Annotated in this window: 634 protein-coding genes, 2 tRNA genes and 8 pseudogenes (1 of these 644 cut by a window edge); 322 read left to right on the top strand and 322 right to left on the bottom strand. The window is 71.2% G+C overall.

The window, feature by feature from the left end; genetic code table 11:
• Positions 1-471, bottom strand: partial view of a hypothetical protein gene (locus tag WME85_RS10610; RefSeq protein WP_437837480.1) — the 5' end (the start) only. It extends 558 nt beyond the left edge of the window; only the first 471 of its 1,029 coding nucleotides appear in the window; it begins with the start codon at positions 469-471; its stop codon lies beyond the left edge, outside the window.
• Between the two features lie 251 nt (positions 472-722).
• On the opposite strand from WME85_RS10610, the gene WME85_RS10605 reads away from it, so the two are divergent.
• From WME85_RS10605 to WME85_RS10590, 4 genes are all read left to right on the top strand, one after another.
• Complete coding sequence (locus WME85_RS10605) at positions 723-1,970, top strand: putative DNA modification/repair radical SAM protein (RefSeq protein WP_437837479.1); 1,248 nt, start codon at positions 723-725, stop codon at positions 1,968-1,970.
• On the top strand, positions 1,967-3,451 hold the full coding sequence (locus tag WME85_RS10600) for a UdgX family uracil-DNA binding protein (RefSeq protein ID WP_437837478.1): 1,485 nt from the start codon (positions 1,967-1,969) through the stop codon (positions 3,449-3,451). Before WME85_RS10605 ends, WME85_RS10600 begins: the two co-directional genes overlap by 4 nt.
• Positions 3,452-3,665: 214 nt before the next feature.
• Positions 3,666-4,583, top strand: coding sequence for a hypothetical protein (locus WME85_RS10595; RefSeq protein ID WP_437837477.1), 918 nt, complete (start codon positions 3,666-3,668; stop codon positions 4,581-4,583).
• A 313-nt stretch (positions 4,584-4,896) separates the two neighbouring features.
• Positions 4,897-5,175, top strand: a complete 279-nt coding sequence (locus tag WME85_RS10590; RefSeq protein ID WP_437837476.1) for a CVNH domain-containing protein — start codon at positions 4,897-4,899, stop codon at positions 5,173-5,175.
• Between the two features lie 46 nt (positions 5,176-5,221).
• Here the strand turns inward: WME85_RS10590 and WME85_RS10585 are convergent, their stop codons facing one another.
• On the bottom strand, positions 5,222-6,187 hold the full coding sequence (locus WME85_RS10585; RefSeq protein WP_437837475.1) for a serine/threonine-protein kinase: 966 nt from the start codon (positions 6,185-6,187) through the stop codon (positions 5,222-5,224).
• 98 nt (positions 6,188-6,285) lie between these two features.
• Positions 6,286-9,750: a nitric oxide synthase oxygenase gene (locus WME85_RS10580; RefSeq protein ID WP_437837474.1), complete on the bottom strand. Its 3,465-nt coding sequence runs from the start codon at positions 9,748-9,750 to the stop codon at positions 6,286-6,288.
• Between the two features lie 564 nt (positions 9,751-10,314).
• Between WME85_RS10580 and WME85_RS10575 the strand changes: the two genes are divergently transcribed.
• Positions 10,315-11,211, top strand: coding sequence for a DUF5995 family protein (locus WME85_RS10575; RefSeq protein ID WP_437837473.1), 897 nt, complete (start codon positions 10,315-10,317; stop codon positions 11,209-11,211).
• On the opposite strand, the gene rlmN is transcribed toward WME85_RS10575, so the two are convergent.
• Positions 11,189-12,478, bottom strand: a complete 1,290-nt coding sequence (gene rlmN / locus WME85_RS10570; protein WP_437837472.1) for a 23S rRNA (adenine(2503)-C(2))-methyltransferase RlmN — start codon at positions 12,476-12,478, stop codon at positions 11,189-11,191. The genes WME85_RS10575 and rlmN overlap by 23 nt on opposite strands.
• A gap of 616 nt (positions 12,479-13,094) precedes the next feature.
• On the opposite strand from rlmN, the gene WME85_RS10565 reads away from it, so the two are divergent.
• Both WME85_RS10565 and WME85_RS10560 read left to right on the top strand, forming a co-directional pair.
• The gene (locus tag WME85_RS10565) at positions 13,095-14,729 is read left to right on the top strand and encodes a hypothetical protein (protein ID WP_437837471.1); all 1,635 of its coding nucleotides are present in this window, start codon (positions 13,095-13,097) and stop codon (positions 14,727-14,729) included.
• Positions 14,730-15,731 (top strand): hypothetical protein, encoded by a 1,002-nt coding sequence (locus WME85_RS10560; RefSeq protein WP_437837470.1) that lies wholly within the window; start codon positions 14,730-14,732, stop codon positions 15,729-15,731.
• Positions 15,732-15,833: 102 nt separating this feature from the next.
• Here WME85_RS10560 and WME85_RS10555 read toward each other — a convergent pair whose 3' ends face one another.
• From WME85_RS10555 to WME85_RS10540, 4 genes are all read right to left on the bottom strand, one after another.
• On the bottom strand, positions 15,834-16,730 hold the full coding sequence (locus WME85_RS10555; RefSeq protein ID WP_437837469.1) for a hypothetical protein: 897 nt from the start codon (positions 16,728-16,730) through the stop codon (positions 15,834-15,836).
• Positions 16,731-16,738: 8 nt separating this feature from the next.
• On the bottom strand, positions 16,739-19,060 hold the full coding sequence (locus WME85_RS10550) for an AAA family ATPase (RefSeq protein WP_437837468.1): 2,322 nt from the start codon (positions 19,058-19,060) through the stop codon (positions 16,739-16,741).
• 94 nt (positions 19,061-19,154) lie between these two features.
• Positions 19,155-19,964, bottom strand: a complete 810-nt coding sequence (locus WME85_RS10545) for an alpha/beta hydrolase (protein ID WP_437837467.1) — start codon at positions 19,962-19,964, stop codon at positions 19,155-19,157.
• Positions 19,965-20,251: 287 nt separating this feature from the next.
• Positions 20,252-21,337 (bottom strand): CAP domain-containing protein, encoded by a 1,086-nt coding sequence (locus WME85_RS10540; RefSeq protein ID WP_437837466.1) that lies wholly within the window; start codon positions 21,335-21,337, stop codon positions 20,252-20,254.
• Between the two features lie 720 nt (positions 21,338-22,057).
• On the opposite strand from WME85_RS10540, the gene WME85_RS10535 reads away from it, so the two are divergent.
• The 9 genes from WME85_RS10535 to WME85_RS10495 all read left to right on the top strand — a co-directional run bounded on the left by WME85_RS10535 (position 22,058) and on the right by WME85_RS10495 (position 32,475).
• Entirely contained in the window at positions 22,058-22,897 is an 840-nt protein-coding gene (locus WME85_RS10535; RefSeq protein ID WP_437837465.1) for an SDR family oxidoreductase, read from the top strand.
• A 10-nt stretch (positions 22,898-22,907) separates the two neighbouring features.
• Positions 22,908-23,246, top strand: coding sequence for a hypothetical protein (locus WME85_RS10530; protein ID WP_437837464.1), 339 nt, complete (start codon positions 22,908-22,910; stop codon positions 23,244-23,246).
• The gene (mtnA, locus tag WME85_RS10525; protein WP_437837463.1) at positions 23,247-24,386 is read left to right on the top strand and encodes an S-methyl-5-thioribose-1-phosphate isomerase; all 1,140 of its coding nucleotides are present in this window, start codon (positions 23,247-23,249) and stop codon (positions 24,384-24,386) included. It abuts the gene before it with no gap.
• An 83-nt stretch (positions 24,387-24,469) separates the two neighbouring features.
• Entirely contained in the window at positions 24,470-25,615 is a 1,146-nt protein-coding gene (gene lipA, locus WME85_RS10520; RefSeq protein ID WP_437837462.1) for a lipoyl synthase, read from the top strand.
• 337 nt (positions 25,616-25,952) lie between these two features.
• Positions 25,953-26,522 carry a tellurite resistance TerB family protein gene (locus WME85_RS10515; RefSeq protein WP_437837461.1) on the top strand — a complete coding sequence of 190 codons (570 nt, stop codon included), beginning with the start codon at positions 25,953-25,955 and terminating at the stop codon, positions 26,520-26,522.
• Between the two features lie 181 nt (positions 26,523-26,703).
• Complete coding sequence (locus WME85_RS10510; RefSeq protein ID WP_437837460.1) at positions 26,704-27,894, top strand: thiamine pyrophosphate-dependent dehydrogenase E1 component subunit alpha; 1,191 nt, start codon at positions 26,704-26,706, stop codon at positions 27,892-27,894.
• A gap of 165 nt (positions 27,895-28,059) precedes the next feature.
• Positions 28,060-29,034 carry an alpha-ketoacid dehydrogenase subunit beta gene (locus WME85_RS10505; protein ID WP_437308985.1) on the top strand — a complete coding sequence of 325 codons (975 nt, stop codon included), beginning with the start codon at positions 28,060-28,062 and terminating at the stop codon, positions 29,032-29,034.
• A 3-nt stretch (positions 29,035-29,037) separates the two neighbouring features.
• Positions 29,038-30,564, top strand: a complete 1,527-nt coding sequence (locus WME85_RS10500; RefSeq protein WP_437837459.1) for a dihydrolipoamide acetyltransferase family protein — start codon at positions 29,038-29,040, stop codon at positions 30,562-30,564.
• 510 nt (positions 30,565-31,074) lie between these two features.
• Entirely contained in the window at positions 31,075-32,475 is a 1,401-nt protein-coding gene (locus tag WME85_RS10495; RefSeq protein ID WP_437837458.1) for a spondin domain-containing protein, read from the top strand.
• 355 nt (positions 32,476-32,830) lie between these two features.
• On the opposite strand, the gene WME85_RS10490 is transcribed toward WME85_RS10495, so the two are convergent.
• Positions 32,831-33,610 carry an RNA polymerase sigma factor gene (locus WME85_RS10490; protein ID WP_437837457.1) on the bottom strand — a complete coding sequence of 260 codons (780 nt, stop codon included), beginning with the start codon at positions 33,608-33,610 and terminating at the stop codon, positions 32,831-32,833.
• 386 nt (positions 33,611-33,996) lie between these two features.
• A complete protein-coding gene (locus WME85_RS10485; RefSeq protein ID WP_437837456.1) occupies positions 33,997-35,157 on the bottom strand; it encodes an RNA polymerase sigma factor in 1,161 nt (386 codons plus the stop codon).
• Positions 35,158-35,550: 393 nt separating this feature from the next.
• Between WME85_RS10485 and WME85_RS10480 the strand changes: the two genes are divergently transcribed.
• Genes WME85_RS10480 through WME85_RS10470 form a run of 3 tightly spaced genes read left to right on the top strand, consistent with a single transcriptional unit; the run spans position 35,551 to position 39,923 of the window.
• Positions 35,551-36,660: a PEGA domain-containing protein gene (locus WME85_RS10480; protein ID WP_437837455.1), complete on the top strand. Its 1,110-nt coding sequence runs from the start codon at positions 35,551-35,553 to the stop codon at positions 36,658-36,660.
• Positions 36,661-36,674: 14 nt separating this feature from the next.
• Positions 36,675-38,297, top strand: a complete 1,623-nt coding sequence (locus WME85_RS10475; RefSeq protein ID WP_437837454.1) for a hypothetical protein — start codon at positions 36,675-36,677, stop codon at positions 38,295-38,297.
• A 36-nt stretch (positions 38,298-38,333) separates the two neighbouring features.
• Positions 38,334-39,923, top strand: a complete 1,590-nt coding sequence (locus WME85_RS10470) for a hypothetical protein (RefSeq protein WP_437837453.1) — start codon at positions 38,334-38,336, stop codon at positions 39,921-39,923.
• Between the two features lie 563 nt (positions 39,924-40,486).
• Here WME85_RS10470 and WME85_RS10465 read toward each other — a convergent pair.
• The 6 genes from WME85_RS10465 to WME85_RS10440 form a co-directional block, all read right to left on the bottom strand.
• Entirely contained in the window at positions 40,487-41,218 is a 732-nt protein-coding gene (locus WME85_RS10465) for a hypothetical protein (protein WP_437837452.1), read from the bottom strand.
• Positions 41,215-41,916 (bottom strand): hypothetical protein, encoded by a 702-nt coding sequence (locus tag WME85_RS10460; RefSeq protein ID WP_437837451.1) that lies wholly within the window; start codon positions 41,914-41,916, stop codon positions 41,215-41,217. The genes WME85_RS10465 and WME85_RS10460 overlap by 4 nt, the downstream gene beginning before the upstream one ends.
• Before the next feature lie 1,675 nt (positions 41,917-43,591).
• Positions 43,592-44,398 (bottom strand): hypothetical protein, encoded by an 807-nt coding sequence (locus WME85_RS10455; RefSeq protein ID WP_437837450.1) that lies wholly within the window; start codon positions 44,396-44,398, stop codon positions 43,592-43,594.
• Between the two features lie 17 nt (positions 44,399-44,415).
• A complete protein-coding gene (locus tag WME85_RS10450; RefSeq protein ID WP_437837449.1) occupies positions 44,416-45,189 on the bottom strand; it encodes a hypothetical protein in 774 nt (257 codons plus the stop codon).
• Positions 45,190-46,101: 912 nt separating this feature from the next.
• Complete coding sequence (locus WME85_RS10445; RefSeq protein WP_437837448.1) at positions 46,102-47,055, bottom strand: hypothetical protein; 954 nt, start codon at positions 47,053-47,055, stop codon at positions 46,102-46,104.
• 1,020 nt (positions 47,056-48,075) lie between these two features.
• Positions 48,076-48,513: a hypothetical protein gene (locus WME85_RS10440; protein WP_437837447.1), complete on the bottom strand. Its 438-nt coding sequence runs from the start codon at positions 48,511-48,513 to the stop codon at positions 48,076-48,078.
• 557 nt (positions 48,514-49,070) lie between these two features.
• Between WME85_RS10440 and WME85_RS10435 the strand changes: the two genes are divergently transcribed.
• From WME85_RS10435 to WME85_RS10425, 3 genes are all read left to right on the top strand, one after another.
• Positions 49,071-49,961, top strand: coding sequence for a right-handed parallel beta-helix repeat-containing protein (locus WME85_RS10435; protein WP_437837446.1), 891 nt, complete (start codon positions 49,071-49,073; stop codon positions 49,959-49,961).
• A 297-nt stretch (positions 49,962-50,258) separates the two neighbouring features.
• Positions 50,259-51,683 (top strand): hypothetical protein, encoded by a 1,425-nt coding sequence (locus WME85_RS10430; protein ID WP_437837445.1) that lies wholly within the window; start codon positions 50,259-50,261, stop codon positions 51,681-51,683.
• The gene (locus tag WME85_RS10425) at positions 51,680-53,527 is read left to right on the top strand and encodes a prolipoprotein diacylglyceryl transferase (protein WP_437837444.1); all 1,848 of its coding nucleotides are present in this window, start codon (positions 51,680-51,682) and stop codon (positions 53,525-53,527) included. The genes WME85_RS10430 and WME85_RS10425 overlap by 4 nt, the downstream gene beginning before the upstream one ends.
• 211 nt (positions 53,528-53,738) lie before the next feature.
• Here the strand turns inward: WME85_RS10425 and WME85_RS10420 are convergent, their stop codons facing one another.
• The 7 genes from WME85_RS10420 to WME85_RS10390 all read right to left on the bottom strand — a co-directional run bounded on the left by WME85_RS10420 (position 53,739) and on the right by WME85_RS10390 (position 58,404).
• Positions 53,739-54,332 (bottom strand): O-methyltransferase, encoded by a 594-nt coding sequence (locus tag WME85_RS10420; RefSeq protein ID WP_437837443.1) that lies wholly within the window; start codon positions 54,330-54,332, stop codon positions 53,739-53,741.
• A gap of 111 nt (positions 54,333-54,443) precedes the next feature.
• Complete coding sequence (locus WME85_RS10415) at positions 54,444-54,593, bottom strand: hypothetical protein (protein ID WP_437837442.1); 150 nt, start codon at positions 54,591-54,593, stop codon at positions 54,444-54,446.
• Positions 54,594-54,985: 392 nt separating this feature from the next.
• Positions 54,986-55,687 (bottom strand): acireductone synthase, encoded by a 702-nt coding sequence (gene mtnC, locus WME85_RS10410; protein ID WP_437837441.1) that lies wholly within the window; start codon positions 55,685-55,687, stop codon positions 54,986-54,988.
• 2 nt (positions 55,688-55,689) lie between these two features.
• Positions 55,690-56,232, bottom strand: a complete 543-nt coding sequence (locus WME85_RS10405; protein ID WP_437308966.1) for a 1,2-dihydroxy-3-keto-5-methylthiopentene dioxygenase — start codon at positions 56,230-56,232, stop codon at positions 55,690-55,692.
• Complete coding sequence (locus tag WME85_RS10400; protein WP_437308965.1) at positions 56,229-56,867, bottom strand: methylthioribulose 1-phosphate dehydratase; 639 nt, start codon at positions 56,865-56,867, stop codon at positions 56,229-56,231. Before WME85_RS10400 ends, WME85_RS10405 begins: the two co-directional genes overlap by 4 nt.
• 106 nt (positions 56,868-56,973) lie before the next feature.
• Positions 56,974-58,050, bottom strand: a complete 1,077-nt coding sequence (locus WME85_RS10395) for a glycosyltransferase family 2 protein (RefSeq protein WP_437837440.1) — start codon at positions 58,048-58,050, stop codon at positions 56,974-56,976.
• A gap of 207 nt (positions 58,051-58,257) precedes the next feature.
• Positions 58,258-58,404 carry a hypothetical protein gene (locus WME85_RS10390; RefSeq protein ID WP_437837439.1) on the bottom strand — a complete coding sequence of 49 codons (147 nt, stop codon included), beginning with the start codon at positions 58,402-58,404 and terminating at the stop codon, positions 58,258-58,260.
• Between WME85_RS10390 and WME85_RS10385 the strand changes: the two genes are divergently transcribed.
• Positions 58,403-59,014, top strand: a complete 612-nt coding sequence (locus WME85_RS10385; protein ID WP_437837438.1) for a tRNA (pseudouridine(54)-N(1))-methyltransferase TrmY — start codon at positions 58,403-58,405, stop codon at positions 59,012-59,014. The two genes, WME85_RS10390 and WME85_RS10385, sit on opposite strands and share 2 nt — an antisense overlap.
• A 95-nt stretch (positions 59,015-59,109) precedes the next feature.
• Here WME85_RS10385 and WME85_RS10380 read toward each other — a convergent pair whose 3' ends face one another.
• Together WME85_RS10380 and WME85_RS10375 are read right to left on the bottom strand one after the other, a co-directional pair.
• The gene (locus WME85_RS10380; RefSeq protein WP_437837437.1) at positions 59,110-60,654 is read right to left on the bottom strand and encodes a protein kinase domain-containing protein; all 1,545 of its coding nucleotides are present in this window, start codon (positions 60,652-60,654) and stop codon (positions 59,110-59,112) included.
• On the bottom strand, positions 60,651-63,107 hold the full coding sequence (locus tag WME85_RS10375) for a FecR domain-containing protein (RefSeq protein WP_437837436.1): 2,457 nt from the start codon (positions 63,105-63,107) through the stop codon (positions 60,651-60,653). The genes WME85_RS10380 and WME85_RS10375 overlap by 4 nt, the downstream gene beginning before the upstream one ends.
• A gap of 68 nt (positions 63,108-63,175) precedes the next feature.
• Here WME85_RS10375 and WME85_RS10370 point away from each other — a divergent pair, with 68 nt between their 5' ends.
• The gene (locus tag WME85_RS10370; protein ID WP_437837435.1) at positions 63,176-64,999 is read left to right on the top strand and encodes an OmpA family protein; all 1,824 of its coding nucleotides are present in this window, start codon (positions 63,176-63,178) and stop codon (positions 64,997-64,999) included.
• 117 nt (positions 65,000-65,116) lie between these two features.
• On the top strand, positions 65,117-66,907 hold the full coding sequence (locus WME85_RS10365; RefSeq protein ID WP_437837434.1) for an adenylate/guanylate cyclase domain-containing protein: 1,791 nt from the start codon (positions 65,117-65,119) through the stop codon (positions 66,905-66,907).
• A gap of 35 nt (positions 66,908-66,942) precedes the next feature.
• Here the strand turns inward: WME85_RS10365 and WME85_RS10360 are convergent, their stop codons facing one another.
• Both WME85_RS10360 and WME85_RS10355 read right to left on the bottom strand, forming a co-directional pair.
• Positions 66,943-68,223: a serine hydrolase domain-containing protein gene (locus WME85_RS10360; protein ID WP_437837433.1), complete on the bottom strand. Its 1,281-nt coding sequence runs from the start codon at positions 68,221-68,223 to the stop codon at positions 66,943-66,945.
• A 756-nt stretch (positions 68,224-68,979) separates the two neighbouring features.
• Positions 68,980-69,330 (bottom strand): hypothetical protein, encoded by a 351-nt coding sequence (locus WME85_RS10355; protein ID WP_437837432.1) that lies wholly within the window; start codon positions 69,328-69,330, stop codon positions 68,980-68,982.
• 1,137 nt (positions 69,331-70,467) lie between these two features.
• Here WME85_RS10355 and WME85_RS10350 point away from each other — a divergent pair.
• From WME85_RS10350 to WME85_RS10315, 8 genes are all read left to right on the top strand, one after another.
• Positions 70,468-70,923, top strand: a complete 456-nt coding sequence (locus WME85_RS10350) for a hypothetical protein (RefSeq protein ID WP_437837431.1) — start codon at positions 70,468-70,470, stop codon at positions 70,921-70,923.
• Positions 70,924-72,001: 1,078 nt separating this feature from the next.
• A complete protein-coding gene (locus WME85_RS10345; RefSeq protein WP_437837430.1) occupies positions 72,002-72,457 on the top strand; it encodes a hypothetical protein in 456 nt (151 codons plus the stop codon).
• 273 nt (positions 72,458-72,730) lie between these two features.
• Positions 72,731-73,915, top strand: coding sequence for a cytochrome P450 (locus WME85_RS10340; protein ID WP_437837429.1), 1,185 nt, complete (start codon positions 72,731-72,733; stop codon positions 73,913-73,915).
• A 343-nt stretch (positions 73,916-74,258) separates the two neighbouring features.
• Positions 74,259-75,506 (top strand): hypothetical protein, encoded by a 1,248-nt coding sequence (locus WME85_RS10335; RefSeq protein WP_437837428.1) that lies wholly within the window; start codon positions 74,259-74,261, stop codon positions 75,504-75,506.
• Between the two features lie 353 nt (positions 75,507-75,859).
• Positions 75,860-76,450 (top strand): GTP-binding protein, encoded by a 591-nt coding sequence (locus WME85_RS10330; RefSeq protein WP_437837427.1) that lies wholly within the window; start codon positions 75,860-75,862, stop codon positions 76,448-76,450.
• A 137-nt stretch (positions 76,451-76,587) separates the two neighbouring features.
• Positions 76,588-77,901, top strand: coding sequence for a magnesium transporter (mgtE, locus tag WME85_RS10325; protein ID WP_437837426.1), 1,314 nt, complete (start codon positions 76,588-76,590; stop codon positions 77,899-77,901).
• A 352-nt stretch (positions 77,902-78,253) separates the two neighbouring features.
• Positions 78,254-78,625 carry a molecular chaperone DnaJ gene (locus WME85_RS10320; protein ID WP_437837425.1) on the top strand — a complete coding sequence of 124 codons (372 nt, stop codon included), beginning with the start codon at positions 78,254-78,256 and terminating at the stop codon, positions 78,623-78,625.
• Between the two features lie 687 nt (positions 78,626-79,312).
• Positions 79,313-81,778: a cellulose binding domain-containing protein gene (locus tag WME85_RS10315; protein WP_437837424.1), complete on the top strand. Its 2,466-nt coding sequence runs from the start codon at positions 79,313-79,315 to the stop codon at positions 81,776-81,778.
• 181 nt (positions 81,779-81,959) lie between these two features.
• Here WME85_RS10315 and WME85_RS10310 read toward each other — a convergent pair whose 3' ends face one another.
• From WME85_RS10310 to ligD, 8 genes are all read right to left on the bottom strand, one after another.
• Complete coding sequence (locus WME85_RS10310; RefSeq protein WP_437837423.1) at positions 81,960-82,961, bottom strand: rhamnogalacturonan acetylesterase; 1,002 nt, start codon at positions 82,959-82,961, stop codon at positions 81,960-81,962.
• A gap of 230 nt (positions 82,962-83,191) precedes the next feature.
• Positions 83,192-84,346: a hypothetical protein gene (locus WME85_RS10305; protein WP_437837422.1), complete on the bottom strand. Its 1,155-nt coding sequence runs from the start codon at positions 84,344-84,346 to the stop codon at positions 83,192-83,194.
• Positions 84,343-85,395 carry a tetratricopeptide repeat protein gene (locus tag WME85_RS10300; RefSeq protein ID WP_437837421.1) on the bottom strand — a complete coding sequence of 351 codons (1,053 nt, stop codon included), beginning with the start codon at positions 85,393-85,395 and terminating at the stop codon, positions 84,343-84,345. Before WME85_RS10300 ends, WME85_RS10305 begins: the two co-directional genes overlap by 4 nt.
• Entirely contained in the window at positions 85,392-86,030 is a 639-nt protein-coding gene (locus tag WME85_RS10295) for an RNA polymerase sigma factor (protein ID WP_437837420.1), read from the bottom strand. Before WME85_RS10295 ends, WME85_RS10300 begins: the two co-directional genes overlap by 4 nt.
• A gap of 105 nt (positions 86,031-86,135) precedes the next feature.
• On the bottom strand, positions 86,136-87,404 hold the full coding sequence (locus tag WME85_RS10290) for an arabinan endo-1,5-alpha-L-arabinosidase (protein ID WP_437837419.1): 1,269 nt from the start codon (positions 87,402-87,404) through the stop codon (positions 86,136-86,138).
• A 383-nt stretch (positions 87,405-87,787) separates the two neighbouring features.
• A complete protein-coding gene (locus WME85_RS10285; protein ID WP_437837418.1) occupies positions 87,788-88,699 on the bottom strand; it encodes a hypothetical protein in 912 nt (303 codons plus the stop codon).
• A 153-nt stretch (positions 88,700-88,852) separates the two neighbouring features.
• Positions 88,853-90,340: an MDR family MFS transporter gene (locus WME85_RS10280; RefSeq protein ID WP_437837417.1), complete on the bottom strand. Its 1,488-nt coding sequence runs from the start codon at positions 90,338-90,340 to the stop codon at positions 88,853-88,855.
• A gap of 110 nt (positions 90,341-90,450) precedes the next feature.
• On the bottom strand, positions 90,451-92,820 hold the full coding sequence (ligD, locus tag WME85_RS10275; protein ID WP_437837416.1) for a non-homologous end-joining DNA ligase: 2,370 nt from the start codon (positions 92,818-92,820) through the stop codon (positions 90,451-90,453).
• A 127-nt stretch (positions 92,821-92,947) separates the two neighbouring features.
• Here ligD and WME85_RS10270 point away from each other — a divergent pair, with 127 nt between their 5' ends.
• The 3 genes from WME85_RS10270 (at position 92,948) to WME85_RS10260 (ending at position 95,267) form a co-directional block, all read left to right on the top strand.
• Positions 92,948-93,181 carry a hypothetical protein gene (locus WME85_RS10270; RefSeq protein WP_437837415.1) on the top strand — a complete coding sequence of 78 codons (234 nt, stop codon included), beginning with the start codon at positions 92,948-92,950 and terminating at the stop codon, positions 93,179-93,181.
• A 172-nt stretch (positions 93,182-93,353) separates the two neighbouring features.
• Positions 93,354-94,607: a GAF domain-containing sensor histidine kinase gene (locus tag WME85_RS10265; RefSeq protein ID WP_437837414.1), complete on the top strand. Its 1,254-nt coding sequence runs from the start codon at positions 93,354-93,356 to the stop codon at positions 94,605-94,607.
• A gap of 222 nt (positions 94,608-94,829) precedes the next feature.
• A complete protein-coding gene (locus WME85_RS10260; protein ID WP_437837413.1) occupies positions 94,830-95,267 on the top strand; it encodes a hypothetical protein in 438 nt (145 codons plus the stop codon).
• A gap of 187 nt (positions 95,268-95,454) precedes the next feature.
• On the opposite strand, the gene WME85_RS10255 is transcribed toward WME85_RS10260, so the two are convergent.
• On the bottom strand, positions 95,455-96,030 hold the full coding sequence (locus WME85_RS10255; RefSeq protein ID WP_437837412.1) for a PadR family transcriptional regulator: 576 nt from the start codon (positions 96,028-96,030) through the stop codon (positions 95,455-95,457).
• A gap of 129 nt (positions 96,031-96,159) precedes the next feature.
• On the opposite strand from WME85_RS10255, the gene WME85_RS10250 reads away from it, so the two are divergent.
• The 3 genes from WME85_RS10250 to WME85_RS10240 all read left to right on the top strand — a co-directional run bounded on the left by WME85_RS10250 (position 96,160) and on the right by WME85_RS10240 (position 98,847).
• Complete coding sequence (locus tag WME85_RS10250) at positions 96,160-96,570, top strand: Smr/MutS family protein (RefSeq protein ID WP_437837411.1); 411 nt, start codon at positions 96,160-96,162, stop codon at positions 96,568-96,570.
• 98 nt (positions 96,571-96,668) lie between these two features.
• Positions 96,669-98,096 (top strand): sigma 54-interacting transcriptional regulator, encoded by a 1,428-nt coding sequence (locus WME85_RS10245; RefSeq protein ID WP_437837410.1) that lies wholly within the window; start codon positions 96,669-96,671, stop codon positions 98,094-98,096.
• A gap of 160 nt (positions 98,097-98,256) precedes the next feature.
• Positions 98,257-98,847, top strand: a complete 591-nt coding sequence (locus tag WME85_RS10240) for a hypothetical protein (protein WP_437837409.1) — start codon at positions 98,257-98,259, stop codon at positions 98,845-98,847.
• Positions 98,848-99,070: 223 nt separating this feature from the next.
• Here the strand turns inward: WME85_RS10240 and WME85_RS10235 are convergent, their stop codons facing one another.
• On the bottom strand, positions 99,071-99,463 hold the full coding sequence (locus tag WME85_RS10235; protein WP_437837408.1) for a hypothetical protein: 393 nt from the start codon (positions 99,461-99,463) through the stop codon (positions 99,071-99,073).
• A 112-nt stretch (positions 99,464-99,575) separates the two neighbouring features.
• Positions 99,576-100,961 (bottom strand): MATE family efflux transporter, encoded by a 1,386-nt coding sequence (locus WME85_RS10230; RefSeq protein WP_437837407.1) that lies wholly within the window; start codon positions 100,959-100,961, stop codon positions 99,576-99,578.
• Between the two features lie 400 nt (positions 100,962-101,361).
• Between WME85_RS10230 and WME85_RS10225 the strand changes: the two genes are divergently transcribed.
• Both WME85_RS10225 and WME85_RS10220 read left to right on the top strand, forming a co-directional pair.
• A complete protein-coding gene (locus tag WME85_RS10225) occupies positions 101,362-102,846 on the top strand; it encodes a carboxypeptidase-like regulatory domain-containing protein (RefSeq protein ID WP_437837406.1) in 1,485 nt (494 codons plus the stop codon).
• 560 nt (positions 102,847-103,406) lie between these two features.
• On the top strand, positions 103,407-104,615 hold the full coding sequence (locus WME85_RS10220; RefSeq protein WP_437837405.1) for a glycoside hydrolase family 5 protein: 1,209 nt from the start codon (positions 103,407-103,409) through the stop codon (positions 104,613-104,615).
• Between the two features lie 243 nt (positions 104,616-104,858).
• Here WME85_RS10220 and WME85_RS10215 read toward each other — a convergent pair whose 3' ends face one another.
• The 9 genes from WME85_RS10215 to WME85_RS10175 form a co-directional block, all read right to left on the bottom strand.
• Complete coding sequence (locus WME85_RS10215; protein ID WP_437308927.1) at positions 104,859-105,044, bottom strand: hypothetical protein; 186 nt, start codon at positions 105,042-105,044, stop codon at positions 104,859-104,861.
• Positions 105,045-105,235: 191 nt separating this feature from the next.
• A complete protein-coding gene (locus tag WME85_RS10210; protein ID WP_437837404.1) occupies positions 105,236-106,936 on the bottom strand; it encodes an AMP-binding protein in 1,701 nt (566 codons plus the stop codon).
• Positions 106,933-107,877, bottom strand: coding sequence for an SAM-dependent methyltransferase (locus tag WME85_RS10205; RefSeq protein ID WP_437308925.1), 945 nt, complete (start codon positions 107,875-107,877; stop codon positions 106,933-106,935). Before WME85_RS10205 ends, WME85_RS10210 begins: the two co-directional genes overlap by 4 nt.
• Positions 107,874-108,200, bottom strand: a complete 327-nt coding sequence (locus WME85_RS10200) for an acyl carrier protein (RefSeq protein WP_437837403.1) — start codon at positions 108,198-108,200, stop codon at positions 107,874-107,876. The genes WME85_RS10205 and WME85_RS10200 overlap by 4 nt, the downstream gene beginning before the upstream one ends.
• Positions 108,201-108,355: 155 nt before the next feature.
• Complete coding sequence (locus WME85_RS10195; protein ID WP_437837402.1) at positions 108,356-109,381, bottom strand: hypothetical protein; 1,026 nt, start codon at positions 109,379-109,381, stop codon at positions 108,356-108,358.
• A gap of 169 nt (positions 109,382-109,550) precedes the next feature.
• The gene (locus WME85_RS10190; RefSeq protein ID WP_437837401.1) at positions 109,551-110,597 is read right to left on the bottom strand and encodes a polysaccharide deacetylase family protein; all 1,047 of its coding nucleotides are present in this window, start codon (positions 110,595-110,597) and stop codon (positions 109,551-109,553) included.
• On the bottom strand, positions 110,590-111,438 hold the full coding sequence (locus WME85_RS10185; protein ID WP_437837400.1) for a class I SAM-dependent methyltransferase: 849 nt from the start codon (positions 111,436-111,438) through the stop codon (positions 110,590-110,592). The genes WME85_RS10190 and WME85_RS10185 overlap by 8 nt, the downstream gene beginning before the upstream one ends.
• Positions 111,439-111,447: 9 nt before the next feature.
• Entirely contained in the window at positions 111,448-112,212 is a 765-nt protein-coding gene (locus WME85_RS10180) for a class I SAM-dependent methyltransferase (RefSeq protein WP_437837399.1), read from the bottom strand.
• Positions 112,213-112,501: 289 nt separating this feature from the next.
• Positions 112,502-113,491 (bottom strand): transaldolase, encoded by a 990-nt coding sequence (locus tag WME85_RS10175; RefSeq protein ID WP_437837398.1) that lies wholly within the window; start codon positions 113,489-113,491, stop codon positions 112,502-112,504.
• A 114-nt stretch (positions 113,492-113,605) separates the two neighbouring features.
• Between WME85_RS10175 and WME85_RS10170 the strand changes: the two genes are divergently transcribed.
• Positions 113,606-115,534: a MutS family DNA mismatch repair protein gene (locus WME85_RS10170; protein WP_437837397.1), complete on the top strand. Its 1,929-nt coding sequence runs from the start codon at positions 113,606-113,608 to the stop codon at positions 115,532-115,534.
• Here WME85_RS10170 and WME85_RS10165 read toward each other — a convergent pair.
• Entirely contained in the window at positions 115,474-116,412 is a 939-nt protein-coding gene (locus WME85_RS10165) for an alpha/beta fold hydrolase (protein WP_437837396.1), read from the bottom strand. The two genes, WME85_RS10170 and WME85_RS10165, sit on opposite strands and share 61 nt — an antisense overlap.
• A 194-nt stretch (positions 116,413-116,606) precedes the next feature.
• On the opposite strand from WME85_RS10165, the gene WME85_RS10160 reads away from it, so the two are divergent.
• Entirely contained in the window at positions 116,607-117,125 is a 519-nt protein-coding gene (locus tag WME85_RS10160) for an LEA type 2 family protein (protein WP_437837395.1), read from the top strand.
• A gap of 104 nt (positions 117,126-117,229) precedes the next feature.
• On the opposite strand, the gene WME85_RS10155 is transcribed toward WME85_RS10160, so the two are convergent.
• A complete protein-coding gene (locus tag WME85_RS10155; protein ID WP_437837394.1) occupies positions 117,230-117,955 on the bottom strand; it encodes a Uma2 family endonuclease in 726 nt (241 codons plus the stop codon).
• 207 nt (positions 117,956-118,162) lie between these two features.
• Here WME85_RS10155 and WME85_RS10150 point away from each other — a divergent pair, with 207 nt between their 5' ends.
• From WME85_RS10150 to WME85_RS10120, 7 genes are all read left to right on the top strand, one after another.
• A complete protein-coding gene (locus WME85_RS10150; protein WP_437837393.1) occupies positions 118,163-118,387 on the top strand; it encodes an FmdB family zinc ribbon protein in 225 nt (74 codons plus the stop codon).
• Between the two features lie 86 nt (positions 118,388-118,473).
• Positions 118,474-118,761, top strand: coding sequence for a hypothetical protein (locus WME85_RS10145; protein WP_437837392.1), 288 nt, complete (start codon positions 118,474-118,476; stop codon positions 118,759-118,761).
• A 19-nt stretch (positions 118,762-118,780) separates the two neighbouring features.
• Positions 118,781-119,662 carry a galactose mutarotase gene (locus tag WME85_RS10140; protein ID WP_437837391.1) on the top strand — a complete coding sequence of 294 codons (882 nt, stop codon included), beginning with the start codon at positions 118,781-118,783 and terminating at the stop codon, positions 119,660-119,662.
• 173 nt (positions 119,663-119,835) lie between these two features.
• A complete protein-coding gene (locus WME85_RS10135) occupies positions 119,836-120,885 on the top strand; it encodes a polysaccharide lyase (RefSeq protein WP_437837390.1) in 1,050 nt (349 codons plus the stop codon).
• A 114-nt stretch (positions 120,886-120,999) separates the two neighbouring features.
• Positions 121,000-121,365: a DUF2089 domain-containing protein gene (locus WME85_RS10130; protein WP_437308909.1), complete on the top strand. Its 366-nt coding sequence runs from the start codon at positions 121,000-121,002 to the stop codon at positions 121,363-121,365.
• Entirely contained in the window at positions 121,362-122,015 is a 654-nt protein-coding gene (locus WME85_RS10125) for a YIP1 family protein (RefSeq protein WP_437837389.1), read from the top strand. Before WME85_RS10130 ends, WME85_RS10125 begins: the two co-directional genes overlap by 4 nt.
• A gap of 173 nt (positions 122,016-122,188) precedes the next feature.
• The gene (locus WME85_RS10120) at positions 122,189-123,274 is read left to right on the top strand and encodes an alpha/beta hydrolase (protein WP_437837388.1); all 1,086 of its coding nucleotides are present in this window, start codon (positions 122,189-122,191) and stop codon (positions 123,272-123,274) included.
• 120 nt (positions 123,275-123,394) lie between these two features.
• Here the strand turns inward: WME85_RS10120 and WME85_RS10115 are convergent, their stop codons facing one another.
• Positions 123,395-123,838, bottom strand: coding sequence for a VOC family protein (locus WME85_RS10115; RefSeq protein ID WP_437837387.1), 444 nt, complete (start codon positions 123,836-123,838; stop codon positions 123,395-123,397).
• Between the two features lie 79 nt (positions 123,839-123,917).
• Between WME85_RS10115 and WME85_RS10110 the strand changes: the two genes are divergently transcribed.
• Positions 123,918-125,090, top strand: coding sequence for a peptide-N-glycosidase F-related protein (locus WME85_RS10110; protein WP_437837386.1), 1,173 nt, complete (start codon positions 123,918-123,920; stop codon positions 125,088-125,090).
• A gap of 134 nt (positions 125,091-125,224) precedes the next feature.
• On the opposite strand, the gene WME85_RS10105 is transcribed toward WME85_RS10110, so the two are convergent.
• Positions 125,225-125,752, bottom strand: a complete 528-nt coding sequence (locus WME85_RS10105) for a hypothetical protein (RefSeq protein WP_437837385.1) — start codon at positions 125,750-125,752, stop codon at positions 125,225-125,227.
• 398 nt (positions 125,753-126,150) lie between these two features.
• On the opposite strand from WME85_RS10105, the gene WME85_RS10100 reads away from it, so the two are divergent.
• The gene (locus WME85_RS10100; RefSeq protein WP_437837384.1) at positions 126,151-131,631 is read left to right on the top strand and encodes a DNRLRE domain-containing protein; all 5,481 of its coding nucleotides are present in this window, start codon (positions 126,151-126,153) and stop codon (positions 131,629-131,631) included.
• Positions 131,632-131,822: 191 nt separating this feature from the next.
• The gene (locus WME85_RS10095; protein WP_437837383.1) at positions 131,823-133,505 is read left to right on the top strand and encodes a VWA domain-containing protein; all 1,683 of its coding nucleotides are present in this window, start codon (positions 131,823-131,825) and stop codon (positions 133,503-133,505) included.
• A gap of 153 nt (positions 133,506-133,658) precedes the next feature.
• Here the strand turns inward: WME85_RS10095 and WME85_RS10090 are convergent, their stop codons facing one another.
• From WME85_RS10090 to WME85_RS10075, 4 genes are all read right to left on the bottom strand, one after another.
• Positions 133,659-134,600 (bottom strand): AraC family transcriptional regulator ligand-binding domain-containing protein, encoded by a 942-nt coding sequence (locus WME85_RS10090; RefSeq protein ID WP_437837382.1) that lies wholly within the window; start codon positions 134,598-134,600, stop codon positions 133,659-133,661.
• 313 nt (positions 134,601-134,913) lie between these two features.
• A complete protein-coding gene (locus WME85_RS10085) occupies positions 134,914-136,158 on the bottom strand; it encodes an MFS transporter (RefSeq protein WP_437837381.1) in 1,245 nt (414 codons plus the stop codon).
• Positions 136,155-137,303 carry a hypothetical protein gene (locus WME85_RS10080; protein WP_437837380.1) on the bottom strand — a complete coding sequence of 383 codons (1,149 nt, stop codon included), beginning with the start codon at positions 137,301-137,303 and terminating at the stop codon, positions 136,155-136,157. Before WME85_RS10080 ends, WME85_RS10085 begins: the two co-directional genes overlap by 4 nt.
• Positions 137,304-137,309: 6 nt before the next feature.
• Positions 137,310-138,185: a phytanoyl-CoA dioxygenase family protein gene (locus tag WME85_RS10075; RefSeq protein WP_437837379.1), complete on the bottom strand. Its 876-nt coding sequence runs from the start codon at positions 138,183-138,185 to the stop codon at positions 137,310-137,312.
• A 270-nt stretch (positions 138,186-138,455) separates the two neighbouring features.
• Here WME85_RS10075 and nrfH point away from each other — a divergent pair, with 270 nt between their 5' ends.
• The 3 genes from nrfH to WME85_RS10060 all read left to right on the top strand — a co-directional run bounded on the left by nrfH (position 138,456) and on the right by WME85_RS10060 (position 141,282).
• The gene (gene nrfH / locus WME85_RS10070) at positions 138,456-138,995 is read left to right on the top strand and encodes a cytochrome c nitrite reductase small subunit (RefSeq protein WP_437837378.1); all 540 of its coding nucleotides are present in this window, start codon (positions 138,456-138,458) and stop codon (positions 138,993-138,995) included.
• Positions 138,996-139,026: 31 nt separating this feature from the next.
• The gene (locus WME85_RS10065) at positions 139,027-140,532 is read left to right on the top strand and encodes an ammonia-forming cytochrome c nitrite reductase subunit c552 (RefSeq protein ID WP_437837377.1); all 1,506 of its coding nucleotides are present in this window, start codon (positions 139,027-139,029) and stop codon (positions 140,530-140,532) included.
• A 72-nt stretch (positions 140,533-140,604) separates the two neighbouring features.
• Complete coding sequence (locus WME85_RS10060) at positions 140,605-141,282, top strand: phytochelatin synthase family protein (RefSeq protein ID WP_437837376.1); 678 nt, start codon at positions 140,605-140,607, stop codon at positions 141,280-141,282.
• Positions 141,283-141,336: 54 nt separating this feature from the next.
• On the opposite strand, the gene WME85_RS10055 is transcribed toward WME85_RS10060, so the two are convergent.
• Positions 141,337-142,629: an MFS transporter gene (locus tag WME85_RS10055; RefSeq protein WP_437837375.1), complete on the bottom strand. Its 1,293-nt coding sequence runs from the start codon at positions 142,627-142,629 to the stop codon at positions 141,337-141,339.
• Positions 142,630-142,912: 283 nt separating this feature from the next.
• Here WME85_RS10055 and WME85_RS10050 point away from each other — a divergent pair, with 283 nt between their 5' ends.
• Together WME85_RS10050 and WME85_RS10045 are read left to right on the top strand one after the other, a co-directional pair.
• Positions 142,913-143,920 (top strand): LLM class flavin-dependent oxidoreductase, encoded by a 1,008-nt coding sequence (locus tag WME85_RS10050; RefSeq protein ID WP_437837374.1) that lies wholly within the window; start codon positions 142,913-142,915, stop codon positions 143,918-143,920.
• 20 nt (positions 143,921-143,940) lie between these two features.
• The gene (locus WME85_RS10045) at positions 143,941-145,389 is read left to right on the top strand and encodes a hypothetical protein (RefSeq protein ID WP_437837373.1); all 1,449 of its coding nucleotides are present in this window, start codon (positions 143,941-143,943) and stop codon (positions 145,387-145,389) included.
• A 63-nt stretch (positions 145,390-145,452) separates the two neighbouring features.
• Here WME85_RS10045 and WME85_RS10040 read toward each other — a convergent pair whose 3' ends face one another.
• Entirely contained in the window at positions 145,453-146,322 is an 870-nt protein-coding gene (locus WME85_RS10040) for a cupin-like domain-containing protein (protein ID WP_437837372.1), read from the bottom strand.
• 24 nt (positions 146,323-146,346) lie between these two features.
• Between WME85_RS10040 and WME85_RS10035 the strand changes: the two genes are divergently transcribed.
• The gene (locus tag WME85_RS10035) at positions 146,347-146,613 is read left to right on the top strand and encodes a hypothetical protein (protein ID WP_437837371.1); all 267 of its coding nucleotides are present in this window, start codon (positions 146,347-146,349) and stop codon (positions 146,611-146,613) included.
• 20 nt (positions 146,614-146,633) lie between these two features.
• Here WME85_RS10035 and WME85_RS10030 read toward each other — a convergent pair whose 3' ends face one another.
• The gene (locus tag WME85_RS10030; protein ID WP_437837370.1) at positions 146,634-147,293 is read right to left on the bottom strand and encodes a glutathione S-transferase family protein; all 660 of its coding nucleotides are present in this window, start codon (positions 147,291-147,293) and stop codon (positions 146,634-146,636) included.
• 456 nt (positions 147,294-147,749) lie between these two features.
• Here WME85_RS10030 and WME85_RS10025 point away from each other — a divergent pair, with 456 nt between their 5' ends.
• The 4 genes from WME85_RS10025 to WME85_RS10010 all read left to right on the top strand — a co-directional run bounded on the left by WME85_RS10025 (position 147,750) and on the right by WME85_RS10010 (position 153,272).
• Complete coding sequence (locus WME85_RS10025; RefSeq protein ID WP_437837369.1) at positions 147,750-150,173, top strand: lantibiotic dehydratase; 2,424 nt, start codon at positions 147,750-147,752, stop codon at positions 150,171-150,173.
• 14 nt (positions 150,174-150,187) lie between these two features.
• Positions 150,188-150,652, top strand: a complete 465-nt coding sequence (locus tag WME85_RS10020) for a DUF3565 domain-containing protein (RefSeq protein WP_437837368.1) — start codon at positions 150,188-150,190, stop codon at positions 150,650-150,652.
• Between the two features lie 269 nt (positions 150,653-150,921).
• On the top strand, positions 150,922-152,238 hold the full coding sequence (locus WME85_RS10015) for a M28 family metallopeptidase (RefSeq protein ID WP_437837367.1): 1,317 nt from the start codon (positions 150,922-150,924) through the stop codon (positions 152,236-152,238).
• A gap of 191 nt (positions 152,239-152,429) precedes the next feature.
• A complete protein-coding gene (locus tag WME85_RS10010) occupies positions 152,430-153,272 on the top strand; it encodes an alpha/beta fold hydrolase (RefSeq protein WP_437837366.1) in 843 nt (280 codons plus the stop codon).
• A gap of 408 nt (positions 153,273-153,680) precedes the next feature.
• Here WME85_RS10010 and speB read toward each other — a convergent pair whose 3' ends face one another.
• The 5 genes from speB to WME85_RS09985 form a co-directional block, all read right to left on the bottom strand.
• Positions 153,681-154,661: an agmatinase gene (gene speB, locus WME85_RS10005; protein ID WP_437837365.1), complete on the bottom strand. Its 981-nt coding sequence runs from the start codon at positions 154,659-154,661 to the stop codon at positions 153,681-153,683.
• Between the two features lie 556 nt (positions 154,662-155,217).
• Positions 155,218-157,335, bottom strand: a complete 2,118-nt coding sequence (locus tag WME85_RS10000; RefSeq protein WP_437837364.1) for a substrate-binding domain-containing protein — start codon at positions 157,333-157,335, stop codon at positions 155,218-155,220.
• Positions 157,336-157,597: 262 nt separating this feature from the next.
• Positions 157,598-159,739 (bottom strand): substrate-binding domain-containing protein, encoded by a 2,142-nt coding sequence (locus tag WME85_RS09995; RefSeq protein ID WP_437837363.1) that lies wholly within the window; start codon positions 159,737-159,739, stop codon positions 157,598-157,600.
• Positions 159,740-159,930: 191 nt separating this feature from the next.
• Positions 159,931-160,614 carry a hypothetical protein gene (locus tag WME85_RS09990; RefSeq protein WP_437837362.1) on the bottom strand — a complete coding sequence of 228 codons (684 nt, stop codon included), beginning with the start codon at positions 160,612-160,614 and terminating at the stop codon, positions 159,931-159,933.
• A 107-nt stretch (positions 160,615-160,721) separates the two neighbouring features.
• Entirely contained in the window at positions 160,722-161,423 is a 702-nt protein-coding gene (locus WME85_RS09985) for a hypothetical protein (protein WP_437842267.1), read from the bottom strand.
• Between the two features lie 99 nt (positions 161,424-161,522).
• Between WME85_RS09985 and WME85_RS09980 the strand changes: the two genes are divergently transcribed.
• A complete protein-coding gene (locus WME85_RS09980) occupies positions 161,523-166,481 on the top strand; it encodes a sigma 54-interacting transcriptional regulator (protein WP_437837361.1) in 4,959 nt (1,652 codons plus the stop codon).
• A gap of 40 nt (positions 166,482-166,521) precedes the next feature.
• On the opposite strand, the gene WME85_RS09975 is transcribed toward WME85_RS09980, so the two are convergent.
• Positions 166,522-168,123, bottom strand: a complete 1,602-nt coding sequence (locus tag WME85_RS09975; RefSeq protein WP_437837360.1) for a hypothetical protein — start codon at positions 168,121-168,123, stop codon at positions 166,522-166,524.
• A 711-nt stretch (positions 168,124-168,834) separates the two neighbouring features.
• Here WME85_RS09975 and WME85_RS09970 point away from each other — a divergent pair.
• The 3 genes from WME85_RS09970 to WME85_RS09960 all read left to right on the top strand — a co-directional run bounded on the left by WME85_RS09970 (position 168,835) and on the right by WME85_RS09960 (position 172,246).
• A complete protein-coding gene (locus tag WME85_RS09970) occupies positions 168,835-169,455 on the top strand; it encodes a hypothetical protein (protein WP_437837359.1) in 621 nt (206 codons plus the stop codon).
• Positions 169,456-169,588: 133 nt separating this feature from the next.
• Complete coding sequence (locus WME85_RS09965; protein ID WP_437837358.1) at positions 169,589-169,945, top strand: energy transducer TonB; 357 nt, start codon at positions 169,589-169,591, stop codon at positions 169,943-169,945.
• A 150-nt stretch (positions 169,946-170,095) separates the two neighbouring features.
• Complete coding sequence (locus WME85_RS09960; protein WP_437837357.1) at positions 170,096-172,246, top strand: substrate-binding domain-containing protein; 2,151 nt, start codon at positions 170,096-170,098, stop codon at positions 172,244-172,246.
• A 91-nt stretch (positions 172,247-172,337) separates the two neighbouring features.
• Here the strand turns inward: WME85_RS09960 and WME85_RS09955 are convergent, their stop codons facing one another.
• Positions 172,338-173,318, bottom strand: a complete 981-nt coding sequence (locus WME85_RS09955) for a LysR family transcriptional regulator (RefSeq protein ID WP_437837356.1) — start codon at positions 173,316-173,318, stop codon at positions 172,338-172,340.
• A gap of 125 nt (positions 173,319-173,443) precedes the next feature.
• Between WME85_RS09955 and WME85_RS09950 the strand changes: the two genes are divergently transcribed.
• The gene (locus WME85_RS09950; RefSeq protein ID WP_437837355.1) at positions 173,444-176,620 is read left to right on the top strand and encodes an efflux RND transporter permease subunit; all 3,177 of its coding nucleotides are present in this window, start codon (positions 173,444-173,446) and stop codon (positions 176,618-176,620) included.
• The gene (locus WME85_RS09945) at positions 176,617-177,867 is read left to right on the top strand and encodes an efflux RND transporter periplasmic adaptor subunit (RefSeq protein ID WP_437837354.1); all 1,251 of its coding nucleotides are present in this window, start codon (positions 176,617-176,619) and stop codon (positions 177,865-177,867) included. The genes WME85_RS09950 and WME85_RS09945 overlap by 4 nt, the downstream gene beginning before the upstream one ends.
• 418 nt (positions 177,868-178,285) lie before the next feature.
• On the opposite strand, the gene WME85_RS09940 is transcribed toward WME85_RS09945, so the two are convergent.
• Positions 178,286-178,876, bottom strand: coding sequence for a hypothetical protein (locus WME85_RS09940; protein WP_437837353.1), 591 nt, complete (start codon positions 178,874-178,876; stop codon positions 178,286-178,288).
• A 726-nt stretch (positions 178,877-179,602) separates the two neighbouring features.
• On the opposite strand from WME85_RS09940, the gene WME85_RS09935 reads away from it, so the two are divergent.
• A complete protein-coding gene (locus tag WME85_RS09935; protein WP_437837352.1) occupies positions 179,603-180,568 on the top strand; it encodes an STAS domain-containing protein in 966 nt (321 codons plus the stop codon).
• A gap of 154 nt (positions 180,569-180,722) precedes the next feature.
• Here the strand turns inward: WME85_RS09935 and WME85_RS09930 are convergent, their stop codons facing one another.
• From WME85_RS09930 to WME85_RS09920, 3 genes and pseudogenes are all read right to left on the bottom strand, one after another.
• Positions 180,723-181,790, bottom strand: coding sequence for an ABC transporter substrate-binding protein (locus WME85_RS09930; protein WP_437837351.1), 1,068 nt, complete (start codon positions 181,788-181,790; stop codon positions 180,723-180,725).
• A gap of 33 nt (positions 181,791-181,823) precedes the next feature.
• Positions 181,824-182,518 (bottom strand): annotated as a pseudogene (locus tag WME85_RS09925) (LLM class flavin-dependent oxidoreductase); the annotation flags it as partial.
• 165 nt (positions 182,519-182,683) lie between these two features.
• Complete coding sequence (locus WME85_RS09920; protein ID WP_437837350.1) at positions 182,684-183,868, bottom strand: MFS transporter; 1,185 nt, start codon at positions 183,866-183,868, stop codon at positions 182,684-182,686.
• Between the two features lie 337 nt (positions 183,869-184,205).
• Here WME85_RS09920 and otsB point away from each other — a divergent pair, with 337 nt between their 5' ends.
• From otsB to WME85_RS09890, 6 genes are all read left to right on the top strand, one after another.
• Complete coding sequence (gene otsB / locus WME85_RS09915) at positions 184,206-185,015, top strand: trehalose-phosphatase (RefSeq protein WP_437308867.1); 810 nt, start codon at positions 184,206-184,208, stop codon at positions 185,013-185,015.
• A 178-nt stretch (positions 185,016-185,193) separates the two neighbouring features.
• On the top strand, positions 185,194-186,039 hold the full coding sequence (locus WME85_RS09910; RefSeq protein WP_437837349.1) for a PPK2 family polyphosphate kinase: 846 nt from the start codon (positions 185,194-185,196) through the stop codon (positions 186,037-186,039).
• Between the two features lie 628 nt (positions 186,040-186,667).
• Positions 186,668-188,431, top strand: a complete 1,764-nt coding sequence (locus WME85_RS09905; protein WP_437837348.1) for a sigma 54-interacting transcriptional regulator — start codon at positions 186,668-186,670, stop codon at positions 188,429-188,431.
• On the top strand, positions 188,428-192,327 hold the full coding sequence (locus tag WME85_RS09900; protein ID WP_437837347.1) for an nSTAND1 domain-containing NTPase: 3,900 nt from the start codon (positions 188,428-188,430) through the stop codon (positions 192,325-192,327). The genes WME85_RS09905 and WME85_RS09900 overlap by 4 nt, the downstream gene beginning before the upstream one ends.
• A 390-nt stretch (positions 192,328-192,717) precedes the next feature.
• Complete coding sequence (locus tag WME85_RS09895; RefSeq protein ID WP_437837346.1) at positions 192,718-193,590, top strand: ADYC domain-containing protein; 873 nt, start codon at positions 192,718-192,720, stop codon at positions 193,588-193,590.
• Positions 193,591-193,823: 233 nt separating this feature from the next.
• Positions 193,824-195,101, top strand: coding sequence for a trypsin-like serine protease (locus WME85_RS09890; protein WP_437837345.1), 1,278 nt, complete (start codon positions 193,824-193,826; stop codon positions 195,099-195,101).
• Between the two features lie 228 nt (positions 195,102-195,329).
• Here WME85_RS09890 and WME85_RS09885 read toward each other — a convergent pair whose 3' ends face one another.
• From WME85_RS09885 to WME85_RS09875, 3 genes are read right to left on the bottom strand one after another with little or no spacing between them, the layout of a single operon-like run.
• Positions 195,330-196,220 (bottom strand): SDR family oxidoreductase, encoded by an 891-nt coding sequence (locus tag WME85_RS09885; RefSeq protein WP_437837344.1) that lies wholly within the window; start codon positions 196,218-196,220, stop codon positions 195,330-195,332.
• A 30-nt stretch (positions 196,221-196,250) separates the two neighbouring features.
• A complete protein-coding gene (locus tag WME85_RS09880; RefSeq protein WP_437837343.1) occupies positions 196,251-196,685 on the bottom strand; it encodes a GNAT family N-acetyltransferase in 435 nt (144 codons plus the stop codon).
• Positions 196,685-196,822 (bottom strand): hypothetical protein, encoded by a 138-nt coding sequence (locus WME85_RS09875; protein ID WP_437837342.1) that lies wholly within the window; start codon positions 196,820-196,822, stop codon positions 196,685-196,687. The genes WME85_RS09880 and WME85_RS09875 overlap by 1 nt, the downstream gene beginning before the upstream one ends.
• Before the next feature lie 151 nt (positions 196,823-196,973).
• Here WME85_RS09875 and WME85_RS09870 point away from each other — a divergent pair, with 151 nt between their 5' ends.
• The 4 genes from WME85_RS09870 (at position 196,974) to ylqF (ending at position 201,288) form a co-directional block, all read left to right on the top strand.
• Positions 196,974-197,756 (top strand): endonuclease/exonuclease/phosphatase family protein, encoded by a 783-nt coding sequence (locus WME85_RS09870; RefSeq protein ID WP_437837341.1) that lies wholly within the window; start codon positions 196,974-196,976, stop codon positions 197,754-197,756.
• Positions 197,757-197,881: 125 nt separating this feature from the next.
• On the top strand, positions 197,882-199,579 hold the full coding sequence (locus tag WME85_RS09865) for a rhomboid family intramembrane serine protease (protein WP_437837340.1): 1,698 nt from the start codon (positions 197,882-197,884) through the stop codon (positions 199,577-199,579).
• 68 nt (positions 199,580-199,647) lie between these two features.
• Positions 199,648-200,358: a DsbA family oxidoreductase gene (locus WME85_RS09860; RefSeq protein ID WP_437837339.1), complete on the top strand. Its 711-nt coding sequence runs from the start codon at positions 199,648-199,650 to the stop codon at positions 200,356-200,358.
• 30 nt (positions 200,359-200,388) lie between these two features.
• A complete protein-coding gene (gene ylqF / locus WME85_RS09855; RefSeq protein ID WP_437837338.1) occupies positions 200,389-201,288 on the top strand; it encodes a ribosome biogenesis GTPase YlqF in 900 nt (299 codons plus the stop codon).
• A gap of 61 nt (positions 201,289-201,349) precedes the next feature.
• Here ylqF and WME85_RS09850 read toward each other — a convergent pair whose 3' ends face one another.
• Complete coding sequence (locus WME85_RS09850; protein WP_437837337.1) at positions 201,350-201,922, bottom strand: NADPH-dependent FMN reductase; 573 nt, start codon at positions 201,920-201,922, stop codon at positions 201,350-201,352.
• Between the two features lie 484 nt (positions 201,923-202,406).
• Here WME85_RS09850 and WME85_RS09845 point away from each other — a divergent pair, with 484 nt between their 5' ends.
• A complete protein-coding gene (locus tag WME85_RS09845) occupies positions 202,407-203,333 on the top strand; it encodes a DUF808 domain-containing protein (protein WP_437837336.1) in 927 nt (308 codons plus the stop codon).
• 21 nt (positions 203,334-203,354) lie between these two features.
• Here the strand turns inward: WME85_RS09845 and WME85_RS09840 are convergent, their stop codons facing one another.
• The 4 genes from WME85_RS09840 to WME85_RS09825 form a co-directional block, all read right to left on the bottom strand.
• Positions 203,355-203,804, bottom strand: a complete 450-nt coding sequence (locus WME85_RS09840) for a DUF3037 domain-containing protein (protein WP_437837335.1) — start codon at positions 203,802-203,804, stop codon at positions 203,355-203,357.
• On the bottom strand, positions 203,785-204,648 hold the full coding sequence (locus tag WME85_RS09835; protein WP_437842265.1) for a HipA family kinase: 864 nt from the start codon (positions 204,646-204,648) through the stop codon (positions 203,785-203,787). The genes WME85_RS09840 and WME85_RS09835 overlap by 20 nt, the downstream gene beginning before the upstream one ends.
• Before the next feature lie 448 nt (positions 204,649-205,096).
• Positions 205,097-206,251, bottom strand: coding sequence for a hypothetical protein (locus WME85_RS09830; RefSeq protein WP_437837334.1), 1,155 nt, complete (start codon positions 206,249-206,251; stop codon positions 205,097-205,099).
• A gap of 461 nt (positions 206,252-206,712) precedes the next feature.
• Positions 206,713-207,138: a hypothetical protein gene (locus WME85_RS09825; protein ID WP_437837333.1), complete on the bottom strand. Its 426-nt coding sequence runs from the start codon at positions 207,136-207,138 to the stop codon at positions 206,713-206,715.
• 302 nt (positions 207,139-207,440) lie between these two features.
• Between WME85_RS09825 and WME85_RS09820 the strand changes: the two genes are divergently transcribed.
• Positions 207,441-207,941 carry a hypothetical protein gene (locus tag WME85_RS09820; RefSeq protein ID WP_437837332.1) on the top strand — a complete coding sequence of 167 codons (501 nt, stop codon included), beginning with the start codon at positions 207,441-207,443 and terminating at the stop codon, positions 207,939-207,941.
• A gap of 35 nt (positions 207,942-207,976) precedes the next feature.
• On the opposite strand, the gene WME85_RS09815 is transcribed toward WME85_RS09820, so the two are convergent.
• From WME85_RS09815 to WME85_RS09805, 3 genes are all read right to left on the bottom strand, one after another.
• A complete protein-coding gene (locus WME85_RS09815; RefSeq protein ID WP_437837331.1) occupies positions 207,977-209,176 on the bottom strand; it encodes an MFS transporter in 1,200 nt (399 codons plus the stop codon).
• A gap of 139 nt (positions 209,177-209,315) precedes the next feature.
• Positions 209,316-210,452, bottom strand: coding sequence for a hypothetical protein (locus WME85_RS09810; RefSeq protein ID WP_437837330.1), 1,137 nt, complete (start codon positions 210,450-210,452; stop codon positions 209,316-209,318).
• A gap of 294 nt (positions 210,453-210,746) precedes the next feature.
• Positions 210,747-211,292: a dihydrofolate reductase family protein gene (locus WME85_RS09805; RefSeq protein WP_437837329.1), complete on the bottom strand. Its 546-nt coding sequence runs from the start codon at positions 211,290-211,292 to the stop codon at positions 210,747-210,749.
• A 442-nt stretch (positions 211,293-211,734) separates the two neighbouring features.
• Between WME85_RS09805 and WME85_RS09800 the strand changes: the two genes are divergently transcribed.
• Entirely contained in the window at positions 211,735-212,757 is a 1,023-nt protein-coding gene (locus WME85_RS09800) for an NADP-dependent oxidoreductase (RefSeq protein ID WP_437837328.1), read from the top strand.
• A gap of 10 nt (positions 212,758-212,767) precedes the next feature.
• On the opposite strand, the gene WME85_RS09795 is transcribed toward WME85_RS09800, so the two are convergent.
• Both WME85_RS09795 and WME85_RS09790 read right to left on the bottom strand, forming a co-directional pair.
• Positions 212,768-213,958, bottom strand: a complete 1,191-nt coding sequence (locus tag WME85_RS09795) for an outer membrane protein assembly factor BamB family protein (protein WP_437837327.1) — start codon at positions 213,956-213,958, stop codon at positions 212,768-212,770.
• A gap of 254 nt (positions 213,959-214,212) precedes the next feature.
• Entirely contained in the window at positions 214,213-215,427 is a 1,215-nt protein-coding gene (locus tag WME85_RS09790) for a DNA polymerase IV (protein WP_437837326.1), read from the bottom strand.
• 165 nt (positions 215,428-215,592) lie between these two features.
• Here WME85_RS09790 and WME85_RS09785 point away from each other — a divergent pair, with 165 nt between their 5' ends.
• Entirely contained in the window at positions 215,593-216,921 is a 1,329-nt protein-coding gene (locus WME85_RS09785) for an AAA family ATPase (protein WP_437837325.1), read from the top strand.
• Positions 216,915-217,706, top strand: a complete 792-nt coding sequence (locus WME85_RS09780; protein WP_437837324.1) for a hypothetical protein — start codon at positions 216,915-216,917, stop codon at positions 217,704-217,706. Before WME85_RS09785 ends, WME85_RS09780 begins: the two co-directional genes overlap by 7 nt.
• Before the next feature lie 20 nt (positions 217,707-217,726).
• On the opposite strand, the gene WME85_RS09775 is transcribed toward WME85_RS09780, so the two are convergent.
• The 11 genes from WME85_RS09775 to WME85_RS09725 form a co-directional block, all read right to left on the bottom strand.
• The gene (locus tag WME85_RS09775) at positions 217,727-218,008 is read right to left on the bottom strand and encodes a hypothetical protein (RefSeq protein ID WP_437837323.1); all 282 of its coding nucleotides are present in this window, start codon (positions 218,006-218,008) and stop codon (positions 217,727-217,729) included.
• 16 nt (positions 218,009-218,024) lie between these two features.
• On the bottom strand, positions 218,025-218,738 hold the full coding sequence (locus WME85_RS09770; protein WP_437837322.1) for a YcnI family copper-binding membrane protein: 714 nt from the start codon (positions 218,736-218,738) through the stop codon (positions 218,025-218,027).
• 108 nt (positions 218,739-218,846) lie between these two features.
• A complete protein-coding gene (locus tag WME85_RS09765) occupies positions 218,847-219,551 on the bottom strand; it encodes a response regulator (RefSeq protein WP_437837321.1) in 705 nt (234 codons plus the stop codon).
• Between the two features lie 15 nt (positions 219,552-219,566).
• The gene (locus WME85_RS09760; RefSeq protein ID WP_437837320.1) at positions 219,567-222,287 is read right to left on the bottom strand and encodes a DUF4118 domain-containing protein; all 2,721 of its coding nucleotides are present in this window, start codon (positions 222,285-222,287) and stop codon (positions 219,567-219,569) included.
• Between the two features lie 14 nt (positions 222,288-222,301).
• Positions 222,302-222,874: a potassium-transporting ATPase subunit KdpC gene (gene kdpC, locus WME85_RS09755; RefSeq protein ID WP_437837319.1), complete on the bottom strand. Its 573-nt coding sequence runs from the start codon at positions 222,872-222,874 to the stop codon at positions 222,302-222,304.
• Positions 222,875-222,894: 20 nt separating this feature from the next.
• A complete protein-coding gene (kdpB, locus tag WME85_RS09750; RefSeq protein ID WP_437837318.1) occupies positions 222,895-225,102 on the bottom strand; it encodes a potassium-transporting ATPase subunit KdpB in 2,208 nt (735 codons plus the stop codon).
• A complete protein-coding gene (gene kdpA / locus WME85_RS09745; protein WP_437837317.1) occupies positions 225,099-226,841 on the bottom strand; it encodes a potassium-transporting ATPase subunit KdpA in 1,743 nt (580 codons plus the stop codon). Before kdpA ends, kdpB begins: the two co-directional genes overlap by 4 nt.
• Positions 226,838-226,930: a K(+)-transporting ATPase subunit F gene (gene kdpF, locus WME85_RS09740; RefSeq protein WP_437837316.1), complete on the bottom strand. Its 93-nt coding sequence runs from the start codon at positions 226,928-226,930 to the stop codon at positions 226,838-226,840. Before kdpF ends, kdpA begins: the two co-directional genes overlap by 4 nt.
• A gap of 245 nt (positions 226,931-227,175) precedes the next feature.
• Complete coding sequence (locus WME85_RS09735; RefSeq protein ID WP_437837315.1) at positions 227,176-227,436, bottom strand: hypothetical protein; 261 nt, start codon at positions 227,434-227,436, stop codon at positions 227,176-227,178.
• A 177-nt stretch (positions 227,437-227,613) separates the two neighbouring features.
• On the bottom strand, positions 227,614-228,714 hold the full coding sequence (locus WME85_RS09730; RefSeq protein ID WP_437837314.1) for an FG-GAP repeat domain-containing protein: 1,101 nt from the start codon (positions 228,712-228,714) through the stop codon (positions 227,614-227,616).
• A 45-nt stretch (positions 228,715-228,759) separates the two neighbouring features.
• Positions 228,760-229,836, bottom strand: coding sequence for an FG-GAP repeat domain-containing protein (locus WME85_RS09725; RefSeq protein WP_437837313.1), 1,077 nt, complete (start codon positions 229,834-229,836; stop codon positions 228,760-228,762).
• A 410-nt stretch (positions 229,837-230,246) separates the two neighbouring features.
• On the opposite strand from WME85_RS09725, the gene WME85_RS09720 reads away from it, so the two are divergent.
• Positions 230,247-231,509: a hypothetical protein gene (locus tag WME85_RS09720; RefSeq protein WP_437837312.1), complete on the top strand. Its 1,263-nt coding sequence runs from the start codon at positions 230,247-230,249 to the stop codon at positions 231,507-231,509.
• Positions 231,510-231,584: 75 nt separating this feature from the next.
• On the opposite strand, the gene WME85_RS09715 is transcribed toward WME85_RS09720, so the two are convergent.
• The 3 genes from WME85_RS09715 to WME85_RS09705 all read right to left on the bottom strand — a co-directional run bounded on the left by WME85_RS09715 (position 231,585) and on the right by WME85_RS09705 (position 236,525).
• Entirely contained in the window at positions 231,585-232,190 is a 606-nt protein-coding gene (locus tag WME85_RS09715) for a hypothetical protein (protein WP_437837311.1), read from the bottom strand.
• Between the two features lie 560 nt (positions 232,191-232,750).
• Positions 232,751-234,070 (bottom strand): group II intron reverse transcriptase/maturase, encoded by a 1,320-nt coding sequence (ltrA, locus tag WME85_RS09710; RefSeq protein WP_437829171.1) that lies wholly within the window; start codon positions 234,068-234,070, stop codon positions 232,751-232,753.
• Positions 234,071-234,827: 757 nt separating this feature from the next.
• Complete coding sequence (locus WME85_RS09705) at positions 234,828-236,525, bottom strand: hypothetical protein (protein WP_437837310.1); 1,698 nt, start codon at positions 236,523-236,525, stop codon at positions 234,828-234,830.
• 314 nt (positions 236,526-236,839) lie between these two features.
• Between WME85_RS09705 and WME85_RS09700 the strand changes: the two genes are divergently transcribed.
• The gene (locus WME85_RS09700; protein ID WP_437837309.1) at positions 236,840-237,460 is read left to right on the top strand and encodes a Uma2 family endonuclease; all 621 of its coding nucleotides are present in this window, start codon (positions 236,840-236,842) and stop codon (positions 237,458-237,460) included.
• Between the two features lie 208 nt (positions 237,461-237,668).
• On the opposite strand, the gene WME85_RS09695 is transcribed toward WME85_RS09700, so the two are convergent.
• Positions 237,669-238,253: a hypothetical protein gene (locus WME85_RS09695; protein ID WP_437837308.1), complete on the bottom strand. Its 585-nt coding sequence runs from the start codon at positions 238,251-238,253 to the stop codon at positions 237,669-237,671.
• 22 nt (positions 238,254-238,275) lie between these two features.
• On the opposite strand from WME85_RS09695, the gene WME85_RS09690 reads away from it, so the two are divergent.
• Complete coding sequence (locus tag WME85_RS09690; RefSeq protein WP_437837307.1) at positions 238,276-238,854, top strand: hypothetical protein; 579 nt, start codon at positions 238,276-238,278, stop codon at positions 238,852-238,854.
• Positions 238,855-238,897: 43 nt separating this feature from the next.
• Here the strand turns inward: WME85_RS09690 and WME85_RS09685 are convergent, their stop codons facing one another.
• Positions 238,898-239,683 (bottom strand): SDR family NAD(P)-dependent oxidoreductase, encoded by a 786-nt coding sequence (locus WME85_RS09685; protein WP_437837306.1) that lies wholly within the window; start codon positions 239,681-239,683, stop codon positions 238,898-238,900.
• 1,049 nt (positions 239,684-240,732) lie between these two features.
• Here WME85_RS09685 and WME85_RS09680 point away from each other — a divergent pair.
• The 9 genes from WME85_RS09680 (at position 240,733) to WME85_RS09640 (ending at position 255,812) form a co-directional block, all read left to right on the top strand.
• Positions 240,733-241,734, top strand: coding sequence for a Vgb family protein (locus WME85_RS09680; protein WP_437837305.1), 1,002 nt, complete (start codon positions 240,733-240,735; stop codon positions 241,732-241,734).
• 151 nt (positions 241,735-241,885) lie between these two features.
• Complete coding sequence (locus WME85_RS09675; protein WP_437837304.1) at positions 241,886-242,995, top strand: PstS family phosphate ABC transporter substrate-binding protein; 1,110 nt, start codon at positions 241,886-241,888, stop codon at positions 242,993-242,995.
• 339 nt (positions 242,996-243,334) lie between these two features.
• Positions 243,335-246,262 (top strand): hypothetical protein, encoded by a 2,928-nt coding sequence (locus tag WME85_RS09670; protein WP_437837303.1) that lies wholly within the window; start codon positions 243,335-243,337, stop codon positions 246,260-246,262.
• Positions 246,263-246,305: 43 nt separating this feature from the next.
• Positions 246,306-248,078 carry a DUF4397 domain-containing protein gene (locus WME85_RS09665; RefSeq protein ID WP_437837302.1) on the top strand — a complete coding sequence of 591 codons (1,773 nt, stop codon included), beginning with the start codon at positions 246,306-246,308 and terminating at the stop codon, positions 248,076-248,078.
• Between the two features lie 145 nt (positions 248,079-248,223).
• Positions 248,224-250,692, top strand: coding sequence for a lysyl oxidase family protein (locus WME85_RS09660; protein WP_437837301.1), 2,469 nt, complete (start codon positions 248,224-248,226; stop codon positions 250,690-250,692).
• 226 nt (positions 250,693-250,918) lie between these two features.
• Positions 250,919-252,751: a M16 family metallopeptidase gene (locus WME85_RS09655; protein WP_437837300.1), complete on the top strand. Its 1,833-nt coding sequence runs from the start codon at positions 250,919-250,921 to the stop codon at positions 252,749-252,751.
• A 4-nt stretch (positions 252,752-252,755) separates the two neighbouring features.
• Positions 252,756-254,504: a M16 family metallopeptidase gene (locus WME85_RS09650; RefSeq protein ID WP_437837299.1), complete on the top strand. Its 1,749-nt coding sequence runs from the start codon at positions 252,756-252,758 to the stop codon at positions 254,502-254,504.
• Positions 254,501-255,304, top strand: a complete 804-nt coding sequence (locus tag WME85_RS09645) for a phosphatase PAP2 family protein (RefSeq protein WP_437837298.1) — start codon at positions 254,501-254,503, stop codon at positions 255,302-255,304. Before WME85_RS09650 ends, WME85_RS09645 begins: the two co-directional genes overlap by 4 nt.
• Before the next feature lie 49 nt (positions 255,305-255,353).
• A complete protein-coding gene (locus WME85_RS09640; RefSeq protein WP_437837297.1) occupies positions 255,354-255,812 on the top strand; it encodes an SRPBCC family protein in 459 nt (152 codons plus the stop codon).
• Between the two features lie 126 nt (positions 255,813-255,938).
• Here the strand turns inward: WME85_RS09640 and WME85_RS09635 are convergent, their stop codons facing one another.
• Complete coding sequence (locus WME85_RS09635; RefSeq protein WP_437837296.1) at positions 255,939-256,196, bottom strand: hypothetical protein; 258 nt, start codon at positions 256,194-256,196, stop codon at positions 255,939-255,941.
• Between the two features lie 112 nt (positions 256,197-256,308).
• Here WME85_RS09635 and trxA point away from each other — a divergent pair, with 112 nt between their 5' ends.
• Positions 256,309-256,767: a thioredoxin gene (gene trxA, locus WME85_RS09630; protein WP_437837295.1), complete on the top strand. Its 459-nt coding sequence runs from the start codon at positions 256,309-256,311 to the stop codon at positions 256,765-256,767.
• Positions 256,768-257,044: 277 nt separating this feature from the next.
• A complete protein-coding gene (locus WME85_RS09625; protein ID WP_437837294.1) occupies positions 257,045-258,049 on the top strand; it encodes a hypothetical protein in 1,005 nt (334 codons plus the stop codon).
• A gap of 110 nt (positions 258,050-258,159) precedes the next feature.
• Here the strand turns inward: WME85_RS09625 and WME85_RS09620 are convergent, their stop codons facing one another.
• From WME85_RS09620 to WME85_RS09555, 14 genes are all read right to left on the bottom strand, one after another.
• Entirely contained in the window at positions 258,160-259,341 is a 1,182-nt protein-coding gene (locus WME85_RS09620; RefSeq protein ID WP_437842263.1) for a sigma-54 interaction domain-containing protein, read from the bottom strand.
• A 130-nt stretch (positions 259,342-259,471) separates the two neighbouring features.
• Positions 259,472-260,227: an ABC transporter ATP-binding protein gene (locus tag WME85_RS09615; RefSeq protein WP_437308815.1), complete on the bottom strand. Its 756-nt coding sequence runs from the start codon at positions 260,225-260,227 to the stop codon at positions 259,472-259,474.
• Positions 260,228-260,248: 21 nt separating this feature from the next.
• Positions 260,249-261,028 carry an ABC transporter permease gene (locus WME85_RS09610; RefSeq protein ID WP_437837293.1) on the bottom strand — a complete coding sequence of 260 codons (780 nt, stop codon included), beginning with the start codon at positions 261,026-261,028 and terminating at the stop codon, positions 260,249-260,251.
• A 26-nt stretch (positions 261,029-261,054) separates the two neighbouring features.
• Positions 261,055-261,915 (bottom strand): ABC transporter permease, encoded by an 861-nt coding sequence (locus tag WME85_RS09605; protein ID WP_437837292.1) that lies wholly within the window; start codon positions 261,913-261,915, stop codon positions 261,055-261,057.
• Between the two features lie 71 nt (positions 261,916-261,986).
• A complete protein-coding gene (locus tag WME85_RS09600) occupies positions 261,987-263,069 on the bottom strand; it encodes an ABC transporter substrate-binding protein (protein WP_437837291.1) in 1,083 nt (360 codons plus the stop codon).
• A 171-nt stretch (positions 263,070-263,240) separates the two neighbouring features.
• Complete coding sequence (locus WME85_RS09595) at positions 263,241-264,869, bottom strand: hypothetical protein (RefSeq protein ID WP_437837290.1); 1,629 nt, start codon at positions 264,867-264,869, stop codon at positions 263,241-263,243.
• 81 nt (positions 264,870-264,950) lie between these two features.
• Positions 264,951-266,480 carry an amidohydrolase family protein gene (locus tag WME85_RS09590; RefSeq protein ID WP_437308810.1) on the bottom strand — a complete coding sequence of 510 codons (1,530 nt, stop codon included), beginning with the start codon at positions 266,478-266,480 and terminating at the stop codon, positions 264,951-264,953.
• Between the two features lie 136 nt (positions 266,481-266,616).
• Positions 266,617-266,853, bottom strand: coding sequence for a hypothetical protein (locus WME85_RS09585; RefSeq protein WP_437837289.1), 237 nt, complete (start codon positions 266,851-266,853; stop codon positions 266,617-266,619).
• A gap of 457 nt (positions 266,854-267,310) precedes the next feature.
• Positions 267,311-270,682 carry a glycosyl hydrolase 115 family protein gene (locus WME85_RS09580; protein ID WP_437837287.1) on the bottom strand — a complete coding sequence of 1,124 codons (3,372 nt, stop codon included), beginning with the start codon at positions 270,680-270,682 and terminating at the stop codon, positions 267,311-267,313.
• A gap of 1,034 nt (positions 270,683-271,716) precedes the next feature.
• Entirely contained in the window at positions 271,717-272,529 is an 813-nt protein-coding gene (locus tag WME85_RS09575) for a nitrilase-related carbon-nitrogen hydrolase (protein WP_437837285.1), read from the bottom strand.
• Positions 272,526-273,188 (bottom strand): hypothetical protein, encoded by a 663-nt coding sequence (locus WME85_RS09570; protein ID WP_437837283.1) that lies wholly within the window; start codon positions 273,186-273,188, stop codon positions 272,526-272,528. Before WME85_RS09570 ends, WME85_RS09575 begins: the two co-directional genes overlap by 4 nt.
• Positions 273,189-273,201: 13 nt before the next feature.
• Positions 273,202-273,591: a tautomerase family protein gene (locus WME85_RS09565; RefSeq protein WP_437837281.1), complete on the bottom strand. Its 390-nt coding sequence runs from the start codon at positions 273,589-273,591 to the stop codon at positions 273,202-273,204.
• Between the two features lie 41 nt (positions 273,592-273,632).
• A complete protein-coding gene (locus WME85_RS09560; protein WP_437837279.1) occupies positions 273,633-274,919 on the bottom strand; it encodes an FIST signal transduction protein in 1,287 nt (428 codons plus the stop codon).
• A 163-nt stretch (positions 274,920-275,082) separates the two neighbouring features.
• Entirely contained in the window at positions 275,083-277,014 is a 1,932-nt protein-coding gene (locus WME85_RS09555) for a D-glucuronyl C5-epimerase family protein (RefSeq protein WP_437837277.1), read from the bottom strand.
• A 317-nt stretch (positions 277,015-277,331) separates the two neighbouring features.
• Here WME85_RS09555 and WME85_RS09550 point away from each other — a divergent pair, with 317 nt between their 5' ends.
• From WME85_RS09550 to WME85_RS09530, 5 genes are all read left to right on the top strand, one after another.
• A complete protein-coding gene (locus tag WME85_RS09550; protein ID WP_437837275.1) occupies positions 277,332-280,529 on the top strand; it encodes a beta-propeller domain-containing protein in 3,198 nt (1,065 codons plus the stop codon).
• A 158-nt stretch (positions 280,530-280,687) separates the two neighbouring features.
• A complete protein-coding gene (locus WME85_RS09545; protein WP_437308802.1) occupies positions 280,688-281,854 on the top strand; it encodes an RtcB family protein in 1,167 nt (388 codons plus the stop codon).
• A 130-nt stretch (positions 281,855-281,984) separates the two neighbouring features.
• Positions 281,985-283,913 carry a Rieske 2Fe-2S domain-containing protein gene (locus WME85_RS09540; protein ID WP_437837274.1) on the top strand — a complete coding sequence of 643 codons (1,929 nt, stop codon included), beginning with the start codon at positions 281,985-281,987 and terminating at the stop codon, positions 283,911-283,913.
• 86 nt (positions 283,914-283,999) lie between these two features.
• Positions 284,000-284,902 (top strand): serine/threonine-protein kinase, encoded by a 903-nt coding sequence (locus WME85_RS09535; RefSeq protein ID WP_437837272.1) that lies wholly within the window; start codon positions 284,000-284,002, stop codon positions 284,900-284,902.
• 5 nt (positions 284,903-284,907) lie between these two features.
• Positions 284,908-286,227 carry a GNAT family N-acetyltransferase gene (locus WME85_RS09530; RefSeq protein ID WP_437837270.1) on the top strand — a complete coding sequence of 440 codons (1,320 nt, stop codon included), beginning with the start codon at positions 284,908-284,910 and terminating at the stop codon, positions 286,225-286,227.
• Between the two features lie 95 nt (positions 286,228-286,322).
• Here WME85_RS09530 and glgX read toward each other — a convergent pair whose 3' ends face one another.
• Positions 286,323-288,452, bottom strand: coding sequence for a glycogen debranching protein GlgX (glgX, locus tag WME85_RS09525; RefSeq protein ID WP_437837268.1), 2,130 nt, complete (start codon positions 288,450-288,452; stop codon positions 286,323-286,325).
• Positions 288,453-288,519: 67 nt separating this feature from the next.
• Entirely contained in the window at positions 288,520-288,774 is a 255-nt protein-coding gene (locus WME85_RS09520) for a hypothetical protein (protein ID WP_436626021.1), read from the bottom strand.
• Between the two features lie 831 nt (positions 288,775-289,605).
• On the opposite strand from WME85_RS09520, the gene WME85_RS09515 reads away from it, so the two are divergent.
• Positions 289,606-290,739, top strand: a complete 1,134-nt coding sequence (locus WME85_RS09515) for a hypothetical protein (RefSeq protein WP_437837267.1) — start codon at positions 289,606-289,608, stop codon at positions 290,737-290,739.
• A gap of 305 nt (positions 290,740-291,044) precedes the next feature.
• Here the strand turns inward: WME85_RS09515 and WME85_RS09510 are convergent, their stop codons facing one another.
• Positions 291,045-292,232 carry a glycosyltransferase family 4 protein gene (locus WME85_RS09510; protein WP_437837265.1) on the bottom strand — a complete coding sequence of 396 codons (1,188 nt, stop codon included), beginning with the start codon at positions 292,230-292,232 and terminating at the stop codon, positions 291,045-291,047.
• A 14-nt stretch (positions 292,233-292,246) separates the two neighbouring features.
• Positions 292,247-293,392 carry a glycosyltransferase family 4 protein gene (locus WME85_RS09505; RefSeq protein WP_437837263.1) on the bottom strand — a complete coding sequence of 382 codons (1,146 nt, stop codon included), beginning with the start codon at positions 293,390-293,392 and terminating at the stop codon, positions 292,247-292,249.
• Between the two features lie 266 nt (positions 293,393-293,658).
• Here WME85_RS09505 and WME85_RS09500 point away from each other — a divergent pair, with 266 nt between their 5' ends.
• The 3 genes from WME85_RS09500 to WME85_RS09490 are packed head-to-tail and all read left to right on the top strand — an operon-like array spanning position 293,659 to position 296,376.
• Positions 293,659-294,555: a hypothetical protein gene (locus WME85_RS09500; RefSeq protein ID WP_437837261.1), complete on the top strand. Its 897-nt coding sequence runs from the start codon at positions 293,659-293,661 to the stop codon at positions 294,553-294,555.
• Between the two features lie 28 nt (positions 294,556-294,583).
• Positions 294,584-295,663 carry a nucleotidyltransferase domain-containing protein gene (locus WME85_RS09495; protein ID WP_437837259.1) on the top strand — a complete coding sequence of 360 codons (1,080 nt, stop codon included), beginning with the start codon at positions 294,584-294,586 and terminating at the stop codon, positions 295,661-295,663.
• A gap of 8 nt (positions 295,664-295,671) precedes the next feature.
• Complete coding sequence (locus tag WME85_RS09490) at positions 295,672-296,376, top strand: hypothetical protein (RefSeq protein ID WP_437837258.1); 705 nt, start codon at positions 295,672-295,674, stop codon at positions 296,374-296,376.
• A gap of 807 nt (positions 296,377-297,183) precedes the next feature.
• On the opposite strand, the gene WME85_RS09485 is transcribed toward WME85_RS09490, so the two are convergent.
• Complete coding sequence (locus WME85_RS09485) at positions 297,184-298,338, bottom strand: hypothetical protein (RefSeq protein ID WP_437837256.1); 1,155 nt, start codon at positions 298,336-298,338, stop codon at positions 297,184-297,186.
• A 525-nt stretch (positions 298,339-298,863) separates the two neighbouring features.
• Between WME85_RS09485 and WME85_RS09480 the strand changes: the two genes are divergently transcribed.
• Positions 298,864-299,730, top strand: a complete 867-nt coding sequence (locus WME85_RS09480) for a hypothetical protein (RefSeq protein ID WP_437837255.1) — start codon at positions 298,864-298,866, stop codon at positions 299,728-299,730.
• Positions 299,724-301,286 (top strand): protein kinase domain-containing protein, encoded by a 1,563-nt coding sequence (locus WME85_RS09475; RefSeq protein ID WP_437837253.1) that lies wholly within the window; start codon positions 299,724-299,726, stop codon positions 301,284-301,286. The genes WME85_RS09480 and WME85_RS09475 overlap by 7 nt, the downstream gene beginning before the upstream one ends.
• A 2,765-nt stretch (positions 301,287-304,051) precedes the next feature.
• Here the strand turns inward: WME85_RS09475 and WME85_RS09470 are convergent.
• The 6 genes from WME85_RS09470 to WME85_RS09445 all read right to left on the bottom strand — a co-directional run bounded on the left by WME85_RS09470 (position 304,052) and on the right by WME85_RS09445 (position 317,216).
• Entirely contained in the window at positions 304,052-304,747 is a 696-nt protein-coding gene (locus WME85_RS09470) for a hypothetical protein (protein ID WP_437837251.1), read from the bottom strand.
• The gene (locus WME85_RS09465) at positions 304,744-305,115 is read right to left on the bottom strand and encodes an Imm1 family immunity protein (protein WP_437837249.1); all 372 of its coding nucleotides are present in this window, start codon (positions 305,113-305,115) and stop codon (positions 304,744-304,746) included. The genes WME85_RS09470 and WME85_RS09465 overlap by 4 nt, the downstream gene beginning before the upstream one ends.
• Positions 305,116-305,122: 7 nt before the next feature.
• Entirely contained in the window at positions 305,123-311,590 is a 6,468-nt protein-coding gene (locus WME85_RS09460; protein ID WP_437842261.1) for an RHS repeat-associated core domain-containing protein, read from the bottom strand.
• A 1,526-nt stretch (positions 311,591-313,116) separates the two neighbouring features.
• Positions 313,117-314,358: a glycoside hydrolase family 113 gene (locus tag WME85_RS09455; protein ID WP_437837247.1), complete on the bottom strand. Its 1,242-nt coding sequence runs from the start codon at positions 314,356-314,358 to the stop codon at positions 313,117-313,119.
• Positions 314,359-314,409: 51 nt separating this feature from the next.
• Positions 314,410-316,398: a protein kinase domain-containing protein gene (locus tag WME85_RS09450; RefSeq protein ID WP_437837245.1), complete on the bottom strand. Its 1,989-nt coding sequence runs from the start codon at positions 316,396-316,398 to the stop codon at positions 314,410-314,412.
• A 470-nt stretch (positions 316,399-316,868) separates the two neighbouring features.
• Entirely contained in the window at positions 316,869-317,216 is a 348-nt protein-coding gene (locus WME85_RS09445) for a transcriptional regulator (RefSeq protein WP_437837243.1), read from the bottom strand.
• Positions 317,217-317,426: 210 nt separating this feature from the next.
• On the opposite strand from WME85_RS09445, the gene fusA reads away from it, so the two are divergent.
• Positions 317,427-319,538 carry an elongation factor G gene (gene fusA, locus WME85_RS09440; protein ID WP_437837241.1) on the top strand — a complete coding sequence of 704 codons (2,112 nt, stop codon included), beginning with the start codon at positions 317,427-317,429 and terminating at the stop codon, positions 319,536-319,538.
• Positions 319,539-319,620: 82 nt separating this feature from the next.
• Here the strand turns inward: fusA and WME85_RS09435 are convergent, their stop codons facing one another.
• Entirely contained in the window at positions 319,621-321,252 is a 1,632-nt protein-coding gene (locus WME85_RS09435) for a L,D-transpeptidase (RefSeq protein WP_437837239.1), read from the bottom strand.
• Positions 321,253-321,543: 291 nt separating this feature from the next.
• On the opposite strand from WME85_RS09435, the gene WME85_RS09430 reads away from it, so the two are divergent.
• Positions 321,544-321,617: transfer RNA gene (locus tag WME85_RS09430), tRNA-Arg, on the top strand.
• 180 nt (positions 321,618-321,797) lie between these two features.
• On the opposite strand, the gene WME85_RS09425 is transcribed toward WME85_RS09430, so the two are convergent.
• The gene (locus WME85_RS09425) at positions 321,798-322,853 is read right to left on the bottom strand and encodes a GNAT family N-acetyltransferase (protein ID WP_437837237.1); all 1,056 of its coding nucleotides are present in this window, start codon (positions 322,851-322,853) and stop codon (positions 321,798-321,800) included.
• 70 nt (positions 322,854-322,923) lie between these two features.
• Between WME85_RS09425 and WME85_RS09420 the strand changes: the two genes are divergently transcribed.
• The 4 genes from WME85_RS09420 to WME85_RS09405 all read left to right on the top strand — a co-directional run bounded on the left by WME85_RS09420 (position 322,924) and on the right by WME85_RS09405 (position 326,704).
• The gene (locus tag WME85_RS09420; RefSeq protein WP_437837235.1) at positions 322,924-324,381 is read left to right on the top strand and encodes a PLP-dependent aminotransferase family protein; all 1,458 of its coding nucleotides are present in this window, start codon (positions 322,924-322,926) and stop codon (positions 324,379-324,381) included.
• Between the two features lie 213 nt (positions 324,382-324,594).
• Positions 324,595-324,855, top strand: a complete 261-nt coding sequence (locus tag WME85_RS09415; RefSeq protein WP_437837233.1) for a SemiSWEET transporter — start codon at positions 324,595-324,597, stop codon at positions 324,853-324,855.
• A gap of 301 nt (positions 324,856-325,156) precedes the next feature.
• Complete coding sequence (locus WME85_RS09410) at positions 325,157-325,654, top strand: hypothetical protein (protein ID WP_437837231.1); 498 nt, start codon at positions 325,157-325,159, stop codon at positions 325,652-325,654.
• Between the two features lie 387 nt (positions 325,655-326,041).
• A complete protein-coding gene (locus WME85_RS09405; protein ID WP_437837229.1) occupies positions 326,042-326,704 on the top strand; it encodes a methyltransferase family protein in 663 nt (220 codons plus the stop codon).
• Between the two features lie 212 nt (positions 326,705-326,916).
• On the opposite strand, the gene WME85_RS09400 is transcribed toward WME85_RS09405, so the two are convergent.
• Positions 326,917-328,233: a serpin family protein gene (locus WME85_RS09400; protein ID WP_437837227.1), complete on the bottom strand. Its 1,317-nt coding sequence runs from the start codon at positions 328,231-328,233 to the stop codon at positions 326,917-326,919.
• Positions 328,234-328,477: 244 nt separating this feature from the next.
• Here WME85_RS09400 and WME85_RS09395 point away from each other — a divergent pair, with 244 nt between their 5' ends.
• Positions 328,478-328,963 (top strand): gluconokinase, encoded by a 486-nt coding sequence (locus WME85_RS09395; protein WP_437837225.1) that lies wholly within the window; start codon positions 328,478-328,480, stop codon positions 328,961-328,963.
• Between the two features lie 113 nt (positions 328,964-329,076).
• Here WME85_RS09395 and WME85_RS09390 read toward each other — a convergent pair whose 3' ends face one another.
• Positions 329,077-330,615, bottom strand: coding sequence for a hypothetical protein (locus tag WME85_RS09390; RefSeq protein WP_437837224.1), 1,539 nt, complete (start codon positions 330,613-330,615; stop codon positions 329,077-329,079).
• A 166-nt stretch (positions 330,616-330,781) separates the two neighbouring features.
• On the opposite strand from WME85_RS09390, the gene WME85_RS09385 reads away from it, so the two are divergent.
• Both WME85_RS09385 and WME85_RS09380 read left to right on the top strand, forming a co-directional pair.
• A complete protein-coding gene (locus WME85_RS09385; protein ID WP_437837222.1) occupies positions 330,782-332,014 on the top strand; it encodes an epimerase in 1,233 nt (410 codons plus the stop codon).
• Positions 332,015-332,230: 216 nt separating this feature from the next.
• Positions 332,231-335,152 carry a GAF domain-containing protein gene (locus tag WME85_RS09380; protein WP_437837220.1) on the top strand — a complete coding sequence of 974 codons (2,922 nt, stop codon included), beginning with the start codon at positions 332,231-332,233 and terminating at the stop codon, positions 335,150-335,152.
• A 742-nt stretch (positions 335,153-335,894) separates the two neighbouring features.
• On the opposite strand, the gene WME85_RS09375 is transcribed toward WME85_RS09380, so the two are convergent.
• Entirely contained in the window at positions 335,895-336,206 is a 312-nt protein-coding gene (locus tag WME85_RS09375; protein ID WP_437837218.1) for a hypothetical protein, read from the bottom strand.
• Between the two features lie 381 nt (positions 336,207-336,587).
• On the opposite strand from WME85_RS09375, the gene WME85_RS09370 reads away from it, so the two are divergent.
• Entirely contained in the window at positions 336,588-336,725 is a 138-nt protein-coding gene (locus WME85_RS09370) for a hypothetical protein (RefSeq protein ID WP_437837216.1), read from the top strand.
• 559 nt (positions 336,726-337,284) lie between these two features.
• On the opposite strand, the gene WME85_RS09365 is transcribed toward WME85_RS09370, so the two are convergent.
• The 4 genes from WME85_RS09365 to WME85_RS09350 form a co-directional block, all read right to left on the bottom strand.
• Entirely contained in the window at positions 337,285-339,429 is a 2,145-nt protein-coding gene (locus WME85_RS09365) for a response regulator (protein ID WP_437837214.1), read from the bottom strand.
• Positions 339,430-340,114: 685 nt separating this feature from the next.
• Positions 340,115-341,230 (bottom strand): prephenate dehydrogenase/arogenate dehydrogenase family protein, encoded by a 1,116-nt coding sequence (locus WME85_RS09360; RefSeq protein ID WP_437837212.1) that lies wholly within the window; start codon positions 341,228-341,230, stop codon positions 340,115-340,117.
• Between the two features lie 159 nt (positions 341,231-341,389).
• Complete coding sequence (locus WME85_RS09355) at positions 341,390-342,613, bottom strand: serine/threonine-protein kinase (RefSeq protein ID WP_437837210.1); 1,224 nt, start codon at positions 342,611-342,613, stop codon at positions 341,390-341,392.
• 267 nt (positions 342,614-342,880) lie between these two features.
• Positions 342,881-343,528, bottom strand: a complete 648-nt coding sequence (locus tag WME85_RS09350) for a TetR/AcrR family transcriptional regulator (protein ID WP_437837208.1) — start codon at positions 343,526-343,528, stop codon at positions 342,881-342,883.
• 155 nt (positions 343,529-343,683) lie between these two features.
• Between WME85_RS09350 and WME85_RS09345 the strand changes: the two genes are divergently transcribed.
• Positions 343,684-344,757, top strand: a complete 1,074-nt coding sequence (locus WME85_RS09345; RefSeq protein ID WP_437837206.1) for a Rieske 2Fe-2S domain-containing protein — start codon at positions 343,684-343,686, stop codon at positions 344,755-344,757.
• Between the two features lie 609 nt (positions 344,758-345,366).
• A complete protein-coding gene (locus WME85_RS09340; RefSeq protein ID WP_437837204.1) occupies positions 345,367-350,457 on the top strand; it encodes a sensor histidine kinase in 5,091 nt (1,696 codons plus the stop codon).
• Positions 350,458-350,502: 45 nt separating this feature from the next.
• On the opposite strand, the gene WME85_RS09335 is transcribed toward WME85_RS09340, so the two are convergent.
• The 4 genes from WME85_RS09335 to WME85_RS09320 form a co-directional block, all read right to left on the bottom strand.
• On the bottom strand, positions 350,503-351,048 hold the full coding sequence (locus WME85_RS09335) for a cytochrome C (protein ID WP_437837202.1): 546 nt from the start codon (positions 351,046-351,048) through the stop codon (positions 350,503-350,505).
• A 148-nt stretch (positions 351,049-351,196) separates the two neighbouring features.
• Positions 351,197-353,347: a heavy metal translocating P-type ATPase gene (locus tag WME85_RS09330; protein WP_437837201.1), complete on the bottom strand. Its 2,151-nt coding sequence runs from the start codon at positions 353,345-353,347 to the stop codon at positions 351,197-351,199.
• A 2-nt stretch (positions 353,348-353,349) separates the two neighbouring features.
• Complete coding sequence (locus WME85_RS09325) at positions 353,350-353,937, bottom strand: hypothetical protein (protein WP_437837199.1); 588 nt, start codon at positions 353,935-353,937, stop codon at positions 353,350-353,352.
• Between the two features lie 70 nt (positions 353,938-354,007).
• A complete protein-coding gene (locus WME85_RS09320) occupies positions 354,008-354,259 on the bottom strand; it encodes a hypothetical protein (RefSeq protein ID WP_437837197.1) in 252 nt (83 codons plus the stop codon).
• Positions 354,260-354,814: 555 nt separating this feature from the next.
• Between WME85_RS09320 and tssC the strand changes: the two genes are divergently transcribed.
• The 3 genes from tssC (at position 354,815) to WME85_RS09305 (ending at position 359,205) form a co-directional block, all read left to right on the top strand.
• Positions 354,815-356,296 carry a type VI secretion system contractile sheath large subunit gene (gene tssC, locus WME85_RS09315; RefSeq protein ID WP_437837195.1) on the top strand — a complete coding sequence of 494 codons (1,482 nt, stop codon included), beginning with the start codon at positions 354,815-354,817 and terminating at the stop codon, positions 356,294-356,296.
• 112 nt (positions 356,297-356,408) lie between these two features.
• Positions 356,409-358,523, top strand: coding sequence for a M13 family metallopeptidase (locus tag WME85_RS09310; protein WP_437837193.1), 2,115 nt, complete (start codon positions 356,409-356,411; stop codon positions 358,521-358,523).
• Between the two features lie 52 nt (positions 358,524-358,575).
• The gene (locus tag WME85_RS09305; protein ID WP_437308758.1) at positions 358,576-359,205 is read left to right on the top strand and encodes a glutathione S-transferase family protein; all 630 of its coding nucleotides are present in this window, start codon (positions 358,576-358,578) and stop codon (positions 359,203-359,205) included.
• A gap of 45 nt (positions 359,206-359,250) precedes the next feature.
• Here the strand turns inward: WME85_RS09305 and WME85_RS09300 are convergent, their stop codons facing one another.
• On the bottom strand, positions 359,251-359,841 hold the full coding sequence (locus WME85_RS09300; protein WP_437837191.1) for a Uma2 family endonuclease: 591 nt from the start codon (positions 359,839-359,841) through the stop codon (positions 359,251-359,253).
• A gap of 343 nt (positions 359,842-360,184) precedes the next feature.
• Positions 360,185-361,267, bottom strand: coding sequence for a phosphotransferase family protein (locus WME85_RS09295; RefSeq protein ID WP_437837189.1), 1,083 nt, complete (start codon positions 361,265-361,267; stop codon positions 360,185-360,187).
• 49 nt (positions 361,268-361,316) lie between these two features.
• On the opposite strand from WME85_RS09295, the gene WME85_RS09290 reads away from it, so the two are divergent.
• A complete protein-coding gene (locus WME85_RS09290; RefSeq protein ID WP_437837187.1) occupies positions 361,317-362,516 on the top strand; it encodes an acyl-CoA dehydrogenase family protein in 1,200 nt (399 codons plus the stop codon).
• A gap of 221 nt (positions 362,517-362,737) precedes the next feature.
• Here the strand turns inward: WME85_RS09290 and WME85_RS09285 are convergent, their stop codons facing one another.
• The 3 genes from WME85_RS09285 to WME85_RS09275 are packed head-to-tail and all read right to left on the bottom strand — an operon-like array spanning position 362,738 to position 364,641.
• Positions 362,738-363,283, bottom strand: coding sequence for a hypothetical protein (locus WME85_RS09285; protein WP_437837184.1), 546 nt, complete (start codon positions 363,281-363,283; stop codon positions 362,738-362,740).
• A 3-nt stretch (positions 363,284-363,286) separates the two neighbouring features.
• Positions 363,287-363,616 carry a hypothetical protein gene (locus WME85_RS09280; protein WP_437837182.1) on the bottom strand — a complete coding sequence of 110 codons (330 nt, stop codon included), beginning with the start codon at positions 363,614-363,616 and terminating at the stop codon, positions 363,287-363,289.
• Positions 363,586-364,641 (bottom strand): lipoyl protein ligase domain-containing protein, encoded by a 1,056-nt coding sequence (locus tag WME85_RS09275; RefSeq protein ID WP_437837179.1) that lies wholly within the window; start codon positions 364,639-364,641, stop codon positions 363,586-363,588. Before WME85_RS09275 ends, WME85_RS09280 begins: the two co-directional genes overlap by 31 nt.
• Positions 364,642-364,691: 50 nt before the next feature.
• Between WME85_RS09275 and WME85_RS09270 the strand changes: the two genes are divergently transcribed.
• The 4 genes from WME85_RS09270 to WME85_RS09255 all read left to right on the top strand — a co-directional run bounded on the left by WME85_RS09270 (position 364,692) and on the right by WME85_RS09255 (position 368,704).
• Positions 364,692-365,630, top strand: a complete 939-nt coding sequence (locus WME85_RS09270; protein WP_437837177.1) for a serine/threonine-protein kinase — start codon at positions 364,692-364,694, stop codon at positions 365,628-365,630.
• A gap of 509 nt (positions 365,631-366,139) precedes the next feature.
• Entirely contained in the window at positions 366,140-367,012 is an 873-nt protein-coding gene (locus WME85_RS09265; RefSeq protein ID WP_437837175.1) for an STAS domain-containing protein, read from the top strand.
• Between the two features lie 33 nt (positions 367,013-367,045).
• Positions 367,046-367,801, top strand: coding sequence for an SAM-dependent methyltransferase (locus WME85_RS09260; protein WP_437837173.1), 756 nt, complete (start codon positions 367,046-367,048; stop codon positions 367,799-367,801).
• Between the two features lie 90 nt (positions 367,802-367,891).
• Positions 367,892-368,704 carry a hypothetical protein gene (locus tag WME85_RS09255; RefSeq protein WP_437837171.1) on the top strand — a complete coding sequence of 271 codons (813 nt, stop codon included), beginning with the start codon at positions 367,892-367,894 and terminating at the stop codon, positions 368,702-368,704.
• Here WME85_RS09255 and WME85_RS09250 read toward each other — a convergent pair.
• The 3 genes from WME85_RS09250 to WME85_RS09240 form a co-directional block, all read right to left on the bottom strand.
• Entirely contained in the window at positions 368,694-370,097 is a 1,404-nt protein-coding gene (locus WME85_RS09250) for a multicopper oxidase family protein (protein WP_437837169.1), read from the bottom strand. The genes WME85_RS09255 and WME85_RS09250 overlap by 11 nt on opposite strands.
• 32 nt (positions 370,098-370,129) lie before the next feature.
• A complete protein-coding gene (locus WME85_RS09245) occupies positions 370,130-372,595 on the bottom strand; it encodes a PAS domain-containing protein (protein WP_437837167.1) in 2,466 nt (821 codons plus the stop codon).
• 273 nt (positions 372,596-372,868) lie between these two features.
• Positions 372,869-373,297 (bottom strand): response regulator, encoded by a 429-nt coding sequence (locus WME85_RS09240; protein ID WP_437837165.1) that lies wholly within the window; start codon positions 373,295-373,297, stop codon positions 372,869-372,871.
• 264 nt (positions 373,298-373,561) lie between these two features.
• Between WME85_RS09240 and WME85_RS09235 the strand changes: the two genes are divergently transcribed.
• From WME85_RS09235 to WME85_RS09200, 8 genes are all read left to right on the top strand, one after another.
• Positions 373,562-374,149: a flavodoxin family protein gene (locus WME85_RS09235; RefSeq protein WP_437837163.1), complete on the top strand. Its 588-nt coding sequence runs from the start codon at positions 373,562-373,564 to the stop codon at positions 374,147-374,149.
• A 260-nt stretch (positions 374,150-374,409) separates the two neighbouring features.
• Positions 374,410-376,425: an ABC transporter ATP-binding protein gene (locus WME85_RS09230; RefSeq protein WP_437837162.1), complete on the top strand. Its 2,016-nt coding sequence runs from the start codon at positions 374,410-374,412 to the stop codon at positions 376,423-376,425.
• 231 nt (positions 376,426-376,656) lie between these two features.
• Complete coding sequence (locus WME85_RS09225; RefSeq protein ID WP_437837160.1) at positions 376,657-378,318, top strand: glycerol-3-phosphate dehydrogenase/oxidase; 1,662 nt, start codon at positions 376,657-376,659, stop codon at positions 378,316-378,318.
• Positions 378,319-378,981: 663 nt separating this feature from the next.
• Positions 378,982-379,821: a hypothetical protein gene (locus tag WME85_RS09220; protein ID WP_437837158.1), complete on the top strand. Its 840-nt coding sequence runs from the start codon at positions 378,982-378,984 to the stop codon at positions 379,819-379,821.
• Entirely contained in the window at positions 379,818-380,849 is a 1,032-nt protein-coding gene (locus tag WME85_RS09215; RefSeq protein WP_437837156.1) for a hypothetical protein, read from the top strand. The genes WME85_RS09220 and WME85_RS09215 overlap by 4 nt, the downstream gene beginning before the upstream one ends.
• Positions 380,850-380,888: 39 nt before the next feature.
• On the top strand, positions 380,889-381,332 hold the full coding sequence (locus WME85_RS09210; RefSeq protein ID WP_437837155.1) for a response regulator: 444 nt from the start codon (positions 380,889-380,891) through the stop codon (positions 381,330-381,332).
• A gap of 3 nt (positions 381,333-381,335) precedes the next feature.
• The gene (locus tag WME85_RS09205; protein WP_437837153.1) at positions 381,336-384,194 is read left to right on the top strand and encodes an ATP-binding protein; all 2,859 of its coding nucleotides are present in this window, start codon (positions 381,336-381,338) and stop codon (positions 384,192-384,194) included.
• 51 nt (positions 384,195-384,245) lie between these two features.
• Positions 384,246-386,435, top strand: a complete 2,190-nt coding sequence (locus WME85_RS09200; protein ID WP_437837151.1) for a TonB-dependent receptor plug domain-containing protein — start codon at positions 384,246-384,248, stop codon at positions 386,433-386,435.
• 201 nt (positions 386,436-386,636) lie between these two features.
• Here the strand turns inward: WME85_RS09200 and WME85_RS09195 are convergent, their stop codons facing one another.
• From WME85_RS09195 to WME85_RS09180, 4 genes are all read right to left on the bottom strand, one after another.
• Positions 386,637-387,020 (bottom strand): response regulator, encoded by a 384-nt coding sequence (locus tag WME85_RS09195; protein ID WP_437837149.1) that lies wholly within the window; start codon positions 387,018-387,020, stop codon positions 386,637-386,639.
• Positions 387,021-387,207: 187 nt separating this feature from the next.
• Positions 387,208-389,169, bottom strand: a complete 1,962-nt coding sequence (locus WME85_RS09190; protein ID WP_437837148.1) for a PAS domain-containing sensor histidine kinase — start codon at positions 389,167-389,169, stop codon at positions 387,208-387,210.
• A 67-nt stretch (positions 389,170-389,236) separates the two neighbouring features.
• Positions 389,237-389,941: a hypothetical protein gene (locus WME85_RS09185; RefSeq protein ID WP_437837146.1), complete on the bottom strand. Its 705-nt coding sequence runs from the start codon at positions 389,939-389,941 to the stop codon at positions 389,237-389,239.
• Positions 389,938-391,137 (bottom strand): hypothetical protein, encoded by a 1,200-nt coding sequence (locus tag WME85_RS09180; protein ID WP_437837144.1) that lies wholly within the window; start codon positions 391,135-391,137, stop codon positions 389,938-389,940. The genes WME85_RS09185 and WME85_RS09180 overlap by 4 nt, the downstream gene beginning before the upstream one ends.
• Positions 391,138-391,407: 270 nt before the next feature.
• On the opposite strand from WME85_RS09180, the gene WME85_RS09175 reads away from it, so the two are divergent.
• The 8 genes and pseudogenes from WME85_RS09175 (at position 391,408) to WME85_RS09140 (ending at position 396,350) form a co-directional block, all read left to right on the top strand.
• Entirely contained in the window at positions 391,408-391,725 is a 318-nt protein-coding gene (locus WME85_RS09175) for a putative quinol monooxygenase (RefSeq protein ID WP_436625957.1), read from the top strand.
• A 1-nt stretch (position 391,726) separates the two neighbouring features.
• Entirely contained in the window at positions 391,727-392,929 is a 1,203-nt protein-coding gene (locus WME85_RS09170) for an iron-containing alcohol dehydrogenase (protein WP_437837142.1), read from the top strand.
• Between the two features lie 27 nt (positions 392,930-392,956).
• Positions 392,957-393,160, top strand: coding sequence for a hypothetical protein (locus tag WME85_RS09165; protein WP_437308733.1), 204 nt, complete (start codon positions 392,957-392,959; stop codon positions 393,158-393,160).
• A 30-nt stretch (positions 393,161-393,190) separates the two neighbouring features.
• Entirely contained in the window at positions 393,191-394,294 is a 1,104-nt protein-coding gene (locus WME85_RS09160) for a class I SAM-dependent methyltransferase (protein WP_437837140.1), read from the top strand.
• Positions 394,295-394,476: 182 nt separating this feature from the next.
• Positions 394,477-395,643, top strand: a complete 1,167-nt coding sequence (locus tag WME85_RS09155) for an acyl-CoA dehydrogenase (protein ID WP_437757649.1) — start codon at positions 394,477-394,479, stop codon at positions 395,641-395,643.
• Positions 395,644-395,757: 114 nt separating this feature from the next.
• Positions 395,758-395,991: a DUF433 domain-containing protein gene (locus WME85_RS09150; protein WP_437837138.1), complete on the top strand. Its 234-nt coding sequence runs from the start codon at positions 395,758-395,760 to the stop codon at positions 395,989-395,991.
• A pseudogene (locus WME85_RS09145) lies at positions 395,939-396,169 on the top strand (DUF5615 family PIN-like protein); the annotation flags it as partial. The gene WME85_RS09150 and the pseudogene WME85_RS09145, both read left to right, overlap by 53 nt.
• Positions 396,170-396,218: 49 nt before the next feature.
• Complete coding sequence (locus tag WME85_RS09140) at positions 396,219-396,350, top strand: hypothetical protein (protein WP_437842649.1); 132 nt, start codon at positions 396,219-396,221, stop codon at positions 396,348-396,350.
• Between the two features lie 93 nt (positions 396,351-396,443).
• Here the strand turns inward: WME85_RS09140 and WME85_RS09135 are convergent, their stop codons facing one another.
• The 4 genes from WME85_RS09135 to WME85_RS09120 all read right to left on the bottom strand — a co-directional run bounded on the left by WME85_RS09135 (position 396,444) and on the right by WME85_RS09120 (position 399,764).
• Entirely contained in the window at positions 396,444-396,923 is a 480-nt protein-coding gene (locus WME85_RS09135) for a DUF2383 domain-containing protein (protein WP_437837136.1), read from the bottom strand.
• Positions 396,924-397,222: 299 nt separating this feature from the next.
• A complete protein-coding gene (locus WME85_RS09130) occupies positions 397,223-397,729 on the bottom strand; it encodes a hypothetical protein (protein WP_437837134.1) in 507 nt (168 codons plus the stop codon).
• Between the two features lie 319 nt (positions 397,730-398,048).
• A complete protein-coding gene (locus WME85_RS09125; RefSeq protein WP_437837132.1) occupies positions 398,049-399,410 on the bottom strand; it encodes a DNA topoisomerase IB in 1,362 nt (453 codons plus the stop codon).
• 12 nt (positions 399,411-399,422) lie between these two features.
• Entirely contained in the window at positions 399,423-399,764 is a 342-nt protein-coding gene (locus tag WME85_RS09120) for a polyhydroxyalkanoic acid system family protein (RefSeq protein ID WP_437308726.1), read from the bottom strand.
• Positions 399,765-400,056: 292 nt separating this feature from the next.
• Here WME85_RS09120 and WME85_RS09115 point away from each other — a divergent pair, with 292 nt between their 5' ends.
• The 3 genes from WME85_RS09115 (at position 400,057) to WME85_RS09105 (ending at position 404,318) form a co-directional block, all read left to right on the top strand.
• Entirely contained in the window at positions 400,057-401,997 is a 1,941-nt protein-coding gene (locus tag WME85_RS09115) for a hypothetical protein (protein ID WP_437837130.1), read from the top strand.
• Between the two features lie 75 nt (positions 401,998-402,072).
• Positions 402,073-403,074 (top strand): N-acetyltransferase family protein, encoded by a 1,002-nt coding sequence (locus WME85_RS09110; RefSeq protein ID WP_437837128.1) that lies wholly within the window; start codon positions 402,073-402,075, stop codon positions 403,072-403,074.
• A 143-nt stretch (positions 403,075-403,217) separates the two neighbouring features.
• On the top strand, positions 403,218-404,318 hold the full coding sequence (locus WME85_RS09105; RefSeq protein ID WP_437837126.1) for an LLM class flavin-dependent oxidoreductase: 1,101 nt from the start codon (positions 403,218-403,220) through the stop codon (positions 404,316-404,318).
• A 45-nt stretch (positions 404,319-404,363) separates the two neighbouring features.
• Here the strand turns inward: WME85_RS09105 and WME85_RS09100 are convergent, their stop codons facing one another.
• A complete protein-coding gene (locus tag WME85_RS09100) occupies positions 404,364-404,807 on the bottom strand; it encodes a hypothetical protein (protein WP_437837124.1) in 444 nt (147 codons plus the stop codon).
• A 303-nt stretch (positions 404,808-405,110) separates the two neighbouring features.
• On the opposite strand from WME85_RS09100, the gene WME85_RS09095 reads away from it, so the two are divergent.
• The 7 genes from WME85_RS09095 to WME85_RS09065 all read left to right on the top strand — a co-directional run bounded on the left by WME85_RS09095 (position 405,111) and on the right by WME85_RS09065 (position 414,506).
• On the top strand, positions 405,111-406,337 hold the full coding sequence (locus WME85_RS09095) for a flavin-dependent oxidoreductase (RefSeq protein WP_437837122.1): 1,227 nt from the start codon (positions 405,111-405,113) through the stop codon (positions 406,335-406,337).
• Positions 406,334-406,780 (top strand): DUF3237 family protein, encoded by a 447-nt coding sequence (locus WME85_RS09090; protein ID WP_437837120.1) that lies wholly within the window; start codon positions 406,334-406,336, stop codon positions 406,778-406,780. The genes WME85_RS09095 and WME85_RS09090 overlap by 4 nt, the downstream gene beginning before the upstream one ends.
• 175 nt (positions 406,781-406,955) lie before the next feature.
• Positions 406,956-408,125, top strand: coding sequence for a hypothetical protein (locus WME85_RS09085; RefSeq protein ID WP_437837118.1), 1,170 nt, complete (start codon positions 406,956-406,958; stop codon positions 408,123-408,125).
• Between the two features lie 298 nt (positions 408,126-408,423).
• Entirely contained in the window at positions 408,424-409,407 is a 984-nt protein-coding gene (locus tag WME85_RS09080; RefSeq protein ID WP_437837115.1) for a fumarylacetoacetate hydrolase family protein, read from the top strand.
• A 47-nt stretch (positions 409,408-409,454) separates the two neighbouring features.
• Complete coding sequence (locus WME85_RS09075) at positions 409,455-410,606, top strand: 4-hydroxyphenylpyruvate dioxygenase family protein (RefSeq protein ID WP_437837113.1); 1,152 nt, start codon at positions 409,455-409,457, stop codon at positions 410,604-410,606.
• Positions 410,606-411,772, top strand: coding sequence for a homogentisate 1,2-dioxygenase (locus WME85_RS09070; RefSeq protein ID WP_437837111.1), 1,167 nt, complete (start codon positions 410,606-410,608; stop codon positions 411,770-411,772). The genes WME85_RS09075 and WME85_RS09070 overlap by 1 nt, the downstream gene beginning before the upstream one ends.
• Before the next feature lie 1,021 nt (positions 411,773-412,793).
• On the top strand, positions 412,794-414,506 hold the full coding sequence (locus WME85_RS09065) for an FG-GAP repeat protein (RefSeq protein ID WP_437837109.1): 1,713 nt from the start codon (positions 412,794-412,796) through the stop codon (positions 414,504-414,506).
• An 81-nt stretch (positions 414,507-414,587) separates the two neighbouring features.
• Here WME85_RS09065 and WME85_RS09060 read toward each other — a convergent pair whose 3' ends face one another.
• Positions 414,588-416,393 (bottom strand): carbohydrate binding domain-containing protein, encoded by a 1,806-nt coding sequence (locus WME85_RS09060; protein ID WP_437837106.1) that lies wholly within the window; start codon positions 416,391-416,393, stop codon positions 414,588-414,590.
• Between the two features lie 216 nt (positions 416,394-416,609).
• On the bottom strand, positions 416,610-417,236 hold the full coding sequence (locus tag WME85_RS09055) for a hypothetical protein (RefSeq protein ID WP_437837104.1): 627 nt from the start codon (positions 417,234-417,236) through the stop codon (positions 416,610-416,612).
• A gap of 107 nt (positions 417,237-417,343) precedes the next feature.
• Between WME85_RS09055 and WME85_RS09050 the strand changes: the two genes are divergently transcribed.
• Complete coding sequence (locus WME85_RS09050) at positions 417,344-418,321, top strand: DUF4423 domain-containing protein (protein ID WP_437837101.1); 978 nt, start codon at positions 417,344-417,346, stop codon at positions 418,319-418,321.
• Between the two features lie 37 nt (positions 418,322-418,358).
• Here WME85_RS09050 and WME85_RS09045 read toward each other — a convergent pair whose 3' ends face one another.
• Complete coding sequence (locus tag WME85_RS09045; RefSeq protein WP_437837099.1) at positions 418,359-419,207, bottom strand: oxidoreductase; 849 nt, start codon at positions 419,205-419,207, stop codon at positions 418,359-418,361.
• Between the two features lie 124 nt (positions 419,208-419,331).
• On the opposite strand from WME85_RS09045, the gene WME85_RS09040 reads away from it, so the two are divergent.
• Positions 419,332-420,282 (top strand): LysR family transcriptional regulator, encoded by a 951-nt coding sequence (locus tag WME85_RS09040; RefSeq protein WP_437837097.1) that lies wholly within the window; start codon positions 419,332-419,334, stop codon positions 420,280-420,282.
• 159 nt (positions 420,283-420,441) lie between these two features.
• Positions 420,442-420,957, top strand: a complete 516-nt coding sequence (locus WME85_RS09035; RefSeq protein ID WP_437837095.1) for a putative immunity protein — start codon at positions 420,442-420,444, stop codon at positions 420,955-420,957.
• Positions 420,958-420,995: 38 nt separating this feature from the next.
• On the opposite strand, the gene WME85_RS09030 is transcribed toward WME85_RS09035, so the two are convergent.
• Entirely contained in the window at positions 420,996-421,769 is a 774-nt protein-coding gene (locus WME85_RS09030; protein ID WP_437837092.1) for a hypothetical protein, read from the bottom strand.
• Between the two features lie 832 nt (positions 421,770-422,601).
• Here WME85_RS09030 and WME85_RS09025 point away from each other — a divergent pair.
• Entirely contained in the window at positions 422,602-423,381 is a 780-nt protein-coding gene (locus WME85_RS09025) for a hypothetical protein (RefSeq protein ID WP_437837089.1), read from the top strand.
• 127 nt (positions 423,382-423,508) lie between these two features.
• Positions 423,509-424,900, top strand: a complete 1,392-nt coding sequence (locus WME85_RS09020; RefSeq protein ID WP_437837087.1) for a DUF2252 domain-containing protein — start codon at positions 423,509-423,511, stop codon at positions 424,898-424,900.
• Between the two features lie 174 nt (positions 424,901-425,074).
• Here the strand turns inward: WME85_RS09020 and WME85_RS09015 are convergent, their stop codons facing one another.
• On the bottom strand, positions 425,075-425,977 hold the full coding sequence (locus tag WME85_RS09015) for a LysR family transcriptional regulator (protein WP_437837085.1): 903 nt from the start codon (positions 425,975-425,977) through the stop codon (positions 425,075-425,077).
• Positions 425,978-426,270: 293 nt separating this feature from the next.
• Here WME85_RS09015 and WME85_RS09010 point away from each other — a divergent pair, with 293 nt between their 5' ends.
• The 3 genes from WME85_RS09010 to WME85_RS09000 all read left to right on the top strand — a co-directional run bounded on the left by WME85_RS09010 (position 426,271) and on the right by WME85_RS09000 (position 429,393).
• On the top strand, positions 426,271-426,816 hold the full coding sequence (locus WME85_RS09010; RefSeq protein ID WP_437837083.1) for a hypothetical protein: 546 nt from the start codon (positions 426,271-426,273) through the stop codon (positions 426,814-426,816).
• Positions 426,813-428,297 carry an MFS transporter gene (locus tag WME85_RS09005; RefSeq protein ID WP_437837081.1) on the top strand — a complete coding sequence of 495 codons (1,485 nt, stop codon included), beginning with the start codon at positions 426,813-426,815 and terminating at the stop codon, positions 428,295-428,297. Before WME85_RS09010 ends, WME85_RS09005 begins: the two co-directional genes overlap by 4 nt.
• A 115-nt stretch (positions 428,298-428,412) precedes the next feature.
• On the top strand, positions 428,413-429,393 hold the full coding sequence (locus tag WME85_RS09000; protein WP_437837079.1) for an SDR family NAD(P)-dependent oxidoreductase: 981 nt from the start codon (positions 428,413-428,415) through the stop codon (positions 429,391-429,393).
• Positions 429,394-429,440: 47 nt separating this feature from the next.
• On the opposite strand, the gene WME85_RS08995 is transcribed toward WME85_RS09000, so the two are convergent.
• Positions 429,441-430,877, bottom strand: a complete 1,437-nt coding sequence (locus WME85_RS08995) for an FAD-dependent monooxygenase (protein WP_437837077.1) — start codon at positions 430,875-430,877, stop codon at positions 429,441-429,443.
• 68 nt (positions 430,878-430,945) lie between these two features.
• Between WME85_RS08995 and WME85_RS08990 the strand changes: the two genes are divergently transcribed.
• From WME85_RS08990 to WME85_RS08980, 3 genes are all read left to right on the top strand, one after another.
• Positions 430,946-431,593, top strand: coding sequence for a TetR/AcrR family transcriptional regulator (locus WME85_RS08990; RefSeq protein WP_437837074.1), 648 nt, complete (start codon positions 430,946-430,948; stop codon positions 431,591-431,593).
• Positions 431,594-431,855: 262 nt separating this feature from the next.
• A complete protein-coding gene (locus tag WME85_RS08985) occupies positions 431,856-433,400 on the top strand; it encodes a PA4780 family RIO1-like protein kinase (RefSeq protein ID WP_437837072.1) in 1,545 nt (514 codons plus the stop codon).
• Positions 433,401-433,432: 32 nt separating this feature from the next.
• A complete protein-coding gene (locus WME85_RS08980) occupies positions 433,433-434,221 on the top strand; it encodes a hypothetical protein (protein ID WP_437837070.1) in 789 nt (262 codons plus the stop codon).
• A 52-nt stretch (positions 434,222-434,273) separates the two neighbouring features.
• On the opposite strand, the gene WME85_RS08975 is transcribed toward WME85_RS08980, so the two are convergent.
• Positions 434,274-435,416, bottom strand: coding sequence for a hypothetical protein (locus WME85_RS08975; RefSeq protein ID WP_437837068.1), 1,143 nt, complete (start codon positions 435,414-435,416; stop codon positions 434,274-434,276).
• Positions 435,417-435,857: 441 nt separating this feature from the next.
• Between WME85_RS08975 and WME85_RS08970 the strand changes: the two genes are divergently transcribed.
• Positions 435,858-437,402, top strand: a complete 1,545-nt coding sequence (locus WME85_RS08970; RefSeq protein WP_437837066.1) for a glycosyltransferase family 39 protein — start codon at positions 435,858-435,860, stop codon at positions 437,400-437,402.
• Positions 437,403-437,494: 92 nt separating this feature from the next.
• Here the strand turns inward: WME85_RS08970 and WME85_RS08965 are convergent, their stop codons facing one another.
• From WME85_RS08965 to WME85_RS08905, 13 genes are all read right to left on the bottom strand, one after another.
• Positions 437,495-438,709 (bottom strand): SGNH/GDSL hydrolase family protein, encoded by a 1,215-nt coding sequence (locus tag WME85_RS08965; RefSeq protein WP_437837064.1) that lies wholly within the window; start codon positions 438,707-438,709, stop codon positions 437,495-437,497.
• Positions 438,710-438,869: 160 nt separating this feature from the next.
• Positions 438,870-439,625 (bottom strand): alpha/beta fold hydrolase, encoded by a 756-nt coding sequence (locus WME85_RS08960; protein ID WP_437837062.1) that lies wholly within the window; start codon positions 439,623-439,625, stop codon positions 438,870-438,872.
• Between the two features lie 51 nt (positions 439,626-439,676).
• Complete coding sequence (locus WME85_RS08955) at positions 439,677-440,723, bottom strand: RNA polymerase subunit sigma-70 (RefSeq protein ID WP_437837060.1); 1,047 nt, start codon at positions 440,721-440,723, stop codon at positions 439,677-439,679.
• A 211-nt stretch (positions 440,724-440,934) separates the two neighbouring features.
• Positions 440,935-441,564 (bottom strand): DJ-1/PfpI family protein, encoded by a 630-nt coding sequence (locus WME85_RS08950; protein WP_437837058.1) that lies wholly within the window; start codon positions 441,562-441,564, stop codon positions 440,935-440,937.
• Positions 441,565-441,634: 70 nt separating this feature from the next.
• The gene (locus tag WME85_RS08945) at positions 441,635-442,648 is read right to left on the bottom strand and encodes an iron-containing redox enzyme family protein (protein ID WP_437837056.1); all 1,014 of its coding nucleotides are present in this window, start codon (positions 442,646-442,648) and stop codon (positions 441,635-441,637) included.
• A 146-nt stretch (positions 442,649-442,794) separates the two neighbouring features.
• Complete coding sequence (locus tag WME85_RS08940) at positions 442,795-442,929, bottom strand: hypothetical protein (protein WP_437837055.1); 135 nt, start codon at positions 442,927-442,929, stop codon at positions 442,795-442,797.
• A gap of 154 nt (positions 442,930-443,083) precedes the next feature.
• Entirely contained in the window at positions 443,084-445,222 is a 2,139-nt protein-coding gene (locus WME85_RS08935) for an ATP-binding cassette domain-containing protein (RefSeq protein WP_437837053.1), read from the bottom strand.
• The gene (locus tag WME85_RS08930) at positions 445,219-447,951 is read right to left on the bottom strand and encodes an ATP-binding cassette domain-containing protein (RefSeq protein WP_437837051.1); all 2,733 of its coding nucleotides are present in this window, start codon (positions 447,949-447,951) and stop codon (positions 445,219-445,221) included. Before WME85_RS08930 ends, WME85_RS08935 begins: the two co-directional genes overlap by 4 nt.
• Positions 447,948-449,120 (bottom strand): HlyD family secretion protein, encoded by a 1,173-nt coding sequence (locus WME85_RS08925; protein WP_437837049.1) that lies wholly within the window; start codon positions 449,118-449,120, stop codon positions 447,948-447,950. Before WME85_RS08925 ends, WME85_RS08930 begins: the two co-directional genes overlap by 4 nt.
• 285 nt (positions 449,121-449,405) lie before the next feature.
• Positions 449,406-449,792: a DUF779 domain-containing protein gene (locus WME85_RS08920; RefSeq protein ID WP_437837046.1), complete on the bottom strand. Its 387-nt coding sequence runs from the start codon at positions 449,790-449,792 to the stop codon at positions 449,406-449,408.
• A gap of 14 nt (positions 449,793-449,806) precedes the next feature.
• Complete coding sequence (gene exaC, locus WME85_RS08915) at positions 449,807-451,327, bottom strand: acetaldehyde dehydrogenase ExaC (RefSeq protein ID WP_437837045.1); 1,521 nt, start codon at positions 451,325-451,327, stop codon at positions 449,807-449,809.
• A gap of 289 nt (positions 451,328-451,616) precedes the next feature.
• The gene (locus tag WME85_RS08910) at positions 451,617-452,312 is read right to left on the bottom strand and encodes a hypothetical protein (RefSeq protein ID WP_437837043.1); all 696 of its coding nucleotides are present in this window, start codon (positions 452,310-452,312) and stop codon (positions 451,617-451,619) included.
• A gap of 385 nt (positions 452,313-452,697) precedes the next feature.
• Positions 452,698-453,348, bottom strand: coding sequence for a glycoside hydrolase family 11 protein (locus WME85_RS08905; protein ID WP_437837041.1), 651 nt, complete (start codon positions 453,346-453,348; stop codon positions 452,698-452,700).
• Positions 453,349-453,385: 37 nt separating this feature from the next.
• On the opposite strand from WME85_RS08905, the gene WME85_RS08900 reads away from it, so the two are divergent.
• A complete protein-coding gene (locus WME85_RS08900) occupies positions 453,386-453,727 on the top strand; it encodes a hypothetical protein (RefSeq protein WP_437837039.1) in 342 nt (113 codons plus the stop codon).
• Between the two features lie 11 nt (positions 453,728-453,738).
• Here the strand turns inward: WME85_RS08900 and WME85_RS08895 are convergent, their stop codons facing one another.
• Complete coding sequence (locus WME85_RS08895; protein WP_437837037.1) at positions 453,739-454,416, bottom strand: hypothetical protein; 678 nt, start codon at positions 454,414-454,416, stop codon at positions 453,739-453,741.
• Positions 454,417-454,797: 381 nt separating this feature from the next.
• Entirely contained in the window at positions 454,798-455,001 is a 204-nt protein-coding gene (locus WME85_RS08890; protein WP_437837035.1) for an FG-GAP repeat domain-containing protein, read from the bottom strand.
• 11 nt (positions 455,002-455,012) lie between these two features.
• On the opposite strand from WME85_RS08890, the gene WME85_RS08885 reads away from it, so the two are divergent.
• The 3 genes from WME85_RS08885 (at position 455,013) to WME85_RS08875 (ending at position 456,823) form a co-directional block, all read left to right on the top strand.
• Positions 455,013-455,870: a fibronectin type III domain-containing protein gene (locus WME85_RS08885; RefSeq protein ID WP_437837033.1), complete on the top strand. Its 858-nt coding sequence runs from the start codon at positions 455,013-455,015 to the stop codon at positions 455,868-455,870.
• 122 nt (positions 455,871-455,992) lie between these two features.
• A complete protein-coding gene (locus WME85_RS08880) occupies positions 455,993-456,346 on the top strand; it encodes a hypothetical protein (RefSeq protein ID WP_437837031.1) in 354 nt (117 codons plus the stop codon).
• Positions 456,347-456,823: an HNH endonuclease gene (locus tag WME85_RS08875; protein ID WP_437837029.1), complete on the top strand. Its 477-nt coding sequence runs from the start codon at positions 456,347-456,349 to the stop codon at positions 456,821-456,823. It begins immediately after the preceding gene.
• Between the two features lie 76 nt (positions 456,824-456,899).
• On the opposite strand, the gene WME85_RS08870 is transcribed toward WME85_RS08875, so the two are convergent.
• From WME85_RS08870 to WME85_RS08860, 3 genes are all read right to left on the bottom strand, one after another.
• On the bottom strand, positions 456,900-457,301 hold the full coding sequence (locus WME85_RS08870) for a VOC family protein (RefSeq protein WP_437837027.1): 402 nt from the start codon (positions 457,299-457,301) through the stop codon (positions 456,900-456,902).
• 406 nt (positions 457,302-457,707) lie between these two features.
• Positions 457,708-458,577: a formate/nitrite transporter family protein gene (locus WME85_RS08865; RefSeq protein WP_437837024.1), complete on the bottom strand. Its 870-nt coding sequence runs from the start codon at positions 458,575-458,577 to the stop codon at positions 457,708-457,710.
• Between the two features lie 404 nt (positions 458,578-458,981).
• The gene (locus tag WME85_RS08860; protein WP_437837022.1) at positions 458,982-459,476 is read right to left on the bottom strand and encodes a hypothetical protein; all 495 of its coding nucleotides are present in this window, start codon (positions 459,474-459,476) and stop codon (positions 458,982-458,984) included.
• A 424-nt stretch (positions 459,477-459,900) separates the two neighbouring features.
• Between WME85_RS08860 and WME85_RS08855 the strand changes: the two genes are divergently transcribed.
• From WME85_RS08855 to WME85_RS08840, 4 genes and pseudogenes are all read left to right on the top strand, one after another.
• On the top strand, positions 459,901-460,872 hold the full coding sequence (locus tag WME85_RS08855; protein WP_437837020.1) for a FecR domain-containing protein: 972 nt from the start codon (positions 459,901-459,903) through the stop codon (positions 460,870-460,872).
• 299 nt (positions 460,873-461,171) lie between these two features.
• Positions 461,172-461,417, top strand: a complete 246-nt coding sequence (locus WME85_RS08850) for an addiction module protein (protein WP_437837018.1) — start codon at positions 461,172-461,174, stop codon at positions 461,415-461,417.
• Positions 461,418-462,287: 870 nt separating this feature from the next.
• A pseudogene (locus WME85_RS08845) lies at positions 462,288-463,091 on the top strand (WD40 repeat domain-containing protein); the annotation flags it as partial.
• Between the two features lie 114 nt (positions 463,092-463,205).
• The gene (locus WME85_RS08840) at positions 463,206-465,956 is read left to right on the top strand and encodes a metallophosphoesterase (protein ID WP_437842260.1); all 2,751 of its coding nucleotides are present in this window, start codon (positions 463,206-463,208) and stop codon (positions 465,954-465,956) included.
• A gap of 751 nt (positions 465,957-466,707) precedes the next feature.
• Here WME85_RS08840 and WME85_RS08835 read toward each other — a convergent pair.
• The 3 genes from WME85_RS08835 to WME85_RS08825 form a co-directional block, all read right to left on the bottom strand.
• Positions 466,708-468,255 (bottom strand): hypothetical protein, encoded by a 1,548-nt coding sequence (locus WME85_RS08835; RefSeq protein ID WP_437837015.1) that lies wholly within the window; start codon positions 468,253-468,255, stop codon positions 466,708-466,710.
• 38 nt (positions 468,256-468,293) lie between these two features.
• On the bottom strand, positions 468,294-469,880 hold the full coding sequence (locus WME85_RS08830) for a hypothetical protein (RefSeq protein ID WP_437837013.1): 1,587 nt from the start codon (positions 469,878-469,880) through the stop codon (positions 468,294-468,296).
• An 816-nt stretch (positions 469,881-470,696) separates the two neighbouring features.
• A complete protein-coding gene (locus WME85_RS08825) occupies positions 470,697-470,912 on the bottom strand; it encodes a hypothetical protein (RefSeq protein ID WP_437837011.1) in 216 nt (71 codons plus the stop codon).
• A gap of 324 nt (positions 470,913-471,236) precedes the next feature.
• Here WME85_RS08825 and WME85_RS08820 point away from each other — a divergent pair, with 324 nt between their 5' ends.
• From WME85_RS08820 to WME85_RS08810, 3 genes are all read left to right on the top strand, one after another.
• The gene (locus tag WME85_RS08820) at positions 471,237-471,830 is read left to right on the top strand and encodes a hypothetical protein (protein WP_437837009.1); all 594 of its coding nucleotides are present in this window, start codon (positions 471,237-471,239) and stop codon (positions 471,828-471,830) included.
• A gap of 184 nt (positions 471,831-472,014) precedes the next feature.
• Positions 472,015-472,962 (top strand): AraC family transcriptional regulator, encoded by a 948-nt coding sequence (locus tag WME85_RS08815; protein ID WP_437837007.1) that lies wholly within the window; start codon positions 472,015-472,017, stop codon positions 472,960-472,962.
• Positions 472,963-473,050: 88 nt separating this feature from the next.
• Entirely contained in the window at positions 473,051-473,962 is a 912-nt protein-coding gene (locus WME85_RS08810; RefSeq protein ID WP_437837005.1) for an SDR family oxidoreductase, read from the top strand.
• 113 nt (positions 473,963-474,075) lie between these two features.
• Here the strand turns inward: WME85_RS08810 and WME85_RS08805 are convergent, their stop codons facing one another.
• Positions 474,076-474,201 (bottom strand): hypothetical protein, encoded by a 126-nt coding sequence (locus WME85_RS08805; RefSeq protein ID WP_437837003.1) that lies wholly within the window; start codon positions 474,199-474,201, stop codon positions 474,076-474,078.
• 131 nt (positions 474,202-474,332) lie between these two features.
• Between WME85_RS08805 and WME85_RS08800 the strand changes: the two genes are divergently transcribed.
• From WME85_RS08800 to WME85_RS08790, 3 genes are all read left to right on the top strand, one after another.
• On the top strand, positions 474,333-474,569 hold the full coding sequence (locus WME85_RS08800; protein ID WP_437837001.1) for a hypothetical protein: 237 nt from the start codon (positions 474,333-474,335) through the stop codon (positions 474,567-474,569).
• Positions 474,570-474,858: 289 nt separating this feature from the next.
• Positions 474,859-475,449: a hypothetical protein gene (locus WME85_RS08795; RefSeq protein WP_437836999.1), complete on the top strand. Its 591-nt coding sequence runs from the start codon at positions 474,859-474,861 to the stop codon at positions 475,447-475,449.
• 18 nt (positions 475,450-475,467) lie between these two features.
• A complete protein-coding gene (locus WME85_RS08790) occupies positions 475,468-475,704 on the top strand; it encodes an AMP-binding enzyme (RefSeq protein ID WP_437764098.1) in 237 nt (78 codons plus the stop codon).
• A 381-nt stretch (positions 475,705-476,085) separates the two neighbouring features.
• On the opposite strand, the gene WME85_RS08785 is transcribed toward WME85_RS08790, so the two are convergent.
• Positions 476,086-477,054: a LysR family transcriptional regulator gene (locus WME85_RS08785; protein ID WP_437836997.1), complete on the bottom strand. Its 969-nt coding sequence runs from the start codon at positions 477,052-477,054 to the stop codon at positions 476,086-476,088.
• Between the two features lie 113 nt (positions 477,055-477,167).
• Between WME85_RS08785 and WME85_RS08780 the strand changes: the two genes are divergently transcribed.
• Positions 477,168-477,635, top strand: a complete 468-nt coding sequence (locus tag WME85_RS08780; protein ID WP_437836994.1) for a DUF4260 domain-containing protein — start codon at positions 477,168-477,170, stop codon at positions 477,633-477,635.
• 141 nt (positions 477,636-477,776) lie between these two features.
• On the opposite strand, the gene WME85_RS08775 is transcribed toward WME85_RS08780, so the two are convergent.
• The gene (locus WME85_RS08775) at positions 477,777-477,998 is read right to left on the bottom strand and encodes a hypothetical protein (protein ID WP_437836992.1); all 222 of its coding nucleotides are present in this window, start codon (positions 477,996-477,998) and stop codon (positions 477,777-477,779) included.
• Between the two features lie 37 nt (positions 477,999-478,035).
• Here WME85_RS08775 and WME85_RS08770 point away from each other — a divergent pair, with 37 nt between their 5' ends.
• Entirely contained in the window at positions 478,036-478,251 is a 216-nt protein-coding gene (locus WME85_RS08770; protein ID WP_437836991.1) for a hypothetical protein, read from the top strand.
• A gap of 154 nt (positions 478,252-478,405) precedes the next feature.
• Here the strand turns inward: WME85_RS08770 and WME85_RS08765 are convergent, their stop codons facing one another.
• Positions 478,406-479,413, bottom strand: coding sequence for a hypothetical protein (locus WME85_RS08765; RefSeq protein ID WP_437842647.1), 1,008 nt, complete (start codon positions 479,411-479,413; stop codon positions 478,406-478,408).
• A 209-nt stretch (positions 479,414-479,622) separates the two neighbouring features.
• Positions 479,623-480,000: a hypothetical protein gene (locus WME85_RS08760; RefSeq protein ID WP_437836990.1), complete on the bottom strand. Its 378-nt coding sequence runs from the start codon at positions 479,998-480,000 to the stop codon at positions 479,623-479,625.
• Between the two features lie 365 nt (positions 480,001-480,365).
• On the opposite strand from WME85_RS08760, the gene WME85_RS08755 reads away from it, so the two are divergent.
• The 3 genes from WME85_RS08755 to WME85_RS08745 all read left to right on the top strand — a co-directional run bounded on the left by WME85_RS08755 (position 480,366) and on the right by WME85_RS08745 (position 482,640).
• A complete protein-coding gene (locus WME85_RS08755) occupies positions 480,366-480,974 on the top strand; it encodes a hypothetical protein (protein ID WP_437836988.1) in 609 nt (202 codons plus the stop codon).
• Between the two features lie 55 nt (positions 480,975-481,029).
• A complete protein-coding gene (locus WME85_RS08750; RefSeq protein ID WP_437836986.1) occupies positions 481,030-481,326 on the top strand; it encodes a hypothetical protein in 297 nt (98 codons plus the stop codon).
• 213 nt (positions 481,327-481,539) lie between these two features.
• Positions 481,540-482,640 carry a hypothetical protein gene (locus WME85_RS08745; protein WP_437836985.1) on the top strand — a complete coding sequence of 367 codons (1,101 nt, stop codon included), beginning with the start codon at positions 481,540-481,542 and terminating at the stop codon, positions 482,638-482,640.
• Positions 482,641-482,731: 91 nt separating this feature from the next.
• Here WME85_RS08745 and WME85_RS08740 read toward each other — a convergent pair whose 3' ends face one another.
• Positions 482,732-483,205, bottom strand: a complete 474-nt coding sequence (locus WME85_RS08740; RefSeq protein ID WP_437836983.1) for an SRPBCC family protein — start codon at positions 483,203-483,205, stop codon at positions 482,732-482,734.
• Between the two features lie 184 nt (positions 483,206-483,389).
• Between WME85_RS08740 and WME85_RS08735 the strand changes: the two genes are divergently transcribed.
• Positions 483,390-484,283 (top strand): LysR family transcriptional regulator, encoded by an 894-nt coding sequence (locus WME85_RS08735; protein ID WP_437836981.1) that lies wholly within the window; start codon positions 483,390-483,392, stop codon positions 484,281-484,283.
• A gap of 145 nt (positions 484,284-484,428) precedes the next feature.
• Here the strand turns inward: WME85_RS08735 and WME85_RS08730 are convergent, their stop codons facing one another.
• Positions 484,429-486,351, bottom strand: a complete 1,923-nt coding sequence (locus WME85_RS08730) for a metallophosphoesterase family protein (RefSeq protein WP_437836979.1) — start codon at positions 486,349-486,351, stop codon at positions 484,429-484,431.
• A 340-nt stretch (positions 486,352-486,691) separates the two neighbouring features.
• Between WME85_RS08730 and WME85_RS08725 the strand changes: the two genes are divergently transcribed.
• Both WME85_RS08725 and WME85_RS08720 read left to right on the top strand, forming a co-directional pair.
• Complete coding sequence (locus WME85_RS08725) at positions 486,692-488,167, top strand: serine/threonine protein kinase (RefSeq protein WP_437836977.1); 1,476 nt, start codon at positions 486,692-486,694, stop codon at positions 488,165-488,167.
• Positions 488,168-488,663: 496 nt separating this feature from the next.
• Entirely contained in the window at positions 488,664-489,743 is a 1,080-nt protein-coding gene (locus WME85_RS08720) for a serine/threonine-protein kinase (protein ID WP_437842259.1), read from the top strand.
• A 12-nt stretch (positions 489,744-489,755) separates the two neighbouring features.
• Here WME85_RS08720 and WME85_RS08715 read toward each other — a convergent pair whose 3' ends face one another.
• The 7 genes from WME85_RS08715 to WME85_RS08685 all read right to left on the bottom strand — a co-directional run bounded on the left by WME85_RS08715 (position 489,756) and on the right by WME85_RS08685 (position 499,100).
• Positions 489,756-491,045, bottom strand: a complete 1,290-nt coding sequence (locus tag WME85_RS08715) for a cytochrome P450 (RefSeq protein ID WP_437836975.1) — start codon at positions 491,043-491,045, stop codon at positions 489,756-489,758.
• 39 nt (positions 491,046-491,084) lie between these two features.
• Complete coding sequence (locus tag WME85_RS08710) at positions 491,085-492,665, bottom strand: tetratricopeptide repeat protein (protein WP_437836973.1); 1,581 nt, start codon at positions 492,663-492,665, stop codon at positions 491,085-491,087.
• 90 nt (positions 492,666-492,755) lie between these two features.
• Positions 492,756-493,160: a hypothetical protein gene (locus tag WME85_RS08705; protein ID WP_437836970.1), complete on the bottom strand. Its 405-nt coding sequence runs from the start codon at positions 493,158-493,160 to the stop codon at positions 492,756-492,758.
• A gap of 309 nt (positions 493,161-493,469) precedes the next feature.
• The gene (locus WME85_RS08700) at positions 493,470-495,113 is read right to left on the bottom strand and encodes a glycoside hydrolase family 43 protein (RefSeq protein WP_437842257.1); all 1,644 of its coding nucleotides are present in this window, start codon (positions 495,111-495,113) and stop codon (positions 493,470-493,472) included.
• Between the two features lie 452 nt (positions 495,114-495,565).
• A complete protein-coding gene (locus tag WME85_RS08695; RefSeq protein ID WP_437836967.1) occupies positions 495,566-496,111 on the bottom strand; it encodes a YkgJ family cysteine cluster protein in 546 nt (181 codons plus the stop codon).
• Between the two features lie 156 nt (positions 496,112-496,267).
• Positions 496,268-498,031, bottom strand: a complete 1,764-nt coding sequence (locus WME85_RS08690; RefSeq protein WP_437836965.1) for a WD40/YVTN/BNR-like repeat-containing protein — start codon at positions 498,029-498,031, stop codon at positions 496,268-496,270.
• Positions 498,032-498,149: 118 nt separating this feature from the next.
• Positions 498,150-499,100 (bottom strand): glycoside hydrolase family 5 protein, encoded by a 951-nt coding sequence (locus tag WME85_RS08685; RefSeq protein ID WP_437836962.1) that lies wholly within the window; start codon positions 499,098-499,100, stop codon positions 498,150-498,152.
• On the opposite strand from WME85_RS08685, the gene WME85_RS08680 reads away from it, so the two are divergent.
• The 5 genes from WME85_RS08680 (at position 499,063) to nudC (ending at position 503,284) form a co-directional block, all read left to right on the top strand.
• A complete protein-coding gene (locus tag WME85_RS08680) occupies positions 499,063-499,803 on the top strand; it encodes a hypothetical protein (RefSeq protein ID WP_437836960.1) in 741 nt (246 codons plus the stop codon). The two genes, WME85_RS08685 and WME85_RS08680, sit on opposite strands and share 38 nt — an antisense overlap.
• Before the next feature lie 478 nt (positions 499,804-500,281).
• Entirely contained in the window at positions 500,282-500,650 is a 369-nt protein-coding gene (locus WME85_RS08675) for an ArsR/SmtB family transcription factor (RefSeq protein WP_437836958.1), read from the top strand.
• Entirely contained in the window at positions 500,650-501,126 is a 477-nt protein-coding gene (locus WME85_RS08670; protein ID WP_437836956.1) for an SRPBCC family protein, read from the top strand. The genes WME85_RS08675 and WME85_RS08670 overlap by 1 nt, the downstream gene beginning before the upstream one ends.
• A gap of 188 nt (positions 501,127-501,314) precedes the next feature.
• Positions 501,315-502,361, top strand: a complete 1,047-nt coding sequence (locus WME85_RS08665) for an ABC transporter substrate-binding protein (protein WP_437836954.1) — start codon at positions 501,315-501,317, stop codon at positions 502,359-502,361.
• 113 nt (positions 502,362-502,474) lie between these two features.
• The gene (gene nudC / locus WME85_RS08660; RefSeq protein WP_437836952.1) at positions 502,475-503,284 is read left to right on the top strand and encodes an NAD(+) diphosphatase; all 810 of its coding nucleotides are present in this window, start codon (positions 502,475-502,477) and stop codon (positions 503,282-503,284) included.
• Positions 503,285-503,352: 68 nt separating this feature from the next.
• Here the strand turns inward: nudC and WME85_RS08655 are convergent, their stop codons facing one another.
• Complete coding sequence (locus WME85_RS08655) at positions 503,353-504,429, bottom strand: ABC transporter substrate-binding protein (protein WP_437836950.1); 1,077 nt, start codon at positions 504,427-504,429, stop codon at positions 503,353-503,355.
• Between the two features lie 51 nt (positions 504,430-504,480).
• Here WME85_RS08655 and WME85_RS08650 point away from each other — a divergent pair, with 51 nt between their 5' ends.
• A complete protein-coding gene (locus WME85_RS08650; protein WP_437836948.1) occupies positions 504,481-505,452 on the top strand; it encodes a D-2-hydroxyacid dehydrogenase family protein in 972 nt (323 codons plus the stop codon).
• Positions 505,453-505,665: 213 nt separating this feature from the next.
• Here WME85_RS08650 and WME85_RS08645 read toward each other — a convergent pair whose 3' ends face one another.
• Complete coding sequence (locus tag WME85_RS08645; RefSeq protein WP_437836946.1) at positions 505,666-506,127, bottom strand: hypothetical protein; 462 nt, start codon at positions 506,125-506,127, stop codon at positions 505,666-505,668.
• A gap of 145 nt (positions 506,128-506,272) precedes the next feature.
• A complete protein-coding gene (locus WME85_RS08640) occupies positions 506,273-508,018 on the bottom strand; it encodes a SulP family inorganic anion transporter (protein WP_437836944.1) in 1,746 nt (581 codons plus the stop codon).
• Between the two features lie 249 nt (positions 508,019-508,267).
• Here WME85_RS08640 and WME85_RS08635 point away from each other — a divergent pair, with 249 nt between their 5' ends.
• From WME85_RS08635 to WME85_RS08615, 5 genes are all read left to right on the top strand, one after another.
• On the top strand, positions 508,268-509,836 hold the full coding sequence (locus WME85_RS08635; RefSeq protein ID WP_437836942.1) for a HAMP domain-containing sensor histidine kinase: 1,569 nt from the start codon (positions 508,268-508,270) through the stop codon (positions 509,834-509,836).
• The gene (locus WME85_RS08630; RefSeq protein ID WP_437836940.1) at positions 509,833-511,308 is read left to right on the top strand and encodes a sigma-54-dependent transcriptional regulator; all 1,476 of its coding nucleotides are present in this window, start codon (positions 509,833-509,835) and stop codon (positions 511,306-511,308) included. Before WME85_RS08635 ends, WME85_RS08630 begins: the two co-directional genes overlap by 4 nt.
• A gap of 271 nt (positions 511,309-511,579) precedes the next feature.
• The gene (locus WME85_RS08625; RefSeq protein WP_437836938.1) at positions 511,580-514,621 is read left to right on the top strand and encodes an N-acetylmuramoyl-L-alanine amidase; all 3,042 of its coding nucleotides are present in this window, start codon (positions 511,580-511,582) and stop codon (positions 514,619-514,621) included.
• Between the two features lie 170 nt (positions 514,622-514,791).
• Positions 514,792-515,856: a hypothetical protein gene (locus tag WME85_RS08620; RefSeq protein ID WP_437836936.1), complete on the top strand. Its 1,065-nt coding sequence runs from the start codon at positions 514,792-514,794 to the stop codon at positions 515,854-515,856.
• Positions 515,857-515,986: 130 nt separating this feature from the next.
• Positions 515,987-516,382 (top strand): RidA family protein, encoded by a 396-nt coding sequence (locus WME85_RS08615; protein ID WP_436625879.1) that lies wholly within the window; start codon positions 515,987-515,989, stop codon positions 516,380-516,382.
• A gap of 129 nt (positions 516,383-516,511) precedes the next feature.
• On the opposite strand, the gene WME85_RS08610 is transcribed toward WME85_RS08615, so the two are convergent.
• Entirely contained in the window at positions 516,512-517,909 is a 1,398-nt protein-coding gene (locus tag WME85_RS08610; protein ID WP_437836934.1) for a hypothetical protein, read from the bottom strand.
• A gap of 124 nt (positions 517,910-518,033) precedes the next feature.
• Between WME85_RS08610 and WME85_RS08605 the strand changes: the two genes are divergently transcribed.
• Positions 518,034-518,900, top strand: a complete 867-nt coding sequence (locus WME85_RS08605) for a DMT family transporter (RefSeq protein WP_437836932.1) — start codon at positions 518,034-518,036, stop codon at positions 518,898-518,900.
• A gap of 17 nt (positions 518,901-518,917) precedes the next feature.
• On the opposite strand, the gene WME85_RS08600 is transcribed toward WME85_RS08605, so the two are convergent.
• Together WME85_RS08600 and WME85_RS08595 are read right to left on the bottom strand one after the other, a co-directional pair.
• On the bottom strand, positions 518,918-519,508 hold the full coding sequence (locus WME85_RS08600) for a DUF3943 domain-containing protein (protein ID WP_437836929.1): 591 nt from the start codon (positions 519,506-519,508) through the stop codon (positions 518,918-518,920).
• 268 nt (positions 519,509-519,776) lie between these two features.
• On the bottom strand, positions 519,777-521,297 hold the full coding sequence (locus WME85_RS08595) for a PLP-dependent aminotransferase family protein (RefSeq protein ID WP_437836927.1): 1,521 nt from the start codon (positions 521,295-521,297) through the stop codon (positions 519,777-519,779).
• Between the two features lie 68 nt (positions 521,298-521,365).
• On the opposite strand from WME85_RS08595, the gene WME85_RS08590 reads away from it, so the two are divergent.
• Both WME85_RS08590 and WME85_RS08585 read left to right on the top strand, forming a co-directional pair.
• Positions 521,366-522,616: a hypothetical protein gene (locus WME85_RS08590; protein WP_437836925.1), complete on the top strand. Its 1,251-nt coding sequence runs from the start codon at positions 521,366-521,368 to the stop codon at positions 522,614-522,616.
• Positions 522,613-523,152: a GNAT family N-acetyltransferase gene (locus tag WME85_RS08585; RefSeq protein ID WP_437836923.1), complete on the top strand. Its 540-nt coding sequence runs from the start codon at positions 522,613-522,615 to the stop codon at positions 523,150-523,152. The genes WME85_RS08590 and WME85_RS08585 overlap by 4 nt, the downstream gene beginning before the upstream one ends.
• Positions 523,153-523,178: 26 nt before the next feature.
• Here WME85_RS08585 and WME85_RS08580 read toward each other — a convergent pair whose 3' ends face one another.
• Positions 523,179-524,585, bottom strand: a complete 1,407-nt coding sequence (locus tag WME85_RS08580; protein WP_437836921.1) for a sensor histidine kinase — start codon at positions 524,583-524,585, stop codon at positions 523,179-523,181.
• Between the two features lie 228 nt (positions 524,586-524,813).
• The gene (locus WME85_RS08575; protein WP_437836919.1) at positions 524,814-525,050 is read right to left on the bottom strand and encodes a dihydrofolate reductase family protein; all 237 of its coding nucleotides are present in this window, start codon (positions 525,048-525,050) and stop codon (positions 524,814-524,816) included.
• A gap of 70 nt (positions 525,051-525,120) precedes the next feature.
• On the opposite strand from WME85_RS08575, the gene WME85_RS08570 reads away from it, so the two are divergent.
• The 10 genes from WME85_RS08570 to WME85_RS08525 all read left to right on the top strand — a co-directional run bounded on the left by WME85_RS08570 (position 525,121) and on the right by WME85_RS08525 (position 540,760).
• Entirely contained in the window at positions 525,121-526,239 is a 1,119-nt protein-coding gene (locus tag WME85_RS08570; RefSeq protein ID WP_437836916.1) for a substrate-binding domain-containing protein, read from the top strand.
• A gap of 23 nt (positions 526,240-526,262) precedes the next feature.
• Positions 526,263-527,126, top strand: coding sequence for a molybdate ABC transporter substrate-binding protein (modA, locus tag WME85_RS08565; RefSeq protein ID WP_437836914.1), 864 nt, complete (start codon positions 526,263-526,265; stop codon positions 527,124-527,126).
• Complete coding sequence (locus WME85_RS08560; protein WP_437836912.1) at positions 527,123-527,932, top strand: ABC transporter permease; 810 nt, start codon at positions 527,123-527,125, stop codon at positions 527,930-527,932. The genes modA and WME85_RS08560 overlap by 4 nt, the downstream gene beginning before the upstream one ends.
• Positions 527,932-528,675, top strand: a complete 744-nt coding sequence (locus WME85_RS08555; protein ID WP_437836910.1) for an ABC transporter ATP-binding protein — start codon at positions 527,932-527,934, stop codon at positions 528,673-528,675. The genes WME85_RS08560 and WME85_RS08555 overlap by 1 nt, the downstream gene beginning before the upstream one ends.
• A gap of 189 nt (positions 528,676-528,864) precedes the next feature.
• Positions 528,865-530,307, top strand: coding sequence for a site-specific DNA-methyltransferase (locus WME85_RS08550; RefSeq protein WP_437836908.1), 1,443 nt, complete (start codon positions 528,865-528,867; stop codon positions 530,305-530,307).
• 177 nt (positions 530,308-530,484) lie between these two features.
• Positions 530,485-533,208, top strand: a complete 2,724-nt coding sequence (locus tag WME85_RS08545; RefSeq protein ID WP_437842255.1) for a DUF499 domain-containing protein — start codon at positions 530,485-530,487, stop codon at positions 533,206-533,208.
• Entirely contained in the window at positions 533,208-534,224 is a 1,017-nt protein-coding gene (locus WME85_RS08540; RefSeq protein WP_437836906.1) for a hypothetical protein, read from the top strand. Before WME85_RS08545 ends, WME85_RS08540 begins: the two co-directional genes overlap by 1 nt.
• A 2-nt stretch (positions 534,225-534,226) precedes the next feature.
• On the top strand, positions 534,227-537,460 hold the full coding sequence (locus tag WME85_RS08535; protein ID WP_437836904.1) for a DUF1156 domain-containing protein: 3,234 nt from the start codon (positions 534,227-534,229) through the stop codon (positions 537,458-537,460).
• A complete protein-coding gene (locus WME85_RS08530; RefSeq protein WP_437836903.1) occupies positions 537,457-537,978 on the top strand; it encodes a hypothetical protein in 522 nt (173 codons plus the stop codon). The genes WME85_RS08535 and WME85_RS08530 overlap by 4 nt, the downstream gene beginning before the upstream one ends.
• A 7-nt stretch (positions 537,979-537,985) precedes the next feature.
• Positions 537,986-540,760, top strand: coding sequence for a DEAD/DEAH box helicase (locus tag WME85_RS08525; RefSeq protein ID WP_437836901.1), 2,775 nt, complete (start codon positions 537,986-537,988; stop codon positions 540,758-540,760).
• Between the two features lie 168 nt (positions 540,761-540,928).
• Here WME85_RS08525 and WME85_RS08520 read toward each other — a convergent pair.
• Positions 540,929-541,004, bottom strand: a tRNA-Asn gene (locus tag WME85_RS08520).
• 125 nt (positions 541,005-541,129) lie between these two features.
• On the opposite strand from WME85_RS08520, the gene WME85_RS08515 reads away from it, so the two are divergent.
• From WME85_RS08515 to WME85_RS08500, 4 genes are all read left to right on the top strand, one after another.
• On the top strand, positions 541,130-542,863 hold the full coding sequence (locus tag WME85_RS08515; protein ID WP_437836899.1) for a lipopolysaccharide biosynthesis protein: 1,734 nt from the start codon (positions 541,130-541,132) through the stop codon (positions 542,861-542,863).
• 320 nt (positions 542,864-543,183) lie between these two features.
• Positions 543,184-544,857: an energy-dependent translational throttle protein EttA gene (gene ettA, locus WME85_RS08510; protein WP_437836897.1), complete on the top strand. Its 1,674-nt coding sequence runs from the start codon at positions 543,184-543,186 to the stop codon at positions 544,855-544,857.
• Positions 544,858-544,974: 117 nt separating this feature from the next.
• Complete coding sequence (locus WME85_RS08505) at positions 544,975-546,108, top strand: endonuclease/exonuclease/phosphatase family protein (protein WP_437836895.1); 1,134 nt, start codon at positions 544,975-544,977, stop codon at positions 546,106-546,108.
• 34 nt (positions 546,109-546,142) lie between these two features.
• A complete protein-coding gene (locus WME85_RS08500; RefSeq protein ID WP_437836893.1) occupies positions 546,143-550,642 on the top strand; it encodes a translocation/assembly module TamB domain-containing protein in 4,500 nt (1,499 codons plus the stop codon).
• A 34-nt stretch (positions 550,643-550,676) separates the two neighbouring features.
• Here WME85_RS08500 and WME85_RS08495 read toward each other — a convergent pair whose 3' ends face one another.
• Positions 550,677-551,480, bottom strand: a complete 804-nt coding sequence (locus tag WME85_RS08495) for a phosphate/phosphite/phosphonate ABC transporter substrate-binding protein (protein ID WP_437836891.1) — start codon at positions 551,478-551,480, stop codon at positions 550,677-550,679.
• A gap of 282 nt (positions 551,481-551,762) precedes the next feature.
• On the opposite strand from WME85_RS08495, the gene WME85_RS08490 reads away from it, so the two are divergent.
• Both WME85_RS08490 and WME85_RS08485 read left to right on the top strand, forming a co-directional pair.
• Positions 551,763-555,245: a BamA/TamA family outer membrane protein gene (locus WME85_RS08490; protein WP_437836889.1), complete on the top strand. Its 3,483-nt coding sequence runs from the start codon at positions 551,763-551,765 to the stop codon at positions 555,243-555,245.
• Positions 555,246-555,531: 286 nt separating this feature from the next.
• The gene (locus WME85_RS08485; RefSeq protein WP_437836887.1) at positions 555,532-556,302 is read left to right on the top strand and encodes a hypothetical protein; all 771 of its coding nucleotides are present in this window, start codon (positions 555,532-555,534) and stop codon (positions 556,300-556,302) included.
• A 4-nt stretch (positions 556,303-556,306) separates the two neighbouring features.
• On the opposite strand, the gene WME85_RS08480 is transcribed toward WME85_RS08485, so the two are convergent.
• From WME85_RS08480 to trpD, 5 genes are all read right to left on the bottom strand, one after another.
• Positions 556,307-556,726, bottom strand: coding sequence for a hypothetical protein (locus tag WME85_RS08480; protein WP_437836884.1), 420 nt, complete (start codon positions 556,724-556,726; stop codon positions 556,307-556,309).
• Positions 556,727-556,872: 146 nt separating this feature from the next.
• Positions 556,873-557,682: a tryptophan synthase subunit alpha gene (gene trpA, locus WME85_RS08475; RefSeq protein WP_437836882.1), complete on the bottom strand. Its 810-nt coding sequence runs from the start codon at positions 557,680-557,682 to the stop codon at positions 556,873-556,875.
• An 11-nt stretch (positions 557,683-557,693) separates the two neighbouring features.
• Positions 557,694-558,887, bottom strand: coding sequence for a tryptophan synthase subunit beta (gene trpB / locus WME85_RS08470; protein WP_437836881.1), 1,194 nt, complete (start codon positions 558,885-558,887; stop codon positions 557,694-557,696).
• Positions 558,888-558,949: 62 nt separating this feature from the next.
• A complete protein-coding gene (gene trpCF / locus WME85_RS08465; protein ID WP_437836879.1) occupies positions 558,950-560,458 on the bottom strand; it encodes a bifunctional indole-3-glycerol-phosphate synthase TrpC/phosphoribosylanthranilate isomerase TrpF in 1,509 nt (502 codons plus the stop codon).
• Positions 560,451-561,494 (bottom strand): anthranilate phosphoribosyltransferase, encoded by a 1,044-nt coding sequence (trpD, locus tag WME85_RS08460; RefSeq protein WP_437842254.1) that lies wholly within the window; start codon positions 561,492-561,494, stop codon positions 560,451-560,453. Before trpD ends, trpCF begins: the two co-directional genes overlap by 8 nt.
• A gap of 709 nt (positions 561,495-562,203) precedes the next feature.
• On the opposite strand from trpD, the gene WME85_RS08455 reads away from it, so the two are divergent.
• Together WME85_RS08455 and tsaA are read left to right on the top strand one after the other, a co-directional pair.
• Positions 562,204-562,578, top strand: coding sequence for a hypothetical protein (locus WME85_RS08455; RefSeq protein WP_437836877.1), 375 nt, complete (start codon positions 562,204-562,206; stop codon positions 562,576-562,578).
• Between the two features lie 6 nt (positions 562,579-562,584).
• On the top strand, positions 562,585-562,992 hold the full coding sequence (gene tsaA / locus WME85_RS08450) for a tRNA (N6-threonylcarbamoyladenosine(37)-N6)-methyltransferase TrmO (protein WP_437836875.1): 408 nt from the start codon (positions 562,585-562,587) through the stop codon (positions 562,990-562,992).
• A 94-nt stretch (positions 562,993-563,086) separates the two neighbouring features.
• Here tsaA and WME85_RS08445 read toward each other — a convergent pair whose 3' ends face one another.
• Together WME85_RS08445 and WME85_RS08440 are read right to left on the bottom strand one after the other, a co-directional pair.
• A complete protein-coding gene (locus WME85_RS08445; protein WP_437836872.1) occupies positions 563,087-563,968 on the bottom strand; it encodes a hypothetical protein in 882 nt (293 codons plus the stop codon).
• Positions 563,965-565,926: a redoxin domain-containing protein gene (locus tag WME85_RS08440; protein WP_437836870.1), complete on the bottom strand. Its 1,962-nt coding sequence runs from the start codon at positions 565,924-565,926 to the stop codon at positions 563,965-563,967. The genes WME85_RS08445 and WME85_RS08440 overlap by 4 nt, the downstream gene beginning before the upstream one ends.
• 531 nt (positions 565,927-566,457) lie before the next feature.
• Between WME85_RS08440 and WME85_RS08435 the strand changes: the two genes are divergently transcribed.
• From WME85_RS08435 to WME85_RS08420, 4 genes are all read left to right on the top strand, one after another.
• Positions 566,458-568,890: a sulfatase-like hydrolase/transferase gene (locus tag WME85_RS08435; RefSeq protein WP_437836868.1), complete on the top strand. Its 2,433-nt coding sequence runs from the start codon at positions 566,458-566,460 to the stop codon at positions 568,888-568,890.
• Positions 568,891-568,907: 17 nt separating this feature from the next.
• A complete protein-coding gene (locus WME85_RS08430; RefSeq protein ID WP_437836866.1) occupies positions 568,908-569,999 on the top strand; it encodes a formylglycine-generating enzyme family protein in 1,092 nt (363 codons plus the stop codon).
• Positions 570,000-570,108: 109 nt separating this feature from the next.
• On the top strand, positions 570,109-570,705 hold the full coding sequence (locus WME85_RS08425; protein WP_437836864.1) for an SH3 domain-containing protein: 597 nt from the start codon (positions 570,109-570,111) through the stop codon (positions 570,703-570,705).
• Entirely contained in the window at positions 570,702-571,982 is a 1,281-nt protein-coding gene (locus WME85_RS08420) for a guanine deaminase (RefSeq protein WP_437836863.1), read from the top strand. The genes WME85_RS08425 and WME85_RS08420 overlap by 4 nt, the downstream gene beginning before the upstream one ends.
• Positions 571,983-572,168: 186 nt before the next feature.
• On the opposite strand, the gene WME85_RS08415 is transcribed toward WME85_RS08420, so the two are convergent.
• The 4 genes from WME85_RS08415 to WME85_RS08400 all read right to left on the bottom strand — a co-directional run bounded on the left by WME85_RS08415 (position 572,169) and on the right by WME85_RS08400 (position 577,728).
• On the bottom strand, positions 572,169-572,390 hold the full coding sequence (locus tag WME85_RS08415) for a hypothetical protein (protein WP_437757548.1): 222 nt from the start codon (positions 572,388-572,390) through the stop codon (positions 572,169-572,171).
• 106 nt (positions 572,391-572,496) lie between these two features.
• Entirely contained in the window at positions 572,497-573,864 is a 1,368-nt protein-coding gene (locus tag WME85_RS08410) for a hypothetical protein (protein ID WP_437836860.1), read from the bottom strand.
• A 524-nt stretch (positions 573,865-574,388) separates the two neighbouring features.
• A complete protein-coding gene (locus WME85_RS08405; RefSeq protein ID WP_437836858.1) occupies positions 574,389-575,771 on the bottom strand; it encodes a CCA tRNA nucleotidyltransferase in 1,383 nt (460 codons plus the stop codon).
• Between the two features lie 52 nt (positions 575,772-575,823).
• Positions 575,824-577,728: a protein kinase domain-containing protein gene (locus tag WME85_RS08400; RefSeq protein ID WP_437836855.1), complete on the bottom strand. Its 1,905-nt coding sequence runs from the start codon at positions 577,726-577,728 to the stop codon at positions 575,824-575,826.
• A 186-nt stretch (positions 577,729-577,914) separates the two neighbouring features.
• On the opposite strand from WME85_RS08400, the gene WME85_RS08395 reads away from it, so the two are divergent.
• The gene (locus tag WME85_RS08395; RefSeq protein WP_437836853.1) at positions 577,915-579,570 is read left to right on the top strand and encodes an FtsX-like permease family protein; all 1,656 of its coding nucleotides are present in this window, start codon (positions 577,915-577,917) and stop codon (positions 579,568-579,570) included.
• Between the two features lie 38 nt (positions 579,571-579,608).
• On the opposite strand, the gene WME85_RS08390 is transcribed toward WME85_RS08395, so the two are convergent.
• The 6 genes from WME85_RS08390 to WME85_RS08365 form a co-directional block, all read right to left on the bottom strand.
• Complete coding sequence (locus WME85_RS08390; RefSeq protein WP_437836851.1) at positions 579,609-580,757, bottom strand: hypothetical protein; 1,149 nt, start codon at positions 580,755-580,757, stop codon at positions 579,609-579,611.
• 51 nt (positions 580,758-580,808) lie between these two features.
• Positions 580,809-582,662, bottom strand: a complete 1,854-nt coding sequence (locus WME85_RS08385) for a 4Fe-4S binding protein (protein ID WP_437836849.1) — start codon at positions 582,660-582,662, stop codon at positions 580,809-580,811.
• Positions 582,663-582,667: 5 nt separating this feature from the next.
• Complete coding sequence (locus WME85_RS08380) at positions 582,668-583,636, bottom strand: DUF362 domain-containing protein (RefSeq protein WP_437836848.1); 969 nt, start codon at positions 583,634-583,636, stop codon at positions 582,668-582,670.
• Between the two features lie 126 nt (positions 583,637-583,762).
• Complete coding sequence (locus WME85_RS08375; RefSeq protein WP_437836846.1) at positions 583,763-585,529, bottom strand: protein kinase domain-containing protein; 1,767 nt, start codon at positions 585,527-585,529, stop codon at positions 583,763-583,765.
• Between the two features lie 320 nt (positions 585,530-585,849).
• On the bottom strand, positions 585,850-586,167 hold the full coding sequence (locus WME85_RS08370) for a type II toxin-antitoxin system RelE/ParE family toxin (protein ID WP_437836844.1): 318 nt from the start codon (positions 586,165-586,167) through the stop codon (positions 585,850-585,852).
• Positions 586,164-586,400 (bottom strand): hypothetical protein, encoded by a 237-nt coding sequence (locus tag WME85_RS08365; RefSeq protein WP_437836842.1) that lies wholly within the window; start codon positions 586,398-586,400, stop codon positions 586,164-586,166. Before WME85_RS08365 ends, WME85_RS08370 begins: the two co-directional genes overlap by 4 nt.
• Before the next feature lie 297 nt (positions 586,401-586,697).
• On the opposite strand from WME85_RS08365, the gene WME85_RS08360 reads away from it, so the two are divergent.
• The 12 genes from WME85_RS08360 (at position 586,698) to WME85_RS08305 (ending at position 596,564) form a co-directional block, all read left to right on the top strand.
• A complete protein-coding gene (locus tag WME85_RS08360) occupies positions 586,698-587,108 on the top strand; it encodes a DUF4398 domain-containing protein (RefSeq protein WP_437836840.1) in 411 nt (136 codons plus the stop codon).
• Between the two features lie 32 nt (positions 587,109-587,140).
• Positions 587,141-587,452: a DUF4398 domain-containing protein gene (locus WME85_RS08355; protein WP_437836838.1), complete on the top strand. Its 312-nt coding sequence runs from the start codon at positions 587,141-587,143 to the stop codon at positions 587,450-587,452.
• Between the two features lie 267 nt (positions 587,453-587,719).
• A complete protein-coding gene (locus tag WME85_RS08350) occupies positions 587,720-588,154 on the top strand; it encodes a universal stress protein (protein ID WP_437836835.1) in 435 nt (144 codons plus the stop codon).
• A 131-nt stretch (positions 588,155-588,285) separates the two neighbouring features.
• On the top strand, positions 588,286-588,840 hold the full coding sequence (locus WME85_RS08345; RefSeq protein WP_437836833.1) for a CDP-alcohol phosphatidyltransferase family protein: 555 nt from the start codon (positions 588,286-588,288) through the stop codon (positions 588,838-588,840).
• Positions 588,841-589,072: 232 nt separating this feature from the next.
• Positions 589,073-589,900, top strand: a complete 828-nt coding sequence (locus WME85_RS08340) for a hypothetical protein (RefSeq protein WP_437836830.1) — start codon at positions 589,073-589,075, stop codon at positions 589,898-589,900.
• A gap of 693 nt (positions 589,901-590,593) precedes the next feature.
• Positions 590,594-591,580: a DUF4349 domain-containing protein gene (locus tag WME85_RS08335; protein WP_437836828.1), complete on the top strand. Its 987-nt coding sequence runs from the start codon at positions 590,594-590,596 to the stop codon at positions 591,578-591,580.
• Between the two features lie 14 nt (positions 591,581-591,594).
• Positions 591,595-592,077, top strand: coding sequence for a serine/threonine protein kinase (locus WME85_RS08330; RefSeq protein ID WP_437308585.1), 483 nt, complete (start codon positions 591,595-591,597; stop codon positions 592,075-592,077).
• Positions 592,078-592,198: 121 nt separating this feature from the next.
• Positions 592,199-593,119 (top strand): hypothetical protein, encoded by a 921-nt coding sequence (locus tag WME85_RS08325; RefSeq protein WP_437836826.1) that lies wholly within the window; start codon positions 592,199-592,201, stop codon positions 593,117-593,119.
• On the top strand, positions 593,116-594,372 hold the full coding sequence (locus tag WME85_RS08320) for a hypothetical protein (RefSeq protein ID WP_437836824.1): 1,257 nt from the start codon (positions 593,116-593,118) through the stop codon (positions 594,370-594,372). Before WME85_RS08325 ends, WME85_RS08320 begins: the two co-directional genes overlap by 4 nt.
• Before the next feature lie 53 nt (positions 594,373-594,425).
• On the top strand, positions 594,426-595,307 hold the full coding sequence (locus WME85_RS08315) for a hypothetical protein (protein WP_437308582.1): 882 nt from the start codon (positions 594,426-594,428) through the stop codon (positions 595,305-595,307).
• A 188-nt stretch (positions 595,308-595,495) separates the two neighbouring features.
• A protein-coding gene (locus tag WME85_RS08310; RefSeq protein WP_437833949.1) for an IS5 family transposase occupies positions 595,496-596,250 on the top strand; the annotation gives its coding sequence in 2 pieces (ribosomal slippage) (positions 595,496-595,820 and positions 595,820-596,250; 756 coding nt in all).
• Between the two features lie 50 nt (positions 596,251-596,300).
• Positions 596,301-596,564, top strand: a complete 264-nt coding sequence (locus tag WME85_RS08305) for a NifU family protein (protein WP_436625804.1) — start codon at positions 596,301-596,303, stop codon at positions 596,562-596,564.
• A gap of 257 nt (positions 596,565-596,821) precedes the next feature.
• Here the strand turns inward: WME85_RS08305 and WME85_RS08300 are convergent, their stop codons facing one another.
• Positions 596,822-597,667, bottom strand: a complete 846-nt coding sequence (locus WME85_RS08300) for a hypothetical protein (RefSeq protein ID WP_437836822.1) — start codon at positions 597,665-597,667, stop codon at positions 596,822-596,824.
• A 508-nt stretch (positions 597,668-598,175) separates the two neighbouring features.
• Here WME85_RS08300 and WME85_RS08295 point away from each other — a divergent pair.
• From WME85_RS08295 to WME85_RS08285, 3 genes are all read left to right on the top strand, one after another.
• Positions 598,176-598,769, top strand: a complete 594-nt coding sequence (locus WME85_RS08295) for a cobalamin ABC transporter substrate-binding protein (RefSeq protein ID WP_437836820.1) — start codon at positions 598,176-598,178, stop codon at positions 598,767-598,769.
• A complete protein-coding gene (map, locus tag WME85_RS08290; RefSeq protein ID WP_437836818.1) occupies positions 598,766-599,584 on the top strand; it encodes a type I methionyl aminopeptidase in 819 nt (272 codons plus the stop codon). Before WME85_RS08295 ends, map begins: the two co-directional genes overlap by 4 nt.
• A 138-nt stretch (positions 599,585-599,722) precedes the next feature.
• A complete protein-coding gene (locus tag WME85_RS08285; protein ID WP_437836816.1) occupies positions 599,723-601,255 on the top strand; it encodes an FAD-dependent thymidylate synthase in 1,533 nt (510 codons plus the stop codon).
• 135 nt (positions 601,256-601,390) lie between these two features.
• On the opposite strand, the gene recN is transcribed toward WME85_RS08285, so the two are convergent.
• The 3 genes from recN to WME85_RS08270 form a co-directional block, all read right to left on the bottom strand.
• Positions 601,391-603,088, bottom strand: coding sequence for a DNA repair protein RecN (gene recN, locus WME85_RS08280; protein ID WP_437836814.1), 1,698 nt, complete (start codon positions 603,086-603,088; stop codon positions 601,391-601,393).
• Positions 603,089-603,122: 34 nt separating this feature from the next.
• Positions 603,123-605,594: a hypothetical protein gene (locus WME85_RS08275; RefSeq protein ID WP_437836813.1), complete on the bottom strand. Its 2,472-nt coding sequence runs from the start codon at positions 605,592-605,594 to the stop codon at positions 603,123-603,125.
• Between the two features lie 186 nt (positions 605,595-605,780).
• On the bottom strand, positions 605,781-606,590 hold the full coding sequence (locus WME85_RS08270; RefSeq protein WP_437836811.1) for a hypothetical protein: 810 nt from the start codon (positions 606,588-606,590) through the stop codon (positions 605,781-605,783).
• Between the two features lie 197 nt (positions 606,591-606,787).
• On the opposite strand from WME85_RS08270, the gene WME85_RS08265 reads away from it, so the two are divergent.
• Positions 606,788-608,017, top strand: coding sequence for a DUF3829 domain-containing protein (locus WME85_RS08265; protein ID WP_437836809.1), 1,230 nt, complete (start codon positions 606,788-606,790; stop codon positions 608,015-608,017).
• 110 nt (positions 608,018-608,127) lie between these two features.
• On the opposite strand, the gene WME85_RS08260 is transcribed toward WME85_RS08265, so the two are convergent.
• Both WME85_RS08260 and WME85_RS08255 read right to left on the bottom strand, forming a co-directional pair.
• Positions 608,128-609,810: a glycogen synthase gene (locus WME85_RS08260; protein ID WP_437842253.1), complete on the bottom strand. Its 1,683-nt coding sequence runs from the start codon at positions 609,808-609,810 to the stop codon at positions 608,128-608,130.
• A 26-nt stretch (positions 609,811-609,836) separates the two neighbouring features.
• Positions 609,837-610,769: a shikimate kinase gene (locus tag WME85_RS08255; protein ID WP_437836806.1), complete on the bottom strand. Its 933-nt coding sequence runs from the start codon at positions 610,767-610,769 to the stop codon at positions 609,837-609,839.
• Positions 610,770-610,859: 90 nt separating this feature from the next.
• Between WME85_RS08255 and boxC the strand changes: the two genes are divergently transcribed.
• Positions 610,860-612,581, top strand: coding sequence for a 2,3-epoxybenzoyl-CoA dihydrolase (gene boxC, locus WME85_RS08250; protein ID WP_437836804.1), 1,722 nt, complete (start codon positions 610,860-610,862; stop codon positions 612,579-612,581).
• Positions 612,578-614,017, top strand: a complete 1,440-nt coding sequence (gene boxB / locus WME85_RS08245; protein ID WP_437836801.1) for a benzoyl-CoA 2,3-epoxidase subunit BoxB — start codon at positions 612,578-612,580, stop codon at positions 614,015-614,017. The genes boxC and boxB overlap by 4 nt, the downstream gene beginning before the upstream one ends.
• Here the strand turns inward: boxB and WME85_RS08240 are convergent.
• Positions 614,014-614,475, bottom strand: coding sequence for a hypothetical protein (locus tag WME85_RS08240; protein WP_437836799.1), 462 nt, complete (start codon positions 614,473-614,475; stop codon positions 614,014-614,016). The two genes, boxB and WME85_RS08240, sit on opposite strands and share 4 nt — an antisense overlap.
• 81 nt (positions 614,476-614,556) lie before the next feature.
• Between WME85_RS08240 and WME85_RS08235 the strand changes: the two genes are divergently transcribed.
• Both WME85_RS08235 and WME85_RS08230 read left to right on the top strand, forming a co-directional pair.
• Complete coding sequence (locus tag WME85_RS08235) at positions 614,557-615,633, top strand: AAA family ATPase (RefSeq protein WP_437836797.1); 1,077 nt, start codon at positions 614,557-614,559, stop codon at positions 615,631-615,633.
• Positions 615,633-616,265 carry a hypothetical protein gene (locus tag WME85_RS08230; protein ID WP_437842252.1) on the top strand — a complete coding sequence of 211 codons (633 nt, stop codon included), beginning with the start codon at positions 615,633-615,635 and terminating at the stop codon, positions 616,263-616,265. The genes WME85_RS08235 and WME85_RS08230 overlap by 1 nt, the downstream gene beginning before the upstream one ends.
• A 21-nt stretch (positions 616,266-616,286) precedes the next feature.
• Here WME85_RS08230 and WME85_RS08225 read toward each other — a convergent pair whose 3' ends face one another.
• Together WME85_RS08225 and WME85_RS08220 are read right to left on the bottom strand one after the other, a co-directional pair.
• Positions 616,287-618,911 (bottom strand): HEAT repeat domain-containing protein, encoded by a 2,625-nt coding sequence (locus WME85_RS08225; protein WP_437836795.1) that lies wholly within the window; start codon positions 618,909-618,911, stop codon positions 616,287-616,289.
• A gap of 165 nt (positions 618,912-619,076) precedes the next feature.
• Complete coding sequence (locus WME85_RS08220) at positions 619,077-620,162, bottom strand: hypothetical protein (protein WP_437836794.1); 1,086 nt, start codon at positions 620,160-620,162, stop codon at positions 619,077-619,079.
• A 305-nt stretch (positions 620,163-620,467) separates the two neighbouring features.
• On the opposite strand from WME85_RS08220, the gene WME85_RS08215 reads away from it, so the two are divergent.
• Together WME85_RS08215 and WME85_RS08210 are read left to right on the top strand one after the other, a co-directional pair.
• The gene (locus WME85_RS08215) at positions 620,468-621,382 is read left to right on the top strand and encodes a hypothetical protein (protein ID WP_437836792.1); all 915 of its coding nucleotides are present in this window, start codon (positions 620,468-620,470) and stop codon (positions 621,380-621,382) included.
• Between the two features lie 174 nt (positions 621,383-621,556).
• The gene (locus WME85_RS08210; protein WP_437836790.1) at positions 621,557-622,480 is read left to right on the top strand and encodes a hypothetical protein; all 924 of its coding nucleotides are present in this window, start codon (positions 621,557-621,559) and stop codon (positions 622,478-622,480) included.
• A 98-nt stretch (positions 622,481-622,578) separates the two neighbouring features.
• Here WME85_RS08210 and purS read toward each other — a convergent pair whose 3' ends face one another.
• Together purS and WME85_RS08200 are read right to left on the bottom strand one after the other, a co-directional pair.
• Positions 622,579-622,827: a phosphoribosylformylglycinamidine synthase subunit PurS gene (gene purS / locus WME85_RS08205; protein ID WP_437510464.1), complete on the bottom strand. Its 249-nt coding sequence runs from the start codon at positions 622,825-622,827 to the stop codon at positions 622,579-622,581.
• Positions 622,828-622,887: 60 nt separating this feature from the next.
• Positions 622,888-623,850 carry a phosphoribosylaminoimidazolesuccinocarboxamide synthase gene (locus WME85_RS08200; protein WP_437836788.1) on the bottom strand — a complete coding sequence of 321 codons (963 nt, stop codon included), beginning with the start codon at positions 623,848-623,850 and terminating at the stop codon, positions 622,888-622,890.
• A gap of 128 nt (positions 623,851-623,978) precedes the next feature.
• Between WME85_RS08200 and mdh the strand changes: the two genes are divergently transcribed.
• The gene (mdh, locus tag WME85_RS08195; protein ID WP_437836786.1) at positions 623,979-624,920 is read left to right on the top strand and encodes a malate dehydrogenase; all 942 of its coding nucleotides are present in this window, start codon (positions 623,979-623,981) and stop codon (positions 624,918-624,920) included.
• A 172-nt stretch (positions 624,921-625,092) separates the two neighbouring features.
• Here mdh and WME85_RS08190 read toward each other — a convergent pair whose 3' ends face one another.
• Both WME85_RS08190 and WME85_RS08185 read right to left on the bottom strand, forming a co-directional pair.
• Entirely contained in the window at positions 625,093-626,226 is a 1,134-nt protein-coding gene (locus tag WME85_RS08190) for a hypothetical protein (RefSeq protein WP_437836784.1), read from the bottom strand.
• 153 nt (positions 626,227-626,379) lie between these two features.
• The gene (locus WME85_RS08185) at positions 626,380-627,030 is read right to left on the bottom strand and encodes a TetR/AcrR family transcriptional regulator (protein WP_437836782.1); all 651 of its coding nucleotides are present in this window, start codon (positions 627,028-627,030) and stop codon (positions 626,380-626,382) included.
• A gap of 142 nt (positions 627,031-627,172) precedes the next feature.
• Between WME85_RS08185 and WME85_RS08180 the strand changes: the two genes are divergently transcribed.
• The 3 genes from WME85_RS08180 to WME85_RS08170 all read left to right on the top strand — a co-directional run bounded on the left by WME85_RS08180 (position 627,173) and on the right by WME85_RS08170 (position 629,274).
• Positions 627,173-628,069, top strand: a complete 897-nt coding sequence (locus WME85_RS08180) for a M20/M25/M40 family metallo-hydrolase (RefSeq protein ID WP_437836780.1) — start codon at positions 627,173-627,175, stop codon at positions 628,067-628,069.
• 131 nt (positions 628,070-628,200) lie between these two features.
• Complete coding sequence (locus tag WME85_RS08175) at positions 628,201-628,674, top strand: GNAT family N-acetyltransferase (RefSeq protein ID WP_437836777.1); 474 nt, start codon at positions 628,201-628,203, stop codon at positions 628,672-628,674.
• 60 nt (positions 628,675-628,734) lie between these two features.
• Positions 628,735-629,274, top strand: a complete 540-nt coding sequence (locus WME85_RS08170) for a hypothetical protein (protein WP_437836775.1) — start codon at positions 628,735-628,737, stop codon at positions 629,272-629,274.
• Between the two features lie 58 nt (positions 629,275-629,332).
• On the opposite strand, the gene WME85_RS08165 is transcribed toward WME85_RS08170, so the two are convergent.
• Positions 629,333-629,791 carry an NUDIX domain-containing protein gene (locus WME85_RS08165; protein WP_437308555.1) on the bottom strand — a complete coding sequence of 153 codons (459 nt, stop codon included), beginning with the start codon at positions 629,789-629,791 and terminating at the stop codon, positions 629,333-629,335.
• Positions 629,792-629,978: 187 nt separating this feature from the next.
• On the opposite strand from WME85_RS08165, the gene WME85_RS08160 reads away from it, so the two are divergent.
• The 3 genes from WME85_RS08160 (at position 629,979) to WME85_RS08150 (ending at position 631,470) form a co-directional block, all read left to right on the top strand.
• The gene (locus WME85_RS08160) at positions 629,979-630,476 is read left to right on the top strand and encodes an SRPBCC family protein (protein WP_437836772.1); all 498 of its coding nucleotides are present in this window, start codon (positions 629,979-629,981) and stop codon (positions 630,474-630,476) included.
• Between the two features lie 167 nt (positions 630,477-630,643).
• A complete protein-coding gene (locus WME85_RS08155; RefSeq protein ID WP_437308553.1) occupies positions 630,644-631,006 on the top strand; it encodes a c-type cytochrome in 363 nt (120 codons plus the stop codon).
• Complete coding sequence (locus tag WME85_RS08150) at positions 631,003-631,470, top strand: hypothetical protein (protein ID WP_437836769.1); 468 nt, start codon at positions 631,003-631,005, stop codon at positions 631,468-631,470. The genes WME85_RS08155 and WME85_RS08150 overlap by 4 nt, the downstream gene beginning before the upstream one ends.
• Positions 631,471-631,560: 90 nt before the next feature.
• Here the strand turns inward: WME85_RS08150 and WME85_RS08145 are convergent, their stop codons facing one another.
• Entirely contained in the window at positions 631,561-631,686 is a 126-nt protein-coding gene (locus tag WME85_RS08145) for a hypothetical protein (RefSeq protein WP_437836766.1), read from the bottom strand.
• Between the two features lie 213 nt (positions 631,687-631,899).
• On the opposite strand from WME85_RS08145, the gene WME85_RS08140 reads away from it, so the two are divergent.
• Positions 631,900-632,736 carry a hypothetical protein gene (locus WME85_RS08140; RefSeq protein WP_437836764.1) on the top strand — a complete coding sequence of 279 codons (837 nt, stop codon included), beginning with the start codon at positions 631,900-631,902 and terminating at the stop codon, positions 632,734-632,736.
• A gap of 496 nt (positions 632,737-633,232) precedes the next feature.
• On the opposite strand, the gene WME85_RS08135 is transcribed toward WME85_RS08140, so the two are convergent.
• The 3 genes from WME85_RS08135 to WME85_RS08125 all read right to left on the bottom strand — a co-directional run bounded on the left by WME85_RS08135 (position 633,233) and on the right by WME85_RS08125 (position 637,142).
• Positions 633,233-635,596 carry an ATP-binding protein gene (locus WME85_RS08135; RefSeq protein WP_437836762.1) on the bottom strand — a complete coding sequence of 788 codons (2,364 nt, stop codon included), beginning with the start codon at positions 635,594-635,596 and terminating at the stop codon, positions 633,233-633,235.
• 490 nt (positions 635,597-636,086) lie between these two features.
• A complete protein-coding gene (locus tag WME85_RS08130) occupies positions 636,087-636,653 on the bottom strand; it encodes a Uma2 family endonuclease (protein WP_437836760.1) in 567 nt (188 codons plus the stop codon).
• 36 nt (positions 636,654-636,689) lie between these two features.
• The gene (locus WME85_RS08125) at positions 636,690-637,142 is read right to left on the bottom strand and encodes a VOC family protein (protein ID WP_437836757.1); all 453 of its coding nucleotides are present in this window, start codon (positions 637,140-637,142) and stop codon (positions 636,690-636,692) included.
• A gap of 254 nt (positions 637,143-637,396) precedes the next feature.
• Here WME85_RS08125 and gpmI point away from each other — a divergent pair, with 254 nt between their 5' ends.
• Entirely contained in the window at positions 637,397-639,025 is a 1,629-nt protein-coding gene (gpmI, locus tag WME85_RS08120; RefSeq protein ID WP_437836755.1) for a 2,3-bisphosphoglycerate-independent phosphoglycerate mutase, read from the top strand.
• A gap of 3 nt (positions 639,026-639,028) precedes the next feature.
• On the top strand, positions 639,029-640,519 hold the full coding sequence (locus WME85_RS08115; RefSeq protein ID WP_437836753.1) for a serine/threonine protein kinase: 1,491 nt from the start codon (positions 639,029-639,031) through the stop codon (positions 640,517-640,519).
• A 23-nt stretch (positions 640,520-640,542) separates the two neighbouring features.
• Here WME85_RS08115 and WME85_RS08110 read toward each other — a convergent pair whose 3' ends face one another.
• Both WME85_RS08110 and WME85_RS08105 read right to left on the bottom strand, forming a co-directional pair.
• Positions 640,543-640,941 (bottom strand): YkgJ family cysteine cluster protein, encoded by a 399-nt coding sequence (locus tag WME85_RS08110; RefSeq protein WP_437836751.1) that lies wholly within the window; start codon positions 640,939-640,941, stop codon positions 640,543-640,545.
• 68 nt (positions 640,942-641,009) lie between these two features.
• A complete protein-coding gene (locus tag WME85_RS08105) occupies positions 641,010-642,026 on the bottom strand; it encodes a peptidylprolyl isomerase (protein WP_437308541.1) in 1,017 nt (338 codons plus the stop codon).
• A 402-nt stretch (positions 642,027-642,428) separates the two neighbouring features.
• On the opposite strand from WME85_RS08105, the gene WME85_RS08100 reads away from it, so the two are divergent.
• Positions 642,429-644,657, top strand: a complete 2,229-nt coding sequence (locus WME85_RS08100; protein ID WP_437836748.1) for an NADP-dependent isocitrate dehydrogenase — start codon at positions 642,429-642,431, stop codon at positions 644,655-644,657.
• A 74-nt stretch (positions 644,658-644,731) separates the two neighbouring features.
• Here WME85_RS08100 and WME85_RS08095 read toward each other — a convergent pair whose 3' ends face one another.
• Both WME85_RS08095 and WME85_RS08090 read right to left on the bottom strand, forming a co-directional pair.
• Positions 644,732-645,496, bottom strand: a complete 765-nt coding sequence (locus WME85_RS08095; RefSeq protein WP_437836747.1) for a ribonuclease HI — start codon at positions 645,494-645,496, stop codon at positions 644,732-644,734.
• Positions 645,497-645,587: 91 nt separating this feature from the next.
• Positions 645,588-647,696, bottom strand: coding sequence for a proprotein convertase P-domain-containing protein (locus WME85_RS08090; RefSeq protein ID WP_437836745.1), 2,109 nt, complete (start codon positions 647,694-647,696; stop codon positions 645,588-645,590).
• 783 nt (positions 647,697-648,479) lie between these two features.
• Here WME85_RS08090 and WME85_RS08085 point away from each other — a divergent pair.
• The gene (locus WME85_RS08085; protein ID WP_437836743.1) at positions 648,480-648,905 is read left to right on the top strand and encodes an STAS/SEC14 domain-containing protein; all 426 of its coding nucleotides are present in this window, start codon (positions 648,480-648,482) and stop codon (positions 648,903-648,905) included.
• A gap of 85 nt (positions 648,906-648,990) precedes the next feature.
• Positions 648,991-649,416 carry an STAS/SEC14 domain-containing protein gene (locus WME85_RS08080; RefSeq protein ID WP_437836741.1) on the top strand — a complete coding sequence of 142 codons (426 nt, stop codon included), beginning with the start codon at positions 648,991-648,993 and terminating at the stop codon, positions 649,414-649,416.
• A 145-nt stretch (positions 649,417-649,561) separates the two neighbouring features.
• Here the strand turns inward: WME85_RS08080 and WME85_RS08075 are convergent, their stop codons facing one another.
• On the bottom strand, positions 649,562-649,918 hold the full coding sequence (locus tag WME85_RS08075; RefSeq protein WP_437836739.1) for a hypothetical protein: 357 nt from the start codon (positions 649,916-649,918) through the stop codon (positions 649,562-649,564).
• A gap of 903 nt (positions 649,919-650,821) precedes the next feature.
• On the bottom strand, positions 650,822-651,256 hold the full coding sequence (locus tag WME85_RS08070; RefSeq protein ID WP_437836737.1) for a hypothetical protein: 435 nt from the start codon (positions 651,254-651,256) through the stop codon (positions 650,822-650,824).
• Between the two features lie 344 nt (positions 651,257-651,600).
• Here WME85_RS08070 and WME85_RS08065 point away from each other — a divergent pair, with 344 nt between their 5' ends.
• Positions 651,601-652,068 (top strand): hypothetical protein, encoded by a 468-nt coding sequence (locus WME85_RS08065; protein WP_437836735.1) that lies wholly within the window; start codon positions 651,601-651,603, stop codon positions 652,066-652,068.
• Positions 652,069-652,126: 58 nt separating this feature from the next.
• On the opposite strand, the gene WME85_RS08060 is transcribed toward WME85_RS08065, so the two are convergent.
• The 9 genes and pseudogenes from WME85_RS08060 to WME85_RS08020 form a co-directional block, all read right to left on the bottom strand.
• Positions 652,127-652,765, bottom strand: coding sequence for a lysophospholipid acyltransferase family protein (locus tag WME85_RS08060; RefSeq protein ID WP_437836733.1), 639 nt, complete (start codon positions 652,763-652,765; stop codon positions 652,127-652,129).
• A gap of 254 nt (positions 652,766-653,019) precedes the next feature.
• Complete coding sequence (locus WME85_RS08055) at positions 653,020-654,468, bottom strand: GuaB1 family IMP dehydrogenase-related protein (protein WP_437836731.1); 1,449 nt, start codon at positions 654,466-654,468, stop codon at positions 653,020-653,022.
• A gap of 165 nt (positions 654,469-654,633) precedes the next feature.
• A complete protein-coding gene (locus tag WME85_RS08050) occupies positions 654,634-655,959 on the bottom strand; it encodes a glycosyltransferase (protein ID WP_437836729.1) in 1,326 nt (441 codons plus the stop codon).
• An 8-nt stretch (positions 655,960-655,967) separates the two neighbouring features.
• Entirely contained in the window at positions 655,968-657,152 is a 1,185-nt protein-coding gene (locus tag WME85_RS08045) for a glycosyltransferase family 4 protein (protein ID WP_437836727.1), read from the bottom strand.
• Positions 657,149-659,773, bottom strand: coding sequence for an efflux RND transporter permease subunit (locus WME85_RS08040; RefSeq protein WP_437836724.1), 2,625 nt, complete (start codon positions 659,771-659,773; stop codon positions 657,149-657,151). The genes WME85_RS08045 and WME85_RS08040 overlap by 4 nt, the downstream gene beginning before the upstream one ends.
• A 140-nt stretch (positions 659,774-659,913) precedes the next feature.
• On the bottom strand, positions 659,914-661,503 hold the full coding sequence (locus WME85_RS08035) for a glycosyltransferase (RefSeq protein WP_437836722.1): 1,590 nt from the start codon (positions 661,501-661,503) through the stop codon (positions 659,914-659,916).
• A gap of 252 nt (positions 661,504-661,755) precedes the next feature.
• Positions 661,756-662,757 carry a glycosyltransferase gene (locus WME85_RS08030; protein WP_437836720.1) on the bottom strand — a complete coding sequence of 334 codons (1,002 nt, stop codon included), beginning with the start codon at positions 662,755-662,757 and terminating at the stop codon, positions 661,756-661,758.
• 4 nt (positions 662,758-662,761) lie between these two features.
• Complete coding sequence (locus WME85_RS08025; protein WP_437836718.1) at positions 662,762-663,304, bottom strand: isochorismatase family protein; 543 nt, start codon at positions 663,302-663,304, stop codon at positions 662,762-662,764.
• Positions 663,305-663,408: 104 nt separating this feature from the next.
• A pseudogene (locus WME85_RS08020) lies at positions 663,409-663,966 on the bottom strand (DNA-3-methyladenine glycosylase I); the annotation flags it as partial.
• Between the two features lie 318 nt (positions 663,967-664,284).
• Here WME85_RS08020 and WME85_RS08015 point away from each other — a divergent pair.
• Positions 664,285-665,793, top strand: coding sequence for a serine/threonine-protein kinase (locus WME85_RS08015; RefSeq protein WP_437836716.1), 1,509 nt, complete (start codon positions 664,285-664,287; stop codon positions 665,791-665,793).
• Between the two features lie 182 nt (positions 665,794-665,975).
• Here WME85_RS08015 and WME85_RS08010 read toward each other — a convergent pair whose 3' ends face one another.
• The 3 genes from WME85_RS08010 to WME85_RS08000 form a co-directional block, all read right to left on the bottom strand.
• Complete coding sequence (locus tag WME85_RS08010; RefSeq protein WP_437836714.1) at positions 665,976-667,307, bottom strand: glycosyltransferase family 4 protein; 1,332 nt, start codon at positions 667,305-667,307, stop codon at positions 665,976-665,978.
• Positions 667,308-667,593: 286 nt separating this feature from the next.
• Positions 667,594-669,615: a nucleotide-binding protein gene (locus WME85_RS08005; protein ID WP_437836712.1), complete on the bottom strand. Its 2,022-nt coding sequence runs from the start codon at positions 669,613-669,615 to the stop codon at positions 667,594-667,596.
• Positions 669,605-670,516: a hypothetical protein gene (locus WME85_RS08000; RefSeq protein ID WP_437836710.1), complete on the bottom strand. Its 912-nt coding sequence runs from the start codon at positions 670,514-670,516 to the stop codon at positions 669,605-669,607. Before WME85_RS08000 ends, WME85_RS08005 begins: the two co-directional genes overlap by 11 nt.
• 289 nt (positions 670,517-670,805) lie before the next feature.
• Here WME85_RS08000 and WME85_RS07995 point away from each other — a divergent pair, with 289 nt between their 5' ends.
• The 5 genes and pseudogenes from WME85_RS07995 (at position 670,806) to WME85_RS07975 (ending at position 678,636) form a co-directional block, all read left to right on the top strand.
• Positions 670,806-672,521 (top strand): DUF1592 domain-containing protein, encoded by a 1,716-nt coding sequence (locus WME85_RS07995; protein ID WP_437836708.1) that lies wholly within the window; start codon positions 670,806-670,808, stop codon positions 672,519-672,521.
• A complete protein-coding gene (locus WME85_RS07990; RefSeq protein WP_437836705.1) occupies positions 672,521-673,906 on the top strand; it encodes a DUF1552 domain-containing protein in 1,386 nt (461 codons plus the stop codon). Before WME85_RS07995 ends, WME85_RS07990 begins: the two co-directional genes overlap by 1 nt.
• A 156-nt stretch (positions 673,907-674,062) precedes the next feature.
• Positions 674,063-674,341 (top strand): annotated as a pseudogene (locus WME85_RS07985) (DUF6531 domain-containing protein); the annotation flags it as partial.
• A gap of 89 nt (positions 674,342-674,430) precedes the next feature.
• The gene (locus WME85_RS07980) at positions 674,431-676,086 is read left to right on the top strand and encodes a hypothetical protein (RefSeq protein ID WP_437836703.1); all 1,656 of its coding nucleotides are present in this window, start codon (positions 674,431-674,433) and stop codon (positions 676,084-676,086) included.
• Positions 676,087-676,368: 282 nt separating this feature from the next.
• Complete coding sequence (locus WME85_RS07975; RefSeq protein ID WP_437836702.1) at positions 676,369-678,636, top strand: kelch repeat-containing protein; 2,268 nt, start codon at positions 676,369-676,371, stop codon at positions 678,634-678,636.
• On the opposite strand, the gene WME85_RS07970 is transcribed toward WME85_RS07975, so the two are convergent.
• From WME85_RS07970 to WME85_RS07960, 3 genes are all read right to left on the bottom strand, one after another.
• The gene (locus tag WME85_RS07970; RefSeq protein ID WP_437836700.1) at positions 678,554-680,449 is read right to left on the bottom strand and encodes a hypothetical protein; all 1,896 of its coding nucleotides are present in this window, start codon (positions 680,447-680,449) and stop codon (positions 678,554-678,556) included. The genes WME85_RS07975 and WME85_RS07970 overlap by 83 nt on opposite strands.
• Positions 680,446-681,465, bottom strand: coding sequence for a PEGA domain-containing protein (locus tag WME85_RS07965; protein ID WP_437836698.1), 1,020 nt, complete (start codon positions 681,463-681,465; stop codon positions 680,446-680,448). Before WME85_RS07965 ends, WME85_RS07970 begins: the two co-directional genes overlap by 4 nt.
• A gap of 63 nt (positions 681,466-681,528) precedes the next feature.
• Complete coding sequence (locus tag WME85_RS07960) at positions 681,529-683,016, bottom strand: protein kinase domain-containing protein (protein WP_437836696.1); 1,488 nt, start codon at positions 683,014-683,016, stop codon at positions 681,529-681,531.
• Positions 683,017-683,489: 473 nt separating this feature from the next.
• Here WME85_RS07960 and WME85_RS07955 point away from each other — a divergent pair, with 473 nt between their 5' ends.
• Positions 683,490-684,116, top strand: coding sequence for a hypothetical protein (locus WME85_RS07955; RefSeq protein WP_437836694.1), 627 nt, complete (start codon positions 683,490-683,492; stop codon positions 684,114-684,116).
• 23 nt (positions 684,117-684,139) lie between these two features.
• Here WME85_RS07955 and WME85_RS07950 read toward each other — a convergent pair whose 3' ends face one another.
• On the bottom strand, positions 684,140-684,940 hold the full coding sequence (locus WME85_RS07950) for an alpha/beta fold hydrolase (protein ID WP_437836692.1): 801 nt from the start codon (positions 684,938-684,940) through the stop codon (positions 684,140-684,142).
• A 222-nt stretch (positions 684,941-685,162) separates the two neighbouring features.
• On the bottom strand, positions 685,163-685,849 hold the full coding sequence (locus WME85_RS07945; RefSeq protein ID WP_437836690.1) for a YqiA/YcfP family alpha/beta fold hydrolase: 687 nt from the start codon (positions 685,847-685,849) through the stop codon (positions 685,163-685,165).
• 332 nt (positions 685,850-686,181) lie between these two features.
• On the opposite strand from WME85_RS07945, the gene WME85_RS07940 reads away from it, so the two are divergent.
• The 3 genes from WME85_RS07940 to WME85_RS07930 all read left to right on the top strand — a co-directional run bounded on the left by WME85_RS07940 (position 686,182) and on the right by WME85_RS07930 (position 689,088).
• Entirely contained in the window at positions 686,182-686,673 is a 492-nt protein-coding gene (locus tag WME85_RS07940; RefSeq protein ID WP_437836688.1) for an N-acetyltransferase family protein, read from the top strand.
• Positions 686,674-686,964: 291 nt separating this feature from the next.
• Entirely contained in the window at positions 686,965-687,360 is a 396-nt protein-coding gene (locus WME85_RS07935) for a PAS domain-containing protein (RefSeq protein ID WP_437308497.1), read from the top strand.
• Positions 687,361-687,801: 441 nt separating this feature from the next.
• A complete protein-coding gene (locus WME85_RS07930; RefSeq protein WP_437836686.1) occupies positions 687,802-689,088 on the top strand; it encodes an MFS transporter in 1,287 nt (428 codons plus the stop codon).
• 96 nt (positions 689,089-689,184) lie between these two features.
• On the opposite strand, the gene WME85_RS07925 is transcribed toward WME85_RS07930, so the two are convergent.
• From WME85_RS07925 to WME85_RS07905, 5 genes are all read right to left on the bottom strand, one after another.
• Positions 689,185-690,486, bottom strand: a complete 1,302-nt coding sequence (locus WME85_RS07925; protein ID WP_437836684.1) for an ABC transporter permease — start codon at positions 690,484-690,486, stop codon at positions 689,185-689,187.
• On the bottom strand, positions 690,429-691,655 hold the full coding sequence (locus WME85_RS07920) for an ABC transporter permease (protein WP_437836682.1): 1,227 nt from the start codon (positions 691,653-691,655) through the stop codon (positions 690,429-690,431). The genes WME85_RS07925 and WME85_RS07920 overlap by 58 nt, the downstream gene beginning before the upstream one ends.
• Positions 691,652-692,773, bottom strand: coding sequence for an efflux RND transporter periplasmic adaptor subunit (locus tag WME85_RS07915; protein ID WP_437836680.1), 1,122 nt, complete (start codon positions 692,771-692,773; stop codon positions 691,652-691,654). Before WME85_RS07915 ends, WME85_RS07920 begins: the two co-directional genes overlap by 4 nt.
• Positions 692,770-693,606 carry an ABC transporter ATP-binding protein gene (locus tag WME85_RS07910; protein ID WP_437836678.1) on the bottom strand — a complete coding sequence of 279 codons (837 nt, stop codon included), beginning with the start codon at positions 693,604-693,606 and terminating at the stop codon, positions 692,770-692,772. Before WME85_RS07910 ends, WME85_RS07915 begins: the two co-directional genes overlap by 4 nt.
• 243 nt (positions 693,607-693,849) lie before the next feature.
• Positions 693,850-693,996: a hypothetical protein gene (locus WME85_RS07905; protein WP_437836677.1), complete on the bottom strand. Its 147-nt coding sequence runs from the start codon at positions 693,994-693,996 to the stop codon at positions 693,850-693,852.
• 400 nt (positions 693,997-694,396) lie between these two features.
• Between WME85_RS07905 and WME85_RS07900 the strand changes: the two genes are divergently transcribed.
• The 8 genes from WME85_RS07900 to WME85_RS07865 all read left to right on the top strand — a co-directional run bounded on the left by WME85_RS07900 (position 694,397) and on the right by WME85_RS07865 (position 703,707).
• Positions 694,397-694,717 (top strand): hypothetical protein, encoded by a 321-nt coding sequence (locus tag WME85_RS07900; protein ID WP_437836675.1) that lies wholly within the window; start codon positions 694,397-694,399, stop codon positions 694,715-694,717.
• A gap of 394 nt (positions 694,718-695,111) precedes the next feature.
• Positions 695,112-697,625 (top strand): TIM-barrel domain-containing protein, encoded by a 2,514-nt coding sequence (locus WME85_RS07895; RefSeq protein WP_437836673.1) that lies wholly within the window; start codon positions 695,112-695,114, stop codon positions 697,623-697,625.
• A gap of 91 nt (positions 697,626-697,716) precedes the next feature.
• The gene (locus tag WME85_RS07890; RefSeq protein WP_437836671.1) at positions 697,717-698,523 is read left to right on the top strand and encodes an SDR family NAD(P)-dependent oxidoreductase; all 807 of its coding nucleotides are present in this window, start codon (positions 697,717-697,719) and stop codon (positions 698,521-698,523) included.
• A gap of 365 nt (positions 698,524-698,888) precedes the next feature.
• Complete coding sequence (locus tag WME85_RS07885) at positions 698,889-699,764, top strand: SDR family oxidoreductase (protein ID WP_437836669.1); 876 nt, start codon at positions 698,889-698,891, stop codon at positions 699,762-699,764.
• 11 nt (positions 699,765-699,775) lie between these two features.
• The gene (locus WME85_RS07880; protein WP_437836667.1) at positions 699,776-702,127 is read left to right on the top strand and encodes a tetratricopeptide repeat protein; all 2,352 of its coding nucleotides are present in this window, start codon (positions 699,776-699,778) and stop codon (positions 702,125-702,127) included.
• Entirely contained in the window at positions 702,124-702,525 is a 402-nt protein-coding gene (locus tag WME85_RS07875; protein WP_437836665.1) for a GIY-YIG nuclease family protein, read from the top strand. The genes WME85_RS07880 and WME85_RS07875 overlap by 4 nt, the downstream gene beginning before the upstream one ends.
• A gap of 298 nt (positions 702,526-702,823) precedes the next feature.
• A complete protein-coding gene (locus WME85_RS07870) occupies positions 702,824-703,150 on the top strand; it encodes a helix-turn-helix domain-containing protein (protein ID WP_437836663.1) in 327 nt (108 codons plus the stop codon).
• A gap of 62 nt (positions 703,151-703,212) precedes the next feature.
• Entirely contained in the window at positions 703,213-703,707 is a 495-nt protein-coding gene (locus tag WME85_RS07865) for an RNA polymerase sigma factor (protein ID WP_437836661.1), read from the top strand.
• Between the two features lie 570 nt (positions 703,708-704,277).
• Here WME85_RS07865 and WME85_RS07860 read toward each other — a convergent pair.
• Complete coding sequence (locus WME85_RS07860; protein WP_437836659.1) at positions 704,278-705,327, bottom strand: IS1 family transposase; 1,050 nt, start codon at positions 705,325-705,327, stop codon at positions 704,278-704,280.
• A 1,057-nt stretch (positions 705,328-706,384) separates the two neighbouring features.
• On the opposite strand from WME85_RS07860, the gene WME85_RS07855 reads away from it, so the two are divergent.
• The gene (locus WME85_RS07855) at positions 706,385-707,692 is read left to right on the top strand and encodes a pectate lyase family protein (RefSeq protein ID WP_437836658.1); all 1,308 of its coding nucleotides are present in this window, start codon (positions 706,385-706,387) and stop codon (positions 707,690-707,692) included.
• 217 nt (positions 707,693-707,909) lie between these two features.
• Here the strand turns inward: WME85_RS07855 and WME85_RS07850 are convergent, their stop codons facing one another.
• The 6 genes from WME85_RS07850 to WME85_RS07825 all read right to left on the bottom strand — a co-directional run bounded on the left by WME85_RS07850 (position 707,910) and on the right by WME85_RS07825 (position 717,827).
• The gene (locus tag WME85_RS07850) at positions 707,910-710,567 is read right to left on the bottom strand and encodes a pentapeptide repeat-containing protein (protein WP_437836656.1); all 2,658 of its coding nucleotides are present in this window, start codon (positions 710,565-710,567) and stop codon (positions 707,910-707,912) included.
• 30 nt (positions 710,568-710,597) lie between these two features.
• Positions 710,598-710,894 (bottom strand): hypothetical protein, encoded by a 297-nt coding sequence (locus tag WME85_RS07845; protein WP_437836654.1) that lies wholly within the window; start codon positions 710,892-710,894, stop codon positions 710,598-710,600.
• A 73-nt stretch (positions 710,895-710,967) separates the two neighbouring features.
• A complete protein-coding gene (locus tag WME85_RS07840; RefSeq protein ID WP_437836652.1) occupies positions 710,968-713,538 on the bottom strand; it encodes a T9SS C-terminal target domain-containing protein in 2,571 nt (856 codons plus the stop codon).
• Between the two features lie 206 nt (positions 713,539-713,744).
• Entirely contained in the window at positions 713,745-714,659 is a 915-nt protein-coding gene (locus WME85_RS07835) for a pectate lyase family protein (protein ID WP_437836649.1), read from the bottom strand.
• Positions 714,660-715,193: 534 nt separating this feature from the next.
• The gene (locus WME85_RS07830) at positions 715,194-716,348 is read right to left on the bottom strand and encodes a pectate lyase family protein (RefSeq protein WP_437836647.1); all 1,155 of its coding nucleotides are present in this window, start codon (positions 716,346-716,348) and stop codon (positions 715,194-715,196) included.
• Between the two features lie 411 nt (positions 716,349-716,759).
• Positions 716,760-717,827 carry a pectate lyase family protein gene (locus WME85_RS07825; RefSeq protein WP_437836645.1) on the bottom strand — a complete coding sequence of 356 codons (1,068 nt, stop codon included), beginning with the start codon at positions 717,825-717,827 and terminating at the stop codon, positions 716,760-716,762.
• Between the two features lie 317 nt (positions 717,828-718,144).
• Here WME85_RS07825 and WME85_RS07820 point away from each other — a divergent pair, with 317 nt between their 5' ends.
• Positions 718,145-719,650 carry a phytoene desaturase family protein gene (locus WME85_RS07820; RefSeq protein ID WP_437836644.1) on the top strand — a complete coding sequence of 502 codons (1,506 nt, stop codon included), beginning with the start codon at positions 718,145-718,147 and terminating at the stop codon, positions 719,648-719,650.
• A gap of 69 nt (positions 719,651-719,719) precedes the next feature.
• Here WME85_RS07820 and WME85_RS07815 read toward each other — a convergent pair whose 3' ends face one another.
• Positions 719,720-720,292, bottom strand: coding sequence for a hypothetical protein (locus WME85_RS07815; RefSeq protein ID WP_437836642.1), 573 nt, complete (start codon positions 720,290-720,292; stop codon positions 719,720-719,722).
• A 127-nt stretch (positions 720,293-720,419) separates the two neighbouring features.
• On the opposite strand from WME85_RS07815, the gene WME85_RS07810 reads away from it, so the two are divergent.
• The 4 genes from WME85_RS07810 (at position 720,420) to WME85_RS07795 (ending at position 727,551) form a co-directional block, all read left to right on the top strand.
• A complete protein-coding gene (locus tag WME85_RS07810) occupies positions 720,420-721,013 on the top strand; it encodes a PH domain-containing protein (protein WP_437836640.1) in 594 nt (197 codons plus the stop codon).
• A gap of 48 nt (positions 721,014-721,061) precedes the next feature.
• Positions 721,062-721,280, top strand: coding sequence for a hypothetical protein (locus tag WME85_RS07805; RefSeq protein ID WP_437308470.1), 219 nt, complete (start codon positions 721,062-721,064; stop codon positions 721,278-721,280).
• Between the two features lie 280 nt (positions 721,281-721,560).
• Positions 721,561-725,112, top strand: coding sequence for a caspase family protein (locus WME85_RS07800; RefSeq protein ID WP_437836638.1), 3,552 nt, complete (start codon positions 721,561-721,563; stop codon positions 725,110-725,112).
• Between the two features lie 270 nt (positions 725,113-725,382).
• Complete coding sequence (locus tag WME85_RS07795; protein ID WP_437836637.1) at positions 725,383-727,551, top strand: caspase family protein; 2,169 nt, start codon at positions 725,383-725,385, stop codon at positions 727,549-727,551.
• Between the two features lie 29 nt (positions 727,552-727,580).
• On the opposite strand, the gene WME85_RS07790 is transcribed toward WME85_RS07795, so the two are convergent.
• Together WME85_RS07790 and WME85_RS07785 are read right to left on the bottom strand one after the other, a co-directional pair.
• Complete coding sequence (locus WME85_RS07790; RefSeq protein ID WP_437836635.1) at positions 727,581-727,934, bottom strand: DUF2325 domain-containing protein; 354 nt, start codon at positions 727,932-727,934, stop codon at positions 727,581-727,583.
• Between the two features lie 542 nt (positions 727,935-728,476).
• Entirely contained in the window at positions 728,477-728,806 is a 330-nt protein-coding gene (locus WME85_RS07785; protein ID WP_437836634.1) for a DUF2325 domain-containing protein, read from the bottom strand.
• Positions 728,807-729,155: 349 nt separating this feature from the next.
• Here WME85_RS07785 and WME85_RS07780 point away from each other — a divergent pair, with 349 nt between their 5' ends.
• From WME85_RS07780 to WME85_RS07765, 4 genes are all read left to right on the top strand, one after another.
• Positions 729,156-730,175: a DUF455 family protein gene (locus WME85_RS07780; protein ID WP_437836632.1), complete on the top strand. Its 1,020-nt coding sequence runs from the start codon at positions 729,156-729,158 to the stop codon at positions 730,173-730,175.
• Positions 730,148-731,062, top strand: a complete 915-nt coding sequence (locus WME85_RS07775; RefSeq protein ID WP_437836630.1) for a hypothetical protein — start codon at positions 730,148-730,150, stop codon at positions 731,060-731,062. The genes WME85_RS07780 and WME85_RS07775 overlap by 28 nt, the downstream gene beginning before the upstream one ends.
• A gap of 599 nt (positions 731,063-731,661) precedes the next feature.
• Positions 731,662-732,330, top strand: coding sequence for a hypothetical protein (locus WME85_RS07770; RefSeq protein WP_437836628.1), 669 nt, complete (start codon positions 731,662-731,664; stop codon positions 732,328-732,330).
• Between the two features lie 273 nt (positions 732,331-732,603).
• Complete coding sequence (locus WME85_RS07765) at positions 732,604-734,253, top strand: DNRLRE domain-containing protein (protein WP_437836626.1); 1,650 nt, start codon at positions 732,604-732,606, stop codon at positions 734,251-734,253.
• A 228-nt stretch (positions 734,254-734,481) separates the two neighbouring features.
• Here the strand turns inward: WME85_RS07765 and WME85_RS07760 are convergent, their stop codons facing one another.
• The gene (locus WME85_RS07760) at positions 734,482-735,285 is read right to left on the bottom strand and encodes a helix-turn-helix transcriptional regulator (protein WP_437836624.1); all 804 of its coding nucleotides are present in this window, start codon (positions 735,283-735,285) and stop codon (positions 734,482-734,484) included.
• Here WME85_RS07760 and WME85_RS07755 point away from each other — a divergent pair.
• The 3 genes from WME85_RS07755 (at position 735,232) to WME85_RS07745 (ending at position 738,781) form a co-directional block, all read left to right on the top strand.
• A complete protein-coding gene (locus WME85_RS07755; RefSeq protein WP_437836622.1) occupies positions 735,232-736,242 on the top strand; it encodes an SDR family oxidoreductase in 1,011 nt (336 codons plus the stop codon). The genes WME85_RS07760 and WME85_RS07755 overlap by 54 nt on opposite strands.
• A 170-nt stretch (positions 736,243-736,412) precedes the next feature.
• Positions 736,413-737,957, top strand: a complete 1,545-nt coding sequence (locus WME85_RS07750; RefSeq protein ID WP_437836620.1) for a DUF5924 family protein — start codon at positions 736,413-736,415, stop codon at positions 737,955-737,957.
• Positions 737,954-738,781: a hypothetical protein gene (locus WME85_RS07745; RefSeq protein ID WP_437836618.1), complete on the top strand. Its 828-nt coding sequence runs from the start codon at positions 737,954-737,956 to the stop codon at positions 738,779-738,781. Before WME85_RS07750 ends, WME85_RS07745 begins: the two co-directional genes overlap by 4 nt.
• Before the next feature lie 186 nt (positions 738,782-738,967).
• Here WME85_RS07745 and WME85_RS07740 read toward each other — a convergent pair whose 3' ends face one another.
• From WME85_RS07740 to WME85_RS07695, 10 genes are all read right to left on the bottom strand, one after another.
• Positions 738,968-740,029 (bottom strand): hypothetical protein, encoded by a 1,062-nt coding sequence (locus WME85_RS07740; protein WP_437836616.1) that lies wholly within the window; start codon positions 740,027-740,029, stop codon positions 738,968-738,970.
• Positions 740,026-741,354, bottom strand: a complete 1,329-nt coding sequence (locus WME85_RS07735; protein ID WP_437836614.1) for a hypothetical protein — start codon at positions 741,352-741,354, stop codon at positions 740,026-740,028. The genes WME85_RS07740 and WME85_RS07735 overlap by 4 nt, the downstream gene beginning before the upstream one ends.
• A gap of 218 nt (positions 741,355-741,572) precedes the next feature.
• Complete coding sequence (locus WME85_RS07730) at positions 741,573-742,607, bottom strand: hypothetical protein (protein WP_437836612.1); 1,035 nt, start codon at positions 742,605-742,607, stop codon at positions 741,573-741,575.
• Positions 742,608-742,621: 14 nt separating this feature from the next.
• Entirely contained in the window at positions 742,622-744,820 is a 2,199-nt protein-coding gene (locus WME85_RS07725; protein ID WP_437836610.1) for a hypothetical protein, read from the bottom strand.
• Positions 744,817-746,226 carry a hypothetical protein gene (locus tag WME85_RS07720; RefSeq protein ID WP_437836608.1) on the bottom strand — a complete coding sequence of 470 codons (1,410 nt, stop codon included), beginning with the start codon at positions 746,224-746,226 and terminating at the stop codon, positions 744,817-744,819. Before WME85_RS07720 ends, WME85_RS07725 begins: the two co-directional genes overlap by 4 nt.
• Before the next feature lie 459 nt (positions 746,227-746,685).
• Positions 746,686-746,841, bottom strand: a complete 156-nt coding sequence (locus WME85_RS07715; protein WP_437836607.1) for a hypothetical protein — start codon at positions 746,839-746,841, stop codon at positions 746,686-746,688.
• A complete protein-coding gene (locus WME85_RS07710) occupies positions 746,838-747,881 on the bottom strand; it encodes an AAA family ATPase (protein ID WP_437836605.1) in 1,044 nt (347 codons plus the stop codon). Before WME85_RS07710 ends, WME85_RS07715 begins: the two co-directional genes overlap by 4 nt.
• A 106-nt stretch (positions 747,882-747,987) precedes the next feature.
• Positions 747,988-749,133 (bottom strand): formimidoylglutamate deiminase, encoded by a 1,146-nt coding sequence (locus WME85_RS07705; RefSeq protein ID WP_437836602.1) that lies wholly within the window; start codon positions 749,131-749,133, stop codon positions 747,988-747,990.
• Positions 749,134-749,240: 107 nt separating this feature from the next.
• Positions 749,241-749,939, bottom strand: coding sequence for a hypothetical protein (locus WME85_RS07700; protein ID WP_437836599.1), 699 nt, complete (start codon positions 749,937-749,939; stop codon positions 749,241-749,243).
• A gap of 150 nt (positions 749,940-750,089) precedes the next feature.
• The gene (locus tag WME85_RS07695) at positions 750,090-751,067 is read right to left on the bottom strand and encodes a YegS/Rv2252/BmrU family lipid kinase (protein WP_437836597.1); all 978 of its coding nucleotides are present in this window, start codon (positions 751,065-751,067) and stop codon (positions 750,090-750,092) included.
• Between the two features lie 311 nt (positions 751,068-751,378).
• Here WME85_RS07695 and WME85_RS07690 point away from each other — a divergent pair, with 311 nt between their 5' ends.
• Both WME85_RS07690 and WME85_RS07685 read left to right on the top strand, forming a co-directional pair.
• Entirely contained in the window at positions 751,379-754,522 is a 3,144-nt protein-coding gene (locus WME85_RS07690) for a PEP/pyruvate-binding domain-containing protein (protein WP_437836595.1), read from the top strand.
• 197 nt (positions 754,523-754,719) lie between these two features.
• Positions 754,720-755,232, top strand: a complete 513-nt coding sequence (locus tag WME85_RS07685) for a DUF1993 domain-containing protein (protein WP_437836593.1) — start codon at positions 754,720-754,722, stop codon at positions 755,230-755,232.
• Between the two features lie 142 nt (positions 755,233-755,374).
• Here the strand turns inward: WME85_RS07685 and WME85_RS07680 are convergent, their stop codons facing one another.
• Positions 755,375-756,112 carry a hypothetical protein gene (locus WME85_RS07680; protein WP_437836591.1) on the bottom strand — a complete coding sequence of 246 codons (738 nt, stop codon included), beginning with the start codon at positions 756,110-756,112 and terminating at the stop codon, positions 755,375-755,377.
• A gap of 428 nt (positions 756,113-756,540) precedes the next feature.
• On the opposite strand from WME85_RS07680, the gene WME85_RS07675 reads away from it, so the two are divergent.
• Positions 756,541-756,738 carry a hypothetical protein gene (locus WME85_RS07675; protein WP_437836589.1) on the top strand — a complete coding sequence of 66 codons (198 nt, stop codon included), beginning with the start codon at positions 756,541-756,543 and terminating at the stop codon, positions 756,736-756,738.
• 192 nt (positions 756,739-756,930) lie between these two features.
• On the opposite strand, the gene WME85_RS07670 is transcribed toward WME85_RS07675, so the two are convergent.
• Positions 756,931-758,325, bottom strand: a complete 1,395-nt coding sequence (locus tag WME85_RS07670) for a Ca2+-dependent phosphoinositide-specific phospholipase C (protein ID WP_437836588.1) — start codon at positions 758,323-758,325, stop codon at positions 756,931-756,933.
• A 483-nt stretch (positions 758,326-758,808) separates the two neighbouring features.
• Here WME85_RS07670 and WME85_RS07665 point away from each other — a divergent pair.
• Positions 758,809-758,964 (top strand): annotated as a pseudogene (locus WME85_RS07665) (DJ-1/PfpI family protein); the annotation flags it as partial.
• Between the two features lie 2 nt (positions 758,965-758,966).
• Here the strand turns inward: WME85_RS07665 and WME85_RS07660 are convergent.
• The 3 genes from WME85_RS07660 to WME85_RS07650 all read right to left on the bottom strand — a co-directional run bounded on the left by WME85_RS07660 (position 758,967) and on the right by WME85_RS07650 (position 763,414).
• Positions 758,967-759,092 carry a hypothetical protein gene (locus WME85_RS07660; protein WP_437308434.1) on the bottom strand — a complete coding sequence of 42 codons (126 nt, stop codon included), beginning with the start codon at positions 759,090-759,092 and terminating at the stop codon, positions 758,967-758,969.
• 2 nt (positions 759,093-759,094) lie between these two features.
• On the bottom strand, positions 759,095-763,024 hold the full coding sequence (gene purL, locus WME85_RS07655) for a phosphoribosylformylglycinamidine synthase (RefSeq protein WP_437836586.1): 3,930 nt from the start codon (positions 763,022-763,024) through the stop codon (positions 759,095-759,097).
• Between the two features lie 246 nt (positions 763,025-763,270).
• Entirely contained in the window at positions 763,271-763,414 is a 144-nt protein-coding gene (locus WME85_RS07650; RefSeq protein ID WP_437836583.1) for a hypothetical protein, read from the bottom strand.
• Positions 763,415-763,580: 166 nt separating this feature from the next.
• Here WME85_RS07650 and WME85_RS07645 point away from each other — a divergent pair, with 166 nt between their 5' ends.
• Both WME85_RS07645 and WME85_RS07640 read left to right on the top strand, forming a co-directional pair.
• Entirely contained in the window at positions 763,581-764,930 is a 1,350-nt protein-coding gene (locus tag WME85_RS07645; protein WP_437836580.1) for a ferritin-like domain-containing protein, read from the top strand.
• 339 nt (positions 764,931-765,269) lie between these two features.
• Positions 765,270-765,650 (top strand): hypothetical protein, encoded by a 381-nt coding sequence (locus WME85_RS07640; RefSeq protein WP_437308431.1) that lies wholly within the window; start codon positions 765,270-765,272, stop codon positions 765,648-765,650.
• 292 nt (positions 765,651-765,942) lie between these two features.
• On the opposite strand, the gene WME85_RS07635 is transcribed toward WME85_RS07640, so the two are convergent.
• The 3 genes from WME85_RS07635 to WME85_RS07625 form a co-directional block, all read right to left on the bottom strand.
• Positions 765,943-767,808, bottom strand: a complete 1,866-nt coding sequence (locus WME85_RS07635; RefSeq protein ID WP_437836578.1) for a hypothetical protein — start codon at positions 767,806-767,808, stop codon at positions 765,943-765,945.
• Positions 767,809-768,067: 259 nt separating this feature from the next.
• Entirely contained in the window at positions 768,068-768,703 is a 636-nt protein-coding gene (locus WME85_RS07630; protein ID WP_437836576.1) for an NADPH-dependent F420 reductase, read from the bottom strand.
• Positions 768,704-768,772: 69 nt separating this feature from the next.
• On the bottom strand, positions 768,773-769,039 hold the full coding sequence (locus WME85_RS07625) for a transposase (RefSeq protein ID WP_437836574.1): 267 nt from the start codon (positions 769,037-769,039) through the stop codon (positions 768,773-768,775).
• A 248-nt stretch (positions 769,040-769,287) separates the two neighbouring features.
• On the opposite strand from WME85_RS07625, the gene WME85_RS07620 reads away from it, so the two are divergent.
• On the top strand, positions 769,288-770,559 hold the full coding sequence (locus WME85_RS07620; RefSeq protein ID WP_437836572.1) for a transporter substrate-binding domain-containing protein: 1,272 nt from the start codon (positions 769,288-769,290) through the stop codon (positions 770,557-770,559).
• Positions 770,560-771,068: 509 nt separating this feature from the next.
• Positions 771,069-771,650 carry a hypothetical protein gene (locus WME85_RS07615; protein WP_437836571.1) on the top strand — a complete coding sequence of 194 codons (582 nt, stop codon included), beginning with the start codon at positions 771,069-771,071 and terminating at the stop codon, positions 771,648-771,650.
• A gap of 154 nt (positions 771,651-771,804) precedes the next feature.
• Here the strand turns inward: WME85_RS07615 and WME85_RS07610 are convergent, their stop codons facing one another.
• From WME85_RS07610 to WME85_RS07590, 5 genes are all read right to left on the bottom strand, one after another.
• Positions 771,805-772,797, bottom strand: coding sequence for a fatty acid desaturase (locus tag WME85_RS07610; RefSeq protein ID WP_437836569.1), 993 nt, complete (start codon positions 772,795-772,797; stop codon positions 771,805-771,807).
• 76 nt (positions 772,798-772,873) lie between these two features.
• A complete protein-coding gene (locus WME85_RS07605) occupies positions 772,874-773,500 on the bottom strand; it encodes a TetR/AcrR family transcriptional regulator (protein ID WP_437836567.1) in 627 nt (208 codons plus the stop codon).
• 108 nt (positions 773,501-773,608) lie between these two features.
• Positions 773,609-774,520, bottom strand: coding sequence for a hypothetical protein (locus WME85_RS07600; RefSeq protein ID WP_437836566.1), 912 nt, complete (start codon positions 774,518-774,520; stop codon positions 773,609-773,611).
• 31 nt (positions 774,521-774,551) lie between these two features.
• Positions 774,552-776,663, bottom strand: a complete 2,112-nt coding sequence (locus WME85_RS07595; protein WP_437836564.1) for a sulfatase-like hydrolase/transferase — start codon at positions 776,661-776,663, stop codon at positions 774,552-774,554.
• 5 nt (positions 776,664-776,668) lie between these two features.
• Entirely contained in the window at positions 776,669-778,726 is a 2,058-nt protein-coding gene (locus WME85_RS07590) for a sulfatase-like hydrolase/transferase (protein ID WP_437836562.1), read from the bottom strand.
• 157 nt (positions 778,727-778,883) lie between these two features.
• On the opposite strand from WME85_RS07590, the gene WME85_RS07585 reads away from it, so the two are divergent.
• The 3 genes from WME85_RS07585 (at position 778,884) to WME85_RS07575 (ending at position 781,468) form a co-directional block, all read left to right on the top strand.
• A complete protein-coding gene (locus WME85_RS07585) occupies positions 778,884-780,152 on the top strand; it encodes a SprT-like domain-containing protein (protein WP_437836560.1) in 1,269 nt (422 codons plus the stop codon).
• Between the two features lie 130 nt (positions 780,153-780,282).
• Positions 780,283-780,813 carry an SRPBCC family protein gene (locus tag WME85_RS07580; RefSeq protein WP_437836558.1) on the top strand — a complete coding sequence of 177 codons (531 nt, stop codon included), beginning with the start codon at positions 780,283-780,285 and terminating at the stop codon, positions 780,811-780,813.
• Between the two features lie 229 nt (positions 780,814-781,042).
• Positions 781,043-781,468 carry a hypothetical protein gene (locus WME85_RS07575; RefSeq protein ID WP_437836556.1) on the top strand — a complete coding sequence of 142 codons (426 nt, stop codon included), beginning with the start codon at positions 781,043-781,045 and terminating at the stop codon, positions 781,466-781,468.
• 64 nt (positions 781,469-781,532) lie between these two features.
• Here WME85_RS07575 and WME85_RS07570 read toward each other — a convergent pair whose 3' ends face one another.
• The gene (locus tag WME85_RS07570) at positions 781,533-781,835 is read right to left on the bottom strand and encodes a hypothetical protein (RefSeq protein ID WP_437836554.1); all 303 of its coding nucleotides are present in this window, start codon (positions 781,833-781,835) and stop codon (positions 781,533-781,535) included.
• An 809-nt stretch (positions 781,836-782,644) separates the two neighbouring features.
• Here WME85_RS07570 and WME85_RS07565 point away from each other — a divergent pair.
• The 12 genes from WME85_RS07565 to panD all read left to right on the top strand — a co-directional run bounded on the left by WME85_RS07565 (position 782,645) and on the right by panD (position 795,138).
• Positions 782,645-783,031: a c-type cytochrome gene (locus WME85_RS07565; protein ID WP_437836552.1), complete on the top strand. Its 387-nt coding sequence runs from the start codon at positions 782,645-782,647 to the stop codon at positions 783,029-783,031.
• 221 nt (positions 783,032-783,252) lie between these two features.
• A complete protein-coding gene (locus WME85_RS07560; protein WP_437836551.1) occupies positions 783,253-783,807 on the top strand; it encodes a hypothetical protein in 555 nt (184 codons plus the stop codon).
• Between the two features lie 55 nt (positions 783,808-783,862).
• Entirely contained in the window at positions 783,863-786,523 is a 2,661-nt protein-coding gene (locus WME85_RS07555) for a transglycosylase SLT domain-containing protein (protein WP_437836548.1), read from the top strand.
• A 186-nt stretch (positions 786,524-786,709) separates the two neighbouring features.
• Entirely contained in the window at positions 786,710-788,119 is a 1,410-nt protein-coding gene (locus WME85_RS07550) for a serine/threonine-protein kinase (protein WP_437836547.1), read from the top strand.
• The gene (locus WME85_RS07545; RefSeq protein ID WP_437836545.1) at positions 788,116-789,207 is read left to right on the top strand and encodes a dipeptidase; all 1,092 of its coding nucleotides are present in this window, start codon (positions 788,116-788,118) and stop codon (positions 789,205-789,207) included. Before WME85_RS07550 ends, WME85_RS07545 begins: the two co-directional genes overlap by 4 nt.
• Before the next feature lie 58 nt (positions 789,208-789,265).
• Positions 789,266-790,369 carry a hypothetical protein gene (locus WME85_RS07540; RefSeq protein WP_437836543.1) on the top strand — a complete coding sequence of 368 codons (1,104 nt, stop codon included), beginning with the start codon at positions 789,266-789,268 and terminating at the stop codon, positions 790,367-790,369.
• Between the two features lie 127 nt (positions 790,370-790,496).
• Positions 790,497-790,727 carry a hypothetical protein gene (locus WME85_RS07535; RefSeq protein ID WP_437836541.1) on the top strand — a complete coding sequence of 77 codons (231 nt, stop codon included), beginning with the start codon at positions 790,497-790,499 and terminating at the stop codon, positions 790,725-790,727.
• Complete coding sequence (locus WME85_RS07530; RefSeq protein WP_437836539.1) at positions 790,724-791,053, top strand: type II toxin-antitoxin system RelE/ParE family toxin; 330 nt, start codon at positions 790,724-790,726, stop codon at positions 791,051-791,053. The genes WME85_RS07535 and WME85_RS07530 overlap by 4 nt, the downstream gene beginning before the upstream one ends.
• Positions 791,054-791,189: 136 nt before the next feature.
• Positions 791,190-791,735 carry a YkvA family protein gene (locus tag WME85_RS07525; RefSeq protein ID WP_437757358.1) on the top strand — a complete coding sequence of 182 codons (546 nt, stop codon included), beginning with the start codon at positions 791,190-791,192 and terminating at the stop codon, positions 791,733-791,735.
• Between the two features lie 84 nt (positions 791,736-791,819).
• Positions 791,820-792,917 carry a metallophosphoesterase gene (locus WME85_RS07520; protein ID WP_437836537.1) on the top strand — a complete coding sequence of 366 codons (1,098 nt, stop codon included), beginning with the start codon at positions 791,820-791,822 and terminating at the stop codon, positions 792,915-792,917.
• A 395-nt stretch (positions 792,918-793,312) separates the two neighbouring features.
• A complete protein-coding gene (locus WME85_RS07515; protein WP_437836536.1) occupies positions 793,313-794,476 on the top strand; it encodes a hypothetical protein in 1,164 nt (387 codons plus the stop codon).
• Between the two features lie 182 nt (positions 794,477-794,658).
• On the top strand, positions 794,659-795,138 hold the full coding sequence (gene panD, locus WME85_RS07510) for an aspartate 1-decarboxylase (RefSeq protein ID WP_437836534.1): 480 nt from the start codon (positions 794,659-794,661) through the stop codon (positions 795,136-795,138).
• Between the two features lie 9 nt (positions 795,139-795,147).
• Here panD and WME85_RS07505 read toward each other — a convergent pair whose 3' ends face one another.
• From WME85_RS07505 to fabD, 16 genes and pseudogenes are all read right to left on the bottom strand, one after another.
• Entirely contained in the window at positions 795,148-796,533 is a 1,386-nt protein-coding gene (locus WME85_RS07505; RefSeq protein WP_437836532.1) for an MATE family efflux transporter, read from the bottom strand.
• Positions 796,534-796,718: 185 nt separating this feature from the next.
• Positions 796,719-798,473 (bottom strand): DUF6178 family protein, encoded by a 1,755-nt coding sequence (locus tag WME85_RS07500; RefSeq protein ID WP_437836529.1) that lies wholly within the window; start codon positions 798,471-798,473, stop codon positions 796,719-796,721.
• A gap of 298 nt (positions 798,474-798,771) precedes the next feature.
• The gene (locus tag WME85_RS07495; protein ID WP_437836527.1) at positions 798,772-799,866 is read right to left on the bottom strand and encodes an amidohydrolase family protein; all 1,095 of its coding nucleotides are present in this window, start codon (positions 799,864-799,866) and stop codon (positions 798,772-798,774) included.
• A 170-nt stretch (positions 799,867-800,036) separates the two neighbouring features.
• The gene (locus WME85_RS07490; RefSeq protein WP_437836525.1) at positions 800,037-801,188 is read right to left on the bottom strand and encodes an amidohydrolase family protein; all 1,152 of its coding nucleotides are present in this window, start codon (positions 801,186-801,188) and stop codon (positions 800,037-800,039) included.
• A 30-nt stretch (positions 801,189-801,218) separates the two neighbouring features.
• A pseudogene (locus WME85_RS07485) lies at positions 801,219-809,036 on the bottom strand (SDR family NAD(P)-dependent oxidoreductase); the annotation flags it as partial.
• Positions 809,037-809,117: 81 nt separating this feature from the next.
• Positions 809,118-829,187: an SDR family NAD(P)-dependent oxidoreductase gene (locus WME85_RS07480; RefSeq protein ID WP_437836523.1), complete on the bottom strand. Its 20,070-nt coding sequence runs from the start codon at positions 829,185-829,187 to the stop codon at positions 809,118-809,120.
• Between the two features lie 50 nt (positions 829,188-829,237).
• A complete protein-coding gene (locus tag WME85_RS07475; RefSeq protein ID WP_437836521.1) occupies positions 829,238-830,512 on the bottom strand; it encodes a glycosyltransferase in 1,275 nt (424 codons plus the stop codon).
• A gap of 70 nt (positions 830,513-830,582) precedes the next feature.
• A complete protein-coding gene (locus WME85_RS07470; protein WP_437836519.1) occupies positions 830,583-846,569 on the bottom strand; it encodes an SDR family NAD(P)-dependent oxidoreductase in 15,987 nt (5,328 codons plus the stop codon).
• Positions 846,569-856,129 (bottom strand): SDR family NAD(P)-dependent oxidoreductase, encoded by a 9,561-nt coding sequence (locus WME85_RS07465; RefSeq protein ID WP_437836517.1) that lies wholly within the window; start codon positions 856,127-856,129, stop codon positions 846,569-846,571. The genes WME85_RS07470 and WME85_RS07465 overlap by 1 nt, the downstream gene beginning before the upstream one ends.
• A 303-nt stretch (positions 856,130-856,432) precedes the next feature.
• Positions 856,433-862,282: pseudogene (locus tag WME85_RS07460) on the bottom strand (SDR family NAD(P)-dependent oxidoreductase); the annotation flags it as partial.
• Between the two features lie 118 nt (positions 862,283-862,400).
• Positions 862,401-877,259 (bottom strand): SDR family NAD(P)-dependent oxidoreductase, encoded by a 14,859-nt coding sequence (locus tag WME85_RS07455; RefSeq protein WP_437836515.1) that lies wholly within the window; start codon positions 877,257-877,259, stop codon positions 862,401-862,403.
• Positions 877,256-901,558, bottom strand: a complete 24,303-nt coding sequence (locus WME85_RS07450) for an SDR family NAD(P)-dependent oxidoreductase (protein ID WP_437836512.1) — start codon at positions 901,556-901,558, stop codon at positions 877,256-877,258. The genes WME85_RS07455 and WME85_RS07450 overlap by 4 nt, the downstream gene beginning before the upstream one ends.
• 43 nt (positions 901,559-901,601) lie before the next feature.
• Positions 901,602-903,587: an asparagine synthase (glutamine-hydrolyzing) gene (gene asnB, locus WME85_RS07445; RefSeq protein WP_437836509.1), complete on the bottom strand. Its 1,986-nt coding sequence runs from the start codon at positions 903,585-903,587 to the stop codon at positions 901,602-901,604.
• Positions 903,575-903,814: an acyl carrier protein gene (locus tag WME85_RS07440; protein ID WP_437836508.1), complete on the bottom strand. Its 240-nt coding sequence runs from the start codon at positions 903,812-903,814 to the stop codon at positions 903,575-903,577. Before WME85_RS07440 ends, asnB begins: the two co-directional genes overlap by 13 nt.
• A 28-nt stretch (positions 903,815-903,842) precedes the next feature.
• On the bottom strand, positions 903,843-905,324 hold the full coding sequence (locus WME85_RS07435) for an amidase (protein ID WP_437836506.1): 1,482 nt from the start codon (positions 905,322-905,324) through the stop codon (positions 903,843-903,845).
• 527 nt (positions 905,325-905,851) lie between these two features.
• The gene (fabD, locus tag WME85_RS07430) at positions 905,852-907,708 is read right to left on the bottom strand and encodes an ACP S-malonyltransferase (protein ID WP_437836503.1); all 1,857 of its coding nucleotides are present in this window, start codon (positions 907,706-907,708) and stop codon (positions 905,852-905,854) included.
• Between the two features lie 507 nt (positions 907,709-908,215).
• Between fabD and WME85_RS07425 the strand changes: the two genes are divergently transcribed.
• The 5 genes from WME85_RS07425 (at position 908,216) to WME85_RS07405 (ending at position 918,455) form a co-directional block, all read left to right on the top strand.
• Positions 908,216-909,652 carry a PfaD family polyunsaturated fatty acid/polyketide biosynthesis protein gene (locus WME85_RS07425; RefSeq protein ID WP_437836500.1) on the top strand — a complete coding sequence of 479 codons (1,437 nt, stop codon included), beginning with the start codon at positions 908,216-908,218 and terminating at the stop codon, positions 909,650-909,652.
• 22 nt (positions 909,653-909,674) lie between these two features.
• Positions 909,675-912,995: an NACHT domain-containing protein gene (locus WME85_RS07420; protein WP_437836498.1), complete on the top strand. Its 3,321-nt coding sequence runs from the start codon at positions 909,675-909,677 to the stop codon at positions 912,993-912,995.
• 55 nt (positions 912,996-913,050) lie between these two features.
• Complete coding sequence (locus WME85_RS07415) at positions 913,051-915,414, top strand: beta-glucosidase (RefSeq protein ID WP_437836496.1); 2,364 nt, start codon at positions 913,051-913,053, stop codon at positions 915,412-915,414.
• Between the two features lie 177 nt (positions 915,415-915,591).
• Positions 915,592-916,818: an amidohydrolase family protein gene (locus WME85_RS07410; protein WP_437836494.1), complete on the top strand. Its 1,227-nt coding sequence runs from the start codon at positions 915,592-915,594 to the stop codon at positions 916,816-916,818.
• Between the two features lie 215 nt (positions 916,819-917,033).
• A complete protein-coding gene (locus WME85_RS07405; RefSeq protein WP_437836492.1) occupies positions 917,034-918,455 on the top strand; it encodes an MATE family efflux transporter in 1,422 nt (473 codons plus the stop codon).
• A 63-nt stretch (positions 918,456-918,518) separates the two neighbouring features.
• On the opposite strand, the gene WME85_RS07400 is transcribed toward WME85_RS07405, so the two are convergent.
• Both WME85_RS07400 and WME85_RS07395 read right to left on the bottom strand, forming a co-directional pair.
• The gene (locus WME85_RS07400; RefSeq protein WP_437836490.1) at positions 918,519-920,180 is read right to left on the bottom strand and encodes a hypothetical protein; all 1,662 of its coding nucleotides are present in this window, start codon (positions 920,178-920,180) and stop codon (positions 918,519-918,521) included.
• Positions 920,181-920,185: 5 nt separating this feature from the next.
• Positions 920,186-922,537, bottom strand: coding sequence for an alkaline phosphatase PhoX (locus WME85_RS07395; protein ID WP_437836488.1), 2,352 nt, complete (start codon positions 922,535-922,537; stop codon positions 920,186-920,188).
• Positions 922,538-922,746 lie beyond the last annotated feature (209 nt).

Here is a 922,746-nt window from a genome sequence, read left to right as displayed (position 1 = left end):
CTCGACGTCGCGCCATTGCTCGATGAGCGCGGGGTCGTGCACGTACATCCGCGGGACCCTGCCGCTGATCTCGAGGACGCCCTGGCCGTCGGTCTCATACGAGGCGTCGCCGTGGTCGGCGTCGAACCAGGCATCCTCCGGGTCGACGCCCGAGAACGCGCGCGCGACGCCGCTGTCCCAGGTCGAGAACCACGCCTTGCCGGACGGCAGCGTGGGCCGCAGCATCGCGATCCCGAACCGGTCGACCTGGCCCGCGTCCCCGCCCCCGGCGCCGGTCGAGCTCGACGCCTCGGCGCTGCTCGATCCGGTCGAGACCTGCCCGGCTCCGCCGCCGGGACCGGTGCCGCCGAGGCCGCCGCTGCCGCCGAGGCCACCGCCGCCGAGGCCGCCCTGTCCGGAGTGGCTCTCGGTCGCGGGAGGGGCGTCCTCGCCGCCACAACCGGCGCTGCCCGCGCTGGCGATAGCCGCCATGACCGCCATCGCGATCGTCAAGGAAGTTCGCACACCTCCGCAGTAACACACCGCCATCACGACGAGCGAGCTCTAACGAGCCGCCTCATCAGGCCCACGATCGTCATGGGACCCAGCGACACGGGCGCGATGAGGCGACGAGAACCGCTCACCTGCCTGCCTGGCCCGTTCGCTTCAACGTGTCCGCGCGCGCGGCGCGGGCCTCGCCAGGGCTTGCCAAAGGAGGCGGAATCCCCACGTTCGTTCAGCTCATGGAGCTCAAGCGAAAGCTCGCGATCCTCGCGGACGCCGCCAAGTACGACGCATCGTGCGCGAGCAGCGGCTCCCGCCGTCCCGCCCTGCCGCAGGGGATCGGCAGCACGGAAGGCATGGGCATCTGCCACAGCTACACGCCCGACGGCCGCTGCGTCTCCCTCCTCAAGATCCTGCTCACCAACGTCTGTATCTACGACTGCCAGTACTGCGTGAACCGCCTGTCCAGCGACGTGGAGCGGGCGAGCTTTTCCCCGAAAGAGGTGGTCGCGCTCACGCTCGACTTCTACCGGCGGAACTATATCGAAGGGCTGTTCCTGAGCTCGGGAGTCCTCAAGAGCCCCGACTACACGATGGAGCAGCTCGTGGCCGTCGCCCGGTCGCTCCGCGAGGAGCACCGGTTCGGCGGCTACATCCACCTGAAGGCGGCGCCGGGCGTCTCTCCCGAGCTCCTCGACGTGGCGGGGCGCTACGCCGATCGCCTCAGCGTCAACGTCGAGCTGCCCACGCAGCGGGATCTCGCGGCGCTCGCGCCCGAGAAGACGATGCCGTCCATCGAGGCCGCCATGGCGGAGATCCACACCCGGATCGTCGAGACCCGCGACGACCCGAGCCCGCGGAGGCCCGCGTTCGCGCCCGCGGGGCACAGCACGCAGATGATCGTGGGCGCGACGCCGACGAGCGACCAGGAGATCCTCGCCACCGCGTCGCGGCTGTACACGGCGCACGGGCTGCGGCGCGTCTACTACTCCGCGTTCAGCCCGATCCCGCACGCCGACGCCCGGCTCCCCGCCGACTCCCCGCCGCTCGCGCGCGAGCACCGGCTGTACGAGGCGGACTGGCTGATCCGGTTCTATGGCTTCTCCGCGGGCGAGCTCCTGAGCGCGGCCTCGCCGAACCTGGATCTGACGATGGACCCGAAGCTCGCGTGGGCGCTCGCGCACCGCGAGTTCTTCCCCGTCGACGTGAACACGGCGCCCCGGGAGGCGCTCCTCCGCGTGCCCGGGCTCGGGGTGCGGACGGTCAAGCGCGTGCTCGCGATGCGCCGCCACCGCGCCGTCCGCATGGCCGACCTCGCGCGGCTCCGCGTCCCGGTCGCCCGCGCGGCGCCGTTTCTGGTGACGGCCGACGAGCACCGCAGCGCGGCGCGGGATCTCGACCGCGCCGGGCTCCCGCAGCGGGTCCGCCCTCCGGCGCAGCTCGGCCTGTTCGAGGCGCGCGAGGGGGCGCGCTCCGGGGAGCTGTGATCCGCGCGCCCATCCCTCCGACGTTCGAGGCCTTCCGCGACGCCGCCCGCGCGCTGCTCGCCCGCGAGGCGCCGCCCGAGGACGTCCTCTGGGAGGACGTGGCGGAGCAGGGCCAGGGCGTCCTCTTCGGCGCCGCGCTCGCAGCGCCGGCGTCTCCCGCGACCCCGGACGCTCCCGCGCCCCCGGACGCGGCCGCGGCGCCGGGCTCGCCCGAGGGCGCGCCGCGGCCGCGCGTCCCGGCCGCCTTCATGCGCCTCGCGACCGCCGTGGCCTGTCACCGGGACGCGGCGCGGTTTCCGCTGCTCTACCGCGCGCTGTTCCGGCTCACGCACGGCGAGCCCTACCTGCTCGAGCTCGCCGCCGATCCCGACGTGGCCAGGCTGCGCGCTCTGGAGCAGGCGGTGCGGCGCGACGTCCACAAGCTGCACGCGTTCGTGCGCTTCCGGCGGGTCGAGGACGAGGGCGGCCGCGAGCGCTACGTCGCGTGGCACCGCCCGGACCACCGGATCCTCCGTCTGGGGGCGCCGTTCTTCGAGCGGCGCTTCCCGTCGATGGCGTGGTCGATCCTGACGCCGGACGAGTCGGCGCACTGGGACGGCGCCGAGCTCCGGTACGGCCCGGGGCTGCCGCGCGACGCCGCGCCGCGCGAGGACGAGCTCGAGGAGCTGTTCCGCACCTATTACCGGGCGATCTACAACCCGGCGCGGGTGAACTTGCGGGCGATGCGGGCGGAGATGCCGGCGAAGCACTGGAGCACGCTGCCCGAGCTCTCGGTGATGAGCGAGCTCGTGCGGGACGCCGCGTCGCGCGTCGACGCGATGCAGGCGAGCCGCAGCGGGGCGGCGAGCGCGGCGGAGGCGTACGTGCCCGCTGCGCGCGCGCTCCCGGTGCTCCGCGAGGCGGCGGCGTCCTGCCAGGCGTGCGCGCTGTGCGAGCGGGCGACGCAGACGGTGTTCGGGGAGGGCCCGGCGGACGCGGCGCTGATGCTCGTGGGGGAGCAGCCTGGGGACGAGGAGGACCTCTGCGGGCGGCCGTTCGTCGGTCCGGCGGGTCGCGTGCTCGACGAGGCGCTCTCCGGAGCGGGCCTGTCGCGGGGCGGGATCTACGTGACGAACGCGGTGAAGCACTTCAAGTGGGAGCCGCGCGGCGAGCGCCGGCTGCACGCGAAGCCTGTCGGCCCGGAGATCCAGGCCTGTCGCGCCTGGCTCCAGGCGGAGGTCGAGGCGGTGCGTCCGCGCGTGATCGTGTGTCTCGGCGCGACGGCGGCGCGCTCGTTCCTCGGCGGGCGATTCAGCGTCACGCAGAGCCGCGGTCAGGTCTTCAAGACGCCGTGGGCGGAGTCGTGGATGGCGACGTACCACCCGGCCGCGCTCCTGCGCATGCCCGATGAGTCGGCGCGCGCGGCCGCGAAGGCGCACTTCCAGGCGGATCTCGCGAGGGCGGCGAGCTTGCTCGCGGGTGCGGAGAGCGGGAGCGGATAAGGGCGCTGCGGCGGGGCGGTCGCGGGAGAGATGCGGGCGGGGGGCCTGCCATGGTGTCTTACGGGGACAGTGTTGTTCTCGTTTGAGAATCGCTCCATTCGTCGTACTTCGAGCAGGCGGTATTGCTCGTGGTTCCGAGACGTCGGTGAGCGAGGCTGCTGCATGCAAATGACGCTGGCTCCGGCGCTCACGTTCTGTTACCGCCCGCAACACGATGGGTCAGCCGGATCTGTTCGCGAAGCGAACATTCGCCGAAGAGACCGAGCGGATCACCGATGGAGCGGTGATGTGGCAGGATCCGCCCGAGATCAGGCTGGAGAAGGTGCAGGCCGACGGCCTGCTCGTGATCCGTCACCCTGGCCTCCTCGCGCATCTGCCGGCGCCGTGGCCAGCGGCGCAGGCGTACGAGGAGATCGTGGTCGAGCTGAAGCTCGCGGGAGACCACCTCGACATGAGCGCGGTGGAGCGAGCCCTGCTTCGCCGGCAGGCGAGGCAGGTGCAACGGGTCGAGGAGCGGGCTCCGTCCTGGCCGGGCGAAACACCGCTCTGGCTGGCGGCGCCGCACGTTCCGGAGTGGCTGAGGCAGGCGCGCCATCCGCTTCGCTTTGCTCCTGGCTGCTACTTCGTCGAGCCGCTGGGGCCTTGCTTCGTGTGGGTGGCGGCGAACGAGCTTCCGCTGCGCGACGAGCTGGTGCCGTTCCTGGTCGCCCGCTCCGGGCAGCCGCTCGACCAGTTCGCCCGCTGGGTGTCGCAACGCCGGCCGCTTGAATGGGTGCTGTCCATGCTAAAGTACCTGCCCATGTCGACGACCACCAGCGAGGAGCTCCTGTGGCGGTTCGCCAGGACTGGCGACCCGGAGATCGATGCGCGGCAGGATCGCATCCTCGAGGTCCTGCTCTCGGCCAATCCCAGGATGAAGCAGCGGCTCGTCGATGAAGGTCGCCTCGAGGGCCGCCTCGAGGGCCGCCTCGACGAGGCGCGCGCGACCTTGCGCCGCGTGCTCGCGCACCGGCAGCTCGCGCTCACCTCGGAGGACGAGGCGCGCATCGACGCGTGCGCCGACCTCGCGGCGCTGGAGCGGTGGCTCGATCAGGCGCTCACCGCCTCCAGCGTACCGCAAGCGCTGACCTGAGCGCCGCCGCTCAGCACCGGAACGGCCGCGGCAGCATCAGCGGCCCTTCCGGGAAGGGCCGCGCACCATCACGAGCCCGGGAAACACCGTGTCCATGAGCGCCATGAGCTGCGCGCAGAGACCAGGCCCGGCCCACGATCGGCGCGATGCCGTCATCTCGTCGATTCCCTCCCTCGTTCCCGGGACCGGGAAAGCCGCAAGGGGCGAAAGAGGCCGCCCACCAATCCAGCAGGATTGCGCCTCCGGAGTAATCGCCCCATGAGCTCAACAACGCATCGCCCCGCGAGGCGCTGCGCCAACGTGGGGGGGAACCATGAAGAATACGCTCGTCGCGCTGATCCTCGGCGCGCTCTCGTTGTCCACCGTGATGTCCAGCAGCGACCCGGCGCAAGCCCAGGACCGGGACCGGGCGCCGGAAGGCTCCTACCGCAGGACGTGCAGGGACATCCGGACGGAACGAGGCACGCTGCACGCGCGCTGCAAGGACCGAAGAGGGAATTTCCAGCGGACGCGCATGGTGGATTACCGCCGGTGCAGAGGAGATATCGAGAACGACAACGGCCATCTCCGCTGCGGCCGCCACCACCGCTGACGCGCGCCACAGCCACACCGGGCGCCCTCCGCGAGGCGGGCGCCCCTCAGCGCGGCGGGAACCGGGCCCCCGCCGCGACCCGGCCCTCTTCCACGGCCACCACGTATGGCGGCAGGCGGCCCGCCCGCACCGCGCGGACGTCGGCGCGCATCGTCGCCGCGTCGGGGTACCGCTCGGCCTTGTGGAACGCCAGCGCGCGATCCACGACGTCGCACACCTCGGAGGGCACGTCCGGCGCGCACGCCGCGAGCGACGGCGCCCGCTCCGTCGCCGCGGCGATGAGCAGGCGCGCGTCGGCGACGTCGCCGTGGATCCCGCGGCCGGAGAGCAGGCGGAACATCGTCGCGCCCAGCCCGAAGACGTCGGTCCTGCCGTCGATCTCGCGCACGTTCCCCGTCGCCTGCTCGGGCGCCATGTACTCGCTCGTCCCGAGCGCCACCCCCGTCTTCGTCGCCGTCTTCTCCGGCAGCTCCCCCATGCCGAACGGGAGCGGATCGAGGACCCGCGCGATCCCGAAGTCGAGCACCTTCACGCGCCCGTCGTTCCCGATGTGCAGGTTCTCGGGCTTGATGTCCCGGTGGACCACGCCGTGCGCGTGCGCCACGACCAGCACCTCGAGGACGCGCTCCGCCAGCGCCAGCACCTCGCCCGCGGGGCGCGTGCCCAGCCGGGCCATGCGGTCGAAGACCGTCTCGCCCTCGAGCACCTCCATGGCCAGGTACGCGGCGCCGTCGTCCGCGACGCCCGACTCCAGCACGAGCGGCAGCCCCTCGCAGAGCGGGCCGACAGCGGCCAGGGCGCTGCCGATCGGGCCCTCGCGCAGGAACCGCTTCCGGAGCTCCTCGATCTGGCTGAGGGACGGGTGGAGGACCTTCACCGCCGCCGCGTGGCCGTCCGCGCGCCGGCCGAGGAAGACGCTCGCCATCCCGCCGCCCCCGAGCACGCGCTCCACCGTCCAGGTCCCGATCCTCGTGCCGATGCGCTGCGCCGCGAGCTCCTCGTCGTCCATCATCGCGCGCGGAGCTTACCAAGACGGCCGCGGGGACGATCGGGAAAGGCCCGCCGGCGCCCGCCGACGCCCCGCTGAGTCCCCGCCGCGACGAGCCCCCGCTACCCCTTCTGCGGCTTCCACGGGTCGTCCTGATAAAGGTAGTTCGGCTTCAGGATCTTGTTCTCCATGTTCGTGTGGAACACGGCCATCGTCGACGCCGACATGGGCGGGACGACCCAGGTCCAGTCCGCGTAGACCGGGCGCCCGCACTCCCGCTCCTGCTGCTCGAACTTCTTGAAGTACTCCGACAGCGCGTGGTGATCGAGGATGCGCACCTTGGCCTGCCGGAACGAGTGCAGCACCGCGATGTTCAGCTCGACCAGCGCCGCGTCCTGCCACAGCGTGTCGCTGCGCGACCGGTCGAGCCCGAGGCGGTCCGCGATGAGCGGCAGCTGGTTGTAACGCGTCACGTCGCTCAGGTTGCGCGCGCCGATCTCGGTCCCCATGTAGAAGCCGTTGAACGGCGCCGCCGTGTACTGCACCCCGCCGACGTCGAAGGCCATGTTGCAGACCGCCGGCAGCGCGTGCCACTTCAGCCCGAGCTCGGCGAACCACGCGTGGCGCGGGTGTACGATCGGCACCTCGAGCACCCGCTCCCGCGGCAGCTCGAACCACCGCGGCGGGGCGTCGCCGATCTGGATGATCAGCGGCAGCAGATCGAAGCGCGTCCGCTCGCCGCCCGGCCACCCCAGCGCGAGGGCCTGCTCCGTCAGCTCCACGTTCGCAGGATCGCCAAGGATGCCCCCGTCCGGGAGCCGGTAGCCCGCATACCGGACGATCTGCCCGTTCCAGATGCGGATCCGCGGCTCCCCCGGCCTGAACACGGTCATCGTCGCCCGGATGTCGCCCCCGTTGGTCGCCAGGTCGACGTGCTCGACGAGCGCCCCGAAGATCTCCTCCTCCGTCTTCAGGTGGCGCATGTCGCGCACGTGGAGCGTCGACCAGAAGAAGCGCCCGATGCAGCGCGAGCTGTTGCGCCACGCGAGCCGGGCCCCGTACGCGAGCTCGTCGGGCAGGTGCGCGTACGTCCCGTGCTTCTCCAGGCTCGCCCGCACCTCCCGCCAGCGCTCGTCCGCGGCCGAGGGCACCCCGAGCTCCGCATAACACTGGCGCAGGAACGCCTCGGCCTCGGTCAGCGCCGCCCCGGGCCCGGTGGGGGTCAGGTGGAACGACGCATGCTCGACCGGGCAGACCCCGCCCGCCGCGCGGGGCGCGCCGGCCCGGCGGAGCGGCATCGGGCGGATCCCCCCCGCCGCGTCGACGTTCGACGTGAACAGCTCGCGCTCGATGGCGTCCTCCGGCCAGCCCGCCGCGCGCAGGTGCTCGTGCGCGTCGCGCATGAACCCCTCGGGCCCGCACACGAGCGCCCGCGACCCCGGCCGGTAGGGGTACAGCTCGGCCACGCTCTCCCTCGACAGCCGCCCCTCCGCCTGCGTCGCGCGCAGGCGGACCCCGACGCCGGGCGTGCGGCCGGCGATCGCGCGCAGCTCCTCCTCGAAATAGAGGAAGTCCGCGGCGCGCGACGCCGACCAGTCCAGCAGGAAGCCCTGCAGGTCGGGGCGGGCGGCCTTCCGGTCGAGCGCCCGCAGCATCGCCATCGCCGGCGTGACGCCGATCCCGCCCGCGAGGAACACCACCCGATCCACGGGCGGCGCCGGCAGGACGAAGCTGCCCCGCGGCGCGGACGCGCGCAGCAGCGACGCCGCGGCGCGCTCGCACAGCCACCGCGAGAAGACCCCGAGCTCCTCGCGCTTCACCGTGACCTCGTAGTCCCCGCCCGCGACCGCCGGCGCCGAGAGCGTGTACGCGCGCGCCACCCAGCGCCGATCGAGGTAGCCCTGCACGAGGACGTGCTGCCCGGGCTCGGACGCCGCCGGCGCGCCGCCGACAGGCGCGAGCTTGATCTGGAAGATCCCGGGAGAGAGCTCCCGCGCCCCCTTCACCTCGGCCTGCACGAGGCTCGACCCGCCGAACATCTCCTCGATCGCCGGGACGCAGCCGCCGCAGATCTGCCCCGCCCGCGTCCGCTCCGACACCTCGGCGCGCGTCGCGCACCCGGACGCGATGAGGCTCGTGATCTGCCCGCGCTTGACCCCCGCGCAGTTGCACACGACCTCGTCCGGCTCGAACAGCGTCGCGGGCTGATCGAGCTTCAGCTCGCCGAGCTCCCGGAACGTCGCGACCTGCCAGCCGGGCAGCGGGGCGCGCGCCATGAGCAGCCGCATCGCGGACGGGAGCCCCTGCCATTCGCCTTCGACGTGCAGCCCCGCGAGCTGCCCTTCCGAGACGAGGAGCGCGCGGCGCTTGTCGCGATCGCCGCACACCACCCACCGGAGGCTCGCGGGCACCGCGTCGAGCCACCGCGCCGAGACCCCGGTCCCGTCGAGCGCGCGGAAGAGCGCCAGGATGTGGCCGCCGCCGTCCACCACGTTCGAGATCGCGGCCTCCTTGCCCGCCAGCGCGCCCATCGCCGCGCTGTTGTCGACGCGCCCCTCGCGCAGCGAGAGCAGCCCCTGCCCGGGGAGGAGGTGGACGTTCACGTGATCGAGCGCGTGCCGCTCGGCCCATGCGTCGACGCTCGCGGGCGGGAGCTCGAGCCAGGCGTCGCCGGGCCCGCGCGCGTCCGCGGGGATCCCTTCGCTGGCCAGGCTCGTCCAGCCCTCGATCAGCGCCTCGGCCGCCGCCTTGCGCAGGCCCGCCCGGGCCAGCGCCGCCACGGCCGCGTCGGCCGGCGTGTCCACGTAGCGGATCTCGAAGCTGTCCTCGCGGAGCAGCTGCTGGACCAGGTTGTCGAGCCGCCCCCGCAGCCCGGCGGTGAACTCCTCGAAATCGAGGGTCCCGTCCCCGGTCGCGTCCGCGGCCACCAGCAGCGCCTTCGCCTCGTCGGCCGGCACGCCGAGGCCGGTGAGGTAGGGCAGGAGCTCGTCCTCGCTGAGCGCGCGGTTGTTGTCGCGATCGATCTCCTCGAACCGCCGCCGCGCGAACCTGTCGCTCGCCAGCCCCGCCCGGACGGCGCGGGAGAGCGCGGCCGCCACCTGGGCCCCGGTGCACGAGGCGGGCCCGCAGACGACCGGCGGCGCGGCGCCGGGCTGCTCGAGCGCGCGGAGCGCCATGCGGGCCACGTCGGCCGGCGCCACCCACGGCAGCGCACCATCTCCGAGCGGCAGCGGCAACGTGCGACGGAGCCGGATGTCCTCGCTCCAGAGCACGAGGGCGCTGAGCAATGGCCCGTGACACACAGCCGTCACCTTGTGCCCGGAGGCGCGCACAAATGCCTCAGCGTCGCGAATCTGCCGCCCCACACGGCTCGTGGGCGGGAGGTACGGCGCCACCCACAGGAGGTGCGACGCTCCCACCTCCCTGGCCGAGGCGAGGAACATCCGCGCGGCGACGAGCGGATAGGCGAGGTCCGCCGTACTCAGCACGAGCGCGATGGCCGGCTCCGCAGGCTCGATCGGCAGGGCTTGAAGGAATGAGGCGAGGTCGTTTCTCGGCTCGGAACAGACGATCTTGAGGAAGCTCATGGTGCTCGGCGATGGCGGCCGCGGAGGAGCACAGCGGACCTCCCCGCGCGCCGGTCGGTACGGTGGACGCGCGCGAAGGCGCGGGGCGCTCCGTCCAGGATACGGCGCATCCCCCGGCGATCCGAAACTTCCGGCGCTGACTCAGGGCGTCGCACCGTGTCGCGTCAAGTCGCTGAAAGCCGCGGAGCGTCAGGAGCTCCCGCATTTTGCATGAAGGTTCTCCGTCCGCGCGTAACAAACTGCCCCATGGGGCAGTTTGGCGCGCTGGTCAGCTTTCTCACGTTGTCGGGAGATGGCGCTCAGGTAGCCCCCGCGGATCGGCGCCATTCTGGTTGACCGAGACACATCGCGGCGGCGCTCGCGCGCTCGCCCGGGTGTTCGAAGGACCGCGCTTCGCTGGATTCGCGGGAAATCGCGCTGAGGGACGCGGGACGGACCAGCGCGCCTGCGCCGGTCGGGCGCGCTCGGGTTCCGCGCCAGGCGCCGCCTGAGGGCGACGGGAAGTGTAGGACTGCGAACCGGACATACAGGCACGATCCTTGAATTCGCTTGCTCAGCGCAGCCATGAACACCCTTACTTCCGAGCGACCCCTGGCGATGATCAGCAAGCAGACGCGGTCGTCGGCCGCGTGCCGGCCCGCGGCGTCCGCCGCGCGTCACGCCGTCCTCGAGGGCGTGACGATGAAGCCGATGAACGTCGCCGAGGCGCTCGTCGCCCTGGAGACGGTCGCCGCGCGGCTGCGCGAGAAGAACGACCCGCGGGCGGTGTTCCCCGATGTCTACGCCGTGATCACGCGCCGCGTGAAGGAGGCGGTGGTCGACGGCACGGACGACCGGTTCCTGGAGCCCGCGTGGATCTCGCGGCTCGCCGGGATCTTCTGCGAGTACTACCTGAAGGCGCTGGAGGCGTCGCTGGACGGGCGCTCCACGGGCGTCGAGGCGTGGGATGTGGCGTTCCAGTGCAACAGCACGCGTGGGACGGCGGCGGCGGTTCACGCCCTGCTCGGCATCAACGCGCACATCAACTACGACCTGGCCCTCGGGCTCTACCAGAACATCGTCCAGCACGGCGCGGTGCAGGACGCCCGGCTTCTCGGCCGCTACCGCCACGACCACGACCTTGTGAATGAAATTCTCGCGGCGGCGATGCCGGAAATCTTCGCGATCCTGAGCGATCGTTATGGCTGCCCGCTCGCCCGGATCGCGACCTTCACGAAGGATGTGCAGCGGACCGTCTCGAGCGTCGTGCTCTTCATGCTCCGGAAGTGGCGCGACAAGGTCTGGGACGACCTGCTCTCCCTGCTCGCCACGGCGGGCGACGTGGAGCGGCGCACGGTGGTCGTCGGGATGAACCGGAGCGCGGGGAAGGTCGCCCGCACGCTCGCCGCGGGCAACGGGGCGCTCCGCGTCGGGGCCCCGCTCGTCCGGAACGCCGCGCTCACGCTGGCGATGGCTGCCTGAGGCGGGCCATCCCGGCGAGCTGGCCGCAGGCGCCGCCCACGTCACGCCCCCGCGGCCGCCGCACGAGCGTGGTCACGCCGTGCGCGGACAGCCGGGCCACGAAGGCGTCGAGCCGCGCCGCCGACGGCGGGCGGAGCGCGGGATCCGGGCCTGGGTTGCAGGGGATGACGTTCACGCGGCACCGGAGCCCGGCGACGTACGCCGCGAGGAGATCTGCGTCTTCCGGCGCGTCGTTGTAGCCGTCGAAGAGCACGTACTCGAACAGCACGCGCCGGCCTTGCGGCATCGACCTCGCGAGCGCCTCCTTGAGGGCCGCCATCGGGAAGCGCGCGTTCACCGGCATGATCGCCTGCCTGCGGGCGTCGTCCGGGGCGTTCAGGCTGACGGCGAGCTCAGCGTGCGCGTCGCGGAAGAACGGCTCGATCTTGTCCGCCACCCCGACGGTGCTCACGGTCACGTGCGACGGGGCGAACCGGAACGCCCGCGGGTCGGTGAGCAGCCGGATCGCCTTCAGCACCTCGCCCAGGTTATCGAACGGCTCCCCCATCCCCATGAAGACGAGGTTCCTGAGCGGCGCGCCGCCGCGCTGCGCCGCGAGCGCGCGCGCGATCCGGACCTGATCGACGATCTCGCCGGCGGCGAGCTGGCGCGCGAGCCCGAGCCGCCCCGTCTCGCAGAAGGCGCAGGCGCGGGCGCAGCCGACCTGGCTCGAGACGCAGAGCGTCGTGCGGGCCGGCCCCGGGATGAGCACCGACTCGATGAGCGCGCCGTCGCGCGCGCGCAGGACGAGCCGGAGCGTGTCGTCCGTCGAGGGCGCCTGCTCGGCGATCTCGAGCGACGGGGCGGGATCGAGCGCGAGCAGGGCCTCGTGCGCCCACGCTCCGACGCCGAGGGCGGCGAGCGCGGCCGCGTCCCATGCAGGCGCGGGCTGCAGCGCCGCCGGCTCCGCCCCGAACGCGTGGCGCACCACCTTGCCGGCGACGGCGCGCGCAGCGGACGCCGTACCGCCCGCCTTGCGGAGGAGCTCCGCGAGCGAGGCTGCGTCGTGGTCGGCGAGCCGTGCGCCGGCGCGCGCGCTCCTCCGGATGAGCGGGCGCGCAGCGAGCGGCGCGGGCGCGTCGGTGGCGCCGAGGGTCGGCGCGTCGCTGGCACCGAGGCCCGACGCGTCGCTGGCACCGAGGCCCGGCACGTCGCTGGCACCGAGGCCCGGCACGTCGCTGGCACCGAGGCCCGGCGCGATCTCCTCGGGGATTTCCGGAAGGCGCATGCGCACCAGCTAGCACGCCGCGCGCGGCGCCGCGCGTCCAGCCGCCGCCGCGCGCCTCCGGACGGCTCCGCCAGATCGGGCGCTCGCCGGCTCTCCTCTTCATGTCGTCACGCGTCTGTCAATCTCGACCGGCCGCCCGGGCCAGCACCGGCCCGGCATGGACGAAAGCTGCGCGTCGTCTGGGGCCATCGGGTGGCCAATCTGTGGACAACCCTGTGGAGGGGCCAAACCCGGCTCAGGCGCGTGATTTTTGGGTTGCAGATCGGTGCCGGAGGAGGGACTTTAGCGCCCGGAAGTTCTGCGGCGCTCGGGCCGCGGAGTGCCCGAGATCGCAAGAAAATCGGTGACATCGGTGTGGACGGCGCGTCCATGCCCGAGCTGGCCCATGGTCGGCGCCGGGGCTTGGAGGAGGTGCCGTCCCTGCGATTCGAACGAGGACCCAGGCAGCTCCGCGAGGTGCCAGGGGCCACGTACGGGTAATCCACAAGCTGGGCACAACCTGTGGATTACTTGCCCGTTCCGCGCCCGCCGTGACGCGGAGGTCGGGTGGCCGGGCGGCCGGCTTTCGGATTTTTGTGGAGCTCGTGGCCACACCGGTGGATTACGTTGCCGGCCGATGCCCGTACGCAACGGCCCCGCTCCCTGCGCGCCGCGCGCGTCGCTCGCGATCGCGGTCAGCCTCTCCGCGTGGCTGACGGCGGGCGCCGCGGCCGCGCAGGCGCCGCCCCGGGACGCCCAGGCGCAGGCGACCCTGAACGAGGCGATGGGGACCGATTACCTCGAGATCCGGTTCGACCAGGCGGAGCGCAAGCTCCGGGCTGCCATCGACGCTTGCGGCGAGGCGGGGTGCTCGCCCGCGGTCAAGGCCAGGCTGTTCATCGCGCTCGGCACGGTGCTCGCCCAGGGGCGAAAGGAGCTGGGAGACGCCCGCGATGCTTTCGCCGAGGCCCTCCGCATCGATCCGTCCGCGCGCCTGGACCCGGGCCTGGTGACGCCCGAGGGCTCGTTTGCGTTCGAGCAGGCGCGCGCCGCGACCGGCGCTGGCGCGTCCGCGGCGGCCGGCGCGGGGCTGCAGATGACGCCGCCGCCCGAGCAGCGCGTCCGCACGCCCGTCCCTCTTTATGTCGAGGTGCCGGCCGACCTGCTGCCCAGCGTGAAGCAGGTGACCGCCTGGTACCTGCCGCCCGGCGAGGACGAGTACCGCCCGCTCGTCATGAAGAAGCTGCGGGGCCAGGGGTTCGGCATCAACGTGCCGTGCTCCGCGCTCGAGAAGGAGGGGACGCTGCGGTACCACGTCGCGGCGGTCGACGAGGATGGCGCGATCCTCGCGAGCGCGGGCGCGCGTGACGCCCCGCTGGCCACGGAGATCAAGGCGCGCCCCGCCTCGGCGCCGCCGCACTGGCCCGGCTACGCGCCCCCGGCGACGTGCGCGGCGCCCGAGAAGGAACGGCCGCGGCAGTGCCTCGACGACCGGCAGTGCAACGGCGGGCTCGCCTGTGTCGGCGGTTCGTGCGTCGCGCGATCTGCGTCGGGGGCGCCCTCGGCGGCCGCGCCGGAGGTCCGCAGGAACTGGGTCTCGCTCTCGTTCTCCCCCGACGTCGCGCTGCTCTCCGGCCGCGACGTGTGCACGGTCGCGTCGCAGGCGAGCGACAACTTCGTCTGCCTGCGCGGCGACGGGACCCGGTATGACGGCACGCCGACGCCGGGGGTCGCGAACGACGTGAACCTCGGCTTCGCGCTCGCGACGCTGCGGGTGGCGATCGCCTACGATCGGCTGCTGCTCGACAACCTCACGGTCGGCGGCCGCGTCGGCTTCGCCGCCGGCGGCACCTCCGGCGGCGGCGCGTCGTTCCTGCCGCTCCACCTCGAGGCCCGCGCGCAGTACTTCCTCGCGGCGCGGCCGTTCGAGCAGCTGGGCGCCCGTCCGTTCGTGCTCGCCGCGGCGGGCGTCGCGCAGGTCGACGCCGAGGTCGACGTGGAGGTCCTCGAGGACGCGGCCACCTGCGGGGCGAACGCCACCGACATCACGAGCCCTTGCACGAGGCCGGGCCGCAGCGGGCGGATCGAGGCCCGGCAGCAGGCGCTCGCCGCAACGAGGCAAGCGGGCCAGGGGTTCGCGTCGGTCGGCGTGGGCGTCGCGTACGCGCCGATCGACGCCGTCTCGCTGAACCTCGCGCTCCGCGCGGGCCTCACCTTTCCCGCTGTCACCGCCGTCCTCTCCCCGGAGGTCGGCCTTTCTCTGGGGTTCTGAATGGCCGATTCCTCGGATCTACGCCGGGGCGCGACGCCCCCTGGCGCCCTGCGCAACCCGAAGATCGACGCGGCGATCGAGCGCGCCGCGCAGCTCGGCGATCCGGCCGAGCTGCTCGCGCTGCTCGATCGCAGCTCGGGGCTGCCTGCCCGGCGGGGCGGCGTTCGCGCGCCTGGCCCCGACCTCGGGCCGAACGCGCCCTTGCCGCGCGTGAACCTGGATCTCGCCCGGGCGGTCGGCGCGGCGATCGCGGACCGCGGGGCGCCGGCGGAGCGGCTCGTGCGGGCGCTCTGCGCGAGCGCCGAGGAGTACGCGCTCATCGTGGCCGCGCAGGCGCTCGCGGCGATGGCGACCCGGACCGCGCAGGCGGCACGGTCGGGGGGCGCGGGAGGCGCGGCGAGCCCGCAGCGCGCGCGCGGGGCGCGCGGCGCGCGGGGCGGGTTCGATCCGCTCGGGGAGCTCGAGCAGCTGGCCGAGGATCCGCGGCGCGTGGTGCGCGACGGCGTCGTGGCGGCGCTGCGCGCCGTCATCGCGGCGCGGGGCGACGCGGCGGTCGGCGAGCTCGCGTCCTGGACCGACGGCTACCTGCAGGCGTATGTCGCGCTCGAGGCGCTCGCGGAGCGCACGCTGCTCACGGGGATCTCGGCGGGCGCGGAGGTCGTCGCGCGCCTCGAGGAGGCGTTCGCGATGTCGGACCGCTCGCCGCGCGCCGACGAGCGGCTGCAGGGGCTGCGCCTGCTCCGGCAGGGCATGCCGACGCAGATCGCGACCTTCGCGGGCCGCTTCCCCGAGGTCGTGCGCTGGCTCGAGGAGAAGACGCAGGTGGAGCGCCCCGAGTCGCGCGACGTCGTGGCGCAGGCGATCGCCGCGCTGCGGAAAGGCTCGTTCTCGGACGCGGAGACCGCCCGGCTCGCCGCGGCGCTCACCGCGAGCGCCCCGCCGGAGCGCTACGCGGCGCGCATCGTCCAGGGGACGCGCAAGCGGAGCAAGGGGCGGCGGTAACGGACGGCTGCTGGGGCGGCATCCCGGCAGAACGCTTTGCGCTGCGATAATGCGCTGGACAGCCACCATCGAGGTGCTCCCAATCTGGCAAGCGCTCTCTATCTATTGCTTCTGCCCCCGCGCTCTCCTGCGCACTGCCAGGCGCGGATCTTTGGTGTGAGGAGGGGTCGAAGCTGCGAGCTTCTCAGCCAGTTCCTCCATTTGGGACCAGTGCAAGCCGAGCCTCGACAGCACGATGCTCCGCACCATGCCCGCATGCAGGCGCTCTTCACCACCGAGCGAGATCAGTTCTTCGGTATGAATCTGTGCAATGTCTAGCTTGCCGTCGACGAGTGCCTGCTCGAGCCCCCTCGCGTGCTGGGTTGCGTCCGCCGCGAAGCCTTGCCGCACATTGCGCAACGATTCACGCCGGGAAAACCCGAGCGTACGGATCGTCGCCTCCCCGTATTCGCTCCCGTCGCGGGGGATGACCTCTCCAAGCACACTGAACTCTAGGTGCTCGACAGGGTCGTCCACGCCGAACGGGCTCAAGAGTAGTGCGGTATACGGCTGGTCTGGCGTCGGTGGGCAAGGGTGCGGGTCTTCTCGCACCGGAAAGAGCGACCGCTTCCATCCGGTATTACAGCGTTCGCACGCAAGCAGCCAGTTGTTCCAGTCGTAGGCGAGCCAATGATAACCGGTTCGACTGATCTGCTGCGTGTCACGATCCCGAACACCATAGATCCCATCCGCTTCGACGCCCTCGTTGGCCAGAGCCTCAACCTCACCCTTAGGCGCGTAGTGCTCCATGGCCGGGGGATGGTTCAGCAGGTACGTCTCGCAGTAACCACATTTCCCGTGCTGCGCGGCCACGAACTCGCGCTTGTACTCGCCCTTGCGCCACGACGGGTGAAACTCTGGCACCTGCCCCGCAGCGATCGCGCGCGCCACGACGCGGCGGGCCGCGTCGACCTCCTTCGCAAACCCCTTGGGAGGCTTGGGACGACGGAACCGGAGCATGTCTCCGCTCAACCTGTCGACGGCTTGGCTCGTCTCGCCCTCGGCTTGCTCTTCACCGAGCCCGGCTTTACCGCACGCGGCTTTTGATCGAGTATCGCCGCGACCTTCGCCCGCGCCTGCTTGCGCTCCTCGGGCGTCAGCTCGCGCAGATCCTTCTCTACGTGCTCCGCCATAGCTTCGTGCGCAAGCCGCTCCACCCGCGTATCTGCGAATGACCCGAGCCGCTGCCTCAATTCCTTCTCCAGCTTCACCACATCGGGCGCATCCAGGCCTCGCTCACGGATGAGTTGCTGGTGTTTGGCGAGCATATCCAGTGTCTCGTCGTCCAGCGTCGACGAGAGGCCGAACCACTCACCAGTAAGGATTCTCTCAGCGCCCGCGCCGGGCGGCAAGTCTCGTTGGAGGAGTTCCACATTGCCCTCCGCATCCCGCTGTAGCACGTAGATCTCGCCTGAGTGCGCGCCGAGAAGCGTCAGCGGATTATGTGTGGTGACCACGAAACTCATTCGCGGGAAGTGTCCACGCACCATCGAGATCACATCGCGCTGCCATCGTGGATGAAGGTGCAGATCAATCTCGTCGACTACAACAACGCCGGTCATCTTCTCGTGAAAATCAGCGTCAACCCGGATGTTGCGCCGCTTCGCCTCCTCGACCCAGCGCGCCACCATATCGAGGATCCAGCCCATGGTCGTCCGGTAGCCGTCGCTCAGCGCCCCGAGTGGGACCCGACCGAGGGTCGGCCCCTCGACATCAACCCCTTTCGCGCTGACGTGAACCGCTTTGACATCAGGCAGCAGCTCGCACAGTGTGGTAAGAATCGCGTCGAAGAAGCGCAAATCCTGTGAACCTTCGCCACCTTGCAACGCCGCGAGTTGCCATCGAATGAGCCAGGAATCCGGCTGCATCAGGCTGGCCCCCTCGTCGAAGAGAGTCTCGATGGCTGCGAGGGGCGTGGGCTCAGCGCTACGTCCCGAGTCGAGGAGACCGGAGCCGCGGCGGGAGCCGTAGGCTACAATGAAAGGCATGGCGGCTTCGGTGAATGTCCGCCGCCGGAGGACGTCGCCGCCAGGGGATGGCTCCAGGGTGAGCGTAGTAAGGTCGTCCTCGTCGTATGTGCCCAGGCGAATGACGGCCTTCGCGCTGCCCGATCGTACAGTTGGAGAGGTGGCCCCCATTCTCCCCAGCACGGCATGAACGACATCGCTCGGAGAGAGCGCGAGCGTGAGGGCGCGCAGGATGGTGGTTTTGCCGATCCCGTTATCGCCCAGGATGACAGTCCACTGTCCCTGATCCTCCTTGGACGGTGGCCTGAGCAACAGGTCGAGCTGAGGGAATCCTCGGAGGGAGGAGAGCGACAGACGCTTTGTCCAGAATGTTCTCGTGAGGTCGATCTCTCTTTCGGAGGACGCCTCGGTGGCCGCCGTGACCCGTGCGGCGCGTTCACGTGGCTCTATAGGCCGAGCTTTCAAGAAAGCCAGCGCGAAAGATGCCGCCAGTCGACAAGCATAGCGGAGCCACTCTGGATAACGTTCCAGCCCGAGGATCTCACCGACACCTCGAATCGACATGACGGGCAGCTGGTGCGCTCGCGCCGCGTCGTAGGCGCTCAGCGACTTAGCCTCCACAGCAACGATGTCCCGCCCCGCCTTCTTGAAAAGTTTGTTCAGATCAACGGCATCCAGTACACGATCGCTTGCTGCAACAACACCTGTCATGGAGCGCGCAGCTCGGAGTTTTTCGCCACTACCCGGGGAGGACCACGTACCTATCGAGAAGTGGTGCTCAAGCGACGAAACAATAGAATCCTTGAGCAGAATATCTGCTTCGATCTTTTGAGGTATGCGGGGGGTCAGCCCAGTGAATCTTTCGTCGCTCCACGACTGCAAGACCAATGCTGGCAGGTGGGATGCCCAGTTCCGCACATCCTTGTGCATGGGCTCCGTCGGAAGTGCCCAAGAGTCGTAGACATGGAACTGACTTGCTTTTGCGATACTGGTCGCGACAACCACATCTCCGAGCGTGACCTCTTCCGAGGGCATCCCTACCGCGATGCCCACGATGAGTAGCAAGCTCGGCGCCAGGTCCTCGACGAAGCTTTCGACGGCCTCGGCGACGTCTCCGCTACCAAGTTCCGTAACGCAACGGGAGATCGCGACCGTATAGCTCTCGCCTTCCGTGATTGGTAACCGGCTGATGACGTACATCCGCCGCCCTGTGACGATGCCTTGCCGGGGGAAGCGCTCCCCGATGGCCTCCAGCTCGTCCTCCCGGAACGTCAAGATCCCGACATCGGCCTTCGGCAGAGCTCTCCGCATGCGCAGGTGCACGTCATACCACATCCGAGGGTATGCCGCGGCCCTCTCCGGAGAGCCGGACGCGCCGCGGACGTGGCGGAGTGCCTGCTCAAAGCGCGCGGGCCGCTCAGGCGGCCCGCTGCGACCCCTCCGGCGCCCCGGCGTCCCCCGGCTGCTCCCTGGCCGCCTCGGCGAACAGGGACTGCAGCGCTCCCGGGGCGCGCCGGCGCCAGGCGTCCTCGCTGTGGGTCCCGGCCTCGTCCGGGCAGAAGAGGAGGTTCGCCTCGCTGTACCCCCGCCCGCGCAGGTGCTCGACGAGCCGCGCGGCGTCGCGCAGCACCGAGCCGCCGTCCTCCTGGGCGCCGGCGTCCACGTACAGCCGTGAGCTCGCCGGGACGGGCTGCGCCGCGATGAAATCGAAGATCTTGCGCTCCGCGAACCAGAGCGAGGGCGACATGCACAGCGCCGCCCCGAGCACGTCGGGGCGGCGGAAATGGGCGTAGAGCGCCGCCAGGCCCCCCATCGACGAGCCGCCGATCGCCGTGCCCGCCGGGTCGCGCCGCACCGCGAAGCGCTCCTGCACCGCCGGCACGATCTCGGAGGTGATCCAGCCGAGGAAGTCGTCGAGCCTCCCCTCGCTGCCGTCGCCCGGGAACGGCGACAGCTCGGTCAGCCGCTCGCCCCCGCCGTGATCGATGCCGACGAGGACCGGCGCGACGAGGCCCCTATCCGCGAGATCGCGCACCGCCTCGTGGAGGTGCCAGCCGCCGCTGTACGAGGGGTCGTCGTGGAAGACGTTCTGACCATCGAACAGGAAGAGCACAGGCGAGGGCTCGGCGCGCGCCCCCTCGCTTGGCAGGTAGACACGGACGTTCCGCTCGCCCTGAAAGCCGGGGATCCGATACGGCCCGAGGAGATAGATGATATGTTCGGCCATGATATTCTTCGAAGCGGGCAGCGGGCAGCGGGCGCGCCCGTGAGCAGCGCCCCGTGAACAGCCGCGCTCTGACGGCCTTCGCGATTCTTCGCTTGCGTGGATGGATTGCCGTTATGCCGCCCGATCATCCGGTCATGCCAACGTGTAGCAATCGCCGGGCCGAACCGCGGTGGCCGCGCACCGTCGGGGCGAACAGCGCGGATCGGGTGTCCTGGCACCCGATCCGCGCCGAGCCGCCGTAGCAGAACGCCTCAGACGTGACAGGCTGCTGCGGGCCGGCGCGCTGCTCAGTTGCAGCTCGCCTCCGAGCTGCCGCCGAAATTCGTGGTCCAGTAGGACCCGTAGGTGCCGCCCCCGGTCGCCCGCCCGATGCCGATCACCTTGAAGGCCGTTCCGAGCATGTTCTTGTTGTGGCCGTCCGAGTTCTTCCACTGATCGAACGTCGCCTGCGCTCCCGAGTTGCCGGCCGCGATGTTCTCGGCCATGGCGGTCCCCCCGCAGCCGAGCTCGTAACAGGCGTTGCACATGCGCGTCCACGGCGTCCGGCCGTCGAGGCTCGAGTGCGAGAAGTAGTTCTGATCGCGCATGTCCTCGCTGTGCCCCTGGGCGGCGCGGCTCATCGAGGTGCAGGCCGAGAGCGCCCCGAGGCCCTTCTCGGCGCGGTACTGGTTGATGAGGCGAAGGAAGGCCTGCTCCTCGGTGTCGAGCGTCGTGGTGCTGGGCCCCGCGCCCTCGCACGTCGAGCACGCGCCGCAGTCGCTCGCGCAGCTCGAGCAGTCCTCGCCCGCGCCGCAGACGCCGTTGCCGCAGACCTCAGCGCTCGTGGAGCCGCCCTCGCCCGTCGAGCCGCCCGCGCCGCCCGCGCCGCTCGTGGAGCCGCCCTCGCCCGTCGAGCCGCCCGCGCCGCTCGTCGAGCCGCCCGCGCCGCTCGTGGACCCGCCGGTGCCGCTCGTGGACCCGCCGTCCGGCGCGGGGGCGCACGCGGCCTGAACGTAGAGCCGCTTGGTGGTTCCCCGGCACGGGTCGCCGAAGGTCGCGTTGTTCGCGAGCACGGTGCAGCTCGACTGCCCGACACACGCGCGCTCCACCACGGACTTCGACGTCGACGCGTTGCACGTGGTCGTCGTCCGGAAGCCGCCGCAGGTCCCGCGAGGCCGGCCATAGCTCGCGAACTCGATCGCCGTGATGACCTCCCCTGCCGGGCAGGAGAGCGTCACGTCCGCGCCCTCTGCAGCGGTATCGCAGACCGACCCCGCCAGCGGGTCGGACTTCCCGTCAGACAGCTCCTCGTCGACGCCGGTCGAGCTCAGACAGCCCACGGCAGAACAGCCAGCGATGAAGGCGAGGACAAGCGTCCGATGCAAGGCACTCATTGGCATACTCCTAAGTTTTGTGAGCCCGTCCCAGCCCGGCTCGCACCGGCGCCGCGGCTCGCGCCGACGGTCGCGCCGGGGCGCCAGCGCCTCGACAGGCCACCCCAGTACAGCGTTGTTCAGGGGGCCGAACAGCGCCCTGCGCTCTCGAGCGCAGCGCAACGCCTCCCTTCAGTTCGCTCGAGACACGGTGTCACCTGAACCCTGGCATGTCCAGAGACGAAACAATCGAGCATGCATGATTTGACGCTCCATCGCTGGATCTTTCCAAAAGCCGTGAAACCAGCCTGTTCGAGGCTCGACGAGAGAGGATTTGTTCAACCGAGATCGGTGCGCGGCAGGGTGCCAGTGGGACACCCCATCTCTCTTGAGCCGAAGGGTAGGTGTCCGTGCGCCGGGAGGAGACCGCGGCCAGATGAACCGCGGCCAGATGAACCGCGGCCAGGTCCAGATGACGACCGACACCAGACGTCCGCGCGCCCGGATGGCCCCGGGGTGCCGCGCCGGTTTGAAAGCCCCCTGACATCTCGGCGAGGCTCCCCGGTCGTCGCGTGGTCGCGGCGACGTCGGACCGACCGCTCAGCGCCCTCGCCCGCCGCCGTCCGCGGCAGAGCCTGCCCTGTTCCCCGCTCCGCTCGCGCCGCTCCGCTCGCGACATCTCCCCGGGCAGCGAACCGCAGGGCCGCCCCCTCGGCGGCTCCTGTGCTATGACCGCCCTCCATGCGCCTCAAGGACCGCGTCGTCTTCATCACCGGAGCTTCCCGCGGGATCGGGCGGGCCGTCGCCCTCGCCTGCGCGCGAGAAGGTGCGGATATCGTCGTCGCCGCGAAGACGGAGGTCGCCGAGAACCCGCGCCTCCCGGGCACGATCCACGATGTCGCCCGCGAGGTCGAGGCGCTCGGTCGCCGCGCGCTGCCCCTCAAGCTCGACGTGCGCGACGACGAGGCCTGCAAGGCCGCCGTCGCCGCCGCCGCCGAGCGCTTCGGGCGCGTCGACGCGCTCGTCAACAACGCGGGCGCGCTCTGGTGGGCCGATGTCCTGGACACGCCCATGAAGAAGTTCGACCTCATCATGGGTATCAACGTGCGCGCGTCGTTCGCCCTCTCGCAGGCGGTGCTCCCGCACATGATCGCGCAGCGATACGGCCATATCATCATGATGTCGCCCCCCGTCGACGCCGCGGCCTGCGCCCACCACGGCGCCTATGCGGTCTCGAAGTTCGGCATGACGATGGTCGCCCACGCCATCGCCGAGGAGTACGCCGATCACAACATCACGGCCCACGCCCTCTGGCCCGCCACGGCGATCGAGAGCTACGCGACCATGAACTTCGGCCTCGGCGGCCCGGAGCTGTGGCGCAAGGCGGACATCATCGCCGACGCGACGCTGGCGCTGCTCTCGCGCGAGCCGTCGGCCCGGCGCGGCCAGGCATGGGTCGACGAGGCGCTGCTCCGCGAGGAGGGCGTCACCGACTTCTCCAGGTACCAGTGCGTGCCCGGCGTGGAGCCGCCGCAGTTCCCCTTCACCGCGATCCCCATGGCGACGACCACCAGGAAATGAGGCGCGAACCGTGAGCCGCGACGACGACGAGGACGACAAGGCGCGCCCCGGTGCCGGCGGCGGCATCGATCCAGGGCCAGAGCTCGCCGCGGTCTTCGACGACCTGGAGACGCTGCTCAAGAACGGCGACGTCATCTCCGCGCTCACGTCGCGCGGGATCAACGCCAGCATCGCGCTGCTCGCCGCCGACGCGCTCCGCGCCTACCTCGCGGACCGCAAGGCCGACGCGGCCGAGGACTTCGCGACCGTCGCCGAGGAGATCCGCGGCCGGCTCGCCGCGAGCGCCGAGGGCTCGGGGACGGACGCGGGATCGCAAGGGGAGCCGTCACGCTCGAACGGGAGGCGCTGAATGAGCACGAGCTTCGAAGCAGAACAGAGATCCCAGGCGGGCGACGGCGCGCGATCGACCCCGCCCTGGGCGCCGGCCGAGGCCCTCTCCGGCGCCGACTACTCGGCCGTCGAGCTCGCGCAGGGCGACGACCGCGTGTTCCTCCTGGAGCAGCGCGAGCTGCCCGAGCGCGAGCGCTACGTGACCGCGACCGACGCCGCCGGCGTCGCCGAGGCGATCCGGTCGATGGTGATCCGCGGCGCCCCGGCGATCGGCATCGCCGCCGCGTACGGGATGGCGCTCGCCGCGCGCGCCGCCCGGGGCGAGGGCGCCTCCGGCTACGTCGCCGCCATGCGCGCCGCGGGAGAGCACCTCGCCTCCGCCCGGCCCACCGCCGTGAACCTCGGCTGGGCGGTGCGACGCGCGATCGCCGCGGCCCTGCAGCACGCCGGGCGCCGCGGCGAGGAGCGCGCGCGGGAGCTCGCCGAGCTCGCGCGCGAGATCCACCGGGAAGACGTCGCCGCCTGCCACCAGATGGGCCGCGCCGGCGCGGCGCGCCTGCCCGAGTCCGGCACGGTCCTCACCCACTGCAACGCCGGCGCGCTCGCGACGGGCGGCTACGGCACGGCGCTCGGCGTCATCCGCGCCGCCATCGCCGAGGGCAAGACCATCCGCGTGCTCGCGTGCGAGACCCGCCCGTACCTCCAGGGCGCCCGCCTCACGGCGTGGGAGCTCCAGCGCGACGGCATCCCCGTCGAGGTGATCTCGGACTCGATGGCCGCGTGGTTCATGCAGAAGGGCGAGATCGGCGCCGTCGTCGTCGGGGCCGACCGCATCGCCCGGAACGGCGACGTCGCGAACAAGATCGGCACCTACGGCCTCGCCTGCCTGGCCCTCCACCACGGCGTCCCGTTCTACGTGGCCGCCCCGTGGAGCACGATCGACCTCGCGACCGAGAGCGGCGCGTCGATCCCGATCGAGGAGCGCAGCCGCGACGAGCTCGCCGTGGTCGGCGGTCGCCGCTTCGTCCCGCCCGGCGTGCCCGTCCGCCACCCGGCCTTCGACGTCACCCCGGCCGAGCTCGTGACCGCGATCTTCACCGAGCGCGGCAAGCTGACCTCGCGCGAGATCAGCCGCTCCGTGCCGCCGCCGGGCGCCTAGACGCCACGACCGCCGCGCTCCCCCTCCCCCCTCGGCCGCCTCCCCCTCGCGCTCCCCCTCCGCATGGGCTAAGGACAGCCCTGATGGCGCAGTTCTCGCCCAAGCCTGAATGGCTCAAGGTCCGCGCTCCCGGAGGTGACACCTACCACCACCTCAAGGAGACCTTCCGCAAGCTCGATCTCCACACGGTCTGCGAGGAGGCGCGCTGCCCGAACGTCGGCGAGTGCTGGCGCGAGGGGACCGCGACCGTGATGCTCCTCGGCGACGTGTGCACGCGCGGCTGCCGCTTCTGCGCGGTCACCACCGGCGACCCGCGCGGCGCGGTCGACGTGCGCGAGCCCGAGCACGTGGCCCGCGCCATCGCCCGGCTCTCGCTCCAGTACGTCGTGATGACCATGGTCAACCGCGACGACCTGCTCGACGGCGGCGCCGACCACGTCGCCCGCACCGTGAGCCGCCTGCACGCGCTCCGCCCCGACCTGCTCATCGAGACGCTGGTCGGCGACTTCCAGGGCCACATGAGCGGCGTCGACACCGTCGTCGACGCCGGGCCCGACGTCTTCGCCCACAACATCGAGGTCGTCCGCCGCATCACCCGCGTCATCCGCGACGTCCGGTCGAGCTACGACCAGTCGCTCGCGGTGCTGCGGCGCGCGAAGGAGCGCCAGCGGCGCCTGGCCGCGGACGCGGCGGAGGGCGGCGCGCCGGCGCCGCGGCGGCTCACCAAGAGCTCGATCATGGTCGGCATCGGCGAGACCGACGACGAGGTGCTGGAGGCGCTGCGCGACCTCCGCGAGGCCGGGGTGGACATCGTGACCCTCGGCCAGTACCTCCGCCCCTCGTCGAAGCACGCGCCCGTGCAGCGCTTCGTCGAGCCCGAGACGTTCGCCGCGTTCGAGCGGGCGGCGCTCGAGATGGGCTTCCTCTACGCCGCCAGCGCGCCGCTCGTGCGGTCGAGCTACAAGGCCGCCGAGGTCTTCGTCCGCAGCCTGATGGACCGGAGCGGCCCCGGGCTGCCCGCCGCGTCCGCCGGCGCCCCTGCCGGCGACGCCGCCGCGGGCGCGGCGCAGGTCGAGGCGCTCCTCGAGGAGCGGCTCGCCGTGGCGCGGCGCGAGGCGGCCCGCCTCTCCGCGGAGCTCGCCCCGGACGAGCCCCGCCCGCTGGATGCCGCGACCGCGGCCTCCGCCCCCGCGCGGCTGGTCCCGGCGGCGTCTCTCGTCCGCCGCTGAGCGGGGCTCGTCCGCACAGGAGACGGGCCCACCTCGGCGCCTTCGGTGCTCGGCGTACTGGAGTACGCCTGCGCGCCGAAGACGCCGATCTGGGCCCGTCTCCTGTGCGGACGAGCCCCGCTCGGGAACGCGCGGACCGCCGAAGACGACGATCTGGGGCCGTCTCCGGTGCGGGAACGCCGCGCTGGGACGCGCGGACGAGGGGCGGCGGGGGCTGGACAAATTCGCTGCGTTTGCGGGAGCATCGCCGTGGCGCAGCGCGTTCGCAGCTGCAAGCGGCTTGACGCTCCCCGGCGATTGACCGAGCTTGAGCCCCGCAGGAGGGTCTGACGCAACGATGTCCGCTCCCATCGACAGGCGCCCCCGCGGCGTTGCTCCCGGCGCCCCGCGCCCCGGCTCGGAGACGCCGCGCGCGCGCGTCGCGTCGATCCTCGCCCAGGCGGCGAGGGCCTACAGCGCGCGCCCTCCGATCGAGGACATCACGATGCCCACCGGCTTCGATCCGGCCGCCGTGGCGCTCTTCGAGACGATCATCGAGGCCGCGTTCCTCGTCGCGAACGCCGACGGCCACTTCGACGAGGCGGAGCGCAAGCGCTTCCAGGACATCGTCGTCGACGCCTGCCAGAACCTCGTCCACGAGAAGCAGATCGAGGCGCTCATCGCGGACCTGTGCGAGATGCTCGCCGAGGACGGGATGGAGAAGCGCGTCAGCATGGTCGCCCGCACGATCGGGCGGACCGAGCACCAGCGCGAGGTGCTGCGCGTGGCGGCGTTCATGGCGCACGCCTCCAGCGGCGTGAGCGCGCCGGAGCGCGGCGTGCTGGAGCAGCTCGCGCGCGGGTTCAAGCTCGACGCGGCCACCGTCGACGAGGCGCTCGCGCAAGCAGCCGGGCCCGGGAGCGTGTAGCCGGGACATCCGCACGGCGGCGTGCGGTGCGCGACGTGCGGCGCGGGAGGGCTCGCCGCGGCGAGTCAAGCAGGGGGCGCGCTCGCTGCGACGAGTCAACGTCACATGCACAGCGAATGAGCGACCGCCGCGTCTCGGCACTGGTCTCGGGGAGCGCCTTTGATTAGTGTCCAGCGAGCCGATGAGCACCGCGACGTACTCCACCGACCGCCCGCCGAACGTCTCAGGGGCAAGCCTGGAGCCGCAGGCTGCCGTCGCACGGCACCCGCTCGACACGTGTGCCGACGACGTCATCAAGGTCCTGCGCGACGACGGCTCGCTCGACCCCGCGCACGACCCGAAGCTCGACCCGTCGGAGGTCGTCACCCTCTACAAGACCATGGTGCGCGTGCGCCAGCTCGACGAGCGCCTCGTCGCGCTGCAGCGGCAGGGGCGCATCGGGTTCCACATCGGCTCGCTCGGCGAGGAGGCGGCGGTCCTCGGCAGCGTCGCCGCGACGCGGCCCCAGGACTGGGTGTTCCCGTGCTACCGCGAGTTCGGCGCCGCGCTCTGGCGGGGGCTGCCGCTCCAGCGGTACATCGACAACATGTTCGGCAACGCGAACGACACGGTGAAGGGGCGGCAGATGCCGGACCACTACACCTACCGCGAGGGGCACTTCGGCTCGGTGAGCTCGCCCATCGGCACGCAGATCACGCAGGCCGTGGGCTTCGCGTGGGCCGCGAAGCTGAAGCGCGACGAGCTCGCCTCGCTGGTCTACTTCGGCGACGGCGCGACGAGCTCCTCGGACTTCCACAACGGCCTGAACTTCGCGGGCGTGTTCAAGGTGCCGGTGGTCTTCTTCTGCCGGAACAACGGCTGGGCGATCAGCGTCCCGACCGAGCGCCAGACGTCGAGCAACACGTTCGCGGCCAAGGGGGTCGCGTACGGCGTCCCCGGGGTGCGGGTCGACGGCAACGACCTGTTCGCCGTCGTGAAGGTGACGCGCGACGCGATCGCGCGCGCCGCGCGCGGCGAGGGCGCGACGCTCATCGAGGCGATGACGTACCGCCTGTCGGGCCACTCGACGAGCGACGACCCGAAGGCGTACCGCCCCGATGCGTGGCTGGAGCCGTGGCGCCGGCTCGACCCGATCGCGCGGCTGCGGCGGCACCTGGAGCGCACCCAGGGCTGGAGCGAGGCGCAGGATCGCGAGATCGAGGCGGGGGTCGACGCGGAGGTCAAGGCCTGCATCGCGGTCTCGGAGAAGGTGGCGCCGCCGTCGCTCGACTCGATGTTCGAGGATGTCTACGCGGAGCCGCCCTGGCACCTCGTCGAGCAGCGGGAGCAGCTCAAGGCAGGCCCGAGGCCCAAGGGCCACGGCGGCCACTAGGCCGCGCGGGCGCGGCGTGGACGGCGTCGCCGGCGGGGCGGGCTCGCCGGGCGGCGTCGATGGCCGGGGTGGCGCCGCCGCCCGCGATCGACAGGGTCCCCAGGGGAGCGGGGGGCCTGTGAGGTTGCACTCCCACCTTCTGGCCGAGAGACGGAGACGAAGAGCATGCCTCAGATGAACATGGTCCAGGCGATCAACGACGCGCTACGCCACGAGATGCGGCGGGACGCGCGGGTCGTCGTGCTCGGCGAGGATGTCGGCAAGGTCGGGGGCGTCTTCCGCGTGACCCAGGGCCTGTTCGACGAGTTCGGGGACGATCGGGTGATCGACACGCCGCTCTCGGAGGGCGGCATCGTCGGGGCGGCGATCGGCATGGCCCTCTACGGGCTCGTGCCGGTCCCCGAGATCCAGTTCGCCGATTTCATCTACCCCGCGTACGACCAGATCGTGTCCGAGCTGGCGAAGTACCGCTACCGCTCGGGCGGCGAGTACCCGTCGAAGCTGGTGATCCGCACGCCGGTGGGCGGCGGCATCCGCGGCGGGCACTACCACTCGCAGTCGCCGGAGGCGCAGTTCATCCACGTGCCGGGGCTGAAGGTCGTGTGCCCGTCGAACCCGGCGGACGCGAAGGGGCTCCTGCTCTCGTCGATCCGGGATCCGGACCCGGTGCTGTTCTTCGAGCCGAAGCGCATCTACCGCGCGGCGAAGGGCGACGTCCCCGAGGGCGACTACACGGTGCCGCTCGGCAAGGCGAAGGTGGTCCGGCCGGGCTGGCACGCGACGCTCGTGGTCTGGGGCGCGATGCTCTACGAGGCGCTCGACGCGGCGAACCAGGCGGCCGCGCAGGGCATCGAGTGCGAGGTGATCGACCTGCGCACGCTGTGGCCGCTCGACATCGACACCGTCATCGAGTCGGTGAAGCGGACGGGCCGGGTCATCGTGGTGCACGAGGCGCCGAAGAGCTGCGGCCTCGGGGCCGAGCTCGTCGCGCTGGTCAACGAGAAGGCGTTCCTCCACCTCGAGGCGCCGCCGGTCCGGATCACGGGCTTCGACACCCCGTTCCCCTACACCCTCGAGAACGAGTACCTCCCGCTCTCGCACCGTATCCTTCCGGCGATCCTCGAGACGGCGAGGTACTGACGCATGGGCAAGTACGAGTTCAGGCTGCCGGACATCGGCGAGGGCGTGACCGAGGGCGAGATCGTGACCTGGCTGGTGTCCCCTGGCGACGTGGTCGCCGAGGACCAGCCGATGGTCGAGGTGATGACCGACAAGGCGACGGTGACGATCACGTCGCCGCGCGCGGGGCGGATCGTGGAGACGCGGGGCAAGGTGGGCGGGGTCGTCCCGGTCCACTCGGTGCTCGTCGTGTTCGACCTCGACGACAGGCCCGCCGCGCCGTCGCCCGCGTCGGGCACGGGGATGCGCCAGTCCGCCGCGAACGCCGCGAACGCCGTGACGAGCGGCCCGGCGGAGCCCGCGGCGACGGCGGTCGGCGACATCAAGGAGGACCTGCCGGGGATGAACCTGGTGGCGCCCGCGCCGGCCGCCTGGATGAACGGCAGCATGGGCGCTGGGGCGGCGGCGTACTTCAACGAGAAGCCGCTCGCGACGCCGGCGACGCGCAAGCTGGCGCGCGACCTCGGGATCGACCTGCGGCGCGTGCCGCCGACCGGCCCCGGGGGCCGCGTGACCAAGGACGACGTGCGGGCGCTCGAGGCGCCCGAGGTGGAGCCCGAGACGGCGCCGATGCTCGCCGCGGTGCCGCCCAGGCGGGCGGCGGCGCCCGGGGGCGCGGGGGAGCGCGCGGCGGCCGGGGTCGGCGCGGCGGCTGCGGTGGGGCCGGCGGCTGCGGCGGCTGCGGCCGAGCGCGGGGCGGCCGCGGCGCCCGAGCTGCTGGAGGAGGAGCACGGGCGCGGGGCGGCCCGGCCCGCGGGGGAGCGCGCGCGGGGGTTGCCTGCGATCCCGGGCGACGAGCGCATCCCGCTGCGCGGGGTGCGCAAGCGGATCTTCGAGGGGATGTCGCGGTCGAAGCACACGGCGGCGCACTTCACCTTCGTCGAGGAGTGCGACGTCTCCGCGCTGAAGGAGCGCCGCGCGCGCCTGCGGCCGCTGGCCGAGAAGGCGGGCGTCAAGCTGACCTTCCTGCCCTTCTTCGTGAAGGCCGTCGTCGCCGCGCTCAAGAGGCACCCGACGCTGAACAGCGCCTTCGACGAGGCCACGCAGGAGATCGTCGTCAGGAAGAGCTACCATATCGGCATCGCTTCAGCGACCGAGGCCGGGCTCATCGTGCCGGTCGTGCGCGACGCGGATCGCCGGAGCGTGCTGGACATCGCGAAGGAGATCGCGCGGCTCGGCGAGGACACGAAGTCGGGGCGGGTGAAGCCGGAGGATCTCGGCGGCTCGACGTTCACGATCACGTCGCTCGGCCAGCAAGGTGGGCTGTTCGCGACGCCGATCCTGAACTTCCCCGAGGTCGCGATCCTCGGGATCCACCAGATGAAGCAGAAGCCGGTGGTGCGCGACGGGCAGATCGTGATCGGCGAGGTGATGCTGCTGTCGCTGTCGTTCGACCACCGGATCATCGACGGTCACGTGGGCGCGGCGTTCGCCTACGAGATCATCGGGTATCTGGAGGATCCGGATCGGCTGTTCCTCGAGATGAGCTGAGCCGAGCGGAAGGCCCCGCCACGGGGCCTTGTGCTGCGTCGCCCCGGGGCGAGCTCGCGGCGGCGAACCGGCGCGTTCGGTGAGATCCACCTGGGTTTCAGGGGGTGTGACGACGGATCGCAGCCCCGCTTCGGCGCTTCGCCGCCTCATCGCTTCGCCACCTGTTCGCTATCTGCTCGTCGCTTCTGCGCGCGGTGGGTCAGACGCCCCGTGTGAGGCGCGGGCCCGGCGGCGCAGCGCTCGACGCGACCGCCGGCTGGCGCTGGAAAAATTCTCCTGAGCAAGATCGTGCAGGCGCATCACAGGGTCGCGAAACCGAGCTGCACCGATGACGTAGCACCATCGAACGACGCGCCAGGGGCCATCGCGGGCCGAGACGGGCGCCATGCGAGCGCCCGCGGCCGCTCCGGTCTCCGGCGCGCGTCGGAGGAACGATCGCTGCCACGCGGCTAGCCGCGGCGGGGGCGATCCATGTCGCGTCATCTCATTCATCGCTTCTGGAGGATCGTCATGAAGGTTCGGAATCGCGCGCTGTCGGCCCTGCCCCTCGTCCTCACCCTCGCCGCTGCTTGCAGCGATGGCGGAGGCGGCGATACCACCGGCGCCGGTGGCATGGGTGGCGGAGGCGCTGGCGGGGATGCGGCCGCGAGCTTCGAGGTGACCATCGAGAACGTGACGCCCGCGCGGGATTACCGGGTGGCCGGCGTGTTCAACACGCCCATGGGCGAGAGCGCGCCCGGGCCGCTGTTCCCGGGGAAGAGCTTCGAGTTCCGCGTCGGCGCCCTGCCGGGCGACAGGCTGTCGTTCACGACGATGTTCGGGCAGTCGAATGATCTGTTCTATGCGCCCGACGGCGCCGGGATCGCGCTCCACGACGAGGCGGGCAAGCCGGTGAGCGGGGACGTGACCGACCAGGTCCTGCTGTGGGACGCGGGCAGCGAGGCCAACGAGGAGCCGGGCGCCGGGCCGAACCAGGCGCCCCGGCAGAGCGGCCCGAACACGGGCGCCAAGGACCCGGACAACACGGTGCGGCTGGTCCAGGATGACTATACCTACCCGGCGGTCGAGGAGGTCATCCAGGTGACGGTGACGCCGGAGCCGGGCAATGAGTTCACGATCCGGATCACCAACATGTCGGAGGTGGGGACGCTGATGCCCGAGGGCGGGGAGCCGGCCGCCGTGCCGCTGTCGCCGGGGCTCTTCGTGGTGCACACGATGGAAGACCCGCTGTTCACGGTCGGGGAGGCGTACCCCGGCAACGGGCTCGAGGCGCAGGCCGAGGACGGGAACCCGATGATGCTGCACGAGGGGACCATGTCCCGCGCGGGGCTGACCTCGCCGGCGGCGCCGGGCGTCGCGGTGGTGCACGGGGCCGCAGCCCCGCTGTTCAGGTCGGGCGAGGCGGATCGGGGCAAGGGCCTCGAGATGCTGGCCGAGGACGGGAACCCGGCCACGTTGGCGGAGTCGCTGGAGGCCGAGGTCGGGGGCGAGAGCGGGATCTCGTCGGTGCTGGTCTACAACACGCCCGTGGACGCCTCGATGCCGGGGCCGCTGCTGCCCGGCGCGAAGTTCAGCTTCACGGTGACCGCGCGGCCCGGCGAGCGGCTGAGCTTCGCGTCGATGCTGGGGCAATCGAACGATCTGTTCTTCGGGCCGAGCGAGGAGGGGATCGCGCTGTTCGACGCGAGCGGCGAGCCGGTGAGCGGCGATGTCTCCGACCAGGTCTCGATCTGGGACGCGGGCACCGAGGCGAACCAGTGGCCCGGCGTGGGCCCCGACCAGGCGCCCCGTCAGGCCGGGCCGCAGATGGGCGCCGACGATCCCACGGATGAGGTGCGGCCCGTCGATGACGGGTACATGTATCCCGCGTCGAACCAGATGCTGAAGGTGACCATCACCCCGGCGCGGTAGCAGGAGCACGAGCGGGGGCGCTGGCCGCTGCACCACGGCTCGGGGATGGCGCGCCACGCGCGCGTCACTGCGGTCGTCCTCGCCCTCGATTTCGGGTTGGATCGCGTGTCGCTTGATGCGCGACGCCGACGGCAGGCTGCGCGGACCCGAGCGCATCCTGCGCCGTGCCGGCCCCCTCCTGCACTGCCTTCGGTGCCCTTCTACGCCGCCTTCGCCCCGTCCTGCGCCGTCCCGGCGCCGTCCTGCGCTGCCTTCGGTCCCCTCCTGCGCCGCCTTCGACCCCCTCCTGCGCCGTCCTGGCGCCCTCCTGCGCTGCCGTCGCTGCCCTCCTGCGCACCTCATTATGTGTACTGCGTCACAATTGTGTGGCTCCTGCGCCGCCCCCGGTGCCCTCCTGCGCGCCCCCTTTGGTGTCCTGCGCAACCAGCGTTCGACGCCTGCGCACCGCCGCCACCCCTCCTGCGCCGCCTCGACCCCCTCCTGCGCTGCCCCGGCCCCCTCCTGCGCACACCGAGATGTGGGCTATGCAACCCTTTGCGGCACCGTACCAGGCCGCGAGGTCGTCCGGGACCACGCGGGGCTTCCCGCAGCGCTCCTCCTCCGCCGCGATGCGCCTTGCGAGCGCTCCCTGCGCGCCGTGGAGCGCTCTCGTGCGCCGTTTGTACACCGTGCTGAGGGGTATCGCTCTCGTCGCGGCGATGTCTCTCATCGGGATCTCGTGGACGTCGTGCTGCACCAGCACCGAGCGCAGCTCGAACGGCAATCCCAGGACGAGTGATCTCAGCAGGCGCCGCCGCTCCGCCTCGAGCAGGAGATCGATGGCCGTCGCGCCGCCGCCCGCCTTGCACAGCTCCGCCGGATCCGTGATGACCTCGTACCGCTGAGAGGCCTTCTCGTGGTAATGCGAAGCCAGGTTCACCGCGATGCCGTTCAGCCAGCGCGAGACCGAGCCACGCGAGGGGTCATAGCTGCCAAAGCTCATGAGGGCCGCCAGGAACACATCCTGGCTCACGTCGCTCCGATCGCGCTCGGGCACGCCGAGCTTCCCGAGCCACCTGTGAACGCGCCGGACCGTCTCCTCCTGAAACAGATGGTGGAACGAGTGCGCCCGGTCGCGGTCTGACGCAGGCCTCACCGCGTGCTGCAGAGATGCAGGCCGAGCCGTCGAATGCGCCGCGAGGTACGGAGCGCCGAAAGTGCTCGGACGAGCCGTCCTGGCGTGTCGCCCCACAGGGGCCGACGCTTCGGTGAAGACGCATGTTCCGACACAACGCACGATCGCCCCGCGCGGGGGCAGCGGCAGGAGCTCCATGGCTCGCCTCCGAGTAAAACGTGAATGCTCCGCGCAAACCCTCGTCCGCACGCAGACACGACCGCTCCTGAGCGCGCGTCCCTCGGCGCGCGACACCCGATCAGGAGACGATCAACCTCTGAAGGCGGCGACCAGGAACCACCGTGGTCCAGCGCCGCCTTCCGTCACGAAGGCCACCTCGCGCCCGGCGATGGCCTACTGCGCGGTTCTCACCTGAGCTGGTCCAGCAGCGCTTCGCGTTCACCCGCCAGGCGGCCACGCGGGAATCTGCGCCCGTGCTCCTCCAGCAAGCGTCGCGCCTCGACGAGCGACGCGGTATCACCGGCCACCACGGCCGTCCGTGCGCGGGCGATCAGACCTCGCTCGCGGGAGTCGATCTCCGGGCGCTGCGCCGCTGGCTGGCCAGTCGGTCTGGCGAGGGCGGCAGGGGCCGTCAGCGCCTCTTCCAGCGCCGGAAGGGCCGTCAGCACCTCTTCCAGCGCCGGAGGGGCCGTCAGCGCCCCGTCCAGCGCCGGAGGGGCCGTCAGCGCCCCGTCCAGCGCCGGAGGGGCCGTCGGCGCCCCGTCCAGCGCCTCACCCCCACGCGCCGGCGCGGCGGGGTCCCCGGCCTGCGCGGTCGCCGGCCTGGTCGTCCTCCTGCTGGAAACCACGGTGGCCATCGAGCTGCTGGAGACCACGGCGGCCATCGAGGTGCGGAGAGGCTCGACGGGCTCCCTCGGGTCCACAAGCAGCGGGCCGAGCACCGCCACACCGGCGATGGCGAAGCCTCGCGCCAGCGAGCGCGCAGAGCCGCCTGGCCGCCAGGAGCGCCGCTCCAGCAGCCACGGCGGGAAGAGCACGGCGCGCCGCCGGCGAGCGCCGCGACCTCGTTGCCCCGCTTCCCAGCGGGCCGCCGCCTCCTCGAACTCCTCCCAGGCCCGCCGCAGGCGGCTCCGCGCGGTCTCCAGCGGGATCTCCTGCTCCCGGGCGACGTCGGCGATCGGCCGCTCCAGGAGCTCGCACGCGACGAAGACCACGCGGCCTCGCTCGCCGATCTGGTCGATGAGCTGCCGCACCAGCGCGGCCTCCTCGCGCGCGATGGCGTGATCCTCGGGAGTCCGGCGCTTGTCGCAGAGCGCCGCCTCGTCGAGGTCCGCGAGCGCCTCCTCGCGCCTGCGCGCCGCCCGCCGGTGATCGCGGGCCGTGTTCAGGACGACGCTGTCGCGAAAGGCGCCGGGGTTCCTGGCCGATCGGGCCTGCTCTCTCCGCTCCCACAGCCGGATCATCGCGTCCTGCATGACGTCCTCGAGGTCCCGGGAGGGCACCCCGACGTAGGCGACGAGCGACTTCACGCGCGCGGGCGGATGGGGGGTCGGCGTTGCTCGGTCCACGATCCAGCAGACGATCCTGGCCCGGCCGGAAGGTTCAAGAATCGACCGCGGCCACGGAAGGGGGTGGGACAGGCAGCGCCACAGTACACGAGCGCGACGAGGGAGACACGGACCCGGCGAGATACCCTCCCTCGCGGATCGCCGCTCCAGGCTGCCAGGGGAGCTGAGCCGTCGCCGAGCGCCGCCGTGACCCCCCTTCCCTGTTCAGGCCTCTGACCTCTGGTCCCCGGCGATGAAACCACGGCATTACTTCATCGACGCTCCAGTTCTCTTTCACTTCTTGATCCGATGCCGACTCTGGCCGTCTTGAACGCCATCGTGAACGAGAACGCCCAGCGCTTCCGCAGAATGGGTGGTTGACGTGGGCCCGCGCAGAGGAGTATTCACCGAGCGGTGTGCCGCGCGCGCTGCGCCTTCGTGACGTGCGTCTTCCTCGGATCCGTCGCGGCGCTGGAGGGCGCAGCGGGCGCGCGGGAGCCCCAGGCGGTCTCGGGCCCGCACGAGGCATCGACAACGGCGAATCCGCTGCGCCTCGCCCGGCAGGCGCGCGATGCCGGACGATGGGTCGAGGCCGAGGCGGCGTACGAGCTTGCGCTGAAGGCGGCCGACGCGGCGTGGACGACCGACGCGGAGCGCGCCGAGATCGCCGCGGAGCTCGGCCTGTGCGAGCTCGCGCTGGCCATGTATCGAGACGCGGCCGACCACCTGGCGCAGAGCTTGAGGCACCGTGACGCGCTCCGCAGCGGGCTGGCGAAGCGGGCCGAAGAGGGGTTGAAGAAGGCCGAGAGCCGGGTGGTGACGTTCTACCTGGGTGTGAGCCCACCGGACGCCCAGGTCTTCGTCGATGGCAAGCCGCTGGGGCGCCCGGCGCCGACCTACGAGCTGTTCCTGGAGCCGGGGCAGCACACCGTGCGGGCGCGGCTGACGGGCCACACGGAAGCGGTGAGCGCGTTCGAGGGGCAGGCCGGCAAGGACAGCTCGCTGACCCTGAAGCTGCCTCGCGCGCCGGAGCGCGGCGAGGCAGGCGGGGGCGGCGCGCCGGCGGCGGTCGGGGGCGGCCCGGCGCGGCCGGGGGATCCGGCGGCGCGGCCGGCGGCGCGGGCGGCGCTACCCCTGACGGAGCTGCGGATCGGGGGCGCGGCGCTGGCGACGGCGGCGCTGGCGGCCGGCACGGTGTTCCTGCTGCGGGCCCATGTGCTCGACGGCAACATGGCCGAGCGCGAGAGGGTGTTTCGCGGGCAAGGCTGGACGCCGACGACGTGCTGGTGGCCGAAAGCGCCCTCGGCCTGCGGAGAGATCCACAACGACCTGGCCGAGCGGGATCTGTTCGCCACGATCGGCAACGTGGCGCTGGCGACGGGGGCGGTGTTCGGGATCGCGACGGCGGCGTCGTTCCTCGCGGAGGGGTGGATCCTCGACGAGGCGCCAGCCCGCGGAGGCGTGCAGGTGGTGCCGAGCGCGACGGGAACGCAGGCGGGGCTCGTCCTTCAGGGCGTGTGGTGAGGCGAGGAGGGGCGATGGGGATGCGCGAGGGGCGAGGTCGAGCAAGGCTGCGTTCGGTCGCGCTGATCGCGCTCGGCTGCGGAAGCGCCGCGGGGGGCGCCGGCTGTTACTACGCCGACGACTGCGCGAGGTCGTTCACGTGCCATCCGCTCCCCGGCGAGACGCCGCCGGTGCTGCCGGCGTCGCCGTGCGACGGCGATCCCGCGACGAGCTCGGCGAAGGACGGGTGCGGGGTGTTCGTCGCGCGGCGCGGGAACGACGCGAGCGACGGGACCAGGGAAGCGCCCGTGAGGACGCTGCGGCGCGCCGTGGAGAAGGCGGCGGAGCCCGGCGGGACGCGGCGGGTGTACGCGTGTGCCGAGGACTTCGAGGAGGCGGTCACGCTGCCGTCGGGCGTCGCGATCTGGGGCGGCCGGGACTGCGGCGCGGAGGCGTGGACCTGGGGGGGCGTGGAGAGCTTCACCGGGATCGCGCCGGCACCGGAGCAGGTGCCGCTCGTCGTGGAGGCGCGCCAGTCGAGCATGACGTCGGTGGTGTTCGGCGTGCGGCTCGTGGCGGCAGATGCGATCTGGCCCAGCGGGTCGTCCGTCGGGATGATCGTGCGCGAGGGCGCGGCGGTGGAGGTGGTGTCGAGCGAGATCCTGGCGGGGAACGGGGCCGATGGGGCGGACGGGGAGAGCGCTCCCCAGGACACGCCTTGGCGGGCGCCGGATGGGGCGCCCGGCCACCCAGGCGCGCCCGGGTGCTTGGCGGACTGGACCGAGGGCGCGCCGCCGGCGGTGACCATTTGCGAGGACGGGGCCACGTCCATCGGCGGCGCGGGTGGCGACGGCGCCGTCGCTGCGGGCGGCGACGGCGAGCCAGGCGCGCCGGCGCCGGGGCCTGGCTCGATCGACAACGGCGAACGAGGAAAAGGCGGGGCGATGACCTGTACGACCGGCAAGAAGGGCGGCGATGGGGAGCCCGGCGCAAACGGGGTCGGAGGCGGGGCGGGCCTGGAAGAGCCGCTCCGTTACGGAAGCATCAGCGCACACGGCTGGCAGGGGTTCTCGGGACAGAACGGCCAGAACGGGGGGATCGGCCAGGGAGGCGGCGGCGGGGGCGGTGTCGGACCGAACGGCCAGTGTCGCGCCGTGGATCCTCAAGGCGGACCATCCGGCGGTTCGGGCGGGGGTGGCGGCTGCGGGGGGCGTGGCGGCCGGGGGGGCGGCCACGGGGGCGGTAGCTTCGGCATCGTCGCCCTGCACGCTCACGTCCTGGTGGACAAGACCACCATCATCACCGGCAATGGCGGTCGCGGCGGCAACGGCGGGAGGGGGCAAGACGGTGGCGGGGGCGGGCCACGCGGCCCCGCTGGAGCTATCCCACTCTCCTCCTACTTTGCCTGCGAGGGCGGGTTCGGCGGCACCGGAGGCAAAGGCGGCCATGGCGGCGGAGGGCTCGGTGGCAATTCCATCGCCATCGCTCGCGTGGACAGCAGCGTCGACCTCACGGAGAGCGCCGACTGGGCCTTCGGAGCAGCCGGCGCTGGTGGGCTTGGCGGCGAACGCGATCCGAGCGACATGACAGCGAACGGGGCGAGCGGCAAGACCGCCCCGCTCTGGGATTTCCCCGAGCTGGTTGTGCCGCCCCGATAGCGGATTTCGCACGGGGATGACCATGGAGAGAGGATCATGAAGATCACAACCGCTGCATGGATCCTTCTGCTGTCCTCCCCGGCCACCCTGGGGTGCGGCACGGAGCCGTTCACCCCACCGTGCGCGGAGGGGGGCACCTGCGATGCCGAGCCCTCGGAGGAGGCGTGCCTCGAGGGCCTCGCCGCATTGCGTGTGCAGGCCGGCTGCGGGGTGTTTGCCAGCGAGATATGGGGAGACGACGGCAATCCCGGCACGATGGACAGGCCGGTGAAGACGCTCGCCCGCGCGATCGAGCTCGCGCCACGTGCACGCGGGCGGGTGTTCGCCTGCGCCGCCGGCTGGTTCGCCGAGGCCGTCACGTTGCCCTCCGGCGTCGATCTGTGGGGCGGCTTCACTTGCTGGTCGAGATGGAGACACTACACGGAAGGGGCGACCAACAAGCCGGCCATCGTCGTTGCATCGAACGCCGGAGTTCCATCGGGCCCCCGAGGTCCCGCGATCACGGTGGTGGCAGCGCAGGCCGACAGCGAGGTGGCCACCGACGGCGTATCCACGATCGTGGACATGCGCCTGCTCGCCGAGAGTCCACTGGAGACGAGCCGCGATGTCGTCGCGATGAGGCTCCAGCCGGGTGCGGTCGTGGAGGTGCTTCGGAGCGAGATCCGGGCGGCCGCCGGCCTGACGGGCGTGCACGGCGCGGACGCGGACTACGTTGATCCGCTGCCAGCGGACGGGGAGATCGGCGCCATCGGCAAGGACGCTTGCTCGGCAGCCACCGTGACCGGCGGGGCTACCGTGATGACCGTGTGCGGCGACCTGATATCGACCGGTGGCAGAGGGGGCGACGGGACGCCGGACCGCGGTGGCGACGGCGAGGACGGGAAGCCGCGGTCAACCCCGAACCCCAGCGACGCGGGCCTGGGCGGCGCGGGCGCAAAAGACGGCGCGCCTTGCGAGGACGGTCTCCGCGGGGGAGACGGCGCGCCGGGCGCGCCGGGCGCCGCCGGCCAGGGTGGACGCCTTACCGAGGCCGGGTGGGAGGGCGTGCCCGGCAGACAAGGCGGCACGGGAGCGCCCGGCCAGGGGGGCGGCGGCGGCGGCGGCGTGCCGGGCGGCCGGAGCGCCTGCGGCAACGCGGCGCTGGGCGGGGCGTCGGGCGGCTCGGGCGGCGGCGGCGGATGCGGCGGCTCGGGCGGCCGCGGCGGCGGCGCGGGCGGCGCGAGCATCGCGATCTTCGCTCAACCGGGCAGCAAGCTGACCCTCCGGGAAACGCGCGTCATCACGGGATCGGGCGGCCCCGGAGGCCGGGGCGGCGAAGGCCAGATGGGCGGGCAGGGCGTGCAAGGAGGCCCTACGGGACGGGCGCCGGCCACGGGAGGCGAGTACGCCTGCCGAGGAGGCTACGGCGGCTGGGGCGGCACGGGCGGCTACGGCGGCGGGGGCGCCGGCGGGCCCTCGATCGGCATCGCCTATGCGGACGACGAGCAGCTCACCTTGGATCGCATCACGTTCGAGCTCGGCCCAGGGGGCCCGGGCGGCATCGCGGATGTCGAGGACGAGATGCGCGACAAGGCGAACCGAGGCAGCGACGGGTTCGCTGCCGAGACGATGCGCTTCGCGCCGTAGGGTCTGCGCCCGGGATAGCCGCCCGCAACCGCTCCGCCTTGTCCGAGCGGGAGCAGGGTAGGACGAGCGAGAGGCGCTTGAGCTTGTCGCGCGCGACCGGTCATCGTGCAACGAGAGCCATCTGACCGCCGACCGCACCGTCAGCCGTGACGAGGCGAGTTGCGCAAGGTGTACCTCGTACATCAAAGCGACATACCCAGGCGCGATCAGCGTCGTACGCGACAGCGCCTCCAATGGTCACCGGTGGTGCGACCAGCGCGTATCGCGGTGTCGGCCGGATCGAAACGAGCCCAGGCGACCCAACGTCTGCCGATAAGCCGCGGGCACGTAGCGCCCGTAGGATCCATTGGTTTGTAGGGCCACCTTTCACTGGCCCGCGAAATCCGAAGAAATCCGACCTCCAGTTGGGCCCCAGGTGGCGGCGCCACGCGCTGCCATGGGGCCACCGTGCTATCCGGCTTAGTTTCCTCGCGAGATCCCATCGAACCGCGTCGGCACGCACGCCTGCAAGGTGCGCCCCGCATCGCCTCCACGCCGCCCCACGACACCGTCCCTCATCGTCCTCATCGGTTCTTACGGGACGGCCACCGCGCGAGTTCTCTCCCACCTGCGTCAACGTAGCGAACGCCGCCGAGGCGAAGCAGTTCCTCCTCGTCGAGCTTCGTGACGATCATGGCCATTTGACCGACGAAGCCGCCGACGAGGCGCTCGAAGTCATCCATGTTCCGGTGTGAGATGTGAACCGGGCCCGCGCCCCAATCTGCTCCCTTGTACTGCTCAACCTTGCGCGCGCTCGCGTCGTCGAGATTGAACGAGACGCCGTCCCCCACGGGTTCCACACGAACCACGAGCGGCGTGCTGTCTCGCAGCGGGCGCGAAGGCAACACTCTGAGGAGGCGGAGGATTCCGTCGGAGAGGTCATCGAACTCCTGCGGGAAACGAGCGTGGAGCGCAAAATCCGCGTTGCAATGGACGGCGAAGCTCGCGTTGGCATGCACGAGCGGGAGCCGCTGTCCAGCCAGGCTGCTCCGGACCCCGTCGAAGAAAGCCTGCGCGTCGTGTACACTCGGGTTGTCTTCTACTGACACGAAGTCGATAAACGCCGAGACACGGTTCCCTCCAGGCTTGATCGCCGTGTCCAGCGCGACGAGCTCCCCAGGTTGGTCACGAGCTCTCAGAACATCAATGGTTCCGTCGCTCCGCGTCGGCGGCGGTGCGGCCCGGCGGTAAAAGTAGAGGTTCAACCCGACCTCACCTTTGTGGGTATTTACACGATGAGCAGCGATGAAAATCATGCCACCATCTCCACGCGATCATAAACAACATCCAACGTCACGGGGGGCGAGTCGTACTTGTCGCCCTCCTCGCCGATCGAGCCCGCGATGAGCCCCTTCAGAGGCACATCGAGAAGATCGAGAAGGCTCTGTACACCGAAGATCCCACCTTCGACGGGCGGATGCCGCATGAGGAGTTCGACGATCGCGCGCTCGGACAATAGCACCTCCGCTTCAACCTGGACGCCGGGTTCCACGCGGATGACCAGCACCGTCCCCTCTGCCGCGCTCCGGGCGGCGGCCCAGAGCGCCTCCAACTGTAGTTCGGGCACAGAGAGCAATCGCACGAACGCTTCTTCGTCAATCCGTTTCCGTAGCTCAACCAGGCCATTTTCGACATCTCCCGCGAACTCCGCGGCGTCGCTCACCGTTGAAAGGACGACTTGGTCCCCTTCCAGTCTCGTGAGCACGTAGCCGAGGGGAGGGCCGGGATCTTCGAGGACTTGATGATGGTAGCGTCCGGTCCAGCGTGCGATTTGAGACAGTGTGGGCGTCGAGTCCGCCGACTCCACGAGGCTGGCCGACCAGAGTTCGATCGGCGGGCCGACGCGCACCTTCTGCCCGGGAGATACGATAGCCGCTGCCCCGAAGAAATCCGCGACCTCCTCTGCCAAATCGCTGAGCCTATCGATCGGAAAGCGCTGTGCTGCCGTGCTCATCGCTCGACCTCCTTTTCATCTTGAACCACGTCCACGCCCAGGTTCCACGCCCCTTGTCGGTCGTTACGTCCTCGAAATCTTCGAAGAGGACGCTCCGCTTTCCTCTCGTTTCATGCGGATCCGCGACTCGCAGGTAGACTCGTCCGGATTTGGAACTGTATTCGCCGACAACGAGAACGTAATGACCAACGGTCCTATTAAGGTACATGTAGAGAATCTGAACGGGCCGCTCGGCCGTGGCCTCCGCCAGTAGCCGCTCCCGATCGAGAGGTTTCTCGATGCAATGACACCCGACTCCGAGTGTAATGTAGAGATTCTCCACCTCTGCCGTCGGGCACGGGTGATTGCACGGACCGGGGGAGGCGCAGCAATCCACTCCGAAGCGTTTCCCTGCGATCTCGCATTGAGTGAGAGCCGGCGCGACACCGAGGCATTGAAGCACCATCTGGGCACACGCAGCCCAGCACCACATCGTCTGCTGTTGGGCCGCGTAGACGTCCGCCAACCGGGCGCCGCCGGAGGCGGGGACGATCGCGGAGTGCCCGGGGTGGTGGAGAATGCTCACTGGCATTGCTCTCGGGAGTTGAACCTGGGCATGCTGCCTTGCCAGCGGCGTAACGCGGCCTCCTGCTCCCCGCCAGAGTTTTCCGGGGAGTTCGCACCGCCGTGGGCAGACGAGCCGTTGAGCTTGCCCTTGAGCCACACTCCACGGAGGCCGGGCTCGAAGAGCTGCTGCGCGAACGGGGGATACTCTGTCTTGCCTGTAATCTGCGGCTCCACGAGACCAGCTCCTCCAGAGCCCGCTGTATGGGCTCGCGCAGTGCGCTCCAGATAATCCGAAAGTACACCTCCACATGCTCCCGGTCGAGTCGTTCGAGCGCGGCGAGCGCGGCCTGGACCGCCGCGAGGCCGTTCGGTCCGTTCCCGTGCACCATCGCCATTCCCGGCCGGCATTCGGATACCTGCGGTCCAGGGCGTCGGGGAGGGCCACCCAGCCGACGCCGGCGGGCGCCGCGCTCATGTGAAACCGGTGAGCGCGCTCGGTCGCGGGCAACTCCCGGCCGCGATCGACGGGTTCCGCCGGGCGCTCACGCTCGCCACGGCCCGTGGCCTCGCTCCATCGGACCCCGCGCCCCTCCGCGGCCTCGCCGCCGTCGTGCGGTACCCTGATCGCGACGATCGCGCCGTCGAGTTCCTGACCCCGGCGCTCGAGATGGCCCCGGAGGACGTCGAGACGCTCGTCGCCCTCGCCGATGGGCACCTCGCGCGCGGCCGCATCGACGACCTCGAGCGCTGGGCGCGCGCCGCGCTGGAGGCCGAGCCTGAGCACGCGGGCGCTCGTCCTCATGGGGCACGCGTTCGTCCGGCGCGGGACGTGAGCGGCGCGCGCGAGCACGCGGTCTGGGCGCTCCGCACCGACGTGAGCGATCCGGACGCACTGAGGCTCCTCGCCGTCATCAAGGCGCGCGAGAGCTTGCTCCTCGGCCTCTGGTCCCGGGTGAGCTCGGTGCTCGCGGGGCTCGGTCCGAGCGCGATTGCTCGTCCTCCTCGCCGCGGATGTCGCCCCAGGACCAGCCGCTGCGTTGACGGCCCCTCCGGTGGACGCTCTCCGCGACGGGAACGTCCACCGCGCGTCGTGGGCTCGGGTCACGTGAGCGCAGCCGGACAGCAGGCCTCATCCGCTGTCGTTGCTCGGCCCTTCCGGCGGCCCCTCGGGCGCGTCCCATCCTCCGGGAGGCTCTTCGATTCCCAGCGCCGCGAGGAGATCGCGGGCGGCCTCCGAGACGTCGGCGGGGACATGGGGCCCCGGTTCCCACGCCGACAGCAGCGCGCGGAGCCTCCGGGCGGGAGCGGCGAATTTTTGATGATCAAGCTCCGCTCCGAAGGCGGACAGGAGCTGGTCCAAGTGCTCGACCAGGTGCTCTCGCGACGGCCACGGCGTCGCCTTGGCCCACAGGCGCGGCGAGGCGAGCGCGCCGGCGATGTTCACGACGCCCGCCACCGCCTGGGCCAGCCGGGCCGCCTTCTTCGATGCATCGCTGTAGCTCCGCGACGCGGCCGCGGACGCCGCTTCGGGCGGTGGCTCCGTGCCGTACGTGTCGCGATCGATCGCCCGGACCTGGTAGCCGTCGTCGTTCTCCCAGCCGCAGGCGGGCTCCCGTACGCCGAGGGAAAGCACGAATTGCCGGGTCGCCTCGTAAACCGCCTGCGGGATCTCCTCGCCTTCTCTCCAGGTGAGGACCGCCTCCCGGAGCTCCCGCGCTCGCTCACGGGGCTGCTCGAGCGGGAAGTACGCGATGTAGTCGTCGGCCGCCTGGAGGACTTCCGAGCGCGTCGGTCGGCTCACGAGCGTCGACAGGCGGCGTGCCGAGGTCATCTCACGCAACAGGTGGAACGCGTTGTCGAGGGCCTCGCCCTCCTTGTCGTCAGGGTTCGATGTTCGACGGATAGCGCGCGGCTCTCGCGGTTGGGTAGGCTTCACGGCATCGTATCTCCTGCTCACGGATACGGCATACAGACGGGTCCGAAGTAGATGTTTCTGAGTGCCGAGATTGCGCCGGCACCGACGGCGACAACCTCGGGCGGCGAGGTCCCGGTCTTGACGCAGACATAGGAGCACCACGATCGTATCACGACGTTCTGCAGGAGCTCGTTCACGAAGTCCGGGCACGTGGGGCACTTCGCCTTCCCGCAGTCGTTGATGATGCAACGATGACTCATAGCAGGTATGTAGCCCTGCTGGCAGCGTGGCTGAGGTTTGCAGCCGTAGCCTTCCTCGCACTCGTACTTTGGCATCACCGTATACGCGAGCGTCGACGGTTCAATGCCCGTGAGCCACGCCCGCGCCTGCTCCATGGCTCCAGGCGCGTACTGCTCCAGAAGCGCCCTGAGGGTCTCGTCGTCAATCGCGGCCGGATCGATCTGCGCGGACTCGACCGCGCCGGTGAGCGCGCACGTCATGTTCCCGGCCAGGGCTGAGGCGAACGCCAGCTCCTCTGGATCGATCTGCGCGTAGGCATCCTCGCCCAGCTGCTGCTCCTCCGGGCTGACGCCCGTGCCCTCGTCGACGGCCTCGCTGCCGCCCGTGCCGTCGTCGACGGGACCGCTGCCGCCCGCGCCGTCCTCGGGGGCGCTGTCCCCGTCGCCGGAGCCAGGCCACGCCCCGTCCCCATCCCCTGGACCCACCCGGATGACGCATCCGGGGACCACGGCATACCCGGTCAGCCCCACGAGCACGACCGCCACAAGCCCTTGAGCCGCGCGCTTCGCCATCTCACCCTCGCTGAACCATGGCAGGCGGCGTTCCGCCACCAGCAAGCTGTCGAGGCGCGTATCATGCGCGCTTTCGCACTACAACCGAGCGGCAAACGAGGTGCCGGCAAGCCGCGCAGCGCCCCGACGGCCGAGGGCACACCGGCGAACCGCAGCGGCGCCAGCCTGAGCGGCGCGTGCCCGAAGAACGGCGCCCGGTGCGAGCACGGACGCGATGGGCAAGGTGGTGCCCGGGCGAGCCCGACGCTCGCGGCTGGCGGCCAAGGTGGACGCCTCACCGAGGCCGGGTGGGAAGGCGTGGCCGGCAGCCAGGGCGGCACGGGAGCGGGGAGCGCCCGGCCAGGGGGGCGGCGGGGGCGGCGGCGCGCCGGGTGGCAGAAGCGCCTGCGGCAACGCGGCGCTGGGCAAGCGCGTCGGGCGGCTCGGGCGCCGGCCGCAAGGGCGGCCACGCCGGCGGCAAGGGCGGCGCGAGCATCGCGATCTTCGCCCATCCGGGCAGCAAGCTGACCCTCCGGGAGACCCAGGTCATCACGGTCAGGGGCGGCGCCGGAGGCAGAGGGGGCGAAGGCCAGTCCGGCGGGGTTGGCCTGCAAGGAGCCCCACCGGGGCGACCACCGCCCCATGCTCGGCGGATATGCCTGCCGCGGAGGCTACGGCGGGGACGGCGGCACCGGCGGCTACGGCGGCGGGGGCGCCGGCGGGCCCTCGATCGGCATCGCTTATGCCGACGCCGAGCAGCTCACCCTGGATCGCGTCACGTTCCGACCGCACCGTCAACTGTGGCGAGCCGAGTTACATAAGGTGTACCTCGTACATCAAAGCGACATACTCAGGCGCGATCAGCATCGTACTCGATAGCACCTCCGATGGACACCGGTGGTGCGATGTAACGACTTCCCGCCCCCCAACGGCTCAGCTGCACGGCCCGGCTTTTCGGGCCGGGTCAGCTGCAGCCAAGGGTTCGGCCGTCTGCTCGTCCTTCCAATAAGTCGAAACGTCGTTCCCCCACAACAACCCGCGCCCGGCAGCGGTTGCCATCCCGGCGACGGTGCGGAGGAACGCGAGGCTCAACTGCTCGAAAGAGTACTGCGGGGGAGCCTCATACCCCCCGTCCCGCCGGAAGCCCTCCATCGCCGCGAACGACGACTCGAACCGGGGCAGGTCTAGCCCCCGGAGGTGCGCGTGGAACGCTTCCGTCTCACCCGCGGTCAGCCAGCCATGGATGCCATCCGAGTTGGCGAACTGGTAGCCGACCACGAAGCCTCGGTACTCCAGCTTCCGGAGGCAATCGAACACCGGGTGTTCGAGGCTGAAGCCCGCGGCAACCAGGGTATCGGAGTACCACAGCGGGCTGACCGTCCGCCCCAGGAACTGCCCGAGCCCGAGGCATTGATCGACGACGCACGCCTCCAGAAGGAAGTTGAAGTCCGCCGCCGCCGGCGGCTGCCGCGATCGGTGGAGTGGGCAGAGCTCCCTTGCGGGACAGGTGGCGGATGGGCAAGCCCGCGGCTCCCATCTGTACGACCATTGATCGACCCCCGACGCGGCGAACGAGAAGTCAGTGCCGAGATAGTCGCAGACATCGTCGAAGGAGAAGCCGAGCCCCCGGATGCGGGGGAAGTCGAACTCCCAAACACTGCCAGCAAGTCGGCGGAGTAAATGGTCGAGCCATCCGTCGGCCCCACCAGTCTGGACGAAGCGCCGGAGAGCAGGGAGGACGCGCTCCCGATATGCCGCGTCATCGAAGATGTAGGCTACGGCGTCTGATCCCATCTTCCTCAACTGCCTCCTGCGGCCGAACGCCCTGGGAACGAGCTGCGGGCGCCGAAGGCGACCGTCACTCTCCATTCCCTTGTTGGGCAGCATCAGGCTCATCTCGGCCGAACAGTAGCAGAGCAGACTCCTTGCTATCCGTAAACCGCAACAGACGAGCAGCCATCGGCGCCAGGTCTCCGAAGTCTCCGGTCGTCAAGAGATGATTCGCCGTCGCGAAGTCGGCAGATTCACGAGCGACGTTGGTCTGCTGGTAGGACCCGCAACTTGGAATTCGACTTCGAGCGGACCGACCGCGGTCGGCACAGTAGCACCGAGCGCCCGCAGCAGATCCACGAGCAGGGACGCTCCGCCTGCGGCGAATGCGGTTCCGAGGGCATAGGTCACGCGGTCCTCGCCCTCGCGCTGCGCCACAATGAGAAAAGGATTGGGAACCACGGCCATCAGTCTGCCCCCTTGTCGGAGTCACGTAGGAGTCCTGAAGCGCGTCCACGACCTCGGGCCTCAAGCGCCCGGACTGAGCGGCAAACCAGACCACGACGTGCGTATCGAGAAGCCACCTCAGGGCTGCCCGTCTCCCTCGAATGCTCGACGAACGTCGTCGGGAAGAGGGGCGTCAAAGTCGTCTTTGAGCTGGATTCGTCCACGCAAGCCACCTGCAACCGGGGCGACAGGCGCAGACGGCTGCGCCTCCCCGAGAGCAATGAGCTCGACGCGCTGACCGCGGAGCGGCGAAAGGGCAGGCAGGACGCGGACGACCGTGTCGTCCACCATCCCATGCATCTTGAGGGCCTGCATGCATCACAGGATGCGCCACCGGGCGCCGGAGGTCCATCCTTCGCGTGCGGACAGACGGAGGCGCCGGTGAAATCCGTGGCGCGAGGGCGGCATGGCTGGAGGCGAGCCGGGCGTTCGCCTCTCGATCGAGCTCAGGCGGGAGGACCGGCGCCTGGTCGAGAGGCGGCTGTGCGCTGGGCTCGACCGCATCCCACGCTGGGTGGGGCAGCTCCCCCGCGTCGATGGACCGGCGGTGAGGGCAACCTCCCCTGACCGATCTCGAGGGCGAGCCAGCTCGTGGGCTCATCGGCCTGCGAGATGGTCAGACCGACAGCCTCACCAGACGCAGCTGCCGCCCGAGATGTGCTGGCCCGACTCGCAGCAATGGATGATGGTCGAGCCCGTGTCCCGCTGGGTGCAGGAGTGCGAGCCGGGGATGCTGCTGCCCGTGCACTGGAGCCCCCACCCGCACTTCGGGACGCACGTGTTGTTGACGAGCCCGTACCCCGAGGGACAACAGTAGATCCTCGGGCCCGCAGAGTACTGTTCGCAGTAGGTCGCGCCGCTCGCGAAGCCCCACTGGCACACGAGCCCGCTGCCGCACACCGACAGCTCGTCCGCGGCCTCACCCGTCGGCTCCGCCGCCGGCTCCCCTACCTCGGCGGCCACCCCCTCGTCCGCGATCGGCTCGTCCGCGGGCGGCGTGATGCAGCCCATCGAGGCCGCCAGGACTCCGGAGATCGCCAACAACCCTGCAGTCATCATCGTGCGCATGAGATACCTCTCTGTTGGGGGAGCGCGCCTGCGCTCCCGGAGCTCACAGCGATACGCCGGCGCGGCCAGCAGGCTTCACGCCCGCTCCGCGCGGCGACGCCAGGAGCGGAGAGCAATGCGCGGGCCAGTCCGAGATGTCGAGAGATGCAGCGGAGCACGGGGCGCGCCGGAGCGACTCGGCAAGAATTGCGTAGCTCTCTTCGAGAAGAACGCAGATGTTGCCCTGGCGAGGCAAACGTTGCTCAGCGCGGCGCTGGGCGGGGACCGCGGCAGCGACGGGGCAGACGGGATCGCGGGCCTGCTCCGCGGGATCTTCGGTTCCGACCATGCAGCGCTCGCCGTGTCGCGCCGCCGCCCGCGCCGGTGATGCGCCGTCGGGGTCCCGGCAACCTCGGGCGGGCTCCCGGGAGATGGCCGGCGGCTCTGCCCAGCCGGAACGAGGGGTGGGCGATCGCTTGCCAGGGGTGCGATCACCGCGACAACGGGCCTCTGGACCGCCGAAGCGGGTCTGGGGATGGCGCGACGGGGGTCGCGTAGGTCCCCAGACCCCCTGCGCGGTGCTCCAGACCCCCTGCGCGGTGCTCCAGACCCCCTGCGCGGTGCTCCAGACCCCCCTGTGCGGTGCTCCAGACCCCCTGCGCGGTGCTCCAGACCCCCTGCGCGCTGCTTTCGTCCAGCCGGGGGAGTACCACGAGCACCTCCGCCTGCGCTCGGGCGTGAAGCTGGTCGGCGCGGGCGCGACGAAGACGGTGCTCGACGGACAGGGGCTGGGCGAGAACCTCATCGACTACACCGGCGCCCAGAATGCCGTCGTCCGGGGCTTCACCCTGCGGAACGTGGGATCGGCGGGGGATTGCTCGCGTGACGTGCTGAGCTGCTCGGGCGACTGGTACGCCGCCGCCGTCTACGCGGACGGCCACAGCGTGGGTAACTGGGAAGACTGCGAGCGTCCGTCGCTGCTCCTCGCGCAGAACATCATCGAGGGCAACGAGATCGGCGTGATGCTCTACTTCCACGCCCTCGCCGTGGTCCGCAACAACGTGTTCCTCCACAACAAGCATGGATTCGTGGGGAGTCACCTGCAGGATCACGCGGTCGTCGCCCAGAACGTGTTCTATGAAAACCGCGAGCACGCGATCGCCGCGGACGCCGCGGAGCTCGACGTCCTCAACAACGTGATCGTCGCGAACGGCGCCGCGCTCGAGCAGGAGCACGTGCAGCGCGGGCGCGTGCGGTGCAACGTGCTCTTCGAGAACGAGCGGCCGGGCAACGTGATCGTGCCCGGTCAGGACGGGAACATCGACGCTGACCCGATCCTCGCGGATCTGCTCGCGGGCGACTTTCACCTGAGCGACGGCTCGCCGGCGCTGACGGCCGGCTGCCTGGGCGAGGACGGCGCCGAGCACGTCGCCGCGGGCGCCCACGGCGGGGCGCTGGGCGCCTGGTAGCGCCGGAGAGCTGCCGCGCCAACTGGCGCACATCGCTGCGATGCCGGTATCCTACCAGGTTGCCAGGCTCACCTCATGTTGGCGTCGGGGGTGGACCTCGTCGAAGGAGGCCCTCGCGCTCGGCGCGAGCTCCCGTCTCGGCGCTCCCCACATGGGCCTTGGCCGGCGCCGCTCCTTCTGGCACGCTCTTCGTGGTCTCCTCGCGGCGGCGTCCTCGCCGGCGATACGCCCGCTCGCTCGCCAGAGCGCGGCGTATCCAGCCGGGATCCGCGCGCCCGTGGGAGCGAAGGTGGGGGCATGCAAACAAGCGTCGTTGTCGAGAGGGCGATCCGCTGTGCCGCTGTGCTGCTCGCGATCGCCGCGCTCGGCGCGTGCGGCGCGGAGACGCCGCCGTATGAAGACCTGCCGCTGCGCGACGCGCTGAGCGCCGCGCCGGAGGTCCTCGCGGCCTTGCCCGAGGAGGCGCTCCGCGACATCGGCTCGCGGCTGGAGGAGGCGCACGGCGCGACGGGAGGAGAGACGGCCATCGCCGGCGCGGAGATCGCGAGCGTCCCGGCGCTGGTCCGCAGCGCGGACGCGACGCGCGAGGAGCTGGGGGAGGACGCGATCGTCCTCGGCGCGCTCGAGCCGTCCGCAGAGGGGTTCGTGCTCCGCTCCCTCGTCGCGGAGCGCGGGCCGGAGGCGCCGCTCGATCGGCCGAACCCCGCGCCGAACCCCGCGCCGATCCTCGCGCCGATCCTCGCGGGAGAGCCCGCGTCGCCCGAGACAGCGCAGCTCGAGGAAGCGGCGCTCGGCGGCCGGGCCGGCGTGATCCTGGCGGAGCTCGCGCGGCGCGCGGACGCGCGCGACCTCATCCGCGTCACCGGGCTGCCCGCGGGCGTGGTCGCCCGGGATCGCGCGGTGTACGTGAACGCGGCGTGGCTTGTCGCGCTCGGCGCCCTCTCGCCCCCGGGCTCGCCCGCGCTCACCGGTCCCCCAGGCGACGCCGTCGTGATCACCGGAGGACCCCGGATCGAGCCGCGATCCGTGGAGTTCAACCCCTACCACCTCCCGGGATCGGTCGCCGAGTGCGCCGCCGACGTGCGGGACGTGTGCACCTGCGCCGTGGCCGCGTCCTGTGATCACGAGCGGACCGATCCGACGTTCGCGGACGCGCAGGCCGAGTGCTCCTGGGTGAACGCCGGCGCGCTGAACGGCGAGGCGCTCTGCGTGCTCGCGCTGATGAGCATCGAGGGGGTGAAGGAGTGCGTCTACTCCGCGGGCAGCGGCGCCTGCACCGCGCTGCCGATCGCGGGCCGCGACGGCGCGCTCGCGTTCGCCGCGGACGACGGCTGCATGGCGGTGCTCGATCGCTGTCTCCAGTTCGGCAGGCCGACCGTCTCCGCCGGCGTCCCGAGCGTCCCCTCCGGCGGCACCACGGAGTCGGACGGCTGCGGCGGCGGCTGCAAGGGCTGCAACGAGGACGTCTCGGGCTGCAACGACAACTGCAGCGACTGCAACCAGAACTGCAGCGACTGCAACCAGAACTGCCGCGACTGCAACCAGAACTGCAAGGACGGCGATCCGTCGGCCGGCAGCGGCTCGAGCACGAGCTGCAGGGTGAGCGCCGGCAGGCGCGACCTGGAGGGGGGCCGCCCGGGCGCGCCGCCGCCGCTGGGCGCCGCGTTCTGGCTGATCCTGCCCGCGAGCTACATGCTGCTGCGCATCCGGAGGCGGGCGTGAGCGGCGCCGTGATGCTCTGGCTGGAGCGCCACGGGCTGCCGCCGTGGCTCTCGCCGACCTACGCGGTGATGGTCGCCGTCGCGGGGCTCCTCGGGGCGATGGCGTTCTTCTGGCTCGTGCGCCGGGACCAGGGTGATGTCGCCGTCGAGGGCCGCGCGCTGCTCTCGGGTTACGTCGCGGCGCTCCTGGGCGGCTATGTCTTCGAGGCGCTGCGCGCCGCGCCCGAGGCGCTCGCGCGGGGCTCGTGGGGTCCGGTGCTCCACGCCGGCCGCGCCGCGTACGGGGGCCTCCTCGCGGGCGTCGTCGTCGCCAGCCTGGTCCTGCTCCATCACCGCGCGCCCCTGCGCCCGTTCCTCGACCGGCTCGTGCCCGGGCTCGGCATCACCTACGCCTGCGTGCGCACCGGGTGCTTCCTCGCGGGGTGCGACTATGGCCGTGTCACGGCGGGCGCGCTGGGCGTCCGTTTCCCCGCCGGCAGCCCGGCGGCGATGGATCACGCCGCGGCCGGCTGGGTGCCCCTCGGGGCGCCGAGCCTGCCGGTCCATCCCACGCAGCTCTACGAGGCGGCGCTCGGCGCGCTGGCGAGCGCGATCGCCGCCGTCTGGCTCGTCCGGGGGCACCGGGACGGCCGTGCGTTCGGGACCTGGCTCGCGCTCTACGCCGCGGGGCGGTTCGTCATCGAGCTGGTCCGCGGCGACGCCGGGCGCGGCGTTTACGGCTGGCTCAGCACCGCCCAGCTCGTCTCGCTGGCGCTCATGCTCGGCCTCGCGGCGGTGGCCTTGCGCGCTCGCCGCGGGCGCCGCGCCTCGGCGGCGGTGCCAGCGCTGCTGTCGCTCGCGTCCCTGGGCCTCGCCGCCGGTGACGCCGCGGCCCAGCCTGCGCCCCGCGCGGCGCCGGCGGCGGCTCCGCCCGCGGGCGCGAGCTCGGCGCCTGCTCCGGCGCCGCCGCCCGCGGCCTCCCCGTACCCGCCGCCCGCGGGAGGCGCCCCGGCGCCCTATCCGTACCCGCCAGCGGCCGGCGGATACCCGCCGCCCTACCCCTACGCGCCGCCTTCAGCGGGCGGATACCCGGCACCCTACCCGTACCCGCCTCCGGCCGGCGGGTACCCACCGCCCTACCCGCCTCCGCCCGGCGGGTATCCACCGCCCTACCCGCCTCCGCCCGGCGGGTATCCACCGCCTTACCCGCCTCCGCCCGGCGGGTATCCACCGCCCTATCCCTACGCGCCGCCTCCGGCCGGCGGATACCCGCCCTCCTACTCTCCCCCGCCCGCGCCTGCCGCACAGCCGCCCGCGCCTGCCGCGCAGCCGCCCGAGCCCACGCCGGATGCGCCGGCGAAGGCCGCGGCGGCGAGCCCCGAGGTGAACCATCAGGCGGAGGCCAACGCGCGCCGGATGGCGCTCTCGCTCGGGCTCTCCGGCTACTTTGTCCCGGCCCGTTTCGCGGTCGAGGACGGGGTGTCTCTCGATCTCGGCGCCGTGGCGCGCCTCCGCGTGAGCGACACGAACCGCTTCGAGATGGGCATCGAGCTCCGGGGCCTCTTTGCTCCCGACGCCGACCAGTTTGCGATCGGCGTGCCGCTCCGGCTCGTGATGGCGGTCGGCTCGCACGTCGAGATGTCGGTCGGGATCACGCCGGGCTACCACCGTATCTTCTTCGAATCCCCCTATTTCGAGAGCGCCGGCGCCCTGGGCGCCCGCTTCGCGTGGGGGATCCAGTTCCCGGTCGGATCGCACCTGTTCGTCGGTTTCTCTCCCGCGAGCTTTCTCGTGCTCGGATCGAACGATGTGGACACGCTCGTCGCGTACGAGCCCGGGCTGTGGATCGGCACCGGATTGCTCTGAGGAATGTAGCAGCTCGATCTGCTCATCGAGCCTGACGACGAGCTTGCGCTCGTTGTCGGCATGATAAGGCGCTGCTCCTTGCGGGCATGGCGGGCGCCCAGGACACCGAACAGGTTGAAACCCCGAGAAAATGAACCACAGAGGCACAGAGGCACAGAGTTTTTTTGGGCTGTTCCTCTGTGTCCTCTGTGCCTCTGTGGTTCAAATCTCTTCATTTGCTCCAGGCGCGCTCGACTCTCGTCGCGACGATCAGCCCTGACGACCAGCAAAGCTTGGTCACCGCGAGGTGCTCACGCCGCTCGAGGGTGGCGATCAGCTCCGCCACCTTGGGCGCATGTCCATCCGGCCAGTTGGGCTGAGGGAGCAGGTCGTCGATGATGTAGAGGCCGCCGGGCTTGAGCAGGCCCAGCGCCTCCTCGAGGGCGTAGAACTTGCCAGGCCATGTATCGGCGAAGATGAAGTCGAACCGTTGCTCCTGGACCGAGCGCAGGAAGGCCTCGCCATCCATGTTCTCGAGCGTCAGGCGGCGGTCGCCGCCGAGGTGTCGCCGCGCCACGGCCTGGACCTTCCCGTCGCTCTCCACGGAGGTGAGCGTGGAGCGAGGATCCATCCCATCGAGGATCCAGCACGTCGAGATCCCCGTGCCGGTGCCGAGCTCGAGAAAGGCGCCGGACTTGGCGGCTGCGAGCGTGCGCAGGAGCGACCCTGTCTGCCTGTCGCTGGCCATCTTGAAGCCGATCTCGGCGCTGGCCCGCTCGATCGCGTCGAGCAGAATAGGCGGGTTCAGGTGCTCCAGGTCTTTCATGAGAGGTTCCTTCTTCGTTCGAGCGGGCGCTACCCTACAGCATGCGCTTGCGCGGCGCGGGGCATTTTGGACCAGGCACGGAGCGCGGTCTTGCCAGCGGCGCGAAGGGGCTCAGGCCGCTGTCTTTCGCGCGAGGATGTAGATGCGCCGGCTCTGGTGCTCGAAGTCGTACGGGGCCCGTTCCAGGCACTCCTCGACGGCGAACCCGGCCGTCTTCAGGTATCCCGTCATCTCGTCTGGTTCGAAGAAGGTGAAGTCCACCGAGACGGCTTGTTCCCACCAGCTGTCGAGGTGGATGACCTCCTGGCCTCCGTGTCGTGGAAGAACGTCTCCACGTACGTCCCGGCCACGCGATCATAGCTCTCCTTGACGCTCATCGCCCCTCGCTGTCCGTCGCGCCCACCGTCCCCCTCCTCCCCCCGTACCAACCGAGAGAGCCAGCGGTGGAGGGGGTGCGGCGCGGGGGGGCGGCGGGGCAGGCCCCCACAAACCCCGAGCGCCGGCCCGCACCGCAGCGACTCCCCCCCAGATCTCTCCCCCCCGTTCCCATGGCAATAGCCACCAAAAGGCGCGAGTTTGTGGGACAGCCCCGCCGCCCCCCCGCGCCGCACCCCCTCCACCGCTGGCTCCGTCGCCCCCGCCCGGGCCCTGCCCTAAGCCACCGCGACCTGGTCGAACCTCTCCGCGACCGCGTGCCGCCCCTCCGCGTCCCGCGCCGTCCCCGGCCTGAGGATCTGCACCGTGCGCATCCCCGCCTTCGCCGCCGCGTCCAGCTCGGCCGCCACATCCGAAAGGAACAGCACCTCTCCCGCCCGCACCCCGAGCGCCTCCGCGATCTTCTCGTAGGCCCCCGGCTCCCGCTTCGGCCCGGTCGTCGTGTCGAAGAACCTCGTGAACAGCCCGGTCAGATCCCCCGCCGTCGAGTGCCGGAACAGGAGCTCCTGCGCCTCGACCGATCCGGAGCTGAACACCGCCAGCGTCATCCCCAGATCTCGCCACCTCCTCAGCGCCGGCTCCACGTCCGGATAAACGTGGCTCCGGAGCCCGCCCGACTCGTACGCGCTGCGCCAGATCTTCCCCTGCAGCGCCTTGAGCGACGTCTCCTTGCGATCCTCGTCGATCCACGAGAGCAGCGCCGCCGCGAGCTCCCCGTCGCTCACGGCCGCCGCGGAGACGCCCCGCTCCCGCGCGACCGCCCCCCGCGCCGCCTCGACCTCGGGGCTGCCGGCGTGCGCGGACACGTGCGCGGCCAGATCCCTGCGCGCCACGGAGAACAGCGTCTCGTGGACGAACCGCACGTCGGTCGTGGTCCCCTCGACGTCGACCAGCACCGCGCGCGCAGGGACCGCGGCCACGCTCACGCCTCCAGGCGCGGGAAGCGCGACGCGATGTCCGACCCGGTGTGCTCGGCGACCCACCCCCTCGGGTCGGAGAACCAGCGGATGCAGGTGAACGAGGGCGCCGGCCCCATGTCGAACCAGTGCCGCGTCCCAGCCGGAACGCTGATGAGGTCGCCCTTCTCGACCAGGAACGAGAGCACGCGCTCGCCCTGGTGGATGCAGAACAGCCCCCGCCCCTCGACGAAGAAGCGCGCCTCGTCCTCGGTGTGGATGTGCTCGTCGAGGAACTTCCGCCGGATCTCCCCGTGGTTCGGGGTGCTCGGCCCGACCGAGATCACGTCCGCCGTGACGAACCCGCACGCCTCGGAGAGCCGCTTCACCGGGCCAGCGTACGCCTCGAGCACCTGCTCCGGGGACGTCCCCGGGGGCAGCGGGCGCTCGGCGGACCAGCGCTCGAAGCGGATCTGCGACGCGGCGGCGACGCGGGCGATGTCCTCCAGCGTCGTGTACTCCTCGGCCTTCGTCGGATCGCTCTCCCGGTAGACCCGCAGCAAGCTCATGAGATTCTCCCTTCCAGCAGCGCGCAGTCGAGCATGAACTCGAGCGCCTCGATATGGCGGCTCGTGTCGACGATGTCCGCCCCCCACGTGTAGAGCCCGTGGCCGGCAATGAGGTAGCCGTGCACCGGCGGGTGCGCCGACATGAACGCCTCGACGTCCTCGGCCAGCTTCTGGATGTCCTGCGTGTTGACGAAGACGGGGAGGAGCACCGTGTCGTCGTGCGTCGTCACCCCGGAGAGCGCCTTGGCCACCTCGTAGCCCGCGAGCGTCACGTACCCCTCTTGCGCGCACCGGCGCGAGAGCACCGTCGCGGCGCGCGAGTGGGTGTGCGCGACCGCGCCGACGCCGCGGGAGCGCCGGTAGAGCTGGCAGTGAAGCGCCGTCTCGGCCGACGGGCGGCCCGCCGACGGCCCCGTCAGGCGGCCGTCCATGTTGACGACGACGATGTCCGACAGGACGAGCGCCCCCTTGGGCCGCCCGGACGCCGTGATCGCGAGCGTCTCGTCGCCGAGCCGGGCGGAGAAATTGCCGCTCGTCGCCGGCGTCCAGCCGCGCTCGTGGCACCACCGAGCCAGCGCGATGAGCTCGGTAGCGACCGAGGAGAACGATGAAAACGACGTCCCGCGCGCGCTCACCGCGCGAAGATACCAAAGGGACCTCGGCCGATCAACGCGCCCGCCCCCCGGGATCGAGCCGGGGAGTCCAGGGATCGCCCGCGGACCGCGCCGCCGTCCGCGCTGCTCACGGCGCCGGCAGGCGCTCGGCCTCGCGCCGGCCGGCGCCGTCCCGCGCGCCGCGGAGCAGGCCGGCCCAGAAGCCGAGGCCGTGCGCGGCGTGCAGCGTGGGGAAGATGCCGCAGAGCAAGGGGAAATCGCGCGGCGAGCCGCGCCGCGCGAGCCGGAGCGACTCCGCCGCGACGAGCGCGGCATAGGCGAGCGACGCGAGCGCGAGCGCGGGGCGCACGGACGGGAGGAGCGCGGAAGCGAGCGCGAGCAGCGCGAAGGCCGTCACCATGCAGAACGGCAGCATCGGCCGGAGCGACAGGAGCCGCCCGCGGCAGCGCAGCGTGCGCGCGCGCCCCATGCCGTAGGCGAGGTACTGCCGCGCGAGCGCCGCGAAGGACGACCGCGGGTAGTAGTGAGCGACGATGTCCCGCGACAGGTAGACCGCGCCGCCGGCCTCGATGATGCGCTGGTTCAGCTCGGCGTCCTCGTTGGTGATCGCGGCCGGATCGTAGAGGCCGGCGATCTCGAACGCCTCGCGCCGGAAAGCCCCGTTGAACACGGACTCGACGAACCCCTCGCGCGACGGGTCCCTGTAGGCGGAGCCGCCCACGCCGAGAGGGCTCGAGAGCGCCGCGCAGAGCGCCCGCTGGAAGCCGTTCCGGTGGCGCGCCCGCGCGGCGCCGCCCGCGTTGAGCGCGCCGGTCCTGCGGAGCGCCGCGACCGACGCGGCCACGTAGTCGTCGGCGTAATCGGCGTGCGCGTCCATCCGGACGATCACCTCGCCTCGCGATCGGCGAATGCCGATGTTCATCGCCGCGGCCTGGATCCGGGCGGGGTTGTGGAGCAGCGTCACCCGCGGCTCGTCCGCCGCGACGCGCGCGACGATCTCCCGCGTCCTGTCGAGCGAGCCGCCGTCGACCACGAAGATCTCGAGGAGATCCGTCGGATAACGCTGTCGGAGGGCGCAGCGGAGGACGTCCTCGATGTAGCGCTCCTCGTTGTAACAGGGAATGACGATGCTGCACCGCGGCCGCTCGGCGAGCGGCCGCAGCGTGAGACGCCCGCCTCGCGGCGCGCTTGCTGCTGGATTCATGATCTCCCTCCGGCCCTCCGCGGGCCGGATAGACCCGCCGCCTGGCCTCGCGGGAGGCCGATACAAGCGAGGTGCCAGGACGTATGGCGGGGTCGACCGGAGCAAACTGCACTGCGCGGGAGAGCCGGGATCGCGGGTGAGCAGGCGGCTGGGCCCGGGCTGCACACCGGCGGGCGATCTCTTGCCGAGCTGCCCCGGCGGCGCGTGTCAGGGTCCTGGAGCACGTCGGACGAGCCCCAGCCAGAACGTCCCGATGCCCTCCACCGCCGCGAGGAAGCTGTCGAGCTCGGCGGGCTTGGTCACGAAGCAGCTCGTCGCGAGCGGTCGACGGAGCGTGCTAGAAGCGAGCGTCATGCGTCGCTTCGTCGTGGTTGGGCAGCGGGCCACGGCCTCGCCCGATTTTTTGCTCGTCGACCTGCCGGGGACGAGCGGTCGGCTCGACGTGCTCCTCCGCTGCGTGCGCGCGGCGCTCCTCGTGTCCCATGGGGTGCGCCGCGATACCGTCGTTTACCTCGTCCTGCTCGGGGGGCCGCGCGCGCCGAGGACGCTTCGTGTGGAAGGGGAGGCGGTCCGCTTCCTGCGTCCGGATGAGCGGCACCTCGCGAAGACGGTGCAGAAGGCGCTCGCGACCGCGTCCGACGGTGAAGGATTCGTGCCCATCCGCGCGGGTATCGCGCTCGCCGACGGCGGGATCGAGGCGGTGCTCGCCGATCTCGGGCCGATGACGCCCTACGTGCTCGAGGAGGGGGCCACCGATGTCCGCGAGGTGCCGTTCGACGCGCCAGGCCCGGTGTTCTTCCTCGGTGATCACCTGGGCTTCGACGACGTGACGCGCGCGCGCCTCGCCTCCGTGTCGGCCACGGCGGTCGGCGTCGGACCGGTCAGCGTCCACGCGGATGACGCCGTGGTGATCGTGTGCAACGAGCTCGATCGCCGTGACGCGCGGGAGACGCAAGCGACGTGAATGTCGCAGGCGGCGCAAGAACGTAGCTCATCAATCCAGGGTGGATGAGGTCGAGTTCATCGGTTGGGAGGCAGCTGGACCTGAGCGACGCGGACCTACCGCCCCCGGCGCACCACGCGCGCGATCTTGCGCGACAGCACGTCCGGCGCGACCGGATAGCGCGCGACATCCGCGGCCCCGGCCGCGACGAGGGCGTTCATCCGGTCCGAGGAGAGCCCGGCCGCGCACACGACGGCGTGCACGCCCGGCGCCGCGCGGCCGAGCGCCTCGAGCAGCGCGCACGCGGCCTCCACGTCCGCGCCGGCGTCGATCACGGCCACGCCGAGCCCCGACTCGGCCAGCGCGGCGCCGTCGGGCACCTCGGTGAGGTGGATCCCCTGCGCGTCGAGCCCGATCTCGCACGCCTCGCTCAGCCCCTGCCCCGCCGGCGCGATCCGGAGCAGCGCGACGGCGTGCTCCGGCGCTGACTCGAGCCGCGCCGCGGTCTCGCTCTCTGGCCACGCCGGCGCCCGCTGGCCCCGCTCCCCGGGCGGCGCTTCCCCCTTGCGCGCCGGCAGCCGCCGCGCCTCGGCCTCCTGCGACATCGCCTCCGCGAGCCGCGCCCGCGCCGCCGCGGCGCTCTCCGGCCGCCGCTCGGGCAGCTTGGCCAGCAGATCCAGCCGGAGCCGCTCCAGGAGCGGCGGGACCGGCGGCGCCCCGGGCGGCCGGACCAGCGGCGGCGGGATCGAGAACATGTGCATCGCCATGAGCTCGATCGCCGGGAGCCCGGTGAACGGCGGCCGCCCTTGCAACATCGCCGTGAGAATGCAGCCGCACGCGTAGAGATCGGAGCTCGGGCCCACGGCGAGCGAGCGGCACTGCTCCGGGCTCATGTACTCCGGGGTGCCCGCGACCATGTCCTTCGACGTGAGCGTCGGCCCGGCGTCGAGCGGGTCGTCGAGGTGCGCCAGGCCGAAATCGACGACCTTGGCGACGCGCTCCCCGTCCTGCTCCGCGAGCAGCACGTTCTCCGGCTTGAGGTCGCGGTGCACGATGCCGCTCGCGTGCGCGGCGCCCACGCCGTCGAGGATGTCCGCGAAGATCGACGCCACCTCCGCGAGGCCGAGGAGCTCGCGCGAGCCCCGGAGCCGCGCGGCGAGCGACTGCCCCTTGAGCAGCTCCATCACGAGGTAGATCAGCCCCTCGCCGCCGTCCTCGTCGCCCCCGAGGTCGAGCACCTTGACCACGTTCCGGTGCACGAGCCGGGACGCGGCGCGCGCCTCGCGGAGGAACCGCCGCCGGCTCTCGGGGAGCGCCGCGATGTGCGGGTGCATGGTCTTCACCGCGACCGGAACGCCGAGGAGCACGTGCTCCGCCTCGTAGACCTCGCCCATGCCCCCCGCGCCGAGCAGCCGCACGAGGTTGTACTTGCCGCCGAGCACCCGCCCGACGCCCCCCCGCCGCGATGAGCCCGCGCCGGGCTCCTCCGACGGGAGCGTCTCCGCGGCCGGCGGCGGACCCGAAGCCGGCCGGGCCGGCCCGACACGGCCGGCGGCCCCCGGCGGGCGCGGGGCCTTCACCACGGTGCGGTCGGCCAGCACGGTGCGATCGGCCTCCCCGCCCCCGTCCGGCGGCCGGCGCGCCCCGTCGTCCGTGCTCACGGCGACGCCTCGCGGAAGCCCACCGCGATCTGCGCCATCACCGGGCCCTCGCCCGGCTCGCGCCACGGGCTCGCCCGCACGGACAGCGCCCCGAACAGCGCGCCGCCCGCCTCCGCGCCCGCCGACAGCCCGCCGAGCACGTCGTTCGCGCCGCCGTCCCGGTGGACGAGGTGCAGATCCAGCGCGCTGTGCAGCCGGAGCCACGGCGTCGCGTCGGCCGTCGCGCCCGCCACCAGGAAGCCCTGCGCCGGCGGCGCGGCCAGCTCACCGCCGCCCGCCGCGCTGCCGCCGCCGCCCGCCGCGCTGCCCTCGCCGCCCGCTGCGTCGCCTCCCCCGGCGGCGCGGATGCGCGCGCCGGCGTCGACCACCCAGGTGAGCGGGCCCGAGGCGCCGCCGAGCGCGACCCCGGGCTCGACGCGGACCGGCGGGCCCGCGTCGGCCAGGGGAACGCCCAGGCGGAGCGTGGGGGCGAGCTCGAACGCCGATCGGCCGAGGCGCAGGACGCGCACGCGCGCGCCGAGCCAGCCGGCGCTGCCCGCCGCCTCGCCGTCGCCGGCCGGGTTCGAGCGGAGCGCGACGTCGAGCCCCACCGGTCCGACCGCGCCGCTCGCGCGCACCTGCCCCGCGGCGACCCAGCCGGCCCCGGAGCGCGAACGCGAGCGCGCCGCGGCAGCGCCCACGGCGACCACCGCGGGCGGCGTCGGCCCGAGCCAGAGCACGTCGGAGACCCCGGACAACGGCAGCAGCGGGAGGTACGCGCCCAGCACGGGCGCGGCCGGCGCCGCCGGCAGGGGCGCCGCCGTGGGCGCTGCCGCGGCCGGCAGCTCGACCTCGCGCGTGCCGAGCACGCCCCCGCGGCCGTCGGCGACGTCGAGCCGGACGCGCAGCGGCTCCCCGGGGCGCGCCGCCTCCCGGGGCAGCGGGATCCGCGCGGTCAGCGGGCCGCCGCGCTCGCCCCCGGTGAGCGCGGCGGAGCGCGCCCCGCCCGGCAGGTGGGCGATGAGCCGCGGCGCCACCCGCTGCGCGACGTCGATCCCCTCGAGCCCCTCGAGCGCGACGCGCGCCTCGAGCGCCTGGCCGTCCGCCGCCCGCGAGGCCTCGACCGCCGCGCTCACCTTCGTGTACCGGACCGGGAGCGACGTCACCGCGCCGACGAGACGCGGTGCCTCGGCGCTGCCGCGCTCGCGCAGCCGGAGCTCGCGCGGGGCGCGCTGGAGCAGGTCGATGCGCTCGGGGACGGGGCCGAACGGCCCGCCGTCGATGGCCAGCTCGAGCGCCGGCGACGGCGTGAGCTCGACGATGCCGTACGGGTTCGCGGTGATCTCCTGCGCCGACGGGGCGACGCCCCCGGCGGCCTGCGCGGCGACGAGGTGGAACCGGCGCACCGCGCCCACCCCCAGGTATTCCTCCCGGTCGATCACGCGGACCCGGAGGAAGTAGGCGCCGGCCGGCATCTTCTCCGCGCGGAAGGACACGACGTCCGGCTTCACCTCCTCGCGGACGACGAGGTCGTTGAGCTCCGGGTCGCGCGCCACCTCGACGCGGTAGCCGGCCGCCTGCGGCGCCGGCTTCCACGACGCCGACAGGACGCCGAGCCCCGCCGGGGCCAGCGCGATCGCGGGCGCGTCCGCGGACGTCCACTCCGTCCACTCCGGCGCCGGCGGCAGCGGGCGCGGGCGCGCGGGCGGCGACCTGCCCACGAACCGGGTGCCGTGGTCCTTCGGGACCACGACGGAGAGGCCGCCCGAGCTGACCCCCGCCTTGCCGTCGAACACGGCGACCGTCGTCCGCTCCCCGCGCCGCTGCACCACCGTGTCGCGCGACGACGCGCTCACCCGGCCGCCCTCGCTCGTGACGACGTCGACCGCCTGCCCGCGCAGCGCGGCGAGCGCCGCCTTCACCTCGCCGTCCGAGAGCTCGACGGCCGCGGGCGGCGTCTTCGACACCCGGGTTCGGCTCGCGGTACCGTAGATGACGACGAGCGTGTTGGGCGCGAGGAGCACCCGAGTCCGATCCACAAACTCGATATCTGCTCGCCCGTTGTCCAGCGTGTTGACGCTCGAGTTCGTGAGGAGGGGCATGCCCGGAGTCGCCTGCGACCAGGCGCCGCCGGCCGGGCGCGCGCGCACGTCCGGGCGCATCGACCGGATCTTCGCGTCCGGGATCGACGTCACCTCGGCCGGGAGGACGAGCGTGAGCCCCTCGGCCAGCGTCGTGCCCGGGCCGCACGCGACGCGGTTGTACCGCTGGATCAGCCCGACATGGCTGGACGAGCCGTAGAGGACATTTGCGATGTCATCGCAGGTCTCTCCGCGCTGCACGCCCCACTGGATGACCGCCTCTGGATATCCGGGCGTCGGCTCTCTGGCGCTCGCCGCGCCGGTGTAACCAACGTGGCTGGCGCAGCCGAGGAGCACCGCGATAGCGACGGACAGGCCATTTGACGATGCCACGCCCGCGGCACGCTACCGGATCGAGATCGGCGTTGCAAGAGACCAGGCAATGGGATACGAGCAGACCGATGGCGTATTGGTCGGCGCGCGTCATGGCGCCCCTCCTGGCCTCCCCGCTGCTCGCCGCGGCTTTTTCCATGCCGGCCGCGGCGCAGGAGGCCACCGCGCTCGACAGGCTCGCTCCCGCGCCCGCGGGCGACGGGTTGTCCACTGTGCCTTCTGCCGTCGTGTCGGGCGATCTCCGGCCGGCGGTCGGACTTCTGTTCTCCTATTCTCATCAACCGCTCAGCGTCCGCGGGACGGATCCCCCCGGCGCGGTAACGTGGGTGGACAGGCAGGCGATCCTCCACGCGCTCGCGAGCATCGAGCTCGTGCGCCGGGTCAAGCTCGACCTCGACGCGCCCCTCGTGCTGGATCAGGGCGGCGCGTCCGGCGCTGTCGGGGGCATCAGCCTCGCGGCGCCCGCCGGCGGCGTCTCGCTCGGGGACCTCCAGGTGGGCGGGAGGGTGGCGCTGCTGCCGCAGCAGGGGCTCCGGCCGGCGGCGGCGCTCGGGCTCTCGGTCTGGCTGCCGACCGGCGACGAGGCGGCGTTCTCCGGCGCGGGCGCCGTGCGCTACGCGCCGCGCGTGCTCGTCGGGGCGGAGCACCCGGGCTTCCTGTGGTCCGCCTCGGCGGGGGGCCGGTTCCAGCGGGACTCGGGGGACAGCCTCACCGGCAGCGAGGTCTTCGTCGCCGCGGGGGTCGGCGTCCGCAAGGGCCCGCTGCAGCTCGGGTCGGAGCTCTCCGTCTGGGCCGCCGCCGGCACCCCGGCGGTCGAGGTCCCGGGCCGCGCCGGCGTGCCGCTCCAGGTCCCGGGCCGCGCCGGCGCGGAGCTCCTGTTCACCGCGCGCTGGTCGCTCGGCCCGCTCACGGTCGACGCGGGCGCCGGCCCCGGGTTCGGGCGGCTGCCCGGCACGCCCAAGGCGCGCTTCTTCGCGGCGCTCGGCCTCGCCGCGGACGTGCTGCCGGCGCCGCCCGCCGCCGCGCCCGCGGCCGCGGCGCCCGCGGGTGCGGCGGGCGCCCATCGCGGCGGCGCCGCGCGGTCGCCCGCGCCGGTCGCCGATCTCGACGGGGACACGGTCCCCGACGCGGAGGACGCGTGCCCCCGGGTCATCGGCGAGGCGCGCCCGCCGGCCGTGGCGGCCGGCGCGCGGCCGGCGTTCCGGCGCGGCTGCCCGCCGGACCGGGACGAGGACGGGATCTACGACGTCGACGATCGCTGCCCGGACGTGCCGGGCGTGAGCACCGCCGCCGCCGACGAGCCCGCCGCGAGCGCGGCGCCGCGGCCGCCATCGGGCGGCGCCGCGAGCGCGGCGCCGCGACCCACGTCGCGGCACGGCTGCCCGGCGGACACCGACGGCGACGGCATCCCGAACGTGGAGGACGCCTGCCCCTACGAGCGCGGCAAGCCGAGCGAGGACCGCGCGACGCACGGCTGCCCGTTCGCGGTGCGCATCGAGGGCTCGCAGATCGTCATCCTGCAGCAGGTGCAGTTCCCGACGGGCCGGGCCGAGATCGAGCCGGAGAGCTTCGAGCTGCTCTCCGAGGTCGCGGCGGTCCTCGAGGAGCACCCCGAGATCGCGCGGGTCGCCGTCGACGGCCACACCGACAACCAGGGCTCGGCTCAGGCGAACCTGCGCCTCTCGCAGCGCCGCGCGCTCGCCGTCGTCGCCTGGCTGACCGCGCACGGCATCGACGCCCGCCGCCTCGAGGCGCGCGGCTTCGGCGCGCGCCGCCCCCTCGCCGACAACCGCACCCGCGACGGCCGGGCGACGAACCGCCGCGTGGAGTTCCAGATCCGCAAGCGCACGGACGAGGGCGCAGCCGGCTGGAAGGACGGCCCGCTTGAGTGACGCGCCGCCCAGCGCGCCCGGCGCGCCCTCGTCGTCATCCGACCGCCGCCGCCGCCCGCGCGCGCCGGGCGGCGGCGGCGGTCGGACGACGGCGAGGGCGCGCGCGGAGGCCCCGGCGTGAGGGCGCTCTCGCTCAAGACGAAGGCGATCGCGCTGTTCACGGCGATCGCCGTCGCCCCCGTGGCCGTCGCCGTGGCGCTCCTCGCCGACGTGAACCGGCGCGCCGTGCGGACGTCCGAGGAGAGCCTGCAGGCGGCGATCCTCTCCGAGGTGGCCTCGGTGTCGATCCAGCTCGTGCGGGACGTCGAGAGCGACGCTGTCGCGGCCGCGGCGATCTTCGGCCACGCCGCGGCCGGGGCGATCCGGGACGAGGACGCGGTCGCGTCGGTGCGCGCCCTCGTCGCGACGCGCGCGCTGATCGACGCCGTGCGGCTGGAGGTGCCCGAGGCGGGGATCAGCACGGTGATCCGCAAGGCGTCGTCCGGCGCGGACGTGCCCGCGGCGCCGCCGGCGCTGCGCAGGCTGGCCGACGAGCACGGCGTGGGCTTCGGCGTGGTCGGGCCGGGCCAGGGCTTGCTCGTGGCCCGCGTGCGGTCGCCGCGCGACGCCGCCGGCGCGGCCGGCGCCGCCGCGCCTTCGCCGCCGGGCCCGGCCGGCTACGTCGTCGCGGAGGTGGGGCTCGACGCGCTCGGGCGCGACCTCGCGGCGATCGCCGGGCGCCGCTTCGGCGGCCGCGAGGTGCGGCTGCTCATCGCCGGCCACGAGCGCCGCGCGATCGCGGCGTTCGGGGTCCCGGGCGCCGCGCCGGGCAGCGACGTCTCCGGCTTGCCGCTGTGGGGCAAGCTCCCCCCGGGCGCGGTGTGGACCGACAAGCTCAGCGTGCTCAGCCCGCACGACGAGGGCGGCCAGCGGATGATCGGCGCCATCGAGACGCTGCCCGATCTCGGCTGGGCGGTCGCGATCTGGCGCCCGGAGCCGGTGGCCTTCGCGGCGCTCGACGAGATGCGGCGCCGCGGCCTCGCCGTCGCCGCGGGCGCGCTGGTCCTCGCGCTCGCCCTCGCGGTCTTCACCGCCCGGCACGTCACGCGCCCCGTCCTGCACCTCGTCGCGCAGGCGCGGCTCATCGGCGCCCGGCGCTGGCGTGAGATCGCGCTCGGCGACGGGCGGGGCGGCCGGCGCGACGAGATCGGCGAGCTCACGACCTCGCTCCGCCGCATGGCCGAGGACCTCGAGCAGGGCGAGGCCGACATCGCGCGCGAGGCGAAGCTCCGCGGGGATCTCGGCCGGTTCATGGACAAGGCCGTCGTCGACGCGATCGTCCGGGGCGAGCACCCGCTCGCCCTCGGCGGCAAGCGGGCGGCCGTGTCGGTGCTCTTCGCCGACGTCGTCGGCTTCACGCCGCTCGCCGAGTCGCGCGACGCCGAGCGGATGGTCGCCCTGCTGAACGAGCTCTTCTCGATGCTCACCGAGATCGTGTTCCGGCACGGGGGCACGGTCGACAAGTTCATCGGCGACTGCGTCATGGCGGTGTGGGGCGCCCCGCTCCCGCAGGAGGATCACGCGCGCCGCGCGCTCGCGGCCGCGGAGGACATGATGCGCTTCCTCGAGACGGCGAACGAGGAGTGGCGCGAGCGGTACGATATCGAGATCCGCCTCGGCGTCGGCGTGAACTCCGGAGAGGTGATCGTCGGCAACATCGGCTCCGACAAGCGGATGGAGTACACGGTGATCGGCGACGTGGTGAACGTGGCCTCGCGGCTCGAGGCGATCGCGGCGCCGAACCAGGTGCTGGTCTCCGAGGCGACGAGGGGCCTCGCCGGCGGCGCCTTCCCCCTGCGCGCGCTCGGCGAGCGCAACCTCACGGGGCGCAAGACGACGACGGCCGTCTACGAGCTCGATCCGGGCTGAGGGGCGGGCGCCGCGGCGCCGGGCGGCGCGGGCGCTCAGTCGTGAAGCGCGTTGATGATGCCGTCGAAGAACTCGGCGCAGCCGACGTTGCCGAGCATCCGGTCCCACCCGAGCTCGTCGAACGGCTGCGGCAGGCCGTGGTTGGTCAAGAGGACGCCGATGATCTCGAGATCCGGATCGACCCACATGAACGTGCCGGCGCCGCCCGCCTTGCCGTAGGCGCGCCGCGACAGGCGCATGCCGCCGTGGGAGAAGCGCCTGGTCCAGAGCTCCCAGCCGAGGCCCTTCGGGGTGAAGAGGAGGTTGTTGATGGGCGAGGTGTCGGTCGCCGCCGCCGTCACCTGGGGCGTGTTGTTCTTCTTCATCTGGCGCACCAGATCGGGCCGCAGGATCTCGGCGTGGCCGTACGCGCCGCCGTTCATGATCATCTGGCAGAACACGGCGATGTCCCTCGCCGTGGAGAAGACGCCGTCGCAGCCGGTGACGCCGCCCAGCGCGAAGTCCTGCTCGTCCTGCACCTCGCCTCGGGCCACGTAGCCCCGCCGCTCGCAGTACCCCGTGGCCGCGACGCGCTCGACGAGCGCCGGGGGCGGGTTGAACATCGTGTCGTTCATGCCGAGAGGGCCCCAGATGCGGCTGTCCGCGACGGTATCGAGATCTTCCCCCGCGGCAGCCTCGATCATGCGACCGAGGAGGCGGTAGGTGAGATCGCTGTAGAGCACCGACGTACCGGTCGGGTACTCGAGCGGCGTCTCGGCCATGAGGCGCCAGACGGCCTCGTCGTCCGTCATGTCCAGGAACTGGTTGTCCAGCGGCAAACCGGCCGAGTAACGGAGCATGTCATAGACGGTGACGGCCCCCTTTCCGTTGGCGGCGAACTCAGGCAGGTGGCGGGCGACCGGATCGCTCAGCCGGATCACGCCCTCCTGCGCGAGCGCGAGCGCCGACGCGGCCGTCGAGAGCACCTTGGTCATCGATTGCAGGTCGAAGATCGTATCGAGCATCACCGGATCGTCGACGCCGGCGACCTTGTTGCCGAAGGCCCGGTGACCCACGATGACCCCGTGCCGCGCGACGAGCGCCGTCGCGCCAGGGAACAGCCCGTCGTTCACCCGGCGCTGGATCCGTGCGAAGACGTCCTCCAGCCGTTCGGAGCTCATGCTCACGTCCTCTGGCTGCCCCGCGGTGAGCGTGGTGCAGGTGACGCCTCTCCAGGGGTCCGAGCCGAGCGCGGGCGCCGCGGCCGCCATCGCCGCGAACTGGGTCATCCCTTGCAAGAACTGCCTGCGGTTGAACGCTCGTCGTTGTTCGGTCATGGCTCTTCCCAACCTTGCTTTCATCAAGAATGAACGATTCCACGGACCTCGCCCGGCGGAGCCGAGGCGCGTTCAGCGTGGGCGTCTGGCGTGCATATCGGCAACATGTGCGCCAGCGCGGCTTGCTCTATTTCCCTTCGATCTGCGTGGTCAACAACACCTGATTTCCGCTGCCTTTCAGCCGAGCGGCTGGGCGCGTGTCGTCCAGTTGAGTTGGCACGACGGGAATCAACGCGCAATCGATTGCGGGATGGCGCAAGCAGATGTCCTCTCGTCTCGACATCCTGGACGACCGTGGAAGACCGTGGACGAATGCACCGGGGCGTTTCGCCCTCGCTTCGAGGCGCGCTCTCCGGGCGCAGGCGTCACCGGCGGTGGCGCTGCAGGGTGCGCTCGCGCTGCGCGATCGCCGCAGCGGAGGTGCTCGATCGCCGCGGACGTCCCCTCTCGGCGAGGCGCCGCGCCGCGCGCCGCGCTGACGGCCATCACATCATGAGGCCTTCGCGCAGGACCGCTCGATGGGAGCGCCGGTCCCTCGAGGGGTCATCGGCGACCTCGCGTCTCGCCGTGCGCGACGTTGCATCCTGTTGATTCGCTCGATCAACGCATGTGCCTCCTGTGGTGAGTCGAGCGAGCGTCTCGCTGTCAGAGCACGATGTCGACGGCGCTGCCCTGTCGCGACGATGCCGCTCGTCAACGTGCCTGGCTGTGAAGACACCGCCGCCGCGCCAGCCTCGGGCGAGGAGCACGATCCAGTCACGCGCGGCGCTCCCGGCCGCTGATGAGGCGGCGGCTGCTCGCGGAGCACACCGTCGTGAGCCGCTGGCCACCCGTGCGCTCGCCGCTCGCCGCCCGGCGCTCGCCGCTCGCCGCCGGCCACCCGGCGCTCACCGCTCGCCGCCGGCCACCCGCCGCCCGCGCCGCCCGCGCCGCCGGCCACTCGGCGCTCGCCGCTCGCCGCTCGCCGCTCGCCACCCGCGCCACCCGCGCGCTCGCCACCCGCACCCCCGCCGCCCCGCTGCCCGCCACCCGCGCCACCCGCGCGCTCGCCACCCGCGCCCCCGCCGCCCCGCTGCCCGCCGCCCGCGCCACCCGCGCGCTCGCCACCCGCGCCCCCGCCGCCCGCTGCCCGCTGCCCGCTGCCCGCCCTCATGCCTCGGCCTGGGCATCGGGAAGAACCGTCGAGGGCCCGTGACCGAAGGGGCCGCCTACGCGCGCCACCACTGCTGCATGGAGCAGTCAGCATGACGCGCGGCGATAAAGATGTCCTTGTATGAACGATTTTTTTCCTGGCTCACCGCCGCCGAACCCGTCCCCGTGACGCAGCGCACCGAAGCGGCTCGGCGCGACAGTCCCATTACCACGCCACGCCCTGCCCCATGATCGCAGTACCGACGCCGGGTTTTTCCCGAATGAGATCCTCTCTGGGGCCCTGTGTTCACCGCCCCGCGCGCGCGGCTGCTCCCGGCGACTCCAGAGCTGACGGGCCGGTCCGCGGCTCGCGCGCAGCAGCCTTTTCGCAGCCGATTTTCGCTGGCAGGCGACGCCGCGCGGCGGGACCGCTCCGAGTGACCAGGGCTGATGAGCTCGCCAACGACTCGAAAGTTCGACGTCGACGTCGCAATACCAGCGTCCAGTGAGGCTGCGTTGACGCAGCGCGCCCACGGCTTGCTCGGCAAAATCCGCTATGCTATCATGACAAATCGTATCGACAATGACTTAGCGCACGCGTCGAGAGTTTATCAACTCCGCGTGAACTATTTTGTCTCGAAGCCGCAGCCCTGGTGAGGCGCGTGTGGCTCGCTCGATAACACCGGGCGACAGTGGCGCTGAATTTCTCGGCGATCCTGGCGCTCCGATCGCGCCCCGTCGCTTGGCATCATCCGTGAATAGGCTCCGATGCGAAGACGAAACGGTCTCCGACAGGGCGCGAGAGCGCCGGGGCTGACATAGACAATCATCGGATTGGCGCGTACGACGCTCTGCATCGGCGCGCCGCACGGGACGGCTTCTTCAATGAAGCCCGCTCGGCACAACATAGCTGTTCGAAGCCGGCGCGAGAGCGCCGGACGACGACCCCAGGTCGGGATCGATCGAAACGGACGCGCGCATCGGACGACCCGAGCCGCCCGAGCACCGATCGATTCAATGGATGTTATTAGACTGTCAGCAAACCGGCGTTCCGCGTTCTCTACGAGCAAACAAAAACGAACTGAACACCCCAAATTCGAGGATATAACGAACATGAAGTCGCTCAAGTCTCGCGTTCTCTCTGGCGTCGGCGCTGCTCTCGTTGCCCTCAGCCTCTCGGCCCCCGCGCTCGCGTCGTGGGAGACCCCGGTCAAGGCCGACGCTCCGGACTACACCACCGTGGCATCCGGGCTCGTGGCCGTCGCCGCCCAGCTCACGGACACCCTGGACCTCAATGATGAGGTCATCAACGCCGAGCACATCAAGATCGTGTACCTCCAGGATGTCCTCAACGACGCCGACATCGACATCGTGGACAACACGCTGAACAACCTCATCCTGAACCTTCAGCTCCTGAACCTGCAGAACGTGCTGAAGGACGTCGACGTGGCCAACGGGATCAAGATCGGCGACGTGCTCAGCAACAACGACGTGGACGTGAGCGATGTCGTCGGCGTCAAGGTCTTCGACGTCAACGGCATCAAGAAGCTGCTCGTGTTCGTCAAGTGAGGCGGACCGCGCGACTCGGCGCGGCGCGCTGACACGCGAGACCGAAGCCCGGGAGGCCCGCCGCCTCCCGGGCTTCGCTCGGTCCGGATGGCGCTCACGCGGTACTTCTGACCAGCCAGCGCGCGCGCCGGCTCGCTCGCGCGCGGTGAGTCACAGGCTATCTCGCCGGGCCAGAGCGTGACGCGCGCGTCATGGCGGCTCGGCGCGATCAGCCATTCACGACGCCGTCGCCTCCCCCCGGCGACCGCGGTACCGGCGCCGGGTTCTTCCCGTGCGATCTTCCCTCCATCACCCTGCGCTCGCCTCTCGCGCGCTCCGCAGCTCCGGGCGACTCCGGAGCTGACGGCGCGGTCCGCTCCTCGCGCGCAACAGGCTCTGCGCAGCGAATCTTCGGTGCCCGGCGAGGCCGCGCTTCGGGGCCGAGCTCGCCAACGCCTCGAAGTTCAACGCTGACGTCGCGCTGCCATTGTCCAGTGATATTGCATCGACGCGGCGCGCCCACGCCTGGCTCGGTAGAACCTGTTAGGGTATCATGATAAATCATATCGACAATGACTTAGCGCACGCGTCGAGAGCCCATCGAGCCCGCGTGGCCTATTGTCTCGATGCCACACCCATGGTGAGGCAACCATGTCTCCCAGACAATATCGGGCGACAGCGGCGTTGAATTTATTGGCAACCTGGGCGCCCCGATCGCGACTCTGCGCTTGGCATCATCCGTGAATAGACACCAATGCGAAGACGAGACGGTCTTCGACGGAGCGCGAGAGCGCCGGAGCTGACATAAATAAGCCTTGGAGTGGCGCGTGCGACCCTACGCATCGACGCGCCGCGCGGGAGGGCTCCTTCAATGAAGCCCGCTCGGTACAAAACAGCTGCTCGAAGCCGGCGCGAGAGCGCCGGACGGCGACCCCAGGTCGAGATCGATCGAAACGGACGCGCGCGTCGGACGACCCGAGCCGCCCGAGCAAACGATCGGTCCCATGGTTCGATGAAAGGCTGTCAGCAAACCGGCTTTCTGCGCTCTGAACAGACAAATAAAACGAACGAAACACCCATAATTCGAGGATAAACGAACATGAAGTCGCTCAAGTCTCGCGTTCTCTCCGGCGTCGGCGCTGCTCTCGTTGCCCTCAGCCTCTCGGCCCCCGCGCTCGCGTCGTGGGAGACCCCGGTCAAGGCCGACGCTCCGGACTACACCACCGTGGCCTCCGGGCTCGTGGCCGTCGCCGCCCAGCTCACGGACACCCTGGACCTCAACGATGAGGTCATCAACGCCGAGCACATCAAGGTCGTGTACCTCCAGGACGTCCTCAACGACGCCGACATCGACATCGTGGACAACACCCTGAACAACCTCGTCTTGAACCTTCAGATCCTCAACCTGCAGAACGTGCTGAAGGACGTCGACGTGGCCAACGGGATCAAGATCGGCGACGTGCTCAGCAACAACGACGTGGACGTGAGCGATGTCGTCGGCGTCAAGGTCTTCGACGTCAACGGTATCAAGAAGCTGCTCGTGTTCGTCAAGTGAGGCAAGTGAGGCGAGCCGCGCGGCTCGGCGCGGCGCGCTGACACGCGAGACCGAAGCCCGGGAGGCCCGCCGCCTCCCGGGCTCCTGTCGGTCAAGATGACCGATTGCCCGGTCATTCTGACCGGCGAGCGCGCGCGCCGGCTCGCTCGCGGGCCGGGAAACACAGGCCATCGCCGCCTGGCCCCCGGGGTGCTCTCGCACGCCTCGCGGTCCGCTCGCCTCGGCAGCCCCTCGAGGGCGCTGCCCGGCCGAGGGACCCGGGAGGCAACTGCGATGCATCATCGGATGGACGTGCTGGCGCCCGCGTTTCGCGCGGACCCGTATCCCCACTACGCCGAGCTCCGGCGCGAGGCCCCGGTCTGCCAGGTCGAGCCCGGCGGGATGTGGGCCGTGAGCCGGTACGAGGACGTGCTCTTCGTGCTGAAGAGCCCCGAGCTCTTCTCGTCCCACGGCTTCAAGGCGGCGTGGCAGCCGCCCTGGGTGGGCTACAACCCGCTCGCGAACTCGATGCTCGCTTTGGACCCGCCGGCGCACACACGCCTGCGCGGGCTCATCCACCGGGCGTTCGGGTCGCGCACCGTGCTCCGGCTCGCGCCGCGCGTCCGGGCCGTCGCCGAGGAGCTCGCGAGCGGCCTCGCGGGAGAGGTCGACTTCATCGACGCCCTCGCGATGCCGCTGCCGGCGTTCGTCATCGGCGAGGTGCTCGGGCTCGACCACGGGCTGCGCGCGCACTTCAAGCGATGGGCCGACGACATCCTCTCGGTCACGCCGGGGCCCGAGCCGCCCGCCCACGCCGGGCGCATCCGGACCACGATCGCGGAGCTGACCGGGTACCTGAAGGACGTCGTCGCGGCGCGGCGCCGCGCGCCCGCGGACGACACCGTGAGCGACCTCGTCCGCGCCGAGCTCGACGGACAGGCGCTGACGGACACCGAGATCGTCGACTTCCTCGTCCTCCTCCTGCTCGGCGGGCTGGAGACGACGACCCACCTCCTCGGCAATGCGCTCCTCTTCCTCGCCGACCACCCGGACATGATGCGACGCCTGCGCGACGCGCCCGACCTCGTGCCGCTCTTCCTCGAGGAGGTGCTCCGGTACGACGGCCCGAGCCAGTCCGTCCCACGGCTGACCACCCGGGAGGTCTCGCTCGCGGGGGCGACGCTGCCCGCCGGGGCGCTGGTCCTCGCGCTCGTGGCCTCCGCCAACCGCGACGAGCGGCAGTACCCCGATCCAGACCGGTTCGACCTGCACCGCGGCTCCCATGGAGGGCTCCAGTTCGGGCACGGCATCCACTTCTGCATCGGCGCGGCGCTGGCCCGCATGGAGGCCCGCGCGGCGCTCGAGGCGCTCGTCGCGCGCTTCGCCCGGGTCGAGCGCTGCTCCGGGGAGATCGCCTACAACCGCACGCTCACCGTGCGCGGACCTGTCGCCTTGCCGCTGCGGTTCATCGCCGGCTGACGGCGCCCGCGCCGCGCCGGCCAGGCGCGGCCCGCAGCGACGACTGCCGCGCTGAGGCTCCCCGGAGCGCGTCACCCGATCTCGACGGCCAGGCCAGCGACGTCAAACAGGCCAACCAGGTCAAACAGCCCGGCCAGGTCAGCCAGGTAAACCAGCCCAAAGCCCCCTCCCGGACCGCTCAGCTTGACAGGAGGCGCGCTGGCGCTATTCTCGTCGCACCGGTCAGGAACAGGATCCGTCATTCCACCGACCGACGAGTCATGACGGGCCGCGCAAGCGCCAGGCGACGATAGACCCGAAAGTGTCCCGAGCCCTCGTGGGCCAGGGATGATGAGGTCGCGCCATGCGAAAGGCGGAAATCGACGCCCTGGTGCGCGCGCACCGGGGCCGCGCCCGTCCGGTCGCCTTCTTTCACGTGCTTCGCCAGCCGGCGCTCGAGCCGGACGATCATGCCTTTCTCTCCGAGCACATCGAGGAGCTCGGGACATCCGATCTCCTGCGCTGGAGGGCGCGCTGCGAGAGCGGCTTCAGCGGACCGGTGATCCAGCAGCTCGCCCGGCTCGCGATCAGGGATCCAGCGCACTTCCAGCACGAGGTGCTGAGCGTGCCGCGCCTCGAGCTCGACGAGGAGGAGTGGATCGAGCTCTCGGATCTCGTGCGCGGGAAGGTCCCCGACGCGATCTACGAGCGCGTGCTCGCGCGCTGCCGGCGCGAGCCTGTCCAGTGGGACTCGGGGTTCATGTTCACCCCGAAGGTCTACCGGGGGCTGCCGCCGCTGCTCGACGGCAACGAGCTCGACGGCCTGGACGCGGAGCGCCCGGCGCTGCGCGATCTGCCGGTCGCGAAGATCCTCGCGGCGCGGCGCGCAGGGGTGCTGTCGCTCGACGACGCCGCGCTGGCCGCGCTGGCGATGGAGCGCGCGCGCGGGTCGGACGAGGACTGGAGCGTCGATATCCCCCACTTCCCCGCGCCGCTCAAGGACGCGATCCTCGAGAAGGCGCGGCGGACGCCGAGGGCGGGAGAGCGGGCCAACCTGCTCGGCTGGCTCGAGGCGCACGGCGTGGCGAGGGCTACGCTGATGGACATCGCGCTCGGGTCGATCCGCGCGGGGGGCGACGCGTATGCGGTGCTCTCGTGGCTCGCGCGCCAGCTGACGACGCGAGCAGCCTGGGACAGGCACGGCCTGGAGACGTTCTCCACGCTGATGTCGAGGCGCGCCTTCTCGGAGATAGGCGAGCTCGTGACCCTCGCGTGGAGCGAGGCCAGCCAGGGCGGCAAGGAGATCTCGCGCGGCTTCCTGGAGGCGATCCAGGTCGCGTTCGCGCTGGTCCTGCTCGGGATGGCGCGGGAGGCGCTCACGGCGGGCCACCAGCCGGCCGCGATGGCGGCGCTGTCGGCGCTCGCGTGCCTCGACCCGCCCTCGCGGGTGAGCCGCGCCGTCCACGAGCTCCGGCGCATCCCGGGCGCGAGCGCGGACGTCGCGGAGCTCATCGCGGTGAACGAGCGGCTGGTGAAGCACAGCGACGCGCGCGACGCCTCGCTCGAAGGGTTCGTGGCCGCCCTGCACGCGATCGCCGACGCGTCCAGCTGAGGGCCGGCGGCGCGGCGCCGGGCGCGGCGACCATTGGAGTCGCCGGCGGCCGCGCGTGAAGCGGGGCGGGCGCGGCGGCGCGGGGGCGCGGCGGCGCGTCGCGGCCCCGTAGCCCCGGCGCGCGCCGCGGGCCATGCGGCCATTCGAGAGGGGAGCGGCCGTCGCCCTCCCTTCCAGCGCGGGGTCGGCGATCGCCTGCTCTCCCGGTGCGGGACGCGGCGGTCGCCTCCCCCTCCAGTGCGGGAGTTGTCTGCCGCCTTCCTCTCCGTGTGGGAGGCGCGGTCGCGCTCTCGTTTCCAGTGCGGGGACCGGCTTTGCCTCCCCTCGAACGCGGACTCTAGAGGAGCACGCCGATGGCGTTCATCAACTATGCGAGCCGGGAGATCTATTGCAAGATCGTCTATTACGGGCCCGGGCTCTGCGGAAAGACGACGAACCTCCAGTACGTGTACGACCGGACCGTGCCGAGCGCCAAGGGGCGGCTCATCTCGCTCAAGACCGAGAGCGATCGCACGCTGTTCTTCGACTTCCTGCCGCTCGATCTCGGGGGGCTGTCCGGCTTCCGGACGCGCCTGCAGCTCTATACCGTGCCTGGCCAGATCTTCTACAGGGCGAGCCGAAAGCTGATCTTGAAGGGGATCGACGGCGTCGTGTTCGTGGCCGACTCGCAGCGGGCCCGGCTCGACGCCAACCTGGAGTCGATGGACGACCTCTGGGACAACCTCAGAGAAGAGGGCCGCTCGCCCGGGCGGCTGCCGCTCGTCATCCAGTACAACAAGCGGGATCTCGACGGGATCGCCGACGTGGCGGAGCTCCGCGGGCTTCTCAACCCGAGCGGAGCGCCCGAGTTCGAGGCCGCCGCGGCGAGCGGACGCGGGGTGTTCGACACCCTGCGGGCGATCGCGAAGCTCGCCCTCAAGGAGATGGATCGCGGGCGCCGCTGAGGCCTCCCGCGCGCGGCTGGGCTCGTGTACAAGGACGAGGACACGACGCCGTGTCCTCGCGCCGCGGCGAGACCGAGCGCCGGGCCGCCTCGTCTTGCCTCACGCTCCCGCCCACTCACCCGCCGTGGAGGCGCGCCATGCCTGACGACCGTCTCACCGCCGCCGAGCTTCGCGAGATCTGGCCTGTCCTGTCGCCCGACGAGCGCGGCGAGAGTTTCGAGCACGTCGACCGGAGCGAGGTCCACGGCTTCTTCCTCGGCCTGTCCGAGCAGGAGCAGGCGGCGGTCCTGCTCGCGATGCGCGCCAGCGAGCGGACGCTCTGGATGCGGCTCCTCGCGCCCGACGACGCGGCCGACGTGATCCAGCTCGTCCCCCCGCCAGACCGCGCTTCGTTCCTCCAGCTGCTCGACGAGCCGACGCGGCGCGAGGTCGCGGCCCTGATGGCGTACGCCGAGGACGCGGCCGGCGGCCTCATGAGCCCGCGGTTCGCGCGCCTGCGGCCCGACATGCAGGTGGGCGAGGCCATCCGGTACCTCCAGCGGCAGGCGCAGGAGAAGCTCGAGACGATCTATTACGCGTACGTGCTCGACCAGGCGCAGCGGCTGCAGGGCGTGGTGTCCTTCCGGGACCTCATCGTCGCGCCGGGCGACAAGGCCGTGTCCGACGTCATGCGCCGGGACTTCATCTCGGTACCCGACACGCTGGACCAGGAGGCGGTCGCGCGCGTCATCGCGCAACACGACCTGAACGCGCTCCCGGTCGTCGACGCCGAGGGCAGGATGAAGGGCATCGTGACGGTCGACGACATCGTCGACGTCGTCCAGCAGGCGGCCACCGAGGACATCCAGAAGCTCGGCGGCATGGAGGCGCTCGACACGCCGTACATGCAGACCAGCATGCTGGCCATGGTGAAGAAGCGCGCCGGCTGGCTCTCGGCGCTCTTCCTCGGCGAGATGCTCACCGCGAGCGCCATGGGGCACTACGAGGAGGAGATCGCGAGGGCCGTCGTGCTCGCGCTGTTCGTGCCGCTCATCATCTCGAGCGGCGGCAACTCCGGGTCCCAGGCGACGACGCTGATCATCCGCGCGATGGCGCTCGGCGAGGTCGCGGTCAAGGACTGGTGGCGCATCGTCCGTCGCGAGCTCACCGCCGGTCTTTCGCTCGGCGTCATCCTCGCCATGATCGGCCTCGTCCGCATCCTCGTGTGGCAGGCCATCTTCCACACGTACGGGGAGCACTACCGCGAGGTGGCCGCCACGGTGGCCGTGAGCCTGGTCGGCATCGTCACGTGGGGAACGCTGGCCGGCTCGATGCTGCCCTTCGCGATCCGCCGGCTGGGCTTCGACCCGGCCAGCGCCTCTGCGCCGTTCGTCGCGACCCTCGTGGACGTCTCGGGGCTCATCATCTACTTCAACGTCGCGCAGCTCCTCCTCCGGGGAAGCCTGCTGTAACCCTCCGCGTCAGGGCGCCGAGAGGCCGTCGATTCAGCGCGATTTCCGCGAGCTCCCTCGTCCAGCCGCGCCAGCCGAGCTCGCCCGCTCCCACGCCGCTCGGCTCTGATACCGCTCGAATGACGGTGGTGCTGTCATTTGCCCAGAGAGGGTTCACATGAAGGCGGTAAGGCGGGAAGATCATTGAGATTTTCTTCCCGCCTTACCGCCTTCATGTTCAAATGACAGCACTACCCGAATGACGGGCGCATGGCGCCGAGCGCGCGTCCGCTGTGCCGGGGCATCGCGGCGCATCGCACCGGGACGCGCGAGAGTACCTGCGCGCGCACGGGAAATACAGTACACCCCAGCGATGATGGCAGAGACGTGCGGCATTTGCGGAGGCGACGGTCGCATCGCCAATTCGTTTGGAAACACCACCACGTGCCCGAGCTGCCACGGCTCGGGGCGCCGCTCCGACGAGGGGGGCCTCCGCGACGTCACCAAGACGAAGGCCTCGCACCACCGCCCGACGAACGTGGCGGCCGTCGTCGAGAAGCAGACGTGGCCGGCGACCCTCGAGGGCAGCCAGCTCGCGAACGAGATCCGGGCCAGCGCGACCGTGTCGAACGAGACGAAGGCGAAGCTGACGCGCGAGATCATCGAGCACGAGGGCAGCCACGGCAAGTGCACGCAGACCTTCGTCAAGAAGATCCGCAAGCAGATCCGCCCGCCGGCGCCCTGATCCAGGGCCGAGCCGCGGGCGCGCATCGCGCCGGGCGCCGGCGGACTCCAGCGACGAGCAGGCGCGCCGGGCGGCCGCCGGAGGGGTCCCGGACCACTGCACATTTGTCCACAGTCGGTGGCCTTCCTGTGGATAACCTGAACGCGGGCGCTGCCCGCTCCACGTGAGCGCTGCCCGCTCCCTCCGGGCGCGGCCCAGGGGGCGCCGCCGGAGCCGGGGGGCGGCGCCTCGCCGGCGGGATCACGGGTGCGCGGTACGCGCGAAGCGGCCTGTCCGGCGAGACCGCTGATCGAGCCCTGTTCAATCCTACAGCAGCAGCGCTGCGCCGATCACGCCGCCATCCGTGCATGAGCCCGGCATGGACCGATCTGCACGTGCTGCGGCGTGCAACGCTCGGCGGCCCTCCAGCGCCGCCAGGCGGTCCTCATGATCACACGACCCTCGTGATGCTGCTGGCGATCAGCGCAGATCTGGTTGCGCTGCAAGATCACAATCAGCGGAGAAACGTGCGACTCTGGCGCTTTTGGTGATTGGGTTCGAGTTCCCCGAGCAACCAGGAACAGCAGATGTTGCCCCTCGATCCCCGGAGGGCCGCTGGCAGGTGAACCGCCAGCCGGAGCCGGCCGGAGGACGAGGTTTGCCGCGGCTCACCCCGGTGCGCCGCGTCTTTCAAGAGAGGATCTTTCCATGCGAACTTGCTTATCGGCAGCAACGGCCACTGCCCTCGTGCTCCTCGGAGCGTGCGTGATGGACGGCACTCAGGAGCCTCAAGGAGATCTCGAGTACCAGGAAGCCTGGGATCAGCCGCTGACGGGCGACGGGCTGACCGCCACGCTGACGGTTGCGTCGGACTGGGGGAATGGATACTGCGCCGACGTCGCGATCAAGAACACAGGAACGGCGACGACCACGACCTGGCGGATCGCCACCAACATGAACGGCTCCACGCTGACGAACGCCTGGAGCGCCACGACGAGCGTGAGCGGAGCGCAGCTGATCGCGACGCCCGCAGCCCACAACGCGGCCCTGGCGCCCGGCGCATCGACGAGCTTCGGGTTCTGCGCGTCAGCGAGCGGTCCCGCGCAGCGGCCATCGCTCGCCAGCGTGACGGCGGGCGGGTCGGGCAGCAGCAGCTCCAGCAGCAGCAGCTCCAGCAGCAGCAGCAGCTCTAGCAGCAGCGCCAGCAGCAGCAGCTCCAGCAGCAGCAGCTCCAGCAGCTCTAGCGGCAGCGGTGGCGCCGGGGGTGCCGGCGGCAGCGGCGGCGCCGGCGGCAGCGGCGGCAGCGGCGGCGCCGGCGGCAGCGGCGGCGCTGGCGGCAGCGGCGGCGGCACTGCCGCCCCGAGCGGCCATTACCAGATGGAGGACCTCGATCGCGGCGTCGTCGCCGTCAAGGTGTCGGGCGGCGTCTACGTCGGCTGGAGGATGTTCGGCTACGAGTACGACCCGGCGAACCCGAGCGCGATCTCGTACGACGTGTACCGGAACGGCACGCGCGTCGCGAACGTCACGAACAGCACCAATTACCTCGACGCCGCCGGCACCACCTCGTCGACCTACGCGATCAAGGCCGTCGTCGGCGGCGCCGCGCAGGCCGCCTCGCCCGCCGTCGCCACCTGGGGCCAGAATTACCTGCGCATCCCCATCTCGGCGCCCGCGGGCGGGACGACGCCGTCGAAGTGCGATAACGCGGGCGAGAGCTACTCGTACGTTGCCAACGACGCGAGCACCGGAGACCTGGACGGCGACGGACAGTACGAGATCATCCTCAAGTGGGACCCCTCGAACGCGAAGGACAACTCCCAGGCCGGCTGCACCGGGAACGTCTACCTCGACGCGTACAAGCTCGACGGGCGGCGGCTCTGGCGCGTCGACCTCGGGAGGAACATCCGCGCGGGCGCGCATTACACGCAGTTCGTCGTGTACGACTTCGACGGCGACGGGAGCGCCGAGGTCGCCGTGAAGACCGCGCCCGGCACGAAGGACGGGACCGGCACGGCCCTGCGCCGGGGCCCCGCCGCCTCCGACGACGACGCGGCGGACTACCGGAACGCCGCGGGCTACGTGCTCACCGGCCCGGAGTACCTGACGGTGTTCGCCGGGAGCAACGGCGCCGAGCTCGCGACCGTCGCCTTCGACGTGCCCCGAGGGACCGTCTCGTCCTGGGGTGACTCGTACGGCAACCGCGTCGACAGGTTCCTCGCCAGCGCCGGGTTCGTGAGCGACCTCGGGACAGGCCAGGACGCGAGCGGCAGGCCGGCGATCCTGATGGCCCGCGGCTACTACACGCGCGCCACCATCACCGCGTGGCGCTTCCGCGACGGCAGCCTCTCCCAGATCTGGAAGGCGGACAGCAACGCGAACACCGCCTACACGGGCCAGGGCGCCCACTCCATGGCCGTGGCCGACGTCGACAACGACGGCGCCCAGGAGGTGATCTACGGGGCCTCCACGGTCGACAGCAACGGCACCCGGAAGTGCTCGACCAACTTCGGGCACGGCGACGCGCTGCACGTCAGCGACTTCGTCCTCTCGCGCCCGGGGCTCGAGGTGTTCATGCCCCACGAGGACGGCAGCAAGCCGACCTTCGACATCCACGACGCGAACACCTGCGCTGTCCTCCACCAGGGCCCGGTCACGGGGGCGGACACCGGGCGCGGCGTGGCGGGCGACGTCTCCGCGAGCAACGCCGGCGCGGAGATGTGGACCAACTCCACGGGAGGGCTGCTGTCCGCCTCCAGCGGGTCGAACGTCGGGAGCCAGCCCGCGTCGGCCAACTTCCTGATCTGGTGGGACGCGGACGAGCTGCGCGAGCTGCAGAACAACACGTCGATCACCAAGTACGGCGGAGGCTCGCTGCTCAGCTGCAGCCAGTGCTCCTCGAACAACGGCACCAAGTCCACGCCGACGCTCACCGCCGACCTGCTCGGCGACTGGCGGGAGGAGATCGTGTGGCGCGAGACCGACAACTCGGCGCTGCGGATCTACACGACGACCAACGTGACGACGCGGCGGATCTACACGCTGATGCACGACCCCCAGTACCGCATGCAGATCACCTCGGAGCAGACCGCCTACAACCAGCCGCCCCACCCGAGCTTCCACATCGGCGGCGGGATGGCGGCGCCCCCCAGGCCGGACATCCACGTCAGGTAACTGCAGCCCTTTTCAGCGGAGAGATTGAACAGGGAGGCGGGGTGGCGGGGAGGATTTTGAAAATTTTCTCCCCGTCTCCCCGCCTCCCTGTGATTTTTTCTGAGAATCTGAGGGTATCCTCAGGGGCGCCGGTGCTCAGGCCCCGCGCGCTCGACCGGCCAGCCGGGCGCCGGGCGCACGCTCATCGCCGGTACTGCGCGAGCAGCAGGCCGGCGTCCGCGGTGCCCTCGGCCACGAGGCCCGCCATGACGCGGGCGCCGGTCTCCTGGAAGTGCGTGCCGTCGACCGAGCCGTCCGCCCGGATGAGGAAGAAGTCCTCGCCCGCCGCCACGCACCCGATCGTCCGCAGGTAAGCGAGCGTCTTCTCGTTGAGGTCGATCACCGGCACGTCCAGCTCTTCCCCGAGCTCGCGCATCGCCTGCGCGTGAGCGCTCAGCCCGTTGCCGAATTCGTGGCTGTCCCCGGTGCAGGACCGCCGGGGCGGCGGGGTGACCAGCACGGGTACCGCGTCGCGCTGCTGCGCGCCCGTGATGTACTGCGTGAGGTATGATTTGAAGTCCGTGGCGGGGTCCAGGTAATACGGAATGGTCATACCGTCGCGCTCGTAGGTCGCGTTCCTGTTGCTGTCGTTGGTGCCGAACTGCACCAGCAGGTAATCCCCGCTCTGGATGTCATCGAGGATGTCGGTCAGGCGGTCCTCCTCGATGAACCGGCGCGCGGTCCGGCCGCCGATGGCCCGGTTCTCGATGTGTACCCGCTCGTCGAAGAACTCTCCCAGCATCTGCCCCCAGCCCGCCTGGTGAATGGGGCTGTTCACGTAGGTCTGTACGGTCGAGTCGCCGGCGATATACACCGAGACGTCCGGCAGCTCGGCGCTCCCGCCGCCGCCTTCCGATCCGCCTGCCGCGCCCGTCGGGCCTCCGGCCGCGCCGCCGCCGCCACCTGCTCCCGCGCCGCCCACGCCCGCGACACCGGCGCCGGAGCCGCTGGCGGCGCCGCCCACGCCGCTGGTGCTGCTGCTGTCGGCGCTGCTGCTGCTGTCGGCGCTGCTGCCGCTGTCGGCGCTGCTGCTGCTCTGCGCGGCGGGCTGTTCGTCGGCGTCTCCCGGGCCGCAGCCGCCCGCAGAGAGGCCGAGCACGAGGGAGGGAAACAAGACGGTCAAGAAGAGGGGTCGGATGCTCATGATAGGTCCCCGGGTCAATCGGCGTGGAGGCGCGGCCACGAAGCGAGCGCCTGGGCGCCGCTCCGCCCTGCCCGTGCGCTGAAGCGCCCGCGATCAATCACGCGTTACTCGATTTTCTCGCGGGATCCGCGGCCGTCATCCCGGGCTGGAGACTTGCAATGAGGGAGGAAGGCGCGCCGCTGCCAGCGTCGTTCGACAGCCCGCCCGCACGGACCATGACAGGAGCGGGATCAGAGCTCGACGCCGAGGAGCAAGCCGGGCCGGAAGCGGTAGCGCGCGAGGACGGTCTCGGTCCCCTGCTCGAGCGCGAGGTCGTAGCGGACGCGCGCGGGGTCGAGGTCGACGAACAGCTCCGCGAACATCGAGAGCTCCCGGGTCAGCGGGAGCCTGGCCACGAGGCCGGCCGCGAGCACGAGGGCGTACGAGGCGCTCGCCCCGGCAGGGACGAACGCGGCGGCGCCGTCGCTGCCCGGCCGCGGCGTCGCGTCGACGCGATCGAGGCCCGCGCCGAGCCGCGCGCCGAGCTCGAGCGGCGTGACGCCCGGGGCGACGGCGTGGAGCCAGGAGGCGTCGGCGCGGAGCGTCATCGTGCGGAGATCGAGGCCGATGCGCGGCTCCTCGTAGCGCCGCTCGAACTGGTACTGGAAGCGCGCGTCGACCGCGAGCCGGTGCCACCCCCGGCTCGCGCCGAGCGCGACGCGCACGCCGGGGCCGTGCGTGAGGCCGACCTCGGCCGAGTGCGCCGTGACCCCGTAGAAGGCCCCGAGCTCCAGCGCGCGGCGCGGGGCCGCGGCGGGCGCCGGTGCGCTGGGCGCCGGTGCGCTGGCGGGCGGCTCCGCGGGCGCCGCCTCGTGGAGGATGAGCGCGCGCGCCTGCTCGCGGTCGAGCGAGGAGCGCGCGTCGTCGCGCAGCGACCGCAGCGAGAGCTCGACGACCTGGGCCACGGACTCGCGATCGAGCTCGTCGAAGCGGCCCGAGAGCTCGATCGAGCGCACGAGGAAGCGATCGGCCACGGGATCCGTGAAGTAGAGGGCGGCGCGGCGCGGATCGCTGAGGTCGATCCAGCACGAGAGGGCCACGCCGGGGGCGGCGCGCGTCGCGAAGAGCGCCGTCGCGTCGAAGCGCGGCGCGGTCCGGAAGCGAAGGGTGAAGGCGGAGAGCGCCTGGGACTCGAGCGCCTTGCGCGCCGCGGCGAGATCGCCCGCGGCGCCCGTGAGGACGAGCTCCACGACCGGCGCGCCGGACGCGCCGGACGGCGGCGCGCCTGCGCTGGCCGGCGGCGGCGCTGACGAGACCGCGCCGCCGCCGTCCGCCAGCGCGGGCGCGGCGGCGAGCGCGAGCGCCGCGGAGAGCCCGATCCCGATCCTCGCCCGCTTCGTGATCACCCTCCGAGCTCGGCGAGGCGGCGGCGCGCGTGCTCGACATAGGGCGAGCTCGGGTGCTCCCGGAGCAGGCGCCGCCAGCTCTGCGCCTCGTCGGCGGAGCGCCCGAGCGCCCGCAGGGCGCGCCCGCGGCCGTAGAGCGCCTCGACCGCCAGCGGGCGCGCGCCGGCGGTGCCGAGGTACCTGTCGAACTGCGCGAGCGCCGCGGCGGGCGAGCCGCTGTTGAGGAGCAGGCTGCCCAGCGACACGAGGGAGAGCGTGGCCTCGGGCGACCTCGCGAAGCCCTTCTGGAGCGCGCGGTAGAGCTCGATGGCGCGCTGGGTGCTGCCGGCGCGCCGCGCTTCGTTGGCCTCCCGGAAGAGCTGCTCCGCGGCCCGGGTGGAAGACGCGGAGGACGCGGCCGCGCCCGGCCCGCGCGGGGCCTCCTGCGGCCGCGCAGCCGGCGCCGCGAGCTCCGGCAGCGCCGCTCCGGCGAGCGCCGCCGCCGCTCCTGCAGACGCCGGCGCGGGCTCGCCGGCCGCCGGCGCGGGCTCGCCGGCGGGCGCCGCGGGCTCACCGGGGAGCGGCGCGGCCGCGCGCGGGCGGGACACCACCGCGCGCAGCGAGGGCTGGAGCAGGAGGACGCTCGGGGTCGGCTCCGGCGCCGGGCGCCGCTGCACGAGCGCCGCCGCCGCCACGCCGCAGGCGAGGACGGCCGCCGCGGCGTAGAGCCAGGCGCCGCGCTTCCAGCGAGCCCCACGCGCGCCGGCGAGGCCGCTTCCGGGCGGCCCGAGGTCGTCCCCGTGCCGCACGTCGTTGTCGGGCCGCACCGGCGCGCCCTCGCGCCGCACGTCGAGCGCTGCCCCGCCGATCGCGACGCTCGCGATGCGCGCGAGGAGCTCCGCGTCCCCGGGCTCCGCCGCGCCCACGGCGTCGAAGTCCTGCGCGAGCTCCCAGCTGAACCGGCACGACTCGCAGGCGCCCAGGTGAGCGTCGAAGGCGAGCCGGTCCGGCTCGGTCGCGACGCCGCGGCGCACCCGCGTGAGGAGCTCGCTCCGGCAGTCCAGGCTCACGATTCCCTCCAACGGGAGAGCTCGGCCAGCTTGGCGTTGTTGGCGAGCGCGCGCCGCAGGGACTCCTTGCCGAGCCGGAGCCGGCTCCAGATCGTGTTCGGGGAGACGCTGGCGAGCGCCGCGATCTCGTCGACCGTGTAGCCGAGCACGAAGTGCAGGGCGAGCGCCTCGGCCGTCGGCTCCGGCATCCTGTCGAGCACCTCGAGCACCATCTCGCGCCGCCGGGTCGAGACCGCCTCGGCGAACGGCGACGGGCCGCTCTCGTCCACGGCCGACTCGACCGGCGCGTCCGACGCGTCGAAGCGCGCGCGCACGCGGAGGCGCCGGCGCGCGCCGAGCGCGGTCATCAGGGCGATGCGGTTGGCGAAATGGACCACGGTGCACTCCGCGCGGAAGGACGGCAGCGCCTGGAGCAGCGCGAGGACCGCCTCCTGGGTGACGTCCTCGACGTCGGGGTGGCGCGGGCCGAGCACCTTCCTCACCGTCCGTAGCATGGGGCCGCCGAGCTCGGTGACGAGCGTGCGAATGGCCGCGGGGTCGCGCGCCGCCGCCGCGCGCGCGAGCCCGAGCAGCTCGTCCGCCCGCGGAGGCGCTCCCTCCGCCGGGGGCGGGAGGTCGGTCGCAAGCTTTCGCACGTTAACCACGATGCACGAGGCCGGAAGTCCTGGTCAAGGCGCGCTGCGGCCGGCCTCATCGACGGCGGCCACGCTGCTCCGCGTCGGCCGCGAGCGGGGCGCACGTCACGGTCCTCCGGAGATCGGCCAGCCGTCGCCGTCCCACGCCAGGTCGGAGATCCGCAGCGTGGGGGCGCCGTTCGCTTCCGCGTTGTACGCGTGATAGACGTTGTAGGCTCGGTCCTTGGCGAACAGGACGGCGTTGTGCCCGGGCCCTTTCCACCGGGAGTCCCCCGTGACGAGGAGGGTGCCGCCGCCGGACAGCATGGCCGTGCCCTCCCTGTCCACGTAGGGGCCATTGATGCTCGTCGAGCGGCCGACGGCGATCTTGTAGGTGCTGTCGACCCCGCGGCAGCAGGAGTCGAACGAGACGAACAGATAATAGAAGCCGCAGCGCCGGACGATGAAGGGCGCCTCGAGCGCCCCGCCGGCGCCGGGGCGCGAGGCGAGGGCGTGGATCGCGTCGTCGGCCCGCTCTCCCGACGGGGCGAGCTTCACCATCTTGATCCCGCTCCAGAAGCTCCCGAACACGAGCCACGGGGCGCCGTCTTCATCGATCGCGACGTTGGGGTCGATGGCGTTCCAGTCGTCTCGGGTCGCGTCGTCGTTCGAGCAGACGGCGGGCCCGCGGTCGGTCCACGGCGCCGTCGAGTCGAGCGATGTCTTCGTCGCGTGTCCAATGCACGACTTGTTGCTGCCGAACGTCGAGGCCGAGTAGTAGAGATGGTAGGTGTCCCCGAAGCGGGAGATATCGGGCGCCCACAGATCGCTCACGCCCGGCACCCGCTGAGCGAGCCAGGCGGGCTTCGTCTCGAACACCCGGCCGGCAGGCTGCCAGTCGAGCAGGTCCGAGGAGGTCTTCATCGGGATCCGGTCGCCCGTCTGGAAGAGGTAGTATCGGTCGCCGGCCTGGATGACCGACGGGTCGTGGGTCCCGAGGTTCCCGGAGAGACGCAGCGCCCCGGGCGGGCTCGCGGGGTCGTGGCGCGCCTCTGCGCACCGGTCGCCGTCCCCCGAGCCGCCGCTCCCTCCGGCCCCGGCGCCGCCGTTCCCTCCGGAGCCGCTCCCTCCGGCTCCGGCGCCGCCGCTGCCTCCCTCGCCGCCGGTGCCGGTCGTGTCGGCGCGACCTCCCGCGCCGCTGGTGCCCGCGGTGGCGGCCGCGGTCGTCGTGGAGGCGGTGGCGCTCGTGGCGCCGCTGTCCTGACCCCCTGAGCCGGAGCTCGGGCCCGGAGTCTCCGAGCCACAACCCGTGAGCGACGCGACCGCGCCGATCAGGAGGCTCCACGTACGCGAAGATCCACATCGTCGCCGTGACCGGCCAAGCAGAGGATGCATTGAAGCTCCTGGAGGGTGTTCTTGCTCCCGCTTTCCCCACGTGGACCGAAGCGGCCGCGATCAATCACGGGTCGCTCGATTTTCTCGTCAGGGGCCTGAACGATCGCGCTCGACTGAAAATTTGAACCAAGACTGGATACCGTGACGCCACGCGGCCGTGGGTGGTGCTGTCATTTGCCCAGAGAGGGTTCACATGAAGGCGGTAAGGCGGGAAGATCATTGAGATTTTCTTCCCGCCTTACCGCCTTCATGTTCAAATGACAGCACCACCTGGCCGTGGGCCTCCGGAGGGCGCCTGTGCCGGGGTCGCGCTCGGCGCTGGCCGGTTGCGCCGGCATCGGCTCGACGGCGCTCACCGTGGCGTGCGAGGCCTGGAGTCCGGATCAGGGTGTGAGGCGGCGGGCCTCGTAGATGTCGGCCACGCCGGTCCGCGTCGACGCGAAGAACAGGACGGAGCCGTCGGCCGAGAGGTGCGGATCGGTGTCGCGTTCCTCGGGGAGGTTCACCGGCTCCTCGAGCGGCGCTGCCTCCTCGAACGCCGCTTCAGCGCTTGCCCGCCGTGCCCAGAACAGGTCTCCCCCTCCCGCGCGGCTCGATCGGAACAGGATCTGCTTGCCGCCGTCGAACAGGAACGGGCCGCCCTCGTCGCCTGGGCCGTCCACCCCGGCGAGCGGGACGAGCGCGCTCCAGTCGTCCTCCGGGCGTTCGCGCGACGCGATCGCGAGGTACGTCTCCGCGTCCGCAGGCGTGACGCCAGTCACGAGGTGGAGCCCTGGGGGATCGACGTGAGGGCCAATCACCGTGGCGCCCTCGACGGCGAGGGCGTCCACGTGCGCTGGCGTCCCCCACGGGTCGTCCCGGCTGGCGCGCTCGGCGAGCCAGATGCCCTCCGGCTCGCGCCTGCTGTAGAACCAGATCTGGAGCCCATCCCCGGAGACGCAGGGGGTATCCTCGATGCTCTCGGCCAGGTTGATGTTCTCCACGGCGTGCGGCGCGTCCCAGGGCGAACCCATCCCTGCCCGCCGCGACGTCCAGATGTCCCGGCTCCCCTCGCGATCGGACATGAAATAGATCTCGAGCAGATCGTCCGTGAGCGTCGGGTCTTCTTCCCTTTCGCTGCTGTTGATCTCCGTCACCGCCGTCGGCGCATCGAACCTCGGCAGCTCCGCCGCGCCCCCCCCGCCCTGTCCTGGCGTGAGGTTACCGATCACGAAGCGCTGATCCTGGCACCCTGCGCCGCCGAGCGCGAGCCAGAGCCCCCACGCCGCCGCCATCTCCCGGCCCCGCCAGCTCATCGATTCCCGTTCACACGTCAGCAAGTTGGTGGTTTCGAATCAAGCGCTCGCCCCCTCGATGACGGCGAGCTCCCGCATCGGGCGGCGCCGGGAAGGCTGATCTCCGCCCCCCATCCTACAGCGGCGGGCCCCCGGGGGCCCGGGTCCCGCGCCTCACCCGATGCCCGCCTCGCTGGGCGGCGCGACCATCTTGTCGTCCCCCGGCTGGATGGGCACGCGGGGAAACCAGAGCGCCGAGATGAACCCGACGACGCCCATCGCCGCGATGATCCAGAACACCGTGGTGAGGCCCGACGTGAGCGCCTCCCCGAGGTGCTGCACGATCGCCGGATCGAGCCCCCGCGCCCCCTCCGCCGTCAGCATCCGGCTCGCCGCGTCCTCGGGGATCGACGGGTCGTTCGCGAGCTGCGCCGTGAGGACGCCGCCCATGACGCCCACCGCCACCACGCCGCCGAGCAGCCGGGAGAACATCGTGCTCGCCGTCGCGATCCCGCGCTGCTCCCACGCGACGCTGCTCTGCACCGCGATGAGCAGCGCCACGTTCGACAGCCCCATGCCCACGCCGAAGACCAGCGTCGTCGCGCGGAGCATCAGCGGCGTGTCGTGCGCCCCGCCGAGCGCGAGCGCGAGCCCCGCCAGCGCCGTGAAGCTGAGCCCGATCCAGATGAGCGGGCGGAACCCGACCCGCGGGATGAGCCGCCCGCCGATCGCGCTCGCGACTGGCCAGCCGATCAGCATCGGGGCGATGGCGCTCCCGGCCTCGGTCGGGGTGCCGCGGAGCACGCCCTGCACGAACAGCGGCACGAAGGTGATCGTGCCCATCATCGCGCCGCCGAGGATGGCGCCGGCCACGTTGGAGATGAGCATCACCGGCCGCCGGAAGAGCGGGAGCGGGACCATCGGCTCGGGCGCCCGGCGCTCGACCGCGAAGAACGCCGCGAAGAGCAGCACGGACGCGATCGCGGCGGCGAGCGTCGTCCCCCCGCCCAGCCGACCCGTGGCGAGCAGCAGCGCGACGACGCCGGCGGACAGCAGGGCCGCGCCGAGGAAGTCGAGCTCGTGAGGCCGCTTCTCGATGCGCTCGTGGAACGAGGTCGCCACGAGCGCGACGGACGCGAGGCCGAACGGGATGTTGATGTAGAAGACCCAGCGCCAGGAGAGGTAGTGAACGACGAGGCCGCCCACCATCGGGCCGATGATGCCGAAGAGCCCCCACGCGGCCCCGAAGACGCCCTGGATGCGCGCGCGCTCGTTGAGGTCGAAGATGTCGCCCGAGATGGTCATCGCCATCGGCTGCATGGCCCCGGCGCCGGCCCCCTGGAGGGCGCGGAAGGCGATGAGCTGCGGCATCGAGCGCGCCGCGCCGCTCGCGATCGAGCCGATCAGGAAGACGGCGATGCCGAAGAGCATGACGGGCTTGCGCCCGTAGATGTCCGACAGCTTGCCGCAGATGGGCACCAGGACCGACGAGGTGAGCAGGTAGGCGGTGGTGACCCAGGCGTACTGGTGAATGCCGCCGAGATCGGCGATCACGGTGGGCATCGCGGTGGCGACGACCGTCGACTCGAGGGCGGCCATGGCGAGGGAAAGGATGAGCCCGACGACGGTGAGGGCGCGGTGGGTCTTGCGTTCGGAAGCCATTCAGGTGGTCGGAGATGTGGTGTGGACGAGCCGGCGCGGCAAGCGTGACACCGCGCGGCGGCGCGCGTCGAGGCGGAAGGAGCGCGCTCGCCCGCCCGCCCGCCCGCGGCCTACGGCCGGATTCCAAGCGCGCGCAGCATCGCGGGCGTGATCTTCTGTCGGACCTTCCCGTAGCGCGCCCACGGGTCCTCCTTGAGCGAGGCCAGGCGCTCCGGCAGGTTCCTGATCGTGAACTGATCTGCGCGCACCTCCGGCCCGAGCTCCTCCCAGGAGAGCGGCGTCGACACCGGCGCCCCCGGCCGCGCCCGCGTCGAGTACGCGGCCACCGACGTCGCGCCCCGCGTGTTGCGCAGGTAGTCGATGAAGATCTTCCCCTTCCGCTGCGCCTTCGAGACCGTGATCGTGTACCCTTTCGGGTCGCGCCGCGCGATGTCGCCCGCGAGCCCCTTCGTGAAGGCGAGGCACTCGTCCCACCCGCTCCGCGGCGCGAGCGGCACCACGATGTGAAACCCCTTGCCGCCCGTCGTCTTCACGAAGCTCTCGAGGCCGAGATCGGTGAGCCGCTCCCTGACCAGGAGCGCCGCCGCGATCACGCGGTCCCACGACACCGAGGGATCCGGGTCGAGATCGAACACCACCCGATCCGGCAGCTCGAGCTTCGATGTCGTCGAGTTCCACGTGTGGATCTCCAGGGTGCCCATCTGCGCGAGCGACACGAGCGCCTCGGCCGAGTCCGCCACGAGGTACTCGCCCGCCTTCGTCTTCTCCTGGATCTTCACGCGGCGGAGCGCCGACGGCCCCCACACCTTCGAGTGCTTCATGTAGATGCACTCCCGGTCCGCGCCCTCCGGGCAGCGCACCAGCGTGAGCGGCCTGTCCTTCACCTGCGGCACCATGCGCTCGGCGATCGACGCGTAGTAGAGCGCGAGCTCGCGCTTGGTGATCCCCTGCGCCGGATACAGCACCTTGTCCGGGTGCGACAGGCGCACGCCCGCGACCGAGGTCTCCTCGCCGCCCTCCGCGCCCTTCGCCGCGGCCGCGCGCGCCCTGGCCGTCTTCTTTGGCGCGGCGCGCGCGGCGCGCTCGCCCGCCCCGCGCGCCGCCGTCTTCTCCTTCTTCCCTGGCTTCCCTGGCGCCTCGGGCTCCCGTCCCGGCGCGCTGCCGCACGAAGCGCGGACCCAGCCCGGGCCGCGGCCGGGCACATAGGGCGCGTCGATCCGCTTCGACACGATCCCCTTCAGCGACAGCTGGCACCCCTTCTGGACGACCTCCTCCCACGAGCCCTCGACGTGGTCGGCGTAGCGCAGCGGGCCCGCGCCCTCGCTCGAGGAGCCGAGCAGCCGCTTCAGGGCCTGCTTCCTCGCCGAGAGCGGCGACGCCTGGAGGTCGCGGCCCTCCAGGTACAGGAGATCGAAGACGAAGTAGACGACCTCGCCGCCCCGCGGAGCTGCCTTTGCGCCGGGCGGCGGCGGGGCCGTGGTGCCGTCCCGCAGCAGCACCGCCACCTCGCCGTCGAGCAGCGCGCTCTTCAGCCCGAGCCCCGCGATCGCCGCGGCGATGTGCTCGAACCGGCCCTCGACGTCCTTCCCCTTCTCGTCCACGAGCCGGACGCGCCCTTCCTCGACCCGGGCCATGATCCGGCAGCCGTCGTACTGGATCTCGTGCAGCCAGCCCTCGCCGTCCGGCGCTCCGCGCGCCTTCCCCTTCCCCTTCCTCGCCGGCAGGCGCTCCGGCAGCTGCGGCCGCACCTTCGCCGGCATCGCCGCCTTGCGCGCGCCCTCCACCCGCGCCGCGGCGCGCGAGGGGCCGCCCTCGCGCCGGTCCCCGCGCCCGGACGCCTCCTCCGGCGCCTTCTTCTTGTTCTTCTCGGTCCGGTTCGATTGCCACACCCGGTCCTTGGCCGCGGCGATCTCGTCGAGCTGCCTGCCGGTGGCCACGCTCTCGGGCCGGGCCTCCACGACGCTGTACTCCTTCATGGAGCGCGCCTCCGCGTCCTTCTCCTTGATGAGCAGCCAGCTCCTCCCCTCGTCGTCATCGTCTCGCCCGCGGGTCTTCACGAGCGTGAAGCCGCCGCGGAGCTTCTCGCCCCTCAGGACGAACTTCAGCTTTCCGGCGTGATACCCCTTGTGCGGATTCTCGACCGGGACCCACGTGCCCCGGTCCCAGAGGAGCACTGTCCCGCCCCCGTACTGCCCTCTCGGGATGATGCCCTCGAAATCTCCGTAGTCGAGCGGGTGATCCTCGGTGTGCATGGCCAGCCGCTTGACCTCGGGGTCGAGGCTCGGCCCCTTCGGCACCGACCAGCTCTTGAGGACGCCCTCGAGCTCGAGGCGGAAGTCGTAGTGCAGGTGCGAGGCGGCGTGCTTCTGGATGATGAAGGTCCGCTCCTCGGCGTCGGCAGGCGCGGCGGCGACCTCTTCTCCCCGCGGCTCGGGCGTGACGGAGAAGTCGCGTTTACGCCAGTACTCGCGCAGTCCCATGCGTCAGGATAGCAGAGGCACCGCGCGCTGCAGCCCAGCAGCCGAGTCCGCGGGAGCCGCACGAGCAGGGGAGTGCCCTCCTCGGCGACGTCATCAATACCGCACACCGCGCGCCGACGCGCTCGAGGTGCTCGTCGGGCCGGTGCTCGTCGAGCCGGCCGAGGACGCTGCGCGCGCTCGTTCGCTCCGGCTGAGCCTGATCGTGGACGGGGCGCGACGTCGGGCGGCGCAGGTGGCCGCGAAGCAGCGGGCGATCGCCAGCGTCGCGGAGGACACACGGCCGCAGTGGGCGCGCCTCCACCGGGACCGGCGCCGCGCCCTGCGCGCGGGCGGAGCGAGCTTGACGACGCGCCGCATGTAGCCGATACCGAACCGGCGTACGTCGCGCCTCCCGCGGCGCCAGCCAGCGCCATCCAGGCCTGGCCATCGGACGGCATCCTCGCCATGACGAGGGAATCCCCTGCCCCGAGCCCAGCTCCCGCTTCTGCCGCAAGGGGCACGAAATCGAGCTGGTCACGGAGAAAGAAAGTAGCATGTCCGCAATGGAAGCCGCCTCCAGGGAAGGTAGGCTGATGGCGACCCTCGAGCGCCTGCTCGAGCTCCCGGCAGCCAACCTGCGGCAGTCGCTGAACCAGGCGAGCGAGCTCCTCGCGGGCGCGCTCGGGGCCGACAAGATCGACGTCTTCCTCTTCGACCCCAGCAGAAAGACGATGCGTGCCCTGGGGACGAGCAACACGCCGATGGGCCGGCTCCAGCAGTCGCTCGGCCTCGACATCCACCCGGTCGCCAACGGCGGCTCGATCGCCGGTGTCTTCACGACCGGCGAGCCTCACCTCACCGGGCACGCGGACCAGGTGCCCGGCGAGCTCCCCGGCGTGGTCCACGACCTCGGGGTCCGGTCGCACATCGCGGTCGCGCTCGCCGTCGAGGGCGAGCGGCGCGGGGTCATCTCCGCCCAGTCCGCCGCGCCGGAGTTCTTCTGCGACGAAGACCTCCGCTTCCTCGGCGCCGTGTCGCACTGGATCGGCGCCGTGACGCACCGGGCTGAGCTGGTCGAGCAGGTCACCTCGGTGGCGCTCGCGCAGGGCCGGCGCCAGGTCGCCGAGGAGCTGATCACGGTGCTGGCGCACGACCTGCGGAACTACCTGAGCCCGCTCCTGAGCCGCCTCGAGCTCCTGCACCAGCGCGCGGAGATCGATGGCCGGGCCGACGACGCGCGCGACCTCGACCGGGCGAGCGAGTCGGTCGCTCAGCTCGGCCGCCTCGTCTCGGATCTGCTGGACGTGGGGCGCCTCGAGCAGGGGCTGTTCGAGATCGTGCCGATGTCGCTGGATCTGGCCGCGCTGGCGCAGGAGATCGCCCGGACGCTCGGGGCGCCCCGCGTCGAGGTCCGCGTCGAGGGCCCGCCGGAGCTCATGGTCGTGGGGGACAGGGCTCGCCTCCGCCAGGCGCTGGAGAACCTCGTCAGCAACGCGATCAAGCACTCGCCCGCGGGGAAGTGGGTGCTCGTGAAGCTCAGCTGCGAGCTGCAAGAGGGGATAGAGCACGTACACGTCGATGTCATCGACCACGGAGCCGGCGTGCCGCCGGAGATCCTCCCCAGGATCTTCGACCGCTTCGTCACCGGCGGGCACGCGTCGGGCATGGGCCTCGGGCTCTACCTGGCGAGCAGGATCGCCGCCGCGCACGGGGGCTCGTTGACCGTGAGCTCCCCTCCCGGGAACGGGGCGACGTTCCGGCTGAGCTTGCCAGTCGGCGGACCGCCCGATCATCCGGAGAAGGCGTGATCCGGAGCCGGAAGAGGAACGACCCGGCGCACCATCGCCCCTGATCACCCGCCGCGCAGCTCGCGACGAACGGCGCGCGCGTGAGGGCACAAAACGAAGCTGGCGGAGCGGGCCCGCTTCAGGCCTGCTCCGCCAGGATCGCGGCGGCGCACGTCATCGCGCCGCGCTGGGAGGACGGCGCGCCGCCGCCCTCGCCGGCTTCACGCCGCCATCATCGACTTCATGCCCATCATGTTCGGCATCATGCCGCCCATCATGCCCATGCCGGGCATCATGTTCATCATGCCGGGCATCATGCCGCCCATCATCGGCATCATCATGTTCGGCATCATGTTCATCATGCCGGGCATCATCATGTTCGGCATCGTGCCCATGCCGGGCATCATGTTCATCATGTTCGGCATCATGCCGCCCATCATGCCCATGCCGGGCATCATGCCGCCCATCATCGGCATCATCATGTTCGGCATCATGCCGCCCATCATGCCCATACCGGGCATCATGTTCATCATGCCGGGCATCATCGGCATCATGTTCATCATCGGCATCATGTTCATCATCGGCATCGAGCTCATCGGCATCATCATGGTGGAACCCTCCGTCTCCGTCGTTGTTTCTGAGAACGGATGTAATTGGCGGCGCGCACGCGAGCAATCGTGAAGGATAAGGACGGATCGCTTTCCTCCAGGGGAGCGGACGGGCGCGCCTCCCGAGCGGACAGTCCGCCGTATCTGGCGGAGGAGCGTCCACGATAGCGACGGACCGCGCGGCTGAGCCCGCCGCAGCAGCGACCGCGGGCGGCGGGTGAGCCGAGCGGGGCGGCGCCCGGGAGGCGCTCCTCCCGGGGTCAGCGGGCCTTCCGGCTCCCTCGCTTCGGGCCGCCTCGATCCGCCGACAGCTCGCCGCGGGCGCGCTCGATCCACCGGAGCTCCGCGTCGCACCAGGCGAGCCCGTGCTCGATGCTCAGCCGCCAGATGTCGCGCTCCCGCGCCGAGCGCGCCAGCGAGAAGATCTGCTCGTCCCCGAGCCGCCCCTCGTAATCGGCCCGGGTCGCCTCGATATCCCGGGCGTACCTCGCCAGGATGTCGTCGAGCTTCGCCGGCGGCACGTGCGCGGCGAACACCAGCTTGAGCAGCAAGGGGTGCCGCAGCATCAGCGGCTCGAGCGGCGCCTCGAGCCACGCCTTCAGCGCCGCTCGGCCCGGCTCCGTCAGGGAATACACCTTCCGGTCCGGCTTGCCGTCCCCCGGCACCGTCCGCGCCTCGACCAGCCCCTCGCCCTCCAGCGCGTGCAGCTCCCGGTAGATCTGGCTCTGCGTCACGGACCAGAACGAGCGCACCGACCCGTCGAACCGCTGCTTCAACGTATAACCGCTCGTCGGCTCGAACGAGAGGAAGCCCAGGATGGCGCCGCGGAGGGACATGGCGCCAGACCCTAGAGCACCTGTAGCATATATACAATGTGATATAGTAGATGGAGCGCCGCCGCGGGCGCCCGCGCGCGCCCCGCGGCCGGCGGTGGCGGCCGGCCAGGGCTCGGCTACACCGCGCGGATGCTCCGACGGCTCCGCGACTGGCTCGACCGCGCGCTCTCGCCCCGCGCGCCCGCGCCGCCCGCCCCTGCCGACCTCGAGGCGCCCGGGGCCGAGCCGCCGGAGGAGCCCGCTCCGCCGGGCGCCGATGACATCGTGGTCATGCCGATCGAGGACGCGATCGACCTGCACACCTTCGCGCCGCGCGACGTCGCGTCGGTGGTCGAGGAGTACCTCCACGAGGCGCAGCAGCGCGGGTTCCGCGAGGTGCGGATCATCCACGGCCGCGGCAAGGGCGTGCAGCGCCGGATCGTCCGGAGCGTCCTCTCGCGCCACCCCGCCGTGGACGGCTTCCGCGACGCCCCGGCCTCCCGCGGCGGGTGGGGCGCCACCGTCGTGTGGCTCAAGGCCGCGGGCGACGCGCCGCCCTAGCTTCACGCGTCGGGGTCCCTCGCGGGGCTGGCGGCGCGCGAAGCTGGCCGCCCGCGGGGCCACTTGGAACGACCGCAGTCTCCTGCGAAGATGGCGCGATGCCGCGCCCCCCCGCCACGCCCGACGCCCCCGGCCCTCTCGGCGCCATCTCCGCCACGGAGCCCCGCATCAAGGCCGACGTGGTGGCGGTGCCCCGCCTCGAGCTCTGCGTCGAGCGCGAGGCGGGGAAGCCCGCGAGCCGGACGATGGTCCTCGACGGCGACTTCATCCGCGTCGGCTCCCACCCGAGCAACGACCTCGTCCTCGCCGACCGCGCCGTCTCGCGCTTCCACTGCATCCTCGAGCGCGTCAAGGCGACCTTCCGGCTGACGGACGTCGGCTCGCTCAACGGGACCTACATCGCGGGCGTCCGCGTGCGGGACGCCGACGCCATCCTGCCGGAGTGTCGCATCGAGCTCGGCGAGTCGGTCGTGCGCATCCGCGACGCCGATGCCGTCGCCGAGACCGAGCTCGCGCGCGCGGCGAGCTTCGGGGCGCTCCAGGGCGTGTCGGTCCCCATGCGGCGCCTCTTCCCCATCCTCGAGCGCGTGGCGAAGAGCGCGCCCGACGTGCTCATCGAGGGCGAGAACGGCACCGGCAAGGAGGTCATCGCCACCGAGCTCGTCCAGCGCAGCGCGCGCGCCGACAAGCCGCTCGTCATCGTCGACTGCGGCGCCATCTCGCCGAGCCTCATCGAGAGCGAGCTGTTCGGCCACGTCCGCGGCTCGTTCACCGGCGCCTCGCGCGACCGCGCCGGCGCCTTCGAGGAGGCCGACGGCGGCACCGTCTTCCTCGACGAGATCGGCGAGCTGCCGCTGGAGATGCAGCCGAAGCTCCTCCGCGCCCTCGCCTCGCGCGAGGTGCGCAGGCTCGGCGAGAGCCGGGTGCGCAAGGTCGATATCCGGGTGATCGCCGCCACCAACCGGCGCCTCGAGCGCGAGGTGAACAGCGGCAGGTTCCGCGAGGACCTCTACTACCGCCTCTCGGTGCTCACCGTGCGCGTGCCGCCGCTCCGGGAGCGCAAGGAGGACATCGGCCTGCTCGTCCACTGCTTCCTCAACGAGCTCGGCGCCAGCGGCAAGGTGGACCTCTTTCCCGCCGAGGTGATCGAGGACATGAAGCGTTACGACTGGCCCGGCAACGTGCGAGAGCTGAGGAACTACGTCGAGCGCCGCGTCGTGCTCGGCGAGGGCGCCGCCATGGGGGCGACCGCGCCGGCCGAGCGCGGCGCCGCTCCGCCCGACTCCGCCGCCACGCCCGCCACGCCCGCCGCCCCCGCGCCGCCCGCCGCCGCCAACATCGAGATGCCCTTCAAGGAGGCGAAGGACGCCATCATCGACAGGTTCGAGCGGGACTACCTCGCCGCCCTGCTCGAGTGGTCGAACGGCAATGTAAGCCGCGCCGCACGCAAGGCAGGGCTCGACCGCATGTACCTCCACCGCCTCCTCCAGCGGCACGGCCTCCGGCGCGCCGCCGCCCTCGACTGAGCGGCGCCGCGCCGCGCCGGGCCGGCGAGTTCCCGGCTGCTTCCGCGGATCGGGCAGGGCGCCACGCGGCCGCACATGTCACAGTCGCGTCGCAATGGCGCGATCCGTCCGTGTGCGCAACCTCGCAAAATCCCTGAATGTTTCGGAGACCGATCTGCTCATGTGGCTGGCGGAGAACGCGCCCACCGCGGAGTTCCGGCACCCCGCGGATTTCCTCCCCGCGGACGTCGTGGAGCGCGCCCAGCAGGCGCTCGGCCGGTCTCCGCCGCCGGCGCCCGAGCCGGAGCCGATCGAGCGGCGCTGCGCCGGGTGCATGAAGCTGCCCGCGCGGGCCGCGGTGCGCCTCGTCGAGGTGGGCGCCGATGCAGTTTGCGACATGTGCGGCAGCTCTGCGAACAAGCGCGCGGCGCTCGCGATGATCGAGGCGTTCCGCGCGCGCGGGCTCCGGCGGCTGCTCGTCGTCGGCGGCGGGCCGGGCACGGCCGAGGACCTGCGGCAGCTGCTCTCGGGCGAGGTCGACATCCGCATCGTCGATGGCGAGGGCCACCGCAACGCGGCGAAGGCCGACGCCGATCTCCGCTGGGCCGATGTCGTCGCGGTCTGGAGCTCGACGATCCTCTCGCACAAGGTGTCGAAGCTCTACACCGATCAGCGCGCCACGTTCCGCGAGAAGCTCGTCACCGTCCCGAGGCGCGGCGTCGCCGCCCTCTGCATGGCGGTGGCCGACAAGGTGACCCCGCCGGCAGGATAGGTCCCGTCTCCCGCCTCGTGGGCCTCAGTACTTTTGCCCGGCACTCCAGCTCTCGAGTGTTCCGGGCGGCGGCCCATTTCGTCTGCTACCCGCGACACAGAGCGGCGGTCACCCGCACAGGAGACGGGCCCAGATCGGCGTTTTCGGCGCGGAGGCGTACTCCAGTACGCTGAGCACCGAAAACGTCGAGATGGGCCCGTATCCGAAGCGGGTGCCCGCCGCTCTAGCCGGCGCCTGCTTCGCCGGTCGCGCCCTCGTCAGGCCAGCTGCTCTTGTGCTCGGCGCTCGACTCCGGCGTCAGCGGCTTGCTCTGGTCGAGCACGCCGGGGATCACCTCGTTGCTCGACCCGCCCCCGCGCGGCGTGTCCACGGCCTCGTCCGCGTCGCCCTCGTCGAGGTCCTCGCCGCGCGCCGCCTTCTCGCGCGCCCCCGGGTTGCCAGCGCTGCCCTGAGGCGCCGCCGCGGGCGCGCTGCCCTGAGGCGCCGCCGGTGCTCCCCCCTGCCCCGCCCCGCCCGGATCGCCCACGGTGCCCTCGGAGATCCCACCGTAGCCGGGCGGGCTGCCAGCAGGGCTCTCGGCCGCTCGTCCTTCCCTCGTGCGCTCGTCTTGAGCCATGACGTGTCTCCTTCGCGCGGGGGTGCAGCAACAGACATGCCACTTGCTGGAGCGGAGACGGAGCGGATACAGATGGCGAGTCGGCGCGTCGTCGAGGAGCGTCGAGGAGCGGTCACTCAGGGCGGCTGTGGAGCCGCACGCGCCGGACGGTGCGCCGCGCGTGGGGCACCCAGCCGCGGAGGTGCCAGCGCGCGCACATGGCGAGGCCGCGGACCCACTCGTCCGCCGCGTAGGCCACCCAGATGCCGGCGAGGCCCCAGCCGAGGCGCACGCCGAGCAGCCACGACAGCCCGACGGCCACGGCGAACATCGAGAAGACGCCGAACCCGACCGGGAAGCGCGCGTCCCCGGAGGCGCGGAGCCCGTTGATGACGACCATGTTGATCGTGCGGCCCGGCTCGACCAGGAGGGTCAGCCAGAGCAGCTTGGAGCCGGTGGCGATCACCTCCGGATCGCGCGTGAAGAGGCCGAGCAAGCGGGGGCCGAGCAGCGCGGCGGTGAGCACCACGGTCACGCACACGCACAGCCCCACCGCCAGGCCGCCGCGCACCTGGCGATCGGCGCCGTGCAGCTCGCCGGCGCCGATGTGGTGGCCGACGACGATCTCGGTGCCGAAGCCGACCGCCAGGCCGAAGAGCAGCAGGAAGTGCACGATCTGCATCGTGTACGTGTGCGTGGCGAGCGCCGTCTGCCCCATGTTGGCGACCATGCCGAGGATGATCATGAAGCTGATGCGATAGACGACGTTCTCGCCCGCCCCCGGCAGGCCGATGTGCAGCATCTCGCGGAGGCGGTCGGGGCGGATGCGCCAGAAGTCATCGAAGCTCGGTCGGATGCCGAGGCGCGCGACCCAGAGCTGGAAGTGCATCCAGAAGGCGAGAGCGCGCGCGATGATCGCGGCGAGCGCGAGCCCGTTCATGCCGAACCCCGACCACCCGCCGACGCCGAACATGAGCGGCAGGTTGAGCGCCAGCTGCACGACGTACATGACGACGATGAGGCGCAGCGTGTCCCGGGTATAGGTGTGCGCGCGGAGCACCGAGCCCATCGAGAAGTTCACCGCGTCGAAGGCCAGCATCACGCCGACCGCGATCAGGTACGGCTGCGCGATCGGGAACAGCGACGGCGGCAGGCGCATCAGCTCGAGCAGGGGGCGCGCGCCGATCGCGATGATGGCGCAGCTGAAGAGGCCCATCCAGACGTTGGCCGCCAGCGACGCCCGCGCGACGTGCTCCGCGCCGACGCGGTCGCGCGCGCCGAGGTACTGAGTGACCACCACGCTCGCGCCGACGCTGACGAAGCGAAAGGTGATCATGAAGGTCAACATGATCTGATTGGACAGGCCGTACGCGGCGGCGGACTCGTCCGACAGGCGGCTGACCAGCCACAGTCCGAACATCCCGACGAGCATGTGCAGGAGGTGCTCGCTGAAGATGGGCCAGGTGATGTCGAGCAGCCGCGGGCGAGGAAGAGACGGTGCAGGGATGACTGATTCCAAAGCGCCGCATCCTACTCCGCCACGGGCCGTCTCGCCACGACGGAACACCGCGCATGGAGGGCGGTACCGGCGCCGCGCGCCGCGCGGTCGCGACCGAGCTGAGCGCGAGGGGCGGTCACGTGGTCGACGGGACGGCGACTGGGGTGGTTGTCGCCTGTCCGCGCACGGCTCGCTCGGTATCCGCGTCACTCGAGCGGCGCGCGAGGCGAGGAGCGGCGCCTCGCCATGGAGGCGCTGTGGGAGAGCTGCGCTCGCCCGGAGAGGGGAGATCGCAAAAGCGTGTCCGGGCATGCACTGTTGCATGCTTGTCCCTTCCCGGCTCCCCCTTGCCTCGATTACCCTGCAATGGGCGGAACAGGGCACCCTCGCCCCTCCGCGCTTGGAGGATCGAATGGTGAGTATGCATAGCAGCGCGAGATGGCTCCTGGCGGCGGCGGCCATGGCGCCGGCCGTCATCGTCGGGTGCTCTTGCGGCGATTCCGGCGGAACGGCCGCGAATGCGTCCGGCAGCGGCGGCGCCGGGGCCGGCGCCGGGGCCCACCAGAGCGCCGGGAGCGGCTTCGGAGGCGGGCCGTTCATCGCGGGCAGCGGCGGATCAGGCGTCGGCAGCGGCGGGTGCGAGGGGCTCGAGTGCCAGCAGATCGCGTGTGAGGGCGGCGGCAAGACCACCGTGAGCGGCACCGTGTACGAGCCCGCGGGTAACCTACCGCTCTACAACGTCATGGTCTACGTCCCGAACAGGGAGCTTGATCCCATCACCGACGGAGCGACCTGCGACCGGTGCGACGTGACGCTCTCCGGGGATCCGATCGCGACCGCGCTGACGGACACGAAGGGGCGGTTCGTGCTGGAGAACGTGCCTGTCGGCCAGGACATCCCGCTCGTCGTCCAGATCGGCAAATGGCGGCGCGAGCTCGTGCTGCCGCAGGTCGACGCGTGCGTCGATAACCCGATCGAGGACGGGACGGCGCGGCTGCCGCGCAACAAGGCGGAGGGCCATCTCCCGAAGATCGCGCTGACGACGGGCGGCGCGGACGTGCTGGAGTGCCTGCTGTACAAGATGGGAATCGACGCGGCGGAGTTCACGCCGGAGGCGGGGGACGGGCGGGTGAACCTCTTCACCGGGCGCGCCCTCGAGGGCGACAGCGCGACGAGCCGGTACCGCGACGGGCTGAACAACGGCGCGACCTTCTCCCACGCCCGCGACTTCTGGGGCTCGCTCGACAACCTGAGCCAGTACGACATGGTGATCCTGTCGTGCGAGGGGTCCGAGTTCGAGGAGGACAAGCCCGAGGCGGCGCTGCGCGCGATGTTCGACTACGCCTCCGCGGGAGGGCGCGTGTTCGCGTCGCACTGGCACAACACGTGGCTCCGGCTCGGGCCAGAGCGGTTCCCGGAGACGGCGGACTGGGACGAGGCGAGCGATCCCGACGACGGGCTCCCCGTGCTGGTGGACACGACGTTCCCGAAGGGCGAGGCGCTCCAGGACTGGCTCGTCACCGTGGGGGCGTCGACGGTGCCAGGGCAGATCGAGATCGATGATCCGCAGCACTGGGTCAACTCGGTCAACGAGGAGATCGCGACGCGGTGGCTCTACAACGACAAGAACGAGGAGTTCGACGCGCGCGCGGGGGTCAAGTACTTCACGTTCAACACGCCCATCGGCTCCCCGGAAGAAGCGCAGTGCGGCCGGTTCGTGTACACGGACATCCACGTGGCGGCGAGCGACGTGGCCGGGGCGCCGTTCCCGAGCGGCTGCGAGGACGGTGACGGGGAGATCCACGGGCTGTCGGCCCAGGAGAAGGCGCTGCTCTTCATGCTGTTCGACCTGTCGGCCTGCATCACCCCGGACGACGAGCCGCCGCCGGTCCCGGTGCCGAGGTGACGGGGCTCGCGAGCGCGTGACCAGCGTGGAGAGACCACGCGTGGGGAGACCGGCGTGGGAGCAGGGCGCGAGCCGCCCGGCCGCCGTGGAGGGAGCTCTCATTTCAGCGGCGTTTCGCTCTCGATAGTGCGAACGATAGTGACGCTCTGCGCATGGATAGGCCGTTGACCAGGGTGGTCATCTGACCACCAAGGGGAGCGCTGTATCCTGCGTGAAACGCGCCGAATAACTCCCGCTTGCTGCGGCAGACGCAGCGCAGCAGCGTCCGCTGCGCGGGCCTCGCGGAGTGGCATGCGTCTTGCGGAAATTTTGGTTGCTAGCACACCTCAGCTCGGTCCAGGCGGCACCGCGCCGACGTGACCTGACGCCGTCGACGGTGCTCCAGCCGCTCGAGCCACTCGGACGACAAGCGCTGCACACCGCAGCGGAGCGTGAGCGGGGTCTGCTGGTCCACAAGATCCAGTGAGTCAAGCCCCTTGATTATTGTGATACAGAGGGCTTGCCATGGCGCTGAACTCCCTCTTTAATGCCGCGCCATCCGGAGACTTTCCTTGGAGGACATGATGAAGAGCGTTTCGCTTCGCGGTGTGCTTGGCAGGTCGAAGTGGTCCTTCGGCCTCGCCGTGGTTGCGATGCAAGCAGCCGTGCTGATCGGCTGCGGTGACTCGTCGACGGACGAGGGCTCGGGCGGCGCAGGCGGCGCGGGTGGCGGCGGCGCGACGACGGGCACCGGGGCGACGACGGGCACCGGATCGAGCACGAGCACCACGGCGACCACGAGCACCACGGCGACCTCGAGCAGCACCACCACGGCGACCACGGGCACCGGGGATCCCCCGACGACGACGAGCACGAGCTCGGGGGGGGTGCCCACCGACGGGACGCCCGTCGAGCGCCACGGCCAGCTCCGGGTGATGAACGGCAACATCGTGGGTGAGCACGGCTCCCCGGTCCAGCTCAAGGGCATGAGCCTGTTCTGGAGCCAGTGGAGCAACTACTACAACGCCGACGTCGTCAAATCGATCGCGGACAACTGGGACGCGACCGTCGTCCGCGCCGCCATGGGCATCGAGAGCGAGGGCGGATACCTGGAGGACGCGAACGGCCAGAAGGCCAAGGCGAAGACCGTCGCCGACGCGGCGATCGCGAAGGGCATCTACGTGATCCTCGACTGGCACGATCACAACGCGCACCAGCACCTGGACCTCGCGAAGAACTACTTCCGCGAGGTGGCGAACACCTACAAGAACGTGCCCAACGTGATCTTCGAGGTCTTCAACGAGCCGCTCAACACGAACAACTGGCCCGCCGTGAAGCAGTACGCCGAGGCGGTGATCGGCGAGATCCGCGGCCAGGGCGCCAACAACCTCGTCATCGTCGGCTCGCCGAACTGGTCGCAGGACGTGGACGCCGCCGCGGACAACCGCCTCAGCGATCCGAACGTGGCGTATACCCTGCACTTCTACGCCAGCACGCACAAGGGCTTCCTGCGCGACAAGGCCACCTACGCCATCAACAAGGGGCTGGCGCTGTTCGTGACCGAGTGGGGGACCTGCTCGGCCGACGGCAACGGCACGCTCGATCTCGGCGAGTCGCAGACCTGGCTCGACTTCCTGGACTCGCACAACATCAGCTGGGCCAACTGGTCGCTGGGCGACAAGGCCGAGGCGTGCTCCGCCCTCAAGCCCAGGTCGAACCCGATGGGCAACTGGACGGACAACGACCTCACCGACTCGGGCAAGTGGGTGAAGAGCAAGATGGCGGAGTGATCCGCGCGCGCGTCCCCGGGCGCTCGCCCCGGTGACCCGGCCGCGACCGAGCCTGCCCGCGCCCTCGCTCTTCCGGGAGCTCCGGTGGAGCGAGGGCCCTCTCCCCCGCATCAGACACCCACTCACGAGCAGCCGCGACGGGTCGGCGCTCCTCGCAGGCGACCGCCGATCAAGCCTTTGGGCGTTCGAGCCCGGGGCGCCCGCGACCGCGAAACGCAGCCCGGGCGCACCGCCCCTCGCCGCTCACCCGCGCTCTCGCTTGCTCTCCACGGCCAGGGGCCGCCCGGCACAGAAGGGGCACTGGCCGTCCGAGCTCCAGTCGTCGTCATCGAGGCCGAGCGCCCGGAGCTGCTCGAGCTCCCAGGCGCGCGCCTCGGGCGAGAGCGGGGCGGGACAGGTGGACTTGTGGTCTCTCGGGCGGCTCAACATGGACGGTCCCGCTTGGCTGTGCTCCGGAGAGCGATTCAGGGATTTATCGCGTGCTGCCCTGCAGCGCCCGCGAAATCGGCCGAGCCGCGGCACGTCTGTCCACCGTCGAGGCGAACGGAAAAGACCCCTGGAGGACGGTCGATTGGCAAACGGGGAGCGCTATCCGGAACAGCTTGTGTGCGGCGCCGCGCTCAGCGAGCGGCCCCCGCGCGCAGCCGCTCGGCGACCTCGCGGCGGCGCAGCTTGCCGCTCGTCGTCTTGGGCAGGTCGCCCGGCGGGACCAGGACGACATGGTCGACGGTCACGCCGTTCGCCCGCAGCGCCTCGCGCACGCGCTCCGCGAGGCCGGCGTGCTCGGAGACGTCGGCGCGCGTCTCGGCCACCACGTAGACCGACTCGGTCTGGCGCTCCTCGACGAACAGCCCGACCGCGACGACGCACCCGGCCCGGATGCCGTCGACCCGGGCGGCGATGTCCTCGATCACCGCGGGGATCATCGTGTGCCCGCCCTTGATGATCACCTCCTTCTTCCGGCCGGTGACGAACAGCGCCCCGCCGTCGAGGAAGCCGAGGTCGCCCGTGCGCAGCCACCCGTCGACGAGCGCCTCGGCCGTCGCCTCGGGCTCGTCGAAATACCCCTCCATCAAGGTCTCCGAGCGCACCTCGATCTCCCCCACCGTGCGCTCGGGGACGGGGCTGCGCCCGGCGTCCACGATCCGGATCTCCGTGCGCGGGATCGGCCTGCCCACGCCGACGAGCTCCAGCGAGAGGGGGCCGGGCGCGGCCTCCTCGACGCGGCCCTCGCGCTCGAGCAGGACGCGATCGACCGTGAGGGCGCGCGGCGCGGCGAGCAGGTCGGGGAACGTGACGGCGACCGTCGCCTCGGCCAGCCCGTAGACGGGGAAGAACGCCTCGGCGCGGAAGCCCGAGGGCGCGAACGCGTCGGCGAAGCGGCGGAGCAAGGCGGGGGAGATCGGCTCCGCGCCGATCATCGCGCAGCGCCACGCGCTCAGATCGAGCCCCGCCTCCACGGCGCGGCGGGCGAGCCCGATGCAGATGGAATAGGCGCTCGGCGGCCCGAGCGAGATGGCGCCCCGGATGCTCGACATCTCCGCGAGCCACGAGAAAGGCCGCGTCCGGAACTCGAGCGGCGAGAGCATGTGGACAGGGAAGTCGTTGAACAGCGGGAAGAGCAGCCCGCCGACGAGGCCCATGTCGTGGTGGAGCGGCAGCCACGACACGCCCCCCGCGCCCTCGCCGCGCACCGGGAGCCGCTGGCTCATCGCGTCGAGGTGCAGCATCAGCCGCTCGTGCGGGATGACGACGCCGCGCGGGTGCCCGGTGCTGCCGCTCGTGAGCTGGATGAGCGCGGGGCCGGGCGCGCCGTCCGGGTCGGGCAGCGAGCCCGGCAGCAAGTCCGCGAGGCGGGCGTCGAGCAGCGGCTCGGCGGCGATCTGCACGATCTGCGAGACGTCATTCACCTCGCCCCCGCCGTCGCCCTGCGCGAAGCCGAGCAGCGCCGAGGAGACGACGAGCGCGCGCGCGCCGACGCGGGCGGCCGTCCGCCGGAGCTCGCCGAGGAACGCCGCGACGTCCGTGAGCCGGTAGGGCACGCCGACCTGGATCGGCACCGCGCCGAGCACCCAGACGCCGAACAGGCACGGCACCGCCACCTCGACGTCCGTCACGAGCAAGAGCACGCGGTCGCCCGGCCTCACCCCCGCCTCGGTCAGGCCCGACGCCGCCGCGCACGCGCGGCGCCAGTACTCGGCCCACGACCAGCCGACGAACTCGCCCTGCTGCTTGTGGTAAAACCCGAACCGATCCGGCGTGGCCTCGGCGCGGGCCCTGAGGAGGCCCGCGACCGTCCGCGCAGAGGGCGCGCGGCTCACGGCGCGCGCCCCGGCTCGGGCGAGGGCGCGACGCCGAGGCGCTCGCGGCCGCCGCCCTTCGTCGCGACGATCATGTACTCGAGCGCGGTGCGGCGCGCGAAGGAGAGCCGGCCCACGGTCATGTAGGTCTGGAGCAACCGCGAGAAGCCGGGCGCGCGCTCGTCGATCCGGGCGCGGTTCGCGCGCACGTTGTCGATCCACCGGGCGACCGTGTGCACGTACGAGCTCGTGAGATCCTCGACGCGCCGGATATCGAGGCCGGCCTGCTCGATCAGCCCGAGCTCCTCGGCGAGCGAGGTGAGGCGGCAATAGCCGAGCGCCTGGACGAAGATGTACTGCGTGGCGGCGCTCTCCCGGTCGCCGCGGGCGCGCGCGGGGAAGTAGCAGTCCGAGATGAGCAGCCTGCCGCCCGGGCGCAGCGCGGCCGCGATCTTCTGGTGGATCCGCTCGCGGTTGTGCATGTGCACGATGCTGCCCACGAAGAGCACGGCGTCGAGCGACCCGGGCTCGAGGTCGATATCCTCGATGTGCGCGAGATCGATGTGCACCCGCGAGGCGACGCCCGCCCTGTCGGCGCGGCGGAGCGCCTCCTGTCGCTGCTTGTCGCTCAGCGTGACGCCCCGGAAGTCCCCGCCGGTGTGCTGCGCAAGATAGATGAGGTTCGACCCCCAGCCGCACCCCACGTCGAGGACGCGCTCGCCAGGCTGGATGTCGAGCTCGCGACGGACCCAGTCGTACTTCCGCTCCTGCGCCGCCTCGAGGCTCTCGGCGGGATCGAGGAAGATGCCCGTCGCGTAGGCGAGGCGGCTGTCGAGGACCATGGAGAAGATCTCGGGGTCGTTCTGGTAATGGGCGGCCACCTCCCGCCGCTCGTGCTCCCGCTGCTCCTCGGGCGTGCGGGCGGCGGCCTCGCGCTCGGCGCGCGTGCGCGGCGCGGTCACGGGGCGCCTCCCCGGCCGCCCCGCGCCGCGAGCTGGGCCTCGACGAAGGCGATCACGTCGCCCACGGTGCTGATCTGCGCCTGGTCGGGCGCCGCGAAATCCGGTGCGACGATCTGGAATCGCTCCTCCAGCGCGACGTTGACCTCGATGAGCGCCAGCGAATCAACGCCGAGGCCGCTCTCGAGCGACAGGTCGGGAGTCACGGCGTCGACGCTCATCCCACATCGCTCTGCAATGATGGTGCGGACCTCGCGGGCGATCTCCGGATCTCCCCCGCCCGCCGCCTGCGGCTGCCTGCCTGGCGCCGCCTCGCTCTTCTTCATCGCGCTCTCCTGCTCTGGGTTCGGCGCGCGCGACCATCAACGCGTCAGCGCGAGACGAACTCCACGCCAGCGCCGGTCACGGCCGCAATGGGCCGTACCATGATTGCCATTCGTCGTCCATGACGGATGAGCACGCTCGCTCGTCGTGAAGCGGCTCAATCGCCGAAATCGCCGAAATCGCCTCCATCATCGAGCCCGCCGTCATCGAGCCCGCCGCCCTCATCGCCCCACGGATCGTCCGCGTCGCCCCCGTCGTCCACGTCGTCCGCCGCGGGCCCCTCGTCGCCCCCGGGATCGCTGTCGTTCAGGAGGTCAGGATTCGCGGCGGCCTCCTGGGCCGTGCCGAGCGGCATGCCCGCCGGGCTCACGAAGAGCACGTGGGGCGGCGTGAGCATGTGCATGAACGAGGAGATGAGCATCATGTCGAGCATCATCCCGAGCGGGCTGGGCGGGTAATAGACGACGAACGGGTCGTAGCCCGGGTGGGTGGGGTTCACCGGACGCTGCTCGACGGCCGCGCCATCGCCGACCGGCGCGCCCGGCGCGTGCACGACGCGCGCCTCGGCGTGGTGCTGCGCCACGCGCGCCTCCGGCATCGCCGCCTTGAGGGCGCCCTCGAGCCGCCCGACGAACGACTCGAACAGGAGCCGCGCCGTCTCGAACAGGGCCGGGTCCTTCGCGAGGGGCTCGACGCGCCGGCGGTAATCGTCCGCGGCCTCGCCGGCTCGCGGCTCGAGGTCGCGCAGGCGGCCGCCGACCGAGATGATCCCCGCCGGCTCGTCCTCGGCGTGCTCGGTGCGGGCCCGCGCCTCGACGACGAGGTGCAGCCCCGCCTCCTCGTGCTCGGCGGCGAACCTGAGCTCCTGAAAGCCGCGCCCGAACACGGCGGCGTGCTCGGACAGCGCGAGCACGAGATCGGGCAGGTCGTCCGGCTTGCCGTCGGTGTCCTGGAAGATGACCGTGTCGTCGATCACGAGCGAGAGGGCGTTGCCGACCCCGAGCTGGACGAGCGCCCGCCGCACCTGGTCGACCACGGCGGTGGCCTCGAGCTCGACGCGCATGCGATCCGTGTCGAGGTCCACCGCGGCGCCGAGGCCGCGCTTCAGCCTCTCCCAGAGGGTGGGGTCGCGCTGGATGATGCTGCCCTTGAGCGAAACGTGGATCTGTCCGGTGAGCCGCATGCGCGCTACTTAGCACCGGAGCGCCGGCGCCGTCCGCGCCGCCGCGCCGCCGCGTCAAACGCGCGACCCGGGCCGCGCGGCCCGCGCCGCCCAGGCGAGGCCCCGGCCGCGCGGCCCGCGCCGCCCAGGCGAGGCCCCGGCCGCGCGGCCCGCGTCGCCTAAACCGCGGTCAGCCGAAGTTGAGCCGCTGGGCGACGCGCTTGTACGCCTGCTCGACGACGCGGCGGGCGTGGTGGATGGCGTTCGAGTGGGGGAACTGCAGGGACGGCGGCGCGCCCTCGTCGGTCTCGGGCGACGCGTCCGCGAGCCGGCGCGCGAGGGCGCCCACGGTGTCGACCTCGAAATCCTTCGAGTTCTCCTTGAGGAAGCGGCAGAGGCCGCGGAGCCGCTCCACGTTGAGCCGGTTCGGGTAGCCGCGGCGCTCCGCCGCCGAGTCGAGGAAGTAGAACTCGAAGGAGTGGGTCACCAGCGTGACCTCCTTCACCCCGAGCGCGCGATAGCGGAGCAGACAGTGCTTGATCTCGTCGAGCGTCACCGCCGTGATCTGGAGGTGCCTGAAGCGCTTCGTCGGCTCGATGAAGTTCGTGACGGGCAGCTCGTACACCCCCTCCTCGGGCGTCTCGAAGAGGCCGAGCCGCGCGCCGGGATACTGCATCTTGCAGTTCTTGGTGAAGTAGCAGGGGTTGTAGTTGCTGCTCAGCACGAGCCCCGCCAGCTTCATCGCGCGCCAGGTGTCGTTGTTCGCGCCGAAGTTGCCGGCGCGGTAGCCGAGCAGCTCGCCCGCGGGGACGCCCGCGCGCACGAGCAGGTCGCGCCCCTCGAGGAGCAGCCGCGCCTGCTCCTCGACCGGGTAGTCGGCGATGTCGTCCGAGACGCGGGGCTCGCCGCGCGTGTGCCAGTCCGCGCGCCGCTGCACGGGGTGGACGTGGAGCTGCACGTCGTGGCCGCGGCCGTGGAGCGCCTGGCACACGTTCGTGAGCCCGTCCATCCCGAAGCTGTACGAGCCGATCGCCTCGACGAAGAACGTCCCGCGCTGCCCGTACGCCTCGAGCTCGCGCATGATGAGCTCGATGCCGAGGGGATCGCGCTGGTTGACGAAGCGGCCCCAGATGCGGAGGTCGTAGCCCATCGCGGGAGAGATGTTGTCGCCCGTGATGCGCTCTTCAGCGCACTCCACGTCCACGGTAATGTATACCCGCGTCCTCCCGTCAGCCATCGCCTGTACCTCCCTCACCGCGCTTCTGAAGAACCATCGTGACCGTCGGCGACACGAAGCCGACGTGCATCCCGAGCGGTCCGAGCACCCGGTTCGCCGCAGAGAACGCCATGAGCCGTGGCCCGGACATGCCCATCTTGGCCTTGAGATCGACGATCAGCCGGCCCCGATCCTGCTGCGAGATATCCGCATAGTCGCCGAACCCCCGCCGGAGCTGCCAGGGAAATACGCTGTAGATCGACCTGCCCGGGAAGAGCGGGCGCAGCGCGCGAGGCACGTAGTTCATCAGCGGGCGGCGGCTGTGCAGCTCGATCGGCCAGAGGCGGTTGCTCGTGCCGAGGATCACGATGAACCCCCACCGCTCGAGCACCCGGTCGATCTCGCGCTGGACGGCGCCGAGGGCGCCGGGCGGGATGTACTCGAGCACGCTGTTGCACGACACGAGCGCGAACTCCTCGTCCGCGAACGGCATCGAGGCTGTGTCGGGGACGTGAACGGCGCGGACCTTGTCCCCGACCCCGTGGCGCTCGGCGTTCAGCTGGGTCAGCTCGACGTACGCGGGGTCGACGTCGATCGCGGTCACGTCCGCGCCCAGGGTCGCGAGGACGACCGACGTCGCGCCGAGGTGGCAGCCGAACTCGAGCACCTTCTTGCCGCGGACGGACGTGAAGAGGTCGTCGTAGGCGTGGCGGCTGTGCCGCCATTCCCAGGCGACGTACCCTCCCACCCACGGGTCGTCCGGATCCCAGCCATGGCGGTGGGCGCACTCACGGAAGCGGCGGTCGGCGTCCGCGTCCTGGACCGACGGCGGGGAGAGGGGATTCTCGATGGGCTCGCTCATCGGGGAGGTTCAGGCGTCGGGCGTCCCCCCGGCCAGCCTGGGCGCCCTGTAGATGGCGAAAAGAAACGGGGAAAACCAGGGGTTCGTCTCGCCAGGGACCACCCGGCGCGCGATGGCCTTGAGCGGCGGGACGAGCTTCCAGATGACACGCCGCGCCAGGAGCGGCGCCTCATCGTCCAGCCAGAAATCGAAATGCCCGCCCGTGTACCGCGCCTGGACGATCTCGGCGCCGTTGCGCCGGGCGGCGGCCTCCAGGAACGGCAGGTTCATGATCCGCGTATTGTGGCCGTTCAGGTTCTTGCGATCGAGCAGCCAGTGGAGCGCCTTCTGCCCGCCGGCGAAGTTCGGCATCCCCACGACCACCATGCCCCCCGGCTTCACCATCTCGAAGTGCCGATCCACCACGGACGCCGCGTCACCGAAGTGCTCGATGAAGCCGAAGGAAGCAACGATATCGAATTTTTCCGCCGGCTTCCAGGAGAAGAAGTCCCCCTTCTCGATCTTGCCGACCCGGATGCCGCGCTTCGTGAGCTCGTGCTCGACGACCGCCGGCTCGCAGGCGTAATCGAGGCCGTAGGCCTCGTACCCGAGCTTCCCGCAGAAGTCGGCGAGGATGCGGCCCGGGGCACATCCGATCTCGAGGAACGACAACCCCTCTCCGCGCGGAAGGAACGGCGCGACGTCGTCGTAGATCTCGCAGCCGCCTCCCATGTCCTCGGCGTCGGCGTAGCCCTTCCAGTGGTTCTCCCAGTACTCCTGTGACGTGAGCTTCAACCTCGCCTCCTCGATGACCTGGCGCCGGGGACGGCTCCACCGGCGAACCGGACAGAGAACCGCAATCCGCCGCGCGTGACGGCGCGCGGTCGGTTGCGTCCCGAGAGCACTTCAAGTCGACGAATCCTAGAAGAGTGGAAGGGCCGTACGCAAGCCGGCCCTCCGCGTTCTTCCCCCTTCACCCGCCGGCGCGGCGCGCGGGGTGAAGAGGGGCCTGGTTTCGCGGGGCTCGCCCCTCGCCGTCGCCGCTAGCCGTCGCTCCTCATCCCGCGCGCGGCCTCGCCCGCCTTCAGGAGGCGGCGGTCTGCTGGAGGCGCTCGCGGAGCAGGACCTCGAGCGAGGCGAGCGCCTTCGCGAAGCCGTCGATGCCCTCGCTCAGCTTGTCGCTCGCCATCCGGTCGGCGGTGTGCATCGCGCGGAACGTCGCCTCATCCATCGTGATCTTCTCGATGTTCTGGGCGCGCGCGGCCTCGGGGTCGAGCTTCCGCGGCAGATCGCCGGGCGCGGAGGCGAGCTCGGCGAGCAGCTTCGGCGAGATCGTCAGGAGGTCGCAGCCGGCGAGCTCCTTGATCTCGTCGATGTTGCGGAAGCTCGCGCCCATCACCTCGGTCTTGTAGCCGTGCTTCTTGTAGTAGTTGTAGATCTTCGTGACCGAGACGACGCCGGGGTCCTCGGCCGGCGCGTAGCTCTTGCGGCCCGTGTCCTTGAGGTACCAGTCGAGGATGCGCCCGACGAACGGCGAGATGAGCGTCACGCCCGCCTCGGCGCACGCGATCGCCTGGTGCAGCCCGAAGAGCAGCGTCAGGTTGCAGTGGATGCCCTCCTTCTCGAGGACCTCCGCCGCGCGGATGCCCTCCCAGGTCGAGGCGATCTTGATGAGGACGCGCTCGCGCGAGACGCCGGCCTCCTCGTAGAGGCGGATGATGCGGCGGCCCTTCTCGATGGTCGCCTGGGTGTCGTAGGAGAGGCGCGCGTCGACCTCGGTCGAGACGCGGCCGGGGATGATCTTCAGGATGCGCAGGCCGAAGTCGACGGCGAGCCGGTCGAACGCGAGGCTCACGGCGTCGCCGGGCTCGTCGCCCCGGCTCGCCTCCTTCTGCGCCCACGCGAGCGCGCCGCCCACGATGTCCGTGTACTCGGCCATCTGGGCCGCGGCGGTGATGAGCGACGGGTTCGTCGTCGCGTCTTGCGGGCGGAACTTCTCGATCGAGTTGATGTCGCCGGTGTCCGCGACGACGACGGTGTACGCCTTGAGGCGATCCAGCAGGTTCTGGTCCATGGCGCCATTGTACGAGCAGCCGGGCAGGACGCCGCCACGCTTTCGTGGCCATCGTGTGAGGGGCCGCCCCTCCCGCTGGATGCACGGCCCGCGGTGGCCTATGGACAGCGCCCCGTGGACCCGCCCCCCGACGCCGTCGCGCAACACGTCCTCTCCGCCTACGACGACCGCCTGTCGGTCCTGCGCGCCGAGGCCAGCGCGCTCGAGCGCCGGTCGAGGACGTTCTCGGCGCTGCGCGGGGTCTCGTTCGTGGCCGCGGCCGTGACCGGGGGGTACGCGCTCTTCGGCGACGTGCCGCGGTGGGTCGCGTACGCCGCCATGGCGGTGACCGCGGCGTTCCTCGGGCTGCTCGTCGCGCACGCGCGGCTCGTCACCCGGATGACCGAGGTCGAGCAGCGCATCGGGCTCTACGTGCGCGGCAAGCGGCGCGTCGCCGGCGACTTCGCCGATTTCCCGGAGCAGGGCGCGCGCTTCGCCGCGCCGGACCACGACTACGCGGGCGATCTCGACGTGTTCGGGCCGGCGTCGCTGTTCCAGCTGCTCGACGTGGCCCAGACCGGCGAGGGCGAGGCCACGCTCGCGGCGTGGCTCGCGGAGCCCGCCCCGGCGCCCGAGGTGGCGGCGCGGCAGGCGGCGGTGCGCGAGCTCGCCGGCCTCGGCGCGTTCCGCGAGGATCTCGCGGTGGAGGGCATGCAGGCCGGGGCGCGCGGGCGCGAGGCCGGCGCGCTCATCGCGTGGGCCGAGGCGCCCCCGGCGCTGGCCTCCGCGGAGGCGCGCGTCGGCGGCCTCCCGGTGAGCGCGCTCCTGACCGCGGCGAAGGTGCTCGTGCCGCTGACGCTCGCGCTGCTCGCGGCGCCGAGGTTCTTCCCTGGCGCGGCGCTCGGGCTGCTGCGCCACGCCTGGCTCTTGCCGCTCTGCGCCCAGTTCCTCGTGCTGCTCGCGCTGCGGCCCGCGATCGCGCCGATCATCGCGGCGGCGTCGTCGCGCGAGGCGCCGTTCGCGCGGTACCGGCCGCTCCTCGCCCGCATCGAGCAGCAGGCGTTCTCGTCGGCGCTGCTCAACGAGCTCAAGGCCGCGCTCGCCGGGCCCTCGGGCGTGCTCGCCTCGCGGGAGATGACGGCGCTCGAGACCCGCGTGGGCTACGCGGACCTGCGCCACAGCGGGCTCATCCACCTCGTGGCGGACATCTTCCTGCTCTGGGACGTCTGGTGCGCGCTCGCCCTCGAGCGGTGGAAGCTGCGCGCGGGCCAGCACGTCAAGGCGTGGATGCGGACGCTCGGGCAGGTCGAGGCGCTCGCGAGCCTCGCGACGTTCGCGCACGAGAACCCCGACTACGCCTACCCCGAGGTGCGGGACGGCGAGCCCCGCTTCGCGGCGACGCGGCTCGGCCACCCGCTCCTCCCGCGCGACCGCCGGGTGACGAACGACGTCTCGCTGGAGGGCGCGGGCGCCGCGCTGCTCGTGACGGGCTCGAACATGTCGGGCAAGAGCACGCTCCTGCGCGCGGTCGGGGTGAACGCCGCGCTCGCGCTCGCGGGCGCGCCGGTCTGCGCGTCGTCGCTCTCGATGTCGCCGGTCCGCGTCCGGACGAGCATGCGGATCAAGGACTCGCTCGAGCACGGCGTCTCGCACTTCTACGCCGAGCTGACCCGCCTGAAGCGCGTCGTCGACGGCGCGGACGGGGGCGAGCGGGTGCTGTTCCTGCTCGACGAGATCCTCCACGGCACGAACGCGCGGGAGCGCCAGATCGGGGCCAGGGCGGTCGTGCGGCACCTCGTGGAGCGGGGGGCCATCGGCGCCGTGTCGTCCCACGACATGGGGCTCGCCGTGCTGGAGCAGGAGACCTCGGGCCGGGTGCGCAACATGCACTTCGAGGAGCTCGTGGTCGATGACCGGATGACCTTCGACTACAAGCTGAAGCCCGGCGTCGTGACGAGCGCGAACGCGCTGCGGCTCATGAAGATCGTCGGGATCGACCTCGACTACTCCGAGGGCGAGCGCGCCGCCGAGCCGACGGCGGCGGCGCCGCCGCCCGTGGCCTGATCGAGCGGCGCGGCGCTCGTGCCCCGCGAGAGCACCTCCTGCGCGAACGCGACGATCCGCTCGGCGAAGCGGCGCGGGTCGTCGACGTGCGGGCAGTGGCCGATGCCCTCGGGCTCCTCGATCTCCACGTGCGGCGGGAGGTGCCGCCGGTAGTACGCGAGGTTGGCGCTCGGCATCAGGCGGTCCGAGCGGCCCCAGATGAGCAGGATGGGCATGGAGAGGGAGCGCAGCTGCTCGGGGGTGAAGGCGTGGTCGCACCGGGCCGAGGTCGTGAAGGAGACGATGGTCTCGCGCGAGAACATCTGCACGACGTCGCCGGCGACGAGCGGGGTGAACCAGGGGACGCGGTGGTAGAGGCGCGCGAAGAACGCGCGCGCGTCGGCCCGCGACCGCAGCTTGAACACGCGGAGCAGCTCCGCCAGCTCCGTCTCATCCATGCAGGCGCCGGCCGGCGACGCGAGCACCAGCGCGCGCACGCGGTCCGGCGAGCTCAGCGCGAAGTTCACGGCGACGGCGCCGCCGAGGGAGTTGCCGACGACGATGGCGGGCTCGTCGAGCTCGCGCTCGAGCAGCTCGTTCATGGCGGTGGAGAGGCACTCCGGCGTGAACGCCGACGCCGGCGGCGCGCTCCACCCGTGCCCCGGCGCCTCCGCGGCGATGACGCGGCGGGCGCGCCGCCGCAGGCGCTGCAGCACCGGCGCGAAAGGGAGCGCCGAGGAGCCGATGCCGTGGAGCAGGACCACGGTCGGGAGCGGGCCCGTGCCCGCGGCGTCGTAGAGGTGCAGCCTGCAGACCGACGTGTCGACCCAGCGGCTCTGCACCCCGGACCTGTTCAGCGCCCCCTTGGCGAGGCGCTCGGCGAGCGGGAGGATGCCCATCCGCCGGGCATAGCAGATCGAGGGCGTCCCCGCGCGGGCGGCAGCGCGAGGCGGGAGGGCGCGCTACGCGAGGCGCGCGGGCGGCAGCGCGAGGCGGGAGAGCGCGCTGCGCGATGGCCTAGATGGCCTCGATGGCCTCGATGGGCAGATGCGCCGCGCGCGGCCCGGGCCGCGCCCGATTTCCGTTGAGCTCCATGGGATTCCGCGCCACACCTCCTCCCGTGCGCTCGTTGCTCCTCGCCGCCGCCGTCACCCTTGTCGCGTGCTCGCGCCCCGAGCCGCCGACGCTCAAGCCCGAGGTCGCCGCGGTGACCGCCGTCACCGCCCAGGGCATCGATCTCCGGGTCCAGATCCAGGTGTACAATCCGAACAGCATCGATCTCTCGACGCGCTCGGTGAAGGCGAACGTGCTGCTCGACGGCAAGTACGACGTCGGCACCGTGACCGTGCCCGCGCCGCTCAAGCTGTCCGCGAAGCAGTGGACTCCGCTCCAGGTGCCGCTCTCGGTGAAGTGGCAGGATCTCGCCAGCATCGCGGCGCTGACGGCGCAGGGCCGGGGCGTCCCGTACCAGGTGAACGGCACCGTCGCGGTCGGCGGGGAGACGCTCAACGTGGATCTTCCGTTCCGCCTCGCCGGGACGATCACGCACGATCAGCTCGTCGCGGCGGTCGGGAAGTCGCTGCCCGGCCTGGGCCTGCCCGGCCTGCGCTGAGCAGGGCGGGCGGGGGGCTCGCTGGATGGAGGCGACGTCGCGCGGGCTCGAGCGCTTCATGAGGGCGCGACCCGCCGGCGCTCACCGGCTCACGTACGTGGACCTCACGTGAGCGGTCCGAAGCGCTTCTCGTAAGCTGCGAGCTTGTCCGCGAGCGTCTGCGCCCGCTCCTCCGCCGCGCGGGCCTGCTCCTCCGCCGCGCGGGCCTGCTCCTCCGCCGTGGGAAGCACGCGCCCCTCGGCGTCGAGCCAGCGGAGCCACTTCCCTTTGCTGCCCAGGTACAGGCCTTCGCGCACGCCGAGACGCAGCCCGAGCTGCTGGCTGACCAGCTCGCCGTCCGCGTTCGAGACCATGCTCTCGTAGCTGCGAGAGCCGATGTCGAGCACATGCCCTTCCAGCACGTTCTTCATCGGATCGAACATGAAGTACTCCGGCACGCGCAGCACCTTCGCGTAGATGCGCATCTTCTCGCCGCGATCGACCGACTCCGTGCTCTCCGAGAGGAGCTCGATCACCAGATCGGGTGTCCTGCCGTTCTCTTGCCACACGACCCAGGACTTCCTGTCCCGGCGCACCGTGTCGAGCACCACGAAGACGTCCGGACCACGGAAGTCGTTCTTCATGGTCTGGAGCTCGCTGAAGTAGATCGCCATGTTGCCGCTGACATAGACGTCGTCGCGACCTTTCCAGAAGAGGTCGAGCGACTCGATCAACAGGAGCATCTGCTTGCGGTGGCGATCGCTCTCCATGGGCTCACCGTCGTCGTGGGGGAGCTCGTCCTCTCCGGGCGGCGGGATCGGGACGAGCGAGGTCTCGCTGGCGTACGGCATGGGGGCTTCCTCGGCGCGATCCTACCAGATTCCAGGGGGGCCGCAGCCGCGATGGCGGATGACCCCTCGCGCGGCGCGACCTTGCCTCTCCCGCGGCGGCGCGCTCGGATCGAGCTGGTAGGTAGACGGCGCGCCGTCCTGCCGAGAGCCCGGCGCCTGTTGTGGCGAGCCCGTAATGCTTGCAGAATCGGGCCAGAGGAGACCTCCGTGCCCGTCCACGAGTACATCTGTCGCGCGTGTTCCCGGTCGTTCGATGAGCTCGTCTTCGATAGCGCCGCCCCGCCCTGCCCCACCTGCCAGGCCGCCGACGTCGAGCGCGTCCTCTCCCTCTTCGCGGTCGGGCGCGGCCAGGGTCCGGCGGCCGTGCAGGCCGCGGGGTCGTGCGGCAGCTGCGGCGACCCGCGCGGCCCCGGCGCCTGCGGGCTGAGCTGAAGCGTGCCCGCCCCGCCCCGCCGCCGCGCGCGCGCGCACGTCGAGCCTCCCGCCGCGGCGGCACCGCCGCCGGATCGCGCCGCCGCATGTCCGGCGGCCTGATCTTCCACGACGGCGGCGGCGGCCCCGTCGCCCGCTGCGCGCGCTGCGGCGCCGAGGCGGCGGGGCCGTGCGCGCGCTGCCACGCGCCCGTGTGCGGCGACTGCTGCGTGCTCACCGAGGGCGGCGCGCGGGTCTGGGCGATCTGCCTCGCGTGCAAGGATCGCGGCGGCCGCTCGCTGCGCCGGGGCTGGGCGACGGTCCTCGGGTGGATCGCGCTCCCGATCGCGGCGCTCGCGGCCCTTGTCGCGCTGCTCGAGTGGCTGCACAGGTGACGAGGAGACCGGAGGACCCATGTTCAGCGTGAAAGAAATCCAAGGCGCGATCCCCACCGTGGAGCTCGCCGACACCGACGCCGCGAGCCGCGCGGTGCTGGCCCCGGCCCGCGGCGGCATCCTGACCGAGCTGACCGTCGGCGGCCGCGAGCTGCTCTACCTGGATCGCGCCACGTTCGACGATCCGACCGCCAACGTCCGCGGCGGCAACCCGGTGCTCTTCCCGTCCCCGGGCAAGCTCGCCGGCGACGCCTGGTCGACGTCCGGCGCGGCGGGGCAGATGCGGCAGCACGGCTTCGCGCGCACCCTGCCGTGGTCGCTCGACGACCGCGGGACCCTCGCGTCGGGCGGCGCCTACGCGCGCCTCGGGCTGCGCTCGAGCGAGGCGACCCGCGCGCAGTACCCCTGGGACTTCCGCGCCGAGTTCACCTACACGCTGCGCGGCAGGGCGCTCCGGATCGATCTGCGCATCACCAACGAGACCGGCGAGGGCGCGCCGCCGATGCCGTTCGGGGCCGGGTTCCACCCGTACTTCGCCGTCTCCCAGGCCGACAAGCCCCGGGCCTCGATCGAGACGCGGGCGACGCGCGCGTTCGACAACACCTCGAAGAAGGAAGTCCCCTTCTCCGGCTTCGACCTGACCCAGCCCGAGGTCGACCTCCACCTGCTCGATCACGGCTCCACCGAGAGCGCGCTCTCGATCGCGGGCGACCCCGCGGTGCGCATCGCCGTCCGCGGCTCGCCCGAGTTCACGCGCTGGGTCGTGTGGACCCTGCGAGGCAAGGACTTCGTCTGCCTCGAGCCGTGGACCTGCCCCGCCAACGCGCTCAACACCGGAGAGCACCTCATCCACCTGCCGTCGCGACAGACGCAGGAGCTCTGGATCGAGCTCTCCGCCTGAAGCCGCCCTGCGGGCGCGCCTTCACGGTTGACGGCCAGCCGGAAAGCGCGTGAGATCCGCCGATGACTTCTGCTGCTCACCTTACCGCACATCGATCCCTGCTTGCCCGCTGCCGAGCGCTGCTCGGGCGGCGGCCGCTCCTCCTGTCCGCCGCGCCCGCCGCGGCGCTGGTCATGACGGTCACGACGGGCGCCTCGGCGGCGCCGGTCTGGACCGGAGACTTCGAGACAGGCGACCTGTCCCAGTGGAACACGACCCTGAACGGCGAGCACATCACCGTGGTGACGTCGCCTGTCTTGCAAGGCACGCGCGCCGGGCAGATCCAGCTCACCAACGACGCCAGGTGGCCCAATGGCATCAAGCGCGTCGAGCTGAACCACAAGCCGGCCGCGGGCCGCACCGCCGAGGGCGCCCAGACGTATTTCGCCTGGAGCTTCTATCTCCCCGAGGCGCTCGCGGCGGACCCGCCGACCCAGATCGGGTACTGGGAGTCCGACGCCACCTACAATCAGATGATGTCGTTCGAGGTCGTCGGACAGCGCATCAGCTTCGCCACGCGCAAGCCCAACAACAAGGTGCACTGGGAGGCGAACGGCGCGGTGACGCCCGGCGTTTGGCACCGCATCGCGCTGCACGTCCGGTGGTCGACGAACCCTTCGCAGGGCTCGGTCGACGTGTGGTTCGACGGCGAGCAGGTCGTCACCGCGGGCCAGGCGCAGACCCTCGCCGACAACAACGCGCACTTCACGCAGCTCGGCCTGCTGCGCAACCCGGCCGAGTTCACGGACAGCCCGATCATCGTCCTCGATGACGCCGTGGAGGGCGACACGCTCGAGGACGTCCGCCCCGCGCTGCCCTCCACCGGGGAAGGCGGCGCCGGGGGCGCCGGCGGCGGCGGGACCGGCGGGGCCGAGAACACCGGGGGCGCGGGCGGCGCCACGACGAGTGCCAGCGCCAGCGCGAGCACCAGCGCCAGCACCGGCGCTGGCACGGGCGGCGGCGCCGCGGTCGGCTCCGGCGCGTCGACCTCCGCCGCTTCCGGCGCCGGCGCCACCGGCTCGGGCTCGGGCGCCGGCGGGGCGGACGCAGGGGGCGACGAGGGCGAGGGAGGCGACGAGGGCGGCTGCAGCTACCGCGCCGTCGGCTCCAGCGCGCCCGCGCCCGCGGCGCTCGCCGGCCTCCTCGTCGCGCTCGCCTTCGCGCGGCGGCGCGAGCGGCGCTGAGCCGCCGCGAGCGCGGGCAGCCCGGCGCTCGATCAAAGAAAATCAAAAATCAGATCAATTTTATTAAACACGAGATTGACATTGTTGGCCTCGGGTCAATAATACCGTCATCCCGTGGCAAGATTTGTCGTTCGATGCCCGAGCTGTGACGGCGAGCTGCGCGCGACGCGGCTCGGCTGTCAGGCCTGCGGGACAAACCTGGACGGTCAGTTCGAGATCCCGGCGCTGCTCCAGCTGTCGCCGGACGATCTCGCCTTCGTGACCGCGTTCGTGCGCTCGTCCGGGAGCCTGAAGGCGATGGCTCAGCAACTTCAGGTCAGCTACCCGACCGTGCGCAACCGGCTCGACGAGATCATCGGCCGGCTCGACGCGCTGGAGCAGGGGGTTCAGCGGCGCCGGCACGAGATCCTGGACGCGCTCGAGAACGGGCGGCTCTCCGCGAAGGAGGCTGAAGAGGCGCTGCGGAAGGTGGGACTATGATGATGACCACGCCTGACGAGAGAGTTCGCGCGCTCGTGCGCGACAACGTCATCAAGCCCGCGGAAGGCGAGCGGCTGCTGGCCACGATGGCGCCGCGGCCGCCCCGGCGCGGCTTTCGGCTCGCGCTGGACCCCTTCGAGCGCTTCGGCGGCGGGGTCGCCGCCGCGGCGGGGCTCGCCCTCGCCGCGCTGAGCGTCGCGATCACGCGGCTCGGCGTCCGCTTCGACGGCTTCCTCGACCTGCACGCGACGCCGGACGCCATCCCGATCAGGACAGCGCTCCTCGAGCAGGTCGTCGCGTGGCCCCTGCCCGCCCTGCTCTTCTGGGCCTACGCGCGGCTCCTGCGGCGGCGCGTCCGGCTCATCGATTTCCTCGGCGTGACCGGGCTCGCGCGCGCGCCGCTCGCGCTCGCGGCCCTCGCGCTCGCCCTGCTCGCCCCCGAGGCGCCGGCCGGCGCGCCCAGGCTCACGCCCGGGCTGGCCGCCCTCGCCGTCGTGGCGACGCTGTGCCTCGCGTGGTTCCTGACGCTCCTTTATCAGGCCTTCAAGAACGCCTCCGGCCTGCGCGGCGCGGCGCTCGTCGCAGGGTTCATCGGCCTCGTGCTCGCGTCGGAGATCCTGTCGAAGGTCGCGCTCGCGCACCTCGGCTGATCCGTCTCCCCGGCGCGCCCGCGGCTCGCGTGACGCGCGCTCGTTCGCGCTCGTTCGCGCTCGTTCGCGCTCGTTCGCGCTCGTTCGCGCTCGTTCATGCTCGCTCGCCGCGAGGGCGCACCGGTGCGCTCCGGCGGTGGAATGCCTCTCCTTGCCTGTTCGGAGGGTTCGTCATGTCGTTGCGATCGTGTCTCCTGGTCCCGGCGCGCCGCGCCGCATTCGCTGTCTCCTGCGCGGCCGCGCTCGCGTCGTCGTCCCTCGCCTCCGGCTGCGGAGCCGGCGAAGGCGGCGCGCCGCCTCCCGGCGGAAGCAGCGCGCTCCCGGGCGACGCGGGGCCGACCCCGGACGCGCCCGCGTGTCCGGAGGCGGCGAGCGCCGAGATCACGGCGGAGAACGCGCGCGGCGCGCTGGCGGGCACGCTCGAGGTGCCGGCCGGGTGCGGGCCGTTCCCTGCGGTCGTGATCATCCCCGGGTCGGGGCCGACGGACCGGGATGGCAACCAGGCGACGGCGGGAATGCTCGCGGACTCGTACAAGCTCCTGGCCGAGGGCCTCCGGGACAGGGGAATCGCGTCGATCCGCTACGACAAGGCCGGGATCGGCGGGAGCGTCTCCGCGGCGCCCCGCGAGGAGCAGGAGCTGCGCTTCGACATGGGCGCCGACGACGCCGCGCTGTGGGTGAAGAAGCTCCGCGACGACGGGCGGTTCGCGACGGTCACCGTCGCGGGGCACAGCGAGGGCGCGCTGCTCGGGATGCTGGTGGCCCAGAAGACCCCGATCGACGGCTATGTCTCGATCGCGGGCGCGGGGCGGCCGGTCGGCGCGGTCCTGCGCGAGCAGCTCGCCAGCCTGCCGGACGAGGATCGCGAGAGGGCATACGAGATCCTCGGCCAGCTCGAGGCGGGTGAGCTCGTGGAGGAGGTCCCGCAAACGCGGCTGTTCCTGGGGCTGTTTCGCCCGAGCGTGCAGCCGTACCTCATCTCGTGGATGAAGTACGACCCCGCCGCGGAGATCGAGAAGGTGACGGCGCCGATCCTGATCGTGCAAGGGACGACCGACATCCAGGTCAAGGTGGAGGACGCCGAGCTGCTCGCCGGCGCCCGGCCGGACGCGGAGCTGGTCGTCATCGAGGGGATGAGCCACGTGCTCAAGGAGGCGACGCTCTCGGAGGTGTCGCAGCAAGCGGCGTACACCGATCCGACGCTGCCCGTCGTGGCGCGCCTGTTCGAGGCGCTCGAGAGGTTCATTCCGGTGGAGTGACGCGGAGTGACGTAGAGACGGAAGACGGAAGACGGAAGGGAGCATGCGAATCGCGACGAGCGGGCGCGCTGGCGCTGGCCGGGCTCCTCGCCTCGAGCGGCGCTCGCCCGTATTCCGCGGTCAGCTCGAGATCTGCGTCTCTTCGTAATATCGTGCTTCGAGCGTGTTTCCGTCCGGATCCTGGAAGTAGAACCAGTGCACGGTGGAGCCGCGCGCGCCGAACGACGGGCTGCTCTTCGTGTGCATCGCGACGCCCGCCGCGGCGAGCCGGGCGGCCAGGGCGTCGAACTCGTCGCGATCCATCGCGAGGCAGACGTGGTTGATGGGCCTTCCGGCGGCCGACGCTTTCGCCTCGCCGGTGTACTTCCGGAGGAACTCGGCGGAGGAGACCGACATCAGGTCGAGGATCGAGGCCTCGGACAGGCGAACGCTCGGAAACGGGGCCTTGCCCGCACGGAACTCCTCGGCGCGGACGCTGGTCAGCCCGATCACCTGGGTGTAGAACTCGAGCGCGCGGAGCGGATCCTCGACCCACAGGACGACATGATCGATGTGGAGTGACATGGCGAGGAGGATGCTACCGCAGCGGGCGCCACGCAGGCCATCGTGGAGCCCCGCGCTCAGGCACGGCCCGGAGGATTCCATGTCGCTTGGATGTTGTGCGCGAGGCGCCCTCGCCGCGGCGCTCGTATTTGCCGTCGTCATGGGGGGCTCAGGCTGCGGCAAGGACGCGCCTGAGGCGCCCGGGGGAACGCCGCCGGGGGCCGGCGGTACAGGCGGCTCGGGCGGCTCGGGCGGCAGCTTCACCGGCGGGGAGACGGCGGCGCCTTATGCGATCGCGGCGTTCGAGCAGGTCCGGATCACGAGCGACGCGGGCCAGCCGAACTTCCAGCAAGCGAACACGGAGTTCGAGCTCCGCGACGGGCCGTTCGCGAGCGTGAAGCTCGTCGTGGACCTCCAGACCACGTGTTACCCGTTCGAGACGTGGGAGGACAACCCGCCGCCGGAAGGCCAGAGCTGGCCCGCGGACTGCGACGCGTTCGATCGCAACTTCGAGTTCTCGCTGGACGATCCGGGCGATCCGGCGGTCGAGCCGCCCGGGATCGAGCTGGTGCGCGCGATCACGCCGTTCGGGGGGCCGCTGCACCTGGAGGTGGACATCACCGACGTGGCGAACGGGCTCGCCGCGGGCAAGCACCGGCTGCGGGCGGTGATCCCGACGTGGTCCGACGCGAGCGGGCAAGTGAGCGGCTCGAACGGCGGGTGGAACGTGAGCGCCACGATCGAGGCGGTGCCCGGGCCGGCGCCGAGAAAGGTGCTGGCGGTGATCCCGCTCTTCAATGGATCGCAGACGAGCGCTGACAAGCCAGGACCGCTCTCCGTGCGCGTGCCCGAGGGGACCGTGAGCTCGCGCCTGGAATACCGCGTGACCGGCCACGGGGGCGGCGAGATCGAGACGGGGTGCATCGGGCCGGCGGAGGAGTTCTGCAAGCGAACCCACAGGATCCTGGTGGACGGGGCCGAGGTCGAGCGGATCAGGCCCTGGCGGGACGACTGCGAGGAGCTCTGCACGCTCACGCACTACGGGCCAGCGGACACCGGGTTCGATTACTGCCTGGAGAACCCGTGCGGAGCGATCGAGAGCGTGAGGGCGCCGAGGGCGAACTGGTGCCCAGGGAGCGAGTCGCCGCCGCTGGTCTCGGACGCGGACGCGCTGAGGGCGCCGGGGGAGCACACGCTCGAGTGGGAGATCTCGGCGCTCGCCGAGGGCGGGGTGTGGCGGATCTCGGCGACGTATCTCGCTTTCGGCGAGTAGCGCCGCTGCGGGAGGTCGCTCCAGCGCGTGATCGACGCACGGGCGACGTATGGGCGACGTATGGGCGACGTATGGGCGACGCACGGGCGGCGCACGGGGGCGTCCGCGCGGAGAGGCCTCCCGTGGCCGGCCTGTCAGCTGAAGCGCGCCCGGATGGGCGCCGGTCTCTCGCAGATCGGGCACGCGTCCGCGCGCTCGGCGATCTTGCCGCAGTCCTTGCAGTCGACGCGGTAGCCGTGGAACCCGGGGTCGTGCAGCTCGACGCTCGTCTGCGCCTTGTCCGCGCGCTTTCCCTCGTACTTCACGCGCGCTGGCACGAACGCGATGAAGCGCACCTCGATGTGCTCGCACCGCGAGCACCGCTCCGGCACCGCATACGCGTTGGTCGTCGTGAGCCCGCGCGCGAGGCCACCCTCGTCGTGGCACCGCGGGCAGCGATCGTCCTTGAACAGGACGTGCTGGCACGCGGCGCACGCGACCTCGTACAGCCCGTCGACGAACATCTCGCCCTTGTAGACCCACTTGACCGGGCCGACGGGCTCGCCCTCCATGAGCGGCACGAGCCCGTCCACGTACGCGCGCAGGTTCAGCTGCCGTCCCCCGCACGACGGACACCCCGCCTCGACCAGCTCGGCAAACGCGCGCTCGGATAGACTGCTCATGTACGCCGCCTTCTAGCACGCCTCGGTCCCGCGCGTACCGGTCGGGCGCGCGCGTGCCGGTCGGGGCGTGCCGGTCGGTCGACCGAGCGCCGACGGCGTTCACGACGCCCGGTCGAGCGCGCGGGGAGTCGTCCGTCGCCGGGTCCTCGTCCCTGGTCTGGCGCGATTTGTCGCCGCGTGGCGCGGTTTGTCGCCTTCGCGATCGGTTTACAGCCGAGTACACAAGCGCTCGCAATGGGAGAGCGCCTGTGTCTGCGCGAGCAGGCCGGGCGAGAGCCGATTCGCTCCGTCTCATCCCATCAACAAGGCCGTCGAGGGCTTATTCCATGACAAGTCTCAGATCCTTGCTGATACGTCAGGTCGCTCAATCACGCGCTGCCCCATGGCACGCGGGGCGCTTGCCGCTCCTCGTGTGCCTGGGCGCGCTCACGACCGCCTGCACGGCCGGCACCGACGATCCGGTCGAGCTGGACGGGCCCGTCGGTCAGGCGGAGCAGGCGCTGTGCGCGCCGGACGACAAGGCCTGCAACGACAGCACCATCCACGACTGGCCGACGTGGTCCCAGCAGCCCGACCGGCCGGACGCCGTCATCGAGGGGGAGGCCCCGGACGCCGGCACAGGCACGTTCCAGGTCCAGGCGTGCGATCCGAGCCAGCTCGGCAAGCTGCCGGAGAACCCGAACCCGAAGGGCGCCGATCTCCAGAACATCACCACGAACTTCCACGTCCTGCAGTCGATCCAGCTCCTCGCGTCGATCGTCAACAAGACGGCCGAGGCGATCAACGGACTCAAGACGGAGCCGGCCGCGGACGCGGACAAGGGCACGTGCGTCTGCAGCCAGCAGGTGTCGACCCAGTGCCTCAACGTCATCCAGCAGGACAAGACGACGTACGAGGAGTGCATCGACTTCTGCGACCCGAGCTCGTCGACGGCGAACCCGTGCAGCACCGGCGTGCTCGTCTGGCTCTCCAACGACATCCAGCAGACCCAGGCGGGCAAGGCCAAGTGGGCGCTCAGCACGGTGAAGTGGCTCGACAAGATCGCGGACGAGATCGGCGGCGGTCAGTTCGCCAGTTTCCTGAGCCAGTTCGGCGGCGAGCTCGACAACCTCAGCGAGGTGCTGTCGAAGATCCAGTGCTACGTCGACCAGTACACCGAGGGGTACCACCTCGGCAGCTACTCGGATCAGCGGCCCGACCTGCACATGTGCATTCCGTGGGCCGGACACGGCGCGTACGCCAACCTGTCGGACAGCGACCGGTGGGGCATCGGCGGCCGTTACACCTCGCACAACCTGAGCAAGGAGCGCCGCGCCCAGATGCGCACCGGCGGCTTCGCCGTGACCGCGTTCGGCGAGACGCTGAGCATCCTGCCAGGGATGGAGTTCAACATGCAGCTTGACGGTTACAAGTGGTTCAACCGTGAAGCTCCCCTCGGCATCGAGGAGCTGGGCCACCTCGCCGGCGGCGGGGTCAGCCTCGACGCCGCGAAGAAGCTCGGCGTCTTCTACCTCGCGGACGAGGACCAGATGACGTCCCTCGACTCCGACGGCGACGGTCGCGTCTCCCCACAGGAGTTCCTGATCGGCACGTACATGCCGTTCAACTACACGCCGACCGACGGCGTCCCGGCCCAGCTCACCTGGCCCCGGGACGGCGCGGAGGCGGTCGAGGACTGGGAGGGGAAGTCGGCCGCGATCCTCGCCGCGGCGCTCAACCTCGACCTGAAGCTGAAGCCGATCGAGAAGGAGCTGACGCCGATCCCCCTCCCGCCGGTCCCCGGCGCGTACCTCATCCCGTACTTCAAGCTCGGCGCAGGGGCGAAGTGGTACGACGAGGCCTATCACATGCGCAAGCGCCTGCAGGAGGCGCTCAACAAGAACACGCCGAACAAGATCTCCGATCTCGACTTCAACCGCGACATGCACGGCTTCCAGGCGCCGGACGTGACCGCGGAGGCCGGGACGCAGGTGTCGGTGAAGCCGGAGGTGGGCGCGAAGCTCTTCCTCGGCGTGCCGATCGGCAAGTTCCTGAAGGTGGGCGTGGAGGCGAGCATCGGCTTCTCGGTCGATATCAAGCCCAAGGGCTCCGGCGGCGTGGTCGACCTCAACGCCTCGCTCGAGCAGGCGCTCGTGAACAGCAACCCGAACGAGGACCTCGAGTGCAAGCCCGTCTTCTCCTACAAGGATGAGGCGTCCTGCTCGAGCAAGTACATCCCCGACTCGTCGCTGGATCTCGCCTGCTCCCCGCTCGAGACAAAGAACTCCTGCTGCATCACGTTCGTCAACGGCAGCCGCGCCTGCCTCGACGACTGGACGGGGGTCACGCAGGACCTGTGCAGCCCGTCGAAGCTCTCGTACGCGCTGTTCTCGACCTTCCTGAAGGAGAAGGACGCGAAGACGTACAAGAACCTCTTCCAGCACGCCTTCACGACCCAGTGGAGCGCGAACAAGACATGCGAGGAGTGCGCGAACGACGGCACCTGCCCGAACAGCTTGCGCGCCCCGGCGATGCCCGAGATCTCGGCGTGCGCCAAGCACGGCGTGTGCTGCCTGCCCGCGGTCTCGTCGCCCTACGGGTTGGCCTACACGCTGTCGCTCACGGACGGCACGTTCGGCGGGTCCCGCTTCCTCCAGCCCACCGACCTCGCCTACGATCGGACCGGAAACCGCCTCTACGTCGCGGACCGGACCGCCGTCCGCCGCATCAACCCGCAAACCGGCCAGGTGACCACGATCGCCGGGTCGTCCGTGGCAGGCAACGTCGATGCGGTCGGGACCGCCGCGCGGTTCAACACGATCTCGGGCATCGCGTACGACGCGGGCTCGCTCTACATCGCCGATCGCGGCGCTCGCTCGGTCCGCAAGCTCAACCTGAGCACGAACCAGGTGACGACGATCGCGGATCGGACGGTGTTCCTGACCCCGCGGGACGTCGCCGTGCACGGCGGTGCGCTCTACGCCACCGACAGCGGCGCCCGCACGGTGATCAAGATCCCGCTCCCCTCGGGCGCGGCCACCACCGTGGCCGGCACGTCGGGCCAGGCCGGCGGCACCGACGGCACCGGCGCGGCGGCCCGGTTCTCGGAGCCGACCAACATCGTCGCCGACGGGCGCGGCAGGCTGTACATCAGCGACACGTTCAACAACACGCTGCGGCGGTTCGACGTCGCGTCGGCGGCGGTCACCACCGTGGCGGGGCTCAGCGGCTCGGCGGGATCGGCGGACGGCATTGGCTCGGCCGCCCGGTTCACCGCGCCGAAGGGGCTCGCCGTCGACAGCGCGGGTCACGTGCTCGTCGTCGAGGGCAACAAGCCCGGTCGCGTGAGGAAGCTCGACCCCGAGACCTCCGCCGTGACGACCGTCTCCGGCGCTCCTGGCACCGTGGCGACGGACGGCCTGGCCGACGACGCGATCTTCGAGCTGCCCTCGGGCGTGGCCGTGCTCCCGACCGGCGACATCTACCTGAGCGACACGACCCCTGGGACGGTCCGCAAGATCAGCGGCGACTGCAACCCGGGCATCCCCGGCGCCGTCGTGTACGACGTGACCGAGGCCGAGTGCCCCGGCAACTTCGACGCGTACAGCTGCCTGTCCGAGACGAAGGTCGACTCCACGGCGTGGCAGGGCCCGGGGTGCCACCCGCTCCAGACAGGCTTCCTGTCGGCGTGCGGCTGCACCTCGAACGCTGATTGTGCCAGCGGCGAGACGTGCGATGTCCAGGCGAAGGTGTGCACCGTCGGCGGGACCCCCGTCGATTGCGTCTGCACCGCGCAGAGCACCTGCCCGAGCTCGCCCGGCCGCGCCTGCGTTGACGGGGCGTGCGCCAGGCACTGCACCTACAGCCCCTCGACGGCCAACACGGCCTGCGGCCTCACCGAGGTCTGCACACCGGGCGGCACGTGCGAGCCCAAGGCGGGCCCCAACGTGCCTTACGCCGAGGAGGTGATCTGGGGCATGAGGAACGGGGATGACCCGGTCCACGCGATCGCGACCTACGGCCTGACCGAGATCGAGCTCATCGCCGCGCTCAACGCGGGTATCCACGTGGGCCTCGAGGCGAGGCTGTTCAAGAAGTGGAAGAAGTTCACGCTGTGGAAGTGGCGCCGGAGCTTCGATATCGGCTCGGTCTCGAAGTACAAGTTCCAGCCCGGGCTCGAGGCCACCTACCAGTGGGATAGCTCGCCGCTCGGCGACGTGACGAACTACCAGCCCGGCGAGGTCACGCGGTACACGCAGGTGAACGCGTCGACGGCCGACTTCCTCGCGTGGTGCAAGGACGAGCTGTCGCTGCACACGGCGGATCCGCTGCCCCCCACCACCGGTGACGTGGTCGGCGGCGTGGAGGACGTCGTGAACTTCGGCTTCGACGTGGGCGAGACGGTCTCGTCGGCCGAGAACCTCTGCATCAACGGCCAGCCCATGACCACCTGGCTGCAGGATCAGGACGCGCTCACCCAGGCGTTCGTGCAAGGGACCTGCTCGTACGTCGGGCCGTCGACCGGCTCGCGTGGCAGCCTGGATTTCCCCTGCCAGGAGTCGCATCGCCACCTGCTCAAGCACTGGGGATGCCTGGACGCGCAGCGCACGGCCACGTCCATCCAGCTCGCGATCGGCGACTTCAACGGCGCCGTGGTCAACCCCGGGACAGCCCACTTCGACCTGACGAAGGTCCTCGTCGATCCGGACGCCGGCCTCGAGCCGGAGAACCTGGTGAAGCGGACCGCGACCTCCGAGGCGTGGCTCGCCGAGGTGGAGACCTGCTTCGACGACCACTACGAGGACACGATCCCCTGCGCGTGCACGACGGACGCGGACTGCAACTCCGGGCCTGGCCAGACCTGCGTGAGCGGGACGTGCAAGACGCCGGAGAACACGGTCGCCGAGTGCTCCGTCGTGGAGAGCTCGGGCGTGACCGTCGAGCGGTGCTGCGGCGACGGCGTGCAGCAGGCCTCGGAGCAGTGCGACGACGGCAACACCGTGAGCGGAGACGGCTGCTCGGCGCTCTGCAAGCCGGAGTCGAAGGGCGCGTGCTGCCGGTCGGGCGGCTGCACCGACCTCGGCCAGGGCGGCATCGGCTCGGGCCAGAGCTGCGAGAACGCCGGCGGCTACTTCGTGAGCGGCTACAGCTGCTCCGAGGTCGACGCGTGCGGGAGCGAGCCAGTCGGCGCTTGCCACGAGGCCGACGGGACCTGCCACGCCCCGACCTCCCAGTCGCAGTGCGCGGCGGTGCCGGGGGCGGTGTTCACCGTCGACGGGGCCTGCGAGAACCCGGTCGTGACGCTGGACCTGCAGCCCGGGAGCGCTGGGTTCGACGCGACCATCAGCAACATCACCGGGTCCAGCGGGACGAACTACGGCAGCTCCCCCAACCTGACCGCGGGGTCCTGGACGGCGAGCAGCGTCTGGTACCGCAACCGGGGCCTGCTCCGCTTCGATCTCTCGCCCATCCCGGCGGGCGCCACGATCGAGCGGGCGCGCCTGAACCTGTATGCGGACCCGGACGCGCGCCTGTACGGCCAGGGGAACTACAACCCGTATTCCCCGGGGCACCTCACGGTCGGCGGCTCCAACGCCTTCCTGCTCCAGCGCATCACCTCGTCGTGGCAGGAGAACACCGTGACGTGGGCGAACCAGCCGAGCGTGTCGACGGCGAACCAGGTGCTCCTGCCCCAGAGCACGTCCTCGAGCCAGGATTACGAGAACATCGACGTGACCGCGCTCGTGCGAGACATGCTCGCCACGGCCGGGAACAACCATGGATTCATGATCCGGCTCCAGAGCGAGGCGAACAGCTACAGGGAGGTCTCGTTCACGTCGAGCGACTACGCGACCGCCCTGAGGCGCCCGAGGCTCGTGGTGCTCTACCGCAATCCGTGACAGCCGGCGTCGCCGGGCCGGCCAGGTAGGGCCATGCAGGCAGGAAGCGGGCGCTCGTCCGTGGGACGACGCCCGCCGCCCTGCCGCCCCGGCCGTCGCCGATGCGCCGGCCCGGCGGCGCCGCATTCACCCGATCTTCAGCTTCTGTCCGACAACTTCAGCGGAACGCAGAGAAAGAATCAGAGAAGACGATGAGATACGCAGCTCGAACCATCGCAGGCATCACTGGCGGCCTCCTCGCGGGCGTGGTGGGGCTCTCCACGGCGCTGGCGCAGGTCACGCCGCTCGACACCAACCACGTGGTCATCATCGACCGCTCCGGCAGCATGAGCGGGACCAACCTCGCCCTCGCGCAGCAGGCGGCGAAGGTCTACGGGAACACCCTCGCCTCGAGCAACGTGCCCGGCTCCCAGTCGTTCACCGAGCAGATCGGCCTGGCGAGCTACTCGGACACGGCCTCGGAGTCCTTCCCGATCACGCCGATCCCGGCGTCCGGCTACGACGCGGCCGTGGACGCGCTCGTCGCGAGCGGGTCGACGTCGATCGGGGCGGGCCTCGGGCAGGCGCTCGACATGCTCACCACCGAGAACCCGACCAAGGGGCCGCGCGAGTGCGTCGTCCTCCTGTCCGACGGGCAGCACAACACGCCGCCGGCGCCGAGCGACTTCCTCTCGGGCTACATCAGCCGCGTGGACGAGGTCCACGCGATCGCGCTCGGGTCGGGGGCGGACGAGGCGATGATGAGTGACATCGCGACCAACTACGGGATCTCGCCCGGGCTCTACATGCGCGCCGACGTCAGCACCGACATCGACCAGCTCGAGCTGCTGGGCGCGTTCCACCGCATGGCGAACGACTGCCGCGAGGGCGGCATGATCGATCAGGGGCTGACCTCGATCCCGGCGGGGGCGACGCTGTGCGCCGACACGCTCGTCTCGGCCGCTCAGATCGTGGATTTCACGATGCTCTTCGTCGGCAGCGCCGCCCCCGACGTGTACCTGACGACGCCGTCGCAGCACCCGGACCCCCAGATCACCGAGACGAACTACGCGTCGTCGAGCTCCGATCTGACCTTCTTCTCGGCCAACAACTTCAAGCGCTTCTCGCTGAACCTCACGCAGTCGTACGAGGAAGGCTTCTGGCAGTTCTGCGCCGTCAACAACTCGTCGTCGACCATCTATCTCTATTCCTCCGTGTCGACGCTGATCGACGACATCCAGCTCAGCGTCACGACGAACGGCCTGAACGTCGGGTCGCAGCCGCTGGTCGTCGAGGCCGCGGTGACCCACCTGGGCGCCCCGGTGACGGGCGCCGCGGTCAGCGCCGAGATGACGGCGCCGAGCGGCGCGGTCACGCCGCTGTCGTTCCATGACGACGGGCCCACCGGCGGGCACGGCGACGCGGTGGCCAACAACGGCGTCTACTCGCTGAAGTTCAACAGTTTCGCCGAGACGGGCAGCCACCAGATCACGGTGTTCGCGGACCACGCTGGCAACTCCAGCGTCCCGATGTTCACGCGCCAGTACACCTTCGGGGTCTACAAGAACCCGACCTCGACGCCGGTCTGCCAGAGCCTCGGCGCGGCGGGGCCGGCGACCACCGCGACGGTGAACGGCACGGCGTGCTTCCAGATCGACCCGGCGAACTACCCGACCGGCTGGACGCCGGCGAAGCTGTGGCTCCAGATGACCTCGATGGACGGCCAGCCGCTGAACGGCGTCACCGTGTCTGTCAACGGCGGGCCGGCCCAGAGCCCCGCGGCGAACAGCTGGTCGGCGCAGTTCCAGACGCCGTTCCCGGGCGCGACGACCCCCATCGTCTACCAGGTGAACACGACGAGCAACCGGCAGCTCCAGCTGGCGTGGCATCCGTGATGGGCGCGGCGCCCCCGGCGCAGGATCGCCTTCGCGGCGTCCGCGCCCGGGGGCGCGCGTGACCTCGTGGCGCGGCGCCGGTGGACCATGGCCTCCCGGCGCCGCGGCGCGCATTTGCGGCGCTGCTGCGCGATGTTCGACGCTGCTGCGCGTCTACCGACGCCGCAGCGCGCGGGATGCGGAGCGGGCGCTCACATAGCCGAGCTCGGCGGCGAGCATGTGCCGCGAGGGGCTGGTGGTGGCCAGATACCGATCCATGAGCGCGACGCGTGTCTCCGCGAGGAGCGCGCGGTGCGACGTGCCCTGCTCCCGCAGCTGCCGCTGGAGCGTGCGTGGGCTCACGCCCATGCGCTCGGCCACGTGGTCGATGTTCGGGTTGCCCTCGGCGATGCACTCGCGGAGCACGTGGCGGACCTCGTCGACGAAGCCGCGCGGCGCGGCGGGCGGCGGCGCGGCGACCCGGCTTGGCTGCTGGAGGCGCAGATGCGCGGAGTCCTCGAGGATCTCGCACAGCCGGGGGTCGGCGGAGCCGAACGGCACCTCCAGGTGCTCCCGCCGGAAGACCAGCTCGTCGTAAGGGGCGCCGAACTCGACCGGCGCGTCGAAGATCCGTTCATATGCACCTGCAGTACATTTGCGGTGGTGCCGGAATCGCACGGCCAGCGGGCGGACGTACTCGCCGGAGAATGTCCGTGCCCGGAGCACGGTCATGCCGACGAGGAGCTCCGACACGGCGGGCACGCCATTGGGCGAGACATGGCGGAAGCGCGCGTGGCCGCCGTCCACGTGCAAGCTCAGCACGCCGGAGTCGGCGAGCAGCGGGGCGAAGCGGATGAAGCGGGTGAGCGCCGCGCCGAAGCTGGCGCTGCTCCGCGACAGGTAGTCGAGGATGTCGAGCGCGCCGACGTCGAGCGCCTCGGCGACGCGGAGCCCAAGGTCGCTGCTCACCCGCTCGGCGGACGTCCAGACGTAGCGCGCTGCGCTCAAGCGAATCGGCACGCCGCGCCGGCAGAGGGCCTCCGGCGGCAGCCCCGCGCTTCGCAGGACCGCGTCGAGCGGCAGGCCGAGCTTCGGTGCGGCCGAGACGAGGAGCAAGACAAAGTCAGAAAATGCAGCAGGATCTGGCTCTTTAGGCACATTTCCTCACACGTTCAAGAACTCACAAAGATAGGGGCCGGTGCGGGGCCGTTCAACCCGGGCAGGGCGTCGGGAGTGTGCGCTCCCGTGGACGCCATGGCTTCGCCATGATCGGCCCATGCGTTCGCCATGCCCGCTCGTCGTCGAGACGCCCGGGCCGGCTGCCGCTGAGCGTGCGGCGGCCGCCGATCGGGCGCCGGGCATCGCCGCACAGGTCGGCTCGCTCTCGGCTGGTCAGGATCGACCATCAGCAGACATCGGGCCGTGGCCCCTACACCCGTGCGGTCTCCTCGAGCTCCTTGCCGCGCGTCTCCGGCAAGAGCCACAGGATGAGCGCCAGCGCGGCCAGCGGGAAGATCGCCGTCGCGGACACCGCCTGTCCCCAGCCGATCTCCTCCGCGGCGAAGCCCACGGCGACAGGAGACAGGATATAGCCGATCCGGCCAAGCAGGTTGTTGGACCAGGCGAGCGCGTCGCCCCGGAGGTGCGTCGGGAAGAGCTCCGTCATGTACGCGTTCAGCACGGGGAGCACGCCGCTCGCGCCGAAGATCGCGAAGACCAGCGCGGCCGTCAGCCCGGCGCGCGAGCCGAGCGAATACGCGCCGAGCACGCCGGCCGCCGCCAGCGCATAGATGATCACCGCACCGCGGCGGCGGCCCACCACGTCGAGCAGCTTGCCTGACGCGAAGATGAGCGGCATCGACACGACCGCGGCGAACGTGATGCTGGCGCCCACCTCGGCGTCGCTGAACCCGCGCTCCCGCAGCGCGAACGTCTTCCAGAACGTCACCGCGTTCTGCGTGCAGACGTACGTGAGCCCCCAGATCAGCGCGAGCTGCAGCATCCGCCCGCGGTACGGCGAGCGCCAGATGCGCGCGAACGGCTGCGCGCCCTCGAGCTCCCGCGCGGCCGCCGCCTGCTCGAACCGCGCCGTCTCGCGCAGCCCGCGCCGCGCCACCGCCATGATCACGAGCGGAATGCCGCCGACGAAATAGACGCTCCGCCAGCCGTACGGGGTCGAGAGGAGCAGCGGCACGATCCCGGCGCACACGATGGATCCAAGGCTGGAGAACGCCTGGATGACGCCGATCACCATCCCGCGCCTGTCGCTCGGGTACTCCTCGGCCGCGTACACCGTGCTGACCGCCCACTCGCCGATGAGGAAGATGCGCGCCAGCAGCTGGCAGACAGCGAACACATAGACGTTCGGCGCTAGCCCCGTGAGCACGGAGAAGAGCGTGTATCCCGCGATGGTGACCGTGAGCACCCGCCGCCGGCCCCACTCGTCCGCCTTGCGCACGAGCAGGTAGGCGACCATCGTCCCCGAGTTGATGACCCCGACGAGGAGCCCCTCGTGGCGCGCCGCGAGGCCCATCTCCGCGCCGAAGTTCGGCAGGATCTGCGTGAGCGCGAGGAAGTCGTACCCCTCGAAGAACGAGGCCACGCTCAGGAACCAGAACAGCCGCCGCTGGTACGGCGTGAACGGCGTCTTCTGGTGCGGGGCAGCTGTCGTCATGTCGCCTGTTCCCTCCGCCCGAGCGGGCGCTCGTAGACGCGATAACGCCGGTAAGGCACGCACCCGGCCGACTCCACGATGTGCCGCATCGGCGCGTTGTCCTCGTGGATCAGCGAGGCCTCGAGCCGCTCGTACCCCGCCGCCCGCAGGCCGTCGACGACGTGCTGCACGAGCAGCGCGTAGAGGCCCGTCGACCTGTACGCCGGCACGACGCCGATCAGCTTGAAGCTCGCCGTCCGGACGCGGCGCAGCGCCGCCGCCGCGCGCGCCCACCCGAGCGGCCACAGCCGCCCGCGCGCCGCCGCGAACGCCTCGTTCAGCTCGGGGAGGCACACGGCGAACGCCGCGGGCTCGCCGCGCACGGTCGCGATCTGCAGGAGGCGCGGGTTCGCGAGCGCCACGAAAGCGCGCCCGAGGTTCAAGAACTCCGCGCGCGACATCGGGACGACCTCCGGCACGCCGCGGTACGCCTCGGTGAAGACCGCGTGGGCGATCGCCATGTCGCGCGAGAGGCGGTGGACCGCCACGCGGCGCACCTCCAGGCCAGGGATGCGCACGGACGCGGCCTTCTGGCGCAGGGCCTCGGGGAGCTCCCGCCGGCGCCCCGCCGAGTCGAAGAGCGGGGTGTCGTAGGCGAGCATGTCGTAGCGCTTCGAGAACCCCTCGGCCTCGATGAGCTCGCGGTAGTACGGCGGGTGGTGGCCGGCGAGCATCGGCGGCCGGGACTCGTACCCTTCGATCAGGAGCCCGATGTCCTCCACCCGCGTGACGTTGCGCGGGCCCCGCAGCGACGTCGCGCCGAGCGCCCGCGCGCGCTCGCTCACCGCGCCGAAGAGCGCCCGCGCCGCCTCCGGGTCGCGCTCGCACTCGAAGAAGCCGAAGAACGCCGCGCGCTCGCCGCTGTGGCGGTCGTGCCCCTCGTCGAGGAGGAGCGAGAGGCTCCCGACCGTCTCGCGCCCGCGCCGCGCCCGGAAGAAGCGCAGGCTCGCGCCGCGGAAGAAGGGGTTCTTCGGGTCGATGCGCCGCAGGACCAGCGGGCGGAGCGGCGGCACGTAGGCGGGGTCGGCCGCGTGGAGGCGGAGCGGCAGATCGAGGATGTCGGCGAGCTCAGCGCCGCCCCTCGCCTCCTCGATCGCGATCGACATCGAGGCTCAGTACCCCGCGAGCCGCTTCAGCCGGAAATAAAGCGGTGTGGGGCTGTCCTCGTGCTTCTCCTTGAACGGCCCGCTCATGAGCGGCAGGTACATCACGCGCCGCTGGCTCGCGTCGCCCGTGGCCGTGGCCTGCGCGACGCGGTGCCAGATGCGGCCGTCGTGGATGGTGAGATCCCCCGCCTCGGCCTCGAGCGCGTACTCGCCGGGGTCGGGCCGGTGGTCGAGGAAATACGCCTTGCGGGTGACCATCTCGAACAGGCCCTGGCGGTGCGACGAAGGGATCAGCCGCACGCCGCCCTTCGAGAGGGGCGAGTCGTCGAGGTAGAAGCCGACGTTGAGGTAGCGGCGCGGCTTCTCGAGATAGAAGACGTCGCGCAAGCTGTCCGTGTGCCAGCCGAGGCGCTGGTACGTCGACCCCGGCTCGTGGCGGTAATGGTTGATCACGAGCCCGTCGCGCTCCCGCTCGCCGATCCGGTAGCCAGGCCCGGCCACGTCGAGGATCGCGCCGAAGCGCGGATCGCGCAGGAAGGCGCGGAGCCGCTCGCCGAAGAGCGACGCGAACACCATGCGCTGGATGTAGCGCGACCCGTCCTTCCTCGTGCCGAGGATCAGCGGGACGCCGTGGATGTGCGTCCTGCCCTCGGCGACGAGCCGGCGGTCGATGTCCTCCACCTCCTCGACGAGCGAGCGCACCACGTCGCGGCCGGCGAAGCCCTTGAAGCGGATGAACCCGTACGTGTCGAGGAAGTCCCGCTGCTCGGCCGTGAGCGCGCCGCCGAGCGTGAAGTCCGGCAGCCGGAGCTGCTGGTCGACCGGTGGCGAGCCGGCGCTCGCGGGCGGTGCGGCACGGGGCGTATCGCGCGGGGCGTTCACGAGGGATCTCCTCGCCGCTCCCTAGCGCAGCCGGACCGCGGCGGGAACAACCGCCCCGCGGGAGCGCGCCGGCGCGAAGTCTGCGCCTCGGCGCGCACGGGCTGCGCGCGCGGCGCCGCCTCGCGCTCGGCGAGGCCTCGGGGCGGCGCCCCCGGCCCGCGCCGACAAGCCGCCTCCCCCGCCTCCCTATCGTTCATCGCACTGTCATCGCGCTCATCTCACGTTCCGCCCAGGTCGTGGCACCTGCCTTGCAAACGCGGCGCGCGACCGATGATGCGTCAGCCGGACCGAGAAGCGGAAGGGGAACCGCGCAGCGCACCGCTCGAGCCCGCCGTCCGGGAGCGACAGCGCGGCGAGCGCCGCTGGACACGGGGCCTGCCGCTCGTGCTCTGCGTCGCGCTCGGGGCGGCCGCCGGGCTCGGCGGTTACACCTTCGTCTACGCGAAGGGCGCGTCATACCTGCAGAACGACCCGTCGGCGTGCGCCAACTGCCATATCATGAACGAGCAGTTCGACGGCTGGCAACGCTCGAGCCACCGCGCGGTGGCAGGGTGCAACGACTGCCACGCTCCGCACACCTTCCTGGGCAAATATGCCACGAAGGCGACCAACGGGTTCTGGCACTCGTTCGCCTTCACCTCGGGCCGCTTCCCGGACCCGATCCGGATCAAGCCAGGCAACCTCCGCGTCACGGAGGAGGCCTGTCGCGGGTGTCACGGCGACATCGTGCACGCGATCGACAGCGAGCACCGCGGCGCGCCCCGGCTCTCGTGCGTGCGCTGCCATGAATCGGTGGGCCACCTGCACTGAGCCGCGCCCGCCGCTCGAAGGATGGATTACGATGACGGAGCCCAGGGACGAAGGATCCACGACCAAGAGCCCGCGGCGGCCGGCGCTCCGGCGCTACCTGCCGCTCATCGCGATCGGCGCGGCGGCCGCGACCGCCGGGATCGCCGCGCTGCTCGTCAACATCTTCGAGCACAAGCAGGAGGCGAAGAACCCATTCTATCGCGTCGTCGAGCTTGACGATACGATAGAGGACCCGGCGGTCTGGGGGAAGAACTTCCCCATCCAGTACGACGGCTACCGGCGCACCGTCGACCAGAAGCGCACGCGCTTCGGCGGGAGCGAGGCGGTGCCGCGCACGCCCACCCAGGCCGATCCGCGCAGCGTCGTGGCGCAGTCGAAGCTCGAGGAGGACGGGCGGCTGAAGACGATGTGGGCCGGCTACGCGTTCTCGCGCGACTTCCGCGAGGAGCGCGGGCACGCCCACATGCTCGAGGATCAGGTCTACACCGAGCGGCAGGTCGCGACGAAGCAGCCGGGCACGTGCATCCACTGCCACGCGTCGGTGTACGTGCCCTACAAGAAGCTCGGCGGCGGCGACCTCATGCGCGGGTGGGAGGCCATGAACCAGATGCCCTTCCCCGAGGCGCGCAAGCTCGTGACGCACCCGGTCTCGTGCATCGACTGCCACGATCCGCAGTCGATGCAGCTCCGGGTGACGCGGCCCGGCTTCCTCGAGGGGATCCGCGCGCTCAAGGCGTCGATGGGCGAGAAGGACTACGACGTCAACACGATGGCCACGCGCCAGGAGATGCGCTCCTACGTCTGCGGCCAGTGCCACGTGGAGTACTACTTCAAGGGCCCGGAGAAGCGCCTCGTGTACCCGTGGGCGAAGGGGATCAAGGTGGACGAGATCTACGCCTACTACGAGGAGACGGGGCACGCGGACTGGACGCACGCGGAGTCGGGCGCGAAGGTGCTGAAGGCGCAGCACCCCGAGTTCGAGATGTGGAACCAGGGCGTCCACGCCCGCTCCGGGGTCGCGTGCGCGGACTGCCACATGCCCTACCAGCGGGTGGGCGCGGCGAAGGTCAGCGATCACCACGTCCAGAGCCCGCTCCTCAACATCAACCGCGCGTGCCAGACGTGCCACAGGTGGCCCGAGGACGAGCTGCGGCAGCGGGTGGAGACGATCCAGGAGCGCCACTTCGAGACGCGGAGCCGCGCGCTCGACGCGGTGACCGAGCTGATCGGCGACATCCGGCGGGCGAGGGAGGCGGGCATGGCGGACGAGGCGCTCGCCGGCGCGCGGGCGGCGCAGCGGAAGTGCCAGTTCTTCGTCGACTTCGCCGAGGCCGAGAACTCGTCCGGCTTCCACGCCCCCCAGGAGGCGATGCGCATCCTCGCGTCCGCCATCGACACCTGCCGTCGCGGCCAGCTCGCGCTCCGCGACGGCGCCCCGCCCGGAGCCGCCGGAGCGCTCGCCGCGCCGGCGGGAGCCGCTGCGCCGCCGGGCTCCGCTGCGCCGAGCGCCTCCGCGGACGGTGGCGCCCACAAGTGACTGGCACTCTGGGGAGAGGTTGGCCATCGGGAAACCGTTTGCTCGGACTATCCACTTGTGTTTGATAGCCCGATGAAGCGCGCCCTTCGGATCGCCGCCGCGGCCGTGGTCCTCCTCGCGGTCCTCTTCGTCGCCCGCCTCTACCTCTCCATCCGCTTCGGCCGCCAGCCCACGGTCGATCCGACGCTCGTGGCTCGCTCGGTGCACCAGGAGCCGGCGCTCCTCGCCGAGGCAAAGGCGCTCCCGGTCGCGCGCACGTTCCCGCGATCGATCCATTTCCAGCAGAACGGGACGTTCTGCGGGCCGGCGAGCCTCGTGAACGTGCTCGCCTCGCTGGGCTCCCCGGTGGCCGATGAGTCGGCGGCGCTCGAGGGCTCCGGCCTCTGCCTCACCGGGATCTGCGTCGGCGGCCTCACCCTCGACGATCTCGCCCAGGCGGTGCGCGCCCGCGGCCGCACCGCGACCGTGCTGCGCGACCTCACCCCCGAGCAGCTCCAGCAGCACCTGCGCCGCTCGAACGATCCGGCGCGCCGCTATATCGTGAACTTCGCCCGAGCGCCCATCTTCTCTGTCGGCGGCGGGCACCACTCGCCCGTCGGCGGTTACGTGGAGGACAGGGACCTCGTCTACGTTCTCGACGTCCACGAGAGCTTCCAGCCCTGGCTCGTCGAGCGCGCGAAGCTCTTCGCCGCCATCGACACCGTGGACTCCTCGAGCGGCAAGAAGCGCGGGCTGCTGCTCATCGAGTGACGGAACGCGCGACACGGGTGGGCTCGGGCTCATCCTCCCCCTTCCGAGCGCGGCTCAGGCGGCCGGCGGCAGCGGCTCGTCTTCGGACGGCTCGTCCTCGAGGCGGGCCAGCGCTGGAACGCGGCTGGCCATCAGCGACAGAAAGAACATGGCCGCGCCCGCGAGCGCGACGAGCAGCGCGATGCCGCGACCCCGTCCCGTTCCCACGACCTGGCCCACGAGCGGGGCCAGCGCGCCGTCCGCGCGCATCAGCGGCTCGAAGACGTGCTCGGCGAGCGGCCCGGCGACCGCGGCGGCCAGCGGCAGGGTCGAGATGGCGACCATCTGCCGCACGGCGAACACCCGCCCCTGGAGCGCGGCGGGGATCTGGGTCTGCCACAGCGCCTGGCTCGAACCGCCGTAGAACGGCTGACACAGATAAAAAACGAACGCGCCCGCGGCGACGACCGGCAGCGCGCGGGACGTCGAGGCGACGGCGACCGCGACGCCACCCAGCGCGATGAACCCCAGGATCCCGTGGACCCGGCGTCGCGGCCCGCCCCAGGCGAGCATCACGACGCTGCCGACGAGCAGGCCGAGGCCGCCGAGCGTCACGACGACAGAGACGGCGCGCACCGACGCGAGCTCCATGAGCATGGGCGCCGCGAGCGCGTTGACCATGCCGACCAGGAGGTTGATCGCCGCGAAATAGCCGAGCAGCCAGCACAGACCGCGGCGCGTGCGGAGGTACGTCCAGCCGCGCGTGAGCCGGGCCCACGGGGACGCGTCGTCCGCGCGCGAGGCCGGGGGCAGCGCCGGGATGGGCACCGGCAGCAGCAGCAGGAGCCCGACGACGAAGCTCGCGCAATCGACGAGGAGCACCCCGCCGAGCCCCGCGCTCTCCAGCAGCAGCGCCGACACCATCGGCGCCGCGAGCTGCGCCACGCCGTTGCCCATCTGCGCGGCGCCCCCCGCGCGCCCGAGGTGCTCCCGGGGGACCATCTGGCTCGTCACCGCAGAGAAAGCCAGCCAGTCGAACGTCGAGAGGCACGCGCTCACGACCGAGAGCACGTACACATGGTGCACGCGCAGCTCCCCCGTGCGCTGCAGCAGCACGAGCGCCGCGGAGGTGACGAGCTCGCCGATCGCACAGCACACGAGGATGCGGCGGCGATCGACGCCGTCCACGAGCGACCCCGCGAACGGCGCGAGCAGCAGCGAGGGGATCCGCGAGAACATCATCAGCAGCGCGTACTGCGTGGCGGAGGCGCTCTGCTGGTAGACCCACACGCCGAGCGCGAAGGAGGTGAGCGCCGAGCCGAGCACCGAGAGCAACCGGCCGGCATAGAGGATCCAGAACGCTTTCAACCAACAAACCTCCGCGCGACGGCGGAGGCGCCGCGCTGCTCCGCCGAGGACCGCGCGCTCACGAGCGTCTCGAGGCGCATCGCCGAAACATGGCGGGCCGGGCCCTCCACGAACAGCGAACCACCCCACGTAGCACCACCGCGGTGGTCGTCGCAACGCACCGGCAGCCAAGCCACATCGCTTCCCTGCCGCGCACTACCATGGTAGGTTCGACTACCTATGTCCCCCGTCCGCCCTGTTCGGCGTCGGCGCGGTCATGGTCACATCATGAAGGAGCCGCGTCGTGAAGCTCAGCGTCCTTGATCATTCGCTTATCGCCAGCGGCGGCACGGCCGCCGATGCATTCCGGAACACGGTCGAGCTCGCGCGCGCCGCCGAGTCGCTCGGGTATCACCGATTCTGGCTGGCCGAGCACCACGGCTCCGGGCACTTCGCCGGGGTGGCGCCCGAGGTGATGATCGCCCGGGTGGCGTCGATGACGTCGCGTATCCGCGTCGGCTCCGGAGGGGTGCTGCTCACACATTACAGCCCGTTCAAGGTCGCCGAGGTATTCCGGCTGCTCGGAGCGATGTTCCCCGGGCGCATCGATCTCGGCATCGGTCGCTCCTCGGGGAGCTCGGACGCGATGTCGCGGGCCCTCGCGTACGGCGCGGCGAGCAAGGGCGACATCTTCCCGGAGAAGCTCGCGGATCTCATCGCCTTCATGACCGGCGCGCCGCCGGCCGCCGAGGAGCTGCGCGGCGTTCAGGTGAGGCCGGCGGTCGATGAGGTCCCCGAGATATGGTCGCTGGGGACCGGCGAGCAGAGCGCCGCCCTGGCCGCCCGCCACGGGCTCGCGTTCTGCTTTGCCCATTTCTTCAACCCGTTCAGCGGCGGGGTCTTCGCGCGCGGCTACCGGGCGCAGTTCCAGCCCTCGGGCACGCTGCCGGCGCCCCGCAGCGCGCTCGGCGTCTATGTCATCTGCGCGGACACGGCGGGCGAGGCGCGGCGGCTCGCTCGGACCAACGACCTGCTGGCGGTACGGACGCGCCGGGTGATCGACGGCCCGGTGCCGTCCGTCGAGGAGGCCGACACCTATCCTTACACTCCCGAGGATCTGCAGACGATCGAGGTCGATCGCAAGCGCCTCGTCGTCGGGGAGCCGGCAGAGGTCAAGGAGCAGCTGCTCCGCATGGTCGACGACTTCCAGGTGGACGAGCTGCTGATCACGACCATCTGCCACGATCACCGCGTTCGCCTTCGCTCCTACGAGCTGCTCGCGGATACCTTCGCGTTGCACGGCGCCGCGTGAGCGCCACAGAGGAAACCTACATGATGGATCACCAGGTGAATTCTCCTCGGGGCGATGGCCCCGCGGAGGTCAGGCAGCTGCACCGGGAGCTGTCGCCGGCGAGCGCCGCGTGGCTCGACTTCGCCGACCGCGAGCCCGACGCCCGGCAGCGCCATGGCTTCGCGCCGTTCGAGCGCTCGCCGCTCATTCATTACCCGCTGCACGCATGGCCGACGCTGGTGGACGCGCGCCGGGTGGAGCAGATGGCGGAGGCGGCGCGCGGGATGGCCCGCGCCGTCAGGTCGCTGCCGCGGCGCGTGCTCGGGGGCGACCCCGCGCGTGTGGCCGCGTTCTACGACATCGACGTGGAGCGCGCTGCGGGAGCCATCGAGGCGATGTCGCTCTCCGGCGACGCGCGCGGCGCCATCTCGCGGGGCGATTTCATCGACACCGGCGCTGGCCTGAAGTGCCTCGAGCTCAACGTCGTCGCCGCCGTCGGCGGCTGGGAGACGATGCTGCAGGCGATGGTGGTGCTCGGGGAGCCCGTGGTGCAGAGGTTCATCGCGCAGTGTGGCGTGCGGGTGAAGCCCGCGAACAGCCTGCTGGCCTTCTTCCGCAACGTGCTCGACCAGGCCCGCGGCGTCGTGCCGTGGGAGGGCGAGTGCAACATCGGCATCCTGCTCTCCGACGGCGATCTACCGCCGCAGAACGCGATGGAGATGGCGAGCGCGTTCCTGAACGGCCAGTACGCCGACTTCCTGGGCGCGCACGGGGCGCGCGGCGAGATCTTGCTCGCGTCCTATGGCCAGCTCGAGGAGGCCGAGGGGCGACTCTCCCTCCGCGGCAAGCGGCTGCACGCCCTCCTCGAGTTCAACGCGCGGGATCGCCTCAAGATCGGTGGCCCGGAGTTCGTCGCGCGCACGTGGTCGGCGCTGCGCTCGCGCTCTGTTGCCCTGTTCAACGGCCCCGCGGCCGACATCCTCGACGACAAGCGCAACCTCGCGCTCCTCTCGGAGCACCAGGACGGGGACCTGCTCGCGCCCGAGGATCGAGACGCCGCCCGCAGGTTCGTCCCCTGGACGCGCGTCGTGGCGCCCGTGGAGGTCACCCGCGGGCAAGAGCGCGTCTATCTCCCGGCGCTGCTCGCGGGCCGGCGCGAGGAGCTCGTGCTCAAGCTGGGGCGCGACTTCGGGGGAGACAGCGTGGTGATCGGGCGGAGCGCCACCACGGCGGCGTGGGACGCGGCGGTCGCCCAGGCCCTGGAGCAGCCGCGGGCGTGGGTGGTGCAGGAGCAGGTCGTGTCGCGACCCTATCATTACCTTCGAAGCGACGGCGTCGTGGCTCCCCATACCGTCATCTGGGGGCTCTTCGTGATGGGAGATCTCTTCGCGGGCAGCATGGTCCGCGTCGGCCCTGACGCCGACAGCTCGGGCGTCGTCAACGTGCAGCAGGGCGCCGCCGCGGTGGGGGTCGTCATCGAGGTGGAGTGACAGCGCAGGGGAGCGCAGGAGCGGGCGCGATCGACGGCGCCGATCCGCCTGCTCTTGGGGCCCTCATGCTTCGTTCCGGTACCGCCTGCCGGCGGTGATCTGCTCGTAGCGCCGCACCTTCGCGCGCACGCGGCCCGCGGCGATGTCGCGCACGAGCCCCGGGCCGTGCTTGGCGAGCAGCGGCCAGCTCAACCACCACAGGTTGGTCGCGATCGACGGGGCGAGCGTCTCGACGCGGTGCCACCACCCGTAGGGCAGGTAAAGGACTTCCCCCTGCTCGAGGATGAAGTCGTGATCGGGCCGGACGCCGCCGGGGAGCCGCTCCGGATCGCCGCCCTGGGGGGCGAGGTCGTCCTCGCTCATGACCGAATAGGGGTATTCGTAACGGGCGGGGTGGAGCTCTGGCGTCCGATTCGGCGCATAGAGCTGCCAGCGCTTGCGGCCCACCAGCATCGCGTGCAGGTTGTTCGCGCGGTCGTAGTGGAGCTGGGTGAAGGCGCCCCGCGGCCCGATGAAGATGAGGCGCTCCGTCACGCGGTCGCTCACCCCGAGACGGGGGAAGTCCGCGTCGGCGAGCAGCCCCGGGAGGAGCCCGAACAGATCCCTGCCGATGAGATAGCCGCCGCCGAGCCGCCCGTCGTCCGCGACGAGCGCGTCCATGTAGTCGCGCACGCGCATCATCTCGACCCTGCCGACGCGCTCCACCGAGCCGTCGGCGGAGCGATGGTACCTCAGCCACTCCACGGGGGCGCTGACGTCGCCGTGCGTCGCGCGGAACCAGTCGAAAGACCACTTGGAGCGCGCGGGCCAGGCATCGACGGCGCCCGTGAGCACGACCGGCTGTCCCCTCCGCTCGAGCTCCCGGTAAAATTCCACCCCAGGCCTCGCGGCCCTCCGCTCGATCGTGGAGCTCGCCTGCGTGTTCGCTTGCATTACTGTTCCTCTCCTTCCTATCCGGTGTCGCCCGTCAATCTGTATCGCCTGGCAACCTGTGTCGACCGTCAATCTGTGTCGCCTGTTAACCTGTGTCGGCCGTCGACCTTTTTCGGCCGTCAATTCGAGCGCATGAAGCGCCGGCAGGTCGCGAGGTTCGCCTGGAACAGTGCGCGGGAGCTGGAACGCCTCGGCCACGAGCTCCTGACCGGCGAGTCCGGGCCGCCGCGCGAGCGACAGATCGCGGAGCAGCATTCGCCGCTGCGCGCCGAGCGGCGCGCAGCACCCTGAACGGGGCGAGGGAGCCCCGGTCACATCGCGAGGAGCTGGGGCGGATGGCGGCGAGGCGAGGTGAGATGGCGCGACAGCCCGGGGCGCTGCTTCATCCGTTGGAGGAAGCCGGAGAGCCCTGCGTACGTCGCGATGGACTCGGAGAGCCCGTTATCGCAGAGCATCTCGAGCAGGCTGAAGACAGTGGTGTCCGCCACGGTGACGGAGCTGCCCACGAAGAACCCGGAGGGGTTGTTCTTGACGATCCGATCGAGCTGCTCGAGCCACCGCGGCAGCTCCTCCCCGATGACCACGGGCAGGAGCTCGGCGAGCTTCGCTGGCTCGGCGCCCACGAGGGCGCGGGCGCGGTCGACCGCCTCTTCCACGGCCTCGATGATCTCGTCACATGCGGTTGCCTCGAGCGCGTCACGGCCGTAGAGGCCGGTCTTGCGCGCGATGTGCCGCAGGATCGCGCCGCTCTGGACCATGCGCGCCCCGCCAGGCTCCTCCCAGAGCGGGAGCTTTCCGAACGCCAGCTTGCCGGCGGCCTTGAGCTCGAGGAACCGCGGTGGCTTCTCCGTCATGTGCCAGGGACCGACGTCGACCTCCTCGTAGTCGATACCCGCCTCGGCGAGAAGGAGCCTTATTTTTTCTGCACGACCACGACCGGTGAAGTAAGTGAGGCGCGGGATCGATTCCATGACGATGCTCGGCGTGATGTTGAGGGAGGAGCTCCGCCTAGCGCGACCAGGTGCCCGTGATGAAGCACCGACCCCACGTGGTGAGGTGCTCCCATGTGTTCGCGGTGAGCACACAATGCATGCGTGTTCCCACCATGTACGCTGGGTACATCAAACGCGGGACCGCGTAAAGGCAAAATCGGACACGCGCGTGATCGGGTTCACCGTTTTTTCGCGGTGAGAGCACGCTTGTGACGCCGTCTTCGGTCTCGACATGTCTTGACGCGGCGATCTGTTACGTCGGGGGTACCTCGGAGGCGCTCTGCCTGGCGCGGGGGAGCGCCTGCGGCCGAGCGGCCAAGCTTGCTCGGGGACGTCATCGACGCTGGTGCGTCGGGGTGGGGCCGTGCCCCGTTGACGCGTGGAGCCTGGATGGTAGCGGTACCCCCGGTGAGCACCGATGATCGAGCCCTTGCATTGATTTCGCCACCGGACGCCCTGGCTTCCTCGGAGCCTCCTTCCCCCGCAGCTCGCAGCGCTCCGGCGTCTGCCCTCGACCACCTCGTTCCGCTGCCTGGCGGCACATTCGGGGTCTGGCCGTGGGCCTGTCTGCGCGGGGCCGGGTTCGCTTCGGATGCGGTCCTGTCGCTCGCGGCTCCCGCGACGGCGGCGCTCCTGGACGCCTCGCCGAAAGAGAAGGGGGACGACCCGGCGCTGCGCGCCTGCTTTGACGACGAGCTGCTGCGGATCCGGGGCTACCTGCGCGGCGTCGCGCAGGACGAGCGCTTCCGGGAGGCGGTGCTCTGGCAGAACCGCGGCGCGTTCAAGACCGGCGTCGAGGGCCTGGCGTCCAGGCCGCTCGAGCCGACCGCCAACAAGAAGGTGAGGCAGCGGGAGCGGCTGGTCACGCTGTACCTGCAGCGATACTGCACGAAGAACGACACGATCGGCTTCTTCGGGCCCGTGGGCTGGGCGCGCATCGGGACGGGGACCGAGGCGCTGACGCTCGATCCCGGCGAGGCGCTCATCGAGGAGCGCCGCGTGCACTTCGAGACCTGGTGCATCGATGCGCTCGCGGAGGCGCTCTGCGCTGAGCCGGCGCTGCGGCGCTGGGCGCCGCCCCGGCTGCTGCCCTACCTGCGGCTCGACGGCGGCGTGCTCCACGCACCGGGGATGCCGCCCTCGCCCCTGCCTCCGGCGCACGCCGCGCTCCTCTGCGCCTGCGACGGCGTGACCCCGGCGATGACGATCGCGGCGCGCCTCTCCGCGGGGCCGTCGCGCGCGTTCGCCAGCGAGGAGGAGGCGCTCGCCGCGCTGGAAGCGGCGCGCGCGATGGGCGCGGTCACCTGGGGCTGGGAGGTGGCGCTCGGGACGTGGCCGGAGCGTGAGCTGGCGCGTGCTTTCGAGCGGATCGGGGACCCCGCGCTGCGCGAGCGCGCCGAGGGCGCGCTGTCGCGCCTCGTCGAGGCGCGGGCCGAGGTGAGCCGCGCGGCGGGGGATGCGAGGGCCCTCGATGTCGCCCTCGGGCGCCTCGACGAGACGTTCCACGGGATGACGGGCGCGTCGCCGACCCGCGCCGCGGGGCGCGCCTATGCGGGCCGGACGCTGGTCTACGAAGACTGTCGGCGGTCCGCCCAGGTGACCCTCGGCGCGCCCCTGCTCGACCGGCTGGGGCCGCCGCTGTCGCTGGTCCTCTCGAGCGCGCGCTGGTTCGCCGCGGAGATCGTCCGCGGCTACCGCGAGGCGCTGGTGCGCCTGTTCGAGAGCGTCCGCCGTCCGGGTGAGGACGCGGTGGAGCTGTCGACCCTCCAGCGCGCGTTCCTCGACAGCGGTCCGGAGCTCGTCGCGAAGGGCGGGCGGGGACCGCTCATCGTGCAGCAGGCGAGGCGTGAGCTCGATCGGCGCTGGGCCGAGATCCTCGACCTGCCGGCGGAGGCGACGCGCGTCGAGCGCACGGTCGAGGCGCTGCGGCCGCGGGTGCGCGAGGCGTTCGGCGAGCCCGTGCCCGGCGCGTGGGCGGCGCGGTACCTCGCGCCGGACGTGATGATCTCGGGCGCGGACGTCGACGCCATCCGGCGCGGCGAGGTGACGTTCGTCCTCGGCGAGATCCACCTCTCCAACACGCTCTCCTCGTTGTTCGTGGACGCGCACCCGGCGCCGGAGCAGCTGCTGGCCATGGTGGACCGAGAGCGGGCGGGGAAGGTCGTCGTGCCCGTCTTCACGAAGGACAGCTGGCCCCAGCGCACGCGCCCCTGCCTGTTCCCGTCCGACGCGTACCACTACGCCTTCTCGTCCGAGCCCTCGCCGGCGCCCGCGGAGCGCACGGTACGGATGGCGGACTTCGTCGTGGTGCGCGCGGGCGATGGCCTCGAGGTGCGCCACCGAGCAGGCTCACCGCGGTTCGAGCTCATGGAGTTCATGGGCGTGCTCACGACCTCGATCGCCGCGAGCGCGTTCGATCTGGCCCCCGCGATGGATCACAGTCCCCGGATCACGGTGGGCGACGTGGTCATCGCCAGAGAGAGCTGGCGTGTCGCCCCCGACAGGATCCCCTTCGTGGACATCGACGATCCGCTCGCGCGCTGGGTCGAGGCGCGGCGCTTCCAGCGGCGCCTGGGGTTGCCGCGGTTCGCCTTCATCCGGACGCCCGCCGAGCGCAAGCCCTGCTACGTCGACTTCGACAGCCCGGTCCTCGTCGAGCTCATGGCCAAGCTGGTGAGGCAGAGCGTCGAGGCGGGGGCGGCGGGGCCGATCCGGCTCAGCGAGATGCTGCCGTCGTTCGACGAGCTGTGGCTCGTCGATCGTGAGGGCAAGGCGTACACGAGCGAGCTGCGCTGCGTCGTCTACGATCCTACGGGGCTCGCCGGCGACGGCGCGTCGTCGCCGCCAGGCCTCGGGTGACGTAAGCTGGGACGATGCTCCGACCGATCACGGGCTATCACCAGGACGACGCGAGCGACTGGGTGGCGGAGCTGAGCTGCGGTCACGGTCAGCACGTCCGGCACAAGCCACCCTTCCTCACGAGGCCCTGGGTGATCACCCCCGAGGGCCGCGCGTCGATGCTCGGCACCGAGCTCGATTGCGCCCGCTGCGATCGGCTCGAGCTGCCCGACGGGCTGGTCGCGTACAAGCGAACGGCGGAGTTCGACGAGGGCACGATCCCCGGCGGCCTGCGGAGGGACCATGCGACCAAGCCCGGCGTGTGGGGCGTCATCCACGTGGTCTCGGGGCGGCTCCGCTATCGTATCGATGGGCTTGGCGGGCAAGATCACGTGTTGAGCCCGGAGGCCCCGGGGATCGTGGTGCCAGAGGTGCTGCACCACGTCGACCCCGAGGGTCCGGTGAGGTTCTTCGTGGAGTTTCGCCGCAAGGGCGGGTGACCCGACCGGTCGGATGCGCCTCCCGTCGAGGTCGCGACCTGGATCGGGCCGCCTTGCGGCTCGACCTCGATCAGCACCTCTTCTCCCGGGAACGCGAGCCCGTGCGACCCGACAGGCTGGACCATCATTCGATAGCTCCAGACGAGCATGCCTGTGAGCTGCCATGCATCCACCGCTGGATGAAGTGAGTCAGCGCCGGCCTCATCGTGAGATAGTTCTTGGCTCCTCGAGGTGAGATCCGTAGGGTGGCGCCAAAAGGGGAAGACAACATGGCGATACGCCTTCATCGCTCCTGGGCCACCGCCGCGGGACGCGCGGCCTTTGCGCTGTTCTCGGCCTCGTGCGCCGCCGGGGACCCGACCGCGCCGGCGACTCAAGAGGTCCACGTCTCGCTCGTGGACAAGGACACCGTCACGACGTTCTTGAACCGCCTCGCCACGCCGGACGGCCAGGTCGTCGCGACCCGCGCCGCCGTCGACGGCGCCCGGCAGAGCGTCGCGCTCACGGAAGAGCGCGACGCCCCGCTGCACCTCGTCGAGGGGCCGCTGCCCGACGCGCCGCTCCCGGGAGAGCGCGCGCGCGTCGGCGGGTTCGCCGTCGTCGCCGTCCCCGCCGGGCGCGACCCGCACGACTGGCTCGGCTCGCGCCGCTACCACGCGGAGCCGATCGCGGAGCGCGAGGTCGCCGTGTCGAGCGCGCCGAGAGGGCAGCGCGCCGGCGCTCCGCCGGACAAGCGCGCGACGCTCGACGGCGAGGCGCCCGACATCGCCATCGACGCCGGGTTCCTCGAGGCGCGCCTCGGAGAGCTCTCCGGCGCCACGCCCGTGACCGTCGGCGGCCGCACGGTCGTCCTCCGCGAGCGCGGCTCCGAGAGCGGGCGCTCCCTCGCCCGCGCCTGGCTGCGCCAGCAGTACGACGCCCTCGGGTTCACCGTCCGGGAGCACACCTATCGAAGCGGCTGGAGCCAGGGAGTCAACGTGATCGCGGAGAGGCCCGGGCCCGACCCGTCACGCGTCCTCATCATCTCGGCCCACTACGACTCGGTCAGCAACGCCGGCGCGGACGACGACGGCTCAGGGATCGTCTCGTCGCTCGCCATCGCCCGCGCGCTGAAGGACGCGCCGCTGCGCGTCGGGCTCCGCTTCGTCGCCTTCGATCAGGAAGAGACAGGCCTCCTCGGCTCGAAGGCGTACGCCCAGCAGCTCGAGCGCGACGGGCAGCTGGCGCAGGTCGTCGGCGTGCTCGACCTCGAGATGACCGGATACGACTCGAACGACGACGGGCGCTATCACGCCATCCACTGCAACGAGAACACATCGGCCGATCTGGCCGCCTCGGTCGAGTCCGCCGCGGCGCGCGCCGCGCTCGGCCTGGTCCGGGCGGAGGCCTGCACGAACCGCAGCGATCACGCCGCGTTCTGGCGCTACGGGGTGCCGTCGGTCGCCGTGGCGCAGGACTTCTTCGGCGACGACGGCAACCCCTGCTACCACGAGCGCTGCGACAGGGTCGATCGCCTCAACTGGGACTACATGCGGCGGCTGACCCAGGCCGTCGGGGTCGCGGCGGCGGGCATCGTGCTCGAGTGACGAGCTGACGCCGCGCCAGCGTGCTCCCGGTGCTGACCCGATGACGAAGCGGCGAGACGGGCTCGACGACACGGATGCTCACATGAATCCTCGCCAGGGCTGCGCGAGGCGATCTGCCACACATGGTGCGATCTCGCAGGCGCCGTAGAGGCCTGGCGCGGCGCCGCGGTCTGTGATTTCAGTGGATCACGATGAGGGTACAGGCAGGCGACGTCCGGCTGTTCTTCGATGTGGAAGGGTCAAAGCTCGTCCCCGAGGGCTCGGTGATGCGCGAGCGCCCCACGGTGCTCCTGCTGCACGGCGGGCCGGGCGTCGATCATACAGAGTTCCTCTCCTTCGGCCCGGCGCTCGCCGAGGTGGCGCAGGTCGTCTACCTCGACCACCGCGGCTGCGGGCGCAGCGACCGCAGCGGGCCCGAGCGGTGGAACCTCGAGACGTGGGCGGAGGACGTGCGGGCGTTCTGCGACGCGCTCGAGATCCGGCGGCCCGTGGTGCTCGGACACTCGTTCGGGGGCATGGTGGCCCAGGCGTACGCGGCGCGATACCCGGATCACCCCGGGAAGCTCATCCTGTCGAGCACGACGGCCAGGCTCCGCCTGGATCGCATGCTGCCCGTCTTCGCGCGGCTCGGGGGCGCGGAGGCGGCCGACATCGCGCGCCGGTTCTACGCGGACCCGATGCCCAATTTCAACGAGTACATCCGGGTCTGCCTCCCGCTCTACCGCCAGTCTCCGGGGGACGAAGGCGCGCTCCAGCGCGCGGTCATCCACCTCGACGTGGGCGGCCACTTCGTGGCGGGCGAGATGCAGACGTACGATCTGCGCGCGGAGCTCGCGCGCGTCCGGTGCCCGACCCTCGTGCTGTCCGGCGATCTCGACCCGTTCGCGACGGTCGAGGACGCGCGCGAGCTCGTGGCGGCGTTGCCCCGGGAGCTCGTGCAGGCGCGGCCCTTCCCCCGGGCGGGGCACGCGGTGCTCGACGACGCGCGCGCGGAGGCGCTCGCAGCGGTCCGGGAGTTCCTGAGCGCGCCCTGAGCGACAGCAGCCAGGAAGCCAGGACGCCGGGGCTGCGAGGCTGCGATGAGGCCCGCCTCGCGCCGCGTCGCCCTGCGCGCGCGGTGGCCAGTGGACGGCAGCTCCGCGCGCGGGGAGCCTCGGGCGCCCCGTGCAGGGCACAAAAAAACAGAGCGCCCATTCGACGGCGGGGGGGGAAGCCGTCACGGGCGCTCTGCTTTACGTGATTAGCAGGATGCAGGCCAGGGCCATCCCTGCATGTTTCCAGGGGTTATCCCCAGTGGAGCGCCTTACGTCTTTCAATCCTGCGATCGGTGCTTGCAGACCTGGCATCTCAGCGGCACGTCGGGGCCTGCCCGCGACCACGCCGCGAGGCCCACGGGCTGCACAGCGCCGGCGAGGTGCAGGCGTGCCGGCGTCGGGCCCGCGTCAGCCGGCGAGCCCCGGCGCCGCGGCGACGCCTGGCCGGCGCGCGTACAGGATGAGGTGCTCGTACGCGATCGTCGCCGCGGCCAGCGCCGTGATGCCCGCGGCGTCGTAGGCCGGCGCGACCTCGACGACGTCCATGCCGACCACGTCGATGCCCGCGATCCCGCGCAGGATCTCGATCGCCGTCGCGGTGCTGATCCCGCCGCAGACGGGGGTGCCCGTGCCCGGCGCGAAGCTGGGGTCAAGGCAGTCCACGTCGAACGTCACATAGACCTTGCGCCCCGCGACCGCCTCCCGGACGCGCTGGATCACGGCGGCGGCGCCGTTGCGGTGAACCCAGGGAGCGTCGAGGATCTGGAAGCCACAGGGATCCGGGTTGTAGGTGCGGATCCCGATCTGCACCGAGCGGGCCGGATCGACGATGCCCTCCCGGGCGGCCTGGAAGAACATCGTGCCGTGATCGATCCTCCCGGCCTCGTCGTCGTGGCTCCACGTGTCCGGGTGGGCGTCGAAGTGGATCAGCGAGAGCGTGCCGTGCTGCCGGTGAAGGGCCCTCAGCACGGGCAACGTGACGAAGTGGTCGCCGCCGATCGACAGCGGCGCGGCCCCGCCGCGGAGGATCCCCGCGATGTGCGCCTCGATCGCGGCGGGGACCTCCATCGGCCGGCCGAGATCCCACTGGCAGTCGCCGTAGTCGACGACGGCGAGCTGCTCGAGCGGGTCGAACTCGCAGCCATACGGGCGGTCCCAGGCGAGCAGGGCAGACGCCTCGCGCACGGCGCGGGGGCCGAAGCGCGCCCCGGGGCGGTGGCACGTCGCCGTGTCGAGCGGGAGCCCCGTGACCGCGACGTCCACCCCCGTCAGATCCCGCGAGTACTTGCGGCGCAGGAACGAGAGCGCGCCCGCGTACATCGGCTCGGACGAGGCGCCCGTGAGGGACTGTGCCGTGAACGCATGATCGCCGCGGGTGCTATTCGCCATCTCGCCTCCGTCCCCTCCTCGGGTGACCGCTCACCGACAGACACCATGAGCCCGCGCGGTGGAGCCCGGACCTCCCGCGAGCGCCGGGCGCGCCGCGCGGGCAGCGCCGGCATCCCCGCGCCGGCGACCACCCGAGTCCTGCCGGCGGCGCATCGCCAGGGCCCGCGAGCCCCATCCGCAGACGCGCGCCGCTGCCGGCCCCCGGGTCCCGAGGGGAGGCGGACACCTGGCCACAAAGGACAAAAAAAAGAGCGCCCATTCGACGGCGGGGGGGGAAGCCGTCACGGGCGCTCTGCTCCAGGTATTTTGCAGGATGTGGGCCAGGGCGATCGCCGCAGATTCCTGGGGGTTAGCCCTAGGTGAATGCACCGATGCCTTTCACTCCTGAGATCGGGCTTGCAATCATGGCAGCTCGGCGGCTCGCGCCGCGGACCGGACCCGGCGCCAGCGGGCGAGCGCAGCCGGCGGCCGCGGGTGCCGTGGGCGAGGGGGGCGGCCGCGGAGCGACCCGCAGCCGGGAGACCGGGGCGCCGAGGGCCCTGCCCCGCCCGCCCTGTCATCTCCCGGGCCGGGTGAACCGGCTTATCGCGGCGGCGAGCGACTGGAAGATGGCGATGCCTTGCAGCTCGATCCCGAGCTCGACCATGCGCTGCGCCATCCTGGGCCCCACGCCGACGAGGCTCACGCGCGCCCCGAGCAGCCGCGTCGCCTGCGCCGTCTGCGCGAGCGCCGCCGCCGTCGCCTCGTCGACGAGCGGCACGCCCGTCAGGTCCAGCAGCACCCACCGGGCGCCCTCACGCGCCACGCCCGCGAGCACCGCCTCCAGGATCTGCTGCGCCCGCGCCGCGTCGATCGCCCCGATCAGCGAGATGAGCAGCACACCCGGCAACAGCGGGATCACCGGACAGCCGAGCTCCCGCACCGTGCTCGACAGCGCGCGCTCGCGCTCGTACGCCGCGGCCAGCATGTCGCGCTCCGCGTGCAGCGCGGCCTCCATGTCGTGGTGCTCGAACGCCGCGACGAGGAGCGATAGCCACATGGCCAGCGGCTGGAGGTTGTCCGTGAAGCTCTCCGTGTGCAGCCCTCCCAGCACCAGCGTGCCCCAGTCGCGCCGCTCGTTCGCGATCGGGACCATCACGAGATAGCCGCTCGGCTCGTCCGGTGAAGCGGCCTCCATCAGCTCGGGCGGCGGAAAGAGCGCGGCCTCGCACCGGCGCCCCACGAGCGCGGCGAGGCCCGGATCGTCGGCGCGCACGGCGTCGATGATGAGCTCCGGCCCGTCCCGGCCCGCGTCCTTCGCCCACAGCGCGATGCACGCCACGCGCACGGTGGTGTGCCGCAGCCACCCGAGGCGATCGTCGTTCCAGATCTGCTTCGACGTGAGCAGCCCGCTCATGTCCATGTTGGCGCGGACGAGCCGCTCGAGGCTCCTCACGCCGCGCCGCTCCCACGCCATGAGCGCCCGCTGCTGCGCGAGACGCACGCTGTTGAGGAAGGCCTCCGTCCGACCCGCGGCCTCCGGCGCCGGCGCGCCGGCGAGCTGCCGCGCGGCGGCCGCCTCGACCTGCTGTAGCACCGCGAGGAGGGCCTCGACCCTGTCGTTGCGCGCCACAGCGGCGGCGAAGGCGCGCTCGAGCGCCGCCAGCTCCGGCGGCTCCGCCCCGGTGAGCGCCGCGCCGAGGCCGCGCGCGACCACCTCGGCCTCGGGCCAGACGAGGGGCGCCTCGCCGGGCGACACGAGCGCTGGCCCCTCGAGGGCGCGGTTCATGTGCCAGCACAGCTCGCGCTGCCAGTCGCCCCGCTGCCCGAGCTCCGGCGGGGGCGGGCCCGCTGCACCCCGACCGCTGCCGCACGAGCGCCGCACCACCAGCTCGGCGGGGACGCGGGTCACGAGCTGCGACGGGACGCCGCGGTCGATCTGCTCGATGAGCCGCTCGACCGCCACCCTCCCGAGGAGCTCGGGGTTCTGCCGCATCGTGGTGAGCGGCGGGTCGCAGTGCTGGGCGAGGCTGATGTCGTCGAACCCCACGACGGCGATGTCGTCGGGCACGCGGTAGCCGTGCGCCCGGATCGCGTTCAGCGCGCCTATCGCCATCTCGTCGTTGCCCGCCACGATCGCGTCGCAGAGCTTGCCGTCGCGCTCGAGCAACGTCCGGAAGCGATGCTGGGTGTACCAGATGGTACACTCGTCGAAGTACGAGAGCAGGTTGAGATCGGTGTCGAGCCCGTGCGCCCTCATGGCCTCGTCGAACGCCTCGCCCCGCTCGACGAAGTCGTCCGAGGACGATTTGCCTAGATAGGCGATGCGGCGGCGGCCGAGGCCGACGAGGTGATCGACGAGCCGGCGGATCGAATCGCGGTTCTCCGCCCGGACGACCGGGCAGCGCGCACCGAGCGCGGGCGCGCAGAAGATCACGGCCGGCTTCCCGCCGGACATCAGCTCCTCCAGGCCGTCGGTGATGTACGTCGTGATCCAGCCGGCGACCTGCTGGAGCCCTACCCCGCGTCCGTGCACCGACCGGGGCGCCCCGCAGCTCAGGAGGAGCTGGTAGCCGCGCTCTCGCGCGGCGCGGTGCATGCCAGCAAACGCAGCGCAGTTGAAGGAGTTGTCGAGGGAGACCGATACGACGCCGATCACGTTCGAGGCGCGCTGGTTGACAGGCCCTGTGCTCATCCCGATCGCGACCTCGCCCGTGCCACGATGCGAGCCTATCACCGACCTAGACCGCACGATCGGGGAACTTCGGCGCGCGAGCCGTCGCGCTCCCGCGCCACCACATCATCCCTCCAGCGCTACCTCCGGGTGAGGGCATGTACTTGCTCCGGATCCAGTCAGCCACGTTGGTAAGCAGGACACCCCGCTTCCGGTCAGCCCCGCTGGTAAGCAGGCCCATATCGGCGCCGGAGCCGCCGCGCGGGCGGGAGTCGAGGGACCGTCAGCCGCGCGACTGCGTCAGGTGGTTTATCGCGGCGGCCAGCGACTGGAAGATGGCGATGCCTTGCAGCTCGATCCCGAGCTCGACCATGCGCTGCGCCATCCTGGCCCCCACGCCGACGAGGCTCACGCGCGCCCCGAGCAGCCGCGTCGCCTGCGCCGTCTGCGCGAGCGCCGCCGCCGTCGCCTCGTCGACGAGCGGCACGCCCGTCAGGTCCAGCAGCACCCACCGGGCGCCCTCACGCGCCACGCCCGCGAGCACCGCCTCCAGGATCTGCTGCGCCCGCGCCGCATCGATCGCCCCGATCAGCGAGATCAGCAGCACACCCGGCAAGAGCGGGATCACCGGACAGCCGAGCTCCCGCACCGTGCTCGACAGCGCGCGCTCGCGCTCGTACGCCGCGGCCAGCATGTCGCGCTCCGCGTGCAGCGCGGCCTCCATGTCGTGGTGCTCGAACGCCGCGACGAGGAGCGAGACCCACATGGCCAGCGGCTGGAGGTTGTCCGTGAAGCTCTCCGTGTACAGCCCTCCCAGCACCAGCGTGCCCCAGTCGCGCCGCGCGTTCGCGATCGGGACCATCATGAGATGCCCGCCCAGCTCGTCCGGTGAAGCGGCCTCCATCAGCTCGGGCGGCGGAAAGAGCGCGGCCTCGCACCGGCGCCCCACGAGCGCGGTCAGGGCCGGATCGCTCGTGTGAACGCTGTCGATGAGGAGCTCGGACGCGGCCGGCCCCCGATCGTCCGCCCACAGCACGAGGCACCCGACACGCACGGTGGTGTGCCGCAGCCACCCGAGGCGATCGTCGTTCCAGATCTGCTTCGAGGCGAGGAGCCCGGTCATGTCCATGTTGGCGCGGACCAGCCGCTCGAGGCTCGTCACGCCGCGCCGCTCCGACGCCGCGAGGGCCCGCTGCTGCGCGAGGCGCACGCGGCCGAGGAAGGTCTCCATCCGGCCCGCGGCGTCCGGCGCCGGCGCGCCGGCGAGCTGCCGCGCGGCGGTCACCTCGACCTGGCTCACCACCGCGAGGAGGGCCTCGATCCTGTCGTTGCGCGCCACAGCGGCGGCAAAGGCGCGCTCGAGCGCTGCCAGCTCCGGCAGCTCCGCCCCGGTGATCGCCGCGCCGAGGCCCTGCGCGATCACCTCGACCTCGGGCCAGATGAGGGGCGCCTCGCCGGACAGCGAGGGCGCTCCCAGCGCGAGCACGGAGCTCAGCCGCGTGGACAGGTCGCGCTGCCAGTCGCCCCCGGGCGCTGCGAGCGCCGGCGCGAGCGGCCCGGGGTTCCACGAGGCGCTGCCGCACGAGCGCCGCACCACGAGCTCGGCGGGGACGCGGGTCACGGGCGGCGGAGGGGGGAGGCCGTCGAGCAGACCGATGAGCAGCTCGACCGCCTTCTTCCCGAGGAGCTCGGCGTTCTGCCGCATCGTGGTGAGCGGCGGGTCGCAGTGCTGGGCGATGCTGATGTCGTCGAACCCCACGACGGCGATGTCCTCGGGCACGCGGTAGCCGCGCGCCTGGATCGCGTGGATGGCCCCTATCGCCATCTCGTCGTTGCCCGCCACGATCGCGTCGCAGAACTTGCCGTCGCGATCGAGCAGCTCCCCGAGGCGCTGCTCGGTGTAGACGATCGAGCACCCGTCGAAGCAGGAGAGCCGGTTGAGATCCGTCTCGAGCCCGCCCGCGCTCAGCGCTTCTTCGAACGCCCTGCTCCGCTCGACGAAGTCGTCCGAGGACCGCTTGCCGATGAAGGCGATCCGACGGTGGCCGAGGCCGACGAGGTGCTGGACGAGCCGGTGAATCGAATCGCGGTTCTCCGCCCGGACGACCGGGCAGCGCTCGCCGAGCGCGGGCGCGCAGAAGATCACGGCCGGCTTCCCGCCCGAGAGCAGCTCTTCCAGGCCGTCGGTGGTGTACATCGCGATCCAGCCGGCGAACTGGTGGAGCCCCAGCCTGCGCTCGGCGACGCTCCGGGGCGACCCGTAGTGCACGAGGAGCTGGTAGCCGCGCGCCCGCGCGGCGCGGTGCATGCCACCGAAAACGACGGCATTGAAGGAGTTGTCGCAGAAGAGCGACGCCACGCCGATCACGTTCGAGGTGCGCTGGCTGACAGCCCCCGTCTTCATCCCGGTCGACATGCCCCCCATGAGCGGGCGAGCCTATCACCGGACTCGACAGTGCGAGCAGCGAACTTCACCGGGAGCGATCGGGCTCTCTCGGCGGGTCGCGCGCTCCGGCGCGACGCTCCCCGGGTGCGCGCGTGCGGATGGTCCTGCACGGGCATGCGAGCGCGGCCGGCGCCGCCGGCGCCTCCCTCGGGCGGCCGCGCGCGGCGCAGTCAGGTGCCTTGACGAGCGTGCCCGACGGAGGGAGCCGGACCGAGGCAGCCGCAGCCGCACTCGTTCACGAACTGCGTCTGGCTCTCCGCGCAGATGAAGTCGATGAGGTGGCACTCCTCGATATCGTGGGAGACATAGCGCACGCCCGGATCGCCCGGGTCCGGGCAGGCCGGCGCCTCGGGGCTGATACAGCCGCACCCGCACTCGTTGACGAACATCGTGTCGGGCGGCGAGCACGCGAAATCGAGGAGCTCGCACTCCCGCAGATCGCGCGACACGTAATGGACCGCCGGATCGCTCGGGTCCGGACAGGCCGGCGCCTCGGGGCCAATGCAGCCGCACCCGCACTCGCTGAAGAAGTGCGTCTGCGACGGCGAGCACGCGTAATCGATGGCCTCGCACGCCCGCGGATCGCGCGACATGTAATGGACCTCCGGGTCGCTCGGGTCCGGGCAGGCCGGCGCCTCGGGGCCAACGCAGCCGCACCCGCACTCGTCGGAGAAGAGCGTCTGCGGCGGCGAGCAATCGAAGTCGATGAGGGCGCACTCGTCGGGATCGTGAGAGACATAGCGGACCTCGGGGTCGCGCGGATCAAGGCAGTCCCCGCCGCTCACCTGGGGCTGGCACCCGAGCGGGCCGAGGAGCGCGGATATCGAAAGGAACCACAAGGCATTTGCTCGCATGTTCGTCTCCATGGTCTTGTCGCAAGAGAGATGGTTCGTGAGAGCGCGCCTCCCCGTGGAGGCCCGCCAGAGGCCTCCTGGAGGGGGCCTTCAAGCTTCTCGTGGACTCAGGGAACGCCGCGCCCGAAGAGCGTCACCGCGCGGCGGGTGACCGCGGTGACCGCGGGGGAGGACGCCTCGATGAGCAGCACCTCCTCGCGCGGGCCGGACGCGCTCGGCCGGAACTCCACGCGAACGTCGAGGGGCTCGCCGGGCGCGATGACGACCGGCGCCAGACCGCCCTGCAGGGCGAGGTCGGCGGCGGGCGCGCGGAGCGCGATCGCGTCGATCGCGAGCGGCTCCGCGCAGCTGTGCTCGAGGCGGAGGGCGACGGTGGACACCTCGAAGGCCGCCGTGTCGGGCAGCTCGAGCTCCGGCTCGACATGGAAGCAGTCGGCCAGCGGGCGCGGCGCGGGCTCGAGGACGCCGTCCGCGACGACGAGATCCACCGGCGCGGAGCGGTGCTCGCCGCGCCGCGCCTGCACGCGCGCCTCGTCGCCCAGATGAAGATCCAGCGAGAGGACGAAGCTCCCGTCGGCGCCGACCTCGGCGACGGCGGGCGGCGCGGTCCCGTCGAGGTTCACCGCCCAGACGGCGTCGGCGTTCGTCGCGCTCCCCGGCCCGCCCGCGAGGTCGACCTGCCCCGTGTCGCACACCGCGCAGACGGCGCCGGTCACCTCGCCGAGCTCGGGCGCGGCCGGCGGCTCCGGGATCGGGTTCACCCCGCACCCGGCCACGCACGCCACCAGAAGAACCGCGAGCCAGCGCATCACGCCGCCAGGCTGTTCAACAGCCGTGCCAGCGCGACCGCCGGGGTTTCCGGAGAGTCCGGTCGCCTTCTTTGTACCATTCTGTTCCACTCTGTACCGATGGTACAGTCCGGCATTGCGCCAGGGGCCGTCGTCGACGGCCGCTACGACGTCGTGCGCGCGCTCGGGCGCGGCGGGCTCGGCTCGGTCTTCGAGGCGCGCGATCGCCTCTTCGAGCGCGACGTCGCGCTGAAGGCGCTGCGCCTCGGCTCGGCGAGCGCGGTCGAGGCGTTCCGGCGCGAGTTCTCGCTGCTCGCGGCCTGCGCCCACCCGCGCCTGCCACGCGCGTACGACTTCGCCCGGACCACGTCCGGCGGCGCGCCGCTCACGTACACGACGGCGGAGCTCATCCGGGGCCGGACGCTCGCGGAGCACGCCCGGGGGCGCGCCTTCCGCGCGGCCTTGCCCGTCCTGCTCGACGCGCTCGACGCGCTCGGCTGGCTCCACGGCGCGGGCATCGTCCACGGCGACTTCAAGCCCGACAACGTCCTCGTGCGCGACGACGGCGCGGGCGTGCTCATCGACCTCAGCGCGGCGCGCCGGATGCGCGCGGCCGCGGAGGACCTCTCGGGCACGGCGCGGTTCCTCGCCCCCGAGCTCCTCCAGGGCGCCACGCCGAGCGCGCGCTCCGACCTCTTCGCCGTGGGGCGCACGCTCGAGGACCTGTTCCCGCTCCTCGCCGGGGAGCCGCCCGCCGCCGCGCGCCGGCTCGCGGAGCGGCTCACCGCGGCGGATCCGGCCAGCCGGCCCTCCGGCGTCGAGGAGGTCCTCGAGACCCTCTCCGCCGGCGGGCTGCCGCGGCGCGCGCCCGCCGTGGTGAGCGAGCCGGGCGAGATCGTCGGGCGGGACCGCGAGCTCGCGGCGTTCGGCGCGGCGCTCGAGGCGCTGCTCCGGGGCGAGCGCGGGCCGCGCGCCGTGGTCGTCACCGGCGAGGAGGGCGCCGGCAAGTCGCGGCTGTTCCGCGAGCTCAAGTGGCGCGCGCAGCTCCGCGCGCCGGTCTTCGAGGGCGCGCCCCGCGGCGACGACCCGCTCCGCGCGCTGCTGCTCCGCGCGCTCGGCGGCGGGTCGCTCCCGGCCGGCGTCGACGCGCTGCTCGGGGCCCGCGGCGAGCTCGCGCGGGCGCGCGCGCCGCTCGCGCACGCTGCGCACGCTGACCGAGCAGAGCGGCCGCGCGTGCTCGCGATCGACGACGCGGACCGGCTCGGCGCGCACGACCGGGCGCTGCTCGAGGCGCTCGTGCGGTCGACCGAGCCGACCGACGCCCTCCTCTGGCTCATCGCCTCCGCCGATCGGCTCGGCGTGGGGGGCGGCGCCGTGATCGAGCTCCCGCTCGGCCCCCTCGGCGAGGGAGCGGTCCGGGTGTGGACGGCGCCGCTGGCCACGGCGGCGCGCGTGTCGGATCTCCTGCGCGCGAGCGGCGGCCGCCCGCGCGCGCTCAAGGAGCTCTGCGCCGCGCTGGCGCAGCGCCGGCTGAGCGAGGCGGAGCTCGACCGGTTCGTGGACACGACGGGCACCCCGGAGCTCTGGCGCCGGCGCGTGGCCGCGCTCGACCGCGCCGAGGCGCGCGCGCTCGCGGCGCTCGCCGTCGCCGACCCGCTCGGCCCCGACGCCGCCGCGGCGCTCGGCGTGGGGCGCGCGGCGCTCGACGCGCTCGAGGCAGCGGGGCTCGCGCGGCTCGACGGCGACGGGCACCGCCTCGGCCAGCCCGGGCAGGCGAGGGCGCTCGTGCCCTGGCTCGACGCGGGGGTCGTGCGCGAGGTGGCGCGGGCGCTGGCGGATCACCTCGCCGGCGCGGAGGAGGGGGCGCTCGCCCCGGCGCGGAGCAGCCAGCGCGCCGCGGACCGGGCGAGGGCGCTCGCCCTCGCGGGCGACCACGAGGCGGCGCGGCGGGCGCTCACCGCTTCCGAGCCGATCTTCGAGTGGGCGCCGCGCGCCTGGGTGCGCGCGGCGGACGCCGCCTGCGCGGCCATGCCGGAGGCGCGGACGCTCGTGGCCGCCGCGTCCGCCCTCGAGGCGGCGGGCGACCCGAGGCGCGCGCTGTCGCTGCTCGCGCGGGCGAGGCGCGGGGCGCGGGCGAGTCCAGAAGGCGCGCCCGCGCCGCCGCCGCCCGAGGTCGGCGCGGAGCTCTCGTACCGGGCGGCGCGCTGCTACGAGAAGCTCGGCAAGGTCGCGCGGGCGCTGCGGCAGCTCGCGCGCGCGCGCGCCCTCTCGGCCGGGGCCGTCGACGTGCGCCTCGCGAGCCTCTCCGCGCGCTGCCTCCTGCGCCTCGGCCGCTACGACGAGGCCCGGCGCGAGGCCGAGGGCGCGCTCGCCGTCGCGGAGGCCGCGGCCGCGCTCCCGGCCGGCGAGGCGGCGCCGTCGTCAGGCGCTGCGGCCTCGCCGCCGGGCGCGGCGGCCTCGGCCGCCGCGGAGCTCGCCGAGACGCTGGGCCTCGCGCTCGGGTACCTCAGCGACCAGGCCGGGGCGCTCCGCAGCCTCGCGCGCGCCGTGGCGCTGCGGCCGGCGTCGGACTCGCCCCGCGCCCGCGTCCGCACGCTCAGCTACCACGCGCTCCACGCCTACCGCGCCGGCGACACGGCCCTCTCGGCGCGCGGGTTCCAGGAGGCGCTCGACCTGGCGGAGGCGGAGGGCCTCGGCGACCTGCTCGCGACGGCCGCGCTGAACCTGGGGACGGCGCGGCACCAGCTCGGCGACTGGGGCGCGGCGCTGCGCTGCTACGAGCGCGGGCTGCGGGCGGCCGCCGCCTTCGCCAAGGAGCGGACCGAGGCGACGCTGCGCTTCAACCTCGCGAAGATCCACGCGGATATAGGCCTCCTCGAGCGGGCCGAGCTCGGCGTCGCGCGCCTCCGGGCGCCCGAGGGCGCGGAGGTGCCCGGGGAGATCGCCGCGGCGGCGCTCGGGCTCGCCGCGGAGATCGCCGCCGCGCGCGGCGCGCTCGGCGAGGCGGCGCGGCTGCTCGACGAGGCCTGCGCGGGCCACGCGGCGCGCGGCTCGAAGCGCGAGGCGTGCGAGGCGATGATCCACGCCGCGGAGGTCGCCCTGGCGGCGCGGGACCGGGCCGCGGCGGGCGCCCGGCTCGCCGAGGCCGCGGCGCTGCTCCGGGAGACCGACGCGGCGGACCTCGCGCTGCGCCGCGCGACGGCGGGCGCGGAGCTCGCGCTCGCCCTCGGCGACACGGACGCGGCCCTCGCGGAGGTGCAGCGGGGCGCGGACCTCGTGGCGAGGGTCTCGCAGCTCGAGCTCCACGCGCGGCACGAGGAGGTGTCCGCGGAGGTGCTCCGCCTGCGGTCGGCGGCGGCCCTGGCCGAGCGGCACCGCACCGCGGCGCTCGAGTGCTGGGAGCGCATCGGGAGCACGCTCCCCGCGGAGCTCGCCGAGGTCTTCTGGCGGCACCCCCGGCGAGCCGCGCTCCGGGGCGGGCCCGCGCAGCCCGCGGCCCGCATGGAGCTCGTGATGAAGCTCCTCGAGGTGAACCGGCGCCTGAGCTCGACGCTCGACGCGGAGGAGGTGCTCCGCCTCGCCATGGACGCGGCCATCGAGCTGACCGGCGCCGAGCGGGGCTTCGTGATTCTGGCGTCGCCCTCGCCGCCGCCGGTGGACGCGCGGGCGAAGGTCAGGCTCGAGGTCGCTGTCGCGCGGAACCTCGACCGCGAGCGCGTCGGCAAGAGCCAGCTCAAGTTCAGCCACGGGATCGCGAAGCGGGTGGTCGAGCGCGGGGAGGCCGTGCTCACGGTCGACGCGCTGGCCGACGAGCGGTTCCACGGGAACGCGTCCGTGCACAGCCTGCGGCTCCGGTCCATCGTGTGCGTGCCGATCCGCGCGCACGGCGCGGTGCTCGGCGCCGTCTACCTCGACAACCGGTTCCAGCGCGGCAAGTTCGCGGAGGGCGACGCGGATCTGCTCGGCGCCTTCGCGGACCAGATCGCCGTCGCGCTGCGCAACGGCAGGCTGATGGCCGAGCTCCGGGACCGGACGCGGGCGCTGGAGGAGGAGCAGCGCCGGGTCGCGGAGCTCATGCGCTCGCAGGCGGACGAGATCGAGCGGCTCTCGCACGAGCTCGAGCGGACGCGGGCCGACGCGCGCCGCGATTTCCCGGAGATCGCGGGGCGGAGCGCCCCGATGCGCGCGGTGCTCGCGCTCTGCGAGCGCGTCGCGGAGAGCGACGTGACGGTGACGGTGACGGGCGAGAGCGGCACGGGCAAGGAGCTCGTCGCGCGCGCCATCCACTCGGGCGGGCCCCGGCGCGAGGGGCCGTTCGTGGCGGTCAACTGCGCCGCGCTGCCCGAGGCGCTGCTCGAGTCGGAGCTCTTCGGCCACGTGAAGGGCGCCTTCACCGGCGCCGTCCGGGACCACGGCGGCCTGTTCCTCTCGGCGCGGGGCGGGACGCTGTTCCTCGACGAGCTCGGCGAGATGCCGGTCGCCGTGCAGGCCAAGCTGCTGCGCGCGCTCCAGGAGCGATCGATCCGCCCCGTGGGGTCGGACCGCAGCGTCCCTGTCCCCGACGTGCGGGTCGTCTGCGCGACGAACAGGGACCTGCGGGAGGAGGTCGCCCGTGGGCGCTTCCGCGAGGATCTCTATTACCGGATCAACGTCATCGAGATCCGCCTGCCGCCGCTGCGCGATCGCCCGGACGACATCCCGGCGATCGCGCAGGCGATCGTCGAGAAGCTCGCGGCGCGCCAGGGCCGCCCGGCCTTCCGGCTGTCCCGGGGCGCGCTCCGGCGGCTCGCGACGTATGGCTGGCCCGGCAACGTGAGGCAGCTCGAGAACGTCCTCGCGCGCGCTTGCGTGCTCGCGCCCGGCCCGGAGATCGGCCCGGCCGACATCCAGCTGCCGGCCGCGGCGCCCGCGCCGCGGGGCAGGTCGCGCGCCGACCACCGGGGCGCCGAGGAGGAGCGGATCCGCGCCGCGCTCGAGCTCTCCCGCTGGAACGTGTGCGAGGTGTCGCGGAGCCTCGGGATCCCGAGGACGACGCTCTACCGGAAGCTCGCGCGCTACGGGCTCCTGCGCCGCGAGTGAGCGCCGGCCTGCGCTCAGGGCGTGGGCCCGGCGCTGGCGGCTAATCCCAGACGCGCACCACCATGAGCCCCAGGTTCGATCGCTTCCCGGCGGCCACGATGCGGCCGTCGCGCTGGACGGCGACGGCGTCGAGGCGGTTGGTCGCCGGGTGGTCGTCGAGCACGACGGCCCCCGAGGCGCCGAACCCGGGGTCCTTCGTGCCGTCCGGCAGGAACCGGAGGACGGAGGCCGTCACGCCCGAGCTCGCCGTGCCCCCCGCGACGGCGCCGAGGATCTTGCCGTCGGCCTGGAGGGCGACGCCGTAGCCCCGCACATAGTGCCCCTCGCCCGCGCTCGCGCGCAGGAGGCCGGTCCCACCGAACGCCGCGTCCGCCGAGCCTTCCGCGTCGAAGCTCGCGAAGGCCCACTCGTTGACGCCGTCCAGCGCGTAGCCCACGAGGAACGTCTTCCCGTCGGGTGTGAGGGCGAGGTCGGCGTCCCGGTACGGCGCGTGGTCGAGGGTGCCGGTGCCGCCCGTCCCGTAGTCGGGATCCGGTACCCCATCCGGGTCGAACCGGGTCACCGCGAAGGTCGGTCCACCGGAAATCGACCTCGTTCCTCCGGCCACGAGCCGGTCGCCCTCGCCGACAGCGAGCCCATGAAACGGGCTCCCCTCGATCGCCACCACGCCCCCGCCGCCGAAGGCGCGATCGACGTCGCCGGTGGAAGTGAACCTCGCGACGACGCCGCGGTTGCCGGCGGCCGCGACGCCGACGGCGACGATGGCGCCGTCGCTCTGGATCGCGACGTCGAAGCCCTCCGTGTCGCTGCCAAAGGCGGGCTCGATCGTCGCGACCCCGCTCGCGCCGAAGGCCTGATCGACCCCGCCGTCCGCGTTGAACCGGACGATCGCGAGCCGATCGTTCCGTGTCCCCACCGCGAGGATGCGCCCGTCCGGCTGGAGCGCGAGCGACGCCACCGCTCCCTCCAGGCCGACGACGAGGCCCTCCGTACCGAACTCGGGATCGAGCGCGCCGCTCGGCAGGAAGCGCGCGATCCCCCATGTCTCTCCGTCGATCCCCGCGACGAGGATCTTGTCGTCCGCCTGAACGACGACGGCGCGCGCCTCATGGGCGGTCCCGCTGGAGGCGATTCCATCTCCATCGAACGACTGATCGAGCGTCCCCGGCGGGTCGGCGACGAGGAGGGAGACCGGCACCGCGCGCGCCTCCAGCCCGGGCGCGCTGGCCCGGAGCGACGGCGCGGCGCCGCCGACCGGCGCGAGCGCGTCGGCGGTCACCGTGAGGACGCCGGTCGCCTCGTCAACCGGGACCACGACCGGGCTCGCCGTGACCCCGCCCGGCAGATCCGACAGCGAGAGCTCGACGTCGCCCGCGAAGCCGTCCGAGCGCGCGACGGTGACCGTGAGCTCCGCGGAGCCGCCGCGCACGACGCGCGGCGCCGCCGGCTCGACCGAGATCGTGAAGCCTTCCTGGGCCGTCCCGCCCTCGCCGCCGGTCCCGCCGCCCGCGCCGCTGCCGCCGTGCCCGGACCCGCCGCCGCTGCCGCTCCCTCCCTCGCCTGCCGCGGCGCCGCCGTCGCCGTCGCGCGAGACCTCGTGAATGCCGAGGATGCTCTGGCAGCCGAGCGCAAAGGACGCCATGGCTGCCCCCGCCAGGCAGGCGGCGCGCGCGAATCGGACGCCTCGGATTGGCCGGATCAGCGCGCTCCTCTGCGCGGGCGGCGCGAGCGGGGAGAACATGCCAGCACGCTATCACACCGCCTCCGCGCTGGAGGCTGCCGGTGAAGCGCGAAGGGCAGACATTTCCCGATCTGGATTGGATTGAGATCCCGATAGGAGGCCAGCGCGCGTGATGGCGCGCGGCGCTCCTTGGGCGCGCCCTGCCGCTCAGAGCTCTCTCACGTCAAGGGATTCACCGTATCGAGACGCGGATGGTCGTAGACGCGCGACAGCCCGTCGATGCTGACGTGCGCCCGGCCCGACTCCTCTCCTCCGCGTCGAGGGCGGGAGCGCGCACGGACCGCGGCGCCGTGCTCCTCGCCCACCCGGCCGTGCCTCTCACCGGCAGCGCTCGGCCTGAGCCCCCGGCGGAGGGTAGTGGTCTCATTTGCCCAGAGAGAGTTCACATGAAGGCGGGAAGGCGGGAAGATCATGGAGCTTTTCTTCCCGCCCTCCCGCCTTCATGTTCAAATCCGACCACCACCCGGCGGAGGGCCGGACGCCCCGCCCCGACCACCACCCGGCGGAGGGCCGGACGCCCCGCCCCGACCGCCGCCGCGCCCGGACGGGCTGCCTCTTCGCGATGGCGGCCGCGTACTGTACATCCGTTCAATCATCTGCTAGCCGACAGGCATGCGCTCCCGCAAGGCCGCCGCCGCCGCCGTCGTCGTCGAAGAGCTGCCGCCCAACGAGGACCCCGTCGACGCGATCCCGCCCGACGACACAGCGGCGGACGAGACCTTCTCCGGCGACGGAGGGCCGCCCTCCCTCGAGCGGATCTGCATCGACTGCGGCAGCAGCGGCGGCGGCGGTCACGACGGCTGCGCGCACCGCGAGCGCGCCCGCTTCCACGCCCCGCCGCGGGCGGCGCTCGAGCTCGTAGCGCGCCTGCGCCGGGCCGCCGCCGAGCACCGGGCCGCCGCCCGCGCCCTCCGCGCCCTCGTGACCGCCGAGCACGCGCGCGGCCGCGCCGAGCTGGAGCGGGCGGAGCCGGAGCCGCCTCCCGAGCCGGAGCCACCGCAGCCCGAGGCCGCGCCGGAGCCCCCTGCACCGTACCCACCTGCCGCGGCGACGCCGGAGCCGATCGAGCCGCCGCCGGCCGTCTGCCCGCGCTGCGCCGAGCGGACCGAGGGCGAGCCGGCCGAGGCGGGGGCGCCGCCGCGCCGGCCGAAGCGCCGGGGGCGCGTGGTCCTCGAGCAGCAGGCCCTCCCCTTCGCGGGCGATCCCGAGCAGCCGCCGGCGCACGGGGCGTGAGCCCGGGCCGAGCCGCTGTGGAGGGAACCAGCCACGACGGGAGCGACGTCGCGCTGGCCCGATGTCGACGAGCCGACCCCGCACAGCCAGCGAGCGTGGGATCCGCCGCCGTTCCGGTGTACGCGCTGCTTCCATGACGAGGCACACCCGCGCGTCCATGACGCTCCTGCTCCTCTCCTCTCTGCTCCCAGCAGGCGCATGCGGCGGCGCGTCGCCTCCTGAGCTGATGAGCACCGGAGAGCGCGGCGCGTGGGCTTGCTCCTTTCCCGAGGAGGCAAAAGACATCAAGTCGGCGGTCACCGTCATCTCCGTGTATATCGGCGCCGACGGCTCCCCTCGATCGGTGCGGGTCCTCAGCGATCCAGGACACGGCTTTGGCCAGGCCGCCGCGAGGTGCGCCATGACGAAGCGATTTCGCCCGGCCCAGGACGAGCACGGGACCCCGATCGTGGCCTGGTCGCCGCCGATCACGATTCACTATACGCGGTAGTTCCGGGAACCCTGCACCTGTCTGCCGCTCTCGCCACCTGAGCGCAGCCGGTCGGCATGACACACGCGGGTGCCTCATGATAGCTGTACGCGTTTGTGACCGCGGCGCGGCGGCACGCCGGCGCCGAGGACAACCGAGGACTCTCCCACCATGTCGCTCGACAGAGCCATCGGCATCACGTGCCCCGACATCTGGGGGACGTACTTCTGCGAGCTGCTCGGCGGTATCCAGTCGGCCGCCGGGCGCTCCGGATATCGGGTGATCGCGATCAGGTCCTCCCCGCGAGAGGTCCACGAGCTGAAGCTCGCGCGCGACCAGATCGACGGGTGGATCGCGGTGATCAATCCGACCGATCTCGAGCGCTTCCTCGACGACGGCCGGCCGGTCGTGACCCTCAGCACCCACGCGAGAGACGGGCGCTGCCCCTACGTCGTGCCCGACAACCACGGGGGCGCCCTGGCGGCCGCCCGTCACCTGATCGAGCACGGGCACAGGCGGATCCTCTTCGCGGGAAACATGACCCATGAGGACATCCGACAGCGCTTCCAGGCCTACCGGGACGCGCTCGACGAGCACGGCATTCCGTTCGATCCCGGGCTCGTGGTCGAGCTCCCGAACAACGAGCGGGCGAGCGGGCGGCTCGCCGCGCAACGCCTCTTCGAGCTGGGCCTGTCCTGCAACGCGATGTTCATGGCCACCGATCAGGGGGCGCTCGGGGCGCTCGACGCCCTCACCGAGGCAGGCCTCCGCGTCCCCGAGGACGTCGCGCTCGTCGGGTTCGACGACATCGAGGCGGCCAGGTATGCCGCCCCGCCGCTGACCACCGTCCGCCAGCGGTTCGACGCGCTCGGCAGGACGGCCGCGCAGCTGCTCATCGATCTCCTCGCCGGCCGGGAGGTGCCGAGCGGGGGGCACGTCGGGCCGACGACGCTCGTCGTGCGCCGCTCCTGCGGCTGCTCGCCTGCCCCGGCGGCGGTCGCGCCGAGCGCGCGCGAGGTCGCTGCTGGCCAGAGCGCAGCTGGCCAGGCCGACGCGCTCGGCGCGCTCGCCCGGGAGCTCGTCGCCCTCACGAGCTTCTCGGCGCCGGTCGACCAGGACGCCGCGCCGGCAGATGCCTGGCCCGGGGTGGCGGACGTGCTCGCGGGGCTCGAGGCGGCCGCCCAGGGCCGGCCTGGCCCCCCGGCGGCGGCGCTGGAGCGGGCGTGGCGAGACGTCGCGGGGCAGATGCCCGACGTCGGCATGCTCCTCCGGATCGTCGACCGGCTGGAGCAAGCGGGCCAGGCGATGCTCCGCGGCGCGGCGGACGCCGCCGCCGGGGAGCGCGTCGCCGCGTACATCCGGCAGGCCCGGCACGACGTGGTGCAGGGCCGGGTGGCGATCGAGTCCGTGCGCGCCGACTACCTGAACGACCTGCTCGACATCAACCTCGTCCTCCGGGAGACGCTCCTGGAGAACGCGGCCGGCGGCGGGAGCAAGCTGAGCTGGCTCTCCGCCGTGCAGATGAGCTGGGGCTGCCTCGCCGTGTGGGAAGCGCCCGGCGACGCCGGCCCCGTGCTGCGGATCGTCGAGAGCGCCTCCCCCGGCAAGCCGCTCGCCTCGCCGGCGTCGGACACGCGCGTCGCGGCCGCGGAGTTCCCGCGCGGCGACTGGCTGCCCGCCGCCGTCCAGCACGACGGCGCACACGTCATCCGGCTCCTCCCGCTCCGCAGCGACGGCGAGGATCGCGGCATCCTGGCGGTCTGCGCCCCGGTGAGCAGCCCGCTCGGGCTCGATCACCGGGACATGGACATGTGGGTGGCGATGCTCACCGCCTCGTTCGAGCGCGCCTCGCTGATCGAGTCGCTGGTCGAGCAGGAGCGGCAGACGCGCGCCGCGTACGAGCGCGAGCGCGCCCTGGCCGACGCCGTGCGCCGGCTCGGCTGCCCGGTGATCCCGCTCGACGCGGGGGTGCTGCTCGTGCCGCTCGTCGGCGCCGTCGATCTGGAGCGCGCCCGCCACGTCCTCGAGGTGGTGCTCGCGGAGATCAGCCGCCAGGAAGCCGAGGTGCTGCTCATGGATATCACCGGCGTGCCCTTCGCCGACCTGCAGGTGGCCGAGTCGCTGATGAAGACGACCCGCGCCGCCCTCCTGCTCGGCGCCGAGGTCATCGTCGTGGGGATGCGGCCGCAGGTCGCGCAGGGGTTCACCCACCTCGGCGTCGACCTCGAGGGGATGACGCTCTACCCGACGCTCGGCAGGGCCCTCTCGGCGCTGCGAAGCCGGCGGGGGCCGGTCGCGGCGCCGCGGGTGCCCCGTGCCTGAGCCGTCCACTGCGAGGGAGAGGGCGCCAGGGCCGCGTGCGTGATCGCGGAGCGCTGGACCGACGCGGCGTCCAGGACGCTGCGGACGCGCGCTACTCCTCCTCTGCCGCGGCCGCCCGGCGCGCGCCGGCCCTGCGCGCGCGGACGCCCGATTCGCCCTCTCCCTCGCCCGGAGCGCGGCGCGCCGCGCGCGGCTTGTTGACGCCGACCCGCCGCACGAACGCAAGGAACTGCCCGAGCGTGGGAGAGGCGTCGCCCGCGCGCCACGCGAGGAGGAGGTCGGTCGACGGCGCGCCCACGATCGGCCGCAGCGCGAGCCCGCTGCGCCGGATGTTCTTGATCGACTCCGGCAGGATGGAGACGCCGAAGCCCGCCGCCACGAGGCTCAGGATGTCGAGGTGCAGCGCCTCCTGCACGATGCGCGGGGAGAAGCCCGCCTGGCGGCAGAGCGCCATCACGAGGTCGAAGAAGGCCGACCCCCGCTGGCGCGGGAACACGACGAACGGCTCGCGCGAGAGCAGCTCGAGCGGGATGCGCTTGCGCCCCGCCAGCGGGTGGTCGGCCGGCAGGGCGACGACCAGCGGCTCGCGCCGCACGCACTCGGCCGAGAGCCGGGCGTCGTCGAGCGGCGCCCTCACGAAGCCGACGTCGATGCGCCCGTCCTTGAGCGCCTCGATCTGCTCCTGCGGCGGCATCTCGCGGAGCGCGAGCTCCACCGACGGGAACTCCGTGCGAAAGGCGCGGACCAGCTCGGTGATCCCGCTGTAGGCGAGCGACGACAGGTACCCGACCACGAGGCGCCCTGTCTCGCCGACGCTCGCGCGCCGGGCCTCGTGCACCCCGAGCTCGAGCGCGTCGAAGACCCGCCGGACGTGGGCGAGAAAGACCTCGCCCGCGGGCGTCAGATCGACGCGCCGGCGCGAGCGATCGAAGAGCGAGAAGCCGAGCTCCGACTCGAGATCCTGGATCTGCCGGCTCAGCGGGGGCTGCGCGATGCCGAGCCGCTGCGCCGCGCGGCCGAAATGCCGCTCCTCGGCGACGGCCGTGAAGTACCGGAGGTGGCGCAGATCCATACCTTGAAGGTATCGTGTGATACGAAATAATAGATTGGACGAACGTCAGGGGCACCCTAAAAGCGGAGCCTGCCCCAGGCGTCGCCCCCGGCCGGGGCGCTCCGGTGGGGGACGGGAAGTGGCCCATGTGGCTCGTCCGAATCGCGCTTCAACGCACGTACACGTTCATCGTGATGTCGATGCTGATCGTCATCCTGGGCGTGTTCACCATCACCCGGATGCCGACGGACATCTTCCCCGACATCGACATCCCGGTCCTGTCCGTCATCTTCAACTACGGCGGCCTCCCCCCCGAGGAGATGGAAAAGCGCATCGTCAACAACTACGAGCGCTTCCTCACGACCACTGTCAACGACATCGACCACATCGAGAGCCAGTCGCTCACGGGCATCTCGATCATCAAGATCTTCCTCCAGCCCGGCGCCAGCGTCGAGGCCGCCACGGCGCAGGTCACGGCGATCTCGCAGACGGCCATCCGCCAGATGCCGCCCGGCATCAGCCCGCCGCTCATCATTCGCTATAGCGCCTCCAGCGTGCCCATCCTGCAGGCCGCGCTCGAGAGCGAGTCGCTGAGCGAGCAGCAGCTCTTCGATTACGCGGTCAACTTCATCCGCGCCGACATCGCCACGATCCGGGGCACGCAGATCCCCTACCCCTACGGCGGGAAGCAGCGCCAGATCATGGTCGACATCGACCCGCAGCGCCTCTTCGCCTGGGGGCTGTCGCCGCGCGACGTGAACGCCGCGCTCGGGCTGCAGAACGTCATCCTGCCCTCGGGCACGGCGAAGATGGGGGAGAACGAGTACCCCGTCATCATGAACAGCAGCCCCGCGGCCTTCGAGGACCTCGGGAAGCTGCCGCTCAAGACCGTCAACGGGACGACCGTTTACCTCCGCGACGTCGCCAGCGTCCGCGACGGGAGCTCGCCGCAGACGAACATGGTGCACGTGGAGGGCAAGCGCAGCGTGCTCCTCAGCGTCCTCAAGAACGGCAACGCGAGCACGCTCGACGTCACCTCGCGCATCCACGCGATGCTGCCGGCCACGCTGGAGAAGCTCCCGAAGGAGCTCAAGGTCTCGCTGCTCTTCGACCAGTCGATCTTCGTGCGCGCGGCGGTCGACGGCGTCGTGCACGAGGCGCTCATCGCCGCGGGGCTCACCGCGCTGATGATCCTGCTGTTCCTCGGGAGCTGGCGCAGCACGCTCATCGTCGTCATCAGCATCCCGCTCTCGATCCTCGTCTCGATCATCGCGCTGAACGCGCTCGGCTACACGCTCAACGTGATGACGCTCGGCGGGATGGCGCTCGCGGTCGGCATCCTGGTCGACGACGCGACGGTGGCGATCGAGAACATCCACCGCAACCTGGGGCAGCGGAAGCCGTTCATCCGCGCCATCGTCGATGGGGCGCAGGAGATCGCCGTCCCGGCCCTCGTCGCCACGCTCTGCATCTGCATCGTGTTCGTGCCGGTGGCGTTCATCACCGGCGCCGCGAAGTCGCTCTTCGTGCCGATGGCCCTGGCGGTCGTCTTCGCCATGCTGATGTCGTACTTCCTGTCGCGGACGCTCGTCCCGACGCTCGTACGCCTGCTGCTCGAGCGCGAGGCGGCGGAGCACGCCCATGGCCACGGGGAACACACCTCGAAGAAGAGCCTCTTCGGGCGCGTCTTCGCCACTTTCAACCGCGCCTTCGACCGGCTGCGGGCCGCCTACGGCGGGTGGCTCGCGTGGGCGCTCGCGCACCGCGCCGGGTTCGTCGGGGCGTTCCTTGCCTTCGTCGCCGCCTCGGTCGCGCTCATCCCGCTGCTCGGCCGCGACTTCTTCCCGAGCGTCGACGCGGGGCTCATCAAGCTGCACGTGCGCGGGGCGCCGGGCATCCGCCTCGAGGAGAGCGAGCGGCGCTTCGCACGGATCGAGCAGACCATCCGGGAGGTGATCCCGCCGGGCGAGATCCGCACGATGCTCGACACCATCGGGATCCCGGCGAGCGGCATCAACCTGTCGCTGAGCGAGGGCGCGCAGATCTCGTCGGCCGACGGGCAGATCTTCATCGCGCTCGCGGAGCACCACCGGCCGACGGCCGACTACGTCCGGCAGCTCCGCGCGAAGCTCAACGCGACGTACCCCGACACGACGTTCTTCTTCCTCGCCCCCGACATCTCGACCCAGGTGCTGAACTTCGGCCTCGCCGCGCCGATCAACGTCCAGGTCGTGGGCCCGATCGGCAAGGAGGACGACACCCTCGCCGTGGCGCAGAAGATCGCCGAGCGCGTGGAGAAGGTCCCTGGGGCGGTGGACGTCCACCTCGCGCAGGTGCCGGCGCGGCCGCAGCTCCGCATCGACGTCGACCGCACCATGGCCGACCAGATGGGGCTCACCCAGCGCGACGTGGCGAGCGACGTCCTCGTCTCGCTCTCGTCGAGCGGGCAGACGTCCCCGACTTACTGGCTCGACAAGCGCGGCGTGCAGTACCTCGTCGCCGTGCAGACGCCCCAGCACGCGATCGGGTCGTTCGACGACGTGAACGCCACGCCCCTGTCGACCGGCGACGGCCGCCCCCAGCTCCTGTCCAACGTCGCGTCGCTGTCGCGCGGCACCGGGCCGGCCAACATCACCCACTACAACGTCGCGAGGACGTTCGACGTCCAGGCGAACGTCGACGGCACGGACCTCGGCTCGGTCGCGAGCGCCATCGAGCGCGTCGTCGACGAGCTCAGGCCCGAGCTGCCGCGCGGGACGAAGGTGACCATCAAGGGGCAGGCGGAGAGCATGGACTCCTCGTTCACGGGGCTCGGCTACGGCCTCCTGTTCGCGGTCGTGCTCGTTTACCTGCTGATGGTCGTGAACTTCCAGTCGTGGCTCGACCCGCTCATCATCCTGATGGCGCTCCCGGGCGCCGTCGCGGGGATCGCGTGGATGCTCTTCGTGACGCGGACGACGCTGAGCGTGCCCGCGCTCATGGGGTCGATCATGTGCGTCGGCGTCGCCACGGCGAACAGCATCCTCGTCGTGACGTTCGCGAACGATCAGCGCAAGCTGGGCCGCGACGCGGTCGCCGCGGCGCTCGCCGCGGGCATGACGCGCCTCCGGCCGGTGCTCATGACCGCGCTCGCGATGATCTTCGGCATGCTGCCGATGTCGCTCGGCCTCGGGGAGGGCGGCGAGCAGAACGCCCCGCTGGGCCGCGCGGTCATCGGCGGCCTGCTCGTCGCGACGATGACCACGCTGTTCTTCGTGCCGGTGATGTACAGCATCCTCCGGAACAAGGCGCCGGCCCGAGACCTGCTCGCAGAGGACCTATGAGCCCCCCCGATCACCCCGCCACAGCTCCGCACCCGGCCCCGCCGGCCGACGATCTCGGGTTCGACCTGCCCCCGCCCGCCGTGATGACGAGGACGCGCGGCGTCGCCCTCGGCGTGGGCGTCCTCGTCGTGCTCGGCGCGGCGTTCGCCTCGGCCTACCTGCCCCGCCGGAGCGCCCGCGCCGCGCTCGAGGAGGGCGTGAGGGCCGGCGAGGGCGCGGCCCCGCGCGTCGCGGTCGTCGCGCCGCAGCCGGTGTCGAGCGACAGGGCGCTCGTCCTGCCGGGGAGCGTCCAGCCGCTCGAGGAGACGGTCGTCTACCCGCGCGTGAGCGGCTACGTGCGCAAGTGGAGCGCCGATATCGGCGACAAGGTCGAGGAGGGGCAGGTCCTCGCCGAGGTCGACACGCCCGAGCTCGACCAGGAGCTCGCGCAGGCCCGCGCGCAGCTCGTGCAGGCGAACGCCGGGCTCCTGCAGGCCAAGGCGAACCGCGACCTGTCGCTGTCGAGCGTGAAGCGCTACGAGCAGCTCGTCCCGGCGGGCGTGGCGCCGCAGGAGGAGCTCGAGCAGCGGCAGGGCCAGGCGCACGTCGCCGAGGCGAGCGTCACCGTGGCGCAGGCGGCGATCACCGCGGCGCAGGCGAACATCCAGCGCCTCCTCGACCTGAAGAAGTTCGCGAAGCTCGCCGCCCCCTTCGCGGGGACGGTCACCTCGCGCACGGTCGAGCGCGGGGCGCTCGTCACGGCCGGCAACGCGACGCCGCTCTTCAAGATCGCCGCGACGGACCCCGTGCGCGTCTTCGTGGGCGTCCCGCAGGACGTCGCGCCGAGCGTGCGCGTCGACGCCGCCGCGAAGGTCACGGTGCGCGAGTTCGGGGGGCAGCCGTTCCAGGGCACCGTCGCGCGCACGGCCGGCGCGCTCGACGCGGCGACCCGGACGATGAACACCGAGGTGCGGGTGCCGAACCCTGACGGCAGGCTCCTCGCGGGCATGTACGCCGAGGTCGCGCTGACGCTGCCCACGCCGCACCGCGTGCTCGAGGTCCCGGCGACGGCGCTCTACAACGACGCCAAGGGGCTCCGCGTGGCCGTCGTGGACCCCGGGAACAAGATCCGCTTCGTGCCCATCGTCGTCGAGCGCGACACGGGCGCGACCATCCAGATCGCGACGGGGCTCGACGGGAGCGAGCGCATCGTGAAGCTCGCGAGCGCGGAGCTCGGCGACGGGATGACCGTCGAGGTCATCCCGTGACGAGACGCCGCGCGGCCAGCGTGGCGGCGCGGTGAAGAGCGGTTGAGCCCCGAGGGCGCCAGGAGATTCGATCCTCCCGGCGCCCTTTCGGCCCTCCTGTCCGGGGTCCTGATCCGACGGCGCTCATATCAAACGCACCCGCGGCGCCTCTTGCATTCACCAGAGGCTTCCATTGTCAACCTGGAAGCTTGAGAATCAAAGAGGACAAACCACAGAGGCACAGAGGACACAGAGGAGAAGAGGAGAGGAGAAGAAACAGTTATTTTTCTTTTTCTCTCCTCTGTGCCTCTGTGCCTCTGTGGTTCAAATTTTCTCTTCGAAGACCTGGCCCCCACGCTGACGACATCGTCGTGCGAAGGGCCACAGCCGGAAGAGTGCTCTGATAGAGAAAGATCGTCTGGGAGCGTTTGGCAACTAGCTAGTCGTTGAAGTACGCCGGGATGTCGATGAACTCCTGCGTGAACAGCGCCCTGAAGAACTCGACGTCGGTGCCGGGATCGAGCTCCAGATACCGGGTGTACTCCAGCACGGTCTTCTGGCCGCACGCCCTGCCCAGGTCACCGAACGCATAATATTCTTGCATGCCCAGCACCGGCTCGACGAGGCGGACGAGTATCTGGTGCTCCGCCTCGGAGCGATAGATGATCTCCTCGAGGAGCGTGTCGGTCCCCGCGGTGAACTGGTAGAGCGAGGGGATCGTCTCCGGGCCCCCGCCGTCCAGCCACGTGAACGTCGGCGCCACGGCGGGGAGGACGGCCTCGACGAACCGCTCGATGTCGCGGAGCACCGGCCAGACCTCGCTGATCGGCGCGTCGAGCAGCACCCGCTGGTAGCTCAGGTACTGATTCTCCCCGATGGGCGTGAGCACGAATACACTCTCCGTGTCATTGCACTTGACCTTGCGCGCCGCGCCATCGTCGACGCCCGGCGCATGGTCCTTTGCGGCCGCGCTGCCCGTCCAGAGCAGGGCCGTCAGGCAGCCCGCGAGTACGGCCGAAAAGCTCGTCATAGCTCTCATTGTCAAGCTCCTCTCGTTACACTGGGGAGGCAATGTTCTCTTCGATGGCGCGGCGCCTCTGGCGTCACGTGCGCCCTCCAGCCCAGAAGGGCTCTCGCGCTCGCGAGCGCGTAGAGCGCTCTCCGGCCAACTGGAGCAGTCTAGCAAGCTCTGCCGTGCGCCGTCGAGCGGAAAACCGTTGTTGCCTTGCGGTATTACCTCTGAGGCAACCCCTCGAATCGTTCGAAAAATTCACAAGGAGGCGGGGAGACGGGGAGGCGAAACCTTCAAATACTCCCTGTCTCCCCGCCTCCCTGTTCAGTTTTCCTGCTGAAAAGGGCCGCACAATGAGGGGATTTCTCATGTGTCACCTCGCGAGGCGCGCCCCGTAGGCCACGGCGCGAGCGGGGCGTCGTCACGTCATCGCGTCATCGCGTCATCGCGTCATCGCGTCATCGCGCAGCGTATGGATCCGGACGTGTGGCGACCACCCGACACGGAGCAGCGTCTCCCACACGCAACGACGGCAGCCACACCGCCAGGGTGGATGGCGAGCACGACAGCGGCGCGGACAGGTCGCGTGCAATCCAGCGCACCACGCGCGCTGCGGCCGTACCTCGATTTACACGCGGCGAGCGCTCGCATACCCTCCCCGTACAGTGGCGCTACCGCTGGCCCGACCGGCACTTACCTTTCTTCAGAGCAGCGAGGGAGCAGCGGCGCGTCACAAGATGAGGGATGGCCATCAGCATCATGGGAGAAGGCACGCACGAAGGGACGGCTCCTGCAGATACCCCCACGGCCGAGAGCGCGGAGCTACGGATAGCGGCGCTGGAGAGGGCGCTGGCGCAGGCGCAGGCCGAGCTCTCGGACCTGCGGTCGACGCACCAGAGCCTCCACGACATGCTCATGCACGCGCGCACGCCGGTCTGCATGTGGCGGGGCGACGACCTCGTGTTCACCCTCGTGAACCCGGCCTACTGCGCCGCGTTCCCGGGCCGCCAGCTCGTGGGGAGGCCGCTCCGCGACGTGCTCCGCGAGGTGGTCGGCGAGGAGGCGGCGCAGGGGTTCCATGCGCTCGTGAACGGCGTCTACCGCACCGGCCAGCCGTTCCTCGGCAGCGAGGTGCCCGTGAAGCTGCACGACGCGGAGAAGGACCGCGAGGAGCTGCGCTGGTTCAACATCGTGTACGCGCCCATCCGCGATGGATCGGACGGCATCGTCGGCGTGTGCCACTACGGCGTCGAGATCACGGAGCAGGTGCAGGCGCGCCAGGCGGCGGAGGCGAAGGCCGAGGAGCTTCAGCGCAGCGCCGAGCTGATCGCGGCGCAACAGGAGACCATCCGCGCCCTGGGCACGCCGCTCCTGCCGCTGGCGAAGGACGTGCTCGCGATGCCGCTGGTCGGCCCGATCGACGCCCGGCGCTCCGAGCAGATCATGGAAGGGCTGCTCGAGGGGGTCGCGAGGGAGGGCGCCTCGATGGTCATCCTGGACGTCACCGGCGTGGAGACGATCGACACGCAGGCCGCTGACGCCGTGGCGCGGGCCGCGCAGGCGGTGCGGCTCCTCGGGGCGCGGGTGCTTGTCACCGGCATTCAGCCGTCGATGGCGCACGTCCTCGTGCAGCTCGGCGTGGATCTGCGCGGCATCGCCACCTACAGCACCTTGCAATCCGGTATCGCCGCCGCGATGCGCGCGAGATAGCCGCCCCGGCGGCCCGCGGCGCGGCGTGGCTCGCGCGCGAAGCGAGCTCAGGCATTCCAGCGGCATGGACGCGAAGGCCGCCCGGAGCGGGAGAGCGGCTCTGCTCTCCACACCTCATGGGGATCCCTCCCGCGCGCTCGAGCGTTCAGTCCCGTCACTGCACCTGCGGCGCGAACGGGTTGAGCTGGTTGGTGTACAGGTCCTCGGCCTTGATCTGCCCCTCTTTGAGCTCGCCGTCCCTCACCAGCCAGTCGATCCAGACCTGGTATTCCTTCGAGGCCAGGAGCCCGCCTTTTCCGGCGATGCCCAGGCTGGTCCAGTACTTCACCACCGACGCGTCCTCGTTGCGCTTTCGCCGCTCGATGATGCTCTGCAGGCGGGCTATCACCTCGTCGCGCGGGGCGCTGCGCGCCCACTCGACGGCGCGCGCCGCGGCCTCCACGAACTTGCGGGCGCTGTTCGGGTTCTCCTGGAGGAAGCGCTTCGTCAGCACGTAGCTGCCGGCGGTGAACTCCCCGAACAGCTCGTGGTCCGAGAACAGCGGCCGGATGCCGCCGCGCTCGAGCGCCTTGTCGCGCAGGACGTCGCCGAGGACCGCGACCTCCACCTGCTTCTGCCGGAGCGCCTGCTCCGCGCTCACCGGCGGCAGCACCACCAGCGTGACCTGGTCGATCTCGGCGTTCGTCAGCCCCTGCCGCGACAGGTACTCCTTCAGCATGAACTCGTGGTGCGCGCCCAGCGTGTTCATGGCGACCTTCTTGCCGAGCAGGTCCCGCGGGGCCTTGATGGGGCTGTCCTCGAGCACGTAGAAGCCGCTCCACCGCTTCGCGTCGACCCCGTAGCCGCCCACCACCGCCCGGAGCGGCGCCCCGGCGGCGATCAGCTTGATCACCGCGCCGTTGAACGCCTGCCCGAAATCGGTGTCTCCGGTGACCACCGTCTGGATGTCCTGCGGTCCGCTGATCGTGTTGCCGACGTAGCTCAGCTTGATCGGGGCGAGATAGCCGAGGTCCTCCGCCAGCTCCGGCACCGAGATCGCGCCGGAGAAGCCCTGATAGCGCAGCTCCAGCACCTCGGGGTCGCCGGCGGCCCTGTCGCCATTGCCCTGGCCGCCGCCCGGCTCGGCCTTCGAGCAGGCCGCGAGCGAGAGCGCGGCGCAGAGGGCCGCGACGAACGCGCGGCGGGTCCTGTTGATTCGAGATGTCCGGTGAGCGTCGCGCATGGTTCAGGGCCTCTGGGAGCGCCGTTCGTTTCGTCAGGGCCTCAGGCCGAGGCCCTCGCCGCGGCGGAGACCGGCGGGGCGACGGCGGGCTCGAGCTTGCCGGGCCACGGCCGCTCGCCGGTCCGGAACTTGTTGATACTTGTTGATGGGGCGCGGCAGACCCAGGTTCTCGCGCAGGGGCCACCCCTCGTACTCGGTCCGGAAGAGGCCCCGGCGGCGCAGCTCCGGGACCACCAGATCGATGAAGTCGGTGAGCCCGCCGGGCAGGTGCGGCGGCATCACGTTGAAGCCGTCCGCCGCGTTTTTGACGAACCACTCCTCCAGCTGATCGGCGATGCTCTCCGGCGTGCCGACGAGCTGCCTGTGCCCGCGCGCCTCGGCGATCCACTCGTCCAGACCGCGGATGGTCAGGTTGTTCCGGCGCGCCAGATCGATGAGCAGCTTCTGCCGGCTCTTGCCGCCGTTGCTCTCCGGCAGGTCCGGGAGCGGCCCGTCCACCGGGTCTGCGAGAGATCGGTTCCGCCCGACATCCCCGACAGGAGCGCCAGCCCGACCGCGGGGTGGATCAGCGCCTGGAGCTCGCCGAACTTGTCCTGGGCCTCCTGCTCGGTCCGGCCCACCACCGGGAAGATCCCCGGCATGATCTTGAGGTGCTCCGGCGAGCGCCCGTGGCGGTCGAGGCGGTCCTTCACGCTCCTGTAGAACACCTGGGCGTCTCCCAGCGTCTGCGTCGGCCTGCGCCGCCGGGTGGCGCCAGGCGGCCACGTGATGGCCCGTGGCCATCAGGAACGCTCCGAGCTTCAGTTGACCCTTGCGCTGGCTCATCTCTCTTCTCCTCGCGACTCCCTACGTCACGGACACGCCCGCTCCGCCTCGCGTCTCCCGCTCGCTCGTCACTCGGCGGCCGCGGGCGCGGCGGACGCAGAGGGCACCGCCGCCACGGCGCTGGACGTCCTGCGCGCCACCGCGAGGAGCACGCCGAAGAGCACGGACAGGAACAGGAACATGGTCTGGAGCCCCAGGCTCCGGCCCACGAGGCCGCCCACGGTGCTGCCGAACAGCCCTCCTGACGGCCCCACCAGGGCGTGCAGGCCGGCCACCTTCCCCCGCCCCACGCGCGCGCCGATCCGGGCGATGCGGGTGAGGTTCGCGATCTGCAAGAGCCCGAGGCCGAGCCCGAGGATCAGGCCGCCGACGCGGAGCGGGGCCAGGTCGCTCGACAGGCCGAGCAGCAGCAGCGAGCTCGGGACGAGGATGAGGCTGGCGAGGTACGTGCGCTCGTGCCCCACCCGGCCCACGAGGCCGCCCAGCGCGAACAGCGCGAAGATGTAGGTCACGCCCTGCCACGCGAGCAGCCCCGAGGCCTCGGCGGCCGTCAGGTGAGCGACGGTGACGCCGATCGGGATGATGAAGAACATGAAGAACGAGTTGACCGACTGGGTCGCGAACTCGATCACGCACACGCTGCGGAGATCGATGTCCTGCGCGAGCAGGGCGAGGTCGGACCGGACGCCCGACAGGCGGAGCGTGCGAGCGGGGGTGGCCCGCGCCGCGTAGCGGCCGAAGACGATCGACGACATGAACACGGTGACCAGGAACGAGACCCCGATCAGCCGGTAGGTGCCCGGGAAGCCCAGGACCCGGGTGAGGGTGGCCGCGAGCATGGGGCCGAGGAGGAACATGCCGACCATATGGGTCCCGCGGTACCAGCCGGCCTTGCCCTCTCCCACCGTCTCGAGCTGCTGCATGAACACGGTGCTCAGCGAGACGAAGCGCATGGGCATGAAGAAGCTGATCGCGGTCGTGCAGGCCAGCAGGAACACCGGCGACGGGACCGCCGGCAGGGCCATGTAGATCGCCCCGGCGACGAGGCTCCCGAGCACGAACAGCCGCGATGGCCCGAGGTGATCGACGAGGAGCCCGATGGGGATGCTCATGAGCAGCACCCCGATGCTCTGCGACCCGGCGATCAGCCCGAGCAGCGCCTCGTCCGCCTGGAGGTCCAGCGCGTAGAGCGTCGTGGTCACCTTGGCCACGCCGACGCTGATGCCCATGACCGAGGACAGCGCCGCGAACACGAGAAGAAAGCGGTTCTTGTCGATGAAGGTGCGCAGTTGGACCTCGGGCGATGCTCGGCCGGCGCCCGGTCAGAGTCCGGTGGACGCTCGGCAAACGCTCCGTGAGGCGATCGAGTCAGCAACACCCATGCCGCATGTCCACACGCGATCCGGCGGCGCCGCCAGGGCGCGCGCTGCTGCCCTGGAAGCAGCCGGTGATGATCGGCTGCTCCGTCGCGAGCAGGGCCGCGCCGCTGCGCCCGGCGCCGTAGAGAAGCGATCCCCAGCACAATCGAGCGCCAGCACCGGCGGCTTGGAATCGTTTCCCGCTCCCGCTCACGGTAAGCTCCGGGACAGTATGGACGTTGGCCAGTTCATCGAGCGCGCGGCGGCCGCGCCGTCGTTGCTGCTCGCGACCGACTTCGACGGGACCATCGCCGAGATCGCCGCGGTCTCGGGCGGGGCGGCGGCGGCGCCTGTCGCGCTCGAGGCGCTCCAGGCGCTCTCGCACGCTCCCGGGACGGCCGTGGCGGTCGTCACGGGCAGGACGATCTACGACGTGGCGGCGCGCACGGCGACCCTGGATGCGGTCTGGCGCGTGGGCGAGCACGGGGCCGAGATCGCGGCGCCGGGCGGGGCGCTCCTGTACACGGCGGAGGCGCCGGTCGAGGCGCTCGACGCGCTGGAGCGCGACGCGGACGAGATCGCGCGGCGGGTCCCCGCGTTCTGGGTCCAGCGCAAGCGCTGCTCGATCGCGCTCCACTGGCGGCTCGTCTCGGCCGAGGACCGGCCCGCGGCGTTCGCCGCGCTCGGGGTGTGGGCGGAGGCGGCGCGGCAGCGAGGGCTCGTGATCATGGAGGGGCGCAGCATCCACGAGGCGCGGGACGCCGCGCACGACAAGGGCGGCGCCCTCGCGTTCATGCTGGCGCGGCTGCCGCCGGGGACGGTGATGGTCTATGCGGGCGACGACACGACGGACGAGCCGGCGATCGCCTATGCGCGGGCGAACGGGGGCGTGGGCGTGTACATCGCCTCGCCGGAGCGGCCGGAGCCCCGGGTCGAGCCCGACCTGACGCTCGACGAGCCCGACGCGTGGATCGCGCTGCTCCGGGAGCTCGCCGCGCGCCGCGGCGGGCTGGTCAGCGCGGCGGCGCGGCGCTCCGCGTGAACGGGCTGGTCAGCGCGACGGCGCGGCGATAGGTGTGAGCGGGCTGATCAGCACGGCGGCGAGACGCTCGGCGTGAGCGGGCCGGCGAGCGGTCGAGGCGGGCGCGCGGGGCGCGCCGTCGCCGCGCGCTCGACGCCGCGCTGGCGGAGGGCACAGGTGGATCTGTAGGCTGGCGCGTATGCCCATCACGCGACTCACGAAGCCTGATTCGAAGTTTCGCCTGGACGACGTGTCGAACGATCCGCCCCGCGACGCGAGCAAGCAGGAGGCGGCCGAGCGGCTCCACGATCTCGGCAAGGAGCTGCTGGAGCTGCAGGAGCTCATGTGGGGCGCGAGGACGCACAGCGTCCTGATCGTCCTCCAGGGCCGCGACGCGGCCGGCAAGGACGGCGCGATCAAGAACGTCGTCGGCGCGCTCAACCCGCGCGGCGTCTCGGTGAGCTCGTTCGGCGTGCCCACGAAGGAGGAGCGGGAGCACGACTTCCTGTGGCGGATCCACCGGCAGGCGCCGCGCGCGGGGGAGTTCTCGATCTTCAACCGATCTCACTACGAGGACGTGCTCGTCGTGCGCGTGCACGATCTGGAGCCGAAGTCGCGCTGGGGCGAGCGCTACGACCACATCAACGACTTCGAGGAGCTCCTGGCCGAGCACGGGACCATCGTGATCAAGTTCTTCCTGCACATCAGCAAGAAGGAGCAGGAGGAGCGGCTCCTCGAGCGCGAGAAGAATCCCTCGACCGCCTGGAAGCTCAACGTGAACGACTGGAAAGAGCGGGAGCACTGGGACGAGTACACCGAGGCTTACGAGGACGTGTTCCGGCGCTGCTCGTCCAAGCACGCGCCCTGGTGCATCGTCCCGGCGGACGCCAAGTGGTACCGCAACCTCGTCGTCGCCGAGACGGTGCTCGAGGCGATGCGGGAGCACCGCGACGAGTGGCTGGAGACGCTGGATCGGGCCGGGAAGTCGGGGCGCGAGGAGCTCGAGGAGTACCGGAAGGCGAAGGGCGTTCGACACAAGGGATGAGGCCGGCGGTGAGGTGGGGAGGCGCGGCGTCGGGCGGCGCGCGGCCCGCGGTGAGGCCGCGCGCGCGAGATCGCCATCCACTTGACGAAGCACCGGGCCGCTCTGGACGAGCTCCCGCAAGCTGCGGATCGGAGACCGCCCCCTCTCGTTATATGGATGAGCGGCGTACAGCCACGTAGCGGCCGTTCCCCCATACAGCCACGATGCACGCGTCGTTGAACAGATAGAGCCCATCGAATCCGTCCATCCTAGATTTCAGTATCCCAAGCTCCACTTCACGAATCGAAGGGCCGCCCGTACGACACAGCTCGGCGGGAACAGCACCCTGGCAGATCTTGCCGGCCGATTTGGCCTGGTCGGCAGAAACGGCCAGCTCGGCAGCATTGCCAGGCTGCGTCCAGAGGACCTCAATGGAGCGCTCGCATGCGCGTCACGTCTCGAGCGCCACGCGCGTGACGCGGCCGCCGCCGTGCGGCCGCCGCGCTCGCTCCGGCGAATGGCTTCGCCGATCCTCGGCTGGTGGGCCCCTCCCCGGTGCGGCGTGGGCGCCTTGAACGCTCTTGCGGTTCACGACGCTCCATGATGGAGCTCCGCCGTGAGCAAACCGCCCGAAAAAACCTCGAGTTCGATGACCCTCGATTTTCCGGGTCAAGCCGGAGGCGACGGCGTTGCCCGCTACCTCCTCGTCATCGACAGCGCATCATCGCGCCGGGTAGACCTGCCGCGGGATGGCAGCCTCATCGTGGGCCGCTCGCCGGAAGTGGACATTCGCATCGACGCGCGCGGCGTCTCTCGGCAGCACGCGCGCGTCATCGTCACCAACGGCGAGGTCCAGATCGTCGATCTTGACAGCCACAACGGAACGTTGGTCAACGGCCACCGTCTTGCAGGCTCGCGCGTGCTGTACCCTGGCGAGGTCGTCACGGTGGGCGATACCATCCTCACACTCTGGCGCGAGCCCCAGGCGGTCAGCCCTTCCGCCGTCGATCTGGGCCGGTTTCACCAGCGGCTCGGCGAGGAGCTCGAGCGCGCCAATGATTATGCGCGTCCCCTCGCCGTGCTGGCCGTAGCGCTGGGCAGCCTCCCCCGTCGCTCGATCGTCGAGGCCGCGGCGGCGGCGGCGCTCCGGCGCATGGACGTCTTCGCGTGGAACGGCGCCGCGGAGCTCGTCGCTATCCTACCCGAGCTCGGCGGCGAGGCGGCGCGCGCGGCGGCGCTCGAGCTCGTCGGGGCGCTCGCGCCGGTGGCGAGCGAGGTGCGCGGCGGTCTCGCCGCCTATCCGAGCGACGGGTGCGACGCCGACACGCTCCTCTGCGGCGCGCGCGCGGCCGCTGCGGTCGCCGGGGCCGGCGCGATCGCCTTGGTGGCCGAGACCGCGATAGAGCACATCATCGGGAGCTCCCGCGTCGTCCTCGCGGATCCCGCGATGATCCGCCTCTTCGAGCTCATCCGCCGTCTCGCGGGGAAAGAGATGAGCGTACTGATCCTCGGTGAGACGGGCGCTGGCAAGGAGAACGCCGCCGCCGCGCTCCACCACTGGTCTCCGCGGGCGCGGCGGCCTTTCGTCACGCTGAACTGCGCGGCCATCCCCGAGTCGCTCGTCGAGAGCGAGCTGTTCGGCCACGAAAAAGGGGCGTTCTCCGACGCGAAGGCGCCCAAGCCCGGCCTGCTCGAGCGGGCCGACGGCGGCACGCTGTTCCTCGACGAGGTGGGCGAGCTGCCGCTCTCGGTGCAGGCCAAGCTGCTGCGCGCCCTCGATACGCGGCGGTTCAGGCGCCTCGGGGATCTGCGGGAGCGCGACGTCGATATCCGCGTCGTGGCCGCGACCAACCGCGACCTCGAAGCCGAGTGCGCCGCCCGCCGCTTCCGCCAGGACCTGCTCTTTCGCCTGAACGCGTACGCCGTCCAGCTCCCGCCGCTCCGCCATCGCCCGCGCGAGATCCCCATCCTGGCCCGCCTGTTCCTCGATCAGGCGTGCGCCCGCGACCGGCGGCCCGCGCTGCAGCTCTCCGACGCCGCGCTGCGTACGCTCCTTGCTTACCCGTTTCCGGGCAACGTGCGCGACCTCAAGAACGCCATGGATCACGCGAGCGTCAACGCGGAGACCAACAGTGTCGAGCCGCAGGACCTCCCCGGGCGGATGACGGGGCGTCCGTCGGCGCCGCCGCCGAGCTCCGGGAGCGCCGCGCCGCCTACGGCCGCGCCCCAGCAGTTCCGGGACCTTGCCGAGGAGATCAAGGACCTGGAGCGCCAGCGGATCCAGGAGGCGCTCGACGCGACCGGCGGGGTGCAGGCGCGCGCCGCGGACCTCCTCGGCATGCCGATCCGGACCTTCTCCTCGAAGCTCAAGCAATACAGCATCGTTCCGCGCAAAGTGAGGAGCCAGCCATGAAGCGACACTCGGGGGAGGGGTCGTTACCGGAAGCGTTCGAAGAATACCGCATCATCCGCCTCCTCGGGCAGGGGGGGATGGGCCAGGTGTACCTGGCCGAGGATCGGCTGCTCAATCGCCTCGTGGCGATCAAGTTCATCGCGGCGGAGTCGCCCTCCGCAGACGCGCGCGAGCGCTTCTTCGTGGAGGCGCGGGCTGTCGCGCGGCTGTCGCACCCCAACGTCGTCGCGGTTCACCGGGTCGGCGAGGTGCAGCGTCGGCCGTTCCTTGTCTCCGAATACGTACGCGGGCCGAGTCTCGATGCCCTCGCGAGGCCGGTGCCGTCTCGCCGCGCGCTGGAGATCGCGATCGACCTCGCGCGCGGGGTTGCGGCCGCGCACCGGCGGGGCGTGCTCCATCGCGACATCAAGCTTGCCAACGCGGTCGTCTCCGAAGAGGGCACGGTGAAGGTGCTCGACTTCGGGCTGGCGGAGCTCTTGCCCGAGAACGATCCGACTCCTGCCGAGTCGCCGGGCCCGGGGGCAGAGGGCGCCGTCGGGCCCCCCCGAGGCGCGGACGCCGGCCCGGGCGGCGTGGTGTCCACAGAGGACGAGAGCGCGTTCCCTCCACCCCCGCGCGTCCACGGCGCTGCGATGGAGTCGACCACCGACGCGCCGCTGGCGCATGCGCTGGCGTCCACGGATGCAGCGCCGCCAGGCAGCGAGGCGAGGCCGGCGTCGCGCGCGGCCACGGGCCCCGCTACCCGCCGCCGGCGCGTCGTGGGGACAGCGCGCTACATGGCCCCCGAGACCTGGCGCGGCGAGCCCGCGACGCCGCGCGCCGACGTCTATGCGCTGGGCATCGTGATCTACGAGCTCTGCGCTGGCTCGTCGCCGTATGAGAACCCGGAGATGAACGCACTTATCTGGGCGAAGCTCGAGAGCGACGCGCCCCCGCTCGCGCACGCCGCGCCCGGCGTCGATCCCCGGCTCGCCGCCGTCGTGGATCGCTGCCTTGCCCGGGACCCGGCTCGGCGCTTTGCCGACGGCGACGCGCTCCGCGAGGCCCTCGAGCAGATCGCCGCCGCGGAGGCCGACCCGGCGTCCCTCCCCGAGGGCAACCCGTACCGGGGCCTCCTCGCGTTCGAGGCCGCGCACCGGCGCCTGTTCTTCGGCCGCGGCGCCGAGGTCCTCGCCGTCCTCGACCGGCTCCGCGCCGAGCCGTTCCTCCTCGTCGCCGGCGACTCGGGGACGGGCAAGTCGTCGCTCTGTCGCGCGGGCGTGCTGCCCGCGGTCGCCGATGGCGCGCTCGGGCGCCGCGTGGCGACGGCCACCGTGACGCCGGGCCGGCATCCGCTCGACAGCCTGGCCGCCGCGCTCCTGCCGCTGCTCGGGGGCGACGGTGCCACAGATGAGGTCGCGCTCGCGGCGCGCATCCGCGCCGAGCCGGGCGCGGTCGCGCGGGCGCTCCGGCGGCGTCACGGCGAGGTGCTGCTGTTCGTCGACCAGCTCGAGGAGCTCTGCACGTACGCGCCGCCCGGCGAGGCGGCGGCGACGGCCGAGGCGCTCGCCGCGCTCGCCGACGACCCGGGCGGCCTGCGCATCCTGGCCGCGGCGCGCAGCGACTTCCTCACGCGGTTGTCCGCGCTGCCAGGGCTCAGCGACGCGATCTCGAGGGCGCTCTACCTGCTGCGCCCGCTGACCGCCGAGCGGCTGCGCGAGGCCGTGACCGGCCCCGCTGCCGCCAAGGGGGTGTCGTTCGAGTCCGAGGCGGTCGTCGAGGCGCTGGTGAAGGCGGCGCTGCACGCCGAGGGCGGGCTGCCGCTGCTCCAGTTCGCGCTGGAGGAGCTATGGGAGGCCCGCGACGAGACGCGGAGGGTGATCCCGGGCTCGGCGCTCGACGCCATCGGCGGCGTGAGCGGCGCGCTCGCGCGGCACGCGGACGGGGTGCTCGCGCGCCTGGCGCCGCCGCAGCGCGCGGCCGCGCAGGCGATGCTGCTCGCGCTCGTCACGGCGGAGGGGACGCGGGCGTGGCGCGTCGAGGCGGAGCTGCTCTCCGCCGCCGCCGCGTCGCCGGCGGCGCTCGCCGCGCTCTCGGCGCTCGTGCGCGGGCGGCTGCTCGTCGCCCGCGAGGCCGAGGGGGGCGCAGGCTCGGTCTACGGCATCGCGCACGAGGCGCTGCTCACCGGCTGGGACACGCTGCGCGGGTGGATCGGCCGCGACATCGAGGGGCGGGCGCTGCGGCAGAAGCTCGAGCGGGCCGCCGCCGAGTGGGAGCGCGCGGGGCGGGCCACGGAGGTCCTCTGGGGCGAGCGGCTGCTCGCGGCGGCGTCCCGGATCGAGGAGGCCTCGCTCGCGGCGCGCGAGGCATCGTTTCTGGCGATGTCGCGCCGCGCGGCTCGGCGGCGGCGCCTCGGCCGCTGGACGGCCGCGCTCGCCGTGCTGGCCGCCATCGGGCTCACGTCCGCCTGCATGCGGCTCACCGCGCACCGGGATCTCACGCGGCGCGTGGACGATGCGCGGCTCGCGCTGGAGCAGGCGCGCGCGGCACGGGCAGAGCTCGATAGGTTGAGGCGCGACGCGTTCGCGCGCTTCGACGCGGGCCAGAGCGAGCTCGCAGAGCCGGCCTGGGAGCAGGCACGCCGGCGGGGCGCAACGGTGGAGCGTGCCTATGCGGAGGTCTCGGGGCACCTCGAGCTCATCGTGCTCCAGGACGGCTATCGGCAGGATGCACGCGAGATGTTCGTCGACGCGCTCTGCGAGCGCGCCGCGCTGGCCGATCAGGACGGCCGCGTCGCGGAGCGCGACGAGCTCGTACGGCAGCTCAGGCTCCACGAGCGCCGGAGCGACGGCTGCTGGGAAGCGCCTGCGCGGCTCTCGATAGAGACATCGCCCCCGGGCGCCGAGGTCTCGATGGAGCGGGTCGAGCTCGACGCCGCGCCGCGCGAGGCCGAGCGGCTGGGGGCGACGCCGATCGTCGCTCGGAGGATCGCCTCCGGCTCGGTGATCTTCACGCTCTCGGCGCCTGGCCGGGCTCGTGTCCGGCTGCCGCTCGTGCTCGGCCTCGGCGAGGAGCAGCGAGTGGTCCTCGACCTGCCGGCCGAGGCGGCCGTCCCGCGCGGCTACGTCTACGTGCCGCCGGGGCGCTTCCTGTACGGCAGCGTCGGCGAAGCGCGGAGCTATTACCTCAGCCAACCGCTGCACCCGGTCGAGACGGGCGCCTACCTGATCGCACAGAACGAGACGACGTTCGCCGAGTGGATCGAGTTCCTGCGCGCCTTGACGCCGGAGAAGCGGCGAGAGCTGCTGCCGGGGGCGAGCGCGTCCGGGATGACCGTCGCGCTCAAGGAGCTGGCGGACGGCGACTACCAGCTCACGTTCGGGCCGGAGGCGACCCCGGTCGTCGCTCGGACAGGAGAGCCGATCCGGTACCGGGGTCGCGACCGTCGGGTCGCCCAGGACTGGCTGCGCATCCCCGTGCTTGGGGTCTCGTTCGACGATGCGCTCGCCTACTCCGCCTGGCTCGACCGGTCGGGCCGTGTCCCTGGCGCGCGCGTCTGTGACGAGCGGGAGTGGGAGCGGGCGGCGCGCGGCGCCGATGGCCGCGTGTTCCCCTGGGGCGAGCACCTGGACGCCGATCTGACGAACCACGAGCCGACCTACGGCCGCGACCTCCTCGGCTTCGGCCCCGATGAAGTTGGTACACGCCCTGCTTCCCGGAGTCCGCTCGGCGTCCACGACCTGGCTGGCAATGTCTGGGAGTGGGCTTCGGCAGCGGAGGGCGCAGGTGTACCTGTCGTGCGCGGCGGGAGCTTCTTCTCGCCGAGCAGCGACGTGAGGGCGGAGAACCGCTCGCCCGACGTGAGGGCGCGCCGGGACGTGTTCGCCGGGGTCCGCATCTGCGCCACGCCGCAGTAGCCATGACACGCGTGCTCACCGGCACGCCGACAGAATGGAGAAGACACCATGGTTCATCGGGGCTTGATGTCTCGTTATCGAGCGTTGCCATTCAACTCGCGCGCTACCCGCGGCGGCGGTGTCCACTCCCGTCCTGGGGAGGCGCGGGCGCCGGCGATGCTCGCCTTATCCGCGCTCTTGACCTGCGCATCCGGGTGCGCCACGCCGTCCTCCCCGACTCCGGACGATCCCGCGGAGGAGACTCCGGGGCCCGCGCCATCGGAGCCACCCGAGACGATTCCGCGAAGCTGGGAGGAATGCGTCCCATCGGACGTGCCGATCGCCGACCTGCTCGGCAGGAAGCTGAACGGCCCCAGGATCGCTGTCCATGTCCACTTTTCGCTGAGCTCGATGTACGACGCGCAGGATCGCCCGCTCGAGGGCGTGCGACTCGAGGGAGGCGCGCTCGTCCGCGACGCGTCCTCCCTGCCGCTCGAGAGCGGAGGGGGTGCGGATCTCCAGGCGGAGCAATGGACGGGCGTCAAGCTCCGCGGGGTCTTCGACAGGTGCACGCGGGACGAGACCATGGAGTTCCCGATCTCCGCGCGAATCGTCGCCACGACGATGCACCCGGATCTCCCTGGCGTGTGGGAATATCGTGTGGAGGTCCAGGATCCACGGCTGAGCGAGCCGGGCATGGAGCCGGTGTTCGTCTCGCTCTGCAAAGACGACGAACCAGCCCTCGTGGTGCCGGGCACCTGGGACGAGAAGGGGGTTCACACGACCGGGAACGGCCTGTTCAGCTTTGCTTGTCCCGACACCGCCGCGGCAAAGTGCGCGGACCCGTGGAATTACCACCCGGGGTACGCCGAGCAGAACCCGACCATCCTCGCGCTCTATGATGCATGCATAAGAATGTCGACCGCCGACTACTGCGGAGACGGCGTTTCCGCGACCGAGCCCGGTACACCCATCGACGTCTGGGACAGCGCGCGCATAGAGGAACCCTGCTCGCAAGAAGGACAACATTTCGAAGCTGCCTGGACACGGGAGGGCGCGGTCTGCATGCACCATCCGCGCTGGCCGAAGCTCTTGAGGCAAGAGTGTCGCGCCAAGATTCGGAGGTGCGACTCTCCAGAGGAAGCCCAGAAGCTGGTGTCTCCTGGCACACCACTCATCTTCAATTCATCGGCGGTGCGCTCCAGCGGGCGAAACAATGTCCGGGAGGGGACCGTTCGAGCATGGGAAGAGCCAGCTGGAAGAAAAGGACGGGGGGAAGAATAGCGGATCGCAATGGCGTGAGGGGGGCGCAGGGGAACAGAGCCAGTCTCCACTCGTGCCCTTCTCGTTGCGCCCCTGCGTCGATGCGGTCCTGTTCCCGCGAGCCCGTCCTCTCGGATTTGTAGACTGAGCGATGTCCCATGCCTGCAGAGAGGGCGAGCACGCGAGCGTCGCGACGTCCGGCTCGACCGACGGCGCAACGGAGCGCAATTTACCCACGCGGACGGAGAAAGTTCATGGCACCTCGACAGGATTTCAAGATATACCAGCCGACCCTTGCCGCCGCCGCCTTGTTGGCGGCAGCCGTTGGCGAGCTCTCCGGGTGCTCGGACGGCGGGTTGGAGGGACAGGATTCGACGAACCACCGCGCTGAGCTACCGCCGGAGGGGGCCCCCGACTGCTCGAACAGGTCGGATTGCGATGCCCTGGCAAACGACTCCACCACATCATCGCAGACAATCGGCTCCGGAGCTGCGACCGGGGAGTGCGCGTACCAGCCGAGCCCTTCGCAGGCCGAGGCGGATGCGGAGGACGACGAGGTGCTGTCCGCGGTGGGCATCCTGGAGCAGCAGGTAGATGGAAGCACGGAGTTCGCGCCGTTCTGCACTGGTTCGCTCATCGGCAGGAACAAGGTACTTACCGCGTGTCATTGCGCGAAAGAGAACATCGACGACAGCAAAGCGGTCTGGTTTCGTCGTGGTCCAGACCGGATCAAAGTCGTCGACCACGCCCCTCTCTGCGACCCGTCTCGTAGTCAAGGCGGCTTCAATAACGTGGGCAGCGATGTCGCCGTCATGTTCCTCGAGGAGGACGCCGATGAGCCCGCTGTCTCGATCGAGGTTCGCAGCCTCGTCAAGGACGACATCGAGCGAGGCGAGTCTCTCTCCGCCGCCGGTTACTTCTTTCAGAGAAACCGAAATACCCAGGTTGGCGCTGGCGGCCAGGTCGCCAAGCTCACGCTTCGCGCCCTCAAGGGCCGGTTCCTCCAGGACGCCTTCGGAACGCCGGATAACTTCAACAATTGCGCTAGAATCTGGAGAGATGACACGCCCATGGATTCGCGCTCCCAAGAGGAGGCATTGGCATTTGTTCGCACATGGACACACTGGACAATTGGACCTGATGGTGGCGATACATACGAGATGGACATGGATGATGTCTTCGAAATGTCGTTGCTCGAAGACTATCAGGCGTGGTTCGACGGCGGCGTCGACGGCGCGCAACCCTGCAAGGGCGACTCGGGCAGCCCTCTCGTCAGCCAGACGGACGAGGGGTTCGCTGTGTACGGCGTCGTCTCTGGCAGCATCAATCTCGACGCCTCCGAGCCCAGGTGCGCCTTCGGCGCCGTCTACGCGATCTTCGCCGAAGACACCCTGACGTGGCTCCAGGGCTTGCGCGCTCCCCAGCAATCGCCCGACATCGACCCTCCGCGCACGGTGCCGTCGCCGGGCGTCTGGACGGCAGCAATCGACGTTCGCGCCGGCCGCGTGCTCACGGCAGCCGGCGCCCCCTGACAGCCGCGCCCGGCTGGGGCTGCGGTGCGCTCGTCGCGGCCCCACCGGCGTCGGAAACCAGCTGCTCGCCACGGGGAGAGATCTGCGGCACGCGGGATGCTGCGGGATGCTGACGGTGTGGCGACGAGGTATCCACCATCGAGGCGGCCCCCGCGGCCGTCTCCTCGATCTCTTTGCCCCGCGCTCCGCCAGGATTTGTGTTGGATCCGACCAAGCTCGGCCGGGATACTAGCCCTCTCCCGGCGACTTGCAGCCTCTCGCCCCGGCGACCTCCGCGAAATACGCGCGCAGCGGGCGCGTCCCGCGCGCCGGAGCGACCGAGTCGGACGTCGTCACGGCCGCCGCGAACTCCAGCAGATCCGACAGCCGCGGATGGATGCCCGCGAGCAGCACGCTCGTGGCCCGGAACACCCCTGCAGGGACGTGCACGATAAGCCCCTTCTTGCCGACGGCGTCGAAGGCGAGGCGCATCACCTCGTCGCGGGTCATGACGTCGGGGCCGCCCACGGGCAGCACGTCCGGGCCTCCGGCGACCACCTCGGCGAGCGCCTCCGCGACGTCGACGGGGTGCACCGGGTTGGTCCTCGCGAGGCCGTCGCCGGGCACCGTGCCCAGGCCGGCGCGGGCCATCCTGATCATGTCGCTCAGCGCGGAGTAGATGCCGGTGGGGCGCACGAACGAGAACGAGATACCCGAGGCGCGGATAAGCTCCTCCATCTGGAGGTGGGCGGCGAGGTAACGGGTGTGGGCGTAGCCCGGGCCAGGCTGCGCCGAGAGGTAGACGAAGCGCCGCGTCCCCGACCGCTTCGCGGCCTCGAGCAGGTGCGTGTTCGCCACCACGTCGACGTCGTGATAGCTCCTGCGCTCGCGCAGCGTCATCGAGACATTCGCGCCGAGGCAGGAGACGATCGTATCCACGCCGGCGAGCGCGCCGCTCACGGCCCCCGGCTCCGCCGCGTCGGCGACGACGACCTCGGAGGCGAGGCCGAGGAGGCGCGTGGCGTTCGCCTCGACGCGGGAGAGGGTGCGCACGAAGCACCCCCGCGCGCGGAGCAGGCGCAAGAGCTCGAAGCCCACCGCGCCCGTGGCGCCGGCGAGGAGGATCCGCTGCGTGGTCATCGGCTCACCCGTTCCTTGTCGCTCCAGAGCTCAGGCCATCACCCTGACCATCCTCGTGTGCGGGATCCCCGCCTCGTCGAAGATCGGCCCCTCCTCGACGAACCCGAGCTTGCGGTAGAACGGCGCGGCCGAGACCTGCGCGTTCAGGACCAGGGCGCGCGCGCCCCGCGCCGCGCCGATGCGGATCGCCTCCTCGAGCAGGCGCCGCCCGAGCCCGGTGCCGCGGAGATCCTTCCTGACCGCGACGCGACCCACCTTGAGCGCGCCGTCGTACGGCACGATCCGCATCGTCGCGACGACCTCGTCGCCCTCCAGCACCACGTAGTGCTGCGCGTCGGCGTCGAGCTCGTCGATCTCGACGTCCGCGGGCACGGCCTGCTCGACGACGAAGACGTCGAACCGCAGGCGCAGCGCGCCGGCGTACAGCGGCGAGTCGCTGCGGATCGGGATGATCTCGCCGGCCATCACGCCCTCTCCCCCGCGGCGCAGGGGGCGCTGCCCTCGGCGCCCGCGCGCGGCGGGGACGCGACCGCCCGGGCGCCGGCAGAACCGGGGACGCGGTGCAGGGCGCGCTGGAGGCCTCGGTGCTCGGTGCTGCTCATCGTCGGATCCATCGTCTGTCAGCGTCTGTCAGGCCGGGGCGCGGCCCCGCGCGCGGCCACGTCCGATTCGTGCGCTGTCGCCGGCGCCGCGTCCACCGGATTCAGCGCGCCCTGGAGCCGCTCCGGCGTGACGAGCTAGCCTGATCCCGACATGAAGATCATGACCTTCAACATCCTCTTCGGCGGCGAGGACCGATTCGACGCGATCCTCGCGATCGCCGCGGCGGCGCGCCCGGACCTGCTCGTCCTCCAGGAGTGCGTCGGCTGGGAGGACGGCGCCCGGCTCCGGGCCGTCGCCGAGGCGATCGGCGCGCCGTCCGGCGACCGGCACGCCGTGCTCGGCCGCGCCAACCCGCGGCCGAACGGCCGGCGCAACCACGTCTGCGTGGTCAGCCGGGCGCCGCTCGTCGAGGCGCGCGTGCACGCGCCCGACGCGCTGGCCCACTGCATCGTCGAGGTCGAGCTCTCGCTCGCGGGCGAGCCGCTCGTGGTGCTCGGCACCCACCTCAACGCGGGCAGCGAGGACCGCCGGCTCACCGAGGCCCGCTGGCTGCTCTCCCTCGTGCCGCCCGAGCGCTTCGCCGCGGGCCTCTGGGCGCTCGCCGGCGACCTCAACGCGCTGTCGCGGCGCGATCCCTACCCCGCGGACCTCGACGCGCGCCTCAGGGCAGCCGGCATCGAGAAGTACGGCAGCCCGCCGCGGTTCGACACGATGGACGCGATCGAGGCGTTCGGCTGGACCGACGCCCTGCGCGTCCGGCCGGGCGCCGCGCGCTGGGCCACCGCGCTGCGCGGGCGCCCCGGCGCGCAGGTGGAGACGCGGACCGACTACGTGCTGCTCTCCCCGCGGCTGTCCGGCCGGCTCGCGCAGGCCCACGTCGTCGACGTCGGCGCCGCGTCCGACCACCACGCGGTCGTCGCCGAGGTCGCCTGAAGCGCGCGCCGCCGAGCGCGCACCGCGAAGCACACGCCCCGCCGCGCTTCGCTGTCCTGCGCGCGCCCGCTATCCGCTACGCTCGCGGGGCCTCTCGCAGCAGCGCACGAGTGAGGAGATAGAGCGTGGTGGAGTTGCCGACCGTGGGCCCGGCGCCCGGGGACGAGACCTTGATTCAACGCGACCGCCTGCTCGCCGCGCTGCTGGAGGGGCGGGACGACCTCCTGCTCCTCCACTGCGACGCGGTCGTCGCGGAGCTCGTCGGGCGGACGGCCCCGGTGCGGCTCGTGCTCGTCACGACCGCCGCCGACGCCTCGGCGGACGAGATCCGCGCCCGGCTCGGGCGCCTGGTGAAGGCGATCCCCCCCGGCGGGCCGCCGGCGCACTTCGTCGTGGTGGGCGGCGGCGCTGCCGCGGGCCGGGCCGCGCTCTCCGGCGCGTCGCCCATCATCCAGCCCGTGCGCATGGGCTTCCACCACCTCGACGCGGCGGGCGCGCTCGCGGACGTGAAGGGGCCGGCCTTGCCGCTCCTCGCGGCGGCTCACGCGCGCCTCGCCGAGGTGGGCCCGATCGGCCCCGAGGCGCTCGCGGCGGCGCTCGCGCTGGCGCAGCAGGAGCGCGCGATCGTGGACCGGCTCTCGGGCAGCCGCCGCGTCACGGCGACGCTCGTGATCGCGTGCGCCTTGCTGCTCGCCGTGAGCTACGCCTTCGGCTCCGGCACCCACGACGCGGCGCTCTGGCGCATGGGCGCCGCCAACGCCGACGCGATCCGCCGCGGCGAGGTCTACCGGCTCCTCGCCTCGGCCTTCCTGCACGCCAACCCGGTGCACCTGGTCGTCAACATGCTGGCGCTCTGGTCCCTCGGCCCGATGCTCGAGGCCCTGGTCGGCCCGCGGCGCTTCCTGCTGCTCTACGGGGCCTCGGCGCTGGGCGGGGCGATCGCGAGCGCCGTCGGCAGCGCGCTCGATGAGGGCCGGTGGAGCGTCGGCGCGTCGGGCGCGATCTGGGGCCTCATGACCGCCGGCATCGGCGTCGCGCTCCGGCCCCACGGGCTCCTGCCCCCCTCGATGATCGCGCGGATGCGCAGCCGCGCGTGGTGGCCGCTGGGGCTCAACCTCGCCATCAGCATGATGCCCGGCGTCGATCTGCTCGCGCACCTCGGCGGCGGCGTCGCCGGCTTCGCGCTCGCCGTCACCGTCCTGCCCCGGGGCCTCACGCCGCTCGCGCAGCGCCAGCGCCCGTCCGACGCAGAGCCGAGGCCGCGCCCCCTCCTCACGGCGGCGGCCGCGCTCATGGGCGCGGCGATGGCGCTGTCCGTGGTGGTGGCGCTCGCCGTCGGCCGCCCGTGGGAGCTCGCCGCGCCGCCGGCGCTGACGCGCACCGCTGTCGCGGACACGGGCGTCGCGCTGGACCTGCCGGGGTCGCTCGCGCGGGCCGCGTCCGTGGAGGAGATCGACGGCGTCCGCCTCCACACGTACGGGCGGCTGCCCGACACGCCGGTGGTGTTCCAGCTCATGGTGGTCCCGCGCCAGGGCGAGACGACGCCCGAGCAGCTCGACGCGGACCTCGAGCAGGGGCGCAAGGAGCTCGACCAGACGCCGCCGGACGGCGCCGCCCCCCTGGGCCCGGCGAAGCGCGTGACGCTGGGCGGAAGGCCGGCGCTGAGCGTCAGGCACGAGCTCAAGAGCGGGATGCAGGTGGTGTCTTACTTCGTCGTGCTCGAGGACCGGGACGTGCTCCTCAAGGCCTACCTGGCGGAGGATCGGCCGGCGTCCTGGGGCGGGCTCGAGGACAAGGTGGCAGCGACGATCAGGCTGCAGTGAGGCGCGGCGGCGCGCGGCCGGCGGCGGGCGCCTGGCCGGACGCGCCGCGGGGACCTACGTTGCGCTCCATGAAGAAGCTCCGTGTCGATGTCTGGTCCGACATCGCGTGCCCCTGGTGCTACGTCGGCAAGCGCCGGCTCGAGGCCGCGCTCGCCAGGTTCCCGCACCGGGATTCGGTCGAGGTCGTCTGGCGCGCGTTCGAGCTCGACCCCTCGGCGAAGCGCGTCCTCGACGCGCCCGTCCCGTACGCCGAGCGCCTGGCGAAGAAGTACGGCGCCTCCGTCGCCAGGGCCGAGGCCATGATCCGGCAGATGACCGACGTGGCGGCGGCGGACGGGCTCGATCTCCACTTCGAGAAGGTCCGGCCCGGCAACACCTTCGACGCGCACCGCGTGCTGCACCTCGCGGCCGAGCGCGGCGTGCAGGACGCCGTGAAGGAGCGGCTGCTCCGGGCCTACATGACCGAGGGCGAGGCGATCGGCGACCCGGAGGTGCTCGCCCGGCTCGCCGGGGAAGCGGGGCTCGACCCGGACGAGGTGCGCGCCGCGCTCGCGGGCGACGCGTACGCGCGCGAGGTGCGTGCCGACGAGGCCGAGGCGCGCGCGATCGGCATCACGGGCGTCCCTTTCTTCGCGTTCGGCGGGCGCTACGGCGCCTCCGGCGCGCAGCCGGCGGAGCAGCTCCTCGGCGTGCTCCAGAAGGCGTGGGACGAGGCGGCTGCCGAGCCCGAGCAGGCGTTTGCCGAGGGCGCCGCGTGCGGCCCGGACGGGTGCGCCTGAGCCTCCGGGCGTGATAGAGCTACGCGACGGATGTCGATTCAATGGTATCCCGGCCACATGACCAAGGCTCGGCGCGTGCTCGCCGAGTCGATGCCGTCGCAGGACGTCATCATCGAGGTGCTCGACGCCCGCATGCCGCGGGCCAGCGAGAACCCGGTCGTGGCCGAGCTGCGCGGCCAGAAGCCGTGCATCAAGGTGCTGAACAAGAGCGATCTCGCGGACCCGGCCGTCACGAAGGCGTGGCTCCGTCACCTCGAGGCGGAGCACCCGGCGCCGGTTGACGGGGCGCCGCCCGGCGGCCAGGTGCTCGCGCTCGCGATCTCCGCGAACCAGTCGTCCGAGGCGCGGCGCCGGATCCCGGAGCTCTGCAAGCGCCTCGCGCCCCCCAAGAACGGCCCTGGCAAGGTGGTGCGGGCCATGATCGTGGGGATCCCCAACGTCGGCAAATCGACGCTCATCAACACGCTCATGGAGCGCAAGGTGGCCAAGGTGGGCGACGAGCCCGCGGTCACGAAGAGCCAGCAGCTCGTCACCTTGAAGAGCGGCATGGCCATCTCCGACAACCCGGGGATCCTCTGGCCCAAGATCGACGATGAGGCGGCCTCGTTCCGCCTGGCCGTGGGCGGGGCGATCCCGGACACGGCCATCGATTACCAGAGCGTCGCCCTCTTCGCGGCGGGGCACTTCCTGCGTCGCTATCCCGAGCTCCTCGTCGCCCGCTACAAGCTGAAGGAGCTCCCGGCGTCGGCCGCCGCGCTGATCGAGGAGATCGGCCGCCGCCGCGGCTGCCTGCGCGGCGGCGGGGCGGTGGACCTGCACAAGGCGTCGGACATCCTGGTCCACGACTTCCGCGCCGGGCGGCTCGGGCGCATCAGCCTGGAGGAGCCGCCGGGGCTGGAAGAGCCGTCGGGGATCGAGGAGAGCGCCTGATCCGCGCCGCGGCGGCGCGGCGATCCGGACGCGTTCTCGCCGCGCCGCCGCGCCGCCGTCGCTACGCCGCCTGCTCTGGCGCAGCGCGCTTCGCCTCGACGATGGCGCGGGCGAACCAGAGGTACTCGTCCAGGAACCTGCTCGTCGATTTCGCGACGTTCTCGCCCTTCACCTGGAGCGACTCGTCGAACGCGCTCTGGACCTCCGGGACGAGCAGCTTCGTCGGCAGCGGGAAGGCCCCGAGGCTCAGGATCACGTGCTGGAGCTGGGTCGAGGCGTTGATGCCTCCGAGCTTCCCGGCGGAGACCGCGGCCACGCCGATCGGCTTTCGATTGAACTCCTCCCAGAAGTAATCCAGGGCGTTCTTCAGCACGCCGGAGAAGCTGCCGTGGTATTCCGGCGTCACGAACACCAGGCCATCTGCCTCGTGGAGGCGCGCGCTCAGGCCCTGAACGCGCGCCTGGAGCTGCGGGTGCCGGCCGCCGCGCTCCTCCAGGATGGGCAGCTGGCTCTCCGCCAGGTCGATGAGGTCGGTCGCGACGCGCCTCTCCTGCAATCTCCTCTCCAGGTAATGGGCGACCTTGTGCGACTGCCTCCCGGTCCTCGTGCTGCCGAGCACTATCCCTATCTTCATGAATGACGGCTCCCTCCAGCGATGGTTGGCGCTCCTGCCCCCGGACGACGGCGCGAGGTCCTGCTGCGCTGGCCGGCTCCGCCCGTCGCCTGCGCCCCCTCCGCTCGCGTATCCCGCCGGCGTCCGTGGCTGACGTCCAGCTGCTTTCAAGGTGAGCCGGGATGTCCATCCTGTCAGATCGCGCGCCAATGCCTTGGACAGGTACCAATCGGTCGTCATGCCCACGCCGCCGCGCGCGCGCTCGCGCGCGGCGGCGTGGGCCTGTCGAGCACCGTCACACGCCACGAGCCCGCGCCGCGCGCGGCGAACGCGGCGCCGCTCGGGGCCGGCAGCGTGCTAGGCTCGCAGGTCGACGTGATCGCCCGGGATTCTTCGACCCGGGGGCGGCGCCCGCTACCATGCCGGCCGCGGCGGCCCCGCGGCGGTTCCACGGCGCGCCACGGCGACGCCACCCACCCCATCCATTCGACGAGGACCTCACTCCATGGCCGGAAGCAGCCTGCTCGCCCTGATCGACGACATCGCCACCGTGCTGGACGACGTGGCCGTGCTGACCAAGGTGGCCGCCAAGAAGACCGCCGGGGTGCTGGGCGACGACCTGGCGCTGAACGCCCAGCAGGTGACCGGCGTCAACGCCGAGCGCGAGCTGCCGGTCGTGCTGGCGGTGGCGAAGGGCTCGATGGTCAACAAGGCGATCCTGGTGCCCGCGGCGCTGGCGATCAGCGCCGTCATGCCCTGGGCCGTCACCCCGCTGCTGATGGTGGGCGGCGCCTTCCTCTGTTACGAGGGCTTCGAGAAGGTCGCCCACAAGCTGCTGCACAGCGAGCACGACGACGAGGCCCACCGCGCCGAGCTGGTGCAGGCGCTCTCCGATCCGAAGATCGACGTCGTGGCGTTCGAGAAGGAGAAGATCAAGGGCGCGGTGCGCACCGACTTCATCCTGTCCGCCGAGATCATCGCGATCACGCTGGGCACCGTGGCGGATTCGCCGTTCTTCACGCGCGTGGTCGTGCTGACGGGCATCGCCGTGCTCATGACGGTGGGCGTCTACGGCGTGGTCGCCGGCATCGTCAAGCTCGACGACGCGGGCCTCCACCTGAGCCGCCAGAGCAGCCCGGCGCAGCAGTCGCTCGGCCGCGGCATCCTGAAGGCGGCGCCCTGGCTGATGAAGGGCCTGTCGGTCGCCGGCACGGCGGCGATGTTCCTTGTCGGCGGCGGCATCCTGACGCACGGCGTGCCGTGGCTGCACCACCACATCGAGGGCATGACCCACGGCGCCGGCCCGGTGCTCGGCGCGGTGGTGCCGTCCCTGGCCAACGCCGTCGTCGGCGTCGTGGCCGGCGCCGTGGTGCTGGGCGTCGTGACCGCCGTGAAGCGGGCGCTGGGCCGCGACGACAAGGGCGGCCACTGAGCGCGAGCCGCGGGCGCGCGCTCAGCCCGGCCGCACCAGGGTCGCGAGCAGCCTCTCGAGCGCCGCGGCGGGGTCGGCGCAGAGGCCGGAGTGGACGCGCGAGGGCTGCACGATGGTGCTGGCCGGGGAGACCACCCAGCCGAAGCGCTCGGGCTGGGGCAGCCCGGCGACGTACCCGCACGCCGGGTCGCCGGCGCAGACGCGGCGGATGAAGTCGAGGTGCCCGCGGACCGCGTCGAGGTCGAGGGCGGGCCACAGCGCCAGCAGGCGCCGCGCGTCGGGCTCGAGGCGCGCGTCGAGGAAGCCCCGGGCGCGGCAGAAGAGCACCACCCCCACGTTGACCCGCTCGCCGCGCTCCACGCGCGGGACCACGCGCAGCACCGCGTAATCGAACGCGTCGGCGGCGTCGCGCGCGTCGCGCGCGTCGCGCGCGTCGCGCGCGGGCGGAGGGCTAGCGCCGGGCCCGGGCATCGCGCGCCTCCTCGGCGAATCCTCGCGGCGACGCGAGGCGGTGGGTCAGGTAGGCGCCGTAGGCCGCGCGCCGCGCCCCCGCGAGCGACGAGGCGGCCGCCGCGGGCGGCTCCTCGACCGCGTCCGGGGCGAACGCCGACCGCCGATCTCCCGCCAGCCTGACCGGCGGCGCCTGCTCGACCAGCCACGCGTCGGGGATGGCGGCGACGATGTCGGCGATGCGCTCGGGCGTGAGCCGGGCGCTCAGCGCGGCGTCGGCCGCGGCGAGGTCGCCGGCGAACGGGAGCAGCACGTGGTTGCTGACGAGCGGGAAGCGGTCGGGCGCGTCGGCGAGCGGATCGGTCGTGTCGGTCCAGGCGTGGTGGACGTAGAGCGCCGCGCCGTGGTCGATCAGCCAGAGCTGGCGGTGCCACAGGAGCAGGTTGGGGTTCTTGGGGGTCCGGTCCACGTTGCTCACGAAGGCGTCGAACCAGACGACGGCCGCCGCAAGGGCCGGGTCGAGGTCCGCGCCGGCGAGCGGCTGGAACGGGAGCGACCCCGGCAGGTAGTCGAGCGCGAGGTTCAGGCCGGCGCTGACCGAGAGCAGGTCGGACAGCTCCGGGTCCGGCTCGGCGCGCCCGAACTCCGGGTCGAGCTCCATGAACACGATCTCGGGCACCGGCAGCCCGAGCGCGCGCCCGATCTCCCCCGCGACGAGCTCCGCGATGAGCGCCTTCGGCCCCTGGCCGGCGCCGCGGAACTTCAGGACATAGAGCCCGTGGTCGTCGGCCTCGACGAGGGCCGGCAGCGACCCGCCCTCGCGGAGCGGGGTGACATAGCGAGTCGTGTGGACGGTTCGGATCATGCGGACCTTGGCGCCCTTGGCGGACAGCGCCCCTCGGATCGGAGGGCGGCAGTTGACGACAAGTCGGCGCTCCATGCCAGCGCGTTCGGAGAGCATGCGCCGCCGACGCTGACCGTGAGGGCTATTGCATCGAGGGGTTTGCCGGGGTTTGCAGGGACGCGCTGGGGACGTGCGCGTTCCGTGGGATGTCGCGCTGCGGTCGCGCCGCCGCTCCCCTCCCCTGCTGACGCGATGAAGGCTGGACTGCCGCTCTCCCCCGGCACCGTGTCTGCCAGGGCTGGCATCGCGATGGCTCTTTGATTGCTGGCGAGCGCTCCCGCGCCGCGCTCACGGCGCGTTCACGGGGGAGACAGCTCACGGAGGGATCGAACGACCGGCGCGATCGCGCCGGAGCCCGGCGCTCGCTCCGCGCAGCAGCGCGAGAACGAGCGCCGCGGGCGAGCCTGGCTCACTCGCCGAGGAAATCCAGCCTCGATCCGGGCACGGTCAAGTAGTCACCGAGCAAGAACCCCTGCAGGTCGGTCGTGAACTCGAACGGACCGACGACGTGAACCACGTCGCTGCTCCCGCCGCCGGCGCCGCCCTCGCCGCTCGTGCCGCCAGCGCCGCCAGCGCCGCCCTCGCCGCTCGTGCCGCCGACGCCGCCCTCGCCGCTCGTGCCGCCGGCGCCGCCCTCGCCGCTCATGCCGCCGGCGCCGCCCTCGCCGCTCGTGCCGCCGGCGCCGCCCTCGCCGCTCATGCCGCCGGCGCCGCCCTCGCCGCTCGTACCGCCGGCGCCGCCGGCGCCCGCCGTGCTGCCAGCGCCGCCCTCGCCGCCGGCGCCCGTCGTGCTGTCAGCGCCGCCCTCGCCGCCCGTGCCGCCGGCGCCGCCCGTGCCGCCGGCGCTGCTGGGCCTCGTCACGATGATCGAGTCGACGTAGACCACGGTCGGGTTCGCCCAGGGTCCCGTGGTGCCTGCATCGACCTTGATGCCGATGCGCCTCACCTGGGTCTTGTCGAACGTCGTGGAGTCCGCGGCGGCGGCATCGACGTCGATGGTGAGCTCCGTCCACTCGCCCAGGCTGCTGAGGTCCGTCCATGCCCAGGGGACGCCCGCCCAGTTCTGCGCACCGCCGTTCTGTACGTACGTCTGCACGCCGCCGCCGGTGGCGGCCTGCGCCTTCACGCGGAACGTGACGGTGGCGCCGGTCAGGTCGATCAGCCCCGGCCAGTCGAACTGGAACAGCGTCCCCGTGCTGGCGTCGGTCAGGGGCACGGCCAGCCGGGCGCAACCCGAGCAGCTCTCCTCGGGACCGGGACCGATGTCTGGAGCGCCGCCGGCGCCACCCTCGCCGGTGTCGCCACCGGCGCCGCCGTCGCCGCCGACGCCACCGACGCCTTCACCGCCGACGCCCGCGCCGCCTTCGCCGCCCGCGCCGCCCTGATCGCCGGACGCCGTGGAGCTCGAGCTCGAGGAGCTGCTCGACGAGCTCCTCGTGCTCGACGACGTGGTGTCCCCGCCCGCCCCGCCGCTCCCGCCGGAGCCGTCATCATCACCGCAACCCGTCATGGCGAGCGAGCCGACCAGCAACCCGAACACCGCCAAGGAAAGACCTGATCTCATCCGTACCCTCTCTTTTCGTTCCACGCGCACGCGAGGCCGCGCGGCTGCGGCCGCCGTTCGCCGTACCGGCTCCAGCCGTACTCGAGCCCTTTCCGGACCAGCCGCGCGCGCCGCGACGTTATCCCGAAGCCGGAATTTTCTCAACGGCGCCTGCGGGTGAGCCCGAAATGGACGCGCCGGGCGCTCCTCGATCGCCATATCGCCGCGATCGCAGGCGAAACGCCGCATCGCCGGCCCATCGAGCCGACGAGCGACTCCGGATCAGAGCGCTCTTCAACCGGACTCAGCCCTCCATCGCCGGCGGATTCGTCATTTTGACGTGAGAGGAAAATAACAGACTTGGCCGGCGCAGGAGCAGCACATCGATGAGATCGGTAATGCTGGCCACAAGGCCCCGGGATGGACAGGGAAAGCGGCCCACGCGCAGCGCGGCGCGGGGTCAGCGCCGATGGGCCGGGCGCTCAGCCCTGCTCGACGTTCTGCAGCGGCCCCCCGGCGGGGCCGGTCCCGGCGATCTCGGCGGTCCACGCGGAGAAGGTCCCCTGCTGCACCGGCGGCTGGCCGGCAGGCGCGTCGCCGATGTGCCCGCCGACGACGCCGATCTCCTCGTCGAGCGCGGCGTCCCGCGCCGCTTCCCGCTTCCGATCGCGCGCGACGACCACCTCGGCGACCGTCCCGACGAGCGTGCCGATCACGGTGCCGGCGACGGCCCCGGGCGGGCCGGCGATGGCGCCCACCGCCGCCCCCGCCGCGGCCCCGGCGAGCGCGCCCGCCGCGGCCTTCGCCAGGGTCGAGGTCTGTGGAGGCACGCCCGCGGGCATCGGCTCCTCGTCCCAGCGGCGCGCCCTGAAGTCGTTCTCGACAGCATCAACACTGGTGTCGTACATGGCAATCACCCTCGCGGAGACCCGGAGCCGCCCGCGTCGCGGTGCGGATCGCGGCTGTTCCGTCGTTCTCCGTGGTCGTCGTTTTCGGTCCTCCTGCGGGTCAAAGCACGCAGCGTGCCGGCCACGGCTCGCCGCGATCGGCGCGCTTCGCCGCGCGCCCCTCGCCTCCATCGCGCCGCCCCGCCCGGGGCGCGCGGCGCATTTCGCCTCACGCGCGCGGGCGCGCGCTCGACCTGCTGGCCGGCGGCCCGGCGAGACCGGGCCTTGCAGCCAGGGAAGCGAGCTGGTTAGCATGTCGCGTCATGGTGGTAGAGATCCGGCAGATGAACGCGATCTGCGTCCTCGGCTGGGTGGATCGGCTGCACATCGCCGTCTGGCGGGGGAGCGGCGTCGACGAGTCCCACATGTTCTATCGGGAGATGAAGGCCGGCATCGCGCGCTTCGGCTCCGGGGTAGGCCACCTCGCCGTCATCGAGCCTGGCACCCCGCTGCCGTCGCCGGAGGCACGGAAGACCATCGCCCGCGTCTTCAACGAGCACCCCGGGGCGGTGAGCGCCGTCTCGGTCGCGTCCGAGGGGCAGGGCTTCTTCGCGTCCGCCGTGCGCAGCGTGGCGACGGGGCTCATGATGCTCACCAGGACGCCCGTCCCGTTCCGGCTCAGCGGGAGCGTGGTCGACTCGGCCGCTTTCCTGTCGAAGCACATCGTCTCCCCCGACGGGGCGCCGCACGACGGGAGGGTCTATGTGCACGCGGTCCTCGAGATGCGGCGCAAGCTGCACCAGCAATTGCCCAGATCAGCGTGAGCCGCGGCCGGCACGCCGGCGCGGCGCCGCGCCGCTCACACCCTGTTCACCTGGGGTGACGGCCGCGCCGCGCTGGCGCGGAGCAGGCCGAGGGCGACGAGCGTGAGCGCCACCATGAGCGCGCCCGAGGCCCACAGCACGGGGCGGTGCCCGTGGCGATCGACGCCCACGCCCATGGCCGGCCCGAGCAGCGCGAAGGCGGCGCGGAACAGGAAGCTGCGCAGCGACACGCAGCTCGCGCGATCGTCGTCGGGCGCGAGGCGCTGCTCCTCGTGGTGGAGCAGCGGCATGTGCAGCCCGCGCACGAACGTGAGCAGGAAATAGAACGCGAACCCGAGCGCGTGGTGAGAGAGCGCGAGGCCGAGATACCCGGCCGCCACCAGGGCGAGGCACGCGAGCAGCGTCCCCGTCATGCCGAGACGGCGGCCGGCGCCCTCGCTCAGCATGGATCCAAGCGCGGTGGTGAAGCTCGCGACGGCCCACATCGGGCCGATCCACGTGACGCTGGCGCCGGACTCGGTCGCGTACAGAGCAATCAGCCAGGTCGGCAGGTACGCCGCGAGCGCGAACACCACGCCGAGCAGCATCACCGCGCGCAGATCGGCGCGCTCGACCAGCGCGCCGCGCACGACCGCGCGCATGCGGCCCAGGTGGTCCTCGACCCTGGGCTGCGCGCGCGCCGTCTGGCCGAAACGCAGGGCGATCCCGAGCGCGACGACCCAGCACGCGACCTCGATCGCGAACGGCAGGCGAGACCAGCGCGCGTAGAGGAAGCCCGCGACGAGCGCGGCGCTCCCGGAGGAGATCTGCGCGACCGAGCGCATCCGGCCGTACCAGCGGGTGAACTCGTGCTCCTTGCCCTGCTCGCGCAGCGAGTCGTAGAGCAGCGCGGCGTCCGCCCCCGAGATGAGCGAGAACCCGACGCCGAGCACGAGCTCCGCCATCACCACCGACCAGAGAGAGCGCGCGAGCGCGTAGGCCAGCCACCCGGCGAGGATGGCGACGCTGCCGAGCACGAGCGCGCGGCGGTGGCCGAGGCGATCGGCGATGTAGCCGGAGGGGAACTCGAAGAGCGCGATGCTCAGGTTGAAGAACGCCTGGACGCTCATCATCGTGGCCACGCTCATCCCGATGTCCCTGGTCCAGAACAGCGGGAAGATCGCCGCCGGGAACATCATCGAGTGCACGCCGTAGTAGGCGCAGATGAGCCATGGATTGTGCTTGACGGACGGCATCGCGCGGGCGCGCGAGCCTACGCGCTCCCGGGCGGAAGATCCTCAGGGATCGCGAGGGTTCGGTGGTGGAGGGGCTCGGCGCTCGCGGCCCCGCGAGCGCCTGATTCGTGCGCGCCGGCGACCCGATCGCCGGCCCCGATCACTCGGGGATGTGGAGCAGCGTCGAGCCTGGGACGGGCATGTAATTGCCGATCACCATCGGCTCCACGCTGGTCGTGAACTCGAAGGGACCCACCACGTGAATCACGTCGGGGCCGGAGCCGCCCTCGCCGCCTTGGCCGCCGGAGCCGCCTTGGCCTGCGCCGCCTTCGCCCCCGGTACCGCCGCCCTCGCCGCCGGCCCCGGCCGTGCCGCCTTCGCCTCCGGTACCGCCGCCTGCGCCGCCTTCGCCGCCGGCCCCGGCCGTGCCGCCTTCGCCGCCCGCACCGCTGGTGCCGCCCGCGCCGCCATCGCCGCTCGTGCCTCCAGCGCCGCCCACGCCGCTCGCGCCGCCTTCGCCGCTCGTGCCTCCAGCGCCGCCCACGCCGCTCGCGCCGCCTTCGCCGCTCGTGCCTCCAGCGCCGCCCACGCCGCTCGCGCCGCCTTCGCCGCTCGTGCCCCCCGCGCCGCCTTCACCGAAATCGTCGCTCGCCCCCCCGGCTTTGCGCTGACCGCTCGTGCTGCTGGGCCTCGTGACGGTGATGGAGTCGACGTAGATGACGGTCGGGTTGGTCCAGGGCCCCGTGTCGCCCGCCGTGACCTGAAGCCCGATCACCTCCACCAAGGTGCGGTTGAAGTTAGGAGACGCCGCGGCCGCGGCATCGACATCGATCTTGAACTCGGTCCACTCGCCGAGGTCGGCGATCGGATTCCATGTATAACCGATGTTGGCATAGAACAGCTCGTCGCCGTTTTGCACGAACGGCTGCACGCCGCCGCCGGTGCCTGTATGGGCCTTCACGCGGAACGTGACGGTGGCGCCGGTCAGGTCGATCCCCGGGTCGAACCCGATGAAGAACTGCGTCGCTTGCGCCCTGCCCGTGATCGGCACGGAGAGCCGAGCGCAGCCAGGGCATTGCTCGCCCGGATCGACGATGCCCCCGCCCGTGCCGGTAGTGCTGGAAGACCCGGTGCCGGTCGAGCTGCCGGTCCCGCTCGCCCAGCTCGACGACGAGCTGGAGCCGGAGGGACTCCCGCCGGCGCCGCCGCTGCCCGACGCGTCGTCGCCGCCGCAACCCATCACGGCGAGCGCGCCGACCAGCAACCCGTGCACCGTCACAGAATGAACTGATCTCATCCTTGCCCCTCCTCGATATGCACCGCGAGGCTGCGCGCCCGGAGCCACCATTCGCCGTGGCGGCTCACTGCGCACCCGAGATGCTCCGAGCCAGACCCGTATATCGCGAGACTATCCCGGGCAGAAAATCTTCTCAACAGCCTGGACACGTGAATCCGTCGTCAGGAGCTCAGCGCGCGTGGCCAAGATGGTCGCTGGCTCCACTGCGCGTGCGGTATCCACATCAGACCACCTGTGGCGTCGAGCGACGAGGGCGACACGGTGGGGTCGAGTAGCATCATGGGGAGGCGCCCCCTACGCCGCGCCCCCGTACTTCACGTCGTACCTCAGGAGGGCCGCGCCGCTCGCGTACGGCTTCGACTCCCGGAGCGCCAGCTCGACCTTCCTCGTGCTCTCGCCGAAGAGCCGGATCCCGTGGCCGAAGAGGATGGGATTCAGCTTGAGGACGAGCTGGTCGATGAGCCCGTGGTCCAGGAGAAAGCCGGCGAAGGCGCCGCCCCCGCAGAGGTAGATGTCCGCCCCGTCGCCCTCCTTCAGCCGCCGCAGGGCCGCGAGCTCGTCGCGATCGACGACATGGACCTCCGCGCCCTCGTCGAAGCGCAGCGTCTTCGAGAAGATGTAGTGATCCATGTTCGGATACGCCCGCTTCCCCGGGACGAGCCCGAAGGGATAGCCCCACTCGTATGTCCTTCTCCCCATCACGACGGTGTCGTAGCCCTTCAGGCGCTCGACGTACTCCGTGACGTGATCTCCCTGCATCAGGAAGCCCTCCACCGAGCCGTCCTCGTGCGAGATGAAGTTGTCGAGCGTCACCGCGACATCATAGACGATCTTTCTCATACGAATCCTCCTTCAAGACCTGCCCTGTTCACACCCCGGTCGCGCCGCGACCGCGCAGGACCGACCCGCCGCGAGCCCCCCCCGGCTCGGCGCCGCGGCGGCCCCGCGAAAGCGTCCCTCCGGCGGCGCGGGGATCGCCGCTGCCGTCGCCATCATGACCGTCACTGCCGTCGTTGCGCGCCACGCACCGCGAGCGATGGGCCGATCGTCAACGACCGCGCGCGACGCACGCGAGCGACAGGCGCGGTGCGCGGCGGACGGGTCACCTCGGGCGGCCGAGCGACGAGCGATGGCTTCAACGAGGGGTGATCATGAGCGACGCGGGTGAGGCGTCGCTGGCGACCTTAGCATGGGTCCGCGCGCTTGCCTACCGCCTCGGCAGGTTGCCCTGCTCGGTATGCGCTGGTAGCGTCGTCGTCACCCGAGCAGAGGAGAAGACCCCATGAGGAGCGACACGAACCGGTGCTGGCGGCTCGCCTCACGTCCTGTCGGCCTGATCAAGGACAGCGATTTCACCTTCGGTGAAGAGCCCATCCCGGAGCCGAAGGACGGCGAGATCCTCGTGCGCACGCTCTATCTCTCGGTCGATCCCGCGCAGCGGATCTGGCTCGACCGCGACTCGTACATCCCGGCGATCCCGATCGGCGATGTCATCCGCGCCGGCGGGATCGGCACGGTCGTGCGCTCGAACAGCCCTGCCTTCGCCCCGGGCGACCTCGTCCAGGGCCTCCTCGGCTGGCAGGACTATGCGGTGCTGGCGACCGGGCAGGACTCTCTGCTCCCGGCGACGAAGCTGCCGCCCGGCCTCGCGCCCGAGCTGGCGCTCAGCGTCTTCGGCGTCACGGGCCTGACTGCCTACTTCGGCCTGCTCGACGTCGGGCGCGTCAAGCAGGGGGAGACGGTGGTCGTCTCGGGCGCCGCCGGCGCGACGGGGATGATGGTGGGACAGATCGCGAGGATCAAGGGCTGCCGCGCGATCGGCATCGCGGGCGGCCCCGAGAAGTGCGCGTGGCTCACGGGTGAGCTCGGCTTCGACGCCGCCATCGACTACAAGTCCGAGGACGTCGAGGCCCGGCTCGGCGAGCTCTGCCCCTCCGGCATCGACGTCTATTTCGACAACGTGGGCGGCGAGATCCTGGACGCCGCGCTCGCCCACCTCGCCATGCGCGGGCGGGTCGTGCTCTGCGGCTCCATCGGCGACTACAACGCTTCCGCCGCGCCGGCCGGCCCAAGGAACTACCTGAGCCTGCTCATGAAGCGCGGCCGGATGGAGGGGTTCATCGTCACCGATTACTTCGGCCGCCTGGGCGAGGCGGTCTCCGACCTCGGCGACTGGGTGAGCTCGGGCAAGCTCAAGAATCGCGTGGACGTCCAGGAGGGCCTCGAGAAGGCCCCGGCGACGCTCAACCGCCTCTTCACCAGCGCGAACGTGGGCAAGCAGCTGCTGAAGGTCGCCGATCCGTGATCGCGCCCGGCTAGAACTCGGTCCCGATCACGTACCTGAGCTGCCCGGTCTTCAGGGAGAACACGTAAACCGCCGTCCACGTGGCGTAGAAGACGTCGCTCGCCGAGGTCGAGATCCCGCTCGAGACCTGCGACTTCTTGTGGACCTGCACGTCCCAGAGCCGCTTGCCGGTGCCGCCGTCGAAGCAGGTGAGGCGCGTGCCTTCCTTGGAGTCGTTCATGTCATAAGGGACGACCAGGAGCCCGCCCTCGTAAGCCGCCTCATCCGACCCCATCGCCTTCGTGGTGAGCGGATCGACGCCGGGCACCACGTCCTTCCAGAGGACCTTCTTCTTGTCCACCGCGGCGACCATCTCGACCTGGCTGCCCTTGCTGCGGCGGCCGAGCAGGAACCGCGGGCCGGGTCCGGTCGGGACGAGCGCGTTGTGCGCCGACATGCCCTCGATCTCGTGCAGGCTGGGCAGGCCGAGCTCGTCGAAATCAGACCAGCCGACGAGCTTGTAGCCGGGCGCCTCGTCCGCGTTCGAGCTCGGGACCGGCTTGCACGCCGCGTCCTTCGCGAGCTCGCGCCGCGCTCCGCTCGCCGGCTCCAGGCCGTGCTTCACGTCGTCGACCGTCTCGACGACGATCACGCCGTTGCCCTGGCAGACCCGCTTCGCCTTCTCGCCGAGCGACACCGACCACGATGGCTTTCCGGTGCGCAGATCGTAGGCCTGCGCCTTCCCCAGCCCGTCGATCGAGATCACCCGGTCAGAGACCACCGCGCGCCGCGCCTCGTGGCTGGTCGCGTCCTTGGTGAGGGCCGCGGTCTTCCAGATCGGCTTCCCGTCGCGGCCGTCGTAGGCCGCGATCCACTCTTCCCCGGCGGGGATGCTGCTCTTTCCGATCACGTCCGTCGCCCCGTCGCCGTTCACGTCGGCGAGCATGGGCCGGTCGCCGAAGTACGTGCGTGGTCCGCTGCCGAGCAGAGGCCGCGCGCCGGCCCCGGATGTCGCCGGCGCGCGCATCACGAGAAAGCCAGCCACGCCGCCGGCCACCATCATGGCGGTGACGGCGCCGAGCACGATGAAGGGCGCGACGCTGCTGGACGGCGGGGCGACCCGGACGACGTGCATGCCCTGCGGGATCGGCGCGGTGGTCGGCTTCCTGCCGCGATCGATCAGCGAGCGCGCGCCGCAGTACTGGCAGGTGACTGAATCCATCCCCGGCTGAACGGGCAGCGGGGCGCCGCATCGCGGGCATCGGGTATCGACGATCCGGGCCATCGTTCCACTCTACACGAGCTCCTCGCTGGGTTCGCAACACGTTCGTCGCGAGGGAGCCCGCTTCGCCGCGTCGTCCTTGCTCGCGCGCGTCGTCCTTGCTCCGCGCGCGTCGTCCGTGCTCGCGCGCGTCGTCCGTGCTCGCGCGCGTCGTCCGTGCTCGCGCGCGTCGCCCTTGCTCCCTCTACTTCCTCCTACTTCCTCTCTCGCGCGCTCCCACGCCCTCCCGTGGCCTCGCCGCGCTCGCTCGAGGGCGGCTGTTCCAGGAGGGCCGCCCGGGTGAGCCCCTTGCCCCCGAAGCGCTCGGCCACCTCGGCCACGACGCCCTCGAGGCGGCGGCGGCGCTCGGAGGCGACCGGGAACAGGCTCAGGGTCGGGCTGGCCGTCTGGCTGGTCAGGTCGCCCGCGGCGATGCCGACCAGCCGCACCGGCCGCGACAGGTCGAAGCGCGAGAGCAGCCCCTTCGCGCACGCGAAGATCGAGTCGGTGTCCCCGACCGGCTCGCCGAGCTTCGTCTGGCGCGTCCGCAGCGTGAAGTCCGAGTACTTGAGCTTCACCGAGACCGCGCGGCAGGACAGGCCCGCCTTGAGCAGGCGCCGCGCCACGCGGCCCGACAGCTCCAGCAGCCAGCGCTCGATCGGCGCCCTGCCGAGCAGGTCCTCCTCGACCGTCTCCTCCGCGCCGATCGACTCCGCCGCGCGGCCCGGCACCACCTCGCGCTCGTCGATGCCGGCGGCGAGGAGCCGCACGTGCTCGCCCCACGCGGGGCCGAGGAGCTCGTGCAGGCGCGGCGCCGGGCAGCGCGCGAGGTCGCCGATGGTCGCGAGCCCCGCGCCGTGGAGGCGCTCGGCCGCGCGCGGGCCCACGCCCCACATGCGCTCGAGCGGCAGCGGCGCGAGGAAGGCGCCGACGTCCCCGGGGACCACGACGAGCCCGTCCGGCTTCCGCAGGTCGCTCGCGATCTTCGCGGCGAACTTGCACGATGCGACCCCGGCCGAGGCCGTGAGCCCGATCTCGTCGCGGATCGCGCGCTTGATCCGTGCCGCGATCGCCTCGCCGTCGCCGAAGAGCGACCGGCTCGCGGTCACGTCGAGGAACGCCTCGTCGAGCGACAGCCCCTCCACGAGCGGCGTGAACCTCCGGAAGATCGCGAAGACCTGCGCGCTCACCTCGGCGTAGCGGGCGTGCCGCACCGGCACGACGACCGCCTGCGGGCAGCGGCGGATCGCCTCGGCCATCGGCATCGCCGAGCGGGCGCCGGAGGGGCGCGCCTCGTACGAGGCGGCCGCGACGACCCCGCGCCGCGAGGCCCCGCCCACGAGGACGGGGCGGCCCCGCAGCGACGGATCGTCGAGCTGCTCGACCGACGCGAAGAACGCGTCCATGTCGATGTGGAGGATCTGGCGCATCGCGGGAATGCGATCGCACTCCAGGATCGCGCCGGGATCAACCGAGACGGAGGCGCCGGCGTGCCGCCCGAGCGCTCTCGCCCGCGACCGCGCGCTTTCCTCGCGGGCTCGGGCGTCAGGCCGAGCTTGCCCGGGTGCGCGGGCGCGCGGTAGATGACGAGACGCATGGCAAAGCTGAAGCGGCTACGGATCGAGAGGTTCCGGGGCGTGGCGCCGGGGACGGAGCTCGTCTTCAACGACACGTTCAACGTGCTCCTCGGCCAGAATGGAACCGGGAAGACGACGCTGCTGAAGCTCATCGCGATGGCGCTGGCGTCGGACTTTGGAGCGCTGGAAGGAGAGGACTTCGCGCTGGAGTACGAGATAGAGTCGAACGATCTGAGCCTTGTTGTCTCAATTCGGAACGACCTGTCGGATGAATCCATGCCGGAGGCGCGCGTGGCTCGGGGTCGACAGCGAGACGGCTCCGGAGACGGCGCAAGCCAAGCCTGGTCCTACGAAGCCCGGGTCCGCTTCCATCGGCACGTGCCAGAGCACCACGTCGTAGTGACCCCGGTGAGAGCCGAGTGCTACATCGGCAACGCCCTCGTCCCCGACATGACGATTCCTGTATCTGCCCCCTTCCGATCGGGCTTCTTGCTGTGGGCGCTTGACGGGATCTTCGACGAGGCGCGGGGGAAGCTCGGCCCCGCATGGTTCATCGCCGCGCGCCAGGATGTCCTAGACAACGACGGACGCGGCAGGTTCGACGAAGCCTTGGGCTCGTTCGAAGCGATGACAGGAGAGCTCTCCGATCGAAAGTCCGGGGATTGCATCGAAAGCCCGCTGCTCAGCATCCTGAAGCACACCGACGGCCACCTGAGCGTCAGGATGTCGACGCGTACGCCTTCGGTGGTGGGTCACGCGCTCGAGCAGAGCCCCACGTCGCTCGACGCCAAGAGCCTTAGCATCCCGCATACCGAGCTACCCTTTCTCGGCGATGTGGTGGAGCTATTCCAGTGCTCTGGATCTGACTTGATGTTGCGCCTCAGCTCGAAGAAGATCACGAACCTTGGCGAAGAGCTACTGTATGCGGGATTCGCATTCACGTTCACCCTGGAAGACGGCTCCGTCATTACTCACAACGCGCTCAGCTATGGACAGAAACGGCTGCTCTCGTTCTTCCACTATCTCGCCGTGAGCGAGGACATCGTCGTCGCCGACGAGCTCGTGAACGGCCTGCACTACGACTGGATCGAGGCCTGCCTCAAGAGGCTCATCGACCGGCAGTCATTCCTGACGAGCCAGAATCCACTCCTGCTCGATTTCCTCCCTTTCGCCTCCGCCGAGGATGTACGGCGGTGCTTCATCCTCTGCCGCCGCGAGCGCCACGAAGGGCGCCCTCGAACGGTCTGGGCGAACATGGATGAACAAAGCGCAGAGGCCTTCTTCCGGGCGTACCGGACCGAAGCCCTCCAGGTCAGCGAGATCCTGAGGACGAAGGGCCTGTGGTGACCCGGGAGCAGCCCTGTCTGTCGATCCTGGTCCTCACCGAGGACAGCGCCGAGGGGAGCTGTGAGACGATCGCCGCGCTCGTGAAGAAGATGGTGCTGCTCGTGGATCCGGCGTGCCGCACCCACCTCATCACGTTCGAACCACAGGGTGCGAACGAGCGGCGCGCGATGCGCGGCAACTTGTGGAAGAGCCGGAAGCCGTTCGACCGACAGACGATCGTCCTCCTCGGTAGAGCGATCGCCGCGAAGCTCATCGAGGATCCGATCGGGTTCGTCGCCTTCCATGTGGACGGCGATCGCCGGTGGGCCGAGCGGGCGTCGAGTGAGAACGTCGCGAAGTTCGCCGAGTTCGTCAGCAACTACGTCGAGCCCGGCGTCCACAATGCGCTGCGACGTCAGCGTGACCGGGACGCGCTCACGATACCAGACGAGGAGATCGACCGGGCCACCGCGGCGGCCCTTGCGCGCCTGCTGCGCTTAACCCCCTTCCGCAGCATCGAGGCATGGCTCTATCAGAACACCGTCGAGGCGCGCAGGCTCTGCCAGATCGCATGTGGCCGGCATCTCGCGAAGATCGACGCGTGGGCAGCGGATCGCGGGGCAATAGACGAGTTAGAAGATCCCAAAGCGGAGCTCTGCCTGATCTCCGAGCATCACCCGGATCTGGCCCAGCACGCGTTTCCTGCGGACGAGGCCTTTCGCGTCAACAAGTCTTACGCTGCCGCAGTGATCGGGCTTCTGGACTGCGCTGACCTCTGCGCAGCGCTCGCCCACACGCATCTCTGAGCGGGGCTCGATCTTTAGCTCTAGCGGACCGGCGGCTTCAGGTCGTCCGGCAGCCTGCCGGCGGGCGGCCGCGGCAGCTCCGGGGGGCGCTCCAGCAGCGACCCCGGTGACGCCGCGTCAGCCCCGGCGTCGGTCTGTTCCCCCCCGTCGGTCTGGCCGCCCCCGTCGGGCCGGGGGCCACCGCCGGATGTACTGCTGTCCCCCGCGTCGTTCCCCGGTCCTGGATCGGCCGGGGGCGGGCGCGTGTCGTCGGTGCAGGCGCAAAGCGCGCAGGCGGCGATCAAGAGGAGCCACGCTCGCATCGTTCGGCTCCCTTGCTCAGTACTTGACCCAGATCTCGGTGCCCGGATGAATCGCCGTCAGCACCTCGGTATCCGGCTCCGTCATGATCAGACCCTGGGTGTTCGGATTGGGGCTGTAGGCCGCCTTCCCCGCCCAGACGATGAGCGCGTCCTGGAACACCGAGAAGTCGTGGACGTGCTCGTTCACTGTGTACTTGTTCCACCCGGGCGATCGCGGCGGCAGGACCGCCAGCGACGGCGCCGGGTTCGTGGCCGGGGTGCCCGCGTCCGCGTCGTGGCTCCCGTGCTCGCCCGAGGTATCCGCCCATTCGGCGATGGTCTCGGTGCCGTCCGGGGTGCGGCAGGTCTGGGTGGTGGGGAAATACAGCGTCTTGAACGGCGCGTCCGGGACCTTGAACCGCACGGTCAGCTTGTAATAGGTGGTGTCCGCCGGAAGCACCTCGGCGACGGGCTTGGTCCAGACGACGGCGGTGATGTTGCCCTCGGTGTCCTTCTCCACGACGGCCTTGCCAAACGTGCTGTCCAGCGGCCGCACCGACGTCACCCCGGCCGGGATCTGGACCTTCACCCGGTAGGTGTCCGCGCCGTCGCAGCCGTGGCCGACACCGAAGGTGGCCTCGTGCGTGGCGCCGGCAAACGCAGGGCCCGACACCGAGATGTGCGCGCGGGCGGCGGTCGCGGCGAACAACGAGCCTGCAACGATCAGGCAGCTCTGGAACACCCTCTTCATCTCAAGCACCTCCACCGGGGAATCTCGCGCACTCTAGTAGGGCCGCCATCCCGTGGAAATGCGACCTGTTGTCGCAGGCGCCCGCGACGCACCACGATCGGCGCTGGCTCAACCCCCCTTCAGCCGATAGCCCACACCGGGCTCGGTGATCAGGATCTGCGGCCGCGCGGGATCGCGCTCCAGCTTGTGCCGGAGCTGCGCCATGTAGACGCGCAGGTAGTGCGTCTGCCCCGCGTACGCGGGGCCCCACACCTCGCCGAGGAGCTGGCGATGGGTAAGGACCTTGCCGGCGTGCCGGATCAGCGTCGTGAGCAGCTTGTACTCGATCGGCGTCAGGTGGATCTCCTCGCCCGCCCGCGACACGACCCGGCGCGCGAGGTCGACCTCCACGTCCTGGACCGCGAAGCGGTGGCCCTCCGCGGTCGCCCCGCGCGCCGCGTGGGCGGCGTGGCGCAGCGCCACGCGCAGCCGCGCCAGGAGCTCGCCCGCGCTGAAGGGCTTCGTCAGGTAATCGTCCGCGCCGCCGTCGAGCGCGTCGATCTTGTCCTGCTCCTGACCCCGGGCCGACAGCACGATGATGGGGACGGCGCTCCACTCCCGGAGCCGCCGCGTCACCTCCAGACCCTCCATGTCAGGGAGCCCCAGATCGAGGAGCACGAGATCCGGATTCCGCGTCGTCGCCTGGGCGATCCCCTCGCCGCCCGTCTCCGCCTCCACCAGCCGGTAGCCGCGGGCCGCCAGCATCGCGCGGAGGAACCGCCGCATCTGCGGCTCGTCCTCGATCAGCAGCACGAGAGGAGAGACCTCCGACATGGCCCGGTCACGTTATCAAGCGCCCGCGCCCGCCGGCAGCTCCGGGCTCGCGAGGTCCGGCGGGCGGCCCTCGATAGGCAACGTCACGCGGAAGATCGCGCCCCCGTCAGGCCGGTTCTCCGCCGTGATCCGCCCGCCGTGCGCGGCCACGACACCGCGGCAGATCGTGAGGCCGAGGCCGAGCCCCTGGCGGCCGTTTCCTCGCCCCCGGAAGAACTTCTCGAAGATGACCTCCTCCTCACCGGGCGCGATGCCCTGGCCGCGATCCTTGATCTCCAGCACCGCCACGCTCCCCTCGATGAACCCCCGGATCGCGATCGGGCTGCCGGCGGGCGAGTACTTGAGCGCGTTCTCGAGCAGGTTGATGAGCACCTGCTCGATCAGCACGCCATCCATCGGGACGAGCCCAGTCGCCCGGCCGAGCTCGATCGAGACCTCCCGCCCCTCGAGGTGCTCCTCGACCCGGTTCAGCGCCGCCCCGACGACCTCCTCGAGCGGCAGCCACTCCTTCTTGACCGCGAGCGCCCCGGACTCCAGCCGCGTCATGTCAAGCAGGTTGCGCACGAGGCGCTCGAGCCGCTGCGCCTCCTCCAGCACCGTCTGCATCAGATCGCGGCGGGCCGCCGGGTCGAGCGCGTCCCCCTCGTCGAGCAGCGCGCCCGCGGCGCCGGTGATCGTGGCGAGCGGCGTGCGCAGATCGTGCGAGACGGAGCTCAGGAGGGCGTTGCGGAGCTCCTCCGCCTGCGCGTGGAGCCGGTCGCGCTGGGCTTGCCGCGCGAGCAGGGCGCGCTCCAGCGCGAGCGCCGTCTGCGTGGCGAAGGCGTCGAGCAGCTCTCGCCGGCTCAGGTCGAGGAGCGACGGCGGGCGCGGTCGGACGCTGAGCACGCCGATGGGCCCGGAGGAGCCCTGGAGCGGCAGGTGCATCGCGCCCGCGCTCGGGAGGGTGTCGGTCCCGGCGCCCGCGGCCTTGCCATGCGCGTACGCCCACTCCGCCACCGCCCGCTCCTGCTCGGTGGCGGCCAGATCCTCCGCCGTCCCGGCGCTGACAGCGAGGCGGCCCTCCGGGCCGGGCAGGAGGACGACCGCGTCGGCCTCGAAGACGTCGCGCACGTGGCGCGCGGCCGCCACGCTGAGCTTGTCGATCCCGCGCAGGGCGGCCAGCTCCCTGCTCATCGCGTAGAGCGCCGCGGTGCGCTGCTCGCGCTCGCCGGCGCTCTCGGCCTGGCGGCGGATGCGCGCGGTGAGGCTGGCGATGACGAGGCCGACCCCCAGCATGACGGCGAACGTGAGGAGGTACCGGAGATCGCCGACCGCCAGCGTCAGGTACGGCCTTACGAAGAAGAAATCGAACGCGGCGACGCCGAGCACCGACGCGAGCACCGAGGGCCCGGCGCCGAAGCGGCTCGCGACGAAGACGACCCCGAGCAGGTACACCATGATGAGGTTCGCCAGGTCGGAGAACGGGTGCATGAGCCACGCGGCGAGCGTGCAGAGCACCGCCACGCACGCGCTCCAGGCGTACGCCAGCGGCCTGGCCGGGCGCCGCTCCCGCGGCCCGGGCTCAGGCTGGCGAGCCTCCGCCGTCCCCTGGATGACGTACACGTCGATGTCGCCGCTCTGGCGCACGAGATCGTCGAGCAGCGAGCCGTAGACGAAGTCCTTCCATCGGGGGTGCGTCGGCTTGCCGACGACGATCTTGCTGACGTTGTGGCGCCTCGCGTACCGCAGGACCTCCCCGGCGACCTCCGCGCCGTGGAGCTGGACCGCGCTGGCGCCGAGGCGCTCGGCGAGCGCGAGGTTCCGGTCGACCCGCCCGCGATCGGCCTCGGAGAGCCGCGCCTGCGCCGGCGTCTGCACGTAGACCGCGTGCCACTCCGCCTTCAGGCTGCCGGCCATCCGCCGCGTCGCCCGGATCAGCCGCGCCGACATGGGGCTCGGCCCCACACAGACGACGATCCGCTCGGCGACGGCCCACGTCTCCTGGATCCCGTGGGCGCGCATGTAGCCGCGCATCTGGCCGTCCACGCGCTCGGCGGTGCGGCGCAGGGCGAGCTCGCGCAGGGCGATGAGGTTGCCCTTGCGGAAGAAGCTGCCCGCCGCCCGCTCGATCTGCTCCGAGAGGTAGACCTTGCCCTCGCGCAGCCGCTCGAGGAGGTCGTCCGGGGGCAGGTCGATGAGCTCGATCTCGTCGGCGCGCTCGATCATCGAGTCGGGCACCGTCTCCCGGACCACGACGCCGGTCACCTGGGCGACCACGTCGTTCAGGCTCTCGAGGTGCTGGACGTTGACGGTGGTGTGGACGTCGATCCCGGCGTCGAGGAGGTCGAGGACGTCCTGCCAGCGCTTCGGGTGCCGCAGCCCGGGCGCGTTCGTGTGCGCGAGCTCGTCGACGACGAGGAGCGCCGGCCGGCGCTTCAGCGCGGCCTCGAGGTCGAGATCGCGCAGCGTCCTGCCGCGGTGCTCGACCTCGATCGCCGGCAGGCGCGGCAGCGGCGGGTCCGCGTCGAGGAGCGCCTCCGTCTCGGCGCGCCCGTGCGTCTCGACCCACCCGACGACGACGTCGACCGCCTCCTCCCGGAGCGATCGCGCCGCCTTCAGCATAGCGTACGTCTTGCCGACGCCGGGCGCGGCGCCGAAGAAGATCTTGAGCTTGCCCTTCCGCTCGCGCTCCTCCTCCTCGCGGACCGCCGCGAGCAGCGCCTCGGGATCCGGCCGGTCGTCGCGCGCGTCCGCCACCGCTCGCGCCCTCCTCAGCGGGCGCCGTCGAGGGCGAGGTTCAGGAGGAGCACGTTCACGTGGGGCTCGCCGAGGAGCCCGAGCAGCCGCCCCTCGGTGTGCCGCGCGACGAGCCGGCGCACCTCGTCCTCGGGGAGGCCGCGCGCGCGCGCCACGCGCCGCACCTGGTACGCCGCCGCCGCGGGGCTGATGTGCGGATCGAGGCCGCTGCCGGACGCGGTCACGAGGTCGACCGGCACCGGCGCGGCGGCCTCCGGATCCGCGGCGCGGAGCGCGTCGATCCTGGCCTCGACCGCCTCGGCCAGGGCGGGGTTCGTGGGCCCGAGGTGGCTCCCGGCGGAGGCCTGCCCGGCGTAGGGCACGGGGCTCGTCGCCGAGGGGCGTCCCCGGAAATAGCGAGGGTCATCGAACGGCTGGCCGAGCAGGATCGAGCCGACCACGCGGCCGTCCTTCCGCAGGACGCTGCCGTTCGCCTGCCGGGGGAACGCGGCCTGCGCGATCGCGGTCGTGAGCAGCGGGTAGGCGAACCCCGTGACGCCGGTGAGGACGAGGAGCAGGACGAGGGCGGGTCGCAGGTGGGCGAGCATGGCGTTCTTTCCTTGGGTGCTCAAGCGAGGCCGAGGGCGGAGAGGAGGCCGAGGGAGGAGAGGAGGAGATCGATGACCTTGATCCCCACGAACGGCGCGAGGAGCCCGCCGAGGCCGTAGACGAGCAGGTTTCTGCGGAGCATCCGCTCCGCGCCGACGGACCGGTAACGGATGCCCCGGAGCGCGAGCGGGATGAGCGCGACGATGATCAGCGCGTTGAAGATGACCGCGGAGAGCACCGCGCTCCGCGGCGTGGCGAGCCCCATCACGTTGAGCCGCCCGAGCGCGGGGTACGTCGAGACGAACGCCGCCGGGATGATGGCGAAGTACTTGGCCACGTCGTTCGCCAGGCTGAAGGTCGTCAGCGCGCCGCGCGTCATCAGGAGCTGCTTGCCGATCTCGACGATCTCGATGAGCTTGGTCGGGTTCGAGTCGAGGTCCACCATGTTCCCGGCCTCCTTCGCGGCCTGGGTGCCCGTGTTCATGGCGACCGCGACGTCCGCCTGCGCCAGCGCGGGGGCGTCGTTCGTCCCGTCGCCGGTCATGGCGACGAGCCGGCCGCCCGCCTGGTACTCGCGGATCAGCGCCAGCTTGGCCTCGGGCGTGGCCTGCGCGAGGAAGTCGTCGACGCCGGCCTCGGCGGCGATGGCCGCGGCGGTGAGCGGGTTGTCGCCCGTGATCATCACCGTCTTGATCCCCATGCGCCGGAGGTCGCCGAAGCGCTCCTGGATGCCGCCCTTCACGATGTCCTTGAGGTGGATGACGCCGAGCACCGCGCCGCCCTCGGCGACCACGAGCGGCGTGCCGCCCTTCCTGGAGATGGCCTCCGTCACCGCGCGCACCGCGGCCGGGACCGAGCCTCCCTGGGCCTCGACGTGGGCCTCGATCGCGTCGAAGGCGCCCTTCCTGATCTCGCGCCCACCGTGGTCGACGCCGCTCATGCGGGTGTGCGCGGTGAAGGGGACGAAGCGGGCCCCGAGGGCCGAGAGGTCGCGCTCGCGCAGGCCGTGCTTCTCCTTCGCGAGCACGACGACGCTGCGCCCCTCGGGGGTCTCGTCGGCGAGCGACGCGAGCTGCGCGGCGTCGGCGAGCGCCCTCGCCTCGACCCCGTCCGCCGGGATGAGCTCCGTCGCCTGCCGGTTGCCGAGCGTGATCGTGCCGGTCTTGTCGAGCAGCAGCACGTCGACGTCGCCGGCGGCCTCGACGGCGCGGCCCGACGTGGCGATGACGTTCGCCTGGATCATCCGGTCCATGCCGGCGATGCCGATGGCCGAGAGCAGCCCGCCGATGGTGGTCGGGATCAGGCACACGAGCAGCGCCGTGAGCACGGTGATGCTGATCGCGGTCCCCTGCCCTGCCGCCCGGACGCTGTAGAGCGAGTACGGCAGCAGCGTCACCGTGGCGAGCAGGAACACGAGGGTCAGCGCGGCGAGCAGGATGTCGAGCGCGATCTCGTTCGGCGTCTTCTTGCGCTTCGCCCCCTCCACCATCGCGATCATGCGGTCGAGGAACGTCTCGCCGGGGTCCCTGGAGACGCGGACGATGAGCCAGTCGGACAGGACGCGCGTGCCGCCGGTGACGGCGCTCCGGTCGCCGCCGCTCTCCCGCACCACCGGGGCGCTCTCGCCGGTGATGGCGCTCTCGTCGACCGACGCGACCCCGACGAGGACGTCGCCGTCGCCGGGGATGATCGCGCCTGCCTCCACGAGCACGAGGTCTCCCCGCCGGAGGCTCGACGCCGGCGCGGTGGTCCGCGCGGCGTCGCGCTCCGGAGAGGCGAGCTTCACGGCCTCGACGTCGCGCCGCGCCTTGCGGAGCGTGTCCGCCTGCGCCTTGCCGCGCCCCTCGGCCACGGCCTCCGCGAAGTTCGCGAAGAGCACGGTGAACCAGAGCCAGAGAGAGATGGCGAGGGTGAACCCGGCCGGCTCCTCGCCCTGGCCGACGAGCGCGTGCACGGACAGGGACGTGGTGAGCGCGCTCCCGACGAGGACCACGAACATCACCGGGTTCTTGATCTGGTGGCGCGGGTCGAGCTTGCGGAAGGCCGCGACCGCCGCCGGCCGGAGGATCGCAGGGTCGAGGAGCGGCCTCGCTGCGGTCTTCTTCCCCTCGACGTCGCGGGACGGATGGCGCGGCCTCGGCGCCGGCGACAGCGCGGGCGGCGGGGAGGGGGCGGCCGCGCCGCGCCTTCCGATCGCCTCGGCGGTGGCGTGGAGGTTCATGGTCATCGCGTCATCTCCAGGTGCTCGACGATGGGCCCCAGCGCGAGCGCGGGGACGAACGTGAGCGCTCCGACGAGCAGCACGGTGCCTGTCAGGAGCGCGACGAAGAGGGGCGTGTGCGTGGGGAGCGTGCCCGGGCCGGCGGGGACGAGCTTCTTCTTCGCGAGCGAGCCCGCGAGCGCGAGCACGGGGACGATCACCGCGTAGCGGCCGATGAGCATCGCGACGCCCAGAGCGGTGTTGTAGAATGGGCTGTTCGCGCCGAGGCCGCCGAAGGCGCTGCCATTGTTGTTCGCGCCGGACGAGAACGCATAGAGCACCTCGCTGAACCCGTGCGGCCCGGGGTTGAAGACGCCCTTCTGCCCTCCCTCGGTCGTCACGGCGACGGCGGTGCCGACCAGGACCGTGATCGCCGGAAAGAGCACGACCAGGGACGCCATCTTCATCTCGAACGCCTCGATCTTCTTGCCGAGGTACTCCGGCGTGCGGCCCACCATCAGCCCGGCCACGAAGACGGCGATGACGACGAACATCAGCATCCCATAAAGGCCGGAGCCGACCCCGCCGAAGACCACCTCTCCGAGCTGCATCAGCCAGAGGGGAACGAGCCCGCCGAGGGGCGTGAAGGAGTCGTGCATCGCGTTCACCGAGCCGTTCGAGGCCGCCGTGGTCGCGGTCGCCCAGAGGGCGGAGCTGACGATGCCGAAGCGCGCCTCCTTCCCTTCCATGTTGCCGCCGGCCTGGAGCGCGCTCGCTGCTTGATCGACGCCCAGGCCGGAGAGCGCGGGGTTGCCCGCCTGCTCCGAGGCGACGCAGGCGACGAGGAGGACCGCGAAGATGGCCGTCATCGCGGCGAGCACGGCCCAGCCCTGGCGCCTGTCCCCGACCATCCGGCCGAACGTGTGGCAGAGCGCGGCGGGGATGAGCAGTATCGCGAGCATTTCGAGGAAGTTCGAGAGGGCCGTCGGGTTCTCGAACGGGTGCGCCGAGTTCACGTTGAAGAACCCGCCGCCGTTGGTCCCGAGCTGCTTGATCGCGATCTGCGAGGCCGCGGGCCCCATGGGGATCACCTGATGAACGACCGCATGGCCGCTCTGGTCCTTGACGGCCTGGAGCAGCGCCGCGCTCTGATGGCCGCCAAAGCCCTGCACGACCCCCTGCGACACGAGGAGGACGGCGAGCACGAGCGAGAGCGGCAGGAGCACGTACAGGGTGCTCCGGACGAGATCGACCCAGAAGCTCCCGACGGTGTCCGCGGTCTTCCGCGTGATGCCGCGGATCAGCGCGACGAGGACGGCCATTCCGGTCGCGGCGGAGACGAAGTTCTGCACGCCGAGCCCGGCCATCTGCGTCAGGTAGCTGAGCGTCGACTCGCCGCCGTACGCCTGCCAGTTCGTGTTGGAGGCGAAGCTCGCGGCGGTGTTGAACGCGAGATCGGGCGGGACGGCGGCCATGCCCTCGGGGTTCAGGGGGAGGACGCCTTGCAGCCGCTGGAGCGCATAGAGGATGAGGAGCCCGGCCAGGTTGAACGCGAGCACCGCGAAGGCGTAGTCCGTCCAGCGCATCTCCTGATCGGGGCGCACGCCCGCGGCCCGGTAGATGAGCCGCTCGACGGGCCCCAGGGCCGTGGCCATCAGGCCGCGCTCGCCCTGGTAGACCCGCGCCATGTAGCCGCCGAGCGGGACGGAGAGGCCGATGAGGACGGCCAGGTAAAGCGCTGGCTGAAGCGCGCTGCTGGCGATCATGAAAGGCTCTCCGGCTTGAGGAGGGCGAAGATCAGGTAAGCGAGGAGACCGAGGGCGAGGATACCCGAGATCCAGGTGAACGCGAGCATGGCGATCAGACCCTCTCACAGAGCTCGATGAGCCCTGCAAACAGCGAGAAACAGAGGACCGTCAGTCCCAGATAGACGATGTCCATGGCGACCTCATCGGGCGCTGCGGCGCCCACGGCGACCGAGCGGGGCTGAACGTAATCCAGCGCAGGTCAAGAGGCTGTCAAGCTGGGGAGGCGCGCCGTCAAGAAAGCATCAAGGCCGGCCAAGGGTCCGGACGGCTCGAGCGAGCCCCAGCGCGCGGGCTATCCGTGCCGGCGCGGCCGCAACCAGTCCCGGAGCAGGTAGGGCACGAGCAGCGCGGCGAGCGCGGCCAGCGTGGCCGCGCCCCCGAACGTCTCGCCGCGCGCGATCGCCTCGACGGTCGTGAGGGTGCAGGCGATCCAGGTGAGCAGGAAGACGGGGACGAGATCCGCGTCGATCCGGGTCTCATCCTCCGGGATCGGGGGGTCTCCTGCTGGCGCCCTGAAGGGAGCGGAGACCGCAGATGTGCTCGGCGACTTCATGGCGTGGATGGATGTGGATGGCCGTCCAACGGCGATACCGGCAAGATAACCCGCGCCTCGTCAAGATCCCCTCAAGGCGCGTCGCCCGTGCATCAGGATCGCGTATTCTTCCGCCCAGGCCCTCTCGGCCGCACCGCCGCGGCCTCGCAGCCTCGGGTGTGCAGGGCACGGCCGCGGTCAGCCGCCGTCGTGGGGTCCCGCGATCACCGGGCCTCGCGCGAGCAGATGGCTCCCTTCCATCAGCCACACGGCCATCTCGCTCGCGCCGTCGCGCTGCCAGATGACGTCCGACATGCTGTCGAAGTTGACGTCGCCCGCGGCGTGCGCCGACCAGCCTTCTCCGGACGGCCCCGGGATGCTCGGGCCCGGCGCGAGCAGCTCGGGACCGCGCATCAACCACACGGCCATCAGGCCCTTTTCTTCGTTGGTCCAGAGCACGTCCGCATTGCCGTCGGCGTTGAAGTCGTTCGCCCTGATGGCGATCCACCCCTCGCCGACCGGCCCCGGGATCACCGGCCCGGCTGCGAGCGGCTGGGTGCCGTTCATGAGCCATACGGACATCAGGTTCCGCTCGGCGTCGTTCCAGACCATGTCCGACATACCGTCAGCGTTGAAGTCGGCCACGCCGCCGACAGCCCAGCGGCCGCCGCTCGGGCCCGGGATGAACGGCCCCGGCGCGAGCAGATGGCTCCCGTCCATCGACCACACCGTGATCAGGTTCCGTTCAACGTGATTCCAGAGCACGTCCGATACGCCGTCGCCGTCGAAGTCGTTCGCCCTGGCCGTCCATCCCTGGCCGCTCGGCCCCGGGAGGATCGGCCCGGGAGCGAGCAGCAGGCCTCCGTGCATCAGCCAGACCGCCATCAGGTTCTGCCCTTCATGCCGCCAGATGACGTCCCCCAACCCGTCGAAATTGAAGTCGTTCGATCGGGCGATCCAGTCTCCGCCGGGCGGTCCGGGGATGAACGGCCCCTCCGCGAGCAGCAGGGGGCCATCCATGAACCAGACGGCCATCAGGCTCCGCTCGGCGTCGTTCCAGAGCACATCCGTCATGCCATCGAAGTTGAAGTCGAACGCCTGGACGACCTCCCACCCACCCCCGCTCGACCGCTGCGCCGCACCTCCGGAGGATGTCGGAGGCGCGGCGCAGCGGTCGAGCGGCTCGAGTCCACCGGCGCAGGCGCCCGCGGTGAGGTTCGCCTCGAGCGGCTCGAGCTCACCGGCGCAGGCGCCCGTGGTGAAGCCCGCAGCCACCCCAGCCAGAAATTTCACTGCCATCGCAGGTCTTCGCATGCTCGCCGCTCTCCAGCAGGAGGTATCAAATCAGCCGTCGTACGGCCCCAGGATCACCGGCCCTGGCGCGAGGAGGTGCGTGCCCTCCATGAGCCAGACCGCCGCCTGGTTCGTGCCGGTGGCGTACCAGAGCACATCCCCGAGCCCGTCGAAGCTGACATCGGTGCCTGGGCGCGCCTCCCAGCCCGGGCCGAGCGGCCCCGGGATCGCCGCCCCTGGCGCGAGCAGGTGCGTGCCCTCCATCAGCCACACGGCCATGAGGTTCTGTTCGGGGCTGTTCCAGAGCACGTCGCCCATGCTGTCAAAGTTGAAGTCCTCCGAGGTGACGATGCGCCAGCCCGGCCCGAGCGGCCCAGGGAGCACCGGCCCTGGCACGAGCAGCTCGGTGCCCTCCATCAGCCAGACCGCCATCAGGTTCTGTTCCACGTTGTTCCAGAACACGTCCCCCATGTTGTCGAAATTGACGTCCTGCGCGGTGGGCGCCGTCCACCCCTCGCCCACCGGCCCCGGGATGAACGGCCCCGGCGCGAGCAGGTGGCTCCCGTCCATCAGCCACACGGTGATCAGGTTCTGCTCCGGGTTGTTCCAGAGCACATCCGTCATGCCGTCGAGGTTGAAGTCGGTCACCGACTTCACCAGCCACCCGTCGCCGAGCGGCCCCGGGAGCACCGGTCCCGGCGCGAGCAGATGGCTCCCCTCCATCAGCCAGATCGTCATCAGGTTCTGCTCTGCGTTGAGCCAGAGCACGTCCGCCATGCCGTCGAAGTTGAAGTCGCCCGCGTTGACCGCCGCCCAGCCCTGGCCGATGGGGCCGGGCAGGAACGGCCCCGGCGCGAGGAGCTGGTCTCCCTCCATCAACCAGATCGCGATCAGGTTCTGCTCTGTGTCGTTCCAGAGGATATCCCCCATGCCGTCGAAGTTGAAGTCGTTGAGTCGGACGGCCTCCCACCCGTATTCGCTCGCCCTCGATGTCGCGACACCGAGGGAGGACGCCGGGGGCTCGACCGGCCGATCGTCGTCGTGCAGGTCGACACCGGGCGCGCACGCCTCCGTGGCGTGAGCCACGGCGGCGGCGCACAACGCGGCCCTCACAACCGAAGACCTCATCAGACTCGCCTCACTTGCGCCGCGCGCGGGCACGGATGTCGGTCCGGCAGCTCCGATCCGGCCTTGTGCTCGCCGCTCACGCGCCTGGCGGGGGCGGCAAGGGCCAGTCCATCGAAGCCATTGTTTGCGCCGGATCTCGGCGAGGCGACCACATACGAGCTTACCAGGCCATTCCCCGCTTCTTGCATCCAGGGTCGTCGCACGGAGGTTCTGTGCTGATCGAGCCCGGGGGCCCCCTGGTACCAGGGTGACCCCGGCGTCTCGTGAAACGGCTCATGGTCTCTGGTCGTCTGGCTCGCCGAGGCAAGGTCTCGCGGGGCGCCGAGGGGATCGACCCACCGGAGCCGGGCGTTCTTCGAGCCCGGGCGGCCGTGCCGTGCGCTGTTCCGACTGCAACCTGGGGAGCGTAGATGTTTGTACCCGACCTGAGGATCACGCTCTGTACGGCAATGGTGCTCGCTCCGTCCCTCGCCTGCGTGGGCCCGCGGGAGGCGCCCGAGGCCGCAGGCAGCGGCGGCACGCGCGTCGTCGTCGGCGAGGCCCGCGGGCGCCTCTGTTTCGGCCAGATGATCGCGAATGTGGTCGTCTTCCCGGAGACGTACCACTGGGAAGATCCCGCCCATCTGCTCAGCGTGGCGGAGGGGTTCGGCCCGCGGATCCTCGACGTGGCCGTATCGGCGAGCGTCGATTCTTCGGTGGACATCACGGGCACCGTCTCGGGCACCTTCGAGCCACCGAGCCCCCAGCCCTCTTCGGGCACGGCGGGCGGACCTGGCATGTTCGGCATACCAGGCTTGTTCGGTCTACCGGGTGTGCCGGTGTTCGGCGTACCGGGCACGCCGGGCGCACCGGCCACGCCGGGCGCACCGGCCACGCCGGGCTCCCGCTCGCCCACGGGCGACCCGCCCTTCTGGGGCACGCCGGGCAACCGCGCTCCCCCGCGCTATCCGCCCTTCTGGGGCATGCCGGGCAACGGCGCCCCGAGCGAACAGCCACCCTGGGGCACGCCGGGCAACGGCGCCCCGAGCGAACAGCCCCCGTGGGGCACGCCGGGCAACGGCGCCGCCCCGAGCGCGCAGCCCGCATCGAGCAACCCGGGATCGGGCCTGCTGGGCGGCTGCATCCCCTCGAGCGCAGACATCTCCGAGGCGGTGGGATTCAACGTGAGCGAGGGCATCACGCTCGAGGCCAGAACGTCCTACTTCGTCCCTACGGCTGCCTACGCGCGCGTCTCGGCGTACCCGGTATTCCAGAAGATCACCTGGGATATCGTCAACCTCGGCGGTTGGAGCCTTGGAGCCGGCCCGGGGGGCGTCGTCGTGGGCAGCGGCGTCGTGCTCAAGCCGGTCGGGGTCTACTTCGCGACGTACCGCGCCTATGACCTCGCCGCGATGGGCGGGGGCGTCGTCAGCCCGGGCCCGATCCTGGACCCCCCGGGCGGCGCAGGCGGCGGCGCGGGCGCGGGCGGCGCAGGCGGCGGCGCGGGCGCGGGTGGCGCAGGCAGCGGCCAGGGCGCGGGTGGCGCAGGCAGCGGCCAGGGCGCGGGCGGCGCAGGCAGCGGCCAGGGCGCGGGTGGCGCAGGCGGTCAGGGCCCTGCAGATGGCGCGGGAGCCACCGGCGGAGGCTGGTGGATCGGCGGGACGGGCGGCGGCGGCTCTGGCGGCGGCCCGTGAGGCTCCCCCTCCGGCAGATCGGCGCGCCTCGACGGCGGGCCCGCTTCGTGGCGCCGCCGGCCCTCGGGCGTCCGATCAGGGGGTGACCGGATCGATCGGAGGAATCGACTCGCACGGTGTCTGGCCGAGGACGCTGACGTCGGCGCCCCGCACGGCGATGCCCACGCAGCGTACGTGGGCATAACGCCCTGGCCCCACGCTCCGCCCGATCGTGACCTTGTAGCGCGCGGTGTAGCCGCGCCCGGGGAGCGGCATGGCTTCCTCGATCTTCATCACGTCCATGTGATATCGCCAGCCCACGAACTCCACGATGCGCTGGAGACGATCGAAGCCGAAGGTCTGCCCATCTCCGAACACGATCCCCTCTGGATCCAGCAGGTAGTCGTGCTGCTCGTTGTTGTCCCAGTACTCGCGCCCGGCGACGACAACCTGGATCGCGAACCGCGCCGGCTCCGCGTGGTCGGCAGGATAGATGATCCCGGAGAACACCCACCGCTCGGGGGAGCCCCACGGCGGGGCGGACTCGTACCTCGCCGGGACAACGCGCCAGATGCCGGCCGCGTCCCGGTAATGGACGAGCACCTGCTTCTCGGGGGCGATGTTCTGGACGAGCACGACGCCGGAGACCTCCGACACCGCGGGATCGCCGACGCGCTTGCGCGTCGCATGTTCAAGGCGCACGACGTCGTTCGTACGTGTCATGACGGCCGCGCAGCACTCATCGGGCCGGATGCGGTGGGCACCGCCGGCACACGCGCCCATGTGTCGAGTCCACACCGCGAGCGCGGCGTCGTGCATCTGCGGGTCTGCCGCGGCGCGCAGCGCCACCGGCAGCAGCGGCTTGTTGGGCGGGAGACAGAGAAAGAGAGAGTACACAAGGAGGCGGGGAGGCGGGGAGGAGAGAGAGAGAGTGCAGACAAGGGGGGGAGGCGAGAGATGGGGACCCTCGTTCGAGCTCGCTCGGGGCCGGCTGCCTCCAGGTCGCTCGTTATTGCAGGGCGGGTGCCGGGGACGTCACCTGGCTCGCCCGGTTTCGCATCGACGACGACCACTCCGGCACCACCAGCCGCCCCGCGTCGGTCGATCCAACCCGAAGCAGCCGGCGCTGAGACTTCTGGTTCGAACGACTGATCCCGGCTCTCGCCTCCCCGGTAGAGTAGCCCCCGGACCCGTCGGTCCGGGGGCCCTCGCCAGATCCGGACAAGGAGATTTCCACCATCCGGCTCTTCCGCCGAGAGGGCTCAGGGAGACGTCCAGAGCTGGACGCGGATCAGCGGCCTGGGCAGCGGGAAACCCCGCAGCAGCTCTTGAAACCGCTTCCAGTTCAGGTGCGCACGCTGGCTCCGCCGGCATAGCCACTTGTGCCATGCCCGTTCGGCCGCATGGATCAGGAGCGCGATGCTCCGCAGGTTTCCATTGACGCCGAAGTAGTTGCGGTGCCCGACGATGCGCCGCGTGAGCGCGGCGTGCTGCTCCTTGACCGGCAGATGCCGATGGCGTCGGCAAAAGTCGGCGACGGCCGTGATGGCCCGTCGGAGGCGCGCCTTGCGTGTCTTCATGCTCGGCATCCATCGGCCCGATCGGCTCCGCCGCCAGTAGTGCGTGAAGCCGAGGAAGTCGAAGGTCGCCGGACCCTCGCTCCCAGGTCCCCGGTTGTCCGGGCGCCCGAAGGGCAGAAGGCGGGTCTTGTCCGGGTGCAGCTTCAGTCCGTACCGCTCGAAGCGCTGCGGTAGCACCTCCATCACCCGCTTCGCGTCGTCCTCCCTCTCAAAGCCGATGACGAAGTCATCGGCGTAGCGGATCAGGGTAGCCTTGCCCACGAGCCGCGGTTGGACGTCGCGCTCGATCCACAGGTCGAGCACGTGGTGAAGGTAGACGTTGCCCAGCAGTGGCGACAGGACCGAGCCCTGCACCGTCCCATCCTCCGGCGCGGAAAATTCCGCACCGTCGAGGACCCCTACATGCAAGCACTTGCCAACCAGCCGCAGCAGCGACTTGTCGGCGACCCGGGCCTGGAGCATCTCCATCAGCTTCGTGCGGTCGATGCTGTCGAAGAAGGACTCGATGTCCGCCTCCAGGATCCATTCCACCCCGCTCAGCAGCATCCGGTTCAGGGCGCGCAGCGCGTCGTGCGCGCTGCGACCGGGCCGAAACCCGTACGAGACGTCTCGGAAGACCGGCTCGTAGACGACCTCCAGCACTTCCCGCACCGCGGCCTGGACGATCTTGTCCTCGGTGCACGAGATGCCGATCGGTCGCGTTTTGCCCCGTTCCTTCGGGATGTACACCCGCCGGATGGGCTGGTGCCGGTAGCGCATCGACTTCATCCGCGCGTGCAGATCGCCGACGTTGCGCTCCAGATCCTGCCCGTACTGCTCCATCGTGATGCCATCCACGCCCACCGCGGCCTCCTTGCGAAGGCCGCGGTACGCTCGCTGCAGCGCTTCCTCGTCGATGAGGTGCGCCAGCGCGAGGAGGACCCCTTCCGGGTCTCGCTCCGCTCTTTCCCTTACCTTCAACAGTCCCGGTGACATGGTGTTCGCCGTCGTGGCAGCGCTCATGGTTCCCTCCTGAAGTTCCTCTCGACACGGGTCCCCTTTGCTTGACGGGCTCCGGTGCCCTCCGTTCGCCCGCGTCGTCGCTCGTATGGGACCCTCCGACTCCCTCGTCTCCTTCGGCTTCGGCTCCGGTTCCCCTTGCTGTGGGCCTACCGCGAGGCGGATGCGCATTTCCTTGCGGAGCCCGCTGGGCTCGGCTGCGAGACACGGGCATCCGCTGCGTGTCTCGCCCCGGGGACGGATCACCGGCTCCCCGTCGTACCGGCGTTTCTCGTGGAGAGACGAGGGCCTCCCAGGTGCCTGGGCCATCCTCTTGCTGCGCGCCGCAACCAGCTACCCCGCCGGGTGCGTCCCCCTCCCGCCCTTGCGAGGTAGGACGCTGTTGCCTTCAGGCGGGAGAACACCCTGGGCACCCGGAAAGTGGAGGATTTCGTGGCTGGCACGTTGCGGCTCGCTCGCTCGCCTGCCTACGCATCGCCGAGCCCCTCACGGGGTCCGTCGCAAGGCTGACTTCCGGCTGGTCGGGCGTGACCTTGACCGGACGGGATTCGCACCCGCTGGACAGCGAAACCCGATTTCAGAAGCTACCGCTCACTCCTTTCCCTCGGGGACCAGCCTTGCCTGGTCGCACCCTCCCCGCCTCCCTGTGAATCTCTCCCTCTCCGCCCGACTCGTTCTTCCTTCTTGTGCCTCCGGTCGCAACGACGTCGCCGTCCCGGTTCCGGCCCAGCCGGACGATCTCGTCCTTCGCGCCCGCGGCTCAGCGCGCCGTCCGCGCGACCTCGTCCGCCGCGCGCGCCCGCTCCTCCGCCGCCTGCGCCAGCGGCCCGGTCAGCAGCGCCTGCGCCTCGCGGAAGCGCGCGGCCACGTCGGACCAGTAGCGCGCGTCGGCGCCCTGCGGGGCGGCGATCTGCTTGATCAGCGCCGCGTCGTACGCCGCGATTCCCGCGTACGGCGAGGCGGGCTTCGCGCGGGCCACCCAGTCGAGCGCCGCGACGTCGCCGAGGCCGAGCCCCGCGAGCGGCGCCCGCCGCATCATCAGCGCCGCGTCCTCGGGGCCGTTGCGCAGGCCGAGCGCCAGCGCGAGCAGCGTCGTCGCCTCCGGGGAGCGCGGCGTGCCCTCGGGCCACGCGGTGAGCAGCGCGGTCGCCTGATCGAAGTCCACGGCCCGCCAGTACAGCCGGCCGAGCTCGATCCGCGCCCTCGCGTAGAGCAGCCGCGCCTCGGGCGAGAGCTGCTGGGCGGTGCGCAGGGCCGCGCGGTGCTGCAGCGGGACGCCCCGGCCGAGCAGGACGCGCAGGAGCTCCGGCCGCGCCGCCGCGTCGGCCGGGAGCAGGCGGCCCGCGTAGTACGTCGGCAGCCTGGCCGCGAGCCGCTCGGCGCCCGACGCGGGCGCCGGCGCCTCCGGGAGCGGCGGCAGCTCCAGCGCGTCGAGCGCGTCGACGCGCCGGCCGCCGTAGAGGCGGGAGAGCATCGCGCGCGCGCCGTCGACGCGCGAGTCGCGGAGCACGCCGACCGACGAGAGCTCGCGCAGGCCGACGAGCGCGGCGTCGCGGCCGCGGGTCTTCCAGGGCTCCAGCAGCTGGTCGAGCTCGGCGTAGTAGACGTTGCTGAGCTCCGCGTCCTTCCGCATGGCGTCGGGCAGCGGCGCCGACCGGACCGCCTCGACGAGCCGCATGTCGGCCCGCCCGGACTCCACGGCGACGATGCCCTTCGCGTAGAACGGCAGCTCGACCCCGAGCCGCCCGAGGTCCTCGATCGCCCGGGCCTGATCGGTCACCCACGTGAACAGCGGCCCCTTGGTGAACGCGAGCACGCGCTGCTGATCGTAGGGCGGCCGCAGCGCGGGCGGCTCGGTCGCCGTGCGCGCGAGGCGGGCGGAGAGCGTGAGGCCGAGCAGCACCTGGTAGAGGTCGCCCTTGAGCGTCGCGGGCGGCGCCTCGAGGAACGGCGCGGCGATCGCGTCGCCGCACGCGACGGGCGCGAGCTCGGCCCGGAGCGCGCGCGCGAGGCCAGCCTCCAGGCCCGTACAGGTCTCGACGCCCGCGAGCCGCGCGTCGCGCTTCGCGGCGTCGTCCTCGGCGAGCGCGGCGTCGAGCGCGTCGAGGGCGCCCTGCGCGTCGCCGCAGGCCCGCGTGGGCGCGACGGGCGCGCGCCGCGCGAAGGCCTCGCAGGCCGCCGGCGGGGCGGGCACGCCGGCCGGCGCCGGGGGGACCAGCGCGGATTTCGGGTTGAAGGGGGTCTGCTTGAGGAGCGGCAGCCACTCGTCCTTGAGCGTCCCGCGGACGGCGAACGCCTCTTCCTCGGGGAGCGGGGCCGGCGGCGGGGTCGCCGCGCGAGCGTCGCCCGGCGCGGCCGGCGCGTTCGGCGCGGGCGGAGGAGCCGCGGCGCAAGCCGCGAGGGAGAGCCCCATCGCGGCGGCGAGGGCGGTGAAGATCGAGCGGGGGATCGAGCGCATCACGTCTCCTTGGACACGGGCGACCCGCAAAGGTTTCGCGGCGGCCGGTGGGCGGCCGTCGGTACCCGGGCGGGGGCGGTCGTGGATACCACCAGAGGGGCGGGCGCGGGGGGCCGGCTCTCGTGACGAGCCCGATGGGAAGGTCGTGATCTGGAGCCCGGCGTAATTTTACAGGGATGTCCAGAGCGCGACCTGGGCGCCGCGTGCCGGAGCGAGCCGTCTGCCAGGTCGTGATCTGGACGGCGGAACCCCGATGCCCCTTCGGCCCATCGCGAGGCTCGCCGCGAGCTGCGCCGCCGGGTATCCTCCAACGCATGCAGTCTGTCCCGACGAACACCGCACCTGAGGCCGAGCGACCGCGGCCCCATCACGAGGAGAGCGACCAGCACGTCATTCTCCACGGGATGACGTGGAAGGATTACGAGATCCTCCTCGCCATGCGGGGGGACCGGGCCGGCGTGCGCATGTATTACCTGAACGGAGCGATCGAGCTGAAGGGCCCGTCCCGCAGCCATGAGGGGATCAAGACGACCATCGCGCGGCTCCTCGAGGCCTACTGCGACGAGCGAGGCATCGAGCTCAGCGGGTATGGCGCGTGGACGCTCCGCAATGCGCCCAGGGAGCGCGGGGCCGAGCCCGACGAGTGCTACATCGTCGGCGACACGAACAAGGAGATTCCAGATCTGGCGATCGAGGTCGCCTGGACGCACGGCGGCCTCGACAAGCTGGAAATCTACAGGGGACTCAGCGTCGCCGAGGTCTGGATGTGGGATCGCGAGGAGGGACTCCGCATCTTCACTCTCTCGGGCGAGCGGTACGAGCTCCGCGCGCGCAGCGCGTTCCTTCCCGAGCTCGACCCGGCGTGGCTCGCTGGCTTCCTCGATCAGCCGACGCAGAGCCAGGCCGTCCGTGCGCTACGCGCGGCGCTGCGGTGAGCCCGGCCCGGTACGCGACTCCGTCTCGTGAGGTGACGGAGGGCTGGAGTCGTCAAGCGGCCAAGAGCGCCCACAGCATCCATGGGACTCCGAGAATCCTCTTATCTTGGCGTTCTTGGCGTTCTTGGCGGTTAATTCTTCTCTCGTCTTGATCCGCGCTCGCCGGCGCAGCGCCTGCGGACCAGAGCGCGCACGCGGCGCGCGCTCGTCAGTACCACTCCCCGCCGAGCCCGATCGTGAAGGTGAACGTCGTGCCGTCGGGCAGGAAGACCGGGTGGAGCTCCGCGGCGAGGGCGAACCCGCTGCGCCGCGGACCATCGCCGGAGACGCCGCCCAGGATGAGGCCGCCGCGCGCGTGCACCCCGAAATACCAGTCCGATGTGCTGGCGCAGCCGGCGCCCGACTCGAGGCCCGCGTACTCCGCGGAGCAGCTCGCGACGGCCACGTAGTCCATCGACGGCCCGGCCCCGAAGTCGATGACATCGAACACGGTGAAGCTCGCAAGGAGGGAGTTGTAATCGATGAACCCGGCCTCGAACCCCGCGCTGTTGGCGGTGCTCTCGGGGGTGAGCGTCACCATCGGGGTGTTCTGGTAATAGAGCGCGAACGTGTGGTTGAGCTGGAGGCCCAGCCGGCCAGTCCACGCGAAGACGCCGCCGGTGCCCGTCGGCGATTTGATGATCCCGCCGCCCAGCGTGCTGCCATACCGGAGCCGGACGCCGTCCCGCTCCTCGTCCTCGGGCTCCTCTTTCTTCTCGGGCTCGACCGGTGAAGAAGACGCTGCAGGCGCCACCGCCTCCGCTTCCTCTTCCTCTGTGGCCGCGTCCGAGGGCGGCGCCGGGCGCCTCGGCGCGGGCTCGCTCCGGGGCGGAGACGACGGCCGCGGGGACGGCGGCGCAGGCGCATACGGCGGCGTCTGCGCAGGGGGCGCCGGCGCGTACGGCGGCGCAGGCGACACCGGCGGCGGCGCGGGCGCGTACGGCGGCGCAGGCGATACCGGCGGAGGCAGCGGCGCGGGCGACACCGGCGGAGGCAGCGGCGCGGGCGCCGCGGGAGGCGGCAGCGGCGCAGGCGCAGGCGCGGGGGGGATCGGCGCGGGCGGCGGCAGCGGCGGCGGCGCCGGCGCGGGCGGCACCGGCGTGGGCGCTGGCGCCGGCGCGGGCGGCACCGGCGTGGGCGGCACCGGCGGGGGCGCGGGGGTGGGCGCAGGCGCGGGCGGCGGCGGAGCAGGCGGCGGCGGAGGCTGCGCCGAGGCCGACGGGATCGGCTCCGGGGACGGAGGAAGGGGCGCGTCTTGCTGGGCCAGGCCCGTCGCCGGGGCCGCGAAGGGAACGGTGAGCGCCGCCAGCGCGGCAAGCCAACGAAGGGGTTTCATCAAGGGCTCCTCGGCCTGAGCTTATCCCGAGCGCAGCGGCGCGCTACGTGTGCGTGCTGCCCTCACAGCCCCGAGCGGCGCGCCATCCGCTTCGAGACCCAGCGCATCGGACCAGGCGCGACGCGGGCGGCGAGGCTCGCCGCCTTCACGAACAGGCTCGTCTCCAGGACCTCCCTGCCCGACTCGACAGCGCGCACGATCCCCTCGGCCACCGCCTCGGGGCTCTGCGGCCGGTGGCCCGGCGGGCGGTAGCCGACGTTGTCGTCGGTCACCACGGCGTTCGCGTGGAACGGGGTCGCGACAGGGCCCGGCCGCACCACGAGCACGCGCACGCCGCGCGACGAGACCTCGGCGCGGAGCGACATCGCGAGCGCCTCCAGCGCGAACTTCGACGAGGCGTACGGGCCCATCCGCGGCGTGGCGACGAGCCCCGCGACCGAGGAGACCATGACGATGGTGCCCTTCGCGGCCGAGAGCGGCTCGATCGCGAGCTGCGCGAGGCGCACGGGGGCGACGACGTTGAGCCGGTAGATCGCCTCGAGCTCGGCGGGATCGACCTCGAGCGAGGGCGCGTAGTAGCCGCGCCCGGCGTTGTTCACGAGCACGTCCAGCTGGCCATACGCGGCGAGCGTCCGCTCGCAGAGCGCCTTGCGGTCCTCCTCGAGGGTCACGTCGCCGGCCACGGCGAGGGCGTCGCCGCCCGCCGCGCGCACCTCCGCGGCGACGCGCTCGAGCGCCTCGCGCCCGCGCGCGCTCAGCACCACGCGCGCCCCGCGCCTCGCCCAGGAGAACGCGAGCGACCGACCAATCCCGCTGGATGCACCGGTGATGACGACGACGAGGGCCATGTTGGCCGCAGTATAGGCCCCTCGCACGGCGAGGGGAAAATTGCTGCCGGCAACCGCCAGCCGGCTGCGGGCAGCGCGGGCACGGGCGGTCAGCCGGCGGCCTCCGCGGTCGTGCTCCTGCGTCCCCGATCTCGGACACAGCTCGCTGGAGGCGCGGCGCCTGCTCTCGCACGAGCGGCGGCGTCGAGCGCTGACGTTATACCGATCCGGCACAGGACCGTCGCAGATCTGCCAGACGGATCGATATCGAATGCATTGGCCGCGCCGATCGACAAGAGCACGATCATGCCATCATCACAGTCGAGGCGTCGGTAACACGTAACACAATCTTCGCGCATTTCATTTGTGCGCGGACTATAGTCCCACGCACCCAGAGCCGCCGGGGGGCAACGGCTGCCGTCTCCCCCGCATAGCGAGCCATGACGTGTGGGTCTCGATTGCATCGACGCGCCCGACACGCGCAGATGCTTGAGTGCTCGAGCGCCTCATCACTGCGTTTTGACGCAGGATGACCGGCAGAGGCAGGAGCGCGGCGCGCCCTCGCTCCGCGCCTTGGCAGCGCAGCGGCGGCAGCTCGCGATCGTGGGGGTCACCCGAGCGGATCCGGCCATCCGCTCGGCGCAGCCATGGCCGTTCATACGACCTGCTTGGCGTGTCCGGCCGGCGCGCGGTCTCGGCGTCGCGCTCTCATTGCGCGCGCCTGGCGCCGACACCCCGCCGACGCGCGGGACGTGATTCGCTCCGCGGCTGCATGGCTCGTCCTACGAGCAAAGAGGCGCGAATCACCGCAGGACGGAATCTGTATTCGGGGGAGGGAATCGGGGATGCATTGTATGTGCGCGCAGTTGCCGACGCAGTTCCGAACGGGGCGGCGAGCGGGATCGTGACGGGCCGATGACGAGCGTGAGCGCGACGAGGGAGCTGTCGAGAGCGCGCGTAGCGACGCTCTCGACGAGCAACGCCGGCGCGCGGCGCAGCCGCGGTATCCACAGGTCCGTGCGGGAGAGCTCGCGAGACGCCCTCAACCTCAAACCCTGACAGAGAATGAGATGAAGAGAAAGTCGATTGTTGCCTTGTCGATGATGGTCGGCGCCGCCCTCATGGCGCAGGCGGAGCCGGCGAACGCCGGGCGTTGCCCGGCGGCGTCCGTGGGAGATATCACCGAGTACGCCATTCCCTCGAACGCCACGCCGGGTAACATCACCTTTGGCGCTGACGGCCGCCTCTGGTTCACCGAGCCCTCCGCCGACAAGATCGCGGCCGTGGACCCCGGCGGCAACGTGACCGAGTACCCGCTCGCGCCCATATCGAACCCGCTCGGCATCACCCCCGGTCCGGATGGCCGGATCTGGTTCACCGAGACGGGGAGCAACCGGATCGGGGCGATCACGACGAGCGGCGTCGTGACCGAGTACGACATCCCGACGCGCAACTCGAGCCCGTCCGCGATCACGCTGGGTTTCGACGGGAACGTGTGGTTCACCGAGGTCCTCGGCAACAAGGTCGGACGCATCACGCCGGCCGGGGTGATCACCGAGTTCGCGCTGCCGACCGCCAGGAGCCAACCGCGCGGGATCGCGGCTGGTGTCGATGGAAACCTCTGGGTCGCGGAGTCGTTCGCCAGCAAGATCGCGAAGATCAGCGCGTCCGGGACCGTGACCGAGTACCCGCTGCCGTCCTCGGTCGCGAGCCCCAACGCGGTGACGCTCGGGCCCGACCTCAAAATCTGGTTCACCACGGCGAGCGCGATCGCGAAGATCGACAGCAGCGGGACCGTGACGGAGTTCGCGATCCCCACGCCGGACAGCGGCCTCTCGCAGATCACGCTCGGGGTGGACGGCAATCTATGGTTCACGGAGCTGTTCGGGAACAAGATCGGACGCATCACCACGAGCGGCGTCATCACGGAGTTCGATCTCCCGCGCGCCAGCTCTCTTCCGGTCGGGATCACGCTGCTCCCGTCGCTCCAGGGGTGCGGCCTCCTCGACGTCTGGTTCTCCGAGGCGGGGGGCAGCCGCCTCGGCAAGATCCGCGCGGTGACCACCCGCTGAGCGGCCCGCGTCGAGAGAGGGAGACTTGACCGTCTGACAGCGAGCGCTTCGGCAGCCAGGCGGTTTTCCTTGGATTGGTTTCCTGATCATGTGCGCCGGTGCACCGAGATGAGCGAGGTGCACAGGCACAATGTCACTTTGAACGATGGAGATGAGCATGAACACGACGGGTAATTTGGTTCTTTCGGCGCTGTCGGTCCTCGGCCTCGCGGCGTGTGCCGTGAGCAGCACGGACGAGGCGGAGGTCCTGGACGAGTCGCAGGAGGCGCTGATCGCCCCCAACGGGGGCTTCTATGGGTCCGACACGCTGTTCAACGCGATCACGGACGCGCTCACTCGGGTCAGCCCGCCCCCCGGGACCATCACCTACCTCGGTACCGGATCGGGCAAGGGCGAGCAGTGCCTGCGCGGCACCGGCGCCGCCCCCTGCAACGCGAAGGTGCAGACGATCGCTCCGATGTCCCGGGACCTGGCCGCCTCCTGTCAGGTTGGTGAGAAGAGCAATCGCGTCGCGCTCGACGGCATCGCGGTCTTGACGAAGAGCACCCAGGCCGCTTCCAACCTGACGTCGACGGACGTCGCAGACGCGTTCTGCGGAACCGGCCTCGACGGGAGCGGCAAGAGGAACGGGTCCGTCTGCAACGACGACCTGTGGAGCGAGATCGTCTCGGGGGCATCAAACCCCTCGAACGCCATCCAGCTCTACCGCCGCGACGACCTTTCGGGCACGACCGAGGTCTTCAAAGAGAAAAACAACTGCTCGGCGTTCTGCCCGAGCGTGAAGATCGTCGTGGATGACCTCACGGCCGGGCCGCGGCTCTCGACCGACGCGGCGGGGACCTCGTCGCTCGTGAGCGGGGGCACCTGCACGGCGAGCGACTCGGTCACCGATTGCATGGGCAAGATCGCCGCCGCGAACAATGACAGGCTCGTGTACGCCGGCCTCGACGCGGCCAACGCGAGCAACAAGAAGCTCAGCATCGACAGCGTGGCCCCGACCACGGCCAACATCCGCTTGCTCATCTCGAGCCCGGGCACCGCGTACAAGTACGCTCGCTTCCTGTACCTCAACGAGGGCAATGGAACTCGGGCTACACCCGAGACGAACTTCATCAACTGGATCATCTCGAACAAGGCGAACTTCGAGGACGCGCTCACGGACGCCGGCTTCATCTCGTGCAAGGATCCGACGCTCCCGGGCTACTTGCCCCTCGCTTGCGGCAGCACCGGCACCACGTGCCCCCGCAACAGCAGCCTGTGAGCTGAGCGGCGGATGACGATGGACGGAGCGCGCCGCGCGATCCATTGCGGCAGGCGTGCTCCGTTCGATGCATGAAGCATTTCCTCCCATGATCTCGCGCAGGTCCCTGTCCCCCAACGGCGGCCGGGCGGGACAAGCGCGCCTGCGGCGCGTGGAGCAATAATGGCACCATAAAGTCGACATCACCGCAATGGCGTCACGGGTCCGTGACAGCCGGTATTCACGGTTGTTCCGGGGGCTCACTGGTGTCATTTCGGCCGCCGCGGCGGGAGGTTTCGCCGCTGCGCACCCGGGAGTGAGCACATGGGTCAAGCTCGGCGTTGGGGAACGATGAGGTCGATGGCGCTGTTGCTCGGGGTCGTGTCGCTGGCCGGGTACAGCTGCGGGGATGACGATAGCGGTGAAACCTCGCCCACGGAGGGCACCGGCGGCGGCGCCGGTACCGGCGGTGATGACGGCAGCGGCGGCACCGGCGGGCGCGGCGGTGACGGGGGGGACACGCAGCCGCCTCCATGTGCCCCGGCCCGATCGCACGAACGGATCCCTCAGCGCCACTCGGCGACGGTCGAAGACGCCCTCGACACCTTCGACAACCTTTCGGGGGAGATCGAGATTCAATGTGGCAACTGCCACAAGGCCCCGGCGGAGCAAGGAGATTTCTCCTACACGGGCACCCCGGAGAACCTGTGTAACGCGCGCGGCAAGAGCGGCAAGACGCTCGTCGACGTCATGCTCAGCGGAGACATGCCCTACATGATCGGCGGGCAAGAGGCGCTCGGCCGGCGGCTGCAGGCGTGGATCGAGCAGGGGTGCCCCGCCGGCACGTACGTCCTCCCGAAGGGCGACACGGCGGTCGATCAGGGCGGAGACATCGTGACGCCGCGCGAGGTCGGCGACGCGCTGACCGAGCTCGGGAGCTGTATCCCCGACGCCGAGATCGTCGGCCGGGACGAGGAGCTCGACGAGCGCTTCGCCGCGATGCGATCGTTCGAGGATCTCCCGGTCGAGCTGCCGGAGACCGACTTCGTCTCGCTGGACGCCGAGGTGCTCGCGCGCAAGGGGACCTTCGCCTACGCGCCGACCTACCCTCTCTGGTCGGACGACGCGGCGAAGCTGCGCTTCGTGCACGTCCCGGCGGGACAGGCCATCACGTACGACCCCGAGACGAAGAGCCTCCGCATCCCGCCGAACACCCGCTTCTACAAGACGTTCTTCAGGGCCGTGGTCGAGCCCGACGGGGTCACGCGATACCGCAAGATGGAGACGCGCATCATCGTGACGCGCGAGCGGGCCGAGGACGCCATCTTCGGTACGTACGTGTGGAACGCGGAGGAGACGGGCGCGAAGCTCCTCGGGACCGGGCTCGATCCGGCGTCACCGGACAGCAGGGAGCTGTACCTGAACGGAGAGCCGTTCCCCGACCACGTCCGCCCTTACACGGCCGACGAGACCACCGGCACGCTGCAGAGCTACGCCGTGCCCGGCGCGACGCGATGCGTGGCGTGCCACTCGGGCTCGGAGAGCGAGAGCTTCATCCTTGGCATGACGCCTTTCCAGCTCCACAAGCGTCCCGGAGGGGAAGGCGGCGTCTACACGCCGGACGTGCTCGCCGACGAGCTCAACCAGCTCGAGCGTCTCCTCGCGTACGGTGTCGTGCGCGGCACGTCTGCGACCCTCACGCCCGAGGACTTCCCCAAGCTGGAGGAGTCTGCGCTCCCCCGCCGGCCGCGCAACGACGACGAGCTGAACATGCAGGCCTACATGGCGGGCAACTGCGCCCATTGCCATAACCCGCGCGGCTATGCGGTGGCGAGCAAGGCAACGCTGCGAGGCCTGGACATGTCGCCTGGCGGGAGCATCTTCGGGTTTCGAATGGATACCGTGGGTTCGGACGGGCTGTCCTACTTTCCTGGTGTGCCCGCGTCCTTCGATGAGCTCGTCATCCAGAACTCCATTCCGGCCGGAGGGCTCTACCGTCGCGTCGTCCTGCCCACGGGAGCGTGGACTCCCCGCGCGTTCGGCCTGCCCGTGGACAACGAGGAGGCAAGCGCATTCTTCAGCCTTCACATGCCGATGCACACGGCGTCAGTGGACTGCCGCCTGCCCGTCCTCGTGGCGCGCTGGTGGGCGTCGGTGCCGCGCGATTACGAGCGCGAGGGACAGGAGGCGCCGGAGGATCCGGAGGCGATCGAGCTCGCCATGCGCGCGGCGGACGCCGCGGAGGCGCGCGCCCTTCACGACTGCGAGCAGCATCACGATATCGGGTGGGTGCTCGAGGACACGACCGAGCGCTATCCGTACGTCCCGCGCAACATCGACTGGGAGACGAAGCTCGACGACTGGATCCGCGCGGAGGAGGTGACGAGCGAGCACGAGGCGCTGGCGAAGAAGGTCTACGCTCAGGGGTTCTTCACCCCACGCTGCGCGTTCCCAGAGGACGCGCCCGAGCCCGATACGGTGGAGCAGTGGATGATCAATCCGGGGACCGGGAGGCCGCGCCTGCCGTGGAGCGCGATCTACTGGGCCAACCCGGGGGAGCATATCTACGCCGGTATCTGCGCGAACTGCCATGGGGTTCACGGAGACGCCCAGACCGGCGCGGCCAGGGCGCTCCGCGCGACCTCCGGGGCGAGGGTGGCGAGCTTCCCGGACGGGCTCTTCGGCCCGCGCTGGGCACCCAACGAGAACCTCGCCACGTTCCATGGGCCCGACGCCGGAGAGCACGACCTCGGCCCCGATGGGGCGGCGAAGTACCTCGTCTGGATGGCGACCGGGGGCACCACCGTCTCGTTCGGCCGTACCGCGGAGGAGGAGAGGACCTTCTTCAACGTCTTCGTCAACAACCGGATCGTGGCCGCGGTGCCGATCCCGCTCGATCCGGAGACCGCGAAGGACGCCTTCAGGCGATCGAGGGCGAACATGCTCGGTGTCGCGCGCGCCGCCTGTGATGAGATCCGCACCGATGCTCATCGGTTCGGAGCCCGTCACGACGCCGCGGCCGCGAGCGGAGATTGGAGCTTCATCCTGGGCAGCGCCGTGGCTCCCGAGTTCGGCGTGCCCATGTGGAGGGACGTGTGCACGCTCAGGAACCCTCTCACGGAGGAGCTCCGCGCGGCGGACGCGAGCTCGCCGGAGGTCGATGCATGGCTCCGGAGAGCCGTCTTCAACACCGGTGTGATGGCATACATCTACATGCGTGACGAGCTGACGAATGGAGTCATCGCGGTTCCGCGTGACACCTGCGAGCTGAAGTTCCCGAGGCAGTGAATCGTTCTGGCGCGTGCGACGCGCCACACGGAGATGTGTTGCGATGAATATGCATCAACGACGGCTGATCGTAGCGGGTGCGCTGGCCGGGCTTTCGATCTTCACGGGCGCATGCGGGGACGATGATGCCTCATCGGCGTCGGGGCAGGGCGCAGGGGGGACCACGAGCGCCAGCGCCAGCAGGTCGTCGAGCGGTGGCTCGGACGGCGGCGGCGGCATGGGCGGCACGGGCAGCGGCGGCGACACGGGCGGCAGCGGCGGCACGGGCGGCATCGGCGGCAGCGGCGGCGCCGGCGGCAGCGGCGGCGCCGGCGGCGCGGGTGGCGGCGATCCGGAGGAGTGTGGCCTGCCGCCGGACGCCGACCCCGAACCCAAGGTCCGGTTCATCAATGCCCTTCTGCCGAATCGCACGAACTTCCCGGTGGGGCTCGGCGACCCGCCTGCGCTCCGCCTCTACGTGAACGGGGCGCCCGTACCCGACATGGAGGCAGTGTCGCCCGGCAGGGTCGCCGCGTCCGTCACGAGATACGCCAAGGTCACGGCGGGCGCGATCACCTTCTCGGCGCTGAGCGATGACGGTACCAGCGGCGGCGCGGGCAACGAGCTGACGATCGCGGCGGATCCGCTGACGGTCGCCCCTCGGACGCGCTACACGATCGTGGCCGTCGGAATCCTGGGCACTACCAGCCCGACGGCACCCCAGCTTCTCATCGCAGAAGAGAAGTTCACGATGCCTTCATGCGCCGAGGTCGCCCTGCGCTTCGTGAACGCCGACTCCAACTCGGGGCCTCCGAAATCGTTCTACGTCGACCGAAGCGCCACGACCGCCACGGCGCTCGACGAGTTCACCGCCGGCGCTCCAGAAGGCCTGGTCGTGCCCCTGTCGACCCGCTCGATCACGGTCGCCGCGTCGAGCAACTTCGGCCCGACGGGTCAGGCGCCGTTCTCGCTCGCTGCGGCGTCGCTCGTCGGTGGGCGATCGTACTTCGTCATCGAGACCGGGGAGCCGACCCGCGTCGTCGCCGATGCGCGCGCGCACGGGTTGCTCGTCGTCCCGGCCGGGGACGACTCGCCTGCCGTGTTCATCAAGCGGGATCCGCTCGTCTATCTCTTCCACGCATCGCCGCCGCCCACGCCGTCGCCCCTCGAGGTGTACTCGGGCACGGAGAGGATCGCCATCAACCTGAGGTATGCGCAGGCGCCGACATACACCGATCTGCCGCCGGGTGAGTCGACGCTCTCCGTCGTCGCGCCCGGCTCCGGTGGCGGCGGGGGCTCGGGAGACACCGTGGTGGTCGGCGCTCAGCCGACGGGCCCGCTGGAGCCCGGCGCGATCTACCTGGGAGGTCTCCTCGGCATCACCGGAGAGACGGGCGATAAGGCGCCGCAGCTCAAGCTGTGGAAGGTCCAGCCGGACCTGCCCGAGACGGTCACCACCACGCGCGTCATGTTGATCAACGCCTCGGCGACAGCGCCCCCGGTGGATCTCGGCCACTGGTCGGTCAATGAAGACGGGACCCGAGGTGATGCGTTTACCCCCGTGCTCACGGGCGTCGCGTACGCGTCGGCCAGCGCCAGCACAGGCGTCGATTTCGCGGTGCCGAGCGCCGCCGGCCAGCAGTGGGTGGGTGTTCGACCGGCCGGCTCGGCCGACGCCATCCGTGACCTTTCGACATTCCTGTCGACGTCCTGGTACACCGCCATCCTCCTGGGAGATTTCGCCTCATCCGACCCTGCGAGCGCCGCGCAGCTCATGTTCGTGAGGAACTTCGGCATCGTCCCCGAGGCCGTCCCGTGGCCGCTGCCTGGCCCCTGACCGGTCGGAATCCTGCGCCTCCGTTCGACCGTACTGATTTCCTCCCCGCGCACCCCTACGATGCGCAGCTTGCCTGGCGGCCTGCCCGAGCGGCGGACGCCGCCCGGCGCGCGCTGCCCGTCGGCTCCTCCGGATCAGGGTGTACATGAAACAAGTGATCGAAGCGCTGCTCGTTGGATCATGGCTTCTGGCGGGCGCCGCGTGCGGCGACGACGGTCCGACCGAGCCGCCCTCGGGCACGGGAGCCGGCGGCAGCTCGGGAGAGGGCGGCAGCGGAGGCAGCGACGCCGGCGCCGGCGGCGCGGGGGGCGGCACCGGGGGCGCCGGGGGCGATGCCGGAGGCGTCCGGTGCGCGGGCTCGGACATCGTCTGTCCCGAGGGCGCGCGGTGCCAGATCGACACGGAGGGCAGGCCGTCGGGCTGCACCGCGACGTGCGACGAGGCGCGCGCCTGCGGCGACGCGGCGTGCTGCAGCCCCGGCGCCTCGTGCGTGGGCGGCGAGTGCATGGCGGCCGACCTCGTGCTCGAGCCCGCGGAGCGCGGCGAGCCCGTCGCGTTCGAGGCGGTCAGCGTCGCCGAGGACGCGTGCGAGGTGCAGCGGGGCTGCGTCGGCGGGAGCGGGCGGCGGGCGCTCATGCGCTTCAACGTCTCGCTCAGGAACGCCGGCGAGGTGCCGCTCGAGCTCGGCGCTCCCTCCGAGAGCGACGTGTTCGAGCCGAACTTCTGCGAGAGCAGCTACGTCGTCCCGCGCCTCTTCCGCGCCGTCCTCAGGCAGGGCGACGCGGTCGCCGCCGAGGCCGAGCTCGACGCGCGCTGCGTCGCGATGGCGAGCGGCCAGTACAGCTGCGACGCGCAGGGCCTCGGGCCCGGCGACCACGTCGAGCAGCCCGGCACCTTCGCGTGCAACGCCCTCGACGTGACCGGGGTTCCGGCCGGGCTCTACGAGCTCGAGATCACCGTCAACCCGCGGAAGACCCTCGCCGAGGCGAGCTTCGACAACAACACGATCGTCCTGCCGGTCGACTACCCGGCGTGCGACGGCACGGTCTGCGGCGGCGCGTGCTGCCCCACCGGCCACGAGTGCAGGGCCGACGTCTGCATGGTGCCCGACCTCGTGCCGGACGAGGGGCGCATCGTCGACACGCTCCGGTTCTCGTACCAGACGTTCCCCGCGGACGCGTGCGAGATCATGGAAGGGTGCATCGGAGGCCCCGGGCGGCGGCACCTGCTCCAGTTCGAGGGGCGCATCGACAACGCAGGGCCCGGCCACGTCGACCCCGGCCCCGAGTTCGACAACCCGCTCTTCGAGTACGCGCAGTGCCACCAGCACTTCCACTTCCTGAACTTCACCGATTACCGGCTGGTCGACGCCGGCGGGGCGGTCGTCACGCAGGGGCACAAGCAGGCGTTCTGCCTGGTCGACATGGCCCCTCTCGACCCCGTGTCGCCGGCGCCGCGGGGCTTCCCGAGCTCGGGGGGCACAGGGTGCAACTTCCTGAGCGCGGGGTGGGCCGACGTCTACGAGGTCGGCACGGCCTGCCAGTGGGTCGACGTGACGGACGTGCCCGAGGGGGACTACGTCCTCCGCGTCGCCGTCAACCCGGCGGGCGCCATCGCCGAACAGTCGCTCGAGAACAACGTGGTCGAGGTGCCGGTCCACGTGCCGGCGTACACGCCCTGCGTGCCCGAGCCGGAGATCTGCGGCGACTTCATCGACCAGGACTGCGACGAGATCCCGGACAACGGCTGCGGGGGCGGCGGAGGGTGCGCGTTCCCGATGCCCGAGCTCTGCGGCAACGACGTCGACGACGACTGCAACGGGGTCCCGGACGACGGGTGCGCGCCGATACCGGGCGCCGATAGCTGCGAGACGCCGGGGGAGCTCACGGACTCGATGAGCTACGCCGCGGAGATCACCGCGGACAACGCGCCGGAGGTGGACCTTTCGTGCGGCGGCGAGGGCGGCGAGGTGTTCTTCCGCTTCACGCTCCCGTCCGAGGAGGTCGTGTACCTCGGCACCCTGGAGTCGGAGATCGACACGGTGCTCGCGGTGCTCGAGGGCGACGGCTGCAGCGGCGCCGCCGTCGGCTGCGCGGCCCGCAGCTGCGGCGAGCTCACGGTGGGCACGAACTTCGCGGCCAGGCTCCCGGCCGGGACTTACACGGTGGTGGTCAAGGCCGTGAGGCCCGGGGCCTCCGGCAGGGTGCGCCTCGCGTTCCAGCGCACGTCGTGCCTCGGCGAGGCTGCCGAGGTGATCGCGGGCAGCGGCCTCGTCAGCGGCGACACGACCGGAAAGCCGATCCCGCCCCGGTCCGCCTGCGGCCCGAGCAGCCCCGAGCAGACGTTCTATGTCCCCGTCTGCCCGGGGCGGGCCGTCGTGGTGTCCTCGTGCGGGCTGACGAGCTTCCCGATGACGATCGAGACCGCGGCCGACGCCTGCGACCCGACCACCGCCCAGTGCTCCAGCCCGTTCAACGCGTGCGCGGGCGATCCCGAGGGGACCAACGCCGCGATCATCGGGACACGGACGGGAGGGGGCCTCGGGGCCATCACCGTGAGTGGACGCACCCCGGTGGACTTCGGGCCGTACCAGCTCTTCGTCACGTCGTTGTAGGGACCGGGCACGCCCCCGGGACCGGGCACACCGCCGGGAGGTGGCCGGGCTGAAACGTGAAGGTGGGAAGGAAAAATCGACGTTCTCTCCGCCTTCGGACCTTCCTGTGAGCTCTCTGGCAGCTGCGACCGGGACCCGCCGGGGGTGATCCGCGCGGCGGCGATCCGGCCTCACCGCGGGCGAAGTTTGCGCTCCGCCTCGGGCGATCTGCGGTAGAACCGCGCGCATGCGAGCCCACCATCCGTCCCAGCGGAGGCGCCTACGGGCGCTCTCGTCCCTGCCGAGCGCGCTCGTCGCCGCGCTCGGCCTGACGTTGCCCGCCTACGCCGCGCCGCCGGCCGCAGCGCCACCGCCCGCGGCGGCGCAGCCCGCGGCGCCGGCGCGACCTGCCGCCAAGGCGGCGGCGGCGCAGCCCGCGGCGGCGCAGCCCGGGGCGAAGCCGGGGGCGGCGGCGCCGGCCGGCGCGGCGGCGGCGCAGCCCGGGGCGAAGCCGGGGGCGGCGGCGCCCGCCTCGGCCAGCGTGAGCGTCATGATCCCGGTCGAGAAGTACACCCTCCCGAACGGGCTCGAGGTGGTCCTGCACGAGGATCGCCGCACGCCCGTCGTGGCCGTCAACGTCTGGTACCACGTCGGCTCCAAGGACGAGCCGAAAGGAAAGAACGGCTTCGCGCACCTCTTCGAGCACCTCATGTTCCAGGGCTCGAAGAACGTCGGCGAGGACATGTTCTTCAAGTACCTGGAGCGCGCCGGCGCGAGCGAGCGCAACGGGACGACCAACGCCGACCGCACGAACTACTTCGAGACCGTCCCGGCCAACGAGCTCGCCCTCGTGCTCTGGCTGGAGAGCGACCGGATGGGGTGGCTGCTCGACCACGCGAACGAGGAGACGTTCGCGAGCCAGCGCAACGTCGTGAAGAACGAGCGCCGCCAGAACTACGAGAACGCGCCCTACGGCCTCGTGCCGCAGTTCATCCGCGCGGCCATGTTCCCGGAGAGCCACCCCTACCACCTGCTGACCATCGGCACGCCCGAGGACCTCGACGCCGCCCGGATGGGCGACGTCCAGGCCTTCTTCAAGACGTTCTACGTGCCGAACAACGCGACCCTCGTGGTCGCGGGCGACATCGACAGGGCCAGGACCAAGGAGCTCATCGACAGGTACTTCAGCTCCCTCCCGAAGGGCGCCCCGCCGCCCGTCGTGTCGAAGCCCGATCCGGGCGACCTCGCGACCGAGAAGCGCCTCGAGATCGAGGCGGACGTGGAGCTGCCCCGCGTGACGATCAGCTGGGTGACGCCGCCGAGCTTCGCGCCCGGCGACGCCGAGCTCGACCTCGTCGCCAACGTCCTCTCGTCGGGCAAGACGAGCCGGCTCTACAAGCGGCTGGTGTACGATCTCCAGATCGCGCAGGACGTCTTCGCGGGCCAGCAATCGAGCCAGCTCGCCAGCACCTTCCAGATCACCGCCACCCTGAAGAAGGGCAAGTCGCCGGAGCAGGCGCTCAAGCTGATCGACGCCGAGCTCGAGAAGCTGCGCAAGGCGCCGCCGACGCAGGACGAGCACGACAGGGCCCGCGCGAAGCTGCTGTCCGACCTCGTCTTCAGCATGGAGCAGGTGACCGCCCGCGCGAACGCCATCAACAACTACAACCAGCTCGCCGGCGACCCGGGGTACTTCCCGAAGGACGTCGCGAGGTACGAGACGGCCACGGCCGCCGACCTGCAGAAGGCGACGGCGGATTTCCTGCCCCAGGGCAAGCGCGTGATCGCCCTCGTGACGCCGAAGCCGGGCGCCCCGAAGGCCGGGCGCCTCGTGAAACAGACCGCAGCGGCGGCGCCGGCGGCGGCGAAGCCCGCGGCAGCGGCGCCGGCGGCGGCGAAGCCCGCGGCGGCGGCGCCGGCGGCAGCGGCGCCGGCGGCGGCGGCGCCGGCGGCGGCGAAGCCCGCGGCGGCACCGGCGAACGACAAGCCTGCGGCGGCACCGGCCGTCAAGAGCCCCGCGGTCGGGAAGCCCGCGGTCGAGAAGCCCGCGGCCGGCACGGCCGCGCCGAAGGGGGGTTGAGCCCATGCGCATGAAACGAATCCTCTCCGTCTCGCTCGCCGCGCTGGCGCTCGCCGCCTGCGCCCAGAAAACGTCGACGCCGCCCGCCACGACAGCGAAAGCGCCGCCCGCGCCGACCTCGGCCGCGCCGCCGGCGCCCCAGCCGCCGGACGCCTTCCGCCGCTCGCCGCCGGCCCCAGGGCCGGAGGTGGTCTTCGTGCCGCCGCGGATCGAGGAGGCGAAGCTCGCGAACGGGATCCGCGTCCTCGTGGTGGAGCGGCACGAGCTGCCGATCGTGGCGGTGGACGTGACCACCGTCCGGGGCGCCGACCAGGCCGCGCCGGGCGTCGGCGCGTTCGCGGGCGCGATGCTCACGCAGGGCACGAAGACCCGCAGCGCGCTCCAGTTCAGCGACGCGCTCGGCAAGCTGGGCGCGAACTTCTCGTCCGGCGTCAACTTCGACGGCGGCGGCGTGCAGGGCGAGAGCCTGGCGCCGCGGTTCGGCGAGATGCTCACGCTGCTCGGCGACGCGTACATGAACCCGGCGTTCGCGCCCGCGGAGATCGAGCGCGAGCGGTCGCGCCGCATCACCCAGCTCGCCGAGATGAACGACCGGCCCGCGTCGCTCCTCTCCATCGCCCAGGGCATGGTCCTCTACCCCGAGGGGCACCCGTACAGCGCGCCGCTGCTCGGCACCGAGGCGGCGCTCAAGAAGATCACCGCGGGCGCCCTCGCGAAGTTCCACGCGGCGCAGTTCCGGCCGGAGCTGACGACGGTGGCCATCGCCGGGAACATCACCAAGGCCGACGCGGTGAAGGAGGTGGAGCGGGTCTTCGGCGCCTGGAAGGGGCCGAACGGCGCGCCGCCGGTCCCGGCGCAGGCGGAGCTCCCCGCGGATCCACCGGCGCTCGGCGCGGGCGCGCCGCGCATCGTGCTCGTCGACCGGCCCGGGCTCACGCAGTCGACGGTGACGGTGACGCTGCCGGGCGTGCCGCGCGCGACGAAGGACTACGACGCGATCCTCGTGATGAACACCCTGCTCGGGGGGCAGTTCTCGAGCCGGCTCAACCTGAACCTGCGCGAGAAGCACGCCTACACCTACGGCGCGCGCTCCGGCTTCGACATGCGCCACGGCGCCGGCCCGTTCGCCGCCGGCGGCGCGGTGGTGCGGGAGAACACCGGCCCCGCCGTGCGGGAGATCTTCGCGGAGATCGACCGGATGCGGAGGGAGCCGGTCACGCTCGAGGAGCTCGCGGACGCCAAGGCGAACCTCATCCGCCAGCTGCCGGCCCGCTTCGAGACGGCAGGGGCGACCGCGTCGACCGTGGCGAGCCTCGCGGTCTACGATCTGCCGCTCGACGAGTTCGGGACGCGACCGGCGAGGATCCAGCGGATCACGCCCGAGGACGTGCAGCGCGTCGCGCAGAAGTACCTCGCGCCCGAGCAGCTGCGGGTCGTCCTGGTGGGCGATGCCAGCGCCGTCGGAGAGCAGCTCTCGGCGCTGCAGCTCGGTCCGGTCACCGTGCAGAAGGCGCCCGGCGTGACGGCGGGACAGCCGCCGGCGGCGGCGCAGCAGGCCGGAAAGCCGGCGGCGCCCGCGCAGCCCGCCGCGCCCCAGGCCGGAAAGCCCGCGGCGCCCGCGCAGCCCGCGGCGCCTCAGGCCGGAAAGCCCGCGGCGCCCGCGCAGCCCGCCGCGCCCCAGGCCGGAAAGCCCGCGGCGCCCGCGCAGCCCGCCGCGCCCAAGGCGACTCCCCCCGCAACGAAGAAGCCGTGAGGTACGCCGCCCCGCTCGCGTGCGCGTGCGCGCTGGCGTGGAGCACGCCCGCCGCCGCGCAGGTGGGCCCGGCGGCCCCGGACTGGGCCTTCGGGGCGCCAGTCGGCGAGGTGGCCGTCGCCGCGGCCTGCACCGCCTCGCTCGCGACGTACCTGCTCCCGCAGCGCCGCTCGGCGTGGGGCGCCGCCTCCAGCGAGGAGCGCAACGAGACGATCGGCATCGCCAGCGACATCACGGGCGCCACCCTGGGCACGCTGCTCCTCCTCGGCAGCGGGTACGCCCTGGAGGGCAGCTACCTCGCGGGCGCCGGTGTCCACGACCCCTACTCCCGCGCGCTCAGGACGTCGCTGATCGAGATGGAGGCAGCGGCGCTGTCGACCGGCCTCTCGAACATGATCAAGCGCCTGTCGGGCCGGTGCCGGCCGCGCTCGTGGAAGACGGATCGATGCGGCGACACCGACCTCGATTTCGACGCCTTCCCGTCCGGCCACACGACCCCGGTCGCGGCCATCGCGGGCGCGCGCCTCAACCTCGCGCTGCGCACGACCGGCGACGCCGCGCCGCGCCTCGGCGCGCTCGCCCTCGCCGAGGTGGCCACCGTCGTGACGATGGCCCTGCGGATCGGCTCGGGCGCGCACTCGTGGCAGGACGTCGGCGCCGGCATGATCCTGGGCCACGTGACGGGCTTCGCGATCGCGGCCATCCACCCGATCCAGCCGACCCGGACGCCGTCTGCGGCAGGCGCGCTGCCCGAGCCGGCTCCGGAGCCCGCGGCGATCACCTGGTCGTGGGCGTTCTGAACAAGGACGCTCGCGGGCGCGCGGGCGGACCGCGATCCATGGTGCGGCCATGCCCATCTTCGAGAAGCGCACGCGCATCGCCGCGCCCCCTGAACGGGTCTTCGCCTTCCACGAGGAGCCCGACGCCCTCGAGCGCCTCACGCCCCCCTGGGAGCACGCGCGCGTCCTCGAGAAGACCGGCGGGATCCTCGTCGGCGCGCGCGTGATGATGGAGACGCGCGTCGGCCCTGTCCCGCTGCGCTGGGTCGCCGAGCACACGCAGTACGAGCAGGGCCGGATGTTCCAGGACACGCAGCGCAGCGGGCCCTTCAAGCGCTGGGTCCACACCCACCGCACGGACCCCGACGGCGCCGGCGGCTGCTACCTCACCGACCACGTGGACTACGAGCTGCCGCTCGGCGCGATCGGCCGCCTCGGCGGCGAGCGGTTCGTCCGCCGCAAGCTGGAGCGGATGTTCGACTACCGCCACGAGGTGACGCGGCGGGCGTGCGAGGCGCCGCCGCGGTGAGAGGCGCAGCGCGGCCCGCCAGCGCGTCGATCGCGCCCGCGCCTCCGCCACGTCGCGCCGAGCATCACGCCTTGACCATGCCCCGTGCCGGGAACGCGTCGCGGCGCCCTGCCCTTCAGCCCGCTGTCACCGGCGCGGATCGCCCTCGGGCCGCCCGCCCGGATGCGCCGGATCGAACTGAGCCGGCCGGTCGTTCTGCGGTCCGTCTGCCGTGTATCCCCGCTGCGACGCCCCCTGCTGGCGGGCGATCTGCTCGACGTCGCTCGAGCCTTGCGTGGTCTCGTCGTTCAGCTGCCGCGTCGGCGCTCCCGGCTCCTGCTGCTCGCCGCCGATCTGCTGCTGAGCCTGCTGGCCCGGTCCTGCGTGCTCTTTCGTGGGTTCCATGATCGGACCCTGGAGCCCGATCGCTGCGTGTAAAGCCCCCGTTGCCAAGGCAGACGCCGGATCCAAGATCTTCACGATGCCGCGGCGCGCGGCGACGCCAAGGAGAACGAGCATGGCTATCTACCGTTGCGGCCGCTGCGGCTCGATCAACCGGGTCGCGGACCAGCGGGTCAAGGACCGGCCCCTCTGTGGCCGCTGCAAGGCTCATCTCGACACGACGGGCGCCCCGCAGCCGGTGGACGGGGCCGCGCTCGAGCAGACAATCGCGAGCTCTCCCATCCCCGTCCTGGTCGACTACTGGGCCACCTGGTGCGGGCCTTGCCGCGTCGTCGCGCCCGTCCTCGACGAGCTGGGTCGCGGAAACGCGGGCAAGGTGCTGGTCCTGAAGCTCGACATCGACGCCGATCGGGCGGAGGCCGAGCGCCGGCGGATCCAGGGGGTGCCGACGTTCGTGCTCTTCCACGGAGGGCGCGAGGTCGACCGCCGCAGCGGCGTGACCTCGCGCGCCGATCTGGAGCGCTGGATCGCGAGCCGGGCCGGACAGCCCCCCGTGCGCGCAAGCCACGCCTGAGCCGCCGCGACAGGCCACGAGCGCGCGCCGGACTGGCCTCTCGAGACGTGGAGAAGCGCCGCGCGCTGGTGCGCCAACACGGGTGCTCTGCTGGTGCTCTTCGGTGAAGCACTCCAGCCCTGGTAGGGTCGGCGCGACGGCGAACGAGTCGTGTATTCCGCGCAGGTCGACGCGTCCATTCCGGTTTCTGCGCGGCCACGGAACACAGCAGTCATGTCGTCTCGAGAGACGAGCAGAACTTGGCCGGTGACCACCATTCTCGCGTAGTCACGGCGTCGTGCCGAGCACACCGCACGAGGTCCTGATCGTCGCCATGCGCGAGCAGCCGGGGTTGCTCGGCGCGCTCGTCTCCAGGCTCACCGGCGTGCAGCTGCCGCGGAGCCTCAAACCGACCGACGCCACGCTCCGCTTCGTCAAGCCCGCGGAGCTGCGGCTGGATCTCGTCCTCCAGGGCGGCCGGCGCCGCTGGGTCCTCGTCGAGCTGCAGCGCAGCGTCGACCCGGCCAAGCGCCGCCGGTGGCCCCTCGCGGCCAGCCTTCTCTTCAGCCAGACCGGCGCGCTCGGCGACGTGATCGTCATCACCGCGCGCCGCGCCGTCGCCCGCTGGGCCGAGCGCGTGGCCTGCGTGCGCACGCGCCTCGGGACCACGCTCCAGCTCAAGCCGGTCGTGCTTCACCTCGGCGCCGCCGAGAGCAAGGCGCTGCTCGACGAGCGCCGCCCGGAGCTCGCGCTCTTCGCGGCCTGGGCCATGCAACACCGCCATGGGCCCGCGGCGCGCGCCGTCGTCGAGCGCGCGTTCGAGCTGACCGAGCGGCTACCGCGCGCGTTGCGACGGGCCCAGCAGCGTGCGATCCTGTCCGTGCTCAGCGAGCGGATGCTGGAGCTCCTCAGGGAGGCCTCGATGAACCCCGACAAGATCCCCGAAACTCCCGCTGCCAGGAAGCTGCGCCTCTTCCTCGAAGCGCAGGGACGGAAGAAGGGGCGCGCAGAGGGCGAGGCCAAAGGGCGCGCAGAGGGGCGCGCAGAGGGCGAGGCCAAGGGGCGCGCAGAGGGCCGGCAGGACGCGCTCATCACGCTGCTGCGGGCGCGCGGGCTCGCGCCGTCGCCGGACGATGAGGCGCGCATCCGGGGCTGCGCCGACGCGGCGAAGCTCGACCGCTGGATCGCGCGGGCTGCCACGGCCACCACGGTGCGCGAGGCCCTCGGGACGCGGACCCAGGGCGCCAGGGCTCGCCCCCGCCCGCCGGGCCGCTCGCGTCCGACACCCGCGCCGCGCTCCTGAGCCGCGCCGCGCTGGCCCCACGGCGGCTCTCGACCGTACAGCAGCGCCGACGCGCCCCTCAGGTCGGCCTCAGATCGTCCCCGGGGCGCGACGAGGAGCGCTCCTCCCCCTCAGGTCGTTTCCGGGGCGCGCGACGGGGAGCGCGCCTCCCCCCGCCCGAACGCCGCCGCGGCCGCCCCGCCGCGCGCCGCGCGGTAGCGCGCCAGCTCGCCGAACTGCGCGAGCCGGGCGCGCACGATGTTCCTGCTGATCCCGAGCAGCCGCGCCGTCTGGAGCTGGTTGCGATCGCAATAGCGGTACGCCGTCCGGATGATCGTCTCCTCGATCTGCTCGTGCAGGTTCGGCAGGTTCTGCTCGAACAGCGCCAGCAGCGCGCCCTCCAGCGACGCCGCCTGCTGCGTCGGCCTGACCTGCGACTGCGAGTCAACGTCCGCCGCCCACCGGTCGCCCCCCCGGTCCGAAGGAGGAGGCAACGTCGCCGTCCTCGGCTGGAGCGCGGTGAGGCGGAGGTCCGCCACCGTGATCTGGTGGCCCTTGCAGACCAGGAGCGCGTGGTGGATGGCGTTCTCGAGCTCCCGGATGTTGCCGGGCCACGGGTGCTCCAGGAGCCGCGCCGCCGCCTCCGCCGTCAGCGCGGCCGGCGCCGAGCCGAGCCGCTGCGCGTAGAGATCGACGAAGTAGCGCGCCAGCGGGAGGATGTCGCCCGGCCGCTCGCGCAGCGGCGGGAGCGACAGCGTCGCCACGTTGAGCCGGTAGAACAGGTCCTCGCGGAACTTCCGCGCGGTCACCGCCTCCTCCAGGTCCACGTTGGTCGCCGCGATGAGCCGCACGTCGATCGGGATCGGCTGGCGCGAGCCGAGCCGCACCACCTCGCGCTCCTGCAGCACCCGGAGCAGCTTCACCTGGAGCGGCAGCGAGAGATCCCCGATCTCGTCGAGGAAGAGCGTGCCGCCGTCCGCCGCCTCGAACCACCCCGCCTTCGAGGTCGTCGCCCCGGTGAAGGCGCCCTTCTCGTGACCGAACAGCTCGCTCTCGACCAGCGACTCCGACCAGGCGCCGCAGTTCACCGCCACGAACGGCCGGCCACGGCGGTGGCTCAGCGCATGGATGTGGCGCGCGACGAGCTCCTTGCCCGTGCCGGTCTCCCCCGTCACGAGCAGCGTCGCGTCGCTCGGCGAGAGCTGCCGGATCCGATCGAGGATCGCCTGCGACCGCGGATCCTCGAAGACGAGCGCCTTGGCGCGCAGCGAAAGAGCCAGGGCCCCCGGGTTGGGAAGCGTGAGCAACGGCATCGTCATCGGGCTTTACTCACCATGATAGCGGATGTTCCGTCCATTATAACGGACGCCATGGCCGAGCGCCAGCGTCTTGTGGGGGCGTGACCCTAGGGGCGCCCCCGGCGCGCGGGAGCCGCGCGGCGCGTCACGCCTCGAGGAGGTAGCTGCGCACCTCGTCGGTGAGCGCCTTGATGTCGCTGTCGGTGCGGGAGCGGGGGCGCGGCACGTCGACGGGGACGACGCGCTTGATGCGCCCGGGCCGCGGCTCGAGCACCACCACCCGATCGCCCAGGAACACGGCCTCCTCGACGTCGTGCGTGACGAGGATCATCGTGATCTGCTCCTTCTGCCAGATGCGCTGGAGCTCCTGCTGCAGCTTCGTGCGGGTCAGCGCGTCGAGCGCGCCGAAGGGCTCGTCGAGGAGCAGGATGCCCGGCCTGTTGACCAGCCCGCGCGCGATCGCCGCCCGCTGCGCCATGCCGCCGGACAGCTGGTGCGGGTAGGCCCGCTTGAACGCCGACAGGCCCACGAGCTCGAGGTGCTCGTCGACCGCGCGGGTCTTCTCGGCCTGCGGCCACGTCGAGCTCTCGAGCCCGAGCGCGACGTTCTGCTCGATGGTGAGCCAGGGGAACAGCCGGTGCTCCTGGAAGACGATGCCCCGGTCGAGGCTCGTCCCCTCGACGCGCGCGCCGCCGACGAGGATGTCGCCCTGGTAATCGCTGTCCAGCCCGACGAGGAGCCGGAGGAGCGTCGATTTGCCGCAACCGCTCGTGCCCACGACGCTGATGAACTCGCCGGGCTGGATGGTCAGGCCGATCCCCTGGAGGACCTGCAACGACTCGTCTTTGACAACGTATTTCTTGCTGACGTCGCGAATGTTGATGACTCCGGGCGAGCTCATGACTTGTTCCTCCAAGGGTTTTCACACGCCGCGGACGCGCCATCGCAGCAGGCGGTCCTCCGCGGCCGTGGCCAGCACGTTCAGGCCGAAGCCCACGAGGCCGGACACGATCAATCCGACCAGCACCACATCCATGGCGAAGCGCTCGCGCCCGTCGACCATCAGGCTGCCGACGCCGGGGGCGGGCTCGAGCAGGTACTCGGCCCCGAGGGTGCCGAGCCAGGCGTAGATGAGCGCCTGATGGAAGCCGGCGAAGAGCGAGGGCGTCGCCGACGGCAGGATGACCTTGCGGAGCACCTGCCACCGCGAAAAGCGGAGGACGCGCGCCACCTCGATGTGCTCGACACCGACGCTCCGCACGCCCTCGTAGGTGTTCACGACGACCGGGTAGAAGGCCGAGAGCGCGATGAAGGCGACCTTCGCCGGCTCGCCCACGCCGAGCCACACCGACATGAGCGGGATCCACGCGAACAGCGCGACCTGCTTGGCGGCGTGGAAGCTCGGCGAGAAGAGCCTGTCGGCGACGCGCGAGACGGCGAGGAGGCCGCCGACGGCGACGCCCGCCGCGGTCCCGAGCGAAAGCCCGAGGAGATCCCGGGTCAGGCTGGCCCGGAGGTGGTCCCGGAGCTCCCCGCTCTCGTGCAGCCCTCTCGCGGCCTCCCAGACCGCGAGCGGCGGGACGAGGATGCGGGTGTTGGCGAGCTCGTAGCGGCAGACGACGATCCAGGCGAGGACGACGACGATGGGCAGGACCAGGCCGCGCAGCCGCGGCGTGGCCAGAGCATGGGTGATGGCGCTCATGTTCGATCCGAGGGAGTGTGCGAGGGTCACAGGGCGGCGCGCCGCCAGCGGAGGAGGCGGGCCTCGATCGTCTCGAGCCCCTTGTCGAGCGCGAGCCCGAGGACCCCCACGACGAGGATCGCCGCGAGCACCACGTCGAGCTGGAAGAGCTGGCGGCCCCAGACGATCAGGAACCCGACGCCCTCGGAGGACGCCAGGAGCTCGACCGTGACGAGCGACAGCCACGCTTGCGTGAGGCCGTACCGGACGCCGACGGCGATCGACGGGACGGCGGCGGGGAGCACGACCCTCCGGAGCAGCTGGATATTGCTGAACCGGAAGACGCGCGCGACCTCGATGTACGACCGGGGGACGCTCTTGATGCCCTGGAGCGTGTTCAGCGCCACCGGGATGAGGCTGGCCTGCGCGATGAGGACGAGCTTGAGCGACTCGCCGATGCCCAGCACCATCATGAACAGCGGCAGCCACGCGAGGACGGGGACCTGCGCGAGCGCCTTGAAGAGCGGGTGGACATAGTCCTCGGTGCGCCGCGAGAGCCCCATGGCGACGCCGAGCAGCAGGCCGGCCGCGCCGCCGATGGCGAAGCCGCCGAAGACGCGCCCGAGGCTGATCGCGATGTTCGAGTGCAGATCTCCCGAGCTCGCGAGCTCGGTCAGCGTCTGGACGACCAGCCCCGGCGCCGGCAGGATCTGCGCCGGGATCAGCTCGCGCTCCGAGGCGTATCGCCACGCGAGGAGGAGCGCCGCCGGGAAGATGAGCCCCACGGCGACGTTGCCCACCCGGCGCGACAGGAGGCGCGCGGCGCCGCCCGCGGGCAGCGCCACCTCGGGCGCCGCGAGCTTGTAGGCGGCCTGGGCCTGGCTTTCTTGAATTCCCTGCTGCGTCATCTTGAGTGCCTTTCTGTTGTGGTCGGCCGCCCTGCCGCGCGCGCGGCGAGACCGCCGCGCGCGCGCCGCCCTCATTGCCTGCCGGGGTGCTTCTGCTTCCCGCTCGCGTCGAACTCGGGCCAGTAGCCCTCGAGGCTCAGCTCCTTGAGCGCCGCGTTCAGGAACCTCAGATCGATCCACGAGTCGACGTCGAACGTGTTCCTGATCAGGCCGAACCGCTTCGCGTCGGCGACGGCCGCCTTGTAGCGGGAGATCAGGTACTCATCGAACAGCGGGCTCGCGCGCACCTTGAGCGAGTCGCCCGTCTGGTCCGCCTTGAAGTTCGAGTACGGCACGCCCGACTTGGACCAGAGCTGATAGATGGGCGCCGGGTTCGCCTCGTTCTGCGCGATCCAGTGGGCCGCCTGCACCACGACCTTCACGACGCGCCTGGTCACGTCCGGGTATTTGTTCGCGAAATCTTCGGTGACGATCAGGTGTGCGTGCCGCAGGTACGCCGGCGAGTCGTTCTTCGTCGAGTAGACGATCTTCGCGATGCCCTGGTCCTGGAGCGTGAGGAGGTCGTACCCGCCGAACGCCGCGTCGATGTCCCTGGTGGCGAGCGCCGCCTTCGCCGTCGCGGAGTCCATGTTGAGGATCCGGAGATCGCGCTCGGTGAGCCCGCTGCCCGCGAGGATCTTGTTGACGGCGAGCTGGAGGTTCGTGCCCTTGAAGAGGGCGACCTTCTTGCCCTTGAGGTCAGCGAGCGACGAGATCGACGAGTCTGACGGGACGGCCAGGTAGGTGTGCTGGCGCGTCGACACCCCGGCGAGGAGCTTCGTCTTGAGCCCTCCTGCCCTGCCGATGCTGGACGGCAGGTCTCCCTGGAGCGCGAAGTCGAGGAGCCCGTTCGCGTACGCCTCGTTGACGGCGGGCCCGGCGCCCTTGAAGAAGGACCACTGGATCTTGATGTTGTCCTTCTTGAACTCCTCCTCGAGGAGCCCGCGCGCGTGCACCACGCTGAGGCTGCTCCCCCCCACGAACGGTCGGTTCCCGATCCCCACCCCGGCGAACGCGATCCGGATGACGCCAGGCGCATCCGCCCGAGCCACCTGCGCCGAAAAGGTCAAGACCGCCGCGATGAATATCTGAAGTATGACAAGCACCCGTCTCATATTCTTCCTCTCTGAATTCTCTGCATCTCGCCGTGAAAACCGCCGCCAGAGCGATGCTCTCCCGCACAGGAGACGGGCCCAGATCGGCGTTTTCGGCGCGGAGGCGCACTCCAGTGCGCTGAGCACCGAAAACGTCGAGGTGGGCCCGTATCCGAAGCGGGTGAGCATCGCTCAGAAGCCGCCTTGCAGCTGCGCGAGCAGCTCGTGCTGGGCGCCCTCTTTGTTGGTGCGGTCGTCTCGGCGGTTGAGGTTGAGCTGGAACTTCGTCGTCTCCGCGAAGAAGACGTTGAAGCCGAGCGTGTACACGTCGACCCGGTTCTCCAGCACCTCGGTGCTCGGGTCGAAGAGGTCGACGCGGATGAACGGTTGGTAGGTCTTCGGCCACCAGTCGTCGTACCGGCCCTGGTTCCGGTAGCCCCTCAGGAACTGCTCACCCCAGTTGTAGAAGACGGTCGCCACGTGCGACAGGCTCGAGAGCCTCGTCTTCTGGGGGTCCTCCGGCGTGGTCCCGAGCGTCACGTCGTCCTGGCCGTAGATGAACTCGTAGGTGAGGCCGATCGGGTAATGGTTGTAGTAGATGTCACCGCCGTAGCGGCGCTTGACGCCCTTGCCGGACAGCGTCTTCTTCTCGTCCTTGAGGAAGGTGTTCTGCCAGCCGATGTACGCGCTCCCGCCGAGCGTGATCTGGCGAAGAATGGAGTTGTACTCGGACGGCACCGTGAACGCGAGCCGACCGATGATGTCCTTCTCGCTGTTGTCGTCGGGCGTGTTCGGCCCGCTCCCGTTGACGAGGCCCACGGCGTAGGCGAGGACGGGCGCGCGGTAGTTGTAGCCGTAGTCCACCTGCGGCAGCACGTCGCCCCGGACGATGAGGCCGAGGTCGCGCCGGTTGAGCCCGAGCTTCGTCGTGAACTGCGCGTTGGTGATCACCGGCTTGAGCTCCTCGCTCGCCGGGACCTCCAGGCCGAACGGCAAGAGCTGCTGGCCGAGCGTGACTTGCAGGACCCAGTCCTCGGGGGCGAGGGTGGGCAGCACGGAATACGAGAGCTGGGCGTCCAGCAGGTTGAGGAAGCTGTTGTTGCTCGCCTGCTGGGGCGAGGCGCCGAAGCGCAGCGAGTAGGTCAGGTTCCGCCCTTCCTCGTAGTCCTTGTAGAGGATCCCGTTGAACGAGAGGAGCGCCGCGCCGATGTCGAACGTCACCTTGCGGTCGTTCGAGGTCGCCGTGGTCACCGGCTGCTCCGTCCACCCGATGCGCGTCTGGACGACGCCGCCGATGAGGAGCGAGCGGGTCGAGATGGCGGTGTGGAGATCGCGCTCGCGCTGCCACTGGAACTTGAAGTTCTCGAGGTCGGTGACCAGCCCTTGCAGGTCGTCCCGCGTGGCGACGTTGGGATCGGGCTCGACGAAGGCCTCGGCGGCCGCATCTCCCGCGGGCGCGGCGCCCGGGGCGGGCTCGCCCGGGGCGGCGCCGGGGGCGGCCGGGGCGGCCGCTGCGGTGCCTGGCGTGGCCGCGGCGCCCGGCGTGGGCGTCGCGGCGCCGGCGGGGGCCTGCGCGGCGCCCGCCGGCGCAGGAGCGGCGGCGCCGGGCGCGGGGGCGGGGCCAGCGGGCGCCGGGGTCGCGCCGCGAGGAGGCGTGGCCGCGCCGGCGGGCGCAGGGGCAGCGCCCGCAGGCGCAGGCGCGGGGCGCTCCCCCTGGGGCCGCGCGGGCGGGTTCTGCGCGCTGGCCTCGGTCACGCAGAGGGCGAGGGTCGTCGCGAGGATCGTGGAGATAGCTGTTCTTGAACGGTCGAGCAGACGCATGAATGGATCCAAAGAGGTTCGTTTTTTCGAGTTCACCCCCGCGCGGGGCCGCTTCCGCCGGCCCCGCCCAGCGCTTCTCCGTCAGGCCGCCTTGCTCTTCGGCAGCTTCTGCTCGACCGCGGTCCCCGCGAAGAAGCCGGGGTTCTTGCCGGCGAAGAAGCTGTAAGGATGGGTGAACACGAGATCGCGGAAGTTCTCCTCCGTGAGCGCCCCCCGCTCGACGAGGCTCCATGTGTCCGCGAGGACCTCGGTCAGATCCGGCACGTCCCAGTGGCCGCTGTCGGACGCCCAGAAGGCGTTGAGCTGCACGCCGAGCGGGTTGACCTTCGTGTTGAACGCATACGCGATCGTCGGGTCGTCCGCCTCCGAGCCGAAGTAGAAGTTCGGCACGTACCGGTCGCGGATGTCCTCGATCCGCTCGATGCCCGCCGCCGCGAAGTCGTCGAGCGCGCCCGGGTCCTGCGGCTGGCGGCGCGAGTTGTTCGACACGCCGAGCGCCCCGCCGAGGACGGCGTTGATGTCGCCGAGCCGCGCCTCGACCTCCTGGCCGCCGTACTGCTGGTACAGCGCGTAGAGCAGCTTCGCGTCGATGAGGTCAGGGTTGTAGTTCTGGACGGCCTTGCCGTTGCGCTTCTCCCAGTGGCCGACGAGGTCGGCGAAGAGCGTCGCGCCCCACGCCGCGCCGCCCTCGAGGAAGCCGACGCGGAGGTCGGGGAACCGCCGGGTCACGCCGCTGAAGAAGAGCGACTTCGCGAGCGCCTCGGAGGCGGAGGCGAAGTGGCCGATGTGATTGTACATGTAGCTGGAGACCGAGCTGCGGCTGGTCCACCCCATCCCGGCAGAGTGGGTGGTCAGCACGGTCTTGAGCTCGACCGCCTTGGCCCAGAACGGGTCGTAGTTGTATTCGCTGTCGACGCCGAACGTGTCGAGCCAGTTCGCGTGCCGCGCGACGTCCGGATGGTGGCGGGACGGGTACTTCTCGGCCACGGCGCGGACGGGCCGGCGGAGGTTGCCCGGGATGAGCGCGACCTTGAGGCCGAGCTCGCGCACGGCGAACTCGAGCTCCTCGACCCCCTCCTCCGGCGTGTGCAGCGGGATGGCGGCGACCGGCGTGAGGCGGTCGGCGTACGGCCGGTACGCGTCGGCGTGGTACGCGTTGACCGCGCGGATGAGCACCCGGCGCAGGTCCTCCTTGCCGACGTGGGTGGCGAAGGTGGAGACGTTCGGGAACAGGACGGCGAAGTCCGTCCCCGACTCGCCGAGCCGCTCGTGCAGCAGCCTGGGCAGCGACACGGTGGCGAGATCGAGGGTGTTCTTGGTCGGCAGGGCCCACCACGGCGGGCGGACCGAGCGCTGCGCGGCGCGCTGCTCGGGCGTGAGCTCGTACCACTCGTTGCTCAGGTAGCCGAAGCCCCGGTTGATCGCCTGGCGGAACTCGTCGACGTACTTCGCGCCGCCGTACTTCGCGATGTAATCCTCGAGGATCGGCGCGAACTCGATCGTGTGCAGATCGGTGTCGATGACCGGGTAATCGAGCTTGTCGCGCACCGCCCGCGAGCGAGAGGTCTTCTTGCCGTCTTTCAGCGAGAGGTGAGAGGATGAGATGCTCATGTCGATGATCTCCATGGCGCGGTCGCGCGCCCGCGCGGTCGTCGGCTGCGCTGGGCAGCCGCGGTCAAGGCGTGATGGGGCGGCGCGCCGGACAGGCGCCCGCTCCCGTGTCCTGGTGACGTGAGAGGCCTGCGAGCTAGAGCGCCGCGAGCGCGGCGCCCGGACAGCGCGTGGCGGTCCATCGCTCGACGTCGGCGCCGCTCCGGCGGAGCGCAACGCGCGGCGAGCGCCCGCGGAGCGAGCGCCCGCGCGCCGGCGCGTCGCCCCCGGCGCGGAGCTGCACGACGGCCAGCGCGCCCGCGAGGGCGCTTGTCATGGTCGTGCTGGCGAGGACGAGTGAAATCGCGTCGAGCGCGACCACTGGAGTTTTCATGGCTGCCTTCAGATGTGCTGTCGCCCTGACGCGTTGCATTGCGCGGACCACGCCCTCGTGAGGGCCAGAGGGCGCCCGCATCGCGGCCGCGCCCGCCCTTCCTGAGCGCCGTCCCGGGGGAAGAGACAGAGGAGGCCCGAATGGCCGGACGCCTCCCGGCGGCGAAGGAAGATCAGCGGAGCGCAGCAGGCGCCGCGCCCCCTGTCAGGAGAGCAAATCGATGTACGTTGCTCCCCGGTGCCTACGTTCTGCATGGGTCATACCAGGCTTACGTCCGCTGTGCAAGACGAGGATCCGCTATACCGGATACCCCCCTGCTGCTCCAGCAGCAGGGGGGTGCTGCGGATGTGCTGCTGGAGCAGCAGGCGCCGGCCCCGTGCGGGACGCACAAACGGCGAGAGCCCGCCGCGCAGCTCGTGCGCGGCGGGCCCTCTGATCGGCTACCGAGGACTCCGGGCTATTCCAGGCCCTTGCCCATCCAGTAGCTCTCGGGCGGACCGAGGTAGCTCTCCTCCACGCCACCCGCGTCCACGACGATCTTCTGCAGGATCACGCCCGGATGGACCATCCAGAACTTCAGCGTGTGGTCACCCGGCTGGGAGATCGTGTGCTTGGTGCGCATGATGTTGACGTTGTCCGAGGTGTGCCTCTCCCAGATCTTGTTGCCGTTGCCGTTGAGCTCGACGGCGTAGCTCATGTTGACGGTCTCGATCTCGCCGTTGTCGATCGACACACCGTACTGCATCCCCTCGGCCCAGTTCTGGAAGTTGTTCCTGGGCGAGACGTACACCCAGACCGTGACCTCGCCGCTGCTGGTGAGGTGCATGTCGTACTCGAGGCGAGGCGAGTCGCCGCCGGGCTCCTGGGCCTCGGCGGTCACCGGGAACGGCGTCACCCCCGCGCCGGTGCGGCCGATGTCCGGGAGCCGCTTCCACGAGACGTCATCCGTGTCGACCGCGCGGCTGTAGTGCTCCGCCTCCATCGACACGTAGCCGTTGGCCTCGATGAACTGATTGGGCTTCCAGGCGATCTTCCTCGGGTCGTCGACCCGCGCCGTGACCACCACCGAGCTGCCGTCCGAGGCCTGGACCGTGATCGGGATCTCGAGCGGGAACTCCAGCGGCAGCCACTGCGACGGGTTCTCGGGGTCGGGGTACGTCGTGGGAGCGAGCGTCCAGTCGACCCTCACCGTCGCGCGGACCTCCTTGTCGACGGTGCCGTGGCTCGGGTAGATGGTCAGCCACGACGGGCACGGCGTGTTCGCGGCCCAACCCGAGGGGCACTCCACCGGGAGCGCGGCGTCGATCGTGTACTCGAGCGGCTCGCTGCCGCGGTTGAACACCTCGATGTACTGCTCGGGCTGGGTCTGGTACGGGCTGAACGTCGGCAGCACGGCCTCCTCGTCGCTCGCGTCGCCCGCTCCGGCCGCCGTCCAGTAGTTGCTCGAGCCGTCGATCGCCACGCCGAGCTCCGCAGCTGCGGGGACGTCGAGCGAGACGAGCTCGGGCCAGATGAACTCCTGGATGTTGTTGTACTGGTACTCCGGCTGCTGCCAGGACGGGTTCCCCGGCGCGCCGTAGCCGATGTGCGGCTGCGTCTGGAAGCCCTCCCATTTTCCGTCGGAGAGCTCGTGATTGTAGTAGTACGCGAGCGCCAGGTCGTCCTGGAGCCGCGCCTCCGCGATGGACGCAAGGTCGTTGGTCGCGGCTCGCCCCTGCGCCGCGTAGAGCCGGTTCTTGAACCCTGCCAGGCGCAGCGCGTACAGGTTGGCGGTCGCCTTCACCTCGTAGAGCACGAGCTGGAAGTACGCGTCCTGGGCCTCGTGCGGCAGCAGCTTGCCCGCGAACTCCGCCTGCTCGGCCAGCGCCTCCCACTCCTCCACGACCTGCTCGAGCTCACGGTAGCTCGTGAGGCTGAACGGGCTGGCGCTGTCGTCGTACGTGACGGCGGCGGTGTCGGGATCCGGCACACTGGTCGTGGGCTGGCTGACCAGGAGGTCGTAATCGACCGTGATCTTCCGGTTCGTCAGCTCCGGCTTGCGATCCGACTGAAGCAGCGAGTAGCCGTGCAGGATGTCGGCGATGACGTCCGCGTGCTCCGAGCCGAACTGCTGCTCGGTCCACTGCCGCTCCCACTCGCCGAGGCGCTCGATCGGCCAGCGCTCCGGGTTCCAGGCGTAGTCCAGGAAGAACTGGAGCGGGAGCTCCTCGTTCTTGAAGTCCCCGACGTTGACCACCCAGAGCCGATTCACGCCGTAGCTGTAAGCGAGGTGGAGCTGCTCCCAGACGTTGGGCAGGAGCGTCGTGTCGACCCACTTGTAGTTACGGCCGCCGCCGACGTAATCGAAGTGGTAGTAGAGGCCATAACCGCCTTCCCGCTGCTCACCGGGCTTGGGCAGGCGCTTCATGTTGCCCCAGTTGTCGTCGGCCCAGACCACCGTGACGTCATCCGGCACGCGGATGCCGGCGTCCCAGTAGCCCTGGATCTCCTTGTACAGCGTCCAGACCTGAGGGATCTGCGTCACATCCTGGCCCGTCACATCGGCGAGGATCTCCCGCTGGGAGGCGATGATCTCCTCCATGAGCGGAATGCCGTCCTCCGGGGGCAGGCTGACGTCGCCGGGGCCGCGCATGCCGAGCGTGACCACGCCCTCGATGTTCTGGTCGACCATCCGCTCGATGCCCTTGGTCCAGTGCGCCTTCAGCGCCTCGGAGTTCACCGAGAAGCGCCAGTCGCCGGTGCCGCCGTACGGATCCGTCTTGGGGGTGACGACGTTGCCGGCCGCGTCCTTCACCTCCGGGACCACGTGGCGGTTCCACTCCTCGATGCCCTGCAGCATCGGGGCCTCGTGAGAGGTCCCCATCACGATGCCGTAGCGCGAGGCGGTCTTGTGGTTCTCGGGGTCGTCCTCCGCGAACGCCCGGCCCCACACGGCGGGCCAGATGTAGTTCGCCTTCATGCGGAGCGCGGCCTCGAAGACCTTCTCCCAGTAGAGGTGATTGAGCCCGCCCGGGAAGCCCGGCGCCTTGCCCGGCCCGAACATCTTGGCGGCCCAGTTGCCCGTCGCGGGGTTCTCGTCGTTGACGAAGAAGCCGCGGAACTTCACCGCGGGCTCGCCCTGCGTGTGGAGCCCGGGCAGCACGTACAGCGCGTGCTTCTTCTGGGCCGGGACGTCATCCCACCAGTACAGGGGCGAGACGCCGATCTGCGCGGAGAGATCGTACGCGCCGTAGATGGCGCCGCGCTGGTCGCTGCCGGCGATCACGAGCGCTCGGCTCACGCCCTCGGCCGGGGCCTCGACGATCTGCGTGACGAAGGTCTCCCACTTGCCGGTCACACCCGACACGTCGAGCTTCCCGGACTCCTCCAGCTGATCGATGAGCGGGCTCTTGCCCAGCGTCCCGACCAGGATCACCTCGGTCGCCCCCTCGGGGATCTCGTCTTCGACGACCTCCGGCGTGACGTCGGTCACCCGCGCGATGTCCGCCGCGAGGTCGTTCACGACGCGGACCACGCCGTCGTGGTCGGTGGAGCTGACGACCAGCGGAGGAACCTTGCCGTTCACGGCCAGGGGGAAGCGGCCCGCGCCCCCCTCCGTCGAGACGTACTTGCCCGGCTCGACCGCACCTGTCGCCGAGTCGCCCGGCTCGCCCTTCTCCCCCGGAGCGCCGGGCTCGCCCTTCTCCCCCGGCGGCCCGGCCTGGCCCGGCTCGCCCTGCGGCCCCGGCTCGCCCTGCGGCCCCGGCTCGCCCGCCGCCTCGTCGTCCCCGCAGGCGGGGAACGTGGCGAGCGACAGCGGAAGCAACAAGCAGAGTAGCGAGGATCTCATCCGACCCTTCCTGATGGCAATGCGTGCGTAGCTCATAACGGTGTTTCCTCGTTGATGCGGCTGACCGGTGTCGCGGTCGCCCGCGCTGGGCGCCGGCCGTGACATCGGCGCTGAGGCCGGCCGCTCCTGTGCGATTGTCGAAGTCCCTCGAAAGACGTGCGCCTGCGGTGGTCCGGTCCGTGGTGGTCGACGGCGCAACGGGCGCCGTCGACCGCGGCTGGAAAATTCTGCCAGACGCATCGACCGTCGATCCCATCCGAGTGAACGGGGTCGATCGAGATCTAAGCGTTGTTATGATTCCCGCGGAAGGGCGATCCGATCACGCGATGACGTTCGATCGCACGTAAGCGGGACAACCCTCATCGCTCGAGCTCAGAGCGCACGTCTCGCGATCTTCGACGACTCGTGAGGAGCTCGAAGCCTGCGACGCATCGGCCTGTAACGCGCCGACGCGTCGCCCCGAAGGGCGCTGCGCCGCTCGGCCTTGCGGCCGGCATTTCCCGCCTCGCCTGCTCGGGTGCTCGTCATTCCCGAGCATGATCTCGGCGCGCGAGATGTGGAGTGAGGGGCGCCCTCGTGGATGCGCGGATGAGGGTTATCGATAGCCCGTCGCCTCTCCAGGGGGGTCGGTGGATCGCACAAGGGATCTTCGATCACCCGAGGCGGACGTGGTGATTCGGCCTTGACATCCTCGAATGGTTTTGCTGTCCCTTCCCCCCTCCCCGCCTTCGGCGGTGCTGGCGTCGCCACCGGCTCCGCCCGCGGCCGCGCTGGTCGGTCCGGAACCTCCGCCTGGGTCAACGCTGGGGGAGCAACCGGCAGCGTCGAGGAAGGCGGAAGGAAGCGGAGCGGGAAAGGTGCGACGCATGCGCCGCTATATTACACCCGGTGACCGGGGGGCGGGAAGCCGCGCGTGACCCGCCGCCAACGATGATCCCCCGGCGGCGGCGAAGCTCCCGGAACGGCGTGAGGGCCGGGGTGGAGCGAGGGCGATCCGGGCAGACCCGCGGGCACGCGGGGCGCCGCTCGGCTGGCTACGGCTCGCGGGCGGCGTGCTCCCACCGTGCATACACCTCGGGGCGGCGATCCCGCAGATAGGGGTTCACCGCGCGCGAGGCGCGCAGGAGGTCGAGATCGATGTCGGCGACGAGCAGGTCCTCGCCAGCGGCGGCGGCGCTCGCGAGGACCGCGCCGTCGGGGCCGGCGATGACGCTGTTCCCGCAGAGGTCGACGTCTCCCTCGCGCCCGCAGTGGTTGGCATAGGCGAGGTAAACCTGGCTCTCCAGCGCGCGCGCTGGCGGGAGCGTGCGCGCCACCACGCCAAAAGGCTCCATGAGCGCCGTCGGTGCGCAGACGAGATCGGCCCCGCGCATCGCCACGCCGCGCACCGCCTCCGGGAACTCGACGTCGTAGCAGATCAAGAGTCCGATCCGGACGCCGTGCAGCTCCACGACGGGCAGCTCGCCCGGACCGGGGGTGAAGACCGCCGCTTCGCCCGGGCCGTACAGGTGCGTCTTGCGGTAGGTCGCGAGCAGCGCCCCGGAGCCGTCGAGGAGGTGCGCGCAGATGAAGAGACGGCCATCGCCGGCGCGCTCGGGCGCGCTGGCGACCAGCGCGACGCCGCAGCTCGCCGCGACCTCCGCGAGCCGCCGGACGATGTCCTCGGGCGAGGTCTCCCGCAGGATTCCGGGCACCAGCGCGGGCGCATAGCCTGTCGTGAAGAGCTCCGGGGTGACCAGCAGCGCAGCGCCGGCCGCGGCGGCGCGCCGCGCCGCGCCGGCGATGCGCGCGAGGTTCTCGCCCACCTGCCCAGGGACGGCGTGGGCCTGGAGCACGGCGATCCTCATGGGGTCAGCGCCTCCGGCGGTCTCCCGCGCTCGGCAGCGGAGCTCCGCGCCTCCAGGTGAGCGTGGAAGTCCGCGGGCGTCCGCGCGCCGTGCTCCACCACGGCCGCATAGATGTCCACGCCGCCGATCTGCTCGGGGTACTCGGGGCGGCGCGACCACACGTCCTTGATCCAGAGGATGGCCAGCCGGAGCTCGGGATCGAGGTCGCGCAGGCGCCGCGTCGCGTCGAGCTGCGTGCGCGGGGCGTCCGACTGCCACACGGAGATATCGACCTTCCAGGCATGTCCCGCGGGCGCGCGGTAGCGCAGCACGAGATAGTGACGCTGATCCTCTGGCCGCCCCGAGGGGCTGCGCTCCCCTGTCTCCTCGCGGTAGTGGACCTCCAGGACGCCCGGGTGCGCCAGCGCCGGCAGGAGCGCCGTGAGCACCTCGCGCGAGCCGGGCGCCCGGCAGCGGACGCCGAGGTCGAGGTCGCGCCAGACCATGAGCCCGGAGGCCGCGCTGCCGATCTGCTCCGGGACGCCGAGGCGCGACGCACAGGCGAGGAGATCGAGCTGCGCGAGCACCTCCGAGGCCTCGGCCTGCAAGGCCGCCTGGCGCGCCCAGAGCGCGCTGGCCTGCTCGGGCGAGAGCCGAGTCGGGAGGTCTGCCGCAGGCATGTGGCGCGCGAGGCTAGATGTTGACCTTGTAGTTCAGCTTGACCTCGTCGCCGTGCATGCCGCGGAACCCCCAGTCGTGGGGCGGCGACTCCGAGATACAGATCTCGATGTCCTGGTGGTCGATACCCACCTCGTCCCGGATCCTGTCGAACAGGAGCCGCACGAGCTTCTTCTTCGTCTCGACGCTGCGCCCGGTCATCATCGAGATCTCGATGATCGTGTAGGCGTCGGTGCGCCCGCCCGGCGCCAGCATGTCCTCGCGCTCCATCGGGAAGAAGCGGTGCGCCCGCTTGTCCTGCGGGAGCCCTAGCGCCTCCATGACGCAGTCGTGGATCACCTTCGACAGGGTCTCCTTCACCGGGTTGAGCCTGTCCTTGATTCCGTAGATCTTCACCTGAGACATCGGGGTTTCTCCTGCAGCGGCGCGCAGCTCGATGGGCGGCGCTACTGCCCGAACAGGACGACGGAGATGGACAGATTCGCGTGCTGGTTCTTGCCCCGGACGAAGCAGCCCTGTTCACCGAACGAGAACGTGCCCAGGAACGGCGTCGGCCCCAGCGCGGCGGCCATGCCCTTGACCACGCGCTCGATGTCGTCGCGCACCGCGAGCATGCACCCGGCGCAGAAGATCACCAGCGCGCCCTGCGGCTGGAACGAGGGCCGCGCGGCCTCCAGCGCGGCGCCCGCCACGGACTGGATGCGGTCGAGCAGGCCCTCCCTCGAGCCGGTCATGAGCACGAGCTCGTCCCCCTCGTTGATGTGCACGCCGAAGGTCAGCGCGTTGTCCTTGTCCACCGTGTTCGGGTGGATGAGCAGGTACTGCGGGACCTTGCCGGCCCAGCCGGATGGCCGGCCCAGCGGGCGGAGCGAGCTCTCCGCCCCGATGGAGCCGCCGCCGAGCTGCGCGGAGAACAGGCCGTCAGCCCAGCGGTTGTAGACCTCCGCCGCCGGGAGCCCGTCGATCTCCGGCACCCGCCGCCCCTCCGAGCGGGTGACCCAGCCGCGGTGCTCGGTCGGGGCGTAGCCGGAGCTGAACGCATGGGCGATCTCGCCCGACGGGTACAAGGCCGACAGGAGCACCGCGCCGCGGTGCGCCTTCCCGCGCTCGACCTGCGACAGCACGCCATCGAGCGAGTTCGCCGCGGAAGAGCCGCCGAACACCGGCACGTCAGGCCCGACGGCGTCCTCGATCCCGAGGAGGATCTGCTCCTCCACCCCGAGCGGCGCGGTCAACCAGAACAGCGCCGGCGGCTTGCCCTCCCGTCCGGCGTCCTCCATCGCGGCGCGCGCGGCGCGCGCGGCCGCCGCGCGCGGCGACTCGCCGATCGGCTCGGCCGCCGCGCCATAGGCGCCCTGCGCGTCCGCGATGCCGAACAGCGCCAGGCCAGGGCCCCCTGCGCCGTGGATCCCAGCCGCGGTCATCACCGAGAGGCAGGAGCTCGATCCGTGGACGCGCACGGACACCGGGAGCGCCGCCGTGGCGCGCGCGAGCTCATCGATATCGTAGGCGTCGGTGTAGCTCAGGAAGACGTGGTCAGGCTCCCGGCCCAGGCTCGCGCGGAGCGCGGACATGGCCTCGGCGAACGCGGCGTCCGCCGAGCCCGCCGTGGAGGACGCGGTGGCCATCTTCATCGTGCCCGCCACGCCTGTCGTCTCAGCCCTCGCGCCGCCCGCCCCGGCATTCGCGCCGGAAGAAGCTCCGCCCACCGTGTTCGCGTCGTTGTTGTGCATCGGCCTCTTGCCTCCTGCGGTGCCCCCCCGGTCGGGTCGATCACGCCCGATCCATATACACGAACCCGCGCCGGCCCCGGCCGGATTCGACCGCAGGAGTGGGCACCTCGGCAGACCCGATCCACCGCGTCTCCAGCGCTTCGCTCGTCGAGGCCTCTCCCCCTCAGTCGTCCGGATCGTCGCCCTTCGGCCCGGAGCGCCCCGCCGCGGGCTCCTCGCCGTCCTCGCCGTCCTCCTCGGAGGGCCCTGCGTCCGGCGCGCCCGCGCTCGTCGCCTCCGCGGCGAGCGCCATCCGCTCGGCGAGGGGCCGCTCGGGCAGCGCGAGCAGCGGGCCGTCGCCGAGCTCGCCGATCATGTTGAGGTACGCGTTCATCGCGTGGCACACCGAGTCGGTGCGCACGTAGCGATCCCTGACGCTCCAGAACACGCCGCCGGCGGCCACCTGCGGGTTCTTCACCACGAACGAGTTCTCGGGCCCGTAGGTGTATTGCAGCAAGAGCCGGATCGCGGCGACCACCGCGTCCTTGTACCGATCGCAGCCATCCATGCTCTTCTGTCGGCAGTGGTGGTAAACCTCCGACATCACCTCGGCGAGCCACCCGGTCCCGCTGCTCGACAGCGACCGCTGCCAGCGGCCGTAGCGGTAGGCGTCCTCGGGCCTGCGCCACTGCCGCTTCACGAGGTCGTCGGCGCAGCGGAACACGGCCTGCTCGAAGCGCGGGTCGCCGCTCGCCTTGGCGAAATCGAGCAGCGAAAGGACGGCCCACGAGCTCGAGATCGGGTTGGGCTTCCGGTAGTCATCGCCGAGGAAGCAGCCCTTCTTTGCGATCTTGGCGAGGAGGAAGTCCCCGGTCTGCCCCGCGGCGTCGAGGTACTTCTTGTTGTTCGTGGCCCGGTAGGTGCGCGACAGCGCGGAGAGGACCTGGCCCGTGTAGAGCATCGACTCCTTGCCCTGGACCTTCCACGCGCCGCCGTCCTGCCCGCTCAGGGCCGAGCGCACGCTGCCGTCGGGCCGCTGCATCGCGATCAGCCAGTCGGCCGCGCGCACGGCGGACTCGAGGTACTTCTTGTCCTTCGTCACGCCGTGGAGCTCGATCAGCGTGAAGATCGACTTGGACGCGGTGCCGACGACGAGCCGGCGCTCGGGCCGCTTGCGCTCCAGGTCGAACGAATAGAAGAAGCCGCCGGCCGTGCGATCTTGCTCGTCGTGGCTCTGCATGCCCATCATGAAGCCGGCGGCCTCGGTCGCCTGGCGGAGCAGCCGCTCGTCCGGCTTGTAGGCGTGCAGCTTCAGCAGCGTCAGCGCCGTGGACGCGGTGTAGATCGTGTGGAGCTCGTTCTCGAACCGGTCGGCGGGGGCGTGATAGTACTTGTGAACCCCCTTTTGCTGCGGGTCGATGACGCGCAGGAGATAGCCCTTGCCGTCCTCGATGCGCTTCGTGAGGAGCGCCTTGTCGAGGGAGCGGACCGGCACGAGCCCCTCGATGAGCTCGACGCCCTTGCGCTTGCCCTCGACGCTCTCGAGCACTGACTCGTGGTGATCCGGCAGATCGACGACGAGCCGCGCGCCGGCGAGCGCCTCGCGCGCGCCGCCCGCCGCGGCGACGGCCCGGCGCGTGGCTTCCTTGAGCGCGACGCAGAGCCCCGCGTCCGACGCGTCCCCGCGGGCGATCCGCTTGCCTTCCTGAAAGCCCATCACGAGGGCGCGGAAGGGGCGCTTCGAGGACAGGGGCAGATCGCACGTCACCCTGTCGGCGCCCGCGGCCACCTGGCGGACAAAGGCGATGGTGCGGTCGCGGAAGGTGCCATTGTCGAGCTCGGCGCTCGCGCCCTCCGGGAGCTGGATCGCCGGGTCGGGCACCTGGGACAGATTCGCCGCAATCTGGGCGGCGAAGCGGTCGTCGCCCGGGGTCGAGGCGCCCTTCCGGGCCTCCGGAGCGCTGGCGCTCGTCGTCGCGGCCGGAGCGGAGGCGGCGGGCTTGCCGACAGCGGCCTCCTCGCCGGGCTTGCGGCTGTCGCACCCGGTCGTGATCGCCGAGGAAATAGCGGCCAGCGCCGCCAGGGTTGCGAGGGTGAGAGCGCGTGCAGACGGCATGGATAAGTACCCCGGAAGCAGCGATTTCGACGCGTATCAGCAACTCCGAGGCTCCGCAAGGCCGAACGGGGCGCGCGGCCCGGCGGACGCGAGGCGCGCGCGCCCGCGACCGCCGCGCGGCGGCGGCTCACATCGTCGCCGTGTGTACGCGCCGCCGTGCGTGTCTTGCACGTACGCGGCCGCGTGTGACAGGCGCACGACGGCGCGGATCCTCGATGTACTCGGGCTATTTCTCCCTTGCGCCGGAAGCACGCGGTGGCGATACAAACCACTCTCGCTCTCTTATCAGGCCTGAGGGAAAGGAGCCGGGTGGTGGAATGAGCTTCTTAACACGGCGCGGCGCAGCGTTGACATGCTGGCTCGGGGTGGCGCTCCTCGCGGTCGGCCCGGGGTGCACCGAGGACGAAGGCGCGCTCGCGGAGGAAACGGCCGAGTTCGGCGATCCCCTGGGCAGGACGACATCGTTCGTGTCGGCGGACGATCTGCCCACGGTGTTCTACGGCGAAGAGGAGGAGGAGGAGGAAGAAGAGGAGGAGGAAGAGGAAGAAGAGGAGGAGCGCGAGCTCGAAGAGGGCGACATCTATCGGGTCCTCGGGGACGGGCACCTCCTGAACCTCAACACCTACCGGGGACTCCAGGTCATCGATATCCACGATCCGGAGAGCCCGGCGATGATCGGTCAGCTGCCGGTCTCCGGGACTCCTGTCGAGATGTACGTCGACGGCGACCGCGCGATCGTGCTGCTGAACGACTGGGTCGGGTTCCGCGCCACGCCGGGCAGCCTCACGATGGAGCGCCGCGCGGGCGGGGCGGTCCTGCTCATCGACATCGGAAACCGGAACGCGCCCGTGCTGCTGTCGCAGCTCGACGTGCCGGGGTACATCCAGACGAGCCGGTACGCGAACGGCGCGACCCGGGACGCTCTCTACGTGGCCAGCACCAACTGGGGGTGGGTCGAGCTGGGGAACGGCGAATACGAGTATCACAACGAGGCGGTGGTCAAGAGCTTCGACGTGACCCAGGGCGCGCTCGTCGAGCGCAGCCAGCTCGACCTCGGCGGGTACGTGACCGGCATCCACGGAGAGAAGGACGTCCTGCTCGTGGCGCGCGGCCCCGAGGGCTGGGACGACGAGAACAGCCAGGTGTCGATCGTCGACGTCTCGAGCATCGACGGCTTCATGACGCTGCGGGACACGGTCACCGTGGACGGCTACGTGCGCTCGCAGTTCCACATGGACTTCCGCGACGAGACGCTGCGCGTCTTCTCCGGCCCGCAGTGGGGCGGCGGGGCGAGCCACCTGCAGACGTGGGACGCCTCGGATCCCGACAACCTCACGCCGATCGACGAGGAGGACTTCGGTGAGGGACAGTCGCTCTACGGCGCTGTCTTCCTCGACGACCGGGCGTTCGCCGTCACCTACAGGCGCACGGACCCGTTCCACGCTTTCTCGATCGATCCCGACGGGAACGTCGAGGAGAAGAGCGAGTTCATCGTCTCCGGCTGGAACGACTTCCTCCGCCCGGTGCTCGGCGCGACCCGCCTCATCGGGATCGGCGTGAACGACGAGGGCGGGGGGCGCAGGCTGGCGGCGAGCCTGTACGACATCACCGACCTGACCAACCCGAGCCCGATGATCGCGCGCGCCGAGGTCGCCGGCAGCGAGGGCGGATGGAACTGGTCGGAGGCCAGCTGGGATCACCGCGCGTTCACCGTGCTCGACGGCGCGGTGAACGTGGCGGCGCCGACGGGTGAGGCCGAGACCGGCCTCGTGCTCCTGCCGTTCTCGGGCTACAGCGTGACGGGCGATCGGTGGACGTACGAGTCGGCCGTGCAGATCTTCACGTTCTCGGGCACGACCCTGACCCGCCGCGGCGTGATGAAGCACGCCTCCCCCGTGCGCCGCTCGTTCCGCGCCGGCCCGGACACCGCGGCGAACGTGTCGGAGACGCAGCTCAGCCTGTACGACCAGCGCGACCTCGACGAGCCGGAGAAGCTCGGCGAGCTCGACCTCGCGCCCCGCTACAGCGCGATCCTCGGGTACGGCGAATACCGCGTGCGCATCCGCAGCCCCGAGCAGGAGTCGTGGGAGCGCGAGGAGGGCCAGCTGGCCCGGGCGGAGGTCGTCGCCGCGGCGGACGTGGCCGCGGTCGCGACGCCGCTGGCGAGCTTCCCGGTGGCGCCGGACGCGAGCTATTACAAGGTCGGCGACGACCTGCTCGCCGTCGTGACGTCCAGGTTCGTGAGCTGGCCCAGCCACGAGACCACGATCGTCGTGTTCGACCTCTCGGACCCGCTGCGACCGCGCGCGGCGGGGCAGCTCGTCACGACGGACCTGCCCCCGACCTACGACTATTACGACGACTATTATTACTACGCTCCGGCGCGGTTCCACGTCACGAACAGGTCGCTCACGTTCGCGCGCAAGACCGACTCCTGGACCGTTGTCGGGTCGGTCGAACAATGCGAGTCGTACGTCACGTACAGCCGCAGCGACGACTCCTGCTGGGGGCTGGACGGCTGCACGTACTATACGGGGCAGCGCACCTGCCAGTCCCTCGACGGCGAGCCGGAGTACTGCTCGGGCGGGTTCGCCGAGTGCACGACGCGGCTCGGCGCCGAGGACGCGTGCGCCCCCGTCGTCGACGAGGCCGCGCTCGACGGGCTGCTCGAGTCGTATTGCTTCGAAGGCGAAGCGAGCCGCCAGCTCAGGCAGATGACCGTCCACGTGGTCGACCTCTCGGACCCGGATCACCCGGCCCTGGCGCCCCCGCTCGCGCTTCCGGCCGAGGAGGACGCCGTGAGCACGCTGGCGCACGAGGGCGACCTCTACGTGTCGGTCAAGCTGCCCGCCACGGTGCCTGACGACCCGCGCCCGCACGCGCGCTACTTCCTCCGGCGCGTCGACCTGTCCCGCCCCGGCGCGCCCGCCCTCGGCCCGCCGATCAACGTCCCCGGCGAGGCCCTCGCGATCCGCGGCGCGAAGGTGTTCACGCGCGACAGGGTGTGGGGGAGCTACTTCATCGAGCCGGCGATCGCGCGATCGACGCTGCACGGCGGGCTCGCGCACCTGAACAACTACCAGGTGCTCGCCGGCAAGGCGATCGACGACACCATCGTCATCGACCAGCACCAGCGGGCCCTCATGACGTACGGCGAGCGGAGGTGGCCGACGTACTGGCGGTGGAGCTACGGCTACGAGTCTGGCAGCCTCGCGATCCTGAGGCCGGGCGACACGATCTCGACGACCGGGTTCGACGTGGTCTCGGAGACGCCGATCGATCGCTGGATGTCGCTCGTGCCGTTCGCCGCCGAGCGCCGCGCCTTCTTCGACGTGTATAGCGGCCAGCTGATGGTCGATTACGAGGACCCGCGCCAGCCCGTGGCGCAGGCGTTCTTCACGGGCGCGTGGCGCCCCGAGATCCTGGTCGACCGGGCGCGGGACGAGGTCCTTGTCACCGCGGAGCGGTTCGGCATCCACCAGCTCGATCTCGACGTCTCGAACCTCCTCCCGTAGCGCGCGGCGCCTTCTCCCTCCCTCCCCTCCCCGCGCCGCCCGGCGCACCGCGGCGCTCCAGCCAACAGGCGCCGACAGGCCTGCAGAGCTCGTCGACCGTCCTCTCATCGCCCGATCTCCAGGCCAGCGCCGCGGGCGCCGCGCGCTATCCTGCTGGCATGGGACCCGCGCAGATCAAGGGCAGGAACGTGGACATCAAGATGTGGACCCGGCCGGAGGAGGTCGAGGCGGTCGCGCTGGAGCAGCTGCGCAACATCAGCGCCCTGCCGTGGGTGTTCCACCACGTCGCCGCGATGCCGGACGTCCACTTCGGCAAGGGCGCGACCGTCGGCTCGGTCATCGCGATGCGGGACGCCGTCGCGCCGGCCGCCGTCGGCGTCGACATCGGCTGCGGGATGGGCGCGCTCCGCACGAACCTCAAGGCCGCCGATCTACCGGACGACCTCAAGCGCATCCGCAGCGACATCGAGCGGGCGATCCCCGTCGGGTTCGCCGCCCACGACGCGCCGCCGAAGGGGTTCGCGGGCCTGCCGCTCTGGGAGGAGTTCAAGAGCCTGACCCCGAAGGTCCAGGGGCTGTTCACGAAGGCGCGCTGTCAGCTCGGCACGCTGGGCGGCGGCAACCACTTCATCGAGCTCTGCCTCGACACGGAAGGCGGCGTGTGGCTGATGCTCCACTCCGGCTCTCGTAACATCGGCAAGGAGCTCGCCGAGATCCACATCGCCACGGCGAAGAAGCTCGCCCACAACCGCGACCTGCCCGATCGCGATCTCGCCGTCTTCCTCGCCGGCACCCCGGAGATGAAGGCCTACCGGCACGACCTCTTCTGGGCGCAGCGGTACGCCCGCGCGAACCGCGAGGCCATGTTCCACCTCGCCGAGGACGTCCTGCGGCGGCACTTCCCCCAGCTCGAGATCCAGGAGGCCATCTATTGCCACCACAACTACGTGGCCGAGGAGCACCACTTCGGCGAGGAGGTGCTGGTGACGCGCAAGGGCGCGATCCGCGCGGGCAAGGGCGAGCTCGGCATCATCCCAGGCTCGATGGGCACGCGCTCGTACATCGTGCGGGGCCTCGGCAACCCCGAGGCGTTCGAGAGCGCGTCGCACGGCGCGGGGCGCAAGATGAGCCGCGGCGAGGCGAAGCGGCGCTTCACCGTCAAGGACCTCGCCGCGCAGACGGCCGGCGTCGAGTGCCGCAAGGACGGCGGGGTCCTCGACGAGATCCCCGCCGCGTACAAGCCGATCGAGCGGGTCATGGAGGACCAGCGCGATCTCGTGGAGATCGTCGCCGAGCTCCGGCAGGTCATGTGCGTGAAGGGCTGAGCGGGGCGCTCGCTCGCGGCGGCGCCGGGCCGGGCCTTTTCGGCGCGCGCACCGGATTGGCGGCCCCGCCCCGCCCCGCTCTCGGCTACGATGTCCGGCGCCGGCGCGACGCACGCCGCGCGGAGAAGCCATGAAGTCGGACTGGATCGATCTGGGCCCCCTCTCCGAGTTCCCGGCGGAGCAGCCCGTGCTGCGCAAGGACGGCGCGGGGCGGCGCTTCGCCTGCGTCCTCCGGGGCGGCGAGGTCCACGCGCTCGACGATCGGTGCCCGCACCAGGGCTACCCGCTCTCGCAGGGCGCGCTGCGCGGCGGCGTGCTGACGTGCGCGTGGCACAACTGGAAGTTCGACATCGCCACGGGCGCCTGCTCCTTCGGCGGCGAGCCGGTGCGGCGCTACGCCACCCGCGTCGACGGCGGGCGCGTGCAGCTGAACCGGGCCGTCGACACGGCGGCCGAGGTGCGGCGCCTCGTCGCCGGCCTGCGCGAGGCGATCCTGCGCGACGAGCCGGCGCGCGCCCTGCGCGAGGGCCTGCGGCTGGGGGCGCTCGGGCTGCACCGGGCGGAGACCGGCCTCGGCAGCCTGCACCTCGCGTTCGAGGTGCTCGCCAGGGACGGGGCGGAGCGCGCCGAGCACGGCTTCGACCACGGCCTCGCCCTGCTGGCGGACCTCTGCGCCTGGATCGAGCGCGGCTGGGTCCCCGCCGAGGAGGCGTTCGTCGTCGCCGCCCACGCGGTCGGCGAGGCGTCGGCCCGGCTCGGCCCGCGCGGCAAGGGCCCGGGCAGGGCCGGCGGGAGCTCGCCGCTCGTGCGCATCGCCGACTTCGAGCTCGACGAGCCGGAGAAGGTGAGCGAGGCGCTCGCGGCGGAGCGGCGCGACGAGGCCGAGGCGCGCATGCGCGAGCTCGTCGAGGTCCGCGGCACCGCCGGCGCGCGCCGCGCCCTCATGCCGTTCGTCGCGCAGCACCTCCTCGACTACGGGCACGGCGCGATCTTCCTCACCAAGGCGCTCGAGCTGGCCGGGCGGTTCTCCGCCGCCGCGGACGAGGTCCTCGCGGCCTCGACGGTGCAGCTCGCCTGGGCCACCGCCGACACGAGCCTGCCCCCCTTCGCCGCCACGCGCGCCGCGCTCGCGCGCGTGGCCGAGCTGCCCTTGCCCGGGCCCGAGGGCGCCGCCGCCGCCCCGGCAGCCTCCGTGGCCTCCGTGGATGGCGCAGCCGCCGCCCCCGCGGCCTCCGCACCTGCGCTCGGCGCGCCGCTCGACCCGCCGCTCGACCCTGCGGAGCGCGCCGCCTTCGAGGCGGAGGTGCTCGCAGGAGAGGGGCCGGCCGTCGAGGCGACCGTGGGCTGGCTCGCGCGCGGCGCCGGCGCGCTCGCGCTGCTCGGCGCGATCGGCCACGCCGCGGCCCTCCGCCTCGCGCGCTTCGATCCGGCCTGGGAGCAGCGCCTCGACGCCGAGGTCGGGGTGCTCGACGTCACGCACGCCGTCACCTTCGCGGAGGCGGCCGCCGCGCTCGCCCGCGAGGCCCTCCCGCGCGAGGCCGCGCAGCTCGCCGTGCTCGCGGCCGGCTTCGTCGGCAAGCTCCGCGCGGCTGACGTTACGCACGTTTCGCACGTTTCGCACGTTTCGCACGTTTCGCACGTTTCGCACGTCGCGCACGTCGCGCACGTCGCGCACGTCGCGCGAGCCGCCGCGCCGGCCGGGGCCGCGGCGCGGGCGCCAGGCGGCACGCTGCTCCAGGCGGTGGAGGCGCGCGACGTCGGCGGGGCGCTCGCGATCGCGCGGGAGCTCGACGCTGCGGGCCGCCGCCGCGCCTTCGCCGAGCTCGCCCCTTTCGCCGCCTTCGACGCCGCGGTGAGGCCGATCTTCACCGCGCACGCCGTGAAGACGCTCGAGGCGCTGCAGCGGCTCGAGTCGTCCGATCCGCAGCCGGACGGCGCGTACCTGGAGGCGCTGCTCACCTACCTCGTGCCCGTCCGGCGCGAGCTCCACGCGCGGCGGATCGCCGCCGTCGCGCGGAAGTTCATGTCCGATGGCCGGCCGCCCGAGGGGCTCTACTGACGCGATGACCGACGCGCCCCCGCTGCCCGCCGCACGGCGTCACGCCCTGTGGCCAGCGCAGGACGCTTCATGCATACTGGCCATCTATGCGGCTCGAGCCCGGGTCCCAAGTAGCGCCGCACCTCACGCTCGTGACCCTCCTCAGGATGGGAGGGATCGGCAGCATCTGGACGGCGCACCACCAGGGGCTCGGCAGGGAAGTCGCCGTCAAGTTCATCTCTGCGTCGCTCGCGACCGACGCGACCGCTGTCGCCCGGTTCCACCGCGAGGGCGCGCTCATGGCGAGGATCAAGAGCCCTCACGTCGCCGAGGTCCACGAGCACGGCGTGGCCGGGAACGGCCTCCCGTACATCGTGATGGAGCTGCTCCGCGGTGAAGAGCTGTCCGACCGGCTCGCGCGCGCCGGGCGCATGTCCCTCACGGAGACAGTCACCCTCGTATCGGAGCTCTGCGCCGGGCTCACCGCGGCGCACAGGCTCGGAATCATCCACCGGGACATCACGCCGGAGCACGTCTTCCTCGCCGACAGCGGCGGGAGCACCTGCGTCAAGCTGCTCGATTTCGGGGTGGCCAGGGGCGACGTCGACCCCGAGGGCACCACGCTGACGGCCACGGGCGCGGTCGTCGGCAACCTCGTTTACATGAGCCCGGAGCAGTTCTTCAACCCGAAGAGGGTCGATGGCCGCTCGGACCTCTGGTCCGTGGCCGTCATGGCGTACCAGGCGCTCACCGGCGTCCCGCCGTTCGAGCAGAAGGGGCTCGAGGCGCTGCTGGGCGCCATCCGGGTCGGCATCTTCCCGCTCCCGAGCGAGCGTTGCGCCGACGTCACGCCCGCCCTCGACGCGTGGTTCGTCAAGGCGCTGTCCCGCGAGCCGCCCGGCCGCTTCTCCTCGGCCGAGGAGATGGCGGACGCGCTGCGCCGGGCCGCCGCCTCCGGGTCGCCGCTTCCGGCACCCGGCCCGACGGACGCGCCTGGCAAGGCGGGCTGACCCCCATGGCGCGCGCCCGCACCCCGAGCCGCTCCAACCACGAGCTCGTGTTCCGCAGCGCCCGCAAGGGCGAGGAGGGCACCCTCGCCACGGTCGCCTACCGCGCGTTCCAGGCGGGCGATCCGGAGGCGTGGCTGCGGTATTTCACCGAGCACGCGCACCTCGCCCTCGACAACGTGATCGTCGCCGAGACCGACGGCCAGATCGTCGGGCACGTCTCCTCGCTCGACCTGACCATGAGCTTCGCGGGCGCGGACGTGCCGTTCCAGGGCCTCGCCTCCGCGGCGGTGCTCCCGGAGTTCCGCCGCCGGGGCATCGCGGATCGGCTCGTGCGCGAGAGCCTCCGCCGCATGCGCCGCCGCGGCGAGGCGCTCACGTTGCTCCACCCCTTCCGGCTGTCGTTCTACCGCAGGTTCGGCTTCGGCGTCTGCGAGCTCCGGGACGTCGTGCGCACCTCGCCCGATCGGCTCCCGGACTCGGTGCTGCGCCGCCACGTGCGGGCCTTCTCCCGCCCTCGTGACGAGCCGCTCATCAAGCAGGCTTACGACGTCGCGCGCACCGACACCACGGGGCAGCTCAAGCGCAGCGAGTACTGGTGGGACGTGCGCGTGTTCAAGCGCTCCCCGAGCGGCGCTGTCTACGTGGACCCGGGCTCCAAGGCGATCGCCGGCTACCTGCTGTTCGACGTCCCGGAGGGCGGCGCCTACGGCGTCCAGCAGCTGCTCGTCCGCGAGCTCCGCGCGCCGACGCCGGGCGCCTACCGCGGGCTCATCGGCTTCCTCGGCGCGCTCGGCGACCAGTACGAGGTCGTGGAGCTCACGCTCCCGCGCGGCTACGGCGCGCCCCTGCTCGACGAGCCCGGCATCCGCGACGAGCCGGTCGTCTACGAGACGGCGGCCCGGCACCCCGGCCTGTGCCCGCCCGGCCACGCGGCGCACCGCCGCAACGTCCTCGGCCTGACGGCGGCCGGCGCGATGGGGCGCATCATCGACGTCCCCGCCGCGCTCGCGCTGCACCCCTCGCCGAGGAAGCACGGCGTCCGCGGCGCCATCGGCCTCGACGTCGAGGATCCGGTGTTCACCGACGCGCCGCGCGCCTTCGACCTCACCTTCGCGGCGCGCGGCGTCCAGACGGCGCCTGGCAGCACGGCGGGAGACCGCCTGTCGCTCTCCATCGAGCGGCTCACGCAGATCTATTTTGGCGCCACCTCGGCGCGCGATCTCCTGAGCCAGGGGTTCGTCGTGGGCAGCGCCAAGGCGGCCGCGCTCCTCGACGCGGCGTTCGCCGGCCCCCCCTTGTTCCTCGGCACCTTCAACGGGTTCTGACGGGCGGCCGCGGCCGTTCTGACGGTCGGCGGGCGGGCGCTCTGACGGGCGGCCGCGGGCGCTCTGACGGGCGGCCGCGGGCGCGGCCGCGCCGGTCAGGCGCCGCGCCGGGCCCGGAGGAAGAGCTTGAGCGAGCGCGACGTCAGCTGCGTCTGTTCGCCGCCGTTGCGCGACTCGGTGGCGGCGTCGTCGTGGGTGTCCACGAGGAGCTGCCAAGGCCTGGGATCATCGGCGAAGGGGAGCGCGAAGCTCATGTCGCCCGGAGACGAGTTGAGCAGCAGGACGAAGTCGTCGTCGACAAGCCGGTCGCCCGACTCGTCCACGTCGTCGAGCCCCTCTCCCGACAGGAACACGCCCAGGCACTGCGTGCACGGGTTGCACCAGTCCTCGTCGGTCATCAGCTCTCCGTCCGGGCGATACCACTGGATATCGTAGGTCTTGCCGCCGCGGATCGGGCGCCCCTTGAAGAAGGTCGAGCGCCTGAGCCCGGGGTGCTCGTGCCGGATGCGGAGACACTTGCGCGTGAACTCCATGAGCGCCCGGGACGGCTCGTCCCAGATCCACGGCTGCCACGTGAGCGGGCTGTCCTGGCAATACCCGTTGTTGTTGCCCTCCTGCGTGCGCCCCCGCTCGTCGCCGTGGAGGATCATGGGCGTGCCCTGCGAGAACAGGAGAGACGCCATGATGTTCCGCATCTGCCGGGCGCGGAGCTGGAGGATCTCGGGGTCGTCCGTGGGCCCCTCGGCGCCGCAGTTCCAGGACCGGTTGTCGTCCGCGCCGTCGCAGTTGCCCTCCCCGTTCGCGTCGTTGTGCTTGTGGTTGTACGAGACGAGATCCGCGAGGGTGAAGCCGTCGTGGGCCGTGACGAAGTTGACGCTCGTGTACGGCTTGCGCCCGTTGTTCTCGTAAAGGTCGCTGCTCCCCGTGAGCCGGAAGCCGAGGTCCGAGGCGGTGCCGCCGCAGCCGCGCCAGAAATCGCGCAGCGTGTCCCGGTAACGGCCGTTCCATTCCGCCCAGCGCACCGGGAAATTGCCGACCTGGTAGCCGCCGGGGCCGACGTCCCAGGGCTCCGCGATGAGCTTCACCTGGCTGAGCACCGGATCCTGGTGGACGATGGTGAAGAAGCTCGAGAGCTGATCGACGTCGTGCAGACCGCGCGCGAGCGCCGCGGCCAGGTCGAACCGGAACCCGTCGACGTGCATGTCGAGGACCCAGTACCGCAGCGAGTCCATGATCAGCTGGAGCGACTGCGGGTGGCGCACGTTGAGGGTGTTCCCCGTGCCTGTGTAATCGAAGTAGTAGCGCTCGCCGCCGGGGACGAGCCGGTAGTAGGTCGGGTTGTCGATGCCGCGCAGGCTCAGCGTCGGGCCCATGTGGTTGCCCTCGGCCGTGTGGTTGTAGACGACGTCGAGGATGACCTCGATGCCGGCGGCGTGGAGCGCCTTCACCATCTCCTTGAACTGCCGGACCTCGGAGGTCACGTCGCTGCCCGCGCGGTAACCGACGTCCGGAGCGAAGAAGCCGATGGTGTGATAGCCCCAGTAGTTCCGGAGCCCCTTGTCGAGCAGGAACTTCTCGTGCACGAAGGCGTGCACGGGCAGGAGCTCGATGGCGGTGATGCCGAGGTACCTCAGGTACCCGATCATGGCCGGGTGGGCGATGCCCAGGTACGTCCCGCGGAGCTCCTCCGGGATCTCCGGGTGCAGCATCGTCAGGCCGCGGACGTGCGCTTCGTAGATGACGCTGCGGTGGAACGGGACGCGCGGGGACCGGTCTCCGGTCCAGTCGAAGGACGGATCGATCACGACGCCGAGGGGGGCGCCGAGCGCCTCTTCCTCCGACATACGGAGGTCCCCGTCCGGCTCGCCGATGACGTGGGCGAACGAGTTCGCATTCCACTGGACCCGGGACGCGAGCGCCTTCGCGTAGGGGTCGAGCAGGCGCACGTGCGGGTTGAAGCGCAGGCCCCGCTCCGGGGCCCACGGGCCATGGACGCGGTAGCCGTACCGCTGCCCCGGCCCGATCTCCGGCACGTAGACGTGCCACACGAAGGAGGTGCGGTGACGCACCGGCAGGCGCTGCTCGTTCCCCTCGTCATCGACGAGGCACAGCTCGACTGCCTCAGCGTTCTCCGAGTAGAGCGCGAACTGCGTACCAGACCCGTCCCATGTCGCACCGAGCGGATATGGATCCCCCGGTCGCAGTCCCTTGCGCTTGTAAATCATGCTGGTCTCCAGGCCGGATGGGCCCCCCCTTTCGGCCCTTGTGATCTAGTGACGTGCGTGGCGATGGCTAGGCGGAGTGAACGCGCCGGCTGCGCATGACGTCGGTCACGGCGTCCGCCACGCTGCGGGCCATCCCCTCTGCGATGCGGAGCGTGTGGGCCTGGTCGCCTTCCGGGGTGCAAACCCTGAGGCGTTCGATCATGTCGGCGAGCCGCCGGGCTAGCTCGCACGCCTCCGCCATGGAGGCTGATGACTCGAGGGAAGTCCTCCGCGGCGGGAGGGTGACCAGCTCTTCGGTCGGCGTCATCGAGGTTGAAATCATGCCGGGCTCCTTGCGCTTCGGGTGATGCCTACAGACAGCTACAGCCGAGAGCAGGCATCGTGCCATCACCGTTCCGGTGCGTTCGCTCACCGCGGACACAACGGTCAGTGGGTACCGGCGGAGCCTGGTACTACAAAAGCGCCACAGGTGGGGCGAATTGTCTCCCACGGCAGAGACCGGATCGTTTGCTGGATAGCCAGACGCCAAAATTGTAAGCACGATGCGCGCCGCCAAGGAAAAGGACCGTGCCGGCTGCCCCGAACGGCAACGTGGCCTGCGCCGGGGGAATGCAGCGGGGCCCCTGATGGATCCGTGCAGAGCGCGGTACGAGCGGACGGGCGTGCAGCCCTCCATGGGCCGATGTTTCGAGGCAGATCTGCCGGTCCACCTTCGCCTGCCGCTCCGCCGTCCCGCCTGCGCCGGCGTTCCCCCGCCCTGCTGTGCCCGCCGCCCGCCGTCCGCCGTCCGCCGCCCGTCGCCCGCCGCCCCGCGGCGAGCTCCGAGGCGTCCTGCCCCAGCGGCGGGTGTCACGTCATCTGCCTGCTGCTGACCCCTGCGAGGGCCCGGCGCTGCTCGCCCTCTACCGAGCGCCGCCGCGGGCTCCGGGCTCCGGGCCTGCGGAGCACCGGTCGCGCACCGCAGGATTGCGACGGGGCAGTCCGACCGTGGTGCGTGTGTGCGCCGGAGGGGGAGACCGCGCGGCGCGCGCTGGAGAGGTGATCTCGATCGCAGCGCCGACCACGTTGCGGCTGTAGCAGTGCTCCGGTGACCAGGTTAGTATCGCCCCGCCGCGGCGGCCGCCGGTCCCATGCGTCGCGGTCGAGAGAGCTCATGATCGGAACACTCCAGGCGAAGATCCAGTATCTCAAGAACAAGAACCTCCACAACTGGCTCGGCGGCTACGCCCGGCAGAGGATCGAGAACGCCCGCGCTCCGCGTCCGATCGGCCCGCGGCACCTCCTCTTTGCGGTCTGCGACCACTGGGAGCCTGGGTGGGAGAACGCCACGCCGGAGGTCGGCGATGCGCGGGTGAGGGCGTGGTCAGAGCGGTATCCCGAGATGGCCAGCGCCTACCGCGACGGGGACGGCCGGCACCCGCGGCACAGCTTCTTCTTTCCGGGGGAGCAGTACACGCCTGGATGGCTCGATGCGCTGGCGGACCTCACGCGCCGCGGATTCGGCGAGGTGGAGCTGCACCTGCACCATCACAACGACACGGAGGAGAACCTGCGCGCCGACATCCTCAGGTACCTGGACATCCTGGGGAAGCACGGGCACTTCTCGCGCGACGCGGACGGGCGCATGCGTTACGGGTTCATCCACGGCAACTGGTGTCTGGCGAACTCCGGGCGGGACTCGCGGAACTGCGGAGTCGACGCGGAGCTCCCGCTCCTGTTCGAGACGGGCTGCTATGCCGACTACACGTTCCCCTCGGCGCCTGACGAGTCGCAGCACAGCATCGTGAATCAGATCTACTGGCCGACGGGCAACCTCGCGCGCCGGAGCGCCCACGCCGTGGGGGCGCGCGCCAAGGTCGGCGAGGTGCTGGAGGACCGTATCTTGATGATCGAGGGTCCGCTCGCGCTGTCGCTGACGCGCCGGGGGAACCGGCCGCGGGTGCGGATGGAATACGGCGCGCTCCAGGCGGTCGACCCGCCGACGCCGGACCGGGTGAAGACGTGGGTGGATCAGAACATCCACATCGAGGGAAGGCCCGAGTGGGTGTTCGTCAAGGTCTACACGCACGGCGCGCCCGAGGATCAAGCGGAGTCGCTGCTCGGCGCGGGGAGCCATACGCTCCACCGGGAGCTCACCACCCGGTACAACGACGGCAAGGAGTGGGTGCTCCACTACGTCACCGCGCGGGAGATGTACAACATCGCGATCGCGGCGCTCGACGGCAAGACGGGCAACCCCGGCGACTACAGGGATTACCGCCTGAAGCCCCCGCCCTGCGCGAGCTGACCTGGAGCGATCTCTCCCGCGAAATCGCTCACCTCCAGGCGACCCGGTAGGCCCCCGGCGAGGGCGCTCGTCGCGCGGCGCCGGGAGGGTTGCTGTTTGAGCCCAAGCAATGTCCTCTAACGACCCGGTAGGCCCCCGGCGAGGGTGCTCGTCGCGCGGCGCAGGGAGGGCTGATGTTTGAGCCCAAACAACGTCGTGTATCCGGCGCGCGAAGCGCGACGGGTACACGACGTCCCAGGCGAGTTCAGCCCTCCCTGCGCCGCGCGACGAGCACCCTCGCCGGGGGCCGAGCAGCCGGCCGAGCCTTAGCCCGCGCCGTGCCGCTCCCCGAGGACCTCTTCGAGGAGCGCGTGATAGCGCTCCCCCACGACGTCCCACGAGAGCGCGCCCACGCTCCCCCGCAGCGCCGCCGGATCCCACGCCGTCTCCAGCGCCCGGACCAGCGCGTCCCCGAGCGCCTGAGGGTCGCCCGCCGGGACGAGCAGGCCGTTCCCCCCTTGCCCCTCGCGCACGAGCTCCGGCACGCCGCCCACCCGGGTCGCGACGACAGGGCGGCCCGAGGCGAGCGCCTCCAGCACGACGTTCGGGCATCCCTCGCGGCGGCTCGGCAGGCAGAACACGTCGCACGCCGCCATGTAGTCCGGGATCTGCGTGGGCAGCGCCCAGCCGAACAGCTGCACGCGGTCCCCGAGGCCGAGCTCGCTGACCCGCGCGCGCAGCGGCTCGAGCAGCTCGCCGCCGCCGACCATCATCAGGTGCACGTCGCGACGGCCTGACCGGTCGAGGTGCGCCATCGCCTCCACGAGGACGTCCACGCCCTTCTCGGGCACGTGATAGCCGGCGTAGAGCACCACCTTCGCGTCCGCGGGGACGCCGAGGCGCTGCCGCGGGGCCGCCCGATCCCGGATCGAGAACCGCTCGCCGTCGACGGCGTTGAGCTGCACGACGACGCGCTCGCGCGGCACCCCGAGCTCGACCAGGCGCTCGCCGAGCGCCCCGCTCACCGCCACCACCCGGGCGCAGCGCTGGAGCGCCGGCGCGATCTGCGCCCGCAGCACGGCGTTCCTCGGCTGCTCGTTGATGTCGCTGCCGAGCACCGTCGTGACGATCGGCACCCCGGCCTCCCGCGCGAACGCCTCCGCGGCCACCGTGTCAGGGTAGGCCCACGCGGCCAGGATCACGTCGTAGGGGAACTCGCGGCGCAGCCCGGCCATCGTGCCCCGGAGCGACGCGTGGATCGCCCGCGCGTGCAGCCGCGGCAGCCCCGGGATCGACCAGTAGGTGGGGAACAGCGCGTCGATGCCGGTGTGCGACTCGCGCGTGCCGCCGAGGAGCTCCCGCGACGCCCCCCGCGCCCGCGTCCACCAGGGCGTCGGGGCCACGAGCCGGATCTCGCAGCGCCGCGCGAGCGCCCTGTACGTGTGATAGCTGTACGGCGCCATCGTCGGCAGCCGCTTCGACGGATAATGATGGGTGAAGACGAGTACCTTCATCGCGCGCTCGCCCGTCACGTGAGGCTGAGATAGAGCTGCTCGTACTTGCGCGTCATCTTCTCGAACGAGAAGTCGTCGCGGACCCGGACGTGCCCCGCCTCGCCGAGCCGCCGGCCGAGCGCCGGATCGCGCGCGAGCCGCTCGATCGCGCCCGCGAGCGCGTCGGGGTCGTCCACCGGGACGAGGAGGCCGTGCTCCTCGCTGCGCACGACCTCCGGCACGCCGCCGACCGGCGTCACCACGACAGGCAGCCGGCGCGCCATCGCCTCGAGCACCGCGAGCGGCAACCCCTCGTCGCGCGAGGGCAGGACGAAGAAGTCGGCCGCCAGGAGCAGATCGGGGACGTCCTTGCGAAACCCGAGGAAGCGCGCCTCCTTGCCGTGAATCCCGAGCTCCCTCGCGAGCGCGTGGATGCGGTCGCGCTCGTCCCCGTCGCCCACGATGAGCACCGTGACGGCGACGCCGCGATCCCTGAGCCGCGCGAGCGCCCGGAGCAGCACGTCGTGCCCCTTCACCGGATGGAACGCGGCCGGCATGATCCCGAGGAAAGCGCCGGCGGACGAGGCCGCGGGCGCCGACGAGGCCGCGGGCGCCGACGAGGCCGCGGGCGCCGACGAGGCCGCGGGCTCCGACGAGGCCGCGGGCGCTGCGTCCGCGCCGAAGCCGAGCTCGGCGCGCACCTCCTCGCGCGTCCGCCGCGCCGGGGTGATGTCGATGCCGTTGTGAATCACAGAGATGTTGCTGGCCACGCCCACAGCGCCGCTCTTGTCGGCGGTGTCCTGCGAACAGCCGACGACGGCGTCCGTCTCGCGCCACTCGAAGCGCGAGGGCACGCGGATGATCCCGCGCGTCTGGGCGTGATCGGTGAAGACCAGTCGCGCCCGCGTGAGCAGCTTGCCGACCGTGGCGTAGTGCAGCGACGTGGGGTTGTGCGCATGAATGATGTGCGGCCGCCGGCGCGCGAAGGCGAGCGCCCCCTGCGCGACCCGCGCGGGCAGGCGCCCGCGCAGCACCGTGACCGGCAGCGCGCGCTGGCGCGCCAGCTCCTCGAGCGGGCCGCCGCGCAGCGCGAGGATGGAGGCGTCGTGGCCGTGGCGCCGCTGCGCCTCGGCGAGGCGCAGCACGAAATGCTCCATCCCTCCGCCGTTCAGACTGCTCACGGCATGGACGATCCGCAGCGTCGAAGTCCCCATGAGGCTAGTTACCCGAATCGGGTCTCCTGTTGAAGAGCAAACAGCACCGCGCCACCGTCACCCACGCTGCCAACACGTATGCCCTGTACGCCAGCGCGCGGTCCACCAGGCGCTCGCCGTCTGGCGCTCGTCGTCTGGCGCGGAGGCCGCGCGCACGCTGGACCACGGTACCACCTCGCGTGGCCGTCACCTCGCCTTTTGATTTGGCGAGCGGAAGCGGCTACTAGACGGGCATGAACCCTGAATTTCGGCGCGCCCTCGACCAGGGCTTGCGCCGCGTGCCAGGCATGGACAGCGCGACGCGGCTGCTCGCCGCGCGGCTCGAGACGGTAAGAGCCCTCCTCGCGCGGCGGCTCGACGAGAACCCGCTGCCCGTGCCGGACGCCGTGACCCCGAGCGAGATCCCGTCGGTCGCCGAGCTCGGCCCGGGTGACAGGGTGCTCGCCGAGCTCGATCAAGACGGCTTCGCCTTCGCGATCCACCCGGCCGACGTCGCGTTCTTCAACCGCCGTAGCGAGAAGATGCCGCGCCTGCGGTACCGGCTGCACGTCGTCCTGCACCGCGGCTACGTCTGCGTCCGCAAGCGCTTTATCGGCCAGCCGAGGAACGCGCCCCTCGACGCGCACCTCTTCGCCCTGCTCGGCCTCTTCTTCTACAATGAAGCGGCGGCGCTCCTCCGCCTGCGCGACCTCCCCAGCGTCCCGAGGGTCCGCGGCATCCAGCTCACGACGCGCACCCTGTTCCTCGACTACGTGCGCGGCCGGACGCTCCAGCACCTCGTCGCCGAGCGCGGGGAGAAGGTGCTCGACATCGACCTCGCGCCGCTCGGGCAGCTGTTCGATCCGGACCGCGACCGGCGGGAGATCGAGGCGTTCGCGCAGGGCGGCGGCGGCGCCTACCGCGGCCGCCTCGAGGAGATCGTCCGGGCGATGAACGCGCGCGGCGTCGCGCCGCTCGACGTCAAGCTGGGCAACGTGCTCGTCGGTGAGAAGACGGGCGCCCTCTACTGGGTCGATTTCGAGCGGGCCGCGCTCGAGGGCACCCCCCGCTACCGCGAGCGCCTCACCGAGCACCATGGCCTCGTGGACCGGTGGTTCGGGCTCTCCCTCTCGGGCGACGGCGGGGCGTGAGGCGCGCCGGACGCGGCAGGTGCGAGCGATGACACGAGACGAAGGCGGGGCGCCGCGGAGCGCCATCGAGCGGATCGGCGAGAAGGCGGGGCGGTCGTGGCCGAGCATCGAGGCGGCCGCGCGGCTCTCGGCGGAGACCCGGGCGCGGCTCGCGACGCTGCTCCGCGAGCAGATCCCGTGCGACACGAGCGCGGTGGTCTTCGGCTCGCTGGCGCGGGGCGAGTACACGACCGGCAGCGATCTCGACTGGACGCTGCTCATCGACGGCCAGGCCGACGAGGGGCACTTCAGCCAGGTCCAGGCGATCACGAAGATCCTGAGGGACGCGAAGTTCCATGAGCCGGGCCCGACGGGCGTGTTCGGCAACGTGGCGTTCAGCCACCCGATCCTCCACCAGATCGGCGGGCAGGAGGACACGAACAAGAACACGACCCAGCGCATCCTGCTGCTCCTGGAGTCGCTCGCGATCGGCAAGCCGGACGCCCACGAGCGCGTGCTCAGGCTCGTGCTCTCGCGCTACGTGGAGGACGATCGCGGGCTGCTCTACGGCAGCAAGCGCGAGATCATCCCGATGTTCCTCCTGAACGACATCGTCCGGTACTGGCGCACCGTCGCCGTCGATTTCGTCTACAAGCAGCGGGAGCGCAGCTCGGGCTGGGCGCTCCGCAACGCGAAGCTCAGGATGTCGCGGAAGCTCATCTTCGTCAGCGGGCTCATCACGTGCTTCGGGTTCGAGCTGTTCGGCAAGGACCGGACGACGTGGGCCGACGAGGGCGGGATCACGACCCCGGCGCTCGTGCGCTTCCTGAGGGAGCGCATCCGGGTGACCCCGCTGGAGAGCCTGGCCGAGGTGCTGCTCCGGCCCTCGGTCTCCGCGGAGACGGCGCGCACGCTGTTCGACAGCTACGATGCGTTCCTCGCGCTCCTGTCGAACGAGGAGGAGCGCGGCCGGCTGAAGCAGCTGCCGCTCGACGAGCACCTCGGCGATGACCCGACCTTCAAGCGGGTGCGGGACATCGGGCGCGAGTTCCAGGGCGGGCTCAACCGGCTCTTCTTCGAGGAGGATCCGGAGCTGCGCAAGCTCATCCAGACGTACGGGGTGTTCTGATGCGACCCATGGGCTACTCGACAGGAGCGCTCGCGCTGAGCGACGTCGAACGGGCGCTCTCGATGCTGGAGGGCAGCTCCGCGACCGCGGTCGAGCTCTCCGCGCTGCGCATCTCGGAGCTCAAGCCGCTGCTCCGGCTCCTCGGGTCGCTCGACCTGTCGCGGTTCAACTACGTGTCGTTCCACGCCCCGAGCCGCTTCGACGCCGCGGAGGAGCGCGTCGTCGCCGACGCGATGGCGGAGGTGGCCGCGCTGGGCTGGCTCATCGTGCTCCACCCGGACACGCTCCACGATCTCGGGGCCTGGCGGCAGCTCGGCGGCCGGCTCGCCATCGAGAACATGGACAAGCGGAAGCGGACCGGCCGCACCGTGGAGGAGCTCGAGGCGTTCTTCGAGGCGCTCCCGGAGGCGTCGTTCTGCTTCGACATCGGCCACGCGCACCAGGTCGATCGCACGATGACGGAGGCGCATTTCCTGGTGAAGCAGCACCGGGCGCGGCTGAAGCAGCTCCACGTGAGCGAGGTGAACGCGGGGAGCCGCCACGACGCCCTGAGCCAGAGCGCGGCCCAGGCGTTCCAGCGCGTCGCCGCGCAGGTCCCGAGCGACGCGGCGCTGATCCTGGAGACGCCCGCCTCGCCCGGAGATCTGGAGCGGCAGATGGCGATCGCGAGGGCGGCGCTGTCAAGCGCCGAGCACGAAGACCTTGCCGTGTGAGCACATGGACATGTGCGGAAGCCCTGGGGAGATGGCCACGCGTGATGTGGGGACGCGAACCATTTTCCGGGCGAGTAGCGTGGGCGTCAAAGAGAAAATCGGCGAGTTGGACTCAACGAGAGGTGCCGACCGTCCGGAATGTGCGCTGCTGCGGATCCGGTGACGCGGCTTGGGTCGTCGTCGATCGCTTGGTTAGCGAGCAGCCGTGGCCCCAGATCCGCAGCAACGCGCACGATGGCGCTTGACTTCGCCGGGCGTGCCCGGGTGCGGCGGCGGCCGCGCGCGCCGCCGTTTATCTCGACGCCGCGGCAGTTCCGGAGCGAAGGAGCCGCGCGCGCCGACGGCTCCGCGTCGGGACCGCACCCCGGGCCACCCGTCTTGCATCATGAGCGGCGGAGGCGGAGCAAGCTTTTCGGGAGGCCGCAGGGGTATGGGCGGCGGCGCCGGGAAGCTCCGCACGGAACCCGGGGCCAAGAATGGAGGGCGTGGAGCAGGAAACGTGGAGGTGTCGAGCTCGCGTTGTGACTTGACTTCGGCTCGGGACGTCCGCGGCGATGATCGGCGGTCCTTAACTGCGGCCAGCCTCCCGGACGAGGCCCCCGGGGGAGTTGCAACTCCGGCCAGGACCTCGATCGAGGCCGAAGGGTGAGTTGCAACTCCGGCCAGAACCTCGATCGAGGCCGCAGAGGGAGTTGCAACTCCGGCCAGAACCTCGATCGAGGCCGCAGAGGGAGTTGCAACTTCCGGATCACCTCGTCGAGCATGCCGGACCTGAACAGGTGGACACGACCCCCGGGTGCTTGTCCGCTAGACCGGTGCCGGCGTCTCGGTGCCCCGGGTCGCCGGTGGCACCCCGCCGCCGCTGCCGGACGTCGCGCCGCCACCGGCGCCGGGCGTTGTCCCGCCGCCCGCGCCAGTCGCCGCCCCAGCGCCCGGCGTTGCCCCGCCACCCGCGCCGGTCGTCGCCCCGCCCCCCGTGCCGATCGCAGCCCCGGCGCCACCGCCGGTCGCCGTCCCGCCACCTGCGCTGGATGCCGAGGCGCCACCTGCGGGCGCCGCAGCCTCCTTCTTCGTCCTCTTCCGGCCCTGGCCGGCCCGCCCCACCACGTACAGCGACGGGAACCGCGCATCGCGCTGCGGATCGTACCGCAGGAAGCGCAGCCCGAGCTCCTGGACCTCGACATAGAGCGGCCTGGCGAGCGTCCACGCGCGCTGGAGCAGGTCGTACGCCTCGCGCGCCTTCGGGCTCAGCGCCGCGCCGAGCGCGGCGAGCATCTGGGAGGCGAGCCTCCGGGCGTCGGCGAGGTCGGTCGCACGGTAATGGACCGGATCCGTGGACACGACGTCGTGCTTGGCGTGGTAGATGTCCGCGTAGCCGAGGAGGTCGTACGCGCGATCGAGGTAGCCCGTGCCGGCGCTGAGGCGGCGGAGGACGGGGCCGATCTCCGGGTCGTCGCCGAAGAAGTGCTCGCAGACCTTCTGGAGACGTGACTCGACCTCCGCCGACTCCTTGTCGAGGGCCGCCGAGAGCTTGGCGCCGCTGATGAACGCGCCCGCGGCGTCCGCCTGGCGGTACGCGTGGAGGAGGATGAGCGCGAGCGCCTTCAGGTGATCGAGGTTGTCGAGCTGGAACTCCCCCTGCGCGGCCGCGCCGCGGTAGAGCGCGAGGAGCGGCGGGGCCTGCGTGAGCGCGTGCACGGTGAGCAGAGCTCGGCTGACCGACTCGACGTCGACGCGCGGGACTTCCAGCCGATCCGGCGTGATGGCCGTGAGCCGCGGGCGGTACGCGGCGACGAGATCCTCGGCGAGCTTGGGATCGTAGCCGTGGGGCTCGGCCGTGAACCCCGCGAGCTGCGCGGAGAGGGTGGTGACGACGGGCGGCGCGAACGCCAGCGGGTCGGTGCCAGGAACGAAGACGGACGCCAGGGCTTGCCGGCGCGAGTTCTTTTTGTTGGTAGCCATGATCACGCGAGGCTACGGGCGCGGCGTCTCGAGGTGGAACCGCCGGGCATGATCGCGACGCGGCGCGGAACCATGGCGAGGGGGCGTGATGGACAGCGGTCGTCAGCGCCTGATGGCTGGTTCGTCGACAGGGCGGCGCGCTGTGGTTCCACCCTGAACGCACGCTCCCCCGCGCCATGGCTGTCGGTGGCGCTCACCGCATGCACTTTTCTTTGACATCCGCCGGGAATTTCACAGCCGAAGATGCAATGCGACTGCCCCGGACCGCTCAGGAGACGGCTACACCAGGAGCGCTCCCCGCCGGCTACTGGATGATATAGATAGCAACGCCGCGCCGGACAGGATCCCATCGAGTCTGGCGGGGCGATTCATGGATGCGTGCATCAGCTTCCAACGAGGTGAACCGTGCGCCGTGCTGCTCTCCTTACACGCCCATCACGCGCCGCGACCCTCGCCGCGGTCCTCTTGCTCCCTTCCGTTGGCGCCGCTGAGCCATCCGACCGGGCCCGAAAAGTCCAAGAGTTGATGCAAGAGGCGGAGAAGGCCGCGAAGCGGCTTGAGCTCGCTCGCGCTCGCGACTACTGGGCGCAGATCTACGCGCTCGATCCCACGCCGATGGCCATCTGCCAGCTCGGGCAATACGATCTGCGCCTCGATCGCCTCGAGCAGGCCGAGGAGGAGCTCTCCAGGTGCGTCGAGCAGATGCCCGCGCCGACCAACGACCTCGAGCGCCGCCGCTACGAGGTGAGACACGCCGATCTCGCGGCGGTCCGGCAGCGCCTGGCACAACTCCAGGTGAGCGCCCCGCCGGACACGGCGCGGATCCTCGTGGACGGTCGCGAGGTGAGCGCGGGCGGTCGTGTCTTCGTCACGCCTGGACAGCACGAGGTCACGGCGACCGGAAAGCAGGGGCAGATGGCCCGTGCGCTCGTGAAGGTGGCGACGGGGGACTCGCGGCACGTCTCGCTCACCTTCGAGGTTCCGAAGTCCTCCTCTGCGAGATCCGGTGTGCCGGCTCGGGTCGCTCCAGCGCCGCCGCGCTCCCGGCGGAACCCCTGGATCATCGGCACCGGCGCGGCCGGCTCGGTCGCCCTGCTCGGTGCAGGCGTCGGCCTTCGCCTGGCCAGCGACGCCGCGGAGCGGGAAACGGCCGCGAAGGTGTCTCGCTTGGTTGACGGCTCGATGCTCCCGAGCAGTGCGCGGTTCAGCGAGGTCTACGACGAAGCGAACGCGGCCAACACACGAGCCAACGTGTTCCATGGCTTGGGTACGGCTGCCCTCATCACAGGCGCGGCGCTCGGCGTCGCGACCATCGTCTATGTGGTCTTTCCCCGGGGCAAGGCGGAGCTCCGGACGCGAGCTGGAGGGGCGGAGGTCAAGCTCGTATGGTAGGCATCGGCCATGTCTGGGAAGGCCACGAGATCCTGAACGAGGAGCGCGGCATGGTCCGCCACTTCCTCGCGCGTCAGATCGGCGACAAGCGGGATCTGGTCTGGTTGCACATCCGCGAGGGCGCGCGCCTCGATGAGGCCGTGTTCGCTGAAGACATCGCGCGGCTGCAGCGCCTCTCGGACGAGGTCCCGGAGATCGTCCGCGTGCTCTACGGCGGGGTGAGCGGCTCCGTGGGGTGGGCAGCGACCCCCGTGCTCAGCGACGCGATCCCGCTGGTCGACGCGACGCGCGAGAACGACTTCGGACCGGCGGATCTCGAGGTGCTGATCGACATCGGCCGCTGTCTCGTGCGCGCGCACGAGCTCTCCATCATCCATGGCGCCCTCAGCCCTGATCGGGTCTTCATCGTGGGCGATGGCCGCTACGCGATAACGCACTTCGGGTTCGCGCGTCTCTTTCAGCTCGGTGCGGAGGAAGCTCGTCAAGATCCGTATGGATATGCGCCGCCGGAGCTCCTCTCGGGTGGTCGGTTGGGACCACGCGCGGACGTCTACGGCTTCGGCACCCTCATGTACGAGCTCCTGTGCAAACGCGCGCTCTCGCCGTGGGCCCCTCACCGGAGCTTCCCCGCCGGAGTTCCTCCCGTGCTTCAGGTGATGATGAAAACCGCCCTTGAGGAGGACCCCAGGCGACGGCAGTCGAGCATCGGGAAGATGCTCTCTGTTCTGGCTCCCTTTGCCCGCGAGTGGGAGGAGCTTGGCGGACCGCCGGAGCTTCCCCACGCGCACATCTTCGGGGAACCATCCGGCTCTCGACGCGCGCCGGACGTGGAAGGGCCGATCCCTGTCGAGCACGAGGCGGAGCGGTCAGCCTCGGGTGATGAGGGGAGACGAGCCAGCCAGTTCCCCACGCCGCGCGCTTCCGATGCGCCCGACACGGTCAAGAGCGTGGTGCCGCCGCGGGATGACATCGCCCATGCGCTTCCGGTCGCCACGCCGCGGCCTTCCGGAGCGCCCGACACGCTCAAGAGCGCGGTGCCGCCGCGGAACGCGCGGGACACCGTCTCCCACGCGCCTCCGGTCGTGTCTCAATTGCGGACGGCCGAGCTACCGGACCTCGATCCGATGCTGCCCGTACTGCCTGCCCCCTCCACTCCTCCGCGCTCCCCGGTGCTGCCCGTCCCACCGGCGCTCTCGATCCCTCCGCGCTCGAGCGGCAGCGCTCGGCGCAGCTCCCCGGTGCGCCTCCTCGGCGCCGTGTTCACCCTGGCGTTTGTGCTCGGGAGCGCGGGAGCGCTCCTCCTCTGGTGGCAGCAGTCCCCCCGCAGAGCCGCGCCGCGCCTGGCGCGGCTCGTCCAGCATGTCCAGGTAGCAGCGCTCCGAGTCAGCACACAACCTCCCCCGCGGCCGTCCGATGCGCGCCAAGCACCGCCGCCTGTCGAGCCTCGCGCCGTCACGGGCCGCCATGCCGCTTTCACGCGCCAAGTCGTGAAGACACCGTCGAACGACGGCGACGTCTGCTACGAGCTGGTTGCTTGCGTGCCGCACAAGTACTGAACCGGCGGAGAAGAGTTCACAATGCGAACGGGACCTTGTTTTGCTCTCAGCTTGCCCTTGCTGTTCAGCTGTGGAGATGAGCTCGACATCTACGGCCCGCGAACAGATGACAACCCGGTATTGCTGTGGGTCGCGCGAAACCCCGATCCTCCCCCGTGCCCGGACGGCCGCCTCGACTATTGGGACGGTTGGACGGATACGAAGGCTCCTGGCAAAGGCGTATGTGGGCAATGCGAGTGCGGTCCTGCGGTGTGCGTGCCGCCGTCCAAGATAACGACGCATCAGGTGACTGGCTGCGCCGACGAAGGAGATCCGATTATGTTCGACACAGGAACGACGGATCCTGCAAGATGCACCAAGATCGCGCCACGCTTGCCAAGCGACGCGTTCGCATCAGTCACCTTCGAGCCGCCGACCATGGCTCCAAGCTGCGCCCCCTTGAAGCAGTTTGATCCACCGCCTGCCTCCGGAAAATTCGCGAGAGCTTGCCCGTGGGTCGGGTACGATGCGGAGTACAACTGGTTGGCATGCATCGCTCCCGAGCAGGATGGGTCATGTAGGCCGGGCTTCTCGGCTCGCTTAGATTTCGCAGAGCGAATCAGCGACGATCGCATGTGCACACCTTGCGATTGCAATGCTCCAGTTGGAGGCAGCTGCAAAGCCGACGTTCTGCTCTTCCGTGACACAGGCTGCACCGATCTGATGGTTTCCATCAACGGAATCGCACAGGAAGACATCCTATGCACCGACACGCCTGCAAACTCGCCACTAGCGGCGGTACGCGTGGTTCTCGCGGAGGACGCACCAGGCACGTGCTCGCCAACAGCAAGCTTCTCCACCGTCGACGGAAAGATCGAGCGCGGAGCGTCACGCGTATTCTGTTGCTCCCAGTCGAGAATTATCGAAGACAAGTAATCCGGAACGAGGGTTGGTGAACGCGATGCGACTGGTTGCGCGCCTTACGGTGGTGATGTCCCTACTCCTTGGCTGCTCGTCGGATGCGCCGGAGCTGCCAGAGCCGGATCCCAACACCAAGTTCTATCTTTATGGAGGTAATGTCGAAACCGCTCCAAGCTGCGACGGCGATTTGCTGTGGGAAGGATGGACAGCAGATAAAAGATTGTATGAATGCGAGCGTTGTGAGTGTCGCGACTCATCGTGCACGATGCCTTCCAAGGTCATCGCACATCCTTGGCTTTGCTCCGACGATGCCGGTGCGATCACGTTGGAAGCTGATCCTTCAGGTTGTGGACCCCTGGCCGCGCCCGTAGCGAGAGAATCGTTCGAATCCATAACATTTGAGCCACCGACGCAGCCTCCCTGCGAGCCCGTGCTGTCGAGACCCAGCCCGTCGCGAGCGTACATGAATTTTATCAGGGCCTGCGCGCCCGGTTCCTCTGACACTGACCACGAATTGTTCAACACATGCTTCCCTCCGCAACCGAACGGAGACTGCTGGAGCGGCTACACAAGACGATATGAAATGCCGTTAGTTGACGATACGCGCAAATGCTCTGAGTGTACATGTGGCCCGCCCAGCGGCGGCAAGTGCGTCTCAGAGACAGTTCTGTTCCGCAATGAAAATTGCGGCGATCCTCTCATTACCACCATTCTTTCTGCAGTCGATACGCCGGCCTGCACATCGGCTTTCGGTGACGGCGACATTGTTTCAATGGGAATTTTTGCGCTCCAGAGTGAACCTGCCACATGCGTTCCTTCGGAGCCCGTCATCGTGAGCGGCAGATTGGAAGACGGTGAGACGCACGTTGCATGCTGCGACCGCTAGAGGCGCTCACGCAATAGCATGCAACCGGGCTCACCGCTTAGATATAGTTGCGCTCCGTTTCCAGCGTTCCAGGCGTCCGATGCTTCCGAGCAGCGAGGGGTCCACCATGCAATCACTGCGGTACTTGCTGATCACCCTGGCAACCTTTCTCGCGTGTGGGGATCCGGGCCCTGAGCCCAACCCATCTCAACTCCCCGATCCTCGACGACTGTCCTGGCTCTGGGTTGGCCCGTACTGGGATCGTCCTTCGTGTCCACAGTATCGCCTCATGTATTGGCAAGGGTGGACCGAAGGGGTTGTCGAATGTAACGGGTGCACGTGTGGCCCGGCCGCGTGTGTGCTGCCCTCCGGGGTGACAGCGCACACGTCGGTGTGTCCTGCCGACGACGATGGCGTGGAGGTCACGTTCGATGCGAGCAAGGGGTGGGACGGCTCATGCATCGCTCTGCCGCCGCCTACGTCGAGCTCAGACGTCGCCTCCGTACTTTTGGACCCGCCCACCCTTTCGCCGTGCGAAGCCCTGCCGCCGCCTACTACGAGAAAGATGGTCCTGGCTTGCCCGTACATCTCTGACAAGGCGCCTGCCACGCTCTTTACCCTATGCGCCGACCCTGAAGCTGACGGTACATGTCCTTCTGGATTTCCCGATCGGAGGATCTACACAGAGAACCCGAATGGCGAGCCCGATTGTCCGCCGTGTGAGTGCGACGCTCCGACCGGTGGCAACTGCGTGGCCGACGTGCACCTGTACGCCGGAGCGATGTGCGACGGCCCGATCGCTGACGAGGCGCTTGGACGCGGCTTAGGCGACCGCCTGTGCTCTAATGTCTCTGCGCCCTCGCCGCTCGGAGCGGTGCGCGCGGAGTTCACGCAGGCCGAGCCAGGAACTTGCTCGCCGCGACCGGTTCCCCCGGAATCTCTCAAACCTGCGAAGCTGGGCGAGCCGCGCGTTTTCTGCTGCACCGAATAACGGGCGGTCTCAGCAACTGCATCCGCTGCGATCGAGGCTGTAGTGAGTTCGCCGGAGGTACAGCAAGCCACGGAACTTAATCTCTTCCTCTAGACGCTCGATGTGAACGAGTCGAGCGCGGAGCGTGAAGAGGCGGATCGCGCTGTCGCGCACGGCGAGCACGTGGCCGTGCGCGTCGTGGTCATAGGCCACCATGAACGGCGCCGCGCCAGCGGGCGTGGGGTAGGTGATCGTCTCGATGCGGCCGAGCTCGTCGTAGCCGAAGCGATCCGCGCCCGCGACGGTGACGGCGTGCGGGTGCAGCGGGTCGTCGTACGAGAGCGTGCGGACGTCCGACGTGAAGGTGAGGTTCCCGTTCGGGTCGGATGTCGTGCTCCACGATCGGTGGTGGCCGAACGCGTCGTCCGCCGTCACCCCCGTGACGTTGCCGAAGGCGTCCCGCGCGACCACGACATCGAGCTTCGTGTCCGGGATGCCGTCGTCGCTGTCAAGCCCCTCGGGCTCGATCTCGCCGTAGATCGTCGTCGTGCGCGCCAGCAGGCGGCACTGCGACAGCCCCGCGGCGCCGCTGCACTCCTTCTCCATCTCAAGCTGACCGAGCACCCAGCGCTCGGTGTCGTTCTTGAAGGTGCGCGTGACCTCGAGCGTCAGATCCACGCCGCGGGTCGAGACCTCCTCGGCGCGCGCGTTGCCGATCATATTCACCAGTCCGCTTCCCAAATCACATTCGATGGCATGACACCGCTCACAAAGAACGACCGCGCGGCATCTATCGCCAACGACTCCGGAATGGCCATCTGGACCATGAATTCATCGAGTTGGTCACGGCACCAGAACCTCAGCACTCCCGACCGAGATGTATCCCCAACGCTGTGGAAGCTCGCTCCGTCTGACTCAACGAACGTAAGAACAGACTCTGAGGATCCGAGGCCTATGACGAGCATGCGACCATTGTCATGCTCAAGAAAAACCATTGTAGGATGTCCTATGTTTTTTACATCAGCAAAGAATTCTAGCAGCTCATCCATCGAGGCTGCCAGTGTTGCTTCCTGCTCCGTCCAGTAGCACTTCATGGTCACCTCAGCGAGGGTAATTCGGGGGATCCGGCAATCCGACGAATGTGTGATCGTATCCGTCAGGGCCGATGACCCGGAGGCGTGCTCCGCCTGGAAGCATATGCGGTAGGTTGTTCGCGCATCCGGGACCAACTGCGCACGGCAGCCGATTGATGTTGAGGGTTGCCTCTGAGAGACCTTCGATCCTCATTGTCTGCGCTGCATGCGCTTCCACATGGAAGAAGTTCGTGTTGTTGCGACCGGGAAGCGAGAGCGCTGCTGGTCCACCAGATTCGCCGCTCCACAGCTCGATCTGCGCCTTTCCTGTATCGAGCCAGCCTCTAGTAGGCTGCCCTTTCGTCCAGATGGGTAGTTCGGGTGCACCCCTTGCGACACCCACCGCTACCGCCGACTCCTCCGCCGCCGCCAGCCCTCTCCCCATCCCGAAGACGGTGGCCGCCGCGAGGACCATCGTCTTGGTCCCCGCCGCGCCCGCTTCCCGGTAGTCGCCTCCGTCGATCGCGAGCGCGGTGTCCGCGGCGCCCCGACCGATGTGGTAGAGCGGGTTCACGGCGTTCAGCGCGCCGAGGACCCCGCCGTCCTCGTACCCCGCCAGGATCGCGCCGCCGAGCTCGTATCCGCTGTAGATCCCGAACGTCAGCGCGTTCAGCACCAACGTCCGCGCGATGCCCACCCCGACGTCGCGCGTGCCCTCCGCGGCGCCCAGCAAGGTCTGGCTGACGACGGTGCCAGGTCCGCCGGCGCCGGCGTGCTCCGGGGAGACGGTCACCGGCTGCGGCGCGTAGCCCGACGAGGTTCCGGTCGTTCCCACGTCGACAGGCGCCGTCGTCGCTCCGACCTCCGCGGATTCGGCCTCGCGCGTGCGCCACGGGGGCGGAGGCCCTCTGACAGTGACCTGATACTGGTTCCGGGATGGAGTGACTCCGTCATCCTCGAGCAATCCTGGAGCTTGCGACCCTTCAGGCCCTTCTGGCTCTGCCTGAAACCCGCTCGGATCCACGAGGTTGAGCGGGTCGTTGCGCACGTAGCTGTACGGGTTCCAGCTCTGACCCGAGAGCGGCGCTTGCATGATCGGATCGGTCGTCAAGAACCGCCCGATCCTCGGGTCATAAACGCGGCCTTTCATGTTGACGAGCCCGAGCTCGTCATCGCCCTCGTGGCCGGTGAACCCGCGCGTCGTCCCGCTGGAGAACGACGCCGGCGCGGGCTGCCCCCACACCGGGTCCCTGCGCTGGCCGAACGGATCGTAGCTCCTGCGCTCGATCACCTCGCCGTCCTCGCCGGTGAGCGCATCGACCGAGCCGAGGTGGTCGACGTGCACGTAGCGCGTGCCTGGCTGGTCGCCTCCGCGGGTCACGATCGCCACCACCCGCTCCGGCGAGTGGACATGGTAGCGATGCTCCACCGCCCCCGTCGCCATGTCGGTGACCCGCTCGTAGAGATCGCCGAAGTAGAGCGTCTCCTCGTCCGGCGTGGTCTTGCGGATCCGCTGGTGGTCGCCGTCGTAGGCGAACGAGACGGTGCTCGCGCCCTGCGCGATCGCCGCCGGCAGGTCGAACGGCGTGTAGCTCACCGTCACGCCGCCCGGACGCGCGATCTGGTTGCCCACCGCGTCGTAGCCGAAGCTGTCCGCACCCGCGCCCGCGCCCGCGCCGGTGACGGCATGCGGGTGCAGCGGGTCGTCGTACGAGAGCGTGCCGGCGTCCGACGCGAAGGTGAGGTTCCCGTTCGGGTCGTGGTCGTAGCGCAGCGCGCACGGCGCCGTCGCGCTCTCGACGTCGCTGAAGTACGCGCACGTCAGCCGCTCGAGCGGATCGTAGCGGAAGCGCTCGCTCCGGTGCTGCGGCTGCAGCCCGTCGGTGCGCCTCGTGAGGCTGAGCCGCGCGTCGTAGCCGTAGTCCAGCTCCTGCACCGCCGCCGCGCCGCTCCGGGTGACGACGCTCTTCAGCCGCTGCCTGTCCGCGTAGTAGTCCCGCTCCGTGATGGCGCCGTTGCCGAACGTCTCCTCGCGGAAGCGGCCGGCGCTGTCCACGTCGGTCAGCCGCCAATACGCCGCCCGGGTCGCGCTGTCGCGCACGGCGAGCACGTGGCCGTGGGCGTCGTGGTCGTGGGCCACCACGAACGGCGCCGCGCCGGCCGGCGTGGGGTAGCTGATGGTCTCGATGCGGCCGAGCTCGTCGTAGTCGAGCCTGCTCTCCAGCGCCGCGCGCTCGCCGTCGATGCGGAGCCTCACAGTCTCGAGCTTGCCGCGGTCGGTGTAGCCGTACGTCTTCTCCCCGCCGGGGCTCTCCAGCACGTGGAGCTTGCCGATCCCGTGCGGCGCGGTGTCCCAGGTCCACGTGGTCATCTGCCGCTCGGCGGCGTGCTCGTCCACGCGGGAGGTGGCGCGCCCGAGGCCGTCGTAGGCGACCTTCATCACCCGCCCGAGCGCGTCGGTCGACGAGACGAGCTCCCCGAAGCCGTCGCTGGTGAAGACCGTCGTGCCCCGATCGGGATGATCGAGCTGCCGCACGCGCCCGAATGCGTCGCGCGCCGTCCGGGTGACCGCGCCGCCCGGATCGGTGACCGTGTACAGCGCGCCGAATGGGCCGTGCTCGTAGCGCGTGACCCCCATCGCCGCGTCGGTGACCGCCACCGGTCGTCCCAGCGGGTCGTGCTCGACCACGGTGACGTGACCCAGCGCATCGGTGGCCTCGACGCGCAGGCCGTCGTGATCGGTCTCCACGACCGCGCCCCATGGCGTCGTGCACCGCACCTCGCGGCCCACCGCGTCGTGCTCGTAGACGTCGTGCAGGATCTCGTCTTCCGGCGTCCCCTCGCTCGCCGGCACCGAGCGCCGCGCGATGTGCTCGCCGCGCGCGTCGTACGCGATCTCCTGCATCAAGCGCCGCGGCTCGCCCGTGGCCCCGTCCGCGGAAGGCCCGTACCAGATCCACCGGATCGGCCGGCCGAGGCTGTCGTATTCGACCGTATCGTCGGCGCCGCCGGTCGTCGTGGTCCGCTGCGTCACGCGCCAGGCGTCCCGGTGCGGGCCGCCGTCCCTGGCGCGCGTCAGCGCGATCGCCGTCTGCGTCCCGTCGGGCCGGATCTCGAGCCCGAGGCGGCCGAAGCCGTCGTGCCTCCACGCCGTCACGAGCCCGTTCGGATCCACCCGCTTGACGAGCACGCCGAGCCCGTCGTCGAACGCCACGCCCGTGGTGTGGCCGGCCGGGTTGACGTGCGTCTCGGGGAAGAGCCCCTCGGCGTCGTACTTCGTGCTCCACGACCGGTGGTGGCCGAACGCGTCGTCCGCGGTCACCCCCGTGACGTTCCCGAAGTCGTCCCGCGCAATCACGACATCGAGCTTCGTGTCCGGGATGCCGTCGTCGCTGTCGATCGACTCGGTCTCGATCTCGCCGTAGGCCGTCGTCGTGCGCGTGAGCAGGCGGCACTGCGCGAGCCCCTCGGCGGCGCTGCACTCCTTCTCCGTCTGGAGCTGGCCGAGCACCCAGCGCTCGGTGTCGTTCTTGAAGGTGCGCGTAACGTCGAGCGTCAGGTCGACGCCGCGGGTCGAGACCTCCTCGGCGCGCACGTTGCCGAACGCATCGAAGTCCGTCACCTTCGCCAGGGTGTCGCGCAGGATCGTGGCCCCGACGCCACGCTCGCCGCCCGACGCGACCTGCGCCACGTACGCCTCCACCGTGGTCGCCTCGCCGCCCGCCGGCGGATACACCCCCTGCGCCCGCCGGATGCGGCGCTCGGTCGGGAGCGTGAAGTAGCTCGCGCCGTCGCTCGTCGGAACCACCGCCCGCGTCACATCGAGGAACGAGAGCTCGATCTGGTCCGGCCTGGGCTGACCCGGCAGCCCCGGAGCCCAGCGCCGCTGCTGCGCCACCTGCCCCGCGAACGGGAAGACCTCGAGCTCCTGGTCGAACGTGACGTTGTCGTGGCGCTCGGCCGTCCCGGCGCCGGTGTCGAGATCCAGGATGACGCGCTCCCCGAAGCCGAGAAACCCCCGCCCGAGCCGATGGTAGCGCCCGTCGCGGTAGCGCACCTCGAAGCGCCGCGGCCGGTCCGCGCCGTTGTTGATGGCATAGGCGCTGACGACCCGCCGGGACCCCACCGCGCAGCGACGCGGATAGGCACAGTCGTTCGCCACGTCGTCACGAGAGAGGTAGAGCATGCTCTCCCGCTCCGGCGCTCCCGCGGCGATGTCGTTCGTGATCGCGGCGTCGGTGAGGTGGCCATACGAGACGCTCACGTTCGGCACGAAGTCCGTCTCGGCTGGCTCGTGCGCGTTCATCCCGTCGGAGACCGCGACGAGGAGATCCCGATCGGCCGCGCGGTTCTGGAAGATCGTGAACACGCCGCCGATCGGCAAGACCACGTCCTGGGCTCCGTCGCCATTGAGATCCCCGATTCGCGGCCCGTGCGGCTCGGCGAGCGTGACGGCCTCGCCGACCGCGGCCTCGAACGGGATCTCCGGGTCGACCAGCGCGAACGTCGGCCCGTCGCGCGCGCCCGTCGCCTCCAGGACGGCCCAGGAGGGTAGCGCGAGCGATGAGCCCGGCAGCGTGCCCGGCGGCACCGGCATCAACAAATCCTGCAGGCCGTCGCCGTTGTAGTCCAGCGGCGTGGCGAGCCGGAAGAACGTGTCCTGATCGCCGAGACCGACCGGGCCGAGGCTGTCGACCGACGGGGCATCGAAGGTCGGCCCCGTGTTAAGGTACGTGCGCAGCCCGCGGTGGCTGAAGCCAGCTTGCACGGCGTCTGGCAGCCCGTCGCCGTTCACGTCGAGGAACACGGTACGACCGCCGGGAGGCGGCTGAGGGAGCTCGGTGTCGAACACCTCCCAGCTCCCGTCGTGCCGGCGCGTGAGCACGGCGTACGTCGGCGCGGGGAGCATCGTGCCATCGCTGAACGTCAGCACGGTCGCCACGACGAGATCGACCTTGCCGTCGGCGTTCACGTCGAGCGTCTGGATCTCCATCTCGCAGGGAAACCCGTTGAGGGGCTCGAGCGACTCCCCTTCGCGGTCGAATCCTGCGGGCGTCCCGTCGCGCTCCGGCTTCCAGCGGTGGACGAACCAGGTCGCCTCGAGCGGGTTCAGGGTCAGCTCGCGGCTGTGATCGTCGCACTGGACCAGATCGGGCACGCCGTCGCCGTCCACGTCGGCGAGGTGCATCGCGCCCTCGGGCATGCGCAGCCCAGGCGGCGGGACGCGGAGCGGGAACGGCCGGCGGATGCCCGTGTCGTGGACCTCGAAGGTCCGGTCCGGCCGGGCCAGCAGCACAAGCCAGGAGTCGGTGGCGCCGTGAACGTCATGGAGCAAGACGTCCATCTGGCCATCCTGGTCATAATCGACGGCCGTCCCGAGCTCCGGCTGAAGGAGCGCCGGATCGGACGGCCCTTGCGCATCGTCGACCACAGGCCAGTCCTCGAAGAGCGCCAGGGTCGCCGGCGCGAAGTAGGGCCGGACGGCGCTCGGGCCTTGATTGCGCGCGACGAGCCAGCCCGTCACGGGATTCCGCGGCGTGCTGAGCGCCGCGTCCGCGTCCGGCAGCACGAGGTCGTCGAGCCCGTCGCCGTCGACATCGAAGAGCATCGGGCTCGCCTTCCTCGACACCGGCTTGGCGACGTCCGTCGCGATCCTCCGAAACCCCGCCTCACCGCGGCTGTACTGAAATCGCGTGGGCGGCTTGCAGACCCCGTCGCCCGCGCACTCCTCGACTTCTGTCAGGAGCATTCGCCGCGTCGACGCGCTGACCTCGTAGGTGAACCCATAACGCCGCACCAGCGCGTCGTCCGCGCCGAGCATCTGGATCTCGTCGAGGCGCAGCGCGCTCTGGAGCGCCATGCCGCCGGCGTAGTGCGTCCGGACCTCCGCCGGCTCCTTCGTCGCGTACACGAACCGAACCACCCTCGTGGGATCGAGCGACGGCTCTCCCTCGAAGCTGGTGTAGCGGATCTCGTCGAGCGCGTACTCCGCCGTGAAGCCCTCCTCGGCCCCGGCGAAGCAGTATTCGTAGGTCATGGCATTGCCACGGCCGTCGCGCGTCTTGGTGGCGAGCCACGCGCGCGGGGCGCCACCCAGCGCGAGCGGCTTGCCGCTCTCGCTCCTGCCGTACTCGATGACGAGCCCGGACGGCATCATCGCCTCGAAGAAGAGCGCCTCCGCGGGCGCGTCCCCATCCGCGGCGTAGTACCCGACCACCTTGACCATCGTGTCGGGGAACGTCCTGTATTCGATGATCCCCGGCGCTCGCCCCACGGCGACAAGCCGCTTGTCATCGAGGCATAGCGCGTCGTCGGCGTCGTACCGGACGCCCCGGATCTCCCCGTCCTGCGCGAGGTTCTTCGGACACCGCGTGATTGCCGACAGCCCGGCGATGGAGAAGCCCAGCCCGAGGACGCCCTCGCCGGCGCCGTTATCGAATCGCAGGGCGAGCCGCGGTTCCACGTCCGCCCGCCCCGGGATGGTAGCCAAAGGCATCACATACACTGCCTCTCCGCTGCTCGTGACCGAGAACCCCCCCGCCATCGCGCCGGCAGAGACGGTCCTCACCCCCGGCGCGCGGCCGGCCCTCGGAGGCTCATGCGTATCGCCCGTCCGGCAGGCGATGGTGCTGTGAGGACGAACCGGCGGGAGCTCGGGCGCGCACGAGCATCCCGCCTGCGCGAGCACGCAGCTCAGGCACATTAAAAGCGGGATCAACGCCCGCAGAGCACGTTGCGGAACCGGCGTCATCGCGGCCTCCCTCGCGGACAGGAGCGCATGATGTCGCAGCGCATGTCAAGCGCCTTCCGGGACCCTGGGATCGACGTAGATGCGGTCTTTCTAGGATGGGATGCTTCGATCACTTCCGTGGACAGCCTCGGCGCCAGGCGTGAGACGCCATGAGGCGCCGCCGCCCGTTCATCGTGAACAATGCAGCGATTCCCAGAACGCTCGCGGCGGCGTCGGCGGAGAATCCGCCTTCGTGCACCGCTGCGCCCATTGCTGCGACATGACCATCAATCATCTTGTTCGGACGCGGCGCCGGTGCCGCGTCCCTTACAGAAGACGGCGCTCGTCTCGCGAGCCCACGTGAAGCGAGTCCGCGCTGATGCCTTGGATCGACAGGCCAGCCTTGCGGGCCCTGGTCTGTACGATCAAGCCAACGGCGCGATCGGACAGCCGCCCGCCGAGCTGCCCCCATTGGTTAATCCCGACGAAGAGCGGCCCGCTCGGCGCCAGCGCGGCCGCGTCGATCACGACCGCACCGCGCGCGGGGCGCACGTGATCGCGTGATGGCCGGGCGGGATGAGGATCCGCCGCGCTGGCACCAGGAGCTTGAGCCCCTCTCGCGGTGGACGACATCGGCGACGTTCAGCCCGACGAGCTCCGCGCGCCGGAGCCCCGCCGCATAGCCGACGAGCAGGAGCGAGCGGTCGCGCAGGTCGACCAGGGCGCCGCCCATGGCGGCCATCATCTGTGCAAGGTGGGCGGCCGTCAGCTCGGCCGCCTTCTGGGGCGCGTGAGAGCCCGCGTCGATGAGCCGACGGCCCCGGGCCGAGCCTTGTCGTGCTCGGCGCCCCCTTTGCACTTGACAAGCTCACAGGATCATCGGGTGCCACGGGCTGCACCAGGTGCCGCAAGCGCCCTCGCGACCCGCTTTCAGGTGGTGCAGGCGCGGCCGCGACCGCTTGCAGGGAGTGCAAGCCCGGTCGCGACCGCTTGCAGCACCTGCAAGCCCGGTCGCGACCGCTTGCAGGGAGTGCAAGCCCGGTCGCGACCGCTTGCAGCACCTGCAAGCCTACCAGCGACCCTGCTCTCCGCTGCTGCAAGGAAGTGCGGCGCCTCAAGCTGGCTCAACGCCCGAGGCCTCGTCGGCCTCCTCGACCTCGGCCCCCCCTCTTCCGGCTCGGTCGCGGCGCTGGCCGCCGACGCTGGGGGCGGGTACCGATCGAGCAGCTTGAGGAACGGCCTGTGCAGATCCCTTCTACGTTGAGCTCGGCCGGCGAGCGCAAGCGGATCGTCTACTCGTCCGGGTCGAGCTCCCAGCCGAAGACACCGGGGGTGCGCGCGCGGTGCTTGCCGAGCACCTCGCCGGGCAGCCAGGGGCCGTCGGCGGCCCAGCGGGCGGTGAAGGCGTCGCGCAGCACGAGCTCCGCCAGCTTGCCCCTCGGCGAGAAGCCCCACTCGGCCTCCTGCGACACGTCGTCCGGGTCGGCGTAGAGCCGCCAGACGAAGAAGCCGGCGCAGGTGCGCGCGTCGAGGAACGGCGCCACCACCGCGGCGTAGGCCTCGGCCTGCGAGCGCTCGTCGACCACGACGCCCTTCATCCGGTCGGGCCACTCCCACGGGCGCACCGCGGGGTCGCGGCGCGTCGTGTAGCCGATCTCGGTGAGCAGGACCGGCTTGCCCCAGGCGCGCGCCACCGCGTCCACCCCTTCCGCCACCTTGCGCCCGCCGCGCAGGAGCTCCTCGAACGACGCGCCCTCGCGCTCCGCCAGCGGGTAGAACGCGTTGATGCCGATGAGGTCCAGCGCGTCGAAGATCACCGTGTGCTCGACGTCGTCCCAGTTCGCCGAGTAGGTGAGCAGCCCCGGGTACGCGCGGCGCACGGCCTCGATGATCGGCAGGAAGCTCGCCGCGCGCGGCGTCGTCACCCAGCTCCGCAGCTCGACGCCCACGCTGAGCATCTCCGCGCCGCCCTCGCGCGCGACAGCGGCCCACGTGAGCAAGAACCGGCGGTACGACTCGGCCCAGCGCGCCCAGCCGGCGTCGTCGCCCGGGTCGATCTGCGCCCGCCACTCGCCGCTCTCGACCCAGAGGTGCGGGACGAGCAGCACCTTGAGCCCGCGCGCGTGCGCCTGCGCGATCGCCGCGAGCACGTTGCGCCGGTTCTCCTGGAAGGGCGCCTCGAAGACGAGATCGACGCCGGTGCCCTTGCCGTCCCACACGCGGCCGAACGGCGTCAGGCTGATCCAGGTCGCGCCCATGGCCGCCGCCTCGTCCATCGCCCGCCCGCTCGCCGCGGTGCCGTAGCCGCGGCCCGGGTGCCGCAGGTTCTCGATCGGCCCGATCGTCACGCCGCGCACGCCGCCCCAGCCCGACACGGACCAGCCCGCCGCGCCGTGCGGCAGGTGCTCCGGCGCGATCGGCGGCGGCGGGGCCTTCGCAGGAGGCGCAGAACGCGCAGTACCACCGACCGCCGCCGTGGACACGGCGAGCGCGGCGCCCGTCGCCAGGGCGAGCGCGCGTACCCCTCGACTCATCGCTGGCACGGACGCCTTATACCAGGCAGGCGCGCGGCGGTGTCGCGGACGTCACCCGCCTTCCGGGCGCTGCGCGCCGCCCTCCGCCGGCTGCGGCGGCTGCGGCTCGCGCGCGCCCTCCGCCGGCTGCGGCTGCGGCTCGCGCGCGCCCTCCGCCGGCTGCGGCGGCTGCGGCTCGCTCGCCCCCCCCGCCGGCGGCGGCGCCCCCCGCCCGCCCGCGTCGCGCTGCTGCAGCGCTCGCGCGGTGTCCTCGCGCCACTTCCGCTCGCGCTCGAGCTTCTCGCGCCGCCGCCGCTCGCGCTCGACCTCGTCGTAGATCGCCTCGGGGCGACGCGGCTGGTACCGGCCTGCCCCGGGCGCAGCGGCCTGCAGCGCCTCGACCTCAGGGCCCGCGGCGCCCTCGGCGTCCGGCTCGGCCGCCGGGGCCTCCGGCAGGGGCGCCGGCTCGGCGGGCGCTGCCGCGGCCGGCCGCCTGGCCACGGCGGCGGAGCGCGCCGCCTGGGCCGCGCGCCTCGCCACGCCCTTCGCCGCAGGCTGCGCGCCCATGCCGGCGTCGAGCGTGCGCGCCTGGACGAGCCAGACGCCGCCCAGCCCCGCGAACAGCCCGAGCACCGCGAGCGCGATCGCGAGCCGCCGGGGCCACGGCGACGGCCCGCGGCGCACCACCGTGAGCCGCTCCGTCTCGGCCGGCGTGACGCGCGGCGCCGCGTCGGTGCTGACACGCTGCGCCGCCCTGCGGCCGACCGGGATGGGCGTCTCCTCGTCCGAGGGCCGCTGCGCCGGCACCCTCGCGGCCGGATCGGACGACCGCCCGAGCGGGGTCACCGTGACGACCGGCGGGGGCGGCGTGCGGCTCGCCCGCAGCTGCTCACCGCCGTCCCACGACGCGCCCGCGTGCGAGACCAGCGTGACCTCGGAGTGGCTGCCTCTCCCGGGAGAGTCCCACTTGGCCGTCGTCTCGAGGTCGCGCATGAGATCGTCGGGCGACATCCGCGGCAGGTCGGCCAGCGTGTCGGCCTCCCACTCGTCGGCGCTCGGATCGGGGGCCGGCTTCGCCATGCGGACGGTCTCGTCTTCCGCCCGGAGCGCCTCCCACACGCGCTCGGCCGCGTCCTCCGAGCCCTCGCCCCCGAAGCGCGCGAGGGCGAACGCGAGCTTCGCGACGTCCGGGGGGCGCGCCTCCGGGTTCTTGTCGAGGCAGCGCAGCAAGAGCGCCCTCAGCTCGGCCGGCTCGACGTACGCGGGGACGGGCGTGGGCGGCTCGTTCAGGACCCTGGTGCAGACGTCGAGCTCGGTGGGCGCCTCGAACGGGCTCGCGCCGCAGAGGAGCGCGTAGGCGACAGCGCCGATCGACCAGATGTCGGCGCGCTCGTCGATGCCGCCCGCGGACCGCATCTGCTCGGGCGCCATGTAGAGCAGCGAGCCGCGCATGGCGCCCGAGGCGGCGTTCGGGCCCTCGCTCTCGACGCCGCAGGCGACGGCCGAGACGCCGAAGTCGAGCACCTTCACGCTCGGCGCACCGTCGCCGAAGCTGATGAACAGGTTCTCGGGCTTGATGTCGCGGTGGAGGAGCCCGGCCGCGTGCGCCTCGGCGACGGCCTCGCAGATCTGCAGGAGGTACTTCACCGCCTCCCTGACCCGGATCGGCCCGCGGCGCTGCAGGTAGCTCGCGAAGTCGGACCCCTCGAGGTACTCGCTCACGATGAACGGCGCGCCGCCGTCGACCCCGAGGTCGAGGACCCGCGCGACGTGCCGGCCCGAGAGGGCGCGCGCGGCGTGAGCCCCCCGGAGCAGCCGCTCGACGGCGTGCCGGTTCTGGGCGATCTTCGGATCAACGCGCTTGAGCGCGACGTGCCGGCCCGACTGGAGATCGATCGCGAGCTGGACGACGCCCACGCCGCCGGCGCCGATCCGGGTCTCCACCGCGTACCTGCCGGCGACGACCTCCTGCCTCCCCGGGCCGCCATCGGCCGCCCGCGGCGCGTCGTTCCGCTCCGGTGCGGCCGCGCGATCCTCTGCTCTGGGCTTCAGCGACGTCAACGCACTGCCTCGATGTGTGTCCCGCGAGCTCCGCGGGTGGAGTCGAACCTGTCCTCTGAATAGCAGATTCAGAATGCTGCTATCGCGTCCATGACGTGTCGTCTAGCGACACATCCGCACGGGAGTGTCCTTTCTGTGCTGGCCGGCCAGCTGGCCGGCCGGCCACGCGGCCCCATGCAGCCACACAGCCATGCCCGGCCGTGCAGCGCCCATGCGCGCTCCTCGCGATCCCGCCGCGATCCCGCCATGCCCGGCCGCGCAGCGCTCATGCGTCTGTCGCTGGCCGCTCCAGCCGTCCCCGACCTTGCAGGCATGAGCGTCGCTGGCAGCCTCCAGCCGTCCCCGACCTTGCAGGCATGAGCGTCGCTGGCAGCCTCCAGCCGTCCCCGGCCGTGCGGCCTGCTGCCATGCGCCGTCCGCGCCGTGCAGCCATGGTCGCCTCGCCGTCTGGCCGCGGCCGTCCACACGGCTCACGGTGGGAGCCCCAACAGGAGCGCTACCACGTAGTCGATGCCGCTCATGACCAGGACGATCGCCGACGTCGACGCCGCGCCGAGGCCGAGCGCCTTCGGCGCGCTCCAGCGTCGTGTCCGGCGCGCGGCCAGCCGCCCGCGCTGGACGTCGCGCGTGACCCAGCACCACCCGAGCATGGACAGCGGGCCGAACGCGTAGAGGGCTGCGCCCCATGTCGCTCCGTTCCAGCAGGCATTGCGCTGCTCCGGCGTGTCCGGCGTGAGCCGCCGGCGGTCCCAGAGCTGGAGCGCGAGCGGCAGCGCGATTCCGAGCACCATCTGGATCGCGAGGCGGAGAGCGCTCATGTCGCGCGCCGAGCTCCCGCGCGCCAGACCCGCTCAGGCGGCGCCGGACACGCGCTGTCCACTGGAGCACGCCGCAGCGCGTCGCGGCAGAGCTCGGGTGAGCGACGCGCCGCACGTCTTCGCTGTCCTTCCGCGTCCGCGCCGAGGAAAGCGCCGCGAAAATCGCCCAGCGGCCTTCTCGTTGCCGACGGGGATTGATACGAACGAGGGATGACAACGACTGAGGCAGGGGACATCAGGAACGTTGCAATCATCGGACACAAGGGGGCTGGGAAGACATCGCTTGCCGAGGCGCTGCTGTACGTCACCAAGGCGACAGGCAAGCTCGGCAAGGTGGACGACAGATCGAGTGTCCTCGACGATACCGCCGAGGAAAAAGAGCACGTTTGCTCGTTCGAGGCGAGCGTCGCGCACCTCTCCTGGGGAGGGAAGAAGATCAACCTCGTCGACACGCCGGGAGAGGGGAGCTTCCTCGCCGAGACGCGGCTCGCCCTCGCGGCGGTCGACGCCGCCATCCTCGTCGTGAGCGGCAAGGACGGCGTGCAGCCGATCACCGAGCGCGTCTTCGGCTGGGTGAAGGAGGCGAAGCTGCCGTGCCTGATCGTCGTCACGAAGGTCGACGCCGAGAACGCGCGGCCCGACGAGGTGCTCGCCGACGTCCGCGCGCGCCTCAAGGCGCCTGTCGCGGTGATGGAGGAGCACATCGGCGAGGGGCTCCAGTACCGCGGGGTCGTCGCGCTCCGGACGAAGAAGGCGTGGCTCGACAAGCCCGAGGCCCCCGCCGCCGCGGCGGGATCTCCGGCGCCAGCCGACGTCGCCGGCGCCGTCGAGAGGGCCCGGGGCAAGCTCGTCGATGACGTCGCCGGCAGCGACGACGACCTCACCGAGCGGTACCTGACCGAGGGCGATCTCACGCAGGAGCAGCTCGACCAGGGGCTCCGCGCCGCGGTCCGCCGGGGGGCGCTCGTCCCGGTGGTTTTCGCCTCCGGGGTCCGCCCGAGCGGCGTCGCCGCGCTGCTCGACGCCATCGTCGAGCTCCTGCCGCCGCCCGCCGAGCGCCCGGCGTGGAGCGGCGTCGTCCCGAGCAGCAAGCCCGGCGCCGCGCCGCAGCCGGCCGAGCGGCCGGCGGCGGCGGACGCGCCGGCGGCGGCGTTCGTCTTCAAGACGTCGATCGATCCGCACGCCGGCCGCACGTCGTTCGCGCGCGTGCTCTCCGGCGTGCTCCGGCCCGACGCCGCGCTGCTCAACGCGAGCACCGGCGTCGCGGAGCGCCTCGGCAAGATCCACGTCGTGGTCGGCAAGGACCACAAGGCCGTGGACGAGGCGCGGGCCGGGGACATCGTCGCGCTGCACAAGCTGAAGGCCACGCTGAGCGGGCACACGATCTGCGACGAGAAGCAGCCGTTCCTGCTCGGCGCGCCGGAGCTGCCGCCGGCGCTCTTCTCGCGCGGCGTGCGGTTCGACGCGAAGGGCGGCGAGGACAAGGTCGGCAACGCGCTCCACCGGCTGACCGAGGAGGACCCGGGGCTCACCGTGCACCAGGACGCGTCGACCCGCGAGCTCGTCGTCTCGGGCCTCGGCGCCCTGCACCTCGAGATCACGGTGGAGCGCATCCGCCGGCGCGTCGGGATCGACTGCCGGCTCGGCCCGCCGCACATCGCGTACAAGGAGACGATCACGCGGAGGGCCGCGGGCGTCGAGGGCAAGCACAAGAAGCAGACCGGCGGCCACGGCCAGTTCGGCGTCTGTTACATCGACATGGAGCCCTTGCCGCGCGGCGGCGGCTTCGCCTTCGAGGACGCTGTCGTGGGCGGCGCGGTGCCGCGGCAGTTCATCCCCTCGGTCGAGAAGGGCATCGTCAAGGCGATGTCGAAGGGCGTCCTCGCCGGCTACCCGATGGTCGACGTCAAGGTGCGGCTCATCGACGGCAAGTACCACGACGTCGACTCGTCGGACGCGGCCTTCCAGATGGCGGGCAGCAAGGCCTTCAAGGCCGCCGCGGCGCAGTGCGCGCCGGTGCTGCTCGAGCCGATCGTGCGGCTCTCGGTGACGGTGCCGAGCGCCGCGATGGGCGACATCATCGGCGACATCAACAGCCGCCGCGGGAGGATCATCGGCACGGACTCGGTCGAGGGCCAGACGATCGTGAGCGCGTTCGTCCCCCTCGCCGAGGTGCTCGAGTACGAGTCGAAGCTGAAGAGCATGACCCAGGGCAAAGGCACGTTCACGATGAGCGTCGAGCACCTGGAGATCTGCCCGCCCGTGGTGCAGGACAAGGTGATGAAGGAGAGCGGCTTCAAGGCCGAAGCCGACGAGGACTGACGCCGCGCCTCGCGGCCCGTCCCCCCGGCCCCGCGGCGGCGGGCCGCGTCGCGGGCGCGTCTCGGGCGGCCGGGCCGCCCGGCTACGGATGGATGTGGACGATCGTCCCCTCCCCCGTGGCCTTCCCGGTGCTCACGCCGTGCCACCCCTCGGGCACCGGCGGGTCGGTCCAGAGGAACACCCGGCGCGCGTCGATCGGCGACAGGTTGATGCACCCGTGGCTGCGCGGCTTGCCGTAGTCGTCGTGCCACGGCGCCGCGTGGATGGCGTAGCCGGCCTCGAAGTACTGCACCCACGGCACGTCGCGGAGCTCGAACTTGTTGTCGACCTCGTGCGCGTCCATCGTCGTCGTGACGTGCTTGTCGCGGATCCGGAACGTCCCGCGCACCGTGGAGAAGGTCTTCCTGGGGTCGCCGAGCCCGTCGCGGCCCGTCGCCGCCGCCGTCGCGTAGACGGGCTTCTTGCCCTCGTAGAGGATGAGCGTCTGGCTGAGGATCGAGATGTCGATCCACTTCACGTTCCCCTGCGCGAACGACGGCAGCTCCGAGGGCTTGACCGCGATGGCGACGTCGGAGTCGCGCACCCACGTCCCGTCCTTCGCCTCGACGAGGCGCGCGCCGCCGACCTTCTTCGAGCGCCCCGTGAGCTGCACGGCGGTGTGCCAGGGCAGCTCGCCCGCCTTCTCCATCTCGCCGCCCGAGATGTCGTAGCGCCTCGCGTCCTGCCGGTGCACGAACGCGAGCGGCAGCTCCCAGCCCTTGGTCATGTCGACGCCGTGGAAGGTCGAGCCGCGCGCGGGCTTGAGCTTCGAGGTCGGCACGAGCCGCGCGTCGGTGGTCAGCGCGAAGCGCCGCCCGCCGTCGCCCATGAAGGTGTCGATCAGCGCGAGCCCCGCCTTGCGCGCGATCCGGTTCGTGATGATCGCGTAGCCCGGGACCTTGAACGACGAGATGTTCGGGAGCTGCCGCCCGCCCTTGAAGAACCAGGGGATCTCGTCGCTGCCGTTGCCGCCGAAGAGCTCGCTGTCGCCGAGCTCGGGCGGCTCGGCGGGCGGGTCGCCGACGGCGTTGCCCAGCGCGTCGAGGGGGACGTCGTTGGCGCCGACCTTGACCTCGTCCCACTTCTTCTTGAGCTTCTTGTAGCTGCGGAGGTGCCGCTCCAGGCTCATCTCGTACTGGAGCTGCTCCTTCATGGCGGGCATCCGGTAGTAGTTCGGCGCGATCGCCCTGACGAACGCGTACGGGTACGGCATCGGCCTGGACAGGTCGGGCCGCCGCGTGAGCGCGCGGAGGATCGGGTGCTGCATGTCGATCGTCGCGTCGCCGTCCGCGCACATGAACCCGGCGGGCAGCACGCGGAAGTAGCCGCCCTGGCAGTCGTCGAACGAGACGGGCTTCTCCCCGCGGGGCGCCGTCCCGCCCGCGCGGAGGTAGCCGAGCTTCGGCGAGCGGCGGTCGGCCTTCTCGTAGATGGGCGCGACCATCTGCACGGCCCCGATGCGGGGCCCGTCCACGCGCGGGAAGGTGGCCGGGTCGTTCTCGGACGTCGTCTGGGCCGCGCCAGCGGAGAGGCTGATGATGCCCTCGGGCGTGGCGTTCTCCCCGCTGCTGCAGGCCGGCAGGACCGGCGAGGCGAGGGCGGCGACAGCCAGGACGAGCGGGAGGGAGCCGCACGCGGGGGCCGGGATCGCAGAGCTTCGCTGTCGGGCATCCATGGCCTGGGGATGCCGGACAGACGGTCCGGTGGCCAAGTTTTGGCCGTCGCCGCGGCCGCGCGGGGCGGGCAGGGCGACGCCGCGCGGCCCCCCCCCCCCCCGGATGGGACACGGCGCCGCGCGATCTGGTGCGGGGAGCCTCCGCGGGGGCAGCTGGGCGATCAACGACGGCGACGAGCGACGAGCGACGAGCGACGAGCGACGACAACAGTGCGCGATGGTGCTGGAATGGGGTTGCGCTGGAGCCCGGCCTTGGGTAGGTTCGGGGCCCTCGCGAAACCCCGCGAGAGTGCGCCACTAGCTCAGCTGGATAGAGCGTCGGCCTCCGGAGCCGAAGGCCAGTGGTTCGAATCCACTGTGGCGCGCAGGGTTCTCGTCGACCTGTCTGCGAGAGCGTGCGGCCTTTGACGTGGGCGGCCCGGCGAACCGGGCAACCGTCGGGCGAACCTGGCGCCCGTGACGGCAGGGTCAAGCCGGGGCCGCGCCCGGAAAGACCCGCGGAGGAGCTGGACCGGACACAGCGGGAGGGTGCCCCCTCGGGCTCGCTATCCCCTGGTGAGCACCATCTCGGTCGACACGAAGGGCCGCGGCGGCAGGTCCGCGCGGCGCTGGAACCCGAACCGCGCGTAGAACGTGTGCGCGTCCTGGGTGCCGAGGTGGACGTGGAGCGCGCCGCGGACCGCCGGGTGATCGAGCAGCAGGCGCACCACCGCCTCGCCCACGCCGAGGCCGCGCAGCGACGGGGCGACCATCACGTCGAACATCCACGCGCGCTTGCTCCCGTCGCTGATCGCCCGCGCCGTCGCCACGAGCCGGCCCGCGCCGTCGCGCGCGCCCACCCACGCCGGCGAGCCGAGCTGCGCGCGCGCGAGCGCCCCGCGCGACACGCCCTGGTTCCAGTAGGCGCCCTCCAGCAGATCCACGGCCGCGTCCACGTCGCGCGGCCCGAGCGCGCACGCGAGCGCGCACCCCGCCGGCGCGCTCAGGAACGCGGGCACCGGCGTGTCGGGGCACGCCGCGCGGAGGGCCTCGATCGCCGCAGGGTCCCCGGGCAGACCCCGCTCCCAGAGCCTCGCGAGGAGCCGCGCCCGCTCCTCGGGCGCGCGGTTCTGCGCGAGCTTCGCCTTGCCGTCGATCCGCTCGAGCGGGACCGCGAGCACGAGGATCCCCGCGATCGCCTTGCGGTAGAGCGGGCTCGCGGCGTCGAGCGGCGCGTACCCGCCCTCGGGCTGGTACTTCCGCATCAGGGCCTCGAGCACCTCGGCCTTGCGCTCCGGGTCGTCCACGCGCTCGATCACCCCGCGCGCCTGCGCGCTCCGGTAGAGCGTCGTCGCCGGGCAAGCCCGCTCCGGATCGGTGAAATAGCTCGGGATCGACGCGACGATCTCCTCGCACGAGACGACCGCGGGCCGGCCCACGATCTCGGTCTTCTCGCCCGCGGGCGCGCCGTGGAACGCGATCGCCCCGCGCACGAGCGCCCCGTGCACCGTCCGCAGCAGGGGCTCGCCCTCCGCGGTCGTCGAGGCCACGTGCACCACCGGCGCGCGCGCGATGAGCGCCTCGGCCTCGGCCCGATCCATCCGGAAGATCCCTCTGCGCATGGGCGGAGACTGCCGCGCGGCTGGTACGTCAAAAAGATCCGGATCGGATATTTCTGCTAGACCAGTCCGCGTGCCCTGGGAGCTCTCGCTCGCGGTCGATCCCGCCGCCCCGCAGCCGATCTTCCTGCAGATCGCGCGCGCCCTGTCCGACGACATCCGGCGCGGCCGGCTCCGCGCCGGCGCCGAGCTCCCGGGCAGCCGCGCGCTCGCGCGGTCGCTCTCGGTCCACCGCAACACCGTGCTCGCCGCGTACCGCGAGCTCGCCGCCGAGGGCTGGATCGAGGCGAGCGCCGCGCGCGGCACCTTCGTCGCGGCGGAGCTGCCGGCGCCTTCGCCCCGCCGCTTCGCCCGGCGCGCCGCCGCCCGGGCCGAGGTGCCGGCGAAGCTCGGCTTCGACCTCGGCGCGACCTCCCTCCGGCACATGCCGCTCGTCCCGCCGGACACGCTGCGGATGAGCGGCGGCCTGCCCGACATGCGCCTCGTCCCGACGGCGGAGCTCGCGCGGGCCTACCGCCGCGCGCTCCGCGCCGAGCCGAAGCGGCTGCTCGACTACGCCGATCCGCGCGGCCACGAGCGCCTCCGCGCCGCCCTCGCCGCGATGCTCTCGGCGGTGCGCGGCCTCGCCGCCGGCCCGGCATCGGTCCTCGTCACGCGCGGCAGCCAGATGGCGATCGACCTCGTCGCGCGCGCGCTGCTCGCGCCGGGCGACGCCGTCGCCGTCGAGTCCTACGGCTACCGCCCCGCCTGGGAGGCGCTCCGCCTCGCCGGCGCGCGGCTCGTCCCGGTGCCGGTCGACGCCGCGGGCATCTCGGTCGACGCGCTCGCGGAGCTCGCCGATCGCGAGCGCCTCCGCGCCGTCTACGTCACCCCGCACCACCAGTACCCCACGACCGCGGTGCTCGCGCCGGGCAGGCGCGTCGCGCTCCTCGAGCTCTGCCGGCGCCGCCGGATCGCGCTCATCGAGGACGACTACGATCACGAGTTTCACTACGACGGCCGCCCGGTGCTGCCGCTCGCCAGCGCGGACACGGCCGGCGTGGTCGTCTACGTCGGCACCCTGTCGAAGATCCTCGCCCCCGGGCTCCGGCTCGGCTTCGTCGTCGCGCCCGAGCCCCTGATCGAGCGGCTCTCCCTGCACCGCACCTTCGTCGACCGGCAGGGCGACCACGCGGTGGAGCGCGCCGTCGCCGAGCTGCTCGAGGACGGCGAGGTGCAGCGCCACGCGCAGCGCGCCCGGCGCGCGTACAGGGCGCGGCGCGACCTCCTCGTGGAGGCGCTGCGCGCGCGGCTCGGCGGCGCGCTCGACTTTCGCGTGCCCGCCGGCGGCATGGCCCTGTGGGCCAGGGTGGACGCCGCCATCGACGCGGACGCGTGGGCGGAGCGCTCGCTCGAGCGCAAGGTGGCGTTCTCGCCGGGGCGGCGGTACGCGTTCGACGGCAGGAAGCGCCCCTTCCTGCGGCTCGGCTTCGCGGCGCTGGACGAAGAAGAGATCCGCGACGCGGTGGAGAGGATGGCCAGAGCGCTCTGAGCGGCGAGGCCGGCGCCCCGCCTGCCTCCACGGCCTCCCGCCCGCGGAGGAGCGCGCGCAGGCGGCAGCCAGGAGATCCCCTGTCTGCGCGTCCGGCGGCGGCGCCTGTTCCTCGGGACGGAGGCACCTCGACAAAACGTCGCTATCTCCCTGTCTCCCCGGGTAGCCCTGCCCTATGCAGCACGGGCGAACCGAAGGGATGCGAAGAAACAGATGAAGACAGAAGTCGTGACCGCGCTCGGCCTCGTCGCGGCGAGCCTCACCACGATCTCTTTTTTACCGCAGGTGCTCCGCGCGCTCCGCACGCACGACACGAGCTCGATCTCCGTCGGCATGTACGCGACCTTCGTCACCGGCGTGGGCCTGTGGCTCATTTACGGCGTGCTCACCGGGGACATGCCCGTCATCATCGCCAACGCGATCACGTTCGTGCTCTCGGGCATGGTGTTCATCCTCAAGCTCCGATACGGCTGAGCCGCCCTCCTCCGTCGCCGGACGGCGACCCAGCCCACCACGCCTGCGCCGAGGCCAACACCGCTCGGCCGCCCCCGGTCACCAGCGAGGCCTCTCCCACCGATTCCGCTGAAACCGATATTTTTCAACCTTGCTTGACAGGACATTTCGCACGTCCTAGTACCTCGCCAGTCCGAGGCAGCAGACGAGGGCGCAGCTCCTCCAGCGAACCACGTCGGGCATTGCGCGCCTGGGGCAGGGGTCGGATCTGCGTCGAGATCGCCGCGTGCCATGGACTTCCTTTATCCGGAGAGGTTGATTCATGAGACGATTCGACGGACTGGGTGTTTTGCTCGCGCTCGCGGCGTCGGGCTGTGCGGTGTCCACGGAGATGGAGCTCGCGGGGGCCGGGGCAGCCGAGGGCGCGCCAGCGCCGGAGTTGGTGAGCGCGGCCGCCGAGGAGCTCGGCCCATCGCCCCAGGGCGCGGCGGCCTGCGGCGCGGCGTGGGTCGGCGACGGCGGCTGCGCGCCCGACATCCCTGCTCCGATCGCCGAGGAGGGGGAGAGCTGCGGTGGCTTCACCCGCGGCCCCGCGCCCGTGTGCGCCGCGGGGCTTTATTGCAGCTACACGCTCGAGGACGTGTGCGGCTGGGCGGACGCATCGGGCCTCTGCGCGGAGCGACCTGCGTCCTGCGCGGAGGTCTACACGCCCGTCTGCGGCTGCAACAACCGGACTTATGCGAACGCCTGTAAGGCCGCGATGGACGGCGCCGCCGTCTACGCGCACGGCGAGTGCGAGGCCGCGCCGCAGGAGGAATGATCAAGCACCCTCCCCGAGCGCAGAGAGCACCCCTCCCCCTCGAGAAGAGCACCGTCTGGAGCGTCGATCAGCTTGAAATGCCCGTGAATGAAGAGATTTAAACCACAGAGGGTACAGAGGACACAGAGGAACAACCAAAAAACTCTGTGCCCTCTGTGCCCTCTGTGCCTCTGCGTTCATTTTCTCGGGGTTTCAACCGCTTCGGTGTCCTGGCTGTCCCCGGCAGACAGCGTGTGTCCCTGGGCCCCCGCCGCCGCGACGCGCTGCGCCCGCGCTGGAGGTTGACGGATGGTTCACGGGCGATTGACGCATACGACACGACGCAAAGCCGTGCTGGCTTGACCGCGCTCGCGCCCGCTCTCACCCTCCATCGCAAGGGGGATCACAATGAATGGCGCGGTGCTCTACGACCTCGCGATGCGGCTCCCGCTCGCCTTCCTGATGCTCTATAACGCCCTGTTCATCGGGCGTGAACTCCACGCTCACCTGTTTCTCTGGCGCGGGCCCACCGGGCTCACGTACGGGACGACGCTGGCGGCGCTCCTCGCCACCGAGGCCTATCTGCTGCTGGTCGCGGCGCTCACGCTGGTGCGCCTCCGCCCGCTGCGCAAGCTGAAGGGCATCGTGCCTCGCGTCACCGCGCTCGCCGCCGGCCTCCTCCCGGCGAGCCTGGCGTGGCTGCCGAAGGTCCCGCCGTCGCCCGGGCGCCAGATGGCGGGCACGCTGCTCATCGTCATGGGGATGGCGCTCGCGGTGATCAGCATCGGCTGGCTGGGCAAATCGTTCAGCGTCATGCCCGAGGCGCGCCGCCTCGTCACGGGCGGCCCGTACCGGCTCGTGCGCCATCCGGTCTACCTCGCCGCGATGATCCAGGGCGCCGGGCTGGTCCTGCTCTATCCGTCGATCGCCGCGCTCCTGATCTACACGACAGAGCTGGCCTTGCAGGTCATCCGCATGGGGTACGAGGAGCGCGTGCTGCGCGAGACGTTTCCCGAATACGACGACTATGCGCGCCAGACCTCCGCGCGGCTCGTCCCCCGCGTCTACTGACGCCGCACGTCGCACGACGCCGCTCATCGCACGTCGCACGCCGCTCATCGCACGTCGCACGTCGCACGTCGCACGTCGCACGTCGCACGTCGCACGTCGCATTTCGCGCTCACCTCACCGCGCGAGCCAGACGAACCGGACACCGCGCCTCCAGCGTTGCGCGACAAAATGCCACGTGTGTAGCAAGGGCGCCCCCGGGCGGACTCTGCTGCTCACTCGGACGGGTTCATCACGCGGCCGACGAACAGGACCGCGCCGGTCTCGATGTCCCGGATGAAGAAGAGGAACGGACGGTCGAAGCGGATGGTGGCCGGCTCGGACGCCGATGTCTCGCCGATGACCACCGCCGTCGCCGCCGCCGCCTCGGTGCCCGCCTCGTCCACGGAGACGAAGGCCTTGTGGAGCACGTCGCTGATGAAGAGCCCGCCCTGCCCGTCGATGCCCGAGAAGTCAGCGCGGCCGGTGAAGGCGATGGGCATCCCCAGCTCCACGAGCTGCTGGACGAGGTCCAGGGTCGACTCGAACTTGAACTTCGGCAGCGTCATCGTGACGCTGCGCGTCCCGAGCGAGCCGATCACCCCCTCGAGGCGCTCCCGATCGAGGCCTGCCTCGAGCTCCCCGCCCTCCGCCGGGAGCACGAGCACCATCGACAGCTCGCCCCCATCATAGGGCAACTCCAGCGCCTCGTAGCCGTCGCCCTCGCCATAACCGACCTGCGCGCTGCCGTTCATCATCGGCACGGAGACCGCGGTGCCGTCCCCCAGGGTAAAGTCGCCGGGGGCCGTGTCCTCCTCGTCGAAGGGGAGCTGCCAGGCTGCGTTGAAGTAAACGGCGTTCGTCAGCACCAGCCGGGTCGCGGGCTGGATGGCGCCCTCGGGCAGGATGTCCTTGATCCGGTCCTCGGTGCGCTCGGCGACCCAGCCGTTGATGATCCCGCGCGCCTCGTCGGGCGCCTGCGCGAAATCGACGACGCGCAGCCCGGCCCCGTAGCTCTCGGCGAGCACGTCGAGGAACGACGGCGCGAACGATGAGCCGACCTGCCCCCAGAGCGCATTGGCCACCTTGAGCCGGAAGCCCTCGCCGTCCTTGCCCTCTGCGCCCTGGCCGCGGCGCGCGAGCGCCAGATCGAGCGCGTTGAACGCCGGGTGCAGCCGCTCCTGCGGCAGCGTGAAGCGGAGCGCGCCCGCCATCTCCGTCTCCGTCGCCCCGCGCGCGCCGGCGTACGTCATCGCCAGCGCGCTCGACACGCTGTACGGCGAATAGAAGAGGTTGCCCGGCGTGCCGGCGAGCTGCTGGTAGAGGGCGAGCGCGAAGTCCGTGTTGCCGCCGACGAGCTCCTTGAGGTCGGCCGCCGGCACGGCAGGATCGCTGATCCGCTGCTTGTCCGAGGCGACGACGCAGCCCGCCTTGCCCGGATCGCTGCACTCCGAGGGCTGCGGCTCGGGCTGCGGTTCGGCGCTGTCGGAGGCGCAACCCGCGAAGACCAGGGACAACGGCAACAGGACGGCGGAGATCGGAGGCCTACGCATGCCGCCCGGCAGAGCAGGGGACGTGCCGGAGCGCCGCGACAGGGCCGCGGCAAAGGAGCGGCGCCGCGCCGGCGCAGCGGTTGCGCTCGCTGGCGCCGCAGATCAGCGCGCCGTGATCGCGGGGGCCGGAGGCGGCCCACTGTGGCGCAAGCCAGCGGCGGTGCGTGCGCCGCGGGCGCGCATGGTAGACTGCGCCCGCCATGTGGAGAGACCGAGAGGCAGCCCTCGAGGAGGCGCGGCGCCCGTGATCGTCATCGTGATGGGCGTGAGCGGCGCCGGCAAGACGACGGTGGGGGTGCAGCTCGCGCGCGCGCTCGGGTGGGCGTTCGTCGACGCCGACGACCTGCACCCCGCCGCGAACATCGAGAAGATGCGCGCCGGCAAGCCGCTCGACGAGCAGGACCGGGCGCCGTGGATCGCCGCGCTCGTGGCGCGCATCCGCCAGCTCCTCGACGAGGGCCGCGGCGCCGTGATCGCCTGCTCGGCGCTCAAGGCGGCCCACCGCGCGCAGCTGCTCGTCGACCCCGCGCAGATGCGCCTCGTGCACCTGACCGGCGATCCCGCGCTGATCGCCGCGCGGCTCGCGACGCGGGCGCACCACTTCATGCCCCCCGGCCTCCTGCCGACGCAGCTCGCCGCGCTGGAGCCGCCCGAGGACGCCCTCCGCGTCGACGTGGGCGGGACCCCGGAGGAGATCGCCGCCACCGTCCGCCGCGCGCTCGGCCTGTGAGCCGGGCCCGCCCCGCGCGCCGGCGCCGCGCCGGATCGATCGGCGTGGCGCCGTAGGGGCGAGGCGCCGCGGGACGCCGCCGGACGCCGGAACGCCCGGGCGCCCGGGCGCGGTCAGTCCGACGCCGCCAGGCGGGTCACGAACAGCGCGCCCTGCTCGCTGGAGAAATGACCGCTGCCGAGCGCGATCGTGCCGCGGAACGACCCGGCCAGCACCGGCTGCGCCAGCGGGTCCACCTCCAGCCCGGCGACCTGGGCGTCCGCGCCGATGCGCTGCGTCCACCGCGCCTCTCCGCCCTCGGTCAGCCCGGCCGCCCACGCGCTGCACGACGCCGGATCGTCCGCCTCGCACAGCGAGTCGCCGGCCAGCACCACGGTGTCCTCGCTCGCCGCGACCCGGCGGGGGTTCTGCGCGTCGAAGCGCTTCACCCAGATCACGTCGCCGCCGTCGTCGAGCTTGGCGACGAACGGCCGCGGGCCGCCCGGCAGCGCGGGATCGCCGAAGACGCCGCTGCCGGAGAGCAGCGCCGCGCCGTCCGGATCCACGGCGATGTCGAACGCCATCTCGAGCTGATCCGAGGAGCCGCGGAACCGATGGTGCCACTCGACCTCTCCGTCCTCGTCCAGCTTGGTCACGGACGTGGCCGTGCCCCGCGCGTCCTGGCTCGCGAGGATCGCGTCGCCGTCCTCGTCGACCTCGATGCCGATCTCCTCGCTGTCAGCGCCGCTCGGCGGATAGCTGACCCACGCGAAGCGGCCCGAGGCGTCGAGCCGGACGACGAAGGCGCCGATCGACCGCCGCTCGATCCGCACGCCGGCGACCGTCGCGGCCCCCTCGAGCCTGCCGAGCACGAGCGCGCCGCCGTCTCTGTCCGCGGCGAGCGCGGTGCCGCTCAGGATCGCGTCCTCCTCGGGGGTGATCTGCGCTGCCCAGCGGGTGGCGCCCTCCGGGCCGAGCTTCGCGAGGAACAGGTCGGCGCCCCACGGCGACGCGGCCGTGAGCCGGCGCGCCCCGAGGTCGAGCGTACCGGAGAAGTCGCCGAGCACGAGCGTGTTGCCCCCGCTGCCCGCGGCGACGTCGATCGCGCCCTGGGCCGCGGCGTCGCCGAACCGCTTGCTCCAGATCAGATCGCCGCACGCGTCGAGCTTCGCGACGAAGGCGTCCGACGCGCCCGCGCTCACCAGCCGGGTGCCGCCGAAGGTCATCTCCCCCTCGAAGGAGCCGGCGAGCAGCGCGCGGCCCGTCTTGTCGAGCGTGAAGCCGCGCAGGGTCGCGCCGGCGCCAGGGAACTGCCGGCTGAACGGACGCCGCCGGCACCCCAGCTCGTACCGCTCGCCCCCGCCGGGCTCGCCCGCGGCGGACGCGCCCCCGCCGGGCTCGCCCGCGGCGGACGCGCCCCCGCCGGGCTCGCCCGCGGCGGACGCGCCCCCGCCCGGTCCGACCGCGGCGTCCTGACACACCCCCGCAGCGTCCGCTGCCCCCGTCCCGCACATCTCGGAAGGGGCTCTGTGCTCCGTGTTCGCCCCCACCGCCTCGACGCCGTCGCGCCCCGGCTCGCCCTGCAGCACGCCATCCGCGGGCCCGGAAGCACAACCAGCTCCCCAGCCAAGGACCCCGCAGAGCGCGCTGAACACCCCCAAGACAGACCGCATACCGCACTTCTCCTCTCCCGCGTCCGCGCGGGCAGGATGGAAACATTGCAGGATGTGGACCATGCACCGTCCCTCTCAAAGTTCTCCCCGTTACGCGCAATCCGGTTTTTCTCGATGCGTGCGAACTCATCTGGGAGAGGAGGGCGCGATCGGTTACAACCGCCTCATGCCCTCTTCACGCCGCCAATTCCTCTCGATCACCGCCGCGGCGGGCTCGATGGCTGCGCTCGGCTGCTCACCGGCGCCAAGGCTCAGCTCGCCCGCTCCAGCGCGCGGAGCGGGGAGCGGTCCGGCGCCCGCGCCCGGTCCTGTCGAGCCGCCCGCGAAGCAGCCGCCCGGGAAGTCCGGTGAGGGCAAAAAGACGCTCCTCGTCCTCGGTGGAACAGGCTTCCTCGGGCCCGCGGTGGTCGAGGCGGCGAAGGCGCGCGGCTACACCATCACCCTCTTCAACCGTGGCAAGACGCGGCCTCACCTCTTCCCTGATGTCGAGAAGCTGCACGGGGACCGGGATCCGGCCAAGGGCGACGGGCTCAAGGCCCTCGCCGGCCGCGCGTGGGACGCCGTCATCGACAACTCCGGCTATGTGCCGCGCGTCGTCAAGGCGTCGGCGGAGCTGCTCGCCCCCAGCGTGCGACAGTACGTCTTCATCTCGAGCCTGTCCGCGTACGCGAGCCACACGACCCCTGGCGCCGACGAGACGGCGCCTGTCGCGACGATGCCGGATCCAACCGTCGAGACAATGGGGAAGGACTTCGAGAACTACGGCCCGCTCAAGGCGCTCTGCGAGCAGGCCGCCGAGGTCGCCATGCCCGGCCGGGTCACGCAGGTTCGCCCCGGCTTCATCGTGGGTCCCGAGGACCCGACCGATCGATTCACGTACTGGCCTGTCCGCGTCGCCAGGGGCGGAGAGGTGCTCGCCCCGGGCACGCCGCTCGACCCGATCCAGATCATCGATGTTCGCGATCTGGCCGAGTGGCTCGTCACCCTCGTGGACACCCGGACGACAGGCGTCTTCAACGCCGCCGGGCCCGGCGAGCCGCTCACGATGGGCGGGCTGCTCGACGCATGCAAGGCCGCCTCGGGCGCAGACGCGCGCTTCACCTGGGTCAGCGCGAAGTTCCTCGAGAAGCCGCCCGGCGAGCCGGTCGACCTGCCGATCTGGGCGCCCGCAGAGGGCGAGACCAGGGCCTTTCACCTGCGCAGCGCCGAGCGCGCGCGCAAGGCAGGGCTCAAGTTCCGCCCCGTGCCGGAAACGGTGAAGGACACGCTGGCGTGGTGGAAAACACTGCCGCCCGAGCGGAATGCCAAGCCGCGGGCGGGGCTCTCGCCGGAGCGCGAGGCCGAGCTCCTCAAGGCCTGGCGAGCGCAGCAAAGGAAGACCGGGGCACTGCCACCGTAGCGCACCCCTGCCCACTTATTGTAGGATGCGGATGCACGACTCCGGCGGACGTCGCGCCGCTGGAGGAGCCCGCTGCCGCGGGCAACGCCCCTCCATGGTCCCCTACCCATCCACGATCACGAAGGAGCTCCCTGCGAGCCACGGGGCCATCGCGCGGACGCTCACGCCGCCTCCAGGCTCTCTGCAGGCGCCCCCGCGATCGCGCCGGAGATCGTGATGAAGCTCCTTTGCAAGCCAGCTGACGAGCGCTATCCAGGCGCGCAGGCGCTGAAGGTCGATGTCGACGCGTACCTGCGGCGCTGGGACGCGCGCGCGGGCACCGCCTCGTGGGACCTCGGCGCCCTCGCGGAGGCGCAGCTCCTCGACGACGGCGCCTCGAACGCGCAGCGCCCGCTCGACCGGCTGTCGCCTGCCGCGCGGCGGGCCGTGGCGCTCGGCGCCTGCATCGGCCACGAGCTCGACGCGGCCACGCTCTCGCAGCTCGCAGAGCAACCGCAGGCGGAGGTGACCGCGCTCCTCCGCGAGGCGGAGAGCGCCGGCATCCTCGCGCCGCAGCGCACCGACGATGCGCCCCAGCCCCTCGACGATGACGCGCTGCGGCTGCGCTTCCTGCACGACGGCGTGCACCAGGCCGCCTACGCCGCCCTTCCGGACGCGGAGCGGTGCGCGGTCCACCTGCGCCTCGGGCGCATGGCCGAGGCGCGCTCGCACCGCCAGCGCTCGGACGAGGCGCTCTTCGAGGCCACGCAGCACCTGAACCTCGGCGCGCCCCTGATCGTCGAGCCGCGCGAGCGCGCGGAGCTCGCCGCGATGAACCTCACGGCCGGCCTCAAGGCGAAGGAGCGAGGCGCGCCCCCCGCGGCGGCCGGCTTCTTCGAGGCCGGGATCTCGGCGCTGCCGGACGGGTGCTTCAGGCAGGACCACGAGCTCGCCTTCTCGCTGCACGCGGAGGCCGCCGAGTGCGCGTACCTCGGCGGTCAGCTCGAGCGCGCGGAGTCGCTGCTCGACGTGCTCGCGGCCGAGGCGCGCTCGGACCTGGAGCGCGCCCGGGCGCACGAGCTGCGCATCGCCGTGTGCACCACGCAGGGCCGGCTCGACCAGGCGCTGGCGCTCGGGAAGACGGCGCTCGCGATGCTCGGCGTCTATCTCCCCGAGGAGGGGCCGGCGCGGAAGGCGGCCGCGGACGCCGAGCTCGCGGCCGCGCGCGCCGCGCTCGGCACGCGCCGGCTCAAGGACCTGCTCGACGAGCCCGAGACGTCGGACGCCCGGACGCGCGCGGCGCTCCGGCTCCTCATGTCGCTGACGCTGCCCGCCGCGTCCGTGAGCCCGCCGCTCTGCACGTTCATCGCGGCCAGGCAGGTCAACCTGTCGCTGGAGCACGGGCACGGCGGCGCCTCCCCGTACGGCTACATGGCGTACGCCTGGGTCGCCGCGCGGACGTTCCGCCGCTACGACGAGGCCTACGAGCTCGGCGAGCTCGCGCTCGAGCTGAACGAGCGGTCCGGCCAGCACGAGCTCTCGTGCCGCCTCCGCCTCCTGCTCGGGGCGCACATCAGCGTCTTCACCAAGCACCTCCTCTCGAGCCTCGATCTCTTCAAGGAGGCCCAGGAGGCCGGGCTCCGGACGGGCGATCTCACCTACCTGGCGCAGGCGTGCGTCCACACGGCCCTGGTTCGCTTCGGGCTCGGCGACGAGTGCGAGGCGGTGCGGACCGAGGTCGACGGGTTCCTGTCGCTGGCGCGGCGCGCGCGGGAGGAGCTCGCCGTGGCGACGCTGACCAGCGTGCGCCGCGCGCTCGACGAGCTGATGAGCCCGGCGCGCGGCGGCGCGACGCTCGCGCCGGAGAGCGGCGCCGTCCACGGCGGGCTCGATGAAGAGAGGCTCGCGGCGCCGAGCTACAGCGCCGTCGCGTTCATCCACCATGCGCTGAAGCAGCAGCTCTGCTACCTGCACGAGGACTACGAGGGGGCGCTGCGGATGGGGTCGCTCGCCGAGGCGAAGATGCAGGGCGGGGTCGGCGATCACCTCGCGACCGAGGTCTTCTTCTACGGTTGCCTCGCGCAGCTCTCGCCGGCGCTGTCGCGCGGCCGGCAGCTGAGCGCGGCCTCGCTGCCCAGCTACCGCGACCGGCTCGCGGAGTGGGCCGAGCAGTGCCCGGACAACTACCGTCACAAGCACCTCCTCGTCCGCGCCGAGTCGGCGCGCGCCGCTGGCGAGGAGCTCGCCGCGATGAAGCTCTACGATCAGGCGATCGAGGTGGCGAAGGTGAACGGGTTCGTCCGGGACGAGGCGCTCGCCAGCGAGCTCTGCGCGAAGTTCCACCTGGCGAGCGGGAGGGAGCGGATCGCGCACGTCTACATGACGGACGCCCACGAGGGCTACGCGCGGTGGGGTGCCACGGCCAAGGTGCGACAGCTGTCGCGAAAGTACCCACACCTCGTGGCGCGCGTGGCGCTCCTCGGCCAGCAGAGCCGGCCGCCGGAGGCCTCGGCGCCGGCGAGCGTGGAGCGCTCCGGGTCGCTCGATGCGATGGCCGTGCTCCGCGCGTCGCGGGCGATCTGCGGGGAGCTCGTCCTCGAGCGGCTCTTCGAGCGGCTCCTCCGGGTCCTGCTGGAGAGCACGGGGGCGCGGCGCGCGGTGCTGCTCCTCGAGCGCGACGGCGCCCTGACCGTCGAGGCGGAGCGCACGATCGACCCCGAGGCGATCCGCATCGGGCCGGCGACGCCGCTCGACGCGGCGGCGGATGTCGCCGTGAGCGTCGTCCAGCACGTCGCGCAGACGCAGCAGCCGGTCGTCCTCGCCGGCGCCGCCGCGGACGATCGCTTCGCGGACGACCCCTACGTGGTCGAGGCGAACGGGCGCTCGCTCCTGTGCGTCGCCATGACGAACCAGGGTCGCCTGGCGGGCGTGCTCTACATGGAGGGCGACGCGGTCGCCGGCGCCTTCCGCGCCGGTCAGGTCGAGCTCTGCGGCCTCCTCGCCTCCCAGGCGGCGGTCGCCGTGCACAACGCGCTGCGCTACCGCGAGGCGCAAGAGACCTCGGGCGAGCTCCGGCGCTCCAACGAGGCGCTCGAGGCAGAGGTCGTCAGGCTCAACGAGGAGCTGCGCCGGGCGAGGGGCGAGACGCCGAGCACCTAGAGCAACAAACGAGTTGAAACCACGAGAAAAAGCAGAAATTTCACAGGGAGGCGGGGAGGCGGGGAGCGAGAGACGGCAGGAGAAAGAACTTCATTTTTTTCTTCCTCCCCGCCTCCCCGCCTCCCTGTGAAATTTCTCCGGGTCTCAACGTGATCGATGTTCTAGCGCGCTTCGAGGGGAAGAAGCTGAAGCGCCACGCGGCTGCGCGGCTCAGGGCGCCTGGGGCGGCGGTTCCGCGAAAGAGAGAGAATTGAACCGCCAAGGACGCCAAGAGAGAAGAGCTCGAAAGAGAGCTCTGCGTCATCTTGGTGGTTCCGGTAGGTTCGGTGGATTGATCCGAACCATGCCGAACGCGCTGGAGCACCGCGCTGGAGCGATACGAAGCGGGCGCGCTGCAATGCGAAGAGAGCGTATCGAAATGCGAAATGGGCGCGCCACTGCGCGAAAGCGGCGTGGCAGCGAAGCACAGCGCAACAGCGCAACAGCGCAACAGCGCACACGTCACCTGACGTATTGTCCGTCCTGACCGATTCGAGCCGGCGGCGACGGATAACGAGCTGAGTTGAACGAGCTCGGGACCTCACGGGAAGGAGGGGAGGCGCGACAGCATCTCCCGTCTCCCCCCTCCCTTGATCCCTCACGAGCTCAGGAAAGCGCCCTTCCCCCGCCACCCGTACTGCGGGTCTGGAGAGGCCTCTGACAGGGCCTCTAACAGGGGAAGAGCACTAACGACGAGCTCGTCTCAGGCGCCGCCCGCGCCGCCGGCGCCGCCACCAGCGCCGCCCTCACCGCCGCCAGCGCCGCCCTCACCGCCGCCAGCGCCGCCCTCACCGCCGCCAGCGCCGCCCTCACCGCCGCCAGCGCCGCCCTCGCCACCGCCAGCGCCGCCATCACCGCCGGTGCCGGTGCCGGTGCCGGACGCCGAGCTGGTCGTGCTGCTGGTGGTGGTGGTGGAGGTCGTGTCCTCACCATCATCGCCGCATCCGGCGCCGATCATCATGACGGTCGCGCCAAGCAGCAGCGCGCTTGCAAAGATGCTCTTAGAAGCGTTCATGTATCGTTCTCTCCGTTGGGTTGTTCCCCCCCCAAAGAATGGCTCGGTACAGCCCCGCACCGACCACTGCCCCACAGCCCGGCGGTTCACTCCACGCCGACAGCTGCGTAAAAATGTGCGCTCGCGAGCCACACGAGCGCGCCATGCGCAGTGGTTCGGTTACAGTATCGTGGTGATTCCGTTATTGTGGATGATAGGCCACCATACTGGATTACGCAAGCTTTTTGTCTCACTGCATCATCGTTGCATGTGGGTGGTCCACCGCGAGCGACCGCTGGTCAAGCACATTCGCCGACGCCACGGGATGCGCGTGGACGCGAGAAACGACGGTGCTTGACAGGGCATCCGTTATAACGGATAAACCTCCAGAGGTGAAGCCCCATGAACCAGAGCATTGCTCGCGTGATCGATCTGGAGGAGTACCGCCGCCGCCGCGCGCTGCGCGACCAGAGCCGCGCTGTTCCGCGGATGAGCGTCGTCTGGCTCCCGATCTGGGGTTGGATCCCGGTCTGGTCATGAGGGCACGTTGCTGACCGGTGGAGACCAGGTGCAAGTCCCAGGCCTGAGGCTCGCCTGGCGCGAGTCCCCGGCGCTGCGCTCGCCTTCGCGCGGATGAGGCCGCGGGGAGCTATGAACCCAGGCGCCGGCGCCTGACAACGCTGTCATGCTCGCTCACCAGCAGCGATGAGGCGGGCACGGGGCCGCTGAGCCGATGCGCCGCGGACGACGCGGACGACGGAGACGACGGAGACGACGGAGACGACGGAGACACGTCGCGGAGGGCGGAGAGCCCATTGCGCCCCTCGTCCAGGAGCGCCCTTATCCCTCCTCGCGCGCGCGAGGGCGCCCGGGAGAAACTCGATATTGGTGGCGACCGAGCGCGACCGAGCGCGGCCGATCGCGACCGATCGCGGTCGGGCTCGCTCAGGCGGGATGAGCGCGCGAGACGGCGCGCCAGCGCGCTCCAGGAAAAGGAAAACAACGCTCCTTCACCCGACGGCCCTCCGTTCGCCCCCCGGGCACCAGCGGGGTCGAGCGCCCGTGAGCCCTCCTCTCCCGCCGGCTCTCGCCTCGGCCGTCACGGGTTGATCTCCTCGCTCGAGCCTCGATCACGGGCGCTGGAGAGCTCGCCGGCGCGCGCCCTCGCCGCGAGGCTCGCCACGGCGGCCACGAGCGCGGCGGGCTCGATCGGCTTCGTGGCGTGCATGTGGAAGCCGGCCTCGAGCGCGCGCCTCTGGTCCTCCTTGCGGGCGTAGGCGGTCAGCGCGAGCGCGGGCAGATCGCCGCCGGCGTGCGGCGGGCGCTGCCGGATGGTGCGGATGAGCTCGTACCCGTCCTCGCCCGGCATGGCGATGTCGCTCACGAGCACGTGCGGTCGAGCCGCGACGAACGCCGCGAGCGCCTCGCTGGCCGACGCCACGGCGGTCACCTCGGCCCGATGCTGCGACAGCACCTCCTGGAGGAGCTCCCTCGCGTCCGCGTCATCCTCGACGAGCAGGACGTGGAGCCCGCCGAGATCGGACGTGGCCTCGGAGGCGGCCAGCGCGCGCGAGCGCGCCTCCCTCAGCGGCGAGGCCAGCTGGCTGCGCTCGGCCCCGAGCAGCGGGAGCCGGACCACGAACGTCGACCCCTTCTGCAGCCCCTGGCTCTCCGCCATGACCGAGCCGCCGTGGGCCTCGACGATGTGGCGCACGAGCGACAGCCCGATGCCGAGGCCCGCGTGCGACCTGCGGCTCGTGCTGTCCGCCTGGCGGAAGCGCTCGAAGACGAAGGGCAGGAAATCCGGCGCGATCCCCTCGCCCGTGTCGCGCACCGTGAGCTCCGCGTGGGCGCCGGCGCGACGGAGGGAGACGAGGATGTGGTCCCCGGGGCGCGTGAACTTGAGCGCGTTGGACATGAGGTTCGAGACGACCTGCTGCAGGCGGTCCGCGTCGCCGTTCACCTCGAGCGCGGGGTCGAGCGAGACGTCGATCGTGAGCCGCTTCGCCTCAGCCGCCGGGCGGATCGCGTCGATGGCGACCTCCACGACGGACGCGAGCGACATCGGCGCCGCGCTGATGCGCAGCTTGCCCGTCGCCACCCGGGAGACGTCGAGCAGATCCTCGATGAGCTTCGTCTGCGCGGCCACGTTGCGCTCGATGACCTCGAGGCCGTGGGACACGCGCTGCTCGTCGAACGGCTCGCTGCGCAGCAGGTGTGTCCAGCCGAGGATCGCGTTGAGCGGGCTGCGCAGCTCGTGGGAGAGCGTGGCGAGGAACTCGTCCTTCATGCGGTTCGCCTCACGCGCCTCGGCGTGGACGCAGTTCTGGATGGCGATCGACGCGAGCTGCGCGAGCTGCACGAGGACGGTCTCGTCGTCGTCCGAGAACTCGCCGTCGTGCCGGTCCGAGAGCTGGATGCACCCGATGTTCTGGCCGTCCGCGGCCGTGAGGGGCACGGCGAGGTACCCGCGCGGCGCCGGCATGTTCCCGCAGTCGTCCAGCCACTCCGGGTGCTGCGAGAGCTCTCGCTGCGTCATCCGGAGCGGCCGGTTCCTGCCGCACACGAACGCGGACAGCCGGCCGGCGATGGGAGGAGGCGACTCCTGCTGGAACGTGGCGTACCGCTCCGAGAGCGACACGGCGGTCCGCGCCCGCTCGCCCGGCTGCTTCTCGATCTTCACGACCGTCATGGCCTGGTGGGCGCCGGTGACGTCGCGCGCCGCCTCCGTGATCGCGGCGACCATGGCGTCGAGCGACAGGGCCGAGTTGATCGTGAGCGCGGCGCGGTTGAGCCGCTGGAGCTGCTCCGCGTGCGCGCGCAGCGACTCCGCCTGGAGCCGGATCTGCTGCGTCTTCTTGAAGAGATCGACGAAGACAGACACCTTGGTGCGGAGGACCTCGGGGGCGAACGGGGTCATGATGTAGTCCACGGCTCCGAGCGAATAGCTGCGCTCGACATAGACGCGATCGGTGTGCGCCGTCAGGAAGATGATCGGCGTGTGCCGCGTGCTCCTCCGCTGGCGGACGAGCGTCGCGGTCTCGAAGCCATCTATCTCCGGCATGTTGATGTCGAGGAGGATGACCGCGAACTCGCCCTGAAGGAGGTGGCGGAGCGCCTCCCTGCCGGACGCCGCCTTGACGATGTTCTCGCCGAGGGGCGCGAGGACAGCCTCCAGGGAGAGGAGCTGCTCGGGCCTGTCGTCAACGACCAGGATGTTGACCCTGCCTGCTTCTGCCCTCATCCCGCTCTCCTTGCCCCCTGCCGCGACGTCAGCGCCGTCGCCAGCCTCGCAGCATCATCAGGAAGTCTTCTCTGTCCACCGCTTTCGGGCGTGCCCGACGCGCCGGCGTCAAGGCTCCGCCCGAGGAGATTCGGGGAGCCAATGTCGCCTCATGGGCGACACGCGCGATCGCGGCGCGCGCGCCCCGCGAGGGCGGCGAGCGGGGCTCCGGCGCGCGCGCGGCGACACCCCGCTGGAGGGGGCCGGGCGAACAGGCGGCCCCTCCACGGCCCTGCTGCCCCCACTCCTGGAAAGCTCGGACCCCTCGGCGAGGCCGCTCCGCTGATCCATTCCAGCCCTCCCTGAACCGCACTGACGAGCCTGTATCGTATCGAGGCGCTATCGTACCTGCGACCCAGGGCTCACCTGCAGTGCCAATGAGGGGGCTCCTGATGCTGCTGCATGATCCCCGCACAGGAACCCTACACCGAAGGGCGTCCGCGTGGAAAGAGGAATTCTACACCTCACCGGGTGAGCGATGATTCCCGGAGAGGCCGTGAGGAAGATCGCGAATCAGAGAGACCACAAAACCAACACGACAAGGCGCAGAGTTCGAGGGGGCTCCGCTGACACCCTTTGTGTCGCTCGTGTTTCGGCGGTGCGGAGTTTCTCTCTGACGCCGCGCGCCGCGCCCCGCGCGCCGACGCTAGGGGGACGAGCGGCGCTCCTGCAGGGAGCGCGAGTGCCGGAGGATCACCTCGAAGACCTCGGCGACGCCGTCGGGGTCGAGGCCGAGCTCGGCGGCGCAGCGGCGGCGCGACTCCATGAGCCGCGCCTCGCGCACGGGATCCCGGACCGCGGCGCCGATCGTGGCCTTGGCGCGCGCGGCGCGCTGGACGAGCTCGGAGCGCCGCGCGAGCAGGCCGACGAGCTCCAGGTCGAGGTCGTCGATGAGCTCCCGCGTCTCGCGGAGCTCGGGGGAGAGCGAGCCGAGGTCGGGGATCGCGAGCGCGGCGATGTCCTCGGGCGCGGCGTCCTTGGTCGGGACGTCGAGGGTGCGGTCGATGGAGACGAGCGCGTCGATGAGCCGGCGGCGCGCCTCGCCCGCGAAGGGGTTCTCGCGGTGCAGCGCCGCGAACAGGTGCCCCGCGTCGACGCGCACCGTCTCGATCGTGTGCGCGATGCCCTGGAACGAGGGCGGCGCGTAAGGCGCGCCGGCCGGCACGCCCGCGTCCAGCATGCCCTTGGCGATGAAGAACGCGAGCGCGTGCGTGAAGGCCATCACCCGGTCGTGCTCCTCCGGGGCCTGCTCCAGCACCTGGCAGCCGATCCGCTCGAACAGCGCGACGACGCGGCGCGCCGCGTCCGGGTGCGCCGGGTTCGGGCACACGACGGCGCGCAGCGGGCGCTCGCCGCGGGCGAGGCTCGCCGGACCGAACAGCGGGTGCGTGGCCACCCACGGGTGCTGCGCGCCGAGCAGCTCGGCCATGGCCCGCGCGGGCACGGTCTTCACGCTGCCCACGTCAGCGACCACCTGCCCCGGCGCGAGGTGCGGCCGCAGCGATCCGAGCGCCTCGCGCATCGCCGGCACCGGGACGGCGACGAGCACGAGGTCCGCGCCCGCCACGAGCTCCGGGAGCGAGGCGGCCCGCGCGGCGCCGTGGATCTCGGCGCCTGGGTCATACGCGCGCACCGCGATCCCCGCGTCGCGCAGCAGCGACCCGAGCGCCGCGCCGAAGCGGCCATAGCCGAGGAAAGCGACCTTGCCGATGCGCGCGGGCGGAGCGGGAGCGCCCCCATCGTGTGGGAGGGAATGCGGCATGCGGCCGATACTACGACAGCCGCTCTGCGCCGACGCGACGTTTTCTCGGCGCGGCCGGCACGGCTGCCAGGGAGTCCGCGCCCGCGGGCGGCGCGACCGCTCTCCGGCCTCTCCGTACCGCGGCGCGGCCCGCGGCGCTGCTCGCGGCGACAGCGGCCCTCAGCGAGGAGCGGTCTGCGTCGACGCGGCGGCCTCCGGGCGCGCCGCTGGCCGGTCGCCGCGGGCCCCGGAGCGCGCCGCGGCCGCGCCGACGATCGCGAGGAGCGACGCGAGGGCCGCGATCAGCGCGACGCGCGCCGCGTTGTTCCCCCGGCCCGGCGCGGCCTGCTGGGAAGGCGGCGAGGGTGCCGGCGTCCGCGGCGCGGCGCCCTGCTGCGACAGGCCGCCCCGCAGCAGGCGGCGCAGCGCCGGGCGCGGCCTCGCGTTGAGCCCGAGCCCGATCGTCGGGAGAGAGGCGCGGGGGCGCGGCGGGAGCGTCGCGCCGAGGATCCGCGTGGCGCGCTCCGCGTGCCCCTCGCTGGCCGCGGATGCGTACGGGGCGAGCGCGAGCGCCAGCTCGGCGACGCTCGCCGGCCGCCGCGCCGGGTCCTTCTCGAGGCAGCCGAGCAGCGCGCGCTCGACGGCGGGCGGCATGTCGGACCGGAGCGCGCTCGGCAGCGGCGGCTCCGCGCCCGCGACGCGCGGCGCGAGGTCGGCCAGCGTGCTCGCCTCGAAAGGCGGCTGCCCCGTCAGGAGCCGGTAGAGGACCGCGCCGAGCGCCCAGATGTCGCCGCGGACGTCGACGAGGCGCGACGGCTGCAGCTGCTCCGGCGCCCTGTAGAGCGGAGCGCCCGGCGCCTCGTCGGGCTGCGCCGGCGAGGCACCGTCGCCCTCGCTCGGGCCGGGCGGCTCGCTGAAGAGGCCGAGATCGAGCACCTTGACGAGCGTCGCGCCGTCGGGGGTCGTGGTGAGGAACAGGCTCGCCGGCGTGAGGTCGCCGTGCACGATGCCGGCGGCGTGGGCCTCGGCCAGCGCCACGCAGGCCTGCAGCACGTAATCGATGGCCTCCGAGAGCTCGAGCTGGCCGCGCTCGCGGAGCAGCTCCGCGAGGTCTCGCCCGTCGAGGAGCTCCGTGACGGCGTACGGGACGCCCGAGTCGAGCTGGCCGACGTCGAGCACCCGCGCGATGTGCTCGCCCTTGAGCCGCGACGCCGCGCGCGCGTCCCGGAGGAACCGCTCGACGCGCGCCGGGCTGCGGTCGCCGAGCAGCAGCTTGACCGCGACCCGCTGCGGAGGGGCGAGGTGGCTGGCGTCGACCACCATCCCCGTCCCGCCGCTGCCAAGGATGCGGTCGACCCGGTACTTCCCAGCGATCACGTCCCCCGCGACGACAGGTGCGTTCATCAAAGCTCCCCGCAGCGCGCACCGGCTCAGGGGTAGCCGCCCACCCCCCCCGGACGTGCGTGGGTACATCCTAACATCTTCGCTCGATCGATTGGCGATCCTCGCGCGCCGCCGCGAGACGCCGAGCCGCTCAAGCCCGCTCGCGCAAGCGAGGCCGACAGCGGCCGGGAGCGCGCCGCATTGCCGTCAGGGCGCGCCGGTTCTCGTCGGTCTGTCGCCTCGTCACCCTGCCTGCTCCGATGCGGTCTCCTGTCTGCTCCGATGCGGTCATGTCTGCGGGGCGGGAGGGACCTTTGCGCTGAACGCCCGTAGGAAAGCGTCGAGGTGCGTGGCGGCGAACGCGTCGAGGTCGAGCGGCCTGCACACGCGCCCGCCCAGCGGCCCCTGATGGAGCAGCGCGAGCAGGAGCGGGCCCAGCAGCGCGAGCGCCGCGTGCCGCAGGTCGCAGGGCGCGAGCTCGCCGTCCGCGACGTGCCGCGCGAGGCGCGCCTCGGCGGCCTTGAGCGTCGGCTCGAGCAACTCGTTCACGTACGCGGGGCCGAGGACCGCGTCGCCGAGCCCCGCGGCCAGGCCGAGCGCGTGAAGCCGGCTCAGCGGCCCGCGGCGGAAGCCCTCGATGACCTGCGCGAGCAGCCACCCGAGCGAGCGCGGCAGCGGCTCGAGCGGCCCGGTGGCGACCTCGACGAGGTAGCGCAGCCCGTCGCCGTGCGCGCGCGCGAGCGCCGCCGCCACGACCCCCTCGCGGCCACCGAAGTAGTGGCGCATCGTCGCGACGCTCACCCCGGCCGCCGCCGCGAGCTCGCGCAGGCTCGCCCCGGCGCCGCCGGGCTCCATCAGCCGCGCGAGCGCGGCGCGCGCGAGCTGCTCCCGCGTGGCCTCGAAATCCGGGTTCCGGCTCCCGGCAGGTCGCCCCATGAGGGGAACATTCTACAGGACGATCTACGAATCGACTCGGGAAGAGCGTCCCTGAGCGCCGTTGCACGTCGCCTGGCTCGACTTCAGGCAGGCCGGCTTGACCTCGCCCGGATATAAAATATACTACTTGATATAATAAACATCGGGAGGTGGTCATGTTCGAGGGGTTCGCGCGGGTGTGGGCGCCGGTCGAGGTCGCCGGGCGGCTCGGGAGCAAGCCGCTGGCCGTCCGGGTCGCCGGGGAGGACGTGGTGCTGTTCCGCGGCGCCGGCGGCCGCCCGGCGGCGCTCCTCGACCGGTGCCCGCACCGGGGGGTGGCGCTCTCGCTGGGGCGCGTGGGGCAGGACGGGTGCATCGAGTGCCCGTTCCACGGCTGGCGCTTCGACGGCGCCGGGGCGTGCCGCGAGATCCCGCTCAACGACGTGCCGCCCGAGAAGCGGGCGCGCCACGCGGCGACGGCGCTCCCGGTCCGGGAGCTCGGGGGCCTGCTCTGGCTGTTCACCGGGCCGGACGCCGAGGGCGAGGGAGAGCCGCACGTCCCTGACGGGCTGATCGATCCACGGCTGTCGCGCACGGTCCACGCGGAGGACTGGAACACCCACTGGACGCGGGCGATGGAGAACATGCTCGACTTCCCTCACCTGCCCTTCGTCCACCGCCTGACGATCGGGCGCGACATGCGCCGCGCGCTCCGCCCCGGCTCGATGATGCACGTCGACACAGCGGATACGCCCTCCGGGATGCAGGTCCACGCCCGGCTCGACGGCCAGGAGCAGGGGGCCCGCCTCGAGTGGGTGCGCCCGAACGGCATGGTCCTCTGGATCAACATCCCCGGTCGAGATCTCCGGATGCACGTGTTCTGCACTCCCATCGACGCGGCCCGGACACGGATGCTGCTGATCGCGACGCGCGACTTCGGCCGCTACAACCCGCTGATGCGCCTCTCTGCCCTGTTCAACCGGCGCATCCTCCTGGAGGACCGCGCCGTGGTCGAGTCGTCCCGCCCCGCCGAGGTGCCCGAGGCCCACGAGGAGGTCAGCGTCGCGACGGACCGCGCGACGCTCGCCTTCCGCCGCTATTATCAACGGGAGCTCAGGGGCTCGCGCGCCGACAGGCCCCCGACAGGGCACCTGCAGGCCGACGGCGCGCCGCCGGCAGGCCGGCTGGACGGCGTGGTGCCCGCCGCGTCGCTCGCGAGGAAGAAGAAGGACGCTATCGACGTGGCGTGAGGCGACATGGCGGGAGGCGACATGGCGGGAGGCGACGTGGCGTGAGGCGACATGGCGGGAGGCAACGTGGCGTGAGGCGACGTGGCGTGAGGCAACGTGGCGTGAAGACGGCCGGGAGGACAGGAGACGCCGGGGGCGGCGGAGAGCACGAGCGCGCATACATGTTCCCCTGGGCGGGGACCATCTGCTCGGGAGCCCGGTCGACTGCGCCGCGCCCGACAGCTGCCATGTCGCCTCATGCGACCCCGCGACCGGCGCGTGCGTCGCCGCGCCAGGCCCCGGCCGGCGGCTGCAACGCGACGGGCTCGAAGGACGATGGGTGGACGGCCGCCATCGCCGGCCTCGGGCTGCTCGTCGCCTCGCGCCGCAGGCGAACGAGCAGCGCGACCCGCGCCGCGTGACCAGCACGCCCGGCACCCCGAGCGCCCCACCACCGCACGCCCGGCCGATCAGCGCACTCCGCGCACATCGATGCGCCGAGAATGCCTGCATCAGGCGCATCGACCCACGTCCCTGCCCTGTCGCGAGAGCGGGGACTTCCCAGCTCGCACGCTCACGCGTCTTGCTCTATATGCCCATCCTCACAGGCCGCGCGGAGGGGGGACGCGTATGACTCGGGTGGAAGCGACGGAGGTCCACCGTTGCGGCCGCTTCCTGCTCCGCAGGCAGACGATCGCCGGCAGGATGGTCGTGGAGAAGAGCACCCGGACGAGCGCGCCGGCCCAGGGCGCGGCGGCGCTCCTGCTCCGGGAGCACGCCTTCCTGCGCCGGCTCGACGTGCCGGGGGTCGCGCGGCCGCTCGCGCTCGAGGGACCGGAGAGGGCGCCCGCGCTCCTCCTCGAGGACGCAGGCCCCGAGGACCTCGATCGGCGGCTCGCCCGAGGGCCGCTCGCGCTCAACGCGTTCTTCGACATCGCCGTCGCGCTCGCCGACACGTGCGCGCGCATCCACGCGAGCGGCGTCGTTCACCGCGCCCTCGCCCCGAGCCGCGTCGTCCTCGGCGCGGAAGGGCAGGTCACCCTCGTCCATTTCGTGGACGCCGCCGAGCTCACGAGCGCGCCCCGAGCCGTGGAGGTCGAGCTCGAGAAGCTGAAGGCGCTCCCCTTCATGTCCCCCGAGCAGCTCGGGCGCACGGGCCGGTTCATCGACGCGCGCTCGGACCTGTACGCGCTGGGCGCGATCTTCTACGCCATGCTCATCGGCGCGCCGCCGTTCCAGGACCTCGATCCGCTCGCGCTCGTGCACGCCCACGTGGCGAGGAGCCCCGTGCCCGCGCACGTGGTGAGCCCCTACGTCCCGGTGGCGCTCTCCGAGCTCGTGCATCGGCTCCTCGCCAAGATGCCGGAGCTGCGGTACCAGAGCGCCGAGAGCCTCGCAGAGGACCTGCGCGAGGCGCGGAAACGATGGCGCTCCACGGGCGACGTCGCGCCGTTCGAGCTCGGCCGCCTCGACCTCGCGCGGCGGCTCCCGCTGCCCGAACGCCTGTTCGGGCGCGAGCGCGAGCTCGCCGCGCTGCACGGCGCGCTCGCCCGCGCGTCGGAGGGCCGGACCGAGCTCGCGCTGGTGACCGGAGAGGCGGGCATCGGGAAGACCGCCCTCGTCAAGGCGCTGCAGCGCGCGGTCGCCGAGCAAGGCGGGCGGTTCATCGAGGGGAAGTTCGATCTGCGCGCCGCCAACGTGCCCTACGCCTCGCTGGCGGAGGCGCTCCGCACCCTCGCGGCCGCGATCCGCGCCGAGCCGGAGGACAGCCGCGCGCAGCTCAGGGACGCGGCGAGCGCGCCGTGCCGCGCGATCGCCGAGCTCTGCCCGGAGCTCGCCGACCTCCTCGCGGAGGCGCCCGAGCTGCCCGCCGTGGACCCGATGCGCGCGGAGAGCCGCTTCCTGCTCGCGATCCAGAACTTCGTGCGGGCGGTGGCGAGCCAGCGGCCGCCGCTCGCGATCTTCCTCGACGACCTCCAGTGGACGGACGCCGCGTCGCTCCGCGTCCTGCGCGCCCTGGCCGCGGATCCAGGCAGCCGGCACGTGCTGCTGATCGCCGCGTACCGGTCGAGGGAAGTCGGCCTCGCGCACCGGCTCCACGGAATCCTGGAGGAGCTCCGGCAAGCCCAGGTCCCGATCACCCGCCTCCCGCTGGGCCCCCTCGACGCCGAGGCGATCGTCGCGCTGCTCGCCGACGCGCTCCGCTGCGAGCCGGCGCGAGCGCAGCCGCTCGCGGGGCTCATCCTCGCCAAGACCGCGGGCAACCCCTTCTTCATTCGGCAGCTCCTCCGATCGCTCCAGGAGAAGCGGCTGCTCCTCTTCGACGCGAGCCGCTCGACATGGACATGGAACCTCGGCCGGATCGAGCGGATCGGGGCGACCGACAACGTGGTCCAGCTGATGACGGAGTCCGTCCGCAAGCTGCCCGACGGGGCGCAGGAGCTCCTGCAGATCGCCGCGTGCATCGGCAAGCGCGCGGAGCTCAGGGTCGTCGCGGCGCTGTCGGGGCGATCCGTCGACGAGGCGATCGCGTCGCTCGACCAGCCGCTCCGCGACGGCCTCATCTGCCCCGACGGCGCGCGCGCGCAGGGCGCGGAGCTCGCGGTCCGGTTCGCCCACGATCGCGTCCAGCAGGCGGCCTACGAGCTCGTGCCGGAGGAGCGGCGGAGGCAGCTGCACCTCGACATCGGCCGCTTCCTCGAGGCCTCCTCCGGCGACAGGGCGGAGGGCGCGCTGTTCGACGCCGCGGACCACCTGAACCTCGGCTCGGCGCTGCTCGACGCGGAGCAGCAGGCCGACCTCGCGCGGCTGAACCACCGCGCCGGCCTCAAGGCGCGCCGCGCCGCGGCCTACGGCCCGGCGCTCGCGTACTTCCGCAGCGGCCTCCGGCTGCTGCCGGAGAGCGCCGCTCGATCGTGCTACGGGCTCTGGTTCTCCCTGCACCGCGACGCGGCCGAGTGCGCGGCGCTGACGGATCAGCACGCCATGGCCCGCGCGCTCGTCGACGAGGGGCTCCGCCACGCGACGTCGATCTCCGAGAAGGTCGATCTGGAGACGATCCGGATCATGAGCGCGACGATCACCGGCGAGCACGAGCTGGCGCTCGGCTGGGGACGCGACGCGCTGCGCGCCGACTTCGGGGTCGAGCTGCCCGCGGCGGACCTCGACGGGGCGATCGCGGCGCAGCGACGGGCCATCGCCGGGCACCTCGCGGAGCGCTCGCCCGAGTCGCTCGTCGACCTCCCCCGCGTGACCCGGCCAGAAGAGCGGGCTTACATGAAGCTCCTCGGCGAGATGGTCGCCCCCGCGTGGTTCGCGGACCGGAAGCGGCTCGTGCTCATCACCTCCCTCGGCGTCCACTTCGCGCTGGAGCACGGCAACTCGAGCGAGTCGATCCTCTCCTACGCAGGGCACGCGATGCTCCTGGCGGCCGAGGGCGAGCTCCAGGGCGCCCAGGGCTTCGGCCGGCTCGCCGTGGAGCTCGCGCGGAGGTTCGAGGATCGCGCCCAGGAGACGATCGCCCGGTACATGTACACCGAGTTCGTTCACCCGTGGGTCGCGCCGCTCGCCTCGAGCGCCGGGCCGTTCCGCGAGCTCGTCGCCCTCGGCGTGTCGTCCGGCGAGCTCCGCTTCGCCGCCTACGCGCACACGGGGCTCGTGGAGCACTCGTTCGCCGCAGGGGTGGAGCTCGATCGCGTGCTGGTCGATCTGAACGACGCGCTCGCGTTCAGCCGGCAGACCGGCAACAAGTCGACGCTCCTCCACCAGCTCGCCTACCGGCAGACCATCCGGTGCCTCAAGGGGCTGACGAGGAGCCGGAGCGTCGCCGATGACGCCGAGTTCGACGAGCGGGCCTTCCTCGAGGCGGCGCAGGGGGAACGGCCGGCGAAGTGCGTGTATCACACGCTGCGCCTCCAGGCCTCTTACGTGTACCGGAACCTGGCCCAGGCCACCGCGCACTCCGACGCGGCGGTCCCGTACATGCACTTCCTCGGCGCATACATCCCCGAGTGCCAGCACGCGCTGTACACCGCGCTCACGCTGCTCTGGCGTTGCGACGACGCCGACGAGCGAGAGCGGGCCGCGCTGCTCGCGCGCGTGGCCGACCTGCAGCGCCTCCAGCAAAGGTGGGAGTCGGGCTGCGCGGAGAACTTCCGCCCGAGGCGCCTCCTCGTCGACGCGGAGGTCGCCCGCGTCGAGCGCAAGTTCGAGCTCGCCGGCGTGCGGTACGACGAGGCCATCGACGGGGCGATCCGCGCGGGGTTCACCCACCTCGAGGCGCTCGGCAACGAGCTGGCCGGACGCTTCTACCATGGGCTCGGGCGGGCGCGGATCGCGGCCCTCTACCTGCGCGCCGCGCGGCAGGGGTTCGCCCGCTGGGGCGCCTCGGAGAAGGCCCGCGCGCTCACGGACGAGTTCAGGCTCCACGGGCCCTGCGAGGAGCCCGAGCCCGTCGAGGAGCGGCTGCCGGCGGTCGCCCTCGACGCGCTCAGCCTGCTCAAGGCGGCCGAGACCCTCTCGGGCGAGATCGTCCTCGATCGGCTGCTCGAGAAGCTCCTCGGCGTCTGCCTGGAGGCCGCCGGCGCGCAACGCGGCGCGCTCGTGCTCGAGGAAGAGGGGGAGCTCTTCGTGCGGGCCCTCGGGTCGGCCGCGGCCCCGGTCTCCATCGAGCGCGCCCCGCTTTCCCGGTCGCGCGAGGTCCCGCGGCGGGTCGTCGAGCACACGCACAGCGCGCGGGAGACCCTCGTGCTCGACGACGCGGCCTGCGAGCCGGAGCGCGACCTCGATCCTCACTTCGCCGAGGGCGGGTCGAGGTCGGTCCTGGTCCTGCCCATCCAGCGGAAGGAGGCGCGGCTCGGGGTGGTCTACCTCGAGAACAACCTCACCACGCGCGCCTTCACGCGCGACCGCGTGCACGTGCTGGAGCTCCTCTCGGGCCAGATCGCGATCGCCCTGGAGAACGCCCGCCTCTACCGCGAGGCGCAGCACGCGGTCCGCGTCCGCGACGACTTCCTCAGCGTCGCGTCGCACGAGCTGAGGACGCCCGTCACCTCCCTGCGCCTCGGCCTCCAGGCGCTGCTCCGCCGGGGCGACCTCGCGTCCGAGGAGCGCCTCGGGCGCGCCCTGCACCGGATCGATCGGCAGGTGCAGCGGCTCATCCAGCTGGTCGACGATCTGCTGGACGTCTCGCAGCTCCACACCGGCCGGCTGGAGCTGCACGTCGAGCCGGTCGACATGGCGGAGGCCGTGGGCGAGGTCCTGGAGCGGCTCGGCGGCCGCATCGCGCAGTCGGGCTCGCCCGTGAGCGCGCGCGCGGAGCCGTGCGTCGTGGGCGCGTGGGACAGGAGCAAGCTGGAGCAGGTGATCTCGAACCTGCTCGACAACGCCCTCAAGTTCGGCGGGGGCAAGCCGATCGAGGTCACGGTCGCGCGCAACGACGGCACGGCGGAGCTCGTCGTGCAGGATCAGGGCATCGGCATCCCGGCCGAGCGGCTGCCGCACGTGTTCGGGCGGTTCGAGCGCGCCGTGTCGAACCGCCATTTCGGAGGGCTCGGGCTCGGGCTCCACGTGGTGAAGAGCATCGTGGAGGCGCTCGGCGGCGCGGTGCGCGCGGAGAGCCGGCCGGGCGAGGGCTCGCGGTTCACGGTGGAGCTGCCCTGCGAGCCGACGGCAGCGACGTCGCGCGCGGCGCCGCCGGCGCTCGGCCGTGCGCGCCCCTGAGGCGCGCCGCGCCCAGAAAGGGCGCTACGGCGCCCAGGAAGGGCGCTACGGCCTGGCGGCCGGCTGCTGCGGGACGAACAGGATGTACGGCGTCGTGGGCTCCTCGCCCGGCGGCACCGGCAGCGGCGCGCGGGCGCCTTTCTCGCCGAGGCTCCGGATGAAGCGGTACATCGCCACGAGGTCGCGCTCGTGCATGGTCGTGTAGTTCTGCCAGGGCATCGGCGGGCGCCCGGCGGCCGCGCGGAACATCTGCACCCAGGCCTCCTCGCTGAGGTTCTGGACGGAGATCCGGAGGTTCGCCGCGTAGCTCGTCCCCCACGGACCTCGGTAGCCAACGTCGTTGCCCGTCAGCCACTCCGAGGCCGGCAGCCTGCCGCTCGATCGATCCCAGCCGACCGTGTGGCAATCGTTGCAGCCCCCCACGAGGATCAGGTAGCGGCCGGCCTCCTCCGGGCTGGACGCTTGCACGTGCGGCGAGGCCTCCGACTGGGCCAGGGCCGCACACCCGATCATCGCCGCCAGCGCCGCGCCCGGCAGCCCGCGCACAGCCCAGCTCGCCGCGCGAGGCCGCGCGGCGGCGGAGCCGGTCAAGTCAGCTCGCGTTTCGCTCCCCATTCCAACCATTCTATCCGGAGTGCAGCGCGCGTGCCGAGCAGCGATGCGCGCGCGGCGTAAAGCGCGTCTGTCCGCGCGTCCGCCGCGCGTCCGCCGCGCGTCCGACGCCGGCGGAAGCGCCGGGCTACGCGCCCGCGGCGCGGGGCCTCCGGCGCGGAGCCGCCATGAGCGGACGGAGGCCGTTCACGCAGGCGAGGACCGCGGAGCCGTTGTTCATGAGCGTCGCCATGACCGGGTTCAGGAGCCCGGGGATCGAGAGCGCGTACGCGACCCCGTTCACGGCGAAGATCATCTTGAAGTTCTGGTGGATGATGCGCATCGCGCTGCGCGAGATGTCGATCGCCTCGACGAGCTTCGACAGGTCGTCCTCCACGAGGACGACGCCGGCCGTCTCGCGGGCGATCTCCGCGCCCGCGGAGACGCAGATCCCGATGTCGGCGTACGAGAGCGCCGGCGAGTCGTTGATGCCGTCCCCGACGACCGCGACGGTGCGGCCCTCCTGCGTGAGCCGGCGCGTGATCTCGGCCTTGTCCTCGGGCAGCATCTCCGCGAAGAACCGCGTGATGCCGAGCTCGAGGGAGACCTGCCGGGCCACCTCGCGGCTGTCGCCCGTCAGCATGACGATGTCGTCGATCCCGCGCTCGCGCAGGCTCCGGATCGTCGCGCGGCTCTCGGCGCGGATCGCGTCGCGGTAGGCGAGCGTGGCGACGTGCCGCCCGTCGACGGCGAGGAAGAGCAGCGACTTCGCCGCGGCCTCGAGCGCCTTCCGGGCGCCGGCGTCGGTGCGGCACGAGACGCCGAGCTCCTCGATGAAGCGCGGGCTGCCGAGCTGCACGACCCGGCCGAGGACCCTCGCCTGCACGCCCCTGCCGACGAGGTAGCGGGACTCCTCCCGGTCCGGCACCGAGAGCCGCCAGCCCTCGGCGAGCCGGAGCACCGCCTGCGAGACGGGGTGGGTCTGCCGCGCCGACACCGCGGCGGCGAGCGTCGCCGCCTCGCGCTCGGACAGGGCGTCGTGGACGAGGAAATCGGTCACCTCGGGGACGCCGGAGGTCAGCGTGCCCGTCTTGTCGAACACGACGGTCGACACCTTCGCGAGCTTCTCGATATAGGCGCCGCCCTTGATGAGGATCCCGCGCCGGGCCGCGGCGTTCATCGAGGCGAGCACCGTCGTGGGGGCCGAGACGCGCGGGCCGGTGCCGAAGTCGATCGTGAGGATCGCGGAGACGCGGCCGAGATCTCGCGTGGCCGCGAGCACGACGGCCGAGCACGCGAGCGCCGGCGGGACGAGCCGGTTCGCCACGACCTCCGCGTAGTTCTGCGCGCGCGTCTCCAGCGCGGGCGCGCTCTCGATGAGCCGCGCCGTGCTCGCGGCCGTCGTGTCGCCGCCGACCCGGTCGGCGCGGATGTACAGCTTGCCGTCCTTGATGACGGTCGCCGCGAAGCAGCGGTCGCCGGGGCCCTTGAGCACGGGCACCGACTCGCCGGTCAGCGTCTGCTGGTCGACGAGCCCCTCCCCGTCGGTGACCGTCCCGTCGACAGGGATCACCGAGCCGGTGTAGACGACGAGGACGTCGCCGACGACGAGCTCGGCCACCGGGACCTGCACCTTGGCGTCGCCGCGGACCACCCACGCGAGGTCCTGCTGGTACCCGAGCAGGCCGCTGATCGCGCGCCGGGCGCGGGCCTGGGTGAGGTCGCGGATGTGGTCGCCGAGCGTGACCAGCCAGATGATGCCGGCGGCGTTGATGGCGTCGCCGGTCGCGACCGCCGACGCGATCGCGAGGCTGTCGAGCAGGTCGACGTTGAGCTTGCGCTGCCGGGCCACCGAGTCCCACGCCCGCCTGAGGATGGGCAGGGACGTCGCGGCGATGAACGGGTACGCGAGCAGCGGCGAGACGAAGCCGAGCGCGAAGAGCATGCCGGCGCTCGAGAGGTAGAGCGGGCGCCGCGCGAGGGAGGCCGCGCGGCGCGCCTCGCGGGCGCGGCGCGCGACGCGCAGCGCCCCGCGCGGGGCCGGCGCCGCGGAGGCCAGCGCGGCGGCGCGCACGACGGCGTCGAGGTCCACCTGCCGCGGGTCGTGCTCGACGACGGCGCTCGACGCGCCCTCGGCGACGCGCACCGACAGGACCCCCGGCACCGCGGTGAGCCCGGCCTCGAGCAGCGGGCCGAAGGCCGCGTCCCGGCGGAGGCGCGGGAGCCGCAGGCGTACCCTGCCGGGGATCGCGTGGACGACGGAGACCGGCGCGGTCCCGCTCGACAGAAGCGCTGTCATGGTCACCCTGCCTCGCCGCCGGTGGGCGCCCCCGAGCTCGCGAAGAAGCCCTGGATACGGCCGTGGTTCAGCAACACGAACGCGTCGAGTCCGTACTTGACCAGCGTGATCCAGTGAGGCGCGCTCGGGGCGCGCCGCATCAGCACCTGGAGCACCCCGGAGCCGACGAGCAGCCCGGGGATCAGGAGCTTGAGGTCGACCTGCGGCGGCGGGACGGCCTGCGTCGCGGCGTTCAGCCGGTCCGCGGCCTTGACCACGAGGCGCGCCGTCCGGCCCGGGCTGGGCGGCTCGACCGGCCCGGCGCAGCGCGGCGGCGGCGAGAGCTCGTCGAGCGCGCGGCAGCCGCAGCCCGAGAGCTCCGGGATCCGCGCGAGCTCGGAGAGGACCTCCTCGAGCGGGACATCGGGCTCGTGCTCGACCGTGAGGCTCCCGGCCCACGCGCTCGCCCGCGCGTCGACGACGCCGGGGCACGCGCGCGCGAGCTCCGCGATCTCCTCCGCCCGCGCCGGGTCCCGGCGGAGGGCGCCGACGCCGAGGCGCACGCGCCCCGGGATGCAGTGAATGATGAAGACCCCTCGATCGCTCGACATGGCTCACCTCCCGGCCGGCGAGGCCGGGTCACCCGGACACCCCTCTCCTCAGCGCGCCCTCAGCGCGTCCTCAGCTCGCGGGCGGCTCCATCTTGACGCGCACCCCCGAGGACGCGTCGGCGCCCTGCTGCTGCCGCGCCATCTCCTCCCGCACCTCGGCGGTGAGATCGGCGAGCCGCTCCCTGCCCTCGCCGAGCGCGCTCTTGAGCGCCTCGAGCGCGACGAAGCCGAGCTTCATGGCCCTCTTGACGGTCGGACGGGTGATCCTTGTCAAGCTGGCGAGACCAACACCGATGATGATGCCGAGCCCGAGGCGTACCATCCCCCCTCCTCTCCTCGAATGACACGATCGGCGACGCCGAGCAGCGCGCCCTACGGACGACAGAGAACACGAACCCAGAGACGCAGACGACACGGAGGGAGAGGGACAGAAGCGGACCTCTGCCCTCCGCGCCTCCGCGGCTGGCTTCCCTGGACTCCGAGCCGCGCGGGTCGCTAGGGCCGCGCGGCGGCGGCCCTTCGCGGCCACGACCAGGACGGCCGCCGCCTCGGGGGCGGCGGCGCCGGATCCGGGACTACGAGAGGGCACCTTCGAGCGAAAACCCTTGCTTCCGCGACTTCCGTGAGAGCACCCACAAAGGATTTGTAACACTGTAGTCGCTCGATCGCCACGTACATTTCATGTCCACTCGACACCTCATTTCCGTGTCGGCTTACGTGCTGGCTTACGTGGTGAGTTGCGTGCTGGCGGAGCGTTCTGTCCTGGCCTCCAGGGCGCGCTGCTCCAGCGCGGGCCAGCGCGGGCCCGCGCGGGGCGCCCGCGCGCCGGCGAGTCCGTCGCTTCCAGGCGGCGAGCGACCGTGGTAAATTTGCGGACATGCAAGCGGGGCAGCACGAAGAGCCCGCGCGAGAGGGCAGCGGCTCTCTCGTCGCGGAGATCCTGGCGCAGACGGGGATCGTGCCGGCCAGCGCCGCGTACGAGGGCATGGAGCGGGGCGTGAGGGCCGCGCTCCGCGAGGCGGTCCGCCGGCCGGAGGGCGGGGCGGGCGGGGCGGTGATCGACAACGCCCTGGTCGACCTGTGGATCTCCGAGATCGACCAGCGGCTGTCACGCCAGATCGACGAGATCCTGCACCACCCGACGTTCCAGCGGCTGGAGGCGGCCTGGCGCGGGCTCAAGTTCGCGGTCGATCACATCGACTTTCGCGAGAACATCCGGCTCGAGATCCTCAACTGCTCGAAGGACGACCTGCTCACCGATTTCGAGGACTCGTCCGAGGTGGTGAGGAGCGGTCTCTACAAGATCGCCTATTCCTCGGAGTTCGGCTCGTTCGGCGGCAAGCCGTTCGCCGCCATCGTCTCCAACTACGAGTTTGGCCCCGGGCCCCAGGACATCGCGCTCCTCCAGAAGTGCGCGGCGGTGGCGTCGATGGCGCACGCCCCCTTCCTGGCCGTCGCGGGCCCGCAGTTCTTCGGGCTCACGGACTACCGGAAGGTGCCGCACCTCGGCGACATCAAGGCGCTCTTCGAGGGGCCGCAGTACGTGAAGTACAACGCGTTCCGCGAGTCCGAGGACGCGCGCTACGTGGGCCTGCTCCTCCCCCGCTTCCTCCTGCGCCTGCCGTACGGCGCGAGCACCGTGCCGGTCAGGGCGTTCTCGTACGAGGAGGACGTCGTGGGCAACCACGCGGCGTACTGCTGGGGCGCACCGACCTACGCGCTCGCGACCCGGCTCGCCGAGAGCTTCGCGCGCCACCGCTGGTGCCTGCACATCATCGGGCCGCAGTCGGGCGGGACGGTCGAGGGGCTCACGCTGCACGAGTACGAGGCGCTGGGCGCGATCCAGACGAAGATCCCGACCGAGATCATGCTGACCGAGCGCCGCGAGTTCGAGCTCAGCGAGGAGGGCTTCATCGGGCTCACGTTCCGTAAGGACACCGACAACGCGTGCTTCTTCTCGGCGAACTCCATACAGAAGCCGAAGTTCTTCGGCCAGAGCGAGGAGGCGCGCGCCGCGGAGATCAACTATCGACTCGGCACGCAGCTGCCTTACATCTTCCTCGTGAGCCGGCTCGCCCACTACCTCAAGGTGATGCAGCGCGAGCAGATCGGCACATGGAAGGAGCGCGGCGACCTGGAGCGCGAGCTGAACGCGTGGCTCGGCCAGTATGTCGCCGACATGGATGTCGTTGCGCCCTCGGTGCGCTCGCGCCGGCCGCTCCGCAAGGCCAGGACCGTCGTGACCGAGGTCGAGGGGAGCGCGGGCTGGTACCGGGTGCACCTCGAGGTGCGCCCGCACCTCAAGTACATGGGGGCTTACTTCACCCTCAGCCTGATGGGCAAGCTCGACCGGGAGTGAGCCGCGAGTGAGCCGGGAGTGAGGTGACCGCGCGCCCGGACGTACGCGCTGGCGCGGACCTCGGCCGACATCACGGGATCCGCGCGGCGCGCGGTCCGTGGTAGAGCGCGGCATGCGCACGCAACGACAGCCTGCCGCTCCCCTCGCGATCACCCTGGCGCTCGCCGCGCTGCCGGCCTGCGGCCCCGCCGCGAGCCCGCCGCCGCTCCCCGCCGCCACGGCGCCCGCGGCGCCCGCGCCGCCGGCGCCCCAGGGCCTGCCCGTGGTCGAGACGAAGCTCGAGAGCGTCGGGCTCGACGAGGCCGCGATCGACCGCTCGGCGAACCCCTGCCAGGACTTCTACCAGTTCGCCTGCGGCGGGTGGCTGGCGAAGGCGGAGATCCCGGGGGACGAGTCGTACTGGATGCGGAGCTTCAACGAGATCGAGAAGCGCAACGAGGCGGAGCTCCGGCGCATCCTCGAGGAGGCCGCGCACGCCGGCGACAGGGATCCGGTGAGCAAGAAGATCGGGGCCTACTACGGGGCCTGCATGGACGAGGCCGCGGTCGAGGCCGCCGGCGCGAAGCCGATCGCGGACCTCCTCGCGAAGGCGCGGCGCGTGCGCGACGCGAAGGGCGTCGGGGCGCTCGTGACCGAGCTCCACGTCCGCCGCATCTGGGCGCTCTTCGACATCGCCTCGGCGCAGGACATGAAGGACGCGACGCGCGTCATCGCGCAGCTCGACCAGAACGGCCTCGGCCTGCCGGACCGCGACTATTACCTGAACGAGGACGACAAATCGAAGGCGCTGCGCGCGAAGTACCAGGAGCACGTCGCGCGGATGATGCGGCTCGCGGGGGCGCAGGAGGCCGCGGCGAAGACGGCGGCGGCCGACGTGGTGCAGATCGAGACCGAGCTCGCGAAGATCTCGAAGACGCGCGTCGAGCGGCGCGACCCGAAGGGCCTCTACAACAAGCTGGACCGGGCGGCGCTCGCGAAGACGGCGCCGGATTTCCCTTGGGACGCGTACTTCCAGGGGATCGGCCGCCCGGACATCAAGGAGGTGAACGTGACCTCCGTGCGGTTCTTCGAGGGGCTCTCCCGGCTGCTCAAGGCGGCGAAGCCGGCCGCGTGGCAGAGCTACCTCGCGTGGCACGTGGTGCGCTCGACCGCGCCCGCGCTGCCCAAGGCGTTCGTCGACGAGAGCTTCACGCTGCAATCGGCGCTCACCGGGCAGACGGAGGTGCGGCCGCGCTGGAAGCGCTGCGTGGACTCGACCGACAACGCGCTCGGCGAGCTGCTCGCGCAGCCGTTCGTGAAGACGAGCTTCCCCGGCGAGAGCAAGCCGGCGGCCGAGTCGATGGTGCGCGAGATCAGCGACGCGTTCGCGCGCGAGGTCCGGTCGCTCGACTGGATGGATGAGGGCACGAAGCAGCGCGCGCTGACGAAGCTGAGCGCGATGGCGTACCTCATCGGCTATCCCGACAAGTGGAAGACGTACGATTTCGAGGTCGACCCGAAGTCGTACGCGAAGAACGCGCTCGCGGCGCGCGCCTTCCACACGCGGTGGGATCTCGGCAAGATCGACAAGCCGCTCGACCGGGACGAGTGGCAGATGAGCCCGCCCTCCGTGAATGCCTATTACGACCCGCAGCGGAACCACATGGTGTTCCCCGCCGGCATCCTGCAGCCGCCCTTCTACAGCGTGAAGTCGGCCGTGGCGGTGAACCTGGGCGGCATCGGCATGGTGGTGGGCCACGAGCTCACGCACGGCTTCGACGACGAAGGGTCGCAGTTCGACGCGAAGGGCAACCTGGAGGACTGGTGGTCCAAGGACGTCGGCGCGGCGTTCAGGACGAAGACGGGCTGTGTCGACGCGCAGTATTCGGCCTACGAGGCGCTGCCGGGGCTGAAGCTGAACGGCAAGCTGACGCTGGGCGAGAACATCGCCGATCTCGGAGGCCTGAAGCTCGCGTTCATGGCGTACCGCGCGATGCGCAAGGGCGCGGCGGAGCAGACGGTCGCGGGGGGCTTCACGGAGGATCAGCAGTTCTTCCTGGCGCACGGGCAGGCGTGGTGCGGCAAGATGCGCGACGAGGCGCTGCGGCTGATGGTGCAGGTGAACCCGCACTCCCCGCCGCACTTCCGCGTGAACGGGCCGCTCGCGAACCTCCCGGAGTTCGGCGAGGCGTTCAAGTGCGCGCCCGGCACGCCGATGCGGCCGACCAACACGTGCACGGTCTGGTAGCGCCCGGGGCCGCGCGTTGCCGCGGCCCGCTCCCTCGGTTACAGGCGGATCCATGATCCTGATCGGTCAGTACGATTCGCCTTTCGTGCGCCGCGTCGCCGTGGCGCTCCAGCATCACGGGCTCGCGTACGAGCACCGACCTTGGTCGGTGTGGGCAGACGCGGAGTCCATCGCGCGGTACAACCCGCTCCGGCGCGTGCCGGTGCTCGTGATGGACGGCGGCGAGGCGCTCGTGGAGAGCGCGGCGATCCTCGACGCCCTCGACGGCCTGGTGGGGCCCGAGCGCGCGCTCCTGCCGGCCTCGGGCGAGGCGCGCCGCGCCGGCCTGCGGGTCTGCGCGCTCGCCACGGGCTTCGCGGACAAGGCGGTGAGCCTGCTCTACGAGCACGTGCTGCGCGCCGGTGACCGCCGCAGCCCGGTCTGGGTCGACCGCTGCGTCACGCAGATCTCCGAGACGCTCGACCTGCTGGAGCGGGAGCGCGCCGCCCGGGGCGGCGACTTCTGGCTGGGCGCCTTCAGCCACGCCGACATCGCGGTCGCCTGCGCGCTGCGCTTCCTCGGCGAGGCGCACCCGTCGCTCTTCGACGCCGCGAAGAGGCCGGCGCTGGCCGCGCACGCGGCCCGCTGCGAGGCGCTCCCGGCGTTCGCCGCGGTGGTCCAGCCGCTCCACGTGGCCGTGTAGCTCGACAGCCTGGTTGCCATCCCCTGGCCGGCCGGCTCGCCTCCGCTACTTCGCCCAGAGAACCGATAGATCGAGCTCGATCGCGTCGAAGGGCACAGCGCGGACGCGCGCGGCTTCGCGGTGCACCACCGCGGGCCCCCAGCGACGATCCGCGTCGAGCGCGTAGACCTCGAGCGTCCGCGCGATCGGGTCGACGAGCCATGCGTGCCGCACGCCCTCGCGCGCGTAGACCGGCATCTTCTCGTCGCGGTCGACGCCCTCCGTGGACGCGCTCAGGACCTCGCAGATCCAGTCCGGAGCGAGCGGGAAGTACGCCGTCTCGGGCAGCTCCGGCATGCGCTCGCGGCGCCAGCCGGCGAGGTCGGGCACGAGCGCGTCGATCTCGCCGGGCGCGTCCGGGTCAGGGAAGTGCAGCTCCGGCTCGTCGAGGATCCACCAGCCGCCCGGACCCCCTCGCCCGCGCTGGAAAGCGCCGTGCAGGTCGGCCCCCAGCGACGACGCGGCGTTCGCATGGCGCGGCGCCGGCCGGGGGAACACGTGCAGGGTACCGCGGACGAGCTCCGCCACCTTGTTCGGCGGGACGGCTTCGAGGTCGGCGTACGTGGCGTGACGCCGCTTCTCGGCGGGATGGCCCATGGCGGAAGCCTGCCCGGGGGCGGGCGGCGGGGCAAGGTGATGAGGAGCAGAACGGCGAGGCGCTCATCGGCGCGTGCGCGTGCGGGTCCGGATGCGCGATGGTGCCGACGTCGGGGTCCCCTGTCACATAGATCAAGCTCACGAGTCGCACTCTGTTGGAGCAAACAGCGCCGCAGCTGCCGTGGTTCGCGCCGCTCTTGAGCGACTTCTGTACAAACAGGGGTTTCGAAGCAGCGTCTTTGGCGGCGCTCAAAGCGAAGGCAGCGTCGCCAAAGTAACCCTCTACGCTCTCGCTCGGGCCGCCCTCCCCTGCGCGACGCGCAGGCGCGCCTTCCCGCAGAACCTAGCGCGGAGAGATGCCCGCGATCTCGCAGGCGAGCTCGGACAGCACCGTCACGGCCGCGCCGTAGCCGCCGGCGTCCTCCGAGCTCGCGTTGCCGAGGAGGCTCCGCCTGTAGACCCCCTGAGCGATCGCGGCGAGGCGGAAGACGCCGAAGGCCATGAAGTACGGCCACGCCTCGATGCCGTCGCGACCGGACAGCTCGCAGTAGGAGGCGACCATCTCGTCCTCGGTCGGGATCCCGAGCGACGCGACATCGACCCCGGCGAGGCCGCCGCGACCGGGGAGGTTGATGCGATAGCCCATGCAGGCGTATGCGAGATCGCTCACCGGGTGTCCGAGCGTCGAGAGCTCCCAGTCGAGCGTCGCGATCGCCTCGGGCGCAGCACCGGATGAAAATACGAGGTTGTCGATCCGGTAGTCGCCGTGGACGAGCGTCGTCTCGTCGTGCGCCGGGACGTTCGCGGACAGCCATCGCATGAGCGCCTCCATCGCCGGCATCTCGCCCGTACGCGAGGCCTCGTACTGCTTCGACCAGCGGTCGACCTGCCGCGCGACGAAGCCGCCGACCTTGCCGTAGTCCGCGAGCCCGACGGCGGCGCGGTCGACGCGGTGGAGCGCCGCGAGGACACGGATGTACTCGGCGTAGATGGCGCGGCGGTCTCCGGCGGTCCCGAGCTCTGGCAAGACCGGATCCCAGAAGATCCGCCCGGCGACATACCGCATGACGAAGAACGGTGTGCCGATGACCGAGCTGTCCTCGCAGAGGGCGAGCGCCTCCGGAACGGGCACCTCCGTGCCGCGGAGGGCGCGCAGGATCCGGTACTCGCGCTCGACGGCGTGCGCGGAGGGAAGGAGCTTGCCGGGCGGCTTCTTCCGCACGACGAGCTCCAGATCTCCGCCTGCCCCGCCGGCGACGCCCACCCAGTACGTCGGGTTCGACTGACCGCCCTTGAACTGCGCGACGGCCAGGGCGCCTCCCGCGCAGCCCTCGACGTGCTCGGTGAGCCAGCGACCGAGGGCCGCTTCATCGATCCGGTGCGCGTCGCGCGGCGCGCGCGTGTTGGTCGGTGGGGTGAGGGCCATCGCGCGTCCCAGCCTATCACGCAGCCCTCTGGGCCCCTATACTGCCGCCGTGACGATCTCCTTCGATCTGTCCCCCGAGCTGGCCGACCTCCGCGGCCGCGTGCGCGCGTTCGTCGACCAGCACGTCATCCCGAACGAGCCCGCGATCCTCGAGGAGGATCGCGAGCGACGGAAGGACACGCTGACGGCGCTCCGGGGGCGCGCGCGGGCCGAGGGCCTCTTCGTTCCGCACCTGCCCGTGGAGCACGGCGGGCTGGGGCTCGGCATCATGGGCATGTGCGCGCTCTTTCGCGAGATGGGCCGCTCTCCGCTCGGCGCGGCCTGCTTCAACTGCGATGCTCCGGATCAGGGCAACATGGACCTGCTGCTCAAGGCGGCCTCGCCCGCGATCCGCGCGAAGTACCTCGCGCCGCTCGCCCGGGCCGAGATCACGAGCGGCTTCTCGATGACCGAGCCCGCCCCCGGCGCCGGCGCCGATCCGTCGAACCTGCGCACCAGGGCGACCAGGGTCGACGGCGGCTGGGCGATCGACGGCCACAAGTGGTACACGACCGGCGGCGGCGAGGCGGCGTTCCTCATCGTGATGGCGCGGACGTCCGACGATCCTCGCACCGGCGCCACGATGTTCGTCGTCGATCGTCACGCCGAGGGCGTCGAGCACGTGCGCGACGTCCCCGTGATGAGCCCGCCGATGCTCGCGCACCGCGAGGCCGAGCTCCGCTTCCACGCCGTGCGCGTCGGCGACGACGCGGTCCTCGGCGGCGTCGGCGAGGGCTTCCTCCTCGCGCAGCGGCGCCTCGTGCCGGCGCGCCTCACGCACTGCATGCGGTGGCTGGGCTGGGCCGACCGCGCGCTCGCGATGTGCCGCGACTACGTCGTCACGCGGGAGAGCTTCGGCAAGCCGCTCGCGCACCACCAGATGATCCAGAAGAAGATCGCCGACGCGGCGTCCGGCATCCACGCCGGCAACCTGATGACGCTGCACTGCGCGGCGATGCTCGAGCAAGGCAAGGAGAAGGAGGCGCGCCCCTACTCCTCGATGGCGAAGAACCACGTCGCGCGGCTCCTCTGCCAGGTGCTCGACGACGCGATCCAGATGCACGGCTCGCTCGGGTACAGCGAGGACATGCCCTTTTCTCTCTGGTACCGCTTCGCCCGGTCCGCTCGCATCGCCGACGGCCCGGACGAGGTCCACGACGTCGTCGTCGCGCGTGACTTCCTGCGAGGCGCGTTGACGACGCTGATCTGAGTATCTCGACGCCTCATGCGCATGAGGCAACCAGCGGTCTCGAGCTCGCCAGTGGGACAGGTTGTCTCTGAGACATCGTGTTGTACCAGCGCTGCGACGACGCACGACCGTGGCGTAGCCCTTCAGCGACTCAACGAGCGCCCAGCGCTCGCGGTGCTCCCTGAAAGGCAACAGCGGCTCGTTGGGAAGCCCGCCATTCAAACGCCGGACTCACCAGTTCTTCACCGATCTTTGATCACTGCATCGCCGGTGAGCATGAGCAACAGAAAAACCGGCCGAAAAGGGTCCGAGATCGCGACGTCCCAATCCTTGAAGGCCTGCTCAGCCTGACCTACGTGGGTGAGCACGCCCTGGCGGGTGAAGCGCTTGGATGGGTCGTAATCAGCGTCATGCCTGGCTTGTTGAAGATCGAGGAACGCTCGTGCAACGCCCTGTAGAGCTGCTGAGGCAGCGACCGAGGCGGCCCCCTGTGGCCCTTTGGGCAGCACCTTACGGAGCTTGCTCGGGACAGTCGGACCAGCGAAGAGACCGCATACCTCGGCCATCCGTGTGTGCGTGAACCATCGTACGACGGTCTCCCCGATCTCGCGGTGCGTGGTCGTCGGACCGAACCCGACCTGCGCGCTCACGGAACTTCGGATCAGCAAATGAAATAGCGCATAATACGCTGTCGAGACGGCACGCCGCAGACTGGCTTGCCTAGGTCGACGTGAATCAAGCTTCGCAAGATCCCGGGCGACAGCCAGGAAGTCCTGGGGGCTGATCATCGCCTACTCCACCGTTGCATCAGGCTCATCAGCATCGCCTTCGCTCTCGGACTTCAGGCGGAATTCGATGTAGGGCCACCTGTCCAGCGCCCGCTCCGTGAATCCTTTCCAGATCAAGTCGTGGATGGGCCTGAGCCGCGCCCAGGGGTAGGGCTCGCCCGAGGGGTCGTCGTCCAGGATGACGGTGATGAATACCGCGTCGCGGCCGTTGGAGTCGACGGCCAGCTCAACCTGGAGCTCGCTGACGTGCGGGCTCGTGATCAGCGTGGGAAGTGTTCGATGAACGTCCTCGATGGCCGCGTTTACCGCTTCCTGGCTGCTCGCGCTTTCCATGTTGCCATCCAGTGCAAAGGTTCTGCCCTGCTCGTTTGTAGCACGTCCGACACCCCGTCCGCAGAGAGCGCGCGCAGCGCGAGCGCCCGCAGATCGGAGAGGCTCGCCCCCTCGAGCGGCGCGGCCCCGGTGTCCAGCGACGCGGGATCCGCCCCCCGGCCGAGCGCGTCGAGGAGCCAGCCCGCCGTGAGGACATCGCCGCCGAGCCATGCGCGCGCCGGCGCCCCGCCGAGCGCGGCGGCCTCGATCCAGCCGATCGGCACCCGCGCGAGCACCGCGGGGCCGGCGCCCGGCGGCGCCGGGTCGTCGGGCGCGGTGACCGGCTGGAACCGCTCGACCTCGAGCTCCGGCGCGCCGCCGCCGTCGCTCAGCGGGAGCCCCGCCCGCAAGGCGACCTCCTCGACGACGGCGCGCGCGAGCGCCTCGGGCGAGCAGCGCGCCGGGAGCACCTCGGAGAGCGCCGCCGGCGCCTTGCCCAGCCAGCGGTCGACGGCGCGCTCGTCGGGCGCCGCGAGCTCGGCCGGGATCGCGAGCGGCGCGTCGTGGCCGGCGAGGACCTCGAGGAGGACCGCGCCGTCCTCCGCGGCGTCGACGCCGAGCAGCGCGGCGGGGCGGTGCTGCAGCGAGATCCACTCGCGCCCGAAGTAATGCGCGGGCGCGCCGGCGCGGGCGAAGCCCCGGAGGAAGCCGCGCACGTTGCGGTTCAGCAGCGTCCGGGCCGTGGCGTCGGGCGCCAGCGCGGCCACGTGCGGCAGCGCCAGCGTCCAGAGGACGCCGCGCCCGCCGAGGAACGCGGCCGTGCCGGTCGTGGAGCGCCGGAAGACCGGCGCGCCGCGCGCCGCGCAGGCGGAGAGGTCGACCACGCGCCCGGCGCGCTGGGCGGCGCCGAGCACCACGGCGGGGCCCTCGACGAGGCTCGCGGCGAGCCACGGCGCCGCGGGCGTCATGCGGGCGCGCGCGAGCAAGGCGGGGCCGAGCGCGAGCGCGTCCGCGAGCGGACGATGGGCAGGCGGGAGGGAACGCACGGCGGGCGTCGAGTATGCTCCCGCGCGCGCACCGGTGGTACCATCGCCCCATGGTGACCGAAGAAGAGCTGGCAGAGCAGCGCGTCGGCACACGGATCGGCCCATGGGCGGTGGAGCGCGTCCTCGGGGTCGGCGGCATGGCGAGCGTCTTCTACTGCCGCCGCGCCGACGGGTGCGTGGCGGCGGTCAAGGTCCTGCACGCCGAGCTCGCCGAGATCGACGAGGTGCGCAAGCGGTTCCTGCGCGAGGGGCCGATCGGGAACGCGCTCAACGCCGTGGCGCCGCTCTGCGAGGGGCTCCCGCAGGTGCTGGAGTCGGGGGCCAGCGACGACGGCGCGGTCTACATGGCGATGGAGATGCTCGAAGGAGAGACCGTGTTCGACCGGATGGCCCGGCACGGGACGCTCCCTGTCGGCCAGGTGATCGCGCTCGCCGAGCGCGTCCTCGACGTGCTGATCGTGGCGCACGACCACGGCATCGTTCACCGCGATCTCAAGCCCGAGAACCTGCACATCGGCAACGACGGGCGCGTGCGCGTGCTCGACTTCGGCCTCGCGCGCGTCCTCGATCCGCTGCTCGAGGACGTCGCCGGCGTGCCGGAGATGACGAAGACCAGCACGGGCGTGTCGATCGGGACCGACGACTACATGGCGCCCGAGCAGGGCCTGGGCCTCATCCGCGAGATCGACGGCCGGACCGACCTCTTCGGCCTCGGCGCGACGATGTTCCGCCTGCTCGCGGGCCGCACGATCCACGGCAAGCTGGAGGACGCGCACCTGCTCATCGCCGTCGCCACCGAGAAGGCGCCGCCCCTCGCGCAGCACGCCCCCACGGCGCCGCCCGGCCTGTGCGCCGTCGTGGACCGCGCCCTCGCCTTCCAGAAGCAGGAGCGGTACCCCGACGCGAGGACGATGCGCGCCGACCTCGCGGCCGTGCGCGCGGGCCGCGAGCCGCCTTATGCGACCGCCGCGGCGCGGGGGCGCGGGTAGCTGACCTTCGTGTTCGTCGCGGCAACACTGCCTGAGGTCGCCGCGAACTCGAGGCCTCGGAACGCGTGGGACTGGCACCTGTCGGGCATCACCATCGCGTCGACCGTGCTCGGCACGATCTGGGCTTGAGCTACAGGCGGCTCCTGCACAAGTCACATCGTGCCAAGCCAGCAGGCGATGTGGCACATCGTGCGAGCGCCATGCGCGCCGCGGCGCTGACACACCTGGTGTGATGGCCGCGCCATCGCGTGCGGCGTTCGTAACAGAGCACATCGCGTCGAGACGCTGATAAGGTGGACGCTCGGCACGGGGGCGTTCGGCTTGGTCTCGGGGGGAGCACCTTGCGGAGTCACGACATTCGTCTGCATGGCGAGCCAGCGCGGCATGGCGTCGAGGTCCAATCCAGCCCGCGCTCCGATGGGCTCGCGCACCCCGGAGGTCATCCACTCTCCCACCCCCCGAGCCCCCATGCGACACAGGCTCGCCAGGGCCAAGAAAGCGGACCTTCCATGCAGAGCTGGATAGACCCGGAGCACCAGGCGCTGACGAGGAGCGCCGCGAAGGCGCTCAAGGAAAACGCCGTACACAACCGCAGCGGCCTCCCCCCGTTCCGGCTGCCGCAGGTCGCGCAGCAGGTCCTCGCCGAGCTGCTCCGCTTCGTCTCCGCCGGCGACACGGCGCCCGCCCTGTCGCTCGGGGAAAAGCTCGCAGCCCAGGGGCTCGGCCTGCGCGCCGTGCTCGGGCTGAGCCGCTCCCTCGTGCGCGAGGTGCTGGCGCGCCTGCCCGACAGGACGCCAGGAGCGCTGGAGGAGGCGGCGCGCGTCAACGACTGCCTGACGCTGATCGTGGACGCGGTGGCGGAGCAGGAGCGGCGCGAGATCGGCGTCCAGCGCGACGAGATGCAGCTCGCGCTCGAGCGCGCCGTACAGAACCGCGAGCGCGAGCTGCGCCGCATGATCCTGGAGCTCTCGACGCCGATCATGCCCGTGTACGACCACATCGTGGTGCTGCCGCTCATCGGGAAGCTCGATATCGAGCGGGCGGACAGGATCACCGAGTTCCTCCTGCGGGACGTGGTGGAACGGCGGACGCGCACCGCGATCATCGACGTGACCGGCGTGCCGGCCGTGGACGAGGAGGTCGTCGCCGCGCTCGTGCGCGCCACGCGCGCGCTCACCCTCCTCGGCACCCACCCGGTGCTCGTCGGCATCCGCCCCGAGATCGCGCGCGCGCTGAGCGACCAGAGCGCCGATCTCGCGGGCATCGTCGTCCTGGCCAACCTGCAAACCGCCATCATCTACGCGCTGCGGCGGGAGGGGCTCGAGGTACGCGGGAGCCCCCGCCCGCAGCGCGCGTCTGCGCACTCGTACCGCGGCCGCTGACGCGCGCGCCGCCAGCTCGATCAGGAGGGAACGATGGAGATCGACACCACGAAGCCGCACATCGGTCGGGTCTACGACTACGTCCTCGGAGGGCACCATAACTACGAGGTGGATCGTCACACGGCCACGGAGATGATGAAGATCGTGCCGACCTACCCGAAATGGGCGAAGCTCAATCGCTGGTTCATCCAGCTGGTGGGGCAGCAATGGGCCGACACGGGGATCACGCGCGTGCTCGATCTCGCCTCGGGGCTGCCGACGCAAGGCCACCTCAACGACTACCTGCCGGAGGCGCGCATCCTGTTCTCGGACATCGATCCGGTGAGCGTCATCTACGGTGAGCAGCTCCTGGCTGACAGGCCCAACATGCGCTACATCCAGGCCGATCTGCGCGAGCCGTCATCCATGCTCGCGGCGGCGGCGCAGTTCTTCGGCGCGGACCGGCGCATCGCGGTGGGGAGCATCGGTATCCTGTACATGATGAGCGATGAGCACACGCGCGATCTCCTGCAGAAGATGCACGCGTTCTGCGCCGGCGGCAGCACGCTGGCCCTCAGCTTCGCCGTGGCGCGCGCGGCGACCGCGGGGCGCCAGCTGAACGGCGCCTCGTCCCTCGCCGGGCAGAAGATCTACCTGCGCACGCCCGAGGAGATGGCGGCGCTCGTGGCGCCGTGGAAGGTGAGCGCGTGCCGGCCCCTCGTGGAGTGGCTCGACGTGGAGGACTTCGTGACCCCCGCGGAGATGGAGTTGAACCCGTTCGAGATGATGGGCCTGATCGCGCACCACTGAGAGGCGCCGGCGCGCGCGGCCGCCCAGCGCGGTGAGATATGCCGCGCGACGAGGGATGAACTCGGGCGGCGAGGTACTAGCCTTGCCCGCGTGGATCCGTCCGACCCCGTGGCCCGGTACCTTCCGACCCTCGCGCGCGCCCGCGCGGAGGGCCTCGCGCTGCCGCCCGGCGCGCCGGCCGAGGAGCGCCGCGTGGCCGCGCTGGTGGTGCTCGCGTCGCTGGTGCGCCGCGAGGGCTGGGCCGAGGTCGTCGACCTCAGCCAGGAGGCCGCGGGGCAGCTCGAGGCCGGAGAGCCGCCGCTCCCGCGCGCCTTCGAGGCCGGCGCGCACCGGCGCGTCGCCGAGGATCTCGGCCCGCGGCCCTGCCCCGCGTGCAGCGGCGCCGGGGCGAGGCTCGTCTTCTGCGCGACCTGCCTGGGCGACGGCCACGTGCGGCGGGTGCGCCTCCGCCACGTGCAGGACCGCCTGATCGAGGTGCGCGAGCTCTACGCCCCGCCCGAGATGTCCTTCGTGCCGGCGCTCTTCTCGCTCGATGGCGCCCTGAAGCGCGCCCTGGGCGAGGCCGATCCCCCCGAGCCGCTGCGCTGCCTCGACCTCCGCCCCCGCGCGGCGCGCACCGCGTACCGCGGCGGCGCCGACCGGGTGGTCGAGCCGGATTTTTACACCCACCGCTTCGCCGGAACGATCGAGAGCGCGACGGCTGGCCTCGCCGCGCTCGCCGCCGGCGGACGCGTCGTGGCGCAGGCGGTGCGGGCCTACGCGTGGCCGCTGCTCTGGCTGCGCTACGGCCCCGGCGAGCCCGCGCGCGACGCGGTCGTCTTCCCCGATCTCACCGGCGCGCTCCAGGTCTTCGCGGGCGCGAGCCCGGGCGGGCGCGAGGGCTCCCGCGCCGTCATGGCGTGAGGTGCAGCATCCCCATCATGCCGGCCTCGGCGTGGTCGAGGATGTGGCAATGGAACATCCACATCCCTGGCCGGTTGTCGTAGCGGACCACGAAGCGCGTCGTGCCGTCGACAGGCACGTTCACCGTGTCCTTCCACTCCAGCGGCCTCACCGGCTGCCCGTCGGCGCCGAGCACCTGGAAGAAGAAGCCGTGCAGGTGGAACGGGTGATCGAACGCAAACGTGTTCTCTACCTTCCACACCGCTGTCTCGCCCACGGCCGCGGCGAGCGGCTCGGCCTCCCACGAGGGCACGCCGTTGATGCCCATCTCGAGGTCGCCCGTGCCCTCCTGCAGCGTGAGCTTCAGATCGACGTGCCTCGCCGCCGACGTGTCGAGCGCCGGGATGGCCCGCGCGACCTCGGGGAGCGGCTCGTCCTCGGCCGCCGGCTCGTCCGCGAGGTGGAGCCGGAAGGCCTCGAGGTCCGGCCGCTCGAACGCGGTGCCATAGCCGCGGTCGTAGGCCACCCAGCGCACCGAGAGCGTCGAGCCCGGCGCGCCGCGCGGCTCGACCAGCACGTCGGCGCGCTCGCCGGGCGTGAGGAGGATCCTGTCCATCTGGACGGGGTGCTCCAGGAGCCCGCCGTCGCCGCCGATGCGCGTGAAGCGGTGATCGGCGATCACGAGCTGGTAATAACGGGACCTGGCCGCGTTGACGAGCCGCCACCGCTGCCTGAGCCCGGCGCGCGCCTCGATCACCGGGTTGACCCGGCCGTTGATCAGCAAGAGGTTGCCCTCGCGCCCGAACAGCGTGCCGAAGTTACCGCCCGAGTCCGGGGCCACGAGCGCGCCTTCCTCGTCCACGCCGATGTCGCTGAGCACGAGGACGAGCTCGTCCCCGAGCGCCGCGGGCTCGCCCGGGTCCTCGACGAGCAGCGGGCCATAAAGGCCGTTGCCCGCCTGAGCGGCGGAGTCGACGTGCGGGTGATACCAGTAGAGCCCCGCGTCAGGCACGATGAAGTCGTACGTGAAGCCGCCGCCCGGCGCCGTCTCGGGCTGGCTGTGCCCCGGCGCGCCATCCATCGTCGCCGGCAGGCGCACGCCGTGCCAGTGGATCGTCGTGGGCGCCGGGAGCTCGTTGCGGAAGTGCACGATCAGGCGATCTCCGGCCCTGGCGCGGAGCAGCGGGCCAGGGATGCCGCCGTCGTAGGTCCAGGCCGGCGTCCGCTTGCCGGGGACGAGCTCGAGCTCCTCGACGCGGGCCGTCAGCTCGACCTCGACGACCCCCTCCGTCGCGTCGAGATCTCGCGCCCGGCGCAGCGCCACCGCGCTGTCCCACCCCTCGGGCTGCGCCGGGGGATCGCCCGCGCAGCCGGTCGCGGCGGCCGCGAGCAGGAGGCCGATTCGATACGTCATCTTCGCGCGCTGCATGAGGTCGCCCCGGGGCGTTATTTCGGCCATGTGAAACGGAAGGTGGCGCCCTCGCCGAGCGCCGACTCGACCCAGACCCGCCCGCCCCGCGTCTCGATGATCTTCTTGACGACCGAGAGGCCGATGCCGGCCCCCTCGACCTTGTCGCGGGCCTCGAGCGTCTGGAAGATACCCCAGATGCGCTCGTGGTACTCGGGCGCGATGCCAGGGCCGTTGTCGGTGACGGTGAACTCGCAGGCGTCGCCCGCGTCCCGGGCGCGCAGCTCGACGTGCGGATCGGAGCGGCTCAGCGTCGAGAACTTGATGGCGTTGCCGAGCAGGTTCATGAACACCTGCTGCAGCGGCACCCGCTCGGCCGTGAGCGTGGGCAGCGCCGGCTGCACGTCGATCCGCACGTGGTCCGGCGGCGCGAGGAGGTCCAGCACGTCCCTCACCATCGCCGCCGTGTCCACGGGCGCGGCCGCGTCCCGCACCCGCCCCGCCCGGGAGTACGCGAGGATGCCGTCGATCAGCGCCTCCATGCGGTGGACGCGCCCGAGGAGCAGCTTCACGTGCTCGTGAGAGCCGGCCGACAGCTGCTCGCCGACGTCCTCCTGGATCCACTGCGCCAGGCTCGCGATCCCGCGGAGCGGCGCCTTGAGGTCGTGCGACGTGACGTACGCGAACCGGTCGAGCTCGCGGTTCGACTGCTCCAGCGCCTGCGTGAGGCGGGTGAGCTCCGCGGCCCGCTGCTCCGCCTGCTGGCGCGCGCGCACGATGTCCGTGACCTCGATCGCGTGGGTCATGACGCCGAAGGCGCTGCCGTCCTCGCCGAGCAGCGGCTGGTAGACGAAGTTGAAGTACGCCTCCTCGACCCGCCCGAAGCGCTCGACCCGCACGGGCGCCTCCTTGCCGACGTACGGCTCGCGCGTCGCGAGCACCTGGTCGTAGAGCGCGGGGAAGCCCTGCTCGATGAGGTCCGGGAACGCCTCCCGCACCGTCCTGCCGAGCAGCGGGCGATCCCCGGTCACGTGCGCGTAGAGCGGGTTGGCGGCCTCGATGAGGTGCGTGGGCCCGCGCGTCACCATGATCGCCGCCGGCGCCTGCTGGAACACGTCGTTCAGCCGGTTGCGCTCGAGCTCGAGCTGCCGCTGGAGGCGGTGCTGCTCGGTGACGTCGCGGGCGGTGAGCACGACGCCGATCTGCCCGCCTCCGTCGCCGTAGACAGGCACGGCGCTGCCCTGGATACGGCGCGGCGGCGCGCCAGGGCTCCGCACGATCCACGCCTCGTCGATCACCCGCTCGCCCCGCAGCGCCCGCGCCGCGGGGCTCTCCTCGGCCGGGCACGGCGAGCCGTCGAGCCGCTCCAGCGAGATGCGCTCCTCTTGCTCGGCCAACGTCTCCCCGGCGCGGAGCTCCGGATAGAGGGAGCGCGCCATGTCGTTGAGGAAGTTGATGCGCCCCTCGCTGTCGAAGGTCACCACCGCGTCGGCGATCTGGCCCAGCATGGCCACCCGCTCGGCCGCGAGCTCCTCGACGCGCTTGCGGGCGAACACCTGCTCGGTGATGTCGACCGCGTGGACCATGATGCCGAAGACGCTCCCGCTCGGGTCCTTCAGCGGCTGGTAGATGAAGTCGAGGTAGACCTCCTCCAGCGTGCCGTCGCCGCGGCGGTCGAGCTTCACGAGCGCCTCGTGGGCCACGTACGGGGTGCCGCTGCGCCGCACCGAGTCGAGGAGCTGCGGGAACCCCTGGTCCATGACCTCGGGCAGCGCCTCCCTCAGCGGCTTGCCGACCACGTCGCGCCCGCCGATGAGCGCGAGGTAGCGCGGGTTGGCCACGGTGAAGGTGTGCTCCGGCCCCTCGACCACGGCGATGCTCGCCGGCACCTGCATGAACACCTCATAGAGGCGCTCGCGCTCCGCCTTGGCCTCGGCCAGGGCGCGGTCGCGCTGGACCCGGGTCCGCACCTCCTGGGTCACGTCGAAGACGGTCACGAAGACGCCGCCCACCGCGCCCGACTCGTCGCGGACGGGGTTGTAACAGAGCGTGAGGTGATACTCCTCGACCTGGCCGTGCGGCGCGAGCGGGTACATCGTCTCCTTGAAGGAGACCGTCTCGCCGTTGAAGATGCGCGGATAGATGCTCTCGTTGATGTGCCAGACCTCTGGCCAGCACGCCCGGTTCCCCTGCCCGAGGCCCGCCGGGTGCTTGGCGCCCATGAGCAGCCGGTACCCGTCGTTGTAGATCTGCACGAGCTCGGGCCCCCAGAGCACGATCATCGGAAAGCTCGAGCCGAGGACGATGCTCACCGCCGTCTTCAGGCTCTGCGGCCAGCGCTCGACAGGGCCGAGCGGCGTCGCGCCCCAGTCCTTCGCCCGGCAGCGCGCGCTCAGCTCGCTCGCGCCCGGGAAGATGTCCTCGAGGGAGGTCGCGGGGCGCGCTCCACCAGCGGCCATGGCGGCCTCTGCGGGAGCGCGCGGCGTGAGCGAGGTTGGCTTCATCTCCTGATGTCCGTGCGGACAGACGAGCAAACACATCCCGGGACGTCAAGGTCCATCGGCCCGCGCGCTCACCGCGGCACCCCGAGCCGAGCTCGTCGCCAGGGCGCGCCGGGAGCGCGTCATCCGCCCCAGCGCCCCGGCCGCCGCCCCGGGATCATGGGCGGATGTCGACCGACTCGACACCACGGACGACACCGCATCTTCCGAGACAGAGGACGTCCGGAGACAGGCCGCGTGGCGGGGTGAGGCGCGCGGCGTACGGCGCCCGGCGCGTCAGACGTAGCGCCGGATCACGTCGAGCAGCGCGCCGAGGCGGACGGGCTTCTTCAGGATATCGACGTGTCCGAGCTCCGCCGCCCGCGGCGCCGCCCCCGCCGTGAACACGACGACGGGGACGCCGGCGATCGCGGGCGTGCGCAGCTGCTCTGCGCGAAAGGCATACCCATCCATGACGGGCGTCATCAGGTCGAGCACGATGAGCGCCGGCGTCGGCCCCTCGCGCAGCCTGGCCAGCGCCTCGGCGCCGTTCGCGGCCGCCATCACCGCATAGCCCTCCTCCGACAGGACATCGACGAGCGCGCCCATGACGCCCCGGTCGTCCTCGACGACGAGGATCGTCCTCGGCGGCGAGGGGCCGCGCTCCGCGAGGGCGCCGCCGGTCGCGCGCGGCGATGGCGAGCTGGACGGTTGGCCTCGACTCACCCTGCTACCCCCACGCCGCACCCGCGCGCGGGACCGCGCGTGACACCCTCGATGTCGCCCGCGCGCGGTCCGCTCTCGTCCATCGACGACCATAAGGCTTCCCTCCACACCGCGCAATTTGAATCGCGCCGCAGGCTGGAACGCGCGCCGCCGGATCGCTCGCGACGAACCGCGCAGGAAGGCGCCAGGAGCGGGCTCTTCAGGGGCGGCGCGGAGCGCCCCGCGCGAGCGGGCGACGGTACGAGGGCTGCATACCCGCTCACCATGAACGTGACCGTGATCTTCTATTCTCTCTACGGCGATACGGCCGCGCTCGCGGCCGCCGTCGCGGAGGGCGCCGAGCAGGCCGGGGCGACGGTGCGGCTGCGGAAGGTCGCTGGCCTCGCGGCGCCAGACGGCCGCTCGACCACGAGTGAGCGGATCCGTGCCGCCCGGGAACACCTCGCCTCCGTCCCGCTGGCGCAGGTCGACGACCTCCTCTGGGCGGACGGCATCGCCCTCGGCTCGCCCGCGCGCTATGGCGCGATGAGCGCGGAGCTCCGGCGCTTCCTCTATTGCTCTCCCCATTTCGCGGGAGATCTCGCCGGCAAGGTGGCCTGTGTGTTCTGCTCGCCGTCTCCGATCCGGGGCTCGCAGCGCGCGGTGCTCCACGCGATGATCGCCGCCCTCCTCCGCCAGGGAGCCCTGGTCCAGGCCCCCGCTCTCGCGCAGATGGATGAGGCGAGCGCCGCGGCGCGTCGCGGCGGCCCGCCCTGGTCGGCCGAGGGCGAAGCCGCCGCCCGGCTCGATCTCGCCCCGGCGCGCGCGCTCGGCCGCCGGCTCGCGATGATCGAGCGGCGGATTCACGGGTAGGCGCGGAGACCCGGCCGATCCGTCGGCCTGTGCCGTGACGCCGCCGGCGCGCGCCAGCCCTGGAGTCCCGGACAAGCGGACATCAAATCAGCACGAGCGCGCCTCGCCGCGGCGCATGCGGAGAGCGCGGCCGCGATGGGCTGTTACACCTCGGCCCCGATACCTCGCTACCGGTCAAAACCGGACGCACCGCCAGGCGGGGCCCTACCTGGCCCCCGGCGATCCGCTCCACCGCAGACAGGAAGAAGGATCAGCGACCCATGAGCGCACAGGCTCACCGCAAGAACTATCGCCCTTCGCCGCCGCGGCGCGAGGGCAGGACATCGAGGCTCTCCCCGAGGAGCACGCTCGCCGCGCCCAGCCGCTCGGCCGGCGCGGAGCGGCTCCGGTTCTTCCTCCGGGTGGGCGCCTATTTCAAGGGCGAGTGGGCGCGCCTCGGGGTGCTCTGCCTGCTGGTCGCCGTCTCCATCGCGATAAGCCTGCTCCAGGTGTGGCCGGTCGCCGTGATCGTGGACCTCATCTCGACCGGTCCGCGCGCGGGGGACCTCGTCCATCGCCTGCTGCTCGCGCCGCTGCCGGACAGCCTGCTCGGGCGCGTCCTCGGGCTCGCGGCGATGACGCTCGTCCTCCGCGTCGCGCAGGAGTTCGTGGGCATGGGCCGCACCCTGCTCAACTTCCGCATCGGCTACGGGGGGCTCATGCGCGTGCGCTGCGACCTGTACCGGAAGCTCCAGGCGCTCCACATCGGCTACCACCGCGCGCAGCCGCAGGGCGACGCGCTCTACCGCCTCAACCAGGACGCCACGGGGTTCCACGGGATCCTCAACGTGGCCGTCTCGGTGATGGGCAGCGCGCTGACGCTGGCGGTCATGCTCTGCATCATGGCGTCGCGCAGCCCGGCGCTCACCCTGCTCGCGCTCGCCGTCGTGCCGCCGCTGCTCCTCACGAACGTCAAGTTCGGGCGCGCGCTGCACCGGAAGTGCACCGAGGCGAAGGAGGTCGAGAGCGAGCTCACGACGTCCGTGCAGCGCTCGATGGCGTCGATCGGGCTCGTCCAGGCGTTCGGGCGCGAGGCGGACGAGGAGGCGCGCTTCCACGCGACGCTGCGCCACAGCGTGAAGGCCTGGCTCAGGCTCCACCACGACGAGCTCCGCCACACGCTCACGGTGGGCTCGATCCTCGGGCTCGGCGGCGCGCTCGTGCTCGGCTACGGCGGCTACCTCGTCGTCGAGGCCCGCGCGGGCGCGGGGGACCCCGGCATGACGCTGGGCGCGCTCACGGCGTTCCTGGGCTACCTGGGCATGCTCTACGACCCGCTCTGCAAGCTGACCGGCGCCGGCGCCGCGGTGCAGGGCGGCGTCGCGGGCGCGCAGCGCGTCTTCGAGGTGCTGGACCGCGACCAGGCGGTGATCGACACGCACGACGCGGCCGCCCTGCCGCGACAGCCGCGCGTGCTCGAGCTCGAGGGCGTCGGGTTCGAGTACCGCCCGGGCCACCCGGTGCTGCGCGGGGTCGACGCGACGATCCGCCCCGGGGAGATGGTCGCTTTCGTGGGCTCGGTCGGCTCCGGCAAGACCACGCTGCTCAGCCTGCTGCCGCGCTTCCACAACCCGACGCGCGGCGCGCTGCGGCTCGACGGCATCGACACGCGCGCGATCCGCATGGCCGACCTGCGCCGGCACATCGCGCTGGTCCTCCAGGACGGCATCCTCTTGCCGGCGACCATCGCGGAGAACATCGGCTACGGCCGCCCCTCCGCGACCGACGCCGAGATCCGCAGGGCGGCCGAGATGGCGGGGGCGGCGGGCTTCGTCGAGGCGCTGCCGGACGGCTACGCGACGCAGATCGCCGACGGCGGGCTGAACCTGTCGGCCGGCCAGCGGCAGCGCATCGCGATCGCGCGCGCGCTCTTGACCGACGCGCCCATCCTGGTGCTCGACGAGCCGACCGACGGCCTCGACGCCGAGCACGAGCGGACCATCGGCGAGGCGCTGCGCGCGCTGAAGGGGCAGCGGACCATCGTGCTGATGAGCCACCGCCTCAGCACCGTCGTCGACTGCGACGAGATCTACGTGATGGAGCGCGGCCGCGTCGTCGAGCGCGGCGCGCACGCGGATCTCCTGCGGCGGGGCGGCGTCTACACCGAGATGGCGCGCTGGCAGCTGCTGCACACGGGCCACGCCGGCGCGCCCCCGGGGCACGCCGGCGCGCCGCCGAGGAGCAGCCCGCGTCGCGCCCACCACCCGGCGCCGCCTTCGGAGTCGTACCGGGGGTGACGACGCCCTGTGGGCGGATGATGGGCTGATGGCTGATGGCTGATGGCTGATGGCTGATGGCTGATGGCTGATGGCTGATGGCTGAGCCTGCGTGGATCTGGACGGACGCGGGCTCGACGACGCACGCCGCGCGACGCCGCGCTTTTCGGCCCGCGCGGCGCCCCGGACCGCCCCGGGACGTGGTAGAGCTGCGGGTGCGCGCGCACCGCGCCTGACGCCGGATCGCCATCGATGCTGCGGGCCACGAACATCGACAGCTTGAGCCGCGGGACGTTCGACGTCCTCGTCCTCGGCGCCGGGATCAACGGCGCCGTCGCGGCCGCCGCCCTCGCCGCGAAGGGGGCGAAGGTCGCGCTGATCGACCGCGGCGACTTCGCGGGCTTCACCAGCCAGGAGTCGTCGAACCTCGCCTGGGGCGGCATCAAGTACATGGAAAGCTTCGAGTTTCCGCTCGTGCGGAAGCTCTGCGTGTCGAGGAACCTGCTCCTCAGGAGCTACCCCTCGACGGTGCAGGAGATCCGCTTCTACACCGCCCACGAGCGGGGCTTCCGCCACGGCCTGTTCAAGCTCTTCCTCGGCACGTGGCTCTACTGGATCATCGGCAGCTTCTTCACGAAGATCCCGCGCCTGCTCTCCCGCCGGACGATCGCGCGGGAGGAGCCGATCGTCGACCTGGACGGCTGCGACGGAGGATTCGAGTACTCCGACGCATACCTGGTCGACAACGACGCGCGCTTCGTCTGGGGCTTCGTCCGCTCCGCGCTCGATCACGGCGCGCGCGCCGCCAACTACGTCGAGTCGCTCGGCGCGCGGCGCGACGGGGACGCGTGGCTCACGCGCGCGCGAGACGTCCTGTCGGGCCGGGAGCTCGCCATCCGGTCGCGCGTGCTCGTGAACGCCTGCGGGCCGTTCGTCGACGCGCACAACGCGCTGACGGGCCAGCGGACGAGCCACCGCCACATCTTCTCGAAGGGCATCCACCTCATCGTCGATCGGCTCACCTCGAGCCGGCGCGTGCTGACGTTCTTCGCGGACGACGGCCGGCTCTTCTTCGTGATCCCGATGGGGTCGAGGACGTGCATCGGCACGACCGACACCCGCGTCGAGCGCCCGCACACCGAGGTGACGGCCGAGGACCGCCGGTTCGTGCTCTCGAACATCAACAAGCGGCTCAGGCTGCCCCGGCCGCTGACCGAGGCGGACATCATCGCCGAGCGCTGCGGGGTGCGCCCCCTGGCGGTCCAGGAGGGCGGCGGCGCGGCGGACTGGCTGCAGCTGTCGCGCAAGCACGTCCTCGAGGTGGACCGGGAGGAGCGCCACGTGAGCGTCTTCGGCGGCAAGCTCACCGACTGCATCAACGTGGGCGACGAGATCTGCGCCGCCGTGCAGGGGCTCGGCGTCGCGCTGCCCCGCCCGGCGCAGCGCTGGTACGGCGAGCCGGGCGAGGGAGCGCGCGGCGCGTTCCTCGACAAGGCGCGCCTCCTCGGGCTCGACGCGCTGACGCCGCCGCGCTCGTCCGAGCCGCTCAGCGCGCGGCTGTGGCGCCGGTACGGGGCCGAGGCGCTCGAGCTGCTCGAGGCGATCCACCGCGATCCGCGCATGGCCGACGCGCTGATCGAGGGGGTGGACGACCTGCGGTGCGAGGTCGCGCACGCCGCGCGGCGCGAGATGATCGCGAAGCTCGAGGACTTCCTCAGGCGGCGCACGAAGATCTCGCTCCTGGTCCGCCGCGAGGAGCTCGCGCGCTCGCCCGGGCTCCGCGAGGCGTGCCGGATCCTGTTCGGGGACGAGGCCGACCTGCGGCTGGAGGAGTACTTCCAGGAGCGCGGCGCCCGCCCGCCCGCGGAGGACAAGGCGCTCATCGCGGCCCTGCCGGCCCAGCCGGTCACGTAGCGCGGCTCCTCACGGCGCGACCCCGGCGCGGCGCGTGGGCGACCGCGCGGCCAGCGCGCCGCGACGCCGCGCTGGTCGATCGGCGCCGTGCGGTCCCGCCGGCCGCGCACGCTCGCCAGGATCACCCGGGGCCGCTCACGCCGATAACGCCTGTGGTCGGGAGTGTTACTCCGCCTCGAACTTCACCCCATCGACAAGCATGTAGGTCGACAAGGCATGATGTGCCGCGACAATAGTGCTTGCCATCCGCTGATTCCGCCAGACATGGGCGCCTCCACACGAGGGCGGCCCGCGGCTCGACATCGAGCTCGCAGGTAGACGGACGTGTCAAGCGCGCACCTGCGCGCGTCGCGTGTGCGGCGATACCGGCGGGAGCGATGCTGGCCCGTCGATTGACGAGGGCAGCGGCCGTCCGGTGTTGCGGCCCACGCCGACGCCCCCAGTGCGCCAAGCTCGATCGGAATGTCGTGGGCGCCTCCCATGGGCGCTTGACAGGTAGGGTTACGGGTCGTCTAGGCTATCTACCAGGATGACCAGGAGGCCATGAGGGGGGTGGAAAGGACATGCAGGCGCTCCACACGAGGAAGGCGGTCAGCGTTCGAGGCTGCCCTGGCGCACCTCGCGTATCCAGCGCGCGTCGCGCACCGCTTTCTCTCATCGTGGTTGCGGCGAAACAACCACCTGACTGCCGCTGCTCGGTCCGGTGCATCTCGCCCTGATAACGACGCCGCGGCAGCGCCTGTCCGGATCGAGGAGGCCCGGCGCCGGCCTGGCCGGCCCCTCCGCCCCGCGCGCGCGCCGGCGGCCCTCGTCGCGGCGGCGCTGCTCCTCGGGTGCTGTCTCCTGCTGATCAGCCCGCCGACCACGGCCGGCCCGCAGGCCACGCTCTATGTCTATGCGGTGACCCCGCTCCGCGCACGCGCCCTCGAGCAGAAGATCGAGGAGTCGATGCCCGGCGTCGATGTCACGGTGTTTGGAAAACTGAGCGATTTCAAGACGGCGATCGAGGCGAGCCCGCCCAACGCGGCGCTCTCGCCAACGCCGGTCCTGGCCTCGCTCAACCGGGCGCCCGACCTCCAGGGCCTGAGGGCCGGGAGCGACGTGGAGCAATATCTCCTGGTCTCCACGAGGTCGCTGACCAAGGACATGCTCTCGTCCCTCAGGTACGGGATGGTCGACCTGGTGGAGCGCAGAGCGCTCCCGAAGTTCGTCGCCGGGCTCCTGGGCGTGAGCGCAGCGCCGGACGTCCAGCGCGTCACGAAGGTCGAAGATCTGCTGCAGCTGCTCCAGTTCCAGACGGCCGACGCCGTGCTTCTCCCGGAGCGCTTCCGCTCCGATTTCGAGTCCAAGAGCAAGATGAGCTTCACGATCCTCAGCCTCCCGACCGCCAGGGTCGGGCACGTGGCAGTCACGTTCCTCAGCGACCGCCAGCCTGTCGAGAACGCGATCCGGAAGCTCCCCAAGGCCGTGCTGGCTGATCTGGGGGTGGACGAATGGAAATGAGGTCGACGCGTCCCCGCTATCGCCGCCTGCTCTGGCGAGCCCCCGTCCTCGCGGGCCTCGTGCTGACCCTGGGCTGCTCGTCGGGCGCCGCCTCGCACACCGCGAAGGACCCGGATCCGCTGGCCGCGCTGCCGCCTCCGGACGGGAGGCCGGCCATCGCCATCATCGCCCCGTCCGACCCGCAGCTCGACGACATGCTGCGATCGCTCCGCGTCGAGCTGTCCGAGTCCTACCGCGTCACCATTTCACCTGTACGCGCCGAGGACTCGAGCCCCGAGCTCGTGGAGCAGATCGTGGCGCGGGATCGCCCGCGGGCGGTGGTGCTCGTCAACAACTCGACCGTGCTCCTGTACCGCAGCTGGGCGCGGACGGCCGCGGCGCCGCCCGTCGCGCTGATCCTGATGGCGTCCTTCGCCGAGGAGCTCCAGCGCACCGTCCCCAACTCGGTGGCGATCTCCTACGAGGTGCCGGCGGTCACGGCCATGGTGGGGCTGCGGACGCTGGGCCTCGACGTGCGCCGGATCGGCGTCGTGTACCGCCAGGGCTTCGCGAGCCATATCGCCCGGCAGGAAGCCCTCATGCAGGTCGAGAAGCTCACCTTCGTGAGGCAAGAGCTCTCGAACAAACCGCGTGTCCAGGACCTCCGCGCCGCGCTGGTGAACCTCCAGCGCGACACCGTTGACGCGATCTGGCTGCCGAACGACAATGGTCTCCTGAACCCGAGGTTCCTGACCAACGTCTGGCTTCCTTATGTTGGTCGGCTCGGCGCGCCGGTGGTGGTGGCCGTACCTTCGCTCGTGAACGAGCACGCGGAGTTCGGGACGTTCGCGGCCATCCCTGACACACAGGCGCTCGCGGTGCAGGCGTCTGACCTCCTCTACGAGCTCGCGGACGCCGAATGGAGGCTCCGGGCGTCAGACGTCCGCCTGCCCATCTCCGTGAAGCGCCTCGTCGACGTGCGGCTGGCGCGTCGCTTCGGCCTCGACTCCAGCCAGTTCGGGCAGGTTGATTTTCTCATCGGTCGGTGAGCGCATGTCGGTGGGCGTGGAGTCCCGGAGGAGGTTCTCATGATTCGGGTGCTCGTGATCGATGACGACGACATTGCTCGCGAGGCGATGTGCGCCGTGCTGGTCAAGGCTGGCTTCTACGTCTTCGAGCTGGCCACCCCCATCGGCGCGACGTCGGTCATCAAGCGCGACGGGATCACCGCCGTCGCGCTCGACATCAACATGCCCACCATCAACGGCGACAAGCTGGCCAAGCTGCTCCGGGAGAACGCGCAGCTCGCGAACCTCGGGATCGTCCTCGTCTCGGGCTGTGACATCGAGCAGCTGAGCGCGCTCGGGGAGAAGGTCGGCGCCGACGGCATCGTCTCGAAATCCAAGCTGCACGTCGCCCTGGCGCCGGCGATCGAGCGCGCGGTGGCCGCGCGCGCCGGGAAGAGCACCCCCCCCGCGTCGGTGCCCTTTCCGAACGTTGGCCCGCCTTCCTCGTCGCGGCGCCCCAGGTAAGCGATGGCTACCCCGAACATCCACGGGTCGCTCCGCATCAAGCTGCTGCGGCTGATCCTGGGCGCCCTGCTGCTGCTCGGCGGCGCCACGCTCCTGTCGAGCGGCGCCCTCATCTACTCCGCGGACCGCGAGGTCCAGGCGAAGCGCGAGGAGGAGCTCCTCGCCGGCCTCGAGGAGAAGGCCCGCCTGCTCGGCGTCAACCAGGCGCTGGCCCTGCGCAGCCTGGTGGCGGACAACCTCTTCGGGGACGTCAAGGCGCTCATCCACCAGACCGTCTCGGAGAACAACGACATCGCCTACGGGCTGTTCTTCGACGCGGAGGGCCGCGTGTGGGCGGCGAGCGGCCTCGGCCCGGCGAGCAGCGCGAAGGACGCGCCTCCCCTCACCGCGAAGGACCTCCAGGCCCTCGGGATCACCGCGGAGCACAGCCCCCGGCCCGTGCTGCGGCGCCGGGCGAACCCGATGGGCGGCGACGACGTCCTGGAAGTCGCCGCCCCGGTCGTCTCCGAGGGGGCCCACGCCGGGACGGTGATCTACGGCATCAGCACGAAGGGCGTCGCCGAGCGCATGGTCCAGGCCCGGAGCCTCGCCTCCGCCCGCCTCGTGACCACGCTCGGGCTGATCGGCGCGCTCATCCTCGGCAGCGTCGCGGCCAGCTACTTCCTCGTCAAGCGGGTCGCGGTGCACATCACCGAGCCGCTGCTCGCGCTGCGCTCGGCGGCGGGGGCCATCGCCACCGGCCTCCGCTCGAGCGCGCCGGCGGACCAGGCGACCGGCGTCCAGCTGAAGCAGTGGGAGCGCGTGCAGATCGCGAGCGGCGACGAGCTCGAGCTGCTCGGCGCGGCGTTCAACAGCATGGTCGAGGCGAACGAGCAGGCGTTCGAGGAGCTGCGCGTCAGGACCGAGCAGGCCCTCGAGGCCTCCCGGCTGAAGAGCGAGTTCCTCGCCAACATGAGCCACGAGATCCGGACTCCCATGAACGGGATCCTCGGGGTCATCCGGCTCATGCAGAACCAGGCGCTCGACGGCAAGATGCGGCGTTACGTGGAGACCGTCGACGCCTCCGCGAACACGTTGATGGCGATCATCAACGACGTCCTCGACTTCTCGAAGCTCGAGGCCGGCAAGTACGTGGCGCAGCACGTCTCGTACGATCTGCGCCTCGTCATCCAGGAGGTCGCGGAGCTGATGGCGAGCCAGGCGCACGAGAAGGGGCTCGAGCTCGTGTACCGCGTCGAGCGCCGCGTCCCCACGGGCGTCGTGGGCGACCCGGACCGCTTTCGCCAGGTGCTCACCAACCTGGTCGGCAACGCGATCAAGTTCACCGAGCGCGGAGAGGTGCTGATCGACGCCTCGGGGGGTCAGCAGGACAAGGCCTCGGCGCTCATCAAGCTCGCCGTCGTGGACACCGGCCCCGGCATCGCCGCCGACGACCAGAAGAAGCTCTTCTCCGCCTTCACGCAGGTGGACGGCTCGATGGTCCGCAAGCACGGCGGGACGGGCCTCGGGCTCGCGATCAGCAAGCGCCTCGTGGAGGTCATGGGCGGCGAGATCGCCGTCGAGAGCACACCCGGGCAGGGCAGCAAGTTCTGGTTCACGATCAAGGTCGGGGTCACGTCCGGGGGCGAGCAGATCCGGTCCGCCGAGTGGGCGAGCGGGCGCCGCGCGCTCGTGGTGGAGATCAGCAAGAGCTGGCGCGACGTCGTCGTGGAGCACCTCGTGGCCTGGGGCTTCGACGCCGAGTCCACCGCGTCCGGGCGGGACGCCATCAACCGGCTGGAGCTCGCGCTGCTCGAGAACCGGCCGTTCAGCGCCGCCGTCGTCGGCGTCCAGATGGACGATCTCGGCCTGGAGGAGTTCCTCCGCAGCATCCAGGCGGTGCCGGCGCTGCAGACGCTGCCCGTGGTGGCGCTCTATCACATGGGCTCGAGCGTGGCCCTGAGCGGGCTCGACTCCACCCTTGTCACGCAGCTCCCGAAGCCGCTGCGCGTGTCCGAGCTCTACAACACGCTGCAGAGCGCGCTCACGGGCACCAAGGCCGCGCCCGTCAGCAAGCCTGGCGTGGAGCCGGGCAAGATCGCGAGCAAGCTCCCCGTGCTGGTCGTCGACGACAACGAGATCAACCGTTACGTGGCGATGGAGCAGGTGGAGCAGCTCGGCCTGCGCGTGGAGACCGCCGCCAACGGCCTGGAAGCGCTCGAGTGCGTCAAGCGGAAGCAGTATGTCGCCGTGCTCATGGACTGCCAGATGCCGGTCATGGACGGGTACACGGCCACGCAGAAGATCCGCGAGTGGGAGAGCACGAGGAGTCGCCACACGGTGATCATCGCGCTGACGGCGCACGCCCTCGTCGGCGAGCGGGACCGGGTGCTGGCCGCGGGGATGGACGACTACCTGGCCAAGCCGGTGCGCCCGCAGTCGCTGCAAAAGACCTTGTGGCGGCACGTGGTCCTGCACCGGGACGAGCCGGAGCCGGTCTCCGCACGCGCGAGCAACGGCAAGCAGCCGGCGGCTCTGCCGGTGCTCGACCCCGAGGTCCCGCGCTCGCGGAAGCTGATCGAGCTCGTCCTCAAGAACGTCCCATCGCAGCTCGACGGCCTGGAGGCGGCCGTCCGCGACGCCCTCACCGCGGAGGTGAAGGCGAGCGCGCACAAGCTGAAGGGCAGCATGCTCTCGATCGGCGCGTCGCGCGTCGCGGAGCTGGCGGAGAAGATGCAGCACGCGGCCGGGCAGGGCGAGCTCCCGCGGACAGACGACCTGGCGCGGCTACGGCAAGAGTTCGACTCCGTCAGCGTCGCCCTGCGGGAGGAGCTCTTCGCAGCCGAAGCCGAGAGGAGCTCTTCGCAGCCGAAGCCGAAGTGAGCGTTGCGCGCAATTTGTCCTAGTCAAAGGCTCAGAACCAACCGCACCCGCATGACCTTTGTCTCCCTCGAAACCAAGTGGATCGTCGCCCTGGTGATCGCCGCGACGCCGGGGTTCGCATGGGCTCAGCCCACCGCCGCCACGGCGCCGGGGGCGCCGAAGGTCACGGGGAGCGAGCACCGGAACGACGCGCTCGAGGACGTCGACCTCCTCAGGCTGCTCGACGTCGAGGTGTCCACCGCCACGAAGACGCTGGAGACGCTCGATGACGCGCCTGCCGTCGTGACGGCGATCACGGCGGAGGAGATCCGGCGCTGGGGTTACGAGAGCGTCGGCCAGGTGCTCAGGCACGTCATCGGGTTCTATCTGATCGACGACCACATCCTGCCGAACGCCGGCGTGCAGGGCATGACGGGCGGGCTGGGGTCCGAGAGCGGCGGGATCAAGGTGATGATCGACGGGCGCTCGGTCGCGTTCCGGACCACCAGCGGCAACTGGCTCGGGACGGAGCTGATCCCGCTGTCGGCCATCAAGCAGATCGAGATCGTCCGCGGCCCGGCGTCGGCGCTCTATGGCGCGGACGCGTTCCTCGGCGTCGTCAACATCATCACCCTGTCGCCGGACGACATTCCCTTCGTCGACGCCACAGGGCACGTCGGCCTGACGAAGGGCAACCCGAGCGGCCGCCTCGACGCCGTTGGAGGGATGTTCACCGACCGCTTCGATATGATGTTGACCGCCGCGGCGACGATCGACGATCGAAGCGGCCTGGAGATGCCCAGCGAGTCTCCGGACCCCCGCGTGCCGGCGTACAACGAAGGACGCACGGTCGCCGAGAACCTCAGGCGATCGGCGGCGGTCCTCGGCTCACGCCTCGCGTTTCGCGATCCGGACCGCGGTCACCACCTCATCGTCAGCGGCTACTGGTCGGCCTTCAGGCGCGGCGGCGACTTCGCGCAATGGGCGCAGCTCACCGGCGGAACGGACAGAAACGGGCTTCCAGCCGGCACGGTGGTCAACCTGCAGCAACACCGCGTGGCGGTCGACGGGCTCCTCCAGCTGAACCGGGAGTTCGCGCTCGCGGTGCAGGGGATGTACTTCCAGGGCGGCGTCCTCCCGGGGGACCGCGTCGACGTCGCGGGCGGCTGGTATTACATCGAGCGGCGCATGTCCTACCGCGGCGTCGACGCGAACGTCGAGCTCCGGTGGGTTCCCCTGGACCGCTTCAACGTGCTCCTGAACCTGGAGTCCGTCTACGACAAGGAGGACCTCCCCTCCTTCCGTCGGGTCAGCAAGGACTCGGGGCAGACCTTTGGCTCGCCGGAGCGCGAACGGCTCTCGGCCGAGCTGGTCGACGTCGGGGCGCTGCTCAGCGCCAACCTCAAGGTGCTCGATCCATGGCTGAAGCTGACGGGCGGGGTCCGCTACGATCACCACAGCAAGTACGAGAATCAGCTGACCGGCCGGTTCGGCGCCACCTCGCACCTGGGGAAGACGGTCGTCGCCAAGCTGCTGTACGGCAGCGCCTTCAAGGCGCCGTCCCCGTATCTCCTGTACGCCGAGCCCCTCGTGCCGGGCGACGTGATCGGGAACGTCGACCTGAAGTCCCAGGTCATCCACACGGTGGACACCGAGGTGACGTGGAGGCCCGCTGCTTCGTTCTCGGCGAGCACCGGCGTCTCCTACAGCCGCCTGAACGACAAGGCAGAGTTCGTCCCGCGCGGCATCAACCAGACGGCCCAGAACGTCGCCACCCAGATGTCCGTGATCTGGGCGACGCGCGCCGAGCTGCGGCGCGGCGAGGACCTGGGCGGCTACGGGTCCTTCGAGACCGTGTACTCGACCCGGGACTCCGGCCAGGTCGGGTACCAGGCGGAGCTGGTCGGTCCGGCGATGGTCGCGTACCCGCGCTGGATCGCCCGAGCCGGCGCCTACGTGAAGCTGCCGTCGCCGAGATCCATCCCGCTGGAGCTCTCGACGCAGGGGATCCTCGTGGGCCCTCGGCGGGCCGCGGACGCGAGCATCCTCGAGAGGGGCGGCAGCTTCGACCTGCCCACGTACCTCTGGTGGAACGCCAGCCTCGTCGCGCGCAACCTGTGGGTCATCCCGGGCCACGAGACGACCGTCGCGCTGCGCGCCAAGAACATCCTCGGCGCCAGCGGGCCCGACCCTGGGTTCTCGGGCTTCGAGTACCCGCTGGCGCCGCGCGAGCTCTACCTCGAGCTACGGCACCGCTACTAGCAGCGAGGGCCCGAAGGCCGCCGTCCAGCACCGTCCAACTCTCGTCATGAGACCCCTCTTGTCGGTGCAGGGTTAACTGACACCATCATGCAACGCGGATCGCGACGATCAGCGCCGTCCCGAGCCGCTGTGCTCGACGAGATCGGCGCCTGCGTCGACCTCCTCGACTCGCCCGACGCGAGCCGGTAGCGGCGTCTCGGCTCATCGCCCCGGCGCGCCGCAGATCCGGTGGACCAGCTCGAGCAGGGGCTCGATCTGGAGCGGCTTCTTCAGGAGGCCCGCGGCGCGGAGCCGCCACGCCTCGTGCTCGGCCCGCACGTCGGCGGACACGATCACCACCGGGACCGACGAGAGCGCCGGATCGCGCTGGAGCTCGGCGCGGAGCTGCCATCCGTCCATGACCGGCATCATCAGGTCGAGCAGGATCAGCGCGGGCGGCGGGCTCGATCGCAGCAGCGCGAGCGCCTCGGCGCCGTCCGCCGCCTCCTCGACCTCGTAGCCCTCGAACAGGAGCAGCTGCGACAGGATGCTCCTGATGTCCAGATCGTCCTCGACGACCAGGATGCGGCCCGTTTTCTCGCCCATGCTCGAACCTCACCACGGGCTCGCGCCGCGCGGCGCGCTCCCCTCCGCTGATCCGCTGAACAGCCCTGCTGCTGGCCGTGATCGATCGAGCGTTCACGGGCCGGTGCCGCACCTTGGGCGCGCGCAGCCGCCCTTGCAAGCGGCCGGTCCGCCCGGTGCGCCCGTCCGCCGGGGGCGGGCGCCGCGCCTACTGCGCTGCCTCTTCCGGGTACTCGTCCGCGGCGCCGTCCTGGGCGTCCCCGCCCTCGTCGCCGGCGCCGGCGTCCGCGCCCGCGCGCCATACAGGCAGGAGCACCCGGAAGCACGCGCCGCTGCCGACCTCGCTCTCGACCGCGATCTCGCCCCGGAAGCGCGTCACGATGCCGTGGCAGATCGCGAGGCCGAGCCCCGTCCCCTCCCCGATGGGCTTCGTCGTGAAGAACGGGTCGAAGATGCGGCTCCGGAGCTCGGGCGCGATCCCGGGCCCCGTGTCGCGCACCTCGATGCGCACGCGGCCGGGCGGCGCCAGGGCGGTGGTGATCCGGATCTCGTTCTCCGACTCCTTCCCGTCCGGCAGCGCCTGCGCGGCGTTGACGAGCAGGTTCAGGATCACCTGGCCGAGCTGCGCCTCGTTCGCGTGCACGGGCGGCACCGGGCCGAGCTCCACGACGAGGCCCGCCTTGCTGCGCACCTGCTGCTGCGCCATCCGCAGGACGAGCTGGATCACGCGGTCGACCTCGACCGGGCCGAGCGCCCCGTCGTCGGCGCGCGAGAACGTCTTGAGGCCGCTCACGATGTGCCGGACCCGCGCCCCGCCCTCCGCGGCCTCGTCGAGCGCCGCGATCAGCGCGTCGACGCGCGCGGCGGCGCCCTTGGCGCGGAGCTCCTTGCGCGCGAAGTCGACGTTCGTGACCATGTACGCGAGGGGGTTGTTGATCTCGTGCGCCACCCCGGCCGCGAGCGTGCCGAGCGACGCCATGCGATCAGCGAGCTGGAGGCGCGCCTCCATCTGCCGGCGCTCGGTGACGTCGGACACGGCCCCGAGCATCCGGTACGCCTTGCCGGTCCCGTCGCGCAGGACGATGCCCCGGTCCTGGACGTCGGCGTAGCTGCCGTCCGCGAGCAGGCACCGGTACCAGAGCTCGAACGTACACCCGCCCCCCTCGATCGCGCGCCGCAGGCCGTTCATCACGCGGTCGCGGTCCTCGGGGTGGACCCGCTCGAACCACCACACCGCGTCCTCCTCGATGTCGGCGCCGCCCGTGCCGTAGAAGCTCCGCATGCGCTCGCTCCCGGTGACGCGCCCCGACGAGAGGTCCCAGTCCCAGAAGGCGTCGCTCGTCGCGCGCACGACCAGCCGCAGGCGCTCCTCGCTCGCGCGGAGCGCGCCCTCGGCGGCCTTGCACGCCGTCATGTCGAGGATGAAGCAGACGCCGCGATCCCGGGACCCCTCGAGCAGCCCGGGGGCGATGAGCACGGGCAGGCGCCGCCCGTCGCGGAGGAAGAACTCCTTCTCGAACGGCGGGCAGATGCCGTTCTTGAGGACCTCCGAGAGCGCGCGCTCGTCGGCCGCGCGGTGCTCGGGCGGCGTGAGCGCCACCCAGCTCAGGCGGCCTGCCTCGAGCTCCTCGCGCGCGCAGCCCACCATGCGGAGGAACGCGTCGTTCGCGTCGAGGATGCCGCCCGCCGCGTCCCAGACGAAGAGGCCGATCATCTCCGTGGACGCGTCGCGGAGGGAGCGCGCCGCGCGCTCGAGCAGCGCGCGCTCCGCGGGCGCGCGGTCGGCCACGTGCGCGGCCGGCCGCCGCACCCACCACACCGCCGCGTCGAGCTGGATCGCGATCGACCGGTCGTCCGCCGCCGCCACGCCCGTCGCGCCCGCCTCGAGCAGGGCGGCGGTCGCTTCCGCGCTCCCGGCGACGGCGACGACGGCCACGCGGTCGCCCCCCGGCGCCGCGCGCAGCCGCCGGCACAGCGCGAGCGCCGGCTCGAGCGGCCCGTCGGCCGGCACGACGGCCACGTCGAACGGCTGGGTCGCCAGGAGATCCAGCCCGGCCTCGATGTCCCGCGCCGGGACCGCGACGTGGCCGCGCGCCGCCGCGAGCGCCTGCGCAGCGCCCGCGGAGCCGCCTGGGAAGATCAAGATCCTGGGCTGCTGTGCTCCCGCCACCCGCGCAACATCCCGCGCGCGGCGCGCAGACGCAATACCGGCGCGGCGCTTCCCTCCGCGGTCCGGGTCACCCGACCCCGGTCCTCCGGTCGTCGAACCATTGCGAGGCGTTGGCGAACCCGGCGCGCTGCGACGACTTCTTGTAGCAGAGGAAGTACAACCTTCCGCCCTGAACGCCGCACTCCGTGCGGTCTTTCCAGCAGGCGAGGAGGTCCGGGTCCACCGCCGGGTTGCTCGAGAAGACCGTCCCCTCCTCGAGGTCCGGCACCTCGCCGGGGACCGGGCAGCGCACCGGCCCAGCGACCGGCCCAGCGGCCGGCAGGCCGGCGGCCGCCGGGACGCCCACGGTGTTCGACTCGACGCCCGTGTTGAAGAGCGCCTCGGCCACGCGGCGCACGGCGGCGGCGCGGTCCGGGCCGCACAGGGAGAGGATGTCGAGGCTGGAGCGCTCCACCTGGACGAGGATGAAGTTGCGCCCCTCGATGACGGCGAGCTCGAGCCCGCCCGCGGCGAGCTCGTGGCGGAGCAGGTCGGGCGTGTCGTCCGTGGCCGCGTGGAACGCGTGGCGCGCCCCCAGGGCCTCGTTGTGCGGGTTGAGCTCGCTCCGGAAGATCGAGTCGCACCAGTAGAACGACTCGGCCCGCGCCTGGGCGGGCACGTCGTCGAACCGCTCGACCGGCGTGAAGCCGTCCGGCGGCACGCGCGCCACGGCCGAGAGCCACGCCGCGACGCGCGCGCCGATGTCCTGCCCGAGATGTTCTTGCGCGCTCATCGCCCACCTCCCGAAGATCTGTAGGTCGCCACGATCTCCTCGACGCGGTAGCCGTCGTTCGGCGCCGAGCTGAACCAGATGAGCCCCCAGAACACGCCCAGGATCGGCTCCACGCTGTCGAACACCCCGGCGCCTCCCGCGTAGTACCTCGTCTGACCGCCGTGCGAGAACTCGAGGGCTGCCTCGTACCGGTTGAGCCCCGGGCTGAGCGTCCCGTCGGGGAGGCGCGTATGGGAGGCTGGATAGGTCCTCCCCGCCTCGACCGGACCGTCGATGAGCGCCGCGCGCCACACGCGGTCGCCCACGACCTTCGTCACGTCGAGCCCCGCCCACGGCTGCTCCTCCAGGTCGGCCGAGAGCGTCTCGCGCCCGCCGCCCACGTTGGGATCGCCCCAGACGACGACCAGGCGCGTCCGGCCCGGGATCCCGAGCTGGCGCAGCATGCCGCGGACGAGGCGGACGATCGCCTGGCACTCGCCCGTCTCCTCCGGATAATCGCTCATCGGCCAGGCGCCGCCCTCGTCGTTCAGGTACGTCGGGTGGTGGTACTGCCGGGGCACCCTGGGGCTCGGCAGGAGCGTGTAGGTCGGGAACCTGGCGAGCAGCCCGTCCACGATCGCGTGGGGATCGAGGGTGTCGAGCGGCCCGATCCAGGAGACCGCCCTGTCCATCCGCTTCAAGGTCACCCCATCTTCCTGCCAGACCTGCTGTTTGTCGGTCTGGGGCCTGCCCATCGTGACATAGACGATGTTCGAAGTGTGCGCGGGCGACACCCTGGCTCGAACCGCGGACCAATCCAGGGTGAGGCGGATCTTCTGGATCTTCCTCTCGACCTTCCGCGACGAGGCGAGATCGAGCGGCGCGCCGCCGCGCGCGAGGCGCCGGCTCTCGAAGGTCATCCCCCCGGGCCCGACGCCGCGGATCCCGGCCGGCGCCGCGCCGGGGGCGCCGCCGCTCGACTCCAGCCCGAGCCGGATCACGAGGTTCCTGCCCATCGAGACCGACACGGGGACCGCGTGCTCCGGCGTCCACTCGGGCTGGGGGCACAGGTCCCCCCCGCTCCTCCAGCCGGTCTCCCCTTTGCAGGCCCTCAGGAGACCATGATCGGACCGGAACTCGATGGAATGCAGCGCGATGGACAGCGCCGCGTCGGGCGCAGGCTCGGGCTGCGGGCTCTCCGTGGTCGGATCCGCCATATCGACCTTCCTCGCTCGCGGCGCTCATGGACTCAACACTTGCCGGGCCACGCGCCGACTCACGGGGATCGTAATGGCGCGGTCGGCCGGGCCAAGTCAGGAGTCGACGCAGGGGCCGAAGGCGCTCTGCTGGAGGGCCCCTCGGCGGCGGCCCGCGGGCGCGCCGGATGACGCGCCGGGTGGCGCGGCGAGATCGACGCGGGCTTGCGCGAGCTGGCGCGGGCCACGACCCGGGTTCCTGTCGCCGCGGGACCGGGCTAGATTGCGCGCATGCCCAACAGCCTGTTCATCGTGCACGTCCACGTGCATGTCAAACCCGAGCTCGCCGACGCCTTCCGCCAGGCGACGATCGAGAACGCGCGCGAGAGCGTCAAGGAGCCCGGGATCGCCCGGTTCGACGTCGTCCAGGACATCGAGGATCCCGCGCGCTTCGTGCTCGTCGAGGTCTACAGGACCAGGGAGGCGCCGGCCGCGCACAAGGAAACGGCGCATTACAAGAGGTGGCGGGACACCGTCGCGGACATGATGGCCGAGCCGCGGACCAGCCGGAAATACGTCAATGTCTTTCCCGACGACGCGGGGTATTGACGTGGCCTCTCAGGTCCACGCGCCCGCCCACGTTCCCGCCCAGGCGCTCGCCTTCGAGTTCGCCACCGCGACGCGCATCGTCTTCGGCGCGGGCAAGCTCGCCGAGGTGCCCGCGGCCGTGCGCGGCCTCGGCGGGACGCGGGCGCTCGTCGTCACCGGGCAGCGCTCCGGCCGCGCCGCGCCGCTGCTCGCCGCGCTCGCGGCGGCGAAGATCGGCGCCGTCACCTTCGCCGTCGCGGGCGAGCCCACCGTGGAGCTCGCCCGCGAGGGCACGGCCACGGCCGCGGCCGAGGGGTGCGACGTCGTCGTGGCCATGGGCGGCGGCAGCGCGATCGACGCCGGCAAGGCGATCGCCGCGCTGCTCGCGAACGGCGGCGACCCGCTCGACTACCTCGAGGTCGTCGGCCGCGGCCAGGCGCTCTCCCGGCCGGCCGCGCCGTTCGTCGCGATCCCCACGACCGCGGGCACCGGCTCGGAGGTGACGCGCAACGCGGTGCTCGCCTCGAAGGAGGCCCGCGTGAAGGCGAGCCTCCGCAGCCCGCTCATGTTGCCGCGCCTCGCGGTGGTCGACCCGGACCTGCTCGCGGGCGCGCCGCCGGAGGTGCTCGCCTCGAGCGGGCTCGACGCGCTCTCGCAGCTCATCGAGCCGCTCCTGTCGAGCCGCGGCAACCCGCTCACCGACGGCCTCGCGCGCGAGGGCATCCGCCGCTCCGCGCGCTCGCTCCGCCGCGCCGTGCTCGACGGCCCCGACGCGCCGGCGCGGGACGACCTCGCCGTGGCCAGCCTGCTCGGCGGCCTCTGCCTGGCGAACGCCGGCCTCGGCGCGGTCCACGGCTTCGCCGCGCCGGTCGGGGGCATGTTCGACGCGCCCCACGGCGCCGTGTGCGCCGCGCTCCTGCCGGCCGTCCTCGAGGTCAACCTGCGGGCCCTGCGCGCCCGCAGCCCCGCTCACCCCGCGCTGCCGCGCTTCGACGAGATCGCGGCGCTCGTCACCGGCCGCCCCGGCGCCGGCGCCGCGGAGGGGATCGCCTGGGTCCGCGAGCTCTGCCGGGATCTCGCGGTCCCGGGGCTACGGCGCTACGGCATGAGCGAGGCGGACCTCCCGGCGGTGGTCGAGAAGGCCAAGGCCGCGAGCAGCATGAAGGCGAACCCGCTGCCGCTCACCGACGAGGAGCTGACCGAGATCGCGGCGGCGTCCTTGTGATCGCGGCGCCGGTGGTATGATTCCGCGGTGGCGAGCCCCTACCGCACGAGACCGCCCTCCCCACCTGCCCGGTCGACCGACGAGCGACGGCTCGGCGCGGCCACCCTCGCGTTCGGACTGATCTGCGGCGTGATGGGTCTTTCGCTCGCCGAGGAGGGTCGGGCAGAGTGCGCGCTGCTCGCGGGCCTCGGCGGCTTCGCCGCGCTCCTCCACCGCGAGGGCGCCCGCTAGCCATCACCCACCCCCGACGACCGGAGCTCGATGAAGAACGATCCCGCCCCGAACCCCACCCTCGACGCCATGCTCGCCGCCCAGCGCATCGCGTTCGCGCCCGTCATGTTCCAGGTGGCGCGGGTCATGCGGAACCGCGGCGTCCTCAAGGCGCTCCAGCGCGCCGGCAGGAGCGGCAGGACGGCGGCGGAGGTGGCGCAGGACACGGGCCTGTCCGCCTACGCGACCAAGACCCTGCTGGAGGCGAGCCTGAGCTTCGGCCTCGTGGAGGCCGCCGGCGCTCGTGGAGAGCGTTACACGATCACGCGGGTCGGGCTCATCGTCGAGAATGACCGGATGACCCGCATCAACATGGATTTCATCCATGACGTTTGCTACGAGGGCATGCGCTTCCTCGACGAGGCGATCGAGGACGGCAAGCCGGCGGGACTGAAGGTCTTCGGCGAGTGGCCGACGGTCTACGAGGCGCTCCCCGCGCTGCCGCCGCGGGTGAGGGAGAGCTGGTTCGCCTTCGATCACCTCTACTCCGACTCCGCGTTCCCGGAGGCGCTGCCCATCGTGTTCGAGCGGAGGCCGAGGACGCTCCTCGACATCGGCGGCAACACCGGCCGGTGGGCGATCCAGTGCTGCACGCACGACCCCGACGTGCGGGTCACCGTGCTGGACCTGCCGGGCCAGCTCGAGGACGCCCGCGCCAACGTGGAGCGGCACGGCCTGCTCGGCCGGGTCATGGGCACGCCCATCGACTTCCTGGATCACGGCCAGGCGTTCCCGACAGGCTTCGACGCCATCTGGATGAGCCAGTTCCTCGTGTGCTTCTCCGAGGCGGACATCGTCCAGATCCTCCGGCGGGCCCGCGCCGCCATGGGGGACGAGGCGGTGCTCTGGATCCTCGACACCTTCTGGGATCGGCAGACCAACGAGGTGGCGGTCCACTGTCTGCACGGCTCTTCCCTGTATTTCACGTGCCTCGCGAACGGGAACAGCCGCATGTACAGCGCCGCCGACATCAAGCGCTGCATCGATGAGGCGGGGCTCACCGTCGACGCGGAGATCGACCACCTCGGGCTCGCCCACACGCTGCTGCGCTGCCGCAGGCGCGACGCGCCCGCCGGCGCGGGGAAGAGCGCGTAGCAGCCTGGACGATCCGGCCCCGGGGCGAGCGGCGGCGCGCGGCGGCGAGCGGCGGTGCGCGGCGACACGACGGCTGAGGCGGCCCGCGGCGCGCTCGAGCGGCTTTCGCCTGCGGTCCTCGCGTAGCATAGTGGGGACCCCTGACGGCGCGCCGCGCCACGGGCCCACAAGGAGAAACCGTCGTGTCCCACCCTCCGCTCACCCAGCTCTCCGACGAGGAGCGCCTCTTCCGCGACTCGGTGCTTGATTTCGCCCGGAAGCGCATCGCCCCGCGCGCGGCGGCGATGGACGAACAGGGCGCGCTCGACCGCGATCTGCTCCCGCCGCTGTTCGATCTCGGCCTGATGGGCATCGAGATCCCGGAGGCCTACGGCGGCTCCGGCGCGAGCTTCTTCAACGCGATCCTCGCGATCGAGGCGCTCGCCGTGGTCGACCCGAGCGTCAGCGTGCTCGTCGACGTGCAGAACACCCTCGTGGCCAATGCGCTCCTGCGCTGGGGCACCGACGCGCAGAAGGAGAGGTACCTCCCGCGGATGAGCCGGGAGTGGGTCGGCTCGTACGCGCTGAGCGAGGCGGGCTCTGGCTCGGACGCCTTCGCGCTCGCGGCGCGGGCCGAGCGCAAGGGCGACCGCTGGGTGCTGAACGGCCGCAAGCTCTGGATCACGAACGCGAACGAGAGCTCGCTCTTCCTCGTGTTCGCGAGCGTCGACCCCTCGAAGGGCTACAAGGGCATCACGGCGTTCGTCGTCGAGCGTTCTTCCCCCGGGTTCTCGGTGGGCAAGAAGGAGAACAAGCTCGGGATCCGCGCCTCGAGCACGTGCGAGCTCGTCCTGGAGGACTGCGAGATCCCGGAGGGCAACGTGCTCGGCGAGGTCGGCAAGGGCTACAAGATCGCCATCGAGACGCTGAACGAGGGCCGGATCGGCATCGGCGCACAGATGCTCGGGCTCGCCGCCGGGGCGTTCGAGCACGCGATGCGCTACATGGGCGAGCGGAAGCAGTTCGGGCAGTCGATCGCGAGCTTCCAGGGCGTGCAGTTCCAGTATGCGCGCGTGGCGATGGAGATCGAGGCCGCGCGCCTCCTCGTCTACAACGCCGCGCGGCTCAAGGACGCGGGTCAGCCGTTCGTGAAGGAGGCCGCGATGGCGAAGCTCTTCGCTTCCGAGGTGGCCGAGCGGGCGGCCTCGCTCAGCATCGAGTTCATGGGCGGCGTCGGCTTCACCAGGGACTATCCGGTCGAGAAGCTCTACCGCGACGCGAAGATCGGCAAGATCTACGAGGGGACGTCGAACATGCAGCTCTCCACGATCGCGAAGCTCCTCCAGGCGGAGTACGGCGCGAAGGGGTGAGCGGGGGTATGCTCCTCATCTCGGGGTGCGCCTTTTGGCGCGTCCCGGGAAGTCCCGGGAAGTCCCGGGAAGTCCCGGGGAGGAGGACAGGGCGTGCAACGGAAGGAGGTTGCCATGAGCTGGCATGATCGTATCGTGACGGATCCGGTGGTCTGCCACGGCAAGGCGTGCATCCGAGGGACGAGGGTCATGGTCTCCGTCGTGTTGGACAACCTGGCCGCGGGTCTTTCGCCGGACGAGGTCGTGAGCAGCTATCCCTCGCTCACGCTGGACGACGTACGCGCGGCCGTCGCGTATGCCGCAGAGCTGGCGAGGGAGCGCATCCTCGACCTGCCAGCAGCATCGTGACGAGATGAGGCTCAAGATCGACGAGAACCTCCCGGAAGAGGTGGCCGAGCTGATGCGTCAGGCGGGGCACGACGCGTCGACGGTGCTGGCGCAGGGCCTCGGCGGACACCCCGACCCGGACATCGCCAGGGTGTGCGCCGCGGAGGGAAGAGCGCTCCTGACCCTGGACGTCGATTTCGCCAATCGTGCGCCGGTACTCCCCTTCGAGCTACGAGGGACTGATCGTCATGCGCCTGGCCCGCCAGGACAAGCCGCATGTCCTCGCGGTCGTCAGGCGCGTGCTCGCGCTGCTGGAGCGCGAGCAGGTCGAACGACGCCTGTGGATCGTCGAGGAAGAGCGGGTACGCGTTCGCGAGTAGGTGCCCAGCTCTCGCCCGTGCATCGACCCGCCCCCCACGGCTGAGGGCCGATGGACGTGCTCGATCCCGCAGCTGCCGAGCGAGGGCCTCGCATCACGGTATCTGCCGCTTGATGTTCGTGAGCCAGCGGAGCGTGGACATCTGCTGGGGCAGGATCACGTCCCGGACCAGGACGTGCGACTCGACGTCGAGCTCCTCGAGGTCGTTCCGGTAGTCCTTGAGGCCGTGGTCCTCGCCCTCCGCGAGCACCGAGAGCGCCGTCCTGTCGCCGAGCGCCACCGCGGTCCGCTCGATCACCTTCGCGAGCGCGCCCCACGGCCCGGAGCTCTCCGGCGGGTCGCCTCCGAGCTCCTCGATCCGGCGGCGCAGCATCTTCACCCGCGCCTCGTGCGACGCCAGGTTGAGCCGGAGGTGCTGAGCCACCCAGCCGTCGCGCGCGGCGGCGATGGCCTGGCGGTACGTCTCGACCGCGGACATCTCACCCCGGCAGAACGACTTGAGCTGCTCGATCGAGTCGTCGTCGATCAGGCCGTCCAGGCCCACGCTCTCGTCTGCGAATGCGACCTGTTCCATGGGTACTCTCCTGAGGTGTCTGGTGAACGCCGATTGCCTCTCCTCCCTACCTCCCGAGCACCAGCCTCCGCGCCGACCGTCCTCGCAAGAACCGTGAGCGAGACCGCCAACCTTCGGTCTCGCAGCGGCGAGGGCGCGACCATTTTGCCTCAGGGGTACAACTTCGCCTCATGCCGAGTCAGTCTCGGCTGATTTCTTTGAATGATATTCAAATCGCGTTCCAGCACATGCCCGGCTGGCACACCGGGAGCGAGCTCATCTCTTGATAATTGAAAAGAGATCCGCTGGAGCGACGCGCATCACAGCGCGGCGAAGACGCGCGCGCCCTTGCTCGTGCCGCAGGACTCGCCGCTGCCGACGCCGCGTAGCAGCGCGTTCAGCGCCGCTGCATCCGAGTCGTCGCGGGCCACGACGCCGATGAGCATCGCCCCCTCCTTGAGGCGACGCTCGACCTCCGGCGCGCGCTGCTCCGGGATCCCCGCGTCGACGAGCACGCTGCTCAGGCTGCCTGTCGCGCTCGCCGAGCTGCCGTCCGCGAGCTGCACCGCGATGGGGCCAGCCACCGTGAGCCGCAGCCCGGGGACCACGAGGCCCGCGCAAGCCCCGGCGAGGATCGAGCTGAGCGCCTGGCCGTGAATGGCCGCCCCCTGCACGCGCGACCGCGTGAAGTGCTGGCGGCGGGCTGCCTCGCTCACGATGACACAGATGTCCCGACGCGAATGCCCGCTGTCCAGGAGCCGCCGGATGGCGTCCTCTGCCTCCACACGTGTCCGCACCATCTCGGTGATCAACCTCTGGGTCGCCATGCAGATCTCCTTGGCTTGGGGTTCGCGCCGCCTGTCGGAATCCCGCAGAACACGAAGCGTACCGGGCGCATCTTTGCGCCAAGTTACCGGAATCATTCGTGAACCGGCGACTGCCACGGTCGCGTCCGGGGCACAACGCCACACGCCATGCGCGCGCTGTGACGCTGGGACACGACGATCTCTGCGGGGGTCGGGCGGCCGCGGTTGGGCGCGCCAGCGGGGCGCCAACGCGCGGCCGCGGTTGGGCCGCCAGCGGGGCGCCAGCGCGCAGCCGCGCCGTCGGCGGGCGGCCGCGGCGGCGCCTCGGGCTGGAGACGGCTCAGGCTGCGGCGCGCCGCTCCTTGGCGGGGCGCCTCGCGCTCTTGCCTTTGCCAGGGCGCCTCGCGCTCTTGCCGGCTCGCTCCGCCCTTGCCGCGCGCACGCTGGCGCGGAGCTGGGTCGCGAGCGGCACCGCGTCGCGCTCGCTGAAGCCACGGACGATCCGGAGCATCTTGGCCTCCTCGGGCCGGAGCGCCGCGAGCGCCTCGTCCGTGACGGCGTGCTCCGCCTCCAGCAGCGTCTGCAAGGCGCCCTCTGTGTAGGCGCGGATCACCGAGGGGTGGACATAACAGCGCTGGCAGACAGCGCGCGTGTTGCCGAGCCGCGCGGACACCATGTCGATCACCTGCGCCACGCACTTCTTCATCTGGCGGGCCGAGGTGGCGACCTCCATCTCGCAGAAGAACGACGCGCACAGCACCGTACCGGTCCAGGTGCGGAAGTCCTTCGCCGTGAACTCCTGGCCTGCGATCGCGCGCAGGTACTCGTTCACGTCGTCGGAGTGGATCCGCTGCCGCTGGCCGTCGCCGTCGATGTACTGGAACAGCTCGTGACCGGGCACGTCCTGACAGCGCTTCACGACGCGCGCGAGCCGCCGGTCGCGCACCGTCAGCTCGTGCTCCTTGCCGCTCTTGCCCCGGAAGTGGAACCTGATGCGGTCCCCCTGGATCTCGACGTGCTCGTCGTGGAGCGTGGTCAGACCGTACGAGTCGTTGTCGCGCGCGTACTCGTCGTTCCCGATGCGGATCGAGGTCTCGTCGAGCAGGCGCACCGCGGTCGCCAGCACCTTCTCGCGCGGCAGGCCGGGCAGCGCCAGATCGCGCTCGGTCGCCGCGCGGATCGCCGGGAGCGCCGAGCCGAACGCGAGCATGCGGTCGTACTTCGTCTCGTCGCGCACCTCGCGCCAGCGCGGGTGATACCTGTACTGCTTCCTGCCGCGCGCGTCGCGGCCGGTGGCCTGGATGTGCCCGCGCTCGCTCTGGCAGATCCACACCTCGGTCCACGCGGGCGGGATCGCGAGGCGGCGGACGCGCGCGAGCGTCTCCTCGTCCTTGATGAGCCGCCCCTCGGCGTCGAGGTACTTGAAGCTCTTGCCCGCCTTGCGCCGGGAGATGCCCGGCTCGCCGTCGTTGACGTAGCGCAGGCCGGCCGATTTCGCCGACTCGACCGGCGACGGGGTGAGCGGCGCGGCCGCGGCGACCGACCCGGCCTCGCGGGCCAGCGCGACGGTCTCGGCGGTCTCGACGGCCAGGCTGACGCGGTGCCGGCGGACGGCGCCGCCCGGCGCGGCGCGACGCTCGCGGCGCGGAGAGCTCCGCGCGCGACGCTTGGATCGGGGGGTTGTGGCGCTGGCAGTCTGCATGGGGTCACCAGCTCAGACCGCGCCCTCCACGACCGGGGCGCTCCGGGAGCGCTCGCGGTGCACCTCGCCGATGAACCGCCGGACCTCGGCGTCGATCGCCGCGATCGCCATCCGCTTGAACAGGCGCAGCGGCAAGGGCACGTCGATCTCGAGGTCGACGGTCCGCGGCCGGAGATCGAGCCGCCCCGCGAGCTTGAAGCCCTTGACGCAGAAGCCGAGCTCCGCGCTCCGCTCGCTGCTCCAGAGCATGGAGGGAGAGTACTCCGCGTACCTGTCGCAGTACTGCGCCAGCGCCCTCAGGACGGCCTTCTTCGCTTCTTCGTCGTTCAGGTCGTGATGGACCGTGTGCTTCATGGTGACCTCGGTTTCATGCTGGAAAATCGGGTCCAGCGGGAGCTGACGTGCGACAGACTCGGCAGCGCAGCGGTCGCCAGCGTTAGCAAGCGGGGTGCCCGCCGGGCCCGGCGCTGGCGGAGGCCCGGCGGCGCGCTCCCTTCCCGGGAGATCCCCGGGGAATCGCCCGTCCTGCGCGCCCCGCGCCTGGCGACGTTCGCCACGATCGAGGCAGATCGCTACGGCGAGCCCTGAGCCCGCCTCCGGCGCTGCGGGCCAGCTCGACGGCACGGCGCGTGCGATCCGGAAGCTCATGCAGGCAGCTGGAGCGCTGAAGTCGCCGTCTGGCCTCAGGGAACGGCTCGAGGAGCGGGTCGGGCCGCGGGTGACCAGAGCGTTGAAGGTGCTGTTGCTCGCGCCGATCGCGCTGTGGCTCGGCTACGTCGTGATCGTCAACGTCATGCTGAGCACGAAGCTCATGGCGCGGCTCATCAGCTACAACCCCACCGACGCGTCGCTCTATTACGGGTCGGCCTGGAGCCTCTGGCCCGGCGTCGTGCACGTCGAGGAGCTCCGGCTCAGCGGGTCCGACAGCCTCCTGCAGTGGGCGGTGGAGCTCGACGAGGCGGACGTGGACATCCACCTCACCGATCTCCTCCGCAAGAAGTTCTACGCGGAGGACGTCCGCGCCGAGGGCTTCGTGTTCCGGATGCGGCTGCTGGTGGATCCGACGAGCGAGCGCGATCTGGCCGCGCCGCACATCATGGCGCTGCCCCCCATCCCCAATTTCGCGAACCCTCCGCTCAAGCCGGAGCTGCCGCCGAGGAGGGATCTCGAGACCTCGGACGAGGGCTACAACCTCTGGACGGTGCACCTCGAGGGCGTGGACACCACGCTCAAGGAGGTCTGGATCCAGCAGTACCGGTACGCGGGCGGCGGCCGCGTCCGCGGAGGGTTCTATTACAAGCCGCTCCGCGCCGTCCGCGTCGGGCCGCTCGCGCTCGAGCTCCGGTCGGGCGAGGTGCACCTCGCCGACCACGTCGTCGCGCGGGTCGACGGCGACGCCGACGTGACGATGAACACGTTCGACCCGCGGGAGGTCGACGGGCTCGACATCTTCGACACGACGTGGGCGCGCGTGCGCCTCGACGCGCAGCTCCCGGGGCTCGACTTCCTCCCCTTCCTCACGGGCCCGGACGCCGAGCCGCGGCTGGAGGACGGCAGCGGAGAGCTCCGCACGAACCTCGTCGTGAACCGGGGGAAGGTCGAGCCGGGCAGCTCCGCCTCCTACGCGACGAGCCACCTCGTGGCCTCCGCCTCGTCGCTCCGCGCGACGGTCGACACGAGCCTGGACCTGCGCGTCGGCGAGCGCGGCGAGGCCCGCCTCGAGGTGCGCTTGCCCCGCGCGACGCTCGAGCGCCCCGGCAAGGGGCTGCCGCCCATCGTGGTGGAGCGGGCGAGCGCCGTCCTCGACGCGCCGGAGCTCCACCTCATGCGTTTCCCGCCGGGGTTCTCGTCGAAGGTGGATGTCGTCGCCGCGGCCGTCCCCGACCTGCGCTGGCTCAACCAGGACGACGCCGCCAAGGACGCGCCGAGGTTCACCGGCGGCGCCGCGTTCCTGCGGAGCAGCCTCGAGCTCGATCCGCTCGGGCGCGGCTCGGGCTCGCTGAGCCTCCTCATGAAGCACGGGGCCCTCCGGTGGAAGGAGACGACCGTGAAGGGCGACGCGGAGGCGCGCTTCGCGCTCGAGGCGGCAGACCTCATGAGCTCGACGGCCAGCCTCGGGAAGAGCCGTATCGAGATCAAGGACCTCGCGGTCGAGCACAAGGGCGAGACGTGGCCGGACTGGTGGGCGCGCGTCGACATCGACGAGGCGAAGGTGGGGCGCGGGCTCATGGAGGCGGCGGTGCGGATCGAGTGCAAGGACGCGCAGCCGGCCGTGAAGCTGCTCGACGCCGAGGACGCCATCCCCGGGTGGGCCGCGGGGCTCCTCACGATGGAAGGGCTCAAGGCCTCCGCGACGGTCCGCCGCACGGCGAGCGACGTCGATTTCAGGCTGCTGGAGGCGCAGGGCGGCAGCCTCGCGATCCGCGGGCGGCTCACGAAGTCCGGCGAGCAGGACCCGCTCGGCGCGTTCCTCGTGAGGAGCGGCTTGCTGTCGGTGGGGATCGACCTCGATCGGGACGGCGCCGGCGTGCACCCGCTCGTGGGCGACGACTGGGTGAACGAGAAGATCGCCGCGCTGGGCAAGTGAGCCGGCGCCTCCCCGGCGGCGGTCCGCCGGCAGAACCCCCTCCGGTCGAGCTCCGCCGCGCGCTACCCTCGCCGGATGCAGCGCACCATCGAGGTCCGCCCGGCGCGGCCGACCGACGCTGACCGGGAGGCCGTGGCGCGCCTCAACGCCGCGGTCCCGCGCGAGGAGCGGCACGACTTCGAGCCGCGCTCGCCGGACGCGCTGAGGGAGCTCGACGAGCTGCTCGCGCGGCGCGGCCACGTCCTCCGCCGCCACGTCGCCGAGGTCGCCGAGACGGGCGAGATCGTGGCGTACGCCCACGGCTTCCACGTCGCCTGGGACCATCACCCCGCGCGGTTCTGGTGCTCGGCGCGGTGCGACCCCGGCCACCGCCGCCGCGGCATCGGCGCCCGGCTCTTCGCGGCGCTGGAGCGCGACCTCGAGCGCCTGGGCGCCCGGGAGCTCCGCGCCATGGCGCGCGAGACGCAGCCGGAGATGGTGGCGCTCGCGGCGCGGCTCGGCTTCCGCGAGCTCTTCCGGAGCTGGGATTTCGAGCTCGACCTCGCAGGGCGGCGCGCGGACCGCCTGGCCGAGCGCCCGCCGCCCCCGGGCATCGCGATCGCGCCGCTGTCCGAGGAGCGGGCGCGCCGGCCCGGGTGGCTGGGGGAGCTGCACGCGCTCTACCTCGCCGTGAACCGGGAGGTGCCGCTGCCGAACCATGTCGACCCCGAGCTCTCCGCGGAGGAGTTCGCGGCGTACCTGGAGCGGTCGCCGACGTCGCTGCCCGAGGCGTGCTTCGTCGCGAAGGACGGCGACAGGGTTGTCGGGCTCTGCATCCTGCACCGGAGCGAGGAAGACCCCGCGCGCCTCGACCACCTGTTCACAGGGGTCGAGCCGGCGAGCCGCGGGCGCGGCGTCGCGAGGGCGCTCAAGCTGGCGACGATCGACTTCGCGCGGCGCCAGGGCCACGCGCGGATCGCGACGGCGGTCGAGTCGAACAACCCGGGGATGCTCGCCTTGAACGAGGAGCTGGGGTTCGAGCGGCGCGGGGGCCTCGTCGTGCTCGAACGGCAGATGAAGTGGAATCTTGCAGGGTGACAGCGTTGCCCGCGCGGAGCTGGCCAGTTAGCTCACCATTTTCAAACGAAAAACTTCATCGCAACTGATATATCGAGTCTGCGAGCAAAGTCCTGTTTCTGCCCTGGACGCATCGTGAGACCATGGTCTTCGAGGTGAGGGATATGCAACAGACATCCAGCGTGGCGCGTCTCGTCGATCATCTGGAGCTCGGGCTATTCGGCGCCAACAGCACGGGCACATCGATGTCCAAGGTGCTCGGTCGGTGGCACCCGACCTGGGAGAACAACCGTGATCTCGTGCTCGCGGCCGAGGCGGCGGGCCTGGACTTCCACATCCCCCTGGCGCGATGGAAGGGGCACGGCGGCGAGTCCGACCCGCTGGGCGTCGCCTTCGATCCGATCGTGTGGACGGCCAGCCTCCTCGCGATCACGCGGAGGATCAAGCTGTTCACCACCGTGCACACGCCCTTCACGCACCCGCTCGTCGCGGCGAAGCACCTGGCCACGATGGACCAGATGGGCGAGGGGCGCGTCGGTCTGAACATCGTGAGCGGCTGGCACCGCGAAGAGGCCGACATGTTCGGCATCCCGCAGCGCGAGCACGATGAGCGCTACGAGTTCACGAAGGAGTGGCTCGACGTGATGCTCAAGCTCTGGACCCAGGACAGGCCGTTCAACCACGAGGGCAGGTTCTTCAACCTGCGCGGCGTGATCGCGGAGCCGAAGCCGCGAGGCGGCAAGGTCACGCTGATGAGCGCGGGCGCGTCGCGCGCGGGCCGGAGCTTCGCGATCGGCCGGTGCGATCTGCTGTTCTCCATCCTCACCTCGCTGGAGGCGTGCCGGGACGAGGTGGCGAAGGTGAAGGAGGACGCCCGGGGCGTGGACCGCCGCGTGGACGTCTACACCGGGGCGTTCATCGTCTGCCGTCCGACCCGCAAGGAGGCCGAGGCGTACCACGAGCACGTCTCGCGCGAGATGGCCGACGAGCCCGCGATCGACAACGCCATGCGGCAGCTCGGGGTGAACTGCCACTCATTCACCCCGGAGTTCTATGCCGCGTTCCGGGGCCGGTTCGCCAGCGGGTACGGGCACTATCCGATCGTCGGCGACCCGAGCGACGTCGCCGAGGAGCTCCGGCGCGTCCGCGACACGGGCGTCCGCGGCCTGGCGCTCAGCTTCATCGACTTCGCTGGCGAGCTCCCGTATTTCAGGGACGAGGTGTTGCCCCGCCTGGTCGAGATGGGCGTGCGCCGGGCCGGCTGAGCCCCGCCCGAGCCGCCCTTGACGCGCGGGGCTCGCGACCGGCGCTCACTCCGCGCAGCGCGTCGCGTCGCTCGTGTCGGGCTGGAAGCAAGCGACGCGCTCGCCGCTCCCTTCTTCGCCGCAGTCCTGGTAGTAGTCCGCCACGTAGCCGTAGCTGTCGTCGAAATCGACGCGGGTGAGCTCGCAGTCCCCGCCCTCGCGCTCTGCCCGGCCGAACAGGGCTTCCACGGGATCCGCTTGCTCGGGCGCCTCAGCGAACGTCCAGTCGCCGGCGCTCGGGGTCCTGGTCCCGCTGCGCGCGGTGGCAACGACGGTGTCTCCGGAGACCGCGGCGAGCGTACAGCCCCCCTCGAAGCCGGTGCCGCAGATCGAGATGACATATTCCTGTGGCCGATCGGCGCGCCACTTCGCGCGGTTTTCATCGAAATCGGGACTGCCGCAGCCAGCGAGCAACCAACACCCCATCACCGTGACGCCCAGTGTTCTCATGCCTGCTGAGCTAGCAACGCACATGCCAGCGCGTAAACCAGAGGGGCTGGCGTGGGCGAAGGAGGTCCCCCCCTGACGCTCCGATCATGGCCGGCGGCCCGCGCGCGCCCCTCGTGACGTCTCGCATCGAGGCATAGGCGAGTATGCCTATGCCTCGATCCTGAGGACTTGGGTACGAAGTCGTTGCGGTCACCTGCAGGGGTGATGCGAACGAAACCACTGCGATCAGCAAACCACGCCGGTCCAGCCGGACCCCTGCGTCGGCTACGGCGGCGTCGAGCCGCATGTCTGCGGGAGAATATCATGCAAGTGATCGTCGTGGGCGCCGGGATCGGCGGCCTGGCCGCGGCCCTGGCGCTGCACGCCTCGGGCCACGAGGTGACGGTGTTCGAGGCCGCGCCCACCATCCTGCCGCTCGGGGTCGGCATCAACCTCCTGCCCCACGCCGCCGAGGTGCTGGACGAGCTGGGCCTGGTCGAGGTCCTGCTGGCCCAGGGGGTGGCGACCCGCGAGCTGGTCTATTTCAACCGCTTCGGCCAGCGCATCTGGGGCGAGCCGCGCGGCCGCTTCGCGGGTCACGCCGCGCCGCAGATCTCGCTGCACCGCGGCGCCCTGCAGGGCGTGCTGTTCGACGCCGCCGTCGAGCGGCTGGGCGCCGGCCGGGTGGTCTGCGACCGGCGCCTCTCGGACCACGAGGAGGGCGAAGGCCGCATCGTGGCGCGCTTCCTCGACCGCGAGGGCGCGGCGTGGAAGGTCGCCGCCGACCTCCTGATCTGCGCCGACGGCATCCATTCGGCGGCGCGCGCCCGCCTCTATCCGCGCGAGGGGCCGCCGGTCTATGGCGGCCGCATCCTGTGGCGGGCGACCACGCAGGCGGCGCCCTTCCTCACCGGCGCCAGCATGATCATGGCCGGGCACCAGGACCAGAAGTTCGTCGCCTATCCCATTTCCCCGCCGGGGCCGGACGGCCGCCAGCGGATCAACTGGATCGCCGAGCTCACCGTCGCCGAGAGCCTGCGGCGCGAGGACTGGAACCGGCGGGGCGATCCCGCCGACTTCCTGCCCAGGTTCGAGGACTGGCGCTTCGGCTGGCTGGATGTGCCCGGCCTGATCCGGGGCGCCGAGGCGATCTACGAGTTCCCGCTGGTCGACCGCGATCCCCTGCCGCGCTGGAGCCACGGGCGCATGACGCTGCTGGGCGACGCCGCCCATGCCATGTACCCGATCGGCTCCAACGGGGCGAGCCAGGCCATCCTGGACGCCCGCGCCCTGGTCCGCGCGCTCGCCGCCCACGCCGACCCGGTGGAAGCGCTGGCCGCCTACGAGGCCGCGCGCCTGCCCGCCACGGCCGCCATCGTGGCGGCCAATCGCGGCAACGGTCCGGAGCAGTGCATGCAGATCGCCCAGGAACGCGCGCCCGACGGCTTCGACCGGATCGAGGACGTCTTCGCCCCCGGCGAGCTGGAGGCCATCGCCGCCCGCTACAAGGTGCTGACCGGCCTGAGGCGCGCCTCGGAGCAGGTCGCGTGAGCCCGCCCCTCTTCCCCCTGATGACGCTCGAGGTGGCGGTGGCCCCGCCGGTCACCGTCAATCCAAGCTCGCCCGGCCGTCGCTTCATCCCCATCGTCGGCGGCACGGTGGCCGGCGGCCTCGAGGGTCGGGTGCTGCCGGGCGGCGACTGGCAGACGATCTGGGCCGACGGGCGGATGGACATCTCCGCCCACTACATCCTCGACATCGCCGGCCATGGGACGGTGGAGATCCTCTCCGAGGGTGTCCGCTCCGGGCCGCCGGAGGTGCTGGCGGCGCTCGGGCGCGGCGAGGCCGTGGACCCCGGACTCTACTATTTTCGCACCGCCATCCGCATGCGCACCTCGGCGCCAGGGCTTCTGCGGCTGAACGCCGTGCTGGCCCTGTCCGTGGGCGAGCGGCTGGCCGACCGGGTGCGGCTCACGGTTTACGAGATCGGCTAGGAGGCAACGCATGAGCACACAGACGAGGGCGTCGAGACGCCGGGGCGACGCTGGCGCAGGAATCCTGGCCGTCGTCCTCGGCATCATCTCCTTCAATCGTCCGGCGCGGGCACAGGCGCAGCCCGAAGCGCTGCCGGCGCCCACGGGCGAAGACCCGCCGATCGCGGCTCCCGCGATGGGGCCCGCGAGCCCGCCTGCAGACGCGAGCGCGGCGCCAGCGCCCGCTGCGGAAGCCCACGCCGGCGCGCCGGCGCCGCGCGACGCTGCCGGGCCCGGCCCAGCTTCGCCGGCGCCACCGGCGAAGGACGAGCCATGGAAGAACCCGATCAGCGTCGCGGCCTGGGCCCGCGTCGGAGGTCGCCTACAGAACCCCAGCGCGCGCGAGAAGATGGACCGACTGCTCGGGGACGGAGAGCTGGATCTGTCGTTCTCGGGCGAGATCAACCGGTTCATCGGGGTGCAGGGCGCGATCGTCGCTCAGTTTGGGCCGACGCCGACCGGGGGCAACATCGCGGGCAGCGCGACCCTCCGTGACGCCATCGCCAAGTTCAAATTCCATGATCTGCTGAACGTCTGGCTCGGTCGAATGATCGTGCCGTCGGATCGCTCCGCCTTTTCGGGGCCGTGGTCGATGGGGCCGTGGAACTATCCCGGGTTCTTCGAGCCCTATGCGCCGCCGATCGGGCCAAGACAGGGGCCCTTGGGTCGCAACGATGGGGTGACCGCCTGGGGCAAGGTAGCGGGCGGCCTGTTCAAGTATTACGTGGGTGCCTTCAACCTGCACGACTCTTCGGTGAGCCCGCTCTACACGGCGAGGCTCAACATCAGCGTGCTCGACCCAGAGCCGGCCTATTACCAGAAATCCACGTACCTCGGAGAGAAGAGCATCCTCGCGCTCGGCGTGGCCGGTGAGGTCCAGAAGGAAGGTTCCGTCGAGTCGTTGCCGCCCCCTGCGGCGGGCGCGCCGCCAGTCATCCCGCGCAAGGACACCTATGGCGAGGTCAACGCCGACCTCCTGTTCGAAAAGAACCTCGGCACGGCGGGCACGGTCACGCTCGAAGGCGCGTTCTACAAGTACTTTGGCGGTTTCGAGAGGTTTGACTATTCCTACTTTGCGCTCGCGAGCTACCTCACGCCGAGCAACATCGGCGTCGGGAAGCTGCAGCCCCTGGTCCGGCTGCAACAAGCGAAGCCGAAGGATGCGGACCCCTATCTGCTCATCGATGCCCAGATGGGCTACATCATCGAAGGGCACGCTGCGCGTGCGGCGCTCGGCTATCAACGAAGCGATCTGTCGGGGGCGAAGGGGAATGCCCTGTTCCTCGGCGTCCAGCTGCAGAAGTGATCCCCGGAGCGGTGGGGGCTCCCCGTCCACGAGCCGCGTGTGAGGCGCTGGTCACGCGCAGCGTCAGAGCGGCCCCGGTATCGAGGCGCCCTCCCTCCTGCCCCGACCTCGAGCCCTCGCGGAGCGCCCTCCGGCGTGCGTCTCGCATCGCTGCATGGGCCGGTATGCCCATGCAGCGAGCCAGAGAGATCGGGTACGAAGTCGTCGCAGGCACCTCTATGGCGCGCGGCACGAGATCGTGGAGCGTCTAGAGGGAGACGAAGAGACCACCAGGGCACCACGAGGAGCTCACACCCGCATGAAGCTCGCCTCCCTCCGCGGCCCCGGCCGCGACGGCACGCTCATCGTCGTTCGCCGCGACGGCCTCGCCTACGCGCCGGCCGGCAGCGCTTTCCCCACGCTCCAGGCCGCGCTCGACGACTGGGAGCGCGCCGAGCCGGCGCTGCGCCGCATCGCCGACGACATCGAGCGCGGCGGCGCGGCGGTGGCGCCGCTCGCCGTGGAAGAGCTCGCCGCGCCCCTGCCCCGCGCGTACGAGTGGATCGACGGGTCGGCGTACATCCACCACATCGAGCTGGTGCGCAAGGCGCGCGGCGCCGAGCCTCCCGAGACGCTCACCACCGATCCGCTGGTGTACCAGGGCGGCTCCGGCGTCCTCCTCGGGCCGACCGACGACATCGTCCTGCGCGACGAGGCCTGGGGCCTCGATTTCGAGGCCGAGGTCTGCGCCGTCCTCGGCGACACGCCGCAGGGCACGCGCCGCGACGAGGCCCACCGGCACATCCGCCTGTTCCTGCTGGCCAACGACGTGACGCTGCGCAACCTCGTGCCCGCGGAGCTCGCGAAGGGCTTCGGGTTCTTCTGCTCGAAGCCTGCCACGGCGTTCTCGCCTCTCGCGATCACGCCGGACGAGCTCGGTGACGCGTTCCACGACGGGCGCGTCCACCTGCGGCTCCGCTCCACCTACAATGGCGCGCTCATCGGCGATCCCGAGGCTGGCCCGGAGATGCACTTCTCGTTCTTCGACCTCCTCGAGCACATCGCCAGGACCCGCAGCTTCACGGCCGGGACCCTCCTCGGCAGCGGCACGGTCTCGAACCGGGATCCGGCGCGCGGCGTCTCGTGTCTGGCCGAGAAGCGCACGCTCGAGGTCCTCGCGCACGGCGCGGCCAGGACGCCCTTCATGAGACCGGGAGACACGATCATGATCGAGATGCTGAGTCGCTCGGGCGAGAGCCTGTTCGGGCGCATCGCGCAGCGGGTGGTGGCCCGCGGCGCGTAGCTCACACCTGCGTGGACCGCGTGGACCCCTCGCGACGGAGGACCGGAATGACCAAGGTGGAGTCGATAGGCATCAAGCGGGTGGAGGCGCTGCACTACTACGTGCGGGACCTCGAGCGGAGTCGCAGGTTCTACACGGAGAAGCTCGACTTCCAGGAGATCGCCGCGAGCTCGCCCGAGCTCACCGCGGCGGCGGCGCAGCGGTCGGTCGTCTTCCAGGCCGGCGAGTGCGCCATCGTCTGCTCGCAGCCGACGGGCGAGGGCGGGCGGGCGTGGCGCTACCTGCGCAAGCACCCCGACGGGGTGGGCACGGTCGTCTTCGAGGTCGAGGACATCGACCGCGCCTTCCGGCTGCTCGACGGCCGCGGGGGCACGCCGATCGACGAGATCCACCGGGTGACGGACGGGGGCGGCACCTTCGCCTCGTTCTCGATCACGACGCCGTTCGGGGACACCACCTTTCGCTTCGTGGAGCGGCGCGGCTACCGCGCGCTGTTCCCCGGCTGCGTGGCCCACGACGCGCCGCGCGGCGGCCAGAACCGCTTCGGGATCGCCCGGTTCGATCACATCACCTCGAACTTCCAGACCATGGCGCCCGCCCTGCTCTGGATGGAGCACGTGCTCGGCCTCGAGCCGTTCTGGAAGATCGCGTTTCACACGAACGACGTCGCGAAGGACGCCGGCCACGGCTCGGGCCTGCGCTCGGCCGTGATGTGGGACCCGGGCTCGGGCGTGAAGTTCGCGAACAACGAGCCTTATCGGCCGCATTTCAAGAGCTCTCAGATCAACGTCTTCAACGAGGAGCACCGCGGCGACGGGGTGCAGCACGTGGCGCTCGCCGTGCAGGACATCCTCGCGGCCGTGCGCGGCCTGCGCGAGCGCGGCGTGGAGTTCATGCCGACCCCGGGCGCCTACTACGACATGCTGCCGGAGCGCGTGCGAAAGCTCGGCATCGGCGAGCTCGACGAGGACGTGGCCACGCTGCGGGACCTCGAGGTGCTCGTCGACGGCGACGGCGCGCGGTCCTACCTCCTCCAGATCTTCCTCAAGGAGTCGGCCGGCACGCACCGCGATCCCGACGCAGGGCCGTTCTTCTTCGAGCTCATCCAGCGCAAGGGGGACCGCGGCTTCGGCGCCGGCAACTTCCGGGCGCTGTTCGAGAGCATCGAGCGGCAGCAGAAGGCCGAGGGGCACGGCTGATGCTCGATCGCGTCGTCGTCGGGGCCGTCCCGCGCAAGCACCACATCGCCCTCCGGGGCGAGGCGGGGGAGCTCCGCTACGAGGAGTGCCTGACGCGCCAGGGCTTCGACGGCCCCTACACGATCGCGTACCACGAGCGCCGGCCGCACGAGCACCGGGTCGCGCGGGCCGAGCACGGCTTCGCGCTGCCGGTCGCCGCGCCGCCGCGCCCGCTCGCGAAGCGGCACTACCGGTCGCAGGACCTGCCGCCGCGGGGTGGGCCCGCGCCCGCGATCGACTGCCGCGTGCCGCTGCTCTTCAACGACGACGTGGTGATCGGCGTCGCCCAGCCGGACGCCGCCGATCCGGTGTACTTCGCGAACGCGGACGCCGACGAGCTGTTCTTCGTCTTCCAGGGCGGCGGTGTCCTGCGCACGATGCTCGGCGATCTCCGCTTCGAGCAGGACGATTACGTCGTCGTCCCGAAGGGGCTCTTCTACCGGTTCATCCCCGACCCGGCGCCCCAGCGGTGGCTCTCGATCGAGGCCGCGGACCTCCACCTCCCGCGCCAGTGGCGCAACGAGGTCGGCCAGCTGCGGATGGACGCGCCGTACTCACACCGCGACTTCCGGCGGCCCACGTTCGTCGGCCCGCTCGACGAGGGCATCCGCGCGCTCGTCGTGAAGCGCGGCGGCGCCTTCCACGGCTTCGCCTGCGAGCGCTCGCCGCTCGACGTCGTCGGCTGGGACGGGACGGTGTACCCGTTCGCGTTCCCGATCCTGAGCTTCCAGCCGCGCGTCGGCCTCGTCCACCTGCCGCCGGACTGGCACGGCACGTTCGCGGCGCGCGGCGCCCTCGTCTGCAGCTTCGTCCCGCGCCCGGTCGACTTCCACCCCGAGGCGGTCCCCTGCCCCTACCCCCACTCGTCCGTCGACTGCGACGAGTTCCTCTTCTACTGCCGCGGCAACTTCACCTCGCGCCGCGGCGTCGGCCCCGGCAGCGTCTCGCACCACCCGGCCGGCGTCCCGCACGGGCCGCACCCCGGCGCGTACGAGGCGAGCCTCGGGGCCCGCGAGACGAGCGAGCTCGCCGTCATGCTCGACACCACCCGCCCGCTCACGCCCACCCCGGCCGCGCTCGCGGTGGAGGACCCGGCCTACCAGGACAGCTTCATCGCCGGCGCCTGACCGACGCGGTCAGGCGCTCTGGCCGGCTGGTCTGCGGCGCGCTGGCCGGCGGCTGGAGGGACGACCCGGGGCAAGCTCACAAGCCCGGTCCGTTGGGCCTGCGCGGAACGGTGCTGTGCAGCGTTCCCGCGAGCTTGAGCACGGCTGGGCATACGAACTCTGCATCGAACTGCGACCTCCGCGGCAAGCGGCTTGGGTTCCATCCCGGCGCCAGGCGCAAGCCCGTCTGGCCAACGTCCTGCCGGCCTGCCGCGGCGCGCAGGGCCGCCGGCAGCAGCGGCTTGTTGGACGGGAGACAGAGAAAGAGAGAGTACACAGGGAGGCGGGGAGGCGGGGAGGAGAGAGAATACAGACAAGGGTGGGAGGCGAGAGATGGGGACCATCGTTCGAGTTCGCTCGGGGCCGGCTGCCTCCATATCGCTCTCGCCCGGTTTCGCATCGAAGACGACCACTCCGGCACCACCAGCCGCCCCGGATCGACCCACCCCGAAGTATCCGGCACTGAGGCTGCTGGCTCGAACGACTGATCCCGGCTCTCGCCTCCCCGCCTCCCCGCCTCCCTGTGAATCTCTCCCTCTCCATCTTCCTCTCCGCCCAACGACTTGGCGATCACCTGCGGCGCGAAGCGCAGTTGAAGGACTCCAAGTCCGATGCCCGAACAGCTCGAGGCGAGCGATCACGAGATCCTGTGGTGTGAAGAAGGAAGTTGCGCGGCCCGGGTGGGCCACGATTGCCGCGCCCCAGCCCCAGATAGAAAAGTTCATCTCAGCGCGAACCATTCGCTGGAAACGGGCGAGCCTCTTGCGCGACAGCGCCTCTGACCCATAGATTCCGAATCCTTGCAATGACGCTTGACTCCGTGAAACGGAGATGAAGGGAAGAGTGGTCAATGGGAACACGAACACGCTTATGGGCCCAGCGCCTCGCTCTGTTCTGTGTCGCGAGCATGGCAATGGCGTGCAGCGACGCAGAGCGAACGGACGGACGAGAGCCGGAGGACGCGCAGGCGGCCCAGTCGGCTTTGCTCGCAGCACAGAGGTCGCAACTCCTGGCCAGCGACCGGGACAGCGCAGACCTGTTCGGCTTCTCGAGCGACATCGATGGTGACACCGCGGTCATCGGCGCGCTCGGGAAAGACGGATACACGGGGGCCGCCTACGTCTTCGTGCGCAGCGGCGGCACGTGGACCGAGCAGGCCAAGCTCGCCGCGAGCGACGGAGCCCCGGGGGACTACTTTGGCCGCTCGGTCTCCATCTCGGGAGATACGGTGCTGGTCGGCGCCGAGAGCCATGCGGCGAACGGCCCGGATGCAGGGGCGGCGTATGTCTTCGTTCGCAGCGGCACGACGTGGAGCCAGCAGGCCAAGCTCATCGGGAGCGACGTGGGCGTGAGCGACTTCTTTGGCGTGGCCGCGGCGCTCGAAGGGGACACGGCGCTCATCGGCGCGAGCGCGGACGACGATGCGTTCACGGACGCAGGCGCGGTGTATGTCTTCACGCGCAGCGGCACGACGTGGACCGAGCAGGACAAGCTGGTCGCCGATGACCCGACCGCGCCTGGTTACTTTGGCTCGTCGATCGCCCTGTCCGGCGACAGAGCCCTCATCGGGGCGCCGTTCACCGGCACCGGAAAAGTTTACTCGTTCGTGCGCGCCGGGAGCACCTGGACGCAAGAGGACGTGCTCGCGGCCGACGATGGGCAGTCGGACGACTATTTCGGGATGTCCCTCGCCCTCGCGGGGGACAGGGCGCTCATCGGGGCCCCCAACGACGACGACATCGCCTTCAACTCCGGCGCTGCGTACGTGTTCGCGCGCAATGGCTCGACCTGGGCGCAGGAGGCCAAGCTCACCTCCGAGCGCACCAGCTCATTGAGTGACTTCGGGGCGAAGGTCGCGCTCACGGGATCGGGGAACAGAGCCTTCGTGGGAGCGTCGTCAGACAACGATCTCGGCCCCGACGCCGGAGCGGTGCACAGCTTCTTGCGTGCCGGCAACTCGTGGGCAGAAGAAGAGCTCAAGCTCTTCGGCGCGGATGGAAGTCCAGGCGACCTCTTCGGATCCTCCGTCACCGTGTCGGGCAGCACGCTGTTCGTCGGGGCGTACTTCCATGATGTCCTCGGCTTCCACGAAGGCACGACGTACGCCTATACGTTCAGCGACGGCGGCTTCCGATCGATCGAGACGACCATCGACAGCACGACGGTCGCGCTCCCCGAGGGTTGCCTTCCGGGCGACCTGCTCCTCACCGCGCTCGAGGTCGTCGCCGATCCTCCGGACGTGACTCCCCCGTCGGGCTTCACGCTCGTGCACGACCAGTCGTCGTCCACGAGCGACGGGCCCGTCCACGCCCTGGTCTACACGAAGGTCGTGGGCTCGAGCGAGCCTACCGAGTACACGTTCGATGTTCCGGCGGGCGTCTGGGTCGACATCCACCTCGCCTGCTATTCGGGTGTGAGCAGCGCGGTCGCGTCGGCCGGCGCGAGCGCCGCCGGGCCCTCCATCAGCGCGCCCAGCGTGACGCCCTCGAGCCCCGGCGGGATCCTCGTCACCTTCTTCAGCGGCTACAGCTATGGGACATGGTCCACGCCGGCCGGGCTGATCCAGCGCTCGGACGTCGACAGCAACAGCATCCAGGACCAGGTCATCACGACCGCCGGCGCCACCGGCGCGCGCACCGCGACGAACACGGGAGAGCCGAACGGCCTGGCAGCCGTCTCGGTGATCTTGCAGTAAATCGCAGCTTCGCGCGGGCCTGGGCGCTGAAGTGACCGCGACGCGCGGCATTCGCGCCCAGGCCCGACTCGCGCGACGTGGTTACGGCGCCAGACGAACGAGCTTCACGCTGTCCACGGTGACGGCCGCGGTCCCTGCGTTGCCGACGTTGAAGTCGAGGAGCGCCGCGGAATCCTGCGGGACGCTCGGGAGCTCGAACGAGTAGATGACCCATTGGGGGCCCGCCGCCGCGGTCACGCGACCGTAGCTCGCCCAGTTGTTGTCGCTGTTGCCGTTGCGTCCCAGGTTCACCACGAACGTGCGCACGTCGTCCGCCTTGGCGCGGAATGTCAGCAGGTAGCGCCCCGCCTGCGGCAAGTTGACGGTGGTGCGGGCCTGGATGTGCCACATGTCGGAGCCGGGCTGCTGCACGTTGATGCGCATCTGGCGGCCGGTGAAGTCCGCCCATGCCGAGCCACCGTTCCAGTTGAGGAGCTGCCAGCCGCTGCTGCTCTGGCTCCCCGCGAGCGAGGTGTTGGTCACATTGTCGAACGAGCAGTTGCTCACGAGGTTGAGAGGATCGCGGCAAGCGTCGACCAGGCTGACCTTCTCGTGGACCACGCCGCCGAGCAGGCCCGAGAAGGCGCGCCAGCCGAGCGACAGGTCATCCCCCACGAGGCCGATGGGATCGATGCCGCCATACCCGACGTTGGAGCTGTTGACGCTCTTGTAGAAGTCGCGAATCAGACCGGTCTCGTATGCCCACTGCCCCGACGCGGAATCGCGCTTGTAGAGCGAGAGGCCCTCGTCTCCGCCGCCGACCGTACTGGCCAGCGTGTCGCCGTCGAGCGCCAGGTGCACGTGAGGGTAGGCAGTTGCCAGGGACTGGCGCGCGGAGATCGTACCGTCGGTCGCCACCTGGTAAAACGAGAGGTGCTGCTGCGGCGTGACGCCGCTCACGGGGAATGTCACGCCGGACGTGACAGCCAGGTTCCCGGAAGCCATGGCGAGGCTTCGCCCGAAGGCGCCGGTCGAGAAGAAGCCGCTCGTGATGGCCACGGAGCTCCAGGTGCCGGCGCTGGCGTTCCTGCGGAAGACGCGGACCGAGCCGAGCTCGGCCCCGGCCTCGCCACCGTCGGACCACGGCGACCCGACCGCGACAAGGTCGCCGTTGATCGCGACCGCAGCGCCGGTGAAGCGCTCGTCCGGCTCGTCGAGCGAAAGCTCGAGGACCCACGCGTCGCTCGACGTGTTGTAGCGGTAGATCTCGAGCACGCTGTGTCGCTTGTAGCCGATCACGAGGTAGTCGTCGGACAGGGCGAGCGCGATGTCTTTGAAGCTGCTGTTCGCGGGGTAGGTGAGCGGGATGCGGGTGAGCGCGCGGCTGATGGTCTGTCCGTTCTCGCGCACCGCGCCGTTGCAGTTGCGCTGACCGCTGACCAGGGGGCACTCCGCCCATGAGCCGTTGCTCTTCCGGGCGATGAACACGGAGTTCGCTTGCGGAGAGGTCGAAGGATTCGGGCCTCGCGTCGCGAACGCGAGGAAGTTGTTCGAGATGGCGAGCTGGCTCCCGGCCTGGAGGTTGAACTGGGCGACCCCCGGGAACTGGTAAACGCGCTCGGGCGTGGTGCTCGTGCCGTTCATCAAGTAGACGGCGCCCTGCATCGTGCTGGGGAACGTGGGCTCTGCTTCGCCGCTGATCTTCACGTGCTCTTGCAGCGCGCCCACCAGCGTGAAGGTCCCTGCCCGTGCCATGGTCGTCCCGGCTTCGGGGTACGCGGTGTTGCCGTGCGGCGTGGGCTTACCCACGACCACGCCTGCCGACGCCTGAGCGGTCACCAGACCGACACAACCAGCGAGCACCCCGGCGAGACTTCTGAACTTGACCTTCTTGGAGACCGACATCATCAACCAACCTTCTTGTTTGAAACGAGGAAAGCGCCGGCTCAGGGCTCGCGCGCACGGGAAGCGTGCATCACGAACCCAAGCTGCGTCGTTCCTCTCCGTCACTGCATCCGTGAATCGTCGCGTCGAACGAACGAGGGGAAATACGCTGGCGCTGCCCTCGCGCTCAGCAGGCCGCCTCGGTGGGTGAAACAGGCGCGCGCGCACCGCGCACCGGGCTCAAAAGGCGCCGACTTCGCCGAGCAGCGTCCCGTTCTCGAGCAGGTACACATGGCCCCGAGGGGTCGACTCGCCCGCCTCCCAGCGCGATTCCACCGCGAGGTCGAAGGCGCCGCCGCACCCCGTGCAGCTGTCGCCCGATCCACCGCCGGCGTACACGTCCGGGAACGGATTCTCGTCGAAGATGAACGACAAGCGAAGGCGCGCGGCCCCGTCGTCGCCCCGATAGAGCTCCCCGCGCTGCTCGTGGTGGAGGACGCCGTCGGTGCTCGACAGATGCCCGATCACGAGGATCCGCAAAACCTCATCGGCACACTCGCCGCCGCGGTCGATGTACGCCACGACCGGTGAGCTCTCGGTGTCGGCGACGAGGGACCAGCTCACGGCGCTCGTCGTCCCATTGGCCCATGTCACGTCGAAGCTCCCGGCCCCGCCGGTCGCGTCGAGGGCCTCCTGGCCGCTCACGCCGAGGGGCGTCGGGTCGGTGAGGTCATGCTCCACGGCCCGACCCGCCGTCACCGGGAGGGAGTCACAGGGATCGGGGGCGATCTCCCCCGTCTGCCCCCCACCGGGCGAGCACCCCATGGACAACCCCGCCAGGAGCCAGCAAGCGAATCGTACGTTCATCGAAGCGTCCTGCGCCTCCACTTGCCGCAGCGCAGGAGCCAGCGCAAGCGTCGCGTAGCGCAGCTACGCATTATCTATCGTTCTGATGTGCTACCATCGATGCACATATGCGATACAAACGATCGCAATACGATGAAATCGCAAGGGATTTCTGCCGGGCGCTCCGCGGCCGGCGCTCGCAGCGGCAGCTGAGCGTCCGGCTCGGGTACGGCACGAACGTCGCCTTCAGCTGGGAGTCCGGGCGGCGCTTTCCCACGCTCCCCACCCTGCTGCGCGTCGCCGCGTACAACGGCGTTGACGTCCATCGCGAGCTCTCGGGCTTCGCGCGCCAGGAGTCAGCCTTCGCCGCCGACGTCGCCGTCTCCGACCCGGCCCTCACGGCCACCCTCTTTCAGGTCATCAAGGGAGGGCTGAGCAACGCGGAGATCGGCTCCCGGATCGGGCGCAGCGCGTCCCAGGTGTCGCGCTTCATCGCGGGCACATCCCAGCCCCGGCTCCCCGATGTGCTGGCCCTCGTCGACGCGACCACCGAGCGGCTCCTCGACTTCATCGCCCTCTTCGTGCATCCGGGACAGGTGCCCTCGGTGGCGCGCGACTTCCGTGTGCTCGAGGAGCGCCGCCGGATAGCCACGGAGCTACCCTGGTCTCACGCCGTCCTGCGCGTCCTCGAGCTCGCCAGCTACGCGGCCCTCCCCCGCCACGACGACGCCTGGGTCGCCGCTCGCCTCGGGCTCCCGGACGACGAGGTGCGTGCGTGCCGCGAGGCCCTGTCGCGGGCGGGGCTGATCCGGTGGCGCGAAGGGCGTTACGCCACCACGGCCGAGACGGTCGACATGACCCACGGCGCCGCCGAACCGCGACAACGATTGAAATCGCACTGGCTCGACGTCGCCGCGCTCCGGCAGCGCCGCGGCGATCCGGGGCTGTATTCCTACAACCTCGTCAGCGTCGCGCGCCGTGACCTCGAGCGGCTGCGGGCGTTGCACGTGCGGTATTTCCACGAGCTTCGTCAGATCGTGTCGGATTCGCGCGAGCCCGATTGCGTCGCGCTGGTGGCGATGCAGCTCTTCGAGCTGGGCGCGTGAGGCACGAACCGGGGGTGCGCTTCCGGTCGCGCGAGCTTCACTTCGGAAAGTCCGTCGACGCCGAGACGGCGCGCCAGGCGGCGAGCTCCTGCGTCACGAACGCGTTCTTCGCCTCGATCGCGGCGATGGCGTCGGTGCCGAGCGGAAGACGGAGCGGCGGGTTCTTCGCGCGGGCGAGCTCGACGACCACGCGGGCGAGCCGCACGGGGTCGCCAGGCTGCTGGAGGCTGACCTCCTTCGCGTAGCTCCGGACCTTGCCCGCGGTCTCCGCGTAATCGGCGATGACCTTTTCGGTTGCCACGGCGGACTTCGCCTCCAGGAACTCCGTCCGGAAGTAGCCCGGCTCGAGGACCGTCACCGCGATGCCGAGCGGCGCGAGCTCCGCGTGCAGCGCCTCCGAGATCCCCTCGACGGCGAACTTCGTCGAGCAGTAAATGCCGAACCCAGGCCCCGACCGGTAGCCGCCCACCGACGAGAGGTTCAAGATCAGGCCGGCGCGCTGCTTCCTGAGCTGCGGAAGCGCGGCGCGCGTCACCGCGAGCAGGCCGAACACGTTCGTCTCGAAGACGCGCCGCACCTCGTCGCCCTGGGTCTCCTCGATCGCGCCGACGACGCCGTAGCCGGCGTTGTTCACCAGCACGTCGATCCGGCCGAACCGAGCGACGGCAGCCTCGACCGCGGCGGCGGCCGAGGCCTCGTCCGTCACGTCGAGCGCGAGGGGGAGGAGAGCCTCAGGCCGCCCGAAGCGGTCCGTGATGCTCCTCGGATCGCGCGCGGTGGCGACCACCTGGTCGCCGGCGGCGAGCGCCGCGCTCGCGATCTCCGCGCCGATCCCGCGCGACGCTCCCGTGATGAACCAGACACGCTTGTTCTCGCTCGTTTCCATGGGGATCTCCTCTTCGTGGTCCGGGGGTGCGCCCCCCTCGCAGGGATGAAGGTGCAGCATCCCCGTCATGAAGAAAATACGCAGAGCGCTTGATACTTCATGAACCTGCGGTTCATAATCGGGCATGAACGACGCGCTCGACGGGCTCACGACGTTCCTCGCCGTGGGCCGCTGCAAGAGCTTCACCGCGGCCGCCGCGGCGCTCGGCGTCACCCCGACCGCCGTGAGCCAGAAGATCAAGCTCCTCGAGCGACGGTACGGCGTGGTGCTGTTTCAGCGGACCACGAGGCGCGTCGCGCTCACGGAGCCTGGCGCGAGCCTCTTTCAGCGCCTGCAGCCCGCGATCGCCGACGTCGAAGGCGCGCTCGCCGCGCTCGGTGACTACCGCGGGCGTCCCTCCGGGAACCTCCGCATCACCGCGCCGCGCATGAGCGGCGCAGCGCTCCTTGCTCCGCTCGTGGCGCAGATGCGGGAGGCGTACCCGGAGCTGTCCATCGAAGTCTCGCTCGACGACGCCTTCGTCGACCTCGTGGCAGCCGGCTTCGACGCCGGCATCCGGCTCGGCGACGCGGTCGAGAAGGACATGGTGCGGGTTCCGATCACGAGCCACTCGTCCTGGTCGATCGTCGGCTCGCCGGCCTACCTCGAGCGGGCGGGGCGACCGCGCGCGCCGGAGGACCTCGTCCATCATCGCGCCATCCGCCAGCGCCTCATCGCGAGCGGCGCCGTCTATCGCTGGGAGCTCGAGCGTCGAGGCAAGACGATCACGGTCGATGTTCCCGGCGGCGTCGTCGTCGACGATATCGCGCTCATGGTCGCGCTCGCGTGCGCGGGGTCGGGCCTCGCGTACGTACCCGACCAGGCGATCGAGCGCGACCTCTCCGAGGGACGGCTGGAGCGCGTGCTCGAGGCGTTCATCACGAAGGGACCTGGCCTCTACCTGTACTTTCCGGCGCGCACGCAGGAGCAGCCAAAGCTCCGCGCGCTGATCGAGATCGTCACGAGCGCCCGCGGGCAGAAGCCCAGGCGTCGTTCAGGTCGGACCGGCGTCTCCGGTGGTGGGGTCCCCGCGTGAATGCGAGCTCACCCGCTGCTCGGTGCGGCCGCAGCTGCGGCTCCACGCCGCCGCCGTCGCCCTCGAAAGAAGGCGCGGAGCGGCATGGGGCGACAGCGACGGCGACGGGCGAGCGCGGATTGATCGGGTATATCGATGGACAGAGCAAGGAGGAGCGCGGTGATTCTTCCCAAGAAACGTGACCCACGGTTCATCACCATCCGCCGCGGAGGGCTCCTGGACGATGGCACCCATCACGCGTTGGCCATCTGGGCCGCCAATTGCGCGCAGCACGTCCTGCGGTTCTTCGATGAATGCAGGCCAGACGACGACCGGCCGCGTCGAGCGATCGCGCTGGTGCGGGCGTGGACCCGAGGCGAGGCCACGATGAGAGAGTGTCACAACGCGGCGTTCGCCTCCAACGCCGCTGGCCGCGACGCGCCCCCTGCCGCCCGGCTGGCCGCCCTCTCGGCGGGTCAGGCGGTGGCCGTGGCGCACGTGGCCGCCCATGAGCTAGGGGCTGCGGCGTACGCCATCAGGGCTGCCAGGGAAGCCGCCCCCTCGGGCCAAGGGGACGCGGCTGCGCGAGCCGAACGCCAGTGGCAGTGGGACCAGCTGCCCGGCGAGATACGAGACCTCGTCCTCGACGACCAGAAGCTGCGAAACGCGCTCTGCTGGGACGTGTTCGTCGACTGAGCCGACGGCGCTGCCCTGCTGAGGGCGAGCGAGGGGGCCTACGGGAAGCGGACCGATGTGCTCGCGATCGTTCGCGAGCCGGTCATGCGGCCCGGCGTGAAGGGAGCTCCGAGGAGCGTGGGGCAGCGGCCTGCGGGCTCGATGAGGAAGCGGATCTCGTCCGCATTCCAGTTGTCGTACGAATCGAAGACATTCCGCGGCGCGCCGTCCCACTCGAGCGTGAAGCCCGCGAGGCTCCCCAGCGTGCGAGACGGGGAGAAGTTCATGGTGGCGACCTTCACGGAGTTGTTCGGGAACCCCGCCCCGCCGTTCAAGCTCGTCTTCGGCAGAGAAGCTCCGCTCGCCAGCTGGAATGACCCGTACGCCTGTGAACCCCCGCGGAGATCGTCGCCCCCGGTCCGGATCCGGACCTTGAGCGACGAGACGACGGTGCTGCTCGTGACCGCCAGCGGCCCGCGGCCGCAGACGCTGGCGACCTCGTTCACGCAGACGCTGTCCCATGCGTTCGTGCAGCAGAACGGGTCCACGTCGCAGATGCTCGTCACGCACGAATCGCAGGTGGCGGGGACCGCCGCGCCGGTCTCGCAGATCGAGTGACCGCACGTCGACTCGGCGAGCGCCTGCTCCGTCTCGCCGATGTCTTCGGACGAGACGTCGGCGGCGGGCTCGGCCTCGTCATCCGGACTCGCAGCCTCGACCGCACAACCCCCGACGAGCGAGGCGAGCACCAAGGCAGCGAGCTTCAGCGAGCCGTCATGCCTTGAGGTGTTCGATCCGAGGTTCTCCATCGTATCCTCCAGTCGATCGCTCATGTTACCTAGTTCCTCGATGAGTTCGTCGCCGCATCGCTCCTGAGCTGCTCCCTGGCGCGACCGCGACAGCCGCACGTTGAGCAATCGCTGTGCCGCACACGAGGTGAGGTCGGCGGCCTCGCTCGCGTCCCCTGGGCGCTGCTTCATCCTCGATCCGCGATTCGGAACGACCGGACGCCAGCAGTGGTGCAACACTCTGCCGCGGGTCTGCATTGCAGGCGAAAGTGCCAAGAGACGGAGCGATCGCGATCGCGCCGGGTGCAACACGGTGCCGCGGGTGCAACACGGTGCCGCGGGTGCAACACGGTGCCGCGGGTGCAACACGGTGCCGCGGTGCAACACGGTGCCGCGGGTGCAACAGGGAGCGAAGCACGCCGGCGTCAGCGCCGGGAGCACCGCTTTCCAGCCGAGCGGCGCGCTGGTCACGAACATTCGCCCCCAGCGTAGGGATGGTCCTCCGGCTCAGGCCGCCCCTACCGTGATCGAAGAAGCTCTCGGCTCGTCGCGTGGCGTCGGATGGCGGCCGAGATCCCCTCGACGGCGCGCGTGCAGCGGGGCCGGTCCGCGACGCCTGGCGGGTCGCGGACGGACGCTCGACCAGCGAGAGGGGATCCCCGTGGCCCATGAGCGGAGCGCGGGGAGACCTCAATTCTTCGCACTGAAAGAGCTTGACAGATCGAGGATGGCTTGGTTGACCTCCCGTCCAGAATCGCGGCCATGAAGCCAGCGCCAGCAGGGCAGTCGTGATGAAGGCGCACCCCCGCGTCGGCGCCGCGACAACATGCTACGTCTTCGCTACGGCGAAGAGCCGTGATTGATGCGAGGTGCGCCGATGCCCGTGGCTGGACCGCTCGATCGATTTCCGCTCTGGTTGCTCCTGGGGGTCACCATCGTGGTCCTGCTGCTCGCCGTCGAGGGCGGCTACCGGCTGGGAGCGTACCGGCTCCGCCGCTCCGAGCAGGAGCACGGGGCCCACGTGCTCGCTCTGGTCACGACCACGATGGGTTTGCTGGCGCTCGTCCTGGCGTTCACGTTCGGCCTCGCGGCGACCCGCTTCGAGGGCAGGAAACAGATGGTCGTCGACGAGGCCAACGCCATCGAGACGACCTACCTGCGCGCCGGCCTGCTCCCCGGCGACCGCGGCGCGAAGGTCCGCGAGTGGCTGCGTGACTACGTGGAGTCGCGTCTGGAGGTGGTGAAGCTCGGCAACGTCGAGCAGGCGTTGCGGCACGCGGAGGAGCTGCACCGGGAGCTATGGAAAGAAGCGGAGGCCGCCGGACGAGACCAACCCAGCTCGACCGTCGTGGCGCTCTTCATCGAGTCGCTGAACAGGATGACCGAGCTCCACGCAATGCGCGTGAAAGTGGCCGTCCGGGGCGGTGTTCCAGGGGTCCTCTGGGCGGCGCTCTTCATGGTCGCGATCCTGAACCTGGCGGCCGTCGGTTATCATGCAGGTCTGGTCAGGACGCGCCGGTCCCCCACGATCGGGACGCTCGTCCTCGGCCTCTCGATCGTCCTGATGTTGACCGCCGACCTCGACCGCCCGCAGGAAGGGGCGCTCACGGTGAGCCAACAGGCCATGATCGATCTGCGGCGCAGGTTCGGCGATTGAGCGTCGCTCGTGCGTCGGGCGGACCATCTGAACGGCGCGCCCCGCCCGGCCTGAAATGATGCTCGCCGAGGGAGGAATGGAGATGGCCACCGCAGACGGATCATCAACGGTCACGTGGGAGTGTGCGATGCCGCGCTTCTCCGCCGAGGAGCGCGCGGCGCGCGGCAAGGCGGAGCGCGCGGAGATCCCACGCGCTGCCCACGGAACCTGGGAGGCGCCGCCCCACCGGCGCGATCCGATCGCGCTGCTGGAGCAGCAAGCGACGAGCCGCATGCCCGAGCTCGTGCCGATCCGCTACGGCCGGATGCTCGTCTCCCCGTTCACGTTCTACCGGGGCGCCGCGTACGTGATGGCCTCCGATCTGGCCGCCACGACGCGCTCGGGCCTGAGGGTGCAGCTCTGCGGCGACGCACATCTCTCGAACTTCGGGGTGTTCGGATCCGCCGAGCGGCGCCTGATGTTCGACATCAACGACTTCGACGAGACGCTCCCAGGACCATGGGACTGGGACGTGAAGCGGCTGGCCGCCAGCATGGAGCTGGCCGGGCGCGACAACGGCTTCTCGAAGTCGGCGCGCTCCGACATCGTCCTGAAGACCGTCCGCGAGTACCGCGAGGCGATGCGGAGCTTCGCGGCGCTCCGCAACCTCGACGTCTGGTACGCGAGCCTCGACGTCGAGCAGATTCTCGACCGATTCCGCTCGTCGGTGGGTCGCAAGCGTCTGCGCGTCACCGAGCGCAACCTCGCGAAGGCTCGGACGAAGGACAGCATACAGGCTTACGAGATGCTGACCCACGAGGTCGGCGGCCGGCGGCGGATCATCAGCGATCCTCCCCTGATCGTCCCGATGGAGGAGTTCTCGAAAGGCGTGGCCCGCGAGCAGCTCGAGCAGCAGGTGCGCGAGCTCCTGCGCGGTTATCGCCGCACCCTCCAGACCGATCGGCGGCACCTGCTGGAGGGGTACAGCTTCGCGGACATGGCCCACAAGGTCGTCGGCGTCGGGAGCGTCGGCTCGCGCGCCTGGATCATTCTGCTCGTCGGCCGTGACGACCAGGACCCGCTCTTCCTGCAGGCGAAGGAGGCGCAAGCGTCGGTCCTCGAGCCGTTCCTCGGGAAGAGCGAATACCGCAACAGCGGCGAGCGCGTGGTGGCGGGCCAGCGGCTGATGCAGGCCGCGAGCGACATCTTCCTCGGCTGGCAGCGGGTGGAGGGCGCCGACGGGATCGAGCGCGACTTCTACGTGCGCCAGCTGCGCGACTGGAAGTTCTCGGTGGAGATCGCCGCGCTGGATCAGGTTGTATTGACGACGTACGGCCGTCTCTGCGGTTGGACCCTCGCACGCGCGCACGCGCGCTCGGGCGATCGGATTGCGATCGCGGCCTACCTCGGGAAAGCGGACACCTTCGACAAGGCGATCGCCTCGTTCGCGATCGCCTACGCCGATCAGACGGAGCGCGACCACCAAGCGCTGGCGGTCGCGGTGAAGAACGGACGCATCCAGGCCGAGACCGGTCTCTGAGCGGCGGGCGCGTTTGGAAGAGCGGCAGGCAGGGGAAGCCGAATAGCCGCGCTCGGCGTCGCCGGGCGGCCAGCCCGAGAGAGCGTCCCTTTCACGGCGACCGCCGGAGCGCCGCTCAGCCCCAGCAGCGGTCTTCAGCGCGATGGAGAGCCCCAGCTCGCGGCCAGACGGACCCTAACCAGCGCTCTCCGACGCGCAGACAGCGCGAACGCATGCTCGCAACCAGCGGTGCGCCGGATCGGCGTCCATCCGTGGGTGCCACAGCATGGACACGGTGAACCCGATCGCAGGCACTGGAAGGCGGAAGCTGAACATCCCCTCGCGCAGGCTTGCCGTATGGCGATCCGGAACCGTGGCCACCAGATCTGAAGCCCGCGCCAGCGACAGCGCGGCTGAAAAGCCACCGACGATGGCTCCGACCTTCCGGATGAGGCCCGGGGCCAGGAAGGGCCGCTCGACGGCGCCGTTCTCATGGCCGCTGCGCGATACGATGACGTGGTGCGCCTGGGCATAGGCTTTGGCGGTCAACTTGCCATCGCGCAGAGGGTGCCGGGCTCGCACGACGCCGACCAGCCGATCATGGAACAAGGCCTGGCTGCGCACCTCCGGACCAAGGGACGCCTCGATGACGCCGGTCTCCAGATCGACGCGACCGTCGCGGAGGGGCGCGCTGTCCTTGTCAGGCTTCTGAAGGAAATGGAGGCGCACCCCCGGGGCCTCCCCGCCGATTCGAGCCAGGAGGTCAGGGCCGAAGTTTTCCACGAAGCCATCACTGGTCCGCAGCGTGAAGGTCCGCACGAGCCCAGTCAGGTCAATCGCCTGATCTGGCCGCAAGACGGCCTCGGCGTCCTCGACGAGCTGGTGAACCCGCTCGCGCAAGGCCAGCGCTCGAGGCGTCAGAACCAGGCCGCGGCCCGCCCTGACGAGGAGCGGATCGCCGGTCGTCTCTCGTAGGCGAGCCAGCGCGCGGCTCATCGCCGAGGGGCTGAGCCGCAACCGTTTTGCGGCGCGCGCCACGCTTCCTTCTGCCAGGAGCACGTCGAGCGTGATGAGCAGGTTCAGATCGGGGGACGACATGCCCCGAAGATAGCATGAAAGTCGAATTGACATGGTGATCGACGTCAACCACTCGGGCTCTCCGCGACCTTGATGACGGAGAGGAACAGGCTCGGCCGGCGCCGCTGCTCGCAGAGCGCGGGCAGGACGCGCGCCCGCTGGGCCCGCGCTGGTCCTCGCCCTGTGGGTGCCGGCCCAGCGACGCGCGCTCCGCACATGGCGTCCGACGCACGGACAACCTGCACGCGCCGCGCGTTCCGCCATGTCATGCGGCCCTCTACTCTTCCGAGACGCTTCAACGAAGGGGATTGACGATGGCCAGCAGCGCTCTGCAGACATTCATCGACGGCACCAAGGCGGCCTGGGGGCCGCTGACGAGCGAGCTCGTCGCCGCGTGCCGCCAGCACCTGGAGACTCTTCTCAAGGCTTCGCCGTCAGAGGCGTGGCTCGCGGCGCTCCACCGGAACGCGCCCACCAATGAGGAGCTGTATCGCGACCTCACCCATGGGTTTGTGCTCCTCGCGCACACCGAACAGGCCGGGCTCTACCGGCCCCCCCACGACCACGGCAGAGGGTGGGTGATATATGCGATGCAGCAGGGCGAAATCGAGATGGGGACCTACGCGCGCGTGGAGGACCCGGACGGCCAGGTCCGGCTGGTGAAGCGGGACTCGACCCTGGTGCGGGCCGGCCAGGTCCAGGTGTACCTCCCCGGCGACATTCACGACACGCGGTGCATGACGAGCTCGGCCCTGCTCTTCCGCTTCACGGAGCGAGACCTGAGGGTCGAGGACCGGCAAGAGCACCGGGTCACCCGGTATGTCGAACGCAACGGCGTCTGGACCACGGCGGCAGCATGACCGGTCGTCTGGCTGAAGGGCGGACCGCGACGGCCCCCCTCGACCGATCCACCCCGCAGCAGGCCCACGCCGACGCCGGCCTGCCGTCGCCGCGACGCGCCTTCGCGATCGCCGCTGTGTTGAGCGCCATGAGCCTCGTCGTGCTCGATGCGGGCATGGCCAACGTCGCCTTGCCGACGATGGCCCGCGCGCTGAACGCCACACCGTCCCTGGCGGTGCTCGTCATCACCGCGTACCAGACCGCGCTCGTCATGGCGCTTCTGCCCTGCGCCGCCCTCGGCGAGCGGCTCGGCTACTGGCGGGTGTTTGTCTGGGGCGTCGCTCTGTTCACGGCGGCGTCCGCGCTGTGCGCCCTGTCGCCCTCGCTGCCCTGGCTCGTCGCCGCCCGGTTCGTCCAGGGCCTTGGCGGCGCTGCCGTGATGGCGCTGGGGGTCGCCCTCTTGCGGTTGTCCGTTCCTCCGGAGCAGCTCGGCGCCGCCATCGGCTGGAACGCGCTGACGGTCGCGCTCTCGTCGGCCGCGAGCCCCGCCATCGGCGCCCTGATCCTGGCGGGGATGGGCTGGCCTTGGCTCTTCCTGGTGAACCTGCCCGTGGGCGCGACGGCGCTGTTGGCCGCGCGCGCGCTCCCGAGGGTCGCCGGAACCGCGCAACGGATCGACGGGCGCAGCGTGGCGCTGAACGGCGTCGTCTTTGCGCTGCTCGTCATCGGAGCGGAGCTCTTGCCGGCACGGCCGCTCGCGGCCGGCCTGCTGCTCGCGATCGCGGCGATCGCCCTGGTGGGGCTGGTTCGTCGGGAGGTGCCGAAGGCCGCCCCGATGATCCCGCTCGACCTGCTGCGCGGCAGATCATTCCGGGTCTCGGTGATCGCCTCGGTGTGTTGTTTCACGGGCCAGACGGCGGGCCTGGTGGCGCTTCCCTTTTACCTGCAACACCAACTTGGGCAGACGCCGCTGGAGGCCGGGATCTACATGACGCCCTGGCCGCTGACCGTCGCCGCGACAGCCGTCGTCGCCGGTCGCCTCGCGGACCGCATACCGACGGCGTGGCTCTGCGCTGTCGGCGGCGCCTGCCTCGCCCTCGGCTTGGCGGCGACCGCCCTGTGGCCGCTGCAGGGCGACCCTCGGCCGCTCATCGCGTTCGCCATCGTCTGCGGCCTGGGGTTCGGCCTCTTTCAGGTGCCGAACAACCGCAACATGTTCCTTTCCGCGCCGCCGGAGCGGAGCGGCGCGGCTGGGGGCACGCAGAGCACCGCTCGTCTGACCGGTCAGACGGCAGGGGCGGTTCTCATGACCCTGCTCTTCACCACCACGTCCCTCGACCTGGCGCCTCGGGTCGGGCTCGGGATCGGAGCCGTGCTGGCCCTGACCGCCGGCATCGTGAGCGCCGCGCGAGGTCCGGCACGGGGAGCGTCCGCTCGTGCCGCACCTGACGCCCGCCGTTCGAGATCCGATGGCTCGCTCCAGGCGGGCTTGTCGCGCTGAGCGAGCACCTTCGCATCCTGGCCGCTCATCCCCGTCAAGCAAGCTGAACCGCAGCCGGGACCGAAATGTCCGGTTCTTCCAATCGACCTTTCGCGACGGGCGATAGAAGATCCGCATGACGAACAAGCAACATCCGATTGGCAGCGGCTTCAGCGCAGCGTCCACCGCCGACGACGTCCTCCGGGGCATCGACCTCGGCGGCAAGAACGTCATCGTCACCGGCGGTCACGCCGGCATCGGCCTCGAGGTGACGCGCGCGCTCGCGAAGGCCGGCGCGTCCGTGACCGTGGCCGCGCGCGATCCGGGCCGCGCTGCCAGCGCGATCGCCGGGATCGAGCGCGTCGACGTGAGCCAGCTCGATCTGGTCGATCCGAGGTCGATCGACGGATTCGCGGAGCGCTGGCTGGCGTCGGGCCGGCCGCTCCACGTCCTCGTCAACTGCGCCGCGCCGCCGGCGCCCAGGGAGATCGCGCGCGACGCGCGCGGCTACGAGCTCCAGTTCGCGACCAGCCACCTCGGTCACTTCCAGCTCACGCTGCGGCTCTTGCCCGCGCTGCGGGCGGCGGGCGGAGCGCGCGTCGTCAACGTGTCGTCGGGCGCGCACCGGTTCGGCGAGATCCGGTGGGACGATCCGAACTTCGCGACGGGATACCAGTCGTCGGCGGCGTACGCGCAGTCGAAGAAGGCCAACGTGCTCTTCGCCGTGGAGCTCGATCGGCGGTGGGCGAGCGAGAAGATCCGCGGCTACGCCGTCCACCCGGGCGTCGTCGTCGGTACGACGCTGAACAGCGCGGCCGGGCCGGAGGCGCTGCGGGCGATGGGCCTCATCGACGAGGCCGGCAAGCCGATCATCGATCCGGCCCGCGGGAAGAAGACGCCGGCGCAGGGCGCGAGCACCATCGCGTTCGCGGCCACGAGCCCGCTCCTCGCCGAGATCGGCGGCGTCTACCTGAAGGACAACGACGTCGCGCCGCTGGACGACGAGGCGAAGCCGCTCACCGCGGACAGCGTCCCGACGGACGCGACGTCGAGCTCGGTCGATCCGGAGGCCGCGAAGCGGCTCTGGGAGCTGAGCGAGCGGCTCTTGCGAGGGTGATCATCTCCCGCGTGACGGCGGCGCGACGACAAGCGCGTCGCCCTGGTTCAGAACCAGCGCGCGAGCGCGTCGTCGAGCGGCTTCGACGACGCGTCTGTCCACGCGATGCAGCCGTCGGGACGCACGAGCATCGACGGCCCGTCCTTGGTGCGTGCATGGTGCACGTCATGCGGGAGTGACCGTTCCGAAGGCGAGACGAAGAGGCCGCCGCCCCTCTCCATCAGCGCGTACAGCCGCTCTTCGCTGCCGCCGGTGAGCGCGAGGAGCTGGTCCTTCGCGAGCGTGCCGACGAGCGGGTCGTCGTCGCCGAGGTCGTAACGAATGCCGACGCCCGTGAGCATCTCGCCGAAGTAGCGATTGCCTTCGGGCAGCTTCATCAGGTCGCCCACGATGGTGCGGAGCGCGCTCGTGAGCGGGTCAGGCCGCATCAGCGCGACTTGCGCGCGGGTATTCTCGAGGACGCGCGCGGCGACGGGATGGCGCTCGGCGGTGTACGAGTCGAGGAGATGATCGCGCCCCTTCACCGCCGCGGCGAGCTTCCAACCGAGGTTCGTGGCGTCGACGAGGCCGAGGTTCAAGCCCTGACCGCCGAAGGGCGAGTGGACGTGCGCGGCGTCACCGGCGAGCAGGACGCGGCCCATCCGGTAGGTCGTCGCTTGCCGCGCGTTGTCGGTCCAGCGCGTCGCCATCTTCATCGACAGGATCTTGACGTCGGTGCCGCTCACGCGCTGGATCGCCGCTTCGACCTCGGCCTGCGTGATCGGCGCGTCCCGAGCGGGCGGCGGTCCGTCGAACTCCGCCGTGAAGACGCGCCCCGGCACCGGTCCGGACACGACGAGGCCGCGCGGCGTTCGGTGCCAGCCCGTCGCGAGCTTCTCGGGCCTATCGAGCTCGACGACAGCCTGATAGCCGGTGATGGTCGGCGCCGTGCCGGGGAACTCGAAGCCGGCGAGCTTGCGGACGCGGCTCCGGCCGCCGTCGCAGCCGACGAGGTACTTCGCGCCCAGCGGGCCCGCGCTCGTCTGCACGGTCACGCCGTCGTCGTCCCGCGCGAAACCTTCCACCGTGATACCGCGACGGATCGCGATCCCGAGCTCGCTCGCGCGCGCGGTCAGGATCTTCTCGAGCGCCTCTTGCGGCACGGGACGCATGTGGCGCTCCGGGTCGCGCTGGAGGCCCTGGTCGATCAAGAACATCCCGGAAAAATGGCCTCCCGGCCTCTTCACCGGTCCGGCTCCGGAGCGCGCCTTCAGCGCCGGCATCATCAGGGCCATGGCGGCGCGGCGTTCGTCGTCGAGCGCAGGCGCGAGCCCGCGTCGTTCCAGCGCCTCGGCCGCCACCGCGCCGACCGAGGCGGCCTTGATCGTGCGGTCGGGCTCCACGAGCCGCTCCAGCACGAGCGGCTCCACGCCCGCGATCGCGAGCTCGATCGCAAGGAAGAGCCCGACCGGACCAGCGCCGACGATGACGACGTCGTGAGTCATGACGTGAATTTTATACCAGGTAAAAATATTAATCTAGTAAAATTTTATTCTTGGTCTAAGATCTGGCCATGGGCGAGCTCCGCGAGAGCAAGAAGCGCGAGACCAGGCAGCGGATCTCCGACATCGCGACGGGGCTGTTCTACGCGCGCGGCTTCGACGCGGTGACGGTCGAGGAGATCGCCGCCGCCGCGAACGTCTCCAAGATGACGGTGTTCAACTACTTCGCGCGCAAGGAGGACCTCCTCCTGGATCGCGAGGACGAGGTGATGCTGCTCCTGCGCGAGGCGCTCGGCGAGAGGCCGAAAGGGCAGTCGCCGATCGACGCGCTCCGCCGCCTCGTCGACAGGCTGTGCGAGCAGAGGCATCCGTTCGCTCGCGTCGACAGCCAGACGGTCGGCTTCTGGCGCGTCGTTGCGGCGAGCCCGTCGCTCAGGGCGCGCGTCCACGAGATCGGGGACGAGACGGTCGACGGGCTCGCGGTCGAGCTCGCGGGTCCGAAGCCCGACGGCCTCGCGCGGCTCGTCGCCGGCACGATCGTGCTGACGTGGCGCACGGCTTACGGCGAGGCGATCCGCGTGTTCGAGCGCGGCGGGTCGGCGAAGAAGGCGAACGCTGCGTTCATCGCGTTGATCGATCGCGGCTTCGCGGCCGTCCACGCAATGGCGGCGAGCTCGAGCCAGCCCGGCCCGCACGACGACGCGGCGAGATCCGCTTGACGCGCGTCCCTGCCGGGAACGACAGCTTCAGCGTCGTGATCGTGCGGAGCAGGAGCCCCATGACCGCCGGCTCTCGGATCGGGAGCGGCTGCACGGCGGACTCGATGAGGGTGAGCGTGCGGACCGCGGACGTTCGACGCGCCGCGGCGGCCAGGGCGCGACGCTGCCGCCGGAGCATCCGATATGGTTGCAGCGCACCATCTTTTGCGGCAAGAGGACGCCGGGAGATTTTTCCTCCCACGAAACGAAGACCCACGGGAACATGCAAATTCCGAGCAACCTCACGTCGCTGGTCGACGAAGGGCTCATCGACGAGGTTGTGCGGCCGCTGATGAGCGGAAAGGAAGCGGTGGTCTTCCTCGTCCGGGCGGGCGGCGAGCTGCGCGTCGCGAAGGTCTACAAGGAAGCGCAGAACCGCAGCTTCAAGAACCGCGCGGCGTACACCGAGGGCCGCAGGGTGCGCAACAGCCGCGACCAGCGCGCGATGGACAAACGCTCGCGCCACGGCCGGGCCCAGGACGAAGCCGCCTGGCGCTCGACCGAGGTCGACATGATCTACCGCCTGCGCCACGCAGGCGTCCGCGTGCCGACGCCGTACCAGGCGATCGACGGCGTGTTCGTGATGGAGATGGTCGCCGACGCCGACGGCTACCCCGCGCCTCGCCTCGCCGAGACGAGCCTCGACCGAGATCAGGCCCTGTGGGTCTACCATCGCCTGATCGGCGAGGTCGCGCGGATGTTGTGCGCCGGCGTCGTGCACGGCGACCTGTCGGACTTCAACGTGCTCATGAGCGCCGACGGGCCGGTGATCATCGACTTCCCCCAATCGGTGGACGCCGCGAGGAACCAGAACGCCAGGCAGCTCCTGCTCCGTGACGTCGACAACCTCCATCGCTTCGTCACGCGCTTCGTGCCCGAGCAACGGCGAGCAGCCTATGGCGAGGAGATGTGGGATCTCTACGCCAGCAGCGCGCTCACCCCTGAGACCCGGTTGACCGGCCGCCATCGGGTCTCCGAGCGAAGGGTGGATACCCGCGCCGTGCTCGACCTCATCGGCGACGCGAACCACGACGAGCGCAAGCGCCGCGAGCGTCAGGGCATCAGCATGCGGGGAGCGCCGAAGGCCCCCCCGTCGCCCGCGCCCACGCCCGAGGGGCGAACGACCGAGGGGCGAACGACCGAGGGGCGAACGACCGATCCGCGGGACCGACCGCGGCAGGCGGAGAGGCCGGCTGCGCATGCCGGGAACGGGGGCGGGCGAAGGCCGCAGCAACACGGACCAGGGCAAAGGCCGCACAACGCCGGGCCTGACCAGAGGCAGCCGTACGCGGGCAACGCGCCTGCCCAGAGGCCACCGCGGCACCCATCAGGACAACCGCCGGTGCAGTACGAGGCGAGGCAGCGACCACAGCAGCACGGGCCAGACCATCGGCCGGCCCAGCATGCGACGGCGCCACGGCCCGCGCAGCACCAGGCCGCGCGAAGGCCGCAGCACCACGAGGCGCCGCAGAGGCCGCAGCACCACGAGGCGCCGCAAGGGCCGCAGCACCACGAGGCGCCGCAAAGGCCGCAGCGCCACGAGGCGCCGCAAAGGCCGCAGCGCCACGAGGCGCCGCAAAGGCCGCAGCACCACGAGGCGCCGCAAAGGCCGCAGCACCACGAGGTGTCGCAAAGGCCTCAACAGCACCAGGCGATGCACGGGCCGCCGCAGCAAGGGGAGCCGCAGGAGGAGTCGCGGCCACGCCGCCGTGTCGTCATCTCGGTGAGCACCAGCGATCGGCGCTCGGGCACGCGCCGGAACCCCTGATAGGCCCCGTGGGCGTATGATAGAACGCCGGGATGGTTAGAATCTCCGCGGCCACGCTCGAGCTGGCCGAGAACCTCAACCTCAACTGCCCACAGCGCGCGGGCGAAGAGCGCGTCGTGCGCCCTGGCTACGCCGCCATCGTCGGCGCCGAGGCCGACCCGCACCACAACGTGGTCCAGCGTCTACGCCTCGCCGGGGACGAGGTCGCAGCCACGGTGGCCGAGGTCCGGGCGATCTTCGCGGCGAAAGGGCGGCGCCAGATCACCTGGGAGGTGGGCGATCACGCCGAGCCGAAGGACCTGGCCGAGCGCCTGATCGCCCTGGGAATGAAGCCGTTCGTGCCCGACGACCTCTCGGTCGGCATGGTGCTCACCCGGCCGCTCGTATCGACGGACACCTCGGTCACCGTCCGCCGCGTCCAGACATTCGAAGAGTTCGCGCGAGGCGCGTGGATCTTCCGCCGCGGCTTCGGCAGCGACGACGCCCCCGAGGACGATCCGGAGATCGCCCTGCGCTGGACCGAGCACCGCTCCGTCTCCGTCTTCGAGCGCTACCTGGCCTTCGACGGCGACGAGGCCATTGCCGTCGCCGACGCCCTCTTTCTCGACGCTGGCGTGGTCATGTGCGGCGGCGCGACGATCGCCGCCGCGCGCAGCCGGGGCGCCTACCGCGCGCTCATCGCCGCCCGCTGGGAGGAGGGCCGCCGCCGCGGGACGCCGACGCTGATCACCCAGGCCGGGGCGATGTCGCGACCGATCCTCAAGCGCCTCGGCTTCGACGAGGTCGTCCAGATCCGCATCTTCCTGGACGAGCTCGCCTGACGTCCGCGCCCGGCGTAAATCACGGATCCCACCCGAGACCGGTAGATCGCGCTCAGAGCGAGCCCTCATCGGGATCCACATCGGGAGCATAGCAGTTCGCGAACCCGTCGCTGCCCGTCTTGCACACCTCGTCCGGGAAGCACCAGTAATAGTCCACACCGGACGTCGTGTCGCAGTACCGGACCCCATGCACCCCGTTCTCGACGACGCACGTGTGCTCGCCGAGCTCGGAGCAGTCGGTGGTCACGGTGTCCGGCTGGAACCAGCACCTCGGCCGAGCCCCGGGGCCGGTCTGGCACGCGAACGGGCGCGCTGCTTCGTCGCTCGCATGGCTATACTCGCCGTACGGCGGCACGAACCCGGGGATCCCGGTCCCCGTCGCCTTCACATCGCACACGGCTCCCGCCACCAGCGTGTCGAGGCGGCACTGGGACGGAGCATGGCCCTCCTTCGTCACCGCGGTCTCGGTCGTGTCCGGTGTATCGAATTGCGGATAGACGATCTCCCTGGGAGCCTGCAGCACTTCCTGCTCCTCGTACAGCCGCCCCGTCTGCAGGCTGGCGAGCAGGATCCGGCCGCAGAGCTGCTGGCTCGCCAGGTCGCTGTAGGCCGTCGTGCAGCGCTCGCGCGCGGAAGGGTCGAGCTCGGCGAACGCCGCGGCGTTGGCCTCGGTTTCATTCGCCCACAGCCGCGGCAAGCAATCCTTCGTGGCAAAGTAGTCGGCCTGTCCCTCGGAGGCGACCGCCGTGCCCAGCGCGCCGGTGCTGTCCTTGCGGCCGGAGGTCTTGAACGGGAACCCGCCGATGAAGTGCCCCATCTCGTGGCACATCGTGAGCGCGAACACCTCCGTCGTCATGCTCGAGACCGTGAGCCATCCCTTGCTCACCTCGATTACCCAGTCCTCCCCCGGTTTGAGCAGCACATGGGCGCTGGCCGCATCGCTGTCCCAGTTGATTCTCCACGAGATCTTGTGGGTACCTGCCGGATTCGCGGCCGCGGCGTGGTCCTGGTAGAGCGCGACCACGCGATCGAGGATCGCTTCCGCCTCCTCGCGCGTCGGCGGGCGCTCCCCCGCCGAACCTCCGAGGATGGCGCCGGAATTGCCGTCCGTCCCATCGGTGGAGACGACGCCGCCCACGTCCCCCATACACGCCGAAAGGAGAACGGACGAAGCAAGAATAGTGTAAAATTTCATGGTAAACTCCGTCGAATTGGATCGCCGAAAAAAGACCGGACCGGGCCAGGAGGCCGGCGTTCGGTGCAGCGCCAGGCGCGCCGAGGGGCCCTGCTGACACAGGGCGACGAGAGGCAACGACGCGATGCGACCGACCTCAGCTGCCTGGCGGCGGGAGCTTGTGTTCGTTGCTGTTGATGCCGTCCCGGGGCTCGATCCTTCGAATTATTTTTGTGGCCTGCCCAGCCCGCCCGCTCGACCGCCTCAGGCCACATGATGGCGGTGTGGCGACGGGGAGGAGCTCCAAGCGCTCTTGCGGACGTCATGAAATTCAGCTCTCCAGTCCCCGGGCGGGATCGAGCGGACATGATCTCCCCTGATTCGAGCGACCTCCCCTCGCGAGGCCAACGCTATGCTGGCGCCCGAGCGCTGGCGCAGCACGAGGCGGAGATCACCGAGCTCATGAAACGAAGCACCGTCACCCCCGATCGCCGGGTCCAGCTCGTGGTCGTCGCGTGCGCCGTCCTCCAGCTCGCCGTCGGCCTGTTCACGATCCGCCAGTACGGCTACTTCCGCGACGAGCTCTACTATCTCGCCTGCACCAGGCACCTCGCCTTCGGCTACGTCGATCAACCGCCCCTCTCGATCGCTCTGCTGCGGCTGGTCCGTGTCCTTGGCGGCGACTCGCTCGTGGGGCTCCGCGTCGTCCCGTTGCTCGCCGGCGTCGCCCTCATCGCCCTCACCGGCCGCCTCGTCGTGCGGCTCGGCGGAGGAGCGCTCGCCGCGGCGATGGCGTGCCTCGCCGTCGTGGGCGCGCCGGTGCTGCTCGCGTTTCATCATCGCTATTCGATGAACGCGCTCGACGGGGTCTTCTGGCTCGCCGCCGCGCTCCTCCTCGCGCGCGCGGTCGAGTCACGGCGCCTCGGCGCGTGGGCCTGGCTCGGGGTCGTCCTCGGTCTCGGGCTGGAGAACAAGCTCAGCGTGCTCTGGCTCGGCGCGGGCGTGGCGCTCGCGCTCTTCCTCTTCGATCGGCCGGCGCTCCGCACGCGCGGGCCCTACGTCGCCGCGGCGATCGCTGCCGCGCTCTTCCTGCCGCACCTCGTCTGGCAGGTGGTCAATGGGCTCCCGACCGTGGAGTTCATGCGCAACGCGCTCCAGCTCAAGTACCGCGAGCGCTCGTTCCTCGACTTCCTCGTCGAGGTGGTGCTCGTCATGAACCCGGCGACGCTCCCGATCTGGGCGGTGGGGCTCACCGCGCCCTTCTTGACGCGGCCGCGGGGGACGGCGCGGATCCTCGCTTGCGTCGCGCTCACCGCGTTCGCGATCGTCGCGGCGACCCGCTCCGGCAAGGCCGAGTACCTCGCCGCGGCGATCCCGATCCCGCTCGCGCTCGGCGCCTGCGCCATCGAGCGATGGTCGACCACGCCGGCCCGCACCGCCAGCGTCGCCCTGCTCGGCGCCGGCATCGCCGGCACGGCCATCCTCGTCGCGCCCCTCGCCATCCCCGTCCTCCCCGTCGAGCGCTTCATCGCCTACCAGCGCGCGCTCGGGATGACGCCCTCGTCCAGCGAGAAGAAAGAGCTCGCCGAGCTGCCGCAGAGCTACGCCGACATGTTCGGGTGGACCGAGCTCGTCGACGTCGTCGCCGACGCCGTACCGCGCCTCTCTCCCGCCGAGCGCGAGCGCGCGGTGATCTGGACGGTCTCCGGCGGCTACGGCTCCGCGGCGGCTCTGGAGATCCTCGGGCGCGAGCGGGGCCTGCCGCCGGTCATCTCCGGGCACAACAACTACTGGCTCTGGGGCCCGGGGCGCTACGACGGCTCGGTCGCGATCGTCGTCGGAGGCCGGCGCGAGCGGATCGCGCCCTATTTCGAGTCGCTGGAGCAGACCGGCGTGGTCGAGTGCGGCCTCTGCATGCCTTACGAGAACCACAAGCCGGTCTACATCGCCCGCGGGCTGCGAGCGCCGCTCGCCAGGGTGTGGGCCGAGGAGAAGTCGTTCCACTGAGCGCGACCGGCCGAGCACACCTCGGCGAGCCGAGCCTCGCGCAGCTCGTTGCCCCGGGCTCCGCGATCGCGCGACGCGCTGAGCTCGACTGGCTACTTGAAGATCGAGAGGGGCACGGCGCTCGCCATCGCCTCATAGCCGGCGTCATTGGGGTGCAGGTGATCGCCGCTGTCGAACGAGGCGAGGATCTTTGTCGGGTGCTCCGGGTCACGCACGGCGGCCTCGAAATCGATGACCCCGTCGTAGGAGGTGTTGCCGCGGATCCATGCGTTGACCTCCTGGCGCAGGGCCTCTCCCGCGGGCGTGTAGTAGGGCGGGAACGCTTCCTCGAACGGCATCAGCGTGCCGACGAACGCCTTGACCCCCTTCGCCCTCGCCTTGTCGGCGAGCGACTCGAGCCCGTCGATCATCTGAGCCGCCGTCGCCTCCTCGGCGGGCCCCACGAAACTCGCCATCCCGATGTCGTTGATGCCGATCAAGACAATGACGTGCGTCACCCCCGGCGTGCCCAGCACGTCGCGCTCGAAGCGCGACACGGCGCTCGGACCGACGCTGTCCCGGAGCAGCCTGTTGCCGCCGAGCCCCTGGTTGACGACCGCGAACATCCGCGTCTCCGGATCCGCCTGGAGCCGCGCGAAGAGCCGATCCGAGGTGCGCTTCTCGGCGTCCATCGTCGAGCTCGTCCCGTCCGTGATCGAGTCGCCGAACAGGACAACGACCTTCTGGGGCTCCGTCGACTCGACGTCGACGCCCGTGAGCCAGTACGTGGACGTGATGCTGGTCGGCGACGTCAACGTCTCGCTCGCCGCCTGGTTCCCCTTGGCCACCGCGTGCGTCGTGAGGGAGAACGGGTGCCAGGTCGCCGGCTCCGACGCCGCCGCGCTGTGGATGCTCACGATGAGGTGGTCGCCCGCGCTCACCGCGAGATCCACGCCGTCGCTCACCGCCTCGCTGGCCGGCGGGATCGACGCGCTCGGCTCGCCGGAGAACTGGACCCGCCGGTCGGTGCCGGGCGCCGCGACGAACGGCGAGGCCTCCTTCGCCACGCGGACCTCGGCGAGCTCCAGCGGCTGGGTCCCGAAGAGGTTCGAGAGCCGGAGCCGGACCTGGTCGCCGGAGGCGGTGACGACGATCCGCTGGCGCACGGTCTCGTCGCTGAAGCTGCGCGGCGCCAGGTCGGGGAACGGCGAGTCCGCCCCCTGCATCGTCGTCCCCCACGCGGCCGTCCAGCGCCCGACGGGCGCCACGTCGTCACCGCCGCAGCCGGCGGTGGCGACGGCCAGAACAAGCGCTCCTGCGGTCGACACACGGGTGAATCTCGATCCGATCATCACACACCTCTCCCTGCGAAGCCGGGCTCCCGGGGGTTATCGACCGGAGGAACGACCCTGGCTTCACTCGGGCGACGAACGACCGCCGGCGGGATCGACAGCGCGAGACATTTTTTTTCGCCCCGCCCGCTGGCGCTCACCCGTCGAGGAACGGCTCCAGCACCGGCACGAGCAGGGCGGGCGCGATGTCGTGGGTGGCGCCCTCGATCGTGACCGCCCGTCCGCCGGGCAGCTGCGCGGCGAGCGTCTCGGCGACCTGGCGCATGACCGGCGCGCCCGCGCCGCCGGCGATCGCCAGCGCCGGCTGGCGGATCTCCGCGAGCGCGGCGGTGATGCGCCCGTCGGCGAGGATCGTCGCATCGTAGACCAGGGTGTGCGCCATCGCCTCCAGCGCGGGGCGGAACGGGGCGTGCCTGAGCTGGGCCACGACCTCGTCGGGGATCCCGACCATGCGCCGCTGGAAGTACTCCACGGCGTCGCCGCGACGCCCGGCCGCGACCAGCGATGCCAGCGCCTGCGCGTGCTCGGCGGGCTGGCCGGGCGGCGCCTCGTAGAGCGCCAGCCGCGTGATGGCCAGGCCGCGCGCCGCCGCAGCCAGCGCGAGCAGCGCGCCGGAGGAGTAGCCGAAGACGGCCGCGGCGCCGCCCGCGGCCTGGATCACCGCGTCCAGGTCCTCGACCTCACGGTCGATCGCGTACGTCGCCGCGTCGCCGCTGTCGCCGCGCCCCCGGCGATCGTAGGCGAGCACGGTGAACCGGCGCGCCAGGTGCGCTGCCAGCGGCGCGCCCGCCGTCCGGTCGTTGAACGCGCCCAGCACCAGGATCACCGGCGCCCCCTGCCCCGTCTGGTCGAACGCGATGGTGGTGCCGTCCCTGGAGGTCGTCTTCTTCATCTCGGGTCTCCTTTCCGCGGTCCTGTCGCGTAGACCCGAGGCGGAGAAAAACTAATCGGTCAGCGTCGGCGGCAGCCGGAACCCGGCGCACAGCTCGGCAGAAAACGTAGTGATCTCCGCGATCTGGCCGTCAGCGACGCGCAGCACGTGGACGCCCGACAGCCGGAACACCGCCTCGCCCTGGCGGCGCAGGTAGGCCGCGGCCGCCGGATGCCGGTTGGCGCCGACCGGCGCCATCCTGAACTCGCGTCCCTGCCAGCGGGGCGGGAACAGCGCGAGCAGGTTGGCGATCGCCGCGCGGCCGTCGAACCAGAGCGGCGCGGGCGGCATCGCCCAGCGCGCGTCCTCGCGGAGGAGCCGGGTCAGCTCGGCGGCGTCCCCCTGCTCCCACGCGTCCATGAACACCTTGAGCGCGGCGCGCTCGCGGCCCGTGACCGGCGCGCCGGCGGACGGGTCCGGCGCCCCGGCGGGGTAGCGCGCGCGCAGCGTCGAGCGCGCCCGCTGGAGCGCGCTGGTCACCGACGGGACGGTCAGCTCGAGCAGCTCCGCGATCTCGGCCGCCGACCAGCCCACCACGTCGGACAGGATGAGCACGGCGCGCTGGCGCGGCGGCAGGTGCTGCAGCGCGGCCAGGAACGCCAGCGCGATGGTCTCGCGCGCCTCCACCACGGCGTCGGCGGGCGGCTCGGCGTCGAGCAGGTCGTCCGGGAACGGCTGGAGCCACGGGACCTCCGGCGCCAGGGGCGGCGTGGAGCGCGCCTGCGACGCCGGCGTGGAGGCGGTGACCGGCGGCCCGAGGTCCTGCGGCAGCACCCGCGGCGGGGCGCGCTCCAGCGTGTTCAGGCAGGCGTTGGTGGCGATGCAGTAGAGCCAGGTGCGGAACAGCGATCGCCCCTGGAACCCCTCGCGGCCACGCCAGGCGCGGAGCAGGACCTCCTGCACCATGTCCTCGGCCTCGTCGAACGAGCCGAGCATGCGATAGCAGTGCGCGCGGAGCCGGCGGCGGTAGCGCTCGCTCAGCGCCGCGAACGCCGCGTGGTCCCCGGCGCGCGCCGCGGCCAGGACGGCCGCCTCCTCCTCGCCATGGTCCGCCGGCATATGCCTCGCCGGGCGAGAGGGTGAACGGGTTCGGGGAGCGGCGCAAGCGCGCGGGCGCGCCGGGATAGCGCGCGGGCGCGCCGGGGTGGTCCTCGCACGCTGTGGCGTGAAGGCGGCCCCCTGGATGGGATGAGGCACCATGGGACCGGCGAGTGGCGGGATCGCTATTCGAGGTCATCGAGCCGGCCTGCGCGCCGCCCGACCCCGGGCGTCACGGCGCGGGCGGCACCTCGACGTTCGTGGCGTAGGTGAGCCCCTCGCCGACGGGCTGGCACGACGCGATCACGAAGTCGCGGAGCTTCTCGCCGCCCAGCCGCTCGAGGACCCACCCGACGAGGTACTGCGCGGCGAGGCACCCGCCCGCCGTCGCCACGTTGCCCTCGCACACGAAGGGCTGCTCCACGACCGTCACGCCGAGCCGCTCGAGCAGCGGCTTGGCCGTCGGATACGTGGTCGCGCGCCGGCCCCGCAGCAGCCCGAGCGCCCCGAGGAGCAGCGCGCCGGAGCACATCGAGCCGATGAGCTGGCGCTCAGGGTCGAGCTCGAGCTCGGCGAGCCAGGCGCCGTCGTTCATCTTCGCCCGGGTCCCGCGGCCGCTCGCGAAGAGCACGGCCGAGGCGCTCCGGGCCTCCCGCACGTGCCCGTGGGTGGGCACCGTCAAGCCGGTCATCGACCGGTGCTCGGCCGCGTCGCCGAGGATCCGCACCTCCCAGTCCGGGCGGGCCACGCGCGTGAACAGATCCCACATGAAGATGAGATCGATGTCCGTGTAATCGTCGAAGGCGATCAGCGCGACGCTGACCTTGCGCTCTCGCTGCAGCTGCGTTCCGGGGCTCGACATGGTCTCCGTCTCCACGCTCGCCCGCATGGTCGAGCAAGACGGGAGCGAAGTCCAGCGCCTCGCGGCGCGATCAGAGCGACGAGAACCGCATACGCTGCCGCGGGAAATACTTGCCGTTCAGGTTCGTGTAGTAATCGCGGATCTCGAGGCTCTGGAGCTCGAAGGCGTGCTTCAGATCGTGGAGCCTGTTCACCATGCCGTCGAGCCGCTCCATGTCCGTGACGTCGATGAGATCGATGTTGTCCGCGAGGAGCTCCGCGTGGCCCATCCCGACGTCGATCTGCTGGTGCTCGAAGAACGGATCGAAGGCGTCGAGCGGGGCTCCGTACGTCTCGTGCATGCATTGCTTGAAGCCCGCGATGTGCTCCTCCTGAAACTCCTGCGCCTCGACGAGCGCGGCCATGAGCAGCACCGAACACGGCTCGTGCTCGAACATCTCCCGCATCAAGAGCCCGATCGCGCGGGTCGAGACGAGCGGCGCGCTCCCCTTCACCTCGTCGCGCTTCAGGCCGAGGTTCTCGAGCGTCCTCACGACGAACTCGTCATGGTGCTTCTCCTGCTGGGCGTACCGGACGAGGACGTCCTTCAGCCGCCCCTCGGCGCGGCGCGCGCCGTGCTCGATCGCGAGGGGAAAGTCGCTGATGTAATGGTACATCTCGCACAGCCACCCCGTGAGCGCCGTCTTCGGCAGCGACCCGTGGCGGAACTCGTTCCCGATGTACGCGAGCCTCAGCTCGTCGCTCCAGATCTTGCAGATGCTGAGCAGCGCCGCCCGGACGCGATCCAGGTCCGCCCGCTCCGCAGGGGAGGAGAACACGACGCCGGCCTCCTCGAGGGACGCGAGGATCGAGCGCACGTCGTCGAGCGCGAGGCCGCTCCGCTGCGCGATCTCCTCGACAGAGTGGAAGCCCGTGCAATGGCTCCTCATCTTGAGGAACCGGAGCGCGTCCTCCGTACCCACCTCGAACCTCGAGTCGCTCGTGATGAGGAGCGCGGCGTCCGAGCTCGCGCGGATGTGCCAGATGTTCTCGCGGAGCCTGGGGTGCGCGGGCGCCTCGGCGGCGGTGATCTCTTGTGTCTCCATGGCGAAAGGTCTCCAGGTGAAGTTCGTTGTGTCGGCGATGCGCAGGCGCCGCGGGTCGCGCCCCGGACGACGCTCGATGAAGAAGACAGGGGAAGAGCGAGGAGCCGCGCCGGCCACGGCCGGCGCGGCCCCTCCGTCACGTCAGATCAGCCACAGACCGCGATGTCGGCCGGGCCGGCCTTGATGTCCGTCTTGACCTTGATGCCGGCCGCCTCCTTCTGGGCCTCCGACTTCTCGGCCGACGCGACGCTCTTGTCCTGCTCGATCTTCTTGATCTTCATGGCATTCTCCCTTGTTCGTACGGTTGTCGTTCGGGTGCACGCCGCCCTCGGCCGCGCCAGATGCGGAGCAGCTTCTCTCGGAATGCGGGGAGAACTGTATTCTGCATTAATGGATGACCCCAAACTTGTGTGGCCGATTTCAACGCTCAGCCGCTCATTGATGCGCAATGACGAGCAGGGCCGGAGCCTCGTCGATGACGCATTGGAGCGCGTCGCGGAGGGTCTCCGGGTCGAGCGCGGCGAAGCTCTCGTCGAGCAGGAGCAGCGGCGCGCCCTGCAGGAGCGCCCGGGCGATGTAGAGCCGGCTCCGCTCGCCATGAGAGAGCTGCCAGCCCATCTCCCCGACGATCTGCTGCATGCCCGCCGGCATGCGCGCCAGCACTCCGTCCAGCTTGAGCTTTCGGCAGATCGCCTCGGCGCGATCCAGGTCGCCCGGGCGAGGCGGCCAGCTGCGCCCCATGAGGAGATTGAATGCCAGCGTGCTCGAAAAGACGTGGTTCTCGTGGAATTGCGGCGCCGCAACCACGCGCCCACGCCACCCGTCCAGCCCCAGCGTCCGCCGGTCGAGGCCGTCGAGCAGGAGCAGGCCGCGGCTCGGCAGGTTCAGGCCTGCGAGGAGCGAGGCGAGCGTCGACTTCCCGCTGCCGGAAGGGCCCTCCAGCAGGAGGCGATCGCCCAGCCCGATGCGGAGGCTGCAGCCGTCGAGCACGGGCCGGGCGCGCCCCTCGTGCTGGTACGCGAGGTCGTGGGCCTCCAGCAGGGTCCGCGGCTCCGGGCCGTCGCCCGCCTCGGCGGGATCCGGCGCGGGGCGCGGGGGCGCCGCGAGCTCGACCTGCTCCGGGGCGTGGTAGAGCGCGGCGACCTGATTCCAGGCGACCGCCGCGCCCCCGAGCTGCCACAGGCCGGTGACCAGCGTGCCGAGCGCGCGCTGGCCGAGCAGCACGCCGGCGATGCTGACCGCGAGCGCCGCGGGCGAGGTCTCGCTGAGGACGAACGGGACCGCGGCGCCGAGCACGCCCAGGATCAGCCAGCCGCGCTGGGCGACCGCGGTGAGGGGGACGGCCGACCGGTCGAGCTCCCGGGAGCGCTCGAGGTAGGCCGCGAGCGCCTGGTCCTCGCCCTCGTGCCAGCGGTCCGCGCGCTCCTGGGCCAGCCGGGTCCGGTGGCCCACGAGCCGCTCCACGAGGTCGTGCGTCATCGAGAGGCGCTCCTCGGTCCACCGGCCGCGGCGCCGGACGTAACGCCAGCCCAGCGCGAGCACCACGGCGATCCAGGCGGCGAGGAGGGCGCCGTGCGCCGCCCCGGCCGCGCCGAAGCTCAGCACGCCGATCGCGACGGCCAGCTCGACGAGCGCGGTGACCGCCGCGAGGCCTCCGTCGATGCCCAGCGTCTCGAGCTCGGTCGACTCCAGGACCTGCCCGAGGAGCTGGCCCGCGCCGCGGCGCCGGATCGTGTCGGGCCGGAGCGCCAGCACGCCGGCGAGCAGCCGCTGCTTGAGGAACGTCCCGGCGCCGATCCCGAGCGCGCCGCCCATCCACGTCACGAGCAGCCGGCAGGGGATCAAGGTCAGGAGGAGCAGCCCCCACGCGAGGAGCCAGCCGTCGTCCAGGCGATCCTGGAGCGCGCCCTTGCCGATGAGCGCCCAGGAGACGATCCACAGCGCGTACGCCGCGGCGTGCGCGCCGAGGTAGAGCCCGAGGTCGCGCAGCGCGCGGCTGTGGCTGGCGTGCCGGGCGACCGCCGCGCCCGGCGGGAGCCTGAGGTGCCAGCAGCGGCGGATCAGCATCGCGCGGGAGCGCTCTTTCTGGATGGCCCGCGCCACGCGCTGCCGCCGCCGGGCGGGGATCTGCGCGCGCTCGATGAGCCGCTCCGCCGCGTCGAGCGCCGGCGCGTCCTCCTGGGCCGTGAGCGCGTCGCGCACGGCGGCGGCCGGCACCTTCACGAGCGACAGGTCCGGGCAGAGGAGCGTGACGCTCCGCCGGCCGCTCCGCAGGACGGCGAGGAAGAGGGAGCCCTTGAAGGTGAGGCGCAGGAGGGACGGGCCCGCGGCGCGCAGCAGCGAGGAGAGCTCGGCGTAGGGGACCTCGATGAGGTCGGCCTCGATCCCGAGCCACTGAGCGGCGGCCTCGATCCAGCGCTCCAGCGGGACGTTGTCGTTCGGGCGGAGCAGGTCCGCCGGCGGCACGGGCGGGGCGACGCCGCGCGGGGCGAGGTGACCGCGCTGCGCGAGCGCCGCGACGGCCTCGCCGAGCCGCGCGACGGGCCAGCTGCAGTCCTCGAGCGAGCGGCTCATGACGAGGGGGCGCCGCCTTCGACGAGCTTGCCGCCTTCGATGCGCAGCTTTCGCCAGAGCGCGCTGCCCCAGAGCTCCCGGGTGACCGCCTCCTCGGCGTCCAGGAGGGCCTTGTAGCGGGAGCCGGGCGTCGCCTCGAGGTCGGCCGGGGCCCCGTCCTCCACGACGCGGCCGTCCTCGACCACGAGGACGCGATCGAACGTCCGCGTCTCGCTCACGTCGTGGGTGACGCAGAGCAGGGTGGCGCCCTCCCACCAGGCCCTCGACCTGGCCAGCAAGGCCCGGCGCCGGGGCCGGTCGAGCCCGCGGAAAGGCTCGTCGAGCAGCACCAGCCGGGCGCGCCGCCGCAGCATCGCCCGGGCCAGGCGCACGCGCTGCCCCTGTCCTCCGGAGACGAGCGCGCCGCCCTCGCCGAGCGCGGTCTGGAGCCCGTCGGGCAGCGCCTCGAGCAGGTCGTGCAGATCCGCGGCCCGGATGGCGCCCCCGACGGACGGCGCGTCGTCGGGGCTCCCGTAGACGAGGTTGTCGTGGAGCGAGCGGTTCCAGAGCTGCACCGCGGGCTCGAGCCAGGCGCACTCGTGCCGCAGGGCGGCGATCCGGCGCCCGTCGAGCGGGGCGCCGCCGACGAGCACCCGCCCGGTCGCGGGGGAGTACCAGCCGAGCAGGAGCCCCAGCAACGTCGACTTCCCGGCGCCCGAGGGGCCGACGATGGCGATGTGGGCCCCGGCGGGGATCTCCAGGTCGACGTCCCGGAGCACCTGGTGGCCGGCCACCTGCACGCCGACGCCCTGCAGGGCGATGGCCAGGGGGCCGCTGTCCGCGGGGGCGCGCTCGGGGGCCGGACCCGTGGCCTCCCCTCCGTCATCTCCGGACTGCTCGATGGCGCCGAGCGGCTCGAGGAGGCGCAGGGTGATGTTGCGGTGGGCCGGGTACTGCCGGGCGAGCTGGCCGATCTCGACGCCCAGCACGGGGAGGTTGAGCATCCAGTAGAGCAGGAGGAGCGAGCTCGCGGCGCCGCCTGAGCGGTGGAGCGCGTCCACGAAGAGCCAGGCGGCGAGCCCGAAGCCGGCGGCTGTGTGCGCGCCCTCCACGCTGACGACCGTGCGCAGCAGCGCGTGCCCGGCGCGCGACCACTCGACGACCAGCGCCTCGTGCTCCCTGCGGATCGCGCGCTCGGCCCGGTGCGTGCGCACGGCCACGATGCCGAGGAGCGCGTCGAGGTAGAACCGGACCAGCGCGCCGGCGTGGGTGCGGACCCGGAGATCGGCCTCGACCAGGAGGGGCTGCGCGAGCAGCGGCAGGCCGAGGGCGGCGCCCGCGATGACGGCGGCGCCGGGCGCGCTGCCCGGATCCATCCACGCGATGGCGGCCGTGGTGATGACGAGCTCCAGCGACGCGCGGAGGAGGCGGCCTCCGACGCCGATCAGGAGCCGGAGCCGGTGGAGGCTGTGGCTCCGCTCCGCCATGTCCGACATGGGGCGGCTGTGGAAGTAGCGGTCCGCGAGCCGGGGCACCTTCTCGAGGAACAGCACCCGCAGGCGGGCCTCGAGGTGCCTGCCCAGGCGGAGGACGCCGGCCGTCAGGAACACCTCGAGCGCGAGCATCATCGCCAGGAACGCGAGGACGACGCCCAGGACGGCGGCGCGGCGCTCGATCGAGCCGAGGGAGATGGAGAGGTCGAGGAGGCTGCGGAGCAGGAGCGCCTCGAGGACGACGCCGGCGGCCGCGAGCGCGAACCCGAGGCCGAGCGACAGGGGTGTCAGGAGCCCGTCCTCGCGCAGGACGCGGAGCAGCTCCTTGCCCGGGCGGCGGGGCGGCTCCCTGAGCGCGGCGACGAGCTCGGGGGAGAGCTGCGCGCCGGCGTCCGACCCGAGGAGCTCCGCCGGCGGAGCGCGGTGTCGCTTGAGGGTGAGCACGACGGCGCCGCGGACGAGGAGCGTTTCGCCGGCCGCGTCCGGCGCGTCCGGCGCGTCCGGCGCGTCCGGCGCGCCGCGGGCGGACCAGAAGACCTCGGGGATGGCCTCCTCGGGCTGCGCGCGCGGATCCGACACCTCCGCGAGGGCCTTCACGGTCCCCGCGGCCTCGGCCCCGCGCCGGAGCGCGCCAGACTCCACGAGCGACTCGGCCATGCGCGTCGAGGCGTCGAGGACGGCGAGCGAGCGCCAGGTCGGGTCGGCGGCGGCGGCCTCGATCAGCGCCGCGCCGCGGCGCGGGACGCCGAGGCGCGCGAGGCGCGCCCCGAGCGGCCGCTGGAAGCTCTCCGTGCCGGCCCAGTCGCGCCAGTCCGCCGCCGGGACGCGGAGCGTGTGCACGTAGAGCTCCCCGAGCAGCCGCCTGCGCGGCGTCCAGCGCCGGCCGACCGCCGGATCCATGACCTGCACGAGCGGGCCGTGCTGCCGCCACACGACGACGAAATGCGCGAAGCCGTTCGGCAAGCGCACGATGACGAGGGCGGGCAGGGCGCCGCTCTCCGGCAGCAGCAGGTGATCGGCGGGGATCATGACCTGCTCGGCCTCGAACCCGAGCGTGTTGAGGACCTCCTCCAGGGTGTCGATGGAGGTCCCGTCGACGTGGGTCTGGCACGCCTCGCGGAGCCTGCCGTAGCTCACGTGGACGCCGAACCCCTCGAGCAGCGCCTTGAGCGACGCGGGGCCGCAATCCATGCCGGAGGTCTGCACGACCTCCGGGATGAGCAGGCGGCGCCGGCGCCCGTCCCTCGGCGCGGTCATGGCCCGCTCGCCGCGCTGCTCCCCTGCAGCTTCTCGCCGACGGTCCTGAGGACGAGCGCCGCCAGGGAGATCCTCTCCACCTCGACCTCCACCTTGCCTGGCAATCCGTGCTGGAGGAGCACGGCGGTGTCGTGGCCTGGCTGGACGCCGAGCTCGACGCGAACCAGGCCGTCGCGCAGCTCGCTCCCGACGCTCTTCACCACGACAGGGACGCTGCCGTATTGCGTCCACGGGAACCCGTCGAGCCGGAGGCGCCCGGGTTGCCCCGGGGCGACGCGCCCGGCGGCGTGCGCCGGCGCATACTCGGCCACGATCCGGAGCACGCCGCCCGGCACGAGCGAGGTGATCTTGTCACCCCGGTGGAGGAACGAGCCCACCTGAAAGCCGCTGATCTCGCCGACCTGGCCCGAGATGGGGGCGACTATCCGGTGGTCGTCGATCTGGTCGCTCAACTTCTCGATGACGGCGCGCACCTCGGCCGCTTGCGCCTCGAGCTGCACGAGGTCGCGCCGCTGCTTGAGGAGCTCGACGCCGAGCTCGGTCTCCTTGGCGCGCCGCTCCGCCTCGGTCCGGAGGAGGGAGAAGCGGGACGCCTCCAGCACGCCCCTGCGCATCTTGCCCTCGCTGTCGGCGCGCGCGGCGTCCGACGCGGAGAGCAGCCCTTCCCGGCTGAGCCGCACCGCGCGCGACGCCTCTCCTTCGGCGTAGAGGGCCCCCGACTCGGCCTCGCGGCGCCTCGCGATCGCCTCGCCGAGGCGGGCCTGCGCGACGCCCTGCTGCTCGCGCAGGTTGCGCTCTTGCGCCTCGATCTGCGCGCGCACGGCGGCGATCTGCGCCTCGACGCCGGCGCGGCGCACCTCCGTCTGCGCGAGCTCCCTGCGCAGGACGCGCGCGTCGAGCTCGACGAGCACATCGCCCTGCTGCACCTGCTGCCCCAGGGCGAACTGCACGGCGATCACCTCGCCGTCGAGGGGCGTCTGCACCGGGTGGGCGGCCTCGCGGACCTCCACGCGGGCGCGATTCGAGACCTCGTAGAGGTTGACGCGGGCGAACACGAAGCACGCCCCCCACACCCCGAGCACCGCGGCCGTCGTGGCGACCCCGAGCACGCCCCGGCGCGAGCTGTCCGCGCGGAGCGCGAGCACTGAGCGGGAAAAAGGGATCGACACCGCAATATTCCTTGGCGAGAGGGCCGGGGGCGGGGCGCGGGGCTTCGTCGAGCACGAACGGGCCCGGCAATGCGTGTAGAGGACTTGCCGGCCAATGACCAATTTTCGGAGATTCGAGATCATCCGCGTGATCAGCGCCTCGAGCGCGGCGGGGAGCTCCGCGGTGGACGGCGGCGAGCGCGGCCGCGACGCGCACGCCGAGCGCCAAGCTCTCCTCGCTGCCCGCGCTGCGCCGCGCCGGAGGGCTCACGGTGTGGGGCGACCCGCGGCTCACCGGGCTGGTGGTCAGCTCGCGCCGCGCGGAGGCGGGCCTAGCTGCTCGAGCTCGGCGATCTCGTCGTCGGTGAACACGCGGGAGCGGGTGAGAAACCGCACGCCGCGCGGCGCCTCGACGGAGAAGCCGCTGCCGCGGCCGGGGACCACGTCGATCTCGAGCTGGGTGTGCTTCCAGAGCTCGAACTGCGCGGCGCCCATGTAGAACGGGCAGCCCTCGATCTCGCCGAGCAGCACGTCCTGCCCGCCCACCCGGAACTCGCGCCGCGGGAAGCACATCGGGGCGCTGCCGTCGCAGCAGCCGCCCGACTGGTGAAAGAGCACCTCCCCGTGCTCGCCGCGGAGCTCGCGGATGAGCGCCGCGGCGGCAGGGGAGACGGTCACGCGTGAGACGGCCATTGCGGCGCCTCCGATCAGAAGAAGCCCATGGGCTTCGGGTCGTAGCTGACGAGGAGGTTCTTCGTCTGCTGGTAGTGGCGCAGCATCATCGCGTGCGTCTCGCGGCCGATCCCCGAGTGCTTGTAGCCGCCGAACGCCGCGTGCGCCGGGTAGAGGTGATAGCAGTTCGTCCACACCCGGCCCGCCTGGATCGCGCGGCCCGCGCGGAATGCCAGCGTGCCGTCGCGCGTCCACACGCCCGCGCCGAGGCCGTAGAGCGTATCATTGGCGATGGAGATCGCGTCGTCGTAGTCCTTGAAGCTCGTGGCGCTCACCACGGGCCCGAAGATCTCCTCCTGGAACACGCGCATCCTGTTGTGGCCCTGGAAGATGGTGGGCATTACATAGAAGCCGCCCGCGAGATCGCCCGGGAGCTGCGCCTGCTCGCCGCCGAGCAGGACCTTCGCGCCCTCCTGCTTGCCGATGGCGAGGTAGCTCAGGATCTTCTCGAGCTGGTCCCGCGATGCCTGGGCGCCGACGGTCGTGGCCGGATCGAGCGGGTTGCCTGGCACGTGGCGCTTCGTGCGCTCCACGGCGCGCTCCAGGAACTGGCCGTAGATCTTCTCGCTGATCAGCGCGCGCGACGGGCAGGTGCACACCTCGCCCTGGTTCAGCACGAACATGGCGAAGCCCTCGAGCGCCTTGTCGAGGTACTCGTCGTCCTCGTCGAGCACGTCCTGGAAGAAGATGTTCGGCGACTTGCCGCCGAGCTCCAGCGTGACCGGGATCAGGTTCTCGCTCGCGTACTGCATGATGAGGCGGCCCGTGGTCGTCTCGCCCGTGAACGCGACCTTGTTGACGCGCGGGCTCGACGCGAGCGGCTTGCCTGCCTCGACGCCGAAGCCGTTCACCACGTTGACCACGCCCGCCGGGAGCAGGTCGCCGACGAGCTCCATGAGCAGGAGGATCGTGGCCGGCGTCTGCTCTGCCGGCTTGATGACGACCGTGTTCCCCGCGGCGAGCGCCGGCGCGAGCTTCCAGGCCGCCATGAGCAGCGGGAAATTCCAGGGGATGATCTGCCCCACCACGCCGACCGGCTCGTGGAAGTGGTACGCATACGTGTTCGCGTCGATCTCCGCGACCGACCCCTCCTGCCCGCGGATCACGCCCGCAAAGTAGCGGAAGTGGTCGACGGTGAGCGGCAGGTCTGCCGCGAGCGTCTCCCGCACGGGCTTGCCGTTGTCCCAGGTCTCGGCGACCGCGAGCATCTCCAGGTTCTGCTCGATGCGATCGGCGATCTTGTTGAGGAGGATCGAGCGCTCCGCCGGCGAGGTCTTCGCCCACGAGGCCTTCGCCGCGTGCGCTGCGTCGAGCGCCTTCTCCACGTCCTCCGCCGTGGACCGGGGGATCTCGCAGAACGGCTTCCCCGTCACCGGCGTGATGTCCTCGAAATACTGGCCCTTCTGCGGCTCCTTCCATTCTCCCCCGATGAAGTTGCCATAGCGAGACTTGAACGAGATCTTGGCAGAAGGCGTGTTCGGCGGGCTGTACACCATGATGCGTCCTCCTCGGCGAGCAGTTGCGCGCGGAAGCATCGTCCGATCGCGGCCCCGGATCCACCGCTTGCGCTGAGGGCGAAATTGATGCGGGGTTGCGCGGGTGCGACGCGCGTTGACGCGCGTTGACGCGCCCGCTCGGGCGGCGACGACGGTTGCGACCACGGCTGACTCGGTCTGTCAGGAGGGGCGCTCGGGCCGCGTCGTGCTCGACGCCAGTTGAGCTGGCCAAGCCTGCGCTCGCCGGGGGCGGAAGAGACGTGCGTGAACGTGAAGGGCTGAAGCAGAGTTACGCGGCCTTCGCCGGCTTCGGGTTCAGCTCGAGGAAGCGGCGCTGGTAGGCGTACGAGCGAAAGAGGATCTGCAGCGGCGGCTCGTTGCCGCTCTTGATCTCGACCTTCGCGCCGTCGTCGTGGTCGGCGCAGTGCGGGATGCGCAGCGTGTAGCTCGTGCCGCCGCCGGTGCGCACCGCGATGCCCCCGAGCGCGAGCCCGGCCGCGGCGACGGCCACGTTGGTCCCGGTCTGGCCGTCGTGCGCCTTCGCCTCGATGCCGCGCGTCGCCGGCCTCCCGCACACGCAGCAGCCTTGCGGCCAGCTGATCGACTCGCCCGTCACCGGCGCCGGAAAGCCCGGGGTCGGGTGGACGTAGTCGCCGGCGAGCACGGTGAGGACGCGCTTGTCGACGAGGTACGCGGCCTGGCACTTGTCGCAGAACGCCGGGTCCTCGGTGTGGTTGAGCTCGATCTCCGCGAGCTTCGCCTGGCACCGCGGGCACGTCGCGGTGCCGGCCAGGTCCCTGGCGACGAGGAGCGACCCGAACGCGAACACCGCGAACCCGAGGCCGCCGACGAGGCAGAGCAGCCACAGCAGACCGGAGCGGTCCATCATCGCGCGGAAGCAAAGGAACGAGAGGCCGGCGAGCACCGCCGTGATGACGGCGTACTTGATGGTGGAGCCCGTGTTGCGGGTCACGGTGGACGTCATGAGCGCGACCTTAACGCCGGTCGCCCCTCGAGCGCGCGCCGAACGCTGTCGCGGAGAGAGGGTAGAGGGTAGGAGGGCAGCGCGTTCAAACGCCCTCCGGCGGCCCAGTCCCACCCTGTCCCACATGCCCGTCGACGTGATGCCCGGAGCGCGACGCCGTCTCGATCCGCTGGAAACACGCACGTTCTGGGCAAGCTGGCGGGTCCGAGTGAGCCAGGAGGGCGTCGGAGTAAGGCTCGCACGCCCGATGGAGAGCTCTCAAGTCCTTGACCTCAGGGCTCCCTCATCGACGGCGCGCACCTCGCGAGGATGCGGTCTACAGAACCGATACGGCGATCGCGCCGTACACCCACGAGACGTTCAGGAGTGCCACATTCTCTTTCGATCAGGGCGTCTCGTCCCAGACGCGACCCGATGCAGTTCCATTGCTACCGGGGTTGAACACCTCGACGGCGATGACCTGATAGGTGGGATCGTCGCTCGCGTCCAGATTGTTCGTGTTCGGAAGAATCCAGCCGTTATCGGCCCATGCCTTCACGTGATCGGCGAATATGATCTTGTGGTCCTCTCCGAGGGCCTGCGGCCGAGCAGGCTTGCTCCAGTACTGGTAGAAAGTGGAGCGACCATTGATCGAGGGCTGCTGCGTCCGCGTCGAGCGGTAAGTGGAATACTGAACCCCATCGCTCATGAAGGTCTTGCCAGCGGTAGCACCCTGGCTGGGGTCATAGCTCCATCGTTGCAGAATGTAATACTCCACCAGGTGTGCCGGGTCTGAAGAGGGCATATCCTTGTCGTACCCCCAGCCGTACAGAGCGATATAGCTCGCGCCGCTGTCGTTATTCAAGCGGTAGCCGATCACCCTGCTCTCATCTCCGTAATGCCACCCTGGACCACCGACATAGTTATAGCCACCGCCCTGCCAGGTCACGCTGAATTCGCCGTTCGGGTCCACAGTCAAAGATGCCGAGCCGCCATCTTTCCAGTGAGTGAAGAAAAAATCACCGACATGGCCCGTCGCGTGATTTGAAGTGATCACAGTTTTGTCAGTGTACTGCTCAGTGTAGGCTGAGTACTTGGAAAAATCGGGGAGGGGCGTAACGCCACCAGAAGAACTAGAGCTGCTCGAAGATGAGCTAGAGGTGCTCGAAGATGAGCTAGAGGTGCTCGAAGATGAGCTGGAGGTGCTCGAAGATGAGCTGGAGGTGCTCGAAGATGAGCTGGAGCTGGAGGATGAGGATGAAGAGCTGCTAGAAGACGATGAGCTGCTCGAGGGTCCTGTGGCATCGGTACCATCGCCACAGCCTGCTAGCGCGACTGACGCGAACGCCAGGATGAACCAACGAGAGGATCGATTCTGCTGTAAATTTGTCATAGTTGTTTTCCAGAATTGCTCGCTGACGATTGGTATCCTATAATATTTCACGGTTTATCGGGATTGTTTTTGCGTCCGCGAATTGTTTCCCCCCTTGCAGAACGTCTCGCCGAAGACGATCGCCGCCCGCAGGGCGCGCCGCAGATCGAGATCGAGCGCCTCGAGGCGGGCCTGCACCATGCCATGACGAGCACCGTCCCGGGCACGCCCGCGCGCTTGCCGCCCGCCACGGCGCGGAGCTGCTCTTCCAGGTAGAACGGGCTGCCCTCCCCGCGGCCCACGAGCGTCTTCACGAGCTCGTCGCTCGCGTCCTGGCCGAGCGCCTGGCGCCGCGGGCGCTCCCCCGGGCACCGCGCGGAGGGAGAGCGCGCAGCGCGCCGCCCGCATGGCGAGGTCGGTGGGCGCCTCCGCGCTGGCGAGCACGATGACGGGCGACTGGTCGGCGAGGATCTCGAGCTGCCCCCGGTAGCGCTCCGCCACCGTGCGCAGCGCCCGCGTCCGCCGGTCCATCTCCTGCGCCAGCCCTTGCGCCGAGCGCGCCAGCGCCGCCTCGACGATCGCGTCGCGGGCCAGGATCAGGCGCACGACCTTGCGCTCGCCGCTCGTGACCTCGCGCGACCGGGCGCCGGCGGACGGCGCGCCGCCGCGCGCCTGCTCGGGCGCCATGAAGGCCGAGTTGCCGAGCATCGCGCCCATCTCGAACCTGTCTCCGACGATCTCTCCAGCGCGCATGGGCGCCCGAGCATACCGCGGCTCGCGGCGCGTCCAGCGGCATCGCCGGCCGACCCGCCCCCGCGGCGGGCGAGGGATATCCGGTGCCACCGGAAAGATGCACCGACATGACGATCGTCCCCGGTCGCGCCCGGGGGCGGGAGCGCTTGAATCGATGCGCTCTCTCACAGAGTGACGAGGATTTGAATGTCCGGCTCCGGTCGGACCAGGTCAGAGTTGCGCGCCCTCATCGTGCAGCGCGGACGTGCTTCGAGGCGCGCGGGGTGCTGGTCAGTCCCACGGTCGAGCCCTGGTCGCGGTTTCTTTGAGCCCCGCGGCGAGGGAGCCTCCTCGCCGGGGGCCGCCGAGTCGAGCGGGCGGGATCTCGCGAGGCGCGGGGGGCTACGGCAGGCAGGTGTTGAGCAGGACGCTCACGGTCTCGACTTCGGCGTTCGCGATCGCGAGATCGGACCTGCCGTCGCCGTTCAGGTCCGCCGCTGCCACCGCTCCGGGCTGCGTGCCCACGGGGTAGTCGACCTTCGGGGCGAAGCCGCCGTCGCCGTTGCCCAGCAGCACGCCGACCCTGGAGTCGTCCTTGCTGACCACGCATCTACGACGTGCCGGACGAGACGGCGATGGCCGCGGTCGTCGCGCGCAGCAAGCAGCAGAACGCCGGCTTCGTGTACGCCACCGACGACCGGATCGTCGTCGACGCTGCCGGCTCCGTGGTCGGCGTTCCCTGGGATACCCTCCCGCCGTACTGGGACGCCGAGCTGGTCGAGGCGGCCGGCATCGACGACACGCTGGCGCCCGATCCGCCGGACGGCCTCGACGCGACGGCGGCGTCAGGCACCTCGACGGCGCGCGTGACCGTGACCTGGAACAACCCCTGGGATGACGTCGCGACGGCCGGCTATGAGGTGTTCCAGGACAGTGTCTCGATCGGGACGACGTACGACAACGAGATGACGGTGACCGGCCTGCTGCCGTCCACGAGCTACACATTCCAGGTCAAGGCCTGGGACGCGGCGGGCAACGCGAGCGACCCCAGCTGCCCGCTGTCCGTGGTCACACCTGCGGCAGCCGCGGCGCCGATCCTGAGCCCGTCCTCGTGCCTGAGCGGCTCGGTGGCGAGATACCAGGCCACGTACGTGGATCCGTTCGCTTATCATCGCGTGTTCATCAACAGCGACAACGACACCGCCACCGGATACGACCTCCCTCCGGGGCAGCCCGCCGGTATCGACTACATGATCGAGAACGGCTGGCTTTACCGGCACACCGGGCCCGGGTGGGCGTGGGTCCTGGTGAGCGGGGTCTCGCCGCTGGTCTCGACCACGGAGGATGTGTTTGTCTGGGAGGTGCCGATCAGCGCGTTCACCGGGGCGGCGACCACGCAGGTGGTGGTGTTCCAGGGCGGCTCGCCCGACGCGTACAGCGAGGCGCTCACGGTCCCGCTGAGCTCGGGCTGCTGAGGCGGCGCCGCCGCGGCGCGGTGTCGAGCGTGGTAGCGGGACGTGCAGCTCCGAGCCGCGGCGGCGCAGCTCCAGGGTCGTTGCCCCGGTGCTCCTGGCCTGGTATGGCTAGGGTGGCTGTCATGAGCTGGACCAAGGATGACCAGAGCAAGCTCGACCGTCTCCGTGGCAAGGAGCTCTCCGGCACGCTGACGGAGCCCGAGCAGGCGGAGCTAGCGGCGCTCATGGCGCGGATCGAGGCGGAGGAGGCGGCGCTGCTTGCCCCGGATATGGCTCGGCTGCGTGCCGAGGCCGGAGACGTGGCGGCCGAGCTGGCTCGGGTCGAGAGCGAGAACGAACAGCTGGCCCAGCTCATGGCCCAGCAACAGGCCCTCGTGGCCGACACGCGCAGGTTCCTCGAGGAGTTCGACCGGCGCCGCGCCTCCATCCTCGACGGATTTGCCCGCATCGCCGGCGGCCCGCTGCACGCTGCGTGAATGGCCGTCTCGACGGAAGCGCGCTCCATCGTCCGGGCCGCCTTCGGTGGCCGGTGTGGTTACTGCGGCGTTTCCGAAACGTCCGTGGGGGGCGAGCTGGAGATTGATCACTTCCACCCGCTGGCAGCGGGTGGGTCCGATGACATCGAGAACCTCGTCTACGCTTGCACCGCTTGCAACCGGTTCAAGGGCGACTATGCGCCCGCACACGATGCACCTGAGAGCTTGCGACTCCTTCGCCCTCAGCGTGATGATTTCGGCGCGCACGTCGAGGAGACGGTCCACGGTCGGCTGATCGGGCTCACGCCTCGTGGCTGGTTTCACATCCAGCGACTGCACCTGACGCCCTTCGCGATGCCGCTACTTCCGTACTGGAGGTTGATCGGGCCTTGCTCCGGGCGTGATCCCGCGGGGGCGCTGCGCCCCTCGGCAAGAGCGCTGCGCCGCGCGAGGGCCTACTCGTACACGGCGGCGTAGCGGCCGCTGGGGGTGACGATGACGTGGGCCGTGAGCGGGACGTGCAGCTCCGAGCCGACGCCGAGATCCGTGCGGCTTACTGCGCGGCCTTCGGATCCATCCACAGCACCTCCCAGTGGTGCCCGTCGAGGTCCTCGAAGCTCCGCCCGTACATGAACCCGTGGTCCTGCGGCGGGTCCGGCTCCTTGCCGCCGCCGGCGAGCGCCTTTTCCACCATCGCGTCCACCTCGGCGCGGCTCTCGCACGTGAGCCCGAAGGCCCCCTCCACGTGCGTCGCAGTGTCGCAGATCTCCCTCTTGGTGAACGTCTTGAAGAACGGCTCGACGAGCAGCATCGCGTAGGCGTGCTCGCCGATGAGCATGCAGGCGGCCTGCTCGCCCGTGAACTTCGGGTTGAACGTGAAGCCGAGGGACTTCCAGAACGCCACGGAGCGATCGAGGTTCTTGATGGGCAGGCTGACGAAGAGCTTGTGGGACATGAGTTGTCCTCCTTGTTGCCCCATGGACGCCCCGCCCGCGGCGAAATCATCGGTCGCTCGAAAAAATCTTCGCGCCCCTACCCCGGCAGCTCCATGGGCAGGCCCAACGCCGGGAACAGGACCTCGGTGTCGAGGAAGAAACGTGGTGCGGGCGATGCGGCCCGGCGACGGCTCGGGCACGTCGAGCGCCCAGGCGCGGCAGCCGCCAAGCTGGGCGGCGCGTACAGCAGAGCGGTAACCGCTGAGGCCGACGTGGCCATGCCGTGGCTCGGCGCGAGCCGTGTGGTGATGGGCTTTGCCGCCGGGGCCCAGCCGCCGTCGGACGCACGGCCGGTGCTGCCAAGGGCTGCGGACGTGAGTTCTGGAGGTGCGCAGCGCCGGGGGCGGCGCTTGCTTGCGGGGCGCGTCAGGAGGCGGAGCTGGCGGAGGCGCGGAGCGGCTCGGCGGAGAGCTCGCGCTCCCTGGCGGCGGGGACGTGCTTGGGGGCGGTCTTGAGGTGGGTGGCGTACAGGGTGAGGCCCGTGAAGGTGATGCCGCCGAGCATGTTGCCGAGGACGGTCGGGATCTCGTTCCACACGATGTAGTCTGTGATCGAGAAGTTGCCGCCCATGAGCAGGGCCGACGGGAACAGGAACATGTTCACCACGGAGTGCTCGAACGTCATCGCGAAGAACAGCATGATGGGCATCCACATCGCCGTCACCTTGCCGCCGACGGTGTTGGAGATCATCGCGCCGACGACGCCGGTCGAGACCATCCAGTTGCAGAGCACGCCGCGCACGAAGAGCGTCAGCATGCCGGCGGCGCCATACTCCTTGTAGCCGAGCGTGCGCGCCTCGCCGATGCCGGAGATGGCCTTGCCGACGGCGCTGGGCTCCGTGGAGAAGCCGAAGGTGAAGACGACCGCCATCATCACGGCGACGGTCAAGGCGCCGGCGAAGTTGCCCGCGAAGACCAGGCCCCAGTTGCGCAGGACGCCGCCCACGGTGACGCCCTTGCGGCGATCGATCAGCGCCAGCGGCGACAGCACGAACACCCCCGTGAGCAGATCGAAGCCCAGCAGGTACAGCATGCAGAAGCCGACCGGGAACAGCATCGCGCCGATGATCGGGTAGCCCGTCTGCTGGGTGACCATCACCGCGAAGACGGCGGCGAGCGCGAGCAGCGCGCCGGCCATGTAGGCTCGGATCAACGTGTCCCGGGTCGACATGAAGACCTTGGACTCGCCCGCATCGACCATCTTGGTGACAAATTCTGTCGGCGCCAGATAGGACATAAGCTTGGCTTTCCTCCGTGAAGACGTGACCCGCGAGAGGACTCGAGCTTGGCGCGCCCGCCCCTGGCTGGCCGGGCCGCGCTGGCCGGCGCGGCCTGGGCGGCAGCGCAAGCGGATCGTCCGGCGTGTGCCGGAGCGATCGAGCTCCCACAGCGTCACCGCGGAATGTAGACGGGGCTGCGTTTCGTCAACGTTTCCGTCGATGATCGATATGTGATTTGTCGAGAGGCGAGGCATGGGGCCGGCGCCGGGATCCCCTCTCACGCCGCCCCAGGTGGACCGGCCGAGGCGCGTCTGCCTGTCTTGTCCTGCGAATCGGAGTTCTGGATGAAGAGTCCCAGAGGTGGGACTCGACGTCTCCGAAAGGTCTGGACGAGGAGAAGGATTCCCGCCGACCGTGCCGTCTACGGCACGGGCTCGACGTCGAACGTCGCCGTGGAGATCCCTTGTCCATCATATGAATCGCCGATGACGCGCAGGCGGTAGAGCGCGGTGTGGTCCGCGTTCCACACGAGGAGGCCGAGCCCGATGACGGACGACTGCTCGGTCGTGTGCGTCGTCGCCCCGCTCAGGTACGTCCTCTGCTCCCAGCTGCCCGTGAGCCCCGCCGGGCAGGTGTCGACCTCCGTCGGGACGTCGCCCAGCGCGCTGAAGGTCCCCTTCGCGCAGAGGGAGCCCGGCGTGGGCGAGGAGAGCGAGAGCACCATCGCCTGATAGAGGCTCAGGTCGCCGCCGCCCGCGACGATGGCGCCGTCGGCGAGCCGCACGCCGTCGCTCTCGGTCGCGACCGACGGCGTCACGAGCGTCACCCGCCTCGGTCCCGTCGATTCCTCCGGGACGGCTTCCGTACCACCGCACCCGCCGACGAACAGCAACGACAACGACAGCCATGCGCGCATCGAACGCCTCTCCATGCGATGACCAGCGGAGGAAAGGGGCCCCCGGACAGCCAGGCTAACACGGCGCGCGGCGCGCATGGAGAGCCGCCGGCAGCGGGGCGCTGGTCGAGGAGACTCGGGGAGCGTCGCCACGACGTGCATGTCGGCGCTGAGCGCGCTGCCCGAACAGGTCTCGTTGCTCTGGTTCCTCTTCTATCTCCGCTCCGCGGGTGCCTTCGCGGCGCTCGACGAAGAAGCGCCCGAAAGACACGCCGGCCGGCCTGGTTTCAGGCCGACCGGCTACAGGAGAGTGCATGGAAACCGTCGAGCGTGCCTCGACCAGCGAGCCCCCGGCTCCGGCTCCTCTCCGCCCCCGGCACCGAACAACCCGCGCCGGCCAACGACGAGGAGATCCTCCCGACGCCGCTCGACCGCAGGAGCTGCGATGAAGCACGGCGACGTTCGCCCCGCCGCGGCGAGCGCGGCCGCGACACCCGAGGTGGCGGCGCTCCTGCAGGGGCTGCTGGCGCAGCCGGTGCCGCCGCTGTCCTGGGCGCAGGAGATGCACCTCCAGCGGCGCGTCGCCTCCCGCATCGATCAGCTCGCCGCCGAGGCCGCGGGGCGGGGTGCCCGCGCCGCCCGACGGCCGCCTCTCCGCGGCCCCGCGATCACGCTCGCCGCGGTGCTGGCCGCGGTCGTCCTCAGCGAGGTTGTCGTGCTTCGGGCGCGCCCTCCGGCCCCCGTGGCCGCGCGGGTGACCGCCCTCCAGGGCTCGGTCGAGATTGCCTCCGGCGGCGCGACGCGCTCGCCGCCGCCGCTCGCCTTGGTGCCGCTCGCGAGCGAGGACGAGCTGCGGACCGGCGAGCAGGCGACGGCGAGCGCGTCGCTGGCGACGGGCGCGACGATCGAGGTCTGGCCTTCGACCCGCGTGAGGTTCACGTCGACGGGCGCCGGGCAGGACCGCTCCGACGACGTCGTCGCCCTGGAGCGCGGCCGGGTCTCGGTCGCGGTGCCGCCGCTCGCGGCGGGCATGACGCTGTCGGTCCGCACCCCGGACACCACCATCACGGTCCACGGCACGCGCTTCTCGGTCGAGCGGCTGGTCGGCCCGGAGGGCGAGCCTGTAGAGACCCGCGTCTCGGTGGTGGAGGGGCGGGTCGCCTTGCGCCACGGCGCGGTCGAGCGCTTCGTCGGCCAGGGCGAGACGTGGTCGTCCCGCGGCGCGGAGCCCGGGGTGGCGCCGCCGGCCGGCGGCGCGGCGGGCGACGCGCAGGCGCCGCCGCCGCGAGGGGCCGAGCCGCAAGGGGCCGATCGGGACCAGCTCGCCCGCGACGAGGCCGCGGCGGGCGCGTCGAGCGCCCCGCGCGACCCGCCCGAGGCCCCGGCGGACGCCTCGCTGTCCGCACAGAACCATTAGCGTGTGATGCGTTTCATGACGTGAGCCGCGCGGGCGCTGTGGCAGCGGGGGCTGACCTGACGGCTGCTTCCGGGCAACCCGCCATCGCGCACCGCCGCACTCCGACGCGAGATCCCCACCGAGCCGGAGCCGCCGAGCTAGAGCGCCGCTGTAGCCGCAGGCGGCGCTTGCGGTCACCGCGGCCCCGGCTCGACTGGATGGACGGCGCGGCTGGCGTGGTTCGCCATCGGCGCCGCTCGTTCTCGACCGCGAGGGCCGTGTGCTGTGTCGTCGCGGTACCTCGTGGTATCTCGCGGCTCGTGCAACGAGCCATCCAGGGCCCGCCGCCCGGCTTCGACGACCTCACCATGCACGAGCAGATCGAGTACGTCCAGACGCTCTGGGAGCGGATCGCGGCGGCGAGGGAGGACGAGGTGCCGGTACCCGAGTGGCACAAGACCGAGCTCGATCGCCGGCTCGCTGAGCACGAGGCCGCACCGGATGCCGGCCGCTCCTGGGAACAGATCGAGGCCGACCTCCGTACGCACCTCGCAACGCGTCGATGAGCCGGCTCCTCGTTCTCCCGTCTCCCGAGCTGGACATCCGGGAGGCAGCGGACGGGTACGAGGGCGAGGAGGACGGGCTGGGCGGACAGTTCGTCGATGAGCTACGACACATCGTCCGCCGGATCAGCGACCTCCCGTCTGAACCCAAGGTGAGAGCTGGCCGAGCGATGCTCCAGGGTTGACCCCGCAGGCTTCGACGATGGCCGTTTCAGCATGGAATGATGGCCGACCCATCATTCCATGCTGACGGAGCCATCATCGACCTTGAATCCGCCAGGGGGAGTCCACGGCCCCCCGAACGACGACGAAGAAGCTGTCTAGCCCCCTACGAGATCGAGCAGCACCAGGCGGGCCAGGCCGCCGCTCCCCCGCGAGGTGGCCGACATGCTGGGCGTGATGCTCTCGCCGCCGCGAAGGCCCGAGCAGACGGCGCGAATGCGCAAAACGGCGCTGCCCGGGGTTGGGGCATCCTGGACGACGTGGCGGTGCTGCTCGCGGAGGACGCCGGCACTCTCCACCTGAAGGACGTCACGCCCGAGGCGCCGTACCGCCTCCGCCTTGAACTCGGGCGTGAACGCCCTCCTCTTTCACCGTCCCATCCCTGCCTCCTGGTGTCTCCTGGCGTGTCCACGGAGGCGCGGGAGGACCAGGCGGGGCTCGCGTCGGGCTAGCGCGCCCGCAGCATAGCGAAGTACAATTCAACCTGTCATCCAGATCCTCAAAGGGATGCGGGGCGGCAGAAGTGTGGGAGTCGGTAGCTAAAGGTGGGACAATCGTCACGCATGGGCGTGATGGTTAGTGCTGAGATGGGGGATCGCGAGGCCGCATGAACACGTGCCGCGCAGCAATCCGCTGAACGTAAGCTCAATTATGGTGGAGGCAAAAAAAATGAAAGGCGGCGCCAAGCTTATGTCAAGACCTGATCAGCCAGAGCTGTCACGCGGATTGACCCTTCTGCGCACATTACGGGGACACGGCGACTGGATTGGACGCATCGCATGGTCGCCAAACGGACGATACCTAGCATCGGCATCTGCCGACAAAACCATACGATTGTGGAACATTGACACCAGTGACCATCCACGTGTCCTCAAGGGTCACTCAGACGTCGTATTCGCAGTCGCATTCGATCCAAAGAGCAATCTGTTAGCCAGCGCATGCAGCGATAAAACGGTTAGGTTGTGGAATGCGAACAGCGGAAATCCGATCCGGACGTTCAAAGGCCATGATTTGCAAGCAACCAGCGTTGCTTTCGGATCCGGCGGCAGCATCCTGGCTAGTGCATCCAATGACAGAACGATTAAGCTATGGGACATAAATGGCCGCCTGCCGCACCGCACTCTAATAGGCCATCTAGACATGGTCAGAAGCATTGTCTTTGGCTCTGGCAATATTCTAGCCAGCGCGTCTCTGGATAGCACAATTAAGCTGTGGGACTCAACCAATGGCCAAATTCGCCGCACGCTAGAGGGGCATAGGGCAGGATTGAGCAGTATTGCCGTTGAGCCGCACAGTAGAATCTTAGCTAGCGCATCCTCCGATAACACGATTAAACTATGGGAACCATCAACGGGGAAACTGCTCCGCACGTTCGAAGGGCACACTGGAGCAGTAAGGTGTGTCGCATTTTCTGCCGATGGACGAGTTATCGCCTCAAAGGGTAGCGACGACACCGTCCGTCTTTGGCACAAGGACACAGGATCATGTGTAGCGATCATTCCAGCCCCGAGCTCCCCATACTGGTCATCTGGCCTTGTCTTTCATCCGAATCTTCCCAGGCTCGCGACGGTGGGAGCAGATCCAGAAGACCCGAATTCCCGCGATCGTGTCATTCATTTATGGGATCTTGACTATGACGCTTTGCTAAACAGCGATCCATCTGCAACCCTCACATATACCAGCGCAAAGATCGTAATGGTAGGAGAGAGCAACGTCGGCAAGTCATACCTTGCACATCGCATTGCAACTGGGCAAGCACCGGGCGATGGCGTCATTCATAGCACTCATGGCATGAAGTTTTGGCCTCTTGAGCCGGAGCAGCTGCGCCCTGGCGCAGATTCACCCGAGAACCAGCAACGCGACGTGGTGCTCTGGGACATGGGTGGTCAAGAGGAGTACCGCCTTATTCATCAGTTATTTCTTGATGATACTACGGTAGCACTTGTATTGCTCGACCCCACACGTGGAAACACAGCATTCAAGGAGGTCGAATCTTGGAACAAATACCTAGCAAAACAGCTCTACGGCCATAACACGGTTAAGTTGCTTGTAGGGACCAAGCTGGATTTCCCTAGCAACACAATCGACCGGCAAGGCTTGACGCGCTTGCAGCAGGAATGTGGCTTCGTGGGATTTTATGAGACCAGCTCGCTTACGGGACGTGGAATACCTGAATTGTGCGAGGCCATTACCAGGGCCATCAATTGGGATAACCTCGGCACGACCAGCCGCCCTGAACTTTTCCAGCGCATCCGTAAGGACATCGAGGCGCGTCGAAAGAAGGGCGATGTCGTTGTCCACGTGCAGGACCTGCTCCGCTCCCTTAGCGCTCAAACGCCGACACAGGACGACGAGCGGGCTGTTCACGCTGTGGCGGAGCAGCTTGCCATGCAAGGCGTCATCGCTCGCTCGCGCGTGTTCACAGGAGAACCTGTGTTAGTGCTGCAGGTGCAAGAAATCGAACGCTACGCCGGATCGCTCATCGTGGCGGCACGCAACAACCCTCGTGGTGTGCCGGCCCTCGACTTACTGGCGATTGTGCAGCCCGGGTTCGAAATGCCAGGAATCCCCGCAAGGAATCGGCTGCCGCGTGTGCAGGAACTTCCGGTGCTGGAGTGCACCGTAGAGTTACTCTTAGACCATGGTATTTGCTTCAAGCATGAAGGTCTCTTAGTCTTTCCTACGCTCTTTGCTCCCTCGCCGCATCCCACGGACGTCGATCTATCGCACGCGGTATCGCTCTATTATGATTTCTCGGGAGCCATCGATAATATCTACGCTTCATTAGTCGCGTGGTTGGTGCTGGCCCGAGACTTCGGTCGGGTCCGACTCTGGGCGGATAGAGCGGAGTTTGAGATTGCCAACTGCGGCCTCTGTGGCCTGCGAAAGGTGGGACGAGCCGGTGGGCTTGCTCACGTAGATGTGTATTTCGGAGCCGACACTCCGTCCAGTCAACAGGAACTATTCATCAGCTTTGTAGAGGAACATCTACGACAACATGGCGTGGACATCCGTGAACACGTTGTATTTACATGCCAATGCGGCAATAAGCTTGACGAAGAAACAATCCGTAGGCGCATTGCACGTGGCGCTAAGGACATGAGCTGTCCTGTATGTGAGGTGCGTCATAGCTTGGCCGACGGCGCCGCGGAAGCACGTCAACGGAACCCAAAGCTCTACGAGAAAACCTGGGCGCTAAAGACTCGCATAGAAAGAGCTCGTCGAGAGTTGTCAGAAGAGGTAGTGCAGGCGATGGAGAAGGAAGAACAAAAGAAAGTGACAAACGATCCAATCCGTGTACTTCATCTGAGCGATCTGCACTTCCGTGCGGACACGCCGGTTAGCACCAGACTGCAGTGGCTGTCAGATGACCTGCGGCATGGCGACGACTGGGGAAGAAACGGAATCGATCGACTCGACTACATAGTAATATCGGGAGACTTCACCGACAAAGGAACTCCCGAAGGGCATGAGCGAGCTTACGAATTTGTTTCTAGCCTTACGAGTGACTTCGGTATCTCGGCCGAGCGATGTATCTTCGTCCCTGGAAATCATGACGTGCGTGATATGCTTTCTGCATATGAGATCCGAGATAGTATCGCAGACCTGAGGGACGACGAATACGTAAAACAAGGTGACATATACCTCGTTCCTCATCCAGAGAAGTACCTTCTTCGACTGAAGTCATTCTCGGACAACTTTTATCACAAATTTCTGCAACAACCTTACCCGGCCGACTGCGCCACCCAAGGAATCTCTATTCCATTCTGGGAGACCGGCATCCAGTTCTTGACATTCAATTCGTCATGGCAGATTGACAGATTTCATCGAAAACGATCGAGTGTGCATCCGACAGCGATGGCGCACGCACTGCGCATGGCCCAAGTGCAGGAGAAGGGTGCGCGTGCGGATGGTCGCCTCGCGTTGGATGCGCCCCTGCTTCGCATTGCCGTATGGCACCATGCTGTGACCGGGCCGGAGCAGATGAAGAATACGGACTTTCTTGGTAATCTGCAGAAGAACAACGTAAAGCTCGCCCTGCACGGCGATGTGCACGAGATGAGGAGAGAGCTCGTCGCCTACTGGCATGCGAAAGCTCTGCACGTGATTAGCTCGGGTAGCTTCGGGGCACCCGCCGATGCTCGCCCCGAGTCTACACCGCGCCTGTATAACTTGATTGAGATCGATCGCGGGCTGAAGGGCGCGCGGGTGCATACACGAATGCAGCCCAAGGCCGACGGACCGTGGAAAGGATGGAACGAATGGCCAAGGATAGATGGCGTCCACGGCGCAGTTCCATATTTTGATATTATATGGTAGTATGCAAGCGACGACTCATGAGTCGCCCCTTCCTCGTATCCTTCCGACCTCTCTGCCGCACTCCTTTTGGTCGTCGTGCTTCCGCGCAGTTCGGGTTGCCTTCGTTCATCGATGGATCTATCCGTCGTGAACCGGACCTCGAATCTGCGTTCCCATCAATCACAGCGCTCTGCCGGAAAGGCAAGTTTGCGCCGCGCCTTCATGAGTCGGACCGCGTTGCGTACATAACAACGCGTGGCTCGTACGGACCGGGGCTCAAGGCGCACTGGCGTCTTGTTGCACTCCTACGTGTCATAAATCGTTGTAAAGATCACGAGGAGGCAGCCGATTGGTACCGTACTCGCGGTTTGGCCCTCCCCCGTAACTGCATGGTTAGCGGGAATAGCCATGTGAGCTTCGAACAGACGGACGGTTACATCAGTCCCGAGCTCCGGGCACTGACCGTGGGCCGCTCCCACGAGCAGAGGGTGAGGCTCTGGGACGCGTCCTACCGACAACGCGCCCGGGAGCACGGGGATTTTATCATCTGCGAACGGATCGTCAGCAATCTGATTAATCCGCCAGCCGTCTCCGAAAGTGACTGGATTGCATGGCATGGCAGGATCCCGTCAACTCGGAACCCACCAGAAATCTCCGAAAATCTCTGGTCAAGCTTGTGGCATCGGGCAGGGCTGTCGGGGGATGAGGCTGGTTAACAAGCGGCTGCCGCCCGCGCCGCGTCGCGCCTCGCGCTGCGCGAGCGTCGATCCAGCTATTCAGGAAACCGGCGCGTCTCCACGGCGACGCCGTCCTCGCCCGAGATCATCTCGCCCTTCTCGTCCCAGCTGATGCCGCCCACGCCCGGCGGCCCCAGCGTGAAGGCGACGCCCTCGACCGTGAGATGGTCCTCGTCGAGGTAGGCGATGCCGATCGCGTCGCCGCCGCGCCCCGGGCCACCGTAGCCGCCCTCGCCGCCGTAGCCCCCGGGTCCCCCGTTGCAGGAATAGGCCGAGCGGTCCTCCAGCACGCCGCCCGGTGCGCCCCGGCCGCCTCGGCCACCTCCCTGGGGCTCGCCGCCGTCGCCGCCGTCGCCGCCTCTGGACGCCTTGATCTCGGTGTCCCGCACGGTCACCCTGGCGTGCAGCGCGACGATGCCGATGCTTGGGTAGCCGTTCCCGGCCCCCTTGCCGCCTCGGCCACCGCAGCCGCCGGCCCCGCCCGAGCCCCCCCCGGCGCCTCCCTTGGACGCCGCGCCGCACACGCCGAGCCCCCCCCGGCGCCCGCCGCCCCCGCCGCCGCCCTGGCCCGGCGTGCCCCAGCCGCCGTCGCCGGCCCAGTCCGCCTCCCAGCCGGCCTCGCTGATACGCCCGATGCCCCGGCCGGGGGCGCCGACGGTGCCTCGCGCGCCGTAGATCCCATAGTTGCCGTCCGTGCAGCCCACGTCGGCCAGGTCCCCTAGTCCTCGCCGTCCGTAGTTGCCGGGGTTCGGCGTCGGAGTCGGCTCGCCGTCGCGCCCGTCCTCCGCGCCGCCGGGCAATCCGTCACCGCCCTTGCCGCCGACGCTCGGCATCCCGCTCTCGCACGGGTTCACCACGGCAGCCCCGCCGGCCACGGTCTCCGCCGAGCACGCGTCGCCGCCGTACATCCCATCGGCGCCATTGGCTGCGTCGCTCGGCCCGGGCAAATCCTCGCCGTGATACCCCCCCCACCCGGCCGCGGCGCGAAGCCAGCCTCGGAGCATCTCGACCTCGGTGTTCGACTGGACGAGCACGCCAATCGGCTCCGATGAAGTGATGCCCATGTCGACGATTCTCGATACCCCGTCAGCGGCGCCCGTATCCTCGGCGGTCGCCGGTACGACGGTCAGGGCAATCGCTCGATCATGGGTGGTCTGGAGCTGGGAGACGGTGCCTACATGACGCTTCCACTGGAAGCAATGGAACCCTCCGAGGAGATCGACCCCGGAGGGCAGCTCCAGCGGACCGAAGAACCCGTCGGCACAGACGAACACGCGCCCGCGCCCGGTGCGCGCGAGCTCGACAGCGCGCTGGAGCGTGCGCACCGGCTTGTCTTTCGTCGTGCCGGGATTCGCGTCGTCACCGCCTCCGAATTCGTTGGTCACGAACACGCCGCAGCCGTCCACCAGCTCATCGGCGGCGAGGCGCTCGAGACAGACCGACTCAGGCGGCGCCTCGTCATGACACGACACGGAGCCCTCGCACGGTGCTCCGCCGGCGTCGCTCGCGGCCGGTGCGGTGCCGCACCCGGCCACGACGAACAGCAGTGCAAGAACCGGACAGGTCGTTCGGATCGTTCTCATGGTCCTCGCTCGGCGCCGCACGGAGCGCACCGCCTCGGTCACTGGGGTGGTCCTGGAGCGAGCGCATCGAACGGACGGTAGGCCATACCGTCGCCGGACTCGCCCCAGCCCCGGTCGTCGCCAGGAGCCGCATTGCCTCCGGGGCCGCCGTCGGCCCCCTTTCCGAACTGGACGAACACGCCCGGATCGAGGCTCAACGAGGCACCGACGAACGCGACGCCGTAAGAGGATCCCCCGATGCCGCCGCCGGCGTCCCCGCCGCGGCCGCCACGGCCTCCGCCCCCACCGCCGCACGCGTTCAACATGTCCGTTTCATGGTGAACCCCACCGGAGCCTCCACCGCGACCGAAGCCTCCCAATTGGCCCCTTCCACCGGCGCCCCCTTGCCCCCCATTGCCCGTGGTGATCTCGGTCGCCTCGAGCGTGAGCGCGCTCCCCTGCAACGCGACGATGCCGATGCTCGAGCCGCCGTAGCCGCCCCCCTTGCCTCCCTGGCCACCGCAGCCGCCGCTCCCGCCCGATCCGCCGGCCGCGCCGCCCTGCGGTCTGCTCGCGCGGCACGCGATCGTGCCGTCTCGCCCTTTGCCGCCACCCCCGCCGCCTCCCCCTTGGCCGACGCCGCCCCTCTTGCCTTCCTCGCCCCGGACGCCGATCCAACCATACGATTCCGAGAGGTAGCCCGCGCCTACCGCGCCGGCAGCGCGCCCGCCGTCGGCCCCCTCGGCGCCGTCTGTCCCCGGTGTGCAAGCGCTGCTGCCCGCGCCGGTCCCCGCGAGGCCTTTGCCTTGCGCGTTCGCCGCCGACTCCGGCTGTCCTGGCTCCCCGTCGCCCCCCGCGTCGAGCCCGCCGTCGCCCCCGTAGCCCCCAACGGACTCGGTGCCATCGTCGCACACGGTCACGACCGGAAGGGCGCCCGTCGCGACGTCCGCCGTGCAGGCGTGCGCGCCGTGGTTCCCCGGCTCTCCATCCAGCGCCCGCTCGCTGAGCGCGTCCTCTCCCGGCTCCCCTTCCCTGCCATTGCCCGCAACGATCGCGCTGTCCCGCACGATCGCCCGGGTCCCCGGGCTCAAGATCATCGCGATCGACGACTTGCCATCGGGCGCCGAGGCGGCCGCCGCCACGGCGCGCATGCCGAAGACCATGGAGGTTGCATCGTTCCCCGGGATGTCCCGCAGATCGTCCCCCTCGACGATCCGCAGCGGGATCCCCGCGGGCGGCGCGATGACGGTCGGCTCGTCCGGCCCGCCGAACGACCACACGTACGACCAGTCGCCGTCCTCACAGTGGCGGCCGCCCCAGAGGTCGACCCCGGAAGGCAGCGTGATCTCCTCCTTGAACGACCCGCCGCACGCGTACACGCGCCGGGTCGGCGGCTTGCCGTCGCCTCGTCCGTGCGCGGCGAGCCCGATCGCGTGTTGCAAGGTCTTCACCGGCGCGCCCTTCGTGCCAGGGTTCCCGTCGTCGCCTGACGACGCGCTGACGAACACCCCGCACCCATCCTTCGCCGGGGCCGCCGCAGGATCGCCGTCGCAGGGCGACGCCGGCAGCACCGGCGGCTTCTCGCCGGGGAGCGGCTCGCACGTGTACGACACCGCGCAGCTCTCGTCGTAGGAGCACCCGGACACGCCCGCGGCCCCCACGGCGCCCAACGCGAGGACCGCGAGGCAACGAGCAACCCGGAGGCGTCGACTCTCGAGCCGACGACGCACGAGCTCCGGTCCGCCTCGCCCCGCGCCTCGGCGGAGCAGCCCTGCGCGTTCGCGGACTGCCACCGGAACGGCGCGCAGGTCCTCGGCGGCCCGTGCGTTCCCGCCGAGCGTCACGCAGACGTCCAGCGCTGGCTCGACGACACCCATGTACGGACGGTACGTACGCGAGCCGCACGCCGTCAACGGGGCAGAACGCGCCACGAACCGACGCTTCGATGAGAAAAGACGGCTCGATGCCGTAAAGTGTTGTCTGTCCCTGGTATCGGAGACCTGCGAGCGCGTCGGGGTGCCTCGCGCTCGTCCTCGCGACGAGCCAAGCGCCCCCCTCGACGCGCCGCTGCGGCCTGGGGCGATTACCGCTCGTCCTCGTCCCGCCTTCGCTCGGCTCGCCGTCTTCCATTCCGCCGTCCTCGGACGCGTCGCCTTCCGGCGCGCCCTCCTCCGACGCGTCGCCTTCCGGCTCGCCTTCCGACGCATCGCCGTCCGCTGCGCCCTCCTCGGACGCGTCGCCTTCCGGCGCGCCGTCCTCCGCGGCGGCCTCGCCTTCCTCCTCATGCTCCAGGAGCCCCTTGAGCTTCGCGCGCGTCGGCGGCGCCGGCGGCGCGGCTCCTCCTGCCTTGGGCGCGTCCGCCCGTCTCGAGCACGCGCAGGAGCTTGGCCTGGTTACCCCGTCGGCGTCGCTGCGGTTACGGCTCCCGCGATCGGTGACGACGAAAGCTTCGCCCGTGAAGCTCACGCGCGCGTGGTGCCGCGACACGCGCGCGTCGGGTGCGCCTCGAAGACGGGGTGCTGGCGCCCGAGCTCCACCGAGCCGCCGTCGCGCAGGATCATCGAGGACGCTGGGCGGCCGGCCGCGAAGACGAGGACGAGCCCCGGCGCGCCTGCGCCGCCCGCGGGGATCACGATCGCCTGATCGCTTCGATCCTGCGTCTCGGAGTGACTGACCACCGGGGCATCATAACGGCCCTCTCCCGCCGGTCCTGGCGGCCTGGCACGCGCTCCGCCGTGTGCCGACTTCGTGTCCTCGGTCGACGTGGATCGCCGCATTTTGATGGATCGAGCGCGCCTGGTACACCGCGCCCGGTGTGTCAGCGCGGGCGCGATCTGGAGCGCCCCGAGGCTCGCAAAGCGGCTCGTTCAAGGGCGTTCCAGGGGGGAGCGGCGCCGGCGGGCCGCCTTTCGCGCCGACGTGAGATGGCCTGGCCGTTGCAGTACCTCCGAGCGCGCCCGCTGAGAGATTCAGCGCGGCACTTTAGCGAAAAGGACAGGACCATGACCATGACCACCTCGATCATGAACAAGCTCGCGTCTTCGATGGCTCTCTTCGCGCTCGGCAGCGTCTTGGGGCTGAGCGGCTGCATCGCCGATTCAGGCGTGGAGGACAGCGAGGCCGCGGAGAACGACACGGACCCGACGGAGGACGTCGATTCGGCGGAGCAGGCCGTTCTCGGGTGGGCGTGGACCTCGGAGGAGTACGCGCCGTTCGCCTGCGACGGCGGGGCGCTGGCGAAGCACTTCCACTGCAGCGGCAGCAACTGCGACAACATCAGCACCTACTGCGAGGGCCTCGGCGGTATCCCTGACTCGGTTTACACGACGACCTACTTCTCGGAGGAACAGCGTCCCATGGAATGCGACACGGGCTACTGGGTCACGGGGATGGCGTGCAGCGGGAGCTACTGCGATAATATCTCGCTCACCTGCACGCGCATGGCGAACTTCGGCCAGCACAATTGTATCTGGACTGGCTGGGTGTCCGAGGAGAACGGCGGAGACCTCTGGTTCCCCGCCGGATATTATATGCGGGGCGCGAGGTGCAACGGGGGCTACTGCGACAACATGAGCTTCGAGATCTGCCAACTTTAGTCCTGCGATCCCCGGCGTTCCCTTCGTCGTCGGCGTCTCTGCCGATTGCTGCCACGCAATCGGCAGGGCGCCGGGTAGCGGGACAGTCGAGGCGCGCCGATTTCGCCGGATCCCGATGGCCGCTCACGCCCCTTGAACGATCGCGCGGTAGTCTCGCCTGGCAGCATGCGCCATAGTGCGACGCGTGTCGCTCGACGCTGTCCTCCCCTCCCTTGCCGGCGATCCGCTCACCGACATCCTGCGGCTCACCCAGGCCACATCGGTCATGGCCGGAGGCATCGCCGCCGGTGGCCGCTGGGCCGTCCACTTCCCGCCGCCCGGCGAGATGAAGATCTCGGTCGTCGCCAAGGGCGGCTGCTGGTTCCGCCTGGACGGCCACAAGAAGGCGATCCGTGGTGAGCCGGGGGACGCGTTCCTCCTGCCCGGGAAAAGGGGGTTCCTCGTCGGCAGCGACCTCTCGGCCCCACCCCTGGACGTCATGTGCCTGCTGGCCCGGAGGCGCCACCTCTTCTCCACCCTCGGTGACGGCTCCGAGGTGCTGCTCCTCGCCGGCGGCGTGACCCTCGATCCGCGCCACGCCGACCTCGTGCAGGGCGCGCTTCCCCCTTTTCTGCACGTGCGCGCGACCGCACCCCAGGCAGCCCCCATCCGCTGGCTCATCGAGCAGCTGCTGGCGGAGCAGACCGCGCGCGGCGCGCCGGGCGCCTTCCTCTCGGCATCGATGCTGGCGCAGCTGCTGTTCGTCCAGATCCTGCGCGCCCACCTGGCCACGGCGCCACGCCTGCCCGCGGGCTGGCTGCGGGTCATCCGCGACGAGCGGCTGGCGGCGGCGCTGCGCCTCCTCCACGGCGAGCCGGCGCGCGACTGGAAGCTCGAGGAGCTGGCCCGCGCCGCGGCCATGTCGCGCACCACCTTCGCCGTGCGCTTCAAGGAGGCCGCAGGGATGGCGCCGCTCCAGTACCTCACGGCGTGGCGCATCCGGCTGGCGGAGCGGCGGCTGCGGGACGAGGCAGCGCCGATCTCGCAGATCGCCGCCTCGCTCGGCTACTCGTCGGAGAGCGCCTTCAGCCAGGCCTTCAAGCGTGTCACCGGCAAGCGGCCGCGGGACTACCGCAACGAAGCGCGCGGCTGAGGCTCGTCCGATCGTTTCGTACGCTCGCGACAGTCATCGGCACGCTTGCGCATGGTGCGTTCGACAGACCATCGCTATCGATGAGGACATGCGAACCGTGCTTGTCCTCGGCGGCACCGGGCTCACCGGCCGCCGCCTCGTCGAAGCGCTGCTCCAGGAAGGGTTCCTGGTCCGCTGCGCCGTGCGCAACCTCGACGCCGCCCGCGCCAGACTACCCGCCGCCGCCGAGCTCGTGCGCGGCGACATCGCCGATCGCGCCTCCATCGAGGGAGCGGTTCGCGGCTGCGAGGCCGTGTTCAACTGCGTGCACACGCTCTCGCCGCAGAAGGGCGCCGCGCCCGGCGAGACCTTCGTGGACACCGAGGTGCGCGGCCTGGAGAACGTGGTGGCAGCCTGCCGGATCCACGGCGTGCGGCGCGTGCTTTACGTGACCTTCCTGGGCATCACGCCCGACACGCGCTCGATCTGGGCGCGCGGTCGCTGGAAGGCCGAGCAGATGCTGCTCGGCAGCGGTCTCGACGTCACCATCCTCCGGCCGGGGCAGATCGTCGGGCGCGGCGGCTTCGGCTTCGACACCACGCTGGCCAACGCGCGGCGGCGCGTGGCGCTGATCCTGGGCAGCGGCCGGAGCCGGATGCAGAACATTGCGCTCGACGATCTCGTCCATTACCTCGTGCGCAGCCTCGACGAGCCGCGCACCTTCGGCCGGGCCTTCGACGTGGGCGGCGACGAGGCGTTCACCACCGACGAGATGGTCGACGTGGCGGCCCGCGTGCTCGGCCGGCGCCCGCCGTGGAAGCTGCACCTCCTGCCCTGGCTGCTGGCGCCGTTCGCCGGGCTCTTCGAGCGCCTGGCCGGCCTGCCCCGCGGCGCCTTCGCCGACCTGCTGCTGGGCCTGGACGCCGACCTCGTCGGCGATGTGGGGCCGATCCGCGCCATCATCCCGCTCACGCCCATGCCCTACGCGCAGGCCGTCGAACGGGCGCTCGCCGACTCGTAGGCTGGCCCCTCCTGAATAGAACCACGGATCACCCCGCGAAGTTCCAGGCCCGAGGCAGCTCCCCATCGCTCGTGGCGACTGCGATGGGCTATGGGCTATCTTCGCCCGCACGCTCAGCGCACCACAAGCGCCGCGCCGAAGCACGCCGTCGCGACCAGCATGGGCACGATCGGCGGCGGCGGAAACGCGCGGATGGCGATGGCCAGCAGCGCCAGCGACACCGCCGCGTTCAGCGCCACGACAGCAGGGAGCGCGGCGAGGGTGCGAATCGAGCAGCGGGCTGATCTCGGACGTCGAGGGGCGCCCCGGACTCCATACCCACTGGCTCTTCTTCTTCTCCGTCCCGTCCCTCGACGTCGCAGTCGACCGTGTGCGCAGGCACGGCGGAATCGTCATCGGGCCCATCGAGCTTCCGATCGGCGTGCGGGTCGTGGCATGTGACGACGCGCAGAGGGCGGCGTTCGGCCTCGTCGAGGCCATCGCCAAGGAGTATGAATATGATATCAATAGGCTCGCCGAGGCGCTCAAGGCGCGTGAGGCCAACAGCGGGCGGAAGGTCGTACGGATGCCACCGCGCGAGGTGGCGCTCGTTCGCAAAACCTCGTGACGAGGTGATTGGCGGTAGCTCCGCCCAACAAGGGCCTGCTGACGCGACAGAAGCCCAGATCGTCAGGCGGGCGCGCGTTGTGCGCGGAGACACCTGCACTTGTACGAGAGCAAGCCCATCGCAGCGCCGACGCACCTCCATGATCAGCCGTTGGCGGCGGGAGGGAACAATTGCGCCCCGAAGCCCCCGCCCTCCCCCTCCCTCGGCGGCCTCGGCGGCCTCGGCGGCGGGCTCGACGCCGCGGCTCGCTCGCTGGACAGTGCGGCAGGCTGGTTCTAGGATGGATGGCGTGAAGGCAGAGATCGAGACCCGCTTCGCCGCGAACCTCGAGCGCGTCCGACACCTCGTGGACGTGTACCAAGGCGCCGCGGCAGGGCCGGGACGCCGCCCGGTGGAGACGACCGACGTCCTGCGCGCGGCGGTCGTCTTCCTGCACGCGACGCTCGAAGACCTCCTCCGCAGCCTGCTGGAGTGGAAGCTCCCGCTGGCCGCCGCGCCACACCTCAAAGACGTACCGCTGGCGGGGAAGAAGCCACGATCGACCTTCACCCTGGACGATCTCGCGCCCTTTCGTGGCAGGAGCGTGGACGACCTCATTGCTCGCTCCGTCCTGGAGAATCTCGAACGATCGAACTTCAACGATCCGGGCGAGGTGGAAGGTGTCCTGGAGCGGATCGGACTGCCGAAGGTTCTGCTAGATCCCTACCGAGATAAGCTGGGTCCCATGATGAAGCGCCGGCACTGGATAGTTCACCGCGCCGACCGCAACACCGCGACGGGGCGCGGTCATCACGCCGCGCGCGCTCTCCAGCAGGAAACCGTCGAAGTGTGGAGCGAAGCGTTGGAGCAATTCGGCGCGGGTGTGCTGGCTCAACTGTAGGACGTCAGGAGGACGAGCATGGCGACGCGAGCAGAACTGGAGCAAGCCCTCACCACGATGCCCAACGTCGACGAAGCGAACGTCGTCGGAGAGCAGAGCCTCATCGCTACCGTGGTGTCCGGGTCGTTCCGCGATCAGAACGAGGCGCAGCGACAGGAAACGGTCTGGAGCTACCTGCGCCAGCAACTTGGGTCCGGTGCCCTGCAGAACATCGAGTTCATCTTCACGAATACTCCGGAGGAGAACGCCGCATAGGCATCGGCCGGCGTTCCGCCTCCTGAGCCGCCGAACCATGGCTTGCAGGCGGCGAGCACTCACCCCACCACCGGGAGCAGCCCGGCGCCGAGAGCGCAGTTCGCGGCGGCCGGCGGAGAGGTCCTCTCCTTGCCTGACGTCGAGGTTTCGAGGAGGTGCGCACCTTCCGCCGGTGCGCCCCGCTGACGGGGAAGTCACGGGTGTAGGGGCAGCTGGGGTGCTCGACCGATCAACCCCCATGGCCGCCGCTGCCCCCGGGCCTGTCGACGCGCCGCCAGGCCGTGCGACGCGACGGATCGCGACGTTCGGCGGGCAGGCGCAGTGTCAACGTGGGCCAGGTGGGACACCCCACCTCGGTCGTCATGAAGGGGTCCTCGCCGCTCAGCCCGAGCCGGGCCTTCCCCGCCCCCGCGTGCCCGGCGGCCGGGCCTTCTTCGCCACGGGCCGTGTTTCGCCTGCCTGGGTCGCGTAGGCACCGAGCTGCGCGACGAGGTGCTCGAAGACGAGGCGGACGCGGCGCACGGCGCGCAGATCCTCGTGCATGACGACCCAGGCGTCGAGGTGGAAGGCGAGCGCGGGCAGCACGCGCACGAGCGGCACCGGCCGCCGGCTGAGCGGGAGCTGGCACACCCCGATGCCGAGGCCGGCGCGCACCGCGGCGAGCTTCGCGATGTCGCTGTCGCTGCGGAACGCATAATCGCGCGGCCTGGTGACGAGCCCGGCGGCGGCGATCGCGTCGATGATGGCGCGGGAGGCGTCGGCGCCGATGAGGGCGTGGTCCGGCACGAGCCCAGCGAGCGACGTCGGGGCACCGCGCGCGGCGAGGTACGCCTGGGTGGCGAAGAGGCCGAGCTCGACGCGCCCGGCGCAGCGCCTCACCAGGCCGGCCTGCGTCGGCTCCGCCATCCGCACGGCGACATCGGCGTCGCGGCGCAGGAGATCCTCGTTGCGATTCGTGGCGACGAGCTCGATCTGAAGGCGCGGATGAGCGACGAGGAGCGCGGCGAGCATCGGGGGAAGCACCTCGGCGCCGACGACCTCGCTGCACGTGACGCGCACGGTGCCGCGGTCGGCCTCGGTGGGGCTCGACACGGCGCGCACGAGGGCGCGCGCGCTCGCGGCGATGGACTCGGCGTAGGGCAGCGTGGCGAGCGCGAGCTCGGTCGGCACCAGGCCGTTCGGCGCGCGGGTGAACAGCACGACGCCGAGCTGCGACTCGAGCTGCTCGATCTGGCGGCGCACGGTGGGCTGCGCGACATCGAGGGCACGCGCCGCGGCGGAGAGGCTACCGCTGCGCATGACGGCGAGGAAGGCACCGTAGAGGTCCCACGAGGGCTCGGCTGGGCTCATCAAAAGATGATGAGCGGATGGACACATTTGTACAATGTTCATGAGCACCCGCAGCGACCATGCTCTCCACGTCGCCGGCGCCCGCGCCGGTACGCACGACGAGGAGAACGACCATGACCGCCGCCGCGACGCTCCCTGCGCTCGACCTTGCTCCCTCTACCCGCCGCCCCGCGCCGCAGCCCACCCGCGAGGTCTCGGCGGGCGGGGCCAAGGGCATGCCGCGCGCGCTCCTGCGCCTCGAGGGCGCGCTCGTGCTCGGAGCAGCGCTGCTCGCCTACGCGCACCTGGGCGGCAGCTGGGGATGGTTCGCGGCGCTGTTCTTCCTGCCCGACCTGTCGATGCTCGGCTACCTTGCGGGCCCGCGGGTGGGCGCGGTGGCCTACAACGCGGGGCACAGCCATCTGGCTCCGGCGCTGCTCGCGGTCGCGTCGGTCGCGCTTGGCTCGCCGGCGCTGCTGCTCGGCGCGGCGATCTGGGTCGGGCACATCGGCTTCGATCGGATGCTGGGCTATGGGCTCAAGTACGGGACGGCGTTCGGCGACACGCACCTCGGCCGCGTGGGCTCGAAGCGCGCGGCGTGAGAGCATGTCTTCCAGCACGCGTTCGGCGTCGGGGTCGGCTCGCCGTCGCGCCCGTCCTCCGCGCCGCCGTGCAATCCGTCGCCGCCCTTGCCGCCGACGCTCGGGAGCCCGCGTTCGCACGGGTTCACCACGGCAGGCCCACTACAGGACGACACGGCGCCCCGCGCCCCGCGCCCGCACGGTCGCGATGACGATGCGGCCGGTCTGCTGGTCCGCAGGCATGCTGCGGACGCCGACGTAGACGGGCGGCTCGCCGGCGGCGACGAATGCTTTCAGCTCGGTTACGAGCGGGGCTGCCCAGCGGCTGGGCTGCACGGCCGCCGGTCCGTGGCGGACCTTGAACCGACGGCGGACGGATGACATGACATGCTGACGCGAGGCGTTGAAGACGGAGATACGCATGGAGAAGCGAACCATCGAGCAGCTCGAGGCGGCACTCGACGCTGTCAGCAAGGACCTGGCGCCCCGCGTCGAGGAGCTCGCTCAGAAGAGCACAAGCGGCGTCCTCACGCCTGAAGAGCACAGAGAGTACGCCGAGGTCGTCCGCTTGAACGACATGCTCAGCCTCCTCAAGCTGCAGGCAGAGGAGGTATGGACGCTGCGCGCGACCTCGTGAAGCTGCCGAGCGACACGCGAGAGCTGGTCCAGCGGCGCGCCCAGGGGCCTGTGAGTACTGCCGCCTTCCGCAGGACGCATCCATCTTGCCCCACCAGGTAGACCACATCATCGGAAGGCAACACCGTGGTTCGGATGATGTCGAGAACCTGTGTCTATGCTGCATCCGCTGCAACTTGAAGAAGGGGCCGAATATCGCGTCGATCGACCCCGAGGGCGCCTGCCGCGACGTCCGCCGTGCAGGCGTCCGCGCCGTGGTTCCCCGGCGCCCCGTCGGTCGCCCGCTCGCTTAGCGCATCTTCTCCGGGCTCCCCTTCCCTGCCGTTGCCCGCGACGATCGCGCTGTCCCGCACGATCGCCCGGGTCCCCGGGCTCAAGATCATCGCGATCGACGACTTGCCATCCGGCGCCGAGGCGTCCGCCGCCACGGCGCGCACGCCGAAGACCATGGAGGTCGCATCGTTCCCCGGGATGTCCCGCAGGTCGTCCCCCTCGACGATCCGCAGCGGGATCCCCGCGGGCGGCGCGATGACGGTCGGCTCGTCCGGCCCGCCGAACGACCACGTGTACGACCAGTCGCCGTCCTCACAGCGGCGGCCGCCCCAGAGGTCGACCCCGGAAGGCAGCGTGATCTCCTCCTTGAACGACCCGCCGCACGCGTACACGCGCCGGGTCGGCGGCTTGCCGTCGCCTCGTCCGTGCGCGGCGAGCCCGATCGCGTGTTGCAAGGTCTTCACCGGCGCGCCCTTCGTGCCAGGGTTCCCGTCGTCGCCTGACGACGCGCTGACGAACACCCCGCACCCATCCTTCGCCGGGGCTGCCGCAGGATCGCCGTCGCAGGGCGACACCGGCAGTACCGGCGGCTTCTCGCCGGGGAGCGGGTGGCACGTGAACGACCTCGCGCAGCTCTCGTCGTAGGAGCACCCGGACACGCCCGCGGCCCCCACGGCGCTCAACGCCAGGACCGCGATGGCACGAGCAACCCCGAGGCATCGATCCTGGAGCCGACGACGCACGAGCTCCCCTCCGCCTCGCCCCGCGCCCCGACGGAGCAGTCCTGCCTGCTCGCGGGCCGGCCACCGGGACGGCGCGGACGCCTCGGCGGACGGCACGGTCCCGCCGAGCGTCACGCAGACGTCCAGCGATGGCTCGACGACACCCATGCGCGAACGGTACGTACGCGAGCCGCACGGCGTCAACGGGGCCGAACGCGCCACGAACCGACGCTTCGATGAGAAAAGACGGCTTGATGCCGTAAGGTGTTGTCTGTCTCTGGTATCGGAGACCTGCGAGCGTGTCAGGGTGCCTCGCGCTCGTCCTCGCGGCCAGCCAAGCGCCCCCTCATCGACGCGCCCGCCGCGGCCTGGGGCGATTACCGCTCGTCCGCGCCCTCCCCCGGCTCGCCGTCTTCCGTTGCGTCTTCCTCCGACGCGTCGCCGTCCGCCGCGCCCTCCTCGGACGCGTCGCCTTCCGGCGCGCCCTCCTCCGCGGCGGCCTCGCCTTCCTCCTCACCATCTCCATCTCCGGTGGACGCGGCGCCGCGGGAGACGGGGAAGGGCGCATAGTCCTTCATCTTGTCGGTGCCGGCGTACGAGTACTCCGCGGCGGCGCGCAGCCTTCGCTCGGCGTGCGCGACGAGCGTGTACGCGGCGTCGCGGAGCTTGCGCGAGCGCTGCGCCTCGGGAGAGAGCGTCTTGTCGGCGAGCATGCGCGCGAGCAGCGGCGAGAGCTCGCGGAGGCGGGCCGCCACGTCGGGCGCAGGAGGGCCGACAGGGCGGCGCAGGAGGCCGCCGGGGCTTGTACAGGAGGGCCGACGGGCGGCACAGGCGGACCGGCGGGCTGCCGCTCCGCCGGGTCCCCCCGCTCCGCGATCACCTCACCGCCGTACGCGCCCAGCACGCCGCTGATGTCGCGGCCCGCGGCGCCTGGGCGGCCCTCCCTGACGGCCTGGACCGCAAGGTTCGTCAGTGACATCGAGCGAAGGTCACGAGGGGCGATGCCGCAAGCGGCACTCGCCAGTTGAGAGGATCACTTCCGAGGAGTATCATGGCATCGTATCAGCGAGTCACCGCAGTCCTGGGTTGAACATGATGGCCAGCAAAACGTCAGCCACACATGACCATGCTTCCCGAAGACCTGAACCCAAGCACGGCCTTTGATCAATCGCGCGCAGTGCTACGCGGTGCCGTCCATGCGGTGGATGTTCCCGAGGTGCGGAAGATGGTCACCATCATCTTGGCACTACAGCAGGCCGACGTGAGCATCTCCCGTGGCGGCTTCCTGGTGGATTTCGGATTCCGTCTGGGATCACTGTCGTATTGGCCAAAGCTCGCCGCGCCTACGCTGTACGCTTTGTGCCGCTCTCATCTTGGCTCACAGTCCGCGCGCTTCTCCTTGAACACCGAGCAGATCAGGCAGATCCGGATCGGGGAGAGCAAGTCCGACCGCTGGCTCTGGCTCTTCGAAGAGCCGCGACGCATCCTCGTGTTCTGCAGAGAGGCGACTCATGAGGTCCAACCCGAGAACCCAGGCCAGCTCGAACGGTGGGTGTCGGCGAGCAAGGTGTGGGCCGTGTTCGAGCAGCCCATGCCCTGCCCGCACTGTCGCGTCAGCGCGGCGCGTTTCCGTGCCGTGGAAAGAGCTCTCGTCTGCCAGGCATGTGGACTCTCGTGGGCCGTGGAGCGCAGCGTTCTCGAGGGCGCAGTCCTTGAGACAGGTAGCTGACTCGCCGCGGCTGACCGACGGTCCGCGCACCCTCGCGCTCTCCGCGGCGCACGGCATGCGCTACCTGCTCACCTGGAACCGCACGCACATCGTCAACGCCACGGCGCGCGCGCTTCGCTGCGATGCGTCACCGGTCACGGGCTCTCAGCAAGGCGGCGAGCGCGCGAACCTGTCTGCCATTGCCGACAGCGTGTCGTCGCTGGCCGTCACTCTCGTGTCGCGAGGTACAGACATCGCCTGTGTGGGTGGAGGTGCATCGAACGCTCGATGCACTCGAGAAGAAGAGCGTCAAGGTCTCATGCGTCCTGGCACGCGTTCTCTTCATACGGCGGACGCATCAACGCAAGAATGAACACGCGTAGAGTTGCGCGCGCAATTGCGTGCGCTATCACCCGTAAGTCCACCTTATCCGTCGATGGACGATCCCATCGTCGCGATGGAAATTTACAGGTGGATGTAACAAGTGAATGGCGGTAGGGCACTCGCAACTCCTACGCGCCTGTTCAACCGAGGCTCGTGCGTCCTCATCGCCGGGCGACGCGCGATCCCCCCACGAGGTGTGAACATGAAAGAACTCATCGCAGGTGCCCGATCCTCCCGAGCCGAAGCCCTCGCCCGAACGAAGACCTCGTGCTACGCCGCTTCGGCCCTCCTCCTCTCCGCCGCCATGGCCGGCTGCAGCGGCTCGCTCGATGAGGTGGATGTCGCTGGCGCGAGCCTGGAGGAAGGCCAGGCAGAGGGCGCGCTCGAGATCGGCGATGGCTCGGGGGACGACGCCGCCCTCGGCGGCGGTACCCCCGCCCCCGCGCTTGCGTGCGCGCCGCTTTGCAGCGGGAGCTGCACCCCCATCGATCTCGCGACCATCAACACCAACGGCGCAATTCAAATCGCGCTGACGGACCAGTACGTGTACTATGGCGGCGGCTATGGCTCCGAGGTCAGCGACGACGAGGTAGGCAGGGTCCCCAAGGCCGGCGGCGCGAAGAGCACCCTCATCGATCGGCTCACGTACGTGACCGAGGTTGTGGGAAGCGGCCCATACGCCTACTTCGCCGGCAGTGGTCGCGGCCTCGGGAGCAAATTGAACAGGGTGAACCCGGACGGCACCATCACCGCGCTGCCGATCACCGGCGGCTACCCGTCGGGGGTGGCGGTGGGCTCGACCCATATCTACTGGATTGGCAACAGCCAATACAACATCTACGCCCGGCCGCTCTCGGGCGGAACCCCTTCCCTGGTCGTCCCTGGCGGGGGCGGGTTGCGGACGTCGTTGTTCGAGGACGGCGATAGCCTGTACTATCGCGAGCTCGCCTCATCTGGCGTCATGAAGGCGCCCAAGTCTGGCGCCACAGCGCCGACCAGGTTCATACCTCGTCTGAGCTGGCATCTCGACTTCGACGAGGCCAACGCCTACTACGCCGCGAACGGGGTCTACAGAATGCCCAGGAGCGGCGGCGCCGCCGTCCAGCTCGCCACCGGAGGGACGAGGGTCGTCGTCGATGACGTGAGGATCTACTGGCTCGATGGAACGGCCCTCCGGGCGATGTGCAAGGACGGCACCGGAACCGAGGTCCTGGCGTCCACCGGCGAGCGTTACAACCTCGCCGTGGACAGCACGGGCGTCTACTGGGCTGGCGAGGGCAAGATCCGGAAGATCGCAAAGTAGCCCGCCTGCGGCGCTGTTTTGCACGGTAGCTACCTCGGAGACCGGGACGCCTCCTGAGAGGCAGTCCCGTCGTTCATGTCCCTCGTGGCGATCAGAGCCGGCCCTGCGCGAGCAGCTCGCGGGTGCGCTTCAGCGTCGACAGCAAGGCGCTCTTGTAGCCCTTGTCGCTGTTCATCAACTCCTGCTCGGCCTGCTCCTCGGGGCCGTTCGGCTCCTTGCCGCGCAGGCCGAGGTAGCAGTAGAAGCGGAGCTGGAGCGCGCCGGCGGCGTCCTCGAACAGCTCGTTGATGATCGCGCCCTCGCGGGGACCGGTGGCCTGGAAGAAGGTGACCTTGCTCTGCGGCTCGAACGTGACGATCTCGCGCAGGTCGTCGCCCGCGATCGTGGCTTCACGCACGATGTGAGAACCGCTCTCCTCGACGACGTCGCAACGGGTGCAGAGGCCGGGCGGGAGGAACTGGCGGGCGTCGCGGGCCTTGAGGACCAGGCCCTCCCATGCCTGCGCGCGGGTCAGCTCGGTCTCGCCTTCCGGGTTCACCGGGACGGTGGCGGTCGAATAGATCATGATGAGATTCCTCGTCGTGAGTGTTGATGTTCGCTCGGCCGTCAGGCCGAGGTCGCGACCTCGGCGGCGAAGTCGCGGTAGGAGCGATCGCTCCGGTTTGGTCAAGAGACACCCTGTAGGCTAGTGATTTACATTCGTGCCGATAGGCGTTATCCTGGAACAGGCCGTCTCACTGGTGGAACACATGGATCTGCTCGCTCTCGCCGATTTCAGCCTCGTCGCTCGACACGGAGGCTTCGGACGAGCCGCTCGCGCCGCGGGGCGCCCGAAGGCGACCCTGTCCCGCCGGGTCGCGGAGCTGGAGGCCGCCCTCGACCTGCGTCTCTTCGAGCGCGGGGTGCGCACACTGAAGCTCACCGAGGAAGGACGGGCGCTCTTCGAGCGAACGGGGGCATTGCTCACCGAGCTCGACGAGGCTGCGGCAGCGATCGCGTCGGGTGGGGACCGGCCGCGAGGCAAGCTACGAATCAGCGCGCCTCTGCTCTTCTCGCAGACCGCGATGGGCAAGCTCGCGGCCGGGTTCGCGCTGAAACATCCGGAGGTCCGGCTCGAGGTCACGACGGAAGATCGGACCGTCGACATGGTAGAGGAAGGTTATGACCTGGTGATCCGGGTCAACCCGGCTCCGGATGAAAGCCTTGTCGGACGGATCTTGATGCGCGATCGGCTGGTGGTCGTCGCGAGCCCGGGACTCGCTCGACCGGCGGGCGATCGTGCTGTTCCGGCTGTCGTCCGGGGGGCAGGCGACCGGACTGCAGCCTGGGATGTCATGGCGCCGGCTGGAAGATCACGCATCGTGGTCGATCCAGTCCTGCGCCTGTCGTCGCTCATCATGGTCCGCGATGCTGTCCGGGCGGGCGTCGGCGCCGGACGCCTCCCAGTCTCACTTGTAAGTCACGATCTGGCCGCTGGAACTCTGGTGCACTGGGGCGATGTGGACGGCCCAGACATCGTCCTGTGGACGCTCTATCCGTCCCGGCGGCTGCTGAGCGCTCGTGTATCCGCCTTCCTCGACCATTTGAAAGAAGCCTTTCCGACGGGAAAGCCTGACGAGCTGGCGGCCTTCATCGGGGCATGAGGCGGCCAACCCCGCCGGCTTCTGCGCCACGGCGCTTGCTCCCACGGCGATCCACGGCAGCGCCTCGCGCCACGGCGGGCCTCTCCTACGAGGGCGCCCGCGCCAGATCGAGTTGCCGGAGGGGGAGCACGGCACGGGCGAGGCGTCATGTGCGGCGGGCGGTCGGGACCTCGTAGGCGAACGAGCCGCGCTCATCGAGGTGGTAGGCATGGACGTCACGGTCGATCTTCCGCCCGCCGGCGCTCGTGAACATGCGCCGGGGAAAGACGCGCACGCGGGCCTGCGCGGCGCCGGGGAGCAGCTCGAAGCGGCCGGCGCTGAAGCCATGGAGGCGGGTCACGCCGCGGCCGCCGGGGCCGTCGTGCTCCTCGAGACCGAAGAGGGAGGCGCCCTGCAGGGCGTGACGCGCGTGGCCGCCGCCGTGGGCGGTCGAGGTGGCGGTGCCCTCGTGCATGTGGCCGAAGAAGTGGGCGGCGAAGCGACCGGCCGGGTCGACCTCCTGGCGGAACTCCTGGCGTGCCTGCGGGTGGAGCCAGTCGGGCGGGTGGTGGGTGAGCAGCAGGTTGATGTGGTGGCGCTCCAACCACTCGGGGGCGTACTCGTCGCAGACGACGTGGAGCTGGCGCGGGTCCACGGCGAGCCGCTCCTGGTAGTCGCCGCCGGTGAGCTGCAGGAAGGCCGAGTTGAGACCGATGACGCCGAGATCGAGGCCGTGGAGCGACAGCGAGTACGAGCTGTCGCCCGGCAGGACGCCGGCCTTCCGGCGGTCGCGCACGTGCCACCGGCATGAATTGACCCAAGCGGTGTAGTTCTCGAAGGCCTGCGCGAGGAAATCGAGGTAGGCGCGGCCGCTCTTCTCGTCGAGCACGTGGTCGCGCAGGCGCGGGCGTTCGTGCCACTGCGAGAGGGCGAGCACGTACGGATCGAGGTCGCTCCTGGGGCGGTCCAGGTCGTGGTTGCCGGGCACGGTGATCAGCCGCGGCTGCGAGCCGAGCTGGTCGAAGCGCCGCCACAGCCTGTCGAGGGTAGCGTCGAGCTTCTCGAACTCGTCGCGGCTGCCGCGCTGGGTCAGGTCCCCCGTGAACAGCACGAGGTCCCACGGGCCGCACAGGTCGTGCAAGCGCGCGAGGTCGTCGAACAGCGCGCCCATGACGTTCGGCCACAGCCAGCTCGTGCCGCCCATACCCTGGTGGAGGTCGGTGAGGTGCAGCCAGCCGAGCGAGGCGGGCCTCGCGGGCGTGGACGGCGCTGGCCGCGAGGCGCTCGGGTCGTTCTCGGGAGGGCGGGTCGAGCGCGACAGCTTGGCCGAGGCGTCGAGACCCGGAACGACCACGCCGGCGGTCGTGGCGTCGCGTCCGGAGGCCGGACGCGCGGGCTCCGGCGCGGGCGTCGCGGCAGCGGGCGTCGCGGCAGCGGGCGTCGCGGCAGCGGGCGTCGCGGCCGGGGGCTCTTCGAGCTCGCCCGCGTCCGAGTCCGCGGCTTCTCCGGCGAGCTGGGCTCCCTGCCAGAGCAGCACGTCGACGCCGTGCGGCGAGATCGTGTGTTCCTCGAGGAGCTTGCGGACGCGTGCGCTGTAGTCGAGGTACCCGGTCGGCTTGCCGAGCGCGATGGGCGAGCCGCCGTCGATCGCGGCGAGCCCCCGCGCCATCGTCGTGGTCACCGGCGGGAATCGCCTGGGATCCCGGGTGTGCAGGATCATCGACGGGAACAGCCAGCCGCCGCCCGGGAGGCTGCCCCCGCGGCGGAGCGCGGCCAGGTGCCCGGCGAGCCAGGCTTCGTCGGCTTGCCATAAAGAAGGCACCGCCGCGTTCACGCCGTCGAGCGCGGCGACCAGCAGGTTCGCGTTGTTGCCGACCAGGCCGGTGGCGAAGCGATTGTTCACGTCGCGGCCGTCGATGTGGTCGGCGTTGAAGAGCTGGAGCAGCCGCCGGAGGCCGGTCTCGTCGAGCTGCCCGAGGGAGCCCTCGATCAGCCCGCGCGCTCGCGCGAGCGCGCCCTCCCGCCGGGCGATGCGCTCCGGGTGCAGCTGGGCCCGCGTCTGGCGCAACACCTGTTGGCGATCGAGCATAGGCGGCCACTATACCCCGGCGCGCCCTTCAGCGGGCGCCCGTGCGTCACCTTCCGGGTCGTGCGCTGGCGGCAGGAGCGCGAGGGCCCTACACGGAGCCCGTCGAGTCCGGCGCCGTGAGCGGCACGGTGCCGCTCGTCCACGATCCGAAGCGCGATGCGAAGACGGGGCTGCTCGCCGCGGGCAAGCACAAGGCAAGCACAAGTGGAAAGGGAAGGGCTTTCGCTTCAAGCTCCGTTGCCGGTGCAGAACGTCTCATGGTATCGTCGAGCCCCCGCCGGGCTCAGCGGTCATGTTCTACCTATCCTCGCATCCGGCATACATTGGAGCCTGAACCTCGATGAGCGACGATCCCCAGCTAGCACACTGTACAGCACGAATCGGAACGGTCCTCCGGGGTAAATGGCGCATCGATTCGCTCATCGGTGTCGGCGGGATGGCTGCGGTTTACGAGGCGACACACAGGATTGGCCGGCGCTGCGCGATCAAGATCCTCCATCCGGAAACCGCGGTCTCCAAGGAGATTCGAGCCAGGTTCGAGCAGGAGGCGCTCGCGGTGAACCAGCTCGGTCACCCCGCAGCCGTCAATGTCATCGACATCGACACGAGCGAGGATGGCTCACCGTTCCTGGTGATGGAGTTGCTCGACGGCGAATCGCTCGGCAAGCGCGCCCACGGCTCCGGCGGCATCGAGGAGCGCGAGCTGCTCCGCATCGTCTCGACCGTCCTCGAAGTGCTCGATGTCGCGCACGGGCTCGGCATCGTTCATCGAGACATCAAACCTGACAATCTGTTCTTGACCTCTTCAGGCGGCGTCAAGGTCCTCGACTTCGGGATCGCTCGAATGAAACAGGGCGGCTCCAATGTTCGCACACGCACCGGCACGATGCTGGGGACCATACCTTACATGTCGCCCGAACAACTCGCTGGTGGCCAGATCGACGGGCGGGCCGACATCTTCGCCGTTGGCGCGACGATGTTTCGAATCCTGGCAAAGCGCCGTGTCCACGAGGGCTCCACGGAGAGCGAGCTCCTCATCAAGATGGCGACGCTGCCCGCGCCGGCCCTGCGCACCGTCGCCCCCTCTGTCAGCCCAGAGGTTTGCGCCATCGTCGATCGCGCTCTCGCCTTCGACCCATCGCGCCGCTATCCGACGGCCCGCGCCATGCGCGAGGACATCGAGCGAGCTCTGGGCGCCAACGCTACCCCTCACGCGCCAGCTTCAGTGTCGATCCGAGCGGACGTGTCGTCTCCAGTCAGCGTCGATGGCCCGACGATGGCTGCTCCTGCTCCCGGCCAGGCGATGCAGGCACCCATGGTCGTATCCGCGCCGCCTGATTCTACTGCAACCGGCCCACGATCGGGCTCGAGCTCTCCATTCTTGCTGATTGCGGTGATTGGCTCTTTTGCTGTGGCTGTCTGCCTCGCCGCTGTCTTCTTCGTTGTTCGTTCGCAAGGCTCCGCCGAAGACACTCGTGAGAGCGCGGACGATGAGACATCTCAAGAGGACAAGGCGGGCGGCAGTTCTCGCACGATGGCCACTTCTTCCAGTGCCAGCACGCCATCCTCGACCAATACCAGCACGCCGCCCTCGACCGCTGGGCCCGCATCGACGCGCGGGCCCGTCCCGAACGGCAAGTATCGCCTCCTCATGAAAGACGGCAAATATCCATTTTGCGTCACGTCGAAGTTGAAAAAAGCTTATCCAGTACGCACGAACGACGATGGCGTCAAGGTGTGCAACGGCACCCCCGAGGGGCCCATTCCGATTGACGAACTCAAAGCCTACCACCCCTCCGAGTTCCAATGGGAATAGCGCCGTGAGGAGCGGCGGCCTTATCTTGCACCGTACCGGCATGCCGAAGAGCACGCCGCCGCCCAGCTCCCCGATCGCCCGCCCTCGATGTCTCCGATCTCGCCTCCGCGCCGAGGCTGGAGGTTCCGGCGATGCGGACGGCGACCGGCGAGCTACGGCACCATGCACTGTGGCCATCCTTGTAGGCTGATGTCGGCGTACGGGACCAGAGCCACGAACATCGCGGAACTGCACAGCTTTTCCGTGCGGTGGGTGGCTCGAGCATGGTGTTCACTCGGACGGGGTGCGGTTCCTCCGCTCTCAGCACCTTTGCGCGTGTAGACTCCCCGGCATGCCAGGGATAACCCCACCCAACGGGCGCTCGAGCACCGACGACGTCACGGTGCCCATGCTCGGGAAGCAACGCGACGCATCTGTCGTTGAGCTCTCAAGCTCGGCGCTCGGGGAAGAGATCGAGACTGCGGCACGGCCGTGGTCGGACGACGCACCCACGTTGGTGCGCTCAGACAACACGGCGCCAGCGCTGATCGGGAGCTTGATCTCGGAGCGGTACCGCGTCCACGAGCTCATCGGGCAGGGCGGCATGGGGGCCGTGTACCGCGGCGAGCAGGTGCATCTCCGCAAGCAGGTCGCGATCAAGGTCCTCCAGCCGAGCGCCCGTAACCTCCCCCAGATCGTGGCGCGGTTCGAGCGCGAGGCGATCGCGGGGGCGCATATCCAGCACCCGAACGTGGTCTCGGCAAACGACTTCGGTCAGCTCGCGGATCGGTCGCATTTTCTCGTCCTCGAGTATGTCGAGGGCACCCCGCTCCAGGACGTGATCGCCTCGGCTCCGCTCCCCGCGCGCCGCGCGCTCCACATCGCGAGGCAGCTCGCGTCTGCTCTGGAGGCGGTGCACGCGAAGGGGATCGTCCACCGCGATGTGAAGCCGCAGAACATCCTCCTCGGCGCCCGTGATCAGGTGAAGCTCATCGATTTCGGCCTCGCCAAGGTGAACGTGGAGCTCCTGTCCACCGAGAGCCGCGAGGCCACGCGCAAAGGCCAGGACCTCACCGCTGCCGACCAGGTCCTCGGCACGCTCAGCTACCTCGCGCCGGAGGCCGTGCGCGGCATGGATGCCGTCGACGCTCGCGCCGATCTCTATGCGCTTGGAATCATCATGTACGAGATGCTGTCCGGGAGAGGCCCGTTCGACGCGAGCGACGGCCAGTCTTCCTTCCGGCAGCGGCTCCTCGAGGATGCGCCCCCGCTCCGCCAGCGTGCTCCGGGAGCAGGTATCCGCCCCGACGTGGAGGCGATCGTGATGCGGCTCGTCCAGCGAGACCCGATCCAGCGGTATCCGGCGGCCGCCCACGTGATCGCGGCCATCGACGGGGCCATTGCGGCGATGGAGGGCGCGCCGAGGCAGCTCGAGCCGACCGTCATGATGCACCCCGGCGCTCCGGGGCGCCAGACGAGCGCGACACCGCTCGCGTCCAGGTGGACCTCGCCGGCGATGCGGCCGTGGCTCATTGCGTCCATCGTCGTATCGCTCTTGCTCAGCGTCGCGCTCTTGATCGCCATCCTGCTCAGCTGACAAACCGCCGGTTCACACGTCCCACGCGATCTTCAGCTCCCTGAGGCCGCGGTGGATCGGGTTCACGATGTAGCTGAGCTCCTGGTCCGGCGCGAGCCGCAGCCCCGGCAGGCGCTGGAGCAGGAGCTCGAGGGCGACCCGCACCTCCAGCCGCGCGAGCGGCGCGCCGACGCAGAAGTGGATGCCGTGGCCAAAGGCGATGTGCCGCGTCACGTCCTGGCGGCGCAGGTCGAACCGGGCGGCGTCGTGGAAGTACGCCTCATCGTGGTTCGCCGAGGCGAACATCAGGGCGAGGGTCGCCCCCTTCGGCAGCTCGACCCCGCCGATCTCGACCGGCTCCGTCGTGGTGCGCATGAGGGCCTGCACCGACGTGTCCGCGCGCAGCGTCTCCTCGACCGCCCTCGGGATGTTCGCCAGGTCCTCGCGGACGAGGCGGAGCTGGTCGGGCAGGCTGAGGAGCCGGTAGACGCAGAGGCCCAGGAGGTTCGTGGTCGTCTCGTGGCCCGCGAGGACCAGGACCGCGCAGGCGTTGATGAGCTGCAGGAGCGGAACCCGCGGCTCCTCCTCCTGCGACGCCTTCACCAGGTCGCTGAGCAGGTCGTCGCGCGGCCGCGCGCGCCGCTCCTCGATGAGGCGTGTCCAGTAGCGCTCGGACTCCAGGAGGCGGCCCACGACCTCGCGCTGCTGCTCGGGGGTGAGCTGGAGCGCGACGAGCGCAATCCAGTCGTCCGCCCACTGCTTGAGCTGCGCGAGGTCGTCCTCCGGCGCGCCGAGGACGCTGAGGATCGTCCGCATGGGCAGGGGAAAGGCGAGGTCGCTCACGAGGTCGGCGGCGCCGCGCCCCGCGAACCGATCGATGAGGCTCGCGGCGATGGCGCGGACGCGCGCCTCGAGATCGGCGGTCTGCCGCGCCGCGAACGCCTTGTTGACCATGCGCCGGATCTGCGTATGAGAGGGCGGGTCGTTGTTGGTGAGCGAGCTCCGGGACAGGTAGCTCGCCCGCACCGCCTCCAGGGTCTCGGGCGTGCGGTCGAGCGGGACGTTCACCGACTGCGCGGACGAGAAGCGGGCCGGGTCCTTCAGCACGGCGATGACGTCGTCGTACCGGGTCACGTGCCACATCCTGCTCAAGGGGCTGTAGAAGACCGGCTCTTCCCGCCGCGCGCGAGCATAGAACGGGTACGGATCCTCGAGCTGCGCGCCATGAAACGGGTTGAACTCCTCGCCGAGGCGCGAGACCGGGCAGGTTCCTGCCGGCGTGGCGGGCGACGCGGTCGCGTCATCGGTCGGGTCGATTGCCATGATTGCGTCAGCTACGCCGCTCCTTCTGGTGAAGCCCGGTCAAAACGCCTGGGATTGCTTGGCGACTTCGCGCCGCCGTTGCTCGCCTTTCTCCGCGGCGATCTCCTCGTTCAACACCTTGCGGCGAGCAGGCTGGAAGTAGCGCAGGTACATGTTGTGAGGCGTTCGCTCGAGCTCGATCACGATGCCGTCTTTGCGCAGCCACGTCGCGAGGTTGGACTCGGGAGTGCGCGTGATCTTGGCGCGCCCGTACTTCGGCTCCAAAAGCTCGATTGTACGGTCCACCTTGCCTGCGTCGACCCACTCGCCAAAGTCGTATTCGGCCACCGCAAAGTCGCCGGCTCTCGTGTAGCCCACCCTTAGCGTGCTACTGTCCAGCAGCAGATCCTTACTGCCGTAGACGTCGTACCAGAACGAGTCGTCTTCCCGCTGCACGTTGCCACCATTTTTCACGATGGCAGGGCGCAGGGTCTCGCGATCGGCGCAGCTGAGGGCTACGTCGAAGAGCTTCGTTTCGGCTTGGCTCACACATTTTTCGCGTTCTGCCAGGAGAGCGAGCCATTGCTTGGCGCGCTCGTTGCCCAGCTCGGCTGCGCGCCCGGCGAGCTCTTTCGCCCGAGGAACGTCCGTCGGCAGGAATTTGCCTTCTGCGTGGACACGCGCCAGGTCGAAGAGAGCCAGCTTGTCATTTTGCGCCGCCGCGCGCGATAGCCAGCTGATCGCCTCTCGAGCGCGATCCGGATCCTTACCGTCGCTCATCAACGTGAGCGCGAGGTTACGCTGAGCGTCGGGCGAGCCCTGCTCGGCGGCCTTGCGGTACCAGCGCTGAGCCTGAGCTTTATCCGCCTCGACGCCTTCTCCGCGCTCGAGCACGAGGGCATATTTCGACTGACCCAAGACGCTGCCCCCCTCGGCTGCCCGACGGTACCAGGCTGCAGCCTTGACCAGGTCTTTGGTGACGACGCGGCCTTGGTAGTACATATCCCCCAGAACCTCCATCGCCTCAGCATTGTGCGCCGCGCTCGCTTGTTCGTAGTAGCGAAGCGCCTTCGTGAGATCCGCGGTAACGCCGATGCCGTATTCGTAAATGACACCTAGCAGCACGCTGGCGTCCCCATCGCCCGAAGCCGCGCGGGGCTCGAGCTGCGGCAGGGCTTCGCGAAACATGGCTTCACCCCGCGGCTTGTCCGCCAGCTCGCCCTGCGCGTTCGTGTAGTACAAGGAGCCAAGGAAGAAGTGCGCGAAGGGGTCGGCTTCAGCGTGCGCCTTCAGCCAAGCCAGGGCGTCCGCGGAGCCATTCGCGGCAGCGCGCTTCGCATGGGTGTAGGAGAGCACTGGCGATTTCGTCACGCCCACGCCCAATCGATAACGCTGCGAGAGCACCCATTGTCCCTCCGGGCTGACCGGCTCCTGCTCGACGGGCCCGTCGAAATTCGGGACCAGGGCAGGCGTGTCGGCTGGCTTGGTGGCCGTGCTGTGCTGCGTGACAGCGGCGCTCGGACTCGGCGCGGGAGGTCCCGCCGCAGCCCCACCTCCGCAGCCTGCGAGGCCGAAGACAACGAGCGAACCGGATAGCGCCTTCAGGCGCACGGACATACCACCGCGCGAAGAGGAACCCATCAGAAGCCTCCGGGCCGGCAGGCTAACACGAGCCGAGGGCGCGCAGGTAAGAGAAGGTGGCTACGCGGCGTCCCCGAGCGCCTTGCGGCGCTAGGCGGACTGGTCGATCGCCTGGAGCGTCTCGCGGAGCGCCTGGGCCTCGGCCCCCTCGAGGATCACGGACGCCGCGAGGGGCGTGGGCACGTGTTCGCGAAACTCCACGGGCTGGAAGGCGGCGATGGCGCCGGACGCGGTGTAGGCGAGATCCAGGCGCACGGCGGAAGTGTCCGGATCGCCCTCCGCGTCCAGGGCGAAGGGGAGCTTCGCGATGGCGGCGAAGTCCCGCCTCGCCAGGGCGGCGGTGAGGGCTTCGGCGGGGCAGGTGAAGTAGCGGAAGCCCTCCTCCACCTTTTCACGCGTGGGGGAGTAGACGAGCTCACTCAGGATCAGCCATTTGCGGCGGGTGGCGAAGCGGGGGTCGGCGCGCAGCGAGTCGGACAGATCTTTGATCTCCATGGGTCCGTTCATATCGCAAGCGAGCCCAGGAATCTCCTCTGGCGAGCAGGCTCCTTCTCCAACGCGCCCCCCTCGGACGACCCTTCAACACAAGCGCTGACCTGCGGCCCCTCGAAAGAGTTGGCCGCGATCGGACCCGGGGGAATCTACCCGGGTCCGATCACCGACGCCGTCGGCAACATCACCAGTTTTTGTGGAGGCGCCAGGAGTCGAACCTGCCCGATGTCGGGCAGACTCGTGCAGAACCGCACCAGCGACAGGTTCTCCTTGAAGACCTGCGGCAGGTAGGAGTGACCGGATCGCGAGCGCCTACCGGCGCCGACGCCGCAGAACGAGCGCAGAAGCGACCAGCCAGAGAGCGGCGGCGCGTCCGCCGTTCCCGGTGCTCGCGCCCGTCCGGCAAGCGCACGAGCCGTCTGGATCGGCGCCGGTCGCGCCGTCCCCACCCGAGCCACTGGCAGCTTGCGCGCTATCCCCGTTACCACCAGCGCCGGCGTTACCGGAGGGAGCGGCGCCGCCGCTACCCGAGCCAGCGGTGACGGTCGCTCCGCCGGTGCCTGCGGTGACCGAGCCGCCGCCGCCCGAGGTCGCGCCCCCGGCGCCGTCGCTGCCGCCGGCACCGCCTCCGCCGCCACCGTCGCCGCCACCCGGCATGGTGGGTCCGGTAAACCGCCACCAGTTGAACTTGAAGAGGTCGCCGTTGCCACCGACGAACTTCAGGAACAGGTCGTGTTTCCCGCTGCCCCCGGTGACCTCACAGGTCTTGGTGGTCCAGGCCGCCGCGCCCGAGACGTCACACGTCCCGAGCAGCGTGCCGGTCTCACTGTCGAGGTGGAGCTCGATCTTCGCGTTGCTGGCCGCGGACGATACCCGGGCCTCGAAGGTGGTCACGCCGTCCAGGAAATCGACGTCCTTCACCTTGATGTAGTCGCCATTGCTGATGGACGTGACGTTCATGCCGGCGCCGGTGTCGGTGCACACCTCGGTCTTGAGCCCGGACGAGAAGGCGATGGTCTCGGCCTCGACTTGCTTGAACGGGTCCAGCGTGGCGACGGCGGACGGTCCGTTCTTGGTCATCGAGATGCTCGGAATGCTGCCGTCGGCGCCGTACGTGAACTCCTCCACGCAGACCGAGCGCTTGAAGTCACCGCCGCCCGGCAATGCGTTGTTGTGATAGAAGAAGTACGAGTGACCCTTGTAGTCGACGACGCCGGCGTGATTGGTGAAGGTGCGGCCAGGGCCCATGATGTCGCCGCGGATGTTCCAGGGCCCGGTCGGGCTGTTGCTGGTCGCGTAGCTGATCTTCTCGCTCCCGGAGATGGCGGCGTAGACGAGGTAGTACAGCGACCCTCGCTTGTAGAACCACGGCCCCTCGGTGAAGCCGCTCAACGACACGTTGGTGATGCTCCCCGAGGTGCTGATCATGTCCGAGTTCAGCTTCACGTACCGGAGGGTGCCGTTCCCCCAGTACATGTAGGCCTGTCCATCGTCGTCGACGAACACCGTCGGGTCGATGTTGCCGGAGCCGTTCTGGGCCAGCTCCCTTCCGATCGGGTCCATGAACGGGCCTGCCACGTTGTCCGAGACGCCCACGCCGATCTTCGCGCCGGTGGCGTTGTTCAGCGGCACGTAGAGGTAGTACTTGCCGTTCCTGGCGACACCCTGCGGCGCCCACGCGTCGCCGGTCCCCCACCTGAAGGTCCTGTAGCTCGCGGGCGAGCCGTGGTCCGTCCAGTTGACCATGTCCGTGGTGGAGTACAACCTCCAGTCGTTCATGGTGTAGAAGTTGTTCACCGACACGTCCTCGTCGTGTGACGTGTAGAGGTACAACGTGCCTTCGTGCACCATGGGAGCGGGGTCGGCCGTGTAGAAAGTCTGCACGATCGGGTTGTCCGCCCGAGCGGGGGACGGAATCGCGGCGACGATGGCCGCCGCCACCGCCGACAGGGTCATGCTGCTTGCTCGGTACCACGTTGTGTTCAGGCGCACGTTGAATCCTCTCGCGAGCGGAATTGCTGGCGCCCCGCACCCCTGGTGCTGACTCGACGGAGGCGCCATGAGATGAGAGGACAGCCCGCGCAAAGGCACGCGCAGGGCGACCCCCCCAGGGCAAAGCACAAGTATACCCTTTCAAAATGTGAACGATCACATTCCTGGTGTCAAACCCAATCGACCGCCCGACGTCGCCGGTGTGAACGGTCACATTTTCGAGCTGCGATGGGGTGGTCGAGCGTGCCCTTCACCGGATGAGACGCCGGATGTCGAGGAGCATGAAGCTGATGGGGCCATGATCATGAGAGTCCGCATTGGCTTTGCCGGCGGCTCTGCGGGCGCAGCGAGCGGCGGCGGCGAGGTCCCGGCGCAGTCCCCTGCCAGAGGGGGCCGTTCCGCGTCCGGAGCGCGCGTCACCCCTCTCCCGCGAGCACCGCGGCGATCGCGACGCGCTCGCCGCGCGGCCGCCCGGCCGCGTCGGCGTGGGCCATGTCGAGCGCGGCCAGCACCGTCGAGAGCGTCGTCTGGTCCAGGACCGACGACGCCTCGATGGCCTGGAGGTCCTCTCCCACGAAGTTCTTCGGGCACGCGTCGATGACGGGCAGCGCGCGCGTCGCCAGCGCGGGCGCGAACCGGATCGGCAGGCCGTGCGTGCGGCAGATGAGCGGCCGCGCCGCGTAGACAGCGCACCTCCCCTCCCCGTCGAGCGCCGGGCACACGCCCGGGTCGCCCGCCCGCGCGCGCGCGGCGAGCGCCGCCCGGTCGGCCTCCGGGAGCGCCGCGAGCGCCTCGCGCAGGGCGTCGGCCTCGATCGACGTCACGGAGAACCGCCGCCGGCAGCAGTCGCTGCACCCGGTGCGGCAGGCCATCCGCGCGCCGTGGCGGGCGCTCGCGTTCGCGAAGAACGCGTCGACCTTGGCAAAGAGCTCACGGAGGCGCTCGCGCGGCGGAGGACTCATCCGCCGGGTTCTAGAACATCGATCACGTTGAAACCCGGAGAAATTTCACAGGGAGGCGGGGAGGCGGGGAGGAAGAAAAAATGAATTTCTCCCTCTTGCCATTTCTCGCTCCCCGCCTCCCCGCCTCCCTGTGAATTTCTGCTTTTTCTCGTGGTTTCAACCCGTTTGTCGCTCTAGCAGCGGTGCGTCCTCTGGCAGGCCCGGCTCGCGCGGCTCGCGCGGCTCGTCAGATGCCCGGCGCAGCAGGATGTTCTCTCCCAGCGCCCACATCTCGGCGCCCTCCCCGCGCACATCGAACAGGGCGCCCCAGGTGCCCGACGCCTCGCCCCGCCAGGTCCCGCCGCCATCGGTCGAGCGCAGGAGCGCCCCGTCCCGGCCGCACGCCCAGAGCGTCCCCTCCGCGTCCCCCCAGATGCTCCGGAGGCCGCCGGAGACCACGGCCAGCACGTCCCATGTCGCGCCGCCGTCCCGGGAGCGCAGCACGTCGCTGAGGGTCAGCCCGCCGACCGCGAAGAGCTCGTCGCCCCTGCCCCAGACCGCCTCCAGATCGCGCGTGCTGCCGCTCTCGACGGCCTCCCACGTGGCGCCGTCGTCGACCGTGCGGACGACGGCGCCGCCGCGGCCGACCGCCACGGCGAGCTGCGCCGGCCCTGCCCAGACGGCGCGGAGGCGCGGCTCGCGCGGGGCCTCCAGCTCGATCCACCGGAGTCCGTCCGCGCCGAGGCGGCAGACGACGCCATCGAGGATGGCGAACGCTCGCCCCGCCCCCTGTCCGTGCACCGACACGCCTCCAGGCCTGCCCGTCACTTGTACCCAGGAATCCCCGCCGTCCTCGGACCGGATCTGCGCCAAGCCCCCGCCGACAGCCAGGACCGTCTCGCCGCTGCCCCACACGGCGATCAGCGAGCCGGCGTCCTCCTCGGCGCTCCTCGCCCAGGTCTGGCCACCATCGCGGGTCTGCACGACGCTGCCGCCGTCGCCCACCAGCACGACGCGTCCAGGCCCCGCGACCCAGAGACCCCGGAGCTTCCCGCGGACAGGCACCTTCTTCCAGGGGCCCTCGAGCGGCGCGTCCCCTGCCTGGACTGGCACCTTGACGAAGCTCTTGCCGCCGTCGGTGGACCGGAAGGCGGGCCCGATCCCCACGCACCAGATCGCGCCCTGATCATCGCTCCACACGCCGTACCGGGGCTGTTTGGACAGGAGCGGAGGGCGCGTCCAGGTGCGGCCCTCGTCCTCGCTGACGGCCACGAGACCGCCGTCGCCCGCCGCGACGACCAGGCCGCCGGCGCCGAGCCATAGCCCGTGGAGGGCGCTCCCGCTCCCGGTGGGGCGCGATTCCCAGGACGCGCCCCCGTCCCGGCTGGTGTGGACACGGCCATCGCCGTCGCCCACGGCCACGAGCCCCCCGCGCGCGCAGAGCGCCCGCGGCGACCGGCCAGGGACCTTGTGGCGAGCCCACGCGCCTCCTCGCAGGACGGCGAGCTCACCTTCGAGCGCGAGCGCGAGGAAGCGCCCCTCGGCGTCGATCGCCGCGGCCTCCAGGCACAGCGTGTCGAGGCTCGGCCCCGCTTCCCAGGTCCGACCATGATCGCGGGACCGGAGCACCGTCCCGCCGATCCCCACCGCGATGGCCTCGCCGTCGTCCCGCAGGGCGACGCCGCGCAGGTCGGCCTCGGCGCTGGAGCTCACGTCGGACCAGCGCCGCCCTCCATCGAGCGAGGACAGCAGGGTCCCCCGCTGTCCGGCCGCGATCAGCGCCTGGCCGGCGCCCGCGACCGCCGTCAGGTCCTGGCGAACGGGCGTCTGCGCCCGCTGCCAGCGCTGGCCTCCGTCCTCCGAGCGCAGCACGTGCCCGCCGGAGCCCACGAGCACGAGCAGCTGGCCTCGCCCCCGGACGGCGCGGTGGACGAGGCTCATCGGGCGGCGCCGCGACGGGCCGAGGCGGCCGCGGCGCGCGGATCGTTGCGGCTCACGGGCTCGCGGGGTTCACCTCGGCCGGCGAGCGCGCAAGCGATCCGGCGCCGGAGCGCTCGTGTCAGGGCGCCGCGATCTTCCCCTTGACCCACCGTCCCGAGTCGGTGAGCTGGCCATCGGCCCAGGGGCCGCCCGCGCTCGCGCCGGGTCGTAGCGCGGCGCACGACTCGGCCTTGTCGACGATCGACCAGTTGAGCCAGCTGATCTTGTTGGTGCTCAGGAAGTTCAGCCAGGTCTGCGCCTCTCCGAGGTCGAGCGAGCCGTCCCCGCTCGCGCTGCAGGTGCCCCACTCGGTCACGAACAGCGGGAGGCCCGCGGCGAGCGCGTTGGTCGCCTTGGTGCGCAGCGCTCCCTTGTGCGTGGCGGCATAGAAGTGCAGCGTGTAGGCGATGTTCTCGTAGCGCGTGATCGGGTTCCCGGCGGCGATGTCCACGTCCTGCGACCAGGTCGGGGTCCCGACGATCACGAGGTTGTCGGAGCCGGCGCCGCGGATCTCCCCGATCACCTCCTCTGCATACGCCTTCACCTGAGGCCAGGTCTCGTTGTCGGGCTCGTTGTAGACCTCGAAGATCACGCCGGGCTCGTCGCCGTACTCCGTCGCCATCTCCCGGAAGAAGCGCTTCGCCGCTTCCTTGTGATCGTTCTGGACCGCGTCGTGATCGTGCCAGTCGATGATCACGTAGATGCCTCTGGCGATGGCGGCGTCGACGATGGCCTTGACCTTGCGCTTCTCCGCGTCCGGGTTGCGGAGGTAGCCGAGCCCCGCCCCGGCGCTGACGGTCATCGCGGCGCGGACGACGCTCACATCCCAGCCGTCCACGAGCGTGTTGACGGCGGACGCGTTGTAGAACTTCTCCCCCTCCCAGACGCTCCAGAACATGCTCATGCCCTTGAGCTGGAGCTCCGCCCCGTACTCGTCGACGACGCGGTTGCCCATCACCGTGAGGCGGCCGTGCTGCTCGACCGGCGTCCCCGTGACAGGGCCCGTCCCGGTCGAGGTCGTCGAGCTCACGGTGGTCGTGGTGGTCGTCGCGGCCGACGTCGACACGTCGGCGCCGCCCGCGCCGCCTGCGCCGCCTGCGCCGCCCGCGCCGCCTGCGCCGCCCGCGCCGCCTGCGCCGCCCGCGCCGCCTGCGCCGCCCGCGCCGCCGCTGCCGCCCGCGCCCGTCGTGGTCGTGGTCGTGGTCGTGCTCGTGGTCGTCACGGCCGAGGTCGATGCGTCACCGCCGCCCGCGCCGCCGGTGCCAGACGTCGTGGTCGTCACCGAAGATGTCGACACGTCACCGCCGCCGCTGCCTCCGGTGCCGCTCGTGGTCGATGCGACCGTCGAGGCATCGCCGCCGGCGCCGCTCGTGGTGGAGGCGACCGTCGACGCGTCGCCGCCGGTGCCGCTCGTGGTCGATGCATCACCGCCAGCACCACCAGCGCCGCCCACGCCGCTGCCGCTGCCGCTGCCGCCCACGCCGCCCTCACCACCCGTACCGCCGCCCGAGGACGCCGACGTCGAGCCGCTCGTCGTGGAGGACGCCGACGTCGATGACGCCGAGGCGCTCGTCGTGGAGGACGCCGATGTCGATGAAGCCGAGTCGCCGCCTCCAGATCCCGAATCCCCCACCGAGCCATCGCATGCGATCAGCATCATCGCCGGCAGCGCAAGATGCAGAAAGCCGCGCGTCCACCGCGGCCCGACAAACAACCCTGCGTTCACGTCGTGATTCATTGCATTCTCCAAGCAAGGCGCTCGCTCGACGGCCCTGGCATCGAGCAACGGGCGTCCAGTACGGGATCAGGAAAGCAAGTCAGCCGCGCAGATAGCAGGCCCGGCGCGAGGGGTGAAGGAGAAAGTCGGAGCTCCACCGAACAGCGCGCGCAGAGATGGCTTCACGCAAAGCGTCATCGTGACCGCCGCGCGAACACCACCTCGCGCGACGGTCAACGCGTGAGCACGCGGCACCTGCGACGAGCCTTCCGGCGCCCGCGCCGGGTAGTGCTGTCATTTGAACATGAAGGCGGGAAGGCGGGAAGAAAATCTCAATGATCTTCCCGCCTTACCGCCTTCATGTGAACCCTCTCTGGGCAAATGACAGCACCACCCCGCGCCGCGTCGGCCGTCGACGCGGAGAAGCCGCCGGTGTGCCCGAGCCTCGAGCCTCCGGCCGGGCCCCGCTCGAGCCTCCGCGCCGCATATATTCCTTGACGAGCATATACCCGATCGGGCATATTTACCTCGTGATGGTCGAGACGTTCGCGGCGCTCGCCGATCCGACACGCCTGCGCATCGTCGAGCTGCTCCGGGCCGGGCCCCGGCCGGTCGGCGAGATCAGCGACCGGCTTCCCCTGCCGCAGCCTCAGGTGTCGAAGCACCTGCGCGTGCTCAGGGACGCCGGCCTGGTCGACGTGCGGCCGCAGGCGCAGCAGCGCATCTACGGATTGCGCGCGGGGCCGCTGCGCGAGCTCAACGAGTGGATCGAGCGATTCCGGTGCATCTGGGACGCGCGCTTCGAGCAGCTCGACGACCTGCTGTCCGAGATGCAGCGCAACGAGGAGGAGGAGAAGAGGTGATGAGAGACGCTACGAATCTGGAGATCAGGTCGGACCGCGAGGTCGTCATCACGCGCACGTTCGCTGCGCCCCGTCGGCTCGTCTTCGAGGCGATGACGAAGCCAGAGCACGTGAAGCGCTGGTACGGCCTGAGAGTCCTCACGATGTCCGTTTGCGAGATCGACCTGCGCGTGGGCGGCAGGTGGCGCTACGTCCTGCGCGCGCCGGACGGGAGCGAGCACGGGTTCACGGGCGTTTACCGCGAGATCGCGCGACCGGAGCGGGTCGTCTGCACGGAGAACTACGAGCCGCTCGGGCCGGGCCACGAGATGGTCGTGACGGCGACGTACGACGAGCGCGACGGGAAGACGACGTTGACGAGCAGGATCGTCTATCAGTCGCAGGCAGATCGCGACGCGCACCTCCAGTCGGGCATGGAGGCCGGCATGCGCGAGACGTTCGAGCGGCTCGAGGAGCTGCTCCCCACCCTCTCGTGAGGGCCCGGCGACGCGCTCTTCTCGTCCCGCCGCTGCACGGATTCCAGCAACTCCTCGCCACCGCTGCTGCTCCAGCAGCAGCTCCGCCACCGCGCGAACTCCACTATCGCCTGACCACCGCATCCGTTATAGTGGACGAACCGTCCGCTCGATAGTTCGCGAGGGACGCCAACGGAAGGGAACTTTGCATGAAACAGCTGCTCAAGCTGCTCGCCCTCGTGCTCGCGCCGCTCTGCATCGCGCTGAGCGCCCAGGCTGCCGAAAAACCCAGCGAGATCCGCGTCGCCAACCCCGGCGTGGGCGTCGGCAACCGCCCGGCGGTGGGGGGCTCGGCCTGGTCGCTGCTCAGCCTGCGCAGCGCGCTCGAGAATGAGTTCAAGAGCGATGGCGTGCCGGTGCGCTGGAGCTTCCTGCGCGGCGCCGGACCCGCGGTGAACGAGACCTACGCCAACGGGCTGACCGATTTCTCGCTGCTCGGCGACCTGCCGTCGATCATCGGCCGCGCCGGCGGACTGAAGACGCGCATCCTCGCGAGCGGGCCGAAGACCAATCTGTACATCGCCGTGCCCTCGGACTCGCCGATCCAGAGCATCAAGGATCTCAAGGGGAAGCGCTTCGCGGTGTTCAAGGGCACCTGCCTGCAGCTCTCGGCGGCGCGCATCCTGGAGGCCAACGGGCTCAGCGAGCGCGACGTCCGCGCCATCAACATGGACAACGCAACCACGAAGGCAGCCCTGGCCACCAAGGACGTCGACGCCGCCATCGGCCTCAACGACCTGCTCGCCCAGCGCGATCAAGGCCTCGTGCGCATCATCTATTCGACCAAGGGCGACCCCCGCTACACCTGCAACAGCACCATCATCGGCTCGGACGACTTCATCCGAAAGTACCCCGAGGTCACCAAGCGCGTGGTGCGGCAGTACGTCCTGGCAGCCAGGTGGGTCGCGGATCAGGACAAGGACCTGAGCGAGGCGTACCGCGTCTGGTCGCGCTCCGGCGTCCCGTTCGCGTCCTTCAAGGAAGACTGGGCTGGCGAATCCCCGCGCGAGAAAGACAGCCCGCTCGTGGACGCGTACGTGGTCGCTCGCTACAAAGCGAGCATCGCGGACGCCAAGCGCCTGGGCTTGATCCGGTCGACGTTCGACTTCGAGCCCTGGGTCGACCGCAGCTTCCTCGAGCAAGTCCTGAGAGAAGAGAAGCTCGAAGGTTTCTGGAAGCCCCGCCCGGCGCCCTGACGCGGCCAGGAGCTCGAAACGAAGCTGCCGATGAGGCAGCCCGGGTTCCTGGTGCCCGCTGTCGTGCGCGGAGCTGACGGCGCCCGGCGGGCCTGATACACTGGCGCTCCGCCATGACGACCAACGACGAGCTCGTGGTGATCGTGCGCGAGCTGGACGTGGTGGTGGAGCGCGCCGGCGGGCTGTTCCTCGGCCGGCGCGATGCACTTCCAGCGTTCGCCGATTCGCCCGTGTTCCTTGGCAGGTTCGAGGATCGCGGCTGGTACGCGGCGCGAGCTCGACGTGATGTCGAGCTTCCGGCCGAGCTCGCGTTCGCGTCCGTCCGCTCCCTGTTCTCCGAGCTGCCCGAGCCGACGCTGCACATCCTGGGGATCGCGCTCGCTGGTGTCGAGTTCGCCGAGACCCACCGCCACTGCGGGCGCTGCGGGACGGCCACCGAACCGGGCGCGGCGGCTCCGGACGGGCACGAGCCGAGCGCCGGTGCGCAGACGCGGCGCTGCCCGAGCTGCGGGCTCAGCGCGCACCCGCGGATCGCGCCCGCCGTGATCGTGCTGGTGGAGCGCGAGGACCGCGTGCTCCTGGCGCGCAGCGCGCGGTTTCCGCCCGGTCGCTTCAGCGCGGTGGCTGGCTTCGTGGAGATCGGCGAGTCGCTCGAGCAAGCGGCGGCGCGCGAGGTCGGCGAGGAGGTCGGCGTTCAGATCCGAGGTCTGAAGTACTTCGGCAGCCAGCCGTGGCCGTTCGGTCGCTCGCTGATGATCGGCTTCTCGGCCACGTATGCCGGCGGCTCGCTCACGCCGGACGGCCACGAGATCGTCGAAGCCGACTGGTTCTCGCGCGACCGGCTGCCCGACCTTCCACCCAAGGTCAGCATCGCGCGCCGCCTGATCGACGCCTTCGTCGCGCGCGCGACGCCACGAGCTTGAGCGAGCAGCATCCACGTGGACGGCGGCGCGTCGCAGGTCGGCCAGCGCAGCGCCGACTCCGGCGTTGACTACTTCACGGCTTGCTCGTTCGCGTAGGGGTTGAACTCGTTCGTGTAGAGGCGGTTCAGGGCGATCTCGCCCGGCTTGAGCTCACCGCTCCTGACCATCCAGTCGATCCAGATCTGAAACTCGCGCTCCGCGATCAAGCCGCCCTTGCCGGCGACGCCGTAGCTGCGCCAGAACTTGATGACCGAGTCCTCCTCGTTGCGGCCGCGCTTCTTCATCAGCGCGATGCAGCGCTCCACCACCGTCTCGCGTGGGGTGTTCCGGGCCCACTCGATGGCCTTCGCGGTCGCCTCGACGAAGCGCCGCACGGTCTTCGGGTTCTCCTTGATGAAGCTGGTCTTCATCACGTAGCTGCCCGCGGTGAACTTGCCGTAAAGCTCGTAGTCCGAGAACAGCGAGCGAATGCCGCCGCGCTCGAGCGCGCGATCGCGGTAGATGTCGCCGAGCGTCGCCACGTCGACCTGCTTCTGGCGGAGCAGCTGCTCGCCGTTCACCGGGGGAACGACGAGCAGCGTGACGCGCCGGGCTTCCTCCGGCGTGATCTGGCCTCGCCACAGGAACTCCTTGACCATGAACTCGCTGTGAGCGCCGAGCGTGTTCATGGAGATCGACCTGTCCAGCAGATCCCGCGCGGTGCGCAGCGGGCTGTCTTCGAGCACGTAGGCGTGGCTCTGGCGCTTCTCGTCGACACCGTAGTAGCCCGCGACGGCGATGATGGGCGCCCTGGCCGCGACAAGCTTGATGATCGCCCCATTGAAGGCGCCGCCGAAGTCGGTGTCCCCGGTGACCACGGCCTGCACGCTCTGCGGTCCGCTCACCGTGCTGCTGACGAAATGCAGGCGGATCGGCGCGAGATAGCCGAGATCTTCCGCGAGCTCGATCGGCGCTACAGTGCCGTTGTTGCCCTGATAGCGCAGCTCGAGCGTCTCGAACTCGCCCTCGGGTCCACCGGCGGAGGCGCGCGAAGCGTCGGCGCGCGAGCAGCCGGCCGCGCCGCACAACGCCAGCAGGGCGAGCAGCAAGACCGCGGGCACTGCGGCGCGGAGCAGGCCGGGCCGGACGGGGTGCGAAGGAGCCATATCCGTTATAGTGGACAACCGTCCGTTAAAATGCAAGCATCCCTGGCGAGCATGTCCTCCAGTCCCCTACCCGCCTCTTTCCGCGTTGCCGTGCTCGACGACTACCAGCGCGTGGCGCGCTCGCTGGCGGCGTGGGACGCGCTGGGGCCGGGCGTCGAGGTCGAGTTCTTTCACGATCACGTGGCCGACGCGCGAGCGCTCGTGCACCGGCTCTCGGCGTTCGACGCCATCGTGGCGATGCGCGAGCGGACGCCGTTCCCGCGCGCGGTGCTCGCCGAGCTCCCCAGGCTGCGCTTGCTGGTCACCACCGGCGCGCGCAACGCCGCCATCGACGTGGCGGCCGCGCGCGAGCTCGGCGTCGTCGTGTCCGGCACCGGAGGTCTCCCCTATCCGACGGCCGAGCTCACCTGGGGCCTGCTGCTCGCGCTGGCGCGGAACATCCCGCGCGAAGATCGCGCGGTGCGCGCCGGCGAATGGCAGACCAGCCTGGGGCTCGGCCTGTCCGGCAAGACGCTCGGGCTGCTCGGACTCGGCCGCCTCGGGGCGCAGGTCGCCCGCGTCGCGCTCGCGTTCGGCATGCGCGTGACCGCCTACAGCCAGAACCTCACGCCCGAGCGCGCCGCCGAGCACGGCGCGACGCTCCTCCCGCTCGACGAGCTCCTCTCGGGCGCAGACGTGGTCAGCATCCACCTGGTGCTCTCCGAGAGGACACGCGGGCTGCTCGGCGCGCGCGAGCTCGGCCTGCTCAAGCCCGGCGCGCTGCTCGTGAACACCTCGCGCGGCCCGATCGTCGACGAGCGCGCGCTGATCGAGGCGCTCACGAGCGGTCGGCTCGCGGGCGCGGCCCTCGACGTGTTCGACGCCGAGCCGCTGCCCGCGGAGCACCCCCTGCGCCGGCTGCCGAACACCGTGATCACCCCGCACCTCGGCTACGTCACCGAGGAGACGTACCGCATCTTCTACGGCGACGCGCTCGAGGACATCGCCGCGTTCCGCGCGGGCCAGCCGGTGCGCGTGCTGTGATCCTCTGAACGCTGGCCCACGACGTGAAGCCCGGGCCCGGGCGAGGGTGGTGCTGTCATTTGCCCAGAGAGGGTTCACATGAAGGCGGTAAGGCGGGAAGATCATTGAGATTTTCTTCCCGCCTTACCGCCTTCATGTTCAAATGACAGCACTACCCGGGCGAGCGCAGCCGCGCTTGCCTGTTATGCAGCGCGAGCAGCGCCCGTACGCGCTCTACCTCGGCTCGAGGAGCGCCCGCGCCCCGCGCTCCGTCTCGAGCGCCGTGAGCCCGTGCTCCGCGCCGGCCCGCGCCACGGCCCGCCGGAACCTCCCACGCGCCTGCGCCTGCTCGACGCTGATGAGCACCAGGCACAGGATCGCCAGCACCGCGCTCGCTCCCTGGCTCGGCACCGACCACGCGAGGGCTCCCACCGCCACCGTCAGCAGCACGCTGCAAAGCACCATCGACTCGTTCAGCGCCTGCGCGCCGTCCGCCGCGGCGTGGGCCAGCGCCCGCGCCGCCGCCGGTGGGATCTCCCTCTCGGCGCCGCAATCCACCGCGGCCGCGCCCGCCGCCGGTCCGCTCGGAATCGGCGGGCTTCCCGCCGCCGGCGCCCCGCCGGCCAGGGGCCCCACCCCGCCGCGCCGGCTCTCCACGCCCGCATCCATCATCGTGCTGGGGCTTCGCGAGGACATACACCGCTCCTTGCTCCGCCGGGCGGAGCTCTTCTCACCATCGTCCATCAAACTGGGCCATCGACCTGGGCCCTCGAGCCGGCCCACCAGGCCCGGTCGTGCGCGCAGGCGCCGAGCCGCCCGCGCGCACCCTGCCGTCGAGCGCTCAGGACGCGCCCGCGGGCGCCTCCGGCCGGAGCAGCGGTGACGACGGCTGCCCCCGCGGCGCCGAGAACACGCTCGCCCTGGCCGCGGGCTCCTCCAGCGAGTCGATCGCCTCGGCCACCGTCGGGAACACCCGGCCGCCGGCGAGCTCGCGGAGGAGCCCCGCCTCTCGCAGCCGCTCCGTCACGGCGTCCGAGGCCCGCGACAAGAGGGCCCGCGTCCCCTGCTCGCGCAGCCGCGCGAGCAGGCCCCGGAGCGCCTGGATGCCCGTGCAGTCGATGAGCGGCACCCCCGCCAGGTCGAACACGAGGTGCCGCGGCAGCGGAGCCCCTTCGGCGAGCGACCTGAGCTCCGTGTGCGACGCGAAGAAGATCGGCCCCTCCACCCGCACCACCGCGACAGGCGGCGTCGGCCGGAGCGAGCGGCGCGCCGGCGGCTCGAGCAGCCGCGGCATCTCCGCCGGCTCGTCGGCGGGCGCCGTCACCAGCGACACGTCCACCCTCCGCTGCATGTGCGCGAAGTGGACCAGCGACAGCACGAGGCCCATCAGCACCCCGCCGACGAAGTCCGACACGACGATCGACGCGGCGGTCGCCACGAAAACGAACGCCTCGAACCGCGACACCCGCCACATGAACCGCGCCTGCTGCCAGTTGATCAGCCGGTAGCCGACCACGAGCAGGATGCCGGCGAGCCCCGCCAGCGGCAGCCGCTCCACGAACGGCCGCGCCAGGTAGAGGAGCCCCAGCAGCGTCACCGACTGCGTGAGCGCCGCGAGCCGCGTGGTCGCCCCGCACTGGAGCGCCGCCGACGACCGCACGATCGCGCCCGCCACCGGCATGCCGCCGATCATCGAGCTCACCACGTTGGCCACCCCTTGCGCCACGAGCTCCTGCTCGCTCGAGTGGCGCTTCGCGTTGCTCTGCGCGTCGATCGCCACCGCCGACAGCAGCGAGTCGATCGACGCGAGCAGCGCCAGCGCGATCGCCTCGGGCAAGATCGCGATGAGCTCCAGGCGGTGGAACTCCGGCAGCGCCGGCGCGGGGAACGACGCCGAGATCGGCCCGACCGACGCCGTGCCCACGCCGAGCGCGCCCACCGCCGCGATCGCCGCCACGAGCCCGATGAGCCCTCCGGGGAGCCGCCGGTGCAGCTTCGGCAAGAGCACCGTCGCCGCGATGACCAGCGCGCCGATGCCCACGGCGAACAGATCCACGTGCGCGAGCCAGCCCGTCCCCGGCAGCGACGAGACGAGCCTCATCTCCGCCGGCAGCCCGAGCAGCCGCGGCAGCTGCGAGTTGAAGACGAGCAGCCCGACCGCCGCCATGAAGCCGCCGATCACCGAGACGGGGATCATGTGGATGAGGCGCCCCACCCGCGCGGCCCCCATGATCACCTGCAGGACGCCGCAGAGGAACGTCGCGCATAAGAGCCCGTGCGGCCCGTGCCGCTGCAGGATCTCGAAGGTCAGCGGCACCAGCGCCACCTCGGGCCCCGTCACCTGCAGCCGCGATCCGCCGATCAGCGCCGCGATCACGCCGGTCACCGCGCCCGTGATCAGCCCGGCGCTCGCCGGTAGTCCGCACGCCAGCGCGAGCGCGAGGTTCAGCGGCAGCGCCACGAAGGCCACCGTCAGCCCGCTCAGCAGGTTGTCCACGAGGGTCCTCGGGGCGAGCATCTCCTTCCAGGAGATCACCGTGTCTGCCCAGATCGGGCCCCAGAAGCTCGGTCGGGGCGTTGTGCTCATGCCAGATGAGGTGGTCATTTCGATGCGCCGTGTTCACGCGACGTGCCAGGCCGCGCCTGGCCCGGTTTCCGCGCTCCGCGCGCCGTCCTCCCGCGCGGTGTCTGGATCCGCCGACACCCGCCTGAGGGGCTCCGCCGACACCGTCGGTGGGCTCCCACAGGGCCCGATCGGGAGCTCTCCTCCGGAAGATCCTGAAAACTCCGCAACTCGTGCGCCCGGGGGCGCGGGAGGCCATAGTCAGCCGCTCGCATGCGCCTCCTGACACGGCTCATCCTCTCTCATACGGCCCCGGTGCTCGTGATGCTGATCGCCCTCGGCGTCGTGCTCGTGTCGCTGGCGCGGATCACCGCGTCGCAGACCTTGCTGAGCGACGAGACCGAGGAGCTCCGCCGCGAGGCGGCGCTCCACCACGCCGCCTGGGCGGTGGGGCTCGCCATGCGGCGCGGCCAGGAGGCGTGCGTGCGCGGCGTCCCCTGGGAGGACGTGGCCCCGACCCTCCGGGATCGCATCGCCGCCCTGAAGGCGGAGATCGGCGACACCACCCTGCTCCCGCCCGGCCCGATGCTCCCGTCGATCGACGGCCACCTCCAGCTCGTGCAGCGCGCCCTGGACGACGACACGTGCGATCGCCTCACCGACCCCGACGTCCAGCGCGAGCGCGTGCGCCTCGACGAGCAGCTCACCGACGCGTGGGTCCTGCGCATCGGCGAGCTCCAGGCCCGCGCGCAGATCAGGGAGGAGGACGCCCGAATCGCCAGCGACTCGGCGCTGTCGAACGGCCTCGCCATCACGGTCGCCGCCTGCGTCGTCGCCGCCGTCCTCGCCCACCGGATCGCGCGCACCGTCACCGACCCCCTCGCGGCCATCGCCACCCAGGCCCAGCGCCTCGGCAAGGGCGATTTCGACGCGTCCCCCGAGGTGCGCGGCCCCGCCGAGGTGCGCGATCTCGCCCTCGAGATCGAGAACATGCGCAGGCGCCTCGCCGAGATCGAGACCCTCAAGCAGAGCTTCCTCGCCTCCGTCTCCCACGAGCTGCGCACCCCCCTCACGAAGATCCGCGAGGCGATCGCCCTGCTCGGCGATGGCGTCGGCGGCGGCGCGCTGAGCGAGCGCCAGGCCCGCATCCTCCACATCGCCCGCGTCGCCTGCGAGCGCGAGATCCGCATGGTGACCACGCTGCTCGACCTCTCCCGCTTCAGCGCCGGCTCGCCCATCCGCCTCCAGGACGGCTCCTCGATCGACGAGCTGATCCGCAGCGCCGTGCGCGAGGAGGAAGCGGAGGCGCTCGAGCGCGGGGTCACCATCCACATCGAGACGCCGGGCGCCGTCCCCCCGTGCAGCGTCGACGTGGCCCTCATCGAGCGCGCCGTCGCCAACCTCGTGCGCAACGCCACCTCCGTCTCGAAGCCCGGCCAGCAGGTGCTCGTGCGGCGCGAGCTCGTCCAGGCGGGCGCCGGCGGCCGCCCGGGCGGCCGGGTGCTGATCAGCGTCACCGATCAGGGCCCCGGCGTGCCCGCGGAGATCCGCCAGTCGCTCTTCGAGGAGTTCAAGACGCAGCCGGTCGCGAACTCCCCGAAGCGCGTCGGCATCGGCCTCGGCCTGGCCCTGTCCCGCCGGATCGCCCGCGCCCACGGCGGCGACCTGGAGCTCGACGAGCACGCCCAGAGCGGCGCAGCCGGTGGCGACGGCGCAGCCGGCGGCGGCGGCGGCGGCGATCGCGCCACGGGGGCCACCTTCCGCCTGTGGCTGCCGCTCTCGACGGAGCGGCCTTCCGAGCACGTCGCCGCTGCGCTACACCCCTCTGCCGCCCTCTCATGAGCTCCGCCAGAAAGCCCCACGTGGTCATCGTCGACGACGAGCCGCACCTCTGCGAGCTGCTCGCCTTGCGCCTCGAGCACCACGGCTACCGGGTCACCACCGAGCTGACCGGCAGCGGGGGTATCGCCGTCCTCTCCCGCGAGCGCGTCGACGCGATGATCGTCGACCTCCGCCTCGACGACTGCGACGGGCTCGACGTGCTGACCGAGGTGCAGAAGCGCTCTCCCGACGTGCCCGTCGTCATCCTCACGGCCCACGGCACCATCGAGACGGCCGTCGAGGCGATGCGGCGCGGCGCCTACGGCTTCCTCACGAAGCCCTTCCACGACCTCGACCTCTTGCAGAAGCTCGCGCACGCCGTCGAGAGCAGCAATCTCCGCCGCGAGGTGGCCGGCCTCCGCCGCATCATCGGCGCCCAGAGCGACGAGCTGCGCCTGCTCGGGACGAGCGACCGCATCGCCGCCGTCCGCGAGATCATCGCCCGGGTGGCGCCCACCGACGCCAACGTCCTCCTGCTCGGCGAGTCCGGCACCGGCAAGGAGCTGGCGGCCCGCTCGCTCCACGGCCTCTCCCAGCGCCGCGGCAAGCCGTTCGTCGCCATCAACTGCAGCGCCCTGCCCGCCGAGCTCCTGGAGAGCGAGCTGTTCGGCCACGTGCGCGGCGCCTTCACCGGCGCCGCGCGCGACAAGGAGGGCCTCTTCGCCTCGGCCAACGGCGGCACCCTCCTCCTCGACGAGATCGGCGACGCGCCCCCCGCGGTCCAGGTGAAGCTCCTCCGCGTGCTCCAGGAGCGCCGCATCACCCGCGTCGGCTCCCTGACCGAGGAGGACGTCGACGTGCGCCTGGTGGCCGCGACCAACCGCGACCTCCGCGCCGAGGTCCGCGACGGCCGGTTCCGCGAGGATCTCTTCTACCGCCTGCACGTCGTCCCCATCGTCATGCCGCCCCTCCGAGAGCGCGTGGAGGACATCCCCCTGCTCTGCGAGGTCTTCCTCGCCCGCGCAGCCGCCCGCCACGGCCTGTCCGAGCCCCAGATCACCCCCGAGGCCTTGCGCGTGCTCCTCGCGCACCCCTGGCCCGGCAACGTCCGGGAGCTCGCCAACGTCATGGAGGGCGCCGTCCTGCTCAGCCGCGGCCAGCGCCTGCAGCCGCAGGACCTGAGCGCCCTGCTCGTGCCGCCGACCCGCAAGCTGGACAACTGGTCGAGCGCCGCGGAGCCCGAGGACGCCGAGCCGCCCGCGACCGCCGAGGCCGCGGGCGGGGCCATGTCGGTCGCGTTCGGCGACCCTGGCGCGGAGCTCCCCTCGCTCAAGGAGGCGCGCGACGCCTTCGAGCGCGCCTACCTCGTCGAGGTCCTCCGCCGCGCCAGCGGCAACGTCAGCGCCGCCGCGAAGCTCTCCGGCAGGAACCGGACCGATTTTTACGATCTCCTCCGCAAGCACGGCCTCTCGTCCGCCAGCTTCAAGGAGTGACGCCGCCCGCCGTCGGCGCGGCGACCGGCCGGAGGGGCCTTCCGCGGCGAGGGCGCTCCGAACGAGGGAGTCGTCACGAAGGTGGATAGTTCCATCTGTGCGGTGTGTTGATGTCGTAGGATTCACGTCCGACCTGCCTGGGGCCAGCCGGAATTTTCGTCCCATCGGGGGTTCGTCGCCTATTTTGGTGCGGAGGCGGGCTGTCGCGCCGCCGGTCAGCGCGCGAGATCCATCGCCAGACCGATGACCATCAACCGAGGGAGGGACGATCATGGGTGACGCCCGAGACGAGGCCAGCGCAGAGGCGAGATCGGATGTGGAAGGGGCGCACGTCGAGCAGTCGGCCACAGGGCCGCAGGGCCCCTGTGCCGATGTCGGCGGCGAGGGTGGCAGGCCAGGCAAGAAAACAACCTCTACCACGGCCGACACCGTGGCCATCATCAAGGCCGCGATGGCCGACCCTCTGCTCCGGGGCATACCCATCCACTGGCAAGATGGCTGGGAAGAGAGAGCCAATGATGAGGGTCCGCTCGTACCCCGCGGCCTGGTGCTCCATCACACCGGCACGGTGGACCCAGACAAGACCAAGGATTACCCGACGTTGAACGTCATCATCAACGGGTGGGGCGAATTACCCGGCCCTCTGGCCAACTTTGGCCTCGGTCGCTTCGGGGACATCTACGTCATCGCCGCTGGCTGCGCGACGCACGCGGGGTGGACCCACGGCTTCAACGGCCTCGAGGGAAACGACAGCGTGTGGGGGATCGAGGCCGAGAACGATGGGGAAGAGGAGGTGTGGAAGCCCTTCGTCCAGTCGTATGTTTACCCTCGGCTCGCGGCCGCCATCGCTCGCGCCACCGGGTTCGAGGCCGACATGATCTGCTCACATAAAGAGTGGCGACCAGAGCCGATCACGAGGGGCGGCAAGACGCAGAAGGCCAAGGACGATCCCAAGGACATCGCCGACAACATGAACGGGTTCCGCAGCCTGGTCCGCGAGCTGCTCCTGAACGGACCGCAACCCCGGCCGATCAAGTCCATGATCGCTCCCTCGGACTATGGCGATGGCACGAGCTGGACAAATGGCTTTGGGTTCTTCGACGGGTCGCCGTTCGTGTACCTGAAAGGGGGTGGTTCGGGCGCCTTCGTCTACAGGTTCGACCTCCCCGACTACGAGGTGGAGGACAGCCAGGCCAGCGTCATCGCGACCCTGGCCTCCGCCGACGTCGCCGCGGGATCCGACGTCTCGTTGTTCGTGAACGGCGTCCTTCACGGCACCCAGCAGGTCCAGGCGTCCGATCCTGGTTCCGGGGGCGTGCAGTACCAGTGGCTGCTCCCCGAGTCCGCGTTCAATCCGAACAGCACCAACGTGATCGAGTTCAGGGTCCTCGCGGATGCCCAGCTCCGCAACGGGCTGTCCATCTTCAACAGAGTCATTGCGCCCATCGCGGGAAGCGAGATCCGGGTCAGCATCCCCTTCGAGCAGCTGCTTCCCACCCAGCCGACCTACGACGCTGCCTTCCTCTCCCAGAGCGTCCCCGCCTTGATGATCGCCGGCGGCACGTACGCCGTCTCCGTGACGATGCGCAACATCGGAGACCAGGTGTGGAGGCCGGGCCGGATCCGGCTGCGATCGGAGCAGCCGGCCGACAATCTGACCTGGGGGTTGAACCGGGTCGATCTGCCCGACGGAGCCAGCGTGGATCCGCAGTCGGACGTCACCTTCCACTTCGACGTCGTCGCCCCGCAGACGCTCGGAGAGCAGCTATTTCGGTGGGGCATGATTCGAGAGGGGGTCAGGCCCTTCGGGCAGAGGAACGCCGCTGTCAACGTCATGGTGGCCAAGGACGCCCTGTTCGTGCGCCAGAGCGTACCGGCCACGATCGTGGCGGGGACGACCCAGCCTGCCTCGATCACGTTCCGCAACATCGGGACGGTCCCCTGGACCCGCGGCGCATCGTTTCGTCTGGGCAGCCAGGGCCCTGCCGACAACACCCTCTGGGGAACGCACCGGGTCGAGCTGCCCCACGACGTGCCCCCCGGCGCCGAGGTGACCTTCCAGTTCTCGATCAAGGCACCGCTGACCGCCGGAAAGCACAACTTCCAGTGGCAGGTCCTTCGGGAGCTCGTGTCGTGGCTCGGCCAGCCCTCTCCGGCCTTCGAGGTGCGTGTGATGCCCGCGCTGACCAAGGCCGCGACGTTCGTCTCGCAGTGCGTCGCCAGCCCCATCCCCCCCGGGGCCGTGCAGGTGGTCGCGGTCACGATGCGAAACGTCGGCACCGAGACCTGGACGGCGGGCGCTCAATTCAAGCTCGGTTCGCAGAACCCCACCGACAACGCCCGCTGGGGCACGAGCCGGGTTCCCGTGCCCAGGGACGTGCCCCCCAACGCCGAGGTGACCTTCACCTTCGGAATAGCCGCCCGGGACGCGGTGGGGACCTGGAACTTCCAGTGGCAGATGCTGCAGGAGGGCTCCGCGTGGTTCGGGCAGCTCACGCCCAACGTCGAGGTGAACATCGCGCCTCTGCAAGCGCCGCTCCTGGATCTGTGCTTCTTGAAGACCACGAACGTCGCCCAGGGCAAGGTCGAGGTCTTCACCGCGACCAGCAGCTCGGGCCACGCTGCGGGGCTGTCGTCGGTGACCCGCTTCAGCTCAGCCGACGCCGGCGACGGCTGGTTCGGTATGCACCGCAACGGCAACATCTACTTCGTCAAGACCAGGAACACGGCGTCGGGAAAGGTGGAGGTGTTCACCGCCACCCGCAGCTCTGGATACATGGAGGGGCTCTCGGCCGTCACCCGCTTCGATGTGAGCGACGGGGCGAACGGCCGGTTCGGGATGCTGCCCAACGGAGACCTCTATTTCGTGAAGGAGAGGAACACCGGGACGGGCACGATCGAGGCGTTCACCGCCCTCGGCCCCACCTGCTCGACGGGCCTGTCGACCCGCACCAGGTTTGCGGCCGCCGAGGCCGGCAATGGTGTGTTCGGCATGCTCCAGACCAGCGATGTCTACTTCGTGAAGACCAGGAACACCGGCTCGGGAAAGGTGGAGGTGTTGACCGCCACCAGCGCGTCTGGGTACACGGCGGGGGTCCACGCTGTCACTCGGTTTGCTGCCGGGGACGCGGACAACGGCGCCTTTGGCGTGCTGGCCAACGGGGATGTCTACTTCGTGAAGACCAGGAACACGGCGTCCGGGAAGATCGAGGTCTTCACCGCTACCCGAGCGTCGAACTATGCATCCGGCCTGTCTGTCGCCAGCCGCTTCGGGAGCGGTGATGGAGTCAACGGCGTCTGGGGGGTGGTATAGGGCCTGGGTTTCCTGGGCCAGCATCCGCAGCGCGATTCAACGGCAATGCACAGGAGGTTTCCTTGATCAACGCGACGAAGCACAAGCCTCTCGCAACGACCATCACCGGCTCTCTACCGCGGCCGTCATGGTATGTCTCCGGCCTCGCGGGCCGGAGGTTCTCGACGGCCATGGCCGATCTCGTGTTCAGGGAGCAGTACACCGACGCGGTCGCCGTCCACATCACCGATCAGATGCGGGCAGGCCTCGACATCCTGACCGACGGCGACGCCCGCTTCGACATGGATGTCGGGGGCCGCTCCTGGTTCAGCTATCTGGCCGAGCGCATGGAGGGCATGGCAGATCCAGGCCTCCGGCCCCAGCCCTGGACGTCGCCGAGGGAGCGGGCCGCGGGCGATATCCTCCACGAGGTGATGGAGGCCCGCCTCCCCTTCTTCGTGCGCGGCCCGGTCGGCCGGGGAGGGCTGGAGTACGCGCGCGTCTGGAAGGCGGCGCAGCGCCTGACGAGCCGGCCCATGAAGTTCGGCACCTGCTGCGGCCAGCTCCTGGAGGTCGTCGTCCTCAACCAGCACTACGCGAACCGCCGTGAGCTCCTCTTCGCCATCGCCGACAGCCTCAATCAGGAGCTGCACGAGGTCGCCGACGCCGGGTGTCCCGTTGTCCAGCTCGAGGAGCCTCTGCTCCATTACGTCGCCGGACAGGACAAGGGGGCGGAGCTGACCACGGGGCTTTACATCGACGCTTTCAACCGCGAGGTCGCCGGGCTGCGCGCCAAGACCGAGGTCTGGGTGCACACCTGCTGGGGCAACCCGGCGGCGCAGCGGGTGGAGGTCGCGACGAGCGGCTACGAGAGCTCGCTGGAGCTGCTCGACCGGCTCGACGTCGACGTCATCACCTTCGAGGCCGCGAGCGACGGCGGCGCGGCGCTCCCGGCGATCGGCAAGGCCATCGGCAAGGACAAGAAGGTCTGCATCGGGGTCGTGCACCACCGCAGCCTCGAGGTGGAGACGCCCGAGCAGGTCGCGGCGCTCATCCGCAAGGCGCTCCGGTTCATCGAGCCGGAGCGGCTGATCCTCAGCAGCGATTGCGGCTTCGGTCGGCAGGGCATGAGCCGGATGCACGCGTTCCACAAGATGGTGTCCCTCGTGCGCGGGGCGAACATCGTCCGCCGCGAGCTCGGCCTCGACCCGGCGCCGTGCCTCGCGGCGGAGCAGCGCTATTCGATGCTCGTGTAGCGCGTGGGGGCGGGCCCTTCGAGAAAGTCCTTCGCGTCTGTGTAGACATCCGGTCGCCAATGGGCCGGCTACAGTCTCCAACGCCGCGCCGATGTCGCGGCGAGGAACCACAGACAGTAAGGAATCTAACATGACACAGAAGGCCACCACCTACAACCACGGCGTTCCGTGGGAAGACGGCTTCGGCGTCACCCAGGGTTACTGCGTCAACGGCACCATCTACATCTCGGGGCAGTTTTCCCACGACATGCAGGGCGCGTTCGTCGGCGAGGGCGACTTCGAGGCACAGGCCCGGAAGACGCTGGAGAACCTTGATCGGGTGCTGGCGGGATTCAACGTGACGAAGTCCAACATCGCCGAGATGATCATCTATCTCACGAACCCGAGCGAGCATTTCGAGCGGTGCGTCGGTATCTTCAAGGAATATGTGGGGCAGCATCGTCCAGCGGGCACGCTCATCGGCGTTTCGGGTCTGGCGTTCCCGCACCAGCTGATCGAGATCCGCGCCGTCGCGCACACCAGCTGACGCCGTCACGGCGGGCGACGCTTGAGGGCGCCGGGGTCGATCCCGCGCTGGTCGAGGACCCCTCCACCCGCGGTGCCCTCGACATCGTGATCCGCGCCTGGACGCCCCGTTGAGGGAATGATCGTCCGCCTACGAAGCTGCGGCCCACTCGAGCAGCACACGGCGGACGCGCTCGAGATGGTCAGTCTCGCGCACGATCTCCTGGTATCCCGGCAACGCGCCGACCCACTCCCGCATGCGCACGTTCGGCGCGTCGGTGAGGTACATCGTGGGAAGCCCCATGAGCGCGGGGCCATCCATGCCCGCGGTCGTGACGCCGAGCTGGCCGACGAGGCCGTGCGCTCGCTTCAGGTGCTCGAAGAACTGCAGCTGCGCCCGGCGCATGTCGAGCTGTCGAAAGGTGGGGTCCTTCCAGAAGAGGGTCATGTCGACCGCGCCCTCGGGGACCTGGCCGTCTAGCAGGGCGTCGCCGGTCAACACAGGCACGAGCCCGGTGCGTCGAACGAGGTTCGCCAGCTCCAGAAGCTCGGCGAGCGTCGTGTTCCGGTGCGGGTGGTGGAGCCCCTCGCGGATCCAGAGCAGCACCTTCCGCCGACATGGCTCTCCCGCCGGCGGTTCAGCGAGCCTGCGATCGACCCAGCCGGTCACCGATTCCGGAATCGGCGCGTCCCCGAGAAACGCCGCGCGGAGCCGCCGCTGGGCGGAGGACGGCTCGGCTTTGAAGGCGCGGGCGACGATCTCCGTCGTCTGCTTCATCGCGCGCGGGCGCGAGCGGTACGCCTGAAGGTGATCGCTCAGGCCTGCATCGCGGAGAAACGCCTCGGCTTGCGGTGTTACGGCCTTGCCTGGCTCGACCTGGATGGCAGCGCCCTCGAGGACGGCGGCTGCGGCGACGTACCACCCCTCGCCGAACGAGAAGCCGTTGTCCGTGTGGAACGTGTACGCGTGGTTTCGCTCGCCGATGATCTTGCGCGCCGCGCGGGCGGCGACCTCGGCCTTGTGAGCTGCCGCGCGCGCCGCGCGTGCGACTCTCGACCGGGGCGAGCCGGCCTCGAGCTCTGTGGCGCTGATCGCGGCCGCGCGGGCCGAGGCCTCCGCGCCGTCCGCGATCGCCTCCACGCGCCGCCAACCGTCGTCGCACGCTTCGCGCGTCGGCGCGCGCTGCGCGCTCAACGAGAGCTGCCCCGCCCCGTGAAGCGCGTCTTCCGCTCGCGCCGCGTGGGCCCTCGCCAGCGTCGAACGGGCGCCCATCCTCGTCGCGAGGATTCGCTCTCTTCCAGCGGCGAGCTCATGTTCCTGGAGGGCGGCGCGCTCCTGCTCGGCGGCGCCCAGCGCGCGATCGGCCTGCTCGATCGCGCGTTCGAGCAGGCGTCGGTAGCGCTCGCGCTGCCCCGGCGTGTGCAACGTCGTCGCCAGGGCGAGCGCGGCGTCGAGGCAGCTGGCGGCGTCGCGCTCGAGGTGCTGCGCGGCGAGCGTCTCGGCGGCAGCCGCCCCCACGCACGCCGGCTCGGGTTCTTCGGTCGTCATGATCTACGCCTCGAGGTCCGCCGCGGCCGACTCGTCATGCGTCTGCTCCTCCCGAACGCACCGTTGCGGTGCTCCGCGCCGTGCTGTACCACCGCGCGTCCAGCCTCGTCCCGCGTTGCCTTCCATGCCCTCTCCGCGCCTCACCAGCATCGCGCCTCCGCTCTTCGTCGTCATCTGGTCCACGGGGTTCATCGTCGCGCGGCTGGTGGCGCCTCACGCGGAGCCGCTCACCTTTCTCCTGGTGCGCTACGCGCTCGCCGGCCTCGTGCTGGCCTTCATCGCGCTCGTGGCGCGGGCGCGATGGCCGGGCTCGGCGCGGTCATGGCGGGACGGCCTCGTGGCCGGCGCCCTGCTGCACGGGTTCTACCTCGGCGGGGTGTTCTGGTCGGTGAAGCACGGGCTCCCGGCGGGCATCTCGGCCCTGGTCGCGGGGTTGCAACCGCTGGTCACGGCGGCGCTCGCCGGGCCGCTGCTGGGCGAGCGGGTCTCGCGGCGCCGCTGGCTCGGTATCGGGCTCGGCTTCCTGGGGGCCTGCCTCGTCGTGCTCCCGAAGCTCGGGGCCGGCGTGCCGCCGCTCCCGCTCGGGGTCGCGGTCGTGGGGATGCTGTCGATGACGCTCGGCACCCTCTGGCAGAAGCGCACGGGCGGCGAGGTCGACCTGCGGGTCAACGCCGTCATCCAGTACATCGGGGCCGCCCTCGTCACCTTGCCGCTGGTGCTGCTGGCCGAGCAGCGCCGGATGGAGCTCACGCTCCCGCTCTTCGCGGGGCTGCTCTGGGCGGTGTTCGGGCTCTCGATCGGGGCGGTCGGGCTCCTGCTCTACCTGATCCGGCAGGGCGCGGTGGTGGGCGTGGCGACGCTCCTCTACCTCGTGCCGCCGGTCGCGGCCCTCATGGCGTTCGGGCTCTTCGGCGAGACCCTGAGTCTGGTGCAGATTGCCGGAATGGCCCTCGCGGCAATCGGTGTTTACGGGGCCATGCGTCCGACCTGAGGCGCCGGCACTCCTGGCTAGCAGTCGAAGACGCCGGCGCCTCTCTCGATCTCGCCGAACGGGTCCACGAGCGCGCGCACGAGCACGCGCGCCGGGGCGCTCCGGATGCCCCTCGCCGCGCGCCAGGTCGCATACCGCAGCTCGCCCAGGAGGGCCCCCGCGAGCGGCGTGTAGACGAGATCGAGGGCCGAGGGGCGGACGCCGTTGGCCTCGTAGCCGTATTCCCAGAGGTGGGTGCCGGCGACGGCGAACGCCACCGCGGCCGGGGCGCTGAAGCGGCAAGTCCGGGCCCTCAGGTAGATCTCGCTCCCGAGCAGGCCGTGGCCCAACACGTTGATCGGCCAGGGGTCGTGATCCCACCGGAAGGCTGGCTGAGCGGCGTCGAAGAGCGGCGGCTTCGTGAACGCCTCGCCATAGTGGTATCCCCAGCGCTCCGGGCGGAAGTCGGCGAAGGGGTCGGGCCACAGCACCGCTTCCACGCTGCGGGTCACCGTGAACACGGCCAGCGAGTGCAGGATCGGCGGCGCCCAGGCCGGCTCGGCGCTCTCTGGCGCAGCGGCGCGCGCCTCGGCCGCGGCGCGAGGGCGCACGCCGGCGGTCTCCGGCACGGGCGCGCCCTCCGGGGGAAGTTCCGAATCAGCCCGCGGAGCGGCCGATTCCACCGGAGCAGCCGCCGTGGCCTGCCCGGCGCACGCGGCCGAGACGACGGCGAGGAGAGCGGCGGCGCACGTGCGGATCGGGCCCATCGGGGACAGCGGACGCGGCGCGCGCCGGGGGCGGCGGCCGGACGCGAGTCTAGCGCGGCGGCGAGCATCGCGCGCCAGGAGAACCGCGCGCCAGCTCCCCTCCCCGGTCGTGGCGTCCGCGACGCCGCGCTCATCCCCCGCCGATCGCCCGGGCCACGACGGCCGCGAGCGTCCGCGCCGCCTCCAGGAGCGCCGGCTCCGCGTGCGCGCCGAACCCCAGGATGAGCCCGGGCGCGCGCGGCGCCCCGGCGCGCGCCGCCGCGCTGCGCGAGAGCGGCAGCGCGTCCACGCCCCGCGCCGCGAGCGCCTGGACGACGGCGACGTCGTCCGCGCCCGCGGGCAGGTCGAGCGTCAGCACCGACCCCCCCGCCGGGGCGCGCGCCCGGACCGCGCCCGGCAGCAGGCGCCCGAGCTCCGCGAGCACGAGGTCGCGGCGGCGCCGCGTCGCCTGCTTCAGCTTCCGCAGGTGGCGCGCGAAGTGGCCCTCGTCGATGAAGTCGGCGAGCGCGGCCTGGAGCAGGTACGGCGGCGAGCGCGTCGACGCCGCGCGCACCCCGGCCACGGCGCGCACCAGCGCGGGCGGCACGATCATGAAGCCGAGGCGCAGGCCCGGGAACAGCGAGCGGCTGAACGACCCCACGTGGATCACGCGGTCCTTCGCGCCCTCGATGTCGAGGCCGAGGAGCGAGGGCAGCGGCGAGCCGTCGAACCGCAGCTCGCCCTCGTAGTCGATCTCGACCACGACCGCGCCCGCCCTGCCGGCCCATGAAAGGAGCTCGATGCGCCGCGGCAGCGTGAGCCGCGCCCCGGAGGGGAACGCGTAGGCCGGGGACACGAACGCGACCCGCGCGCGAGGAGCCCGGCGCGCGCCGACGTCGACGCGCACCCCGTCCTCGTCGACCGGGATCGGGACCAGCCGCGCGCCCGCCATGCGCACCGCCGCGCGCAGGGCGAGCGGCCCCGGGTCCTCCACCCAGGCGGCGTCGCCCGGGTCGAGCAGCGCGCGGCAGCACAGGTCGATCGCGGCCTGGGACCCCTCGGTGATGAACACCTGGTCGACCGTCGCGCGCACGCCGCGCGCCACCGCGACGTGGTGGAGCACGGCGCGCCGGAGCAGCGGCGCGCCCCGCGGATCGTCGAGCAGCGCGTCGGCGGCCGACATCGCGCGGAAGCGGCGCGCCAGGCACCGGTCGAGGATGCGCCACGGGAGGAGCTCGAGGTCCGGCAGGCCGACGCCGAAAGGGCGCGAGCGGGCGCGGCTCTCGAGGAGCGCGTCGAGCTTGTCCGGCGGCACCACCGCCGCGAGGCGCCGCGCGCTCTTCGACAGGCGCGGCGCGGACGCCGCGGGCTGGGCGCGCCCGGCGCCCTGCCACCCCGCGCGGGCCGGCACGTGCGCGACGACAGGCGCCCGGCGGGGGCGGACCACGATGGTGCCGTCCGCGGCCAGCGCCTCGTACGCCGCCACGGCGGTGTTGCGCGACACGCCGAGCTCCCGCGCGAGCTCGCGGGACGACGGCAGCAGGTGATCGGGCTGGAGGACGCCGTCGAGGACGGCGCGGCGCAGCTGCTCCACGAGCTGGGCGGCCAGGGTCGCGGGCGCGCCGCGCTGGAGGCGGAGGAAGGCGTGGGAGGCGGAGCGCGCTGGCACCATCGAAGTCCCCTGCGGTGGCCCTTTCCAGGGTGCCAGCTCCAGGTCACTGTGTCGACGAGGAGCACGCCATGCGCACCGAGGACGACCGCACCGCGCCGCCCACCGCTCGCCAGGGGCGGTCGCCCGCCGATGGCAAGACCGGCGAGCTGTCGTCGCGCATCGCGCGCCGCGCGGCCGAGGCGCACGCCGGGCAGCCGCTCGATCGCCTGCTGGCGGAGGACCTCCCGGGCAACGAGCTGACCACGCTGCTGCTCCACTCCCTGCGCCAGCGCGCGCTGCGGCGGAGCTTCGCCGACGTCCTCGACCACGCGGAGCGGGCGCCGATGACGCACGCCTCCGCCGCCGACGGCCGGCGCCTGCACGCCTTCGACGCGGCGGCGTTCGCGGCGGCGGCGGACTTCGAGGTGGTGGATCTCGCGCCGGTCGTCCCGCTCGGCGCCACCGCGTGCGCCGGCGTCGAGCCGAACAACGTGCTCGCGACGGTCCGCTTCGCCGAGGTCGCCGCGGACCCGACGACGGGGCTCGCGCTGCACGCGGCGCGGCGCCGGCGCGAGTCCCGGGGCGGCGAGGCGCTGCGGCTCTGCGCGAGCCAGCGCGTGCTGCGCATGCAGCCCACGAAGACGCCCGGCTTCACGCCGCACTTCCGCCTGTTCGCGCTCGCGACAGCCGCCCGCTCGCCGGGCCGGGGCGAGGACGACGCGTGCGAGCGGCGCGCCTTGCTCGAGCACCTGCTCGTCTGGGCCGATCTGGTCCGCGCGCTGCCTGGCGCCGGCTTCCGCGCGGCCGGGCTGCGCGTCGTCCTCTCCGACACGTCCCTCGTCCGGGCGAGTCTGGCCGCGCGCGGGCTCGACGCGGACGCGCTGGCGCGGCGGGCCAAGGCGCACGAGCCCGGGTCGACGGAGGCGGCCCTGCGCGAGGCCTCCGCCGATGATCTACCCCGCGCGGCCGCGGATCTCGCGGGGGCCGCGCGGTCGCTCGGCCTCGGGCCGGAGCTCCTCGCGCGGGCCGAGCGCTGGGCCGCCGAGGTGGTCGAGCCGCTCGCGCGCGCGCGGCCGGAGGTCGAGGTCGTCCACGATCTCGCGCGGCTGCAGGGGCTCGGCTACTACGCCGGGCCGTTCGTCCAGCTCCACGTCCGCCGGGACGACGGCCTCGAGCTGCCGGCCGGGGACGGCGGCGCGGTGCCGTGGCTCGGCGAGCTGCTCTCGAACCGTCGCGAGCGGATGGTCGCGACCGGCCTTGGGGCCGAGCTGCTCGTGAAGCTCTTCGATCGATCGACCACCCGAGCCGACGACGCTCGACCGGAGGAGACGACCCGATGATCCTCGAAATGCCCTCGCTCACGCTCCGCCCCTGGACGCCGGCCGACGCCGACGCGCTCGTGAAGAACGCGAACGACCGCCGCGTCTGGGCGAACCTCCGGGATCGGTTCCCGCACCCGTACACGCGCGAGGACGCCGAGGGCTGGATCGCCTTCTGCGCCGAGCACGCGCAGCCCGGCGAGGGCCTGGCGATCGTGGTGGACGGGGAGGTGGCCGGCGGGATCGGCCTCGAGCGCTTCGACGACGTGCACCGGCGCACCGCGGAGATCGGCTACTGGCTGGGCGCGCCCCACTGGGGCCGCGGGCTGGCCACCCAGGCGGTCGTCGCGCTGACCCGGTACGGGCTCGAGCAGCTCGGCCTCGAGCGCATCCAGGCCGGGGTCTTCGACTGGAACGGCGCGTCCGCCCGCGTGCTCGAGAAGGCGGGATACGCCTACGAGGGGCGGATGCGCCGTCACGTGGTGAAGGACGGGCGGGTGGGCGACGTCCTGCTCTACGCGCGCGTCCGCGAGGGAGGCGCGGCGGGCGGGGCCTGAGCCGCGCCGGGCCCCGGGGCTCCTGCTCAGGCCGGGTGCAGCGGCGCTCCCATCTCCGCCGCGGACGCCTCCTGCGCGGCCGGCTTCGCGAGCGGGAGCGTGAAGTAGAACCGGGCGCCGCGCCCGATCTCGCTCTCCACCCAGATGCGGCCGCCGTGCGCATCGACGATCCCCCTGGCGATGTAGAGCCCCAGCCCGGTGCCCTTCTTGCCTCGCGTCTCGTCCTTCCAGAACCGTTCGAAGATGCTCGGCAGGTTCTCGGGCGGGATCCCGGGCCCCGTGTCGGCGACGGTGAAGCGGGCCGTCGCCCCCTCCCGGTCCACCGAGAGGGTCACCTGACCGCCCTGGGGCGTGAACTTCAGCGCGTTCCCGAGGAGGTTCGACAGCACCTGGAGCACGCGCTCCCGCTCCGCGTGGATCACGAGCCCGGGCTCGCTCGCGCTCTGCTCGAGCCGCACCTGCCTGGATTCGGCGAGGGGCCCGAACATCTCCAGGGTCTCGCGGAGCAGGTCCTCCACCGCGCACGGCGCCGGCGTCACGGAGAACGTGCTCGCTTCCATGGTCGCCACGTCGAGCATGGATTTGATGAGCCGCTCCATCCGCCGGGTGACGTTCTCGATCGACGCCGCGTGCTGCCGTGTCTTCTCGGGGTCCGCTCCCTTCCGCACCAGCGCGGCCTTCATCATGATGGCGCCGAGCGGATTGCGCAGGTCGTGCGCCACGATGCCCATGAGCTCGTCGCGGGCGGCCAGCGCCTTGCGCGCGGCCTCGCGGGCTTCGCGCACCTGGTCGTACGATCGGCCGAGCCGCTTCGTGAAGTACAGCGCGATCCCGAGGCCAGCCAGCACCAGCAAGCCCAGCAGGCCATACAGCCGCCGTTCCAGCCGGACTCGTTCCATCTTTGCACGCGCGTAGTGGTCGTTGACGACGGCTTCCTTGTAGTCGACGAGGCGGCCGAGGGAGCGTTCGAGCTCACGGCGGAGCGGCCGCAGCTCCCTGTCGAACCGGCGCACGAGAGGGCTCATCTCCTCGGAACGCTGCCGGGCCGCGAACAGCTCTTCCTGGAGCCGGATGAGCTCCCTGGTCGCCTTGTCGATATCCGCTACCAGCTGGGAACCCATCGGGCTGAGCGGCAGGTCGCGAAGCGCGCGGACGTTCTCGCCAAGGCGCGCCCTCGAGTCCTCGATCTCCGTGAGGAGCTCTTGTTCTCCGGTGAGGAGATAGCCTCTGCCCTGGGACACGACGAGCTCGCTGCTCCAGCGGAGCCGCTCCACGAGCATGATCGTGTGCTCCTTGGCGCGGAGCCGGGCAATCTGAGCGTCTGCCACGGAGGAGAGGCGTCGAATCGAGAACGCCATGCCGACCGCGAGGAGCACGGTCAGGATGGCGTAGCCCATCTTCGCCGTGGCCTCGAAGCGCGTCCGCGTCGGCATGGCCGAGTTCCTTCCTGCTCCCGGTTCCCTCTCGAAAACTAGGCCAGGCAGCGCGATGAGCAAGGTGGCCGCGGAGCTGTGCCGGAGCAAACGTCGAGCGCCGGCGGCGAGCGGAAGCGCGCAGAAGCCAGGGCGATCGCGAGCACCCTGGAAATGGCGGAGCGCGCGTGGCGGCAGCGCCGCGGCGACCGCCCGCGGGCGCTCGCTGGCCGGCGCCGGCTGGCGAGCTCACCCCTTCTCGACGGTCTGGTAGGACAGGAGGACGACGCCGCTCCTGAACGTCTTTGTCGCCGTGAGCTTCAGGTCGAGCCTCTCCTTGAGCCCCTTGAAGATCGACCGACCATCGCCCAGGGCCACGGGGTTCACCATGATCGCGAACTCGTCGACCAGGCCCGCCTGCGCCAGCTGGGTCACGATGCTCCCGCTGCCCAGGACCGTCATGCTCTTCCCGGGCACCTCCTTCATCCGCTCATGGTGGGGAGGCGCACGTCCACGGATGACACGCATGCCTTCCTGGGTGTAAAGGATGCTTGTCATGGCCGACCGAGCTGCGAACCGGGTCCGCGAGCGGCGCGAGGCGCGCGGGCTGTCGCAGGTCGCGCTCGCGGAGCGCGCCAACCTCACGCGGCAGAGCGTGGGCGCCATCGAGGCGGGCCGCGCCACGCCGGCGGTCGACGTCGCGCTGCGCCTCGCGAGGGCCCTCGACTGCCAGGTCGAGGACCTCTTCGACGACACGCGCGCCCGTGGGGCGGCCGCCGTCACCGCCGAGGCCGACGCCCCTCGCGCGCGCGCGCCGGGTCGCGCCGCCATGGCGCGCATCGCGGGCCGCTGGGTCGCCTACCCGCTCGTCGAGGACGCGGCGCGGATGGCCGCGGACGGCATCGTGACCGCCGAGCGGCGCGGGAAGGCGGCCGTCGAGCCCCTCCGGGCGCTCGCCGAGGTGGAGGAGAACGTCGTGCTGATGGGCTGCGCCGCTGGCCTCGGGCTGCTCGCCGACCGGCTGAACACGAGGCCGGGGCCGGGCCGGTTCCTCTGGTTCCCCCGCTCGAGCACCGCGGCCCTCCAGGCGCTGGCGCGGCAGCGCGCCCACGTCGCGGGCGTTCACCTCGTCGACGCGCGCACGGGCGAGGCGAACGTCGCCGATGTCCGCCGGCTCGGCCACCGCGAGCCGATCGTCCTCATCACGCTGGCGCGCTGGGAGGCGGGCCTCGTGGTTCGTCGCGCGGAAGCGGGCCGCATCCGTGGCGTCGCCGACCTCGGCCGCCCCGGCCTGCGCCTCGCCGGCCGCGAGGCGGGCGCCGGCGCCCAGCGGCTCCTCGAGCGCGAGGTGCGCGCTCGCGGCCTGCCGCTCGAGCTCGCGCGCAAGCCGCAGCTGCGGGTCGCTGGCCACCTCGACGTCGCGCGCGCCGTGGCCATGGGCGCGGCGGACACGGGCGTGGCCACGCGCGACGCCGCGATGGCGTTCGGGCTCGGCTTCGTGACCCTGGCCGAGGAGCGTTACGACCTCGCGGTCCCGCGCGAGGCGCTCGCCGACGCCCGGGTGCAGCGCCTGCTGGACGTCCTCGTCTCGGGGGAGTTCCGCCGTGAGCTCTCGGCGCTCGGCTACGACGTCCGCCCGGCGGGCGAGCGGGTCGCCGAGGTCGGGGCGGCGTGATGGCGCGAGCGGAGGCATGGAGCATGCAGAACACACGGAACAGAGGCGTCGCGCCGATGCGCTGGGTCCAGGGGCGGCGTTCGCGGCTCTACCTGCTCGTGCTGGTGGCCGCGTGCCTCGCCCTCCTCGGCGGCTGCGAGCGCTCGGAGCCGGATCGAGCCCAGCGCGAGGACCGGCTCGTGGTCTTCGCCGCCGCCTCCCTCCGGGACGTGTTCACCGCGATGGGCGAGGATTTCAAGCGCTCTCATGCGGGCGTCGAGGTCACGTTCAACTTCGCCGGCACGCAGGAGCTCCGCACGCAGCTCGAGCAAGGCGCCGCGGCCGACGTGTTCGCCTCGGCCGATCAGCGCCACATGGCCGAACTCGTGAAGGCGCAGCGCGCGTCGAGTCCCGCCGTCTTCGCTCGCAACGAGCCCGTCATCGTCGTCGCGAAGGAGAGCGCCGGTGCGATCCGGGGGCTCGCCGATCTCCCCGCCGCGGACCGCATCGTCATCGGCGCACCGGAGGTCCCGATCGGCCGCTACACGCTGGAGATCCTCGATCGCGCGTCCCGGTCGATGGGCGCCGACTTCCGCGCGCGCGTCGAGGCGAAGGTCGTGTCGCGCGAGCTCAACGTGCGCCAGGTGCTGGCCAAGGTGCGCCTCGGGGAGGCCCAGGCCGGCGTCGTCTACCGGACGGACGCGCAGGCGGCGCAGGACGGCGTGTCGATCGTGGCGATCCCGCCCGACATCAACGTGATCGCCGAGTACCCGATCGCGGTCGTGGCCGGCGCCGCGCACCCCGGGCTGGCGCGCGCGTGGGTCGATCTCGTCCTCTCGGAGGCAGGGCAGAGCGCCTTGCGGCGCGCCGGGTTCCTCGGTCCTTCCGGGGGCGGCCCGGGCCCGTGAGCGCGCGCCTACGCGCGGAGCGGGGCGCCCTGGCCGCGGTGGGCGCGGTCCTCCTGGCGTTCCTGGCCGTCCCGGTCCTGGCCCTGTTCGCGACGGCCACGGCGGCGGACGTCGAAGAGGGGCTGCGCCACCCGCTCGTGTGGCCCGCGCTCCGCCTGAGCCTCGTCACGACCTCGGCGAGCCTCGTCCTCGTGGTGATCCTCGGGACGCCGCTCGCCTGGACGCTGGCGCGCGCGCGGGGGCGGCTCTCGCGGGCGCTGGAGGCGGCGGTGCAGCTGCCGATCGTGATCCCGCCCGCGGTCGCCGGGGTCGCGATGCTGCTCGCGTTCGGGCGGCGCGGGCTCCTGGCTGGCTGGCTCTACCCGGAGGGGTGGTCGGTGACGTTCACGACCCCCGCCGTGGTGATGGCCGAGGTGTTCGTCTCGGCGCCGTTCTTCGTGCAGGCGGCGGCGAGCGCGTTCCGGCGCATCGACCCGAGGCTCCTCGTCGTGGCGCGGACCTTCGGCGCGTCGCCGCTGCGGGTGTTCTTCCGCGTGGCGCTGCCGCTCTCGGCCCCGGGGCTCGTCGCGGGCGCGGCGATGAGCTGGGCCCGCTCCCTCGGCGAGTTCGGCGCGACGCTCATGTTCGCCGGGAACCTGCAGGGGGAGACGCAGACGCTGCCGCTCGCCATCTACACGGCGCTCGAGTCGGACATGCGCGCCGCGCAGGCGCTGTCGATCGTCCTTGTCGTCGTGGCGTTCGCGCTCCTCGTGTTCGTGCGGGCCGTGGCGCGGCGCTCCGCCGAGGCCCCCGAGGCGACGCGCTGATGGGCGCGGAGAGCCTGCGAGCCCGCGTTGTCGCGCGCGTCGGGCGGCTGCTGCTCGACGCGGCGATCGACACGGGCGGCGGGACGCTGGCGCTGGTGGGGCCGAACGGCGCCGGGAAGACGAGCCTGCTCTCGGTCCTGCTGGGCGTGCTGCCCGTGGAGCGGGGTCGGGTGGAGGTCGGAGCCGCGGTGCTCCTCGACACGGCGCGCGGGCTCGACGTGCCGGTCGAGGAGCGCCGGATTGGCTATGTGCCTCAGGATTATGCGCTGTTCCCGCACCTGAGCGTCCGTGAGAACGTCGAGTTCGCGGTGACGAGCGCGCCGCCGCGGCCGAGGGGCGCGGCCCGCGCCGAGCGCGTCGACGCGATGCTGAACGAGCTCGGCATCGCGGCCCACGCCGGGCGCCGGACGCAGGCGCTCTCCGGGGGCGAGAAGCAGCGTGTTGCTCTCGCGCGCGCCCTCTCCGTGAGCCCGCGCGCGCTGCTGCTCGACGAGCCGCTCGCCGCGCTCGACGTCCATTCTCGCCGCGAGGTCCGGGCGTTCCTCGCGGGCTACCTGCGCGCCCTCTCCATCCCGACCGTCGTCGTCACGCACGACGCGTCGGACGCGCGGCTCCTCGGGCACCGCATCGCCGTCCTCGAGGCGGGGCGCGTGACGCAGACCGGCACGTGGGACGAGCTCGCCGCCCGGCCGGCGTCGCGCTTCGTGGAGGAGCTCGTGGCGTCGGGGCGCGGCGGCGACTAGCCGCCTTTCTTCCGGATGGACCACGCCAGCCGGACCCAGGACACGAACAGGTTGAACCCCCGAGAAAATGAACCACAGAGGCACAGAGGGCACAGAGCTTTTTGTTGTTCCTCTGTGTCCTCTGTGCCTCTGTGGTTCAAATCTCTTCATTCCCGCGCGCTTCAAGCTGATCGGTATTCTAGCGAAGCCATGGCAGAGAGAAGAAAACGACTGGAGCTCACGTGGTTCGGCAAGGAGGAGCGGCTCCGCCCGGAGCCGGGCATCCTGCTCGAGGACGCCGCGCTCTCCTGTCAGGCCGCCAAGCGCGTCACGGACCACGACCTCCTCGACAACCGCCTGATCCACGGGGACAACCTGCTCGCCCTGGCGGCGCTGGAGCAGGAGTTCGCGGGCAAGATCAAGTGCATCTACATCGATCCGCCGTTCAACACCGGGAAGGCGTTCGAGCACTACGACGACGGCCTCGAGCACTCTCTCTGGCTGGATCGGATGGCCAGGCGTGTCGAGCGGATGCGCACGCTCATGGCCGACGGTGGGGTGCTCTTCGTCCATCTCGATCAGGAGGAAGTGCACTACATGAAGGTCGTGCTCGACGAGGTGTTCGGCCGCCCGCAGTTCCTGGGGCAGATCGCCTACGAGCGCTCCGGCGTCTCGGGCATCGGCCAGGGTGGGGCCTTCCTCGTGAACACGCACGAGTACATCCTCGCCTACACGAAGGATCGCTCGAGGTTCAGCGCCGCGGACTTGCAGGGAGAAGGCCCCCTCGAGCCGAGCGCGATGAAGCGCTACAACCGCGTGCTCGTCTCGACGGGGGCGCGGCGGGAGGTCGCGCGGTTCAAGGCGCCTTCGACCGGGGAGCCGGTGGTCATCTACAAGCACGCCGGCTTCGACGTGCAGAGCATCTCGCTCCGCGACTTCGAGAGACGCAAGGAGGAGATCGACGCAGAGTACGCCAGGCGCTTCGCGGCGATATTCCGGCTCACCAGCATCCAGAGGGAAAACGAGTTTCAGAACCGTATCATCTCGCACTGCAAGGACGGCTTCTTCTCGGCGGACTACCTCGTGTCGCGCGGCAAGAGGGAGGGCGAGCGCACGACCCTGTACTACATGGATGGCCAGGCGGCGGTCTGGCTGAGGGACACCGCGAAGCTCGTGGAGGGCCGGGTGGTCCGGACGGGCAAACAATCCGACTTCTGGGCTCACGCCGACATCCCGAAGGCCAACCTCGCGAACGAGGGCGACGTCGATTTTCGCCGCGGCAAGAAGCCAGAATTCCTGATCAGGCGCCTGCTGAAGCTGGTCACCGAGCCGGGCGACTGGGTCCTCGACGCCTTTGCTGGCTCCGGGACGACAGGGGCCGTCGCCCACAAGATGGGGCGTCGCTGGATCATGGTGGAGATGGGGGACCACTGCAGGACGCATGTGCTCCCGCGCCTCCGCTCCGTCATCGACGGCTCCGACAGAGGCGGGGTCACCGCGACGACGGGCTGGCGAGGCGGGGGGGGCTTCCGCTTCTTCAACCTCGCGCCCTCTCTCGTCGAGAAGGACGATGGCCGAGCGGCCCCTGCGGGCGGTGGCCCACGCGAAAACGTGGGCCTTGCAGCGCTCGGCGTGGGCGCGGAGGTACCCTGAATCGCCTTCAAAATTTCGCCACCGGCGTTGTCTTGGCGAACGTATGTCCGTATCCTCGTGCGGCAAGATGCCAGCGCGAGGATCTGGAGCGGTGGATCACCAGGCAGTCGCGCGGAACTGACACGAACCGCGAGGAAGGCTGACTTGACTGCGCCAGCTGCTGAACGGAGCCGAATGATGCTGGGACTGACGTTGCGTGAGGAATTCCAGGGACGCCGCCTGAAGGGCACGGCGATCGAGCTCGCGAACGAGAACAACACCGGCGCCACGCAGGTCAGCGCGGCTGAGTTCCTGAGCATCACGTACCCGACCGCCGACGCCCTTGCCGCGATGGAGGCGATCGGGCCCGGGCACGGCCAGCCCGTCGTGCTCATCGGCGAACGCGGACAAGGTAAGTCGCACTTGCTGGCCGCCCTGTACCACGGCTTCACGCGCCCCGAGGTGACCTCGGAGTGGCTCACGTCGTGGGGTATCCGCCTCGGACAGCCGAAGATCGGCGAGATCAAGCTGCGGCCGAAGACGCTCGTCATCAGCGAGAGCCTCCATCGTCAGAATTACAAGTTCCTGTGGGACCTCGTCTTCGAGCGCCACCCGCACGGCAGCTACATCAAGGGCAAGTGGGAAGCGCTGGGCGACAAGCGGACCGATATCCCGGGCGACAGGCTTCTCATCGAGCTGTTCAAGCACACGCCGACCGCGCTCATCCTCGACGAGTTCCAGACCTGGTACGACGGACTCACCAACACCAAGCAGTTCCCCTGGCGTACGTGGGCGTTCAACTTCATCCAGCTCCTCTCCGAGATCGCCAAGGAGCACCCCGAGCTGCTCGTCCTCGTCGTCTCCGTACGAAGCGGCGAGACCGAGGCCTACCAGCAGATCCACCGCGTCAACCCGCGCCAGATCGACTTCAAGGGACCGCACGCGCGGCGTGACCGCCTGCGGCTCCTCCTGCACCGCCTCTTCGACAACCGCATGCAGGTACCCGCGCAGCAGATCGAGACGGCGATCGCCGCGCACGTCTCGGAGCACCTTCGTCTCGCGGACGTCGCGCCCGCCGAGCACCAGCGCGTCCGCACCGACTTCGTCGAGGCGTGGCCTTTCGCGCCGCACCTCATGACGTTGCTCGAAGATCAGGTCCTCGTCGCGACGCACGCGCAGGAGACCCGCGACCTGATCCGCATCCTCGCCGACGTGTTCAAATCGCGGAGCGCCAGCTCGCCCATCATCACCGCCGCCGACTTCCGCCTCGATGACGACAGGAGCGGCATCGCCGCGCTGCTCGACTCCGTATCGAACCAGCACCACGCGAACCTCCGGGAGAAGGCGCAGCGCAACCTCAGCGCCGTGCTCGACGCGGTGAAGGAGCCGGCGCAGAACGTCCCGCACCTCGCCGACATCGTGGGGGCGCTCTGGCTCCGCTCGCTGGCCATCAAGAACGCCGGCGCCGAGCCTGCCGAGCTGCACGTCGACATCACCCGCGCGAAGGTGATCGACGACAACCTCTTCTCGGCCGAGCTCTCGACCATCGTCGAGAACAGCTTCAACATCCACCAGGACGGCTCGCGCCTCGTCTTCCGCGAAGAGGAGAACCCGCAGGCGAAGCTCATCGCGAACGCGCGCAACGACAAGCTCTTCGTCGACGGCTCGGACAGGCAGCAGCTCGCTCGTGAGGTTCGCTACGTCATCGGCGGCACCGAGAGCGTCGCGAAGGCGTTCCGCGTGGTCGTCCTCGGCGCGAGCTGGACGGCCGACCCGTGGGCGGGCGTCGAGGAGAGCGACCTGCCCGCGCAATGGGATGACCGCATCCCGCTGCTCGTCGTGCCGGAGCCGCCGGACAAGGTCGAGGCGCAGCTCGGCACCTGGCTCAAGGAACGGCTTCAGGCGCGCCGCAACGCCGTCCGCTTCCTCCTGCCGCGCGACGGGAGCGAGAACCTGTTCCACGACCGTGACCTCCTCGTGCTCGCGCGCGCGGTGCTGCTCGCCGAGAAGTGGAGGACGCAGAACCCGGAGTTCAAGAAGCTGCACACGAAGTACGAGCGCGAGCTGCGCGACATCCTGAAGCGCCGCTTCGACCGCTTCGCGATCCTCGCCACGTGGAACTTCCAGAGCCCCTCGCAATGCACGCTCCACGTGGAGAGCCACAAGGCCGAGGGCGCGCAGATCCCGGAGATCGTCGACGGGCTCGTCTCCAAGAACCTCTTCGTCTCGGAGGACTTCGACGCGCTCGTCCTCCTGGCCGCCCAGCAGAACGAGTCGGTCGGCAAGCTCCTCCGCGAGCTGCAGGAGCCGCGCCCCGGCGGCGAGGACTGCATCCCTTGGCTCGGCGAGACCTTGATGAAGGAGAAGCTCCTCAGGATCTGCGCCCGTGGCGAGGTCGCCATCAACCTGCGTGGCATGGAGTACCTGCAGGTGCGCGCCGGCGAGAACGAGGAGACCGCGTGGAGACGGATGCGCGGCAAGCTCGGAACCGGCAAGCATCTCGACGAGACCTACGTCCTTCTCCCGCAGGCGGTCCCGCACGCAGAGGGTGTGATGCCGCCGCAACCGCCCGTCGTCACGACGTCGAACGGCGGCGCGGGTGGGCAGCTTCCTCTCGGACCGCGGCCGCCGGTCACGGGCGGTGGTGCCGGCGCGGGCGAGGACCCGATCGCGACGCCGCCCGGTGGCAGCATCTTCGGTGGCAGTCCGAGCGCGACGGTTCGTCAGCTGAGCACGGCGGGCGCCACCTCCGCGCTCAACCTGCTCGGCAAAGTGGAGAGCTGGGGCATCACCACCGGCACGCAGGTCCAGGATGTCCAGCTCAAGGTCGCGAACCTCACGGGCGCGCAGCTCAACGATCTCCTCAAGAAGCTCCCCGACGGCATCACCTACGAGCTGACGCTGAACAAGGAGGAGAAGTGATGCCGATGCCGCTCGCGTTGTTACGGCGGCTTCAGGCCGCGTCTCCTGCCAACGCCTGGGCGAGCCTCTTCGAGCACGCATGGAACACGTGCTCTGCGCCGCTCGCCCTGGAGAAGGCCGCTTCGGAGGTCACGAAGCGCGACGCCGAGCTGGGAGCGGTGGATCTGTTCCTCGCGACGGCGGGATGGGACCTGTGGAATTCCTACGAGGCCGTGATCCCTCGCACCGCCGACGTCCTGGCCTCGTGGTGGGCCGAGCGCGGCGCAGGGCGCGCCGTGCTCGTCCTCGATGCGCTCTCGCTCCGTGAAGCGCCGTGGCTCCTGAAGGGAGCCGCCGAGCGGGGCTACACTGTCCATCAGTCTCGCGCCACGGGCGCCGAGCTGCCGGCCGACACGACGCCGTTCGCCGAGGCCCTTGGCTTCGCGAGCCGGGGCTCGCTGCAGAACAACGGCGGGGCTGGCAAGGGGCGCCTGCCGGGCGCGACGACCGACTCGACCGACTTGCCGTGGGAGGACTGCGCGGCGCAGATCAACGCCTCGCAGGACTGGCTGCTGTGGCACCACTGGCCCGACGAGCGCCTCCACGACCTCGGCGCGCCGGGGCACGCCCTCGCGGCGCTGGCGAAGGAGGCCGCCGAGAAGCTCACGAGCGACGCCTTCTGGGGCCTCGTCCACGCGCTCACGACGGGACGGCGCCTCGTCATCACGGCCGACCACGGCTACGCGGCCAGCGGGCACTTCCCCGACACCGCCGATCCTGCGCAAGCGCAGTACCTGAAGGACCGGCTCAAGAGCGGACGATGGACCGCGCTCGCCGAGATCGAGCAGCCCGATCCGGGCAACTGGGTGCCGCCGCTCGACCTGCGTCTGAAGACGGCCCACGCCGACGCGACGTTCGCGCTCGGCCGACGCAAGTGGAGGAGCCAGGGCGGCTATCCGACGCTCACGCACGGCGGCCTCTCGTTGCTCGAGGTCGCGGTGCCGTTCATCGAGCTTTCGCGCACGGGTGGAGCATAGACATGGCCAGAGCGAGCAGCAGCGGAACGACGAAGGCCCAGCGCGTGGCGAGAGCGGTCGCCGACGCCGTCGGCGCAGGCCGCGCAGCGCAGGTCGAGACGGTCGACTTCAACGATCCCAACCGGCCGAAGACCTGCCTCGAGGTGGACTTTCCGATCCTCCCCGTGAACCAGGTCGCGGCGATCGAGGGCAACGCGGGGAAGCCCATCTACCAGATGTCGAAGTGGTGGGCGCGCCGTCGCTCGAGCGTGTTCCGCTCGCTCCTGCTCTCGGCGTCGATGAAGGCGCCCGAGGACACGTCGCAGGCGGCGAAGGCCGTGTGGGACGTCTACTACGCGAACCACCAGAAGAAGCGCTCGTTCGCGAACCTCAAGGTCGCTGACATCTTCATGGGCGGTGGCACCACCGTCGTCGAAGGCAGCCGCCTCGGCATGCAGATGTTCGGCAACGACCTGAACCCCGTCGCGTGGTTCGTCGTCAAGACCGAGCTCGCCGACGTGAAGAAGGCCGAGGTCGAGGCGCTGCTCGCCGACATCGAGGCCGAAGCGAAGCCGCAGATCATGCCGTTCTACGCGTGCAACGGTCCCCACGGCGAGCGAGGCACGTGGACGCGGCTCTCGGACGGGGAGGTCATGGACGAGACCTTCGATCCCCTCGCGCTCGGGCCGGAGGAGCGGAAGGGCTACAAGTACGAGGGGCCGGAGATCATCTACGTGTTCTGGGCGAAGCACGGGCCGTGTCAGGTCACCGGCTGCGGGCACCGAACGCCCGTGATGTCGTCGCCGGTCCTCGCGGTCAAGGAACTCTCGATCAAGGCGTGGGCGCACAGGTGCAAGAAGTGCGAGGCCTCCTTCGACGTCGAGGACTCCGAGGCGCGGATGGCGCCTGACGTTCCGCTGGTCCTGGCCAAGGATGAAGCGCCGTTCGCGGTCCTCGCGAAGAACGGCGGTGCCGTGGTGTGCCCGTCGTGCGGCGCGGAGGATTCGTTCCCTTCGCTGGGCAAGGCCACGAAGAAGAAGGTCTCGCTCTCGCTGCTCGTCCACCCGCAGTGGCTTCAAGGCGAAGGCTCCAAGGACGAGGAGGGTCGGCCCTACGGCGGCAGCGCCACCGACGACGCCGAGGCGTCCGCTCGCTGGTACCACGCTCGCGCGACCAGGCTGCGCCTCGTCGAGGTTCGGGGGGCGCTCCCCGACGAGGTGACGTGCCCGGCCACCGGCGTCACGTTCAGCACGTCGACGAGCACCGTCCCGAAGAAGGCGAGCTATGCGTGCGGCGCGTGCGGCGCCGTGCAGGACATCCTCACGACCGTGAAGGCGTCGGGCAAGACGGGGCCGGTCGCGCCCTACGCCATTCAAGCGTACAGCCCGAAGCGCGACCGTGATGGCGTCGCGTACGGCGGGCGCTACTTCCTCCCGGCCGAAGACGCCCGCATCCTCGAGGCTGCGGAGCGCGAGTGGGCCGCTCGAAAGGACACAGACCTGGCGGGCTACTGGCCGCGCGAGCAGCTCCCGTACGGGCTCGAGGCAGACTTCTGGTCCGTACGTCACCACGGCTACACGCACTGGTGGACGATGTTCAACCCGCGCCAGTTGCTTGTTCATGCGCTGCTGCTCAAGGCGATTCACCACGCCGGCGGCGCGAAGCATCGGTGGGAGGTGCGAGAGTCCCTGCTCGCCGCCTTCCAGCAGTACTTGCGCAATCAGTGCATGTTCACGATCTGGAACCCGCAGCGCGACACGCTCGAGCCTCACTTCAGCAAGAACAACTTTCGTCCCAAGGCGACCACCGTGGAGAACTGTGTGTTCCCGCAGCTCGGACGTGGGAACTGGCAGACCTGCGGGGAATCGGTCCTGGAGACGCTCGAGTGGTCCGACGCGCCCTGGGAGATCGTCAGCAACGAATATCTCTGTGACTCGGCGCCATCGCTCCGGGAGGTTGTCTCCGGCAAGAGCGAGAAGGTCGGCCCTGGGGACGCAGTGCTGGACGACGTGGAGCTCCGATGCGGGTCGGCCACCGAGCTCGAGGGGATCTCCGACGCAACGATGGACCTTGTGATCACGGACCCCCCGTTCGGCGACCTCATCCAGTACGCCGAGCTCTCCGACTTCTTTTACTCGTGGCTGCGGCTCGTCCTGCGCGATCGCTATCCATCGCTCTTCTCCGCGAGCAGCACACCCAAGACGCTCGAGGCAGTCTCGAACAAGGCGCGTCAACCCGAGGATCCGGACGCGCACTACAAGCGTCTCCTCACCGCCAGCTGGGCCGAGGCGCACCGGATCCTGAAGCCGGGTGGAATGCTCGCCTTCACCTTCCACCACAGTGAAGATGCCCCCTGGGTGTCGGTGCTCGAGAGCCTCTTCGAAGCGGGCTTCTACCTCGAGACGACCTACCCGATTCGCAGCGACGAGACGAAGGGGGACGGACAGTTCGGCTCGCAGAAGATCGAGTACGACATCATCCACGTTTGCCGAAAGCGAACGGAGCAGCCCACCCCGGTGAGCTGGGCGAAGATGCGCAGGCAAGTCTTGCAGGACGTGCGCGCCCTGAAGAGCACGCTCGAGCATCACCAGAAAGCCGGCTTGCCCGAGGCGGACATCCGGGTCATCCGCCGCGGCAAGGCCCTCGAGTACTACTCGCGGCACTACGGCAAGGTCCTCGTCGACGATGGCCGCTCGATGACGGTGCTCGAAGCCCTCGTCGGCATCAACCAGCTTCTCGACGAGGAGAGCGGTGGCATCAAGGATCCGCCGCCGGTCACCGCCGAGCCGTTCACGCGGCAGTTCCTTCGCCTCTTCGACGGCGTGGAGGCGCTGCCTCGCGACCAGATGCAGAAGTTCCTGCGCGGCACGGGCATCGCGCCGCCGGACTTCGAGGCGCGCGGCTGGTGCTCTGAGGACAAGAAGACGTACCACCTCACGTCGCCCCTCGACGTCGCGCGCGCGTGGCAGGGCAAGCACCGTCGCGGCATGACGAGCGACTACGACCAGGCCGCGTTTCTCATCGGCGCGTGCTTCGAGAACAGCGGCATCAACGCGACCGACACGCTGTCGAACGGCAACTTCAAGCCGCACCCGGCGCTCGGCGCCATCCTGGAGTGGTTCTCGACGCGCGGAGCGACCTCCGAGATCCGCAACGCCTCGTCGCGCGCGCAGACCATCCTGCGCTCGTGGCGCTCGAAGCACGAGAAGCAGCACCAGCAGATGGCGCTCTTCTTCGAAGACCAGGGGGCGGCATGAAGGTCCAGAGCCAGCGAGGGTGGACTCGCCGCGGCTTCTCGCTTCTGTGGGAGCCGCGCGTCCTCACCGGCATCACCGCGCCGGCCGCCGTGGTCTCGATGCGCGGCTTCTTCGCGCTGCGGAAGGCGTGGCCCGACGACCTGCCCGGCTCCGAGGGCAACGCCCTGGTCGTCGCCGGGCTCGATGGCTGCCTCGACTCGCTCTCGGAGCAGGACGCCGTGACGTGGCTCGAGACCGACTTGAAGTCGGCGGTGCTCAGCTTCCAGGAGCACTACGAGGGGCAGGCCGCGCTCATCCTCTGGCTCGCCTCGGGCCGCACGCGCATCGGGATGGACCTCGCTGACGAGGAGTACTTCTGGAAGATCGGCGCCGGTCGTGGCGGCGCGCGGTTGCCCCTCGGCCGCTGCCTGTGGGGCGGCGCGGAGGCGGACGTCGCCCGCATCCTCGTCTCCGAGGAGAAGGCTCCGGACCTCGACGGCGACGCGTACGTCGGCCTGCACCACCCGAGGATCTCGTGAGGAGCGAGTGAGCGAGGCCGTCGCGTTCAACCCCGGACAGCGCGTCAGCCACGCCGAGCACGGCGAAGGCGTCGTCGTCGACGCCGAGCGCAACGGCTACGTGCGCGCGTTCTTCGCGGGGGGTGAGCGCCTCGTCGCGGTCACGGCCGTCCAGCCGTTCCTCTCGCGTACGGACCGGGTCATCAGCTCCGTCGCCGGTGGCGACGAACGGCGTCGCGGGGCGTGGCTCGAGTACGAAGCGCACGCGCTGCCCCTCATGGAAAGCGCGGCCGCGCTGACCGCGGCGCCGATCGACCTGCTGCCGCACCAGATCGTGCTGACCCATCGCCTCGCGACGGCGTCGCCGCGCCGCTACCTCGTCGCCGACGAGGTGGGGCTCGGCAAGACCATCGAGGCGGCGCTGCTCCTGCGCGAGCTGGCCAGCCGGGGAGAGCTGAGCCGCGCGCTGATGGTGGTCCCAGCGGGCCTCGTGAACAACTGGCACCGCGAGATGAACGAGGTCTTCCGCCTCGACTTCGAGGTGTTCGGCAGCGAGGGCGACGTCACCGACCGCAAGTCCAACGCCTTCGCCAAGCACGACCGCCTCATCGCGAGCACCGACACGCTCAAGCGCCCGGCCCGCGTCAAGCGGCTGCTCGAAGCCCCTCCGTGGGACCTCGTCGTGTTCGACGAGGCGCACCATCTGACCGCCTTCCGCAACGGCAAGAAGGTCACAAAGACCGAGAACTACAAGCTCGCAGAGGCGTTGAAGGGGCACGCGCGCGATCTCGTGCTGCTCTCGGCGACGCCGCACCAGGGTGACCATTTCCGGTTCTGGATGCTCGTCCAGCTCCTGAATCCGACGCTCTTCAAGAGCCCGGAGGACATGGTCGACAACCGGCATCGCCTCAACTCGGTGGTCTTCCGCAGGACCAAGGCGGACGCCTGTCGTCCCGACGGCTCGCCGCTCTTCGCCCGGCGCTGGGTCCATACCGAGTCGTTCACGATGGTCGAGGAGGAGCGCACGTTCTATGCGGCGCTCAAGGAGTACCTCGAAGACGGCTTCGCCCTCGCGCAGCGGCAGGGGAACCAGGGCCGCGCGCTCGGCTTCGTGATGACGATATTCCAGAAGATCGCGGCGTCGAGCTTCGCTGCGGTTCGACGCACGCTCCGCCGGCGCGTCCTGATGCTCACGCTGCACGAGGCGGTCATCAAGGATCAGGAGCTGGACATCGACGCGCGCCAGCGCCTGCTCGAAGAGGCGCGCGAGCTGATTCACGACGAGCTCGAGGTCGCGCGCGACGCGCTCGGCCGTGGCCAGGTCGAGGCCATCCTCGCCGATCTGCGCGCGAAGCTGCTCAAGAAGCTGAACGAGGAGGAGCTCGAGCTTGCCTCCGACGCCCGGGCCGGCGAGTTCGCGGCCGCAGGCGGCGAGGACGCCGCGATCATGGCGGTGAGCCTCGCGCTGCCCGAGGAGCGCCTACGCATCGGCGAGCTGCTGCGCATCTTCCCGGAGCGAAGGGAGACGAAGGTCGAGAAGCTGCTCCGTGGGCTCGGCGCGCTGTGGGAGCAAGATCCGACCGAAAAGGTCGTCATCTTCGCGACGTACCTCGGCACGGTGGATCTCGTCGGTCGCGAGATCGAGAGGGCCTATCCTGGCCAGGGCGTCGTCGTCCTTCGGGGTGGAGATCACGGCGCCAAGCTGGCCGCCGAGCGGAAGTTCAAGAAGGCCGACGGACCACGCGTGCTCGTATGCACAGCCGCAGGGCGCGAGGGGATCAACCTCCAGTTCGCGCGCGTCCTCTTCAACTTCGACTTGCCGTGGAACCCGATGGACGTGGAGCAGCGCATCGGGCGCATCCATCGCTACGGCCAGAAGCACACTGCGCAGGTCTACAACCTGGTCCTCTCGGACACGATCGAGGGCCGCATCTTCCTGCTGCTCGACGAGAAGCTCCAGGAGATCGCCAGGACGCTCGGCAAGGTGGATGAGCACGGGAACGTCGCCGAGGACCTGCGCAGCCAGGTGCTCGGGCAGCTCTCCGAGCGGCTCACGTACGACCGGCTCTACCGGGAGGCCCTCGGCGATCCCGAGCTGCGTCGCACGAGGGAGGAGCTCGAGGCCGCGCTTTCCAACGCCTCGGAGGCGCGCAAGGTGGTCTTCGAGCTGTTCCAGGATCTCGATGGCTTCTCGCTCGACGACTACAAGCCATTCGCCGACGTGAAGCCCGGCCTCGAGCGCGTGCTGGAGTTCCTGCGCGCGTCGCTGGCCGCCGAGGGGCGTCGTGTCGAGGCGCAGGACGACGGCACCTACGTCGTCAACGGCGCCGAGCAGAAGGCGGTATGCCGCTTCACGCTGGACCGCGAGGCGGCGCGCGCGCGTCCCGATCTCGACCTTCTCGGCCTCGACCACCCGCTCGTGCAGGAAGCCATCAAGCGCTGGCAGGCGACGTCACCCGAGACCCTCGGCGTCGCGGTGTCGGGCGCCGAAGGCCCGGGCGTTCTGACATGGTGGCTCGTCGAGACGCGGGGCCCTTCAGGCGAGCACCGCGCCTGCGTGCTGCCCCTCGGCGTCAGCGACGACGGCAGGCGCAACGCGCGCCTCGAGCGCCTGGGCGCGGGCGTCTTCGCGCGTCCGGGCCACGTCAACGACACGACGTCTTCAGCCCGGAAGGCGCTCCTCCGCACCAAGATCGAGCCGATGCTCGAGCGCGAGTTGCAGCACCGCGAGATCGTGCCCGAGGGCGTCAGCTACGCGGCGAAGCTGATCGGCTGGGTCGAGGTGAGCGGGGGCAATGCATGATGGCAGCGACCCCAAGCATGATAACCATCTCACGATCCGTGCGACGCGTCGTGCTCGCCTGGCGTCGAAGCTCGCGGAAACCTGGTGGAGAAGCACAACGACCCCGGAGATCGCTCTCCGAGGTCGCTGTTACGACGTCTGGGCCGCGCTCTCGCGACCTCGCGTGAATGGCTCCAGCTGCTGGACTCGAACCAGCGACCCGGCGGTTAACAGCCGCCTGCTCTACCAACTGAGCTAAGCTGGAATGCGTTGGAGACGGCGCGAGAATAGCCAGCCGGCTCTTCCCGTCAAGCGAATCCGCACGCCGCTTCACTTTGGTGACGCGCGTGTGAGCCCGCCCGGTCCCTTCCCCCGTCCGGCTCCCCCGGCGTGCTCCCCCTCGCCCGCCCCCGCGAGATTGCCCGCCTGGCGTGCTTCTGCGACAACGCCGCCGTGTCGCGCGCCGCCGAGCCCCTCGCACCGCCGTCCGCCCCTCCGGACCCCTCGCAGGCCCCTCCGGACGCGGCGCAGGCCGCCCCCGCCCCTGCCGCGCCCCCTCCGGTCCCTGCCGCGCCTTCCTCGGCCGCCGCCGCCCCCTCCCCCTCCGCCGCCCGCTCCGCCGGCCGCGGCGGCCTCGCCATCGCGGGCGCCAAGGTCTCCTTCATCGTCTTCGGCTTCGTCCAGCAGCTCATCCTCCCCCGGCTGCTCGGCACCGACGGCTACGGCGAGGTCTCCGTCGTCCTCGCCGGGGTCGGCGTCGTCAACAACGTCGTCGTCGCGACAGGCATCCAGGGCGTCTCGCGCGCCGTCTCCAGCGTCGCCGAGCGCGACGTCGCCGAGGCCTTCCGCCGCACCCTCGCCCTGCACGCCGTCCTCGCCGTGGCCGTCTCCTCGGCCTTCGCGCTCCTCGCCGGCGCGATCGCCTCCTTCTCCGAGGCGCCGCACGTCGCCGGCCCGCTGCGGCTCGCCGCCGCCGTCGTCCTCCTCTACGGCCTCTACGCCCCGCTCGTCGGCGCGCTCAACGGCCAGCGGCGGTTCCTCACCCAGGCGGCCTTCGACGTCGGCTACGGCGCGCTCCGCACCGCCAGCATCGCCGCCGGCGCCCTCCTCTTCCTCCGCGCCGGCCAGAGCGGCGTCCTCGGCGCGATCGCCGGCTTCGTCACCGCCGCCGCCATCATCGTCCCGCTCGCGCTCACCCGGACCGGCCTCGGCCGCCGCGGCGGCGCCGGGCCCTCGATCCGCGAGCACCTCGTCTTCCTCCTGCCGCTCGCCGTCTCCCAGACCTTCCTGAACCTCCTGCTCCAGACCGACTTCTTCCTCCTGCGCCGCTTCCTCGGCCAGGCCACCAACCACCTCGCGCTCGGCGCCAGGGCCGCCGACGACCTCATCGGCGTCTACCGCGGCGCGCAGCTCTTCGCGTTCCTCCCCTACCAGCTGCTCCTGTCCGTCACGTTCATCCTCTTCCCGATGCTCGCCCGCGCGCACGCCGAGCAGGACCGCGCCGCCGTGCGCCGCTACGCCATGACCGGCGTCCGCCTCTCGTTCCTGCTCACCGGCCTGCTCTGCGCCCCCATCTCGGGCCTCGCCCCGCACGTGCTGCGCTTCGCCTTCCCGGTCGAGATCTGGAGCCGCGGCGGCGGCGCGCTCCGCATTCTCTCGCTCGGCATGGGCGCGTTCGCCGTGCTCGGCGTCGCCTCGGCCGCGCTCACCAGCCTCCGCCGGGAGCGCACCGCGGCCGCGCTCACCGCCGCCACCGTCTTCCTCGTCGCGGTCGGCTGCTCCCTCTTCGTCCCGCGCGCCGCCTTCGGCCCCGACATGCTGGTGAGCTCCGCGGTCGCCACCTCGGTCGCGCTGGCCACCGCCGCGGTCGTCTCCGGCTTCCTGCTCCACCGCGCCGCCGGCGGCTTCGTCCCCGCGCGGACGGCGCTCCGCGTGGGCCTCGCGCTCGCCGTCGCGGTCGCTGTCGGCGCGCGGCTGCCGTGGCTCGGCAAGGTCGCCGTGCTCGGCGAGGCGATCTTCGTGGCCCTCGTCTACGTCGCGCTCCTCGTCGCGACGCGCGAGGTCGGCCGGGAGGACCTGGCCATCCTCCGGCAGGCGTTCGGCCGCGGCAGTAGCCGGGCGTGAGCTGACCGGCGTCCGCCGGCGATCCTATCGCTCCCGCGCCCGCCCCTATCGCTCCCGCGCCCGCCCCTATCGCTCCCGCGCCCGCCCCTATCGCTCCCGCGCCCGATCCTCTCACCCCCTCAGGCGCCCCCGCGACCGCCCGCCACCGCCGCCCCGCCGCCTGCCGTCGACGCCTCTTGACCGACAGCCGGCAATCTCGCATACGCCGGTCTCCCTGATCCGGCCAGCGGCCGGGGCCCGCCCGGTCGACGCTCGGTCGATCGGGCGGCGCGCCTCCATCCCCACCCGCCGCGCGCCGGATCGCCCACGCAGGAGATACCGTGGCTCCTCAATTCATCTTCACGATGCAGGACGTCCGGAAGGTGCACCCCCCGAACAAGGAGGTGCTGAAGGGCCTGTGGCTCTCCTTCTACCCGGGCGCCAAGATCGGCGTCCTCGGCTCGAACGGCGCCGGCAAGAGCACCCTGCTCCGCATCATGGCGGGCGTCGACAAGGAGTACCTCGGCGAGGCCAGGCCCGCCGACGGCATCCGCATCGGCTACCTCGCCCAGGAGCCGCAGCTCGAGGCGGGCAAGACCGTCCTCGAGCACGTCGAGATGGCCGTCCACGACGTCCGCTCCCTGGTCCAGCGCTTCGAGGAGATCGGCGCCAAGCTCGGCGAATCGCCCCCCGACATGGAGGCGCTCCTCGAGGAGTACGCCGCGCTCCAGGACAAGATCGAGGCCGCCAACGGCTGGGAGATCGACCGCGTCGTCGAGCGCGCCATGGACGCCCTCCGGCTGCCCCCGCCCGACGCCGACGTCACCAAGCTCTCCGGCGGCGAGCGCCGGCGCGTCGCCCTCTGCCGGCTCCTCCTCGAGAAGCCCGACATCCTGCTCCTCGACGAGCCGACCAACCACCTCGACGCCGAGAGCGTCGCCTGGCTCGAGCGCTTCCTCCACGATTACCCGGGCACCGTCGTCGCCGTCACCCACGACCGCTACTTCCTCGACAACGTCGCCGGCTGGATCCTCGAGCTCGATCGCGGCGCCGGCATCCCGTACGAGGGCAACTACACCGGCTGGCTCGAGCAGAAGAAGAAGCGCCTCGAGCTCGAGCAGAAGCAGGAGAGCGCGCGCAAGCGCACCCTCGAGCGCGAGCTCGAGTGGGTGCGCATGGCGCCGCGCGCCCGCCAGGCCAAGAGCAAGGCCCGCCTCGCCGCCTACGAGTCGCTGCTCGCCGAGGACAGGTCGAAGAAGGTCGAGGAGAACGAGATCCACATCCCCGCGGGCAACCGGCTCGGGAACGTGGTCGTCGAGGCCGAGCACCTCCGCAAGGGCTACGGCGACCGCGTCCTCGTCGACGACCTCACCTTCTCGCTCCCGCGCGGCGGCATCGTCGGCGTCATCGGGCCGAACGGCGCCGGCAAGACCACGCTCTTCCGCATGATCATGGGCCAGGAGAAGCCCGACGGCGGCGCGCTCCGGATCGGCGAGACCGTGGAGCTCGCGTACGTCGACCAGTCGCGCGACGCGCTCAACCCGAACAACAACGTCTGGCAGGAGATCTCCGGCGGCGAGGACCGGCTGCTCGTCGGCAAGCGCGAGGTCAACTCGCGCGCCTACGTCGCGAGCTTCAACTTCGCCGGCAGCGACCAGCAGAAGAAGGTCCGCGACCTCTCCGGCGGCGAGCGCAACCGCCTCCACCTCGCCAAGCTGCTCCGCCGCGGCGGCAACGTCCTCCTGCTCGACGAGCCGACCAACGACCTCGACGTCGACACCCTCCGCTCGCTCGAGGAGGCGCTGCTCAACTTCGCCGGCTGCGCCGTGGTCATCAGCCACGATCGGTGGTTCCTCGACCGGATCGCGACGCACATCCTGGCGTTCGAGGGCGACAGCAAGGTCGTCTGGTTCGAGGGCAACTACGCCGACTACGAGGCCGACCTGAAGCGCCGCCTCGGCGCCGACGCCGCCGAGCCCCGCAAGATCCGCTACCGCAAGCTCACCGCGGGCTGACGCGGCGCCGCCGGCCGCGCCCGGCGGCGCTCGACACCCCGGTCAGCCACGTTCCACTCACGGAGCACGTTTCCGGTCTGGTGGGACGCCGGCGCCGGCATTAGCTCTTCCCCATCCATGTTCCGGAGCTCCCCCTGCGCTGGGCTCATCGCCGCCGCGGCGGCGGGCGCGCTCGCCCTCCTGACCGCGGCCGGCTGCCGTGACGCGGCCGAGACCCGCTCGCCTTTCGACGTCGCCTCGTCGAGCGGGCGCGGCGGCGCTGCGGGTGACGGCGGCGCGGGCGGCTCCGGCGACGCGAGCGGCGCCGGCGGTCACGCCGCGAGCGGCGCCGGCGGTCACGCCGCGGCCGGCCCCGGCGCGGGCGGCCCCGGCGCCGGCGGCTCGGACGGCGGCGCCAGCGCGGGCGACCCCCCGCCGGAGGCCGCGCCGCTCTCCGTCGTCACGTGGAACACCAAGGATTTCTTCAACGACCAGGAGGACAGCGACGTCGTCGATGAGCTCGTGCTCAGCCCCGCGCGCTACCGCGAGAAGCGCGAGGCGGTCGCGGCGGTGATCGCGGCGCTCGCCCCCGACGTCGCCGTGCTCCAGGAGGTCGAGAACCTCGACGTGCTCGAGGACCTGAACCGCACGGAGCTCGGCGGCGCGTACCCGCACGCCGCCCTCGTCGAGGCGTACGACCCGCGCGGCATCGACGTCGGCGCGATCTCGAAGATCCCGTTCGACAAGGTCGTGTCGCACCGGGACGACCGCTTCACGCTCCGCGGGACGCAGGGACCTGTCTATACGTTCACGCGCGACTGCCTGGAGCTCCACCTCACCCGGGCCGGCCGCGAGGTCATCCTGCTCGGGGTCCACTTCAAGTCCAAGGCGGCGCCCGACGACCCGGACCGGCGCCTCGCCGAGGCCCAGCGCACCCGCGCCATCGCCGACGCCCTCGCCGCCAAGCACCCCGCCGCCGCGATCGCCGTGCTCGGCGACTTCAACGACCTGCCCGGCTCGCCCCCCTTCCAGGCCGTCGCCGGCGCCGGCAGGGCGGTGTTCGAGGACGTCGCGGCCGCCGTCCCGCCCGCGGACCGGTGGACGTACGACTTTCGCGGACAGCTAGAGCTCATCGACCACCAGATGGCCAACCCGCTGCTCCGGGGCATGCTCGACCCGGGCTCGGTCCAGATCCCGCACTGGCCGTCGGTCGACGAAGCCAGCGATCACGCGCCGGTCTTTTCCGTGTACCGGGTCACCCCGCCCACGTAAGCGTTCGAGCGCGGTTCAGCTAAGCTGCGCCCCGATGCACGGCACGAGGAGAAAGGGCTCCCCGCCGAGAGCCCGCAGGGACTGGGGGCGCGTCGCCGTGCGCCTGCTGTGCGCCGTGTTCGCGGTGATCGGGGCGATCCCGCTCGCGGTCGGCTTCCTCGTGCGGACCGAGACGGTGCGGGCCTGGGCCGCGCGCGAGACGGCCGCGCTGCTCCAGCGCGAGCTCGGCATCACCGCCCGCTACGACGTGCGCGTGCAGGCCTGGCCCCTGATGGTCGGCCTGAACCGCCTCGTCGTCGACTCCTCGGACGGCGGCGCGCCGTTCCTCGAGCTGGAGCGCGTCGCGATCCGCCCGCGCCTCTTCTCGCTGCTCGCGGGGCACATCGACGCCGGCGACGTCGAGATCACCGGCCCCCGCGTCCGCGCCGTCGTGAAGGACGGGGAGCTCCGGAACCTCAAGCTCCCGAGCGCCGGCGAGAGCAGCGGCGACAAGGGCAAGCTCGACCGCGCGCCGCTCTCGTCCGTGGCGATCACCGACGCGCGGCTCGACCTCACGATCGACAACGTCCGCGTCCAGGCCCGCGAGGTCGACGTCGACGTCTCCGCCGAGCCGTCCGACGCCTTCGAGATCGCGATGCGCTCCGGCCTCGTCTCGGTCGTCCACACGCACGCCGCGCCCGGCCGCGAGGCCGAGGAGGACAGCGTCGACGAGGACGTCGTCTGCCGCTTCGACACGCGCGTCCGCGTCGAGCCCGATCGCGCGCTCGTCCGCCGGCTCATCCTCGAGGGCGCCGCCGACTTCGACCCGGACCCTGGCACCACGCCGCCGTGCGACCTCCCGGCCGGCGACTGGCGCCGCGTCGAGCTCGAGCTCGGCGCCCTGCGCGCCGTCGGCCTCGGCGGCGGCATGCCGCACCGGATCGAGGGCCGCGTGCGGGCGCGCCTGCCGGTGCCGGTCGTGCACCGCTTCGTGAACCTGCCGCCCGCTTCCGGCGCCGTCTCGCTCGACGTCGCCGCCGAGTACGACGCGGCGGCCGCGCCGTTCGGGCTCGCGCTCCCCCGCGTCAAGGGCACCCTCCTGCTCGACCAGCCGGGCCTCGACGGCAGGGTCTTCGTGACGCGGCTCTCGGGCGAGGTCTCGACGACCGCCGACGCCGTGCAGCTCTCGAACGCCGACGTCGCCTGGGCCGACGGCACGCTGAAGATCGCGAGCGCGGAGCTCAAGCCGTTCGAGAAGGGCATGCCGCTCCAGGCGGGCCCGATCGACCTCGCCAACGTCGAGCTGCCCGGCCTGCTCCGCGACCTCGGCGTGCACCCCCAGGCGCACGTCGCCTGGACGCTGCGCGAGGGCCGGTTCGACCACTTCGGCGGCACCCTGTCCCCGCTCTCGCTCGAGGGCCCGCTCGCCGTCCAGTCGCGCGGCTTCGAGATCTTCGACCACCCGACGAAGGACCCGGCCCGGAAGCGCCTCATGGGCGTCAGGGAGGCCGCGCTCCGCGGCTCGTTCCAGGTGCGCCCGAACGCCGTCGTGCTCGCGGGCTTCTCGGTCGACACGCCGGTCTCGCACCTCAGGACCACCGTCTCGCTCGGCTTCAACGACCAGCTCGGGGTCGAGGTCCACCCGGGCTCGCGGGTGGACCTCGCCGAGGTCTCGCCGCTCGCCGATCTCGAGCTCGCCGGCGTCGCCACGATGAAGGCGTCGATGCACGGCTCCTACGCGCACCCGAAGCTCACGGGCGAGGTCGGCATCGAGAAGTTCGTCTTCACCGGCTTCCCCATCGGCGACCTCGAGCCGTCGCCGGTCGCGTTCGAGCCGCTCGCCCTGACGCTCGAGAACGCGCGCGTCCGGCACGGGGCGAGCCGCGTCCGCGTCCCCTCGATCAAGATCGACTTCGACCCGGCGGGCAACCTGCCGAAGGGGCGCCCGCTCGACAGCGCGTCGGGGGTCGTCGTCGTGGACGCGACCGTCGACACGCGCGAGGCGCCGCACCTCGCCGCGCGCGACCTGCTCGAGATCCTCCGCATGGACAAGGACCCGCGGTTCGCCGCCTACAAGGCGACCGCGAGCGGGACGGCGCGGGCCCACTTCGCGCTCGGCGGCCCGGAGGACCGCTGCGGCGGCGGCTACCTCGCCGTGAGCGCCGGGATGCGCCTCACCGGCGTGGAGCTCCTCGAGGAGCGCTTCGACGAGGGCGAGGTCGACCTCAACCTGATCTGGGACGACCAGGCCGCCGGCGCCGACGGCATGCGGCTCGACGTCCGCTCGGCGTCGCTGCGCAAGGGCACGGGCTCGGTGCTGGCGAGCGTGTCCGTGGGGCACGGCGGCGCGCTCAAGGGGAGCGTCATCGCGAGCGGCCTGCCCCTCGCGCGGGTGGACGCGCTCGGCGCGGCGGCGTCGCTGTTCGACGGCTCGGTCTCGGGGGTCGCCAACCTCGGCGGCACGGTGAGCAGGATGTCCGGGTTCGCGGACGTTCACGTCTCGCGCGTCGGCATCCGCCGCACGCACGCGAGCCTGCCGCCCTCGCGCGTCGAGCTCACGATCGTGCCCACCGACAGGCAGCCGAAGATCCTCGGGAGGACGCCGATCTGCGGCAACCCGCAGGGCGCGCCGTTCGACCCGGCGGAGTTCGAGCGCGACCTCCCCGACGGGTCGTTCGTGGCCAACGGGTCGCTGTTCGGCGGCCAGATCGCGCTCCAGGGGCTCCGCGTCACGCGCCAGCAGCGCAAGATCGTGGACGGCAAGGTGCGCGTCGACGCGCTCGACCTCGGGACGCTCGCGAACCTCATCCCGGGCGTCGCGTTCTCGGCGGCGCCGCCGAAGGGCACGCTGACCGCGTCGCTCGACGTGGCGCGGCTCCCGCTCGCGGACCCGCGGCAGGCGGCGCTCACGCTCACCGTCGACGCGCTCAGGCTGGAGCGCGAGGGCCAGGGGCTGACCCTCAAGAGCCCGACCGGGCCGATCCACCTCGCGGGCAACACGGTGAAGGTGCCGGAGCTCCACCTCGAGGCGCACACCGCCTCGCGCCTGTCCGCCGCGTTCACCGCGTCGGGCGAGGTCAAGCGGGTGTTCACCGCGCCGGATCTCGACCTCGCGATCCGGGTCAGCCCGACGAACCTGTCGCGGCTCAGCGCCGACATCCCGCAGATCCGGCACGCGCGGGGCACGGTGCAGGCCGAGGTGCAGGTGACCGGGCCGCTCGCGGGGCTGCGCTACTCGGGCTCGGCGACGCTCAAGGAGGGGGAGCTCGACGTCGTGGGCCTGCCTGTGTCGCTCGACGACATCGACGTCGAGATCGCGATCGGCGGCGACCAGGTGCGCCTCACGAAGGCGACCGCGCGGGTCGGCACGGGCACGGTGACGGCGGTCGGGCAGATGCCGGTGCGCGGCCTGGCGCTCGGCACGGCGACGGCCTCGATCGTGGCGACCGGCGTGAAGCTGCCGGTCGCGGAGGGGGTGAACCTCACCGCGAACGCGAACCTCAACGCGACCTTCCGGCCCGGCGTCGAGGACGAGGAGGCGGGGGAGAAGAACCTGCCGCTCGTGATGGGCACGGTCACCCTCACGTCGTTCAGCTACACGCGCCCGATCCTCATGGCCGTCGATCTCGGCGACCTCACGGGCCGCCAGCGCACGGCGGTGCAGACCTACGACCCGGCGGCCGACGTGGCCCGGTTCGACGTCACGGTCCTGTCGCCCAACCCGCTCCGCTTCTCGAACGATCTCGCGGACATGCGGCTCGAGGTCTCGCCGACCGGGCTCCAGCTTTCCGGCACGAACCAGCGCTTCGGCGCGCGCGGCTCGCTGCGCATCCTGCCCGACTCGAAGCTGATGCTGCGGAGCACCGAGTTCGAGGTCCGGGAGGGCTACGTCCGCTTCGACGATCCGTTCCGCATCGCGCCCAAGGTCGACGTGCGCGCGGAGAGCGAGTACCGCCGCTACACGTCGGTGGCGAGCAGCGGCGCGGCGGACGCGTCCGGGAGCGCGGAGCCGGTGGCGCCGGCGAGCGCTGGGCTCGGCGCCGGCGCGAACTCGAGCGGGCAGTGGCGCATCAAGCTGCACGCCCAGGGCGACGCCGACAACCTCCGGCTCAACCTCACGAGCGATCCGCCGCTCAGCCAGGAGGACATCGTCCTGCTCCTCACGCTCGGCGTGACGCGCGCCGAGCTCAACCAGGGCGTCGTCTCGTCGCTCGGCGAGACGATGGGCCTCGAGGCGCTCTCGTCGCTGACGGGCGCCGACAAGGCGGTGAAGAACATCGTCCCCATCATCGACGAGTTCCGCTTCGGCACCGGCTACTCGTCCAGGAACGGCGCCCCGGAGCCGACGGTGACCCTGGGCAAGCGCATCACGGACGCGGTCCGCGCCAACGTCACGACGGGCCTCTCGCAGGGCAGCCAGGTGCGCGCGGGCGTCGAGGTGAAGCTCAGCGACCGCATGAGCTTGCAGGGCTCCTACGACAACGCGAACGACGCCTCGAGCTCGCCCGTCGGCAACGTGGGCGCCGACCTCCGGTGGCGGCTCGAGTTCGAGTAGCGGGCGGAGGCCGGCGGCGCGGCGCCCGCGGCGCTCAGGTAGGAGCGGCGAGGGCCGCGTCGAGGGCGCTGTAGCGGTCGTCGCGGCCGGCGACCCACTGCTTGTGGCCCATGAGCTCGAAGATGCGCCGGTGCTTCGGGTTCTTCCAGGTCATGCCGAGCAGCACGCGCTGGAACGCCTCGGCCTTGGCCTCGGGCAGCGACGGCATCGCGTCGAACATCGCGAAGTCGTAGGCCGGCGTGGTCCAGAGGACGTCGACCCGGCGGAGGTCGATGTGGCCGTTCGCCTGCTCGGCGAGCCACACGGCGTCCCCGACCGCCGCCGCCTGCGCCTTGCCGTCGTGCAGCGCCGCGAGCGCCTGGACCTCGCTCGTCGCGGTGTCCCCGTGCTTGCCGACGTCCACCTCGAACGGCAGGAGCTGGATCTTCTCCACCGCCACCCCCGCCTGCCGGAGGAAGTGCAGCGGCAGGATGCGCGCGTGCGCCGAGTCGGCGCTCCCCACCGCGAGCACCTTGCCCTCGAGGTCGCTCAGCGCCCCGACCGCGGCGTCGCGGCGGACGAGGAGCTTGCTGTGGAAGTCGCGGTCGATCTCGCGCATCGCCAGCGAGCGGGAGCGGCCCTCGGTCTGCCGCTTGACCCGCACGTGCGCGGTGGCGCTGTCCCAGGCCACGTCGATGTGCCCGCGAACCAGCGACTCCACCTGGCGCTCGTAGGTGGAGAACAGCGCGAAATCAATCAGGATTCCATGCTCGCGGAAGTGCTCGCGCAGGCTCTCCCACAGCGTGACCACCTTGGCGTCGTGCGCCACGGCGCCGACAAGCATCGCCAGGTCCTTCATCCGGTGCCTCGCACGGGCGGCGACGCTAGCACGAGGTCCGCCCGCCGAGAGCCCCGCGTCTCGCACATCGACGCCCCGAAGCGCGATCCGGTCCGGCCGGGCCGCGCCCGGGCCTGGAGCCGACGCCGCGCGTGTCGGCGCGCGAACGCCGCGGCGGCGCGCCAGCACGAACGCCGCGCGGGCGGCCTCTTGCCCACTTTCCGCCCAACCGGGCTACGCTGCGCTCCTCGTGCAAGCCGGCGCCGGTTCGTTTCGGTTTCGTCCCCCGGCGCTCCGCGCCTGATGGCCCGCTTTCGCCCTTCCCTCATTCCCTTCTTGCTCGGCTTCTTGCCGCTCGGCGCGACCGCCGTCCCCGCGCGCGCCCAGCAGGCGCCCGCGATCCAGGCCAACGAGGTTGGGGCCAACCCCGGCGCCCTCGCCCAGGCCGACCCCGACCTCAACCAGGTTGGGGTCAACCCCGGCAACTCCAACCCCAACCAGGTTGGGGTCAACCCCGGCAACCAGGCCCAGGCCAACCCCGCCCCCAACCAGGTCGAGGCCAACCAGGTCGAGGCTCGCCCGGCGCCCTCGGGCGCGGCGAGCACCGAGGCCACCGACGTGCCGTCGCTTCAGCCGCCGATCGCCCTCGGAGAGCTCGCCGGCAAGCCGATCGTCCGCATCGACGTCGTCGCCGTGGGCGACCGCTGGCAGAGCGCGTCGCCCGTCGCCAGCGTCGAGCTCGGAGAGCCGCTCAGCCTCGACGCCGCGCGCCGCGCGATGCGCGAGCTGCTCGCCTCCGGCAACTTCGCCCGCGCGTCGGCCGAGGCGAGCCTGGTGCCCGACGGCGCCGCGCTCCGGATCGTCGTCGTCCCGCGCCGGCGCATCGCGACCATCCAGCTCACCGGCAGCGCGCTCGACCGGCAGGACACCCTCAAGGCCGCCGGCGTCTCCGAGGACGGCGACATCACCGCCGCGACGCTCGCCGGGATCGGCCCCCGCGTCCGGGCCTTCTACGCGGAGCACGGCTACCCCGCGGCCGCGGTCACGGTGCGCGCGGTCGACACCGACGACCCGTCCGCGATCGTCCTCGCGCTCAACATCGAGGCCGGCGCCCCGCGCGTCGTCTCCCAGCGCGTCTTCGTCGTGGCGCCGCGCGCGGACAAGGAGCTCGGCGCGCTCAAGGACAGCTACCCCCTCGGCGCCGGCGCCCGCGTCGACGAGCCCGCCCTCGCCGACGCCGACCGCGAGATGACCGACCTGCTCCGCCGGAGCGGCTTCCACTACGCCCGGGTCTCCCACCGCCTGCTCGCGGTCGGCCCGAACAACTACCTCTACGTCTACCTCGAGCCCGGCGCCCGCATCGTCCCTGCCTTCGACGGCAACCGCGCCTTCGACGACGACGCGCTCGGCCTCGGCGAGACGACCGAGACGAAGCCCAGCGACCTCACCGACAAGCTCCGATCGTTCTACGTCGCGCGCGGCTTCCTCGACGCTGAGGTCACCGCTGCGCTGGGCGGCAGGCCGGAGGACCCGGTCCGGTACCTGACCTTCACCGTCCGCGAGAACGAGCAGGTGCGCGTCACGAAGCGCGTCTTCCCCTGCCTCACGGGCGCCCTCAGCGCCGACGACCTCGGCCGCGAGATCGAGAGCTTCCTCGAGGAGGACCTGCCCGGCGAGGTCTTCACGCTCCCCGACCCGCGGGGCGTCGCGGACCTCTTCGGCCCGACCCGCGGCGCCGGCGGCCGGGCCCGCCCGGTCGAGCTCATCCCGGCGATGACGTACGTGCCGGAGACCTACGACCGCGCCCTCAAGCACGTGCGCGACCTCTACTTCAGCAAGGGCTACCTCAACGCCTCCATCGGCCCGGTGTCCGTGATCCGCGCCACCTGCTCGCGCCGCTCCCCGCCCGGCGCCTGCATCCCCGAGCCGGTCGCCGAGCGCGTCACGGCGCAGTGCCGCACCGACGCGCTCGGCCTCCCCCTGCCCGAGCCGCCGGTCCCCGCCGCCCTCACCTGCCGCCCCGACCCCGCGCGGCACATCGCGTGCGCCCCCGAGGTGACCCTCCGCATCCCGGTCCACCCCGGCCCGCAGACCCAGCTCTACGACCTCGCCTTCGAGGGGAACAAGGGCTTCTGCGGGCAGGTCGGCCTGAGCGAGCGCGACCGGACCACCTGCGCGGAGGAGCGCCCGTTCAGCGAGCGCTGGCTCAGCGACATCGCCGATCTGGAGCTCGGACAGCCCCTCTCGACGCTCGCCCTCGACGCCGCGCGGCTGCGCATCCTCGATGCGTACCGCGATCTCGGCTACGCGTTCGCCGAGGTCCGCGCCGCGATCGAGCCGTCCCCCGACCGCACGCGCGCCCGCGCGCGGTTCATCGTGTCGGAGCGGGACCGGGTGATCGTCACCGGCATCGTCGTCAAGGGGGCGGTCCGGACCGACGAGCAGCTCATCCTCCGCCGCGTGCTGCTGCGCGAGGGCGCCCCTTTCCGGCAGGGGCAGGCCCGCCTGAGCGAGGAGCGCATCGCGACGCTCGGGCCCTTCTCCAGCGTGTCGATCGCACTGGAGGACCCGGACATCCCGCAGAAGAACAAGCGGGTCATCATCCACGTGGTCGAGCAGCTGCCGCAGTACCTCAACCCGGCGATCGGGTTCTCGACCGGCGAGGGCGTCCGCTTCGCCTTCGAGTACGGGCACCGCAACATCGGCGGCCTCGCCGTCGGCCTCACGATGCGCGTGCAGCTCAGCTACCTGTTCGAGTTCATGGTCGTCGACCCCGCGGCGCGCCGTCACTACCAGGTCCTCAACGACGCCGATCAGCTGGAGCGCCGCAACACGATCTCGGTCACGCTCCCGGACATCGGGCTCGGCCCGCTGGTCAGCCTGTCGCTGTCGGGCGTCGACGTGCGCGACAACCAGCTCGATTTCGGCTTCACGAAGGACGCGCTCATCCCCGCGCTCACGTACCGGCCGCGGCGCGCCGTGACCGCGCAGCTCGCCTTCTCCACCGAGCTGAACAAGGTCGACTTCTTCGGCGAGTCGGACGCCGGCAAGCGGGAGATCCTCAACCAGCTGCGCATGCCCGAGGGCCGCACGATCGCCCTGGCGCAGCGGGTCGACGCGTCCTGGGACACGCGGGACACCCCCTTCGCCGCGACCCGCGGCTTCCTCCTGTCCGGCGGGGTCGAGCACGTCGACGCGTTCGACGTGTTCGACTCGGTCGGGGACACGACGAGCTTCCCCGAGAGCCACTTCCTCCGGTTCACGGGGCGCGTGTCGGGCTACATCCCGCTGGCGCGCCGATCGGGGCTCACCCTCGCGCTCAGCCTGTCCGGCGGCTACATCCAGCCGCTCGTCACGAACAGCGGGACGTACCCCGATCGCCTCTTCTTCCTCGGCGGCGTCGACTCGCTCCGCTCGCACCTGGCCGAGTCGCTGTACCCGGAGGACGGGATCGAGGAGGCGAGGAAGGTGCTCCCCGACGGGGCCACGCTCTCGACCGACGACATCCCCCGCGGCGGGACGGTGATGGTGAACCCGCGCGCCGAGCTGCGCGTGCCGCTGACCGATCTGCTCCAGCTCGGCCTCTTCCTCGACGCGGGCAACCTCTGGATCAGGGCCAGGAACGTCAACCTCGACCCGCGCCTGCTCCGCTACGGGCTCGGCGCCGGGCTGCGGGTGAACACCCCGATCGGCCCCCTCGCCTTCGACTACGGCCTCAACCTCGACCCGCGCGACGAGCTCGACGAGATCGACGGCGCCCTCCACTTCTCCGTGGGGCTCTTCTGAGCGGCGATGCCGCGCGCTGCGCGCCGCGCGCTGCGCGCCGCGCGCCGCGCCGACGATCGGGATCCCACGGCGCGCCGCGGACGCGCCGCGCCAGCGCGCCTCGGCGCTGCTCAGGCCGCCATCGGCCCGGCCAGCGCTCGCCACCCCGGCGCAAATGCCTGACAGGCTGGTCCAGCGGCGACGCTAGGATCGTTCGCCCCCACGACACTGGACGCGCTCTCGGCGGCTCAGCGACGGCGGGGGCGCAACGGCAGCTCCCCCAGCTCAAGACGACGAGGCTCCCCTGATGAACCGCTCTCTCCGTGCGTGTGCTCTGCTCGCCCTGACTTCGTCCCTGACGACCTTCGGCTGCGGGGATGACAGCGCCGCGCCGAGCAGCGCGGCGAGCGCGTCCAGCGGCGGCGGACAGGGCGGACAGGGCGGACAGGGCGGACAGGGACAGGGCGGCCACGGCGGGGCCGGCGGCGGCGGGGCGTCGACCAGCTCCGGCGGGGCGGCGGTGTGCGGCGACCTGCGGTGCGACGCCGGCGAGACGTGCGAGAGCTGCCCCGGCGACTGCGAGGCCTGCGCGCCGGGCTGCGGCGACGGCCGCTGCGAGGCGCCGGAGACGTGCGACTCGTGCGCGGGCGACTGCGGCGAGTGCCCGCCCGTCTGCGGCGACGGCACGTGCGAGCCCCTGCGGGAGACCTGCAACGCGTGCGCCGCCGACTGCGGCGCGTGCCCGCCGGACGACTGCAGCCACGATCCGTGCGAGGAGGGGGATCCCCTCGTGGCGGGCTGCGACCCGTGCGTGACCGCGCTGTGCGCGGCGGACCCCGCGTGCTGCATGAGCGCGTGGGACGCCCACTGCGTCGAGGGCCTCGCCGCCGCCTGCGGGCGGGCCTGCGGGTGCGCGCACGACCTCTGCGAGGCGGGCGGGGCGCTCGACCCCACGTGCAGCAGCTGCGTCGCCAACGTGTGCGACGAGGACGAGGGAGACAGCTACTGCTGCACGTTCGACTGGGACGCGTCGTGCACCGCGCTCTCGCAGCTCCGGTGCGGCGTCGCGTGCCCGTGAGCGCTCAGCCCGCCGCCTGCCACGAGAGCGACGCGCGGAGGCGCGCGCCGGCGAGCGCCCCGGCGAGGCGGGCCGCGGCGCGCTGTCGGCCCCCGTCGCGCTCCGGCGCGGCGTAGCTCACGCGGTGCACGGCGCGCAGGCCGAGGTCCGGGACCGCCACGCCGATGACCAGGTCGGCGCAGGCGGGCACGCGCGCCGGCGACCCCTCGCGCCGTCCGCCCAGCACCGCCGCGTGGAGCGCGATCGAGACGGGGCCGGCCGTGAGGTGGAAGGAGGCGGTCGCAGGGGCGTCCGGCGCCTCCAGCAGGGCGCCGGCGGCCTCGACCGGCGCCTCCAGCAGGGCGCCGGCGGCCTCGAGGTGCGCCGTGGCGGCGCCGAGGGCCGCGGCGGCGAGGAGCGCTGTCGTGTTCGTGGTCAGCCGCATGGACGCCTCCTGGGGGTGGGCGGGGGCCATCCTGGTGAGGATCGCCGCCGCGCGGAAGCGGCGAGCAGCGAACCGCCCGGCCGCTGCAGCGAGCGCGGCGGGCCCCGCGGCGAGCCGTCCAGGGGGACGGCGACCGGGCGCCGCGGTCAGCGCGCCGTGGCCGCCTTCATCTCCCGGACGAAGCTCGCGACGGAGCGCGCGGCCGCCTCGGGATCCCCGAGGTTCGACGCGACCCGCTGGACGACCGCGGACCCGCTGATCACGCCGAACGCCCCGGCGGCGAGGGCGTCGCGCACGTGCTCGGGCTTCGAGATGCCGAACCCGAGGACCGCGGGCGGCGCGCCGAACCGGCGCAGCGTCTCGAAGAGGTTCCCGTGGCTGAGGCTCAGCTGGTCGTCCGCCCCCGTCACGCCCTTGCGCGTCACGCAGTAGGTGTACGCGGCGCACCGCTCGGAGAGCTGCTGCAGCGTCGCCTCCGAGGCGTTGAGGGGCGCGATCAGCACCGGCGCCACGCCCACCGCGCGCGCCGCCGCCACGTAGGGCTCCGACTCCCGCACGGGCACGTCGGCGACGAGCACGCTGTCGACCCCGGCCGCGGCCACCGACGCGTAGAACGCCTTGAGATCGCGGTGCTTCACCAGGTTCGCGTACGTCAGGATGCCGACCGGCACCTCGGGCGCCTCCGCCCGGAACCGGCCGAGCAGCTCGATGCAGTCGGCCGGCCTCACGCCGGCGCCGAGCGCCCGCACGGCGGCGGCCTGGATGGTCGGGCCGTCCGCGATCGGGTCCGAGAACGGGATCCCGACCTCGATCGCGTCCGCGCCGCCCTCGACGGCCGCGCGGAGCAGCCGCGCGCTCGTCGCGAGGTCGGGGTCCCCGAGCATCAGGAAGGGGATGAACGCCCCCTCGCCCCGCTGCCGCAGCCGATCGAATGCGCGATCGTAGCGCGTCGTCATCGCTTCCCGACTCATGTCGACCTCCCGGGATCGAGCAGCTTCTGCGCCTGCTCCATGTCCTTGTCTCCGCGGCCCGACAGGTTCACGACGAGCACCGTCTCGCGCCCTGCCTGCGCCGCCTCCGCCGCCATCTTCAGCGCGTGCGCGATCGCGTGCGCCGACTCGAATGCCGGGATGATGCCCTCGCTCCGCGCGAGCTTCTGGAACGCGTCGAGCGCCTCGTCGTCGGTCGCCGCCACGTAGGTCGCCCGGCCCGACGTCATGAGGTGCGCGTGCTCCGGCCCGACGCCGGGGTAGTCGAGCCCCGCCGAGACCGAGTGCGTCTCGGCGACCTGCCCGTGCTCGTCCTGGAGGATGTAGGTCTCCGACCCGTGCAGCACGCCCGGGCGGCCCTTGAGGAGCGTCGCGCCGTGCTTGTCGGTCGAGAGCCCGTGGCCGGCGGGCTCGACGCCGATCAGCGCCACGCCCTGGTCCGGGATGAACTCGGAGAAGATGCCCATCGCGTTGCTGCCGCCGCCCACGCACGCGACCACCGCGTCGGGCAGGCGCCCCTCCGTCTCCAGGATCTGGGCGCGCGCCTCGCGGCCGATGACCCACTGGAAGTCGCGCACGATCGTGGGGAACGGGTGCGGCCCGGCCACGGTCCCGATCAGGTAGTGCGTGTCCTCGTAGCTCTCGGTCCAGTAGCGCAGCGCCTCGTTGAGGGCGTCCTTCAGCGTCTGCGTGCCCGAGCTCACGGGCACCACCTCGGCCCCCATCAGCCGCATCCGGAAGACGTTGAGCCGCTGCCGCTCGACGTCCTTCGCCCCCATGTAGATGCGCGTGGGCATCCCGAGCAGGGCCCCGATCATCGCCGTCGCGACGCCGTGCTGGCCTGCCCCCGTCTCGGCGATGAGCCGCTTCTTGCCCATGCGCCGCGCGAGCAGGCCCTGGCCGAGCGCCTGGTTCGTCTTGTGCGCGCCGCCGTGGAGCAGGTCCTCGCGCTTCAGGTACACCTTCACCCGCGGGTCGCCGGTGAGGTTGCGGCACAGGGTGAGCGGCGTCGGGCGGCCGGCGTAGGTCGTCAGCAGGGAGTTGAACTCCGCCGCGAACATCGGATCGCCGCGCGCCTCCAGGTACGCGCGCTCGAGCTGCTCGAGCGCGGGCACGAGGATCTCGGGGACATAGGCGCCGCCGAAGGCGCCAAAGCGACCGCTTTGCTGCATGGTGATTGCCTCGATCGTCGGTGTGCGTGGTGTTGTGCGTCGTGGACGAGTGGGGGACGCGGTCAGGGGGAAGCGCGGTCCGCCGGGGCCGCGGGGTCGGGGCCGTGGCGCGAGGGCCCGCGCGCGCCGTCGAACAGCCGCACGAGCAGGTCGGCGCACTTCTCGCCGGGCCCGCTCTCGACGCCCGAGCTCACGTCGAGCGCCCAGGCCCCCACCCGCCGCGCCGCGTCGATGTTGTCCGGGTTGAGCCCGCCCGCGAGCAGGCTCCGGGGCCGGGCCGGGTGGCCCGCGATCGCGCTCCAGGCGAAGGTCCGGCCGGTGCCGCCCCGCGCCTCGGCCGTGCGCGTGTCGAAGACGAGCCGGTCGGCGCTCCGCTCGACCTCGGGGCCCTCGCCGGCCGCGCCCTCGCCGGCCGCGCCGGGGCTGCCAGCCGCGCCGGGGCTGCCGGCCGCGCCCGCCGCGTCGCCCGAGGGCGCCATCGGGACCGCCTTCCAGACCTCGCACCCTTCGGGGAGCGCGCGCCGCAGGCCCTCGACGAACGCGGCGTCCTCGTCGCCGTGCAGCTGCACGGCGCGGAGCCCGAGCGCGCGCGCCGTGTCGGCCACGAAGTTCGCGGGTTGATTGAGGAAAACGCCGACGAAGGGGAGCCCCCCGGCGGTGGCGACGACGACCTCGGCCTGCTCCCGGGTCACCCGGCGCGGCGAGGCCTCGGCGAAGACGAGGCCGCCGAAGCGGGCGCCGAGCCGCTCCGCCTCGCGCGAGTCGCCGGGCCGGGTCAGGCCGCAGACCTTCACCCGGCCGTTCACCAGCGCGCGCGCGGCGTCGGCGATGTCGGGGCTGCGCATGAGCGACGTGCCGACCAGGAACCCGTCGACCGAGCGCGCGAGCCGGTCCACGTGGGCGCGCGACTCGACGCCCGACTCCGCGATGACGATCCGGTCGGCCGGCACGCGCGGGGCGAGCCGCTCCGAGACGGCGAGATCGACCTTGAGCGTCTTGAGATCGCGGTTGTTGATGCCGATCACGGGCGCCGGCAGCGCGAGGGCGCGGTCGAGCTCCGCGTCGTCGTGGACCTCGACGAGGCAGTCCATGCCGAGCGCCTCCGCGGCGCCCAGGCACCGGAGCACCGTCGCGTCGTCCAGCACCGACAGCATGAGCAGGATGGCGTCCGCGCCGTGCGCGCGCGCCTCGACCACCTGGTACGGGGTCACGACGAAGTCCTTGCAGAGGATCGGGACGTCCAGGACCGCGCGCACCGCCTGGAGGATCTCGAAGCTGCCCTGGAAGAAGGGCTCGTCGGTCAGCACGCTCACCGCGTCGGCGACGCCGTAGTACGCGGCGGCGACGGCGTGCGGGTCGAAGTCCTGCCGGATCAGGCCCTCGGACGGGGAGGCCTTCTTGCACTCCAGGACGAACCGCGCGCCCGGCGCGGACAGGGCGCGCCGGAGGCTCCGCGACGTGGGCGCGGCCCTGGTCCTGAGGTCGGCGAGCGGGGTCCGCCGCTCGCGTTCGGCCACGTCCGCCCGCTTCCGCTCGACGATGCGCGCGAGGACATTGCTCTGCTCAGCCATGGTGCGCCTCCTTCCGTGCTTCCTGGGACGCTTCCCGGCTCAGCGCCACGAAGCGCGCGAGCCGCTCGCCGGCGCGCCCCGACCGCAGCGCGTCGAGCGCCACGGCCGTCCCCTCCCTCAGGCTGTCGGCGCGCCCGGCGATCCAGAGCAGCGCGCCCGCGTTGATGGCGACGGCGTCGCCGTGCGCGGGCTCGCCGCGGCCGGCGAGCAGGTTGCGGAGCCACGCGGCGTTCGCCGACGGGCCGGCGCCCCGGAGCGCCTCGATCGGCGCCGGCGCGACCCCGGCGTCGGCGGGGTCGATCGTGAGCTCCTCGACGACGCCGTCGCGGAGCCGCGCCGCCCGGGTCGGGGCGTGCAGGGCGATCTCGTCGAGCCCGCCGCCGTGGACGACCAGGGCCGCCTGACAGCCGAGCATCCCGAGCGTGCGGGCGGCGGTGGTGACGAGCTCCGGATCGTAGATGCCCATCACCTGGATGGGCGGCGCGCTCGGGTTCACGAGCGGGCCGAGCAGGTTCATGATGGTGCGGACCTTGAGGGCGCGGCGCACGGGCATCGCGTGGCGGAGCCCCGCGTGGTACTGCGGCGCGAAGAGGAAGCAGAACCCGACCTCGTCGAGGACCCGGCGCGAGACCTCGGCCGGCGGGTCGAGCCGGGCGCCGAGCGCCTCGAGCGCGTCGGCGGAGCCGCACTGCGAGGAGATCGAGCGGTTGCCGTGCTTGGCGATCGGCAGCCCGCCTTCGGCGGCGACGAAGGCGACCGCCGTCGACACGTTGACGGTGGACTGCCCGTCGCCGCCGGTGCCGCAGCAGTCGGCGTAGGCGTAGGGGGGCCGCTCGAAGGGCGCCGACGCCCCCCTGAGCGCGCGCGCGGCGCCCGCGATCTCGGCGGGGGTCTCGCCCTTCGCCTTGAGCGCGACGAGCAGCGCCGAGAGCTCGATCTCGGTCAGCGCCCCGGCGACGAGGTCGCGGAACAGCGCCTCGGTCTGCTCCGCGGAGAGGTCGACGCCCGCGCAGAGCGCATCGATCACTGCATGCATCATGGTTCGCTCCTCATGTTCACGGCCGTTCTGGCAGACACTGCTCCTCGAGACTCGAGCGTCGGACTGCGGCGCCCTGCATAGCGGACAAAAACGAAAAGGCCCACCGTTGTTCGGCGGGCCCTCTTTCTTCTTTCCTTCAGGTCGTCCTCCCCGTTGGGAGGCGCATTACCCGTCGTGAGGGCCCGCCGCGGTAGACCACCAGCGCCACCAGCGAAGCCCTGCCGCGCGCGATCCCACCTGGGCGGCCGCGCGCACGGCGGTGCCGAGGACGAGCCCCTCGGAGCCGGAGTGAGCGCAGGACGCGGTGAGCGCGCGATGCATGCGCGAAACATAGCTTGGGTTCGCGCGGGGGGTCAAGCGGGTTCGCTGCGGTTTCCGCTTCGCTGGTTCTGCCGGTCTTCGGTCTTGTTGGTCGACCTGCCGGTCCAGCGGCCTGGCGGGTGTCCGCGCGGGCGGCGTCGGGTGTGCGGGACAGACGCGGTGTCGGGATCGGCGCGGCGGGAGATATCCATGCTCGGCGGGCTCGGTCCGCTGTCAGGCCATCTCGTCGTCGCTCGGAAGAGAGGAGTGTCTCGGCGACAGCGCTGCGCTGCCCACGAGTCGCCGATCTGGATGGCGGCGAGGCCGCAACCGCCATGGCGCCGCCACCCTCCGGAGCGCACCAGATACGCGAGGGTCCCGGTCATCCTGCGCTCCGCGCGCTGGCATGCGCGCGGGCGAGGAGCGGGCGGAGCTGTACACGGCTCTCCTGGTGCTGGCGACCATCGACCCCTGGGGGCACACTCTGCAAAAGGAGCTCATGACGATGGTGGAGGACATGGAAGAAGGGCTGCTCCGGCGCACGCCGATCATCGGGGAGATGATCCTCGAAGCCGAGCAGAAGGGGCGTGAGGCGGCGATCACCGAGCTGCTCGGCCGTCTCTTCGCGCGGCGGGTCGGGCGGCGACCCACGAGCGAGGAGGAGCGCGCTATCGTCGAGCGGGCGCGCGCGCTCGGGCCGGGCGAGGTTGACGACGCGTGGCTCGACCTCGAGGGCGATGCGCTGATCCGCTGGCTCGCCGAACCGGCGCGCCGGTCCTGAGCTCTTATGGAGGATGCGTCGCTAGAAGCTCGGCTGCGGCCGATCGGCGTGATCTCATCCGAGCTCACGCGCCGCAGCGAAGCGCCAAGACAGGGCTCGGAGGGGGCGCCCGACGCCTGGATCGAGGTGTACCCGTGGGCGGCGGAAGGACTGCAGGGCCTCGCCGCCGACGACGAGCTCCTCGTCATCACGTGGTTTCACCAGGCAGGTCGCGACGTCCTCCGCGTCCATCCGCGGTCCGACGCGCGCAATCCGCTCACAGGCGTCTTTGCGACGCGATCCCCGGACAGGCCGAACCCGCTCGGCCTTCACCCCGTCGTCGTGCGCGCGGTCGACGGCAACCGCCTGCGCGTCGGCCCGATCGAGGCCATCGACGGAACGCCGGTCGTCGACATCAAGCCGGTACTGAAGTGAGGAGCCGCGCGCCGACCGGACGCCGTGACGCGCTGGTATTGCGCGCGTCGCGCGCGTCCGTTCATCCGCAGCGCGCCTGCCTCCGGTGTCCGCGTTATCTGGAGATCACGAGCCAGGTCAGCTCGTCGATCCCGGAGCGCGGCGCCGTCTTGACGGACGCGCCGTCGGCCTCACCGGCGACCGGCGCCGAGAGCTTGCCGTCGTACTCACTCATGCTCCGGAAGCTCACCGGCGTCCCGGGCGCCAGCTCCGAAGGGGCCTGAACCCCGATGGGCGAGCCGCTGGTCGTCGCGAACGGGTAGAGCGCATAGACCGCCACGATCTCCTCTCCGCCCAGCTCGGGGAGCGGGGGCACATGCTCCGGCGGGATCCGCCGGGCCGCGATGTCGTGGAGCGATACGCCGGGCGGCGCGGCGAGATCCGCGTGGCTCACGGTGAGCTGGAGGCCGTCGCCGACCTCCAGCGTCTGCGGATCGCGGCTGCTCGGGCCGAGGATGGCGCCCGCGGGCAGATCCGGCACGAGGAGCGTTCCCGCGTCCACGGTGCCCGCGTCGCGGAAGCGCAGCGGGAACATGGTCACTCCCCGGCGCGGCGTCGCCCCCGCTTCCTCCAGCGACTTCACCACGAAGTCGACGGGCAGCTCCTCGTCGCACTCGAAGGTGAAGCGACCATCCGCCCTCGATCGATCCGAGTAGCAGACCGTGGTGTTGCAGAACAGCACGGGGGCACCGCCGATCGGCTTCCCCGCCTCGTCCGCGAGCGCGCCGGTCACGCCCAGCCCCGTCGGACCACCACCCGAGCCAGGGCCGCCCGCCGCGGCGCCGCCGCCCGTCGCTCCATCACCCCCGTCGCCGCCGCCCACCGCCGCGCCGCCGCCGTCCCCCGCCCCGCCGCCGTCCCCCGCCCCGCCGACCGAGCGGCCGTCGCAAGCGGACGTGATGAGCGCGGCCAGCAGGAGCAGGGCGCGGCTCGTCATTCGGCCAGCGCCTGCTCGATGACCGCCGTCATCGTATCCGGGTCGTACTCGTGGCTGGCGTACCGGACGATGCCGTCCTTTCCGACGATCACGTCGACCGGGAAAGGGTTCGGTCCGGGGAAGCTCGACGTCACGGCGGCATAGGTGCTCGCGGTCTCCTCGAGCCCGACAGGAAAGGTGATCTCGATGTTGTCGCAGTACGCCTGCACCTGGCCGATCTGCTCCACCGGCTCCCTCGGGTTGAGGGCGACGACCTGCAGGCCCTGGTCCTTGTACTTCCGCCAGAACCGCTCCTCGGTGTCGGGCAGGTGGTTGGCGCAGACCGGGCAGAAGGTGGCAAAGTAGGTGAGCAAGAGGACGCTCCCGGCCGACTCCTCCGAGGTCCAGGTCGTGCCGTCCAGCATCGTGCCCGTTGTCGCGGGCAGGGGCCCGCCGACGCTCACGCCGGGCGCGTTGCCGACGAGGTAGGCCTTGCGCACCGGGGCCGCGGGATCATCGGACACGATGTGGAGATAGCCGATCTCCGGATCCCCGGCCGACGCGGCGTAGGTCAGCTCGAGCTCGATCTTCCCGCCAGGCTCGATCCGGGCCTGGCGCGGCGCGACGCTGAAGGCGGAGCCGCTGATCCAGCTGTCCACCAGCGTGAGCGGCGCCGTCCCCTGGTTCGTGACCTCCAGCGGCAGGGTCCTCCTGTCCCCGATGGCGACCGGGCCGAAGTCGATCCGGGAAGCAGCTTCCGGGAGGCGGATGTTGGGTGCGAGGCGGTCCGGCTCGAGGCGGTAGGAATACGGGTTCTCCCAGGTGCCGATGAACACGTCTCGGCCCCGGGCGGCGACGCCGAAGGTGCGCATGGTCGGGAGCTCGCGATCCGGATCCTCGTACTCGAACTCCCTCGGGATACGCACCGCCGCGATGAAGGTCGGGGCAGCGGGCGTGGACACGTCATAGACGCGCACGTCGTTCCACGCGGCGACGAAGAGGCGGTGCTCGGAGTACGCCAGGCGGAGCGGGGTCCCGGGCATCTCTGCGCGGCCGACCACGACCGGGTTCGCGAGATCCGAGACGTCGACCACGGCGACGCCCGCCGAGCCCGCTGCCACATAGGCGTGGTCGCCGTCCACGACGACCCCCTTGGCCTGGCCGCCGGTGGCCACGCGACCGAGCTCGATCGGCCGTGCGGGGTCCGTCGCGTCGACCGTGACGAGCCCGTCCACGCCGTCGGCGACGAAGACCTGGTTGTCGCGCGCGGCGACGCCCCACGCGTTCGTGAAGCCACCCAGGCTCCCGACGCGCGTGAACCCGACCGCGCCGTCGTAGTTGTAGACGCCGAGCCCATTTCCGTGCAGCCCCACGAAGATGTTGTGGTTCGCGACGTCGACGCCCTCATAGCTGACCCCCGGCTCCTGAAGGACATGGAGCTGCGCCGGTGCCTCGGGATCGCTGATGTCCCAGCCGCTGAGGAAGGCCGGGTTCCGGATATTGCCGAGGTGCGTGGTGAAGACGAGGTCGTCGTCCCACGCGAGGTGCTTGCAGCCGGGAGTGCGGGTGTCGTCGAGGATGGAGTGCTTGAGCCCCCCCGCGAGCAGCTCCATGCCAGCGGGGTCCTCCGCGTCGATGACGTTGAATGTGTAGCTGCAATTGAGGAGCAGACCGTCGTCGCGGACCCGGACCTCGTCCGTGTGGCTCCCCACCTCGTGCAGGCTCTGGAGCTGCACCAGCGGGCTCAGGAAATGGCCAGCTGCGAGCGCGGTCGGGACGCACTCCCCGTCGACTTCCTCCGTCCCCTCGCCGCAGGTGACCTCCGGGCTCGCCGCCGCCGGCACGCACGCGCCGCCGGCCTCCATCGTGCCGGGGCCGCAGGACAGCCCGGTCCCGCTCACGGTGTCATCGCCCCCGCAAGCGGACGAGGCGACCATGACCAGCGCGGGGAGGACAGCGCGACGTCGCAGCAGCGTCATGACGTTGCTCCTTGGCTCGAGGCGAAGAGGAGGAGTGCTCAGCAAGAAAAACTGGCAGTGTCGCTGGGAGAATAACGGCCACGACGACCCCCCGGGCAAGGGGAAACCGGGGTCGGGGCGGGGTCGACCCCTGCAAAGCACGATCCCGCCCGGACGCGACTGGCACCTCCATCAAGGACGCTCGCCGTCGATGATCTCGTGGAAGCGCTGCGCCTCGGGGATGGCCAGCAGGCCCGCGCTCGTGGCGAGCTCGCGCGCGGGCAGCGGCACGGCGCGTCCACCGTGCCGTGGCCGCCCGGCTTCCGGGAGCGCGCCCCCTCGAGCTGCACGCGCCGCGCGCGCCGGCGGCGAGCGACCTCGAGCTGCGCACGTTGCGCGCGCCCCCGCCCTCCCCGGCCGTCCAGTCCCGCAGGATACTTTGCGGCCCCGCCCGCCGATGGTAGGCCCCGTCATCCCCAGGGCGCACGACCTCGCGGCCAGGCGCGACAGGCCTCTCGCGAGGCGCCGCGCGGCCCTCCCCCCTGTGTGCCCATGATCACCGCCGAACCAGGTCCTCCGCCGCCGAGCGCCGCCGGCTCTCATGACAGCGTCCCGCCGCGAGCGCCGAGCGGGCCGCCCGCCCACCCGAGCTCGCCGCCGGCGCGGTCCGTCCCCCCGCCGGGGCGGTCCGCGCCCCCGCCGCCACGCCGCAGCGCCTGGACCACCCGCCTCGGCGAGGCCTGCGTCCTCGGCCTCGGCGTCGCGTCGCTCTCCGCCGTCCCCACCGCGCTGCGCACCGCCCGCGCCGGCGCTTCCTTCCTCGACGGGCTCCTCGTCGGCGCCGCGGTCCTGCTCCCGCTCGTCACGCTCGCGCTCATCCTCTCGCGCGCCGCCGGCCGCGGCTTCCGCGGCATCGTCGGCGCGGGCGGCGAGCGGCTCGCCGTCCTCCGCGTCGCCCTGTGGATCGGCGTCGCTTTACCCGTGCTCGCCGCCCTCGCCGCCCTCCTCAAGGCGACGACCCACCACCGCGGCCTCGCCGGCGCCACCTTCGGCGTCCTCGGCCTCGCCGGCGTCGTGGCCGCGGCGCTCCTCACCCAGCGCCTCGTCGCGCTCGGCGACCGCCTCGCCGCCCGCGGCGTCAAGCCGTGGATCCTCGCCGTCGCCGGCGCCGCCATCGGCGTCCTGCCCCTCATCGCCGCCTTCGCCCCCCTCGCCGCCTTCGCGGGCAACCACACGCCCGGCGACGCCGGCGCCGCCGTGCGCGCCGCGATCGTCGATGGCGCCATCGCGCTCGTGGCGACCGCGCTCGTCTCCAGCGTCGACCTCAGCGCCGCGGTCGGCCGCATCGCCGGCCTCGCGGGCGTCCCGCTCGCCGCCCTGGTCCTCATGACCGCGACCGCCCGGGTCGAGTCGTTTCCTCCGCTCGGCCAGGCCGTGCGCGCCGGCGGCGGGCTCGCGGCCACGCTCTTCGGCGCCCTCGAGCGGTGGACCGACCGCGACGGCGACGGGATGGGCTCGCACTTCGGCGGCAGCGACTGCGACGAGGGCGACCCCACCCGGCACCCTGGCGCGCTGGACATCCCGGGCGACGGCATCGATCAGGACTGCAGCGACCATGCCCAGGGCGACGCCCCGCGCCCTGCCAGGGCGCTCGCGGCCGCGCCTGTCGACGCCGACGCCTCGCCGGCCGCGCCTGCCGACGCCGACGCCTCGCCGGCCGTCCCGGCCCGGCGCGCGCCCGCCGCCGCCGCGCCCGCGTCGCGCGACGATCGCGGCGCGGTCGTCCCGGCCGTCCTGACCAGGACCGCCGCGGACACCGCGCCGGCCGCAGCCACCTCCGCCGGCGCGCCCTCTCCCGCCGCGCCGGCGCCCGCCGCCTCGCCCGCCCAGCGGCGCCCCGACATCCTCCTCGTCACCCTCGACACGGTCCGCGCCGACCACACGTCGGCCTACGGCTACGGCCGCGACACGACCCCGCGCCTCGCCGAGCTCGCGGCCCGCGGCGCGCTGTTCGAGCGCGCCTACGCCGCCTCGAGCGAGACGCAGCGGGCCCTCTCGCCCCTCGTCACCGGCCGCCGCCTGAACCGGGCGGCGCGCGACCGCCGCGAGTGGCCCACGCTGCTGCCCGAGAACGACACCCTCGCCGAGCGCATGAAGCGCGCCGGCTACCTCACCGCCGCGGTCAGCTCGTTCATGTGGATCAGCCAGGAGCGCGGCTTCGATCAGGGGTTCGACCGCTTCGAGACCGTCTACGGCGACGCCCACCCGGAGCGCGAGGCGACCGGCCACCTCGCCGTGAGCAAGGCGATCGAGCTCCTCGACGGCTATGCCCAGCGCCCCCAGCCGGTCTTCCTCTGGCTCCACCTCTTCGACGCGCACGAGCGCTACCTCGCCCACCCCGGCATCCGCTTCGGCTCCGGCAGGACGGCCGCCTACGACGGCGAGATCGCCTACGTCGACCGGCAGCTCGGCGCGCTGCTCGACGCCGTCGCGAGGGGCCCGCGCGCGGGCCGCACCGCGGTCATCGTCCACGGCGCGCAGGGCGAAGGGCTCGGCGAGCACGGCCCTGTGGGGCACGGCGTCGAGCTCTACGAGGAGGCGATCCGCGTCCCGCTGGTCGTCGCCCTCCCCGGCGCTGCCCCGGCCCGCTACCCCCACCCGGTGAGCACCGTCGACATCGCGCCCACCGTCCTCGAGCTCGGCGGCGCCGAGGCCACGGCCGTCGAGGGCGGCTCCCTCGCCGCGATCGCGACCGGCGCCGACCGCGCCCCCCGCGGCCCTGTGTTCGCCCGCACCGCCCGCCGGTCGGCGCTCATCGATGGGCAGCTCAAGCTGCTCGTCGCCCACCGCAAGAAGCGCGACCGGCTGTTCCTTTTCGATCTCGAGCGCGACCCCGGTGAGACCCGCGACCTCTCCGTCGAGCGCCCCGACGACGTTGTGCGGCTCCGCGAAAAGTTATCCGCCCTCGAGTCTCCCGCGCAGTAGAGTCTACGCGAGGGATCATGCATCCACCTGCCCGTCCGGCGCGGACCCCCGCGCCCCCCCGCGCGAGGGCGCTGCGCGCGGCGATCGCCGCCGGCTTCGCGCTGGGCGTCGCCTCGCTCGCGCTGCTCGTGGTGCGGCTCGCGCGCGCGCCGTCGGTGCCGCTGACGCTCGGCGCCGGCGCCATCACGGCCGCCCTGCCGCGGCGGCTCCGCTTCGAGTGGCGCCTCGTGCGCGATCGCCACTGGCAGATCGCCTCGTCCCCGGCGGAGTCGCGCGACGCCACCGATCAGATCGAGGGCAACCGCGGCGTCTGTCCCACGGGCATGGTCGAGGTCTCCGGCCTCATGAAGCTCGACCCGCCGCCGAAGGCGCAGGGCGACCTGCGCACCATCGACGAGATGCAGCGGACGACCTGCAAGCACTGGATCAGCCGGGACTACCCGGAGCGGTGCGCCGAGTTCGATCGCGAGCGATGGCTCCTGATGTCGAGGGACCTCGACACGAAGCCGATGCACTTCTGCATCGATCGCTACGAGTACCCCAACCAGAAGGGCGTCTATCCGTTCATCCTCGTCTCGTTCTACGAGGCGGCCGAGCTCTGCGCCGAGGAGGGCAAGCGCCTCTGCGACGAGGCCGAGTGGACCTTCGCCTGCGAGGGCGAGGAGGCGAGCCCCTACCCTTATGGCTACGTCCGCGACCCCGAGGCGTGCGTCGTCGACCAGCCGTGGCGTCCGTACATCGAGACAGCGCTGCGCCCGCGGAGCGGCCCTGCCGCCATGGTCGAGATGGATCGGCTCTGGCAGGGCAGGCCGTCCGGCGCGCAGCCTCGCTGCCGCAGCCCGTTCGGCGTGTACGACATGACCGGCAACATCGACGAGTGGACCCGTTCCGTCCGCGAGGGGGAGCGCCCTTCCATCCTGAAGGGCGGCTACTGGGGCCCTGTGCGCACGCGCTGCCGCCCCTCGACCCGCTCGCACGACGAGAACCACATGTTTTACCAGCAGGGCTTCCGCTGCTGCGCGGACCACGACGCGGCGCGCCCCGCGCCGTCGGAGCGCCCTGTCGCCGGCGACCCGGCGGTCGCCCCGCTGCCGCGCGAGCTCCGCTGACGAGCTCCGCTGACGCGCGAGCCCCGCTGACGCGCGCCGGCGCCTCGCGTCGACACACAGCGCTCCGCGCGGTCGACCGGGCTCGCGGCAGCGCGTATCCTCTGCGCTGATGGACGACTCCCCCGCCGGACAGGGTGCCTCGCCCGGCCCTCGCGACACGCGCGCCGCGCGCCCCGCCGCCGTGGCGGCGCCGCCCGCCGTCACGGCGGTGCTGCCGCAAGCGCGCCGGCTGGACCGGCTGACCGGGCTCGTGCTCCTCGCCGCTGCCGCCGTCGCCCTCCTCCCGACGGCCCCGCTCCTCCTGCGCGCCCTTGCCGGCGACCGGCCGCCGATGCAGGGCGCTGGCCGGTTCGCGCACCTCCTGGAGCGCCGCTCCCTGGCGGCGGAGCGCGCGCGGTCTCACCCTCGCTTCCCGTTCGACGCGGACCCGGGCGCTGACGACCCGCGGTCGCCGCGCGAGGAGGATCCCGGCCTCGACGAGGAGGCCGAGGAGCCGGGCGGCGCCTCGCCCCTCCAGCTCGGCATTGCCTCGCGCGGCATCACGCTGCTCGAGGAGCCGGGGGATGGCGCCCGGGTCGGCGCGGTCGCCGCCGGCGAGCTCGTGATGATCGTGCGCGAGTCGGGCGCGTGGGCGCTCGTCGCCAAGAACCAGGGCGGCAACATGGTCATGGGCTGGGCGCGCCGGAGCGAGATCGCGGTCCGATGAGCGCGCCGAGCCCTCGGTCGCCGCGCGCTTACCGCGGCCGTCTGCTCACGCCGCTCGCCGCGCCGGCGAACGGCTCTCCGGTCCGCTTCCTGGACGACGCGTTGCTCGTCGTCGGCGAGGGTGGCCTCATCGAGCAGGTCATCCCGTTCTCACCGGGCGCCTTCCGCGGGCTGGTGCTCGACCTGCGTCCGGCGGTGTTGATGCCCGGCTTCATCGACGCCCACGTACACTTCCCGCAGACCCGCATCATTGGCAGCGCCAGCGGCGCTTTGCTCGACTGGCTCGAGCGCTCTGTCTTCCCCGAGGAGGCTCGTTTCCGGGACGACGGCTACGCGGAGCTCGTCGCTGCCGAGTTCACGGGTTGCCTCCTCGCGTCCGGCACGACCACCTGCGTGGCCTTTTCCAGCTCGTGCCCTGGCGCGACCGACCGGCTGTTCCGCGCCCTGGAGCACGCCGGCCTGCGCGGCATCGCTGGCCTCACGTTGATGGATCAGAACTGCCCCGAGGCGCTCTGTGTCCCGCGCGACGAGGCCATCGCGGCGGCTCGCGATCTCGTGCAGCGCTGGCACGGCGCGGCTTCTGGCCTGCTCGAGTTCGCGATCACGCCCCGCTTCGCCCCCTCGTGCTCGCGTCGCCTGATGGAGTCGGCCGCGCAGCTCGCCTCGGATCATGGCCTCCTCGTGCAGACGCACGTCGCCGAGAACCCGGCCGAGGGCGAGGCGACGCTGCGCGAGCACCCGTGGGCACGCGATTACGTCGACGTCTACGATCGCGTCGGCCTGCTCGCGGGCCGCGCCCTGCTGGCGCACGGCATTCACCTCTCGCCGCGCGAGTGGGATCGCATTGCCGAGGCGCGCTCCTCGGTCGTTCACTGTCCTGACTCCAACTTCTTCCTGGGCAGCGGCCGCATGCGCCTCGGCGACGCGCGTTCCCGAGCTGTCCCCGTGGCGCTTGGCAGCGACGTCGGTGCGGGCCGCAGCTTCGACATGCGCCGCGGCATGTCGAGCGCCTTTGACAATGCCCTCTGTCTTGGCGACCGCCTGCCCCCGGCCGATCTGTTCGTCATGGCCACGCAGGGCACTGCCGACGCCATTGGTCTGGGCCGCACCATTGGCAGCCTGGAGCCCGGCAAGGAGGCTGACTTCATCGCCGTCCGTTTCCCCGAGCGGGTCCAGGGCGAGGCCGAGCTCCTGAACCACCTCGTCTTCGCCCCCGAGACCGCCTCAGTCCGTCGCTCCTTCGTCCGAGGCAAGCCCATCCACCCCCGCCCCCACTGACCCCCCTTTTCGAAGGGCGATCAGGCCCCCGGGGAGGGAGCGCGTCGCGCGGCGCGGGCGCGGGCTGGTGTCTGAGCGCAATTGACGTCCTGTGCCCGGTGCGCTGCGCGCACCGGGCACAGGACGTCTCCCGCGAGTTCAGCCCGTGCTCGCGCCGCGCGACGCGCTCCCTCCCCGGGGGCCGGCTTACTCGACCTCGTAGACCTCCAGCTCCCAGACGAGGATCTCGAAATCCCTCCGCAGGATGTACCGCGCCCCGTCGTCCCCGCGCACCTTGAAGTAGAGGTGGTCCCCCCCGAACCACCGATCGATGATCTCGGTCACCCGCACGCGCCGCTCACCCAGGGTGAGCGCCTCGGGCTCCTCGCTTCCGCCGTGGCCGGCACGGCACGCCACATCGACCCGCATCTGTCTCCCGCTCAGGCTAGCAGGCGCGGGCGCCCCGCTCCCGTTCTCCGAGACGGGAGCTCGCCGCCCGGGCGCCTCGGCGTCGCGCCCGGGAGCGCTCCCTCGCTCAGAGCGGATCGACCGAGCAGCCGTAGAGCAGGTTCATGCTCGCCGTGTTGTCCTGGACCGCCATGGTGCACGTGTCCGGGCACAGCCGGATCAGCCCCTCGTCGATGTAGAACGACATCGCCTTGCACTCCTCGGGGTTCTTCACCTGGGAGAAGGTCTGCTTCTGCCCGCCGTTGCTCGGCGTGTACTCGATCTGCACCGTCTCCAGATCGATCGAGTGCCCGCCTGGCGCCTGGGGCACCTCGATCTCGCACGACAGCTTGGCGCCCGAGATCACGCTGTCCGCGATCGCCTGGAACACGGCGTCGTACGTGTCGTACTGGTTGATCGGGTAGCGCAGGCCGCCGGTCATGACGCTGAGGGTCTGGTACGTCGTCCCGGGGTCGACCGACCCGGGCCGGCACTGCTCCCAGGTGGCGGGCAGGTCCGGCGGCCAGGGCGCGGTCGGCGGCGTGTTCTCCTTGATGCCCACGAAGCTGAAGAACATGTAGTTGCGCGCGCTCGGCGTGCCGAAGTACTCCGGCGCGACGGTCGTCAGGGCCGCGTCGAACGCCTCGGCCGAGGTCGCCCCCCCGGCGGTGTTCTCGTTCTCCGGCAGGTCGTCGTCGAGGTCGTACAGCTTGATATCGCCGTCGTCGGTGAGCACCTTGTCCGCGCCGAGCGATCGCGTCGAGCAGTCGGCGCCGTCGTCGGTGATCTCGACAAACACCTTGAGCGAGTCCGGGCGCAGCCATTGCGACCACCCGGGCGACGTGGCCTCGCCGCGGGGCGGGATCGCGCCCTTCACCGTGTCGATGGCCAGGCAGAGCGAGTCGAGGCTGCCGACCTCCAGGTTGTACTGGTAGAAGTGCGGCGGGTTCGAGTTCGGCGCCGCCGGCACCGGCGCGCAGCTCCCGCTGCCGAGCGGCGCCTCGATACAGACCGACTGCTCCGCCGACGAGCTGCCGTGCCTCGACAGCATGATGACGCGGTAGTCGATGCCGCTCCTGTCGATGATCGAGGCGAAGTTCTGGTTGATGTTGCGCTGAACGCTCTCGATCTCCTCCGTCATGCTCTCGGAGTTGTCGATGATGAAGATGATGTCTGCCGGGCGCTGCTCGTAATCGGCCTGCAAGCTGGTCGCGACACACGCCGTGTCCGGGTTGAGCGAGCCGGTCGTCCCCGCGTCGGGCGTGAAGCCGCCGCTGTTCCCGATCCCGCTCCCGGTCGTCTCGCCGCCCCCTCCGCCGTCGCCGCTGCCGGCGCCGGTGCCGCTGCCAGAGCCGGTGTTGCCGGAGCTCGCCTCACCACCCCCGCCGGAGCACCCACCGATGGCTGCCACGCCCGCAAGCAAACCCGAACCGACCAGCCCAACAAGCGTCTTCATCGAGACCTTCAAAATGACCTCCCCATCGGGGGCGCGAGAATGCGCAGCCGCAGATGTTACCAGAGACACGTTCCCATGGATGCGATCAGCATGAATTATTTGAACCTCACCGGAGGTAGACAACCGACCACCCTTGTCGGTCCATGTACCTTGTCCGCGACCTTTCGACTCGCGATCTGGTACGGGCTCCCCTAAGGGGCGAGCACATGGCCTAGCGCGGGTGGACGGGCGCCCCGCGCGACAAGGAGGGTCTTTGTGCCCCGTAGAGACCACCCTCGAGCACACGCGACGAGCGCCGCGCACCCGCGGGCGCCCGCGTCGCGCTCGTGAGCGCCTGACCGTCGCGCGTGAGCGCCTGGCCGTCGCGCTCGTGGGTGGTGGGGTCATTTGAACATGAAGGCGGGAAGGCGGGAAGAAAATCATCAATGATCTTCCCGCCTTCCCGCCTTCATGTGACATCTCTCTGGGCAAATGCCCCCACCACGCGCTCGGGAGCGCCTGGCGCTCACGTGGATCGCGCGGAGCTAGCCTGAAGCTCTCGAAGCGACGATGTCGCACGCCGCGGCGAGCAGGCGCTCCGGGGTGTTCGCCTCGGGCTCCTCGGTGACGAGCTCGACGAGGCGCTCCAGGATCTCCCCGATGAGCTTGCTGGGCGGAATCCCGAGCTCCTTCATCAGCACACTGCCGTTCACGGCGAGATCCTTGACGGACAGCGCCGCGCCCGCGGCGAGCAGCGCCTCCACGCGCGCCCGGAGCCGGCCTATCGAGGCGATGTCCTCCGTCACCTCCCGCCCCTTGCCGAGCGCGTCCGCGAAGCCGATCTCGTAGAGGTCCGGCGCGAGCGCCGGCGTCACCCGGCGGAGCCAGCGGCGCACCGCGGCGTCCGTCCAGGTGTCGTCGTAGCAGATCAGGTGGTGTCGAATCAGCGCCACGACCCGCGCCCGCTCGTCGTTGGAGAACCGGAGCCGCGCGAGGATCGGCTCCGCCATTTCAGCGCCGACCCGCTCGTGCTCGTAGAACGTGTAGTCGTGCGTCTTGTCGGAGAACGCGCGCGTCCGCGGCTTGCCGATATCGTGCATCAGCGCCGCCACGCGGAGGATCGGCTCGGGCTTGCACGCGTCGAGGCAGGCCATCGCGTGCCCCCACACGTCGTACGCGTGCCAGCGGTTCTGCTCGCACCCGACCGACTCGATCATCTCCGGGCAGGTGATCGCGAGCAGCTCCGTGCGGCGCATGATCTCGAACGCCACGCTCGGGCGGCGCGCCCGCATCGCCTTGAGCCACTCGTCGCGCACCCGCTCCGCGCTCACGCAGCGGAACGTCTGGTGCGACCGCGCGGAGCCCATCGCGCGCTCCGTCTCGGGCTCGATCGACCCCTCCAGCGTCGCGGCGAAGCGCGCCGCGCGCAGCACCCGCAGCCCGTCCTCGGCGAAGCGCTCGTTCGGGTCGCCGACAGCGCGGATGACCTTCGCCTCGAGGTCCTTCCGCCCCCCGAACGGATCGATCAGGTGCCCGTCGACCGGATCGAGCGCGATCGCGTTCATGGTGAAGTCCCGCCGCGCCAGATCGGCCGTGATATCGTCGACGAACTCGACCCGATCCGGCCGCCGGCCGTCGCTGTACGTCCCGTCCCCGCGCAGCGTCGTCACCTCGTACGGCACGCCGCGCACGAGGACGGTCACCGTCCCGTGCTGGATCCCGGTCGGGATCACCTTCCGGAACGACGCCACGACCTCGTCCGGCCGCGCGTCGGTCGCGACGTCCCAGTCCTTGGCGGGCTGCCCGCGGAGCAGGTCGCGCACGCAGCCGCCGACGATCCAGCCGCGCTTGCCGCGCTCGCGGAGGCGGCGACAGATGCCGAGCACGTCCTCGGGGACGAGGGTGATGAGCTGCTCTACCGGGATCACCCCCGCGGCTTAACACGGCGAAAGCGGAGCGGGGCGCGCGCCGCGCGGGCGCTCACTTCTTCTCTTTCGCCCAGGGGTCCCGGACGTCCGATCCCTTGGGCGTGCGGGCCGTCGATTGCGTCGCCGGAGGCCGGCCCACCCCGCCGGGCCTCGCCTTCGTCCCGCCCTTCTCGTCGACCTCGACCAGCTTCACGAGCTTGCTCGGCTCGGTCCCGTCGAGCACCACCGTGCTGGGGACGTACCCCTCGGCCCGGATGTCGATCGTGACCGTCTGCCCCCGCTCGATATCGATGCTCGCGGGCAGCTTCATCTCGACGCCGTTGCGGTAGCCGACCGCCGTCTCCGGCACGGCGGCCAGCGCGACGACCGCCCTCTGGACCGGCGCGGGCGTCGGCGCGGCCGCGGGCGCCTCGACCGGCGGCTTCGGCGCCGGCGCGGCGGTGTGGCTGGCCGACCCGCTCCCGCCGATGACGAAGATCGCCGTCACGATCCCCACCGCGGCCGCCGCGCCCGCGACCCACACATAGCGGGGCCACGGCGAGCGCGGGGGCGACGGCGGCGTCGCTGGGACGATCACCTTCGACGTCTTGAAGTAGTCGTGCGGCACGTTGAAGCCGCCCGAGCGCGCCATCATCTCCGCGACGGCGCCCGGCACGCCGCCGCCCTTCACGCGCTCGAGATCCGCGTGGAGGTCGCCCATGGTCTGGTAGCGCGACTCCGGCTTCTTCGAGAGGCACTTCAGGATCACCGCCTCGAGCCCGGGCGGGCAGTCCGGGCCGCCAACGAGCGCGCGGATGGGGACCGGCGCCTTGTACATGTGCTGCGTCAGGATCCCCATGAAGTTGTCGGCGTTGAACGGCAGCTGCCGGCTCACGAGCTCGTAGAGCATCACGCCGAGCGAGTAGATGTCGGTCCGATGATCGATGGGCGCGCCCGCCGCCTGCTCGGGCGACATGTAGTGCGGCGTCCCGAACACCGCGCCCGCGCGCGTCAGCTTGGTCGTCGTGCTGGTCGACACCTTCGCGATCCCGAAGTCGAGGATCTTCACGAAGTTCGGGTCGCTGCCGCGGGCGACCACGAAGACGTTGTCCGGCTTGAGATCGCGGTGGATGATGCCGGCCTCGTGCGCGGCGGCGAGCCCCGCGGACAGCTGCAGCGCGATGTGGCAGATGCGGTCCATCGGCAGCTCGTTCGGCGAGTCGATGATCTGCGCCAGGCTCACGCCCTCCAGGTACTCCATCACGAAGTACGTGGAGCCGTCCGGCAGGTCGCCGAAGTCGGAGATGTCGACGATGTGCGGGTTGCCGATGCTCGACGCGGCGCGGGCCTCCTGCACGAAGCGCTCGAAGATCTCGCGGTCCCGCGCGAGCTCGGCGCGCAGCACCTTCACCGCGACGCGCTTGTCGATGACCTTGTGGCGGGCGAGGTAGACGTACCCCATCCCGCCCTCGCCGAGCAGCCGCTCGATCTTGTACCGGTGGTCGAAGGTCGTCCCGATGTACGGGTCCTTCGCGCCGGGCGGCCGCCGCTCGCGCGGCTCGACCTCGTCCGGCGGCGGGATCTCCATCGACGGCTCGCCCTCGCTCACCGGGGCCGCGCTCGTCCGCCCGCCGGCCTCGTCGATGTCGGGCTCGCTCTGCCGCGCGAAGCGCGGGGTCTTCTGGCGCAGGGGCGGCGGCGCCACGAAGCTCGGCGCCTCGCTCGCCGGCCCCTCGACCCACCCCGACCTGGAGGGCCTCGACGGCCTCGACGACGGGCGGACCTCGACGTCCACCGGCACGTCCTCGCCCGCTTCCTCGGGCTCCACGCCCGGCGCGCTCGCGGCCCCGACGCCGGACGAGCGCGCCCCGCCCGCCGCGCCCGTCGGACGCGACACCGGCGCCTCATCGAGCGCGCCTGCCTCGTCGTTGAAAACTCTGCTGCGCGCGGTGTGGTGCTCGTTTTTGGTGGCGCTCATGAAAGGCTCGCGGGCAGAGGTGCACGCCACATACCGCCATCTGCGGCAGGGCTGGATTCTAGCAGGCGTTCGGTCCGGGAAGCGAGGGCATGCGAACGCCGCGCGCGAAAGTCCGCGCGCGCGCGTCACCGGACGGCCGCAGCCCGGCGTGCCGCGCGCGCGGCGTTCTGCTAGGAGGGCACCGCGATGAGCTATCCTATCGAGGTCGCGCTGCGATATCTCGGCTCCAAGAAGCGCGCGTTCATCTCGGTCGGCACCACGTTCGCGATCCTCGGGGTCGCGCTCGGGGTCGCGGCGCTCGCGACCGTGATGAGCGTGACCGGGGGCTTTCAGGCGGAGTTCCGCGACAAGGTCCTGGGCGTCAACGCCCACGTCCTCGTGATCAAGTACTCCACGGATTTCCGGGAGTATCGCTCGGTCATGGATCAGGTCGCTCAGGTGCCTGGCGTCATCGGCGTCGCGCCCTTCAGCATCAACCCCATGATGTTGACGCACGGCGACGCGACGGCGACCGGCGTCCTCGTGAAGGGGGTTGATCCGGCCCGGAGCCTCGGTGTGGGGACCGACGGCGGCGTGCCCGTGCTCGATCTCCCTCGCCACATCCTCCCGGGCGGCGACCTCACCGGGCTGCGGCGCCCTGGCGCGAAGCCCCCCGAGCGCGCGGCGCCGCCCTCCTTGCCGGACGTCCCTTCCATCGAGTCCGACGCGGGCGCCCGCGGCGCGCTCGAGCCCCCGGACGCGGGCGCCGAGCTCGATCTCCTGAAGGCCTACGAGGCGCGCATCCAGGAGGACGAGCGCGCCGCCGCCGCGCGAGGCGCGCGGAGCGCCGACGCCGAGCCCGAGCCCTCCGCGGTGGATCTCGAGGGCGCGGCGGACGCCGGGGCCGACGAGGGCGAGGAGGCCGCGGTCGCGGTCGCCGAGGGCGCCCCGCGCGGCGCGATCGAGCCGGAGGGCGGCTACGGCAGCGTGCTCCCCGAGGACGACGAGCTCCCCGCCGAGGTCGATCCCGACCCCTGCGCCGACAAGGAGCAGATCGCGAAGATGCCGGGCATCGTGATCGGCGCCGCGCTGGCGAAGAACCTGTCCCTCGACCTCGGCCAGTGCGTCACCGTGACCTCGCCGACGATCGGCTTCTCGTTCTCGAACGGCGCCATCAAGCCGCCGGTCGCCAAGCGGTTCCGGGTCATCGCGATCTTCGAGGCGGGCTTCGAGCAGTACGACACCAAGCTCGCGTACGCCGATCTCTACGAGACGCAGGCCTTCTACGACCACGGCGACACGGTGACCGGCGTCGAGATGAAGGTCGACGACATCGACAACGCCAGCGCCATCGCCCGCGAGATCTCGAAGCTCCTCAGCAACGGGCTCTATTACACGATGGACTGGGAGGAGCTGAACCACGGCCTCTTCACCGCGCTGCGCATCCAGCAGATCGGCATGAGCGCGGTGCTGGCGCTCATCATCGTGGTCGCCGCGTTCACGGTCATCGCGACGCTGATCATGGTGGTGCTCGACAAGAAGAAGGAGATCGCCGTGCTCAAGGCGATGGGCGCGACCGACGCCGCGATCCTCCGCATCTTCCTCTACCAGGGCGGCATCATCGGCGTCGCCGGCACCACGCTCGGGCTGCTGCTCGGCGTGGCGGTGTGCAAGGGCCTCCTGGTCTACGGCTTCCCGCTCGATCCGAAGGTCTATTTCATCTCCCGGCTCCCTGTGCAGGCGCGGCCGCAGGAGTTCGTGATCACCGGCTGCATCGCCATCCTGATCTGCCTCGCGGCCACGATCGTGCCCAGCCTGTACGCCGCCCGCCTCCGCCCCGCCGAGGGCTTCCGCGCGCAGTGAGCTGAGCAGCGGCTGTTCAGCGGCGAATCAGCGGCGAATCAGCGGCGAGAGGCCGCGTAGAGCCGCTGCTTCCCGTCCGCGTCCAGGTTGGACGCCAGGTAGAGCGTACACTCGTCGGGCGAGAGCGACGGCGTCATCACCGCGACGGTCGGGGCCAGGTTCGACAGCAGCATCCTCGCCGGCTGCCCGTCCGCGGGCTGCCCGTCGGGCCCGAGCTTCACGTAGAAGCTCCGCAGCACCGACGCCTGCGCGCAGTTGCCCCGCGGGCTGTAGGGCGCCTGGAAGAAGAGCACGCCGCCGTCGGGCGTCACCCACGGGGCGAGGTCGTCGCCCTGCGCCGGGCAGTCGCCGGGCAGGGTGATGTCGAGCGCCTGCGCCTCCGCGTCATGGGCGCGCTTCGTGACGAGCCGGTGCGTGATCCCCCCGTCGTCCTGGTGCTCGCTCATGAACCAGTACCTGTAGGGGCGCGCGGCGTGGGCGACCGCGACCGAGTGGCTCCCGCCGTCCATGTTCAGCGGCCCGAACGTCTCCGCGGCCGTCGCCTCCAGCGCGTCCGCGACGAACAGCTGCCGCAGGCTGCCCGGCCCGGGGAGGACCCGGTCGAAGAGCAGCGAGCCCGTGGCGAAGCCCTCGCGCGGCGAGAGCGCGTCCACCGGCAGCAGGAGCGGCCCCGACTCCGCCTGCGGCGTGTTGACCATCGCGCTCGCGACGACCGCGCCAGCGGTCCACGGCCGCCCGGTGGCCGTGGCGATCTGCCTGTCCGGGCCGAAGCTGGCCACGTAGACGAGCCGCTGGGTCGCCCCGTCCTCGCCCGCCTCCTCGCGCACGCGCGGGAACGCGGGCGACGTCCCCTCGACCTCGATCTCCGCCGGCGTCCCGAACGACAGGAGGCCGCCGCGGTCGGCGCAGCGCACGCAGGTCTCGCTGGCCGTGCAGAACTCCCCTTCCTTGCAGGCGCCGCAGCCGCCCTCGCCGCCACCGCCCGACGTCGACGAGGAGGACGACGCCATCGTCACGCCGCCGCCACCGCCCGCGCCGCCGTCGCCGCCCGCGCCGCCCCCGCCGGTCCCCGAGCTCGACGAAGCGGACGTGGTGGACGCGGCGCCGGCCGCGAAGGGCTCGCCGCAGCCGGTCAGGGCCGAGAGCGCGGCCAGCCAGAGGGGTCCGTAGAAGCGAAGCGTGCGCAACCGAGCTGCCTCCTGCCGTATCCCGCCGCGCAGAGCAGGCGCGCGACCGGGTCAAGACGGCTTGTTGTAGTCCGTGTCCTCGAGAAGGATGACGTTCGTCTTCGAGCGGGTCTCGCCGACGCTGGTGACGTAGACCGCCGGCTTGTCCTGCACCGGACAGACCTTCTCGCACGCCCCGCAGCCGATGCACAGCGACGGATCGACGTGCGGGCGCTGCACGTGGACCATCTTCAGCAGCGGCTCCTTGCCGTGCTCCGCGGCCACGGGCTCGCGCTTCGGGATGTCGACCTCCTCGACCCAGATCGCCTTGGGCGACGTCGGGCAGAACTCCTCGCAGACGATGCACGGCACGCTCATCGACCACGGCAGGCAGCGCCCCTGGTCGTAGAACGCGGTGCCGATCGAGATGGGCTTCTGTCCGACGCCCATCTTCTGCTCCTCGGTGATCTTCTGGATCGCGCCGGTCGGGCAGACGTCGCCGCAGAGGACGCAGGAGTGCTCGCAGTACCCGATGCGCGGGATGACGATCGGCGTCCAGATGCCCTCGATGCCCGCCTCGAAGAACGCGGGGTGGATCGCGTTGTTGGGGCAGACCTTCATGCACTCGGCGCACCGGATGCAGCGCTCCAGGAACTCGCGCTCCTCGACTGAGCCCGGGGGCCGGATGACGCGGTGGTCGTAGTTCGCGTCGAGCACGTCGGCGATGCGCGCCGTCGGGATGATCACCGCGCCGGCGGCGGCCGTGGCGAGGGCGGTGCGGCGCCCCGTGTCGGGCGTCACGAGGGCGCTCTTCCGGTTCGGCAGGAAGCGGAACTTGATGACGTCCTCGGGGCAGGCGTTCTCGCAGTTGAGGCACATGTGGCACTCGTCCTGCCGCCACTTCACGCCGCCCTGGGGCGAGTCGGCGCCCTGGCAGTTCACGAGGCACAGGTTGCAGTCGGTGCACTTCGCGTGGTCCTTCTGCATCCCGAAGAGCGCGAAGCGCGCGAACACGCCGAGGAAGGCGCCGAGCGGGCAGAGCACGCGGCACCAGAACCGCGGGATGAAGCGGTTCATGAAGAGGATCGCGATGAACAGGATCCCGACGAACCACGCCTGGTGGAAGTAGAACTGCTTCGTCTGCCACACGCTCGAGGCGAGGAAGTCCTGCGCCTGGTCGGCGGTGAACTGCACCGGCCGGCTCCCGGTCCCGGCCGCGGCGCCGGTCACCACGCTGGCGACGTACTGCACGGCCGGGATCACGGCGAGGCCGATCGCGCGGACCGCCACGCAGATCGGGTCGAACAGGCCGCCGATCACGCTGCCGGCCACGCTCGCCGCGAGGAAGGCGTACATCAGGTAGTACTTCACCCGCTGCCGCGCGTACGTCTTGTTCGCCTCGACGCGCTTGCCCCCCTTGCCGTAGCGCGAGGGGAAGATCCACCCGAAGAAGTGGTGGAGGGTGCCGAAGGGGCAGATCCAGCCGCAGAAGACGCGCCCGAAGACGAGCGTCAGCGCGAGGATCCCGAGCGACCAGAGCAGGCCCCGGTAGACGGTGTGCGTCGAGAGCAGGGTCATCGCGCCGACGAACGGGTCGGCGAGGAGGAAGCCCTCGACGGGCAGCGGCAGGCGGACGCGCGCCTCGGCCGACGTGAACGACCCGCGGAAGCCGGTCTGGAACAGGAAGTAGAGGAACAGCCCGAGGCAGCCGGCCTGCACGGCGCGGCGCACCCAGACGAGCACCTGGATCGCCTTGCGCGCCGGCAGCCCGGAGCCGGGCCGGCGCTTCGGCGCGGGTCGGACGATCGAGCGCGCCTTGCGGAGCAGCGCGGTCCAGGGGGCCACCCGCGTGGGCGCCACGGCGGCCGGCGCCGCTGCAGCTGGGCGGTGCGCCGGCGCGGCCGGCGTCGGATCGGGATTTGCCATGAGTACTACACCTCGGCGAGCCGCAGGTTCTGCCAGTGCATCGTGCCAAGGCCCCGGTCGTGGCCCATCTTCAGGTACGGGATCTCCTCGGGCTTGCGGCCGATGAGCTGGCACCCGTACGCGTCGGCGGCGACCTGGTCGGTCGTCGCGATGATCGTGTGCATGTCCTTCGCGTCCGCGACGTTCCCGCCCTGCGGCCCGTTGCGCATGAGGACGCGGACGGCGTCCACGATCGTGAGCGTGGGCTGGATGAAGGTCGCGAGGTCGGCGATGGACACGTCGATGTTCTGGTGGAGCCGGTTGCGCCGGCCGCCGAGCGCCCCGTACCAGTTCTTCATCGCGGCGGTGTACCTGGACAGGTTGTGGTGCTTCGCGATGGGGACGTTGATGACCTTGTCCGCGTTGACGAGCGGCGTGTACACCGGCCAGTCGTCGAGCACCTCGCCCTTCAGGCGCATGCCGCGGAAGCGGTGCGCCGCGGGGATCACCACCTCGGCGCCCACGTCGTACGCGGCCTTCCAGATGCCGGAGCGCTGGAAGCAGCGGTTCGGCTCGTTGCACGAGGCGTCGGTCACGATGACGGTCTTGGCGCCGGCGTCGTAGGCGAGGCGCACCACCTCGGCGACGACCTTCGGGTTGGTGTTGGCCGCGTGGATGGGCGTGCGATCCCACCCGATGTTCGGCTTCACGACCACGACGTCGCCGCGCGAGATGAACCGGCGCATCCCGCCGAGCGCGTCGACCGCCTTGCGGACCAGGGCGGCGGGGTCCGGCGCGCCCAGGGCGAGCGCCTCGGCGCCGGCGCGGGCGACGACGAGCTGCGGCACGTCCGCGGGCGCGTCGCGGAGCCGGTAGTCCCGCGTCTGCGGGCGCTCGGCGGCGATGGCGGCGCTGCCGCCGCGGTCCCACCGGGCCGCCGCGACCCCGCCCGCGCCCCCGAGGACGAGGCCCGCCGCGCCAAGACGACGCAGCATTTCACGTCGAGAGATGTCACCCATGGCCCTCGCCTTCCCTGGCCTTACGGATAGCCTCCCCGGCCAGTCGCCACAAGCAGAGGCGGCCTGGCGGCCGCCGCGTCTGTCGGCTTCCAGCGGCGGCGCTCAGGGAGGAGCGGCGGTCGGCGTCGAGGCCGCCGGGGTCGCCGGCGCCGCCCCGCTGCCCGCGGCGGCGGGCGCGCCCGCGCTCGCCGGCGGCTGCGGCGTCGCGCCGCTCGCGGCGGCCGGCGCTTTCGGGGCCGGCGAGGGCGGCCCTTCATAGGGCTCGGCCGCCGCCTCGGCCTTCAGGCGGTCGCGCTCTGCGGTGCAGCTCGCGCGCTCCGCGTCGCACGCGGCGCGCGCCTGCGTCGCGGCGGCGAGCTCGGCGGCGCGCTGCTCGGCGAGCGCCTTCGCCTCGTCGCGCTCGGTGACGAGCGCGGCGCGCGCCTTCTCGGACTCGGCGAGCCGCTCGCGGTCGGTCATGCTCGCCTTCTCCGCGGCCGCGGCGCTGTCCTCGCAGGTCTTGAGGCGCGCCGCCTGGGTCGCGTGCAGCGCCTGGATCTGGCGGGCGTGCTCGGCCTCGGTCATCGAGCCGCTCTTCTGGAGGGTGGCGAGCGTCTCGTTGAACTCCGCGCGGTCCTGGTCGCGGGCGCTGCGGCAAGCGCTCGTCTCGGACTGGGCGATCTGGTGGGACGCGACGCACGTGTCGAGCTTGTCGAACGACTCCGCGCCGACCTGGCGCGCGCGATCGAGCTCGTTCGCGAGCCGCAGCGTCTCGCGCTTCGAGACGCCGAGCAGCACGACCGCGCAGCCGACGAGGGTCATCGCGCCGGCCGCGATGCGCACGCGCAGGTACGACGTCTTCTGCTTGATCCGCAGCCGCTCCGCCTCGCGCTCGGCCTCGCGCTCCGGCTCGAGCAGCACCTCGAGCTCCTCGGCGATCTGGCGCATCGTGGGCCGCTCGTTCGGGTCGATCGCGAGCCACCGCTTGAGCGCCTCCTGGAACAGCTGGCGCGGCTGCCCGGTGAGGTCGGGCAGCGCGTTGTCGGCGAGCGGCTTGTCGGCGCGGACGTCGTGCGCCTCGACGAGCTCGGTGCGGGTCTGCGCGGACTCGCCGGGGAAGTCCCTCGGGTTCACGAGCGAGTAGAGGAGCGTCGTGGCGAGGCCGTACGTGTCCATCTTCTCGGTGAGCGGCACGACGCCGGGGAAGCCGTTCAGCGCGCGGATCTGCTCGGGCGAGGCGTAGAGCGCGGTGCCCGCGCAGAACGAGGCCTCGCGCTCCGCGGCCACGCCGAGGTCGAGCAGGATCGGGTGGACGCGGCCGGCGAACTTCGCGAGGAAGATGTTGTCGGGCTTGACGTCCTGGTGGCGGAGCCCGGCGGCGTGGAGCGCCTCGAGCCCGCGCGCGACGGGGAGGAAGATGTCGTACGCCTCGCGCATGCCGAGGGGGCTGCGCTCGAGGCGCTGCGCGAGGGTCTCGCCCTCGTACACGGGCATGGTGAGCCACACGTACTCGGCGTTCATGCCGTGGTCCTTCAGCTGGACGACGTGCGGGTGGCCGACGGTGGCGAGCATGACGAGCTCGCGCTCGACGTTCCGCATCGCGTAGAGCGAGCGGGGCATGAGCTTGAGGGCGACCTGGTGCTCGGGGACGTCGACGCGCTGGGCGACGTAGACCTTGCCGAACATGCCCTGCCCGAGGAGGCGGCCGAGGCGGTACAGCCCGCCGACGACCTGGCCGACGTCGGGGAGGATGGAGGGGCCGCGGCTGCTCCTCTCCGGGTCGTCGGTGCCGCCGCGCGACGTGGTGCGCACCAGGCTCGACGGGTCCGCCACCGTGACGGCGAACGCGTGGACGATCGTGGTGCGGAGGTTCGGGTCGACGATCGGCACGGCGGTTGCCAAAGGTAGCGGAATAGCGGAAGCGACGAGCGCTGAGAAAGAAGCCGGCAGACCGGAGACGGCGGGCGCCGGCGGTTTATTCGGGGTGGCGCGTCGAAAGCCGAGGTCGCGGGATCCGGTCGTGGAGAGGACGGCTTCGACGCGGGCGGGAGCACGCGCCGGCGGGGGTGCGGACGTCGCCGGCGTCGCGGCCGCGCGGGAAGCCTTGCGCGGGGGACGTCGCCCACGTCGCGGCCGCTCGAGGAGTCCTGCGCGGGCACGTCCCGACTCCGCGCCGCGATGACGCGGCTCGGACGAAACGGCGCTCCTTATTATTCCAGCGACAGCTGCGGCGGCCGCCCGCGGAGGGCGCTCCATACGGCCAGCACGAGGACCTCTCCGGCCGAGGGGTCGTACACGTAGTAGACGAGGTAGCGCGATGTCGGCAGCGGGGCACGGCGAACGCCTCTGATCCGCCGATGTGCGTGCGGGGCCCCGACCTCCGGCGCTGTCCTGAGCAAGGTCAGCAGCGCGGTGAGCTCCTCGCGGAACAGCCAGGGAGCGGCAGGGCGGTTCTCGATCCACCAGGCGGCCGCGTCCCTCGCCTGTCGGGCTGCATCCCCGGTGAGCCGGATGCGGGCTCGCTTCATCCGCGCGCAGGCTCGAGGCGCGCGAGCTCGGCGAGGAAATCGTCCGCGTCGATCGTCCCCTCGCTCGCGCTCGCCAGCGATCGCTCCAGAGCCTCGTCCAGGCGGGCGCGCTCCTCATCGTCGAGGTCGTCGTTGTCGGCCACCACGAGCTCGATCACGGTGCCCTCGGCGAAGCTCGTTGGCTCGTCGAGGACCAGCCGGCCCCCCTGCACCTTGGCTCGCAGCGCGCTCATCGCTGCAGCGTACCACCGCGAGTCCTGGCCAGGTAGGTCACGGCTGGACGCGCTCGGCATCCTGGCTCGCCAGCTCCCGCTCGATGAGCGCGCAGGAGCACGCGCTCCTGCCTTCGAGAGCGCCCGACGGCTCAGCCGTCCGGGGGCAGCGCCGACGCCGCCAGCGAAGGCGGCGCCGCTCCCGCGCGCCTGGAGCGCGCCGGCCAGGCTGGCCTGCCCGATGCACAGCGCGATCCCGAGCGCGCGGCCGTGAGCAACGGTGCCATTGGCGCGCCGCCAGATCAGGAATCCACGCAAATGCTCGCCAGAACCGCGCTCGTGATCGCCTGTCTGGAGCTCGCCGGGTGCGCCGCTCTCCGCTCGCCACCAGCCCCGCCCGAGCTCGCCCGCGCCCAGGCGGCGATCCGCGGCGCAGAGCGGGAGGGTGCGAGCGCCGACCGCCGCGCGGCCATGCACCTCGCGCTGGCGAGGAGCGAGCTCGCGCAGGCGCGACGGCGGCTCTCGGTGGGCGACCAGGAGGGCGCGCGCTGGCTGCTGCGCAGGGCCGAGGTCGACGCGGAGCTCTCGACGCTCCTCGTGAGGGAAGCGGGGCTGCGCGACGCCGCGGGCCGCACGCTGGACCAGGCGAGCGCGCTGGCCGAGGGAAAGAAGGCGAGCTCGCTCGCCGAGCGGAAGAAGGCGAGCTCGCTCGCCGAGGGGAAGAAGTAGTGGACTGCATGCGCGCCGGAGCCCCTCTCGCGATGGCCCTCGCTCTCGCAGGCTGCGCGAGGAGCGCGGCCGCGCCGACCCCCGAGCTCCTCACGGCGCGCGCCGCCGTCGTGCAGGCGCAGGATAACCCGCTCTCGCCGCTCGCGATCGCCGAGCTGAAGCAGGCAGAGGAGGCGCTCTCCGTCGCCGAGCGCGAGGAGCGCGAGCGCCCGCGCTCGGCGACCGCGCGCGACGCCGCCTACGTCGCGCGGCGGCGGGCGCAGTGCTCGCTGCTCTCGTCGCTCGTGCGCGCAAACGAGAGCGCGCTCGTGCGCGCCCGGCTGACCGCCGCGCGAAGGCCGTAGACGCTCCGGGGGGACGCGCCGCTGGGACCAACGGAACCGACTGGAACCAACTGGAACCGACTGGAACCGAGGCGCGCGCGCCCCGCGCGGTGTACCGCCCCGGGCGTCAGCTCCGGCCTGACGGAGCAGTTTCTCCTGGGATCGACCGGGCTTTGGATCCAAGATGCGCGCGATACGCCTCCGGCGGCGGCGAATGCGTCCCGGGGGCGGGCAACGATCGAAGGGACGCCTGGTCCACCACCCGGTTCCGCGGGCGAGGAGAGCGCGATGAACGAAGGCGCGAACGTGATACTGGTCCCCGTCGACTTCGAGGAGGCCTCGCTGAAGGCCGTCGAGCTCGCGAAGGACCTCGGCGCGAAGCTGGGGCGCGAGGTCGTGCTGCTGCACGTCTACCAGCTCCCGGTCTACACCTACCCCGGGCTCGAGCCGGCGCTGATGCCCGGGTTCCACGCCGAGGTGAGCGCCGCCGCGTCGCGCGCGGTCCAGCAGCTCTCGGCGCAGACCGGTGGGCTCCGGGCGCTGCTGCGCGACGGCGACCCGGCGACCGAGATCCTGGCCGCCGCCGAGGAGCAGCGGGCGGCCATGATCGTCATGGGGACGCACGGCCGCCGGGGGCTCACGCACCTGTTCCTCGGGAGCGTCGCCGAGCAGGTGATCCGCAAGAGCGGCGTCCCCGTGCTCACCGTGCGCGTGGCCAGCTGAGCCCGCGCGAACGTCTCGTGTAGATCAGGCCAGCGCTGCTGCTGGCCTGGGCGCGGCGGGCCCGGCCGCGCCCGATGTGGACCAGGACATCCGGCTGCCGCGACGCACCTGCGACGCAAGGGATCCCCGCAATGCCGCCCCTGTCTGCGCGCGATCTCGCCCTCCCGCCGAACCTGATGAGCCTGGCCCGGCTGCCGCTCGCGGCGCTGTTCCCGTTCGTGGCCACGCGGCCCGCGCTCGCCCTCGCCGTCCTCTGCTGCGCCGGGCTCACCGACGTGCTGGACGGCTGGATGGCGCGCCGCTCCGGTCAGGTGACCCGCATGGGCGCGATCGTCGACCCGATCGCGGACAAGGTGTTCGCGCTGGCGGTGGTGGCCACGCTCCTCCGGAACGGCGTGCTCCCGCTCTGGGGCATCCCGGCGCTGCTCGCCCGCGAGATCCTCGAGCTGCCGCTCGCGCTCTGGATCGCGCTGAGCCGCCGCTTCCGCGGCGCGCGCCTCTCGACCGCGAGCGCGAACATCCCGGGCAAGCTCGCCACGACGGTGCAGTTCGCCGCGGTCCTCGCCGCCATCGCGCTCCCCGCGGCGCTGCCCCCCACGCTCGCCGCGGCGGCGGGCGCGGGCGCGGCCGCGGGCATCTCGTACTGGGCGCGCCAGCTCCGCCGCGCGCCCGGCGCGGGCGCCTGAGCTCGAAGCACGTCCCTCCGGATCCCTCGACCCGAGGATCTCCACAGCGACAGACCATGAAGCGCGCTCGCGATCGGGCCGCACGTCACCGATCCGGAGCGCGATGGTCCGCGGCGGACCGCTGTCTGCAGGGGTGAAGCACGACCGCGACGGCCCGCGAGCGTGCCGGAAGCTTGCGGCGGGCTCGACCGGTGTCGAGACTCGGGGCGCCCCTGACCAAGGAGGGTATCTCATGGGTTATCGCAATCTCAGCCCCCAGGCGATGGTCAATATCTCCGGCCCGTGGCTCGATCCCGAGCAGGATCGGAAGGTCTTCACGTCTCTGCCGCTGCTCGCGCCGCTCTTGCCCGCGGTCCAGGAGGCGCACGACCGGATCAGGACGACGCAGCGGCTCGGCTCCAGCCTCCAGCAGCAGACGAAGGCGCTCATGGAGAGGGCGATCGCGCTCGACGCGACGCACGACCGCAAGCTCCGTGGCGCGTACAACTACCTCGGCGCGCTCGCCGAGATGAGCGACGACCCCGCGTTCGCGGCGGCGGTCCTCGACCTGCGCGATCGGCTCGCCCCGGCGGGGCTCAAGGCCATCTCGCGGAGCTACGGCGACCAGGCGGGCGACGCCAAGCTGCTCCGCTCCCGGCTCGACGAGGCCTCGGAGAAGCTGCTCAAGAAGCTCAAGACGCCCGAGGGGCCGCTCGCGCAGGTCGTGGACGCCTGGGTGGCGGCCGCGCTCGAGCTCGAGAAGGTCGAAGCGCAGCGCGAGCAGCTCGCGCTGAGCGCTCCGTCTAACACCGACGGGGCGACGCCGCGCGAGGTGGTGAACGCCCGCAACGCCTGGATCCGCGTGGTCCGCGCCGTCGAGACGAACCTCGCGCTGGAGAAGGCGGCGACGGGCGAGATCGCCGAGCGCCTCCTCGGCCGGCTCCGCCGCGAGTCCGCCCGGGCCGACCGGCGCGGCCGAAAGGGCGCGGCGGACGGCGCCGCCGAGCCCACCGGGCCGGCGCCTGTCGAGGACGCCGCGCTGCCCGCCGGCGACGACGACGATTCGTTCGACGGCGCCTGAGCCTCGCGTTCCTCACCTCCAGCCCCACGACGCGTCGCGCGCGCCAGGGCCCGTGAGGCAAGCTGCAGGGCTTCACCCGGCGCGTTCCACCCCAGAAAAGTAAACCATCTTACCGTTTTCGCCGCCCGCCAGCGGGTATGCGGCTGCCCACTCGCGTGGATCGGGTGGCAGGAGGCGATCGGGGTGAGCTTCCTCACGCCCGATCGCCTCCTGGCGGCGACTCCGAGTAAGGCCTCTCACCTCAAGGGACCGATGACCAGCGATCGGTTGCAAGCTGGCTCACGCCGAGACGCCGCCCGGAGGCGATCGCCGGCAGTCAGCTGGCTCCGAGGCGCCCCCCGCCGGCGATCCCGTGCAAGCCTGCTTACGTTTGACCACCGCCCGCCAGCGATCGCCGGCCATCAGCTTGCTCCGAGGCGCCCCCCGCCGGCGAGCGCCGGCAGCCAACCTGCTCCGCGGCGCCACCTGCCGGCGGTCGCCGACCCCCGGCCTGCTCCGCGGCGCCACCTGCCGGCGGTCGCCGACCCTCGACCTGCTCCGAGGGGCCACCCGCCGGCGAGCGCACGCCATCGCTCGCCTCCCGTCCATGGGACCTCCGCGTGCCGGGCGACCGCGTCGCATTGCTCATGCTGTAAGGTCGTCCGAGCCGGGTGCGTTCCGCGCATACCGATCGGCGCCACCTTTCGAGGAACCATGCGAAGAACGCTGCCCTCCTGGGCTCTCCTTGCCTTGCTCGCGGGCCCCGTCGCCTGCGCCAGCTCGAAAGCCAGCCGCCACGCCGAGGCGGGCGACACCGCGAGCGCGGCGGCGCCGGGGTACGCGCAGCCGGCTCCGGTGGCGGGCATGGCCATCCCGGGCGGCGACGCGTTCGACGCCTCGTCGCGCGAGGAGTCGTCCTACGATTTCAAAGCGTCGGTGGAGACCGTGGAGCTCGCCAAGGCTGCGCCGCCGGCGGCCGCTGCGCCGCCCAGGCTGGTGTCGACGGCCACCTCGGCGCCGTCGCCCGCGCCACCGCCGCCCGGCCCTGTCGCCCAGACCGCGGCGCCGAAGCCGCCGGCCGACCCTGCCCCGCAGCCCGCGACGACGCCCGCCGGCGCTGCCCAGCAGGGCGCGCAGCAGGGGGCCGCCGCGGCGAGCGAGGCGCCAGCGCCCCTGCTCATCTACACGGCGCAGGTCGCGATGGCGGTGTTCGAGGTGGGCGCGTCGCTCGGCAAGGTCGAGGCGCTCGCGCGGGAGCTCGGCGGCTTCCTCGCCCGCCGCGACGACCGCACGATCACGATCCGCGTCCCCGCCGCGCGGTTCGACGACGCGCTGAAGCGCCTCGAGGGGCTCGGCGACATGCTCCAGCGCAACGTTGTCGCGGAGGACGTGACCGAGGAGTTCCTCGACCTCGGGGTCCGCATCCGGAACGCGCGGGCGGTGCGCGATCGCCTGGAGAAGCTCCTCGAGAAGGCGGCGAAGGTCGAGGAGTCGATCCAGCTGGAGCGCGAGCTCGCGCGCGTCGCCGGCGAGCTCGAGCGCCTCGAGGGGCGCCTCAAGTTCCTGCGCGATCGGGTCGCGTTCTCGACCCTCACCGTCTCCTTCCAGCCGCGCTCGACGGAGACCATCACCCCGTCGGGCCCGCGGCTCCCGATCGACTGGCTCAACGAGCTCGGCCTCTCGCGGCTCCTCAACCTGTGACCTGGGCGCCTCCGATGATGCACTCCCTTCGCCACGCCTTCGTCCTCGTCGCCTCGCTCCTCGGCGCGGCGGCGCTGCTCGGCTGCGGCCGGCCCTTCGTGCCCGCGACCCCGCCGGGCTTCGTCGACCTCGGCGACCGCTACGGCGACGACGAGTACCGCGCGACCACCGCCGAGGGGGTGGTGCTCGGGATCCGCGCCTTCGAGAACGAGCCGGAGGGCGACCTCGCCTTCTGGTCCCGCGTGATCGAGAAGCGGCTGCGCGAGGGCGGCGGCTACGCGCTGCTCGGCAAGGCCGACGTGAAGAGCCGGAACGGCCTGCCGGGCGTCCAGCTGCGCTTCGGGCACGACGAGGGGAAGGAGGCGCACCTTTATTACCTCACGGTCTTCGTCAACGAAGATCGCGTCTTCCTCCACGAGGCGGGCGGCAGGAAGGAGCTGGTCGAGCGGCACCAGCAGCAGATCGACTGGGCGATCCGCAACTTCGTCCCGGAGTGACGCGCGCTCTGCCCGCGCCGCCGCGCGTTCGTCGCGGCGCGCGACGTGCGCGGCGCGCGGCGCCCGGGGGCTGAAGGCCGCCGCGCTTGCTCGCGGAAGCCCTGTTTGCTACCTGGCGGACGTGCGTACCCGCCCCATGCTCTGCGACGCGCGGCGGCGCTCGTCGACCCAGGCGCTGCTCCTCGCCCTGGCGGCGTCGCTCGGCAGCGGCAGCGCCCTGGCCCACGGCGAGGGGGAGCGACCGCTCTCCACGGTGCCCGCGCCGCCGCCCGGCGACGGCGCGAAGGCGGTGCAGATCCTCCAGGAGATCGAGGCGCGCCTGGCGGCGCCGCCCCCGGCGGGCGAGGGCGAGAAGACCGCCGCCGGTGAGAAGGGTGCCGCCGGCGAGAAGACCGCCGCCGGTGAGAAGGGCGCCGCCGGCGAGAAGACCGCCGCCGGTGAGAAGGGCGCCGCCGGCGAGAAGGGTGCCGCCGGCGAGAAGGGCGTGGGCGAGCAGACCGCCGAGGCGCCGCGCGTCGAGCCGGGCGCCGCGAGGGGTCCGGCGAAGGGCGCCGCGAAGGTCGTGGCCGAGCCGGTGGCGCAGTCGAAGCGCGCGCTCCAGCGCGCGCACGGGGCGCGCGCGGCGGGCGACGCGACGAACGCGCGGCGGCTCGACGCGGTGGCGCTCGAGTGGGCGGAGACGGCGAGGACGCTGCTGCGCGCCGCCGCGGCGGAGGCGGCGGCGATGGACGCGGCAAGGCGGGCGCGCGAGGTCGAGACGAAGCTCGAGCGGGCGCGCGCGCTGCTGGAAGAGACGCAGGCGCGGCGGGGCCGCGCCGCGGCGGAGCTCGATCGGATCGAGGCCGAGGCGCGCGAGGCGACCAGGGCGGCGGCCAGCGCGGAAGCGCAGCGGATCGAGGCCGGCAAGAAGGGCGGCGCGCGACCGGCGACCCCGGCGGCGACCCCGGCCGAGCGGGCGCCCGCCGCCGCGCAGGGCGCCGGGGCGAAGGGCAGCGGGGGCGCTGGCAAGGGGGCTCCGGCGGGCAAGGAGGGCACGCCTTGAGCGCGCGCCGCCTCGCCACGATGGCTGTCGCCGGGGCGCTGCTCGGCGCGTGCGCGCCGATCCCGCGGCCCGCGGTGCTCGACGAGCTCGAGCACGTCCGCGCCGGCGCGGTCGCCGCCGAGTCGAAGCGGTACGCGCCGGGCGCGTTCGCCCGGGCGGAGAAGCTGCGCGGCGAGGCGCTCGCCGCGCTCGACAAGAAGGATCGATCCGGGGCGCAGATCCTCGGCGAGCACTCGATCGCCGCGCACGCGTACGCGCACGCGCTCTCGCGGGTGGCCCGGGCCGAGGCGGCCGAGACCGAGGCGAAGGCGCAGAGCTCGACCAGCGAGGCGTCCCTCGCGGGCCTCGAGGCCGAGCAGGCGCGGGTCGCGGCCGAGGTCGACGCGCTCGACATGCGGATCAAGGTCGCCCGCGACGCGCAGCCCGTGGTCCCGTCGGGCAAGGCCGACGCCGATCGCGAGAAGGCCCGCCTCGCCGCGGCGCGCTCGCTCGCGCTCCAGGCCCGGCTGCTCTGCGGCGCGGCGCGCCTCCTGATCGCGCCGACGGAGCCCGCCGCCGCGCAACCTGCCGGCGCGCAACCCGCCACCACGCAACCTGCCGGCGCGCAGCCCACCGCTGCGCAGCCCGCCAGCGCCGACCTCGTGGCGCAGCTCGACGCCGCGACCGCCGCGATCCGGAAGCTCGACGCGGAGCTCGCAGAGATCGGCGGCTCCGCCCGCGCCATCCCGGCGCCCATCGACCAGGCATCCCGCGCGCGGGCAGGCTGCCTCGCCACGCTGACCGCCGCGCGCCGCGCCGCCACGCCGGTGACCCGCGCGCCCGGCGCCGGCGATGCCCTGCTCGCGGAGCTCTCGGCCGCGGGCACCTGGTCGCCCGTCCGCGACGACCGCGGCATCGTCGTCACGCTGCGCGGGCTGTTCGCCGGCAACGCCCTCACCAAGGCCGGCGAGGCGCGCCTCCGCGACCTCGCGCGGGTCGCCGCGGCGCACCCCTCGTTCCCCGTCGCCGTCGTGGTGCACACGGACAGGGACGTCAGCTCCAGGGAAGAGCCCGCGTGGTCCGCGCGGGCCGATGCCGTCGTCCGTGCCCTCGGCCCGGCGTCCGGCGCGAGCGCCGCGGGGGCCTCCCCCGCGACCCAGCCGATCGCGCCGTTCATCGCGGGATCCGCGGCCCCGGTCGTCGACCCGGGCGGCACCGAGCGCGCCCGCAACGCCCGGGTCGAGGTCGTGTTTGTAACCCCCGAAACCCTTTGAGGAGCGATGGTCCCGGTTGATGGAACTCCGCTCCCCTTGGAGAGTCGTTCTCGATGATGCGCTCTTCAGCCCTCGCTCGAAGCGAAAGCAAGCCGCTCGTGCTCGCCTGCGCCCTGGCCGCCACCCTCGCGAGCGCGTGCCAGGAGGACGGCAAGACGTCGCAGAAGCACGCCGCGGAGCTCTGCGCCAAGCTCGCCCCGGTCGTCGCGGAGGACGTCGGCCAGGTGCGGACGGGCCTCCCCGCGGGCGCGGCGAAGCTCGCGGCGCTGGTCGACACCGATCCGGGCGCGAACCTGCTCGGCCTCCAGCGCGCGATCGCCGGCGCGCGCGCCTCGGTGAAGGAGCTCGAGTTCGCGAAGAGCACCTTCTTCTCGTTCACCGATCCGAGCGGCACGGTGCTGCGCAGCGAGGCCGATCCGGACATGCTCGCCAACCGGTCCGTCCTGGCCTCGTTCCCTGAGCTCAGGAAGGTGCTCGAGCCGAACAGCGGGGTCGTCGAGGCGTTCGGCGAGATGCAGGAGATGCGCGGCGTCAGGAACGGCCCCGACGTGCAGTGGGTCGCGGCGCATCCGGTCAAGGCGAGCGGCGGCGAGCTCAAGGGCCTCTTCGTCACGGGCTGGTCGTTCCGCGCCTACGCGTACCGGCTGCAAGAGGCGGCCAAGCGCGACATCGCCGAGATCGCCAAGCGCGACGGGCTGAAGTCGACGCCGCTGCTCTACGTCTTCGCCTGGAAGGGCGCGAAGGCGTACGGCGGACCGGTGACGCCCGATGTCAACACCGAGGCGCTCGAGAAGCTGGACCTGCCGGCGAAGACCGCCTCGGGCCCGTGGAGCGGCACCGTCGAGATCGCCGGTCGCACCTTCGGCGCCGCCGCGCAGCGCGTCCCGGAGCTCGCGGCCGACGCGGGCGTGGCCGCGCTCGTGTCGACGCTCTGAGCGGGAAGCTGGCGCGGCGCGAGTTGACGCCAGCTGGCGCGCCCCGCTGTCCCGCAGCGTCGGCCCCGCGACGGCCGGCAGCGGGGCGATCGCCTGATCGAGCGAGGCCGTGCTAGGTCCTGTCCCTAAAATCGTGGGTAGCCGAAAAGTTGGCCCGCCTGGCTCGGGTCTGCTGAGGCGGAGCAACGATGCCGTTGCGCGTGCAGCTCGACGACCGCCAGTGGGCGAAGGTGGAAGCGTTTCTGCGGAGCGAGACGGGACGGGGACGTCCTGCGTTCGACGACCGGCGGTTCGTGGAGGCGGTGCTCTGGATCCTCCGGACCGGTGCCCCGTGGCGTGACCTGCCGGGCGAGTTCGGTCCCTGGAAGACCGTCTTCAACCGCTTCGACCGCTGGTCGAAGTCCGGCAAGTGGCAGCGGCTACTGAAGCAGCTGCAGGTGGGTGTCGACCCGGAATGGTTCAGCCTCGACGCCACGATCGTCCGGGCCCACCAGCATGCTGCGGGCGCCAAAGGGGGCCGGAGGGGCAAGGCATTGGCCGATCTCGTGGCGGCTTCTCCACCAAGATTCACCTGATCGTCGATGCCCTGGGTTCGCCCCTGGAGTTCGCGATCACCGAGGGACAGCGCCACGACACCGTGCCCGCCCCGGAGCTGATCGCGCGCTGCGCACCGCGGTGCCTCATCGCCGACAAGGCGTATGACTCGAACGCGCTCCGAGCCCAGCTCGCCGCGATGGGCTCGGTCGCCGTCATCCCCTCGAACGCCAGCCGCATCCCCGCGCTCCCCTACGACCGGCACCTGTACAAGGAGCGCTTCGCGATCGAGTGCGCGTTCAACCTGCTCAAGAACGCCCGCCGCTTCGCCACGCGCTACGAGAAGACGCTCCGCAACTACGCCGCCATCGTCGCGCTCGCCTGCGCCCGCTGCTGGCTCCGATTTTAGGGACAGGACCTAGTCTCGCCGCTGGCTCGCGCTGCCGAGCTCACCCCCCCATGCCGGCTTCCATCGATCAGCTTCTCAAGGTTTGTCGCGAGGTCATCGCGCCGCTCGTCCGAGCCGACGGCGGTGAGCTCTACATCGTGGCCGTCGAGCCCGATCACCTGACGCTCCATCTGGCCGGCGCATGCTCGGGCTGCCCAGGCGCGATGCTCACCGCGCGCGCCGTGATCGAGCCGGCGGTGCTCGCGGTCGCACCGTCGGCGCGCGTCGTGGTCACCAACGGGATGCGCGTCCCCGAAGGCGCCTCCCTGGCCTGAGACGTCACCCGCTTCGGCCTGAGACGTCACCCGCTTCGGATACGGGCCCATCTCGACGTTTTCGGTGCTCGGCGTACTGGAGTACGCCTGCGCGCCGAAAACGCCGATCTGGGCCCGTCTCCTGTGCGGGTGACGCCTCAGGCGCGAGCGCTGGGACCCGGGGGGCGGGGGGCGGGGGGCGGGGGGAGACGGAGGACGGTGCGCCGCGGCGGGGGTGCGCCGCGGCGGGGGGAGGGATCCAGGGAAGAGGCGGGGGGCTACTTCTTCTTGCCGGGCTTGTCGGCCGCGGGAGGGGGGCCCGGAGGGGCCTCGTCCTTGCGGATGGCGGACGCTACGGAAGGGTCGATGGCGTTCGCGTCGACGGGCTTGTTCGGGCGGAGCGAGTCGAGGCTGCTGAGCGTCACGAGATCCTCGTAGGCGAACGCGATCTCGGTCTCGCTCCGCTCGATCACGCGGAAGCGCGTGCCCGCGTCCTTCCAGTCGACCTCGGTGACGTAGCGGCCCTTGTCCGGATCGGGCGGCGTCACACGACCAGGCACGCCGAGCGCCGTCGCGAGCTTGACGACGGCAGACTGGAAGTCCTTCCCGCGCGAGCTGCCCGCGCCCAGCGCGTGCTCGTCGATGATCTTCCAGAGCTTGTCCTGGATGAAGAAGAAGTACCGCTTCCCGCCGTCGCGGGTCAGCGTCATCATCGACTCTTTGTTGAGGTAGGTGTACTCGCCCTTGAGCGGCGTCGCGTCGATGCCGGTCGGCAGCTTGCCGAAGTCGATGCGACTGCGGCGGAACGCGCTCTTCTCCTCGGCGAGCTCGGCGTCGAGCGCCCTCATCTTCACGCCCGGCGAGGTCGCCTTGTAACGCGGCACGTAGGCCTCATCGAGCATCTTGTCGATGACCGCCGCGACCTGCTTCGTGCTCTGCCCCCACGCGATCCCGGCAGGGGTCAGCGCGATCGTCTTCTTCGTGACCGGCGGCTCGGCGGGCCGGGCGGGAGCCGCAGCGGCCTTCCCCCCCTTCGGCTGGGCAGCCACCACGGCCGTGCTCGTGATCGCCGCAAGGCCAAGCCCCACGGCCAACCCCGCTCCCAGGAGCCTCTTCGCTTTCATGTTCCTCCTCCAGCCGGCGCAGGCCCTGTCCCTGCGCGCTCTGCAATCACAAAAGTTAGGACGACCCGCCCGGCAAGCCCGGGCACGCTAGCACCAGCGGTAGGACAGGAGAATAGGATCTCCGCGCCGATCAGCGCCGACCGAACCGCCAGGCCATTGGACGGCCGCTCGCCCGGATCGATGGAGCGCACCGCGCGGCGAACAGCGGGAGCGCAGCGCGCGGCCGACAACGGAACCGACAGAACCGACGAGACCGGCGAGCCAGCGAAGGGAGGAGAGAGAGACGGGGCACGAGAGCGGGCGGAACGAGAAATAACGGCCCTGAATGGACGGATAGAGGCGAAGATGACGATGGAGAGGATGGGGACGAGAACGGCGGCTGGAACCGACTGGAACCGACTGGAACCGACTGGAACCGAGACGAGGGCAGTCCCAGCTGCGCATGTCGCCGGTGTGGGCCGGGTCCTGACAGGTGCCGGCCGACGTGCTACGAGCTCCGGTCCCAGGAATGATTTCCGCCGCCGGTGCTGCTCCCCTGCGCCTCGCGCTCGCCGTGCTGGCGACCGTTGGCCCCGCCGGCGGCTGCATCGCCGACCAGGAGCGCCCCGCGACGTCCATCGATCCGTACTCCGGCCTGCCGGCGTGGGAGGGACACGCGGTCGAGGTGTTCGACGACAACATCGAGCCGGCGGCCGTGGGCTTCTCGCTCGATGGCCCGTCGCCCAGGTCCGACCCGTTCCTCCGGGAGAGGGCGCAGACGGCCGACGTCGTCACGCGGGTGCGCGTCAGCACCGTGACGGTCGACTCGATCGGCGAGCAGAGCAGCTACCACCTCGGGGTCCAGGTCGCCGACGCCCCGCTGACGAAACCCCGGGTGCAGGACCGGAGCTTCGAGCTCCACATCCGCCCCACGAGCCGCGCGTTCGGCGTCGCCAAGGCGGTCGACGCGCGGCTCCGCGGGCTCACCTTCATCGCGTTCATCCGACGCTTCGCCGGCGAGGCAGGCGAGCCGGAGTTCCACTGGCACCTTTCACCTGATACAGCGGAGGTCGCGGCGGCCGTCAGGGAGGCCGTCGTCCTCGGGGAGCTGTCTGCGCCGTGAGCAATGTGAGCATCAAGACGGTCAAGGAAGTCGACGCCCTCCGGGTGGCCTCCCAGATGGCGGCGGAGACGCTCCTCGGCGTCGGCGACATGATCCGCGCCGGCATCACCACCGAGGACATCAACACGTTCGTCCACGAGGACACGATCCGCCGCGGCGGCTACCCCGCGCCGCTCAACTACCACGGGTTCCCGAAGAGCGTCTGCACCTCGATCAACGAGGTCGTCTGTCACGGGATCCCGTGCGATCGCGTCCTCGAGCCGGGCGACATCATCAACGTGGACGTCACCACCATCTACAACGGGTTCTACGGGGACACGTCCGCGACCTTCTACATCGGCAAGCCCTCGCCGGAGGCGAAGCACGTGACCGAGGTGTCGCGGCGCAGCCTGCAGCTCGGCATCGCCCAGGTCCGCGACGGGGCGCGCCTCGGCGATATCGGGGCCGCGATCCAGGAGTTCGCCGAGGCCGAGGGCTGCTCGGTGGTGAGGGCCTTCGTCGGCCACGGCATCGGGCGGCGCTTCCACGAGGCGCCGCAGGTCTCGCACGTCGGCAAGTACGGCAGCGGCGCCCGGCTCCGCGCCGGCATGTGCTTCACGATCGAGCCGATGATCAACATCGGGACCTACGAGGTCGAGATCCAGGAAGACAAGTGGACCGCGCTGACGGCCGATCGCTCGCTGTCGGCGCAGTTCGAGCACACCATCGTCGTCACGAAGAGCGGCTGCGAGGTGCTGACCCGGCGCAGCCGGTCGCTCGCGAACAGCGAGATCTTCCCCGATCCGTTCGCCGTCTCCGAGGCGCGCGCGCTCTGACGCAAAGGCCCGCGCGCGGCTGACGTGCACGGCGCGCGCCGGCCGACCGCGGCCAGCAGCGCCGAGCGGACCGGAGCCGGCTCCCGGGGACCGAGTTTTGTGGACCGATCGGCGTAGGATGAGGGTAGAAGCAGGGGCATGGCCTTGGACGAAGCGTCGCGCGCCAGAGTCGCGCCGTATGTGTCGAGCCTGACGGCTGACGTCTTCTCGCTGTCGGGTCTGCCCGAGGAAGTCATCGCGGTGCTGTTCGCGTACTACTCGCGCAGCCGCGACGACCTGCGCACCAACCTGGCGCGCCTGCTCGGCGACGAGGAGCTCGACGTCGCCCCGCAGGGCGATGACAGGTCGCGGCGCGGGCTCGCGTTCGCGTCGGACAAGGCGCGGAGCTTCCACGAGAAGTGGGTCGTCGGCTACGGCCACGCGTCCGTCGCGGAGCACGCCGTGGTGCACCTCGCGATCGAGAACGTGAGCATCGTCGCGTCGAAGGTGATCGAGGACCTGCGGCTCGGCTCGTACACGGAGAAGAGCACGCGCTACGTGGTCTTCGATCAGCACGCGTTCATCGATCTGCCGGAGCTCGACGCCGAGCACAGCGCGAGGTACCAGGCCTCGAGCGAGCGGCTCTTCGCGACCTACCTCGACCTGGTCCCGAAGGTGACGGAGCGGCTGAGCGCGCGCGAGCCGAAGCCCGAGAAGATGTCGGACGCGGCCTACAAGGGGGCGCTGCGCGCGCAGGCGTGCGATCTCCTGCGCGGCCTCCTGCCGGCGGGGACGCGGACGAACATCGGCCTCACCGCGAACGCGAGGGCGCTCGAGATCCTGCTCACGAAGATGATGTCGTACCCGCTCGAGGAGGTGCGCAGGGTGGGCCGCGAGATGCACGCGGCGGCGCTCGCCGTGACCCCGACGCTGGTCAAGTACGCCGCGCCGAACGAGCTCCGGAAGGAGCTGCAGGGCACCGTCGCCGAGGCGATGAAGCGGGTCTACACGCCGCCGGAGGAGGGCGTGAGCGCGACGATGGTGATCAACCAGCCGGTCCGGCTGGTGCGCTACGACAAGGACGCCCTGGAGCGCGTCGCGCTGGCGCTGGCGTACGAGGGCAGCGACCCGGGCGTGCACGCCTACAACCTGGGCGACGCGCTCCGCCGCGCGACGCTGCCGGAGCTCATCGGCATCGCGCAGGCGGCGTGCGCGAAGCGCGGGCCCTACGACGCGCCGCCGCGCGCGTTCGAGGCGTCGACCATGACCTTCGAGCTGATGCTCGACTACGGCGCGTACCGCGACCTGCAGCGCCACCGGATGCTGACCCCAGCGACGCAGCGGCTCACCTGCCGGCTCGGCTTCGAGACGCCGCACGTCCTCTCGGAGCTCGGCCACGCCGAGGCCTACCAGGACGCGATGCTCGCCGCGCGCGACGCCTGGCACGCCATGGAGGGGCGCTACCCCCTCGAGGCGCAGTACGCCGTGCCGCTCGGCTTCCGCGTGAGGACGCTCTGGACGCTGAACCTGCGCGAGCTCTTCCACGTCGTCGAGCTCCGCTCGGCGAAGCAGGGCCACACGAGCTACCGCCGCATCGCGCAGGGCCTGTACCGCACCGCGATCACGGTGCACCCCTGGCTCAAGGACCTGATCCGCGTCGACCTGAACGACTACACGCTCGCGCGGAGCTGATCCCCGGTCGCAGAGCGGCGGTCACCCGCACAGGAGACGGGTCCAGATCGGCGTTTTCGGCGCGGAGGCGCACGAAAGGGAGCTGAGCACCGAAAACGTCGAGATGGGCCCGTATCCGAAGCGGGTGACCGCCGCTCAGAGGCGGGCGGCTTCGATGAGCTCCGTCGCGGCTTTAAGCGATGCGCCGGTGACCTTCGCGCCCGACAGCATCCGCGCCACCTCGGCGATGCGGTCCTTCTTGTCGACGCGCGCGACCGAGCTCTTCGCGATGCCGCCCGCGTTCTCCTTGGCGACGACGAAGTGCGCGTCGGCGAACGCGGCGATCGGCGCCAGGTGCGTGATGCAGAGGACCTGGTGGTGGCGCGCCACGTCGCCGATCGCGCGCCCGATCTTGTCGGCGACGGCGCCGCCGACGCCGCTGTCGACCTCGTCGAAGACGTAGAGCCCCGCCGGCCCGCACTCCGCGAGCACGCGCTTCAAGGCGAGGAGGGCGCGCGACAGCTCGCCGCCCGAGGCGATGCGGCGCAAGGGGCGAGGGTCGATCCCCTTGTTGGGCGAGATGAGGAACTCGACGCGGTCGATGCCGTCCTGGCCCAGGCGGGCGCCGTCGACGACCAGCTCGGCGCGGTCGCCGCCGTGCGGCGCGACGTCCACGACGACCCGCGCGCCCCCCATGCCGAGATCCGAGAGCTCCGCGGAGATGGCGGCGCCGAGCTTCTCGCCGGCCTTCCGGCGCTTCACCGAGAGCTTGCGGGCGCGCTCGGCGGCGACGGCGAGCAGGGCGTCGCGCCGCCGCTCGAGATCCGCGACGTGGCTCTCGACCCCCGCGAGCTGCTCCAGCTCGGCCGCGAGGCGCGCGCGCGAGGCGAGCACGTCGTCGATCGTGGGGCCGTGCTGCCGGAGCAGGCCCTCGAGGCGGTACAGGCGGTCCTCGATCTCCGAGAGGCGATCCGGGTCGGCCTCCGCGCGCTCGGCGTAGCGGGCGATCTGGCGGGCCGCCTCGCTGAGCTCCGTCCAGCAGGCGTCGACCGCGCGCGCGACGGCGTCGAGGGCGGGATCGATCTCCGCGGCAGCCTGGAGCTCGGAGGCGAGGCGCGCGAGCTCGTCGCACATCGCGTCGTCCCCCTGGTCGAGGCGGGAGGCCGCGCGCCGCGTGATGTCGTGCAGGCGGCCCGCGTGGCGGAGCCGGTTGCGCTCGGCCGCGAGATCGGCGAGCTCGCCGGGGCGCGGCGACAGCGCGTCGATGGCCTGGAGCTGGAAGGCGAGGAACGCCTCGCGCTCGCCGCGGCCGCGCTCCAGCTCGCGGGCAGCCCTGAGCTGCGCGCTGAGCGCCTCGAGCTCGGCGACGTCGGCCGCGAGCTCGCTGCGCGCCGGCACCAGGCGGCCGAAGCGATCGAGGTAGCCGAGGTGCGTCGACGGGTCGGTGAGCGCGACGCTCTCGTGCTGCGAGGCGACGTCGGCGAGCTCCGGGGCGAGCGCCTGGAGCTCGCCCGCGGTGCAGAGGCGGCCGTTCAGGTAGGCGCGCGAGCGACCGGTCGCCTGGACCACGCGGCGGACCACGAGCTCGCCGCCGCTCGCGATGCCCGCGGCGTCGAGCATCGCCATCGCGCGATCGGAGCTGCGCACGTCGAACAGCGCCTCGATCTCGGCCTCGTCGGCGCCGGGGCGGATCTGCTCCGCGCTCGCGCGGCCGCCGAGGACCAGCGAGAGCGCGCCCACGACGATGGACTTGCCCGCGCCCGTCTCGCCGGTGAGCACGTTGAAGCCAGCCTCGAGCCGGAGCTCGAGAGCATCCATCAGGATGAAGTTCTTGACCCGAAGCGCGACCAGCACAGCGGCGGGAGGATAGGAAGCTTTCGGCCCGTCGTCAGCGGATCTTCACCTGCTTCATGACGGTGACCGGAATTCCCTCGAAGGGCGGCACCGTGGCGCTGCGGAACGCGGCGGCGATGCACGCGGCGGTGGCCGTCCCCACGAGGTCGCCCCCTTCCACGCGCGACGACATCGCCTTCCCCGAGGGGGAGAAGGTGACGGCCACCCGGGCCGTGCCGGTGAGGCCCTCGCCGGTGCACCCGGCGGCGGCCGCCGCCGCGGACGCGAGGGCGCTGCTCGCCGCGCTCTGATCGAAGCGGGCCGGCTCGTCCCGCGCCGGGAGGAGCTGCGTGGGCGCCGGCTGCTTCGCCGCCGGCTTCGCGCGGTCGGGCGCGCTCGGCGCCGCGGCGCGGGCCGGCTTCTCGGCGGGCTGAGGGGCGTCGCTCGGCGGCTCGTCGCTCGGCTGCGGGCTCGCGCCCGCGGCCGCCGCTGCCGGCGCGCTCGCGGCCAGCGCAGGCGCGGCCGGCGCGGGGGTCGGCTCCGGCGCTGCCGCGAGCGCAGGGCCTGCCTGCGCCGGCTCGGGCGGCGGCGCGGCCTGCTCGCCCGTCGGGGTGGCCGAGGCGGGAGCGGCCGGCGCCTGCTCGGCTACGCCAGGGGCTGCGGGCGGCGGGTCGGCGACCGGCTCGTCGTCGAGCGACGGCTCCCGGTCGGCGGCCTGACCTGCCGGAGCGGGCGCGGCGAGCGGCGGCGCGTCTTCCGGCGGGGCCGCGGCGACCGCGCTGCTGCTGCCCGCGGCCGCGACCTGGGCCGGGGCGCTGGTCGCCCTGCCGCGGGCCTGCGCAAAGTACAGCGCGGCGCCGAACACGACGAAGACGACGGCCACCCAGCCGGCGATCTCCAGGTACTGGCGCGCCACCGGCGTCGAGAGGGCGCGCCGCCCCTCGGACACGAGGGAGCCGGCCGTGATCGAGGTGCGCACCGGCGTCTCTTCCCCGGAGGCGGTGTGCCCCTCGGCGGCGGCCAGGAGGAGATCCGGCTGGATCGGGTCGTCGGGGAGCGGCCCCTCGACGGCGCTGTCGAACAGCCCGCCGCTGACGATGCTCAGGACCTCCTCGTCGGCCCGGAGCTCGTTGCGGCGCTCGCCGCCCTCGGCGACGGGCGGCGCCATGCTGCGCAGGTCGATCAGACCGGAGTCCTCCTTGCGGCCGGCGCGGCCGCGGAGGTCGGTCTGGCTGATCCGGTCGGCCGACGGGCTGGGGGCCGCGTCGCTCGAGGTGCGGGCGGCCCCGCGGGGGGCGCTGCTCGCGCGCGCCGGCGGCTCGCGCGAAGGCCGCTCGTCGTTCCCCTGCTCCCGCAGGTCCCCGGCGGGGCCCCGCGCCTCCGGCCTCGGCCTCGCCCGCTCGCGCCGCGGCTCCTCCTCGGCGCGCGGCGGGACCGTGGCCGGGGGCGGAGCCAGCGACCCCAGCAGGGCGAGGTCCGCCGGCGAGGAGTCGGAGGGCACGGCGCCCGCGCCGGACCGGGGGCGCCGCGCGGAAGGCAACGGCTGCGGGGCGAGCGCCGCCATCGCCTGCACGTCCTGGAGGCGGAGCTCGGGCGACGAGCGGTGAGACGACGGCCGGCCCTCGTCGATGGACAGAGGCGCCGGCGGCATCTCGGACAGGGGCGCCGGCGGCATCTCGGACGGCGGCGCGACCGGCCTGGAAGAGCCGCTCGCGCGCGGGATGGTCGCGGACCGCGGCCGCACCGTCGCTGTCGCCGTGCGGTGCTCGCGGCGCGCCGGCGGCCGGACCGGCACCGGCGTGTGCGATGTCGCGCGAGGCGCGGGCGCCGGCGCGGAGTGGCTCGCGCGCTCGTCCTCGGAGCCGTCGCGCCCGAACGAGAGCGAGGGCGGCTCGACCCCGGGGGAGAGCATCTGCGCGAGGTCCTGGATCGAGACGGGATCGGAGTCGGCGGGAGGGAGCGCGGACGGGCTCCGGCCTGTCGAGGGCGCCACACTTCCGCGCCGCGCGTCGTCGCGAGGGACGCCGGCAAACGTGCGAGACCGCATCAGGATGTCGCGCCGGCCCAGCCCGCCGTCCGGCGTCACCACCGCGTGCTCGAGCAAGGCCTCCGCGGCGGCGTCGAGCGCGTCCAGCGGGCGCGCCCTCGGGCTGGACCCCGGCTCGTCTCCCAGGTCCTGCTGCGCGATCCGCTCCGCGAGCGTGAGCCCTCGCCCCCGAACGACCGGAACCGTCACGGTCCGCCGCTCCGGGCCGCCCGCCAGCTCCCGCTCGCGCTGGATGCCCGCGCCAGGCAGCGTCGACTCCAGCAGATCGCCGGACAGCCCGTAGTCCCTCGCCGACGCGCGCCCGGAGGACGGCTTCGCGAGCTCCGGCTCGCTCGGCGGCTCCTGACGGTCGCGCCCGTTCGCGGAGCTCGGAACGACCGAGGGGGAAGAGCGCGGCTCGACCCCGCCCGTCCTGTCAGACGCCGCCTGCTTGTTCTTCGCGCGACAGGATTTGCAGACAAACGGAAGGGACGGACGCATCTCGCGTCCCACGCCGATCTCCACGTAAGCCCTGCAGAGAGAGCAGGCGAGTTGCACCTTGAGAAGAGGATCGCGCAGCTCGGCAGAACGCGCAATCTTTCTCGCTGGCGACCAGGGCGGTCGCCCTCGTGGCCAGGGCCTACCCGCGCCGTTTCGACTGCCGCGGGGACTCCGCGTGTCTGCGCCCTACGCGGCGGGCGTGCTGGCGATCACAGGCGGCAGGGGCGTGGGCGGGCGCACCCAGCGCTGCTCCAGCCACTCCAGCGAGACCGCCGCGCTCCGCAGCGCCGCGTCGATGGCGCGGGCGGCCGGATCGGGCGCGGGCCCGAGCGCGCGCGTCGACAGGAGCCAGTTCGACAGCTCGTAGTGGTGCAGGAGCGGCGCGAAGCGGTGCGCGTCGAAGCCAGCGAGGACCTCGGCCGCGCGGCTCATGCGATCGCAGGGCAGGAGCGCCGTGGTCACGTCGAAGAGCAGGGCGCGGAGGTCCTCGAAGGCGCGCTCCGGGTCCGCGGACACGCCCTCCAGGAGCGCCTCGAAGCCGGCGTCGGAGAGCCCGGCCGCCTCGGCAGCCTCGGCCATCGCGGGCACCTGCGTGGCCAGGAAGTCGGCGTTCGGGGCGTGCCCGAGGAGGCGACCCACGAGGTACAGGTCGAAGGCGCTCGCGATCGCCTCGGCGAGCAGGAGCCCTTCCGCGCTGGGCGGAGCGCCGGCGCTCGCGGCGGTGAGGGCGCGGTGGGCGAGGTGGTGCCAGGCGACGTGCGCGACGACGTCCGCGGCGAGGTGATCGCTGGCGATGAGGTCGCCTTGCTCGCTCTGGCTCCAGAATGTCAGGTTCAAGAAGACCACGCGGTCCCAGCTCGCCTCGACCTCGGGCACGCGGAAGCGGTACCCGTCGCGCCGGAGCACCTGCTTGAGATCGTCGTAAAGGCCGACGTGCCGGAAAGAGCGCTCGTCGTCGATGGTCAGCTCGTCCAGAGTCAGGCTTCTCAGCTTCACGGCGCGGACCTTAGACCCTGATCGTTTCATCAGCCACAGCGGATCCTGGAAGAACCTGGCGGCATCGCGGGTTTGAGGCCATGGAGCCAGGCTCTTCCCGACCAGGGACGCAAGTTCCCGCCAATGGCCGGTGTTGCAAGCGGCGCCGGCTTAGGCATGATGCGCCCGTTCCTGCGCCAGCCGAGGAGGCACACCGAATGATTTCCGTCAGGTCTCTCTGTTCCATCGCGCTCGTGCTCGTCGCCAGCGGTGCCGCCGGCTGCAAGGAGGACCCGCCTCCTCCCCAGCCGGAGCCGGCCAGCTCCGCGGCGGCGAACAAGGGCAAGGCGAACCTGCGGACGCCCGTGTCGCCGATCGCGAAGGTCGACCCGCAGTCGATGAAGGAGTACCGCGTCGACGCCTGCTACTTCGGGACGCTCTCGCTGAAACAGGCCCGCGACGCGTACCTCGCGAGCCTCGGCAAGGACGAGCCCAGCGAGAAGAAGATCCCGAGCTTCGGCACCGAGGATCAGAGCAAGCCCGGGGACGCCGCCAAGGCCGCGCTGCCCGCGAAGCCGCCCACCCCCACCACGCCGGCGGCGCCGAAGACGACCGCCACGCCGCCCGCGGCGGCGGCGGCAGCGCCGGGCGGCAGCGCCAAGGCCGGGCCCGCCAGGCCCGACGAGCGCCGGCCGATCAACATCGGCGCGCGCGCGCCGTACGAGCGCAACGCGCGCGCCTGCACCGTCGCCCTCAGCCTCAAGGATCCGGCCATGCCGGACGTGGACGCCGCGCTCTCCGAGTACGCGCCGTTCGCGACCGAGCTCGCGAAGAACATCGCCGCGGCGGCCAACTACTACCAGCGCGAGGAGTACAAGAAGGACAGCTTCGCCAAGGGCAAGGAGCTCCACGCGAAGCTCCTCGCCGACTTCGAGAAGCTCGACGCGCACTCCGACAAGCTCGGCCTCGCGGTGTCCGCGTGGCACTCGTCGCACCTGCCCGACCTCGCCAAGGCGGACGAGGGCCAGAAGGCGGCGCTCACGGCCCTCGAGGACGCGCGCACGCTCATGATGACGCTCGCGAGCAAGAACATCGACCCCGCGGCGGCGAAGACCCAGCTCCAGAAGCTGGAGACGTCCGCGGCGGCGCTCAAGGCCCACGGCACGACCAACCAGACCGACCCGTGGTCCAAGATCATGGCGCCCGCGCTCGACAACTTCATCCGCGATGTGAAGGCGGCGGAGCCCAAGCTGACGGACAAGGGGATCAGCTCCCCCGCCCTGTACCTGCCGGTGGTCACGAGCTTCGTGTCGCTGATCGAGGGGAAGCACCGGGCGCTCTCCCGCTCGCTCATGGCGAAGGGCCAGCCGGGCACGCGCGAGGCCGCCGGGACCGCGCAGCCGGCCGCTCCGGCTGCCCCGGCCGCGCCCGAGCCGCAGAAGGAGTAGGTCGGTAGGAGGAGCGGCGCGCCCCGGGCGGCTCCCCGGAAGGGGGGCGCGCCCGCGCGCGCTGAGCGCGCCGCGTCCCCTCGCGGCGGGCGGTCAGCGCGCGGGCGCGCTCAGATCTGGCGTCCGGTCCGGCGGGAGATGGCGAGGCGGTAGAGCGCCTCGTACTGCCGCGCCTGGTGCGACCAGCCGAAGTTCTTCTTCATCGCGCGCAGCTGCATCGTCCGGAAGTAGGCCGGGTCGGCGCGGTAGAGGTGCACCGCCCAGGCGACGGTGTTCCCGAGCGCCATCGACGACATCTCCTCGAACTTGAAGCCGGTGACGTTGTTCTCGACGGTGTCGTCGAGGCCGCCGACAGCGCGCACGACAGGCAGCGTCCCGTAGCGCTGGCTGTAGAGCTGGTTCAGCCCGCAGGGCTCGTAGCGCGACGGCATCAGGAAGAGGTCCGCGCCGGCCTCGATGCGGTGCGCGAGCCCCTCGTTCATGCCGACATAGACGCGGAAGCGGTCGCTCGAGCCGGAGATCCGCGAGAAGAGGTCCTCGGCCCAGCGCTCGCCGGAGCCGAGGACGACGAGCTGGACGTCGAGCGAGAGGATGTGGTCGAGCGCGCCCGCGAGGATGTCGATCCCCTTCTGGGTCGCCAGGCGGCTGATCAGCCCGAGGAGCGGGACGTCGGGGCGCTCCTCGAGGCCCATCTCGCGCTGGAGCGCCGCCTTGCAGAGCCGCTTGCCGCTCAGGTCCTCGGCGGAGTACGTCGCGGCGATGTGGGGATCGGTCGCGGGGTTCCAGATGGAGTCGTCGATGCCGTTGAGGATCCCGACCACGTCGCTGCCGCGATCCCGGAGCACGCCGTCGAGCCCCTCTCCCCCTTCCCACGTCTGGATCTCCTGCGCGTACCTGGGCGAGACCGTCGAGACGATCGTGGCGTTGTAGATGCCGGCCTTGAGCAGGTTGATGCTGTCGTACGCCTCCAGGCAGAACCTGTGGAACTGGTCCCAGCCGAGCCCCGTCGTGGGGAGCTGGGACTTGTTGAACCAGCCCTGGTAGCCGAGGTTGTGGATCGTCAGCACGGTCGCGGCGCGCGCGAGCGGCGACCGGTGCTCGAGGACGTTGATGTAGAGCGGCACGAGGGCCGACTGCCAGTCGTGGACGTGGACGATGTCCGGCCAGAAGCCGAGCGCGTGGCAGAGCTGCAGCGCGCCGCGCGACAGGAGGGCGTAGCGGGCGAGGTTGTCGCCGAACTCGCCGTGCGCGTCGCCGTAGATGCCGTCGCGGTCGTAGAGCACGTCGTGCTCGATCAGGTACACGATGGGCGCGGGCGCGCCGGGGGTCGCCGGCTCGAGGCGCGTCTCCCAGATGCCGGTCCACGCCTCGCCCCCGCCGACCGGCACGCCGAGCGCGTCCGGCAGCCGGTGCGGCATGAAGCGCTCGGCCGGGGGCGCGCCGTCGCCGCCCTGCGCCGCGATGAGGGAGGGCGCGGCGGCCGGCGCGGCGACGTGCGTCGGCGCAGCCTGGGCCAGCGCGGCGTCGGCCGCGGCGATGGCCGGCGCGCCGGCGATGGCCGCGGCGACCGCCGGCGCGGAGACGGGCCCGCTGCCCTCGAGCTGCTGCTCGGCGGCCGCGATCTGGCGGGCGAGGTAGCGCTTGGCGACCCGGTAGGCCGGCATCACGACGCGCACGTCGTGGCCGGCTTCGGCCAGCGCGAGCGGCAGCGCGCCGGCGACGTCGGCGAGGCCGCCCGTCTTGCTGAAGGGGACGCATTCGGACACCACGAAGAGAATTTTCAGGCGCGGCATGGACATGGGAGGGGGCGCGCCCCTGATCAAGGCGAGCGCGTCGCGTCCCTTCTACCAGCTTCACGGGCGATCTTGACCACGCGATCGACAGACCGGGCGAGACCGAGCGCCGACGTGTCCACCACGAAGTCGGCCTGCTCATAGAGGGCGCGCCGCGCCAGGAAGAGCGCCCTGAGCTCCTTCATGGCGTCGGCCCGGTTGGCCATGGGGCGCGCGTCCCCCTGCTCGACCACGCGCCGCCAGTGGTCCTCGGGCTTCGCCCGAAGCCAGACCGTCACGGCGCAGCGCCTCAGCCGCTCGAAGGTCGCCGGATCGGTCACCAGGCCGCCGCCCGTCGCGACGATCCCGTGGGCGCGCGCGTCGGCGAGCCGCGCGAGCTCCTCGCGCTCCAGCCGCCTGTAATAGGCGCTTCCGTGGATCTCGAACAGGGCCGCGAGGCTCATCCCCGCGCGCGTGGCGACGAGGCCGTCGAGCTCGAGGAAGGGCACCCCGAGCCGCCCCGCGGCGCGGCCGCCGATCGTCGTCTTGCCGGCCCCGCGCAGGCCGAGCAGCGCGACGAGGGCCCCGCCTGACCCGCCCTCCACCTCGGAAGACGGACCGCGCGCCCCCTCGCCCTCGACGAGCTCGCCCGCTCCGAGCAGCGCCGCGGCCGAGGTGCCCAGCGCGCGGCCGATGTCCTCCAGCCGCACCACGGACACGTTCGCTCGCCCGCTCTCGACCAGCACCAGGAACCGCTCGCTCACCCCGGCGAGCTCAGCGAGCTCGCGCAAGGTCAGCGCGAGCTCCTGGCGCCGCTGCCGGAGCCGCCCGGCGAGGTGCGCGAGGATCGGCGGCGCGCCGTCCGCGGCGTTCGCCTCGCCCGCTGCCCCGGCCTCCGGGGACCCCGCCAGACCTTGCCCGGCGCGCGACGCACGCGTTCTGCGCAGGTTCTGTCCACGTGGCTCCTGGCGGGACGGCATGTCTGTACTGCACTATATTTCATGAATCCATGTTCATCAAGCACTATACTGCTTGACGGGAGGGCGCCCGGGTGGTGGGCTCAACCGGGTATGGAAGCGACCACCTCTCCTCCTTCGGCGGCCGCAGCGCCGCAGACCAGGGCCCGGGAAGAGGGCTCATCCGGCGAGGGCGCGCCCCTCCGCTTCGAGACGGAGCCGGGCCGTTACAGGCACTGGAAGCTCTCGTTCGACGGGGCGATCGCGCGCGTGGCGATGGACGTCGACGAGGACGCGCCGATGCGGCCCGGCTACCAGCTGAAGCTGAACAGCTACGACCTCGCGGTCGACATCGAGCTCGCGGACATCGTGCAGCGGCTGCGCTTCGAGCACCCCGAGGTGAAGGCGGTGGTCGTGACCAGCGCGCAGCCGCGGATCTTCTGCGCGGGCGCGAACATCTACATGCTCGGGTCGTCGACGCACGCGTTCAAGGTCAACTTCTGCAAGTTCACGAACGAGACGCGGCTCGCGCTCGAGGAGGCGTGCGCCGAGAGCGGGCAGCGCTACCTCGCGGCGCTGAACGGCGTCGCGTCGGGCGGCGGCTACGAGCTCGCCCTCGCGTGCGAGGAGATCTACCTCTGCGACGACGGGAGCAGCGCCGTCTCGTTCCCGGAGACGCCGCTGCTCGCCGTGCTCCCGGGCACGGGGGGGCTCACGCGGCTCGTGGACAAGCGCAAGGTGCGGCGCGACCTCGCGGACGTCTTCTCGACCCTGGCCGAGGGGGTGCGCGGCAAGCGCGCGCAGGACTGGGGCCTCGTCGATCGCTCGGTCCCGAAGAGCCGCTTCGATCAGGCGGTGGCCCAGCGCGCCGCCGAGCTCGCGGCGGCGACGCCGGACAGGGAGGGGCCCGGGGTGAAGCTCGCGCCGCTCGAGGCGCGGCGCGCGGAGAAGGGCGACGTCTCCACCTGCGAGTACCGCCACGTGTCGCTGAAGGTCGACCGCGCCGCGCGGACGGCGGAGATCCTCGTGCGGGCGCCGGAGGGCGACGGGCCGTCGGACGCCGGCGGGATGCGCCGCGCAGGCGCGGATCTCTGGGCGCTGCGGGCCTTCCGCGAGCTCGACGACGCGCTGCTCGATCTCCGCTTCAACCACCCGACGGTGGGCCTCGTCCTGCTGAAGACGACGGGCTCCCCGGCGGCGGTGCGGGCCGCGGACGAGGCGCTGTGGGCGAGCCGGGACGACTGGTTCGTGAGGGAGGTCCTGCTCCACATGCGGCGCGTGCTGAAGCGGCTCGACCTCACGGCGCGCAGCGTGTTCGCGCTGATCGAGCCGGGCTCGTGCTTCGCGGGGAGCCTGTTCGAGCTCGCCCTCGCGGCGGACCGGTCCTACATGCTGGACGGCGAGGAGGCAGCGTTCATCGGGCTCAGCTCGCTGAGCTTCGGCCCGCTCGCGATGTCGAACGGCCTGACGCGGCTCGCGTCGCGCTTCCTGGGCGCGCCGGAGCGCGTCGACGCCCTGAAGGAGAGGAAGGAGCTCCTGTCCGCCGAGGAGGCGCTCGAGGAGGGGCTCTGCACCTTCACGCCCGACGCGATGGACTGGGACGACGAGGTGCGGCTCGCGATCGAGGAGCGGGTGAGCCTGTCGCCCGACGCGCTCACCGGGATGGAGGCGAGCCTGCGCTTCTGCGGGCCCGAGACGATGGAGACGAAGATCTTCTCCCGGCTGTCGGCCTGGCAGAACTGGATCTTCCAGCGCCCCAACGCGGTGGGCCAGCGGGGCGCGCTGACCATGTACGGGCGCCCCGAGCGCCCGGAATTCGACTGGAGGCGGACGTGAGCGCAGTCATCAACTCGGAGAGGATCCCGAACAACGTCGACCTCGCGTCGGACAGGAAGCTCCAGCGCGCGCTCGAGGCGTGGCAGCCGAAGTTCATCGACTGGTGGCGGGAGACGGGGCCCGCGGGCTTCCAGGCGGACGACATCTACCTGCGCACGGCGATCAGCGTCGACCACGAGGGGTGGGCGCACTTCGACTACGTGAAGATGCCGGAGTACCGCTGGGGCATCTTCCTCGCGGATCCGGTGCCCGATCGGAAGATCGGCTTCGGCGATCACCTCGGCGAGCCGGTGTGGCACGAGGTGCCGGGGGAGCTCCGGAACATGCTGCGCCGGCTGGTGGTGACGCAGGGAGACACGGAGCCGGCGAGCGTCGAGCAGCAGCGGCTGCTCGGCCAGAGCTGCCCGAGCGTCTACGACCTGCGGAACCTGTTCCAGGTGAACGTCGAGGAGGGGCGGCACCTCTGGGCGATGGTGTACCTCCTGCAAAGCCACTTCGGCCGCGACGGCCGGGAGGAGGCCGAGGCGCTCCTCGAGCGGCGGAGCGGCGACCCGGACAAGCCGCGGATCCTGGGCGCCTTCAACGAGCCGTGCACGAACTGGCTCTCGTTCTTCATGTTCACCTACTTCACGGACCGCGACGGCAAGTACCAGCTGCTCGCGCTGGCGGAGAGCGGCTTCGATCCGCTGTCGCGCACGACGCGGTTCATGCTGACCGAGGAGGCGCACCACATGTTCGTCGGCGAGACGGGCCTGCTCCGCATCTGCCAGCGGACGTGCGAGCTGATGAAGCGCAACAAGAACGAGGACGCGCGCGCCGAGGGCGGCGTCGATCTGCCGACGATGCAGAGGTACCTGAACCTCTGGTACTCGCTGTCGCTGGACCTCTTCGGGGGGGAGATCTCCTCGAACGCCGCGTCGTTCTTCGCGTCGAGCGTGAAGGGGCGCGCGAAGGAGGAGTCGTACGCGGATCACCGGGCGATCGAGGGCGTGTACGCGCTCGAGGTGCCGGTCGCGGCGGGCGGCGGCGCGGTGTCGGGGTGGCGGCGCGAGGAGGTGCCGCTCCGCAACGCGATGAACGAGGTGCTGCGCGACGAGTACGTGAGCGACTCGCAGCGCGGGATCGACAAGATGAACCGGGTGATCGAGGAGGCCGGCGTCTCGTTCAGGCTGAGGCTGCCGAGCCGGCGCTTCCACCGGAGCTCGGGGATCTACGCGGGGCTCCACTTCGACGTCGACGGCAACCCGCTCTCGAAGGAGGAGTGGGAGCGCCGGCGCGACGAGTGGCTGCCGACCGCGAGCGACGAGGCCTACGTGCGGAGCCTCATGGAGAAGCCGGTCTTCGATCCGAAGCAGATGGCGAACTGGATCGCCGCGCCGGCCAAGGGGCTCAAGGGCAAGCCGGTCGACTTCGAGTACGTGCGGCGCAGCGGCTAGGGGGCGCCCGCGTCGGGGGGAGGCGCGTCGGGGGGACGCGCGTCGGCGGGCGGCGGCGGGGGCGGCGCCTTCTTCGGCGGGGCGCCGTGCTCGGCGGCGAGCTTCTTCACGAGGCCGTCGAGGAGCACCTGCTCGTGGTACTGCGGCATCGCGGGGAGCTGCACGGCGACGTGCACGCCGGCGTTGCCGTTCACGACCTCGATCGACCCCTGCGTCACCCGGCTGCCGCTCTCCGGGCTCCGGTACTCGAAGAGCAGGTAGCCGTTCGAGACGTCCTTCTCCACGAGCTTGAAGCCGAGATCGACGCGCACGAGGCGCAGCGCCGTGCCGAAGGTCTGCTCGAAGGTGTAAGGCGACTCATAAGCGACGCTGGCGCTGGCGTCCCGAGCGCCGAGGCCGATGGCCACGGGGGCGGCCAGCGCGACGAGGAGAAGCGCGATCGGCGGAAGGCGGCGCATGACTCAGCGGCGTAGAGGGACGGCCGGGGATGGGCCAAGTTTGTTGCCGGCGCGCGCGCGGGTATGCTGGCGTCGATCGCGATGGACCGACCCTACGTCGAGCAGCTCCGCATCCAGGGCTACGGCTGCGTTCAGGACGCGACGCTGGAGCTCACGCCGCTGCACGCGCTGATCGGACCCAACGACGGCGGCAAGAGCACCGTGCTGCGAGCGCTCCGGACCCTCTCCTCCGTGCTGGAGCGGGCGCTCGGGGCGCCGGCCCCCGACACGCTCGGGCGCGCCGGCCCGGCGAGCAAGGCGCCGGGCGGGGCCGTGTTCGAGGTGTCGGCGGCGACCACGACGTGGCGCGTGGAGCTCGACGCGGCGGGGCGGGTGCGCGCCACGTCGTTCCCGAGGGACCTGGAGCCCCCTTCGTTGCTCGACGACGCGGACGAGGACGACGGCGCGAACGGCGCGCCGAACCCCGAGCGCCCCGCGCCGGACATCGTCCAGGCGCTGCGCGGCACGCAGATGCTCCGGCTCGACCCCGACGCGCTCCGGTCGCCGCACCCGCTGATCCCCGACGGGCAGCCGCTCTGCTTCGCCGACGAGCGCGGCACCGGCCTGCCGGCCGTCTACGACGCCGTCATCAGCCGCGACCTGTCGGCCTACATCGACCTGAACGAGGAGCTCACCCGCCTCTTCCCCAGCGTGAAGAGCATCCACCTCGGCAACCCGAGCCCGATCACGAAGGCCATCGGGGTGAAGCTCGAGGGCGGCGGGGTCGTCCCGGCGGCGCTCATGAGCGAGGGGATGCTCTACTACCTCGCCTTCGCCGCGCTGCCGCACCTCGATCCGATGCCGTTGCTCCTGGTCGAGGAGCCCGAGCACGGGCTCCACCCCGCGCGCATCGCCGACGTGATGCGCGCGCTGCGCATCGTCTCCGAGAAGACCCAGGTCCTCCTCGCGACGCACAGCCCGCTCGTCGTGAACGAGCTCCAGCCCGAGGAGGTCACGGTCGTCACCCGCTCGAGCGAGCAGGGCATGAAGGCCACGCGCATCCTGGACACGCCCGGCTTCGAGGACCGCGCGCGGGTGTACGCGCTGGGCGAGCTCTGGCTCAGCTACGCCAACGGCGCGGACGAGGCGGCGCTCCTCGGAGGAGGCCCGCGGCCGTGATGAAGCCGCCCGAGAAGACCAGGGTCTTCCTGGTCGGCGAAGGCGAGAACGAGCTCGGCAGCCGCGCCGGCGCTCCCGCCTTCCAATCGGACAAACGCCCCGGCGTGCTCTTCACCCTGCTCACCCGCGTCCAGCCGAGCGGGTGGGTCGTCGGCGGCGCCCGCGAGTGGAAGAGCATCCGGAAGTACAACGCGCGCGGAGCGACCCACGAGGACACGCGCCACGTGCTCGGCGCGGCCCTCGACGCGCAGGAGGCGGGGTGCGACGTGCTCGCGTTCTCCCGCGACATCGATCGCGATCCGGCGCGCCGCGACGCGGTCGCGGAGGGCATCCGGCGCGTGTCGTCGATCCTGTCCGCGCCGCCCGAGGTGATCGGCGGCGTGGCCGTGCCGGCGCTCGGAGGCTGGATCCTCGCGCTCCTCGGGGAGAAGGCGACCGAGGAGCTCTCGCCCCTCAGGGCGCAGGCGATGCTCGCCGCGAAGGGCATGATGCCGGACGACGGCGCCGCCCTGGTGCGCGTCGTGGAGGACGCGGACCTCGACGCCGTCCCCCAGGACGCCGCCTCGCTCACGGAGTGGATCGCGCGCGCGCGCGCCGTGCTGCCGCGGCGGACCGTCCGCGGCGCGCGGTGAGCCGCTCGGCAGCGGCGCGGCTCACCGGCGGCACTGCGGCGCCGCGGAGAGCGCGGCCCTCGCCGTCTCGCGCAGGCCGTGCGGCGTGTCCTTGTCGAGGAGCGGCTTGAGGCGCGCGGGCAGGTCCGCCGGGTGCACCGCGCCGAGCGCCGCGAGGGCCGCCGAGCCGAGCCGCTGATCGCGCTCGCCCATCGGCGCCTTCGCGCGCAGCGCGAGGCGCGTCCACAGGTCGACCGAGCTCGCGTCGCACATCGCCCCGAGCGCGAGGATCGCCCGCGCGCGCACCTCGACGTCCTCCTCCTTGTCCTCCGCGAGATCGCGCACGGCCTCGATGTGCGCGGCCGCGCGGTGCGCGCCGAGCCCGTCGAGCGCGCTCCGGCGCACCTCGGGCGCCCTGTCGGCGAGCGCCCCGACGAGCGCCCGATCGCCCGCGGGCGTCGCCGGCATCGCGCCGATCGCGAGCGCGGCGTTGCCGCGGATGAACGTCCACGGATCCGAGGCGAGCCGCGCCGCGAGCGCCGCGGGCGCGCCGGCGGGCAGCTTCGCCCCGGCGGAGGCCGCGCGCGCGAGCGCCACGATCGCCGCCTCGCGCACGCGCACCTCCGGATCGGAGGCCGCCGCGAGCAGGTCCGGCGCGAGGGCCGGGACGTCCGCCGCCACCTCGGCGGCGCGGAGGCGCACGTGCGCGTCGGCGTCCTTCCGGAGCGACGCGCGCAGGTACGCCTCGGCCGGCGCCTCGCCGGCGCGGGCGAGCGCCGCCGCCGGCGCCTGGAGGAGGTAACGCCGCTCGAAGGGGGCGCTCGCCGCAGAGGCGAGCGCCTGGAACGCGGCGCCGCCGCCCTTCACGCGCCCGAGCGACGGCCCGAGGGCGCGGAGCAGATCGAGCTGCGCTTCCTCGGGGCGGGCGCGCAGCCGGTCGAGCTGCACCTCCGCCTCGACGACGTCGGCGGCGCGCTCGCTCCGCGCCGCCAGCGCGAGCGCGGCCCGGAGCTCGCGCCGCGTGGCGCCGCGCGCCCCGGCGAGGGCGTCGAGCAGCGCCGGGATCGCCTCGGCGGGCGCCACGAGCGCGAGCTCGCGGGCCGCCGTCACCCTGGCCGCGGCCGCGCCCCCCTTCACGATCTCGGCGAGCGCCGGCGCGGCCGCGCGCCCGCAGCGGCGGACGCGATCGCGCGCGTGGTGGAGCTCGGGATCCGGCTCGGGCGGCGCGGCGCGGGAGGACCGTCGCGGCGCGGCCGCCGCCGCGCCGGACGCGAGCCGCGCGGTGAAGAACGGGATCTGCACCGCGCAAGGCGCCGTGTCGATCACGCCCGCCGCGAGCTGCCTGCCCGCCGGATCGAGCTTGTCGTAGCCGGCGATCGCCGCCTCGACCGCCTCCGGGCCGCTGCGCGCGAGCAGCGCCGCGGCCGCCCTGGCGCGCTCGCCGCCGCCCGCGAGCGCGCCGACGAGCGCCGCCGGGCCCTGCCCGTCGAACGCCGTGCGCGCCGTGATCTCGGCGATCGTGACGCGCACCTCCGGCCCGGACGGGGCGCCGCGGTCCCCTGCCCCCGCCGGCGCGCCGCGCGGCGCGTACGCGTCGTCGAGGACGACGGCGATGCACGAGGCCCTGATCTCCTCGGGCAGCTTCAGCTCGTAGCCGGCGGTCTCCTTGAGCCACGCGTCCTCGGGCAGGCTCACCTGGAAGAGCCGATCGGGCGTCGCCACGAAGAGCGTGCGCGGCGCGGCGCCGCCGTCCACGGCCTCGGTCGGCTTGATGCGCAGGCCGAGGCCGGTGATCCCGACCTCGTCCGCCGACGAGAGCGACACGAACTCGCCCCGGCCCGCGCCCGCCTTGCCCTCGGACCAAGCGGTCTTCGGGTCGCCGTCGGCGATCTCCGCGAAGCGCTTGCCGACGGCGCTCGACGCCGCGGTCGGGCGCAGCAGCCTGAAAGCGGGCGCGGCCGCCTCGGCCTCGCGGCGCTCGGCGGCCACCTTGCTCGCCGCGCGCCGCTCCTCGAGCGGGAGGTTCTGGAAGCTCGCCCCCTTCAGGAGCGTCATCGTCCGCGGATCGACCTCGCTCGCCCCGACGAGCGCCGGGCGCCCGCAGATCGTCACGTCGTCGCGCAGCTGGCCGACGAGCACGCGGCTGCCGCTGCCGAGCGGCTCCACGACGACGGCGTCGCTCCGCCCCTCGCCGTGCTCCCCGGTGGAGACGCCGGTCCAGCCGCTCCAGAGGACGACCGGCTCCGTCCCCTTCCCCGCGAGCGGCGCGGCGAGCAGCATCACCCAGCTGCCGCCCCCGGCGCCGAGCGCTGTCGCGGCGGCGCCGGCCGGCGTGGCGGCGACCGGCGCCTCGATCTTCGCGAGGCGCTTGCCGTCGGCCAGGGTGACCGGCACGACGCGCGCGCCGCCGAGCAGCGGCGCGACCTCGGGAGCCACGGCGAGGACCTTGCCGCCTTCGGGCGCGCACGCCGCCGCGGCAGGACAGACGCGGGCGGTGATCCCGCCCGCGTCGATGCGGACGGCGAGCGCTTGCTGGCCCGCCGCCTGAGGGAGCACCACGGGCGCGACCTGCGCGGCGGCGTTGCCGAGGAGGGTCGAGGAGGCTGCGATCCATCCGACGGCGGCGCCGGCGCGACGCCACCCGGAACGAAACGGCGATCTGCGCATGCGCGCCATCGTAGTCGCGCCGCGCGGCGGTGCGCTCGCGAGTTGAGCGAGAGTTGCGCCCCGCGGAGCGCGTCGCGCCGGCGTCGCGCCGCGGACGCGCCGCTTCGCTGCAGCGCGTCGTTCGAGCAGGCCCGCCGCGCGCCGCGGCGGGCCCGGACGCCATCACTACTTCGGCGTCTCGGCGGCGGGGATCCAGAAGCCGCCCTCGTCCGGCGGCGTCATGCCGAGCGCCTTCGGGAGCACGTTCGTCCAGCCCGCCACCGTCTCGAGCAGGTAGATCTCCGCCCCGGCCTCGATCTCGCCGACCGGCTTCTCCTTCTCGTCGCGCCGCGCGCGGACCGGGATGGCCTTCGTCGCCTTCACGATCGGCGGCGCCTTGTCGAGCGCCAGCTGCGCGCCGGCCACCGCGGTCGTCGGCGGGATGTACTGGTCCATCATCTCGCCCTTCTTGAGCGGCTCCAGGTCCTTGAGGCGCGCCCAGGCGTCGATCGTGAGGTCGCCGCGCGACATCAGGTGGACGAAGCCGTCCTTGGCCTCGGTGCTCCAGAAGAGCTGGGCCGTCCCCTCGAGCATCTTCAGCGTGAAGATCACGTCGCCGCCCGCGCGATCGAACAGCTCGATCGTCGACGTCTTCATCAGGTAACCGCGGGCGCTGCCGGGGACCTCCATCCTCACGGGGACGCCGCGCTGCAGCGCGAAGGCGTCGCACGAGGCCGAGCCCTTCGCCGTCTGCCCCTCGGTCCCGGAGATCGAGAGCTCCGCGCGGAGCGAGTCGCCCGTGGCCGCGACGAGCTTCACCCTCTGCGCGCTCGAGATCCAGACGTGCCCGGCGATGACCGGGATGTCGCGCGTCGTGAACACAGCGACGTCCGAGGGCGCGACGTAACCGTCGATCCGCAGCGCCGGCGAGCCCTCCGACGTGCTCAGCCGCGCCCGGCTCGACGCCGGATCCGCCGGGATCGCGCTCAGCGTCATCGGGACCAGCGCGCCGGTGAAGCTCGCGAGCGTCCGGCCGCCGCTCGGCGCGTCGTAGAGCCGAGCGCCCTTGGGCACCGGCGCGGTGCCCTTCAGCTTGCAGGTCGGCCCGGACACCGCCGCCTGCGCGGCCGCCCCGGTCACCTGCGCGGCCGACACCGCCACCTGCGCGGGCTCGGCGCTGGCCTCGGAGATGGCCGGCACGCCCGGGAGCCCCGCGCCGCAGAGCACCGCCCCAAGAGCCAGAAGACCAAGTCCCAGAACGTCGCTTCTCATCCACTTCCTCCGACGTAGGCCGGCGGTCCCGCGCTCGCGGCGCTCGCACGCGCGGTCCTCTCTTGTCGAGTCTCCCCTGGAGCCGCCGGCCTCCTGCGGCGCGGCAACCTGCAGGACCGCCCGGCGCGCCGAGCCGTCCGTGCCGTTGGTCGGATCATCCTAGCGGATCATTCAGGCTCCGCCCGAGAAAGGTCCTACCCCGCAGCGCTTCAGTCGTTTCCGGTGTATTGAGCAGGGCGCCCCGAGGCGGCTCATCCGAGGCAGCCCGGCTGGACCGTACCCGCCTCCCCCCGGGAAGCCACGCCATGCACGGATTCGATCTCGCCTTCGCCTCCCCTCGCAAGCTCCCGCGCGCCCGCGACCTGCGCGGCAACGTCGCCGTGCTCGACATCGCCTTCGCCTCGGAGGCGGGAGGGAAGAGCTTCGAGACGGTCACGCTCCCCCTCATCCAGGAGCTCGGGCCGCGGCTCGCCGCCTGGGTCGACCACCACGACAGCGCCCACCACGCGCGCTTCGCGGGCGATCCCCGCTTCGTCCTGTCGACCAAGGCCGAGCACGGCGCCTGCCCCGAGATGGTCACCCCCGAGGTCGTCGCCCGCGCCGGGCGCGTCGACACCCTCGTCTGCCACGTCGACTTCGACGGCCTCGCCAGCGGCGCCAAGTGGATGCGCGGCGGGGTCGAGCCCTACGCCGGCTGCGACGAGGACGCCCGCGCCATCGACACCCGCATCGGCGTGCCGAGCCCGATCGCCACCCGCATGGACCGCGCCCTCCGCGCCCGCCCCCGCGACCAGGCCCTCTTCGGCCTCATCGTCCGGCACCTCGCGTCCGGCCTCGCCGACCCGTCGCTCTGGACCCCCATCGATCAGGCCGGCGCCGAGCTCGCCACCATGGAAGCCGAGACCCGCCGGATCGCGCTCCGCTACGAGCGCGTCGAGCCAGGCCTTGTCCTCGTCGACGCCTCGCAGCGAGGCGGGCCCTACGACAAGACCCTGCTCCTCCTCATCGGCCAGGAGCGCGCGCCCATCTCCGTCGTCGTCGACAACGACAGCATCACCTTCGCCGCCCGCTTCGACAGCGGGGTGAACTTCCTCGAGACGTTCAAGATCTCCGGAGGCATGCCGACCCGCATCTCCCTCCAGCGCGCCAAGCTCAAGGACGCGCTCCTGGCGCTCGGCGTCAAGCCGGCGGACGCGAGCCGGCTCTCCGCTCCCTCCTGAGCCCGCTCCCCTGCCGGCGCCGCGGTCCCGCGCCCCCCCAGATTCCCCCGGTCCGCCGACATCGTTGACGCTGTGGGCCCCGGCTGCTACGGGGCATTTCAGATCTGCAATTTGCAACTCTGCAATGCCGGCGAGACCCGAGGCACCACGCCTGCGCCGGAGAGCACGAGGGGTATGGCGGCGAGAAACCTTTCTTCGGCGTCGAGCAGCGGTGTCGACGAGCTCCTGTTCCGGAACGACGCTGTTTCGCTCTGTCTCCTGGTCAACCGACGGCACCGGACGCTCCGCATCATCGACTTCCGGGCGGGGCCGACCCCGTCCAAGCGGAGCTTCGTCCTGTCGGCCGCCAAGCGCGAGGGGGTCGAGAAGATCTTCACCCTGGTCGAGCGCGACGAGGTGCCGACGTGGACGCGCCTCGGGTTCGTCCGGGAGGGGTCGATCCCCGGCTTCTACAAGCGCAGCGACGCGTGGATCCTCGGGGCGGTCGTGTCCGAGATGCCGCCTTCGCTGCGCGAGGAGAGCGGCGACGACGAGGGCGCCGAGGGCGAGGGCAAGGCGGGCTCGCCGGCGGTCCTGCTCGCCGAGCGCACGATCGCCCGCGCGCGGCGGCTGCTCCGGGAGAGCGAGGGACGGCCGCTGCCCGCGATCAAGATCGCGCCGGCGAGCGGCCCGGAGCTGCGGCGTGCCGTCGCCGCCGCGCAGCGGGCGGGGCGGGCGCTCACGGGCTTCGAGCCGTTCGGGCGCGACGCGCTGCGGACGGGCTACGTGCTCTCGGCGCGGGGCGGCTTCAGCCTGCACGCGGCGTGGGAGATGCAGTCGTGCTTCGGCAACTCGTTCCTCGAGATCCTCTCCTCGCCGCGCCACGAGTCGGAGCGGCTCGCCACGACGGCGGCGATCGGCGCCCTCTGCGAGCGCCTCGTCGAGGAGAGGGCCGTCAGCACGTTCACCTTCGCCCCCGCGGACGACCAGGAGCTGTGCGCCGCGCTCCTCGCGAACGGCTTTCGCCGCTCGGCCGTGATGGCGCGCCACCTCGTCGTCGGCCGCGCCCGCAAGGACGCCATCCTCTGGTCGAAGAAGCTCGTCGCGCCCGAGGCCTGAAGCCGCGGGCGGCCGCGCGCGGCACACCCGCTGCCGCCCGGCACATCGGCCCTGCTGCCCGCCGCGCCTCTCGCTCGCCGGCCCGCCGCGCGGCGGCGCTACTTGGCGACCGTGACCTCGTAGTCCTCGATGACCGTGTTCGCCAGCATCTCGTCGGCCATCTTCTTCAGCCGCTCCTCGAGATCGGGCGCGCTGCCGAGCGAGGGGTCGAGCTCTATCTCGATGAGCTTGCCCACGCGCACGCCCTTCACGCCGGGGAACCCGAGCGAGGTGAGGGCGCGCTTCACGGCGTCGCCCTGCGGATCAAGGACTTCCTTCTTCAATCGGACGGTGACGACGGCTTTCACTCGCTTTGCTCCAGGCGCTCTCGGCGCGGCTGGCACGGGTACGGGCGCGGCAGCGCCCGCCTACACTCCCAGGTTGCGCGGGATGCGCACGGCCGGGTCCTCGAGGTCGGGGACGAAGGCCGCGCCGGTGATCCGCTCGAACGCCTCGATGTAGCGGCGGGACGCCTCGATCCGGATCTCGTCCGGGATCGGCGGGATCGGCCCGTCGCCCTGGAAGCCCCGCGCGGCGAGCCAGCGGCGCACGTACTCCTTGTCGAACGACTCCGGCTCCTCGCCGGCCGCGAAGCGTTCGGCGTAGGAAGACGCGAACCAGAAGCGGGACGAGTCGGGGGTGTGGATCTCGTCGATGACGACGATGTTCCCGTTCCGGTCCTTGCCGAACTCGTACTTCGTGTCGACGAGGATGAGCCCCTGGCCTTCGCAGTAGCGGGCGCCGTGATCGAAGAGCGCCAGGGCCATCTCGGCGGCGGCGTCGAAGTCGCGCGGCGTGATCGTCCCGAGGGCGAGGATCTCCTCGCGCGAGGCGGAGAGGTCGTGCCCGCCCTTCGGCGCCTTGGTGCTCGGGGTCAGGATCGCCCGCGGCAGGCGCTCGTTCTTGCGGAGGCCGTCGGGGAGCCGGTGGCCGCAGAAGACGCGCTCGCCGCGCGCGTAGTGCGTCCAGATGCTGGTCGAGGTCACGCCCGTCACGTAGGCGCGCACCACCATCTCGACCGGCAGCGGCGTGCACTCGAGCGCCTCGAGGACGTTCGGGTCGGGCTGGGAGAGCATGTGGTTCGGCGCGACGCCGCGCGTGCGCTCGAACCAGAAGGAAGAGAGCCGGTTCAGCACCTGCCCCTTCAGCGGCAGCGTGCCGAGCACGCGGTCGAAGGCGCTGATACGGTCAGTGACGACGAGCAGGCGCCGGCCGTCCGGCGTCGTGTAGCAGTCCCGCACCTTGCCCTCGTAGCGGGCGAAGGGGCCCACGAGCGAGGTGTGCTCGAGCACCCGGCCGAGCGCGGTGCGCAGATCGTCCTCGGTGACCATGGGGCGCGGCTTACCCGGCCTCGCCGGCCGAGTCGACAGGTTTCCGAAGCCGCCGGCCGAGTTCCTTCCCGGCGGCCCACCCGGGAGCCCCGTTGGTCCCCGGCCGGGGGGGTGGTAAAGGGCCGCCCATGGCCAACCGAAAGAAGATCGCCCTCATTGGCGCCGGAAACATCGGCGGGGAGCTCGCGGCCCTCATCGCGCGCAAGGAGCTCGGGGACGTCGTGCTCTTCGACATCCCCCAGAAGACCGATTTCGCGAAAGGCAAGGCGCTCGACCTCGAGCAGAACGGCGCCGTCCTCGGCTACGACGCGTCGATCAAGGGGACCTCGAGCTGGGCCGACTGTGCCGGCGCCGACGTCCTCATCATCACGGCCGGCATCCCGCGCAAGCCGGGCCAGAGCCGCGACGACCTCGTCGCGACGAACCTGCCGATCATCCGCAGCGTGGCGGACGGCGCGAAGGAGCACTGCCCGAACGCGCTGGTGATCGTGATCTCGAACCCGATCGACGCGATGGTGTACGAGTTCAAGCGCCGCACCGGCTTCCCGCGCGAGCGCGTGCTCGGCATGGCGGGCGTGCTCGACAGCGCGCGCTTCCAGCTGTTCCTGGCGCGCGAGGCGAACGTCTCCGTGAAGGACGTGCGCGCGATGGTGCTCGGCGGCCACGGCGACGACATGGTGCCCATCCCGTCGGCGTGCACGATCAACGGCGTGCGCGCGACCGAGCTCATCAGCAAGGAGAAGCTCGACGCGCTCATCGCGAGGACGCGCAAGGGCGGCGGCGAGATCGTCGGGCTCATGGGGACGAGCGCCTACTACGCGCCGGCCTCGAGCGCCGTCGCGATGGCGGAGAGCTTCCTGCTCGATCAGAAGCGGCTGCTGCCGGTCGCCGCCTATCTGGACGGCGAGTACGGCTACAAGGACATCTACATGGGCGTGCCGGTCGTGCTCGGCGGCAAGGGCATCGAGAAGATCGTCGAGCTGCCGCTGACCGCGGAGGAGAAGGAGATGCTCGCCAAGAGCGCGAAGAGCGTGCAGGGCATCACCGACGTGGTGAAGGCCGCGAGCTAGCGCGTGGCCCCGGGTGCTCCGGGGATCACCGACGGAGAATGAGCCACAGAGGGCACAGAGGGCACAGAGGGCACAGAGGAGAGAGAACAGTAGATATCTCGTCTCTGTCTCTCCTCTGTGCCCTCTGTTCCCCTGTGGCTCATCTCTTCACATCATCATCGCCTCGCGCAGCTCACTCCGCGGCGGGAGCCATCGAGGGCACGCGCTGTGAATCGCCGGTGGGTCCGTAGGACGGCGGCAGATCCAACGCCGCGCCGCTGCCCTCGGCGATGTCGTTGATGCGCTGGCAGATCATGTTCATCATCTGCCACCCCTCGGTGAGCGCGCCGCGGAGCGAGGCGACGTCGAGGCCGGGGAAGCTCTTCAGGAGCTCGTAGCCCAGCTTGAAGTGGTCGGCGTCCACCTGGGCGTGCGTGGAGAAGTAGTTCGAGCCGGGGAAGAGCGCCTGGGCCGCCGTGAGGAGGACATCGGCGCAACGCTCGATGACGAAGTGGACGAGGACGGTCCGCTCCTCGGTGGACGCGGAGCCCATCCGCTCGATGAACCAGGACGACGCCGCGGCGATGCCGCGGTCCCAGGACGGCACGCGCGACGGGCCGTGCATCCGGGCGAGCCGCCGGTTGTGACCGACCTCGTCGGCCAGGTGGCGCTCGGCGATCGCGATGGCCGCGGGGTGCGACTCGAACACGACCCGGGCGCACAGGACCTTCTGGAACGCGTCCGACCAGATCTGGAGCGCGCCGAGCATGCGTCGCTTCACGTCGTCGCCGCGGGCGCGCTCGGACCGGATGAGCCGCATGAGGGGGCTGCCGGCGAACTCCCGCGCATGGACCTCGTTCTCCTCGACGAGGCGCTCCAGGGGGGGCGCGGCGCCGCGCGAGGGGTCCTCGCCCGGGCCGTCCGGCGCCGGCGTCGCGCAGAGACAGGGCGTGTCCCAGCGAGCGCCCTCGCCCTCGAAATGGATGGATATCGCAGAGAGCCCGCCAGGCGCCCCGCCCACGAGCCCGGGGAGCCCGCCGGGAGGGACCAGCACGACGTCTCCGACCTGGACCCGCCGGGGCGAACCGCCGAGCACCTCGCCGGAACCATCGGTGATGACGAGCATGCCTCTTTTCGGGAGCTCACGAGGGCTGAACGGCTGATCCGGAGAGAGGCGCACCCATCTCAAAGACAGTCGGCACGCTTCCGGGAAGAAAGCCGAGAGCTCCGGGTGCTCCCTGAAATCCTTGAACAGCCCCAGGAGGGTGCGTTCGTCGGTCTTCAGGGACTCGATCGCGGGAATGCAAGCTGTGTTGATGACGCGCATCTATCGTCCTCTGGGTCGACGCTGTGGTGCGGTGACTGTGCACGGCTCGACTGCCTGTGTCCAGAAGGTGCACAGGGGATGAATCAGAATCCCAGAGGCCTAGAGAAGGAAGAGAACATGAAGTTTCCCTGGCGGGAGGTCTGACGCGCGGGGCTAGCGCTCGGCCATCGCCCTCGCGCGGAGCCCGATGAGCAGGGCGTCGAGGCCGAACTCGAAGTCCTGTCGGGCGTCGTGGCCCTTCAGTCCCGAGACGACCGCGGTCAGGTGGGGGAGCTCCTCGCGAGACAGCGCACCGTGGCGAGGGGCCGAGGCGTCGCCAGCCGGGCCGGACGACGCGAGCGCGTGGCCGACGACGAAGGCGATGAGCGCCTGGTACGCGCCGACGCACGCCTCAGGGCCGAAGCCGGCGCCGCGCAGGACGCCGAGCGCCGCGTCGACGTGGCGGAGCGCGGCCGGGGTCACCGGCGGGCGCGACGCGAACAGCGGGAGCGCGTTGGGGTGGGCGGCGAGCGCGCCGTGGAACGCGCGCGCCGCGCCCCGCAGCACCTCGACCCAGTCGGGCGCAGGACACGGGAGCGGCAGCGCATCGAGGATCACCTCCTGCAAGCCGTCGAGGACGGCGGCCTTGCTCGGGACGTGGTTGTAGAGCGACATCGCCTCGACGCCGAGCTCCGCGCCGAGGCGGCGCATGCTGAGCGCCGCGAGCCCCTCGCGATCGACGAGCCCGAGCGCCGCCTCCAGGATGCGCGCGCGAGAGAGCGCGCCGCGACCGTGCTTCTCGGCGGATCCGGTGCTTGACGGCATAGCGACTTACACCATAAGCTTACGACGTAAGTACAGGGGGAAGCACACGGGCGTTAGACGGGCGGCGCCACGAGGGTGCGGCGGGAACTGCGGGCACGTGTGGATTTGCGGGGACGCGCGGAGACGGGAGGCATCGATGTGGGTGAGCAAGACGCGAGCGCAGAGCGCGCCGGCGCTTCAGGCGATGTCCGGCGTGGACGAGGAGGAGCTGCGCGAGCACGTCCGGTGGCTCTCGGTCCGGCGGAACTTCTGGCATCAGGCCGCCGTGAACCAGCGGATCGGCGAGCGGCTCGGGGATCTGTTCGCCGCGCTCGGCTACCGGACGTCGATCGAGGGGCCTCTCCGGAACGTGGTCGCCGTGCCCGAGCGCGCCGAGGGCGAGGCGTGCACGCTCGTCTGCGCGCACTACGACAGCGTCCCCTCGTCGCCGGGCGCCGACGACAACGCGAGCGGCGTCGCGGTGGCGCTCGCGGTCGCGCGCGCCCTCGCCCGCGCCGCGCCCGGGGCGCCGGTCGCGTTCGTCGCGTTCAACGGCGAGGAGGACGGCCTGGCGGGCAGCGCCGATTTCGTGGCGCGCCTCGCGCACCGGCGCGGGCTCCGCGTGCGCGAGGCGCACGTCCTCGAGATGGTCGGCTTCACGTCGCGCGCCCGCGGCTCGCAGCGCGCGCCGCTGCCCGTGCCGATCCCGGGGATGCCGGACGTGGGCGACTTCCTGGGGCTCCTGGGGAGCGGGCCGTCGAACGCCAGCGTCTCCGCGATCGTCCGCGCGGCGAAGGAAGCGACGCCGGATCTGCGCGTGGTCGGGCTGAAGACGTACCTCGGCGTGGACCGGCTGCTGCCGGTGCTCCACCGGAGCGATCACGCGCCGTTCTGGAAGGCCGGCATCCCGGCGGTGCTCTGGACCGACACGGCCGAGTTCCGCAATCCCAACTATCACCGCGGCACGGACCTGCCGGGGACGCTCGATTACGGGTTCATGCGGCGTGTGGCCGAGCTGCTGCTGGCGCTGCTGGCGAGCACCTCGCGCGCGGGCACGTGAGGGCCGCCGGGGGGGCGAGATGGGTGGCCGGGCGGGCGGCGGGGCGCGCGGGCCGGCGCGACGAGCGCGACGAGCGCGCGATGGTGGCTCACGGGTCCCAGCGCCGCCGCGCGATGGGGCAGAATGGCGGCATGAGCCAACCGCAGCTCGCACCCACCATCCGCCGCGCCGTCGAGGCAGACCTGCCGACGGTCATCTATCTCTTTTCAATCCCCGACGAGGGCAACATGAAGACGGACCACCCGGGTCCGCCGCTCGATCCATGCTACCGCGAGGCGCTCGCGGCCATCGCCGAGGATCCGAACAACGCGCTGATGGTCGCCGAGGTCGAGGGTCGCGTCGCCGGAGCATTTCACCTGACCATCATCCAGTACGTGGCGAACCATGGAGGACGGGTGGCGCAGATCGAGAACGTGATCGTCGACCCGAGCCTGCGCAGCCGCGGGGTCGGCGAGGCGATGATGCGCTGGGCCATCGACGAGGCGCGGCAGCGGGGGTGCTTCCGCGTGCAGCTCACCTCGAACAAGACGCGCCTGCGTGCGCACCGCTTCTACCAGCGGCTCGGCTTCGTGGCGAGCCACGAGGGGATGAAGCTGAAGCTCTAGGCGCAAGCGGATAGGCAACCGCGGGACGCGCTGTGTACCCTCGGCCCAGGAGGATCGAGCGTGGCCACGACAAAGAAGAAGACGACGACGAAGACCGCGGGTTCAGTGAAGGCAAAGTCGGCCACGGGCACGAAGGCGACCGGGAACGCCGGCTCAGCAAAGGCCACCAAGGGCGCGGCCACCAGAGCAACAGCCACCAAGGGCGCGGCCACCAAAGCGACAGCCACCAAGGGCGCGGGCACCGACGGCAAGACAAGCACCTTCGAGGCGCTGCGGAGCATCCTCCAGCGGCACGCGCGCCACCTCGTTGTCGTGCACGACACGCCCGACAACTACTACCTCGACACGCGCACGAAAGGGCCGAACGGGAAGCCGCTCTTCTTCGGCGCCACGCGGGCGGGTCGCGCCTACACGAGCTTCTACCTCATGCCGGTCTACACGAACCCCGAGCTGCTCGGCGGCATCAGCCCGGAGCTCAGGAAGCGCATGCAGGGCAAGTCGTGCTTCAACTTCAAGACGAACGAGCCAGCGCTCTTCGCCGAGCTCGAGGCGCTCACCGGGCGCTGCTTCGAGAGGTGGAAGGCCAGCGGCCAGGTCTGAGCGGGAGGGCCGCGCCGGGCGCCGGAGCCGCCGCCTCGGCCGGCGGCGGGCGCGCCGCTCACAGGAGCGGCTCCCCCTCGGGCCCGAGCAGCGACAGCGGGAACACGGGCGCCCCCGCCAGCACGTCGCGGCAGAGCGGCTCCACGTCGGGGCCGCGCAGCGGCAGGGCCTTGATCTCCTTCAGCGTGACCCAGCGCGCCTCGAGCGAGTGCTCGTCCGGCTCGCTCTTCGGCGGCGTGTCGCCAGCCGGGCGCGCGAGGAAGAGCACCCGCAAGCGCGCCTGCAGCGAGGTCGGGCTGTGCTCGATGCGCAGGATGCCCTGCAGCTGCACGGGGACGCCCGTCTCCTCCAGCGCCTCGCGGCGCGCCGCCTCCGCGAACGTCTCGCCAGGCTCGACCCGGCCCGCGGGCAGGTACCAGAGCTGGTCGTGCTTGCGCTCGTGCACCAGGAGGAAGCGGTTCCCGAGCTTCACCAGCACCACGGCGAAGCACCAGGTCGGAATGGGAGAGCGGGACATGATGGATCCGACCGCGAGCTTACCCTGAAGCGCTTCCAGGACGACGGCGATCGGGTCCGATACAGGAACATCCTGACTCTGCCTCGGGCCGAGGGCTCGGAGCGCCGCGAGCAGGGGTACCGGTGAGCCCGTCCCCGCCGTGCTACGGTCATCGCGCCGGGTTACCCAGAGGAAAGCGAGGGTTCCAGTGCTGTACATCCAGGAGAGCATCCGTGTCGAGGCGCCGATCGAGATCGCATGGGCGTGGATCAGCGACCTCGAGCGCCTGACGAAGGTGAACGAATTCCACGTCTCGATGCGCTTCGAGACCGACCAGCGCCGGGGCAAAGGCACGCGCGTGCACATCGTTCACTCGTTCTTCGGGAGCGCTCCTGAGGTGCGCGTGGCGCGGGTGACCCACTGGGAAGAGGGGGTGGGGATCGGCTGGGTCGAGACGGATCTCAAGGAGCCGAGGGGCAGCTTCCCGCACTCGTCCCAGTACCGGCTGAAGGCGCTGCCCGACGGGGCGACGCTGCTCTCGGACGAGCTGCGCGGCTCGCTCAACCTCCCCTTCCTGGGGAAGGTCGCCGACAGGCTGCTGCAGGACGTGTTCGCGACGAGGATCGTACGGCGCGAGTGCGCCTACCTGAAGGCGCATATCGAGGAGTTCGCGGCCGGCTGGAACGCGGGACGCACGGCGGCGTAGCCCGCCGGGGCGCGCGGCCGGCCGCGCCCAGCGCGCCCGCGCTGACGGGGCCGGAGATCGCCCGGCCTCGCGGCGCGGCGCTATGCGCTTGCGGCGAGGGGGTGCTCCTCGTAGCGTCGCGCCGCCTGCAGCGCATGCGGTCATGCGCTACGTTCCGGCCCGCGCCTATGAGATGGTCGCCGCTCCTCGCCGCCCTGCCCCTGCTCGCGGCCGCGTGCACGCGGACCGCCCCCGCGGACGAGGGGATCGCGCTCTCTCCGCAGGCCCAGCAGGGCAAGGCCCTCTTCTCCACCCACTGCGCTGCCTGCCACGCCCCCGCGGCCAGGGTGGTCGGCCCCCCGCTCAGCGAGATCGCGGGCCTGTACGCGACCGACCCCGAGGGCATCGTCCGCTGGGCCGTGGAGCCGGGCCGCAAGCGCGCCGACGTCCCCCCGATGCCCAGCTTCCGCGGCATGCGCACGTCGGATCTCGCCGACGTGGCGCAGTACATCATCGAGGCCGGCACCGCGGCCGGGAAGCAGAAACCATGATCTATTCCATCGTTCTTCTGTTGCACTCGTGGCTGCGCTGGGCCGTCCTTTTGCTCGGGCTGGCGACGCTGGTGCGATCGGCCCGGGGCTGGATGCAGCGCAGGCCGTGGACCGCGGCCGATCGCAAGCTCGGCGCCGCGTTCGTCGGCACGCTGGACCTCCAGCTCCTCCTCGGCCTGGTGCTCTACGTCGCGCTCAGCCCGCTCACGCCCAAGTCGCTGGCCGCGCTGAAGGCCGCGATGCCTGTCCCCGCGCTGCGCTTCTTCGCCGTCGAGCACGTCTTCGGGATGGTCCTGGCGCTGGTGGTCGCCCACATCGCCTCAGCCCGGGCGAAGCGCGCATCGGACCCCACGACGCGGCACCGGCGCATGGCGCTCGGCGTGCTCTTCGCGCTGCTCATCGTGCTCGCCGCCATCCCGTGGCCGTCCATGGCGCACGGTCGCCCGCTGTTCCGGCTGCCCTGAGGGAGTGCCAGCCATTCACGCTACTCGATGACGGGAGGGTCCTGCGTGGACCTCGACCCGCCGCGTCCCGTGCAGCCGCACGACCCAGATTCAGTGTGTGCCCGCGGCCAGCAGCTCGTCGAGCTTGCGCTGCAGCTCGGCCTCGCCCTGGACCACGTCCGCGTGCTCGACGACCAGCGGGGGCGCAGCGGTCGCCCACCCGGGCACGTCGGGCACGCGAGAGATCTTGAGCCTTCTGCGGACGGGCTTGGCGCTTGTGAGCACCCCCTGTCACGCGAGTGACGCGCACCCCTCGCGCCAGCACAGATATTACGTTCTACCGCGCTCCGTCGTGCGCAAATCCGCTGAGTATTCTCATCGATACTGGACAGGATCGTCATGATTCCTGCTGGCCTCGCGCACCGCCGCGGGCTACACGCGTCTTGCGCCATGACCGAGCCCGAAGCGCCTCCGCCGGAGGGTGTCACCGCCTGGCATCCCATGCTCGTTGCCCTGCTCGAGCTCTACTTGCCCAGCGGGTGGCGGCTGTCTCCCGAGCTCTTGCTCAACCGCATGCCGCTCCGGGTGGACATCGTTGTCCTGCGTCTGGTCGACCAACCGGCCGGCCACGCGCGCAAGCTCCACAGCATCTTCGGTCATCTGCGGCAGCACACCCTCATCGAGCACAAAGGCCCTACCGACGACCTAGCGCCCGAGGACGTGCTGACGTTGCTCGCCTACGGCGCCCTTTACATGCGGCACAACAAGCTGGCCGATCCGGACGAGCTGTGCCTCATGGTCATCGCCGATCGCATTCCCGCGAGCTTCGCCAGGCAGGTCGAGCGCCACCATGGGACCTTCGCGCCGCTGGGAGGGGGCCTCTGGCGGGGCGAGCTCAGCGGCCTGTCGCTCCACGGCGTGGAGACACGCGAGGCCTGCCGGCAAAGCCCCACGGAGCATCTGCTCTACATGTTTTCCCGGGCGTACCTGAAGGGAGCGGGGCAGATTCTCCCGCTGGATCCGGAGGAAGCTCGGGTGTACAATGCTCTGTACCAGCAGGTCGAACAGTTCCGGAGGCAGCGGGGCACCATGGCCATGAAGGACTACGAGCTGGCTCGTCAGAGCTACGAGGAGGTGCTGGAGCAAATGCTCGCGCAGCTGCCCCCCGAGAAGCTCCTGGCAAGGCTGACGCCCGAGCAGCGCCTCGAGGGGCTCACGCCCGAAGAGATCTTGCGTGCGATTCCGCCCGAAGTGCAGGAGTTGCTCGCGAAGAAGCTCGAGCGCTGAGCCACGGCGAGACGCAGAAGCGGCTGTCCGCACCACACGCGAAGAGCGAGGCTCTTTCCAGTAGGCACGCGCCGACCCCGGCCTGCGGGGGACCTGGGCCGCGTGCTCCGCGGCGCAGATCGATTCGCTATATCGCGGCTCGGCCTGGGCTCAGGCATCTTCCACCGATGCGGTGCCGTTCGCGGGCGGTGTGCCGGCGGCCGGGAGCGCGATGAGGGGCTCGCCGTTGGAAATGCGGAGAGGGGTCGGCAGGTAGGGTCGAGCTCGCCCGGCTCGAAGCGACAGAGTCCGATCACGTGCCAGATCACGTGCCAGAAGGAGCCGGCGATGTCGCCGCCGAACTGGTAACGGCCATCGGAGTTGAAGGCGGCCCAGCCCTCGGGACAGGGCAGGAGGACGGCGAGGCACAGGCCGCTGTCACACCGATCCAGAGCCGCCGCCAGATGAGGGAGGCGACGCTGAGCGGGCCGGCCGACGAGACGCGCGCGCCGCCAGCTCATCTCGCTCCTCCGTCGGATCGCCCCCCCGGCGCCGCGGCCGCCTCGGACGGCGCCTGCTCGGACGGCCCCGGCCCGGCGAGCGGCAGGTCCACGGTGAACGTGGAGCCCTGCCCCGGCGCCGAGCTCACCGCCACGGTGCCGCCGAGCCGCTCCACGATCTGGTGCACGATCCACAGGCCGAGGCCGAGGCCGCTGTAGTGCCCGGACGAGACGGCCCTCTCGAACCGCTCGAAGATGCGCCCGTGCGCGCTCGTGTCGATGCCGATGCCGCGATCGATCACCGCGACGCGGGCCGAGGCGCCGTGCCTCGCCGCCTCGATCTCGATCGGCTCGCCGGCGCCGTACTTGATCGCGTTGGAGAGGAGGTTCGTGATCACCTGGTCGAGCCGCATCGGGTCCCACCAGCCGACGATGTCCTGCTCCACGCGCAGGGAGAGCCTGCATCCGGCCGCCTTCAGGTCGTCGTTGAAGCGGGCCACCACGTCGCCGAGGAGCTTCGGGAGGCTCACCTCCTCGAGGTCGAGCGTGAGCCTCCCGGCGTTGATGCGCGAGAAATCGAGCAGCACTCCGACGAGCTGCTCCAGCCGCTTCACCTGGCGCCGCGCCACGTCGGCCCGCCCCTGAACCCGCTCCGCGGTGAACGCGTCGCGGCGCGCGCTCGCGGCCCGGGACACGCCCTCGATCTGGAGCGCCAGGGTGAAGATCGGCGTCCTGAGCTCGTGCGACGCCATCGACATGAAGTCGTCGCGCATCCGCACGGCCTCGCGCAGCTCGCGGTTGAGCCGCTCGAGCTCGGCCGCCCTGCCCAGCACCGTCCCCACGATCGCGCCCCGCAGGTCCTCCGCGGCCGCGATCTCCCAGGGCTGCCACGGCTGCGCCTCCAGCCGGACGAGCTGCCGCCACGCCGCGAAGGACGTCCTCGGGTGGAGCTGCCCGCCCCCGTGGCGGCCGCTCGGCCCCGCGCCGGGCTCGCCGCCCCAGAGCACGCAGCGCTCGATCTCCGGCCGGAACCACGCGATCAGGGAGCACGGCGCGCCGGGGAACTGGATCGCCAGGACGCCGCACGCGACGTCCTTCAGGCGCTCGAGCGCCGGGCGCTCCTTCGCCAGGGAGCTCGTCGCGTACGCCGCCCTGGCGTCGCGCTCCTCCAGCCACCGCGCGAGCTCGTCGAGGTCCGCGGCGCCCGGCGTCCGGCCGAGGCGCGCCCACCCGCCGTCCTGCCGGATCGCGGCGCCGCCCGCGTCGACCAGGTCCAGGATCGTCGCCGATCGCGCCGAGAGGCCGGCGGCGATGTCCCGCTCGGCCGCGATCTGCTCGAGCAGCCGGGCGCAGACGGCGCCCCCCCGCAGGCGCGCCTCGGCGCTCCCGCGCTGCTCCATCGCGTCGATGTTCCACGCGAGGACCTGGCCGAGGAGCTCGCACACCATGCGGTACCTGAAGGAGACGCGGTGAGGCTGCCGGTGATGGCACGCGACGAGCCCCCAGAGCGCGTCCCCCCGCAGGAGGGCGATCGACATCGACGCGCGCGCCCCCATGTTGCGCAGGTACTCGAGGTGCGCCGGGGCCACGCTGCGCAGCGCCGAGCACGAGAGATCGAGGGGGCGCCCGGTGAGCGGGTTGTCGGGCGGGAGGATGGCGGCGGGCCGGTCGTCGATGTCCACGATCTGGCGCGTCCGGTTGAAGACGTAGAGCCGGCGCGCCTGCTCGGGGATGTCGGAAGCCGGGTAGTGCAGGTGCAGATAAGGCTCCATCTCCGGGGCGAGCGACTCGGCGATCACCTCCCCGTGCCCGTCCTCGTGGAACCGGTAGATCATCGTCCGCTCGAAGCAGGTGAGCCGGCCGATCTCCTCGGTCGCCCGCTGGCACAGCTCCTCTGTCGTCGACGAGGACCGGAGTCGATCGATGATCGCGAACGTTTGGTCGAGCAGGTCGTAACACCCTTCTTCGGCGTCGCGCGGCTCAAGCTCCAGGACGAGCAGCCCGTCGGAGCGGTGGAGGATCCCGTCGAAGCGCACCCCCGCCGCGCTCACCAGGAGCGGGTTCCGGCCGCGGATGAGCCGGCCCTCCAGGGCGGCGTGGATGCGCCGGATCGAGGCGCGATCGAGCAGGCGCGACGCCGGCTGGCCGAGCAGCGCGCGCGGATCGATCGCGAGGAGCGCCGCGGTGCTCGCGCTCGCCTGGACGATCGTGAGCTCTGGCTCCTTCAGCGAGAGGAGCACGCCGTGGGGCTGGATCGACCCGGGGATGTGGATGGGCTCGCGCGCGCAGTCGCCCGGATCGAGCTGCCGGCCCAGGTCGGGCCCTTCCAGGTCACCGGGGCCGCCGAGCCTTTCCTCCTCGAAGTCGGTGTTGCCCACCATGGGACCGTCCCTGTCCGGGCAGGCAACGCGCGCGCCGCGAGCCCTCTCCGTGCGGCCTCGCGGACCCGGCGGGTCGCGCGACGCCGGAGAGCCGGCGAGCTCTACCGCTCGTCGAACCCGTGTCCGCTCCCGTCAGCGGCCTGCGAAGCGACCGGCGATCGCTGGCCTCCGGCGGGTAGTGCTGTCATTTGAACATGAAGGCGGTAAGGCGGGAAGAAAATCTCAATGATCTTCCCGCCTTACCGCCTTCATGTGAACCCTCTCTGGGCAAATGACAGCACCACCCTCCGGCGCCCGTGGATCCTGGGACGGCGCGCCTCGATCGCAAGCGCGGGCCGGCACGATCCGCGGCCACGCCGGACGCGGGCCCGCTTCCTGCCCTCGCGAGCGCCTCCGGGGACATCCGGTCGCTCCGAGGGGACCCGGAACCCCGCGGCCGCCCGCTACTTCTACGGCGCTCCTGCTGCGCCGTTCCTGCGCTGTTCCTGCGCTATTCCTGCCAGAGAACGCCGAGCTCGATCTCCACCGCGTCGAACGGCGCCGCGCGCACGGTGACCTCGCCCTCCCAGGCGCCCGCGCGCGCGAACCGCCCCGCTTCGTTGCGGTGGACCTCGAGCAGCCGGAGCCGCGGGTCGATGAGCCAGTAGTGCGCCACGTGCTCGCGCGCGTAGATCTCCATCTTTTCGCGTCGATCGAGCGCCTCGGTGGACGGCGAGATCACCTCGCACACCCAGTCGGGCGCGAGGAAGATGGCCGCGTTCCGCATCGGGATCTGCGGCATCCGGTCGCGGCGCCACGCGGCGATGTCGGGGATGACGATGTCCGGATCGGTGCCGAGGTGCAGCTCGGGCTCGACGAGCAGCGCCCACCGCCCGGGCCCCTTGATGCCCCGGCGGAACGGCAGGTAGAGCTCGCCGGCGAGCACCGAGGTGACATTGCGGCAGGACAGCGACGGCCGCGGGGTCGCGTGGAGCACGCCGTTCAGGATCTCGGCCACCTGGTTCGGCGGCGTGTCAAGCACATCCTGGTACGTGGCGCGACGAGCGCTGTCGGACATGGGCGGATGTTAGCACGCACGCCGTACGCCCGCGGCTCACGTCGCGAAGATCTGTCTCGTGTCCCTGAACGATTTGAACTCCAGCGCATGACCGCTGGGATCGACGACGAAGAGCGTCGCCTGCTCGCCGGGCTCGCCGACGAAGCGGATGTGCGGCTCGATCAGGAACTGCACCCCGAGCTCGCGGAGCCGCTCGACCAGCGCGTGCCAGGCGCGCCACTCGAGGATGGCGCCGAAGTGGCGCACCGGCACATCCTTGCCGTCGACCGGGTTCGTGGGGAGGACGGCCCCGGCCTCATCGACGCGGGCCTCATCGACGCGGGCCTTATCCACCAGATGCGCCGAGATCTGGTGGCCGAAGAAGTCGAAGTCGATCCAGCGCGCGGCCTCGCGCCCGACGCGGCAGCCCAGCACGTCGACGTAGAAGCGGCGGGTCGCCTCGAGGTCCGAGACCGGGAAGGCGAGGTGGAACGGCGGGGCCTGGGTCATCGAGGTCCTCCCATGCGGCGTCCGCCATCGTACGGGAGGCCGAGGGCGCGCGACAGCCCCGGCCGCCGCCCGCCGCCTCCCCCACGATGGCGGGCGGCGAGCGCGCCGGGGGCCAGGCCCCGCGGGCGCCCGGCCCCCCGGGCACGCGGACGCGCGGACGTGCGGACGTGCGGACGTGCGGACGTCAGAGGAGGGGTAGAAATTCCCTGAGCCGCCCCCCCGATCGCCGCGGCTTCGTTGTAGATTCCGCCGCCATGAGCGAAGCCGCCCCCTCTCCCAGTCAACGCCCCCGCCCGCTCGTCCTCTGTATCCTCGACGGATTCGGCGAGCGCGAAGAAAAGGACCAGAACGCGATCGCCCTCGCGACGATGCCGCACCTCGACGCGATCAAGCGCGACGCCCAGAAGACGCTGATCGGGACGAGCGGCCCCGACGTCGGCCTGCCGGTGGGGCAGATGGGCAACAGCGAGGTCGGCCACCTGAACTTCGGCGCGGGCAGGATCGCGCTGATGGACATCTCGCGCATCGACGTCGCGATCGCCGAGAACAAGCTCGGCTCGAACGAGGTCATCGACAGGGCGTTCCGCATCGCGCAGGACCGCAAGTGCCGGCTGCACCTCTTCGGGCTCGTCTCCGACGGCGGCGTGCACTCGTCGCTCGATCACTTCTTCGCGCTGTTCAAGCTCGCGAAGTTCCACGAGGTCCCCGTCGTCCTGCACGCGTTCCTCGACGGGCGCGACACGGCGCAGAAGAGCGCGTGGGGCTACATCGAGCAGGTCGAGCAAGCGCTCGAGGGCGTCGGCGTCATCGGCACCGTCTCGGGCCGGTACTACGCCATGGACCGCGACAAGCGCTGGGACCGCGTGATGAAGGCCTACTCGGCGATCGTGCGCGGCGAGGCGCCGCGGGCCGACAGCGCGTACGACGCGATCCAGCAATCATACGCCCTCGGCAAGACGGACGAGTTCGTCGAGCCGGTCCGCATCGGCGACTACCAGGGCATCAAGGGCGACTTCATGGCCGACTTCGCCGCGAAGGACTCGAAATGGGAGTGGTGGGGAGAGGAGGTCGGCCTCGCCGTCAACTTCAGGCCCGATCGCATGCGCGAGATCTCGGCGATGCTCACGCGGCGGAACCTGCCGCCCGAGGTCCTCGAGTTCCTCACGGACCGCGGCAAGCCGGTCCACGCCTTCCAGGAGCACTGCTACAGCTGCATGACCGAGTACGACGCGGCGCTGAAGCTGCCGGTCGCGTTCCCGAAGGACGAGATCACCCAGTCGTTCCCCGAGGTGATCTCCGGCGCCGGGCTCACGCAGCTCCGGTGCGCGGAGACCGAGAAGTACGCGCACGTCACGTACTTCTTCAACGGCGGGCGCGAGGAGAGCTTCCAGGGTGAGGACCGGAAGCTCGTGCCCTCGCCGCGCGACGTCGCCACCTACGACCAGAAGCCCGAGATGAGCGCGGCGGGCGTCGCGAGCGAGGTCGTGGCCGCGATCAAGAGCGGGAAGTACGACTTCATCCTGGTGAACTTCGCGAACCCGGACATGGTCGGGCACACGGGCATCCTCGAGGCCGCCATCCACGCCGTCGAGGCGGTCGACAAGGGGCTCGGGGACATCGCGGACGCCGTGCGCGAGGCCGGCGGCGCGCTCATGATCACCGCGGACCACGGCAACTGCGAGCAGATGAAGGACGAGCACGGCAACCCGCACACGGCCCACACGCTCAACCCGGTGCCGTTCTACTACCTGAACCAGCACGACAAGGGCGTCGTGCTCCGGTCGGGCGGGCGCATCTGCGACGTGGCGCCGACGATGCTCGAGATCCTCGGCATTCCGCAGCCCGCGGCGATGACGGGGCGCTCGCTCCGCGTTCGACAATAGGAAGTGGTCGCGGCGGAGAGGCAGCTCGGCCCGTACATCCTGCGCGAGGCCGTCTCGGCGCGGGCGCTCACGGTGACGTACCGGGCCGAGCACGCCGAGCTCGGCCGGGCGGCGCTGGTCAAGACGCTGAAGCCCACGGTGTCGGCCGCGAGCGCGTTCGCGGCCGGCCTCGAGCGCGAGGCGAAGATCCTCGCGCGCATCCGGCACCCCAACATCATCGACATCCACGACTTCCAGCGCGACGAGGACCGGATCTGGCTCGTGCTGGAGCCGCTCTCGGGGCCGACGCTGGCCGAGCTGTGCGCGCGCGCGGGCCGGCTCGACGAGGGCGCCGCCGCGGCCATCGCGCTCGAGATCGCGCGCGGCCTCGGGCACGCGCACGAGCGGGGCGTGGTGCACCGCGAGCTGCGCCCCGAGCGCGTGATCGTCACGCCGTCGGGCGGGGTGAAGATCCTCGAGTTCGCGGCGGCGTTCGACGGCCGGCTGCCGTCGCTGCCCGAGCCGTTCGAGGGGAGCGACACGTTCGCGCGGCCCGACTACATGGCGCCCGAGCAGATCCTCGGGGCAGATACAGGCCCGCAGGCCGACGTGTTCACGCTCGGCGTGGTGCTGTTCGAGATGCTCACCGGCGCGCGCCCCTTCGACGAGCCCAGGGCGGAGGCGGAGGAAGGGAATCGGACGTCGGGCGCGTCGGGCGCGTCGGGCGCGTCGGGCGCGTCAAACGCGTCGAGGGCGTCCCGCGCGCCGCGCGAGCGCGATGAGGACCGGTGGGCCGAGGGCAGGGCCGTCGCGCACCGCATCCGCAGCGCGCCGCCGCAGCCGCTGCGGGGGCTCGTGCCCGACGTGTCGCGCGGGCTCGAGCGGGTCGTGCTCCGGTGCCTCGAGAAGGACCCGGAGCAGCGCTACGAGAACGGCCGCGCGGTCGCGGACGCCCTGGCCGAGGAGCTCTCCGAGCGCGGTCACCCGGCGCCGCGCGCGCTCATCGCGCGGGCGCTCGCGGCGGCGAAGCTCGGCGGGGACGAGCTGCCGCCCGCGCAGCTGCCGTCCGTGCGCCCCGCCGCCGAGCGGCGGAGCGCGCCGTCGCTCGCGCCCGACGTGGGCCGGCTCGCGGGCATCTTCGCGCTGGTCCTCGCGGGCGGCGCGCTCATCGAGCTCGGCCTGCGCCAGAGCGACGCGGCCGCGCCGCCGAGCGCTGAAGCGCGGCAGCCCGCCGCGGACTCCGAGGAGCGCGGCTACCTGAAGGTGCTCGCCAGGCCGTGGGCGGAGGTCGTCATCGACGGGGAGCTCATCGATGTAACGCCGATGGCGCGGCCGATCCCGCTCCAGGCCGGCCGGCACTTCGTCACGTTCCGGCACCCGAACGCGCCCGAGGAGAAGCGCACGATCTCCGTCTCCGCCGGGCAGACGGTCACGCTCGACGTGAGCATGCGGATCGACCGCGCGGTGCTCGACGCGGGCGCGCCGCCGGTGGAGGACAGGGACGCCTCGCCGTGACGGCGAGGCGGGCGGCGCGGCGCTTACGCCGGGCCGCCGCCCTGCCCCGCGCCGCCCCCGCCGCCCGCGCGGCGCCGGAGCGCGTCGAGCGCGATCAGCGGCCGCTCCCGCTTCTCGTGCAGCTCGCCGAGGCACGCGCCGCTGCCGCGCTCGAGGGCGCGGCAGCAGTCGGGCCGCACCTCGTAGATCGAGCAGAGGAACCGGCCGAGCTCCGCGTCGAGCGTGAGCGCGGCGCAGCGGCCGTCCTCGATGCGCATGTAGCAGCGGTTGCCGATGAAGTGCGTGAGCCCCCGCGCGCGGTCATCCATGCGATCGTGGTCGCACCCGAAGACCCGGACGTACTCGGGCAGGCCCGAGAAGCAGCAGGTGCCGCACGCGGTGCACTCGGGGACGACCGCGTCGCCGTCGACGCCCGCGCTCATCCCACGCCTCGCACGCCTCGCACGCCTCGCACCCTCCGCGCTCCCCCCACCCCCCGCGCCCCCGCGCGTCAGAGCCGGACCTCGACGTGCGTCCCGCGCTTCAGCTCGTCCAGCCACTTCACCTTCGCCTTCTGCAGGATCTCGGCCTGAAGCCGCTGCAGGATCTCCGGGCGAGCGGCCTCGAGCGTGGTGAAGCGGGACGGCTGGCGGCTCAGGAGCTTCATCACCACGAACGCATCGCCCGCGCGCATCGGCCCGGTCACGCCGCCGGGCTCGATCGTCATGAGCGCGGCCTCGAGCTCCGGGGCCATCACCTCGCGCTGGCCGGTCGCGGCGGCCTGCGTCCCCTGGGGCGCGCGGACCCCGAGGTCGCCGCCCTCCTCGCGGGTCGCCGTGTCGTCCGAGAACTGCCGCGCGAGCGCCGCGAAATCCTCGCCCCGCCGCGCGCGATCCGCGATCGCCGCGGCCAGCGCGCGGCGCTCCTCGACCGCCTCGGCGCTCGAGCCGGGCAGGACGCGCAGGACGATCCACGCCGGGTGGTACTCCCGCCGCCGGCGCTCCTCGCGCACGAGCCGATCGAAGGCGGACTGCACGTCCTGCTCGGTGAGGCGCACGCGGCCCTTCACGCGCAGCTGCAGCATCTTGCCCTCGAGGATCTGCCGGCGGATCTCGTCGCGGTACTCCTGCTCGGTGAGCCCGGAGCTCGTCCGCGCCAGCCGGAACAGCTCCTCGATCGTCGTCTGCTCCGCGGCGGCGATGTTCCGGAAGGCGTTCTCGATCTCCTCGGAGGTCACGCGGACATTGGCCTTCTCGGCCGCCAGGCTCTCGAGCTCCTCGTCCACCATCTTCTGGATGAGCTCGCGCAGGACCTGCGACTCGGCCGCGGCCTGCTGCGCGCCCGGCGGGACGCGCGCCTGGATCTGCAGGAGGAAGGGCCGGGCCCGCTGCCGCAGGTCCGAGAGCAGGATGGCGCGATCGCCGACGACCGCGACGATGCGCTCGCTCACGACCGCGCGGGCGAGCGGGGCCGCGAGGCAGGCGGCGGCGAAGACCCCGGCGAGGGCGAGGCGGAGCGGTGCGCGCATCGGGCGCCTCTACCACTGGACCCCGGCCGGTTCCACGCGTTTCCAGACCGGCGCGGCCCGGCATGGAGCGGCGCGCCTCCCTCGCGGCGCGCCGCGCGTCCCCCGCGGTCCAGCCTGTTGCCGCAGCGATCCCGGCGCGGTAAGCGGCCGCGACGACGACCTGCCCCGAGCCCACGCAAGGACGAGCGAGACGACCGATCTCCATGTCGCAGGCCGGCGCGCTGGTCGCGCCGGACAACCCCGTCGTCCCCATCATCGAGGGAGACGGGGCCGGACCGGACATCGGGCGCGCGAGCCAGCCCGTCTTCGACGCGCGGTCGAGGAGGCGTACGGTGCGACGGGCCCTTGGCGCCGGACGAAACCTTCCCGACAATCCCGGCCCTTTCAACCCTCGAGGAACCAGTGGAAACGCAAAATTCTACCATCATCTACACGAAGACAGACGAGGCGCCGGCCCTGGCCACGTACTCGCTCCTCCCGATCGTCGAGGCGTTCACGAAAGCCGCCGGGGTCCGGGTCGAGACGCGCGACATCTCGCTGGCGGGCCGCATCCTCGCCAACTTCCCGGAGCGCCTGACGGACAACCAGAAGCTCGGCGACCACCTGGCAGAGCTCGGCGAGCTGGCCAAGACGCCGAACGCCAACATCATCAAGCTGCCCAACATCAGCGCCTCGATCCCGCAGCTCGTGGCCGCCATCAAGGAGCTGCAGCAGCAGGGCTACGCCGTGCCGGACTATCCCTCCGAGCCGAAGACGGACGAGGAGAAGGCGATCAAGGCACGTTACGCCAAGGTGCTCGGCAGCGCCGTGAACCCCGTCCTGCGCGAGGGCAACAGCGATCGCCGCGCCTCGCCCGCCGTCAAGGAGTACGCCAGGAAGCACCCGCACTCGATGGGCGCGTGGAGCCGTGACTCGAAGAGCCACGTCGCGCACATGTCCGGCGGCGACTTCTACGGCAGCGAGAAGTCGGTCGTGGTCGACAAGGCGCAGGAGCTGAAGATCGAGCTCGTCGCCGGCGGCAAGACGACCGTGCTCAAGCCGAGCGTCAAGGTGCAGGCGGGCGAGGTCGTCGACGCCAGCGTGATGAGCGCCAGGGCCCTGCGCGCGTTCTACGCCGAGCAGGTGGCGGACGCGAAGAAGCAGGGTGTGCTGTTCTCCCTGCACCTCAAGGCCACGATGATGAAGGTCAGCGACCCGATCCTCTTCGGGCACGCCGTCAGCGTGTTTTATGCCGAGGCGCTCGACAAGCACGCGGCCGCGCTGGCCAAGGTCGGCTTCGACCCGAACAACGGAATCGGCGACCTGTACACCAAGATCCAGAGCTTGCCGGCAGACGAGAAGGCGAAGATCGAGGCGGACATCAAGGCCCTCTACGAGCAACGCCCGACGCTCGCCATGGTCGATTCAGACCGCGGCATCACCAACCTGCACGTGCCCTCGGACGTGATCATCGACGCCTCGATGCCGGCGGCCATCCGCTCCAGCGGCAAGATGTACGGCACCGACGGCAAGCTCTACGACACCAAGTTCACGATCCCCGACCGCTCCTACGCCGGCATCTACCAGGCCACGGTCGAGTTCCACAAGCAGCACGGGGCGTTCGACCCGCGCACGATGGGCAGCTCGCCGAACGTGGGGCTCATGGCGCAGGCCGCGGAGGAGTACGGCTCACACGACAAGACCTTCAAGATCGCCGAGAGCGGCACGGTGCGCGTCGTCGACGCCTCCGGCAACGCCCTGCTGGAGCAGGAGGTCGAAGCTGGCGACATCTTCCGCGCTTGCCAGACGAAGGACATCGCGATCAAGGATTGGGTCAAGCTGGCCGTCACCCGCGCGCGCGCCACGGGCGCCCCGGCGGTGTTCTGGCTCGACGAGAACCGCGCCCACGACAGGAACCTGATCGCCAAGGTCAAGGCCTACCTGCCCGAGCACGACACCCAGGGCCTGGAGCTCCCGATCAAGAGCCCGGTCGAGGCGATGAAGTTCACGCTCGCCCGCATGAAGGAGGGCAAGGACACCATCAGCGTCACCGGCAACGTGCTGCGCGACTACCTGACGGACCTGTTCCCGATCCTGGAGCTGGGCACCAGCGCCAAGATGCTCTCCATCGTGCCGCTCCTGGCCGGCGGTGGCCTCTACGAGACGGGCGCCGGCGGCTCGGCGCCGAAGCACGTCCAGCAGCTGCAGAAAGAGAACTACCTGCGCTGGGACTCGCTCGGTGAGTTCCTGGCGCTGCAGGTCTCGATCGAGGACCTCGCCAACAAGACCGACAACGCCAAGGCCAAGGTGCTCGCCAAGGCGCTGGACACGGCGATCGGCCTGTTCCTCGAGAACAACAAGAGCCCGGCGCGCAAGGTCGGCGAGATCGACAACCGCGGCAGCCACTTCTACCTCGCGCTCTACTGGGCGCAGTCCCTCGCCAAGCAGACCGAGGACAAGGAGCTGGCGGCCAGGTTCGGCAAGCTCGCCAAGACGCTGACGGACAACGAGTCCAAGATCGACGGCGAGCTGATCGGCGCGCAGGGTAAGCCCGTCGATCTCGGCGGCTACTACCACTTCGACGATCAGAAGACGTTCGCCGCGCTGCGGCCCAGCGCCACGCTGAACGCGGCCATCGACGGCTTCTCCTGAGCCGCGCGGGGCCCCCGCCGAGCGCGCGCGTGCACACGGGCGGCGCGCTCGGCGGCCACGGCCGCCTCGCTGGCTCAGCTGGAGCCGGGGTACACCGTCCGCCGGGACGCGCGCTCGCGGACGGCCTCGCGCGCGAGCGCGTCGGCGCGCTCGTTGAGCAGCACGCCCGCGTGCCCCGGCACATACACGAGGCGCGCGCGCGGGCGCGACGCGAGCACGCCGCGGAGCGACGCGATGAGCTCGGCGTTCGCCTTCGCCTTCCACCCCTTCTGGAGCACGCCGATCGAATACTGGCTGTCCGTGTGGATGACGATGGGCCGCTCCGGCTCTTCCACCTCCTCGAGCGACCGGAGGATGGCTGTCAGCTCCGCGATGTTGTTGGTCGCGGTGCCGAGGTACTCGCTGCGCTCGATCCGCCGGCCGCCGTCGATGACCACCACGCCGAGCCCGGCGGGCCCCGGGTTGCCCGAGCAGGCGCCGTCGGCGTAGACGATGACGGCCCCTTCCGGGACCGGCGCCGCGGCGGTCGCCCCCCGCGCCGACGCCTTGCGCTGCGCGCGCGCTGGGCCGGACGCCGCCGGAGCACCCGCGCCCCCCGCCCCCTCCGGCTGCTCGCCGGCGCGCGTCTTGACGACCGCCTCGGCGGGGCCGCAGGTGTCGTCGGGCAACACCTTCGGGTCGACGATGGTCAGGTTGTCCGGGCGCGCCTTGTACCGCCGGCCGTCGTGCGGCTTGTAGCGGATCTCGACGCCGCCCCCCTCCTCCGGGGCCAGGGCGCCGGCGGCGTCCGCGCGGGCGTAGACGGTTTGACCTCGAAGCGATGCGCGAACCCAGGGCACGCGCGCACCCTGGCACGGATCGAGGGACGCCGGTACGGGAGACCAGGCCAGGCGAGCGCGGCTGCGCTCGCCGGACGGGCGCGGCGCGCGCTCAAGGGGCGATGCAGAGGGCGAGGGACCACGCGTCGAGCGTGCCGGAGTCGGAGCCGGCGTCGTCCCCGACCCGGAGCGTCCACGTGCCGTTCGCCGGCCCGGACAGGAGCGCCGCGAACGACGCCTCCGGGCGGTAGCACCCGCGGAACGGCGCCATCGCCGCCGTGACCGGGGCCGCGCAGCCCATATCGAAGATCGTCCCGCGGTAGTTGTCGCCGGAGCCCCCGTTGTCGCTCGAGACATCGACCGTCGCGCCCGCCGGAGACGTGAGCGAGACGTCGATGTCCCCGTCGAACGGGTGCGTGATGTCGAGCTCCAGCGACACGCGCCGGATCACGCCGACCGACGGGATCGCGAGCACGCTCGTGGCGGTTGAGCGGTCGGCGACGTTCCTGGGCACGTCCGCGGACGACTGCACCCACAGCACCTGCCCGGGCGGGCATTCGCCCACGACATCCTCGCAGCCCAGCGCGCAGTCCGGGTCGTCGCAGTCCGTCTCGCCGTCGAGGTCGTCGTCGTCCGCGTCGCCGCAGTCGCGCTCCTTGGTGTAGGTGCACACGCTGGGCGTGCCCCGGCAGGTGTAGCCCGCCTCCACGGCGCACGTCGCGCTGCAGCCGTCGCCGCCCGACGCGTTCGCGTCGTCGCAGCCCTCGACGCCGGCGCGAACGAACCCGTCGCCGCACCGCGCGGCGCGGCAGGTGATGGGGCAGCCGTCGGCGCTGTCGGTGTCGCCGTCGTCGCACTCCTCGCCGGCCCGGACCACGCCGTCGCCGCAGCCTTCGATGAGGCACGCGGGGCTGCACCCGTCGCCGGCGCTCCGGTTTCCGTCGTCGCACGCCTCGACGCCGGTGCGCACGAACCCGTCCCCGCACGCCGCCCGCGCGCAGCTGGCCGGGCACGCGTCGGTGTCGCTGGCGTTGCCGTCGTCGCACGCCTCCACGCCGGCCTGCACGAACCCGTCGCCGCACGCGGCCGCCGCGCACGTCGCGAGGCACGCGTCGGTGTTGCTGGCGTTGCCGTCGTCGCACGCCTCGCTGGCGGCGTTGACGACGCCGTCGCCGCACGCCGGCGCGGCGCACTCCCCCGCGGCGCTGCACACGCCGCTCAGGCAGTCGCGCCCGGCCGCGCAGCGCATGCCGGCGGCGCACCCGGCGCACGCCGGGCCGCCGCAGTCGACGTCCGTCTCCGCGCCGTTCCGGGCGACGTCGGTGCACGAAGGGAGGCACGTCGTCCCCGAGCACCGGCCGCCCAGGCAGTCGTCGTCCACGGCGCACGACTTGCCGGTGGCGCACGGCGGGCACGCCGGGCCGCCGCAGTCGCGGTCCGTCTCGGCCCCGTTCCTCGCGCCGTCGCTGCACGAGGACGCCGCGCACAGTCCGTCCCTGCAGATGCCGCTCTGGCAGTCGGCGGCGGCGAGGCAGGCGGCCAGGTCCGCGCACGGCACGCAGGCGGGGCCCCCGCAGTCCGCGTCGGTCTCGTCGCCGTTCGCCACGCCGTCGCCGCAACCGGGCGCCACGCACCGGTTCGCGACACAGACGTTGCTCAGGCAATCGCCCGCCGCGAGGCACTCGACGCAGGCGCCATTTCCGTCGCAGTAGCGACCTCCGGCCGCGCCGGGGCCGCCGCACACCGTGGCGGCCGGCGCCGGCCGGTTCTCCGGCGCGCCGGCGACGCAGACGTCCGCCGAGCACGGGTCTCCGTCGGAGAAGGCGTCTTGCTCGTCATCGAGCTCGATCACGGCGCCTTGCCCATCGCAAACGCTCTTCTTGCAGTCGCCCGCGACCTGCTCGGCCACAGGCTTGCCCCGCGGCGCCGGGTCGAGGCCGCACCGGCCGCCCTCGCAGGTGCGGCGCTGGCACTCGCCGTCGACGCCGGGGCAGTCCGCGGGGGCGCCGCAGGGCGCTCCGCCGCCGCCGCTGCCACCTGCACCGCCCCCGGCGTCCCCGCCCCCGCCTCCGCCGACGACGGCCCCGCCGCCGCTGGCCTCCGGGCCCGGCGAGCTCCCTCCGCCGTCGCAGCCGGACGCGGTCACGGCGGCGGCGATGACGAGCGACGACAGGCCCCTCGTGAACGGAGCGCTTCTGAAGAGGTCCGCTGGCACTGACACCTCGATCTCCTCCGCGTCTCGCGGGAACGGCGATATCCGATCATGGCCCGCTCCGGGCCTGACGGACACGCGCGCGGTCGATCATCAGCGCACTAGACTGATATGGAATCGAGAGGACGCCAGCTGCCAGGCGACTCAGGAGAGGCCTTATCGCCAGCGGCGCCCCGGACGGCGCTTCTCGCCGCCATGAGGCGTCTGTCCTCGTCGGGGTAGAGAGAGCTTTTGGCCTTGTTGTCGCCCGCCTTGGGAATCCATCCACGTGGCAACGGATTGTTGGCGATGATACGCGCAGGATAGGTCGCGAGCGCAAGTACTCGGTGAGCCGGACATCCCGGAGAGCGTTTCCCTCGCACGCGGCAGCCTGCTCCAGCAGCGGCACGCCGAGCACGATCTGGCCGGCGGCGAGCAGTCGTCCCGCAAGCTCGGACAGCACCTGCAGCCGCGCGTTGGCTTCTTGCTCCGTGCGGCACGTCGGCAGGGTGAACGTGGGTCGACCGGCCTCCCGTCGACGACGGCGGGTGCGGCTGCCGCGTCGGGGCGCCGGCGGCCGCGGCCGCGAGCTCCGCCGCGTCCTTCGGCTGCGCGCTGGGCGCCTCGCTGCTCGCGCTGGCCGCGCGCCGGCGCCGGCGCCGGCGCTGCGCGGGGGCTCACGCGCCGGGCGACGCGCTCGGCGGCAGCGCGCGGAGCGGCGCTCGGTGAGGCGTGTCACCCGGCGAGCGCTCTCCCGCGCCGGCCCCACGAGCGCTCGTCGTGCCGTGAGCCCGATGCGCTAGCCTGCTGGAGATGAGCGAACCCCGTTCCGATGACGCATGCCCTTTCCTCCGCGAGGACGCCGACGGCATTCTTTGTTTCGCCATCGAGGGCGATATCTCGGACGAGATCGCGCGCTCTCTCTGCGCCGTGTTCCGGCGCGTGTGGGAGAGCGGTCGCGAGGTCTTCGTGCTCGCCGACGCCCGCCGCGTCGGGACCCTGACGGCGGCGGCGCGCAGCGCGCTGGCGGAAGAGCTGCGCGGCGTGCGCTTCGGCGGGATCGCGAGCTTCGGGGCGAGCTTCTCCGTGCGCGTCGTGACGACGCTCGCCTCGAGGAGCGTGCAATTCTTCACGGGCGAGGTCTATCCGCTGGCGTTCTTCGACACGGAGGACGAGGCGCGCGCGTGGCTGCTCGCCCACCGAGACGCGCTCCGGGCCACGCAGCGGCAGGGCGCATGACGCCCGCCGCCCGCCGAGGCGCGCGCCATCGGCGCAGCGCCGGCGCGCAGGACGCGCGTCGCGGGGATGGGCTACCATGCCTGGCATGAGCGATCCCCGTCCGGCGGGCGCGCGCTTCGAGCTCCGCGAGGAGCCCGATGGCCTCCTGGTCATCGCGACCGACGGTGATGTCCTGGAGGACAACGCACGCGCGCTCGTGGACGCCTTCCAGCGCCTGACGGACAGCGGCCGCGAGGTGCTGGTGCTCGCCGACGCGCGTCGCTGCGGGGCGGTCACGCCGGCGGCGCGCAAGGTGTACCTGGACGGGGTGCGCACGGCGCGCCTCGACGGGATCGCGGTCTTCGGAGCGGGCTTCCCTATCCGCGTCATGGCGACGCTCATCGTGAGGAGCATCAACCTCCTCACGAAGCGGTTCCCCTTGCTCGTGTTCTTCGAGACGGAAGCCGAAGCGCGCTCGTGGCTCCTCAAGCAGCGGGGAGCGCTCCGGGCCGGGCGGCGGATCCAGGCGTGACGTCGCCCTCCGCGGCGCGCCTGCGGGGACGGATGTGCACCTTCTTCGTCACACTCTCCTCAAAATTCCGGAGGATCCAACGGATCGCGACGGTTCGCCCCCGCGGAAGAGTCCCGCCAGAGAAAACCGGTGCATCGCTGCTCATTCAGCAGGGGAACGTGAGGCATTGCCACAAGGCGGTTCCCGTCTCCGGATTCAGCGCGCACGTGCAGCGCACGGAGGTGCAGCCGGGCGCCCTGGGGCACTCGATGCCGACGTGCTCCGGACACGCCGTGCCGTCCAGCAGGAGCAGCTCCCCGCTGTCCGTGGGGCACACGAAGGGCTGACACGCGACCGGCGTCGTGCAGGACCACGCGCCGCCCTGGCAATGACAGACCGGCCCGCAGTCCGAATACCCGCCGCAGGTCATACCCTCCGTGTCGCAGCACGCGCCGTCCGGCGGCGGCACCGTGGGCCCGCGGAGATCGAGCGGCTGGAACGTCACGGCGTCGAGGCAACCCACGGCGCTGCCACTGCACGTACATGTGGCGTTGGGCGCCGCACACTGAGCCGTCGTCGCGCACCTATCGCCGGAATCGCTCCATGGCGTACACACGCCGCCCGCGCTGCCGGAACCACCCGCCGCGCCCGCGCCGCCCGACCCGCCGGCGCCGCTGGAGCTGGCCGTCATGCCCGCGCCGCTGGAATCGCCCGCCGCGCCCTCGTCGTCGGAGCCGCCCGCCGCGCCCTCGCCGTCGGAGCCGCCCGCCGCGCCAGCGCCGCTGGAGGCGCCTCGTGTCGTTTCACCGCTGAGATTCGAGGATCCGCAGGCCGCTGAAACACTCAACGCAAGGAGGAGGAGCCAGGAGCGCATGCTCCTACCATAGCAAGCGGAGCGTTCCTCTCCGAAGGCAACGTGCGTTGCTACCCGGACGACCCACGATTGCGTCATCAGGGCGCGCTTACTTTCCCAACAGCGCTGCCGTCTCATGCCGTCTTATCCGCGATCGATTCTGGAGGCGACCCTCACGCCCAAGGGGAAGAAGCCCGAGGCGCAGAGGGACGAGCCAGCCCAGCCCACGCCGCTCTGAGGTCGTTCGCCGCTGCGTCCGAGCAGCCCGCTGGCGCTACTGGGTGACCCGCGGCGGCGCCTGGTGCACTCCCCCGGCGGCGGTGCCATCGATTGAATCTCAGCCCCTCGTGCGTCACTCCCTCGCGAGGCGTCCGCCGGCACCCCGCGAGGCACCCGCCGGTACCTCGCGAGGCACCCGCCGATACCTCGCGGGGCTTCCGCCGGCACCTCGCGGAGCGTCCGCGGAGGAGTGGTGGTACCCCGCGAGGGATCCACGACGCAACAAGCTCGCCGCTGGGCGCTGCTCCTTCTCGCCATCCGCCTGCCGGCACAACCGGCGGCGACGCAGTCTCGTCAGTACTCGACGTCCTGCTTGAAGATGATCTCCGAGGAAGGCGACTCGGGATTGGTGTTCTTCTCGAGGGTGACGACGAGCTCGAACCGGGTGAGCGGCACGCTCGCGTCCTTGAGCTTGCCGGTGCGGTCCTCGGCGTCGTAGTTGAGGGCGCCGACCCGCTGCCAGGGCGAGTCGCTGTCCGGGCGCGCCCACACGACGAAGGCGGAGCTGGACGCCTCGAGGCGGTCCGGCGGCGGGAGGTTCTTCGCGTTGATGTCGAGGCGGGTCATGGCGGCGTCGAAGTTGACGTCGGCCACGACCACGGCGTCGGCGCCCGGCGCCTTCCCGATGCCCTGCGGCGTGTAGCGCAGCGGGCCGCCGCAGCCCGCCATCATCGCGCACGCGAACGCCACGACAGCGAGCCGCAGCACCTTCGATTCATGTCCTCTCATCTCGGTAGATCCTCCTTCGTCCCTCTGCTGCGGGCGAAGACGCCTCGCGGAGCCGCCAGCACCGGCCGGCGACCGAAACAGTCGCGACATCATAGCCGCTCGCCGCGCCGACGGCGCTCGCCGATGCGGGGCGACGACCGGGCGCGCCGGCCGCCACGCCTGCCGCCGGGCGCGCCGGCCGCCACGCCTGCCGGCCTCGATGGCAGGCGCGGCGCGCTCCGCGCCCGGTCGCCGCGGCCGCGCGGCCCCGGCCGCACGGTCCGGCCTCGGGGATCGGCGGACGGCGCGGGGCCGAACGATCGCATGGCGAAGCGCCGTCCATCGACTAAAGTCTCGAAATCGAGATGGATTTGGCACACACAAGGCTCGGAGCGCGAGGCGACCGCTGGTCGACGTCGCGGGGGGTCCTGGATGTCCGCACGCCCGCGTCCGACGTCGTCACGCGGCGCTTCGAGGGGTACGCGACGCTCGACCTCATCGAGCCGGCGGTCAGGCACCTGGAGACCCTCATCGACTCGGGCCTGCACCCCATCGTGTTCAACGATCTCGAGCTCGGCACCGGCTACGACAGCGACGTCCGCGCCAAGCTGACGGCGTGGCACCTGCGGAACCCCGGCAAGCTGAAGGAGGTCCATATCCTCGTCCGGCCCGGGCTCATCGCCATGGGCGTCACCGTCGCCAACCTCGCGACGGGCGGCAAGTTCGTCGTGTACACGGATCGCTCGACCTACGAGTGGGCGCTCGCGGGCGTCCTGACGGCGAGGATCACGGCGGGGCCCGTCTCGTCGGTGCGCGCGCCGTCGCCGCGCTGACGCGCGCTCTCGCCAGCGCGCATCCGGCGCGCGGCTGGGCCGCGCCGCCGGCTCGGGCTCACGGGTGCTGTACGGCCTCGTTCGCCGGGGCGCTCCTCGCGCCGAGCGTGATCTCGCTCATCCGGCTCGCGTGCTTTCCCTCGATGCCCTCGTAATGGCGGCGGATCGTCGCCATGTCGGCCTCGATATCGCCCGTCGGGTAGAAGACGTGGAGGATCCCTCCTCGCTTCCGGGGGAAATCGAGGTAACCGAGGAGGATCGGGACGCCGGCGCCGAGCGCCACGTAATAGAAACCAGTCTTCCACCGCTTCGTGCGCGAGCGCGTGCCCTCGGGCGCGATGATGAGATGGAGCTCGTCGCGCTGCTTGAGCACGTCGACCACGGCCGCGACGAGGTTGTTCCGGTCGCGGCGGTCGACGGGGACGCCGCCGAGCCACCGGAAGAACCAGCCGAACGGCGGCTCGAAGAGGGTGTGCTTGCCGAGCCACGAGAACTCGAGGTCGAGCACGTAGCTCACCCCGAGCGTGAACGGGAAGTCCCAGTTCGATGTGTGAGGCCACGCGATCAGCACCGCCTTCGGCGGGAGATCCGTCACGCCCTCCACGCGCCAGCCGAAGACAGAGAGCCAGGTATGGCCGACCCCCCGGCGAATCGCACGGCGGACGGCTGAAAAACGCGGGGCAGGTTCGCTCGGCATGGATGACCTCGACGGCTAAGCAGCCGGAGGTTCGTCGTGGACCGAGTGGATGTCACGTCACGCTTCCGTCATCCCTGCCCCGCGATCCGCTGCGCGCGCCGCGCGCCGCGCGCTCAACGTCGCGCGCTCAGCGCCGCCGCGCGCTCAACGCCGCCGCGCGCTCAACGCCGCCGCGCGCTCAACGCCGCCGCGCGCTCAACGCCGCGCGCTCAACGCCGCCGCGCGCTCAACGCCGCGCGTTCAGCGCCGCGCGTTCAACGTCGCTCAAGCCCGTGCGGCTTGCCCTCGCCATAGCCGGCCAGCGTCTGCACCCCGATGACGGCCTTGTCGTGGAGCTCGTCGAGGTTCGCCGCGCCGGCGTAGGTGCACGCCGACTGCACGCCGGTGATCATCTCGATCAGGATGGCGCCGACGCTCTCGCGCCCCTCGTGGATGTAGATGCGCGACGTCGAGATGCCCTCGCGGAAGAAGACCTTCTTGGCCCGCTCGAACGGGTCGAGGTCGGCGGTGCGCTCGCTGACCGCGCGCGCGCTCGCCATGCCGTAGTTCTCCTTGTAGAGCAGGCCGTCGCGGTCCTCCATCACGTCGCCCGGGCTCTCGTACGTGCCGGCGAGGGTCGTCCCGACCATGACGCGCGAGGCGCCGGCGGCGAGGTAGAGCGCCACGTCGCGCGGGTGCCGCACGCCGCCGTCGGCCCAGACGCGCTTGCCGTGACGGCTGGCCTCGCGGGCGCACGCGAGCACCGACGAGAACGTCGGCCGCCCGGCGCCGGTCTGCATGCGCGTCGTGCACATCGCGCCGGGGCCGACGTTCACCTTCACGATGTCCGCGCCGGCCTCGATGAGCTCCCGCGTGCCCTCCGCCGTACAGACGTTGCCGGCCACGAGCGGGACGGCGTCGCCGACTGCGGCCCGCACCGCCCGGACCGCCTCGATCATCCGGCGCTGGTGGCCGTGCGCCGTGTCGAGCACGATCGCGGAGACGCCGATCTCGAGCAGCCGGGCGGCGCTCTGGGCCGCCTGCGCCGAGATGCCGAGCGCCGCCGCGACCATGAGCTCGCCGCGGTCGTCGCGCGTCGGCTTGAGCAGCTCGAGGCGCACGGCGTCGTCGCGGGTCAGCACGCCGTGGAGCCGCCCGTCGGCGTCGAGCACGGGCACCGCCTTCACGCGCGCTTCCTCCATCAGCAGGAACGCCGTCCGGTTCGGCGTGCCGGCCGGGATCGTGATGAGGCGCGACGACATGAGCGCGGACGCGGGCGTGTACTGATCGCGGTTGCGCAGGTCGGCGTGGGTGACGATGCCGATCGGGCGGCGCTCGTCGTCGACCACGACCACCATGTCGTGCGACCGCTTCCGGATGATGCCGTGCACGTCGCGGAGCGTCGCCCGAGGCGAGACCGAGAGCGGCGTGTCGTACCGCGGGTCGGCGCGCTTGATGTGGCGGACGATGCGCTCGACCGTGTCGAGATCCATGTCCTGCGGGAGCACGCCGAGACCGCCGAAGCGGGCCATCGTCTCGGCCATCCGCTTGCCGGTGACCGCGTTCATGTTGGCGGAGACGATCGGGTGCGAGCCCCCGGGGAAGTCCGTCGGGCGCAGGTCGGTGTCGAGGCGGGAGCCGCCGGCGAAGTACCCGGGGGTCAGGAACACGTCTTCGAGGGCGAGCTCGAGGTTCTCGTCACGCTCGGGGTGGAGAAAGCGCATGCAGGGCTCCGATCAGGGGTGGTGGCGCCGCGGCCACGCGCCGACGTGGCGGCGGCGGCCACGCGCCGACGCAACGGCGGCGGCCGCGCGCCAGTCTAGAGCACGGCCGGCGCCGCGGCGCCGGCGCCAGCCTCGAGATCCCGCGCCGGCGGCGTGCCCCGCGGCTCAGCCGGCGCGGCCGCTGGCCGCCGCCCGGATCACGCCGTCCAGGATCTCGGCGATCCTGGCCGCTGCCGCCTCGGACGAGAGCTCGCGCGGCGGCTCGACCGGGACAGGCAGCGCGCCCGTCTCCCGGAAGCGCGCGAGGTGGCGCGCGAGCGCGGCGGCGACGCCGTCGATGTCGTCCGGCGCGACGCGCGCGTTGTCGCTCCGGTACGCGAGCAGCTCGTCGAGCTCCCGGGTCGCGATGGCGCTGACCATCGGCATCCCGGACGCGATGTAGTCGTACGTCTTGGCGGAGATGCGCAGCACCACGTGGGGGCTGCACATGGTGAACAGCACGTGCGCCCGCCTGAGCTCCCCGAGCACCTCGCGCTGCGGGATCGCGGGGAGCGCCTCGACGAAAGGCGCGAGCCCCATCCGCTCGAAGCAGGCGCGATCGTAGGCGGACATCCGGCCGATCTGCCGCAGCACGACGTCGCCGGGCGCGAGCCGCTCGCGGTCGATGAGCCGCCGCAGCGCGGCCCCGATCAGCTCGGCGGAGGCCTCCTCCCGCAGGGTGCCGAGGTGCAGGATCACGAAGCGGCGGGGCGGCTCGGGCGCGGGCGCCGGCGCGTACAGCGAGAGGTCGAAGTGGTTCCGCACGACCGAGGACTTCCCGACGAGCCCGGGGAAGCGCGCGCGGTACGCCTCGAGCGCGGCCTGCGTGTTGAGGATCACGTGATCGGCGGCCTCCAGCCAGCGCCGCTCCAGGCGCGGCACGATCGCGCGCCGCGCGCGCTCGGCCAGGCCGGACGGCGGGCCGTTCCCCGTCTCGTGGAGCGAGTAGGGGTCGCGCAGGTCGAGGACGAGCGGCACGCCGAGCTTCCGCTTCACGTACACGCCGACGGGGCAGGCCGAGTAGGGGCCGGCGCTCACCACCACGGCCCGCGCGCCGGTGCGGCGGGCGGCGGCGACCGCCGCCCGCGCCCCGTGCGGCGCGTGCGCGATCCAGCGATCCGTGAGCGCCTGGAACGGGCGGAGCCCCACGAGCGGCCGCGCGCGCGGCGGCCCCGCGAGCGGCGCCCGCGCGCGCAGGGCGCGGACCGCGGCCTCCGCGGCGAGGACCGCCGGATCCAGGTACTCGTCGACGACCTCGACCTCGGGCGGCAGCGCGGCGAGGAGCCCTTCATCGCGCGGATCCTCGGGGAAGGTCCCCGACAGGACGGCGGGACGGAAGCCGTGGCGCGGCAGGTGCCGCGCGAGCTTCACCCAGCGGAAGGCGCCCACGCTCGTCTGGGGCGCGAAGGCGGGCGAGATCACCAGGAACGGGCGCACGGTCGCGGGCTCCATCGCGCGGGTCAGGCGCCGCGGGGCCGCTGCGCGCCCTGCGCGAGCAGGTCCGCGTACAGCGCGAAGAGCGCGTCGAAGTGCTCGTCGCTGGCGGGCAGCCGCTCGCCCGCGGCGCGGGCCGCCGCGACGCGCTCGCCCCGGGGGCGCTGCAGCATCCGCTCGATCGCGGCGGCGACCTCGGCGGCCGAGGCGCGCGGCGGGTAGGCCTCGGCGGCGCCGGGGCTCACGAAATCCATCGCCGCGCCGGCCGCGGGGACGACCAGCGGCAGCCCCGAGCAGAGCGCCTCGCCCAGCACGAAGCCGAACGTCTCGGCGGCGCCCCCGTGGACGAACACGTCGGCGCTGGCGAGCAGCGCCGCGTAGGTGGCGCGGTCCTTCGCGAAGCCGAGGAAGCTCACCTGCGGCAGGCTGGCCGCGCGGCGCTCCAGGCGCGCCCTCTCGGGCCCGTCGCCGAGCACCGCCAGCGCCACCGGGCGCCGCGCCGCGAGCTCGCGCGCGGCGTCGATCACGAGGGCGACCCGCTTCTCGACGGCCAGCCGGCACGCGACGAGGAGCACCGCGGCCGAGGGCTCGTCAGCGAACCTGCCGAGCAGGCTCCGCCGCGTCGCGTCGTCCGCGCGGGAGGGGTCGAACGACTCGCGCCGCACGCCGAAGGTGACGCGGTGGACGCGCTCGCAGCCGTGCGCGCGGAGCTGCTCGGCGATGAACGTCCCGGGGGCGATCGTCGCGTCGAAGCGCCGCGACAGCGCCCGCGGCCAGGCGAACAGCGCGCCCTCCACGGCGCGCGCGACGGCGCGCGGGCGCACCCGGTCGAGCAGCGGCGCGGCGTACGTGCTGATCTGGTCGGAGTGGTACACGAACGTGCGGAGCGGGACCGAGCGCTCGGTCGCCGCGACGAGCGCGGCCGTGTACGGCGCGCTCGCCTGCAGCACGTCGGGCGCCTCGCGGCGGATGATCGCGCGCACCGCGCCGAGCCGCAGGAGCGCGTGGTAGGTCGGGTCGTACGGCATCGCCGGGCCGGCCACCCGCACGATGCGCCCCCGCTCGAGCTGCACGACCTCGTCGCGCGGCCCGGGCGCGACGACGACCACCTCGTGGCCGCGCCGGCTGCCCTGGCGCACGAGCTCCTCGAGGTACGACCGCACGCCGCCCCCGCGCGACGAGAAGAACTCCGCGACGTCGAGGATCTTCATGAGTGGCTGCTCCCTCTCCAGAGCAGGCCGCCCTTCCACATGCCCCGCAGCGCCCGGGTGCGGTTCATCACGTGGAGCAGCGCCGGGAGGAACAGGAGGGCGCTCGCCACGCACGCGATCTCGCCGCTCACCGCGACCCAGCCGAACGAGTTCAGCGCCTGGTTGTCGGCGAAGACGAGCGATCCGTAGCCGAGCACGGTCGTGTAGCTGCAGAGCGCCACCGGCCCGGCCGAGCGCTTCAGCGCGAGCGCCACGTCGCCGCCGAGCAGCCGCGCGCGGTCGAAGACGTTGAACGGGTACTCGGCGCCGATGCCGAACGTGATCGGGAGCGCGATGAAGTTCAGGAAGTTGATCTTCACGTCGAGCAGCGCCATCGCGACCGCCGTCCCGAGCACGCCGAGCACCAGGGACGACAGCACCGAGAGCGCGCCCATCAGGCTGCCGGTCGCGAGCACCACCACGAACGTGACGGCCAGGAACGACACCGCCGTCGCCAGCGGGCCGTCGCGCTCCATCGACCGGATCATCTCGGCGAAGACCGTCGGCCGGCTGGCCGTGACGACGTGCGTGCCGTCGGGGAGGACCACGTTGCCGGTCGTGTTCGCCATCCGGAGGAGGTTCTTGCCGTTCGAGAACGACACGTCGTTCTTGTACTTCACGTAGAACACCGTGCCCACGACGCCGTTGTTCTCCTCGAACCGGCGCCGGATCAGGTCGGGCAGGTCCTGGGGCGTGATCACGCGCAGCGTCTCCGGCGGCTTCATGAGCAGGACGCGCTCCTGCTCCTCCGGGGTCAACGCCCGCAGCACGCGCGGGGTGAGCCGGCTCCGGATCTGCTCCAGGATCTCGATCTTCCGGCGCTGCTCCTCGGGCGTGCCCGGGAGGGCGTCCGCGATGGTCGCGACGTCGGCCACGAGCTTGCCCTGCGGGTCCTTCGCGTCGTTCGCCAGGATCTGCGCCTTGATGGCCGGCACCTGCTCGGGGGTGTCCGCGAGCATCATCGCGCCCGCCACGTTCATCTTGCCGCCGAAGACCTCGGACGCCTTCACCGACCAGCTCCCCGCGCCCCGCTCCCGCGAGCTCTTCGAGCCGAGGCGCGCGAAGTTGTACTCCCACGGGTCCCTCACGTACGCGGGGAGCACCCACGCCGCGAGGACCAGGGTGATCGGCGCGATCGCGAGGATCACGCCCGGCCACCGCCGGGTCGCGCGCGCGAGCGTCCGCGCCCCGGGCCCGGCGGCGCCCTCCTCCGAGACGCGCGGCGCCGGATCGCGCAGCCAGCGCGGGAGCCGCGCCTGGACGCGCTCGATCGCGACGAGCGTCGCGGGCACGAGGGGCACGATGGAGGCCCACACCATGAGCATCCCGACGAAGCCGATCGTGCCGAACTGGCTGAAGCCGCGGAAGTGCGTGATCGTGAGCGATCCGTAGGCGATCGCCGCCACGCTGGCCCCGACGAGCTCGGCCCGGAACGCGTTGACGACCGCCTCGCGCCGCGCCTCGTCCGCCGCCATGCCGCGCGCGCGGAAGTCGCGGTACCGCGACAGGAGCACGATCGGGTAGTTGACCCCGTTGCCGACGATGATCGCCCCGAGGAACGCGCCGACCGTGTTGACGTAGCCGTACGTCGCCGTCGCGAACGCGTAGCCGGCGCTCGCGCCGAACGCCGTGGGCAGGGCGATCACGAGGATCGACCAGGGCGAGCGGTAGTAGGCGACCACGCCCACGAGGATCAGCACCAGCGCGATGACGGTGGCCCACACCGCCTCGCTGACGAGCGACTTCTGCTCGGCGATCGCGTTCGGGATGTCGCCCGCGTACCCGACCTGCATGGCCGGGTGGAACTTCGCGGGCTCGAGGCCGCCGACGAGCGCGGTCACCTGGTCGAGGAGCTGGGCCGCGCTGCGATCGCCCATCCCGGCGCTGCGCGAGACGATCCGGATCGCGACCATGCGCCCGTCGGGCGTGGAGAAGTAGCCGCTCGGGAACTCGTCGATCTTCTTCAGCCGCCGCTCGAGCTCCGCCCAGGTGTCGTCGAGCGACAGGCCCTTCTTGGCCGGCGCGCCCGCCGCCTGCCCCCCGCTCGCGCCGCCGCCCTCGCCGGTGTCCAGGTCGTCGATGAGGCCGCTCCTCAGCGCGAGCTCCAGCTCGATCGCCTCGTCCGCCTGCTCGAGCTCGCGGACGCCCGCGTAGAGCCACTTGTTCGCGTCGAAGAAGCGGCGCACGTCCTTCGTGCCGGTCTCCATGTAGCGGATGAGCGACGCCGGCCCGCACGCCTGCCGGCACGCGTCGTCGGCGCACGCCGCGAGGCAGGCCGCGCGCCGCCGCAGCGGCTCCTCGAGCTGCTCCGAGAGCGCGTCGATGAACCGCTCGTTGGCGGCGCGATCCGGCGACTCGGCGATCACGATGAGCTGCGCGCCGCCGTCGACGCGCCTGGCCTGGCGCTCGTAGGCCATGAACGCCGGGCTGTCGCTCGGCAGGAGCTCCCGGAGCTCCGTGCGCAGCTCGAGCCGCGACGCGTAACCCCAGAGCCCCGCCATGGCGGCGATCGCCAGGCCGATCACGAGCCAGGGACGGCGCCCGCTGAAGTCGACGAGCGCCCCGATCATCCTGAGAATCATGAGAAGAACACCTCGAGCCGGCGCCGGGGAGGCCCGGCGCGGGGCAGGTCTACCACGCGCGCGGCGCGCGGAACGACGGCGAGCGCTCCGCCTCGCGCAGAATCACGCGCCCATCACGCATCGCGCGCAATCACGCGCAATCACGTGCAGAACGACGGCTGGATCCCCTTCGGCCGCGGCGCCGCCGCCGGCCGCAGGTGGCCGAACGCGAAGAGGCCGCCGGTGACGCCGACCCAGGAGCGGAAGTGCCGGAAAGTCTCCAGCCACTGGAGCGCCTTCGGCCCGTCGACGAGCGGGCGGATGCCCGACTGCGCCGCGTGCTCGCGCGCGTTCACGAACGCGTTCGCGAGCATCCGCTGGACCACGTGCGGCGAGGAGCGCTCGCGCGCGCGCTGCGCGGCCGCGCTCCCGAGCCGCGCGGCGGCCTGCGGATCGCGCGCGAGCGCGAGCGCGGCGTTGCCGAACGCGGCGTTCGCCTTGTCCTCCGCGAGCGCGCCGCGGCCCGGATCGAGCAGCAGGCCGTTGTAGCCGCTCTGGATCTGCGAGCTCACGCCCATGCCATCGGCGAACGCGACGGTCGGGGAGCCGCACCAGAGCGCCTCGCTGAGCACGTTGCCGAACGTCTCGCTGAGCGACGCGTGCAGGAACGCGGTCGCGTGCCGGTAGTAGTCCGAGATGCGGCTGTACGGCACCTCGCCCGTCATGATCACGCGGCGGGCGACGCCGAGCTCCCGCGCCAGCGCCGCGTACGCCGCGCTGTCCGGCCCGTCGCCGACGAGCGTGAGCGTCGCCTGCGGGTGGTGCGGCGCGATGTGCTCGGCGAAGATGCGGATCAGCCGGTGCTGCGACTTCTCGCGGGTGTGGCGCCCGGCGCAGACGAAGCGCGGGCCGCGCGGGTCGAGCCCGCGCTCCTCGAGGAGCGGCGCGTACGGGTCGGGGCCGAGCTGGCGATCGAACACGTCCTCCGGCACCATCCGGGGGATGACGTGGATGGGCACCGCCACCCCCCGTTCGCGCCAGTAGTCGCGCAGGCCCTCGCTCAGCACGACGAGCCCGTCGCCCTGGTTGTACAGGTCCACGAAGAGGCGCTCCATCGGCGCGCGCAGCGTCTTGTGGAGCACGGTGTGGACCGCGCCGATCCGGGAGACGCGCTCCGGCAGGAGCACGTCGTACGCGGCCGCGAGGTGCGTCGTGTTCACGCAGAGCAGCGGGGTGCCGCGCATTTTGCGCAGCCAGATGCCGAACTCGACCAGGAGCGTCGTGGTCTGGGCGAAGCAGATGTCGAAATCCCACCGCATGGGGTCGAAGACCGCCGAATCCAGGGGAATGGGCAGGTGCACCCCCGGGTAGGTGCGCAGCGGCAAGCTCGGCAGGGCGACGGTGCCCGGCGGTATCTCGTCGGCCGTGGCGTCCGGATCCCGAGGTCCGATCAGTGTTGCCTGGTGACCACAGGTGTTGAGCGCGCGATACAGGGCCCGGGTCTGGAAGACGGCCCCGTTTGCGTAAGGAATGCGCGTGAAGTCGCTGAGGATGGCGACCTTGAGCGGCCGCCCGTTGGCTCCGGAGAGGGCAGCGAATGGATTTTCCGGAATAGCCGCTTGCGCCCTGGTGAAGGAATGCCCCCCCCGCGCCGGGCCCGTCGACGGGGTGTGGCGCACCGACGCGATCACCTCGTGCTGTGCGCGATCGCCGCGGTGGTCACCGAGCGGCCGTATTGCATCCATGGTCATCTTCGTTGCTCCTTCGAGAAGCGGCGCGAACCGTGATCGACGACCGATGCACGCGGCGCGACGGGCGGCGATATGACGTTCATGTCGCGTCAGCGACAGCCGCGTCGTTCAGCGCCCGTGGGCCCGGCCTGCTGCTCATCGCAGCAGCCATCCCTCGTTGGTCGATCAGCCTGTCAGCCCAGAATGGTTAGCAAACTCCGTGCCGTTAGCGTCACCCGGGCTGACGGCCAGGGTGCGAACGCGCCACCGCACCTAGTTGTGCGCGCGCGCCTCGTCCAGCGCGATGCGCATCGCCGCTGGCGCGCTCGGCAATGCGCGCTCCAGATCGACGCGCGCGAAGTCGCCGGCGCGGACGCGATCGAAGAAGCGCGCGACGGTGTCCCGCGACAGCGCCGCGAACGAGCTCGCGACCGCGACGCCGGCCCGCTCGGCGACGAGCGCGTTGAGCGTCTGCTCGTGGTGGCGCTCGTCGTGGAGCGCCAGCACCGGCTTGCCGGCGAGCACGCACTCGGCGAGGACGTTGCTGCCGGCGGTGGTCACGACCGCGGAGGCGAGCTCCAGGTGCGCGAGGAACGCGCCGGGATCGAACGGGCGCGCCAGCACGCCGGGCACGTCGAGGCCGGGGGCGCCGAACGCGATGACGCGCTGGCCGGCGCGCGCGACGCGCTCGAGCATGCCGCGCGCGTCGTACTCGCTGAAGTAGCAGACGACCGCGCCGGGCTCGGCGCTCTCGGCGGCGCCCTCGGGCGTGGGCCGGCGCTCCGGGCGCGCGACGATGGTGCCCGGCGTCCTCGGCTCGACTGGCAGGAAGTGAACGGCGACCGCGTGGCGCGCCCAGCTCGACGCCCAGGTCGTGCGGCGGCACGCGAGGACCCTGAGGCGCGGCAGCCCCTCGGGCAGGCGGCAGCGCGAGAAGACGAGATCGTGGCCGAGCGCGATCGCCGGGATCCCGAGCGCGCGCGCCGCGAGCAGCGAGGGCACGTCGCCGTCGCTCACGATGACGTCGGGCCGGAAGCCCCCCTGCTCGACGAGCTCCTTCGCGACGCGGCGCGGGACCTCGATCACGCCGCCGAGGCCTCGGCCGATCGGCCGCACGTGGCGGTGCTCCGGCAGCGCGCCGAGCATCTCCGCCGCCTGGCCGCCGCCGTAGATCCTGAGCTCGTGGCCGCCCTCGCGGAGCGCCCCCGCGATCGCGAGCGCGCGGCTCGCGTGCCCGCGCCCGCGCCCGTGGACGTAGTAGCCGATCTTCGCCACGGGCTCAGAGCTCGATCTGCGCGAGCGGGACGGCGCGGATCTCGCACGGGCGCCCCGCCACCATGACGCCGAAGCCGTCCAGCAGCCGGTTGTGGTGCGCGACGATGGCCGCCGCCGGGAGCGCCGGGCTGTCCGCGGTGCCGTGCGCGTCCGCGGCGAGCGTCACGCCGAAGCCGAGGGTCACCGCGCGCCGGCAGGTGGTGTCCACGCAGAACTCCGTCTTGCAGCCCGCGACGACGAGGTGGTCGACCCCGAGCCGCTCGAGGCGCGCGGCGAGGTCGGTCTCGAAGAACGCGTCGCAGGCGAGCTTGCGGACGCGCTCCTCGCCTTCCGCCGGCGCGATCGACGGGTGGATGTCCCACGCGGCGGAGCCCACCTCCCCCACCTCGTCGTCCTGCACGTGGACCACGGGCACGCCGCGGGCGCGGGCGCGCGAGAGGAGCGCTCGGAGGCTCGCGAGCAGGGCGCTCGCCCCCTGCACCGGGGCCTCCCCGTCGAGCACGCCATTCTGGACATCGATGATCACGAGCGCGCTTCGCTGCTTCATCCGTGCTTCCCCCTGCTCTTCCTGGCGCCCGGGCCGCCGACCGTCTTCTTCGATAGGCTCGATAGGCTCGATGGGCTCGGTTGGCTCGACTGGTTGAGCTGGTTCACCTGGCGGTGGCGAAAGCAGCTCACGAGGTGATCGTTGACCATCCCGGTCGCCTGCATGAGCGCATAGCAGATGGTCGAGCCGACGAACTTGAAGCCGCGACGCAGGAGATCCTTGCTGAGCGCGTCGGAGGTCGCCGTCTTCGCGGGGACCTCCGCGGGCGCGCGGAAGGCGTTTACAACAGGCGCCCCGCCGACGAAACCCCAGAGGTACGCGTCGAAGGTGCCGTGCTCGCGCTGCACCTCCAGGAAGCGCCGCGCGTTGTTGACGGTCGACTCGATCTTGAGCCGGTTGCGCACGATCCCAGGGTCCGCGAGGAGCTTCTCGACGCGCGCCGGCGTGAAGCGGGCGACGCGGGCCGGGTCGAAGCCAGCGAACGCCTCGCGGTACGCCGCGCGCTTGCGCAGCACGGTGAGCCAGCTGAGCCCCGCCTGCGCGCCCTCCAGGGTCAGCATCTCGAAGAGCGTCTGGTCATCGTGCAGCGGCACGCCCCACTGCTCGTCGTGATAGGCGATGTAGTCTGGATCCGAGGTCACCCACGCGCACCGCTCCGGCATCGGCCGCCACTGTAGCAGCCTCGGGTTCCTCGTCGCCGCTCGTCGCCGTTCATTGGCGCTCGTGCCGCTCGTGCCGCGCCGCGCCGCGCCGCGCGCGACGGCGGGCCGTGGTCGGGCCCTGCTCGGCGACGCGCGGCGCGCGCCCGCGCTCACCCGCCCCTCCGGGAAGCGACGTGCGCTTTGACTCCCCGCCAGCGCAGCGCTCCAATGCGGCCCGCGTACCCTGGGCCGCGCCGCACCATGACCGCCTCGAGCAGCCTTCATTCGACGGGATCCCAGGGGCTTCGCAGCGCCAACACGGCGGAGGAGCGCCGCTCGATGGCCCGCGGCCTGCCCACGGCGCTCGTGACCTGGCCCACGTTCGCGGCGCTCGACGTGTTCGTGGTCCTGGCCGTGTTTCCGAGCGCGTCCGTCACCCGGCTGCTGCTCTACCGGCTGCTCGGCGAGGTCATCCTGCTCTGGCTGTTCCTCCTCGCCCGGCGCGAGCAGACCTCGGCCGAGCTCCTCGACGCGGCGCACGTCTTCGCGGTCTGGAGCACGGGGGGGCTGATCTCGGTGATGGCCCTGGAGTTCGGGGATCTCACCTGGAACTACATGCACGGGCTCTCGATCGTGATGCTCGTCGACGCGACGATCCTGCCCACGCACTTCACGCGCTCGCTCCGGATGACGCTCCCGGTGGCGCTCAGCTTCCCGATCATCATGGGCGCGGGCGCGTCGCTCGACCCGGCGCTCGCGGCGCAGTGGTCGTCGCCGCGGTCGCTCGTGATCTTCACGTGCAACTACATCTTCGTGCTCGCCACCGCGATCCTCGTGTCCGCGGCGAGCCACGGCCTCTGGTCGGCGCGCCAGCAGGTCTACGAGGCCCGCAAGCTCGGCCGCTACCGGCTCGTGGCGCCGGTCGGCCGGGGCGGGCAGAACGAGGTGTGGCTCGCCTGGGACGAGTCGCTGCGGCGCGACGTGGCGCTGAAGCTGCTCCGCAGCGAGAGCAAATCGGAGGGCGACGTGCGCAGCTTCGAGCGCGAGGCGCGCGCGACGAGCCGGCTCACGTCGCCGCACACGATCCGGATCTTCGATTTCGGGGCGAGCAGCGACGGCATCTTCTACATCGCGATGGAGCACCTGGCCGGCGCCGATCTGGCCACCCTGGTGCGCGATCACGGCCCGATGCCCGCCGCCCGCGTCGTTCACTTCGCGCGGCAGGCCTGCCTCTCGCTCGCCGAGGCGCACGACGCGGGCGTCATCCACCGCGACATCAAGCCCCACAACCTCTACATCACGCGCGTCGGCGACGAGCAGGACGTGCTCAAGGTGCTCGACTTCGGGATCGCCAAGCAGGTGACCCTGGAGGGAGACGCGAGCATGACGGACGTCGGCGTGATCAAGGGGACGCCGACGTACATGTCCCCGGAGATGATCTCGGCGGGCACCGTCGACGCCCGCAGCGACATCTACTCGCTCGGGGTGACGCTCTATTACCTGCTGACGGGGGTGGCCCCCTTCGACGCCCGGAGCTTCGGCAAGCTCGTCTATTCCCACATGACGATGCCGCCGATCCCGCCCTCGCTGCGCGCGCCGTGGCCGCTCTCGTCGGAGCTGGAAGAGGTGGTGATGCGGTGCCTCGCCAAGAGGCCTGGCGACCGCTACCAGAGCGCGCGCGATCTGCTCGCCACGCTCGACGCGTGCGCGCCCACGCCGCCGTGGACGCCGGAGGACGCGAGGAGCTTCTGGGCGGCGCGCGCCGCGATGCCGCGCCCCGAGCCCCCGCCGCCCGACCCGGGCCCCACCGTGCGCCTGCGGCCGGACAAGGCCGCCTCGGCGGCCTGAGGCCGAGCCAGGGGCGCGCGACCCGCGAAGAAGGGCGCGCGCCGGTGGTGGCCCAATTTGCCTCGGAGTGATTCACATGAAGGCGGGAAGGCAGGAAGATTATTGATTTTCTCTTCCCGCCTTCCCGCCTTCATGTTCAAATCCGGCCACCGCCCGCGCGCCGGCGACGGGCGCGCGCCGCTTCAGGCCTGGCTCGCCCCGAGCTGCACGGCCTCGGGGAACCGCCGCGAGGCGGGCGCGGGCGCCCACCGACGCGACGAGGGAGGCGGCGCATCGAGCTGGAGCACAGGGCGCCTCTCCAGCGCCGGCACCGGCACCGGCACCGGCACGGAGACCGGGACAGGCAGGGGCCGCTCGCCCCGCGCCGCGAGGATCGAGTTGTAGAACGCGCGGGCGCTCTCGTCCCACCCGGAGCACCCGGCGAGCGCCGAGATCCGCTCCGGATCGTACGGCGCGTAGGCCGCGCGCGACATGGCCGCGCCCAGGGAGGGCAGGTCGCCTGGTGACACGAGCTCGCCGAGCTCGGGGCTGCACAGCACGTCGGGGATGCCGCCGACGTCGGTCGCGACGACGCGGCGCCCGGACGCGAGCGACTCGATGACGACGTTGGGCGTGCCCTCGTGATGGCTCGGCAGCACCAGCGCGTCGCACGCGGCGACCCAGCGCGCCACCTGGTCGTGCGGCAGCCGACCCGTCAAGTGGACGCGGCTGCCGAGCCGCTCCGCCGCCGCGCGGCAGGCCTGCTCGTCAGCGCCGCTCCCGACCAGCACGAGGTCGAGATCCGGGTGCGCCGGGGCGATCCGCTCGAACGCGGCGATCGCGTCGAGCGCCCCCTTGTCGCGGAGCAGGTGCCCCACGTAGAGCAGCAGCCGGCGCTCCGCGGAGCGGCCCAGGGCCGCGCGGGCCTCGCCGCGATCGCGCGGGCGGAACATGGCGCGATCGACGCCGTTCATCACCACGTCGATGCGGTCGCGCGGGACGCCGAGCGCGTGGACCCCGTCCGCGAGCTTCTTGCTCACGGCGACGACGCGCGTCGCCCGCCGGAGCCCCCACTCCAGCGCCGGCCGCACCGCCGGCTGCTGCGAGAGCACGTCGATGTCCGAGCCGTGCACCTTGACGACCGCGGGGACGCCGAGCAGCTCCGCGAGGCACACGGCGGCGAAGCCGTCCGGATAGGCGAACGAGCCGACGATGACGTCCGGCGCCGGATGCTTGCGCGCGAGCTCGACGAGCATCGAGGCCGCGTAGAGCGGGCCATTCAGGTAAGGAGCCACCTTGGGGAGATACAGGAATCGCGGGTGGCGCACCGGCAACCCCTCGATCACCTCCTCGCGAGGCGCCTCGGTCGACACTGACCACTTGGAGAACCTGGACGCGCCAGGAAACCAGGGAATGGTCGCGAAGACGTCGATATCGCAATAGCGCGACAGCGCGGCGAACTGCCGGCGGTTGAACGGCGCCTGGCCAGGGTTCATCGCGTTCGGGAAGATCTTGGTGATAAGCAGGACGCGCATTACCTCTGCTCCTCCGGACTCGCCCGCTTGGCTCGACAGGCCTTCTCCGATAAGGGGTGCGCGGCGATTGCCGCGCGGTCGGGCCACACCGAGCAGAGAGCATGCCACCGCGGAGAAGCTGGAATCGAAGCGAGAACAGGAGCAACCAGGCCAGATCGACGGCACGCGACAGGCCACCCTGCCCCATTCGAGGCAATTTGGCACAAACGGGAAGCGGACTCTGCGGGTGCGACCTTTCCGCAGACAGCGCTTTTGTACAACAAAGCGCCAATTTTACAACCCGACACTAAAGAGAAAGTTTCGCGACGAACGCATCGCCCTGGCCGGCGCCCGAGAGCAGCCCCTGGCCGAAGTTGATGCCGCCGTAGAAGCGGCCGGCGACGAGGACGCTCGCTCCTGAGTCCGCCGCGACGTCGAGGGCGACCTGAGTCTGGGAATCGCCGAACAACGAGCTGAACAGGTGATTGCCGGAGGGGCCGAGCTTGACCAGGTACACGTCGGTCTTGCCGCGGCTCGTCAGCGCGCCGCCGCCGAAGTCCGCGGCGCCGAAGAGCGGCCCCGCGAGCAGGACGTTGCCGTCCGCGTCGACCGCGGCGCTCGCGCGCGCGCCGGTCTCGAAGTCGGTGGCGAGCTGGTCCTCCTCGTCGCCGAAGCGCTGGCTCAGGAGGTGCGCGCCGTCGCCGGCGAGCCTGGCGACGAACAGGTCGCGCCCGCCAGCGCTCGCCATCGGCCCGCCGCCGAAGTCGATGGTCGACGCGAACGTGCCCGTGAGCACGACATCGCCCCTGGCCTTGTCGACCGCGACGTCGTGGGCCTCGTCGGCCTCGGCGCCGCCAAAGCGAGCGCTGAAGAGGTGGTCGCCCGAGGGACGGAGCCTGGCGAGGAAGATGTCGGAGAGCCCGGCGCTCTCGAGCGGCCCTCCGCCGAGGTCGACCGTGCCGGAGAAATGGCCCGCGACGAAGATCTCGCCGTCCGCGTCCGTCGCGACGGCGCTGGCGTAGTCGTCGCCCGCGCCGCCGGCGCGCTTCGCGAAGAGCGTGCTGCCGTCGTCCCGGCCGAGCGCCAGCACGAAGGCGTCGCGCATGCCCGCGCTCGCGAGCGCGCCGGTGCCGAAGTCGACGGTGCCGTTGTAGCCGCCCGCCACGATCACGGTGCCCGTCGGGTCGATGGCGATGCGGTCGCAGCGATCCTCGCCGGATCCGCCGAGGATCCTGCTCCAGATGTGCTCGCCGTCGCGGTCGAGCCTGGCGACGAACACGTCGTCTTTGCCGTGCGACGCGAGCTCGCCGCCGCCGAGATCGACGCTGCCGAAGGCGCGCCCCGCCACGACGATGTCGCCGCTCGTATCGACCTCGACCGCCATCGCGAACTGGTTGCCCTCGCCCGGGAACCGCTTGCTCCAGAGGTGCGTGCCGTACCTGTCGAATTTTGCCACGAACGCGTCGGCGCCCGTCCCCGTCGCAACGAGCGGGCCCCCGCCGAAGTCGACGGTGCCCTCGAGCTGGCCGGCCACGATGACGTTCCTCTCCTCGTCGACCGCCACGGACCGGGCGTACTGGCCGTTCGTGTCGCCGAAGCCGCGGCTCCACACGTCCTCGCAGACGGGCACGACGCCGTCGCAGTCCTCGTCGTCAGGCGTGTCGCACGCGTCGAACGAGGGCAGGACCTCCCCGGCGCAGGCGCTCCACGACGTGCCCTCGGCGTTGCAGGCGCGCGTGCCGGCCGCGCAGCGCCCGACCCCCTGCGTGCCCTCGGGGCCCGTGTAACAAGCCTCCTGCGCGCCGGGCGCGCACACGCACCCGGGACAGCCGCAGTCGGGGCCGCTGCACGTGGACGGCGTGAGCTCCGCGATCCAGGCGGCGACGCACGCGAGCTCCTCGGGCGTGTACGGCGCCGCGCCGAGCGGCATGCGCGCGCCGCACGAGGGGGAGTCCGTGAGCTTCGTGTAGAGCACGCTGTCCTCCGGGCGCTCGGGGTCGGCGAGCACGCCGGCGCAGCTCTGCGCAGGGCGGCCGGCGACGCGGGCGCCCACGCCGAGCGTGACGAGGTCGAGGGCGGCGGCGGGCTCGCCCGGCCCGTGGCAGCTCGCGCCGCCGCACCGCTCGGCGAACACCGCGGGGACGTCGGCGCACGCGGCGTCCGGCCCGCCGTCGTGCCGGATGAACCGCTCCTTGTCCTCGATCGTCCCCGGACACGCCGCGAGCAGCAGCGGCAACGCCGGCGCGACGACCGCGGCCGCCGTCCAGAGGTCGCGGCGGAGGCGGAGCGGGGCGCTCGCCGCGCGCCCTCCGCGAAGCTCAGTACCCATGATAGGCCACCCCCAGGTGAACGCCGAAGAGCTGGTCGAGCGCCCCGCCCGCGATGAACGCGTCCTCGGGCTCGGAGTCGAAGTCATAGAAGAACCGCGTGTAGGAAGCGCCGGCGCGCGCCTCGAGCCCCGGCGCGAACGGGACGGCGAGGGCGAGGCGGAGGTCGACGCCTCCGGCGCTCGGCTCGCGGAAGTGCGACGCGAGCGCGCCCATGGAGAGCGGCGCCTGGTAGCCCGCCCCCGCCTCGAGCGCGACCGGGCCGACAGGGAAACGGCCGTCGGCGCCCAGACGCAACGTGACGTAAGACACCGAGGCCGCGTCGCGCGACGGGTCGCCCGTCGGCTCGACATCGAAGTCGATCCAGCAGAGTCCGCCGGTCGCGAACAGGACCGGCCCGGCCTGCCCCGCTGGCCGGAAACGGCCCCTGAGGCCGGCGTGGAGGCGGCTCCAGGACGTCGATACGCTCGCTCCCCCGGCGCCCTCCGAGTCGAGGCCGACGGCGCGCGCGTACGAGAGCGCGACGCCGAGGTCGCGGAGCACCGGCAGCGCGCTGCGCGCGAGCGGGTAGAGCTCGCCGCGAACGGACGGCATGGGCACGCCGAGCGCCTCGTAGGTGCGGAGGTTCTCGGAGAGCAGATCGGTATAGGACAGCGTGCGACCCGCGATCTCGAGATCGACTCCCGCGCTGAAGAGCTCGGTGCCTACCAGCGGTGGGCGGCCGTCGCCCTCCTCGAGACTCGCGCGATCGTCGCGGGGCGGCGGGGCGCTCTCGGCGCTCTCGGCGCTCGGCGCCGCGAGCACGGCGAGCGCCGCGCCGAGCAGCGCGGCCGGTGAGCGGCGCCGGGCGCGGCGTCGAGATACAGCAGCGGAGAAAGAACAGGCGAGCGTTCGCCTTTGCATTGGGCGCGAGCATAGTCGCTCTGGACGCCCAGGGTCGAGCGCCGCCTTCGACGACCGGAGTCCGCGTTCACCGGAGCACGCGGTGAGACCCGGGCGCACGCGAAGATCACATCGGCCCCGAGCTCCCACTTGATTCACCCTCTGCTCGCGCGGCGCCTATCGCGGAGCAGCGGACTGCAATAGGCTCCCTCGAAGATGGCGAGGGGGCGCGCATCACGCGCCGCGCGCTGCACGAAGGGGGACGACCCACCCGCCCTCGGCCCCCGCGCGCACTCGCTGACGAGGCATCATGGCTGAACCACGAGCTCTCCGCTGGCCCATCGGCCTGCTCCTCCTCGCGTCCTGTACAGGCCAGTACGGCGATCTGCCCGCGCACGACGACGACGGCGAGGCGACGGGCCCGCTGTGCACCACGATCGATCCCGGCGAGTCACCCCTCCGCCGGATGACACGCGTGGAGTACGACAACACGATCTTCGACCTCCTCGGAGACGACAGCCGACCTGCGCAGGGCTTCGTGCCGGAAGAGGAGTCGCTCGGCTTCAACAACCAGGCAGCGGCGCTCGTGGTGAGCCCGCTGCTCGCCGAGCAGTACTTGACCGCGGCCGAGGCCGTCGCCGCGCGCGCGGCGGGCAAGCTGCTCGGCGAGCTGCCCGCGTGCCGCGAGGCCGCGGCGGGCGCGGCCTGCCGCGGCGAGGCCGCGGAGCTCATCGCCTCGCTCGGCAAGCGGGCGTTCCGCCGGCCCCTCGCCGAGGACGAGGTCGAGGACTTCGTCGCGCTCTTCCAGCGCGGGCTCGCCCTCGGGGACGCGCCGGACGACGCGTCGACCGGCCTCGAGCTCGCGCTCCAGGCGATGCTCCAGTCGCCCCACTTCCTCTACCGCGTCGAGCTCGGCATGCCCGATCCGGTGGAGGCCGACGTCGTGCCGCTCAGCTCGTACGAGGTGGCCTCGCGGCTCTCGTACCTGCTCTGGGGCACGATGCCCGACGACGCGCTCTTCGCCGCCGCCGAGCAGGGGGCGCTCGGCACCGCCGCGGAGATCGAGGCGCAGGCGCGGCGCATGCTGGAGGACCCGCGGGCGCGCGAGGCCGTGAAGAACTTCCACCGCCAGTGGCTCGGGCTCGCGAAGATCGACGAGGTCGCCGCGGGCGGGAAGGATCTGGAGCTCTACCCCGAGTACCGCGACGAGCTCCTCGGCCTGTTCCAGGCCGAGACCGAGGCGTTCCTGGACCACGCGATCTTCGAGCAAGACGCGAGCGTGAGCACGCTGTTCACGGCGCCCTACTCGATGATGAACCGGGAGCTCGCCGAGTTCTACGGCATCAAGGACGGCCCGCGGGGCGAGGCGTTCGAGGAGGTCGCGCTCGATCCGTCGCAGCGCGCCGGCTTCGTGACGCACGCCGGGCTGCTCTCGCTCTACGCGAAGCCGAACCGGTCCTCGCCGGTCCACCGCGGCCGGTTCGTGCGCCAGAGCCTGCTCTGCCAGATCCCGCCGCCGCCGCCGGACGTGGTCCCGGAGCCGCCCACGGTCGACCCGACGAAGACGACCCGCGAGCAGTTCTCGCAGCACGTCTCGGATCCGGGCTGCAAGAGCTGCCACGCGCTGCTCGACCCGATCGGCTTCGGCTTCGAGCACTACGACGCGCTCGGGCGCTGGCGCGACGCCGAGAACGGCATCCCGATCGACGCGAGCGGCGAGCTGACGCAGACCGACATCGACGGGCCGTTCGACGGGGCGGTCGAGCTCGCGCACCGGCTCGCGGAGAGCGAGCAGGTGCGCGCGTGCGTGGTGAAGCAGTGGTTCCGCTTCGGCCACGGCCGCGCCGAGCAGAGCGCGGACAGCTGCAGCATCTCGCAGGCGACGCAGGCGTTCGAGGCGTCCGGGTACAACATCAAGGCGCTGCTCGTGGCGCTCACCCAGACCGACGCGTTCCGCTACCGGCGCTTGATCAACGTAGGAAGCAACGCAGGAGCCGCCGCAGACGGCGCAGAAGGAGAGCCGTGATGAAGCCGTTTCGACTCAGCCGCCGCGCCGTGCTCCGCGGCCTCGGCGGCGCGGCGCTCGCGCTGCCGTTCCTCGAGGCGATGGGCTGCTCGAAGCGGCTCGCCCCCGCGTCGGAGCAGACGGGGCGGGCCGCGTTCGGGGCCGAGTTCCCGAAGCGCTTCGTCGTCCTCTACACGCCGAACGGCACCGTGCCGCCGGACTTCTGGCCGTCGTCCTCGCGGCTCCAGAACGGCGAGGAGCTGTCGCCGATCCTGGCGCCGCTCAAGGACCACAACGAGGACCTGCTCGTCCTCGGCAACGTGAGCGCGCTGTCGGCGCTGGTGGGGCCGGGCGACGCGCACCAGAAGGGCACCGGCCAGTGCCTGACCGGGCGGCCGATGCAGGAGGGCGATTTCCCCGGCGACGCCGGGCTGTCGTGCGGGTGGGCCGACGGCATCTCGGTCGACCAGGAGATCGCGAACCACATCGGCACGAGGACCAAGTTCCTGTCGCTGGAGCTCGGCGTCCTCGTCTACGGGGCGACCGTGGGCGCGCGCATCTCGTACCGCGGCCCGGCGCAGCCGCTGCCGCCAGAGAACAGCCCGTATGCCGCGTTCGACCGCCTCTTCTCCGACTTCTCCGTCGCGCCGGAGGCGACGACGCGGAAGACGGAGCAGCGCCGGGCGGTGCTCGACAAGGTGGCCGCCGACTACAAGCGGCTGCAGAGGCGCCTCGGCGCCGCGGATCAGGAGAAGCTCGCGGGGCACCTCGCGTCGGTGGAGGACATCGCGTCGCGCCTCGACCGCGGCGTGGCGCCGACGTCCGCGGCGTGCGCGGAGCCGGCGCTGACGCCGGACATCGACCCGGACAAGGTCGCCAACATGCCCGAGGTCACGCGGCTCCAGCTGGATCTCATGGCGATGGCCCTCGCCTGCGATCTGACGCGGGTCGCGACCCTCCAGTTCACGAACTCGGCGACGACCAAGGTGCTGAGCTTCCTCGGCCCGGACATCACCGAGGGCCACCACCCGCTGGCGCACAACGGCTATGCGGACCCGGCGAACCGCGAGCGGCTCATGAAGATCAGCCGCTTCTACGCCGAGCAGGTCGCGTACCTGATCGCGAAGCTGAAGAGCATGCCGGAGGGGAACGGCTCGGTCTTCGACAACACGGTGATCTTCTGGACGAACGAGCACGCCGACGGCAACCACCTGCGCCAGAACATCCCCTATGTCCTCGCGGGCAGCGCGGGCGGCCACTTCAAGACGGGCCGCTACGTCGCCCAGCAGAAGCAGGTCGGGCACAACAACCTGCTCGTGTCGCTGCTCCAGTCGATGGGCGTCGATACGGAGTCGTTCGGAGACCCTGAGTACTGCACCGGGCCGCTGACAGGGCTGACGAGCTGACATCCGCGTTGTGGACGGGACACCCCCCGTGAGACGCTCGAGAGCGCCATGGCCAAGGTCACCGCCCTTCACATGGACACGATCACGGAGAAGTCGGGTCACCAGATGACCGGCATGGCCGTCAGCGTGTGCCTGACGCCCGCGGCGCCGAGCCCGTTGCCGATCCCGTACCCGACGATGGGCTCCGTGGCCGAGGGGATCATCGATCCATGCATGCGGACCAAGATCGAAGGGGCGAAGATCCTCACGGTCGGCGGCTGCATGAAGGCATGTCACGGCAACGAGCTCGAGCTGCCGGGGCCCCTGGTCGTGACCCTGGAGCGAAGCTACTCGACCGCGGCGGTGCGGCACCGCTGCGGCCTGGGGTGGGGGTGGTCCCACGGTCTCGCCTGGAGCGCCCGTCGCCGCGGCGATGAGCTCGATCTCACCGCGCCGGGCGGTCGCACCCAGGACCGTGGCCCAGCCCGCAGGGGGGCCGCGGGCGTCGGCGCAGATCGGCGCGGAGCGAGGAGCGAGACGAGCCCGTGCGTTTCATCAATCCCTATCCTTACGGCCATCCCCCCCGGAACGAGGACCTCCAGCGCGCGCTGGCGGCGGCGTCCCGCGGCCAGGTGGTCGATGGCGACGATCGCGTCCTCGCCGAGCTCGGCCGGGCGGCGCTGAAGGCCCTCGGAGGGGCGCTCATGATCCGCGAGGACAGGCCTTATTTCGACGAGCGCGGCCGCGCGCCGCACGGGCTGCCGCAACTCGGGATCGTGCTCGCGGCGGAGGGCGGGCCGGTAGGCCGGGTGGACCTCTATCCGGAGAACCGTTCGATCTACTGGCGGGGCCTCGACTGGAAGCAATGGCGCGGCTGGGCCGAGCTGCGCGTTCCGCGCGCGCTGCTCGAGTGGCTCGCCGCGCACGGCGTACCGGAGCCGCTCGAGGACGTGACGCGCTGGAGCAGCGAGGAAGGCGAGCGCGCGCGGCGCGAATGGCGCAAGGCGATCCCACCGAACCTCAAGGGGCCCTGGTGCGCTCCGCTCGATCGCCTCCTGGACCCTTGGCACGTCATGGAGGCGGCGGCGTGGATCCGTCAGGCCGGCGCGGACATGCGCAAGGCCAGAGGGCTCCTGGAATGGTACGGCGCGGGGTCGGGCCCGTTCGCGCGCCGGCCCGATCACGAGTTCCTCCCGCGGCTCCTGCTCGGCCGCTTCGACGGCGAGGATCTCCAGCGCGCGCTCCAGTCCGGGGCGAGCGACCGGGTGCTCGCGGGCGCCGGGCGCCATCTCCTGGACGTCGGGCCGCTCTCCCCCGCCGCCCGCGCCCGGCTCGATCCGCTCGACGCGAAGCTCCGCGAGGCGATCATCGACGCGGTACGGCGGCTCGCGTCCGGCGAGGACGCGGATCTGCTCCGCGAGCGGCTCTTCCCGGCGCCGTTCGTCCCGCCGCAGCACACCGCGCTGGTCGGCGGCTCGAGCACGCTCCACCTGCGCCGCCCGGTGGCCGCCGGCGACGCGGTGTACGCGGTGGATTTCCAGGAGATCGTGCGCCTCGAAGGCGGCGCGCGCGCCGTCCTCGGCAAGCTCCTCGGCGACGCCGTCCTTGCGGTCCGGGGCAGCCGGTTGCTCGTGGGCAAGGGCGGCGGCGTGCAGGAGCTCGACGCGCGGGGGAACGTCGTGGCCGTGCACCCCGCCGCGACCCCCGAGCAGGCGGCCGCGGCGCGCGCGATCACCGCGGCCTGGTCCGCGCCGGCCGCGGCGCCGGCCCTGGGCGAGCCGCTCGGCCCCACGCTCGAGGAGCGCGAGGCGTTCGAGGCGCTCGCGCACCTCGGGCTCGGCGCGCCGCCGTCGGCGCGCGCCGTGGGGCGCGATCACCTGGAGGCAGGCGGGCGCGCGCTCGTCCGCCGCGGCGAGGCGGGCGCGCCTCCCCGGCGGATCGCGCTGCCCGGGCGCGCCGTGCTGCACGCCTTCTCGGCGTCGCACCTCGCGCTCGCGCTCGACGCCGGCGACGCCTGCCAGATCGCGTGGGTGGACGAGGGGAGCGACGCGCTGCACCTGTCGCCGCCGCTCCGGATCGCCCCGCGCGCGCTGCGCTTCCTGCTCGCCACGGGCGATGCCGCGCTGCTCGGCGTCGACCTCGGCGCCGGCGAGGTCGTGCTGCGCGTCGGTATCGGGCGCGCCGGCGACGGGCGACCCTGAGCGCCTGCGTACCGCAAATGTGCCCCTGGCTGACGAGGCGCCAGGCGGCCGAGAGCGCGCTCGCATACGCCGCCTCGGAGTTCGGATGCGCGGCTCTAGGCGGCGGCGGGTGCGCTAACATACTCTATTTCCACTTTCGCCATGACAGTACACCGCAGCCTAGTTGTCCTGTTCGCCGCGCCTGCGCTCCTCGCTTCACTGCAGCCGCTCGCCGGGTGCGCCGCGCCCGATCCTCCGCCGGACGAGGCGCTGCGCAGCGCTTTCCCTGACCAGGCCGCGGCCGTGCTGAGCGTCGGCCCGGGGTTCCTCCGCAGCGGCGGCGGGCTCGAGCGGGCCGCCGCGCGGCGGCGCGGCGGCGTGGTGGCGCGGCTGCCGAGCGACGGGAGCCGCGAGATCCTCTTCGCGCTCGACGGGGGCGAGGCGCTCCGGGTTCGCGAGGTGGGGGCCGAAGGCGAGGCGATGCTCGCCGATCGCGCGGTGATCTACCGGCGCGCGGGCGGGTCGTCGTTCTGGACCGCGACGCCGGCGGGCGTCGAGGAGTGGCTGCTGCTCGACGCGGCGGCGGTGCAGCGCGAGGCACCCGTGGCGGCATGGGAGGTCCAGGGCGGCGCGCTGGCGGAGCGGGACGGGGCGATCGAGATCGCCGACGTGGCAGGGGCGGTGCGGCTCCGCGTGACGGCGCCGGCGGCGTACGGGGCGGGCGGCCGCGAGGTCGGCGCGCGGCTCGCGGCGCGCGGGGCGCGGATCGAGCTGTTCGTCGATGCGGAGGGCGAGCAGGTGCTCGTCGACCCGGAGTGGCAGTCGCCGCCACCGCCGGCGATGGGGGCCCGCCGCAGCCGCCACGCGGCGGCGCTGCTGGGAAGGCGCGTGCTCGTCACGGGAGGAACCGACGTCTACGGCGTCAGGCTCGACAGCACGGAGCTCTACGATCCCGCGGAGAACGCGTGGTCTACCCCTCCCGCGACAGGCGACATGCAGCGGGCGCGCACCGACCACGCCGCGATCGCGCTCGACGAGGACCGCGTCCTCGTGGTCGGCGGGGACAACGACGGGGCGCGCGCCACGTACGAGGTGTACGACACGCGCACGATGAGCTGGGTCGTCGAGGGCACGCTCCCCCTGATCCACCCCCTCGGGGAGGAGCGGCCGGCCCACCTCTACCGCCACACCCTGACCAGGCTCGGGGAGGAATCAGGCGATGTGCTGATCGTCGGCGGTGGGGCCGATCGCGACGACGTCGCGGTCTACGACTCAGTCTTCCGCTACGACCCGAGCACCGGCGAGCTCGTGGCGGCGGCGCCCCTCGAGGAGCCGCGCACGCTGCACACCGCCACGCTGCTCGCGACGGGGGAGGTCCTCGTCGTGGGCGGCTATCGCGGGGACGGGCTGCGGACCACCGAGCTTTACAATCCGGCGCGCGACACGTGGACCCGGGGGCCGTCGATGAGGGCGGGATCCGAGCGGTACCTGCACACGGCAACGCTGCTCCCGGACGGGCGCGTCCTCGTGGTCGGATATTCCGATGTGACGGAAATCTACGATCCATCCACCAACAGCTTTTCGCTCGGCCGCTCGATGACCACGCACGGATCTCGTCACGCGCACACGGCGACGCGGCTCCCGAACGGCTGCGTGTTCATCGCGGGTGGGCGGCCCGACGGCGAATCGTTCACCGCGGATGCAGAGCTCTACAACCCGTACGACAAGCAATGGATCACGGTACCGGAGCTCAGCGCGCCCCGCGCGTTTCACGAGGCGACGTACATCGCCGAGGACGGGTCGGTGCTGATCACAGGTGGAGAGTACCAGAGCGTGGAGTATCAGACCGTGGAGCGGTTCACCCTGGGCCGGCCGGGCGATCCGTGCGCGGATCGGTGCGAGTGCCAGAGCGGGTTCTGTGCCGACGGCGTCTGCTGCGACACGGCCTGTGATCTCGGCGCCTGCGACGCGTGCTCCGTGGCGGCCGGCGCGAGCGCCGACGGCACCTGCTCGCTCCTCACCGGCACTGCCTGCAATGATGAGAATCCCTGCACGATCGGCGACACCTGCGTCGGGGGGAGCTGCGTCGCGACGGACGACGACGACGCGCCCTGCGATGACGAGAATGCCTGCACCACGGATGACATCTGCCGGGGAGGGACATGCGCCGGCGAGGCGATCACCTGCGCCGCGACGGACGAGTGCCACGAGGACGGCACCTGCGATCCGGAGACCGGCAGGTGCGTGCCGCCGAGCAAGGCGGACGACGTGCCGTGCGAGGACGGCGGGGTGTGCAAAGCCGGAGGTTGCGTCCACCGATCCCAGGTCTCGTCGTCGTCGCAGGGCGGCGCGGGCGGGGGGGAGGCCGCGGGCCCCGCGGAGGACGCGGGCGGCGGGGGCTCAGGCCCGGAGACCGACGACGAGCGAGGCTGTGGCTGCAGGGCGGCCGGCGCGGCGGCGCCAGGCGGCAGCGCGGCCGCCGCGCTGCTCATGGCGGCGGCGGCTTGGCGAGCCTCACGACGGCGCCATCGGCGTTGCCCGTCGACCCCACCACGGGCGACCCCTCGTTGATCCAGTAGAGCGCGTCCGCGTCGACCACGATCGCCCCCGGGTTGAGCTGCCCCGTGGCGAGCGTGCACGCGCCGTCGCGGCACGGGCTGTCGGGAAGAGCGTCGCGGGGCAGCATGTTCACCGTGCCCTCGATACGGTTGGTCCAGTACACCCGGTGCTCGTCGAGCGCGATCCCGTACGGGCCAGGCCTGGCGAGGTCCCGGAAGATCACGTCGCGCGCTCCGCCGTCGAGCGGGGCCCGCACGACCTCGCCCTCGAGGTTCACCCAGAACACCTCCTTCGGGTTCTCCGCGTCGAGCGCGATCCCGTACGGCTTCCGCTCGCCCACGCTCACGGAGCGAACCGAGCGGCCCTTCGCGCACCGGACCGAGCCCGCCGCGGCCTCGTTCTCGGCGCTGTCCGGGCCGACATCGGTCCAGCAAACGACGTTGTTTGCCGCGACGATGCGGTAGGCGCGGTCGGCGTCGACGAGCTCTGTAGGCGTCGCCCCACGCTGCGCGTCCAGCATGTCCAGCTCCGCGAAGCCCACGCGACCGGGCGCACCGTGCTCGGAGAGCTGCGTCCAGACCAGGACATCGCCGTTCGTCGCGAGCGCCTCCAGGCTGCCCGAAGGGTCGAGCTGCGCCAGCCGCTGCGCGTCCAGCAGGGGTTCAGCCTTGCCGCCGGGGACCCATCGCATCAGCGCCGTCGCGGTCGCGCCGACGACCCCGCGGTTCGTCCAGAAGACCTCGCCGTTGTCTCCGAGCGCGAGGTGGCGCGGCAGCGCCTGCGCCGGCGCGAGCGTCGCCGGCGCGCCCCCCGCGCCCGCGACGCGCTTCACGGCGCCGTCGACGTTGGGCTCGCCCACATCGCGCAGCGTGCCCTGCTCGGTCCAGAACACGCCGCCCTGGCTCACCGCGAGCGAGCCCGGGCTCCGCTGCCGCGCGGCCAGGACGACTGGCCGGCGCTCGTCCGCAGGGCAGAGCGGGTCGCCGATCTGCTTCGGGGGGCACGCCGGCGTGACCGGAGCGACGACCACGCCGAGCCGGGCCAGCCGCCCGGACGAGCAGAGCGCCCTCGGGAGCGCTATCCGCCCGTCGTCGCGCCTGCGCCAACCGAGCTCGCTCTCCGCGTCGAGCGGCACGAAGCAGCCCGCAGCGCCGCAGCCCCCGTCTCCCTCGGTCGCGATCGCGACGTTCACGTCGCCTTCGCGCGCCGCGATGGTGCAGTCCTCCTCATCGATCCCGCCGGCCTCGACCGGAGGCACGCCCGCGAAGCAGGTCGCGGCGTCGAAGCAGGCGCGGTGCAGGACGTCCCGCTCCACGTAATCGGGCAGGCTCGCCGAGCTCACGCGGCGCTCCCCGCACGCGCCGGCGGCGCACGCGGGGTCGTCGGGACACGCGCCCGGACGGCCGGCATCGCGCGCCTCGCCCTGGTCCTGCGATTCCGCGCTGCACAGGAAGTGCAGCGGCACCCAGAGCGTCGCCACGCGGCCCTCGGGGACGGTCGTGAGCACCGTGTGCGTCACGCGGGTCCAGTCGCCCAGCATCGCCCGCACGCGGATGCTGATCTCACGGCTCGGGTCCTCGGAGACCGTGAGCCCCTGTGTCGCGGGGAGCTGGAACTCGCCGGGACCGAGCGGAAAGGGCGTGCTGGGAATGACGATGTTGCCGCCGGAGAGGACCTGGAGCTCGATGCGGTCGAGATCCTTGGGCACGGCCATGTCCGTCTGGATGGCCACCATGAGCTCCCCCGTGACAGGCGCCGAGCACCCTGCCGAGGCGATCGCGAGCGCCGCCATCGACCCGAAGGACGACCCGAGGGAGCGCCTCACCAGCGGCCTCCGAACCCGGTGGGGCGCGTCTCCCCGAGGGTGCCCTTGATCGGCGGCTCCGGCCCGGGCCGGAACAGCAGGCCGCCGGCCACGACCAGCGCCGTGACGACCAGCGCGGAGCCGCCGACCCACGCCCACACCGGCACGCCGGCCCGCTCGACCGGCTTCAGGCCGACGTGGACGCTGCTCAGCGCCTCGTCCTGGATCAGGATCTCCGACGCATACGGCACCATCCCCGGCGCCGTCACCCGCAGCACGTGGCGACCGCTCGGCACGGCGCCGTCCCACCGCCCCTGGCCGAGGACCTTGCCGTCGAGCGTGATGCTGTCGCCCGTCGACGCGAGCACCGAGAGCCTGCCGGCGTGGACCTGCGGCAAGAGCCGCACCTCGACGCGCAGCTCCTTTCCCGCGGCCACGGTCTCCACGACGACATGCTCCTTGAAGCCCGGCTTGAAGACACGGATACGCCTCGTGCCGGAATCGACGATCACCTTGCCCGAGAGCGGCGTCTGTCCGACGGGCTCGCCGTCGATCGCCACCTCCGCGCCGCGCTCGCTCACCGCGAAGTCCAGGTGGCCGACAAGGCCCCTGGCGTTCCGCTCGAGGTCGGCGATCTGCGCCCAGTCGTCCGGGAGCAGGACGCCGCGATCCTCCCGCCTCAGCTCCTCCACCAGGGCGAGCAGCCGGCTATACCGGTGCATCCTCGACGTGCAGACAACCATGTTCCAGAGGAGGCGCGCGTCCTTCGAGCTCTCGTAAGCGTGCTGGAACTTGATGAACGCGTTGGCGAAGTCGCCATTGCCAAAGAGGCTCTTGCCGAGCTCGTAATCGGCCCTCGCCGTGCCGGTGAGCGTCTCGGCGAGCGACGCCGGAGGCGCCTGGACGGGCGGCGTGGGCTGGCTCGGCGCGGAGGCCGGCGGCGTGGGCTGGCTCGGCGCGGCGGGCTGCGCAGCGGCGCCGGCGGCCGTGGTCAGCGCCGAGAGGGCGACCGAGGACGCCAGCCTACGTGAACGCATCGATGCCTCGTCCGTGATCCGGTCAAGAGAGGTGCAGTCGGTCGGAGACCGGTGATCCCTATCTCATTTGAGCTGGATCTCGAAGGGATTCCGGGCCTCGGACGACGACGGCCCCCTCGCGGGCGCCGGATCGGCGCTCGGCGCGCTCGAGGCCGCAGGCGCACGCCGGCGCTGCTGCGGCGGCGGCGCGAGGCGCGCCGCCTCGCCGGTCGGCGCGTGGTCCGGGGAGACCGATGGCAGCGGCGCGGCCACCTCGACCACCGGCCGTGGCTCCTGCGCGATAGGCGGGTCTGCCTCGCCCCCTGCCCTTCCCTGCCCCGCGCGCCGGGCGTCCGCGTCGTCCTGCGGCGCCGGCGCCGGCGGGACCACCGCGGCGGCGTGCAGCGCCGGGCGCTCCTCCGGCGCGCCGTCGCGCAGCGCGACCGCGCCCCAGATCGCGAGCGCCAGCGCGGCCGTCGCGGCCGCTCCGATCGCCACGCGGAGGGTCGTCCTGCGGGACGTCGCCTGCGCGGGCGTCCGCGCGAGCCCCCGCGTCGTGGGCAGGAGGCTCACCGTCGGCGCCGACGTGGCGCTCGGGCTGCTGTCCGGCCCGGGCCTCGGCGCCGGCACGGAGGCGCTGGTGGGCCGGGACGGCGTCGCGGGCGGCGCGTTGAGGATGCGCGCGGCGCGCTCCGCGCGCTCCTGCCCGCCCGCCGGCGCGAAGGGCGCCAGCGCGAGCGCCAGGTCGGCGACGGTCTGCGGCCGCCGGGCTGGGTCCTTCTGGAGGCAGTGGAGGATCACGCCCTCCAGCTCGAGGGGCAGGTCGCTCCGGAGCGCGCTGGGCGGGACCGGCTCCGCGCTCGCGACCTGCAGCACGAGCTCGGCGAGCGCCGGCGCCTCGAACGGCGGCCGCCCGACGAGCACGCGGTAGAGGATCGCGCCGAGCGCCCAGATGTCGGAGCGGGCGTCGACGGAGCGCGACGAACGCATCTGCTCCGGCGGCATGTAGATGGGCGAGCCGAGCACCTCGCGCGTCTGCGTCAGCGACGCGCCGCCGCCCTCACCGCCGCTCGGCATCTCCTTCGAGATGCCGAAGTCGAGCACCTTGATGAGCTTCGCCCCGCCGGGCGCCGTCGTGAGGAAGAGGTTCGCCGGCTTGAGATCGCGGTGCACGATGCCCGCGACGTGCGCCTCGGCCATCGCCACGCACGCCTGCAGCACGTAATCGGCCGCCTCCGCGACGTCGAGCTGGCCGCGCGCGCGGACCACGTCGGACAGATCTTCGCCCTCCAGGAACTCCATCACGATGTACGGGACGCCCGACTCGAGCTCGCCGACGTCGAGCACCCGCACGACGTGCTCGCCCTTGAGGCGCGCCGCCGCGCGCGCCTCGCGGAGAAACCGCTGCACGAGCGCCGGGCTGTCGTCGCTGAGGAGGAGCTTGATCGCGACCCGCTGCGGGAGGAACAGGTGGCTGGCCGCGACCACCATCCCCATGCCGCCCCGGCCCACGACGCGATCGACCCGGTACTTGCCGGCGATCACCTCTCCTTCGACGACGGGTGCGTTCATGAGAGCTCCGCGCAGCGCGCTCCGGCATGCGGCAGTGGCGACCAGGACGTGCTGTGGTCGATGGTAGCACACACGCGCGCCGCACAGTGAAGCCGCGGCCACGCCCGCGGGTCCTGCGCAGGCCATCATCATCATCATCAGCCATCCCGCGCGGGCGCTGTCGACCACCCCGCGCGGGCGCCGTCAACCACCCCGCGCCGGCGCTGTCGACGTCGGTCGACGCAGAGGGACGGCGCACAACGCCGGTCAACGTCGGTCGACGCAGAGGGCGCGGGAGCTCATCGTCCGCCCATAGAAGAAATTCACAGTAGCAGCGCACGACGCCGCCTCGCGGCCGGCCGCAGGAATTTCTATCGGTGGGGGCGGCTGCCGGGGCGCGTGGAGGGCCGCGTCCGCCATCCCGCGCGGGCGCGCAGGCCGACAGGCGCTCGCCGGCTACACAACCGCCGCAGGCGGGCGGTACGATGCGACCGATGATGCGCTCACCTCACCGACTCTCGATGGCGGCCGGCTCGCTGGCGCTGCTGGTTCAAGCCGCGTGCGGCGCCGCTGTGGTCGTGGACGGCGGCGGGGGCGGAGCCGGCGGCGCGGGCGGCGCGAGCGAGCCGGGCTCGACGACGACGTGGGCCGACCCCTCGGTGTCGACGTCGGTCGGCCCCACGCCGACGACCCCCGGCGACCCCGCGACGACGACCTCCGGCGGCCCCACGCCGGGCCCGAGCGCGATCGTCTATGGCGACTCGACCGTGACGATCCGGGTCTCCACGCTGCCCCTGACCTGCCGCGATCCCGGCATGAACCCCACGTTCGAGCCGTGCGGCGTCTGGTGGGATCTCGAGCTCCGCATGCCCGAGTCGATGCTCGTCGTGGGCGAGGTGGACATGGCGAGCGGCGACCTCTCGTTCTTCGAGATGTCCTCTCGCGCGGATTGCAGCACCACGGGGGCCGCCTCCGGGGGCGGCGACACGGGCTTCGGCAGGCTCACCATCACGGCGGTCGAGCCGACCTCGGTCACCTTCGAGCTCTCCGCGGTGGGCCCTCTGCTCCCGGACAGCGACCCGAACGGCCGGTACGTCGCGGCCCGCTGCGCCGAGCCCTAGCGAGCCGCTCCGAGCCAGACGCGCTACCGCCGGGCCGCCGCCTGCTCGCCCTGCTCGCCGTGCAAGAAGGCCAGCGCGGCGCGGGCGAACGGCTCCTTCCACTCGCCGAAGACGGGAGTGTGCCCGCTGTTCGGCAGGAGCCACAGGCAAGAGCGCGGGATCGCGCGGTGCATCTCCAGCGCGAGCTCGGCTGGATAGAGGGGATCGCGGTCGCCGTTCACGATCATCGTCCGCGCCGTGATGGTCGACAGGTGGGGGGGCGTGAAGCTCATGTCGTCGTGGCTTGCCGCGAAGAGCCGCGGCTGCCGCCACAGCGCCTGGATCTGCGCGTCGCCGAGCCTGTGGCGGCTCCTCATCTCCTCCCACTCCGCCTCCGTCCGGCCCTCGCCGGAGACGTGGCGCATGAGCACCCTGGCCTGCTCGGGGAAATACGGAGTCGCGGACACGAGCACCATCGACTCGACGCGATGCGGCTGCTGCGTGGCGAGGTGCAGGAGGCACTTGGCGCCGAGGCTGAGCCCCACGGCCCGGAAGGTCTTCACCCCGAGCTCGTCGAGGAGGGCAAAGACGTCGAGGGCGCACTGGCGGATGGTCAGGGAGCCAGCCGGGTTGTTCGACCGGCCGTGGCCGCGCAGGTCGGGCGCGATGACCGCGTGATCGCGCCCCAGCTCCGCCAGATCGAACACGTGCGCCCAGTCGCCGCTCGCCCCGGTGAAGCCGTGGAGCAACACGAGCGGCGTCCCTTCGCCGCGGAGCTCGTAGTGCATCTCGATGCCGTTGACGGACGCGGTGCGCTCATCAACCAGCGCTGTCTCCCTCTCCATTCGCTCCTCCGATCGCCAGGCCGCGGGCGATCCGCAGCCGGATGCACAGGAGCTTTAAGGGCAGTTCTTTGAACTTGATAGCTGGGCCGTTCACGCGTAGAATGCGAGTCGGTTGTTGAGCGGACGGCGAGACGGTCGCGTGGTCGCGTGGCCGCTGAACAGGAGTTCAGATCCCGCGTGACGGTGAGCGCCAGGACGCGAGCGGCGCGCGCGTAGCGCTCGTCAGCTCCCGAGGAACGGGCGCAGGAACTCGTCCGCTTCGCGGAGGATGCGAGGAATCGAGGCCACGAGCTCGTGGCCGTCATCCACCTCGACGAGCCGGACATGCCGCTTCGCCGCCGCGAACGCGCGCGACAGCTCGATATCCACCACCTCGTCGTGCCGGCCGTGGACGATGAGCGTGGGTACCCGCACGTCGGGCCACCCCCCGGAGCGGTCATCCACCTCGGCCGCGTCGGCGGCAAAGCCGAAGTCCACCCGAGCTCGCCGCTTCTCCGCGTAGTCGTCGACCTCGAGCCACCCCCGCTGCTCCCAGGCCCGGAATCCCTCCTCGCCGAGGCGCTGCCGCCACCGCTCCATGATCCGGAACGCCGGCGCGAGCAGCACGAGCGCGCACACGCGCGCGTCCTCCGCGGCGACGCGGCACGCGGTGAGTCCCCCGAGGCTCGAGCCGATCACCACCGCCCGGTCGCGCTCGCCGCCGATCGCCTGCTTCACGGCCCCGATCATCGCGCTCAGGCGCAGGCGCTCGAACGAGGGCACCCGGAGGTCGAGCCGCTCGACGGCGACCCCGCGGCCCCCGAGGTGCGCGGCGATCTGGACGCCCTTGGTCGAGCCGGGACCCGAGGCGAAGCCGTGGAGGTAAAGCCAGCGCGGGCCGGCGGCGGAGGGCGCGGTCGTCATGGTCATGCGGGCGCGGAGAGCCTAGGGCGGGCGCGCGGCCAGCGGCAAGCCGCGCCGCGCCGAGCGCTCTCCGCGCCGGGTGGTGGCCCAATTTGCCCCGGAGTGATTCACATGAAGGCGGGAAGGCAGGAAGATCATTGATCTTTTCTTCCCGCCTTCCCGCCTTCATGTTCAAATCCGGCCACTACCCCGCGCCGGGTGGCGCGTCAGCGCGCGGCAGCTCGAGCGCGCGGATCCCCTCGCGGACACGGGGAGCCCGCGCTCGACCCCCCGAGGCGCCAGGCGCGTCGCTGGCGTGATCTCCTCTCGCTGCTTCCGCTCCGGAAGCGCGATGCTGTATGAAGCGCCGGAGAGACGCCATGATCCGCCCCGCCACCGCCGCCGATATCCCCACCATCGCCCGCCTCATCCGGTTGCTCGCCGAGTACGAGCGGCTCGCGCACGAGGTCGTCTTCGACGAGCGGGAGCTCGAGGCGAACCTCTTCGGCCCGAGGCCCGCGGCCGAGGTGGTCCTGGCCGAAGCGGAGGGGACCGCGGTCGGCTTCGCGCTCTTCTTCCAGAGCTTCTCCACCTTCCTCGGCAAGCCCGGGCTCTACCTCGAAGATCTCTTCGTGCTGCCCGAGCACCGCGGCGAAGGCCACGGCAAGGCCCTCCTCGTGCACCTGGCGAGGCTCGCGGTGGAGCGCGGCTGCGGGCGGTTCGAGTGGTCCGTGCTCGACTGGAACGAGCCCGCGATCGGCTTCTACCGGAAGCTCGGCGCCAAGCCCATGGATGAGTGGACCGTCCAACGCCTCACCGGCGAGGCGCTCGCCCGGCTCGCGCAGGGCTGAAGAGCTCGCTCGCGCGGTCGCCGCGTCGGCGCGGGTCGCCGCGGCTCGAGTGACGGACTCATCCTCTGGGCGGCTCGCATCCGCGGCCGCGCTTCGCTGTCGCCGCTGTGTCGCGATGATGTCGTCAGCCCGAGAACAGCGTGTCCGGGAAGACCGCTACATGGGCGGCTCGATCGAGCGACCCCACCCCGTCCCGACAGAACGTTCCGGTGAAGCCGGATAGGAACACCAACGGACGTTCTCTACGATGATGAGCATCCGTCGAGGGCAGGCACGGCTGGAGGTCGTTTGATGGACACGCAGGAGCAGTGCAGGACCAGCGAGTTCGAGTTCGATATCGGCGTATTCAACCTGGACGAAAGCGGCCTGGACGCGCAGCCCTTCGGGATCATCCGGATGGACCGCGACGGCGTGGTGCTCTCCTACAACCTGTACGAGGAGCGCCAGGCGCGCCGGAAGCGGCAAGATGTAGTAGGAAAGAATTTTTTCACCGACATTGCACCCTGCAGCCGGGTGAAGAAGTTCTACGGGCGCTTCCTCCTCGGGGTCGAGCAGCGCGAGCTCAACGCGACCTTCGGCTTCGTGTTCCACTTCCCCCACAAGACACGGCACGTCGACGTCTCGCTCTTCTACAAGCCGGCCGCGCGGCAGCAGGACGACACCGTCTGGGTGATCATCCGCGGGTGAGGGGCGGGCGCCCGCTTCGGATACGGGCCCACCTCGACGTTTTCGGTGCTCAGCGCACAGGAGTGCGCCTGCGCGCCGAAAACGCCGATCTGGGCCCGTCTCCTGTGCGGGCTCCCGCCCCTCGGTAACGGGGATGAGAGATTTGAGGGACGGCGCTACCCCCGGCTGCTCGTGGTGACGCAGCGGAGCATCACCGCTGCTGCTGGAGCAACAACGGCCGACGGCGCGCTCGGCGCGCGTGGCCGTACGGCGCGCCGGGGGCCGCCGCGCGCCGGGCGCGGGGGGTGGCACGAGGGTTGCGATAAGTTGCGATAGTGCGATAGCAAGACGCGTGCTGACGTCGGTGGCGCGACTCCCGGACTCGGTCGCGACATGCGCCGTCGCTCATCGTGCGTGAGCGAGAGTCCATAGCTCCCCTCCAGGGTCGCCGCAGGCGTCGAGATGTCCTCCAACAACCTCACCGGGCTCGGCGTGCTGCGCCACCGGAGCTTCACTTTCTACCTCGCCGCCAGGCTGCTCTCCGCGATCGCGGTGCAGATGCAGAGCGTCGCGATCGGCTGGCAGGTCTACGCCCTGACAGGCGACGTGTTCGACCTGGGGCTCATCGGGCTCGCCCAGTTCGCGCCCTTCTTCGCCCTGATCCTCTTCGCCGGCCAGGTGGCGGACCGGTTCGACCGGCGCCACATCATCTCCGTCGGCCTCGGCGCCGAGCTGCTCTGCGCCGCGCTGCTGCTCGCCTTCACCGTCTCGGGCCTCACCGTGGTGTGGCCCGTGTTCGCGGTGCTGGTGCTGTTCGGCAGCGCCCGCGCCTTCATGATGCCGGCGCAGCAGGCGATCCTGATGAACCTCGTGCCGTCGGAGAGCTTCGGCAAGGCGGTCGCGCTCAGCTCGTCGAGCTTCCATGTCGCCGTCATCGTCGGGCCGACGCTGGGCGGGCTCCTCTACCTCGCCGGGACGAAGATCGTCTACTCGATCGTCGCGGCGCTGCTCCTCGCGTCGCTCGTGCTCATGGGCCTCACGCGCACGACCCAGCAGGCCAGGCGCTCGGAGCCGTCGTCGTGGAACACGGTGCTGGAAGGGCTGCGCTTCGTGTGGTCCAGGCCCGCGGTGCTCGGCGCGATCTCGCTCGACCTCTTCGCCGTGCTGTTCGGCGGCGCCGTCGCGCTCCTGCCGGCGTACGCGCGCGACGTGCTCCACGCCGGCCCGACCGGCCTCGGCATGCTCCGCACGGCGCCGGCCGTGGGCGCCGCGCTCACCGCCGGCGTGCTCGCCTTCCGGCCGATCACGCGCCAGGTCGGCCGGTGGATGTTCGGCGGCGTCGCGGTGTTCGGGCTCGCCACCATCGGGCTCGGGCAGACCCGGAGCTTCGCCGTCGCCCTCGCCGCCCTGTTCCTCATCGGCGCCGGCGACATGGTGAGCGTCTATATCCGCCACATCCTCGTCCAGTTCGAGACGCCGGACTCCATCCGCGGGCGGGTGAGCGCGGTCAACGCGGTGTTCATCGGCGCGTCCAACGAGCTCGGAGAGTTCGAGTCCGGCCTCACCGCCGGCTGGTTCGGCCTGCTCCGCGCCATCTTCATCGGCGGCAGCGCCACCGTCGTCGTCGCGGCGCTGTGGGCCCTCGGCTTCCCCGTGCTCAGCCGCATGGACCGCTTCCCGCACGCGAAGCGAGAGGACGAGGAGAGCACGGAAAAGCCCGGCGCGCCCGAGGCCGCCCCCGCGACGTGACGGGCCCCCGGCGAGCCGCGACGTGACGGGGGCCCCGGGCGGCGAGCCGCGACGTGACGGGCGCCCGGCGGCGAGGCGCCCCGCCCGGGAGCCGCGCTACTCCGTGCGGAGCGCCTCGATCGGGTCGAGCCGCGCGGCACGCCACGCCGGGTAGAAGCCGAACAGCACGCCGATCGTGACCGAGAGGCCGAGCCCCAGGACGATCGACCAGACCTCCACCTGGAACGCCCAGCGGCCGACCATCCGCTCGAGCACCGCGCCGGCAGCCCAGGAGAGGCCCACGCCCGAGAGCACGCCGAGCACGCCCCCGAGCAGCGAGACGGCCGCCGCCTCGCAGAGGAACTGCAGCAGGATCGCGCGCGGCGAGGCGCCGACCGCGCGGCGGACGCCGATCTCCCGCGTCCGCTCGGTCACGGTCACCAGCATGATGTTCATGATGTTGATGCCCCCCACGATCAGCGCGACGACGCCGGTGCTGAGCAGCAGCATCTTGATGATGTCGAGGACGAGCTGCTCCTGGCCGTGGCTGTCCTTGTCCTCGATCCGGAAGTTCTTCACCCCGTGGTGGCGCCGCTGGAGCGTCGCGTCGATGATCCCGCGCAGCGCCGCGAGCGGCGAGCGGACCGCAAGGATGGGCTCCTGCCGCACGTAGATGCGGTCCGTCTTGTGCGTCGGCGAGAACAGCGCGTCGTAGGTCGTCTCCGGGACGAGCACCTTGCGGTTCCAGATGTTCGTGCTGTCCGTGGAGCCCAGGATGGGCCGGTCCTTCAGCACGCCGACGATCGTCCACAGGTGCCCGTCGGCCGTCATGTGGAGCGCCTCCCCCTCCGCGGCCCGCTCGGGGGGGCCGCCGAAGAGATCGGCCCAGACCTCGTGGCCGACGACGCCGACGCGCCGCCGCGACGCGAGGTCCTCGTCGGTGAGGAACCGGCCCGCCGCGAGCTCGAGGTCGTAGAGCGAGGGCGCCGCCGGCGCCGCGCTCACCAGCGTGATCCGCTTCTTCTTGTCGCCGGCGCGGGCCTCTGTGTCGCGCACCGACTCGCTCAGGGCCGAGGCCCCGCCGAGGGCGCGCGAGGCGTCGAGCGCCCGGGCGTCGGCGCGCGAGAGGTCGCGGCGGGTGCGGCGCCGGTCCTTGACGCTCACCTCGGCGGGGTGGATCTGGATGAGATCGGCCTCCACGGCCTGCTGGCTCGCGCGGAGCAGCGCCTCCTCGCCGCCCGCGAGGAGCGAGGCCAGGAGCACGATCGAGCCGGTGCCGATGATGATGCCGAGCAGCGTGAGCGCGGCGCGGGTCCGGTCGGCCACGACGGCGCGCGTGGAGTGGAGGAGGTCGGCGAGCCTCATCGCCGCATCGCCGCCACGGGGTCGAGCCGGCCCGCGCGCCGGGCCGGCAGCCACCCGAAGACGACGCCCACGCCGGAGGAGACGACGAGCGCCGCGACGACGGCCGACACCGAGACGGCGCCGACCCAGCCCGGGGTGAAGCGGCGGATGACCGCCGAGGCGAGCTCGGCGACGGCCGCGCCGCCGAGGACGCCGAGCAGGCCGCCGAAGCCGGAGAGCAGCGCCGCCTCGCAGAGGAACTGCGCGCTGATGTCGCGCGGCGCCGCCCCGAGCGCCTTGCGGATGCCGATCTCGCGCACGCGCTCGGACACGCTGACGAGCATCATGTTCATCACGCCCACGCCGCCGATGAGCAGCGCGATGCCCGCGATGAGGCCGACGATCGCCTTCATCGTGGCGAACATCGCGTCGAACTTCTGCATGATGCTGCTGAAGTCGAGGAGGGTGAAGTCGTCGACGCCGTGGTGGCGCTCGACGAGGAGCGCGTTGAGGATGCGCTTCACCGGGTCGTTGTTGCGGGCGTCGTCGGTCTTGATGACGAGGAGCGCCGAGGTGGTCACGGTCGGCTCGACGTCCGCCGCCGTGTCGATGGGCGCGACGACGAGGTCGTCCCAGCTGAAGCCGAAGTTGACGCCGAGGCGATCGCTCTCGGCGAGCACGCCGATGACGCGGCAGCGCAGGGCCCCGACCGTGACCCAGCGGCCGATCGGGTCGCCGCGCCAGAGCCGCGCGGCGAGCTTGGGGCCGGCGACGCAGACCCGGGCGCGGCGGCGGTCCTCGTCGTCGGAGAACGCGCGGCCGCGGCCGACGCGCATCCGGAAGGCGTCGAGGAAGCCGCTGTCGGCCGCGACGAGGTCGGAGCGGTCCTCCTTGCCCTCGTCGGTGGTCACGTCGCGCGAGCCGAGCATGGCGTACATGGAGTGCTCGACGACGTGCGGGATGCCGCGCGCGAGCCGGTCGCGGTCCTTGCGGGTGAAGCCGGTGACGTACATCGTCTTCTTGCGCTCGGCGCGCTCCGGCTCCTTCGGCGCGACGAGGATGAGCCGCGCCCCGCCGAGCTCCTCGATGCCGCGGCTCAGGGTGAGCAGGCCGCCCTCGGCGAGCGAGGTCATGAGCACGATGGCGAAGGCGCCGAGGGTGATACTGAGGACGGTGAGCAGCGACCGCAGCTTGTGCGCCGAGAGGGCCTTCGCGGCGATCGCGAGGTAGACGGCCCACCTCACATCTTGGTCTCGTTCGCGGCCGCCGAGGGCGGGTTGATGAGCACCCGGGCCCCCTCCGGGACGCCGCTCTGGATCTCGACCTCGCGGTCGTTGCGCGCGCCGAGGGCTACCTCGACCTTCTCGGTCGTCTGCTTGCCGTCCGGCCCGTCGACGACGCGCGTGACCGTCGGCTTGCCGCCCTCCTCGGAGACGGCCTCGATCGGCAGGGAGACGACGCCCGGCTTGCTGTCGAGCCGGATGCGCACGTCGGCGGTCATCCCGGGCTTGATGAGGTCGTCGGCCTGGGAGAGCTCGGCCTCGACGGGGAAGACGTCGACCTGGCGATCGGCGGGCTTCACCGAGGCGGGCGCGATCTTGGTGACCTTGGCCGTGTACGTCTTGCCGGGCAGGGCGTCGAGCGTGAGCGTCGCCGGCTGGCCGAGCTGCACCTTGGCCACGTCGATCTGGTTGAGGTCGACCTTCACGATGAGCGTCGAGAGGTCGGCGACGGTGAGCAGCGCCTTGCCCTCGAAGGTCGACTCCACGCCCGGCGTCACGACCTCGCCGGGCTCGATGTTGCGCTGGATCACGGTGCCGTCGAGCGGCGAGAGGACCTTCGTGTACCGGAGCCGGTCCTTCGCGGCGTTGAGCGAGACCTCGGCGAGCCGGATCGCGATGGTCTTCGCGGCGAGGTCGTGCTTCGCGAGGTCGAGCTCCTCGGAGGCGATGACGCTGGCCTCCACGCCGGCGGACCGCCGATCGACGACGCGCCTGGCGTAGCTCGCGGCGGCCCGGGCCTGGGCGAGCTCGGCCTCGGCGCGGGCGACCTCGCGCTCGTAGTCGGTCGGGTCGAGCACGAGCAGGAGCTGGTCCTTGGCGACCCGGGCGCCCTCGTCGGCGAGCACCTCGGCGACCTGGCCCGCGACCTTGGATTTCAGCTCGACCTGCTCGCGGGCCTCGATGCGCCCCGTCTCGAGGATCTCGACGGCGAGGTCGCCGCGCTTGGCGGTCACGACGAGCGCGGGGTCGATGGGCGGGGGGCCGCCGCGGGTCATCGCGACGGCGGCGGCGCCGGCCCCGGCGAGCGCCAGCGCGCCGACGAGCCATGGCCAGAGGCGCCGGCGGCGGCGGGCGCTCACGAGGCACCTCCAGGCTGCGCCGGGCCGGGCGGCGGGGACGGTGCGGGCGGCGACGTCGGCGCGGGCTCCGAGGCGGTTGCGGGCGGCGAGGCCGGTCCGGGCTGCGAGGCCGGCCCGGGCTGCGAGGCCGGGACGGCGACGCGCCGCCCGCGGGGGCCGGTGTCCTCCACGATGGCGCCGTCGCGGAAGGTGATCACGCGGGTGGCGTAGTTGGCGATGGAAGGGTCGTGCGTGACGACGATGACCGTCATGCCCTGCGCGTGCAGCGCGCAGAAGAGCTCCATGACCTGCTGCGTGGTGGCGGAGTCGAGCGCGCCGGTCGGCTCGTCCGCGAGGAGGAGCGGCGGCTCGTTGACGATGGCGCGGGCGATGGCGACGCGCTGCTGCTGGCCGCCGGACAGCTGGTTCGGCAGGTGGTGCGCCCGATCGTCGAGCCCGACGCGCGCGAGGGCGCGCGCGGCGCGCTCCCGGCGCTCGGCCGGGCGGACGCCGGCGTAGACCATGGGCAGCTCCACGTTCGCGAGGGCGCTGTCGCGCGGCAGGAGGTTGAACGACTGGAAGACGAACCCGATCTTCCGGTTGCGGAGCCGCGCGAGCTCGACCTCGTCGAGCTCCTCGACCGGCTCGTCGTCGAGGAGGTACCGGCCGGCGGTAGGGCGATCGAGCGTGCCGATGACGTTGAGGGTCGTCGACTTGCCCGACCCGGAGGCGCCCATGATCGCGACCATCTCGCCCCGGGAGAGCTCGAGGGAGACCCCGCGGAGCGCCTGCACTTCCACCTCGCCCATCCAGTAGGTCTTGGTGATCGCGTCGAGCTTCACGAGTGGAGCCATGGGGGTTCTGGGCGGGTGGCCGGGGCGCTTTCCAGGACGGCGGCCGGGGTGCGTCCGCTCTCGGTTCGCCGGACGCGCCTGGAACTTTCAGGGCGCGTCCCTCGTGTCGCCAGGGAATTTGTCAGGGATGGCGCGCCGCGGCAGCCTGCGGACGAGCCGAGGCGTAGGCGAAGCGCGGCAGCGAAGCAACCGCGCCGCACGGGTGCGCCGGCGGCGCGACCGGAGGACCAGAAGAATGCAGCGCTACCGCCCCGACGTCTCGACGAGCGCCATGATGACCGATGACCGCCCCGACGCCGTACGAGATGTCGTCGCGGAGCGGTAGCGGCGGGTGTAGTCGCGGTAGGGGGCGTGCTGCGTGACGCGGTAGAGATCGACCAGCGAGAGCATCACCGTGCCCTCGCCCCAGTCCCACGAGAGCGACTCCGCGGGGTGCTCGGCCCATCCAGCGGTCGGCGACGGACGGCGATAACGCCTCGACGGTCCAGGCCAGGCGAACGCCCTCCGCGCACCCCTACCAGGGCGGCGAGGGCCAGCGACAACGCCGTCGAGGGAGCGCCAAGCGAGCTGAACAGGCCTGTTGGGGTGCACCGGCGCGGGCTGCATCGAGCGCGACCCCTCGGAGTGGTGCGATCCTGCCCGAGCGTCCGCCTGCTGTGGCGAAACGCAACACGCGGCGTGGAGCGACAGCGCAGGTCGTGCTGAGTTCTCGATATATCAGAGGCGAGTTCGCTGTGCGGCCTCCCACTTGCATTGGCCGGCGACGCCGGGAAAATCGAGGAGGTTCGAAATGGCAAACGAGCAGAAGCAGGGAGCGGGCACTCAGGGACAGCAGGGCTCCGGTCTACAGGAAGGCCGCAGTGAGAGCAGCGTTGTCCCCGACAAGGACTACAACCTGGTCAGCGTGCTCTACCATGCTCTCCAGGGCGCGGAGACCTATGCACAGTACGTTCACGACGCGCAGAAGGGGGGCGATCAAGAGCTCGCATCCTTCTTCAGCGAGGTGCGGCAGGAGGAGCTGCGGCTCGCGGAGCGCGCGAAGCAGCTCCTCGGCCAGCGGCTGAGCGGCAGCGGGCGCGCCGGCCAGGGCGGCACGCGCGGCAGCGCCTGACGCAATCCATCGGTCGAGTCGACGAGGCGTCAAGTACGCCGAGGGAGCACGGTCTTCCTCTGGCGTGCTTGGCGCCTTGTTTTGTCGTCGAGGCGCGAGGGAGGTGCCGTGGCGGGCTCCTGCTCGCAGCGCGCTCCGGGGGGCTCATGAACGAAACGAGGGCGCCCGCGGGGATGAAGACGTCGCTGGAACGCGATGTGATCCAACTCATGATATCACCTCATCTTCCGGAGAACAGGCCGGAGAACAGGTACGTGAGAGCGGGCCCTCTCGAGAGACCTTTCTTCCGGGCAGTACGGGCGTACACCGGGCGTCGGGGCCGGCGCTCGTGTCATCACGCCTTCGAGTCGGCGCGTGCGCGACCGCGCTGGCCTCTGGTATCGTGGCATCTCCTATGCGCTCGCCCCTCGCTCCGCCCCTCACCCTCATCACCCTGCTCCTGCCCGCGTGCAGCTCCACGTCGCCTCCGGGGCCCGAGGACAGGCTGCTCCGGTTCGAGTCCCCAGACGCCGCGGTCGAGATCAACACCGCGCCCTTCGCGCTGCGTATCCTCGACGCCGAGGGCAACATCGTGCTCGCGACCGCGAAGGGGGCCGGAGACGGCGCCTACGGCGGCCCCGCGGCCACGATCGACGAGGCCACCCACCACGCGGGCTTCCTGCCCGGCTGGGACGAATACACGCCCATCGAAGGCCCCTGGCGGCGCGCCGCCCATGCGACGGTCCGCGCGGAGCGGAGCGACGGCGCCACGCTCGAGCTCGCCCGCGATGGGCTCTTCCTGACGCTCGACATATCGCTGAAGGGCCCGCGCGTCCGCCTCGCGCTCGACGCCCGCGAGGCCGAGGGCCAGACGGAGCCGAGCGCGCTGAACAAGACGAGCCTCTCGTTCGCGCTCCGCCAGGACGAGCACTTCTACGGCCTGGGCGAGCGCTTCGCGACCGTCGATCACCGGGGCCAGTCGCTCTACGCATGGGCCGAGGAGGGCGGCCTCGGCCAGGGCGAAGACACGCCCGCAGATCCGGGCAATCCGTATCCGAACGGCCCCTCGATGACCTATTTCCCTGTCCCGTTCTTCCTCTCGAACCAGGGCTACGGCGTATATCTCGATACCACCTTCCGGAGCGAGGTCCACCTCGGCAGCGAGGCCAGCGACACGTGGAAGATGGCGGTCAACGCGCCTTCGTTCGCGACCACCATCTACGTGCGATCCGAGCCGCTCGCGGCGATCGCCGATTACACCGAGGACACCGGGCGCCCCCCCGTGCCCGCCCCGTGGGTGTTCGGCCCGCGACGGCGCGTCAACCGAGGATCGATGATCGACGGGGTCGACGAGCACCTCCTCATGCGCCAGCGCAAGATCCCGATCACCGGGATCGACGACGCCCTCCATTTCCTCCCGGCGCTCTCGCACCTCGGCATCGAACCCGAGGTCGCGCAGTGGACGAGCGGCCTGCACGCCGCCGGCTACAAGGTCATGGCCTACAACAACCCCTACATCGCCCAGAACGCGCCGAGCGCCGAGGCCGACTACACCTACGCAAAGGACCAGGGCTTCCTCGTGAAGGGTCCAGACGGCGAGCCCTCGCTCACCTCCTTCATCTCCGGCAAGCCCCTCACGGTGGCGGCGATCGATCTCACGAACCCCGACGCGGTGGCCTGGTACAAGGACCTTTTGCGCCGCACGCTCGACCTCGGCTACGACGGCTGGATGCACGATTTCGGCGAGTACACGGCGCATGACGCGGTGTTCCACGACGGCCGCCGCGGCGACGAGGTCCATAACGAGTTCCCGGTCCTCTCGGCGCGCGCGGCGCACGAGCTCCTGGAGGAGGAGCGCCCCGGCGATTACCTCTTCTTCGTGCGCTCGGGCTACCGCGGGACCCAGGCGCTCGTGCCCGCGGTCTGGGGCGGCGACGCCGAGGCGACCTTCGACGAGACCCAGGGGCTCCCGTCGGCGGTGCGCGGCGGGCTCAACCTGTCCATGTCGGGTGTGCCCTACTGGGGCAGCGACATGACCGGATTCAAGTGCATCACCAGCGCTCCCAACGACAAGGAGGTCTTCCTCCGGTGGGTCGAGTTCGGCGCCGTGTCGCCGATCATGATGGAACAGGACGCGTGCTCCAACCCGATCACGAAGAAGACGAAATGGAAGCTCTGGAACGACCAGGAGACGCAGGACGTCTATGCGAAGTACGCCCGCCTGCACACGCGCCTCCTCCCGTATTTCATGACGCTGGCCCAGGAGGCGGCGAACAGCGGGCGACCGCTCTCGATGCACCCGTTCCTGCTGCACCCGCGCGACCCGGCGGCGTGGTCCGTCGATGACGCGTACTACCTGGGCCCGGCCCTCTACGTGGCGCCGGTGGTGCGGCGCGGCGAGACCTCGAAGAAGGCGTGGCTGCCGCCCGGCGCGCAGTATATCGATCTCGACGATCTCACGGTCTATGCGGGCGGCCGCGAGCAGGCGATCCCGGCGCCGCTCGAGAAGCTGCCGCTGCTGCTCGTCTCGGAGCAGATCCTCCCGCTGCTCGACCCGAGCATCGACACGCTGGCGCCCGCGACCGACCCGTCGGTGGTGACGCTCGAGCAGGTGAGCGACCGGCTCGACGTCATGGTGGCGCTCCCGCCAGGCGGGCGCGCGAGCCTGACGCTCGCCGACGGCACCACGCTCGAGGCGTCGCGGGGGGCGGAGCAGGGCAACCCAGGCGCGCTAGAGACGGCGAGCGCGTCCACCATCGATGCGTGCGCGTCGTGCTTCCTCGCGACGAGCGAGGGCGACGTGGAGCGCCTCCGCGCGACCGCGAAGCTCGCCGCAAGCTCGGAGCTCGTGCTCGAGGACGTCACGCTCACCGTGAAGGGCGGCCCCGCGCGCCGCGTGCGCTGGAACGTGCTCCGGCTCCGGCCGTGAGCGCGTTGGGGGCGCCGCCCGCCGCGGCGCCCTTCTGCGGCGCGGCACGGCGACGCTCCCTGCGGCGAGCCCCCGTGGTATGCGCCACTCCATGAGCCTCCCCAAGCACCCTCGCGCCGTCATCACCGGCGCCGCCTCGGGCCTGGGCCGCGCGCTCGCCATCGAGCTCGCCGGCCGTCACGCGAAGCTGCTCCTCGCCGACCTCAACGACGAGGGTTCCCGGGAGACCGCGCGCCTCGTCGCCGACGCCGGGGGCGAGGCGCACACGGTCCGCTGCGACGTGAGCCGGAGCGACGACGTCGCCGCGCTCGTGGGCGAGGCCGATCGCGCGCTCGGCGGCGTCGATCTCGTCGTGAACAACGCGGGCGTCTCCGCCTCCGGCAAGGTCGGCGAGCTCTCGCTCGAGGACTGGTCGTGGATCATGGGCGTCAACCTCTGGGGCGTCATCCACGGCTGCCACGCGTTCACGCCGCGCTTCAAGGAGCAGCGGAGCGGGCACTTCCTGAACGTCGCGTCCGCCGCCGGCTTCCTCGCGGTGCCCGGCGCCGCCTCCTACTGCGTGACCAAGGCCGGCGTCGTCGCCCTCTCCGAGACGCTGCGGCTCGAGCTCGCCCCGCACGGCGTCGGCGTCACCGTCCTCTGCCCGACCTTCTTCAAGACGATGATCGTCGAGAGCGGCCGCAACTTCGACGCGAAGACGAAGGCGCGCGCGGAGAAGCTGATGGGGCGCAAGGGGCTCCAGGCCGACTACGTGGCGCGGCGCGCGATCGAGGCGGTCGACGCCGGCCGCCTCTACGCGGTGCCGCACCGCGACGGACGCTGGTTCTGGCGGGCGAAGCGGGCGCTGCCCGAGCTGCTCCACCACGGCGTCGTGTCGCGGCTGATGAACAAGTTCTGACAGCGCACGCCCCGACCGGACTCTCCACCTCTCGCCCGCAGGAGCGCGTGGAGCCCCGGGGCCGGGCGCTCCGCCAGCTCTCCCGGGCTGGCGGAGCGCGGCGCGTCGCTCGACGACCGTCATGTAAAAGTGCAGGGCTCGATCCTCGCCCCGGCGGGCGGCTCGTCCCCTGGATGTCCGCGCATCCTGCGCGGGAGTCGGCCCCAGCGTGATCCCAGGGCCGCCCGGAGCTTCAGGTGAAAGACGCTGCCAGGTGGGCCAGCAGGCCAGTGCCCCGACGGCACCACCGTTCTGCCTCGGGCGCCGGGCGCCTCGCGGATCGCCAGCTTGTGGCGCCGCCTCCTGACCCGTTGTAAACGCGGGGCGTGACCCAGGTGCGCTCGATCTTCGCCCGAGGACTGTTCGAAAATCAGGTCGCGGTCGTCACCGGCGGGGGCAGCGGGATCGGCCTCGCGTGCGCCCGCGAGCTCGCTCACCTCGGCGCGAAGGTCGCGCTCTGCGGCCGCAAGCCCGACAAGCTCGAGGCCGCGGCGAGGACGCTCGAGGCCGACGGCATCCCCGGCGACCGCGTGCTCGCCGCCCCCTGCGATATCCGCGAGCCGGAGCAGATCGCCGCCTTCGTCGGCCAGGCGCTCGAGCGCTTCGGCCGCATCGACGTCCTCGTGAACAACGCCGGCGGCCAGTTCCCGAGCCCGGCCATGGACATGAGCACGAAGGGCTGGGAGGCGGTCGTCCGCAACAACCTGAACGGCACCTTCTTCATGACCCGCGAGGTCGCGCGGCGGGCGATGATCCCGGCGCGGCGCGGCCGCGTCGTGAACGTCACCGCGTCGGTCAGCCGCGGCTTCCCGGGCATGGCGCACACGGGCGCCGCGCGCGCCGGCGTCGAGAACCTGACCCGCTCGCTCGCCGTCGAGTGGGCGGCGCTCGGCATCCGCGTCAACGCCGTCGCGCCAGGCAACATCCGGTCGAGCGGGACGTCGCAGTACGGCGACGAGCTGCTCGAGCTCGCGCGGCGCGCCACCCCGCTGAAGCGCCTCGGGACACCGGAGGAGGTCTCGCGGCTCATCGTCTTCCTCGCGAGCGACCAGAACGACTTCATCACCGGCGCCGTCCACGGCGTCGACGGGGGCCAGCCGCTCTGGGGCGACATCTGGTCGATCCCCGATCCAGAGGGCCCCGAGCCGGAGCGCCCCGAGCCGGAGGGCGCGCCGGGCGCTGCTCCAGAGACCAAAGGCTGAAGGGGCCCGTCGTGACCTCTCCGCCCCCGTACCGCGCCGGCGAGCACGCCGCGCCTGAGCCCGCCCCCGGCGCCCTCGTCGAGCCCATGGCGGGGCCGCTGTCCGCGCCGCCGCGGTCGTCCGCGCCGCCGCCGCCGCCGTCGTCCACCGCGCAGCCGCCCGGGCCGCCCGTCCCCACGACCGCCCTCGGCAGGGCCGCGCTGCGCGTGCGCGGCTACTTCCTCGCGCTCGACCCGACCTTCCTGTCGGCCGTCGCGCCGCTCGCGCTGCTCGCCATCATCCTCTTCACGCGCACGCCGTCGACCAACTACATCTTCGACGAGCAGGAGGCGCTCCTCGCCAACCCGTACGTGAACGCGAAGGGCGGGCTCCGCTTCATCGACGCCATCCACCGCGATTTCTGGGGGCTGCCGCCCGACCGGAGCGTCGGCTCCTACCGCCCGCTGCCGAACTTCCTCTGGCGCACGATCTGGGCCGTCACCCGGCAGCCGTTCTTCCACCACTTCTACAACGTCCTCTTCCACGCGGCGAACGGCGCGCTGCTCACCTGCATCACGTTCTGGCTCACGCGCAAGCGCGGGCTCGCCTACCTCGTCGGGCTCATCTTCGTCGGCTGCGCGGTGCTGACCGAGGCGGTGAGCGGCATCGTGGGCATCGCCGACGTGCTCGGGGGCATGGGGGCGATCGCTGCCCTCGCCGCCCTGGTGCTGCCCGCGTGGGCGATGCCGTTCGGCGTCTTCACGGCCGTGCTCCTCGGCCTCTTCTCCAAGGAGAGCGCCCTCGTCTGCGTGCCGCTCATCCCGTTCGCCGCGCTCATCGCGGCGCCGCTCACGCACCCGACGCGCCCGGCGCGGCTCGTCCGGGCGCTGCTCGCGCTGCTCGCCGCGGGGGCGGCGTTCGTGCTCTACGTGGAGCTCCGGCGGCGCTGGTTCCCGGCCCCGATGCCGGCCGAGCTCACGGCGCCGCTCCCGGAAGGCGCGCCGCTCGTGAAGCGCGCGCTGCACGACGCGCTCGTCTGGTTCCACCAGGCGCCCCTGCCGCGGGATCCGCTCAACAACCCGCTGAGCGGCGCGGACACGCCGCACCGGATCGCGGGCGCGCTGCGCGTCTACTGGCGAGGCCTCACGCAGGTCGTGTTCCCGTGGACGCTCAGCGGCGACTACTCGTACCCGCAGGAGCCGGCGCCCGACCGGGTCGTCTTCTTCGAGAGCGTCGCCGGCGCGGCGATGATGGCGCTGCCCCCGCTCGGCTCGCTCGCGCTCTGGATCGCGGCGCTCCGCCGCGAGCACCTCGAGCGGCGCGAGCGGCGCTCGGTGCGCGCCGCGTTCCTCGTCGACGGCGGGCAGGCGACGTCGCGGAGGTGGCCGCTGCTCATCGCGGGGGCGCTGCTCGCGGCGGCGGCGGTGGGGCTCGCGGCGTACGACTGGCACACGCTCCGGCCGGCGGGGCGCATGGCGATGCTCCGGGCGCTGCCGCTCGTGCTCTGGCCGCTGCCGTTCCTGCCCGCGCTGCTCCTCGGCCTCGGGATGCTCGTCGAGGGCACGCGCCCCCTGCCCTGCCCGGCGACCGCGGACCGGAGCGTCTGGGTGCCGCTGCGCCAGGGCTACGCGGGGCTGTGCATCGCGGCGATCGGGCTGACCTGGGTCGTGGTGAGCTACTTCCCGCACTCGAACATCCCCGTCGTGCTGCCGACGGTGCGCGCGGAGCGCTTCTGGTACTTCCCGGCCATCGGCTCGTCGCTGGTCCTCGCCGTCGCCTTCTCGTGGCTGCACGAGGCGCTCGCGGGCTCGACCCTGGCGCCGCGCCGGCGCTGGTCGTGGCGGGCCTGGGTGACGCCGGCGCTGTTCACGCTCTTCTTCGGCTTCCAGTGCGCGCAGGCCTACCGGCACGCGATGGACTACCGGAACGACCTCGAGTTCTGGGCGGCGACGAAGAAGGCGGTCCCGAACAGCGCCAAGGCGCACCTCAACTACTCGGTGATGAAGGGCGCCCGGGGCGACCTCCCGACCCGGCTCGCCGAGAGCCAGATCGCCGTGGAGCTCGCCCCGAGCTGGCCGATGGCCCACGTGTACACGGGCGACACGCTCTGCCGCATGCACCGCGCGGAGGAGGCCTTCCCGCACTACAAGCGCGGGATGGAGCTCGGCCCGAACGAGCTCAGCCTGATCGCGCTGACGCTGCAGTGCCTGCACGACGAGCAGCGGCTCGCGGCGCACGAGGCGGAGCTCAGGCAGCTCGCGGAGGAGCACCCGGGGACGTGGCTCGCGTACCTCGCCGTCGACACGCTCGACAACGGCGCGAAGCACGGCGGCGTGGACCCGAAGTACCGGCCGCGCGGCTACAACGAGGGGCCGAAGGAGTGACCGCGGCCTGGCACGTGTACATCCTGCGCTGCGGCGACGGGTCGCTCTACACGGGCATCGCCCGCGACGTGGAGGCGCGCCTCGCGCAGCACGCGGCGGGGCGCGGGGCGCGGTACACGCGCGGCAGGGGGCCGCTCGCGCTGGTCCATGTGGAGGCAGCGGCCGACAAGGGGGAGGCGCTGCGGCGGGAGGCGGCGATCCGGAGGCTGGGGCGCGCGGGCAAGGAGGCGCTCGCGGCGGGGGCGGCGGGAGGCGCCGGCCGCGTTCCTGCTGGCGTCCCACGTCGAGAGGGTCGACGACCTCGCGAGATCCCGTCGAAGAGCCCCCGCCAGGAAGCCCGAAGCCGTCCCGGCGCCCCGGTCCGGGGCGGGCGCGACGCCGTGAACCCATCCGGGTGAGGTGGCTCGTCCATGCGGGAGATGGGTAGCACCCGTCTCCCGGTGGACGTGCCTCCACGAAAAGATGGGTGGCACCCATCTCCGCGATGGACGTGCCTGCACGAAAAGATGGGTGGCACCCGTCTCCCGGTGGACGTGCGTGGTAATGGTCAGTTTTGGCCCGCAGTGGTCAACGTTGCCTGATGACCGTGGCGACTAGGGATCTCGCCGCGTAGGTTCGGCCGCCAGGAAGTGCAGCCCGCGGGTGGTGCAACACCCCGGGCTGCGTGGCCGAACCCCGCACGAACGAGGTCCGACGATGCAGTTGTACCTGATCCCGCCCGATGGCGGGCAAGGCGAACGTGTGCCCCCACGCCGCCGTCCCTGCCTCTCCCTCACCCCCGTGCAGCGCAAGCGCCTCCGGGCGGCGCTGCGCAACCTTCGCAAGGCGTACGGCTCCTGGTCATGCCTCGCCGAGGTCATGGGCATGGCGGTCGACAGCCTCAAAGGCATCGCCTACGGCCGCGACAGCGGCTCGCCCGGGACCGCGCAGCGCGCCGCGAAGGCGGCCGGCGTCACCGTCGAGCAGCTCCTCGGCGGTCTCACCGCGGCGGACCGCTGCCCCACGTGCGGGAGGTCTGGGTGAGCAAGCCGCGGAAGGGGGCTCGCCGCCCGCCTGCCGCACGACATCCCCGGAAGAAGCCGACGATGGAGGCGATCCTGGCCGAACGCGGGATCGTGCTCGCCACGCTCGCGGGCATCCCGAAGCGCGACCGCGCCGACGTCGAGCAGCAGGTGCTCCTCGGCGCGTGGCGCTCCGTGAAGCGAGGCAAGTACCGGCCCGACCCGAGGGACAAGCCGCGCGACGCGCTCCGGAAGTGGCTGCACGGCATCGCCTGGCGGCAGGCCGCGCACTACTTCGACAGCGCGTGGACGCGCCGCGCCGTGCTTCACGCGGAGCCGCTCGGCCTGCTGCGCGAGCCGGCCGGCCCGAGCCTTGAGGCACAGCTCCAGGCGCGCGAAACGCTGGAGGCGCTCGCGGACCTGCCGCACTGGCAGCGGGAGATCCTGCTCGCCGTGGACCTTCCGGAGTCGCTCGTCGCGCACGCGCGGTCCTGCGGCATGCACCCCGGCACAGCGGCGAGCCGGCTCAGGATCGCCCGCGAAGCGCTGGCGCTGAAGCTTCGGCGGTGGCGCCGATGAGCAAGCCCAGGCGCTAAGTGCTCGAAACTATAGCACAATGTGTGTTGTTAGCAGAAACTAACAAGTGAGCATTGCTGCTCAAAACTAGATAGGGCATGATGCCCTAGGCGGCGCCGGCCGTGTCGCGATCGCTTGACGGTCGGAGCGACGCGTGTGCCGGGTGCATCCGGCAACTGACGTCGCCCACGTAGAGGAAAAAGACAAAGCCAGCGGGTGGCTGCCCAGCTGGCTTTGTCCCGACACCGAAGCGTCGTCACGATGGATTAGGCCCCATCGCGTGCGAATCTGTATCTAGACTAAGCTAGGTATAGACGTCAAGGGGCTTGATCCGCTTTTTGCCAGCGGAGCAATCATGGCCCCTCGGCGTCACATAAAGTCTGTCCATTCGCAGACTTCAACTGGTCATCTTCTTCTCTTCAAGCTCTCGTTCGACACTTCGGACGAACCGCCGCGCGTGAAGCTGCACCGGGCGATGAGGCAGCTCGTTCTGCCCATCTTCGGTCCGGGCTTGCCTCCGCCCATGGATCCGAGCCTGCGTCGCGTAGAGCGACCGCGCCGCTATCGGCGTAGCTAGTCGTCCAGGTCACCGAACAGCGAGAGCTGCCCCCGCCTCGGCTTCGGGACGGGCGGCGGCTCCGGCTCTGTGGGCGCCCCGGGCGCAGCCGGAGCGGACCCAACCAACCGGAGGAAGCCCCGGCCGTTCGGCAGGGCCCTGGCGGGCGCCGAAGGCGCTCCCGCGGGCGGCTCAGGCAGCTTGAGCGCCTTCGGCTTCGGCGGCTCCGCGGGCGCCTCGGAGAGCGCCAGGGCGACGAGCTCCTCGATGCTCCACACGTGGTCGGTCAGCCCGGCCTCCATGGCGGGCGTCACGCGCAGCGCCTCGTGCGGGCGGCAGAAGTTGTAGAACGCCATGTGCAGCGCGACGGCCGCCTTGTGGTGCGGGAGGCGCTTGCTGAAGCCGTTGCAGAGCCGGGTGAAGCGGCGGATGTGCATGCGGATCGTCAGGTTCTGCCGCTCGACGTAGCTCGTGCTGGCGCGCTTCATGTCGGGCACGCCGAAGACGGGCGTCTTCGTGATGAACGGGTCGCGCGGGGGCTCGTAGCGGTGATCGTCGTCGCGGCGCGCCTTCCGCGAGTAGTTCTTGATGACCTGGGCGTAGTCGACGCCGCCCGCGAACGACGCGCCCACCGCGGCGACGTAGGGCTGCCAGCCGTCGCTGTAGAGCTGCGGCACGGTCACCAGCCGGGCGCGGAGATCCTTGACGAAGGCGGAGGTGTTCTCCTCGTCACGCTTCCCCACGCGGTAGCTGATGACCAGCTTCGACGCGCTCGCCATGCCGACGAACACGTACGCCTCGCCGACCTCGGGCGAGTCGCCCGGCTGCACGCGCGCCTGCTTCTTCTGCACGTAGCTCCAAATCTCGTCGACCTGCACCGCGCGGCAGTCGACGTCGCGCACGAGCCGGTTGTGGAGCCGTTCGCAGCCTTCTCCGACACGGAGGAGCAGCGCCAAGATCGCCGGCTTGCACACCTCGGTGAGCCTCGACGTGGGGCGGATACCCGCCCCTTCGACCAGATGCGACACGACCTCGACGCGCTTCGCCATCGGTAGCACGTGTGCCATGCAGGGCCTTGCCTCTCCCCGGACCTCGGCCCATGCTGCACGTGCGATGTGCGCTGGACGGGCCACCGTCCGGTGTTTCGCAGCCCTGCTTCCGGGGACCAGCCGGGAGTAGGGCGCTTTGCTAAGTGCCCTGCAATGTAGCACAGAAAGCCTATGTTTCCCGGTGTTTCCGTGTGAATGGGACATGGGGTGTCACAGCCCGCAGGCACGATTGCAGCCTGTTTAGCGGGTCTTACGCGCCGACGGTCGCGAGCGCTGACGGGCAGCGCGGCGCGTGTGGTGGGGGCGTGGAGGCGCAACGCCGAGACGTGGAGGCGGACGGGAGGAGGCCGTGCCGATGGCCCCGCTCAGTCATCGGGCCGATCGTCAAGACGGCGGCGGGCCGGTTGGTCAAAATTGACCATTACCACGTGCGTCCAGCAGAAGATGGGGGCCACCCATCTCCGCGGTGGAGAGGCCTCCGTTCTGTAGACCCCATCCTCGCGTGACCCAGCTCCAGGTCATCGAGAGGAGCGCGAGGAGCGGGCCCCGCGGCGCCCCTTGGTCGCAAAGGCCGAGCGCGGTGTTCCAGGACTCGACGCAGATCGCGGTTCGGGGGCGTCCCGGCGATTTGTGACAGGTGGCAGGCGCGAAGCGCAACCTGAGAGGCGCATCGCCATGAGCGGGAAGCCCTCAGCATGCCCTTGCGCGCACTTCGTTCGCGATAGAGTCGCCCGAGACCTCGTCCTGGACCTCCTCGGCTCCAGATGATGTGGCCAAAGGAGGGGCTGTCTTCTTCGGCGCTTTCGGCATGGACCTCTCCTGTGGGCCCTGTCGGGCCGACGCATCGCTACGTCACCGAGGCGGCAGACCGTCCCGCACCGCCAGGCAACCGCCACCCACCCGCCAACCTGGGTCGGGTCTCACGCGCTCGAACATGGACGTCAACTCGCGGTTGACAGTGTAGATGAGAGCAGTTCACGCAGTCCGGAGCACCATGGATATGTCGTATATGGAAGAGGGATATCATCGATGGTTCAGAGATTGCATGATTACATGACCGATATCGGAGGTCCTCATGAACAGGAAGATGATTCTCTTGGGGTTGTTTGGCGGGGTCTTTACTGCAGCAGTCTCGTGCAGTAGCAATGACGGGAGCGAGTCGAGCGAAGCGGGCGGCACGAGCTCGACCACCGGCGGTAGCAGCGGAAGCGGTGGCAGCCAGGTGAGCGTGGGTGTCTCGGGCTCGACCGCGAGCGGCTCGGGCGGGTCGGGTGGCAACATGATGAGCGGCTCGGGGGCCTCGGGCGTGTCGGGCGGCTCGGGCGGCTCCGGCGGGTCGGGTGGCTCGGAGGCGTCGGGCGGGTCGGGTGGCTCGGTCGGCTCCGGCGGTTCAGGGGGCGGCGATGGTGGTGCGGGCGCGGACCAGTGCAAGCCCGTCGGCTGGGCCACGCGCTCAGGTCGCGGTGGTGGCGCCTTCGATGTCACGGGCGGAGGCGACGCCGAGCCCATCGTCGTCAACAACTTCGCCGATCTCCTGGAGTACGCCAAGGATGGTGAGGCGCGGGTGATTCACATCGACGGCGCGCTGGGCGGTGGTTGGTCGGGGACCTCCGGGGATCGACTGGAGATCAAGTCGAACAAAACCATCGTCGGCCTCCGCGCGGGCACGCAGCTCAAGGCGGCCATCCATATCAAGGACGCGAGCAACGTCATCCTGCGCAACATCGTCGTCCGTGGGCCGGGCTCCAACGGCGACCAGGCCTGGGACAACATCAACATCGAGGGCAACTCCAAGAACATCTGGGTCGACCACGCCGAGTTCTGGGACGGGCAGGATGGCAACGCCGACGTCGTCAAGGGGGCCGACAACGTGACGTTCACGTGGAGCATCTTCGGCTACAGCAAAAGCGGTAGTCACAACCTGTCGAACCTGATTGCATCCTCGGACAACGAGCCCGCGAGCGAGGGCAAGCTCAACATCACCTTCATGTTCAACTGGTGGACAGGGGTCTCAGAACGCCAGCCCCGCTGCCGGTACGGCAGGATCCACGTCGTCAACAACCTCTACACTGCGAACACATCGGCAGGACCTTCGAAGCTCGGCGTGACGAACGGCTTCAAGTGCAGCGTGCTGACCGAGAACAACCATTTCATCGACCAGAGCCAGCCGATCGACCTGGGCAAGCAGGCGGGAGAGGGCTCCGTGCAAGAGGCGACGGGCAACCTGTTCGAGGGCTGCTCCGGAAATCAAGAGGGCAGCGGCGACGCCTTCGACCCTCCGTACGAATACAGGTCGTTCATGGTGCCGGCCTCCGAAGTGAAGGAGCTGGTGCAAGCGCACGCGGGGGCCACGCTCTCCAGCCCGACGGCTTGCTCGCCGTAGAAGCGGCCTTGAAGACCAGCTGCGGGTCTGGTCGACGATGGGGGCCCCACGGCGCGCAGCCCGACCATCATTTCACGAAGGGCTGCGCGCCGGACTCGCGCCACGGGCAGGCGGCCCCGCCGCGGGCGGCGAAGATGAAGACGTCTCGCGTCTGATCAGCGACAATTTACTCGCTTCAGGTCGCGCGTAGCGCGCGAGCTCGCGGGCGATAAGGCTGCTACGGGCGTTTGGAGCCCTGCGGGAGCTTGGCGCCGTCGAGCTTGGCGCCGTCGAGCTTGGCGCCAGTGAGCTTCGCGTACTGCAGGTCCGCGTCGCGGAGGTCGGCGCCGCGGAGGTCGGCGCCGTCGAACGCGGCGCCGGTGAACTCGGCGCCGGCCAACTTTGCTTCGCGGAGGTCGGCGTTCGAGAAGACGACGCGGCCGCAGCGAGCGCCTTCGAGATCCGCCCCGCGGAGGTCGGCGCGGCGGAACGCGCAGTCGTAGAGATCGACCCCCTCGAGGCGCGCGTTCGAGAACTTCGCCTCTTCGAACGGGATCACCGTGAGGTCCGCCTTTCGCAGGTCGGCTCCCGTGAGATCGATGCCCGAGAGCTGCACGAACCCGCCGCTCGACGTGCGCCAGCGCGATCGCCAGCGGTTCCAACGCTCGATGCCGTCTTTGACCTCACCTCGCAGCATCGCGCGTGACTCTTCGAAAGTAGGAAGCAGCATCTCGATGAGCTTCTTCTCGCTCAGCTTGATGACTTTGTCGCCCTTGGCGACGCGCGCGTCGATCTCTGCCTCCGCCTTCGACGGGACGTGCTTCACGTACGGAATACGCGCGCCGACGAAGTGCGTCGCGTCCTTCGCCTTCTTCGCGACCGTGCCGCCGAGCTCGAGCAGCATGTCTTCGCGGAGCTCGCGCGAGGTGCGCACATCCATCGCCGAGCTCTGGAATCTGCCTGCGTAGAGAATGCATACCCCGGCGAGGCGCTCCTCGAACATGCCCTGCGGCTCCTTCTCCGCCAGCGGGGTGAAGCCGAGATCGAAGGGAGTGACACGCTTCTTCGTGCCTTCGATCGCGCGGATGGCGAGGTTGCCGTGCCCGTCGATGTACGCGATCTCGGCTCCGTCCTCGGAGGCGGTGAGCGGGAGGATGGCGAAGCCGTGGAACTCACTATCTTTCGGAGCCTCGGGCTCGTCGAGCCATCTGCCCTTCTCGGCGTCGGCCGTCCTCGTACGGCCCGCGGAGTCGACGACGACCGCGCGGGCATCGTCGATGAACGCGACCTGCCCGAGGCGCTTGTCTGGATGGGAGAGGGTAGCTGTCACCTCACCCGAACGTGGATCGATGAAGACGAGCGCGCTGTCCGACGAATGATTGCTGATGTCACGATCGATGCTGACGGCGATCCATCCGACGCGCGAGACGGCGGCGCCGCCGCAGTACTCGGGCTCACCGCTCTCCAGCTCGATCGTATGGACGGGTGTCTCCGGATCGTCGAGCCGCCAGATTCGGACCGCGTCGGACACCGAAACGGCCCAGGTGTCGTCGGACCCGAACGCGCAGGCCGACACCTGGGCGTCGTGCGAGAGCGTCGCGGTGCGGACGCCGCGCGCGCGGTCCCAGAGCTCGACGTTCGACGCGATGGGGAGCATCACCGTCTTTCCGTCGCGCGAGATCGCCACCACGCCCTGGGGAGAGATCGCGTCGTTCGCGAAGATCACCTTGCCCTTGTCGGTGATCTCGCGCACCACGACGGCGTTTTCGGGCTCCACGATGAGCAGCTCTCCCTGCGGGAGGTTCGCGAGCGCCGCGGGGCCGCTCGCGCGCCGCTCGCTGACCGTGCCGTCGGTCCTTCGCCAAGACCAGATCCCCGACGAGCCGGCGACGACGACGCGTTCGCGGCTCAGCGCGATCGCGTGTGGCGCGTCGATCCCGAGCTCGCTCGAAGCCGGCTCACCGTCCGAGGTCCAGATGCCGATGCCAGACGCCGTCGAGCCTGCGGCGAGCCACTTCCCGTCGCGCGAGAGCGCCATCGCGGGGCCTTGGCCGTACGCGTGGTGGCGAGGCGTGCGGACGCGACGGATCTCCGCGCCGCTGCGCTTCCACCAGCGGAAGTAGCGATCGTTGCCTTGCGAGACCACGGTCTTGCCGTCGGCCAGGAACGCGAGCCAGCGACAACCGGCCGGCCCCCCGTCCTGCTCGCCCGAGCCGTGATCTTCCTGGAAGCGATGCGAGCCCAGGAGGCGGACGGGCTCGAGCGATGCGCCGTCCCAGAGGTGGACGTCGCCCTGTCCGTGACCGCCGGCGAGCACGCTGCCCTCGGGTGAGAACGCGAGTACGAGGATCTTGGAGCTCTTTCGTTGGGCGAGCTCCTTCTTCGACTTGCGATCGAAGACGCGGACGATGCCCTTCTGTCCGCCGGTCGCGAACGTCGCTCCGTCGGGTGAGAAAGCGAACGCGAAGATCTCGCCTGCGGGCTCGCTCAGGTCGTGAAGCCGTTTGCCGGTACGCGCGTCGAAGACGTTGGCGACGGAGTCTCCGCCGTAGGTCGCGACGATCGCGCCGTCGGCGCTCACGGTCGCGAAGGCGAACTTCTTCGTCGCCTTCTCTCCGAGCTTCCACGAGAGCTCGCTGTCCTGGCCGAGGCGCACGATGGATCCACGCGCCCACAGGAGAAGGTCGCCGTCAGGCAACGCGAAGACGCCAGTGAAGCGACCCGTCACCGTCTGCTCGTCGAGGGCACGACCGTCGTCGACGGCGAAGCGATGCACCTTCGTGCGCTTCTCGCCGGTCACGAGAGCCACGAGCGTTCTGGAGTCCGGAGAAAAATCGAGACCAGTGAAGTTGCCGGGCGCGTTGAAGCGGGTGGCGCCGAAGACCTGTCGGATCATCAAACCAATCTTATTCGGATCCGTCGCCTTTCAGCGATCCATCGGTCGCCATTTTCGGACGTGCGAGCCGGCGCGCGCACATGTGGTGACCATCGGGGCTTGACAGACGTTGATGTCGCCGCCGAGCCCACCCATCACGGTGAACTCGATGAGCGAGCTCCAGGACGCGGCGAAGGGCTCGACCCCGGGGTTCATCCTCGTGGAGCCCGGAAAACACAGCGGGACACTCGCGCCAGGCTCCAGCAAGACGATCGTCGGCATCGGCCCCGGAGTGACCATCACGGGCAACATCCGGATGAGCGGCTCCGACGTGCACAACATCATCATTCGCAATCTTGCTGTGCGGGGCACGCGCTGCGACAGCTACGACGAGTGCCGGGCCGGGCGCGCCGGACTCGCGCTACGGGCAGGCGGCCCCGCCTCGGTCGGCGAAGACGAGGACGTCTCGCGTCATGCTGCTGCCGTCCCCGTCCGTGACCTTCAGCGAGAAGCGGGCGTGACCGCAGGTGTCCGGCGTGAGGGTGGCGGTCTTCCCCGAGATCGACACGTCCCCGTTCTCCGCGTCGGGCGCGGTGTACGTCGGGCTCTTCGTGAAGCCGACGAAGAGCTCGCCGAGGTCGACGGAGACGCTCTCACCGACGCCGGTGAGGAAACGGGGCGCCGCCATGAAGGCCAGGTACTCCTCGAGCTCGGTGTAGCCGTCGCCTTCGAGGTCGGTGTTGGCTTCGGTGAAGTCGCCGCTCGGCGAGCTCGGGGTGAGCCCCGCGTCGGCCTCCCACCAGTCGGGCAGCCCGTCGCCGTCGCTGTCCCAGCCCTCGGCGCGCGTCTCGCTCGGGTAATCCTCGTAGCCGCCGACGTCAGACTCGCGGTCGGGCAGGCCGGCGACCCCCGAGATGCTCCCCTTGTACGTCGTCTTCCCGTCCAGGGTCTCCTTCACGACGCGGCTGTCGTGATCGTCGAGCACGGGGAGCGTGTTGCCGACGTCCGAGAGCACGTTCTTGAAGGCGTCGCGCGCCGAGTGGACCTCTGCGTACGAAGGGAACCAGGGCTCGTCCACCCACGGGCTGTACCCCTGCGGCGCTCCATTCCCTTGAACACACGCCTTGTCCTGGGCTTCCTCGTCGAAGCGGCCGGGCATGACGTTGCCCTTGCAGTAGTACTGCTGGGTGCCGGGGAAGTTGTCGTAGTCGGCCTTGAGCGCGGAGAAGACCTTGCTGGCCGGGCCCGGGCGGTAATAGTTGTTCACGAAGTTCACCTCGTGGGATCCGCCGTCCGTCGTTCGACCACCCCAGTTGTAAACGACGTTGTTGAAGATGTCGAGGCGACCGGCGAAGTAGCCATTGGCGTCGAGCCCCCCCGCCAGGCTCCAGTTCCGCCCCTCGCAGTGGGCCAGGAGGTTGTGATGGAACGACCCGATGTCGCCCCCGATGCTCGCGGCGTAGCCGTGCTTGGTGCCTTCCGGGTAGTTCGAGTGCCCCGCGATGTTGAGGCACTCGGAGATGAGCGTCCGCTGCAGCGTGATGTTCTTGCCGTTGCGGGAGCTGAACCCTTCGTCGATGGTCCAGCTGATCGAGCTGTGATCGATGATGGAGTGGTCCGATCCGGACATCCCCATGCCGTCGAACGTCTCGCCGTGACCGAGGCGCACGCGCACGTGCCTCACCGCGGCGTCGCTCACGCCCGAGAGGCCGAACGGCGCAGCTCGGAGCACGATCCCCTTTCCGGGAGCCGTTTGACCGGCCACGGTCACGTACTTCTGCGTCAGCGTGAGCCGCGACGCCAGCCGGATGACGCCGCTCACGTCGAAGACGATGGTGCGCGGCCCGCGATCGGCCTCGATCGCGTCGCGGAAGCTCCCAGGCCCCGAGTCGTTCAGGTTCGTCACGTGAACGACGACGCCGCCGCGACCGCCGATCGCGAAACGCCCGTGGCCTTCGGCGCCCGGGAACGCGACGTGACGCGGCCGGAAATACCAGACGTTGCCGCGCGTCGCTCTGTTCTCGGAGTCGACCTCGTCGATGCGCCAGTAGTACCGATCGATGCTGTTCAGGCCGCTCACGCGGAAGGTCGTTCCGGTCTGATTGCCGCGGTATTCGGGCGAACCGTGCGTCGCGGACTGGACGACGTTCGGGTCGGCGCCCAGGTACACGTCGTGGGACACGGCCGCTTTCGACGCCTTCCAGCCGAGCTCGATCTCGCCGGCGTCGGCGTCGACGTGCTCGTCGCCGTCGGTGGGCGTGGGGCTCGTGGCCTGGTCCGCGATGTTGGGCGTATCGAGCTCGAAGCCGTTGATCAGGAGGCTCGCCGTGGAGCTGAAGAGGATCACGACCTCCTTGCCTGCCTGGGCGGTGAACGTGACGTAGGACGTCGGCGCCGCAGCGTTCGACAGCGCCCCGCTGCTCTGGGAGAGCCCCGAGACCTTCGTCGCCCCGTCGACCTGCACGCTGACCTCTCCGGCCGTCATGCCGCCGGTGATGTTGTGCCAGGCGAGGAGGCTGTGCTGCCCCGCTGGCAGCCCCTTCAGCGTCAGGCGGATCTGAGAGCCGGAGTCGCCGTCGCTGACCGTCAGCCCGTCGCCGACGAGGCGCGCGTAGTTCGGCGCCTGCACGGCTGCCTTCCGCCAGGAGGCGGCGAGCTCGGATCCGTTCGATCCCGCCTTCGCGAACGTGAGCGTGATGCCCTCGATCGTCTTCGAGATCGACGCGCCCGGCGTCACCGGCCACGCGACGTAGCCGAGCTCGGTCACCTCGCTCGTCGGTCGTCCCGAGATGTCCAGGTCCACCTTGAGCGCTGGTCCTGCCAATCCGGGCGCAGGGATCAGCTCGAGCGGCGTCGCCACGGTCGCGACGCGCGGGCCTCCCGGAGGCGAGCCGGGGCCGCCGCCCGTTCCCGCGCCGCTCCCGCCGCTGCCGCTGGCGCCTTGCCCACCGACGGGAGAGGAGCCGCCGGTCAACGCGCCCCCTTGTCCCATATCGCTGTCACCTTGTCCCGCAGCGCTGCTACTCCGTCCGTCGGAGCAACCGAGCAGGATGTTGACACCGAGGAGCGCGAATGCGGTTCGAGAGCTCAGGAGGCCGCGGCGTGGAGCGAGTCGCTTTGACATGCCCCTCTGGTTGCGCGACGCCACCTCCACCCGTCATCTATTCAGGGAGACGAGGGCCTCGTCACCGCCTCACGTCAGAGCTTGCCCACGCCTGCCCCCTCGGGCACGAGATCCTTGACGTCGTTCGCGTCGCTGATGAGCACACTCGAGTACGCGTAGGGGATGTCTGCGGTGCAGCTCGCGGGGTAGGCGCGCGACGCGCGGTCCACCTCGACGTTCCCGATCCGCTCGGTGCTCCCCCTCGCGTCGCTCGGCGTGTAGATCGAGTAGTGGAGCGGCTCGTAATAGTTGCGCTCCACGCGCACGCACGTGCCCGCTCGAATCTCCGTCGCGTCGGTCGCGCCGACGATATAGTTGTTGAAGAAGTGGCCAACCGAACCGCGGTACATCGGAACGCGGAGCTTCACGTTGTCGTAGTGGTTGTGGTGAAAGGTGACCTTGCGGTCGGCGTAGAGGTCGGTGTCGGACGCGCCGACGAGGCCGCCCTTGTGGTGATCGTGGAGGTAGCTCCATGAGATGGTGATGAAGCCCGTCTCTCCCTTGATGTCGATGAGCCCGTCGTAGAGGTCCTTGTCCGTCTGCGTGCTCGGGTCTTCGCTGAAGAGCTCGCAATGATCGATCCAGACGTTGCGACTGGTGCCGCTGATCGAGATGACGTCGCCGCCGTTCACGCTCGAGGGAGTCGTCGTCCCCACGAGCGTCGCGCGCAGATTCTGGATGATGACGTTGTTCGCGCCGTTGAGGTCCAGACCGACACCGCTCAAGAACGCCGTGGAGCCGATGCCGACGAGCGACTTGTTCGACTTGATCGCGATCTTGCCGCCGCTCGATCCGTTCGAGATCGTGCCCTCGATGAGGATGACGTAGGGCGTGGAGCTCTCCGCGTGGCGCTTGAGATCGGCGTAGGTCGACACGGTGACCGTCCCTCCGGCCGCGCCGCCCGTCGTGCCGCCGCTCAGCGTCGCGAAGCCGATCGGCGCCCCCGTCACGCCGGTGACTGGCCGCGTGCCCCCCGTGCCTCCCGAACCATCTCCGCCGCCGCCAGAACCATCTCCGCTGCCGCCCGCGCCATCACCGCCGGTGCCACCGACGCCGCCGGTGCCACCGACGCCGCCGGAACTCGTGGCCCCTCCAGCATTCGGAGCTCCGCCGGCGCCGTGCCCACCGCCGCCGGGAGCGCCCCCCGTGGCAAGCCCGCTCCCGCTGTCGACGGGTCCAGGTACCGAGCCGGAGCCCGTGTCTCCTGGCCCGCTGCCGGTCCCGTCCCCGAGGTCATCTCCCGAGCAGGCAAGCTGCGTTGTCGTGATGAGGCCAACGATGCCGAAAATCCAGAACCTCCCCCGGGGCCGAGCCGAGGCACCGAACGTTTTGCGAAAGCACAATCGTACGTTGACGCCAGAACGAGCTGCCGTGGACATGGTAGCCATCTCGCCTCAGTTGCCGCAAGGTGCGCGTGCCTGCCAGAAATCGGCGCCAGGGCCTGGATTGCCCTCGCTCCGGCATCGCCGACCTCGTCGTGTGCCTCACCGAGACCCGGCGCACTCGGTCACGAGGTCCGGCACGTCCGCTGCCGCGTCCATCGTGTAGTCGTAGGGCGGGTCGGTGAAGGCGACGACGTTGAAGTCCTGACCGCTCACCTTCCGGTTCCCGCCGAGCCCGGTGTCCTTCTTGCCCGTCGTGTTGTCGTAGACGTTGTCCCGAGCTGTGATGTGGCAATAGACGTCGTACATGAAGGTGTGCGGGTCGTTCACGTCCTTGAAGTAGTTGCCCTCGACGAGGACCGCGCCGTAGGAGCCCGCACCCACGCAGTAACTGTTGCCCTCCGAGTTGAAGTAGTTGTTGAAGACGTGCCCCTTGCCGTACATGACGCGTGGCATGCGCTGATCGACGAGCTCCGCCCACCAGTTGTGGTGGTAGGTAACCCGGAGGTGGTCCCAGTCCTCTGGATGGTCACCGCCGCCGGAGCCGTTCAGGCTGGCGAGGCGATGGCCGTGGTCCGGGTTCGTGTACCAGAACTTGGACCAGGAGACCGTCTGGTAATCGGACGCGTTCGTGATGTCGAGGAGCCCATCACCCGCGTCCCAGACGTTGAGGTGATCGTACCAGATGTGGTGCGAGCTGCGCGAAGCGAGCGTGTCGTCCGGCCCCGAGTTCGGCCACACGCCCTGGATGTTCAGGTTGCGGATGATCACATTGCTCACGTTCTTCATCGAGAGCCCGCCGTAGATCTTCGCGCTCGAATTGGCGCCCTGGATCGTCTTGTTGCTCTTGATTTCCAGCGCCGACCCGCCACCTTCGGTGGTGTCGATCGTGCCCGAGACGATGATCACACGCGGCGCCGGATCCTGCGCGGCTGCCTTCAGCGCAGAGAACGTGGTCACCGTGGTCGGCGCGGCGTCTCCACCGCCCGTCGTACCGTTCACGCCCTCGGCGTCCACGGCCGCCCAGCCCATCAGGTCCGTGGGGCAACCGCCGCTGCCGCCAGAGCCACCGTCACCACTTCCCCCCGAGGCGTCGCTGCCGCCGCTACCACCTCCCCCCGAGCCGGCGCTGCCGCCGCCACCGCTACCGACGAAGCCACCACCGCTGCCCCCGGTCCCTATGCTCGGACCTCCGCCGGTCCCAGAGGCGCCGCCGCCCGTGCCGATGGTCTCGATGTTGCTCCCTCCCGAGCCCACACCGCCACTGCCGGGACCATCTCCATGGGCAGGGCCCGAAGAACCACACCCGAGCGTGAGGCCGATGGCGGAAATGGTAACGAGAGTGTATCGCATGCGGCGTTTTGTGCTCATGTTCGACGGCTCGGCTAAGGTCGACGAGCGGACGCTCGCTCGACACGGTTTGCACACGCCGTGATGTTGCGCGAGCCGGCGCCCGCCATTCACAAATCGCACGGTGACGCGGCGGTCTCTCTCGCTCTGCCATTCCGCGTCGGAGAGCACCCTCTCGGCCTGAGCCTTCACCTCCCCTCCTGGAAACATGACGCTGGATCAACAAATTATCGATGCTTCGCGTCGGTGCACGGCCCGGTCGCGCTGTCGGTCGACGCGACGCCGATACCTGATCCCTTGTTGCCGAAGCACATGTAATTACTCGCGCGCGAGCGGCAGCGCCCAGGGCCCTCCCGCGCCGGAGCGAGACATCACCTGGGGCAAGGCATCGCTCGCCCGCTCGGGCGCGTAGGCGTAGGGGGGCGTGAAGACGTCATCGGCCGGCTCCTCGCGCTCCTCGCCCCCGCCGCCCAGATGAACGCCGCTCCCGTCGCGGTAGAGGTTCGATCCAGGGACGGCCAGGAGGAGCCCGAGGGCCGTCGAGTCGCCGCAGTCCGAGCGCCGCGTCGCTGCCTCGACGTTCTCGAACACGCTCGCCTCGAGCAGCACCTGCCCCTCGCAGGAAGCGCCGACCGCCCAATCCGAGATGTTCGAGAACACGTTGTTGAAGAGGTGGACGCGCGCCCGGGATCCCTCGGCGAGGGGGGCGCGCGTGCTCACTTCATCGAAGCGACAGTGGTGCATCGTCACCTCGGCGTCGGTTATCGTGGAGGCCCAGCGCTCGCGGCCGCCGCACTCGGCCTCGGTGCTGCCGTCGAAGTGGACGTAGGAGATGGTGACCGCGCTGGTGCCCGCGAGGATGTCGGCAAAGGCGTCGCTGATCCACGTGACGGTCGCGTGGTCGATCCAGACCCTGGAGGGTTGTGTCAGCGTGAAAGCATCGCCTGCTTCGAGCAGGCTCGCGTTCAGATCGTAGAGGGCGAGGTTGCGGAGGATGATGTTCTGGCTCCCGTCGAGACCCATGCTCACCCCCCGCAGCGCCGCGCCGCGTCCGAGCCCGACGAGGGTCTTGTTCGAGCCGAAGCGGAGGATGCGATCGTCCCGCGCCGTGTCGACGAGCGGACTCGCGCAGCTCGAATCCCCGGCGAGGACCTGATAGAGCGTCTTCTCGGGATCCTCTGAGCAGGCGCGCGGGCAGACCTCGATGTCCTCGATCTCCGATCCCTTGCGGCGGAGATCGTGGATGCCTTCGGCGAGCAAGAGCACGGCCGGCTCGTCCGAGCCGGCGAGCCGCTCGAGATCGGTCCAGTTCGAGACGAGCACGGGCGTCGCGCCCGCGCCTCCCGTGGTGCCCTCGCCAAAGCCGATCGGCTCGACCCGTATCACTTTCCGGAGGGCGATGGGCCCCCTCGTCCCGAGCGCGGGCCCGATCCAGCGAGCCGCCGTGTTCGAGGGAAAGCGAGCCTCGGGATCGCAGCCCGGCAGATCTCCAGCGCTCCCCAGCTCGTGCGCCGCATGGCGAGGGGCTGCTCGAGCGGCGCCTCCAGACCCCCGGCTCCCTGACACCCGTGACCCTCGCGTGGACGGCGCGCTCAGGATCCGATTTCTGACAGGCGTCCCGGCCCGGGCCCGCGCGCTCGGTCGCCGGCCCCAGCGACGCTTTTCGTTCCCGTCCACCCCGCGATCGGGTACCCCGTCCTCCCATGTCGGCTGCCCGGGGGCCTCAGGCCGTGGATGCCGTGGTGATCGGGGCGGGCCCGAACGGGCTCGCTGCAGCCGTCGCGCTGGCCGGGGCCGGCCTGCAGGTGCGCGTGATCGAGGCGCGCGACACCGTGGGCGGCGGCGCGCGCACGGCCGAGCTCACCGGGCCCGGCTTCCGCCACGACGTCTGCTCCGCCATCCACCCGACCGCGGTGATCTCGCCGTTCATGCGGACGCTGCCGCTCGCGGAGCACGGCGTCAGCTGGATCAACCCCGAGGCGGCGCTCGCGCACCCGCTGCCCGACGGGAGGGTCGGCCTGCTCTATCCCGAGCTCGATCGCATGGCGGAGACGCTGGGCGAGGAGGACGCCGCCGCCTGGCGCGACCTGTTCTCGCCGCTCCTCGCGGACGACGGCGCGCTGTTCGGGGAGCTGCTCGGCCCGCTCCCCATCCCGCCGCGCCACCCGCTCCTGCTCGCGCGCTTCGGCCTCTCGGCCATCCGCTCGGCAGACGGGCTCGCGCGCGACACGTTCCGGGGCGACGCCGCGCGCGGGCTGTTCGGCGGCTGCGCGGCGCACTCCTTCTTGCCCCTCGAGACGCTCTTCTCGGCCTCGTTCGGCCTCGTGCTCGCGCTCGCGGCGCACGCGGTCGGCTGGCCCGTGGTGCGCACCGGCTCGCAGGCGCTCATGGACGCGCTGGCCGCCATCCTGCGCGCGCGCGGCGGCGAGATCGAGACGGGCCGCAGGGTGGCGTCGCTCGACGAGCTCCCCGAGGCGCGCGCCTACCTGTTCGACACGACGCCGGCGGCCATGGCGCGCATCGCGGGCGACCGGCTGCCGGCGGGCTTCCGCCACCGCCTCGAGCGCTTCCGCCACGGCCCCGGCGTGTTCAAGATGGACTACGCCCTCGACGGCCCCATCCCGTGGAAGGCGCCCGCCGCCGCGCGCGCGGCGACGGTGCACCTCGGGGGCACGCTCGACGAGATGGTGGCCTCCGAGCGGGCGCTCGCCGGCGACACGCCCGCGGAGCGCCCCTTCTGCCTCGTGGCGCAGCAGAGCCTCTTCGATGACACGCGCGCCCCCGCCGGCAAGCACACCGCCTGGGTCTACTGCCACGTGCCCGCCGGGTGCACGGTCGACATGAGCGCGCGCATCGAGGCGCAGATGGAGCGCTTCGCCCCGGGGTTCCGCGATCTCGTGCGCGCCCGCTTCGTCCACACGCCCGGCGACTGGCAGCGTTACAACGAGAACTACGTCGGCGGCGACATCGCGGGCGGCGCCAACGACTGGCTCCAGATCTTCGCGCGCCCCATCGCGAGCCTCAGCCCCTATTCGACGCCCAACCCCGCGATCTACCTCTGCTCCAGCTCGACGCCGCCCGGCGGCGGCGTCCATGGCATGTGCGGCTACCACGCCGCCGCGGCCGCGCTCCAGCGCGTGTTCCAGCGGCCGGCGCCCGCCCTGGCCGCGCCGGCGCCCCGCCCCCAGCTGCCGCCGCCGCGCGCGTAGTCGATGCGCGGGGCAGGCGCCGGGCCGACAGCGCGGCTCACCGCGACCGGACGAGCCGTCGAGGCCCGGTCACGACCAGGAGACGTCGAACTCGCAGGCCCTGGCGCCGCGGAAGCGGCAGCGGGTGTGCACGACGCGGCTCTCGCGGGCGCCCAGCCGGGCCATGATCCGGTCCTGCCACGCGGGGATGCCCACCGCGCAGGTGACCGGCCCGGGGCCGCGGTCCGGGAGCTTCGACGCGGTGAGTCGGACCGTGAAGCGCCTCGGGGCGACCGGGACCCCCTCCATCGCGCCCTCGTCGAAGTAGCGCTCCCAGAGCGAGGCGGACCGGTTCAGCACGGTCTCGGGGGTCGCGGCCTTGATCAGCACCGTGAAGAACCGCTGCAGGTCCTCCTCGGCGATCGAGCTGGCCACGGGCCGGAAGCCCTGCGGATGACCGCCCCCGTACAGCGCCACGTAGCGATCGACGAGGCTGTTCCAGATGCGCATCGGGTACCAGCCGTGCGGCAGGATGATGCCGCCCACGCGCGCGGCGTCCTCCGGCTCCAGGCACTCCAGCCACCGGGTCACCCCGTCGGCGCCGTGCTGAGCGGCCACGAAGCTCTTGAATCCCCCCAGCGCGTTGCCCTTGACGTTGCTCATCGAGATCACTCCACCGGGCGGTCGGCGCCCGGCGCGTCGCTCGCCGGGCGGGGCAGATCCTGACGATGGGCACCGGCGAATGCAATCGCTGCTTTCGGCCCGCGGGCGCCGTACTACAATCGCCGGCGTGAAACCGTGCCCCTTCTGCGCGGAGCAGATCCAGGACGCCGCGATCAAGTGCCGCTTCTGCGGCAGCATGCTCGAGGAGCGCGCGCTCGTGGCCACGGCGGCCCCCGCCGCGCCGCTCGCCCAGGCCGGCAGCGCCGCCCACGCCGCCCACGTCGACAGGGCGCTCGCCCCCTCGCCGGGCGGGGCGCGCCTCATCTTCGAGGGGACGCCGAGCTGGAAGGCGTGGTTCTGGTCCTACGTCGCGGCGGGCGTGCTCTCGCTCGTGCTGGTGGGCCTCGTGTGGCTCGCCATCCTGCACTGGAAGCGCAAGAGCCTCCATTACAAGATCACCGATCGCACGATCGATTACGAGGCCGGCCTGTTCACGCGGCGGGTCGAGACCCTCCAGCTCTGGCGGGTGCACGACATCGATCTTCGCCAGACCTTCATGGAGCGGCTGCTCGACATCGCCGAGATCCGCGTGTTCACGCGCGACGCGAGCGACCCCGAGCTCGTCATCCGGGGGCTGCCCGCGTCGCGCGAGCTGTTCGAGGCGCTCAAGAACGCGGCGGAGCTCGCGCGGCAGCAGCGCGTCCTCGGCGTCGTGCAGTAGGCGCGGGCTCCACCTGCTCGGTCCCCGCCCCCTGATCGGAGCCAGCCCATGTCCACAAGGCGATCCCCGTTCGATGATCTACCGGATGTGCGCGACGGGCTGACCCGCGCCGAGCGCATCATCCTCTGGCAGCTCTCCGTGCTCGAGAAGGAGTTCGGCGGCCGCAACGTGCCCACGGCCACGCTCTACGGCCGCGTGGTCGAGCACATCAACCTCTCGGTCCCGGAGTTCCAGCGCCTCATGCAGCGCCTCGTCGGCGTGCGCTGAAGGCGCGGCCCCGGCGCGGCTCGCTCCGGCGCGCGGCCGGTCGAGCGCGGGATGTCCTCCATTCTCGCCCTTGATCCCCGATCTCCGCGACCGGTGGACCTGCAAGAGCGCGCGAGCGTGGAGGCAGCAGCGATCAGCGTGAGGTCTTTGACGTCGGCGCCCGCGAGCACGAAGACAAAGAGTGATGGAGCCGCGCGCAGAGCCTGTTCCATCCGAAATCACGCGCGATTTCATGGGGATACGAGCAAACCTCCAAGGGCTGGAGGGCGAAGAGCGGACAATGTCGGATGCCGACGAAAGCAACGCGAACGAGCCTCCGAGCGGCCGGGACGTGCGGCCGATCAGCCCCTCCATCTACGGCGCCTACGCGGAGAAATGGGCCGTGATCGTGGGGATATCGAGGTACAAGGACGCGAGCCTCAACTTGAATTATGCGGCGCGCGACGCAGAAGAGCTTGGCAAGCTCCTCAAGGCGAGCGGGGGCTTCAAGAGCGACAATGTCCAGCTATTGCTCGACGAGCGAGCGACGACAGCCAGGGTCACCTGGGCGATCCGGACCTTTCTCAAGAAAGCTGCCAAGGACGATATCATCATCCTCTACTTCGCGTGCCACGGCCAGCCAGACGTGGGGGCTCGGGGCAACATCTTCTATCTGATCACGTGGGACACCGACCCCAGGGACATCGGGTCCACGGCCCTGCCGATGCGGGAGGTGCAGAACGCCCTGAACGACTACGTGCTGGCCGAGCGAGGGGTCATCCTGGTCGATGCTTGCCACGGCTCGCCCATCGGCGGCTCGACCCGGGCGCGAAGCCTCAGCGCGGGCGACGTGATGAACCAGCAGGCGGAGGCGCTCAGCAAGGCACAGGCGGGGATCGCGACGATCTCGTCCACGCGAGCGAACGAGACGGCGCAAGAAGGCGCGCAGTGGGACGGCGGACACGGCGTCTTCACGTACTTTCTCCTCAAAGGGCTGAGCGGCGAGGCCGCCGAGAGCGGCACCGGCAAGGTGAGCGTGAGCAGCCTTTACGATTACGTGAGCAAGAACGTGACGGCGGCCACGGAGCCCGCGCCGCAACACCCCTGGATCAGCGGAAACGGCTTCGACAACAACCTGCCCCTCGCCTGGAGGGCGACGCTCGACAACGAGGAACGGCTGGCGCTCGGCCGCCACCTCGCTGACATGGCGCGGCTCCTGGCCGATCGGGTCAGCCTGGACCTGGCCAGCGAGCTCTTCGTCGAAAACACGGTGGACCTCGGCCTCGCGCGCCTCGACGCAGGAGACGTCGACCGGGCCATCCCGATCTTCCAGGCCGTGGTGAGCCAGGGCGGAGAGGGCTCCGTCGAGTCGGCGTACTACCTGGGCCTCGCGCTCGCGAAGGCGCACGGCGAGGGCGCCGCGAAGCAGGCGATCGAGCTCTTCCTCGCGAAGGCCCCCGACGACCCGCGAGCGGCCTTTGCGCGCGATCTCTTGACGAACCCGGAGCGACGCGCGAGCGCGGGTACCCGGCGCGCGCTGCTGATCGGCGTCAACTGCAATGTCTCGGGACCGAGCAGGGACGAGGCGGAGGAGAAAGACGCGCGCGCGCTTCGCGAGGTCTTGATCGACCGGTGGGGCTTCGCCGCCGACAACGCGATCTTGCTCTGCGGGCCCCAGGCGACCCGAGATGGCATCCTGAGCGCGCTGGAGAAGCTCGTCGCTTCAGCGGCCGAGGACGACGCGGTGCTCGTCTTCTACAGCGGATGCAGCGGCCGCTCGCCCGTCGAACACGCCGCGATCCTTCTCAACCGCGTCAGCCGCGACGACGCAGCAGCGGACGCCAGGAACCCCGACGGGTCGATCGCGCATGAGTCGATCGCGCAGGACGAGATTCATTCGATCCTCCAGCGCATCCGTTCACGGCGCAAGATGCTCATCATGGATACGGACATATCGCCAGATCCGATCGAGCTTGCCCGCGGTGCATCCTACGCGGCCCTGTTCGGAGCCAGCGCCGGACAGCATGCCGTCAGCCTGAACATCGATGAGCGCTATGGCCAGCGCGGGCTCTTCTCATGGGCGCTGGTCGAGCAGCTCAAAACGGCGCTGCCGAGCACCACGCTGGAAGAGCTCAGGGACAGGATCGCGACGACCATGCAGACCTATCGGGACAAGCGTCAGCAAGATCCGCACCTGAGCGGGGCAGGACCGGTGTCCCACCGCCTCGAGCCGGTGAGCATGGGGCATGTCACCCTCTTCGAGCTGAGCCGGCGCCGACGCTTCGACGGGTTCGCGCGGCACGAGCTGGAGGCGCGCTACGCTGCGATCCTTCGCACGTTCCCCGCGGCGCCGCCCGACCTGCACTACGCAGCCGGTCGCGGCTTCCTCGAGCAAGGAGCGTACGATGGGGCAGCGGAAGCGCTGGCCGCGTCGGCGAGGGCGCGCGCACCCACCGAGCCGGAGGCGCTCATGGCGGTCGGCGTCGCCCAGATCGGCGCTGGACAGCGGGAGGCCGCGGTCGGTTCGCTCGATGGATACCTCCGCGCCTTTACCCCGCCAGAGCAGGCGCCGCTGGCCAATGACGTGACCACGCTCATCGCGCGGCTCAAGCAAGGCAACCGCTTCGCTGTCATCGTGGGAATCGACGCGTATGGCCATCCGGGCGTGCCCCGCCCGCGGGGCGCGGTCAACGACGCGCGCGCGCTGTTCCAGGTGCTCATCGATCGGTACGGGTTCCTGCCGGACAACGTGCGCTTGCTCCTCGACGGCGCCGCGAGCCGCGCCGCCATCGTCGCGGCGTTCCAGGACCTCTCCGCGAAGCCGGCGGAGTCGGCCACCCTCTTCTATTTCGCCGGCAACGGCTCCTTCAACGCGAACGGTGATCCGACGATCGTGAGCGCGGACGGGCGAAGCGAGGGCGTGCTCGACATCGCGCTGCGCGAGCTCGACGAGCTCGCCGGTCGGGGCTCGACGCGGCTCGTCACCCTCATGGACGCCGGCTGGACGAGCAGGACGTCCGCTGAAGGGGCGAGGTACGTCGAGGCGGACCCGCGGCCGGTCCCGCTTGGACGCGACGTGCGCCGCCGGACCTGGCCCCGATCCTTCGAGTTTCCCCCCCGCGTCGGCAGGCTGACCGTGCTCAATGGATCCATCAACATGGCAAGGATGAGCGAGGACTCGCCGACGGTCGAGAAGCTCATCCCCCTGTCGCCGCCCGGATCCGGCGACGCGGTTCGCGGTCTCCTGACCTACGAGATCGTCAAGGCGTTAACGGCAGCCCAGCCGACCGCGCTGACGTGGCGAGGGCTGCTCGGGATGATCCCGCCGACCCTGAACGTGCACGTCACCGGAGAGGGAATGGAGGAGATCGCGTTCGACGACAGGCTCCTCGACAGCGCCCGCGCGTGCCTCACGAACCTCGATCGCGAGCCGGCCCGCCGCGCGCTCGCCGTGCTCGAGCGCGCTGACATACCCAACCAGCTGCTGTGGCGTGGGATCGCCTACTCCGTGCTCGAGGACCACAAGGAGAGCATCGAGGCGCTCGAAGCGTTCATCCGGGAAAAGGAGGGGAAGTTGTCGACCGCGGCGCACTATCACCTTGGCCGCGTGCTCTTCAGGAGCGGGCGTGACCTGGACCGCGCCGTGAGCGAGCTGCGCTGGGTAACGCAGCAGGATCCCACGAACTCCGCCGCGTTTCTCTACCTGGGCAGGGCGCTCCGCGCCCGCGCGAGGAGCGACATCCGAGGGGAGGCGGCGAGGGCCTACGCCAGATACCTCGAGTCCGGCGCACCTCCCGGCTACGAGGACGAGGCATGGAGTTTCCTGACAGCGAGAGAAGAGCAGCGCACCTAGATTCGCCCAGGTGAAGAGGGGCCATCCCGCGACGCTCGGCAACAAGGACGAGAGCGCGAGGAGGCCCACTTGACCCGTGGTGCACGCCGTCCGAAATGATGGACCAGAGGGTGTCGCTCTGCACGACCACCACGCGCCATGGGGGGTCAGGTCGAACACCAGGCTGTCGCAACGGGACATCGGCTTCGTCAAGAGCGCTTACCCTGGATGAGCTGCGCCCGCGCCTCCGCCGAGGCTGGCCTTGACAACCCGCACCGCTCGAGGAACCTCATGAACGACCACCGCGACTCCGGATCCGACGCCAGGGAGATGAGCGAACCGCGGAGCGCGGGACCCACGTTCCGGGCGCTGCTCATCGGCATCGATTTCTACTCCAAGAGCTCCCTCGAGAACAGCGCGACATACGTGTCGCTGCGCGGCTGCGTGAGCGACGTTGACAGGGTCAAGAAGAAGCTCGAAGCGCGGATCACCCTGCCGCACGACATCAGGACGCTCCTTGCGCCGAACGTCGGGGAGGCCAGGCCCGGTGGGCCGGAGAGCGATCTTCCTACGTACAAGAACATGAAGGCGGAGCTGGATGGGCTGTGCGCCCGTACGCAGCCGGGCGACCACGTGTTCATTCACTACTCCGGCCACGGAGGCCGCGTACGCACGAAGTGCTCCCGCGTGAAGCCCGGCGGGTTCGACGAGACGCTCGTGCCGATGGACATCGGCGACGGCTCGCCCTACCTGCGCGATCTCGACCTTGCGTATTACCTCGACAAGCTCACGAAGGAAAAACAGGCGACCGTGACCGTCGTGCTCGACAGCTGCCACTCCGGCGACGCGACGCGTGGAGTCAACGTCGCGCCGCGGTGCGCGACGGGCGCCCGCCAGGGCACGGATCCGACGCTCGACACCACGGAGCGCCCGACGGACGGCGTGGCCCCCGACGATGAGCTGTGCGACGCGTGGATGCGGCTCGTCGCCACGGGCAACGGGCGGCGCGACGCGGTCGCCACGACCTGGCTCCCGGAGGCCAGGGACTACGTGCTCCTCGCGGCGTGCCGCGACGTGGAGACCGCGATCGAGGAGCGCCTGGAAGGCGACCGGTCGGCGGGCGTGTTGACCACGGCGTTCCTCCAGGCGCTCGACGAGATAGGCAAAGAGCAGACCTGGAAGGTGCTCTACGAGCGCGTGCTCGCGAGCGTGCACAGCAAGTATCCGTCGCAGACTCCCCAGCTCCTGGGTCAGGGGGAGCGGCAGATCCTCGGGGCCGAGCTGCGTGAGGTCGTGAGCACGGCGAGGGTCAACGAGATCGACGAGCAGAACCGGAAGGTGAAGCTGAGCGCCGGCATGGTGACGGGGACCCCGACGGGCGCGAAGTTCGGGATTTACCCCCCAGGGACGATAGACTTCACGCAGCCCAACCTGCGCGTAGCTGTCGCCGTCGTCGACAGGATGCTGGCCGTGGAGAGCTGGGCGTCGCTGGAGGAAGGCGCCGATATCCGTTCTGTCAAGCTGGGCGCTCCTGCGCTCCTCGAGGACCTGGGATCCATCGCGCTGCGGCGCGCGGTCAACCTCTTCCACCGGGACGATCTGCCGCCCGGGATCGATCAGGATCAGGCGCTCGGCGCCGTGAGAGAGCAGATCGAGCGGAGAGGACGAGGGTTCCTCGAGGTCGCCTCCACCGGGACGTCGGACTACCAGGTCGCGCTCAACAAGGATCGTCGCTACGAGATCTGGGACCCTTCGGGAAATCCCATTCAGCGCGTGGGGACGGTGGCGGCCTTCGCGCCGAAGGCCGCCGAGACCGTCGTCGATCGGCTGATCCATCTCCTCCGGTGGCAGGCCATCCTGAAGGTTGCCGATCCGGTCTCGGGGCTCAAGGACAAGCTCCACATCGAGCTCCTCGCCCCTCCGCCGGGGTGGTCGGAGAGCGAGCCAGCCGTGGGCGGGACCGTGATCCACCCGGAGGGCGGTGCGTACGTCATCGAGCCCGACGCCTGGGTGTTCGTCCACGTCGTGAACGGGAGCGAGAGCCCTGTCAATGTCGCCGTCATCGATCTCGGCGAGGACTGGGGGATCCGCGCGCTCGAACCTGCGCCGCCAGAGGGGCACAGGACCCCCACGCGGCGGTACACCACCGTGGACGCCAGGAGCGATTCACGTTTTGCGTTGCAGTTCTTCCTCCCCCAGGGGCGCGCCTCGTCGCGCGACGTCATCAAGGTCTTCGCGACCCTCCGCGATACGGATTTCTGGTGGCTCCTGCACACGTCGATCGACACGCCCGTGACCCGGTCGCTGGAGACGAGGGACACGGCCGCGAACGACGCGCTGTTCCGGCTGCGCGAGGCGCTCGACGCGGACGAGAACACGCTGCGCGACGCGCGTCCCAGGTCCGCGCCGGGTGAGGAGTGGACCGCGAGGCAGATCGACGTCGTCACGCAGCGGAGGTGAGCCTCCACCACCGACGCGCGGCGCCCCCGTCAGGCGGCCCGCTGCTCGAGGGCGGCCCGCTGCTCGAGGGCGGTCCGCAGCGCGGAGACGGAGGCGCTGCGCAGGTAGACGACGGGCGCGCCGTCCGCCGCGAGGCCGTGCATCTGGTCGCGCAGCGCGTGCGAGACCATCGTCACCATGATCACGATGAGCGCGACCTTGCCCGCGCCGTGGCGCGCGCCCGGCGGCACGCGGTTCTCGTAGTGGCGCAGCGACCAGCCGTGCTTCTCGACCACATCGCGGTAGCGGCTGGACATGCCCCCGCTGCCCCCGATGACCAGCACCGCCTGCTCCTCGCGCTTCCTGCCTGCCGCCTGAGCCTGAGAACGACGCTCCACCTTCATGCGATCTCCCTCGAAAGTGGCTTGAGCAAGGCGTAAGCCACTCTCCTAGGCGCAATATTCCCTGCGCGAACATCGATGCCGCGCTCTATTCCGGGGCAAATTGTCCTCCCGGCGCGAAGGTCCATGTCACCGTGACATGGAGAGCGCGGGCGCCGCGGCGGAGCGCGCGCGGGCCCGGGCGAGCGACGAGCGGCGGCGCTCGCGCGCGACAGGCATGCATCCGGCCGACGCGATGGCTGGGCTCCCGGCGCGCGGCGGACGAGGTCGACCGTGCCGAGGGGACCCGGGACAGACAGGCCCAGGGGCCGAGAATCCCCTCATTTTGCAGCCCGTTTCAGCGAGAAATTGAACAGGGAGGCGGGGAGGCGGGGAGGATTTGAAGATTTCCCTCCCCGCCTCCCAGTGAATCTTTCCGAATATTTTGCGGGGATGTCTCAGGCCCAGACGGGCTGATCAGGAGGTGACGGGAATAAAAGGAGGAGCGGCCAGCGGCCGACGAACGGTGGGGCGATTGTCCCCGGCCGCGGAGGATTGACGCGACGTCAGCCGGCCCGCTGCTCGAGCGCGGCCCGCAGCGCGGAGACCGAGGCGCTGCGCAGGTAGACGACGGGCGCGCCTTCCGACGCGAGGCTCTGCATCTGGTCGCGCAGCGCGTGCGAGACCATCGTCACCATGATCACGATGAGCGCGACCCTGCCGACGCTGTGGCGCGCGCCCGGCGGCACGCGGTTCTCGTAGTGGCGCAGCGACCAGCCGTGCTTCTCGACCACATCGCGGTAGCGGCTGGACATGCCCCCGCTGCCCCCGATGACCAGCACCGTCTGCTCCTCGCGCTTGCTGTCGACCGCCTGGGAACGCCGCTCCGCCTTCATGCGATCTCCTCCGAGCAAGCTCTGAGCAAGGCGTAAGCCACCCTCCGCCGGCGGCCTTCTCCCGGGCAAATGTCGATGTTCTGGTTTATTCCCCGGCAAAATGTCGTCTCCGCGAGGAGGCCTTTGTCAACGTGACATGGCGGTCGGCGACGGCTCGACGGCTCGACGGCGCGACGGCTCGACGACGCGGGCGCGCGCGGGCCCGGGCGCGCGACGGGCGGCAGCTCGCAAGGCGGCGGGCGACCGCTGGTGGCCGACGGGCGACGGGCTTGCGCGCGGCGGGCGGCAGCCGCGCGCGGGCACGTCAGAGCTGTGGTAGGAGAGCAGCGCCGCCCTGCTCCGCCGCGCCATGCAGCCCCTCTCCGCACCGCCCAGCGACGCGCCTCCGCCTGGCACCGTCGAGCGCTGGGCCTGGGACTACATCCTCTCGACCGACCTCGAGCACAAGCTCGCTCCGCCGCCCGTGCCGTCCGCCTGGGAGTCGGACGCCGCGCCGCCCCCGCCCCGCCGCATCGAGCGACCTGGACGGCCCGCCGCGCTGCGCATCTCGGCGCGCGCCCAGAAGAGCCCGGGGCCCGAGGCGCTGCGCAACCCCGCGCGCCGCGCGCAGCTCTTCCATGCGTTCCTGCACCACGAGCTCCAGGCCGCGGAGCTCATGGCCTGGGCGGTGCTCGCCTTCCCGGAGACGCCGCGCGCCTTCCGCGGCGGCCTCGTCCGGATCGCCCTCGACGAGGTGCGCCACATGCAGCTCTACGCCCGCTACCTCGCCGCGCTCGGCCACCGCTTCGGCGAGTTCCCCGTGCGCGACTGGTTCTGGTCGCGGGTGCCCGCCGCCGCGTCGCCCGCGCAGTTCGTGGCCGTGATGGGGATGGGCCTCGAGGGAGGCAACCTCGACCACACGGCGCGCTTCGCCGAGCGCTTCCGCGCCATCGGCGACGTCGAGGGCGCCGCGCTCACCGAGCGGGTCTGCGCCGAGGAGATCCCGCACGTGCGCTTCGGGGTGCGCTGGTTCCGCCGCTTCACGCAGGCGAGCGGGAGCGCCGCGCACGGGGCGCCGCCGGGGCGGAGCGACGGCGCGACGGGGCAGAGCGACGGCGCGACGATGGGGCAGAGCGAGGACGCGCCAGCGAACAGCGAGGGCGCGACGATGGGGCGGAGCGAGGGCGCGCCGCCGGCCCCTGGCAAAGGCTCGCCGCCGCCGGGCGGCCCGATCGACTTCGAGACCTGGGTCCGCCATATCCCGCCGCCCCTCTCGCCGCTGCTCATGCGGGGCGAGCCGATGAACCGCCGCGACCGCAGCCGCTCGGGGCTCACCGAGCCGTTCCTCGACGCCCTGGCCTCATGGACCGAGCGAGCGCCTGGGTCCTGAACTTCGACGCCGACGAGGAGCTGGCGCGCCCCGCGGGGTACACCCCGCGCGCCGCGGTCGCCGGCCGCGCCCCGGAGCTCGCCGGCCGGGTCTCGGCCCTGCTGCGCCCCGGCGACGTCGTGCTCAGCCCTGCCCTGCCGTCGCCGCTCGTGCCGCCGGCCCCGCCCGGGGTCCCGCTCGTCGGCCGCGCGTGGTGCCCCACGCCGCGCGCCCTGCGCCTCCTCGGCCGCGCCGGCGTCGCCGCGGCGGCGGCGCCGGCGCTCGACGTGCTCCGCCGCGTCAACCACCGGAGGTTCTGCGCCGACCTCGGCCAGACGCTGCCCGGGGCGCGCCACGTCGCCTCGCTCGCCGAGCTCGAGGCCGCCATCGCGGAGCCCACGCCGACGGGCCACTGGCTGCTCAAGCGGCCGTTCGGGTTCGCCGGACGCGGCCGGCGCCGGGTCGCCCGCGGCGCCCTCCCGCCCGACGCGCGGCCCTGGGCCGTCGCGTCGCTCGACCCCGCCTCCCCCGACAGCGGCCTGCAGGTCGAGCCCTGGGTCGAGCGCCGCGGCGACTTCTCGCTGCACGGGCACGTCGCCCGCGGCGGCGCGGTGCGCCTCGGCGCCCCGTGCGTCCAGCGCTGCGACGGGAACGGCGCGTACCTGGGGGCCGCCCTCGCCGCGGACGGCGATCTCGACGGCGGCGAGCGCCGGCAGCTCGTCGAGGCCGCGCTCGAGTCGGGGGAGGCGCTCGCCGGCGCCGGCTATTTCGGGCCCTTCGGGATCGACGCCTTCCGCTGGGAAGACGAGCACGGCGCCCTGCGCTGGAACCCTCGCTGCGAGATCAACGCGCGCTACACGATGGCCTGGGCCATCGGCATGGGCAGCGCGCGGCCCGACCTCGACTGACCCGATCCGCGGGGCGCGCGGCGATCGACTCGAGACGGCCCGCGCCCGCGGTCGACGGAGCGCCCTCCGACGAGCATCGCTCGCCAGGGCCCCCGCGCACCTCATGGCCACATCGCCGACTGGCACTCAGCGCGGGGTCTCCGCCCCTGTCCCGACACCGACTTGTTGCACACCCGGGCGACCGCTTCCTCTATAGCGGTGCCCGGACGAGAACGACACGAGCCGGGCACCAGGGACTCCAGGAGAGCCGCCATCCAGAACACCGGCAGGTTGGAACCCCGAGAAAACGAACCACAGAGGCACAGAGGGCACAGAGTCAGAGAGTTTTTTTGTTGTTCCTCTGTGTCCTCTGTGCCTCTGTGGTTCAAATCTCTTCATTCCCGGGCGTCTCAAGCAGATCGATACTCTAGCTTCTCTTTCCCTTTCTCTTTGCTCATTCTCCTGGCGCCCCTGGCGTCTTGGTATTGTTCTCGATCCGGTCCGCTGTACCCGTCAAGGGAACAGAGAAGACTCGATAGACGCGGCGCCGCTCCCGCGCGCGGTCCTGCGCTGTCCGGGCTCGGCCGATGATCGCGTATGTGAGATAAGGAGGAGGCGGCATGAGCCTGCCGGCGAGGAAAGAGAGGCGACGGTCAGCGCGGCACCCCGAGAGGCACCGGAGCAGGCACGGCGCGGCGGCGATCGCGGGCGCCGCGGCCCTCGCCGCGCTGCTCGCGGCGTGCGGGCCGAGCAACGGCGCGGAGGGTTCCGCGGAGGCGGGGTCGTGCGGCTCGGAGACGTGCGCCGCGGACCAGTACTGCGTCTACCCGCCGGGCGACTGTGGCGAGGGAGGCGTCGTCCCCGGGAACTATGGCGTGTGCCAGCAGCGCCCCGCGTCGTGCGACACGGCCACGCCCACGCAGGTCTGCGCCTGCGACGGGCGCGTCTACCCGAACGCCTGCGAGGCCGCGCGCGCCGGCGTGAGCATCGGCAGCGGCGAGGAGTGCGCCGGCGCCGCCCCGCCCGGGACATCCGCCTGCGGCAGCTACTTCTGCAGGTCGGACGTCGAGTATTGCCGGATCGTCGAGGATCCTCACGTCGAGCTCTTCAGGATGCCGACGCAGCGATCGTGCAAAGAGATACCGCCGTCCTGCGTGGCGGAGCCGTCCTGCGACTGCGTGACCCTGGCGGCCAGCGCCCCTGGCAAGGGCGGGTGTTCCAGCGCGCCGGCCTGCGCGCGAGACGCCTCGGGGAGCTTCGCCGTCGAGTGTACGGGAGATCTCTACTGAGGCACCGCGCGCGCCGCTGACCCGCGCGGCCCCCACCGACGTCGGCGGCGCGGACAGGTCACCTCCGGCGCGGCGCCGCGACCATGGGAAAGAAACAGAATCATCACCGAAACGTGGGGTTCGCTCAACAGCTCTTCCCATAGCTTGCTCGCGCAACGCTCACCTCAACGCTCACCTCAACGCTCACCTCAACGTCTGATTCCAGAAGAAAGAAGGCACGCATTCATGCAGAATTCGCGCGCGCGAGCTGAATCAACCGTACAGAAGCGGCTCATGACGGGCTGGTCCCGGCTGTCGAGGGGCGCCCTCTGCGCCGCCCTCCCGGTGATCGCGGTCGTCAACGCCTGCGGAGCAGAGGACGATTTCGAGGAGGTCTCCGAGGCGCAGCAGGCGCTGACAACGGTCTCCTTCCAGCAGGGGTCGCTCCCGAGCTCGTCGTACGCCGGCTCCACCGACGCGACGATCAAGCAGGGCGCCGCGACGACGAACTTCGGCGCGGCGACGACCTGCGAGGCCGACGGCGACGACGGCTCGGGCGTGGACAAGTCCTGCCTGCTGAAATGGACCCTCTCCGGCATCCCCGCGGGGAGCACCGTCCAGTCGGCGTCGATCACCCTCCAGGCCACCGACGGCTCCTCGAACACGTACAGCCTGTACGAGGTGAAGCGCGCGTGGAGCGAGTCCGCGGTCACCTGGAACAGCGCGACCGGCTCGACGACGTGGGCCACCGCGGGCGCGCTGGGCGCGACCGATCGCGGCAGCCTCGTCGGCAGCGTCACCGGCAGCGCCGGCTCGAAGACGATCACGCTGAACGCGGCCGGCGTGGCGCTCGTCCAGGCGTGGGTCAACGGGACGTCCAACGAGGGGATCATCGTCGCGAGCTCGTCGAACACGGACGGCATCGACTTCGCCTCCTCGGAGCACGCCACCGTGGCGCAGCGGCCCAAGCTCACGATCACCTACGGGACGTCGAGCGGCGCCGGCCCCTCGACCGACCCCGGGCTCCTCGTCGCCTTCATCGGCGACCAGGGGAACAACAGCGACGCGGACGCGGTCCTCAACCTGATCAAGGACGAGGGCGCCGTCGCGACCATCCACAACGGCGACTTCGATTACGCCAGCAATCCGGCCGCCTGGGAGAGCCGGATCAACAGCATCCTCGGCGCGAACTACCCCTATTTCGCCGTCATCGGCAACCACGACGCCGCGGCGTGGGGCGGCGCCAGCGGGTACGCCAGCTACATCCAGGCGCGCCACGCGCGCGTGCCGGACATGAACTGCACCGGGGAGCTCGGCGTCAAGGCGACGTGCAACTTCCACGGGCTGTACATCGTCGAGTCCTGCATCGGGACGGGCGAGCTCCGCTCGACCTGCGCCGCCAACGCGTCCGATCAGGTGAACTTCATCCACGACTCGCTCGCCAACGACAACTCGATCTGGTCGGTGTGCGCCTGGCACAAGAACCAGAACGACATGCAGGTAGGCGGGAAGTCGAACGAGGTAGGCTGGAGCGCTTACCAGGAGTGCATGAGCGCCGGCGCGATCGTCGCGACGGGGCACGAGCACTCCTACTCGCGCACGCTGACCCTCACCGACGTGGGCAACGCCGGGACCGGCCACGGCGCGACGGGCGCCTTCAACCTGGTGGAGCTCGCCCCGAACCGGAACTTCGTTTTCGTGTCGGGCCTCGGCGGCGTGGGCCTCCGCGACTACGAGGCGGCCAGCCACGACGACGACACGTGGTGGTCGTCGTACTACGCGAGCAACAAGTGGGTGAAGAACGGAACCTTGATGTCGGGCACCGCCGCGTACGGCGCCCTGTTCATCCGGTTCAACGTCAGCGGGGACCCGAAGCGCGCGACAGCGTACTTCAAGGACGTGAACGGCCGCCTCGCGGACGAGTTCACGATCCAGGTCCAGTAACGCGACGCGCGGTATCGCGCCGGCAGGCCCCGCCGCCGCGGGGCTCGCTCTCCTTCTCGGCCCCGCGCGGCGGCGCGGCGCGCGACGCCGCCGTGCGCCGAGGAAGCCGAGGAAGAAGCCCGCGTGCGCGATCGACGACGTGGTGACCGGCGAGGTCGACGCGCTCGCCGCCTCGTCAGCGAAGGCGACTCTCGAGCGCTCGAGCGACCTGCTCGCGCGGCTTCCCGATCAGCTTCCTGACCGTTGAACCAGCTGCGCGACGGCGCGCGCGCTCGCCTCGTTCACGGGTGAGAGCACGAACATCGAGAGGCCGTCGCTGCCTTCGACGTGGAGCACCGACGACTCGAGCACGATCTCGCCGACACCGGGACGGACGAGCCGCTTCTGGAACCCGCCGTGCGACCGGATCTCTCCTTCGTCCCACAGGCGGCGAAAGTCGGGGCTCGTCTCCATCAATTCGTCGATCAGCGCCGTCGCCTCGTCAGATTGACCGGCACGCGCGATGTCGACGCGAAACGACGCGAGACAGGTACGGCGGACGTCGTCGACGTGGTGCACCTTGTTCTCTGAACCCGGCTGGAAGACCCGGCGCAGCACGTTGCGGTCGCGCTCCGGTACCGCCGCGTAATCGCCGAGCACCGCGACCGCCGCGCGATTCCACGCCACGATCTGGAACGTCGGCGTCTTCACGAACGCGGGGACGGAGAGGCTGTCGAGCACGAGCTGGAGTGTCGGCGTGACCGCCGCGGGCGGCGCGGGCCTGCGCGGCGGCGGACGGCCGTGCGCGATCAGGAACAGCATCTCGCGATTCGCGTCGTCGAGCTCGAGGGCGCGGGCGAGGCGCTCGAGCACGTCGTCCGACGGCAGGCCGCCGCGACCTTGCTCGAGCCACGTGTACCAGGTGACGCTCACGCCGGCCCGGGCGGCGACCTCCTCGCGGCGCAACCCGGGAGTGCGCCGGCGCGCGGTGGTCGCGGGATGGGCGCGCTCGCGACGGTCGCGCAGGAACGCGGGGAGGGTGGTAGTCGCCATACCAGTATAGCTGCCCGTCTTTTCGGACGAGCGACCCGAGGCTACGGTCCGCGCATGACCAAGTCAATGCGAGTGTTCGTCACAGGCGCGACTGGCTGGATCGGCACGGCGGTGCTGAAGGAGCTGCGCGAGGCCGGCCACAGCGTCCTCGGCATGGCGCACAGCGACGCGGGCGCCGACAAGCTGAAGGCGCAGGGCGTGGAGGTCTATCGCGGCGACATCCGGGACCCGAGATGCCTCGTCGAGGGCGTCCGCGCCACCGACGCGACGATCCACCTGGCGTTCCACATGGACTTCTCGGACTTCCCGACGATTTACCGGATCGATCGCGACGCGGTCAGCGCGATGCTCGATGCGATGGCGGGCACGAACAAGGCCTTCGTCGGCACGAACGGCACGCTGGTGGTCTCGAAGCCCGGCAAGGTCGCGGTCGAGACGGACGAGTCGCCGGCGGACTCGCCGCTCGCGGTCCGGTTGCAGGCCGAGCGTCTCGTGGTCGACGCCGCGAAGCGCGGAGTGCGTGGCAGTGTCATCCGGCTGGCTCCGACGGTGCATGGCGCCGGGGACAAGGGCTTCATCGCGATGCTGATCGATGTCGCGCGCGAGAAGAAAACCGCTGGTTACGTCGACGATGGCAACCATCACTGGCCCGCGGTGCATCGCGACGACGCGGCGCGGCTCTACCGGCTCGCCGTCGAGAGCGCACCGCCGGGGACCGTGCTGCACGGCACCGCGGAGGAAGGCATCACGATGCGCGCGATCGCGGAGACGATCAGCAGAGGCACCGGTGCGCCGACCAAGAGCGTGCCGGCCGCGGAGGCAGGCGCTCACTTCGGATGGATGTCGATGGTCGTCGGGCTCGATAACCGGGCCTCGAGCAAGGCGACGCGCGAGCTGCTCGGCTGGAAGCCGGAGCGACCGGGCCTGCTCGACGACATACGGGCTCACTACTTCTGATCCACCGTGCGGCCATGAGCGGCTTGTTCGTGCCTGCCGTATCCGTCCTGCACCTCCCCGCGAGCCCCGTGGCCCGCCACGCGCGATGACGCGGCGCGCCGCCCGCCTTCGAGCGCCCCTCGGCCGGCGCTCGAAGGCGGGCCGCCCGTCGGGTACGCTGCGCCCCGGACATGAAACAGCACGCGCCGCGCTCCCCTGAAGCCTCGGCCTCCGAGGCCAACGCGAACGTGCCCTCGAAGCCGTCGCCGCCGTCCTCCAACGCCACGACCCTGGTCCAGAAGCCACGCGTCCCCGACAGCTTCGGGGAGGCGCCGACCATCGTGTACATGCCGAGCGACGAGCCCGGCCCCGCGCCAGGCGACGCCCCGCCCGGCCCGCCCGGAGGGCCGCGCGGCGGCGCCGCGGCGCCCGGCAGCCGCGATCGCGGCGCCATCGACGAGGTCACGCTGCGCATGCCGGCCAGGGCCGCCGCTTCGGGCGCGGACAGCGAGGACCGCACGCTCAAGATGCCCGCCCGGTCGGCGCGCTCCGCCGAGCCCGAGGACCGCACGCTCAAGATGCCCGCCCGGCCGGCGCGGTCCGCGGAGGAAGACGACGCCCCGACCGTCAAGGCCGAGCCCAAGGCGTCCTTCGTCGACCTGAACACCGGCGCGGACGAGGCGGAGGAAGGCCGGCCCCAGGATCTCAAGTCGGCCGCCCGCGAGTTCCTGAAGCGCCACCACAAGAAGCTCTGGTGGCTGCACACCGCCTACGCGCTGAGCCTCGGCGCCTTCGTGGTGAGCTTCGCGCAAAAGGGGTTCCAGCACGCCCGCTTCCTCGCCATCTCGGTCAGCGTCGCCTGGCTGCTCGTGCTCCTGTTCTTCCGGCTCTTCGGCACCGGCACCCGCCAGGACTTCGCGACGGCGTGGCGCGGCGCCCGGCTGCGCTTCCTGGTGATGACCTATGTCCTGAAGAACCTCTATCAGGGCATGCTCTTCTTCCTCCTCCCGTTCTACTGGAAGAGCGCCAGCCTGGACGCGCCGAACCGGTGGTTCGTGCTGCTCCTCGGCGCCTGCGCCGTGCTCTCGACGCTCGATCTCGTCTTCGACCGCGTGCTCATGCGCTGGAAGACGCTCGCCTCGGTGTTCTACGGGGTGACGATGTTCGCGTGCCTCAACCTCGTCATCCCGGCGCTGCTCCCCAACACCCGGACGCTCTACACGCTGCTCTCCGCCGCCCTCGTGTCCGTCCTCGGCTTCTGCACGCTGCACCTGCCCTTCGGGGCCCTCTGGAGCCGCGTGGGCATCGTGTTCCTCGTCGTCGCGATGGCCGCCGGGGTCGGGCTCGCCTACGGGACGCGGGAGCTCATCCCGCCGGTGCCGATGCACCTGTCCTCCGCGGCCGTGGGCCCCTCGGTGCTCCCGGACGGCCGGCTCGCCATGTCCGTGAAATCGTTGCACTATTCGGTGATCCGCGAGCTCCGCGCGGTGACCGACGTCGTGGTGCCGGGGGGCGACGGCGACCGCCTCCTCCATGTCTGGCGCCACGAGGGGCGCGAGGTGCTCCGCGCGCCGGAGGAGACGCTGCGGGTCCCGGGCCCGGCGGGCGCGGTGCGGCTCAAGTCGCAGCTCGTGGGCGGGGGCCTGCCGCGCCACCTGGCCGGGCACTGGACGGTCGACGTCGAGACCCAGGACGGCCAGCTCGTCGGCCGCACCGCGTTCGAGGTGACCGAATGAAGGGGGCGCAGCGGGTCCATCCGGCGGCCACCGTGCCGCGCGCGCGCTGGGTCGACGCCGGCAACGTGGCGAACGGGTTCCTCGTGTTCGGCAACGTCGTCACGGGCGTCATCGCGATCGGCAACGTCGCGCGCGGGTTCATCGCGATCGGCAATGTCGCCGTCGGCGTGGTCGCGATCGGGAACGTCGCCTTCGGCGTCGTCGGCGGGTTCGGCGCGACGATCGCCGTCGGCGCCTTCGCCGGCGCGGGCGTGCTCGCCTTCCCGGTGCTCGACGGGGCTGCGGGCGTGGCCAACGCGCTCGAGCTGAACCCGGTCCTGTCGGTGTTCCCGATCGTGCTCTGGGTCCTCGCGGCGCGCCTGTTCCGCGGGCAGCGCGCGCCGCGCCTGGGCCCGAGCCCCGACCTCACGCCGCTCCGGGCGCTGCTCCGCGGCGAGCGCCCCGACGGCTGGGTGCGCGCCCGCGTCGAGCGCGCGGGCGGCGGCGCGCTCCGGGTGGAGCAGGGCGGCGCGGCGGCCGAGCTGCCGGCGACGCCGGAGGCGCTCGGCGCTGGCGGCGCGCTGATCCCGGAGGGCCGGGGGGCGCGGCTGTTCGCGTACCTGCGGTCGGAGGAGCACGTCGGCGGCGGGGGCAGCGGCTACCGCGAGGCGCAGCAGCGCGAGCGGGTCCTCGCCGTCGCCGACCTGGTGGAGCCGCCGGCGTGGATCGCGCCGTGGAGCAGCGGCGCCGAGGCGCAATGGTGGCTGGCGCGCGCGTGGGACGTGGGCGCGGTCGCGGCGGTGGTGCTGAGGGCGGCGCAGCTCGTGGCGGGCGCGGTGGGGTGAGCGGCGAGCGTTCGACGCGAACTACCGGGATACGCGAACGGGAAGAACATCAGGCCATGTCGCGGGGTTAGGTGTTCTTGGAAGCGCCGCTGAGGGGCCGAAAAACGGAGGAAATGAAGGGCTCGATTTGGTAGTTCTGAGCGCCCCCTCGGCGCCTCGCGCGGAGGTGACATCGGGGGGTGTGCGTTAGGACATCAGGCCGAGCACGAAGAGCGCGTCGGCCCAGAGCGGCCAGAGCGTCCGGTACGGGTGGGTCGCCAGCACCACGCCGCCGCTCGGCAGGCGGCGGACGTGGAAGGGGGCGTGCTCTTCGAGGAAGCGGACGTGGCCGCGCGTCGTGATGTCGGCCCGCCAGGCGGGCGGGCCCCCGCCCTCGGCGGCCTCGTCGAGCTGGCAGAGCAGATCCATGAGCTCCTGCGTCTGGGGCTCCGCGGCACGCCATGCGTCGTCAGGCACCGCCGCTGCCTCGAGCGCTTCGAGCAGCGTCGCCGGCGGCGTTGTGAGCGCCTTCAGCACGGTCTCGCGCGAGAGGGAGCGCGTGAGCTCGCTCGTGCCTTTCATGGGCACGAGCGCGCCGCGCGGCGCGGCGTCGACCCGCGCGTGCAGCGCCTCTAGCGAAATGCCCGCGATGCGCGAGACGCTCTCCTTGTCGTGGACGCTCACCCAGGAGAGGGCGAGGTCGCGCGCGAGTTCCGCGGCGTTCGCGTTGTAGGTCGCGCACATCTCGATCGGGGCGAGCCATTCCTGGTTGATCGTGCAGGCGCCGGTCGGCACGCGCCCGCTCGCATCGGGTGCGCATAGGCGAAGCAGCAGCTCCTCGATGTCACCCTGAACCAGATGGTAGGCGACCGCGGCCTCAGCCTCCACGGAGCGCGGGGCGTAGCTGCCCACGAGGATCTCGTAGGGGAAAAAATCCCACGTGCGTTCGCCCGCAGTCAAGCGGAGCGGGCCCCAAGGGTGGCGACGCTCGCATTCGTCGGTGTAGCACTTGAGCTCGAATATCATGTCGCGTTCGGAATCGTTCAGCCTCATGCCGGAGAGGAGGTGAGCGTTGTTCGTTCCTCCGAAGTAGACGCGGATCATCGTGAGCACTTCGTCCACGGAGCGCGTCTCGCACCCCTCCTCGGAGCTCATCATCAGGCTGATGAGAGCCCCCGGGCTGACGAGCGCCGACAGCGCCGCGGCGAACGCGTCGAGCCGCTCTGCGTCGTCACACCATGCATAGAACCAAGGCTCTGATTCGCTCATAGTCGGATCACCATGATGATTTTGTCGGAGTCTATCAGGGTCACGCTCTTGCGCGTGCTTAAGTTGAACAGGTAGCCGTCCCGAACGATAATGTTTTCATCATCGAATTTCGCGCCCTGATCCATGATGAGCTCGTACCGGGCCACGTCCCCATCCAGCCCCTTCTCCTTCAGCGCCTTCATCGCGTTCGTGAGTTGTTTGCGCACCTTGCTGACCGGGATGTTTCCGCCCTTCGCCTCGCTCACGATCAGTTGGTGCCCGCTGGATATCGACACGAAGTCGGGCGCCGACCCCTCGCTGCCACCAGGGCTTGAGTGCTTTGGAATGCCGACCACCTCGCGCACGCCGTCATCGCCGACCCCGACGAGCGATCGACCGTCGTCCACCAGGAACTTGGCCGCCTTCTTCTCGAAGATGTTCACCTCGAACTTGGTGATCGCTCCGGTGAGCGTCTTGTACCCCCGGACGCGGTTCGTCTTCACGATCTTGGCGAAAAATTCCTCGATCTCGGCGATCTCCCCGGCCACCCGGATCGCGGACGGCCGCAGCCCGCTGCTGGTCTTGATGACCCGCCACATCGGCCCGATCGCCGCGACCCCGAACCCCACCCCAGAGAAGATCCGCTCCTCGTCGCTGAGCTCTCGCCCCGACGGCAGACAGAACACCTTCCCGGTCACGGCCTCGCACAGGTCGAGCGCCGGCCCGACCACGGGCACGAACCCCACCCCGAGGCGCGTCGTCGCATGGACGAGCGTCTGCATCACCTCCGCGTACGCCTCGAAGCCTTCGGCGACGGTCGACATCGCCCCCGCGAAAGCGCTGATCGTCTGGTAGAGCTGCGTCTGCTCCAGGTCGAACCCCTCTCCCGTCCAGAGGTTGAGGTTGTCCTTCATCTGGTCCGCGAGCGCGTCGAACCGCGGCTTGAGAACCGTATCCACCTGCGCCCGCAGATCCGGCGGGATCGGCGTCTCGATGAACCAGTCCGACGGATCCATGAACTGCCGCACGAACCCGGTGATCCGGTTCTGCGCCTTCAGGAACGCGTTGGTCTCCGCGAGCGACACGCCCCACCGGTCGCGCAGCGCGATCTCCAGCGCCACGCTGTTGGCCCTCCACGCCCTCACGTTCGCCACGAAGTCCGCCCGGAGGACCACCACCCGGCCGCTCACGTCCGCCTCCAGCGCCGCGAGCACCGCGTCCGCGTACGCCGCGTAGGGATCCCTCCCCTCCTCGAACGCGCCGTCCACCTCTGCGACGTCCGGCACCTCGACCCACGGCACCTCGCTCTCCCCGAGCGCGTACGCCTGCGGGTCGTCCGGATCCAACCCCTCGGTGTTGTTCGTCGATGAAGACCGATTTGCGAGGGTGGAGGACTGTTCCGAGAGCGCGGATGCCCACCCCCGGCCCGTGCTCGGCGCTCCGCGCCTGCGCGCGGTCCGCCCCTCCCAAATCGCGCGCTCCGCGCGCTCAGGGAGGGGTACGCCGTCTGGCAAGGGCTCCCCGAGTGCGAAGTCCGGAGAAGGGGGAACGTGCACGACCTGCGTCAGGACATCAGGCCGAGCACGAAGAGGGCGTCGGACCAGAGAGGCCAGAGCGAGCGGTACGGGTGGGTCGCGAGCACCACGCCGCCGCTCGGCAGGCGGCGCACGCGGAATGGGGCGTGCTCTTCGAGGAAGCGGACGTGCCTGCGCGTGGTCGTGTCCACCCGCCAGGTGGGGAGGCCTTTGATCTCCTCGATCTGCTCTGTCAGGTCCAAAATCTCTCTCGCGCGCGGCGCGGCGGCGCGCCACGCGTCGTCGGGCACCGCCGATGCTTCGAGCGCGTCGAGCAACGCGGAAGGCGGTGCTGCCAGCGCCTTGAGGACGGTCTCGCGGGAGAGCGAACGCGCGTGCTCGCTGCCACCTTTCATGGCGACGCGCGCACCGGCCGGCGCGGCTTCCACCCGCGCGCGGAGCGCATCGAGCGACATGCCTGCGGCGCGCTTGATCTTGCCCTTGTCGTGGAGTTGCACCCATGACAGGGCGAGATCGCGCGCGAGCTCCGCGGCGTTCGCGTTGTACGTGGCGCACATGTCGACCGGCGCGCCCCAGTCCCAAGCGTTCGTGCACGCGCCGGTCGGGATCCGTCCGCTCGCGTCTGGCGCGCAGAAGCGGAGCAGGAGGTCCTCGAGGTCGTCCTCAATCACGAGCCACGCCACCGCAGCCTCGGTCTCGATCGAGCGCGGGCCCCCGCCCAAGACGAGATCGAGGTCAGGACTGAGGAAGTCCGACTTGTCGCACACCCGCAAGACGAGGGGGCCGGATGCATGGCGACGTTCGTATTCTTCCGCGAAGCATGCGATGCCGAAGCAGACGTCGCGCTCCGGGTGGCGCAGCATGACACCGGAGGCTACATCCGCGTTGATCCATCCGGAGAAGTGGGCGCGGACCGTCGCGACCGCCTCGTCGATTGAGTGCGTTTTGTACCGGATGTCATTGTCCATTGCCACGCGGATGAGGTCCCCTGGGATCATCACCGCAGACAACGCTGCCGCGAGCGCGTCGACCCGGTCTGACTCCTCACACCATGCGTAGAACATGGGACCTGCTTCGCTCATAGCCGGATCACCATGATGGACTTCTTGCTCACGGTGACGGGTTTGCCCGTGAGCAGGTTGACCAGGTAGCCGTCCCGCACGCCGATGTTCTTGTTATCAAACGTCGCCACCTGCTTCATGATGAGCTCCAAGCGGGCAACGTCGCCATCGAGCCCCCACTTCGTCTTCAGCGTGTCCATCGCGTTCGTCAACTGGTCGATCACGTCCTCCACGATTACGCTGTCCCCACCTTTTGCCTCGCTGAGAATCAGATCGTTCCCTCCGCGTAGCGAGACGAAGTCGGGCGCCATCCCCTCGATAGTACGAGGGCGTGACTCCTTCGGTATGCGGAGCACCCTCCGCACTCCATCATCGCCGACCCCGATGAGCGCTCGTCCGTCGTCCACCAGGAACTTGGCCGCCTTCTTCTCGAAGATATTCACCGCCTTGGTCGTGATCGCCCCGGTGAGCGTCTTGTACCCCCTGACGCGGTTCGTCTTCACGATCTTGGCGAACGCCTCCTCGATCTCGGCGATCTCCCCGGCCACCCGGATCGCCGCCGGCCGCAGCCCGCTGCTGGTCTTGACCGCGCGCCACATCGGCCCGACCGCGCCGAGCCCGAACCCCATCCCCGAGAAGATCCGCTCCTCGGTGCTGAGCTCCTGCCCCGACGGCAGGCACCAGGCCTTGCCCGTCACCGCCTCGCACAGGTCGAGCGCCGGCCCGACCACGGGCACGAACCCCACCCCGAGGCGCGTCGTCGCGTGCACCAGCGTCTGCATCACCTCCGCGTACGCCTCGAACCCCTCGGCGACCGTCGACATCGCCCCCGCGAACGCACTGATCGTCTGATAGAGCTGCGTCTGCTCCAGGTCGAGCCCGTCCCCCGTCCACAGGTTGAGGTTGTCCTTCATCTGGTCCGCGAGCGCATCGAACCGCGGCTTCAGCACCGTGTCCACCTGCACCCGCAGATCCGGCGGGATCGGCGTCTCGATGAACCAGTCCGACGCATCCATGAATTGCCGCACGAACCCGGTGATCCGGTTCTGCGCGTTCAGGAACGCGTTGGTCTCCGCCAGCGACACGCCCATCCGGTCGCGCAGTGCGATCTCGAGCGCCGCGCTGTTGGCCCGCCACGCCCGCACGTTCGCCACGAAGTCCGCGCGAAAGATCACCACCCGGCCGCTCACGTCCGCTTCCAGCGCCGCGAGCACCGCGTCCGCGTACGCCGCGTAGGGATCCCTCCCCTCCTCGAACGCGCCGTCCACCTCCGCGACGTCCGGCACCTCGACCCACGGCACCTCGCTCTCCCCGAGCGCGTACGCTTGCGGGTCGTCCGGGTCCCACCCCTCGGCGCGCGCGTCTTCCGTCGCCAGGTCCGCCACCTCGTCGGCCTGCGCGCCGAACTCGTCCATCAGCCGCGCGAGCTCGTCCTCGAGATCGCTGACGCTCTGCTTCAGGTCGTCGACAAGCTGCTCCATCGCCGCGCGCGTCTCCGGCGCGACCACGTCCTCATACCGGTCCAGGATCGCCTCGAGGTCGGTCCGCGAGATCTCGTCCAGCGGCCGGCTGACCAGGTCCTTGAGCTCGGTGTCGAGCTGCTGGAGCAGGTCCATCTTCTCCGCCAGCAGGCCCACCGCCCGTGCGTTCGCCACGAGCGCCGCGCGCTCCTTGGCGATCTCGGCCAGCAGGATCTCGATGTCGCGCGCAAGCGCCGGGTTGATCTCCGCGAGGCTCAGGTCGACCTCGGTGTTGCCGGAGAACTTCTCCCCGCGACGCTGGACGTCGAAGAGCGGCTTGTTCAGCCCGAGCGGCTCCGAGACGAGGTGCACCACCTCGTGCGACTCGGTACACCAGTCCTCGTCGGCGGAGTTCTTGACATTGAAGTGGAAATCGTTCGCTCCCATCTGGAGCAGCACCGAATCGAACTCCGTCTCCGCCCTGTTCGTCTGCCTTCCGTCGGGGAGATCCAGCAGCGCGCCGGGGACCTCGTACGTGGTCAGCGGCGTGTCGTTTACGCTGAAGAAGTTGTGTCCGACGAGGAACGCCGCTTCACACGAGGAGCTGAGCTCCGTGCGCTCCCAGTCAAGCCTGTACGGCGTGCCGGCCCACGCGAACGACGGCGTCAGCACCGCCAGCGCCGTGACCAGCGCGACGAGCCTCTGGAACACCGCGGCGCTCCGGCGGCGCAGCGCAACGTCCTTGGAGCCTCTCATGTTCCCTCCGCGCCGCGCACGGCGGCGTCATACGCGATCGCGGCGCCCTTCACGTCCCCCGCGTCGAGCCTCGCCTGAGCCGCGTCGAGCTCCGCCGCGGCCATGCCCTTCTCCCGCAGCGCCGCGAGACCCGCCGCGATCTTCTCCGGCACCCCCGTCCTGAGCTCGGCCTCCGCGGCGTCGAACCTTCCTCGAAGCTCCGCGCACCCGGCCTCGCGCCAGGACGACCCCGCCGCCTCGCAGAGCGGTCGCAGCTGCGCCAGCGCCAGGAGCTCCCCGCACCGCTCGGCCAAGAGCGGTAGCCCGAGCTTCTCGCTCACCGGCGGCGCCGCCGACAGCGCCGCGACCTGCACGCGCGCACGCTGCTCGAAGGCGTCCGACGCCTTGCGCGTCCGCGCCCCTGCGACGGCCTCGCGCGCCCCCTCGTCCATCTGCAGCACGCGGAGCGCCTGCCGGCGCAGCGCGATGCCGTCGAGCAGCGCCGCCGCGGTCGCGTCGCTCCGGGCGACGCGCCCCGTCACATAACCCAGCATCGCGTTCAGCGAGCGCAGCGCGCCCGAGGTCATATCCGGCAGCACCACCCCGTGCGTCGCAAGGAGCTCCCTGTGCGGCGCCATCGCCTCGTCGAAGGAGGCCGCGAAGACCTGGAGCGTCGCTGACGACCTCAGGATCTCCGCGGTGAGCTCGCCTGGCGCGCGGCTCGCCTCGCGCGCCGCCGCGAGCACGGCCTGCTCCACGCCGTCGAGGCCGTCGAGGTCCGACCGCGACGCCTGCGCCGAGAGCGCCGCGTACGCCGCCGTCTCCGCCGCCTCGGTCGCGCGGTACGCGGCGAAGCGCGCCGCGACGCCCGCGTACCTCGATCGCAGCGGGGCGGCCTCGTCCCGGGCCTGGTCGAAGATCGCCTGCGCGGCCGCCATCGCCTGCCTGTCGGCCGCGAGCGCAGCGGCGAGCGGCTCCCTCTCGGCGCTGGCCTTGTCGAGCATCGCCGCCTTGAAGTTGCCGGCCGCGTCGACCGGCGCCTCCGCGAGCAGCCCCCTCTGGCGGTCCCTCGCCTCGTCGAGCAGCCACGCGAGCTTGCCCGCGAGCGTCGCCCGCAGGGACTCGGCGTTCCTCGCATCGTCGCGCACGTACGCGATCGCCTCGTCGATGTGGCCGAACCAGACACCGAGCGAGTAATCGCTCGCGACGATCTCCTCCGGCGTCTTGTCGTTCGGCCATGTGGCCCACACCTCAATGGGCAGAGCGCCGTCCTTCTCGGCCTGGGCCCAGGCGGCGCCCGGACCCTGATTCTCGCCCACGCAGTGCTCCTCGCCGCCCACCGCCGCCGCGCAGAAGCTCCCGAACGTGTCGTCCCCGAACTTCCACAAGCACCCGGCCCCTGCCGCGCCGAGCGCCAGGGCGGCCACAGCGACCGCAAGGATCGTCCTCCGTCGCCTCGGTCTGGACCTTTCGTCCATGCTCATTCCCTCCACAGCGCGAGTTTTCTCGCTCACGCACGCTCGCCCGCACGTTTTCCAGAAGCAAGCGTCCCCACCAAAGCGCTAGGACATTGCTCGGCCGTGGCTCGCGCCCCGAGCGCCAGGTTGTCCGTCCTCAATGCGCGGACAGTCGCGGAACCGGAGAGGTGTGCTTGGGGGTGCGTGGCGCCACGGCCTGCGGACCGGACGCGGGGTCGCGGCGGACGCCGCTGAGCTCGTGACCCTCGCTGGCGAGCTCCGCGAGCGAGGTCTCGGCGTCGTGCTCCTGCGCCGCGCGGCTGTCCACGTCGCCACCAGCAGAGCAGGCCCGCGGGCGCCCTCGTGGAGCTCCGGGCGTGCCACCGTCGGCGCCCTGTCACTACAGGGTTCGCCTGAAGTGTCGTGATCCTATTCAGGGAAACGCAGCGTCTCGACCCGGGTGCCGTCCTCCCCCCGGATCTCTTCGCCAGACCAATCCCAGCTCACGCCGCCCTTTCCCGGCGATCCCAGCTCGTAGGTCACGCCCTCCAGCGTAAGCTGGTCCTCCACGTCGATGGCCTTCACCGCGGGGTCTCGCCCGGCGCGAAGAGGGCCTGTTGCTCCCGCTCGTGCAGCGACGCAATGGCGTCGAGGATCGGGTTGTGCTGTAGCTCAGCGAGCCGCTCGCCGCGCTCGAGGAAGACATCGATCCCATCACGGCGGAGCGCGAAGAACGCTGCCTCTCGTGGGCGCAGCGCGTCCGTGTCGACCTTCAACGACAGCTCGGAGGTGAGCGCGTAATCGTGCGTGGCAATGAAGACCTGCGCGCCCGCGTGAGCGAGCCCGGCGGCGGTGTCGCTGGTGAGGCGAGCGCGCTTCGGATTGAGGTTCGCCTCGGGCTCGTCCCAGAGCAAATAAGCATTCTCTGAGAGCGATCCATTGATGAGCAGGTTGGCGATCATGGCGAGCCTGCGGTCGCCTTCGGCGACCATCGTCACCTCCATGTCATCCCCCGGGTACTTCAGGTAGAAGCGCCCGTCCCTCATGAAGACCTTCCCACCGAGCTCCTGCTCGATGGGGTCGCGGAGCGCCGCCGGTCCACGAGACCGGAGCGGCATCAGCCCGAGGGCCATGCAGAGATCGAAATAGGTCCGATCGAACGCCGACTCGCGGCGAACCCATGCTTCGACGAAGCCGGGAAAAATCGAGAGGACCTCCCGAGGCGGGATGAACAGCGGCCTGCCGATCCTGGACAGGTCTCCATCGGCCTTGGACGTCAACGCTGCACGCGTGGGTAGCGTGACCTCTACCCGGGCATCTTCCCACTCGAGCGAGACGTCCGCCTGACCCGGGCTGTATTTGGCGAAGCTGTCCAGGGAATCGGGCTGGAAGACCCCCATGAGCATGCCTCGAACCAGATCGTCCAGCTTCGGCTCCGCCCCGCCATCGAGCCCCTCGCCCGCGGCGAACCGGCGCGCAGCCTCGGTCAGCGCGTAGACGAGCTTGAGGACGTGGGATTTGCCCGTCCCGTTCTCGCCGATGAGCACGTTGACTCCGGGAGCAAAGTCGAACGCAGCGTCGGAGAACACGGTGAACCCGCGGAGGGTGAGCCGGGTGAGCTTCATCGCGCGCGCAGTCTACTGGACTCCACGTGCGCCTGCGAGCTGGCTCCGGCTCGGGCGGGCGGGCGCGAGGCAATGACCCTCCGTTCGTGCTCGTGAAGAGCGCGGCTCACCCCTCCACGATCGCCGGGCTCCCGCTGTACACCACCGCGTCGAGCAGCCGCTCCTCCGGCACCAGCGCGAGCGCCGGCGCGTCCCGGCGGATCGCGATGGTCCCGCCCGCGTCCGCGAACCCGCACGCCTCCGCCCCACGCTGCGACCCGATCTCCCAGAGCGCCTCGGCCGGCGTCGCGCCGCCCTGCCCTCCACCTTCGCCCCGCAGCGTCACGCGCTTGCCCGTCCGCAGCCGCTCGCCCAGCTCGACGCCCCGCAGGTCCTCGAACGGGTCGGTGATCACGTGGCTGTCGATGCCCACGCACAGCTGCACGCCCGCCGCGCGCAGCGCGCCGACGTCGGGCAGCCCGTCGCCGAGGTCGCGCTCCGTCGTGGGGCACAGGCACGCGAACGCCCTCGCCGCGCCGAGCAGCGCCGGCTCGTGCGGCGCCAGGTGCGTCGCGTGCACCGCCACGAAGCGGTCGCTCAGCACCCCGCGCTCGGCGAGGAGCTCCACCGGGCGCCGGCCCGTCTCGGCGAGACACGCCTCGATCTCGGCCGGCTGCTCGGCCACGTGCATGTGGAGCATGAGCCCGCGCTCCCCGGCGTACCGCGCGATCTCGCCGAGCCACGCCGGGGGCACCGCGCGCACGCTGTGCGGCGCCACCCCGACGCGCACGTCCTCGCAGCCCGCGTACCGCGCCCTCAGCGCGTCGACGTCCGCGAGCGCCGCGTCGAGCGAGGCGTCCGAGAACCGCCGCTGCGCCCCCTCGGGCTCCCGGCCCGCGCCCGCGCGCGCGTAGACGACCCGCAGGAGCGCGATCCGGAGGCCCGCCTCGCGCGCCGCCTCGATCACCGCGTCCGCGAGGACCGTGCGATCCGCGTAGGGCGCGCCGTCCGGCTGGTGGTGCACATAATGGAACTCGCCCACCGTGCGGACCCCCGCGGCGCGGAGCTCGCGATAGGCCACCTTCGAGATCGCGTGAATCGACTCCGGCGTGAGCGACCCGGCGAGCGCATACATGGCAGTGCGCCACGACCAGAAGTCATCCGCCCCCGACGGCCCCGGCCGCTGCGCCTCGCCGCGCATCCCGCGCTGGAACGCATGGGAATGAGCGCTCGCCAGCGCCGGCAGCTCGATGGCTTGCGCGGTCAGCCTCATCGCCGCAGGCCCTACCACGCCGGTGGGGCCGGCGAAAGGCGCGGGCCCGCCGCGCCGGGTCCTCCCCGTGCGCCGCCATCATCGCCCCCGCGGCGTCACCCTGCCCGTCACTCCTCTTTCGGTTCCGCGAAGAGCAGCAGGCAGCCCTGGTCGAGCTTGCCGCAGGCCGCCGTGACCGCTTCGTCGGTGTGTTCTTGATCGTAGAACTCCAGGGTGAGCGCGCTGCACTCGGGGAGCACGTTGCGCGAGCGCTCGCCCATCGCGGCGGCGCACGCGTCGATCTCCGCGACGGTCGCGGTGCACGGCATCCGCTCGAGGCAGGGCGCCGACTCGAGGTCCGCGATGGCCTGCTCGAGCAGCGCCTCTGCCTGGCTCGGATCGTCCATGCAGCTCTGGTACTGCTCGGCGCACCTCGCCCGCAGCCCGGCGTCGTCGGCCCCTGGATCGTCGCCGTACTTCGCGCCGAGCACGCCCATCATGCGGCAGATGTACTCGACGCTGAACGCGTCGATGCTGCACTTGCGGTATCCCCTGCACGCCTGCTCGACCTCGGCGTCCGTCAGGTCGTCGACCACGGCCGAGGGATCGAGCCCCGAGCAAGACGCCTCGCCCGCTCCGCCGCCCCCTGCCGCCTCGCCCGCTCCGCCGCCCCCTGCCGCCTCGCCCGCTCCGCCGCCCCCCGCCGCCTCGCCCGCTCCCGCCGGATCCCCGGCCGCTGCTGCCTCATCATCTCCCCCGCAGCCGAGCCCCGGTAGACAACAGGCCAGACACGCCCCCACCACACCAGCCCAGAACGTCGATCGCATCGATTGCACCCTCCCTCGAGGAACCAGGGTCGAGCTCCGCCCCAACGGCGAAACCACCTTCCCCTACGGAGGACGGGTGGCGCTCCTTCCTCCGAGCTCGCCGTCACGATGCTTCTGTCGTCGTCACCGCGCGGGGCGCGCGCGGCCGCGTCACGCCTTCGGCTCGACCTCGAGCTCGGGCAGCCCATCCAGCTTCACCTCGACCTCGGGGGCGGGCGGCGGGGCGGGCACCGCCTCGCGGCGGGCCGCCATGACCGTCAGGGCGCTCGGCAGGCACTCGACCACGAGGGGCGTGGTCCCGACCTCCTCGCCGTCGATGAGCACGTGCTGCGGCGGATCCGTGGAGATACGGACCCTCCGGGCCGCAAGGAACCCGATGTTGTCGCGCTCGGCCGGCTCGCCGTCGAGCGCGGTCCTCAGGAGGTGAACGCCGGTCGCGACCGCCTCGATCAGCGTGGTGGCCGACACGATGGTGAGATCGAGCCGCCCGTCCTCGGGGGAGAGGACCGGCGGCCCCTGCGCCAGCACCGTGCGCGGAGGCGCCATGTTCGCGACCGTCACCGCGACCGCCCGGCAGTGGATCCGATGGTCGTCCGTCTCGATGTCGACCTGGAAGGGCTCGAGGCTCATCAGCTTCTTCAGCCCGGTGGTGATGTACGCGAGCACGCCCCAGCGCTGCTTGGCGTCCTGCGGGGTCTCGCCGACCGTGTCGGCGTGGAGCCCGACCGAGGAGAGCAGGATCATCGTCCTCCCGTTCGCGCGCGCGGCGTCGATGCGCGTCCGCTCGCCGTGGACGAGGACCTCGATCGCCCCCTCGAGCGCGTCCGGGATGCCCAGGGTCGCCGCGATCGAGTTCGCGGTCCCGAGCGGGATGATGCCGAGGCACGTGTCGGTCCCGAGGAGCGCGGACGCCACGGCGGAGATGGTCCCGTCGCCGCCCGCCGCGATCACCAGCGGGGCGCCCTCCCGGCGGGCCGCCTCGGCGCACGCGGCGGCGCTGCGCTCCGCGCTCGTCTCGTACACGGTCAGCGCGAAGTCGCGCTCGAGCCGGGAGGGGAGCGACTCGACCGCATCGCCTGCATGGCCCGCAACAGGGTTGAAGATCAGCGCCGCCCTTCGCTCGGTCATCGGCGTATCCTAGAACGCCGAACCGATTGAAACCCCAAGAAAAATCAGCAGGCGAGCCAGATGGCGCGTGCTGAAGAGATCTCCCGTCTCCCACCTCGGGCAACTCCTGGTTGCCTCACTCGGTCTCTACCCAGACCTGGCCAGCGCTCTGGAGCACCGAGCGCGCGCTAAATTTGCGCGCAGCGCCCCGCGTCCCACGGTTTGTGCCTGCGTGCGCCATTCTCGCGACATGGACGCCCCGCCCCGCCGCCCCCGGGCGCGACGAACTTTTGCGAAGACGCTGGCACGGTAGTTGTAATTCGGTAGTGACCATGAGGTTTCAACGAATCGGTCGACTGGCTTGCCTTGCGCTCGCGCTGCTGAGCGCAGGGAATCTCATCGCCTGCGGTGACGGCTCGTCGGGGGGCTCGGGCGGCAGCGGCGCCACCGGTGGCAGCGGCGGCGAAGGCGGCAGCGGCGCCACCGGTGGCAGCGGCGGCGAAGGCGGCAGCGGCGGCGAAGGCGGCAGCGGCGGCGCGGGCGGCACCGGCGGTGAAGGTGGGGGTGACGGAGGCGAAGGGGGAGGCGGCGGCTCGTGGCCCGTCGACACCTACCCGATCGAGATCACCCCGTCCGAGGACTGGAAGAACGAGCTCAGCTTCCCGTTCGACCCCTTCCTCGCTTACTCGACGTACGACGGGCCGATGTGGGTGAAGTTCACCGTGCTGATGCACGACCCCACCAAGGTCTATTACCAGGACAGCAACAAGTTCCCTTTCCACGGCGAGTTCGCCACGGCGCGACTCGACCCCTTCTTCGGCATGTCGCAGGACGAGTTCGACAGGGTCTCGCTCCACGAGGAAGGACAGGAGGCCATCCTCGGCGCCGTGCTCGTCTCCCCGAACTCGTACGTCGAGCCGGAGTACGGCATCCAGCTGGTCCGGCAGGACGCCTACGACCCCGAGGTGGCGCGCGTCGTCCTCCAGCTCGTGAAGGACAGCATCGACGCGCCCGGCGGCGCGCAGCCCTTCTACTTCCCGACCTACGAGCAGGCCGCATCGGCCGCGGAGAACAGCGCGTTCTTCGCGGAGAGCGGGTTCCCCGTGAGCTCGGTCGACCGGTGGCTGAACGGCGACCAGTGCTATTCGACCGGCTGGGCCCTGGGCCGGCTCCGGTACGTCCCCCCGGACATGATCGACGCCGCCTACGCGAGCGGCGAGCTCCGGGCCGAGGACATCCTCCTCACCGACTCCATCCCCGCGGAGGTGCCTTATGTGGCGGGCATCATCTCGCTGTCGCCCTCGACCCCGAACGCGCACACCGCCCTGCTGGCGACCTCGTTCGGCATCCCGTTCGTGTACATCGGCAATCCGGCCGCCGCCGCGCGGGCGAAGGGGCTCGACGGCCAGGAGGTCGCGCTGCGGGCGTCGCTCCAGTGGGACGTCGTGTGCCGCGCCGCGCTCCTCGACGCCGAGGGGAGGATCGCGCCGGCGGACCGCGACCAGCTCCTCGCGCTGAAGCAGCCCGGCGATCTCGGGCTACAGCCGAAGCAGCCGCTCGGCGCCTACTCCGGATCCACCGAGGATCTCGGCCCCGCGGACATCGTCCACTTCGGGGGCAAGGCCGCGAACTACGGCCTGCTGCGGGACGCCATCCCGGAGAGCTCCGACGTCGCCGTCGCGCTGTCCTTCGATCTCTGGGACGACTTCCTCGACCAGGTCATGCCCGGCGGCGGCACCCTGCGCGCCGAGATCGCGGAGCGCCTCGCTGGCTACAGCTACCCGCCGGACATGCAGGCGCTCAAGGCCGACCTCGCGGCGATCCGGGATCGGATCACCAAGGAAGCCGACTTCACCGCGGCGCAGCGGCAGGCGGTCGAGGCGGCGCTCGCGGGCTTCACGCCCACGAGGAAGATCCGGTTCCGGAGCTCGACGAACGTGGAGGACAGCGCCGTCTTCACGGGCGCCGGGCTCTACGACAGCTACAGCGGCTGCCTGGCCGACGACCAGGACGCCGACGCGGCGGGGCCGAGCCTCTGCGAGGCCGGCGAGGAGAACGAGCGCGGCGTGTTCCGCGCGATCCGCAAGGTGTACGCGAGCTTCTACAACGACAACGCCTACCTCGCCCGGCTCCTCTACGGCGTGAACGAGGACGAGGTCGGGATGGGGGTCCTCGTCCACTACTCCTATCCTGACGAGGACGAGCTGGCCAACGGGGTCGCCACGCTCTCGCGCGGCGTTCCCCCCTCGGACGAGATCAAGCTCGTGACGCAGGTCGGGGCGACCTCCGTCACGAACCCGGAGGGCGGCGCGCTGCCCGAGGTCGTGATCGTGAACAGCTATGACGGCGAGACGTACGTCCAGCTCCGCTCCGGCTCGACGCTCGTGCCGCTCGGCGCTCACGTGATGGCGTGGGAGAGCGAATACCGCGAGCTCGCCGACCTGCTCGGCCGCGTCGAGCGGCGGTTCGTCGAGGTGCACCCGGAGAAGACGACTTACCTGCTCGACTACGAGTTCAAGAAGATGAGGCCCGGAGAGCTCGTGGTGAAGCAGGTGCGCGAGGTGTCGCTGCCGGACACGACGCCGAGCCTCACGCCGTTCCTGCTCGACGAGCCGCGGGAGCTCTGCACGTTCCAGGGCGAGTTCGGCAACGTGTTCGCGAACCACCGGCTCAAGGTGCGCGCGCGCCTGTCGACGAAGAGCGCGTTCCTCACGCCGGCGGTCCTCGCCAGCACGCTCTTCGACGACGCGGGCTTCGACTACCTCTCCGGCGGCGCGGTGGCGACGCTGACGGGGAGCCCGGCGGCGTGGCCGGGCGCGTCGCACGCGTACGCCGAGGGGACCGCCACGGACTCGTTCGTGGACGGCGACGGGGCCGCGCGGGTGACGTACGCGCTCGCGTCCTCGCCCGTGCCGGAGCTGCTCCCGCCGTCGGTGGGCCCGCTGGTCTCGCTGAGCGATTTCGAGCTGGTCCTCAGCGCGGAGTACGCCACGCCCGTGCCGGCGCTTGAATGGGACGAGACGCCGGTCGAGGTGACGTCGGAGACGGTGCGGCTCGACGTCTGCCCTGCGGACGGTCCGCCGGTCGAGGGCGCGCTGCTCCAGGAGCGCTCGCTCTCGTCGCCGTCCGGCGTCGAGGTGCGGACGTCCTTCTACTGGCCGCCCCCCCCCACGGGCCCGACGGCGGGGTACACGGCGCCGATGCACAAGTGGGTGGAGACGCGCATCGAGGGGCTGACGAGCAGCCCGATCGTGCTCAAGGGCTATCACGCGCAGACGTACCACCCGGCGCACCACAACTTCTCGGAGGACTTCATCTTCGAGCCCCGCCTCGAGCCCGGCGTCGACCCGGCGCTCCTCGCCGAGCTGGAGGAGAAGGGTGTCCGGCTCATCTACATCCGGACCTCCGATATCCCCGGCATGGATCCGCAGATGTGGACGCTCGACACGGCGGGCGTGTTCCACTCGCTGAACTGAGCGCCTTCGAGGCGACCTGCGGAGCCCCGGGCGACACCGCCGCTCGGGGCTCCGTGGCGGGCGTCACTCGTCCTCGGATCGACCACCTCTCCACGCCGCCGAGCCCTGCGGAGCAGGGGCGGCGCGCGCGGGGTTGACGCACGGAGGCCGCGGGGCGACCAGCAGCGCCGGCTGCACTCGCTGCCGAGGAGATGATCATGAGCCTTTACGACAGCTCGTTCCCCCAGATGGCGCGCATGCTCGGCCAGGTGCCGACCTGGTTCGACAAGGCGCAGGCGTACGCCGAGCAGAAGAAGTTCGACCCCGAGGTGCTGCTGACGGCGCGCCTCGCGCCCGACCAGTGGCACCTCAGGCGTCAGATCCAGGGCGTCATCGCCTGGCCGCTGCGGCTGAGCGCGCTCCTCGCCGGCGCGGAGCCGCCGGCGCTCCAGGCGGGAGACGAGACGATCGCGGAGCTGCGCGCGCGCATCGGCAAGACGCTCGAGCAGGTCAAGGCGCTGAGTCCCGAGCAGTTCCAGGGCGCGGAGGACCGCACGATCCCGCTCGCCTTCCTGCCGGGCAAGGGCTTGAAGGCCACGGACTTCGTGTACGGGTTCGCGCTGCCGAACTTCTACTTCCACGCCACCACGGCGTACTCGATCCTCCGGCACAACGGGATCGACGTGGGCAAGACCGACTACATCGGGCCGCTCGCGATCCGCGACCTCTGATCAGCCGACCCGGCGAGGCGAGAGGCCGCCATCCAGCGCCTCGAGATCATCCAGCGCAGGATGGCGGCCTGACAGCCGGTTCCACGTCTATCGGCGCTCCGGCCGAGCGACGAGCGGGTTCGCCGAGCGCCCCGCTCCAGCGTCAGCCGCCGCCGCCGACGCCGCCAACGCCGGCAGAGGTGGAGGTCGACACGGTCGCGCCTTCCCAGCCGCCGCCCGCGCCGCCGTCGCCGCCGTAGCCGCCGTAGCCGCCGTAGCCGCCGTAGTAATCGTCCGGATCTTCGTAGACGTCGATGCCGATGTTCAGCTTGCCGTTGAGCCACACCGCGCGGTCCCCGATACCGAACCGGTACTGAGCCCAGGTCGTCGAGTGCGGCGAGACGTAGACGTAGAACGACTGCGACGAGAGCAGCGTGGCCTCGACGGGAGTCGCGGTGCCGCCTTCGATCTTCTCGAAATGCCAGCCTGGGAGCAGACTGACGTTGTACGGACCCCGCTCCAGGTCGACGGTGATGGAGCTCGCGTCGGGATCTCCGTCCTCGGAGTTGATCGTCAAGAACGTGGTGCCGCCGGTACCCCCACCGCCGACGGTGCTGGTGGTGGTGACGCCGGAGGTGGTGCCGGCGGCGGTGCCCGTGGTGGAGAAGCCGCCTTCTCCTCCCGCTCCCGTAGCGCCGTACCAGTAGTAGTCGCTCCAGATCTGGAACGTGGCGTTGCGAAGCTGGTACCGCGCCCCAGAATTCGCTTCCGCCGCGAGCGGCAGGCTGATCGATCCGAGCTCTGCGTCATCGCCCGCAGGCGAGGCGCAACCGCCGGTACCGAACGCGAACAACGCGCCTGCCGCCGCAAATGCCCCGAACCCCCTGAACATGCTGGTCATTCTCGTATCCTCCTGAGCTGACGCTCGGGACCAGCGGCAGGGCGTGCCACGCCTGCCACGGTCACCGTTGCGAGCACCGCCAAGAGCAATTCGCGAACCAACCTGAAATCCCTGCGATTCGCGCGATCCTGTGGGCGAGTCCCCGGACGCGCGGCTCAGATTGGCTCATACGATGTGTGCCAGTCCGAGCGCGAGCCAGTGTACCAGGGCGCCTCGCGGTTCGCGCGGAGCTGTCGAGCGAGCGTCAAGGGTAAAGCACGTTCATGGCAATCGACGTCGACCGCGGTTCGCCGAGGCTGGCCTCACCCCGGCCGACGTGACCATCGTCCCGATGTGGTGCGGGACGCGTTCGCGGCGCACGAGACCGCTTCCGCCGCGGTGCGCCGGAACATCGCCACCGTCGAGCGCACGCGGGCCGCAGAGGTGTCATGAAGGGCAGGGCGTACCAGCTGCTGCGTTCCTGCCTCCGCGACAAGGCCCCTCCGAGCGCGCGCGACGCCTTCATCTATGCGCGGGTCATCACGCGCGCGCGCGTCGTGCCCGAGGAGATCACGCCCGCGCTCGACGATCCGACCATCGAGCGCAGGCTGGAGATCGCGCTGGAGGACATCCTGCCCCGCCAGTAGCGCGCCGGGGTGTCGCCCCGCCTCGACCGCGGAAGGGGCCGCCCTCGCATCGAGATCATCGACGCCGGCGCCGGCGGATCGCGCCCTTCGCCGTCGGGCTCCCCGCTGGCGCTCCCGCGCCGGGACTGGCACTCAGCACGTCGCGCCGAGCCTGACCCCAATGAGGCCAGCAAGCCGCGGTCCCGCGCGTCCTCACCAGCTCAGGTAGAACCTCTGGGGCGTGCTCTGGTTGCAGTCGTAGTGCCAGAGCCGGACGTTGTTCGACGTGCTGCCATAAGGCACATCCATGCAGCGGCCGTTCATGCCCACCCAGAACCCCTCCGGCGTGAGGCGCCATTTCTCGCTCTCGCCGCCGTCGCAGTCCCAGAGGTGGTACCGGTCCTCCAGATCGCCGTCGCCGCCCTCGATATCGAAGCAGTAATCGGGGTCCCCCTTGGCGCGGAGCTGCCCCTCGTCGCTGTAGATCCAGCGCTGGCTGGTCGCGCCGGTGCACGAGTACTGGATGACGTCAGAGCCGTTGCTGTAGCTCGCGTAGCGGACGTCGACGCACTTGTTGTTGCCCTCGTTGGCGATCGAGAACTCGACCGGCACCGACCGGCGCCGGCCGTTGAGCGGCAGCTTGCCGCCGAAGGTGTCGCTGTTGCCGCGGCTGATCATCGACGCGCCCCAGCCGACGGCCCGGTACATCCTCGAGAACTCGTCGTACTCGATGCCGCTCTCCCACAGGTTCATGAGCTGACGGTTCGCGTGAGAGGCCGCCGCGATGTCCTTCCAGTACTTCGGTGAGCCAACGTTGCCGCAGACGACCCATTTGTTCGTCTCGTACTCGTCGAAATCCTCGGCATTCCCGTAATAGTAAAAGTCGTCGGGGTTGTTGGCGTTCGGACAGACGAAGAAGTTCGCGTCGCCGCGGTAGCGCCGGACATAGTTCTCCTGCGTATCGTTCTTGTCGAGCAGCGGGCCGCCCATGATGAAGACGAGCACCTTGCCCTGCAGCTCGGCGAGCGACGGCCAGCCGTTGATCGCGACGGACGCGCGGAGGCTGTCGTATGCGGGCGTGGTCCGCATGCGGAGCTGATTGGGCCGGTACAGCTTGTCACCGAAGACCTCGGCGACCTGCCGGTGCAGCTCGTCGAACTGCTCGTCGCGCCAGGCGTCCCCGATGAACCCGACCTTCAGGTCGATCTGCACCGAGATCGGGGGGTGATACGGGTTATAGTCGCTCCAGTTGCGGATGTCGTTCAGGCAGTCGCGCAAGTACCCGCCCGCGCCCCAGGTGCAGTTGTTGTTGGTGTCGCCGCCGCCCGAGTCGTGCTTGACCGGAAACTGGCGGAGGCCGCCCACGGACTTGTACTCGTGGATGTCGAGCTCGAGGGCGTAAAAACCGTCCCAGAGGGCGTAGTCGAGGTGATCGAATTGTTCTTTTTGGTATGTGTTGTGCGGCCGCGACCAGTACGCTTGATCGTACGGATCGCTCCATACGAGGGTTTGGGCGGACGGCGCAGCCGCCTGGGCCACGCCTGCACGGGAAGCGAGCACGAGACCACTGGTAGCCAGCACGAGCGAGAACGCAGTGATTCTTGTCATGATACTCCGGTAAGCAGGTGTCGCACCGCGACGGGCGGCGCCCTCGCGCACGAGACAACGCCTCGGCTCGCGAGCGCGCGCCGAGCGCTCCTTCGCCGCATAGCAACCTCGAGGCCATGCGGGTGGGCGGCGCGCTTCCCCGGAGCGCCGGCGCTCCGGTGCTCGTCGGCGCAGAGGAGCTTCAGCAACGAGGCCCAGGTTGCGCAAGACCGGGCCGACTTGCGCCAGATTCGCTCAAGTCGTCCTGGCGCCGCGAAGGACCGCCACGGCGCGGGGCGCTCACTCCCGCAGGCTGTGGCGTGAAGGTGGCCCCATCCCCTGACGCTGCAGGAGGTCCATCGGCTGCAACGGACGGCGCCAGGACTGGACCTGGGCGTTGCGTTACCAGCTCTCCCACGGCTGGTTGTTGCCCCCGTTGCACGTGTACTGCCTCACGGCCGCGCCGTCGGCGGTCGAGCCGTCGAGCCCGCCGCTCGCGTCGACAACGTGATCACGGGCGGCGGCGTCACCGCAGGCATCGACTTCGCGCTCACCCTCGTGGCGGAGATCGCCGGCGAGGACGGCGCTCGCTCCATCCAGCTCAGCATCGAATACGATCCGCAGCCTCGTTTTGGCGCCGGCTCCCCGGAGACCGCGCCGCGCTATCGCGGGGCGCGCCCGATGATCGCCTCGATCTTCTCCCAGAGCTCCTCACACCGCCCCGCGCGATAGGCCGCCCGCCGGAAGCTCGGGTGCTCGCCGACGTACATCTTCAGCAGCGATTCCACCCTCAGCCCACGAACGCCCGCGCGCTCTCGAAGAGGCGCAGCCAGGGGCCGCGCTCCGACCACTCGGGGGGAGCCCAGCTGTGCTGCACGGCGCGGAAGATGCGCTCCGGGTGCGGCATGAGGATCGTCACACGGCCGTCGTCGGTGGTGAGACCGGTGATGCCGTCGGGCGAGCCATTGGGGTTGGCAGGGTAGCGCGTGGCGACCTGACCGCGGCCGTCCACCCAGCGGGCCGCCACACGCGCCGCGCGGCGATCGGCGTCCGTGGCGAAGTGGGCATAACCCTCGCCGTGGGCCACGGCCACGGGCAGGCGCGCGCCCACCAGGCCGCGCAGGAGCACCGAGGGGCTCTCCAGGATTTCGACCTGGGCGAGTCGGGCCTCGAACTGCTCGGAGCGGTTCTTGACGAAGCGCGGCCAGTGCTTGGCACCGGGGATGATGTCCTTGAGACCGGCCATCATCTGGCAGCCGTTGCAGATGCCGAGGGCGAATGTGTCGGGACGCGCGAAGAAGGCCGACAGGGCCTCGCGCGTCTCGCTGTGAAAGAGCGCCGAACGGGCCCAACCCATGCCGGCGCCGAGCACGTCGCCGTAGGAAAAACCGCCGCAGGCGGCCAGGCCGCGGAAGTTTTCGAGCGACACGGCGCCGCTCATCAGATCGCTCATGTGCACGTCGTGGGCGGCGAAGCCGGCGCGATGGAAGGCGGCGGCCATCTCGATCTGACCGTTGACGCCCTGCTCGCGCAAAATGGCCACCTTGGGCCGTTCGCTGGCGGCTTCGATCAGCGGACGAGACAGCGATTGTTCGACGTCGAAGGGCAGATGCGGCGAGAGGCCCGGATCCCCGGCGTCGAGCAGCGCGTCGAACTCCTCGCGGGCCTTCTCGGGGTTGTCGCGCAGCGCTCGCATGCGATAGCTGGTCTCGGACCAGGCGCGGCGCAAGTCCACGCGCGGCTCGTCGAGCACGATCTGGCCGCCCGCCGTCACCACCAGCCGATCGTCGCTGCGGAGCTTGCCGACGATGTGCACGGCTCCCTCGAGACCGGCGCGGGCGAAGGTCGAAATGACCTCGGGCGCGTCCTGGGCACGCACCTGCAGGAGCGCGCCCAGCTCTTCCGAGAACAAGGCGGCAGCCTGAGCGGCCGGGAGCGAGACGTCCGGCGCCAGCGCATCGAGCGACAGCTCCGCGCCGACGCGCCCGGCGAAGCTCATCTCGGCCCAGGTGACGAACAGACCGCCGTCCGAGCGATCGTGGTAGGCGAGCACCAGCCCCCGCTGCAGCAGGCGCTGCACGGTCTCGAAGAAGGCGCGCAGATCGGCCGGCGAGTCGACGTCCGGCACGCTGTTGCCCACCTGCTCGCTGACGGTGGCGAACGCCGAGAGGCCCAGGCGATTCTTGCCGCGTCCGAGGTCGACGGCCACGAGCACGGTGTCCCCGGCGTCGGTGCGGAGCTGGGGCGTGAGCGCGCCGCGCACGTCCGGCACACGGGCAAAGGCCGAGATGATGAGCGAGATGGGAGCGACGACGCTCTTCTGGCCGCCGTCCCAGACCGTGCGCATCGACATGCTGTCCTTGCCGACGGGGATGGCGAGGCCGAGCGCCGGGCACAGCTCGAGGCCCACCGCCTTCACGGCTTCGTAGAGCTTGGCGTCCTCGCCGGGGGCGCCGGCGGCTGCCATCCAGTTCGCCGACAGTTTCACGCGCTCGAGGCTCTCGATCGGAGCCGACGCCAGGTTGGTGAGCGCCTCGCCCACCGCCATGCGCGCCGAGGCCGCAGCGTCGAGCACGGCGAGCGGGGTGCGCTCGCCCATGGCCATGGCTTCGCCGCCGTAACCCGTGTAGTCGGCCAGCGTCACCGCTGCATCGGCGACGGCCACCTGCCAGGGCCCGACCATCTGATCGCGGTGCACGAGGCCGGTGATGGTGCGGTCGCCGATCGTGATGAGGAAGGACTTGTCGGCTACCGTGGGCAGCCGCAGCAGGCGATAGACGGCCTCGCGCAGCGGCAGCTTGGCGGCGTCGAGCGCCTGCCTGGGCGAGGGCAGGCTGCGGACGTCGCGCGTCATCTTGGGCGGCTTGCCGAGCAAGACCGAGAGCGGCATGTCGATCGGCTGGCCGCCCAGCGCGGCGTCGTCGAGCACCAGATCTTTCTGCGCCGTCGAATGACCGACCACGGCGTACGGACAGCGCTCGCGCCGGCAGATCTCCTCGAAGATCTCGAGGCGCGAGCCGTCCAGCGCCAGCACGTAGCGCTCCTGCGCCTCGTTGCACCAGATCTCGAGCGGCGACATCCCGGGCTCGACCGAGGGCACACGGCGCAGCTCGAAGCGCCCTCCCACGCCCGCGTCATGCACCAGCTCGGGCAAGGCGTTCGACAGGCCGCCCGCGCCCACGTCGTGGATGCTGAGGATGGGCGAATCGGCGCCCAGGGCGTTGCAGCGATCGATGACCTCCTGGCAGCGCCGCTGCATCTCCGGGTTGTCCCGCTGCACCGAAGCGAAATCCAGATCGGCGGACGACGACCCCGAAGCCATCGACGACGCCGCGCCGCCGCCCAGGCCGATCAACATGGCCGGCCCGCCGAGCACGACGATGGGTGCCCCGGCCGAGAAGGTCTTCTTCAGCGCCAGCTCGGGCCGCACGTTGCCGAGCCCGCCCGCCAGCATGATGGGCTTGTGATAGCCCCGCACGCTGGAGGCCGAGCTGCCGTCGCCCGGCACCTTCTGCTCGAAGGTCCGGAAGTAGCCGGCCAGGGCAGGACGCCCGAACTCGTTGTTGAAGGCGGCGCCGCCGAGCGGCCCGTCGATCATGATGTCGAGCGCCGAGACGATGCGATCGGGCTTGCCGATCGACTCGGCTTCCCAGGGCTGCTCGAAGCCGGGAATGCGCAGGTTCGACACCGAAAAACCGGTGAGCCCGGCCTTGGGCTTCGCGCCTCGCCCCGTGGCGCCCTCGTCGCGGATCTCGCCGCCGCTGCCCGTCGAAGCGCCGGGATGCGGCGAAATGGCCGTGGGATGGTTGTGGGTCTCCACCTTCATCAGCACGTGCGCCGGCTCGCGCCGCGCCTCGTAGAGCGCGCCGGCCCCCGGCTGCGGAAAGAAGCGCTCGGCGTCGAGCCCCTCCATGACCGCCGCGTTGTCGCTGTACGCCGACAAGACATGGTGCGGCGTCACCGCGAAGGTGTTCTGGATCATCTTGAACAGCGAGAGCCCCTGCACCTCGCCGTCGATCACCCAGTCGGCCTTGAAGATCTTGTGCCGGCAGTGCTCGCTGTTGGCCTGCGCGAACATCATCAGCTCGACGTCGCTCGGATCCCTCCTCAGCTCGGTGAACGCGGCTAGCAGGTAGTCGATCTCGTCCTCGGCCAGCGCCAGGCCGAGCTCCTTGTTGGCGCGCGTCAGCGAGAGCCGCCCCTCGCGCGACACCGGCACGCGGGAGAGCGGCCGCGGCGTTTCCTCGCGAAATAGCGCCTGACCGGCCGCCAGGTCGAACGCCACCGACTCGGTCATCCGATCGTGCAGCGCCCCTGCCGCGCGCGTCAGCTCCTCGCCCGTCAGCGGCCGCGACGCCCGCACGTAGTAAGCGATGCCCCGCTCGATCCGCTGCACCGCAGCGAGCCCCGCCGCCCAGGCGATGTCCGTCGCCTTCGAGCTCCAGGGCGAGAGGGTGCCGAAGCGCGGCACCACCAGCACGAGCTGACCTTCGTCCTCGTCCGACCCGCCCGCACCCTGCGCCAGCGCGTCGTCGTCCAGGAGACGCGACAGCACGTGCTCGCCGCGCTCGTCGAGCGAGGCCCGCGAGTGCACGAGGTAGATCCAGCGGCTCCCCAGCCCGACCACCTCGGGCACCCGCTGCTTCAGCTCGGTCAGGCGCTTGTCGGTACGAAACGGAGAGAGCGCGGGCGCGCCGCGGACGTGTCGGAAGGCAGCCATGGCGGGCTTTTGGCCCAGGGGGGCAGCCGATTCAACCGAAACGGGCAGCTGCGGCGCTGGGCCCTGGTCTACTGCGGGCTGGGCCCTGGCCTACCCGCGCCGGTGCGGGTCGTCTTCCCCTGGCTCGCACCGCCGGCAGCGCTCGATCCCGCATGACCAGCCGCGCGGCCTCGGGCGTGGTGGTGGCCGGACCTCGACAGAGAGCCGCCGTTCCGGCGCTGCGCGTTCAGCCCGGCGCCGCGCCGTTCAACCCGGCCCGCCCTCGCCCCGGTCGCGGGCGAAGCGGCGGGCGAGGCGGCGCCACGCCTCGGGGAGCGGGCCGCCGAGCAATCGCTCGGCCGCCGCGCGGTTCAGGATGGCGAAGGTGAGCTCGCCGGTGAGCGTCTCCATGCCGACGCCGCGCCCGAGGCTTACACGCGTGTTCGGGAGCCAGGCATCCTCCGCATTCGAAGCTGGTACGCCTGCTGCAGTGACGGTCACGTCGCGCGCGGCACACCCCTCGTAGCCGCACAACGCGACTCACAATGGCACAGCTGGCACAGAAAGACAGGCAGCCATGACCCACAACTCTTCTCGCGCATCAAGAATCCTCGCGAATTACCTCCTGGGCCTCCTCGGGCTCGGTGTCCTGAGCGCAGGGTGCGACGGCTTCAGCGAAGACGGCGGCGGCAGCGGCGGTGCCGGCGGCAGCGGCGGCAGCGGCGGCAGCGGCGGTACCGGAGGCGGCGAGAACGGTGACGGCAGCGCATTCCTCGCGCAATGCTCCCCCGCCGATATCACCGATGCAGCGTCGGCGCGGTGGGAAGAGCAGTATGTGGGCAACCACCTCGAGTACGTGTGCATCGGCGGCGATCCCGCGGCCTGCGCGCCGGCAGACGATGCGACCGTGCTCTCGACGATCGGGCGGCGCGTGTTATGGGGATGTGGCTCGAATGGTATCGGAGGTGGGCCGCCGGTGCAGCACGATCATTTCGCGGAGCTGTGGGATGTGCCCTGCGGCCATGATCCCGATGCGAGCGAGTGCTGCTACGTGGCGAGGGTGATCGACTACGACCTGTTCGATATGTCGGAGTGCGGAAGGCCCTTCACGGTCGAGGGGGTGGCCCGAGTCGCGGGCGTGTGCGCGCGGGACGACTGGCGCGCAGAGCTCTCGCCGTGCACGCGCGATCTCGCTCCCGAGACGCGCCGCGCCCTGGCAGCAGCGTGGCTCGCGGACGCGTCGTTCGAGCACGCGTCGATCGCTTCGTTCGCGCGCTTCGCCCTGGAGCTCCTGGCCGTGGGCGCGCCTGCGCGGCTCGTGCGCGGCGCGCAGAAGGCGATGGCCGACGAGATCCGCCATGCGGAGCTGTGCTTCGCGCTCGCAGAGGCGTATTCGGGCGCCGCGGTCGGGCCGTCGGCGCTGCCCGTGGAGGGCGGGCTCGATCGCATCGATCTGGCGGCCATTGCCGAGGCGGCCGTGCGCGAGGGCTGCGTCGGCGAGACGATGGCGTCGCTCATCGCGCGCGCGGCGGAAGAGGGCGCGGGCGATCCGGCGGTCCGGGCGGCCCTCGCCGAGATCGCGACGGACGAAGCCATGCACGCCGGGCTGTCGTGGCAGTTCGTGGCGTGGGCCATCGCCGAAGGGGGCGGCTCGGTGCACGCCGCCGTCACATGCGCCTTCGAAGAGGAGGCCGCGCGCGTGCTCGCCGTCGGGGCCTGCGCTGGCGCGCCGTCCGATCCGGTCATGCGACACCATGGCCGGCTGTCCCCGCTTGAATCCCAGGCAGTGCGGCGCGAGGCGATGTCCGCCGTGATCCTGCCTTGCGCGCGCTCCCTCCTCGCCCGGCTCGGCGCCGCGGAGCCGCGGGTGCGGCCGGAAATGCACGGACGAGATCAGCTCGGTGAACCGATGCGACGGCGGGCCTGATACCGTCTGCCGGTGGGCACGTGCGCGTCATCGAGGTGAGAGAGGGAGAGCTCACGATGCGGCCGCCGAGCGTGAACGGCCTCTGCTGGGGATGACGGGGCGCGGCCGCGCCCCCCAATCGCGCGCGCAGCGGCGCCTTGCGGCCTTTCAGGAGGCCGGCAAGGCGTCGCCGCACGTGAAGCGCCTATCCGCTCAGCCGCGGCTCGACCAGATCGGATTGCCCTGGAGGTAGACCACCAGGTTGCCATCGTCCTGCACGCGGGAACGACTGGCCCTTGCCGCCCGTGTTGCTGGCCGGTAGCATCGCCAGCGCGCCTTCGCGCGAGGGAGGAACACATCATGTCGGGGTACCGTGTCTATGAAACGCTCCAGCGCTCCGATATCCAGGCCCTGTTCGACGTCGGCGCCTACGTCGCCCTCGTCGGCGACGCGTCGCACACGCACGGAGCCTCGGACTTCAAGGCGTTCCACCTCGAGCTGAACCTCGACATCTCCGACGAGCAGATCCGGATGCTCCAGTCTCGCCACAACGCCACCTACATCAAGCTGAAGCCCGGCCTGATGCTCGGCGGCGGCAAGGTGGATCTCGAGGTCTACGACTATGAGCAGGACGTCCTCCAGCTCCTCGACAGCAGCTCCCAGTTCGCCCTCCGCACGGGGCGCGCCGCATTCGGCCACGGCGAGACGATCGGGATGATCCCGCTCAAATTCAACAAATGACGGGACGCCGCGCGGCGCGCCCGGTGATTGCGCCAGGGGCGCGCGGCGCCCGTGCTATGTCAGCTCGCTGAGAGGATGCCTGCGCAGGGTGCGCACGGCGGCGCGGGCGCGTCAGGGCTAGTTACATCGCCCGAAGCGCTGCACGCTCGTGATGGCGGGCAAGTTGGAGAACACCGCCGCGTCCTTGCCGCCCGCGATGAGGATCGAGTCATCTTTCATCGTCGCCGCGGAGTTCTGGGACCTCGGGATCGGCGCGGCACCAGCCCGACCCGGCTCGGTCGGGCGATCGGCTTCAGGGGCCGAGCTTCACGACGAACACGTCGAGGCCGCCGGCGGACGTCATGGGGCCGCTGCCGAAGTCGACGTTGCCGTACAGCTCCCCGGCGGCGTAGACGTCGCCTGCTGCGTCGAAGGCGACGCCGCCGTACGCCACCGCCGTGTCGCCGAAGCGGCTGCTCCACACGTGGCCGCCGGCGCCGTCGTACTTGGCGACGAAGATGTCGTTGGCTCCGGCGCTCGGGACCGGACCGCCCCCGAGATCGGCGACGCCCTCGAACGACCCCAGCACGGCCGCGTTGCCCGTGGCGTCCAGGGCGACGGAGATCACCGCGTCGTTGCCGCCGCCGCCGATGCTCCTGCTCCACACGTGGTTCCCGCTCGCGTCGAGCATCGCCGCGAAGCCGTCGTTCAGCCCGCTCGCGACCAGCGGACCGCCGCCGAAGTCGACGGTACCGAGGAACCACCCGCCCACGACGACGTTCCCGGACGCGTCCGAGGCGATGGTTATGCCGTATTGATCGTCGGCGTCGCCGAAGACCTTGCTCCACAGGTGGTTGCCCAGAGGATCGAGCTTCACCACGACGATGTCGTTCTGCCCGGCGCTGGTCAAGACGCCGCCGCCGAAGTCTGCCTGTCCGGTCAAGAGCCCCACGAAGCTCACGTTGCCCGACGCGTCGACGGCGACGCCCTCCCCGTCCTGGAAGCTCGCGTCGCCGAAGCGCTTGCTCCAGAGGTGATTGCCCGCTGGATCCAGCTTGGCCACGAGGGCGTCGTAATCGCCCGCGGACGGCAGCGGGCCGCCGCCGAGGTCGATGGCTCCGCCCGAGCTCACCGCGGCGAGGATCACGTTGCCCGCGCCGTCCACCGCGATCGTGCGCGAGCCGCTGCGTCCTCCGACCGCCCCGAAGCGCTTGCTCCAGAGGTGGTTGCCCGCTGGATCGAGCTTGGCCAGGAAGATGCTGCTCGTCCCCACGCTGGTGAGGGGGCCGCCGCCGAGATCCACGGTGCCGGAGAACTCGCCGGCGATGAGCACGTTGCCCGCGCCGTCGATGGCGACGCCGTTGCCGTAAGAGCCCTGTGGGCTGGGGAAGCCCCTGCTCCAGAGGTGGTTGCCGGCGGCGTCGAGCATCGCGACGAAGGCATCGTTGAAGCGCGCCTGCGGGAGCGCGCCGCCGCCGAAGTCGATCCCGTGGATGTAGGAGCCCGTGATGGCCACGTTGCCCGCGCTGTCGACGGCGACGGCGTGGGGGGCCTGGTCCTGGCTGTCGCCGAAGAGCTTCGCCCAGAGCGGAGGCCGGGGCGGCGGCCCGCAGTCGAGCGTGACCTGCGAGCCCCAGAGGCGGAGCTCACCGAGGTCCACACGGGCATAGCGCGTCTCCTCGCCGCACGGATCGGGGTCGATCGTCTGGGGCGCGGGCCGGGGGGCGCTGCCCGCACGAGCCGAGAGCGAGCCGACCCGGCGGAGCTCTTCCAGCTCGGCCCGGCTCAGCGCGTCGAAGCTCGCCGGATCGCCGGCCAGAACGAGCCGGCCGTCGGCCGCCGCGAAGGGATCGAGGTGGCGCGCCCGCAGCGCGTCCAGGGCGTCGCGCAGCGAGGCCTCGAGCGGACCGGAGCGGAGCACGACGCGATCGACGTCGAGCGGCGGATCGAGCTGAATGTGGTAGACGACCGCCTCGGCGTCGAGCGCGAGGACGAGGCGCTCGCCCGGCGGGAGCTGGTCGATGTTCGCCTGGGTGACGAGCACGTGCCGGACGTGCGTGTCCTCCGCGGAGGCCGTATCCGCCGGGGCGCAGCCCGACAGGCCCTGGACGACAGCGCAGCCCATCGCGAGGAGAGGAATCAGCGCAGGGCGGAAGAGCTTACGAGTCAGGTCGCGCATGGAGCACCACGTCCTTTCATGGATCTCGAGAGCGCACACGGCACCGAGGCGCGCTTTTCCCGAGGAGAGCACCTTACCAGAGGCGGCGGGGGTCCGGGAACTTGTAGAGAGTGCGGGATCGCGAAGCTCAGATGTCGGACAACCAGCGACCGGCGGATCCCACGGGTCGCGACGGTTCGCCCGCGCGGGACAGTCCCGCCAGAGAAGCCGGTCGATGACGAGCGACCGAGCGCCCGGCAGCCCCCACGCCTGGCGCGCCCTACTTGCCGACGAGCTTGAAGGCGTGGTGAATCTTGCCGGTGCGGTGGGAGTGGACGACCCACAGCAGGCTGAGCGCCTCGAGCCAGCGCGCGCTCTCGATATCGCCCATGTCGATGACGGGCCAACCGAAGGACTCCAGCAGACCGCCCACGACCAACTTCGCGTCGGCGTCGTTGCCCGCGATGAACATATCGGGATCTCCACCCGTCAAGCCCGGATTGACCATCACGGCCGCGAGCACCGTGTTCAACGCCTTGACCACCTTGGCGTCCGGGAGCCAGCGCTGGACGCGCTCGCCCAGGGAGTCCGTCGTGCCGACGAACAGCCCCGGACGACCGCCGCTGAAGTCGAGCGGGTCGCTGACGTCCACCACGATCTTGCCGGAGAAGTGCGGCACGCCCGCGCTCTCCAGCACCGCTTCGACAGCGGTCCCGTGCACGGCGAGCACGATCAGCTCGGCCCACTGCACACACTCCGCGGGGCTGCCGACGGACGCCGCGGCGCCGACCTCGGCTCGCCACGACTCGAGCTTGAGCGGATCGCGCGTGCCGATGCGAACCGAGTGTCCCTTCTCCACCAGGGCGCGCCCCAGGGTCTGCCCGACGCTGCCCGAACCGAGTATTCCAATCTTCATTCGAGGTCTCCCGCTTGGAGGAAGAGCAAAACGACTCGAGGATGTCAAGGGCGAACCACCACGCTCTCTTCAGGTGACAGAAGGTTTCTCACGAGTCCGCTCTGGCCTTTCTGGCCTGTCTGGCCTGCGCACCACGGCACTCCGGCGCTTCGCAGAGGGTGCAAAGAGTCCATGATACCGGACAAGAGGGTACCTCGGCGGGGGAACAAGCGTCGAGAGCCGCGCAAGCAGCTCTACAGGCGTCATGATCCGGCGCGTGCTCCGCTTTCCCGCCGACTCGCCTGCGAAGCGCCACGCCGAGGCCGGGCAGAACGTCGTCGCCTGCTGCGAGCGCACGGCGGCAGCGCGACGACACCGACTGAAATCCTCCCGCCTGACCGGCCGCCGGGAGTATCCTCCGCGCCCTCATGACGAGCGCTCTCCGCGCGCCACGCTCCCCAGGCCGGCCTTCGCGACGCACGGCGGGCCCGCGGCTCACGCTGGCCCTGGTCCTCGGGTTCGCCGCGGCGGGGTGTGCCCGTCCGGAGGGGGCCGTCTCCGCCCGGCCGGCCGGGGCCACCTCCGCGGGGCCTGCCGCCTCCGCCGTGCCTGCCGTCTCCGCCGCGCCTGCCGCCGCCGCCGCGCCGGACGCGGGGGCGGCCGCGAGCTCCCGCCCCGCGGCGGCCTCCCTCCGCGCCGGCACCAGCGGCGACTACCCGCCCTTCAGCGTCTGGAAGGATGACCACGCCGAGGCCTTCTCCGCCGCGCTCCTCGGGGGCTTCGCCGCAGAGCAGCGGCTCGCGCTCTCCTGGACACGCTTCCGCTGGGCCGATCTCGTCGGGGACCTGCGCGCCGGGCGCTTCGATCTCGCGGCCGACGGCATCACCGTGCGCCCGGAGCGCTCCCTCGCCGGGCGCTTCACCGTGCCGGTGGCCCGCGGCGGCGCCGTCCTGCTCCTCCGGCGCCCGGCGTGGGCCGCGCCCGCGGGCAGCCCAGGGCTCGGGCTCGAGGGCGCCCGCGCCGCGCTGCGCGCGCTGGACCGGCCCGAGCTGCGCGTGGCGGTCAACCGCGGCGGTCACCTCGAGCGCGTCGCCCGGAGCTTCCTGCGCCGCGCCCAGGTCGTCGCCATCCCCGACAACGCCGCGGTGCGCGAGGCGCTCGCCCGCGGCGACGCGGACGCGGCCATGACCAACACCTTCGAGGCCCCGCGCTGGGCCGAGGGGCTCGACCGCATCGAGCGGATCGGGCCGCTGACCCGCGACGTCGTCGCGCTCTACGTGCGCGCCGACCGGCCCGAGCTCGCGGCGCAGCTGGACACCTGGCTGCTCGCCGAGGAGGAGCGCGGCGCGCTGGGGCAGCTGCGCGCGCTCCACCTCGGCCCCGGTGGAGGCGGGCCCACCGCGCTGCCCGTGGACGCGCTCCTCTGCGCCACCGCCGAGCGCCTCGCGCTCATGCCCCTGGTGGCCGCCGCCAAGCGGCGCGCCGGGAGGGCCATCGAGGACCAGGCGCAGGAGGCCCGCGTGCTCGCCGCCGGGAGGGCCGCCGTCCTCCAGGCCGCCGCCGCGCGCGGCGCGCCGCCCCCGGCCGACGACGCCATTGACGCCTTCTTCCGGGCCCAGATCGAGAGCGCCAAGGCTGTCGAGCGACGCGCCCTGGCCGCCCCCGAGACGAGCGAGCCGGCCTTCTCGCTGGACGACGACCTGCGCCCGGCCATCGCCCGCATCACCGCGCGGATGGCCTTTCTCCTCGTGCGCCTGCCCCGCGGGCTCACGCGCGAGTCCGTGCTGGCCAAGGCCCGCGACGACCTGGCGGAGAGCGGGCTCGCGCCCGAGCAGATCGAGCGGCTCGTGGCGGCGCTCGTGGCCCTCGGGGGCTGACGAGGCGGCGGCGGCGGCTCGTGGCGGCGCTTGCCCGCCGGCGCTCGTCAGCGGTGCGGAGCACCTCTTCGACTCCTGTGCCCGTGAGGCAGCAGAGCGCCTCCTTCGTGCGCTCGGCATTCCGGGGCTTCTAGCGGCAGTTCAGGTCGCGCTCAGCTCTCCTGAGCTGACAGGTTCCGTTCCAGGCTCCCTCTGCCCGCGTCGATCGGTGCTGCAGGGCCGGGTGGTCCGCGGCTCGATCGCCCTCACCGGACGGAGCCGCTTCGAGCTTCCTCGATACGCGGGACCAGGAAGAGAGGAGGAGCGGTGGACGAGAACCGGTACAGCTCTCGCACGGCGGCCGAGCATGAGAGAGAAGTAGCCAGGCGGATCTCGGCCAGAGCACTCCACGGCGCCCTGCGGCAGCGATCGCCGCCGGCGCGCAGAGGAACGGCGTCGCGCCGACGTTCTCCTGGTCAGGACACCATCCGTTCGAGGCGTCCCTGTGGCGGCCTGTAAAGGAGCAACCCATGGCAGTCGCGCAGCAGCATGCGGGTCAGCAGAGCCTGTTCACCGATGATTTTCTCTACTTCGTCCTGAGGCTCCGAAAATCCCGTATCCGCCAGGTGGCGGACCGCGTGCGGCGCATGTATCCGGACGAGTCACCCGAGCAGCAGGCGCGCCACCTGATCGCATCGACCGCGGCGATCGCGTTCGCCGCGGGCGGCGTCGTCCAGACGCCCGCCATCCTCCCCGGGTTCGGCGTCATGTACGAAGGCCTGGGGTTCGTCGCCGGCACATCCATCCTCACCAGGATGCACCTTTACCTGATCCTCGAGATAGCGCTGCTCTTCGGGAAGGACATCGACGAGTCCGACCGCGTGAAGGAGCTCATGGCCGTGGTGGCGACTTGCGCTGCCAGCGCCGCCGCTCCGGCGGCTGTCCTCGTGGCGACGATGAACCCGGTCTTCGCCGTGGCGACAGGGGCGCTCGCCGCGACCGCCGCGACCCGGACGATCGGGGAATCGGCGCTCCGCCGCTACAAGCGCGCGACGGCGCCCGAGGCGGCGGCGGTCCCTGCGCCCGCGGTCGGCGGGCGTCAAGGCGGCTGATCTCGCCGGGGTGCCCGGCCCCATGAGCCCTTCCGGGTTGGGTCTCCAGCCCATGCCCACGTTTCCCCGCGCCTCGCCGGCGTCGCGCGCGGCTCCTCGACGCCGGGGCCGTGCGCGACCTCTCCGTCCACGTCCTCTGGATCGGCTTCCGCGCTCATCCATCGCTGGCGCCAGCGCCAACCTCGCTCGACCGCCTCACGGCGCCATCATGGACGGCGCGGGAGCGCACGATGCGGGCGTGCGGGCCCATGGCTGGGTCCGTGATGAAGTGCCACAGCACCCAGGTCCACGAGCGATGCGAGACCAGCGTGTCGTAGTGGCGCCTGGCGATGCGGTGCAGCGCGGGCAGGCGCCAGCCGGGCACGTTCATGAAGTCGTGGTGCTCGACGTGGTAACCCACGTTGAACGTCACGTGGTTGAGCGGCCCATAGTAGCTATAGGTCTCCTGCTCGGGCGCGTACACGTAGTGCTCGTGCACGAAGTGGCCGGCCACCGGGTGCAGGCTGTGTCCGATCAAGGTCGACAGCAGCAAGTAGGTGAAGCCGGGCGCGCCGAGCAGGCGCCACGAGAGCCACGCGGCGGGCAGCTGGATGGCCAGGTTGATCCACTCGTCGCGGCTCGGCGGCTTGGCGAAGCGCGCGGCGCGGCCCAGGTAGGCCACGACGTAGAAGAACAGCCACAGGAGCTTGCGCGCGCGGCCCGTGCCGATCAGCCGCACCTCGAGCGAACGCGGCAGATCGGTGTCCTCGCCGGCCACACCGAGCAGCGCGTGGTGCGCGAGGTGGTAGCGGCGGAAGCTCATCGCCGCCGGCAGCACCATCGGCAGGTTGGCGATCAGCGCCAGCAGCTTGTTCGAGCGCACGCGGCGCGCGGCCAGATCGTGCGCCGCCTCGTGGATGGCCATCGCGCACCAGTGCGAGAGCACCGCGCCGAACGTCGCCGCCGCGAGCGTGACCACCCACCAGCGCGCGGCGAACGCGCCGAGCGACCAGGCGACGGCGAGCTGCGCGAGCACCACCGCCAGCGTGACCGCGACGGTGCGCCGGTCGTAGCCGAACAGCGCGCGGATCTCGGGGTGCTCGCGCAAGATACGGCGCCTGCGCGCGCGGTGTGGCTCGGCGCGCGTGACCCATTCGAAGGAACGCATGCGCCTCGATCTAGGCAGCGCAGCCGGCGCCGCCCATTCGCATTCCCGGCGCCGCGCCCGCGCGCGCCAGCGGCGGTCAGTCGGGCCGCAAATAGCCGTGCAAAAGCCGGGTGAGCTCGGCCTGCGCGGCCGGCGCGCGCAGCATGTCGCCCTCGCGGAAGGCCGCCATGCCCAGGGTGTTTCGCATTGCGTGGAACAGGAAGAAGCCGCCGAGCTGCGGATCCACCGCGCGGGTCTTGGGCCGGATGCGCACCAGGAGCTCGGCCAGCGCGGCCTCGGCCTCGCGATCGGCGTCGGCGATCAGATCGAAGTCGCCCACCCGCACGAACCACTTCATGAGCGCCTTCGTCACGCGCGCGTGGGCCAGCTCGAGCTCGATCAGCCGGCCGGCCAGCCGGTGCAACGCCGCGTCCAGCGGGAGCGGCTCGACCTCGTCGAGCACCCGGCGGATCTCGGCGAAGCGTTTCTGCACGAAGCGGCGCAAGAGCGCCGCGACCAGCGCCTCACGGTTGGGGAAGTACTGATACAGCGAGCCCACGCTGACCCCGGCACGCTCGGCGATGTGCGTGGTCGATACACGGCTCTGCTTCGCCTCCTCCTGGCGCTCGATCAGCTGACCGGCGGCCTCGAGGATGGCGTCGACCGTGCTGCGCGAGCGCTCCTGGCGCGGATCCTTGCGCGGCTTCTGCGGCGACGTGGTCACGCCGCACATTCTCGCACGGGTCGTCGGCCGGCTCGGGAGTGAGGAGTGTCCGACGTCTTCGCGGGTGAGCTCGTCCTCCCCTTCGCCCTGGGGCCTGGCTGCCGGCCCTCAGGACCTCCGGCGGGATCGCGCGAAGAACGCCGCGGCCGCCAGCGACAGCCAGACCGCGAACCCCGCGCTCGTGCGGCCCGGCGCGAGGCTGCACCCGCCATCGTCGTCGCTCGCGCCGGGCTCCGGGGTCTGCCCCGTGGGCTCGCCGCCGCCGGTCCCCGACGTGCCCGCCGCCGCGCTGCCCCCGCCGCCCGTGCTGCCGGCGCTGGTGGAGGCGCCCGCCCCTCCCGCGCCGGGCTCGGTCGGAGCGCCGCCGGCCCCTTCCCCGCCCGCGCCGCCGCCGCCCGCGCCCGGATCCGCGGGCCCCGGCGGGACATACTCGCTGCCCGGCTCAACGATGGTCACCACCATGCGCACCCGGGTCGGCATGAACCGCGCGGCCCGGTCTGCCCCGACGTTGTCCGCGGAGGGCTTGCCGTTCTCGGTGTCCTTCAGGATGACCGCGATCTGGCGGATCCCCTGGCTCCAGTCCACCGACTCGCCCTCCGGCGACCAGAACCCCGAGAAAGGCGACTCCCAGTCGATGACGCCCGTCGTCGTGTAGGTCGGCGACTGCTCGGTGCAGGCGTACGTCGGCGTCGCCTCGAAGCAGACCTGGAACTTCGTCGGCTCGTCGGTCGGCTTGGTGAGCACCTCCAGGTGCAAGTAAGCCGTGCCGGACGTGTAATCGGCCGGGCTGCGCCAGTTGGTCGGGGCCGACGCTGGCGGATCGACGCGGTAGTGGGAGTCCGCCAGCGTGGGCAGGTGGTCCCAGGTCTCGTCGAGCACCACGAACTGCCCGGCGAGCGCCAGAGAGCTCGACAGCGACATTGCGGCCGCCGATGCCGCGAACACCCCGGCGCGGCGCCACGCCGCGCCCGACCTGCGCTGCCGCGCACTCAGGAGGGACAACTTCTCAAGGTTGATCATGGGTGAGCTTATACACCCGTTCTCCCCAGGATCACCCGCCCCAGTCGACCGGCTTCCTCCCGGGCGGCGTCACGTTCGGCATCTCGTGGAAGAGCGCCCGCCCGAGGTCGGGCAGCGGCGCGCACGCCTGCTCTCCCAGGTTGGTCAGCTCGAGCGGGTCGTCCAGCACGTTGAAGCAGTGGAACTCGCCGTCCCACTCGCGCGCCTCGATCTTCAGCGGCCCCTGCATCATCCCCCAGTTGCGGAAGGCGCAGCCCCATACCCACGTGCAGTTCGTGAGCGGCACCGGCGCGACCGTGCGCTCCGGCCGCGTCAGCGGGTGCCCGACCATCCGGGCGCGGAACGGCGCGAGCCGCGGCTCGTCCCACAGCCCCATCAGATCGAGGAACGTCGGCGCGAGGTCGAGGTGCCACACGAACGCTTCCTTCGCGCCGGCGATGCTCGCCCGCTCCTCCGGGGCGAGCGTCCCCTCCGGCGCGTCGATCCACGCCGGGACCAGGATCTCCTCGTCCCAGAGCGAGCTCGTGTGGCCGAGCTGCCAGTGCTCCCGGAACGACTCGCCATGATCCGACGTGTACACGAGCACCGTGTGCTCACCGCTCGGCGTCCCGCGGATGTGCTCGATGAGCCGGCCAACCGCCATGTCCGACAGGTAAACGACATTCTTGTAGTAGTTGAAGAAGTGCTCGTTCTTGTCGGGCGATTTGCTCAGCTCGCTGGGCTGGAACGGCGAATGAAGCGGATCGCTCACGTACGGGAAATGGATGTTCGAGTAATGGATGACCGCGAAGAACGGCTCGACGAGCTCGCCCCACTCCTCGATCACGCGATCCGTGAGCTGCCGGTCGTAAGCGCCGTAATCGAGGTCGGCGCCCGGATCGAGCTGGGTCGCGACGACGCGGTGCGAGACCGGGATGTCCTGCACGTAGAGCCGGGCGTTCCCGAACATGAGGTTCTGGCTCGTCCAGTACGCCGTGTCCCACCCGGCCGCGTGGGCGTAATGCCAGAGCAGCGGGGCGGAGCCGAGCACCTCCATGCTCTCTGTCGGCGGCACGCCAGACCAGATGTTCGAGATCGAGATGGCCGTCGTCGAGTCGTGGGCCCGCATCTGCAAGAGCGGCATGCGGCGAGGCGCGGCGGCGTTGGAGAACGGCGTCGCCTGCTGGCAGCCCGGGTCGTACTCGACGCACGTCACGTCCGCGCGCTGGCTCTCCTGCAGGATGAGCACCACGTTCCGCGGCCGGGCGGGCCGCGCGGCGAGCGGGGGAACGCGCTCCGGGTCGCGGCGCTGGACGCGCAGATCCGGCGACTCGTCGGTGATGCCGAGGTGCTCCTTCACCACCGCGGTGACGCCGTGGAAGTAGATCATGTCGGCCGACGACGACTGGATCACCCGGTAGCTCACCGGGATCATCGTCACGCCGGCCAGCGCGAGGGGCACGACCGCCGCCGCGACGCGCCGCCGGAGCCGCCGCGGGCGCACGAGGCGGCGGGCGAGCCGCAGCGCCCCGAGGGCGAGCCCGAGCGCGACGGCGAAATGGGCGACCACGCGGGGGTTCGCGAGCGGGAGCGTGCCCACGATCGACCACGGGATCGACTGGGAGTGGATCTGGGAGTCGATGGAACAGTAGATGTTGTAGAGGGCGTGGAAGCCCCCCTGCACGCCGCAAGCGAGCGTGAAGAGCACGACGAAAAGCCCGCCGGTGACGCCGCGCAGGGCGCCGCGGCGGCCCGAGGCGACATAGAGCAGGACGCCCCAGAACCCGAGCGACACGGCCACTGTCGCGACGTAGCCCGCCGCGTGCAGCCGGTCGAAGGTGGCCATGTGGCGGCCCCGCCGCAGCACGTCGGCGACGAGGAACCAGAGCGCCGGCGAGGCGAGGAGCGCGAGCGCGGCGAGGCGGCGACGGCGGCGGCGACGAAGAGCAGCCCGGCGCGCCGCGCGCGGGCGGCCGGCGGGGGGCGCGGGCGCAGACCCGCCAGCGGCAGGCGCAGAACCGCCAGCGGCAGGCGCAGGCGCGGGCGCGTCAGCCACGGACGCGGGCGCGGGCCCGCCAGCGGCAGGCGCCGGCGCGGGCACGTCAGCCACGGGCGCAGGCGGCTCGCCGGGCGCGCCGCCGTCTCGGTCGATGTCCGGCGTCATCCGGCTCAGTCGCGGCGGGGCCTGGCCGCGAGGTCGCGGAGGTGGACCGGGACATCGACGCTGCCGGCGGGGCCGCCGTAGATCGCGTCCGCGAGCCGGGGCAGGTCGCCGCAGGCGGCGGGCCCGAGGTCGCGCTGCTCGCGGGGGTCGGCGAGCACGTCGTAGCAGTGCCAGGCGGTGTCCCAGGCGCGGGATTCGAGCTTCATGTTGCCGCGCATCATCCCCCAGTTCTTGAACGCGCAGCCCCAGATCCCGGTGCAGTTCGTGAGCGCCAGCGCCGCCGGCCCCGGCGACGGCCGGAGCAGGCTGTGCCCGACCATCGCCGCCCGGTAGCCCGCGAGCGCCGGCTCATCCCAGAGGCCCATCAGGTCGAGCAGCGTCGGCGCCACGTCGGTGTGGAAGACGGGCTCGTCCCGGGCCGCGCGCAGCGCGCCCTCCTCCGCGGCCGTCAGCGTGCCCGGCGGCGCGTCGACCCAGCCGGGCACCCGGATCTCCTCCTCGAGGATCGAGCCCGTGTGGCCGAGCTGGCCGTGCTCCCGGAACGCTTCGCCGTGGTCCGACGTGAAGACGATGACCGTGCGCTCGCCGACCGGAGAGCTCCGGACGAAGCGGATGAGCTCCGCGATCGCCGCGTCCTGCCGGTAGACCGCGTTCCTGTAGAAGTTGTGGTACGCGTCGTTGTCGTCCGGCGCCTTGCTCTCGAGGGCGGGCTGGAACGGCGCCTCCGCCGGGTCGACCAGGTACGGGACGTGGGTGTTGCCGAAGTGGGCGACCGCGAGGAACGGCTCGCGCAGCGAGGGCAGCTCGGACCGCACGTGCGCGGAGAGCAGCCGGTCGTCGGCCCCGAGATCGATGTCGGCGAGCGGATCGAGCTCCGTCGCGCCGCACTGGTGCGAGACCGGCAGGTCCTGCACGTAGAGGCGCGAGTTCGCGAACATCATGTGGTGGCTCGTCCAGTAGGCGCTGTCGAAGCCGGCCGCGTCCGCGTAGTCGAAGACGAGCGGCGCCGTGTGGAGCTCCTCGCGCGTCGCGATCGGCTGGAGGCCGGACCAGAGCACCGAGAGCCCGATCGCCGTGGTCGAGGCGTTGGAGCGCATCTGCGTGAGCGGCAGCCGATCGGGCGCCGCCGCGTCGATGCGCGGCGTGCCCGGGCACGCGCCGGGCGCGCCGTCCGCGTCGGCGGGCGCGCGCGCGGAGCACGCGGCGTCGGCGCGCACGCTCTCGGTCAGGATGAAGAGCACGTTGCGCCGCGGGCCGGGCGCCGGGGCCACCGGCGGCAGCGCGGGCGGCGTGCGGAGCCCCGGGCGCACCTGCGCGGTGGTCTGGACGCCGACGAGCTCCTTGATGAGGCCGCCGATCGCGTGGAAGTAGATGACGTCGGGCGTGGAGGCCTGCACCGTGCGGTAGGAGCACGGCAGCACGAACGCGGCCACCACGACCGCGGGCGCGGCGAGGCGCGCGGCGCGGGCCCACGCCGTGCGGCCGGGCCGCACGACCCGCCGGCCGAGCCATACGAGCGCGATCGCCAGCAGGAGCGGCGGCAGGACCGAGCGGAGGAAGTTCTCCCCGTCGGCCCGGAGCTGGCCGAAGAGGCTCGCCGAGAGCGAGGTCCCGAAGAGCGTGGCGTCGAGGTTGAGGTACGTCGCGTACTGGCGGTGGAAGTAGAGCTGGCCGCCGAGCGACAGCGTCGCGAGCAGCACGAAGAGCAGCGCCGCGACCCAGCGGGCCGCGCCCCGCCGCGCCGAGGCCGCGAAGAGCAGGAGCCCCCAGAGCGCGGCGCTCTCGGCCATGGCGCCGAGGTAGCTCGCCACGTGCTTGCCGCTCAGGTCGAGCAGGCGATCCCCGCGGATGCGGACGTCCACGATCACGACGAGGAGCAGGGGGAGCGCGAGGAGCAGGCGACCGTAGCGGCGCCGGGCGCGGGCGACGGCGCGCAGCCGCGCGCGCGTGCCGACGTGGACGGCGCGCTCGGCGCCCAGATCGCGGCTCAGACCGCGCGAGGAGCGGCTGGAGGCGTCGGCCTCCGTCGCGTGGGGTTCATTCGACGCCTTGGAACGGAACACGTGGGGCGCGCGATTCTAGCGAGGACATGGCGTATCGGGAACGTTTCTGCGGCGGGTCGGTGGCGGCTCGATGAAGGGTCCGTCCGGCTGGAGCGGCGCGCCCGGTCGAGAAAACCCTTCGACAGCCGCCCGGGGCGTGCCATGAGAGGCGTCCGAAATGGCGGAGCAGCTCATCCTGAACGGGTTGCGCGGCGCCCAGCAGGCCCCCGAGGCCGCCGCGCCGCCGGTCGATCCCTCCTCCTCCACCGCGGCCGCCGCGCCGCCGCCGTCCCCCGGCGCGCCGGCGCCCGAGCCGCCGCGCGAGACGGCGGCGCGGCTCAGCGCCGAGCTGGAGGCGGCGCTCGTGCGCGAGCTCATGGGGGCCTACCAGACCCTCAACTACACGCATTTCCGGCGGAAGCTGCGCTCGGCGTCCATCGAGCTGTCCGACGCCGCGAGCCGGCTCGGGCGGTGGATCTCCGAGGCGCGCGCGATCGAGATCTCGCGGCCGCTCGTCATGACGCAGCCGTGGGGCGTCGTGATCGAGGTGCTCAAGCACGAGATGGCGCACCAGTACGTGCACGAGGTGCTGGGCGTGACGGACGAGGCGGCGCACGGCCCGGCGTTCCGCGAGGTGTGCGCGCGGCTCGGCATCGACGCGACGGCGGCCGGGATGCCGGCGGCGGGGGCCTCGCCGGCGGACCCGGGCGGGGCGGCGCGCGGCGACGCGGGCGCGGACGGCGTGGACGCCCGGATCCTCGACCGGATCGCGCGGCTGCTCGCGCTCGCGGACAGCCCGAACGCGCACGAGGCGCAGGCGGCGATGAGCGCCGCGCAGCGGCTGATGCTGAAGTACAACCTCGACGTCGCGAAGGCGCGCGCCGCGCGGCAGTACGGCTTCCGCCACCTCGGCGAGCCGAGCGGGCGCGTGGGCGAGAGCGAGCGGATCGTCGGGGGCATCCTCGGCAAGCACTTCTTCGTCGAGGCGATCTGGGTGCCTGTGTACTCGCCGCTCGAGGGCAAGCGGGGCAGCGTCCTCGAGATCGTCGGGACGCCGGCGAACCTGGAGATGGCCGCCTACGTACACGCGTTCCTGCACCACACGGCCGAGCAGCTCTGGCGCGAGCACAAGCGGTCCCACGGCGTGAAGGGCAACAAGGACCGGCGGACCTACCTGGCCGGCGTGATGATCGGGTTCCTCGAGAAGCTGAACGCGGAGCGGAAGGTGTCCGTGGAGCAGGGGCTCGTCTGGGTGAGGGACGCCGACCTCGACAGCTACTACCGGTCGCGCCACCCGCACGTGCAGCACCTGCGGCACGCGGGCAACCAGCGGACGCCGGCGCACGCGCACGGGCGCGAGGCGGGGCGGAAGATCGTGCTGCACCGCCCGATGCAGGGCGCGACCGGCGAGCGCGGCCTGCTGCTGCCGCCGGGCAAGAAGGGCTGAGCGGTCAAGCTCACGCGCGGGCGCCCGCGCGCACGGCGCCGCGCCCGCGCCGGACGCACGGCGCCGCGCCCGCGCCGGACGCACGGCGCCGCGCCGGCGTCGAGGCTGCGGCGCGCGCCCGACGCGCTCGTTGACGGCGAAGGAGCGGTTCCGGCACGATGGCCCGTCGCGCGCGCCAATCGAGGAGAACAACGAGATGCCGCTCCGGTTCACCATTGAAGAGCAAATCGATGCGTCCCCCGAGGAGGTCTTCCGGCTCGCGACGGACATCGACGCGTTCGGCGACTGGATGCCCAACTTCGTGCGGGCGGAGAAGCTCACGGACGGCGTCGTCGGCAAGGGCGCGATGTGGCGCGAGACCCGCAAGATGTTCGGCAAGGAATCGACCGAGCAGTTCGAGGTCACGGCGGCGGAGCCGGGCAAGAGCCTGGATCTCTTCATCGACGGGCAGAAGGGCACCACGGGACGGGGGGAGTACCGGTTTCGCTATGTCTTCGAGCCCGCGGGCGACGGCACGCTGCTCAAGATGGATGGCGAGATCGCGGGGATGGGCTGGTTCATGGAGACGCTCGGGCGGCTGTTCATCGGCAGCTTCAAGAAGGCCGTTCACGGGGATCTCAAGGCGCTGAAGAGCCACCTGGAGCGGCGGCGGGCGAGCTAGTTCCGGCAGCCCAGCCCTAGGAGAGGGAGTCGGTGGGCCGGCGTGGGGGCCCACCGAACTCGCCTGGGACGTTCTCTCCGGCGCGCTGCGCACGTCAGAGAGAGAACGTCGTTCGGGCTCAAACAGCGGTTCGTCCCCCGCGCCGCCCTACGAACTCCCTCTCCGGGGCCTACCGCTTGTCGAGAGTCCGTCTGGGTGGTGACGACTCGCGAGAGAAAGGCAACACAAGATGATGACGCTGTTCATTTGGCTCTTGGTGATTGCCCCCTTCATCGCTTGCACCAAGGCTGACACATGCGCCAGCTACGAGTATATGACCGTGACCAACGCGGTCACGGGCGAGAATGAGACGCGGGAGGCGGCATGGTGCACCGGCACCGTGACCTGCGACGATCGCACGCGGAGCGTCAAGCCCTTCAAAGCACCTTGGACGGGCAACGGGGGCCCGTGCAACCGTAGGTGGTTGGATCAGTGGGGCGGCACCATGCCCGCGAATTGCCGCGACCTGAAGCTGAAGGCGTCGCCGGTTTGCCTCGAAGATCGTGGCCAGGTGCCAGGCGAATCGTCGGGTGCGGGGGTTATCGTCACGGTCGGCGCGGCATCCGGCGGTGACTTCCCGGCGGATGGCTTCGATCAGCGAGAGGATCGAGAGTAGAGCACGTGTCCGGAGCCCCGCGGCATCGCCCCTCGGATACTGTCCAGACTGGAGACCGGGTGGCTCACGGAGGCCCCGCGTTGCTAGAAGGTCTCACGGCTGGCCTTCGAGGGCGGAGCGGGGGCAGTTTCACGCCGAATTCCTCCTCGTACCACTGCCTGAAATCGGCAACGGAGCTGTCGACGTCGGAGTAGTCGGTGTAGATGAGGTCTTCCTCGTCGTCAGTGTAGTAGTAGACGACGTCTTCCTCGTCGCCTGCTCCCTTCTGAACGTGCTGGGCGGCGGCCTCGTCGGGTGCGACGTCGGCGCCGCTATCCAGAGGCGCAACGAAGAGGAGGGCACCAAGGAGGAGGGCCTTCTTTGCCATCTCCTCCCCAATAGCACGGCCTTGGCCGGCCGGTCCACGCCGCTCCGACGCCTCCAGATCGCACGATCCCTCAACGGTCCCGGTCGCGGCGTTGTCCCCGCGCTGCTCGCGGCGCTCGACGATCTCGCGCCGGGGAGCGGCTCACGGCGGAGAGCCAAGCGCATCGCGCGGCTCTCGGAGGACGCGATACCTCCACGCGGGAAGCTCCCCGATGCGACGCTCGAGGCCGCCCGGATCGACCTCGGCTTTGGCGCGCCGTGGCGCCCGGGCGGGATGCCTCAACCTGGTGCAAGAGCAGAGGGCCGCCTTCCGGCATCGGCCTGAATTTGCCACAATCAACGTCACTTCACGGCGTTTTCCCCGGTTGAAGAGGCGCTCCCCGAGATCGAGCTCGACACGCCGGTTCCGGACGTGCCGCAACAGCCGCCCCGTTCTCACGGAGCTGGCGGTGCCGCCTCTCGTACAAGGTTGCCGCCTGGAAAGAGCTACGGCGCCTCGAATTTGTACAAGGTTGCCGCCCCGGACGACCCCGGGTGCCGTCCGTTTGTACAAGGTTGCCGCCTCGATCGACCCTAGGTCGCGTCCAACTTGTACAAGGTTGCCGCCTGGGACGACCCTGGGTGCCGTACACTTGTACAAGATTGCCTCTCCGGACGACCGGGGCTCCCTGCAATTCACGCCGCTCCGTCTTTGTTGACCCGGTGCGCGGCGCCAGGCACCATCCGCGCGCGGCGCCAGGCCGGCCTGCATGGCCGGAGGCTCGACCCCCGGCTCGCCACGCTTCCCTAACACGCTGTTGAGGTGCTTGAATGCGCGTTCGTACGATCCTCTTGTTCTGCCTTGCTCCCTTTGCCATTGGCGCTCTCCAGGGCTGCGGCGGCTCGGATGAGCCCGGCGGCGAAAACAACAACAACGGGGGGGCGCTCGGCGCGTGCCCGGACAACGCCGATGCCCAGGTGATGGCGGGCTTCGCCGCGCTCCGTGACAACTGCAGCGTCTGTCATGCCACGGACAAGGTGGGCCCCTCGCGCGGCGGCGCGCCCGAATCGGTCAACGTCGACGACGCCGCGTCCGTCAGCGCCGAGGCCGAGGAAATTTACGAGCGGGTGGAGGATGGCACGATGCCCCCCGGCACGCCGCTCGGCGACGAGACCGTCGAGGCCATCCGCGTCTACCTCGCCTGCGACGCGCAGTAGTCGCCACCACGCCCCCTCCCCCACACGCCCCCTCCCCCACACGCCACATCCGCTCGCCGGCGCGCGCCGTCTCGTGAGGCGGCGCGCCGCGATCGCTCCCCGCCCGCAGCCGCGCTGCCGCTTGCGGCCAGCGCCAGAGCAGCGATAGCGTGACCGGGTTGCGCCCGGGGACACCACACCTCGGTCGCAACGCAACCCTCTTCAGCACGAGGCAAGACTGGATGCGTTTACAGCAGAGCTTCAGCTTTGTTGTGGCGCTGGCGGTTACCCTCTCAGCCATCGGGTGCTCCGGCGACCCACCTGAGGGCGAGGGCGCCGGCGGACAGGCGGGGCACGGGAGCGCCACGGCGAGCAGCGCCGGGGGGCACGGCGGGCAGGCGGGGCACGGGAGCACCACGGCGAGCGGCGCCGGGGGGCACGGCGGAGAGGAAGGGAGCGCGGGCGGCGGGGGCACGGACGCGGCGCCCGACTTCGCGCTGTTCATCGTCCCCGCCACCGTCGACATCCCGTATGAAGCGACGACGTCGGTCGAGCTCTCGATCCGCCGGTTCAACGGCTTCGACGCGCCGATCGAGGTGATCGTCAACGCGCCGCCGGAGGGGCTGGTCGTCGCGCCGCTCGAGATCCCGGCCGGCGCGTCCACCGCCGCCCTGGAGGTCGGGGCCTCGGGGGAGCTCACGGTGGACACCACGTTCAACCTCGAGCTCGTGGCCCGCTCGGACGATCTGCTGCGCTTCGCCGCGGCCGCCGCCACGGTGGTCGCCGCCTCGCCCTGAGCGCCGCGGGCTCCCGGGCGCTGTGCGGCCGCGCGATCCGGAGTATGGTGCGGGCATGCCCAGGCTGGATGCCCGCTCCGGGGCCGCCGCGCTCGCGCTGGCCGCCGCGCTCGCGCTGACCGCCGCGCTCGGCGCCTCCTGCGCCGGCACGCCCCCCGCGGAGCGCGGCGCGACGACCTGCCCTCCACGGTGCCCGCCGCCCGCGCCGCAACAGACGCCCCTGCCCGCGGCGCCGCCGGAGCCGGTCGTCTCGGGCGCGCCGGGCGAGGCCCCGGTGTTCGATCCCGAGCGCCTCACCCTCGTGCTGGGCGACCCGCGGCTCGCGGCGGTGCAGAAGCTCGTCGAGCAGGAGGCCTACGCGAGCGCGGCCGCCGCGATGGCCCAGGCGATCGCCGCGCCCCTCTCGCCCGCGGACGCGGCGGCGTTCCGCTACCAGCTCGCGCGGCTGCGCGCGCTCGCGGGCGACCCCGTCGGCGCCGCGAAGGAGTACGACGCGGCCGCGGCGGCAGGCGGTCCGCTCGCCGATCACGCTCGGTTCGCGGCGGCCGACCTCCTCGCCAGGGCGGGGCAGCCCGACGCGGCGCTGGAGCGCGCGCGCGCCGTCGCGTCGGACGTCGCGATCGCCGACGAGCTCGATCGCATCGTCGCGGGCGCGCTCGCCGACAAGGGCGACATCGAGGGCGCGGCCGCGCGCTGGCGGGTGTACCTGGCCCGCAGCTGGCCGTCGTCGACGTGGGTGCCCGAGGCGCTCCGCTTCGCCCGCGCGCTGCTCCGCCACCCCGGCGAGGACCACGCCGAGGAGGCGATCCGGATCGCCCGGCGCGTGCTCGACGAGGCGCAGGGCGGCGCCGGCGCGGGGGAGGCGAAGGAGATCCAGGACCAGGCCCTCTCGACGCTGCCGTTCGCGCGGCGCAAGCCGTTCCTCGACCCGGGCCCGGCGGACCTGCTCGCCCGCGCGCGCGCCCTGCTCGCCTCGCGCCAGGACAAGGAGGCGCTCGCCGTCACCGACGCGCTGGTCGCCCTGCCCGAGGCGCAGGCGCCCTCGGCGTTCGCCTGCGACGCGTTCGCCGCGCGCGGCGAGGCGCTGGGGCGCCTGCGGCGGCGCGCGGAGGCCGCCGACGTCCTCGGCACGGCGATCGAGCGCTGCGGGCCGGCCGCGCCGGCCGCTGCCGCTGCGAGCGCCGCGCCGGCCGCTGCCGCTGCGAGCGCCGCGCCGGCCGCTGCCGCTGCGAGCGCCGCGCCGGCCGCTGCGAGCGCCGCGCCCCCCGCGACCGCGACGAGCGCCGTCGCCGCCGGGGCGGGCGCGCCCGCCCCGCGGCGGCCCGAGACGCTCTACAACGCCGGCCGCGCGTCGCTCCGCGCCGACCGGCACGCCGAGGCGGCCGCGCGCTTCGCGCTGCTCGAGAAGGAATACCCGGACCACCGGCTCGCGGACGACGCGCGCTACCTCGGGGCGCGGGCGCTGCTCTCGCTCGGGGACCAGGCGCAGTTCGTGCAGCTGCTCACCGCCATGCCCGACGACTACCCGTCGGGCGACATGGTCGCCGACGGCCTGTTCGAGCTCGCGCTCTTCGAGATGGAGCGCGACAGCTGGGCGGGCGCGGTCAGGCCGCTCGAGCGCGCGCTCGCGCGGTTCCCCCACGAGCGCGCGTACCACGCCGCCGGCAGGCTCCCCTACTACCTCGGCCGCGCCCACATCGAGACCGGCTCGCCCGACAAGGGCAAGGCGCTGCTCGAGCAGGTGATCCGCGACTACCCGCTGTCGTTCTACATGGCGCTCGCCCACGCCCGGCTCGCCGAGCTCGATCCATCGGCCGCCCAGCGCGCCCTCTCCGCGGCCATGGATCGCGACGCGAGCGCGCCGTACGCCGAGCTGCGGAGCCCCGCCTTCGCGCACCCCGCCTTCGCGCGCGCGGTGGAGCTCGCGCGCCAGGGCGAGGCGAGGCTCGCGCGGCGCGAGCTCGACCTGCTCGGCGTCGGCAGCCGCACGGCCCCGCGCGAGGTGATGTGGGCCTCGGCGTTCCTGCTCGCGCGCGCCGGCGCCCTGCCGCAGTCGTACAGCATCCTGCGCACGGCGATGGCCGCGCCGGCTGACGGCCGCGTCGAGCTCGCGGGGAACGTCGAGTGGCTCGACCACTACCCGGTCGGGCGCTGGCGCGGCGCCTGGGAGCTCGCCTACCCGCGCCCGTTCGGGGGCCTCGTCGCCGCGGAGACGAAGCGGAGCGGGATCCCCGAGGCGCTCGCCTACGCGATCATGCGCGAGGAGTCGGCCTTCGACCCGAAGGTGGCCTCGCCCGCGCAGGCGTTCGGGCTGATGCAGCTCATCGTGCCGACCGCGAAGCGCATGGCCAAGCCGCTCGGGCTGCCGTGGAGCGCCGAGGCGCTGAGGCGCCCCGAGATCAACGTCGCGCTCGGCTGCCGCTACCTCTCGGTGCTGCGCGGCCAGTTCTCGGACAACCCCCTGCTCGCGATCCCCGCCTACAACGCGGGCGGCGGCGCGCCGAAGCGGTGGATCGCCGAGCGCCCCTCGCAGAGCTTCGACCTGTGGGTCGAGCGCATCCCGTACGAGGAGACGCGGCTCTACACGAAGCGCGTGATGACGAGCCTCGCCGTCTACGAGCTCCTCTACGCCGGCGCTCAGCCGGGCGAGGCCCTGCGCACGCCGCTGCCCGCGAGCCCTGCGGCGCGCTCGGCCGTCGCGAACGCCGCGCCCTGACGCGACCTGACGCGACCTGACGCGAGCCGACGTCAGGGGCGCGCGCGGGTAGGCAAGCTGCCTGCTGCCTGCCCTGCCGACGTGGGCGCGCGCGCACGTCAGCAGTCAGCAGGGCAGGCAGCCTTCCCGCGCGAGGGCCGAGGTTTCGGCGAGCGGGGCGCGGCGAAGCTTTGGTAGAGTCCGCGCGTGGTCGACCCCTCGAGCCCCTCCCATCAGCTCGTGGGCGCCGTGCTGAGCGGGCGCTTCCGGATCGTGCGCCTGCTCGGCGAGGGGGGCATGGGCGCGGTCTACGAGGCCGACGGCCTGCGCGGCGAGGGCAAGCGCGCGATCAAGGTGCTGCACCCGGAGTTCACGCAGGACGAGCAGGTCCTCCAGCGCTTCTTCGCCGAGGCGGAGGCGACCAAGGGGTTCGTGCACCAGAACATCGCCTCGGTCTTCGAGGCGTCCCGCGCCGAGGACGGCACGCCGTACCTCGTGATGGAGCTCCTCCAGGGCGTCCCGCTCTCCGCGTACATCGACTCGGGCAACCCCATCCCGCCGCAGCAGGCCGTGCCGATCATCCACGAGGTGCTCCAGGCGCTCATGGCGGCGCACGGCCACAAGGTGATCCACCGCGATCTGAAGCCGGAGAACCTGTTCCTCGTGCGCGACCCCCGCGGCGGCTTCCGCGTCAAGGTGCTCGACTTCGGCATCGCGAAGGTGATGGACGCGGCGGGCGGCATGGGCCTGAAGACCCGCGCGGGCACGCTCCTCGGGACGCCCGGCTACATGAGCCCCGAGCAGATCAAGAACGCGCAGGGCGTCGACGCGCGCACCGACCTCTGGAGCGTCGGCGTGATCTTCTACGAGATGCTCACGGCGACGCAGCCGTTCCCCGCCGAGAACGAGTTCGCGCGGCTCACGGCGGTGCTCGCGAAGGAGGTGCGCCCGATCGAGCAGGTCGCGCCGCACCTCGCCGCGTGGAGCCTCTTCTTCCAGCGCGCCCTCTCCAAGGACGTGGGCGGGCGCTTCCAGACCGCCGAGGAGATGGCGCAGACGCTGAGCGCGATCGCGCACCGCACCGGCGTCGCGGCGCCCGGCGCGTGGGCCGAGCCCCAGGCGTCGCACTCGCCGCCGCACCAGCTGCCCTCGCTGCCGCCCCCGCAGCCCCCGCTGTACCCGCACGCGCTGCAGCCGGCGCACAGCGCGCAGCCGGCGCACAGCGCGCAGCCGGCGCACAGCGCGGCGCAGAGCATGCCGGTCGGGCCGAGGCCCCCGACCGTGCCCCCGCCGCGCGCCACCACGCCGCCCACGCAGACGACCCCGTCGATCGCGCCGACGGCGGCCTTCGCCGCCGTGCCGCCCCTATCCCCCGTGCCCCCCGCGCCGCCCGTGCCGCTCGTGCCGCCCGTGCCCGCCGGACCGACGTACATCAGCGCGCAGCGGCCCACGGGCGTGCCGACGCTGACGGGCGGCCAGTACGACGTGCGGGTCGTGGAGGTCCCCCTCCCCGCCGAGGCCGCGGCCTCGGAGGGCGCGGCGTGGTGGCTCGTGGGGGTGATCGGCCTCGTGTGCCTCGGCGTCGGCTTCGCGCTCGGCGTGCTGGTGAGCGGGTGAGCGCCGCGGGCCGCGTCCGCGCGCTGCTGGCGGTCACGTGCGCCGCCGGCGCCCTCGGCGCGCCGCGGGGCTCGCGCGGGGAAGCACCCGGCGGCCCCCCGCGCGAGCCGCCCGTGTACGTCGTCGATCTGCACGTCGACGTGCCCTGGCAGGTCCACTTCAAGGGGCGCGACAGGCGCCTCGACGACGGCCACGCCCGCAGGGAGACGCTCGTCGCGGGCAACTACCTCGGCATCGTGCTGCCGATTTACCTGCCCGACCGGGCGCGGCCCGAGGGCCCGCAGATCGAGGACGCCAGCGCGATCCTCGCGACCATCGAGGCGATCATCGCCGCGAACCCGGTGTTCCTCCCGCTCGGCTCGGCGCGGGCCGAGCCGGGGAGGATCAGCACCTTCCTCTCCATCGAGGGGGCCGGCGCGTTCGCGGCGGACATCGCGCAGATCGACCGCTTCATCGCGCGCGGCGTGCGGCTCATCAGCCCGAACCACGCGCAGAACACGCGGCTCTCGTCGTCGGCGACCGGCGAGCCGGCGGCGTTCGGGCTCACCGAGCTCGGCAAGCGGTTCTGCGAGCGCGTCTACGCGCAGGGCGCGCTCATCGACGTCTCGCACGTCTCCGACGCCGCGTTCGCGGACCTCGTCCCGATCGCGGCCGCGCACGGCGCGCCGATCGTCGCGACCCACTCGAACGCGCGCGCGGTGGCGAACCGGCCGCGCAACCTGACCGACGAGCAGCTGCGGCTCATCGCGCGGAGCGACGGGGTCGCGGGGCTCAACTTCCACGCCCCGTTCGTGAACGGCGCGAGCGAGGCGGACATCGACGACGTGATCGCCCAGGTCGACCACATGGTCCGGGTGGCCGGCGTCGATCACGTCGCGATCGGCTCGGACTTCGACGGCGGCATCATCCCGCCGAAGGGGCTCGACGACGCGTCGACGCTGCCGGCCCTGGCCGCGCGGCTCCGGCAGCGGGGCATGTCGCGGGCCGACGTGGAGAAGATCTTCTCGCAGAACGCGCTGCGCGTGCTCGGCTGGCGGCCGGCGGTCAGTCTACATACCCGCGCGGCGGGCGGCGCGGGGAGGTTGTAGCCTGCCTGCGGGCGTGGACCGCCCGCGCGCCCCCGGCGCGGTCGTGGTAAGGGCAGCCATGCGCAGGGGAATCGCTCGGTCGGCGCGGGGGCTCGCGGCCCTCGCTGTCGTGGCGTCCGCCGCGGGCCCGAGCTGCGCGGAGCTCGGTCACCTGGAGGGCGTCGGCGAGGCCGTCTGCCCCGAGCTGGGCGGGCCGGGCGACGTCCTCGGCGCGAGCTTCTCCGCGGACGCGCGGGCGAACGCCAAGGTGAGGACGTTCGTGCAGGCGGCCAAGGACATGGCCGCCGTGTCGGCGGCGATCGAGGCGCAGGTGGCCGACGCCTGCCGCCGGATGGGCGCGGATCTCGGGATCCCGCCCGCGCAGATGGCGCCGCGCGACGAGGCGGGGGGCCAGGCGAGCGGCGCGTGCGGGGCGGTCTCGGCGGCGATCGACGCCATCCTGCGGCAGGGCGCCGGCGTGCAGGTCGCGGTGACGCCGCCGGCGTGCCAGGCGAACGCCCAGGCCGGGGCGCGCTGCAGCGGCGCGTGCGACGTGCAGCTCGACCCGGGGCAGATCGTGGCGCAGTGCGAGCCCGCGCGGCTCTCCGGCTACTGCCAGGGCCGCTGCGCCGGGCGGTGCGACGGGCGCTGCGTCGGGCAGTGCCGCGGGCAGTGCTCGGCCTACGACGCGCAGGGGCGCTGCGTCGGGCAGTGCAACGGCGAGTGCGACGGCGGCTGCGACGCGACCTGCCACGCGCGCTGCGAGGGCACCTGGCAGGCGCCGCAGTGCGCGGGGATGGTGCGGCCCCCGAGCGCCGACGCGGAGTGCGAGGCGAGCTGCCGCGCGCACGCCGACGTCTACGCGGCCTGCACGCCGGCGCTCGTGCAGGTGCGCGCGTCTCCGGGCGCCGAGATGGCCGCGCGGCTCGCGGCGACGCTGCAGGCCAACCTGCCGGCGCTGCTGCACGCCGAGGTGGCGCTCGGGCGGCGGCTCCTCGGCGACGCGCAGACGGTGGTCCAGGTCGGCGCCGCGCTGCCGCGCATCGTGGGCGACGCGGGCGGGCGCGCGCTCGCGTGCGTCGCCGGGGCGGCCGAGGCGTCGGCGAGCGCGTCGGTGCGGATCCAGGTGAGCGTGCGCGCCAGCGCGAGCGTCACGGGGCGCGTCGGGGCGACCGGCGGGTAGCGGCGGGGGCGGTGGGCGAGGGAGCGCGGCGCCAGCAGTGCGGGCACAGCGGGATGCGCGAGGGACGCGGACGGCGCCGCGAAGTGCGGCGAGTGCGGCGCGGCCGCGACAGCGTTAGAGTTCTCCGGTGCAAGCGCTGAAGGCCCGCGTTCAGAACGGTCGTATCGTCGTGAACGAGCCCACCGACCTGCCGGAGGGCACGGTGCTCGAGCTGGTCGTGGCCGATCCGGGCGACGAGCTGGACGACGAGGAGCGCGCCGAGCTCCACGCGGCCCTGGCGGAGGGGCTCGCCGAGCTGCGAACGGGGGGCGGCATCGACGCGGAGGAAGTCCTTTCCGAGCTGCGGGCCCGCGGGTGAAGGTCCGGTTCCTGGGGAGCTCGGCCGAGCACGCGCGGGCGGCGGACGCGTGGTGGCGCGAGAACCGCCAGGCGGCGCCATCCCTGTTCGCGGAGGAGCTCGCCGCGGCGCTCCGCATGCTCAGGAACGCGCCAGAAATGGGAGCGCCCTACGGGCCCAAGGCCAACCACGGCGTGCGGCGGGTGCTGCTGTCGCGGACGCAGTACCACGTGTACTACGCGTACGTTCCGGAGGAACGCCTCATCGGCGTGCTCGCCGTCTGGAGTTGTCTGCGCGGGAAGCCCCCGAGCTTGCGGCACGCGCGGGATTTGAAGAATCGACCGTGACCGCGCCGCGACGCTCATCGCTCGTCCGGCGCCGCTGCGCGGGTACGCCGCCCGCCGGCGCGCCGCCCTTTGCATCGACGGCATGGACGGCGCCGCGCCGGTCGGACTACCCTCCCGCTCCCGCCGGGAGGATCCCATGACCGATCTCGACGACCGCTGCCTCGATACGTTCCCCGAGTGGCTCCGCAGCCTCGCCTCGGACGCCACCGATCTGGCCGGCCTGCTCGCCTCGCCGGAAAGCCCGGAGGCGGCGCGCCGCTCGCTCGCGGGCGGCCTCAACTACCTCTTCAAGTCGCTCGACCTCATCCCCGACGGCATCGAGGACCTCGGCTTCCTCGACGACGCCTTCGTCCTGCGCGTCGCCGCGGCGTTCGCGGCGGCGGAGAGCCCGGAGCTGCGCGACCAGGCGCCGACCGTCGCGCGGCTCGCCCGCGACGCGGAGCTCATCGCGGAGCTGCTCGGCGCCGACCACGCGCGGCTCAAGACCTACGTCCGCTCGCTGGAGAAGGGCGCCGCGCGCGGCCGCACCGTCGACGACATCCTCGGCGACGAGCAGGTCCGCACGTCGTTCATGCACGAGATCGCCGGCTGGGCGTCGAGCTACACCGCCCCGACCTTCAGCCGCGACGCCAAGAACCTGATCAAGCTGAAGTCCTTCCTCTCGGCCAAGCTCCCGGCCTGATCGCGCGCTGCGACGCGGTGGCTGACTGGCTACGCGCCGCGCGCGCTGTACACCTCGCCCATCGTCTCCGGAGGAAAGCGATCGATGTCAGCAGCTCCCCGCTTCTCCACGCTGCTCGCCCCGCCGCTCGCCGCGCTGCTCCTCGCGGGCTGCGACGCTGACCGCCCCGCCTCGACGGCGCCGCGGCCCGCGCCCGCCGCCTCGGCCGCGGCCCCGAGCTCCGCCGCCGCCGCGCCCGCGCCGCCGCCCGACACCGACCGCTCCTACGCCCGCCCCGCCGCCGACCGCGTGGTGGCCATCGGCGACCTGCACGGCGACCTCGCGGCCACGCGCGCGGTCCTCCGGATCGCGGGCGCGATCGACGCCTCGGATCGCTGGGTCGGCGGGAAGCTCGTGCTCGTCCAGACGGGCGATGAGCTCGACCGCGGCGACGGCGAGCAGGAGATCGTGGACCTCTTCGATCGCCTCGCCGCCGAGGCGCGCGCGGCCGGCGGCGCGGTGTACGCCTTGAACGGCAACCACGAGGTCATGAACGTCCAGCTGGACTTCCGCTACGTCACCGAGGGCGGGTTCAAGGACTTCGAGGACGCGCCCGGGCTCGACGCGTCGGGGCCCCAGCTCGCGCCGGTGCCGCCCCCCGCGCGCGCCCGCGCCGCCGCGTTCCTGCCCGGCGGCCTCTACGCGAAGAAGCTCGCGGCGCGCGACGTGATCATCGCGGTCGGCGACACCGTCTTCGCGCACGGCGGCGTGCTCCCGTCGCACACGCGCTACGGCGTCGCGCGCATCAACCGCGAGGTGCGCGCGTGGATGGAAGGAAAGGGCCCCCCGCCAGCCGTGGTCACGGCCGAGGACAGCCCGGTGTGGGCGCGCCTCTACTCGAGCGATCCGCCCCCGAGCCCGGGCTCGAACGCCTGCGCGGCGCTCGACCAGGCCCTCGCCGCGATGTCCGCGAAGCGCATGGTCGTCGGCCACACGGTCCAGCGGAACGGCATCACCTCGGCCTGCGGCGACAAGGTCTGGCGCATCGACGTCGGCATGGCCTCGCACTACGGCGGCAAGCCAGCAGCGCTGGAGATTGCCGGCGACACGGTCCGCGTCTTGACGAGCGAAGCGAGCGAACCGAAAACGCCGGGCGGCGACAAGGGCGAGAGCAAAAAAGGTGTGAGCGGCGAGAAAAAGTGAGCCGTGAACACAATGAGTCGACACTTGAACCGACGGCGAGCCGCGCCGGCGCAGCCCACGCATAACGCACCAGGACGCACAGAACGCGAGCTAGCACGCGGACCAGCACGCGGACGAACACCGGCGCGGCGCGCCTCGGGTCCATTGACGGGCGCCGAGAGAACCGGATAACGTTGCTGGCAAACTGGCTCGTTTCGAGCCGCAGGGGAAGGGAATCAGATGCCTGAGCTGCCGCTCGCGCTGATCCACGAGGCGAATCGGGGCACACGGAACCCCGCCCTGGAGCTCGGCGAGCGGCTGCTTTCCCCGCTGTATCCTCGTGTCCCACCTTCTCCGCTGCACCGCTGTCGGCAGCGCGAGCGCTGCGCAGCGTCGCTCGGCACGGGGAGCGGCTGATGGACGATGACGAGCTGTTGCGCGCCTTGAAGCGCATCGCGCAGCAGGATCCAGGGAGCGATCCGCGCTGGCGCAAGCTCACCGAGGAGGCGCTCCCGGAGGACGCGCAAGGCGCCCCGGGCGGCGCCGCGGAGCGGCCGAGCGAGGACGGGCAGGAGCGCCAGGTCCGGATGCCCCTCGACGACGAGACCCGCGCCCGGCTCGCCGATCAGCTGATCGCCCAGCTCCGGGAGCCGCGCCGCGACGCGCCCGCGCCGCCGTCGCCGCCGCGTCCGATGGTCGACCGCAAGTCCGGGATCCGCTTCCGCGGCCCCCACGAGTGGGACTGTGAGGCGGAGGAGCCGGGCGACGCGGCGGAAGCGCCGCAGCTGAGCGCCGACGCCGACTCGCTCAGCGGCACGAGCGCGCCCTCGACGCCCACGACGACGGACGCGCCGGTCTGTCGCGCGATCGGCGGCGATTCGGTGCCGCCAGGAGCGTCGGACGGAGCGTCGGACGGGGCGTCGGAGCCGCCCTGCGGCGCGCTCCCGAGCGCGGCGCCGGGGCCGATCGCCGCGCTGACGCTGGACGGAGCGGACCTCGCCGTCAGGCTGCCGCGCGAGCGCCCGCCGTGCCCCGAGCTGATCATCGAGCGGCGGACCTCGCGGCGGGATCGGGCGCGCACGCTGATGAGCGCGGCCGGCTGGGTCGCGGCGGGGACGCTCGTGTCGCTGCTCGCCCTGCGGCCGGCGCCGTTCGCGCCGGGCGCAGCGCCGCTCCCGGAGTACACGATCGCGACGGCCCTCGGGGACGGCCCGCAGCAGGGCGATCGTGAGCCGGGCGCCCCGGCCAACGTGGCCCACGTCGGCCGGGGCGCCCGGCTCACGATCGCGCTGGCGCCCGGCGCGCGCGTGCCCGCGCCGGTCGACGTGAAGGCCTTCCTGGTGCAGGGCGGTCAGGCGCGCCCGTGGCCCGTGGCGATCGACCTCGACGGCACCGGCGGGGCGCGCGTCTCGGGCACGCGCGAGGCGCTCTTCAAGGACGTCGCGGCGGGCGCGTGGGAGGTCGTCTTCGTGATCGGCGAGCCCGGGTCGCTGTCGAGCCTCGCCAAGGCGCTGCCCGACGAGCGCGCCGTCCACCTGGCGGGGGGACGGCTCCTCCGGCAGCGATTGTTCCTTGACTGACCGCCACTTGGACTAAGAGGAAGACCGTTCCTCCCGCGGCGAGGCGGCGAGGCGGCGAGGCGGCGATCGATGCGCGCGCGCGCGCGTCGATTGACGCTCGGCGCGCGCATCGATCGACGCTCGGCGCGCGTCGATCGATGCGCGCGCCGCCGCTCCTCCGGGAGGGGCAGAGGTCATCACGCATGAACCGACGGATGTTCAAGAGCAAGATCCACCGCGCGACCGTGACCCACGCTGATCTGCACTACGAGGGCAGCGTCACGATCGACGCCGACCTCCTGGAGGCCGCGGACATCCTGCCCTACGAGGCGGTCGACATCTGGAACGTGACGCGCGGCTCGCGGCTGACGACCTATGCGCTCGAGGGGGCGCGCGGCTCCGGCGTGGTCTGCATCAACGGCGCCGCGGCGCACCTCAACCAGCCCGGCGACCTCGTGATCATCGCGACGTTCGCGGACATGGACGAGGCCGAGGCGCGGCGGCACACACCGCGCGTGCTCCGCGTCGACGGGCAGAACCGGCCCCTCGCCGACCAGCCCCCCGAGACGCCCGGGCCGCTCGCGCCGGGGAGGCCGCTCGACGCCCCGCCGCCGGCCGTCAGCGCGCCCGAGGCGGCGCGGCCGGCCACGGCGCCGTCCGTGTCGCCGTTCACGTCCAGCTGACCGCGGGCGTCACCCGGCGTGTGGCAGCGTCCGCACCACCGGCGCGCGGGCCAGGAGGACGAAGCGCGCCGAGAGCACCGTCGCGACGGCGATGAGCCCCGCGGTGAGCCCGAACCAGAGGCCGCGGACGCCGAGGCCGAGGCCGAAGGCGAGCCCGATCGAGAGCGGCAGGCCGAAGCCCCAGTGGGCCACGAGGTTGGTCCAGAAGGGGAACCGCACGTCGCCCGCGCCGCGCAGCGCCCCGGCGGCGACCGCCTGGATGCCGTCGAACAGCTGGAAGAGCGCCGCGATGCGGAGCAGCGGGACGCCGATGGCGATGACCTGCGCGTCCGGGGTGAACGCGCCGATGAGGGCGCGGGGGAACGCGGCGTACGTCGAGGCGCTCACGCACATGATGCCGGCGCCGAGCAGGATCCCGAGCAGGCCGGGGCGCAGCGGCGACCGGCCCGCGCCGACGGCGTGCCCCACGCGGACGGCGGTCGCCCCGCCGACGCCGATGGCGCCCATGAACGCGAAGGCGGCGAGCCCGATCGCGACCTGGTGCGCCGAGACGACGGTGGCGCCGAGCCGCCCCGCGAGCAGCGCCGTCATCCCGAACACGCCGACCTCGGCGAGCAGCTGCAGCCCGATCGGGACGCCGAGCCGGTAGATCACCGCGACCGGCACGGCGGCCGCCTCCTCGCGGGTCGCCGCGCGCCGGCGCCGCGCGGACCAGAGCACGATCGACGCGAGCACGGCGCTGGCGACGCTCGCGGCGAGCCCCGCGCCGAGCGCGCCGAGCTGCGGCAGGCCGAGCGGCGGCAGGCCCACCCAGCGCAGCGCCTCGTCGCCGCGGACCATCAGGTTGCAGGCGACGACGTTGACGAGGTTCGCCACGATCACGGCGACGAGCGCGGGCCGCGTCGCGCCGTGGGCCTGGAGGAAGCTCTTGCTGGCGAGGAAGACGGGCCACAGGAAGATCCACAGCGCGTGGCCGAGGATGTACCGGCGCACGCCCGGGACCAGCGCAGGGTCGACGCCCATGGGCGCGAGCGCGAGGGTGACCGCGAGCGCGGCCGCGAAGGCGACCACGCTGATGAGCAGGCTCGCGCGCAGGGTCGAGCGCAGCGCCGCCCAGGCCTGCCCCGGGCGGCCGGCGCCGATCGCCTGCGACGCGAGCGGCTCGACCGCGGCCGAGACGCCGATGCCGAGCGCGTTCGACGTGTGGACGATCGTCCTGCCCATGGCGCAGGCGGCGAGCTCGTTGACCGAGACGCGCCCCACGATCGCCACGTCGACGAGCGACATCGCGACGAGCCCGGCCTGCGCTACCGCGATCGGCAGCGCGAGGCGCGCGAGCACGCGCAGCTCGGAGCGCGCGCTGTCGCTGGCGAGGGGGGCGGAGGCGAGGGTCACGGGGTCCCCGAACGGCAAAGGGGCGCCACCATAGCGCGCCGGGGTGGGAGCGCTCGTCGAAGGCGACGAAGCGGGCCCGACGGCGTCGAGGCGCCCGGGCAATCGACGGCTCGCCAGGCGCCGTCCCCGCGGGGGCTTGCCGCGGACGAAAGTTCTACGGTTCCTGCCCGGTGAGGCCCGCGCCGCTACTTCTTTCGGCTGGATCCGGGCTGAGGGCGCTTGCGTCGAGGCTTGGCGGGCGCGTCGGCGGGGGCGCTGCGCTCCGGGCCCTCGGCCCCGACGACCGCCAGCTGCTTCAGCGACGCGTGGATGGCCTGGATCTGCGCTGCAGTGGAGATGAAGCGCAGGCGCCGCCCCTCCCGGGGCCGCGCTCCCCTGCCCACGCCGCGCGGCAGCGTCGGGAACTCGTCCAGGAGCGCGCGGAACACCGATGTCGCCTCGCGCCCGAGCGCCTGCTTGATCCGACCGAGCTTGCCGCGCGCGCGCCACGGCTTGCCCGCGTCGATGTCCGCTCCGAGCCCCAGCGCCACACGCTCGATCTCCTTGGCCACCTGCGCGTCGGACTGGCTGGGGGCGAGCGTCGCCAGCGTCCTCCGGAGCGCGCCCGCGGCGAAGAGCTGCACCTCGTGATGCAGCAGGCTCCACCCGGCCATGAACATCTTCACCGCGTCGTGCTCGGTCATCACCGACGCGAGCTCGTCCACGCTCGGCTTCTTGCGCCCCGCCCGCTCCTCGAGGAGGCGCTCGAACCCGAGGTTGCACGTGCAGATCACGGCCTCGACGGCCTCGAAAGGCCGGAACGCGCGGCCCTCGTGGCTGCATCCGGAGATGAGCACGTTCACGAGGTAGCTCAGCTCCATCAGCCGCTTCGCGTAGAGCGCCGCGTCGCGCGCCATCACCTCGCGGATCGCCGATGCGAACAGGAGATCGTCCCCGTGCTTCGGGCCAGCCGTGAGGAGCGCCGGCTCGGCCGCAGGCGGCAGGATGTCCGCCTCGCGTAGCACCTCAAGGAAGCGCCTGACGCTCTCCGCGCTCTCCGCGGTCTTCCCGTCCGGGGTCGCAAGCCGCCGGATCGACGCGGCGGCGGATGGAGGCTGCGCGGGCGCCGCCCGGAAATGCGCGCGCGTGACGGCATCGTACGTCCGCGACTGGAGGAGCTCCTCCAGCGGTGTGACCCTCGCCAGGTTGAGGAAGCTCACGGCCGCCGACGGGGCGACGAACCCGCCTTGCTCGCGCCGGTCTTCCCGCTCCGCGGCCGCGTCGGACTCCAGCATTTCCTCGGAGGTGAGCACGTCGTACAGGCCGCCGTACTGCTCGATGTACACGGTGGACATCGCGCAGCACCTCTCCAGCAACGCGCGCAGGAGCGCGTGGTGCTCCTTGTCGAGCTCGATCAGAACCAGGAGAATGGCATCCCAGCTCCGCTGGTCCCTCGCGATGACGCGGAACTCCTCGAACTCGTGATACGGGCAGTTATCGAGCGCCCTCTCGATGAGGTCGGGGTCGTCGCCGCGCTGCAAGGCCGACAAGCGCTCCCAGCTCGTCATCTGCACGCCGAGCCTGTCGACGTCGATGACCAGGACGTGCTTGTACAGGGCCATCGTGACGAAGTCCTCGTCGAGCTCGGCGATTTTCCGCGCCGCGAACGCCTCACCGGCCTCGAGCATCACCTCGAGCCAGAGGGCGAATCGGTCGGCGTCGAACGTCTCGTCTTTGCCAGGGCGCTCGCTGCGCCACAGGTCCTCGTCGAAGATCCCCTTGAGCTGCTCGGTCGTCGCGAGCGCGACGATCTCGCCCGCGTCCTCCAGGCCGATGTGATGAATGAGCCTGGTGAGGACCGGGGCCTCCAGGCCCTGCACGAGGTGGACGAGACCCGGCTGCTCGAGGAGCCGCGCCACGAGGTGGCGAGGCTGGGTCGACCTGGCAAGCGTTGTGGTCATGGTTCGCCTTTCCAGCGTAGCTGACCGCAGGCACGCCTGCGGCGGCCGCGACGCTGAGGTGATGACGGGGTGTGGCCATCCGGCCCGTGGACTCTGAAACGGATTTTACACAGATCGACTTCGAGTCAACCAAACATCGCCGTGCCTCGTCCCGACGAGCCTGGCCAGTCCAGTGACCTGGACCGAGAGGGCCTCGTGTCGCCTCCTGCGTCGAGCGCGCGACGAGCCCGGTCACTGGACCCATCACCCGGGCGGGCGCTCGCCGCCCATCGGGGCGGCGAGCGGCACGGTGTGCCCGTTACACCGTGAACCCGTACAGCCGCGCGGCGTTGTCGTGCACGAGCGTCGTGATCTCGTCCTCCGGTACGCCCGCGAACTGCTTTTCGATGAGCGCCTGGGAGTCGGGCCACATCGACTCCGTGTGGGGATAGTCGTTGCTCCACATGAGACAATCGAGGCCGGTCTCGTGGCGATTCTTGATCGCCATCGGATCCCACAGAAATGAGCACTTGACCTGGCGCTTGATGTAGTAGCTCGGAAGCTCCTTCAGCGAGCTCACCGGATAACCGAAGCCCTTCGCCTGCTCGCGGTTCACCGGGTCCAGGGTGTAATGGTCGTAGAGATGCATCGCCCAGGCCAGCCACCCGGCGTGCAGCTCCGTGAAGACGACCTGGAGGTCCGGATGGCGCTCGAGGATGCCGGAGTTGACGAACATGCCGAGCAGCTCCGCCGTGTGCCCGGCCATGCCGATCCACGTGTTCAGCGAGCCCGCGGGGTTCTCCTCGGGCTTCAGCGAGACCCACGGCATGAGCAGGCCGGTGCCGGAGATGTGGAGAACGAAGGGAATCTTCAGCGCGGCGCATGCCTCCCAGAGCGGCTCCCACTCCCGGAGGTACCACGGCTTGTCGCGGATGACTTCGGGCATGAGCACGGGGCGCAGCCCTAGCCCGGCAGCGCGCTCGAGCTCCTTCACGCACGCGTCGACCCCCGCGGGGACGGGCAGCCAGATTGAAGGTGCGAACTGGCCGAGATGATCCTTGTACGTGTCCGCGTACCAGTCGTTGTTCAACTTGCACCACGCGACGGACACATCGGGATCGGGACCGCCGAAATAGCCCGTCGCCGATTTGCCCAGGAGAACCTCGGCCACGACGCCGTCCTTCTCCATCTCGGCCAGGCGCCCCTTCGGATACAGGCTCGCCGCGATGTGCCCCTGCGAGTTGCCGATGGCCAACCGCGCCATGTTCGCTTCGTCGTCCAGATCGACCTTGATGCCCGCGACGAGCGGATTCTTCGCATCGCTGATGGACATCATGTTCGCGATGTCGGGCCGCATCAGATACACCCCGTCCGCGCGGCGCTCGAGGTGCGGAACCTGTCTCCGGTACTTCACCGGCAGCTCGTCGGCCACCTCGAATGGAATCGATATATGAGAATCCGCTGTGATCAGCCGGCGTCTCTTCGACGCTTTCCCGTATCTGGCTTCGGCTGCCGTCGTGATGGGATTGAACACTGTACTCTCCTTGTTGAATCGGGGATGGACCGGGGCGTCGCCGTCACGTGCTAGCTGGCGAAACCAAGCCGGTAGATGCGCTTCACGTTTCCGCCCAGCACCTTGGCGCGCGTCGCCGGCGATAACACGTTCGCGAAGCGCTTGAGATCGTCGACCCACGTGTGCGGGTGGTCCGGGTGCGGATAGTCGGTCGCCCAGATGAAGCAGTCGGCGCCGATATGGTCGATCGTGTGTGGCGCGGCAGTCTCGTCGGGATCGCCCGACACAAAGCACTGCCGCCGGAAATACTCGGTAGCGCTGAGGGCCTTGCCCCTGAACTTGAACGACTCGGTGAACGCGTCGAGCCGGTCCAGCATCGCTCCGATCCACCCCGCGCCGGACTCCAGCACGCCGAGCCGGAGCTTCGGGAAACGGTCGAAGGTCCCGAGAGAGAAGAACGAGATCAGCGCCTGCTGGACGATGCTGCGCAGCCAGAGCTGCTCGCCCCAATGGCGGCGGTGTTCCGGCCAGTCGAAGATCCCGGCCGCAGTGTCGTGCGGCGTCAGGGTCGGGTGGATCGCGATGGGCACGTCGAGCTCGCAGCATTTCGCGAACAGCGCGTCGTGCCTCGGATCGCCGTGGAGCACGCGGCGATGATTGAAACACGTGACCCACGCCCCCTTGCACCCGTCTCTCACCGCGCGTTCGAGCTCGGCAGCCGACCCCTCCGGGTCCAGCAACGTCAGCTGCGCGATCGGCACGAGCCGGCCGCCCGAATCGCGGCAGAAATCGGCGATCCAACGGTTGTAGGCACGCGAGTAAGCCAGGGCGATCTCCGGGTCGCGCACGTCCGCTTCCCACATGATGCTCAACGTCGGGTACAGCAGGACGGCATCGAGGTTCTCCTGCCTCAGCAGCTCCAGGCGCTCCTTCGGATCCGCCGACCCGAACGGCCGGCTGTCGGCGTAGCGCCGGTCGGGTCGAGGCCGCATGTCGTCGCTGCCCATCGCGCCCAGGATCCCGAGGCTCCCCTTCTCCACGCGCGAGGCCGGCTGGCCGTCGACTTCCAGATATTCGTAGCCATCGTTGCCAACCCTGATGCGCAGCGCGCGCGGCTTGTACTTCTGCTCGAGGTAGTTCTCCCACAGATCGGCCGGCTCGAGAACGTGGCCGTCCGCATCGATCGCACCTGAATACGGAAATTTCTTGATTTCGTATGCCATTTGACGCCGCTCCGGTTTACCAAGAATTGTTCACGAGACCACCGCGCCGGTAGCGCCGCCCGGCTCGCGAAAGGGATACAATGGAATCTGAATAAACCGCCCGCCGAATGCACGCTCGACGTCCTCGATCGCGCGAAGATCGCTTCCTCTTATCCAGAACGCCGCCAGCTTCGGCCAATTGCGCTCCGCGAGGCACGTCTCGAGGAGGCGCCTCTCTTCCGCGGGCTCGAGCAAGCCATGGATGCTCGAATCACCCGACAGCGCGTCGGCGAAGGACACCTTGCCTTGCAGCGTCGAGGCCGGCCGCGCTGGCGCCTGCGCGTCCAGGTACTCGCCGAGCCTCGAGACTAGCTCGTCCTTCGTGGACGCCAGGATCGCCAGTCGAAACCGAAGGGGCTCCCGTCGGAGAGCCGTCGTGTAGGACAGGTCAGCGAGGCTGAGGTGTGGATCCGCCGCCACGTGCCGCCGCAGGTTCCGCGCCATGCGATGAAGATGCTTCACCGTGTGGGCCGAGAGCAGGACCAGCCTCTCGATGCCGTCCGGAGGACCGGCGCTCCCCTGGCCCCGCGCGTCCGCCGGAGGCTCCTCGAGCACGACGGCCCCCAGCGTGCCGCTCCGGCCTCGGGAGGCGAACACGCCCCTGCGCTTCCCGTCGTGTCCGGCGGCGGTCTGCCATTCCGCGAGCGAGCGTTGAAGGTAGAAGGGACTGTCTTCCATGTCAATCTGGGGATTCAGCGGCTCCGCCTTGATCGTCGGGACGAGCTGGGCATGGTGGATCTGCAGGGCGACCTTGGTGAGCTGCGCGATGCCGCAGGCGGCGATCGAGTGGCCGATGTTCGACTCGACCGTGCCCATCGCGCAGAAGCCATTGTCCGTCGTCTGCTCGCGGAACGCCTTGCTGAAGCCAGCGAACTCGCAATAGTCGCCGGTCGGGATCCCCATCGCCATCGCCTCGGCGCAGCCGATCGCGCGAGCGTCGACGCCGGCCTTCTTCAGGCACTTCCTGATGACGTCCGCGAGGCGAGTCGGCTCCGGCGGCAAGTTCGCCATGTCCCCCGCGCTGGTCAGGGCGGTGCCCTTGATGACGGCAAGGATGGGATCACCGTCCCGAACGGCCGCGTGCAACGGCTTGAGCAAAGCAGCGCCGACGCCCTCGGACATGATGACGCCACCTGCGTTCGAGAAACCGCGGCACTCCGGCTGCATTCCCTGCTGCCAGCGCGCGAAGGCATAGAACAGCTGCGGCGAGTGCACGTGCACCCCGCCCGCGATGGCCAGCTCACAGTCCCCGTTCACGAGCGCCTGGCAGGCGATATGCAGGGCCGTCGTCGATGAAGCGCTGTGAGAATCCACGACGACCGTGGGACCGTTGAGGTGCAGGAACCCTGCCGCGCGCCCCGCCACCATGCCCGTCGTGAAGCCGGCATGAACGAACGCGCTGGCGCCGGCGTAGACGCCGATGTTCCCGTGGTGACGCGTCTTGACGTGATACGAGGTGTATCCCGCGTGCTCCAGCAGGTGCCAGACGGCCTCCAGGAACAGCTTCTCCTGGGGATCGAGGCCGTCCACCTCGTCGTCCTCGAAGTGGAAGAACTCGTGATCGAACGAATCCAAGCCGGACATGAATCCGCCCCGATCGAGCACGGCCTCGGCGGGGAGATCCACGGAAGCGGCATGACGCCGATGATCCCATCGCTCCGGCGGGATCGTCGTGATGCCGTCCCTCCCCGCCTTGAGGTTCTCCCAGAATTCATGGACGTCATCCGCTCGTGCGTACCGGCCGCTCAGTCCGATAACGGCGATGTCGAGCGCTCCTGCTGCTGGACGCGCCGCCGCCTCCGCGCGCGCCGGCCGCAAAGGCCAGCGCGACGCTCTCGCCGGATCTCGGACCACGGCTACCGGTGTCACCGCGCTCGGTGTCTCGCCCCTGCCAACGGCGGCAGGCTGCGACGCCGAGCTCAGGACGGCGGTCAGCGCGCCGCGGTGGTGCTCGAGGAAGTAATCCGCGAGCGCCGCCAAGCTCTGGTATTCGAACAGCAAGGTCTTCGACAGCGAGCCGAACGCCTTCTCGAGCTCCCCTGTCATGCGGACGGACATGACGGAATCGACACCATAGGCCTCGAGCCGCGCGTCGGCGTCGATTCGTGCGGCGGGAAGCTCGGTCGTGCTCGCGACCAGCTGCTTCAGGTATCGAACCGCCTGCGCCTTGAGGGTAGTCGTGTCGGACGTTCGCTCCGCAGGACGGCTCTCTTGCGTGCGCACGGCCTCCGCAGGGCTCGCGCGCTCCGCGCCGGCGGACGCTCTGGACTCCGTCAGCCCGAGCCGGCGCTGCCAGCGCGACGGCGCGCCGTAGATCACGAGCTGCTGTGTAGGCGGTTCGCTCAACAGCTGCTCGAAGAGCTCTAGCCCCTTCTCGGGCTCGAGCGCCCGCTGCCCGGTGTACTCGAGATAGACACCCGTGGCGTCCGCGTTCGCCATCCCCATGCCGGACTGCGCCCACACCGGCCACGCGAGGGCGACGACCTTCGTCCGGTCGTGCCCCGATCGCGCACGTTCGCTGCGGTGTACGGCGTGCGCGATCTGAAAGCGGTTTCCGAGCGCGTAGCTGCCCGCGCCCCAGTCGCCGACGATCGCCGACATCGACGAGAAGTAGCAGATGAAGTCCGGCGTCTCCCCATCCAGCGCCGCGTCCAGGGCCAGCGTCCCGTCGATCTTCGGCGCGAGCGTCGTTTCGAAGGCACGGAGCGAGACCTTGCCCATCAGGTCTCCGCCGAGCACTCCCGCTGCGTGGATGACGCCGTCCACGCGCCCGAGCTCGTCGCGCGCCCGTGCCACCACCGCGCGCATGCGATCCACGTCGCAGACGTCCGCCTGCGCATAGATCGCCTTGCCGCCCGCCGCTTCGAGCGCCCTCACGCGCTCGACCGTCGCCGCGTTCAGCTCGGAGCGTCCGGTCAACACCACGTTCGCGCCGTGACGTTCACAGAGGTGCCTGGCGAAGACCAGGCCGAGCCCGCCTGCGCCGCCGGTGATGAGATAGGTCCCGCCGCGCCGCAGGAGCGACGCGGCCGACGTCCGCTGCGTCGAATGCAGACGACGGACCCGACGTTCGCCGTCCTCGTAGAAGACGTTCTCCGCCGCGCTGGAGACGAGCTCCGCCCAGACCCGGGGCACCCACTCGTTCACCCAGTCGCCCGTGCCTGCGCTGCCCGTCGCGCACGGCCAGGCCATGACGGACGCCCGAGCCTCGGGCAAGACGGCCTTCAGCGAGGAGCTGAGCGTCGTCCACGCATCGAGATGGCAACGCGCGACCGCGCTGTCGTATCGACCGGCGAAGAGCAGGCGCGTGGACGTCACTCCGGCCTGGTCCAGGCCCTGGATCAGCGCGAGCAGCCCCCCGTAGCGGCCGACGCCGGAGGGGTCCTGAACGCCGCGCAGGCACAGGACCGCTTCGATCGGGCCGTGCTCCGACGCGATGTCTTTCAGAGCCGAGGCGAAGGTTGCGGCGTCTTCGTTCACGACGTCATAACGAGATGCGCTCTGCTTCGCGTACTGCTGCGCAGCCGTCAGCACGACCGTCCGCACCGCCGGATCGAGCTTCCCGAGAGCGCTGCGCACCGCCTCTGCCCGGGACGCGTCGGGCAACACACATACCAGCGTGCGATACCGGCTGCTCGACTCGGCCCTGAGCGGCTCCGGCTGCCACCGCTCTTCGAAGGTCATCACCTCGAAGGGCTCCACGAACGGCGCGGCGGGCTTCTCCGCGTCTGCAGGGCTCGCCGACGCAGGCTCGTACACGCGCGAGCTGAATCCGCGGATCTCCACGCAGGCCGTGCCGTCGTCGTCGACCAGATCGACGTCGAGCTTATGGACGTTGCTGCTGCTGTCGGCTGCGGTCCGGACATGAACCCAGACCGCCGTCGGACATGCCTGGAGAACGGTGAGCCTCTCCAGCGCGAACGGCAGCACCAGCCTCGCGGCGCCCGCGGCGTCGTCGTGCTGCTGCGCCGCGAGCAGGCCGATGGATGCCTGGAGCGCGCCATCGAGGACGCTCGGATGGAGGACGTACTGGCCGCGCGTGTCGGCCACGTCCTCCGGCAGGGCGACCCGCGCCACCGCGAACGTCGATCCCTGTTCATCGACGCCGGCGCTGACGTGCCGCAGGCTGCGGTGGGCGGGGCCGTACTGGAAGCCCAGCGATCGGTAAATCTCGTAGCACTGCTCGGCGCTCAACGTCACGCGCTGCGCTCGCGCTCGGAGCGACTCGATGTCCACGACGCGACGCTCACCCGCCGCGAGGACCGCTCTGCCCTGGGAGTACGTGACCTCCTCACCGTCCGCTCGAGCCCCGTAGATCTCGTACGCGAACTCGTCGTCGCCCTCCGGGCGTAGCCGTATGTGGACGACCGCCGGCGCGTCGCCGACGACGAGCGGGCGCGCCCAGGCCACGCTCGTCAGGCTCATCACGGCGCCGTTCCCGGACGCACCGGCGATCTCCAGGGCGGCGCGCCCCATCTCGAGGTGGGCCACGCCCGGCAGCGTCCGCTGCCCCTTGACGACGTGGTCGGCGAAGAAGAACTCATGCCCCGTGAACGTCGACGTGAAGCGCTGCTCTGCGAAGTCCGAGGTGTTCGTGTGCAAGAGCGGATGCAGGACGTCCGCCCGCGAGGTCCCAGCCGCGATCGCGCTCCGGGGCTCGCTCGCTGCCTCGACCGCGTCGGGCCGCCAGTATCGCTCTCTCGCGAACGGGTACGTCGGCAAGCTGATACGGCGCGGCCTCACGCCGTCGTAGAGCTTCGCCCAGTCGAACGACAGCCCCTTCACCCACAGCTCGAGGACCTTGTCGTACTTTCCCCGCTGAGCCCACTTCGCGACCGCCTCGCGGAGCTCCTCGTCGACGGCGAACAGAGAGAGCGCGTCGGCATCGCTCTTCACGTGCCCACGGAAGAGCGTGCCGCGCTTTGCAGGGGCGTCGCTTCCATCAGCGGCGATCGCGAGCTTCTCGCGCACCTCGTCGAGGGTGGCGGCCATGAACGCGAGGCGATGCTCCAGCGCCTCGCGACCCACCTGGAGCGTGTAGGCGATGTCGGCGAGATCCGCGTCACCGTACGTACCATTCGCGAGGTGCTCGATGAGGCGGCGCGCTCGCTCCTGCAAGCGGTCCGGCGTCTTCGCCGACAGCACGATCAAGGCCGGGCCAGCGCGCGTGACGGGCCCCCTCGGCCGCGTCTCGTCACCGGCGCTGAACTCCTCGATGATGACGTGCGCGTTCGCGCCTCCGGCCCCGAACGAGCTCACCCCCGCGACGCGCGGGTGCTCCGTCCGTATCCCGTCGCGGGTGACGACGGGTCGCGCCCAGTCCTCGAGGAACCGCTGGACGCGGAACGGCGTCTTCTCGAAGTCGATATGCGGATTCAGCGTCGCCGCGTGCAGGCTCGGCACCAGCGTTCGATGCCGCAGCTGCAGCACCACCTTCGTCACCCCGGAGATGCCGGCCGCGCTCTCCAGGTGTCCGATGTTCGATTTCACCGAGCCGATCGCGCAGTACTCCGTATCGGCGGTATGCTGCGCGAACGCGCGCGTCAGGCCGGCAATCTCGATGGGATCGCCCAGGCTCGTCCCCGTGCCGTGGGCCTCGACGTAGCTGATGGTCCTCGGATCCGCCTTCGCGTCGAGAAGCGCCTGCGCGATGACCTGCGCCTGAGCCGCGGGGTTCGGAACCGTGAACCCGCTCGCCTTTCCGCCGTGATTGACGCTGGCGCCCTTGATCACGGCGTAGACGTGATCCTCGTCCGCGATCGCGGCAGCGAGCGGCTTGAGGAGCATCGCGCCGACCCCCTCCCCGGGCACGTAGCCGTCGCCACCCTCGCCGAAGCTCTTGCAGCGTCCCTCGCTGGAGATGAACTGCCCCTGCGAGAGCAGCAGGTACTTGTTCGGATGCACCGAGACGTTGACGCCGCCGGCGATCGCCATCGCGCAGCTGCCGCTCTTCAGGCTCTGACATGCCAGGTAGATGGCGGTGAGGGAGCTCGAGCACATCGTGTCGACGGCGATGCTCGGCCCGTGCAGATTGAAGAAGTACGACACGCGGTTCGCGACGGCGGCGCCGCTTCCGCTCAGCGCGTACGGGACCTGCGACGCGTGCGTTTGTGCGCCGTAGAGCTGGTATTCCTCGTACATCACGCCGACGAACACGCCGACGTTGCCGTCGCGTGACTTGAGCGTGTCGCGTGTGTAGCCGGCGTCCTCGAACGTCTCGTAGGCACACTGCAGGAACAACCGCTCCTGCGGATCCATGTACTGCGCCTCGAGCGCCGAGATGTTGAAGAACAGCGGATCGAACTCGTCGACGCCGTCGATGAACCCGCCGAACCTGCAGTAGATCTTCCCGGGCTTGCCGCGCTCGGGATCGAAGTACCGGCTCTGGTCCCACCGCCCCTTCGGGATCTCCGAGATGCAATCCCTGGCGCCGCGCAGATTGTCCCAGAACTCGGCGATCGTGCTCGCCATCGGATACCGGCCGCTCAGGCCGATAATCGCGATGCCTCCCCCGTCGCCCGCGTTCGTCTCCTCGCGGGCGAAGCCGTGAGGCGCCTCGCCGAGCGGCGCTCGTGTGAGCCCTTCGCTCGCCGCCGCATGGCCGTGGCCGCCGGCATCCCCGCTCGCCCTCCGTCGCGACCAACCCGACGCGACGCCCGACTCGACGAGGTGCGCCGACAGCGCCGCGATGGTGCCGTGCTCGAACAGGAGTGTCGGCGAGAGCGGCGCCCCGACGTGACCCTCGATCGCGCGCACGAGGTCGAGGAGCCCCGCCGAATCGATCCCCATCTCGTAGTAGCCTGCGGTACGATCGATCTCGGCAACCGGCAGACGGAGCTTCTCTGCGATGACGCCCCGGAGGAGCGCCTCCACCTCGAGCAGAGCGTCCGTCCCGGCGCCGAGCGCCGCCGGCGCCGGCGGTACGGGCGACGCGCCTGACAGAGGACGCACTCTCGCGCCCTCCGTGATCGACGAGGGGTCACGGACGAGCTTCCCGGCGAGGTTCTTCAGCTCGGCGATCTTGCGCCCCGCCTCGTCGAAGAACTCCAGAGTTGAGTAATTGAGCTCGCCAGCACGGCGCGCCGCAGCGCGCCTCACCCGGGCAATGCAGCTCCTCTGCAGCAACGCGGAAGCGCGGAACGACTCGTAGAAGAGGGGCAGCGCCAGCTGCGCCGATGGACCGTCCCCGAGCCATGCCGACGCGAGACCGCCTGCGCCCACGGCGCTCCCGTCGAGCAACGTGGGGTGGAACATGAGGTGCTCGGCGCTCTCGAGCGCCGCAGCGCTCAACCCGCAGTCGACGTAGATCGCCGAGTCGGTGACATACAACCTCCCCTGCGCTCGCATGAACTCGTCGTGCACGAGCTGCAGCCGTCGACATTCCGCATACACCTCGTCGAGGCTCACGACCCGAGCCGCCGCTCGGGCGACGGCGGCCAGGTCGACGCGCTCGTCGGACACGAAGGGAGCCGAGCGATGCATCTCGGCGGTCACGTAACGCTTGCTCTCCCCTGCGCTCGCTCCTTGCCGTCGCGAACGGCCCTCGACGACCAACTTCCACACGCCGGGCTGCGTCTCCGTGCAGTCGATGACCAGCGAGACACCCGCTTCCTCGGACACGACGAGCGGCTGATAGATCGACACGTTGCGCAGCTCGAGCCGGGCGGGATCCTCGTGTCGATCGCGGAACGCCTGGAAGAAGAGATCGATGTACGCCAGGCCCGGCAAGAGGTGGCGACCGAGCACCTGGTGCCCCCGTACCAGCGGGTTTTCGATGTCAACCAACCAAGAATCCATCATCACTCCCTCGGCTCCAGCGCACGGAACGGTCGCCTCCCTCGCTCGAGCCCGTCGTAGGTCGGATTTCCCTGCATCATCGCGGGTGGCGCCTCACGTCGATGACCCATTTAGCCGTTTCCAGAAGCCGTGTCCGCGCGAGATGGTCTTCGGCTTGCCGCCGCCGTTCAGGTGGACGTCGACGAGGTCCGTCGCGACGGGCGCCGATGGCTCGGGCCGCGGGCGCCGGATCCGGCAGTCGACCTTGCTCAGGATCGGGGCGACGCCCGGACGGCGCACCCCGGCGCGCGGTCGCGCGTCCTGCCAGGCCTCCACGATCACGTGGGCGTTCGTTCCACCGTCAGCGAAGGAGTTGATGGCGGCGACCGCAGGCGCATCCCCCGCGTCGCTCAAGGCGCGCGAGAATCGGAACGGAGAGCGCGCCACGTCGTAGTGGAGCATGGGCTCCTCGGCCGAGAGGAACGGCACGCGCTGGCGGTGATGCAAGACCAGCACGGCCTTGATGAAGCTGGCGATGCCCTCCGCGCATAGCGGATGACCGATGTTCGGCTTCATCGAGCCGAGCTCGCAGGGCTCCCCACCGGCCGGCCGATATACGGACTCGATCGCCTTCAGCTCGAGCAGATCGGTCACCTCGGTGCCCGACCCGTTGACCTCGATGTGGCCGACGTCCTCCGCGCGCTTGCCGCTCTTCGCGAGCGCACGCTCCATCACCGCCCTCTGCGCCTGAGGGTTCGGCGCTGCCGGGCCGGCGGTGCGGCCGTCGTTGTTGATCGCGATGCCCTTGATCACCGCGTAGACGGCGTCCCCGTCGCGCAAGGCGTGGTCGAGCCGCTTCAGCCAGACCGTCCCCGCGCCTTCGCCCAGGACCGTGCCCCTCGCGCGCCGGTCGAACAGGTGCATCACCGGCTCACGACTCAGGATCCCGCGCTGCTCGAACACGCGCAGCGCACCGTCGCCGTTGAGCAAGCTCACGCCACCGACGAGCGCCGACTCGACCTCCCCCGCCTGCAGCGCCTGGACGGCCATGTTCATCGCCACGAGCGCCGAGGAGCAAGCGGTGTCGATGACCACGCTCGGACCGCGCAGATCGAAGAAGCGCGAGATGTTCGCGGCGAGGTAGTTCGCCCCGACGGCCATGATGAGGTTCTGGGCCTCCTGGAGCGCCTCGAGGTCGGCGACGACCTGGCTGCGAGCGCCGAGGTACACGCCGATCGAGCGGCCCTTGACGTCGTCCGGCGTGTAGCCGGCCTGGTACCAGAGGGCCAGGCTCTCCTCGAGGGCGAGCAAGGCCTGCGGATCCATCGCTCGCGCGTCGGCCGGCGAGATGCGGAAGAACGCCGGGTCGAAGTGCGTCACGTCGTCCAGCACGCCGGCGCAGTAGGAGCTCGCATGGCCCCACCGCTGCGGCGGGACGCGGCGGATGGCCGACCGCCCCTCGGCGAGCAATCGCCAGAACTGCTCGAGGTTGCTCGCTCCGGGGAAGCGGCACGACATCCCGATCACCGCGATGTCCGCGGCGCCCGGCGCCTCGGTCGCGAGGGCGGCGCGCGCAGCACCGTCGGCCAGCGCCGGCGGATCCACCGCGACCGCGGCCACCGACGGAGCCTCGGGCGCGGACGGCTCGCCTCCGGACGTGTCCGCGTCCGGCAGCAGAGCGCCGGCCGAGAGCGCTTCGCCGTGGAGGCCGAGGAGCCAACCGGAGAACGCCTCGATGGTCGGGTGCTCGAACAGGACCGACGGATCGATCGGCGCTCCGACGCGCTCCGCGACCGGCCGCACCAGCTGCACCAGCATGACCGAATCCACGCCGTAGTCCGGGAGCGGCGTCTGGACGTCGATCCGGCGCGGATCGAGCCTCAGCTCGCGCGCGACGAGGTCGACGAGCCAGGCCTGGACGGCCTTCGACGTCGCCTCGCCCGCCGCCGGCGCGCGCGCGGCCTCCGCGACGCTCGGAGCCGCCGACGGAGCGGCGCGGGCGACCTTCCTCGCGCGCGGCTCGAGCAGCGCCTCCGCGCGCCACCGGGCCGGGTCGACGGCTGCCGGCAGCACGACGGGGCCGTGATCCGCGGCGAGCAGCGTATCCAGCCAGCGCAGGCCTTCTGCGTCGCTGTGAGCGAACAACCCGAGACCGCGATAGATCGGGCTCCGGTTCTCGCCCATGCCGCTCTCGCTCCAGCTTGGCCACTGGATGCTCGTGATCGGCAAGCGATCACGGTAGGCGTACGCGACATAATCCATGTACGCGTTCGCCATCGCGTAGTCGCTCTGCCCGACGGCCAGCGCGGGCGCGGCCGCCGCGACGGAAGAGAACGTCACGAAGAAGCGGAGCGGCTCGTCCGCGAAGCACGTCAGCAGATGATCGAGGCCGGCGACCTTCGGCTCGAGCACCGCCTCGATCGTGGCGGGCGTCTTGCGCAGCAGCGCCGGTCGGTCCGCGTCGATGAGCCCCGCGCAGTGCAAGACTCCGCCGATCGGGCCGAGGGTCTGCTTCACGCTCTGCACAGCCGCGCGGAGCGCCGCCTCGTCGCTCAGCGGGACTGCGAGCACGACGACCTGGGCGCCGTCGGCTTCCAGCGCCAGCACGGCTCGGATCTTCTCCGCGACCGGCGTGTCCGCCGATTGCAGGCTCGCCCACTCCGCGCGCGCAGGCAACGGCTCGCGACCGGTCAACACGACGCGCTTGACGCCGTGCTCCCGGACGAAGTGTCGAGCGCAGACATGGCCGATGCCGCGTGTGCCTCCCGTCACCCACAGGACGTGATCCCTCGGGAACGGGCTCGACGTGCCCAGGGCCCCGGCGCCACTCGGAATCTCGCGATGCGTCGCCAGGTACCGCCGCCCCGCGCGATAGCAGACCTCGACCTCTTCGCGCGGGCCGCCGCACTCGCTCACGATCTGCTCGACCCGAGCTCGTTCGTCGCTCGTCGGGTCCAGATCCACGTGGCGCGAGACGAGCGGCGTGTACTCGCTCGAGAGCATCCGGTACAGCCCCACGCGATCAGCGCCGGAGAGAGCGATCGTCGTGTTCTCGTGCGCCTCCAGGCCTCGCGTGACGCAGAGGGCCCAACGGTCCTGCCGCGCCCCTCCCTCGATCCAGCGCTGCAGGGTCGTGATCCATCGCGCGTCGTGCGTACGGGTCCCGCCGCAGCCCACGAGGTCGATCCACCCGTCGCACCGGCTGAAGTCGACGTCTCCCGACGCCGGGCCTTCCACGATGTACACGCGCGCATCCGGGAACTGCTCCGCGACCCGCTCCGACAGCCGTCGAGCAAGGCCGCTCGTCTCCGACTCGCAGAGGATAACGACGCCCTTCGGCGCGGCGGTCGTCAAGCTCACGGAGCGGGGTTCCCAGGCCTTCGTGACGACGCGCTCCGCGCGCTGCGCCACCGCTCGGGGCTTCGCGACGTCCTGCGCGGCGCGGCGCTCGAGTCCGGGGATCCAGTACCGCTCCTTCGCGAACGGGTACGTCGGCAGGCTGATGCGCCGCGGTCGACGGTCGCCGTAGAGCTTCTCCCAGTCGAAGGCCAGGCCCTTCACCCAGAGCTCGAGGAGCTTTCCGTGCTTGCCCTTCCGGAGCCAGGCGGCGACGAGCGCCGCGGCGTCCTCGTCGGCATTCAGGCTCGCGAGCGCTTCCTTGTTCTTCTTGGCTTCGCCCCGGAACAATCCCTCGATGTCTCCGCTGCGCGCGTCGCCTCGAACGTAGGCGGTCAGCTTCTCGCGCAGCTCGTCGAGGCTCGTCGCCGTGAACGCGAGGCGGTGATCCATCGCCTCGCGACCGGTCTGCAACGTGTAAGCGATGCTCGCGAGATCGCTGTCGGCGTGCTGCTCTCGCTCGATGTGCGACAGCAGGTGACGCGCTTGCGCGCCGAGCTGCTCTTCCGTCTTCGCCGACAGGACCATGAGCGCCGTGTCGGCCCGGGCGGCTGCCTGCGCGCTGCCCGCGTCGTACTCCTCGACGATCACGTGGGCGTTCGCGCCTCCCGCTCCGAACGAGGAGATGCCTGCGATACGTGGATGCTCCCGGCGGCGTCCGTCGACCTCGAGGACGGGCCGCTTCCACTCCTCGCAGACCTGCTGGACACGGAACGGGGTGCTCGCGAAATCGATGTGCGGGTTCAGCTGCCTGGAGTGCAGGCTCGGCACGAGCGTGCGGTGCTTCATCTGCAAGAGCACCTTGGTCAGGCCGGCGATCCCGGCCGCGCTCTCCAGGTGCCCGATGTTCGACTTCGCCGACCCGATCGCGCAGTATTGCTTGTCCTGCGTGTGCCGCGCGAACGCGTGCGTCAGCCCCGCGATCTCGATCGGGTCTCCAAGGCTCGTCCCGGTCCCGTGCGCCTCGATGTAGCTGATCGCGCGCGGCTCGACGTTCGACGCCTCGAGCGCGCGCGCGATGACCTGCGCCTGCGCGACCGGGTTCGGCACCGTGTAGCCGTTCGTCTTGCCCCCGTGGTTGATGCTGGTGCCCTTGATCACGCCGTAGATGTGATCGCCGTCGGCCTCTGCACGCGCGAGCGGCTTGAGCAGCACGGCGCCGACGCCCTCGCCCGGCACGTACCCGTCGCCGCCGCGACCGAAGCTCTCGCACCGGCCGGTGCTCGACGCGAACTGGGCCTGAGAGAGCGCCAGGTACTTGTTCGGGTGCACGGACACGTTGACGCCGCCGGCGATCGCCACCTCGCAATCGCCGGCCTGGAGGCTCCGCACGGCGAGGTGGATCGCCGTCAGCGAGCTCGAGCACATCGTGTCCACCGCCAGGCTCGGGCCGTGGAAATCGCAGAAGTACGAGACGCGGTTCGCGATCGATGACGCGTTGCCGCCCAGAGCATACGCCGCGCCGAGCGTCTGAGCCTGCGCGCCATACAGCTGGTACTCCTCGTACATCACCCCGACGAACACCCCGACGTCACCCGCGCGCCCCGAGGCGCGGTTCTGCCGGAGCGCCTCACGGGTGTAGCCGGCGTCTTCCAGTGTCTCGTAGACGCAGTGCAGGAACAAGCGCTCCTGCGGATCCAGGAAACCTGCGTCGCGCGGCGAGATGTTGAAGAACACCGCGTCGAACTCGTCGACGCCGTCGATGAATCCTCCCCACTTGCTGTAGCTCTTGCCGACCTTGCCCTTCTCCGGATCGAAATACGCGCTGTGATCCCAGCGCGTCGCGGGGATCTCGGTGATGCAGTCCCGGCCGGCCTTCAGGTTCTCCCAGTACTCGTGAACGTCCGCGGCCTGCGGATAACGCCCGCTCAGCCCGACGATCGCGACGTCGATGGCCGGCCGTAGGGCGCCGTCGCCGGCTCGCTCCAAGGATCCCATCGACGGAGCGCCGTCGCGGCGCTGCTCGCGCGCCGTCGCCGCCGGGCGGCGCGACGCTCGAACCGGCTCCCCGCTGGAGGGGCTCTCCGCTGTGGACGAGCTCCTCGCGTGCGCCGCGGGCCCGCTCGACGACGCGACGCGCCCATTCGTCAGCTCCGACAGCAGCGCATCGCGGTGTCGCTCGATGAAGTATCGCGCGAGGGCGTCGATCGTCTGATACTCGAACATCAGCGTCTTCGGGAGCGAGCCGAACGTCGCCTCGAGCGCGTTCACGAGCCCGAGCGCCATGATCGAGTCGATGCCGTACTTCTCGAGCGGCGCATCGGTCTCGATGCGCTCAACAGGCACCTTCAGCGTGGTGGCCAGGAGCCGCTTCAGATACTGGCTCGCTCTTGGGTGGAGCTCGCCGCCGCTCGTGTCCGGGTGCGCCGCCCGCTCGGGCGTCTTTGTCGGCTCCTCTGCGGCGCGCGCCGCCGACTCCGCCGCGACCCCCCGGAGCTCCTGCAGCCTCCGCGTCGTGCCGGAGACCACCATCACCTGGGATTCGGCGGTCCTCCACGCACGGTAGAACGCCTCGATTCCGGCGGGCGTGCGGATGGCGTCATATCCCTGCTCGCGCATCAGCGCCTGCGCGCGCTCATCCACGCCCATCCCGCCGTCGGCCCACAGCGGCCAGCCGATGGACAGCGTGCGCCCGCGGCGTTCGCCTCGCCTCACGGACTCGTCGCGATACGCGGCGAATCGATCCAAAAACGCGTTCGCCGTCGCATAGTCGCTCTGTCCCACGTTGCCGATCGCGCCCGCTCCGGACGAGAACAACACCATGAAGTCGAGCGCACACGCGCGCGTGGCGCGGTCGAGATTCACCGCGCCGAGCACCTTCGGCGCCATGACGGCGCGCAGCTCCTCCGCGCTCTTCTTGAGGACGAAGCTGTCCCGGATCAGCCCCGCGCAGTGGACCACGCCGTCGAGATGCCCGTGCTCGGCGCGGATCGCGTCGACGCAGCTGTTCACCGCCGCTGGATCCGTCACGTCGACAGTCCGGTAGCGCACTTCCGTTCTCCGCCCCGACGTCTCGAGCGCGCGAAGCTGCGCGTTCTGCTCGTCCGAGAGCGTCGATCGTCCGACCAGGACGAGGCGCGCGTCCTCGACACGCTCGGCGATCTCCCTCGCGAACAGGCGCCCCAGCGCGCCCGCCCCGCCGGTGATCAGGTACACACCGCCGCTCTTCCACGGCAGGCTCGTCCCGAGGGACGCGCTCTCCGGCATGGGCCGCAAGCTCGAGACCTCACGGCGGCCGTCGACGTACCGGACTTCGGTGTCGCCCTGGGTGGCTCGGCGCGCATTCTCTGCGATGGCCTGCTCGAGGACGCGCGACGTCGCCTGCGGCGGCAACCCGATCACCTGCCCGTAGAACGACGGGTTCTCGAGCCGCGCGGTCCTGAGCAGCCCACCGAGGGCGCGCAGAGCTCCTCCGCCGGTCGCCTCGCTGACCAGCACCTGCACGAGCGTGGGCCGTCGCGGCTTCGCAGCCAGGATGGATCGCACGCGCGAAAGCAGCTGCTCGCTCATCGCGAGCAGGTGCTCGGCGCCGAGCTCGCCGTCTTCGCGCGCGCGCAGCAGCACCTCCCAGCGCACGTCCGCGTGGCGCGATTGCAGCTCCGAGACGTGAGCGCGGTAGGCCTCGTCGACACACACCCAGCGCTCGCCGTCCAGCGGCTCCGGCTGCGGCTCCGCGCCGACGCGCTCCCACTGCGGCCGGAGCAGCAAGGTCTGCGTGACCCGAGCCTCGTTCCCCGCGCGACCGAGCTCGCCAGCCAGCACGCGCGACGTGAGGCCTGTCACGCGAACGCAGACCCGGCCGTCCTCGTCGCAGATGTCGATGTCCAGCTTCTGCAGCGGACCGGCCGCGGTCCCCGCGCGCGCCCGCACTACGGCGACCGCGACCGCGGGGCTCCGGTCCACGATCTCCAGCTCCTCGAGCGCGAACGGCAGCGACGGCCCGGACGCGCCGGCGTCGCCGTCGCCGAGCGCCAGCCCGATCGAGGCCTGAAGTGCGCCGTCGAGGACGCTCGGGTGCAGGACATACGAATGCGCCGTCGGCATCACGGCGTCGGGGATCGTGACCTGCGCCAGCACGCAGCGGCGTCCTTCCGAGTCGGTCCCGACCTGCATCCGCACCATGCTGCGGTGCGCGGGACCGAAGGCGATCCCCATCGCCTCGAACAGCGCATAGCACTGCTCGACGTCGATCGGCCGCGCGTAGCGCGACCCGAGCACCTGCAGATCGACGACGGCGGCGTCGGTAGGCTCGTGCGACAGGGAGCCCAGGCCCTGGACGTGGACGAGGCGGTCGCCGTCCGAGATCGTATACACCTCGAACCCGACGTCACCGTCTTCTCGCGCCGACAAGGCGACATGGACCTCGCGCGGCTCCGTCACGACGAGCGGCCTCTGCCACACGACGTCCTTCAGCCGAATGCCGCCGCCACCGGCCGCGAGCGACTCCAGGATCGCCGCGCGAGCCATCTCCAGGTACGCGACGGCTGGCAGCAGCTTCTCGCCCTTGATCACGTGATCGGCCAGGAAGAACTCAGCGCCGTTGAGCTCGGAGCTGAAACGCTGCTCGCTCAAGACAGAGGTGTTGCGCTGCAGCAGAGGATGGATGACCGCCGCCTTCACCGCCCCGACGGGCTCCGCGCGGACCGGCGATTCGATCCAGTGCCGCTCCTTCGCGAACGGGTACGTGGGCAACCTCATGCGACGTGTTCTGCGTCCGCCGTGGAGCACCGCCCAGTCGACGCTCAGGCCCTTGACCCAGAGCTCCAGGAGCTTTTCGTACTTCCCGCGCTGAATCCACTTGTCCACTGTCTCCGCGAACTCGGCGTCCGCGGTCAGCGTGACGAGCGTCGGCATGCCGGTCCTTGTGTCACTGCAATGGAGCTCCTGGACATCACCGGGCGCGGGTCTGGCCGCGACGAAGGCCGTCAGCTTCTCTCGCGCCTGCTGGAGGGTCGTCGCGGTGAACGCGAGGCGGTGATCCATGGCCTCGCGCCCGATCTGCAGCGTGTACGCGACCTCGGTGAGATCGCCGTCGACATACGCACCCGAAGAGAGCTCCGTGAGCAGTTGCTCGGCCTGCACCGTCAACCGCTCTCGGGTCTTCGCGGACAGCACGAGGAGCGCCGGACGCTCCTGCGTGGGCGCGCGCGCGGGTTCCCGTGCCGGCTCCACGTACGCCTCGAGCACGACGTGCGCGTTCGCCCCGCCGACTCCGAAGCTGCTCACGCCCGCCCGGCGCGGCACCGCCCGACCTTGCGCGTCCCGGACCTCGGGCCAGTCGCGCGTCTCTCGCACCAGGTAGAACGGGCTACCCTCGAGCTGAAGGTACGGATTCGGCTCCTTCAGGTGCAGGTTGCCCGGGATCTTGCCGTGCCGGAGCATCATCAGCACCTTCGCGACGCCCGCGAGCCCGGCGGCTGCTTCCAGGTGACCGATGTTCGTCTTCAGGGACCCGAGCCCGCAATGCGGCTCGACCGGTGCCGTGTGCCCCTGCCCCGCGCACAGCTCCGCAAAAGCCCCCTTGAGCGCATTGACCTCGATCGGATCCCCCAGCACCGTTCCTGTGCCGTGCGTCTCGATGTACCCGACCGTGCGCACATCGACGCCGGCGTTCCGGTACGCGGCGACGAGGAGCGCCTGCTGCGCGACCGGGTTCGGCGCCGTCGCCGAGGTGGCCTTGCCGCCGTGGTTCTCGGCGCTCCCGCGGATCAGGCCGTAGATCGGATCCCCGTCGGCTTCCGCCTTTCCGAGCGGCTTCAGCAGCAAGGCGACCACGCCCTCGCCGCGCCCGTACCCGTCGGCGCCGCGATCGAAGGTCTTGCAGCGCCCGTCCTCGCTGAGCATCCCCGCCTGGCTCGCGCCGACGGTGATGTCCGGCGTGACCATGACGTTGACGCCGCCGACCAGCGCGGCCTCGCATTCGCCCGAGCGCAGGCAGCCGGCCGCGCGATGCAGGGCCACGAGCGAGCTGGAGCACGCGGTGTCGATCGCCTCGCTCGGCCCGTGCAGGTTCAGGAGGTACGAGACCCGATTGGCCGCCATGAAGTGGAACAGGTACGCGCCCTGCGAATGGGAAACCCCGAGCACCCTCTGCCGGTGAAATAGGTCCTTGTAATCGGCGGTCGTGACCCCGATGAACACGCCCGTGCTCGTGCCCGCGAGGGTCCCGGGTCGATGGCCGGCGTCCTCGATGCATGCCCAGAACGCCTGGATGAGCAGGCGCTGCTGCGGGTCCATTCCCTGCGCCTCGAAGGGCGAGATCCCGAAGAACAGCGGGTCGAAGCAATCGACGTCCGCCATGAAGCCGCCGGTCTTCACCCGCGTCTTGCCGGGATCCGCCTTCGGGTCGCCGTAGACCTGCCGCCAGTCCCAGCGGTCGGCGGGGACCTCGCTGATGAGATCGCGATTGGCGGCCACGTTCTCCCACAGCTCACGCACGCTCGCCGAGCCCGGGAAGCGCCCGCTCATCCCGACGATGGCGATCGGCTCGTCGTGGCTCGCGACGTCGGTGCTCCGTCGCCGCGACGTCCGCGGCGCCCGGCGAGCCAGCTCCACCTTCTCGACCGAGGGCCGCGCCTGCTCGGCCGCCGCGGGCGCCGCCGTCTTCGGCGCGCTCACCGCGCGCCCCGTGTCCCACTTCGCGCGCAGCTCCGGCTCGTGGTTCTTCACGAGATGCTCGCCGAGCAGCGCGAGGGTCGAACACTCGAAGAAGACCGTCGGCATGAGCGCCAGGTCGTATCGCTGGTTCAGGCGATTGGCGAACTCGGTGAACATGACCGAGTCGAAGCCGTACCGGGAGAGCTCGGCTTGCGTGTCGATCTGGCTCGCGTCCGAACGCACGAGAGCGCTCACGTCGCCCACGAGCTCCTGAACGATCCGCTTCAGCAGAGCGTCGCCGCCGGCCGGATCACCGGGCGCCGGCTTCGCCGCGCTGGGCGCCCCGTCGTTCGCCGATCGCCCGCTGGCCGCCTGGGCATGGGCCTTCGCGGGCGCCGCCGGCGCTCGTGCGAACATCACCCCCCGGATCTTCGGCACGTCGCCCGCCGCGACCATCACCTGCGTCGGTCTATCGAGCATCGCGCCCACGAGGGACCGCATGCCCGTCTCGTTGTCGAGCGCGCGGAACCCGGTGAGCCGCTCGTGGATCTCGCGCATCTGCGCGTCGATCTGCATTCCGCCGTCGCGCCACAACGGCCAGTTCACCGAGATCGTGTGACCGCGACGCTCCCCTCGGCGTACACGCCCGTTGCGATGGTGCGCAAACGCATCGAGGAACGCGTTCGCCCCAGCATAGTCGGCCTGCCCCGCGTTGCCTCCCGACGCCAGCGAGGAGAACAGTACCAGGAACTCCAGCGGGAAATCGCGTGTCGCCTCGTCGATGGCCAGGACCCCGGCGACTTTCGGGCGGAGCACCGCGTGCACCTCGTCCGCGGTCTTGTTCACCAGGTACGCGTCGCGCGTGGCGCCCGCGCAGTGGAAGATGCCCGTGAGCCGGCCGTGGTCGCGCTGGATGCGCGTGACCTGCTCGTTCACCTGCTCGGCGTCCGACACGTCGCAGACCAGGTAGTCGATGTCGACGCCTTCGCCGCGGAGGGCCTCGAGCGACGCGCGCGCGCTGCCTTGCAGGGCGGCCCGCCCGCTCGCGAGGATCTTCACGCCTTCGATGGCGCCGAAGTGACGCGCGACGATGCGTCCGAGCCCGCCGAGGCCTCCCACGATCCACAGCACGCTGCCGGGGCGCACGACGTCGGAGGCGAGAGCGCGCGCGGGCAGCGTCACCTCGCGCCAGCCCCGCACGTAACGGGTCATCGATTCGCCGGCGAGCCGGAGCTCGACGTCGGCGCTCGCGCTCACCAGCTCGTCCGCCAGCGAATCGAGCAATCGAGCGCGCGCGCGATCGGTCTTCGCCGCGTGACGCACGAGCTTGCAGACGAGCTTCGGGTGCTCGAGCCGCGCGGACTTCAGGAGGCCGCCGAGCGCGGCGTGCACGTAATCGTCGTCCCTCTCCTCGACCAGGACGACGACGGGCTGCGGGCGGGGCGCCTTGCTCGCCATGAAGCCCTTGAGCAAGCGCACGACGGAGAGGAACCTCTCTTCGATCCCCGTCGCGCGGTCCGCGCGCTCCTCCGCCAGCGTCTCGACGCGCGCTCCGCTCCAGCGGGCCTCGAGCGCGCGGCGCAGCGACGCGTCGGGAGCCGAGAGGACGAAGATCGGCGGCTCGGTCTGCGTCCCTGTCTGCGATGGATCGAGCGGACGCTCTTCCCACTCCGGGACGGCGTGAACGACGTCCGCTGAAGGGGCGCTGGCCGACACCGCCATGAAGCCTCGAAGCGCGATCGCGCACCGGCCGCGCTCGTCGACGACGTCGATATCGTATTTCCTGGCCCTCGGGTTCCCGGCGCCCGCGCTCTCGCGGACGTACACGTACGGGCGCTCGGGGATCTCCGAGTAAATCCACAGGGCGTCGAGGCTGTACGGAAACCTCCACTGCCGCTGACCGTCTTGCACGAGAGAGAAGAAGACCGCGGGCTCCAGGATCGAATTGCCGACGTGCGGGTGCAGGAGGTAGTCCCCGCCGTCCCCCTTGGACAGCCGCAGCGCCGCCAGGGCTTCCTTCCCGGAGTGCACCAGAGACTCGATCCGCGAGTGGTCGTAGGCCGCCATCTGCATCGTGGCTGCGCGCGCTTTCGCGTCGGCCGCCGTCCGGCACCTAGCGCGGATGGCTTCGATGTCCAGAGCAGGCGGCGGCGCTGGGCGATCCGCCACCCCGTCGAGGAGCAAGAGCCCCTGAGCGTGGATGGCTCTTCGCGCGTCGCCTCCCGTCGTCGTCGCCGTCTCGACCGTGTACGCCCAGCCGTCCTTCGCCGCCGCGAACCGCACACGCACGTCGCACGGGCGATCCTGGATCACCAGCGGGGCGACCCAGAGCGCGTTCCGGATCCCGACGACCTTGACGCCGCTCCCCGTCTCGCCGGCGACGCGAGCCATCTCGAGGTACGCCGGCGCGGGGAACAACTGGCCATGTTCCTTCAAGAACCATTCGGCCCCAGAGAACGCGCTCGAGAACTCGCGCTGCTCGGGCGTCGACACATCGTGATGAACGAGCGGATGCAGCCGGTTCCGGTCTGCGGGCGCGGCTCCGGCTCTCGCCTCCATCACGCGCGACGTGAGCCCCCGCAACCGCAAGCAGACGTGCCCCTGCGCGTCGCAGACCTCGAGGTCGAGCTTCTGGACCTGCGAGCGCTCCGTCTGCCCGTCGTCCGTGCGGGAGCGGATGTAGACGTACGAACGCTCCGGGCTGCGCTCGAGGATGTCGATGCTCTCGAGCGCGAACGGCAGCGTCGGATTCGCCGATCCCTCAGCGCTTCGCTGCGCGAGCACCAACCCGAGCGACGCCTGGAACGCGCTGTCGAGCACGCTCGGGTGCACCACGAACAGCTCGCGGGTGCCGACGGAGCCCTGGGGCAGCGTCACCTCGGCCACGACGTACGCCCCGCCGTCGACATCCCTGCCCACCCCGACGCTCCGGACGCCGCGATGCGCAGGGCCGTACGCGATCCCCATCGCCTCGAAGGCCTCGTACAGGCGGTCCACGGCGATGGTTTGCTCGCGCCTCGCGAGCAACGCCTCCACGTCGACCTCGCCGGCCTCTCCGCGGCCGCGCTCGATCAGCGCCGCGCGCCCCTGCGCGTGAACGACGTCGTCGCCCGCGCCGGCCGTGACGATCTCGAAATCGATGTCTCCGTCGTCGCGCGCCGTGAGCCGGACGTGAACGGCGGAGGGCTGATCGACGACGATCGGGCGAACCCAGACGACGCTCTCGAGGCGGACGTAGATCTCCTCCGCGAGGTCGCCCGACGAGGCCATGACCGCGGCGCGCGCCATCTCCAGGTAGCAGACGCCCGGCAGCACCTTGTGGCCGCCGATGACGTGATCCTGCAGGAAGCCCTCGGCCCCGCTGAGCGTCGACGAGAAGCGCTGCGCCTCGAACGTCGACGTGTTCCGATGCAGGAGAGGATGCAGCACCGTCCCGGCGAGGAGGCCCGGATCGGCGGCCGCGCCGTCCGGCTCGGGGCGCGGCGCCTCGATCTGCACCGGATAGCGGTCGCGTACGAACGGATACGTCGGAAGCGCGATGCGCTTCGGCGTCACCTCGCCATGAATGCGTCGCCAGTCGAAATCGAAGCCGCGGACCCACAGGTCGAGCAGCCGCTGCCACCTGCCGTGCGCGATGCACTCCGCGGCGATCACGGCCTGCTCCTCTTCCGTGAGGTCGAGGCCGGCCTGCTGCTTCGCGCGTACCGCGCGTGACTCCTCTCCCGCAACGAAGCGCCGCAGCTGCTCGCGCAGCGCGGGCACCGAGTCGACGACGAAGCCGACGCGGCACTCCATCGCGTCTCTTCCCACCTGCAGCGTAAAGGCAAGATCGAAGAGATCGCCGTCGCCCAGGGCGCTCTCGCCCGGCTCGCCGATCGCGGCGAGCAGCTGCTCGGCCTGCGCCCTCAGGCGCTCCTCGTTCTTGGCCGAGAGCACGACGAGCGCCGGGCCGAGGGACGCGCGGCGCTCGCGGTCCGCGCGCCGCGCGGCGTGCTGCTCGACGACCAGGTGGGCATTCGTCCCGCTGAAGCCGAACGAGCTGATCGCCGCGAGCCGCGAGCCACGTCCGTTCACCGGCCACGGCTTCAGCTCGGTGTTCACGTAGACGGGGCTGTTCTGGAAGTCGATGTGCGGGTTCGGCTTGTCGAAGTTGATGCTGGGCGGCATCTGTCCGTGCTGCATGCTCAGACAGACCTTGATGAGGCTCAGCACGCCCGAAGCCGCCGTCGTGTGACCAATGTTGGCCTTGATCGACCCGATCCCGCAGAACTGCTTCTTGTCGGTGAACTGGGCGAAGGCCTCGCTGAGCGCGTGAACCTCGATGGGATCCCCCAGCTTCGTTCCGGTTCCGTGGGCTTCGATGTACTGGATGTCCTCGACCGGAATGCGCCCGCGTCGGTAGACGGACTCGACGAGCTTGCTCTGCGACAGGAAGCTCGGGACCGTGATGCCCGACGTCTTGCCGTCCTGATTCGTGCCGCTCGCCCGGATCACACCGTAGATCCGATCCCCGTCCGCTTCGGCGTCCGAGAGCCGCTTGAGGAGGACGACGCCGACTCCGTCTCCGACCAGGGTCCCGTCGGCCTGATGGTCGAAGGGCCTGCAGCGCACCGTCGGTGACAGCATCCCCGCTCGCTGCATCGAGATGAAGACGGCGGGATGGTTGAAGATGGTGATTCCGCCCGCGATGGCCATGTCAACCTCACCCGCCTTCAGCTTCTGGCAGGCGATATCGATGGCGACCAGCGACGACGAGCAGGTGGTGTTCAGCGCGAGCGCCGGTCCCTTCAGGTTCAGGAAGTACGACGTCCTCGCCGCCAAGATGCCGTTGTCATTGCCCGTCACCGCGAAGTGCGACGGCTCGGAGTTCACGACCATCGACTGGATCGCGCCGATGATGACGGCCACGTCCCGCCCACCGAGGGAAGCGGGCGCGTAACCCGCGTCCTCGATCGCCGCGTAGCATTCCTCGAGGAGGATGCGCTGCACGGCGTCCATGGACTCCGCCTCTCGGCGCGAGATGTTGAAGAAGGAGGTGTCGAAGCAGTCCGCATCGGGCATCGCGCCGTAACGCACGAGGCGGTCGATGCGATAGCGCGCGAGCACGTCTCGCCACCCCTCGTCCTGGACGAAATCGACGCACTCGCGTCCGTCGCGGACGAGCTCCCATAGCTCTTTCTGGTTCCGCGCGCCGCTGCAGCGGACCGCGACTCCGATGATCGCGATCCCGACGTCGCCGGAGTCGGGGGCGACGTTCCCGCGCGCGCGCGCCGCAGGAGAGGAGGTCGGAGCATACCCGGGGCCCGCGGGCACCTCTCGCGCCACGGGCGCCGTTGAGCTCGCGGTCGCGGCGGCTCCCGGCGTCATCGCAAAGACCGCCTCCGGCTTCGCGGGCAACGATCGTGCGACGTAATCCGCCAGCAAGCGGATGCTGCTGAACTCGAAGACGACGCTGCTCGGCAGCGTGAGATCGAAGAGCGCGTTGACGGCCTCGACCAGCTCGATCGCGTTGATCGAGCTGACGCCCAGCTCCTGGAACTCGGTGTCGTAGGTGAAGTCCGCCGGCTCGAGCCGCAGGATCCGGCAAAACTCCGCCTTGATCCGCGCTTTCACGACCTCCGAGCCCGCGTGCGCGCGGGACTTCGTCTCGCTCCTCGCGGCGGCCGAGACGGCCGGCGGAGCGCTCTCGGCGCTCGTCTCCGCGCTGAACGGGTACGTTGGAATCGCCAGCGACAGCTGCTCTCGCAGCGCGTCCGAGTAGGGCCGCTTCGCCGCCATCTTCGAGGCGTTGTGCGCGCGGAGCTCCTCGTCGCTCATGCCGCGCACCTTGTCGATCTTGAACAGGCAGTAGCTGATCCAGCCTCTCTCGAGCGCGGTGGATATGTTCGCATAGTTGCGGAACGTGTCCTGCATGGCCTTGGGCTGGCCGCGGAGGCTCTCCTCGAGCTCCGGGTCGTGGACGAAATTGCCGATCTCGCGCGAGACGTCGATGACCTCATCGATCCTCAGCCCATCCCCCGAGAGCGCATCGCCCCAGTCGACGGCGGTCGGGATCGTGATCTCGACGCCCTGATCGACGATCGGCCCGCGCAGATTCACGACGAAGTCGGCCAGGAGGACGCGCCCGGTCGGCGTGAGACTCGCCGCGACGCTCCTGAACAGCGCCTTCCTGTCGCGGGCATGCGACGTGACCCCGATGCCGACGATGAGGTCATAGTCGCCCGGAAACGGCTCCGCCCCGGCGCTTCTGGCGAAGAGGCGCGCACGGTCGCTGAGGCCCAGGCGAGCGATGCGGCCATTGCCGATCTCCGCGTGCTCGCTCGCGCTCGTGTTGCCGTCCGCCCGCAGATGGCTGAAGTGCTGCGCGAGCTCGACGAGCTCGGCGCCCTGTCCGGCGCCGAGGTCGAGCACGCTCCGGATGCGGGCGAAGTCCTCCTTGTAGAACAGCACGCGCCGCAGCTCCCGCTTCTTCTCCGCGACGAGCTCTTCCAGCGCCCGCCTCTCCTCGACCGCATACAGCTCCGGCCGGAGGGCGAGCCTGCTCAGGGAGAAGCGGGGGACACGCTCGTCGAGAGGAGCGAACGTGAGCGAGTCCTCGTGAGAGGCGCCGCTCTTCGTCGGCTGCGCCGCCGGGACCTCCTCGATCGCGCTCGCAGCTGCGGGCTCCCGGCGCGTGGCGTCCGGCGTACGCGCTGCGCCGACCCAGCACCGCCGCCGCTCGAAGCGGTACGTCGGAAGCGGGGTGCGGGCGTATCCGCCGTCTGCGAACAGCCGATCGAAGCTGAGGCGATGTCCCTGCGCGTACAGCTCCGCGACATTCGACAGGTCCTCGAGGTAGTCGCGCCTGGACGAATCCCCGTTCGGGATGTATCGGCGGCAATTCTCGATGCAGTGGTTTCCGAACCGCTGCATCGACTCCTGCTCCTTGGTCTTCCGCGTCGATGCCGAACCATAGAGCCGGGCGGCGCTGCCGCCGCCGAGCCACTCGCGGAGTCGACTGCTTAGCTCGTCGGCGCTGCCGGCGACGCACGCCAGGCGATGCTCGAAGTGCTTGCGGCCGACGAGCAGCGTGTACGCGACGTTGCCGCAGTCGAGACCCGGGTTCGCTTCGCAATGCCGGAGCAGGCCCTCGACGTGCTCTCGGAGCTGCGCCGCGGTGCGCGCTGACAGCGCGATCACGTAACCTGGCCGCTCGGCGTGCGCGCGCGCGCTGGGCGGCGCTTCCTCGAGGACCATGTGAGCGTTCGTGCCGCTCATCCCGAACGAGCTCACGGCGGCGACGCGGCGCACCCCGGGCGCCGTCTCCCAGTCGCGGAGCTTCGTGTTGACGTAGAATGGGCTGCTGTCGAAATCGATGTGCGAGTTGCCCCGCTCGAAGTGGAGAGACGGCGGGATGCGCCGATACTTGAGGGCGAGGACGCACTTGAGGACGCCCGCCAGGCCCGACGCCGCGGTCGTGTGACCGATGTTGGTCTTGATGGATCCGATCGCGCAGAAGTGCTTCTTGTCCGTGTCCTGACGGAACGCCCTGGTGAGCGCCTGGTATTCAATGGGATCGCCGAGCTTCGTCCCGGTGCCGTGCGCTTCCACCATCTGGATGTCTTCGGCGCGAACGCCGAAGTTCTCGTAGACCTCGCGCTCCAGGCGCTCCTGCGACAAGGCGCTCGGCGCGGTGATCCCGTTCGTGGTGCCGTCCTGGTTGATCGCGGAGCCACGGATGACCGCGTGCACATGATCCCCGTCGGCGACGGCCTCGCTCAGGCGCTTCAGCAGCACCGCGCCGACGCCTTCACCGGGGACGAAGCCGTCGGCGCGATCGTCGAACGTGTAACAACGCCCGTTGGGTGACAGCATCCCAGTGCGCGACGCCATGAGGTAGAACGTCGGTGTGCACTGCACGTAGACGCCGCCGGCCAGCGCCAGATCGACCTCGCCCGCGCGCAGCGCCTGGCAGGCCAGGTGCATCGCCACGAGCGAGCTCGAGCACGCCGTGTCGATCGTCATCGCCGGACCCTTCAGATCGAGGCAGTACGCGATGCGCGCCGAGAGAATGGACGCCGCGCCGCCCATCATGGCCTCCGGAGGCACCGACTCGGCCTGCAGGAGCTGCTGATAGTCGCCGCCGTTGCAGCCGACGTACACGCCACAGCGCCGCCCTTCGATGCTCGCGCCCGCATACCCGGCGTCCTCGAGGGCCCTCCAGCTCTCCTCGAGGAACAGCCGCTGCTGCGGGTCCATGTGGGCGGCCTCGACGCCGGAGATGTTGAAGAACAGCGGATCGAACCGGTCGATGGCCTGGAGGAGGCCTCCACGGAGGCAGCCGTCGTCGATCTTCGCCGCCGCATACTCGCGGGCGAGGTCCCAGCGCGTGACGGGCTCCGTCAGATCCGTCCCTCGCGCCAGATGCTCCCAGAGCTCCTCGACGTTCTCCGCCCGCGCATAACGCGCGCTCATGCCGATAATGGCGATCGGGTCGCGGAGCGACGGCGCTCGAGACGTGCTCGCGGCCTCGGGCGCGGGGGCGGGCGCGGGTGCCGCGCTCGAGCCGCTGGAGGCGCCGAGCGCCGTGCTCGTCGGCATGCTCGGGGACGGGCGCGACCTCGCAGCAGCCTTCTCCGGAGTGACCGCGTCGACGCTCCGCCGCTGCCGGCCGTCGCTCTCGGCGTCGGCGAGCTGCTTGTGGACGACATCGCGATACTCGGCGAACACATGCGCCGCCAGCTTGTTCGTGCTCGGGTAATCGAACACGCTCGTGGTGGTCAGCTTGATCGAGAGCGCCTTGTTGATCGCCTCGGTCGCGCGCACTCCCATGATCGAGTCAAGGCCGTAATCCGCAAAGGACTCGTCGGGGTCGATCGCGTCACGGTCCATCCTCAACGTGGAGCTCAGCTGATCGAGGATCGTCCGGTGGATGTGCTCGCGCACGGCGTCGTCGCCGATCGCGTCGGCCGACTTCGCGCCCGCCGGCGCGGCGTTGCGCGAGACGGCGGCCGCGGCGCTCGCCTTCGTCGACCCTGCCGACGCTGCCGACGCTACCGACGCTACCGCACGCGCCGTACCCACCGTACGCGCCGGCTGGCGGATCACGCCGTCGCTCTGCGCCACGACGATCTGTTGACCGTTGCCCTGCGCGACGCACGTGACCGAGTGGAAGCCTTCCTCCTCGAGGACTCGCTGCCATGCCTCGAACGTCAAGCCGGGGGTGCCGGACAGGCGCAGCGACTCGTCCTCGTAAAGCCACCATCCTTCCAGAAGTCCGAACGTGAGATGCGTGAACAGGCTGCGGCCGCTGAGCTCGTTCAGGGCGAGCATTCCGTTGCCCTGCAACGCCGCCTTCGCGTTGCGCAGGGTGACACGGATGTTCTTCGTCGCGTGCAGCACGTTCGCCGCGATGACGACATCGTACTGCGCGGCGGGGAGCCCTTGCTCTGCGAGGGGCCGCTCGACGTCGAAGATCGCGGTCCTGAGGTACGGGCGCCCAGGGGCGTAATGATCCTCCGCGTGAACCAGGAACGCTCTCGACAGGTCGGTGTAGCAGTACTCCGCGACCGAGCCCGGGTACGCGTCGAGACCCTGGAGCACTCCTGCGCTCGTTCCTCCGGTGCCCGCTCCGATCTCCAGGATTCGGACGCGCGCTCGCGGGTCCTGGCGCAGTCGCGCGTCGACGAACGCCACGACGATATCCGCGAGCACCGCGTTGAACGGGTCCGCCAGGCCGTTACCCTTGTAGATGCCTTCGACCAGATGCGTCGAGGCATTCGGGAACAGGACGTCCGTCGCGCGCTGACGGCCGGTGAGGAGCTCCGGCAACGCGCGCAGCGCGACGTCGACGAGCCGCGCTTGAGCGCCCCAGCGCGGATCGCTGAGCCACTCGCGCTGGTGCGCCTCCCACTGCGCCCACGCGGCCGCGCCGTCGGCCAGCTCTGGATCGACCAGCCTCCACTGGCCATCGTCGACCGCGACGACACCGTCCGCTTGCAGAGCCCTGAGGCTCTCTCGCAGCCAGCGGTCGTAGAGCGCGGGGAGGTTGACCTGCCGCTTCCACCCCGCGAGCGAGGAAGCGGTGAACAATCCGAGCGACTGCAGCTGCGCGCACAGCACTCCGGTCATAAGCCGGTGCAGCGTTCGGGCGGAGCCCTCGTCGACGAGCTCGGCGCTCTCTGAAGCAGACATGCCGTTCTGAGTCGTCATCGTTCCCTCTTCGAGCCATCGAGTCGCCGGCGCGGCTCCGCCCGCGCACGTCACAGCGTTTGTGCGAGCTCGCGCTCCTTCGCCTTCTGGCCGCTCGCCGCGGGCTTGCCGAGCTCGCTGACCAGCCGCTGCGCCGCCCTCTTGGCTCCATCGAGCGTGATGTTGTTCGCCAGGGACTCAGCGCGCGCCTTTGTCTCGCGGCGCGAGGCCTCCCGCAGGGCGGTGGTCAGGGTCCTCACGGTCACCTGATCGCGAGGGGGGCACTCGACGCCCACGCCCAGCTTCTCCAGCCTCGCAGCGTGCCAGAACTGATCGTAGACGTGCGGGACGATGATCTGCGGCTTGCCCGCCCTCGCAGCGGCGGTCGTGGTGCCCGCGCCCCCGTGGTGCACCACGGCCGCGACGCGCGGAAACAGCTGCTCGTGGCTGACGTCGCCGATCGAGATGCAGTCGTCGCCCGAGTCGATGAGGCCCAGGTTCCCCCATCCCTGAGAGACGATCGCCCGGAGCCCCGCCGCCCGGGCGGCCTCGATGACGGTGCGGCTCATGGGCTCGGAGCCCCGCATGCTCCCGAGCCCGAAGTAGACCGGGGGCCTGCCGTTCGCGAGGAAGCGCTCGAGCTCCTCGGGCAGCGGGCTCTGGTCGGGCAGCAGCCAGGCGCCGGTCTGCACGATCTGCATCGGGGATTTCTTGGGCGCCGGCGCGAGCGCCGGGTCGGCCGCGAGCCACGGACGCTCCGTGAAGACGTGACGCCGGACGCTGTCGACGGGCGAGAGCCCCAGCTTCGCGCGCGCCTCGTTGAGCGCGGGGCCGATCGTCTCGTCCAGCTCCTTCGCGTCCTTCCTCCACAGATTGTGATTCACGGCTGCGGGCAGCGACTGCGGGTAGTGGGTCAGCATCTTCGCGGGCGGGTATTCGGGCGACGGCAGCACCGCAGGGCTGTAGGCAACGAAGACGTAGGGGATCTTCAGCATCTCGGCGACCGAGCGCGCCGCGAACTGAATCCCGCCTGCGGCAACGATAAGGTCGCACCCCTTCGCCGCCTCGGGCAGCACCTGGAACTGGCTGCCCACGGTGAAGGCGGCGAACTGACGGAGCTGCTCCGGAGACGGCTTTGGCAGCTTCACCCCGGGCGGCGGGCTCGGCATGTTCCTGAGGTCCGGGCCGATCGGGGTGCAGCGCACGCCGAACGACTCCACCCACTCCTTGAAGTTCGGGGGCACGCAAAAGGTCGCTTCGTGACCGAGCGCTCGCAGCTCGAGCGCGAGCGCGAGGAGCGGCTGCACGTCGCCGCGAGAGCCGATGGTGGAGAACAGTATTTTCATCTTCTCGATACCGTATTGTTTAGAGTGGATTGATGTCTCACGACACGTTCGAGAGCAGTCGTTCAGCCCTTCAGCGAAGAGGCGAGCTGGCGGGCGTAGGCTCTCTTGGCCGACGAAGCGCTCGCGCCTGCGACGCGAGGACCTGCGCGAGCGGAGGCAACGACGTCGCGACATGCTGCACGCGCTCGTTGCCGAGCTCAATCCCTTTCAGGGCACGCGCTCGCGTCGTGCGGACGAACGCCAGCTGCGTGAACGGACCGGCGAGGAGATCCTCGATCGCCGACATCGCGCGGTCGGGCTCGATGAGCGCGAAGCCGGCCTCGTCGAGCCAGTTCTGCAGGGCGTCCGGGATCGGACCGCCGCCCCAATAGCCCCAGTTCATGATCTTGACCGGGCGCGCCCATTCCTTCGACAGGCGCCGCGCGAACGCGTCGTTGAACACGCTCCCCGCCGCGTAGTTGCTCTGCCGCGGGCTCCTCTCGAACGACTCGATCGACGAGTAGAACAGCACGAAGTCGAGCGGCTCCTCCGCGAACACCCGGGCCATGCCCGCGCTCACGTCGGCCTTCGCGCCGAGCCCCGCCGCGAACCGCTGCTCGTCCATGTGCGCCACGTCGCTCCCCGACATCACCAGCGTCGAGTGGATCAGCCCGTGGATCGCGCCGTGCCGCGCCTTGATCTGTCGATACGCGCGCGCCAGCGCCTCGACGTCGGCGGCATCCGCACTCACGTACATCGGCGCCGGCCCCAGGCGCCCGAGCCGGTCGAGCTTCGCCTCGATGTCGGCGTCCAGCGCGCGCCGTCCGATCCAGACCATCCGCGCTCCGTAGGTGCGGATCAGATACTCGCTGAGGGCTTCTCCCAGCCGGCCGGCCCCCCCGAGGACGACGTAGACCCCGCCGCGCCGGAAGCGCGACGGAACGTCTTGCTGCGCGCGTTCACAGGGGAGCCACTGCTCTCGATACCACTCTCCTCCGCGATGCGCCCACGCGTTGCCGCGGTGGTCGGCGGGCATGGTCAGGATCTCGTCGAGCGGCCACGCTCCTTCCTCGGAGACGTCCACCATCCGGATCCGCCAGCGCGGCTGCTCCTTGGCCACGGAGCCTACCAGCCCGTGCACGGCGGCCTGCTCGGGATCGCCCGACTCGACTCGCCCGATGCCGTGCGCCTGCCGCGTCACGACGGTGAGCCCGAGGTCCTTCTCGGCGTAGCCGGCGCGCAGGAGCCCTTGGAGCAGACGCAGGCCGCTCACGACCGCCGCGTGCGGCTCGTCCCGCTCCGCACGAGGCGCCATCCAGAAGACGTGGCTGAGCGACCCCGCAGCCGACAGACGCTCGGCGATGCCCTGGGCCGTCTCGGCCGCTGGGATGTCGAGCGCACGCCCGCTCGGATAGCGCTGCTCGAGCGCTCGACGCTCCGTCGACCCCATCCCGATCCAAACGACGGAGTCGCCCGCCTCGGGCCAGGCATGCGAGCCGGGCGCGTAGGCCGCCTCCCACCGCGGCGCGAGCATCAGCTCTCCGCTGGCGCCGTCGGCGGGTCGAGCGTCCCCACGCGCGGTGGAGCTGCGAGCGGCGTCCGACAGCACGCGGAATGCGAGCCCACGAAGGCGCGCGCACAGCGTGCCCTGGCCCGTGTAGAGGTCGACGTCGAGCTTGCGAATCGTCCCTTCGGTCGACTCCGTGCGACGGATCCAGGCCCAGGCCTGCTCCGTGCACCGCTGTAGGACCGTGAGCGAGTCCAGGGCGAAGAGCAGCGTCGGCTTCGGCGTTTCCTTCGCGTCGTCGGGCTCGCTCAGGACGGCGCCGATCGACGCCTGGATCGCTGCGTCCATCAAGCTCGGGTGCAGGACGTAGTCGCCCGCCGCCCTTGCCAAGGGCTCCGGCAGCCGCAGCTTCGCGAGCGCCTCGCCCTCGCCTGCGTACACGCAGTCGATCGCGCGGAACGAGGTGCCATAGGCGATCCCGAGCGCGTCGAACAGCTCGTAGCACTGCGCCCCCGGAATCCGCCGTGAGCAGCGCGCCTCCAGCGCGCTCACGTCGGTCACGGACGCGACGCTCGTCGGCTCGATCGCCACACGGCCCCGCGCGTAGACGTTCCGCTCTCCCTCACCCTCGCCGGAGTAGATCGAGTACTCGAGCTCCCCCGCCTCTCGCGGGTAGAGAGCGAGGTGAACGGTCAGCGCTTCATCACCGATCGCGATCGGCTGCAGCCAGGCCGCGTCGCGGATCACGATCGAGCGCTCGGCCGGTGCGTCGACCGACCGCTCTGCCGCTGTCAGCGCCATCTCCAGAGCGGCGACGCCAGGCAAGATCCGTCGCCCCTGAACGACGTGATCCGCGAAGAAGAACTCCCCGCCCGTGAACGTCGAGCTGAAGCGCTGCCCGGAGAGCCGCGAGGTGTTGGCGTGCAACAAGGGATGCAACGCGGCCCCGGTCACCGCACCTCGATCCTTTCGCGCCGGCGTTTCGATCCAGTATCGCTCTGCCGAGAACGGATACGCCGGTAGCGAGATACGTCCCGGCGTGGAGTCGTAGAGCGAGCTCCAGGAGAACGAGAAGCCCTTGACCCAGAGCTCCAGCAGCCTGGAGTACTTCCCGCGCGCCACCCACTTGCGGATGGCTTCCTGGATATCTTCGTCTGCCGTGAACGCCGCGAGCGCCTCGCGCTGCTGCTTCGCGTGCCCCACGTAGCAGTCCGGGATCTCCCCGCTCGCGGCCTTGCCTTCCACGAAGCCGGTCAACTTCGCGCGCAGCTCGTCGAGGGTGACGGCGGTGAACGCGAGCCGAACCTCTAGCGCGTCACGCCCTGTCTGCAACGTGTACGCGATGCGCCCGAGGTCTCCTTCGGCGTACGCGTCGCTGCGCAAACCATCGAGCAGCTGCTTCGCTCGCGCCTGGAGGCGCTCCTCGGTCCTCGCCGACAGGACGATCAGGGCCGGGCGCTCGGACGTGACCGCGACGCTCGCCGGCTCGGAGGCGCCTTCGGCGCTGTACTCCGCCACGATCAGATGGGCGTTCGAGCCGCCAGCGCCGAACGAGGAGATGCCCGCGGTCCGGGGGTGCTCGCTCTGCACCCCTTCGACCTCGATTGTCGGACGCTTCCACTCCTCGCAGGTCTGCTGGACGCGGAACGGCGTGCGCGTGAAGTCGATGTGCGGATTGAGGACCTCCGCGTGCAAGCTCGGCGCGAGCGTCCGGTGCTGCATCTGCAGCAGCACCTTCGTGAGAGCGGCGATGCCGGCCGCGCTCTCGAGGTGCCCGATGTTCGATTTCGCCGAGCCGATCGCGCAGAACTGCGTGTCGTTCGTGAAGGGCGCGAACGCCTGTGTCAGTCCGCTGATCTCGATCGGATCGCCCAGGCTCGTCCCGGTCCCGTGCGCTTCGATGTAGCTGATCGCGCGCGGGTTCACGCGCGACTGCTCGAGCGCGCGCGCGATGACCTGCGCCTGCGCGGCGGGGTTCGGCACCGTGTAGCCGTTCGTCTTCCCTCCGTGATTGACTCTCGTGGCCTTGATCACGCCGTAGATGTGGTCGCGATCGGCCACGGCGCGCTCCAGGCGCTTCAGCAGTACGGCGCCGACGCCCTCGCCAGGCACGTACCCGTCTCCTCCCTGCCCGAAGCTCTTGCATCGCCCGTCGGTCGAGACGAACTGCCCCTGCGCCAGCATCAGGTACTTGTTCGGGTGGACGGAGACGTTGACGCCGCCGGCGATCGCCACCTCGCACTCACCGCGCTGGAGCGACTCGCACGCGAGGTGAATCGCCGTCAGCGAGCTCGAGCACATCGTGTCCACTGCCATGCTGGGGCCGTGGAAATTGCAGAAATACGACACCCGGTTCGCGATCGAAGCGGGGCTCCCGGGGAGGGCGTACGGCTGCCCCACGATCTGCGCCTGGGCCCCGTACAGCTGGTACTCCTCGTACATCACGCCGACGAACACGCCGACGTCGCCCGCGCGATCCGGGCCGCGGCCGCGCACCAGCGCTTCCCGCGTGTAGCCCGCGTCCTCGAGCGTCTGGTACACGCATTGAAGGAACAAGCGCTCCTGCGGGTCGATGTACGTCGCTTCCTGCGGTGAGATGTTGAAGAAGAGCGGATCGAACTCATCGACGCCGTCGATGAATCCACCCCACTTGCTGTACGTCTTGCCGAGCTTTCCCTTCTGGGGATCGTAGTGCTCGCCGTGGTCCCAGCGCGCCGCGGGGATCTCGGTGATGCAGTCCTTGCCCGCCTTCAGGTTCGCCCAGTACTCCTGCACGTTCCTCGCCTGCGGATACCGCCCCGCGACGCCGATGATCGCGATGTCGAGCGCCGCGGTCTCTCGCGCGCGAGACGGCCGCAGCGCCGGGCTCGACGCGCGCTCGCGAGGGGGTTTCGCGGTCGCGAGCGGGAGCGCCTTCGACGCCTCGGCCCGCCGGATCGGGGTGGAGCTCGCCGCGACGGGCCTGGTCGACGTCAGCTTCGATCGCAGCGCGTCGCCGTGGCTCGCGAGGAAGTGCTCCGCGAGCGCGTCGATGTTCCGGTACTGGAACATCAATGTCCTGGGGAGCGGTCCGAAGCTCGCTTCAAGCTCGCTGACCATCCGGAGCGCCAGGATCGAGTCGAAGCCGTACTGCTCGAGGTCCGCAGCGGGATCGATCCGATCCAGCGGCATCTTGAGGGCGGTGGCCAGGAGGCGCTTCAGGTAGAGAACCGCACCTTGACGCAGGTCGGCGCCCTCCCACGCGGCCTCGACGACGATCGGCTCGGCGGCCCTCGCGACCGGCGCCTCCTCCGCCTCGAGCTGCCCGGCCACGACGACGACCTGCGGCTCGCCCGTGCGCCATGCGCGATAGAACGCCTCGATGCCCGCTGCAGAGCTGAGCGGCACGAGGCCCCGGCGACGCATCGCCTCGAGGGTGGCTTCGCCTGCGCTCATCGCGCCTTCGGCCCAGAGCGGCCAGCTGATCGACAACGTGCGACCTCGGCGGCGGCCCTGTTTCACCAGCTCGTTGCGATGGGCCGCGAACCGATCGAGAAACGCGTTGGCCGTCGCATAGTCGCTCTGCCCAACGTTGCCGGTCGCGCCGGCTCCCGAGGAGAACAGCACGAGGAAATCCAGCGCGCTGTCGCGCGTGGCCCGATCCAGGTTCACGGCCCCGAGGACCTTCGGCCCGAGGACAGCTCGGAGCTCCTCCGCTGTCTTCTTGATCAGGAAGCTATCCCTGATCAGCCCCGCGCTGTGAATTACGCCGTCGAGGCGCCCGTACTGCGCTCGGATCCAGTCGACGCAGCTCTGCGCTGCCGCCGCGTTCGCCACGTCGACGGCGCGGTACCGCACCTGCGTCCCGCGGCCCTCCTGCGCGAGCTCGCGGATCTGCTCGTCCAGCTCGCTCGATGGCGACGAACGCCCCACGAGGACGAGCCGGGCATCGTCCACGCGGCTCGCGATCTCCTTCGCAAACAGCCGTCCGAGCGCCCCGGCGCCGCCGGTGATCAGGTACACGCCGCCGGTCTTCCACGGCAGGGTCGTCACCGCGCTGCGGCTCTCGGGGACGGGCTTCAGGCTCAGGATCTCGCGCCGGCCCGCGGCGTGACGCACCTCGGTATCGCCGGTCGCGGCTCGTCGCGCGCTCGCTGCGAGCGCCTGCTCGAGCAGCTCGGCCGGCGCCTGCGCGGGCAAGCCGATGACCTGGCCGTGGAACAGCGGATTTTCCAGCCGCGCGCTCCGGAGCAGCCCGCCGATCGCGCGCAGCGCTCCTCCCCCGCTCGCCTCGTTCACGACGACTTGCGTCAAGACAGGCCGCGAGGGGTTCGCGGCGAGCAGGCCACGCACGCGCGCGAGCAACTGCTCGCTCATCGTCATGAGCGGCTCGGCGCACCATTCATCGTCATCGTCTTCGCGCGTGCGCAGCAGGATGTCCCAGCTCACCTCGGGATGCCGCGATCGCAGCGCCGCGACCTGCTCCCGGTAGCTCTCATCGACGCACACCCATCGCTCGCCGTACGCCGGCCGCGGCTCGGCCGCCGCGTCCGCGCTCTCCCACTCCGGCCGGAAGAGCGAGATGTCGCTCTCCGCAGGCTCCGCCTCCACGACGCGTGACGTGAACCCCTTCAGCCGGACGCATACCCGACCCGACTCGTCACATACGTCGATGTCCGTGCGGGTGACATTGCCCTCGGCGGCCCCGTCGCTCGGCCGCACGCATACGATCGTCACCGCCGGCGTGCGGTCGAAGATTACCATCTTCTCGAGCGCGAACGGGAGCGACAGCCGCGACGCGGCCCCGTCAGCGCGAGCCTCGTCGCCCGCCGAGGCCAGCCCGATGGATGCCTGGAGAGCGCCGTCCAGCACGCTCGGGTGCAGGTGATATTCCGATGCTGTCTCACGGACGGAAGCAGGCATCTCCACGCGCGCCAGGACGAAGGGTTCCCCGTCGGGGCGCGCTCCCACATGCAAACGCGAAAGGCCGCGATGCGCGGGACCGAACTCGATGCCCGCCGCGGCAATTGCCTCATGGACAGCCTCTACCCCGATTGATTGCGTGGCCATCGTGGCGAGGGCCGCCAGATCCATCCGCTCCGCGGTCGTGCTCGCGGCGTCCATCAGCAGGACCCGGCCTTCGGCGTGGACGGTGACGTCCGCCTCCGACCCGTTCGATGGGCGCGTGTAGACCTCGAAGCGGATCTCCGTGTCGCCCTCCGGGTGCAGGCGCACGTGTGCGGACAGGCCTTCGCCGACGGCCAAGGGCCGCAGCCAGACCACGTCCCTCATCTCCAGGCCCGCTCCGTCGGGCACAGCGTCCCCCAGCGACTGTGTGACCGCCTCGCGCGCCATCTCCAGATACGCGACGGCGGGCAGCACCTTCTGTCCCCGTACTACGTGGTCGCGAAGGAAAGGCTCGTCGCCGCTGAAGTCGGCGCTGAAGCGCAGCCCGCCGAGGTCGGAGGTGTTTCGCTGCACCAGCGGATGCAGCACCGCGCCCGCCGTCGTCGCGGCGGACGGACCACCGGCGGTCGCTTCGACCCAGTATCGCTCTCGGACGAAAGGATACGTCGGCAGGCTCACTCGCCGGGCGTCGTCCGAGCAGTGCAGGCGTCTCCAGTCGATGTTCACGCCCTTGACCCAGAGCTCGAGCACCTGGCCGTACTTCCCTCGCTGGATCCACCTGTCGACCGTCTCCGCGAAGTCTTCGTCGCCCGCCAGGCTCGAGAGTGACTCTTTGTTACGCTTCGCCGCGCCGTGGTGAAGTCCGAAGGCGGCAGCCTTGCCCTCCAGGAACGCCGAGAGCCGCTCGCGCAGCTGTGCGACGCTGACGGCCGTGAACGCCAGCCGGTGCTCCATCGCGTCTCGCCCGAGCTGCAAGGTATGGGCGATATCCGTGAGATCGCCGTCCGTGTAAGGGCGATCCGCGACCTCTCTCAGCAGCTGCCGCGCTTGCTCCCGGAGCCGATCGTCGTCTCGCGCCGACAGCACGATCAGCGCCGGACGCTCCTCGGCGGGCGCGCGTGACGCTTCCCTCGCGGGCGCGACATACTGCTCGAGCACCACGTGCGCGTTCGCTCCGCCGACTCCGAAGCTGCTCACCCCTGCTCGACGCGGCGCCGCGCGGCCCTCGCGATCCCGAAGCTCGGGCCAGTCGCGCGTCTCGCGGACGAGGTAGAATGGGCTCCCCTCGAGCCGGATGTAGGGATTGGGCTCTTTCAGATGAACGTTGCCCGGTATCTCGCCGTACCGGAGCATCATCAGAACCTTGATGACCCCGGCGATACCGGCGGCGGCCTCGAGGTGCCCGATGTTCGTCTTCAGCGAGCCGACGCCACAATGCGGTTCGGCGGCGGCCTCGCTCCCGCGAGCGGCATACAGCTGTGCGAACGCGCCCTTGAGGCCATTGAGCTCCACCGGATCGCCCAACGCCGTACCCGTACCGTGCGCCTCGATGTACCCGACGGTGCGCACATCGACGCCGGCGTCGTCGTACGCCGCGACGATGAGCTGCTGCTGAGCTAGAGGGTTCGGAGCGGTCGGCGACGTCGCCTTGCCGCCGTGATTCTCCGCGCTCCCGCGGATCAGGCCGTAGACGTGGTCTCCATCTGCCTCGGCGCGCGCGAGCGGCTTGAGGAAGAGGGCGGCGACACCTTCGCCGCGGCCGTAGCCGTCCGCGCTGCGGTCGAAGCTCTTGCAGCGGCCGTCCTCGCTGAGCATGCCGGCCTGGCTGGCGCCCAGCGTGATCTCCGGGCTGGCGATCACGTTGACGCCGCCCACGAGCGCCGCGTCGCACTCTCCCGACCGGAGGCAACGGACCGCGCGATGGATGGCCACGAGCGAGCTCGAGCAGGCCGTGTCGATCGGCTCGCTCGGGCCATGCAGGTTCAGCACGTACGAGACGCGGTTCGCGACCATGAAGTGGAACAGGCCCTGGATCGCGCCCGTCCCATGAGATCGCTCGAGCAGGCTCTTGTAATCCAGCGTGGAGATTCCGATGAAGACGCCGATCCTGCTGCCGGAGAGGCTGCTCGGTGCGTGGCCCGCGTCCTCGATGCAAGCCCAGACGGCCTCGAGGAGGAGCCGATGTTGCGGATCCATCGCCTCCGCCTGGGCCGGAGAGATCCCGAAGAACAGCGGATCGAAGCAGTCGACGTCTGCCATGAATCCGGCCGACGTCACGCGGGTCTTCCCGGGATCTGTCCTCGGGTCACCGTAAAGCTCGCGCCAGTCCCATCGATCGGCCGGCACCTCGCGGATCAGATCGCGGTTCTGAGCTACGTTCTCCCAGAGCTCACGCACGCTGGCCGAGCCCGGGAATCGCCCGCTCATGCCGACGACCGCGATCGGCTCTCGCTCGGCGTGCGCCGGCTCGCGTGCCCGAGCGGCCGCCTCGCCGCGGCTCTCGGCGAGGGAATCACGCCTGTCGAGCTGCTCGTCACCCGCGTTCCGCGGCGCTCGCGCGGGCGCGGGTCGGCGGGTTCCCCATTTCGCCCGCAGCTGCCGCTCGTGATGCTCGACCAGGTACTCGCCGAGGAGCTCGATCGTCGAGCGCTCGAAGAACACCGTCGGCATCAGCTCGAGCCCGTAGTGCTTGTTCAAATGGTTCGTGAACTCCGTGAACATGATGGAGTCGAAGCCGAACCGCGAGAACTCCAGCCGAGGATCGATCGAGCGCACGTCGAGCTTCAAGAGCGTGCTCGCCGCGGCGACCAGCTCTTGAACGACGCGATCCAGCGCGGGCCGGTCTTGCGCGCGCTCGGCGGGAGCCGCAGCAACGGACCGCGGCGCCGGCGCGCTCGGCGTCGCCGGACGGGTCGGAGCGCGCAGCAGCATGGCTCGCACCTTCTCGGGCTCTCCGGGCGCGACCAGGACCTGGGTGTGCTTCTCGACGAGCGCCGCGACGAGCGCCTGGAGCCCGGCTCGCGTATCGAGTCCACGCAAGCCCAGGACGCGCTCGTTCAGCTCCTGCGTCGCGGAGCCGACGTGCATCCCCCCTTCGCGCCAGAGCGGCCAGTTCATCGAGAGCGTGTGGCCGCTGCGTTCGCCACGAGCGACGCGCTCGTTGCGATGGTGCGCGAACTCATCGAGGAAGGAGTTGGCGCCGGCGTAATCCCCCTGGCCCGGATTCCCGCCGGAGGACAGCGACGAGAACAGCACGAGGAAATCCAGCGCGACGTCCCGCGTCGCGTCGTCGAGCGCCAGCACCCCGGCCACCTTCGGTGCCAGGACGGCTCGCGCGTCCTCGACGGTCTTGTCGACGAGGTACGCGTCCCGCGTCACGCCCGCGCAGTGGATGATCCCCGACAGCCGGCCCCAACGCTGCTGGATGCCCTCGACGAGCTCACGGACCTGCCTTCGATGGGAGACGTCGCAGACACGATGGTGCGCGTCGATGCCCTGCTCTCGCAAGGCGTCGAGCGCGTCCCGAGCGCTCCCCTGCGGCTCGGAGCGCCCGCTGAGCACGATGGTCACGCCCGGCGTCGCCCCGAAGTGACGGGCGAGGATCCTGCCCAGGCCGCCCAGGCCGCCGGTGATCCACACGACGCTTCCGGCCCGCACCGCCTCGGCAGCGCCACGATGGACGTCGAGCGTGAGCTCGCGGAGGCTCCGGGCCTCGCGAGCGCCGTTTCGATACCGGATCTCGACCTCGTCGCTCGCCCCGTCGAGCTCCGCGCGAAGTCGGTCGAGCAACGCCTCCCGCGTGGCGCTCCCGGGCGCATGGCGGACGACTTTGCAGAGCAGATTCGAGCATTCCATCCGCGCGGTCTTCAAGAGCCCGGCGAACGCGCCGTGCACGTACGCGTCTGCGCTGTCCTCGACGAGCACGCAGAACGGCTGAACGCGCCGCGGCGTGCCCTGGATGCGGCGCTTCACGAGCTCCAGGACGCGAAGGAAGTTCGCTTCGATATCCGCGGCTCGGTCCGAGCCGATCGCGCGGAGCTCCTCCACCGTCGCGCCGGTCCACCGCGCCTTGAGCGCGCCAGCGAGCTCGACGTCCGGCGTCGCGAGGACGAACACCGGCGGCTCGCGGACGGCGGCCGCGTCCGCCTGCGCCGGCAGGGCGCGCGTCTCCCAGCTCGGCGCAGCGTAGACGATCTGCTCGGCCCCGCTCCGCGGACGCGCGACGTCGGCGGCCACCGCGGTGAACCCTCGAAGCGCGACCGCGCATCGACCGCTCTCGTCCACGATATCGAGGTCGTACTTCCGGACCTTCTCCCCGCGGCTGTCGGCGCTCTCCCGGACGTACACGTAAGCGACGTCCGGCGTGCGCGAATGGATCCACACCTGCTCGAGCGCGTAGGGAAAGCGGAGTTGCGAGGGCCGCCCGTCCTGGATCATCCCGAGCGCGATCGCCGCGGTCACCGCGCCGTGCATGACGCTCGGATGGAGAACGCAGCCGACGTTCGCCTCTCCCAGGCCGGCAGGCAACGTCAGCCGGGCCAGGCCTTCGCGGTCGTCATGCGACAGCCACTCGATCGGCCGCATGCTCGGGCCGTGGGCTGCGCCGATGATCCGGTCGCACTCGACCCCGTCGAGCTTCTTCGTGCACCGCGCTCGCAGCGCATCGAGATCCACGCGAGGAGCCTCGGAGCCCCGGTCGAAGAGCACCGTGCCTTGCGCGAAGACCTTGGTCGGCGTGAGCGCGTCGCCCGCGATGACCTTGAACGTCGTTGCATCGGGCTCCGCCGAGAGCGCGATCTGCAAGGTGCGGGCGCCCGCCGAGACCCTCAGCACGTCCAGCCACACCACGTTCTTGATCGCCGAGACTGACCTTCCGCGCGACATGGCGGCGGAGGCGCGCGCCATTTCGAGATGGACCACTCCGGGGAGCAGCTGGTCGTGGTCACGGAGGAAGAACTCGTCTCCCGAGAGCTGCCCGACGAACGACTCACCTTCTGCCGTGGCTGCGCTCCGTCGCAGCACGGGAAGCGCCGGGCTCTCGGGCGCTCCTTCCAGCGAGCGGAACGTGAAGTTCCGCATGCGGACGCAGACCTTGCCCGCCTCATCGCAGATGTCGACGTCGAGCCTTCGAAGGTCGCGGGTGGCGCCCGTCGCGCTCGCCTGCACACGCACGATCGCCTTCGAGGGGCTGCGGTCGAGGATCTCCAGTATCTCCAGGGCGAACGGCAGGAGCGGTCGAACGGAGGCATGCTCGCCTCCCAGATCGGTCTCGGCGAGCGCAATGCCGATCGACGCTTGCAGCGCGCCGTCGAGGACGCTCGGGTGCAGGACGTACGACCGTGAGCCCTTGGCGACGCAGTCGGGCAGAGTGACCTCCGCCAGCACGCAGCGTCGACCTTCGACGTCGACGCCCACGTGCATCGACGTCACGCTGCGATGCGCCGGGCCCAGGGCCACGCCGCTGGAGTCCCCCAGCGCGTAGAACCGCTCGATCGGTACGAGCCGCGTGCACGTCGCCCGCAGCGCCTCCACGTCGATGGAGGCCGAGGTGCGCTCGTCCGTCAACACGGCCCGGCCTTGGACGTGAACCACGGTCTCTGCGTCCACGGGGGAGACCGTGGAAATTTCAAAATCGATCTCCGCGTCGCCCGCGGCGCGCAAGCGGACATGAACCTCTTCGGGCGCGCTCACGACGAGAGGCCGCCTCCAGACGACGCCCTTCAGGTGCAGGCGTGCCGAGCCCTGGTGCTCCGTCTCGCGCCAGACCATCACCGCCGCGCGCGCCATCTCCAGGTAGACCACGCCCGGGACCACGGGCTTGCCCTGGACCCGATGGTCTCGCAGGAAGAACTCGTCGCCGCTCAGCGTCGTCGAGAAACGCTGCTGCCCCAGAGTGGACGTGTTCCGCTGAGCCAGCGGGTGCAGCGCGGTCGAGGGGGAAGTGAACCACCGGTGTGACGCGTCGCCGCCGGCGACCTCCACCCAGTATCGCTCTCGGGCGAAGGGGTACGCAGGCAGCGCGATCCGCCGGGGCGGACGCCCGCCGTACTGAAGGGACCAGTCGAGCGAATACCCCTGACAATAGAGCTCGGCGATCGCCGCGAGCGACGTCCGGCAACGGTTCGGGTCGTGGCGCTCCGAGGCGAGCCTTTCGAGCCGCTCGTGGGCATCCTGGACGAGCGCCGGCTGCGCCGCGAAGCCACGGGCAACGAAGCCCCGCGCGACGGCGGGGTGCTCCCCGCCTGCCGCGACGCGCTCGAGCGAGGCGATCGCCTCCTCGCGGTCCGCGGCCACGACCGCCGACCGATGCTCGAAGTGCGGCCGGTACGCGAGCAGCGTGTACGAGAGCGCGGAGAGCGCCTGGCCATCCCACGCTCGCCGCTCGTCCAGCAGCAGGTCGACGAGGTCGCGCGCGCGCCGCTGCAACGCCGCCTCGGTCTTCGCCGACAGCGCGAGCAGGTGATACGGCGCACCGGTCTCTCGCGGGCGCTCGTCGGGTCGCGGCTCGTAGCTCTCGAGCACCATGTGCGCGTTCGTCCCGCTCATTCCGAAAGCGCTGATCGCCGCGCACCGGGGCAACGGAGCGCCATCGGCGTCGCGCCGGGCCGGCCACTCCTTCAGCGTCGTGTTGACGAAGAACGGGCTGTTCGTGAAATCGATGTGCGCGTTGCCCTCGCGATAGTGGAGCGACGGCGGGATCTTCCGGTGCTTGAACGACAGCAGGATCTTGAAGAGGCCAGCCATCCCGGACGCCGCGAGCGCGTGGCCCAGGTTCGTCTTGATGGAACCGATCGCGCAGTACTGCTTCTTGTCCGTGTGCTCACGGAACGCCCGCGTCAACGCGGAAAACTCGATCGGATCGCCGAGCACCGTGCCCGTCCCGTGCGCCTCGACCATCTCGATGCGCGCCGGATCGACGCCGAACGTCTCGTACACGCGCCGCTCCAAACGCTCCTGGGACCTCGCGCTTGGCGCCGTGATCCCGTTCGTGGCGCCGTCCTGGTTGATGCCCGAAGCCCGGATCACGCCATGGATGCGATCGTCGTCTGCGATCGCGTCTTCGAGCCGCTTCAGGACCACCGCGCCCGCCCCCTCGCCCGGCACGAAGCCGTCCGCGCGAGCATCGAATGTGTGGCAACGCCCGGTCGGCGACAGCATGCCCGCCGCAGCCGGCCCCCCGTACGAATCTGGCATGCAGCCGAGCGACACTCCGCCCGCCAGAGCGATGTCGGTCTCGCGCCCCCACAGCGCCTGGCACGCGAGGTGCGCTGCCACGAGCGAGCTCGAGCACGCCGTGTCGACCGCGATCGCCGGACCTTGCAGATCCAGGTAGTACGATACGCGCGCGGGCAACACGGAGTTCGCGTTGCCCCACATGGCCTGCGCTGGCGCCGATCCGCCGAAGAGATATTTGTAATCCCCCGGCTCGCAGCCCACGTACACGCCGCAGAGACGGCCCTCGAGGTTCACCCCGGCGTACCCCGCGTCCTCCAGCGCCTTCCACGCCTCTTCGAGGAAGATCCTCTGCTTGGGATCCATGTAGGTCGCTTCGACCCCGGAGATGTTGAAGAAGAGCGGATCGAACTCGTCGATACCCTGCAGGAAGCTGCCGTACGGATACGCGGCGTTCGCGGCGGTCTCGATCAGATCGTCGCCGCGGGCCAGGTGCTCCCAGAGCTCCTCCAGGTCACGAGACCGGGCGAACCGTCCCGAGACGCCGATGATCGCGATCGGCCCCTTGCCGCCCGCGGGCGCCAGTCGGGCGCCGGCGACCGGAGCCTCAGCGGCGACCGGAGCCCCCGCGGCGACCGGAGCCTCCGCAGCGACCGGTTCGGCGGTGTCAGCCGACGGAGGAGCCGCCAGGACCTCGCGATAACGAGACACGATGTGGTCCGCCAGCTGCGAGAGCGAGCTGTAATCGAAGATGACCGTCGTCTCGAGTTCGATCGAGAGCGACTCGTTGACGGCTTTCACGAACTTGATTCCGATGATGGAATCCATCCCGTAGTCCGCGAGCGCCACGTCGAAGTCCACTTCGCCCGCCTCGAGCTGCAGCGATTCGCAGACGCGCTCGAGCAACCGCTGCTGCACGCGCGCCCTGAGCGCCTGCTCGGTGACGGCCCCTCCGGGCGAGCTTGCTCGCGCCCGTGGCGCTGCCGTCGCCGGGCGCTTAGGCTCCGCCCCGGCGAGGCGCTCCGGGCGCGCCGGCGCGCCGGCTCCGGTCGAGGGCGCTCCGGTGAGCCGATCGCGATACCGGGACAGGATATGCCCGGCGAGCTGGGAGAGCGAGCTGTAGTCGAAGATGACCGTCGTCTCGAGGTCGATGGACAGCGACTCGTTCACCGCCTTCACGAACTTGATTCCGATGATGGAATCCATTCCGTAGTCGGCCAGCGCCACGTCGAAGTCCACTTCGCTGTCCTCGAGCTGCAGCGACTCGCAGACACGCTCGAGCAATCGCTGCTGGACGTGCGCCAGGAGCGCCTGCTCGTCCACGCTGGAGGCCGCCGGCTCGGGCTCGGTCACCCGCGCCTGCGCCGATCCCCGGGGCTTCCCTCGCGGCCCGACCGGCTGTCGCACGACGCCGTCGCTCTGCGCGACGATCACCTGGTGGCCGGACGCGTGGTCGGCCTCCGCCGGAAAGCACACGTCGCCGAACCCCTCGGCCTCGAGGACCTTGCGCCACGTCTGCGGCAACAGCGCAGGCGTCCCCGGCACCCGGAGCTCGTCGTCCTCGAAGAGCCACCAGCCCTTCGTCAGCCCGAACGTGAGGTGCGTGAAGAGATCGCTCTTCGTGTTGCTCATCTCGTTGAGGAAGATGAGGCCGTTCCGCCGCAAGAGCACCTTCGTGTTCCGCAGCGTCGTCCGGATGCTGCGCGTCGCGTGCAGCACGTTTGTGGCGATCACGACGTCGTACGTCCCGCCTCCGAACCCCTGCTCCTCGGGCGGATTCTCGATGTTGAGCAACCGACACTTCAGGTACGGCGCCCGAGCGCGGTATCGCTGCTCGGCGTGGAGGAGGAACGCCTTCGAGATGTCCGTGTAGCAATACTCTTCGATGGAGCGCGTATGCGGCTTCAGCCTGTCGAAGACGATCGCGCTCGTCCCGCCGGTCCCGGCGCCGATCTCCAGGATGCGGATCGGCTCCACGTCGCCGCCAGCCTCGCGCGCTCTCTCGAGCTGATCCTCGACGTACGCCAGGACGCCTTCGGCGACCACGGCGTTGAAGTGATCGACGTACGTGCTCCCTCGATAGACGTCTCCGACGTGCTCCATCGATGCGTCCGCGAAGAGCACGTCCGTGGCCAGCCGCTTGCCGACCAGGATGTCGGGGAGCGCGCTCACCATCGCGTCGAGCAGCTTCACCTGCGCGTGCAGCTCGGGATCCTTCAGCTGCTCCGATTTCGCTGCCTCCCAGGCCTCCCAGGCCGCTCCGGCGTCCGGCGCGTCGACGACCGTGTAGCCGCCGCCTTCGCCTCGAAGGTGACCGTGGCGCACCAGCACGCGCACGCTCTCTTCGAGCCAGCGCCCGTAGAGAGGCTGGAGGCGCCTCTTCTGCTCTTCCAGGGACAAGGTCGCGTCAGCGAGCAGACCCAGGCGGCGAAGCTGAACGAAGATCAGCTGCGCCAGCGCCTTTTCCATTCGCAGCGCGCCCCGGTCGGCGTCGGTGCTCGAAGTCGTCATCAGACGCTCCTCAGTTGCGTCATTCGCGCCTTCATCCGTTCCATGTTCGTGGCGGGCCGCTCACGGTGCACGGTCAGCACGCTCTTCCGGTCCATGCCCTCGATGACCAGCGGCTTGGTCAGTTTGATGAAGCCCATCTGATCGAGCGGTCCGGCGATCAGGCTGTCCAGCGCGGGCATCGCCTCCTCGACCGTGATCGCGCCGATCCCCATGCGCTTCATCCGGGCGAACTCGTCCAGGCCGTCGTTGGCCGGGTTGTCCCAGTACCCCCAGTTCATCACCTTGATGGCCGCCGCGACGGGCTCCGCTCGGCGCGACAGGGCATGGGCGAACGCGTCGGCGAACGCGCAGCCCGCCGCGTACGCGCTCTGCCGAGGGTTCCTGATGAAGGAGATCAGGGACGAGAAGAACAGCACGAGCGGCAATCGTCCGTCGCCGAACACCTGCAGCGCGCGCACGCTGGCGTCCACCTTCGCCCGCAGGTCCTGTGTGAACTGCGGTTCATCCATCTCCGTCAACAGGCGAGGCTGGAGCTGGGCCGAGGACAGGACGAGCCCGTCGATCTGCGGATGGGAGCGCTTGATCTGCGCGTGCGCGCGCTCGAGCGACTCCCGGTCGGCCGCGTCCGCCGAGATGTACTCCGGCGCCGGGCCGAACGTGGCCACGCGATCGATCTTGGCCTGGATCGCCGCGTCCTTCTCACGTCGGCCGAGCCAGATCACCTTCGCCTGGTACCGGCGGACGACCCACTCGCTAAAGGCGGCGCCCACGTAGCCGGCGCCGCCGATCACCACGTAGACGCCTCCTCGCCGGTACGCGCTGCTCGCGGCTGCGTCGACCGGCTGGGCATCGACGAGCTGAGCGCGATGCCACTGTCCGCCGCGGCGAGCCCAGCACCGCGCGCGCTGATCCGGCGGCACCTCGAACCACCGGCTCGTCTTCCAGTCCGCGTCGCCCTCGAAGTCGAGCAGCCGGACGCTCCAGCCCGGGTATTCCTTGGCCATCGCGCCGATCAAGCCGTGAATGCCCGCGTGGCTCGGTTCCACCTCGCCCGTCCGATGCACCGCCTGCGTTCGGTACGTCACGACCGTCCAGGCGAGCGCGGACGCTGCGTGGCCGGACGCGAGCAGCGCCTTGATGATCCGGAATCCGTGGAGCACGCCGCGCTGCTGGGCATCGACGAGCGCGTCGGGCTCCGTCATCGGCGCGCGAGGCGCGATCCAGAGGACGTGCTCGATCGCCCGCATCATCTTCAGTCGATCGGCGATCGCGGACGGATGGTCGTCCGGCGCGATGTCGGAGAACACCGCTCGCGGATGGCGAGCACGGATGGCCTCCCTTTCGCCCTCGTCGCCACCGATGACCAGCGTCCCCTCGCCTTCGCCGGCGAAGGCCCGAGGAGGCGCTTCCTCCAAGGCCTCGACCGGCTCCCAGACCCGGACCAATCGACGCAACCCGACGAGCGGGCTGCCCGCTCGCGGCGCGTCGCTCCTGTCGCTGCTCGTCGCTTGCTGCGTGACCGTCACGGCCGCGGGCGTGCGCGGCGTCGGCTGGATCCAGTACCGCCTCCTGGCGAACGGGTACGTCGGAACCCGCACGCGCGTTGGTCGAACGTCGCCGTACAGCTTCTGCCAGTCGAGCTGATATCCCTGGCAGTACACGTCCGCGAGCGCCGCGAGGGATTCCCGGTAGGCCTGCTGATCGCCGCCCTGCGCAGGCAGCGTCGCCAGCAGATTCTGGACGTAGCGCTTCAGGGCCGGCTGCTCGACGAACTCCTTCGCCACCTTTCCACGCAGGAGCGCCGCGTGGGTTTCGCCGCTGCTCGCCCTCTCCAGCACGGCGATCGCCTGTGCCCGATCGGCGATCACGACGGCGCACCGGTGATGGAAGTGCTGCCGGTGGTTCAGGAGCGTGTAGCTCAGCGAGGCCAAGGCCGGAGCGTCCCACGCCGATGTTCCATTCTTCAGGAGGTCGACCAGATCGCGCGTGCGCTGCAGCAGCGCCTCTTCCGTCTTGGCCGACAACGCCAGCAGGAAGTACGGCGCGGTCGGCGATCGCGACGCAAGAGCCTCCGGCGCGTCATCGCCTTCCACCACCATGTGCGCGTTCGTCCCGCTCAAGCCGAACGCGCTCACCGCGCCGAGCCGCGGTCGGTCGGGCCGCTTCCGCCACGCCTTGTTTCGCGTGTTCACGAAGAACGGGCTCCGGCTCCAATCGACGTAATCGCTCAGCTGCTCGCAGTGCAGGCTCGCCGGGATCGTCTCGTGGCGCAGCGCCTGCACCAGACTGACGAGGCTCACCAGCCCCGACGCCGCGAACGTGTGGCCCACGTTCGTCTTCGTCGACGTCAGCGCGCAGAACGCCTCCTCGTGCCGGACCCCCTTGAATGCGTCCGTGAGCGCGCTGATCTCGACCGGGTCTCCGAGCCGCGTCCCCGTCCCGTGCGTGACGATGTATTCGATGGCGGCCGGATCGATCCCCGCCCGCCGGTGGACGCCCTCGATCAGCTCCGTTTGAGCCGTGCCGCTCGGGGCCGTGATTCCGTTCGTCTTTCCGTCGTAGTTGATGCCGCTGCCACGGATGACCGCGTAGATCGGATCGCCGTCCGCGCGAGCCTGCGACAGCCGCCTGAGGACGACGGCCACCACCGCCTCGCCGGCCACGATGCCGTTCGCGCGCCGATCGAACGCGTAGCACTTGCCGTCCGGCGAGAGCATGCCGGCCTGGCTCATCCCGACGTAGTTGTACGGTGTCGCCACCAGGTTCACGCCCGCGGCGATCGCCACGTCGCATTCTCGTGCTCGCAGGCTCATGCACGCCTGGTGCGCCGCGACCAGCCCCGACGAGCAGGCGGTGTTCAGCGCGAGGACGGGCCCCCGCAGGTTCAGGAAATACGACAGTCGCGCGGCGAGGATCCCCTCGTGGCTCGACGCGATCGTGCCCTCGACGCCGTCGTCGGAGAGCAGGTCCTGATAATCGCCCTGCTCCACACCCACGAACACTCCGATGATGTCGCGACCGAGCTGCGCGGCTGCGTAGCCCGCGTCCTCCAGCGCGCGATACGCTTCTTGCAGCAAGAGTCGTTGCCGGGGATCCATCGACAGCGCTTCACGCGGCGAGATCTCGAAGAACAGCGGGTCGAACTCGTCGGCGCCGGGCATGACGCCCATCCACTTGCTGTTCGTCTTCGTCGGCACGGGAGAGCCGCTCACCGGCTCGTAGATCGCGCTCCAGTCGAAGCGATCGAGCGGGATCTCCTCGACCACCTCCCGGCCGGACGCCAAGATGTCCCACAGCTCCTCGACCGTACGTGCGCCCGGAAAGCGGCCGCTCATGCCGACAATCGCGATCGGCTCTGGGCCGTCCGTCGCGCGCGCCGCGGCCGGGGACGGCGGCGGCGCGGGCTCCGGTGTCACGCTGGGGACGACGGTCGTCGCCGGAGCCGGCGTACCCGCTCGGTCATCTCCGCTCTCCCCGTAGAAGCGGCGCAGGTGCTCGCCGTACGTGCCGACGAGGTGCTCGCTCAGCTTCGCCAGGCTGTTCTGGCTGAAGAAGACCGCAGGAGTGATATCGAGCGCGTAGTGCTGCGACAGTCGCCCCGCGAACTCCGCGAGCTTGATCGAGTCGAGCCCGAACTCGGCGAGGTTGCCGTGGGTGTCCAGCTTCTCGCGCGGCAGCTCGACCGCGGCGCTGAGCAGGTCCCGCAGCTCCCAGAGCGCGCACTCCTCGAGGCTCAGGCCGAGGAGCTCCGGACGCGATCTCGGGGCCCGGGCGGCGACCGGCGCCGGCTGCGGAGATCCGTGCGCGCGCGCGTCGATCGCCGGCGCAGGCGCGGCCGGTCGGTTCGCCTCGCCGCCGCCGTAGACCCCTCGAAGAACCTCGCCGTAAGCGCTGACCAGGTGTTCGGCCAGCGTGGAGAGATTGTTGTGGCTGAAGAAGATCGCCGGAGTGATCTCCACGCCGTATTTCCTGGACAGCCTCGTCGCGAAGTCCGCCAGCCGGATCGAATCGAACCCGAACTCCGCCAGGTTGCTCCCCGCGTCCAGCCTCTCTCGCGGGACCCCCAGCATCTCGCTCGAGATCTCGCGCAGCTCCCAGAGCACGCAATCCTCGACGGTCAAGCCCACGAGCTCGGGACGTCGCTGGTCGGGCCTGGGCGCGGCCGGCTCCGAGCGCTCGCTCTCACCGGCGGGCGGCGTCAGTCCCAACATGCGATGCACGCGGCTCTTCCGGCCGGAAAGGACCACCGCATGGTTCGGCCCGCCGCCCCAGTATTGCGCGAGGACCTGCTCGAAGACCTCGACGCCGTCCGCGGCGCGCAACGCCTCCTGCCCGGTCGACTTCAGGTACAGCTGCGTCGCTTCCCCGTCGCCGAACCGCATTCCGCCGTCGGCCCAGAGCGGCCAGCACAGCGCCACCGCCCTGCCGGATACGTACTTCGCGTGCGCCAGCTCGAAACGGCTCCCGACGGCGTAATCGCAGGAGCCCACGTCGCCGAGGACGGCGGAGACCGACGAGAAGTGGCAGAGGAAGTCCGGCGACAGAGCCCCGCACACGTCGTGCAGCGCCAGGGTGCCGGCGACCTTCGCCGCAAGCACCTCCTCGAAGCGGCGGACATCCTTGCTCAGGACGTTGTCGCCCGTAGCGACGCCAGCCGCGTGGATGACGCCACGCAGACGCCCGAACCGTTCCTGCCCTTCGTCCAGCGCCGCGCGGAGCTGTTCCCGATCCGCGACGTCCGTGGCAATGTAGACGGCCTCCCCGCCGAGCGCACGGAGCGCCTGGATCCGTTCCTCTTTCGCCGCATCCATGGGTGAACGGCCGACGAGGATCAGGTGCGCCGCGTAACGTTCGGCCAGGTGCCTCGCGAAGAGGTAACCGAGCCCTCCCAGACCCCCCGTGATCAAGTAGGTACCGCCCGCGCGGAGCGGCGGCTCCTCCATCGGCGCGCTCTCGATCGGCGTCACGCGCAGGACGTGCCGCCGCTGCCCGACGTAGAGCGCGCTCTCGATCCTCTCGCCGTGAAGCTCGTCCCAGAGCCGGTTCGCCCAGCGCATGAGCGGATCGCGAGCGTCGGATTGCGCGGCATCGTTCGCGCCGTCGACGTACTTCTGCTCATGGATGACGGCGAGTCGGACGCGCGGAAGCACGTGCTTCAGCGAGCGCTCGTAGCCGATCCAGGACTCGGCGTGGCACCGCTCGACCGGCGATGCACACTCGGCCGCGAGCAACACGGTCGCTTCGCGGACGCGCGCGCTCGCCAGACCCTGGATCAGCTGGACGATCGGCGCGTGATCGTCCAGGCGGCCCGTGGGTTCGAGCGCCCAGGAGCACCACACCGCGTCGATCCGGCCCCGCAGGTCGACGACGCGGCGGAAGCTCTCGGCGAGCGTGGACGCCGCGCCGGCGCCATCGGCGCTCGCGGGCAGCTCGACGACCTCGCCCTGCACGCCGGGATCCCGCGCGCGGAGCGCCGCGAGCAGCTGCTCGCCATGCTGCCGGTCCCGCGAGATCACGACCAGGCTGCAGGACGCCGCCGCGCTCGCGGCGCGCCGCTCGAGGGGGCTCGGCTGCCACTCCTCGGAGAAGAGGAAGCGCTCGACGCCTTCCTCTCGTTCGGCGCCGCCGACCGGCGACGAGGGCTGCTGAGCAGGCCTTTGCCCTTCGTCGTGGGGCTGGACGCCGCCGCGGCTCGCGACGCCGTGAGGACGCCCCGCCTCGCGATCCGCCGCCGGCGCCGCCGCTCTCGGCGCTGCCACCCAGTACCGCTCCTTCGCGAATGGATACCCCGGAAGCGGAACACGCCGCGGAGGATGAGCGCCGTAGAGCGCCCGCCAGTCGAGCGAGTAGCCTTGGCAATGGAGATCGGCGAGCGCCGCGAGGGCTTGCTGGTATCGTTCGGGGTCCTGCTCCAGCGTGGCGAGCTTCCCGAGCAGTCCGTCCGCCACCTCCCGCAGCATGGGTTGCTCGACGAACTCGCGAGCGACCCTGCCTTCGCGGAGCCGTATCGAACGAAGGCCGCCGCGGTTGCTGGTGTTGAGCCACTCCCTCAGGGCAGAGGCGAGGTCGGGCAACTCACGGGCAACGCACGCGAGCCGATGCTCGAAGTGCTTGCGCCCGACCAGCAGCGTGTAGCTCACGCTGCCGCCGTCGAGCGTCGGGCTCTCCTCGCAGTGACGCAGCAGCCGCTCGGCTTGCTCTCTGAGCTGCTCGGCGGTACGCGCCGAGAGCACGACGAGATAGGCGGGCAGCTCGCGATGCGTGCGCGCGATGGGCGGAGCCTCCTCGAGGACCATGTGAGCGTTCGTGCCGCTCATGCCAAACGAGCTCACGGCCGCGCAGCGGCGACGACCGGGCGGCGTCTCCCACGGCCTGAGGCTCGTGTTCACATAGAAAGGACTGTCGTCGAAATCGATGTGGGAGTTGCCCCGCTCGAAGTGGAGGGACGGCGGGATGCGTCGATGCTGCAGGGCGAGGACGCACTTGATCGCGCCAGCCAGGCCCGCTGCCGCCGTCGTGTGGCCGATGTTCGTCTTGATCGAGCCGATCGCGCAGAAGCGCTTCTTGGCGGTGAACTTCCGGAACGCCCTCGTGAGCGCCTGGTATTCGATGGGATCGCCGAGCTTCGTTCCGGTGCCGTGCGCTTCCACCATCTCGATCTCTTCGGGGTGGATCCCGAAGGTCTCGTACACCTCACGTTCCAGGCGCTCCTGTGACAGCGCGCTCGGTGCGGTGATGCCGTTGGTCGCTCCGTCCTGGTTGATGGCGGAGCCGCGGATCACCGCGTACACGTGGTCGCCGTCGGTGATGGCGTCGCTCAGGCGCTTCAGCACCACCGCGCCGACGCCTTCCCCCGGAACGAAGCCGTCGGCGCGATCGTCGAACGTGTGGCAATGTCCCCGCGGCGAGAGCATCCCCGTGACGGACGCCAGCACGTAGAAGCTCGGCGTGCACTGGACGTAGACGCCGCCGGCCAGCGCCAGGTCGATCTCGCCGCCACGCAACGCCTGGCAGGCCAGGTGCATTGTCACCAGCGAGCTGGAGCACGCCGCGTCGATGGTCATCGCCGGTCCCTTCAGGTCGAGGAAGTAGGCGATGCGCGCCGACAGAATGGACGACGCGCTGCCCAGCATCGCGTCCGGACGAGGCGGCAGGCCCATGAAGAGCTGCGGATAGTCTCCCCCGTTGAACCCCACGTACACGCCACATCGGCGGCCCTCGATGCTCGGGCCCGCATAGCCGGCGTCCTCCAGCGCCCTCCAGCTCTCCTGGAGGAACAGGCGCTGCTGCGGATCCATGTACGTCGCTTCGACGCCGGAGATGTTGAAGAACAGGGGATCGAATGCGTCGATATCCCCGAGGAATCCTCCGCGCTGGCAGCCGTTCTCGATGTTCGCGGCGGCGTACTCGCGCGCGAGATCCCAGCGCGTGACCGGCTCGGTGAGATCCGCGCCTTCCGCGAGATGCTTCCAGAGCTCCTGCACGCTATCCGCACGCGCGAACCGGGCGCTCATGCCGACGATGGCGATCGGCTCTCGCCCGGAGGAGGGTGCGGACGTGCCTGCGCTGCTGGGCGGACGCGCAGGCGTCGGCACCGGGCTGAACGGCGCGGGCGGACTCACCGCCGCGCGCGTCGGCGGCAGCGGCTGCGCCTCGGGCGCGGCCCCGCCGCGGGAGGGCGCAGCCGCGAGGACATCGCCGAACGTCGTCACGATGTGCGCCGCGAGCTTGTCGATGGTCGGATGGTCGAACACGCTCGTGCTGGTGAGCTTGATCGAGAGCGCCGCGTTGACCGCCTCCGTCGTACGCACGCCCATGATCGAGTCGAGCCCGTAATCCGCGAAGGACCGGCCCGGGTCGATCGCGTCTCGATCCATCTTCAACGTGGCGCTCAGCTGCTCGAGCAGCGTGCGCCGCACATGGTCGTGCAGCGCCTTCTCTTCGACCCCCGCGGAGCGCTCCGCGGGCCTCGCTGTCGCCTCGGACGCGAGCTCCGCGGCCGCCCTCGCGTCCGGCGCGCCGTTCATGGCGCTCGCTCGCTCCGGATCGCTCGGCCGCCGTACGAGCTGCGCCGTGACGACGTCGCGATACTCCGCCAAGATGTGCGCCGCGAGCTTCCTGATGCTCGGGTGGTCGAACATGCTCGTGCTGGTCAGGTTGATCGACAGCGCCTTGTTGATCCCCTCCGTCGTGCGGACGCCCATGATCGAATCGAGCCCGTAATCGGCAAAGGACCGATCCGCATCGAGCGCGGCGCGCTCCATTCGTAAGGTGTCGCTCAGCTGCTCGAGCAGCGTCCGCTCGATGTGCGCGCGAGCCGCGTCCTCTCCCGCCGCGTCGCCACGGCTCGGGGGAACGGCGATGCCGCCCGCTCGCACCGGGCGTGGCGCGCCCTCCCCACCGCCGGGCGCGGTCTCTTTTGCGTCCGTCGCCGCTGCCGACCAGGTCCGACGCAAGGGCTGACGGATGACGCCGTCGCTCTGCGCCGCGATGATCTGTTGGCCTTCCCCCTGAGCGACGCAGATGATCGAGTGGAAGCCCTCCGCGCGCAGCGCTCGCCGCCAGCCATCGAACGTCAGGGCTGGAGTCCCGGACAGGCGCAGCGCCTCGTCCTCGTAGTTCCACCAGCGGTCCAGGAGCCCGAACGTGAGGTGCGCGAAGAGGCTGCGACCGCTGAGCTCATTCAGCACCAGAACGCCGTTGCCTTGCAGTGCCGCCTTCGCGTTTCGCAGGCTCACGCGAACGTTCTTCGTCGCGTGCAGCACGTTCGCAGCGATGATCACGTCGTAGCGGCCAGCGGCAATACCCTGGTCGGCGAGCGGCCGCTCGACGTCGAAGATCGCGGTCTTCAGACAGGGATGGCGCCGTGCGTAATGGTCCTGGGCATGCACCAGGAAGGCTCGTGACACGTCCGTGAAGCAGTATTCCTCGACGGCCCCCGCGCACGGCTCGAGACGCGCGAGCACTCCCTCGCTCGTGCCGCCAGTGCCCGCTCCGATCTCCAGGATGCGGACGCGCGCTCCAGGCTCCACACGGAGTCGTGCGTTCACGAACGCCTCGACGACGTCGGCCACCGTCGCGTTCAACGCGTCCGCCGCCCGATCGCCGTAAACGCCTTCCACAAGGTGCATCGAGCCATCCGGAAAGAGAACGTCCGTGGCGCGCTGCCGTCCCGTGAGGACCTCCGGCAGCGCCCGCAGCATGACGTCCAGCAGCCGTACTCGAGGATCGCTCAGCGCCTCGCGCGTATGGGCCTCCCAATTCGCCCACACGTCCGCGCCGTCCTCCAGCGCGGGGTCGGTCACGGTCCAGCGGCCCTCCACGGCCGCCACGACGCCGTCCTCCTGCAATGCCCGCAGGCTCTCATCGATCCAGCGGTCGCGAGGCCGGGGGAGCGCGAAGCGCTCTTTCCAGGATTCCAGAGATGGAGCGGCGAACAACCCGAGCGATCGCAGCTGCGCGCACAACACTCCGCTCATGAGCCGGTGGAGCGTGCGCTCTGCTCGTTCGTCGATGAACCGGGCGCCGTGTGAAGCCGATGTGCCGTTGATGGTCGTCATGCTTCAATTCCCGGAGGCTGAAAGATTGCGCGCCTCTGTGAGCGGCGCAACCATTTCGCGCGTTGACAGCACCTGCGCCAACGAGGGCAATGTCGTCGCGAGTCGCCGCAGGCGCTCGCGGCCGAACTCGATCCCTTTCAGCGCGCTCGCGCGCGTCGTGCTCACGAAGGCCAACTGCGCGAAAGGACTTGCCAGGAGCTCCTCGAGCGCCACCATCGCCCGTTCGGGCTCGATCAGCGAGAACCCAGCCTCGTTCAGCCAGTTCTGCAGCGATTCCGGGATCGGTCCGCAGTAGCCCCAGTTCATGATCTTGACGGGACGCCCCCATTGCCTCGACAGGCGGTGCGCGAACGCATCGTTGAAGACGCTGCCCGCCGCGTAATTGCTCTGCCGCGGGCTCCTCTCGAACGATATGATCGACGAGTAGAACAGCACGAAGTCCAGCGGCTCCTCGCCGAACACCTGAGCCATTCGAACGCTCACGTCGGCTTTCGCGCGCAGCCCCAGCGCGAAGCGCGTCTCATCCATGTGCGCCAGGTCGCTCCCCGACATCACCATCGTCGCGTGGATCAGGCCGTGGATGGCCCCGTGCTGCGCCTTGATCTCGCGATGCGCCTGCGCCAGCTCCTCCGCGTCGGCGGCGTCCGCCGACAGGTACGTCGGCGCGGGCCCCAGGCGCCCGAGACGGTCGATCTTCGCCTGGATGTCCTCGTCCAGGGCCCGACGCCCGATCCATACAACGCGCGCTTGGTACTTCTGAATCAAATATTCGGTGAGGGCTTCGCCGAGCCGTCCCGCGCCTCCCAAGACGACGTACACGCCGCGGTGCCGGAAGCGTGTAGCGATGTCGTGCTCGGCGAGCTCGTACGGGTACCAGCGCTGCCGGTACCATTGTCCATTGCGGTACGCCCACGCGTTGCCCCGTGCATCGGCCGGGAGCCGCGAGACCCCGGCTGCTGGCCAGAACCCGTCGTCCGACACGTCCACGATCCTGATCCGCCAGTGCGGATACTCCTTCGCGACGGAGCCCATCAGCCCGTGCGCGGCAGCGTGGTCGGGATCGATCCGCTCGTCGTCCTCGATGCCGTACGCCTGCCGGGTCACGACCGTCAGCCCGAGGACCTTCTCGCCATATCCCGCGCGCAGGAGCGCCTTGAGCAGACGCAAGCCGCTCAGCACCGCCGCGTGCGGCTCGCTCGATTCTTCACGGGGCGCGATCCAGAACACGTGCGTGAACGGACCCCCGGCGGACAGGCGCTCGGCGATGCGCGGGATCGTGTCCGTCGGCACCACGTCGAGCGCGCGCCCGTGTGGCCCGTGTGGCCCGTGTGGCCCGTGTGGCCCGTGTAGATAGAGCGCTTCGAGCCGAAGGCGCTCCTCCGGCGTGCCCCCGATCCACACCACGGTGTCGCCCGGCTCGGGCCAGGGCGTGGTTCCAAGCGGCGTCACCGACTCCCATTGCGGTGCGAGCATCAGCTCACCGACGGCCCAATCGTCTTCCTCGACGTGTGCCGGGACGCCGGGGATCCGCATGGCACCGGACGACTCCGCCGCGGTCGACGTCGCGCTGGACCGCGGCTCCAAGGCCGGAGCGCCGAGCGGCGCCGCGCCAGGTCTCCGGTCGCTCCAGTAGCGCTCTCCCGCGAAGGGATACGTCGGCAGAGGGATGCGTCGCCCCCGACCGCTGGACAGTAGGCTCCAATCGAACGACAACCCGTTCACCCACAGCTCGAGCAGCTTTGAATACTTGCCGCGGTCGACCCACTTGCGCACCGCCTCCTGCAGCTCCTCATCGCCGGTGAAGAGGGTGATCATCTCGTCTCCGCGCTTCACCCGCCCGGCGAAAACCTCGTTGATCCCGCTGCGTTCCGCCCTGCCATCGAGATACCCTTGGAGCTTGTCCTCGAGCTCCTGGATGCGTGTCGCTGTGAACGCGATCCGGTGGTCCATCGCCTCGCGCCCGACCTGCAACGTGTAAGCGAGGTTCCCGAGGTCGCGATCGGAGTACGCATGACGCGCGAGGTGCGCGCGCAGCTCCGTCGCGTAGGCGCGCAGGCGCTCCTCGCTCCTCGCCGACAGCACGATCAGCGCCGGACGCTCCGGGGTGATCTCAGCCGCCGACGTCCCGACCGGCTCCGCCGCGCTGTACTCCTCGATGATCAGGTGCGCGTTCGAGCCGCCCGCGCCGAACGAAGAGATGCCGGCGATCCGCGGGTACTCCTGCTGTCGGCCGTCGATCTTGACGATGGGACGCCGCCACTCCTCCGGACGCTGCTGCACCTTGAACGGCGTGCGCGCGAAGTCGATGTGCGGGTTGAGCTCCTGCGAGTGCAGGCTCGGCACGAGCATCCGATGCTGCATTTGCAGCAGCACCTTCGTGACGGCGGCGATCCCGGCCGCGCTCTCGAGATGGCCGACGTTCGACTTCAGCGAGCCGATCGCGCAGTACTGGCGATCGCCGGTCCACGACGCGAACGCCTGCGTCAGGCCGGCGATCTCGATCGGGTCCCCGAGCTCCGTGCCGGTCCCATGCGCCTCGACGTAGCTGATCGTGCGCGGATCGACGTTCGCGCGGCGGAGCGCCGCCTCGATGAGGTTGGCCTGCGCGGTCGGGTTGGGGACGGTATAACCGTGGGTCTTGCCGCCCGCGTTCAGCAGGCTGCCGCGGATGACGCCGTAGACGTGATCGCCGTCGGCGACGGCTCGACCAAGCGGCTTCAGGACGATCGCGCCGACGCCTTCGCCGTCGACGAAGCCGTCCGCTCGAGCGCCGAACGCCTTGCAGCGGTCGTCGCTCGACAGCATGTTCATCTCCGACAGGTTCGTGAGCTGCACCGGGTCGACGATGAGGTGCACTCCGCCTGCGATGGCGACCTCGCAGGACCCGATGTGCAGGGCTTCGATCGCGAGGTGGATCGCCGTGAGAGAGCTCGAGCAGGCCGTATCGACCGCCATGCTCGGTCCCTGGAAGTCACAGACGTAAGACACGCGATTCGCGATCGACCAGTACGTCGCGTGCCGGAAATACGTGCTGTTCATCACGCCGACATACACGCCGACCCTGCGACTGCCGCACAGCGTGGCGGGCGTGTACCCCGCGTCCTCGATGCACGCGTACGCCTCCTGCAAGAAGAGCCGCTCCTGGGGATCGATCCTCTCGGCTTCGGCCGGCGAGATCCGGAAGAAGAGCGGATCGAAGCGATCGATCGCGTCGAGGAACCCGGCCCACTTGCTGTAGCTCTTGCCCGCTTTGCCTCTCTCCGGATCGAAGTAGAGGCCATGATCCCAGCGGTCCTTCGGGACCTCGGTGATGCAGCTCTTGCCCGCGCGCAGGTTGTCCCAGAGCTGCTCGACGGTGCGGGCCTGAGGATAGCGGCCGCTCATCCCGATGATGGCGATCGGCTCACGCGTCGGCTCCGTCGTCGGTGAGGCGGTCAGCGCCCGGCGGCGAAGACCGCGCTTGGCCCGCGGCAGGAGCGAGACGCCCTTCGCGTCGGTGGCCTCGCCGCCGTCGCGGCGGGCCGTCGGGACGCTGTCGATCCGTGGCGCAGGCGAGGGCCGCTCTTCGAGCCCAACCCAGCGACTCACCGCCGCCGGGTCCATCTCGAGGAGGTACGTCGCCAGCGCTCCGATCGTCTGGCGCTGGAAGAACACCGTGCTCGAGAGCTGCGGGAAGAACCTCTTCAGCTCGTTCGAGAGACTGACGACGAGGATCGACTCGAGCCCGTACTTCAGCAGCGGCTCGCTCTCCAAAAGCTCGTGGAGCGGCGCGCCGAGCGTGCGGCTCAAGAGCCTCTTCAGCGCCGCGATCGCGAGCGCGCGCAGCCGCTCGGCTCCTTGCGCGCCCGGCCCGGCGTCGCTGCTCTGCGGCGTCGACAGGGCTCCGGCCTCCTTCCGCTCATGGGGCATCGCGCCTATCGCCACCAGCGCTCGTGACCCGATCGCCTTGATGAAGACGGCCTGGGACGACGGCCCGCTCATCAGCCGATCGAGCGCGGGGAGGCCCTCCTCTGGCTCGATCGAGCCCACGCCGAACCGAGCGAGCCGCGCGCGGTCGGCGTCCGACGCGGCGACGCCGACGCTCCCCCAGTAGCTCCAGTTCATCACCTTCACCGCACACGGCCATTGCCGACCGAGCTGGTGGGCGAACGCGTCCTCGAACGTGCAGCCGGCGGCGTAGTTGCTCTGCCAGGCGACCTTCGAGAAGCTCTGTGCGGACGAGAAGAAGAGCACCCAGTCCAGCGGCTCCGCCGCGAATACCTGCGCGATGCGCACGCACACGTCCGCCTTCGCGCTCAAAGCAGCCTTGAACCGCGCCTCGTCCATCTCCGCGAGGCGGCCGTCCAGGAGCGTGACGGCGGAGTGCACGACGCCGTGGATCTGCCCGTAGCGCGCCTTGATGCTCGCGTACGCGCGCTCTAGCTCCGCACGATCCGCGGCGTTCGCGCGGACGTAGGCCGGCTCCGGCCCCAGCGCCGAGAGCTCGTCAATCTTCGCCTGGATATCCGCGTTTGGTTCCCGCCTCCCGATCCAGACGACCCGCGCGCGAACTTTCTCGACGAGGTGCTTGCTGAAGATGTGACCGATCCCGCCGGCGCCGCCGATGACGACGTACACGCCGCCGTGACGATAAGGTGGATCCTGCGCCTCCCCGAGCTGGCACGGGACCAGCTTCTGCCGGTACCACGCGCCTCCGCGGTACGCCCACGCGTCCCCTCGCGGATCCGGCGGGAGGCGCTCCATCGCGGCCGTGAGCGCGGCCGTGAGGTCGTCGACGCTCGCCCGTGGCAGGTCGACGAGCCGGATCTTCCAGCCGTCGTACTCCTTCGCGAGCGAGCCGACGAGGCCGTGCACGCTCGCGTGCGTCGGGTCGACGACATCGTCGCCCACGACCGCCTGCGCCTGCCACGTGATCGCTGTGAGTCCCAGGGAACGATCGCCGTACCCGTGCGAGAGCAGCGCCTTGATCAAGCGGAAGAGGGCGATGACGCCTCGTTCCTGTCCCTGCAAGATGGCTTCGTCCGCCACCGACGTCGTGGACCCAATCGACGCAGGTCCCTCACTCGGCGCGGCCCAGACGACGTGATCGATCGGCCCTGCCGCGGCGAGGCGCCGGGCGATCTCGTCGATGGTTGCTCCGATGGCGAGCGTCTGCACGCGCGGATGACGGCTCCGGAGCCATCGCTCGGCACCCGGCGGATCGCCGACGAGCAACACGGAGCTGTCCGCCGGCGGCCACGGCGCCGTGGAGACCGCCGGCAGCGCCTCCCACCGCGGGCTCAGCATCATGGTGCGTCCCTCGGAGTCGCTCCGCGACGCGCTCGGCACGGCGCGGGTGGCGAGGCCCCAGAGCCGCACACAGACATGGCCGGCTTCGTCGCAGACCTCGATGTCCAGGCCCTCCAGGCTCCCGGCCTCTCGCGGCCGCACGACGACCCATGCCGACGACGGGGTGCGATCGAGGATCTCCACCGCCTCGAGCGCGAACGGCAGCGCGGGCTCGATGGCCCCATCGCCGAGCACGAGCCCGATCGAAGCCTGCAGAGCGCAGTCCAGCACGCTCGGATGGAGCACGTAGCGATCGCTCCCGCGGCTCGCCGACGGCGGCAGCTGGACGTGCGCGACGACGAATCGGCGCCCGTCCGCGTCCGCGCCGGCATGCAACGAGGTGAGCCCCCGATGCGCGGCGCCGTACTCGAGGCCCATGGCGCCGAACGCCGAATAGGCCGTCGCGCTCTCGAACGAGCGGTCGCAGCGCGCGCGGAGACCCGCGATGTCGACGGCGCGTGGCTCTTCCGCGATCGCCGGCCGAACCCACTGCGCCCGGCCGTGCGCGTGGACTACGTCCGTGTAGACCTCGAACTCGACATCGCCGTTCTCCTGGGCGTACAGACCGATGTGGACGTCGCGGGTGTCCGCGACGATCAGCGGCTTCAGCCACATGACGTCCCGAATGCCGAGGCCGGCGTGCGGCTCCCCCTCGGGCTCGACGGAGGCACGGACGGCGGCTCGGGCCATCTCCAGGTAGCAGACCGCGGGCAACACCTTCTGCCCCTGCACGACGTGATCGCTCAGGAAGAAGCTGTCGGCGCGCAACGTCGACGAGAACCGCTGCTCGTCGAAGCTCGACGTGTTGCGCTGCGCGAGCGGATGAACATCGTCCGCCCCGCGGGGCGAGGTGCCTTGCTCGGCGAGGAGCTCGAGGACGTCGGCCTTCGAGAGGCGCCCGTCCTTCATTTCCTTAAGCAGGTAGCCTACCAGATTGCTCATCTCAGCTCAGCCCTCCCGCGAGCAGCTCTCTCGTCTTCGCAGCCGCGTCGTGCAGATCCATCTCGTCGGCGAGGAGCGCATCGAGCACGGCGCTCAGCGGCCCGCGGTCGACGCGCGGCGGCGGCGCCGCCACGCGCGGGGGCTGCGCCGGGCTCGTCGACCCGTCGTCGACCCAGTACCGCTCCTTCGCGAACGGGTACGTCGGCAGGCCCACCCGGCGGAGCTGCACCGGCCTTCCGGCGTACAGCCGCGACCAGTCGACGGACGCTCCGTCGACCCACAGATCGAGGAGCCTCGGTAGATCACGCTGCTCGATGCATCTCTCGACGAGCGCGCGCTCTTCGCCGCGCGAGGAGGCTTCGTTCCCGCGCTTCGTCTGCCCGACATGGACGCCGTCGCCACCGCCGTTCTCCTGCACGTAGCGGCTCAACTTCTCACGGAGCTCGTCAATCGTGAGCGCGGTGAGCCCCAGCCGATGGTCGAGCGCGTCGCGCCCCACCTGCAGCGTGTACGCGATGTCGTCGAGATCGCCGTCCAGATGCGCGTGCTTCGAGAGGTGGGCGGCGAGCCGGCGGGCCTGCTCGACGAGCTGCTCCTCGGTCCGGGCCGAGAGCACGACGATCGCCGGCTGCTCCGGCGCGGCGCGCCCGGGGCGCTCGGCTGCGCAGTACTCCTCGAGGACGACGTGCGCGTTGACGCCGCCGAAGCCGAACGAGCTGACGCCCGCGACGCGGGGCAGCGGCCGGCCATCGCTCCCCGACCTCGGCGACCACGGCTGCGTCCGGTCGACGATGTAGAAGGGGCTGCCCTGCAGCTGGATGTACGGGTTGATCTGCTCGCAATGAAGGCTCTTCACCAGCGTGCGATGGCGGAGCTGGAGGAGCACCTTGATGACGCCCGCGACGCCAGCGGCGAGCTCCAGGTGCCCGATGTTCGTCTTCACCGATCCGAGGCCGCAGAACGCGCCCTGCTCGGCCGGCGCCCCGCCGGGGGTGAGCTCCGCGAACGCGCTCTTCAGCCCGTTGATCTCGATCGGATCTCCCAGCGGCGTGCCCGTGCCGTGCGTCTCGACGTACGTGACGCTGCCGGGCTCGACGCCAGCCTCGCGCAGCGCCGCGGTGATCACCGCCGTCTGCGCCTTCGGATTCGGAGCCGTCAAGGAGCTGGCGCGACCGCCGTGGTTCTCCGAGGTGCCGCGGATCAAGCCGTAGACGTGATCGCCGTCCCGCTCGGCGGCGGAGAGCTTCTTCAGGACGAGCATCCCGACGCCCTCCCCTCGGACGTAGCCGTCGGCATTCTTCGAGAACGTCTTGCAGCGTCCGTCCTCGCTCAGCATGCCGGCCTTGCCGAAGAGGATGTGCGCCCACGGGGTGACGATCACGTTGACGCCGCCGGCGAGCGCCATCTCGCACTCGCCGGCGCGGATGGCGCGTACGGCGCGATGGATCGCGACGAGCGCGCTCGAGCACGCCGTCTCGACGGGCTCGCTCGGACCGTGGATGTCCAGCAGGTAGCTGATTCGATTCGGGCCGATCGACGCGGTGGCGCTGGTCGAGTGGTACCCTTCCGTCGACGAGCTGTTCTGCCTGCTCAGCTCGACGTAGCCGCTGGTCGCGGTGCCCACGAAGATGCCAGTGTCGCTGCCGGCGAGGCTTCGCGGCGAGTATCCCGCGTCCTCGATCGCCTTCCACGCATGCGCCATCAGGAGCCGCTGCGGCGGGTCCATCGCCTGCGCCTCACGGCGCGAGATGTTGAAGAACAGCGGGTCGAAATGTTCGACGGAGTCGATGAAGCCGCCCCACTTGACGAGCGTCTTGTTCCCGCCTTCGGACGGATCGCCGTAGATCGCCTTCCAGTCCCACCGGCTCCTCGGGATCTCGGTGATGCTGTCCTTGCCGTCCCTGAGGTTGTCCCAGAAGGCATCCAGGTCCGCGGCGCCCGGGAAGCAGCCGCTCATTCCGACGATCGCGATCGGCTCGCCGGCCGCTTGCGGGCGAGACGGCTGGACCACCGCCCTCCGCGTCTTTTGCCCAAGCGCGCCGGCGGGCCGCCGCGAGGGGCCCTCCGGCCGCGCCGCTCCGGCAGGGCTCGACGCAGCATGCGTCGCTTCCATCCGGGCCGTGTGGTCACGGACGAGATACCGCGCGAAGCTGCGAACCGACGGGTGTTCGAAGAAGAGCGCCGGGCTGATCGCGAGACCGTAACGGTCGTTCACGCTGCTGGCGAAGGCCGTCAGCTCGATCGAGTCGAACCCCAGGTCGCCAAGCTGCGTGTCGGGGTCGACGTCCGAGGGTTTCAGCTTCAATTGCCGGGAGATGCTCTCGACGAGCGCGCTCTGGACCTTGTTCACGAGCTCGCCGTCGTCGGCGCTCGCCTGCGCCGGCGCAGGCGGCGCGTCGCCGGCGGTCCGGCGCTTCCGTTCGAAGAGCTCCGCGAGCTTCTCGTGCACACCCGCGAGGACGACGACCTGCGACTCGCCGCTTCGCCACGCGCGATACAGCGCCTCGATGCCAGCGTCCGTGGACAGGACGTCGAAGCCCCGCTCGCGCATGCGATCCCGCGTCGCTTCGTCGGCGCGCATCCCCCCCTCGCCCCAGAGCGGCCAGTCGATGGCCAGCGTCCTGCCGCGGCGCGCGCCGGCCCTCACCCGCTCGTTCCGACGCTCCGCGAACCGATCCATGAACGCGTTCGCCAACGCGTAATCGCTCTGGCCCAGGTTACCGAAGACGCCTGACACCGACGCGAACAGGATGAAGAAGTCGAGCGGGAGGTCCCGCGTCGCGCGATCGAGGTGGACCGCGCCCCGGACCTTCGGATCCAGCACCGCGCGGAGGGCCTCGTGGGTCTTGTGGATGACGAAGCCGTCCCGGAGCACGCCCGCGCTGTGGACGATGCCGCTGAGGCGCCCGTGGCGGCGCACGATGTCGCGCACGCTCGCCTCGACCGCCGCCGCGTCGGCCACGTCGAGCACGCGATACTCCACCTTCGCGCCGTGGCCGAGCGCCGGCGCTACCTCGCCGCGGCGCGAGCGGCCCGCGAGCACGAGGGTCGCGTCCTTCACCTTCCGGGCGATCTCTCGCGCGATGATCAACCCGAGGCCGCCCGCTCCGCCCGTGATCAGGTAGACACCGCCGTCCCGCCACGGCGCCTCGCCGGCGAAGCCCGCGCTCACCTCTTCGAGGGTCGTCACCTCACGGCCCTCCGAGACGTAACGAATCTCCGTATCGTCCTGCGCCGCGACGCGCGCGTTCTCGTCGAGCGCGGTCGATAGCTCCCGGAGGCCCGCGGTCGCCGGAAGGCCGATGACCTGACCCACGAGCTTCGGATTCTCCTGACGCACGCTCTTGAAGAGACCGCTCGCGGCCGCCAGCGCCTGCGACGAGTCCGCGTCGGCGTTCAGGACGAGCTGGACGAGGATGTGCCTGCTCGAGCTCGCCCGGAGCAGCGACTGGATGCGCCCGAGCAGCTCCTCGCCGGCGGACACGACGCGCTCTTCCAGCGGCGTCTCCGGTCCCGCGTCCCCGAGGCCGATCGACCAGTTCACGGACGGCGAAAGCTCCCGGAGCCGCGGGACGTGGGCCTCGTACGTGGGGTCGACGTAGACCCAGCGCTCCGCGTCGATCGGCTGCGCCTCGGGGCCGTCCGCCCGGAGGGGCTCGGGCTGCCAGGCCCGCGTGAGCAGCAGCGTTCCTCGGCCTCGCCCCGCTCCGCCTTCCGATCGGACGTCGGGCTCCAGCGCTCGGGCGGCGAGCCCGGTGAGGCGCACGCACACACGCCCGGTTTGGTCGCCGATCTCGATGTTCCAGCGGTGGGCCCCGCCGGTCCCGCCACCCTCTCCCGCTGCGGGTCGCGCCAGCACCCACGCCCGGCTCGGGCTGCGATCCACGAGCTCGAACGTCTCGAGCGCGAACGGGACCGCCGGGCGGGAGGCGGCGCGAGGGTCACCGGCGTCGGTTAGCCCGAGCGCGACGAGCGACTGCAGCGCGCTGTCGAGCACGCTCGGGTGAAGCACGTACTGTCGCTCCGTCGCGCGGACGCAATCGGGCAGCTCTACCTGCGCCAGCACGAAGCGCTGTCCGTCGGCGTCGACGCCCACGTCGACGCTGGAGAGCCCGCGGTGCGCGGGGCCGTAGTCGAGGCCCATCGCGCGGAACGACTCGTAGCACAGGCCGACGTCGACGGACCGCTCACAGCGGGATCGATACGCCTGGAGATCGATGCGGTGCTCCGCGAACGCTCCATCGAGCACGACATTCCCCTTCGCGAGCACGGCGCCATGCTCCGCGTCCGCGGCGCCGATCTCGAACTCGATATCCCCGTCCGGCTCCGCGCGGAGCCGGACGTGGATCTCCTGCGGTCGCTCCACGACGGCCGGCCGCATCCAGACGACGTTCCGCAGCGACAGACGCCCCTCTGCTCCGTCGCCCGACTCGAGGCACGCGCGAGCCGCCGCCCGCGCCATCTCGAGGTAGCAGACGCCGGGCAGCACCTTCTTTCCCTGGACCACGTGGTCGCTCAGGAAGAACTCGTCCCCGCGGAGCGTGGACGAGAAACGCAGGCCGTCGAAGCTCGACGTGTTCCGCTGGACGAGCGGGTGCAACGCGCTCGCGACCGACGAGCGCGCCGAGGGCAACTCGGCCCAGTACCGATCCCTCGCGAACGGATAGCCCGGAAGCGAGACGCGCCGCGGGGGAACGCCGTCTGCGTAGAGCTGGCTCCAGTCGACGAGCATGCCCTTCACCCACAGCTCGACGACCTTCCCGTACTGCCGCTTCTGGAGCCACGTTCCCGTGAGGCCGGCGGCGTCCTCCGCGTTCAGGCCGGATGCCTCCCCTCCCGACTTCACCTCACCGCGGTAGCACTCCTCGATCGCGCCGGTCTCGAGCTTGCCGTCGAGGTACGCCGTGAGCTTCTCGCGAAGCGCCGCGATCGTCGCCGCCGTGAGCGCCAGGCGCTCTCGCATCGCCTCGCGGCCGATCTGCAGCGTGTAGGCGATGTCGATCAGGTCGACGTCCGCGCACTGGCGACGCGCGACGTGAGCGAGCAGCTGCCGCGCGCGCTCCCGCAGCGCCGCGTCGGTCCTCGCCGAGAGCACGACGAGCGCCGGGCGTTCGGGCGTGGGCGCCGTCGCCGGCTGGGCGCGCTCCTCGGCGGCGTACTCCTCGAGGATGACGTGAGCGTTCGAGCCGCCCGCTCCGAACGAGGAGATGCCCGCGACGCGCGGGTATTCGCGCGAGCTTCCCTCGCGCTCGATGACCGGACGCCGCCACGGTTCGAGGCTCCGCTGCACCTTGAAGGGCGTGCGGCCGAAATCGATGTGCGGGTTGAGGACCTCGGCATGCAGGCTCGGGACCAGCACCTGCTCCTGCATCTGGAGGAGCACCTTGGTCACACCTGCGATGCCGGCTGCGCTCTCCAGATGCCCGATGTTCGATTTCGCGGAGCCGATCGCGCAAAACTGGCGATCCTGCGTGAAGCCCGAGAACGCCTGCGCGAGCCCGGCGATCTCGATGGGGTCGCCGAGGCTCGTCCCCGTCCCGTGCGCCTCGATGTAGCTGACGGTCCGCGGATCGACGCGCGACGCGCGCAGCGCGTTCGCGATGACCTGGGCCTGCGCCGCCGGGTTCGGCACGGTGTAGCCGTTCGTCTTGCCGCCGTGATTGACGCTCGTTCCCTTGATGACGCCGTAGACGTGGTCGCCGTCGGCGACGGCGCGGTCGAGCGGCTTGAGCAGCACGGCGCCGACCCCCTCGCCGGGCACGTAGCCGTCGCCGCCCTGACCGAAGCTCTCGCAGCGCCCCATGCTCGACGCGAACTGCCCCTGCGCGAGGTGGAGGTACTTGTTCGGGTGAATCGAGACGTTGACGCCGCCCGCGATGGCCAGCTCGCAGGCGCCGCGCTTGAGGCTCTCGCACGCCAGGTGGATCGCCGTCAGCGAGCTCGAACACATCGTGTCCACAGCCATGCTCGGACCGTGGAAGTTGCAGAAGTACGAGACGCGATTCGCGATCGACGCAGGGCTCCCCCCGAGGGCCAGCGGCTGCCCCAGGGCCTGCGACTGCGCACCATAGAGCTGGTACTCTTCGTACATCACCCCGACGAAGACGCCGACGTTGCCGTCGAGGCCCGAGGCTCGATAGCTCCTGAGCGCGTCGCGCGTGTAGCCCGCGTCTTCGAGCGTCTGAACCACGCATTGCAGGAACAATCGCTCCTGCGGGTCCATGAGCTCCGCTTCCTTCGGGGAGATGTTGAAGAAGATCGGGTCGAACTCGTCGACGCCGTCGATGAATCCTCCCCATTTGCTGTAGCTCTTGCCCGGCTTGCCCTTTTCAGGGTCGAAATAGAGCCCGTGGTCCCAGCGCTCCGGCGGGATCTCGACGATGCAGTCCTTGCCGGCGCGCAGGTTCTCCCAGTACGCCGCCACGTCCGGCGCTTGTGGATACCGGCCGCTCATGCCGATGACGGCGATGTCCATCGGGTCCACGGGCGCCCCCGGGGCGCGCTGCGCCGACGGCCTCGCGGCCCACGAGCGGCCACGGCGGCGCTTGTCGTCCGCGCGCGCAGCGGGCGTGGCCGACGCGTCTGGCTGCATGGACGCGCGCGGCGTCGGCGCCGTCGGCGTCAGCTGCAGCACCAGCGTGTCACGATGGTTCTCGATGAAGTACTGCGCGAGCGCGTCGATGCTCTGGTACTCGAACATCAGCGTCTTCGGCAGCGCGCCGAACGCCGTCTCGAGCTGATTCACCAGCTTCAGCGCCAGGACGGAGTCGATCCCGTACTTCTCGAGCGCGGCGCCGGTCTCGATGCGATCCGGCGGCAGCTTCAGCGTCGACGCGAGCAGGCGCTTCAGGTGGTGAGCCGTCTTCTGCGAGAGCTCGCTGCGATCCAGCTCCACGGGGGCGGCGACACGCTCCGTCGGGACCACTTCGACCCTCGCCCCCGGAGCGACGTCGGCCTCGGAGGCTCGCGCTGTGAACCCGCTCAGCCGGACGCTCACGCGCCCGGTCGGGTCGCAAACGTCGATGTCGAGCTTCTGGAGGGTGCCGGACCCGGCGCGCGGCCGCACGATCACCGCCGCGACCGCCGGGCTCCGCTCCCGGACGTCCAGGCCCTCCAGCGCGAACGGCAACGCCGGGCGCGCCGCTCCGTCGATCCGCGACAGGCCGAGGGAGGCCTGCAGCGCGCCGTCCATCACGCTCGGATGCAGATGGTACTGCTCCGCCGTCGCCGCGACGCAGGCCGGCACGCTCACCTCGGCGAGGACGAACGCGCGCCCGTCGACGTCCGTGCCGACGTGCACCGCAGACAGCGCGCGGTGCGCCGGTCCGTAGGCGATGCCGATCGCGCTCAGGGCCTCGTACGCTCGCGCGACGTCGATCGAGCGATCGCACCTGGACCGCAAACCAGGGAGATCCGCCGTCGATTCCTCGCGCGCGCTCGGATCGATCAGCACGGCGCGGCCCTGCGCGTGCACGACCTCCTCGTCCTCAGCGTCCTCGCGAAGCGTGTAAACGTCGAACTCGATCGCGCCGTCCTTCTGGGCGGATAGACCGATGTGCACCTCGCGAGCGTCATCGATGACGAGCGGCTTCAGCCACACGACGTCGCGCAGCACGACGTCCGGCCGTCGCTCAGGCGCGCGACCCAGAGACGCGAGCACGGCCGCTCGTGCCATCTCGAGGTAGCAGACGCCCGGCAGCACCTTGCTGCCCCGGATGACATGATCGCTCAGGAAGAACGCGTCTCCGCTCAGCGTCGACGAGAAGCGCTGCTCCTCGAGGCTCGACGTGTTTCGCTGCGCGAGCGGGTGGAGCACCGGCTCTGTCGCCTGGAGCGACTCGGCCACGTCCACCCAGTATCGCTCGCGCGCGAACGGATATGTCGGCAGGCTGATCCGCCGGGGCCTCGGGCCGTGACCGCTCGCGTAGAGGCGAGCCCAGTCGAAGGACAACCCCTTCGTCCAGAGCTCCAGCAGCTTCTCGTGCTTGCCCTTCGCGACCCAGGCGTTGATCAGCTGAGCCATGTCCTCGTCGACGTCGAGGACGGCGAGGGCCTCCTGGTTCTTCTTCGACTCGCCGCGATAGAGCCGATCGAGATCTGCCGTGCCCGCCGGGGCGTCGAGGTAACCGGCGAGCCTGTCGCGGACATCGTCGATCGTGACGGCCGTGAGCGCCAGCCGGTGCTCCATCGCCTCGCGCCCCACCTGGAGCGTGTACGCGATGTCCGGCAGGTCGGCTTCCGTGGCGCCAGCGGTCGAGAGCTCGTCGAGAAGCTGGCGCGCCTGCGCCCGCAGGCGGTCCTCGTCCTTGGCCGAGAGCACGATGAGCGCCGGCTGCTCTTGCGTGGGCGGACGCGGCGCCTCCCGCGCGGGCTCGACGTACTGTTCGAGGACCACGTGCGCGTTCGCTCCGCCGACTCCGAAGCTGCTCACACCGGCGCGACGCGGCGCCACCCGGCCCTGCGCGTCCCGTATCTCGGGCCAGTCGCGCGTCTCCTTCACGAGATAGAACGGGCTGCCCGCGAGCTGCAGGTACGGATTCGGCTCCTTTAGATGGACGTTGCCCGGGATCTTGCCGTGCCGGAGCATCATCAGCACCTTCACGACCCCGGCGATGCCCGCGGCCGCTTCGAGGTGACCGATGTTCGTCTTCAGCGAGCCGAGCCCGCAGTGCGCCTCGGCGGGAGCGGGGATCCCCTGCGCCGCATAGAGGTGGGCGAACGCGCCCTTGAGCCCGTTGAGCTCCACGGGATCGCCGAGCACCGTGCCCGTGCCGTGCGCCTCGATGTACCCCACGGTCCGGGCATCGATGCCCGCGTCCTCGTACGCCGCGACGAGGAGATCCTGCTGCGCGAGCGGGTTGGGTGCCGTCGGCGAGGTCGCCTTGCCGCCGTGGTTCTCCGCGGTGCCGCGGACGAGTCCGTAGATGTGATCGCCGTCCGCCACCGCTCGGCCGAGCGGCTTCAGGAGGAGCGCGGCGACGCCTTCGCCCCGACCGTAGCCGTCGGCGCCGCGGTCGAAGGTCTTGCAGCGCCCGTCCTCGCTGAGCATCCCCATCTGGCCGGCGCCGATCGTGACGTCCGGGCTGGCGAGGACGTTCACCCCGCCGACGATCGCCGCCTCGCACTCTCCCGATCGCAAGCAGCCGACCGCCCGGTGGATGGCGACGAGCGAGCTCGAGCACGCCGTGTCGATCGGCTCGCTCGGACCGCGCAAGTTCAGGAGATACGAGACGCGGTTCGCCACCATGAAGTGGAAGAGACCCATGATGACGCCGAGGCCGCGAAACGGCTGGACCAGGTCCTTGTAGTCCTGCGTCGAGACGCCGATGAACACGCCGGTCTTGCTGCCTGCCAGGCTGCTCGGGCGGTACCCCGCGTCCTCGATGCAGGCCCACGCGCACTCGATGAAGAGCCTGAGCTGCGGATCCATCCCCTGCGCCTCGAGGGGCGAGATCCCGAAGAACAGAGGATCGAAGCGGTCGACGTCCTCCATGAAGCCGGCGAACTTCACGCGCGTCTTGTGCGGATCGGACTTCGGATCGCCGTAATACTTCCGCCAGTCCCAGCGCTCGATGGGCACCTCGCGGATGAGATCGCGGTTGGCGAGGACGTTCTCCCAGAGCTCGCGCACGCTCGCCGACCCGGGGAATCGCCCGTTCACGCCGACGATCGCGATCGGCTCGTCGTGGGCTCCCTTCCGCGCCGCGACCGGCGGGCTGCGCCGCGGCGCGACCGGCGCTTGCGTGGCGACGCGCTCTGCCGGCGCGGCAGCCGCCACCGGCCTCGGGGCCTCCTTGCCCCGGCTCGCCGCGTCCCACTTCGCGCGCAGGCGAGGCTCGTGGCGCTTGACGAGGTGCTCGCCGAGGGCGGAGAGCGTCGGGCACTCGAAGAACACCGTCGGCATCAGCTCGAGCCCGTAACCCTTGTTCAACGCCTTCGTGAACTCCGCGAACGCCATCGAATCGAAGCCGTAGCGCGCGAGCTCTGCGCGCGGATCGATCAGGCGCGCCTCGAGCTTGATGACGCCGGACGCGATCCGGGTCAGCTCCTGAATCGCTCGCTCGAGCAAGGGCTGCTCGGACGGGGCGACGGGCGCCGCGGCCGTCGCCGGGGTGGCGACCGGCGCCGCTGGCCTCTCGGGCGCAGCGACCGCGGCGGGAACCGCCATGAGGCCTCGGAAGGCCATCAGGCAATCGCCGCTCGCGTCGACCAGGTCGACATCGTAACGACCGAACCTGGCGGGCAGCCCGTCCTCCGCTGCCCGGCGCGCCACCACGTACGCACCGCGCCGGGGGTCCGAGTAGATCCAGAGAGCCTCAAGGGTATACGGGAAGCGCCACTCTCGCTCGCCGTCCTGGATCAACGACAGGAAGATCGCGGGCACCAGAACCGAATTGCCCAGGTTCGGGTCAAGGAGGAACGCCTCGTCGCCCGGAGCGCTCGGCGCCTGAAGCGACGCCAGGGCTTCGTGATCGGAGTGGACCAGGGAGGTGATCCACAGCTTGTCGTACGAAGCCGGCATCCCCATGGCTTCGTTACGTGTCCGCGCGTCCACCTCGGTCGTGCACCGCGAACGCACGGCCTCGATGTCGAGCGCCGGCGGCCTCGCGGACTGCGCGTGGGACCCGTCGAGGACCAGCAGCCCACGCGCATGCACGCCTCCAGAGGAGCTCACCTCGTAGGCTCGGCCGCTCTCCGTGTCCGAGAGGACGACGCGCAGCTCGCAGTCGCGATCGCGGATCACGAGCGGCGAGATCCAGACCGCGTTGCGGATCCCTGCGATCCTGGTGTCCGCGGCCTCGCCCGCCGCGCGCGCCATCTCCAGGTACGCGACCGCCGGAAACAGCTGCTCGTGGTCTTTCAGGAAGGGCTCCGTGCCGTTGAAGACGGCGGCGAACGCGCGCTGGCCCTCCGCGTCGGCGACCTCGCGATGCACGAGCGGATGCCGCTGACGCACCTCTCCCATCCAGTAGCGACGTCGCTTGAACGGATACGTCGGCAGACGGACGATGCTCACCGCGCTCGGGTCGTGCAGGTCTTCAAGCGGGACGTCCACGCCGGACACCCACAGCCGGCCGAGCTCGTCGAGCTCGCGCTCCTCGATCAGCTTCCGGATGCGCGCCTGCTCCTCCGGACCGAGCGACGGGCTCTCGCCTGCCGGGGCCGGCGGGACGCTCACGCCGGAGGACTCCGCGATCTCGGACAGCCTCGCACGAAGCTCGGCCAGGGTCCGCGCGACGAACGCGAGACGGACCGGCAGGCGCTCCCGCCGCTGCAACGAGTAGGCGATGTCGGCGAGCCGCCCGCCCTCCGGAGCCGCCGTGTGCTCGAAGAGCCGCCGCGCGACGAGGCGCAGCTGCTCCGCGTCCATCGCCGACAGCACAACGAGCTGCGGCTCGACCGTCGCCGAGGGCGCCGGCTCGGCGGGCGGCGTGAACTCTTCGATGACGAGGCTCACGTACGAGCCACCCGCGCCGAACGAGTCGATCAGCGCACGACGGGGGGCCTCCCGCTCGCGCCCGTCGATCGTCACCACCGGCCGTTTCCACTCCTGCACCTCGCGCAGCAAGTAAAACGGGCTCTTCTCGAAGCGCAGGTTCGGATTCGGCGCCTCGACGGCCAGGGGCGGGATCAACGTGCGGTGCCTCATCTGCAGCAGCACCTTCGTGAGCTGCGAGATACCCGAAGCTGCCTCCGCGTGGCCGATGTGCGACTTCACCGAGCCGACCGCGCACGCGCGCGGCCCCGCCGTGAGCTTCGCGAACGCCTTGTTCAGGGCGGTCAGCTCCACGGCGTCCGCGAGGACGAACCCGGTCGCTGCAGCCTCGACCCAAGACACGGTCTCTGGCTCGACTCCGGCCTTCTGCAGAGCCCGCTCGATCACCACGGCCTGCGCGTTCGGATCCGGCACCGCGTACCCGCTCGATCGGCCGCTATGGTTCGTGCACGTGCCCTTGATGACGGCCCAGATCGTGTCACGGTCCCGGATCGCGGCGTCGAGCGGCTTCAGCAGCACCGCGCCGACGGCCTCCGCAGGGAGGTAGCCGTCGCCCGCTGCGAAGCTCCGGCTGCCGGGCTGACTGCCGATCATCTGTGCCTGGCTGAGGGAGACGTACCGGTCCGGATGGATCAGCAGATTCACGCCGCCGGCGATCGCCATGCGGCAATCCCCCTCCAGCAGATCGCGGCAGGCCATGTGAATCGCCATCGCCGACGACGAGCACATGGTGTCCACCGCGATGCTCGGCCCCTTCAGATCGAAGAAGTTCGACACCCGGTTCGCGATGTCGCCGGCCGATGCGAGCGCGGCGAGCGCCTGCGCCGACGGATCGCCGCCGAAGCCGCGGTACTGCTGAGACATCGACCCGACGTAGAGACCCACGTTGCCGTCGAAACGCGCCTCTAGCGCTGGCCGGCCATAGCCGGCGGTCTCGAGCAGCTCCCAGACGGTCTCGAGAAAGAGGCGGATCTGCGGATCCATCGCCTCCGCGTTGCGCGGCGAGATGTTGAAGAACAGCGGGTCGAATTCGTCGACCCCTTCGATGAAGCCGCCCCACTTGCCGTAGCTCTTGCCGGGCTTGCCCTTCTCGGCGTCGAAATAGCGACGATGATCCCATCGCGCCGCCGGGACCTCGGTGATGCAGTCGCGGCCTGACGCGAGGTTCTGCCAGAGCCGATCGATGTCCTGCGCGTGAGGATACCGCCCTGCGACGCCGATGATGGCGACGCCCGCCGCCTCGCCCTTCGCACCCTGCGTGGGGCGGCTTCCCGCGCCGTACCGCGAGACGATCTCCTTCTCGAACGAGGCGTTCACCAGGGCGCCGAGATCCGAGACCTCCTTGATCGACGCGTTGACGACCGAGACGACGACGTCGCCGGCCTCGCTGACGATCGTGGCGTCAAACGACGTGTAGTCGGGTCGGTGGATCCGGCGGCGGTGGACGATGTAGAAGCGCGCCGGCGTCCGCCGATGCACCACGATCTTCTCGATCGCGAGAGGAACGGCGATCCGCCGCGGCCGCGCTTCCTCCGACGCGTCGCCGCCGTGGACGTTGTAGCAGGCGCAGAGCGCCAGCGGGTCCAGAGCGTACGTCGACCGCCCGCCCTTCTGCGCGTTCGCCCCCAGGTCCACGCGAAGGATCTGCGTGGACTCGTCGACGACCCACACCGCGTCGGCCGTCCTCAGCAACGGTCCCAGCGTGAAATCCGGCGTTCGGCGATAGATGCCGTCGAGCTCCGCTTCGGTCAGGCGCCTTCCGCTCCCGAGCAACGCATCCACGTCGACGCGCTCGGCGATCGCCGCCGCCGGTCCGATCGCGTCGCCAGCGCAGCAGATCTTCGACGGCTCCCCTGTCCCGGTGGCGTACTTCACTTCGAACGACGTGCCCTGCTCCCCCTGCGAGAAGGCGACGGCGAGCGCGACGCTCTCGTCGTCCTCGAGCGTGATCGGACCGCCTCGAAAGCGGACGTTCCGGAGCTCCACGGGGAGCGCGCCGCGGGACTCACCCAGGAACGACTCCACCGCCAGACATGGATGGGTGATGCCCATCAGCGCCGGCGCGTCGAAGACGCGGTGGTCCTGCAGATACGGCTCGGCGCCTTCAAACACGTACTTCCCGGGAGCCGGGTTGGCCGGCTCCGACCCGGGCTCGAAGTGGCCGAGCGCTGCCAGGTGCGCGGCGAGCTCCGCGATCGTGACGTACTCGAAGAGCAACGTCGGCGAGAGCGACGCACCGACCTTCTTCTCGATGGAGTGCGCCAGCATGAGCAGCTCGGAAGACGAGAGTCCGAGCTCGTGGAACCGCGTAGCGCGGCCGATCTCCTCCGCGGGCCGGCGCAGCCTCTCGGCGATGAGCTCCCGGAGGAACGCCTCGATCGTCGGCCGGGCGTCGGTCGCGACGTGGGCTATCGCGGGCGCGGCCGCTCCATTCGCCTTCGAGGCGGGTCTCGCGGGAGCCGCGTGCACGACCAGGGCGCCGGACGCCCGGCGCGGGTCGACCGACGAAGGGTCGCGGACCTCCTTGTTGGTCACGTTCCTGAGCTCCGCGATCTTGCGCCCTGACTCGTCGAAGAGCTCCAGCGTGCACTGCCGGAGCTCCTGCACATCTCGCATCGAGGTCCGCAGGATGCGCGCGACGCATCGGCTCTGGATGAGCTGCTGGGCGCGGAACGACTCGTAGAACAGCGGCAACGCCAGCGGGCGCCCGTGGCCCCCCTCGAACCAAGCCAGCATCGCCAGGCCGCCGCAGACGGCGCTGCCGTCGAGGAGCGCCGGGTGGAACATGACGTGCTCCGCGCTCGCGCGCGCAGCGTCGCTCAGCCCGCATTCAACGTGGATCGCCTCGTCCGTCCGAAACAGCCGTCCCTGCGCCTGCATGAACGCGCCGTGCACGAGCGCTTGATCGCGGTACCGCGCGTAGAGCTCGTCCAGCGTGAGCGTCTCGACCGCCGAGCGCCGGATCGAGGCCAGGTCGATCCCGCCCTCGAGCTCGCACGGATCGACCCGGTGCATCTCCGCCGTCAGATAGCGCGTCTTCGTCCCGCCGCTCGACGAGGCGCCCTCGATCTCTATCCGCCACTCTCCGCGCCGACGCTCGGCGGAGCGGATGGTCAGCAGCACGCTCTCGCTTCTCGAGACGACGAGCGGCCGGAAGATCGCCACGTTCCGCAGCTCGAGCGAGCGGAAGTCGTGACCCTGCTTCCGGAAGACCGTGAAGATCAGATCGATGTACGCGAGCCCCGGCAGCAGGTGCACGTCGAGGACTCGGTGATCTCGGACGACGGGATTGTCGATCGTGAGGCTCAGCGTCTCTTCCATGACGAACTCTTCCGGATTCGCGCGACGTAGGGTGCGCGTCATTCGCCTTCCGCAGCGGTCGAGTGATGCGCGTCCGAGCTCACCAGCGGTCCCCAGATACTCTGCACCGCCGTCGATACCGGCACCGCTCGCTCCGGGCCCGACCTCGGCGGGCGGCAGTCGACTTTTCGGAGCGTCGGCGGCGCGATGGGCGTCCGCGCGGGGCTCACGTGGCCGTCGCGCCATGCCTCCACGACGACGTGCGCATTCGTCCCCCCATCGGCGAAGCAGTTGATCCCGATCACCTCCGGCGCGTCGCCGGGCGCGCTCAGCGCGCGAGAGAAACGGAACGGCGACGATGCCAGGTCGTAGTGACGCATCGGCTCTCGAGCCGACAGGAATGGCACGCGCTGGCGGTGATGCAGCATGAGCACGCCCTTGATGAAGCTGGCGATCCCCTCGGCACAGAGCGGATGGCCGATGTTCGGCTTCATCGAACCGAGCTCGCAGGGAGCCCCGCGTGGAGACCGATACACGGCCTCGATCGCCTTCAGCTCGAGCAGATCGGTCACTTCGCTGCCGGAGCCGTTGACCTCGATGTAACCGACCTGATCGGGCTCCTTGCCGCTCCTCTCGAGCGCGCGCCGCATCACCGCGGTCTGCGACTGCATGTTGGGCGCGGTGGGCCCGGCCGTGCGGCCGTCGTTGTTGACGGCGATCCCCTTGACCACGCCATAGATTCGATCGCCGTCGCGCAATGCCTGCTCGACCGTCTTGAGCCAGACCATCCCCGCGCCCTCCCCGAGCACGGTGCCCTGCGCGCGTCCGTCGAACAGATGCATCGCCGCCTCGCGGTTCAGGATCCCGCGCTGCTCGAAGAGCTTCAGCGCGTCGTCTCCGCTGAGCAGGCTCACGCCGCCCACCAGGGCCGACTCGATCTCGCCGCTGTGGAGCGACTGGATGGCCATGTTCATGGCCACCAGCGCCGACGAGCACGCCGTATCGATGACCACGCTCGGGCCGCGCAGATCGAAGAAGCGTGAGATGTTCGCGGCCAGGTAGTTCGGCCCGACCGCCATGATCGGGTTCTGCGCGGCCTTCAGCGCGTGCGGCTCCGCGACGATCTGCCCGCGGGCGCCGAGGTACACGCCGATCGAGCTGCCCTTGACTTCGGGCAGCGTGTATCCGCCGTGGTAGAAGAGCGCCAGGCTCTCCTCGAGCGCCAGCAGCGCCTGCGGATCCATCGCGCGTGCGTCCGCATGGGAGACGAGGAAGAACGCCGGATCGAAGTGCGACGCGTCGTCGAGGACCGCGGCGTGATAGTGGCTCGCGCGGCCCCAGCGCTGTGGCGGCACGCGCCCGATGACGGAGCGGCCCTCGGCGAGCAGTCGCCAGTATTCATCGAGCGTCTTCGCACCGGCGAACCGACATGACAAACCGACGACGGCGACGTCTTCGGGGCCGCCGCGCGCGCGGTGCACGGTCGACGGCCGCTCCACCGGAGCGGAGGACGCCGCCGGAATGGCGGCCGGAGAGGAGGACGCCTCCGGCGTAATGGCCTCTGCGGGCTCCGCCGCCTTCACCTCCGGCGAGAACACGTCCCCATAGCGCGTCACGAGCCACTCCGAGAACAGTCTGATCGTCGGGTACTCGAACAAGATCGAGGGATCGAGCGGCGCCCCGACGCGGTCAGCGATCGGGCGGAGGAGCTGGACCAGCAGGATCGAGTCGACGCCGTAGTCCGGCAGCGGAGCGTCTATCTCGATCTTCGACGCATCGATCTTGAGCTCGCGCGCCACGAGCTCGACCAGCTGCGCCTGCAGGGCGTCGAGCGACTCGCGAGCCGCCGCTCGCGGCTGCGGGGGCGCGTCGGCGCGCTTCGTGTCCGTCGCGCGCTCTCTCGAGCGGGGCTGGAGCAGCGTGCCGGGCTGCCAGCGAGCCGGATCCACGACCGCGGGCATGACCACCGCGCCGTACCGGCGCGAAAGCACCCGATCCAGCAGACGCAGGCCCTCCGCGTCGTCATGGGCGAGGAATCCCGACTCGCGGTAGACGATGCTGCGGTTCTCGCCCATCCCCGACTCGCTCCAGCTCGGCCACTGGACGCTGGTGATCGGGAGAGCGCCGCCACGGGCGTGCGCGACGTAATCCATGTACGCGTTGGCCATCGCGTAATCGCAGTGGCCGACCGCGAGGCTCGGGATCGCCGCCGACACCGACGAGAACAGCAAGAAGAACTGCAGCGGCTCACCCGCGAAGCAGCTCACCAGATGGTCGAGCCCGAGCACCTTCGGCGCCGCGACCGCGCCGATGCCGGTCGTTGTCTTGCGGATCAGCGGCAGCTGCTCGGCGTCCACGGTCCCCGCGCTGTGCAGGACGCCGCCGATGCGTCCGAGCGTCTCCTTCACGCTCTCGATGCTCCTGCGCAGGGCCGCTTCGTCCGTCAGGGACACGGACAGGGCCCGAACCTCCGCGCCTTCCGACTCGAGCGCGAGGAGCCCGCGGATCTTGCGCCCGAGCGGCGAGCCTTGGCGCGCGGCGTCCTGCCACCGCTCGCGGGGCGGGAGCTCGTCTCGGCCGGTCAGGACCAGCCGCTTCACCCCGTGATGGCGCACGAGGTGACGCGCGCAGACGTAGCCGATACCGCGCGTTCCGCCGGTCACCCACAGCACGCGGTCGCTCGGGAAGGCCTGCGCAGGGACCGACGGCGGCCCCTCCGCCGCTCGAACCTCCTGGAGCACCGCGCGATACCGCCGATCCGCGCGATGGCAGACCTCGATCTCCGCGGTCGGTCCGCCCCACTCGGCCGCGATCCGCTCGACGACCTTTGCATCGTCGCACGCCGCCTCGACGTCGACGTGGCGCGAGACGATGCGCGAGTACTCGCTCGAGAGCATCCGATAGAGCCCCACGCGGTCGGCACCGGCGAGGTTGATCGCGGAGCTCTCGCAGGACTCGAGCCCTCGCGTCACGCACAGCGCCACCCGCCCTTCTTGCGGACCGTGCTCGACCCAGCGCTGCAGGAGCCGCATCCACGCGAGGTCGTGCAGGACGGTCGAGCCGCAGCCCACCAGGTCGATCCATCCGTCGCAGGAGCCCCAGCCGACGTCGACGGACTCCGGCGGCGCGTCGTCCAGGACCACGACGTGGCTCGCGCCGAGCCGCGCCGGCAGCCGCTCGGCCAGCGCGCGCGTCTCCTGCCGGCAAACGATGACCACCCGCTTCGGCGCGCGCGGAGCCCAGGTGACCGGGCTGAGCTCCCAGGCTTTCGTCAGGACTCGCTCGACGCGACCGACGTCCTTCGCCTCGCGTGCCGCCTCCGGTGCCAGGGTCGCCCCGTCTCGGACCGGCTCGGTTCGGGACGACGCCGGCGCCCAGTACCGCTCCTTCGCGAAGGCGTAGGTCGGCAGCCCGATTCGCCGCGGAGGGGTCGGGCCGTGGAGCTCGGGCCAGTCGATGTCGGTGCCCTGGACCCAGAGCTCCGCCAGCTTGCTCAGCTTGTGCTTCCGCACCCACGTCTGGAGGAGCGCGCGGGCGTCGTCGTCGTCCCCGAGGCGCGCGACGCCGTCCTTCGTCTTCTGTCCGGCGTAGACGCCGCGCGGCGACCGCCCGTCCAGATGCGCCTGCAGCTTGCTCGCGAGATCGTCCGTCGAGTCGACGACGAGCGCCAGCCGATGATCCATCGCCTCGCGGCCGACCTGCGTCGTGTACGCCAGATCGGCGAGGTGAACGTCGGCATGCCGCGCGACGAACGCTCTCAGACGGCGGACGTTCTCGCGCAGCTGCTCCGCGGTCTTCGCCGAGCAGAGGACGATCGCCGGTCGCCCCGCGTCGGCGGTGCGCGCTGCGGCGGCGGGGACGTACTCCTCGATGACCACATGAGCGTTCGTGCCGCTGAACCCGAACGAGCTCACGGCTGCACGTCGCGGCCGCGCGCCGTCGCGCTTCCAGGGGCGGCGCTCCGTGTTCACGTAGAACGGCGATCGCGCGAAATCGAAGTGCTCGTTCGGCGTCCGGTAGTTCAGCGTGGGCGCGAGCTCCTCGTGCTGCATGCAGAGCAGCACCTTCTGCACGCTCGCGACGCCGGCCGCGGCGACGGTGTGTCCGATGTTGCTCTTCACCGAGCCGAGCGCGCAGAAGCTCTTCTTGTCCGTCCGCTCCCGGAACACGGTCGAGAGCGCGTCGAGCTCGATCGGATCGCCGAGCTTCGTGCCCGTCCCGTGCATCTCGACGTAGCTGATCGTCTCGGGGTCGATTCCGTACCGCGAGTAGACGTCGCGCTCCAGGTCCATCTGGCTCGCCGCGCTCGGCGCCGTGATGCCGTTCGTCTTCCCGTCCTGGTTGATGCCGGAGCCGATGATGACGCCGTGGATCCGGTCGCCGGCCGCCTGCGCGTCGGAGAGGCGCTTGAGCACCAGCGTCCCGACTCCCTCGCCGGGAACGAACCCGTCGGCGTCGTTATCGCAGGTCTTGCAGCGCCCCTGCCGCGACAGCATCCCCGCCGCGCACATCGTGAGGTACGGATCGGGCGTCAGGTACAGCGTCACGCCACCGACGAGCGCCATCTCGATCTCACCGGCTCTCAGCGCCTGACACGCCAGGTGCGTCGCCACGAGCGAGGCCGAGCAGGCCGTGTCGATCGCGATCGCCGGCCCCTTGAGGTTCAGGGAGTAGGCGAGCCGCGCCGCCGCGATCGAAGCGCTGCTCCCCGTCCCGTCCGCCGTCGCGCCGTGCTGCTGAAGCACCGACGGATACTCGCTGCCGATGATTCCCAGGTACACGCCGCAGCGGGCGTTGCTGAGCCGCTTCGGGTCGTATCCCGCGTCCTCGAAGGCCTTGTAGCCCTCCTCGAGAAACAGGCGCTGCTGCGGGTCCATCCGCTCCGCCTCGGCGGGCGAGATGCTGAAGAACAGGGGATCGAAGCAGTCGACGTCATCGAGCCTCCCCAGCCACTTGCAGTAGATCTTGCCGGGTTGCTGAGGCCGCGGATCGAAGTGCACGGCCACGTCCCAGCGCCACGCCGGGACCTCCTCGATGCAGTCCTTGCCGGCGGCGAGATTCGCCCAGTAGTCTTCGAGGCTGCTCGCGTGCGGGTACCGCCCCGACATCCCGACGATGGCGATGGCGCGGTCGTCGACAACCGGGGTTCGTGAGCGGCCGATCTCCGTCGCGCTCGCCGCTCCGCTTCGTGCGGCCACGGCCCGCTCCGCGGTCGGCTCGCCGCGTTCGACGTCGCTCGCCGAAGCCGTCGCTGCGGCGCGAGGCGGCTCTCGCTCCGCCGAACGCCGGTCGCTGCCGTCGACTCCATTGGCTCGAGGAGCAGCCTCGCTCCGGCGCTGCTCCTGCGCGATGAAGCGCGCGAGCGCTTTGATCGTCGGATATTCGTATATCTTCGTCGGTGAAAGCGACAATCCATAACGCGTGTTGATCGCGTCCATCCACTCGACGCCGAGGATCGAGTAGTAGCCCATCTCCGAGAACGGCATGTCTCGATCGAGGTGCGCGGGGTCCACGAACAGAGCCTCCGCGAGCCCCTCGCTGAGCTCCGACTCGAGAGCTTCGACCGCCTCCGCGGAGGCGTCGCCAGGCGCGCGCGCCGCGGCTGCGTCGCGGGGGACCGAGCTCGCCTCGCCGACCGGAGCGACCTCGACGACGGCCGGAGCCGAGCCCACCACGGCCGCCGCTCCGGGCCCGGCGGCGTCGTCGGCCGTCGGGTGCACGAGGGCCCGCGGCGCCTCGACGGGGGCGGGAGCTAAGGCGGCTCGCGCGGGCACCCAGTAGCGCTCTCGCGCGAACGGATACGTGGGCAGCGCCACGCGCTCGGGTCGATACGATCCGAACAGCGCTCCCCAGTCGAGCGAGTAGCCCTGGCAGTACAGATCGCCCAGCGCCATCAGCGCGTCGCGATACGCCTGCGGATCACTCTCCTGCCGCGGCAGTCGTTCGAACAGGTCGCGCGCGACCTGCTTGAACGCCTGCTGTTCGACGAAATCGTGCGAAACCACTCCTCGGACGAGCCCCGGATGCTTGTCGCCCGTGGCGACCTTCTCGAGCATCGTCCTCACGTGCTCTCGATCCGCGCTGACGAAGGCGCAGCGATGCGTGAAGTGCTGCCGGTGCACGAGCAGCCCATGGCTCAACGCCCGGAGCTCACGACGACCGTCCGGAAGAACGTCGATGAGGTCGCGCGCTCGCTGCGCGAGCGCGGTCTTCGTCTTCGCCGACAGCGCGAACAGGAAGGTGTGCGCGGTGGTCGGAGCAGCCGCCTCACGCGCGGGCTCGTCGAGGCTCTCGACGACCATGTGCACGTTCGTGCCGCTGATGCCGAACGCGCTCACCGCGCCGAACCGCGGCCGAGACCCCCTCGGCCACGGCGCGTTCCGGGTATTCACGTAGAACGGGCTCTGCTTCCAGTCGATGTAATCGCTGAGCTGTTCGCAGTGCAGGCTGGCCGGGATCGTCTCGTGCTGGAGCGCCTTGACAAGGCTCACCAGGCTCACCAGGCCCGACGCCGCGAAGGTGTGCCCCAGGTTCGTCTTCGTCGAAGTCAGCGCGCAGAACGGTTCCGTCCGCGGAGCGTCGCGGAACGCGCTCCTGAGCGCCTCGATCTCGACAGGGTCGCCCAGCCGAGTGCCCGTCCCGTGCGTGACGACGTATTCGATGTCGCGGGGCGTGAGACCGGCCCGGCGATAGACGTCTTCGATGAGCTCCCGCTGGGCCTCGCCGTTCGGCGCCGTCGGACCGTTCGTCCTGCCGTCCTGGTTGAGGCCGCTTCCGCGGATCACCGCGTGGATGCGATCGCCGTCCGCTCGGGCCTGCGAGAGGCGCTTGAGCACGATGGCCACGACGGCCTCGCCCGGCACCATGCCGTTCGCGCGCCTGTCGAACGCGTAGCATTTCCCGTCGGGCGACAGCATGCCGGCCTGGCTCATCGTCAGGTAGCTCTGCGGCGTCAGCGTCAGGCTCACGCCCGCCGCAATCGCGATCTCGCATTCGCCCGAACGGACGCTGGCGCAGGCCTGGTGCGCGGCCACGAGCCCGGAAGAGCAAGCGGTGTTGATCGCCATCGCGGGGCCGTGCAGGTTCAAGAAGTACGAAAGGCGCGCCGCCAGGATCCCGTCGTGGTTCGCGGTCGCGTTGTCCTCGGCGCCGCTCTCGGCGAGCAGCTTCGCGTACTCTCCTTGCTCGACCCCGACGAAGACGCCGATCTTCCGGAGGCTCGGCTCCGATGTTCCGCAGCCAGCGTCCTCCAGGGCCCTGTACGACTCCTGGAGGAGCAGCCGCTGGCGGGGATCCATGGACTGCGCTTCGCGCGGGGAGATCTCGAAGAAGGCGGCGTCGAACTCATCGACGCCCGGGATGGCGCCGAGCCACTTGCTGTGAATCCTCCGCGCCTCGTAGTGCCCGCGCCAGTCGAAGCGCTCGGGCGGTATCTCGTGCACCGCTTCTCGCCCGGACACCAGGATTTGCCAGAGCTCCTCGACGTCGCGCGCACCGGGGAACCGGCCGCTCATGCCGATGATCGCGATCGGCTCGAGGGGGTCTCCGCCGACCGGGACGCGCGCGTGCGTGCTGCGCGGCGCAGCCGGATCGCGCGGCTCCGGGGCCTCGTGCGCCTCGCGCACGGCCAGAGGCTCCGGATTCGCCGCCGCGCGTCGAGGCGCGCCTGCGCTCTCCGCGTAGTGTCGATGCATGATCTCCGGGTGCGCGCTGACGAGGTGGGCCGACACCTTCGACAAGGTGCTGTGGCTGAAGAAGATCGCGGGCGTAATCTCGATCCCGTAGCGGTCCGACATCCGCCCGGCGAGCTTCGCCAACCCGATGGAGTCGATCCCGAACTCCGCGAGGTTCTCGTCCGCGTCCAGCCTCTCGCGGGGGAGCTTCAGGAGCTCGGCCACGATCTCCTGCAAGTCCCACGACACGCATTGAGCGACGGAGAGGCCTTGCAGCTCGGGGCGGCGGCCCGCCTCGCCGGCCGGCGGCGGCACGGCGGGCTCCGCGACGACCTCGCGCGCGAGGCCGAGCATCCGCTCCACGCCGCTCTTCTCCCCGAGAACGACGAGCGCGTGGCCCGCTCCGCCGCCGCGGAGCGAGAGCACCTGCTCGAACAGCTCGAGACCCTCCGCGGCACGCAGCGCCCGCTGTCCGGTCGACCTCAGATAGAGCTGCGCGGCGGACTCGTCATCCATCCGCATGCCGCCGTCGGCCCACAACGGCCAGCAGATCGCGAGCCCCTTGTCGGCGACGTACTTCGCGTGCGCGAGCTCGAAGCGACTGCCGACAGCGTAGTCGCAGGCGCCGAAATCGCCCAGGATGGCCGACGACGACGAGAAGTAGCACATGAATTCCAGCGGCAGGTCCCGGCAGGCCTCGGCGAGCACCAGGGTGCCGGCGATCTTCGGCGAGAGCACCGCCTCGACGTCGCCCAACTCTTTCTCGAGCACCGTGCCGTGACTTCGAACGCCGGCCGCGTGGATCACGCCGTGCACGGCGCCGAACCGCTCTCGGGCCCGCTCGAGCGCAGCGCGCATCTGGCGCGCGTCCGCGACGTCCGCCGCGACGTAGATCGCGCTCCCGCCGAGGGCCTCGAGCGCCCGGAGCCTTGCCTCCTTGCTCGCATCGACGGGCGAGCGACCGACGATGACCAGCCGAGCCGCGTGCGCCTTCGCCAGGTGCTCGGCGAACAGGTAGCCCAACCCGCCGAAGCCGCCAGTGATCAGATAGGTGCCGCCCGCGCGGAGCACCGGTGTGGACGCCCCAGATGCCGCGACGCGCTCCAGGCGAAGCAGGTGGCGGCGCTCGCCGCGGTAGAGCGCGCTCTCGACCGGCTCCGCGTGCAGCTCGTCCCACAGTCGGGAGGTCCATCGCGCCGTCGCGCCCCCGTGGCTCCCGCCCTTCTCTTCGTGGATCACGGCGAGTCGCACGTCCGGAAGGACCTGCTTCAGCGACCGCTCGTAACCGATCCACGATTCGAGGTAACACCGCTCCAGCGGCGCTCCGTACTCGGCCGCCAAGAGGACGGTCGTCTTCCGGACGCCCGCCGCGCTGAGCCCCCGGAGCAGCTGGACGATCGCCTGTCGATCCTGGATGCGCACCGGCTCGTCGAGGGCGCGCAGGTCCCACACCGCGTCGATGGGTCCGTGCTGCTCCACGACGCGACGGAACGCGCGAGCGTACGACGCGGCGTCCTCGTCCTCGACGGCCACTCGTGGAGCCGCCGGCGCCGCGCTCGCATCGCGCGCGACGAACACGACGCGCGCGCGCCCGCTCCGCCGCGCCACCGTCGCGGTCAGCTCGGCTTCACGCCGCGCGTCGGACAGCAGGGCGATGACGATGCGCACCTCGGACGTCGCCGGCGCCGTGGCGATCGGGGTCGGCTGCCAGCTCTCGGCGAAGAGCCACCGGTCGGCGACCTCGCCCGCGCTCGCAGGCGTGGGCCCAAGCACGTCCGCTCGAACCGGCGCGCCCCCCTCTGCCCAGTATCGCTCGCGCGCGAAGGGATACGTCGGGAGCGACACGCGCCGCGGCCGCGCCGAGCCGTAAATACCACCCGCGCCGTACAGCTGCGCCCAGTCAAACGACAACCCCTTCACCCAGAGGCTCAGGAGCTTCTCGTACCTACGTTGCTCGACCCACGTTCGAGCCAGGCTCGCCGCGTCCTCGGGGTCGAGGACGGCGAGCGTGTCCCGGTTCGTCTTGACATCGCCCACGTGCAGGTCGTCGCTCTCCGGACTGCACTCCAGATACCGGCGCAGCTTCTGCGCGAGATCGGCAAAGCGCGTCGCCGTGAACGCCAGGCGGTGCTCCATGGCCTCGCGACCCACCTGCAACGTGTAGACGACGTCCGCCAGATCGCCCTCGGCGTACGCGCGCTCCTCGAGGTGCGCGAGCAGGCGTCGCGCGCGCTCTCGCAGTCGGTCTTCGTCCTTCGCCGACAGCACGAACAACGCGGGGAGCTCCGACGTGAACGTGATCGCGGCGGATCTCGCGTCGGTCGAGCGATGTTCCTCGACGACGACGTGCGCGTTCGATCCACCCGCGCCGAACGAGCTGATCCCTGCGATGCGCGGATACTCCCTGCGTGATCCGTCGATCTCGAGGACGGGCCTTTGCCACTCGTTCACGACCTGCTGGACCCGGAACGGCGTGCGCGCGAAATCGATGTGTCGGTTCGGCACCTCGGCGTGCAGGGTCGGCACCAGCGTCCGATGCTGCAGCTGGAGCAGCACCTTCGTGAGGCCGGCGATGCCCGCGGCGCTCTCGAGATGCCCGATATTCGACTTCACCGATCCGATGGCGCAGTACTGCCGGTCCTGCGAAGAGCGCTCGAAAGCCTGGCTCAGGCCGGCGATCTCGATCGGATCACCGAGCTCCGTGCCCGTCCCGTGCGCCTCGACGTAGCTGACCGCACGGGGATCGACTCCGGCCCTTCGCAGCGCCGCCAGGATCACGTCGCGCTGCGCGGCCGGGTTCGGCACCGTGTAGCCATTGGTCTTGCCGCCGTGATTGACGCTGGTGGCCTTGATCACGCCGTGCACGTGGTCGCCGTCCGCGACGGCTCTCTCCAGCGACGTCAACAAGACCGCGCCGACGCCCTCGCCATCGACGAAGCCGTCGGCGCCGTCTCCGAAGGCCCTGCACCTGTCGTCGCTCGACAGCATGCTCATCGCGGCGAGGTTCGTGTACTGGACGGGGTCGATGATCAGGTTGACGCCGCCGGCGACGGCGTACGCGCAGGTCCCGTTCTGGATGCTCTCGACGGCGAGGTGAATCGCCGTGAGCGAGCTCGAGCAAGCGGTATCCACCGCCATGCTGGGTCCGGTGAAGCCGAACAGATACGAGACGCGGTTCGCGATGGACCAGTAGCTCGAGTGCCGGAGGTACGTGCTGTTCATCACGCCGACGTACACGCCGACGGGTCCGCTGGCGGAGAGCGCCGCCGGCATGTGTCCGGCGTCCTCGATCGTCGCGTACGCCTCCTGCAGGAAGAGCCGCTCCTGAGGATCCATCTGCTCGGCCTCGAGCGGCGAGATTCGAAAGAACAGCGGGTCGAAGCGGTCCACGGCTTCGATGAACCCGCCCCACTTGCTGTAGGTTTTTCCCGCCTCGCCCCTCCGGGGATCGAAGTACAGGCGATGATCCCACCGGCCTGCGGGGATCTCGCGAATGCAGCTGCGGCCCGCTTTCAGATGCTGCCAGAGCTCGTGAACGGAGTCGGCCTGCGGATACCGCCCGCTCAGGCCGATGATCGCGACCTCGTGCTTCTCCGGGGCCGCGGCCTTCTCGGGGACGAGCACCGCGTCGGGCGACGGAGCGCCGTCGTGACGCGGCGCGGACATCCCGGGTCCGCGCGCCGCGGCTCCGTCGACCGGCGCTGGCGGCCGCTCGTCGAGACCGGTCCAGCGAGCCACCTCGGCGCGGTGGCTTCGGACGAGGTGCTCCGAGAGCTGCGCGATCGTGCCGTGCTCGAAGAACAGCGTGCTCGAAATCCCGGGCAGGAACCGCGTCAGGGCGTTCGTCATCTTGACGACGAGGATCGAATCGATCCCGTACCGCTCGAGCGGCTCGTGGGCGTGGATCTGGTCGAGCGGCGTCATCAGCGTCTCGCTGACCAGCCGCTTGAGCGCCGCGGTCGCCCGCTCGCGGACCTGGTCCGGCTCGACGGTCGTCGTGACCGGGCGCGCCGCCGGAGGCTCCGCGCGAACGACGGGCGGCGCTGTCTCGCGCGCGCGACGCGCGGACGCGGCCGGGGCGGCCTGCCGGATCACACCGTCGCTTTGCGCGACGAGGATCTGCTGCCCGTGCCGGACCGCGGCGCTCGCAGGGAACAGAACCGGACCGAACCCCTCTGACCGCAGCGCGCGGCGCCAGCTCTCGGGCGTGAGCAGCGGCGAGCCCGGGATGCGCAGCGGACCGTCCTCGTACAGCCACCATCCCTGGAGCAGACCGAACGTCAGATGTGCAGACACGCTGACGTGCGTCAGCTCGTTCAGGAGCAGGACTCCGCCGCCCTTCAGCGCCGCCTTCGCGTTGCGCAGCGTATTCCGCACGTTCCTCGTCGCGTGCAGCACGTTCGTGGCGATCACCACGTCGTACGCGCCCCGCTCGATTCCCTGACCTTCGAGCGGTTGCTCGACGTTGAAGAGGCGGGACGTCAGATACGGCGTCGTCTTGGCATACGCGCTCTGCGCGTGCAGCAAGAACGCCTTGGACACGTCCGAGTAGCAGTACTCGCCGATCGAGCTCGCCCAGCGCCTCAGGCGGTCGAAGACGACCTCGCTCGTGCCGCCCGTGCCGGCCCCGATCTCGAGGATCCGGGGCCTCGCTGCCGGATCCTGCGTCAGCCGCTCTCGAACGAGCTCGACGACAGTGTCGGCGAGCACCGCGTTGAAATGGTCGGCGACCGGGTTGTGCTTGTAGATGCCCTGGACTCGCTCGAGCGACGAGTTCGGAAACATGACGTCGGTCGCCGACCGCCGGCCCGTGAGGATCTCCGGCAGCGCCCTGAGCGTTTGCTCGACCAGCGTGACGTGCGGGCGCAGGCTCGCCTCTCGCAGCCAGTCGCCCTTGCGCGCCTCCCACTCCGCCCACAGGGCTGCGCCGTCGAGCACGGCCGGAGCGGTCACGTGCACGACCCCGCCCTCGATCGTCAGATATCCTCCCGCCGCGAGGATACGGACGCTCTGCTCGAGCCACCGCTCGTAAGTTCGCGCGAGCGGCGCTCGAGCCTTCCATTCCTCGAGCGAGGGTCGTGCTTCGACGAAGAGGCCGAGCGACTGCAGCTGCCCGAACAGCATGCGCACGAGCACCCGTTCGAGCTCGCGCACGACCGCGGGGTCGGGCGCGTCGGCGAACGTGCGCCCGCTCTCCTCCGTCACGCGCGCGGCGGGCAGGGATCGCCCTGCGACCTCGACACGTCCGGACGCGTCCATCAGGTGCATCGCCGGGAGGCTCGGAGCGTCGGCGTCCCGGTCGGGGAGGGCCGTGCTCTTCATGAAGACGACCTGATCGACGGGCGCGCACAGGAGCCGCTCGAGCGCCTTCATGCCCTCCTTCGGCTCGATAGAGCCGATCCCCATCCGCTCCATCCGCGCGCGATAGGCCGGCGAGGCGACGATCCCGGTGCTGCCCCAGTAGCCCCAGTTCATCACCTTGACGGGACACGACCAGAGCTGGGACAGCTGACGCGCGAAGGCGTCCTTGAACGTGCAGCCCGCGGCGTAGTTGCTCTGACCGGCCGCCTTCGAGAAGCTCTGGAGCGACGAGAAGAACACGACCCAATCCAGGGACTCTCCCGCGAACACCTGCGCGAGGCGTACGCTCACGTCCACCTTCGCCGCGAGAGCCGCCTTGAACCTGGCCTCGTCCATCTGCGCGATGCTCTTGTCGAGCAGCGCGATCGCCGAGTGCACGAGCCCATGGATCTGCCCGTGGCGCGCCTGGATGGTCCGACGGGCGCGCTCGAGGGCCTCACGGTCCCCGGCGTCCGCGCTCAGGTACATCGGCGCGGGGCCGAGCGCTGCGAGGCGGTCGATCTTGGCCTGTATCGTCGCGTCGAGCTCCCGCCGCCCAATCCAGACGATCTGTGCCTGATGATTCCGGATCAGGTGCTCGCTGAACACCTCGCCGAGACCGCCCGCTCCTCCGATCACGACGTACACGCCGCCATGCCGGTACGGTGGCTCCTGCGCGGAGGGCAGATCGCACGGCACGAGACGCTGGCGGAACCACTCTCCTGCCCGGTACGCCCAGGCATCTCCGTGCGGGTCCGCCGGCACACGCAAGAGCTCGCCTTGCGGCCACTCTCCGCCGAGCGGCAGATCGATCAGCCGCACCTTCCAGTGGGCGTACTCCTTCGCGAGGGAGCCCACGAGCCCCGCGACGCTGGCGTGTGTGAGCGCGATCGGCTCGTCTGCGTCGACGCCCTGGGCCTGCCACGTGAGGGCGGTGAAGCCCAGCTCCCGCCGCTCGTACCCGAGCCGGAGCAGGGCCTTGATGAGCCGGAGGCCACCGAGCACGCCGGCGGCCTGGTCCCGGATCAACCGCTCGTCGCCGATCGGTCGGACAGGGCTCGGCGGCGTGCACCACAGAACGTGGCCCACCTCGCCGTGCGCGCCGATCTGCTCGGCCAGCTGCTCGACGCCCTCGGCCCCGCTGAGCTCGATGCGCTGGAGATGCGGGAAGCGTGCACGCAGCGCCTCCTGCTGCTCGGCCGTGCCTCCGACCATGAGCACGCGCGCGTGCGTCGCGGGCCACGGCTCACCGTCCGGAAGCGGCACTGCATCCCAGCAAGGCATCCACTGCAGCGCAGACAACGACGGCGCCCCTGACTGAGCCTCGAGCGCTCGCTCGCGGACGAACGCGCGCTGCAGCGGTCGACTGGTCAGGCCCTTCAGCCGTACACATACGCGGCCTCGCTCGTCGCAGAGATCGACGTCGATCTTCGATGTCGCCGCGTCGGTCCCCACGGCGGCGCGCGCGCTGACTCGCAGGTACGCGAACGCACGCGCGGGACTCGGAGCCAGGATCTGCAGCTCGTCGAGCGCGAAGGGCATCATCGGCTTGCTCGCGCCGGGCTCGCGCTCCGAGCTGCGGTCGAGGAGCTGCCATCCGATCCAGGCCTGCAGCGCGCCGTCGAGCACGCTGGGATGCAGGACGTACGCGTCGCGTGTCTCGCGCACCACGTCCGGCAGCTCGAGCTCCGCCACCGCGTAGGCCTCCCCGGACCGGTCGCGGCCGACGCTCACGCTCTGCAGCGCGCGGTGCGATCGGCCATACTCGATCGCGCGAGCGCTCCATGCCGCGTAGCAGCGCTCGGCGTCGATGCTGTCGTGGCAGCGCGCCATCAAGCCCTGCACGTCCAGCCGCTCGTCCGCTCCGCCCGACGCGGAGCGCGCGCGGCCCTGCGCGTGAACGATACGCTCGGGCGAGGCGGCGCCGTCCGCCGGAGCCTCGCTGTACACCTCGAACGCGAAGCCGCCCCGCTCGTCCGGCTGCAAACCGATGTGCACGCGCCGCGGCTCGTCCACCCGGATCGGGGACATCCACACCACGTTCGAGAGCCGCACACGCCCCCCGCTCTCCACGGCCGACGCCGCGACCGCCGCGCGAGCCATCTCGAGATAGCAGACTCCAGGCAGCACCTTCGCCCCACTCACGACGTGGTCGGCGAGGAAGAACTCGTGGCCGGTGAACGACGTGCTGAACTGCCGCCCTCCCGGCGTCGACGTGCTCGTCTGCAGGAGCGGGTGAATCTCAGCGGCCGCGCCCTCGGACCGACGCGCCGCCTCGGGTGTCGCGACCCAATATCGCTGCCGCGCGAAGGGGTACGTCGGGAGCGGGATGCGCGCGTACGCGTCGCCGGCGAAGAGCCGTTCGAAGCGCAGTCGATAGCCCTGCGTATACAGCTCCGCGACGAGCGCCAGCCGCTCGGCATAGTCGACCGCCCCCTCGCGGCATCGTTCGATGGCGTCATTCCCCTCGCGAGCGCGCGACGGTTTCTCCTCGATCGCCCGGTCGTCCAGAACGGACGCGACCGCCCGAGCCGCCCGGCCATCGTGCAGCCACGCCTCCAGCGTTCTCGCCAGATCGGCAGCGTCGGTCACGACGCACGCCAGTCGATGGCTCATGTGCTTCCGGCCGAGCAGCAGCGTGTAGCTGGCGTTCCCGCAGTCGATCGCCGGGCCCTCCTCACAGCGACGGATCATCCGTCGGGCGAGCTCCTCGAGCTGGCGCGCCGTACCCGCCGAGAGGGCGATCAGGTAGGCGGGCTGCTGCCGGTGCGCTCGCTCCGTGACCGGCGGCTCCGCGATGACCAGATGCGCGTTGGTGCCGCTGAAGCCAAACGAGCTGATCGCCGCGCAGCGCTTCCCGCCCGGCTCGACCTCCCACGCGCGGAGCGCGGTGTTGACGAAGAACGGGCTGTTCTCAAAATCGATGTGTGAATTCCCTCTCCGGAAATTCAGCGACGGCGGGATCTGCCGATGCTTCAGCGCCAGCAGGACCTTGATGACCCCGGCGAGGCCTGCGGCCATGAGGGCGTGACCGATGTTCGTCTTGATCGAGCCGATCGCGCAGAAGCCCTTCTTGTCCGTGTCGCGGCGGAAGGCCTGCGTGAGCGCCCGGAACTCGATGGGATCGCCCAGCTTCGTGCCCGTCCCGTGGGCCTCGATCAGCTGGATCTCCTCGGGATGGATGCCGAACGTCTCGTAGACGTGACGCTCGAGGCGCTCCTGCGAGACCGCGCTCGGCGCCGTGATGCCGTTCGTGGTGCCATCCTGGTTGATCCCCGAGCCGCGGATGACACCGTGGATGTGATCGCCATCGGCCAGCGCGTCGCGCAGGCGCTTCAGGACGACGACCCCGACGCCTTCGCCGGGCACGAAGCCGTCGGCGCCGTCGTCGAAGGTGTTGCACCGGCCGGTCGGGGACAGCATGTCCGCGTTCTTGCTTGACGCGAAGAACGCCGGCGTGCAGTGCACGACGACGCCACCGGCCAGGGCCATCTCCGTCTCGCCGGCCCACAAGCCCTGGCAGGCCAGGTGAATGGCCACGAGCGAGCTCGAGCACGCCGTGTCGACCGCGATCGCGGGACCTTGCAGGTCGAGGTGATACGACAGACGCGCCGGAGTGATCGAGCCGGCGTTTCCCCAGAACGCCTGCGCGGGGACGTCGCCGTCGAACAGCCTCGAGTAGTCGCCGGCGGCGCATCCGACGTAGATGCCGCAGCGGCGGCCCCCGACGCCGCTGCCTGCGTACCCCGCGTCCTCCAGCGCCTTCCACGACTCCTCGAGGAAGAGGCGCTGTTGCGGATCCATGTACGTCGCTTCGATCCCTGAGATGTTGAAGAACATCGGATCGAACCGATCGATGTCGCCGAGGAACCCGCCCCGTCGGCCGGCGGCGCTCCCGTTCGAGCCCGGCGGTGCGCTCCACCGGGTGACGTCGCCCGTCAGGTCCCGACCGTGCGCGAGGTGCTGCCAGAGCTCGTCCACGGAGTCCGAGCGCGGATACCGGGCGCTCATCCCGACGATCGCGATCGGCTCGCGACGCCCGCGATCCTCGCTGCGCTCGGCGAGGATCGACGCGACGGCGTCGTCGCGGACCGCCGGCGACCGCGGTTCTCGCATCGCCGCCACGGCGCGCGGAGCCGCGTCTCGGCGATTGTCCGACACCCCCGCGGGCCCTTCGCTCTCGACCGCACCGGCGGCGAACCGCGAGGCGATGGCGGCCCCGTGGTTCGACGCGAGGTACGACGCGAGCCGGCTGACGGTTGGGTGATCGAAGAGGATCGTCGTCTCGAGCTCGATTCCGAGCGATTCGCCGATCGAGCGCGCCGCGTGCACGCCCATGATGGAGTCGAATCCATAGTCGGCGAACGACTCGTCGGGATCGATCGCCTCTCGAGGCACTTTGAGGGATTCGGAGAGCCGGTCGACGATGGTCCGCTCGAGCTGACCTGCGACAGCCTCCTCCGAGATCTCCGGCGTCGTGGTCGGCCGCCGCGTCGTTCGATCGCGCTCGGCGCCGATCTTCGCCGCGACGACGGACGCGTGCTCCGACAGGATGTACGAGGCGAGCTTGTCGACGGACGGATGGTCGAACAGGATCGTCGTCTGGAGCTCGACGCCGAGGGAGTCGCCGATCATGCGCGCCGCCTGGACGCCCATGATGGAGTCGAGCCCGTAGTCGGCGAACGACTCATCGGGATCGATCGCCTCTCGAGGCACTCTCAAGCACTCGGACAGACGCTCGACGATCGTCCGCTTGACCTGGGCCGAGATTGTCTCGGCGCCCTCCGGTCCCATGGGTCGCTCGGTCGCGCGCGAAGGCTCGCGCCCCGCCAGATCCGTGGGGAACCGCTGCTCTCGCAGCGTCGACGTGTCGCTTTGCACGAGCGGGTCAAGCGCCGGACGCGAAGCGTCGAGCGAGCGGCTCTCTCGTGATCGCTCTTCGGGCCTGGTCCAGTAGCGCTCCCGCGCGAACGGATAGCCGGGCAGCGACATGCGCCTCGGCCGCGCGGCGCGCGCGGCGTCACGGACCGCCCCCGCTCCGTACAGGCGCTCCCAGTCGAACGCGAGGCCCTTCACCCAGAGCTCCAGGAGCTTTTCGTGCTTGCCGCGCTGCACCCATTTGTCGACCGTCTCAGCGAACTCCGCGTCCGCGGCGAGGGCGGCGACCATCTCTCGATTCTTTCGGACGTCCCCGCGGAACACTCCGTCGATCTCACCTTCGGTCTTCCGCTCCACGTACGCCCGGAGCTTCTTCCTCAGCTCGTCGAGGGAGCTCGCGGTGAGCGCGAGGCGATGATCCATCGCCTGACGGCCGACCTGGAGCGTATAGGCGACGTCGCCGAGATCCGCGTCGGCGAGCATCTCGGCGCGAGCGAGGAGCTGCGTCGCCTGCGCGTACAACTGCGGCTCGCTCCTGGCCGACAGGACGATCAAGGCCGGATGCTCCGCCGTGATCCGAACACGCGTGTCGCCCTGCGCCTCCGCCTCGACGTGCTCCGTGATCACGACGTGCGCATTCGCCCCGCCGAAGCCGAACGAGGAGACGCCGGCCCTCCTCGGCGCCGGACGTCCATCGGCGCCACGCGGCGCGCACCACGGCTCGTTCGTTCTCACCACGTAGAACGGGCTCCCCTGGAGCTGGATGTACGGGTTGATCTCGTCGCAGTGCAGGCTCCGCACCAGCGTTCGGTGCTTCATCTGCAAGAGCACCTTGATGACGCCCGCGATCCCCGCCGCGATCTCGAGATGACCGATGTTGGTCTTCACCGAGCCGATGCCGCAGCAGGCGCCGTCGCTCATGGCGCCTGCCGATAGCTCGGCGAACGCGCTCTTCAGCGCGTTCACCTCGATCGGATCGCCGAGCGGCGTCCCCGTCCCGTGCGCCTCGACGTAGGTCACCGTACGCGGATCGACGTTCGCCTCGCGGAGGGCAGCCTTGATCAACTCGGCTTGTGCCCTCGGGTTCGGAGCGGTCAGGGAGTTCGCGCGCCCGCCGTGGTTCTCCGCGCTGCCCTCGAACAATCCGTAGATGTGATCGCCGTCGCGCTGCGCGTCGGACAGCCGCTTCAGCAGGAGGATCCCGACACCCTCGCCGCGCGCGTAGCCGTTCGCGTCCTTCGAGAACGTCTTGCACCGACCGTCCACGCTCAGCATTCCCGCTTTGCTGAAGCTGATGTGATAGTCCGGCCGGACCATCGTGTTGACGCCTCCAGCGACGGCGAGCTGGCAATCACGGTCGCGCAGGCACCTGAGGGCACGATGAATCGCGATCAGGGAGCTCGAGCACGCGGTATCGATCGGCTCGCTCGGCCCGTGAAAGTCGAAGAAGTAGCTGACGCGATTCGGACCGACCGCGGGGATCCTGCCCGTCGAAGAATAGCCCTCGATCACCGTGGAGCTCAGATCCGCCGCAGGAACGTAGTCGTTCGCCTGCAGCCCCACGAAGACCGCGGTGTCGCTCCCCGCGAGGCGCGCCGGGGCATAGCCGGCGTCCTCGATCGCGTGCCACACGTGGATCAGCAGCAATCGCTGCTGCGGATCCATGAGCTCGGCCTCCTTCGGAGAGATCCCGAAGAACAGCGGGTCGAACTCGTCGATGCCGTCGATGAACCCTCCCCATTTGACGTTGGTTCGATTCGCTTCTTGGTCGGGGTCTCCGTAGATCGCTCGCCAGTCCCACCGGTTCGCGGGCACTTCGGAGATGCAATCCCTTCCGCTGACCAGGTTGCTCCAGAACTCGTCGGCAGTCCTCGCCTGCGGAAAGCGGCAGCTCATGCCGATGACGGCGATGGGCTCCCGATCGGCCGCCGCGACCGATCTGCGCTCGACGATCGACCGCGGCAGGTCGGGCGGAGCGCCCGGCGCGCCCTCCCGGGGGGCCGACGGCGCTGGCGGCGCGGGCGGCGCCGCCTCGCTGAGGCCGTGCGCTGCCACGAGGCGCTCACGGTGGTGTTCCAGCAAGTACTCGGAGAACCGACGGAGCGTCGTGTGCTCGAAGAAGATCGCCGGCGTCAAATCCAGGCGGTAGCGATCGTTCAACTGATTCGTCAGCTCCGTGAAGCTGATCGAGTCGAAGCCGAGCATGCCGAGGTCCTCCTCAGCGTCGATCTCCATCGCGGGGTCCTTCAGGAGCCCGGCGACGACCTTCCTCAGCTCGCGTTCGGTCGCGCTGGGGAGCCCCGCGTCGGCACCCGACGCGACGGCCGCCGGCGCCGCCGCTGCCTCGTGCGTCGGCCGCTCTTCCGCGCGCTCGACGCTCGGCGCGCGCTCGGCTTGCGCGCGGGATCCGGAGATCACGACGTACTGCGAGGCGCTGCCTTCGGACGAACAGAGCCGCGAGAGAACGGACAATCCGTCGGTCGTCGCCAGCGGCACGAGCCCCGCCCGACGCAGCCGGATCATGACGGCGTCGTCCACTTTCATCCCGCCGTCCGCCCACAAAGGCCAATCGATCGATACCGTCCATCCTCGTCGCTCGCCGCGCCGGGCGAGCTGATTCCTGTGGGCGGCGTAGCTGTCCATGAAAGCGTTCGCCGCTGCGTAGTCCGCCTGACCCAGGTTGCCGAATGCGCCCGCCGTCGAGGCAAAGAGGATCAGGAGCTCCAGATCGAGGTGCCGCGTCGCCTCGTCGATGTTGAGGAGGCCGTGGACCTTCGAAGCAAAGACGCGGCGCAGCTCGTCATCGGTCTTCGTGACGAGCAGGCCGTCGTGGGTCACCCCGGCGCAATGGACGATGCCGCGGATCCCGCCGTGTCGCTCGACGCAGAGATCGACCAGCCGGCGCACGGCGCCCGGATCGGCCACGTCCAGCTCGTGGAACTCCGGCTTCGCGCCGAGCGCTTCGATCCGATCCACACGGCCGCGCCGGCCCGCGTCGAGCGGCGAGCGTCCCGTCAACACGACCCTCGCGCCCCGGGTCTGCCGCGCGATCGCGTCGGCCACGATCAATCCGAGGCCGCCCGCCCCGCCGGTGATCAGGTAAACGCCATCGTCGCGCCACGGACCGGCCCGTCCGGGCGGCGCCGCGGCGGGCTCGCCCTGCTCCACGAAGTCCTTCTCTTCGCGGAGCCCGTCGCGGACTCGGATCTCGCTCGCGGCAGCTCCGCTCGCCTCCTCGACCAGCACCTCCGCCAGCGCCTCCGGCGTGATCGATGGAGGTACCTGGATGCACTGCGTGACGAGCTTCGAGCTCTCCAGGCTCGCGGTCTTCAGCAGACCCGATAGGGCAGACAAGCAGGAGCTCGGGTCGGCTTCGTCCTCCGCCCCCACGATCACCTGCACCAGGACCGGCTGCGTCGGGCGGGACCGCAGGATCGTCTGCAGCCTCGCGAAGAGATCGAGCGCGTGGCGCTCGAACCGCTCGTCGAGTCGTCCCTCGGGCGCAGCGGTCAGCCGCGCACACGCGACGCGCTCGGGGAGAGCGCGGCGGATCGACTCGAATCGTCGCTCGTCGAACGCGCCGGCGAAGACGGCGTGGTGCTCCGCATGGCGAGTCGCCACGGCCGAACGGGCGACGCGGCGCGCGGGCCGCCACGCCGGCGTGAGCACGACCGCACCGGCCGGCTGCGCACCGGCCTCGTCGCCGGGAGCGGTCGCGCCGAGGGCGCGAGACGTGAAGCCTTCGAGCTCCACGCACACGCTGCCGGCGTCGTCGCAGAGCGTGATGTCGAGGCGCTGGTTCGCGTCCGCCGGCCCGCTCCCACGGCTGAACCTCACCCACGCAAAGACGCGGCTCGGACAACGGCGGACGATCCGCGCCTCGGTCAGCGCGAACGGCAGAATGAGCCTCGGAGCGTCGGCCGCCGCGCTCCCGCCGGCGAGCGGCACGAGCATCGTCGTCTGAGCCGCCGCGTCGAGGACGCTCGGATGCAGGACGAACCGCTCGTGCGACGCGCGAACCGATTCCGGCAGCTCGATCCCGGCGAGGAGCTCCGGGAGACCGTTCGCGTCCTTGCCCACCGTCACGGAGGTGAGCGCACGGTGGCCGGCGCCGTAGCGGATCCCCATCCTCTCGAACAGCTCGTAACAATGGCTCGGCGCCGCGAGCTCCTCGCTGCACCGGGAACGCAGCTCGCCCAGGTCGACCATCCCCGCCGCGATCTCCTCGTCGACCTGCGCTCGTCCCTGGCTGCAGAGGACTGGCTCACCGTCCTCGCCGATGACGTGCACCTCGAACCGGAGCTCTCGCTCGCTCTGTGGATCGAGGCGAACGCGCACGTTCTGCGGCGTATCGACCACGAGCGGCCTGACCCACGTCACGTTCGCGACGCGTGAGGACGGCACGCGCGCCCGCGTGAGCTCCTGGGCCGCCGCACGGGCCATCTCGAGGTACACCACGCCCGGCAGCACCTTCCGTCCCTTGACGACGTGATCCGCCAGGAAGAACTCCTCGCCGGTGAACGACGACTCGAACGCGAGGCCGTCGACGCCCGAGCGGTTGGCGTGCAGCAGCGGATGCAGGGTCGGCACCTGCTCCTCGACCTCGCGCCCGCGCTGGACCCAGTAGCGCTTCCTCTCGAAGGGATACGTCGGCAAGCGGACGCGGCGGAGCTCCGCGCCGTCGTACATCCGCGACCACTCGATGTTTACCCCTCGCAACCACGCGTCGAGCAGCCGATCCCAGTCTCGACCGTCCACGTCGGCGGCGACCTGCCGATCGCGGCTCGCCGCGCTCTTCTCAGCGACGGGGCCGCCTTCCTTGACGTGGCTTGTCGGTCCTTGGCCTTCGACATAGGCTCGGAGCGCCTCGACGATCTGCTCGCGAGCTCCCGCGATCAGCCCGAGCCGATACGGCATCGGGTCGCGGCCGATCTGCAGCGTGCGCGCCACGGCGGCCAGCTCGCGACCCGTGCAGCGCTCGTCAGTCAAATACGCCCTGAGCTGTCGCGCTCTCTCGACCAAAGCCGTTCGAGTCTTCGCGGACAGGACGATGCAGTAGGGCGGTGACGCGTCGGCCGCCGCGCTCCCTTGCGCCTCGGGCTGCACGTACTCTTCCAGGACGACGTGCGCGTTGACGCCCCCGAACCCGAACGAGCTCACGCTGGCTCTACGGGGGATGGGGCGTCCCCCGAGCTCCGGATTCCAATCTTGGGCGCGGCTCGCGATGTAAAACGGCGTCCCTTCGAGCTCGATGAGCGTGTTCAGCGTCTCGAAGTTCAGCGTCGCCGGAAGCGCCTTGTGGTGCATGCAGGCGAGCACCTTGATCATGCCGGCGATCCCGGCGGCGGCCTCCAGGTGGCCGATGTTCGTCTTGATAGAGCCCAGCCCGCAGCGAGCCCAGCTCGCGAGATCGCTGCCGCTCCCCTTCGCGAGCCGCTCGAACGCGGTCCGCAGGCCATGCAGCTCGATGGGATCGCCCAGCGGCGTCCCTGTCCCGTGGGCCTCGACGTAGCTCAGGGTCTCCGGCGGGATCCCGGACTCCAGAATGACCTTCTCGATCAGATCGGCTTGCGCGGCCGGGTTCGTCGCGGTCAGCGAGTTCGTCCTCCCGCCGTGGTTCGACCCGATCGCCTTGATGATCCCATGGATGAAATCGCCGTCACGCTCCGCGCGCTCGAGCGGCTTCAGGACGACGATGGCGCCGCCCTCTCCTCTCACGTAGCCGTTCGCGCCCGCGTCGAACGTCTTGCACTGCCCATCGCGCGACAGCATGCCGTTCCGCGTGAAGGCGATGTAGTGATTGACGCTCCAGCAGATGTTCACTCCGCCCGCGAGCGCCATCGCGCACTCCTTGCGCCGTAAGGCCTCGACGGCCTGCTGAACGGCGACCAGCGAGCTCGCGCAAGCCGTGTCATTGACGACGCTCGCGCCTCGAAAGTCGAAGAAGTGAGAGATGCGGTTCGCGATGATCGAGTATGCGATGCCGGTCGAGTAATAACTGTCGATCGGCGCCGCTTCCTGCCCGTGGATCTCGACGTAATCGGAATGGCAGACGCCCACGAACACCGCGGTGTCCGTGCCGGCGAGGCTACCGGCGGCGTAGCCGGCGTCCTCGATCGCCGCCCAGGCCAGCTCGAGCGCCATGCGCTGCTGCGGGTCCATCGACGCCGCCTCGCGAGAGGATACGCCGAAGAACCCCGCGTCAAACGCGTCCGCGTCCGCGACGAAGCCGCCCCAGAATTGCCCGATCCGCGAGCGCTCTTCGCGCGTCCTCTCGGGGATGCCGGACGGGCGACGACGCTCGGGCATCGCGGTGACCGCGCTCTTGCCCTCCCGCAGGTTCTTCCAGAGCTCGCTCGTGTCCTCCGCCCCAGGGAAACGTCCCGCGACCCCGACGACCGCGATGTCAGCGGGATCCGGGGCTCTTCGAACGCCCGGCTCCCGAGACGACGACCTCTTCGCATCCTCCATGGGAAACATCCTTGTCGTTCGAGCCGCTGTCGCTCGTCGGCGATCAGCGCTCCTCGAACCCGTGTCGCGAACGATGGTCCACCCGCTTGACCATCAGATCGTCGACGGGTGGATTCTGCGCGACGTCCGAGATGTTCCGGCGGACGAACTGGTGGTGCTGGACCGCGATGCTGAGCAAGAACACGAAGGTTTGATTCTCCTTGGTGCTGACCTCTCCGCTGGGCGTGCTGAGCACTTTGTTCACGAGCAGCTTGCAGAACGCCGGGTCGAGGACCTCGTTGTTCGCGAGCTCGCGCTCCGATCGAACGAGCTCCAGGTACTCCGGTCGGCTGCTGGCGAACGCTTTGCTGTCCGGCGCTCGGTAGGGATATTTTCGTTTCCGGGCGTTCTCTGCCGGCAACGCGCGCGCGAACGCCTTCCTGAGCAGGTATTTCTCGTCCGTTCCATCGTCGAATTTCAGATTCACCGCGGCCGAGAGCTCGACGACGTCCGGGTCGAGAAATGGACACCGGTTCTCCACCGAGTGCGCCAGCGCCATCCGATCTCCCTGCGAGGAAAGCAGATAGCCCGGCAGGAGACTTTGATATTCCAGCCACTGGGCCTTTTCCGTGTCCGACAGGCCTCCGAAGGAGCCGTGCTCCGCGATCAGCCTCTGAACCGGCTCGAGCGCGTCGGTCCGCGCCCTCAGCAGACGTCGCGAGAAGAGGCCGTTCTGGATGCGCAGCTCGTGCGAAAACAAGCCCGGGTAACGCTCCTCGGAGAACGGCTGGTAGAGTCCCAACAGCTCGGTGGCTTCCCGCCCGGCGTAGTGCTTGAGATACGGATACAGCTGACGCAGCCGAGCCAGCTTGCCGGCCTCGTCGAGGCTGTTCCAGGCGCGGCGCAGCAAGGTCTCCTTGAACAGATCGTAACCCAGGAAGGCCTCGTCCGCGCCTTCGCCCGTGAGCACCACCTTGATGCCGTCGTCGCGCACGAGCTGCGACAGCAGGTACATCGGGACGAGCGCCGTCCTGAACACCGGCACTTCGGCGTGAAAGACGGCCGCCGGGAAGCTCCCGGCGATCATCTCGTCCGTCACGCGGACGGCGCGGTGCCGGGAGCCCACGTGAGCCGCCATGCGCCGCTGGTCGGACGTTTCGTCGAACTCGGCGTCCTCGAATTCGACGGAGTACGTCCGGAATCTACCGGTGGCCCGCTCGGCCAGGATGCTCGCCACGATCGACGAGTCGAGCCCCCCGCTCAAGTACATCCCCACCTCGACGTCGCTTCGCAGGCGGAGCTCCACCGCGCGCCGGAGCGCGGCGCCGACTTCCTCGAGCGCCTCCGCCTCGGAGCGCACCTCGCGCGGCGCGACGAAGTCGATCCGATGGTAACGGTGGATCTCCAGCCCCGAATTCGAGATCTTCACGTAGGATCCCTGGGGCACCTGCCAGACGTCCTTGAACCCGCTCTGGTCGGCGATCGGCGTCCACAGCGTCAGGATCGACGCGAGCTGGCGAGGATCGAGCTCGAAGGAGAAGTCCTCGACCGCCAGGAAGCTCTTCATCTCGGACGAGAAGAGCACGTGGGATCCATGCCTCGCGTAGAAGAGGGGCCGCTTGCCGTATCGATCGCGGGCGAGGTACAGCGCCTCCTCGCGCCGGTCGTACAGCGCGAAAGCGAAGCCGCCGTTGAACCGACTCAGGCATCGCGCGCCCCACGCCTGCCACGCGCGGAGGACCACCTCCGTATCCGACTCGGTCGAGAAGCGATAACCGAGCGACTTCAGCTCATCTCTGAGCTCCACGTAGTTGTAAACTTCTCCATTGTAGCAGAGGATAAACCGCTCGTCGGCGTCGCTCATCGGCTGCTGCCCGGTCGCGACGCCGACGATGCTGAGCCGCACGGTCCCCATGCACACGCGGTCCGAGAGGTAGATACCTGCCTCGTTGGGACCTCGATGCCGGATGAGCCGCAGCATCTCCGCGAGCCGCTCTTCCGTGGCGGTCCGCGGCAGGTGCTCTCCGTAGAACCCCGCTATTCCGCACATTTGGCGTGCTGCGCTTCATCGAGCTTCGCCTCGACGGTTGCGACGATCGCGGAGAGCGTAGCCAGCACGTTCGACAGGAGCTCGCCGTTCGAAAACGTGATCTGGAAATTCTTCTGCAGGAAGTCTATCAGCTGCATGTAGCCGAAGGAATCCATGATTCCTGCCTTGAAGAGGTCCGTCGACTCGTCGATCTCCTCGTTGAACGTGAAGAGGAATGTCCTTTGCATGTACTCAACGATCTCTGACTTGACCATTCTAAATACCCGCAGTTTGGGGAGTTGATACCGCAAGAGGCGGCCGCTCGAGCAAGCTCCCGAGTCGAGCTGGAGGATTCCAGCAGGCGACGCCGATCTTTCGCGCGACGTGCTCGGCGGCGCTGAGTAGCTTCCTGTCTTCACCGAGCCGCCCGACGACTTGAACACCGATCGGCATCCCCTCCTTGCCCCCCCCCAGCGGGATGACGATGCTCGGATTCCCCAACAGGTTGAGCGGGTACGTGAAGCCGATCGAGGCCTCCCAGTAGCTGAGCTTCTTCGTGCGACCCCGCGAAGTGACCGGGATGCCCCGCCCCGTTTTTCGATGATCGAAGGCGGTCGACGGCGTGGCCGGCAGCACCCAGCAGTCGCAGCCTTGCAGGAACTCGTCCATCGTGCGCTTCAGGGCCGACTGTTCCCGCTTCAGTCGCTCGTAGCTCCCGCGCGCGCCGCCACGAAACGGGGACCGCATCGCCTCAGACGCGAAGAACAGCGGCAGCAAGGCGGGCGAGATGTCCTCGGGCGCGAACTCGAACATGTACAGCCGCATGTACGTGGAGAACAGCCTCTCCAGAGCGAACGGCGGCGCGACCTTCTTCACGTCCGCTCCTGCGCGGGTCAGAAGCGAGAACGTCTCGTCGAGCACTCGGGCGACCTCGTCGTCGATCACCTGCGTCGTGAAGTCCTGCGTCCAGAAGATCCTCGGCGGCGCCGCAGGCGCTCCCGTCGGCGTCGATTCGCCGGTCAAGACCTCGTAGCAGAGCGTCAGATCGCGGATCGAGCGCGCGATCGGCCCGATGACCGTGAGGCTGTCCGGTCTGGCGTGCGTCTCGTCGTGCAACGGGAGGTGACCGTCTCTCGGGATCTTTCCGATCGACGTCTTGAGGCCGAAAACCCCGCAGTAACTCGATGGGATGCGTATGCTGCCGGCGGTATCGCTGCCGATGCCCAGCGGCGACATTCCGAGCGCCACGGCTGCCGCCTCGCCGCCCGAGCTGCCGCCTGCCGTCCGGCCGACGCCCCACGGATTGTTCGTGACCCCGAAGACCTTGTTCGTCGTCTGGACATCGCTGCAGAGCGCGGCGCAGTTCGTCTTTCCGATGACGATGGCGCCGGCTGCCTTCAGCTTGTCGACGACCCAGGCGTCCGTGTCGGGGACGAGCCGGGCGTACTTGGGATGACCGGCCGTCGTTCGCAAGCCCGCGGTCAGCAACGCGTCCTTGATGGTCACTGGCACCCCGTGCAGCGGCCCCCTCACCCTGCCCTCGCGCAGCTCGGCGTCCGCCTCGCGGGCGGAGCGGAGCGCTCGCTCCTGGTCCACCGTGACCAGAGCGTTGAACCTCCCGTTAAGGCTCTCGATGCGCTCGAGGTGCGCAGCAATCACCTGTTCGGATGACAGCTCCCTCGCCCGGATCGCCTCGGCCAGCGAGAGCGCATCGTAGCTCGTCAGGCTATCAGTGAGTGAACGACCGATGTTCATCATAGCTCGTGAGTCTATCAATAAAAGACAGACCCATGCTCATCGCAGCTCGTCAGGCTATCAGTGAGTGTCCGACCCATGCTGCGAATTGACAGTGACTTATGCGCTCAACATCCACCCCTTCATCAATGCGCTGATGGGGATTCCGATTCTGGCACGCACTCGCAGGGATTCCCTGGATCGGGGATGCCTCGCCTCGTGCGGTGCGGGCCATCTCACAGGGCGCGATGGGGTTGTTAGCACGCTGACAGGCGATGCGCAAGGTTGAAGGTGCAGCGATCGCACGACGGAGCCCTCATCCTGTCAATGCCAGAGCCTGGCAATGGCTGTTCGCCGACCCGCAGGACGCCCAGCCATCGCGATTTCGAGCCAACGCCGGCGTCATTGTGGGAGCTATACCGAGCTCGACCGTATCATCGTGTCGCGCGCGCCAGGCGCTCACGAAGCACGAATTCGACAGTGCGCGTCGCCGGCGAGCGCGCCCCACTTTCGGTTACAGGCGTGGCCTGGAGGCAGCCTCCGGCCTCTGCTCAGGCCGCCGGCGGCTGAATCTTATTTAAGAGCTTCATGAGCACGTTCCCGGGGCCCGCTTCTCGGAAGTCCCTGACGCCCTTATCGAGGAGGAATTTCACGCTCTGCGTCCACTGAACGGGGCGCGTGATCTGCTCGACGAGCAGCGACTTGATCACGACCGAGGGGTCGCCCCCCTCGTACGGGCGCGCGGTGACGTTCGAGATGACCGGCAGCTGCAGGGGAGCAAAGGTCACCGGCGCCAGGAAGTCGGCGAACGCGCGCGCGGAGTCCACCATGTAACGCGAATGGAACGCGGCGCCGACCGGCAACGGTATGAAGGAGCGTGCACCCGCTCGTTCGAAGAGGCTCTTGGCCCGCGAGATGTCGTCGAGGGGCCCCGAGATGACGATCTGCCCGGGCGCGTTGAAGTTCGCGACGTCGATGGTGCCGAGGCCGTTCTCCTCGAGGACCTGCCTGGTCCCGCGCTCGTCCATGTCGATCACCGCGGCCATGCCTCCGTTCTTGGCCTGCGACATCAGCTCGCCGCGTCGCTTCACCAGACGCAGACCGGTCAGCAGGTCGAACGCCCCCGCCGCATGCAGCGCATTGTACTCCCCGAGGCTGTGGCCCGCGATGTAGTCGGGCCGCAGCCCCTCGGCGAGCAGCTGATAGTGGTGGAGCGCGTTCACCATGTAGAGCGCGGGCTGCGTGAACTGGCTCTCCCTGAGGACGTTCTTCGGGTCTTCCAGGCACAATGTGCGCAGCGAATACCCGAGCAGAGCATCGACCTCCTCCTCGACGGCGCGGTACTGAGGCACGCTGTCGAAGAGCCCCGCGCCCATCCCGCGCTTCTGCGAGCCCTGCCCGGGGAACATGAACGCGATCGGGCTCGCGACGCTCACGGCGGGCGCGCGTCGCGCGGCCAGCCTCTCGGTGATGGCCGTGAACCGAGCCATCGCCTGGCCGAAAGGCGAGAAGACCGCGTCGAACTTCGATGCAGAGGGCGTCTGCGCCAGGTTGTATTTGACGAAGGTCGCGAGCGTACCGGCCGGGTCCATGTCGACGTACTGATGCGGGCCGCTCGCTTCCAAGCGGCGAAGGGTGTCCTGGAACCGAATGGGATCCCGGGTGGCTTTCCACAAGTGGTCTGCCGACAGCGGGTCGAGGGGCTGCGCGCGTGCGCAGCAGACCAGGGGGAGATTGCCCCGCCGCATGCTCACGGATCGCATGTGCCGCTGGAACGACGTCTCCGCCGGATCGATCCACCGCGAGTGGAACGCAAACGACACCGGCAGCCTGCGGAGCGTGACCCCTTTCCCGCGCAGGATCTCCTGCACGGCAGGGACGTCGTGCGTGCGAAGAGAGAGCACGAAATTCCCGTCGAAGTTGACGGCGGCAAGCTCCCCGTAGCGCTGCAAGCCGGCCTCGTCGAAGAGACGGAGAGGCGCCAGGATGGCGATCATCGCTCCCGGCTCGCAGGTGGACTCCAGAGTCTTCGCATGCTGGATCGCCGCCTTGAGCCCGTCCTCCACGTCCAGGCACCCCGCGATGGTCGCCGCCGTGATGGTCCCGAGGCTCGCGCCGAGGACCATTTCCGGTTCGACGCGGGCCTCGATGAGCGTTCGGGCAAGCGCATACTCGACCATGAAGAGCGCCGGATGGCTCAGCAGCGTTCGGTCGAACAGATCGCCCTTCCCGTGCCCGCGCTTGTAGAGCGCCTCCACGACCGAGGCTCCGGAGAGATCGCGCGTCACGACGTCCAAACGATCCATCCACTGCCGGAACGTCGCCTGCCGTTCGTACAGCTCTTGCCCCATCTGAAAGTAGTGTGAGCCCTGACCCGAGAACAGGAAGATCGTCTTCGTCGTCGACACGATGCTGCTCCTATGAAGAACCCATCACGGCGCTCGTGGATGGTCTCGCTGACCCAAGGCGGGGACGTTTGAATCGGCCTGCGAGGTCACGGCAAGTCGCCCGAATGCGACGGAATCGCGCAGTTGTGCACAACGCGGTGCCCTGCGGTGACGGCTCCTCAGGCAGTTCACCCCGACGTCTCGCAGCTGTCATACGAGCTCTGCGAAGAGAAACTGAAGAGAAACCGTTGCGCTGGACGTAGGAGGTAGCGTACCATACGTAATGCGGCGCGGCCAGTGCGGCGCGTCGTTTCGACGTTGGTGGAATTTTGACAATCCAGCACAGCGACTCCGCGAGGCGATGGGCCAAACTGCCGCACCGTTCCCGTTTCCATTGCTCGCCGCCCGCGGTCGCGTGCTTCGATAAGTGACCTCCATCGCGACGTCTGCGGTCGACTGGAGCGCCCTCACCGCGGACGCGCCCGGCGCCGCTCGGAGGTCTCGGGCGCCGGAAGACTGTCACGCGGGATGATCAACATGATCAACGTGATCAACATGATCAATTCGACATCGCTAGGTAATCCGGAGTTCCGGGCGGACTACGGGCTCAAGTACGCGTACGTGGCCGGCGCCATGTACAAGGGCATCGCGTCCAAGGAGCTGGTGGTCGCGATGGGCAAAGCCGGCCTCATCGGTTTCCTGGGCACCGGCGGTCTCGGTCTGGACGAGGTCGAGTCCTCCATCCGCTACATCCAGGCCGAGCTGTCGAACGCGCCGGGAGGCTCGTATGGGATGAACCTCCTGTCGAACCCCGAAGCTCCGGACCAGGAGGAGCGGACGGTCGACCTCTACCTTCGGTACGGGATCCGCTGCGTGGAGGCCGCCGCGTTCATACGCATCACGCCGGCCCTGGTGCGCTATCGCGTCAAGGGGATTCGCCCCGATCCCGAGATGGGCGCCGTTCCGGCGCATCGCGTCCTCGCGAAGGTATCGCGCCCCGAAGTCGCGTCTGCGTTCATGCAGCCGCCGCCGGACAGCGTGCTCAGGGACCTCGTCGCCTCGGGTCGGCTCACGCCGCGCGAGGCGGAGCTTGCCGGGCTCGTCCCGATGGCGGACGACGTGTGCGTGGAGGCCGACTCCGGAGGCCACACGGATCGAGGGGTCGCGTACGCCTTGATGCCCGCGATGTTCGCCCTGCGCGACGAGATGATGGCGAGATATCGCTACCGCCGCCGCATCCGCGTCGGCGCCGCCGGCGGCATCGGCGCACCGGCAGCGGCCGCAGCTGCGTTCGTGATGGGGGCAGACTTCATCCTGACCGGCTCGATCAATCAGTGCACGCGCGAAGCGCGCACGAGCGACTCAGTGAAGGCGCTCCTGCAGCAGATCGACGTCCAAGACACGGCGTATGCTCCGGCCGGGGACATGTTCGAGCTGGGCGCGAAGGTCCAGGTCGTGCGCCGCGGTCTCTTCTTCCCCGCGCGTGCGAACAGGCTGCACGAGCTGTACATGCGTCACAGCTCGCTCGACGAGATCGATCCGCCGACGCGACGCCAGATCGAGCAGAAGTATTTCAAGCGGTCGTTCGAGCAAGTCTGGGAGGAGACGAGGGCGTACTATGCCGGGACGAATCCACGAAAGCTCGGCGAGATCGAGCGCAGCCCGAAACAGAAGATGGCGGCGGTGTTCCGATGGTACTTCGCCCACACCACACGGCTCGCCCTGGATGGCATCGAAGAAGAGCGCTTCGACTACCAGATTCATTGCGGTCCTGCGCTCGGAGCGTTCAACCGCTGGGTCAGGGGCACGGACATTGAGCCATGGCAGAATCGTCACGTCGCCGACATCGCGGAGAGGCTCATGCGCGGCACCGCGGAGCTGCTGACCGAGCGCTTCAGCGCGATGAACGGCGGTGACGCGGCGACCGGCCGCGGCATCGCGAGTGACCCCCTGTCGAGGCGGTAGCCTCCCGGACGCGAGCCTTGCGATGCCCACGTTGAGAATCGTTGACAAGCCCAGCGCCGACGGACGCGACGAGATCGAGATCTCGCTCGACGGATCCGAGAGCTCGCTCGTGGACTTCACGGGGACGGCGGACGGGGGCGATCTTCAGCAGACGCTGCGGTGGTACTTCGCCGAGTATCCGCACGACCCGTCGAGCGCGGACGACCGCGGCGCTGCCTCGATGATCGTCGAGATCGGCAGGGCCCTGGGCGGCGCCCTGCTGGCAGACGCGAAGGCCGAAACGCTCGAGCGGTCGGCCCAGGATCTCGCGGTGCTCATCGAGTCCGGGCGCCTCGAGTTCTTCCAGCGACCATGGGAGCTTCTCGCCGTCCCGTCGAGCGGGAATGTGCTGTCCGCGATATCGAAAGACTTCGTTCGTCGCTTTCCGCGCGACGGCGGCTTCTCGGAGGACGACGCCGACGTCGTCTACGACCTCGGCGTGACCGTCCCCGTCCCTCAGGCCGTGGCGGCGCTGCAGCAGCAGCTCGGCGGAGCTCGCCAGGGCAGCGAGGACACGCGTCAGGCCCCGCTGCGCATCTTGCACGTGGTGTCCCGAGCGCACCGCGAGGCCTTGCCTTTCGCGTCCACCGACGCGCTCGCGCTGACGATGGAACCGTTCGGATTCGGAATCGACCTCGAGATCTTCGCGCACGCGAGCTGGGACGCGCTCTGCAAACGGCTCGCCGATCGCGCGCGCCCTGTGCACATCGTGCACTACGACGGTCCCGTGCTCCTGGACGGCGCGACGCCCCGTGTGGTCCTCGATCCGTCGGGCGAAGAGCCGGTGCCCGTCGCGGTGACGGATTTCGCCAGCGCGCTGGTAGAGAACAGAGTGGCGGTGCTCGCCTTCGACGCACGTGGCTACCTCGAAGGCCGGCTGCCCGTGGCCGCGGCTCCCGCCCTCGCCGCAGTCGCCCGCGCAGCCCGCGCGGCGAGGCTCAAGAACATCATCGGGCTGTCGCACGTCACCGACCCGTGGACGAGCGGCCGGTGCTTCCGGCTCGTCTACGGCCAGCTGACCGCCGGGCTGACGCTCGGTCGCGCCGTCGTCGAGGCACGGAGGGCGCTGCAGGAGAGCGCCGAGACATCCCGGTTCACTTCGCATCCGGTGCCGTTCCAGAGCTGGCCGTTGCTCGTTCACTACGGCGGCCAGCACGTCAAGTTCTTCGACGCGGCGCAGCCGCGTCTGCCGCCGGAGGAGTCGCCGAGCCTCGCGCGAGCTCGCGATCGGCTCTGGGGATTCAAGGCGACCTTGCTGCCCCCCCTCGTCGAGGACGCGGGCGACAGGCAAGCGGTCGCCGTGCTCGGCGTGCTCGGGCAGGGCCGGCGCGCGGTGGTGGTCACCGGCCGAGCAGGCACCGGCAAGACGCACCTCGCGCATCGGGTCGCCCTCTACCTGGCCCAGCGCGACATCATCGATTTCGCGTTCTGCTTCGATTACGTCGCCGACTTCTACTCGGCGGACTCGATGCTGGAGATGATGGCTCCGGTCCTCGGCCTCGAGCCGAATCGAAGGGTCGAAGCGAGGGCGGCGTTGAGGAAGCGGCGCTGCTGCTTCGTGCTCGACGACCTGCCCGAGATCTCCGACGAGGATCCTCGTGCGGCCCGATCGGCGGCGTTGCTCGACCTCGTGCGCGAATGGATCGCCGACGGGCACATCGTTCTGATCACGGGCAGCCGGCGTCTCGCGACTCTCCCATCGGAGCTCGTCGAGGTGGAGCTGGAGGCCCTCTCCACCATCGAGCAACGCGTCCTGACCGCTCCGCTGCTCCGCGCGAACGAGCTCGCGGGTCGCGATCGTGACGAAGACTGGCCCAAGCTCCTGGCGACGACGGCAGGCCATCCCTTCCTGCTGAAGCACGTCGTCCCGTTGCTCGCCGGGCTGACGACTCGAGATCTGGTCGAGGAGATCGGACGTCGGACGATCGGCCGGCCATCGCTCGTCGATTCGTTCTACGAGTGGCAGTGGGCCGACATGCCGCGCCAGTGGCAGCACCTGCTGCTCCTGGCCTCCGAAGTCGAAGGACTGTTCATCGAGATGCTCATGGTCGTCGTCGACCGCAACGAACCGTTCGAGCCCGCGAAGAGGCTTCTCGCCGCCTTCGGCGACGAGAAGGCCGCGTTCTCGGACGGATTCTCGTGCTGGCAGCGGTCCGGATTTCTGACGCGCCTCGCGCACGGTCACGTCGTCGAGCCGCGTTGTCTGCCCTTTCTGGAAGACAAGCGCAAGCAGCGCTCTCCTAGTAGCGGGGTCGAGGACGATCTCCGTCTCGCCTTCAGCCAGACGCTCTGCGAAGGCCTCCGCATGTTGAGCACGCACCTCCAACGGGGCCAGGGAGATCCGGCGTTGACTCGCTATCTGCTCGTCAACCGCCGGCACTGGGTTCCTCACCTCGAACGACTGTGGTTCCGCGAGGAGCATCGAGCATTCCTGTCGACGAAACACGCGTTCGATCTGCTGTTGCGGCAGGCGCAGCTCGGGGGCGAGAGCGCGGCCTGGTCACTCGACGTCCTCGCGCGCTCGCCCGCGCCTCGGGTCGGTCACGGCGAGCTGCCGGACGCGGCGCTCGCCTGGTTGGCGCTCGCGATTGACGCGCTCGCCGCGCGTGGTGCGTCGGAGGCCAGGGCGCTCGTCGATGGAGCCGCCGCGTGGGAGCGATGGGCTCGCGCGCTCGCTCCGGACTCTCTGGACAACCGCGGCGCAGCCAGTCTCCAGCGGGTCGCGGCGTTCCTCGATCCCCTCTATCGAGCCCGGAGAGACTGGCGGGCGGCGATCGCGATCAACGAAAAGGCGCTGAGCGTCGCCGAGCGGTTCGGAGCGTGGCCTTCGGTGATCCAAGCGCTCAAGGCGCTCGCGCTGTGCCACACCGAGCTCGGCGAGCCCGAGAAGACCTCGTCATACGAGCAGAAGATCGTCGACGAGATCCCCTACACGGATGCGCCTCCCGGCTTCCAGGCTCAGCAGCTTTTCGAAGTCGCGATGGCACGGGCGTCACGCGGTGCGTATGCCGAGGCACGAGCCGTCGTCGCTCGCCTGAGCGCCATGGGCGACGCGGACCGCTTCGGCGACATGCTGGAGGGATTGAAGGCCGACCTCGACTATCAAGAGGGGCGCTTCGTCGAATCCATTCGACACTACTGCGTGATCTGGAAGCGGGCTGTGCAGCAGGGCCAGCGGCGACACCTCGATGCATTGCAAAAGCGATTCCATGAGATCGAGCAGAAGCTGGGGTCGGATGAGTGCTATCGGCATATCGACGCGAATCTTCCCCGTGACGTCGTCCGTCCCCGTGAGCTACACTGAGCTCCGCGCGCGGTCGCGCGCGTCTTGACAGGCAGCAAGTGCCCGAAGAGGAACCATGAATCCTTCGTATTTTCGTTCGGCGACCGCCCTCGCGTGCGGAGCGATCATCACGACAGCAGCGTGTACACCGAGCGACGACGCGCAGGACGAAGTCCACCAGAGCGAGCCCGAGGCCACGAAGGAGCCCCCGAACCAGGACGCGACGGATGATCCGGACGTGATCGCCAATCAACTGGCGACACTGCGTGCTGACCTGTTTGACGTGGCAGGTCGACGGGCGGCAGCGCTCGTTGCCCGGCTGACGACGGATGAAAAAATCGCGCTCGTGCACGGCACCGGAGTCCCGAGGATGGGGTGGGGCACGTTCCCGCCGGAGGCGCTGAACGGCGCAGGCTACATTCCCGGGATCCCGCGCCTCGGCATTCCCCAGGTGACCAGCGCCGACAGCGCGTGTGGCGTCAACATCGACGGCACGCGCGCGACCCCACTTCCCGCGCCGATCGCGCTCGCAGCGAGCTGGGATACCGAGCTCGCCGAGGAATACGGCGAGCGCATCGCCATCGAGCTGCGGACCCTCGGATACACACAGGCGCTCGGCGGCGGGATCAACCTCGCGCGCGAGCCGCGCAGCGGACGCACCTTCGAGTACATGGGGGAAGATCCCGTCCTCAGCGGCGAGATGATCGCCTCCCGCACGATCGGCACGCAGTCGCAGAAGGTCCTGGCGACCGTCAAGCATTACGCCATGAATGGACAGGAGACGAACCGCGCGGCGTCCGACTCGCAGGTCGATGAGCGGACGATGCGCGAGACCGAGCTCCTGGCGTTCGAGATCGCCGTCAAGCGCGGAAAGCCAGCCAGCGTGATGTGCTCGTACAACAAGGTGAATGGCACGTACGCTTGCGAGAATCCGTATTTGTTGACGGACGTCCTCAAGAAGGAGTGGGGCTTCAAGGGGGTCGTTCAGTCGGACTGGGCTGCGACGCACAGCACCGCGCCCGCGGCCCTCGCCGGGCTCGACGAGGAGCAACCGAGCGTGCCGGAAGGCGTGGCGGTCCCGCCGGGTTTTGGGCCCTTCTTCAGCACAGCGCTGCGAGCTGCCGTCGACGGCGGTGAGGTCTCCATGTCCCGTTTGAACGACATGGTGCAGCGCAAGCTGAGGGCGCTCATTGACGTTGGGATCTTCGATGCGCCGCCGACCCCTTCAGGCGCGATCGATGAAGAGGCCGGGCAGGCCCTCGCGCTGGCCGTCGCGCAACGGTCGTCGGTGCTTCTGAAGAACGCGACCGTGCCCGGGACGGCGCAGAAGGCGCTTCCGCTCACCGCGGAGGACCTCTCGTCGGTCGTCGTTGTGGGCGGGCACGCCGACGTGGGCGTGCTGTCGGGCGGCGGGTCGGGCGCGGTGCCGTCGCCGGACGGCAACGCCGTGTCCGGGTGTGAGGAGCCAGCGCCAGAGCCCGGGACGCTCCCGATCCCGCGGTGCGCGACCTGGTACAAGTCGGCGCCGCTCGCGGCGATTCAGGCCAAGGCGCGGCTGGCGACGGTCACGTACTTCGACGGCACCGATGCGGAGGCCGCCGCGAACGCCGCCGAGAACGCGGATGTCGCCATCGTGTTCGCCACGCAGTGGGAGACCGAGGCGCTCGATCTTCCGACCCTGAGCCTGCCGGATCCGACCACCGATCCCGTGAATCAGAGCTACGACCAGGACGTGCTCATCGAGACCGTGGCGTCGAAGGCGAAGCGCACCATCGTCGTGCTGGAGACCGGCAGCCCCGTCACCATGCCGTGGCTCGATCACGTGCATGCCGTACTGGAGGCATGGTATCCGGGCGTGCGCGGCGGTCAGGCGATCGCCGATCTTCTGTTCGGCGACGTGAACCCGTCCGGAAAGCTTCCGATCACGTTCCCGAGACGCGACGAGGACCTGCCGCAACCGACCATTTCCTCGAGCGACCCGATCGTCCGGTACACCGAGGGGTTGCTCATAGGGTACCGCTGGTACGACGCAAAGGCGGTTGAGCCGCTATTTCCGTTCGGGCACGGCCTGTCGTATACGACGTTCGGATACTCGGACATGGTCGCCACGGCCGATCTGAAGGGAAACGTCACGGTCTCGTTCACCGTCACGAATGAGGGACCTGTCGCCGGCGCGGAGACGGCGCAGGTGTACGCGACGTTGCCGACGGGTCTGGGGGAGCCGCCGCAGCGTCTGGTGGACTGGAAAAAGGTGTGGCTCGCGCCGGGAGAGTCGCGGATGCTGAGCTTCGTCGTACCGGCCCAGCGACTCGCGACGTGGAATGTCACGACACACGCGTGGAAGGTGAACGCGGGCCGCTACCGGTTCATGGCAGCTTCGTCGTCGCGCGATCCCCATGCCTTGACGAAGTCCGTGATGTTCCTCCGAGCGAGGCGTTGACAACTAGCAGCTGCTGAGGTCGTCAGGAAGAGACGCACTCCACCGCTTGGTTTCGACAAGCGGCGCTGAGCACATCATGGCATAGCACAAACTATAGCCAATCCGCTGATAACCTATACCCAATCCGCCGGCACGCAACGCGCGAAGCCGGACAGACCACCGATAAGGAGAGTGCTTATGTCAACTGCGAGCGACGCCACCTCCACAACGGTCGCGAAGAAGCGGCGACTGATCACGGCGGATTCTCACATCACGGTTCCACCTCAGGTGGCCGATGGGCTGCCGGAGAAGTACCGTAAGCAGGTTCCGCATCTCGAGAGGCGAGCGGACGGCACGTATTTCGTCCGTCCCGAGTTCGCGCTCATGTACTCGCTGGACACCGACGAGAAAAGCAACGCTTTCATAGAGCAGTACAAGCAGATGGCGGCCGGCGTCAAGATCGATCCGGACGACGAGGCGAGCCTGGCTCGAACTCTGTTCGGCGAGTCGCATCAGCCCTCGGTGCCTAGCTTCTATCCGAAGGGACGCCTGGCCGACATGGAGAAGGATGGCGTCGTGGCCGAGGTTCTGCTCGACGGTGCCTCGTACGCGTTTTCCGCCATCAGAGATCCGGACGGCGCCGTGGCCCTCAGCCGGCTCATGAACGATTGGTACGCGGATACGTACAAGGATTATTTCGGCCAGTTCGCTCCCGGGATCACCCTGCCCATCGTGGCTGGGATTCCCGCTTGCGTGGAGGAGCTCGTGCGGGCCGCCGGCCGAGGGCTACGGCCGGCCGTGCTGCCCGAGATCATCCCGGAGAAGCCGTGGTACCTGAGGGAGTGGGACCCGTTCTGGGAGGCCTGCGCCAGCCTGAAAGTTCCGCTTGCTCTGCATTGCTCGCTCAACCAGCCGGCGCCATGGGGCATGGTGAAGCGCGAGGAGAACGTCGCGGGCCCCCTGAACGGATGGCTCGGCATGGGCGGCGGAGCGGCGGAGTTCGTCGCGATGTTCGTCAACTCCGGTGCCCTCGAACGTCACCCGAACCTCCATGTCGTGTTCACGGAGCTGCACGCCGGCTGGCTGGGTTGGGCGATGCAGGCGCTCGATTACTATACCGTTGATCCTTCGGGTCGCGAGCACTCGAAGTTTTTCCACTTTCCCTTGACGACGCTCAAGGAACTACCCAGCTATTATATCCAGCGCCAGATCTCGTGCACTTTCCAGTGGGATCCCTTCGCGATCAAGAATCGCCATGAGACCGGTCTGGACTGCCTGATCTGGGGTAATGACTATCCTCACGCCGAGTCCACGTGGCCGGATTCCCAAACGGTGGTGGAGAAGCAGTTCGCGGGTGTGCCCGAGGACGAGATCGCGAAGATCGTGCACGACAACGCCGCGAAGCTGTATCGGTTTGCCGTTTGACGAGGACCGTTCAATTCTGAGACCGAGGCTCGCGCGGCTCTCGATCAGCTGAGGTGAGCGTGGCAGACTCGCGCGAGCCCGCCTCCGCCAGCCGGGTTGTCGTCCCCGGCGGACACGACAGCGTCCGTGGTTGCTTCGACATGTAAACTGCGCCGCCGAGATGGGCCACGAGCGGCCGAGCCTTGAGCGACGGCCCCCCCGCCACCACACCGCGTATGAACACCAAATCCGGAACCGATCTGACCGTCGGGAGCATTCCCAGGCACATCGTCACCTTCTCGCTCCCGATGCTCATCGGGAGCATCTTCCAGATTGCCCATAGCTTCATCAACGCGATCTGGGTCGGCCAATACCTCGGCACCGGGGCGCTAGCAGTCGTCACGGTGAGCCTCCCCGTCATCTTCACCATCTTCGGCCTCGGGATGGGGATGACGCTGGCGACGAACATCCTCGTGTCGCAGAGCTTCGGCGCCAAGAGGTTCGATGATCTGCGGCGGGTCGTGGATGGGTCGACGGTGCTGATCTACAGCATCGGGATCGTGCTCACGATCCTGGGAGAAATCTTCACCCCATCGATCCTCCGGGCAATGGATACACCGGCCGACATCTTGCCGGAGTCGGTGGACTACCTGCGCATCTCCTTCCTCTCGCTGCCCTTCAACTTCGGGATGTACGCCACCCGGAGCATGCTCCAGGGAATGGGGGACTCGAAGACGCCGCTCTACTTCCAGTTCGGCTCGATCGTGCTCACGACGGTGCTCGACCCGCTCCTCATCTTCGGCAAGCTGGGGCTGCCGGAGCTCGGCGTGAACGGGACGGCCTGGGCCACGCTGGTGTCTCACCTCCTCGCGCTGATCGTGCTCCACGCCTACCTCCGCGCCCACAGCTCGCCGGTCGCGGCGAGGTGGCCTCGCCTCGATCACATCGGGCCGTCGATACGGCAGATGGTTCGCATCGGTGTGCCCGCGTCCATTCAGCAATCCCTCGTCTCGCTCGGGATGGTGATGGTGACCGGGGTCGTGAACGGCTTCGGGGAGACGGCGACCGCAACGTTCGGCGCTGTCTCGCGCATCGAGCAGATCGCCCTCCTGCCTGCGATCACCTTCGGTGTGGCGATCTCGACGCTGGCCGGGCAGAATCTGGGAGCCGGGCACCACAGCCGCGTACGCGAGGTGTTCGCCTGGGGCAGCGCGTTCAGCGGGACGATGACCGTCGTTATCTCGGCGGTTACCATGATCTTCCCGGACGGGCTCCTCAAGGTGCTCACCCGGGACCCGGCCGTGCTCGAGCTCGGGGTGGCGTACCTGCAGATCGTGGCGCCGTGCTACGTCTTCTATGCGGTCGCGTTCGTGTGCAACGGCATCATCAACGGAGCCGGGGCGACCGTCGTCACCACCGCGAATTCGTTGATCACCCTCTGGGTGATCCGCGTCCCCGTGGCCTATTGGCTCTCGCGCGTGATGAACAGCGTGACCGGCGTCTGGTACGCGATCGCGCTGAGCTTCATCGTGTCGATGGTCGTCGGTCTGGGGTATTACTTCTCGGGGCACTGGAAGAAGGCGTTCGAGAAGAAGGGGGAGCCGAAGCCTCGGTCCGATCCCGCCGAGGGCTTCGCCAGCGATGTGGGCGAGGCTTGAGGCCCCGGCCGCGGAGGCGTCCGGTAAAGCCCATCCGCCCTTGCGAGGGGCGACGCTGTTGCCTCACCAGGCGAGGTGAGCCCTCCCGTCGAGGTACACGCGCTGCGCCTCCCCGAGGCCCGTCGACTCGCCTTCCACGGCGCGCAGGACGCCCGTCGCGGGGCCGAGCGTGACGTCGCGCCCCGCCTCGAAGCGCTGCGCCCGCACCAGGGCGCGGTACGCCTTGTCGAGCAGGAGCGCCCGCTCGCGCGACGGCGCCACGAGGTACGCGAGGTCGCGGTCGCCGCCGGGCGCGCCGCGCCGCACCTCCGCCTCGTCGAGCGCCCCGCCTGGGAAGAAGCGCGCGAGCATCTCCGCGTTCCCGCGGTAGTCGTCGGCCCCGCCCGCGCGGCGAAGGTACGTCAGCACCTCGGGCTCCGCATGGCCGGCCTGCGGCACGTCCGGCATGCCGCGCAGGTCCTGGTGCCGCCAGCCGGCGGCGCCGGGCACCTTGCGCGCCAGCGAGAAGGTGTGATCCACCGCGACGCCGACAGCGCCGTGGCACCCCATGCACGCGCGGTGCTCCTCCGCCGTCTGCAGCCGCAGCCGGCCCTGCTCGTCCTCGATGAACCCCTGGATCTGCCAGCCGAACGCGTTGCGCAGGCCGACCTCGGGCCCGCCAGCGTGGAACGGCGGCTGCCCCTCCTCCTTCTCCTGGGCCTCGCGCTCGTACGCGCGCGCGATCGCCCAGTCGTCCGGCTCATCGACCTTGCGCGCGTAGCGCAGCTCCTTCATCCGCGCCGAGAGCAACGCCGGGCGATCCGGATCGAGGTACCGCACCGAGTGCAGGAGCTCCGTCCCGCGCGGGTAGATCCACGCGCGCAGCGCGACGCCGGCCGCCGCGCCGGCGTACCGCGCGGGCAGGCGGACGACGCGCGTCACCGCCGGCTCGAGCGCGCCGTCGCCGTCGAGATCGAAGCCGGCGAGCAGCTCGCTCACCGGCTCGACCTCCCGCCCCGCCGGGGCGCCCGCAGGCCCCGCCTCGCCGTCGCCGACCCGGGAGGGCAGCGGCGACGGCGACGCGATCGCCGCCTCGAGCAGCGCCAGGTTCAGCTTGTAGACCTCGCGCGACGGCGCCCCGGAGGCGTCCGCGCGGAACGCGGCCGGTAGCCGGATGAACACGTCGCCGGCGCTGCCGTTCGTCGGCCAGAAGCTCCCCGGGAACGGCTTGTACCGCACCGCCCGGAAGCCGCTCCCGTCGCGCGCGAAGCCCTCGTCGTCGAGGCCGGCCTCGAGGTCGAGATCCGGCACGTACCCCGGGTAATCAGGCCGCGCCGCGAGCGCCCGGCGCAGCGGCGCGTAGTTGTCCTGCCGGATGTACTCGAGGATCTCGGCGTCGCTCGTCCGCGCGGCGACCGCCGAGAGGTCCTCGAGCAGGTTGGTCCAGGGGTTCCTCCGCGCCGCGTCCGAGAAGGTGTACTCGCGCTGGAGGTCGTGATCGGCGAGCGTGTTCGGGCCGATCCCGATCGTGTGGCACGTCCAGCAGCCGTTCGCGCCGCCGGCCGTGGACGCGTAACACATCGGCGGGATCGACGCCTCGGGGTTGCCCGCGTGCCCGGCGCGCGCGGCCGCGGTGGCGAGCGGGTCGTAGTCGCCCCCGCCGCAGCGCGCGGCCGCGGCGAGGACGGCGGACAGCGCCGCGACAGCCAGAGGTACGGAGAGCAGGCGCTCGCGGCGAGCAGGCACGGAGATCACTCGGGCAGGAAGGTGACCGCGATCACGCTCGACAGGGCGCCATCGCCGCTCGGCCAGGTGCTGTAGGCGTTCTCGCCCGGGTGCTGCACGGACACGAAGAGCGTGCCCATGTCGGGCGTGAAGGACGGGCCCGTCGCCTCCGCGTCGCTCGGCAGCGCCAGGACGCGGAACGCCTTGCCGAAGCTCGGCTGGGTCACGTCCGGCTGGCCCTCGCGGTGGGCGGGGTCGAGATCGAGGTAGTAGAAAGCGTCCGCGTGGGAGGCCACGCCGAAGTTGCCGTCGGTGCCGAACCACACGCCGCCCTCGCGGTCGAGGAGCAGGTTGTCCGGGCAGGAGGCGTCGAAATCGCCCTGCGCCTTCGAGCCGTGCCACACCTCGAAGTACCGGAACGTGGCGGACGCGCCCGGGCTCGCGGGGTCGGCCTCCTCCAGGGCGAAGATCGAGCCCACGGCGTCGGCGCGCTTCGGGGACACGGTCGCGTGCGTCGCCGGATCGTGGAGCTTGCCCTGCTGATCGAGCGCCGTCTGCCCCGTGTGGTTGGTGAACGTCACGTAGACCCGCGGCGTGCCGCTCGGGTCGCGCGGGTTCCACTCGATGTCCTCGGGCCGGTTCAGCTCCATGATCCCGAGCTTGTTGCTCACCGTGAACAGCGCGCGCCAGACGTCGTGATCCGCCTCGAAGCCGCCGATCCCGTTCCAGCTCACGTCGCGCAGCGCGGCGCCGACCGTCTTTGTGGCGTCGCCGAGCGCGGCCGCGTTCGGCGCGATGGCGGCGCTCTCCACCGAGAGCTCGATCCACTGCCCCGCGCCGGGGGCCGCCTCGGTCGGGGCCGCGCCGGTCGCGACGAGGGTGTTGCCGGTCGTGTTGTCGAGCCCCGCGAAATGCGCCGCGTAGAGCTTGCCGTCGTCGAGCAGCGCGCGGATCTCCGCCCTCGCCATCCCGGCCGTGTACTTGCCGGCCGTCACGTACTTGTAGATGCGACCGCCGCGGCGATCGTCGGTCCCGTAGATCACGATCGGCTTGTCCGGCAGGAGCTTCCAGTCGCCGTCGACCGCGAACGTCGCGGCCTCCCAGCGGGCGCGGCCCATGAAGCCGAACTTCTTGTGACCCGTGCCCGCCTCCGTCGCGCCGTCGTACTCGCCCGCGGGCTTCCCGGGGTCGATCTCGGTGAGGTAGCCGTAGTGGTCGCGGGGCTGCTGGCCGTTCGGATCGGAGATGCGCCCGAACTCCGCGGTGGCGCTCGCCTCGAAGACCGGGCTCACCGGCTCGCCCGGGTCGAAGCCCCGCCCGGTCAGGAATTTCTGATCGCCGGACCAGCTCGCCTCGAGGTCGCCGTAGTAGTCCTGCACGTTCTCCTCGGCGGTGATCACCGTGCCCCAGGGCGTCTGCCCGCCGGCGCAGTCGCCCATGATGCCGGCCACGATCCCCTCGGGGAGCGGCGCGCCGGTCGTGTCGTCCCTGGCCGGGCTCGAGAGCTGGTGCCCCGCGATCCGGCTCCGCGTCTTGCTGGTCGCGTCGTAGCGAACGGCGGTCGCGCTCCGGTCGACCGACCACGCGCCGGTCGCGGGGTCCTGCACGGCCCGGAGCCAGGAGCCGCCGACCTCCCTCTTTTCCCAGCGGATGTACGTGTCGACGTCCTCCTGCGACCAGACGTTCGCCTCGACGTCGTTCGTGAGGACGCCGAGCCTGCGCAGGTGCCGGGCCAGCGTGAGGTGCTGCCCGGTCGGCGCGGAGGTGGTCGTGGGGCTCTTCCCCGAGACGTACTCGTGGTTGACCCAGAGCCAGCCCGCGTCGCCGGAGCCGTTCCACTGCGGCGCATTGCCCGCGGTGGCGGACCACCCCTCGCCGAAGAAGGCGGTGTAGTCGTTGTTGGCGCCGAACCGGGGCGCGTCCGGCGCGGTGCTGAAGGTCAGCGGGTCGAGCCAGGTCACGAGGACGTCGGAGCGCACGCCCGCGAGCGCCCGGATGGTGTCGGTCGCGGCCGCGCGGAGCGGGAACTGCTCGCCCTGCGGCAAGGTGCCGGTGGCGAACATCTCCGCGCGCTCCCTCACGTAGCCCGCGAGGCTCGCGGCGCTGGTCCGCGGCGGCGCGTCCTCGCCGGGATCGCCCTTCGGCCCGGGCTGCCCTTCCGCGCCCGGCGCGCCTTCCTCACCGGGCCGCCCGTCCGCGCCCGGCTGCCCGTCCGCGCCCGGCTGCCCTTCCGCGCCCGGCGCGCCCTCCTTGCCGGGCGTGCCTTCCTTGCCAGGCGCGCCCTGCGCTCCGTTCTCGCCCCCGCCGCAACCGCTCCCGAGGGCGGCGAGGCCGCCCGCGAGCACCAGAACCAACGCCGACCTCTGGGTCCGCCTCATCCTCATTGCATCTTCTCCGCCGGGTGATTGGCCGGAGACGATGCCTCCTGACGGTGGCGCCCCGATGCGCCGCGCGCGACGAGTTCTTGTCAGACGCCGCGCGGATCACGCGCGCGCGCAGTCACCGCCGTCACCGCCGTCACCGCCGCGCGCGAGCCACCGAACAGCGCGATCGCGGCGGGATAGAAAGCGAGATCACCGCCGCGAGG

Source organism: Sorangium sp. So ce1153 (assembly GCF_051521595.1).
Taxonomy (GTDB): Bacteria; Myxococcota_A; Polyangia; order Polyangiales; family Polyangiaceae; genus Sorangium.
This window is presented reverse-complemented; position numbering and strand designations above follow the sequence as displayed.

What these genes read in the sequence shown, in the direction of transcription:
- WME85_RS08210 (WP_437836790.1), top strand. Translation starts at nt 621,557, where the DNA reads ATGGCGGCGAGAAACCTTTCTTCGGCGTCGAGCAGCGGTGTCGACGAG.
- kdpB (WP_437837318.1), bottom strand. Translation starts at nt 225,102, where the DNA reads ATGACCATGAACCTCCACGCCACCGCCGAGGCGATCGGAAGGCGCGGC.
- WME85_RS09150 (WP_437837138.1), top strand. Translation starts at nt 395,758, where the DNA reads ATGAGCTGGCATGATCGTATCGTGACGGATCCGGTGGTCTGCCACGGC.
- WME85_RS09195 (WP_437837149.1), bottom strand. Translation starts at nt 387,020, where the DNA reads ATGGGCGAGAAAACGGGCCGCATCCTGGTCGTCGAGGACGATCTGGAC.
- WME85_RS08780 (WP_437836994.1), top strand. Translation starts at nt 477,168, where the DNA reads ATGACCGCCGCCGCGACGCTCCCTGCGCTCGACCTTGCTCCCTCTACC.
- WME85_RS08960 (WP_437837062.1), bottom strand. Translation starts at nt 439,625, where the DNA reads ATGAAGAAGACGACCTCCAGGGACGGCACCACCATCGCGTTCGACCAG.
- WME85_RS07795 (WP_437836637.1), top strand. Translation starts at nt 725,383, where the DNA reads ATGAACGACCACCGCGACTCCGGATCCGACGCCAGGGAGATGAGCGAA.
- WME85_RS08025 (WP_437836718.1), bottom strand. Translation starts at nt 663,304, where the DNA reads ATGAAGCAGCGAAGCGCGCTCGTGATCATCGATGTCCAGAATGGCGTG.
- WME85_RS08330 (WP_437308585.1), top strand. Translation starts at nt 591,595, where the DNA reads ATGATGCACTCCCTTCGCCACGCCTTCGTCCTCGTCGCCTCGCTCCTC.
- WME85_RS09245 (WP_437837167.1), bottom strand. Translation starts at nt 372,595, where the DNA reads ATGAAGCCAACCTCGCTCACGCCGCGCGCTCCCGCAGAGGCCGCCATG.
- WME85_RS09565 (WP_437837281.1), bottom strand. Translation starts at nt 273,591, where the DNA reads ATGTCTCAGGTGAAGATCTACGGAATCAAGGACAGGCTCAACCCGGTG.
- WME85_RS09400 (WP_437837227.1), bottom strand. Translation starts at nt 328,233, where the DNA reads ATGCGTAGGCCTCCGATCTCCGCCGTCCTGTTGCCGTTGTCCCTGGTC.
- WME85_RS08220 (WP_437836794.1), bottom strand. Translation starts at nt 620,162, where the DNA reads ATGAGAAGCGACGTTCTGGGACTTGGTCTTCTGGCTCTTGGGGCGGTG.
- WME85_RS09210 (WP_437837155.1), top strand. Translation starts at nt 380,889, where the DNA reads ATGATTCGGGTGCTCGTGATCGATGACGACGACATTGCTCGCGAGGCG.
- WME85_RS09675 (WP_437837304.1), top strand. Translation starts at nt 241,886, where the DNA reads ATGAGCATGAACACGACGGGTAATTTGGTTCTTTCGGCGCTGTCGGTC.
- WME85_RS10155 (WP_437837394.1), bottom strand. Translation starts at nt 117,955, where the DNA reads ATGCCGTACGCCAGCGAGACCTCGCTCGTCCCGATCCCGCCGCCCGGA.
- WME85_RS07420 (WP_437836498.1), top strand. Translation starts at nt 909,675, where the DNA reads ATGCCCACGTTGAGAATCGTTGACAAGCCCAGCGCCGACGGACGCGAC.
- WME85_RS09100 (WP_437837124.1), bottom strand. Translation starts at nt 404,807, where the DNA reads ATGAGAACACTGGGCGTCACGGTGATGGGGTGTTGGTTGCTCGCTGGC.
- WME85_RS09850 (WP_437837337.1), bottom strand. Translation starts at nt 201,922, where the DNA reads ATGAAGATAGGGATAGTGCTCGGCAGCACGAGGACCGGGAGGCAGTCG.
- WME85_RS08150 (WP_437836769.1), top strand. Translation starts at nt 631,003, where the DNA reads ATGATCTATTCCATCGTTCTTCTGTTGCACTCGTGGCTGCGCTGGGCC.
- WME85_RS08500 (WP_437836893.1), top strand. Translation starts at nt 546,143, where the DNA reads ATGCACGGCACGAGGAGAAAGGGCTCCCCGCCGAGAGCCCGCAGGGAC.
- WME85_RS10190 (WP_437837401.1), bottom strand. Translation starts at nt 110,597, where the DNA reads ATGGCTGACGGGAGGACGCGGGTATACATTACCGTGGACGTGGAGTGC.
- WME85_RS08455 (WP_437836877.1), top strand. Translation starts at nt 562,204, where the DNA reads ATGCGCGCGGGCGAGGAGCGGGCGGAGCTGTACACGGCTCTCCTGGTG.
- WME85_RS10195 (WP_437837402.1), bottom strand. Translation starts at nt 109,381, where the DNA reads ATGCGGCTCACCGGACAGATCCACGTTTCGCTCAAGGGCAGCATCATC.
- WME85_RS07935 (WP_437308497.1), top strand. Translation starts at nt 686,965, where the DNA reads ATGGACACGCAGGAGCAGTGCAGGACCAGCGAGTTCGAGTTCGATATC.
- trpB (WP_437836881.1), bottom strand. Translation starts at nt 558,887, where the DNA reads ATGCAGCAAAGCGGTCGCTTTGGCGCCTTCGGCGGCGCCTATGTCCCC.
- WME85_RS08495 (WP_437836891.1), bottom strand. Translation starts at nt 551,480, where the DNA reads ATGAAGGACCTGGCGATGCTTGTCGGCGCCGTGGCGCACGACGCCAAG.
- WME85_RS09985 (WP_437842267.1), bottom strand. Translation starts at nt 161,423, where the DNA reads ATGCGCTGGCTCGCGGTTCTTCTGGTGGCGTGCGTGGCCGGGTGCGGG.
- WME85_RS07765 (WP_437836626.1), top strand. Translation starts at nt 732,604, where the DNA reads ATGACGGGCTGGTCCCGGCTGTCGAGGGGCGCCCTCTGCGCCGCCCTC.
- WME85_RS08770 (WP_437836991.1), top strand. Translation starts at nt 478,036, where the DNA reads ATGGAGAAGCGAACCATCGAGCAGCTCGAGGCGGCACTCGACGCTGTC.
- WME85_RS07415 (WP_437836496.1), top strand. Translation starts at nt 913,051, where the DNA reads ATGAATCCTTCGTATTTTCGTTCGGCGACCGCCCTCGCGTGCGGAGCG.
- WME85_RS09935 (WP_437837352.1), top strand. Translation starts at nt 179,603, where the DNA reads ATGGCCATCAGCATCATGGGAGAAGGCACGCACGAAGGGACGGCTCCT.
- WME85_RS09475 (WP_437837253.1), top strand. Translation starts at nt 299,724, where the DNA reads ATGGTAGGCATCGGCCATGTCTGGGAAGGCCACGAGATCCTGAACGAG.
- WME85_RS09975 (WP_437837360.1), bottom strand. Translation starts at nt 168,123, where the DNA reads ATGGCGTCCTTTGCGCTCGGCTGCCAGAGCATCCTCGGCATTCACGAG.
- WME85_RS09010 (WP_437837083.1), top strand. Translation starts at nt 426,271, where the DNA reads ATGGCCAGCAGCGCTCTGCAGACATTCATCGACGGCACCAAGGCGGCC.
- WME85_RS08010 (WP_437836714.1), bottom strand. Translation starts at nt 667,307, where the DNA reads ATGCGCGTCCTGCTTATCACCAAGATCTTCCCGAACGCGATGAACCCT.
- WME85_RS10125 (WP_437837389.1), top strand. Translation starts at nt 121,362, where the DNA reads ATGATGATGACCACGCCTGACGAGAGAGTTCGCGCGCTCGTGCGCGAC.
- WME85_RS07940 (WP_437836688.1), top strand. Translation starts at nt 686,182, where the DNA reads ATGAAGCGCCGGAGAGACGCCATGATCCGCCCCGCCACCGCCGCCGAT.
- WME85_RS10450 (WP_437837449.1), bottom strand. Translation starts at nt 45,189, where the DNA reads ATGGCGAAGCGCGCGGCTCAAGGGCTTGTGGCGGTCGTGCTCGTGGGG.
- WME85_RS08035 (WP_437836722.1), bottom strand. Translation starts at nt 661,503, where the DNA reads ATGACCATGGATGCAATACGGCCGCTCGGTGACCACCGCGGCGATCGC.
- WME85_RS07890 (WP_437836671.1), top strand. Translation starts at nt 697,717, where the DNA reads ATGAGCCTCCCCAAGCACCCTCGCGCCGTCATCACCGGCGCCGCCTCG.
- WME85_RS07990 (WP_437836705.1), top strand. Translation starts at nt 672,521, where the DNA reads ATGAAGCCGTTTCGACTCAGCCGCCGCGCCGTGCTCCGCGGCCTCGGC.
- trxA (WP_437837295.1), top strand. Translation starts at nt 256,309, where the DNA reads ATGGCTATCTACCGTTGCGGCCGCTGCGGCTCGATCAACCGGGTCGCG.
- WME85_RS10215 (WP_437308927.1), bottom strand. Translation starts at nt 105,044, where the DNA reads ATGTTGAGCCGCCCGAGAGACCACAAGTCCACCTGTCCCGCCCCGCTC.
- WME85_RS08360 (WP_437836840.1), top strand. Translation starts at nt 586,698, where the DNA reads ATGCTCGCCAGAACCGCGCTCGTGATCGCCTGTCTGGAGCTCGCCGGG.
- WME85_RS09025 (WP_437837089.1), top strand. Translation starts at nt 422,602, where the DNA reads ATGCCCGTGGCTGGACCGCTCGATCGATTTCCGCTCTGGTTGCTCCTG.
- WME85_RS07815 (WP_437836642.1), bottom strand. Translation starts at nt 720,292, where the DNA reads ATGAGCAACGTCAAGGGCAACGCGCTGGGGGGATTCAAGAGCTTCGTG.
- WME85_RS10065 (WP_437837377.1), top strand. Translation starts at nt 139,027, where the DNA reads ATGACGGAGCCCAGGGACGAAGGATCCACGACCAAGAGCCCGCGGCGG.
- WME85_RS07670 (WP_437836588.1), bottom strand. Translation starts at nt 758,325, where the DNA reads ATGACAAGAATCACTGCGTTCTCGCTCGTGCTGGCTACCAGTGGTCTC.
- WME85_RS08130 (WP_437836760.1), bottom strand. Translation starts at nt 636,653, where the DNA reads ATGTCCGACAGCGCTCGTCGCGCCACGTACCAGGATGTGCTTGACACG.
- WME85_RS08085 (WP_437836743.1), top strand. Translation starts at nt 648,480, where the DNA reads ATGAGCGAACCCCGTTCCGATGACGCATGCCCTTTCCTCCGCGAGGAC.
- WME85_RS09120 (WP_437308726.1), bottom strand. Translation starts at nt 399,764, where the DNA reads ATGAAGCACACGGTCCATCACGACCTGAACGACGAAGAAGCGAAGAAG.
- rlmN (WP_437837472.1), bottom strand. Translation starts at nt 12,478, where the DNA reads ATGCGCCTTCCGGAAATCCCCGAGGAGATCGCGCCGGGCCTCGGTGCC.
- WME85_RS08980 (WP_437837070.1), top strand. Translation starts at nt 433,433, where the DNA reads ATGGTTAGAATCTCCGCGGCCACGCTCGAGCTGGCCGAGAACCTCAAC.
- WME85_RS08940 (WP_437837055.1), bottom strand. Translation starts at nt 442,929, where the DNA reads ATGAAGATCAAGAAGATCGAGCAGGACAAGAGCGTCGCGTCGGCCGAG.
- WME85_RS10245 (WP_437837410.1), top strand. Translation starts at nt 96,669, where the DNA reads ATGCCGCGCCCCCCCGCCACGCCCGACGCCCCCGGCCCTCTCGGCGCC.
- WME85_RS08015 (WP_437836716.1), top strand. Translation starts at nt 664,285, where the DNA reads ATGGCCCGCGGCCTGCCCACGGCGCTCGTGACCTGGCCCACGTTCGCG.
- WME85_RS07955 (WP_437836694.1), top strand. Translation starts at nt 683,490, where the DNA reads ATGATGCGCTCACCTCACCGACTCTCGATGGCGGCCGGCTCGCTGGCG.
- WME85_RS09280 (WP_437837182.1), bottom strand. Translation starts at nt 363,616, where the DNA reads ATGGAAAGCGCGAGCAGCCAGGAAGCGGTAAACGCGGCCATCGAGGAC.
- WME85_RS09405 (WP_437837229.1), top strand. Translation starts at nt 326,042, where the DNA reads ATGAATGGCGCGGTGCTCTACGACCTCGCGATGCGGCTCCCGCTCGCC.
- WME85_RS08485 (WP_437836887.1), top strand. Translation starts at nt 555,532, where the DNA reads ATGAACCGCTCTCTCCGTGCGTGTGCTCTGCTCGCCCTGACTTCGTCC.
- tssC (WP_437837195.1), top strand. Translation starts at nt 354,815, where the DNA reads ATGCAAGCGGGGCAGCACGAAGAGCCCGCGCGAGAGGGCAGCGGCTCT.
- WME85_RS10535 (WP_437837465.1), top strand. Translation starts at nt 22,058, where the DNA reads ATGCGCCTCAAGGACCGCGTCGTCTTCATCACCGGAGCTTCCCGCGGG.
- WME85_RS09105 (WP_437837126.1), top strand. Translation starts at nt 403,218, where the DNA reads ATGCAACAGACATCCAGCGTGGCGCGTCTCGTCGATCATCTGGAGCTC.
- lipA (WP_437837462.1), top strand. Translation starts at nt 24,470, where the DNA reads ATGGCGCAGTTCTCGCCCAAGCCTGAATGGCTCAAGGTCCGCGCTCCC.
- WME85_RS09340 (WP_437837204.1), top strand. Translation starts at nt 345,367, where the DNA reads ATGACTCGGGTGGAAGCGACGGAGGTCCACCGTTGCGGCCGCTTCCTG.
- WME85_RS09765 (WP_437837321.1), bottom strand. Translation starts at nt 219,551, where the DNA reads ATGTCGGAGGTCTCTCCTCTCGTGCTGCTGATCGAGGACGAGCCGCAG.
- WME85_RS09160 (WP_437837140.1), top strand. Translation starts at nt 393,191, where the DNA reads ATGAAGAACGATCCCGCCCCGAACCCCACCCTCGACGCCATGCTCGCC.
- WME85_RS10265 (WP_437837414.1), top strand. Translation starts at nt 93,354, where the DNA reads ATGTCCGCAATGGAAGCCGCCTCCAGGGAAGGTAGGCTGATGGCGACC.
- WME85_RS07750 (WP_437836620.1), top strand. Translation starts at nt 736,413, where the DNA reads ATGAAACAGCACGCGCCGCGCTCCCCTGAAGCCTCGGCCTCCGAGGCC.
- WME85_RS08585 (WP_437836923.1), top strand. Translation starts at nt 522,613, where the DNA reads ATGATCCTCGAAATGCCCTCGCTCACGCTCCGCCCCTGGACGCCGGCC.
- WME85_RS08735 (WP_437836981.1), top strand. Translation starts at nt 483,390, where the DNA reads ATGGATCTGCTCGCTCTCGCCGATTTCAGCCTCGTCGCTCGACACGGA.
- WME85_RS09700 (WP_437837309.1), top strand. Translation starts at nt 236,840, where the DNA reads ATGCAGTCTGTCCCGACGAACACCGCACCTGAGGCCGAGCGACCGCGG.
- WME85_RS09490 (WP_437837258.1), top strand. Translation starts at nt 295,672, where the DNA reads ATGGGCTACTCGACAGGAGCGCTCGCGCTGAGCGACGTCGAACGGGCG.
- WME85_RS08620 (WP_437836936.1), top strand. Translation starts at nt 514,792, where the DNA reads ATGGCCGATCTCGTGTTCAGGGAGCAGTACACCGACGCGGTCGCCGTC.
- WME85_RS07740 (WP_437836616.1), bottom strand. Translation starts at nt 740,029, where the DNA reads ATGAGCGAATCAGAGCCTTGGTTCTATGCATGGTGTGACGACGCAGAG.
- WME85_RS10105 (WP_437837385.1), bottom strand. Translation starts at nt 125,752, where the DNA reads ATGAGCAGTCTATCCGAGCGCGCGTTTGCCGAGCTGGTCGAGGCGGGG.
- WME85_RS08440 (WP_437836870.1), bottom strand. Translation starts at nt 565,926, where the DNA reads ATGACGCTGCTGCGACGTCGCGCTGTCCTCCCCGCGCTGGTCATGGTC.
- WME85_RS09825 (WP_437837333.1), bottom strand. Translation starts at nt 207,138, where the DNA reads ATGTACGACACCAGTGTTGATGCTGTCGAGAACGACTTCAGGGCGCGC.
- WME85_RS09725 (WP_437837313.1), bottom strand. Translation starts at nt 229,836, where the DNA reads ATGAGGTCTTCGGTTGTGAGGGCCGCGTTGTGCGCCGCCGCCGTGGCT.
- WME85_RS08315 (WP_437308582.1), top strand. Translation starts at nt 594,426, where the DNA reads ATGATGCGCTCTTCAGCCCTCGCTCGAAGCGAAAGCAAGCCGCTCGTG.
- WME85_RS09200 (WP_437837151.1), top strand. Translation starts at nt 384,246, where the DNA reads ATGACCTTTGTCTCCCTCGAAACCAAGTGGATCGTCGCCCTGGTGATC.
- WME85_RS09265 (WP_437837175.1), top strand. Translation starts at nt 366,140, where the DNA reads ATGCAGAGCTGGATAGACCCGGAGCACCAGGCGCTGACGAGGAGCGCC.
- WME85_RS09015 (WP_437837085.1), bottom strand. Translation starts at nt 425,977, where the DNA reads ATGTCGTCCCCCGATCTGAACCTGCTCATCACGCTCGACGTGCTCCTG.
- WME85_RS07570 (WP_437836554.1), bottom strand. Translation starts at nt 781,835, where the DNA reads ATGGCAAAGAAGGCCCTCCTCCTTGGTGCCCTCCTCTTCGTTGCGCCT.
- WME85_RS09950 (WP_437837355.1), top strand. Translation starts at nt 173,444, where the DNA reads ATGTGGCTCGTCCGAATCGCGCTTCAACGCACGTACACGTTCATCGTG.
- WME85_RS08240 (WP_437836799.1), bottom strand. Translation starts at nt 614,475, where the DNA reads ATGCGCCGCCTTCCGCCGATCGCGCTTCTCCTCGTCGCGCTGGCCGCC.
- WME85_RS08935 (WP_437837053.1), bottom strand. Translation starts at nt 445,222, where the DNA reads ATGAGCCGCTCGCTCGAGGACTGCAGCTGGCCCGTCGCGCGGCTCGGC.
- WME85_RS07525 (WP_437757358.1), top strand. Translation starts at nt 791,190, where the DNA reads ATGACCGATCTCGACGACCGCTGCCTCGATACGTTCCCCGAGTGGCTC.
- WME85_RS07465 (WP_437836517.1), bottom strand. Translation starts at nt 856,129, where the DNA reads ATGACGACCATCAACGGCACATCGGCTTCACACGGCGCCCGGTTCATC.
- WME85_RS07770 (WP_437836628.1), top strand. Translation starts at nt 731,662, where the DNA reads ATGAGCCTGCCGGCGAGGAAAGAGAGGCGACGGTCAGCGCGGCACCCC.
- WME85_RS09860 (WP_437837339.1), top strand. Translation starts at nt 199,648, where the DNA reads ATGAAGAAGCTCCGTGTCGATGTCTGGTCCGACATCGCGTGCCCCTGG.
- glgX (WP_437837268.1), bottom strand. Translation starts at nt 288,452, where the DNA reads ATGATTTACAAGCGCAAGGGACTGCGACCGGGGGATCCATATCCGCTC.
- WME85_RS09320 (WP_437837197.1), bottom strand. Translation starts at nt 354,259, where the DNA reads ATGGTACGCCTCGGGCTCGGCATCATCATCGGTGTTGGTCTCGCCAGC.
- WME85_RS09060 (WP_437837106.1), bottom strand. Translation starts at nt 416,393, where the DNA reads ATGATGTCGGTCTCCAAGAAGGTCAAGTTCAGAAGTCTCGCCGGGGTG.
- WME85_RS09485 (WP_437837256.1), bottom strand. Translation starts at nt 298,338, where the DNA reads ATGGCTACCAACAAAAAGAACTCGCGCCGGCAAGCCCTGGCGTCCGTC.
- WME85_RS10370 (WP_437837435.1), top strand. Translation starts at nt 63,176, where the DNA reads ATGGCGTATTGGTCGGCGCGCGTCATGGCGCCCCTCCTGGCCTCCCCG.
- WME85_RS08540 (WP_437836906.1), top strand. Translation starts at nt 533,208, where the DNA reads ATGCCGATGCCGCTCGCGTTGTTACGGCGGCTTCAGGCCGCGTCTCCT.
- WME85_RS08175 (WP_437836777.1), top strand. Translation starts at nt 628,201, where the DNA reads ATGAGCCAACCGCAGCTCGCACCCACCATCCGCCGCGCCGTCGAGGCA.
- WME85_RS08200 (WP_437836788.1), bottom strand. Translation starts at nt 623,850, where the DNA reads ATGGTCACCGAGGACGATCTGCGCACCGCGCTCGGCCGGGTGCTCGAG.
- WME85_RS07700 (WP_437836599.1), bottom strand. Translation starts at nt 749,939, where the DNA reads ATGCGATCGACGTTCTGGGCTGGTGTGGTGGGGGCGTGTCTGGCCTGT.
- WME85_RS10495 (WP_437837458.1), top strand. Translation starts at nt 31,075, where the DNA reads ATGAAGGTTCGGAATCGCGCGCTGTCGGCCCTGCCCCTCGTCCTCACC.
- WME85_RS10385 (WP_437837438.1), top strand. Translation starts at nt 58,403, where the DNA reads ATGCGTCGCTTCGTCGTGGTTGGGCAGCGGGCCACGGCCTCGCCCGAT.
- WME85_RS09075 (WP_437837113.1), top strand. Translation starts at nt 409,455, where the DNA reads ATGACCAAGGTGGAGTCGATAGGCATCAAGCGGGTGGAGGCGCTGCAC.
- WME85_RS08185 (WP_437836782.1), bottom strand. Translation starts at nt 627,030, where the DNA reads ATGCCGTCAAGCACCGGATCCGCCGAGAAGCACGGTCGCGGCGCGCTC.
- WME85_RS07555 (WP_437836548.1), top strand. Translation starts at nt 783,863, where the DNA reads ATGCCCAGGCTGGATGCCCGCTCCGGGGCCGCCGCGCTCGCGCTGGCC.
- WME85_RS08985 (WP_437837072.1), top strand. Translation starts at nt 431,856, where the DNA reads ATGCAAATTCCGAGCAACCTCACGTCGCTGGTCGACGAAGGGCTCATC.
- WME85_RS07410 (WP_437836494.1), top strand. Translation starts at nt 915,592, where the DNA reads ATGTCAACTGCGAGCGACGCCACCTCCACAACGGTCGCGAAGAAGCGG.
- WME85_RS09790 (WP_437837326.1), bottom strand. Translation starts at nt 215,427, where the DNA reads ATGCGCCAGATCCTCCACATCGACATGGACGCGTTCTTCGCGTCGGTC.
- WME85_RS07945 (WP_437836690.1), bottom strand. Translation starts at nt 685,849, where the DNA reads ATGACCATGACGACCGCGCCCTCCGCCGCCGGCCCGCGCTGGCTTTAC.
- WME85_RS08590 (WP_437836925.1), top strand. Translation starts at nt 521,366, where the DNA reads ATGCGCACCGAGGACGACCGCACCGCGCCGCCCACCGCTCGCCAGGGG.
- WME85_RS07650 (WP_437836583.1), bottom strand. Translation starts at nt 763,414, where the DNA reads ATGGAGACGCTCACCGGCGAGCTCACCTTCGCCATCCTGAACCGCGCG.
- WME85_RS07865 (WP_437836661.1), top strand. Translation starts at nt 703,213, where the DNA reads ATGGAGGCGATCCTGGCCGAACGCGGGATCGTGCTCGCCACGCTCGCG.
- WME85_RS10145 (WP_437837392.1), top strand. Translation starts at nt 118,474, where the DNA reads ATGTCCGGCGGCCTGATCTTCCACGACGGCGGCGGCGGCCCCGTCGCC.
- WME85_RS09085 (WP_437837118.1), top strand. Translation starts at nt 406,956, where the DNA reads ATGGGGCCCGCGAGCCCGCCTGCAGACGCGAGCGCGGCGCCAGCGCCC.
- WME85_RS08050 (WP_437836729.1), bottom strand. Translation starts at nt 655,959, where the DNA reads ATGGAGCCCGCGACCGTGCGCCCGTTCCTGGTGATCTCGCCCGCCTTC.
- WME85_RS07860 (WP_437836659.1), bottom strand. Translation starts at nt 705,327, where the DNA reads ATGGCACACGTGCTACCGATGGCGAAGCGCGTCGAGGTCGTGTCGCAT.
- WME85_RS08005 (WP_437836712.1), bottom strand. Translation starts at nt 669,615, where the DNA reads ATGGGTACTGAGCTTCGCGGAGGGCGCGCGGCGAGCGCCCCGCTCCGC.
- WME85_RS07685 (WP_437836593.1), top strand. Translation starts at nt 754,720, where the DNA reads ATGAGCCTTTACGACAGCTCGTTCCCCCAGATGGCGCGCATGCTCGGC.
- WME85_RS10010 (WP_437837366.1), top strand. Translation starts at nt 152,430, where the DNA reads ATGAGGGTACAGGCAGGCGACGTCCGGCTGTTCTTCGATGTGGAAGGG.
- WME85_RS09130 (WP_437837134.1), bottom strand. Translation starts at nt 397,729, where the DNA reads ATGGCGACCCAGAGGTTGATCACCGAGATGGTGCGGACACGTGTGGAG.
- WME85_RS10255 (WP_437837412.1), bottom strand. Translation starts at nt 96,030, where the DNA reads ATGTCCCTCCGCGGCGCCATCCTGGGCTTCCTCTCGTTCGAGCCGACG.
- WME85_RS08070 (WP_437836737.1), bottom strand. Translation starts at nt 651,256, where the DNA reads ATGAGAGGACATGAATCGAAGGTGCTGCGGCTCGCTGTCGTGGCGTTC.
- WME85_RS09390 (WP_437837224.1), bottom strand. Translation starts at nt 330,615, where the DNA reads ATGCGGTCTGTCTTGGGGGTGTTCAGCGCGCTCTGCGGGGTCCTTGGC.
- WME85_RS09530 (WP_437837270.1), top strand. Translation starts at nt 284,908, where the DNA reads ATGGCGCGCGCCCGCACCCCGAGCCGCTCCAACCACGAGCTCGTGTTC.
- WME85_RS09880 (WP_437837343.1), bottom strand. Translation starts at nt 196,685, where the DNA reads ATGGCCGGCGAGATCATCCCGATCCGCAGCGACTCGCCGCTGTACGCC.
- WME85_RS09905 (WP_437837348.1), top strand. Translation starts at nt 186,668, where the DNA reads ATGACCCTCGATTTTCCGGGTCAAGCCGGAGGCGACGGCGTTGCCCGC.
- WME85_RS08955 (WP_437837060.1), bottom strand. Translation starts at nt 440,723, where the DNA reads ATGCCGGCGGACCATGGCGAGGAGGAGGCGGCCGTCCTGGCCGCGGCG.
- WME85_RS08580 (WP_437836921.1), bottom strand. Translation starts at nt 524,585, where the DNA reads ATGCCGACGCGGACGCGCTTCGAGGCCACGGCGAAGATGGGCTACGCC.
- WME85_RS08165 (WP_437308555.1), bottom strand. Translation starts at nt 629,791, where the DNA reads ATGTCCCGCTCTCCCATTCCGACCTGGTGCTTCGCCGTGGTGCTGGTG.
- WME85_RS07635 (WP_437836578.1), bottom strand. Translation starts at nt 767,808, where the DNA reads ATGCGCGACCTGACTCGTAAGCTCTTCCGCCCTGCGCTGATTCCTCTC.
- WME85_RS08255 (WP_437836806.1), bottom strand. Translation starts at nt 610,769, where the DNA reads ATGCCGTCCCGCCAGGAGCCACGTGGACAGAACCTGCGCAGAACGCGT.
- WME85_RS07780 (WP_437836632.1), top strand. Translation starts at nt 729,156, where the DNA reads ATGCAGCCCCTCTCCGCACCGCCCAGCGACGCGCCTCCGCCTGGCACC.
- WME85_RS08810 (WP_437837005.1), top strand. Translation starts at nt 473,051, where the DNA reads ATGCGAACCGTGCTTGTCCTCGGCGGCACCGGGCTCACCGGCCGCCGC.
- WME85_RS08655 (WP_437836950.1), bottom strand. Translation starts at nt 504,429, where the DNA reads ATGGCTCCTTCGCACCCCGTCCGGCCCGGCCTGCTCCGCGCCGCAGTG.
- WME85_RS07900 (WP_437836675.1), top strand. Translation starts at nt 694,397, where the DNA reads ATGGCAAACGAGCAGAAGCAGGGAGCGGGCACTCAGGGACAGCAGGGC.
- WME85_RS08635 (WP_437836942.1), top strand. Translation starts at nt 508,268, where the DNA reads ATGCGCCTCCTGACACGGCTCATCCTCTCTCATACGGCCCCGGTGCTC.
- WME85_RS08065 (WP_437836735.1), top strand. Translation starts at nt 651,601, where the DNA reads ATGGATTTGGCACACACAAGGCTCGGAGCGCGAGGCGACCGCTGGTCG.
- WME85_RS08595 (WP_437836927.1), bottom strand. Translation starts at nt 521,297, where the DNA reads ATGGTGCCAGCGCGCTCCGCCTCCCACGCCTTCCTCCGCCTCCAGCGC.
- WME85_RS08570 (WP_437836916.1), top strand. Translation starts at nt 525,121, where the DNA reads ATGGCCGACCGAGCTGCGAACCGGGTCCGCGAGCGGCGCGAGGCGCGC.
- WME85_RS08355 (WP_437836838.1), top strand. Translation starts at nt 587,141, where the DNA reads ATGGCCCTCGCTCTCGCAGGCTGCGCGAGGAGCGCGGCCGCGCCGACC.
- WME85_RS08995 (WP_437837077.1), bottom strand. Translation starts at nt 430,877, where the DNA reads ATGACTCACGACGTCGTCATCGTCGGCGCTGGTCCGGTCGGGCTCTTC.
- WME85_RS08400 (WP_437836855.1), bottom strand. Translation starts at nt 577,728, where the DNA reads ATGAGCGCCACCAAAAACGAGCACCACACCGCGCGCAGCAGAGTTTTC.
- WME85_RS07930 (WP_437836686.1), top strand. Translation starts at nt 687,802, where the DNA reads ATGTCCTCCAACAACCTCACCGGGCTCGGCGTGCTGCGCCACCGGAGC.
- WME85_RS09890 (WP_437837345.1), top strand. Translation starts at nt 193,824, where the DNA reads ATGGCACCTCGACAGGATTTCAAGATATACCAGCCGACCCTTGCCGCC.
- WME85_RS09175 (WP_436625957.1), top strand. Translation starts at nt 391,408, where the DNA reads ATGCCCAACAGCCTGTTCATCGTGCACGTCCACGTGCATGTCAAACCC.
- WME85_RS07440 (WP_437836508.1), bottom strand. Translation starts at nt 903,814, where the DNA reads ATGCAAAGGACATTCCTCTTCACGTTCAACGAGGAGATCGACGAGTCG.
- WME85_RS10590 (WP_437837476.1), top strand. Translation starts at nt 4,897, where the DNA reads ATGAAGAATACGCTCGTCGCGCTGATCCTCGGCGCGCTCTCGTTGTCC.
- WME85_RS08225 (WP_437836795.1), bottom strand. Translation starts at nt 618,911, where the DNA reads ATGCGCAGATCGCCGTTTCGTTCCGGGTGGCGTCGCGCCGGCGCCGCC.
- WME85_RS08545 (WP_437842255.1), top strand. Translation starts at nt 530,485, where the DNA reads ATGCTGGGACTGACGTTGCGTGAGGAATTCCAGGGACGCCGCCTGAAG.
- WME85_RS07905 (WP_437836677.1), bottom strand. Translation starts at nt 693,996, where the DNA reads ATGCTCTCGCTGGTCGATCTCTACCGCGTCACGCAGCACGCCCCCTAC.
- WME85_RS09875 (WP_437837342.1), bottom strand. Translation starts at nt 196,822, where the DNA reads ATGAGCAGCACCGAGCACCGAGGCCTCCAGCGCGCCCTGCACCGCGTC.
- WME85_RS08930 (WP_437837051.1), bottom strand. Translation starts at nt 447,951, where the DNA reads ATGACCGCGCCGAGGGACGGGCGCCGGCGCCGCCTGCTCATCCCGGAG.
- modA (WP_437836914.1), top strand. Translation starts at nt 526,263, where the DNA reads ATGCAGAACACACGGAACAGAGGCGTCGCGCCGATGCGCTGGGTCCAG.
- WME85_RS08410 (WP_437836860.1), bottom strand. Translation starts at nt 573,864, where the DNA reads ATGAAGACGCTTGTTGGGCTGGTCGGTTCGGGTTTGCTTGCGGGCGTG.
- WME85_RS10340 (WP_437837429.1), top strand. Translation starts at nt 72,731, where the DNA reads ATGCATCATCGGATGGACGTGCTGGCGCCCGCGTTTCGCGCGGACCCG.
- WME85_RS10095 (WP_437837383.1), top strand. Translation starts at nt 131,823, where the DNA reads ATGAGATACGCAGCTCGAACCATCGCAGGCATCACTGGCGGCCTCCTC.
- WME85_RS09235 (WP_437837163.1), top strand. Translation starts at nt 373,562, where the DNA reads ATGAACGTGACCGTGATCTTCTATTCTCTCTACGGCGATACGGCCGCG.
- WME85_RS10510 (WP_437837460.1), top strand. Translation starts at nt 26,704, where the DNA reads ATGAGCACCGCGACGTACTCCACCGACCGCCCGCCGAACGTCTCAGGG.
- WME85_RS07850 (WP_437836656.1), bottom strand. Translation starts at nt 710,567, where the DNA reads ATGATCCGACAGGTCTTCGGCGCCACCCGCTTCAACGCGCCCGGCAAC.
- WME85_RS07690 (WP_437836595.1), top strand. Translation starts at nt 751,379, where the DNA reads ATGAGGTTTCAACGAATCGGTCGACTGGCTTGCCTTGCGCTCGCGCTG.
- WME85_RS09615 (WP_437308815.1), bottom strand. Translation starts at nt 260,227, where the DNA reads ATGAGCTCGCCCGGAGTCATCAACATTCGCGACGTCAGCAAGAAATAC.
- WME85_RS09375 (WP_437837218.1), bottom strand. Translation starts at nt 336,206, where the DNA reads ATGAACGCTTCTAAGAGCATCTTTGCAAGCGCGCTGCTGCTTGGCGCG.
- WME85_RS07645 (WP_437836580.1), top strand. Translation starts at nt 763,581, where the DNA reads ATGACCCACAACTCTTCTCGCGCATCAAGAATCCTCGCGAATTACCTC.
- WME85_RS09365 (WP_437837214.1), bottom strand. Translation starts at nt 339,429, where the DNA reads ATGAGGGCAGAAGCAGGCAGGGTCAACATCCTGGTCGTTGACGACAGG.
- WME85_RS07680 (WP_437836591.1), bottom strand. Translation starts at nt 756,112, where the DNA reads ATGACCAGCATGTTCAGGGGGTTCGGGGCATTTGCGGCGGCAGGCGCG.
- WME85_RS09720 (WP_437837312.1), top strand. Translation starts at nt 230,247, where the DNA reads ATGTTTGTACCCGACCTGAGGATCACGCTCTGTACGGCAATGGTGCTC.
- WME85_RS07800 (WP_437836638.1), top strand. Translation starts at nt 721,561, where the DNA reads ATGTCGGATGCCGACGAAAGCAACGCGAACGAGCCTCCGAGCGGCCGG.
- WME85_RS07755 (WP_437836622.1), top strand. Translation starts at nt 735,232, where the DNA reads ATGGGCGCGCTCGCGACGGTCGCGCAGGAACGCGGGGAGGGTGGTAGT.
- WME85_RS07855 (WP_437836658.1), top strand. Translation starts at nt 706,385, where the DNA reads ATGAACAGGAAGATGATTCTCTTGGGGTTGTTTGGCGGGGTCTTTACT.
- WME85_RS09845 (WP_437837336.1), top strand. Translation starts at nt 202,407, where the DNA reads ATGGCCGGAAGCAGCCTGCTCGCCCTGATCGACGACATCGCCACCGTG.
- WME85_RS09650 (WP_437837299.1), top strand. Translation starts at nt 252,756, where the DNA reads ATGCGCATGAAACGAATCCTCTCCGTCTCGCTCGCCGCGCTGGCGCTC.
- WME85_RS09570 (WP_437837283.1), bottom strand. Translation starts at nt 273,188, where the DNA reads ATGCCTGCGGCAGACCTCCCGACTCGGCTCTCGCCCGAGCAGGCCAGC.
- WME85_RS09205 (WP_437837153.1), top strand. Translation starts at nt 381,336, where the DNA reads ATGGCTACCCCGAACATCCACGGGTCGCTCCGCATCAAGCTGCTGCGG.
- WME85_RS07710 (WP_437836605.1), bottom strand. Translation starts at nt 747,881, where the DNA reads ATGAAGCTCACCCGGCTCACCCTCCGCGGGTTCACCGTGTTCTCCGAC.
- WME85_RS10175 (WP_437837398.1), bottom strand. Translation starts at nt 113,491, where the DNA reads ATGGACCAGAACCTGCTGGATCGCCTCAAGGCGTACACCGTCGTCGTC.
- WME85_RS10515 (WP_437837461.1), top strand. Translation starts at nt 25,953, where the DNA reads ATGTCCGCTCCCATCGACAGGCGCCCCCGCGGCGTTGCTCCCGGCGCC.
- WME85_RS09895 (WP_437837346.1), top strand. Translation starts at nt 192,718, where the DNA reads ATGTACGACGCGCAGGATCGCCCGCTCGAGGGCGTGCGACTCGAGGGA.
- WME85_RS10160 (WP_437837395.1), top strand. Translation starts at nt 116,607, where the DNA reads ATGGGATTCCGCGCCACACCTCCTCCCGTGCGCTCGTTGCTCCTCGCC.
- WME85_RS08725 (WP_437836977.1), top strand. Translation starts at nt 486,692, where the DNA reads ATGAGCGACGATCCCCAGCTAGCACACTGTACAGCACGAATCGGAACG.
- WME85_RS08945 (WP_437837056.1), bottom strand. Translation starts at nt 442,648, where the DNA reads ATGGAGACACAAGAGATCACCGCCGCCGAGGCGCCCGCGCACCCCAGG.
- gpmI (WP_437836755.1), top strand. Translation starts at nt 637,397, where the DNA reads ATGAGCGAAGCCGCCCCCTCTCCCAGTCAACGCCCCCGCCCGCTCGTC.
- WME85_RS07395 (WP_437836488.1), bottom strand. Translation starts at nt 922,537, where the DNA reads ATGAGGCGGACCCAGAGGTCGGCGTTGGTTCTGGTGCTCGCGGGCGGC.
- kdpF (WP_437837316.1), bottom strand. Translation starts at nt 226,930, where the DNA reads ATGCTCGCGTTCACCTGGATCTCGGGTATCCTCGCCCTCGGTCTCCTC.
- WME85_RS09410 (WP_437837231.1), top strand. Translation starts at nt 325,157, where the DNA reads ATGAGACGATTCGACGGACTGGGTGTTTTGCTCGCGCTCGCGGCGTCG.
- WME85_RS07425 (WP_437836500.1), top strand. Translation starts at nt 908,216, where the DNA reads ATGATCAACATGATCAACGTGATCAACATGATCAATTCGACATCGCTA.
- WME85_RS08535 (WP_437836904.1), top strand. Translation starts at nt 534,227, where the DNA reads ATGGCCAGAGCGAGCAGCAGCGGAACGACGAAGGCCCAGCGCGTGGCG.
- WME85_RS07435 (WP_437836506.1), bottom strand. Translation starts at nt 905,324, where the DNA reads ATGATGAACATCGGTCGTTCACTCACTGATAGCCTGACGAGCTACGAT.
- WME85_RS07805 (WP_437308470.1), top strand. Translation starts at nt 721,062, where the DNA reads ATGTCCACAAGGCGATCCCCGTTCGATGATCTACCGGATGTGCGCGAC.
- WME85_RS07995 (WP_437836708.1), top strand. Translation starts at nt 670,806, where the DNA reads ATGGCTGAACCACGAGCTCTCCGCTGGCCCATCGGCCTGCTCCTCCTC.
- WME85_RS07520 (WP_437836537.1), top strand. Translation starts at nt 791,820, where the DNA reads ATGTCAGCAGCTCCCCGCTTCTCCACGCTGCTCGCCCCGCCGCTCGCC.
- WME85_RS07475 (WP_437836521.1), bottom strand. Translation starts at nt 830,512, where the DNA reads ATGAAAATACTGTTCTCCACCATCGGCTCTCGCGGCGACGTGCAGCCG.
- WME85_RS09480 (WP_437837255.1), top strand. Translation starts at nt 298,864, where the DNA reads ATGCAAGAGGCGGAGAAGGCCGCGAAGCGGCTTGAGCTCGCTCGCGCT.
- WME85_RS08055 (WP_437836731.1), bottom strand. Translation starts at nt 654,468, where the DNA reads ATGCGCTTTCTCCACCCCGAGCGTGACGAGAACCTCGAGCTCGCCCTC.
- WME85_RS08415 (WP_437757548.1), bottom strand. Translation starts at nt 572,390, where the DNA reads ATGCGGGTCGATGTGGCGTGCCGTGCCGGCCACGGCGGAAGCGAGGAG.
- WME85_RS07610 (WP_437836569.1), bottom strand. Translation starts at nt 772,797, where the DNA reads ATGCGTTCCTTCGAATGGGTCACGCGCGCCGAGCCACACCGCGCGCGC.
- trpA (WP_437836882.1), bottom strand. Translation starts at nt 557,682, where the DNA reads ATGACGACGCGCTACGATCGCGCATTCGATCGGCTGCGGCAGCGGGGC.
- WME85_RS08490 (WP_437836889.1), top strand. Translation starts at nt 551,763, where the DNA reads ATGGCCCGCTTTCGCCCTTCCCTCATTCCCTTCTTGCTCGGCTTCTTG.
- WME85_RS07790 (WP_437836635.1), bottom strand. Translation starts at nt 727,934, where the DNA reads ATGAAGGTGGAGCGTCGTTCTCAGGCTCAGGCGGCAGGCAGGAAGCGC.
- WME85_RS10185 (WP_437837400.1), bottom strand. Translation starts at nt 111,438, where the DNA reads ATGAGCGAGCCCATCGAGAATCCCCTCTCCCCGCCGTCGGTCCAGGAC.
- WME85_RS08155 (WP_437308553.1), top strand. Translation starts at nt 630,644, where the DNA reads ATGAGATGGTCGCCGCTCCTCGCCGCCCTGCCCCTGCTCGCGGCCGCG.
- WME85_RS08080 (WP_437836741.1), top strand. Translation starts at nt 648,991, where the DNA reads ATGAGCGATCCCCGTCCGGCGGGCGCGCGCTTCGAGCTCCGCGAGGAG.
- WME85_RS10310 (WP_437837423.1), bottom strand. Translation starts at nt 82,961, where the DNA reads ATGAGCATCCGACCCCTCTTCTTGACCGTCTTGTTTCCCTCCCTCGTG.
- WME85_RS09995 (WP_437837363.1), bottom strand. Translation starts at nt 159,739, where the DNA reads ATGGGGGGCATGTCGACCGGGATGAAGACGGGGGCTGTCAGCCAGCGC.
- WME85_RS10605 (WP_437837479.1), top strand. Translation starts at nt 723, where the DNA reads ATGGAGCTCAAGCGAAAGCTCGCGATCCTCGCGGACGCCGCCAAGTAC.
- WME85_RS09180 (WP_437837144.1), bottom strand. Translation starts at nt 391,137, where the DNA reads ATGGCGGATCCGACCACGGAGAGCCCGCAGCCCGAGCCTGCGCCCGAC.
- WME85_RS09260 (WP_437837173.1), top strand. Translation starts at nt 367,046, where the DNA reads ATGGAGATCGACACCACGAAGCCGCACATCGGTCGGGTCTACGACTAC.
- WME85_RS08855 (WP_437837020.1), top strand. Translation starts at nt 459,901, where the DNA reads ATGAAGCACGGCGACGTTCGCCCCGCCGCGGCGAGCGCGGCCGCGACA.
- WME85_RS10560 (WP_437837470.1), top strand. Translation starts at nt 14,730, where the DNA reads ATGGCCGATTCCTCGGATCTACGCCGGGGCGCGACGCCCCCTGGCGCC.
- WME85_RS10390 (WP_437837439.1), bottom strand. Translation starts at nt 58,404, where the DNA reads ATGACGCTCGCTTCTAGCACGCTCCGTCGACCGCTCGCGACGAGCTGC.
- WME85_RS08420 (WP_437836863.1), top strand. Translation starts at nt 570,702, where the DNA reads ATGAGCGCGCCGAGCCCTCGGTCGCCGCGCGCTTACCGCGGCCGTCTG.
- WME85_RS10235 (WP_437837408.1), bottom strand. Translation starts at nt 99,463, where the DNA reads ATGGCTCAAGACGAGCGCACGAGGGAAGGACGAGCGGCCGAGAGCCCT.
- WME85_RS10540 (WP_437837466.1), bottom strand. Translation starts at nt 21,337, where the DNA reads ATGAGTGCCTTGCATCGGACGCTTGTCCTCGCCTTCATCGCTGGCTGT.
- WME85_RS10360 (WP_437837433.1), bottom strand. Translation starts at nt 68,223, where the DNA reads ATGACCGAACAACGACGAGCGTTCAACCGCAGGCAGTTCTTGCAAGGG.
- WME85_RS10115 (WP_437837387.1), bottom strand. Translation starts at nt 123,838, where the DNA reads ATGTCACTCCACATCGATCATGTCGTCCTGTGGGTCGAGGATCCGCTC.
- asnB (WP_437836509.1), bottom strand. Translation starts at nt 903,587, where the DNA reads ATGTGCGGAATAGCGGGGTTCTACGGAGAGCACCTGCCGCGGACCGCC.
- WME85_RS09680 (WP_437837305.1), top strand. Translation starts at nt 240,733, where the DNA reads ATGAAGAGAAAGTCGATTGTTGCCTTGTCGATGATGGTCGGCGCCGCC.
- WME85_RS09795 (WP_437837327.1), bottom strand. Translation starts at nt 213,958, where the DNA reads ATGGATTCAGTCACCTGCCAGTACTGCGGCGCGCGCTCGCTGATCGAT.
- WME85_RS10585 (WP_437837475.1), bottom strand. Translation starts at nt 6,187, where the DNA reads ATGATGGACGACGAGGAGCTCGCGGCGCAGCGCATCGGCACGAGGATC.
- WME85_RS10000 (WP_437837364.1), bottom strand. Translation starts at nt 157,335, where the DNA reads ATGAGCACAGGGCCTGTCAACCAGCGCGCCTCGAACGTGATCGGCGTC.
- WME85_RS08705 (WP_437836970.1), bottom strand. Translation starts at nt 493,160, where the DNA reads ATGGAGATCAAAGATCTGTCCGACTCGCTGCGCGCCGACCCCCGCTTC.
- WME85_RS08740 (WP_437836983.1), bottom strand. Translation starts at nt 483,205, where the DNA reads ATGATCTATTCGACCGCCACCGTCCCGGTGAACCCGGAAGGCGAGACC.
- WME85_RS09415 (WP_437837233.1), top strand. Translation starts at nt 324,595, where the DNA reads ATGAAGACAGAAGTCGTGACCGCGCTCGGCCTCGTCGCGGCGAGCCTC.
- WME85_RS07785 (WP_437836634.1), bottom strand. Translation starts at nt 728,806, where the DNA reads ATGAAGGCGGAGCGGCGTTCCCAGGCGGTCGACAGCAAGCGCGAGGAG.
- WME85_RS09655 (WP_437837300.1), top strand. Translation starts at nt 250,919, where the DNA reads ATGCGAGCCCACCATCCGTCCCAGCGGAGGCGCCTACGGGCGCTCTCG.
- WME85_RS10345 (WP_437837430.1), top strand. Translation starts at nt 72,002, where the DNA reads ATGAAGTCGCTCAAGTCTCGCGTTCTCTCCGGCGTCGGCGCTGCTCTC.
- WME85_RS09460 (WP_437842261.1), bottom strand. Translation starts at nt 311,590, where the DNA reads ATGCCTTTGGCTACCATCCCGGGGCGGGCGGACGTGGAACCGCGGCTC.
- WME85_RS09050 (WP_437837101.1), top strand. Translation starts at nt 417,344, where the DNA reads ATGCGATACAAACGATCGCAATACGATGAAATCGCAAGGGATTTCTGC.
- WME85_RS09230 (WP_437837162.1), top strand. Translation starts at nt 374,410, where the DNA reads ATGAGCGCACAGGCTCACCGCAAGAACTATCGCCCTTCGCCGCCGCGG.
- WME85_RS09030 (WP_437837092.1), bottom strand. Translation starts at nt 421,769, where the DNA reads ATGAGCGATCGACTGGAGGATACGATGGAGAACCTCGGATCGAACACC.
- WME85_RS09250 (WP_437837169.1), bottom strand. Translation starts at nt 370,097, where the DNA reads ATGACGTATCGAATCGGCCTCCTGCTCGCGGCCGCCGCGACCGGCTGC.
- WME85_RS09425 (WP_437837237.1), bottom strand. Translation starts at nt 322,853, where the DNA reads ATGCGCAGAGGGATCTTCCGGATGGATCGGGCCGAGGCCGAGGCGCTC.
- WME85_RS07565 (WP_437836552.1), top strand. Translation starts at nt 782,645, where the DNA reads ATGCGCGTTCGTACGATCCTCTTGTTCTGCCTTGCTCCCTTTGCCATT.
- WME85_RS10080 (WP_437837380.1), bottom strand. Translation starts at nt 137,303, where the DNA reads ATGTCGATCGCGATCGAGGAGGCGAGGGGCGGCGCTGAGCTCGCCGAC.
- WME85_RS08650 (WP_437836948.1), top strand. Translation starts at nt 504,481, where the DNA reads ATGTCCTCCAGTCCCCTACCCGCCTCTTTCCGCGTTGCCGTGCTCGAC.
- WME85_RS09910 (WP_437837349.1), top strand. Translation starts at nt 185,194, where the DNA reads ATGCCCATCACGCGACTCACGAAGCCTGATTCGAAGTTTCGCCTGGAC.
- WME85_RS09770 (WP_437837322.1), bottom strand. Translation starts at nt 218,738, where the DNA reads ATGAAGAGGGTGTTCCAGAGCTGCCTGATCGTTGCAGGCTCGTTGTTC.
- WME85_RS09805 (WP_437837329.1), bottom strand. Translation starts at nt 211,292, where the DNA reads ATGAGAAAGATCGTCTATGATGTCGCGGTGACGCTCGACAACTTCATC.
- WME85_RS08755 (WP_437836988.1), top strand. Translation starts at nt 480,366, where the DNA reads ATGACCATGCTTCCCGAAGACCTGAACCCAAGCACGGCCTTTGATCAA.
- WME85_RS08445 (WP_437836872.1), bottom strand. Translation starts at nt 563,968, where the DNA reads ATGACGAGCCGCGCCCTGCTCCTGCTGGCCGCGCTCATCACGTCCGCT.
- WME85_RS09310 (WP_437837193.1), top strand. Translation starts at nt 356,409, where the DNA reads ATGCGCACGCAACGACAGCCTGCCGCTCCCCTCGCGATCACCCTGGCG.
- WME85_RS09355 (WP_437837210.1), bottom strand. Translation starts at nt 342,613, where the DNA reads ATGAACGCACCTGTCGTCGCGGGGGACGTGATCGCTGGGAAGTACCGG.
- WME85_RS10475 (WP_437837454.1), top strand. Translation starts at nt 36,675, where the DNA reads ATGGGGATGCGCGAGGGGCGAGGTCGAGCAAGGCTGCGTTCGGTCGCG.
- WME85_RS08750 (WP_437836986.1), top strand. Translation starts at nt 481,030, where the DNA reads ATGCGCTACCTGCTCACCTGGAACCGCACGCACATCGTCAACGCCACG.
- WME85_RS09545 (WP_437308802.1), top strand. Translation starts at nt 280,688, where the DNA reads ATGGGACCCGCGCAGATCAAGGGCAGGAACGTGGACATCAAGATGTGG.
- WME85_RS08345 (WP_437836833.1), top strand. Translation starts at nt 588,286, where the DNA reads ATGCCGCCCCTGTCTGCGCGCGATCTCGCCCTCCCGCCGAACCTGATG.
- tsaA (WP_437836875.1), top strand. Translation starts at nt 562,585, where the DNA reads ATGGAGGATGCGTCGCTAGAAGCTCGGCTGCGGCCGATCGGCGTGATC.
- WME85_RS07675 (WP_437836589.1), top strand. Translation starts at nt 756,541, where the DNA reads ATGAAGGGCAGGGCGTACCAGCTGCTGCGTTCCTGCCTCCGCGACAAG.
- WME85_RS09665 (WP_437837302.1), top strand. Translation starts at nt 246,306, where the DNA reads ATGAATATGCATCAACGACGGCTGATCGTAGCGGGTGCGCTGGCCGGG.
- kdpC (WP_437837319.1), bottom strand. Translation starts at nt 222,874, where the DNA reads ATGCTCGCCCACCTGCGACCCGCCCTCGTCCTGCTCCTCGTCCTCACC.
- WME85_RS07745 (WP_437836618.1), top strand. Translation starts at nt 737,954, where the DNA reads ATGAAGGGGGCGCAGCGGGTCCATCCGGCGGCCACCGTGCCGCGCGCG.
- panD (WP_437836534.1), top strand. Translation starts at nt 794,659, where the DNA reads ATGAACCGACGGATGTTCAAGAGCAAGATCCACCGCGCGACCGTGACC.
- WME85_RS09045 (WP_437837099.1), bottom strand. Translation starts at nt 419,207, where the DNA reads ATGGAAACGAGCGAGAACAAGCGTGTCTGGTTCATCACGGGAGCGTCG.
- WME85_RS08430 (WP_437836866.1), top strand. Translation starts at nt 568,908, where the DNA reads ATGCATCCACCTGCCCGTCCGGCGCGGACCCCCGCGCCCCCCCGCGCG.
- WME85_RS08640 (WP_437836944.1), bottom strand. Translation starts at nt 508,018, where the DNA reads ATGAGCACAACGCCCCGACCGAGCTTCTGGGGCCCGATCTGGGCAGAC.
- WME85_RS07405 (WP_437836492.1), top strand. Translation starts at nt 917,034, where the DNA reads ATGAACACCAAATCCGGAACCGATCTGACCGTCGGGAGCATTCCCAGG.
- mtnA (WP_437837463.1), top strand. Translation starts at nt 23,247, where the DNA reads ATGAGCACGAGCTTCGAAGCAGAACAGAGATCCCAGGCGGGCGACGGC.
- WME85_RS09595 (WP_437837290.1), bottom strand. Translation starts at nt 264,869, where the DNA reads ATGCGTCTGCTCGACCGTTCAAGAACAGCTATCTCCACGATCCTCGCG.
- WME85_RS07500 (WP_437836529.1), bottom strand. Translation starts at nt 798,473, where the DNA reads ATGACCACAACGCTTGCCAGGTCGACCCAGCCTCGCCACCTCGTGGCG.
- WME85_RS07455 (WP_437836515.1), bottom strand. Translation starts at nt 877,259, where the DNA reads ATGACGCGCACCCTACGTCGCGCGAATCCGGAAGAGTTCGTCATGGAA.
- WME85_RS09535 (WP_437837272.1), top strand. Translation starts at nt 284,000, where the DNA reads ATGCGGCTCGAGCCCGGGTCCCAAGTAGCGCCGCACCTCACGCTCGTG.
- WME85_RS10120 (WP_437837388.1), top strand. Translation starts at nt 122,189, where the DNA reads ATGTCGTTGCGATCGTGTCTCCTGGTCCCGGCGCGCCGCGCCGCATTC.
- WME85_RS07910 (WP_437836678.1), bottom strand. Translation starts at nt 693,606, where the DNA reads ATGGCTCCACTCGTGAAGCTCGACGCGATCACCAAGACCTACTGGATG.
- nudC (WP_437836952.1), top strand. Translation starts at nt 502,475, where the DNA reads ATGACGACCAACGACGAGCTCGTGGTGATCGTGCGCGAGCTGGACGTG.
- WME85_RS09055 (WP_437837104.1), bottom strand. Translation starts at nt 417,236, where the DNA reads ATGAACGTACGATTCGCTTGCTGGCTCCTGGCGGGGTTGTCCATGGGG.
- WME85_RS07560 (WP_437836551.1), top strand. Translation starts at nt 783,253, where the DNA reads ATGCGTTTACAGCAGAGCTTCAGCTTTGTTGTGGCGCTGGCGGTTACC.
- ltrA (WP_437829171.1), bottom strand. Translation starts at nt 234,070, where the DNA reads ATGAGCGCTGCCACGACGGCGAACACCATGTCACCGGGACTGTTGAAG.
- WME85_RS08575 (WP_437836919.1), bottom strand. Translation starts at nt 525,050, where the DNA reads ATGAAGGAGGTGCCCGGGAAGAGCATGACGGTCCTGGGCAGCGGGAGC.
- WME85_RS07450 (WP_437836512.1), bottom strand. Translation starts at nt 901,558, where the DNA reads ATGGAGGATGCGAAGAGGTCGTCGTCTCGGGAGCCGGGCGTTCGAAGA.
- WME85_RS07515 (WP_437836536.1), top strand. Translation starts at nt 793,313, where the DNA reads ATGGACGATGACGAGCTGTTGCGCGCCTTGAAGCGCATCGCGCAGCAG.
- WME85_RS08300 (WP_437836822.1), bottom strand. Translation starts at nt 597,667, where the DNA reads ATGAAAGCGAAGAGGCTCCTGGGAGCGGGGTTGGCCGTGGGGCTTGGC.
- WME85_RS09550 (WP_437837275.1), top strand. Translation starts at nt 277,332, where the DNA reads ATGAGCTTCTTAACACGGCGCGGCGCAGCGTTGACATGCTGGCTCGGG.
- WME85_RS09800 (WP_437837328.1), top strand. Translation starts at nt 211,735, where the DNA reads ATGAGGAGCGACACGAACCGGTGCTGGCGGCTCGCCTCACGTCCTGTC.
- WME85_RS08235 (WP_437836797.1), top strand. Translation starts at nt 614,557, where the DNA reads ATGGACCGACCCTACGTCGAGCAGCTCCGCATCCAGGGCTACGGCTGC.
- WME85_RS09385 (WP_437837222.1), top strand. Translation starts at nt 330,782, where the DNA reads ATGCCCTCTTCACGCCGCCAATTCCTCTCGATCACCGCCGCGGCGGGC.
- mgtE (WP_437837426.1), top strand. Translation starts at nt 76,588, where the DNA reads ATGCCTGACGACCGTCTCACCGCCGCCGAGCTTCGCGAGATCTGGCCT.
- WME85_RS10440 (WP_437837447.1), bottom strand. Translation starts at nt 48,513, where the DNA reads ATGCGCACGATGATGACTGCAGGGTTGTTGGCGATCTCCGGAGTCCTG.
- WME85_RS08215 (WP_437836792.1), top strand. Translation starts at nt 620,468, where the DNA reads ATGCACGGATTCGATCTCGCCTTCGCCTCCCCTCGCAAGCTCCCGCGC.
- WME85_RS07595 (WP_437836564.1), bottom strand. Translation starts at nt 776,663, where the DNA reads ATGACGCCGGACATCGACCGAGACGGCGGCGCGCCCGGCGAGCCGCCT.
- WME85_RS08745 (WP_437836985.1), top strand. Translation starts at nt 481,540, where the DNA reads ATGAAAGAACTCATCGCAGGTGCCCGATCCTCCCGAGCCGAAGCCCTC.
- WME85_RS08555 (WP_437836910.1), top strand. Translation starts at nt 527,932, where the DNA reads ATGGGCGCGGAGAGCCTGCGAGCCCGCGTTGTCGCGCGCGTCGGGCGG.
- WME85_RS10060 (WP_437837376.1), top strand. Translation starts at nt 140,605, where the DNA reads ATGAAGCGCGCCCTTCGGATCGCCGCCGCGGCCGTGGTCCTCCTCGCG.
- WME85_RS10240 (WP_437837409.1), top strand. Translation starts at nt 98,257, where the DNA reads ATGTGGCTGGCGGAGAACGCGCCCACCGCGGAGTTCCGGCACCCCGCG.
- WME85_RS08000 (WP_437836710.1), bottom strand. Translation starts at nt 670,516, where the DNA reads ATGCAAAGGCGAACGCTCGCCTGTTCTTTCTCCGCTGCTGTATCTCGA.
- WME85_RS08370 (WP_437836844.1), bottom strand. Translation starts at nt 586,167, where the DNA reads ATGAAGCGAGCCCGCATCCGGCTCACCGGGGATGCAGCCCGACAGGCG.
- WME85_RS10135 (WP_437837390.1), top strand. Translation starts at nt 119,836, where the DNA reads ATGACGGTCACGACGGGCGCCTCGGCGGCGCCGGTCTGGACCGGAGAC.
- WME85_RS09225 (WP_437837160.1), top strand. Translation starts at nt 376,657, where the DNA reads ATGCTGCGGGCCACGAACATCGACAGCTTGAGCCGCGGGACGTTCGAC.
- WME85_RS10140 (WP_437837391.1), top strand. Translation starts at nt 118,781, where the DNA reads ATGTTCAGCGTGAAAGAAATCCAAGGCGCGATCCCCACCGTGGAGCTC.
- WME85_RS08605 (WP_437836932.1), top strand. Translation starts at nt 518,034, where the DNA reads ATGCCCTCTCCGCGCCTCACCAGCATCGCGCCTCCGCTCTTCGTCGTC.
- WME85_RS09635 (WP_437837296.1), bottom strand. Translation starts at nt 256,196, where the DNA reads ATGGAACCCACGAAAGAGCACGCAGGACCGGGCCAGCAGGCTCAGCAG.
- purL (WP_437836586.1), bottom strand. Translation starts at nt 763,024, where the DNA reads ATGGCTGCCTTCCGACACGTCCGCGGCGCGCCCGCGCTCTCTCCGTTT.
- WME85_RS08730 (WP_437836979.1), bottom strand. Translation starts at nt 486,351, where the DNA reads ATGCTCGATCGCCAACAGGTGTTGCGCCAGACGCGGGCCCAGCTGCAC.
- WME85_RS09560 (WP_437837279.1), bottom strand. Translation starts at nt 274,919, where the DNA reads ATGCACAACAACGACGCGAACACGGTGGGCGGAGCTTCTTCCGGCGCG.
- WME85_RS10285 (WP_437837418.1), bottom strand. Translation starts at nt 88,699, where the DNA reads ATGAGCTGGCGGGGCCGGGAGATGGCGGCGGCGTGGGGGCTCTGGCTC.
- WME85_RS10110 (WP_437837386.1), top strand. Translation starts at nt 123,918, where the DNA reads ATGTCGCTTGGATGTTGTGCGCGAGGCGCCCTCGCCGCGGCGCTCGTA.
- WME85_RS07760 (WP_437836624.1), bottom strand. Translation starts at nt 735,285, where the DNA reads ATGGCGACTACCACCCTCCCCGCGTTCCTGCGCGACCGTCGCGAGCGC.
- trpCF (WP_437836879.1), bottom strand. Translation starts at nt 560,458, where the DNA reads ATGGCTGAGCAGAGCAATGTCCTCGCGCGCATCGTCGAGCGGAAGCGG.
- WME85_RS09730 (WP_437837314.1), bottom strand. Translation starts at nt 228,714, where the DNA reads ATGGCAGTGAAATTTCTGGCTGGGGTGGCTGCGGGCTTCACCACGGGC.
- WME85_RS10290 (WP_437837419.1), bottom strand. Translation starts at nt 87,404, where the DNA reads ATGCATCCTCTGCTTGGCCGGTCACGGCGACGATGTGGATCTTCGCGT.
- WME85_RS08820 (WP_437837009.1), top strand. Translation starts at nt 471,237, where the DNA reads ATGACCATGACCACCTCGATCATGAACAAGCTCGCGTCTTCGATGGCT.
- WME85_RS08665 (WP_437836954.1), top strand. Translation starts at nt 501,315, where the DNA reads ATGAAACAGCTGCTCAAGCTGCTCGCCCTCGTGCTCGCGCCGCTCTGC.
- WME85_RS09830 (WP_437837334.1), bottom strand. Translation starts at nt 206,251, where the DNA reads ATGAGATCAGGTCTTTCCTTGGCGGTGTTCGGGTTGCTGGTCGGCTCG.
- WME85_RS09510 (WP_437837265.1), bottom strand. Translation starts at nt 292,232, where the DNA reads ATGAAGGTACTCGTCTTCACCCATCATTATCCGTCGAAGCGGCTGCCG.
- WME85_RS09685 (WP_437837306.1), bottom strand. Translation starts at nt 239,683, where the DNA reads ATGGCCCTCGTCGTCGTCATCACCGGTGCATCCAGCGGGATTGGTCGG.
- WME85_RS09640 (WP_437837297.1), top strand. Translation starts at nt 255,354, where the DNA reads ATGCCCATCTTCGAGAAGCGCACGCGCATCGCCGCGCCCCCTGAACGG.
- WME85_RS07965 (WP_437836698.1), bottom strand. Translation starts at nt 681,465, where the DNA reads ATGCGTTCACGTAGGCTGGCGTCCTCGGTCGCCCTCTCGGCGCTGACC.
- WME85_RS08110 (WP_437836751.1), bottom strand. Translation starts at nt 640,941, where the DNA reads ATGAGCGCGGGCGTCGACGGCGACGCGGTCGTCCCCGAGTGCACCGCG.
- WME85_RS07640 (WP_437308431.1), top strand. Translation starts at nt 765,270, where the DNA reads ATGTCGGGGTACCGTGTCTATGAAACGCTCCAGCGCTCCGATATCCAG.
- WME85_RS10250 (WP_437837411.1), top strand. Translation starts at nt 96,160, where the DNA reads ATGCTCCGACGGCTCCGCGACTGGCTCGACCGCGCGCTCTCGCCCCGC.
- WME85_RS08715 (WP_437836975.1), bottom strand. Translation starts at nt 491,045, where the DNA reads ATGGCAATCGACCCGACCGATGACGCGACCGCGTCGCCCGCCACGCCG.
- WME85_RS07775 (WP_437836630.1), top strand. Translation starts at nt 730,148, where the DNA reads ATGGACCGAGCGAGCGCCTGGGTCCTGAACTTCGACGCCGACGAGGAG.
- WME85_RS08610 (WP_437836934.1), bottom strand. Translation starts at nt 517,909, where the DNA reads ATGACGACCGAAGAACCCGAGCCGGCGTGCGTGGGGGCGGCTGCCGCC.
- WME85_RS09555 (WP_437837277.1), bottom strand. Translation starts at nt 277,014, where the DNA reads ATGCCGTCTGCACGCGCTCTCACCCTCGCAACCCTGGCGGCGCTGGCC.
- WME85_RS07695 (WP_437836597.1), bottom strand. Translation starts at nt 751,067, where the DNA reads ATGACCGAGCGAAGGGCGGCGCTGATCTTCAACCCTGTTGCGGGCCAT.
- WME85_RS07820 (WP_437836644.1), top strand. Translation starts at nt 718,145, where the DNA reads ATGTCGGCTGCCCGGGGGCCTCAGGCCGTGGATGCCGTGGTGATCGGG.
- WME85_RS10225 (WP_437837406.1), top strand. Translation starts at nt 101,362, where the DNA reads ATGCATAGCAGCGCGAGATGGCTCCTGGCGGCGGCGGCCATGGCGCCG.
- nrfH (WP_437837378.1), top strand. Translation starts at nt 138,456, where the DNA reads ATGATGCGTCAGCCGGACCGAGAAGCGGAAGGGGAACCGCGCAGCGCA.
- WME85_RS08775 (WP_437836992.1), bottom strand. Translation starts at nt 477,998, where the DNA reads ATGTCATCCGTCCGCCGTCGGTTCAAGGTCCGCCACGGACCGGCGGCC.
- WME85_RS09585 (WP_437837289.1), bottom strand. Translation starts at nt 266,853, where the DNA reads ATGAAAACTCCAGTGGTCGCGCTCGACGCGATTTCACTCGTCCTCGCC.
- WME85_RS08285 (WP_437836816.1), top strand. Translation starts at nt 599,723, where the DNA reads ATGGCCTTGGACGAAGCGTCGCGCGCCAGAGTCGCGCCGTATGTGTCG.
- WME85_RS10260 (WP_437837413.1), top strand. Translation starts at nt 94,830, where the DNA reads ATGCCCATCATGTTCGGCATCATGCCGCCCATCATGCCCATGCCGGGC.
- WME85_RS08990 (WP_437837074.1), top strand. Translation starts at nt 430,946, where the DNA reads ATGGGCGAGCTCCGCGAGAGCAAGAAGCGCGAGACCAGGCAGCGGATC.
- WME85_RS08190 (WP_437836784.1), bottom strand. Translation starts at nt 626,226, where the DNA reads ATGCGCGTCATCAACACAGCTTGCATTCCCGCGATCGAGTCCCTGAAG.
- WME85_RS09500 (WP_437837261.1), top strand. Translation starts at nt 293,659, where the DNA reads ATGAACCCTGAATTTCGGCGCGCCCTCGACCAGGGCTTGCGCCGCGTG.
- WME85_RS10085 (WP_437837381.1), bottom strand. Translation starts at nt 136,158, where the DNA reads ATGACGACAGCTGCCCCGCACCAGAAGACGCCGTTCACGCCGTACCAG.
- WME85_RS08230 (WP_437842252.1), top strand. Translation starts at nt 615,633, where the DNA reads ATGAAGCCGCCCGAGAAGACCAGGGTCTTCCTGGTCGGCGAAGGCGAG.
- WME85_RS07705 (WP_437836602.1), bottom strand. Translation starts at nt 749,133, where the DNA reads ATGAGGCTGACCGCGCAAGCCATCGAGCTGCCGGCGCTGGCGAGCGCT.
- WME85_RS08505 (WP_437836895.1), top strand. Translation starts at nt 544,975, where the DNA reads ATGTTCCGGAGCTCCCCCTGCGCTGGGCTCATCGCCGCCGCGGCGGCG.
- WME85_RS09600 (WP_437837291.1), bottom strand. Translation starts at nt 263,069, where the DNA reads ATGAGACGGGTGCTTGTCATACTTCAGATATTCATCGCGGCGGTCTTG.
- WME85_RS10505 (WP_437308985.1), top strand. Translation starts at nt 28,060, where the DNA reads ATGCCTCAGATGAACATGGTCCAGGCGATCAACGACGCGCTACGCCAC.
- WME85_RS09020 (WP_437837087.1), top strand. Translation starts at nt 423,509, where the DNA reads ATGCCGCGCTTCTCCGCCGAGGAGCGCGCGGCGCGCGGCAAGGCGGAG.
- WME85_RS08765 (WP_437842647.1), bottom strand. Translation starts at nt 479,413, where the DNA reads ATGGGTGTCGTCGAGCCATCGCTGGACGTCTGCGTGACGCTCGGCGGG.
- WME85_RS10395 (WP_437837440.1), bottom strand. Translation starts at nt 58,050, where the DNA reads ATGAATCCAGCAGCAAGCGCGCCGCGAGGCGGGCGTCTCACGCTGCGG.
- WME85_RS09870 (WP_437837341.1), top strand. Translation starts at nt 196,974, where the DNA reads ATGAAGATCATGACCTTCAACATCCTCTTCGGCGGCGAGGACCGATTC.
- WME85_RS08785 (WP_437836997.1), bottom strand. Translation starts at nt 477,054, where the DNA reads ATGAGCCCAGCCGAGCCCTCGTGGGACCTCTACGGTGCCTTCCTCGCC.
- WME85_RS09080 (WP_437837115.1), top strand. Translation starts at nt 408,424, where the DNA reads ATGAAGCTCGCCTCCCTCCGCGGCCCCGGCCGCGACGGCACGCTCATC.
- WME85_RS08950 (WP_437837058.1), bottom strand. Translation starts at nt 441,564, where the DNA reads ATGTCGAGCCCCGGAACGCAGCTGCAGCGAGAGCGCAAGGTCAGCGTC.
- WME85_RS09590 (WP_437308810.1), bottom strand. Translation starts at nt 266,480, where the DNA reads ATGAGCATCTCATCCTCTCACCTCTCGCTGAAAGACGGCAAGAAGACC.
- WME85_RS09965 (WP_437837358.1), top strand. Translation starts at nt 169,589, where the DNA reads ATGACGAGGCACACCCGCGCGTCCATGACGCTCCTGCTCCTCTCCTCT.
- WME85_RS08350 (WP_437836835.1), top strand. Translation starts at nt 587,720, where the DNA reads ATGAACGAAGGCGCGAACGTGATACTGGTCCCCGTCGACTTCGAGGAG.
- WME85_RS09465 (WP_437837249.1), bottom strand. Translation starts at nt 305,115, where the DNA reads ATGAAGTGCTACTGGACGGAGCAGGAAGCAACACTGGCAGCCTCGATG.
- WME85_RS07600 (WP_437836566.1), bottom strand. Translation starts at nt 774,520, where the DNA reads ATGATCAACCTTGAGAAGTTGTCCCTCCTGAGTGCGCGGCAGCGCAGG.
- WME85_RS09185 (WP_437837146.1), bottom strand. Translation starts at nt 389,941, where the DNA reads ATGAGCGCGCAAGAACATCTCGGGCAGGACATCGGCGCGCGCGTCGCG.
- WME85_RS09295 (WP_437837189.1), bottom strand. Translation starts at nt 361,267, where the DNA reads ATGGCCCTCACCCCACCGACCAACACGCGCGCGCCGCGCGACGCGCAC.
- WME85_RS08305 (WP_436625804.1), top strand. Translation starts at nt 596,301, where the DNA reads ATGCCGGCTTCCATCGATCAGCTTCTCAAGGTTTGTCGCGAGGTCATC.
- WME85_RS08875 (WP_437837029.1), top strand. Translation starts at nt 456,347, where the DNA reads ATGGCCGTCTCGACGGAAGCGCGCTCCATCGTCCGGGCCGCCTTCGGT.
- WME85_RS08615 (WP_436625879.1), top strand. Translation starts at nt 515,987, where the DNA reads ATGACACAGAAGGCCACCACCTACAACCACGGCGTTCCGTGGGAAGAC.
- kdpA (WP_437837317.1), bottom strand. Translation starts at nt 226,841, where the DNA reads ATGATCGCCAGCAGCGCGCTTCAGCCAGCGCTTTACCTGGCCGTCCTC.
- WME85_RS10565 (WP_437837471.1), top strand. Translation starts at nt 13,095, where the DNA reads ATGCCCGTACGCAACGGCCCCGCTCCCTGCGCGCCGCGCGCGTCGCTC.
- WME85_RS10315 (WP_437837424.1), top strand. Translation starts at nt 79,313, where the DNA reads ATGCGAACTTGCTTATCGGCAGCAACGGCCACTGCCCTCGTGCTCCTC.
- WME85_RS09610 (WP_437837293.1), bottom strand. Translation starts at nt 261,028, where the DNA reads ATGAGCGCCATCACCCATGCTCTGGCCACGCCGCGGCTGCGCGGCCTG.
- WME85_RS07845 (WP_437836654.1), bottom strand. Translation starts at nt 710,894, where the DNA reads ATGATGATGTTGTGCACGTCGGAGCCGCTCATCCGGATGTTGCCCGTG.
- WME85_RS10420 (WP_437837443.1), bottom strand. Translation starts at nt 54,332, where the DNA reads ATGAAAGACCTGGAGCACCTGAACCCGCCTATTCTGCTCGACGCGATC.
- WME85_RS10460 (WP_437837451.1), bottom strand. Translation starts at nt 41,916, where the DNA reads ATGAGCACGGCAGCACAGCGCTTTCCGATCGATAGGCTCAGCGATTTG.
- WME85_RS09000 (WP_437837079.1), top strand. Translation starts at nt 428,413, where the DNA reads ATGACGAACAAGCAACATCCGATTGGCAGCGGCTTCAGCGCAGCGTCC.
- WME85_RS10335 (WP_437837428.1), top strand. Translation starts at nt 74,259, where the DNA reads ATGCGAAAGGCGGAAATCGACGCCCTGGTGCGCGCGCACCGGGGCCGC.
- WME85_RS09930 (WP_437837351.1), bottom strand. Translation starts at nt 181,790, where the DNA reads ATGCGCGACGCTCACCGGACATCTCGAATCAACAGGACCCGCCGCGCG.
- WME85_RS09980 (WP_437837361.1), top strand. Translation starts at nt 161,523, where the DNA reads ATGGTACAGTCCGGCATTGCGCCAGGGGCCGTCGTCGACGGCCGCTAC.
- WME85_RS09435 (WP_437837239.1), bottom strand. Translation starts at nt 321,252, where the DNA reads ATGGATGCCCGACAGCGAAGCTCTGCGATCCCGGCCCCCGCGTGCGGC.
- WME85_RS08790 (WP_437764098.1), top strand. Translation starts at nt 475,468, where the DNA reads ATGGCGACGCGAGCAGAACTGGAGCAAGCCCTCACCACGATGCCCAAC.
- WME85_RS07895 (WP_437836673.1), top strand. Translation starts at nt 695,112, where the DNA reads ATGCGCTCGCCCCTCGCTCCGCCCCTCACCCTCATCACCCTGCTCCTG.
- WME85_RS10045 (WP_437837373.1), top strand. Translation starts at nt 143,941, where the DNA reads ATGATGGATCACCAGGTGAATTCTCCTCGGGGCGATGGCCCCGCGGAG.
- speB (WP_437837365.1), bottom strand. Translation starts at nt 154,661, where the DNA reads ATGGCGAATAGCACCCGCGGCGATCATGCGTTCACGGCACAGTCCCTC.
- WME85_RS10320 (WP_437837425.1), top strand. Translation starts at nt 78,254, where the DNA reads ATGATGGCAGAGACGTGCGGCATTTGCGGAGGCGACGGTCGCATCGCC.
- exaC (WP_437837045.1), bottom strand. Translation starts at nt 451,327, where the DNA reads ATGGTGTACAGCCCGCCGAACACGCCTTCTGCCAAGATCTCGTTCAAG.
- WME85_RS08895 (WP_437837037.1), bottom strand. Translation starts at nt 454,416, where the DNA reads ATGCGCGCTGGAGAGATCGTCGGAGACAGGTTCGAGATGGGCGCGATG.
- WME85_RS09270 (WP_437837177.1), top strand. Translation starts at nt 364,692, where the DNA reads ATGGTGACCGAAGAAGAGCTGGCAGAGCAGCGCGTCGGCACACGGATC.
- WME85_RS09285 (WP_437837184.1), bottom strand. Translation starts at nt 363,283, where the DNA reads ATGATCAGCCCCCAGGACTTCCTGGCTGTCGCCCGGGATCTTGCGAAG.
- WME85_RS09305 (WP_437308758.1), top strand. Translation starts at nt 358,576, where the DNA reads ATGATCCTGATCGGTCAGTACGATTCGCCTTTCGTGCGCCGCGTCGCC.
- WME85_RS09775 (WP_437837323.1), bottom strand. Translation starts at nt 218,008, where the DNA reads ATGCGAGCGTGGCTCCTCTTGATCGCCGCCTGCGCGCTTTGCGCCTGC.
- WME85_RS07730 (WP_437836612.1), bottom strand. Translation starts at nt 742,607, where the DNA reads ATGTTCTACGCATGGTGTGAGGAGTCAGACCGGGTCGACGCGCTCGCG.
- WME85_RS09040 (WP_437837097.1), top strand. Translation starts at nt 419,332, where the DNA reads ATGAACGACGCGCTCGACGGGCTCACGACGTTCCTCGCCGTGGGCCGC.
- WME85_RS08530 (WP_437836903.1), top strand. Translation starts at nt 537,457, where the DNA reads ATGAAGGTCCAGAGCCAGCGAGGGTGGACTCGCCGCGGCTTCTCGCTT.
- WME85_RS09515 (WP_437837267.1), top strand. Translation starts at nt 289,606, where the DNA reads ATGATCGGAACACTCCAGGCGAAGATCCAGTATCTCAAGAACAAGAAC.
- WME85_RS10470 (WP_437837453.1), top strand. Translation starts at nt 38,334, where the DNA reads ATGAAGATCACAACCGCTGCATGGATCCTTCTGCTGTCCTCCCCGGCC.
- WME85_RS08870 (WP_437837027.1), bottom strand. Translation starts at nt 457,301, where the DNA reads ATGTCCCACAAGCTCTTCGTCAGCCTGCCCATCAAGAACCTCGATCGC.
- WME85_RS09005 (WP_437837081.1), top strand. Translation starts at nt 426,813, where the DNA reads ATGACCGGTCGTCTGGCTGAAGGGCGGACCGCGACGGCCCCCCTCGAC.
- WME85_RS08140 (WP_437836764.1), top strand. Translation starts at nt 631,900, where the DNA reads ATGACCGAGCCCGAAGCGCCTCCGCCGGAGGGTGTCACCGCCTGGCAT.
- WME85_RS09990 (WP_437837362.1), bottom strand. Translation starts at nt 160,614, where the DNA reads ATGCGAGCAAATGCCTTGTGGTTCCTTTCGATATCCGCGCTCCTCGGC.
- fusA (WP_437837241.1), top strand. Translation starts at nt 317,427, where the DNA reads ATGACAACGACTGAGGCAGGGGACATCAGGAACGTTGCAATCATCGGA.
- WME85_RS09835 (WP_437842265.1), bottom strand. Translation starts at nt 204,648, where the DNA reads ATGATCCGAACCGTCCACACGACTCGCTATGTCACCCCGCTCCGCGAG.
- WME85_RS07840 (WP_437836652.1), bottom strand. Translation starts at nt 713,538, where the DNA reads ATGGGACAAGGGGGCGCGTTGACCGGCGGCTCCTCTCCCGTCGGTGGG.
- WME85_RS08480 (WP_437836884.1), bottom strand. Translation starts at nt 556,726, where the DNA reads ATGCGGCTGACCACGAACACGACAGCGCTCCTCGCCGCCGCGGCCCTC.
- WME85_RS08275 (WP_437836813.1), bottom strand. Translation starts at nt 605,594, where the DNA reads ATGCGTCCGTCCCTTCCGTTTGTCTGCAAATCCTGTCGCGCGAAGAAC.
- WME85_RS10040 (WP_437837372.1), bottom strand. Translation starts at nt 146,322, where the DNA reads ATGCAAGCGAACACGCAGGCGAGCTCCACGATCGAGCGGAGGGCCGCG.
- WME85_RS09840 (WP_437837335.1), bottom strand. Translation starts at nt 203,804, where the DNA reads ATGCCCGGGCCCGGCGCTAGCCCTCCGCCCGCGCGCGACGCGCGCGAC.
- WME85_RS09110 (WP_437837128.1), top strand. Translation starts at nt 402,073, where the DNA reads ATGCAGCGCACCATCGAGGTCCGCCCGGCGCGGCCGACCGACGCTGAC.
- WME85_RS09070 (WP_437837111.1), top strand. Translation starts at nt 410,606, where the DNA reads ATGCTCGATCGCGTCGTCGTCGGGGCCGTCCCGCGCAAGCACCACATC.
- WME85_RS09705 (WP_437837310.1), bottom strand. Translation starts at nt 236,525, where the DNA reads ATGCGCTCGATCCCCCGCTCGATCTTCACCGCCCTCGCCGCCGCGATG.
- WME85_RS08860 (WP_437837022.1), bottom strand. Translation starts at nt 459,476, where the DNA reads ATGCGCGCATGGCTGTCGTTGTCGTTGCTGTTCGTCGGCGGGTGCGGT.
- WME85_RS09660 (WP_437837301.1), top strand. Translation starts at nt 248,224, where the DNA reads ATGAAACAAGTGATCGAAGCGCTGCTCGTTGGATCATGGCTTCTGGCG.
- WME85_RS08670 (WP_437836956.1), top strand. Translation starts at nt 500,650, where the DNA reads ATGAGAGACGCTACGAATCTGGAGATCAGGTCGGACCGCGAGGTCGTC.
- WME85_RS08260 (WP_437842253.1), bottom strand. Translation starts at nt 609,810, where the DNA reads ATGCCGCGCCTGAAAATTCTCTTCGTGGTGTCCGAATGCGTCCCCTTC.
- WME85_RS10015 (WP_437837367.1), top strand. Translation starts at nt 150,922, where the DNA reads ATGGCGATACGCCTTCATCGCTCCTGGGCCACCGCCGCGGGACGCGCG.
- WME85_RS08365 (WP_437836842.1), bottom strand. Translation starts at nt 586,400, where the DNA reads ATGAGCGCGCTGCGAGCCAAGGTGCAGGGGGGCCGGCTGGTCCTCGAC.
- WME85_RS08920 (WP_437837046.1), bottom strand. Translation starts at nt 449,792, where the DNA reads ATGGCCGTCTCACGCGTGACCGTCTCCCCTGCCGCCGCGGCGCTCATC.
- WME85_RS09140 (WP_437842649.1), top strand. Translation starts at nt 396,219, where the DNA reads ATGCGCCTGGCCCGCCAGGACAAGCCGCATGTCCTCGCGGTCGTCAGG.
- WME85_RS07480 (WP_437836523.1), bottom strand. Translation starts at nt 829,187, where the DNA reads ATGACGACTCAGAACGGCATGTCTGCTTCAGAGAGCGCCGAGCTCGTC.
- WME85_RS09970 (WP_437837359.1), top strand. Translation starts at nt 168,835, where the DNA reads ATGCGCTCCCGCAAGGCCGCCGCCGCCGCCGTCGTCGTCGAAGAGCTG.
- WME85_RS10595 (WP_437837477.1), top strand. Translation starts at nt 3,666, where the DNA reads ATGGGTCAGCCGGATCTGTTCGCGAAGCGAACATTCGCCGAAGAGACC.
- WME85_RS07540 (WP_437836543.1), top strand. Translation starts at nt 789,266, where the DNA reads ATGCGCAGGGGAATCGCTCGGTCGGCGCGGGGGCTCGCGGCCCTCGCT.
- WME85_RS08880 (WP_437837031.1), top strand. Translation starts at nt 455,993, where the DNA reads ATGAGCTGGACCAAGGATGACCAGAGCAAGCTCGACCGTCTCCGTGGC.
- WME85_RS10555 (WP_437837469.1), bottom strand. Translation starts at nt 16,730, where the DNA reads ATGCTCCGGTTCCGTCGTCCCAAGCCTCCCAAGGGGTTTGCGAAGGAG.
- WME85_RS09815 (WP_437837331.1), bottom strand. Translation starts at nt 209,176, where the DNA reads ATGCCGTCCGTCAAGCACAATCCATGGCTCATCTGCGCCTACTACGGC.
- WME85_RS07630 (WP_437836576.1), bottom strand. Translation starts at nt 768,703, where the DNA reads ATGAAGATTGGAATACTCGGTTCGGGCAGCGTCGGGCAGACCCTGGGG.
- WME85_RS10465 (WP_437837452.1), bottom strand. Translation starts at nt 41,218, where the DNA reads ATGATTTTCATCGCTGCTCATCGTGTAAATACCCACAAAGGTGAGGTC.
- WME85_RS08910 (WP_437837043.1), bottom strand. Translation starts at nt 452,312, where the DNA reads ATGACGTCCACCGTGACCCGCAACACGGGCTCCACCATCAAGTACGCC.
- ligD (WP_437837416.1), bottom strand. Translation starts at nt 92,820, where the DNA reads ATGGGACTGCGCGAGTACTGGCGTAAACGCGACTTCTCCGTCACGCCC.
- WME85_RS10020 (WP_437837368.1), top strand. Translation starts at nt 150,188, where the DNA reads ATGCTCCGACCGATCACGGGCTATCACCAGGACGACGCGAGCGACTGG.
- WME85_RS07960 (WP_437836696.1), bottom strand. Translation starts at nt 683,016, where the DNA reads ATGAACGCACCCGTCGTCGAAGGAGAGGTGATCGCCGGCAAGTACCGG.
- WME85_RS08340 (WP_437836830.1), top strand. Translation starts at nt 589,073, where the DNA reads ATGGGTTATCGCAATCTCAGCCCCCAGGCGATGGTCAATATCTCCGGC.
- WME85_RS09540 (WP_437837274.1), top strand. Translation starts at nt 281,985, where the DNA reads ATGAAGTCGGACTGGATCGATCTGGGCCCCCTCTCCGAGTTCCCGGCG.
- WME85_RS09360 (WP_437837212.1), bottom strand. Translation starts at nt 341,230, where the DNA reads ATGCCGCATTCCCTCCCACACGATGGGGGCGCTCCCGCTCCGCCCGCG.
- WME85_RS09345 (WP_437837206.1), top strand. Translation starts at nt 343,684, where the DNA reads ATGTTCGAGGGGTTCGCGCGGGTGTGGGCGCCGGTCGAGGTCGCCGGG.
- WME85_RS09945 (WP_437837354.1), top strand. Translation starts at nt 176,617, where the DNA reads ATGAGCCCCCCCGATCACCCCGCCACAGCTCCGCACCCGGCCCCGCCG.
- WME85_RS10500 (WP_437837459.1), top strand. Translation starts at nt 29,038, where the DNA reads ATGGGCAAGTACGAGTTCAGGCTGCCGGACATCGGCGAGGGCGTGACC.
- WME85_RS09670 (WP_437837303.1), top strand. Translation starts at nt 243,335, where the DNA reads ATGGCGCTGTTGCTCGGGGTCGTGTCGCTGGCCGGGTACAGCTGCGGG.
- WME85_RS09940 (WP_437837353.1), bottom strand. Translation starts at nt 178,876, where the DNA reads ATGACGAGCTTTTCGGCCGTACTCGCGGGCTGCCTGACGGCCCTGCTC.
- WME85_RS07950 (WP_437836692.1), bottom strand. Translation starts at nt 684,940, where the DNA reads ATGGAGAGGGAGACAGCGCTGGTTGATGAGCGCACCGCGTCCGTCAAC.
- WME85_RS09455 (WP_437837247.1), bottom strand. Translation starts at nt 314,358, where the DNA reads ATGAGTCGAGGGGTACGCGCGCTCGCCCTGGCGACGGGCGCCGCGCTC.
- WME85_RS07470 (WP_437836519.1), bottom strand. Translation starts at nt 846,569, where the DNA reads ATGACGACTTCGAGCACCGACGCCGACCGGGGCGCGCTGCGAATGGAA.
- WME85_RS09960 (WP_437837357.1), top strand. Translation starts at nt 170,096, where the DNA reads ATGTCGCTCGACAGAGCCATCGGCATCACGTGCCCCGACATCTGGGGG.
- WME85_RS08630 (WP_437836940.1), top strand. Translation starts at nt 509,833, where the DNA reads ATGAGCTCCGCCAGAAAGCCCCACGTGGTCATCGTCGACGACGAGCCG.
- ylqF (WP_437837338.1), top strand. Translation starts at nt 200,389, where the DNA reads ATGTCGATTCAATGGTATCCCGGCCACATGACCAAGGCTCGGCGCGTG.
- WME85_RS09820 (WP_437837332.1), top strand. Translation starts at nt 207,441, where the DNA reads ATGGTGGTAGAGATCCGGCAGATGAACGCGATCTGCGTCCTCGGCTGG.
- WME85_RS10580 (WP_437837474.1), bottom strand. Translation starts at nt 9,750, where the DNA reads ATGAGCTTCCTCAAGATCGTCTGTTCCGAGCCGAGAAACGACCTCGCC.
- WME85_RS08425 (WP_437836864.1), top strand. Translation starts at nt 570,109, where the DNA reads ATGGACGACTCCCCCGCCGGACAGGGTGCCTCGCCCGGCCCTCGCGAC.
- WME85_RS08970 (WP_437837066.1), top strand. Translation starts at nt 435,858, where the DNA reads ATGAAACGAAGCACCGTCACCCCCGATCGCCGGGTCCAGCTCGTGGTC.
- WME85_RS09520 (WP_436626021.1), bottom strand. Translation starts at nt 288,774, where the DNA reads ATGATTTCAACCTCGATGACGCCGACCGAAGAGCTGGTCACCCTCCCG.
- WME85_RS08385 (WP_437836849.1), bottom strand. Translation starts at nt 582,662, where the DNA reads ATGGCAAATCCCGATCCGACGCCGGCCGCGCCGGCGCACCGCCCAGCT.
- WME85_RS09885 (WP_437837344.1), bottom strand. Translation starts at nt 196,220, where the DNA reads ATGACCACGCAGCGGATCCTCCTCGCCGGCGCCACGGGCGCGGTGGGC.
- WME85_RS08645 (WP_437836946.1), bottom strand. Translation starts at nt 506,127, where the DNA reads ATGTCCTCGCGAAGCCCCAGCACGATGATGGATGCGGGCGTGGAGAGC.
- WME85_RS07585 (WP_437836560.1), top strand. Translation starts at nt 778,884, where the DNA reads ATGGCGGAGCAGCTCATCCTGAACGGGTTGCGCGGCGCCCAGCAGGCC.
- WME85_RS07870 (WP_437836663.1), top strand. Translation starts at nt 702,824, where the DNA reads ATGCAGTTGTACCTGATCCCGCCCGATGGCGGGCAAGGCGAACGTGTG.
- WME85_RS10220 (WP_437837405.1), top strand. Translation starts at nt 103,407, where the DNA reads ATGATGAAGAGCGTTTCGCTTCGCGGTGTGCTTGGCAGGTCGAAGTGG.
- WME85_RS09580 (WP_437837287.1), bottom strand. Translation starts at nt 270,682, where the DNA reads ATGAGATCCTCGCTACTCTGCTTGTTGCTTCCGCTGTCGCTCGCCACG.
- WME85_RS08710 (WP_437836973.1), bottom strand. Translation starts at nt 492,665, where the DNA reads ATGGGTTCCTCTTCGCGCGGTGGTATGTCCGTGCGCCTGAAGGCGCTA.
- WME85_RS08125 (WP_437836757.1), bottom strand. Translation starts at nt 637,142, where the DNA reads ATGACCCAGGCCCCGCCGTTCCACCTCGCCTTCCCGGTCTCGGACCTC.
- WME85_RS09495 (WP_437837259.1), top strand. Translation starts at nt 294,584, where the DNA reads ATGACACGAGACGAAGGCGGGGCGCCGCGGAGCGCCATCGAGCGGATC.
- WME85_RS09350 (WP_437837208.1), bottom strand. Translation starts at nt 343,528, where the DNA reads ATGGGGCGACCTGCCGGGAGCCGGAACCCGGATTTCGAGGCCACGCGG.
- WME85_RS09900 (WP_437837347.1), top strand. Translation starts at nt 188,428, where the DNA reads ATGAAGCGACACTCGGGGGAGGGGTCGTTACCGGAAGCGTTCGAAGAA.
- WME85_RS09125 (WP_437837132.1), bottom strand. Translation starts at nt 399,410, where the DNA reads ATGCAGACTGCCAGCGCCACAACCCCCCGATCCAAGCGTCGCGCGCGG.
- otsB (WP_437308867.1), top strand. Translation starts at nt 184,206, where the DNA reads ATGGACGTTGGCCAGTTCATCGAGCGCGCGGCGGCCGCGCCGTCGTTG.
- WME85_RS08135 (WP_437836762.1), bottom strand. Translation starts at nt 635,596, where the DNA reads ATGGTGGGCAACACCGACTTCGAGGAGGAAAGGCTCGGCGGCCCCGGT.
- WME85_RS08695 (WP_437836967.1), bottom strand. Translation starts at nt 496,111, where the DNA reads ATGAGTCCTCCGCCGCGCGAGCGCCTCCGTGAGCTCTTTGCCAAGGTC.
- WME85_RS10430 (WP_437837445.1), top strand. Translation starts at nt 50,259, where the DNA reads ATGCAAACAAGCGTCGTTGTCGAGAGGGCGATCCGCTGTGCCGCTGTG.
- WME85_RS09135 (WP_437837136.1), bottom strand. Translation starts at nt 396,923, where the DNA reads ATGGAACAGGTCGCATTCGCAGACGAGAGCGTGGGCCTGGACGGCCTG.
- WME85_RS09115 (WP_437837130.1), top strand. Translation starts at nt 400,057, where the DNA reads ATGCAGGCAGCTGGAGCGCTGAAGTCGCCGTCTGGCCTCAGGGAACGG.
- WME85_RS07490 (WP_437836525.1), bottom strand. Translation starts at nt 801,188, where the DNA reads ATGGCATACGAAATCAAGAAATTTCCGTATTCAGGTGCGATCGATGCG.
- WME85_RS09325 (WP_437837199.1), bottom strand. Translation starts at nt 353,937, where the DNA reads ATGTCGAGCGATCGAGGGGTCTTCATCATTCACTGCATCCCGGGGCGC.
- WME85_RS08835 (WP_437837015.1), bottom strand. Translation starts at nt 468,255, where the DNA reads ATGAGAACGATCCGAACGACCTGTCCGGTTCTTGCACTGCTGTTCGTC.
- WME85_RS09215 (WP_437837156.1), top strand. Translation starts at nt 379,818, where the DNA reads ATGAGGTCGACGCGTCCCCGCTATCGCCGCCTGCTCTGGCGAGCCCCC.
- WME85_RS09810 (WP_437837330.1), bottom strand. Translation starts at nt 210,452, where the DNA reads ATGAGATCAGTTCATTCTGTGACGGTGCACGGGTTGCTGGTCGGCGCG.
- WME85_RS07615 (WP_437836571.1), top strand. Translation starts at nt 771,069, where the DNA reads ATGGCAGTCGCGCAGCAGCATGCGGGTCAGCAGAGCCTGTTCACCGAT.
- WME85_RS10445 (WP_437837448.1), bottom strand. Translation starts at nt 47,055, where the DNA reads ATGCTGCCCAACAAGGGAATGGAGAGTGACGGTCGCCTTCGGCGCCCG.
- WME85_RS09095 (WP_437837122.1), top strand. Translation starts at nt 405,111, where the DNA reads ATGCAAGTGATCGTCGTGGGCGCCGGGATCGGCGGCCTGGCCGCGGCC.
- WME85_RS07725 (WP_437836610.1), bottom strand. Translation starts at nt 744,820, where the DNA reads ATGAGAGGCTCCAAGGACGTTGCGCTGCGCCGCCGGAGCGCCGCGGTG.
- WME85_RS08700 (WP_437842257.1), bottom strand. Translation starts at nt 495,113, where the DNA reads ATGACCCTGTCGGCGGTGGCGGCGGCCATCGTCGCCGCGATTCCGTCC.
- WME85_RS10030 (WP_437837370.1), bottom strand. Translation starts at nt 147,293, where the DNA reads ATGGAATCGATCCCGCGCCTCACTTACTTCACCGGTCGTGGTCGTGCA.
- WME85_RS10350 (WP_437837431.1), top strand. Translation starts at nt 70,468, where the DNA reads ATGAAGTCGCTCAAGTCTCGCGTTCTCTCTGGCGTCGGCGCTGCTCTC.
- trpD (WP_437842254.1), bottom strand. Translation starts at nt 561,494, where the DNA reads ATGCATGCAGTGATCGATGCGCTCTGCGCGGGCGTCGACCTCTCCGCG.
- WME85_RS08435 (WP_437836868.1), top strand. Translation starts at nt 566,458, where the DNA reads ATGATCACCGCCGAACCAGGTCCTCCGCCGCCGAGCGCCGCCGGCTCT.
- WME85_RS09620 (WP_437842263.1), bottom strand. Translation starts at nt 259,341, where the DNA reads ATGCCGTTGCTCACGCTTCCCAACCCGGGGGCCCTGGCTCTTTCGCTG.
- WME85_RS09955 (WP_437837356.1), bottom strand. Translation starts at nt 173,318, where the DNA reads ATGGATCTGCGCCACCTCCGGTACTTCACGGCCGTCGCCGAGGAGCGG.
- WME85_RS08060 (WP_437836733.1), bottom strand. Translation starts at nt 652,765, where the DNA reads ATGCCGAGCGAACCTGCCCCGCGTTTTTCAGCCGTCCGCCGTGCGATT.
- WME85_RS10575 (WP_437837473.1), top strand. Translation starts at nt 10,315, where the DNA reads ATGAACACCCTTACTTCCGAGCGACCCCTGGCGATGATCAGCAAGCAG.
- WME85_RS09575 (WP_437837285.1), bottom strand. Translation starts at nt 272,529, where the DNA reads ATGAGGATCGCCGTGCTCCAGGCCCACGCCGTCCCTGGGCAGGTGGGC.
- WME85_RS08380 (WP_437836848.1), bottom strand. Translation starts at nt 583,636, where the DNA reads ATGCTGCGTCGTCTTGGCGCGGCGGGCCTCGTCCTCGGGGGCGCGGGC.
- WME85_RS09330 (WP_437837201.1), bottom strand. Translation starts at nt 353,347, where the DNA reads ATGACAGCGCTTCTGTCGAGCGGGACCGCGCCGGTCTCCGTCGTCCAC.
- WME85_RS10545 (WP_437837467.1), bottom strand. Translation starts at nt 19,964, where the DNA reads ATGGCCGAACATATCATCTATCTCCTCGGGCCGTATCGGATCCCCGGC.
- WME85_RS09605 (WP_437837292.1), bottom strand. Translation starts at nt 261,915, where the DNA reads ATGACGCAGCAGGGAATTCAAGAAAGCCAGGCCCAGGCCGCCTACAAG.
- WME85_RS08550 (WP_437836908.1), top strand. Translation starts at nt 528,865, where the DNA reads ATGGCAGAGAGAAGAAAACGACTGGAGCTCACGTGGTTCGGCAAGGAG.
- WME85_RS10280 (WP_437837417.1), bottom strand. Translation starts at nt 90,340, where the DNA reads ATGGCTTCCGAACGCAAGACCCACCGCGCCCTCACCGTCGTCGGGCTC.
- WME85_RS09300 (WP_437837191.1), bottom strand. Translation starts at nt 359,841, where the DNA reads ATGGGCCATCCCGCCGAGAAGCGGCGTCACGCCACGTACGCCGACCTC.
- WME85_RS08040 (WP_437836724.1), bottom strand. Translation starts at nt 659,773, where the DNA reads ATGATTCTCAGGATGATCGGGGCGCTCGTCGACTTCAGCGGGCGCCGT.
- WME85_RS07575 (WP_437836556.1), top strand. Translation starts at nt 781,043, where the DNA reads ATGATGACGCTGTTCATTTGGCTCTTGGTGATTGCCCCCTTCATCGCT.
- WME85_RS10330 (WP_437837427.1), top strand. Translation starts at nt 75,860, where the DNA reads ATGGCGTTCATCAACTATGCGAGCCGGGAGATCTATTGCAAGATCGTC.
- WME85_RS10165 (WP_437837396.1), bottom strand. Translation starts at nt 116,412, where the DNA reads ATGGGCATCCTCCCGCTCGCCGAGCGCCTCGCCAAGGGGGCGCTGAAC.
- mdh (WP_437836786.1), top strand. Translation starts at nt 623,979, where the DNA reads ATGGCCAACCGAAAGAAGATCGCCCTCATTGGCGCCGGAAACATCGGC.
- WME85_RS08295 (WP_437836820.1), top strand. Translation starts at nt 598,176, where the DNA reads ATGATTTCCGCCGCCGGTGCTGCTCCCCTGCGCCTCGCGCTCGCCGTG.
- WME85_RS09785 (WP_437837325.1), top strand. Translation starts at nt 215,593, where the DNA reads ATGGCAAAGCTGAAGCGGCTACGGATCGAGAGGTTCCGGGGCGTGGCG.
- WME85_RS08265 (WP_437836809.1), top strand. Translation starts at nt 606,788, where the DNA reads ATGATTTCCGTCAGGTCTCTCTGTTCCATCGCGCTCGTGCTCGTCGCC.
- WME85_RS09445 (WP_437837243.1), bottom strand. Translation starts at nt 317,216, where the DNA reads ATGAGCGCTCTCCGCCTCGCGATCCAGATGGTGCTCGGAATCGCGCTG.
- WME85_RS09380 (WP_437837220.1), top strand. Translation starts at nt 332,231, where the DNA reads ATGAAGCTCCTTTGCAAGCCAGCTGACGAGCGCTATCCAGGCGCGCAG.
- WME85_RS09735 (WP_437837315.1), bottom strand. Translation starts at nt 227,436, where the DNA reads ATGAAGTCGCCGAGCACATCTGCGGTCTCCGCTCCCTTCAGGGCGCCA.
- WME85_RS08395 (WP_437836853.1), top strand. Translation starts at nt 577,915, where the DNA reads ATGAGCTATCCTATCGAGGTCGCGCTGCGATATCTCGGCTCCAAGAAG.
- WME85_RS09370 (WP_437837216.1), top strand. Translation starts at nt 336,588, where the DNA reads ATGAACCAGAGCATTGCTCGCGTGATCGATCTGGAGGAGTACCGCCGC.
- boxC (WP_437836804.1), top strand. Translation starts at nt 610,860, where the DNA reads ATGGAAGCGACCACCTCTCCTCCTTCGGCGGCCGCAGCGCCGCAGACC.
- WME85_RS08335 (WP_437836828.1), top strand. Translation starts at nt 590,594, where the DNA reads ATGCGAAGAACGCTGCCCTCCTGGGCTCTCCTTGCCTTGCTCGCGGGC.
- WME85_RS08975 (WP_437837068.1), bottom strand. Translation starts at nt 435,416, where the DNA reads ATGAAATTTTACACTATTCTTGCTTCGTCCGTTCTCCTTTCGGCGTGT.
- WME85_RS10405 (WP_437308966.1), bottom strand. Translation starts at nt 56,232, where the DNA reads ATGAGCTTGCTGCGGGTCTACCGGGAGAGCGATCCGACGAAGGCCGAG.
- WME85_RS08865 (WP_437837024.1), bottom strand. Translation starts at nt 458,577, where the DNA reads ATGTCCTATCTGGCGCCGACAGAATTTGTCACCAAGATGGTCGATGCG.
- WME85_RS08045 (WP_437836727.1), bottom strand. Translation starts at nt 657,152, where the DNA reads ATGAAGATCCTCGACGTCGCGGAGTTCTTCTCGTCGCGCGGGGGCGGC.
- WME85_RS08690 (WP_437836965.1), bottom strand. Translation starts at nt 498,031, where the DNA reads ATGAGCCTCGTCCACCGCGCCGTCCGGGGGCGAGGCCAGCTGCTCGTG.
- WME85_RS08105 (WP_437308541.1), bottom strand. Translation starts at nt 642,026, where the DNA reads ATGCGCGCACCGCTCCGCCTCGCCCTCGCCGGGGTCTTCGCCGCCGCC.
- WME85_RS08625 (WP_437836938.1), top strand. Translation starts at nt 511,580, where the DNA reads ATGGGTGACGCCCGAGACGAGGCCAGCGCAGAGGCGAGATCGGATGTG.
- WME85_RS10200 (WP_437837403.1), bottom strand. Translation starts at nt 108,200, where the DNA reads ATGAAGAAGAGCGAGGCGGCGCCAGGCAGGCAGCCGCAGGCGGCGGGC.